Here is a 922,746-nt window from a genome sequence, read left to right on the forward strand (position 1 = left end):
GGTATCATGCTGGGGCCGATCTTAGGCCCGACGCTGGGTGGCTTTCTGACCGAGTATTATACGTGGCGCTGGTGCTTCTATGTCAACGTGCCGGTTGGCATTATGGCTACGGTGGGGCTGTGGTATTTCTTCCATGATAATCGCCGCAACGAAGGCCTGACGTTCGACTGGCTGGGTTTTGCGGTGCTGACACTGGGGATCGGCGGGCTTCAGCTCATGCTGGATCGCGGTACCGATCAGGACTGGTTCTCCTCCGGAGAAATCATCGCGGAGACCGTTCTGGGCGGCCTCGGCTTCTATCTGTTCGCGGTCCATATGATGACGGCGAAGAATCCCTTCGTGCAGCGTAAATTGTTCCGCGACCGCAATTTCGTTACCTCGCTGATCCTGAACTTTGTCGTCAGTGCTGTATTGCTGGCTGGCATTGCGCTGATGCCACCCTTTCTGCAAAGCATGGCGGGCCATCCTGTGCTGGGGGCTGGTCTGCTGATGGGGCCGCGTGGGTTCGGTGTTATCGCTTCGATGATACTGGTTGGCCGGATCGCGAACTTTGTTGATCCGCGTCATGTCATGACGATTGGTGCGGTTCTGATGTGCGGAACCTTGTATGAGATGGCGCACTGGACGCCATCGGTGCCCGACAGCACCTTTCTGATCGTGACGATTGTGCAGGGTATTGGCATGGGGCTGGTGTTTTCGCCGCTTAATCTGACGGCGTTTGCCACGCTGCCGGGCGAGATGCGCAACTCGGCCACCTCGCTGATGAATCTGGTGCGTAATGTTGCCAGCGCGATCGGTGTTTCGATCACCACAGTGGTCTTAAGCAACAGCACCCAGCAGCTGCACGATGCGCTGGCGGCACACATCACGCCGTTTAACCGCGCCTTGCAGATCAATGCGGTGTCGTTGTTCGACAATTTTGCTCTGCCGACCGGAGCCGCCGCGCTCAATGGCATGGTGCAGATGCGGGCCTCGATGCATGCCTATCAGAACGATTTTCTTTTTATGTTCTTTTTGTCGGTTCTCAGTTTGCCACTGATCTGGATGCTGAAGCGACCGGCCTTCTCGCGCGGCAGTATGCGCAGTCAAAAAACACATATTGAGGCAAACGAATGAGCAAGGTGGCGTTTCTGGGGTTGGGCGTGATGGGTTTCCCGATGGCCGGGCATCTGGTGCGCACCGGGCATGACGTCACGGTGTATAACCGTACCGCCATCAAGGCGGCGTGGTGGCGTGATGCCTATGAAGGCCATGCGGTTCTGACCCCGGCCGAGGCCGCTACCAATGCCGATTTCGTCTTTGCCTGCGTTGGTCGCGACGAGGATGTTCGCGCCGTGACGGTGGGCGAGAATGGCGCCTTCGCCGCGATGAAGCCGGGGGCGATTTTTATCGATCACACCACGGCTTCGGCCAGTGTGGCGCGCGAATTGTCGGCGGTGGCCGAAAAAAACGGTCTGGGCTTTGTTGATGCCCCGGTTTCGGGCGGCGAGCAGGGGGCCATCAAGGGCGTGCTGACCATCATGTGCGGCGGTACGCCGGAGCATTTCGCTCGTGCCGAGCCAGTGATGGCGGCCTATGCCCGCCAAAGCCGTCTGATGGGGCCGTCCGGGGCTGGTCAGCTGACCAAAATGGTCAATCAGATTTGTCTGGCCGGGCTGATTGAAGGCCTGTCGGAGGGATTGAATTTCGCCAAAGCTGCCGGCCTTGACGCCGCGGCCGTGGTGGACGTGATTGCCAAGGGGGCCGCAGGTTCCTGGCAGATGGAAAATCGCCATAAAACCATGCTCGCGGGGGAATATGAGCATGGCTTTGCCATCGAGTTGATGCGCAAGGACTTGGCGATTTGCTTTGCGGAGGCGCGCAAAAATGGAGCCGCGTTACCCGTAACGGCGTTGGTTGACGAGTACTATGCCGAGATCGAGGCAATGGGCGGAAGGCGATGGGACACTTCTGCTTTGTTGGCGCGACTGGAGCGTCTGCATAACGGACCGCAAGGCGGTCAATAGCCAAATGCAGACGTTTAACCTTAAGCGTGGCAAGCAATGAGGAATAACCAATATGGATATGAAGCGTCCCTACCATCACGGTGATCTGCGTAATGCGCTGTTAATCGCGGCGCGCACGATCCTCGAAGAAGAATCGCTGGCTTCGCTGTCGTTGCGGGCCGTGGCACGGCGTGCCGGTGTCAGTCATGCGGCCCCCTATCGCCATTTTCCCAGTCACGAGGCGCTGCTGTCCGAGCTCGCCATCGAGGGATTTGCCGAACTTAAAACCGAACTGGCCGTCGCTGCGGCGGCACCCGGTGTCACCTCGGACCGCATCGCCATGATCGGCGGGGCCTATATGCGCTTTGTTGCCCGCCGCCCGGCGCTGTCACGGCTGATGTTTGGCCCGCAGCTGCCCAACCGTGATGCGTTCCCGCGTTTGGGCGAGGCCGCCGACGCTATCGGTACCGAGATCGGGTTGGCACTGGATGATTCCGCGCTTGGGCTGGCGGTGTGGGCGGCGGTGCACGGCTTGGCCATGCTCATTCTGGAAAATGTTATTGATCTGGGCCAGCGCCGTTCGGGCCTCGACGTATTGCCGTCGCGGGCGGAAATCCTGCTGCGAAGTCTGTTTTCACTGAAGCCGGAATAAGGGTCGCAAAGACCCGTGGCCGCCAGAAATCAAGATCAGGCAACGCAGCGGACCGCATGCGATTTGCCTGATCTTTTGCATCTGGTTTGCCGGATTACGGCGTTACCAGTCGGGCGCTGCGCCGGACACTGTCGAGGGTAACTTCCGTTTTCCACACCACCCAGCCGGTGGTGGCGTGGGTGCTATCCTGGCTTTCCTGATCGCTGTCATCGGTGGGGCCGCCGACGACGTGATCGGTGGTCGGCATGATCGGGCGACCGGGCAGATCGACATCGCCACGGATCAGATCCTCGGCTTTGCCGGATTTGAGTTTCCAGCCCCCGCCATCGACATGGACCAAGCGCTCCGGCGCGAAGGCCAGGGTGATCAGAAATAGCTTCATCGTGGCAATGGCGGCCAGCTCAGCCTGGCCCATGGCGGCGGATTCGCTTTGTCCGAAGCCGTGGCCATAGGCCATCCAGCGGTCATCGCCTTCCCACAACGTCTCGAAGGCTGTCTTGTCCATTGGCACCAGAAGGCCATGGCCGAAATCAACTTTATTGGGTTTGCCCTTGATCAGCTTGGGCCGGCCCGCGGCGATGACCCGGCCAAATGTGTTGCTGGCTAAAGCGGTGCCCGCCGCCAGCCCACTGGCCATCAGCCCCCCCAAGCCCAAAAGGATAGTGCGCCGGTTGGTCATTTTTTCTCCCCTTTTCGCCAACAATGGCGGAATTCAGGGATTTTCTGCCCACCGGTGGCTTTGTGCAACTGTAGGATTGTTCATTAATTTGTGCACGCAACGGGTATCGCGACAAAATTATGCAGCTGAAATACCACTTGGGCTATGGTCCCACAATGCGGAAATGGTTATAAATAATCTTTTGCGGCACAGGTAAGGGTCGGCTTTACCTGCCAACCCGGGGGCATAATAGCGTGCGGCTTACTCTGCATACGGATTATTCTCTGCGCCTGCTGATGCTGCTGGCGATCGAACCGGAGGGGCTGCACACCATCGCAACGGTGGCGGCGCGGTATGGCATTTCGCGCAATCACATGATGAAGGTGGCGCAGACTCTGATCCAGGCGGGCTATGTCGAAAGTGTGCGCGGGCGCCGTGGCGGTTTCAAGCTGTCTAAAAGCCCAGCCGAGATTGTGATCGGTCAGGTCGTGCGCCAGACCGAGGACGACCTTTGTCTGACCGGTTGTTTCGATCGTGATCGCAAGGATTGCTGCATCATGATTTCGGCCTGCGGTGTGCGCAAACCGCTGCAAAAGGCGCTGTCGGCGTTCTTTGATGTGCTCGACCAATATACGCTGGCCGATTTGCTCGATCATCCGGGCCGCGTCAGCCGCATGCGCCATATTCTGTCGGCGGTGCAGGCCCCACTTTAAGGACGCAAAGGGCCCGCCCCGTCAGGGCAGACCTGCCGGGCTAATGCTCCTGATTCTTATCAATTTTGAGCGGGCGGCGCTTGGGCGGCGGGAAGAACGGCGTGTCGATCCGCGCCAGACGGATTAGTTCGCGCATGGCCAGCTGGGCCTTGTCGGCATCTTTGTCGGCGATGGCTTCATAGACATGGGCGTGATCGGGCACCGGGTCACGACGTAAGGGATGTTCGCGCTGCTTGTAAATATTGGTCGAGGTAATGGCTGCCGTGAACCCTTCCACCAGCGAGGTGATAAAGGGGTTGTCGGATGCCTGCAGCAAGGTGGCGTGGAAATCCACGTCGGCCTGACGCCCGGCTTCGGTCATCAAGGTATGGCGTTCCATCCGCTCAATCGCTGTTGCCATGGTGCGTAGCTGGCCATCAGTGCGGCGAATGGCGGCAAAGGCTGCCGCCGTCGGCTCGACCACATCGCGCAGCTCAAACAGGCTGTTGAGGGCGGCGATATCCGGCCCGGCCTCGAACATCCAGGCCAGCACATCGGGGTCCAGGATGTGCCATTTGCCCTTGGCGTTGACCTTGGTGCCGATCTTAGGCTTGGAGGAAACCAGCCCCTTGGCGGCCAGAATGCGAATCGCCTCGCGATAGGCGGTGCGCGAAACCGATAATTGCTCGCTGGAAGCAATTTCGCCCGACAGGATGTCGCCGGGGCGGTATTTGCCCGAAACGATTTCCACCCCGAGATCATGAGCGATGGTGCCGTGCAAACGCAGGGCTTTATTGGTGTTGTGCACGATGACGCGAAACTGGTCCATTGTCGTTTTTGCCTTCTGCGCCATAACCCCACCTTTAGGATTGTCCGCCTCTCGACGCAGCGATAACTCAGACGATTAGTTTACCATGCTTCATCGCCATGAGGGAGCGCTACTTTTATAAGGTTACGTATTAATTGGTCCTCATCCTGGATCCGGCGTGTGCCCTGGCAGGCTTTCCTGCTTTGGGTGCCTAGGGGCGGAAAATGAAACTCGGGGGTAATAAGTCAGACATATTTTCTTGCGGGGTAGGCAACACGGATTTCCCGTTCGATTTAGGATTTTCAATAAATGTCTGAGTATGTGTCGTTTGGCGCGATCTTCCAGACACGCATCGCAGCACCCGCGTGGAGCTTCATTGGCGGTGGTTTGGTTTGGCGATTCTTCCGCGGTTACTTGGCCCAGCACGTAAGGGGGCAAATGGCGTGTTCAATTAAAGCTTATGCTATTGGATTAAAATTAATTCTCCATCGAACAGAAAATTTTTCATCACACAGCGGGGTGATAGCGCTAACAAAAATGCACTTATTTAAAATTCTGTAATCAAGATAACGGTGTAAGTGTCGTGATGCCGTATTGTCACACAAAACGACACAAAGTTCCCGGCATGGTTTTGGCATGTTGTGTGCGCGTTTAAATAGACCTAGAAAAATATGTCTGAGTTTATCAGGAAGCGCACACATAACCCGCGTAAGAGAACAGGGGGTGTGCATGGGGAGGAAAACCAATGAAGTGCAAAACCCTGCTATGGGGCAGTGTATCTGTTGCTGCGATAATTTTGGCGTCCGGGCCGAGCTTCGGTCAGGACAATACAACAATGGAAACTGTCGTTGTCACCGGCATTCGTGCCAGTATTGAAAAGGGGCTCGAAGCCAAGCGTGAATCAACGCAGGTCATCGAGTCTATTGTCGCTGAAGATATCGGCAAGCTACCCGACAATAATGTTATCGAGGCCTTGCAACGCCTTACAGGCGTGCAGGTGTCGGATCGCGGCGGTGGGGATGTCAGCACAATTTATATTCGCGGTATGTCCGACGTACAGACGTCGTGGAATGGCCGCAATGTCTTTACGGCTTCAGGGCGTTATTTCGCGCTGGCAGATATTCCGGCGAACTTTATACAGAGCGTCGACGTTTATAAGACGCGTTCCGCCGACCAGCTTGAAACCGGCATTGCGGGTCAGGTTGATGTGAAGACGCATCGCCCTTTCGACTTTGACGGGCTTCAGGTTTCGGCTGCCGGTCGTGACACCTATGAACAGCGTCGTGGTTCCTTCGACCCCAATATGAACATGCTGATCAGTGACCGTTGGACCACCGGAATCGGTGATATTGGCGCGCTGGTAAATGTCAGCTATGTACAGACGCGGTTTCGGGATGAAAGCGTCACCGCCGGGGCTATGGTTCCCTTTGCGGCTTCAGCGACGACCGGGACATTAAGCACCAACGGCTGGTCCTACATGCAACGTATTATGGCCAGCTACTCGGGGACTGAAGGTAACTGTGGTAGCACTGGTGCTGGCAGTTGCAGCGGGCTTGAGAATTACGGCACCATTTGGGCTGTAGGGCAGAATGAAGGTCTGTCAGAAGCTGAAGGTGCAACGATTACTCTCAGCGATGGTACGTCACTGCCTTATTATCTGTCCAGAGATGCTATTTTCTCCACAGACTATATCGGCAATGTACAACGGCCTTCAATGAACATTGCATTACAGTGGGCACCGTCAGAAAATTCGACGTATACTTTTGAGTTTTTCTATGACGGTTATCGGACTGTTACCGATAATCAGATGCTATTCTCCTACGTCGATTGGTGGGGCGATCTGGGTAGCGATGCCTCATCAAATGTAACACTCTACCCCGGGACCAATATCGTTAAATCCCGCACGGATGTCGGTTCTGTTTATGGTTTTCAGAGCGGTGATGTTACCTCGGCAAAAACGAACAGCTTTATTTATGCACTAAATGCCAAGTGGCAATTATCTGACCGGCTCAATGTAACGGCGGACCTGTCCTACCAGAGCAGCGCATGGGACGAACAGTTTATCGCTATGCGTTTTGAGCGCACAGCTGGGTCGATCAGTGTTGATTTCAATAACGGTAATGGCGTTACAGAATATAGCTTTGATGATAATAGCCTGCTTACCGAGGCATCATCATGGAACTCATCATGGTTCTACGATAACGCCTACAAAGACAAAGGTGATGCGGTCACGTTCCAGGCTGATGGTAATTACAATCTGGAAGGATTGATTCCATTCGCTAAAAAAGTTGCCTTTGGTCTTCGTTATGACGACCGCAGCGCAGCCGAATATGAGCGTACACAGAGTGCATATACCTCTGTTGCTATCTCGAGCCTGGATAGTAAAATTATGAGGGTGAACAAGGACTTCTTTACCGGTATTGGTGTTGTGCCCCGGTCATACGCTACGGCAAGTGGTACGTATCTTAAATCAAACATCGATACGATGCGTACGCTGTATGGCCTGAAAACAAGTGATGATCTCAGTCTGTCTAAAGACTTCAATATCGATGAGAAAACTGCCAGCGCGTATATACAGGTGGATGGTGGTGTAGATATTCTGGGTAATCCACTGCAGGTGCAGGCCGGTGTGCGGTATGTCGATGTTACGGATAGTCTGACCTTTACGGAAAAGGCAAGAAGCAATTCGCATGACTTCTTACCCAGCGCAACCGCACGATATTCGATCGGTGAAGATGCTATGCTGCGCTTTAATTATGGTGAAACAGTGCGTCGGCCGAGTTTTTCAAATCTGAACCCGACATACACACTGACCGATGATCTGACGAAGGTTGGTTATGGTACAGCCTCTGCAGGTAACAAGGATTTAAAGCCGACACATTCAAAAAATATGGACGTGACGGCAGAGTGGTATTTCCAGCCCGGCAGCGCTTTGTACGTCACAGGGTTCCGTCGCCTTGTTGATGGGCTGGTCGTGTCTTCGCGTTCGGTAGAAACGTTTGATGCCTCAACGAAAGAAGCTGGGTCAACCAAAACGGCAACGAAATGGGTTGTCACAAAGCCGATGAACGCATCCGACGGTGATCTGAAGGGGGTTGAGCTTGGTGTAGTTTATTTCCCTAAGGAGCTTCCGGGCTGGTTTGACGGTATCGGGTTCCAGGGCAGTCTGACCTATATCACCTCAACGCAGAATGTACCGCAAACCAATTCTTCCGGTGAGATCGTTAGTCAAGCCCGTTCAAGCTTCATTGGTGTATCGAACTGGTCGTATAATACCACGCTTGCCTATGAACATGGGCCTGCTGGCCTCCGCTTATCCTATGTCTGGCGTAACAAGTTCTACTATGGCAATGAATCGGCGTTATTTGCTAATCCGATCGGCATCTGGCGTCGCCCGGAAGCAAGTCTTGATCTGCAGCTAAACTACAAGATCGGCGACAAGCTTATGGCGACGTTCGATGCTGTGAATATGCTCGAAGGGCTGCAGCAGTCCTATTATGCATTCGGAGGTGCAGGGGGGCCCGAGCTTGGAAACTTCGGTACAACGGTGATCAGTCGTACGTTCTCGATTGGTCTACGTTACTCTCTCAATTAGCTGTCTTATTATTCTGGTGGGCATTATGCCCACCAGAATAATAATCCGCACAAAGATATAAATTGCGGTTCGTTGATACACTTATACGTGCGTACCATGTCGTGCTACACGTCTCTGCGTTGTGTTCTTTTTGGTGCGGAATTACCACATGCTATCCTCTTGGTGTGATGTGACGCTTCTCCTGCTTGCGTTGCCATGGAAAATAGCCTAACCTTAAATGTCTGAGTAATGAAGTTGCCTTGCGAATTGAGCGTTCCAGCAGAGGACGCGCGCGCAAAGCACAAGGGGAGGTTATGTGATGACGTTCAAAAAACTCTTATGGAGTGGTGTGTCTGCTGCGTCGCTGGTTCTGGTGGCGGGTACGGCCTTTGGCCAGGATGGCGACACCATGGAAACCGTTGTGGTGTCCGGTGTGCGCGCCAGTCTGGCGACCTCGTTAGACATCAAGAAAAACGCTACACAGTTCGTTGATTCAATCGTTTCCGAGGATATCGGCAAGCTGCCGGATAATACGATCATTGATGCCATGCAGCACATCACCGGTGTGCAGGTGCAGCATGCCAGTGGCGCCGGGGAAACCGGTACGTTTTTGGTTCATGGTCTGCCGGATATTGCCACAACGATCAACGGCCGTCAGATTTTCACCACCACGGGCCGCACCATTTCTCTGGCCGATATTCCGGCCGAACTGCTGTCGCGTGTCGATATTCATAAGTCCGCCGAAGCAAGTGATCTGGAAGGCGGCATCGCTGGCCTGATCAATGCACAATTCCGTCGTCCGCTGGATTTTGATGGTGCGATGGTCGCAGGTGGCCTTAATGGCACCTATAGTTCGCAGGCCAAGCATGTCGATCCTGACGCCAGCCTGCTCCTCAGCGACCGCTGGAAGACCAAGGTTGGTGATTTCGGTGCGCTGTTTGATGTCAGCTATAACAAACGCCATTATCTGGATTTTGACGCGTTCAACTATTATTTTGGCGGGTCAGCTACATCTGGCGGGACAAAGGCTACCACGCCTGAAACTATGGGCGCTATCTCCTATCCGGGCAGCCGTGAACGCATTGGTGCTAACCTGTCGACGCAGTGGCGGCCCAATGCCAATGTCGAGGTTTATGCCGAACTCTTTTACACCCGCTATCGTAATAATAATGAAGTCAATTACCTGATTGGTTTGCCGAGTAAAGGTACAGGGGTTTCCTCGCTGACTACCGTCACTGATCCCGATGGTAACACAGTGATGAAGACGGAAACCGCGAGCGACCTGTTCCAGCTTACCAGTAACCAGTCCTATCGTGATAAGACGGATACCGCGCAGTTTGCCACCGGTGCATCCTGGACCGGGGATAATCTGACCCTGTCGACGGAAGTCGACATCACCTACAGCAAATACCATCGCCAGGGTGTCATTTTGGATACTGGCGTGTATGTGCCGCTCTCTTTCGACACTAATTATAACAATTCCGGCACGCCCAATATTACTCTGGCGGATTCGAGCTATGAATCCACATTGATGAATGGCGCCAGCTATCATCCGACGCAGTTCTACGATCAGTGGACCCGTTCGAAGGGCAGCGAGACCGATTGGAAGGTCGATGGGACCTATACCTTTGGTGATGTTGGTATCAAATCGGTCGATTTTGGCATGCGCTATGCCAACCGTTTTGGTAGGAATCGGGCTGATAATGGCGGCGTCTTAAGCTGCTACAACAGTGCAAGCTCCTATTCTCAGGCCGATACTCAGTATGCGGCAGAAGTCGCCGCAGCCCGGTCGGAAGCCTGCGGCTATGTCAGTGATTCGTCCAGCCAATGGTGGACGGTCAGCATGGAAGATATTCTGCCGGGCTCGATGTCTGCCTCGCGTGGGTCCTTCATGAAGGGCGCCGCCGATTGGGGGGTGCGCAAATGGATGACGGTGAACGGCAAATATGCCATGAGCCACATCAAAGACATCCGCGCCGCCTTTGGTCAGTCGACCGATGAGCCTGATGCGGATCCCAGCAATTCCTTCGGTGACCGCGAGCTTACCTGGAGTGGCTATGCCAAAGCCAATTATGGCTTTGACGTCTTTGATATGCCGCTGTCGGGCAATGTTGGTATGCGCGTTGTCGAAACTAAGTCGACGCTGAATGCTTTCGACTATTCCTTGGAAATGACTGACACCAACAATGATGGCGTTTATGACGTCTATACCAAGACATATACGCCGGTAACCAGCAAGAAAGACACGGTTGACTGGATGCCAAGCCTGAATGCCAAACTGGGCATCCGGGATGATCTGGCCTTGCGTCTGGCGGTTGGCCGCACCATTACCCGGCCAACTTTTGCGCAACTTAATCCGGCACAGTCACTGTCGAGTGGCGGTTTGACCTATGCCGCCACGGGCTCCAGCGGTAACCCGGATCTGGCACCGGTGAAGTCCAATAACTTCGATATGGGACTTGAGTATTATTTCGGCAAGCAGAACAGCGTGACGGCCTCGGTCTTCTATCGTCAGATTATTGGTTATGTCGAAACCGATACCACCACGGAAGTTATCGACGGCACGTCCTATACGATGAGCAAGCCGCAGAATGGCGGACAGGGTTTCCTGCAGGGGTTGGAACTGAGCTACACCCAGTTCTATGATTTCCTGCCGGGCATCCTGAACGGTCTTGGTCTGCAAGCCAATGCGACTTTCATTGAAGGTCACACTGAAAAGAGCGCGACCGATACCGAACGCGTGCCCTATACCAACGTGTCCAAATATTCCTGGAACCTGATTGGTATCTATGAACGGGGTCCGTTCTCGATGCGTGCGGCGTATAACTGGCGCAGCAGCTTCCTGGTGGCTTATACGCTGAGTGATTCTACCTCGATCAATCCGGCATCGGCCTATGCCAAGCCGTACGGTACGCTCGACTTCTCGGCCAGTTATGATCTGAAAGAAACAGGTCTGACCTTCACCATTGATGCCACCAACCTGACCGGTGAGATCTATCACGATACCTTCGGTAAGGGCAGTTATGCGGATGTTTACCCGCGCGATACACGCTCATTTGATCAGACGATCCAGATCGGTGTGCGTTATAAAATGAATTAATTTCAATATTCCAGTATAGTGTGGATGCGGCACGGAAGGTTTCCGTGCCGCATCTGTATTGGCCTGATTTTATTTCGGGGCGGGCCGGTAATATAATAATCATTACGATTAAAGGGAAACGAACCATGCAAAGTATAACCGCGTTGCGCGCCTTCGGTTTTGCCGCTGCGGCCATGCTGGTGCTGTCTGGGGCTACCGCTGCGCCGGTGGGGGGCACCAGCCTGACCATTCATGCCGATAAGCCGGGTGCTGTCATTAACAAAAATGTTTATGGCCAGTTTTCGGAGCATCTGGGCAGTGGCATTTATGGCGGCATTTATGTCGGCGAAAATTCGTCGATTCCCAATACCCATGGCTTTCGCAACGATGTCGTCGCGGCTTTAAAAGATTTGCATGTTCCGATGGTGCGCTGGCCGGGCGGTTGTTTCGCCGATGAATATCACTGGCGCGAGGGGGTTGGTCCGAAGGATAAGCGTGCGGTACGCGTCAATCATAACTGGGGCAGCGTACCCGAGGATAACAGCTTCGGCACCCATGAGTTTTTCAATTTCATCGACATGATTGGCGCTGATGCCTATGTCAACGCCAATATCGGTACCGGTTCTCCGGCCGAGGCGGTTGACTGGCTTGAATATATGACCGGCGATCAGGACACCACGCTGGTGCGTGAACGCAAAGCCAATGGTCATGACAAGCCGTGGAAGATTTCGGTCTTTGCCATTGGTAACGAGACCTGGGGCTGCGGCGGCAATATGCGGCCGGAATATTATGCCGACCTGTTCAAGCAGTATACGACCTTCATCCGTATGCCGAAGGAAACCAAGCCGCTGATTTTGGCCAGTGGCGGCAATGATGCCCGCACCGATTACACCGAAACACTGATGAAGTCGGTGAAGGGTGGCATGGATGCGATTTCCTATCACTACTACACTATTGCCGGTGAGAAGTGGGCGCATAAGGGCGCATCGACCGGATTCCCGGCCAGTGAATGGGCGTCGACTATGGCCCACGCGCTGAAAATTGGCGATTATATCGGTGCCAATGTTACGATCATGGACAAGTATGATCCCAGCAAGCATGTCGGCTTCTATGTCGATGAATGGGGCACCTGGTTTGATCCCGATCCGGGCAGCAATCCGGGCTTCCTGGTGCAGCAGAACACCATGCGTGATGCGGTGGTCGCGGCGGTACACTTCAACATCTTCCACAAATACGCCGACCGTGTGCGCATGACCTCGATTGCGCAGACCGTCAACGTGCTGCAGGCCATGATTTTGACCGATGGCGCGAAGATGCTGCTGACGCCGACCTATTATGTCTATCAGATGTACATCCCGTTCCAGGATGCCACGTCACTGCCGATCGACATCAAGACTGGCACTTACACCATGGGCAAATACACGGTGCCCGAGGTGAGTGCTTCGGCGGCTAAAACCAAGGCCGGCACCATTGTTGTGGCGCTGACCAACCTCGATCCGAATGCGTCGGCTTCGGTTTCGGCGGCGATTTCTGGTGCCAAGACGGGTTCCGTGTCGGGCAAGATCCTGACCGGTCCACAGATGGACTCGCGTAACACTTTTGATAAGCCAAACGCGATTCACCCGGTTGCTTTTGATGGTGCCAGGATTGAAAATGGCAAGCTCACCGTCAACCTGCCGCCGAAGTCAGTGGTGGTCATCGAGGTAAAATAATATGTCCGTCTCTCGTAGACAGGCGATGGTGGGGCTGGCTTTCAGCCCCACCTTTTTTTCTGTCGCCACTGCTGCATCTAGAAAAGTAGCACTCATTCAGAAACCTGCCGATTTCCACGCCTTTGCGCCGACACCGCCGATGGGCTGGAATTCGTGGGACAGCTTTGGCCCAACAATCAAGGAAGCCGATGCTCGCGTTACCGCCGAGATCATGGCTAAAAAGCTGTTGCCGCACGGCTATCGCTTTTTCACTGTTGATATCCAGTGGTACGAGCCGGGGGCCAATTCTTACGATTATCGTAAGGGCGCCGAACTGGCGATGGACCAATGGGGGCGCCTGATTCCGGCAGAAAACCGTTTCCCGTCATCGTCAGGCGGGGCGGGGTTCAAGCCGCTGGCCGATTACGTGCATTCGCTGGGTCTGCAATTTGGTATCCATCTGATGCGGGGTGTGCCGCGTCAGGCTGCCGATCGTAATACACCTATTCTGGGTACGCCCTATCATGCCGGTGACATCGCAGACCGCGCACATGTCTGCGAATGGAATACCGACATGTACGGTATCGACATGTCCAGGCCGGGGGCGCAGGCCTATTACGATTCGATCTTCCAGCTTTACGCGGACTGGGGTGTCGATTTCGTCAAGGTCGATGATTTAAGCCGTCCTTACTTACGCAACCAGCCGGAAGTCGAGGCCGTACGTAAGGCGATTGACAAAACCGGGCGGCCCATGGTGCTGTCCTTGTCGCCGGGGGAGACTACTCTGGCGGCAGCCAGTCACGTTGCAGCGCATGCCAATATGTGGCGCATCAGTGATGATTTCTGGGATAGCTGGCCTGCGCTGAAAGAACAATTCGCCCGTCTTTGTAACTGGTGGAAGCTACCGCATACCGCCGGGGCGTGGCCGGATGCCGACATGCTGCCGCTCGGGCTGCTGGATTTGGGCAAGCGTAAAACCAACTTTACCCCGGATGAACAGAAAACGCTGATGACACTGTGGTCCATCGCACGTTCTCCGCTGATTATGGGGGGGGATTTACGGGCGCTTGATCCGGCGACCGAGGCGCTGATCACGAATGACGAAGTTCTGGCGGTCAATCAGCGCAGCCACGATAATCATGAGCTGTTTCATGATGAAGGCATGATTATCTGGCGCGCGGTGGCCGATGATGGGGCCGCGGTGATTGCGATCTTCAACACCAATGATACCCCCAATCATAATGCGCTGACGGCATCGGTGCTGGGCTTCAAAGGGCAAATGCGGGTGCGCGATCTGTGGCAGCGCAGCGAAAGCGTGGCAGATGCTCTGTCGGTATCACTGCCACCGCACGGTGCCAGTCTCCACCGGCTGACCAAAGTCTGATCGCAATAAAAAAGAGCGGCAGGGGCCGCTCTTTTCATTTATGCGTCTACGGACGAAAGTGTCTTACTTCTCGGTCGAGAATTCAAAAACCGTTTCGGTATGATAGACCTGCCCCGGCTGCACAATGGTCGTGGGGAAGTTTGCCTGATTGGGCGAATTCGGGAAGTGCTGAGTTTCCAGGCACAGACCGGTGCGAAGTTTGAACACGGTTCCTGTCCCTGCGGGCTTACCGTCGAGGAAATTGCCCGAATAGAACTGCACGCCCGGCTCGGTGGTGTAAACCTTCATCACGCGGCCCGTGGTGGCTTCACTTAAGACCGCCGCCAGGGTCACCGCACCCGGCTTTGACTGGTTCAGCACCCAGTTATGATCGTAGCCGCCGGCAAATTTCAGCTGCTCATCCTCTGCGCCGATACGGGCGCCGATTTTGGTGCTGGTGCGGAAATCAAACGGTGTTCCGGTCACATCCTTCAGCTCGCCGGTGGGGATCAGCACTTTGCTCACCGGGGTGAACTTGTCGGCGTTAAGCACCAGTTCATGATCGGCAATGGTGTTTTCGGTATCGCCGGTCAGGTTGAAATAGCTATGGTTGGTCAGATTCACCGGCGTCGGCTTGGTGGTCGTCGCTTCATAGGTGATGTGCAGCTTGTTATCATTGGTCAGCTGATAGGTGACATGGGCGGTCAGCTTGCCGGGGAAGCCTTCTTCGCCATCCGCGGCGACATAGGTCAGCTTCAGACCGGGGCCCTTGGCATCTTCAAACGGCACGACCTTCCACAGCACCTTGTCGAAGCCGTTGACCCCGCCATGCAGATTGTTGGGGCCGTCATTTTGGGCCAGATGATAGGTCTTGCCGTCGAGCGTGAATGCGCCATTGGCAATACGGTTACCATAGCGGCCAATCAGCGCCCCGAAATAGGGTAAGCCCTTGGTATAGGGTTCAACGGTATCGAAGCCCAGCACGATGTTGCCCAGCTTACCGGCGCGGTCCGGAACCTTCAGCGAGGCGATACGCCCACCATAACTGGTGACGCGTGCTTCAAGCCCGTTTTTATTGGTGATGGTATAAATATCCACCGTCTGTCCTTTCGCGGTTTTACCAAACGGAGCTTTCTGTACGTGCGCAGGCAGCGCAGCGGCAGCCGGGGCGGCGATAAGCGCTGCTAAAGCCAGTCCGGCTATACCGACGCACAAAAATCGAGTTCCTGACATTTCTGCTCCCTTACATCCTTTTTCTGGCGCTTGCGGTGGCGCCGGTTCAGGGTAAATATTAAGTCAGACAAATTCGATTGAAAACCCGCCGCCGCAAGTTTTATTTGCTAGCCTGCCAGTATAGTGTGTCAGCCATACTCTGGCTGGGTGGTGAATTGCCACTGTGTGGGGCTTGGGTTGAGGTGGGATGCTGCGCTGCAACATATGCCGGGTGCAGATCTTTACGTATAAAAGGGCATTCCTTTCATCCTGTTACGACATATTTGGCACTTTAAAGCTGGCTCTGGCGCTGCATCATTTAGCTGCGGCAATGCGCCAGACAGAGCCTGTGGCGATAAAAAACAGTTGCTAATCCCGCCCCAAATAACTCATACAAATTGACAGTTCCGGGGCAGCTTTCTAAAATCCTGCTCCGGGAGTGAGCGCTGCTGGTCAGTGGTGGCGGCAGCGTCGTTACAATCAGGAATGGGAAGCGGCAATAATCATGAAAGCATTAGCGCAATACGAAGTCTGGTTCGTCACCGGCACGCAGCATCTCTATGGCCCCAAGGTCCTCGAACAGGTCGCGGCCGATTCGAAAGAAATTGCCGCGGCGCTTGATGGTGCGTCGGCCATTCCGGTGAAGGTGGTGTTCAAGCCGATTCTGGTCGATCCGAATTCGGTCACCCAGCTGGTGCTGGAAGCCAATGCGAACCCGTCCTGCATTGGTTTGATCACCTGGTGTCATACCTTCTCGCCGTCGAAGATGTGGATCAACGGTCTGAAGCAGCTGGTCAAGCCGGCGGTGCAGCTGCACACGCAATATAATCGCGATATTCCCTGGGCGAATATCGACATGGATTTCATGAACCTGAACCAGGCCGCCCATGGCGACCGCGAGCATGGGTTCATCTGGACCCGCCTGCGCAAGGATCGCAAGGTGGTGGTCGGTTATTGGCAGGACCCCAAGGTGCAGGAAAAGCTCGGCGCGTGGACGCGCGCGGCGGCGGCCTGGGCTGACTGGCAGGGTGCCAAGGTTGTTCGCTTTGGCGACAATATGCGCGAAGTCGCGGTGACCGATGGCGATAAGGTTTCGGCGCTCTACAAGCTGGGTTATGGCGTTGACTATTATGCGGTTGGCGATCTGGTCAAGCGCATCGATGCCGTGACCGAGAAGCAGATCGACGAGCTGATTGGCGTTTATGAATCCGAATATACCGTTGCCGCCGACCTTAAAAAGGGCGGGGCGCGTCACGCTTCGGTGCGCGATGCGGCCAAGATTGAAATTGGTATGCGTACCTTCCTCAAAGAGAAGAAGGCCATCGCCTATACCAACACCTTCGAAGATCTCTATGGCATGAAGCAGCTGCCCGGCATCGCCTCGCAGCGGCTGATGGCTGAAGGGTATGGCTTCGGTGCGGAAGGCGACTGGAAGACGGCGGCACTGGTCCGTGCGGTCAAGGTGATGGCGTCGGGTCTTGCCGGTGGTACCTCATTCATGGAGGATTACACCTACAACCTCGACCCCGATAATAAGTGCAGCCTGGTGGCGCACATGCTGGAAATCTGCCCCTCGATTGCCGAGGCCAAGCCCAGCCTTGAGGTTCATCCGCTTGGCATTGGTGGCAAAGAAGATCCGGCCCGTCTGGTGTTCAACACCACCGCCGGTGCGGCCACGGCCTCGTCGCTGATTTCGCTCGGCAACCGCTTCCGTCTGGTGGTCAACGAAGTCGATGTTATCAAGACCCCGCATCCAATGCCGAAACTGCCGGTGGCGCAGGCGGTGTGGCAGCCGCGTCCGGATTTTGAAACCTCCTGCGCGGCATGGATCTATGCCGGTGGGGCGCATCATTCGGCCTTCTCTCTGTCCGTCACCTCCGAGATGCTGGAAGATTTCGCCCGTATCGCCGGGATCGAAAGTCTCATCATCGATGCCGACACTAAGATCCGGGACTTTGAACAGCAGCTGCGTAACAACGAAGTTTATTACGCCATGAACAAAGGCTGGACGATCTGATTGGTAAGGGCCTGCCGTCTGGCGAATGTGCCACGGCAGGCCCGCCGATCCCTTCGCATGATATTCACGTTTTGAAAGTAGGTATATTATGAGTGCTCGCTACACGATTGGCCTCGATTATGGCAGCAACTCGGTGCGTGCTCTGCTGGTCAATGTGGCCGACGGGCATGAAATCGCCGCTGCCATCTGGGTTTATGAACATGGCGAAATGGGCATCATTCTCGACCATGATCCCAATCTGGCCCGTCAGCATCCCGGCGACTATCTCAAGGGCGCCGAAATCACCATTTGTCAGGTGCTGGACGACGCGAAGAAAAATGTTGCGGGCTTCAGCCCGGATCAGGTCATCGGTATCGGCGTTGATACCACCGGTTCGACCCCGCTGCCGGTTGATGCCAATGGCATCCCGCTGATTTTCGATGCCAAATTTGCCGACAACCGCGCCGCGCTGGCCTGGCTGTGGAAGGACCATACCGGCTATGCCGAGGCCGCCGAAATTACCGCGCTGGCCCAGAAGATCCGTCCGCAATATCTGGCCAAGATCGGTGGCACCTATTCGAGCGAGTGGTTCTACAGCAAGATCCTGCACGCCTTGCGCACCGCCCCCGAAGTGTTCGACGCCGCCTATAGCTGGATCGAGCTGGCCGATTTCGTGCCGGCAGCTTTGTCCGGTACGCTGCATCCCGACAAATTTACCGCCGGGATTTGCGCCGCCGGTCACAAGGCGATGTATTGCGAAGAATGGGGCGGCTACCCCGACAAGGAATTCCTCGGCAAGCTCGACCTCAAGCTGGCCGATTTGCGCGACCGGCTGACCCCGCGGGTTAAGGCGGTGGACAGCTCTGTCGGTGGTCTGTCCGCCGAATGGGCTAAAAAGACCGGTCTCAGCGAAGGCATTGTTGTGGCGGTCGGCGCGTTCGATTGCCATCTGGGTGCCATTGGCGCGGGCGTCAAACCCGGTGTGCTGGTCAAGATCATCGGCACCTCGACTTGCGATATCACGGTCAAGGCCAATACAGACAAGCTGGCCGATGTGCCCGGCGTATGCGGTGTGGTCGATGGCTCGGTGCTGCCGGGCTTCTTCGGTCTGGAAGCCGGTCAGTCGGCGGTGGGCGATATCTTCAACTGGTTCGTCTCCTATGTGCAGCCCGGCGGTAAGTCGGCACTGTCGCATGAAGAACTGACAGACGCCGCTGACAAACTGAAGCCCGGTGAAAGCGGTCTGATTGCGCTCGACTGGAACAACGGCAACCGCACCATTCTGGTCGATCAGCGTCTGACCGGCCTGCTGGTGGGCCAGACGCTCTATACCAACCCGGCGGAAATCTACCGTGCGCTGGTCGAAGCCACCGCCTTTGGCGCGCTGACCATCATCAACCGGTTTGAGGAATATGGCGTCAAGATTGACGAAGTCATCAATTGCGGCGGTATCGCCGAAAAGAATGGCTTCATCATGCAGCTCTATGCCGATGTCACCGGCCGTCCGATGAAGGTTTCGCGTTCGGCCCAGACCCCGGCACTGGGGTCGGCGATTGCCGCCGCTGTCGTGGCCGGGGCGCATGCCGATTTTGCCGTCGCCATTGCCGCCATGACGGGGCTGAAGGACAAGGTCTATCAGCCCAATCCGGAGGCCCATGCGGTCTATCGCGAACTGTACGATCTCTATCGTATGTTGCATGATGCTTTCGGCACCAAAAGCTGGCACGGCAATCTGTATGGCGTAATGAAGCGTCTGATGGATATCCGCGACGAAGCGCGCAAATAGAGGCTCTCATGCTGGAAGAACTCAAAGAACAGGTCTGCAAGGCCAATCTCGATCTGGTCACGGAAGGGCTGGTCATCCAGACCTGGGGCAATGTCAGCGGCATCGACCGCGAAAAAGGTCTGGTGGTGATCAAGCCGTCGGGCGTGCCCTATGGCGACATGAAGCCGGAACATATGGTGGTGGTGTCGCTGCAAACCGGTAAGACGGTGGAAGGGACTTTGCGCCCGTCGTCGGATACGCCGACACATCTGGTGCTCTATCGTGCCTTCCCCGGTTTGGGCGGTGTGGTGCACACCCACAGCCTGTTTGCCACCGCGTGGGCGCAGGCCAAACGCGATGTGCCGGCCCTGGGGACCACCCAGGCCGATTACTGGTATGGCGGCATTCCCTGCACCCGGCTGATGACCAAGGACGAAATCGCCGGTGCCTATGAAGCCAAAACCGGCGATGTCATTGTCGAAACCTTTGCCTCGCGCAAAATCGATCCGATGCAGGTGCCGTCCGTTCTGGTGGCAAGCCATGGCCCGTTCGCCTGGGGCACGTCGCCGGATGGTGCGGTCCATAACGCGGTCGTGATGGAGTTTGTCTCGCGTCTGGCCAGCGAAACATTGCGGATCGCGCCGGAAACCGGTTCGATGCAGCAGGAACTGCTGGATAAGCACTTCCTGCGCAAACATGGACCGGGCGCGTATTACGGCCAAAAGTAAAAGTTACAATCAAGGCCGTAACACCGCGCCATAAGCCCGGAATAAAAATATCACTTAGGGGGAAACGAGGGTTTTATGAGTAACACAGTCGCAAATACCGCCGCGCCGGTATCCGTGTTCAACGCGCTCGACTGGTGGATCGTTGCCGCCTTTGTCGCCGCGATGGTCTGGGTCATCTTTTTGTCGATGCGCAAAAAGGCCGAATCCGGCAAGGACTACTTCCTGTCGGGTAAGGACAGCAACTGGCTTCAGATCGGTTCCTCGATCTTCTCCTCTAATATCGGGTCCGAGCATCTGGTCGGTCTGGCCGGTGCAGGTTTTGCATCGGGCATGGCCATGGCCCACTGGGAGATGCAGGGCTGGATTATTCTGGTGTTGGGCTGGGTCTTCGTGCCGCTTTATGATCGCATGAAGGTCTTCACCATGCCGGAGTTTCTCGAACTGCGCTTCTCGCGCGGCTCGCGTAGCATCCTCAGCATTCTGACCATGGCCAGCTTGGTGCTGACCAAGATTGCGGCGACGATCTATGCCGGTGACGTGGTGGTGCGTACCCTTCTGGGCATCGACAGTGTCAATCTGCTTGGCTATCAGGTCGACGTGTTCTGGGTGATTGCGCTGGGGCTGGCCTTTACCACTGGTCTTTACACCGTGCTGGGTGGTTTGCGTGTCATCATGTACACGGCAGTGTTGCAGACCCCGGTGCTGATCCTGGGTTCGGTCTTCATTCTGTATCTTGGCCTGCACAAGCTCGGCGGCGGCAGTCTGTCTGTCGGCTGGGCGGCCATGATGCATGCGGCTGGTAACAATGTGCACCTGATCCGTTCGGCCCATGATCCGGAATGGTCGTGGCTGGCGGTGTTGCCGGGTTCGATGATTATCGGCTTCTGGTATTGGTGTACCGACCAATACATCGTGCAGCGCGTGCTGGCCGGTCAAAATCAGACTGAATCCCGCCGTGGTGCCATCCTGGGCGGTGCGCTGAAACTGACCCCGGTCTTCATCTTCCTGATTCCGGGCATGATCGCCTTTGCGCTGACCTCGATGCCGTCTGCAGGCTTCCATACCACTGGGGATGCGGCCTACACCTCGTTGGTGGCGCAGATCCTGCCGCATGGTTTCCGCGGTTTTGTTGCCTGCGGCATGATCGTGGCGCTGATGGCCTCGCTGGGGTCGAAGTTCAACGCCTCGGCCACCCTGTTCACCATGGACTTCTATCGTAGCTGGCGCCCCAATGCGTCGGGTAAGGAAGAAGTGGTGACCGGCCGTATCGCTACGGCAGTGATTGTCATCCTCGGCATCCTGTGGGTGCTGGTGATCAAAAGCCTGCATTCCAACCTGTATGTCTATCTGCAGAGTGTGCAGAGCTATCTGTCGCCCGCCATTGTGGTGTTGTTCGCTGCCGGTGTGTTCTGGAAGCGGGCCACGTCTCAGGGTGCGTTCTGGTCGTTCCTGATCGGCATGGTCGGTGGTTTCGCCCGTCTGGTTGCCGATCTGGTGATGAGCAGCCATAAGGTTCTGGTCGATGGGCTGAAACAGCAGCTCTTCACCCATGCCATCACGCCGGAACAGTATGCGGCTGGTATTGCCCCCTTAAAGGCCCAATACGGCATCATCTTCGAGATGTGGAACATCAACTGGCTCTATTACTGCCAGATCCTGCTGGTGGTGACGGCGGCATTAATGATCGGCATCAGTCTGATGACCAAGGCGCCCGATCAGGCCAAACTGAAATATTCCTGGTTTGGTGCTACGGATGAAGAAAAGGCCGCCACCCGCAAGAGCTGGAACTGGATCGACGTTGCCGCCAGCGTTGGCGTGGTCGCCATTGTTGTCGTCTTCTATGCCTTCTTCTGGTAAGGCGTAACGATACACACGTAAAAACGGCCGCCTGTAAAACAGGCGGCCGTTTTGTTTTAAGCGCGGTTATGTGGTGATCAGACCTATGGCCCGAAAATCCTGGCCCTAGTCAATCACATGATGGCGGGCCACCAGAAAAATGTCGGCCACCAGCCTGAGCGGGGTTGCGTCAACCTCGGATGCGTCCGCGGCAATCAGTTTGGCAAAGCGGCGATAGAGCGCGGCATATTCGGCATACATGCCGCAAGGTTCCGCATCGCTATCGGGCGCAGCGCCATCAATCGACAGCCGGGTGGCGGCGGCGGTCAGCTGCAGCCCGCCGCGATCGGTGGCAAAATCCATGTCCCAGCTTGGCGCCCCGTGATAATGGAAATCGAGCGAGGCGGTGATCACCGCACCGCTTTCGGTGCGCAACTGGATCTCGGCGGCGCAGGGACATTCCTGCCCGGCGCGGAAATAGAGGTTGGCTTCTTCGGCATAAATCGGCTCGGGAATAATATCCGTCAGCACGGATAGCGCGTTGATGCCGGGGTCAAACACGCCATAGCCTCCTTTTTGCCAGATCCAGCTTTGCCCGGGATGGCTTTCGGCGACATCTTCCTTCCAGACAATGCGGCCCGACTGCACCAGGCGGTCTTTCAGCCATGCCTTAGCCTCGCCGACGCGGGGGGCATAGCGCAAATGCCAGCTTGGGAAGAAGCTGCGGTTTAAGGTGCGGGCCAGATAGCTCAGCTGATCCAGCTCGGTCAGCGTGGCGCAGGGCGGTTTTTCGACCAGCACATGCTTGCCGGCCGTCAAAGCCCGGCGTGACAGCGCAAAGTGATCAACCGTCGGTGTGGCGATCACCACAGCGTCGATTTCAGGCCCATGCGCCAGCATTTCCTCCAGCGAGGTGAAGTTTTCAATCCCATCAACCGGGTCCCCCCGATTAACGCCACTCACCAGCCGAAAGTCAGGACTGGCCGTGATGACAGGGATATGCTGGTCGCGCGCAATCTTGCCAATGCCGACCAAACCAATACGCACGCTCGCCATAAGGGGCCTCCCTGACGCTATATGCCATTTTATAGTGGCTTTTTTCTAGGTAGGTGCGTAACTTTTTCATTCGTTTGGGGGAAACGGGAAACATATCTCGCCGTGATAACACTACATAAGGACAGCACGGCCCAAAAGCCGCGCAAAAATGGCCGCAAGCATAGCGGTGCAGTGACCATTCACGATGTCGCAGAGCGCGCCGGTGTTTCACCGATGACGGTCTCGCGCGTGATCAATGGCGAGCGCAATGTGCGCGAGGTGACGCGCGCCCTGGTCATGGCGGCGGTGGAAGCGCTCAACTATGCCCCGAATCCGGCCGCCCGCAGTCTGGCAGGGTCGGAAAATTACCGCATCGGGCTGCTCTATTCCAACCCAAGCTCTTCATATTTAAGCGAATTCCTGGTCGGAACGCTGGATGAATCCGCCCGCAAGGCCACCCAGATCCTGCTCGAAAAAAGCGATGTTGCCAGTGCCGCTCAGGTGGCGGCAGTGCGCAAACTGATCGCCAGCGGGGTCGATGGGGTGATTCTGCCGCCGCCGCTTGGTGAGTCCGAGCCGGTGCTGAACGAGCTGCGGGCCAAGGGCATTCCGGCGGTGGGGGTGGCCTGTGGCAGGCCGGGCCCCAAGGCCATCTGTGTGCGTATCGATGACCGTGCCGCTGCGCTTGAGATGACCAACTATCTGATATCGCTTGGTCATCGCCGCATTGGGTTTATCCGGGGCCATCCTAACCAGACCTCGTCGGCCGAGCGCGAAAAGGGGTTCGTCAAGGCCCTGACCGAAGCGGGCATCGCGCTTGATGCGGCGCTGACCGTGCAGGGCTATTTCAGTTACCGCTCCGGCCTTGATGCGGCCGAGTTGCTGCTGGCCCAGAAACAGCCGCCAACCGCCATTTTCGCCAGCAATGACGATATGGCCGCCGCCGTGGTTTCGGTGGCGCACCGGCGCGGGCTGGATGTGCCGCGGGATCTGTCGGTGGTGGGCTTCGACGATACCGAAATTGCCACCACGGTCTGGCCTGAACTGACCACGATTCATCAGCCGGTGGCCTCAATGGCCGAGGTTGCCATCGAATTGGTGGTGCGGGCGGTGCGTAAACTGCGTTCCGGAACCGAGCCCAAGGCGGTCGATCATCTGGTGGCCTATGCCATGGTCAAGCGCGGCTCGACCGTGGCACCCAGAAATAGAACCTAAGTCTGCTTATCAATTCCCGCGGGTGGTACGGGGCGTTAATTAACGTATTTTTTGTGGGGGAGCGGTCGGATGTCCGCTTGCGCGTTGGTAACGCTATCACTACGGTCCCCATCCATAACAAGGTCGGCTGTTGAATGTCCGGCTACTTTAAGAGGGACGGTTGTTCGTCCAAGGCTATTGGAAACGGTCTGCTGCCAACGGCGGTGGCCTTGTGCCTGGAAGGAGTGTCTGTATGGCAAAGTCCAATACTATGCTCGTGGTTGGATTGACACTGATCGCCGCGTTGGGTGGTCTGTTATTCGGCTACGATACCGCGGTGATTTCAGGCGCGGTCAAAGCGATCGACCATAATTTCATCACCCCGCAGCATCTGTCTGAAACCGCCGCCGGCAGTCTGTCGGGCTGGACGATTTCCTGCGCGCTGCTCGGCTGCATTATCGGTGCCTTCATCGCCGGTCCGGTTTCGACCCGTTATGGCCGTAAACCGGCCCTGATGCTGGCCGCCGTGCTGTTCTTCCTCGGCTCGCTTGGCTCGGCCGTTCCGGAAGTCGGCTTCGGCGTGATTGGTCAGATGGGGCCCAAGGCGCTCGATCCCTTCATTATCTATCGTATTATCGGTGGTATCGGCGTTGGCATCGCTTCGATGGTGTCGCCGATGTTCATCGCTGAAATCGCCCCGGCGGCGATCCGCGGTCGTCTGGTCACCTTCCAGCAGATTGCCATCGTTGGCGGCATGCTGGTGGTCTATTTCGTCAACTGGGCGATTTCGCTGCAGGGCGATGACCAGTGGATCCTCAATGTCGGCTGGCGCTGGATGCTGGCATCGGAAGTCATTCCGTCGCTGTTGTTCTTCGGCCTGATGATGCTGGTGCCGGATACACCGCGCTGGTACGTGCAACGTGGTCGCGATGCCGATGCCCTCAAAGTTCTGAAACGGCTGTCTGATGAAGCCGATGCCAACAAGACTCTGGCCGAAATCAAATCGACACTGGTTTCGCATACCCGCCCGCTTTTGAGCTTTGGCGTGGTGGTGCTGGTGGTTGGTATTCTGCTCTCGGTCTTCCAGCAATTCGTCGGCATCAATGCGGTGCTCTATTACGCCCCGCTGATGTTTGAAAATCTGGGTCTGGGTACGCAGGCTGCCTTCCTCAACACGGTCGGCGTCGGCATTGCTATGGTGGTGTTCACCGTCATCGCGCAGATGCTGGTCGACAAGTGGGGCCGCAAGCCGCTGCTGATCACCGGTTCGATCATCATGGCGGTGGCAATGCTGGCGCTGGGCTTCCTGTTCTATGCCAATGGCACGGGGACCGCGGGTGCCATGTCGATGAGCCATGCCTCCGGTCTGTGGGGCCTGTTGTGGATCGTGCTGTATATCGCCGGTTTCTCGCTGTCCTGGGGGCCGATTGTCTGGGTCATGCTGGCCGAGATTTTCCCCAACTCGATCAAGGGGCAGGCGATGGCCATCGCGGTGGCGGCACAATGGGTTGCCAACCTGTTCGTCTCGTGGTCGTTCAAGGTGATGGACGGTTCTTCGGCGCTGAATGTCTTCTTCAACCACGGCTTCCCGTACTGGGTTTATGGCGTGGTCAGCATTGTGTCGGCGGTGTTCGTCTGGCGCATGGTGCCGGAAACCAAGGGCCGCAGCCTGGAAGCCATTCAGGAACTGTGGCAGAAAAAGGCCTGATATTTATAGATTACGCAACGTCGGTTGATCCGGCGGCAAATGTAAAAGGCCGGGCGCTTGAACCCGGCCTTTTGTCTGACAGGCGGTCGGGCCAATGGCCGCTTATGTGATAACAGTGAGGGAAAAAGATCATGGTCACATTGACTGAGCATGGCTATGTGCTGGAAGTTTCGCCGGAACTCGGCGCGTCAATCCTGGGGCTGACCTATCAGGGCCGCCCGGTACTGCGTTCGGTTCCCACCGATGTTACAAATTCCGGCGATACCGGATGTTTCCCGCTGATCCCCTATGCCAACCGGATCGAGAACGGTGTCTTCCATTACGGTGACACCAACATTCATCTGCCGATGACCTTTTCCGGTCATCCCCATTCGCTGCACGGCCATGGCTGGCGCACGGTGTGGCAGGTGATCGAGAAAAGCGCCAGCCATCTGGTGCTGGCCTATGAACACAGTGCCGACAGCTGGCCGTGGGCCTATCGCGGCGAGCAAAGCTTCCGTCTGTCTGCGGATGGTCTTCACATCTCGCTGGCGGTGGAAAACCGCAGCACACAGGCGATGCCGTTCAGCCTTGGTCTGCATCCCTGGTTCCCGCGCACCGCAGCCACGGTGCTGACCGCTGCGGTCTATAAGGTCTGGCTGGCGGACGACACCACGCTGCCCACCGAAGCGGTGGCAGGCGATCATTTCCTCGATCTGGCCCATGGGGCCAAGCTGGCCGATGCGCCGTTTGTCGATCATTGCCATACCGGCTGGAAAGGCCCGGCAGTCATTCATCAGCCCGATCTCGGTCTGAAAGTGACGCTGACCGCATCGCCGGAATGTCAGTTCCTGCATATCTATGCGCCGGTCGGATCGGATTTTGTCTGTGCCGAGCCGGTTACCGCCATGCCCAACGCCGTCAACCGCAGCGAACCGGCGGCTTTGACCGGGGCGCGGATGCTGGCCCCGGCGGAACGTTTCGCCATGGAAATGGTCATTAAAGCCGAACGGACATAAGCCGAAATTTTTCGGTGGGGGATAACATGACATTACCGGTCAACGGCGCCGGGCGCCGGATGCGTTTTGTAGCGGGCCTGTTGCTCAGCACTATACTGGTCGGGCCACTGATGATGGCGGCCGAGCCGGGGGCGGTTTCACCGTCGCTGGCGGCGGACGAGGATTTTGCCACCTCGACCAAGGTGCATCCCGAGATCTGGCCCAAGACGCACAGTGGCGTGACGCGCGATCCCGCGATGGAAGCGCAGATTGCCAAACTTCTGTCCGAGATGACGCTGGAAGAAAAAGTCGGCCAGATTCTGCAGCCCGATATCAATCAGGTCACCCCGGCAGAACTGAAGCAATACCATCTGGGCTCGATCCTCAACGGCGGCAGCTCGGGCCCCTATGGCAATGATAAGGCCCCGGCCCCGGACTGGCTGAAACTGGCCGATGAATTCTATGCCGCTTCGGTTGACGTAAAGCCGGGCCGTCCGGTTATTCCGATGATCTGGGGCATGGATGCGGTGCATGGCAATACCAACATCATCGGGGCCACGATCTTCCCGCATAATATTGGTTTGGGGGCGATGAACGACCCCGCGCTGATGCGTCAGATCGGCGAGATTACGGCCAAGGAAATTCGCATCGTTGGTGGTGACTGGACCTTCGCGCCCACCATTGCCGTGGTGCAGAATGATCGCTGGGGCCGCACCTATGAAAGCTATTCCGAACGGCCCGAGATCGTCACGTCCTATGCCAGGGCAATTGTCGAAGGCATTCAGGGTAAGCCAGGCGCGTCAGATTTCCTGAAGAACGATCACGTCATTGCCACCGCCAAGCATTTTATTGGCGATGGCGGCACCGATCGCGGTCACGATCAGGGCGATAATCTGTATACAGAAAAAGCTCTGCGCGATATTTTTGGCCCCCCCTATGAAGCGGCGGTCGAAGCCGGTGTGCAGACGGTGATGTCGTCTTTCTCGAGCTGGCGCGGCCATAAAATGCATGGCGATAAGGCGTTTCTGACCGATATTCTGGTTGATCGCATGGGCTTTGACGGCTTCGTGATTGGCGACTGGAACGGCCATGCCCAGCCCGAAGGCTGCAATCGTGAAGATTGCCCCAAGGCGCTGAATGCCGGTCTTGATATGTATATGGCCCCCGATGGCTGGAAAAAGCTGTATGCCAATACCATTGCCGAGGTGAAGTCGGGCGTTATTCCGATGGCGCGGCTGGACGAAGCCGTGGGCCGGGTGCTGCGGGTTAAGCTGCGCGCCGGGGTGCTGACCGAGGGTAAGCCGTCGACTCGCCCCTTTGCCGGGCAATATGCTCTGATCGGCTCGCCCGAACATCGCGCCGTGGCCCGTGCTGCGGTGCGGGAATCGCTGGTGCTGCTTAAAAATGACCATCAGACCCTGCCGCTGAAGCCACAGGCCCATGTGCTGGTGGCCGGTGATGGTGCCAACGATATGATGAAACAGTCGGGTGGCTGGACGGTGTCGTGGCAGGGCGATGGTCTGACGCGGGCCGATTTCCCCCATGCGACGACGGTCTATGAAGGCATCAAAGCCAATGTTGAAGCCGCGGGTGGTAAGGCGGATCTCAGCGCAGATGGTACGTTCAAAGCCAAACCGGATGTGGCGATTGTGGTCTTCGGTGAAAATCCGTATGCGGAATTTCGTGGTGACCGCGCCAATGTCGATTATCAGCCTGATGGCAAGACCGATCTGAAATTGCTGCAGCGCCTGAAAGAACAGGGTATCCCGGTGGTGTCGGTGTTTATTTCCGGTCGGCCGCTCTATGTCACGCCCGAGATCAACGCCTCTGACGCTTTTGTGGCCGCGTGGCTGCCGGGTGGTGATGGCGAAGGCATTGCCGATGTGCTGTTTGCCAAGGCCGATGGTACGCCAGCCTATGACTTTATGGGCCGTTTATCCTTCTCCTGGCCGCGTTCGCCGGAGCAGACGCTGCTCAATATCGGCACCGAGCCCTATTACCCGCTGTTTGCCTATGGCTATGGCCTCAGCTATGCGGCGGCGAAGAATACCGGCACCTTGCCGGAAGCCGTGGCCGGGGATGTCGCCACCGCCAATGTCGATAATTTCGTCGAGGATGGTCACGCGGCCACCAGCTGGGCATTCTCCGCCTACGGTGCAAAAGGCGCTAAGGTGGCGGTGGATCGCCCAGTCGTAAGCGCCCCCGGCGGGGCGCTGGCACTTGCGCGCGTCGATCGCTTCAAACAGGAAGATACCCTGAAAGCGGTCTGGAACGGGCGGGGCAAGGCCAGTCTTGTGCTGTCGGGCAATGATGCCAATTTCAGCCATCAGCTCAAAGAGAATATGGCGATCAGCCTGTCGTTACGGGTGGATGCCGCCCCGACTGGCAAAGTGCTGTTCGGCATGGGGGCTGCGGCCAAGCTGGGCCATGTTGATCTGACCGCGGCTTTGGCCAAGGCTAAGGCCAAAGGCTGGGTCAACCTGCAGGTCCGCTTAAGCTGTCTGGCCAAGGCGGGGGCCAATATGGGGGCGATCTCGGTGCCGCTGGAAATGGTAACGGATGGCAAGCTCAGTGTCAGTCTCTATTCGGCACGGCTTGATGCCATGAGTGATGCAGGCTCCTGTATCGGGGTCGCTGCGCAATAGCGGTTCGGTAATTGACTGCGTAATGGATCGCGCATCTGTGATGGATGCGCGCAGGGTTTGGCGGCGTCGGGTGTATGCACCCCGGCGCCGCAGCTTTATGGTGCACCCCATAACAATATGCCGGTATGGCAGATATTTGGGGGATGCGTTATGGGGCGAGGGATTCTTGCTGCACTCATGGCCGTGGGGCTGGGGCTGTTTTCAGGCGCGGATGCGGCGGCCTATCAGAATTTTCGGGCATCGATTTATGTCGTGGTCAACTCGACCAAAATGCTGGCCGACAAGGCGGTGTTTGATGCGCAATATGGCCGCGTGGCGCAGCAGCTGAAATTCGACAAGGTCTATATCGAGGTTTATCGCGACCACATGTTCGCCAGCGATGCCGAGATCGAAAAGGTCAAAAGCTATTTCGCGGCCAAGGGCATCACTGTGGCGGGCGGCATCACGCTGGCCGCGGGCGGTAAGGGTGGTCAGTTTGGCACCTTTGATTATGAAGATGCCGCTGACCGGACCGAATGTCAGAAGGCATCGGAACTGGCCGCCAAACATTTTGGCGAAGTGATCCTCGACGATTTCTTCTTCTACACCTCAAAAAGCGATGCTGATATCGCCGCCAAGGGCACGCGCAGCTGGACCCAGTACCGGCTGGATACCATGCGCGATGTGGCGGCCCATCTGGTGGTCGGCCCGGCCCATGCGGTCAATCCGTCGGTCAAAATGGTGATCAAATATCCCAACTGGTATGAGCATTTTCAGGGGCTGGGCTATGATCTGGAAAAAGAGCCGCAGATTTTCGACGGTATCTATACTGGCACCGAAACGCGTGAAGCTGAGCTGACGGATCAATATCTGCAGCCCTATGAAAGCTACGAGATTATCCGTTACTACAATGCCATTCGCCCGGGCGGCAATGGTGGCGGCTGGGTCGATACCGGCAGTCTGAAAAATGTCGACCGTTATATCGAGCAGCTGCAGGATACGCTGCTGGCCAAAGCGCCGGAAGTCACTCTGTTCAACTGGATCGATATGGCCGGGCCGCTGGCTCAGTTCCACCACCGTGGTGGGCCTGTGGTGGAGGCGGCGAAAGATTGGGTCAATCAGGATCAGCGTAAAGCTGCGCTCAGCACCTACCATCCAGCGGGTAAGGATGATCCCGGCCCCGGCTGGGCGCAGGTTGCCGGCTTCGCCTTTGGTCAGGTTGATGCGGTGCTGGGCCAGTTGGGTGGGCCGGTCGGCATTGCCGCCTATAAGCCGTATCAGTCATACGGCGAAGATTTTTTGCAGCATTATCTGGGCATGATCGGTTTGCCGATCGAGATGACACCGCATTTCCCGGACAACAGCGCGCCGGTACTGCTGACCGAAAGCGCCGCCCATGATCCCGACATCCTTGCCAAAATCAAAGCCCATCTGCAGCGCGGCGGTCCGGTAATTATCACCACCGGCTTTTTGCAGGTGATGCAGAACAAGGGTTTTAAGGATATTGCCGAGTGGGAGGTGACCGGCCGCGTTGCTGCGGTGGGGGATTTCGTCGATGGCTTTGGCGCCGGCAGTGGCACCAGCCTCAATGATGCCGGTCCAGCTGTGCCGGTATTGCTGCCCGAGGTGCGGTTCTACACCAACGATTCCTGGGCCATCTTACGCGGCACGGCGGGCGACAAAGGCTATCCTGTGCTGACCAGCAACAACTATTCCAAGGGCACGATCACGCTTCTGACCATACCGGAAAATCCCGCCGACCTGTATCGTCTGCCCACGGGGTTGCTGAACCGCCTCAAGGCCTATCTGGTGCCCGGTGCCCTGCGGCTGGAGGCCCCGGCCCGGGTCAGTCTGCTGGCCTATGACAATGATACGGCGGTGGTGCAGTCGTTCCGGGATGGCAAAACCGCGGTGCGGCTGGTGGTGCCGGGCAAGGCGCGGGTGCTGCGCGATCTGGCCACCGGCGCGGTGATTGCCGCCGCGTCCTATAGCCCTGCGCATGAGCACTGGCAGGATACTAATAATCATACTATTTTCGCGTTCGATATCGGGCCGCGCCGCTGGCGTGCCCTGCGGATCGAAAAATAATTCGACCGGTGAGAGGAGAAAAAATGAAACGGATCTTTGCAACCGTTCTGATGGTTCTGTGCGCACTGTCGCTGGCACCCAGCGCACTGGCGCGTGATACCGGCAAGGTGATGCTGGGTACGCCCAACGGTTTGGCGATGACGCCGCCGATGGGGTGGAACACCTGGAACAAATTCGCCTGTAACGTGAATGAAAAGCTTATTCGTCAGGCGGCGGATGCCATGGTGTCGTCCGGCATGCGCGATGCTGGCTATACCTATATCGTCATCGACGATTGCTGGCAGGGCGAACGCGACAAGCAGGGCTTCATCCACGCCGATGCAAGCCGTTTTCCCGCCGGTATTAAGGCGCTGGCCGAGTATGTCCATTCCAAGGGCTTAAAGTTCGGCATCTATTCCGACGCCGGTGAAAAGACCTGTGGCGGTCGTCCGGGCAGCCGGGGCCATGAATTCCAGGACGCCTATACCTATGCGTCATGGGATGTCGACTATCTCAAATATGACTGGTGCAGCACCGGCGAGAAGCAGGATGCCGAAACTTCTTACCTCACCATGAGCCAGGCTTTGCAGGCCACCGGTCGGCCGATTGTGTTCAGTCTATGCGAATGGGGCAACAACACCCCCTGGCTGTGGGCGAAGAATATCGGCAATCTGTGGCGCACCACTGGCGATATTTTCGACGCCTGGGAAGGCAAAAGCTCTAACGGCTTCAGCCTTGGCGTCACCACAATCCTGGACATGCAGGCGGAACTGTCGGGCTTTGCCGGCCCGGGCCACTGGAACGATCCCGATATGCTCGAGGTCGGCAATGGCGGCATGACGGATACGGAATATCGTGCGCATTTCAGCCTGTGGGCCATCATGGCGGCACCGCTGATCGCCGGTAACGATTTATCAAGCATGTCAAAAGAAACCAAAGCGATCCTGCTCAACAAGGAAGTCATTGCGGTTGATCAGGACAAGCTGGGCGTCGCCGCAAGTCGCGTTATCAAGCAGGGCGATCTGGAAGTCTGGGCCCGTCCGCTGAGCGGTGGCCGCCGGGCGGTGGCGTTGCTCAACCGGTCGAAAACCACACAGAAAATCTCGGTCGATTGGGAAAGCCTGCACTATCCGGCAGCGCTTAAAGCCGAGGTCCGTGATCTGTGGCAGCATAAATCGCTGGGCGCGGTAAGCGGCACATACGCGGCCGATGTGCCGTCGCATGGCGTGGTGATGGTAATTCTGACACCTTGAGATTGTGCGTGTACAAAACACAATTTTGACAGAATGGAGCGTATACTGACCGTAGCTTGATACCACAATACCGGAGGGCGCTATGCGTGCATGGCCTCAAGGAATGGGTTTATCGAGACGGCAGATTATCGGGGCTGGAGCTGCAACGGCAGCTCTGGCCCCTTTGCTTATCCCCAGCCCGGCTTTAGCGCAGGATCTGACGGCGGGCGATACTGCGGTGGCCGCCGGACAGGACCGCGATAGCCATATGACGATTGATGTCGCCATCAATGGCCGGGGGCCGTTCCAGTTTGTGGTCGATACCGGGGCGGATCGTTCGGTGCTGGCTGACACAACGGTGACGGCGCTTAATCTGCCCGCCGGGGCCCCGGTGATGGTGGAAGGCGTGGTGCGCACCGTGGCGGCCCCCAGCGCTATGGTTGGCGCGATCGCATTTGGTGATAAGGAAGTCGAAAACCTGCATCTGCCGGTGCTGCCGCGCGCCTGGCTCCGCGCCGACGGATTTATCGGCCTTGATATGCTGAAGAGCGCGCTGGTGACCTTTGACTTTCGCCGCGAACAGCTGCGGGTCGAACATTCGCGCAGCGGCTGGCTGCTTGGCACCATGTCGCCCTTTGAAGATGCAATTGCGGCTGGTGGCAGCGGCGGGCATCTGCGTGTGCTCAATTGCCGGGTGGATGGCATTATGACGGCGGTCTTTATCGATACCGGTGCCGAGGTTTCGGTCGGCAACGAAGCCTTGTTTGTGGCGCTGAAATCGCAAAATTCGGATTATCGCCAGTCCATCGAGGGGGTGCGGCTCGCCGGGGTGACCGGTGGCGAGTTAATCGGGCAGGTTGCGGATTTTCACAAAATCAAAATTCGCGATGTCTCTTTTACCAACGGCACCATTGCTTTTGTTGATCTGCAGATCTTTACGTTGTGGAATCTGGCGGATCGTCCGGCGCTGCTGGTCGGAATGAATTTCCTGCGCCAGTTTTCACGTGTATCGATCGATTTTGGCCGTAAGGCGTTTTTATTCGAGGTGGCGTCCCTGGCGCCACTGGTGGCTGCGCGGGAGCGTTCGATCGGCTAGATGGCCCGCATAACCTAGAACGTAAACAGTATATGTGCATTATAATCTGTATACGTTCTTTATTGTTATGGTGCCGGTAAGCTTAATAAAACGTACACAATTTCCGGTAGGTGTTTGAATCGTTTGCCGCGATATGGCGGCGAAAACGCCTTGTCGTCTTCGATTTTAAAACACATTTGCAACACATACGATACGTACACTGATAAACATGGAAACCGGTAGTATGGCTTCCATCACGCCACGGCGCCGGGCCTTAAGGCTACCGCAAATCGCCGGGCATAAGACAGGCCCAGCAGAGGCCATCAGGAAACTTTCAGGACAGTGGTCAGAGTTTTGGCCCCTTTTTAAGCGTGCCGTCGTGTTTGGGCGGCTGGAAAGTTGAAGATGCGTACCTTGTTTTCCCCAGTGTCCAAATTAACCGCGCCCCAGTTTTCTGCGTCATTGTCCCGTCGGAATATGTTGCGTGGTGCCGGTGCGTCTCTGGCGGGTCTTGTTGGTGGCGCCAGCCTTCTTTCCGCCGCCGCAACCAGTCCGGTCCGCGCGGCGCGTCCCGGCAGTGTTGCGGTTTCCGCCGGTCAGGATGGTGATCGCCATATGACGATTGATGTAAAGGTCAATGGCAAGGGGCCGTTCCGCTTTGTCGTCGATACCGGTGCGGTGCGCTCTGTTCTGTCGGAAAGTGTTGCCCGCGGGCTGGATCTGCCGACTCAAAGCGTGGTCAAGGTTGCCGGTGTTGCAGGCGTCTATCTGACCCGTACGGTTGTCGTGCACGAAATTGCTTTTGGCACCGTGAAGCAGAACGATCTTGAAGTGCCGGTGCTGCCTGACGATCAACTGGACGCCGATGGCTATCTCGGGTTGGATGTGATCGACCGCTATCATGTCACCTTTGATTTCAAGCGCAGTGAATTGCGGGTTGCGCAGCCGCGCCCGCTGGCCAATATCGTTTCGCCGAACGCCGCAACGGTGGCGACCAAAGGCCTTTATGGTGGTTTGCGTGTCAGCAACTGTCTGGTCGATACTGTCGACACCACATTATTCATTGATACCGGGGCGGGTGTGACGGTCGGTAATCGGGCTTTAATGACAGCGCTGTCTGAAACCAAGAGCGATTTTCGCGCCTGGAACCGGCCCGGATACATCGATGACGTTGCCGGCGGGACCCAGTCCGGTAAGAAGGTCTATTTCGGTAAGATGCAGGTTGGTGATGTGACCTTCTCCGGTGGCACCTTACTGATCGCCGATCTGAACGCCTTCAAGCATTGGGGGTTGATTGATCGTCCGGCCTTGCTGTTGGGCATGAATTTCCTGCGCCAGTTCGATGCGGTTTCGATTGATTATGTCGGCGATCAGTTCCGCTTCGAAGTCGGCTGAGATAACGAAAGCCAAAACCAGGATACGAAAAAGGGCCACCCGGATAACCGGATGGCCCTTTTGCTTTACGAAATCACCTGCGCGGGATCAGCGCGGCTCACCATAGATGATGCCGCGGCCATCAATGCCGACATATACCCGTCCGTAGACGTTTTTGTCGGCAGCGATGGTGCGGAACATGCGGCAATATTCATGTTCGGCATCGTTCAGCCGGGTCCAGCTTTTGCCCTGATCCAGCGACTGCCAGATGGCAAACTCGTCTCCCTTGCGGCCCAGTGCATACAGCGTCCAGCCGGTTTTGCCCGGTGCCGCCTTGCCAAAATCGAAGGTGAACAGATTGAGGTCATTGTCGACGCGGCTAAACGTGGCGCCGGTATCGGTCGAATGGAACAGCCGCCCCTGCGCGATGAACCACAGATCGCCTGCCTTGTCCGGTGTGGCGATCAGCGGGGCCGGGGCTTCGCGGTTCAGCGGTTTTGCCAGACGGATATCCGATGGCAATCCTTTTGCCTCAAGCGGGGTAAAGCTGGCCGCGCCGTCATGGCTGATGAAGAACGCCCCGGCGACATAATCGGCGCCATAGAAGGTTTTGGCATCGGCCTTATCGGCTACGACCTGTGCGCCCTTAGGCAGGCCGGTGATCTTCAGCCAGCTTTTGCCATGGTCGGCGGTGACCACCGGCTCCGGCGTCATCACCACAAAGCGGCTGCCATCGGCGGAAACCACGATATGGGCGTCGATATATGCGTCGCCGTCGTTATAGCCGAGTTGCTCCGGGGTCTTTTCGGTGTAGCCCTGCGGCAGCGGGGCATATAGCGGCTGCCAGGTTTTACCGAAATCGGTGGAATAGCTCAGCGTTGCGGTCCGCACGGCGGCGTGCGGCTCATGCGTGCCCGACCGCACGATGACATTGGGGGCAAGCCCAGCGTAATCATAATTGTTGGTGTTGGTGAACAGCGGGTTCACCTGCATGTGGTACGACGTGTTGAGGTCGAAATGGGTGTAGCCCCCGATATCGCCAAAGCCGCTGAGCAGATGCGCCCCCTTGGGCGGGCTGATCAGATTGAGCACAGCGGTTTGTTCGATACCATCAACCCACGGCTTCCAGTGCAGCGTCTGCTTCTTGTCGGCTTTGGTCGGCTCGTCGGTGGTATAGATCGTCGCCCCGGTGGTGTAGGCCAGATGGTTGGCATTGAACGGATCAATCGCCACCCCGGTGATCCACCAGCCAAACTTGGCATCCTTGTGGCCCCATTTCAGCCACGGGGCGCTGCTGACATCGCGCAGCGAAATATCGCGTAAATCGGTCCAGTGCTTGCCACCATCGCGGCTGCGGTAAATGGAGTCGCCATCGATCTCGTCACGGTCGAGTGTGGCGACCACCACGGTGCCGGGATGCTGGCGATCAACATCAAGGCCCATATAGGCCCCCTTCTTCGGCGGTGTAATGTCGGCCCATGCAGCGGTTTTGGTATTGAAGCTGTAGACCGCGCCCTTGGACGCGCCATAAGGCCCCTTGGCGTCGGCATAGGTGATGTAGAGCACGCCGCCGATCAGTTTGGCCTGACCGGGCAGCAGGCTGGCGTCGGGTTCGCCCGGCACCACGGTCCAGCTTTTGCCGCCATCGTGGCTGCGATAGAGGTGGTGGGCGGCAGGATCGGCCACACCGGCATAAAGGGTTTGTGACGGCTGGCCCTTTTTGCCAGCCGGATCAATAATCACAAAGCTAACGCCGCCATGGCTGCGCCAGTCTGCCGGGGCACCAAGGCCCTTGTGCGGGAAGCTGGTCACTTGCGACCAGTGAGCGCCCTTGTCGGTGCTGATCTGCAAGCCGTCATGGCGCGAACCGAAATAGAGGATGTTCGGTGCGTTGGGATCAATGGCAAGGCGTTCGCCCAGATCGCGGCCTTCTTCATTGCCGCCCATGCGGAACGAGACCGGGAATATCTGCCAGTGATTGCCGTGATCGGTCGAGCGGAAGATGGCGGCGGGCCGGTTGGCATAGGTGCCAATGGCGGCATAGACCAGACCGGGCGTTACCGGGTCAACCGCAACGCTTTCGATACCCTGATAATTGGTCTCGGCCTGATTATCTTCCAGCGGCAGCCATGTCTTGTGGGCGGCATCCCAGCGATAGATTCCGCCCATGTCGGTGCGGGCATAGGCGACGCCCTTTTCAAGCGGGCTGTAGATGATGTTGGGGATGTAGCCGCCGCCGCCAATCTTGACGTTGCGCCAGACATAATCGGCGGCCGGTGCTGCGGCAATGGTTGCCACAGCGGCCACGGCAAAGGCCAGTTTCTTCAGGGGTGTCATTTCACCGGTTCTCCGTAAATAATGCCGCGTCCATCGGTGCCGACATAGACGCGCCCGAAGATGCGTTTGTCGGCGGCAATGGCGCGGAAGGTGCGGGCATATTCATGCTGGCTGTCATTGACACGCAGCCAGCTTTTACCTTCGTCATCCGAACGCCAGATCGCAAAGGTGTCGTCGATGGTGCCCAGCGCAAACAGGGCAGGGTGTTTTTTGCCGGCGGGGGCCTTGCCAAAGGTGAAGGCCTTTACTTTCATCGCCGCGGGCAGGGCGACAAAATGTTTGCCGCCATCGTGGGAATGAAACAGCCGGCCTTCGCTTAAAAACCACAGATCGCCACGGGCACCCGGTGCGGCGACCAGTGGCCATGGGGTTTCGCGTGGCGGGGTTTCATCGGGCAGAAGTTTCCGGGCACCGGGTTCATCCGAACGGATGTCTTTGGGCAGGCCAATGGTCGTCTGTGGACGGAAGGATTTGCCTTCATCCGTGCTGATCAGAATGCGGCCACCTGCAAAATCGACGGCATAGAAGGTTTTGGCATCAGCGCGGTCGGCCACCGGATGACCGGTTAGGGCAATGCCGGATATCTTATCCCAGCTTACGCCACGGTCACAGGTACGCACCGGCCCCCGGGTCATGACGATGAAGCATTTGCCTTCCGCCGAAACCGCAATCGATGCGTCGATATAATCGTCACCGAAATTATAGCCGATTTCCTTCGGCGGCTGATAGCCGTCGGGATAGGGGGCGTACAGCGGCTGCCAGCTGTGGCCACCATCTTCAGAATAGGCCAGTGATGTCGGTTTCTTCAGCGATGCGTCCCAGTGATAGGTGCCGGAACGCACAATAACGTTGGGGGCCTTTTCGGCATAGTCGATGACATTGACGTTGGTGAAGATCGGATGTTCCTGCAATGTCGGAGAAACCGACAGATCCCCATGGGTGAAGCCGCCGATGTCGCCCAGTCCGCTGATCAGGTGCGGGCCTGCCGCGGGGCTGGCCAGTGAAATCACCGCCGTCTGTTCCACACCATTGACCCATGGCCGCCACGTCATCGCGGGGCTACCCAGATCCGTGGTGGTGTAGATGGTGGCTCCCGTGGTGTAGGTGATGTGATCGGGGGCAAACGGATCAATCGCAAGGCCCGTCAGCCACCAGCCAAAATTGGCTTCCGGTCCGCCCCATTTCAAAAACGGTGTTTCGGTCACGTCACGCTTGGAAATATCTTTCAGCGCGGTCCAGTGCGCGCCCCCATCACGGCTGTACCAGACATCGTCGCCGCCTTTGCGATAGAGCGAGGAGACCGCCACGGTACCCTTGACCACGGAAAGCCCGGCGAAGGCCGGGTTGTTGATTTTGTCCGGGGTAATGTCCGTCCACGTATTGTTTCGGGTGTCGAGCCGCCACACCGCGCCGCGTGATACATTGTAGGGCCCCATGCCATCGGCATAGGTCAGGGTCAGTACGCCATTTTCGTCGAGAGCTGCCTGTTGCGGGTTCAGATCCGCCGCCGGGCCGCCATCCACCGCCGCCCAGCTTTTGCCGCCATCATGGCTGACATACAGATGATGCGGGCCGGGATCGGCATTGCCGACATAGATGGTCTGTGAACCGGCACCGTCCTTGCCGCTTTTGGGATCAAACAGCACAAAGCTTAAACCGCCATGGGGCCGCGCATCGGCGGGCGGTGTGCCAAGCCCTTTGAGCGGGAAGCTTTCCACCTTGTGCCAGGACGCGCCTTTGTCGGTGCTGATCTGTAAGCCGTCATAACGCGAGCCGAAATAGAGCGTCGAGGTGTTGTTGGGATCGATGGCAAGGCGCTCACCCATGCCGCGGCCTTCTTCATTGCCGCCCATGCGGAACGGCACGCGGGTGATCTGCCAGCTTTTGCCCAGATCGTGGCTGCGGATGATTGCCGCGGGCAGACGGCGATAGGTGCCGACGGCGGCATAGAGCGTGTTGGCATCCTTCGGATCGAGCGCAACGCTTTCAACGCCGCGAAGATTCCATTCCGGATCGCCATCCTGCAGGCCGATCCAGCTTTGCGCCGCCGCATCCCAGCGATAGACCCCACCCATATCCGAGCGCAGAAAGGCAAGGCCCTGCTGCACCGGGCTGTACAGGATGGCGGGGACATAGCCACCGCCGCCGATTTTGACATTGTGCCAGACATACTGTGCCTGCGCCGCGGAAGGGGTGGTAGCGGTTGCCGCAGCAAAGCCGGGGTTTGGCATCAGGGCGGCAAGCCCTAAGCTGCAGATCAGTGCGGCGCCACTCTTGAGGGCGGAAATTTTCATGGCGTAAGCCTCCGTCAGTACCAAAGTCTACGCTGGCAGAACGGGGGCGACGCATCCGCCGCCCCCGGCAAAGGCCGTAAGGGGGACTTGCGCATTTCCTCTCCGCTTTTATTGCTTTGGTGTTAGCGTTATCATTGATCATATAAGTCGCCTTACGATTAGACAAATCCCACACGCAAAAATGATGGAACGCACAAAAATGGAACGCGCAGGTCAGCAAAAGCGGCAAAACCAGCAAAAAAGCCGCTGGCTTGGTTTATCGGCGATGCTTTGCTGTGCCGCTTTGGGGGCCGCGATGGTCCCGGCCCGGGGCGCCGATGCTAGCCTATGGTATTCGGCCCCCGCCACCGATTGGGAGCAGCAGGGGCTGCCCATCGGTAATGGCGCGATGGGCGCGGTGATAACCGGCCAGGTTGCAACCGATGAAATTCAATTCAATGAAAAGACACTGTGGACCGGCGGCCCCGGTGCGGTGGGTGGCTATAATGGCAGCCTGCCAGATAAGCCCGCGACCAAGGCGCTGGCCGATGTGCGCGCGCTATTGGCCAAAGACCCCAAGCTGGCCCCTGAAGTCGCCGCCAAGATGCTGGGGCAGGATGAAAAAAGCCCGGGCGATTATCAGAATTTCGGCAGCCTGATGCTGCACTTTGGCGGGCCTGCGGCGGTGACCGGCTACCGGCGCAGTCTGGATATTGGTAAGGCGATCGCGCGGGTGGAATACACTGCGGACGGGGTACACTACCGGCGGAGCTATTTTGCCTCCTATCCCGATGGCGTCATCGTCATCAAACTGGAAGCCGATAAGCCGGGGCAGATTTCGTTCAAAGCGGATTTTGCCATTCCCGATAATCGCAGCGTGAAGGCTGTGGCCCATGGCGGGCGTCTCACCGTGGCGGGGGCGCTCAAAGATAACGGCCTGAAATATGAAGCCGCGGCGCAGGTGCTCAATCAGGGTGGCCAGCGCCACGATGATGGGGCTGCGGTGACGGTCAGCGGCGCCAATGCGGTGATCGTGATCCTTAAGGCCGGGACAAATTACGCCGTGCAGTATCCGGATTATCGTGGGGCCGATCCCCATGCCGGGCTGACGGCCGCGCTCGATCAGGCGGCGGCCCAAAGCTATGACGCATTACTGGCCCGCCATGAAAAAGACTATGGCGCGCTGTTTGACCGGATGCATCTGGACATCGGGCAGGCGATGCCCGATGTGCCGACCGACAAGGCGCTGGCCGATTACAAACAGAACAACAATGGTGCCGAAGCCCGCGCTGTTGAAGCGCTGTTTTTCCAATATGGCCGCTATCTGCTGATCGCCTCGTCGCGGGCCGGGTCGCTGCCGGCCAATCTGCAGGGCGTCTGGAACCATTCGAACACGCCGCCGTGGAGCGACGACTATCACGTCAATATCAATATTCAGATGAACTACTGGCCCGCCGATCAGGCCAATCTGGCCGAGACGGCGGCGCCGTTCTACGATTTCGTTGACAGTTTGGTGGTGCCGGGCCGGGTGGCGGCCGAACGCGTGATGGGCACCAAAGGCTGGACGTTATTTCTGAAGACCAACATCTGGGGCCAGACCGGGCTGATTTCGTGGCCGACGGCGTTCTGGCAGCCCGAAGCCGGGGCCTGGCTGGCGTCGCAATATTACGACCATTACCGCTACAGCAAGGACGAGGCCTTCCTGAAGACCCGCGCCTATCCGGTGATGAAGGAAGCCGCCGAGCTGTGGCTGGAGGCACTGATCCCGGACCCGCGCGATGGTTCGCTGGTGGTCTCACCGAGCTATTCGCCGGAACATGGTCCCTTCTCCAACGGGGCGGCGATGGCGCAGCAGGTGGTCTATGGCCTGTTCACCGATGTGGCCGAAGCGGCCGCCATTGTCGGGGATAAGGATTTCCGCGCCAAAATTCTGGCGGCGCAGGCTGCGCTCGATCCGGGCTTAAAAGTTGGCTCCTGGGGGCAGTTGCAGGAATGGAAAGAAGACTGGGATGATGCCAAGGATGACCACCGTCATACCTCGCACCTATATGCCCTGCATCCCGGCCATCAGATTTCCCCTGCGGCGACACCGGATTTCGCCGCCGCGGCCCGCGTGACCCTGAAGGCCCGCGGCGACAGCCTGACCAGCCATGGCGAAGGTGGCACCGGCTGGAGCAAGGCGTGGAAGGTCAATTTCTGGGCCCGGCTGGGTGATGGCGATCACGCCTATTCTATCTACAGCAGGCTGGTGCGGGAGAACGCCATGGCGAATCTGTGGGACGCCTATGTGACGCCGCCGTTCCAGATCGACGGCAATTTCGGCGCCACCGCCGGGGTGTGCGAAATGCTGGTACAGAGCCAGACGGACGAGATTGCCTTGCTACCCGCCTTACCGGCGGCGTGGCGGGATGGTTCGGTTCAGGGCATTCGGGCCCGTGGCGATGTCACCATCGATCTGAGCTGGAAGAATGGCAAGGCGGTATCGGCGACGTTGCTGGCGGGTAAAGGGGGCGTTCTGCGGTTACGCAGCAGCCTGTTTACCGGGGCATTCAAGCTGATTGACCGTGCCAGCGGGCGTGCGGTGACCGCTTCAGGACGTGGTCCGTTGCGCGTTATTACGGTTGAGGCCGGCCATCAGTATCAGTTAACGGCAGTCTGACACCACCATTTAGTGTGCTGTAACGCTATTCTAGTCTGTTAAAATGACGCGGCGGAGCAATCTGCCGCGTCATTTACTTTGTTATTCATGTAAATTGACGTGTTTCAAGGTGAAGTTCTATAATAAGTGGTGATTTTTTGACGGTAAATAAGCCGTGTGGCAAATATGTATCTTTATTCCGGCATTTTCACGCAAACGTCATCCAATACTGGATTCCCACTCTCACACCATGATAACGCTAACATCATAAAGCAGGCGGACCTAAGCACGACTTGTGAGGAGTTAATCTTAGGTTGAATCTCGTCTGTATTTGGGAGTTGATACGCTTATCTTCGTGAGCACTGGTTGCTATTCTTGCCAAACGGCCAAATTGCGCCATTGGCATCGTTAATATCACCAGCAGGGCAAGCGACCACCTCCCAGATTGTAAGTGGCAACACACGTTGGGCGCGCGCATCACGCAAATGCCTGTGCGCTCCCAACCGTCGATGTCCGGTGTCGTACCGACAGTGGGAGGAACTGAATGCGTAAATCTCAGATTTTATTGGGCGGAGTCTCTGTTCTGGTGCTGGTCGGGGCGGCAACGTTGCCGTCTTTCGCTCAGGAACAGATGGAAACGGTCGTCGTGACCGGCCGCCGCGCGGCGATGAAGACCGCCGTCGACATCAAGCAGAATTCCGACCAGATCGTGGATTCCGTGGTGGCTGACGATGTCGGCAAGCTGCCGGATGCCAGCGTGACCGAAGTGCTGCAGCGCATTGCGGGCGTGTCGATCACCCATTTTGGTGCCACCGGCGATCCGGATCATTATTCGGTCGAAGGTTCGGGCGTGGCCATTCGTGGTATGACCCAGGTCAGCTCGACCCTGAACGGTCGTGAATCGTTCAGCGCCAATGGCGGCCGTTCGCTGCTGTGGGAAGACGTTCCGCCGGAACTGATGTCGGCTGTGAACATCTATAAGAGCTCGACAGCAGATCAGCTCGAAGGCGGCGTTGGCGGTTCGGTCGATTTGCGCACCCATATGCCGTTCGATTTCGACGGCTTTACCGTTCGTGCCACGGCTGGCGGCAGCTATGGCGATTTCATCAAGCAGGCCCATCCCAGTGGCTCGCTGCTGATCAGCGATCGCTGGAACACGGGCATCGGTGAAATCGGTCTGTTGGTCGATATGGCCTATTCCGATATCGCCAACCGTGACGACACCATGCAGGTTGAGCCCTATTACCCGCATGTTGGCGTTTACAATTCCGGCGAATGGACGAAAAATTCGGATACGGTCTACATTCCGGGCGGTTTCGACTACCGTACCCAGGACATCCGTCGCAAGCGTGCTGGCTTCTATGAAGCCCTGCAGTGGAAGCCGATGGAAAGTCTGTCGGTCTATCAGACGGCCTTCGTCTCCTACTACAACAGCAAGAGCACGGCTGACGCCTTCATGGATACGGCCGGTGCTGGCATGACGCTGGGTTTTTCCACGTCGGACTACAGCATTGCTAACTACACGCTCGATAAGAATAACAGCCTGCTGAAGACCGATAGCTTGGTTGATTCCTATTATCAGTATTACACCCCGCACGGGCTGACCTGCACGACGGAGAGCGGCACGGTTTCGACGTCGGGCGGCGACTGCTCGCTTGGTACGGTGGATGCCGAGGCCAGCAGCACCAATAACCGCACCACCGATCTGACCGGCGGCTTCAACTGGACCCCGACCGATAGCTGGCGTGTTTCCGGCGCCTATCAGTATGTGCATTCCACCTCGGGCACTGACGGTCTGGCGGTGTATGGCTCGACCATGTTGTCGGCCGTCAGCATGGATCTGACGGAAGCCTATCCAGTAATTACGGTGCCGAATTCTTCATCGCTGACCAATTCTTCCTACTACAACTGGGCAGCGACGATGGACAATCACAACCGTAACAGCGGTACGTCGGTTGCGGCCAATTTCGATGCTGAATACAGCCCGGAAGGCTGGGGTATTCTGAAGTCGATCAAATTCGGTATGCGGGCTTCTTCGCGTAAGGAAAATGACCGCTCGACCGGATACACCTACACGTCGCTCAGCCCGTGGTATGCTGACTACACCACCTCTGGCAGCAGCATGCATTATTTCAGCGAAGATTCGAGCGATACGCAGCTGGTCTCCTTCAAGAACTATTTCCGTGGCAAGGCTTCGCTGCCGGGTGCCGCCCTGTTCCCGAATATGAGCAAGGTAAAAGAGCTCAATGTCGCTTATTGGCATGAGAAATATGGCTATACCAATAACGACACGACGGGTAACGAACAGTATGATCCGCGCGATTTAAACCAAGGGATCAGTCAGTCCGTGTCGGGCTATGTTATGGCCAAATTTGCGTCTTCGGATGGTTTCTTCGGCATGCCGTTTGACGGCAACGCCGGCGTGCGCGTTGTCTATAACCATAACTTCAGTTCGGGGTATATCAAGCAGAGCGAAAGCAGTGATCTGGCCTGGTCTGCTTCCGACTATGCCAGTGGCAACACTTTCGATATCCCGGATGCCTACACCTATCGTGAAGGTGGCCGCGATACCATGACGGCGCTGCCGTCGTTTAACTTCGACGTAATGCCGACGGATCGTGTTCATGCCCGTCTGGCCCTGTCTGAAACCATGGGGAACATGGCGTTCAGCTACATGCAGGCTGGTGGTTCGATGTCGGTCAACTCGACCGATAACGTGATCAAGGGCTTTACGGCCTCGACCGGTACGCCGGATCTGAAGCCGCAGTTGTCGCGCAACCTTGACCTGTCGCTGGAATGGTATGGCGATAACGGCGATGCGGCGCACATTTCCGGTTTCTGGAAAAGCATCAAGAACTACATCACCTATGGCGTTACAACCGAAGAAATGACGTTTGATCTGGGCACCAATGGCGAACAGACCAAAAATGCCACGGTGACCAACTACATCAACTCGGACAAGGAAACCGTGATCCGCGGTTTTGAAGCCGGCTTCACCAAGTTTGCCGACTTCCTGCCGGCGCCGTTTGATGGTTTGGGCATTGATGCCAACTTCACCTACATCGACAGTCGCTCGCCGGGCGATGCGTCCTATGACATGAACGGTAACCTGATTACCGGTCTGCCGGTGGATATGCTGTCGCGCTATAACTACAATGTCACCGGCATGTACGAGAAGGGTCCGTTCTCGGTCCGGCTCGCCTGGACGTGGCGTAGCAAGTACCTCTTGACCCCGACCGCCAATGGTACCAATGGCACCTATAGCGCGTCGGATACCGGTACGACCTGCAATGAGAATGATTCGGCTGTCGGTGGCACCGGTCTGAACTCGACCGATGGCACCTGTGCCTTCAACCTGCCTGTGTTCAGTGATTCCTTCGGTCAGCTGGATGCCGGGTTCCAGTACAAGATCGACGACAACTTCTCGCTGTCGCTCAGCGGTCAGAACCTGCTCAATGCCGTGACCAAGACCCTGATGGGGTATGGCGCACAGCAACATAACCGCAGCTGGTTCATCGCCGATCGCCGGATTAACTTCTCTGTATCCTACGTCTACTAAGTCAATCCTGCCTTACATGTGAAAACTCCCGGTCATGCGACCGGGAGTTTTTTTTATGGCTTTCGCGCTGGGGTTTTGTCCATCCGCATCGTTTTCTGTTGTAAATCAAACGGATACACGTATTTATAAATTTATCTGATATTTAAACTCATATTCGAATTGTGTCGCTCTGTTCACCGGACTGTGACAATTATGAGGCAGAACCCGCAATTTTACGCCCGTCTGGCGGGTGTATCTGGATTGGGAAGCGCTGTCCGTGTTATCGCTATCACGAGAACGCGGGGCTACGTCGCGCTATCCGAGTTGGGGTGGCTGGCGTTGAAAAATCATCCGTGTTTATGGGGAGTTGAAGCGCATTGGCTTCGTGAGCACTAGCAGGGTGGTTGCCTGCCGACAGCGCATCCGCGCTTTTTGGTAAGGGCTGTCTCTGCCTGTGAAGTCCAAACGGTTTAACGCCTCTTTGTGATGGCGTGCAGTGGCAGGCTCAGCTTATCGTTGCACGCATTGCGGGTATTGGTCAGTGAAACAGTTCTGGGAGGGACTTGATACTCATGACAAAGAAACACCTATTGCTTGGCAGTGTCTCGGCCTTGGCCGTCACACTGCTGGCCGTGCCGATGGTGGCGCAAGATCAGCTGGAAACGGTGGTTGTCACCGGCATCCGTGCCAGCTTGCAGTCGGCGCAGGCGATTAAACAAAATTCTGACCAGGTGGTCGATTCGATCACCTCGGTCGATATCGGCGCTCTGCCGGACCGCAACGTTGCAGAAGCCCTGCAGCGCGTGCCGGGTGTAACGCTGCAGCGTACGGACTCGGCCAATGATCCGACCCGTTATGGCAGCACCGGCAGCTCGGTGTTCGTACGCGGTCTGTCCTGGGTGCAGTCGCTGATGAACGGTCGTGATGAATTCTCTGCCGTTGACGGACGTACCTTAAGCTTTGCTGACGTCTCCGCCGACCTGCTGTCCGGCGTCGACGTCTATAAGAACCCGACCGCCAAGATGATTGAAGGCGGCGTCGGCGGTGTGGTTGACCTTAAGACCCGTAAGCCGTTCGATCAGAGCGGGCGCGTCATGGCGTTGTCCGGCGACTACACCTATGGCGATCTGTCCGACCGCGCTTTGCCGTCCTTTAACGCCTTGTACAGTGATCGCTGGACCACCAGCATCGGCGAAATCGGTTTCCTGGCGTCGGTTGACTGGCAGGACCAGATTACCCGTACCGAAGGTATCAATATCAACCCGTATGACTGCTGGGATGTGAACAGTTCCAGCTCGACCTACGGTCACCATTACGATGCCAATGACAGCGGTTATTCCAGCTGTATGGATCAGGATGCTGGTTCCAGCGGTCGCCTGATGGGGCCGGATGGCTGGGCCTGGCGTCAGATGGAATTCAAGCAGCAGCGTCTGGCTGCCAATGTCGTGTTGCAGTACCGCCCCAATGAACATTGGGAATTCACTTTAAGCGGCCTCAACACCTATGCGCACCAGACTGACGTCGAACATTATGTGTATTTGGTTACGACCAGCAGCACGTCGAGCCTTGGCACATTCAATGGTTCCGGTTCGACCTTTGATTCCAAGGGCAACTGGACTGGTGGCGAAGCTTCACTGTCGTCGATTGATACACGCGCTGGCACCGGTCATAACCGCAATACCGACGTCAATTTTAACGCCAAATGGAACCCGAACGACAATTGGGAAGTCACGGCAGATGTGCAGTTTGTCGAAGCAAGCTCGCCTTACCGCAATGTGACGATGTATACGGCGTTGACCTCTGGTCTGGTGATGGATCTGGATCTGTCCAAGGGCGATCCCAAGATCAGCTATACTAACGACGGTTCGACCTCCACCGCGTCCAACTATCAGTGGAACGCCGCGATGGATCACATGCGTTACAATGTGGCCCATGCCGGTACCGCCCGCTTGGACGTGACGCATACCTTCTCGGATAACGGTCTGTTCGGCTATATCAAGAGCGTTGATTTTGGTATCCGTGGCAGCAAGAAGCTCGCGGTTTCCCGTGAGACCGGCTACAACTGGGGTGCGTTGTGCCCGAAGAGTTGGGGTGGCAACTATGCAAACTGCCCGACGCTCGATGGTACGGTTTCCGGCTCTTACTCTGCGGCTGACGGCAGTACGGTATCGTCCGGCAGTTCGGCGGTTTCGACCATCAACAGCTATGCGGAACTCTACAGCTACCAGAAAATCTTCGGCAATAGCCTGCCAAGCCTGTGGGTGCCAAGTGCGTCTCTGGCTGCAATGAGTACAGTCACGTCCTCTGCGTTACTGTCGTCGATTGAACCGTCTGCGGCTGGCAGCTATCAAAACTGGGCCCGTTGGATCAGCTATGCCGCTGAAGCGGGTTGTACCGGCAACGATATGACCTGTCTGGCGCTGTACGAAAACACAGACGGCAATAACAGCACCAGCAACCGTATCAGCGCGCAGAAACAGGATGTCTACGCGACCTATATGCAGGTCAACTACGCGCATGACAATTTCTTCGGCCTTGATCTTCCGATCGATGGTAATGTGGGCTTGCGCATCGTTCGCACGGAAAACAATGTCAGTAACGGTAAGTTGGTCATGCCGACGCTGAATGCCGACAGCTGCACGGTTGGTACCGACGTCGGGACCACAACAACCCCCGCCGTTATCACCAGCTGCACGCAATTCGAGGCAGCGGTTGCCTATCTGGGTGGTACGTCGCAGGCCGGTGCCACCATCGACCGGCCGGCGGTAACGAACGGTTATACCAATTACCTGCCAAGCTTTAACTTCCGCGCCCATATCAGTGATGAACTGCAGGCCCGTCTGGCCTATTCGCAGACCATTGTCCGCCCGGATTTTGCCTACACCCGCAACAATGCCTCGCTCTCGTTTAACTGGGGTGATTCCGGCACGACGCAGGCCTATTCGTTCAAGTCCGATCCATCGGGCAGCGGCGGCAACCCGAGCCTGAAGCCGATGAAGGCGTCTAACTACGACGCCAGTGTGGAATGGTATTTTTCGGCCTCGGGCAATGTGACGATGTCACTGTTCTACAAGGACCTGAAAGACTATATCTATTCCTCGACCACCTCGACCGCCATCACCAACCCCTATTCGGGCGAAACGATGGACTTCAACTATACGACCTATGTCAACGGGTCGCATGGTAAGGTGCAGGGCTTCGAAGTTTCCTACCAGCAGTTCTACGATATGCTGCCGGGTGCCTTCAGCGGGCTTGGTTTCCAGGCCAACTACACCAAGATCTACAATTCAGGCGGTCATAACGGTGCGGTCGATGTGACCAATTCCACGGCAATAAGTAATTCTAATAACAGAGATCTGCCGCTGGAAGGCATGTCGGAAGACAGCTACAATCTGGCTCTGCTCTATGCCAAGTATGACATTGATTTCCGTCTGGCCTACAACTGGCGTTCGTCGTTCCTGCTCTCCAGCTCGGGTGCAAACGTCAATCAGCCGGTCTGGCAGGAATCCTATGGTCAGCTCGACAGCTCGATCTTCTATAACTTCCTCGAGCATTATAAGATCGGTCTGCAGGTCACCAACCTGATGGCGACGTCGGTCTACACCGATACCGGCTATGCGGATTATCATCCGCGGTCGAACTACATTGATGTTGATCGCAAGTTCTCGATCGTGCTGCGTGCCAACTGGTAAGTTCCTGGCACTGAAATCCTGAAGCAACGTATGATCCCCCCGGCTAATGGTCGGGGGGATTTTTTATGGCCGCCTCGTCGCCGTTATGTGATCGGGGCGTGTGGCTGAACCGCTTGCAAAAAAAGCATTTTCAGACCATTTTATATGCTAAATGATAGCGCTATCACAAAGTATTTCCCTCGGGTATTTGGTATGGTCCCCGGGGCAGGCGCAATGTCAGGGGAGGTTTCGTTGTCCACATCATCATTCCATCTGTCTCGCTCGGTATCCACGGTGGTGAAGGGGCGTCATTTTGCCCTCGCTGTCGGCACGGCGGCCCTGCTTCTGGCCGGTTGTGCGGATGTCGGTTCCGGTGTCAGCCCGTTTGCGGCCAATGCGGCCGCCCCGGTTCCCACGGTGGTGCAAAAGGATGGTCGCTTTGCCCTGATGGTGGATGGCGCGCCCTTCACCATGCTGGCGACCCAGGCCAACAATTCGAGCAATTATCCCGCTGCCCTGACCAAGGTGTGGCCCGCGCTGAAAAAGCTGGGTGCCAACACGCTGGAAATCCCTGTGGCGTGGGAGCAGATCGAACCGACCGAAGGCACGTTCGACTTTTCCTATGTCGATACGCTGGTGAAGCAGGCGCGCGAGAACAATATCCGTCTGGTGCTGGTGTGGTTCGGCACCTGGAAGAATACCTCGCCCAGTTATGCCCCGGCCTGGGTCAAGAATGATCCGGCCCGCTTCCCCCGCATGATCGATGAAAAGGGCAAGAATTTCTATGCCATGTCGCCGAACAGCCCGGTGACACTGGCCGCTGACAGTAAGGCCTATGCCACCCTGATGGGCCACCTTAAGGATACCGATGCTGCCCGCACTGTGATCATGATGCAGGTCGAAAATGAAACCGGCACCTATGGTCTGGTGCGCGATCATGGCCCGGCGGCGCAGAAGCTGTTCGACGGCCCGGTGCCCGAAAAGCTGCTGGCCGGTTTGCACAAGGCCCCCGGTAGCTGGACATCCGTTTTTGGTAAAGATGCCGAGGAATATTTCCACGCCTGGTCGATCGCATCCTATGTCGAAGCGGTGGCCGAGGCGGGTAAGGCGGTCTATCCGCTGCCGATGTATGTCAATGTGGCCTTGCGCGACCCCGACAATGCACAGGACCCCAAGACCTATGCGGTGGGCGGGCCGACCTGGAACGTGCTCGATATCTGGAAGATTGCCGCGCCCAATATCTTCGCGGCCGCGCCGGATCTCTATACCCAAAACTATGCCAATGTGACGAGCAATCTCAAGCGTTACACCCGGCCGGATAACCCGCTGATGATCGTCGAAATCGGTAACGATCCCTGGTATTCGCGTTTCCTCTATCCGGTTCTGGGCCAGCATGGTCTGGGTTTTGGCCCGTTTGGCTTTGATTATACCGGCTACAGTAACTATCCGCTGGGTACCAAGGTGGTTGATGACGCATCTATCGCGCCGTTTGCGGCCCATTTTGCCCAGGTCGGGTCGGTCATGCGTCAGTGGGCTAAGCTCAGCTTCGAGAACGAGACCTGGGGTGTGGCCGAGCCGGATGATCATGCCGCCCAGTCCCAGACTCTGGGCCGCTGGAAAGCCTCGGTTTCCTATGGCCAGTGGCAGTTCGGCGAGGCGAAATACTTCAAGAATGCCGATAAGCCGGATTGGGCCGCCAAGCCGACCGGCGGTGCGCTTATTGCACAGCTCGGGCCTGACGAATTCCTCGTAATGGGCTATCATGCCCGGGTTTCCTTTGCGCTGGCTGACGAAAAAAGTGGTCAGTCCTCGCAATGGGATCGTGTCGAGGAAGGGCACTATGACGGTGACAAGTGGGTGTGCGACCGCGTGTGGAATGGCGATCAGACCGACTATGGTCTGAACTTTGCCGATGCCCCGCAAGTGTTGCGCGTCAAACTGTCGACATACTGAAAGCTCCAATAACAACTTCATATAAGAGTGGAGAGGGACATGGTCGTAACAAAGTCTGCGAAACGCTGGGTAGCGTTCGCGGCGGCGGCGGCAGTGCTGGCAATGGCCGGTGCCTGTTCGTCGGCGTTCAAGTCGAAGGAGGCGGAAAAAGCCGCCCCCCAGACCTGGGAGAAGACCGCCACCGGCGTCATCATCAATCCCACCAGCGCGGCCGCACACAAGGTGCGTCTGGAGGTCATGACGGATGGCATCATCCACGTCACCGCGTCGGTGGATGGTAATCTTGACCCACAGAAAAGCCTGCTGGTGCAGGTTAAACCCGAACAAACCAAATTTGATGTCACGACCAGCGGCGATACGCTGACGCTGAAAACCGACAAGGTCTCGGCGGATGTTTCGCTCTCCTCCGGCAAGGTCGTGTTCCACGACGCGTCGGGCAAGGCGGTGCTGTCGGGCTATAATGGCGGCCAGTTCACCCCGGTGAAGGTTGATGGCAAGGATTTCTATGCCGTCCGTCAGGAATTCAACCGTGGCACCGATGAAGGCTTCTATGGCCTTGGTCAGCATCAGAACGGCCAGATGAATTACAATGGCGAGGATGTCATCCTGGCCCAGCACAATATGGACGTTGCCGTGCCGATGGTGGTTTCCACCAACAATTACGGCGTGCTGTGGGATAATTATTCGATCACGCGTTTTGGTTATCCCAAAGAATACGACACGCTGTCGAAAGAGCTGAAGCTGCGCGATGCGTCCGGCAAGGAAGGGGGCCTCACCGCCCGCTACTATGTCGGTGGCAAGCTGAAGGTGGAACAGGTCGAAGCCGACCCGAACTATCAGTTCATTCCCGACCAGAAGAACTTCCCGGATGCGGTCAAGGTTCACACCGACAAGCCGCTGGTACAGGGTGCACCGCCGGCGACCTATCCCGACCTCAAGGTGGTCTATGACGGCACGCTGGAAACCGACAAGACCGGTGTCCACAAGTTCCGTTTCTATGTCAGCGGCTATTTCAAGCTGTGGATCGACGGCAAGTTGGTGATGGATAGCTGGCGTCAGGGCTGGCAGGGCTGGTACCGCAATTACGAGATGGAAATGACCGCCGGTAAGCCGGTCAAGTTCCATGCCGAATGGCAGAACGAAGGCGGCGCGTATTTACGCTTCCTGCATCTTGATCCGCTGCCCGATGCCGAACGGCATGAACTGTCGCTGTCCTCGGATGTCGCGCACAATATCGACTATTATTTCATCGCCGGTTCCGACATGGATGATGTCGTCGCGGGCTATCGTCATCTGACCGGTCAGGCCGCCATGCTGCCCAAATGGGCCTATGGTTTCTGGCAGAGCCGTCAGCGTTACAACACCCAGCAGCAGCTCGTCGATGTCGTCAAAGAATATCGCAAGCTGAATGTGCCGCTCGATGCCATAGTGCAGGACTGGCGCTATTGGAAAGATCCGGCCTGGGGTTCGCATGATTTCGACGAAAGTCGTTTCCCCAATCCGCAGAAGATGGTCGACGATGTGCATAATCTGCATGCCCATCTGATGATTGTGATCTGGCCGAAATTCTATTCGCATCTCGATAACTATAAGGAATTCGATAAGCTCGGCCTGATGTATCGGTATGCGGTCGATCAGGGCTATCTCGACTGGGTTGGTCCGGGTTACAAAAGCTCGAACTACGACGCCTATTCGCAGGCCGCCCGTGACATCTACTGGAAGCAGATTGCACCCAAGCTCGATGTCCTGGGCCCCGATGCCTGGTGGATGGATAACGACGAACCCGACATGCATTCCAACATGCCGATCGACGACCAGATCAAGATGCGTGGGCCGACGGCCTATGGTCCGGGCGCACAGGTCTACAACACCTATCCGCTCATGCATGTTTGCGGCTTCTACGATCATTGGGCCGCGGCACATCCTGATCAGCGTACCTTCATTCTGACCCGTTCTGGCTTTGCCGGCATGCAGCGTTGCAGCGCCGGGGTGTGGAGCGGCGACGTGGTGGCGCGTTGGTCCGATATGCGCGATCAGATTTCGGCGGGCGTCAACTTCTCGATGTCCGGCGTTCCGAACTGGAGCATGGATATCGGCGGCTACACCATGGAAAGCCGTTTTGGCGGCTATTTCGATGATGGGCTGAAGGTCTATACCAAGCCGAAATCGGCGGCGGATCTGGCCGAGTTTACCGAACTTTATACCCGCTGGTATGCGTTCGGTGCCTTTGCCCCGGTCTTCCGTTCGCATGGTGAAGTCCGTCGTCGTGAAATCTACGAGATGGCCAAGCCGGGTTCGGAAACCTTCAAGATTCTCGACTGGTATACCCATCTGCGCTATCGCCTGCTGCCCTATATCTACACGCAGGCGGCATCGACCTATCACAAGTCGGGCACGCTGATGCGTGGTCTGGTGATGGATTTCGGTGCGGATAAGAAGGTCTGGAATATTGCCGACGAATATATGTTCGGCAAAAGCTTCCTGGTTGCCCCGGTGACCGAGTACAAGGCCAAATCGCGTTCGGTCTATCTGCCGGCGGGTGCGGACTGGTACGACTTCTTCTCGGGCAAAAAGTACAGCGGCGGTCAGTCGATCACCGCGGTGGCACCGCTGAAGCAGATCCCGGTCTACGTCAAGGCGGGCGCGATCATCCCGACGGGGCCTGATCAGCAGTACACGGATCAGAAGCCGAACGCCCCGATCGTCTTCGTGGTGTATACCGGCGCCGACGGTAAGGCTTCGCTCTATGAAGATGATGGCAAGTCGAATGGCTATCGTCAGGGCAAGGCCAGCGGCATTGCGCTGTACTACAACGACAAGACCGCCACGCTGACCATTGGTGCCCGTATGGGTTCCTTTGACGGCATGCTGGCCAAGCGGGTGTTCAAGGTTCGCTTCATCTCTGGCCCGACCAGGGATGCGGTTAACTTCGATGCCAAGGCTGACGCCACGGTCGCCTATGACGGCCACGAAGTGAAAGTCACCAGGCCCGCTGGCAAATAAGCCAAACGGCGATAAACGTGGAAACGGCCCGGAAAGCTCCGGGCCGTTTCCTTTTGGGGGTGGCGTCGGGGCCATCTGGCGCGGTATCTTGCCGGGGAAATTTGTGAAAGCCTGTTGATGCCCGCCGAAGAACCCTGCCGTCTTTACCTTATTACCCCGCCCAAACTGGACCCGGCCCCCTTTGCCGAGACACTGAAAGCCGCGCTGGATGGCGGCGATGTCGCCTGCCTGCAGCTTCGGCTGAAAGGGGCGGCCGATGACGAGATTAAGCGGGCAACCGACATTCTGATGCCGATTGCCCAGTCCGCCGGCGTGGCGTTTCTGCTCAATGACCGCCCCGATCTGGCCGCCCGTCTGGGCTGTGACGGTGTTCATGTCGGTCAGGAAGACGCGCCTTATGCCGATGCGCGCGCGGCGCTGGGGCCGGACCGCATCGTTGGCGTCACCTGTCATGGCTCCCGGCATCTGGCCATGGATGCGGGCGAGGCCGGGGCGGATTACGTGGCCTTTGGGGCCTTTTTCCCGTCACCGACCAAGCCGGATGCGCCGCTGGCCGAGCTTGATCTTATCCGCTGGTGGGCCGACGTGATGGTGGTGCCCTGTGTCGCCATTGGCGGTATCACGGTGGAAAATGCTGGCCCGCTGGTGGCCGCCGGGGCGGACTTTCTGGCGGTTTCGGCCGGGGTCTGGGATTTTAAGGATGGCCCCGGGGCGGCGGTTGCGGCGTTCAACGCGCTTTTTGCTGCCCAAGAGGTCTAAAATAACAGGAATTTCAGCGACTTGCGGTGCGGCCGGGTCAAAGGGCAAAAATGGCTGCACCGGGGGTTTGCCCCCTCTGCCCAAGCCTGCTATCACCCTGCCGCTCTTTGAATTGTAACATCTCGGCGCCCGAAGGACGTATATTATGTCGAAAATTGCAGGAAACGAAATTCGGCCCGGCACTCTGATTGAACATCAGGGCGGCCTGTGGCTGGCGGTCAAGTCACAGGCAGTCAAGCCCGGCAAGGGCGGCGCCTATAATCAGGTCGAGCTCAAGAATATTCTGAGCGGCACCAAGCTGAACGAGCGTTTCCGCTCGGACGCCACCGTGGAAGAGATCTATCTCGAGAAGAAGGACTACAACTTCCTCTACGCCACCGGCGAAATGCTGACCTTCATGGATACCGAAACCTACGAACAGATCGATATCGAGGCGGATTTCATCGGTGATCGCGCCCGCTTCCTGCAGGACGGCATGAAGGTGATTGTCGAATCCTATGAAGGCAAGTCGATCAGCATTCAGATGCCGCTTCAGGTTACCCTGACCGTGACCGAGGCCGACCCGGTGATGCGTGGCGGCACGGCTGCCCCGTCTTACAAGGGCGCGGTGCTGGAAAATGGCGTCAAAACGCAGGTGCCGCCGTTCATCGAAGCCGGCGCCCGGATCGTGGTGGCCGTTGAAGATGGCTCCTACGTCCGTCGTGCGGAGTAAATCATGCCGTATTTATCCCCTGCTCTGAATGTGATGATCGCCGCGGCCCGTAAAGCGGCGCGTGGACTGACGCGTGACTTTGGCGAACTGGAAAACCTGCAGGTCTCGATGAAAGGCCCGGGCGATTTCGTTTCCAACGCCGACCGGCGCACGGAAAAGATCCTGATCGAGGAATTGTCCAAGGCCCGCCCCGGTTACGGCTTTCTGTGCGAGGAATCCGGCCGTCAGGAAGGCTCCGACACGTCGCATCGCTTCATTATCGATCCCCTGGACGGCACCACCAACTTCCTGCACAGCGTGCCGATCTTCGCCATTTCGATTGCGCTCGAACGCGAAGGTCAGCTGGTGTCTGGGCTGGTCTACAACCCGATCGTCGACGAAATGTATGTCGCCGAAAAAGGCCACGGCGCCTATCTCAACGACAAGCGGCTGCATGTGGCGGCGCGCCGTTCGATGAGCGAGGCACTGTTCGCCACCGGTCTGCCCTTCTCGGGCAAGCCCGGCCATGCCCTGGCCCTGGCCGAGGTCGCCGAGGTGCTGGCGGTCAGCCCCGGCATCCGCCGCTGTGGTTCGGCGGCGCTGGATTTGTGCGGCGTGGCGATGGGCCGGTATGACGGCTACTGGGAACGCGGCATCAATGCCTGGGATATGGCGGCGGGTATCATCATTGCCCGGGAAGCCGGCGCGCTGGTGACCGACATGAATGGTGGTCAGGATATGTTGACTTCCGGTGGGGTGATCGCCACCAACGAGTCGCTTTTCCCGCAGATCCGCGACCTCTTGGCTAAGGGCCGCAAGAAGGCCATTGGTTGAGGGTGCAAGCCGGATAGCATAAGGTTACTATCCTTACGTGGAATCATGCGTTAGCCATGGGGGCGGATGTCCGTTCAATGCGATACACTCCCATTTCCCTGCTGCTGATGGCAGCCCCTCTGTTGTTGGCGACCGGCGCTTATGGCGATCCGGTCTACAACAACCCCGAAGTCGTCACCAATCCGGCGCCGGGGGCAGGGGTGCTGCTCTATCCCGGTGGGCACTATGGCCGCATTGTTCAGGGTGATCTGATCCAGCCGGGCGAGGGCGATGCCCCGATCCGGCTGCACCGGATCAGCAAAAAGCCAGCTGCCCGCAGCGTCCGCGAAAGCCTCGCCAGCCCTGTGGCCCCCGTGGTTCATAAGACCCGGGTAGCGGTGGCCCCGCCACCCGATCTGGTGCCGCCGGTTGCGGCCCGCGCGCCCGAACGTAAAGTGGCGCAAAAACAGCCCGAAAATCGCGTGGTCAGGCCGGTTGAAACGCCGGTGGCGCGCAGCTTGCCGCCGCCCGTGGCCAAAGCACCGGTGAAGGTCGCCACCCGTCAGGCCCAGCCTGTAAACCGTGCCGTTTCGGCAGGCTCGTTTGATATGGGCGATCTGGAAGTGGCCCATGGCGGCCACACCACATCCCATTCCCCGGCTGTGCAGAATAACGTCCCGCCCGCGAAACCGCCGGTGCAGGTTGCCCGGCTTGAGCCGCAGCATCCCGTCGCCGAAGCGCGTGGGGCCCGCCGCGGTTCGATCACGTTCGAGGCCAACGCCAGCGATCCCGGTGGCGCGGCGGTGCAGTCTTTGACCCGGCTGGCCGACTCTTTAAGCATGGCGCTGGCAGGGAACGGTTCGGGCCGGGTTCAGGTCTTCGCCTATGCCGGACCGAAGGGTGAGAAATCCTCCGATGGCCGGCGGCTGTCGCTCAAGCGGGCGCTGATCGTGCGCCAACTGCTGATTGACGCCGGGGTGCCGTCGGACCGTATCGATGTCCGCGCCATGGGCGGGGCCACCGATGGCGGTGCCGCTGACCGGGTCGATGTTTTCCTGAAATAGAAATTCCGTAATATCGGGCATAAAAAAACGGCCGGAACCGAAGTTCCGGCCGTTTCCATTTCTGCCGAGGCAGAAATTACTTCACGAACAGCGCAACCACGCCCGGCAGTTCCTTGCCTTCGAGCCATTCGAGGAAGGCGCCGCCAGCGGTCGAGACATAGGAGAAATCGTTTGCCGCACCAGCCACGTTGAGGGCTGCCACGGTGTCACCGCCACCGGCAACCGACAACAGCTTGCCGGCTTTGGTCGCCGCCGCAACGGCCTGCGCCGCGCCAACGGTGCCCTTGTCGAAGGGCGGGATTTCAAAGGCGCCGAACGGGCCGTTCCAAACCACGGTCTTGGTCGAAGCCAGAATGGTCTTGAACTCTTCGATCGAAGCCGGACCAACGTCGAGGATCATCTCGTCATCGGCGACATCATCCACACCGGCGATGCGGTTGGCGGCACCGGCCTTGAATTCCTTGGCCAGCGACACGTCGACCGGCAGCACGACGGTCTTGCCCGTCGCCTTGGCCTTTTCCAGCACCTTCTTGGCGGTGTCGACGAAATCGGCTTCATACAGCGACTTGCCGATCTTCTTGCCCTGAGCGGCCAGGAAGGTGTTGGCCATGGCGCCACCGATCACCAGCGTGTCCACGCGGGCCATCAGGTTTTCCAGCACGTCGATCTTCGAGGAGACCTTGGCACCGCCAACAACGGCCAGAACCGGGCGGGTCGGGTTGTCGAGGGCCTGCTGCAGGTGCTTCAGTTCGGCTTCCATCGAACGGCCAGCGGCCACGACGGGGATGATCTTGGTCACGCCTTCGGTCGAAGCATGGGCGCGGTGGGCCGACGAGAAGGCGTCGTTGACATAGACGTCTGCCAGCTTGGCCAGCTTGGCCGAAAATTCCGGATCGTTCTTTTCTTCTTCGTTATAGAAGCGGGTGTTCTCAAGCAGCAGGACTTCGCCGTCCTTCAGCTTGGCCACGGCTTCTTCCGCCACCGGACCAACGCAATCATCGGCAAATGCCACCGGCAGGCCGACCTTTTCGGCCAGCGCGCTAACCACAACCTTCAAAGACTGGCTGGCATCGCGCTTGCCCTTCGGACGACCGAAATGCGAGCAGACGATGACCTTGCCGCCCTTCTTGGCGAGGTCGATGATGGTCGGGGCCTGACGATCAATGCGCGAGGTATCAGTGACCACGCCGTCCTTCGTCGGCACGTTGAGGTCGGCGCGAACCAGAACGCGCTTACCTTTGACGTCGATGTCGTCGATGGTGAGGAACTTAGCCATGAGATTGGTCCTTAAAGTTTGGCCTTAAAAGTTTGGCTGAAGACGAAAAAAAACCGCGCTGTGGGCGCGGCAAAAAAGATGGGGCAAGCATCGGAAGGATGCTTGCCCCAATATGCATTACAGGAACTTGCCCATCGCCAGAGCGGTGTCGATCATACGGTTGGAGAAGCCCCACTCGTTGTCGTACCAGCTGTAGATGGCGGCGAGGTCGCCCTCGATCACCTTGGTCTGCGGCGCCATGAAGGACGACGAGGCCGGGAAGTGGTTGAAGTCCTTGGAGACCAGCGGTTCGTCGACATAGTGCAGGATACCCTTCAGGTACCCTTCCGAAGCCGCCTTCATCGCCGCGTTGATGTCTTCCTTGGTGGTGGTCTTGTTCAGGACAACCTTCAGGTCAACCAGCGAGACGTTCGGGGTCGGGACGCGGATCGAGATACCGTCCAGCTTGCCCTTCAGTTCCGGCAGAACCAGGCCAACGGCCTTGGCGGCACCGGTCGAGGTCGGGATCATCGACTGCGACGCAGCGCGGGCGCGATACAGATCCTTGTGGAGCTGGTCGAGGCTCGGCTGGTCGTTGGTGAAGGAGTGCACCGTGGTCATGATGCCCTTGGCGATGCCGAAATTGTCGTTCAGCACCTTGGCGAGCGGGGCCAGGCCATTGGTCGTGCACGAAGCGTTCGAAACGACGATGTGGTCCTTGGTCAGCTTGTCATGGTTGACGCCATAAACGACCGTCAGGTCAGCGCCGTCGGCCGGGGCCGAAACCAGGACGCGCTTGGCACCGGCTTCCAGATGCAGAGCGGCCTTGTCACGGGCGGTGAAGAAGCCGGTGGATTCAACGGCGATATCAACGCCCAGATCCTTGTGCGGCAGCTCGGCCGGGTTGCGGATCGCGGTCACCTTAATCTTGTGACCGGCAACCGTCATGATGTCGCCCTCGACCGAAACTTCGGCCGGCAGACGCCCATGGATCGAATCATAGCGCAGCAGGTGCGCGTTGGTCGGCACCGGGCCCAGGTCGTTGACCGACACAACTTCGATGTCGCGGCGACCCGATTCGACGATCGCACGCAGAACCAAGCGCCCGATACGGCCAAAGCCGTTAATTGCAATACGAAGGGCCATGAAATTTCTCCTGTTTTTTGTTCACGCCTAAAATTTTAAGCCGATTAAAGGTCCGGCTAATTAACCCTGCAACGCTTTTTTCGCCGCGGCTGCCACAGCTTCCGGGGTGATTCCGAACTTCTGGAACACATCCTTGGCCGGGCCGCTGGCGCCGAAGCCATGCATGCCGACAAAGACGCCCTTTTCGCCGATATAGCGATCCCAGCCAAAGCCAAGGGCCGCTTCGATACCGACTTTAACGGTGTCAGGTCCTAGCACATTTTTGCGATAGTTTTCATCCTGCTGTTCGAAAAGTTCCCAGCTCGGCATTGATACAATGCGGGCGGGAATTCCGTCAGCTGCCAACAGGTCGCGGGCCTTGAACGCCAGTTCCACTTCTGAACCGGTGGCCAGCAGGCTGACCTTGGCGTTTTCGGCACCGGCAACCTCGTAAGCGCCTTTGGCGCAGAGGTTTTCGTCCGTATGCGTGGTTCGCGCGGTCATCAGGTTCTGGCGGCTTAGCGCCAGCATGCTGGGATGGTTCTTGTCGGCCAGGGCCAGGGCCCAGCATTCCGCCGTTTCGACCACGTCGGCCGGGCGATAGACCCGAAGGCCCGGAATGGCACGGGCTGCGGCGAGATGTTCCACCGGCTGATGGGTCGGACCGTCTTCGCCGACGCCGATCGAATCATGGGTGAAGACGTAAATGACACGGATGCCCATGATGGCGGCCATACGCATCGCCGGACGGCAATAGTCCGAGAAAACGAAGAACGCACCGCCGTAAGGCACAATGCCGCCATGCAGCGTCATACCGTTCATCAGGCCGGTCATACCGAACTCGCGCACGCCATAGCGGATATAGCGGCCCGAGAAGTCGCCGGTCTTGATGTCGGTCAGGGTCGAGGTCAGCGTGTTGTTGGACGGCGTCAGGTCCGCCGAGCCGCCAATCGTGGCGGGCCACAGCGCGTTGACGATTTCCAGCACCATCTGCGAGGCTTTGCGGGTGGCAACCGAGGGTTTCTCGGCGCTGGTCTGCTTTTTGAGAACCTGCAGGCCGTCCCAGACCTCGGCCGGCATGTCGCCCGCCAGCAGATCGTCGAACCGCTTCACCAGCGCGGGATCGGCAGCGTTTTTGCGCGCTTCCCATTCGGTGCGGGCGGCCGCGCCACGGCTGCCGGCTTCGCGCCAGACCTTGGTGACCTCTTGCGGGATGACAAAAGGCTCATAGGGCCAGTCGAGGGCCTTGCGGGCACCGGCGATTTCTTCCGCACCGAGCGGTTCGCCATGGGCCTTGGAGGTACCGGCACGCTTGGGCGCGCCAAAGCCGATGATGGTCTTGCAGGCGATCAGGGTCGGCCGGTCATTCTTGTGGGCAGCTGTGATGGCGGCGGCAATCGCGTCGCTGTCATGGCCGTCGACGCGGGTCGTGGCCCAACCAGCGGCCTCGAAACGCTTAATCGTGTCGGTCGAATCCGTGATGGTGGTCGGCCCGTCGATCGAAATGCCGTTATCATCATAGAGCAGGACCAGCTTGGACAGCTTGAGATGGCCAGCGATCGAGATGGCTTCGTGGCTGATGCCTTCCATCAGGTCGCCATCGCCGCACAGGCAATAGGTGTGGTGGTCAACCAGGCCGTCGCCGAAGCGGGCGTTCAGGATGCGTTCGGCCAGCGCCATACCGACGGCGTTGGACAGACCCTGACCCAGCGGGCCGGTGGTGGTTTCGATGCCGGGGATTTCGCCATGTTCCGGGTGGCCAGCGCAGTGGCTGCCCAGCTTACGGAAGGTTTTGATGTCGTCGATGGTGATGCCCGGATACCCGCTCATATAGAGGAACGAATACAGCAGCATCGAACCATGACCGCCAGACAGGATCAGCCGGTCACGATCCGGCCAGCTGGGGGCTGTCGCATCAAATTTCATGAATTTGGTCGTCAGCGTGGTCAGGACGTCGGCCATGCCAAGCGGCATACCAGGGTGACCGGAATTGGCCGTTTGCACGGCATCCATGCTGAGGGCCCGAAGGGCATTGGCCATAAGGCGGATTTGCGAATTCATAGGCGTTTCCAACTACTCCGACATTTGCTTTTACTGCCTTAAACTCGCCCCCAGACCAATCGTCAAGTCTCTCCCCAGGAACCTTGCGGCAGCTCTGTTGACCATAGGACCGGCAAGTGCCAATGCTTTGCCCCGGCGCAACAGAGGAGGCGCCAGCATGAGTAGGGTCAGTCTTGCCGCCGAACGTTTGGAAAAAGCCTTAGACCGGCTGGAGACAGTGGCACAGCCGCTGCTCAAAGTCCGTGATTTGGCTCATGAATCTGCCGTGCAGGCAGAAAAATTGTCCGCCGAGCGCGAACAGCTTGTCGCCCGCGTGGCCGAGCTGGAAGAAAACGCCCGGACACTTTCCGGGCTGACCGCGGAAGTCGAGGGGCGTCTCGATGGCGCCATCGCCGAAATCCGTGCGGCACTGGGCCGCTGAGATATATTTTCCCCTATGGCCATGACACCGGTTTCCGGTTTGCGGGCGTAACAACGCTTGCTGGTTTGGCCGACTGGCGGCAAAGTGGCATGCACGAGGGGACTTTACGGACTTTAAGGGGCCGTACGGACAGATTAGGAGAAGTAAGATGGCTGTCGTCACCGTCGTGGTCAACGGACACAATTATTCGATCGATTGCAATGACGGCGAAGAGCCCCAGCTACAGAAGCTTGGCGCCAGGGTTGATGCCAAGGTGCAGGAAGTCGTGCGCATGGTGGGCCAGATCGGCGACACCCGGCTGCTGCTGATGGCCGCGATGCTGATCGCCGATGACGAAGCCGCGGTGAAAGCCAAGCTGGAGACCAGCGAACGGGCGCTGGCGGATATGCAAAAGGCCAATGCCCAGTTGCAGGCCCATATCAACGATGCCGAATCTCTCGCCGCCGATAAACTGGAAGCCGCTGCCGGGCGGGTTGAAACCGTGCTGCAGGCTTTAAGTGTCGAAGCCGATACGACGGGGGCGGACGAAGTTCCGCCGCCTGCTGCATCGGCCCGGCCACTGCCGACCGATGGCAAAACACCGGGCTAATCCGCCCGGACAGCACATAAGGCTTGGGCGTGACGCCAAGCTCAAGGCGGCTTCAGGTTTCCTTTGGAATGATGCTAGGAATATAAACTAGCCCGCTCGCTTTTGCAGCCGATTACGCTATAGTCGAAAGCGGACAGGTACTGCTCCGCTCGTCAGGAACGCGATACCCAGGGGCCTTAATGGTACTCATCGGGAGCTATCCCTGGCCAGAGCCGTGGCTTTGGTCATACGGCCCCCACCTGCAACTGCAGGCCCGTGAGGATCCATACCAACGACGGCTGCGGTCCTGTCCACTTTAATTCCTTACATGGGGTGGGGCTGTGATCGGCAAGGACCGTCTGCGCAAAAGCGCCCGCAGTCACCGGGCCACTCTTTCTCAGGATTTATCCGATTTTGCCGAGCTGCTCGCCGGGGTCGATTTGCCCCTGCCGCCGCATAGCTGTGTGGCGGGCTATTGGCCGCTGGCAGGCGAGGCCGATCCGCGCCTGTTGATGGCGGCGTTGCAACGGCGTGGCCACAGCCTGGCGCTGCCCTGTATTGTTGGCCCCGATCAGCCGCTGATCTTCCGGGGCTGGCGCATCGGTGATCCGCTGGTGGCGGGCACCTTCGGCACATCTGAACCGCCCGCGTCCTGCCCCAGGGTGGTGCCGCAGGTTTTGCTGGTGCCGTTGCTGGCGTTCGATGGGGCGGGGTATCGGCTGGGGTATGGCGGTGGCTATTACGACCGCAGTTTGGCCCAGTTGCGCGAAAGCGGCAGCCCGCTGGCGGTTGGTATCGCTTTTGCCGGGCAGGAAGTTGACGCCGTGCCGGTTGAAGCCACAGATCAGCGCCTTGATATGGTGATCAGCGAGGCCGGGCTGCGCCACTTCCCGGTCTAATCGCTTACGGCGCGATGCTGAAACGTTCGTACAGCTCGCGTGCGGCCTGCGGTGCCGTGGTGAACACAATACCGGCAATTCCGGCATTCTTGGCCCCTTCAATATTCACCGGATTGTCGTCGAGAAAAATCGCGTCTTTCGGTTGAACATCCATTTTGGTCAGCAGGTGCTGGAAGAAGGCTGGGTCGGGCTTGGCCATATGCTCCTCGGACGAGACCATAATGGTGTCGAACAGTCGTGCCAGATCATGACGCGCCATGATTTGCCGCACAAACGGTACGATGGCATTGGTCAGCAGGGCCACCCGATATTTGGTTTTCAGCGCTTCAATCAGGGCCACCGTGTCGGAATCGACTTTGACATGGGCCCAGAACTCGTCCTCAAGTTGTTTGGCCGAAACGCCAGCAATGCCGGACAGCCGGTCAAAGAAGGCCTTTTGGGTGATGTAGCCTAGGTCGGCTTCCTGCACGACGGTGGCGCGATAGCGCACGACATCGGCGGCCGACATATAGCGGGGCAGCACAAAAGGCGCGATTTCAGCAACAACCACACCGAAGAAGTCGAATATAATAGTTTGCACGCGATAACCCTTTCACAATGCTTATAGCAGACGAAAAGCGCCTTGCCGATGTGTCTTTGTTGCGCGATAGGGGTTCAAATCTGGGCATGGGCGGTGATAGTCTGACTTTATGAACCTTTTATTCATAGGCGATATCGTCGGTCGGGGCGGACGCGAGGTGGTGGTAGCTGAGCTGCCTCGCCTGAGGCGTGCATTGGCACTCGACTTTGTTGTGGCCAATGGCGAGAACGCCGCCGGCGGCTTCGGGCTGACCCGCGCCATTGCCGATGAGTTGTTTGCCTGTGGGGTCGATTGTCTGACCACCGGCAACCACTGGGCTGACCAGCGCGAACTGTTGACGGTGATTGTCGACGAAGATCGCATTCTGCGCCCGGCCAATTTTCCGGCCGGGGCACCGGGGCGTGGTGCCGGGTTATACGAAACCCCTGCGGGGGCCCGTGTGCTGGTGATGAATTTCATGGGCCGGGTGTTCATGGATGCGCTCGACGATCCTTTCGCCGGGGTGGTGCGCGAACTGGCTGCCTGTCCTTTGGGCGAGGGGGCCGATGCGGTCCTGATTGATTTTCATGCCGAGGCCACCAGTGAGAAAATGGCCTTCGGTCATTTCTGTGATGGCCGCGCCTCGCTGGTGGTGGGCACGCACACCCATATCCCGTCGGCCGATGCACAAATTCTTCCCGGAGGTACCGCCTATCAAACCGATGCCGGGGCCTGCGCCGATTATGATTCCGTGATCGGGATGGAAAAGTACGAACCGATCCAGCGTTTCGTGCACAAAATGCATGGTAGCCGTTTTGCCCCGGCCACGGGGCCGGCCACACTGTGTGGTGTGTTTGTCGAGGTCGGCAGTGATGGTTTGGCCAAACGGGTCGAGCCGGTGCGGGTGGGCGGACGCCTGATCCAGACCCTGCCGACGCTTTAAGTCTGGCCCAAATTTGGTCTGACACGATCGTGTTTTATGAAACCGTACTGCGCTGTTTCCGTCTAAGGCGCATTCAGGAGAGACTGCGATGGAGTACCGTCTGCTTGGCCGCTCGGGACTGAAAGTTTCGGCGCTGGCTTTGGGAACTGCGACCTTTTGTGGTCGCGATGGTGGCAGTGCCTGGGGCAGTGTCGATGTTGAAGACGCCCGCCGCATGATTGATATCTGCCTTGATGCCGGCGTCAACCTGTTCGACAGCGCCGACATTTATGGCGGCGGGGTTGCGGAAACCATTCTGGGCGCCGCGATTAAAGAGCGGCGTGACCGCTTGCTGATTTCGACCAAGTTGACGTTCCGGCATGGTTCGGGGCCCAACGATGTCGGCTCGTCGCGCTATCACATCACCCGCCGGATCGAAACCGCACTGAAAAAGCTGGGTACGGATCATATTGATCTGTTGCAGCTGCATGGTTTCGATGCCCTGACGCCGGTTGAAGAAACCCTGATGGCGCTCGACAGCCTCGTGCAGGCCGGCAAGATTGGTTATATCGGCGTATCGAATTATTCCGGCTGGCATTTGATGAAGTCGCTGGCGGCGTCGGAAAAATATGGTCTGGCCCGCTATGTCGCCCATCAGGCGTATTATTCGTTGGTCGGGCGTGATTACGAATGGGAACTGATGCCATTGGCCCTCGATCAGGGCATTGGCACCGTGGTGTGGAGCCCGCTGGGCTGGGGCCGGCTGACCGGTAAAATTCGTCGTGGCGCGGCGCTGCCGCAACTCAGCCGGCGCCAGAGCAAGGCTGATAACGATATTGGGCCGCAACTATCGGACGAATATCTCTATGGCGTGGTCGATGTTTTGCAGAGCCTTGCGGACGAAACCGGCAAAACCATTCCGCAGATTGCCATCAACTGGTTGCTGCAGCGGCCGACGGTATCCAGCGTTATTCTGGGTGCGCGTACCGAAGCACAGCTGATCGATAATCTGGGCGCGGCAGATTGGCATCTGACCGCCGAACAGATTGCCCGGCTGGATGCGGCCAGCGCCGTCACCCCGGCCTATCCCTATTGGCATCAGCGCCAGTTTAGCGAACGTAATCCGTCGCCGGTTTAAAACATATAAAATTTTACAGATTATACTATGCCCGCGAGCCTCGTGCCCGCGGGCTTTTTTGTGCCGTGTTTCATGCGTTAGTCGGACGACAGATGAAATCAGCCTACGGATAATATCTCTGTTATGTTGGAAAATCCCCGGTGAAGGGATTGCCGCGCAACCTGAAGTTATGGGTGCGCGTCCCGGTATAGGGGATTTGGCGATAATTTAAGCATGAATACATAAAATTCTCAACGAATGGAAAACAGGCTGGGAAGCGTCGACCCAACGCACGATCCGTAAACGTTGCGGGCATTTGCAAGGTGCCGCAATCGAAGTCTCTACAAGGTGGGCATGTTGTTTTTGTCAATCTTGTGGTCATCGACAACGTTTTACGTATCGGGTGCACGGGATTCGTTACCCTTGTCGTTCCGCAGGAGTTGTAGATGGATGTTGTTAAGTTGCCGTCATTCCCCCGTGTTAAAAGTACGGATGAAACGGATATGTATATCGGCGCACGCCTGCGTTTTTGGCGACGTATACTGAATATTGATTCCAAACAACTGGCGCGCAAACTACAGATAACCTATCAGCAGCTGCAAAAATATGAAAAGGGCATCAATCGGATAAGTGCAAGCCGGCTCTACAAAATTTCGCAGGAGCTGCAAATTCCGATCAGCTATTTCTATCAGGACATCGACGTCATAACCCAAAGTCCGACCCGTACGCATGAGCGTGATGTGCTCAGCATGCGGCTGACGACGATTGAATTCATGGCAACCGATGTCGCGATAGAATTATGCCGCAGTTTTATTAGTATTCACAATCCCTATACGAAAGATGCGGTGTTGCAATTATTGGTCGCGTTATCGGCACGTGACGGCAACCCCTAAATCCCTGCCGCTATTCAATGCGGCGCACAAAACCGTGAATCCGGCTTTAATACCCGCTGTGTGTGGCATTGACCGCAACTGGTGATAATGCAGACAACCCTTGATCCATCGTTTATGAAGTGTCTTTAACTATATTGATCTAAATAAAACCAAACGATCAGAGGCGTTCGCCTGTGAGGGATTATGCCGGTACAAGAAAAACGTGAAGTACAGTTGCGCGTCGCCGATCAGGCGAATGTGCGTAATATCGACGAAATACACGCCAGGCTGCTGGATGCGTATCGCAATAGCGATGGTGTCGTGCTGGACTTAAGCGACCTTGCTGACGTCGATCTGACATTTGTGCAGCTTATTGAAGCGGCGCGGCGTACCGCGGCGGCCGATGGTAAAGCCATTGCTCTGGCCGCCCCGGCGATGGGCGTGTTGCTCGACACGCTGGAGCGCGGTGGTTTTCTGAGGAGTAAGCAGGATAACGCGTTCTGGTTATGCGCGACGGAGATGCAGTAATGGCGCAGATTTTAATTGTAGACGATTCCCCCAGTATCCGGCAGACGATTATCATCAGTTTGAGTGAAACGGGGCATAGCATTACCGAAGCGGTTGATGGTGCTGATGGTTTGGGTAAAGCGCAGGCACAGCCCTTTGATCTGATTATCACCGATCTCAATATGCCCAACATGGACGGTTTGGCTATGATCCGTCAGCTGCGCCAGTTGCCAGCCTATGCCGGTATTCCGATCCTGTTTTTATCGACAGAATCCGATGCCGGAATCAAACAGCAGGCACGGGCGGCCGGGGCGACCGGTTGGCTGACCAAACCGTTTGTGGCCGAACAGCTGATCCGCATCATTGAAAAGGTTTTGGCGCGATGAGCGCACAGGACCCCAGGGAAATCTTTCAGGCCGAGTCTCAGGATTTGCTCGAGCGGATCGAGCAAGGCTTGCTGGATCTGGAAAATGATCCGCAGAACGCCGAGCTGATTGCGTCGGTTTTTCGGGCGCTGCACACGCTTAAAGGCTCGGGGGCGATGTTCGGCTTTGATGCCCTGGCATCCTTCACCCATCATTGCGAAACGGCTTTTGATCGGGTCCGTAAAGGCGAGGCCAAGGCAACGCCGGGGCTGATTGCGGCGGTGCTCTCGGCGCTCGATCATATGCGGGCATTGGCCGAAGGTGGCAAGGCTTCCGCCGAAGAGGAAGCCGCGTTACTGGCGGCCCTGCAAACGGCGTCTGCGACACCGTCCGCCCCCGTTGCATCGCCGGTGGTGGCTGCCACAAATGCCGCGCCACATCTTACCGCCTGGCGTATTCGGTTTCGCCTGCCGCCCGAGGCTTTGGTCAACGGCACACGGCCCTTGTCGCTGCTGGATGAGCTGCGGGCTTTAGGTCCGGTCGAGGTATCCGCGTTGCTGGATGCGGTGCCAAGCCTGTCCAGTATCATCCCGACCGACTGCTATCTGGCGTGGGATGTGTTGCTGACGACGGATGCCCCACGGTCGGAAATTGAAGATGTCTTTATCTTCGCCAGTGATGATCTGGTGCTGCTGCCCGCCGGGGCTCCACCGGACACAGCGCCAGCGGACACTGGGGTGACGCCTGTTCCCGAGACGGCCAGCGTGCCGGATGTCGCCGTGGCCGCCCCGGTGCCGCACCATGCCCCGGATCGGGCCACGGATACGCAAAGCGATGCTGCGGAAGTCAAAAATGTTCGCAGTGTTGGTTCGTTACGGGTTCCGGCCGAGCGGCTCGACGAATTGATGGATCGCGTGGCCGAACTGGTCATTGCGCAGTCACGCCTCAAACAGGTGGCGACGGGCAGCGGCGATATCAATTTGCGTGCCGTATCGGAAGAAATCGAGCGTCTGGCGTCCGAGTTACGCGATACCATGATGTTTGTGCGCATGGTTCCGATTGCGCAATTGTTTGGTCGCTTCCGGCGTTTGATCCATGATCTGGCCATCGATCTCGATAAGAAAATCGAATTTCATACTGAAGGCGAAACGACTGAACTCGACAAGACCGTTATCGAGCGCCTGGCGGATCCGCTGATCCATCTTATTCGCAATTCCGCCGATCATGGTCTGGAAACGCCTGACGAACGTCGTGCAGCCGGTAAGCCGGATGTTGGGCGTATCGAGCTGGCGGCCCGTCAGGCCGGGGCCGAAGTGGTGATATCGCTGGTCGATGATGGCCGCGGCATCAACCGTGAAAAGGTGCGCGCCAAAGCGGTGGCTAACGGCCTGATCGACACCGATGCAAACCTGAGCGATGCCGAGCTGTTGCAACTGGTCTTCAAGCCGGGCTTCTCGACCGCCAGTCAGATTACCAATCTGTCTGGCCGTGGTGTCGGCATGGACGTGGTCAAACGCACCATCGAGAATTTGCGCGGCAGTATCAGCATGACCAGTGATGCGGGAATGGGCACGCGTATTGATCTGCGTATTCCCCTGACCCTGGCCATCATCGATGGATTGCTGGTCCGCATCGGCACCAACCGCTATGTCATTCCCTTGTCCGCGGTTGAAGAATGTGTCGAGCTTTCGCGCAGTCAGGATCAGCGTTCATCCGGGCGGAATTTCCTTACCCTACGCGATATGCTGGTGCCCTTTATTCGCTTGCGTGAAGTGTTCGGCACCCAAACCGAGCCTGATCCGTATCAGAAAATTGTCGTGGTTTCGACCGGGCGCGAGCGGGTTGGTCTGGTCGTCGATCAGATCATTGGTCAGCATCAAACCGTGATCAAACCATTATCGCGCTTTCATGCCGATGTTGAAACCTTCTCCGGTGCGACCATTTTGGGCGATGGCGGCGTCGCGCTGATCCTCGATATCGCGCATCTGGTGGCGGCTGGTCAGCGTCAGGAAGAACGCTTGCGGGCGGCGGAGTGATAGCGATGAGCGATAAGCAAAACATCCACTGGAAAGACGGCACTCAGCTTGAGGTGCTGACCTTTGATATGCAGGGTGAAACCTTCGCGATCGAGGCATCGTTGGTGCGGGAAATTCTCGACCGTATGCCGGAAACCCCGGTACCGGGCAGCGCGCCGATGATTGCAAGTCTGGTCAACTTCCGTGGCAAGGTTATTCCGATTGCAGATTTGCATCTGGCGTTTGGTCTGGTGGCGGCGGACGATACCGTCGACAGCCGCATCATTGTGATCGAAATCGAATATGACGATGAACCCTGTCTGATCGGCCTCAAAGCCGACAAGGTGCACGAAGTGACCACACTTGAACGCACCAAAACTGAAAACGCACCGCGTGTCGGTATGCGCTGGCGTCAGGAGTTTATTCACTGTCTCGCCAAGCGGGATGGTGATTTCGTTGTTGTTCCGGACCTGCATAAAATTTTTGCGGCAGGCAGCCACATCGGTAAGGAGGCTGCAGGCAGTAGTCTATCCAGTTAACTCTCAAATCTCACCGTCAGGCGCAGGAACAAAAATAGTCCGCACTGACACATCTTCGGGGGAGTCACATGCGTTTTACAATCAAGGCGAAGCTCGGACTGGTGTTCGGGCTGGTTCTGGTGCTGCTTGTCGGTGCCAGCAGTTATGCTGTTTACAGTTTGGCCGCATTGGATGGCACCATGAACACCATGGTGCAGGGGCCGGTCGAGCGGATGAAAACCGCGCTCGAACTGCGGGTTGCTATGCTTGATCTGGTCAGGAAAGAGAAGAATATCATTCTCGAGACCGACATGCAGAAGATGCAGGGCTACGACAATGATATCAGTCGTATACGTGGCACTGTCGATGCGTTGATCAGCCACGGTATCGATATCGCCTCGGAACAGGCTAAGCCAAAATGGCTGCATGCCCGTGATTTGTGGGAACAGGATAAGGTGCTTGATGTTCAGCTCAGGCAGCTTGCACTGGCAAACCGTAACGAAGAAGCAAAGCAGATTTCCGTCGGTCCGATGCGGACTGTCGTGAATCCGCTGCTGGATGATGCCAGCGAAATTGTCACCATCACCCAGCAGTCTGTTGCCGATGCCCAGGTCGAGGCAAAGCAGGGTTACGAGGCAACGCGCACTCTGCTGGTTGGGCTGGCCCTGATTGCGATTGTGTTTGCGATTGGTTCGGCCGCCTGGATTATGATTTCAATTGGGCGTGGCCTGAAACAGATCGGTGATATGGCCGAAGGCATTGCTATCGGCGATCTCGACCGGCAGATCGACTATGCCGCCAATGACGAGATCAAGGATGTCGTCGATTCCGTCCGCACCATGACGAACAACCTCAAAAGTACGGTGCGTATCGCCCATAAAATTTCTATTGGGGATTTGTCGGAAGAACCCAAAATACTGTCAGATAAGGATGCGCTGAGTAAGGCTCTGGTCGCGGTGGTTGGTGCCGAACGGACCGTTTCCGACGCGATGCAGCAGATCGCGCTTGGGGATTTGTCCTCCGATACCAAACCACGCTCGGCGGAAGATACGCTGGGCCAGGCCATGACGGCGATGGTGGTCAGTTTACGTGAATCTGCCGAGATTGCCGATAAGATCGCCGGTGGGGATCTGATGGTGACGGTCAATCCCAAGTCGGAGAAAGATCACCTTGGCAACGCCCTTAAAACGATGGTTGAGCGTTTGCGTTCTGTTGTGAGCGATGCGCTTGCGGCGTCGGAGAATGTGGCGTCGGGCAGTCAGGAACTGTCCTCGGCCTCGGAACAGGTCAGTCAGGGCGCCACCGAACAGGCGGCGTCGGCGGAAGAAGCCTCGGCCTCAATGGAACAGATGGCGGCGAACATCAAACAGAATGCCGACAATGCGTCCCAGACCGAGAAGATCTCGAAACAGTCGGCCAAGGATGCCGAGCTGAGCGGCGAGGCGGTCAACAAGGCGGTGGCAGCGATGCAGACCATCGCCGAGAAGATCACCATCGTGCAGGAGATTGCCCGCCAGACCGATCTGCTGGCGCTGAACGCGGCGGTGGAAGCGGCCCGCGCCGGTGAACATGGCAAGGGCTTTGCGGTGGTGGCCTCGGAGGTGCGCAAGCTGGCCGAACGGTCGCAGCAGGCCGCAACCGAAATCGGCGGGCTGTCGGGCCACACGGTCAAGTCGGCACAGGAAGCAGGCGCCATGCTGGGCAAGCTGGTGCCGGATATCCGCAAGACGGCGGAACTGGTGGCCGAGATCAGCGCCGCCTGCCGCGAGCAGGATATTGGTGCCAGCCAGATCAACGAAGCGATCCAGCAGCTCGATAAGGTGACGCAGCAAAACGCGGCGGCGTCTGAGGAGATGTCGGCAACCTCGGAAGAGCTGGCGAGCCAGTCCGAAGCGCTGGAAAGCGCCATCGCCTATTTCAAGGTCGACAGCGCGGCGTCGGGTACGTCTAAGGTTGCAACGCGTGGCACCACCCGCATTGGCAGGGCGGGCACATCTGGGCTAAAGTCTGCGTCAGCGAAAACCGGGGCACGAAGCAACCCCGCCGCGGGCGTGGGTACTGGCATCGCCATCGACCTTGCCCGTGCGACGGCCCGCAGCCTCGAACGCGGTGGGCCGGATGCGGCGGATGCGGAGTTCAGGGACTATTAAAATGGCCGAAACCAGCACCCGTAAAGGCGATGAAATCCAGTATGTCACCCTGTGTCTGGGGGCGGAGGTGTTTGCCGTTCCCGTGGCACTGGTGCGCGAGATACTGGACTATCGCGAAGCCTTCCGGGTGCCGGAAGGCCCGGCCTATCTCAACGGGCTGATCGATGTGCGCGGGCGGGCGACCCCGGTGATTGATCTGCGCACCAAGCTGGGGCTGACCAGGGCCGAGATCACCGCCGCCACGCGGATTATGGTGGTGGACGTTCCAATCGATGATCCGGAAGCGGCCCCGACGGCGGTGCATGACACGCTGGCGCTGGGGCTGGTGGCCGACACCGTGCTGGAGGTCATCAGCCTGTCGACGGATCAGATCGAACCGGTGCCGACCGTCGGCAACAGCTGGCGGCTCAGCTATATCGCCGGTATCGTCCGCCGCGATGACGGCTTCGTCCTGATCTTCGATCTGCAAAAATTGATGACTGCACCGGATATAGAAGCTTTATCGCTGAGCCGCGACAGCGTAAGCCCGGTATAAAACAGGTGTGTTGAGTTCCCGTATGCTTCAAAGAACTGGTTTGGCGGTTTCGCCGCTTCGGCACCATGCCCTTGTGCGGCAACACAGCGTTGCGGCAGAAAACAGACAGCCGGAAATCGTGTCTGCGGCGGCGCCGCTCAGTCAGGCCAACTTTATCCGGCTGGCGCGTTTTGTGTATGAGTATTGCGGCATCCGCATTACCGAGAAAAAGCGCACCATGCTCGACAGCCGTTTGCGGCGGCGCATGCGGGTGCTGGGCATTGCCGATATCAATACCTATTGCGAGTATCTGTTTGGCGATGACGACGCCAATGCCGAAACCGAAATCATTCACTTCATTGATGCGATCACCACCAACAAAACCGATTTTTATCGGGAGAGTGCGCATTTCGATTATTTGCGCGCAACGATCTTGCCGCATCTGGCCGAGGCGGGGCAACACACGATCCGCGTCTGGTGTGCGGCCTCGTCAATCGGGGCCGAGCCTTATACGCTGGCGATGGAGCTGGAAGATTTCTGCCAGCCGCGCCCCGGGGTCTCTTATAACATTGTCGCCACGGATATTTGTACCGAGGTTCTGCTTAAGGCGGTGAACGGCCGCTATCCGATCCCGATGATGGAGCCGATCCCGGAAGATCGCCGCCGCAAATATATTATGCTGTCGCGCGATCCGGATGGTCAGGAATTTCGTATCGTTCCCAGACTGCGGGCCAAAGTGTCGTTTCAGCATCTCAATCTGATGGACGACCGTTACCCGCTCGATCGCAATTTCGATGTTATCTTTTTGCGCAATACGCTGATCTATTTTGACCGCGATACACAGGTTCGGGTTTTACGGCGCTTATGCGATCATTTGCGCCGCGGTGGTCATCTGGTGCTGGGCCATTCCGAAAATATCACCGGGGCCGGGCTGCCGTTGAAAAGTGTCGCCAATACCATTTTTAAACGGCTGTAACCGGATGCAACCATCGCGACGTATCAAGGTTCTGGTGATCGACGATTCGGCGGCTGTGCGTCAGGCGCTGTCTGCCGTGCTGCAAAGTGATCCCGGGATCGAAGTGGTCGGAACCGCCGCCGATCCCTATGTGGCGGTGCGCTATATGCGCGATGTTATCCCGGATGTGATTACGCTGGATGTCGAGATGCCGCGAATGGATGGCATCACCTTTTTGCGCCGGCTGATGGCGCAACACCCGATTGCGGTGGTGATGTGCTCCTCGCTGGTCGAAGACGGTTCGGCCACCCTGATGCAGGCGCTGGAAGCCGGTGCGGTCGATACCATTTTGAAGCCTGCCATCGGTGTGGCCGACCATTTGCTTGATGCCCGCATTCAGATTTGTGATACCGTCAAGGCAGCGGCTTCGGCCCGGCTTGACCGGCGACCGGGAAGCGTAAAGGCGCATGCTTCGGCACAGCCCCCCCAGAAAAAACTCACCGCCGATGCCATGCTGCCACCGCCCTCGGGCCATGCCATGGCGCGGACAACCGAATCGGTGGTCTGCATCGGGGCGTCAACCGGGGGAACGGAATCGCTGCGCACGGTGCTGCAAATGTTGCCCGCGGCGACCTGCGGCATCGTCATTGTGCAGCATATGCCAGAGAAATTTACCACCTCCTTCGCCCAGCGGCTGAATAGCCTGTGCGAGATGGAGGTTCGTGAAGCCCGTGATGGCGATGCGGTGTTGCGTGGTCAGGTGCTGATTGCGCCGGGCAATTATCACCTGCTGCTCGAGCGCAGTGGTGCGCGTTATTATGTTTCGGTGAAACAAGGGCCGCTGGTCAGCCGCCATCGTCCCTCCGTAGACGTTTTATTTCGCTCGGCGGCACGCTCGGCAGGCTCTAACGCGGTCGGGGTTATCATGACCGGCATGGGCGATGATGGCGCGCGGGGCTTAAAAGAAATGAAAGACGCCGGGGCAACCACGATTGCACAGGACGAAGCGACCTCGATCGTGTTCGGCATGCCCAAGGAAGCCATTGCGCGGGGCTGCGTTGACCGCATTGCGCCGCTGCAATCGATCGCCCGGGAAATTCTGGCTGCGACCCAGCATTAATCGGGCCGCCCCATACAGATTCGGGGTGCGGATCAGAACAACACCGCGTCCATATCGTCTTCCACCGCCTGGGGGCTTTGCGCATCCTGCGCCATCTGCCATGCGGCCAGAACGGTGCGGTGCACCTCGCGTTCCTCGGCCATGGTGTAATCGTTGGCGAGCGTTTCCAGCACCTGCCGTAACGGGGCGGCAATTTCCGGCGGGCAGGGCGGTAGCGCCCCGGCCAGACTGTTCATTGCCCCGGCCACCTGACCAAGGGTATCGCCGATATCATGCTGAATGTTTTTTTGTTTGGCGGACTGTTCCAGCCCGCGGGCCACATCATCGCCCAGCGTGACAATTTCCGAAATTTCGCGTTCGGTTTTTTCGTTCGCTTCGCTTAAGCGGGTGGCGGCGTGGTGCAGTGCCTGTGCTGCAATCTGCCCCAGAGTCTGGCCGGTGGCGGCAGTATTGGAAAGCTCGCCCGAGGCCTGCATCAGTTTTTCCAGCACGACAAGGCTTTGACCGGCTTCTTCTTCAAGCTTTTCCGCATGGGCGCGCAGTTCAATGGCCACCACGCTTAAAGGCTGGCCGATCTCGCCGATCTGGCAGCATTTCAGGGTCGTGTTGAGCGCCATATACTGCACATCGTTTTTGAGCAGCTGAATTTGCAAAATACGCTTGTTGAGCTTTTCTGCCGCAATCGCGGCTTCGCGCCCGGTGGTGGCGGTGGCGGTATCGGTTTTCTCGATATTGCCGACCAGCTCGCTGGCATCGGTCAGGCGGCCTTCCAATATGCCAAGGAAACTGCCCTGACCATTGCTGCCATCGCGGAACGTCAGATTGTGCAGCTGTAAAAGCTGGCGGGCGGTCTGGGCCAGTTCGACCAGACTGTGATTGATTTCGCCGACTTCCCGGTTGAAATGGTCGGCCGCGGCGGTGAGCTGGGCGGCCTCAAGGCCATAGAGATAGGCGATGACCGCCTGCGCCTGATCGTGATTGCGCAGCGCATCGTGGGTCAGCGTAGCCCGGATGCCGTTTTGAATATGTTCAATCCGCTGGCGGGTGCTGTCGCCAATTTGCAGGGCAAGCAGAATGCGCGAAATCGCTTTGCGGATGTCACGGGCAAGTTCTTTGACCTGACCGGCGGCGGTGGCCACGCCACGGTAATGCTCGCCCATCGTGCCGGCGCTGCGGACCAGATCGTCCGGCACGGCGGGCAACAAGGTGGTGATGCGGCGGCTTAAGGCGGTGGCCTGCTTCAGGGCGGTGCGCTGGCTGGCCTGTAATTTGGCCGTATCGACCGCAATACTGTCGAGTTCCTCGGTAACCCGAACCACGCAATCGGCGATATCTTCGGCAAACAGGCTGAATTCGCTGCCGGCATCGCCAATGCCACCGGCGACAATTTTGATATTGACGGTGAACACGCGCATATAGGCCAGATCGCTTTTCATATCGTCGATCTGTTCGGCCAGTGTGGCGCAGCAATCACCAAGAATGGCAATATTCTCGGTGCGATGGCGGTGGCTGTCGGGCAGGGCATACAGTTTGGCCGCCGCCGTTTCCAGATTGGCGGTCGTTGCCGAAACAATGTCGGTATTGAGGGTTTCAAGCAGCCGGTCGAGCGTGGCCGTCAGCGATTCAAGACCCTTAAAATATTTGGAAAGCAGGGCGCCAGCGGCAAGGAATCGCTCCTCGATGATCCGGCGGGCCGTCTCTAAGCGTTCCGACAGCTCCGCCGCACGCGTCCCCGGCGGCAAAGCGCCCGCCACATCCCCCGAAAATTCAACCATCGCACCAACCCGTACGCAACAATCACAGTATCGTCTGCAGATGCGAAGATAAGGTAAATGAAAATTTAAAGATACCCGCAAGGCGTGGGGTGCGGATATTGATATGTGTACGGATTACTATTGTCCTACGCTGTGGCGCGGGTTTAATCGTGCGTTGCTGATGTATTGCAACCTATAGAGGTTTTACCGCCTTCAGACAGCTTTTTTCAATGCGGGTGGCGGTAAGCCGGGTGAACTGGGCCAATGTACAGCTTTTGTGGCCTTTGCGCTGGCACAGCGGCTGGGCAAGGCCAATCGCACTGCCACGGGCCATCGTGCCAGGTTGCCGAAGTTGTTCCAGCGTTTGATAAAACAGCCGCAGGCGCACAAATTTCGCACCGCGCGCATCGCGCCACAGCTCGAACGCCAGCGCGGTGTTGGGGGCGGTATCGTCGGGCTGGCCGTCAAGCTGCCAGTCCAGACCATAAATACCGCTGAGGTTGGAGATATTGCTGTCATGGCCCAGAAACAGCACCAGCTTTGTGTTTGCGGGCACCGGGGCGGCGGCGGCGAAACTGGCCGGGGTGTTGTTCAGCAGATCGCTAATGTTCTGGGCCAGAAAGGCCCCGCGTCGTCCGGCAATAACCGGGTTGCGCCGCATCAGGCGGGCATAAAGATTGTGTAATTCCATAATTGCGGTGATCTGTTTGGCATCGGCCCGGCCCCAGCCCGGGGTATCGAAGCCTTGGGCATATTCCAGCAGCAGATTTTCGCTTAACGATGATCCGGTCGCCAGCGGGCCGGTCAGCTTGGTATCCCAGCCATCGCCCTTCAAACGGTTTTCCCCCGTCACAAAAACACATGCGCCATGCGGGTTCTGCTCGCACATAGCTTTGGTGAGACCGGGATAGAGCAGCGCCGCCATGGCGGTTCTGGCCGCATCATATTGCGGACCAAGCTGGTTCAGATTGACCGGCGTCTTGCTGCGGCCATCGTTCAGTGTACGGCTGATATCGCCCTTACTGGGGGCGCAGGTGCCTGCATCATCAGCCTCGAATAACAGGTCAATCGGTTTATCGCGGTGCAATGCCTTTGCTGCCGTGTGCAGACCGCGCGCCACCGCATCGCCGCTTTGTACCGTGCGGGTGTCGCCGATGTCGGCCCAGACAAAGATATCATTGGGTTGGTCGTGCAGAAGACCGGCCTTTGCATAATGGGCTTTAAGGGCTGCGCCCATCGCCTCGGCCCCATCAGCCCCCTGTTTGGTCAGTTCACCCGGGGCCACCGGCCAGACCCGCCACGGATCCCGCGAATATTGTGACAGTTCTGTGTCGGATTTCGTTGGGGCGCGAACGCCGTGGCGTTCAACGATAATAACTTTTTCAAGCTGCATCGCCGCAGCGGCGCAGGCCGCCGGTGCAGCCATTACTGCAATGATACCAACGGTTACGGCTGTCAGCAGGCGCATGAGGCAGATTCCAAATTGTTTCGCATACGAAGACTGGCTTCGTAAAGCTGTTACAAAACTTCGCTATGTCGCCCCCTTTGTATGTAGAGGGTGACGGGGGTCTTATGACATCGAATTGTAACAGATTAACAATGCGTGCGGCACTTCTGTTGTCGGCAGCGATGATGATCGCCATGCCAGCCAGTGCGACCGTATTGAAGGGTAGCGTATCCGATGGCGCCAGCCATGCCATGCTGCCCGGCGCATCGGTGCATGTTGAAGGCACCGACATTACCGTCAATACCGATCGCAGCGGCACGTTTACGGTGCCGAATTTGCAGGCCGGTCAGTACCATATTCGCATCGAATATGTCGGCTATGATGCGTCGGTGCAGTCGATTTATGTCGGCAATACCGGCATCGCCACGGTCGGGGTGCAGCTGGCGCTCGAAAGCAAGATCGAAACCGTCGTCATCACCGGCGAGCGTCAGGCCGAGCGCATTGCCCTGCAGACCAAAAAGGTCTCCGATAATTTTATTGATGCCCTGTCGGCCAATGATGTTGGCAAGCTGCCGGATCAGAATGTCGCCGAAGCCTTACGCCGTATGCCGGGCATTTCGGTCACCAACGATCAGGGCGAAGGCCGCTATGTCGTTATTCGTGGTGTGTCACCGGAACTGGCGAACGTCACCGTCAACGGGGCAACCGCGCCAGCGCCGGAACCCGATGGTCGTCAGGTCAAGCTCGACGATATTCCGTCCTCGTTGATTTCTTCATTGCAGGTGGTCAAGACGCTGACCGCCGATCTGGATGCCAACGCCATTGCCGGTGCGGTCAACATCAACACCTTAAGTGCCTTTGACCGGCCCGATCCTTTTGCCTATGGCCGGGTCTCGATGGGTCATTATCAGCTTAATGATAAAACCCCCTATGATGGCGATCTGACCCTTGGTCGTGTTTTTGGTGACGACAATCAGTATGGTCTGGTGCTGTCGGGCAACTATTCCCGCCGCGATATTGAATCGGAGAATTTTGGCTCCGGCGGTCCCGACTGGAACAGCTATAACGGTTATAGCGTGCCGAGCACGTTCCAGATCCGTGATTATAATCTGGTGCGCAAGCGCTCCGGTCTGGTGGCCAATTTCGACTGGCATCTCAGCGAGACAACCAAGCTTTTCCTGCGCAGCACCTACTCGACCTATTCCGATCAGGAAACCCGTGATCGTTTCACCGTGACCTTGCCGACGTCGGCCTCAAGCTATTCCAATCAGACGGCGGATACCGGCAGCTTTAGCGGGGCTACGGCCAATCGCTATGTGCGCTTTCGCACTGAAAACGACCACACGCTCAACACCAGCTTTGGTCTCGACAGTCTGGTCGGGCCGGGCGAACTGACGGTCGAAGGTGGTTACGCCCATGCGGTCAAAACCGACCCCAATCGTAACGAATATACCTTCAAAGCCAGCAAGATCACCGGCACCTACGATTTGTCGGATTTCCTCTACAGTGTGACACCATCGGCGACGGCCTATACGGCGTCGAGTTATGCCATCAGCAAGATCGTACACACCAACCGTGAAGCGGTCGAAGATCTCTATCAACTGCATGCTGACTATCTCATCCCGGTTTCGTTTCTGGGTGATGGCGAGGACAGCATCAAGTTCGGTTTCAAATACACCGACCGTCAGAAAACCAATGATCAGACCTCGGCAACCTTAAAGCCGTCCACATCGACCATGACGCTGGCCAATGTCGTCACCAGTTCGGGCAAGGCATCCGTTTATGATGGCCGTTACACTTTCGGGCCCCGGGTGTCTTATAGCGCGGCCGATGCCTATGTTCTGGCGGCCCATGGCACGCTGGGGTGTGATTCCTCAACGGCGGGGGGCTTCAAATGCGATACCGCCACCTCGATTTCAGATTCGGTCTCGGCGGATTATGATATTTCCGAACGTATCTGGGCCGGTTATGCCATGGCCACGCTGAAATTCGGTGGGCTGACCCTGATCCCCGGGGTGCGCGTTGAAGCCACCGATGGCACCTATAAGGGCAAATCCTATACCGCGGATTCGACCTTTGACGAAGGCTTCGATCTGGTCAGTAAAAAGTCGTATACGGATGTTTTCCCCGGCCTTAACGCCCGCTTCGATGTCAGCGATGCGCTGGCCTTACGTGCGGCGGTGACCACAGCAATCGGGCGGCCAAACTATGCAGATCTGGCCCCCTATGTCATCGTCGATACCTCGACCCCGGCGGTGACCATGGGCAATGCCGATCTGAAGCCCCTGCGCTCGACCAATCTGGATGCCGCTGTCGAATATTATCTGCCGCATCAGGGGCTGATCTCGCTGGGGGCGTTCTACAAGCATATCAGCGACCCGATCTATACCCAGTCGCTCAGCGATGTCACCGGCACCTTTGCCGGTCAAAGTCTGACCAATGCCACGGTGACCGAACCGCTGAACGCCAGCAAAGCCGAGATCCGCGGTTTTGAAGTGAACGCGCAGGTTCAGTTTGATTTCCTGCCCAGCCCGCTCGACGGCTTCGGCATCAATACCAGCTTCAGCTATATCGATTCTGCGGCATCGGGGCTGTCGGCGCGCAGCGGTCATCTGCCAATGTTCGATCAGTCGAAGAACGTGGCCAGCCTGCAACTGCTCTATGAAAAATATGGCTTCTCGTCCCGTCTGGCCTATTCGTATCGTTCAAAATTCCTCGATACCGTCGGCTCGGAAAAGATGACCGACGTGTATGAGGAAGCCCATGGCCAGCTTGATGCGCGCATATCGTATCAGCTGACCGATGTGACGAACATCTTCCTTGAAGGGGCCAACCTGACCGATGCGCCGTGGCGCCGTTATATCGGCATGTCCAGTCAGGTTTATGAGAACGAACATTATGGCTGGTCGCTGAACGGCGGGGTTCAGTTCAAGCTGTAAGTTTATTGCAATCCTCCCCTCTGGTTGCCATTCTGGTGACCAGAGGGAGATTGCTATGTCGTTTCCGATGAAGGGTTCGTGTTTTTGCAGGGCGGTGCAGTATCGGCTGGAAGCCGCGCCGATGTTCGTCAATTGCTGCCATTGTACCGATTGTCAGAAACAGACCGGCAGCACCTTTGCCGTCAATGCCATTATCGAAGCGGCCAATGTCACCCTGCTGTGCGGCAAACCCGTGCCGGTGCGCATGCATACCGACAGTGGTGCGGTTCATGACATTTATCGCTGTCCGCAATGCCAGACGGCATTGTGGAGCGATTACGGTTATGGCGTGATGTTATTTGTGCGCACGGTTACGCTGGAACATCCTGAATGGGTTCCGCCGAACGCCCACATCTTCATCCGTTCGCAACAGCCGTGGGAAACCCGGCCCACAGATGCCCCGTGTTTTGACGAATTTTATGATCGGAAAACGCTGTGGCCCGCCGAAAGTCTGATGCGGCGGGCGGCGCTGCTCGGGCCGGGCAAATAAGCCAGGCCCCCCAAAAAGCCCCCATTTGCTTATTTCAGTCCGGCGCGTTTGGCTGCCATATCGGCCAGCAGCGCCCAGTCTTTGTCGCCATCGCCATTCGCCATGGCGGCAAGGAAATTGTCATGCACCAGCGAGCCGACCGGCAGTGGGGCCTGCAGCATTTTGGCGGCTTCCAGTGCCAGACCGGCATCCTTGTAGCCTAAGCTGAGCTTGAAGCCCGCCGGATCGTATTTTTCATCGAGAATGATGCGGCCATAAAGCTTGTGGATCGAGCCCGCATAATAAAACGAACTCATCATCTCATAGAAGGCTTCGGCATCGGCCTCGCCCTTGCGTAACAGCGCGATGGCCTCGCCATAGGTTTCGATGGCGGCGGCGGTCATGAAATTGCCCGCGATCTTGAACAGATTGGCGGCTTCGGGTTTTACACCGGCCACGGTGATGCGCTGGCCCAATGGCTCCAGCACCGGACGGACCTTTTCCACCAGTGCCGGATCACCCGCCACCACCAAAATCAGTTGCGCCGCGGTGGCCGCATCGGGGCGGCCAAACACCGGGCAGGCCAGATAGCCGATGCCTTGGGCGGCATGGGCTTCGGCCAGCCTGCGCGCCAGTGGCAGCGAGATCGTCGCCATGTTGATGTGGATCAGGCCGGGGGCGGCGGCATCCAGCAGCGGGCCGCTAAAGCCCACCGCTTCCAGCGCCGCGTCATTGGCCATCATGGAAAAGACGATGTCACCGCTCAGGGTGTCTTCAATACGGCTGGCGGCGTGCGCCCCCTGTTTGACCAGCGCCTGCATGGGCCCAAGCGAACGGTTCCACACCGTGACGTCGTGTCCGGATTTAATCAGATTACCCGCGACACCGGCGCCCATGGCGCCCAGACCGATAAAACCGATTTTCATCAGGATACTCCGCTTGCGGCCAAATCTACTGCGTCAGCCATATAGCATGGCTGGGGCCGCGGCGGGTACATTTAAGGGGCGGGCAGGCTTAAAAAGGCGGCTTACTTGCCGCCGTCACGCAGTGCGTCGGTGATGGCGTCCTGCCCCTCGGGGGCGTGCATCCAGTTTTCCGCTTCCTGCTGGGTGGCAAAATGCTGGGCGATCTTGTGCGGCTTGTTGCGGCCTTCGATCGGCACCAGCACTTCATAGGTACCGGCAAAGCGCGAATCTTTGGTGGCTTCGACATAGGCTTGGGGCTTGGCGTACTTCTTCATCTTCACTCCTCCTGATGTCGCTCTGTGGGGTGGTCCATATCACCGCCCATCGCCAAGGCAAACCCGAAAAGGAAGAATTAACGCTCTTTACGTGTTTTCTTCACGGCCATGCCCAATTGTTCACGCCAGAGTTTCGACGAAATTTCCTCAACTGCCCCTTCAGCCAGCTGACCAAGATGGAAGGGGCCGAACTGCACCCGGATCAGGCGGGCGACCTGCAGACCAATGCTTTCCATGATGCGTTTGACTTCGCGGTTTTTACCCTCGCGAATAACCACCGTCGCCCAGGAGTAGATCCCCTTGGACCGTTCCAGCGTGGCGATAACCGGGCCATAATGCTGGCCCTCGACCGTGACGCCGTCCGCCAGTTTATCCAGATCGGCCTGGGTTACGGCACCGAACAGGCGCACGCGGTATTGGCGCTGCCAGCCGCCCGAAGGCAGCTCCAGCTTGCGGGCCAGCTCGCCGTCATTGGTCAGCAGCAGCAGGCCCTCGGTGTTGAAATCGAGCCGCCCGACCGAGACCACGCGCGGTAACTCTTTGGGCAGGTTACTGAATACCGTCGGGCGGCCCTTGGGGTCTTTATGGGTGGTGACCAGCCCGGCGGGCTTGTGAAAGCGCCATAACCGGGTCGGTTCGGCGTCGGCCAGTGTCTTGCCATTCACCGTAATCAGCGAATAGGCATCGACCTTGGTCGCCGGGGTGGTGACTTTTTCGCCATTCAGGGTTACGCGACCCTCGGCAATCAGCTTTTCGGCGTCGCGGCGCGAACAGACCCCGGCGCGTGCCATGCGCTTGGCAATGCGTTCTTCGCCATCGTCGAGCTCGGATGCCGGTATCGCCCGGATTTCCGGGGCAAAACCGCCTTTGGGGGGCAATTTCATGACGCTTTTCGGCGGTTTTTTCGTAGTATCTCTGGCCAAAAGGGTCCCCTTCGATGAATGACGATGAAGCCATAGCATTTGCGCTCGCCGAAGCCAAAGCCGCCGCTGCGCGTGGCGAGGTGCCGGTGGGGGCTGTGCTGGTTCAGAACGGCACAATGCTGGCTTCCAGTGGCAACAGGATTGTCGAACTGAAAGATCCCACCGCCCATGCCGAAATTCTGGTCATCCGTCAAGCCGCCGCCGCGCTGGGCAACGAGCGGCTGTGCGGCACCACGCTCTATGTCAGTCTGGAGCCCTGCGCCATGTGCGCCGGGGCGATTGCCATGGCGCGGATCGGGCGGCTGGTCTTTGCCGCGGACGATGCCAAGGGCGGGGCGGTGCTGCACGGGCCGAAATTCTTTGAACAACCGACCTGCCACCACAAAATTACGGTCGATCGGGCCGGCGATGCGGCTGCGGCAAGCGCCATGCTGAAGGCGTTCTTCCGTGCCCGACGGGCAAAACCGTCAGAACCAGCTTAAGGAAAGCGCCGGAAAGATTTGTGTAAAGATGATGTGGGCCGAAATCAGCCCGAACCCGGCCCCGACGCCGACATCGCTTAAGAAATGCGCGGTCAGCATCGCCCGGGTCAGCGACAGCCAGAGCGCAACCGCAAACCAGACCGGCGCGCCCCACGGCATCAGCGCCGACGCCGATACCGCGACCAGAAAAATCGTTAGCGAATGGCCCGATGGGAACGAGTTATAGCGCGTATCGAAGGAAAAGGGCTTGAAGCCATAGAGGCCCATTTCCATTTCATCGCGCGGGCGGCGGCGGCCAAAGCCCAGCTTGATGGTGTGGGCGATCAGCGTGCCCAACGCCAGCCCCAGAATATAGGCCGCGGCATGGTCGCGGGCCTGTTGCAGCATGTGCGATGGGCCATGCCAGCGCAGAACCGCCGCCGAGATCAGATAGATCAGCACCGACACCGTCAGCCAGTGTGCCGCCTTGGCCAGGTGGGTGGTGCGGCGCAGGAATTTGAGCAGACTGCCGCCAATATGGTCATAAAAATAATGCGCGGCGCGCCGGTCGATGCGCATGCATCCCAGCCCCGCGATGATCAGCAAAATTCCGGCCCATAACAACATGTGGGCACCCTTGCCGCGCGTGGGGCCATCTGTCAAACCATTCCTGTTTTTAAAGACGGGGATCTGCCATGCGCTGTTTCACTTTGGGGGCTGCTTCGGTGGCCGTTTTGCTCGCCGCGTCGCTGGTGGGGCCCGCCTGCGCGGCCGAAAGCCCTGCCGCTGTGGCGGCTGGTACCAGCACCGACACCGTCAGCCAGTGTGCCGCCTTGGCCAGGTGGGTGGTGCGGCGCAGGAATTTGAGCAGACTGCCGCCAATATGGTCATAAAAATAATGCGCGGCGCGCCGGTCGATGCGCATGCATCCCAGCCCCGCGATGATCAGCAAAATTCCGGCCCATAACAACATGTGGGCACCCTTGCCGCGCGTGGGGCCATCTGTCAAACCATTCCTGTTTTTAAAGACGGGGATCTGCCATGCGCTGTTTCACTTTGGGGGCTGCTTCGGTGGCCGTTTTGCTCGCCGCGTCGCTGGTGGGGCCCGCCTGCGCGGCCGAAAGCCCTGCCGCTGTGGCGGCTGGTACCAGCGCCGCACTGTCGGCGGATGCCAACGCGAACTATCTGGCCGACAATGCGAAAAAGCCCGGCGTCGTCACCCTGCCGGGGCTGCAATACGAGGTGCTGAAAAAAGGTACCGGCGCGGTGGCGCACCGCCATGACTGCGTGTTGGTCAACTACAAGGGCTGGCTGATCGATGGCAAAGTCTTCGACCAGACCAAGGGTAAGCCGGTGACCTTTCCGGCGGCGCTGCTGATCCCCGGCTGGACCACCGCGCTGCAGCTGATGCACGAAGGCGATCTGTGGCGCATCACCGTGCCGTCTGAACTGGCCTATGGCAGCGATGGCACCGGCGAAGGCACTATACCGCCGAACCAGACACTGGTTTTTGATGTGCAGCTTCTGCGCGTCACCAAACCGGTGAAGGGGCAGTGCAGGTAGGGGTAATTGGGTATTTTGAGGCACTTTCTAGGAGGCGTTGGAATGGTTGAAGTGTCTGAAGATGAGCCTTTGGAGGCGATCCCTGGGTATATTGACACTGAGATGGCTGCATCTCTTGGGCGGGCTGTAGTGGAATGGGCTTATATAGAAGCCTCAGTTGATAAACTTATATGGGAAATGGTGCGATTAGAGCGTGAAGTTGGTGCATGTTTGACGATGCAGTTGACTTCAGTTGCTCGGCGATTTGATGTGGTAATTTCTCTGGCAGAATTATTCGGAATCAGTGATGAAAATATAAAAAAACTTCGTCATCAAAAAGATAAGGCTCGTAGTCTGTCAGAAAAACGTAATCGTATTGCTCACGACACTTGGCTTCGGGGAATGGATAGTAAAAATAATTATAGGTCCGAAATTTTAAAAAAGCCAAACATTCATTTTAAATATATAGTTGTATCGAAAGATGATATCGAAAATATTATAGTAGAGTTTCGTAATTTTAAGCGGTCTTTTGAAGCGCTTTCTTCGCGAATTAATGCAGAATTGTACTCTACCACAACGCGGCCTTTGCCTCCTCATTAATTGTGTTTGCATATCATCCTGTCATTCCCGGCGAGAACGGATTGCAGCGCAATCCGTTTGAGGGAAGGGAATCTAGGTAGTGCCATCAGGCAGGGCAGGGCAGAACGCGCTCGTGCGTATTTTCAGATACTTGTTTTACGTAAGGACCTGGTTCCCCTTTCCTCAGGCTCGCTGCCGCTCACCTTCGCCGGGGATGACTAAATGGGTGAATTGGCTTGCATGCATCTTCGTCGGCTATGACACTTGGTATATGTTGGCGTGCTATCGGGGGAAATGATGGCGGGGCCTTATTACGTCTATATGCTGGCCAGTGGGCGCAACGGCACGATCTATGTCGGCGTGACCAATGATATTTCCCGCCGCAGCGATGAACATGCCCGCGGCACCGCTGATGGTTTTACCAAGCGCTATGGCGTGCACCGTCTGGTGTGGTGTGAGCTTTATCAGGATATCGCTGCGGCGATTGCACGCGAGAAGCAGCTCAAAGGTTGGAACCGGGCGTGGAAAATTCGCCTGATCGAAAAGACCAACTCCGGCTGGAATGATTTGATCGCAAGAATGCAGGGCGTCTCGGCCTTACCATCTCAGCCGTTTGAAACCTGAAGCCCCCCTCTGTCATTCCCTTACGAGAACAGATTGCGGTGCAATCTGTTTGAAGGAAGGTAGCCCAGGTGGTTCCGCCTGACAGATTTTGTCAGAAGGTCCGCGTGCGCAGTTTTTGAGATTTGATCGGTTTCACAAACTGGTTCCCCTTCCCTCAGGCTCTCTATCGTTCGCCTTCGTAAGGCGATGACAATGGGGGCTCGCTGCCGCTCGTCCTCGTAAGGCGATGACAATTGTGGGACGGGTGGGCCAGCGTGCGGTGATGGACGCCGTTTGCAGGTCTGTGTTGGTCTTTTTTTGAAATTTTGCTGCTGCTGTACGGGTTTTTATTACGCGCGGGCAGGGTGACCGGACCTTTTCGTTCAGGAAAAGGCCCCCGCTCCCCCGTGCCGCTGGGCGCTATCCGGGATGATGTTCACGCCCTATCAAGCGGTGCGATTTTTCCTTGTCCCGGACTGCCGGATGGCGAGGTCCCCCCCACCGTCTGCCGTGCTGGTCGCACGGCATCCACCTCCCCCGCTTTAGCGGAGGAGGAGAAGTAGACTGCTTCGGCGGGCTCATGCTTCGGGCGGACTCAGCATGAGGGGTATGTTTTAAGCTAGACAAAAGTTCCTCATCCTGAGCCCGCCCGAAGGATGAGGGGACGTTCTCGCCTTACTTCTCTCTGGCGATGGCGCGCCAGCCGATGTCGCGGCGGCAAAAGCCTTCCGGCCAGTCGATCAGCTCAATCGCGGCATAGGCTTTGGCCGCCGCCTCGCGCACGGTTTGGCCGGTGGCGGTGACGTTCAGCACCCGCCCGCCATTGGCGACGATCGCACCATCCTTTGCGGCGGTACCGGCGTGAAAGACGGTAACCCCTTCCAGCGCATTGGCTTTTTCTAAGCCCCGGATGACCGAGCCCTTCGGATACGACCCCGGATAGCCCTTGGCGGCCAGCACCACGGTCAGGCCGACACCGTCCTGCCAGTCCAGCTCCAGCCCCGCCAGCGTGCCGTTCCGGGCGGCCAGATACGCCGCCAGCAGGTCGGATTTCAGCCGGGGCAGAATGACCTGGGTTTCGGGGTCGCCAAAGCGGCAGTTATATTCGATCAGCCGGGGCTCGCCATTTTCGATCATCAGCCCGGCATAGAGGATGCCCATATAGGGCGTGCCGCGCGCCGCCATGGTCGCCACCGTCGGCCCGACGATGCGCTGCATCACCTTGGCCGCAACCTCCGGGGTGAGGACCGGGGCGGGGCTGTAGGCCCCCATGCCGCCGGTGTTCGGCCCCTTGTCGCCGTCAAAGGCGCGCTTATGGTCCTGCGCCCCCATCAGCGGCAGGACGGTTTTGCCGTCGGTCAGGGCGAAAAAGCTGGCTTCCTCGCCGTGCAGGAATTCCTCGATCAGGATTTCGGCGCTGGCCGCCCCAAAGGCCCCGCCCAGCATCTCGTCAATCGCGGCATGGGCATCGGCGGCGGTTTCGGCAATGACCACGCCCTTGCCCGCCGCCAGCCCGTCCGCCTTGATCACCACCGGCAGGCCAAGGCTGTCGGCAAAGGCTTTGGCCGGGGCGGCATCGCGGAAACGCTGGTATCGGGCGCCGGGAATATTGGCCTCGGCACACAAATCGCGCACGAAACCCTTGGACCCTTCCAGCATCGCCCCGGCCTTGGACGGGCCAAAGGCTTTGATCCCGGCGGCCTCGAAGGCATCGGCAAAGCCCGCCACCAGCGGCACTTCCGGGCCGGAGATGGCAAAGTCGATGCCGTTCTCTTTGGCAAAGGCGATCTGGGCCGGAATATCCTCGGCTTTAATGGCCACGCATTCGGCGAACCCGGCAATGCCGGGGTTGCCGGGGGCACAGTAAAGCTTTGTCAGCAATGGGCTTTTGGCCAGAGCCTGCGCCAGAGCGTGTTCACGCCCGCCCGATCCGACCAGCAAAACCTTCATGTACCGCACCCCTGAAAAAAACATCGCGCTAATTTCCCGAAATAAACACTGGATTCAAGCGTCCAGACAGGATGAATTGGGTATATGCCCGAAACAGCGACCAATTTACCCGAATTTTCCGTCACCGAGCTGTCTGCCGCCCTGAAACGCACGCTGGAGGATGCCTTCCCCCTGGTCCGCGTGCGGGGCGAGATCAGCGGCCTGAAATTCCATTCCTCCGGCCATGTCTATTTCGACCTCAAGGACGAAAAGGCGGTGCTGAACGCCGTGATCTGGAAGGGGGTTGCCCGCGCGCTGAAAGTCCGCCCCGAAGCCGGGCTGGAGGTGATCTGTACCGGGCGGATTTCGAGCTATGCCGGCTCCTCCCGCTATCAGCTGATTGTCGAGGCGGTCGAACTGGCCGGTGCGGGCGCGCTGATGGCCATGCTGGAGGAGCGCAAGAAACGCCTCGCGGCTGAGGGGCTGTTTGACCCGGCCCGCAAAAGGCCGCTGCCCTTCCTGCCCGACACCATCGGGGTGATTACCTCGCCCACCGGGGCGGTGATCCGCGATATTCTGCACCGGCTAACCGACCGCTTCCCCCGCCGGGTGCTGTTATGGCCGGTGGCGGTGCAGGGCGACAAATGCGCATCGGAAGTGGCCGCCGCAATTGAGGGATTTTCCAATGCCACGGGGGATTTGCGCCCCGATGTGGTGATTGTGGCCCGTGGTGGCGGCTCGCTCGAAGATCTGATGGGCTTTAACGAGGAATGCGTGGTGCGTGCCGCCGCGGCCAGCACCATTGCGCTGATTTCGGCGGTGGGCCACGAAACCGACGTCACCCTGATCGATTTTGCTGCCGATGTCCGCGCCCCGACCCCGACCGCCGCCGCCGAAATGGCCGTGCCGGTGCGGGCCGAACTGATGGCCACCACGCTGGATCTGGAGCGGCGGCTGCTGTCGGCGGTGAACCGCACCCTGACCGAGCGGCGCGAATCCTTACGCCAGACCGCGCGGCTGCTGCCGACCGCTGACCGGCTGTTCGCCCAGCCGCAACAACGGCTTGACGTGGCATCTGACCATCTGATGAGCGCCCTGCGTGCCAATCTGGACGCCCATCGCCACCGCTTCACCGCCACGGCGGCGCGGCTCGGCCCGGTGGCGCTGACCGGGCGGCTGGATATGGCCCGCGAAAGGCTGTCGGGCTTTGACCAGCGCCTCAGCCGGGCTCTGTCGCTGCGTCTGGCCGAGGAGAAAAAGCGGCTGGAGGGGCTGTCGCGGCTGTTGGAAAGCGTCAGCTTCCGCGGCGTGCTCGCCCGTGGCTTCGCGCTGGTGGCGGGCGAGGGTGGCTTGCACCGCACGGCGGCAGGCATCCGTTCCGGCGAGGCACTGACCCTGACCTTTGCCGATGGCGCGATGGCGGCGGTGGCGGGCGGGCCCAATCCAGCCAGCGTCCCAGGCGGTGGCGAGCCTAAAGCCCGGCCCCATAAGCCAAAATCCAAGCCTGCCGCCAATCAGGGGGATCTGTTTTAAGGGGAATTTGTCTTAAACCCGACGATGGCACTATGATGGGCCATGCCGGGCCCCTTTTGTGCCCCCGACCTTTCCATTTTACGGACCTTTGCACTTTAGAGCCATGAACCAGAGCCAAATCGAAACCACTGAGCAGCCCGCCGAACTCGAATATCTTGATGGCGATTACACCGTGATCCGCCCCGGCACCTATGTGACCTGCGCCGTGACCGGTATTCGCATACCGGTCGATGCCCTGCGCTATTGGAGCGCCGAACTGCAGGAACCCTATGCCAAAGCCTCCATCGCGCTAAAGCGGATGCAGGAAAAAGGCCTCACCCCTTGATCAGCCGCCGGGGGGTGCTGGGTGCCGCCTTGCTGCCCGCTGCGGCGGCGCTGTCGGGCTGCACCACTGTGCGTGTGACCCCGGTGGCCCCGGCACAGCCCCGGCTGACATTGCGCGGGTCTTTGCGGCAGGGCTCGCTTGTGGTGGGCACCGCGGCGGCGGCGTCGCACATTCTGTGGGGTGGCCAAAGTCTGCGGCCCGATCCGGCAGGCCGGTTTGCCTTCGCCCTGGCATGGGATGGCACGGCAGAACAGAGCCTACAGGTTCAATATGTGGATGGAACCGCCGAGGCGCGGGCGATTACCCCGCTCATCCAGACTTATGACATACAGCGCATTGATGGTCTGCCGGAGGACAAGGTCACACCCGATCCGGTGCTGATCGCCCGCATCAATCGCGAAAACGCGGCCATCATCGCGGTGCGCCTGATCGACAGTGATGAAGAAGGTTTTGTGCAAGCTTTTGAATGGCCTGCGCATGGCCCGGTCAGCGGTGTGTTTGGCAGTCAGCGTATCCTAAATGGCCAGCCGCGCGCCCCGCATTTCGGGGTTGATGTGGCGGTGCCGACCGGTACGCCCATTCATGCCCCGGCATCGGGCGTGGTGCGCTTTGCCGAAACCGGTCTGTTTCTGACCGGCGGCACCACGGTGATCGACCATGGCCATGGCGTCTCAACCACCTATTTCCATCAAAGCGCCATCGGGGTTGCGGTGGGCCAGTCTGTTGCCACCGGCGATGTTATCGGCGCGGTGGGGGCCACCGGGCGTGCCACCGGCCCGCATCTGCACTGGGCGATGAACTGGTTCGGCTTGCGGCTGGACCCGTCGCTCAACACCGTCACGCCGAAACCACCACTGGTGTGATTATTTCTGCTTTTTGGCTTCGGGCCAGCGGCGGTGAATCCACAGCCAATAGGCCGGTTTACGGCGAATATTGGCCTCGATCACCTTGGTGATCTCTGCCGTCAGCCGCACCATATCGGCATCGAAATCGCCGCTGGGGGTGAACTGCAGTTCCGGAAAAATATGGACGCGGAAATGTGCGCCTTTGGTCCGTTCACACCAGGCGGGCACCAGCGCCGCGCCCATACGCAGGGCGAGCGTCGCCGGAGCTGGGGTGGTCTTGGCGTCGCGGCCAAAGAACGGCACCAAAATGCCCTGACCGGTCTTCTGATCGGCGAGCAGAAAAATCGACTGACCCCGGCGCAGTGCGGTGAAAATCTGCCGGGTGCCGCGCGGGCCTTTTTCGATCTGTTCGGTGGGGCCAAGATAGCCGCGCTGGCGGGCGATCCAGCGATCCACATAGGGGTTGTTGGGGGCACGGAACACAATGCGCCCGTCATAGCCTTCCTGCTGCCCGGCAATGTGCAGCGCTTCCCAGTTGGCAAAATGCCCGGCGACAAACATCACGCCCTTGCCCTTGGCAATGGCGGCATGGCCGTTTTCGGCCCCGACCATCTCGACGCGTTCGCCCAGTTTGAATTTATCGAGATGCGGATATTCGGCGACCACGCGGCCCAGATTGTCGAACATCTCCAGCACGGTGGCGCGGTGCCAGGCTTCGTCCTTTTCGGGAAAGGCCGCGTGCAGGTTGCGGCGGGCGATTTTTGCCGGGGGCAGATGGATGAAGATATGGCGGCCGATCCAGCCGCCAAAGGCTGACGCGGCATCAATGCCAAGCACCTTGAAGATGCCCATCAGCAGAAAGAATCCGGCGGATTCTCCAAGATAACGGGCAGTTTGCAGCGGGGTAAGGGGGCGTTTTTCCATCAGGACGCTTTCTGGTGTGGCCACAGGCTGCCGATCAGACGTTCCACACTGGCCGGATCATCAAATTCTGCCTCGACCGGCAGAACCCGGATACCGTCGCGCTGATCTGGCGTCAGGCGGACATAGTCTTTGGCTGTGGTAATCAGCTGGGCACCACGCTCCCGCGCGGTCGCTTTCAGCGATGCAATTTCTGACGCGCTGTAGGTGTGGTGATCCGCAAAGCATTTGGCCCCGGCCAGTACGGCCCCCGCTGCCTCAAGCGAATGGAAGAATTTCTCCGGCAGACCGATCCCGGCAAAGCCGAACATTTTGGCTCCGTCGAGTTCCGGGCTATCGCTGGCGCGAATGTGGGCGCGCAAAACCGGGCCGCTAAAATGCGGTAGCAGGTGGGGCAGATCGACATCCGTCTCGCCGACCAGAATAACAGCATCGGCGCGTTTGAGGCCCTGCGTCACGCGTTCACGCAACGGACCTGCTGGCAGCACGCGGCCATTCCCGAACTGCTGCGCCGTGTCTATCACCACCAGCGACAAATCCTTGTGCAGGGAAAAATGCTGATGGCCGTCATCCATCACGATCGCCCCGGCCCCCAGCGCGGTGGCAAGATCCGCACCGGCGGCGCGGGTGTGGGCCACAATGGTTGGAGCCGTGGCGGCCAGCAGTAACGGCTCATCGCCGACATCCGCTGCAGTGTGCTCGGCCATCACACGTAACGGACCGGCGAGCCTGCCACCATACCCCCGGGTGACAAAAAACGGATTGTGCCCGCCGGTGCTGAGTATTCTGGCAAGGGCGATGCTGACCGGGGTTTTGCCGGTGCCCCCGGCGGTCAGATTGCCGACACAGATCACTGGTACGCTGGCGTGATGGGCTTTGGTACGTGCGGCTTTCAGTGCCACGGCGGCACTATAGAGCCAGCCCAGTGGCGTCAGGGCATCGCCGATGCGCCGTTCGCGCCAGCTGCGCCGTCGCCAGAAATCAGGTGCGTGCATGGTTGAGTATCTTCGCAACAAACTGTGCCGTGCGCTCCACCGCACCGCACAGGCTGGCAGCCCCGGCAGCGGCTTTTTCCCCCAACGCTTCCGCCGTGCTGGCGTCGGCGAGCAATGTGGCGGCAAGCGCGCTGATTTCACCTGCAGTACGCACCCGGCCAGTGCCTTGCGCCTTGAAGATGGCATCATAGGCTGGAATGAAATTATCCGTGTGCGGGCCGGACAGTACCGCCCGGCCTAGCTTCGCCGGTTCGAGCGGGTTCTGCCCGCCATGAGGGATCAGGCTGCCGCCGATAAAGGCAAACGGTGCCAAGCGATAGAACAGCCCAAGCTCGCCAATGGTATCGGCGATATAGATCGCGGTATCCGCGCTGATCGGATCATGGCGCGAACGTAAAGACGTGCGGCGGGTGGCGCACAGCGCGGCGATGTCGGCCCCGCGCTCGGGGTGGCGCGGCACAATGATGGTGAGGAGGTTGGGGAATTTTTTGGCCAGCAGATCGCGCGCCGGCAAAATGGTTTCTTCTTCGCCGCCATGGGTCTGCGCCGCCAGAAAAACCGGGCGGTTACCAAGGGCATTTTTCAGCGCTGCCAGCTTTTCGGCATTGGCTGGCAGCACAGGCGCATCGGCCTTTAAGCTGCCGGTGCACTGCACATCATGTGCGCCAAGTCCACGGAACCGTGCGGCGGCTTCGTCATCCTGGGCCAGTACGGCACTAAAGGCTCCGAACAGCGCCTTGGCCGAGGCCCTGGCCCGGCGCCAGCCTGCGAAAGATCGCGCCGACATCCGCCCGTTGATGATGGCAAGTGGTATGCCCTGCTCGCGGGTTTGCAGCACTAGGTTGGGCCAGGCATCGGAATCGACGAACAGGCCAAGATCCGGATGCCAGTGGCCGAGGAAACGGGCCACCGCCGCTGGGGTGTCGACCGGAACAAACTGGTGAAACGCTCCCTTGGGCAGGCGGCTGGCCATCACCGCGGCCGAGGTCACGGTACCGCTGGTGATCAGCACCTTGGCCCCGGTTCGGGCGATGATGGTATCGATCAGCGGCAGGGCCGCCATACATTCGCCGACGCTGGCACCGTGAATCCACACCAGCTGACCGGCCGGCCGGGGCAGAGTGCTGCGGCCAAGCCGTTCGCCTGCGCGGGTACCGCTTTCCTTGCCGCGCTTTAAGCGGCTGCGCAGCACCAGGGGCACGGCGGGAGTCAGAAGCCGGGTGGTGAAGCGATAGGCCGCCAGACCAAAGGGGAGTTTACGTCTCATTTGGCCTCCGTAGTGCTTTCGACATGATGGCGATAGAGCCGGGCATAGAGCCCACCTTCGGCCATCAGTTCGTCATGTGTGCCGGATTCGGCGACGCGGCCCTGATCGAGCACATAAAGCCGGTCGGCATCGATGACAGTGGTGAGGCGGTGCGCCACCACGATGGTGGTGCGGTTCTTCATCAAACGGGTCAGTGCATCCTGCACCAATCGTTCACTTTCATTGTCGAGCGCCGAAGTCGCTTCGTCGAGCAGCAGGATCGGTGCGTTGCGCAGCATGGCGCGTGCAATGGCAATGCGCTGGCGCTGGCCGCCCGACAATTTCAGGCCGCCTTCGCCGACGCGGGTGTCATACCCCCCCGGGCACTGCATAATGAAATCGTGGGCGGCGGCATCCTTTGCCGCCTGCATGATGTCGGCGTCGCTGGCCTCTAAGCGTCCCAGCGCGATATTGCTGCGGATGCTTTCGTCGAACAGAATGGGCTCCTGCGTCACCAGTGCGATCGACTGGCGTAAGGACGCCAGCGTGGTGTTGCGGATATCAACGCCATCAATGCGGATCGCGCCGCCATCGACATCGTAAAAACGCAAAAGCAGATTGAAAATGGTTGATTTTCCCGCACCTGACGGGCCGACCAATGCCACTTTCTGGCCGGGCTTGACCTCGATGGTGATGCCGTTAATCGCCGGATGTTCAGTTTCGCTATTGTAGCGGAACGAGACGTTATCAAAATGCACCGCGCCACCAGCCGGGGCCGGGGCAACCGTCAGTTCCTGAGCATGGGGCGTATCGACAATCTTCGGTGCGGCATCAATCATCGAGAACACACGGGTTGCCGCCGCCACGCCGGTCGAGGCAATCGGCCACAACTGGCTTAAAGTGCGTACCGGCTCCATCGCCAGCAGCAGCGCGCCCATGAAGGTGAAGAACTGTGACGCGTTCAGGGTGCCATGTGCGATGCGGTAAAAGGCGTAATAAAATGTCGCCGCCACCACGATGCCGGAAAAAATATCGGTCACTGGTACGGTCGATGCCCTGAGCCGCGCCAGCTTGATCAGCTGGGTCAGGCGGGTTGAAAGCCGCTGGCGGGCATTTTCGGTGGCATGCTCTTCCAGCCCATAGGCTTTGATGACGCGCCGCCCGTCAAGCGCTTCGGAAATCACCGTGGTGAGAAAGCCGGTTTCTTCCATGTTGCGCTTGGTGGTGCGCCGGATCGAGCCGCCTATGCGTTCCATCGCCCAGGCGACGCCCGGTACCGCAATGGCGATAAAGGCGGTCAGCTGCCAGTCGGTATAGACCATCAGGCCAAGCAGACCGATCAGGGTGATGAACTGCAGCGCAATGCCCGAAATCGACCGGGTGATCGCCTCGCGCATTAAGGTGGCGTCATAGAGAAAGTTCGAAACAAAGCTGCCCGAGTGCACGGCATTAAGCGCGGCTAGATCGCGGCGCACCAGCGAGCGGAACATATCGGCCTGGGCGGCGTTGACAACGCGTTCCCCCACCGTTTCGATACGCGATTGCTGGGTGTAATAGGCCCCCGCCCGAAGCCACAATGTGCCCAGGGCTGCCAGCGGTAATTGCCACAGGGGCTGGCCCGCCGGAAGCCCCGTTGCCGCGCCATGGCCCTGACAATACATGCCCAGCTGGTTGGCCACCGGCCCGAGCAATTTGGCCAGCAGCGTGGTGCTGCCAGCGGTGACGATCATCGCCCCGACCGCCAGTGCAACGGTGCCCTTCTGCTGTGACAGATAGGTGCGGACGATACGCCCGGCCACGGCGAAGGTGCCAGTATTCATACGGGCGGCGTTTTTGGGCATGCTGCCGGTTCTCGTTATCCAATGCCGATGGGGCGCCTTTACGGGGCGTCAGGATCCATCAGTTTGTGAATGTGCACGACGAAGTAGCGCATATGCGCATTGTCTACGCTGACATGCGCTTTGGCGCGCCAGGCTTCATAGGCGGATTTATAGTCAGGGTAAATCCCAACGATGTCGAGCTTCTTTAAATCCTTGAAATCTATCGCTTCCGGCGAGGTCAGTTCGCCGCCGAAAACCAGATGCAGGAGTTGTTTAGGCTCGACTTCGCTCATAGGTTTTCGCCTGCCAGTCCGGGTTCCACCTTCGAGGTGCGGGCAATAATCGCCCCTGTCAGGACATCATTGCCAGCAATCGCTGAAAGAATGATGACCGAGGGGTGATTGTAGCTTGGTTCTTCACCACGATGGTTGACCACACGTCCACCCGCCTCGCGCACAATCAGGTGGGCAGCGGCCAGATCCCAGTCGCATTTCGAGGTCAGGCTGATGGTGGCGTCAAAGGTTCCCGCCGCCACCAGCACCAGCCGATAGGCGGCTGAGCCGCGGTCTTCTTCGGCCATGGCGGGCCAGGGATCAAAATTCCACACCGGTCGGCCCGTCAGCTTGCTGCGGACCAGCATCTTGCAGCCCGCCAGTTCCTGACGCGTGCTGACATGGATGGGCTGACCGTTAAGGCGGGCACCCGATCCGGCTTCGGCGGCGTAATATTCATCCAGCAGCGGGTTATACACGGCCGCGACCACCGGCTGATGGTCTTCGACGATGGCCACGCAGATGGTGAAATGGGGTTTGCCGTCGATAATCGCCTGGGTGCCGTCGATCGGGTCGACGACAAACAGCTTCGTGGCCGAAAGCCGGGCCTGATCGTCGTCGTTTTCTTCCGACAGCCAGCCGTAATCAGGCCGTGCCGCGCGCAAATGTTCCTTGAGATAGGCGTTCACGGCCAGATCGGCTTCGCTCACCGGCGTGCCGTCGCCCTTCATCTTGAAGGCGTTTTCACCGGAAAAGAATTTCCGGGCGATTACCCCGGCGCCGCGGACGATTTCTTCCAGAAGGGCGGCGTCTTCTTTATGCTCCGGCAACGGTCATCTCCTCAATACGAACGGTCGGCGCATCGATCCCGTACAGGAAGGCGAGATCCGAGGCCGGCGTCAGGCTGGCATACATATCAATCAGGTTTCCGGCGATGGTCACTTCTGAAACCGGATAGCTGATCACGCCCTTTTCAATCCAGAAACCGGCTGCGCCGCGGCTGTAGTCACCGGTCACGGGGTTCACCCCCATGCCCATCAGCTCGACGACATAAAGTCCCTGATCGATATCGGCGATCAGCTTGCGGGCCGACACAGTACCAGCCTGCATATAGAAATTGGTGGCGCTGGGGCCGGGGGGGCCGCCGGTGCCACGGGCGGCGCGGCCATTGGTGGCGAGGCCCAGCTGGCGGGCGCTGGCGCAATCGAGGATCCAGCTGGTCAGGATGCCGTCTTCGATCGGTTTCAGCACCGCATTGGCAACGCCTTCGCCGTCGAATGGTTTCGAGCGCAAGCCGCGGCGAATATGGGGATCATCAATCAGGGTCACGCCAGGGGCAAAGACCCGCTGCCCCATCTTGCCCTTGAGGAAGCTGACATTGCGCGCAATCGCCGTGCCCGAGATGGCACCAAGAAAATGGCCGAGCAGGCTGTTCGACGCCCGTGGCGAAAACACCACCGGTACCGACTGGGATTTGACCTTACGGGGCTGCAGCCGGGCGATGGTGCGCTGGGCGGCGCGCAGGCCGACATTGTGGGGGGTGTCGAGATCGGCGGCAAAGCGGGCACTGGAAAAGTCGTAATCCCGCTCCATAGCATCGCCGGAACCGGCCAGCACCGAAACGCTGATACCGTGGCTCGAGCTGCCATAGCTGCCGAAAAAGCCAGTGCTGGTGGCCAGCGCGACATGGCTTTGCGAATAGCTGGCGCTGCCGCCTTCGGAATTGGTGATACCTTCTACCTCAAGGGCGGCTTCTTCGGTGGCGCGTGCCCGCTCGATCAGGGTGACAGCTGACGGCTCGTCCAAGTCGCACAGATCGAGTTCGGGCCACTCTTTGGCCAGCAATTCGACCGGGGCCAGGTGGGCAAAGGCGTCTTCCGGGGCCAGCCGGGCCATGGTCAGCGCCCGTTCGGGCAGGGCTGCCAGCGAATCGGGGCTCATATCGGTGGTCGAGACCGTGGCCACTTTCTGGCCGACAAAGACCCGAAGGCCCAGATCGGCAGCTTCGGACCGCTCCACTTCCTCGGTCTTGCCGAGGCGGTAGGAGACACCGGTCGAGACATTTTCGGCATAAAGGGCGTCAGCCCCGTCGGCACCGGCAGCTTTGGCGGCGGCGAGCAGTTGGGCCAGCAAATCTTGCGGGGTCAGCTTGGTCATGACGCTTTTTTGAACCGTCGCCGCCCGGAACGCAAGACGCCTTGCCTTATTGAGCCATAATGTTACGCGATCCGGGGGCTGCCCGGCAATTTCGACAGGAATGGTGAGCGGTGCGCCCTTGCCAAATGTCAGATCCACGGCCGTCAGCGCTCTGAGTGGCGGGCATTCCTGCTCAGCGCCCGCCTGGACGGCACCACACAGAAGTAATCCTGCCCCCAAGGGCATAGAAAATGCGGTTCCCCTGATTGCCCCCCCGCCATCGGCATGTCGTCCGGACTGTGTGTCCGCTGCCCCGTTGCGAGAACGCTGTGCAAGGAATAGTTGCCGTCAAGGGTGTTTCAATGGGTGTGCTGTTTCAGTGGGCGCTGGCCGGGGTGAGGTAAATCTTGTGGCTTTTGTAGTCGATATAAAAATGTAGCTGATTGAGGATGCTGGTGCCCAGGATTAGTTGCGGTTTCAGCGCGATGGCTTTGGCCAGCCGGTCACGGCTGCCGGGATAGATCATCACATGGGGATTTCGGATCTGTACCTCGCCCAGATCGAGAGACTGAAACGGGTAGCTGTATATCGTTTCGCCCGTACTGATTTTTGTATCTTCCGCCTTCAGCTTCTTCTTCTCGGCTGTGGACAGCATGGCATCGGCATCGTCGGACAACAGCAGTGAGGTGTAGGCACCTGTGTCGATGGTGACTTCAATATCATGCCCGTCCAGCTTCGCCGGGGCGATGATGTGCCACTCGGGGCTGGTCATGATGATGCGCCAGTCATTGTTTTGTGGCTGGCGGTTCATCTGAAAGTCCAGCTCGGCATGCGTCTGTGTCGTCCAGTGTACGATATGGGCCGGGCAATTGTTGGGCTGAAAAAGCGAAAGCTTGGCCGCTGCCGGGTCATATTCCACATCAAAAACGTGTAGGATTTCGCCGGAGATCAAGCCATCACTGTCCGGCGACACCATCGACGGGGTCATAACAAACAGGGCCATGTTGGGGATCGGTAGTCGGCCGATTTTCATTTCGTCGACATAGGCAACGATATCCGGTGACTCACCACTGACCAGATGGGTTATCTTTTTGGTCGACATATGAGCGGTTTTCAGTTTCAGCGCGGTGGCAGTTTCGGGCGTTACGGCGCTGTATATTCCTGCTGTGTCGATAACAAATTGCTTCGGCGTACCGTTGAGCAGAACCTGCACGGTTGGGCGCTGGGCATGATCCGGTGTGACATCGAGATAGGCCAGACGGTGCAGTTTGCAATCAGCCTCATCGGCGGCAGACGACGAAACGCACAGCACAAAAAATACCGCCGCGGCGGCAATACCTGCCCCGGCTCTCGATACACAAAACATAGAAACTCTCCCCAAGAGTATGTCAAAAACTATGTATGTGTGTTTTGTTAAACCGTGCCGTGCGGAGTGTCCAAGGAAAAGCTATTTCCAGATAGATTTTCTATCACCAGGCGGGCCTAAGCAGGGCCATTTTTCACTGATGGCCTCAACGACATCCTACGCCAAGCCTACTCTTTGCCTCATTTGGTCGATGCTGAGGTGAGGTAGACTTTTTTGTCTTTGTAAGAAATGTAGAGATGCAATTGACTAAGTACCGACATTCCCAAAATGAGTTCGGGTTTGGCTTTCTTCCAGTCCGGCGCGTTGCCTGTGAGAAGCATAATATCGGGATTATAGATAGTGACGTTGCCGATGCTCAGTGCTTGGAATGGGTACATGTAAGCTGGAGGTAATTTTTTAGCATCGGGATTGTGTTGCTTCCATATCTTTTTTGCCAAAGTTAGTCTGGTCTTATCTGCAATCATGAACGATGTAGTTGTCCCTGTATTAATAGTAACCCATATATCAATGCCGTCCAGCTTTGCCGGAATGGTGATGTGCCATTCCAAATTCTGCACCCCTTTGGGGAGTTTCTTAAAAGGCACCTCGCCGTAACTGCCCTGTGTCCAGTAGGCATGGCGTGCACCACAGGTGTCCGGTAGAAAGAGCGAAAATCGGGCGGCGGCAAAGTCAAATTCGTTGTCGAAGACATGCAGTATATCGCCGGAGATCTGGCCAGCTGAATTGCCGAAGCTCATGCTTTCTGGAATTACTGGCAGTGGTACCTGTGACAAGGTGATCGTGCCAATCGTCAGGTTCTCTGCAATCGCCATCTTTTGAGGGCGGTCCCCATTCACAAGTACCAGAGGAACTTTCGCTTGTTTTGTCCGGAGATTTGCACTTGAGACAGTTTCTGGTGTGACCATACTAAAAATGCCTGCAGTATCGATCAAAAACGTCTTTCTGTTTCCGTTGATATCGACTGGTATTGCCGGGCGACCAAGAGTGTCAGCATACATATCAAGATCGGCTTGACGGTGCAGCTGGCACGACGGTGTGACATCCTCAGCTCTGACCGCCACGGTTCCTGCAGCCAGAACGATTGCCGCCCAGCAGGTCAAATTTAACAGGCGCATGATGCAGGCCCCCAGCCTAGTATTTATCCACCCCAATATGAATTATAGGTAGATTAAGGGGAGAGGAAGATTTATTTCCAGATGGGTTTTCCGTCCCCGGGCAGGCCGAGGCGGGACCATTTTTCATTCACGGCCTCGATAACATTCCGGTCCATGGCGAGTTTGGTGCCCCATTCGCGGTGAACCTCCGGCACCATCTTGTTGGTGGCATCAAGCCCGATCTTCGAGCCCAGCCCGCTTTCGGGCGAGGCAAAGTCGAGATAATCAATCGGTGTGCCTTCAATCAAAGTGATATCACGGGCCGGGTCCATCCGGGTGGCAACCGCCCACATGACATCCTTCCAGTCGCGCACATGGATGTCGTCATCCACCACGATGACCCATTTGGTGTAGAGGAACTGGCGCAAATACGACCACACCCCCATCATGATGCGCTTGGCATGGCCGGGATAGGCTTTTTTGATCGACACAATGGCGATGCGATAGCTGCAGCCCTCGGGCGGCAGCCAGAAATCGACGATCTCGGGGAACTGCTGCTGGATCAGCGGAATAAACATCTCGTTGAGCGCCGCCCCCATTATCGATGGTTCGTCGGGGGCGCGGCCAGTGAAGGTGCTTAAATAGATCGGGTCCTTGCGCATGGTGACCGCGGTCACGGTGAAGACCGGGAAACGCTCGACCGCATTGTAATAACCGGTGTGGTCGCCATAGGGGCCTTCTTCGGCCAGCACCTCATCCGACACGGTGCCTTCCAGAATAATTTCGGCTTCGGCAGGCACCTGCAAGGGTTGGGTCAGGCAATCGGCCAGTTCGACCCGTGCGCCCCGGATCAGCCCGGCGAACTGATATTCCGACAGGGTTTCCGGCACCGGCGTTACCGCGGCCAGAATGGTGCCGGGATCGGCCCCCAGCGCCACCGCCACCGGCATTGGTCCGCTATGGTTTTCTTTCCAGCGGGCAAAGGCCTGCGCCCCGCCGCGATGGGCCAGCCACCGCATCACGGTCTGGTTCCGGTTCAGCACCTGCATACGATAGACGCCGAGATTGACGGGCTCGCTCTCGTCGGCGGGGGTAATCACCAGCGGCCAGCTGATCAGCGGGGCGGGTTCGCCCGGCCAGCAGCCCTGAATCGGCAGGCGGCCCAGATCAATCTCGTCCCCTTTAAGCACAATCTGCTGGCAGGGGGCGCGGCCCACAGTTTTGGGCCGCATTGCCAGCGCGGTCTTTGCCATCGGCCACATTTCAATGGCTTCGCCAAAGCCCTTGGGCGGTTTGGGCTGGCGCATTTCGGCCAGCATCTCGCCGACCTCGCGCAGGCTGGCGGCGGTTTCGCGCGCTTTGCCGCCAAAGGTGACCCCCATGGCCACACGCCTGACCGTGCCGAACAGATTGGTCAGCACCGGGATTGGGCTGATGGTGCCATCGGGCAGCACCGGTTTTTCGAATAACAGCGCCGGGCCGTCACTGGCCAGCACACGGGTCTGTATTTCGGTCATCTCAAGATGGGTGGCGACCGGCTCGGCGATGCGGACCAGCTCGCCGGCCTCTTGCAGCGTGGTGATAAAATCCCGCAAGGAACGGTAGCTCATGCCCATCTCCCGGTTTGTGTCGATCCTGTTTACACCGCCCAGACCTAAAAACTAAGGGGGCTTTTGGCCCCCCTTAAAGTATCAGACGAAGATGCTTTGACGGCTCATTCCTCGTTCTTGACTTGCCACTTGGACGGGGCGGCATGGCGGAAGCCATAGGCGAAATAGATCGCTACACCGATCACGGTCCAGATCACCAGACGGCTTAGCGTGTCCGGCGAGGAGAAGAACAGGCTGACCATCATCCCGGCGCAGACAAAGGTGCCGAGCGGGGCAATAACCCAGACGAAGGGGATGCGGAAGCTGCGGCGGGCCTTGGGCGCGGTAACGCGCAGGATCATAACGCCGACACAGACTGCGATGAAGGCCAGCAAGGTGCCGACCGAGACCAGCTCGGCCAGAATGTCGAGCGGGAAAATCGCCGCCAGCAGCGCAGCAAAGGCACTGGTGATGATGGTGCCGTAATAGGGGGTGCGATAGCGGCGATGAACTCTGGCGAATGCCGGCGGCAGAAAGCCGTCACGCGCCATGGCGTAGAAGATGCGCGACTGACCATAGAGCGAAACAAAGGTCACTGACGCCAGCCCGACGATGGCACCGACATCGATCGGCAGCACCAGCCAGTGCAGGCCCGGAATCTTGTTGATGGCATAGGAAACCGGATTGGCGACATCCAGCTGATGCCAGTCGGAAATGCCGGTCAGCACAAGCGCCATCAGCATGTACAGAATGGTGCAGATGAACAGCGAGCCCAGAATGCCGATGGGGATGTCGCGGCGCGGGTTTTTGGCTTCCTGTGCCGCGACGGATACCGCTTCAAACCCGACAAACGAGAAGAAGATGATGCCCGATGCGGCCAGCACGCCCGACAGCCCGAAATGGCCCCAGTGGCCAGTATTGGGCGGGATGAAGGGGGTCAGGTGTTCGGAGCGGACATAGCCCAGCCCGAAGCAGATCACCAGCAGCACGACACCGACCTTGATGAAGACCATGATGTCGTTGAAGCGCGAGGATTCCTTGACCCCGGTGAGCAGAAACGCCGTCAGCGCAAAAATCAGCGCCACCGCTGGCAGGTTGATGATGGCGCCAGTGAAGTGCAACGCCTCCAGCCCGGTTCCGGCTAAGGGGGCGTTGGTGAATTCGGGCGGAATGACCAGTCCGAAATGGCTTAAGAAACTGACGAAATAACCCGACCAGCCCGCCGCCACGGTCGAACCCGATGCCAGATATTCCAGCACCATGTTCCAGCCGATGAACCAGGCCATGAACCGGCCCATGGTGGCATAGGCATAGGTGTAAGAACTGCCCGATTCCGGGATCATCGAGGCAAATTCGGCATAGCACAGCCCCGCCAGCAGGCAGCCAAAGGCGGCAATGGCAAAGGAAAGCAGAACCGCCGGACCGGCATGTTGGGCGGCGGCGGTCCCTGCCACCACGAAAATACCGGCCCCAATGACCGAACCGATCCCGATCATGATCAGACTGACCGGGCCAAGTGCCCGGTGCAGACTGAGTTCGTTGGCAACGACAGGATCGGGCTGGGTTAAATCACCCGCTTCATCGGTATTAGCCATTACTCGGCTCTTTTCACGCTATGAGTGTTGAGGTTATTCGGCGGCATCTTCTTTGAGCGACCAGCGCGGGGCTTTGACGTGACGCCGGCTGTAGGCGAAATAAATGATTACGCCGATGATGGTCCACACCACCAGACGTAGCCATGTATCAATCGGCAGCCAGTACATCATCGCACTGCAAGTCACAATGCCGCCCGGTGCCACTAACCAGACCAGCGGGGTACGGAAAGGGCGGGTCAGCTCGGGTCTGGAGATGCGCAAAATCATCACACCCAGGCAGACGATAACAAAGGCGAGCAGCGTGCCGATCGAAACCAGTTCGCCCAGGATGTCGATGGGGAACAGCCCGGCCAGAAAGGCGCAGAAAATGCTGGTGACGATCGAGCTTTTCCACGGTGTGCGGTATTTGGGGTGAATTTCGCCGAACAGCTTCGGGATCATCCCGTCACGCGCCATGGCGTAGAAAATGCGCGACTGGCCCATCAACAGCACCAGCACCACCGAGGCCAGGCCGACAATGGCACCGACATTGACGAAGGGGGCCAGCCACGCCGTGGCGGGCAGGGATTCCACTGCCATGGCCACCGGGTGGGGCACGTCGAGGTCTTTGTAGTTGGCGATGCCGGTCAGCACATAGGCCATGATCATATAGAGCACGGTGCACAGCACCAGCGAGCCGAGAATGCCGAGCGGTACGTCGCGCTGCGGATTTTTGGCCTCCTGTGCGGCAACCGAAACCGCATCAAAACCGATATAGGCGAAGAAGATCACGCCGGTGGCGCGCAACACGCCCGACCAGCCGAAGCTACCCCACTGCCCGGTATTGGCCGGGATGAAAGGGGTGTGGTTGGCGGCGACGACATGGGGCAGGCCAACGGCAATGACCAAAAGTACGATGACCAGTTTCAGCGCCACCATGGCGTTGTTGAATTTGGCCGATTGTTTGACGCCGGTGATCAGCACCACGGTCATCGCCAAAACCAGCAGCACAGCCGGTAAATTGATGAAATTGCCGGTGAAACCGATATGGGCGGCAGCCTGCACGGCGCTGATGCCGGGCTGATAGGTCGAGCAGTGCGGGTCGGTGGCAACGCAGAGGGGGGCGGCTGACAGGTGCTGCGGCAGGGCAAGACCTACCGAGCGCAGGAAGTCGTTGAAATAGCCCGACCAGCCAACCGCAACGGTGGCACCCGACGCCAGATATTCCAGCACCAGGTTCCAACCGATGAACCAAGCCATGAAGCGGCCCATGGTGGCGTAGGTGTAGGTATAGGCGCTGCCCGCCACCGGGATCATCGAGGCGTATTCGGCGTAGCACAGTCCGGCAAACAGGCAGCCGATCCCGGCGATGGCAAACGAAAACACCACGGCAGGACCGGCAAAACTGGCAGCGGCATGGCCGGTGATTACAAAAATACCAGCCCCGATCACGGCGCCGATGCCCAAAGCGATGAGGTGGATTGGCCCCAATGCCCGCTTCAGGTCATGTTGTTCGGCTTCCGGATCCTCGATAATACCCGCCATACTCTTTACCCCTTTGCACCCTTTTTAAGCGCTGCCACATTTGCGATTCTGCTCATCGGAAAGGCAGGCCTGAAAAAAAGGCATAGTGGCGAAATTTTACTGCGCTGCCAACTGTAAAATCAGGACAGGATGCGGCTTTTGTGACGCGGAAATTGTGCTTATTCCCGCAAGAGGCGAAACACGCCGGTTTGCCGCACGTCACGGTCTTCCAGGTCGCGCGGTGTTGCTACGGTATAGTCGGCCAGCTTCTCGACGCCGACCTTTGGAAAATAATTACGACCGGGATCCCCGATCAGCACCGTGGTCCCCTTGGCGACTTCTCCGCGCAACCAGTGCAGCAGGCTTTCAGCCAGTGGCCTCTCGTAACACATGTCGCCGACAAGGATGACCTGCCAGCCGCTTTGGCCGATGACATTGTCAGCGGTGGTAATGGTGGTGACCGTGTTGAGGCGGCTGTTGGCGTCGGTCGCGGCATCCGCAAAGGGATCAATATCCGCGCACAGCACCTTTGCCGCACCGACTTTGGCCGTAGCGATACCGATCAGGCCCGAGCCAGCACCAAAATCGAGCACGTTTTTGCCAGCAACAATATCCGCATGGTCGAGCAGATAGCGTGCCAGCGCCTGCCCCCCCGCCCAGGCAAAGGCCCAATAGGGTGGTGGCGGGTTGGTTATGCCAGTTTCGGTTTCGATCTGACGCCACAGTGGGATGACCTCGGTCGCCAGATGCAGGCGAATTTCCGGTACCAGCGGTGGGGTGCCGATGGATGTGTTTTCTTCAATGAAACGCGCATAATTCATCATCACCGCCACTTTATCCTTGCCGCTATCCGATCCAGGTCGATAGCGCCAGGGCTATGGCGATCAGCGCTCCAGTATCACGGTTGGCCCGGAACAGCTTCAGGCAAAGCGCGGGATTGTCAATGTCGAGCTGTCGTTGTTGCCATAACAGATGGCCCCCGGCAGCCAGCATCACGACAATAAAGGGCCAGCCGATATGTTCGGTAAAGCCTGCGGCCAGGATCAGCATGAAGGCACCAGCATAGAAACCCAGTATCCACTGCGGGCTGGCGCTGCCCAGTCGGCGGGCGGTGGATCGGACACCGATCAGGGCATCATATTCCTTGTCCTGATGGGCGTAGATGGTGTCATAGCCCAGCGTCCAGAAGAACAGCCCGGCATAGAGATAAAGCGCGGCGACATCGAGCTGTTCGGTTACCGCGGCAAAGCCGAGCAGCGCACCCCAGTTGAAGGTCAGCCCAAGCCAGGCCTGTGGCCACCAGGTGATGCGCTTCATGAATGGATAGGCCGCCACCAGCACCAGCGAGCCGATGCCAAGCCAGATGGCGGTGCGGTTGAATTGCAGCAGGATGGCCAGACCAATCAGACACAGCAGACCGACAAACGCCAACGCCTTTTTGACACTAACCGCGCCCGAGGGAATGGGCCGGGCTGCGGTGCGGGCCACCGCGCCGTCAATATCGCGATCCACAACGTCGTTATAGGCACAACCGGCCCCGCGCATGACGATGGCGCCGACTGCCATCAGCAGCAGATACCAGATATCCTTAAGCTCGCCGAAGGGGCGGCTTTGGGCGGCCGCCCCCAGGGCCAGACCGAAAACGCAGGGCCAGAACAACAGCCAGGTTCCGATCGGCCGGTCCAGCCGCATCAGCCGCAGATAGGGTTGCCATGGCTTTGGCATGCGTTCGACCCAGCTCTGGCTGACAGCGTCAGCCGGGATCGTGGGGGAAATTGGGGCTTGCGAGTGGTCGGACATTGTTTCCATAGTGTGGATATGGCCAAGGAACTGACGGAACCGGGCGGGAAAACCCGCCTTTATGTCGAATCGGATCTTATGGGCGGGGCTGAGGTTACTCTGTCCGACGCCCAGACGCATTATCTTCTGCACGTGCTCCGGGCAGTGACCGGTGATCGGGTCAGTCTGTTCAATGGCCGTGATGGCGAATGGCTGGCGGAAATACGCACCATTACAAAGCGTGGTTGTGTGCTGGATCCTCTGCAGCAGACCCTGGCGCAATCCGGCGTACCCGATCTGTGGCTGGTATTTGCGCCGATCAAGAAAACTCCGGCGGATTATCTGACCCAGAAGGCGGCCGAGCTGGGCGTTGCGGTTCTGCAACCGATGATGACCCGGCGCACCATTGTCAGCCGCATCAATGTCGAGCGGATGACCGCCAACGCGATCGAGGCCGCCGAGCAATCCGGTCGGGTTTCGGTGCCCGTGGTGCGCGAAGCGGCGGATTTTGACAAGCTGCTGGCGCACTGGCCTGAAGACCGGCAGATTTTATTTTGCGACGAAGGCGGCGATGCGGCACCGATTGCGGCCGCGCTGGCCAAGGCTGCTGGTGCTCCCCGCCGCTGGGCGGTGTTTATCGGCCCTGAAGGCGGGTTTGACCCGGCCGAACGGGCGGCGCTTCGGGCCTTACCCTTCGTCACAGCGGTGACATTGGGACCCCGTATTTTGCGGGCCGACACGGCCGGGTTGGCAGCCCTTGCGGTTTGGCAGTCGGTTATGGGCGATTGGTGACTTGTTAACGGGCGGTTCTATCCCTACATAGGACAAAGTAATTTAGTCGAATTTACACATACTCTGTGTGGGTATGGCGCGCGACCAGAAGAGAAAAGTAGATTTTTTCCCTTTTGAGTGGTGCGAAAATGATATTGAGAGCGATGCCCGGCCCGGCGCGACCGGCGTTGGTTCCTGTCTGGAGGTCTTATGTCCATACCCCAATCCGCCGGTGGTCTGATCGAATCCCGTGATGATCTGGTGCGCTATCTTGCGTCGGGCAGCCGTGCGCCGGAAAATTTCCGCATCGGCACCGAGCACGAAAAATTCGTTTATGACCGCAAGACCTATCTGCCGCTGGAATATGAAGGCATGCCGGGTATCCGGGCGTTGCTGGAAGGTATGCGCGTCTATGGCTGGGAGCCGGTGCGGGAAGGCGAGAATATCATCGGCCTGACGCAGAACGGCGCGTCGATCAGTCTGGAACCGGGCGGGCAATTCGAGCTTTCCGGTGCGCCGCTGAAAAGCATTCATGAAACCTGCAAGGAAGTGCATACCCATCAACAGCAGGTCAAAGAGGTTGCCGAAAAGATCGGTATCGGGGCGATTGGTCTGGGCTATGCGCCGGACTGGCGGCTCGATCAGATGCCGTGGATGCCCAAGGGCCGCTACGCCATCATGCGCGATTACATGCCCAAGGTCGGTGGCTATGGTCACGAGATGATGCAGCGTACCTGCACCATTCAGGTCAATCTCGATTTTTCGTCTGAAGCCGACATGGTGAAAAAGTTCCGCGTCGGACTGGCGTTGCAGCCGGTGGCGACCGCCTTGTTCGCCAACTCGCCGTTCCGCGAAGGTAAGGACAGTGGCTTCTTATCCTATCGCGCCCATATCTGGACCGATGTCGATAACGAACGGGCCGGGATGCTGCCCTTTGCTTTCGAGGATGGTTTTGGTTTCGAGCGCTATGTCGATTACGTGCTCGATGTGCCGATGTATTTCGTCTATCGCGACGGCAAATATATTGACGTTTCCGGCAAAAGCTTCCGCGATTTCCTCGATCACAAAATTCCTGAGGTGAAGGACATTGTGCCGTCGATGGCCGACTGGGCTGATCACCTCACCACCATTTTTCCCGAAGTGCGTTTAAAGAAGTTTCTTGAAATGCGCGGGGCGGATGGTGGTTCGTGGCGCACGGTCTGCCGCCTGCCCGCATTGTGGACTGGTATTTACTATGATCAGGCCGCGCTGGATGCCGCGTGGGATCTGGTCAAGGACTGGACGGCGGAAGAACGTCAGGCCATGCGGGATTCTGTGGCACGTCTTGGGTTTAAGACACCGTTCCGTGGGGGCAGTTTGCGGGATATCGCCCAGCAGATGCTGGAGATTTCGGCTGGCGGTTTGCGCCGTCGGGCCGTGGTTGGCCCTCAGGGCAATACCGAGGAGACATTCTTGGATTCCCTGTTCGAGATGGTTGAACGCGGTCAGACCCGGGCCGAGATGCTGCTGGAGAAATTCCACGGTGCCTGGAAGCATTGCCCGAGCTGTATGTTCAAAGAGTATGATTTTCTTTAACCATCCCATTACCCTGGACGGCTGTGGGGATTTGACAGCCCCCGGCCGTCTGATTAAAACCCAAGCTATCGGGGAGTAGCCACCGCATTTGTGATATGCGGGGTCGCGTCAACATCCTTATGCCTTGCGGCATATGGCGCGATCAGCCGAAAGGCCCGGCCAGACCGTGGTGCATGCCCTTGCCCGGACAAGGGGGTGGTGCACCCGGTCGGTTTGTCCGCATTTTAAGTTTGGCGATGATGTCCCCCCTTACCATCACGGTTCTGGCGCTCAGTTTGTCGGTCGATGCTTTTGCGGTATCCGTGGGCCGCGGTGCGGCGCTGGGTCGTCCACGATTGCAGGAAGCCTTGCGCACCGGTGCGGTTTTCGGGCTGGTCGAAGCGGTAACGCCGCTGATCGGCTGGGCTGCCGGGGTGGCGGCCAGCACCTTTGTCAGTGCCATCGACCACTGGATTGCGTTTGCGTTGCTTGCCGCGGTCGGTCTGCACATGATTTACGAGGCCATCGCTGACGGACCGGAAAAGTCTGCCAAAGGCAGTTCTTTGGCGGTTCTGCTGGTCACTGCGGTTGGTACCAGCCTCGATTCCATGGCGGTGGGCGTTTCGCTGGCGCTGCTTCAGGTCAACATTATCGTTATTGCCTGCACCATCGGTCTGACGACTTTTCTGATGTCGTCGGGTGGGATGCTGATTGGCCGACTGATTGGGGCCAAATTCGGCCGCTTTGCTGAAATCGCCGCTGGTATCGCGCTGACAGGGCTGGGCGTGATGATCCTGTGGCAGCATCTGGGCTGAAAATGACCCTATCGCTTGTCTGGGGCTATGCGCCTGCTGCATGGCAAGGCATGCATAAATGGCTTTAAGGGAAAATAGTGAAGGCTCGCGCAGACAGTGCTATCGTCACCATCTGTTCGCAAGCTGTAAAGGTTTCCTATGCCGTCATCGCCGTATCAGCCGCACCGCCCCATTGCACGATCGCTTTTGCTGGCGTTGCTCGGTGTCTTTCTGTTCGTCTGTCTGTCTGTACTGGTGGGCTACAGCCTGTTCACTACGGTGCGGTCCGTTCTGCCCAATATGCATTTCAACGTCAGCAACACCGCCGATGTCGCCGATATCGGCTTGCCGGTCTATACCGGTGCCACGGCCCGGCAAAACGATAATGATGACGACGACGATAATGATGACGCCCATATTTCGGCGATGTTCGGCAAGGCTGGCATGAAAGTGGTGGTGGCCAATTTTGCGTCAGCAGATCCGTCGCAAAAGGTGGCGGCGTTTTATCGTCAGTCCCTTGGCCAATATGGTCCGGTATATGATTGCTCGGCGGCCAGCCAGTCCGGTGCCGGTGTGGATGATGACGACGACAATGACCGGCACACGGGTGGTGACCAGCTCGACTGCCGTGGCGACCACTCTGACGGCATTGTGCTTAAAGCCGGCACCAAGCATGACCAGCATATCGTGACGGTTAGGCCCGCCAAAGATGGCAGGGGTAGCATTTTCGCGCTGGTTTATGTGCGCATTCAGGGCCTGAACGATAATTAGGCTAACAAGACTTCGGGCAATCTGGCTGGCTTATGACGGCCAGCCGGTGCCGCGCTGGCGTTCCTCGGCCCGGATCACGGCAGAAAGCGGCAGCGCCCCGTAGAAGTGCGGGAACCGCTGGCCGTGGGCTTCTTCCAGTTTCAGCCCATCCCCCAGAAGATCGCAGTCGATGGTCAGCACGATGACGGCAGGCGTATCGGCATAAAAACGCTGCAGGGTGCCAGCCACCTGTTCGGGTGTGCTCAAATGGATGAAGCCGTCGGCCTGATCGAGCGGCGTACCGGGAAAATGCACCTGACCCTGAATATCGTTCCACTGATCCGGCGTCAGGATTTTGCAGACGTTCATCAGCTTTTGCTCCCGTTGCGCCAGTGCCAGCCGCCATCGGTTTTCGCACGGACGATCAGCACAAAGGCAACCGTTATCGCGAGGATGACGGGAATGGCGAGCATCAGCGCTTGTGATGACGGCAGTAACCAGAAACTGAGCGGAATGCTCCCTTCTATACAGGCGATAAAACCCACTAACAGCGCCCATCCCTGCCAGCAGATCGGCAGCCCTGCGCCATAACCGTAACGCTTGGGGCGGAACCAGGGTTTGCTCATGCCGCTGTTCCGCCAACCGTCAGGCCATCCAGCCGCAATGTCGGCAGGCCAACGCCGACCGGAACCGACTGGCCATTCTTGCCGCAGGTACCGACACCCTTGTCGAGCGCCAGATCATTACCGATGGCGGAAATCCGGGTGAGGGCGTCGGGGCCGTTACCGATCAGCGTGGCCCCCTTGATCGGCTGCGCCAGTTTGCCGTTTTCGATGCGATAGGCTTCGGTGCAGGAAAAAACGAATTTGCCCGAGGTGATATCGACCTGTCCACCGCCGAAATTCACCGCGTAAATGCCGTCCTTGACGCTGCTGAGAATTTCCGCCGGGTCCCTGTCACCGCCCAGCATGAAGGTGTTGGTCATGCGCGGCATCACCATCGAGGAGAAGGCTTCCCGTCGCCCGTTGCCAGTGGCTTGGTGCCCCATCAGCCGGGCGTTCTGACGGTCGTGCATATAGCCCTTCAGAATGCCGTCTTCGATCAGCACGGTGCGGGATGTCGGCGTGCCTTCATCGTCGAAATTGAGCGAGCCGCGCCGGTCGGCAATGGTACCATCATCAATCACGGTGACGCCGGGGGCGGCGACGCGCTGGCCGATCTGACCGGAGAAGGCGCTGGTGCCCTTGCGGTTGAAATCGCCTTCCAGCCCGTGGCCGACCGCTTCATGCAGTAAAATGCCGGGCCAGCCGGGGCCGAGCACCACGCTCATTTCGCCAGCCGGGGCAGGGACCGATGACAGATTGACCACCGCCTGACGTAAGGCCTCATCCACCGCCGCCTTCCAGTAGCCTTCTGCGATGAAGGTTTCATATCCGGCGCGGCCGCCACCGCCATATGAACCGCTTTCCTGTCGGCCGTTTTCTTCCACCACGACCGAGACGCCGATGCGGACCAGCGGGCGGATATCGCTGAAGCTTTCACCACCGGCGCGTAAGATGTTCACCGCCTGCCATTCACCGCTGAGTGAGCAGGAGACCTGCCGCACGCGCGGATCGCGGCCCCGGGCATAGGCATCCATCTCGGCCAGCAGTTTGACCTTGACCTCAAACGGGACTGTGTCCATCGGGTTGATGGCGGGATAAAGCTGCGTCTGATGCCGGACCGGGGCCAGTGCGGTCGTGCCGGTATAGCCGCGGGCCACGGCCTGCACGGTATCGGCGGCGCGGCGGATGGCGGCTTCGTCCAGTTCGGTCGAATGGGCATAGCCGGTGGCCTCGCCACACACGGCGCGCAGGCCAAAACCCTGCACCGTGTTGGCACCCGCCGATTTTAAGCGACCATCATCGAAGTAAAATGATTCGCTGTGGCGCTGTTCCAGGAACAATTCGCCATCGTCGGCATTCTGCAACGCCTCGCTGACCAGGGCCTCAATACGGGGGTGGTCCAGGGCGGATCGGGAAAAAAACAGATCGGCGGTCATGGTGGCTATCCTGTTGTGGGCGGAACGGCGTATGTCTAACGAATACGCCGTCCGAGCCATATGCCGCAATCCAGAAGCGCGGTTGATACGATATTGTGGCCGATGTTAAGAGTTGTGTGATTACGATATGCAATTTTCAGGTGCGTCTATGCTGATGGGCAAGCCAGATCTGGCCAATGGTGCGGCCGCCGGGTTCGCGGTGCCCAATCCGCTGCAACCGGTGCAGCCGCTGCCGCCACAGGACTGGCAAACCGGCTTGCCCGATGCCGCCAGCCCCCTGATGGTTCAGCTGGCCGATCTCAACCGTTTGTTCCTTTTTGTGGCGCTGGGCGTATTTGCGCTGGTGGTGCTGCTGATCGGCTGGGCGCTGATCCGCTATTCCCATCGCTGGCACCCGGTGGCGCGCACGGCGCGGGACAATCCGCTGCTGCAGGCCGCCTGGATCGGTATTCCGGCGGTCATGCTGGTGCTGATGGCCATTCCGGCGCTGAAACTGATTGCTGCGGCGGCGGTGGGGCCGCAGCCTGATCTGACCATTGCGGTGATCGGCAAGACCGGTGGCTGGACCTATGACTATCTTGAAGACGGCGATTTCCGCTTTGATTCCCAGCTGCTCGATGCCGCGACGGCAAAAAAATATCAGCAGCCTTATGTGTTTGCCGCCGATGCGCCGCTGGTGGTGCCGGTGGGCAAGGTGATCGCCCTGCGCATCACCAGTGCCGATATGATCCATTCCTGGGTTGCGCCGGCGCTGGGACTGCACATCGATGCTGTGCCGGGACGGATCAACACCGTCTGGTTTAAGCCGATGCGCGAAGGCATTTATTATGGGTTATGCTCGGAATTCTGCGGTTCGCGCCACGGTGGCATGCCGATCGCGGTCAAGGTCGTTTCCGATGTCGAATATCGCGGCTGGTTGTCGTGGGCGTATCAGCGTTATAACGACGCCGCAACCCCGGCGACACTGCCTGGATCTGGACATTAGAGCGACGGATATTCAAATGCGGTCACCCCGTGACTCTGGCTTTTTGTTTTGTCGCAACTTTATGTGCAAAACCGCCTGCACTTTTGTGCGCGTTGCTCTAATCGAGGCTTATGGCGATGACGAATGAAGCTGGCGCATCCGGTGTGCCCGAGGATTTTCCCCGCGGCTGGCGGCGGTTTCTCTATGCCACTAATCATCGTGACATTGGTGTGATGTTCCTGCTGTTCGCCTTGTTTGCCGGGCTGGTCGGCGGGGCGCTGGCCTATTCAATGCGGGCCGAGCTGGCGGCGCCGGGGCTTTCGCATTTTTCCGATGCGCGCGACTATGCGGTTTACGCCACCGGCCATGGCCTGATCATGTTGTTCTTCTCGGCTTTGCCCGCCGCGGTCGGCTTTGCCATCTGGCTGGTACCGCTGATGATCGGTGCGCCCGCTCTGGCCTTTCCGCGGATTGGTAATCTGGCGTTCTGGCTCTTACCCTTTGCCTTCGGATTGTTTGCCTTTTCCTTTTCGGTGCCGGGCGATGCCGATGGTCTGGGCGTTGCAACCGGCTGGCAGATGATTGCGCCGCTGTCGAGCTATGGTGCGCCCGGCCCCGGCGTTGATCTGGTGATGGCGGCGTTGTTTATGGCCTCGCTGTCGATGGTTCTGGCTGCGATCACGCTGATCGCCACCATCCTCAACATGCGTGCCCCCGGCATGAGCCTGCGGAAAATGCCGTTGATGGCGTGGGCCGGGCTGACGGCGGCGTTTCTGATGCTTATCATTTTGCCGGTGTTTAATGCCGGTCAGCTCATGCTGCTGCTCGACCGCCATTTCGGCAGCACGTTCTATAATCCGTCTGGCGGCGGTGATCCGGTGATTTACCAGCATCTGTTCTGGTTCTTCGGTCACAGCGCCGGGATGGTCGGGCTGATCATCGGTATCGGCATGGTTGGTCATGTCATTCCCGCCTTTGCGGGCCGGCCGCTGATGTCGCGCCTCTCTCTGGCCTATACCCTGATCGTCATGGCGCTGATCGGGCTGATGGGCTGGGGCCAGCATCTGGTGACGGCAGGTTTGAGCGTTGATGCGCGGGCCTTCTTTCTGGTCGTGGGGCTGGCGGTGATGGTGCCGATGGGGGTGGTGGTGTTTTCCCTCGTCAACACATTGTGGGGTGGGGCGATCCGTCTGACCTCGCCCATGCTGTGGGCGGTGGGTTTTCTGCCCATCTTCACCCTGGGGGCGCTGGCCACCATGGTGGAAAGTGGCGGGGCGGGCACCTTGCTGCACGGCACCGCTTACGAGATCGCGGCCTGGCATTACCTGTTCACCCTGCCGACGCTGTTTGCCGGGTTCGCCGGCTGCTATTTCTGGTTTGCCAAGTTCAGCGGCCGTCGCCATAGCGAGCTTTTGGCCAAGCTGCATTTCTGGCTCACGCTGGTGGGGGCCAATATGGCGTTTTTCCCGATGTTTTTTCTGGGGCTGGCGGGGATGCCGCGTGGCGTTGCCGACTATCCGGCGGCCTTTGCCGGGTGGAACCGCATTGCCTCGACGGGCGGCGAATTGCTGGCGGTGGCACAGATCCTGTTTCCACTGGCGCTGGCGCTGGCTTTTGTCCACCGTCGCCCGGCCGGGATCAATCCGTGGGATGCAGCCGAGGGACTGGAATGGACCCTGTCGTCGCCGCCGCCCTATCAGACCTTCGACGAATTGCCCAAAATACGCTAGGAAGGGCCGATGAACGTCAAACACGATTATCATCTGGTCGAACCAAGCCCGTGGCCATTTCTGGGCGGGCTCAGCACTTTCATCATCGCGCTGGGCGGGGTGCTGTGGCTCAACACCGGCATCGACTTTTTCGGCCTGCCGCCGTTCATCTGCCGTTTTATCTGTCTGGGCGGGGCGGTGCTGCTGGCCTTCACGCTGATGGGCTGGTGGCGCGATATGGTCGCCGAATCGGTGCATGCCAACGAACTCAGCCCGGTGGTGAAGCTGTCCTTACGCTTTGCCATGGCGCTGGTCATGCTGATCGAGGCGGTCTATTTCGGCGCTCTGTTATGGGTCTATCTTGATGTCGCGCTGTCGGCCGAGGCTCAGGGGGGCTGGCCGCCCGTCGGCATTCACCCTGACGATCCTTGGCATTTGCCGTTTTTGGCGCTGTTTGTGCTGCTGCTGTCGGCCACCACTGTGGTGTGGGCCCGCAGGGCCATATCGCAGGGTCATAAAAGCGGCACCGTGCAGGCACTGGGGGTAAGCGTCTTTCTGGCGGCGGCGGGGCTGGCGCTGCTGATCGGCGATTTGTCTCATCTGCCATTCGGATTTGGCTTTAACCATGCGGTCTTCATGCCGCTGACCGATCCGGCCCACATTAATCTGATCGCGGTGATCGGTAGCCCGGGGGCAATCTATGGCTCGCTCTTCATCCTCATCATGGGCAGTTTCTGCGTCCATCTGGCTTTAGGAACGGTCTTTTTAGGCGTGGCGCTGGTGCGGGCCATCGCCGGGCATTTCCGCGTAAAAGGCCATTTCGGCTTTGAAGCGGCGGCCTGGTTCTGGCATTTCGGCATTTTATTGTGGCTCCTGCTCTATGCCGGGCTGTATATCGGCGGGGCGTATGGCGGCCATGGCCATCTCTTTTAATCTGGGTTCCCATCTAATATCGTGCGGCCTCGAAATTCGTGGCGCAGCAACTCTCGGTTATTTCCCATGCATTATGTAAGCACGCGCGGGCGGGCCCCGCATCTGTCCTTTGCCGACATGCTTCTGGCAGGCCTGGCCCCCGATGGCGGATTATATCTGCCCAACATCTGGCCGCGTTTCAGCCCGGAGGAAATCGCTGCCTTCGCCGGTCAGCCTTACTGGAAGGTTTCCCGCACCGTGCTGGAGCGGCTGACCGGTGATTCCTATGCTGATTGGGAGCTGACCGCTGACATCAAGGCGGCCTATGCCGGTTTTGATGACGAGCGGATCGCACCACTGACCGAGATTGCCCCCGGTCTGCATCTGCTAGAGCTTTATCATGGCCCGACGCTGGCGTTTAAAGACATCGCCCTGCAGATCTTAGGCAAGCTGTTTGCCCGCAGTCTGAAGAAAAAGGGCGGCAAAGCCTGTGTGCTGGCGGCGACCTCGGGGGATACCGGCTCTGCGGCGATTGCGGCACTGGGCGGCCTTGAGAATATCGAAGTCTTTGTGCTGCACCCCAAGGGCCGGGTGAGCGAGGTCCAGCGTCGTCAGATGACAACTTCGGCCTTTGCCAATGTGCACAACATCGCGATCGAGGGCACCTTTGATGATGCTCAGGGCATCGTCAAAGCCCTGTTCGGTGAAACAGATTTTGCTCATAAGGTCTCGCTGACCGCGGTGAACTCGATCAACTTCGCCCGTATTGCAGCCCAGACGGTCTATTACTTCACCGCCGCGGCTGAACTGGCCGCCAAACCGGTTTTCGTGGTGCCGACGGGCAATTTCGGCGATGTTTTCGCCGGTGAAGCGGCAATGCGCATGGGCCTGCCGGTCGAAAAGCTGGTGGTGGCCACCAACGCCAACGACATCATGGCCCGTGCCCTCAATGACGGCATCTATGCTGCCGGGTCGGCGCAGCCAACCCTCAGCCCCTCGATGGATATTCAGGTGGCGAGCAATTTCGAGCGCGCCTTGTACGAAGCTTCGGGGCGTGATGCGGCCTGGACCGCTGAAGTTTTTGCCGACTTTGCGCACACCAAATCAATCACACTGCCGACTGCGGTGCGTGATGCGCTGGCCGAACGCTATGGTGCGGTGCGCTTTGACGATGCCGACACGCTGGCCGCCATGGCCCGCGTCAAGGCCGAGACGGGCAAGCTGATCGATCCCCATACCGGGGTGGCGATGGCCGCGGCCTACGGGCTGAAACCCACGACTAAATCACCAGTTGTTGTGTTATCCACAGCGCATCCGGCCAAGTTTGCCCCTGCCGTGGTCAAAGCGACTGGAGAAAATCCCGAATTGCCGCAACGACTTAAGGGTATTTTGACCGCCCCCGAACGCTGCACCGTACTGGCGGCCGATGCGGGCTTGGTTCGCGCCCATATCGAGGCTACAGTGGCCATCTCATGAATGTAAAAATTTCCCGACTTTCCAACGGGTTGATTGTAGCAAGCAACCCGATGGACCAGCTTGAAAGCGCCGCAGTCGGCGTGTGGGTGAATACCGGTACGCGCTGCGAGGTGCGGGCCCAGATGGGTATTTCTCACATGCTCGAACATATGGCCTTCAAAGGTACCAAGCGTCGTTCGGCGCGTGAATTGTCTTTCGAGATCGAAGCGGTGGGCGGTATTCTCAACGCCTATACCGGTCGCGAGCAGACCGCCTATCACGCCCGGGTGCTTAAAGATGATGTGCCGCTGGCGATGGATATCCTCGGCGATATCCTGATCCACCCGACCTATGCCACCGAAGAACTGGCGCGCGAACGTCAGGTGGTGCTGCAGGAAATCGGCGAGGTCCGCGATACCCCGGATGATCTGATTTTCGATACGCTGCAGGAACTGGCCTATCCCGATCAGGCGATGGGATGGCCGGTGCTGGGTGAAGAAGCCACCGTCAACGCCATGCAGCAAAGCGATCTGTTCGACTATTTGCACAGCCATTACCGGGCGGGCGATATGGTGCTGGCCGCTTCCGGGGCTATCGACCATGACGCCATTCTGGCCATGGCCGAAGAAAAATTTGCCACGTTGGCCGAAGGTACCGGGCCTGTGCCGGCCCCGGCCCGCTTTGTTGGCGGTCACAGCCGTGATCTGTCCGATCTGGAACAGGCCCATGTCGCCATGGCATTGCCGGGTGTGGCCTCGAACGATGCCGATTATTTCGCCGCACAGGTCTATGTCACCGCATTGGGCGGCGGCATGAGCTCGCGTCTGTTCCAGGAAGCCCGTGAAAAGCGCGGGCTGTGCTATTCGATCTACGCCTATGCCCAGTGCGCCCGCGACAGCGGCGTGATCGGTGTTTATACCGGCACCAGTCAGGCGGGTGCTGCGGAAATCGGTCCGGTGATTGCCGGGGAAATGGCCAATCTGGCCGAAACCGCCCATGAAGAAGAAGTCGCCCGCGCCAAGGCCCAGCTTAAGGCGGGGCTGCTGATGGGGTTGGAACGGCCGGGCACCCGGATCGAGATGATCGCCGGGCATATGTTCCACTATGGCAAGGTGCTGACCGTCGCCGAGCTGACCGAAAAGCTTGATGCGGTTACGGTGGCCGATGTGCGCCGCTTTGGTTCCAGTCTGATGCAGGGCCGTCCGGCTCTGGCGGTCAGTGGTCCGGCGGCGGGGTTCGAATCCTATGACAGCTTTGCCGGTCGTTTCGGCGGGGCAGCTTAAGAGGTGAGTTTGGGCGGATGAGAAAGGCTTCCGGTCCGATGGCATTCATGCGCGGCCTGACCTTTCCGGGCGGGCAGTTGCCGGTGCTGTCTGGCCAGGACGTCTATTTGCGCTATCCAAGGATGTCGGATTATCCGTCCTGGAACGCCCTGCGCAGCGAAAGTCGCGAATTTCTCACCCCGTGGGAGCCGTCCTGGCTCAATGACGAGTTGACTAAACGCGCCTTTCGCCGCCGCCTCAAGCGCTATTCCAAGGAGGCGCGGCTCGATACCGCCTACGCTTTCTTTGTTTTCCGCCGCGAAGACGATGCATTGCTGGGCGGCTGCAACCTGGCCAGCGTCCGGCGCGGGGTCGCGCAAAGTTGTGCACTGGGCTACTGGATTGGCGAGCCTTTTGCCCGTCGCGGGTTTATGTTCGACGCCGTGCAGGCCCTGATTCCGTTTGTCTTCGCGACGCTCGGTCTGCATCGGTTGGAGGCAGCTTGTCTGCCCACCAACGAGCCTTCGCGCAATCTGCTCGCCAAGGCCGGCTTCCGTCAGGAAGGTCTGGCCCGGTCCTATCTTCGGATCAACGGGCAATGGTGTGATCATGTGTTGTTTGCGCTTTTGGCGCAGGAAGTGGAGCCCACTTTGCAATCAGCGGTAAAGCCTGAATGATCAGCCGGTTGTGTAAACGTACTGTCTGGCGAAGCCTCGCTTTGGCCGCGGCTGTCCTGATGCTCGCGCCTGCGGCTTATCCGCGTTCCCATCACAGTAAGGTGGTTAAAGCTGCTGCGGCACCTGCGGCCGTGGCGGACGAAACTCTGCCGATGCCGCAAAACCGTCCGGTGGCGGCCCCCTCGCAAGCTGCTGCCAGCCCCACGGCCCAGGCTGCGCCCACTCAGGCCGCACCCCAGACGGCCCCCGTTGCCCCGGCTCAGCCGCAGCCGGTCAGCTTTGACGGTGCTGTCGGGGTGATCGAGCTGAAATACCGTCTGACCGCCTACCATCCCGATGGGGCCAAACCCGAAGAGGGGGGCAAGGACCGCTGGTATGTCTTCACCGCGGTCAACGCTTCTAATCGTCCGGTGTTCCGCGTCTTGCAGGCCGGTCAGCCGCCGGGCATGGGCTACACGTTACTGCCCCATCCATTGCGCCCCGCTATATTACAAGTTTCCAGCCCCAATCTGGCGGTGAGCATCGAGAATGTGCGCGATTATGGCCGCCGCACCTATCGCATCGGCCTGCCGGCGCAGTCTTCTGCCGTACTGGCGGTGCGTATGAGCGGGGCGGAAGATCCGCCCTCGCTGATGTCGTGGACCGAACCGGCGCTGTCCGCCCATAACCGCTGGATGGCGATTTTTATCGCCACGGTGGCGGGGCTGGTGGCAGCGGCGGCGGCGATTGCCGGCGGTTTGGCTTTCATGTCCCATCACGCACCGCCGCGTTGGGCCACTTTGATGCTGCTGTCACTGCTTCTGATGCGGCTCACCTCGATCGGTCTGTTTGATGGCAGTTTGATTACCCCGATCGGTGGGCCCTATGGTCTGAAAGCCCTGTTTGGCGGTTTGGCCATGGCCGCGGGCCTCAGGCTGGTCGATACCTTGCTGCCACTTCGCGCGGTGTGGCCACGGTTTGAGCGGCATTGGATCTGGGCGCTTTATGCGCTGGTGGCAATGTCGCTGGCTGCCTATCTCGGTCTGCCGCTGGCCACCGCGATCATTGGTACCTTTGCGGTGCCGACGGCGATGGGCGTGGCGGTCTATGTCGTCTATTGGGCGGGCAAAGGTTCGCACGCTGCCCGCGCCCTGGCCCCCAGTGCCATTATGTTCGCGCTTTATAATCTGGTGGCGGGCTATGCCGCACTGGGTGGTTTTGGTGCCAATCCGTTGGCCCCCGATATTGCTGGCGGCTTTTTGGCCACCGGTGCGGTGCTGCTGATTCTGGCTCTGGTGGCGGGAGAGGGTGTCGGGCTGATGGCCTTCATGCGTCACGGTCCGTCGGCCAATCCGGCCCCCGTCGTGCCCCATGCCGCGATCGAGGCGATTGATGCCTCGTTCCAGGGCGTGTTCGAGATCGACTTCAAGAACGATTCCGTGGTGCTGTCGCGCGAGGCGGCGGTGCTGCTGGGTCTTGGCCGACGCATTCACACCTGGCACACCGGGGTGTGGCTGGCCCGTCTGCACCCGGAAGACCGGCCGATTTATGAAAAGGCCATCGCGGATTTCTGCCGCCAGACCGATTACGCTTTCCGCATCGAGTTTCGCGCCCGTGATGAAGATGGCCGCTATCTGTGGTTTGAACTGAGGGCTGCGACCAAGGGCAATGGCGCTGCCGGTGCCGAACGCTGCGTTGGCCTGCTCGCCGATGTCACCATGCGCAAGGAAGCCGAAGCCGCCGCCATGGACCGCACCTTGCGCGATGCGCTGACCGGTCTGGGCAATCGGGTGGCGCTGATGGAAGCGCTTGATACGTTGGGCCCGCGGCTGAAATCCATCCGCTATGGTCTGGTCGATATCGACGGCTTTAAGTCTTTACGTGCCACCGAAGGTGACGGCGCCTGTGACGAGCTGTTGTCGCGGCTGGGCGAGCGTCTGGCCAAACGTTTCCACGGCAAGGCGCAGATCTTCCGCGTTGGCGGCGATTCCTTTGCCCTGCTGATGAACGATGCCCGTGGCGCCACCGCCGATCTGGGGGCTGAACTGGTGCAACTTTGTGCCGAGCCCTATCGTATCGACGGGCGTTCCTTGCGCGCGCCGGTCAGCGTTGGTCTGGTCGATGGGCGCAGCGTGCGCGATCCGTTCAATCTGATCAATGCTGGCGCGGTGGCGCTGCGTCTGGCCCATTTTCAGGGCGGCAACCGGGCGCAGGTTTACGCCCCCGGTTTGGAAGCCATGGCGCCTGCCGATGCCGCTGGGATCGAAGACGAAATGCGCCGGGCGCTGGAAGGTGACGAGATCGAGCTGTGCTATCAGCCGATTATCCGGCTGGCCGACCGCACGCTCGCCGGGTTCGAGGCCAAGGCGCGCTGGCGTCATCCCACCCTGGGTGCGGCAGCGCCGTGTGATCTGATCGCCCATTCCGCTGATACCGCACTGGTACAAGCACTGGGCCGTTTTGTGCTGGCGCGGGCCGCCGGTCATCTGGCCGAATGGCAGCGCTATTTCCCGCTGTCCGAGGCGCTGTTTGTGCAGGTTACCCCGATGCGCCGCCAGTGGCAGGAAGCCGATTTCGACGCCTTCGTGGCGGCGCAGATCCGTCAGGGCGAACTGGCACCACGCTCGTTGCTGATGGGGGCCGCCGAAGATGTGCTGGCGGCCAGTGATGCGGCGCGTTGGTCGGGGCTAAAGGCGGCAGGGGCCGGTCTGACCGCGATTTGCTACAATTGCGGCAAGGCCCCGCTGCAGGGGCTGAACGGTGTGCCGTATGACAGCGTCAAGCTGGACCGCAGTTTCGTTATTCGTGACGGCAGCGGCGATGCGTCTGTTGCAACGCAGCTTACCGGCGTGGCGGCCAAGCACCGCCTGATCGCCGATGGTATCGAAAGTGAAGAAGATGCCGCGCGCATGGCCGGGTTGGGTGTGACGCTGGGGCAGGGCTTCCTGTTTGCCGAACCGCTATCGCTGGAAGAAACCCTGAACTTTATCGCCCAGCATTTTCGTGCGGCCGACAGTGAAATCCGCGAATAACGAATTTTAAAATACACATGCGCGGCCACCGCGGCCGTGCATGTTGGTATCATCGTTTTTTTTGGGGGGGGCAGATTTCAGGCCCGTCCCGACGCACCGGTCAGGCCGGACAGATCAACGCCCATTTTGGCGATGGCTTTGGGCCAGATCGTATCGGCCTCGCTGTCGAACACCAGGCTGGCATCGGAATCGCTGTGTATCCAGCCATTATCGAGCATTTCGGTTTCGATCTGACCTTCGCCCCAACCGGCATACCCCAGCGCCAGCAGACAGCGCTTGGGCCCGCGCCCCTCGGATATGGCGCGTAAAATATCGACATCGGCGGTTAGCGACAAATCTTCGGTGACGATGCGGGTGTTTTCGCCGCCATTATAATCGGGGCTGTGCAGGAAGAAGCCACGGCTGAGCTCGACCGGGCCGCCGAACATCACCGGTACGTCAGGCAGATTGGCGTCGCTGTGCAGATCGTAACGCCGCATCAGCTCGCCAAAGGCCAACCCTTCGACCGGTTTGTTGATGATAAGGCCCATCGCCTGCTCGGGCGTGTGTGAGCAGATCAGTACGACACTGCGCTCGAAACGGGGATCCTGCATGCCGGGCATGGCAATGAGGAATTTGCCGTCGAGAAAATGGTCGTTGCTTTCCATCGCGATCCTTTGCGACTGCCAGTGTAGCACAGGCAGAGCAAGGCGTGCAGCGGAACCCGGAATTTAAATTTTAAACATGTCGTCGGGTTTGACCTTGGCCACCTTGGCCAACGCCGCCAGCACATCCGGCGGAATCGACGCCGAGCGACCGGTGAGATAGCTGTAAATCAAGGCTGCCGGAACATTGGCCTTTTTCGCCCATTCGGTGGCGCGCAGATGGCGGCTTAACATAAAGGCCCGGAATGCCTCCCGCTTCGAGCTGCTGCCGGTCGCCGGTGCTTTGGGCCCGACCACCTCACCCATCAGGGTGGCGGGGGCCGGTTTGGCCCCACGGCGGGCCGGGGGCGTGGCCGGTTTGCGCGGATAGGGGGCCGATTGGCCGGTTTCTTCAATCTGGTCGATCGGGCGGACCGATTCCAGCGTACCGCGGGCCATATCGTTAAAGCATAGCGCTGCCGCCGTAGCCGCCAGCAGGGCCGAAGCCTCGCCGCCGCCATCGGCCTCGACCGAGGCGATGATGCGGGTGCCTGTTTCACTGACCTCGATAGCGATTTCGGTCTTTAAGGGGCGGATTGAACCAGCCAGCGGAATAATCTCCCATGCCTTTTTGGCGGCAAGAATGCCGGTCAGGCGGGCAGATGCCAGTATCTCGGGGGTGACTTCCCGTTCGGGGGCCAGAATGGCTTCGGCACGGCAGATTTTCGTCATGGCTAAAGCTCGATCTCCGTCAGTATGCGGGTCGCAGCGGCAACGTCATCGTGGCGCATCAACCCTTCGCCGATCAGGAAGCAGCTTACTCCGGCTTTGCCTATCAATTCCAGATCGCAGGCGCGGGAAAATCCGCTTTCTGCCACGACCAGTTTGCCCGCCGGTACCTGCGGGGCCAGCGTCAGGGTGGTGTCAAGCCGGGTTTCAAAGGTGTGCAGATTGCGGTTGTTGATGCCGATCAGCCCGGCATCCAGCGCCAGCGCCCGTTCCAGCTCGGACTGGTTATGGGTTTCAACCAGCACGTCCATGCCAAAACGGGCCGCTTCGGCCATCAGCTCGGCGGCCAGAGCATCTTCAGTCATCGCCAGAATGACCAAAATGGCATCGGCCCCCCAAGCGCGGGCTTCGGCCACCTGATAGGGATCGACCAGAAAATCCTTACGCAAGGCAGGCAGGCTGCAGGCCGCGCGTGCGGCGGTCAGATAGGCCGGGGCACCCTGAAAGGACGGGGTGTCAGTCAGTACGGAAAGGCAGCTTGCCCCGCCGGCTTCATAGGCGCGGGCCAGCGCGGGCGGATCAAAATCGGGGCGGATCAGGCCCTTGGACGGGCTGGCCTTCTTGATTTCGGCGATCAGGCCGACGCGGCGGGCGGCATGGGCAGCGGCAAGGCGGGCGGCAAAGCCGCGCACCGGATCGGCGGCTTTGGCATCGGCCTCAACCCCGGCCTGGGGGCGGGCGGCCTTGGCCGCGGCAACCTCGGTGCGTTTGTAGGCGGCAATATCGTCGAGAATGGTCATGCGTTGGACACCGCAATCAGTTTGTCGAGCGTTTGTGTGGCGGCGCCGCTGTCGATCGCCGCGGCGGCGATGGCGGCACCATCACGAAGGGTGGTGGTCTTGCCCGCAACAATCAGTGCCGCAGCAGCATTGAGCAGCACGATATCGCGATAGGGGCACTTTTCACCAGCAAACAGACGGCGCAGGGCCGCGGCATTGGTGGCGGCATCCCCGCCCAGAATGCTGGCCAGCGGGGCACGCGTTAATCCGGCATCCTCGGGCGCAATGGTGCGATAGGTGATGGTGCCGTTTTCCAGTATGGCAATCTCGGTCGTGGTCGAGATGCTGATTTCATCCAGCCCGTCGGCACCATGGACCACCCAGGCTTTTTCGGTGCCAAGCAGGCGCAACGCTTCGGCGGCATCTTTGATCCAGCTGTCGGCAAAGACACCCAGCAGCTGGCGTTTGACCCCTGCCGGATTAGACAGTGGCCCCAGCACATTGAACACGGTGCGAAAGCCGAGCGCGCGGCGCACTGGCGTCACAAAGCGCATCGCCGGGTGATAGGTCTGGGCCGACAGAAAGCACAGGCCGACTTCAGCCAGGCAGCGTTCGGCGATGGCGGGTGTAATGTCGACCTTGACGCCCAGAGCTTCCAGCACATCGGTCGCGCCGGCTTTCGAGGTCATTTTGCGGTTGCCATGCTTGGCCACCGGCACGCCGCGACTGGCCAGCACAAAAGACACCGCTGTGGAAATGTTGAGCGTGCCAAGCCCGTCACCCCCTGTGCCGCATAAATCGAGCGCATCGGCGGGGGCTGGAATTTTCAGCATGGCAGTGCGCATGGCGCTGGCGGCACCCGCCACCTCGCTCACCGTGGGGCCGCGCATGGCCAGAGCGCTGAGCAGCGCGGCGATCTGAATATCGCTGGCGTTGCCGGTCAGGATAACACCAAAGGCCGTCGTGGCTTCGTCCGCCGACAGGGTTTCGCCCTTGATAACCCGCTTCAGAAATGGTGCCAGTGCATCGGAAGGGACTGTCGTGTCTGCCGGCGGGCTCATGCCGTGGCGACCTGATGGGCCAGCCGCAGGAAATTCTGCAGCAGGGCATGACCGTGCTCCGAAGCAATGCTTTCGGGATGAAACTGGACCCCGTGCACCGGATGGCTTTTGTGCATGACACCCATGATGACACCATCTTCGCTATAGGCGGTGGCCTCCAGACAATCGGGCATGCTTTCAGGGGCGATGCACAGCGAGTGATAGCGGGTGGCCTGAAAATCATTGGGCAGGCCGCGGAACACGCTTTTATCTGTATGATGAATATGGCTCATTTTGCCATGCATCGGTACCGGTGCGCGCACAACGTCGCCGCCATAGGCCTGACCAATGGCCTGATGGCCCAGACACACACCCAAAATTGGTACAGTGCCATCGGCTTTCCTGACGACATCCAGGCAGATGCCGGCTTCATTCGGGGTGCAGGGGCCGGGTGACAGCACAATGGCTTCCGGCTTCAGGCTTAAGGCCGCTTCGGCCGAAAGCTCGTCATTGCGTTTGACCACAACGTCAGCCCCCAGCTGCCCCAGATAATGAAACAGATTGTAGGTAAAGCTGTCGTAATTATCTATCAAAAGTAACACGACCGATAACTCTTTATGTTCTTAAGCGGTTTAGCGCGTTGCCCCGCGAAAATACAGCCCTGTCCGCACCGTTTTGACGGGGTCTGGTGGCGTTATTGGTTGCGAAACTGGCAGTCTCTTGGAGAGGCTCAAGACCTGGAGACTGTGTTGTGGCGATGATGGCCTAATTACGGCTAAAAAATGTTCTCATCTGTTGCGTATTTACATGCATGACCCGCTGGACGGGAACATGACTTTTATGTCATACCTATGTCACCGGTGTCATTTTGTCTGGCGGGGCAATGACACCGGTATCTTTAGCAAAATGAAAGTTTTGCAATAAAAACGTCGGGTTAGCCGATGGGGACCAAAGGGGGGAATGCACAATGTCGAAAAATATAGCTGCTACGCCTGTCATCAATCATGGGTTGTTAAACTTACGGCGCATGCTTGTGGGAACTGCTGCGGCAATCCTTTGTACGGCGGCGGGGGCCTACGCGCAGGATGATATGGAAGTGGTGGTGGTCACCGGCTACCGCGCCTCACTCGAAAGCGCGCTGAATTCCAAGCGTGCCTCGACCGAGATGGTCGATGCCATTAATGCGGAAGACATTGCGGCTTTCCCGGATGCAAATCTGGCCGAATCCCTGCAGCGTTTGCCCGGCGTGTCGGTTGACCGCGATAACGGCGAAGGCCGCACCATCACGGTGCGCGGCCTCAGCGCCGATTTCACCCGCGTCACCCTGAACGGGTTGGAAGCCTTATCGACGGCGGGGGCTAGTGATTCCGGTTCCAACCCGAACCGCAGTCGTCAGTTCGACTTCAATACCTTCGCTTCGGAATTGTTCAGCGGCCTGAAGGTGCAGAAATCGTCTGCTGCCGATACCGACGAAGGTTCACTGGGGGCCACGGTTTCGCTGCAGACCGGCCACCCGTTCGATTTCGGCGATAAATTCGCCCTTTCGGTACAGAACGCCTATTATGAATTGGGCAAGGCCTTCAATCCGCGTATCACCGGGTTGGCATCGCAGACCTTCCTCGGTGGACGGCTGGGGGTGCTGGGCTCTGTGGCGTATAATATGCGCCACCAATATCTCGACTCCTATCAGCGCACTCCAAGCTACAGCGATTACCTCTATCGTCAGGCGGTGTTCAGCGGTTCGATTGTCCCGTCCTCAGGATCGATCCTGGCGCGTGCCGGTTTTTCCGCACCTACTGGCACGTCCTGCTCCGGCGGTACCGCCGCCAATGGCTATGATGGGGTCATTCCGAACTACTCCATCGCCAACAGCGTTTACTGCGCAGCCCTTTCGGGCTCCAACGCGGATGCCTATGCCACGGTAACGCAAGGTAACCGTGGCTATCTGATGGGCGGCACCGTTGGCAAGACAGCTTCGACCTGGCTCGGCTCGGCCTCCGGCACGCTGATCCCAGGTTTGGCGACACTAAACCATCGCGATCTCTATCAGACCCGCATTGGCCTGACCGCCGCGGTGCAGTGGCAGGTCGATGACAAGACACAAATCTCGTTCGATGGCGTCTTCTCAAGCACCTATCAGGATTCGACCAATTATCAGGTCAGTTCTATCGGGCTTAACCGCAGCAATGCCTCGTCCCAGATGGCGGCGGTGCCAGCGTCACTGACATCCTCTTCCTCGGTCAGCAGCATCACCTCCTTCGAATCGAAGCTGTCGGCGGCGTACACCAAATATGCTACGTGTACGGCTAATTCCGGCAGCGCCACTGCGGCTAAGGTGACCTGCTCCTATGCCAAGAGCGCCAGCCTGTATGATTATTATACGCAAGGCTACGGTGCCAGCACCACCAAAGGCGCAGCGACCGCCAGCGCTCTTAACGGTGCCTATGCACAACTGATCCAGTTCCTTGGTAAGCCGACCACCAAAGTGGTGGCCGCAACCGTGGTCAATAATCAGGCGACCTATCTCGAGCTGGCCAATGTCGATTTTAGCTCGCGTGCCGATCAGGCCTATTATACCACGCAATTTGAACAGGGTTCGTTCAACGCCAACCGCGACTTTACCGAACAGTTCCGTATGGATGTTCAGGTTGGTATGTCCACCTCGCGCAACACGCAGGTTGGTTATCTGGCGTCGTTTGACCGGCTCGATTCTGGCACCTATGACGGCACCACCTGCACGGATTGTTTTATCTACGATGCGACCGCCGAAAGTGACATGCCGGAAGTGGATCTCGGCTTTGATGCCTCCGATCCCGCGAGCTGGGATTTCGTTAAAGGCTATTCGGTGCTGCGCCACTATATCTATCTGACCAACAATAAGTTCCGCAGTTTCAAAGCCAATGCGGCCTATGATTTAAGTGATCAGTTCACCCTCAAGGCGGGCTTCTCGGGCCGGATCTACGAATTTGATACGACCTACTATCTGCGTGTGGTCAAGGATGTCATCAATCCCGGCATCGACGAGATCAACGCTGGCGAGGGCACCAATGTCTCGGTGGCGGATCTGGGCAAAACGGTTCCGTTCGGGCGCGGCATCAACGTTCCTGACGGTACCACGACCAGCATGTTTGTGCCGGATCTGGCCAAGATGCGCAGCTTCTTCAAGCTTGATTGTAATTGCGTCACCGACTATGGCGACTTCACTGTCTCAAACCTCAACAGTTATGCCAGCACTACGGCATCGGGGCAGACCTATTCGGTCGGCGAGCATGATAAATCCTATTATACGCAGCTCGACTTTAAGGAGATCACCATCCTGGGGCGGGAGCTGCGCGGCAACATCGGTCTGCGCTACGCCACCACCGACATTCGGGCCTCTGGTCACAGCACCCTGGGGGATGTCGTCAGCAGCACCAACAGTTACGACAATCTGCTGCCGTCGATTAACCTCAACTACTTCCTGACCGACGATATGATGCTGCGGGCCAGCGCCTCTAAGGTGATGTCCCGTCCCCAACTGGGTCAGCTGGCCCCCTCGATCACGTCGATGAGCATTCCGTCGAGCGATACCAGTAATACGGCGACCGTGACGATGGGCAACACCAATCTGAAGCCCTATAGCGCCAATACCATCGACATCGGCTATGAATGGTATTTCGATAAGGGGGCTGTGATTTCTGTGGCGGCCTTCGCCAAGTTCGTCAAAGACGTGCCGCAGCAGACGGTGCACAGCACCACGTTCAGCAAGATCCTGTCGTCCGGTACTCTCGCGGCGCTGGAAGCCAACACCAATCTGACAGATTATCAGCATCAGTTTCTGGCCAGTGACGGCGCTGTTGATGTGACGCAATACACCAGCGGTCCAGGCGGTGTGCTTAACGGCATCGAAATCACCTATCAGCAGCAGCTGACCTTCCTGCCGGCGCCTTACGATGGGTTCGGCGTTAATGCCAACTACACGCTGCTGCATTCCCGCATGCATTATATCCTTAATACCGCTCCGCTGGTGACTGGTGACGGGCCGTGGTCCGGGGCCTCGCCCAGCTCGTTCAACTTTACGGTCTATTATGATGGGAAGGATTGGCAGGACCGGGCCTGGTCGGCGCGCGTTTCAACAGCGTTCCGTTCCGCCTATGTATCGCAGTATCCGATCTCGGCGGGGACGACTGATGTTGGTTACGGCGACTCACCGATCATGAATGACTTTATCTACAGCAAGTCGACGCTGAATGTGGACGCTTCGTTCACCTATGACGTGACGAGTTTTATGCAGGTCCGCGTCGATGCCCTCAACCTGACCAATCAAACCGATAACCGCTATGCCTACAAGAATCTCGGGGCCTCGGCGGTAACCAAATACGCGGCCACCGGGCGGCAGATTTATGCGGGTTTCCGCCTGAAATTCTAAGTCTCTTGGCCCGTTTATCACAGTGCGGTCGAACTGGCGCCGGGCAACCGGCGCCTTTTTTTTACGTGCCATTTTGCCCTATCCGGCTTTTCTTTTGCTGGCGTTCGCGCTAACGGGGCAATGACGCTGGCGGGTGGCCGCACGGCAAGTCGGTGGAGACATGGGTCATGCAGGGCGTAACGGTCGTTAATCATCCTCTCGTGCAGCATAAGTTGACGCTGATGCGACGTAAGGAAACCAGCACCAAACAGTTCCGCGAGCTGCTCAACGAAGTCGGCATGCTCATCTGTTACGAGATCACCCGCGATCTGCCCACCGAGCTGATCGAAATCGAGACCCCGCTGACCAAGACCATGGCGCCGGTCATTCAGGGCAAAAAGCTGGTTTTCGCGCCGATCCTGCGCGCTGGTATGGCCTTTCTGGATGGCATGCTGGATCTGGTTCCGTCGGCCCGTGTCGCCCATATCGGGCTTTATCGCGACCCCGAAACCCTGCAAAGCGTGGAATATTACTTCAAGGCCCCCGAGGACATCGCCGACCGTCTGGTCATCGTGATGGACCCGATGCTGGCCACCGGCAATTCTGCCGTTGCGGCGGTCGAGAAGCTCAAAGGGCGCGGCGTTACCAATCTGCGCCTGATGTGCCTTCTGGCGGCCCCCGCCGGTATCGAGCATTTCACCACGGCCTGTCCCGATGTGCCGGTATGGACCGCCGCTATCGACGACCACCTCAACGAGCATGGCTACATCATCCCGGGGCTGGGCGATGCCGGCGATCGTATGTTCGGAACGAAGTAAGGCTCTACATTGACTCTGTCGCCCGCTTTCCCGTAAAAGGGCGACGAATTTCCGGAAAGGTTGGCCTTTCCGGTCCTTGAAGTGTTCAAGGATCGCCCCCAGGCAGCGCAGGTGCGCCCCCTGGGGCATTTGGCTATGGGTGTTGAAAATGTTCGACTCTTTGCAATCCCGGTTGGGAAGCGTGTTCGACAAACTGCGTGGTCGCGGGGCGCTTTCGGCGTCTGACGTCGATGCCGCGCTGGCTGAAGTACGCACCGCCCTGATCGAGGCCGATGTCGAACTTGGTGTCGTTAAGGATTTTCTCGACAAGGTTCGCCCCCGCGCCGTGGGTGAAAATGTCATCCGCTCGGTTACCCCCGGTCAGCAGGTGGTCAAGATCGTCCACGACGTGCTGGTCGAGACGCTGGGCGCGGATAATTCTGCCCTCGATATCGGCTCGCCGCCCGCGCCCATCCTGATGGTCGGCTTACAGGGCTCGGGTAAGACGACGACCTCGGCCAAGCTCGGCCTGCTGCTGCAGACTAAGGAAAAGAAGCGGGTCCTGATGGCCTCGCTCGACGTCAATCGTCCCGCCGCCATGGAACAGCTTAAAGTGCTGGGCGAGCAGGCGGGTGTGCCGACCTTGCCGATCGTGCCGAACCAGACGCCGCTGGCCATTGCCAAGCGCGCAATGGCGGCGGCCCGTGTCGGCGGCTATGATGTGCTGATCCTCGATACCGCAGGTCGCCAGCATGTCGATGAACAGCTGATGGCGGAAGTGGCGGCGGTTCGCGATATCGTCAAGCCGCACGAAACCCTGCTGGTGGCCGACAGCCTGACCGGTCAGGACGCTGTCAATATCGCCAAATCGTTTAACGCACGCGTGCCGCTTTCCGGCATCGTGCTGACCCGCGCCGATGGCGATGCCCGTGGTGGCGCCGCCTTGTCGATGCGCGCGGTAACCGGGGCGCCGGTCAAGTTCCTGGGTGTCGGCGAAAAGCTCGATGCCATCGAGGCGTTCCATCCCGACCGTGTTGCGGCCCGCATCCTCGATATGGGCGATGTGGTCAGTCTGGTCGAAAAGGCTGCCGAGACCCTCGACACGGAAAAGGCCGAGAAGATCGCGGCCAAGATGAAAAAGGGTTCGTTCGATATGGACGACCTAGCCGAGCAACTGCGTCAGATGAAAAAACTCGGCGGCATGCAGGGTGTGCTGTCGATGCTGCCGGGCGTGGGCAAGATCAAGGATCAGCTCGCCGCCACCGGTATGGATGACCGCATCTTCGTCCGCCAGGAAGCCATCATCAATTCGATGACCAAGAAAGAGCGCCGCGACCCCGATCTGATCAACGGCTCGCGCCGCAAGCGTATTGCGGCGGGCTCCGGGGTCGAGGTCAGCGAAGTTAACAAACTTCTCAAAATGCACCGCCAGATGTCGGACGTCTTAAAACGCGTCGGCAAGGGCGGGCGGGGTAATCCCCTGGCCGGAATGCTTGGTGGTATGGGCGGGGGCTTCCCCGGCATGCCGCCTGGCATGTTCCGCCGCTAATCGTTTCACCTGTTTATTTTTGTTCAACTGCAAGGAAAAATCCCATGTCTTTGAAAATCCGGCTTTCCCGCGGCGGCACCAAGAAGCGTCCGCATTATGCCATCGTCATCGCTGACTCGCGCTATCCCCGTGATGGCCGCTTCATCGAGAAGATCGGCTATTACAGCCCGCTGCTGCCCAAGGATCATGCGGACCGCATCATCCTCGACGCCGAGAAGGCCAAGGCCTGGCTCGTCAAGGGCGCCACGCCGACCGATCGCGTTCATCGCTTCCTGGCCAATGCTGGTCTGGTCAAGGCGCTGAAGAAGAACAATCCGGAAAAGGCCCTGCCCAAGAAGAAGGCCCAGGAACGTGCCGCCGCTGCCGCCAAGGCCGCGGAAGCCGCTGCTGCTCCGGCTGCCGAGGCGTAAGCCTCGTTAAATAAGGAGTTGGGGCCATGCCCCATACTGTGCTGCTTGCCGCGATTGTCGGCGCACATGGGCTGAAAGGCGAGGTGCGGGTGAAGAGTTTTGCCCGCACCGGCGTTTCGCTGGATGCCTATGGACCACTGACCGACGAGGCCGGACGCAGCTTTACGGTACGTGCCGCCCGTCCCAGCCCGAAAGACGAGCAACTGGTGGTCTTTGAGGAAATCAGGGATCGCACAGCGGCCGAAGCTTTGCGTGGCGTCAAACTCTATGTGCCGCGGGACGCGCTGCCCGCCACTTCGGGGGACGAGTTCTATCACACCGATCTCATTGGCCTTGCGGCGGTGAACGGTGATGGGGCGCATATTGGCAAAGTGGTGGCCGTACACAATTTCGGCGCTGGCGATATTCTCGAAATCGCCCGAAGCGAAGGCGGCGAAATCCTGATCGGCTTCACCCACGCCACCGTGCCTGCCATTGATCTTCCGGCCGGACGTCTGACGGTCATTGAACCTGCCACGGTTGAAGCGGGCAGCAAAAATGATGACGAGGACGTTGCGTCGTGAGCTGGAACGCCACAGTCCTTACCCTGTTCCCCGAAGCGTTTCCCGGCACGCTGGGCGTTTCGCTGCTGGGTAAAGCATTGCAGGCGAATCTGTGGTCGCTTACCGTGTGCGACATCCGGGATTTTGGCTTGGGCAAGCACCGTACGGTGGATGATACCCCGGCCGGTGGGGGCCCCGGCATGGTGATGCGCGCCGATGTCGCTGCTGCCGCGATTGATGCGGTGGCGTCTGATGATCGGCCACGCGTTTACCTTTCACCGCGTGGCACCCCGTTCAACCAGGAGATGGCCCGTCGCTGGGCTGCCGGGCCGGGCGTGGTGTTGCTGTGCGGGCGGTTTGAAGGGCTTGACCAGCGGGCCATAGATGCCCGCGGACTGGAAGAAGTCTCATTAGGGGACTTCGTACTGGCTGGGGGTGAGGTGGCCGCCCAGGCCGTGATTGAGGCTGCTGTGCGTTTAATTCCCGGCGTGCTGGGGGCAGCAGATTCGGTCTCGGAAGAGAGTTTTTCCACCGGATTACTCGAATATCCGCAGTACACCCGCCCTCAAAGCTTTGAGGAACGGTCGATTCCCGATGTGTTAACCAGTGGGAATCATAAAGAAATAGAAAAATGGCGGTTGACGGTAGCCGAACGGTTGACTAAAGCGCGCCGTCCGGATTTATGGAGCCTCTATGAAAAGGCGCGGCACTAATGTATAGGAGCCGTCCTTTATCGAATCTTGAGCGCGCTTAAGGAGAATGAAATGAACCTGTTGCAAGAGCTCGAAGCAGAGCAAGTTAAGGCCTTACGCGCCACGCCGCACCCCGCCTTTCGTCCCGGTGATAGCGTTAAGGTCAGCGTCAAGGTGGTCGATGTGACCTTTGACGAGAAGACCAAGCAGAACAAGACCCGCGAACGCCTGCAGGCTTTCGAAGGCGTCTGCATCGCCCGTCAGGGCCAGGGGCTCAACGAGAGCTTCACTGTCCGCAAGATTTCCTATGGCGAGGGCGTCGAGCGCGTCTTCCCGGTCTGCTCCCCGCTGGTCGATGCCATCACTGTGGTACGCAAGGGCCGCGTCCGTCGCGCCAAGTTGTACTACCTGCGTGGTCGTCGCGGTAAGTCGGCCCGTATCGCCGAGCGTCAGGATTCCGTTTGAGCCTTACGCGGCTCGCGCACGAATTCTAAGGTATTAAAATATGAGCCCGGAGTGCTTTAAAGCGCTCCGGGCTTATGTTTTAGCCGGCCAAGGATGAAAGACTGGCATTAAAAACCCTTATTTATGGCTTTTTTGACGATTCTCCCTATCCATCAAAAGCAGAAAATGCCTTAAGATAAAGCTTCTTTCGATTCGCAAGAGGTAATTCCAATGGCTAAAGCCGCCGTTTCCAAGGCTAAAGAAGCCCCCAAGGCTAAAGAAGCCCCCAAGGCTAAGGTAGCCGCCAAGGCAAAAGAGACCGCCAAGGCAAAAGAGACTGCCAAGGCAAAAGTCGAAACCATCTCCACGCGTCAGCTGAGTGTTCAGCTCGCCACCAAGAACGAGTTGTCGAACAAAGCGGCGTTGGCGCTGATCGATGACACGATCGAGCTGATCACCAAGCACCTGAAAAAGGGCGCCCGCGTTCGCCTTAACGGCCTGGGCATTCTGACGGTTCGCAAGCGCGCTGCCCGTATGGGCCGCAACCCGGCAACCGGCGAAGCCATCAAGATCAAGGCAAGCAAGAAGGTCGCCTTCCGCCCCGCCAAGGAGCTGAAGGAATCCATCTAAACCTGGATCTCCGCTTAGTGTTTCATCCGAAACGGGGATACCCGGTTTTGGCTCTGCAGCACAGGCACTGTTGCTTTAAGCAAAAACGGACGGCGTCGTAATGGCTCCGTCCTTTTTTGTTTTTTGCAAACTTTTTCAGACATTTGTCCTTTGCTGGATCGTCTGCCGTCGTCCCGTGGCGGGCCGCTTTGGTCCCGCGCCATGCGCCGGCCACCCGCGTCATTTTGCACCCCACGCATAGGTTTAAACGGGGTACATTTCGTCCGATTGTCAGGCCGTTTTTGGGGCGGTACGACTTTCACAGCAAAAAAATATATAAAGGGTTGTAGGAATGCCTAGAAAAAAGATTGCGCTGATTGGCGGCGGTCAAATCGGCGGTACGCTTGCGCTTCTGGTTGGTTTGAAACAGTTGGGCGATGTCGTGATTTTTGACATTGCCGAGGGCTTGCCACAGGGCAAAGCCCTCGATTTGTCTCAGGCTGGTGCGGTGGAAGGCTATAATGCGTCGCTGACCGGCACCAATGATTATGCTGATATCGCCGGGGCGGACGTGGTCATCGTCACGGCTGGCGTGCCGCGTAAGGCCGGGATGAGCCGGGACGATCTGGTCAGCATCAACCTCAAGGTGATGTCGGCGGTGGGCGCGGGGATCAAGCAGTACGCCCCCAATGCCTTCGTCATCTGCATCACCAATCCGCTCGATGCCATGGTGTGGGCTTTACGCGAATTCTCCGGTTTGCCCCACAACAAGGTGGTGGGCATGGCCGGGGTGCTCGATTCTGCCCGCTTCCGCCACTTCCTGGCCGAAGAAATGGGCGTCAGCATGGAAGATGTCTCTGCCTTTGTGCTGGGCGGCCATGGCGACAGCATGGTGCCGCTGCCACGCTTTTCGACAGTATCGGGCATTCCGTTGCCGGAACTGGTCAAAATGGGCTGGATCAGTCAGGAAAAGCTCGACGCCATTATCACCCGCACCCGCAATGGCGGCGGCGAAATCGTCAAGCTGCTCAAGACCGGTTCAGCTTTCTATGCCCCGGCGGCTTCGGCCATTTCGATGGCGGAAAGCTACCTCAAGGACGAAAAGCGCGTTCTGCCAGTCGCGGCCTATCTTAATGGCCCGTTTGGCGTCAAAGACACCTATGTCGGGGTTCCGGCGGTGATTGGCGGCGAGGGCGTTGAACGCATTGTCGAGCTTGAGCTGACAGCGGAAGAAAAGACCGCTTTCAACAGCTCGGTTGAGGCGGTTGCCGAACTGATTGTCGCCTGCAAGAAGCTTGATCCGACACTGGCTTAGGGGCTTTGTGGTTTAAAGCCCTTCTGGCTTGAAACCGGGCCCGGTTTTTATCGCGCTTTTTTAACGAAAGGCGCGCCGAACGATACTCCCGCAATCTGGGCCAGCCATGCTATGCTGGTGTCAGATGCGGGAGTTTTGTTTATGCCACGGACATTACGGCACTTTCTCAGCGGGCGGCACCTGATCCAACGGGGGGGCCGGTTGGCGGCGTTGGCCATGACCTGCGGCAGTCTTCTGACGGCTGCCGTGGCGGACGATGCACTGAACACGCTGACCGTCAGGATCGATCAGATCAGCGGCCGTAGCGGGACGCTGCATGTTGAGCTGTTTACCGCCGACACCTATGATGCCGGCACCGCGGTGCTGTCACGCAGCGTCAAGGTCAACGGCACCAGCGCCAATGTGACCTTTGTCGGCGTTCCTGCCGGGACGTATGGCGTTCATGTCGTGCAGGACCTCAATCTGTCCGGCAAGCAGGAACGCACGCTGATCGGCGCGTCGTCGGAACCGCAGGGCTATTCCAATTATACCGGGCGGGTCAAAAAGCCGTCCTTCCGCGATATCCGCTTTGCCACCGGTTCGGGCGACAACAAAGTCATCGTCCATTTGCATAATTAGAGCGACGGACGTCCCAATGCGCTTCATCTTTGCTGCTTTATTCTGCTCTGTCGCCCTCGCCGGGGCCAGTCTGGCGGCCAGCCTGACGGTGCGGGTCGGCAATATCGATCCCAAAGGCGGCCTGCTACATGTGGCTTTGTACAACGCCGCAATCTGGGATGATGACAATGCCGATCCGCTGATGGACCGTATTGTTCCGGCTGTGGCCCCTGAAACCGTGGTGACGTTTACCAAGGTGCCGCCGGGTGTTTACGGCGTGAAAAGCTATCAGGATGTGAACCGTAACGACAAATTCGATCAGGGTTTGTTTGGTATTCCGCTCGAGCGCTATGGTTTTTCGCGCGATGCCCATCCGCGCCTGTCGCAACCGGCTTTTTCGCGCACCCAATTCACCATCCCGGCCAGCGGCGCGTCGATCGTGCTCCATCTGCAATAAAGCAGGATGTAAACATCGCAGGGCTGTTATTTGATTGGTGCCGTGGGTTTGATTATGCTGGCACCATGACCCCACATCTTGAAACCGCCCGCCTTATTCTGCGCCAGGACCGGCCCGAAGATTTCGACGCCTATGCCGGTTTTATGGCCGATGCCGATTTCACCCGCCATATTAATGGTGCTGTCATGGCCCGTTCGGATGCCTGGCGCAGTTTCGCTTATGGCCTGGGCCATTGGGTGCTGCGCGGTTACGGCTTCTGGGCGGTTGAACGCAAAAGCGATGGCGCCTATCTCGGCCGTGTCGGGCTCAGCAATCCGGAAGGCTGGCCGGGCCTTGAGGTCGGCTGGAGCATCGGCAAAGCGTATTGGGGCAATGGCTATGCCCCGGAAGCGGCCCGTGCGGCCCAGAATTATGCCTTTCTGACCCAGCCGGTTGACCGGCTGATCTCGGTCATTGCGCCTGAGAATCTCGCCTCGCAGGCTGTGGCGCGGAAAGTGGGCGAGACCAGGGGCGAGCGCACTGAGGTGGTGGTGCGGGGTGCGGCACACTGTGTCGATATCTGGAGTATCAGCCGCGAAAAGTGGCAGAGCGAAACCCATCTATGAACGTGTCTTGCCCAACGGTTTACCGCCCGCGTGATTTCACCCTTTATCTGATCGGGACGTTTCTGCTTAACGTCGCCATTCAGGTTCAGTCGGTGGCAATTGGCTGGCAGATTTACGAGATCTATCGCACCCCGCTGGCCCTTGGGCTGGTCGGGATCTGTCAATTCCTGCCGATGTTCTTTCTGATCCTGCCGGCGGGGGAAATTTGCGATCGGCATGATCAGCGCAAGATCTTATCCATCGCGGTGGCCTTGCAGGGCTGCTGCGCCTTGCTGTTCCTGCTGTTCAGCCATAGCAAGATGGCCGATGCGTTGCCGTTCTATGGCGTTCTGGCGCTGTTTGGTGCGGCACGTGCCTTCACCGCGCCGTCGGGCCAGTCGATGGTGGCCTTTCTGGTGCCGCCGGAAAAGCTGCCCCGTGCGGTGGCGATGAATTCCTCGGTATTTTCCGTGGCGGTGATTTCCGGCCCGGCGATTGGTGGTTTTCTGTATGGCTTGGGGCCGGTGGCAACCTACAGTCTGTGTGCGGTGTGCTTCCTGCTGGCGGCTGGGTTTATGCTGACTTTGGGCGGGCGTCGCCATCTGGCAGGCAAGATTGACGCCTCACGTTTCGCGCGGGTCAAGGAAGGCATTGCCTTTGTGCGCAACCGGCCTGTGGTGCTGGGCGCCATCTCGCTGGATTTGTTTGCGGTGCTGTTGGGCGGGGCCACGGCGCTGCTGCCGATCTTTGCCCGCGATGTTCTGCACACTGGTCCGGAAGGCCTTGGTCTGTTGCGTAGCGCCCCGGCGGTTGGTGCCGCGCTGACGGCCCTCTTTCTGGCGCGCAAGCCTATCGAACGTCACACCGGCATCCGCATGTTTGCCGCCGTGGCGGTGTTCGGGGTTGCCACCGTGGTGTTTGGCTTGTCGCACAATTTTCTGTTGTCGTTCGCGGCGCTGTTCGTGCTGGGCGCTTCCGACATGATCAGCGTCTTTATCCGCCGTTCGCTTATTCAGATGGCAACGCCGGACCGCATGCGCGGCCGCGTTGGTGCGGTGAACATGCTGTTCATCAGCGCCTCCAATGAAATGGGCGAGTTTGAATCCGGCTTCACCGCATTCCTGTTCGGCACCATCCCTGCGGTGGTGATCGGGGGGCTGGGCACCATCGGCATTGTCGCCCTGTGGATGAAGCTGTTCCCGCCGCTGCGTCAGGCCGACCGCTTAAGTGATGCGGCCCCGCAGGAGGATGCCTGATTTAGCGCTTGCCGCGCTTGCTTTCGGCGGCATCCCCGGTGCGGATCAGCTCGATTGCCTCGACCATCATCACCCGCATGGCGGCCTCGGCGGTGGACGGATCGCGGGCGGCGATGGCGTCGGCCACCCGTTTATGGTCGGAAATCGAGGCCAGATTGACCCCCTTATAGGCATTGGTGGTGCGGATCGAAAAGCGCAGCGCGGTGTCAATCAGATCGCAAAGCTGATAGTAAAAGCGGTTGCCCGAGGCCTGCATGATACTGATGTGAAAGCCGATATCCGAGGTCAGCGGATCATCCTCGCCCCGTTCCGCTGCCGCCATATGATCAAGCGCAGTATAGATGGTGGCGATATCCGCATCGGTGGCCACGCGTGCGGCCAGTGCCGCAGCGGTCGGCTCTACCGCCAGCCGCATCTCGGTAAACTCGTTTAACAGCGACAGTGATAATTTGCGTTCGAGCAGCCAGCGCAGCACGTCGGGGTCCAGCAGGTTCCAATGATCTTCCGGCTGCACCCAGGTGCCCTGTCGGGGCCGGGCGCCGAGCAGCCCCTTGGCGGTCAGCATCTTGACCGCCTCGCGCAGGATGCTGCGGCTGACACCGAACTGGCTGCACAGCACCGCTTCGACCGGGAATGGGTTACTTTCGGTGTAGGTGCCGGTGACGATGGCCACCCCCAACTCCTCGACAATGCGATAGGTCAGATTGGCGTTGCGGATCGGTGGATTGAGCAGCCGGTTAAGGCGCTGTGCCGCGCCATCCTTGTCGGAGCCTTTAAGCGAATTGCGCATCGGCTAATCCCGTCACATCAGTTTGATAGATAAAAAGATCGCCCGCCTGAGGTTGCCGCATAAGTTCATCCTGGGGCAAGCCATCCCGGGCCGTAGTAACACATAAAAGATTCATCTGCGGTCCGCCAAAGGCAATCGAGGTCGGCTGGCTGACCGGCATTGTAACGATATCGGCGATGCGGCCATCCGGGGTGTAGCGTACCAGACGCGAGGCACCCCATTGTGCGCTCCACAAACAGCCTTCACTGTCGGTGACGGCACCGTCGGGCTGGGCCCCCGCCGGGGTGTGGGCGAAGACGCGCTGATGGCTTAACGCCCCGCTGTCCGGGTCCTGATCGCAGACATAGATGACATGCTGCGGCGAGTCCGAAAAATAGAGCAGGCGGCCATCCGGACTGCTGCACAGCGAGTTGGTGATCTTCACTTTTTCGCGATGGCGCTGCACCATGCCGGACCGGTCAAAGCAATAGACCTGACCAAGCGGGCGCAAACTGTCGAAGGGGCCTTCCATCATGGTGCCAGCCCAGAAGCGACCCTGACGGTCGGTCCGTCCGTCATTGAAACGGATCGGCGCGTGGTTGTCGGCCAGACGGAACAGCCAGTCGCAGGCCTGTGAGGCCGGGTTATAAAGCGCGACGCCATTCTCGAAGGCCGCAATAAGTCCGCCGCCATCGGCAAACGCGAACGAGCACAAGCGCCGCGGTGTGTCAAAATGGCTGAGGACCTGACTGGCCGGATTATAGCGGTAAAGCCTGCGGCCCTGGATATCCGTCCACCACAGCTGGCCACTTGCGGTATGCCAGTTGGCGCTTTCCCCAAGAATATTCTGTACTGCGATGACGTCGATAAGCGCGATAATGGCCGTTACCACCAAAGAAGGTAAATCGCCCCAAGTATCCCCACGATAACGAGAAAGGCAACAGTGTAGGGCACATCGGTGCTGTAATCGACAGTGTCAAAGCGCATGTCGGTGGTTTTCGGGTGCGGTGTCAGGCGCGAAACCACCACCATCACCAGCAGGCTGAGGGCGAAGACATAGCCGATGCGCAGGATGAACGGGACCTGCGGCAGAAAATACCAAAAGCCGAGCGAGCAGATGAGCGAGCCTGCCACCGCGCAGAGCGCCCCGGTCTCGTTGGCGTATTTCCAGCCGAAACCCAGCAGGAAGATCACCGTGACGGCAGGGGTGAGAAAACCGGTGAACTCCTGAATATACTGATAGGCCTGATCGACATGGCCAAGCAGTGGTACCGCCGACACCATGGCGATCAACAGAGCGATAATCGCGGCAAACCGTCCGGCGATAATTTGCAACCGCTCGCCACTGGCCGGTTGCAAGGCGGTCAGCACATCGCGCGAAAAGATCGTGGCGATCGAGCTTAAGGACGAGCCCATCGCCGAAATGATCGCCGCCAGCAACGCGACAAAGACGAAGCCCAGAATGCCGCTGGGCATCTGGGCCATCAGCATGGGATAGGCGGCATCCGGGCGCAGGCCGGGGCCGACCAGCAGCACGGCGGCGATGCCGGGCAGCACCACCAGTACCGGGATCAGCATTTTGAGCCCCGCCGCCAGCATGACGCCTTTTTGCGCCTGACGTAAGCTGCGGGCGGTCAGCGCGCGCTGAATGATGTATTGGTTAAAGCCCCAATAGCTTAAATTGACCACCCACATACCGGCCCCGATCATGCCAAGGCCGGGGGCGTATTTGTAATAGGGATTATCGCGCGACAGGATCATGTGGAAATGATCGGGCAGCTTTTCGTGCAGGCGGACGAGGCCGGTGATAACCCCCTCGGCCCCGGTGAGACCCGAAATGCGCGTCAGTGCGATGTACAAAATAATCAGCCCGCCCAGCACCAGCATGGCGACCTGTACGGCATCGGTTGCCGAGGTGGTTTTCAGCCCGGCATAAAGGGCGTAATTGCCAGCGAACAGCCCAAGCAAGATCAGGCTGACGGTCAGGGTCAGCCCGGTGACGGCATGCACGGCGGTGGCCCCGAGCCACAAAATGGCAGTGAGATTGACGAAGATGTACAGCGCCAGCCACAACAGCGCCATGGTCAGTTGCAGGCGTGAGCCATAGCGACGGCGTAAAAACTCCGGCATAGTGCGGATGTTATGCTTGAGGAAGACCGGCAGAAAATATTTGCCGACAATCAACAGCATCAGCGCGGCAAGCCATTCATAGGCTGCAATCGCCAGACCAAAAGCATAGGCCGATCCCGACATACCGATAATCTGCTCGGCCGAGATATTGGCGGCGATCAGCGAGGTGCCGATGGCCCACCAGGGCAGCGTGCGTTTCCTGGGGGCGGGGTGGATGCTGTCGGCATCGCTTTCGCCATGGTCGGGAACGATGAAATACGCCACGCCCAAAATCAGGGTTGGGTAAAGTAAAATGATGAAAATATCGAGTAAAGACAGATGCATGTCTTAAAACTTCAGCTTGCTGTGGTGGGAATACATGCCAGTGGGCGTGCCTTCACAGACAGGATCGCGTTGAAATGCGGCAGCCACATGCTCGTATAGCAAGAATATAGCAAAATGCCACCCTGAACAGATGTTCGGGGTGGCATAATTTAAAAGTTTATCGATCTTACGGGCTTACCACCAGGTGATGTAAAGCGCGATAACAACAGCAACAATCGCCCCGGCTGCAATCTTAAAGGCGCGGTCGGTTGAATAATCGACATTGGCAACATCAACCGTGATGGCTTCTGGTTTCGGCTTTTGCAGCAGCGAGGCGGCAATGGCCAGACCAAGACAGATCAGGAAGATGTAGCCCATACGGTTCATGAACGGGATGGTGGGCAGGGCGACATAGTAAAACGCCGACAGCGCCACCGAACCAATGGCGGCGGCGAGCGCGCCCCATTCCGTGGCCCGCTTCCAGAACAGGCCCAGCAGGAAGATCACCGTGATACCCGGGGTAAAGAAGCCCGAGAATTCCTGGATATACTGGAAGGCCTGATCGAAGCCGCCAATCAACGGTTTGGCCACAATCAGGGCGATGACAAGGCCGGTGACCGCTGTAATACGGCCCACGCGCACCAGCGTCTTTTCGCTGGCGTTTTTGTTAAAGGTTTTAAACACGTCCATGGTGAAGATGGTGGCGATCGAGTTCACCTTGGAACCCATCGAGGCGATGATCGCCGCCACCAGCGCCGCAAAGACGATGCCCAGCAGGCCCGGCGGCAACAGCCGCATCAGATGCGGATAGGCGTCGTCAGCCGTTTCGAATTTCCAGCCATACTGACCGGCGAGAATAACGGCGGCGATACCCGGCACCACGACCAGAAGCGGGATCAGCAGTTTCAGGAACGCCGCAAGGACGATGCCTTTCTGGGCTTCCCGGATCGATTTGGCGGCCAGACCGCGCTGAATGATGTACTGGTTGAAACCCCAGTAGCTCAGATTGGCGACCCACATACCGCCCAGAATGACCGATAGACCGGGTAGATCTTTATAATATTTACTGTCTGGATGCAGGATCATGTGGAAATGATCGGGTAGATCCGTAGCCAGTGTATGCATGCCGGCAAAGAACCCGGTGATCGAGGCATCGCCCGACACCCGGGTCAGCGCAATCACCAGAATAACGGCACCGCCCAGCACCAGCATTGAAACCTGCACCACGTCGGTGAGCGCAATCGCCTTGAGGCCGCCATACAGGGCATAGGCCCCGGCAAAAACGGCAAGAATGATCAGGCTCTGTTCCTGGGTCAGCCCGGTGACGGTGTGAACCGCCTTGGCCCCCAGCCACAGGATCGACGTCAGGTTGACGAAAACGTAGAGGATGAGCCAGAAAATGGCCATCACCATCTGGATGTTGGCCCCATAGCGGCGCTTGAGGAATTCCGGCATGGTGTAAATCTCGTTCTTGAGAAACACCGGCAGGAAAAATACGCCGACAATCAGCAGGGTAATCGCCGCCATCCATTCATAGGAGGCGATGCCGAGGCCAATGGCAAAGCCCGAACCGGACATGCCAATGATCTGCTCGGCGGAAATGTTTGCCGCAATAAGAGACGTGCCGATGGCCCACCAGGGCAGCGAGCGGCTGGCCAGGAAGTAATCTTTACTGTCCTTCTTGTGGCCCTTTTTCTCGCGAGACACGAACTGCGCAAGGCCAAAAATGAAAATCGCGTAGATGACGACGACGACAATGTCGATAGTCGATAAATGCATCGGATCCCTCCCTCGGCACGGCGGCGTGCTTGTTTTTTACTGGCACAGACCCCGCGGCGGGCAAAGCATTACCCGCCCCTCGCGCTCTGTGCAAACCCTGTTTGTCTGGTTTTTTGGCAAACAGAGACATTTATATGATAATTTTTATGCACCACAAGCGCATTCGGCTTTTGCCTCCTGCGACGCTTTGGTTTTATGAAGGGGCATGAACTATCGACACGCCTTCCATGCCGGAAACTTCGCCGACGTCGTCAAGCATCTGGCGCTGATCGCCATCCTGCGTCACCTCAGGCTGAAAGAGAAACCTTTCGCCGTCATCGACAGCCACGCCGGACGCGGGGCTTATGACCTTAGCGATATGGATACCCAGCGCACCGGCGAGGCCGCTGCGGGGATCGACCGTTTGCGCGCCGGGGTGGCCGCACCGTCGGATCTGCTGCACGCCTATCTGGATTTTTGCGCGACCGGCAAGGTTTACCCCGGTTCGCCGCTGATTACGGCGCTGCATCTGCGGCCGCAGGATCGTTTGGTGGCGGTGGAAAAGCATCCCGAGGAAGCCCTCGGTCTGCGCGAGGTTCTTTATGCGTTTCGCAAAGCCCGCGTGATCGAAGGCGATGGTTATGCCAGCCTGCCGTCGCTGTTACCGCCGCCGGAACGGCGCGGACTGGTGCTGATCGACCCGCCCTTTGAAGCCCCAGATGAATTTACCACCTGCGGGCGGGCCTTTAGCGATGCCTATCGTCGCTTCGCCAATGGGATTTATCTGATCTGGTTCCCGATCAAATCCCCGGCTGATGCCGATCGGTTCTGCGGTGAAATTCTGGCCAGCGGCGCGGACAAGGTGCTGCGCCTCGACATCGTGCTCAACACCCCGCCCGAAGGCAAACTGGCCGCCGCCGGGCTGGTCATCGTCAATCCGCCCTATGGCTTTGTCGGGCAAATGCACGAAGCTCTGGCCGCGGTGTTGCCACGGCTCGATGCCCATATCCGTTGCGACTGGCTGGCGGGCAGCGAATAACCGGCGGGGCGCGTGGGGTCAGCCCTGACGGGCGGCGATGAAACGCTCTGTCATGCGTTCCAGCATCGGAATGGTGACCGGGCCGCGGTTCAGCACCATGTCGTGAAACGCCTTCAGATCGAAGCGGCCTTTCAGGGCAGCTTCCGCGTGGCGGCGCAGGCGCCAGATGGCGGTGCGGCCAATGGCCTGCCCGGCGGTCGCCCCGGGCTGCACGACGACGCGATCCACTTCGGCGGTCAGGGATTCGGGCATGTCGCCACAAACTTCGGACAGGGTGGCCAGCGCCTGTTCCCGGCTCCAGCGCTTGTAATTGATGCCGGTATCAATCAGCTGGCGGGCCAGCCGCATCAGAACCGATTGCCACAGGCCGATCTCGCCTAAGGCATCGCCGTTTAAAAGGCCAAGCTCGGCGCAAAACTCCTCGCCATAGATTGCCCAGCCTTCGGTATAGGCCATGCCGGTGGCGCGTACCCGTAACACCGGCGGGGCAACCTTGTCCTGTATGGGCTGCTGCAACAGGTGGCCGGGCAGGGTTTCATGATGCACCACGGTCCGAAGGCTCCAGCGCGGACGGGCGCGGATATTGCGCAGGTCGACATAATAGGTTCCGGCTTTGCTGCCGTCATAGGCGGGGGCCTGTCGCCAGCCGCGCTTGTCCGGAGCGGCCAGCTCAACCGAGACATCCTTTGGCAGCCAGTCGAATTGGCGAGCCAGCACCGGGCGGGCGGTTGCGAGCCAGCCATTCATGTCGGCGACGGCGGCGGCGCGGCCGGCCGCACTGTCCTCATAAAGATAGCGCGAATCGCGGGCCAGCGCGTGCAGGCGGGCGCCGACGCTGCCGGTTTTAAAGCCTTGGGCCTGCAGTAGCGGAATAAGGCGGCTGTTGATTTTGGCGATTTCGTCCAGTGCTTCGCGGTGGAGGCTGTCACTGGATATGATATTTCCGAACGGGCCGCTGGCCCCGGCAATCAGGGTGGCAGCGTAGTAGTTCTCGCCCATCGGCAAGGCCCAGGCCCCGGCATCGTGCCGTTTGGGCAGGCTGGTCAGTTTTGCGGCCTGCCGCTGCAGTGCTGCGGCGACATCCGGCCCGGCGGTTCTGGCGCTGGCACCAAGCCTTGCGACCATCGGCGCCACAATGAAATCCGGTGGGATCACACCGCGGGCGGCATCCTGGGCGATCGTTGCGCTGTCGGCATCAATGGCCCGCACCAGTGCGGGATCATTGGCCCCCGGCGTGACCTTTTGCCAGGCCCCGTTGCGCTGGGTCACCACATAGGGGCCCGATTGCGCCGGGTTATATCCGTCATGGCTTTCGGTTCTGGCAATGGTGATGGCCTGAACCAGCGCGATATAATCATCCATCGCAGCGGGGCTGTGGGCCAGTTTATCCAGCGGCGGAATCTCTTTTTGCAGCTGGCTGAACGGCGCATCGGCCAGCCGGGCCAGCGCGGCGTAAAAGGCATCATCCGTAGCCGGTATGGCGGGCTCTGCCCCATCAAGCCGCCCCCATCCCGACAGGGCGAAGGCACAGGCCCCCATCTGTAACAGTTGGCGACGATTGGGCATGGCATCCTCCGATATGCGTTTTTCTACTGGCAGCTCTGTGGCCGCTTCGGTAACCGGTAGCAATTTGCCTCATTTTATTCGCCGCAGCTAGTCCCTATTGGCTTCGCCTTGCGGCGCAGTTAGTGCTTGGTCATAAGTTTTGTGACAGTCTGTTCGTAACATGCATCCTTTAGATTTAAAGGCTATACAGTGGCTAACGTAAAAGTTGCAGGTGTTGTTTTCGATCTTGGCAATGTGGTGATCGGCTGGAACCCGGAGATCGTTTTTGCAGATCTGTTCCACGGTGATCGGGCCAGGATGGATTGGTTTCTGACCAAGATTTGTCCGCCAGAATGGAATGCCCAGCAAGACGCCGGTTACCCCCTCGCACTGGCGACCGAGGAACGGGTGGCGCTTTATCCGGCCTGGGAAAAAGAAATCCGCGCCTATTACGGCCGCTGGATCGAGATGATTACCGGCCCGGTGCCGGGGACCTATGAACTGATGCAGGATATCGCGGCGGCGGGGTTGCAGATGTATGCGCTGTCGAACTGGAGCACCGAGCTGTTCCCGCTGGTGATCGATACGCTGCCCGCTTTCAAGATGTTCAAAAAGATCTTCCTGTCGGGCGCCTATAAGATGGTCAAACCGGATGCGCGTTTTTACGAAACCGCGCTTGGCGAGATCGGCATCCCGCGCGAGGCGCTGGTTTTCATTGACGATAATGCCGACAATGTCGCTGCATCCAATAAACTGGGGCTGAAAGCGTTCCGCTTCACCACGGCTGATGCGTTCCGCGCCGACCTGCAGAGTGTTGGGGTGCCGGTTTAAATCCCGGACACCCCTGTCATCCGGTCTTACAGATTGACGCCGCCCGAAACCTCGATGCACTGGGCGTTGATCCAGCGACCACCTTCCGACAAGAGCAGCGCCACCGCCCCACCGATGTCATCAGGTAAGCCGACGCGGCCCAGTGCTGTGGCGGCTGAAATGGCGTCGTTATAGGTTTTGTTATCCCGTACCGCACCGCCGCCAAAATCGGTTTCAATGGCACCGGGGGCGATGGTGTTGACGGCAATCCGGCGCGGGCCAAGCTCTTTAGCCATATAGCGTGTCAGAACTTCAACGCCGCCTTTAAGCGCGCCATAGGCGGCGTAACCGGGCATGGTGAAGCGGGCGAGGCCGCTGGAAATATTGATAATACGTCCGCCATCCTTGATGAGCGGCAACAGCTTCTGGGTCAGGAAGAACGGTGCCTTGAGATGGATTTTGACCAGTGTGTCGAAATCCTCTTCTGACATTGTGGCAATCGGGCCGCCAAGGCCGATGCCAGCATTATTGACCAGAAAATCGAAATCTGTCCGCCCCCAGACTTTATCCAGCACCGCACGCAAGCGGGCGGCAAAGTCACTGAAGCTGGCACTGTCGGCGACATCCAGTTGCAGCGCGGCTGCCTTGCGGCCCTTGGCGGTCACGGCTTTTACAACCGCTTTGGCTTCGGTGGCGTTGCTTTTGTAGGTCAGGATAACATCACGGCCCTGGTCTGCCAGATTAAGGCACATGCTTTTACCAAGACCACGGCTGCCGCCGGTAATAAGGGCAATTTTCATGGTACACTCCTATGGGCCAAAGACGGCCGCTGGGGACTTGTTGGGCGTAATGCTGCAATGAATATAAGTGTTGCCGCCTGGCAAACAAAGAAGGCACCCAAAAGAGACATACTTACCAAAACGATAGTATGCCTTAAGGAGCAGATGTGATGACGCGTTTTGGTCCGCCGACACCTGAACAAATGGCCAAGCTGAAGGCCATTTATACCCGCCATCCCGCTGATCCGGAGGCTGTGGTTGATCCGCGGGTGGAAAAGCTGGTTATCGAACTGATCGGCTGCATTGCCGACAAATGGACAATGCTGATTTTAGAAACCTTGTCAGGACAAGGCACACAGCGCTTTGGCGCGTTGGGCCGCACCATCGGCGGTGTCAGTCAAAAAATGCTGACCCAGACGTTGCGCGAGATGGAGCGCAATGGACTGGTATCACGCAAGATGTATCCGGAGGTTCCACCGCACGTCGAATACAGCATTACAGAGCTTGGTCTGACTTTAAGTGCGGCTTTCTGCGGGGTGTGGGTGTGGGCCGCGGATAAGCTGATCGCAGTCGAAGCGGCCCGTGACCACTTCGACCGGGAAGCAGCGGTTTCAAACCCCGTCAAATAGCCTTTTGTCGGGATGCAGCGGGGTTAAGGCGTGGCGGGCTTTTACGCGTTCACGCCACCAGCCCTCGTAATCGGCGATTGCCAGCACATCGTCTTTTTCCTGATCGTGGCTGATACCAATCTCAAGATAGTCCTGCATATTGGTCAGATCGGGCACCGGCAGGCTATGGTTCTCAAAATCGGCCCACATCTGCTGGTACAGTTCTTCAAGATGGGCCACCAGTCCCGGCACATCAAACAAGGTAGAGCTGTCGCGCCCGGCGATAAGGCGGTCCCTGTACTGATGAATCAGGCTGCGGTCACGGCCCAGCGCCACGGCGCGGTCAACAAAATCATCCGCCGTGGTGCAGACCAGTTCGGGCAATCCGGCTGATCGTACCAAGCTGCCGCAGACCCGCGCCGCGAACGAACGGCCCGACAAGGTCAGCACCGGTACGCCCATCCACAAGGCATCCGATGCTGTGGTGTGCGCGCCATAGGGCAGGCAGTCGAGGAACAAATCGGCCAGCGGATATCGCGCGAGATGATCCGGGTTCGGACGTTTTTCGGCAAAGATCAGCCGCGTGGTATCAAGCCCTTTGTCCGCAGCATATTTGCGCAGGCGCTCCTGCACCACATCCGTGCTCGACAACAGCCACAGCACCGAGCCGGGCACACGCGATAAAATCGTCAGCCAGCGGTCAAAGGTGAAGCGGGTAATTTTGTGCGTGCCGTTGAAGCAGCAGAACACCGTGGCATCTTCCGGCAGACGGGCCTCGGCGCGGCTCGGTGTGTTGGGCGAGATGATGCGCTTGCGGTTGGTCGGCTGATAACAGGGCAGGCGCAGCACTTTTTCCGAATAGTATTTTTCACCGTCGGGCGGAATGATCCAGTCGTCCGCGACAATATACTGGTGATACGGGCTGGCCATGGTGCCGGGATAGCCGAGCCAGTTGACGATCACCGGTGCGGGGCGCATGGCCACCAGCTTGGTACGACCCTCGCGGGTGTAACCGTTGAGATCGACCAGAATCTGTATGCCATCATCGGCCATGCGCTGGGCCGCGGCGGCATCGCTCATCTGCGAAATATCGGCCCAGCGGTCCGCATCGGCCTTGAAGGCGCGGTGCATGACATCGTCGGTCCGGATACCGCAATAATAGGCGTAGACTTCGACCTTGCTGCGGTCATGCAGGCCGAACACCTCGGCCATCAGGTGGCCGACAGCATGTTCGCGCAAATCACTCGACAGATAGCCGATGCGCAACGGGCCGCCCTGCCGCCCGGTTGCCGCCCAATGCGAGGGAATGTTGCGGACATCGGGTAAGCCGACATCCAGCCGGTTATAGTTCCAGGCATTGGCCAGTTGCAGCATGGGATCATCGCCATAACCCGCCGCCGACAAGGGTGACATGCCGCGCATCAGCGTCTCATGGCTCACCCGTTCCCACGGCGAAACAATCGGCCATTCACAACCGCGCTGACGCAGCGCAATCAGATGTTGCACCGGCTCGCGTTGGGCCGGATCGATCTCGACACTTAAGCGCAGCATATTCTGCGCGGGCTCATCCTGCCCTGCGGCTTCCAGCACGCGGGCGGTCTGGTTCAGCGCGGTGATTTTGTGCACGATGGCGGGGCCGCTGATCTGCGCAAGACCGTCGATCACCTGGGTCCACTGTGTAACGGCCTGCTGAATACCGCCCTGACGTTCCAGAATGCGGCCCAGATTGATGTGGGCGGGCATGAAATCAGGCTTCAGCGTCAGCGACCGTTCCAATGCGGCACGCGATTTGTCGAGGGCGCCGGTTTCCGACAGCGTAACAGAATAATTGAACAGCACGGCATACAGCAGCGGGTCGTCTTCGTTATGCGCGATCCAGGTATCGTAAAGCTGTTGTACGCCATCTTCGCCGCTTAAAGGGCGGACACGTTCCACCGTCTGGATCAGATCAAGCACGGTCATGACGCGTTCGCTGGCGCGGCGCAGTGCTGTGGCCAGAAGTTCATTCAGCATGGCTACTCCCGCAGGGAAATTTTACAGCCTTATATACCAGTCATTTGGCGCAGCGGCAGATTTATTGTCGCAAAATATCGCACTTGTACCGTATGCGCCGGATAGTGCCGTCCCGTGCTTAAATAGCATCAGCCTTCGGCGGCTTCCAGTGCGGACACAGTTTCTGACGATAAGGCGGCCAATGTGGTGGTGGTAATATAGGCGATCTGGGTGGCGGTCAGGCCATCGATCTGTGTTTCGGTCAGACCTTCCAGGAAGGTGGTGCCAAGCTCGGTCATCGTGGTGGTGCTGATGGCGCTGAGCTGGGTTGCCTGGATCTCGCTCAGAACGTTGTCGGTCAGCGTATCAAGCTGGCTGGCCGACAGCCCGGCGATCTGGGTGGCGGTCAGGGCATCGAACTGGGTTTCGGTCAGCTCGCCCAGTTCGGTCACGGTCAGCGAACCGACCTGGGTTGAAGACAGGGATTCCAGCTGGGTAACCGTCAGTGCACTGATTTGGTTCGAGCTTAAGGCACGCAGCTGAATACGGACCAGACCCGCCAGCTGGGTGGCGGTCATCGCGGCAACCTCGGTGGTGGTCAGCGAGTTAATTTCCGTCGTGCTGAGTGAGCCGATCTGGGTCGAGGTCAGACCGCTCATCTGCGTGATGGTCATATCCTCGATTTCGGTTTCGGTCAGACCGGTAATGGCACTCTTTGACAACGCACCAATCTGGCTCGAGGTCAGCGCGGCAAACTGGGTGGTTTCCAGTTCCGACACCTGCGTCGAAGTCAGGCCGGAAATCTCGGTGGTGGTCAGCGCCGCAATCTGCGTCGTGGTCAGATAATCCATCTGGGTTTCGTTTAAAGCCCCGATGGCGGTCGATGACAGGCTGGCGAGCTGCGTGGTGGTCAGCGTCTTGAGGTCGGTGGTCGACAACCCGACGATCGCGGTCGACGTGATTGCCTTCATCTGCGTCGTGGTCAGCGCCTCAAGCTGGGTCGAAGTCAGCGCATCGATCTCGGTCGATGTCAGGCCTGAAATCGCCGATGTCGACAAAGCGGTAATCTGCGTTGCGTAGAGGGCCTTAAGCTGGGTTTCCGACAGTTCGGAAATCTGCGTTGCCGTCAGGCCGGAAATCTCGGTGGTGGTCAGCGCTTTGAGCTGCGCCGTGGTCAGGCTTTCAATCTGGGTTTCGTTGAGGCCGGCAATCGTGGTGGCCGACAGGCTGGACAGCTGTGTGGTGGTCAGTGCCGCAAACTGTGTTGACGTCAAACCGCCGATGGCATCCGAGGACAGTGCCGCCAGTTGCGTGGCCGACAGGGCGTTGACCTGCGTCGTGGTCCAGGTGGCGATCTGCGTGCCGGTGATGCCATCGATGGCTCCGGTTGACAGCGAGGAGATCTGCGTCTTGGTCAGGCTGTCAATCTGTGTGGTGGAAAGCGCCGCCAGCTGCGTTTCGGTCAGGCCCGCCAAAGCCGTGGTGGTCAGGGTCTGAATCTGCGTGGTGCTCAGTTCGCTGATCTGGGTTTCGGTCAGCGCCCCGACTTCGTCCGAGGTCAGCGCCTTGATCTGCGTGGTGGTGAGCGCCGTAAGCTGGGTCAGGCTGAGGCCCTGAATACCGGTTTCGGAAAGTTCCGACAGTTGCGTGGTGGTCAGTGCCGCCAGTTGCGTGGTGGTCAGCGCGGTGACCTGCGTGTCGGTCAGCGATGCCATCTGGGTAGCCGTCAGCTCGTTCAGATCGGTGGTCGACAGCCCGGCAATCTGGGTCGAGGTCAGCGCGGCGATGCCGGTCACCGACAGGCTCTGAATCTGGGTGGTCGACAGGGCCGCCAATTGCGTCGCGGTCAGTGCCGACACCTGGGTATCGGCCAGCGCACCGATCTGTGTCGCGGTCAGGGCGGCATATTGGGTGGTGGTGAGCGCGGCAATATCACTGGTGGTCAGGCCAGCGATGGCCGATGTTGAAATCGCGGCGATCTGGGTTGTTTTCAGTGCGGCCAGTTGCGTGTCTGTCAGCGCGGCAATGCCGGTTTCGTTGATCGCGGCAATCTGGGTCGTGGTCAGGGATTCCACCTGCGTGGTGGTCAGCGCCGCAATCGCCGTGGCGGTCAGCGAGGCAATCTGTGTCTTGGTCAGCGCACGGATCTGCGCGGTCGACAAAGATGCGATTTCCGTGGCGCTTAAGGCGTTGAGGCCATCGGTCGACAGGCCGGCGATCTGGGTCGTGGTCAACGCGGCCAGCTGTGCGGCGGTCAGCGATTCAATCTGCAATTCGCTTAACGCGGCATACTGCGTCGATGTCAGCGCTGAAATCTGCGTGGTCGACAGTTCAGCGATCTCGGTCGAGGTCAGGCCAGCAATCGCCGTGGTCGACAGCGCCGCAATCTGCGTTGTCTTCAGTGCGGCCAGTTGCGTGGCAGTCATTGCCGCGATCTGGGTGTCGAGCAGGCCACTGATTTCCGTGGCGGTCAGCGTGCCGATCTGCGTGGTGGTCAGGCTGGCCAGTTGCGTGGTGCTCAAGGCGCCGATCTGCGTGGCCGTCAGATTTTGCAGCTGGGTATTGGTCAGCTCGCCCATCTGCGTGGTGGTCAGCTCGGCGATTTGTGTCTTGGTCAGTGCCGCAATCTGCGTGGTATCAAGGGCCTGCAGCTGGGTGGTGTCCAGCGACGCAAGCTGGGTTTCGTTGAGGCCCTTGATCGCTGTGGTGGTGATCGCCGCCAGCTGCGTGGTGGTCAGGTTGTCGAGCTGTGTAATGGTCAGGGCTTCGACTTCACTGGAGACCAAAGCCTTGATCTGTGTTGTGCGCAGGGCGCTAAGCTCGGTCGCCGTCAGGGCTGCAACCTGGGTCGAGGTCAGCGCTGCAATCTGGGTCGATGTCAGGGCCTGAATTTGCGTTGTGGTCAGCGCGGCCACTTCGGTGGTCGAAAGCTGGTCAAGGCTGTCTGCATCCAGAGCCGCGATCTGCTTGGCATCCAGAACGGCAAGCTGATCGCTGCCCAGGGCTGCAATCTGATCTTCGCCCATGCCGCCAATCTGGGTCGTGGTCAGGCTGGCAAACTGGGTCGTGGTCAGGGCTTCGATCTGGGTATCTTCCAGCGCCGCCATTTGCGTTGCGGTCAGCCCGGCCAGCTGCGTGGTGGTCAGGGCACTGATCTGGCTGGTGGTCAGGGATTCAACCGCCGTGGTGGTCAGTCCGGTAATCTGTGTCGAGCTCAGGCTGGCAAGCTGTGTTGCCGTCAGCGCGGCCGCTTCGGTGGCGGTCAGCCCTGCGAGCTGGGTTTTAGTCAGTACACTGATCTGATCGGTGGTCAGCCCGGCCATCTGGTCGGTGGTCAGCGCGGCCAGTTCGGTGGCGGTCAGGCCCTTGACCTGCGTCGTGGTCAGCTGGCCGATTTGCGTTGCGGTCAGCACCGACAACTGGGTTTCGGTCAGCCCGGAAATTTCCGTTGCCGTCAGGGCCGACAGCTGCGTTGCCGTCATGCCGGCGATCTGGGTTTCGGTCAGCCCGGCGATTTCGGCAGCTGACAGCGCCGACATCTGCGTGGTGTCCAGGGCGCTGATCTGATCGGCGGTCAGTGCCGCCAGTTCGGTGGCATTCAGTGCCGAAATCTGCGTCGTGGTCAGCGAAGCGACCTGCGTGGTGGTCAGCGCCTGAATCTGGGTGTCCGTCAGGGCCGCAATCTGCGTGGTGGTCAGCCCGTGCACCTGGGTGGTGGTGAGTTCCGCCAGCTGAGTTTGGCTGAAACCAGAAATCCCCGTTGCGGTCAGACCGGCCAGCTGGGTCGAAGTCATCTCGGCCAGTTGCGCGTCGCTTAAGGCATTCACGTCGTTATCGTCGAGACCGGCGATTTGGGTCGAGGTCAGCACCCCGATCTGCGTCGTGGTCAGCCCGGCAATCTGCGTGGTGTCGAGCGAGGCGATCTGATCCGATGACAGTCCCTTGATCTGGGTCGTGCTGAGCTGGGCGATCTGGGTCGCAGTCAGATTATCGATCTGGGTGGTGGTCAGCGAGGAAATTTCGGTCGAGGTCAGCGCGCCCAGCTGCGTCGTGGTCATCCAGGCGATCTGGGTTTCGGTCAGACCGGTAATTTCTGTGGTGGTCAGCGATGCAATCTGGGTGGTGGTCAGCGCGGCGATCTGACTTTGATCCAGCGCCGAAAGCTGATCGGCGCTTAAGCCCCGGATTTGTGTGGTCGACAGCGAGGAGACCTGATCGTCCGACAAGGCCTCAAGCTGCGTGTTCGACAGCGCGGCCATCTGGGTGGCGGTCAGATTGTCGATCTGGGTGGTGGTGAGCTGGGCGATCTGTGTGGTGGTCAGGCCGCTGACGGCATCGGCCGACAGGGCGGCGATCTGGGTGTTTTCCAGCGCGGCCAGTTGCGTCGCCGATAAGGCGGCCAGTTGATCCGCAGTCAGGCCGCTGACCTGCGTGGTGGTCAGGGCATCGATCTGGGCCGTGGTCAGCGCGGCAATTTTGGTTTCGTCGAGTTCGGCAATCTGATCGGCAGAAAGGCCACGAACCTGTGTCGTGGTCAGTCCGGCAATTTCGGTGGCGGTCAGGCTGTCAATCTGGGTTTCGGTCAGGGCGCTGATCTGGGTGGTGGACAGCGCAGCAATCTGATCGGTGGAAAGCGCTTCAATCTGGGTATCCTGCAGCGCGGCAATCTGGGTGGCGGTCAGCCCCTTGACCTGTGTGGTGGTCAGTGTCGCCAATTGCGTGGCCGTGAACCCGTCGACCGCATCGGCGCTCAACGCCCCGATCTGGGTGGCGCTAAAGGTGGCGAGCTGCGTGGCGCTCATCGCCGTGACATCGTCTTCGGTGAAACCGGCGATCTGGGTGGTCGACAGCGATTCGAGCTGCGTGGTGGTCAGGCCCGCCACCTGTGTGGTGGTCAGGGCACTGATCTCTGTGGCGCTCAATCCCTTTAACTGCGTGACCGTCAGGGCGGCAATCTGGCTCGCCGACAGCGCCGAAATCTGATCGGTGGTCAGGGCACTGATTTCGGTCGAGGTCAGCGCCGCCAGCTGCGTCGCCGTCATGCCAGCGATCTGGGTTTCACTCAGCCCGGCAATGCTGGCTTCATCCAGCGCCGCCATCTGGGTCGCCGACAAAACAGAAATCTGGGTCGCAGTCAGGGCGCCAATCTCGGTGGTGGTCAGCCCCTTGATCTGCGTGGTGGTCAGCGCCGCAATTTGTGTGCTGGTAAAAGCCGCAATCTGAGTATCCGCCAGCGCGCCAATCTCGGTCGAGGTCAGCCCGGCGATTTGCGTGGTGGTCAGTGCGGCAATCTCGGTCAGGCTTAAACCGGTCATGGCCGTGGTGGTCAGCGCCGAAAGTTGGCTGCTGCTTAAAACGCTCAGCTGTGTGGTGGTCAGCGAACCAATCTGGTCGTCATCCAGCCCGGCCATCTGCGTCTTGGTCAGTGTGGCCAGCTGGGTGGTGGTCAGTACATCGATCTGGGTGTCTTCCAGCGCGGCAATCTGGGTTTGCGTCAGGCCACCGATCTGTGTCGTGGTGAGCTGGGCAATTTCGGTCGTCTGCAGATTGCCGACCTGGGTGGTGGTCAGCGCTGCAATTTCGGTGGCCTTGAGGGCCGAGAACTGCGTTGCCGACAGGGCTGCCAGCTGGGTGTCTTCCAGTGCGGCGATCTGATCGGTGGTGAGCGCCGCCACCTGTTCGGTGGTCAGCGCCGCGATCTGCTCGGTGGTGAGCGCGGCAATGTTATCGGTGCTGAGTTTGCGGATCTGCGCCGTGCTGAGTTCGGTCAGCTGCGTGGTGGTCAGCGCTTCGACCTGCGTATCCTCTAACGAGGCCATTTGTGTGGTGGTTAGCCCGGCCAGCTGGGTCGAGGTCAGCGCGGCGATATCGTTTTCGTCCAGACCGCCGATCGCCGTGGTGGAGAGGTTGGACAGTTGTGCCGAACTGAGCAGCGAAATCTGCGTCGCCGACAGGGCCGACATATCATCATCGGACAGTCCGGCCACCTGCGTGATGGTCAGCGTCTCAATCTGTGTGTCGGTCAGCGCGGCAACCTGCGTTGCGGTCAACTCGCTGATCTGGGTCGAGGTCAGCGCCTTGATCTGCGTGGTGGTCAGCGCAGCAATCTGGGTTTCGTTCAGGGTGCCCAACTGATCAGACGTTAGCGCACCGATTTCGGTGGCCGACAGCGAAGCAAGCTGCGTGGCGGATAGCGCGGCAAACTCTGTTACCGTCAAACCGGCGATGGCTGCGGCCGACAGGGCGGCGAGCTGGTTCGTCGTCAGGGCCGAGATTTGCTCTTCGTCCAGTGCCGAAACCGCTGTGGCCGACAGATTGGCGATCTGGTTGGTCGACAACGACGACAATTGTGTCGTGGTCATCGCTTCGATCTGGGTATCCACCAACGCACTGATCTGCGTCGTGGTCATGCCGTCAAGCTGGGTGGTGGTGAGCGACGCCACCTGCGTTTCGGTCAGCGCCGCCACCGCACTGGTGGTGAGCGAAGTCAGTTGCCGCGAGGTCAGCACGGCGAGTTGTTCGGTCGATAATTCCGATGCCTGGGTCGCGGTTATCGCCGACAGCTGGGTCGAGGTCAGCGCCGCCATCTGGGTGGTGGTCAGGGCCGACAGCTGTGTTTCGTCGAGTGCGGCAAATTCGGTTCTGGTTAAGCCTTTGATCTGGGTGGTGGTGAGCGCGGCAATCTGGGTGTCGGCCAGCGCATCAACGCCCGTGGTGGTGAGTGCGGCCACTTCCAATGCCGTCAATGTCGCCAGCTGCGTGGTGGACAGGGCGGCAACCTGGGTCTCGTTCATCGCCGCAAATTGCGTTGCGGTCAGCCCTTTGGCCTGTGTGGCGCTCAGTTCCCCGATCTGGGTTTCGGTCATTCCCGCAATGGCGGTCTTGGTGATGGCCGCGATTTGCGTCGACGTCATCACGGCCAGCTGGGTCTCGGTCAGCGCGGCGACCGCCGTCGAGGTCATCCCGGTGATTTCCGTAGTGGCCAGAACCGCGACTTGCGTGGTGGTGAGCGCTTCGATCTGGGTGTCGGCTAGCGCACCGACCTGGGTGGCGGTCAGCGCTTTGACCTGCGTGGTGGTCAGGCCGGCGATCTGGGTCGCGGTCAGTGCGGTAATCGCGGTGGTGGTCAGCGCCTTGATATCAGCCGTGCTCAGGGCGGTCAGCTGCGTTACCGTCAGGGCGGCAACCTGGGTGTCGGCCAGCGCCTTGGTCTGGGTTGCCGTCAGCCCTTTAAGCTGGGTGGTGGTCAGCTCGGCTATCTGGGTTTCGCTTAAACCCGCCAGCGCCGTAACCGTCAGTGAAGCCAACTGGGTCGAGGTCAGCGAGGCCAGCTGCGTCGCAGTTAGCGCGGCGACATCATCCGAGCCCAGCCCTTTAAGCTGAGTGGTGGTGAGCGCGCTAACCTGCGTGGTGGAAAGCGCTTCGATCTGATCGGTATCCAACGCACCGGTTGCCGCCGCGGTCAGCCCTTTGAGCTGTGTCGTGGTCAGCGCGGCAATCTGGGTGGTCGACAGATCGCTGGCCTGGGTGGTGGTCAGCGCCGCCATCTGGGTCGCGGTCAGCGCGGCAAGCTGGGTGGTGGTGAAGGCCTGAATCTGTTCGTCGGTCAGGCCCTTGATCTGCGTGGCGGTGAACGAGGCCAGTTGAGTCTTGGATAACGCCGCCAGCTGCGTGGTGGTGAGCGCGGCAATGTCGGTGGTCGATAATTTGCGCAGCTGCGTGGTCGACAACGTGCTGAGCTGTGTCGTCGACAGCGCGGTGATCTGCTCTTCCGACAGGGCGGCAAATTGCGTGGTGGTGAAGCCGGACAGCTGGGTCGTGGTCAGTTCCGAGATTTCGGTAGCCGTCAGACCTTTGACCGCGGTGGCAGTGAGGGCGGCGATGTCATTGGCCGACAGGGTCGCCAGCTGGGTGGTGTCGAGTGTGGAAATCTCGTCGCTGGTCAGCCCTTTGAGCTGTGTCGTGGTCAGCGTATCGAACTGGGTCGTGGTCAGCGCATCGATCTGGGTTTCGTCGAGCGAGCCGATAACCGTCGATGTCAGGCCCTTGATCTGTGTGGTGGTCAGCGCAGCGAGCTGTTCGGCGCTTAAGGCATTGGCCTGTGTGGTGGTTACGGCCGCCAGTTGTGTGGCGGTCAGCGATAACAACTGGGTTGCGGTCAGCGCATCAAATTGGGTATCGGCCAGCCCCTTGATCTGTGTCGTTGTCAGCGAACTGATCTGCTGCACCGACAGGCTGGAGAACTGCGTCACGGTCAATGCGCCGATGGCCGTGCTGGTCATGCCGCGCAACTGCGTGGTGGTCAGGCTATCGAGCTGGGTGACACTCAGCGCCGAAACCTGGGTATCCTGCAGCGCAGCGGTTTGGGTCGAGGTCAACCCTTTGAGCTGTGTGGTGGTCAGTTCCAGAAGCTGCGTGGTCGACAGCGCTTTGATCGCCGTGGTGGTGAGCGCCGACAATTGCGTTTCCGACAGTGACAGCAATTGTGTGTCGGTCAGATCATCGATCTCGGTCGAGGTCAGGCCTTTGGTCTGCGTTGTGGTCAGGCTGTCAAGCTGCCAGGTGGTCAGCGCCTGAAACTGATCTTCATCAAGCGATGCAAGATCGGTCGAGGTCAGCCCCTTCAGCTGAGTGGTGGTCAGCAGGCTGATTTGCGTTGGGGTCAGCGCGTCAATCTGGGTGGTGGTCAGGCCGCTGATGCCGGTCGCGGTGATGGCATTGAGCTGGGATTGCGACAGGGTGGCGATTTGATCGTCCGTCAGTCCCTTGATCTGACTGGCCGACAGGCTGGCCAGCAGCGTGGTCGACATTCCGGCAATCTGGGTCACCGTCAGGGCGGCGATTTCGGTAGAGACCAGTTTGCCAAGCTGCGTCGTGGTCAGCGAATTGAGCTGGGTGACACTGAGGGCCGACAGCTGGGTTTCATCCAGGCTGGCCAGTTGCGTCGAGGTGATCCCATCCAGCTGGGTCATCGACAACGCACTGATATCGGTGATGCTTAAGCCATTAAGCGCCGTTGCCGTCAGCCCGGACAGCTGGGTCGAGGTCAGGCTGGTGAGCTGTGTGTCGGTCAGCGCTGCGGCCCCGTCATCATCCAGCCCGCTGATCTGCGTCGTGGTCAGAAGGTGCAGCTGGGTGGTGGTCAGCGCCTCGATCTGGGTGGTGTTCATCGCACCGATCTGGGCGGCGGTCAGGCTTTTGATCTGTGTGGTGGTGAGCGCCGTGATCTGCGTCGCGGTCAGTGACGTGATCTGGGTGGTGGTCAGCGCGGCAATCCCGGAGGTGCTTAAGGCGTCAAGCTGGCTGTCGCTCAGGCCGGCGAGCTGATCGTTGGTCAGGGCTTTGACCTGGGTATTGGTCAGAGCGTTCAGTTGTGTGGTGGTCAGCGCCGCCAGTTGGGTCTGGCTGAATGACGCGATTTCCGTGGTGGTGAGTTTTTTGATTTGCGTGGTGGTCAGCGCGGCGAGCTGGGTCAGCGTCAGTGCCGCAATCTGGGTGTCGTCCAGCCCGGCCATCTGGGTGGCCGTCAGCCCTGCTAACTGGGTTAACGTCAGGCTGGCGATATCGGATGTTGATAAGCCGTCGAGCGCTGACGTGTTGATGCCGGCAATCTGGGTCGCGGTCAGATCCGCCAGCTGCGTATCGGTCAGGGCCGAAACTTCGGAGGCGGTCAGTCCACTGATCTGGGTGGCGGTCAACACCGCCAACTGGGCGGAGGTCAGCGCCGTAATCTGGCTGCTGGTCAGCGCCGCCAGTTGTGTTGATGTCAGGCCCTTGATCTGGGTCGTGGTCAGCGATGCGATTTCGGTCGCTGTCAGTGTCGACAGGTCGGTACTGGTCAGCGCGGCCATATCGGTGGCGGTAAATACCGCCAGTTGCGTGCTGGTCAGCGCGGCGGCCTGATCCTGCGTCAGGGCCTTGATCTGGGTGGGCAGCAAGGCTGCCGCCTGGGTGGTTGACAGTGACGCGATCAGCGTGGCCGACAGCGCGGCGATCTGGGTGGCGCTGAGTACGGCGATTTGCGTGGCGGTAAGGCCCGCCAGCTGCGTCGCCGTCATTTCGCTCAGCTCGGTGACGCTCAAGCCCTTGACCTGAGTGGTCGAAAGTCCTGCCAGCTGGGTGGCCGACAGCACGGAAAACTGCTCGTCGGTCAGGGCGCCGATTTCACCTGCGGTGAAGGTGCCAAGCTGGGTGGTGGTCAGTGCCGCGATTTCCTCGGTGCCGAGGGAGTCGATCTGGGCCGTGATCAGCACGGCCATCTGTGACGCACTGAACTGGTAAATCTGGTCGACGGAAACGACGCTGAGCTGGTCATCCGTCAGGGCGGCGACCTGGGTGGTGGTCAGCGAGGCCAGCTGGGTCCCGCTTAATTCCTCGATTTCGGTGATGGTGAAGGCGGAAACCTGGGTGGTGTCGAGCGAGCGCAAGTCGGTCGTGGTCAGCGACGCGATTTCGTCTGATGTCAGGCTCGCTATCTGCGCGGCCGAATATGAGGAGATCGCCGAAACCATGCCTATGCCGCTTCCTGCAGCCGCGCGGGGATCCCCTTAAGGAAGATGTCTGTCACCAGTGCAGCCATCCTTGGCATCCTTTGCCGAACCCTTCACACGACGCATTAACCCGCCAACCCTCAAGCAGGGTTCATGCCTAAGCGGGTGGGGCGGTTTTTGGCGGAAATGGCGGGGTTTTGAATCTGACTGGGATCGGTGGGGCGGCAGGAATTTCCGGGCAGGCGAAGAACTTGCCCAGTCCGTTGTGCCGGGGTGTCAAAATGGACTGGGCCGGCGGGGGCTGTTGCCCCGCCCGCATCTAAGCCCCTTTGGGATCTACAAAAAACGAATCTACGGATAATGGATGTGCAGCGGCATCGGTGTATTGCCGGGGTGGGCACTGAACGAGACTGAGCGATAGGACGGCAGGCCGAGCAGCGCTTTAGGGTTGTTGGAGAAGGCATACCCCTCCACCGGCAAGCCCAGCATGTTGCGGGTCAGGTGATGGTCGTTGTCTTCGTCATGAAAGGCCGCCACGGCATAGGTGCCGGGCTTGGGCAGGATCAGGCAGGCCTTGGTGATACCCGGTTTGGCGGGCATGCGGACCTTGACCAGCTTTTTGCCCTTGGCAAGAAAGTCGGACGGCTTATCGCCATAGACTACCACGGTGACATTGCCCTTGGTCGAATGGACCTGATCGATCGCCAGCTGCAAACGGGCTTCATTGGCTCCGGTGGGGCAGTCGCCCGGGATCAGAGCATCGTCATTAGCGGCATAGGCGGCAGATGTAACGCCTGTCGCCAGACATGCCGCTAAGCTTGCGGCCAGCACATAAGAACGCACGGGGCTTGTCCCGACAATTTGTTGCGCCCACGACTTACACCCGGTGCGGGGCGGCTGTCCATGGTGCGGTAGGGGGGCGGCGGGGGCCTGAAACCCAAGCCCTGCCGCCCAAAATCCCTCACATTACGCGTTATTAAGCTGCTGCGGTTTGTTTCAGGAACCAGATGCGCTGCTCGGTCTCGTCGATGAAGTTCTCCAGCAGGCTGGCAGTGGCAAAATCGTTATGGTCGGCGCAGAGCTCGTGCACATTGCGTAAGGCGGCCGCCACGGCAGCATTATCGGCGATCAGTTCCTTCAGCATTGCCGCAGTCGTGACCGTTTCTGCATCATTGTCGGTCAGGCTCTGGTGGCGCGAAATCGCCCCGATCGAGGTCAGCGTTCGGCCACCCAGCTTACGCACCCGTTCGGCCAGAATGTCGGTCATGGCCAGGATCTGGCCGGCCTGATCATCAAACAAAAGGTGGTATTCGCGGAAATGGGGACCCGAGACGTGCCAGTGGAAATTCTTGGTTTTGAGATAGATGGCAAAAGCGTCGGCCAGCAAACCATTTAAGCCTTCAACCAATTCAGGCACGGCATTGGCGGAAATGACGACTTGCGGCAGTTTGGTGGACTTGGACATACCATTTTCTCCATTAAATTTAGAATAGTTCTAAAATAATCCGGTAGCGCATAATTACAAGGCCATGATGATAAAAAGCCCGGAAAGATTCCGGGCTTTTGACAAGAAAATCGTTTGAGTGGTTAATTTCCAAGATAATCGCGTTTACCAACATCAATCCCAGCGGCCCTTAAGCAGCTGTAGGCCACCACAACATGAAAGTAGAAGTTCGGCACCCGGTCAAAGCGGGCATACGTCTCGCCAATGGTTTCAACCGGGCCGCGATGGCCCTGAAAGGCGATGGGGCGATCTTCTGCACCGACAAAGCGCGCCGAATCAAGGCTTTGCAAATAGGTGATGGTCTTTTCGACCCGCACTTTCAGTTCCGGGAAAGTCTTTTCGGTGTCGGCATATTTCGGCGGTTCCTCCCCGGCTAGCCGGGCGGCCAGGGATTTGGCCGAATCCGAGGCCAGTTGTATCTGACGGGGGAACGCGAACATATCGGGGGCCAGACGGGTATCGAGCAGGGTTTGCAGCGGAATATGTTTGGTTCCGGCCTCGGTCACCGCCTTGTCGAGAATGCGGCTGAGATTCTGCAACATATGGATCATCGGCTCGATACTGGCCTGATAAATCGAGTAGGTCATGAATCTGTGTGTCCTTTCGCATGCCGGTTACGCATCCGGCGCGCCGATAATACACCCTTGGATGCGACGCCAATATCGCTTATGAGGGGCGGCAAGATTACAAACTGCAATACAAGGCCCGAACATGAGCGACGAACTTCCCGACCGCCTTTGCGTCAACCCCAGCAGCCCCTTCTATAATGAAGCTTTGCTGGAGCACGGCATCGGTATCATCTTCAACGGTGTCGAGAAGACCAATGTCGAGGAATATTGCATCAGCGAGGGTTGGGTGCGTGTTGTTGCCGGTAAAAGCGTCGACCGCCGCGGCAACCCGATGACCATCAAGCTCAAGGGCAAGGTTGAACCGTACCTGAAACCCGCGCCTTAAAAGGCGCCGCAGGCTTCAGAACGGTAAAGTCTGTCAGGCGCACGGCCCCCTGCTGGCAGTCTATGGGGTGGTCTGGCTTGAGCCGGCGGGCCGCTTTTCTGTGCGGGCACTTGACGCCTGCACATGCCATCGCCACATTTACAGCGTTTCGGTCATATTTATCTATCGCGAGGGCACATTCATGCGTCAACGCTTAAGGGTTGAACATTGGCTTGAGACAATTTTGTTTCAGGCGCGCTGGGTGGTGGCACCGTTTTATCTCGGGCTGGTGCTGTCGCTGTTTCTGCTGCTGGCGACCTTCTGCTCCGAAATTGTCGAGTTCGTGCACCATTTCACCCTCGACCCCGAAGCGGTTATTCTGGTCGTGCTGTCACTGATCGATCTGTCGCTGGCCGGGAACCTTGTCATCATTGTGATTTTCTCTGGTTACGAGAATTTCGTCTCCAAGATTGATACCGGGGCGAGTGAAGATCGCCCCAGCTGGATGGGGACACTGGATTTCTCGGGCCTGAAGATGAAGCTGATCGGCTCGATCGTGGCGATCTCGGTGATTTCGCTGTTGCGGGCCTTCATGAAGCTGACCCAGCCGGGCGAGCATATTGATGACCGCACCCTGGCCTGGCTGATCGGGCTGCATGTCACCTTCCTGATTTCCGGGCTTTTGTTTGCCGTGATGGATCGCATTGCGTCCGATACCGAAAGCAAAACCCATCCCGGGTAGTTCGCGGGTGGTGGATACGAAAAAAAGCCCTGCCGCGTTGCGACAGGGCTTTTTTATGGGATTTGCACTGTGGCGCGACCTTTAAAAGGCCCCTTCGCGGCGTATCAGCACATCAATCGTATTGAACAGAATGACGATGTCATACCAGATCGACCAGTTCTTGACGTACCATTCGTCCGCATTGGCCCGTTCGGCAAAGGTGGTATGGCTGCGCCCGCTGATCTGCCACAGGCCGGTAATACCGGGCCGGAGCTGCTGATAGAGTTTGATGGTGTCGCCGTAATCGCCGATCTCCCGCGCCAGTAACGGGCGGGGGCCAACCAGGCTCATATCGCCCATCAGCACGTTGAGCAATTGCGGCAGCTCGTCCAGACTGGTGCGGCGTAAGAAGTTGCCCACCCGGGTGACACGCGGATCGTGGCGCAACTTGAAATTCGACGCCACATATTCGCGATAGATTGGCGATGCCTGCTGTTTCCAGCGCTTGAGCATATCCTCGGCATCTTCGCGCATGGTGCGGAATTTGAGACAGGGAAATTCAACGCCATCCTTACCAATACGCGACTGAACGAACAGAATACTGCCGCCTTCCAGCTTGATCATCAGACCAATCAGCGCCAGCAGCGGTGACAGCAGCACCAGCAAGGTCAGCGAGCCGAAGAAATCCATCAGCCGTTTGATGATCTGGCTGGGCAGGCGGGCGATGTTGTCGCGCACATGCATCAGGATAATGTCGCTGCCGAAGAAATAATTGACCGTCATGCCCAGCATCGGCACGCGGCGGATCTGCGGCACCACCGCAACCTCGATCCCGGCGGCCATCAGCCATTCAATCAGCAGGCGGATTTCTTCATCCTGCAGCTGATCGGCAATGACAATGGCCTGCAGGCAGCCGGCCTGACTTAAGCGGCGGACAATGTTGGCCGGATTGCGCAAGCTGATGCGGATGATGCCGGGGATATTCTTAACCGCATTTTCTTCCGGCGAGACGTGATAGCGGACCTCAAAGCCGAGCGAGAGCGATTTGCGGAACATGGCGCAGACGTCGAACGCCTTTTCGCCATTGCCGATCAGGGCCGTCGGCATCTGCCAGATGTCGGCTTTGCCTAAAAGATAGCGGGCGCCATGGCGGTAGAGCGGAATGGCAAACAGCGCAAAGGCCCAGCTTAAGGCATCCGGCATCAGCGAGTAGCTCGCCTGCGAGAAGTAGCGGATAATAAAACAAGGCAGGCTGGCAATGATGATGCCGATGGTGGTTTGGCGCGCCCCGTCCCAGAACAGCTGGCGCCGGTTGTAATCGCCAGCGACATAGCGCACCAGAATGAACAGCGCGGCCAGCATGAAATACAGGTCGACCATGACCTGGCCAAAGGGCAGCACGCCACGGTAGATAATGATTTGCGGGATCTGGTGACCACTACGGAACAGAGTTGCCGCCGTCACGAAGGCCAGGGTATCTGCCGCCAGCAAGCCGCCGCAGCAGGCCAGACGACGGACAAACCGCATCTGTTTGATCCCACCGGAAATGGCGAGCTGCTCCTGCAGATCGGCGGCTTCGATATTGTCCTTCATCCCACCTCCGGCATTTATTCTATCTCCGGCGCATCCGAACATGCTAATTTTGACATATAACTGGCACGAAAGTGTCCCGTTATCGTTCAATTTGTCTAACAAGTAAAAGGACGGCCCTATCTTTTTCAACAGAAAAAGCACGCCTTAGTTGCGGCGCTTTCGTGACAAAATACCCCAAGGGTCGGGAATATACTCCACCACCTTAGCTTTTTTCAATCTTAACAATGTCTTGTCTGGTGTGACACCATCATCATTTTTTTCACTTCGTGACAGGCTAAGACACGGTCTCAGCCTTATTAAGAGCCCCCAATGGTATGTTTGCGGTGTATTTTAAAGCACCGCCCCCCTCTTTAATCTGTCGCCCACGCCTGCTATGGGCGTGGCATGCGCGAATTTTCTTTTGAATTGTTGGCCACGTCCGGGGCTGCCCGTAGCGGAATTGTTCATACCCCACGCGGAGATATCCGCACACCGGCCTTCATGCCTGTGGGTACCGCAGCGACTGTCAAGGCCATGATGCCCGAATCGGTACGTCAGACCGGTGCCGATATCCTGTTGTGCAATACCTACCACCTGATGCTGCGCCCCACGGCCGAGCGTATTGCCCGGCTGGGTGGCTTACACACGTTTATGAACTGGTCGGGGCCGATCCTGACTGATTCGGGCGGCTTTCAGGTCATGAGCCTGTCGGGCTTACGTCAGCTCAGCGAGGAAGGCGTTCGTTTTCGCTCGCACATCGACGGGGCGGAAGAGTTCCTGTCGCCGGAGCGGGCGATGGAGATTCAGCGTCTGTTGGGTTCGACAATTCAGATGGTGCTCGACGAATGTCCGGCGCTGCCTGCCGATGAAGCGCGGCTGGAAAAGTCTCTGGAGATGACGCTGCGCTGGGCCAAGCGCTCGAAGATCGCTTTTGGTGACCAGCCAGGCCATGCCTGTTTTGGTATTGTTCAGGGCGGTACCGTGCCACGCCTGCGTGCCCGATCGGCGGCGGGATTGCAGGAAATCGGCTTTGACGGCTATGCCGTCGGCGGCCTTGCGGTGGGCGAACCCCAGTCGGCGATGTTTGAGACGCTGGAGGCTACCACCCCGCGGCTGCCGCAGGATAAGCCGCGCTATCTGATGGGGGTTGGCAAGCCAGACGATATTGTCGGCGGCATCATGCGTGGTATCGACATGTTCGACTGCGTGTTGCCGTCGCGTTCGGGGCGCAATGGCCAGGCTTTTACCTGGGACGGGCCGCTCAACATGCGAAACGCCTGCCATGCCGAGGATACCAATCCGATTTCGCCGGATTGTTCTTGCCCGGCCTGCCGTAATTACAGCCGGGCTTATCTGCACCATGTCGTCAAGGCGAACGAGATCATCGCCTCGATGTTGCTGACGGCCCATAACCTGACCTTCTTTCAGGATATTACCGCCGCAGCGCGGGCGGCGATTGCCGATGGGCGGGCCGAGTCCTGGGCGCGGGACTTCTTCGCCCGCTATCCGGCCCGCAAAGAGGTTGCCGCAACAGAATAAAATCACCAAGAACCGCAAAATTCACTTTTTTTACCGGTGGGCCAGTTGACCGGGAGAAACGCTACCCATATGGTCCGCCCGCCTTTTGACAGTGAGCCCGTAGCTCAGCGGTAGAGCATCTGACTTTTAATCAGAGGGCCATGGGTTCGAAACCCATCGGGCTCACCATTCATCTTCCTACATCGTCCATCATGCGGATGGTGCTTACCTTGGGGTAAGCACCAGATCCCTTGTCGTGTCAGGCACCGGCTGCGCCAATTTGCCCGCGCCAGCAGGTAAAATCTGTTTTCTCTTTCAACTCAGGCGATTGCACGCAAGGTTGTCGTGCATGGCTCCTTAGATTTAACATAATTTTTAATGTGTATTATTACATTCGTGTTGACAATGCTGTGTTATTGATAAAACCTATGAAAAGGCACGCAGAGTTTGTGAATATCTGTATTCTATATTTTAATTCGTAAAATGGAGGAGCTAATGAAGCAGATTGCATCCGTTTTCTTATACGCCGCACTGGCGGGCGTAACGCTGGCGGCTTCGGCTACCCCGGCTCTGGCCGGTCCCACCCAACTGCTCAACGTGTCCTATGATCCGACGCGCGAGCTTTATAAGGACATCAACGCGGCCTTCGCCAAACAGTGGAAGGCAAAAACCGGCCAGGATGTCACCATCAGCCAGTCACATGGCGGTTCGGGGGCGCAGGCCCGCGCGGTGATCGACGGGCTGGATGCCGATGTGGTGACGCTGGCGCTGGCCTATGATGTTGATGCTATCGCCGAAAAGGGCAGGCTCTTGCCCGCCGACTGGCAGAAGCGCCTGCCCGCCAACAGCACGCCGTACACGTCGACCTATGTTTTCCTGGTGCGTAAGGGTAACCCGAAGAACGTCCATGACTGGGCCGACCTGATCAAGCCGGGCGTATCGGTGGTGACCCCAAATCCGAAAACTTCCGGCGGGGCACGCTGGGCCTATCTGGCGGCCTGGGCCTATGCCCTGAAAGGTCCGGGCGGTACGCAGGCCAAGGCCAAGGCGTTTGTTGAGGCACTTTATAAGCATGTGCCGGTGCTGGATACCGGGGCCCGTGGTGCTACCACCACCTTTGTGCAGCGTGAACTGGGTGATGTGCAGCTGACCTGGGAGAACGAGGCTCATCTGGCGCTCAAAGAATATGGCGCTGACAAGTTTGAGATTATTTATCCTAAGGTCTCGATCCTGGCCGAGCCGACCGTGGCGTTGGTGGATAAGAATGTTGACCGCCATGGCACGCGTAAAGTGGCCGAAGCCTATCTGCGCTTTCTATACAGTCCCGAGGCACAGGAAATCGAAGCGCGTGATTTCTATCGCCCGCGAGATCCGAAGATCCTTGCTGCCCATGCAGCGACCTATCCGAAGATCAAGCTCTACACCATCGATCAGGTGTTCGGTGGCTGGAAGAAAGCCAATGCCGATCACTTCGCCGATGGGGCGACCTTTGACCAGATCTATAAGCCGGGCCACTAATCATGACTGTGCGGTTGGTGTTGCGTAACCCTGTCCGTAAAAGCGCCATCCCCGGTTTCGGGCTGACGCTGGGGCTGACGCTGTTTTACCTTTCTGCCATTGTGCTGGTTCCGCTGGTCGCACTTCTGGTGCGGCCAGCCGAGATCGGCTTTTCCGGATTCTGGGATCTGATCCGTGAGCCGCGTGTTGTGGCGGCATTGCGTTTATCCTTTGGGGCCGCCTTCATTGCGGCGGCGATCAATGCGGTGTTCGGGCTGATCGTCGCCTGGGTTCTGGTCCGTTATCGTTTTCCCGGCCGGCGCTTTATCGATGCGTTGGTCGATCTGCCTTTCGCACTCCCCACGGCGGTGGCGGGCATCGCGTTGTCATCGCTTTATGCACCGCAAGGCTGGCTGGGGGCACCCTTGGCCCGGCTTGGAATTACCGTCGCCTACACCCCGCTTGGTATTGTCGTGGCCCTGACCTTTATTGGGCTCCCCTTTGTCGTACGGACCTTGCAGCCGGTCATGCTTGAGTTGGGGCGTGAGGCGGAAGAAGCTGCCGCAACGTTGGGGGCCAGTCGTCTGCAAACCCTTCGCCGGGTGGTGTTGCCGGCACTGACGCCGTCGCTGATTGCCGGGGCGACCCTGGCGTTTGCCCGCGCGGTCGGTGAATACGGCTCTGTGATTTTTATCGCGGGCAATATTCCGGCGGTTTCGGAAATTGCCCCACTCCTGATCGTCATCAAGCTGGCTCAGTTTGATTATGCCGGGGCGTCGGCGATTGGCGTCATCATGCTGGCAGCGTCGTTCCTGTTTCTACTGGTGCTCAATCTGTTGCAGTTCTGGGTGGCAAGGCGTCAATGATCCGTAACGATCCGTGTAAAGATAGTTTTATGGTCCGCCTGACCTTAAGTGTATTGGCGATTGGTTTTATTGCACTGTTTCTGGGTCTGCCACTGGTTCTGGTGTTCAGTGACGGCCTGCAGCAAGGTTTGCGCTTTGCCCTGACGGCTTTACGTGACCCCGATGCCCTTGCCGCTGTCCGGCTGACCTTAATTGCGGCGGTTATTGCCGTGCCACTGAACGCGGTGTTCGGTGTCATCGCGGCTTGGACAATTGCGAAATATGATTTTCGCGGCAAGCATCTGCTCGCCACATTTATTGATCTGCCGTTTTCGATCTCGCCGGTGGTGGCTGGTCTGATCTATATCTTGGTCTTTGGTATTCAGGGCTGGTGGGGTGAAGCCTTACGCGACGCCGATATTAAAATAGCCTTCGCTTTACCAGGGATCGTGCTGGTTACGGTTTTTGTCACTTTTCCTTTTATCGCGCGTGAACTGATCCCACTGATGCAGGATCAGGGGCGCACCGAGGAGGAGGCCGCCATCACGCTGGGTGCATCCGGTTTGCAGACCTTCCTCAAAGTCACCTTACCCAACATCAAATGGGGTCTGTTGTATGGCGTTCTGCTATGCAATGCCCGTGCAATGGGCGAGTTTGGTGCAGTTTCGGTGATCAGCGGCCATATTCGGGGGCTGACCAATACCATGCCGCTGCATATTGAGGTTCTTTATAACGATTATCAATATGTTGCGGCCTTTGCCGTGGCATCGCTGCTGGCGCTGCTGGCGCTGGTGACACTGGTTTTAAAATCGCTGCTGGAATGGCGTTTTGCCGACCAGATCGCAGCAAGCCATCGCCATTAAGGGACAATACACCGTGTCTTTGATTATCGAATCCGTTGCCAAAAGTTTCTCGCGCTATCCGGCGCTGCACGGCATCGATCTGACCATACCGCTGGGCAGCTTTGTAGCGCTGGTGGGCCCATCGGGCTCGGGCAAGACCACGCTGTTGCGGATTCTGGGTGGTCTGGAATATCCCGATGGTGGGCGGGTCGAATTGGAGGGCGAGGATTGGCTCGCCATTCCGGCCCGGTCACGGCGCAGTGGTTTTGTCTTTCAGAACTATGCCCTCTTCCGTCATATGACGGTGGCCGATAATGTCGCCTTTGGTCTGACTGTGCGGCCGCGGCGTAATCGTCCAAGCCGCAAAGAGATTGCTACACGGGTCGAACAGTTGCTGGAGCTGGTACAGCTTGATGGGTTGGGGGCGCGCTATCCTTCGCAGCTTTCTGGTGGTCAGCGCCAGCGTGTGGCCCTGGCGCGGGCACTGGCGATCGAACCACGCATTTTACTGCTTGACGAGCCGTTTGGTGCACTTGATGCCAAGGTGCGCAAGGAACTGCGCATCTGGCTGCGCGCGCTGCACGATAAGCTAGGTCTGACCACCATTTTCGTCACCCATGATCAGGACGAGGCTTTTGCTATGGCCGATCAGGTTGCGGTGATGAATGCCGGCAGAATTGAACAGTTCGGCAGTGTGGACGACATAAAAAAATCACCGCAAAGCGCTTTCGTGTCCGACTTCTTTGAACTTGGCGCCGGTATCTGATGCAGATCCTTGCTGGCAGGGGAATATAGTGAACGCGATTTTAAATCACCTCGATGTGCTGGAAGCTGAGAGCATTCACATTTTTCGCGAAGTGGCGGCGGAATTTGCCAATCCCGTGATGCTCTATTCTATTGGCAAAGACTCCTCCGTCATGCTGCGGCTTGCCGAAAAAGCGTTTTATCCCGGTAAGATTCCGTTTCCACTGCTGCACGTCGATACTGGATTCAAATTTGACGAGATGATCCGCTTCCGCGATGCTCAGGCGGCAGCGGTAGGTGCAAATTTGATTGTGCATCGTAACGAAGCGGCCATTGCCGATCGCACCAATCCGTTCCGGCTCGGCACGCAAAAGTGTTGCAGTCTGCTCAAAACCCAGTCGCTGCTTGATGCCCTGACGGCGGGGGGGTATGACGCGGCCTTTGGTGGGGCACGTCGGGACGAGGAGAAATCCCGTGCCAAGGAGCGGGTTTATTCTTTCCGTGACAGACACGGGCAATGGGACCCCAAGAACCAGCGCCCTGAGTTGTGGAGCCTGTTCAACAGCCGCATCGACAAGGGGGAAAGCATCCGGGTTTTCCCTTTGTCTAATTGGACCGAGATGGATATCTGGCATTATATCCATGTCGAGAACATTCCGGTGGTACCACTCTATTTTGCGGCTCCACGTCCCGTGATTGTGCGTGGTGACAATTTGCAGCCGGTTGAGCATAACATTCCACTGGCGGATGGGGAAAAAGTCGAAACCGTGCTGTGCCGGATGCGTTCATTAGGCTGTGTGCCGTGCACGGGGGCTATCCGCTCTGACGCTGATACGATCCCAAAGATTATTGCCGAGCTGGTCAGCTTCCGCCGTTCCGAACGTGAGAACCGCGCCATCGATCATGATCAGGATGGGTCGATGGAACTCAAGAAACGGGCAGGGTATTTCTGATGAATACGGCAGTAAAAATCGTCACCGCCGATGCGATTGAAAGCTTTCTGGCCGAAGACCGCCAGAAAGGTTTATTGCGTTTTGCCACCGCGGGCAGTGTCGATGATGGAAAATCAACACTGATCGGGCGGCTGCTCTACGAGGCTCGTGGGGTGTATGAAGACCAGCTGGCGGCGATGAAACATTCCGCCGTCAATCGGGCGTCAGGGCCAATTGATTTTTCGCTGCTCACCGATGGCTTACGGGCCGAACGCGAACAGGGCATTACCATCGACGTTGCCTATCGCTATTTTGCTACGCCGCGGCGCAAATTTATCATCGCCGACACCCCTGGCCATGTGCAATATACCCGCAACATGGCGACCGGGGCATCGAACGCCGATCTGGCGATTATTCTGATCGACGCCCGTCATGGTGTGTTGCCGCAATCGCGCCGCCACGCTGCCATTGCCGCGCTGCTTGGCATTCAGCATATCGTGGTGGCGGTCAACAAAATCGATCTGATTGGCTATGATCAGGCACGCTTTCAAAGCATTAAAGCCGAATTCATCCAACATCTCGCTCACCTTGGTATCGGCCACGCTCAGTTCATTCCGATCAGTGCACTGGAGGGCGATAATGTCACGATTAAAAGCACTCGCACCCCGTGGTATGATGGGCCGGCGCTGCTCGATCATCTGGAAACTGTGCCGCTCGTGGGGGCTACGGCCACGGCGCCGTTACGCTTTGCCGTACAATATGTCATCCGTCCCGACAGTGATTTTCGCGGCTTTGCCGGCGAAGTGCTATCGGGGACATTAAGCGTGGATGATCCTGTTCAGGTTCTGCCATCTGGGCGGATGAGCCGCGTTAAAAGTCTGGTCACCTGGAATGGTAATCTGCTTACGGTGCAGGCCGGGCAGGCAGTAACGGTGACGCTAACTGACGAAATCGATGTCGGTCGCGGTGACATGCTGGTGCACAGTGATGCTCCGCCGATTGCCGCCCGACGTCAGAACGCCATGCTGGTGTGGATGAATGCTGAAGCGCTCAAAACCGGTCGTTCCTATCTGCTCAAGCAAACCACTCAGACGATACCGGCCAAGGTGACAGCAGTGGAGTATCGGCTGAATGTCGAAAGCCTAAGCGAAGACCCCGCTGATAGTCTCAACATGAATGATATCGGTGCGGTGGCGCTGGAAACCACCAAACCTTTGTTCTTTGATGCCTATAGCGATAATCACAAAACCGGCAGCTTCATCCTGATCGATCCGATCAGCAATGCGACCGTAGGGGCTGGCATGTTGCGTGCGCCCCGTCTCTCGGCAACCGGTCGTGCCGATGCAGTCCGGTCGCTTGTGTTCAGCGATGAAGGTATTACACCGATCGAGCGGGCCAGCCGCTTCGGCCATAAGCCTTCGGTGTTATGGCTGGATCAGCCTGGGCTGGTCACTGTGCTGGAAGCTGCATTATTCCGCCGTGGTTTGTCGGTCTATGCGCTGCAAGGGGCCGATCCGACGGTTGTGCCTGAGATTGCCGCGCACCTGTATAATGCAGGGTTCATTGTCATTCTTGCTGGCGGTGATAGCGACGTGGGGCTCTATAGTCGCATGTCGCTGCGGCTGGGGGATGATTTGGTATCATTGAAGGGCCAGACGTATGTTGAACTGGAAACGGTGCTTGGGGAACTGGAAGCGCGCTGCATTATTCCCGTGGTCGGGCATTTCAGCGATGCGGGTGGCATTTAATAAGGTGGTGTGATGCGTTTCGAGATTCTCCGGGAAGTTTTAGAAGGAACCGTCGGTAAGGCTTGCATTACGTGCAGCTTTCAGGCCGAGGATATGGTGGTTTTACGCGAGCTGTTAAAAGTTCGCCCCGATATCGCCGTACTGTTTCTCGATACCGGGTATCATTTTGCTGAAACGCTGGCTTATCGCGATCATATGGCCCAGCTGTGGCGGCTTAATTTGGTCAATGTACAGGCTAAAGACAGCCTCGCCACGTATGAAGCAAAAAATGGCGTGCAGTACCGCAACAATCCCGGTGCGTGTTGCCATGCGCGTAAAGTCGAGCCCCTGATGGTGGCATTGGCCGATTACGATATCTGGTTCACAGGCTTACGCCGGGCGCAATCGCCCAGCCGCGCAAATTTACAGGTTGTTGAAACCCACCATTTGCCAAGCGGTAAAGCGCTCACCAAGGTTAGCCCGCTGGCCGATTGGTCGTGGCAGGATGTGCAAAACTATCTGTGGAGTTTTGAGGTCGAAACTCTGCCGCTTTACGATAAGGGTTACCTTAGCATTGGTTGTGCACCCTGTACCAGCCTGCCGTCCGATGCCGCCAATCCGCGCTCTGGGCGCTGGGGTGGTAACAAACTGGAATGTGGCATTCACACCTTCGACACTAAGGAGACCGCTTCATGACAGGCAAAGTTTACCTGATCGGGGCAGGCCCCGGGGACCCCGAATTGCTGACCGTCAAAGCGGTGCGGATACTGGGCGAAATTGACGTACTGCTCTATGATCGCCTGGCCGGTGAACAGGTGCTGTCGCTGGTTAATCCGCAGGCGGAGCGCATTTATGTCGGCAAACATGAGGGCGAGCAGGAAGCCACCCAGCAGATGATTTTCGATCTGATGGTTGAACACGCCAGGGCCGGGCGCCGTGTGGCGCGGTTAAAGGGCGGCGATCCTTGTGTGTTTGGTCGGGCCGCGGAAGAATGGCAGGTACTGGCGGACCACGGTATTGCGGTTGAGATTGTGCCCGGGATTTCTTCGGCCATCGCGGCGGCCGAACTGGCCGGGGTGCCGCTGACTGCGCGTGGCGTGTCGCATGGCTTTGCTGTGGTCACTGGCCATGGTGCCGGTGAGGGGGCGCTATCCTGGCAAAAATATGCCAGTGTCGATACTCTGGTTGTGTTGATGGGGGTGAAGCAGCGGGTCGAGATTGCGCTGGAACTGATCCGGGCCGGACGCCGGGTGGACGAGCCGGTGATGTTCGTCGAACGGGCAACAACGATACGGGAAAAGATTATTACCAGCACCCTTGGCGCGGTTGCGGCAGGCACGGTGGCGGTAAGCTCACCTGCAGTGTTTGTGATTGGCGCGGTAGTGAATTTGCGTAAAACCCTACAGCTCAGCGCAGAAATGATGGTGCCGTCATGAGCATCGATTTTCCAGTTTCGTTACGGCTTCGGGGTGTGCGGGTGGTGGTGATCGGTGGCGGCTATGGCACGGGCAGGCGGGTTACCGATTTGCTTGATGCCGGGGCTTTGGTGACGCTGATTGCCGCCGATGCACCGGAGGGTATTGAAGCCCTTGTAGGGCGGGATGATTTTATCTGGCAGCAGCGCCCCTATCAGTCCGGCGATCTGGCCGGCGTCTCGCTGGTGGTATCCTGCCCGGCGGATAAAGCCGCTAATCGCGCGGTGTGGCAGGAAGCCCAGCTGCGTGGGCTGTTGATGAACGCCATCGATGATCCGACGCATGGCAATTTCACCTTTCCCGCCATTCATCGTCAGGGCGATATTACGGTGGCGGTTTCAACCGCTGGAAAAAGCCCTTGTCTGGCGGTGGCGCTGCGGGATCGTATCGCGGACAGAATTGGTCCGGAATATGGGGTGTTTCTTGATTTGCTTGGTGACATGCGGGCTGGTGTTGTGGCGCGGGTGGCATCCTTTGCCCGGCGGTTGCCGATCTGGCGGCGGCTGATTGCGTCCGATGCGCTGGCGGCAGTGAAAACCGGGAATGTCGAAGGCGCGCGGCAAATCTTACAAGCGGAACTTCAGGCCGCTTTGGCGGTGGATGATACGATAAATGCCTCATCCGATCAGCCTGTGTGCGGTGAAACATTGAAGCAAAGGGGCAATGCATGAAAATCACGGTCAATGGCGAGGTCAAGGATGTGGCCGCTGCGGTGCTGACATTGTCGACACTGCTGAAAGACAGTGGTGTCGAGGATATCGCTGCGGTGTCGGTGCAGCATAATGGTGGCTTTGTTGACGCTGCGCAGTATGAGACGGTGGCGCTGTCTGATGGTGACGCGGTGGAGTTTCTCTATTTCCTTGGCGGTGGTGCAGTATGACGGGGTTCCTGACCCAGGCGATCCATGGCACGCTGAGCGGGGGTAAAAAAAATACCGACCCGCATGGCACCTTGCGGACGCCGGTTTATGACAATGTGGCATTTGCGTTTGAAAATGCTGCCGATATGCAGGCCGCCTTTGAAGGCCGCAAGGCATTGCATTCCTATAGCCGGATTTCCAACCCCACCGTTGCTGATTTTGAGGCGCGGATCACCCTTCTGGCCGGGGCGCGTGGTGCGCTGGCGGTATCCTCCGGTATGGCAGCGATTGCCAACACGATCATGACGCTGGCCGAGGCGGGCAGCAATATCGTCACCACACGCTGGCTGTTCGGCAATACCATATCGCTGTTTGAACAAACGCTGGGGCCGTGGGGGCTGGAGGTCCGCTATGCGGATTTTTCCGATCCGGCATCGGTCGCCGCAGCGATTGACGATAAAACCCGCGCGGTGTTTTTCGAAACTATTACCAACCCCCAGCTCGAAGTTGCTGATGCCAAAGCGATTGCGGCGCTTGCCCACGCCCGCGGTGTGCCACTGGTGGCCGATGGCACGGCGACAACGTCCTATCTGTTACCCAGTCGCGAATTTGGTATCGATATTGAAGCAATTTCCAGTACCAAATATATTTCCGGTGGGGCCACGGCAGTGGGCGGCGTCATCATTGATAATGGCACATTCGACTGGAGCCATAACCCCAAGCTGGCCGGGCAGGCTAAACGGTTCGGGCCTAATGCCTTTCTGATGGCGCTGCGGCGCGAGGTGTATCGTAACCTTGGTGCCTGCATGGCCCCGCATACGGCGTTTCTGCATAGCCTGGGGCTGGAAACGGTGCCTTTGCGGGTTGAGCGCAGCACGGCCAATGCGCTGGCACTGGCAAATTGGCTGGAGGGGCGGGCCGAGGTCATCGCGGTCAATTACCCGGGCCTTGCCACGTCACGCTGGCACGAAATTTCCGTTCAGCAATTTACCCGTGGTTTTGGCGGCATCCTGACCTTTACGCTGGCAGACAAGGCTGCCTGTTTCCGGCTGCTTGATGCCTTGCGGTTGGTGGTGCGTGCCACCAACATTCACGATAGCAAGACGCTGGCGATCCATCCGGCCAGTACGATCTTCTGCGAATACAGCGCGGCAGAACGTGACAGTATGGGTGTGCCGGACGGGTTGATCCGTCTGTCGGTGGGGTGTGAGGATCTGTCCGATCTGATAGCCGATTTTGGGCAGGCTTTTGCCGGGATCAAGGAGTGATGATGCTGGAATTCAACGACGAACGTCTGGAACGCTACAGCCGCCATATCCTGCTTAAAGATGTCGGGATCGAGGGGCAGGAAAAGCTCTGGCAGTCGAAGGTGCTGATTATCGGTGCGGGTGGTCTGGGGGCCCCGGCAGCCTTGTATCTAGCGGCAGCAGGTGTTGGCACGCTGGGGCTGGCCGATGCCGACGTGGTCGATCTGTCCAACCTGCAACGTCAGGTCATTCACTTCACCCCCGATGTCGGCAAGTCCAAGGTGCAGTCGGCAGCAGAGAAAATTGCCGAACTGAACCCGGATGTCACGGTGCGTCAGCACAAGCTGTTTCTGACCGCTGACAATATTCTGCCGATCATCGCTGATTATGATTTCATTATCGACGGCACTGACAGTTTTGCCGCCAAATTTCTGATCAACGATGCCTGTGTGTTGGCGAAGAAGCCCTTCTCGCACGGTGGTATTTTACGCTTTCGGGGCCAGACCATGACGGTGGTGCCGGGGCAGTCGGCCTGTTATCGCTGCGTCTTTCATGCTCCGCCGCCAACCGGTTCGGTGGCGACCTGTTCGCAGGCCGGGGTGCTGGGTGCCATTGCCGGCATGCTGGGCACTATTCAGGCGGCCGAGGCGCTGAAATTTGTTACCGGTGCGGGCAAATTGCTCACCAATGCGTTGCTGACGTTTGATGCGCTGGAAATGAATTTCCGCAAAGTGCCCTTTAAGCATAATGCGGCCTGTCCGATTTGCGGCGATCATCCGACAATCACCGAACTGGTCGATGAGGAACAACAGGTTTGTGATCTCAAATCCCATGGGGCCGCCGCATGAGCCTTAACCTGACCGCGGCCGTACTGACCGATCTGATTGCCCACGCCAGACAGGATGCGCCGGTCGAGGCTTGCGGCTATATTGGCGAACGCAATGGTGTGGCCGGTCGTAATGTCCGCCTGACCAATGCTGATGCTTCGCCGGAACATTTTACGTTGGTGCCGGCGGAACAGTTCGCGGCGGTCAAGGCGCTTCGGGCCGATGGTTATAGCTTGCGGGCGGTGTATCACAGCCATCCGGAAAGCCCGGCGCGGCTATCGGATGAAGACAAGCGTTTGCTGCGTGATCCCAATCTCAGTTACGTCATCGTTTCTTTGGCCGGTGCCGAGCCGGTGGTGAAATCTTTTCGTATCGGCGCAGAGACGTGCGAGGAAAAGATCCTTGTGGCTCAAGAGGAGGTGTAGATGTTCTATCGCATTCCATCCAATCTGCCGGAGGAAATCGCCGGGCTTGATGGCTTCATCGCCGAATTCAAAGATGGCAAGCTGGATGCCGCAGCGCTAAAATCCCGCCGCGTGCCGTTTGGCTGCTATGAACAGCGTCGCGATAACACCTTTATGCTGCGCATCCGCACCACGGGCGGGGCGCTGACACCGGCGCAGCTGAAAACGGTGGCGGAAAATTCTGCCCAGTTTGGTGCCGATACGTTTCATATCACCACGCGACAAGAATTGCAGATCCATGATCTGAAGCTGGGTGATGTCACCACCGCGATGCGCTCGCTGCTGGTGGCGGGACTGGCGACCCGTGGCGGCGGTGGTAATACCATCCGCAATATCATGCTGTCGCCTGATGCCGGTGTCGGCCCGCACGAGGCGTTTGATCCTTCGCCCCATGCCTTTGCGCTGACCACACGGCTGATCAGCGAAGCCGACTCCTGGAACCTGCCGCGCAAGCTCAAAATCTCATTCTCCAATAGTGAAAACGATACTGCGCTGGCCCGCTTCAACGATATTGGCTTTCTGGCCAAAATCGAAAACGGCGTACGCGGTTTTGTGGTTTATGTCGCCGGGGGGATGGGCGGCAAGCCCGAAGTTGGTCATCTCTTGCGCGATTTCGTGCCCGAAAGCGATGTTTATATCGTGGCTGAAACGGTCAAGCGGCTGTTCGATCAGTATGGCAATCGCAAGAACCGCAATATGGCGCGCCTACGCTTTTTGTGGAACAAGCTGGGCGAGCAGGAATTCCGTACGCTTTACGCGGCTGAAGAAGAAAAGCTGCGGGCAGAAAATCCTGCCCCCTTTGTGCCCGAAGCCCCCGATGCGGTTATTGCGGATACCGCGCATGTGCCGCAAGCCGCCACTGGGGCCGAATATGATGCCTGGCATCGCCGCTTTGTTGAGCCGCAGCGTCAGCCCGGCCTGTTCTCGGTTCTGGTTCCGGTCAGTCTGGGAAACTTACGTAACGAAGATGCCATTGCGCTGGCGGATTTTCTGGTCCCCCTTGGCCCCGATGTGGTGCGGGCCACCTTTGGTCAAAACATCCGCTTACGGAATATTCCGCAAAACCTGCTCGGCAATGTCTTCCATCTAGTACATGGTTTTGACCGGCTGGCGGCAGCGCCGCGCCTGCTCGCCAATTCGATTTCCTGCACCGGGGCTGACACCTGTAAACTGGGCATCTGCCTGCCCAAGGGGGCGATGACTGCCGTGGTGCGTCATCTGTCGCAGTCTGGTCTGTCGCTGGATGATATTCCGGATTTCAAGCTCAACATCTCAGGCTGCCCCAACACCTGTGGCCAGCATATGATTGCCGATCTGGGGTTCTTCGGTAATGTCGGGCGTAAGGATAAGCGGATTTACCCGGCCTATGCCGTGGTGGCTGGTGCCCGCACCGCCCATGGCGATGCCCGTCTGGCCAAAGTGTTCGACCGGGTGCCGTCACGGGCCTTGCCGCGCTTCATCGCCGAAGTGCTTCACACATGGCTCGCCAAGAAAGACCGTTTTGCCAGCTTTGCTGATTATGTCGATGGCGAAGGTGAGGAAGATATCAAGGCCGCCATTAAACGCCATGAAGCGGTGCCGGATTTCGAGGATGACAAGAATTACTATTTCGACTGGGGTGCCGAGGATCCGTTCTCGCTGGTTGGCCGTGGTGTTGGCGAATGTTCGGCCGGTCTGTTCGATCTGATTGATGTTGATCTGAAGGAAGCTGACCGGCTGCGGGCCGAAGGTGGTGCAGCGGCTTTGTATCAGCAGGCGCTGCGTACGGCGCGGGCCCTGCTCATCACCCGGGGCATTGAATCGGGGGCCGACGCGCAGGTCTTTGCCGCCTTCCTCAAGCATTTCATCACCGGCGGGCTGGTGGCCGAACGCTTCCGCCCCGCCATCGAAGCGGCGAAAAATGGCGCAGACCTCGAAGCCCATCGGGCCGATCTGTCTGCACTGCTGGATGATATCAAATCGCTCTACGCCAATATGGACAGCAGTCTGCGCTTTCCAGCGGAAAAGCAGAAGGCTCCTGTGGCAGACGCCCCGGCGCTTCCGGTCGCCGCGAACGATATCGCGGTGGCACTGGAACGCGATTACCGCACGGTGGCCTGCCCGCTCAATTTCGTAAAGGTTAAGTTCGATCTGGCCAAGCTGACGGCGGGCGAGCGGCTGAAAGTGGTGCTGGGTGATGGCGATCCCATCCGTAACGTGCCGCTGTCGGTGGCGGGCGAGGGCCATAAGGTCTTAAGCCAGACCCGTGTCGGTGATGTCTGGGAAGTGCTGATCGAAAAGGCGGGCTAATATCCCCCACGGCGTCGTCGAGGCGCGGATTTTACCGTTGCGGTAAACGTATGGGTTGTGCTGTTGTGGTGGGGCAGGGTGGCGATCATCCTGCCCCGCCGCATCAGGGATAAAGCCCGTGACTGAAACCGCGCCCCGCCCCTTTGCTGAACTGCAAGACTGTGTGCCGGACTTTGCCGCGGCGATCCGCTGTCATGACAGTGGCGATCTTGATGGGGCGCAACAGCTTTATCGCAATCTGGTTGATCAACCGCATCTGATGGCGCCCTGCCTCCATCAGCTGGGGCTGATTGCGGCGGCACAGGGCGACCCTGCGCGGGCGGCTGATCTGTTCCTGCGGGTTACGCGTCTTGATGCCACGCTGTGGTCGGCCTACCGCCATTTAAGCGCGGCGCTCGATCTGATCGGTCATCGGGATGCGGCAACCAATGCCCTGATTGATCTTGGCTGCCAGCTTTACACATGCAAAGAATTTTCTCAGGCCGAGCCGGTGTTTCTTCAGGCGCTGGCGCGCGAGCCCGCCAATTATCTGGCCAACGCCAATCTGGGTAGCTGTCTGGCCCTTTTGGGCCGTTGGGATGAAGCAGCGGCGCTGATGATCCGGGCGTTGCGCGGCTATGGTCGCAGTGTGCCGGATATTGCCGCTTTTGTTGCGGCGCTGGAGCCGTATCTGGACCCGGCTTTTCTGGCCCGGATCGATCCTCTGCCCGAAGGGGTGGCGTCGGGGCGGGGGGAGCGGGTGGCCGATGTGCTGACCAGTCTGGGCAAGGTGATGAGCGACCTTGAGCGGCCCGCGGCGGCGTTATTGTGTTACCACCGTGCTGTGCAGACCGCGCCGGGCTTTGCGCTGGCCCATTGGAATTATGCCCTGTCGCTGCTGGGGCGGCGAGATTTTGCCAAAGGATGGGCGGAATATGAATGGCGCTGGCAGTGGCCGGAATTTCCAGAGCCGAGCCGCAGTCTGATGGCGTTGCCGTGGCGGGGCGAACCGCTGGCGGGCAAACGTATTCTGATCTGGGCAGAACAGGGCTTTGGCGATGTGCTTCAGTTCGTGCCGCTGGTGCAATGGCTGAAGGATCGCAACCCTGAGGCCGAAGTGCTGCTGGAGGTGCCGGTGCCGCTGATCCGGCTGCTGGCCAACAGCCTGCAGGGTATCCAGGTGATCCGGCGACCCGATCTGCTTGAGGATGTGGCGACCGACCAACCGCTGGATTACGCGCTGCCGTTGATGAGCCTGCCGTACCGGCTGCAACTGACGCCGCAGGCGCTGCCGATGGCAGTGAAATATCTGCATCCGGCACCGGAATCCGTCGCACCTATGCGGCGCAATTTCGCTGGCAGTACGCGGCCGCGCATCGGTCTGGTGTGGGCCAGTCGCCCATTTCCTGATTTGCGGCGCTCTGTTCCGCTGGGTCTGTTCGCCCCGCTGATCGCAAAGTCCGGTGCCTGCTGGTATGCGCTGCAGGTCGGCGAGCGGGAGGCCGATCTGGCCCGTGAAAATATTGCGGGCCTGAAAAATCTGGCCCCCCATCTGATCGACTTTGCCGACACGGCAGCGGCGCTGGACGAGTTGGATCTGGTGATTACGGTTGATACAGCTGTGGCCCATCTGGCGGGCGGCATGGGCAAAGATGTGTGGACGCTGCTGCCCGCCGCGGCCGAATGGCGCTGGGCCGATGAGCGGGATACCACACGCTGGTATCCGTCGATGCGGCTGTTCCGTCAGGATCAGGCCGGGGATTGGGCCACGGTGGTGCAGCGGCTGGCTGGCGCGCTAAAAGACCGGCTGCAACAGGCGGCTTAAGATATGTGTGGCAGCGGCAGGGCCGTGGTCTGCTTGATTTCCTCCATCGAGAAGGCAGAGCTGACATCGGTCAGTTTGGCGGCCTGTATCAGCCGTTTGTAAAACACGTCATAGGCATGAATGTCGGGAATCTGCACTTTCAGCAGATAATCGGCATCGCCGCTTAAGCGATAGAATTCGACGATTTCGGGCATTCCCGCCACGGCGGTGGAAAAATGCTTCGACCAGCTGTCGCTGTGCTCGCCGGTGCGTACGGTGACAAAAACCGTCACCCCGACGCCGAGCTTGGTGGCATCAAGCAGCGCCACCCGCTTCTTGATGACCCCCTCATCCTCCAACCGCTTGATGCGCCGCCAGCAGGCGTTTTGTGACAGCGCTACGTCCTCGGCAATGACCGCAACGCTCTGACTGGCGTCGGTCTGCAGGGCGTTGAGGATACGGATGTCGATCGAATCCAGTTTTACCGGTGCGGTCATGGACTGTTGCGCTCCGTTGGTGAAAATATAGACATATACGATTATATATCAAAAAAAATCCTAATAATCATGCTTAACGCAATAATATTTGGTGAAAAATTCCATCCGTGCCGGGATATTTTTAAAAGCCGTGATGTGTGCCCCGTGACGGGGCGCGTGGTTTTAAAATGGGGATTACTGGTGATGCGTTCGGTACGGATGGGAAAGACACCGCTGACGGAAGAGACCGCCTTGTTGCATGTCGGCCGGGCGGGTGGCGGGGATTGTCAGACCGTCAATCCCCCGGTTCAGCGCGGCTCCACCGTGCTGGTCGACAGCCTGGCCAGCCTGCTGGATCATTCCAAGCGCTGCTATGGCCGTCAGGGCCTGACCACCCAGGATTCTCTCAAAGACGCCTTGTGTTATCTGGAGCAGGGCGAGGCGGCCTTTCTTTACCCTTCCGGTCTGGCGGCGATCACTGGTACGCTGATGGCGCTGCTTGATCGTGGCGACGAAGTGCTGGTGGCCGATTGCGTCTATAATCCGACGCGGGCCTTTGTCAGCGGTGCGCTTAAGCGCTTTGGCATTACGGCCCGTTTCTTCTCGCCCACCGCGTCGGCAGAGGAACTTAAAAGCCTGATCGGTCCGGCCACCCGGCTGATCGTGCTGGAAGCGCCCGGTTCGCTGACGTTCGACATGATGGATATTCCCGCCGTGGCGGCGATGGCGCGCGCCATGGGCGTTATGACCATGATCGATAACAGCTGGTCAGCCGGGGTTTATTTTAAACCACTCGATCATGGCGTTGATGTCAGCATTCAGGCGCTGACCAAATATGCCGGGGGCCATTCCGATGTGTTCATGGGCTGTGCCGTTGCCCGTGGCGCGGCGGTGGCGCGCTTACGGCAGTCTTATGTCGAAACCGGCTGGTCGGTATCGCCCGATGATGCCTATCAGATCCTGCGGGGCTTGCGCACCTTGCCGACGCGGCTGGCCCGCCATGGCGAGAATGCCCTTGTCGTCGCCAAATGGCTGGCCGAACAGCCGGTGGTGCAGCGTGTCTTATGTCCGGCGTTGCCGTCTGATCCCGGGCACAGTCTGTGGCAGCGGGATTTTACCGGTCATTGCGGCCTGTTCGGTGTGGTGCTGCAGCCCGCCGCCGAGGCGCAGATCGAAGCTCTGCTGAAAAATCTCCATCTGTTCGGTCTGGGCTATTCCTGGGGCGGGTTTGAAAGTCTGGCGATCTACAGCACGCCGCAGCTTACATCCCGCGCCCGGCCGCAAGATTTCGGTGGGCCGCTGATCCGCCTGCATATCGGGCTGGAAGATCCCGATGATCTGATCGCAGATCTTAAAGCTGCGCTGAACCTGGCCTATGCGCCTAGTGTGGCGGTACCCGCAGAGTAAAGCCTTAACCGAAATAATCCGGGTTGACGGTTTGCAAGGCATCGCGGGCTTGTTTGAGCCAGTCCTCGACCTTGCCACCCGGGGCCATCGGCACCAGCAGCGATACTGTCGGCAGCGGGCCATAGCGCCGCTGGAAATCCGCCAGTGTGCGGGTTTGATCGCGCATCTGCTGGCCGGTGCCCTGACAGATGTCTTCCATCACCACGCGTAAGGTGCGGAAGAACACATCAATGCCATAGGTCATGTCCTGCAGCAGGGCCTGTCCGGGGCGCATGATGAACTGTTCGGCGCCGTTGATCTGTTGCTGCAGCAATTGTTCGACACGTGCGATCTTGGCCTGCTGCGCTGACAAGGTCAGCAGCTTACAGCGCGAGCGGACATAAATCGCGACATCCTGCGGCGTGATGCTTTTGGCTTCGGTGCGCCCATCCCGAAATGCGATCAGCGCGCGCCGCTCGTCCTTGCTTAAGCAGGGCACCAGATTGGCCAGCTGCTTGGGCAGACCGCTGCGTTTCAGCTCGGCCAGACGGGCCGAATGGCGTGCCCAGCGTGCAATGATTGCGGCACCCTCACTGGCAGCAAGGTTCCCGAAAGCGAACTGCCGTCGACATTTGGCGGCCAGCGGAAAAATCGCATCGGCGAACGAGGCGAAAATGCGCTCGATCTTCACCGTTTCCTTGACCTCGCTGGCGTAGGCATAACAGACCGCCGCAACTTCGCCCTCTGTTTCGCGAAAGCGCACAATCTTGCGGATGCTTTCGTAAAGCTGATTGACCGTAGTGGGGAAGGTTTCCGGGCTGATGCGATTATCGCGCAAGAAAGATTCAAAGCGCTCGTTACCGCCCTGATCCTTGAGGCCGAGCTGGGCTTGCACCAGCGTGCGTTCCAGGGCTTCGTTGACATCAAGCCCGCCGAGATATTCGCCGATGGCATATTCAGCAATGTCTTTGAAACCGGCAAGTGGGTTGGCGTATTTGATCTTGGGCAGGCGGGCCTGACGTGCGGTGGCCGAATCCTGAAAGGCGTTCACCGCCGCCATTGATGTGCCCTGATCAAGCTGGGCAATGCGTTTCGGGTCGGCGATGGCCGACAGATACAGCCCCAGCGCATAGGCGAACAAACCCTGCCACAACGGATTGCGGCTTAAGCGGTCAAGGCCGAGAAAGTCCGCATGCAGAAAGATTTTCTTTTGCGCCAGACCGCTGAACAGCGCGTCGATGATGCGGGTCGACCAGGCGTCCGGTGTGTCTTTCTCGCGCCACGACAGTTCCGGGGTGTGATTGAGTTTGAGGAAGAAGGTCAGCGCCTGCAAGGCGACACGGGGATCGCGCGGCGGGGCAATCACCGGTTTGGCATTGGTGGCCAGACACAGCATGGCATCCATCACGCCGACCGAATGCAGCTGGATCAGGCCGAATTTGTCGATCAGCGCCGGATGTTTGAGCAGCGCACGGGCATCGACCGGATTGCTGGCTGCTTCCGCCAGCAGATTGTCGCCGTTCATGCCAAAACGCGTCAGCATGTCGGCGATGCGCCGGTTCATGGCGGCCGAGGATTCGCTTAAACCTGCCGGTGCCGGGCGTGCCGTGGCGGAAACGGTCATTTCTTGGTCATCGGCGCTGAAAGGTCCCCACCCGAAGCTGTTAAGGATGAATTTTCTGCCTCGCCTTATGTGCGAGGGCAAGCCCTTGTCACGTTGAATGCGATCCGTGCGGTGTTTTTTTTCATAAGCGTGTCGCACTACAGGCGTGCTTTAAAATTTTATGCAATTTTTGATGCGTATTTGCGTGTCTTTGCAACAGTGGGGCGATGCTGACATGTTTTGCAATAGAATATGGGTTGAGGGGGACGCAAAGCAGGCTTAAAGCCTGCCCCCCGAAAATGTGGGTTCTGTAAAAGTTGGCCCTGTAAAACGCCGGTGGGTATATTCGGCGATCATGGCGTGAGGAAATGCGATGTTTGTTGTACCGCTAGGTGCGTCGCCAGAAATCTTGCCGCCCTTGGGTGAGGTCGGCCTTAATCATGCGTTTGTCGATGCTTTGCTGGGTGGCACCATGACCGGGGCGTTGTGGTGCGATCAGTGGCCAGCGCCGCATCTGATTCATGCGCTGCATCCCTATGGCATGTCATTGGTGTGGGGCCGCGCGGTTGAGGCTGGGCTCGGGGCGCTGATCCCTCATTTGCGCGCCGGAACCTATCGGACGCGGGATGAATGGCTGCAGATCGATCCGCGCTGGCTTCATCTCAGCTGGGATGATCTGCTTGGCGTGGCCGATGGTCGGGCAACGCATTTCCACCGTGTCAATCTGCGTTTTAATCGCGCATATTTTGAAAGTCATTTTCCGGCCGCGCGGCTATCCGAAGGCTGGTCGCTGCGGGCCATGACCGCGGCAGAGTTCGATCTGCCCGGTGTTTGCGTGACCCCGGTGTCGTTTTGGCCCAATGCGGCAAGCTTCCTCGGTCACGGCGGTGGGATCTGCGCAGTAAAGGATGGCGTGGTTGGGGCGATGGCTTTTGCGTCGATGCGCTTTGGCAATTGTCTGGAGATTGGCATTGAAACGCTGACACCTTTCCGTGGGCTGGGGCTGGCCCGTGCCGTGGCGGTCGGGCTTATCCACCAGTGTCTTGAGCGCGGGATCGAGCCGGTGTGGGCTTGTCGCAAGGAAAATACTGGCTCCTTCCATCTGTCGCAGAGCCTTGGTTTTCAGGTTTGCTTTGAAGGTCCGTTCTATCTTCTGCCCAAGCCTGTACAATAGGACGTATACAGACAGTCCCCCGTGTTGAGCGTTTTAAACGGCGATGGCCGCGAAGGCGGTTCTTTACCAGTCCGGCAAAGAAACCGCCCGCCCCGCTGTGCAATAGGCATAAAGCGGATATGGTTTCTCGTACCCCGGGTATCTTGTCTTGCCCCCGCCCCATCGTGCTATGAGGCATGTTGTGGTGGCTTTCGAGGAGTTTGCAGGTGACGGCAGCGATTATTGACGGCAAGGCAGAAGCGGCTGGGTTGCGCGCCGGGTTGACGGCGGAAACGGCCCGTTTGAAGGCCGCGCATGCTCTGGTGCCGGGACTGGCGACGGTGCTGGTGGGTGATGACCCGGCCAGCGCGGTTTACGTCAAGAACAAAAACAGGACAGCCGAGGCTATTGGTTTCAAATCGGTACACATCCATTTGCCCGCCACCGCGTCCGAGGACGAGGTGCTGGCCACCGTCCGCGCCCTGAACGCCGATACCAGTGTGCATGGCATTCTGGTGCAGCTGCCCTTGCCAAAGCATATCCGGGAAGAGGCGGTGCTCGAAACCCTCGATCCGGCCAAGGATGTCGATGCCCTGACCCCGACCAATGCCGGGCTGTTACTCAGCGGCCGGGCCAAACTGGTGTCCTGCACCCCGATGGGTGTGATGATGCTGCTGCAAAAGACGCTGGGCGATATCGCCGGGGCCGATGTGCTGGTGATCGGCCGTTCATTGCTGTTCGGCAAACCTGCGGCCCAGCTGCTGCTGGCGGCCAATGCCACCGTGACCATGGCCCATTCGCGCAGCCGGGATCTGCCCGGCCTGTGCCGTCGCGCCGATATTCTGGTCGCCGCCATTGGCAAGCCCGAATTTATTCAAGGTGACTGGGTCAAGGGCGGTGCTACGGTGATCGACGTCGGCATCAATCGCATCGATGCGGGCAATGGTACGTCGAAACTGGTCGGCGATGTGGATTTTGCTGCCGCTGCCGAGCGGGCTGCCCATATCACCCCGGTGCCGGGTGGCGTTGGGGCCATGACTATCATCTGTCTGATGCGCAACACCCTGATTGCAGCCTGTGCGGCGAAGGGCTTGCCTTTGCCGATCGTGTAACAGACTTTAACCTGACCGGAGGCTCCCTTGGCCACAATGCAGCGCATCAGCGTCGTCAATCCCGGGGCCGATTACCAGCTGGTGATGGCCGAAACCGACAAGCCGGTGCCACAGACCGGCGAGGTGCTGATCCGCGTCCTTGCGGCGGGCATCAACCGGGCCGACATCATGCAGGCCTGGGGCCAGTATCCGCCGCCGCCCGGCGCGTCAGACACGCTGGGGCTCGAGGTTTCCGGTGTGATCGAAGCGGTCGGCCCCGATGCCAGGGCTAGTGTGGGGCAAACCGTTTGCGCTCTGATCCCCGGTGGTGGCTATGCCGAATATGCCGTGGCGTCGGATTTCTGCGTTTTGCCTGTGCCCGCAGGGGTCGATCCGGTGGCGGCGGCGGGTTTACCCGAAACCTTCTTCACGGTGTGGACCAATCTGATCGATACCGCACGCCTGCAGCCGGGTGAAACCCTGCTGGTGCATGGCGGGGCCAGCGGTATCGGCACCACGGCCATCCAGACCGCCAACGCCTTGGGTAACCCGGTGTTTGTCACCGCCGGTGGGGATGCGGGCTGTCAGGCCTGTGTGGCGCTGGGGGCCCGGCGGGCGATCAACTACCGCAGCGAGGATTTCGTTGCCGTGGTGATGGACGAAACTGGCGGTCACGGCGCGGATGTCGTTCTCGACATGGTGGGCGGCGACTATGTCCGGCGCAACTTTGCCGCCGCCGCTAAGGGCGGGCGCATCGTCAATATCGCCTATCAGAATGGCCGCATTGCCGAAGCCGATATTGCCGTCATGCTGGCCAAACAACTGACCTGGGCTGCGACGGGGCTTCGGGGACGGGCGCCCGAGGCCAAGGGTGCCATCCGCGATGCACTGGTGGCGCGGTTGTGGCCCCATTTTGCCGATGGCACGATCCGGCCAATGACCGATACGGTTTTCCCGCTTGCCGAGGCCATGGCGGCTCATCGCGCCATGGGTGGGGCGCATCTGGGTAAGATTTTGCTAAGGATATAAAGTTTTGTTCCGGGGCTGCCACCCCGGACCGATGCTGTTTGACAAAAGGCAAATCCCCCGCCGGGCTAGCAGTCACACTGCCGCCCGAGGGCCATGGCGGCCCAACGTCACAAAACGGGGATTGTCATGGCACTTATGCATTGGAACGAGAATTTGAGCGTTGGCGTTGACAGCATTGATGCCGATCACAAGAAGCTCGTCGGGATGGTCAATGACCTGTTCGACGGTGTGAAAGAGGGCAAGGGCATCGAAACCGTTGGTCATATCCTTGACGGTCTGATCTCCTATACGGTCGAGCATTTTGATCGTGAGGAGCGTTATTTCGCCCAGACAGGTTATCCGGATACCGCCGAGCACAAGGCCCTGCATGAAGACCTGAAAAAGCATGTGCTCGACATTCAGGCGAAATTCTAAGCCGGTAACAACGCTGTGACCCTTGAGACGATGAATTTTCTCAAAGGCTGGCTGGTCAACCACATTCAAGGCTCAGATCAGAAATACAGCAGCCATTTGAAAAGCCACGGTATTCACTGATCTGTGGTCTGTATCTGATTGGCGTAGAGTCTGGCCAGCGCCGCAAACTGGGTGACGCTGAGTTTTTCCGCGCGCAATGTCGGATCGATTCCGGCGGCTTCCAGCAAGGCAATGGGGTCCGGGCTCAGGCCCTTCAGGCTCTGGCGCAGCATCTTGCGGCGGTGGCCAAAGGCCGCGGCCGTGACCTTTTCCAGCAGCGCCAGCTCGGCCGGGGCGACAGGCTCGGGCCGGGGGGTGATGCGGATCACCGACGAGGTCACCTTGGGCGCCGGAACAAAGGCGCCGGGCGGAATATCGAACAGGATTTTGGCTTCAGCCCGCCATGCGGTCAGCACCGAGATGCGGCCATAGGCACTGTCACCGGGCTCTGCGGCAATGCGCTGGGCAACTTCTTTCTGGAACATCAGCGTCAGGCTGGCCCAGAAGGGTGGCCAGGACACCGTCAGCCATTTGACCAGCAGCGCCGTGGCAATATTGTAGGGCAGGTTGGCAGCGATATGCACCGGCCCCTTGATGCCATGTTCGGCGAAGATCGTGGTTTCATCGACACTTAACGCATCGGCATAGACCACATCAAGCTTGCCGGGATAAGCCGTCGCCAGCTCTGCCAGTGCCGCCAGGCAGCGTTCGTCGCGCTCCACTGCAATGACGCGGGCCCCCTGGGCCAGAAGGGCGCGGGTCAGGCCGCCGGGACCGGGGCCAACTTCGTACACCGTTTCGCCTGCGACCGAGGCGGCCTCGGCAATGCGCCCCGTCAGATTAAGATCGAGCAGGAAGTTCTGCCCCAGCGATTTTTTGGCGATCAGGCCGTGACGTTCAACGGTCTGACGCAGGCTGGGTAGAGCATTAGTGTTTTCGGGCATGGACCATCTTTACGGCCATTTTGAGCGCCGCCAGCATGCTGCGCGCATCGGCCAAACCTTTGCCGGCAATATCAAGTCCGGTACCGTGATCGGGCGAGGTGCGCACAATCGGCAAGCCGAGTGTGACGTTAACCCCTTCCCAGAACGACAGTGTCTTGAGCGGAATGAGCGCCTGATCATGATACATGCATAAGGCGGCATCATATTCGGCGCGGGCTTCCTCGTGGAACATGGTATCCGATGGCATCGGCCCCCGCACTTTGGCGCCGGTGGCGCGCAAGGCTTCGATCGCCGGGGCGATGATGTCGGCCTCCTCATGGCCCAGCTTGCCGTCTTCGCCGGCATGGGGGTTAAGGCCCGCTACCGCCAGACGCGGTATGGCAATGCCGAAATCGCGCTTGAGGGATTCAATCAGGATGGTGCCGGTTTCCACCAGCCCCTCAACCGTGATCAGGCCCGGCACGGCAGACAGCGGCACATGGGCGGTATAGGGCACAACCCGTAAGGCTTCACTCGCCAGCATCATGACGGCGCGTTTGGCCCCGGTCAGTTCGGCCAGATAATCGGTATGGCCGGGAAATTTGAACCCGGCCTGCATCAGCACCGCTTTGTGGATCGGTGCGGTGACCAGCGCGGCGGCCTGCCCGGACAGGGTCAGCGCCACGGCGGTATGGATCGCTTCAATTACCGCCGGGGCATTTTCGGCGATCAGTTTGCCGGGGGTGCGTTTGGCCCGTGCTTTGGTCGGGATGATGGCGTCGCGGTCAATATCCCCGCAGGCCGAAAACACCTCGGGATCACCGACCAGACGGATAGGGTGGCCGCCAATATGGCCGTCACAGGTGCCATAGACTTCGACCGCCACCTCTGGGCCAACCCCGCCGGGTTCGCCCATGGTGATCAGAATCGGGGTTGCGGACTGCAATATTCCCGATGCGCTATCCTCAACGGACATCAATGTCGGCATTGCGTTTCAGATCGCGGTTATAGCGGCGTGCCATAGCGCTGATCTGCTCCTCGAAAAGCTGCTGCTCAACCTGTTCGCGTGACGGCATCTGGAAGGCTTGCAGTTTGATGGTCGCCTTATCGCAGCGCACGAACAATTCAAGGCCGGCATCGGAGAAGAAGGGTTCTGCCACCTGACCCGGCTCGGTTTTCGCCAGATGATCGCGAATCTGCGGGCTGAGGTCTGCAAGCCGGGTGGTGCCGAGGTTCATATAGACCGAGCCCTGAATTTCCTTGGCCACTTTGGGCAGCACCTGACAGTTCGGGATCCGGCTGGCCAGCATGTGGGCAATGCGCATGGCATTTTCCTGGACCGCGGGCGAGGCCTTGGGCGGCAGCGGCAGGAGCAGGCGGGCCAGCGGCAGCGTGGCCGGCAGCGCGGTATCTTCCGGCCGCGTTTCGGCGATCTTGGTGCCATAGGGTTCCAGCCGCTGCTGTAACGCCAGAATATAATAGCCGCCAATGGCGCGGATCGGCGGGGAAATTTCGCCGGTCTTCATCGCCGCCAGGGCCTTGTTCAGTTCGGGGGCAAGCTGGCCATCATAGACCACGCCGATCGAACCGCCCTGCGCCGCCGAGGGGCTTTGGCTGAACTGGCGGGCGATGGCGTTAAAGGGCGCGCCGGACTTGATTTGTTCGTAATAATTCTGGGCGTCTTTGTGGGCCTTGTCGTCCATGTCGGGGTTATCGACAGCGACGAAGATTTCCGACACCACATAGTGAACTTTTTCGGCGCTTTCGGCCAGGCGCTTCATCTCGGCATCTACGGTTTCCGGGGCAATCGAAATGCGGCCGGCATATTGCTGCTGCACCGCTTTTTGCCACAGAAGCTGACCGGCGATCTGGGCGCGGAAGCTGGCGATCGAGACATGACCGCGACCAAGGATTTCCTTGAGCTGGTCCTGTGTGATGCGGCTGTCTTCGGCAATTTCCTTGACGCGCTTATCGACTTCGACCGAAGAAACCGTGATGTCGTTCTTCTGGGCTTCCTGGCGCTGAATGAGTTCGGTTTCGAGCTGCTCAAGCGCCTGTTCGCGGACCTTTTTGCGCATCTCCGGCGAATTCGGGATGTTTGAGGTGATCATGATCAGCGAAACGCGCTGATCAAGGTCATAGGCCGAAATCGGCGTATCATTGACCACGGCCACGATATCGTTGCGTAGCTTGTCCTTGGCGGGGGCTGCGGCAACCACGGGGGCTTCGTTATCCTCGTCGCCGGCATTCGAGCCGTCATAGGTCAGCCCATCCGCGGTATCAGCCGCACCGGGGGTACCCGCCGGTGGCGGTTCTGAGAACCACGAGCAGCCACCAAGCAGACCAAGGCCCGCAGAAAGGGCCAGTGCGGCGATAGTGCCCGAGAGTCTCGAACGGGTCTTACGCAGTTGCATCAAGGCAAATCCTTACAAGATCGCACCAAGTCCGGCCCGTCAGAAGCCGGGGGGGATACCCTTCCCGATAGAACCTTCGTCGGCCAGCACCGACGGGTATGGGGCAGAATAAGCAAATCCCCCCCAGGTTCAAGAACGGGTATAGGAGAATATGTCGTGCGGGAAAAGGCTGAATGGCTTGGTTTGCTGGTCTGTGGTCTTCAGATTAAAGTGGAAAAGTATGGTTGACGACGGTTTCAGATCCAGATCGGTGGTGTATTTGCGCCGATAGGACAAGGAAATCCCGAAACATTCATCCTCGTACCCCATGCCATATTCGGTGGTTAAAGTCTGGTCGGCGATTAAATCACGCCGGATCGCGGCAAAAACCTGCCAATTCTCGTAGACATTAACCGCGGCCTGCGTGCTGAGTTCCTCACGGGCCGAGATGTCGTCCGATGCCGATAACTGGACATAGTTCAACTGCAGACTCGATTTGCCGTAATTGCCGGTCAGATACACTTCATCGCGGCGGACTTTTCCGGTGTTTTCATCATAGTCGATGCGGTGTGTTAAATCGACATAAGGCGGAAAGCGGATGCTGAATCGGCCAATGAGATCCGACGTGGTGCCGGATTCCCCCGATGATTCTTCATAAATCGGATCCGCCTTCAGGCGCAGGCTTTGCCCCAGCAAGGCCTCGATATAGCCGCCGTCAAAGCGATTCTCTAACCGGAAGCCGACATTGGCGCGTGGTCCGCTGTCGATCAGATCGTGCCCCGGCACCTGATCGAAGCTGAAAATATTATTGTCGTCGATGTGCAGGCTATAGCTGTCTTCATCGATGATGGTTTTCGGGTTGCCGCCATAAGGGGCTGCGATCAGCTGGGCAATAGGTTCAAAAATAACGGAACGACCGGATTTGCTGCTGGAAATAAAGGGCCAGCGCCAATCCAGCGCCGCCGTCGTCATGCCGCGCCAGGTGTAATGACTGTCCGTGGCGGATGTGGTTGTACCGGTGACATCGGAATCAACATTGGAATGAAAGAAGTCGCCGCGGGCGTTGAGCTGGAACGTCCACAATTCGCCATCGTCGGTGACAAAGGGACGGCGCCAGTTGGCTTCGGTCGACACCCGTTGATCGTTGGTCCCGACATCGCGCGACAGGGCGACGGTGCTGGCGTTGAAGCGGAACTGGCCGCCTGCCCATTTGCCCATCGGCACATAGCTGTATTCGATCAGCGGCAAGGCCACCGGAATGGTCTCATTATCGTCGCTGAGGCGCAGGCTCTGGAAGAAATAGCCGGTAACGGCAAAGCGGCTGCGGCCATTTTCGCCGACGATGAACAGATCATTGTTCAAACGGTCGGCTTCGGAAATGTCATAGCGCTTGAGATAGGTATTTTTCGAGGTGATCTGGGTGTCAAACCCAGCCTGCCAGCCTTGCCCCGGCTGCCAGCCATCGGTCAGCGCAAAAGAGCCTGAGCCGAAAAGGTGGGAATAATATTGTTGCTGATTTTCGTCGATGCCGCCATTGGGGTTTTCCGCCACGCTGCCTTGCAGCCATAGTCCGCTGTTTTCCCAGCGTTTGCGGTATTCACCTTCCATAACAATGCCGCCACTGGTGCTGACCAGGGGCTCCAGTGTGGCGTCTTCGGAATCCGAAATAGCAAAATAATAGGGCACCCGGATGAAATAACCGATGGTGCTCGAATTACCGGCGTCGGGGGTGAGGATGCCGCTGGCATACTTCACCGACGGGTCCGGCAGGCTGAGATAGGGGGTGTAGAGCACCGGTACGTTGAATAGTTCCAGTGTGGCATCATCAAAGGTGATGCGCTGCTTCTCTTTGTCATGCACCAGCTTGACGGCTTTGATCTGCCACAGCGGGGTGCGCTGACCCGGTTCGCGGCAAACCTTGCAATTGGTATAGACAGCCCGACGCGCCTCGGTAATGCGGCCTTCATCGGTGCGATTGGCGGTGGTGGCTGCCAGACGCCCATTCTGGCCCAGCAAGGCGCCAAAACTGTCGAGCACACCATCGCGCATCTGGTCGGTCAGACGAACATGGTCGGCGAAAGCAACATCGCCGCTTTCGTTCATCAGACTGACATTGCCTTCGGCGGTGAGCAGGTCGGCGTCGATGTCATAGACCACCTTATCGGCCAGCAGCACGCGGCCCTTGTAGTCGATCTCGACATGGCCATCGACCGACACAATGTTCTTGTCGGTATCATAGGTGCCGTTGTCGGCATGGCGCAGCAATACCTTGTCACCGTTTGGCGCCGCGGGGGTGGATGCTGCCGCCGTCACATTAGATTTTGGCGGAAGTTTTATCGACACCCCTGCCGCCGATGCCGCAAAACAAACGGGCACCAGGGCTGAAACGCCTAAAAGGGATTTCAGGAACAGAGACTGCTTGCTCATCCATCCTCCTGATGGAAGACCAGCGCCATGCCGACCAGAATGGCCGCCAGTGCTGGCGCCGTTGCCGCTAGTGCGACCGGCAGAATACTCGACCGGCCCAGCGCTGTGACCATTTCGCTGAAGAAATAGACGCCAAAACCGCACAATGCCCCCTTTAACACCACGCGCCCCAGCCCACCGCTGCGGGAAACGCGCAAAGAAAAACTTGCCGCCATGAAAACCATGGCCACAAACATCGCCGGTAACGCCAGCAGAGAATACAGATAGAGCCGGTAGCGTACTGTGGTAAAGCCCGCATTTTGCGCCGAGGCGATGAAAGCGGGTAATTCCCAGAATGACAAGGTTTCGGGCGGGGCGAAACTTTCCAGAATCCGCGCCCGTGTCAGAGTGGTTTTCATGACATAGCGGTCGTGAAACTTCACCTGACCGTCGGAACCACTGACATGGGCCTGTTTGATGATCCAGGCCCCGTCGATCAGATCGGCGCTGCCCGCGTCAATGCGGCCGCGCAAGCGGTCGTCGCTGCCGTAGAGAAAAAAGATCACGTCGTCGAGGTGAACGCCCTGGTTGGTAACCCGCAAGGCGTGGATGACCGATTGCTCGCCATCTTCACCCTGACGCAACCACAGACCATTACTCGAAATCGACAGCTGCGAATCCTCACCCTTGATGTATTTGGCTTCCAGAGTGGAAAATTGCGACAGCATGCGGGCCGCCACCGGGGTCATGACCGTGACATGCAGCACGCCGAGCAGCAGCGCCACCACCAGCGGTGGGGCCAGAAAATCCCAGGCGGAAACACCCGCCGCGCGCGTGGTGACCAGTTCCTGATTGCGCGACAGACGCACAAAGCAGGACATCCCGCCCAGCAGCAGCGAGAAGGGCAGCAGTTTCTGATTGAGCTGGGGTAATTGCAGCAGCGCCATACCGACCACGGTCGTGGTGTCGACGCCACGACCGGCGGTGCGGTTCAAAAGCTCGACCACGTCGATTGAAAATGCCAGCAGCGAGAAGCTGCAGAACACCACGACCACACTCCAGAAAAACTGGCGGGCCAGATAGCGGTAGAGTGTCCAGGACCAGCTCATGCGGCCACCTCGTTCAACGGTGTGCTTTGCGGCGGACGTTTCTTCGGCAACCACTCAAAAAATACCGCTATCGCCAGCACGGTGGCCAAAATCGGGATGATATAGAACAAGATGCAGAACACCGTGTTGCCTGCCGCCAAGCCCTGAACACCATAGCCGACGATGCGCAACACCGCCGCCAGCGCACTGGCGATCGTCAGGCGCAGCACTTGCGCGCCGCGCCGGCGCCGTCCACGGGTGACGGCCGCCATGACGATGAAGGCAAAGGCCAGACAATATAACGGCTGGGTCAGGCGGTTATGGGCCTCGGCGATATAGGCCTTCTTGGTCCGCGGGCGCAGGCTGGCATCGGGGTGAAACAAATCGCTGAGATATTGTTCGTTAGCAGCGCGCTCGTTGGCCTTGGTGGGGCTGGAAAATTGCTCAAGATCGAACACATAACGCTGGAATTGCAGCATCTCAAGCCGGGCGCCGCCGCTCAGCGTCTGTTCGATGATGCCGCGTTCCATTACCAGGCGCACGCCTTCCGGGGTCTGCACCAGCTGGCCGGTCTGGGCCAGATAGGTCACCTGATTTTTTTCGTTGCGGCTGTCGTGGACCAGAATACCGCGTAAGTGGCCATTAGTGCCGATCTTGCGGATAAAGACTGTCAGCCCCTTGGAGGGGGTGTTGAAGACGCCTTCATTGAGCAGGGCGCTGCCGATGTCGGCGCGGATATCAACGACCTTGTCTTTCAGCTCGCGCTGACCGAGTGGCATCAGATATAACCCGCAGGCGTAGCTGGCTGCCATGGTCAGCATGGCGGCAACCAGTACCGGGGTGACGAACTGGGCCCGGCTGAAGCCCGCCGAAGCCATCACCACCAACTCGCTTTCACTGCTGAGGCGGTTGAGTGCGTAAAGCGCCCCGGCAAAAAAGGCGATCGGCAGAATCAGCACCAGCAGATAGGGAATCACCAGAATGGACAGGTAGAAGAATGTCGGTGCCGACTGCCCCCGGTTGATGACCAGATCGAGCAGGTGCAACGACTGGGTTAGCCAGATCACACAGGTCATCAGAAAGGCGAACAGGATCACTGGCCCGATCAGCTGCTTGATGATGTAGAATGACAGGCGCGGCATGAAGAGGCGGGTGTCCTTGATTTTCCGGTTGTCCTGAAGACGTTACGGCTTAAACTACTCCCCTTCTTAGCATTTTCCGACGGGCAGATAGCAACCCGGCGCTGACTTAAATTAAGGTGAGGATCGCATGCAGGTAAACTTTTCAACGGCTGCAAAGCCGAAGACCGATCTGGGGGCGTATGTTGTCGCTGCAACCGAGGACGGATTGCTTGCTGCGGCCCAGTCTGCCGACAAGGCGTTGGGCGGGGCTTTGGCCCGGGCGGTTAAAACGGCCGGTTTTAAGGCTAAGTCTGGGGAAATCCTTGAGATTTTGGCACCTGCCGGGCTTGCCGCCAGCCGCCTGATCCTGGCCGGGCTGGGGGCGCCTAAGGCCGTCAGTGCCCGTACGGCCGAGGAAATCGGGGCTAAAGTCGCCACCCGCCTGATGGGCGCGGCGGACGGCCATGTCCATTTTGCCGTCGACCTGCCCAAGGGGGCTGAGGTGTCGGCGGCTGATCTGGCGGCGCATTTGGTCTTTGGTCTGCGCCTTAAATCCTATCGTTTCGACAACTATCGTACCAAAGATGTCGGCGATAAGACACTTTATATCAAGAAAGTCACGGTTTTGACGCCAGATTCGGCCCGTGCGAAGGCTGTTTGGGGCGCGTTGGAGGCGGTGGCTTCGGGTGTCGAAACGGCACGGAATTTGACCAACGAGCCGCCCAATGTTCTGTTCCCCAAAGAATTTGCTGCCCGTATCAAGACGCTGGCGCGCGGCACCGGCCTGACGGTCGAGATTCTGACGGTGGCTCAGATGAAAAAGCTCGGCATGGGGGCGCTTCTGGGCGTTGGTCAGGGCAGTGCGCACGAACCCTATATCGCCGTTCTGCAATGGAACGGTGCAAAATCCAAAAAACAGGCGCCGATTGCCTTTGTCGGCAAAGGCTTATGCTTTGATTCGGGTGGGCTGTCGCTCAAGAGCGGCGCCGGTATGATGGGCATGAAGGGCGATATGGGCGGTGCCGCCGCCGTGGTCGGCGCAATGCAGGCGCTGGCTGGCCGCAAGGCCCCGGTCAATGCTGTGGGCGTGGTCGCATTGGTCGAAAATATGCCCGATGGTGCGGCCCAGCGCCCGGACGATGTGGTGACGACGATGTCGGGCCAGACGGTGGAAGTGCTCAACACCGATGCCGAAGGCCGTTTGGTGCTGGCCGATGCGCTTTGGTACACGCAGTCCCGCTTCAAGCCGCGGGCGATGGTCGATCTGGCCACGCTGACCGGGGCGATTTTGGTTGCGCTGGGGGCCGAACATGCCGGTCTGTTCGCCAGTGACGACAAACTGGCCGAGGATCTGCGTCTGTCTGGTCTGGCGGTGGGCGAGCCGGTGTGGCGCATGCCGCTGGCCCCGGCCTATGACGCGCTGCTCAAATCCAAGATTGCCGACATGAAGAATATCGGCGGGGCGCAGGCCGGTTCGATCACGGCGGCGCAGTTCCTGAAGCGCTTCACCAATGATGTGCCGTGGGCCCATCTCGATATCGCCGGGGTGGCGTGGTTCGACAATGACGCCCGGCCGCTGCAGGCGGGCTGGGCCTCGGGCTGGGGTGTGCGCATTTTGGATAAGCTGGCGGGCTGACGGCGGATTGCCGCTGTTCTGAAGCAATTTTAATGTATGAGCTTCGCCTCTGGGTGGTATATTGCCTTGTATTCCCTGGGGCGGAGTTCATGCAGAAATTTCTGATTGTAACGGCTCTGTTGGCCGCGGGTGTCTCGTTGTCGGCGCAGGCAACAACGATCATCATTAAAACCGATGAGGTTCAGGCCAAGCAGTGCCGGGCTCAGGCACGGTTGGATGTGGGGGTGACGCCATCATTGGCTGGTGCTCATGCCGCTTTGCAAAATCAAAATTATGCCTTGGCTGAGGCCAATCTGAAGCCTTTGGCCGACAGCATGCCAGAAGCGGCGCGATTATACGGCACTATGCTGGTTTCTGGCCGCCCCTGTGTGCAGGCCGATGCTGAGAAGGGCGAAGCCTATCTGCGCAAAGCAATTGAGGCGAAGGATTACGCTGCGGCTGAGATTTTGGCTTACTATTACGATCAGGGCAAATACCTGACGCAGAATAATAAAGAAGCTTTCCGGCTTTATACAATCTCGGCCGAGGGCGGCGACGTGACCGCGGCGGTCAATCTGGGCGCGATGTATGCCAGTGGGCGCGGCGTGGCACAGGATCGGCATTTGGGCCTCAAATGGGCGGTGCACGCTGCCGAAAGCGGGCGGCCGATGGCGCTGGCTAATATTGCAAGGGCCTATATGAACGGCGAGATTTTACCAAAAGATCCGGCCAAGGCCTATTTCTGGATCAGCGCGGCCGCGGATCGTATCGGTAATGGCACGCAGGCGATGCGTGATCATGTACGCCGGGAACAGACGTCGATCTCGTTGGCATTAAGCGTTGATGGTGCGAAAAAAATCGCAGAAACCGCTAAGTCCTGGGCTCCGGGGCCGGGATCGCTGGACAGTGTGCTGAAGGATGAACTCCATCCGGCTGCTGTTGACGTTGTGCAGGACAGTCCGGATAAAAACGCCACCAGTGCGCAGTAATAGCCTGTCGGGTTCCTGCATGGACATCGCTTGTCCGGCAAGGTTATCTTCCGGGCCATGAGCGAGGTCCTGTTTTATCATCTCGAACGGCGCAGTCTGGAAGATGCCTTACCGGCATTGGTCGAGCGCACTTTGGCGCGGGGCTGGAAAGCGGCCATCCGCGTCGAATCGGCCGAGCGCGCCGGGGCCATCGACCGGCTTCTGTGGACCTATGACGAGGAAAGTTTTCTGCCCCATGGTCTGGCAACCGAGCCGGACGCCGCCCGTCAGCCGGTGCTGATCGGGCTGGAGGATGCCGCTGCGAATGGGCCCGATGTGCTGTTTGTGGTGGGCGGGGCCGCCCCCCCGGTCTGGGAGGGGGCCGGTTTTGTTCGCATTGTGCTGATGTTCGATGGCCGCGATCCGATGGCGGTGCAAACCGCCCGCACGGCCTGGAAAGAGGCCAAAGCCGCGGGCCACAGCATTACCTATTGGAAAGAAAACGAAACCGGAAAATGGGAAAAGCAGGGTTGATTTGTGTGCCTTAAGCCGCCAAATCAACAGATGGGTTCGGCGGGCCTAAGGGTATCTTCCAGCATAGACAGGTGACGGCGTGCCGTATTTTATTACCATTCTCATTGCCATCCTTTGTGCGGTGCATGTTTCGCGCAGCGGGCGCTCCTATCTGTGGTATCTGCCGATTTTCTTCCTGCCCGCCGCCGGGCCGGTGATCTATATCGCCTATGTGCTGCTGGCTGATGGCGCAAGCAGTCCCGGTGCGCGGCGTTTTGCCGACAATGTTGCCAACATGGCCGATCCCGGCCGGAGCTATCGCGACAAACTGCGCGAGGTTGAACAGGTCGGCTCGACCGCGGCCAAGCAGGCGCTGGCCGAGGAGTGTATCAAGCGCGGCCGGTTTCAGGATGCCGCCGATCTTTATCTTGGTGCGATGCGTGATCCGCTCGGCTCTTCCGACACCACCCTGCTTCGGGGGCTGGGCCGGGCGCTGTTGCTGGCAGGCGATGGTAATGGTTCGGCGGCGGCCTTTTCGCGCCTGAAAAGCCTCGACCGTTCGGCGGTTGATGCCGATGTCGAGCTCGATTTTGCCCGCGCCCTTGCCCTGGCCGGGCATCGCGACGAAGCCATGCGCCAATATGAATTCATTGTGCTGCGCTATCCCGGCGAGGAGGCGCGTTGCCGTTTTGCGCTGTTCTTGCAGGGACTGGGTCAGCGCGAGCGCGCCGATGCCCTGTTCCGCGAGATCATTGAACAGGTGCGCTTTGCCCCGAGCTATTACCGCCGCCGTCAGCGCGAATGGGTGAAAATCGCCCGCCAGCAGATGGGCGCATAGAGCAACGGGCGCAAAAGTGGGAACCGGTTTTGCGCGCAACGTTGCGACAAAATTCAGAACCTAAACCTTGCGGCGCTTATAGCTGTCTGCCAGACCGTGCTGGCCGAGCCAGTGGGCGAAATCTTCTGCGGCAAAGCCCGCGACCCATTGGCTGATCGGCATACCGTCGGCCTTTTCCCGTGCATACAGGAAGAAGTGGCGCAGCCAGTGCTGGTCGTGCTTGGGCAGATGCAGATAGGGAAAGCGGGCAAACTGGCCTTGCGCCTTGTCAAAAGCCGCCCAGCCTTGCGTGTGCAGAATATAGAGCGCCGAAACAAAACTCGACCGGTCCTGCCCGCCAGAGCATTTGATCAGAATGGGCCGCGGCGCATCATCGAAAAAGTGGATCAGGCTTTCAAGCTGCTCGGCCCGTGGCAGAACGCGTGAATTGAAGGCGATGTCGTAATGGCGGATGCCCATGGCTTCGCAGGCCGCGATTTCCTGTCGCCACCAGCTAAGGTTTTCGTGCACGCCGCGCAAATTGATGATGGCCCTGATGCCGCCGTCTTTTAAAAATCTGCGCCAGCCGCCGATATAGGGCTGGGCCGAGCGCGCCGCCCCCGGTGCTACCCAATGAAAATTGTACAGAATCTGGAACAGCGTGCGGTCGAAATACGGCGTCATGGGCGAACCTTGGCGATCTGGCGGTAACGCATGGCAAAATCGTCGAACAGATGGGGTAAGTCAAAGTGGCTTTCGGCCTTGACCCGTGCCCCCTGGCTTAAGGCGGCGCGTAAGGGGGCTTCCTCGATCAGGCGGCACAGCTCGGCGCTGAGCGCCGGGACATCGTCGGGTGGCACTAAAATGCCGTTGACGCCGTTTTCAATCACCCCGCGATTGGCACCAATGCTGGTGCTGAGGATGGGCAGGCCACTGGCCATCGCTTCCAGTATGGCGTTGCTCATGCCTTCAAAGCGCGAAGGCTGGACATAGATCTGGGCCGCGCGGTACTGCGCCGGCATCTGCGCCTTGGCTACGGTTCCGGCGAAGACAACGCTTTTGTCGCCACTGGCGGCGGCACGGATGCGGCCTTCCCATTTACCGGTGCCAACCAGCACCAGCCGGGCTTTGGCGCGGGTCGGTGCGGGCAGTGCGTTCCAGGCGGCAATCAGAATATCGCTGCCCTTTTGCCGTTCAATCCGCCCACAGCACAACACGGTGAGGGGGAAATCGCTGTGTGGTGGCCCCGGGCGATAGAGCGACACATCGACCGCATTGCCGCGCAGCCAGATCCTGCCGCCCGCAATGCCGACGGCGGTCAGGGCCGCGGCGGTCCCCGCGCTTAAGGCGTGAATGATGCCGCTATTGGCAATGCGCTGAAGCGCGGCCCGGCCCGCCTCGTTCAGCAGCATTTTCTCGGCTTCATTGGTGATTGCTTCAGCCAGATGGGGCAGGGCGCAGCGTTCCGCAGCCCAGGCCCCGATCATGCCGGTTTTATCAAGGCGGAAACTGTGAATCAGATCGATATCCCCGGCGTGGCGGGCGATCCAGCGCCGGGCGAAAAAGCGAAACAGCGGCAGCGATGCCGGCAGCCGCACGACATGAATGCCGCCGATATCTTCTTCGGCGGGCAGGGTCCATTTGAGCCTTCGGGTCAGTACGGTGAAGCGAAACCCGCGTGCCGACAAGGCTTCGGCAATGGCGCGCATGCGCAGCTCGGTTCCCCCCCAGAAGGGGGCAAAGCGCGGAATGATGAGCAGAACATGCGTCATGCCGTTGTCTGTCATGGCGATGCCCCCAGCGCCTGTAACAGCCGGGCAACCGCCGGGGCCGGATCGGCATTCTTGTCGCGCCGGTCATAGGCCACCAGATCGTGATAGCGTAAGTGATAGAGAAATTTGCCGATCAGTTCGGTGTCGGGCGCGCGGGTCAGTGCATCGTGCAGGGCGTCGGCCAGCGGTTCTGTATCGCGCAAATGGCGTACCACGCCATCAATATTGAAGAACGCCTCGCCCAGCGTGACCACAGGCTTGAAAGCCAGCAGCGCCTCGATCCCGACCGTGGAATTGACCGTGATGACGGCCTTTGCCCCGGCGATCAGCTCGGCGGTAGAAAATGTCTGGGTAAAGAGCAAATCGGGAAACTCGTGGCGTAACGCTGAATAATCGATCCGTCCGTAGTCGGAAGGGTGTTCCTTGACCACGATTTTTAAGGCCGTGCCGTGTGTCTGGTTATAGTGGCCGACCGCTTCTGCGGTGGCCCGAACCACCGCGGGCATGTCAGCAAAGCGCGGCGAATACATCAGAATCTGACTGTCGTCATGGACCTGCAACGGCAGGAAAACGTAAGTTTCCGGCAGCTTTAGTGTTTCTGTCGGGGCGGGGGCTGCCGCGCGTGGGTTCAGGGCGCGGGCCACCAGCGGGGTGTGGATCAGGCTGGCGAGTTTTTCGGGATCAGGCTCTACCGCGCGATAAAAATCAGCGGTGCGCCGGGCCAGCGAACTGGCGGCGTTGACCCCATCCGGGTCCATCGCCACGGTTTTGGGTAAGGTGCCGTTTTCACAGAACAGGCAGGCGATGTTTAAGGCGCGCGCAGCGGCGGCGGCGGCGGCCACCGGCAGCGGCAGGCCGTTCCACAGCACCACAAGGTCGGGCTTTTCCTGGCTCAGCCAGGCTTTGGCCCAGCCGTAATAGGCCCGGGCCTTGGCGGTCTGAAACCGTTTGACCCAAGTCCGCCCGGCCGCAGAAGTTTCGGGATGGCGGGCGAGATATTTTTTGAAGCTGAAGGCGGTGATGGTCTCGGTGGGCGCTTCGCTGCCGAGCAGGAACCGCCCCAGAAAGCCGCCAAGAAACGCCGGCGTGGCGCTGGCGGCATAGACATTGTGCTGGCACGTGGTGACGGAGGCAGACGCATGCGCCGCCAGCGTCGCAAAAAAGCGCTTCTGGTGGCCGTAATAGGAGAAGAAGGCGATTTTTCTCGGCTGATCCGTCAAGCTTGTAATCCCGCTGGGGCACCGTAAATCGGCAGGCACCGTGGCATGCGGCGCGCGGGCGAGCATGCTTTTTTTTCGGCCGATTGCAACCGTTACGACGTAAGGCCACGGGTTAAGAACTTTTCAGGGGAGAATCTTGCGCACGCGCAGGGCAATGCGGGTGCACAGTTCGGTCTGATCCGCCGGGCAGTGGTTCTCGGCATTGTTCAGAATTGTCGCCAGCCGGTTTGGAGGTAAATCACGGCTGAGATGGGCGATCATAAAATTACTGAAGGCGGGATGCTGGGCAATCTGGTCGACCAGATCGGGCAGGGTCTCCCAGTGGTTTGCCAGCAAATCGCTGCCCCGGTCGGCAAAGCCATCGGCAACAGTGAGCTCGTCGCAGGATTCGTATTTGCTGTAGAAAACATAAAGATTGCGCCAGTTTTCGATGGTGAAGATCGCTTTGGCGACCCGGTTGGCCAGGGCGCTGTCGCAACCGTCCGCCAAAGCGGGCTGGGGCGTGACGGCAAGCCCGATCGCCAGGGCCAGGCCAAAGGCAATCTTGATCCAGATGTTTTTACGGGGCATCGAAACCTGCGTTGGTGACAAAGTCTGACGCGACTATAGCGGGCAGTTTTCGCGAAAGTGTCGCCAATGGGTAATGGGCTGTGCCTTTGCCGCCTTATACGGCCATGGCCGCCTCATATTCCTCTTGTGCCATCAGCCAGTCGGTCTCGACCTCTTCCAGTGTTTTTGCGGCATCAGCGCGGCGCTTGGCCATCTGGGTCGCTTTGGCGGCATCGCGGGTGAAGGCGTCGGGTTTTGCCAGCTCGGCATCCAGCTTGGCCATTTCAGCATTCAGGCTGGCGATGGTCTTCTCGGCCTTGTCGATCTTGTCTTTCAGCGGCTTCAGCTGGCGGCGTTTTTCGGCGGCCAGTTTGCGGGCTTCTTCCTTGGATTGTTTTGCGACTTCGCGCCCACCGCCCGTATTGTCCGGGGTGAGCAGAAAGCGGCGGTAGTCATCCAGATCGCCATCAAAGGGGGTGACGGTCCCCCCATCGACCAGCAACAGGCGATCTACGGTGCCTTCGAGCAGATGGCGGTCATGGCTGACCAGCACGACAGCACCGGAAAACTCGGCCAGCGCCTTTAACAGCTCGCCACGGGTGTCGATGTCGAGATGGTTGGTCGGCTCGTCCAGAATCAACAGATTAGGCGAATCAAGGGTGGCCAGCGCCAGCATCAGCCGGGCGCGTTCACCGCCGGACAGTTTGGCGATATGGGTGTTGGCCTTGTCGGCGGAAAAGCCAAAGCCGCCCAGCCGGTTGCGCAATTCCTGCTCGGTCAGCAGCGGGCGTAAGCGGGCCAGCGTCTGCACCGGGGTGATGGCCCCGTTCAGTTCTTCGAGCTGGTGCTGGGCAAAGTAGCCAGCCACCGTCTTGCGGGCAAAATTCAAAGTGCCCGCCATCGGGGTCAGCTTACCGGCCAGCAGCTTGGCCAGGGTCGATTTGCCGTTACCGTTCTTGCCCAAAAGCGCCACGCGCTCGTCCGGGTCAAAGCGCAGGTCGAGATGGGTCAGCACTGGCCGGTCGCCATAGCCTACGGCAACCTGGTCCATGACGATCAGTGGCGGGGCGGGTTGGGCGGCCTCGGGCAGGCGGATCGGGGTGACGGCTTCATCCACCGGCACCTCGAAGGCCTCCATCTTCTCCAGCATCTTCATGCGGCTCTGGGCCTGCCGGGCCTTGCTCGCCTTGGCGCGGAAACGATCGACAAAGGCCTGCAAATGGGCGCGCTGGGCTTCCTGCTTCTTGGCAAAGGCGATGTCGCCAGCGCGCTTTTCCGCCCGCGTGGTGACAAAGGTATCGTAATTGCCGCCATACAAAGTGAGGCCGCCGCCTTCCAGATGCAGGATGAACTCGGCGCAGGCGTTTAACAGGTCACGGTCATGGCTGACGATCAGCACGGTGCCGCGATAACTTTTCAGGAAGTTCTCCAGCCACAGCACGCCTTCGAGATCGAGATAGTTGGTCGGCTCGTCGAGCAGTAACAAATCAGGTGCGGTGAACAGCAACGCGGCCAGGGCGACGCGCATGCGCCAGCCACCGGAAAACTCGCGGCAGGCCCGCGTCTGATCTGCGGCGGAAAAGCCCAGGCCCGACAAAATCGCCGCAGCCCGGGCCGGTGCGGCATAAGCGCTGATGGCTTCCAGCCGGGTATGAATGTCGCCGATCCTGATCGGGTCGGTTTCGGTCTCGGCTGCAGCCAGCAGTGCTACCCGCTCGGTGTCGGCGGCCAGCACGGTCTCGACCAGCGACTGCTCGCCAGTGGGGGCTTCCTGCGCCAACGCGCCGATGTGCCAGTCGCGCGGCCAGCTAACCTGCCCATCGTCAGGCACAATCTGGCCTAGGACGGTTTTGAGCAAGGTGGATTTACCTGCGCCATTACGACCCACGAGGCCAATGCGTCGGCCCGCCGGCACGGTGGCGCTGGCGTTTTTCAGAATGTCGCGTCCGGCAATGCGGACTGTGATTTTTTCAACAACGAGCATGACCGGCTGCTTGCAACGGGGCGCGCCAAAGGTCAAGACTGCTCGTCTTATACGTGCGAATTGCTTTGGTGCACGCAGAGGAACCTCTGGATATTAAAAAACAATGCCATAAGTATTAACAATACACGGTGAGGAGATCTTCATGTCTGCAGAGCGTACGCTTTCGATCATTAAACCCGATGCAACCCGCCGCAACCTGACCGGCGAAATCATCGCCCGTTTTGAAAAGGCTGGTTTACGTGTGGTGGCATGCCGACGGATCCATCTGACGCAGGCTCAGGCTGAAGCGTTCTATGCCGTGCATACCGGTAAACCGTTCTTTGAAAAACTGGTTGCCTATATGATATCGGGCCCCATCGTGGTGCAGGTTCTGGAAGGCGAAAATGCCATCGCCAAAAATCGGAGCCTGATGGGCAGTACCGATCCTGAGACCGCGGCCCCGGGCACCATCCGCAAGGATTTTGCCGAAAACAAAACGGCAAATTCCGTACATGGTTCGGATTCTCCCGAAACGGCGGCCTGTGAGATTTCGTTTTTCTTCAGCCAGCTTGATCTGGTTGAATAACGATTTAGCGCCCCCAAACGGGAATTTTCGGCGGCTCGTACGGCTTAACTGCCGTGCGGGCCGTTCGTATTTTGGTGTCTGGGGAGGGTAAAAAAATACTAATAAAGATGTCTAGAATTTGATGCGTTTTGGTACGGTTATGCTATATTTGCTCAACTGATAGGTGTTGCACTGCGGGGGCGGTGCCGTTTTGTCGGAATTCTGGGGGGCTGGTATGCGTATTGCGTTTTGTGTGGCAGCGTTGTGTTTCAGCGGATGGTGTGCGGCTTATGGGCAGGACAGTGCCCCCGCGGGCAATCCAGTTGCGCAGTGGGTTGCCAACGCGCAGTCGGAAGATGCCGAGCTGGCCACCGGGCTGGGGGGCGTGCGGTATGTTTTCATCCGTACAGCAATAAGCAACCCAACCATCGTTTTTTGTGGGGACAGCCGTTTCACCATTACCCGGCAGGGCGAGGAAATCGCCAAAGCCTTATCCCCCGCGGGTAATGTACTGCTGTTTGATTATCCGGGAAAAGGGCAAAGCAGCGGTCATGGCACGGCGCAGGAATACCATAACGCTGAAGACGCACTAATAAACATGCTTACGATTCCGCGAAGCGACACCCCGATTATCTTTTGGGGGGGCGGGGCCGGTGTGGCCGTCTGTGCGGCGATGGCGGCACAGACACCCGTTTTGTCAAGCCTGGTATTCGATACCAGTCAGGCTTCTGGCGATGACATTGGTGCCCTGGGGGGGGGCGTCGACAAAGACGTGCCTGCTCTTTTGCACAAATTTCGCGGTACCATTATTCTTACGGCGGATCCGGCTGGGAGCGCAAAACCACTCGCCGATGATCTTAAAAAGGCGGGTCTGCAATTTACGGTGCTGCACGCGACCAAAGACGATCCCGCTGGCCGTATGAACGATCAGGCTTTGCGTATTGTTACCACGCTGGCGCAACAGGCCCGTGGTGTCAGCGCGACGGCTTCCCCCTGACGTTCTTTGACCCCGTAAGTGATACTTGCTGCAATCTGTGCCCCGGCGCCGTATTATGCCCGCATCATAATCCGGTGCAGCACATAAGGAGGGGCGTCGATGCAAGGCAAAACCGTTGTCATCACCGGGGCCACCAGTGGCATTGGTGAGGTTACGGCGATTGAGCTGGCCAAGCTGGGGGCCCGCATCGTCTTTACCGCCCGCGATCGCTTGCGTGGCGAAAAGACCCTGACGCGGTTGAATGCCGCCAATCCCGGGGTTGCCCACAGTTTGCATCTGGCGGATCTGTCAGCGCTGGCCGGGATGAAAAAGGCGGCGGCGGAAATCTCTGGTGCGGCCCCCAAGATCGACGTGCTGATCAACAATGCCGGGGCGATGTTCGGCAACCGTCAGAACTCGGCCGATGGGCTGGAGATGACCTTTGCCACCAACCATCTGGCCTATTACGTCTTAAGTCTGCTGCTGCTGCCAAACTTACGGGCGGCCGGGGCTGGGCGCATCGTCTGCACGGCATCGGCGGCCCATGTGCATGCCAAGCTCAACTTCGCCAATCTGCAAAGCCACAAGGGCTATTCCGGCTATCCGGTCTATAGCCGCAGCAAGCTGTGCAACATTCTGTTCACCCGCGCACTGGCGCGGCGGCTGGCGGGCAGCGGCATTACCGTCAATTGTCTGCATCCCGGCTTTGTTGCCACCCGCTTTGCCGATGCCGCCGAAGGTATGCTGGGGGCCAGCTTTGCCATCGCTAAAAAAGTTGGCGCCATCTCGGCCGAGGAGGGGGCGCGGACTGTGATTTATCTGGCATCATCACCCAAGGTGGCGGGTAAGAGCGGGCTTTATTTCATCAAATGTATGCCCGCGACGCCATCGCCCGAAGCGCTGAAGGACGAGGATGGTGAAAAGCTCTGGGCGGCATCGGCCCAGCTGTCGGGTGTTGATCTGACGTAAGTCCTGTGTCAGAGGGGGATGGGCAGTGTCCAGCGCATCCGCCTTTTCTGCCACTGGCCGCGCCGGATCGTCAGATACAGAAACAGCCCAATTGGCAGCAGGCTGATCAGCAGGACCACGACCGAGGCTTCCGGGCCGAATGCGCCGCCGGTCCATATCTCCGGGCCGGAAAGCGGTATGTCGATCAGCCCTTTTCCGACCCGTGAACCGGATACCGCTGCAGAAAATATCCCACCCTCGGCAAAGTTCCACCCGGCGTGTAAACCGACAGGCAGCCACAGATTGCGTGTGGCCGTGTAGCAAAGCCCGAGCAACAGGCCTGCTTCCAGCGCAATCGCCAGTGCGGAAAACACTGTGGCGTTCGGATTGGCCAGATGCAGCAGACCAAACAGCAGTGCAGAAACGATCAGCGCCGCCCCGGTGCCAAAGCCATTTTCCACGACACGGAAAATGCCCGCGCGAAACACCAGTTCTTCGCCGACACCGGACAGTATCGCTATCGCCAGAGCTAAAACCGGCAGGTTGCCAGTCCATCCCTGCCAGTGTGCAAGGCCTGCGATCAGCATGATGGCGTAAAAGGCCGTGAACATCACCAGTGCGCAGGCTATGCCGGCCAGTGTGCGGTACAATCCATGTTCGGTTGCGACCTCATCTGCCCGGCGTCGTTCAAAAAAGCGTACCATCCACCTGTAGAGCTGCAGCATCAGAAAGGCTGCCAGAGCGGCGATGGTTAGACCGGCCAGCCGACGCAGCGTTACGGGCAGTGCACCGGTTAAGCTGATGGCGATGCCGCTCAGAACATAACAGACGGCAGGAAGCAGAAAGAACAGCGCCAAACGCAGTAAAGTTTTGCGTGTCAGCCTGACTGCGAGGTTGTGTGAAGCTGTTGGTGTATCGGTCATAGCGGTTCTGATGGTGTGATGGCGCGGGCCATAATGGGCACAGAACGATACACATGGGGAGTAGAAAAAGCCGTTTTGAAATATGCCATGGCTGCACAGGAGCCATGTGTCTCCGGAAACGGACTTAAAATAGTGCCCCAGCCCTGCCAGCGCAGGGCTGCCAACGAAGGGCTATGGTGTAGGGATGTATCAGCTAAAAACGGCTTTGCCATCTTCAAGACGCACCTGATCTGCCGCCAGCAAACGGAGCGCCTCGGGATAGATCTGGTGTTCGGCGACCAGAATGCGGGCCGCCAGCGTGTCGGGGGTGTCGCCGGTTTCGACCGGTACTGCCGCCTGGGCGATGATCGGGCCGGAATCGAGTTCCGCTACGGCGAAATGTACCGTACAGCCGGAAATCCGCACCCCGGCTGCAATCGCCAGTTCGTGGGCGTGAGCACCCTTGAACGACGGCAACAGCGAAGGATGGATGTTGATCATCCGGCCCTGCCATTTGCGGGTGAAGCCTTCCGACAGAATGCGCATGAAGCCCGCCAGGCAAACGATCTCGGCCCCGGCCTGTTCCAGCGCCGCGTCGATTTCGGCATCAAAGGCATCGCGGCTGGCAAAACCCTTGTGCGACACCGCTTTGGTGGCAATGCCATGCTGGGCGGCAAAGGCGAGCCCGGCTGCGTCTGTCTTGTTGGCGAAGACCAGCACGATTTCGGCCGGGAAGTCAGCCGCCTCGGCGGCCGCAATCAGCGACTGCATGTTGCTGCCGCGGCCCGAGATCAGAATGGCAACGCGCTTTTTCTGCATGATGGGTTACGCCAGCTGGCCGCGATACTGCACCTTGGCCTCGCCTTCACCGGTGACAAGCTGGCCGATACGGAAGGCGGTTTCGCCAGCGTCGTTAAATGCGGCGATGATGGCGTCGGCATGGGCTTCATCGCTGATGGCCACCATGCCGATGCCGCAATTGAAGGCGCGCAGCAGCTCGTCTTCGGCCAGATGGGCTATTTCGGTCATCCAGGCGAAAACCGGCGGCAAGGTCCACGAGGTCAGATCGATTTCGGCATCCAGCCCGTCCGGCAACGCCCGCGGGGTGTTTTCGGTGATGCCACCGCCGGTGATATGGGCCAGGCCCTTGACCCCACCGGTCTTGATCGCGGCCAGCGCACTTTTGACATAGAGCCGCGTCGGGGTAGCAAGGGCCGCACCCAGCGTGGTGCCGGGGGCAAAGGGCGCATCCGCGTCATAGGCCAGCCAGCTTTTCTCGACGATCTTGCGCACCAGCGAGAAGCCGTTGGAATGCACCCCGGACGAGGCCACGCCGATCAGCACATCGCCCGCCTTCATGGTGTCGGTTCTGGGCAGGATCGCGTCGCGTTCCACCGCGCCGACCGAGAAGCCAGCCAGATCAAAATCGCCCGCGGCATAGAGGCCGGGCATTTCCGCGGTTTCGCCGCCGATCAGCGCACAGCCGGATTCCTTGCAGGCCCGGGCAATGCCGCCGATGACCACCGCCGCCTGATCGACGTTGAGATGCGCTGTGGCGTAGTAATCGAGGAAGAATAACGGTTCGGCACCCTGCACCACGATGTCGTTGACGCACATGGCTACCAGATCCTGGCCGATGCCGTCGAAAATTCCGGCATCAATCGCGACCTTCAGCTTGGTGCCGACGCCGTCGGTGCCCGCCACCAGAACCGGATCGCTGAAGCCAGCGGCCTTGAGATCGAACAGCCCGCCAAAGCCGCCCAATGCGGCATCGGCGCCTTTGCGGCGCGTGGCCTTGGCAGCGGGGGCAATGCGCGCCACCAGCTCTTCGCCAGCATCGATATCGACGCCCGCGTCTTTATAGGTAAACCCTTTGAGGCCGGTATCGGTCTTCTGCGTCATGTGGCGCGCCCTGATGGTGTCTGCCCCCTTTACCCCCCCACGGCGGCCAAGGGCAAGCCTTGAGCGGGGTGCCGGGCCTTTAAGTTTTAGCCCGCAGGTCTCACGCAACTATTTAAAGCTGAACAAAATGTATGCTTTTCTGGCCGGGAAGCGCTCTGTATAGTTTGTCTTTAGTGATCAATAGGTTTGTGATGCGACATATTTTAACGAGGCTTCTGTTCTGTGCGGTGTTTTGGGGCGGTTTTTGTGCCGTTCCAGCGGCGGCAGACAGCCCCTATACGGTGGCCGGGATCCATGTTGATGCGTCCGGATCGTCGACGTCAGAAGCCCGCAATGCCGCGATTGCGGCGGGGCGGGCCGATGCCTGGCAGACTCTGTTCCGCCGTCTGGCCCGCCAGCAGGATTGGGGCCGCCAGCCCGCGCCGTCGCCCGAGCAGTTGCAAAGGTTGATTACAAGCTATTTCCCGGTAGACGAGCGCCGTTCGACTACCCGCTATGTCGCTGAAGTAACGTACATCTTTAATCCGGGGGCGGTCGCCCGCCTGATGCAGAGCGCAGGCGTGGCCTTTACCTCGGCTTCGTCGCATCGGGTGCTGGTGGTGCCGCTGGCCCCATCCTATGGCAAAGCGTCGGCCTGGACGGCGGCGCTGGGCAATCCGCGCCTCAGTGGCGGCGTGGTGCCCTATTCGCTGCCGGTGGGCGATGCGCAGGATATGAACCGGCTGACAGGCTTGCATTTTGAGACTGCCCGCTGGGCTGATCTGTCTGAAGTTGCGGCCCGCCGTGGTGCCAGCGAGGCGGTGCTGATTCTGCTCAGCCCCGAAGGTAAAAAGCTCAAAATCGCCTTGCGCCGGCTGGGGCCTAATGGGGCGCCGGTCAAGGCTGCCGCCGAGGTTGCTCTTGCGCCGGGGGCTCCGGCATCCTATCCGCAGGCGGCGGATGCGGCGATCAAAGCGATGGAAGATTTGTGGAAGGCCCATGGGGTCCTCGACAACAGTCAGCGTGGTCATATTACCGTCGATGTCGCGGCGGATACGCTGCAGCAATTCGGGGCGCTGGAAAAGCTGCTTGCCGGGGTGCCCAATGTCACGGGCACGTCGGTTGTGGCGCTGGATGTCGGTGCGGCCCAACTGACCCTGTCCTATATCGGAACACTCGACCAGTTGCGTGATGCCCTGACCCAGGCGGGCCTGCGCCTCGACCACGAGGCCACAGGCTGGCACCTAGCGCTAGTGGAGGTGCCGTGAAGCGTTTCCTGCGCCATGTCCCCAATATGTTAAGCGCCTTCCGGTTGCTGGCGGCGCCTGCGGTGGCGTTTTTTATTCTGAAGGGCGCCGACAGTGCGGCGTTTGTTGTGTTTGTTCTGGCCGGAATCAGCGACGCGCTGGATGGCTATCTGGCCAAGACCTTTGCTTTTACGTCGCGTTTCGGGGCGATGCTCGACCCTGCCGCCGACAAATTGCTCATGTTGGCTAGCTTTTTGACCCTGACGGTGGTGGGGGTGATCCCGTGGTGGTTAACCGTGGTGGTGATTGGTCGTGATGTCGCCATCGTCACCGGGGTGGTGATGGCCTGGGTGCTGTCGGCGCCCTTAAAGGTACGCCCCCTGATTGCGGGCAAGTCCTCGACCGTGGTGCAGGTGGTCTATGTTGCGCTGGTGCTGGCGCTGGCAGCGTTTGGTCTAAAAATGGACGTTTTGCAGGCTTTCTGGGCCTTTCTGGTGGTCTTATTTGCGATTTGGTCGCTTCTCGCTTATGCCTTGCTGTGGCTGCGGGCGGTGACAACCCGCCCAGCCAACGCCGAATAAGGGGCGGCACACATGTCGAATCAATTGCCACTGCCGCTCGAGCCCGCGCAGGATTTCAGCCGTGACAGCTTTGTCGTCGGGCCGGGAAACCGCGATGCGGTCGATTTTCTGGATCTCTGGCCCCATTGGCCAGCCCCGTCGGTGGCAATCTATGGCCCGGCCGGTTCGGGCAAAACCCATCTGGCCCGCATCTGGGCGGCACAGGTTGGGGCGGGTATTTTAAGCGCGACCACTTTGGGCGACGTCGAAATCGACGAAATCCCCTATGTGGTCGAAAATATTGATATCGAGCCGCTATCGGATGCCGGCGAGCAGATTCTGTTCGCCCTGATCGAGCGTGGGGCACCCTTGCTGATCACCGGGCGCGAACCGCCGCTGGTCTGGCCGGTGCGGCTGCCCGATCTGTCGTCGCGCACGCGGGCGCTCCTGGGCTTTCCCTTGTGGGCACCAGACGATGAATGGCTCGGCGAACTTGCCAAAAAGCTGTTTGCATTCAGACAGTTGGTTGTGCCCGACAGCGTTGCGGTCGCTATGGTCAAGTCACTCGAACGCTCGCCCGCGGCGATCTGCGCGTTTGTCGCCCGCGCCGACAGCGAGGCGCTGGCCCGCCATCGCCCGGTCAGCTTGTCTCTGGTCAAGGATTTATTGGCAAACGAGCCTTAAGCTTGTAGCCTTCACGAGGTACCTTTCCCGGCTAACGGCCGTGCCGGGGGCGTTGGTGCTGTGCGTGGGTGTAACTGTCATCAAAACGCGATTGTGGGAGAGATTTGTTCCGGGCGAAATTGTCCGTTCGCCTTTAAAGCGCTTCAGAACAATGGGGCACTATAAAGCATAGGCATTAGTCTTCATTTTTACGGGAAATCTGTTTCATCCATGACGAAGGTTGTATCTGTTTCTGCACCGCCCGCTTCTACAGCTTCCGCCCCCGTGGCTTCGTCCGCAGCTACGGTATCGGCTCAGGCATCCTGCCCGACACCCTGTTGCGCCTCGGCGATTGATCCGACCAGCCCGGAACGCTTTGTCAATCGCGAGCTGTCCTGGCTTGCCTTTAATCGCCGCGTGCTGGAGGAGGCTGAAAACCCCAATCATCCGGTGCTGGAGCGGTTGCGGTTTCTGTCGATCTCGGCCTCGAACATCGATGAATTTTTCATGGTGCGCGTCGCTGGCCTCAAAGGCATGGTCATTTCCAATGTCGCCTCGTTAAGCGCCGACGGGCTGGCCCCGCAGGAACAGCTTGCCCGTGTCGACGAGGTGGCCGAAAAACTGTTCGCCGATCAGCAGCGGATCTGGGGCAATCTGCGCGAGGAATTGCGCGGCGTCGGTCTGTCGGTGATTGATGCCGAAGAACTGACCAAGACCGATAAAGCCTGGCTGGATATTTATTTTCACGAACAGATTTTCCCGGTGCTGACGCCGCTGGCGATTGATCCGGCCCATCCGTTCCCCTTCATCCCCAATCAGGGCTTTGCGCTGGCGCTGGAGCTGATGCGCAAACGCGATGGCAAATCGATGCGTGCGGTGCTGCCGGTGCCGCCACAGCTGATGCGCTTCATCCGCCTGCCCGGACCGGATGGCGAGGTCAAGATCAAGTCGCGCAGCAAGGAAGCCCGCTTCATTCCGCTTGAGACCGTTATCGGGCTCTATCTCGACAAGCTGTTCCCCGGCCATACCGTGAGCGGCTTCGGGCTGTTCCGCATTCTGCGTGACAGTGATATCGAGCTGGAGGAAGAGGCCGAAGATCTGGTGCTGCTGTTCGAGACGCTGCTGAAACAGCGCCGCCGCGGTTCGGTCATTCATATGAAGTGCAGCGCGTCGATGCCAGCGCATTTGCGTGAATCGATTGCCGATCATTTGAAGCTCAAACCGAACGAGCTGACGATGATCGAGCATATGCTGGGCCTGTCCGATCTGCACCATCTCATCTTACGCGAGCGGCGCGACCTGCAGTTCAAATCCTACACCCCGCGCTTTCCCGAACGCATCCGCGATCTGGGCGGCGATTGCTTTGCCGCCATTCGCGAGAAGGATCTTCTGGTCCATCACCCCTTCGAAAGCTTCGATGTGGTGGTGCAGTTCCTGCGTCAGGCGGCGGCGGACCCCTCGGTTGTCGCCATCAAGCAGACGCTCTATCGCACCTCGGACAATTCGCCGATCGTTGCCGCGCTGATCGAGGCGGCCGATGCCGGTAAATCCGTTACCGCGCTGGTCGAGTTGAAAGCGCGTTTTGATGAAGCTGCCAACATCAAATGGGCGCGCGATCTCGAACGGGCCGGGGTTCAGGTGGTCTATGGTTTCATCGACCTCAAAACCCACGCCAAGGTGTCGCTGGTGGTGCGCCGCGAAGGTGGTAGCTTGCGATCCTATGTCCATTTCGGCACCGGCAATTACCATCCGGTCAACGCCAAGATTTACACCGATCTGTCGCTGTTTTCGGCAGATCCGGCGCTGGGTCGCGATGCGGCGCGGCTGTTCAACTATGTCACCGGCTATGCCGAACCGGCCGGGCTGGAGCGCATTTCGATTTCGCCGCTGTATTTGCGCGATGCGCTGGTCAAAGGCATTGAAGCCGAGATTGCCCACGCCAAGGCGGGGCGTCCGGCTGCGATCTGGATCAAGGTCAATTCGCTGGTCGATCCGGCGATGATCGATCTGTTGTACAAGGCCAGCAATGCCGGTGTGCAGATCGACATGGTGGTGCGCGGCATCTGCTGCTTACGCCCCGGCGTTACCGGTTTGTCGGAAAATATCCGGGTCAAGAGCATTGTCGGCCGCTTTCTGGAGCATGGCCGTATCGTTTGTTTTGGCAATGGTTATGGCCTGCCGTCGCCTAAGGCCAAGGTCTATATTTCCTCGGCCGACTGGATGCCGCGTAATCTGGACCGCCGTGTCGAAACGCTGGTGCCGGTGGAAAATCCGACCGTGCATCAGCAGGTGCTGGAACAGATTTTTGCGTCTCAGCTTAAAGATCAGACCCAAAGCTGGCAGATGCATGCCGATGGCTCCTATGTGCGTGATCCTGCTGCCCATCAGCCTGATGCCTTCTGCGCCCATACCTTCTTTATGACCAACGCGTCCTTGTCGGGCCGTGGCCACACCCTGAAAGAGGGCGCGGCGAAAAAAGCGCGAGGCAAACCGTGAGCAGCACCGGTCTTTCCGCGGCAGAGGTTTTGCGTTCGGGGGATGCGCCGGCCATCAATGGCCGGGTGGCGGTGATTGACATTGGGTCCAACTCGGTGCGGTTCGTGGTCTACGACCAGCTGTCGCGCACGCCGGTCACCATGCACAACGAAAAGACCATTTGCTCGATTGGCCGCAATGTTGCCAACACGGGGCTACTGTACAAGGAAGGCTGCGATCTGGCGCTGGCGTCACTTGCCCGCTACCGGCTGCTGGCCGAGCGGTTGGGCGTGGCGCTGCGCATTGCGGTGGCAACCGCTGCGGCGCGCGATGCACTGAACGGGCCGCAATTTGTCCGTGATGCCGAAAAAGCCTGGGGGGCGCCGATCCGCATCTTAAGTGGCGAGGAAGAAGCCCGGCTGGCTGGCATGGGCGTGCTGGCCGCTTTGCCGACGGCATCGGGCGTGGTGGGTGATCTGGGCGGCGGCAGCCTCGATATGATCACGCTGAAAGACGGCAAGCCGGGGCGGGCGGTTTCGCTGCCCTTCGGTCCTTTGCGTCTGGCCGATATGGCCAAGGGGGATATCGAAAAGGCGCGCAAGATTGTCAGCACGCGTCTGGCAGAAATGGCGAGCTATTGGTCGGCGAGCGAGAAAAGTTTCTATGCCGTGGGTGGTATCTGGCGTGCGCTGGCCCGCGTCGATATGGAGCTGGAGGCCTATCCGCTTCACGTTCTGCAGCATTATACCATTCCGCAGGCCCGCGCGCTGCAACTGTGCGATCTGATCTCGCGGCAGGGCCGTAAATCGCTTGAGCGCCTGACGGTGATCTCTAAGCGCCGGGTGGTGATGCTGCCCTTTGGCGCGGTGGTGTTGCAAGGCGTGCTGGCGGCGACCCGGTTCAAGGAAATTGTGGTCTGCGCCGGTGGTTTGCGCGAAGGGTTGATCTATGACCGGCTCCCGGTGGAGGAGCGGGCCAAGGATCCGCTGATCGAATATGTCGCCGGGGTTAATGCCCGGCTGTCGCGTACCCCTGAACATGCTTCCGAAGCCTTTGTCTGGACCGGGCCGCTGTTCCCCGACGAAACGCCCGCGCTGCGCCGGTTGCGTCAGGCGGCGTTCTATCTGTCCGACATCGGCTGGCGCCGCCACCCCGATTACCGCGCCCCCGGCAGCTATACCGAAGTGCTGAACATGTCCTATGGCGGGGTTGATCACCGCGGTCGGGCCTTTCTGGCCACCGCCATTTTCCACCGTTATTCCGGCTATACCGAGGTACCCACCCATTTCGAGGCCACCGGGCTGCTTGACCGGCAGGAAGAGCTGCTGGCCTTACGCATCGGGCTGGCGGCGCGGCTGGCCTTTGACTTGTCGGGGACGGCGCCGGGCGAGCTGGAAAACTACAAACTGAAATTGCTGCCGGGGCGACTGGTGCTCGAAGTACCCGCCGATCGCGCCATGGTTGTTGACGAGGCTGTGCAGCGGCGGCTCAAAAGCCTTGCGGCGGCGATGGACTGTAAAGGCGAAATTCAGGCTATTTAAGCTCGGTCCGGTCAAGGATAACGCAATGGTGCTATCATGCGCCTTGCATTTGCAGCCGCGTCCGGGCTTTAAAGAGGAAAACCTGAGGAGACTCTGATGGGTGGTTTGAGCTTTTGGCACATTCTGCTGCTGGCCGTGGTGGTGCTGGTCCTGTTCGGTGGCCGTGGCCGTTTTTCCGATGTGATGGGCGACTTCGCCAAGGGCATCAAGAATTTCAAAAAGGGTATGGCGGATGATGAAACGCCGCCCGCCGCGCCGCCCGCGCCGCAGGTTCTGCCGCGCAGCGAGCAGCCGGTGCCCCCGGTCCATGATCAGGACAAGGTGGCCCACTAAGCGGTCTGGTTGACTTTGGCCCCCCGGGGCCGGTCGGCAGGCTTATTCCCGCCAGTCCCATAATGGGTGGTGCGGGGCAATTCCTGGCGCAAGTGGCGGCATGTTTTTCGATTTAAGCTGGAGCCATATTCTTCTGTTGCTGGTGGTGGCGCTTGTCGTCGTCGGCCCGCAGGATCTGCCCAAGATCATGCGTAAGGCTGGCCAGTGGACCGCCAAGGCCCGCGCCATGGCCGATCAGTTCCGCAACAGCTTCGATGAAATGGCCCGCCAGAGCGAGCTGGACGAGCTGCGTAAGGAAATTCAATCGTTGCGCAATGCCAACCCGCTGGCCGAAACCGAACGTGCCCTGAACGACGCCATCAAGATTCCATCGGTTTCGATTGCACCGGCGGCGGCCGCTGCGGTGACCGCTTCCGAAACGGCGGGTGCGGCCCCGGTGGCTGCTGCGGAAGAAATCAGCATGACCGGGAATATCCCCGGCTCCCCCCACGCCCACCCCGAACCGATGTCGGAAACGGCAGATTTTTCGGCGGTTCCGATCCCTGCCGCCGAACCGCAGATGGCCCTGCCGTTTACGCCACCTGCCGGGGAACCGGTGGTGGTCAATGCCGAACCCGATAAACCGATTGAGGGCGGGTTGACCCCGCCTGCGCCATGATCCCTCCCTCACCAGACGAAGAAGCTGAGGTTGAATCCTCCAAAGCCCCGCTGCTGGAGCACCTGATCGAGCTGCGTAAGCGCTTGATCTATGCGGTGCTGGCTTTCGCGCTGTGCTTCATTCTGTGCTTTGCCTTCTCCAAGGAAATCTATGCGTTCCTGACCGAGCCGTTGTCGCGCGCCATGGTGGGCCACCCCAACCGGCACCTGATCTATACCGCGGTGTACGAGACCTTTTTCACCTATATGAAGGTCGGTCTGTTCGCCGGGATGTGTCTGTCGTTCCCCATTGTGGCATCGCAGATCTGGATGTTCGTTGCCCCCGGTCTGTACAAGCATGAAAAGAATGCTTTCCTGCCGTTTCTGATCGCCAGCCCGGTGCTGTTCATCATTGGCGCAGCGTTCGTTTATTACGTCATGCTGCCTTATGCGCTGCGGTTTTTCCTCGGCTTTGAAACCCAGGCGACCGCCAACACGCCGGGCATCGAATTGCAGGCCAAGGTCAGCGATTATCTCGATTTCGTTTCGGCGCTGATTTTCGCCTTCGGTCTGACGTTCCAGTTGCCGGTGCTGTTAACGCTGCTCGGCAAAGTCGGCATCGTGTCGTCGAAATTGCTGCGCAATATGCGCCGTTACGCCATCGTCGGCATTACCGGGCTGTCCTCGGTCATCACGCCGCCTGACCTGTTCAGCATGGTCTCGCTGATCATTCCGCTGGTGTTCCTCTACGAGGTGTCGATCTGGCTGGTCTGGCTGATCGAGAAAAAGCGCGATGACGAACGCAAGACGGAAGAGAACGAGGTCGAGGGATAAATCGGGCAAGCCCTGATTTTCTCTCAACGGGGATCCGTGCGATCACACTAGGCCGCTTCCCGGCACGCATAGTGCTGACAGCCATAGTGGGCAAAGCTTTTGATCAGATCGTCATAGTCATATCCCGAAATGAATTCGATATGGCGATCTGGGCATTGGTGATGCTGTTCGGTCTGCCAGATATCCCAGCTGTGCATTTCTGCTGCCTGTACGGCAGAGGGCATCGCAATACAAAACACAAAAACGGACAGGTATCGCATTTGCTGCAACTCTCATACGTGCGGGCGTAACGCTACCGCGTTTGATTGCTGCTTTTGTGATGCTGGGTGTGGCTGACCCTAGATAAAGAAAATCGTGATATTCACGCCGCAACGCTGCTTCCACAAATTACCGATTTTCTTAGCCCCCAGATCGAAGGGTTCTTTCTGCTTCGCGCCGATCAGCCCCGGCAGCGTTGCTGAGAAAACGTAGGTGGTATCTGTGGAATCATAGGGTAATGCCGCCTGAGTTCCTTCGGTGAAGCGAACCTGGGCATGTTGGCCCGTGCCGGGCGCCACATAGCGATACTGAACATAAGGGCGGATCGCACCATCGGGGCCTTTTTCCGCACCATACCCGGCTTGCTCATACCCCGGGGTACTTTTCAGTACGCCGATCATGCAGCTGACTTTCTGCCGTGCTGCTGGAAGAACATGATCATAGAGTGTGTTTGTTGCCGCCGTAGCTATGATCGCCGTCAGGGTTGCGGTTGCGCCGATGCAGAACAGCTTACTTCCCCACACGGTTCACCTATGGGTTGATTCTTGTGGGCATTATCCTCCGGTGTGGCTGTACTTGCCACACCGCCTGCATGGGGCGCGTTCGGGTCGCAGCCAGTTTAGTTCGCCAGCGGCAGTTTGCAGTCGTGGTCCTGAATGCTTTCGGCCGAACCCCATTCGCCGCCTGCCGGGTCGGCCTTGCCAGCCAGCAGCCAGAAGCCGGGCTTGCCGTCAAAACTGGCCCCGACCAGACCAATAGTCCAGGCCCGCATTTCATCCTTGGCACCCGGAAGTTCATCGGCGACCAGTTTGAACGGGTTGACGGTCAGTTCCGCCCCCAATACGCGGCGGACGTAATAGGGGTGCCCGGCGATCATCACCGGGGCGGCCGACCAGCTTTCACCCACACCGGTCAGGCCCGCCAGATCGCCCCGCGCGGGTGCCCCCAGGCAGTCGATATGCAGATGCAGCAGATCCTGACTACGGCCATATTGCGAATTGACCGTCACGGCCATGGTATCGCGGGCAATTTTCCGGCCCAGCTTGGTTTCGACCAGCCCGCGGGCATTCCAGGCGGCGGCGAAATAATTGGTCGGGGAGGTCAGTATCCGCGCATCCTCAATGCCGGTGATGTCGCTGTCGGGCATCAGCAGATATTGCGCCACCCCCGCCATGTCTTTGAGCAGCACATAGCCCTGATCGACTTCCGTGCAGGGGGCCGGGTCGTGTTTGGCCTTCATATTGGGCAGGCAGGTGCCACCGACGATCTGCCACAGCTTGCCACCATGGGGGTGAACCGGCGGGGTGGGCAGCTCGGCAGCCAGCACCGCCGCAAACAGCGCGCCCGCCATCAGACCAATGCCGCCAGCCTGACGCAGCCGTTTGGAAACCCGTTTCATCGCTTGCCCCTTACCATCACTGTAATATGCCGAAGCGGCCAGTTTAGCCCAAGGCGGCCCCGCACGCCAAGACGCGGTGTGGGGCTGCAAACCACGCCGTAAGGGAAGCTTTGGCAGCGCGACAAGATCGGTGTAGTGTTTTTTCAGTGGCAACATATTGCCGGAATTGGAATAACTCCGGTCTTGCCGAGGGGCGCCGACGCATGTCATTACCCCAGTATTAGGTTGGAGATTCGTCCGATGCACGACATCAAGCAGATTCGCGAAAATGGTGAGGCTTTTGTAGCGGGGTTGGCTAAGCGGGCTGGCTTTGATCTGGCCAAGGCGTCATCGTCGGTGGAAAAGCTGCTGCAGATCGATAATGACTGGCGCACCGCCAAGGCCGCGTTCGAACAGCACCGCGCCCGCCAGAACGAGGCTTCGCGTGCCATCGGCGCCGCCAAGGCGAAAAAAGACGAAGCGGGCGCCAAGGCGTTAATGGACGAAGTGGCCAACATCAAAGCCGCGATGCAGGCCGACGATGCCAGGGCGAAAGATCTGGAAGCCCAGCTGACGCTGGAAATGGCCGGTCTGCCCAATCTGCCCGCGGATGATGTGCCCGAAGGGGCGGACGAGAATGCCAATATCGAGGTGCTCGCCCGTCGGTTTCTGGAGCCCAAGCCGTTCGACTTTAAACCGAAAGAGCATTTCGATCTGGGTGAAGCGCTGGGGTTGATGGATTTTGAGACTGCCGCCAAGGTTTCGGGGGCGCGTTTCGTCTATCTCAAAGGTCCGCTGGCGCGTCTGGGCCGGGCGATTGCCAACTTCATGCTCGACGTTCACACCATGAAGTTCGGCTATACCGAAGTCGATCCGCCGCTGTTGGTGCGGGATGTGGCGTTCTTTGGCACCAGCCAGTTGCCCAAATTCGAAGAAGATCTGTTTTGGGTGCCCAAGGGGGCGGAAAACCGCCTTGGTCTGATCCCGACCGCGGAAGTGCCGCTGACCAATCTGGTGCGTGAAAGCATTCAGGACGAGGCCAAGCTGCCGATCCGCATAACCGCGCACACGCCCTGTTTCCGGGCCGAGGCCGGTTCGGCGGGCCGCGACACCCGTGGCATGATCCGCATGCATCAGTTCAACAAGGTCGAGCTGGTCTCGATCACCACGCCGGAACAGTCGGCGGCCGAACATGAACGCATGACCGATTGCGCGCAGGAAATTCTAAAGAAGCTGGTGTTGCCGCACCGTGTGGTGACGCTGTGCACCGGCGATATGGGCTTTGGCGCCCAGAAAACCTATGACATCGAGGTTTGGCTGCCCGGTCAGGACCGCTATCGCGAGATTTCGTCCTGCTCGATCTTTGGCGATTTCCAGGCCCGCCGTATGGATGCGCGCTTCCGTCCCGCTGGCAGCAAAGGCACCCGCTTTGTGCACACGCTGAACGGTTCGGGGCTGGCGGTCGGCCGCACGCTGATCGCGGTGATGGAAAATTATCAGCAGGCCGATGGCTCGATTAGTATTCCTGACGCATTAATCCCGTATATGGCTGGGATGCAGAAAATCGAGAAGGCCTGATGCGTATTCTGGTCACCAACGACGATGGTATCTACGGCCCCGGTCTGGTGGTGGCAGAAGCCATTGCACGGGCGCTCAGCGATGATGTCTGGGTGGTGGCACCGGCACAGGAACAGTCCGGGGCCTCGCACTCGCTGACGCTGCATTCGCCGGTGCGCCTGCGCCAGATCGATGATCGGCATTTTGCCGTTACCGGCACGCCGACCGATTGCGTGATGATGGCGTGCGCCCATCTTCTGGCCGACAAAAAGCCAGACCTGATCCTGTCGGGCGTCAATCGCGGTGTGAATGTCGCCGACGACGTGACCTATTCGGGCACGGTGGCCGGTGCAATGGAAGGCTGTTCGTTCGGCATTCCGTCGATTGCCTTGTCACAGGGCTATCCCTTTGAAGACAAGCACCACATGCACTGGTCATGTGCCGAGACCCATGGTCCTGATCTGATCCGCAAGCTGATCGGGATCGGCTGGCCGGAAAATGTGCTGATCAACATCAATTTCCCCGATTGCAAACCGGACGAGTTGGTGGGGGTGGAATTCTGTACGCAGGGTAAGCGCGATATGCAGGAAGTTCGCGTTGAAAAACGCACCGATCTGCGCGACTATTCCTATTACTGGATCGGGTTCAAGCGCGAGCCATACACCACGGATATGGGCAGTGATCTGCACGCGCTGACCGAAAAACGCATTGCGGTAACGCCGTTACAGCTGAACCTGACGGCGCGGGACACACTGGCGGCACTAAAGGCGGCTTATAAGGGGTAGGGGCCATGAGGGGGGAGGATCCACGTATCATCGCCCTCATTATGGCGCTGCGCAAAACCGGTGTGACCGACGCGCGGGTGCTTTCGGCCATCGAAGATGTGCCGCGCGATGCCTTTGTGGCCGAACCGTTCCGCCATGCCGCCTATGATAACACCGCGCTGCCGATCCAATGCGGCCAGACCATCAGCCAGCCTTATGTCGTGGCCTGCGCCACCATTGCGCTTGAGGTCGGCCCGGCGATGCGGATTTTGGAAATCGGCACCGGTTCGGGCTATCAGGCGGCGGTGCTCGCGAAATTGTGTCGGCGGGTTTACAGCATTGAACGTCACAAGCCGTTGATGAAAGAGGCCGAAGCCCGGCTGAAGGCGCTGAAGATCGACAATGTCGTCACCTGGTATGATGATGGCATGAAGGGGTGGCCGCAGCAGGCCCCCTTTGATCGTATTCTGCTGTCAGCGGCGGTGGAAAGCGTGCCGCCTGCGTTGTTTGACCAGCTCAAGGTGGGGGGGATTCTGGTTGCCCCCGTCGGGCCGGTGGGTGGTGGGCCGGGCCAGGAAATGCCGCAGCAGTTGACCAAATATGTCCGCACCGAACAGGGCGTCGTACAAGAGGCGCTGATCCCGGTGATGTTTGTACCAATGCTGGCCGGTGTGGCATAAGCGGTTGGTCGTAATTGCAATAAACGTTAGGGTGCCGGTGTAATGAGTGCACGGAAAATGCGCGTTGGCGCAGCTATTCTGCTTTTGGGAACCTTGGCGGCGTGTGAAGAACCACGACCGACGCGGGCAAGCTTTGATTGGGACGCTTTCGTCAACACCGAAGATCGCAGCGCCCCGCAAACCACCGAAGCGTATCAGCCCGCGCCTGCCCCGGTGCCGGTGGCCGAGGAACCGGCCCATCCGGTTGCCCGATCCCCCGTGGTTGTGTCTGAAACCCTCAGCCCCCCGCCCAGCCCGCGGCCCAAACCGGTTCCCGTGAAACCGGCAAAATCCGCTCCCCCTGATGCGCCGTTCAGGCCGGCCGACGCGGCGGGCAGTGATGAGCCTGCCGCCGCCCCGCTTGCGACCGATCCGGTGCCAGAGCCGCGTGAACGCCCGGCCTATACTGCGCCGAAGCCTGCCACCAGCCACGCGGTGGCTAAGCCGGATGTTGCCGAGGATGGGGCCCCGGCGGAAAAGCCCGCCAGGCCCGTTAAAACCGCCGCACTGGCCGCCGGGCATTTCGCCTGGCCGGTGCGCGGTAAGGTGATTGGCGAGTTCGGCGCGGAATCGGGTGGCGTGCGCAGTGACGGCATCAATATCGCGGCCCCTGCCGATACACCGATTACGGCGGCGGCATCGGGCACGGTGGGCTATGCCGGTGGCGATATGAAAAGCTATGGCAATCTGGTGGTGATCCGCCATGACGGTAATTTCTTTACCGCTTACGCCCACGCTTCGCGACTGGTGGTTAAACCGGGCGATCATGTTACCGCCGGGCAGGTCATCGGCTATGTCGGTCAGACCGGCGATGTCGATAGCCCACAACTGCATTTTGAAATCCGCAAAGGGCGCGAGCCGCAGGATCCGGTAAAGCTTTTAACCGCCAAAGGCTGAGCGGGAGGTGGGCATGGACGTGGCAGGCACCTATCTGTTCGATCTGGACGGCACCTTGTGCGATTCCCGCCCCGGTCTGCTGCATGCGCAGCGGGCCGCCTTTGCGGCGTTGGGGATCGAGACCGATATCGATCCGGCGCTGTTTCTGGGCGCGCCGCTGCCGATGGTGTTTCGCAAACTGATGCCCGAGGCCGACGAGATCGACATTACCTATGGTATGCAGAAATTTCGCGAGGCCTATGAACATAACGGCCTTTATCAAAGCCCGCTTTATCCCGGTGCGGCAGGCCTGCTGGCGGGGTTGAAAGCGGCGGGCAAGGGGGTGTGGCTTGCCACCTCCAAACCCAAAGTCTATGCCGTGCAGGTTTTGCAGCATTTGCAGATTGCGAACTATTTCGATGGTGTTGCCGCCGCCGGGCTGGACGAGAAAGACACCAAGACCTCACTGATCGCCAGCGTGCTACAGGCTTGCGGTCATGGCCCCGATCAATGCCTGATGCTGGGCGACCGGGCTTTCGATGTCATTGGTGCGCTGGAAAACGGCGTCACCCCGGTGGGGGCTTTGTGGGGCTATGGCAGCCGGGACGAACTCGCCGAAGCCGGTTGCGCCCATTTTGCCAAAGATATTGCGGAATTCCGCGCCCGCTTCGGTCTCGATAACGCCTGATTAGGCCGGGCCAATTGTTAGCGCGGCTTCAGGTGGTGACAAAAGGCTGATCCGTGTGCGGATGGATACGGCCCGCAGCATCGAAGTCGATGCGCACCAGCCCCGGTTTTTCGCGGAACGGGCTGAATTTGTCGTTGCCGAAAAAGGTTTGCCACCAGCGGCCCTGATGATCGCGAAAGATATTGCCGCCGCCACAACAGGGCACGGCTTCGTGCCGCATGCGGTACGGCCCGGTGATATGATCGGCCACTGCAAAGGCAAAGGAATAGCGCCCGTAATATTTATCGACCGCGCCAAGGTAATACTGACCGTTGCGCTTGAATAATGTGGCCCCTTCAAAACCGATTTTGCCAAGGCCTTCGGCATCTTTTCGGGCATGATGATCGGGGTTCGTATCCGGTTCTGCCAACTGGGTCGGCTGCCAGTCCCCGGCGAAGGCCGAAAAATCCGGCTTGATTTCGCGGATGGTCTCGGCCGAGCCATAGGTGAGATAAACCCGGCCATCGTCATCCTCGAACACGGTGGAATCGATGCTGCCCTTGATCGGTGCCGTATCATCAATGGCGTGGACATAAGGCCCCGTCGCTTTGCCGGTGGTGCTTTTTAAGATGCCGATGCCAACCCCGCTGATCGAGGTGCAGATATAATAATTGCCACCGATGTAATGGATCTCCGGTGCCCAGATGGCGCGGAAATAGACGCCTTTGCGCATGGTCCAGTGCTTTTCCCAGGTGCCGTCTTTTTCAATGCTCCACACCAGACCAAGATAGTGCCAGTCCTTCAGGTCCGTGGAACGCCACAGCTCGACACCATCATTGATGGCCCAGATGTTATCGCCGGTGCTGCCGGTCATGTAATAGGCCCCATCGCCCCCGGCGCAGATAATGGTATCGCGGATATGGGCATCCCAGATCGGGCGGATGGCGGGCAGCAGGCCAGATTTTACCGCTTCGCCGCTATCGGCGTCATTCCAAGGCCCGATGGGATAGCTGCGCGGTGTTGGCCCCTTATAGCTGACATGGGGCAGGCCCGAGGTCCAGCCGCCGTGGCGCGTGGCGGCAGTCACCGGCGCGCCGGGGCCGCTGATCCCGCTATAGGGCCAATAGCCGGGCGGGGGCGGGTCCACAATGCGGCGGGAGTTGTCGACATCGGCGCGCAGCGTATCGTTCGGCCCCGGCGGGGTGGGATAGATGAAACCGTGCGGGCCATCCGCCCATGCCGTGGCCCCAAACGCTGTGGCCCCCAATGCCGCAACACTGCCGCTGATAAAGCTGCGCCGATCGATGTGATGCATGTATCCCCCCCGGAACGATATCTGTTTTTTTGCAATCCTAAAGCGTGGCAGAGGCCCTGCAAACCATGCTGATAACACGCTGTCGTGAGCCGTTATGACAGCAACAGAAAAGGCCGTGCCTGTTGTCTGGCACGGCCTGTAACGGCTGAATATTTGCTGAAGGTGTTTTACGGCAGCTGTGGCGGCGTCACCCCGGCACCGAGATTGAGCACAAAGATCGGCCCGACATCGAGGCTTTGTTTGGCCGCACCGGTCTGCATCATCGCCATCATTTCGGTGGCTCCGGCATTGGTGGTGGCGGTGCCGCTGACGGTGATCAGATGCCAGCCACCAGCCGGAACCGTGACCGGTTTGGCAATGATCTGGCTCCACGGCGCGTGGTTCAGGGCCACGCCCATCATGGCAATATTGCCCGGTCCGTCATTGCTGCGCAGATAGGCCGCCATCAGGATGGTATCGCCTTGCTTCACCGCACCGTTCAGGGCTTGTGAAATTCCGTCATCCCACGGATTGGTGCCCGCCTTGGACAGGATGGTGCGTAAAGCGGCACCACCGGGAACTTCGGATGCGGCAATGCTCTGATTGGTCTGATCCGGGCCAAAGGAAAACGCCAGTCGGGTGGGATCGGAAATCAGCGTACCGGCTTTGGGCAATTTGGCGCGCAGGTTGGTCAGTGCGGTCTCGACGCTGGTCTGGCTGGCTGATGCGGCGGCAGGCGGTGCGGCAGGGGCTGCTGCGGGGGCTGGCGGGGTGGCCTTTTTGTTATGGGGCAGTTTGCTGACGTCGTAATGGGGGCCAAGATCAAGCACAAAGGCCGGGCCCAGATCGACGGTCTGCTGATCGGCTCCCAGCAGGACCGAGACATTGAGCTGCCCTGCGCCATAATCCTCGCTGGCGACACCCGAGGTATAATACATCGCCCATGTGCCGGTAACTTCCGCAGCTTCGTTGAACAGGTTGGTGTAGGGAGCCTTGGCTTGCTGTACCGCGATCGAGCCCAGTGTCGCCGTGGTGCCGCCGGGGGGCGGGGTTATCGCGCGGGCCCAGAAGCTGACCAGTATGACATCGCCCTTTTGAATGGGCTTTTTAATGGGGGTTACAGCTGCGGCATCCCAGAGATGGGCAGGCTTTGCCGTGACTTCAACGCGCATCGCGGCACCGCCGGTGACGGTGCTGTCTTTTTTCAGCGTGGCCTTTGCACCCCAGGCCGACCAGGCGTTGGCGGCGGGCGTGTTGAGAAGCTGATTGAGAACGGCGGAACCTGCGCCGGCATCCTCGGCCCATGCGGGGCCAGATAGTGCGGCACCGGAAAGAAGCGCGGCGCTCATCAGGCTGATCAGAAATTTCGACATGTGCAAAATCCTTCCCTTCGTTTCCCAGCGCCAATTTCCGTTGTTTCAGCCTCATGCGTTTTGGGCTGCACAGGATAGGTAAGCGCTTTACCATATTGTTACATATGCTGTGCGCGGTAAATGGGCAAGCTGCTGTTATCCCTATAGGAATACTTCATTTGAGGGCGTTATGGCGGAGGAGGTTCGGGGACAGTTCAATACAGCTATTAGTACACATTAATCGTGCAACTCAACTTTTGATATGTATACTGCTGTTGCAATCTTGAATTGCGAACATGAAGGGAGCGTGCCGTGAAACATTTTCTGACAGTGTTGGCGTTTGCTTCTGTGGCTTCAACCGGTTTGGCCTCTTTTGCGTATGCTCAAGAGCCTCCGCCCTCAATCGATATTCCCGCCGGCCCGATCTGGAACCAGCAGGATGCTGAAAAGAAATGTCCTCAGGTGTGTCCGCCGCACTGGAACGGGCAGTGGACGACGACCGTCTGGGGCAAGATGTCGGTCTGTGGCACCAAGGAAGGCGTCGATGTTCCGATCGGCCCGATCTGGAATAATGACGATGCCAAGAAGAAGTGCCCGTCGCAGCTTGCGACGATGAAGTGGAACGGTAACTGGAAGACGACAGAACCCAATAAAATGTCGGTCTGCGGCTGTACATTGCCTGTGCCGTTGCCGAACTGAGTATTTTTTTGGGGGGGAGAAATGGGGGGGAGGGGGCACCTCCCCCCTGTTTTTTAGGTGCCCGGGTTGGTGTTTTTCGCGTCCGTCGCTGCGCCTTCCCAGCGGCTGACGGCGACACAGGCAACCGAGTTGCCGATGACATTGGTGGCACTGCGCCCCATGTCGAGCAAATGATCGACCGCCAGAATCAGCAGCAATCCGGCATCGGGAATACCGAAGTAGGGCATGGCGGCGGCGATCACCACCAGCGAGGCGCGCGGCACACCGGCCATACCTTTGCTGGTCACCATCATCATCAGCAACAGCGTGATCTGCTGCGGCAGGGTCAGCGTGATGTGATAGGCCTGCGCGATGAACATGGTGGCGAAGGTGCAATAGAGCATCGAGCCATCGAGGTTGAAGGAATAGCCCAGCGGCAGCACAAAACTGACCACGCGTTTGGGCAGGCCCATATTTTCAAGCTCGGCCAGCAGTTTCGGATAGGCCGCTTCCGAACTCGCGGTAGAAAACGCCAGCAGCGCCGGTTGGCGCGCGGCGCGAAACAGCGGGCCGATCTTGCCGCGTAAGATAATCGCGGCAATGGCGAACAGCACGATCCACAGGGTGATCATGGCGAAATAGAAATCGCCGACGAACTGCACATAGGTTAGCAGCATCTTCGCGCCCTGTGTCGCCACCGTGGCCGTGATGGCAGCGAACACGGCAGCCGGGGCGGTCAGCATGACATAGCCGGTCACCTTCAGCATGACCTCGGCACCCTGCTCGGCGAGCGAGACGATTTCATTCGCCTTGCCGTGCAGCGAGGCAATGGCGGTGCCAACAAAACAGGAGAAAACGACAATCTGCAGGATTTCGTTTTCGGCCAGCGCGGCAAAGACCGACTGCGGCACGATATGGGCGATGAATTCGGCGAACTTGAATTCCTTCATCGCTGGCATGGCACCTGACAGCGCCCCCAGATCGTGGGGCGAGAAGCCTTTGCCGGGGGCCAGCAGATTGACCAGGATCAGCCCCAGCGTCAGTGACAGCAGTGAGGCGCAGATAAACCAGCCCAGTGATTTGATGCCGACCCGACCCACAGCCGAGGCATTCTCCATATGGGCGATGCCGGTTACCAGCGTGGTGAAGACCAGTGGTGCGATGACCATCTTGATCAGGCGCAGGAAGACGGTGGTGATGATTTCCAGTCCACCTGTCAGTGCCTTGATCTGATCGGCGTCAAGCCATGCGTTAGCTGCCAGCCCGGCGATGATGCCCAGAACCATGGCCAGAATGATTGCCAGCGTGAATTTATTTTTCATGACTTCCCCAGATAGTCGAAGGCGTGTGCAGCAAACGCTACACGATGGGTCCGCGGCACCCAAGCATAATCTGCCTCAAACTTCGCCATGCCTAATATTAGTTCTGTTTTGACCGCTTCAATTTAGCCGTTAGAGGTGCTGCTGTGTTTTGCTATGTTCGGTTGCTGTTCGGTTGGGGCGTGCAATCGCGGTGAAAATTTTTCAGGGAGATATGGGGTATGCGTTTTATATTGTCTGTATTGATGGCGGCGTTGCTGCTGTCGCCGGGGGCGCTGGCACAGCCTTCCGCTGGGCGTGCGCCAATCGGTCCGGCGCAGACGCCGCCGATGGGGTGGAACAGTTGGGATGCGTATGGCTTCACCATCACCGAAGATCAGTTTCGCGCCAACGTTGCCGAACTGGTGAAGCTGAAAGATCTCGGCTGGAAATACGCGGTGATCGACGAAGGCTGGTATATGACCGATCCCTTCGGCAAGGATTTGCAGGAACGCAAATATCAGCTGGATGGCAACGGTCTGCTCATTCCGGCGCTGGCGCGGTTTCCGTCTGCTGCAGGCGGGGTCGGATTAAAGCCGCTGGCCGATCTGGTGCACAGCCATGGTCTTAAATTTGGCGTGCATATTATTCGCGGTATTCCCAAACAGGCGGTTGAGGCCAATCTGCCGATTGCCGGGTCGCATTTTCGTGCTGCCGATGCCGCCAATAAAGCGGACCTCTGTTCGTGGGATGATGGCAATTACGGCATCCGCGATACGGCCGCGGGGCAGGCCTATTATGATTCCATGGTCAAATTGTTTGCGGACTGGGGAATCGATTTCATCAAGATCGACTGTGTTGCGGATCATCCCTATGTCGGCAGCGAAATCCGTCAGATCTCGCAGGCTATCAAACATAGTGGCCGCGAAATGGTCTTAAGTTTGTCGCCGGGGCCGACCAATCTTACCCATGCTGCCGAGGTTGGGAAACTGGCACAGATGTGGCGCATCGCGGATGACACCTGGGATGGTTGGAGTTTTGCACCGAAAGACTGGCCTAACGGTGTTCTGACCGGGTTCGATAAGCTGGCTCAATGGCGCGGCCACGCCAAACCCGGTAACTGGCCCGATGCCGATATGCTGCCCTTTGGTTCCCTGCGTCCCCATCCCGGCTGGGGTGAACCACGCGCGTCGCGGCTCAGCGTGGATGAGATGCGCACCATGTTCACGCTGTGGGCCATCGCGCGTTCGCCATTGATCTTGGGCGGCAACCTTACCGAGCTGGACGACGCCACGCGCGCCGTTATCACCAACAAGGACGTCATCGCGGTCAATCAAACGGTTTGGGATAGTCATCCGGTGAATGTAGCGCAAACTGCTGCCCGCGTCTGGGCGGCGCAAGGTGGCGCGCACAAGAAACCCACGCGTTATGTTGCCGTGTTTAACACCGGTGATACGCCGCTGGATTTTGTCGCACGCTGGCAGGATCTGTCGTTGCCAGTGCCGACCGCCTTACAGGATTTGTGGGGGGGCGAGACAAATCCGGCCCGTGCCGACGGTCTGCAAATCCATCTGGCACCGCATGCCAGTGCGATTTACCGTCTGCAATAGCCAAAACAAAACCGGCGGGGGTGGCCCCGCCGGTTTTGCATTTATGCGCGGTGCAATTTATTCAGCGCCGCCGAATTCCGCTTTCCACGCTTCAACCTGCTCGTCGGTGATCTTGGTCACCAGCACGGCGGGCGGGGTGACGTCACTGCCGGGTTTCAGGTGCTTTAAGTATTCTGCCATCGGCAGATCCGGCCAGGCAATTACGTCGGGCACATCCCCGAAGGCACCCGCAGCGGCTCTGGCCAGACCCGGCACCACCGGCGAAGACAGCGCGGCAAACAGCCGGACCAGATTAAGGCCCATGCGTACGCCGATGGCGGCCTTGACCTTGTCAGTCTTGAAGTGGGTCCACGGCGCCGCCACGGTGAGATATTCATTGCCCGCCACCCAAATGGCGCGCAGCTCCGCCAGCGCCTTACGGTATTCCAGATCATCCAGAAACGCGCCGAGTTTGGCGATGCGGCTATCCAGATCGGCAATCAGGGTCTTTTCCGCGTCACCATACTCACCTTCTTCCGGCACCTTGCCGTCAAAGCGGGATGCGGTGAATTTGGTGATGCGATTGACGAAGTTGCCGAAGACGTCGGCCAGATCCTTGTTGACCACACCGGCGAAATGCTCCCACGTGAACGAGGCATCGGCGCTTTCGGGCGCATTGGCCATCAGATACCAGCGCCACGCATCGGCGGGCTGCGCCTCCAGCGCTTTGTCCATGAAGATACCGCGATGCTGCGAGGTCGAGAACTTGCCACCGTAATAGGTCAGCCAGTTAAAGCCCTTGATGCGGTCGACCAGCTTCCAGTTCTCGCCCGAGCCCATGATGGTGACCGGGAAACCGACGGTGTGGAAGGGCACATTGTCCTTGGCCATGAATTCGTAATAGGCGACGTCTTTGGCATTTTCCGGTCGCCACCATTTGAGCCATTCATCGCCTTTGCCGTTGGCATCGGCCCATTCCTTGGTCGCGGCGATATATTCGATCGGGGCGTCGAACCAGACGTAGAACACCTTGCCCTTAAGCTGACCGTCGCCAATCTCGTCCGGCACCGGCACGCCCCATTCGAGGTCGCGGGTGATGCCGCGGTCCTGCAATCCCTCGTCAAGCCATTTGCGGGCGATCGATTTGACCAGCACCGGCCAGTCCTGCTCGTGGCTGTCGATCCAGCTGCGGAGCTGGTCAACGAACTGCGACTGCTTGAGGAATAAATGGGCGGAATCCCGAATCTCGATCTCGGACGAGTTCGACACCGCCGAGCGCGGGGCGATCAGGTCGGTCGGGTCGAGCACGCGGGTGCAGTTTTCGCACTGATCGCCACGGGCGCGGTCATAGCCGCAATGTGGGCAGGTGCCGATAACATAGCGGTCCGGCAAAAAGCGCTTTTCGGCGTGGGAATAGACCTGACGGGTGGTTCGCACCTCCAAAAAGCCCTTGTCCCACAATACCTTGGCAAAATGCTGGGTCAGCTCGCGGTTTTGCGCGCTCGACGAGCGGCCGAAAATGTCCCACGACATGGCAAAGCCATCGCCAAGGCGGGCCTGAATGTCATGCTGTTCGGTGCAGTAGGTGGCGACATCCTGCCCGGCGGCCAGCGCGGCCAGCTCGGCCGGGGTGCCGTGTTCGTCGGTGGCGCAGATGAACAGGGCTTCGTCGCCTTTGGCGCGGCGGTAGCGGGCATAGACATCGGCCGGTAGCATCGACCCCACCAGATTGCCTAAGTGTTTGACACCATTGATGTAAGGGAGGGCGCTGGTGATGAGATACCGTGTCATTTGTCCGACTGTCCGTATAAGAGGCTTACAATGAAGCCGGCAATGTACAGGGGCGAGCCTGCGCATCCAACCCATTTGCAGCGTTTTCTGACCAGACAATAACCTTAACACTTCATTATCACACAGGCGCTAGCTTTACGGGTAATCTGGGTGGTCGGTTCCCCATCTTTGAGAGGACGTATAGTGGCTGGCGTTGTGGACAATGACGAAATTGCGGCTGTGCTGAATTACGCAGCGGTCTTACATAAAAATGGTTGGACGGCGGAAGCGTATCGCGTGTGCCAGATTCTGGTCGCCAACGGCATTTCGGTCGATTTGCCCCAGATCCAGTCGGTGGTAGAGGGCTACTCTCGTCTTGATCCGGCAACGCAGGGGATGGGTGTACATCAACCCCTGACGGTGATGCGGGGCGATCAGATGTTCAGCACGCTGCATCTGACCAGTGATCTGACGGACCATCAAAAGCGGGTGGCGTTTAAAAGCGGCGTTGGCTTCATCAACATTGAAACCTCGTCGCAATGTAACCGCAACTGCAGCTACTGCCCCAACAGCATCTATGACCGGCGCAAGGATAACGTCTTTTTTGACTGGCCAGCCTATGAGCGCATCCTCGATGATCTGGCCTCGATCGACTATAGCCGCCGTATTTCACTGGTGGGGTTGAACGAGCCGCTGATGCATCTGGAGGACTTTGTCGCCCGGTTGAAGGCGATCCGGGCCAGGCTGCCGCGCTGCTATATTCTGATTTTCACCAATGGCGACTATCTTACCAAAGCCGCCTTCACGGCGATGGAAGAATGTGGCGTCAACGAGCTCAAGGTGGCGATTCATCTTTCAAAGGACAAGCTGTACGACGAGCGCGATATTCTTAAGCGCACGCTCGATAAGTCGAGAGAGCTTGGCCTCCACCCCGTCCTGACCAATTTTACCGCGGATAAGGAAATCGAATTTCGCCTCAGCGGTTCGTCGATGTGCGTGCGCTACAGCCAGGCCAATTACATGACCGAGGGTAATAACCGTGGCGAAGTGCTGAAAGGTGTTGGCCGCAAAATGGCGGCGCGCACGGCGGCCTGTCTGCAAGCGATGGATAATTTCATCATCAATTATAAGGGCGACGTGCTGCCCTGCTGCGCCACTATCGGCTCATCACCGGAGGTTGCACCTTATGTTGTAGGCAACGTGCAGAGTACTTCGATCTTCGATATCTATTGCAGCGAAAAGTTCTCTGCCTGGCGGCGCGACACGATGGTTAATGGGCCCAAAAAACGCCCCTGTGCGACCTGCCCCGAGCAATGGGGCGGCTTTCCGCAAAACTGGGATGCGATTGTACATAAGGCTCTGGCTGCGGTTGGGGCGGGCAACGCGAATCCACCGCCATCGGACGCGACGGAAATGACACCGGAATTTGAAGGTGCCGGGCTGTCGGATCGGCAGTTATAAGGGGTGCGCGTGCCGGGTTGCGTCCCGGACAACAACATCGTAAGTGTGCGTTCGAGGCCGGCTTAGCTCAGCAGGTAGAGCACCTGATTTGTAATCAGGTGGCCACGGGTTCGAATCCTGTAGCCGGCACCATCATATCTTATTGATTTGAAATAATTATTTCTGTCGTTCGGGATTGGAATTCCGTGACGCTGTCCTAAAATTACACATAATTTACAAACCGTTTTACATTTATGGTTCTGCTTCGTTCCTGTCGGTGGTGTGGGGCGTGTTTATAGTTGTGTCTCAGCCGGAACTCAGCGTCCATCGGTATATTTCACAACATCACCAATCAGTTAAGAATTGCGACCTTGCTGCTGTCCGGTGGATATGCTCTTGTTGTCAGCGTCATTGGTTAATACTGCCGGAGTGTTCATGCTTCGCGCGGCGGTTGCTGCCCTGCCCAGAATCATGCTTTGGCTGCCCGGTCTGATCGGGCAGTCGTTTGGTTCAGAACGGGGAATCGCCGTGCCAGGTGGGCGCACAGATATTTAGGGAGCTTCTGGGGATGTTTTCCGCCAATTTTATAACCCTGTTTCATCAAAATCGCAGGGTGGTGGCGCGTGTGTGTTTGGCTTTGGCGGTAAGCGCCGCGGCGGTTATGGTCGATATTGATCAGGCCAGCGCTCAGGATAGTTCCAGCTTGCAAAGTCTCGCGGGCAGTATGTCCGCCAGTCAGCTCATGCAGCTGCAGCAGGCGCGTCAGAAAAATGGTGCCACGCAGCTTCAGCCATCGTTGCAATCGCAGGATACCACCTTGTACCCGGCCGAGCGGCCGCGGCCACAGCCGCCGTCAGAGCTGGAACGGCTTTTGTCGCAGCGCGCCAATCTGTATCTGGAACAGTTTGGCTATGATCAGCTTGGTATTGGCCGGTCGGTGACCCTGTCTCAGGTTGGCGGCGCGCAGGATGATTATATTCTGGGTGTTGGCGACGAGATTGTGATTTCGCTGCGCGGCCAGGAAAATTCTGAAACCCGCGTGACCGTTGATCGGGATGGCCGGGTATTGTTGCCACGGCTCAACCCGGTTTCGGCTGGTGGACGCAATTTCGGTGATTTCAAGCGCGATCTGGTCGCGGCGATTCATCGTGGCTATGTCTCGACCGATGCGTTTGTGTCGCTCGGTCAGGTGCGGCAGATCTCCGTCATGGTTTCCGGTGAAGTGTCGAGCCCCGGCATGCGGACGCTGACGGGTTTTTCCACCGTGGCCGATGCCATCGCGTTGTCGGGTGGTGTGCTGAAAAGCGGCAGCTTGCGCGCCGTTAAAATCAAACGGGGCGGGCATACATTTTCGGTCGACCTGTACAGTGTGCTGACCGAGCATGCCACGCTGCGTAAGGTTGGGCTTGCCGATGGTGATCGCATTGTGGTGCCGGCTATCGGCCCGACCGTTGCGGTGGCCGGGGATGTCCGTAATCAGGGTATTTTCGAGCTGCCGGCAGGGCGTGCGGCGGTGAGTGTTCAGGAGGCGCTGGCACTGGCCAATCGTACGATTTTGCCGGGTGTTTATCGTTTTTCCTTGCTGCGTCAGATGCCCGATGGCCGCCGCCGTCTGGTTGATGTCAGCGGTCAGCATGAGACTATCCACGATGGTGAAATTCTTTTCGTGAAAATCGCGGTTGATCGTTCGCTCAATCAGGTCGAGCTTGCGGGGGCCGTTGCGTCACCCGGCGTTTTTGCCTTGGGCAAGTACAAGACGTTGCACGACCTGCTGCCGAGAGAGGATGCGTTCGACAAAACCGCCTATATGCTGTTTGGCTATATTGACCGTACCGATCCGGCGACCCATCTGCACAGCGCCATTCCGTTCTCGCCCAAACATATTATCCAGGGGCAGGGTAACGTCGCTCTGGCTGGTGACGATGTCGTACACATCATCAATAAGCGCGAAATGCGGGCCTTACTGCGCTGGGCGATGCAGGACAACAAGGATAAAAATAGCCAGTTGCTCGGACGTCAGACCAAACGTGGGGCGAATGACGCGAATACTGCCGTTAATCAGAGCTCTGGGATGAATGGCGGCAATGCAATGACGGGGGCTCAGGGGCAATCTGCTTATGGGCAAAATAGTGCCGCCAATGCTCAGACCAACGCGAATATGTCACAGAACCCGCAATCGGCGGGAACCTCTGCCTACGGAGTAAATGGCGCTTACGGTGCAAATGACGCGTATAGCAGTTATGGCTCCAATGGTTCTGACAATTCGGGGTACGGCCAATCATCGTCTAATTATCCCAATAACTACTCGTCGGATCAGTCGGCTTACGGCGCGGCCCAAATGCAGGGCGATAATTCTGCTGGCCCCTATGGCGTAACCCCCAATGATCCGCAGTCACGCAACATTCCCGGTCAGGCGGCCAGCCGTATCGGCGGCAATGCTATGATGGTTCCTAATGGCGGCACGATCACAGAAAATGCCGGTGCCCGTGGGGCCGAGGCTATCAGCCCGGAACTGGCCCGGCTCATTACGCCGGATAATGACTATCTCCGTACTGTGCTGGTCTATTATGTGATCAATATTTCCGGGGCCCTCAACGATCCTGGACTTTACCTGGCGGCTCCCGGAACCAGCCTGACTGAGGCGATTGCAGCAGCGGGCGGCCTGAAAACCGACGCGGATCTCAGCAATGTCGAGGTAACATCCACCTCACTCGATCCGGATCGCGGCCTGTCTACGACGTCGCGCAAGAGCTATTCGATCGCGTCACGCGATGCTACCGATGCGATTACGCTGCTGCCCAAAGATGGTGTTCTGGTGCGTTCGGTCTACACCAACCGCACGGCGGGATCGGTGACAATTGCCGGTCAGGTTCGGTATCCCGGCACTTATACCTTGCTGCGGGGAGATCGCTTATCTTCGATCCTGGCTCGGGCTGGCGGGTTGACGGAAGTTGCCTATCCGCAAGGTACCGTCTTTATGCGGCAGTCGGTCGCCGAAAACGAGCGCCAGGCGCATTTACGGGCGGCACAGCAGATCGAAGATCAGATGCTGACTGGGATGAGCCGTCGTACCAAGGATTCACAGATGTCGGCAGAGGCCTTCACCACGGTGCAGTCGTACATAACCGAATTGAAAAGTAGTCCGGCCTTGGGGCGCATGGTGGTGACGGCAGACCCTGTGGAGCTGGCCAAGCATCCTGAGCGGGATCCGATTCTGGAACCGAGTGATCAGATTGTTATTCCGCCGCAGCCCTTCTCTGTATCAGTGATGGGTGAGGTGTTGCAGCCCAACAGTGTGCCCTATATTCCCGGCGAAACGGCTGAGGATTATATTGAGAAGGCTGGTGGCTACACACAGCTCGCAAGCGAGGATGAAGTTTTCATCGTGCTGCCCAATGGGCAGGCCTATCGTGATGACGATAGCTGGCTGAGTTTTGGTGGTCGTGAAATTCCGGCCGGTAGCACGGTATATGTCGGTCGTGATATTACCGGCTATGATTTGCGGCAAGGGATTTTGGACGTTGCTTCAATCTTTAGTGGCTTCGCGACAACTGCCGCTTCTTTGGCCGTGCTGATGAACCAATAAGTCAGTCCTGATGTCCGTTGTGAAAGCGTGGCATTAAACTAGACGAAAAAAAGCGTGCTGACAGTAATGTCGGCACGCTTTTTCGTATGGCTGGGCCGGGGCGGGGCATCATAACGGTAAATAATATCTGAAAAGGTATAGGTAACATCTGATTAAAGTTATTGGTTACTCAAGACTCTCGTAAATATCGCAAAGGGAAGCAGAGCTTTATTGATATAAGGCAATCCAATTCTGGCACGATGAATTGACGGCCTGATCCGTGATTGCTATGGGCGATATGGAAAGTTGCTGAGGCATCGCTATGGTACGTCCAATCGCGATATGTGCAATCATTGCATCCCTGCTTGTGGTGCAGGCCGCCTTTGCCTTTGGCACGTCGCTGCACTCGGCCACGACAGCATCTTTCCGGCACCATCCATGCATTTTGTGTGCTTCTGACGCCGGGCCGCAGAGGGCCAGCCCCATCGTGGTGGTCGGTTTCGGTATTGTCTTGTCAGATGGTGCCAGTGGTGGTGAGGTTGCTGCTACGACCCCACCTCAGTCTCAGGCGCTTGTCACCAAGCGCTGATCCTGATCCATAACAGTATATTGGGGCAACGTTAGAGCTTAATGCCACGCAGCTCTAATTGCTGTATCGCGGCGCGTAAGCCCGGTGCAATGTCGGGCCGTTCCAGCGCCACTGCCAGATTGGCGGTTAAATAGCCGACCTTGTCACCACAGTCATAACGGGCGCAGCTGGTTTCGACGGCATGAAATGGCATCTGCCCGATCAGGCTGGCCATGGCATCGGTCAGCTGAATTTCACCCCCGGCACCGCGCTTACCCTTGGCAAGCTCGCCAAACACCTGTGGCTGCAGGATGTAGCGGCCAATGATGCAGAGCCTTGACGGGGCATCTTCGGGGGCGGGCTTCTCGACCAAAGCCTTAACCTCGGTCGCGCGGCCATTTCTGGCTCCGGGGTCAATTACGCCATAGCGTTTAACTTCTTCCAGGGGCTTTTCTTCCGCTGCGATGATACAGCCGCCCCCGACATCGTGATAGGATTGCACCATCTGCGCCAAACCGCTGGGCTTGCCGACGAGCAAATCGTCCGGCAGCAGCACCGCAAAGGGCTCATCGCCAATGAAATTCCGTGCGCACCACACCGCATGGCCCAGGCCCAGCGGCTGCTGTTGGCGCACAAAGGCGAATGTGCCTGCCGGTGGCAGCATGGCATGCAATCCGTCCAGCTCGACCGTTTTGGCCCGTTCGCCAAGCACGGCTTCCAGCTCGTAGGCGAGATCAAAATGATCTTCGATCTCCCCTTTGCCACGGCTGGTGACCAGGATGAATTGCTCGATCCCTGCCTCCAGCGCTTCTTCTACGGCATACTGCACCACGGGCTTGTCGACCACGGGCAGCATTTCCTTGGGGATGATTTTGGTGGCGGGCAGAAAGCGCGTACCCAATCCGGCGACCGGCAGGACGGCTTTGCGAACGTGTCTGGCGTACGTCATCGAATATCCCGAAAAAAGACTGAAGATTGGACGGATACAATCTCTATAAACGCCGCGTCTCATTGCCAAGTCAGACGCGAATATTTACAATAAAACCCAAAGCGGAGAAGAGATCAATGCATTTCGGCCGCGTTATCATGGGGCATTTGGGGGCGCTGGCGTTTTTGTTATGCGCGGGTGCTGCGTTTGCTGGAAATACTGCCAATGCTGCACTGCAGGATGGTCTTGCCCACATTTCAGATGCGGCTTACGAGCGGGCTGTCGGGGATTTCTCGACGGCATTATCCTCGGCGGACCTGTCGCCCGAAGAGAGGGTTCTGGCACTGTTCAATCGTGGTGTGGCGTGGGACTGCGTCGGTGAAGCCGATAGTGCGATTGCCGATTATTCCGCCGCGCTGAGTATTATGCCGCATTATACCCCAGCCCTGAACAATCGGGCCAACGACTATCGGCTGGCCGGCCGTCTGGAGGAAGCCGGGCGCGATTATGAGACCGTGCTGACGCTGGCGGATGGGCAGGCTGATACATCCGGTGCTTATGCCCATTATGGTTTAGGTGCCATTGCGCTGGCGAAGAAGGATATCGTGGCGGCGCGGGCCCATTTTGATCGGGCGCAGACCCTGGCGCCAGAGTTTCAGTTGGCCGTTCTGGCGCGCGCTGACATCGATAGAACGTATCCTGATATTGCGGCGAATTCTCAACCGGCTGATAAAACCGATCCCACCGAGGATTTTGGCTTGGTGCATCTGCGTCGTCCGGTGCACCGTCCTAATTCATCGGCGGGCGATGTTGCGGTCGGTGCATCACGTAAGGTTGCCGATTGCATCAGGTCTGCCGGACCGGCCTTACGCTTAAGTCTGCCGTCGGCCCCCACTTGCGCGGCATCGGCACATAAAATTGTTCGTCGGGCACCTCCTCATCCGGCTTCAATATCTGCGCCCGCGGTTGAAACCAGTGGGTACGCCATACAATTGGGTTCCTACCGCAGTCGCGATGTGGCGATGGGGGCGTGGGACCATTTTGCCGGGCAGGCCGATGGGGCATTGGCGGGGCTGTCGCCGGTGGTGATGGTGGCCGATCTGCCGGATCGCGGGCGTTTTTATCGCCTGCGCGCTGTCGTTGACAGTTCTGCGACGGCGGCGGCAGTGTGCCGGGCTTTATCGGCGCGGGGGCTCGATTGTCTGGCGGTTCATCAATGATCGTGGACCCGAAGGGGGATTCCGGACGGTTTAATGTTGCCACCCTTGACGTTGTGCCGGGGATTGTGAAAACAATAATATGCTTTTTTGACGTTTCGGTTTGTGCCAGATCGTATTTTCGTTATTCCCGCCTGCGCGAAACCGTTATAACCACCAGGGCCGTCTGATGGCGGCTTAATAGGCTTATGGGATCGCTTATGACAAGTAATAGTCGGATTTTTCCGGTCATCCTGTCGGGTGGATCGGGGACGCGTCTTTGGCCCTTGTCACGGGCTTCATTGCCCAAGCAGCTCCTGTCTCTGCATGGTCCGCGCACCATGATACAGGAAACGATTCTGCGCGCCGCCTTACCCGGCAGCGCAGCCCCCTTCCTGTTGTGTAACGACAACCACCGTTTTTTCGTCGCCGAGCAGATGCAGACCATTGGCGTCAAGCCGGGGGCGATTGTGCTGGAGCCGATCGGGCGCAACACCGCGCCAGCGGCGGCGGTGGCGGCCCTGATGACGGCCGAGGCTGACCCGCGTGGCATTGTCCTGTTGCTGCCGTCCGATCATGTCGTCAGCGACAGCGCGGCCTTCAGCGCAGCGGTTGCCGAAGCGGTCAAGTCAGCTATGGCCGGTTTTATTGTCACTTTCGGGATTACGCCGACCGCGCCGGAAACCGGTTTTGGTTATATTCAGCGTACGGATGAGACCGCTGGTACCGCCGGGGCGTATAAGGTTAAACGCTTTGTCGAGAAGCCTGATGCCGAAACCGCTGCGGGCTATCTGGCCGCCGGGAATTATTCGTGGAACAGCGGCATGTTCGTTTTCCGTGCCGACGTTATGCTGGCCGAGCTGGATCGTCATGCGCCCGAGGTTTTACCGCAGGTGCGTCTGGCGCTGGAAAAGGCGCAGCGCGATCTGGATTTCGTCCGGCTTGATGCCGCCAGTTTTGCCGCGGTGCCCAATATTTCGATCGACTATGCGGTGATGGAGCATACCGATAAAGCGGCGGTGGTTCCCTGCTCGATTGGCTGGAACGATGTTGGTTCCTGGTCGTCGCTGTGGGAAATTCAGCCGCATGACGAAGCTGGCAACGTGTTCGTCGGCGATGTGTTTGCTGCGGATACCACCAATAGCTTCGTGCGCAGCGACAAGCGGATGACGGCATTGGTCGGGGTTGATAATCTGGTCGTCGTCAATACCAAGGATGCCGTTCTGGTTGCCGATAAAAGCAAGGCCCAGGATGTCAAGGCGATCATGGATCAGCTTAAAGCCGCTGGCCGGACCGAGGCGGTGGAACACTCCGCCATCTTCCGCCCCTGGGGCAGCCACGAAACGATTGATACCGGGGATCGCTTTCTGGTCAATCATCTCACCATCAAACCGGGCGGGCGGATGTCGTTGCATATGCACCATCACCGGGCCGAGCATTGGGTGGTGGTGGAAGGTACGGCGCGGATCACCTGTGGTGACAAGGTTTCGATCCTGCACGAAAATCAGTCGACCTATATTCCCCTGGGTGAAAAACACCGGCTGGAGAACCCGGGCAAGGTTCCGCTCTGCGTGATCGAGGTGCAGTCGGGCCCCTATCTTGGTGGCGATGACATTGTCCGCTTCGATGCGGGATGCCTTAAGCCAGCGGAACCAACATCGGACATCACTTAAAACAAGGCGGCGCTGTTTGGGGTGGCGCTAGCCAGGAATTTCATCAATGGCGTCACAATCCCATCTTAAACAGTTAGAAGCCGAAAGTATTCATATCTTTCGTGAAGTGGTGGCAAGTTTTGCCAATCCCGTCATGTTGTATTCCATCGGCAAGGATTCGTCGGTGATGCTGCATCTGGCGTGCAAGGCGTTTTATCCCGCCCCGCCGCCATTTCCGATGCTGCATGTTGATACCACCTGGAAATTTCGCGAGATGATTGCCTTTCGCGATGCCACGGCAAAGCGGCTTGGGCTCGATCTTAAGGTCTACATCAATCAGGATGGCGTGCGCCGCGGGATCAATCCAATCGATTCCGGTTCCGGGTTGCACACCCAGGTGATGAAAACCGAAGCGCTGAAACAGGCGCTGGACCTTTATGGTTTCGATGCCGCCTTTGGTGGGGCGCGTCGGGACGAGGAAAAGTCGCGGGCCAAGGAACGCATCTTTTCGTTCCGTACCCCCAGCCATGCCTGGGACCCCAAACACCAGCGGCCGGAATTCTGGCACCTTTATAACACCCGCATCAATCCGGGCGAAAGCATCCGGGTGTTTCCACTGTCGAACTGGACCGAGCTCGATATCTGGCAATATATTCTGGCGGAAAATATTCCGATTGTGCCGCTCTATTTCGCGGCGCCGCGCCCGGTTATTGAACGCGATGGCACGCTGGTTATGGTGGATGATGACCGGCTTAAGCTGCGCCCCGGTGAGAAAATCGTGGAGCGTATGGTGCGCTTTCGCACGCTGGGCTGTTATCCGCTGACCGGTGCGATTGAATCCGATGCCGACACGTTGGAAAAAATCGTTGCTGAAATGTTTGCGGCGCGGACCTCGGAACGTCAGGGCCGCCTGATCGATGCCGATGAAAGCGCATCGATGGAAAAGAAAAAGAAAGAGGGGTATTTCTGATGCCCGCATCGACAAGTTCAGCCTCTCTGGCAGCGTTTCTGGCCGAGCAGGAAAAGAAAACCCTGTTACGCTTTTTGACCTGCGGCTCGGTCGATGATGGCAAATCAACTCTGATCGGGCGGCTGCTTTATGATTCCAAGCTTTTGTTTGAGGATCATCTGGCGACCTTAAAAAAAGACTCGCAGAAATTCGGCACCAATGGCACCGATATTGATTATGCCCTGCTGGTCGATGGGCTGGAGGCTGAACGCGAACAGGGCATCACCATTGATGTGGCCTATCGCTTCTTCGCCACCGAGAAGCGCAAAATCATTGTCGCCGATACCCCCGGTCACGAGCAATATACCCGCAACATGGCCACTGGGGCATCAAATGCTGAACTGGCGGTTATTCTGGTCGATGCCCGCAAAGGGATTCTGACCCAAACCCGTCGCCATGCCTGTATCGTATCGTTGCTGGGGATTCGCCATGTCGTGCTGGCAGTGAATAAATGCGACCTGATCGATTTTTCGCAAACGAAGTTCGAGGCGATAGCGGCGGAGTTTAACCGGTTTGCTGCAACGCTTGGGTTTGTGGATATTCGTGCCATTCCACTTTCGGCCCGCGAAGGCGATAACGTTTTCAGCCGCAGTGCGCGCACCGCCTGGTATGACGGGCCGACGCTGATCGACTATCTCGAAACCATTGATGTCGCGGCAGCAAGTGCAGGCCCGCTGCGGTTTCCGGTGCAGTGGGTAAACCGTCCGAACGCAGATTTTCGTGGGTTCTGCGGTACGCTGGCGGGTGGGCACCTTAATGCCGGTGATGACATTGTTGTTGCCGGTTCGGGGCAGGGCGCCAAAGTCGTCCGCATCATTACCGCCGATGGCGATCAGACTGGCGCGGATACCGGGGATGCCGTAACCCTGACGCTGGATCGCGAGGTGGATATTTCGCGTGGTGACATGCTGTGCGCCCCCGATGCGCGGCCAGAAGTGTCGGATCAGTTTGCTGCCAAACTGCTGTGGATGGCGGACGAGGCGATGTTGCCGGGGCGGTCCTATTTACTGAAACTGGCCACGACCGAAGTACCAGCACAGGTTACCGCGCTGAAGCATCAGATCGATGTCAATTCGCTGGAAAAGCTGGCCGCCAAAACGTTGAAGCTCAACGAAATTGGCGTGGTCAATATTTCACTTTCCCGCCCTGTTGGGTTCGATCCGTATCAGGATAATCGCGAAACCGGCGGTTTTATCCTGATCGACCGCTACAGCAATGCCACGGTCGGGGCCGGGTTTATCGATTTCTCGCTGCGTCGCGCCTCCAATGTGCATTGGCAGGCGATGGATGTGAACAAAACTGCCCGTGCTGCTCAGAAGGGGCAGAAACCAGTGGTCCTATGGTTCACCGGCCTGTCTGGTTCGGGTAAGTCGACCGTGGCCAATCTGGTCGAACGGAGTTTGTTTGCCGAAGGCAGGCACACCTATGTTCTGGATGGCGATAATATCCGCCACGGCCTCAACCGCGATCTTGGCTTTACCAATGCGGACCGGGTCGAGAATATTCGCCGCGTCGCCGAAACCGCCAAGCTGTTCGTTGACGCCGGTATCATCGTGCTGGTCTCGTTCATTTCCCCCTTCCGCTCGGAACGGCGTATGGCGCGTGAAATGATGGGGGCGGACGAGTTTATCGAGGTTTTTGTTGATACCCCGATTGAGACCTGCATTAAACGTGATCCCAAAGGGCTCTATAAAAAAGCTCTGGCCGGGGCGATCAAGAATTTCACCGGTATCGACAGCCCTTATGAGGCGCCGGAGAATCCCGAAATCGCCTTGACCGGGGATGCAGATGCCGCCACTCACGCGGCAGCGGTGGTGCGCATTCTGCGTGAGAGCGGCTATCTCGGCTAAAACCGGTCTTTCAGCCGCGCTATCGTCAGATCCATCAAACCAGACCAATCGCTAAAATGGGGCTGGCGTAGCAGGGTGGCGGTTGGGTACCACGGGCTGTCGGTGCGTTCGGTAAGCCAGCGCCACTCGGCCACCCACGGTAGCATCAGCCAAACCTCGGCCCCGGTGGCCCCGCAGACATGGGCAACGGATGTGTCGACTGACAGGTTGAGATCCATTTCCGCAATCAGGGCTGCGGTGTCGGCAAAGTCGGCAAGATCATCCGTGTGCGTTGTAAGGTTTGTGAACTGCTCCACCAATGCCGCATCTTCTGGCCGGATATCCTTTTGCAGGATATGAAAGTCGAACGGCAGTGCAAACAGCGGAGCAAAATCGGCCAGCGCGGCGCTGCGTTTGCGATCCGGGGCCTGACCGGGGCGGCCGGACCAGCACAGGCCAATGCGGGGGCGTTTCTTCTCGCCCAGACGGGTATGCCATTGCGCCTGCCGGTTCGGATCAACCGCAAGATAGGGATGTTCCGACGGAATGGTGTCCAGCCGGGTCTCAAACGCCAGCGGCAGGCTCATCAGGGCAATGTGCCAGTCAAAGGCGGGCAGTGGATCCCCCGCCGCGATGAAGCGAATATGTTCCGCCCCCTTAAGTGTGGCGAGCAGCGGCAACAGACTGCGGGGCGCTTCAAAAATAATCTGCGCGCCTTTTTCCAAAAGCAGCGGGACATAACGGCAGAACTGGACGCTGTCGCCATAGCCCTGCTCGGCATACACCAGCAGGGTTTTGCCACGAATATCTTCTGTGCCGTTCCAGCGCGGCGCATCAAAGGTACGAACGGAGCCTTTTAAGGAATCGCTTTGCCAGCGCCATTCAAACAGCCGCCAGCCCTCGGCATAATCTCCGGTCAACAGTGCCACCAGCGCCTTGTTCCAATAGGCCGACGGGGCGCCGGGGGCCAGAGCAATCGCGGCGTCATGGCTGGCTATGGCCTCGTCATAGCGCTTTAGATCGCGCAAGGCGTTGCCGCGGTTGGTATGGGCTTCGGTGTAGTTGGGCTTCAGTTTGATCGCCAGATCAAAGGCGGCCAGTGCATCTTCCGGGCGCTGTAATTCGCGCAGGATATTGCCGCGATTGTTGTGCAGCACGGCAGCCCGTGGTGCCAGCGCCAGTGCATTGTCGATTGATACCAGTGCTTCTTCCAACCGGGCCAGCTTGCGCAACGCATTGGCGCGGTTGCAATGCGCCTCGGCGATATTGGGGGCCAGGGCAATGGCGCGGTCGGCGGCGGCGAGGGCTTGCGGCATACGGCCAAGCATTTCCAGCACATTGGCATGATTGGCGTAGGCGCGGGCATAATCCGGCGCGATCTTGATGGCGCGGGCATAACTTGCTTCTGCCTCATCCAGACGCCCTAAGGCTTCCAACCCATAGCCCCGGTTGCACAGAACCTGATGCTGCGTGGTATTGAATTGCAGCGAGCGGTCCAGCATCGCAACGCCGTCCTCAAAATGGCCCAGCTGTAAATCCAGTACACCGATCAGATTGAGCAGTGGCGTGAAATCACAGTGCCGGTGAGGGGCGCAGAGCTCGGCCGCTTCGGCAATGTGACCGTCCTTTTGTAATGCGGCGGCTTGTTGAAAGACCAATGCAAAATCGGCGGCTGTATCAGGCATGAGAAAATTTCCGATCTATGGCGGTGCCAACCGCATCTATGACTGTGGCCCAATCGCCAGCATACGGTTGGCGGAACAATTCTGCCGTAGCGTACCAAGGGGTGTCGCTGCGTTCCAGTTGCCAGCGCCAGTCTGGCACGTCGGGCAGCAGCAACCACAGCGGTCTGCCGATCGCCCCGGCCAGATGCGCCACTGATGTGTCGACCGAAATCACTACATCCATCTGGGTGGCCAGCGCAGCGGTATCAGAAAAATCATCCAGTTCCCCCATATGACAATTGACCTGCGGCCACCGTCCCAGCGCGGTCTGATCGGCAGGGAGAATTTCTTTTTGCAGCAGATGAAATTCATACGGTCGGGAAAATAAAGGCGCAAAATTCTCTAGCGCTATGCTGCGCCGTGCATCAACCCTACGATAGGTCGTGCTGCCGGAGCATACCAGACCAATGCGTGGCGCACGGCGTGGGCTCAGCCGGTTGTGCCAGTGGGCGGATTTTTCCGCATCGGCAAAAAGATAGGGCGGCGCAGGCGTAATCGTTTGCAGCGTGATGTGGAATAATCTCGGCAGGCTCATCAGCGCAGCGTGGTAGTCAAATGCGGGCGGCGGTGCCCCGGCTGCAATCAATTCTACCTCATCCGTCAGTGTACGCACCAGCGTCATCAGGGGCTTTTGCACCTCAAACAGCACCCGTGCGCCCCGCGCGGCGAGTTCGGGCAGATAGCGGCAGAACTGGATGGTATCGCCTAAGCCCTGCTCGGCATACACCAGCACGGTTTTCCCATGCAGATCTTCGCCATTCCACGCCGGTTGGTCATACTGGCGGGCGACACGATTGAGCGGGCGCACTTTCCATCGCCACTCAAACAACTCGAGCCCGCGGGTAAAATCCCCCTGCAACAGACGAACATGCGCCATGTTCCAATAGGTGTCGGCAAAGCCAGCATCGTGGACTAGGGCGGCTTCATAGCTGGCCAAGGCTTCGTCATAACGGCCAAGGTACATCTGACACAGACCGCGATTGCTGTAGGGCCCTGCCTGCGTCTCGTCGAGGGCAATCGACTGTTCCGTGGCCGCCAAAGCTTCGTCGAAACGGTCCAGTGCAATCAGGGCGCTGGCGCGGTTGTTGTGCACGTCGGCGGTTGACAGCCCTTCGGCGATCAGATGATCAAAGACGGTTAGGGCTTCTTCGGGGCGTTGCAGCGCAAGTAGTGCATTGGCGCGGTTATGTCTGGCTTTAAGATAATCCGGCTTGTGGGCGATGGCCCGGTCAAACGCGGCCAGCGCTTCTGCCGGCCGATCGAGTTTCTCCAGCTCAGTGCCGTGATTGTACTGGGCTTCGGCGAAGTCGGGCTTCAGGGCCACCGCAGCGGCAAAGGCTGTCTCCGCTTCGCGGTGGCGGCCCAGTGCCGCAAGGGCTTTGCCGCGCTGATTATGGGTTTGCACCAGTCGGTTATTTTGACTCAAAGCCTGATCAAAGGCGGCCAGTGCCTCGGCTGGGCGGTTCAGCTTCATCAGGGCAATGCCGCGGTTCGCGGCACTATCGGGTTGGTGCGGGTTAAGCCTCAGCGATTGGGCAAGATGGTCGGCCCCGGATTCAAACTGACCGAGCTGCAACTCCGCTGTCCCCAGAAGATTCAGCAATGGCGGTTGTGGGGGAACGCGGTCTGCCAGCTGGCGGTACAGCCCGACAGCTTCCTGAAGTTTACCGGCGCGATGCAGGCCCAACGCCTGTTGGAACAGCTGGTTGGGATCACCGCTGGGAAATTGGTTCATTATGTCTAAAATCCACCCCGAGGTGCATACCGCACACCACCATGGATCGCAGTTGAGCGCAAACCGGCACGCATTTCAACCTTGTCCGTCGGTGATGGGGCAAAGTGAGCCTGCAGAACCGCAAAACGCCGTGGCCCATAAAAAAAGCCTTTGCCAGCTTAAACGGGCAAAGGCTTTCTTAGGCAGGCAATGTACGTGGTTTATTCCACCGTCACCGATTTGGCCAGATTGCGTGGCTGATCGACATCGGTGCCTTTGGCCACGGCCGCATAATAGGCAATCAGCTGCACCGGTACCGCATAGATCAGCGGGGTGATGAAGCTGTCGGCCTTGGGCACTTCGACCTTGGCCCAGACCCCGGTGCCCGCGCGGGCCAGCCCTTCGGCGTCGGAGATCAGCACCACCTTGCCACCGCGCGCCATGACCTCCTGCATGTTCGACACCGTCTTTTCAAACAGTGCGTCGCAGGGGGCGATGACGATCACCGGCACATTCTCGTCGATCAGGGCGATCGGGCCATGCTTCATTTCACCGGCGGCATAGCCCTCGGCATGGACATAGGAGATTTCCTTGAGCTTCAGCGCGCCTTCAAGGGCGAGCGGGAAGCTGGAGCCACGGCCGAGATAGAGTACGTCGCGCGCCTTGGCGATGTCGCTGCCCAGTGCCGCCAGTTTGCGTTCGTCCTTAAGGAACTCGACAATATGGCGCGGGGTTTCCAACAGCGCCGCCGCGAAGGCCTTTTCGTCGTCTTCGCTCAACCGGCCGCGGGCGCGGCCTGCCGCAATGGCAAGGGCCGCCAGTGCCGCCAGCTGGCAGGTGAAGGCCTTGGTCGATGCCACGCCGATTTCCGGCCCGGCAAAGGTCGGCAGTACAATATCGGCTTCGCGCGCGATCGAGCTTTCCGGCACATTGACCACGGCTACCGTGGTCTGACCCTGCTCTTTGGCTTCGCGCAAGGCGGCCAGCGTATCGGCGGTTTCGCCCGACTGCGAAATGAACAGCGCCATACCCTTTTCGGGGTAGACCGGCTCGCGATAGCGCAGTTCCGAGGCGTAATCGATTTCAACACCCAGACGGGCCAGCTGCTCAAACCAGTATTTGCCGACCAGACCAGCGTAATAGGCGGTGCCGCAAGCGGTGATGGTCAGCCGAGAGGCCACCGCGAAGGCCGCCTTCAGCGCATCATCCATGCGGGCAATCGGCCCGTCGGGGTCGATATAATGGGCCAGCGTGTGGGCGATGACTTCGGGCTGCTCGTGAATTTCCTTGGCCATGAAGTGGCGGAAACCACCCTTGTCGACCAGCCCGACCGAGGCCGTGGTCACCTTGACCTCGCGCGAGACCAGCTTGTCCTCGGCGTCATAGATCGTGACCTTGTTCATGCGCAGCACGGCGACATCGCCATTTTCGAGATAGGCAACATGGTTGGTGAACGGGGCCAGCGCAAAGGCGTCCGATCCCATATAGCCTTCGGTCTCGCCAAAGCCGACCGCCAGCGGGCTGCCCATGCGGGCACCGATCAGCAGGCCGTCTTCGCCGGTGAAGATCATCGCCAGAGCATAGGCCCCGGTAAAGCGGCGCACGGCGGCCAGCACGGCCTGTTCCGGGCTCAGCCCCTCGGCCAGATACTGGTCGACGACATGGGCGCACACCTCGGTATCAGTTTCGGACTCGAAATGGTGGCCCTTGGCAATCAGTTCGGCGCGCAGTTCGCGATAGTTTTCGATAATGCCGTTATGCACCACCGCCACCCGTGGCGTGGCATGGGGGTGGGCGTTGGCTTCGCTGGGCTTGCCATGGGTGGCCCAGCGGGTATGGCCAATGCCGGTAAAGCCGGGCAGTGGCTGGCCCGCCAGTTTGGTACTTAAATTTCCCAGCTTACCGACCGCCCGACAGCGCACCAGCTTGCCATGGTTCAGGGTGGCAATACCGGCGGAATCATAACCGCGGTATTCCAGACGCCTTAGCGCTTCCAGAATGTCGATGGCGCAGTCTTTGGTACCCGCGATGCCGACGATGCCGCACATACTTGACTATCCTTTGTTCTGTAGCGCCGCTTACCCGAAAAGCGCGGTGAAAGCGTTTGGGGCAGCGGCGCGGCAAAATACAGTGAACCACAAGCATCCGATCAGGAATGCTTGAGGCTTTTCTCCTTGATGGCTTTCTTGCGGGCACGGAACAGCTCGCCTGCCCCCGGCAATTCGCGATGCTCGGCACGGGTCAGCGCCAGGGCGTTGGCCGCCACATCCCGCGTGATGACCGAACCGGCACCGATCACGGCACCATCGCCCACCTTGACCGGGGCCACCAGTGCGGTGTCGGAACCAATAAAGACGCCTGCACCAATGTCGGTATGGCTTTTGTTGTAGCCGTCATAGTTGCAGGTGATGGTTCCGGCCCCGATATTGGTGCCCGCACCAACCCGCGCATCGCCGAGATAGGTCAGGTGATTGGCTTTGGCACCTTTTTCCAACCGGGCATTCTTCACTTCGACGAAGTTGCCGACATGGACGTTTTCTTCCAGCACCGCGCCGGGGCGCAGGCGGGCGAAGGGGCCGATTTGCGCACCCTTACCGACGTCAGCACCTTCAAGATGGCTGAAAGAATGGATCACCGCACCGCTGTGGATGGTGACGCCGGGGCCGATGAAGACATTCGGTTCGATAATGACATCGGGTTCGATGTTGGTATCGTGCGACAGATACACCGTGGCCGGATCGACCATGGTGACGCCTTCGTTGAGGTAGTCGTTACGCAGACGGGTCTGCATAGCGGCCTCGGCCGAGGCCAGCTCGGCCCGGCTATTGACGCCAATGGCTTCATCCGCGGCCATCAGCAGCACGGTGCAGTGCATACCTTCTTCCCGGGCCATGGCCGGCACATCGGTCAGGTAATATTCGCCCTGGGCATTGTTGTTCTTCAGCGCGGCGGTCCAGCGGAACAGATCCCTGGCGCTGAGGGCCAGAATCCCGGAATTGCACAGCTTGATGTCGCGCTGGGCCGGGCTGGCATCCTTGAATTCGATGATATGGTGCAGGAAGCCATCGGCGTCGAGCACAACACGGCCATAGGCCGCCGGATCGGCGGGCTTGAAGGCGGTCAGGCACAGACCGGTCTTTTCCTGCGCGTTATAGGCGGCGGCAAAGGTCTGATCCTTGACCAGCGGCATGTCGCCATAGGCGATCAGAACCGGCCCGTCGAAGCCTTCCAGCGCGTTGGCGGCGGCGGCGGCGGCATGGCCGGTGCCAAGCTGCTCCTGCTGCACCACGGTGGCGGCCCCCATGCTGTGGGCAAAGGCCCGCACGGCTTCGCCGCCCGCGTGTGTCACCACCACGATTTTTTCTGCGCCGCCGTCGCGCAGGGCGTTAATAACGTGGCCGAGCATCGGCAAGCCCGCCACTTTATGCATTACTTTTGAGGTGGCGGACTTCATCCGCTTACCCTGGCCTGCGGCCAAAATGATTCCCGCTTTTGTCATGCTTGTTCGATAACCCTGCTCTGGCTTATGGGTAAAGTTACGATTTGCAACGCATTATTGCCAGATGACAGGACGCTTATCCCTTCTCGTTGCCAAGTTACAGGAAACTCATCTCTCCCATGTCCCCAGCTTTCATTTTTGATCTCGACGGCACACTGGTCGATACCGCGCCCGACCTTCTGGATGCTTTGAACCAACTGATGATGCGCGTGGACCGACGCTTAATCAATGCAGAGGAATTACGCCATCTGGTTGGCCGTGGCGCCCGGATTCTGATCCAGCGGGCCTTTGAAATCACCGGTGATCCGGTCGATCCGTCCCGTCTGGATGGGCTGTTTGACGAATATTTCAGCCTGTACGAGGTTTGCGTGGCGGAAAAAAGCCGCCCCTATCCCGGCGTGATCGAGACCCTGACGGCCCTAAAAGCCAAAGGGGCCAAAATGGCGGTGCTGACCAATAAGCCCCACGCCCTGGCCGAAGCGATTCTGCCCGCCATGGGCTTGGCGGAATTTTTCCCGGTGGTCTATGGCTCGGGTAAACGGCCCTATAGCAAGCCCGACGCCCGGCTGGTGCCCGAAGTGCTGGCCGATATTGGGGCCGATAAGGCGCAGGCCGTGATGGTGGGTGACAGCATTACCGATGTCGAAACCGCCCATAATGGCGGAATTCCGGCGATTATCCTGCCCTATGGCTACACTCCGGACCCGGTCGAAACCCTTGGGGCTGACGCTCTGGTGGCTGGCTTTGCCGATGTTCCGGCTGCCGCGGCCCGTCTGTTGGGCAAAAAATCTTAAACCCGGCGGTGGATTTCACCGGGGGGGACGCTTGACGAAGCGGGGGGCTGGGCTTTATAGCCTGCCGACCCAATTCGTTGGGGGCGGCCATTCTTTCGGCCTTGGTTCGGGTGCGTAGCTCAGCGGGAGAGCACTCCCTTCACACGGGAGGGGTCACAGGTTCAATCCCTGTCGCGCCCACCATTCTTTTCAATAGGTTAGGCTGCTTTCGACGGTGATCCAACTTTCTGGTTGGGATTATCCTGGGATAATGACTGTTCGCAGGCCAGTGTTTGCACCTTGTTGATCCATTGATTTATGGCTGTGCAGGCCTCGGCCAAATAGTCCGGGTCATATTCCCCGTATCCTGCTGTGATTCTGCTATTCGCCCCGCGGTGCCCTAACTGATATGAAATTTGTTCAGATGGTACCTTAGCCAACCGCAGCACTGTCGCTACCTTGTGGCGAAAGCTATATGGGGTGAGTTTGGGGATGTTTACACTTTCACGCGTGCAGGCCCGGTGTAGGGCTTGGCGGATCGAATAGTGCCCCGAATACCCAATATAGCGGTTGCCGAGCCTGTCGATCCCTCTACGTTCCCATGTGTCGAGCGCCGTTGCCAATATCTCTGGGCACCGTACTGTTGGGCGCACCTTCTTATTTTGCATCCGGCCTTCCGGGTTCAGGCAAAGTAATCCAGCGTCTCTCACGCGGGCGGATGGGGTTAAGTCGAGTGCCGCTGTTGGGCGGCATCCTGTCGCCATAGAGACAAGTATCCAACGGCGTAAATCCTTAGGCATTTGTGTGGCCCACAAACGGGCTATTTCTACATCTGTCGGGATGTATGGTTTGCGTGGGGCCTTACCATTGAGACGCCATTCCGTCTGCATTTTCGTAACGCTGGTAACGATTTCAAGCGGTTGTTTGGCTCGACGAAGAGCAGCGGATAGTACCACCATGTTCCGTGCGATATAGGATAATGCGTGCCCCTTTTTTAGAGACCATTGCGCAAACTCCCGTTGTTTGTCTTCTGTGATGGCACCAACGCGAATATGATCCCCCCAACATTCAAGAAATAAACGGCTGGAATGTCGTGCTTGTTTTGCCGTGGTCGTCATATCCCCGTGCTGCTCACAGTAGTTCTTCAAGACGACCACCAGATAAGTGTCGTTACGTGTTGGTTCGCCAGCAATAATAATTTGAGCCAACTTGTTCTTGGCTTCTTCTATATCTGCTGAGCCAAGGCTTTTACGGCGTGTTCTTCCAGTTCCTTCGTCATGCCAGAATCGATAGAGGTACGGAGATGCGGGATCTTTAGCGATCCATTGTCCACCAAGTTCGAAGAGGCTGTTAGTTTTGGGTCGGGACATGATTGTTCCAGAAAATTAGCAATATATCGTTGGATAGCACTTGGTCGATAATAGGGTTTCCCCCGCTTCCCGCGAACCCAAGAAATGTGTCCGGATTTTCGAGCTAAACGCAGTCCATCCGCTGACAATAACGACCATCGTGCGAGTGCATCTTCTTGGGGGATGGGATCATCATCCGCCTGCAGACTATTTTTATTAGATGTGTTACCAGTCGAATCGAAAGGCTTTGGCATCACACTTTCTTCCCATAATCTTTTGTAGAGTGATAGAGCCTTTGGAATTTTCTGAGTTCCCCGATCGGGTAGAAAACACGGTTTCCAATTTTATAATATTGGGGGCCTGGGTTGCTCTCTGAGGATCGCCAATTCGCCAGGGTCTTCGGAGAAATGAGGCCACCCAGATATGCAGCCGTTTCTTTTGTGTTCAACAGGTAATTCTTGCTAAATTTTTGGACATAAGTTTCACTGCTGGAGGCAATGCCTCCAGTTGCCGTATTCTCAAACATTGTATAGTTCCTAGCTTGCGTAGCTCTTCGGTGAACGGCAAAATGGCACCGATAAATATTGCTTGCAAACATAACCTTTCAAACATTCAACACTAATTAGGTATCTCATACGGAGACCAGGTAGCCGGATTTTAAAGTCATGAATGGTTTCATGCTGAAAATGTAGTGTGCCACCAGCCTGAGGGCTGACTTCGAGCACTACGCTCGATGGCGATATATTCTGGTGCCAAGCAAAACGTCTATTTTTTCTCGCCCTTAGGAAGCTATTTTTATCATAGGGTGCGATTAAAAATTTTGCCCCAGAGTTATCGTTGTCATCCCGCAATGTCTTTTCTCATCCCTATAACCCCCTCGTTTCCTCGATACGAATGAGTTTCTTTGACGTTAGTGTCTTTGCGCAATCACGCAGGGAGGACGCTAAAGTGTGAAATATATTTGCCAGTTTCTTTAAAGCTGACCTTTGAATTTAGTCGGAAGGCGCAAAGCATTTTACGGCATGCGCTGTCACTAACTGACATTGCGCGTCAGCCGTTAAATCAAGGGAAAACAAGAGGTTCTGACAGGTGTCAGGTGACGATAATCATCTGACATAAAGGGAGGGTTTATGTCTATGGGACATAATCCAAAATACAAGAAGGTGGCTTGTTCCCACCGCACAACCGTTCGCAGTAACGCTCGGCTGGACTTTGCAGCGGTCAATGCCGCCGCGATGAGGGTTCTGCCGAGCCTTCTGCATCGCTGGCTGCCACAAGGTCACCGCGAAGGGTATGAATGGTGCGTTGGATCGCTGGCGGGTGAGCCTGGCCATTCACTTAAAATCAATCTGCGTAGTGGTCTGTGGCATGACTTTGCCACGGGCGAAGGCGGGAGTGATCCGGTGTCACTCGCCGCTGCAATTTTCCGTATTAAACAGAGCGATGCGTGCCGCAAGATCGCGATCATGCTGGGGGTAATCTATGCGTAATTTAAATCAGGCGGCTGCATTCGCACCGCTGAGCGACAGTGAAACTTTGCAGGTGGCTGGTAACGTGCCGTCATATGCTGCGGCGAACGAGAACGAATGGGAGGTGATCCTGCCCATTCGCGATACAGCCTGTCTGCCGCCAGATACGCATCCGGTGCATGGTCGTTACAGTCAGCGCTGGGTATACACCGATGCCGATGGCGCGGACCTGTTTTATGTGTGCCGCTTTGATGTGGCTGAAGGTAAGAAAGTCGTTCTTCCTCTTACCTACTGCCGCAATACGCTGGGGCACGAAGAATGGCGTTGGCATGGCGTATCAACCCCACGGCCATTATACAATCTTTCCGAATTGGCCAAGCGCCCAGACGTTCCTGTCTTGGTTTGCGAAGGTGAAAAGTCTGCGGAAGCTGCTGCCACTCTTTTTCCGGGCTATGTGACAATAACGAGCCCCAATGGCTCCAAGGCTGCCGATCACGCGAATTGGAAGCCTCTGGCTGGGCGGGCGGTTACGATCTGGCCCGATCATGATGACCCAGGGCGCAAATACGCCGAGGCTGTTTCTGCTCTGGCATGGGCTGCGGGTGCCGCGTCTGTCGCTGTTGTGCAGGTGCCAGAATATTTTCCGGATAAATGGGACTTGGCTGATACTTTGCCGGGTGGGAGTGACGGGCAAGATTTGCAAGAACTGCTTGCAAACGCGATGGCTGCCGCAAAGCCAGTAAAGAACAGTGCGGGCATTCATCCGAAGGGGTTCCGGATGTTGCCGACAGGCCTGTATTTCGATAGTGAAAAGGATGAAAACGCCATTTGGATTTCGTCCTATTTCAAGGTGCTCGCCGAGACACGCAAACGCGACAAGACTGGGTGGGGTTTGTTGCTTCAGTGGCTGGACCGTGACGATCATCCCCACACGTTGACAATCCCGCAGACGATGCTGGCCGGTGATCCAGCAAACCTGCAAAAATTACTGCTGGATAACGGGTTGAAGTTGTCTGCGCTGCCTAAGGGGCGCAGTTTGTTGAATATGTATTTGTCGAGCGTAAGCCCCGGAGCCATGGCTGTGTGCGTTGACCGTACAGGTTGGGAGGGCAAGGTTTATGTTACGTCTTCTCGGGTCTATGGCGATACCAAAGGTGAAACGGTCGTTTTCCAGTCTGAGGCGCGTGTGCCTGATTATACCGTGCGTGGCACTCTGTCTGAATGGCAGGACAACATCGCGAAATTAGCTGTCGGCAACTCTCGGCTCGGGCTTGCGATATCTTCAGCTTTTGCCGGGCCGTTGCTGCATCTCATTGGTGAAGAAAACTTTGGGTTCCACTTTGCGGGTGGTTCGTCCAGTGGGAAGACGACGGCCTTGCGCTGCGCCGGGAGTGTCTGGGGGATTGAGACCGGCTCGTGGCGTGCAACGGATAACGCTGCCGAGATGATGGCCTGTGCGGCAAATGACGGCCTGCTGCTGCTCGACGAACTGTCCCAAGCAGATGGGCATGCCGCTGACGCCATGGTGTACATGTTGGGTAACGGTCAGGGTAAGCACCGTCTGCGCAAAGACATCACCAGTAAACCCGCGTTAAGTTGGCGGGTTGTGTTCCTGTCGAGTGGCGAGATTGGTATTGCCACCAAGATCAATGAGGCCGATCAGACTTTCCGGGCAGGTCATTCTGTGCGTCTGATCGAAATCTCGGCAGATGCAGGTAAAGGGTACAAGCTGTTTGATACACTGCACGACTTTCGTAGTGGCAATGACTTGGCCAATCATTTGCGTCATGCATGCGCAAAATACCGTGGAGCGGTGTTGCCGCCCTTTCTCGAAGCTGTGACGGCGGATGTCGATGCGACCACCAGCTGGGTACGGGATCGTGTCGAAGCATGGAAGGCTGCGTATATTCCTTCCGGTGCTAATGGCCAGGTCAGCCGTGTCGGGGCGCGTTTCGCCCTTACGGCGGCAGCGGGTGCGTTTGCCACCGATCGCGGTTTGCTGCCATGGCCTGTGGATGAGGCGTTTCGGGCCTGTGCGGCCTGTTTCAACGACTGGCTTGCTACTCGGGGGACTTCCGGTTCTGCCGAGGATGAAGCCGCACTGCAGCAGGTACGGGCATTCATTGAAACCTACGGATTGTCTCGCTTTATCCCGATATACTCAGATTCAACGCCTTTAGATGAGGGTATGCCTGTGCTGCGGCGTGCCGGGTATCGGCGTAAGGATGAATATGGCCGGTGGTGTTATATGGTGCTGGCAACGGTGTGGAGTAACGAGGTCTGCAAGGGACTGAATCCCCGTGCTGTTGCAAAGGCACTGATTGCCAAGGGATTGATGAAGGGCGACGCAAATGGCCGTTCATCGTGTCCCGTGTGCATTCCGGGCGAAGATAAAATGCGTGTCTACTATCTGCTGCCGGACATTCTGGTGAGTGAAGCGGGGTCTTCGACGCCTGATGATCCTGTTTCCACGTGTTCCGGCGTTCCTGCTGGTTATCCCGTTGATATTCCATGAGTTCCGCCGGAACACGGTCTCGTCCGGTATGTGTTCAACGTGTTCCGTGGCAGGCTTGTCCGCTTGCCCCGGAACACACCGGAACACATTAAATTGGGGCGTGAATGGCGAGTGTTTCTAAATAATAATAACGAAAACAACGTGTTACGTGCTCGGAACACCAAGAACACACAGAACACGCAAATAATGCGCGATCCCTGTCGATGAATGTCTTCTGGTTGTAGGCTGCACTACTTTTAATACGTATCCTGTTACCATTTGTTGTTTGTGGTTGTACGTCAATTATTGATTGCGCAGTTGTTAGAATTAGCTTCAAACTGCCCTGAGATTCTCTGGGCGTCGGCATCCGTCCGATGCTGATGCGCAGATATGTTCTTTCAGCAGTGCAAACGGGCACAAAAAGATAGTCATATTCATATTGTTAGGGCGTGCTCGTTGTGAAAGCGATTAATACCCATTCACTATACTATATCTGCGCATGTCTGGTGGTGGCGTATGGTTTCCTTTTTTCTGCCACTTCGGCTGAACCTGTGCTTGTGCACTTCGCCGGTTTTTCGATGGCGGGGCAGGCAAGCCGATCCGCGCAGGACTTTCCCTATTCATCCAAACTGATGGATGGCGCCACGGCGCGTACTTTTAATGCGGCGTTGCTAGCCGTTACACGGGCGCAAAATCTGCCTAATCTGACCATCTCAACCGACTTGGGAAACGTCCAGGCTGGCGACTCTTTAGCGTTGGCTGTTGTGCTGACATGGGAGAATGTCGGGATCGAGCGCTTGGGTGGATTATCAAAAATCGCAGTCAATCTGCAGGCGGAATTGCTACTGTTCGATTACACCAGTAAACAGATTGTCGCGACCTATCCTTTTGGTGTCGAGCGCATAGATGCCGTGCGTGGGGAAATAAGCGCTTCGCAGATCGAACAGAATTTTACCACGCTATATGATCCAGACAGCGGTCTGTTCCTGAAAGAGTTTGCATCAGCACTGCGTCGCATTGCTGCTAAGCGTAGTTTCGGAACGCGAGTGCAGATTGTTTCCAGTGAAATTGCGCCTGCCGCCGCGGCGACACTGACTGGCAGCAATATAGATGACCGCCGGGCTTCAGAACTGCTTGTCAGTGCATTCGAGCGTTATCTGTCGAAAAACAGCAACATTCCGGTTTTGCCACATGCGAGCGATCAGGTTATTGGCGGCGCGATGGCACTTCGCTTCGCAAACGGTGACGTCTTTAATCTGAAACTTCCACCGCCGGATTATCGCATTCATTTGACGTTGACGAATGCCCGGAAGGTTCCGGTATCGGAAACGGATGCAGCTTCAGCCTGGGCTTATGCCAGTTATCTCGATGTGCGGGTTGAACAGCCATTGTCAGGGCAAAACATTCTCGCTGCATCCTTCAAATATCCGTTTGTCAAAGTCATGCCAAAGGGAAGTGAGCCTGATGATACCGCTGCATTTGAAGAATCCCTTCTCACCATATCAGATCAGATAACCCAGAATTTTAATGTTCCTTCCAAAGACTGGAACCGGCAATGGCTTGTTGATGGTGATCCGGGGCAGATTATGCGTATGCCTAGTTTTCTGACCCTCTGCCGGTAAGTGATGATGTAATCACACCATGAAAAGAAATGATATGAGCGCCAAAATTCGTATTACCACACTAAGCGCCCTCGGGCTTTTTTCTCTGTGTGCATTATCTCCTGCCGCGCTGGCCGAGATTGTCGATGTACAGGGAACCGCATCTGTTCCATACAGCGGTAGTGTGTTCTCAAGTAAAGTCGATAGTGCTGTTCGGGAAAATGTTCTGCAATTGGCAGAAATTGATGCCCTAAACCGTTATTCTGCTGGGCTGTCTGCAGCAAAGTTTCAGCTTTATCAGCGTGCCGAGGCAGAGATTAAAGCGCATTTGGCAAGTTATGTCTCACAACCCGTCGTGCTTGAGGAAGGTTTTAAAAAGGAAGAGAAAAGCTATTATGTTGTTGTTCGTGTCTCGGTGAATACCAACCAGATTGACGATATAATCAGCCATTCCGCATCAGGTAATTCTAACGCGGCTGCACCGCAAGCTAAGACGGCCATCTCCTTCCTGTTCGTTGCCAGGACCACCAGTGCGGTAAAGCAATTTGATACGCGTAAGACACAGGTCAATGTGTCATCCGAGCGGGTGTCCGGTAAACAGTCCGGCAGTTTGTCTGGAAAAAATGCTAGCCTTACCTCAACCGCTAACCGTGAATCGACTGTGACGACAGGTGGAAATAGTGTCCGTCAAGCCGATGTCGTGACCTATGCGGTTTCTTCACCGGAAGACATGAATGCAACCATGTCTCAGATTTTTTCTGCCAATTCCATTGATGTTTATGATTATCGTGACATCAGTGCCCAGTGTGGCGGTACGAAACCTGAGACTGCGTATGCCGCGTTTTCCAATACAGATATTCTGTCAGGGGAACTGCGCAAAGGCGTTTTCGGAGCCGCTAAAAAGTGTGGTGTGACTATCTTTGCGACCGGTACCTTGGACGTTGGCATGCAAGATACTGATCCGGTTAGTGGCATGGCGCGGGTGTATGTTTCCGTGCGCACGCAGGTGAACGATGTGTCTGGCGTGTTGCCGCGCACCATCGCATCGGTTGGACCGGTGCAATATTCCGGGCTCGGGCCTGATGCGCAGGTTGCGCAGCGTAATGCGCTGACATTAGCCGCAAAAGAAGTGGCGCAGGAAATCAGCAGCCAACTGCTGGCACGAAACAAGTAAACTAATTAAAAAGAAGGGGAATACGATGCGTAAAGTGAAATGGGTGGCTGCGGCTGCATTAGTTGGTGGTTGCACTCTATTGATGCAGCCTGGATATGCGCAGTTTGCGGGGCTGAGTAATCCTCTGAGCAAAGGTGCGAAGAGTGATGCGGCCCCTGCTGGTGATCCTGAAAAAAGTCTGACGGCATTGAACGTGCGTTTTGCTGTTGCTATGCGTGAGATGCTGACAGCGGAAGCTTTTACATTAGAAGCTCTGGGCGATAAGGCTAAGGCCGATCAGTTATCTGAAACGGCTAAACCTACGGTCAGTGCGGTTGCGGCCCCCTCAGGCAAGGGTAAGGCTCACGCATCCGCACCTGCTGGTCATGCGCAGAGTCAAGAAGGCGTAGATTATTAATCTGTCTGCAGTGTTGTCCTCAACACACCCATGTGAGATCGTTTGTCTGATGCCAATCGCTGATCTACGCTTCTTGGGTAGTGTTTCGGCTTGCAGTGGTACAAAATGGAAGCCTCTGGACGCTAAGGTGTTGGTCCCATTTCGCAATAAATGGGACTGGGGGCGTGCGGGTTAATTTTTAAATGTGTATTTGAAACAATGTGATACTATTAAAATGTTAGTCCTTTTGGGACAAACATGTTGTGACTGAAGACGATTGCTCTGTGTGCCATCCGATAGGCCGAAGCTGGGTTGGCGTGTTGGGATTATCTTGGGACTACGTTCTTTTTTGTTCCGCGTATGGATGCCCTTTGTTCTTATTTCTTAGCGCGTAATTGACGGAAAGTCTGGCTTTTTTGTGCCGAGCAGGTCCCTTCACACGGGAGGGGTCACAGGTTCAATCCCTGTCGCGCCCACCATTTCCACAAAATCTGCATTATCGGTAATCTCGCGCGAGCGGGATTGTTTCATGTTGCTTGCCCGCTGTGCGCGGGCGGGCCCTGTCGCGCCCACCATTCTTTTCAAATACGTAGACGTCTCTGGGTTGTTCCCTGGTTCCTAAGTTGAAAAAAACTTGGGATCGCATGTGCTCGCTGGCGGCTTTGGGATGCGCCGAAGCCATGCATTCAGCGCTGCGCGGGCTGCCTTTGAGGTAATTCGGTGACCACTGCCATAGCGGGCTGTGGTGCACGCGCCGCTGCCATACAGGCCATGTAAATCCGGGGGGCCATGCAAATCCGGGGGCCAGAGAGCCGGTATCTGCCGGATCATTCTGGCGTAAACTGACAGGACTGCCCCTGAGGATGTTATCCATGAAATCGGCCGGGAGTGTTATTCCCGGCCGTTTCAACAAAGTCATGCAGATACTGTTTTATTTTTCACCGGCGTAGCTGTTCTTTGTGCCAGGTGTTGGCATATCGCTGATGACCATTATGGTCTTTGCGTGCGGTTTGCTGAGTGGCTTTTCCAACGTGATCCCGGTGCCAGAGATTTGTGCGCCGATGTCATGGGAAAATTTCAGCGGTGTACGGAGTGTTATTTCCTCTCCGCCCGGGCCATGGCCGCGTTTGGCGATAACCGCGGTCTCATAATCAGAACCCTGACCGATGGTGATCTCATCGCCGTCGTTAAAGCTTCTGTTGTCGGAAACCGGTAGGGTGTTTTTCCCCGCCTCGGTAGCAAGACGCAGATTTGCAGCCCCGGCAGAACCGACTTCGGCAATCTTCACGATTTCCCGCGCATCGCCATCATCCACGATAACCGTCTGGCCCGCATGGAAGCCGTGTGCATCCGAAACCTTGAGGTTCTTTGCACCGGTTTGCGCATCTGTCAGCAATTGCATCGTGGCAGGCACATGAAAATCGTTGCAGTTGCTATCGCTATCTGCACCGTCCGGCAGGCGCCCGGCACTGACATTGCCCTGTATGCCCGTCAGTGGTGGGAAGCTGATCGGAGAGCCGGGGGTAACAACGAAGCAACCGCTTTTACCTTCCCCGGAAATCGCCTGATAGCCTTCTGCCGCCCACGGATCAACCGTGTTACCATTGTTGGCGTAATGGCCGTAATTTAAGCTGTCCGCGACATTGTTATGGGCATCGCGCAGCACCATGCTGCCGGAGTTTATCGACAAGGCCGGGCCGCCAAACCACTGGTTCGGTTTGCTGGTGCCCTGATACCCTGCGGATGTCACCGCAGCATCCTGCACCACCGCGTCAACCGGATGGTTTTGCAGGAGGGGCTTATCCAGCGTAATGCCGGTTCCCAGTGCCCTGACGGGCTCGTTCGCCGAATGGGCAAACTGACTTGCCGGGGTAAAACGAATTCCCGTGCCGCGCGCGCTGAAGGGCAGGTTGGCAGCATGGCTGAAACGCAGCGGTGCGGTCAGTTCTATGCCGCTGCCAAGCTCGACAATATCCTCGCCACGAATATGTGATGCGGATAAAGCAGGTTCAAACCGCAGCAGGGCAGTTTTATCCTTCGGCTCGATCTTTGTGATGGTGACGGTCTGCATATTGCCGGGTGTTCCGACAATCAGTTTACCCCCAACGCTGTAGTTCAGTTTGGGACCGCCCCACCAGTTGCGCGCGTTACCAACTTCAATTTCATTTGTGTTCGGCTTGGTATCGGTCGCCACATAGCTGCGCAAGGCAGGGGTGCCGACGCTTTTGACGGTGACGGTTTCGATCCCGTGACCCTTGCTGTCGATATCCAGACGGATCTGGTCGCCGACAGAGATGTTTTGAATGTCTGTCGTCTGAATGTTGGTGGATCCTGCTGGCGCATTGGCTTCCAGATAGCCCTGCGTGCCCGCTTTGCCGACTTGCGTGATTGTTGCTACTTCGTATTTTTCAACATCTCTGCCGGTTACCGGATATACGGCGCCATAGCCTAATGCGACCTTTTCCCCGACATGGAAACCAGAGACATCCGTAACCGGAACAGTATCCGAACCGGCCGGTATCGTCAGTTCCGGCGTTTCTGCCGGCTGCCAAAGGGGCGTTGCACCACTCGCGGCGGTTCCAAGGCTGGCGATTTTCCGTGTCTCGGCCTGTGCCCCGGTCCCGACCGTGATGGTGTCGCCAACCTTCATGCCATCGGTGCTGCGCACATAGAGGGTGGTGTCCTGTGCCGCTGCCGGAATGACCAGCCCTGAATTTGCTAGCCCCAGTAAATAGAAGCCATGGGGCGCCAGTTTCGTACCGGCAGGAACCGCTATTTGGGAGAATATGGCATCCCCGCCGGCATGCTCGGTCAGAGACCAGCCGGAAATATCGGTCACTTTGTTCGAGGCGTTATAGAGTTCGATAAAGCCATTGGTTGGGTTGCTGCTGCCGTCGCTGACCCGGAATTCGTTGATCTTGATCGGGCTGGTATTGCGAACCTTTTCTGTTGCGGTCGCATTACGCACGTCCTTGCCTTGCAGCCAGGATACATTGGCAATGATATCGCCGTTAAAGGCTGATTTGCCGGAGGTAATCGTGAAAGCCGTCTGGACACTGGCCCCCGGGGCCACCGTATCGTTGATTACAAATTCTTTCCGGTTTGTACCGTACACGGTGGCGTTCCAGCCCTTTGGTACGGAAATGCCGAATTTGATGTAAGATACGGGTTTGCCGGTGACATTTGTGAAGGTGACAGTGGTTTTCTGCGTGCTTCCCGGTGAAAATGTTTGCAGACCGGTCGGTGTTTTTTCCGCCCCGGTGGCAGACAGGCTAACCAATGGCAGATCATACCCCGCTGCCACGATATTGGCCTGAACGGCTTGTTCGGTCTTATCTGTCGGATAGGTTCCGGCTGCCGTGATGGCACCCTCGTAGAAGGTTCCCTGCGAGCCGTTGCTGTTGTCGCCGCCATTGCCAAGCAGGATGGCACCTTGTTTGCGCATCGGATCATAGGTGCCGTCGACGCGCTTGCCGTCATAGGTCACCTTCAGCGGGCCGTTCTGGGCATCGCCGATCGCCATCGCCCAGCGGCGCGGTTCCCCCTTGGCCGTGGCGGTGGCAAAGCGCGATTTGATCGCCGGAAGGTCCGGGCAAAGCTGTGATTTATCGTCATTGACGCAGCCGACCAGATTGTTCTCCTGATCGGTCATGATCCAGGGACCGGGCAAAATCCCGTGTATCCAGCCGGAAGAATTTCCGAAATACAGCGTTTCCATCGTGCCGTTGCCATCGTCACGGCTGTCGATCTCGCCGTTACCGTAATCAAAGCAGCAGCCATTGTTGAAATGCTGGCCATTGATGACCCAGTAGAGGCCCTCTGCCTGATCGTCGACGGCGGTACCTTTGGCATCGTTGAGGCGCAGCCCCATGCCCGGCGCAATGAAAATGCCATAGGCCTTGTGCCCCATCACCGTAACGGGCGCCATATCGGCCAGCGGCAGGTTATTGAAACCACCTAAGGCCGGACCATCGAACCCACCACGTGGGGACTGTTTCAGGTCATTACCCTTGCCGGACTGGTCATACAGAATGGAGATGGAGCAGTATGTATCCGCGCAGAAGCGATCCTGGGCTGCTGCATCCGCATAACCGCCGCCATCCCGTGCGGATGGTTGCACCACGCCGATATCCAGCGATGTGCCATCTGATGCGCGCAGGATCTGATAAAGCGGGCCGTTATAGGCGGCGTAAAGGGCGCGTGTCGTGCTGTGTGCGGCGGCGCAAGGTGTGCCAGCTGCGGCGTAAATATCACAGGTTGCAGATGGCCGTTTGAGGTTAGACTCGGCTGCCTGCGCAGACACCACCAGCGTGCTACCTATCAGTACAAGTGCGAGCGCAGAACCCCGCATAAATTCCTTTTTCGTTTCCATAACGTTCCCTATGTATTGTGTGTTCGTTTTGGGGCTGTTGACCCGTCACATGCGTTCTCGATAGGCGTTGCGACCCTGCTGCAACCCTTTCACGTATCCGGTTACACGCTCGACGTGCTGCGAACGATTACTCAGACATTTTCCAGGGTCAATAGGACAATACAGAATTCTTATCGCCACACATTAGGTGTGCCGATGCTCTAATGCGGCCCAGGGTTGTTGTCTGGTTAGGGAATAAGCCGGTCGTGGCGCAGTTGTGCGAACAGATCGAAGAAGGCGAGGTCGGTCGTCTGATAGCCGGTGAAGCCAAGCTGGCGGCTTTTGCTCATATCAGTAACGACTTCAATCGGGCGACCAAGGTCGGCATCGCTGTGCCAGGGTGAAGCCAGTCGGCCAAGGTCTGGTTCAGCCAGGCCATGGCGGCCCGCAAGATCACGCCACAATCCGGCATCGTTCGCCATCTGGGTTTCCAGCGGCAGGATGGTTCCGTCAAAGGGGGCTGGCTGCAGACCAAACCAGTCGGCGATGCGGCCCCACATCCATTTCCAGCGGAAGATATCGCCATTGACGACGTTAAAGGCCTGATTGCGGGCGGCGGGTGTCGTTGCGGCCCACAGCATGTGGTGGGCCAGTTGGCGGGCATCGGTCATGTCGGTCAGGCTGTCCCACTGTGCGGCGGAGCCGGGAAAGCGGAACGGCCGACCGGTTTCCTTGCACAGGCTGGCATAGACGGCGAGCGTGGTGCCCATGTTCATGGCATTGCCAACCGCCTTACCAATGATCGTATGCGGACGATGGATACTCCAGCCAAAGCCATCGCGGGCTGCGGCGGCGAAAACCTCGTCCTCCTGCGCATAATAGAAATTCGGCACGTCAAGGCGTTGCTGCTGCTCGCGGAAGGGCGTTTGGGGCAGTGCGCCTTTGCCATAGGCCTCGAACGGGCCGAGATAGTGTTTAAGGCCGGTAACCAGCGCAACATGACGAACACTGCCTGCCGGGCGCAGCGCATCCAGCAGATTGCGCACCATTGTGCTGTTGACGCGGATGTTTTCAGCTTCGGTTGTCTGACGCGACCAGGTGGCGATGAAGACGGCGTCCGGCTTTAATCCGGCCAGTGCCGTGGCAAGGCTGGCAGAGGTCTGCAGGTCGGCGGCAACCGGGGTTACCCCCGGCTGTGCGGTGGGGCGGCGGGCCAGCCCCAGAACGGTCCAGCCTTGTTGTGCCAGCAGATGGGCGGTCGCGCTGCCGACAATGCCGCTGGTTCCGACAACCAATGCTGTAGATGCCATGTCTTTCTCCTGGGGTGGCCAATATGTTCAGACCAAAGCTAGGCAGCTGCCGGGGTAAATGCTAGAAGGCACCAATCAGGGACATAGGCACCTGGAGGTTCCCACCATGAAACCCGGCAGCCCGGAAGACGCATGGCGCGAGGATTGTGCGCCCAGACGTGTCCTCGATCTGTTTACCACCAAATGGCTGAGTATGGTTCTCCATACGTTGCATGCCAAGCATGGCGGGCGGGCGCGAACCGGTGTGCTGCTGCGCTCGCTACCCAATATCTCAAAGAAAATGCTGACCCAGACGTTACGGCAGATGGAGGCCCGCAAGCTGGTCATCCGCCACGTTCAGGGCACGGTTCCACCGGCCGTCGAATATGAGCTTACTCCGCTTGGCCTGCGTTTAGTCGACGCCGTTGAACTGTTATACGATTGGGCGCGCCGTAATGCCGATGCGCTGGATAGCCTGCCAGGCGGTTCCGCATCGCGCTGGTAGGTGCTAGGTGTTTTTAAAAGGGCGACCCATCATGACCGACATCCGTTTACCGCGCTGGCGTCAAATCGTGGCGTGGATTGTTACCGCCGTCTTCGGTGTGGGGTTCCTTCAGGGGGGCATCGGTGTCTGGACCGGACTGGTGCTGACCACCTGGCTGGCCGGCGCCCTGCCACCGCTGCGTGGTTTTGTCGTGCTGTTGGTGCTGACGCTACTCTTCAGCCTTGGCTCTGCCGGGGTCCTGCTGCATCAGCCGGTGCTGTTTCTGATCACGGCGGCGTTCAGTGTACTGCCTTTCCTGCTCTATCGGTTGTCGGGCTTGCGGCGCTTTTCTGATACGCTGCTGCTGCCACTGTGGGCGGTGGCGGTTTATGGGCTGATCAAGGCGCGGCTGCCGCACGAGATTTTTACGATTTTCTTTGCGGCACCCGATCTGCGGGGACTTGGTATTGATCCGGCCGCCGTCGGTCCGTCAACCCTTGGCCCGGTCGTGGCGGTGTTTCTGCTGCATTGGGTTGCGGCGGTGCTGTTGTGGTTCTGGAATGGGCACGCCCACCCGTTACGCGTTCTGGGTGCGGGTGTGGTGGCGTTCGCCCTTGGACTTGGCATTTTCCATGGCGCGGCGCTGTTTCAGTTTCTCGATTTCGACGCCTATTTTGCCACCGGTCCGGCCTATGCGTGGCTGTGTGTGTTGGGGGGCGCGATGCTGCTGGCCTGGGATGCGGTCGAATATAAAGGCGCTACACCGTGGACTAAGCGCGATGTAACCCTGCTGCAAAGTCCGCTCCGTGCCGCCGCGCTTCATGTCGAAGAAAAACTGGGTGAGGAAGCTCTGATCTCGGCGGCAGGCGAGCGCTTTGCCATTCGCGACGGCATCGTTCGGTTTGCCCCCGTTGTGGCGGGGCTTAATAAAAAATATCATCGGCTCTATCAGACTATCGGTGGTCTTTATGATGATTTTCAGCGGGTATTTTTTGCGTTGTCCGGCATCGACCGGCGTAAATATTTTGCGCTCTATCTCGATCTTTTGGAAATTAAACCCGGGGATCGGGTGCTGGAAACATCGGTTGGGACGGGCTTGAATTTCTTCTACCTGCCGCGCGGCTGTCAGTATTTCGGTCTTGATCTGTCCGGCGACATGCTGGCGGCGGCGCAGCGCTTTCTGACCCGCATGCGGGTGCCGGCCACGCTGATCGAGGGCAATGCCGAAGCGTTACCCTTTGCCGATGGTTCGATGGATGTGGTGTTCCATTGCGGCGGCATCAATTTTTTCAGCGACAAGGCCCGGGCGATTGCCGAGATGATCCGTGTCGCCAAACCGGGCTGCCGGATTCTGATCGCCGACGAAACCGAAAAGCTGGTGCAGAACGTCTATGAAAAGATGCCGCTGTCGGGGCTGTTTTTTAAACGCCGCAGTGTGCCGGTTATACTCCCCACAGACCTTCTTCCGCCAGAGATGGAGGAGGTGAAGGTGCAGTTCTTCCGTAATGACGAATTCTACGCCATCACCTTCCGCAAACCGAAATTGGGGTAATGCGGGGTTACCGGCGGTGTTTGAAGATTCTGCAAATCAGCATGACGATCAGCACGCCGATGATGAGCGACGTAAAGGGGCGCACCGGCAGCCAGAGCGGAAAGCCGAGGACATTGAACAGCACTGAACTGACCACGGCGCAGACCGCGGCGGCGATGATCAGGGTGAAGCAGCCGGTACCGAACAGGCAGCCAATGGCCAGCCCCCCGGCGATCCAGATGGCGACAATTCCGGCAATCAGGCCCAGTAGCAGCCAAATTAATAGCGACATGATGTTCTCTCTGCAGCAGCGTTTCAGCTTTCTTATATGGTGACGGTTTGGTGCAGAAATTGAAACCGTGTTTATGAAAGTACACATTAAAAATTGTATAATTGATACGTTTGGGGGGCGGTAGATTAAAACCATTATATTTGTGAGCGGCCCGCATTTGGTGTAAAAAATCCCCTGGGGCGCCATAACGGAGTTGGAGCCATGAAATTTTTTGCTATTGCCGCTTCCTTGCTTCTGGTTGCGGGCGTCGCCTCGGCAAAAGATCCCGATGCCGCCTCGGCCAAGGACAACGCCGCCAAGCCAGCCAAAAACATTTGCCTGCAAAAAGACCGCATTGATGGCTGGGGCTCGCGGGACGAGCATACGATTGTCGTCAACGATGTGTTCGGCAAGAAATATCTGCTGTCGGTCGCTGGCTGGTGTCAGGATCTCGACTTCAGCATGGGATTAAGCTTCCATTCGGCTGGTGGTGGCGGCTTCACGTGCCTTGATCGCGGCGACTATGTCGTGCCCCATGGTGGTGGCACCATTCCGTCGCCGGGGGCCCGCTGCATGATTACCAAGATCGAAGCCTACACACCGGAAATGGAAAAAGCCTATCACGAGGCCAAGGCGGCCAAAAAGGCAAAGGACGAAGCCGGGCCGGCTGCGGCGGATAAACCAGCCGATACAAAACAAAAATAGAGGCAAATGCCAGCGTGCCGGAAGCCTCGGCGTTGGGGAGGGTAATGTGGGGAAACTGCCATGGGGCGCCATGGCCCTGATCGGGGCTATGGTGCCGGTAATGGTACCGCTTGGTGCGCCGGCGATGGCTTCGGTCATGGTGGGCGGCTCCGTCGTGGAAAAACCGTTATCGAAGTCTTTGATCCATACGCCCGAAGCCCCGGTGGCGTCTGACAGCCGTTGTATTGTGGTGAAGGATTTTAAAGTGCTGACGCCCAGCTCGGTGATCGTGCGGGATGCAAGCGGTCAGTATTATCATCTTTCGCTGTCGGGCGGCTGCGACGCGGTAAAGGATAATCTGGATGCGGCGCTGCTTCACGGGCCGCAAGGTGGCGCACAGGGGTGTCTGAAGGGTGGGGATAGCTTCACATGGGCAAATTATGGCTCGACCTATTCTGGTCTTGATACCCCTTCGGCGGGGTATGTGGCCCATTCCGATGTCACGCCGCTCAGATCCGGCGAGAATCGGGTGCCCCAGTCGGTTTCAACCTGCTCGGTGGTGAAGATCACCCCGCTTGTCCGCCCTAAATAGAGCGGCCAATCCCCCGTAACCGGTGGTCGGCACGGGGGATCCTTTAATGACCGTGTCTGAAATATTTAATGGGCGTCCGGCCCCTTATTGGGGTCGAAACCGTGGCCCTTGCCATGTTCCATTCCGGGACCCTGATGGTTGGGCATATGGTCGCGCATGCTCAGGGCCTCGTGATAGAGTTTCAGCTTTTCCGAATCCGGCAGAGCCTTCCACTTGGCGTCGAGGTCTTCGGCATATTTCTGGCGGGCTTCCGGGCTTAAGGCGGTGATTTTGTCGCATTCGGCCTTACGGGTTTCGCGGAACTTGGTTACCGTCAGGGTGTCGGCCTGTTTTTTGACGTCCTGCATATGAATAATGCGGGCTTCCGGGCTTAATTTGACGAAACCGCCCATGCAGCCACCGGGTCCAAAGGGGCGGGCAGCGTGCGGATGCGGCGGCTGATTGGGCGGTGCTGGCGAATCGGCGGCCATCGCGGCAGCGCTTAGAATAAGTCCAGAAAGGGCAAGGCTTAACGCTTTGAAATGTGTCATCGGACAACTCCTTCTCTTTGAAAGCCGATTTCCGTAGAGCTTTAACGGCGGGGGGATGCGGTTCCGTCGCGCTTGAGAATTGCCGCCGCTTCCTCTAAAGCAGGCGCGTATTTTTCCCAAATTTTCGCGAGGTATCCTCCACATGACCGCAATCGTAGAAATCGTTGGACGTGAGATCCTGGACAGCCGCGGTACACCGACCGTGGAAGTCGACGTTACGCTGGAGGATGGTTCCTTCGGCCGCGCCGCCGTTCCCTCGGGTGCTTCGACCGGTGCCCATGAAGCCGTCGAACTGCGTGATGGCGACAAGAAGCGCTATGGCGGCAAGGGTGTCGAAAAGGCCGTCGCTGCCGTCAATGGCGAGCTGTTTGACGCCCTGTGCGGCCTTGACGCCGAAGACCAGGTTCATATCGACCGCGCCATGATCGCGCTCGATGGCACCCCCAACAAGGGCAAGTTCGGCGCCAACGCCATCCTCGGCGTGTCACTGGCCGTTGCCAAGGCCGCTGCTGCGACCTCCAACCTGCCGCTGTATCGCTATGTCGGCGGTGCCAAGGCGAACACCCTGCCGGTTCCGATGATGAACATCATCAATGGTGGTGTGCATGCCGATAACCCCATCGACTTCCAGGAATTCATGATTTCCCCGTCGGGCGCACCGTCCTTCAAGGAATGCCTGCGTATGGGCTCGGAAATCTTCCAGACCCTGAAGGGCCTGCTGAAGGCCGCTGGTCACAACACCAATGTTGGTGACGAAGGCGGTTTCGCCCCCGGTCTGAAGAGCGCCGACGAAGCCCTGTCGTTCATCGTCAAGGCGATCGAAAAGGCCGGTTACAAGCCGGGCGAAGAAGTCTTCATCGCGCTGGACCCGGCCTCGACCGAGTTCTTCAATGCCGAGAAGAAGGTTTACGAGCTCAAGGGCGAAGGCAAGACCCTGACCCCGGAACAGATGGCCAAGGTTTACGAAGGTCTCTGCGCCAACTATCCGATCTATTCGATCGAAGACGGTCTGGCCGAAGACGATTTCGAAGGCTGGGCTGCCATCACCAACCTGCTTGGCAAGAAGGTTCAGCTGGTCGGCGACGATCTGTTCGTCACCAACTCCAAGCGCCTCAAGATGGGCATCGAGAAGGGCATTGCCAACTCGATCCTGGTCAAGGTGAACCAGATTGGTTCGCTGACCGAGACCCTGGAAGCCGTCGAAATGGCGCAGCGCGCGGGCTACACCGCCGTGATGAGCCATCGTTCGGGCGAAACCGAAGATGCGACCATCGCCGATCTGGCGGTTGCCACCAACTGCGGTCAGATCAAGACCGGCTCGATGTGCCGTTCGGACCGTCTGTCCAAGTACAACCAGCTGATCCGTATTGAAGAGCAGCTGGGCGATCAGGCCGTGTTCGCTGGCAAGAGCGTGCTCAAGAAGGCCTAATGGCTTAAAAGACCAAGCCGGGCTGTCCTTGCTCTGGGGCAGCCCGGCTTTCTTTTTCTGTGTGGGCGCTTTTGGTTCAGCGCTTTTTCTTCTTGACCCAGCGAGTCGGATTATGATTCGCTTGCCAACATGATGTTCAAGCAAAGCCTTTCCCGTTTTTTCGGCTATGCCTTCCTGCCGGCGCTCGGCTCCGCGCTTGCCGTTTATTTCGGCTATCACGCGGTGTGGGGCGAGGGCGGCTACTTTGCGCTGCAACATGCCAAGGTCTCTTTGTCGGGCGAACAGAATCGCCTGGCCCAAATCACCACCGAACGGACGCGGCTCGATCACCGCATTGCCCTTTTGAAGGCCAATGACCGCGATATGATCGAAGAGCTGGCGCGGACCGAGCTGATGAATGGCGCCAACGGTCAGGTTGCCGTGCCTCGTGAAAAACAACCCGTCTCACCACAATAATTTAAGAGTGTATTATTGTCTCTGCGCTGTCATGGTAGAGTAGCCCTACGTAAAGTACGGACTTTGTAATTATTCTATTTTTAAATCTTGCAATGCGAGGCAAAAGGTTTTGTATTGCCCCACTCTGGTTGACGGATTTGTTCAACGACAAGGCAGTAAAAAGGCCGGAAAATGACGGAAACGAACCCTGCGGTGACCCCTGTGGCGCCGCTTTCTCCTGAGTCTCTGAAGCAGTGCTACCATGATATGTTGACCATCCGACGCTTTGAAGAGCGCGCCGGTCAGCTGTATGGCATGGGCCAGATCGGCGGTTTCTGCCACCTTTATATCGGTCAGGAGGCCGTGGTGGTGGGCATGCAGGCTGCAACAAAGCCGGGCGATCAGCTCATCACCGCTTACCGTGACCATGGCCACATGCTGGCCGCCGGTATGGACCCCAATGGCGTGATGGCCGAACTGACCGGGCGCTCGGGGGGCTATTCCAAGGGCAAGGGCGGCTCGATGCACATGTTCTCGCGCGAGAAGAATTTCTTCGGCGGTCATGGCATTGTCGGGGCGCAGGTTTCGCTCGGCACCGGGCTGGCCTTTGCCGATAAATACAAAGGCGATGGCTCGGTCGCGCTGGTCTATTTCGGCGATGGTGCCGCCAATCAGGGCCAGGTCTACGAAAGTTTCAATATGGCTTCGTTATGGAAGCTGCCGGTGATCTACATCATCGAGAATAACCAGTACGCCATGGGCACCGCTGTGACGCGTGCCAGCGCCGAAACCCGCTTTGCCCGCCGCGGCCTTTCCTTTGCCATTCCCGGCGAGGAAGTCGACGGTATGGATGTCGAAGCAGTGTATGCGGCGGGCCTCAAGGCGGCCGACTGGTGCCGGGCGGGTAATGGTCCGATGATTCTGGAAATGAAGACCTATCGCTATCGCGGTCATTCAATGTCGGATCCGGCAAAATACCGTTCGCATGACGAAGTGCAGGATATGCGCAAGAAGCATGATCCCATCGATACGCTGGGTGAAAAGCTGCAGGCGCGCGGCCTTGTCACTGAAGAAGAGCTGAAGGCGATCGACAAGGATGTCCGCAAGGTGGTGACCGCTGCGGCTGACTTTGCCACGACATGCCCCGAACCCGAGGCCAGTGAACTCTACACGGATGTAATGATCTGATGGCTACGCAAATTCTCATGCCCGCGCTCTCGCCGACGATGGAAGAGGGCAAGCTCGCCAAATGGCATGTAAAAGAAGGCGATTCCGTCAAGTCGGGCGACATTATCGCCGAAATCGAAACCGATAAGGCGACGATGGAATTCGAAGCGGTCGATGAAGGTAAAATCGGCCGTATTCTGGTTGCCGAAGGCACCGAAGGGGTCAAGGTCAACACCCCCATCGCTGAACTTCTGGCCGATGGCGAGGAAGCGGGCGCGGCCCCGGCGGCATCTGCCCCTGTGGCCGCGGCACCGGCGGCTGCCGCCCCGGTGGTTTCCGACACACCCGCCCCGGCAGCCCCTGCTTTGGTGCTGGCCGCAGATCCGGAAATTCCGCCGGGTACGGAATATGTTTCCCAGACCGTGCGCGATGCGTTGCGCGATGCCATGGCCGAAGAAATGCGCCGCGACGACACCATCTTCCTGATGGGCGAAGAGGTGGCCGAATATAATGGTGCCTATAAGGTCAGTCAGGGCCTGCTTGATGAATTCGGGGCGAAGCGCGTCATCGATACGCCGATCACCGAGCATGGCTTTGCGGGCCTTGGCGTCGGTGCTGCCTTCAACGGCTTAAAGCCGATCATCGAATTCATGACCTGGAACTTTGCCATGCAGGCGATTGACCAGATCATCAACTCGGCAGCCAAGACGCGTTATATGTCCGGCGGTCAGATGCACTGCCCGATCGTGTTCCGCGGCCCCAATGGCCCAGCGGCGCGCGTGGGGGCCCAGCACAGTCAGGATTATTCGTCCTGGTATGCACAGGTTCCGGGGCTTAAAGTGATTGCGCCCTATTTCGCTGCCGATGCCAAGGGGCTGATGAAGGCCGCTATCCGCGATCCCAATCCCGTGGTGGTGCTTGAGAACGAAATTCTCTACGGCCGCAGCTTCGACGTGCCCAAGCTGGATGATTACGTGCTGCCGATTGGCAAGGCGCGGGTGTTCAAACCGGGTAAGGATGTCACGCTGGTGGCGTATTCCTACACGGTGGGCCAGATCATCGAAGCGGCCGAAATCCTTGCCAAAGACGGCATCGAGGCCGAGCTGATTGATCTGCGTTCCTTGCGCCCGCTCGATACCGACACGGTGATCGAAAGCCTGAGGAAAACCCATCGTCTGGTGACGGTGGAGCAGGGCTGGCCGGTATGCTCGATTGGTTCGGAGATTGTGGCGCAGGTGGTCGATAAGGCCTTTGATGAGCTTGACGCCCCGCCGACCAAGGTTACCGGCAAAGATGTGCCGATGCCTTATGCCTCGAATTTGGAAAAGCTGGCGCTGCCGACGGTGGATGACATCGTCGCCGCGGCCAAAGCTGTCTGCTATCGGAGTTGATATATGGCTACGCAGATTTTGATGCCTGCACTCTCGCCGACGATGGAAGAGGGCAAGCTTGCTAAATGGCATGTCAAAGAGGGCGATACCGTCAGCTCCGGCGACATCATTGCCGAAATCGAAACCGATAAGGCAACGATGGAATTTGAAGCCATCGACGAAGGTAAAATCGGCAAGATTCTGATTGCTGAAGGGGCCGAAGGGGTCAAGGTCAACACCCCGATTGCCATTCTGCTTGAAGAAGGCGAAGACGCTTCTGCTGTGGATGCGGTTGCTGCGCCGGCGCCTAAAGCCGCCCCGGCTGCACCTGCTGCGGCCCCCGTGGCGGCACCGGTTGCCCCGGCCGTGGCCCCTGCCATCACCGCGGCGCCGGTGGCACCGGCATCTGACCGCATTTTGGCATCGCCGCTGGCCAGGCGTATTGCCGCGCTGAAAAACGTTGATCTGTCCAGCGTCAAGGGCACCGGTCCGCGCGGGCGTATTGTGCAGGCCGATGTTGAGGCTGCTGCCAGTACTCCTGTCAGCAAAGCCGCCGCGCCTGCCGCCGCTGCGGCACCGTCGGTTGGTGCGCTGCCGGATGCCAAGCTGTTCTACAAGCCGGAAGACTATGACGAACTGCCCAATGACGGCATGCGCAAGTCGATTGCCAAGCGTCTGACCACGGCCGCTTCGCAGATCCCGCATGTGGCCATCACCATCGACTGTAAGCTTGATGCGTTGCTGGCGGTGCGCGCTGCGCTGAATGCCGCCGCACCCAAGGACGGTTACAAGCTGTCGGTCAACGACTTCGTTATCAAGGCGGTGGCACAGGCACTGATCGCGGTGCCGGAAGTCAACACCAGCTGGACCGAGGCCGCCATTCTGCGCCACAAGCATGCCGATGTCGGCGTGGCGGTGGCGCTGCCCACCGGGCTGATCACGCCGATTGTTCCGCATGCGGAAACCAAGGGGCTCAAGGCGATTTCCAATGAGGTTAAATCGCTGGTGGCCCGCGCCAAAGACCGCAAGCTGAAGCCCAGCGAATATGAGGGAGGCACCTTCTCGGTCTCCAACCTCGGCATGTTCGGGGTCAAGCAGTTTTCCTCGATCATCAATCCGCCGCAGGGGGCCATCCTGTCGGTTGGTGCCGGTGAAGAACGCCCGGTGGTCGAAGATGGCAAGATTGTTGTGGCAACGGTCATGTCGGTCACGCTGGCGCTGGATCATCGCATCGCCGATGGGGCCGCGGGCGCGCGCTTCCTGCAGGTCTTCAAGCAATATATCGAACAGCCTGCAACCATGCTGCTGTAAGGTTTAAAGATGAAGGTCAAGGTCGATGGCCGTGGGGCATGTCCTGCAGGGGGTGACCCTGAAGTCGTGCTACAGACATGCCCTAACTGTCACAGTGTGCTGCTGGGGCCATACTGCGCCCATTGCGGTCAGTCGACTAATACGCATCGGCGCCGTGTCGGCACCTTGCTGCATGAATTCCTGAACGACATCATCAGCTTTGACAGCCGGATACTGCGTACCGCGTGGGCGCTGATGTTTCAGCCCGGCGAACTGCCGCTGGCTTTCCGTGAGGGGCGCTCGCAAAGTTACGTGCCTGCGGTGCGGCTTTATTTGTTCATTTCGCTGTTCTTCTTTGTCATTCTGTCCTTCGGCCATATTGCCATCATGCAGATGGCGGTTGTCGATGGGCACAGCAGTGGCTCCACGGTTTCTGTGGGGGTGGAAGAAAAAGCAGACAAAGGCAGGTTTACCCTCAAACCGGTTTTCTTTGCGCCTTTCGGTGCGGTGCATAATTCTCTGTCTGACCCGGCGGTGCAGAGCCTGCAAAAGCTGCTGAATGATGATGACGTCAGAAAGACCGAAGCGAAGAACGATTGGGCCGGTCGTGCCCTTATGGAAACCTTGCGTAAGTTATCGACTGATCCGGCGGCACTGAATGGCACGCTGACCGAATGGATTCCCCGGGCGATGGTGCTGTTTCTGCCCGCGCTCGCGCTGCTGTTATGGGTTCTGTATCTTGGCCGGCGTAAAGATTTCTTCTTTGTCGACCATCTGATCTTTGTGCTCAACCTGCACAGTTTTTCTTTTGTTGCCACCCTGATGGGCGGCTATCTGGCTCAGGACTTCAATCGTAAGCTGGTCGCCGGGGCCTTTTTTCTCTGGTTTCTGCTCTATCTGGTACTTTCGCTTCGGCGTTTTTACGGGCAGAGCTGGCTCGCTACGGTGACCAAGGGCACCATACTGGCTCTGGGCTATTTCACAATGCTGATGCTGACCTTCGTCAGTGTCCTGATCATAGGTGTGTTCAATGGCTGATACCAATTCCTTCGATGTGATCGTGATCGGTGGTGGCCCCGGCGGCTATGTCGCGGCTATCCGTGCTTCGCAACTTGGCCTCAAAACGGCGGTGGTGGAGCGTGACAAGCTGGGCGGGGTTTGCCTCAACTGGGGCTGCATTCCGACCAAGGCGCTGCTTCGTTCGGCCGAGGTCTGGCGGCTGATGCAGCGGGCCGGTGAATTTGGCTTCGTTGCCAAAGACACCAGCTTCGATCTGGAAAAGATCGTTAAACGCTCGCGCACCGTAGCGGGCAAGCTGTCGGCGGGTGTCGGCTTCCTGATGAAAAAGAACAAGATCACCGTGATCAACGGCACGGCCAAGCTTGCTGCCGCGACCAAGGTGACGGTGACCGCGGCTGATGGCACCGTGGCGGATTACACCACCAAGAACGTCATTCTGGCCACCGGTTCGCGCCCGCGGGTTTTCCCGGGGCTGGAGCCCGATCACAAGCTGATCTGGACGGCGCGCGAAGCCATGACGCCGGATGTCTTCCCCAAGAAGCTGCTGGTTGTCGGCTCGGGTGCTATCGGTATTGAATTTGCCAGCTTCTATAATGCGCTGGGGGCCGAGGTGACGGTGGTCGAAGTGCTCGACCGCATTCTGCCGGTCGAGGATGAGGAGATTTCCGGCCTGGCCCACAAGGCGTTTGTGGCGCAGGGCATGAAAATCAAGGCGGCAACGTCGGTCGAAAAGCTCGAAAAAGGCAAAGATACCGTCACCGCCACGCTGAAGGCCAAAGACGGCAAGACCGAAACCCTGACCGTTGATCGTGTCATCGTTGCGGTCGGTATCGTTGGTAATGTCGAAAACCTTGGCCTTGAAGCCCTTGGCATTCAGGTCGATCGCAGCCATGTCGTGGTCGATGCTTATGGTGCCACCTCGGTGCCGGGCGTTTATGCCATTGGCGATCTGACCAATCCGCCCTGGCTCGCGCACAAGGCCGAGCATGAAGGCGTTATCGTCGCCGAAAAGATTGCGGGGCTGAAGCCGCATGCGCTCAACCACGGTCAGGTGCCGGGCTGCACCTACTGCGCGCCGCAGATCGCCTCGGTTGGTCTTTCCGAAGCCAAGGCCAAGGCGGCGGGCAAGAAGATCAAGGTTGGCCGCTTCCCCTTTGTCGGTAACGGCAAGGCGATTGCGCTGGGCGAACCCGAAGGTCTGATCAAGACGGTCTATGATGCAGAAACCGGCGCGCTTTTGGGGGCGCATATGATCGGCACCGAGGTGACCGAGCTGATCGAAGGCTTCTGCATCACCATGGCGGGCGAGCTGACCGATGCCGAAATTGCCCACACGGTTTTCCCGCATCCGACACTGTCGGAAATGATGCATGAAGCAACGCTGGCCGCCGATGGCAAAGCGTTGAACTTTTAACCGGTGCTGAACTTCTGAAGGTGTGATGATGCTGACAACTCTACTTGCTGCGGCGATGCTGGCGGCGGTGGCCGCTGCGCCTGCCGATGATATGATCCCGGCGGACGGTGGCGGCATTGCGGTGCATGCTTTTCGCCATGCCTCGCTGTCACTGACGTGGAACGGCAAGCATATCCTGATCGATCCGGCCCCCGGTGTCGGCAGCCCCGATGGCGAAGATCCGGTCAAGCCCTTTGCCGGGCAGAAGCCGGATGTAATCTTTGTTACCCACGGCCATTTTGATCATTTCAACGTCGCGGTATTGCGTCATTTAAGCGGTCCCCACACACCGATCGTGGCACCCAAGGCGGTGTTCGATGCCATGCCCGATGATCTGAAGGCCAAAACCAAAGTGATGGCCAATGGTGATACGGCGGATGTTGATGGCATTCCGGTCGAGGCGGTGCCTGCTTACAACATCACGGCGGAGCGGTTGCAGTTCCATCCCAAAGGTGTCGGCAACGGTTATATTCTGACGCTGGGTGGCAAACGCATCTATGTGGCGGGCGATACCGAAGAAACGCCCGAGATCGCTCATCTGCCCAACATTGCCGCGGCATTCCTGCCGATGAATCTGCCCTATACCCAGACGATTGAAGCCGCCGCCAAATGGGTGAAGGATTTTGCACCGAAGCGTGTCTATCCCTATCACTTCCACGGCACCGATGGCTCGATCGCGGACATCAAAGCGTTTACTGCCGATGTCGGTGGCGTAAGTGACGTCAAACTGCTGAAATGGTATTAAGCGGTTTATCCGGATAAGAAAAAAAGGCGGCCACCGGCCGCCTTTTTGCTATTCGTTTCAGTGTCCGCCGATGTGGCAGACCTGTTCATCCGGGTGCTTTTCGAAATAGCGCTGATGATACTCTTCCGCGGGCCAGAATTTTACCGCCGGAACGATCTCTGTGACGATCGGCTTGGTGAAGATCTTGGCCTCCGTCAGCGCGACAACCTTGCCCCGCGCGATCTCTTCCTGTTCGGCATCGTGGCAGAAGATCACCGAGCGGTACTGCGTGCCCTTATCGACGCCCTGCTCGTTCAGTGTGGTCGGGTTGTGCCCGCCAAAGAAGGCATCAAGCAGTCCGTCAAAACTGATCACCGCCGGATCAAAGCTCACCTGCACCGTTTCGGCGTGACCGGTCTTATCGGTACAGACCTCTTTATAGGTCGGGTTTTCGGTATGCCCGCCTTCATAGCCGCACACGGCATCCGTTACGCCCGGAACGGCGCGGAACAGTGCTTCAACGCCCCAGAAACAGCCGCCAGCAAAAGAGGCAATGGCCATTGTATGATCCTTGAGTTTGCTACGTTACCCCCTGGAACATGCCGCAAAGCGCGGGCGTCGTCATCCGCTTTCGTCATAGGGTTTTTACAATAAAGTTGACACAACGTCATATCTTGTTTGAGCATCTTTGGTGGTTATGGTAGCTGTTTACAATCTATGCGGTTTGCGGGTTGTGCAATTTTATAGACCGGTCGGCGATTATGGTGGTTTCCCTGCTGTTTCTCTCCTGTGGCGCGGTGCTGTTTGCGATTGGCGGCATGGCGGTTTCGCGTGGCTCGGCCTTGCTGGCGCAGGAGCTGGGCTTTACCCCGCTGGTTATTGGTCTGGTGGTGATGTCTGGCTCGGCGGCCTTGCCCGAGCTGTTTTTGCTGGTGCGGGCCCATGCGCTGGGTGGCACCGAGCTGGCTCTGGGCGGCATCTTTGGCAGCGTGGTCGCGCTTTTGTCGGTCATTGTCGGGGCTGTGGCGCTGTTTCGGCCGCTGGATTGTCCGCCCAAGGTGGTGATCCGCGATGGTGGTGTTGTGCTGCTTATCGCCCTGATTGGGTTGCTGCTTTTGCTGATCGGGGGCGGATGGGGCCGCCTCGGCGGGGTGCTGTTGCTGCTGCTCTATGGCGGATACACTGCGCTGGTACACCTGACCGACCGGCGGCGGGTGGCCAAACATTCGGTGGCCGAGGTTCACGCCCGCGCGCATGTGATGGCTTTGGGTGTTACCCGTTTCGATATCACGGTCGGTTTGTTTGTCGTTTTGCTGGGTATGATCGCCATTATGATGGCGGGCCATTTGACGGTGTCGGGTGCGCTTGCCATGGCGCGGCTGACCCACCTGCCGCAATTTGCTCTGGGCGTCAGCGTGGTGGCGCTGTGTCTGGCGGGGCCCCAGGCCGTGGTGTTATGGGCGGGCACCCGGCACAGCGGGGCGGATATTTTCTTTGGTCAGATCGTCGGTGCGGGGGTGCTCAATCTGACTTTGGCACCCGGTCTGGTGGCCTTGTTCACCCCGTTGCCGGTCACCGGAACCTTTGCCATCGATTTGATCGCGCTGGCCGTTTTGCCTGTGTTGCTTGGGCTAACCGTGGCGTCGGGCTGGCGTTTGACCGCCCCGCGCGCCATGGTTCTGATCGGGGCTTACGCCTGTTATCTGGTTGTGCTTGCCATGCGACTGAATTTACTGTCGTATTTGCCGACACAATTCTGATAGACTGGCCCCATGGACTTTACCATAGATGAGCAATTGGCGACCGACACGGCGTTTATCGCTGATTGGAAGCTGTCGCGTGTCCTTCTGATGAACGATGCGCGGTTCCCGTGGCTGATTCTGGTGCCGCGCCGCACCGACGTCAGCGAATTTTTTGACCTTACCCCCGAAGATCGTCAGACCCTGACGGAAGAATTCAGCCGGGCTGGGGAAAACCTGAAAAAACTCACTGGTTGTGACAAGATTAATATCTGCGTCATCGGTAATCAGGTCGAGCAACTGCATGTCCACGTTATTGCCCGCAAGGAAAACGATGACGTCTGGCCCTCGCCGGTGTGGAGCCGCGGCTTTGCCGTGCCCTATGAGGCGGATGCGTTGGATCAGGCTGTCCAGACTCTAGTTAACGGTCTGTAAAACCTATTCGGGTGATATACCCCGTGGTGGGAGAACCCGGATATGACGGCTGAAGCCGTAAATGCTGCAGCACGAACCTCGGTGGTGGCGGCCTTGCAAAAGGCCAGCGCTGCTACGGGATCGGACTTTGACTATTTGCTCAAGACCGCGGTGCGCGAATCCGGCCTCAAGTCCGGCGCGCAGGCTTCGACTTCGTCGGCGTCGGGCCTGTTCCAGTTTGTCGAGCAGACCTGGCTGGGTTTGGTCAAGGAAAATGGCGGTAAATACGGGCTGAGCTCTTACGCGTCCAAGATTATCAAGGGTAGTGACGGGCGCTATCACGTCGCCGATGCCGGTGATCGGCAGGCTATTCTCGATTTACGCTCTGACCCGCAGACCTCGGCACTGATGGCCGGGGAATATGCCAATCAGTGCAAAAGCAAGATGGAAACCGCGCTGGGCCGCCCGGTCAGCAATGGCGAGCTTTATGCCGCGCATTTCCTGGGGGCGGATTCTGCCTCGCGGCTGGTGGCGATGAACGAGCATTCGCCCGGTGCGGTGGCCGCTGATGCCTTTCCTCAGGCCGCCGCCGCTAACAAGAGCGTATTCTATCACAGCGATGGCTCGGCCAAATCGGTTAACGAGGTTTATGCCTGGGCGACCAGCCAGCCATCGACCGCCGGTATCACCGCCGTGGCCCAGAACACCACCCCGTCTGTGACCAGCCAACAATTGTCTGGGGCGCAATCCATTGCCCTGATGGCGCAATTTGAAACAAGCATGATGACGACCGCGCTGTTGTCAGACAGCTCTGGGCCTAAAGAGCCGGACAAAATGACCAACTCCCCGTTCCGGTTGTCTTATGACGTGCTTTCCTCGCTGCAGGGCGTTGCGCAAAAGCGCGAGGCTTCGTAAAGCATCCGCCTTCTTTGGGTCAGGATGCCTCTTTTGCGCGCGTTTGATTTCTCGATCTTTGCGGTTTTACTGTCGGTCGCCTTTGGCCAGGTCGCCAATGGGCTGCAGAATGATATTGTCGGCCTCCGGGCCAACATGTCAGCCTTTTCGACCAGTTCGATCGGGTTGATGATGGCCTGCTATTACGCGGGCTTTTCCGCCGCTGCGGTCAAAGGTCATGTTTCAATCGGCCGCTTTGGCCATATCCGCGTTATTGCCGTCTGCCTGTTGGCCTTGGCTGTCGTGATCCTGATCCACCCGTTGCTGGTGATGCCGCTGGTTTGGGCGGCCTTACGCTTTGCATCGGGCTATGCCATGGCGCTGTTCGATGTCGGCGTTGAAAGTTGGATCAACGGTAAGGCCGGGAATGCCGAGCGTGGTCGCATTTTCAGCATTTATATGACGGTGCAGATCGCCACCATCACGCTGTCGCAATATATCCTGACGTTGGGCAGCCCGATGTCGATGGGGCTATATATCGTCACGGCGGTGCTGTTTGCCCTTGGGGCGGTGCCGGTCTGTCTGGTGCGCAAGGGGGCTGCCCCCAAGGGGGTGCCGCCGCACCCCTTGAATCTCAGGCATCTGTGCCAGATTGCGCCGCTTGGCGCGCTGGCGGTGTTTCTGTCCGGGGTAGCCTGGGCCACAGTCTTCACGCTGGGGCCGGTTTTCGCCCAGCGCATTGGTTTGAGCGTGGCCGGTGTCGGCGTCTTCATGGCGGTGACGATGGGGGCTGGTGCGGTGATGCAGTTCCCCATCGGCTGGATCTCGGACCATTATGGTCGCCGCCGGGTGTTGGGTGGTCTGTTTGCCGGGGGAATTGCAGCGGCGATCGTCGGCTGGTGGGCGGTGACCGTCGGCACATCGGCCAGCCTGATTGCTGCGGCACTGATGGGGGCGGCGGCTTTTCCCATCTATGCCGTTGCCTCGGCCCGCGCCAATGATGCGGTTTTACCTGGCGAGCGTGTCGCCGCGGCGGCCGGGCTGTTGCTGCTGTTTGGTCTGGGTTCGATCATCGGGCCGCTTTTGTGTGCGGCTGTGATGCCGATGCTGGGGGCGGGCGGGTATTATGCCGTGCTGCTCACCACCATGTTTCTGGGCACCGCGCTGACACTGCACCAGCGCTAAGATCCTTTGGGTAAATCATATGCTCTGCGTGTGCAGCGCTTAATCGTCAGAAGCGTTTGGCTGCATGCTGGTCTGGGCGGCGGCGATTTTGCAGGCCAGATCAACTTTATCCTCAAGCGCTTCCAGCACAATGGCAGTCAGCGGATCGTCCGGGTTGCGCCGGTTCTCGCGATAGGCCGCGCCGATGGCATCAACATGGGCGCCGACCAGTGTCGGGGGCAGATGGGCGGGGGCCAGCGCCTCGAGCAAGCGGCACAGCGAATGGGCAATGCGCGTCACGGTGGGGAAATCGAAGCTGGTGGCCTGCCCGCGTAAATCGTGACTGGCGCGATAGAGCTTGCTGACGCTGGCCGGTTGGTCGTCACTGGTCAGATCGAGCACCTGCCAGGCATTTTGCAACCGTTCGATATCTTCGCCCAACCAGTGCGGATAGTCGGTCCGGATGCGCTCCATGGCGGCCTCACCCCGGCTGATAACCGCTTCGTCCAGCCCGCCACCATTGCCCGCTTTGATCTTTAACACATGCGGCGGTGTGATGATCTCGCAGCGCGTTGGTGTCGTGGGCGTGTTCATGGGCGGTGACTTTACAATCCACTGGCAATGGTCAGGTCGCGCCGGTCCGGGCCATCATATTCTTCCCTTGGATGACGGCGGCGGCAAGGGCCGAAATAGTTTTTGGTGCGGACAAACGGGCGGGGATTCTCAATCAGTGACACCAGTTTGGCATAAAGTGCCCGCACGGAAACCGGCTTGACCAGATATTCATTGGCACCGCAGTCGCGGGCGTGACGGACATTTTCGACCTGCGAATGGCCGGTCAGCATGATCACCGGCAAAAACGGATTGGGCGTGGCAGGATCATTGCGCAGCTTGTAGACGAGATCGGGGCCACTCATGGCCTCCATCTGCCAGTCTATAATGGCGATGTCTGTATTCTTCTGACACAGCATCTGCCAGGCGTCTTCGCCGCTGGCCACTTCAAGGATGTTAACAACGCCGAAGGCCTGTAGTATCGCGCTGACCAGTTTGCGCATGTGCGGATTGTCGTCGGCAATCAGAAAACACAAATTCTCAAAATGGTAATTGGCCATAACCGTCCGATTGTGCGCTGCCACCAAAATGGTGATTACGGAATATCGTATAATGTACTGTAGTATTAGTTGTGGTACGAGCAAACAAAATTATGCAGAGATATACGTCGTATAGCTTAATCCAGGAACTGCTCTGCCAGGATTCTTTCATCAAGGTTGTGACCTGCGTCAAATAACATATGCATACTGACGCTGCGGTCTTCTTCAACTTCAACGCAGATAACCTCGCGCACTTCCAGCCCGTCCGCCACCGCGCTGACCGGGCGCTTTTCGGTTTCCAGCACCTCGAAACGCACTTTGGAACGGCGGGGTAGCAAGGCGCCGCGCCAGCGCCGGGGGCGGAACGCACTGATCGGCGTCAGGGCCAGCAGGGCTGAATCAATTGGCAGGATGGGGCCGTGGGCCGACAGGTTATAGGCCGTGCTGCCGACCGGGGTGGAGACCAGCGCGCCATCGCAGATCAGTTTGTCGATCCGCACCACGCCGTCGATCTTGATGCGCAGCTTGGTGGCCTGACGGGTTTCACGCAAAAGTGAGACCTCGTTGAAGGCTAGCGCCTCAATCTGATGCTCGGCAGTGGTGGCGCGCATGCGCAGCGGGTGCACCTCGGCCTTTTCGGCCGCTTCCAGCCGCTCGATCAGGCCATAGGGGCGGTATTCGTTGAGCAGAAAGCCGACCGAGCCAAGGTTCATGCCATAGATCGGTATGCCGCGGCCCAGAAAGGCGTGCAGCGTTTGCAGCATATAGCCGTCGCCGCCCAGTGCGACGATGATCTCGGCCTCGTGCGGGCCAGCGTCGCCATAACGCTTGCGTAGTTCTTCCGCAGCGGTCAGGCCCTCACGCGTGCCAATGGCAACAAAATGAAGTTTGGGTGCCAACCTCATCCTCCCGGAAGATGCTTCGGGGCAGATTAGTGCATCTGGTCGCATAAGGGGAAGGCCCTTGCGTGGGTGTGCGGGCAGCCGGGCGCCAGGCCAAGGCTAATTATCGTGCAGGCGGCGCAGCGCTGTGGTTTTGCTGAACTGGCTGAACGCCTCGTCAATCCGGACAAGGTCATCTGCCGCCAGCGTGTTGGGCAAGGCGCGAATCTTGCGCGACAGGGTATAGACCAGTGGGAAGACGCAGCGATCAATGCCGACCGCCCGGCAGGCCAGCGCCACGGTCTGTGGCCCTTGCTCATAGAGAATCTGGCGGGTTTGGCTTAACGGTGCTTCGAGCAGGCGGGCAAAGCCCAATTCGAACAGATCAATATTATTCTGCTGCAGCACCCGCATCAGAAAGCCTGCTTTAAGCTGGCCGGCGGTATAGAGCTTATCGATCAGGCGGGCGGCATTATCGCCGGCATCCTGTGGCGCCTGTGGGTGGCGCACCGCATCATTGGCTTCTTTCAGCGCGGTCTGCAATTTTTCCACCTGAATGGCATAATTGCGCACGATGAAGCTTTTGAGGGTTTCGGAAACAAAGGTGCACATCTTCACACCGATTTCCGGCGGCATATCCTCACGGCGGGACAGTGGTTCCTGCAGCGCTTCAATCTGGCGGGATTTTTCGACCAGTGCCGCGATCACCTCCGGTGCAATGCGGGCGGTGGCATTGCGCACCAACGTGGTCAGCACCGAAACATGTTCGCAGTCTGCCAGCGCCGCCGTTACCTTGTGGCCGATATGCGGACGGGCCGCGAGGGCTTCCTGATGGGCTTCGCTGCATTCCAGTGCCAGATGTAGCATGTCGCGTTCGGTAAGCAGCGGGCTGCACAGAATCACCGGGCGGGCAACTTCAATGCGGTCATCAGCCAGCATGAGGATGAGGTCATACGGTGCTGCCGGATCTTCCGACAACTTCTGCGCCAGCGCGATGCGGATCGACATTTCCACATCGATGGTCAACTGCCGCAAAATGTCGTTGATCAGTTTGCGTTCGCGCGGATTAAGCCGGCCATCTTCCACGCGATAGAGTGAGGCTACGGCGATATAGATCTCTTCGCGCGTGGCATCCTGCGGGTTGGCGGCCAATTGCGCCAGCCTGGCTACATCGCCGATATCGAGCGCCGTCAACCCCACGGATATACCCCACAATATGTCCAGACATGCAATTAGCAGAACTATACTGCAAATTTGTGCACATTAACAACTGATTAATGGGGGCGTGCCGCCGCATGTCGCTGGTGTCTGTTGGTATGTGGTGGATACGCGGGAAAATTCCATGCAACCTTTAGTACGTTGCTGGTTTGGCGTGTTCTGTGTCAAAATCAACTATAGAGTGCTTTTTTGATGCAGCGGTGCTGGGGGGTACCGGTGTCAATGCTGCGCTTCCTATGTAGCTGCATTAGGAGGGGCCTGTGTGTCGACAGTGGGGGATGCGTCACATCAATCCGTCTAAAACGTGTGACGTAACATTGAGAATTGGTAAGGGGCGTGGGCGGTTGCTGGGGCGGCCGGATCCTGCCGCTTCAACCGATGGATTGTTCGAGCAGTATCAGAGGGATTGCTACCTGCCGTGGCGATGTATTGGTAATGCATTATGGGTTGCGGTGTCGGGGCGACGCAACGTCTCTGTCCGCCAGCTTTGGCGGGGTGGCAAGCAGGTACAGTTCTTTGTATTCAGCCGTGCGCAGTTCGATCATATGCTGTCTATGCGGTTTTGCCACCGGTTGACTGATGCGGCGGTATCGCAGCTGGCACAACGCAATGCCGGGCTTTCGGCTCAAGTGACCGTGACGCGCGGGCAGAGCCTTGTCGTCAGCGTTTTGTTCCTGCTGCTGGTGCTGGGCGCGGTATGGTGGCCGCAAATATTGCTGCGAAGTCTGGTGCTGTCCGTTGCTACCGGTTTCTGTATCGGCATATGTTTGCGCCTGATGCTGGCTTTGCGTGGGGCTGGAAGGAATACAGCGTCTGATGCCCCCCGGATGTGTGATGCGGATCTGCCGGTTTATACCGTACTCATTCCGCTGTTTTCTGAAGCTGCGGTGATACCATCTCTGGCGCGGGCCTTGTCGGCGCTCGATTATCCGCGCGATAAACTCGATATCAAACTGGTGGTCGAGGCTGACGACTGGCCGACGCGGCTGGCCGCCGAGCGGGCGGCGCAGCAAGGGCCCTTTGAAACTGTACTGGTGCCTTACAGTCTGCCGCGCACCAAGCCCAAGGCGTGCAATTACGCCCTGCATTTTGCCCGTGGGCAATTTCTGGTGATTTTCGATGCCGAAGATCGTCCCTGTACGGATCAGCTCCGTAAAGCGGTTGCAGCGTTCCGGGCGCTGCCTGCAGAAACGGCATGTCTGCAAGCGCGCCTGATCATCGATAATGCGCGTGATGGTTTGCTGCCGACCTTGTTTGCAATCGATTACGATATCTGGTTTTCGGTTTTACTGCCGGGGCTGGCGCGCCTGCAGGTGCCCATTCCGCTTGGCGGCACCTCTAATCACTTTCGCATCGGCGCCCTGCGTCAGGTCTATGGCTGGGACCCTTTCAATGTCACTGAGGATGCCGATCTTGGCGTGCGTCTGGCGCAGTTTGGCTATCGTGTTGCCATGCTCGATTCCACCACGGCGGAGGAGGCGCCGCTTCACGTTGCGATCTGGATGCGGCAGCGTACCCGCTGGCTGAAAGGCTATATGCAGACGCTGCTGGTGCATCTGCGTGCCCCGGTCGCTCTGGTGCGTCATACCGGCATTGGTGGTGCGGCGATGGTGTTGACGCTTCTGGGCGGCACAGTCTGTTCGGCGTTGCTCAATCCTATTCTGTGGCTGGTATTTGTATTGGTGCATCTGCAGGTTCTGCCGCAGGGGGGAAGTGATCTGGCCAAGCTGTTGGCAATATGCTCCGGCAGCGGGTTGCTCATCACCAATGGCTGTTTGATTGGCAGTGTTTTTATGTCCGAACGCTGGCGTGCCCGCCCCTGGCGGGTCCTCTATGGTTTTGGCATGATACTTTATTGGCTCTTGATTTCGGTGGCGGCCTGGCGGGCGCTGTGGCAATTGCTGGTATGCCCGCACCGGTGGGAGAAAACACCACATGGTACTGCCAAATGTCGTGTCGGCATCTGAAATGCGGCTGCGGCTGTGGGGTTCGTGTTTCCTGATCGTCGCATTCGGTATGCTTCAGCCAGCCTATTGCGCGGCCTGGACACTTGATGAAGGGCAGGGCCAGCTTCTGGCCGAAGCCACCTACAGCCACGCCAATCATAGTTTCAAGGATGATACCCCCGTTATTCTCGATAAGCTTTTTGTAAAAGACGATTATGAATATGGCTTCAGTGACGGGATTACGCTGTTCTCGATCCCGGAATATGTTTCGGCCAGTGTTGAGCGCGCTGGTGTAACCCTTCAGGCCAAAGAATATGCGTTCTCCAGTGGCGTGCGTGTCCGCCTCTGCGATGAATTTGGCCCGTTGTCAGCGCAGCTGTCCTATGCCCGGCAAACGGCTTTCACGATGACGGTTGCCAGTGATGCCGCCAGCGGTCATGAGGCCGAGCTGCGTTTGTTATACGGTACCAGTTATAATATTCAGCAGCGTGAGGGTTTTGTTGATGTTGAAGTTGGCTGGCGCTGGAATGCACCACCACGGCCGAACGAAGTTGTCGCCGATGTAACGGTCGGAATATGGCTTTGGCCAGACTGGCTGTTGATGGGGCAGTGCTTTACGGTCGTCAGTGCCGGATATGGGGAATATCCGTACACGTCTTATCGGTTACACAAAACCCAAATGTCCCTTGGCTGGCGTGTTGTGCCAAACCTTACCCTGCAGGTCGGGGCGTTTCTGTCGCCATCGGGCAGCCATGTCGCTGCTGAACGGGGCTTAAGCGCGGGTTTGTGGTATGATTTGCCGACACCGTAATGTCAGCATTTACAAAAATCCACTGACTGTTTGTCATGTTTAACATGCGGTGAGGATTTTTGCCGATTTGCCTTCGGTTCTGCGGGATGATGATGGGCAATATGGTTTACGCATGGCAATCATTTTTATCAGCTACGTTAGGCCGGCGATAAATTCTCCTGACTATACTGTCATTATCTTGGTGTTGGTGTAGGAGACCCCTTTATTATGTTGAGTCTCGGTTTGCGTACCGATGATATCGCTGCAGGCTATTTACAAGAGACATTCATACCGTTGGCCAATCCGTGCCATACTTCTGCCAAAAAACTGTTGGATTTTTGGAATAGTCGTCCTGCTGACGGTGTTCTTGTCGGCAGAGATATTCCCTCCCGGAAAATTGCACCGCTGCTCAGCCACATAACTATGTGGGAGCCGGTGGCGGATGGTCGGGATTATCAGATGCGCTATATGGGGGAGACCCTGCGGGCGCGTTATCGCGGTTATGTTGTTGGTAAGCTGATGTCGGAATTGTTGTCGCCCGACTTGTTTGCCTATCAACTCGACAGTTTCATGCAGCTCGCCCACGAAGATACCGCGGAAGTGCTGGATATCGCGCAAAGCCATAATGGCTGCAATTACCTGCACTATGAGGTGGTTGCGTTTCCGGTTTTACCGGCTAATGCGCAAGGACGCTGGGCTGTCGCCGGCACGTTCTACTTTTAGCCAATGCAATATCGCCGAGGATTTGTCGCCATGGATTGCCTGATCTGTAATGACTGCGTTGTCAATGTGCCATGGCCCCTGACGTCTGTCGTGTAAAGTAACCCCATCCGTTTTTGAAAATCGTCCCCCGTAACATCTGTTAATCTGCCGCTGGTGTGTAATTTCCATACGGCAATAACGGAAGGAAAAATGGAAGTCAGATATGCTAAGCGTTGCCCACACCCTTGACCGTTTCGACCAAGGCGGTTCGCAAGAGACTTTCGTGCAGATCCGGCTTCCGCGTCACAAAATCGCCCGCAAGTTGATGGCATTCTGGCTTACCCGGCCGGGTGACAGCGTGCTGATCGGGCGGGATATTCCATCCAATGAAATCGCACCACTGTTTGGCAATCTGACAGTTTGGGAACCTGTCGGTGATGGTCAGGATTATGTCCTGCGCCATATGGGCGATACACTGCGCATGCGCCTCAGCCTGCACTTTCCTGCCGGGCGTCTGATGTCGGAATTGTTGTCACCGGAATTCTATGCCTATCACCGCAGCAATTTTCCGACGCTGGCCAAGGCCGAAGACATCGAAGTTCTCGATGTGCTGCAGGGCTTAAGTGGCAGCAACTGTCGACATTTTGAAGTGGTGACCTTTGCGGCACAGGCACCCCATACCAAGGCGCACTGGATGGTATCCGGGGCGTTCTATTTCTAACGTGGCAGAACGCCCCGGACCCAATAACGGGCTACGCCGCGCGAGATAATGCGGTGGCCTCACCACTGCTGATATATTCCCGCGTTAGCGGTACGGCGTTCTGGTCTTTGGCCAGCTGAATCTGGAATACTTCGATGCCGCCATGGCGGAAGGCCATTTCGCTGCCAGCCAGATAAAATTCCCACATGCGTTTAAAGTGGTCATCATACTGATCTTTGATCTGGTCCCAGTTGTCCAGGAAGCGCTGCCGCCACAGCCGCAATGTTTCGGCATAGTGCAGTCGCAGCACTTCGATGTCGGTAACCACCAGTCCGGATCTTTCGATCGCCGGCATGATCTCCGACAGCGAGGGGATGTAGCCACCCGGGAAGATATATTTGCTGATCCAGGCGTTACCGATGCCGGGGCCCGAGGCCGATCCGATGGTGTGCAGAAGCGCCACACCGTCCGGGGCCAGAAGGTCTGCCATCTTGGCGAAGAAGGCACCGTAATAGGGGGCGCCGACATGTTCGAACATCCCTACCGAGACGATGCGGTCGAAGGTGCCCTTCAGTTCGCGATAGTCGGTCAGCGAGAAATGCACATTGCGCATGCTGGCTTCATCGGCGGCCGACTGGGCATCGGCGAGTTGTTCTTTTGACAGCGTAATGCCCGTGACATCGGCGCCATAGTGGCGTGCCATGGTCATGGCCAGCCGGCCCCAGCCGCATCCGATATCCAGCAGCTTCTGGTGCGGCTTGATCAGCAGCTTGGCGGCGATGTGCTGCAGCTTGGCTTCCTGCGCTTCATCCAGGCTGATGCCGGGGCGCGGGAAATAGGCGCAGGAATATTGCCACTTGGTATCGAGGAAGGTGGCATAGAGCGCGTGTGACAGGTCATAGTGATGGGCGACATTGGCCACGGACCGGCGGCGCGAATTGGCTTGGGTGATGGCCTGACCGATCTGAACCAGCCAGTGCGGCATGATGCGACGGGTCTTGTTGGCCAGGTTCAGGTTGCGCCCGCATAAATCGAGCAGCGCCCAGATATCGCCACGCACCAGCTCCAGTGTGCCGTCCATATAGGCTTCACCGAGGTAAAGCCCTGGGTGCAACGCCAGTTTCCAGTAGAGCGAAGGGCTTTTCAGGCGAATGATAACATCGGGTTCCCGGTCATCATGGTCTGCATTGGGTCCAAAACGGTACGTGGTTCCGCCAGCATCGATAACGCCAAGCGAGCCATTTACGATCAACCGACTTAAAAAATTACGCAAGAGCCACATCGCCCTCTCCTTTCATGGGAGCTGGGTGCGGCGCATTTCCAAGTGCCGCAGAACCAGCGCGACATAACATTGCCGTTTGGTCCCCCCAAACTTGGACCGCGTATCGCTGGCACGACCGACCGCAACGGCACGGGCATCTTAACACAAAAGCAACCATCAGGCATGTGGTTGATGACAGAAAAAGACATCAGCAGATCAAGCTGTCGTGAAGTCTTTAACGATCATTGGTTGGACTACCGCGTGAAGTGCAATATTTGCATCGATTGTTGTCTTATATCGATCAATGTACCCTTAGTAGGCGTTCTGTAACGCTTTGAAACGCACCGTTGTTTTTGTTTTTATTTTCGCAAAGGTGCATCTTACCTTGTATAATACTGTCGCCGCCGCCTTGCGTGCGGTAGCTATACCGAACAGGATGTGGGCAATCTCTTGTGGCGGGCATGTCTGCCAACCCTGTGGGCTGCTACCAGCCAACAAAAAAGCCCCGGCGTTTCCACCGGGGCGTTTTCGCGGTTGTATCACTTTGTTTCTGTTCAGAAACGATAACGGCCCCCCAGCCTGATCATAGCCTGTTGCTGGTTACCGCTGATGCGTCCGTCTACACCGGCCTGAATGCTGAAGGATGGGCTGAACGCGGCATTGAGGGCAAAGCGCATCACCCCGGCCAGTTTGTCGACACCCGGCGTGGTGGCGGTGAAATCACTGTCAGAGCTGCCAATCAGCCGCATAGTCGTTTTCGTGACCGGCTGATCGGCGTCATACTGCACGCCAAGGGTCAGTTGCGGCTGCAGAACATAATCACTACCCAGCGAGAAATCGTGGTTCAGTCGCACACCAAGATCAAAGCGCCCGGTTTTGCGACCGTGACTGTCTGCGGCAAGGTTGAGGGCTTCTTCGCCACTTTCGGTAATCGCATTCTGGAAGACGTAGCCATAGGTGACTTTCGCCAGCGGGGTTACCTCGCCGTGCAGCAGCGGGTAGCTGAGCTGGAATGTCATACCTGCCGTTTTGTTATCGGCATGAGCATGGATGGTGCTGCCTGCACCGCTGTCCCGGAACACGTGGTTCACGTTATTCAGATAGAACAGATTGGTATCGATGCGGAATGTCTCAACCGGAATATGGGCACCAAAAGACAGATAGACGCCATTGCGGTCTGCCCAGTCATTGCTGCCATGCACGCCAAGTCCACCGGTGTAATAGCCCAGTATGCCGTGCAGTGAGATGCCGTTTTCCAGCAGCATATCTGCACCACCGATAGCGCCCCAGTTTCTGGCGTTGAAGGAATGCGCGCCATTACCTGCCGCAACATGATCGGTGCCGTAAAGCCCCTCGGCCCAGAAGGACCACATTCCGCAAACCGGGCTCCGGCTGTTTTTGCCGCTGGTGTTGCTGTGGACGCAGCCATCCTGGGAAAGATGGTCCATAGCCACGGTGTTGATGGCGTGGGCGGTATCGATGCTGGCCGTATTCACCGCGCCATAAATCTGGCCGACACTTGTCGGCATGGCCACGATGTCGACTTCGGTCCCGGATGACGCGTAATGCACCGTATAGAGCATATTGGACGTGGTGCCACTGGTGGTGAAGCTGCTGAATGTGCCGGATATATTGTTCGCCGTCAGCACTTTATAGACGGTAGCGGTCGTTGGGCTTGAATCGAATATGGCGCTTAATGTGCCATCCAGTGTCGCTGTCCCGGTGACGTTCAGGCTGGAGGCGCTTGTACCGTCAATCTCGATGGCCAGTGTACTGTCAGCGCCCTGAACATAATCCGCAACCGTCAGTGTGCCGATGGACCCTCCGGGGCGTACTGTACCGCCGGATGTGTTGGTGACCGTGCCGGAAACCGTGCCGTGACCAGCCAGCGTGGCACCATCTGCGATGGTTACGCCGCTGGCCAGTGTTGCCGTACTGTGACTGGCATCGCCGACTTCCAGCGTGCCGGACTGGATAGTGGTTCCACCGGTATAGCTGTTCACGCTGTTAAGGATCAGTGTTTCGCTGCCATCCAGTGTTACGGTTCCCGTACCGGAAATAGTGCCGCTATAGGTCAGATCAACGGCATTATCGATAATGAAATTACCATTGTTGACCACGCTCTGGCTGGCGATGGTGCCGGTGGTGGTGCCATTACCCAGTTGCAGTGTGGCACCAGATGCGATGGTGGTGGTGCCGGTGTAGCTGTTCGTGCCGGTCAGGGTCAGTGTTTCGCTGCCATCCAGTGTTACGGTTCCCGTACCGGAAATACTGCCGCTATAGGTCAGATCAACGGCATTATCGATAATGAAATTACCATTGTTGACCACGCTCTGGCTGGCGATGGTGCCGGTGGTGGTGCCATTACCCAGTTGCAGTGTGGCACCAGATGCGATGGTGGTTGTGCCGGTGTAGCTGTTCGTGCCGGACAGGGTCAGCGTACCACCGGTCAGGTCCACGCTGCCGCTGCCGGATATCGTGCCAGCATAGGTTCCGCCACCGCTGATGGTCAGTGTGGCCGAACCCAGCGCCACTGTGCCGCCACTGGTGCCACCGCCGTTCAGGCTGGCAATCGTCTGGCTGTAGCTGTTGAGGTTTAGTTCCGATGTACTGCTATTACTCAGCAGTACGGCGGAGGAGGCCGATAATGTGTTGGTGGCACCGGCCTCAAGGGTGACCCCGCTGATCACCGTGGTGCCCTGATAGGTGTTGGCACCTGTCAGGGTGATGGTGCCGCCGCCGGTGCTGTCGGTGAAGGTCATGCCGCCGCTGCCGGATAAGACACCGCTGAAGGTCGCGGTGGTTCCCGCCGCATTGATAGTATTACCTGAGACAGCATCAAGGGTGAAATTATTGCTGACGGTGCCGGAGGAGGAGACACTTAAGGTGCCGCCATCAAATTCCATCGTGGAGCTGCTCAGGCTGCTGGTGCTGGTTGGGGTGCTGATGATGTTGGAGGTGGAGCCCGGCGTCGTCACCGTCCCGGCATAGGCACTGACATAGAGAATGGGATCGACGGATTCATCGTACCAGTTATAGGCGGCGAAGCTGATCTGGTAGGTGCCTGCCGTGGTGATGGTGATGGTGTATTCGGCCCATTGGGTCGCACCATAGCTGCCTACCACAACGGTGCTGGCTTGCGCTCCGGTGGTGCCGTTGCTGGCCAGCACCACGACATCGTTGATACCATTGCCCGAAATCGAAAACAGTACGCCGTCGTTATAAGGCTGGTAATCCTGCGCCGCGTACGACCAGTAGAAGGTATAGGTTCCGGCACTGAGCGTTGTCGTTTGTGTCAGTACAGCGAAATTGGTTGCATTATCGCCGCCAGCGTTGTTTGCCAGCACAGTATCAATGGTGCCGCTGGTCAGACCCAGAACGCTGTCAATGTTGGCCAGCGTTACTGCGGTGCCGGAAGGTTCGATCACTGCCATATAACTGCCGGTTGCAGGCGTCAGCGTGAATGCTGTGCTACCCAGTGTCAGCGTGGCTGCGGAGCTTGTCGCTGCCACGCTGCCATAGGTGGTCCAGCCCGACAGGCTGCCGGTCGAACTGAGGCTGGTCAACAGATCGGCCTGTGCAGGCATCGCCAGCATCGCACTTACCAGGGCGCTTGCCACGCAACCCAGCAGTCTTGTTCTCAGATGTCTGTTATAGGAACGTGTCCCTATGGTCAGCCGTGTGCACTGCTGACGCTCCCAATTGGTGCGCATGTCTTATATCCCCAAGGTATGGTCGTCCCAGCTTGCCTGAGGGCGATCATTATAAATTTGCGAGTTTGGGGGGCGAGATAAAATGACAAATGCTAAATTGCGGGCACAAAGCTTCGTAAAAAAGGGGGGAGGGGCTGATTTCTTCTGTATTTGTGGAAAGATGCTCTGCGGTACTTAACAAAAAGCCCCGGTGTTTCCACCGGGGCTTTTCATTTTCAGGCAGGTGCCTGGAAGGCCGGACTTAGTAGTCCATGCCACCCATGCCGCCCATGCCGCCCGGCATCGCCGGCGCAGCAGCTTCCTTCTTCGGAGCTTCGGCGATCATCGCTTCCGTGGTGATGAGCAGCGAGGCAACCGAAGCGGCGTTCTGAATGGCAACGCGCACGACCTTGGTCGGGTCGATGATGCCGACTTTCAGCATATCGACATATTCTTCGGTCTGAGCGTTGAAGCCGTAGGTGTTGGAAGACTGCTCGAGCAGCTTGCCAACAACGATCGAGGCTTCGACGCCAGCGTTCTCGACGATCTGACGGATCGGGGCCTGCACGGCCTTCTTGACGATCTCAACACCAACGTTCTGGTCGGCATTGTCGCCCTTGACGCCGTCCAGCGCCTTGGTCGAATAGAGCAGAGCCGTACCGCCGCCGGGGATGATGCCTTCTTCAACCGCCGCCTTGGTGGCGTTCAGGGCATCGTCAACGCGGTCCTTGCGCTCTTTCACTTCGACTTCGGTGGCACCACCAACGCGGATGACCGCAACGCCGCCGGCGAGCTTCGCCAGACGTTCCTGCAGCTTCTCTTTGTCATAGTCCGAAGTGGTGTCTTCGATCTGCTTCTTGATCTGAGCAACGCGGGCCTGGATGTCGGCCTTGGTGCCGACGCCGTCGATGATCGTGGTGTCGTCTTTGGTGATCGACACTTTCTTGGCCGTGCCGAGCATGTCGAGCGTGACATTCTCAAGCTTGATGCCGAGGTCTTCAGAGATGACCTGGCCACCGGTCACGATGGCGATGTCTTCCAGCATGGCCTTGCGGCGATCGCCGAAGCCCGGCGCCTTGACGGCACAAACCTTCAGACCACCACGCAGCTTGTTGACCACCAGCGTGGCCAGCGCTTCGCCTTCAACGTCCTCAGAGATGATGAGGAGCGGACGGCCGCCCTGAACAATGGCTTCGAGGATCGGCAACAGATCCTTGAGCGAGCCCAGCTTCTTCTCGTGGATGAGGATATAGGGGTCCTCAAGCTCGGCCACCATCTTGTCGGCGTTGGTGACGAAATAGGGCGAGGAGTAGCCGCGGTCGAACTGCATGCCTTCGACGACTTCCAGCTCGGTTTCCAGGCTCTTGGCTTCTTCGACGGTGATGACACCCTCGTTGCCAACCTTGGCCATGGCTTCAGCAATCATCTTACCGACGGTGGCATCACCGTTGGCCGAAATGGTGCCGACCTGAGCAATCTCTTCGTTCGACTTGACCTTGGTCGAGCGCTTCTTGAGGTCGGCGACGATGGCTTCAACCGCCTTCTCAACACCGCGCTTCAGATCCATCGGGTTCATGCCAGCGGCAACCGACTTGTTGCCTTCGCGCACGATGGCGCGGGCCAGCACGGTGGCCGTGGTGGTGCCGTCACCGGCGATGTCGTTGGTCTTCGAGGCCACTTCACGCACCATCTGGGCGCCCATGTTCTCGAACTTATCGGCCAGTTCCACTTCCTTGGCGACCGAGACGCCGTCCTTGGTGGTACGCGGCGCGCCGAAGCTCTTCTCGATCACGACGTTGCGGCCCTTGGGACCCAAGGTAACCTGCACTGCGTCGGCCAGAATGTTGACGCCGCGCAGCATGCGTTCGCGCGCGTCAGCGCCGAATTTGACTTCCTTAGCAGCCATAGCTGTGTTCTCCAAAAGTGAATTTCGGTGAAAGGCAAAAGTCTCAAACGTCTACGGGGGAAATGCCCCGCAGAACCGTCATGACTTATTTCTTGCCTTCGAGGATGCCCATGATGTCGGATTCCTTCATGATCAGGAGCTCCTCACCATCGATCTTGACTTCGGTGCCCGACCATTTGCCGAACAGAACGCGGTCGCCGGTCTTCACTTCCGGGGCGATACGCTTGCCATTGTCATCCAGGGCGCCAGGGCCAACCGAGATGACTTCGCCCTGCTGGGGCTTTTCCTGAGCGGTTTCCGGAATAATGATGCCACCAGCGGTCTTGGTGTCTTCCTTGACCCGGCGGACAACCACACGGTCACCTAACGGACGGAAATTCATGGCTTCTCGTCTCCTAAAGTATTGATATGTAGAGTTAAACCCTTTTTGGCAGCACTCGACGTCCTAGAGTGCTAAACCTATGTAAGGCGATATAGGTGCCACCGCGGGGGGCGTCAAGAGCACTCTATGATGGTTTTACGAATTTTTGGACACACGAAAGTCGGGAAATTCGCCCCAGATTTCCGTTCCGACCCCAATCGCACTCTTTATATGGAAGATGGCGTCATGGGCTTCGATCAGCGCCTTGGCAATGGGCAGGCCCAATCCGGTGCCCTGTCCGTTACCTTTGGGGGTTGATTGCTGCTTGGTGGTGGCGGCAACCTGGCCATAGGGCTCGAGGGCTTTCTGGATCCCGGCGGCGGTCATGCCAACGCCCTGATCAGCCACACCAAGATCCAGCCTGCCCTGTGGGGCCGGGCGGGCATAGAGATGCACCGTTGCCCCCTGGGGTGAGAATTTGATGGCGTTGGACAGAAGGTTAATCAGAATCTGGCGGGTGGCGCGTTCGTCCGCGATCAGCACCGCATTCTCCTCCGCCTCGATGGCGATGGTGATGGCGCACTGATCGGCCAGTGGTTGCACAAAGCAGATGGCATCGTGCAGCAGCGGGCTGACATCAATGCGGCTGTCATTCAGCTCGCGCCGCCCGGCTTCAATCTTGGACAGGTCGAGCACATCGTTGATCAGGGTCAGCAGGTGCTGGCCACTGACATGAATATTATCGACATAGTCGCTGTATTGCGGCGGGGTCAGCGGGCCATAGACCTTGCTGCGGATCAGATCGGAAAAGCCGATGATCGCGTTCATCGGGGTGCGCAATTCGTGGCTCATACTGGCGAGAAAGGCGCTTTTGGCCAGATTGGCCCGCACGGCCTCGTCACGGGCCTGAGCCAGATCTTCCGCCATGGCCTGGATGGTAAAGCGCTGTCTGGCGGTTTCGGTCGATATCTGGTGATGATGCCAGGCAAACATCCCCAGCAGGATGGCGTAGGCGAGCTGCAGCACCGGCATCGCGGCATCCATATAGGTTCCGGTATGCAGGCTGTAGAGCACGACAAACGGCAGATAGAGCACCAGTACCGGCACCAGAAGCTCGATGCAGGGGCCATACAGCCGCACGGCCACGGTAAGCGAGGCGAGCAGGAAAATCAGCAAAACGCAGTTGTTGGCTGTATTGCCCGCCACCCAGCACAGCGGCACAAACAACACCCACAGAATCTGGACCGGTATTTCGATCCCCAGCAAGGATAGTAAAATCCGGCGGCGGTGGCTCGCGTCCGGTGGGATGGCAGCAATCCGGGCGCGGATCGGACGCAGCACTAACGCCGTGACCAGCATCGCGGCATACCAGATATAGATCCAGGGCTTGGGCGCCCAGGGCAGCACAACCAGCATACACAAGGCACCGAAGATCGGTGAAAGGGTGAATTTGCGAATGCCCAGCGCTGCGACATGCAGCTGTTCGAGGCTTAATTTCTGCCCCAGCTCATCAGCCGGGCGATAAAATTGCTGAATATGGTGCGTAAAGCGGGCAATTGGTCGGCTAATCCATTCTAAAAACATACATCGTGCTCACGGTGGAATTGTTCTTGTTTACCACAATGCGTGTCAAAAAGAGATACAGTTCTGTAACAACTATAATATTGCCACACGGGATGGTGGAAAACTACCCCATACCGTGGTGCCGGTCCCGACGGCACTTTTAATGTGGAATTCGGCATCATGGGCTTCAACCAGCGCTTTGGCGATGGGCAGGCCTAGGCCGGTGCCATGTGCCACGCCCGGGGTGTTGGGGTGGGCCTGGCCATAAGGCTGCAGGGCTTTTTCAATCCCGGCAGCATCCATACCAATGCCATGGTCGGATACCCCGATGTTTATTCCCGCCTTGTCGGTGCGGGCAAACAGGGTAACGGTTTCGCCGTCGGGCGAATATTTGATCGCGTTGGACAGGAAGTTGATCAGGATCTGGCGAATGGCGCGTTCATCGGCGCGTAAGCGCAGCACGGGATCAACGTCAAAGGCGATCCTGACACCAGCATCTTCTGCCTGCAGGCGCACAAACAAGGCGGCATCCTGGGCCAGATCGGCAACGGCGATAATGCTGTCGTCAAGTTCGCGCTTGCCCGCCTCGATTTTCGATAAATCCAGCACATCATTGATCAGGTTCAGCAAATGCTGACCGCTATTGTAAATATCCTCGGCATAGCTGCGGTATTTCGCCGGCTGGACTGGCCCGAACACCCCCTGCCGGATCAGATCAGAAAAGCCGATGATGGCGTTCAGCGGGGTGCGCAACTCGTGGCTCATGCTGGCAAGAAAGGCACTTTTGGCGCGGTTGGCCTGTTCTGCGGCGTCTCGGGTATGGCTGAGCTGTTCGAGCAGAGCTTCGATGGTGGTCTGGCGGAGGAACGATTTCCGGAAGGTGCGATAATGGTGCAGGCTCAACGCGGCGAGCAGGCCGAGATAGCTAAGCTGCATCACCGGCATGATGAGGCCCATATAGCTGCCATTGGTCAGGGTATAGAGCGCAAAGATCGGCAGATAAATGGCAATGACCACAAAGGATAGCGGATAACACGGGCCGTAAAGGCGCGCCGACGAGGTGGCGCAGCCCAGCATGAACACCAGCAGAAAGGCATTATTGAAAACGTCGCCATGGACCCAGCACATCGGAACAAACAGCATCCAGACCAGATGCAGCGGCAATTCCATCAGCAGTCTTTGGCGCAGGTGCGCCGGAACATTGGCTTTGGTCTGCGGTATGGCCTGACAGCGGCGCCGTAACCGGCATTGCACTATTGGCACCAGTGCGGCGGCGAGGAACCACAGTGTGGCCAGTGGCCACGGGATCCATTGCAGCGCGATCAGGGCGCCCATCGCGCCAAATCCGGCTGAGGTATAGGGTTTGACATCCATGGACGAAACGTCAAATAGCGCAAAATGCAGACGCACATCCGCATCCTGCGTCGGGCGCAGGACGCAAGCAGTGTGACGGCGAATCTTGGCGAGAGCGCTAGCGAACATGACCGATAAAATTTTCAACAAATACGTTTGAATGCCCGCTCTATAGTAAAGTACACCGCGAAAAGCACTCGTTTTCGCGGATGGTTTGTAAAAAAAAGCGTGATTGAGGCATTATCGTCGCCAATTGTCGCAAAATTTAGCCCGGCTTTGCTACTTTTATGCGATTTTTTTCAAAGCAGCCCCAGACAGTTGTCCCGGCACCGCGCTGGCTTTCAATGTGAAAAACGGCACCATGTGCCTCGATCAGGGCCTTGACGATGGGTAATCCCAGTCCGGTCCCCTGCGTCTTGCTATCCGAGGTTTCATGGATCTGACCATAAGGCTCCAGCGCTTTGCGCAAGCCGGCCTTATCCATGCCGACGCCCTGATCGGCGACACCAAAGTTCCACGCCCCGGAGGGTTCTGGCCGGGCAAAGGCAGTGATAATCCCGCCGGGGGAGGTAAATTTGACTGCGTTCGACAGCATATTAAAGAATATCTGCCGCAGGGCGCGTTCATCGGCGGTCAGGATCAGCCATTCCGGCACCTCCATCCGAATGGTAACCGCAGCTTTGCGCGCCATGGGGCGCATCAGCACGATGACCTGTTCCAGCAGGTCCCCGATGCGGATGTCGTTATCGACCAGTTCGCGCTTGCCCGCTTCAATTTTGGACAGATCGAGCACGTCGTTGATCAGGGCCAGCAGGTGCTGGCCGCTATTATAGATATCTTCAGCATATTCGCCATATTTCCCGGGTTGCACGGGGCCGTAGACGCCCTGACGGATCATGTCGGAAAAACCGATGATGGCGTTCAGCGGGGTGCGCAATTCGTGGCTCATGCTGGCCAGAAAGGCGCTCTTGGCGGTACTGGCCCCCTCGGCTTCGTCACGCGCCAGGGCAAGCGAACGCATCTGGTTTTCAATCTCTACCAGGCGCAGCGTGGCCTGACGGAAGGTGCGGTGATAGTGGAAAGCCAGAATGGCCAGCAAGACAAAAAAGCTGACCTGCAGCAGCACCAGAAGCGTATCGGTCAGGGCATCGCCGCTGTTGACGGTGTAGAGGGCGACAAAAGGAACGTAAACCGCAATGGCCCCTAATAGGTGATGCAGGCTGGGGCCATAAATGCGCGCCGACATGACCATGCAGCCCATAATATAAAGCAGCAGAAATGCATTGTTTGAGGCATGCTCCGGAATCCAGCACAGTGGCACATAGAGCATCCAGGTCAGGTTCATCGGCACTTCGATTGCCAGCGAAAGGACATGCGAAAGCCGCGTCGGCTTGGTGCGTTTCAAGTCTAAGCGCAGACGTTCGCGCCAGATACGTTGCAGCTGCGGATAGAGGGTGGCGAACACAAACCACAGCGCAACAAAATGCCAGTCGGCCCAGCGCAGGGCGATCGGAACCAGCAACAGGGCGAACAGCGGTGCATAGAATGGTCTGATCGCCAGTGCCGAACTGTTGAGCTCTTCCAGCTGCAGGCGCGCATGATCGACGCCGTCTTGCGGCGTTCCCAGCAGAATGCGAAATCGTTGCGGGATAAGATCTCTGCGCATGGCACGAATTGTCGTGTCAAATGGTAAAGAAAATCATCTAAATAACCGTTAAAATTTCTTTATTGCGGGGTAGGCGGATGGCTGTGTCCCGCCCCCCACAGATGCCTAGCGGCTGATCTTGGCTGGCACCCGTGCCGGGGGAAATTCGCCCCATACCGCAGTGCCGACGCCGACGTCACTTTCGATGTGAAAGCTGGCGCCATGGGCTTCGATGAGGGCTTTGGCGATGGGTAGCCCCAGCCCGGTGCCCGCGACACCGCCAGTGGCAGTGGCTTCAACCTGTCCGTAAGGTTCAAGGGCTTTACGGATTCCGGCGGCATCCATGCCGATGCCATGGTCACTGACGCCCAGGCGCAAGCCGCCTTCGCTATTGAGTTTGGCAAACAACAATACGCGGTCGCCGCTGGGGGAAAATTTGACGGCATTGGACAGAAGGTTGATCAGGATCTGCCGCAGCGAGCGTTCGTCGGCAATCAGGGTCAGATCGCCGGGAACATCGATATCAATGGTGACGTGCGCGGCCTTGGCCTGTTGGTGCACAAACAGCGCCGTGCTGTTGGCCAGCGGGCTTAAGGCAATCTCGCTATCGGTCAGATCCCGTTTACCGGCCTCGATCTTGGACAGATCGAGCACGTCGTTGATCAGCTCGAGCAGATGCTGACCGCTGAAATAAATATCCTCAACATATTCGCGATATTTGGGCGGCTCCACCGTGCCGTATACCGATTGGCGCATCATATCGGCAAAGCCGATCACGGCGTTGAGGGGGGTACGCAATTCGTGGCTTAAATTGGCGACGAAACTGCTTTTGATTTTGTTCAGGCGTTCCGCCTCGTCACGGGCGGATGCCAAACGGTGCGCCATATCCTCGATCATCAGGCGACGCGACCAGCCTTCATGAATGGTGCGAAACTGTTCGCGCGCCAGCAGGGCCTGCATCAGGCAGAACAGCACCAGCATGATTGTGACGAACGGGTCAAGCCATGTTCCGGTGTGCAGCCGGTGGGTCAGCGCCACAATAACGGACAGGATAATGGCTGGCAGGGACAGAAAGATGCATGGTCCATAAAGTTGCAGCACCGATATGATGACGGTCATCAGATAGGCCAGCAGCAGCGCGTTGTTGCTGGCATTGCCTGGCACCCAGCACATCGGCACGTAGCCGATCCATAGAATCTGGAGTGGCAGCACCAGCAGCAAGACTTTGAGCCATAATTCGCCCGCCTGGGTCGGGGCGTACGGTGTCGACAAAATACGCTGCCGTAACCGCAGACTGACCAGAGGCAACACAAAGATCGCCAGCGTCCATAAGCCCGCGGCCAGCGTGTCGATCCAGATGCAGGCCAGTGTGCCGAAAAAGACCCCCATAATGGCAAAGGCCACCGGAAAGCGCAGTCCGCGCGTGTGCAGAATTAAATCGATGCGTAAGCGCGCATGCAGCAGATCTTTTGGCTGCAACTGGCGGGCCAGATAGGCAAACACGGGAAGCTTCGGCACTAAACGCATTCGGGGTACCGTGTTCCTCTTGTCCGTGCGGCCTGGTTCTGCTGTCGGTCTGCCGTGCATGCTATCGGGGCAATCGTCTCATTGTGGCTGGGGGCACCGCTGTGCATTGGCCCCGGCGTGCCCCCGCCAGTACGTACAAAGTCCCATGGCTTTGATGTGCCAAATGGAAACATAAGGCGGATGCTATGCGAATACTGTGCTGCATGGGCCGTATATGGCGCATCAATACCCCACTAAGGTAGATGGATCGTACTTAGCACGTTATGGTTTATATTGGTATCGGCAAATTGCTATGCTGACAGCTAATTGAAAAGCCTATTCATAAACGGTTCAGCCACCACAGCGCAGATTGGCCCCAACGCTAAAGTTCAGTGTTCAGGTTCCCGAGTAACGTTCGAGGTGAAAGAGGATTAGGCCATGAAACGCGCTGCCAAATGGCTCTTCGGAGCAATGCTGACGGTTAGTGCTGCGGCTCTGTCCACCGTGCCGGCAGACGCTGGTGTGCATTGGGGTGTTTCCTTCGGCTGGGGCGGCCCTGGTTACGTGCCGTTCTCGGATCCGTGTGACTATTACGATTATTATGATGCGCCACCGCCCTGGGGGCTGCCGCCGGACTACTGCGAATATCCGGTCTATTTCGGCTCCATCTACTGGGGTGGCACGTGGTACCGCGGACCGATCTATTACCGCTGGGATCATGGCATGCGGTTATACTGGCTCAATGGTGACTGGCATGCCGATGGCTGGCGCGGTGGTCCCCCGCCTTCCATCCGCTGGAGTGATCGTGGCTGGCATGGCCCGGATGTGGGCTGGGGTGGCTGGGGCCCGTGGCACGGCCCTGGCTGGCGCGGTCCCGGTTGGCATGACCATGGTGATCGTGGTTGGCGTGATCGCGGTTGGCAGGATCGGGGTGGCCCCCGAGACGGCCCGCGCGATGGCTGGAATGGCCGACATGATGATGGGCCCCGTGATGGTGGCCGGGGCGATGGTGGTCGCGGTGATGGCCATGACGGTGGTCGTGATGGTGGCCATGGCGACCGTGATGGTTCGCGTGGCGGGCGGCCCTAACGCAAATGCTAATGTTTTGGTGAATGACCGGTTTACCGCTACAGTGATAGCACCTTTTGGTCATCTGCCTGATTTTGGAAGATCCGATGACTGTTACATGCGGTGACAGTTGCACGGTGATGAATATGCGACGGGTTTCGCCTGGAGATATTCATTCAAGAAGCAAAGGAATAAGCATGAAAAGCTTGGTGAGAATGACAATGGCCGCGGCGGCTTTGGGCGCTGCCGCACTGTTTGCAACGCCGGCCAGCGCGGGAAATTTTGCCATCGGCGTCGGCCCTGGGGGTGTCAATTTCTCGCTGTCATCCGGCGGGTATTGCGATACGGTCGGTTGCCCGGATGCCTTCTGGGATATGCCGGTCTATTATTGCCCGGTCTTTTATCATGGCGACTGGTATCGCGGTCCGGTCTATTACCGTCGTGGACCGGGCGGCACGCAGTTCTGGGTTCGTGGCAAGTGGCGCCATGACGAATGGCGTGGTCCGCGTCCCGGCTGGGCCTGCGATGACCGCTTTGGTCCGGCGCTCGGCTTTGAATATTACGACAAGCATGGCTTCCATATGCGCGATGACTGGCGGGCACGCTGGGGCCGTGACCATCACATGCCTGTAGGTCCGCATTTCGGCCCGGATAATCACGGCCCTGATCGTTTTGGCCCTGATCGTCATGGTCCGGATCATGGTGGTCCAGACATGCATGGGCACGATATGCGTGGTCCCGATATGCGCGGGAACGATATGCGTGGTTCAGACAAGCATGGCCCCGATATGCATGGTGACGCACATGCTGACAAGGGCGGTGATAAGGGCCATGGCGACGCGCATGCCGACAAGGGTGGCGATAAGGGCCATGCCGATAAGGGCGGCGATAAGAAGGGCGGCGATAAAGGCGGTGACAAAAAGGGTGGTGATAAGGGTGGCGATCGCCCGGATCATAACCGGCCGTAATAGCCGCTCAATTCGTAGCGATTTGAAACCAGGCAAAAGCCCGCAAGTGATTGCGGGCTTTTTCTTTACCTTCTTATTGAATGGGGGCTGCTATGCGTGGGCTGCGAATGGCCGGGGCGGCGATCTTCTGTTAACCTCGCCTCTCAGAGTTCCGAAGATAAGGCGGTCTGTCATGCGTATCGGTTCCCCCAAAGAAATCAAAAACCATGAATATCGCGTTGGCCTGATCCCGGCGGCGGTACGCGAGCTGACATCGCGCGGTCATACCGTGATGATCGAGAGTAATGCCGGTGAAGCCATTGGCTTAAGCGATGATGCCTATCGTGCGGCCGGGGCTCTGGTGGTGCAGGGCGCAGACGAGTTGTTTGCCGTGGCTGATCTGATCGTCAAAGTCAAAGAACCGCAGGCGGCGGAAATCGCCCGGCTGCGGTCCGGGCAAATTCTGTTCACCTATCTGCATCTGGCCCCCGATGCGAAACAGGCCCGGGGCTTGCTGGCCAGTGATGCGGTATGCATCGCATACGAGACGGTTACCGATCCATTCGGCGGGTTGCCGCTGCTGGCCCCAATGAGCGAAGTGGCGGGCCGTATGTCGATCCAGGCCGGGGCACATGCACTGGAGATCGCCAGTGGCGGCTGCGGTATATTACTGGGCGGTGTGCCCGGTGTGGCCCCGGCACGGGTGACCATTCTGGGCGGTGGTGTGGTTGGTGTGAACGCGGCGCGCATGGCTGTTGGGTTGGGGGCACAGGTGACGTTGCTCGACATCAATCTGCACCGGTTGGCCGAGGTGGATGCGCAGTTTGGTGGTCGCATCGTGACGTTGCATTCAACCCTGCAAGCGGTCGAAGATGCCGTGCTTGATGCCGATCTGGTCATCGGCGGTGTGCTGGTGCCGGGCGCCAAAGCCCCTAAGCTGATCACCGAGGAGATGGTGTGGAAGATGAAAAAGGGCGCGGTGATTGTTGATGTGGCCGTCGATCAGGGCGGCTGTGCCGAGACCACGCATGCCACCACCCATGCCGATCCAACCTATATTGTGCATGATGTGGTGCATTACTGCGTTGCCAATATGCCCGGCGCGGTGGCGCGCACGTCGACCTTTGCACTGGGCAATGCCACGCTGCCCTTTGTTGTGGCGCTGGCGGAAAAGGGCGTCGTGCAGGCGCTGAACGATAACGCCCATTTGCGGGGCGGGCTCAATATCTGGCATGGCACGGTGACCCACCGCGCCGTGGCTGCGGCAATTGGTATGCCTTACACCCCGGCTGAAAGCGTGCTGAAGTCATAGCCGACCCTTGCAGTCCCAACGGAGACGCGGCATGTTTTCTCGATATGGGGGAAATCATGATCGTATTTCTTTTGGCCTTGCCGGTGGCATGATGACCGACGCATTGGTGATTTTTGATTTATGCAAAAGTTTTTCGACGCCAGCGGTATCACATCTGAACCTGCGCATTGAAGCGGGCACGTTTTACGCGCTGCTCGGGCCCAACGGGGCGGGCAAGACCACCACGCTGCGCATGGTGTCGGGGCTTCTGATGCCGGATTCTGGTTCGGTTTCGGTGCTGGGCATCGACGCGCTGGCCGATCCGGTTGCCGCCAAACGCCAGATTGCGCTGGTGCCGGACGAGCCGCAGCTTTACGACAAATTATCGGCGCTGGAATATCTGTCCTTCGTTGCCGGGCTGTGGCAGGTGGATCGCCGGACCGCGGAATCCCGTGCCGAGGAACTGCTGCATCTGCTGGGCCTGTGGGATGTGCGCCATCAGCGCTGCGAAGGATTTTCCCGCGGCATGAAACAGAAAGCCGTGCTGGCCGGGGCGCTGATCCACGCGCCAAAACTGCTTATTCTCGATGAACCACTGACCGGGCTTGATGCGGCGGCCGCCCATCAGGTCAAGGCCCTGCTGGCTGAAAAGGTTCGCGCTGGCGTCACCGTTATTCTGACCACCCATATTCTGGAGGTGGCCGAGCGGCTGGCTGAGAAAATCGGCATCATTCATCATGGTCGTCTGCTGGCAGAAGGCACGCTGGAACAATTACGTGCGGTTTCCGGGCAGCAGGGAACGCTGGAGGATGTCTTCCTGAACCTGACATCTGATGCCCCGCTTGTGGTGGCATCATGACGGGCTGGTTTCCGCCCGGTTCCATCCCGTGGCTGCTGGCACATGAAATGCGGCTGAACCTGCGCAGCTATTTTTCTGGCAAAAGACGCTGGTCGGCGCCTGTTGCGTTGCTGCTGATGATTGTTCTGCTGTCGGTATCCGGCTGGACGCTGGCCAACAGTACAAGCAAGGCGGATCTGGTGCTCAACGCGCCGATGGCGCTGACCATTCTGATGGGGTTGCTGTTTCTGACCTCCATCCAGCTGGCGCAGGCCCTGGCCATGGTGGTGCGGCTGTTTTTTGAACGTGGTGATTACGATCTGTTGCTGGCTTCACCTGTGTCGCCACAGCGCATTTTGTTTGTGCGTGGGGTCGGACTGGCGATGTCGGTCAGTGCACTTTATCTGCTCGTGGCCATTCCCTTTGTGGTACCGTTTGCGGTGCTGGTTGCGCCGCAAATGTTGTTGTCACTGCTGTTCCTTCTGGCGCTGGGTCTGGCGGGAACGGCACTCGGCCTGTGGCTGGCGATGGCCTTGTTTTCCCTGATCGGGGTGCGGCGAACCAAAACGGTTGGTATGGTATTGTCGGCGGTCATCGGGGCGGCAGTTTTTTTGTTCTCGCAGCTGACCGGACAACTACCCTCGGCCAGACACTGGCTGGCCCATTTTATCGCGCAAAGTACTGCCAGCTTTACGCCCGGTGTCTGGTGGGCCATTCCGTTACGGGCGGTGTACGGCGATGTGCTGATCAACCTGATGGCGTTGCTGCTGGCGATCGGGCTGTTCTGGTTTTCGACCCGGATTTTTGGCCGTCGGTTTTCTGTGCTGGTGGCAGCGGCTTCTGTTACAGATGGTCGCCCGGCACGGCGGGTGGGCGCGGTCCGGTTTGGCAACACATTGCGTCGCAGCCTGTTGCATAAGGAATGGATGCTGATCCGGCGCGATCCGACACTGTTGTCACAGGTGCTGATGCAGATCCTCTACCTGATCCCGATGTCTTTTGTGGTGTTGCAGGCGGTGTTAAAGACGGGTGCGGTTTCTGGCTCAGCCAGCGCAGCCCTTGGCGCGATGCTGGCCGGGGGGCTGGTACTGTTCGCCATTCAACTGGCCAGTGAACTGGCGTGGATTGCCATTTCAGCCGAGGATGCGCCGGATTTGCTGGCGGCTGCGCCGGTCAGTGGTGATACCTTGCGCAAGGCAAAGCTTGATGCCGTGCTGACGATGGTTTTTGTCATCTTTATTCTGCCACTGGCCGGATTGCTGTTCTATGCGCCGTGGTCTGGCCTTGTGGCGGTTGCTGGCTGTTATCTTGGCATTGTTTCGGTTGGCTACGTCAATCTGTGGTTTGAACGTCCGCAGCCGCGTCGCAATTTTCTGCGCCGCGGGCAAGGGGATGTCGTGGTGACGCTGGGCCAGTTCTTTTTCGGGGTTGCCTGCACGGCTGTGGTGATACTGCTGGCGCTGCGCTCGTTCTGGTGTGTACCGGCGGTGCTGGTGCCGGTGGCAATGCTGGGCGGGTTTTATTATTTCCGCCGTCAGGATGTTTAGGTCCTGCTCCTAGGCATCGTAACCGTCTCTTTTCTTTTTCGGGCGCATCGTGCTACCGCAGGAAAACGGTTTTCGGCAAACAAGGGGCCACCCCGATGCGACAGTCTACGGACAATCAGCTTAACATCTGTGTCATCAACACAGGCGGGACGATTTCCTGTGTCGGCAATCCGCTGGCCCCGATGACGGCGCAGGATTTTGCCGAGACGTCACAGCGCATTCTCAACCCGATTTTACAGACGGCTTTTCCGCACACGACGATCCACTATGCGCCGTCGCTGCGCTTTTCGCAAAGCGCGTCCGGCACACTCGACAGCACCAATCTGCAGCCGTCCGACTGGTGTGTGATGGCGGGCTACATCCTCGATCACTATGCCGAATTTGATGGTTTCGTTATTCTGCACGGCACCGACACGATGGATTTTTCCGGGGCAGGATTGCCGTTTCTGCTCAATGTCGTCGATCAAAATGGTTTCGGGGCGGCGGTGCTGTCCAAACCGGTCATCATTACCGGCTCGCAGGTGCCGATGTATTATCAGGGTACGGAAGGGGCCGGGCTGCAGCTGAAATTCAACACCGATGCCTATCAGAATTTCTGTGGCGCCATCGCCTGCGCGCGGCTCGGGTTGCCCGAGGTCGGGGTCTATTTCGACTCTCTGTTGTTTCGCGGCAGCCGGGTGCTGAAAATCAATGCCAGCCAGTTCCGCGCGTTTGATAGCCCCAATTATCCGCCGCTGGCAAAGTGCGGTATCGAGCTGGAACTGGCCCCGCAATATCTGTTGCCCGGCCCGGTCGATAAAACCGTCAGTCTGGATAATCCGGCGGCACTGGCCAAAGCCCAGGCGCAGCTGGCCGCGATTCGTGCGGGGATCGACACCCATCCGGTGATGCAGTTTGGCGCGTTTCCGGCCCGCTACAGCGCGGCGGATGGCTCGGCGCTGATCGCCGATCTGTTGACCGCCTGCATGGCCAAAGGGCTTAAAGGTCTGGTGCTGGAATCCTATGGCGAGGGGAATTTTCCGTCCGGCAATCCCGATGCGCCGCAAAAGGGCGGTATCTGCCGCGCGCTGAAAGCGGGGGCTGACGCCGGGCTGATTATTCTGAACTGTACGCAGGTCTTTGCCGGGACGGTGGATGAATCCGCCTATGCCGCCGGGGCGTGGCTGCCGAAGATTGGTGCGCTTAATGCTGCCGACATGACGCCGATGGCGGGCTTTGCCAAGACTATCCTGCTACTGGCCGCCGCCGCCCACCACGGCTGGATGCTGGCCGATGTCAAACGGCTGTTGCAAACCAACCTTTGCGGCGAGATGCAGTCGGTCAGCCGTCTCGACAGCCGTCACAACGACGTGCTGCTGCCGGGCCAGTCGATCCGCGCACTGGATGGCAGCGCCAGTCTGTTCAACGACCCCAAACGCGGGCCGCAACTGATCTGTGCCGGTGGGGATGTGCTATGGTCGCCGTTCGACAATATCAACGCGGGCAAACCCGGTCGCCTGATCATGCAGAATGACGGCAATCTGGTGCTCTATGATGATAACAACACCGCGTTGTGGGCAACCGGGACCACGGTACCGAGCGGGGCGGCTTCGGCGCTGCTGCTGTCCGGCTCGGTGACGGGCGGACTGTCGCTCGACGTGTATGACTATGCGCATGGCAGGCTGGAAAAACGGTTGTTTGGGTCGAAATAACGACAGTTATGGCGCGAGTCTGGTTATAAAATTACCGTATAGCCCGTGATAGTTATTGAAAAATGCGCTTTGCGGCTGGTAATGCGCGTAACGATCCCCTATATCCGGTGCCCTATTGTAACGGAATGTGGAGGTCGCGGTGACCCAGGCGTGGAACCCGCAAAGCTGGCGTGCAAAACCCATTCGGCAAGTGCCGCAGTATCCGGATGAGGTTGCGCTGCAAGCCGTTGAAACCCAGTTAAAGACGTATCCGCCGCTGGTTTTTGCCGGCGAGGCGCGCAATCTTAAAGCCTCGCTGGCCGATGTGGCCGGGGGCCGTGCGTTCCTGTTGCAGGGTGGCGATTGCGCCGAAAGCTTTGCTGAATTTCACCCGGACAATATCCGCGATACCTTCCGTGTGCTGTTGCAGATGGCGGTGGTGCTGACCTTTGCCGCCGGTATGCCGGTGGTGAAAGTGGGCCGTATCGCCGGTCAGTTCGCCAAGCCGCGTTCCGAAGATTTCGAGACCCGTGATGGTGTTTCTCTGCCGTCCTATCGCGGTGACATTATCAATGGCATCGCTTTTGACGAAGCCTCGCGCATTCCCGATCCGCAGCGGCTGATGCAGGCCTATTCCCAGTCGGCGGCGACGCTCAATCTGTTGCGCGCCTTTGCCACCGGCGGTTATGCCGATCTGCACAATGTGCATCGCTGGATGCTGGATTTCGTCACCGATTCCCCGGCGACCGAACGCTATCAGGGGCTGGCCCAGCGTATTTCGGAATCGCTCGACTTTATGGCGGCCTGCGGTGTGACGCCGACCTCGGTGCCGCATTTGCGCTCGACTTCCTTTTATACCAGCCACGAAGCGCTGTTCCTCGGCTTTGACGAGGCGCTGACCCGTATCGATTCCACCTCGGGTGACTGGTACGACACCGCCGCCCATATGGTGTGGATTGGTGATCGCACCCGTCAGGTTGATGGCGCGCATGTCGAGTTCTGCAGGGGTATTCAGAATCCGATCGGCCTCAAATGCGGCCCGTCGCTTTCGCTGGAGGATCTGAAACGGCTGTCCGAAGCGCTCAATCCGGCGAACGAGCCGGGGCGTCTGACGCTGATCTGCCGTTTCGGTGCTGACAAGGTGGCCGATGGCCTGCCCAAGCTGATCCGCGCGGTCGAAGCCGAAGGGCTGAACGTGGTGTGGTCCTGCGATCCGATGCATGGCAACACCATCAAATCGCCCACCGGTTACAAGACGCGGCCCTTTGATCGCATCCTGAAGGAAGTGAAGACCTTCTTCGAGGTCCATCGCGCCGAGGGCACCTATGCCGGTGGCGTGCATTTCGAGATGACCGGTCAGAACGTCACCGAATGTCTGGGCGGTGCGCAGGCGATTGGCGACGAAGATTTGCAGAAGCGTTATCACACCCATTGTGATCCGCGCCTCAACGCCAGTCAGGCACTGGAACTGGCTTTCCAGCTGTCGGAATCGCTCCGGGCCGAACGGATTAAACAGGCTCAGGCTTCGGCCGCGTAAAGCCGGGGGCGGGCAGGGTGTGCGCATGACGGGGTTGGCCCGACTTCTGGCTAAGGCCTGGATCATTTTCTGCCTTTATGCCGGTGGGCTGGCCAGCGGCTGGTATTGGTCGGCTGGTGGTGATCTGGCTGGTTTTGCGGCGGTTATCGCTGTACCGGTGGGGTTGTTTGCCGCCCTCGGGCTGGTTTTTGCGGCGGGCTATCTGTTTCTGGCCCGCCATGGCGCCCCGCACCGCCCATTTGTCTTTATTGTCGGCTTTAACGAGGCGGTGTTCGTCGCCTTTACCCTGATCAGCTTCATCAATCAGGTATTTTTCGCGCCCAGGCATCTGGATGGCACGCTGTCCACTGCGCTGGAGCGGGCGCTTTACTCCGCCATTCCGGGCCAGCGTGCGCTGGTGGCAGTGCTCAGGCCCTGCATGATCGATGGCGGGCGGATTTTTGCTTCCGGCATCACCTGGTGTCTGGCCATCATCTATCTCGGCTCGGCGCTGTCCCGTCTGAAAATCACCGCCACGATTATCCGGTTATCGGATGACGCGGGCGGCATGGGCTCTGTGGTGGTGGCAATCCTGCTTGGTCTGATCTCGCTGGCGGGGATTTACGCACTCTATATAGGGGGCGCCTATGCCCTGTTCTCGTGCAGTTTTCTTGCCGGAATCGGGGGCGGGCTACTGATCGGTCTGGCCCCCCTGATGCTGGCCTATGCCATTGCCATGGCTTGGGCGGCCGCAATGGCCGGGGCGAAGAAATAATATTTCAGTCCTGACGGGCGTCATTTCGTGAGCTTTGTGACGTAAGCGTTATAGTCCTTAACTGGGTGATTTTAATCAATTTTCCCTTGGAACTATAGGCTTTTAGCCGTTCCGGTAAGGTGTCGTTGACCCCGATTATCGTCCAGTTTCAAGCACCTGCGCCCTTTGGTGTAACAAGGCGCAATATTTTATGACTCGCATCTGGGACGCGGCGCGACCACTTATATGCTCAAGAAATTAGGTCAAATTGTGAGGTTTGCCTCGTGTCACCCATGCGCATCGCCAGCACCAACTCCACCACGCTCAAGGCTGCCGTCATCGGCGCCGGGGCGTTCGGTCGTCATCACGCTGCCAAGTATCGCGCGATTGATGGGGTGGAACTGGTCGCCGTTGCTGATCCGTCGGCCGCCGCGCGCAAAGCCATGTCTGATTTGCACAGCGTTGCCGTGACCGCCAACTGGCGGGATCTGCTGGGTAAAGTCGATCTGGTCACGGTCGCCACCCCGGCGGTAACCCATGCCGAGATCGTACGGGCCTTCCTGAATGCCGGCGCCAATGTGCTGGTTGAAAAGCCGATCGCCACCACGCTGGAAGAAGCGGACGAGCTGATCGAATTGTCGGAAAAATTCGGTAAGGTTCTGACGGTTGACCATCAGGAACGCTTTGTTTTCTCGCGTACCGGCCTGCTCGATTACGACGAAGTGCCGCTTGAAGTTTCCTGCTGGCGCATGGGCCCGTGGTCTGGCCGTGGTGCCGACGTCAGCATCGTGCTCGATCTGATGATCCACGATCTGGATCTGGTCCATCAGCTTGTTCCGGGCAAGGTCCGCAACGTCAAGGCGTCAGGCCGGATGGAAAAGTCCGCCTACCCGGACGAGGTTGAGGCCGTTGCCGTCTTCGAAAATGGTGCCGTTGCCCGCCTGACCGCCAGCCGTATCGCCGAACGTAAGCGCGGTATGCGGGTGGTTTATGCTGACGGTGTGGTTGAAATCGACTTTTTGACCCGTCAGGTCATTAATACCACGCCGCGCCCGCTCAAGGCGCTGCAGATGGATGACCCGCTGGGCGAATCGGTTTCGGGTTTCGTGCGGGCCGTGCAAACCAAGACCGAGCCGCTGGTGCGTGCCCGTCAGGCCCGCAACGCTTTGGCCACCGCGCTGATGATCGACGACGCTGCCGAACGCAGCATGCCGCTTCCGCAGCATCTGCCCGGGATTGCCGTTCCCGCCGCCGCCTGATTCTTACAGTTTCGCCTTTTTATTGACGGGCTGGCACGCTAAATAGCGGGCTATGATGGAACACTTGCGCATTGCTGTAGCTCAGCTCAACCCGTGCATGGGCGATATTGCCGGTAACCTTGCCAAGGCGCGCAACGCCCGCGCTGCCGCTGAAAGTGCCGGGGCCGACCTTCTGCTGTTTACCGAACTGTTTATCATCGGTTATCCACCGGAAGATCTGGTCCTCAAGCAAGCGTTCCAAGCCGATGCCCGCGCGGCCATCGAAGAACTGGCCAAAGATACCGTCACCGGCCCGGCTGTGCTGATCGGCACGCCCTGGGTGGTGGATGGCGTGCTCTATAACGGCCTTGCAGTGCTCGATGGTGGCAAGCTGGTCGCGGTCAGCCGCAAATATGACCTGCCCAATTACGGCGTGTTCGATGAGAAGCGGGTCTTTAGCGCTGGCCCCCTGCCGGAACCGGTGATGGTGCGCGGTGTGCGCCTTGGCCTGCCGATCTGCGAAGACATCTGGACCCCCGCTGCCGTGCAGCATCTGGCATCCGCCGGGGCCGAACTGATCCTGGTGCCCAATGGCTCGCCGTTTGAAACCGGCAAGGAAGATGTCCGCCTGCAGCTGGTGCGCCAGCGGGTGCGTGAAATCGGCCTGCCGCTGGTCTATCTCAATCAGGTCGGCGGTCAGGACGAGGTGGTGTTTGATGGCGCCTCGCTCATCGTCAATGCCGATGGTTCGGTGCCGGTGTCGCTGCCTGCGTGGCAAGAGAAACTCGCCCTGACCGATTGGGCGCGTACCGGGGCGGGCTGGGTTTGCGCCCCCGGGGAAACCGTGCCGCTGGAGGACCGTCTGGAGTCGATCTGGCGCGCTATGGTGCTGGGGTTGGCTGACTATGTGAACAAGAACCGCTTCTCCGGCGTGGTGTTGGGCATGTCGGGCGGGATCGATTCCGCCTTGTCTGCCGCCGTGGCGGTCGATGCGCTGGGGCCGGAGCGGGTGCGTTCGGTGATGATGCCGTCGCGCTATACCTCGGGTGACAGTCTGCAAGATGCCGAAGAATGCGCCGGACTGCTTGGCATTTCCTATGAAACGGTGGTGATCGAACCGGCGGTAGATGCCTTCACCGCTATACTGGCACAACCCTTTGCCGGTCGTAAAGCTGATACCACGGAAGAAAATCTTCAGTCGCGTATCCGCGGCCTGATCCTGATGGCGATCTCCAACAAGTTCGGCCCGATGGTGCTGACCACCGGCAACAAGTCGGAAATGAGCGTTGGCTATGCCACGCTCTATGGCGACATGTGCGGCGGCTATAATGTGCTGAAAGACATCTACAAGACCACGGTGTTCAAGCTGGCGCGCTGGCGCAACGCCCATGTTCCGCCCGGTGCGCTGGGGCCGTCAGGTATTGTGATTCCGGAGCGCATCATCACCAAGCCGCCGACGGCGGAACTGCGTGAAAACCAGAAGGACGAGGATTCCCTGCCGCCCTATGATATTCTCGACGGCATTCTGGAATGTCTGGTCGAAAAGGAAATGGCGTTTGAGGATGTCGTGGCCAGGGGCTACGATCCTGCCACCGTCAAGCGGATCGAGCATCTGTTGTACATTTCCGAATATAAGCGTCGTCAGGCCCCGCCGGGCGTCAAAATCGGGCCGCGCAATTTCGGCCGTGACCGCCGTTATCCCATCACCAATGCTTTCCGAGATGCCCGATGAGCCAGACCATTGTTCGCTTCGCCCCGTCGCCGACCGGTCTGTTGCATGTCGGCAATGCCCGCACGGCGGTTCTGAACTATCTGTTGGCCCGTCAGGCCGGTGGAAAGTTCCTGCTGCGCATCGACGATACCGATACCGAGCGCTCTAAAGCCGAATATGAAGCCGCCATTCTGGCCGATCTGAAATGGATGGGCCTTGAGCATGATCTGTTCGCCCGCCAGTCGGAGCGGACGGATGCCCATGCCGCTGCAGCGGAAAAGCTTAAAGCCGCCGGGCTCATCTATCCCTGTTACGAGACGGCGCTGGAACTGGATCGCCGCCGCAAGCGCCAGATCGCGCTGGGCCGCCCGCCGGTTTATGACCGCGCGGCGCTGAAACTGACCGATGAGGATAAGGCCAAATTCGAAGCCGAAGGGCGCAAACCCCATTGGCGTTTCAAGCTGTCACACAAGAAGATCGCCTTCCATGATCTGATCCGCGGGGATGTCGAGATCGACACCGCCAATCTGTCCGATCCGGTGCTGATCCGTGGCGATGGCCGGTTCCTCTACACCCTGCCGTCGGTGGTTGACGATATCGACTTTGCCATCAGCCACATCGTGCGCGGCGAAGACCATGTCACCAACACCGCAGTGCAGATCGAGATTTTCGAGGCGCTTGGGGCCAAGGCCCCGATTTTCGCCCATCATCCGCTGTTGATCGGTGCGGGCGGCGAGGCGCTGTCCAAGCGTCTGGGCTCGCTGTCGCTGGGTTCATTGCGCGAGGATGGGCTGGAGCCGCTGGCGCTGGTGAGCTATTTGGCCAAGACCGGCACATCCGATGCCGTGGCCCCGGCGGCGGCAATGGCAGATCTGGTGACGGGCTTCACGTTGGCCAAGATCGGCCGCGCCCCGGCCCATTTCGACCCGGCAGAGCTGGTCAAACTCAATGCCAAACAGTTGCACGCCACGCCCTTTTCGGCGGTGGCCGAACGGCTGGCAACGGCCGGAATCGGTGGGGAAGAGGCGTTTTGGGAGGCTGCGCGGGCCAATCTGACCTATTTTAGCGACGTTGCCGGGATCTGGCAGCTGGTCACCGGACCGGTGACGCCGGTGGTTGAAGATGCCGCTTTATGCGCTGCGGCAGCCGGAGCCTTGCCGCCCGAGCCTTGGGACGAAACGACTTGGAATGCTTGGACAAAGTTGGTTACCGAGGCCACCGGGGCGAAGGGGCGGGCGCTTTTTCACCCCTTAAGGCTGGCGTTAACCGGCGAGGACCATGGACCTGAGCTTAAAAAGCTGCTACCTCTGATCGGGCGAGCCAAAGCCTTGGGCCGCTTAAAAGGGGAACCGGCGTGACTTTTTTCGCCATCGCCATTACGGGTCGAATTTGCGGCTAAGCGCCGCGATACCCCCTTTTGCCCAAAATCTACCGTTATCCTTTCAGCTTGGCGCTATTTTCGGCGCCAGGCCTCTATGTGAGCACGTATCATGACCATTCGCCTTTACAACACGCTGACCCATGCCAAAGAAGATTTCGCGCCGATCGATCCGGCCAATGTCCGGCTCTATGTCTGCGGGCCAACGGTCTATGACTATGCCCATATTGGTAACGCCCGTCCGGTGATCGTGTTCGACGTGCTGTTCCGTCTGTTGCGCCATGTCTATGGCGAAAGCCATGTCACCTATGTGCGCAACATCACCGATGTTGATGACAAGATTAACGCCCGCGCCGCCACTGTGGCCGCTGCCGATGGCTTAAGCGTTGAAGAGGCCCGTGCCCAGATTACCAAGGCGACCGCCGAACAGTTTGTCGCTGATGTCACCGCGCTGGGCTCGCTGCCGCCGACGTTTACGCCGCGCGCCACCGAACATATTGGCGATATGATTACGCTGATCGAGCGTTTGATTGGGGCCGGTCATGCCTATGTCGCCGAGGGCCATGTGCTGTACGATGTCACCTCCAAGCCCGATTATGGCAAGCTGGCCAACCGCTCGCCCGACGAGATGCTGGCCGGTGCGCGGATCGAGGTGGCGCCCTACAAGAAAAGCCCGATGGATTTCGTGCTGTGGAAGCCGTCTGACGACAGCCAGCCGGGCTGGGAATCCCCGTGGGGGCGTGGCCGTCCGGGCTGGCATATCGAATGCTCAGCGATGAGTGGCAAGCTGCTGGGCGACACCTTCGACATTCATGGCGGCGGCGTTGATCTGACCTTCCCGCATCATGAAAACGAGATTGCCCAATCCGAAGGTGCCCATGACGGTCATCCGCTGGCGCGCTACTGGTTGCATAACGGCTTTCTGCAGGTCGAAGGCGAGAAGATGTCGAAGTCCCTCGGCAATTTCCTCACCATCAACGATCTGCTCAAAGATTGGCAGGGCGAGGCGTTGCGCTTCAACATGCTGAAAACCCATTACCGTCAGCCGCTCGACTGGACGGTGAAGGATCTGCGCATTGCGGTCAAAACCCTAAACCATTGGTACGATCTGATCGGCAACACGCCGGATAATCCCGAACTGCTTGATGCCGCCTTTGCCGAGTACAAGCTGGAAGAAACCCTTGGCGATGATCTGAACGTACCCGCAGCGCTGCCGCGCTTTCATTATATGGCGGCGACGTTAAGCGAGCAGAGAAATCCGCCCAAAGAAGAACTCGCCAAATTCAAGATGGCGGCGGGTTTCCTCGGTCTCATGCGCTCCAACGCTACCGGCTGGTTTGCCGCGCGCCGCGCAGTCCCCGAGGTGGATGCCGCCGATATTGAAGCCCGCATCGCGGCCCGCACTGAAGCCCGTAAAGCGCGCGATTTTGCCGAAGCCGATCGCATCCGTGACGAGCTGCTGGCCCGTGGTATCGTGCTCAAGGACGGTGCCGATGGCACAGCCTGGGAGGTTAAACAGTGAGCGAGCAGCTTTATCTCTTTGACACCACCTTGCGTGACGGCGCCCAGACCCAGGGCGTCGATTTCTCGGTCGAAGATAAGCGCCGCATTGCGTTGGCGCTCGACCATCTCGGTATCGATTATATCGAGGGCGGCTGGCCAGGGGCGAACCCGGGTGACACCCGCTTTTTCAGCGACCGGCCCAGGTTTAACCGCGCCCGTTTTACCGCCTTTGGCATGACCAAGCGGGCAGGCCGCAGCCTGTCCAACGATCCCGGTTTCAATCAGGTGATCAGCGCCGATGTCGATGCGGTCTGTCTGGTTGGTAAAACCTGGGATTTTCAGGTTGATGTTGCACTGGGTATTCCGCGCAACGAAAATATTGACAGCATCGCCCAGTCGATTGTCGCGGTAAAAGAAACCGGGCGTGAGGCGCTGTTCGACGCCGAACATTTCTTCGATGGCTACAAGGCCAATGCCGGCTATGCGCTGGATTGCCTTAAAGCCGCTGCCGATGCCGGGGTGAACTGGCTGGTGCTGTGCGATACCAACGGCGGCACCATGCCGGAAGATGCCTATCGCATCGTTTCAGAAATTAAAGCCAAATTGCCAGAAGCGCATTTTGGCATTCATGCCCATAACGATACCGATCAGGCCGTGGCCGTATCGCTGGCGGCGGTGCGCGGTGGAGCGCGGCAGATTCAAGGTTCGATCAATGGGCTGGGTGAACGCTGTGGTAACGCCAATCTGTGTTCGATCATTCCGACGCTGCTGCTGAAAGAGACGTATGCGGATCAGTTCACGACCGGTATTGCACCGGAAGGCTTGCGCGATATTACCAAGGCTTCGCGGCTGCTTGATGAAATTCTGAATCGCGCGCCCAATCGCCATGCGCCCTATGTCGGACCGTCGGCCTTTGCCCATAAGGGGGGCTTACATTCCTCGGCCATGCTGAAGGATACCCGCACTTACGAACATGTTGGCCCTGAAATGGTGGGCAATGTGCGCACCATTCTGGTTTCCGATCAGGCCGGGCGCTCCAATCTGCTGGCGCGGCTGAAAGATGTCGGCATTACGCTTGATGGCAAGGATGCCCGTCTGGGCAAATTGTTGGACGAGATCAAACAGCGTGAATTCCTCGGCTATACCTATGACGGGGCCGATGCGTCATTTGAACTTTTGGCGCGTCGGGTGCTTGGTGATGTGCCGGAGTATTTCGATGTGCAGAATTTCCGTGTCATTGTCGAGAAACGCCATAACTCGACCGGTGATCTGGTCACCGTGTCAGAGGCAACTGTCCGTGTTCTGGTCGATGGGGCCGAGTTGTACAATGCCGGCGCCGGTCATGGCCCGGTCGATGCGCTGAACTCGGCCTTGCGTAAAGACCTCACCAAATATGCCGCTGTGCTCGCCGATCTTGAGCTGGTCGATTATAAGGTGCGGATCCTGACCTCGGGTACCGAGGCAATCACCCGTGTCATGATCGAAAGCAAGGATGGCACCGGGGCGCGCTGGTCTACCGTGGGGGTATCAGAAAATATCGTCGATGCGTCATTCGAGGCGCTGACAGATTCGGTGCGCTATAAGCTTTTGCGCGATGGAGCGGCGGCGTAACCGATATGGGGGAAGAACCAAAGAACGAGATCGTCGGGGTGCTCTATGCCCTGGCGGCTTATACCATGTGGGGTCTGTTGCCGCTGTACTGGCGGCTCCTGGATGGTGTTGCGCCGTTTGAAGTTGCGATGCATCGCATCTTCTGGTGCGCGTTACTGGTCGGTGTCATCACGCTGATGCGTAAGCGGGTGCCGCGGATACGTGGCGTGTTACGGCGGCGGCGTCTGCTGCTGGCGCTGACACTTTCCAGCTTGCTGATTGCCGTCAACTGGACGACCTATATCTACAGCGTTGCTCTGCACCATGTGGTTGAGGCGTCGCTGGGCTATTTCATCAATCCGCTGCTGTCGATTTTGCTCGGCGTGTTTCTGCTCGGCGAAAAAATCTCCGGGCTGCGCATTGCGGCAGTGGTGCTGGCCTCGCTGGCGCTGGTGGTCAAGGCCGTGCTGCTTGGCCATGTGCCGGTCATTGCGCTGGTGCTGGCGCTGACTTTTGCCCTGTATGGTTATGTCCGTAAGCTGGTGCCGGTCGATCCGCTCGACGGGCTGTTTATTGAATCCGCGTTGCTGGTGCCGGTCGCACTGATTGTGCTGGTGGTGCAGGGCTTGCCGCAGCCGTTCGCGCTGGCGCAGATCCCGACACAGGGGGCGGTCCTGCTCATTATCAGTGGTGCGGTGACAGCCTTACCGCTGACGCTGTTTGCGGCCGGGGCGCGACGCATCCGGCTTTCAACGCTTGGTTTCGTGCAATATATCTCGCCGGTTCTGACCCTGCTGGTCGCCATTTTGTTGTTCCGTGAACCGTTCACGGCGGTGGATGGTTTTACCTTCGGCTGTATCTGGCTGGCTTTGTTGCTGGTGTTTTTTGAAAAGCCCTTGCAACGCTGGCTGCCATTGGCCCGTCATGCGGGCTAACGGTTACGGGGCTTAAAATGGGTGCGTCGGTAAAACAGAACGAAACCAGAGGCATTATTCTGGTCTTTGTTTCGTATGTCATCTGGGGTTTGTTTCCACTTTATTGGTGCCTGCTGGAAAATGTGCCCCCGGTGGAAATCGCGCTGCATCGGATGGTGTGGTGTGCGCTATTTGCCGCCGCCATCGTGCAGACCCGCCAGCGCTGGGCCGCCATTGCACAGGTGTTATCGACCTGGCGCAAAGTCGGCGCGCTGATGATTTCCGGCCTGCTGGTTGCCGCTGACTGGACCTTTTACATCTGGGGCGTGGCCTCGCATCAACTGGTGCAGGCGTCGCTGGGTCTGTTCATCATGCCGCTGGTGTCGATCCTGCTCGGCGTCGTGCTGCTGGGCGAGCGGATTTCGCCGATGCGTGCGGTGGCGATGGGCTTAGGTATCGCGGCGCTGGCGGTGCAGATTATCGCGTTTGGCCATATGCCGTGGATCGCCTTTGGTATTGCGGTTTCCTTCGGTCTTTACGGCTATGTGCGCAAGAAGGTTGTGGTCGATCCGCTTGACGGGCTGTTTGTCGAAACCGCCTTACTGGCGCCGTTCGCCGCCGTTGCACTGATCGTGATGGGGCTGATGGGGGCGGGGGCGTTCACCCTCTCACTGTCACTAAGCAATCGGGCACTGACCGATGTGCTGCTGATCTGCGGCGGCGCGGTGACCGCCATTCCGCTGGCCCTGTTTGTGTCGGGGGCGCGGCGCATCCGGCTGTCGACCGTCGGCTTCGTGCAGTATTTTTCGCCCGGCCTGACACTGTCGCTGGCGGTGTTCGGGTTTAAGGAGCGGTTCTCGCCGGTCGATGCCGCCGCGTTCGGTTGTTTGTGGAGCGCGCTGATCCTGGTCTGGATGGAAAGCTGGATCGCGAAACGGCGCGCCTCAGCCTAACAGTTGTTGCAGGCGGGCCATGGCCTCGGCGGGGCTGGCCACCGTCTCATAGACATCTTTATAACCGTCGCGCATCAGCCCTGCGGCCTGCATATGCGCCACCAGCGCATTGAGCGGGGCGAAATAGCCGTCAACATCAACCAGCAGAATGGGCTGATGGATGCGGTTGAGGCCCTTCAGCGTCATCACCTCGAAAAATTCGTCCATCGTGCCAGGGCCGCCGGGCAGAATGACGAAAGCGGCTGCCGCATCAATCATTTGGTTCTTGCGCTGGGCCATATCGCTGGTCAGTACCAGATCATGCACCCATTCCGGCGGCAACTCATAGCTGCGTAAAAAGTCCGGCATGATGCCCAGAATGTCGCCGCCGGCCGCTGCGGTGGCCCGCGCCAGCGTGCCCATCATACCGGCCCCACCGCCGCCATAAATCAGCGAAAAGCCATTGCTTCCGATCAACTGACCGAAGCGTTCCGCGCTTTGCGAAAAATGGGGGTTGTTACCGTCGCTGGAACCACAAAATACGCAAATGGCGGGCTTTTGTTTCATAATGAATGCCTTAAAGAACGTTTTTCCGCCTAAGTATCTAACTGCTCCACTGGGGCTTGCGAACGAAGGCGGAACTTTCTAAACAGATTGGCTATAGCCCGCCCATGGGGCGGGTGCCAAGCGGAAACCGTGTAATGCGCCATGTAAGAGAAGCGGGCGGTGGCGAACCGTCAATCCGTCCCCTGTTTATGCTGTTGCCCTATCTGTGGCCCAAGGGGCGGCGGGATCTGAAGATCCGCGTTCTGATCTCGGTCTTCTGCATGATCCTGGCCAAGGTGGCGACGGTCTATATTCCGGTCTTCTTCGGCCGCACGGTGGATTCCTTGTCGGTCAGCCCGGCGCTGATTATGCTGTCTGTGCCGCTGACCATGGTGATCGCCTATACCATTGCCCGTATCGCCATGCAGGGCTTTGCCCAGCTGCGTGACGGCATCTTTGCCCGCGTCGCCTATCATGCCCTGCGCGAGGTTGGGGTGCAGACCTTCGCCCATGTCCATACTCTGTCGCTGCGCTTCCATCTTGAGCGCAAAACCGGTGGCCTGTCACGCGCCATTGAACGAGGCACGCGTGGTATCGACACGCTGCTCGGCTTTGCCATCTTCTCAATTTTCCCGACCATTCTCGAACTGGCGCTGGTGACGATCATCATGCTGTACAAGTTCGATCTGTGGTTCGCGGTGGTGACTGTGGGCATGGTGGTCGCCTATATCTGGTTCACCTTTGCCATCACCCGCTGGCGCATTCAGTTTCGTCGCGACATGAATGACAGCGATACCGATGCCAACACCAAGACGGTCGACAGCCTGCTGAATTACGAGACGGTGAAGTATTTCGGCAGCGAAAAGCATGAAACCAAACGCTTCGATGCGGCGATGGATAAATTCGCTAAGGCATCCATTCAGGCGCAGGTTTCGCTGTCCCTGCTCAACACCGGTCAGGCGATCATCGTGGCGCTTGGTCTGGCTGGCGTGATGGTGCTGGCGGCCTTTGGCATCAAGGGCGGCCATATGACCGTCGGCGATATGGTGATGGTCAACGCGTATCTGGTGCAGCTTTATGTGCCGCTTAATCTGCTGGGTACGGTCTACCGCGAAATTACACAGGCGCTGGTCGATATGGATGCGTTGTTCACCCTGATGCATCAGCAGCAGGAAGTGATCGATAAGCCCGGTGTACCACCGTTGCAGGTCAAGGGGGGCGAAATCCGCTTTGATAATGTGGTCTTTGGCTATACCCCGGCCCGTACGGTGCTCAAAGGGATCAGCTTTGTAGTTCCTGCGGGCAAAACGGTGGCGGTTGTTGGCCCCTCGGGCGCGGGCAAATCGACGATTTCGCGCATTCTGTTCCGCTTCTACGATATTCAGTCCGGTTCAGTTACCATTGATGGGCAGGACTTGCGCGATATCCAGCAGGCCTCTTTACGTAAGGTGATCGGTATCGTGCCACAGGATACTGTGCTGTTTAACGATACCGTGCGCTACAACATCGCCTATGGCCGCATTGGGGCTTCTGATGCCGAGGTCGAGGCCGCAGCGGATGCCGCTCAGATCGACAAGTTCATCAAGCTGTTGCCCGAAGGCTATGAGGCCATGGTGGGTGAGCGCGGGTTAAAACTATCCGGCGGCGAAAAACAGCGCGTCGCCATTGCCCGCACTATACTGAAGAACCCGCCGATCCTGCTTCTGGACGAGGCAACCTCTGCCCTCGACACCCATACCGAGCGAGAAATCCAGAGTGCGTTGCAGGATGTTTCGAGAAATCGCACCACGCTGGTGATTGCCCACCGGCTTTCCACGGTGGTCGATGCCGATGAAATTCTGGTGCTCGACCGTGGTCAGATCGTCGAACGTGGCCGCCATGAAGAACTGTTGGCGAAGAACGGGGCCTATGCCTCGATGTGGAACAAGCAGAAAGAGGCCGCCGCCGCACGCGAAAAATTGCAGGAGGTCGAGCTCGACCCGGATGTTTCCCCCGGCATCGCCCGCACCAAGATCGAAGACGACGAAACCTGAAAAAGACGCCCGCTGCCACAACCGACAGCGGGCGTTTTATCATGGGGACAGCTACACCATTATGATGCCGCCAGATGTGGGGTTGGATGCAGCGGATTTTACGGTGCCGGATCGTCGCTATAGCTTAGGAATGATGGCACCGGGATGGCTTGGCCATTGATGGTGGCGGGCTGATAGTGTTTGCTTTGTACCACAGAGCGCAGCCTGAGCAGGAGCTGCCATGCATCGGTCTCGGGCATTTGGGGCGGGATGGCGGCAATGCCCTGTGTCGGGGTACCCGCGCTATTGACCAGTATTGTCAGCATTGTGCGTTGGTTTTGCGTCGGCGTCGCCGTCTTTGGTGCTGGCGTCATCAGCCGGGCATCGCGGATCGGGCCTGACAGCACATGGCCGTCGGCGTCGGTAAAGCGCGCCACGCCGACAAGCTGGCCCTTATCAAAGCGGGCTTGCAGCACCGCCCCGTCGGCATAGTGGAGGGTGCCTTCGCCATCGAAAACGCCATCGCGGATGGCACCGTCATAGCGGCTGCCATCGGGCCAGGTCAGGGGGCTATCGCCCCGCGGATCAAGATGCTGTGGGCTGTAATGGATGCCAAAGGGGGCCAGTGCCGCCGTCATTTTTTCGGGAAAATCGACGGCCTGATGAATGCGGGAATGGCTGATGTTCTCAAAGCTGACGAAGGTCACGGCGCGCCCCGCATCGCGCAGCTTTTGTGCCAGTTTCTGACTGACATCATAGGTGATGGTACGGTCGGCTTTCGTGGCCAGCAGAAGAATTGGGCCATTGTAATGGGCCAGCCGCTGGGCGACATGAAAATTGAGCACGTCTTCGTCAAAGCGGATGTCGATCAGCGGGCTATACCAGTACATTTGCTGTTTCAGCCCGTCGGCGGCATCTTCCACCGTATCAAAACCGCCTGCCATCACCAGCATCGAGGGATACTGCACCTTGGCTGCCAGTGCGGCGCAAAAACCGGTGCCAAGCGAATGGCCCCAGAAAACCAGCTTCCCACGGCGTTGGGCGGCCAGAGCTTCGATTCTCGTGGCCACGGTGTCGAGCGCGGCCAGATATTCGGCTTTCGTGCCATGACCACGACTTTGGCCCAGACCGGGATAATCGAACAGCACCATATCGCCAAAGGGGGATAACGCTTTCAGCGCCGCGGCCCCTGCATTATTTTCGATAAAGGCCCGGCCGCCGCAATAGACAATCAGCGGGCGGCTGGCATCACTACCCGCCAGCACCATATGCAACGGGCCGCCCGGTGTGGCGATGTCATCGTTGACGATGTGCCAGCCCGGCCCGGGCGTGACGTTTGCCGTCGGCACACCGGGGGGCAGCACGACCATGCTGTCATTGGTGTTGGTGACCATGCTCTGGTGAACATCGACGTGCAGGCAACCGCCCAGCAGGCTGCACAGCAACAAAATCCCTAATATACGCAACGACTATCTCCGACGAAGCAACTATAGGGGGAAAGTCTAGCGCGGCGGATCGGGGCCGTCTTCAGGCGCGGATGCTGCATAATGCCCCGGGCTGGGCGGGGCAGTTGCTCTGGCGGGGGCGCATCGGTTGCGCGCCCCCCTTAAAACGGGTTTAGCGAGGTGGGATGTTTCAGACCGTTTCTATCTGGTCGACTTCCACACCCTTCATGCCCTGACGGGTCGAGAAGCGGACGGACTGTTCCGGCTCCAGCGAGATGATACCGCTGCGACGCAGGGCCGAGGCGTGAACGTAAACATCGCCGCTGCCGTCGGCTGGCACCACAAAGCCAAAGCCCTTCTGATCGTTGAAGAACTTCACCTTGCCGTCGACCAGCGGGCCGCAGGGGCCGCCATCGGTGCCGCCAAAGTCCCGCTGGGGGCGGCGGGCCGGTGCTGCGGTGGCCGTGGACTGGTCAATACTGTGAACCGCTACGACCTGAAGACCGCGGGGCGATTCCTGTAAATCGCAGACGATCGTTGCCCCTTGCGGCAGGGTATTGGTGCCAAGCGGCTCCAATGCAGATGCGTGGCAGAAGGCGTCGCCACCGTTTTCAAGAGTGATGAAACCATATCCCTTGGACAGGTTGAACCACTTGACCGTGCCTTTCGCCGATGCCTGAGCAAGAGCGTGCGAGCCGTAATTTTCGTTGTTCGCCATTGAATATGCCGATGCTGAACCCGCCGGATAGATGCGTTAGCGTCTTGCCGCGTCCGGCACGAGACAATTCGCCGGTGACCATCTTGCCTAAAGTGGTCCGGTCTGCAAGACACTCATGCAAACTATGACGCGAATTTTTCACCATTTTTAACTTTGTTTGTTTACGTGCGCCCGCAGGACGAAAGGTTTTAAGAACTCTGCTGCCGCAAAGTTGTGTTCTCTGCTTTTTACAGCCATGGGCGGGCTGGCCTCGGCACAGTCCGTGGGCTTGCCCGCGTGTTGGGCAAGTATCGTCCCGCAGCTGGCGCGATTCGGCCTGGCGCTGAGGCGTAAAAAACAAAGGTCCCAAAATGCAAAGGACCGGCCAAACGGCCGGTCCCTGATGCATTCATAGATGCCTGATGGTTAGCGCGGTGCCAGTACCATCATCATCTGACGGCCTTCCAGTTTCGGCCACTGTTCCATCTTGGCGTAGGTTTCGGTGTCTTTCTGAATGCGGTTCAGAAGTTCCATACCGATATGCTGATGGGCCATTTCACGACCACGGAAACGCAGCGTCACCTTCACCTTGTCGCCATCGTCGAAGAAACGGCGCATGGCCTTCATCTTTACTTCGTAGTCATGGTCATCAATGGTCGGGCGCATCTTGATCTCTTTGATCTCGATGACCTTTTGTTTCTTGCGAGCTTCGGCGGCTTTTTTCTGCTGTTCGTACTTAAACTTGCCGTAGTCCATCAATTTGACCACGGGGGGCTTAGCCTCCGGCGATACCTCGACCAGATCGAGGCCTTTTTCTTCGGAAATGGCGCGACCCTCGGCGATACCGATTTCGCCATATTTGGTGCCGTCGTCGCCGATCAGCAGAATGGTGCGCGCGTAGATTTCCTCATTGACGCGCGGGCCGTCTTTGGCTGGTGCGGGCGCCTGAGCTGCGAAACGTCTGGGAACTATGACCTATCTCCTTATGTTGGCCTAATGTTGTGCCACTTAAAACCCGTGCAGAAACCTGTCAGCCCGGGGCAAAGCGGTTCGTTCTATCAAGGCCAGGGCAATATCCTCTGCACATAAAAGTCCACGCGCCGTCCCGGACGGGCAGCGCATGGAAACTTCTCAGTGATAGATTAAAAATAACTTGACCCTACGCAAGGGCAATTCGGCGACAGAAGCGGGAAAAACGTGTTTTTTTCCCATTAAACGAGGTCTGGCGGCGTCGCCTCACCCTTAAGCAGGCTGATCAGGGTGTCGAGAGGCAGAAATTCCTGCTTTTCCGAGCCTAAACGGCGTACCGCAACGGTACGGTTTTCTGCCTCGCGGCGACCGACGACCAACAGATACGGTACCTTGGCCAGACTGTGCTGGCGGACCTTATAGTTAATCTTTTCGTTGGCCAGATCGATGTCGGCGCGAATCCCGGCGGCCTTCAGGGCAGCCTGAACCTCGCCGGCATAGCTGTCGGCATCCGAAACAATGGTCGCCACCACGGCCTGAACCGGGGCAAGCCAGAGCGGGAACTTCCCGGCATAGTTCTCGATCAGGATGCCGATGAAGCGCTCAAGCGAGCCTAAGATCGCCCGGTGCAGCATGACCGGCGTCTTGCGGCTGCCATCTTCGGCAATATAGGTCGCGCCCAGACGGCCCGGCATGTTGAAATCGACCTGCAGGGTTCCGCACTGCCAGTCACGGCCGATGCAGTCCCGCAGCACAAATTCCAGCTTCGGGCCATAGAAGGCACCTTCGCCAGGGTTGATACTGAACTCGACACCGCCGGCCTTCATGGCATCGGCCAGCGACTGTTCGGCCATATCCCAAAGATCGTCCGAACCAATACGGTGTTCCGGCCGGGTCGACAGCTTGACCCGGACGCCTTCGGTAAAGCCCAGTTCGTTGTACATTTCGAACAGCAGGCGGCAGAATTCCGAGGCTTCGGTGGTGATCTGTTCTTCGGTGCAGAAGATATGGGCGTCGTCTTGCACAAAGGCGCGCACGCGCATGATGCCATGCAACGCGCCCGAGGGCTCATAGCGGTGGCAGCAGCCGAATTCGGCCATGCGCAGCGGCAGGTCGCGATAGGATTTCAGCCCGTCCTTGAAAACCTGAATATGCGCCGGGCAGTTCATCGGCTTGACGGCGAGGATTTTGTTTTCGTCCTCGACTTCGGCGATGAACATGTTTTCGCGATAGTTTTCCCAGTGGCCAGACGCTTCCCAGAGTTTGCGGTCGATCAGCTGCGGGGTTTTTACCTCGATATAGCTTGCATGGGAAATTTTGCGGCGGACATAGTTTTCCAGCGCGCGCCACAGCGTATAGCCATGGTCATGCCAGAAGACCTGTCCGGCGGCCTCTTCCTGCATATGGAAAAGGTCCATTTCCTTGCCGATGCGGCGGTGATCGCGCTTTTCGGCTTCTTCCAGGCGGGTGATATAGGCGTCGAGTTCTTTTTTATCGCGCCAGGCCGTGCCGTAAATGCGCTGCAACTGCGCGTTCTTGGCATCGCCGCGCCAATAGGCGCCCGCGATTTTGGTCAGCTTGAAGGCATCGCCGATCTTGGCGGTTGAAGCAAAGTGCGGACCGCGACACAGGTCATGCCAGTCGCCATGCCAATAGAGCGAAACATCTTCGCCTGCCGGAATGGATTCGATCAGCTCGGCCTTATATTTCTCACCGATGTCCTTGAAATGCTGGATGGCCTTGTCACGCGGCCAGACCTCGCGGCGGGTCGGCAGATCGGCCTTGATGATTTCGCGCATCCTGGCCTCGATCTTGGGCAGGTCTTCCAGGGTGAACGGGGTCTCGCGGGCGAAATCGTAATAGAAGCCATCCTCGATCGATGGGCCGATGGTGACCTGGGTGCCGGGAAACAGGTCCTGCACCGCCATGGCCAGCACATGCGAGCAATCGTGGCGGATCAGTTCCAGCGCCTTGTCATCCTTGCGGGTGATGATCTTGATCGCGGCGTCTTCTTCAATCGGGCGGAAAATATCCCAGTCCTTGCCGTTCACTTCCAGCGCCAGAGCGGCCTTGGCCAAGCCCGGCCCGATGGCGGCGGCGATCTCGGCCCCTGTAGTCCCGCGCGTCACCGTCAGGGTCTTGCCATCGGGCAAGGTGACGACGATGTTTTGCGCTGACGCAGGCATGGGGATTCTCCGGTTAAGAAATTGCGCGGCGACCATCTTCCTTACCTGGGGCAAAAGTCAAGCAATTGTGCCGCAAGCTGTGGGCAAGGAATGAAAATTTCCACGTATTTTCTGCGGTGTTGTAATGCTTTGTTAATTTGCTTCACCGCATTGCGCTTTGCGTTTGCGGGGTAAATTTCCTATATCAAAATCTTGGCACTTAAACGTTAAAGGTAATGGTGACGCGCGCTGCAGGGATATGGGCTTCGGCTATTTTGGCCTGTGTGGCTGGTGCGCAGGCGGAATCCAGCCTGCCCAAGCCGGACACAGCAGCTTTAAATACGCAGGGTTCTGATGTGCAATCCCAGGTAGATCTCGTGTCGTCTCCTGCCAATGGTGCAGCCCCGGCATCGGCATCGGGCGGGGATCCTGACGCGGCTTACTGGTACCAGTTGCCCGACGATTTCGACATGCTGGTTTCTTCTCCCGACATCAATCTCAGCCGTAGTACGCAGCTATGGACCGGGAATGTCCTGGGCAACGCCACCAAGGGCACCAAGCTCCGGCCAGCCTATTGGCGGGCTAAATCGTCGAGCGGGCGGATCATCAATCTGCAGACCGGTCATTTCTCTTTCGACGTTTCCGGCATCAAGGCGGGGTCGCGTGATCTGGCCGAAGCGGCAAATGTGCAGCTGGTGCTGTCGAAAATGTCGGTGAATGCCAAGCTGTCAGCCAGTGCTGGTAAAGGCAGTGACAATCCCGATCTGTGGCAGAAAAACCGGGCCGAGATCGAGATGAAGGTCAATGCGGTGCCCAAAACCGAAGTGGCTTTCAGTGGTGCTGACGAAATTACCCAGACCTATCGCGAGCCGGGTAGTCTGGGCGTGACTGGGCAACGCCATGTGCTGCAAGCCAACAAGCGTGAGGCCAAAGTGGCCGCGACGATCTCGGCGCTTGATGGTGTTTCACTCGACCTGGGCGCCCGCGGATCCAGCGAGATTACGCGCGATACGGTTGCGGCGGATCGGCATGATCGCATCGCCACCAAGATCGAGAACCAGACCGAGGAAATCTTCGCCAATCTGCATTGGGAGCCGGTACCGGGGCTTGCGGTCGATGCGGGCGAACGCGAACGGAATCTTGCCATCCTCTGGCAGGGCTCCAATACCAAAAATGGTACCTATCGTATTCTCGAACCGCGGGCTGGGGTGACGATGAATTTTCCCAATACCCAGCTTAAAGCCAGCATCGAACATAGCACCACGGGCTATAACACCGATGCGTTTGTGGCCTATGCCAGCAACGCGGCGCTAACCGAAAATGTTGCGGTTCAGCCCGATCGGGCCTGGCGCGTTAAAACCGAATTGAAACAGAATCTCGGTGCCGCGCAGCTGGCCGCCGCGTATAGCCATGCCTACAATGGTACCGTGACCGAGTTTGGCTTTGCCGATAGCGGGGCGCAGGTTCCGGTGACAACATCGCTCGACAAGCGTGATGAAATGAATATGTCGCTGTCCTTGCCGCTGGAAGATATTGGGCTGGCCAACACATCGGTCAGCGGTGATGCGGTGTGGCGCGATTCGCGGGTGCTTGATCCGGTGACCGGCAAGTTCCGCCGGGCCTCAGGCGAGGTTGGCAATCAGGTGACTTTACGACTGGAGCGTAAATTGCCTGCCGAACGTCTGCGCTTTGGCCTGACCGGGCAGATGAGTGGCGGGCAGACCGCCTATCAGACCCAGGAAATCACCATGGTCGATGCCAGCAACACGCTGGGGGCCTATATCGCCTTCAAGCCCGGTGCATACGAGGTGAATCTGGATGTCGATGGTTTGGTCGGCACCCCCAAAACCACCAACTATTTTTATGTAGATTCCCGTGCACAAAATCAGTTGCCCAAGTCGAGCATTTTGCCAGCGTCGGGGCCAACGTTCAAAATTTCGCTGAAGCGCCCCTTTTAAAGGGCTGTGGTCATTGCCGTCATTTTCCCGTGACGCACGGCGTGGGGGTGGTCGGTCAGCGCCAGCATCGGGCCATCTTTGGGCAGGTTGCCATAGCCCCAGCGCTCGCCTTCGTCGTCCCTGAGCCAGTCGCGGACGCGGCGGGCCTTTTCCAGGCCGGTGCAGGATGGCCCGGCCATTTCGCCGGTTAAGTGGTCATTCTGCATCACCATTTCGCTGGCCAGCAGCCCATCAGGTTTTAAACCGTGGTGTGCCAGTAATGCGGGCATGTAGAGCGATAACCCGCCAGTGGCGATCAGAATGCGGTGCCCCTGATCCCGGTGCCAGTGGTAGCGAGCCATCACGGTTTTATCCCAGTCGATTTGCGGGTAAATTTGTTCGGCCGCGGTTGCGATATCTTCGGCCGTCAATCCGGGTAGCAGGCGGCGTAGCAACCCGGCCCGCAATCGTTCCGGCTCTGTTCTGTTTTGTGGCGGCAGGCACTCAGCTCCCAGTGCAGCCGCAATAACGCGCCGCCGTCCGACCAGTGCTGTTAAAATTAACAGCAGACTTCCCTGGCGGATCAGGGTTTTGTCGAAATCAAAGATGGCGGTGCAGTTAACCATGGGGGCATCTTTTAGAAATGTAACTCTTTCGTGTTACACGGGTAAATTTTCTGACGCTATGGAAATTTGCGCGAGGCTTCCCATATAAAAATCTTCGCCAGTAAAGTCTAACGTAGAAAGGAGTGACCGTTCATCTTACGTACTGTATCCGTTGGTAACATTTAAGCTGTCACACTATGTTGTGGAGTATTGGCTGAAAGACTCTGAAAAACTTTGTGTGGGCCGTTTGGATTGACGCCAATTCGCTTTGTCTTATAAATGCGAACGATCTGTAACGTAGCGGTCATGCTCCCGTAAAGGTTAAGTGTGTAGAAGTGATAGAACGTGCTGTCATCCTCAGTGCCGGCCAGGGTAAACGGCTTTTGCCGCTTACGGAACGTCGGCCGAAATGTCTTTTGCCTTTCAACGGCCGCACGCTGCTGGAGTGGCAGATCGCCTGCCTTGCTCAGAATGGTATCCGGGACATTACCGTCGTAACGGGGTTCCAGGCCGATGCGGTTGATGCGGCGCTGCGCGCCCGTCCAGCCGATGGCGTGGTGGTCCGTACCCGTTTCAATCCGTTCTTCGAAGTGGCCGACAATGTCGGCAGCTGCTTCCTGGCGCGGGATCTGATGGTCGATGGGCCGTTCATGCTGATCAACGGCGATACCTTGTTCCACCCCACTGTGGTGGCCCGGGCGCTGGCGCAGGTCGCCGGTGACATCACCGTCACCATCGACGAAAAAGCGCGCTACGACGAAGACGATATGAAGGTGCACCACGAGAATGGCCAGCTGATGGAAATCGGCAAGACCTTATCGGCGGAAGTTTCCAATGGGGAATCCATCGGGATGCTGTTCTTCTCGTCGGTCGGCGGCAAACGCTTTGCAGCGGCGCTGGAAGAAACCTTGCATGATCCGGCGGGTTTAAAGCGCTGGTATTTAAGCGTCATCAATACGCTGGCTCACCGTGGTCCGGTCCATGTTGCCAAGATCCCGGATGGGGATTGGTGCGAACTGGATTACCCCAAGGATCTGGCGGCTGCCAATACGCTGACCCAGCGCCTGTGGCGCGAAGGCGGCAGTGCTGTCGGCAAAGAGGGGGTTGAGACCCATATCGGCAGGATGAGGTGACAGTGACGGCCTCGATCGGCATGACACCGGCTGGTTCCTCCGGTCCAGGGGGCAGCTCGGGCGGCATTCTTCGTCGGGCGATGCGCAACCTTGGCTATCTGGTCGGCGGCAAATCCTTAAGCGGTTTGCTGGGTCTGGCTTATTTGGCTTTTGCGGTGCGTACGCTTGGCGTGGCGTCGTTCGGGCAGCTGATGCTGATCTATGCCTTCACGCTGACGATTTCGACGGTGGTCAAGTTTCAGACCTGGCAACCTCTGCTGCATTACGGCACGCCGGTGATGCATGATCCGGATATCCGCAATTTTCAGCGCCTGACGATTTTTTCCTGCCTGCTGGATCTGTCGAGTTCGTTGGTCGGCGCCGTTGTGGCCGTTGGTGGTGTTTTTCTGGTCGGTAGCTGGATTGGTCTTGATCCGGCGGCGGTGCCCGCAGCCAGTCTGTTCGGCCTGTCGCTTTTGTTCATGGTCACCGGTACGCCCGATGGTCTGCTGCGCCTGTATGACCGCTTCGATCTGTTGCTGGTCGAAGACAATGTTCAGGCGGTGGTGCGTTTTTTCGGCTCGCTGTTCTTTTTTATTGTCGGTGGCAGCCTGAACGATTTTTTGCTGGTGTGGTTTCTGTCGGTGGCAGCCAGCGGCGTAACGGTCAGCTGGCTGGGCTGGCGTGAAACCCGTAAGCGTGTCGCCTGGTCTGGAACGGCTACGCTGCTGCGCGAGGCGCTGGCCAGCCGTGGTCTCAGCCTGACCAGGCCGTTTTCTGGTATCTGGAAATTTGTCTGGTCGACCAACGCCAATTCCTCGATGGGATTGGTGACCAGCCATATCGCTACCCTGATGGTGGGTGGTCTGTTGGGCGCGACCGAGGCCGGGCTGTTTCGCATTGCCCGCCAGATCGCCGAGGCTCTGGCCAAGCCGGTCAAGCTGATGGTGCCGGTGTTCTATCCCGAATTTGCCCGTCTGGTGGCGGCGAAGGATTTTTTGCTGCTGCGCACGCTGAACCGTAAAGCGACAGTGATTTCCTGTGCAGGGGCCACGCTAAGTCTGGTTGTGCTAAGCTTCATGGGTCCATGGATCTTAAGGCTGATCGGCGGGGGGCAGACTGAAGGGGCCTATGGCGTCATGCTGCTGCTTAGTGCGGCGGCTCTGGTCAGAATTGGTACGTTCTCGTTTGAACCAACCCTGATCACTTTAGGTAAACCAACCACCGCGCTGATGATTCAAATTATCGCTGCGGTCGCATATCTGCCACTGCTGGTGGCATTCGTGCATCTTACCGGGGTTAATGGGGCTGGCGCCGCTGCGGTGCTGGCTGCATTTTTGACTGCGGTCATGCAATATATTGCCGTTACTGTGTGGTTTCGTTCGGCTGTGCCGGCGGGCTGCAGCATCTGAAGAGGAATAGGTAAAGTGCAACTCGCCATCGAGCGTTCCGACGTTTCCGAACGGTTCGCCAAGCCGTCGGCACCTAAAGCGGCTGTCCCGACACCGACGGATAGCGGCTTGGAACGTCGTTTTCATTTTTCTTCGCTGGCCGAGGCTCTGGACTATGCTGCCACCGGTAAGAGCGGCATGAATTTCTATTCCGACCGGCTCGATCTGAAGCAGGCGGTTTCCTATCACGACATCCGCGAGGGTGCGTTGCATCTGGCGGGCGTGCTGCGTCAGGGGGGCTTGCAACGTGGCGAGCGCGTCGCGCTGGTGGCCGATACCGATCCGGATTTCGTTATTGCATTTGCCGCTTGCCAGTATGGCGGGCTGATCCCGGCACCAATGCCGCTGCCATCAGCGTTCGGTGGCCGCGACGGCTACATCGCCCAAATCCGCCATATGCTGAAATGCGCCCACGCCACGGCTGCTATCGCGCCGGATTGGGTCATGCCCTATCTGCAGGAAGCGGCGGATGGGTTGCGTCTGAAGCTAGTCGGCACGGCGGCTGATCTGGCGGCACTGCCGTCCGGGGCGTTTGAGCCGGTCAAGCCGGATGCAAGCGAGCTGAGTTATCTGCAATTTTCTTCGGGCAGCACGCGCAGCCCGGCAGGCATTGCCGTCACCCACAGCGCCCTGATGGCCAATGCCGCGGCAATTGCCCATGATTGTCTGGATGTGCGTGATGGCGACCGTGCGGTGTCGTGGCTGCCTTTCTATCACGATATGGGGCTGGTCGGCTTTCTGCTCGCCACCATTGTTTCGCAGCTGTCGGTCGATTTTCTGGCGACACGTGATTTCGCCCGGCGCCCTTTAAGCTGGTTGCGTCTGATGGCGATGAATGGTGGTACCATCAGCTACAGCTCGAGCTTTGGGTATGATCTGTGCGCCAAGCGCGCCTCCTCAGGTGCAGCGCCTGATTTCGATCTGTCGCGCTGGCGTGTTGCCGGTATTGGCGGCGATATGGTGCGCCCGGCAGTGCTGGACCATTTTGTCGAAATTTTTGCACCGGTTGGTTTCCGTCGCGAAGCGTTGGTGCCGAGCTATGGTCTGGCCGAGGCAACACTGGCGGTGTCGTTCAATCCGCTGGAGCGCGGTTTACGGGTCGATCATATCGACAATGACAAGCTGGAACGCGAACGTATCGCGGTGCCGGTCGCGGTCGATGCCGGTGATACAATCCGTACACGGGATTTTGTGGTCTGTGGTCGGGTTATCCCAGGCCATACGGTCGAGATCCGTGATGATGATGGCAAGCGTCTGACCGAACGTGACGTTGGTCATGTCTGGCTTAAGGGGCCGTCGCTGATGACCGGTTACGACAGTCATCCGGAAGAAACGGCCAAGATTATGGACGCAGCCGGTTGGCTCGATACCGGTGATCTGGGCTATTTCGCCGAGGGCGAGCTGGTGATTACCGGCCGCTACAAGGACATCATCATTATCAATGGCCGCAATCTGTGGCCGCAGGATATTGAATATACCATCGAGTCGGCCGAAGGATTGCGTTCCGGTGATGCGGCGGCGTTCAGCGTTGAAAATGCCGATGATGGCGAGGAAAAGGTGGTGGTGCTGGTGCAGTGCCGCCTGTCCGATCCGGCGGCGCGCGATGCGCTGGTTCATACCGTCACTGCATCCTTACGCAAGGGCCATGGTGTCAGTGCGGATGTGGTGCTGGTGCCCAAGAATGCCCTGCCGATGACTTCGTCGGGCAAGCTTAGGCGGCGTAGTGCTCGCGCCTCGTATCTGGCGGGTGAATACCGCTTGGGCGAGGATTCGTGATGTCCCGCGGGCTGGTCGCCCTTACGGGTGGAACCGGCTTCGTCGGTGGCTACATCGTCCGTAATCTGATCAATTCCGGCTGGCGCGTCCGTCTTTTGGCGCGTCGGCCGGTTTCGTCTGATCACGGCGTTGAATGTATTGTCGGCGATCTGGCCGATGAAGATGCACTCAACCGGCTGGTGGCGGGGGCTGACATACTGGTCCATGCTGCCGGGCTGATCAAGGCGGCCCACAAGGCGGATTTCTTCCGGGTGAACGAGGCGGGTAGCCGTGCCGTTGCCGCGGTCTGGTCCCGTCATAATCCGCGTGGCCGGGTGGTGGTGCTCTCATCGCTGGCGGCTCGCGCGCCACAGCTTTCGGACTATGCCGCCAGTAAACGGGCGGGCGAGGCGGCTTTTTCGGAGCTCAACGCCGTTATCTTGCGTCCCGGGGCGGTTTACGGCCCGGGGGACAAGGAAACGGCAGTGTTTTTTCGGGCCGCGCGGCAGGGCTTGTTGGCGGTGCCGTTGTCACAGGGCTGCGTGACGCTGGTTCATGCTGCCGATGTTGCCAGCGCGGTTAAGGTTTTCTGTGATGATGTGGCCCCAAACGGCTGCTTTGCCTTGACCGACAGGCATCCGGATGGCTATGGCTGGGGTCCCCTCGCCGCGGCGCTCTGCGCTGCGGCAGGACAAAAAGCTTATGTTGTCGCCGTGCCGCAGCGCGTTATGGCCGGGCTTGCCGTTGTTGGCGGGCTTTGGTCGCGTTTGAGCGGTAAGCCGGCGATGCTGACGCCCGGCAAAGTGCGGGAGTTATTTTATGATTGGGCCTGCTCTCCGGATGATTTGCCGGCCCCGGCGCTGTGGCGCCCAGAGGTTACGCTTGCGGAGGGTTTCGCCGAGACCGTTCGTCAGATGGATGGCTTAAAGAACTGACCGCCAGCGGCAACATGTGCCAAAGCGGTAAAGGACGAAAAGAACAATGTTAGCCGATATGGAAATTGTCGACGTTATCATCAGCCGGGTCAAAGAGCTGGTGCCGCCGGGAACCGAGGTGGGCCCGCAATCTTCGATCATGGGCGATCTGGGCCTCGACTCCCTGACTGTGATGAATTTTGTCATGTGGCTGGAAGATAAGTTTGACATCTCGGTTCCGATGGACCGTCTGGTCGATGTCGAAACCATCGCCGATCTGGCCGAAGTGTTGCATAAGCTGGGGGCAAGGAAAGTCTGATGGCCATTCTCGATAAATTCAGTGCTTTAAGTAAAACCCGCGCTTCTCTGCTGGCCCTTGGGCTTGATCCCTTTTCGGTGACCTTTGATGATGTGACCTCGCCGACCGAGGCCGTGATCGGTGGTAAGCCGACGATGATTTTTGGCAGCAACAACTATCTTGGCCTGACCTATGATCCGGTGGTGATTGCTGCCGGTGTGGCTGCGTTGCAGCGTTACGGCACCGGTACCACCGGCTCGCGCATTGCCAACGGCACCTTCGTCGGGCATCAGGCGCTGGAGCGGCGGCTGGCAGATTTCTTTGGCCGTAAGCATGGTATGGTGCTGTCGACCGGCTATCAGGCCAATCTGGCGATGATCTCGACGCTGGCGGGTAAGGGCGATCAGATTCTGATCGACGCCGACAGCCATGCCAGCATCTATGATGCCTGCCGCATGGGGTATGCCGAAGTCATCCGCTTCCGTCATAACGATCCCGATGATCTGGCCAAACGTCTGAAGCGTCTCGATGGCACGCCGGGTGAAAAGCTCATCGTGGTTGAAGGCATTTACAGCATGATGGGCGATAGCGCCCCGATGAAAGAATTCGCCGCGGTCAAGCGCGAGCTGGGTGGCTATCTGCTGGTCGATGAAGCCCATTCCTTTGGTGTGCTGGGCGAAAAAGGTTTGGGCGCTGCCGAAGCGGCGGGCGTGTCGGCCGATGTCGATTTTATTGTCGGCACCTTCTCCAAAAGCCTCGCTGCGGTGGGCGGCTTCTGCGTCTCCGATATCGATAATTTCGATATTTTGCGCGTGGTCAGCCGTCCCTACATGTTCACCGCATCGCAGCCGCCGTCGGTGATCGCTACGGTGATGGCGGCGCTGGACCGTATAGAGGCGGACACATCCTTACGCACGTCGCTGCGCGCCAATGCGGAACACTTCTATGGTGGTCTGGCCAAAGCCGGGTTTGCGCTGGGGCCTGAGGTCAACCCGATTGTTTCTGTGCGGTTGCCCGATATTGCCTCTGCGGCGAAATTCTGGACTGGGCTGCTCGATGCCGGGGTCTATGTCAATCTGGCCATCCCGCCTGCTACGCCGACATCCGAACCGCTGCTGCGCTGCTCGGTCACGGCGGCACATCGCTTTGAACAGATCGACCGCGCCGTTGAAATCTTCACGTCAATCGGCACCACACTTGGTGTGATCGGCGCGGCGAAGGCGGGTGCCTAAGATGAACGCCACTGCCAGCGACGCATTACTCGGGCTGATCGTCAAGCCCTCGGCCGTCAGGCTGTGGAGCATGACCGGTACCGAGCGGGCGCGCCGTATTCTGACCAAGGCCGGAGCCGAACTTGTTACGGCGGATCAGGCGGCTCGGGGTACAAAAGTGCTGCTGACGCGGGCTGATTGGGTGGTCGATCAGGCGCTGGTCGGTCTGGTGCGTGAGCATCTCGGCCGTGTCCTGATCACCGGCGATAATGCCAATGCCGTGGTGCTCGCCGCCTATATCGAAGGCGAAGATGTTGCCGCGGTGGTCGCATCTATCGAATCCGGCACGCCGCTGCCGGACGGGCTCGAGGTTATTCATTTCGATCCGAGCCAGCCGCTCTATCTGAAGACGCTGCGCAAGAAGCTGAAGCCGGTGGCGCTGGCACTGACGCCGCAATCTGTACGCGCCGCTGAGCGGGCGACCTTTGCCGGTTCTTACAAGGGCGTCACCGATGTGGTAACCAAATACTGGTGGCCACTACCGGCCCGTATCGTGGTGCGCTGGTGTGCGGCACTGTCTATCACGCCCAATATGGTCACGCTGCTTGGCTTCCTGCTGGTGCTGCTGGCGCCGTGGTGGTTCGTCAAAGGCTGGTTCTGGATGGGGTTGGCCGGTGCCTGGGTGATGACCTTCCTCGATACCGTCGATGGCAAATTGGCCCGTTGTACGCTTACCTATTCCAAATTTGGTGACATCTTCGATCATGGTATTGACCTGATCAGCCCACCCTTCTGGTGGTGGGCCTGGCACGCTGGCGCGCTGGCGGTTGGGGCAAATTATCCGTGGGCGGACCTTTGTCTGGCCATTACCTTCGGTGGCTATATTGTATTACGGCTGCAGGAAGGCCTGTTCATTTCGCGCTTCGGTATGCACATCCATGTCTGGCGCCGGTTTGACAGTTTCTTCCGCCTGATTGTGGCACGGCGTAATCCGATCCTGATCCTGCTGACGGTTTCCCTGATCTGCGGCGAACCGGGCTGGGGCATGGTAGCGACCGCCGCCTGGACGGCTATTTCCATTGTGGTGCACGCGATACAGACGGTGCAGGCCTGGTGGGCAAAGCGCCACGGGCCGCTGGTCTCCTGGATGGCGCAATGAAACTCGGCGTCATCAGCAACCGATATAGTGATGGCAATGGCGGATCTTCCGCCATTGCTGCTTTTGCACGTACCCACAGCGATGTGCTGGTCGAAGCGCCGGAAAGCCTTGACGGGCTGCCTGATGCCCTGGCCCGTCTGGCTGCTGCCGGGGTTAATCATCTGGCGATTGATGGCGGTGACGGCACCGTGCGCGATGTGCTGACGGCGATGCCGGCGGCTTTTGGCGATGACTGGCCGGTGCTGGCCATTCTGCCGTCGGGCAAGACAAATGTGATTGCCCGCGATGTCGGCATGTGCGGCCATGGCGTTTCCGGTGTGCGCCGCTTGCTGGCGTCCAACGGCAAGGGCCGCATTGTCGAGCGTGAGGTGCTGGAAGCGGTGCGCGAGGGGCTTCCACTGGTGCGCGGTATGTTCTTCGGTGCTGGCATCTTCACCTATGCTACCGAAATGGCCGGGCAGTGGACTTTTGACCGCGGCATCAAGCAAAGCTGGGGTGTTGCCTTGACGCTGTTACGCGTGCTGGCGCGCCATCTGTGCGGGCTGCATGAAGGCACCCCGATGGCTTTCAACAGTGGCGCGCCGGAACCGCAGTTCATCATGCTGGCGACCAGTCTGCAAAAACTGATGCTGGGATTATGGCCTTTCCCACGCGAAGGCGAAGGGCGACTGCACTGGCTGGCGGTGGCGGCCCCGCCCCGTGGGCTGGTTGGCGCTTTATGGGCGGCCTGGCATGGCCGTCTAACCAAGCGTCCGGGATATCGGGGCGGGCGGTGCAGTGAACTGGATCTGCATCTGAACAGTGCCTTTGTTGTCGATGGCGAGGTTTATCAGCCCGGTCCGGGGGGCGTGCGCTTGCGTCTGGGACCCAAACTGCGCTTTCTGGCGCTGAAAACACTGTAAGAGGCAGTCATGGCGGCCTGGGACGATGCCCGTTCGGATGTGCGCGCCATGGCCGAGAGCCTTGCCCGCGACCACCAGTCCGTGGCGGCGGTGTTGTTCTATGGCTCGGGCCTGCGTTCGGATGATCCGTCCGCCATTCTCGATCTGTATGTGTTGGTCGATAGCTATCGCGGCTTTCATCGGGCCGCGCTGGTGGCGCTGGCGGGGCGTCTGTTGCCGCCTAATGTGATGTTTTTCCCGTCGAACGGGCCGGGTAATGCCGGCTTTAAGGTGGCGGTGATCTCAAGGGCAGCCTTTGCCGCGCGGCTGACGGCCAAAAGTCTCGATACGACATTGTGGGCGCGGTTCTGTCAGCCGGTGCAACTGGCCTATGCCCGCGATGCAGCGGTGCGCCAGTGGACCAAAGATGTGCTGGCCTCGGCTGGGCAGGCGGCGGCCCACTGGGCGGTGCGGCTGGGGCCGGATCACGGCACGGCGCGCGATTACTGGACGGCGCTGTTTGCCCATACCTATGCCGCCGAACTTCGGGTGGAAAAGGCCGGGCGGGGCGGCGCGCTCTATGATTTTGCGCCGGGCCATTATGACGCTTTTCTGCCCGTTGCGGGGTTGGTTGCGGCCGATGGTGGTTATACCCGCCAGTTGCACCGCCTCGCTTTGCGCAGCAGCCGGATGGGCTGGCGTCTGCGCCGTCTGGCCGGTAAGGGGCTCAATGTCGCACGGCTGATCAAAGCACTGTTTACCTTTGCGGATGGCGTGGACTATATCCTGTGGAAATTGCAGCGCCATTCAGGCCAGCTGATCCACTTGTCGCCGTGGCAACGGCGCCATCCGCTGCTGGCCGCGCCCTGGGTTTTGACGAAGCTGCTAAGACGGGGAATCGTACGATGAGCGACGCTGTACAGATCGAAGCGGTAAGTGCCCCGCATAAAGGCGATTTTCTCGAACTGCCCTATCGGCTCAATCAGGGCGATGCCAACTGGGTGCCTCCGCTGAAAATGGAACGGCGCATGGTGTTAAAGCCCGGCGGTTCGCCCTATCTGCGGCGGGCGGAAACGGCGTTCTGGCTTGCCCGGCGCGGTGGCAAAGCGGTCGGCCGTATCAGCGCCCAGATCGACCCGTTGTCGCTTGAGACACTGCCCGGCGTCGGGCATTTCGGCTTTATCGCGGCCGAAAACGATCCGGCGATTTTTCGCGCTTTGTTCGACACTGCCGGGGCCTGGCTCAAAAGCCGGGGCAGCCAGCGCATGATCGGGCCGTTCGATTTTTCGGTGAACGAGGAATGCGGCGTGCTGGTCGAGGGGTTTGATACCCCGCCGATGATGATGATGCCGCACAATCCGCGCTATGTCGGGCCGCAGATCGAAGCGGCAGGGCTGACCAAGGCGCAGGATTTGTTCGCCTATGCTTTCGATTATTCCGGTGCTTTCAATAAGCGGATGCAGCGGCTGATCAAGCGCGCCTTTGCCTCGGGCGTGACGGTGCGCCCAATGCGCTGGAAGAATTATGCCGAGGAAGTGCGCACCCTTGTTTCGGTGTTCAACGATTCCTGGTGCGATAACTGGGGCTTTGTGCCGATCACCGATGAGGAGATTGGTCAGCTGGCCGAGCAGCTTAAACCCCTGCTGGCCGAGGAGTGGGTGCAGTTTGCCGAACTGAACGGCGAAACGGTCGGCTTTATCGTCTGCCTGCCCAACCTTAACGAAGCCATTAAGGATCTGAACGGGGCTCTGCTGCCCACCGGTTGGGCCAAGTTGTTGTGGCGGCTGAAAGTGTCCGGGGTGAGCTCGGCCCGTGTGCCCTTGATGGGGGTACGGCGTCAGCTGGCCGGTAACATGCTGGCCGGGATGATCCCCTTTGTGCTGATCGGTGCGCTCGAGCCGGAAACCCGGCGGCGCAAGATCAAGACCGTTGAAGTGTCATGGATGCTGGAAAGCAACCCGGCAATGTGTGCCATTGGCGAGGCGATTTGCGGTAAGCCCTATAAAACCTATCGGCTCTACGAGAAGGCGCTCTGATGGTGTCGCCACACATTCTTGTACTGGCCGGGCGGCGCGATGGTGATGCCGCAGTGGCAGCCCTTGGCGGGGTCAGCCACAAGGCGCTGATGCCGGTGCTGGGGGTGCCAATGCTGCAGCGGGTGCTGGCGGCGTTGCGTGACGGGGCGGCGGATGCCGCGATCAGCGTGGCGATTGATGATGTTGATGAAGCCCGTCCGCTGCTCGCGCGTTTTGGTGCCGACCGGCTTGATCCGGCGTCCTCTCCTGCCTCGACTGTGGCGGTGGCACTGCAACGGTTTGGCGCACCGCTGATGGTGGTCACCGCCGATCATGCGCTGCTGACCGGTGATATGGTGCAGTATTTCCTGGGTCATGTTGATCCGGCGCTGGATGGTGCGGTGGCGCTGGCTCGCCGTCAGACCATCGAGGCGCGCTATCAGACTAAGCGGACCTATTGGCGCTTTGCCGGAGCCGAGGTCAGTGGCTGCAATCTGTTCTATCTCGGTGCGGGCGGGGATAAAGCGGTGGCGTTCTGGCGCCTGCTTGAGGCCGATCGCAAAAAGCCCTGGCGTGTGGTGCGTCGTTTGGGGGCGGGTATGCTAATCGCCTTTGTCTGTGGCAAATTACGCTTAAGCGATGCGCTGGCACGGTTGTCGAAAACAACCGGTGCGGCGCTGGGGTTCGTCGATATGCCTTTTGCTGAAGCCGCCATTGATGTTGATAAGCCCGCAGATCTGGTTTTAGCCGAACATATTCTCGCGGACCGTCACGCCGCGTCACCGTCGGAGCGGCCATTATGAAATGCATCGACCGCTATCTGTCACTGGAACTGACCAAGCGGCTGGGGTGGGTGTTGGTGGTGGTGCTGGGGGCGCTGGTACTGGAGCGCTTGCTGCGCCTGTTCGATCTGGTCAGCATGAAGGGCGGCCCGATGTACATGGTGTGGGAGATGGCCGCGATGCTGATCCCCCACTATATGGGGTTGGCGCTGCCTGCCGGTTTCTTTGTCGCCATCTATCTGGTGACATCGGCCTGCAGTACCTACAATGAATTCGATGTGCTGCTCAGCGGCGGGGTGTCGCCGATCCGTTTTGCTGCCCCGTTTATTGCATCCGGCATTGTACTGACGATTTTTGCCCTCGGTTTGTTTGGGTATATGCAGCCCTATGGCCGCTATGCCTATCGCGCGGTGCATTATCTGGTCGATGCCGTGCCGTGGGGCGAGGATGTGCCCGAACGCACCTTCGCCACCGTCGATAAGGACGCCACGGTTTCTGCCGATCACGTCGATGCGGTCGGCAGCGGTTTGGCCGGAATTTTTGTGCATATGAAACAGGGCCCCGACGATGTGGTGATCACCGCCCGCCGCGGCAAGCTGATGTTCGGCCCGCAGAAGATTTATTACCGCCTGCGCTTGAAAGACGGCACTCAGCTGGTGACCAAGCCTGATGGCACGGTCTCGGCAGTGAAGTTTGACGAGCTGAATGTGCAGCGCAATTTCATCACCGATGTGGCGCCGTTCCGTGCCCGTGGGGATGATGTGCGAGAGATGACGCTGGGCGAACTGGCCGCGCATAAACGCATTCTATCCTCGGGCAACTGGACCGATGCGGAAGCCAAGGCCGAGCTGCATGCCCGTCTGGTGCGCTCGCTTTCCTTGTTGTTCCTGCCCTTCTTCACCATACCGCTGGCGATTTCAGCCAAGCGGCGCAAACGCAGCAGCGGGGTGATTACCGGGGCTGTGGTGCTGGTGCTGTTCCACTATGTACTGCAAACCTTGCAGGGGCTGGCAGGCGCGGGTAAGCGCCCGGTCATCAGTCTGTGGATTGCGCTTGCCGTTTTTGCTGTGATGGCGTTTGCGCTGTTCAGGCGGACGCAGAAATATCCCGGTTCGGGTGCACTTGATCCGGTGTTCGATGGCTTAAAACGGGCACTTGCCTGGCTCGTTCAGCCGCTGAAGCGGCTTAAAAGGGCCAAGTCATGATTTTAATGCGCTATTTCACCAAGCTGTTTGTAATGCGGTTTCTGGCCGTGTTGTTGGCCTTGTCGGCGCTGGTCGAATTGTTGTCGATGCTGGATGCGCTGCGCCACCTTGTTGGTCATCACCATCATCACAGCTTCAAGTTGGTGATGACGTTTACGGCGTTACAGTTTCCCATGGCTCTGGAGCAGTTGTTCCTGCTCGCCGTGTTGATCGGTGCGGTGCTGACCTTCCGCGCGCTGGCGCAGTCGAGCGAGATGATCGTGCTGCGCAGTTGTGGCATGTCACCGTATCGCTTGCTGGGCAGTCTGTTGCCGGTGGGGCTGGCATTGTCGCTGTCCTATTACGCCATTGTCGATCATTTTGCCCCGGCGGCTGAACGCTCGTTTGCCATCTGGTGGCACGACGTTATTCAGGCGGCAGATGAAGACGAAGATACGCCTAAGGGGGCGATCTGGCTGCGTGACGGATCAGAAGTCATTGCAGTGCAGAAGGTCGAAAATGACGGCAGGCATCTGGTCGGCCTGACGCGATACTTACGTGATGACAATGGTATTCTGATCGGGCGCGTCGAAGCCAAAACGGCAGACTATCAAAAGCCCGACTGGGTGATGACTGATGTGACCCGGGTTGATCTGCGCAACCATTCTGCGGTTGGCAAATCCTCCGCGCTGATGCCGCAGGCCGTGCACCGTGCGCAGATGTTGTGGCAGGGGGGGGCCTCGGCCAAGAATGTCGAAGAGCTGGCGGTGCCGACCCGGCGGATGCAGGCTTCCGAGGGGCGTCAGGTTCTGGCCGGGACCTGGTCTGGCTCGGCTGGCGCCGCGCATTATCGCACGCTGGTGCAGAAAAGTTATCTCGCTCCGCTGCTGCCGCTTTTGATGTTGCTGCTGGCGGTACCGGCGCTGGCGGGAACCGGGCGTCGGCAAACGGTCCGTGGCATGGTGGTGTCAATCGGCACCGGGCTTTTGTTTCTGGTCGCCAATGGTTTCTTCAGTTCGATGAGCGAGGCGGCGGTGCTGCCGCCGGTGGTGGCGGTGTGGACCGCGCCATTCTGCTTCTTTGCCATCGGCTTCACGCTTTTGCTGCGCAACGAAGAATAAGCATTGGGCGCGCGGCTATCGGCCCCTGAGGTAACGTGATTAATAAATTCTGAACAATCCGGTGCCATACCTGTCGCTGCTGTCGATTTTGGCAGCGGCGAGGGTATGATGTCCGTACATAAACGTCGCAAACTGCTGCTGCTGGGCGCCGGGTTCGAGCAGATCACTGCCATCGAAATCGCTCAGGAGCTGGGCTATTCGGTGACCGCCTTCGACAACCAGAAGGCGCCGGTGGGCGCTGCGGCTGCCGATGAATTTGTCAGCGTCAACGTCAAGGATGATGCAGCGCTGATCGAAGCGGCCCGTAAGATTCACCCCGATGGGGTGTTCGTGCACGCGGCCGAGCTGGCCATTCCTACCGCCAAAGTGGCCGATGCGTTGGGTCTGCCCGGTATCGGCACCGAGGTAGCGCGCCGCTGCACCGATAAACGCCTGCGCACCGCCGCGCTGGCCGAGGCCGGGATCGAAACCCCGGCATTTCGTATTCTGGAAAAATCTGCGCCGTTGGATGCCTGGATCGAGGCCTATGTTGCCCTTGGCCCCATGGTGGTGTGCAAGCCCCCCGATATGGCGGGGGCCCGCGGGGTCGAGCTGGTGCAGACGGCAGACGATGTCGCCTCCTATCGCGGCCGGGGCGGCGGGGTCGACGCCGATGCCTTCCTGATGGAGACCTACACCTCGGGCGGGCAGCTCAGCACAGAATCCGTTATCATCGACGGGGTGGTGGCCCATACCGCCATTGCGCTGCGCCATTACGATACCACGGCGGCTTTGCGCCCCTATCTGATCGAGGATGGGCATTCCATGGGCCTTGATCTGTCCGCCGCGCTCACCGCCGAGATTGATGCGGTGACGGCGCGGGCGGCTGCGGCGCTGGGCATGAAAAACGGCGTGCTGAAAGGCGATCTGATTATCCCCGGCGACGGGCGTATTGTTGTGCTGGAAATGGCTGGGCGTACCTCGGGCGGGCGTTTTGCCGATACGGTGGTGCCGCGCGCTACCGGCGTGAACATTCTGTACCCACTGATTCAGATGGCGATGGGTGATACCCCCGACCGCGCCTATCTGAAACCACGCTGGAAGGTCGGCATGTCGCAGCGTTTCTTCTTTCCCCCACCGGGCGAGACAATTGCGGCGATCCCGGATCTGAGTCTCACCGGGCAACGCCCCGGTGTGGTAGGTTTATGGCTCAACCGCCATCTGGTCACCGGTGCGGTATTACCGGAAGTTCGCTGCCATGGTGATCGTCTGGGGTATGTTTTATGCACAGGGGTAACACGCGAAGCGGCCGACGCGCTGGCGCTCGACATCACGCGTAATATGCGGTTTGATTTTGCCTCCTGATCGAAAGGGTTCAGCTATGGCCGACAATATCGTGATTTTTGGTTCGGGCGCCTATGTGCTGGGCGATGCTTTCGGGCCGTCGCCGGTATTGCGCGGTGTGTTGCAGTGGGCCCGGCGGCAGGCAACGTCGCTCGCCCCGCGTGATGTGCATGTCCAGCTCGTCTGCCACTCCTCCGACAAGTATGATTACGTCACCCAGAAAGCGGCGGCCGCCGCAGCCGAGGTTGGTGCGGCGCATCTGTTACAGGTGGTGCATTATGAAGAGGGTTTGCGCCTGTTTGGTGAACATCCGCTGGCGGCGTTTATCTGCGTGCCGGACGAGGCCCATGCCTTTTACCTGATGCGTGCCATCGAAACCGGGTGCCCGGCCTGGGTGGTCAAGCCGCTGACCGGCGAACTGGTCTCGGCCAAGGCGGCCTTTGATGCTGCCAAGGAAAAAGGCGCCGATGTCTGGGTCGATTACCACAAGCGGTTCGACCCGTCGAACAACTACATCTACAAATCGATGATCGAGCAAAGTTATGGCGATATGCTGCATTATTCGGTGCAGTACACCCAGCCGCGCTCGTTGCCGCTGGATGCGTTTACCTGGTCGAAAACCTCGGACGCCTTCACCTATATCGGCTGCCATTACGTCGATCAGCTGGATTTTCTGTTCCCCGGCATCGTGCCGGAAAAAGTAACGGCCACCGGGCTGGAAGGCGAAGTGTTCGAAACCCTGGGCGGGCATTGCTATGATCTGGTTCTGGCGGAAATCCTTTGTCGCAAGCCCAATGGCAAAAGGCTGATGGCCACCATGCAGGTTGGCTGGTGCGACCCGGCTGGCACGCCGGGCAAAAGTCATCAGCGTGTGGAAGTAACTTTTGCACGTGGGCGGATTATTGCCGACCAGAAGGTGCGCGGTCTGCAGATCTGGGACGAAAACCACACCAACGAAGTGAACCCCTTCTTCTTCGCATCGCGCATTGATCCGTTCGAACAGCGGCTGACCTATGAAGGCTATGGCATCGAAAGTATCACGCGGTTTCTCGACTGGTGCGTGACAACGCCCGAAAATAAAGCGTTCTGGCGCAAGTCTACCGCGCTGCCGTGGATTGAACGTTCGGAATTTACCGAAACCGTGCTGGATATGGTGCGTCGCTCGCTGGATGCTGATGGCGACTGGATCAAGGTGTAAGCAAGCCCATTCGGTCGTGCAATCCGTACAGGGCATATCCCTCATCCTTCGATACGCTCAGGATGAGGGGATTTTTATGCGAATGGCACTTCTCGGCTTTCGGCAACGCTTTTTTGTGCAATGGCCAGAATCTGCATCACGGTGAAAGCTTCATCGGCGGTCACTGGCACCGGGGCACGACCCAGCACGGCATCGCGCATGCCAGCGTAGAACGCTTGCCGGTCGTCTGCCAGCAAGTCGACGGGCGTCAGCGCGCCATCGGCTTCGGCCCGAATAGCTTCGGTGCCAACCTTCTTTTGTGGGCGTTTGGCTGCTTCGGCGGCATCGGCACCGGAAATCGTCAGGCTGGCTTTGGTGCCGTGAACGACGAAGCGCTGGTCGTCGGCCGCAGCCAGCGCGCTGGCCATCAGCACGACGCGGGTTTTGCCATAACGCAGGATAACGTGGAAATAGTCGGTTGCGGCGACGCCGTCGCGCTGGATTTCCATATCGGCGAAAATGCTCTGTGGACGGCCGAACAGTGCCACGGCCTGATCAATCAGATGCGGGCCCAGATCGTACCACAGCCCCGCCGCGGGCACCGCCTGCTCGCGCCAGTTGCCAGAGGGGACCGGACGGAAGCGGTCGAAATGCGATTCAAAATAGACGATCTTGCCCAGCCGCCCGCTCGCCACCTCGGCCTTCAGGGTGAGATAATCGCTATCCCAGCGCCGGTTATGAAACACCGATAGCAGCTTGCCGGTTTCCTGGGCCGTGGCCATCACGGTGCGGGCTTCTTCGCAGGTGACCGTGAAGGGTTTGTCGACCACCACCGCCTTGCCAGCATCAAGTGCAGCGATGGCAAGCGGGGCATGGGCTTCGTTCGGGGTGGCTACAACAACCAGATCAATACTGGCATCGGCCAGCAGACTGTCGGCGTCGGCGTGAACGGCGGCCTTGGGATAGGCGGCGTGGATTTCATCTTCCCGGCTGGAGGCGATAGCAACCAGTTCCATACCGGCAATCGCGGTGATCTGTGGGGCATGAAAGACCCGGCCGGCATGGCCAAAGCCGATCAACCCAACGCGTACTGTGTCTGCCATAGCCTGTCTCGCTTGCCGGTTACGGCCAGCATGATAGCCGAGCATTACAGCGCCGTCATCTGCGGCGATGTCAGATTGCTACGATTTTACGCCCGTTGTTTGGAACGGCGCAGTTGGGCCATGGCGCGAAACAGCAAGGTTACCGCCAGAAGCGGTAGCAGAAGGCGCTTACACCATAATGGCTCGAACTGGCCGTACATGTGCAGCATCCCCAAGCCGAGAATGGCGATGACATAGCCGCATTTGACGGTGCGGTGCCGCCCATCCGGCTCGGTATGGCCTTCATGCAGGACGAACACCATAATCGGCACAATCAGCACCAGCGCGATCAGCGATGGCAGCAACAACTCGCACCATTGTGGGTGAAACTGGCCCAGCAGGTAAAGTCCGCTCATCCCTAGCACGACAGTCAGATAACCGGCGCTGATGGCCGACGCGCGGCTGGCGGCGATGCGGTCGTCATCCTCGCCGCTTTCACTGTCGGTATCGAAGAAAATGCCGCTGCACAAATCGATCATGCTGATCAGCACCACGAAGATAAAACCGGCATCCAGCAGGACCTGGGTATAGTGCAACGCCAGTACCGCCCCAGGCTCGATCAGCTTGATACCGCGCAACAGCGGAATAAAGACACCCCCGCATGCCAGGAGCAGGGCAAGCCACTGCAGAATAGTGTTTTCATGGGCCTGCGAATGGGCGAGGCTTCTGCCCCCATGGGTGCTGAGGGCCTTGAGCGCGCGGTGGCGCGCTTTGACTTCGCCGCGAAACAACAGAAAAATCGCAATCATCGCGGTGAAGCAATAGAGCACCGGCACCAGATAAAACCAGCTTGGCGCCGCACCGCGGGCCACGGCATAGCCGCAAATCTGGTTGAGCGGGAAAATCACCAGAAAGGCCGGCAAAGCCCATTTAAGCCGTTGCCAGCTTTGACGCCAATCGGACGCCACGGCTTTCTTGCCGTGATGTTTTGGATTCTCCATCTCGCCCCCCCTCAGAGTGCACTCAATTCAAATGAACGCATCCCCGCCACAAACGTAAGTAATATAAAATGAGTCGAGTATGGTTACTCGTAAAGGTGGTGTTAGCGCAACTACTTTAGAAGACATTCGTACGACTTTGCTTCGTCTTTATACGTCTTATTCTGTAAGATGAATAAAGTTTGATTTTATTTGTATGTTTAACCACGGTAATGCTTACGCTTTAGGCGTTTAGGTCGGCTTTTTCGCTATGGTGTTAACGAAATGACTTTAAGCCGAGGTCGGACTGTTGTCTGGTTCAAGACAGAAGATGTCTTCCACGGTAACGCCCAGCGTCTCGGCCATGGCCAGTGCCAGCAGGGTCGAGGGGATGAAGATACCATTCTCCACCGTGTTGACGGTTTTGCGCGATACGCCCAGGCGCGCCGCCAGCTCGGTCTGGGTCAGACCCTTCTCTGTGCGGAGATCTTTCAGGCGGTTGGAAAGTTTGCGTTCAATCGCCACGCTGCTTCTGCCCCAATCGTCGCACGAAATGCATTACCGGCACGGCCACGGCCAGCGCGATCAGCGGCAGGATCAGGCGCATGCTCCATTGCGGCTGATACTGACCGATCAGATACAGCGCCCCCATTCCGAACACCGCGATGATATAACCGGTTTTAACGGCGGCGTTGCGGCTGGTGGTGATGCGGTCTTCGTCAGCTTCGGTGTAGCTGGCGCTGTCGAAAAAGATGCCGCTGCACAGATCAATGGTGCCGACCAGCACCAGAAAGGCAAACACTGCGTCGCAGAGGCTGAGTATGTAATGCAGTCGCCGCATCAGCGCGGGATCGGGCAGCTGAATATCACGCAGTAACGGCACCAGTGCGCACCAGAGCACCAGCAGCACCGCCAGCCCCATCAGCAGCAGGCGCGCAAAACCATCGTGGTGGTGCCTGCGATGTAGTGCCAGCTCGTCGCTATCGTGCCGGGCTTGCGCGCGGGCAAAGCTGGCCAGGACTGCCGCCATGACTGCGAAGCAGTACAGCACCGGCCAGACATAGAGCCAGTTTGGTCCGCCATGACCAACGGCATAACCGCATGCCTGACTGAGGGGGTATATCACCAAAATGGCCGGGATGGCCCAGATCAGCCGCCGTCTATCCTGTCGCGTTGCCGTGGCGGATTTGGTGCGATTGCCGCGTGGAGTTTGCATGGGTCAGCCCCACGGCCCCTTGCGCCACCCCAGATGAAGACTGGCCCGCAAACTGCGCAGTCGCCCGGTGATGCGCCGGGCGTGTGAGGGTTTGAAATGGAAGGTGACCAGATAGAGCAATATCGCGTGCCCGAACATCCAGACACTGAGCAGCCCATGCAAATGCGCTAAACCTGCCGCGGCCGGAATGCCCAGCCCGGCCAGCCAGCCGTTCGACAGCGCCAGCAGATAGAGGAAGAATAGGGCAGTCCAGCTGAGCGCGACGACGGCATTGGCCACGCGCCGTTCGTGCAGCTTGTGCTTTAAGCGGGCAACAATCTCGGCATCATAAACCGGCACTTCAGCCATAGCGTTCCCCTCACTTAGCTGTAATACGTAACCTTGGGGTGACAGTAACCCGTGGGTTACACTTTTGTCAAGCGTAGCGGGGTCGCACTTGCCATGGTTGCGGTGGTGCGCCGGGACCTGCGGTGGATGAGGCGGTGGTGGGGCTTTTTAAGGATAGGTCTTGATCCGGAGGCGCAAACTTGCTGTAAGGGGCGCCACAAACGGGCGGGCGGTTAGCTCAGCGGTAGAGCATCTCGTTTACACCGAGAGGGTCGGGGGTTCGAAACCCTCACCGCCCACCATCCTTGCTGCCAGAACAGTTTGGGTGCCCCCCAGTTTGCATGTGTTCCGGCAGGGCACCCAATCAAAAAACTCAGGCTAAAAGTTTCACATCAGAGCTTTGTTACTTGTCCGCTTTCTGTGCGCAACGGGTAATGCCCGCTGCGATGTAATCGCGTGCGGCTTCGACATCGCCCCAGCCAAGGATCTTGGACCATTTGTTCGGTTCCAGATCTTTGTAATGCTCGAAGAAATGTTCGACCTGGCTGCGGGTGATCTCCGGCATGTCGGTGTAGTTATGGATGTCTTTGTAGCGCGGGGTCAGATGCGGTGAGGGAACCGCGATGATCTTTTCATCCTGTCCGCCATCATCTTCCATCAGCAGCACGCCGACCGGCCGGACATTGATTAGGGCACCCGGCACCAGGGCGCGCGTATTGCAGACCAGAACGTCGACGGGGTCGCCGTCGCCGGAAAGCGTGTGCGGGATGAAGCCGTAATTCCCCGGATAGCGCATCGCGGTATAGAGGAAGCGGTCGACGACCAGAACGCCGGCGTCTTTATCGATTTCGTATTTGATCGGCTCGCCCCCATTGGGGACCTCGATCAAGACGTTGACGTCGAAGGGAGGATTGATGCCAATGGCAATCCTGTCGATCTGCATGGTTACACGTATCTTTCGTAGCTAAGGGGCAATCAGCTGCTTTCCTGGGGGACTGTTTTGCGCTCTGGCGTATTCGCCATCAGCACATCGGTTTGCCGCCGTCCGTTTCCAATTGACGGGGCGCATGTCTGAGGCTGGCGCGTTTTGGCGCGGCCGTCTCATTTCCCCTTAAGGCGATCCGACAGGATCGGCTGGGGGCATGCCGTTCTGTATTAATAAAAAATCGGCGTAAGAAAAAGATACGTATACGACATAATCGCAACTATTTTCGTAATGTGTCTGTGCCGATTTCTGTTTAACATGTTGAAAATAAATATGTTCTTGCCTGTTTGGTGGGCAGGTTCAACTATGAATGTGGTTAACCAGGCAGGTCTGAGTGGTGCGTACTTCTGGTTGTTTTTTCTTCGGGTGTACGGTTTTGAGCTGAGAGTGTTGCGGTCGTTGCGGCCCTGCCGGTCTTGGTGCCTCGCATTGACGTGGGGCGGGGGCAAGGTTAAGGAAATGACCGTTCTTTGAAGGCATGAGATCATGAAAGTTGAGCTTTACCATAACGATTTACCCAATGGGCTGGACCTTGGCCCGGTGGTGGCGATCGATAGCGAGACGATGGGGCTCAACCCTGGTCGTGACCGGCTGTGCCTTATTCAGATGTCGTCGGGTGACGGGGTCTGCCATGCGGTCAAATTCGATGGTAAGGATTACAGCGCTCCCAATCTGAAGCGCATGCTTTCTGATCCTAAGGTTTTGAAACTGTTCCATTTTGCCCGGTTTGATGTGGCGATGTTCCGCCGCTATCTTGGCGTTGAAACCAAGCCGATCTATTGCACCAAGATCGCGTCGAAGCTGGTGCGGACCTATACCGACCGCCATGGCCTCAAGGATCTGGTGCGCGAGCTGTTGCAGATCGACATCTCGAAGGAGCAACAGAGCTCGGATTGGGGAGCCCCGGTGTTGTCCGACAAGCAACTCAGCTATGCCGCGGGTGATGTCGCCTATCTGCACCGGCTCAAGGACACGCTGGATACCATGCTGGCGCGGGAAGGTCGTACTGAATTGGCACGGTCGTGCTTCGATTTTCTGCCCACACGGGTGGCGCTGGATCTGGCTGGCTGGCCCGAAGTCGATATCTTCGCCCATTAAGCTTTACGCTTCAGCGTTGTAGACCTTCAAGCCCCGCGATGTTGCCACTGTCGCGGGTTGTGGCCCTCTGACATGAAGAAAAAATAAATGTTTCCAAAGGCTAATAGTCGCCTTGCATGATCAAAGGTTTTATGGCCATTTTTGGCATGATTTTCGCTTGAAGGACGGTCTTGCCGGTTCGGCCGCGGGGCATCGGGTCCCTGACGTGGCAACCTGCTGATCAGACTTCCGGCATGTAAGGGGCGGTCGTCGTGGCCGCCTTCGGCATAGAGCAGGTTGTACATGGATTCCAAGACCAACGGCGATCTGGCCGCGGCTGCGCGGGTATTTGATTATGCCGTCGAGGCGATCGAGCGCTTACGCGCCGTGCTCAACGGTGATTTTGTGTGCGCCGTTGATGCCATGTTTGCCACCGAAGGTCGGGTGATCGTTTCCGGTATGGGCAAAAGCGGTCATATCGGTCGCAAGCTTGCCGCCTCGCTGGCCTCGACCGGGACCCCGGCGCATTTCGTTCATCCGGCAGAAGCCAGCCATGGCGATATGGGCGAGGTCACCAGCAAAGATGTGCTGCTGATGCTGTCGTGGGGTGGGGAAACCGTCGAGCTGTTCAATCTTATCACCTATGCTAAGCGGTTTCGCATTCCGCTGATCGGCATGGCGTGCAATGCCGATTCAACCCTGATCCGTTCTGCTGATATCAAGCTGACGTTGCCCAAGGTGCGTGAAGCGTGCCCGATGGGGCTGGCGCCGACGACCTCGACCACGCTGATGATGGTGGTGGGCGATGCGCTAACCGTGGCGCTGATGGAACGGCGGGGCTTTTCCGCCGATCAGTATCGCAATTTTCATCCCGGTGGCTCGCTGGGCCGTGGTCTGATCCGGGTCGCGGACCTGATGCATAAAGAGGATGTGCCGCTGGTTGCTCCGGCGACGTCGGTGCCGCAGGCGCTGCTGAAAATGGCGGCAGGGCGCATGGGCTGTGTTGGTGTGGTTGATCCGGCGGGCGATATGCTGGGGATTGTCACCGATGGCGATATCCGCCGCAATTTCGGCCGCGATCTGATTGATCGCACGGCAGGGGACATTATGACCCGCAATCCCCGCGTGGTGCATCCCGAACAGCTGGCGGCAGAAGCGCTCGCCTTTATGAACGAACAGAAGATCACCCAGGTTTTCGTGTTGCCCTCTGATGGTGGCCGCAAACCGCTTGGCGTGCTGCACATCCATGATTGCTTGCAGGCAGGGGTGAAATAATGCTGAAAAAGCGGTCCCAAGCGCAATTGCATACGCCCGATGGCTGGACGCATCATGTGCGTACCACCGCCATTCAGGCGTTGCGTTACAGCCGCTTTGTCGCCGTTATGCGCCACGCTTTGCCGCTGATGGCGATTGCGGTGCTGGGCGTGGTGCTGGCCTATGCGCTGTATCCCCGTGGTGACCGCTCCTCGCTGTCCTATGAATCGGCCAGTCAGGTCAAAGGCGATCTGACGATGAAAAAGCCCCGGCTGTCAGGCACCGACACCAGCGGCAATCCGTATCTGATTACCGCCGAAACGGCGGTGCAACAGGGCAAGAATGCGCGTAAGGTGGCACTGCAAAGTGTCGATGCGGACCTGCAATATGAGGGTAACCGTTGGGCCAGCGCCAATGCCGGTCATGGTTTCGTCGATTTCGACGCCAAAATGCTGACATTGACCGAGGGGATGTCGGTCTTCACCGATAGCGGCTATGAAATGCACACTGCCAGCGCAATTGCCGATCTCAACCAGAACACCATTGTCGGGCATGAGCCGGTCAATGGGCAGGGGCCGATGGGCACCTTCAGTGCCAATGGCTTTACGATCAATCGTCAGACCCGCCATCTCACCCTGCTGGGTAATGTTCACATGAAGCTCTATCCGAAGAAGGTGAAATCCTGATGCGTCGCACCGCTACATTCCCACTTATCGCTGGTGCTATGGTCTGCGGGCTGGCCGTTTTGGGCACGGCCGATGCGGGCACCGATACACGCGCCAAATTCGGTCTGTCCGATCCCAATGCGCCGATCGCCTTGTCGGCGGACCGCTTTGATGCCGATCAGAACAGCAAGACCCTAGTCTATACCGGCAATGCCGTGGCGCGACAGGGGGATGTTTATCTGCATACAGATCTTTTGCGGGTCGTGGCACCCGACGGCAAAACGCCGGACAAGATTTATGCCCAGGGCCATGTTGTGGTGACGTCACTTTCGGGAACCGCCACCGGCGATGCTGCGGTGTATGATGTTAATCCGCGTATCATAACCCTGACCGGCCATGTCGTGCTGACCCGCGAAGAAAATGTCATGCGCGGCGAAAAAATGGTCGTCGATCTGGTGTCGGGCGTGTCTAAATTGGGGGGTAAACCGTCGACGGGGCGGGTGCAGGGGCTGTTCACACCGCGTACCATCACGGACAAAAATTCGGATGATCCGAGTTCGGGCGCGAAAAAATAGGTTCACCTTTCTTTAAAGCGAAGCAGGCAGAGTTTTATCATGACCGATCAAGCGCTTTCGACGGAACAGTCTCCCCTGCGGCCCAAAGTCTATGAGGGCGGTAAAGGGCTGGTGGTAACCCGCCTGGCCAAAAGTTATAACAAACGACCGGTGGTGCGTTCGGTCAGTATGTCGCTGCATCGTGGCGAAGTGGTCGGTTTGCTCGGCCCCAACGGTGCCGGTAAAACAACCTGCTTTTACATGATTTCCGGCCTGATTCCGGCCGATGCCGGCACGATCGAGGTCGATGGGTATGATGTTACCCATCTGCCGATGTACCGGCGGGCCCGGCTTGGTATTGGCTATCTGCCGCAGGAAGCGTCGATCTTTCGTGGATTGACTGCCGAGGAAAATATTCGCGCCACTGCCGAACTGGTCGAACCGGATGCCGGCCGGCTGGATGCGGCGGTCGAGGAGCTGCTCACCGAATTTGGCGTCACCCATGTGCGTTCGACCCCGGCGATTGCGCTGTCGGGTGGCGAGCGGCGCCGGGTGGAAATCGCTCGCGCACTGGCCACTCATCCGTCCTACATTCTGCTCGATGAACCACTGGCCGGTATCGACCCGATTGCGGTGAACGATATTCGCGAACTGGTGCGCCATCTCAAAAAGCGTGGCGTTGGTGTGCTGATCACCGATCACAATGTGCGCGATGCGCTCGATATCATCGACCGGGCCTACATCCTGCATGACGGTGTGGTGTTGAAAGAAGGCACGCCGGCCGAAATCGTCGGCGACCGGGATGTGCGCCGGGTCTATCTTGGGGAGCATTTTTCGTTATGAGAGTTGTGCTGCGTCGATCATACCGCCTGACGCAGGGCGGAGCTTAAGGCGAGGGGGCCGGGGGGATGGCTTTTTCGCAACGCCTTGAGCTACGCCAGGGACAATCGCTGGTTATGACGCCGCAATTACAGCAGGCGATCAAGCTGCTGCAATTGTCGAACATCGAACTGACCGAATATTGCGAACAGGAGCTGGAAAAAAACCCCCTGCTTGAACGCGATGAAAGCGGAGGCCTCGCCCCCGATGGTGACGCCCCCGGCGAGATGCCTGGTGGTGCTGTTGCGGACGCTGGCGGTAGCGATGGCGACGCCGGTGAGGGGGCCATGAGCGCCGAGCCGCTTGAAAGCGCCCTGGCGCGCGAAGATTTTTCCAACACTGAAGCCATCGACGCCGCGCGCGAGGATCTTTACGAGCCGCCCGATACCGGCGAGCCCGGCGCAAGTGAACCTAGCTATGAAGGCATGCCCTCTGAAGGGATGGCTGCCACGGCCGATTGGGGGAAGGGCGGGCGACCCAGCGGCGAAGAAGATTTCATCGAAGCCACCGTGTCTGAAGCGGGCACACTGAAAGACCATCTGGTCGAACAACTGACTATTGCCGGGCTGGATGGTGCGCGTCGTCTGATTGCCGTCTCGCTGATTGATGCTGTTGACGAGGCGGGCTATCTGCGTCTGGATCCGGCCGAACTGGCGCTGCGTCTGGATGCCCCGCTGGCGCAGGTTCTCGCGGTGCTCACCATCGTGCAGGGCTTTGACCCGGCCGGTGTGGCTGCGCGGGATTTGGCCGAATGCCTTGCCCTGCAACTGAAAGAGCGCAACCGTTTTGATCCGGCTATTGAAGCGCTGCTGAGCCGGCTTGATCTGGTGGCCCGGCGTGATATTGCCCAGCTGTGTGAGATCTGCGCGGTCGATGCCGCCGATGTCACCGACATGATTGCCGAGATCCGTAACCTAAGCCCTAAACCCGGTTTGTCTTTCGGTTCTGAACCGGTGCAGCCGGTGGTGCCAGATGTCATTGTGCGCAAGGGTAATGACGGTCTGTGGCAGGTCGAACTGAACGCCGATACGCTGCCGCATCTGCTGGTCAATGCCCGCTATTTTGCACAGGTTTCCGCTGGTGCGCGGGATAAGGAATCCAAATCCTATCTCACCGAATGTCTCAACAGCGCTAACTGGCTGGTCAAAAGTTTGGATCAGCGGGCGCGCACCATCATGAAGGTCGCGTCTGAAATCGTGCGCCAGCAGGATGGCTTCCTCAATCATGGTGTGCGGTTTCTGCGCCCACTCAATTTGCGCGCCATTGCCGATGCCATCGGTATGCATGAATCCACCGTCAGCCGTGTAACCTCGAACAAATACATTGCGACGCCGCGCGGGTTGTTTGAACTCAAATATTTCTTCACGGCGGCGATCGCTTCGGTCAATGGAATGGAGTCCCATTCCGCCGAAGCTGTGCGTGACCGCATCCGTGAAATGATCGACAATGAAAAGCCGAGCGAGATCCTGTCGGATGACCGCATCGTGGCGCTTTTAACTGCCGATGGCGTCAATATCGCCCGGCGCACCGTGGCCAAGTATCGCGAGGCGATGCATATTTCCTCCTCGGTAGAGCGCCGTCGGATCAAAAACGAACAATCCGCTTCGGTTTAAGGTCGCGGTGGTGGGGGGATGGTGCCGTGCCCGCGCGCGTAACGCCGCACAATTGTTATATTTTTTAACTTTAAAGACACTGTGCGGCCTGTTGATCCGGGCGGCTTTGGCCCCTGGCGTTGACTTTAACCCAGACGCGGACTACTCCTCCCGCGCGATATACTAGGCCGGTCCGCGAAAGCGCGATGCGCATCAACGTCTGGCTATGGCAGGGCAGATGCCACCTTGCCGGGTTAGGTTAAAGCGTTCCGGTCGGGGGACCGGTCAACTACCCAAAAGGGCTGTCATGCAGATTGCGGATTTGCTGGTTTCCGAAGGTGTCTTTACGGCGATTAAGGCCCAAGGCAAGAAGCAGCTGTTTCAGGAACTGTCGGCGCGGGCTGCACCTTTGGTGCATATGCCCGAGAAGCGGGTTTTTGAAATCATCAGCGAACGTGAGAAGCTTGGCACCACCGGCGTTGGCCAGGGGATTGCCATTCCGCATGGTCGCCACACTGAAATTGAAAAGATCACCGGCCTGTTCGCCCGCCTCAATCCGCCGGTGGATTATGCTGCCGTGGATGACCAACCTGTCGATCTGGTCTTCATGCTGCTGGCACCGGAAAGTGCGGGCGCCGATCACTTAAAAGCGCTGGCGCGGGTCTCGCGTCTGTTACGCAGTCAGGCCATTTGCGGCAAGCTGCGCGCGGCTGCTACGGTGCAGGAGCTGTTCGCCATTCTGTCCGAACCGCCACCGGTGAGCAAAACCGTCGCTGCCTGATCTGTTTTACGTTCCTGTGCGCCGTTCGGGCAGGCCTGTGCGGGTTTGGCGGGCGCGGATGTTTGCCATCGCCGTATCGAGGGCCGCTTCATAGTCCTCGGGCGTGTCCGCAGGGCGTACCAGATGATAGACCTTCTTGGCCGCACGTTCGAGAAAGCGTAAGCCGCTGTCGTGCTCGCTGGTATTGCGCAGCATATCAACGGCGTAATGGGCCTGATTACACCACATCACCAGATCGGGCCGTTTGGCTTCGCTGCTTTCATGGGCCAGTGCATTGGCCAGCATATCAACCTTTTCGGTTACGCTCTGCACCGGCTCGCCGGTCGGGATACCATCATTCAGGAAGCGATAGAGCACCCCAAGCTGGAAGGCATCCACGCGCAGCTTTTCGTCAAGGACATGGCGCCGGGCCTGTGGCAGTTCGCGGTCCAGACGTTTGTCGGTGGCCTGGGTGGTCAGGCGCTCGGCGGCCTTCATATGCAGGGTATTGGGCGGTACAAAAAGCCCTGCCGTATTCCGGCCGGGATCGCGTCGCCGGTCGGGCCCGATATAGTCGTAGGTGATGACGAAGCCTTTGCGGCGCAAGGTCATGGTTTCAATGCGCTCGGCCAGAATACCCTGCGAAAAGGGGCGCAGGATGACATCGTCGGCACCGGCATTGATGACCTGCCGGATCAGCGCTTCGGATTTGTCCCAGCTGGTGGCCGCGATCACGGTAAAGGGGTTGTAGCCGGCCACGCCCCAGCGCAGTGACTGAATATGCTGGCAAATCTCGCTGTCGAGCGCATTGACCTCGCAGAACACCAGATCCGGGTGGCGATAACTGATAATGCTGGCAAAATCGGCAGGGGTGGCAACACCATCCACATTGCGAAAGCCAAGCGCATTGAGGGCTGCACGCAGCACGCTGCGGCTGTCGGTAACAGGATCAAAAATCAGAACGTCAACCGCCTCGTAGAGCAGGTCCGGCACGGCGTTCCTCCATGTCAGCACTACTCTTAGTATAATTCCTATTTGTATGTAACGTAAACGCGCGCTGGCGAAGCTGGTTAACTCATGGCGGCAGATGCAAGGTTTCGTAAACACAAAAGCCCCGGCACGAGACACGCGCCGGGGCTTTTACATATTTCGTGTAATGAAGGCGTTTAGGCCGGAACCGCCTCGATGATGGCCAGGAAGTCCTTGGCCTTGAGGCTGGCACCGCCGACAAGCGCGCCATTAACGTTCTTCACGGTAAAGATTTCCTTGGCGTTGTTCGGTTTGACCGAGCCGCCATAAAGGATTTCCATCTTGTCGCCAGCGGCACCGAACTTGGCCGACAGCGTCGCACGGATGAAGTTGTGCATGACGTCGATCTCGGCAATCGTCGGGATCTTGCCGGTGCCAATGGCCCAGATCGGCTCATAGGCGATAACCAGATTATCCGCCGTAGCGCCTTCCGGCAGGAAGGACAGCTGGTGGCCGACGATTTCGTCCTGCTTGCCCGCCACGCGCTGGGCTTCGCTTTCGCCCACGCAAACAATGACCTTGAGGCCCGCGCGCCAGCCGGCTTTGGTCTTTTCGGCGATGAATTCATCGCTTTCCTTGTGGTAGTCGCGGCGCTCGGAATGACCGACGATGACCCATTTGGCACCGGCATCAGCCAGCATTTCCGGGGCGATATCACCGGTATACGCGCCAGACACTTTGGCGTGGCAGTCCTGGCCACCAACCTCAACTTCCGGGCCGGCCACCTGGGCCACGCGCGAAACCAGGGTCGCTGGCGGACAAATGAGCACTTTTGCCGCAGACGGGTGGGCTTTCAGTGCGTCTTTAAGGGCCTTCACCTCAGTAATTGAGGCGTCAAGGCCATTCATTTTCCAATTTCCTGCAATCAGCATGCTCATCTCCTTGCCGTAGCCGAAGCCTCTCCCTATCATTCGCCGCCGATTTGCGCCACACCGCTATAGAGAAAAGTCATGCTCCAAAAGTTACGCCAATTCTCGAAATCCTGGATTTCTAGCCTCTTCCTGGGCATTTTGTCGCTTGCCTTCGTGTCGTGGGGTGTCGGCGATATCCTGCAGGGGCACACCGATACCGCGGTGATCCGTGTCGGCAAAACCGCGGTCGATCAGACCGATTTCCAGCGGGATTATAACAATTATCTGCGCAATCTTGGCGCGCAGCGCGGCGGTGCGATTTCGCCGGAAACCGCCAAACGCGAGCATATTCCCGATACGCTGGTGCAACAGACTGTGTTGACCACCGCGCTCGACAATGTGGTGCACCGGCTCGAGCTGACGGCGTCCGACTCACTGGTTATGACCCGCATCCGCTCCATGCAGCAGTTTGCCGGGATCAACGGTGCCTTCGATCGCAATGTCTTCCAGCAGCTGATCGAGCGTTACGGATATACCGAGAAAAGCTTTATCGAGCAGGTGCGGGCCGATTTTGCCCGTGCTCAGCTGGAAACCGCCGTTGAAGGCGGCTTCGCCATGCCGGTCGGTTATGCCCGCGCCATCATGGCTTTTGCCAGCGAGCAGCGCGCCGCTGACTATGTTGTGGTGGGCGATTCCGGGCTGGCCCCGATTGCGGCCCCGTCCGATGCGGTGCTGACAGCTTATGCCAGGACACATGTCGGGTCCTATTCGACGCCGGAATATCGCGATGTGACCTTTGCCAAGCTGGCCCCCGAAGATGTCGCCGCCACGCTCAACGTCACCGATGCACAGATCAAGCGCGCCTATGATGCCCGTCACGAGCAGTATGTCATTGCCGAAAAGCGCAGTGTCGAACGGCTGACCTTCCCCGATCAGAAGGCTGCTGCCGAAGCCAAGGCCAAGATCGATGCCGGTCAGAGCTTTGCCGATGCGGCAAAGTCGCGTGGTTTTGCCGAAAAAGACATTTCGCTCGGCGATGTCGTTGCTGCCGATCTGGATAAGGCCGAGGCCACGGCTGTCTTCACCGTCAAGGATGGTGGGGTGACCGCGCCGGTCAAATCGACTTTCGGCTGGAACATCTATCATGTGACCAAAATCATCCCCGGCAAGGTGACGCCGATTGAACAGGCCCGTGACGAGCTGAAAGCACTGGTGCAGAAGGAGCTGGCCCGCGCTAAGCTCGACGATGTCTCGAATGCCTATACCGATGCGGTGACCAGCGGTCTGTCGCTGACCGAAGCGGCCAAGAAGGCCGGGCTGACGACCATCCATGTCGCCTCGATCGATCGCGACGGTCTGAAGGCCGATGGCACCAAGGCTGACGCGCCCGATGATGCGGAATTCCGCGCGCTGGTCTTCAAGTCTGAAATCGGCGAGGAAGGTGACCCCGTCCTGACCAAGGCCGGCACCCTCTATGTCATTCAGGTCAACGGCACGGTGCCGCCGAAGCTGCGGCCGCTGGATCAGGTGCGTGATAAGGTGCTTGCCGCCTGGACCGCCGAAGAACGCGCCAAGCTGCTGCGCCAGCGCGTGGCTCAGCTGGTGGCACAGGCCAACCGTAGCGGTTCGCTCGATGCCGCTGCCAAGGTGGCCGGTACCGCGGTTCAGCATTCCAAGGTGCTGACCCGGCAGTCGGCGGACGGCACTTTCTCGGCCGATACCATGCGGGCGTTCTTTGCCGCTGCCCCGGGGGCTACGGTTTATGGTGCGCTGCCGACTGGTGGCGGGTATGTCGTCGCCCGCGTGACGGCGGTGGCCCATCATCTGCCGCCGGAAAACAGCCCGGATACAATGCGGGCGGTGATGGCGTTCTCGCAGAGCATGGGAAGCGATCTGACCACTTCCTTTGCCTACGCCGCGCGTGACAAACAAGGCGTCAAGATTAATCAGAAACTGCTCGATAGCACGGTCGGCAAAGGTGAAGGTTCGTAAAAGTGTCGTTTTCTCCCGATTTCGAAATATTCGCACGCGGCTATAACCAGGGTGCGCCGCAGCTTCTGACCACGCGGCTGATCGCTGATCTTGAGACGCCGGTTTCGGCCTATCTCAAGCTCTCGGTCGGTCGGGACAACACCTTCCTGTACGAAAGCGTGCAGGGGGGCGAGGTCAAAGGGCGCTATTCGATTATCGGGCGCGATCCGGACCTGATCTGGCGCTTAAAAAACGGCAAGGCCGAAATTGCCCGGCCTCAGGGGGCGGTGGTCGAAAGTGATTTCACCCCGGCCCCCGATGGGGACGATCCGCTGGCCTCGATGCGGGCTTTGGTGCGGGCCATGCGCCTGACCTTGCCCGCCGGTCTGCCGCCGATGGCTGCCGGTCTGTTCGGCTTCCTCGGCTATGACGTGGTGCGGCTGGTTGAGCATCTGCCCAATGTGCCGCCCGATACGCTGGGATTGCCCGACGCCACGCTGGTCCGTCCGTCACTGACGGCGATTTTCGACAATGTGCGCGACGAAATTTTGCTGTCTGCCCCGGTGTGGCCCGAGGCAGGCGTTGATGCCAAAGCCGCCTATATGCGGGCGGCTGCGGCACTTCAGTGCGCGATCTCCGATCTGGAAAAGCCGGTTCCGGCCCCTCTGGCCCCACCTGCCGATGTGGCGGGCGAGATGGGGGCCGAACCCCTCTCCAACATGACCAAAGACGAGTATTTTGGCATGGTGGCGCGGGCCAAAGAATACATTATGGCGGGCGATATCTTTCAGGTGGTGCCGAGCCAGCGCTTCCGTCGGCCCTTCTCGCTGCCGCCAATGGCGCTGTACCGCGCATTGCGTCGCCTCAATCCGTCGCCCTACCTCTATCATCTTGGCTTCCCCGGCTTTGCCGTGGTCGGCTCCAGCCCGGAAATTCTGGTCCGTCTCAAAGACGGTATTGTCACCATCCGTCCCATCGCGGGCACCCGCCCGCGGGGCAAGACGCCGGAAGAAGACGAACGTCTGGCGATGGAGCTGATGAACGATCCGAAGGAACGGGCCGAGCATCTGATGCTGATCGATCTGGGGCGCAACGATGTCGGCCGCATTGCTGCGGTGGGCGACGTCAAAGTGACCAAGAGCTTTTTCATCGAACGCTACAGCCATGTCATGCATCTGGTTTCGGATGTCGAAGGCCATATCCGCGACGGGCTTGATGCCGTCGATGCGCTGGCGGCGGGCTTGCCCGCGGGCACGCTGACTGGTGCGCCCAAGATCCGCGCCATGGAAATCATCGACGAGTTTGAAAAGGAAAAACGCGGCGGCGCCTATGCCGGTGCGGTGGGCTATTTCGCGGCCGATGGTTCGATGGATATGTGCATTATGCTACGTACCGCCGTGGTCAAAGATGGTACGATGTATGTACAGGCTGGCGGTGGTATTGTTGCCGACAGCGTGCCGGAGTCCGAATATCAGGAAAGCGTCAATAAATCGAAGGCGCTGATGGCCGCTGCCGACGAAGCGGTGCGTTACGCCCGGGAGAAATATCAATTGCGCTAGGCGCCGATTTGGCATTTGCTGCGTTGCGTTATGGGGCGCCGGAAACGTGAGAGGGAACTGTCGATGAGCAATCCAGTCCATTCTTCTTCTGGCTTACCGGTCCACGCCTTGGGCCGCACCGATATGCAGATTACCCGGGTCGGATTTGGTGCCTGGGCGATCGGCGGGGCCGATTGGGCCTACAGCTGGGGCGCGCAGGACGACGAAACCTCGATTGCCGCCATCCGCCATGCGGTGGCGCGCGGCCTCAACTGGATCGACACAGCTGCAATTTACGGTTTGGGCCATTCGGAAGACGTGGTGCGCAAGGCGCTGGCCGACATTCCTGCTGCCGATCGCCCCTATATCTTCACCAAAGGCGGGCTGGTCTGGGATGACAAAAACCGTCAGGCACAGCCCCGTCGTGTCGGTGAAGCAGCCAGCCTGCGCCGTGAAGTGGAAGCTTCGCTGCGCCGCCTTGGGGTGGAACGTATCGACCTGTATCAGATGCACTGGCCGGCGCAGGATACCCCGCTGGAAGATTACTGGGGCACGCTGGTCCGCCTGAAAGAGGAGGGCAAGCTGCGCGCCATCGGGTTGTCGAACCATTCGGTGGCCGAGCTGGATCGGGCCGAGGTAATCGGTCATGTCGACAGTCTGCAGCCGCCCTTCTCGGCCATTCGCCGTCTGGCCGCCGCCGGGGAAATTCCCTGGTGCGCCGCCCATCAGACCGGGGTGATCGTTTACAGCCCGATGCAGTCTGGCCTTTTGACCGGGCGCTTCACGCTGGCGCGGGCGCTGTCGCTGGGCGAAGATGATTGGCGTTCGGCCAGCCCGGATTTCACCGGTGACGATCTGGTGCGCAACCTGACGCTGGCCAGTGCGTTAAAGCCTGTGGCCGAACGGCACGATACCACGGTAGCTGCCGTGGCACTGGCCTGGACACTGGTCTGGCCGATCAGCGGCGCGATTGCCGGGGCACGCAGTCCGACCCAGGTCGATGGCTGGATCGACGCCGTCAAACTGGAACTGACGGTCGAGGATCTGGATGAAATCGCCACCGCCATTACGACGAGCGGTGCGGGCAGCGGCCCGATTAAGCCATAAACCTTTGGAAGTGGCCGGTGACCGGGGCGTCAGCGCCCCGGCGCATCCGCTTGGGGTAAAAGCTTTTCGATGGCGGCAAGATAGGCCACAAAAGCCGCGCGTCCCTGATCGGTCAGGCGCACGCGGGTCAGTGGTTTGCGCCCGGAAAAGCTCTTGTCGATGGCGACATATCCCGCCTCCTCCAGCTTGCGTAAGTTGACCGACAGGTTGCCGTCTGATGCCTGTAGCTTCGTCTTCAGGGTGACAAAATCGGCGATTCCCGCCCCTGACAGATAGGCCATGATACCCAGGCGCAGGCGGCCGTGGATCACATCGTCAAGGGCGGTGATGTCAAAGTCTGCCATGCTCAGGCCTTTTCCCGCATCAGATACAGCCCGGGCACCCCGAGTGTCAGCAGCAGGGCCACGCCCATAACCGCAAGCTGTGCGATGCTGCCACTGCAGAATGCTAGTAACAGAGCCAAAATATAGCTGGCCGCTGAAACCAGATACATCCAGCGTCGCTTTAACAGAGCGGCCGAGACGCACCAGCTCATGCCGTAGAGGACGAAGACTATCGGTGCCATGAGATAGAACAGTTTCCTGTCCTGAGTGATGTGGACCGCTGTCGCCATTGTCCCTACAGCCACCAGAACAGCCAGCGCCATCCCCGCCCAGACTTTGCCGAAGTTGCGGTCGGCGGTCCCTGCTGGCTGGCTACAGCGGCGCTGGAAGCCACCCTGCTGATAATAGAGCACCAGCCAGAGCACGGTATAGAATGCAGAGGCGATGGACCAGAGATGAGAATTGTGGGGAAAAGGCTTCGGCAGATAACCACGGATATCTGCCCATTGGATAAAGCAAGTCAGACCGAACACGATCCCGGCGCTGGCCAGAAACAGCCCGCCCAGTATTGGCCCACGCTGACCATCCTCGACCAAGCGGCGGACGTAACCAATGTCTTCTTTTAAGTCGCTCATGGTGGTTCTCCTCAAGTGTGCAACTCATGGTACATTAAGTACTTTAAAAAATAAAGTACTTTTGTTTTTGACGTGATTAATAGTCCCAAGCCTATAAAATCACTTGCCTATTTTAACGCCGTGACGATCACTTAGGCTGATTTCGACGGGGTGCGCTGGCTTAAAATTCACGGTTGAGCCACAAACGCGCAAAATGTCTATGAGGAGTGCCAAGGTGCAGGAAACCGGCGTAAAGCAAGTGACCGAGCTGACGATTCGCGGGCTTATTCTGGGCGTGGGGATCACGCTGCTGTTTACGGCAGCCAATGTCTATCTCGGCCTCAAAGTCGGGCTGACCTTTGCCACCTCGATCCCTGCGGCGGTGATTTCGATGGCCGTGCTGTCGGCGTTTAAGGATTCCTCGATCCTTGAAAACAACATCGTGCAGACCGTGGCCTCGGCGGCAGGTACGCTGTCGGCGATCATTTTCGTGCTGCCGGGTCTGGTCATCGTCGGCTGGTGGACCGGTTTTCCGTTCTGGACCTCGTTCTGGATCTGCGCGGCGGGCGGTGTGCTCGGCGTGCTGTTCACCATCCCGTTGCGCCGGGCAATGGTGACCCATTCCGATCTGCCTTACCCCGAAGGCGTTGCGGCTGCTCAGGTGCTGGAAGTCGGCGAGGCTGCCCGCAAGGCCAAAGGTGGCGACACCGCCACCAAAGAAGGGCTGATGGCGGTGGTGTGGGGCGCATTGTCTTCGGCAGGACTGGCGATTTTCGCCGCCACCCGGCTCGCTGTAGGTGAAGTGGCTACCTATTTCAAGGTCGGTACCAAGGCGGTCAGTGGCATCAATCCGTCTTTCTCGTTTGCGCTTTTGGGCGCGGGCTATCTGGTCGGCATTTCGGTCGGCGTTGCCATGCTCATCGGGCTGCTGCTGGCCTGGGCGGTGCTGGTGCCGATCCTGTCGTCGATCGCCCGGGTCAGTGACGTGTCGGTCACCACGCTGGCGCTTGATATCTGGCGCACCAAGGTGCGTTTTATTGGTGCGGGCACCATTGGCGTCGCCGCGATCTGGACGCTGATCAAGCTGACGGGGCCGGTGATTTCCGGCGTTATCAGCAGCCTCAAGGCCTCGCAAAAGGGCTTTGTCACCGATAAGCGCGATCTTGATCTGTCGCCCACCACCATTGTGGTGATTGCGGTGATCTGTCTGGTGCTGATTGGCTTGCTGCTCAAATCCTTCCTGACCGGCACACCGCTGGAGGGGCAGACCAGCACGATGATCATCACCGCGTTGCCGTTTATTTTCGTCGGCGGGTTTCTGGTTGCGGCCATCACCGGCTATATGGCCGGGCTGATCGGGGCTTCGAACAGCCCGCTGTCGGGCGTCGGCATTCTGGCGATCATTCTGGGCGCGTTGCTGCTGGCCGCGGTGGCGGTTCCGGCGGAAAATACCCGCCATGCCCTGGTAGCCTATGCGCTGTTCGCCACGGCGGTGATTTTCGCCATCGCCACTATTTCCAACAACAATCTGCAGGATCTTAAGACCGGTCAGCTGGTCGGGGCGACGCCGCGGGCCCAGCAATGGGCGCTGATCGTTGGTGTTATCGCCGGTTCGGCGGTGATTCCGCCGGTGCTCAATCTCCTGGCGCAGGCCTATGGCTTTGCCGGTGCGCCGGCCGCCGGTGCGGTGGCGCAGCCCCTACCGGCCCCGCAGGCCAGCCTGATTGCCGCCCTGGCGCAGGGCGTGATCGAGCATAAACTCGACTGGGGCATGATCGGGCTGGGCGGTGCCATCGGTGTGGTACTGGTGGTGCTGGATGATGTGCTGGGGCGTTTCAAGCTGCTGCGCCTGCCGCCGCTGGCGGTCGGTATCGGCATCTATCTGCCGATGTCGGCGACATTGCCGGTGGTGATCGGTGCGGTGCTGGGCCATTTCTATGACCGCTGGGCCGATCGTGGAACCAACCCTGACCGGGCCAAGCGGTTATGCGTGCTGGTCGCTTCGGGCATGATCGTCGGCGAAAGTCTGTTCGGGGTGATCCTGGCCGGACTAATCGTCGGCACATCGAAAGACACACCGATTGGCTTGGTTTCTGCCGGTTTCGCGGCGGCACCCTGGCTTGGGCTGGTGGCCTTTATTGGTTTGATTGCTGTCCTTTTCGGCTGGATGCGCAAACGGATGGCGATACAAGCGGAAAACTAACCAATCGGTTTTTATAATGCTTTGTTTTCACCACACCCGGTTTATATTCCCGGGTGTAAAGATTTGGGCTGGAATCGATGCCAACAATTGCTTTGGTTGATGACGACAAGAATATTCTGATTTCCGTTTCCATGCTGCTCGAGCAGGAGGGCTATACTGTCCGCACCTTTGCAGACAGTTCGGCGGCGCTGACGGCGCTGATTGCCATGCCGCCGGATATTGCGGTGCTCGATATTAAAATGCCGCGGATGGACGGGTTGGAGCTGTTGCGCCGCCTGCGCCAGAAGGCCGACGATCTGCCGGTGATCTTCCTCACTTCCAAGGATGAGGAGATCGACGAACTGATCGGCCTCAACGCCGGGGCGGACGATTATATCCGCAAACCCTTCTCACAGCGTCTCCTTTTGGAACGGATCAAGGCGGTGTTGCGCCGCTCGGAAAACCACAAGGGTGAGGACCCCAATCTGGAAGGCCGTAAGGAAGCGCTGGTGCGGGGCAAGCTGGCGCTCGACCCCTTGCGCCATGAATGCACCTGGGAGGGTAAACCGGTTCGCCTGACGGTGACCGAGTTTTTGATCCTGCAATGTCTGGCCCAGCGCCCCGGCTTCGTCAAAAGCCGCGATGCGCTGATGGATGCGGCCTATGACGATCAGGTTTATGTTGACGACCGCACCATCGACAGCCACATCAAGCGGCTGCGCAAGAAGTTCAAGCAGGTCGATGATAATTTTGAATCGATAGAGACGCTGTATGGCGTCGGATACCGGTATCGTGAAGCTTGATGATCTTCTGATACCGTTTCGTCGGGCGCAGAATGGCAGCCTCCGCCGTCAGATATTTCTGATTAATCTGGCTGTTTTCCTGCTGTTGATTGCAGGTGTGGCGGCGGTGCAGTCGAGCCGTGAAGGTCTGGTCGATGAACGGCTGACCGGGATTACCGAACAGGCCCGCATTGTCGCCAATACGCTGGCCGAATATGCCACCGAAAATGAAAGCCGCACGCTGGTGGTGCAGGATGCCGCCCCCCTGATGCGCGAGCTGTTGGCGCCGACGCGGTTGCGCGCCCGTCTCTATGACAATAGCGGCCTGCTGGCCATCGACTCGCGTAACCTGCTGGCCCGCAATGTGGTGCAGGCCGAAGATCTGCCGCCGATTGATGACTGGAGCCGGTTTGCCGCCTGGGCCCGGCGCCTGAGCGACGGTATTCTGGGTGTGCGTCCGTTCAGCAAATACGAGGCCTATTTCGAAGCCGGCGATGATGGCCGGGCCTATCACGAGGTAAAGGCCGCGCTAAATGGCGATACCGCCTCGGCCGAGCGGGTAGACGATCAGAACAAGATGGTGCTGTCGGTCGCCATTCCGGTTCAGCGCTTTAAAGCGGTTTATGGCGTGTTGCTGGTTTCGACCGAAGAAGGCGATATCGACGATATCCTGCGCGAAGAACGCACCACGTTGATGGAGTTTTTCGCCCTTGCCCTGATCGTGATGATGGTGGCCAGCCTGTATCTGTCCGGCGTCATCGCTGAACCTATTCGCAAACTGGCCGCGGCTGCGGATCGGGTGCGTAACGGTAACGGGCGCGAAGTGCTGCCCGAACTGCCCGGTCGCAAGGACGAAATCGGTGAACTGGCTGGCAGTCTAGCCGCGATGACGCGGGCGCTGTACAGCCGGATGGACGCCATCGAAAGTTTCGCCGCCGATGTGGCGCACGAACTGAAGAACCCGCTGACATCGCTGCGCAGTGGCGTCGAAATGCTGGCCCGCGCCGAAGACAAGGATCAGGCCAAGCGTCTGACCGATGTGGTACGTGCGGATGTGAAGCGTATCGACCGGCTGATTACCGATATTTCCGCCTCCTCGCGGCTGGATGCCGAGATGTCGCGCGAAGTGCATGAACCGGTTTCGATCAATGGTCTGTTGCAGACTATTGTCGAGGTTTACGGCTATACCGAACTGCCCAACCACGTCACGCTCAAGCTCGATCTCAGGGTGCCGCCCGATACCTTTGTGCTGGGCCGGGACGAGCGTCTGGGGCAGGTGGTGCGCAATCTGATCGACAATGCTGCGTCCTTCAGCCCGGAAGGCGGCAATGTCCGCCTGCATGCCTGGGCCGATCTGGGCATGGTGTGCATCGCGGTCGAGGATCGTGGCCCCGGTATTCCACCGGAAAGCCTTGAGCGGATATTCCAGCGCTTCTACACCTCGCGCCCGGCCGAGCAGGGCTTTGGCAATAATTCCGGTCTGGGCCTGTCGATTGTGCGCCAGATCATCAACAGCCATGGCGGTCGCGCCTGGGCGGAAAACCGCGAAGGCGGCGGTGCGCGCTTTCTGGTCGAGCTGCCGCGGGCATTCCAGTCATGACCGCGATTACGTTTCATGCCAGCGCGGTGATGATCGGCAATGCGGGGGCTGCGTTCGGTGCCCCTGCCGATGCCGGGGTGGTGCTGCTGGGGGGCAGCGGTGCCGGTAAGTCGGAACTGGCGCTTCAGCTGATGGAGCGGGGGGCCAAGCTGGTGGCCGACGATCAGACCGAGCTGTTTGTCCGTGACGATCTGCTCTACGCCCGTGCGCCGGGGCCACTGGCCGGGCTGATCGAGCTTCGCGAGATCGGTATCGTTTCGCAACCTTTTGTTGCGGAGTGTCGGGTTGGTCTGGTGGTGGAGCTGTGTACAGGGCCGCGTATGCCGCAGCAGGCCTATTTTCAGTTGCCGGGGCCGTTGATTCTGCCCGAAAGTGCCGCGCCACCGTTCCTGCGGATCAACCCAGGTCTGGCGGTGGTAGCCAAAATTCTGCTGGCGGCGGCAGCCTTCGCACATGGCTTGCACCGCGAGGGGATAAATACGTTATAGTAAGTGTCTTGCGGGTATAGTAGCCCGCTTTTGTTTATCCGTCCGCTGTGGCTGAAAGCCAGCCGTGGATGATCGTTGGAGCGAATGGTAATGCTCGGTGTAGTTCTGGTAACGCATGGCCGTCTGGCCCATGAATTTATTTGCGCCATGGAACATGTCGTTGGGCCGCAGACGCATTTGCGTGCGGTCTGCATCGGTCCGGAAGACGATATTGAACGGCGGCAGCGTGAAATCGCTGGTGCGGTCAAGGCGGTCGATCTGGGCGAAGGCGTGGTGATCGCCACCGATATGTTCGGTGGCACGCCGTGTAATCTGTCGCTGACCTTGCTGGAGCCCAACAAGGTGGAAGTGCTGGCGGGTATCAATCTGCCCAGCCTGATCAAGCTGATGGAAGCCCGCACCACCATGCCGCTGGATGTGGCCGTGCGCGATGCAATCGAGGCCGGGCGCAAATATATGCGCGCCGGTTCGGCTGATCTGGCAGGTGGCGGTGTATGAGCGCGGTACGGGTCCAGGCGAAGGCCAAAATTATCAACAAGCGCGGACTGCATGCCCGGGCATCGGCCAAGCTGGTTGAAGCCGCGGCGCGCTTTACCGCACACATCACGGTCAGCCGGGATGGCCAATGCGTCGATGCACGCTCGATCATGGGTTTGATGCTGCTGGCGGCGGGTGTCGGCAGCACGGTGGAAATCTCGGCGGCAGGTGAAGATGCCCCCGAAGCGCTCAAGGCCATCCTCGCCCTGATCGAGGCCAAATTCGGGGAAGAAGAATGAAGCCTTGCTCGTTCGGTGCCATGATCGCCCCGCTACGAAAAGTCTTCTCCGCTATAGGTTTTATTGCTCTGCTGCTGGCACCTCTGTCAGCGGCGCCAGCGCTGGCGGCCAATGCCGCCCAAGCGCGCACCATACATGCCAAACCGGCGCTGTGGCGGGTTCAGGGCAAGGGCGGCAGCGTTACGCTGTTCGGCTCGGTCCATGTGTTGCCTGCCGGGATCGATTGGCAAACCCCGGAGCTGATGGCGGCGTTTAAAGCTGCCGATGTGGTGGTGTTTGAAATTCCGGTCGATAGCGCGCTGGAAACTGCACTGGCCAAGGCCCGTGATACGCAAGGCGCCCTGCCAGCTGGGCAGACGCTGACCGCGCAGCTGTCGCCTGCGGCCCGGGTGAATTTTGCCAAGGTGGTAAGGCAGCTCAACTGGTCTGAAGCGGCGCTGGCTGATAAACGCCCCTGGCTGGTTTCCCTGCTGCTTGACACCGCGGTGATGCGCCAGTCCGGTATGACCGAGGCCGGACCGGATTTTGTGCTGATGCAGCGGTCCAAAGACGCTGGCAAGACCCTGGGCTATCTCGAGACCGTGGATCAGCAGATGGCGCTGCTGGTACCCACCGACCCGGTGACGGAACGGCAGATGCTGGAAGATAGTTTAGAGGATTTTCCCCATGCCGTGGCCGAGCTGAAGGGGCTGGTTACCGCCTGGGCTAAGGGCGATGCCAAGGCTGTCGATGCGGCTGTAGGGCAGGACATGACGGAGTATCCCGCGCTGCGGGCGCAGTTTCTGACCGATCGTAATCGCAACTGGGCACGGCAGATTGCCGCCATGGCGGGTGGCAAGAAGAACGTCCTTGTCGTGGTCGGTGTCGGCCATCTGGTCGGGCCGGATAGTGTTCCGGCCCTGCTGCGGGCAGAGGGGGGCAAAGTCTCCGGGCCCTAACGGTCTACGGACTGAGGCACGTTTAGTAAAAGCACAGTGACTACGCCGTATGTTTATTTTGGTTTTATTAGAATGTAGTCGGCTGCTACTTGCACAAAAATCAGGCGTTTAAGTGTTCGTTGATTTTTGCGATGTTTTGTCCTGTGTTTTCGGTCGAAAATTTCTGGACATTTTTCCCAATGCGTTTCTAATTGAGTGTACGGTATTTTTTGCCCGTATAGGTTTTTGTGTCGGCATTGTCTGCGCGCCAGGGCAGGGTGGTTCTATCAGATCTGTACCAGGCGGATGGGAGAAGAGAATGAACCGGTTTATTCATGCAATTCGTATTTCTGCCAGTATCTGTCTGTCTGCCATAGCGGCGGGAATGTTGCTGACGGGGGGCGCTAATGCGGCCTCTCAGGCTCTTGCCGCCTCGACGCAGCAGTCCTCTATGCAGGGGGCTTTTCGGGGGCAACAAACGGAGCCGGTGAAGGTTTTTTCCCCGTACGCTCCAGGTGTGCAACCGGTCACACAAAATGTCTCGCCCGCTTTGTGGCATGCTGACATCAACGGAAGCTCTGTTACGCTTCTGGGATCTGTGCACATGCTGCCGGCAAAGATCGATTGGCAAAGTGAGGCTGTGAAGGCTGCCTTCCAGTCTGCCGACATTGTCGTATTCGAGGCCCCTGTTGGGGGAGCGCTTGAAGATGCGCTGGCGAATGCGCGTGATACAGCCGGAAGTCTGCCTGCTGGGCAAAATCTGAACACGGTGCTTTCGGCTGATGCGCAAGCCCGTCTCAAAGATGTCGCGCGTAAGTACAAATGGTCCGAGGCTACCTTGGCGGATAAACGGCCCTGGTTGGTGGCGATGTTGCTCGACATGGCCCAGATGCGCCAGTCTGGTCTCAGTGTCTGCGGGCCAGATGTGACGCTGATGCGGCAGGCCGCGCAGGATGGCAAATCCGTCCGTTATCTTGAGACTGTTCAGCAGCAGATTGCTCTTCTGGCCCCGTCTGATCCGGCCATCGAGCGGCAATTACTGGAAAGCCGCCTGAAGGGTTTCGATAGCGCTAATGCAGAAAAAACGGTGTTGATTGACGCGTGGGGCAAGGGGGATGCCGCAGCCGTCGAAGCCGCAATCAGCCCGGATATGGCGCTGTATCCCGCCCTTAGGGCTCGCTTCCTGACTGAGCGCAATCAGAACTGGGCACGGCAGATTGCTTCACTGGCGGGTGGCAAGAAGAACGTCCTTGTCGTGGTTGGTGTCGGCCATCTGGTCGGGCCGGATAGTGTTCCGGCCCTGCTGCGGGTAGAGGGGTTCAAGGTCACTGGCCCCTGAACGATCTGGTCTTTTGGATTAGTTTTCGGCAAAGCGCGAAGGTCTGACCTTCGCGCTTTTGTCATGGTCGCGGCGTAGGAAATAGAGCAGCGCGTCCAGCTCCCCCGGGGTGATACCATAGGCCCGGGTTCGCAAATCAAGCCGCGCCATGCGTAGCAAGGCGGCGGTTTCGTGAAAGCCCCCGGCGGCGACGCTGTCGATCAGCGCGGCCAGCTGTGCGTCGAGCCCCTCGAAATGATCGGTGGTGAGTTTCATATGGCGTCCCCCAACGCATACGGCCGCAGATCACGGCGTTTGTTCTATCGCTTCAACGCACGGAACAAATCGAAATAACACGTAAAGGTTGTTTCGTTCTGAGCATTATTTGTCAGGGAATGTTGACGAGGCGTTAATTTTGCCCGGCCGCCGCCGCCCAGTATCGATATTTTTGTGGGGCTGCGGCGGGCTTTGGGTGAGAAATTATACGGGGGAAAGGATCAGACGGCCGGAACCCCCTCGGCCCAGAAAATTGCGCGGACTTCGGCGGTCTTTTCTGGTGTGGGCGGCTCGGTATTTTTCAGCTTGTAGTCATAGCCCAGCGCTTCCCATTTGGGTTCGCCCATCTTGTGGAAGGGCAGCACCTCAACCCGTTCAACATTGCCAAGATCGCGGGCATATTTGGCCAGCTTGGTGATGGTTGCGATATCGTCGGTCAGCCCTGGCACCAGCACATAGCGCAGCCACATCGGGCGCTTTTCCGCCGCCAGGCGCTCGGCAAAGCGCAGCGTCGGGGCCAGTTCCGCCCCGGTGACAGTCTCGTAAACCTTGGGGTCGAAATTCTTGATGTCGAGCAGCACCAGATTGGTGGCGTCAAGCAGCTCTGCGGTCGCGTTGTCGCCCAGGAAGCCTGAGGTGTCGAGCGCGGTGTGCAGCCCCATCTCCTGACAGCCCTGAAACAGCGCCGTGATGAATTCCGGCTGGGCCAGTGGTTCGCCACCCGAAGCGGTGACGCCGCCCTTGCCGACGAGAAACTCACGATAGCCCTCGATTTCCTTGAGCAGCTTGGAGGTGGTGGTCTTTTCACCATCCTCCATGATCCAGGAATCGGGGTTGTGGCAATATTGGCAACGCAGGCGACAGCCTGACGTGAAGACGACGAAGCGCATGCCGGGGCCATCGACGCCACCACCGGCCACGACGGAATGAATATAACCTTCGACGTCCATGTCTGCCTCCTAAACGCTTCCCGGTGAACCGTGCGGCCTGACCCTCAGCGCCGCTTTTAATAGGAAGCTTTTTGTACTTTCCGACTCGTAAGCGATACGAAAATTACTCAAGGAAAATACGCATTTCTGCTACCGCATTCAAGTCGATTACCGCCTGCCATAACAGTAAAAAAAACGGCACGGTTTGCACCGTGCCGTTTCATTACTTATCTAGATCAGACGATTACATTGCCTGATGGAAGGTGCGGCTGATGACGTCCTTCTGCTGTTCCTTCGTCAACTTGATGAAGTTCACAGCATAACCCGAAACGCGGATGGTCAGCTGCGGATACTTCTCCGGGTGATCCATGGCGTCGAGCAGGGTCTCACGATTGAACACGTTGACGTTCAAATGGTGAGCCATCTTGGCGAAATAACCGTCCAGCATACCGGCCAGGTTGTCGATGCGTTCACCTTCGGTCTTACCCAGCGCGCCGGGGACGATCGAGAAGGTGTTGGAGATGCCGTCCTGCGCATATTTGTAGGGCAGCTTGGCAACCGACGACAGCGAGGCGAGAGCGCCCTTCTTGTCGCGGCCATGCATCGGGTTGGCACCCGGTGCCAGCGGCACACCGACCTGACGGCCGTCCGGGGTCGTGCCGGTCTTCTTGCCATACACCACGTTGGAGGTGATGGTCAGGATCGACTGGGTATGCACCGCGCCACGATAGGTCGGCTTCGACTGCAGCTTGTGCATGAAGCGTTCGACCAGATCCACAGCAATGCTATCAACGCGCTCGTCGTTGTTACCATAGCAGGGGTAGTCACCTTCGGTCTGGAAATCGACGGCGATGCCCTTTTCGTTGCGGATCGGTTTGACCTTGGCAAACTTGATGGCCGACAGCGAGTCCGCCGCAACCGACAGGCCGGCGATGCCGCAAGCCATGGTGCGAAGGATGTCACGGTCATGCAGCGCCATCTCGATACGTTCGTAGCAATACTTGTCGTGCATGAAGTGGATGATGTTGAGGGCATCCATGTAAACGCCCGCCAGGTAGTCCATCATCACGTCGAACTTTTCCATGACCTCGTTGTAGTCGAGGTACTCGGAAGTGATCGCTTCCATCTTCGGACCGATCTGCTCGCCCGAACAATTCGTCCTTGCCGCCATTGATTGCGTACAGGAGCGTTTTGGCCAGGTTGGCGCGGGCACCGAAGAACTGCATCTGCTTGCCGATACGCATGGCGGAGACGCAGCAGGCAATGCCGTAGTCGTCACCCCAATACTGGCGCATCAGGTCGTCGTTTTCGTACTGAATCGAGCTGGTCTTGATCGAGACGTTGGCAGCGTATTTCTTCCACGCTTCCGGCAGGTTCTTCGACCACAGCACGGTCAGGTTCGGTTCCGGCGCCGGCCCGATGTTGGGTCAGCGTGTGCAGGAAACGGAAGCTGGTCTTGGTGACCAGCGGACGGCCGTCGATGCCCATGCCACCTAAGGACTCGGTCACCCAGGTCGGGTCGCCCGAGAACAGGTCATTGTATTCCGGCGTACGGGCGAAACGGACCATGCGCAGCTTCATCACCAGATGGTCGATGAATTCCTGAGCTTCCGATTCCGTGATGACGCCAGCGGCCAGATCGCGTTCGATGAAGATGTCGAGGAAGGTCGAGACACGGCCCAGCGACATGGCGGCGCCGTCTGTTCCTTCACCGCACCCAGATAACCGAAATAGGTCCACTGGATGGCTTCTTTGGCATTGGAGGCCGGCTTGGAGATGTCAAAGCCATAGCCCTTGGCCATCGCCTTGAGTTCCTTGAGGGCCTTGACCTGCTCGGCCAGCTCTTCACGGGCGCGAATGGTTTCTTCGGTGATCGGGCTGTCGAGCAGCAGGAACTGTTCCTTGCGGTCGGCAATCAGGCGATCGATACCGTACAGGGCAATACGGCGATAGTCCGCCGATGATGCGGCCACGGCCATAACCATCCGGCAGGCCGGTCAGGATGTGCGAGGAACGGGCCTTGCGGACATTCTCCGGATACACGTCGAAGACGCCATCATTGTGGGTCTTGCGATATTTGAAGAAGAAGTCATGCACCTGAGGGTCGACATGATAGCCATAGGCTTCCATCGCCTTTTCAGCGATACGGATGCCGCCATAGGGCATCATGGCGCGCTTTAAGGGCTTGTCGGTCTGCAGGCCGACAATGGTCCTCCAGCGCGGCGTCAATGTAGCCAGGCTCGTGCGAAACAATGGTGGACACAATCTTAGTGTCCATGTCGAGCGTGCCGTCCTTGGCACGTTCCTGCGCCATCAGCTCAACAACTTCCGCCCACAGCGCCTTGGTGCGTTCGGTCGGCTGAGCCAGGAAGGACTCGTCACCATAGTACGGGGTAACGTTATGCTGGATGAAATCGCGAACGTCGATTTCCTTTTTCCAGGTCGTGCCCAAAAATTCCTTCGCAGAAGAAAGCTGTTTGGCGGCTTCCCTTGGTACGGACGGAATCCTTCGCGGCAGTTGTCTGTCCGGTAAGATCCACTTCGATACCTCCTAGAGATAAAAATTTCCACCCGCTAAAGCGCGGTTGTTTGCCCGTCTCTAGCATCGGCTGTCATGTCATAGAAGTATTTAGTATGCGTCATTTTTGCAAGCGTGACGGGTGGGCTGAGCTGGGTGTCTTAAAGGATAAATAATCCTGAAAAAACAGGATAAAATTGAAATGCGGTATGGAAAATACTTGTTTTTATTGAGGATATTTGACTGGGTGCGCCTTGTTGCGACATGCAGCCGCAGATGGGTGTTTTTTTGCCCCTTCCACCCGCACCCCTCGTGATCGATTTTATCCCATATTCTGGAAAAATCACGCTTGCGCAGATGCTTAGGTCGAACATGCCGCAGGATGGCCATTTATACGGGAGTAACCCTAAAAACACCGCCGCAGGTGGCATTATGACAGGCCCGAGGCGCACGCGCGGCCTCGGGCGATTCCTTTGGGTGTTTTTCAGGGTGTTTGGCTTACGGTTTGGCCGCGGTGTAGGGGGCAATCCGCTTATATTCGATCGATTGGCCGAGCATATTGCCCTCGATCGTGACCTTCTTGCCGATCAGTGTCTGCAAGGTGTCGTCTTCACGGCCCTTGGTGGCTTTTTTCAGGATGGGCAGGTCGGTGCCATTAAATTGCTGCAGGAAATAGATCGGGCCTTCATCCTCGGTTCCGATGGCATCAAGCACCTCGTAGAGGAAGCCATTAAATTGGCCCTTCTCCTGTGCGGCCAGTGGTGTGGCGGCCAAAAGGGCGATTGTGGTGCCTAAAATCCAGAGCGGCAAAGGCTTTACCATCGGCGGTCTCCCATGGTTGGCGCATTTACAGCAGTGCCGTTACGCGGCAGGGCAAAGCAATATGGATAATACACTCTAGTATAACGCTAAATGTGCCACCGCCATAGCCTCGATTGTGGGCATAAGGGGCTTTTAAGCGGTGGGTGTTAGAGTTTCTTTACCGCGACGGATAAAGACATGCATATTTCTTTATATGTTCTTGCCGCCCCGGTGCCATCCTGCTATAGCCGAGCAACTGTTTTGCAAGGGAAACCGCGAAAATGCCCTCAACTGACTATATTGTAAAAGACATTGCCCTGGCCGATTGGGGCCGCAAGGAACTCGACATTGCCGAGACCGAAATGCCCGGTCTGATGGCCACGCGCGAGGAATTCGGTCCGAGCCAGCCGCTGAAAGGGGCACGCGTCGCCGGCTCCCTGCACATGACGATTCAGACCGCTGTGCTGATCGAAACGCTGAAGGCCCTCGGCGCGGATGTGCGTTGGGCGTCGTGCAATATCTACTCGACCCAGGATCACGCCGCTGCCGCGATTGCGGCCAGTGGTACGCCGGTCTTCGCCATCAAGGGCGAGAGCCTGCCCGAATATTGGGAATACACCCATAAGATCTTTGAATGGTCTGATGGTGGCACGCCCAACATGATCCTCGATGATGGTGGCGATGCCACGCTCCTGATCCATCTTGGCGTGCGCGCTGAAGACGGCGATACCGCGTTCCTCGATCATGCGACCTGTGAGGAAGAAGAAGTCCTGTTCGCCGCGATCAAGCAGCGTCTGGCCTCCAAGCCCGGTTTCTATCATGCCATCGCCAAGAATATCCGTGGCGTGACCGAAGAAACCACCACGGGCGTGCATCGTCTGTATCAGATGGCCAAGGACGGCAAGTTGCTGTTCCCCGCCATCAACGTCAATGACAGCGTGACCAAGTCGAAGTTCGATAATCTGTATGGCTGCCGTGAATCGCTGGTCGACGGTATCCGTCGCGCCACCGACGTGATGATGTCGGGCAAGGTCGCCATGGTCTGCGGTTATGGCGATGTCGGCAAGGGATCTGCCGCCAGTTTACGCAATGCCGGTTGCCGCGTGCTGGTCTCTGAAGTCGATCCGATCTGCGCCCTGCAGGCGGCGATGGAAGGCTATGAAGTCGTCACCATGGAGCAGGCCGCCCCGCGCGCCGACATCTTTGTCACCTGCACCGGCAATGTCGACATCATCACCATCGAGCATATGCGCGCGATGAAGGACCGGGCCATTGTCTGCAACATCGGCCATTTCGACTCGGAAATTCAGGTCGCTGCGCTGCAGAACCTCAAATGGAACAACATCAAGCCGCAGGTCGACGAGATCGAGTTTGCGGATGGTCACCGTATCATCCTTTTGGCGCAGGGCCGTCTGGTCAACCTCGGTTGCGCCACGGGGCACCCCAGCTTTGTGATGAGCGCGTCCTTCACCAACCAGTCGCTGGCCCAGATCGAACTGTTCACCAAGCCGACGGAATATCCGATTGGTGTTTACACCCTGCCCAAGAACCTCGACGAAAAGGTTGCTTCGCTGCACCTCAAAAAGGTCGGCGCTACGCTGACCGAACTGTCGAAGAAGCAGGCCGATTATATCGGCGTGACGGTGGCAGGCCCCTTCAAGGCGGAAACCTACCGCTACTAAGATCGGCTTAAGTGATCCCATATGCAAAACGGCGCCGGGGAACCGGCGCCGTTTTCATTTTCACGCTATAGCGCTATACAAAACAATGTGATCTGGTGGCGGCAGACAAGGCGTGTCTTTCTGCTACGCTTAGGTCCCCTGCCTGCTTGGGAGTTGCTATGCAACCACCTCTGCCGATCTATTGCGAGACCGCACACCCGATGAGCTTCGGCAGCTTTGTCATTGCCGAGCCGGTAAATTTTTTCACCAACATCTTCATTCTGATTGCCGCACTGGCGGCAACCCGGTTGCTGCTGCGGCGCCGTGCGGCCACGGCTGGGCAGTGGCTGCTGGTCATTCTGCTGTTCATGACCGCTTTTGGCAGTTTTGCCTGGCACGGGGTGCGCACCCCCCTCACACTGGCGCTGGATGGCTGGTCTGGGGTGGCTTTTCTGATTGTGCTGATCGGCGTCTGGATCGAGGGGCTGTGCGGTCGCTGGGTTGGTATCTTTGGCGCACTGGGGTTCGTTCTGCTGGCGGTGGGCAGTTTTATTGCGGGATTCCGTGGCGCGGCGCTGGTCGGCGGCGAGCTGGTTCACCGCTTCGTCTTTGTGCCCTTCTTCGTGCTGGTGACAATTTTTGGCCTGATGCTGATTGCGGCCACTGGGCGGCGTAATGCATCGGCGGCCCGCATTGGTGTCTATGCTCTGATCTGCGGTCTGATCGCGGCGACGGGGCGCTCGGTCGATCTGTTCACCTGTGGCTGGGTGCCGTTCGGCAGCCATTTCATCTGGCACACGTTCCTGTCACTGGCGGCCTATCTGGCGCTGGTGATGCTGACCGGGCTGACGCGGCCCGGCGGCTGGGCCCGCGGATAAAGCTGCTTTGTCAAAGTTGCGGTAGATTCTGTTTTATTAAAATACATTCCTTTTGGCGCTATGGGCCAATAGCAAAGCCCCCGTTCAACTGGTGAAGGGGGCTTTGGGGGGCGACCGATCGGCCGCAAATGCGATGAAACGTATCAGGAGAGCTTGAGCAGATCTTTGGCCGGTGTGTCGAGATTGTAGATCGCTTTGAGCTTTTCGATCTTTTGCACGGTTTCCGGGCTGAACGGGCAGGTGCCTTCAAAATTATGCAGGATCATCCCCTCGACCAGATCGGCGAAGGGCACTTCCAGATATTCTGCGATCCCTTTCAGAATTTTCAGGGTCCGCTTGTCCATCCGAATGCCAGCAACGATCCGATCGCCGGTCTGTTCTGTTTCGCTCATGCTGTATCTCCGCGATTAGGCTTATATGTGTGCACACGGGCGAGAATATATGCCTGCTGTAAGCCCTTCAAGCTCTTATCCATCCCCGTTTGCCGGGCATTAGATCATAACCGTCAGACAATAGGAACGGCTGGTATCAGGCCACGCAGCGAATTGCCGACCAGAACGTCACCAGCCAGATCGGCAGGTGTCAATATGGTTTCCACGGCTTGTCCCATTTCGATCAGTTCACGGCGTAAACAGCCATCCAGCGCTCCGGCAGACAAGGGCGGGGTCAGAAGTTTGCCATCGCGTCTGACGAAGATGTTGCTACGGCTGCCTTCGGCCAGTTCGCCGCGTTCGTTACAAAACAGCACTTCGTCGCAGCCGGAAAGATTGCTGAGGCGGGCATGTTCCCCCTCGTACAGGCCGCGCAGGTTGGTTTTGTGGCGGGCAAACAGATCGCTGCTGGCCACCGGTTTGGGCGACATCGCATAGGTCCAGACGGTGGGCGTGGGCCCAAGCAGGGCGGTGGAGGCGCTAAAGGTCCCGGCTTCATTCACCACCAGGCGCACGCGTAAGGGGCCTTGCGCGGCGGCTACGGCGTTGCTGAGCGCCTGATGGGCGGCATTTTCGTCAAACGGGATGCGGAAATAGCCTGCGGAATTGGCCATGCGTGCCAGATGCAGCGGCTGGCGGATGAAGCCTTCCGCCGGGGTGAAGCGCAGGGTTTCGATCAGTTCCAGCGGCTGGTGGTTCAGTGTCATATAGCGCGATTTGAGCAGGCACTCGGCATATTCGCTGGTCGCATCGGAATCATAGACCACCGCGCCGCCGATGCCGAGCCGCCCGGTGGTGCCGACAGTTTGAAAGTCATCACGGCAGGTGCCAGGAATGGTCAGTGTGCGGATTGCAACATTAAACTGGGCATCGCCTTTGGGGCTGAAATAGCCGATCGCGCCGGTATAGACGCCACGTGGGCCATCCTCGACATCCTGCAGCACCTCCATGGCGCGGATTTTGGGCGCCCCGGTGATCGAACCACAGGGAAACAGCGCCCGTACCATATCGTTGACCGAAATGCCGACCTTTGTCTGCGCCGTCACGGTCGAGACCATCTGGTGCACCGTGGGATAGGATTCGATGGCAAACAGATTGGAGGTTTCAACGCTGCCAGCCTGGGCGATGCGGCTCAAATCGTTGCGCATCAGATCGACGATCATCAGGTTTTCAGCCCGGTCCTTGGCGCTGTTGAACAGCACATCGTGCATCATCTGATCCTCGCGCGGGCTGTGCATGCGCGGGGCGGTGCCTTTCATCGGCCGGGTGGTGATGGTGCCCTGACGGATATCGAAAAACAGTTCCGGCGACAGGCTGAGAATGACGCGCGCGCCATCGTTGATATAAGCGCCATGGGGCGCGGCGGAACCGGCACGCAGACTGCGGTACAGTGCCATCGGATCGCCGACGAAGGAAAATTCGGCCTGAAAAGTAAGGTTTGCTTCATATAAATCGCCCGCTGCGATCAGTTGGCGCACGCGGGTAAAGCGTTCGCGATAACGGGCCTGATCCCACAGATAGTGTAAGGGGCCAGCATAGGCGCGACCGTGGCACCATATGTCAAAAGCGGCTTCAATGTTGTCGATTTTTTGCGGGGCATCGAAGACGCCGAACCACAACAAAGGGACCTCACGCTGAAGGGGCAGCACCTGACGCAACTTCGGTTCCAGCGCAAAACCCAGCTCGTACGAAAAATAGCCTGCCGCATAAAGGCCCATTTCACGCACGGTTTCGAGCGCGCCAAGGACTGCCGGCACATCCTCAGGGTTGCAGGTGGTGATGATTCCCCGCGGCTGAAAGAAGGCGCGAAACCTGCCATGTGCGGCGTCATCAAAAAGAATGGACGGTTCAAGCATGAAGGATTTCCAAACAATCCCAAGGGCATTCGAGTAATCGCACGAAATAGTCCTTATGGATATTCCCGCTTATGCCTTGATAACGGGCCCCGCTGCCCCCAAATTGATTCACATGGAAGGTGCCCGTTACGGGGCCTTCCGGTTGCCGATCTTACGGCGAGTGAGCTGCTTTATGAAGGGCTTGACGATGAACAGGACATTTTACCTCAACAGCCCGTTTCTTCTGGGGTTTGAGCATTTGGAAGGGCTTCTGGAACGCGCGGCGAAAAGCGCCACCGACAGTTACCCTCCTTATAATATCGAACAGACCGGTGAAGATGCGTTGCGTATCACCCTGGCGGTGGCCGGGTTCTCTGAAGAAGATTTGTGTGTGACCGTAGAAGACCGCCAATTGGTCATCCGCGGCAAGCAATGCGAAGGCGGCGATAAAAACTATCTTCACCGCGGCATTGCCGCCCGTCAGTTTCAGCGTGCGTTTGTATTGGCCGACGGTATCGATGTCAGCGGGGCCCATCTGGCCCACGGGTTGCTGGCGATCGAACTGAAGCGGCCCAAAGCCGAGACCGTGGTGCGCAATATTGCCATCACGTCCACCAAAGGTGAGGTATAATTATGGAATACGGTACTTTAGGTGGCGGGTTCGACAGCGCGCTTGATCTGGCCAAGGTTGCCTACATCAAACGGACGCCCAGCGCGGAAGCTCATCGTTTGGGGTTACTCCCACCCGGAATGGTGCTGCCGCCCGATGCCCAGCTCTATGTCCTGCATTTGGGTGATGGCACCGTCATCGGCATCACCGATGACTGGAACAGCGCCTATGGCACGATGGTCCAAAACGATTTGACCCCGGTTTCGCTGCACTAACTGCGGCGTAAATCCCCCAGGGGTTGTGCGCTGCCCGTCTTATGCGTAAAAATAAGACCATCGGCGCCGCCCTTGGGGTAATTTTCCCCCCACAATGGCACCGTCAATGCTTTCCTTCGGCGGATTGATCGTCTAAGAAGACCGCCTTCGCGAAAACGGAAAGGTGCCGTTCATGCAGACCCTGTTACTGGTTATCGAGCTTATTGTCGCCTGCGCCCTTGTCGGCGTGGTGCTGCTGCAGCGTTCTGAGGGCGGTGCGCTCGGTATGGGCGGTGGCGGTTCGGGCATTGGCGGTCTGTTCAGCCCGCGCGGCGCGTCCGATACGTTGACCCGCACCACGGCCATTCTGGGCATCATTTTCTTCGTCGTCTGCCTCGGGCTCAGCCTGATGGTGCGTTACGCGCACAAGGATCAGTCGCTGCTCGATTCGGTTCAGGCCCCGACCAAGATCGTGCTGCCGGCACAGAATGCCCCGGCCAAAGCGCCCCAGAATGCCCCTGGCCCGCAGGTTCCGACCCCACACTAAATTCGTTCTAAATCAATACGTTAGGTAGAAACCGGTGAGACTTCATTCCCAACCGGCGCAGTCCCTCGTTTTTGTGCTTGTGATGGACCGCGCTTTTCGTCATTTTGGCCTCCCATGGCGCGGATAATCTTTATCACTGGCGGCGTGGTCTCTTCTCTCGGAAAAGGTCTCGCTTCGGCGGCTCTTGGAGCCCTCTTGCAGGCGCGTGGCTATAAGGTCCGCCTGCGCAAACTCGATCCTTACCTGAATGTCGATCCGGGCACGATGAGCCCGCATCAGCATGGCGAGGTCTATGTCACCGACGATGGGGCGGAGACCGATCTCGACCTCGGCCATTACGAGCGCTTCACCGGCGTGTCGTCGTCCAAGGCGGACAATGTCACCTCGGGGCGGATTTACAGCCGGGTGATCGAGAAGGAACGTAAGGGCGAATATTTAGGCCGCACCGTTCAGGTCATTCCGCATGTCACGGACATGATTAAGGAATTCGTCCTGGCCGGGACCGAGGAGCTTGATTTTCTGCTCTGTGAAATTGGCGGCACGGTCGGCGATATCGAAGGTTTGCCCTTCTTTGAAGCCATTCGTCAGCTCGGCAATGATCTGGGCCGTGATCAGCATGCTTTCGTTCACCTGACTCTGGTGCCGTTCCTCGGTGCCGCGGGCGAGCTCAAGACCAAGCCGACCCAGCATTCGGTCAAGGAATTGCGGGCCATCGGCATTCAGCCCGACATCCTGCTCTGCCGGGCCGAGCATCCGATTCCCGAAGAAGATCGCAGGAAAATCGGCCTGTTCTGCAATGTTCCTGCGGCGCGGGTCATTCCGGCGCTCGATCTGCCGACGATCTATGAAGCACCGCTGGCCTATCATGCCGCCGGTTTCGACACCGAAATCCTCCGGGTTTTTGGTCTGCCCGATGTTCCGGCCCCCGATCTGTCGCAGTGGCAGGAAGTTGTAGGCCGGGTCACGAATCCTGAAGGCGAAGTGCGTATTGCCGTGGTCGGCAAGTATATGCAGGTCAAGGACTCCTATAAGTCCCTGTCCGAAGCGCTTACCCATGGCGGTATGGCCAACAATGTTCGCGTTCATATCGAAATGATCGATTCGGAGATTTTCGAGCGCGATAATGCCGCCGCCTTCCTGGAAAACGTCCACGGTATTTTAGTGCCGGGCGGTTTTGGCGAACGCGGTACCGAGGGCAAGATCCGGGCGGTGCAGTTTGCCCGCGAGCATAAAGTGCCGTTCTTCGGGATCTGCTATGGCTTGCACATGGCGGTAATCGAGGCGGCGCGCGATCTGCTCCATCTGACCGATGCCGGTACGACCGAAAATGGTCATCCCGCCGATCCGGTGATCAGCCTGATGACCGAATGGGTCAAAGGTTCGACCAAGGAAAAGCGGGCCGAGAATATGGATATGGGCGGCACCATGCGGCTTGGCGCCTATCCGGCCAAACTCACCCCCGGCAGCAAGGTTGCTGAGGCCTATGGTGCAACCGAAATTTCCGAGCGCCATCGTCACCGTTACGAAGTCAACACTGACTATGTCGAACGTCTGGCTGCAGCCGGTGTGGTGGTGTCGGGCTGGTCGCCGGATGGTCGCCTGCCGGAAATCGTCGAAATTCCGACCCATCCCTGGTTCATTGGGGTGCAGTTCCACCCCGAACTGAAATCCCGGCCCCTTGCGCCGCATCCGCTGTTCCGCTCGTTCATCGCGGCGGCGGTGCGCCAGAGCCGGTTGGTTTAAGACATATACAATGCCGGTGGCGATCCCGCCCACCGGCATTGGCCGTTTCGCACGGCGTTATGCCTGTGGCTTTATGAGCGCGACCGCTTGGGTCTGGCCCTTAGATCGGGAATTGGGCGTACAAAAGACATAAGGGTGAAATGGCTTCAACGGTGCGTAGCGACGCCAATAGCGTTTTCAAGCAAGCCATGGCGTTGCATCGGTCGGGCGACGTGCTCCATGCGGCCGAGGGCTATCGGCTGCTGCTGAAGTCTTTTCCGGACCATCCCCAAATTCTCTATCTGCTCGGTACGGCGGAATTGCAGCTCGGTCGCTTTTCCGACTGTGTGGCGCTGCTGGGCCGGGCGCTGGAGCTGACCCCGGATCATGCCGAAGCCTGGTCCAACCGCGCCATCGCCTTGCAGAATCTCGGCCGCTTACCCGAGGCCCTCCATGCTTTCGACCGTGCGGTGGCGATCAAGCCGGATTACGCCGAGGGCTGGTTCAATCGCGGCAATCTCTTACGTCTGACGGGCGAGATGGAAGGCGCGCTTGAAAGTTATGATCGCGCCCTTACGATTGCGCCAGCTTATGCCAAGGCACATAACAACCGCGCCAATGTGCTGAAGAATCTCGGCCGGTTTGCCGAAGCGTTGCAAAGCTACGATCTGGCGCTGCAGACCCATGCCCCATCCTCTGACATTTACAGCAATCGCGGCACGGTGCTGAAAAATCTCGGCCAGATGACCGAGGCGCTTGAAAGTTACGACCGGGCGATTGCGCTGGAGCCCGGCAATGCCCAGACCTGGCATAATCGCGGCAATGCGCTGCGGTTGATGGGGCAGATCGGGGCGGCGCTGGAAAATTATGAGCAGGCGCTGAAACTGAACGATGCTTTTTCCATCGCCTGGTGCAGCCGCGGCAATATCTTGCGCGATCTGAAACGCCCCGCCGATGCGCTGACCAGTTTCGACAAGGCTATTGCACTCGACGAAAATTATGCCGCCGCCTGGTGCAACCGCGCCAACGCCTTGCGGGATTTAAAGCGCCCGGTCGATGCGCTGCACTGTTGTGATCGGGCGCTGGCGCTGCACCCCGATTATGCCGAAGCCCATGTCAATCGCGGCAATGCCTTCAAGGATATGCGCCGCTATGATAAGGCGCTGGCCTGTTACGATGCCGCGCTGGCGGTCAATCCGACCTTGTTCGAGGCGCTGAATAACCGCGCCAATACGCTGCGGCGTCTGATGCGGCTGGAGGAGGCGCTGGCGGTGATTGATGCGGCGATTGCCGCGCACCCCGATTTCTCCAAGGTCTACAGTAACCGTGGCAATGTTCTGGTCGATCTTACCCGTCTGGAAGAGGCCGAGGCCAGCTTCCGTAAGGCCATCGCGCTGGATCCGAACGTGGCGGCGTTTCATTGGAACTTGTCGCTGCTGGAGCTGCTGCAGGGCCGTTTTGCCGAAGGCTGGCAAAATTACGAATGGCGCTGGAAACGCGATGGCGCCAAGAAGCGGGATTTCGGCAAACCGGTCTGGCTGGGCGAAGTGCCGCTGGCCGGCAAACGTCTGCTGATCCATGCCGAGCAGGGCTATGGCGATACCATCCAGTTTGCCCGCTATGTTCCGATGGCGATCAATGCCGGGGCCGAGGTCGTATTCGAGGTGCAGAAAAGCCTGCGCCCCCTGATGGCCAGTATCGCGGGCTGCACGGTGATCAGCCGTGGCGATCCCTTACCCGACTATGATCTGCATGTTCCGGTGATGAGCCTGCCACTGGCTTTTGGCACCACCTTGGAAACCGTTCCGTCTGCGGTGCCCTATCTGGCGGTTGACGATGCCCGCCGCAAGGCCTGGGGCCAGCGGCTGGGGCCGAAAACCGCCCCGCGCATTGGTCTGGCCTGGTCGGGCAAGTCCGAACATAATAACGACCTCAACCGCAGCATTGCGCTGGAGCGGCTGGCTCCGCTGCTGGCATTGCCCTTTGAATTCCATGTCCTGCAAAATGCGGTTCGCCCCGCCGATCAGGCTACACTGGACCGCTTCCCCCAGATTCGTAACTATGGTGCCGCGCTGACCAATTTCGCCGAGACTGCGGCGCTGGCGGGTGAAATGGATCTGGTGATTTCGGTTGATACGTCGCTGGCCCATCTGGCCGGGGCACTGGGGCTGCCGGTGTGGATCATGCTGCCGTTTTCGCCCGACTGGCGCTGGCTGGTCGATCGGTCGGACTGCCCGTGGTATCCCAGCGCCCGGCTGTACCGTCAGCCCGCGCTGCTCGATTGGGATAGCGTCATTGCCAACGTCTGCCGCGAGGTTCAGGCGCGGTTTCAGGCGTCCTGATCCGCCATACCGCAGGGTAAAAACAGTGCCGCGCAGGTGCCCTGACCAGGGGCGGAATCTATCTCCATAAAGCCGCCAGCCTGCCGGCAGAAGGCGGCGCAGACCGCCAGCCCCCAGCCGCGGTGCGGATAGGCTTTGGTGGTGCGTAAAGGTGTGCCAACCTGCCGGGCCAGATCAGGCGCAATGCCGTGGCCGGTATCACCGACAGCAACGCGGACATAGTCGCCGCCGCTTTCGGCCGCAACATGGCTCAGTTCGATATGTACAGTGCCTTTGCCCTGCATCGCTTCGGCGGCATTGGCGACCATTTCGGCCAGTGCCAGCCGGTAACGGCCCGGATCCATCGTCAGCGGGCTGATGTCGTGGCCCAGATGCAGGCGCAGATGGATATCCCCCGGCAGAGTACGGCGGATTTCGGCGGCAATCTCGACGGTCAGGCGGTTGGGATCCTGCGGGCGGATGCCGGTGCCGGGGTGCCCGGCCACTGCTTTTAAGCGGGCAATCAGCGCCGCGTTGCGGGCCAGAGCGCGCTGGGTATCGTCGAAGGTGATCCGGCCGGTTTCATCAATGTCGGCGTAGTCTTGCAGCCGGGCGAGATAGCCCGAGATGCCGGTCTGAATGTTGGCCAGCTCATGGGCAAGTCGGTCGGCGAAGTCGCTGATCTCGCTATTGGATCGCACGCGCATGGCACACCATCCTTGGGGTTCTCGGATGCCACGGATGCAGTGTAGGCCGAAATCGGCAAAGAATCGTTACTTTTGGTGGTAAATGCCAAACGGTACAACTTTGTTATCGCTGTCATGTCCGATGTCGGCACGTCCCAGATAAGGGATGGCCGCCTTTTCGCACCAGTGGCGCACCACCGCCACGGCGTCTTCGCCAAAATCGGGGATGTTTTCCGGCACATCGCTGATGCGGCCAAGTCTGATTCCCGCCACGGCGCGCAAAGGGGCGTGCGCGGTGATCTGAAACATCATGCGGTCGATGCGGTACATATATTCCGAGACATCCTCGATCATCAGGACGTGGCCGGTCAGATCGGGCTCCAGTCCGGTGCCGATCAGCCCGGCCAGAATGGTCAGATTGAAGGCCGCCAGCGGGGCGGTGCCGACATGGGGCTCCAGCGTTTCAGGCGCCCCCCGGGTCAGGAAGCGTAAAGCCCGCGTCACGGCGTTTTGGCCGCCTTCACGCAGGATGTCGGCGGGCATCGGGCCATGGACCGCGTTGAACCCGGCCTTGTACAGCCCGGCCAGCAGAAAGCCGCAGTCGCTATAGCCCATGAAGATCTTGCGGCGCGCCACATCGGTAAATTGTGCGATGGCCGTGGACGCAATGCGGTTTGAGCCGTAACCGCCGCGGGCAAACCAGACCGCGTCGATAGCGGGATCGTTGGCATAGTCGATCAGGGCGGCCAGACGGGCATCATCTGATCCGGCAAAATGGTTGTGTGCCAGATAGCATTGCGGATGGAACCGAAGATGTGGCGGATTTTCAGGATCCAGTTGTGCAGCCAGCGTTTCAACCCGGCTGGCCAGATCGGTGGCAAATGGTGTGGCCGGGGCGACAATGCCAATCGTGATCGCTTTTTTGTGCATGTGCGGGACTTGCCTTGTCACACCTTCGATGCCGCTTTATAGCTTGTCACCATGTGCGGCAACAAATCCTATTTTCTATGCGGTATCGGTGGCAGCGGCATGCTGCCGCTGGCCCTTATCCTGAAATCCCGCGGCTTTGAGGTGCATGGTTCTGACCGTTCACTCGATCAGGGTCGCACGCCAGAGAAGTTTGCCTTCCTGCGCGCCTGCGGCATCGAGCTGTTCGCGCAGGACGGCAGCGGTGTCGTCAGCCCACGGACGATTGTCGTGGTTTCGGCGGCAGTGGAACGCACCGTGCCCGATGTCGCCGCCGCGATCCGCGTCGGGGCCATGCTGCTGACCCGGGCCGAGCTGTTGTCGAAAATGTTCAACGAAGCTCCTTTGAGCATCGGTGTTGCTGGCACCTCGGGCAAATCGACCGTTACCGGTATGATCGGCTGGCTGCTCTACGCCGCCGGGCTGACCCCTACAGTGATGAACGGGGCGGTGATGAAAAACTTCGTCACCCCGCATATGCCCTTTGCCAGCGCCCTGCCGGGCGGGCCGACCTTTGTCAGCGAGATTGACGAGAGTGATGGTTCCATCGCCCGCTATATCCCGCGCGTGGCGGTGCTCAACAATGTTGCCCACGATCACAAGTCGATGGAAGAACTACGCACCCTGTTCGGTGGTTTTCTGGGCCGGGCAGAAAAGTCGGTGGTCAACCTCGACAATGAGGAAGCGGCCGAGCTGGCCAGCCATATTCCGCCCAACCGTCTCGTCGGTTTCGGCATCGAGAATGATGCGGCCCATCTGGTGGCCTCCGATCTGGTGCCCGCGCCGGGCGGCATCGCCTTTCATCTGCATGTCAAAGGTGTTGCCACACCGATTTCGGTGATGCTGCGTGTACCCGGGCGGCACAATGTGTCGAATGCGCTGGCGGCGATTGGGGCAGCGATGCAATGCGGCGTCGATCCGGCGGTGGCGGCCAAGGCGCTGGGCGATTTCGCCGGTATCCGTCGGCGGCTCGAAACCGTGGGCACGGCGGGCGGGGTAACGGTGATCGATGATTTCGCCCATAACCCGGACAAGATCGCGGCCTCGCTGAATGCGCTGCACGAATTCACCGGTCGGTTGCTGATCTTATTCCAGCCGCAGGGCTTTGGCCCGCTCAAGCTGCTCAAAGACGAATTCATCGCGGTTTTCCGTGACGGTCTGGCCCCCGACGATGTGGTGGCGTTTTGCGATCCGGTCTATTTCGGCGGCACGACCGATAAATCGGTGTCGAGCGATGTGATTATCGACGGCATTGTCGCAGGGGGACGCAACGGCCTCTATTACCCCCAGCGGGAACAAGGCGGGGCCAAGCTGCTCGAGCTGGCCCAGCCGGGTGACCGCATGGTGGTGATGGGCGCGCGTGACGATACGCTGTCGGTTTTTGCCGGCCAGTTGCTGGCCGGGCTGCGCTGACCCATCTCCGGGCCGATTACACGAAACGTGTTACAGGTTACACGCGCTGTGGTACAAAAAAAGAGCGGGGGACGGTAATGTCCCCCGCTCTTTTTTTTGCAGTATTGCCCGATTATGTCCGGGCGAAGCGTTTGCCCAGCCGGTCGAGATAAATGTAGATCACCGGCGTGATGTAGAGGGTGAGCAGCTGTGAAACCAAGAGCCCACCGACCACCGCGATACCCAGCGGCATGCGCGATTCCCCACCGGAACCAAAGCCGATCGCCACCGGCACCATGCCGAGAAGCGCCGCCATCGTCGTCATCATGATCGGGCGGAACCGGATCTGCGCCGCTTCGGTAATAGCGGTTTCGGCATCGACGCCTTCGCCGCGTTCGCGCTGCAGGGCAAAGTCGATCATCATGATGGCGTTCTTCTTGACGATACCGATCAGCATGATCATGCCGACAAAGGCATACAGGCTTAAGGGAATGCCGAAGACATAAAGCGCGATCAGCGCCCCCACCGCGGCCGATGGCAGGCCGGACAGAATGGTCAGCGGGTGGATGAAGCTTTCATACAGAATACCCAGAATGATGTAGACGGTGGTAAGCGCGATGCCGATGAGCATGCCCATATTGCCCATCGAGCTTTGGAAAGCCTGGGCCTGCCCCTGAAAATTGGCTTGCAGGGTGGCGGGCAGGTTCAGATCGGTTTCGGCCTTGTGAATGGCCCCAACCGCATCGCTTAAAGCCGCGCCTTTGGCCAGATTGAACGAAATCGTCACAGCTGGCAGTTGGCCCTGATGGTTGATGGTCAGCGGCATGGTGCCCGTTTTAACATGCGTGACGGCGTTCAGCGGTACCAGCGTGGTACCATCCGATGCGGTAAGATAGAGCCGATTGATGTCGCTTGCCGTGGTCTGATATTCCGGCAGCAATTCCATCATGACGTAATACTGATCGGTGGCGCCATAGATGGTCGAGATTTTGCTGCCGCCAAAGGAATCGCCCAGCGCGCTTTCGATTTGCGACGGGGTGATGCCATAGGCTGCGGCCTTATCACGATCAATATCGACATTGGCCACTGGCGCGGTGACGTCGATATCGTTGGTGACGTCGGTTACCACCGATGAATTCTTCAATGCCTGGGTCAATCGCACGGCGCTGTCGGTCAGCGAATCCTGATTGAGGTCTTGCAGTGTGTATTGATATTGCGATTTGGACTGGCGGCCGCCGATACGGATCTGGGGCGGTACCTGCATATAGACGTTGATGCCGGGAACTTTGGCAAATTGCGGCCGTAAGCGGGCGATGATTTCATCTGCCGAGACCGAACGGTCGGCCCGCGGCTTTAACCGTAGGGTGAGCGAGCCGACATTGCTGCCAGACCTGCCGCCACCCGATCCGACCGAAGACATCACCCCCACCACGTCGGGGTCGGCCTGAGCAATGGTGGCGATCTTCTTCTGATAGATCACCATCTGCTTGATGCTGGTACGGTCCGAGGCTTCGGTGCTGGCACTGATCTGGTCGATATCAACCGTGGGGATGAAATCCTGCGGGCTGATGGCGAACAGACCGGCGGTGGCCAGCAGGCTGAGGAAGAAAAGGCTGAGAATAAAGCGTTTATGCGCTAAGCTCCAATGCAGGGTCCGATCATAAAACGTCTGCATGTCATTCAGATAGCGTTCGCTGATCTGATAGAAGCGGCCATGCTGTTGTGCCTTGCCGGAAATGAAGCGGCTGCACAAAAGCGGCGTCAGCGTGATCGAGACCACGCCGGACAGCACAATCGCCAGCACAATGGTGATGGCAAATTCGTTGAGCAGACGCCCCAGAATGCCCCCCATGAACATCAGCGGAATAAACACCGCCGCCAACGAGACGGTCATCGACAGGATGGTGAAGCCGATTTCCTTGGCCCCTTTGAAGGCGGCAGATTTGACGTCTTCACCGGCTTCAACGTGGCGGACAATATTTTCCAGCATAACGATGGCATCGTCGACGACAAAGCCGACCGACAGCGTCAGGGCGAGCAGCGAAAGATTGTCCAGGCTGAAGCCGAGCGCTGACATGCCGGCAAATGTGCCGATGACGGTGATCGGAAGCGCCAGTGACGGGATGATGGTGGCCGACAGGCTGCGCAGAAAGACGAAGATCACCAGCACCACCAGAACGGCCGAGATAATCAGTGTGGTCTGCACATCACTGATCGAGGCGCGGATGGTCTGACTGCGGTCATAGGTGACGCCAAGACTGATCGCCTTGGGCAGGCTTTCTTCAAATTGCGGCAGCAATTGCTTGATGCTGTCGATAATGGCGATGGTGTTGGTGCCGGGCTGGCGCTGCACCGACAGGATGATGGCGCGGGTGCCATTGTACCACCCGGCCACCCGGCTGTTCTGTACACTGTCAACCGCGTGGCCCACATCCGACAGCCGCACCGGCGCACCATTCCGATAGGCGATGATCTGTTGGTTAAACGCTGCGGCGCTGGTGAGCTGACCATTGGCGCGGATCAGCGTTGACTGGGTCGGACCGTCGATCTGGCCGGTCGAGGTGTTGACGTTGGTGGCCTTGATTTTATCGGCCACGGTATCAATGCCGATGCCGCGGGCGGCCAGTTTGTTGGGATCGACCTGAATGCGGGCGGCATAGGTTTGCGCGCCGCGCACATCGACCTCGGCCACGCCGGGCAGCATCGAGATCTGGCGGGCGAGCAGGTTTTCGGCAAAGCGGTCGACGACATACAGCGGCAGTGTCGACGACGACATGGCGATAAACAGAATGGGGGCGTCGGCCGGATTGACCTTGCGCAAGGTCGGCTGGGTCGGCATGGCCGAGGGCAGGCTGGATGCCGCCGTCTGAATGGCCGATTGCACATCCATCGCCGCACCGTCGATGTTGCGGCCAAGGTCAAACTGAATGGTGATGGTGACCGAACCCGACGAGCTTTGCGAGGTGATCGAGCTGACGCCGGGGATGGTAGCGAACTGGCTTTCCAGCGGGGTCGCCACCGCCGAGGCCATGGTTTGCGGATCGGCACCGGGCAGGCTGGCGGAAACCGTAATGGTGGGAAAGTCGACGCTGGGCAGCTCGCTGACCGGCATCATACTGTAGCCAAAGGCCCCGAACAGGACCAACGCTGCCATCAGCAGCGTGGTCATCACGGGCCGTTCAATGAAGATGCGCGAGATGTTCATTGCGCGCCCGGTGCGGTTTGGGCGCTGTTGGCGGCGCCGGGGCCATGGCGGACAACATGTACCCGCCCGCCATCTTCGACCCGCAACTGACCGTCGGTGATAACGGTATCGCCGGGATGGATTTTGCCGCTGATGGCGGCAATCTGTCCGTCGTCGCTTAACACCTTGACCGCGACCTGTTTGGCCCGGTCATTTTTTACGACAAAAACATAGTTGCCAGCTTGGCCGGGGTTGACCGCATTGTGCGGCACCACAACCGCACCGCTTAAAGTTTGTAAGGCGGCATCAACCGAAACCATCTGACCGGGCACCAGACGATGGTCGTTGTTGGCAATGCTGGCCCGCAACTCAATCGTCCCGGCCGACTGGTTTACGGCATTATCCACGAAGTTCACTGGCGCGGTGATCGGATCGCCACCTTCGGGCGCAATCCGCACCGCGAGTTTACCAGCCTTGATCTGCTTTTGAATCGCGCCCAACCGGTCCTGCGGCAGGGTGAACGAGACTTTTACCGGCATGTCCTGCGTTATGGTCACCAGCGTTGTGGTGGCATTGGCAATGACCAGATTGCCGATCTGCACCGCGATGGCGCCGGTCTTGCCGTCGATGGGCGCGCGGATGTCACCATATTCCAGATTGAGCTGCGCGGTATCGAGTGCGGCCTTGTCAGCCAGCACGGTGGCGGTGGCCGCTTTGGCGCTGGCCTCGTCGGCATCATAGGTTTGCTGCGATACGGCTTTTGCGGCCAGCAATGCCTTGTCGCGGGCTAGGGTGCGTGCGCTGCTGACCGCCGTGGCGCGGTCCTTGGCCAATGTGGCCGCTGCCTCATCGCGCGCGGCCTTCAATGGGCGCGGATCAAGGCGGAATAACAGATCGCCCTTATGCACGCTCTGGCCTTCTTTGAAGGCGACGGCGACGATCTGGCCGCCAACCCGGGCAGTGACATTGACCGTGGCTTCCGCCACCACGGTGCCGACACTGTGCTCGGTTACCGTGACATCGCGCTTCTGGGTGATCGCCACGGTGACGGGGGCGGCGGATTTGGTTTTGGTCTGGGTCAGTAGCCCGGCGCCGATCTGCCAGCCCGCAAAAACGATAATGATGGCCCCACCGGCCAGCAGAAGTCGGCGTGTTCGCCGGGATGAGCTGTTCCACAGCTGACGGATGTGGTGAATATGCGGCGTAAATGGCCAGCCGGTGACGTGAAGCATGTTTGACAGAATCCCGTATCCCCAGATCGTGATAGGTTTATGTACCTTTTTATACGGTCCGCGCCCCTCAAATCCGTTGATTACGGCGTAACCGGATAAACACAGTGTCGTGAGCTACCTGGCAAAAAAAATCGCAGCACCATGTGGTGCTGCGACTGTAATCACAAAACATGACGTATCCGTTTACCGCATGGCGGTGTCGTCGTCCGCCGCGTTGGCCGAAGCGGTCTGGGGCAGTACAAAGCCCTTGATCGGATAGACCCGCGAGCCCATCGAGCCGCCGCGTGTATTCCAAACCCGCACTTCTGACCAGTCATTGTTCGGGCTGACATCGATCACCGATGCGTTCAGGTGCATATACCCGTCATTGGTCCAGTTGGCATGGTCAATGCGGATTTCACGGCTGGACACCCGCTGGCGCACCACGGCGACATGGCCGCTGCGCATCCGCTTGGTGCTGGCGAACACCATCACCGCGCCGGGGGCCGGCTCGTGGCTGCGGGCGTATTTGCCCTTGGCATGATCCCACCAGGTGCCGGCATTGCCTGACACTTTGAGGCCCGAGCGGGCCCGGGCGAACTGCACACAGTTCAGCCGTTTGGAAACTTTAACAATCTCGGCACCGCCGTCTGCGATGAAGCTCTGATCATCGTCCGACGACATGTCGACCGCGCCAACCCGCGAGGCTGGCGGTAACGCCGCCAGTACCGGCTGGTTGCCGCCCACCGCCACCGGGGTGGCGTAGCGCACAGCCACGGGGGCGGTGTCAGGGACCTGTGCACAAGCACTAAGGCCAATCAGGGCGGCCAGTAAAAAAGCATTCCGTCCGATGGTGGTCTTCAGTTCCATGCATCCTCTGCCGTTTGGGCTCTGGTGTTTTGGTAAACCGAGCTAACCAGATTTTTTCGGGTGTGCAAACTAAAAAAGCTGAAAATGCGGCTGATTGAACCACTTATCGACCATTAAATCGGCTTGACTGTATCTGTTGTTATATAAATGCCACCCATTCAGTGTTGATAATGCAACAGAATGGGGGTTACGCAGGGTCATGTTTACGATTACGGTGCTATTCCCCCCTCATCGGTTGGTCAATATTGGTGCCGACTCTCTCTAGTCTGGCCAGTGGCATTTGCGAATACTTACGTCTTCTTTTGATGTCCGCAAATATCTGATGTATTCCCACGCATGATTACAGTAGTAGGCTTAACAGCCCGAAATATTTTGTAGGGATTCGGGATAGTGACGGGCCATCGTTTGTTTGGCGCCCGCCGCCACCCGCAAAAAAGGGCCATACAACTTACGGAAATCCTAATCAGCAAACATAGTGTTAGGCGTGTTTTTACCTTGATTTGGCCGTGAACGCCTTTTTTTGCTCACAATTACTCTGCACTCGGAGACTAGAACGTCCTTGGCTGGGATTGTCTTGGTCATGCATTTGCACAGATTTGATTCAATTTTGGCGAGGCCGTAGTGAGCCGCTTGTCTGAAACCACCCCAACTCCGCCCTTTAACCAATGCGACTCTGCCCGCCATGTTGCGGTGATCGGGGCCGGTCCGGCGGGGTTGATCGCCGCAGACTATATAAGTGCCCGCGGTATCGCCGTGACGGTATACGAGCACATGTCTTCCCCGGCCCGTAAATTCCTGATGGCCGGGCGCGGCGGGCTTAATCTTACCCATGCCGAGCCGTTCGCCGATTTCCTCAGCCGCTATGGTGCCGACGCCCCCTGGCTGGAGCCGTATCTGACCGCCTTCGGGCCTGCTGATTTGCGGGACTGGGCCGACGGGCTGGGGGCGGCGACGTTTGTCGGCTCCAGCGGCCGGGTGTTTCCCAAGGATATGAAGGCCTCGCCTTTGCTGCGCGCTGTGCTCAAACGGCTGGGGGCACAGGGCGTGGTGTTGCGCACCGGCCATGACTGGTGTGGCTGGAATGCCGGGGCGCTGAATTTTGCCACCTCTACTGGCCCCGTGACGGTCAAGGCCGATGCCTGTCTTCTGGCGCTGGGCGGGGCCAGCTGGCCTAAGCTGGGCACCACCGGGGCGTGGGCCGAGATTTTGCGCCGCCATGGTGTCGGCGTGGCACCGTTCCGCCCGGCCAATTGCGGTTTTCTCACCCATTGGAGCGAGCGCTTTTCTGCCTATGCCGGTGAACCGCTGAAGAATGTCGGCCTGCGGATCGGGGATCTCACTGTGCGCGGCGAGGCGGTGATTGCTTCCTATGGTCTGGAAGGCGGCGGCATTTATGCCTTAAGCCGACAGTTGCGTGACACCATCGCGGCCGAGGGCGAAGCGGTTCTGCAGATTGATCTGCGCCCGGAACTGTCGGTGGACGAACTGGCCACGCGGCTGGCCGCCACCAAGGCGGGCCAGTCGCTCACCAACCGTTTGCGCAAGGGCTTAAAGCTGTCGCCAATGGCGATCAATCTGATGCGCGAAGGGCTGGTGCAAGCCGGTGCTGGGGCGCAATTGCCAGCCGATCCGCAGGCGCTGGCCGTTGCGGTCAAGGCCATCCCGATCCGGCTGATCGCCCCGACCACGATCGAACGGGCGATTTCTACCGCGGGCGGCATCGCCAAGGACGCGCTGGACGACGATTTGCAGTTGAAGGCATTGCCCGGGGTCTATGCTGCAGGGGAAATGCTCGACTGGGAAGCGCCGACCGGTGGGTATCTGCTCACCGCTTCGTTCGCCACTGGCATGGCAGCGGCGAAGGCGATGGTCGAACGCCTCAAAGACACCCCATAACAGGTAATAAAAAAAAGCCTCACCCCAAGTGGGATAAGGCTTTTTCTTTAAATCTGAACTTCGCGCGTTAGTCTTTGGCGCGTTCGACATAGGCGCCGTCTTCGGTCATCACCACCACGCGGGTGCCGATGTTGATATGGCCCGGCACTGTGGTGCGCACGCCGTTGGACAGCACCGCGGGCTTGAACGAGTTGGTCGAGGTCTGGCCTTTGACCACCGGTTCGGTCTCGGTCACTTCCAGCGTGACACGCTGCGGAATGACGATCGTCACGGCGGTGCCGTTATAGATCGACAGGGTCACTTCCATGCCTTCCTGCAAATAGGGGGCATAATCGCCGACCACGTCGCCCTCGACGGTGATCTGTTCGAAGTTCTCCGGTTCCATGAACACGAAGTGATCGCCATCCTGATACAGGTAGCTGTAGGTGTTTTCCTCGACAAAGGCCTTTTCGACCGAATCCGTGGTCTTGTAGCGTTCGCTGACCTTGATGCCATCGCCGATGCGGCGCATTTCGATCTGCGTGACGGGCGTACCCTTGCCCGGATGGATGCTTTCCGCTTTGAGAATGACGTAAAGACGGCCATCCTTTTCAAGAACATTGCCTTTGCGAACAGAGCTGGCGATAACCGAAACCACGTTTGGACCTCGTCTATTGAAGAAATGCGGGGCCAGGCCCCGTCGTTTGCGGCCCAAAGCCGCTTCGAATGGGGGCGCTATAGCAGGAGCAAAGGCTTTGGCCAAGTCCGTATCTGTGTCGCCCTGGTGGCAGCGCGAGAAATTCGCCGATAAGCGCCCGGCTTTGGCCCTGCGCGGCAAGGTTAAAAAGACCCTGCGGGCCGCGTTCGAGGCCGAGGGCTTTACCGAGGTCGAATGTGGCGCGCTGGCGGTTTCCCCCGGAAACGAGGCCCATCTGGCCGGCTTCGCCACCGAGGTAATCGGGCTGGATGGCACCCGGCGCACGCTTTACTTGCATACCTCGCCGGAATTTGCCGCCAAGAAGCTGCTCGCCGCCGGGGAAGCGAAAATCTTCGATTTTGCCCGGGTGTTCCGCAACCGCGAGGGTGGGCCGCTGCACAGTCTCGAATTTACCATGTTGGAATGGTACCGCGCCGGGGCCAGCTTTCAGACCGCGATGGACGATAGCGTGCGGCTGGTGCGGCTGGCGGCCGAGGTGGCCGGGCGGGACAGTTTTTGCTTTCGGGGGCAGACCTGCGCTGCCTTTGCCGGGCCGGAATATCTGTCGCTGTCGGAGGCCTTTGCCCGCTATGCCGGGATTGACCTTGACGCCAGCCTGACGGCGGCGGGCGAGGGGGTGCGTGATGTGCTGGCCACGGCCGCCGCAAAGGCGGGGATTGAACCCGCGGATAATGATACATGGGCCGATATTTTCTCCAAGGTGCTGGTGGCGAAGGTCGAGCCCCATTTGGGCGAAACCGTACCGACGCTGCTCTATCGTTATCCGCGCTGTGAAGCCGCACTGGCGCGGGCCTGCCCGGAAGATGGCCGCTTTGCCGAGCGGTTTGAGCTGTATGTCTGTGGCGTTGAGCTGGCCAACGGTTTTGGCGAACTGACCGATCCGGTGGAACAGCGCGCCCGTTTCGTGCGGGAGATGGACGAGAAAGAGCAGATCTACGGCGAGCGCTATCCGATTGACGAGGATTTCCTCGCCGCGCTGGCCGAAATGCCCGATGCGGTTGGGGTGGCGATGGGCTTTGACCGGCTGGCAATGCTGGCCGCCGGGGTACGCTGCCTGAATGATGTGATGTGGACCGAGGTGCCATGAAGGCTGTTGTGCGTAGCATTACCACGGTAGAGGGACTGATTGACGCCGCTTTGGTGCCCGAAACAGAACGTGCGGCATTGCAGGCGGTGGCGGATCGTTATGCCGTGTCGGTTAGCCCGGCGATGCTGGCGTTGATGGGGGCGGGGGCCGAGGGTGTTGCCCGGCAGTTTATTCCGTCAACGGACGAATTGATCGAAACGGTCGAAGAGCGTGCCGATCCCATTGGTGATGGTGCGCATTCTCCGGTGCCCGGCATTGTCCACCGTCACCGCGACCGGGCGCTGTTTCTGCCCACGCTGGCTTGCGCGGTGTATTGCCGGTTCTGCTTCCGGCGCGAGGCGGTCGGCGGGGCCGGCTCGCTGGATGCGGCAGCGCTGGAGACGGCGCTTTCCTATATCGCGGCCCATGACGAGATTTGGGAAGTGGTGGTCACCGGTGGGGATCCGTTCAGTTTAAGCCCACGGCGCATCGCCGACATCGTCGCGCGGCTGGCGGTTATCGATCATGTCCGCGTGGTGCGCTGGCACACCCGCGTGCCCTCGGTCGCGCCGGAACATATCAGCGATGATTTTGTTGATGCGCTGCGCATGGCCGATAAAACCGTGGTAGTGTCGCTGCATGCCGATCACCCGCGCGAATTTACCGCTGCGGCGCGCGAGGCGTTGCGCCGGTTATCGCAGGCCGGATTTTTGCTGGTGAGCCAGTCGGTCCTGCTCGCCGGTATCAACGATGATATCGACACGCTGGAAGCCCTGATGCGGGCGCTGGTCGAAGCCGGGGTGAAGCCCTATTATCTGCATCACCCGGATCTTGCGCGTGGCACGTCGCATTTTCGGGTTTCTATTGATCACGGGCTGGACCTGATGCGTCAGCTTCGGGCGCGGGCCTCGGGGCTGGCGATACCACATTATGTGCTCGATATTCCCGGTGGCTTTGCCAAGGTCCCGCTGGATTCTTCGTCGGTGGTCAAAACCGATACCGGCTGGCGCATCCGCGACCACGCCGGTACGTGGCATCCGTATCCGTAAGGATTTCAGGGGAGATGCTCATCCTTAGGGCGGGCTCAGGATGAGGAATTTTTTGCTTCGTCGCGATCTCGCATCCTGCGCTTGTCGGATACCCTCATCCTGAGCCTGTCGAAGGATGAGGTTTCGCATCACCATAGTCTTTTCGTGTACGCGCCAGTATCGGAAGGGCTGCGTAATCACCGCGAATAAGGGCTTCTTTCTTCTCTCGCCGCCAGCCTTTGATACGGCGTTCGCAGGCAATTGCATCGGTCAATTGTTGAAAATCCTGCGACCAGACCAGCGTTACCGGGCGACGGGAATGCGTGTAACCGGGGTAGTGCCCGCCCTGATGTTCGGCCAGCCGTTTATCAAGCCCTGCACGGGTAATGCCGACATAATAAGACCCGTCGGCGCAACGGAGCATGTAAACATAGATGTTCATAACCGTTTTCCTGCGGTTTTCATCCTTTGTGCGGGCTCATCCTTCGACGAGCTCAGGATGAGGAGCTTAATATGAGCGTCACTATATATCCCTCACCCTGAGCCTGTCGAAGGGGGAGGATTCTTTTTCCCTTACTCCGGCCCGATCATTTTTTCCGGGCGGACGAGGGCATCAAATTCTTCCGCTGTGACGAGGCCTGAGGCGAGGGCTTCTTCTTTTAACGTGGTGCCGTGTTTATGGGCGGTTTTGGCAATCATTGCCGCTGCATCATAGCCGATCTTCGGTGCCAGCGCCGTGACCAGCATCAGCGATCGTTCCAGCCCGGCTTTAATATTGTCCGTACGCGGCTCAATGCCGACCACACAATTGTCGGTGAAGCTGATCGCGGCATCGGCCATCAGCCGCACGCTCTGCAGAAAATTATAGGCCATCACCGGATTATAGACGTTCAGTTCAAAATGGCCCTGACTGCCGGCAAAATTGAGCGCGGCGTTGTTGCCGAAGATCTGGATGCAGACCTGTGTCATCGCCTCGCACTGGGTCGGGTTGACCTTGCCCGGCATGATCGACGAGCCCGGCTCATTCTCCGGCAGGGCCAGCTCGCCAAGGCCAGAGCGCGGCCCGGAGCCCAGAAGCCGGATGTCGTTGGCGATCTTGAACAGCGATGCGGCCAGCGTAGCAATCGCCCCATGCGAAAACACCATGGCGTCGTGGGCGGCCAGCGCCTCGAACTTGTTGGGGGCGCTGGTGAAGGCAAGGCCGGTGATTTCGGCAATTTTCGCCGCCACGGCTTCGGCAAAGCCAATCGGGGCGTTGAGGCCGGTGCCCACCGCCGTGCCGCCCTGGGCCAGTTGCATCAGGCCGGGCAACGTCACCTGCAACCGGCCAATGCCGTTTTCGACCTGTTTGGCGTAACCGGAAAATTCCTGCCCCAGTGTCAGCGGTGTAGCATCCTGGGTGTGGGTGCGGCCGATCTTGACGATGTCCTTCCAGCTTTCGGCCTTTTGGGCCAGCGCTGTGTGCAAATGCTGCAAGGCGGGCAGCAGCCGGTGCACGATTTCTTCCGCGGCGGCAACATGCATCGCCGACGGATAGGTATCGTTCGACGACTGGCTCATATTGACATGATCGTTGGGGTGGACCGGTTTTTTCGAGCCGACCACGCCGCCCAGAATCTGAATAGCGCGGTTGGCGATCACCTCGTTGGCATTCATGTTCGACTGGGTGCCCGAACCGGTCTGCCACACCACCAGCGGGAAATGGCTGGCCAGCCTGCCATCGATCACTTCATTCGCGGCGGTAACAATTGCCTCGCCCAGCATGGGATCAAGCTTGCCAAGGGCGACATTCACCTCAGCCGCAGCGCGTTTGATGATGCCCAGCGCCCGAATCACCGGGGCAGGCTGTTTTTCCCAGCCGATGCGGAAATTTTGCAGTGAACGCTGACTTTGCGCGCCCCACAGCGTATCGTCGGCCACCTCTATCGGGCCGAAACTGTCCGTTTCCGTACGGGTTGTTTCGTTACGGGGCTTTTCGTTGCGGGGCATGGGGGCGTTCTTTCCTTAAAATCTGCCCCGCTTTGACGCGCGGGGACTATTTCTTACGGAATTTGTCCAGACTGACCACTTCGCCCTGACCACCCTTGGGCATGCTGGTGCGCGGGCCGCCGGGTTGATGGTCTGTCGGGGGCGTGTCGTCGTCTTCGGGCGGGGCGTCGAGGGGCAATTCCTCCGACAGGTCGGCACTGGACAGCGCGTTCTTGCTTTCGCTCTCGGCCGTTTTGAACTGCAGGCCAAACTGCACGCCGGGGTCGAAAAAGGCCGTCAGGGCGACATAGGGAATCACCAATGTCGCAGGCATCTTTTTGAAGGTCAGCGCAACCTCGAACAGATCCTCATGCACCTTCAGGCCCCAGAACTGGTGCTGCAGGATGATGGTCATCTCGTCCGGGTATTGTTCCCGCAGGAATGCCGGGATTTCGACACCGGGGAAATGGGTCTTAAAGGTCAGGTAAAAATGGTGCGAGCCAATCAGCCCCTGGGTCTCAACCCGGCGTAAAGCATCGCGCACCACGCCGCGTAATGCCGCGTCGGTCAATGCCTGATAACCGATGTAATCTTTCGCCATGATCGTCCCAAGTCCCTCGCAAGCGGCAGACTTAAACACCAAGACGGACAAGTCAATGTCCTATGGTGATGATGGCGACAACAAAGTCTTGGCTCTTTTCCAATCAGCGTTTTTTTGTTGTTACCAAGGCGGCTGCAGCCCGGTCCTCGTGTGGCAGGCGGGGCTTGCCGCCACAAGTTTTAGTTCAATTTGAGATGTCGTGTGTGGGAGCGGACTTTAGCGCTCATGCCGGTCATGCTGACGCAGGATTGCTCCCGCTTAAGGCGGGCTATCACCCGGCCCGCAGTCGCAGGTGATCGCCAATTTTCGTGGAAATTAGTGGGGGGCTTCTGTTGCCCGGCGCTCCCCCGGCCGCGCTTGTCTAACAAAAGTTAGGCAGCGAGCACCATTTGATTATCGTTGGCACTTATTACGAATAGCCCGATGACGGCGGATACCATACCGAGCAAAAGATCAGTCTTTACACGTCTGTCGATCCTATTTCGCCCCCATAAGCCTTCACGTATGAAGGGTGATGGTGGAGGCGCCGGGTACCGCCCCCGGGTCCAGTCCGCTTATTACGCTGTCGTTTATCGCCATAGCCGGGTTGCCCCGACCCCCATAATATAGGTGGCCGTCCGGCAAAATGCCAGGGAAATTGATAACGCCTTGCAGGGCGCGTTAGAGTGCGCACTGGAATCGTCTAACCGTTTTTAAGGTAACCATGCGTCCCTATCTCGATCTGTTGAACCGCATCCTGACCGAAGGGGTTGAAAAGCACGACCGCACCGGGGTCGGCACCCGTTCGGTGTTCGGCCATCAGATGCGGTTTGACCTGACCGAGGGATTCCCGCTCGTCACCACCAAAAAACTGTTCGTTAAAGCGATTATTTACGAACTGTTGTGGTTTTTACGCGGTGATACCAACGTGCACTGGTTGCAGGACCATGGCGTGACCATCTGGAACGAATGGGCCGATGAAAAAGGCGATCTGGGCCCGGTTTACGGGGCACAATGGCGGTCGTGGCGCACGCACGACGGCGGCACCATCGATCAGATCGCCGATGTGGTCGAACAGATCAAAAAGAATCCCGATTCCCGCCGCCTGATGGTCAGCGCGTGGAACCCGGCGGATGTGCCGAATATGGCGCTGCCACCCTGTCATTGCCTGTTCCAGTTCTATGTCGCCGACGGCAAACTGTCCTGCCAGCTTTATCAGCGTTCGGCCGACGTGTTCCTCGGCGTGCCGTTCAACATCGCCTCCTATGCGCTGCTGACCCTGATGGTGGCGCAGGTAACCGGTCTCAAGCCCGGTGAATTCGTGCATACCCTGGGCGATGCCCACATTTATCTTAACCATCTGGAGCAAGTGCACACCCAGCTGGCCCGCACGCCGTTGCCGCCACCCCGGATGCGGCTTAATCCCACGGTGACAGACATCTTTGGTTTTGGTTACGAAGATTTCGCGCTTTCCGATTATCAGGCGCATCCGAGTATCAAGGCTGAGGTAGCGGTATGAGGGATTTTTCCATCCGGCGCGCGCGTGTCGGCGATGAACAGACGATTTATAATCTGTTGCGCGATTTCGCCGAATATGAATTTCGTCTCGACGAATATCATCTGACTGCGGACATTGTCCGTCGCGATATGCTGGGTGCCAATCCGAAATTGTCGGTGGCACTGGCTTTCGTTGATGACGAAGCGGTCGGTATTGCCAACTGGTACTGGACCTATTCCAGCTTCGCCGCCCGGCAGGGCCTGTTCATTGAAGACATTTATGTTCAGCCGGCATTTCGTAAACGCGGACTGGGCCGGGCCTTTTTCAGCTTTCTGTCGGCCGAAGCCCTGCGCGAGGGGGCTGCCCGCGTCGACTGGATGGTGCTCGACTGGAACGAAAAGGCCATGCAGTTCTACAAGAAAATGGGCAGCCGCATGGTCGCCGAGTGGATCACCTTCCGGCTGGAGGGGGAGGCGCTGCAGGATCTGGCCAAAACCGGCCCGGCTTTGAAAGCGCTGGCGTGAGCGCCGCACCCATCGTTTCGTTGATCTGGGCGCAAGGGGCTGGTGGCGTCATCGGTAAAGGCGGCACGCTGCCCTGGCGGCTGGTGGAAGATATGCAGCATTTCAAGGCGCTGACCTTGGGTAAGCCCTGTCTGATGGGGCGAAAAACCTGGGACAGTTTGCCGGGGAAATTCCGGCCGCTGCCTGGCCGGCCCAATCTGGTGCTGACGCGCGATGCCGGTTTTACCGCAAACGGGGCCACCGTGGTGCACAGCTTAAGCGAAGGCTGGAATAAGGGCGCAGAGCTCAGCCCCGCCGAACAGGATCCTGAAATCATGGTGATCGGTGGGGCGGCATTGTACCAGGCGGCGCTGGCCGATGCCGGGCGGATTTATCTGACCGACATTCACGCCCGCTTTGAGGGCGATGCCTATGCCCCGGCGATTGATCCGGCGCATTGGGCTGAGACCGCGCGCGAAGATCATGTCGGCGCTGGTGGGCTGTCCTTCAGCTTTGTTACGCTGGAGCGGCGGGCCTGAGACCCGTCGGCACCAGGGCAAACACGGCGCACGGCATTGCCGCGCACCGTTTTTGCCAGAGCATTGGCTATTTCTTGTTCTTTTCGTCTTCGGCCTTTTTGGCCTGTTCGGCGCTGGCCACGGCGGCCACCGCATCGTCATAGCGCTGTTTCAGCGTCGGGCTGTCAGGCACATAGGACAAGGCTTCTTTACGTTTTTGTACGACGGCGACCAGATCGGTGCCGCGGGCCAGAATATCCGCCTCTGTCGTGGCGAGGTTGGCTTTAGCCGAGATGTTGCCCGGATCGGCGGCCACAGCGGCAGCGTATTTCTCTCTGGCCTGATCGAGGTTGCCCGCCTTGTACAGCGTATGGCCCTCGGCGTTCAGCTGGGCGGCGGTGACTTTGCCAAGATTTTCCTTGGCCCGGGCAAAGTTTGGCAGCAAGCCGAGCGCTTCGTTAAAGCGAGCGGCGGCGGCGGGATAATCCTTGTTATTGTAGAGCGTTACACCGGTGGTGTTGAGCACATCAGCCAGATTCTGATTAAGCCCTTTGTCGGTTGGCTTTAACTGATGGGCTTCGCGGAACTTGGCGATGGCCCCTTCCAGATCGCCTTTGTCTTCCAGATCAAAGGCGGCCAGCTGCAAGGCTTCGGCCTGTTTGTTGACGGCTTTGTTGGCGGTTTTATTGGCGGCAGCCCCGGCGTGCGCCGCAAAGCCAAAGCCGCCTGCCACCAGGGTGGCCACGGCAATCATGCGGATGAAATATGTACTCATGGCGTCTTCTCCCCGTTTTTATATTTGCCATGAAACTATTCTATACACCTTATGCGGGATTTTTCCATGACCCGCGCAACTATGTCCCTTTAATACGCCAAGTTTTTCGTGGGGTTTTTCTTGCGCCGCCCAGTGGCCTCGCGCATCATGCCGGTATTGATCAAAAGGAGTTTTCTATGGGTATTCAGACCGTTTTCCTGTTCGATCTCGATGGCACGCTGGTCGACAGCGTTTATCAACATGTGCTTGCCTGGCATGAAGCGCTGGAAGCTGAGGGGTTATCCCTGTCGGTTTGGCAGATTCATCGCAAAATCGGCATGAGCGGCGGTCTGTTTGCCAACCAGCTGTTGCGGGAAACCGGCAGCGATATGTCGCCGGAACTGCTGGCGCGGCTGCGCACCCGCCACGCCGAGGCCTATAAGCGTCTGGCCCCGTCGGTGAAGCCCCTGCCGGGGGCCCGTGAGCTGATTAAGGCGCTGGACGATGGCGGCATTCCGTGGGCCATCGCCACCAGCGGGCGTATGGAAACCGCCGGGCCCAATATCGCCTCGCTTGGGATCGATCCGGTCGCCGCCCATGTCGTGACCCGCGATCAGGTCAAATATGCCAAGCCCGACCCTGATCTGTTCATCGCCGCGGCGGCGCGCCTGAACGCCCCGATCGAAAACGCGGTGGTGGTCGGTGATAGCATCTGGGACATGCTGGCGTCCAAGCGCTGCCGCGCCCTGGGCGTGGGCGTGCTTTCCGGCGGTTATGGCCAGGACGAGCTGGAACGGTCCGGCGCGATCCGGGTTTATGAAGATCCCGGCGATTTGTTAAGGCATCTCGATGAAGTTTGTGGTCGTCGCTGATCTCTTTTGGGTTGCATTGGCGCATGCGCAGCCCTAAGTAATCTCTCCTGGTTTGGCGCGGGGGGGACTGTGCCACGGGGGAAATGGCGGGACGCTTTAAGGCGTTCCGCCATTTTTGTATCCCGGCGGGGGGAGTCTGTTGCGTGGAAGTCTTGCCTTGGATCGATATTGCTTTGGTTTTGCAATGAGGGCTGTCGTAAAATGAACGGCATGACAGGGATTCCTCGCCGCTATGGCAGACGGTTGTGGCTATTGTGCCAAGGCTATCACCGCGACCGCAACGCCAATGTGGCGATCGTCTTTGCCATTTGTCTGATCCCCTTGCTTGCGGCGATTGGCGGGGCAGTCGATTTTTCGCGCTATTACGATACGCGTGCGGCGGTTCAGAACGCGCTGGACGCCAGCGTGCTGGCCGGGGCAGCGGAAAATTCTGCCACCATCGCCGCCACGACCTTCAACAGCTGGAATGTCAGTGTTAACGGCAGCGCCGTGACGCTGACCAGCGCCAGTTATACCGGCTGTACCAGCGGCGACACCTCCTGCACCGGGACCTATAGCGGCAGCGTTCGCACCTATTTCGCGATGATCCTTGGCATGAAGACCATTCCGCTGAACGTTACAGCAACGGCGGAAAAGTCGGCAACCTCGTCGACAACAACAAACAACATCTGCATGTGGCTGGTCAGCACATCGTCCGGGCTGTCGCTGAATTCCGGTGCCAGCATTAACGGGGGAAGCACAACTACAGCCGCGTGCGAAATTGATGTGGCAGCCACGTCGTCCGGGTCGTCGACGCTGAACAGCGGCTCCAGTGTCATTACATCAAAATTATGCATTGCGGCGACCAGCATCAATAATAATGGCGGTACAGTAAATAATGGCAGCTCGACAAGTTCGACCCTGTCGACGGGCTGTACGGTCACCAGCTTTCTGTCCAGTGTGTCGAGTACTGTGAAAAGCGCGCTGTCGACGGTTCCATCGGCGACTAGTTCTTATTCTTCTTACAATTGTAATTCCGTGCTGTCGCCTGGTGTTTATACAGGTGATTTTAATTTCAATAGCGGTTGCAATGTAACCTTTAATTCCGGTGTGTATATTCTGAAAAGTGCACAATTTACTTTTAATTCTGTGGCGACAGGCAGTGGTGTGACGTTCTATTTTGCGGACAGTAATTCCTCGTTTGTCTTGAATTCTGGGGCTCAAACGACTTTCAGCGCCCCTACATCTGGCACCTATGCAGGAATACTTATGTTCGAGCCATCGGCGGGGACCACGGGAAGTGATTTGTCTTCCACTTCTTGGAACCTTGGGGGAAGCGGAACGCAGAACTGGTCTGGCATTATTTACATGCCAAGCAAGAAAATCACGCTTAACTCTGGTTTCGCCATTGATATGACCAGTGGGGCTTTGGTGCTGGCTAGTTTGAGCCCCAATGGCCAACTTATTCTGCCAACCAGTGGCGCGTCCGTCTCTGCTGGTACCGGCACTATCGTGCGGTTAAAAACCTAAGTAAAACTGTCCTTATAAAATCTCACAATATTAATAGTGTTCCGGGATCGGGTCATGTAAACGGTCTGGTCCTTAGAATGCTTCCTATTCTGTCAAGCGACCTGTAAGTGGCGTTTTCTATCGTCATTTTGCAACTTGTATTTGTGTGTGACGAAGAGAAATGCCGGTTACATCAGGAAAATGCGTTCGGGCCATTTTAGGGCGTGCGGTGCGGCGGCTATGGCGTGATCGCTCCGGCAATGTGGCGATCATTTTCGCACTAAGCCTTGTTCCCATGCTGCTGGCGGTTGGTGGGGCGGTCGATTTCTCGCGCTATTATGATACCCGTCAGACCCTTCAGTCCGCGCTGGACGCCAGTGTGCTGGCCGGGGCGGCGCAAAGCTCCACCACGGTGGCCGCCGCCACCTTCAACGCCTGGAATGTGAAGCTGGATGGTGCCGTGGTGACACCAAGCTATACCGGCTGCACCAGCAGCGCGACGAGCTGTGTCGGCACCATCACGACGACGCTTTCAACCGCGTTCATTGGGGTGGCGGGGATCAACAGCCTGCCGCTCAACATCACCGCCACGGCGGGAAGTGGCTCGGTCAGCACGGCATCGGGTGGCGCTTGCGTCTGGCTTATGCATGCTGGTTTGTGGTCGACAGCAACGCTGAATGCGCCGACCTGCGATGTCGATGTTCTGGCTGGTGACAGCTATCTCTATAGCGGGGCGCGGATTATTACCGATAAGCTTTGTGTGGCCAGCGGTGTCAGCGTTACCAACTATGGCGGTTCGGTGGTGGATAGCGACGGGGCGTCTTCATTATCGCAGAACTGCACAACAACCGCCGACCCCTATTCCGGAAAATATAGTGATCCGTCCTATTCCGGTTGCGACTATACGTATTATGCCAGCTACAGCAGCGCCACAATGAACCCCGGTGTTTATTGCGGCGGTATGACGTTTACCAGCGGCACGATCGCCTTTAAGCCCGGCGTTTATATCATCAAGGGTGGCACGATTAAGTTTTATAATACGCTGACGGTGACCGGCACGGGGGTGGTATTTTTCTTCGCCGACAGCAGTTCTTATATGTACATGACATCCGGTGCCAATGTGACGTTCACCGCGCCGACGTCATCCAATTGCGGCACCTATAATGGTATCAACACCTGCGATTATACCGGCGTGCTGATGTTCGAGCCTAAAAGCCTGTCTTATAACTGTTCCGGGTTGCTGGGTTGGCTGACCTGTACCCTGTTGCCGTGGACCGCCGCCAGTACGAATTACATGACTATGCTGGAGCCCGGCAGCACACTGACCGAAACCGGCCTGATTTATATGCCGAGCCGCTACCTGACACAGGATGGTGGCACCATGACCAACCATGGCGGCATCGTGCTGACCGGCCTCAGGCTCTATACCGGGGCGGTGCTCAATGTCGACGCCACCACCACCGGCAAAGGCGCAGTGCGGCTGGAATATTAAGCCGAAATGTCGGGTTGCTGTGTCCGGGCCAAAACTTAAGCCCGCAGCGCCACCACCATATAGTTCACCGAGGTATCGCCCGACAGCACCCAGCCCCAGGCGATGGGGTCAAAGGCCACGCCCTGCAAATGACGCACGGTCAGGCCGTTTTCCTCCAATAACCCACGCAGCTTGGACGGGCTGACGAAGCGCGACCAGTCGTGCGAGCCTTTGGGCAGCCAACCCAGCACATATTCCGCGCCGATTTTTGCCAGCGCCAGCGATTTGAGCGTTTTGTTGAGGCTGGCCACGATCATGATGCCGCCGGGGGCGACCAGCCGGGCACTGGCAGCGAGATAGGATTTCAGATCGGCGACATGCTCGATCACTTCCAGATTGAGCACAACGTCAAAGGTCTCGCCCGCCTCGGCCAGGGTTTCCGCCGTGGTCTGACGATAATCAATGCTGAGGCCGCCCTGCTGCCCATGCAGGCTGGCCGCCGCAATATTCTTGCCCGATGCATCGGCTCCTGTTACGGCAAAGCCCGCGCGCGCCATCGGTTCGGACACCAGACCGCCGCCGCAGCCGATATCCAGCAGCTTTAACCCTGAAAACGTACCGTCCTTGCGGCCAAAATGCCGCCCCAGCGTGTCGTGGATGAAATGCAGCCGGACAGGGTTAAAGCGGTGCAGGGGGGCAAATTTGCCCGCCGGGTCCCACCATTCCGCCGCCATGGCGGAGAATTTTTCGACTTCAGCCGGATCAATGGAAGGTGCGTCTTTCAGGGTCATTTTTTTCGCTTGGGGTTCGGCGGTCTGCCGGTTATGTATGACTCACGAAGTTCTATTGCGCAAACGGACGGCTATGGCAAAGATTGTAATGAAATTCGGCGGCACCTCGGTAGCCGATCTGGATCGCATTCGTCATGTTGCGGGTCTGGTCGCCGAAGAAGTCAAGGCGGGCAATCAGGTCGCCGTGGTGGTTTCGGCAATGGCTGGCGAAACCAACAAGATGGTCGGCTGGGTCAAGGCGCTCGATCCGCTCTATGATCCGGTCGAGTATGACACGGTGGTGGCTGCGGGCGAACAGATTACCTGCGGCCTTCTGGCGATTGCGCTCACCGCGATCGGCATCAAGGCCCGTTCCTGGCTCGGCTGGCAGATCCCGATTGAGACCTCCGGCCTGCATGGCTCGGCCCGGATCGACGGTATTGCGGCCGATAACCTGAATGCGAGCATGGCGGATGGCTATGTTGCCGCCATTGCCGGGTTCCAGGGCGTGTTCGATGATCAGCGCGTCTCGACGCTGGGCCGTGGCGGTTCGGATACCTCGGCGGTCGCGATTGCGGCTGCGATCGGGGCCGACCGTTGCGATATCTACACCGATGTCGACGGCGTATACACCACCGACCCGCGTTTTGTGGTCAAGGCGCGGCGGCTGGACAAAATTTCATTTGAAGAAATGTTGGAGATGGCATCACTGGGCGCCAAGGTCCTGCAGACCCGCTCGGTCGAGATTGCCATGAAATTCCGCGTGCCGGTCCGGGTGCTGTCGTCTTTCGACCCGACCATTGGCGGCACGCTTCTGTGCGACGAGGAAGAGATCGTGGAAAACAGACCCGTCACCGGCATTGCCTATTCACGCGATGAAGCGAAGATCACCCTTCTGAAGATTCCGGATCGCCCCGGTATCGCGGCAGCCATTTTCGGCCCGCTGGCCGATAACGGCATCAATGTCGATATGATCGTTCAGAATATTTCGGACGATGGCAAAAAGACCGATCTGACCTTCACCTGCAATCGCGGCGATCTGACCAAGGCGCTGGCCGTGCTGGAAACCTCGGCCGAAGCCATTGGCTATCGCGAAATCACTTCGGCTGATGATATGGCCAAGGTGTCGATCATCGGTATTGGCATGCGCACCCATCCCGGCGTCGCCCAGGCGATGTTCCGTACGCTGGCGGAAAAGGGTATCAATGTGCAGGTGATCTCGACCTCGGAAATCAAGGTCAGCGTGCTGATCGCCGAGGAATATGTTGAACTGGCGGTGCGCGCCCTGCATGCCGCTTACGAGCTGGATAAGGCCATGCCGGCCTGATCGGCGTCCTAAAAGGTGATATGATGCGGCTTCCGACCATTCCTGTATTTTTGTGCATCCGCGCTTTGCGGGTGCGGAATGGTCGCTGATGCCGCCGATCGCTGCCGGTGGTCCGCGCATTCTGCTGCGCCGCCTGCGCGAGATTATGGCCGAGCAGGGCAGCGCCCAATCGCGTTTTGACAAACTGGTCACGGTCATCGCCGCCAATATGGTGGCCGAGGTTTGCTCGATCTATCTGTGCCGCGCTGGCCGGGTGCTGGAACTGTTTGCCACCGAGGGGCTTGACCCATCGGCGGTGCATAACACCCGTTTAAAGCATGGCGAAGGTCTGGTCGGTCTGGTGGTCGATTCCGGCGAGTCGGTCAATTTAAGTGACGCGCCAAACCATCCGCGCTTTTCCTATCGGCCGGAAACCCGCGAAGATCCCTATCACGCTTTTCTTGGTGTGCCGATTGTGCGTGGCGGGCAGGTTTTTGGCGTGCTCACAGTGCAGAACCGGGCCAATCGCCAATATGCCGAAGAAGAAGTCGAGGCGCTGCAAACTGTCGCCATGGTGCTGGCCGAAGTGGTGGCACAAGGTGGTCTGTTCGACGTTTCCGAACTGGATGAACCCGAGCTGACCGCCAGCGCGCCACGGTTTTTCCGCGGCGAGGGTTTGTCGGACGGCGTGGCGATTGGCGTTGTCGTGCTGCACGAGCCGCGCGTGATGGTCGAGCGCCTGATTGCCGATGACCCGCAGGAAGAACTCACCCGTCTGGAAGATGCCATTGCCGCCCTGCGTGAGGCGGTGGATGATATGCTGTCGTCAAGCGAGCTGGATCTGACCGGCGAGGGACGCGAGGTTATCGAAGCCTATCGCATGTTCGCCCATGATCAGGGCTGGCGTCAGCGTATGCGCGATGCCGTGCGCACCGGGCTTACCGCAGAAGCCGCGGTTGAACGCGTGCAGGACGAAACCCGGCTGCGCCTGACCCGGGCGGGCGATCCGATCTTACGCGAACGCGCCCATGATTTTGACGATCTGACCCGCCGGCTGCTGCGCCATCTGTCCGGCCACTCGATCTCGACGGTGCAGGATCTGCCGGAAAATGCCGTGCTGGTGGCCCGTGCCATGGGACCGGCTGAACTGCTCGATTATGGCCGCGACTGCATCACGGCTTTGGTGCTGGATGAAGCGGCATCGACCTCGCATGTCGCCATTGTTGCCAAGTCGATGGGGCTGCCGCTGGCGGGCACCATCTCGGGCATCACTGACAGCGCGCGTTCGGGCGACCGTATCGCGGTCGATGGCGAAACCGGCGAGGTGCATTTGCGCCCGACCGCCGAAGTTATTACCGCCTATGAAAACAAGCGGCTGCTGCATGTTGATCGGGCGGCATCGTTTGCAGCCATCCGTGATCTGCCGGCGGTCACCAAAGACGGCGTACCGATCAGCCTGATGATGAATGCCGGGCTGTTGCTCGACATGGCGCATCTGGAGGCGTCGGGGGCCGACGGCATCGGTTTGTTTCGCACCGAACTGCAATTCATGCTGGGTTCGACCATGCCGCGGGTGGCCGACCAGAAAGCCTTCTACAAAGAAGTGCTGGATGCGGCAGGTGACAAGCCGGTGACTTTCCGCACGCTGGATCTGGGCGGCGACAAGCTGTTGCCCTATGCCCGGTGGGAGCGCGAGGAAAATCCCGAACTGGGCTGGCGCGCCATTCGTATCGCGCTCGACCGTCCGGCGATCTTGCGCATTCAGGTGCGGGCCATGCTGCAGGCGGCGGTCGGCCGCACCTTGCGCATTCTGCTGCCGCTGGTCAGCGAGGTGGCCGAGTTTAATGCCGCCCGTGCCCTGATTGACCGTGAAATCGAACGGGCTCGTTTGCTGGGCCAGCCGACGCCGCGTCAGGTCAAGGTTGGTGCGATGCTGGAAGTTCCGGCGCTGGCCTTTACCCTGCCCCAGATTATGCGCAGTGCCGACTTCGTGTCGATCGGTTCAAACGATCTGATGAGCTTTTTATTCGCCATGGATCGGACCAATCCACGGGTGGCGCGCCGCTATGATGCGTTAAGCCCGGCGGGGCTGTCGCTGGTGCGCCTGATCGTGGGCAGTTCGGCTGAGGCTGGCGGGCATCTGTCTTTGTGCGGGGAAATGGCTGGCCGCCCGCTCGACGCCATGGCGCTGATCGGGCTTGGGATTCGCACGCTGTCGATGTCGCCGAACCAGATCGGCCCGGTCAAGATGATGATCCGTTCGATGAATTTGGCTGAGGTTCAGCAGTTTGTCGAAAAGCTCTGTGGACGGACGGATCACACCTTGCGCCCGCGTCTGGCGGCCTTTGCCGCCGAACGGGGTATTGTTATCAAGTAAGACCGGTCTGTAATGCCGCGATCAAAGGCTGAAGCTGCGCCCGATAGGGTTCAGCCCGGCCGATGGCAGTTTTATAAAGCGGCTGTCGCACCTGTGTGGCGCTCAAGGTATGCACCACCCGCTCGGTGTTGTGAAAATCGAGGCAGCGGGCATCCCATGCAAGCCCGCAAAAGTCTGTCAGGCGCTGACTTTGCCCGGCAATATCGGCCACCAGATCCTCATACTGCACATCGATCAGCACGCCTTTCGGCAGAACATGGTGCCAGTGCGCCATCAGGTTCTCATACGCGCGATAAAACCGGCCAAGATCCCTGAGGTCATAGGTGTAATCGAGGTTCTGCGAAAACAGATTCGTGTAGCAGGAAAAACAGCAATCGAGCGGATCACGTTTGACGTGGATGATCCGGGCGTGCGGCAGGGCAAGATGGATCAGCCCCACCATCATGAAATTGGCTGGCAGTTTGTTGATGATCCGTGTGTGCCCTTGCGCATCCGCCCCCAGTGCCCCATGAAGCCGGGCAAGATAGGCCGCCCCCAGTGCGCGCCAGTCCGCCTTGGTCAGTTCTGCGACATGGGCGGGAAAATCCGGCCCCGCCAGTCCATCGCCAATCAGGCGGAAGAGATCCATGCGCTCGCCCGCGCCCAGTATCTGTGGGTGGCTGGCCAGAATCTGCTCGACCAATGTGGTGCCGGATCGCGGCATACCAACGACAAAGACCGGGCATGGTGACGGATCGCCCGCGCCGCTATGGGCGGTGATGAGATCGGCAGAAAAGGCGGCGGCGATGGCCGACAGCATGCCAAGGTTGGTTGGTTCGTCATAAGGGGCGCGGCTGCGGATCTGTTGATTGCCCGCCTGCCAATGGGTGAAGGCTTGTTCGTGCGCCCCAAGCTCGTCATACGCCTTGCCAAGGGCAAAATGCAGATTGATCTGTTCCTTCGGGGCAAGGCGTTCAATGCGGGCGGCCTGCGCTTCCAGCGCGGGCAGGCGGGGATCGTCGGGGGTGAAACGGCCGAGCTGCGCCAGGGCATAAAGCGCCCCGGCCGTGTCGGGGGCCACTGCGGCGGCGTGCGCACTGGCGGTACGGGCTTCGGATAATTGCCCGAGCTGCTTGCAGGCTTCGCCAAGCCCAAGCCAGTGGGATGCTTCCCTGGGGGCGCGGGTGGTCAGGGTATGAAAAATCGCCTGTGCCGCCAGCGCCTGCCCCAGCATCAGGTAGCATTCGCCCATCCCGAGCAGGGCGGCGGTGGATTGGGGATCCAGCGCCCGTGCCTTTCCAAACGCGGCCAATGCCGCATCGGTCTGGTTCATCGCTTTTAAGGTGCGGCCCAGACCAATATAGGGGGCGGCCCCGTCGGCCTTTAAAGCGATGGCTTTTTCAAAGGCGGCCTGCGCCGCATCCATATGGCCCATATCGAGCAGAATATTACCGGCATTGTTGTAAGGCTCGGGCAGGGTGGGATCGCTGTCGCGTGCCAGACCCAGATGGTGCAGGGCTTCCTGTGGCCGCTGCTGCGCCATCAGGATGTGGCCCAGCGTGATATGGGTTTGCGCCGCCTTGGAATTCTGGGCGGCGAATTTTTGCAACGCTTGCACCGCATCGGTGGGGCAAAATTCCTCCAGCGCTTCACATAAGGGGCCAAGCTTAGGGGCATAATGCAGCGCCCGGCCAACCGAGCTGCTGAACAAGGGTTGGCGTACCTGAATGGTGCTGGCGGTTTCCACCGGCCGGACGGTTTTGTGAAAGTCGAGGCAGCGCGGATCCCACTCCAGCCCGCAATAGTCAATCAGGCGGCGGGCTTCGGGTTCAAAATTCGCCACCAGATTTTCATACTGGATTTCCAACATGGCCCCGGCAGGCAATACGGCCCGCCAATGGCTCATCAGCGTGCGATAGCCGTGGTAATAGCGCCCGAGATCGGTCAGATCATTGGTAAACTCGAGCCCGTTTTCAAACAGAATGGAATAGCAGGACAGGCAGCAATCCAGCGGGTTGCGCATCACATGTACGATGCGGGCCTGTGGCAGCGCCAGACGGATCAGCCCGATCAGTTGAAAATTGAGCGGCAGTTTGTCGGTGATGCGCAGGGCCTGTGGTGCCAGAGGTAAAAGCTTTTGCAGATAGAGCTCGCCAAGCTTGCACCAATCCAGCGTGGTGGCGGCGCTGGGAAAATCACGCCCCGCTCCCCCCGACGCAATCATATCCGGCAGGATGGCAAGTTCCCCGGCCCCGAAGACCGCCGGGTGACTGGCCAGAATTTGTTCAACCAGTGTGGTGCCGGAACGCGGCATGCCGACCACGAACACCGGCGCGGTGCTGGCCGCACCACTGCCGGCATGTGCGGCGAGAAAATCGGCAGTGAAGCTTGTGGCAATGGCGCGGAAGCGGTCAAGTTCGCGCTGAACATCGTATGGTGCACGACGGCGGACGGCGGCGTTGCCCCGGTGCATTTCGTCGAAGGCCCGTTCGTAATCCCCGGTATCGTCATAGGCCTTGGCCAGGGTGAAATGCAGGGCAATGCGTTCTTCCGTGGGCAGGGTGTCGGCCTTTGCCGCCAGGGTTTCCAGCGCGGCAAGGTGGTCGTTACCCGACGCGGTTTTGTCAATGTCGATCAGCGCGCTGCGGAAGGTGGCGTTGTCGGGGGCCAGTGTCACGGCGGTGTTAAACGCCGATTTGGCCTCGCTCATCCGGCCGAGATAGGTCAGCGCGGTGCCGCAATTATAATGGGCCAGCGCGTAATTCGGGGCCAGTGCGATGGCGTGGGTAAAACAGCTTACGGCATCTTCGTGGCGGTTTTGCGCACCAAGGGCTTCGCCCAGCCCGCATACCGCCACCGGTGCATCGGGGCGGATGGATAAGGCGCGGCGATAGCAGTCTTCGGCGTGCTCCGGGTGTTTGAATTTCAGCAGCATTGCCCCGTAATCACAGTAAAAGTCATCGCGGGCTGGCTCCAGCGCAATGGCTTTGGCAAAGTGTTTCTGCGCGTCATCGGGGGCATCGGATGCACTAAATGCGATGGCCAGCTGATTGTGGACGGTGCCGCTGTCAGCTTTAAGCGCAACGGCATCGGTTAAAGCCGTAATAGCTTCGTCGTGCAAGCCCAGATGGTTCAGCACCTGACCAAGGTTCAGCCGCGATGAAACGGATGTTGGATCGGCTTCGATGGCGGCGCGGTAGACCGCGGCGGCTTCGCTAAACTGATGGGTGGCACACAGCGCAACACCGAAATTGTTACGGATGGTGGTGTTGCCGCCTGATGCGGCCACAGCTTGACGCAGATAGGTCACCGCTTTATCGGTCTGACCGTTTTGCAGATACAGCACACCCAGACCATGCAGGGTTTCGCCGTGATCGGGATGCAATGCCAGAAATGCCTGATAGGCTTGCTCGGCTTCCGCCTTGCGGCCCTGCATATGAAAGGCCAGGGCGGTTTCATAGCTCGGCACCGTCTGGGATGGACTGGGCTGGTCGGTCATAACGCATCCGAATTCGACATTGGTATAAGCATAGCAATTTTTTGCTGTGGCGGCAGATATTTCTGGTGCCACAAAAAAAAGCCCCCCGGTAAACTGCGGGGGGCTTTGGTATTGTAGGTGAGAGTTACCAGTTGGCGCGGAAGACCAGAGAAAGCTTGCGCTCGCCTTCGACCCATTCAAAGGCGTGCTTGTCGCTGGCAGAATCGCCAATTTCCAGAACCGTGGTCTGCTTGAACAGGTTATTGACCTGAATGCCAGCCTTGTAATGGTCGAGGAAGGTGTAAAGGAACGAGGTGTCGACCTGACCGTAATTGCGTTGCCACACCGGTTCGTTCAGGTTGGTGGCATAGCTGCTGACCAGGAAGCTTGAGCGCCAGTTATAGGCCACGCGCGCCGACAGTCCGTATTTTTCATACATCAGTGCAAGGTTGGCGCTGTCGTTCGACATGCCTTCCATCGGCAGGCCCGAGCTGTTCGAATAGGTGATGGCCGTGGCCGTCGAATAGTTGCCGGCGCTGATCGAGTTGTGACCACCGGTGTTATAGATCTTGGTGTAGTTGGCCTGTACACCAAAGCCACTCAAAGCCCCCGGCAGCATGTCGAAGAATTGCTGATAGGAAACCTCGAAGCCTTTGACCTTGCCCTTGTCGCCGTTGACATAGGTGGCAACATTGAACTGCTCCGAAACGCCATTGCGATCGAAGGTCATATAGGCGTTGCCGCTCATGATGTAGTTAGAAATGGTCTTATAGAACAGGGCGACCGACAGGTTGCCGGTGGGCGCAAAGTACCATTCAAAACTGACGTCATAGTTTTGCGAATACATCGGTTTCAGGTTCGGGTTGGCCCCCGAACCGGTCAGCGCATTCGATGAAGCGAAGGTACCGGTCTGGTCGCTACCATCGGTGCTGGTCGCCCAGGCGTAACTCAGCGAGGTGTAGTTACGCAGTTTGTCGAGATCTGGCCGTACCATGCCCTGCGAATAGGCCAGGCGCATCAGTAATTCTTCGGCCAGATGGGCGCGCAGGTTAAACGAGGGCAGCACATTGGTATAATTGTGCTCGATGGCATCATACTGAACATTGGTGCCGCCGTAGGAGCCGTCGCTGTTCTGGCCGACAAAGGTTTGGGCCTCAGTACGGTCGGTACAGTTGGTCGAGGTGCAGCTGTAGACCGTCGGCAATTTCAGATAGCCTTCGCCGCTGTTGTATTGGGTTTTAACAATGCGGACGCCGACATTGCCATCAATCGGCAGATCATATCCCCACAATTCAAAGGCATGGGCATAATTGGCCTGCAGATAGCCAGCGTAGGTGTCTTCCTTCTGATCACTGACGCCGGAGGTCGAGCTTGATCCGGCCACACCATTGTAAATCGAACTGCATTTATAAGCCGTACCAGAACAATTGGCGCTGTTCTTGCGGATGAAGGGTGTCCACAGGCTGGAAGACCGACCGACGCTGGTCGACATGGCTTCAATATCCTGAACGCTATCCCAGACCGCATAGGGGTTGCGCAGCCAGCCCATGGTCGGCTCCCAAACCCCCGGCATTTTGGTGCCGAAGACATCGGGGAACTTGTAGAAGGCGGTATTGCTGGAGCCGACATTCGAGAATGTCGGAATCCCCGCAGTACAGGCTGCCAGTGCGGCGGCCGTGGCCGATGCTGCCGTGCTGGTGTTGCCGTTGGTGCAACCGCCATAGGACCAGGTTTCAAAGCCAATGCGGCCCCAGTTCCAGCCCGAGTTGCGCGTGATGGCCTGTTTAAGATTGGAGCGGAAACCAATATCGGCAGATTTCAGCCAGCCGAGTAATCCGTCGCCGTCAAAGGTGTAGGTTGCATCGGCGCGGGCAACATAGGCATGGGCATAGTTGTTTTCGTAATGGTCCATCGCTGCCGCCCAGAGGTAGTTGCTCTGATCGGCCAGAACGGACGTGCCCGTGCTGTTGTAGGTGATGCTGGGTGAGCTGTCGGTGATATCGACGGTGACGTCAACCGGATTGGCACTGGGGAAGAATTTCCCACCGGCGGAATAGGACGACCATGAACGGTAGCCGCTGTTTTTCACCATGTTATAGAGCGTCATGCTCGACATGGTTGCCCGCGAGTCGACATAGTTGCCGTCAATCGAAATCTGCAGATTGTCGTTCGGGTTATATTTAACGTTCAGCTCAAGGTTTTTGTTGATGTGGTGGCGGGCTTCGGCCCGGGTGTCGAAATAGTTGGCCGTGGTGGAATTCGACACGGCGTTATAAATCGTGCCGCCGGTCCAGTAGCCGTTGCTGTCATAGGTATAGCTGGCGACAGAGTTGCTGATGGCCGTCGAATCCGTCGAGGCATAGGGCATGCGCGATGTTCCCGACGAACTTTTCGACGGAACAATCCAGGCCACATTATGCTCGTTGCTCTGCGGTTCGGCCTTCGAAAAAATCGAGGTCAGCGTGACTTCAAGCGATGCGGTTGGACGCCACTGCACCGTGGCATCCAATGCGACGCGCGGCTGCTTCCAATCCATATGGCGATAGCCGATCATGCCATAGGTGTTGGTGGTTCCCTTTGGGTAATAGGTTGTCTGACCATCCACCGAACCGGTATTGTTCCATGGGTCGGTCGATACCACGTTATTGGAGGACATCAGATCCTGATAGTCCGCCGACAGCAGAATGCCGATTTCACCAATCTTGGTCTGGAAACGGTCACTGTATAGCGCATTGATCGCCGGTGTGGCGTGGTAGGACAGCGTCCCCATATTGAGGTTTCCCGACACCGCCACAACCCTGCCTTCTGCATCAAAGGGCTTGCGGGTTTTAAGGTCGATGGTGCCGCCAACGCCGCCTTCGATCATCTTGGCACCGGCATTTTTGTAAACGTCGACGCCCGCCATCAGATCCGATGAAATATCGGCAAAGCTGATTGAGCGGCCGTCCGAGGCACCAAAAATTTCTTCGCCATTGGTCAGCGATTTGACCCACGACAGACCGCGGATGAATACGCCATTGCCGAACCCGGCCCAGCGCAACGGGTCGTTGACCTGGTCGGTACGGGTGATCTGAATGCCCGGTACGCGCTGCAGGGCTTCGGCGACGCTGTTGTCGGGCAGTGCGCCAATATCGACCGCGGTGACCGAATCAACCACCTGGTCAGCGTTCTGTTTGATGTTCTGCGCCGACTGTAAGCTGGCGCGGATACCGGTGACCACCACCGTTTCCAGCTGTTCCTGCGCCAGTGCTGGTGTCATCAGCAGGCCCAGTGCCAGAAGGGATGTTCCTCCCAAAAGTATGCGTTTGTGCTGCATGTCTATTTCCTTTCCCCTGATGGAATCGTGGTTATGGCGTCCGCTCTATGGTTGGTGGTTCGCCAATGCCCCGCTTTGCTTCGTTTGTTCCCCTTCGGGGGCCCTGCCATTGGCTGGGGGCATCCCGGATGGGCCCGTTCTGTCGTCCCGATGCGATTCTGAGTGCGTGTCGTTTTTCGGCACTTCAAATCGCGACGAGTGTTTTATTTTGAAACACATCTTGTAGGTGCGTTGTCACGCTGCATTGGCTGCGTGGTTTTCGTTAGTGTGTTGTTTTTTCTTTTATATTGTCTGGGATCGGTCCCAATCTGCAGCAAGCGCACCTCTTCCCCCTCGTTGTTTCCTATTGCCCCGTACAGGCCTTATCGGCTCTTGTGAGCGCTACCATATACCTATAGGTTGTTTTGTAACAACTCTCACGCGCCTCTTACGCGGCGTTGAACGTGGCTTTTTTGAGGTCGTGCCGCATAATTGCCACAAGTGCCGCAAATGAGCCTTGTTTTCAGTGGAGCCGCTTGCGGGGCGTAAGTGCATTTTCCGGGTGATATCCCTGGAATGTCACCCGATGGCTAATGACAGGCGATGCGCGAATATGCGATAGAACATGGAACAACACAGATTTGCCGGGAAGCGAAAAACGCTTTGATATGACACAGGTTACAAGGCTTACGCTCGATAAGGACGGCACGCTTGGCCGCCAGAATATTCATCTTGGGGACCCCACGGGCGAGCTTGGTGCTCCGCTGGTGACGGTGGGCCAGGATTTGCGCGCGGCGCGTCAGGCCCGTGGCGATGATCTGGCCACGGTCTCCCGTGTGCTTAAGATTCGTAAAGAGCATTTGGATGCTCTGGAGGATGACCGGGCTGAGGCGCTGCCGGGCAAGACCTATGCGGTTGGCTTCATCCGGGCTTATGCCGCCTATCTTGGTTTGGACCCGGCGGCATTCGCCGAGCGCTTCAAGGCCGAGATCGCTGGTCGTAACGACATTAATCCGCCCAAAGTTACGGTGATCGACGAAGATGAGCATCGCAAACTGCCGCAAGGCTGGTGGGCGATTGCCGTGGTGGTGCTGTTGCTGGTTTTCTATGGCGCCTATCAGCTTCTGTCGGTGGCCGATCGTGCTATGCGCGAACAGGTCAGTGAACCGCCGCCACTGGAATCCAACGCGCCGCCGCCGGTCTATAAGCCAATTCAGTCCAAACCCGCCGAAGCGGCCCCGGCCGCTGCACCGGATGGCCAGAATCCCGGGGCCAATCCTGAGGCCAATTCAACGACCAGTCCGGCCGATCAGGCTGGCGCGGCGCAGAATCCTGCTGCGGCTGGCGCTGCGGCTGCTAAGCCGGTGCCCAACGCGACCTCGGTCGTGCCGCCTGCCGCGGGGGCTAAGCCTGCGCCGGTGGCTGGTGTGAAACCGGCTGCGGCCAATGTGCCGGCCTCGCCGGTGCTGCCTCAGGGTAAGGTTTATGGCGAGCGCAATCTGAATGCCCGCGTGGTGTTACGGGCAGTGCAGCCGATGCGTATTCTGGTGCAGGGGCCCGATGACCGGCTGTTTATTGGCCGGACCTTGCAGCCCGGTGATGTCTATCAGGTGCCGAACCTGCCGGGGCTTAAGCTGACGGTGGATGATGGCAGTGCGGTCGAGGTTCGTCTTGATGGCCAGCTGATCGGTCGCGCCGGTAAAGCGGGCAGCCCGGTGGAAGCCGCGCCGCTTGATCCCAATGTGCTGGGCCGCTATCGCCATTAGAGCAACGGACGGGAAATGTGCGGTCACATTTCCCGTGCAGAATTGCGGGCAGGCAAAAGGTTAGGGTAAAGCGCCGTTTCTGTCTGAAGGCGGTTTGCTCCAGAGTAAATAACCTTTCTGTGTGAAGGATTATCTGCTCAAAATCCGGATGCACCTAAGCGAAGTAGGGTTATCAGTCGCGTCGAATCCTGTATTCGCGCAGATTTTATTGCGGTGTGACCTGACTTGGCTTGCTTGCTACTTGCGGCTGGGCCAAGCTTGGTAGATACCGGCACGGTGAAACCGGCTTGCCCACCGGGCGGCTGCTTAAAACGGGAACCGGATCAACCATCCGGCAGATGTCATGAGCGTTCGTGCGTATCGCAGCATTACCCGGCGTAAATGCCGGCAGATCCATGTCGGCAAGGTCGCTATCGGTGGTGATGCCCCGATCAGTGTGCAGACCATGACCACCACGCTGACGTCCGATGCCAACGCCACCATTGCGCAGATCCGTCGGGCCGAGGAGGTGGGCGTCGATCTGGTGCGTGTCACCTGCCCGGACGAGGAATCGACGGCGGCCCTGAAGGTGATCTGCAAGGCGGCGCAGGTGCCGGTTATCGCCGACATCCACTTTCATTATCAGCGCGCGATCGAGGCGGCGGAAAATGGTGCGGCCTGCCTGCGCATCAATCCCGGTAATATCGGCTCGGCTGATCGGGTGCGCGAAGTGGTCAAGGCGGCCAAGGATCATGGCTGTGCCATTCGCATTGGCGTCAATGCCGGTTCGCTGGAAAAGGACCTGCTGGAAAAATATGGCGAGCCCTGCCCGGAAGCGATGGTCGAAAGCGCGCTGACCCACGCCCGTATTCTCGACGATAACGACTTCCACGAATACAAGATTTCGGTCAAAGCGTCGGACCCCTTCCTGGCGGTGGCATCCTATCGTGCGCTGGCCAAGGCGGTTGATTGCCCGCTGCATCTCGGCATCACCGAGGCGGGTGGTCTGATCACCGGCACGGTGCGCTCGGCCATTGGGCTTGGTGCGCTGTTGTGGGACGGTATCGGCGATACCATCCGCGTTTCATTGTCGGACGATCCGGTCGAGGAAGTGCGCGTCGGTTTCGACATTCTGAAAACGCTGGGGCTTCGTACCCGTGGCGTCGAAATCGTCTCCTGCCCGACCTGCGGGCGTAAGGGCTTCGACGTCATCAACACAGTGAAAACGCTGGAAGACCGCCTCAAGCACATCTCGACCCCGATGAAGCTGGCCATCATCGGCTGCGTCGTCAACGGTCCGGGCGAAGCGCGCGATTCCGACATCGGCTTCACCGGTGGTGGCGCGGGCAAGGGCCATGGCAAGATCTATCTCGACGGCAAGCCGGTCGAGACCATCCAGAATGAAGATCTGATCGAACATATCGTCGGTCTGGTCGAAAAACGCGCGGCGGAAATCGAAGCCCGATAACGGTGTAAGGGGCAAGGGTGATGGTTTCAGACGTCGTCTTGCTCCGAGCCCCTATTGGGATTCTAGTCGGTGTTTGTATCCTAGCTTTTTTGTATATGCGCCCGCCAGTTAGAACGAGGCTATCCTATTTAGCTCCAGTTGTAGGCTTGCTGGGATTACTTATCACACTCGCTTCGGCGGTAGCTTTGTCAGAATATTTTATGGGCATTTTGGTATGGCGATACCTTCCTTCCCCATGTTTTGTCGTGGTCGTACTTGTTAAATCGATGACGATTTTGATTCCTGTGTACGTGGTGGCGCTAAGTACTCAGTTCATTGAAAACGGCGTTCGGTTGTTGCGTGGCCAAAAACTAAACAAAATTGAGTGGGTTAAACGCAGCAAGAAAAAAGTCGCTAATATCCATTGTAACTCTAAAACCTAAGAATGTGTCGTCCGCCTCATGATCCCCGCCGCCAAACTCGAACGCATGCTGGACCGTTTTGCCTCTGTCGAAGCCCAAATGGCTTCCGGCGTCGCAGGGGATGATTTTGTCAAACTGTCCAAGGAATATGCCGAGCTGGAGCCAGTGGCCAAAGCGGCCATGGCCTATCGCACGGCGCAGGACCATCTGGCCGACGCGCAAGCGATGGCGTCCGATGCCGACAGCGATGCCGAAATGCGCGGGATGGCGGAACAGGAAGCCGCCGATCTGAAACGCGAGCTGGAAAAGCTCGAGCGCGTTCTGCTGATTGCGCTGATCCCCAAGGACGCGGCCGATAATTCCTCGGCGATCATTGAAATTCGTGCGGGCACCGGCGGCGATGAAGCCGCGCTGTTCGCCGCCGATCTGATGGGCATGTACACCCGCTATTGCCAGCTGCAGGGCTGGAAGGTCGAGGTGATGGAACTGTCCGAAAGCGATCTGGGCGGCGTGCGCGAAGCGGTGCTGAACGTTGATGGCGTCGGTGTGTTTGCCAAGCTGAAATTTGAAAGCGGCGTGCACCGGGTGCAGCGCGTGCCGGTGACCGAGGCGGGTGGGCGCATTCATACCTCGGCGGCGACCGTGGCGGTGCTGCCGCAGCCGGAAGAGGTCGATATCAAGATCGACGACAAGGATTTGCGTATCGATGTGTTCCGCTCCTCCGGCGCGGGTGGCCAGCACGTCAACAAGACCGAAAGCGCGGTGCGTATCACCCATCTGCCCACCGGGCTGGCCGTGGCGCAGCAGACCGAGCGCTCGCAATTCAAGAACAAAGCCAACGCTATGCGCCTGCTCAAGGCCCGCCTCTATGAGATGGAGCGCGAAAGGGTCGATAGTGCGCGCGCCGCCGAGCGTAAAGGTCAGGTCGGCTCTGGCGATCGTTCCGAACGGATTCGCACCTATAATTTCCCGCAGGGGCGGGTCACCGATCATCGCATCAATCTTACGCTCTATAAGCTTGACCGCATCATCCCGGGGGACGATCTTGGGGATGTCATCGAAGCCCTGGTGACCGAGGATCAGGCGGGTAAGCTGGCCGAACTGGAAGCGGAATCGTGAGCGACGTACCGTGAGCTATGATCTGGGCGCAACTGTTGCGCGCCTGAAAGCGGCAGGGGTGGATAATCCCCGGCTGGATGCCCGTGTGCTGTGGGCCTATGCCCAGAATGTGGCGGGGCAGACCGGGGCGGCATCTGCCGATGCCTCCGCACTGTTTGAAAGTTATCTGGTGCGCCGGATCGCCCGCGAACCGGTGGCCTATATCACCGGCAATAAGGAATTCTGGGGCCTCGACTTTGCTGTCGGCCCCGGTGTGCTGGTGCCCCGGCCTGATACAGAAACGGTGGTCGAAGCGGTGCTGGCCGCCTTTGGCGACCGTCAGGCTCCGCTTAACGTTATCGATCTGGGCACTGGTTCAGGCTGCATTCTGGCGGCGGTGTTACGTGAATACCCCAAGGCAACCGGGCTCGCGGTTGAGGCGTCCTCGGCAGCCCGCAGCTTTGCCCGGCGCAACTTCGACAGTCTGGGGCTGACCGGGCGGACGGATGTTTTTGCCGGAAACTGGCTCGATGCGCCCCGGGGCGACTATGATGTCGTGCTGTCCAATCCGCCCTATATCCGCAGCGCCGAGATTGTGACGCTTGAGCCGGAAGTGACTGAATATGAACCGGTTTCGGCGCTGGATGGTGGGGCGGATGGCCTCTGCGCCTATCGGGTTCTGGCCGAAAGGCTGGGGGGCTGGCTTTCCTTGCGTGGTCAGGCCTTTTTCGAGATCGGTCAGGGCCAGGAAGGCGATGTCGCCGATATCTGCACCGGGGCGGGTTTACACTTTCTTCAGGCAAAGGAAGATTTGTCCGGTACCCCCCGTGTGGTTATCGTGGCGCGGGCTTGAAAAAAACAGTTGGCTTTGGGCATACGACCAGCTAGCTTGCTATGGCTAAAGAGACAAGGTTTGCCGCCGGACGGGCTTTGACCCGGTTTGGACAGGCAAATTTCAAGCGCCGCAGGGTTTGCGGTACTTGCCTCTGAAAATGCGAAAGATGAACGGTTATATGGTTTAGAAGCGGCATGTGGGCTGCACGCCTAATTCGCGTGTGCCGGGCAGCTTCGAACCCTCAACATCAAAAAAGAATTGGACGGCACAAAATTATATACAGTGAAAAGGGGCAGTCGGTGAAGCGTTCGAGAAGGGGCGGCCGGCGGCCGCAGAACAATCAGAACGGTCAGAGCGGACACAGCAGCGCGGGTGGCGGGTTTAACCCCAATCGCGTATTCGATTCTAACGGGCCGGAAGTCAAAATTCGCGGGAACGCTTCGCATGTCTATGAAAAGTACCTGCAGCTTGCCCGCGATGCCAATGCGTCGGGCGACCGGGTTATGGCAGAAAATTATCTGCAGCATGCCGAGCATTATTTCCGCATCATGGCTGCGACGCAGGCCCAGATGACGCAGGCGCAGATTCAGGCGCAGGCCGCTCAGACCCAGCCGGTTCAGGGTTATCAGCAGCAGCCCAGCGCGCCGCGTCCGGTGGGCACCGAAGACCAGCCCTTTATCGAGACGCCGATGCCCGCCGCTGCCACCAGCGCGCCGTCTTTCTCGCTGTCGGAAACGGCCGCGATGGAAGCTGAAGAAGACGAAGCCGCCGAAGCAGCTGAAGCCGAATAACGCATATTTGCGTATTTTGCGGTGGTCCAGATCATCGCGACGCTATGCGTTCGGTTGCCTATAAAGTGTGCCCTGCGCCACAGCCCCCGTGGCGTTGAAACAATACAAAAACGGCGAAGGAAATGTGTTTCCTTCGCCGTTTTTCTTTTGTCGTGGTCGTGGTTTTATTTTTGCCGCAACTTTACGCGCAAAACCGGTTCCCACTTTTGCGCCCGTTGCGTTAATCGCCGCTGACGAAGTCGAGCCCGACATCCAGATTGGGGGCCGAATGGGTGATCCAGCCCGAGGAAATGTAATCGACCCCGGTTTCAGCAATGGCGCGCACGGTATCAATCGTGACATTGCCCGATGCTTCCAGCGCCGCCTTGCCCTTGGCCATGCTGACCGCCTTGGTCAGGGTTGCGATGTCCATATTGTCGAGCATGATGGTATCGGCGTCCTGATGCAGGGCTTCTTCCAGTTGCTCCAGCGTATCGACTTCCAGTTCGATCTTGATCATATGGCCCAGGCTGGCGCGGGCCCGTTGCATCGCCGGGGCAATGCCGCCAGCGGCCGCGATGTGGTTATCCTTAATCAGCACCGCATCGTCGAGGCCGAAACGGTGGTTGAAACCGCCGCCGCACCGCACGGCGTATTTTTCCATGACGCGTAAGCCCGGTGTGGTCTTGCGGGTGCAGACAATGCGCGCCCCGGTGCCTTCCACCGCGGTGACCAAATCGTGGGTCGCGGTGGCAATGCCGGACAGATGCCCCAAAAAATTCAGCGCCACCCGTTCCGCCGATAACAGCGAGCGGGCCGAGCCTTCGATCATCGCCAGACGGGTGCCGGCAGGAACTGTTTCCCCATCATGGACACCGATATGGATGTTGAGGTGGGCATCAATCTGACGATAGGCGGATTCAACCGCCACCATACCGGAAATGGTGCCGGGACGGCGGCTCATCACCACGGCGGTGGCGCGGGCCTCACGCGGGATCACCAGATTGGTGGTGATATCCCCGGCGCGGCCGAGATCTTCTTCCAGCGCCCGTCCGACGATAGGGTCGAGCAGGAACGGATGCGGGGGGCGAAATGCTGCAAAGCCCATAAAAGCGTTACCTCATATGGCGGTTTTCGCTGCCTGCGGCCAAAGCCGCGTCGGCAATCTTTTCCGCCAGGGATAGAGTGAGAACAGTCCGGGTCGCGGATTCCTCCGTTTGCGGATAATCACTGCGGAAATGGCTTCCGCGGCTTTCCTTACGCGTCAGGGCTCCGGCGGCAATCAGCTTGGCCGCGGCGGTGACGTTGAGAAGCGAGGCTTCAAAGGCGCTTGCCCGTTCGACCTGATAGATCAGGCGCAGGGCTTCGGTCATGCCAGCCCCGGTGCGTTCCAGACCCAGCAATCTGCTCATCCCGGCGCGTAAGATCTGCGGCAGCGGGGCGGGCTGATAGCGTTCGGGGGCTTCGGGATGGCTCGCCGGAACTGCCACGGTTTCCTTGTCGCGCACATCGGCGGCAACACGGGCACCGAACACCAACCCTTCCAGCAGCGAATTGGACGCCAGCCGGTTGGCCCCATGCAGGCCGGTCGAGGCACATTCGCCCACCGCCCATAAGCCTTCCAGATTGCTGCGGCCCTGTTCGTTGGTGATGATGCCGCCCATGTGATAATGCGCCGCCGGGGCCACCGGGATCGGCTCCTTCGCCGGATCAACGCCCTGGGCCTGACAGGCTTCAAACACCGTGGGGAATTCTTCGGCAAAGGCATCGCCGATCGCCTGACGCGCGTCGAGGAACACTTTGTGCCCCGCGGCGATATGGCGGTGAATGGCGCGGGCCACGACATCGCGCGGCTCCAGCTCGGCCCGGCCATATTTACCCAGCATGAAACGCTTGCCGGTTTCGTCGATCAGCGTCGCACCGTGTCCGCGCAATGCTTCGGTGGCCAGCGGTGCCGGGTCATTGGGGCCGGCAATCGCGGTGGGATGAAATTGGACAAATTCCGGATCACCGATCAAGGCCCCGGCGCGTGCTGCCATGCCAAGGCCTTCGCCGCGGACTTCCGGCGGATTGGTCGTCACCGCAAACAGCGCGCCCACGCCCCCGGTGGCGAAGATCACTTTTGGCGCGCGGAATAACACCAGCTTGGTCGCGGGGCCGCTGCCGGTGCGGGCAAACAGACCAATCACCCGGCCATCGCTGACCGCCAGTTCAATGGCGTGAAAGCCCTGCATGATGGTGACCGACGGCGTTCTGGCTGCCACGGCGGCCAGTGTCTTCATCACTTCCGGTCCGGCGCGGTCGCCGCCGATATGCACAACGCGGGCGCAGGAATGGGCGGCTTCGCGGCTGACCGAAAAGGTGCCATCGGCCATCTTGTCGAAGGGGGCGCCCATGGCGAACAGATCGTCGATGCGGGCACCGGCTTCGCGCGTCACCAGCTCGGCAATGCGTCTTTCGGTAAGACCCGCCCCGGCGGCCACCGTGTCGGCGGCGTGATCCTGCCATTTGTCGCCAGGGGCGACGGCGGCGGCAATGCCGCCCTGCGCCTTGGCGCTCGACCCGCTGTGGCCCGGCAGACCTTCGGCCAGCACCAGCGCGGGATAGGGGGCAAGTTTGAGGGCGGTAAAAAGACCCGCCACACCAGCGCCCAGTATCAGGGCACCATTAGTTTCATATACGGTATCGATTTGACGGGACATTTTACGCCGTCCTTACGCGGCCACCGCTTCCTTTTTGGTGCCAACTTTCAGCATCCGTTCCACCGCGCGGGCAGCCTTGACCGCGGTTTCAGCGTCGACCGTAACCGCGACGGTATTGGTCTCCAGCGCCGTGAGGATCTTTGGCAAAGTGATGCGCTTCATGTGCGGACACAGATTGCACGGGCGCACGAATTGAATGTCGGGATAGTCGGCGGCGATGTTGTCGCTCATCGAGCATTCCGTCACCAGAACCGCCTTTTTGGGGCGATGCTGCGCGATATATTTCTGCATGTCCGAGGTGGAACCGGCAAAATCGGCTTCGGCCAGCACGTCGGGCGGGCATTCGGGATGGGCCAGCACCGCCACATCGGGCGCGCCGTCACGGAAGGCGCGGATGTCGGCGGGGGTGAAGCGCTCGTGCACCTCGCAATGGCCCTTCCAGGTGATGATCTGAATCTTGGTCTGCCGTGCGGTGTTGAGTGCGAGAAACTCGTCCGGGATCATGATCACAGACGGCACGCCCCATTCGGCAGCGATATCTTCCACCACCTGTCGGGCATTGGCCGAGGTGCAGCAAACGTCGCTTTCCGCCTTCACCGCCGCCGAGGTGTTGACATAGGTCACCACCGGCAGGTCGGGATGCCTGGCTTTTAAGCCCCGCACATCTTCAGCCGTGATCGATTCGGCCAGCGAGCAGCCCGCCAGCGGATCGGGGATCAGCACGGTCTTTTCCGGCGACAGAATCTTGGAGGTTTCCGCCATGAAATGCACACCGGCCTGCACGATGACCTTGGCATCGGTCTCGGCGGCCAGGCGCGCCAGCTGCAGGCTGTCACCACGGTAATCGGCCACGGTGTGGAAAATCTGCGGCGTCATGTAGTTGTGCGCCAGAATGACCGCGTTCTTTTCGGCCTTCAGGCGGTTGATCGCCACCACATAGGGGGCATAGGCCGGCCATTCGATTTCCGGCACGACATTGGCCACTTTTGCGTAATACGGGGCCGCTAAACGCGCGATCTCGGGCGTGAAGGGCAGGGGTTCGTTCATCTGGGGATCCGTCATCTTCACACCAATTATACTCCGATTGAGTATATACCCGGGGCAAAAACACCGGCCACTCGGCCGGAACTTTCTTTATGCTACAGATGAGCACAAATAGGTCAAGAGGAGAAATCGTATCATTCGTTAGTTTTATATAACTTCAATTATTACGTGAATTAAGGGCTAACGTAAACCTTCAAGGCTAGAGCAATCGCCCCGATGACCTTTTCCCAGTCCCCCGGTGCGGGCTGGCGGTACAGTTTTGCCGTCGGGTACCATGGGCTGTCGTCCCGTTCGGTCAGCCAGCGCCAGTCGGGCGAGAAGGGCAGTAACACCCATAGCGGTGCGCCGATGGCCCCGGCGACATGGGCCGGGGCGCTATCGACGCTGATTGTCAGATCCATTTCGGCGATCAGCGCCGCCGTGTCGGCAAAATCCTCAAGCGGCGGCTGATGCAGATTGGGCCAGCGGGCAGCTTCTGCCCGATCGGCGGGCCGCAAGCCCTGCTGGACCAGATAAAAATCACAGGACAGCCCCAGCAGCGGGGCCAGTGCGGCCAGCGGGATCGACCGGTTGGCATCATTTTGATGGTTGGCATTGCCGCTGATCGCCAGCCCGATGCGCGGGCGCTGTTTCGTGCCCAGTGTGGCCCGGATCTTTTCCCGTAAGGCCGGGTCCGCTGTCAGATAGGGCGCGGGCGGAATGGTTTCTTGCGTGACCGCAAAAAGCGGAGGCAGGCTTAGCACCGGCACATGCAGACCATCCGCGGGCAGGGCTTGGCCATCGGCCACCACGGTCACAGTTTCAAAGCTGCGTAGCAGGCGGCACAGGGCTTGCGGCGCAGACAGAATAACCCGCGCCCCCTGCGCTATGGCGGGGGCTGCAAAGCGGCAGAACTGGATATAATCACCATAGCCCTGATCGGTACGGATAATTAGTGTGCGGCCTTTAATCGCTTCACCCCGCCACAGCGCTGTGGTTTTCAGCCAGTCCGGATGCGTCAGGTCAGGGTTTTTCCAGCGCCATTCATACAGCGGCCATCCGGCCTCAAAGTCGCCCATCAGCAGGCAGACCAGAGCTTCGTTCCAATAGGCTTGCGCCAGATTTGGATCACACACCCGGGCGCGCTTCAGGCTGGCGCGCGCGTCGGCGAGGCGCATCATTTCCTTGAGCAGATTGCCGCGATTATAATGGGCGGTGGCAAAATCCGGGGCCATTGTCAGCGCACGGTCAAAATCGTCCAGCGCCTCCTGATACCGCCCCATCCGTTGCAGGGTGGTGGCCCGGTTGGTCCGCGCTTCGAGGAAGTTCGGCGCCAGTCGCAGGGCGGTATCAAAGGCCGCCAGGGCCTCCTCAAACAGCTTTATATCCAGCGCCATGACGCCGACACGGTAATGGGCCTGCGGTGCCTGCGGGGCAAAATGCGCGGCGGTGCGATAGGCAGCCAGCGCTTCTGTTTTGCGCCCCAGTGCGACCAGAACAGCGCCACGGCGATCGTGGGCGGCGACCAGTTCGGGGCTCAGGCTCAGGCAATGGTCAAAGGCGGCGAGGGCTTCCTGCCAGCGCTGCATCGCCTGTAACAGGATGGCCCGATTGTAGCTGGCATCGGATTGGCGTGGATCAAGCTGCAGCGCCTGGGTCAGATGCATCAGTGCGTTTTCCCGCCCGCCCAGCGCCATTTCCGCTGACCCCAGCAGGCTGTAAAGTCGTGGGTTGCGCGGATAGCGGGTTAATAAATCGCGATACCGTGTGGCAGCGGCGGTAACATCGCCAGCCTGATGGCGGGCCATAGCCTGTTGAAAAAGGGTCTCGTCGTCCGTCACGGTATGGTTTTGCACTCAGGATTTTCCGCTACGAATACGGATTATTATAGATCAAAGCGTGCGGCCAGTTTTTTGGCAACAGTTTCTATCACCCCCGGCCAATCGCGTGGTGACCGCTGTCGCCACAACTGGGCGCTTGCGTACCATGGACTATCGCTGCGCCCGGTCAGCCAGCGCCAGTCGGGAGCAAAAGGCAGCAGGATCCACACCGGTGCGCCGATGGCCCCGGCGACGTGGGCCGGGGCACTGTCGACGCTGACGGTCAGATCCATTTCGGCAATCAGTGCTGCTGTGTCGGCGAAATCTGCAAGGGGCGGCAGATGCAGATTGGGCCAGCGGGCGGATTCTGTCCGATCCGCCGGGCGCAAGCCCTGCTGGGCCAGATAAAAATCACAGGGCTGCTCCAGTAGCGGGGCCAGTGCGGCCAGTGGGATCGACCGATTGGCATCGTTGAGGTGTTTGTCATCGCCCGAGACCACAAGCCCGATCCGGGGGCGTTTCTTTGCACCCAGTGAGGTGGAAAGTTTTTCGCGTCGTATAGGATCGGCGGTAAGATAGGGCGCGGGTGGAATATTTTGCAGCGTCGTTGCAAAGGCACGCGGCAGGCTCATCACCGGGCAATGGTAATCGACCGGTCCCGGATCATCGCTGCTGGTAATGACGGTCACCATATTCAGTGTGCTGACCAAATTGCGCAAAGGGGGCGGCGCGGCCAAGATCACTCTGGCCCCGCGTGCCGCAGCCCATGGGCCATAGCGACAGGCCATGACGAAATCGCCATAGCCTTGTTCCGGACGGATCAGCAGGGTTTTGCCGGTAATGTCCTCACCTTGCCACATCGGTTCTGGCCGGTTCCAGGCTATGCGGCGAAACGGATTGCGGCGCCAGCGGCTTTCATAAAGCGCAAAGCCCTGCGCCAGATCACCGGACAGCAACAGCACATGGGCCTTATCAAAAGTGGCATCGGCGTGATCGGGGGCAAGGCGCAGGGCCTGATCGAAACATTCAAGTGCCCTGGGCAGCGCCGCCTTGGCGCGCCACGCCAGCCCCTTGTTGGTCCAGGCATCGGCATGCTTTGGATCAAGGCTGAGAGCACGGTCAAAACTCAGGATCGCCGCATCGATCTGGCCCAGCGCCATCAGTGCGTTGCCCCGGTTGCTGTGGGCGGCGGCAAAATCCGGTGCCAGTACCAAGGCCTGATCAAAATCGGCCAACGCCTCTTGCCCGCGGTGCAGCCCGAGCCGGGCATTGCCGCGATTGTTCCAGCTGTCGTAATCTTGTGGTGACAGGGTGATGGCACGGCTTAAGCGCGCTTCGGCTTGGGCCAATTGGTCCAGCCCGATCAGCAACGCACCACTTTTGGCATAGGCTTGCGCATCATCCGGCCTGCGGGCGATGACGGCATCATAATCGGCCAGCGCTTCCTGAAGCCGCCCCAAGCGCAGCAGTACGGTGGCGCGGTTGATATAGGCTTCGACCGCCTGTGGCGATAGTGCGATCGCGTGGCTGAAGGCTGTTACGGCCTCGTCATCACGGCCCAGTGTGGCGAGCAGTGTGGCGCGGTTATAATGTGCCGGGCCGTGCTGCGGGGCCAGCGCCAGGGTGGTTTCGAGCGCTGTCAACGCCTCGGCATGGCGTTGCAGGGCAATCAGTACATTGGCGCGATTGAACTGGGCTTCGACAAAGTCGGGCTGCAAGGCAAGGGCGCGGTCAAAACAATCAAGCGCTTCGCTTAAGCGCCCCAGCGCCTGTAAGCCGGTGCCCAGATGCGACAGAACGGGTGGTTGCAGCCCCAGCCTGTGCAGGGCGTCGCCGATGTGTGCCACGCCATCCTCGGGATGGCCCGTTTGAATTTCCGCCGTCCCCAGCAAATCGAGCAGCGGGCCATGTCCGGGAAACTGCGCAAGCAATTGCCGATAGATCGTGGCGGCTTCGGCGCTGTGTCCGGCCCGGTGCAGCGTCACGGCCTGACCAAACAAAAGGGCGGGGTCGGTCATGGCCCGATAAAGCGCGCCGCCAATTGTCTGGTCACGGTGGCGATCACGCTATCCCAATCGGTGTTGGCGGGCTGGCGGAAAAGTTCCGCCGTCGGGTACCACGGGCTGTCGGCACGATCGAGCCGCCAGCGCCAGTCCGGCACATAGGGCAGTAACACCCAGAATGGTTTGCCGATGGCCCCGGCCAGATGCGCCACCGAGGTATCAACCGCGATAACCAGATCCATCTGGGCGGTCAGCGCCGCGGTGTCCGAGAAATCCCTGAGCGCTTCGCAATGGGTGGTGACATTGGCAAAGTGGTCGAGGATCGCCGCATCGTAATCGCGGATTTCTTTTTGTAGGACGTGAAATTCCAGCGGCAGGTCGAGCAGCGGGCTAAGCTGCTCCAGCCGCAGGCTGCGGGCGCGATCCGGGGCATATTCCGAGCGCCCCGACCACACCAGACCGATGCGCGCTTTACGCTTTTCACCAAGGCGGTGCTGCCAGTCGGCCAGCCGGGCCCGGTCCGGTGCAAGATAGGGCACTTCCGCCGGGATGGTATCGAGCGTGGTGGCAAAGGCGCGCGGCAGGCTCATCAGCGGGCATTGCAGATCAAAGGGCGGCAGCGTCGCGCCATCGATGAAAAGTTGATAATCGCCCGGCAGCGACTGAAACAATTCGTACAGCGCCGGTTGCACCACCACCAGCACCTTGGCCCCCCGGCGCGCCACCAGCGGACAATAGCGGATGAATTGCAGGGTATCGCCAAAGCCCTGCTCGGCATGCAGCAGAATGGTTTTGCCATCCAGCGCTTCGGCCCCGGTCCATAACGGCTGGGTATAGCTGGGGCGGTCTTCCTGCATTTTGGACCCCTCCCAGCGCCATTCGTAAAGTTGCCAGCCTTCGATCAGATCGCCCTGTAGCAGCGTGATCAGCGATTTGTTCCACGGGATCGACGACAGTGTCCTGTTCAGTGCATAGGCCCGATCGAGCTCGGCCAGTGCCTCGCCGAAACGCTTCAGGCTTTTGAGCGCCAGCGCACGGTTGCTGATGGCTTCGGCAAAGTCCGTCCGTAAGGCAATGGCGCGATCAAACGCGGCGATGGCATCCTGCGGCAAAAGCAAATCGAGCAAGGTAACGCCGCGGATATTGTGGGCCGAGGGATTGCTGTCATCCATGGCGATGGCTTCGTCGCAGCGTTCCAGTGCCCCCTCTGGCCGCCTCAGATCCAATAGGGCACTGGCCGCATTGTAATGCGCTTCGGCAAAGTTTTCTCTTCCGGCGATGGCCTCAAGATAGGACGCCAGCGCTTCTTCCGGCCGATGTAAGGCCATCAGTGCGTTGCCGCGATTATTGTGAATATCCGCATTGGTCAGGTTGACCGGTCCGGACGAGGTGGCTGGTGCCGATGACGTCTGCGCTGACAATCCCAGTGACAGGGCAATGTCGAAACCGGTTAAGGCTTCCGCCGGGCGTTTCAGCGCGAGTAACGCACTGGCGCGGTTATAATACGCCTCGGCATAGTCGGGGCGGATGGTGGTGGCGGCGGTAAAGGCGCCAATGGCTTCCTCGCTGCGTTTCAGTGCGACCAGCGTGTTCGCCATATTATAATGGGCTTCCGCAAAGTCGGGCCTGAGGGCGATGGCGTGTTCAAAGGCCTGTAATGCCGCGTCCATCCGGCCCAGCGCATAGAGTGCGTTGCCACGATTACTGTGGCCCTCGGCATAATCGGGTTTCAGGGCGACGGCGGTTTCAAAACACGCCAGAGCCTCTTTCGGGCGGTGTAGCGTCAGAAAAATGTTGCCGCGATTGTTATGGGCCTCGGCCAGATCGGGGCGCAGGGCGATCACCCGATCGAAATCGGCTAACGCCGGTTCGGTGGCTCCGGTGCTGATCAGCAGACTGCCGCGGTTGATATAGGCTTCGGCCATTTGCGGGCGCAGCGTCAGGGCCTGACTATAATCGGCCAGCGCCCCGGAGATGTCGTCCACATCCCGTCTGGCGTTGGCGCGGTTATAAAAGGCTTCGGCGTAATCGGGTTTCAGCGCAATGGCGCGGCTGTATTGCTCCAGCGCGTCCTGTGGCCGGCCAAGATCGCGCAGCGCATTGCCGAGATTATTGTACGCTTTGACCGAGGTTGGATCGAGCGCCACCACCCGTTCAAAACAGGCCAGCGCCTCGGGCAGGTTGCCAAGGCTTTGCAACCCGTTGCCCAGATTGGCCAGCGCCATCGGCTGATCGGGTTTGATCGACAGTGTGCGGGCGAGATATTTGATGCCTTCCTCCGTACGGCCCAGTTGCAGGCATGCGGTACCGAGCTGAAACAGCAAACCGGGATCGCTGGCAAAATGTTCGAGCAGTCGCTCATACACCTCGGCGGCAAGGGTGATGTTGCCTTCCTGATGCAGTGCTACCGCCATGCGGAAGATCGTATTCGGATCGGTTTCGGATGTATCACTCATGCTGTACGCCATCCGCCGTTCAGGTTCGGGCAAACCCTTGTTTTAGTCGCTCGCAGATCCTGTAGGCGACGCTGTTCCAACATCTGCGCGCTGGTTGGCGGAAAATCCTTCTACCGGGATACCAGAGGTCGTCATGGCGGTCCAGATGTCGGCGCGGTTATAATAGGTTTCGGCATATCCCGGTCGAATGGCGATGGCGCGGCGGAACGCGTCGAGCGCCTCAGTCCTGCGACCCATGGCGGCAAGCGCGTTGCCGCGGTTGTTATGGGCATCGGCATAATCGTGCCGGAGGGCGAGGGCTTTGTCATAGCTTGCCAGCGCCTCGGCCGGGCGGTGCAGCGCCAAAAGAATGTTGCCACGACGGTTATGACTTTCAGCATCATCCGGCTGCAAGGCGACAACGCGATCAAAATCCGCCAAAGCCCGTGTGGTCTGCCCCAGTCCGTGCAGCAGGTTGCCCCGGTTGATATAGGCTTCAATCATCTCTGGACGCAGGGCAATGGCCTGATCGTAATCGGCCAGTGCGCCAACCATGTCCTTGAGTTCGTAGCGGGCGTTGGCGCGGTTATAAAACGCCACGGCGTAACCGGGTTTGAGCGCAATGGCGCGGCTGTATTTGTCGATCGCTTCCTGCAGAAGGCCCTGATCGCGTAAGCCGTTGCCAAGATGGGCCAGCGCCATCGGCTGATCGGGCTTTTGTGCCAGCGCGCGGGTCAGATCGGCGATGCCTTCCTCGGTGCGGCCCAGCTGCAGCAAGGCGGTGCCATGATGAAAGCGCAAGTCCGGATCGGCCTGAAACTGTTCGGTCAGATGCTGGTACAGCATCGCTGCCGGTGGCCCGGGCGGGGGCTGTGCGATGTTGGTGGTTTCGTGCATGTGACGCGCCATCCCGGATGCAATGGGGCGCAAAGCGCTTGCGGTGTGGCCAAGCCAACGCCCAAGCATCCCCCCTTAATATTTGACGTATTATGCACAATCGGGCAGGGGGATGGTAGCCTGTTTCATCACATGGGATGCTTTATCAGAGCGTGGTCCGATCTGTCAGGGCTAATCCAGCCCGGGGCGGCCCCGGCCCGCCTTGATACGGCCACGGCTTTTCTTGTCGCCGAGGCGTTCTTCCTTCGAGGCGCGGGTGGGCCGGGTCTTGCGGCGGTATTTGGGTTCGACCGCCGCCGCGCGGATCATGGCAAACAATTGTGCCCGCGCATCGGCCCGGTTGCGCGGCTGATCGCGAAAGCGCTGAGCGGTAATCACAATTACCCCGTCTTTGGTCAGCTTGGTGCCCGCCGCCTGCATCAGGCGGAAGCGCACCGGCTCGGGCAGGCTGAGGGACAAGGCCGCGTTGAAACGCAACTGCACCGCGCTCGACACCTTATTAACGTTCTGCCCGCCCGGTCCTTCGGCGCGGACAAAGCTCTCGGTCAGTTCGGCTTCGTCGAGGGTGATGTTGTCGGTGACGGAAATCGTGGCCATAGCCACTTAGTGCCATTGCGAGGCAGATTTGTCGAGGAAATGACATGTGCACGCATTAATTGCTTCAAACATATTTATAAAATCTATAGTTGTAAACCTGATTTCTGGGTTGTATTATGTAAAATTACTAATTTAACTAATGTGGAGGGTGAAATGAGTGACGTAAAAATTGGTGCGTTGAAGATTAATGCGACCGACGACGGTGTGGTGCTGACCGTCCATCTTGTCGTGTCCGGCAGCGATGTGGCCGGTGTTGGTCACTATACCGACAGCATCAAGAAGCGGTCTTTTGCTGTGACGTTCGAAGGTAAGACCCATTCGACCGGGCTTGGCACCGCTAAGCAGTTGTTTGGCCTGCACGGCAAGGCGCTGCCCAATATTCCCGGTGCATCAAGCATCCCGACACTGAGCTTCTCGCTGGACGGTATCTGGGGGGCTACAGGGCATGCTGAATACGGTGTCTGGACCGATACGCCAGCTATTGAACTGCATAAGGGCCTGATCGAAGCTACCTGGTCATAATACGCGCAAATAAAACGACAGGCCCGGGATGTCCGGGCCTGTTTTTTGTCGGCGATGTCTGCCCCGTTACTTCTGGCACGTCGGGCAGAAATAGCTTGAGCGGCCCGACTGCACGATCCGTTTGATGGGGGTGCCACAGACCGGGCAGGGCTGGCCGGTGCGATCGTAGACCGTAAAATTATGTTGGAAATAGCCCAGGCTGCCATCGGCATGGCGGTAATCGCGCAACGTCGATCCGCCCGCCCGGATTGCCGCTTTCAGCACTTTCTTAATCGCGGCGGTAAGCGGGGCACAGTCGGCCACGGTTCCGGCCAGTCGTTCGGGGTGTAAATGGGCCTCGAACAAAGCCTCGCTGACATAGATATTGCCTAAGCCCGCCACCACCCGCTGGTCGAGCAGGGCGGCTTTGAGCGGCGTCTTCTTATTTTTAAGCGCTGCGGCCAGCACCTTCGGGGTGAAGCTGCGCTCCAGCGGTTCCGGCCCCAGCCCGGCAAAGAGCGGGTTCTCCTCAAGCTGTGCGGTCCAGACGAGTGTCATCAGACCGAAACGACGCGGATCGTGAAAGATCACCTGCGCCGTGTCGGTGGTGAAGACGACATGGTCATGTTTGCCGGGGCTGGCCGCGCCGTCCCGCGGGCTGATCAGCATCCGCCCGGTCATGCCCAGATGGATGATCAGGGTTTCGCCATCATCCAGATTGGCCAGAATGTATTTGGCCCGGCGGCGTAAGGCCGTCACGGTTCGTCCGGTGAGCCGTTTGGCAAAGCGCGGTGGAAAGGGCACCCGCAGGGCTGGGCTTCTCTGCTGGACATTGACCAGCATTTTACCTTCCAGCGCGGGCATCAGGCCCCGCATCACGGTTTCAACCTCGGGTAATTCGGGCACAGTGCGATCCTTGGGGCCAGTAACGGGGGGCCAGTAATGGGTAAGGCTGCTCGTCCAAGAGTATCGTACTGGCGCCGATTGCAAGAGCAATTTATGACGTGTCTGCGGGTGGGATAACCCTTCATGGCATGAGGCTTTATGCGTAAATCGATTCTTTGGGCCGGGCTGATCTTCGGCGGTGTACTTCTGACCGCGGCCAGCGCCGCGGCCGGGGCTGCCAGCGTTGCGCTGAACTTTGCCGGTCTTGCGCCGGTGCGCGTGGGGATGCGCGTGGTCGATGCTGAAACCGCGCTCGGCACCAGTCTGATCACCGGCGAGGAAGTGGGCATGGCGGGGTGCTTCGTCGCCTCCCGTGCCGACGGGCAGGCCGGTGGGGTCGATTACATGATCGAGAACGGTATCATCACCCGGATTACGGTGACGGATGGCAGCATCCGTACGGATAAGGGAATCGGGGTCGGCTCCAGTGTGATGGAAGTGCAGAAGACCTATGGTTCTCAGCTTCGGATCTCGCCGCATCCCGATGCGCCGGAGGACTGGCTTTATATGGAGGTTTACGGCCCCCAACGGAGCCGTGCCCTGCTTTTCGAAGCCGAGAAAGGTGTCGTGCGTAACTTTCGCGCCGGGCTGACAAAATCGGTCGAATATGTGGAAGATTGCCTGTGACCGGTGGCCTGTAAGAACGTGCCCGCAAGGCTGGTCACCCGGATGGGTTTTCGCTATGGTCCGCTCATGACTGCGAACAAACACACCGCCTCCTTCGGCTTTCGCGAAGTGCCGGAAGGTCAGAAAGAATCGCTAGTGGCCGAGGTCTTTTCTTCGGTCGCCAGCCGCTATGATCTGATGAACGATCTGATGAGCGTCGGCATCCACCGTTTGTGGAAGGCGGCGATGATCGACTGGCTCAATCCGCAAGCGGGCTGGAAATCGCTCGATGTGGCCGGTGGTACCGGTGATATCGCCTTCAAGATCGCGGCCCGCGCCCGCCGCCACGGCGGGGATGCGGCGGTCACGGTGTGCGACATCAATCCCGACATGCTGGCCGAGGGCAAGAAGCGCGCCGACAAGGCGGGGGAGCATGCCGTCAGCTGGGTTCAGGGCAGTGCGGAAAGCCTGCCGTTCCCCGATAACAGTTTCGATTCCTACACCATCTCGTTTGGTATCCGGAACGTGACCCATATCGACAAGGCCTTGTCCGAAGCCGCGCGGGTGCTCAAACCCGGCGGGCGGTTTCTGTGTCTGGAGTTTTCGCAGGTGGCTGTACCCGCACTGGCCAAACTCTATGACCGCTATTCTTTCGCCGTGCTGCCCAAGGTCGGCTATGTCGTCACCGGTGATGCGGATTCCTATCAATATCTGATCGAGAGCATCCGCCGCTTTCCGCCGCAGGAAACCTTCAAGGACATGATCGAATCTGCCGGGCTGTCACTGGCCAAGTACCGCAACCTGTCCTGTGGTATCGCGGCCCTGCATTCGGCATGGAAGGTCTGATGGCGGCGTTGGGTCATATCGCCCGCCTGTGGCAGATTGCTCAGGGGCTGGGTTCGTATGACGTGCTGCTGCCGCGCGAGGTTGCGGCGCGCTACCCCTGGCCGTTGCGGCTGGTGCGCGGACTGTTTTCCAGTAAGGCGGAGGGGCCGGTCGGTATCCGCCTGACCCGGGCGCTCGAAAGTCTGGGGCCGACGGCGATCAAGCTGGGTCAGGTGCTGGCCTGTCGCCCCGATGTCGTCGGGGCCGAGACCGCCGCCGCCCTGTCGGCGTTGCAGGATAAGCTGACACCCTTTTCAACGGTCGATGCGGCGCAGGTGGTGGCGCAGTCTTTGGGCAAGTCCGTCAAGAATCTGTTTGCCGAATTTGGCGAGCCGGTGGCCGCCGCCTCGATTGCGCAGGTTCACCCGGCGCTGACCCGGGATGATCCCCCGCGCAAGGTGGCGGTCAAGGTGCTCCGCCCGGCGATCGAGGCGGCCTTTGCCAAAGACATGGCCGCCTTTGCCTATGCCGCCCGGCTGGCCGAGCGTTTCTCGGCTGAGGCGCGGCGCTTACGCTTTGTCGCGGTGGTTGAGACGCTGGCCGATGCGGTGACGATCGAGCTGGATCTGCGGATGGAAGCCGCTGCGGCCTCGGAACTGGCCGACCGCACCAAGACGGATGCCGAGTTTCACGTTCCGGCAGTGGACTGGTCACGTACCGCCCAGCGCGTGCTGACCACCGAATGGATCGATGGCATCAAGATCAGCGACAAAGCGGCGCTGGAAGCTGCGGGGCTCGACCCCAAAGTGCTGGCGCTGGCGCTGGTGCGCCGCCTGCTGCGCTCGGCGCTGTGTGACGGCTATTTCCACGCCGACATGCATCCCGGCAACGTCTTTGCGACCGCCGATGGCCGTATCGCAGTGGTGGATTTTGGCATCATGGGGCGGCTGGATCTGAAGACCCGCCGCTTTATGGCCGATGTGCTGCTGGGCTTTTTGCAGCGCGACTATGCCCGCGTCGCCCGCGCCCATATCGCCTATGGCACGGTCAGTGCGGCCCATGACGAGGCCGTGCTGGCGCAGGCCCTGCGCGCCATTGCCGAGCCGGTGCTGACCCGCCCGCCGCGCGAGATTTCAATGGCCGCCCTGTTGCAGCAGCTGTTCGACACCACGCGGCGCTTTGGCATGCAGACCCAGCCCCAGCTTCTGCTGTTACAGAAGACCATGGTGGTGGTGGAAGGCGTCGCCCGCGGCCTTGATGCCGACTTTGACATGTGGGAATGCGCCCGCCCGGTGGCCGAGGAATGGATTCGTGACCAGATGGGGCCCAAGGCCCGGCTGGCCGATGTGGTCGCCACCCTGAAAGGGCTGGCGGCGCAGGTGCGCGACTGGGCCGTCGCCGGGGTGTGATGCTGCCCGTGTGAAAGCGAGCCGGGCGTTAATTATATACTGATACGCGCCATGTCGCGGTCATTTAAAATATGTGTCTATATTCATTTCGTTGGCTGATTGATGAGTTCATCTCATAAGTCCATGCCATTTTCTCTGGCTATTGGTCGGGCGATCCGGATCCTAAAGTTGGACTATAATGCCGCGCCTTAAACGGTCGACCGCGACGTGCGCCAGGCGTCGGTTTCTGGGCGGGCAAGCTCCAGGAGAATTGATTATGACTGTTTCTTTTGATTTTTCGGGAAAAGTAGCCCTGATTACGGGTGCTTCTTCCGGGATCGGCCTCGCCACGGCTAAAGCTTTCGCAGAAAGCGGCGCAGTCGTTGCTATGGCGGATTGGCACGGGGATGCTGTGCGTGTCGCTGCCGATGAACTCGCTGCACAAGGTCATAAAGTCCTCGCGATCCATTGCGATGTGTCGCAGGACGATCAGGTCGAAGCGATGGTTGCGCAGACGATTTCGGCTTTCGGCCGTCTCGACGCCGCTTATAACAATGCGGGCGTTCAGAATGTACTGGCTGAGACGGCTGATACTACCCGTGAGGATTACGACCGCGTTATGGGAATTAATCTTCGCGGCGAGTGGAGTTGTATGAAGTTCGAACTGCAGCAGATGCGCAAGCAAGGCGAGGGCGTGATCGTCAATTGTTCCTCGCTTGGTGGGTTGGTCGGGGGAGCTGAGCGCGGGATATATCACGCGGCCAAGCACGGTATTCTTGGGTTTACCAAGAGTGCAGCGCTTGAGTATGGTGCCCGCGGTATTCGCATCAATGCCATCTGCCCTGGGCTCATTTGGACACCGATGGCCGACGAGATGGTGGCTGGCGGTCAAGGCGATGCGCTCAGTGCGATGGAAAAGAGCATCCCGATGGGACGTGTCGGTCGCCCCGAGGAGATCGCGAATGTGGTCCTTTGGCTTTGCAGCGACGCCGCGAGCTATGTAACTGGCCAGTCCATCTCGGTGGATGGCGGCTTCATCATGCGGTAATCGGCTGCGCGCGCTAGCCTGCTGCCGGATATCTGGTTGTAGTTGGCGCTGCGCAGACCGCGGGTCGGGCAGAGGTAACTACTTCTTGTCGTCCTTGCCGTTGCTGTGGTTCAGGGTGCGGATCATCTTTAACCCCTCCGCAACGGAGGGGACCCCGAAGGCCCCGCGGACCTCGTCCGGGATCTGCCCCAGATCAGCCGGACTTAATTCCATTTCCGGGCTGTCTTTTTCACTGCTGAACTGGGTGCCGAAAACCTGTTTCTGTTTGGTTTCCAGCAGATAGCGGTCGAGCGTGGCGGCCGCTATCCAGGCCGCTGTCTGACCGTGGTTGTCCGATCCGTTTCCCCGTGTCATCGCCGTCATCGCCAGTATGTGGGCCAGCATATAATCGGCGGGCGTCTCGCCATGCTGAAAGATAAAGGCGGCGTGGAGATAGTCATTACCGCTGTGCAGTTGGTGCTGTTCCAACATGGTGCGGGTCTGTCCTCGCCGTACCTGATCCTGTTTGTATACCCGAAGGCTGTTTTCTTCAGTCCACTGGGTGCTGGGGGCGCGGTCAGCCTGATCGGCGGCATAGAGGGTGCTCATCTGTGGGTTGTCTACATCGACAGCGACACCATCGCGAAGCAGCAGCCCTTCAATCGAATCCTGCAGGCACAGGGCCGCCGCCGCATCGGCTTCGCCTTGCGCAATCTCGCCCGCGCGCAGCTCTGCCACCGCCAGCATAAAGCGGGGGGATGCGCTTTTCGGATGCGCCGTCGCTTCGGCCCGCAGCTCGTTCAGTGCGGCCTGACAGGAGGCCTGTGCCGCCGCCCCGGTCGTTTTGAGACACTTCTCTGCGGTGGGGGGCCGAGGTGCGTCATTGGCCTGTGCGTCATTGGTCTGTGCGGGGATGCCCAGCCCCAAAAGGCAAAGCACCGCCACTGCAGTGTGGAGTTTGTTTCTGAAGGGCATCGGCATTCTTCGGCTTTCTGGCATGTGCAGATGTGGGCTGTCGGCTACATAAAGTCGTCAACAAGCATATCTGCTGCAGAGGTGCATTTTTAGGTTGTAATCTGCGTCATCCCACCGCACAATTCTTCCATAATAAAAAGTAAAATTACCGGGGAGTAACGGCTGTGAAGGCGACAAAGTGGTTGTTTCTGCTGTGTGTTTTGGTTTTTCTGGGTATGGTATCGCTCCCACTTCTCGCGCAGGAAGCTTCTGGTTCCGGTGGCGCGAGCGGGGCGGGCGATCTGGCTAGCCGCATGGTGAACGATCCGGCCCGCGGCTGGGCGGTGTTTGGCGCCATCGCTAAGGGGGAGCTGATTGCCGACAAGACGGTGCAGGGTGGCACGGCGGAGCGGGTTACCGTTTCTGCCGAAGGGGCGAATCCCTGGGATGCCGGCGGTATGGCGGGCAACGTAAAACCGGTGGCCAGGGGGGATGTGCTGCTTTTGGCCTTCTGGGCACGGGCGGTGGTGCCGCCTGCCGGGCAGAACACGATCACCCTGCTGGCCCGGCTGCAGGAATCCGCCGCGCCCTATACCAGTCTGGGGGCGCAGGAGACGCTGGTGCTGAGCAGTCAGTGGAAGATGTATTATGTGAAGGCGGTGGCATCGAGGGACTATAGCAAGGCGACGATGGGCGGATCGCTCAATTTTGCCACCGGAATCCAGACGCTGGATCTGGGGCCGATCCTGCTGATCGATTTCGGCCCGGGCTATGACGTCAATAAACTGCCGGTGAATCGCTAGTCAGTCTGCTTTAAGGGGCAGACGATTCTTCACCCGCAGGCTGCCCATTGGGCCAGCTATTCCGCGGCGGGTGCCTTCTGCTTGGCGTTTTCTGCCTTCACCTGATCGAGCACCGATTCTATATCGTCGCTGCATTGGCCGCAGCTGCGCCGCTTATTTAAGACTCGGAACACGTCTGCGACGGTTTTGGCCCCTTTGGCGGCGGCTTCACGCACCTGGGCATCCGTCATTCGGCTACACATACAGAGGATCATGGGGGTTCCTTAACCTGGCGGGCTTCAGCTTGCCCTTTTCCGATCAATTACGTCAACTACCATGGCTATATTGGAAAAATATGAACAGATTCAAGGTAAAAAAGCGATAACCACCGATCTGTGGATAATCCTGTGGACTGTGCCGGGCTGGAACGGCGGGGCGCTGGCCGGGCTGTGGGGTGCCGGGTTAATCGAATATAGCGTTTAAGAGGCGATTTTGGCCTATGGCCCTTGACCTGTCCCCCGAGTTCCGCCTATACAGCGCCACCTTTCGTAAACAGGCCGTCTGCGGTTTCGCGGAAACGATGTTGGAAAGTCAGTGAAACGCGTGAGATCGCGCGACTTGTTTGGCCCTCGGGCCTCAAGTCCTCCGCGCTTTTTACGGAGCGGACAGCTTCCCGGTACGGGGAATTGTCCGAGTCCGGTTTAGTCGTTGCCGAACACATGGTGTGCCCGGCAATAATCGAAGTCGAAGGCGGCGGTTCAGCCGTCGGAGAAAACGGGAAGACGAATGCCGACGATCAACCAGTTGATCCGCAAGCCGCGGGGCGTAAAGCCCAAGCGCAATAAGGTTCCGGCACTGCAAGAGTGCCCCCAGAAGCGGGCAGTTTGTACGCGCGTCTATACCACGACGCCGAAAAAGCCGAACTCGGCCTTGCGTAAAGTTGCCAAGGTGCGTCTGACCAATGGCTACGAAGCGCTGACCTACATTCCTGGCGAAGGCCACAATCTGCAGGAGCACTCGGTTGTGCTGATCCGCGGCGGCCGCGTGAAGGACTTACCTGGCGTGCGCTACCACATCATTCGTGGTGTGCTCGACACGCAGGGCGTCAAGGATCGCAAACAGCGCCGTTCGCTTTATGGCGCTAAGCGTCCGAAGTAAGAGAGGGTTTAGTTATGGCTCGTCGTCGCCGCGCAGATCGTCGCGAAATCAACCCGGATGCCAAGTTTGGTGATCTGGTTGTTGCCAAGTTTATGAATAGCCTAATGTATGACGGTAAGAAGTCTTGCGCTGAGAACATTCTCTACGGCGCCTTCGACGTCATTCAGGACAAGACCAAGCAGGATCCGCTGCAGGTCTTCCACGAGGCCCTGAAGAACGTCAGCCCTGCGCTGGAAGTTCGTTCGCGCCGCGTTGGTGGTGCTACCTATCAGGTGCCGGTGGAAGTTCGCCTTGACCGTTCGCGGGCTCTGGCGATCCGCTGGATCATCGGTTCTGCCCGTAAGCGTGGCGAAACCACGATGACCGGCCGCCTGTCTGGTGAAATTCTCGATGCCGCAGCCAACCGCGGTAACGCCGTTAAGAAGCGCGAAGATACCCACAAGATGGCAGAGGCCAATCGCGCCTTCTCCCATTATCGTTGGTAAGGATCCGGGAAGTTTAATATGCCTCGCACAACCCCGCTCGCAGACTATCGCAATATCGGTATTGCCGCGCACATCGACGCCGGCAAGACGACAACGACCGAGCGCATCCTCTACTACACCGGTAAGAGTCATAAGATCGGCGAAGTCCATGACGGCGCTGCTACTATGGACTTTATGGAGCAGGAGCAGGAGCGCGGCATCACCATCACGTCGGCGGCAACGACCTGCTATTGGCGTGACCATCGCATCAACATCATCGACACCCCTGGCCACGTCGACTTCACCATCGAGGTGGAACGTTCGATGCGCGTGCTGGACGGTGCTGTGGCGGTGTTTGACGCGGTTGCTGGTGTTGAACCGCAGTCGGAAACCGTCTGGCGTCAGGCCGACAAGTACAATGTTCCGCGTATCTGCTTCGTCAATAAGATGGACCGCATGGGCGCCGATTTTGCCCGTTGCGTCCAGATGATGATCGACCGTCTGGGCACCCGCCCGATGGTTATCGCGTGGCCGATTGGCGCGGAAGCCGACTTCAAGGGCATTATCGACATCGTGTCGATGAAGGCTCTGGTCTGGCACGAAGAGCAGCTCGGTGCGAAGTACGACGAAGTCGAAATTCCGGCTGAGTATGCTGATAAGGCTGCCGAACTCCACACCCAGCTCATTGAGATGGCCGTGGAAGAGGACGAAGCGCTGCTTGAAGCCTATCTTGAAGGCACCGTGCCGAGCGTTGCAGACATCAAGCGCTGCATCCGCAAGGGCACCAATAACTTCAAGTTCGTGCCGGTTATGTGCGGTTCGGCCTTCAAGAATAAGGGTGTTCAGCCGCTGCTCGACGCCGTTGTCGACTATCTGCCGTCGCCGCTCGATGTTCCGCCGGTCAAGGGTCATATCCCGGGCAAGGATGAGCAGGAAGCCGAACGCAAGTCTGATGACAAAGAACCCTTCTCGGGTTTGGCGTTCAAGATCATGGACGACCCCTTTGTCGGTTCGATCACCTTCGTGCGCATCTATTCGGGCATGGTGACTTCCGGTACGGGCGTTCTGAATTCGGTCAAGGACAAGACGGAACGCGTTGGCCGTATGCTCCGCATGCATGCCAATGATCGTGAGGACGTTAAAGAGGCCTATGCCGGCGACATCGTCGCTTTCGCGGGCCTCAAGCTGACCACCACCGGTGAGACGCTGTGCGATCCGAACAATCCGATCATCCTGGAAAAGATGGAATTCCCCGATCCCGTGATCGAGGTTGCCATCGAACCCAAGACCAAGAGTGACCAGGAAAAGATGGCGATGGCGCTGCAGCGTCTGGCCCAGGAAGATCCCTCGTTCCGCGTCTCGTCTGACGTCGATTCGGGCCAGACCATCCTGAAGGGCATGGGCGAACTGCACCTCGACATTAAGGTCGACATTTTGCGCCGTACCTACAAGGTCGATTGCAATGTCGGCGCGCCGCAGGTTGCGTATCGCGAAACCCTCTCGCGTGCGGTTACGGTCGATTACACCCACAAGAAGCAGACCGGCGGTGCTGGTCAGTTTGCCCGGGTTAAGATCGAATTCGAGCCGTTACCGGCTGGGTCGGGCTATGTGTTCGAGAATAAGGTCGTCGGTGGTGCGGTTCCGAAGGAATTCGTTCCGTCCGTTGAAAAAGGCATCAAGGTCCAGAAAGAAACTGGTTTGATGGCCGGCTTCCCGGTGATCGATTTCGGGGCTCGTCTGATCGACGGTGCGTTCCACGAAGTTGACTCGAACGCGATGACCTTCGATATCGCTGCCCGCGCGGCGTTCCGCGAACTCGCGGAAAAGAAGGCGGTCAAGCTGCTTGAGCCGATCATGAAGGTCGAAGTTGTGGCACCTGAGGAATTCCTCGGCGGCGTCATTGGCGACCTGAATTCCCGCCGTGGTCAGGTGCAGGGCACCGACAGCCGCGGCAACGCCCAGATCGTCACCGCAATGGTGCCGCTGGCGAACATGTTCGGCTACATCAATACTCTGCGTTCGATGTCGCAAGGTCGCGCGCAGTACTCGATGCAGTTCGACCATTATGAGCAAGTTCCGCAGGCTATCGCGGAAGAGATTACGAAGAAGTACACCTAACGTCGGGATACGGAGAAGACCACCATGGCGAAGGCCAAATACGAGCGGACGAAGCCGCATTGCAACATCGGGACGATTGGTCACGTCGACCACGGCAAGACAACGCTGACGGCGGCGATCACGAAGGTGCTGGCTGAATCTGGCGGTGCGACGTTCACGGCGTACGACCAGATTGATAAGGCGCCTGAAGAAAAGGCTCGCGGCATCACGATTTCGACGGCACACGTCGAGTATGAGACGGCGAACCGTCATTATGCGCACGTTGATTGCCCCGGCCATGCTGACTATGTGAAGAACATGATCACGGGTGCGGCGCAGATGGATGGCGCGATTCTGGTTGTTTCGGCAGCTGACGGCCCGATGCCGCAGACGCGCGAACACATCCTTCTGGCCCGCCAGGTTGGCGTGCCCGCGCTGGTCGTCTTCATGAACAAGTGCGACATGGTCGATGATCCGGAGCTGCTGGATCTGGTCGAGATGGAAGTTCGTGAGCTTCTGTCGAGCTATCAGTTCCCCGGCGACGATATCCCGATCGTTCGTGGTTCGGCGCTGTGTGCTCTGGAAGACAAGAGCCCGGAACTCGGTCGTGAAGCGATCCTGAAGCTGATGGCTGAAGTTGACGCCTATATTCCGCAGCCGGATCGTCCGGTTGAGCTGCCGTTCCTGATGCCGATCGAAGACGTTTTCTCGATCTCGGGCCGTGGTACGGTTGTGACCGGTCGTGTTGAGCGTGGCGTTGTCAAGGTTGGTGAAACGGTTGAGATCGTCGGTATGAAGCCGACGTCGACGACCACGGTTACCGGCGTTGAAATGTTCCGCAAGCTGCTCGATCAGGGCCAGGCCGGTGACAACATCGGTGCGCTGTTGCGCGGTGTTGACCGTAATGGTGTCGAACGTGGTCAGGTTCTGTCGAAGCCGGGTACGGTGACCCCGCATACCCAGTTTATGGCAGAAGCCTATATCCTGACGAAAGAAGAGGGTGGCCGTCATACGCCATTCTTCACCAACTATCGTCCGCAGTTCTACTTCCGTACGACGGACGTGACGGGTATGGTGAAGTTGCCGGAAGGCACCGAGATGGTGATGCCTGGCGACAACATTACGATTGAAGTTGATCTGATCGTTCCGATTGCGATGGAAGAAAAGCTTCGCTTCGCTATCCGCGAAGGCGGCCGCACAGTTGGTGCCGGTGTCGTCGCTTCGATCATAAAGTAGGGGCCGGAAATTCGGCCGTTGGCCGTCTCGGAGAGTTAATCTATGCAAGGTCAGAATATCCGTATCCGGCTTAAGGCCTTCGATCACCGCATCCTCGATAATTCGACGCGGGAGATCGTAAATACGGCGAAACGCACTGGTGCGCAGGTCCGCGGTCCGATTCCGCTGCCGACAAACTTTGAGCGTTTCACGGTTAACCGTTCACCGCACGTCGATAAGAAGAGCCGTGAACAGTTTGAAATCCGTACCCACAAGCGTCTGCTCGATATCATCGATCCGACGCCGCAAACGGTCGACGCGCTGATGAAGCTCGACCTGGCGGCTGGTGTTGATGTCGAGATCAAGCTTTAAGGAGTAGCGCGATGCGCACAGGCGTCATCACGCAGAAGGTTGGCATGACCCGTCTTTTTCTGGAAGACGGTAAGCATGTGCCGGTCACGGTTCTGAAGCTCGATGGCTGTCAGGTCGTGGCGCGGCGTACCGCCGAGACTGATGGCTACACAGCTGTTCAGCTCGGGTCGGGTTTTGCCAAGCCGAAGCGTTTGACCAAGGCCGACCGTGGTAACTTTGCCAAGGCCGAAGTCGAGCCTAAGAAGAAGTTGGCGGAATTCCGCGTCGATCCTGAGAATCTCTTGGATGTCGGCGATTTGATCCAGGCGGATCATTTCGTTGCTGGCCAGAAGGTTGACGTGACCGGCGTTACCATTGGTCGCGGTTTTACCGGCGCTATGAAGCGTTGGAACTTCCGCGGTTTGGAAGCCACCCACGGCGTGTCGATCTCGCATCGTTCGCTTGGTGGTACCGGTGGCCGTCAGGATCCGGGCAAAACCTTCAAGAATAAGAAGATGCACGGGCATTACGGCGTTGACCGTGTTACCACGCTCAACCTCGAGATCGCCAAGGTCGATGTCGACCGCGGACTGATCATGGTGCGCGGCGCTGTGCCGGGCTCCAAAGGGGGCTGGGTTATGGTGCGCGATGCGGTCAAGCAGGCGCTGCCCAAGGATGCTCCGATCCCCGCTTCAGTTAAGAAGCGCGAAGCTAAGGTGGTTGAGGGCTAAAGCATGAAAACGAAAGTCTTTTCCCTCGATAATCAGGCCAAGGGCGACGTCGAACTCGCCGATGCGGTGTTCGGTCTCGAACCCCGCGCCGACCTGATCCAGCGTGTTATCGTGTGGCAGCTGGCCAAGCGTCGTGCCGGCACCCATGCGATGCTGACCCGCGCCGAAGTCAACCGGACGCACAAGAAGGTCTACAAGCAGAAGGGCACTGGCCAGGCTCGTCACGGCAGTCGTACCGTGTCGCAGTATGTTGGTGGTGCCAAGGCAATGGGCCCCGTGCCGCATAGCCATGCTTTTGATCTTCCCAAGAAGGTCCGTGCGCTTGGTCTCAAGCATGCTCTCTCGGCTAAGGCCCAGAAGGGTGCGCTGGTGATCCTCAGCGAGGCTGCCGTCAACGAAGTCAAGACCAACTCTTTGGCGAAGCAGCTGAAGGCCCTGGGTGTCGAGAATGCCCTGGTGGTTGATGGCACCTTCGATGACAAGTTCGCGTTGTCTGCTCGTAACCTGGCGGCGGTGTCGCTGGTTCCGGTGGCCGGTATCAATGTCTACGACATCATGCGCAAAAACACGCTGGTGCTGACGGCGGCGGCGGTCAAATCGATCGAGGAGCGTCTGGCATGAAGACCGTGCACGATGTCATTCTGTCGCCGGTGATTACCGAAAAGGCGACCAAGCTGACGGAAGTCAATCAGATTGTCTTCCGGGTAGCGATGGACTCGACCAAGCCGCAGATCGCTAAGGCGGTTGAGGAATTGTTCAAGGTCAAGGTCAAGGCGGTTAACACCGTCCGGGTCAAGGGCAAGAGCAAGACGTTCCGCGGCGTGCGCTTTACGCGCAGCGACTCCAAGAAAGCGATCGTGTCCCTCGAAGAGGGCCACCAGATCGATATCACGACGGGGTTATAAGATGGCGCTCAAACACTATCGGCCCGTAACCAATGCGCAGCGCCAGCTGGTGCTGATTGACCGTAGCGGCCTGCATAAGGGCGGTCCGGTCAAGACGTTGGCCAAAGGCAAGTCTTCTAAGGGCGGCCGCAATAACACCGGTCGTATTACCGTCCGCTATCGCGGCGGCGGGCATAAGCGCCTGTATCGTATCGTCGATTTCAAGCGCACCAAGTTGGGTGTGCCGGCGACGGTGGAGCGGTTGGAATTCGATCCCAATCGTACGGCCTTTATTGCCCTGCTCAAGTATAAGGATGGCGAGCTCGCTTACATCCTGGCGCCGCAGCGCCTGGCCGTTGGTGATGTCGTTATCTCTGGTGACAAGGTCGACATCAAACCCGGCAACGCAATGAAGCTTGGTTCGATGCCCGTCGGCACCATCGTGCACAATGTCGAGCTTAAGCCCCTCAAGGGTGGCCAGATGGCTCGGTCGGCTGGGACTTATGCGCAGTATGTTGGTCGTGACTCCGGTTATGCCATCCTGCGCCTGAACTCGGGCGAAATGCGCAAAGTGCGGCTTGACTGCATGGCAACGGTGGGCGCGGTGTCAAACCCCGACCACATGAACGAGATCGAGAGTAAAGCTGGTCGTGCAGTATGGAAGGGCAAACGCCCCCATGTTCGCGGCACGGCGATGAACCCAGTCGATCACCCCCACGGCGGCGGCGAAGGCCGTACCAAGGGCGGCCGCAACCCGGTTACACCGTGGGGCAAGCCGACCAAGGGCGCCAAAACCCGCAAGAACAAGCGCACCACCAAGTACATCGTGCGTTCGCGCCACGGCAAGACGCAAGGATAGTTTGAGATGGCACGTTCGGTTTGGAAAGGCCCGTTCGTCGACGGCGATCTGCTGAAGAAGGCGGAAACCGCGCGCAGTTCCGGGCGCAAGGATGTGATCAAGACCTGGTCACGGCGTTCGACGGTTCTGCCGCAGTTCGTGGGACTGACTTTCGGTGTCTACAACGGCAAGAAACATATTCCCGTTCTGGTTACCGAGGATATGGTCGGTCACAAGTTAGGCGAGTTCTCGCCGACGCGCACCTTCCATGGCCACGCGGCGGGCGACAAGAAAGCGAAGAGGGACTAATGGGCAAGAAAGCACGCGAACGCGTTCTCGCCGATTATCAGGCGAAGGCCATTGGCCGCGCAATTCGTATCTCTCCGCGCAAGCTAGGGCTTGTGGCGCAGGCAATCCGTGGTAAGACGGCGGAGAAAGCGCTCAATGAACTGACTTTTTCGCCCAAGCGCATTGCTGGGTCGGTTAAGAAGGTTCTGGAGTCGGCGATCGCCAACGCGGAAAACAACCACGATCTCGACGTCGATGATCTGGTTGTGACGGAAGCGTCGGTTGGTAAGAACATTATCATGAAGCGCTTCCAGGCTCGTGCCCGTGGGCGTGGCGCCGGGATCCAGAAGCCGTTCTCGCAGATCACCATTGTGGTCTCTGAGAAAGGTAAGCTGACGCCCAAGGCTAAAAAAGGTGCCGATAAGGCAGCGACCAGTGAAGCGGTGCAGACCGATGCGCCGGCGACTGAGCAGGAGAAAGCGTAATGGGTCAGAAGGTCAATCCGACCGGTTTGCGACTTGGCATCAATCGCACCTGGGACTCGCGCTGGTACGCCGGCAAAAGAGAATATGGCAAGCTGCTGCAGGAAGACATCAAGATCCGCAGTTACTTGATGGAACGTCTGAAGGCCGCGGGTGTCAGCCGCATCATTATCGAGCGTCCGCACAAAAAGTGCCGTATCTCGCTGCATTCGGCTCGTCCGGGTGTTGTGATCGGTAAAAAGGGTGCCGATATTGAGAAGCTGAAGGCTGAGGTTCAGAGATACACCACCGATGAGGTGCATCTGAACATCGTCGAAGTCCGCAAGCCGGAAATCGATGCCAAGCTGGTCGCTGAGAATATCGCCCAGCAGCTCGAACGCCGTGTGGCTTTCCGCCGTGTGATGAAGCGCGCCGTTCAGTCGGCGATGCGTCTGGGCGCCCTGGGCATCCGTATCAATTGCGGCGGTCGTTTGGGTGGGGCGGAAATCGCCCGCATGGAATGGTACCGTGAAGGTCGCGTTCCGTTGCATACCCTGCGTGCTGACATCGACTATGGTGTGGCCACCGCGAAGACGACCTATGGTGCCTGTGGCGTCAAGGTCTGGATCTTCAAGGGCGAGATCATGGAGCATGATCCGATGGCGGTCGAGAAGCGTCTGGCCGAAAACACGGATCAGAAGCAGTCGCGTCCGCAATCCCCGGCTCACGCGCCGGCGCCTGTGGTCTAAAGTTTGAAAGAGTATAGCCATGCTTCAACCGAAACGAACCAAATACCGCAAGCAGCATAAAGGTCGCATTCACGGCGCGGCTAAGGGCGGCACGCAACTGGACTTCGGTGCCTTCGGTATGAAGGCGCTGGAACCGGAACGTATTACAGCCCGCGAAATCGAAGCGGCTCGCCGCGCGATCACTCGCGAGATGAAGCGCGCTGGCCGTGTCTGGATCCGTGTTTTCCCGGACGTGCCAGTATCGAAAAAGCCCGCCGAAGTGCGAATGGGTTCGGGCAAGGGCGCCCCGGAATTTTGGGTTGCCAAGATTAAGCCCGGTCGCATTCTGTTTGAGATCGACGGCGTCGATCTGGTCACCGCCAAAGAGGCGATGCGCCTGGGGGCCGCCAAACTGTCCATTGCGACCAAGTTCGTCGCGCGCGACATAGTGTGAGATGAAGATGGCAGAGAAGAAGACATCGGCTGACACGAAAGCCGCGAAGGCTGCGTCAAAGACGGACGAGTTCCGTGCCAAGACGAATGACGAGCTGATCGAACAGCTGACCAAGCTGAAGAAAGAGCAGTTCAATCTGCGCTTCCAGCGCGCTAACGGCCAGCTTGAAAAGACGAGCCGGATCCGCGTCGTGCGTAAGGAAATCGCGCGTCTTGAAACGGTTTTGACGGAGCAGCGCCGAAAGGCCGTCTGAAGGATAAAAGGATCGAAAAATGCCCAAGCGCGTGCTGCAAGGCGTCGTAGTCAGCGACAAAAATGATAAGACGGTGGTGGTGAAAGTGGAACGCCGCTTCATCCACCCCGTGTTGGGAAAGATCGTGCGTCGGTCAAAGAAGTATCACGCCCATGATGAAAAGGGTGAGATCAAGGCCGGTGAAGTGGTTCGGATTCGCGAGTGCCCGCCGATTTCCAAGTTGAAGACTTGGGAAGTTGTCGAGCGCGTGACGGGCAAATAAGCCAGCAGGCTGCGGGAGTAGAATACCATGATACAGATGTCCTCCGAGCTTGATGTCGCCGATAATTCCGGCGCGCGTCGCGTGATGTGCATCAAGGTTTTGGGCGGTTCACACCGCCGCTATGCCGACGTCGGCGATACGATCGTTGTCTCGGTCAAGGAAGCCATTCCGCGCGGTCGCGTGAAGAAGGGCGATGTCTGCAAGGCGGTGATCGTGCGCACGGCGTACGGTGTTCGTCGGCAGGACGGTAGCCTGATCCGCTTCGACGGTAACGCCGCGGTTCTGGTTTCGGCTCAGGGCGAGCCGGTTGGTACGCGTATTTTCGGGCCGGTTACCCGTGAATTACGTGCCAAGAACCACATGAAGATTATCTCGTTGGCGCCGGAGGTGCTCTGATGGCTGCGAAAATTAAAAAAGGCGACCAGGTGGTTGTGACCACAGGTCGTGATAAGGGCAAAAAGGGCGAAGTCATTCGTGTGCTGCCGAAGGAAGAGCGCGCGGTTGTCCGAGGCGTTGCCCTGGCGAAGCATCACCAGAAGCAGACCCAGACGGCCCAAGGCGGCATCATCTCTAAGGAAGCCGCGGTGCATTTGTCCAATCTTGCGCATGTAGACCCCAAGTCCGGCGACGCCACCCGTATTGGCTGGAAGGTGTTGGGCGACGGACGTCGCGTGCGCTATGCGAAGAAGTCCGGTGAGGTCATCGATGTCTGAGGCTGGTAAAGAAAAGAAGGCTACGAAGGCTGCCGCTGGCGCGCCTAAAGCCGAAAAGAAGGCCAAGAAAGGCGCCGAGAAGGCTGCCGGTACCACTGTAAAGGTGGGTGAGGCTGCTCGCGAGGAAGGCTATGTGCCGCGTTTCAAAAAGCGGTACCTTGAAGTCATCCGTCCGGCTCTGATGGAAGAATTTGGTTACAAGAACCAGTTCCAGGTGCCTGAACTGAAGAAGATCGTTCTGAATATCGGTGCGGGCGAAGGTTCGCAGGATACCAAGAAGATCCAGTCGGCCCTTAACGATCTGACGGCGATTGCCGGCCAGAAGGGTGTCATCACCCGTGCGAAGAAGTCGATCTCGACTTTCAAGATCACTGAAGGCCGCCCTGTTGGCGTCAAAGTGACCTTGCGCAAGGAGCGGATGTACGAATTCCTCGATCGCCTGATCACTACGGCCCTGCCGCGCGTTCGCGACTTCCGTGGCGTTAACGGCAAGAGCTTTGATGGCCGTGGCAACTATGCCATGGGTCTGAAAGAGCACATCGTCTTCCTCGAAATCGATTACGACAGAACGGAAAACGTGTGGGGTATGGATATCATCATCAACACGTCTGCGAAGACCGATGCAGAAGCAAAGTCGCTTCTCAAGGGCTTCCAGTTCCCGTTCGTCAACTAAGGGTGAAGCGTTATGGCGAAACTGTCGCAGATCAACCGTAATGCCAAGCGCGAGAAGATGGTGGCGCAGTTTGCTACCAAGCGTGCGGCGTTGAAAGCCACTGCTGAAGACTTGAGCGTGCCGCCCGAAGAGCGTTTCGCCGCCCGTCTTAAGCTGGCCAAGCTGCCGCGTAATTCCGCCAAGGTGCGTATCAAGCACCGTTGCGGTTTGACGGGGCGTTCCAAAGGCTTTTATCGCAAGCTTAAGCTGTCGCGTATTGCGCTGCGCGAGTTGGCGAATTTCGGACAGATCCCTGGCATGACCAAGGCGAGCTGGTAAGGAGAAACGGGAATATGGCGGTCACCGATCCCATTGGCGATCTTCTGACGCGTATCAGAAACGGTCAGCTTCGCGGCATGACAAAGATTAAATCACCGTCGTCGCATTTGCGCACGACCCTCCTAGACGTGCTTGCAGCCGAAGGCTACATCCGCGGCTATGCCGAGGTTGAATTCAAGACGGGGATTAAGGAGCTCGAAATCGAGCTCAAATATCACGAAGGCCGTCCGGTCATTCGCGAAATCAAGCGGGTGTCGACGCCCGGCCGTCGTGTCTACGCGTCGGTCAAAGAGCTTAAACCCCACCGTCAGGGCCTGGGTGTATCGATTGTCTCCACGCCGCAGGGCGTTATGACCGATATCACCGCTCGCGAAAAGAACGTCGGCGGCGAAGTTCTTTGCCAGGTGTTTTAGGAGAGAAGCATGTCTCGTATCGGCAAGAAGCCGGTTCCTGTGCCGCAGGGCGTTACCGCCTCTGTCGACGGCAAGTCCGTCAAGGTCAAGGGACCGAAAGGCGAGCTTAAAGTCACGCTGGTCGAGGAAGTGGATGCTTCGATCGACGAACACGGCATTACCCTCACCCCGCGCGACGGCATGGAGCGGGCTGATCAGATGTGGGGTTTATCCCGCACCCTGGTCAACAACCTGGTGCATGGCGTTACACATGGCTTCGAACAGAAGCTGGAAATTCAGGGCGTCGGCTATCGCGCCGCAGTCCAGGGCAAGAACCTGAACCTGCAGCTCGGCTTCAGTCACGATGTCGTTTATCCGATCCCCGAAGGGATCGCGATTACGGCAGAGAAGCCGACGATGCTGACGGTTGCTGGCATCGACAAACAGTTGGTCGGTCAGGTTGCCGCGGAGATCCGCAGCTATCGTCCGCCGGAGCCCTATAAGGGCAAGGGTGTGCGGTATGCGGGCGAGTATGTCCGCCGCAAGGAAGGCAAGAAGAAATAGCCATGTCGAACAAACTTTTCGAACGCCGTCGTCAGCGCGAACGTCATCGCATCAAGACGCACAACAATGGCCGTCTACGTCTGTCGGTCTATCGCTCGGGTCGGCACATGTATGTGCAGGTCATCGACGATATCGCTGGCGTGACGCTGGCTTCCGCCTCGACCAACGAGAAAGAAGCCAAGCTCACCAAGTCGTGGAACATCGAAGCGGCCACCGTGGTCGGTAAGAAGATCGCGGAACGCGCCATCGCCAAGGGTGTCAAGCAGGTTGTCTTCGACCGTGGCGGTTACATTTATCATGGGCGCGTCAAGGCGCTCGCCGATGCCGCTCGCGAAGGCGGTTTGGAATTTTAAGAAGGGATACGGCTCGTGGCGCGTGAAGGCAGAGAACGCGGCGATCGCGAAGAGCGTGACAGCGAATTCGTCGATAAGCTGGTGCACATCAACCGTGTAGCCAAGGTTGTGAAGGGCGGTCGTCGTTTCGGTTTCGCCGCCCTCGTAGTGGTAGGCGATCAGCGTGGCCGGGTTGGTTTCGGCCACGGTAAGGCGCGCGAAGTTCCTGAAGCCATTCGTAAGGCGACGGAAGCGGCCAAGCGGGCGCTGATCCGCGTGCCGCTGAAGGATGGTCGTACGCTGCATCACGAAATCCGCGGCCATCACGGCGCTGGTAAGGTTGTGCTGCGTCCGGCTCCGGCTGGTACCGGCATCATCGCTGGCGGCCCGATGCGCGCGATTTTCGAAGCGTTGGGGGTTGGCGACGTGGTTTCCAAGTCGCTGGGGACTTCCAATCCGTACAACATGGTGCGGGCGACCTTCGACGCGCTGAAGAACCAGCAGTCGCCGCGTTTGGTGGCACAGCGCCGTGGCCGTTCTGTGGCTGAGATTGTCTCTCGCCGCGAAACGACCAAGACGGCCGAACCGACGGCATAAGGGATCCTACGATGGCTGAGAACAAAAAGACCGTGACCGTCCGTCAGACCCGCAGCGCCAATCGCAAGCCTAAGGAACAGGAAGCGACGTTGAAGGGGCTGGGGCTCGGCAAGATCGGTCGTACCCGCACTCTCGAAGATACTCCGGCGGTGCGCGGCATGATCCGTGCGGTGGCCCACCTGCTGGAAATCGTCGAAGACAAGAAATAACGCCTGGATGGCCGGTGTGCCCCGCAAGGGCTTTTAAAAGCATACCGGCCTGTCCTGACGAGGAGATAAGAAATGAAACTCAACGAAATCCGCAACAATCCCGGCGCGCACAAGCGCAAGACCAAGGTCGGTCGCGGGTCTTCGTCGGGCTTGGGTAAAACCTCCGGGCGCGGCGTCAAGGGCGCCAAGGCGCGTACCGGCAATGCGGTGTATGGCTTTGAAGGCGGCCAGATGCCGCTGCATATGCGTTTGCCGAAGCGCGGCTTCAATAACATTTTTGCCAAGAATTTTGCCGAGGTGAATGTTGGCGCCTTGCAGAAGGCCGTTGACGAAAAGAAGCTTGATGCTTCTGCCAAGGTGGATGTGGCTGCCCTGCAAAAGGCTGGCCTGGTGAACAAGCCGCTGGATGGCGTTCGTCTTTTGGGCGACGGCGTCCTGACGGTTAAGCTGGAAATCGAAGTGGCTGGCGCGTCCGCCCCCGCGATTGCCGCGGTCGAAAAGGTCGGTGGTTCTGTCGTGACGACCTACAAGAAGAAGGTCAACATGAACAAGAACGGTCAGCCGGGTAAGAAGGCCGTGCGTCGGGTTAACGCTGCTGAGAAGAAAGCCGCTCGCGCAGCAGCCGTATAACAGGTTCCTCTTAAGGCGATGGGCCAGGTGCCATAGGGCACTGGCCCCTTTGCCGTCTTACGGGGCCGGCCATAACGATCATGCCGGGTCAGGAGTAAAATAATGCCGTCAGCAGCAGAACAACTGGCTTCCAATTTCAATTTCAAGTCTTTGGGTAAAGCCAAGGAGCTGCGGCAGCGTTTGCTGTTTACGCTTGGGGCGCTGATTGTGGCGCGTCTGGGCACCTATATTCCGATGCCGGGCATCAATCCGGCCGCCATGGCGCAGTTCATCAATTCGCAGGCCGGCGGTCTTCTGGATGTCTTCAATACGCTGGCCGGTGGCGCCGTGCAGCGTATGGCGATTTTCGCTCTCGGCATCATGCCGTACATTTCCGCCTCGATCATCATGCAGTTGATGACCAGCGTTATTCCCAGTCTGGAAACGCTGAAGAAAGAAGGCGAAGCCGGTCGTAAGACCATTAATCAGTATACCCGTTATCTCACGGTTGTTCTGGCTGCGGTGCAGGCTTTCGGCATTGCCATTGGTCTGGAGCATACTTCGAACATCGTGATCGAACCGGGCATGTTCTTTCGCCTGACCGCGGTTGTTACGCTGACCGGTGGCACCATCCTTTTGATGTGGATTGGTGAACAGATTACCAGCCGTGGCGTTGGTAACGGTATTTCGCTGATCATCTTCGCCGGTATCGTGGCGCGGTTTCCGCAGATCTTGGGGCAGGGGCTTGAAGGGGTGCGCACGGGCGCCGTCAATCCGCTTCTGTTCATTCTGGCGCTGATTGGTGCTGTGGTTCTGGTCTGCTTCATCGTTTATTTCGAGCGGGCACAGCGCCGGCTTCTGGTGCAGTATCCAAAGCGACAGGTTGGCCAGAAGATGTTCGGTGGCGAATCTTCGCATCTGCCGCTGAAGCTCAACATGTCGGGCGTTATCCCGCCGATCTTTGCTTCGTCCATTCTGCTGATGCCGTCGACGGTTGCGTCGTTCAACGCCGCGAACATGCCCGACTGGCTGCAGACCATCATCATCTATTTAAGCCCGGGGCACCCGCTGTACCTGACGCTGTATGGTCTGATGATCCTGTTTTTTGCCTTCTTCTACACCTCGATCGTCTTCAATCCGGAAGAAACCGCCGAGAATCTGAAGAAGTATGGCGGCTTCATTCCCGGTATCCGTCCGGGTAAGAAGACCGGCGAATATATCGATTACGTTCTGACCCGTATCACCCTGGTCGGCGCGCTCTACCTCTGCGTCGTTTGCCTGATCCCGGAATATCTGCGTTCGGATGTTTCCTTTGCCTTAGGCGGCACCTCGATCCTGATCGTCGTCAGCGTGACCATGGATACGGTGGCGCAGATTCAGAGCCATCTGATCGCGCAGCAATATGAAGGTCTGATCAAGAAGGCCAAATTGCGGGGAGCACGTCGTTGAATATTATTGTTTTCGGGCCGCCCGGATCGGGCAAAGGTACGCAGGCCAAGATCCTGCAGGCGGAAAGAAATTTACCCCAGCTGTCCACCGGGGACATGCTGCGCGCCGCCATTGCGGCCGGCACTGAGCTTGGCCTGAAGTGCAAATCGATTATGGCTGCCGGGAACCTGGTTCCTGACGAGGTTGTCGTTGGTATCATCGGCGACCGTTATGACCAGAAAGATTGTGCCGATGGTGCGGTGTTTGACGGTTTTCCGCGCACCATCCCCCAGGCCGAAGCGTTGGACGCAATGCTGTCAGCCCGTGGTCGCCAGGTCGATCTGGTGATTGAGCTTAAAGTTAATGATTCGGTCCTGATTGGCCGGGTGGAACAGCGGATCAAGGAAAGCGGCGGGATTGCCCGCGCCGATGACAACCCTGAGACGTTAAAACAGCGCTTGGGTGTGTACTACAAAAACACAGCGCCGCTGCTGGAGTATTACCAAAGCCAGGGCAAACTGGTGACGGTGGACGGGATGGCCGCGATCGATGTGGTTACCAAAGCCATCGCTGCCGAGGTTGAAAAGGCTAAAGGTAAGGAGTTGGCGGCTTAGGGGCCAAAAGACGGGTGTTGACTGGGACTGCTGTAATCATATAATCCCAGCCCCCGTGCTGAAATTGGCTTTCGCCGCTTCGGCAGGCATTTGCTTATGCCGAATAAGGTGAGTTGAACAGTTCGAATTGGGCCAGCTGAAAAGCTGATAGAATTTAGCGGAGACACTCGTGGCACGTATCGCCGGCGTTAACATTCCTACTCAGAAGCGGGTCGAGATCGGCCTGCGCTATATCCATGGCATTGGCCCGTCTAAGGCCAAAGAGATCTGTGAAAAGATCGGCATCTCGATGGAACGTCGCGTGAGCGACCTCAGCGAAGCCGAATTGATCCAGGTCCGCGAGATCATCGATCGCGACTATATGGTCGAAGGCGATCTGCGCCGTGAAGTGGCCATGAACATCAAACGTTTGATGGATCTGGGCTGCTATCGTGGCCTGCGCCATCGCAAAGGGCTGCCGGTTCACGGCCAGCGCACCCATACCAACGCTCGCACACGCAAAGGCCCTGCCAAAGCGATTGCCGGCAAGAAGAAAGTGACGAAGTAATCCCATGGCACCCTCGGATAAGAAACCCGCGGCACGCACGCGCAAAAAAGAGAAGAAGAATATTGCTGTTGGCGTGGCCCATGTTGCTGCGACCTTCAACAATACCATCATCACCATAGCGGACACCGCCGGGAATGCGATTTCCTGGTCGTCGGCTGGCACGATGGGCTTCAAAGGCTCGCGCAAGTCGACCCCGTATGCGGCGCAGGTTGCCGCCGAAGATGCCGGTAAGAAGGCGATGGATCAGGGTATGCGTACTCTGGAAGTCGAAGTTTCTGGTCCGGGTTCGGGGCGCGAATCCGCGCTGCGTGCGTTGCAGACTGTCGGGCTGACGGTGACGTCGATCCGCGATGTTACGCCGATCCCGCACAATGGCTGCCGCCCGCCCAAGCGTCGCCGCGTCTAAGTCCATTCTTGTTGTTTCGGAAATAACGCGTACCCGTCGCACGAAATGGGCGTGGTCCGACACGTCCGGGAAACGATGAGGAAAAATGTTTCAAAAGAACTGGCAAGAACTGATTAAGCCGCAGAAACTCCGTATTGAGCCCAATCCGGAGAATGCGAATATCGCCACGATCATCGCCGAGCCGCTCGAACGCGGTTTCGGTCTGACGCTGGGTAATGCGTTGCGCCGTGTTTTGTTGTCTTCGCTGCAGGGCGCAGCCATCACCTCGATTCAGATCGAGGGCGTGCTGCACGAATTCTCCTCGATTGCAGGTGTTCGTGAAGACGTCACGGACATCGTGCTGAACGTCAAGCAGGTTGCGCTGCGCATGCATGCGGAAGGGCCCAAGCGCCTTTCGTTGCGCGCCACCGGCCCCGGCGAAATCACCGCCGGCCAGATCCAGGCGAATGCGGATGTCGAAATCCTCAATCCCGATCTGGTGATCTGCACGCTCGACGGCAACGCCGAATTGCGCATGGAACTGACGGTTAGCACCGGTAAGGGGTATGTTGCGTCTGATCGCAATCGCCCGGAAGATGCCCCCATCGGTCTGATGGCGGTGGATTCGGTGTTCACGCCGATCAAGAAAGTCTCTTACAAGGTTGAGAACACCCGCGAGGGCCAGATTCTCGACTATGATAAGCTGACGATGATGGTCGAGACCAATGGTGGTGTCACCGCAGAGAACGCTGTGGCCTATGCCGCGCGCATTCTGCAGGATCAGCTGCAGGTCTTCATCAACTTCGAAGAACCGCGCGAGCGGGTTGCCGAAGAGACCAAGCCGGATCTCTCCTTTAATCCGGTGCTGCTCAAGAAGGTTGACGAACTCGAACTTTCGGTGCGTTCAGCCAATTGCCTCAAGAACGACAACATCGTCTACATCGGCGATCTCATTCAGAAGACCGAAGCGGAAATGCTGCGTACGCCGAATTTCGGCCGCAAGTCGCTGAACGAGATTAAAGCCGTTCTGGCCGAGATGGGGCTGCACTTGGGTATGGATGTGGCGGGTTGGCCGCCAGAGAATATCGAAGACCTCGCCAAGAGGTATGAGGATCAGTATTAATATCTTGCCGGGTTCCGATGGGTACATCGGCGCCTGGTTGTGACGAGGAATAGATAGTATGCGCCATCGTAATGCCGGCCGTAAACTCGGCGTCAAATCGCAACATCGTGTCGCCATGTTTGCCAATATGGCCGCGGCGCTGATCAAACACGAACAGATCATAACCACTCTGCCCAAGGCCAAGGCCCTGCGTCCGGTGGTCGAGAAGCTGGTTACCCTGTCGCGTCGTGGGGCAGACAATCTGCACGCCCGCCGTCAGGCGCTGTCGACCGTGCGTGACCTGACCCAGGTCAAGAAGCTGTTCGACGTACTCGGCCCGCGTTACAACGGCCGCCCCGGTGGTTACACCCGCGTGTTGCACGCTGGTTTCCGTCATGGCGACCATGCCGCGATGGCGATCATCGAGTTCATTGATCGTGATCCGGAAGCCAAGGGCAAGGATTCAGGGTTGGTCGAAGTGGCCGATTCCGAAGAAGCTCAGGCTTAAGTCTTGCTGCATAAAAATCAGCTGCAAGGTTGATTTTCGGCTCGCGCCGCAAAGATAATGGGGGTGGTTCCTTTGGGGCCGCCCCCTTTTTCGTTTTCCGCCTGTAACCGGCCCTTATCGCTTGAGAAGGTGCATCATGGAGCTGAGGACGTTCATGTCGAAATACCGTATTCCCTTATTTCTTCTGGCCGGTGTGCTGGTCGGTGGCATTGGCTATGCCGTGGGCTCGGGTCATTCTGATGAACCGCTGCCCGAATCGACGCTGCAGCCCGAAGTCACCGGCAAGATGCCCCAGTCGATGGGGCAGGTGCAGCTGACCTTTGCCCCTGTCGTGCGGCGTGTCACCCCCGCCGTGGTTAACGTCTATTCCAAGACGGTGGTGCGCGAGCAAGCCAATCCCTTCTTTGCCGATCCGTTCTTTCAGCAGTTTTTCGGCAACCCCGGCCAACGTCAGCGCGTGCAGCAATCGCTGGGCTCCGGCGTTATCGTGCGGGCCGACGGGCTGATCCTGACCAATAACCATGTGGTGCAGGGCGGTCAGGATATTGTCGTCGCACTGTCTGACAAGCGCGAGTTCAAGGCCAAAGTTGTGCTGGCGGATCCGCGCACCGATCTGGCCGTGCTGAAGATTGATGCCAAGGAACGCCTGCCGGTGGTCGAGTTTGCCAATTCCGACCGGGTACAGGTTGGCGATCTGGTGCTGGCCATCGGCGACCCGTTCGGCGTCGGTCAGACCGTGACGATGGGAATCGTTTCGGCGCTGGCCCGGACCGAGGTTTCGGCCTCCAACTATCAGTTCTTCATCCAGACCGATGCAGCGATCAATCCGGGCAATTCCGGTGGCGCGCTGGTCGATGCCAATGGCCGTCTGGTCGGTATCAACACGGCGATCTATTCGCGTTCGGGCGGCAATATTGGTATCGGCTTTGCGATTCCGTCCAATATGGCGCGCAAGGTGGTCGAGGGTGTCGCCTCGGGCGGCGTCAAGATGCCGTGGATGGGCGTGGATGGTCAGGCGGTCACGGCCGAGCTGATGGGCAGTGTCGGCCTGTCACGCCCCTCCGGTGTGCTTTTGAAAAGCGTTTACCCCGGCAGCCCCGCCGATGATGCCGGGATTCATGCCGGTGACGTGATCCTGAGCGTTGACGGGACCGCGGTCGACGACATTCAGTCACTGAACTATCGTGTGGCGACCCGCCGCCCCGGCGACAGAATCGCCGTTCGTGTCGCCAGCGATGGCAAAGCCCGCGATGTGACGGTGCGCCTTGACCTGCCACCGGAGAAACCGGCGCGCGATCCCCAGACCATCGGCGGGCGCAATCCGGTGACCGGGGCCAGGGTCGAGAATCTGTCACCGGCGGTGGCCACCGATCTGCAAATGGACCTGCTTGCCAAAGGTGTCGTGGTGACCGATGTGCCCCAAGGCTCGATTGCCGCCCGCTATGGCTTTCAGCCCGGCGATATCGTGCGCAGTGTTAATGGCAAGGCGGTCGATTCAACCAGTGAACTCAAAGGCCTGCTCGAGAGCGAGGGCTGGCTCATTATCGTCGATCGCGGCGGTCAGCGTATGACGTTGCGCGTCGGAAGATGATCTGTGTACTGATATATTCTTTGTTGTAATAAGACAAAAAGGGCGGCCGCGTGCCGCCCTTTTTTATTCGAAAAAAATGCGTTTAGCAGCGCAGGTTATTCGCCGCCCCTACGTATAAATGTATTGGGGGGCCGCTGATGCAGCAATTCTACGTCCCCTTATGGTGGTTTCACGGATTGTTCAATTGCATTGCCGCGCCTGTCGGCAAAAGGTGTTTATGTAAAATATGGATAGGAAAATCGCGGCTTTGACGGTGTCGCAAATGACGCTGGGGGTGCGTTTTTTCCATATTTAATGGGGTAGGGGGGATTCCATGCGTTATGTACGTATTGGGCTTGGTCTGTGTGCCGCAGCCAGCCTCATGACAAGTGCTGTCACGGCGGCGGAAAAAAGCGGGGCTTCACCGGCAACGTCGCAGTCCAAGGCAACCGAGAATGTGGAAACCGTAACGGTTACCGGCACGCGGCCAAAGGCACAGATTCTGCCCGACCGCACGGTCTATACCATCAGCCCGGATAGTCTGGATGCCACCGGCTCGCTGGCCGATGTGATAAAAAACCTGCCGCTGGTCGATATCGATACGCAGGGCAATGTCACCGTGCGCGGCGAGGGGGTGACCATTCTGATTGATGGTCATCCGTCGGTGTTATTTTCGCAAGGTCAGGGCGATGCGCTGGAACAGCTACCCGCCGATGTGATCGACAAGGTCGAGGTGATGACCAATCCCCCGGCGGAATTTAAAGCCGAAGGCTCCGGCGGCATCATCAATCTTGTCACCAAACGGAACCGCAAAATACCGGCCTCGGGCCGCATCCGCCTCAATGTCGGCAGCGAGGGCAATATCAGTGCTTCGCTTCATGGCAATATCAATCTTGGTGGTGTGCGGCTTAACGCCTCCTACAACGAGCGCCGCAATATTCGCCATACCGCGCAAGCCATTGTCCGCACCGAGGATGGGACAGAACTTTCGTCGCAGAATATTTCGTCAAAAAACGATACCTCCTCGCGCTTTGCGATGCTGAAAGCCGGCTACGATATCGACCATAACGACACGATCGATCTGAGCGGCGTATATATGTCGCGGACCAGCAAAACCGTCTCGGGCGAGCGCGCCGTTTCGGATAGTGCCGCAACCGATATCACCCGGCTGGGGCTGACCCACCCAGACAACGAAAATGTGCAGACCTCGCTTGATTATCGTCATGACTTTGCCACCAAAGGCGAACGGTTCGATCTGCATCTGTCACACGCCGAATCCTGGTCGCTGCAAAATCAGAACTACAGCAATGTCGTTACCGCCACCGGCGCGCCCGAATACTGGCAGTTGCGCCTGCAGGACGGCAGCAACAAGAATTCAGAACTGACGGCGCATTATTCGCTGCCGCTGCCCCATGATGGTATGTTCAATGCTGGTTACGAGGTGGAGGACATCACCAACCAGTCGGATAATAATGGCTACCGACGCAGCAGTCTGACGGATGACTGGGGCGTGGATGCCGCCTATACCAGCTTTTTTATATATGACCGCACCACCCATTCCGGCTTTGCCACCTATCAGCAGAAATATGGCAGCCTCGGCATCAAGGGCGGTTTGCGACTGGAACAGGATTATGTCACCACCGATCTGAAAACCACCGGCGAGATCGATCACGCATCAACGCTGGGCGTTTTTCCCAGCCTGTATCTGACCTATAGCCTCACCGACACGCATCAGATCGGGCTGTCCTACAGCCGCCGTACCCATCGGCCCGACATGGGGCAGCTGAACCCGGCGCAGCAATCGAGTGATGCCTATAATATCCGGGCGGGCAATCCGCAGCTCAAACCCGAAATGATCAATGCGTATGAAGTGAGCTATCATTATCTCGGCGGCAAAGACGATGTTACGCTGACCGGTTATTATCGCAGCACGGATAATGCTATTTCGTCGGTGTACCGGAATATTTCAGACACGGTTCTGCTGACGACCTATGGCAATCTTGCCCGCCGCATGGCCAGCGGCATGAGCGCCCATATGAACATCACGGTTCTGGAGGGGCTGTCGCTCAGGGCCTCCGGCTATGTCGCTTACACGGAATTCGATCCGAATACTGGCAGCGCTTCTGAAAAGCGGTCGGGTATCAACTGGTCGATGGGCGGTGGTATAAACTGGCGCATCACGCCGGACGATCAGCTGCAGTTCAGAAATATGTATCGTGCGGCGCAGGTGTCGGCGCAAAGCCGGTCTAAGGCCAGTTTGCGCGGCGAATTCGGCTACAGACACAGTTTCACCAAACAGCTCTCGGCCAATCTGATGGTCAATAATCTGTATGCGTCGGAAAATGGCAGCAGCATCCAGCAAACGGCCGGGGTGTATCAGTCGAGCCGGTCCCGCATGCAGGGGCGCAGCATTTCCTTCGGACTGACGTATGCCTTCGGCGGTGAAAAGGAACGCGAAACGCCAGACGAAGCCGACCGCACGGATGAGGAAAGCCGGGACGAGTAAGACCACATCCTGAACCCGCCCGAGGGATGGCTGTCATCCAGCATCAACCCAACCATCCGATCCGGATGGCTGGGGCTGGCGTGAAGGTCTCTGATGCGCCAGAAGCCGACGTTTCAGTAACGTCGGCATCGGCCTTCAACACACCGTTCAGAACCGGTTATAATCAAAGGCCAGAATTTTCCGGGCCCGCCCTTTTAAGCGCAGGGGATACAATCTTCTGCCCTAACCGAATTTTCGTTCGATGTCCCGTGCAAACGCTTTGCCCTCTTCGTCGAGATGCCGACGCAGAAAGCGGCCACCAAGGCCGTTCACATAAGCCCCCGCAGCAACCAGGTCATTGGGGAAGTCGGCACCTATCGTACACAAAAGCCTGCAACAGTTGGTCCCCACTGCCTGCACTTCCAATTCCCACGGCACACCAACCACCGCTCGGAACCAGCGCAGGACATAAGCTTCGGTGTTGTGGGAATATAGTACCACCCGGTCGGGCCGATGCTCCTGCATCACATAGTGCTGAACGATCATTTCATTTCCGATCGCCTCGACATTGACCATGTGGAAGCAGTCGTCGCGGAAATAGCTTCCCATGGCTTTGTGGCCCCGGGCATAGGATGCGTAATCCGTATCTGTCATCTCCGTCACCCACCGATAGAGGTCTATCACCTCTTTTCGGAGGCCGATTTCAAATGATCCCGAAATTCTCATGCTCCACCTTTCGTGCGCTCTGGCCGCGGCTGGACAAGGGGGGCTAACCGCGGTAAATAGCAACCTATCACTGATAGCCTATCAGTGATAGGTTAGGGCTACACTGTCAAGTCGAGATTCACGAAAGGAAACCGCATGCAATCGCGAGTAAAAAAAACTGCGATGGCGCACCCAACCGGCAACCGTCGTGAGGATATTCTCGCGGCAGCGCTAAAGTTGTTCGGCGAGTATGGGGTTCATGCTGTCACGACCCGGCAGATTGCCGCTGCCGTAGGGATATCGCAGCCGAGCCTTTATGCCTTTTTCCCGAATAAACAGACTCTTGCCGCCGAAGCCTGTGCGCGAACATTCGAGGCGTTGGCGGTACAGCTTGCCAAAGGGCTTGCGGTGCTCAGGCGCGGGGGCGGGGATGTTGGCACTTTCGGAAAAATCTATATCGAATTCGGGTTGGCGCATCCTGACGCGTATCGCCTGGCGTTTATGGTTGAAAAGCGCGATCTGGCACCAGATGCCACATCTGGTGGACTGCCCGTCCTGACGGCGGGCCTGCAGACCTTCGATCTTCTGAGAGAAGCTATCACTCTGACGATCGGTGCAGGCTTACCACCCCACGCGGTGGCCCCACTGGCCCAAAGCATATGGGCTTCGCTACATGGGCTTGTTGCGCTGCTGCTGGCCCGCCCGGATTTTCCCTGGTGCGACCGACAGAGCCTCATTGATCAGCACATCGCCCGAACGTTCGCGCAAACGACGTCTGTGTTCTAGGTTCAGCGATGAGGGCGGCTTGGCAATATAAAACAGGCCCCTCATGCTGAGCTTGTCGAAGCATGAGATAAGTCGAAGCATGTCACAACCTTCTCCTCCCCTGCGTTTTCGCGTGGTGAGGCATAACGAATGATCCTGCGTTGCCGAACGTGGCATGCCGAAGGCATGACTGAGGGGGCGATCATTCCTCGCGCCCCAAGCTGCATATGTTCTGGTGCGTTTGCGCCCCCACCGTCATGCTCGGCTTGACACCGGCCCTGCTGCCTCCCCAGTGCGCGGGCACAGGGGAGGAAAAGTGGGATGCATCACGGCGCAGGTGTTTTTAGCGTTGCTGCATATGGTGTGCGACGAAGCTGGCGAAATCGCCTTCCGACAGTTCTGAGCCAGAGAGCGTGAGCATGGCGTGGGGCAAGGTTGATATATGAGTGCTAAACGCCTGAAGAATCAGTATCAAGCCATATTTTGAGGTCGGGCCACCAGATTGTGGTGACATCGTGATCGGCAATTATAGCACCTGTTTCGGAACGCAACCGCCTATCGCGAGGCGTCAGTTTGATAGGTCCCCAATACGGAGGCGCGGAGACCTCTTTGGGCACTGCGGGGTTTTCTATAAGGCTGTCAGAGTTGCCATCAATTACTTCATCCCCGGCACGAACCCATACATGCTTCCAGCGATAGATTTCTTTATGGTTTTCGTCGAAATAAATCGCGTCTCCGCCTACTGCGTGAGCATCTATACCTAAATATTTTAAAGAAAGTGCCAAAAGAGATGAAAATTGCTCGCACATTTCACTACGACCACAGAGATTTTCATCAACCAGCATTGCCACCTTGTCGAGTAGCGCAAGACGTTTGGGTGACGTAAGTATTCCGGACTTATCTACCAGATATTCCGACGGCCTTGGTCGCGAAGCATTGTTCTTCTGTTCTCGAATTTTAAGAACAATGGCACGCGTAAAATCCGGCATGTTTTGAAAAAAGTCTTCTGCTGATAAATTTGTAGCCGGTGAAATTTCTCTCATAGACATCATCTCTTGGTGACGTGGCTATTAGAGACATATCATGTTGTAGTGTGAACTTCTACTAAAGAAGGAAATGCAGACACTGCAATGCGCTCTGCTTCTGCATGCTTCCGGTGGTGTGTCTGTGGCACGTCCAGCCTCATCCTTCGACTGGCTCAGCGACTGTCTTTGAAGTCAAGCGTTTTGCCATGGCGTTTTATCTCTGAGGATAGCGTTTAGGACGGTGAGGATGAGGGCGGTTTGGCAATATAAAACAGGTTCCTCATGCTGAGCTAAGTCGAAGCATGTCACAACCTTCTCCTCCCCTGCGTTTTTGCGGGTTGAGGCGTAACAAATGATCCTGATGATCATTCGTTGCCGAACGTGGCATGCCGAAGACATGACGGAGGGGGCGATCATTCCTCGCGCCCCAAGCTATCCTGAACGTTCACTATTGTAATTATTAGATGTTTATATGACTTTGTTGAATCTCTGCTCTCTGGATGGCGTGATTGAGTTAGCCTAACCGAACTTGAATTAATGGGGATTGGTAATAGCAATGTCGTCTGAACCCGTTTCGACCGCTCCTTGGCAGCAGGCTGAGAAGAAGCATTTTCTCGAGCTTAATATTGATGCGATTGTTTGCAAGGGAACGTCTGCTGAAGCGTTTGTCTATGGAGACATGTTCAGCGCAGCTCTTGCTGATCCTGCAACTCCGGAATTGCATCGTCCAGCCCTTGAAATGCTTAGGGCGATCATGCGGATGCATGAAATCACAGTGCCAACCTGCCCACCGTTTGGGCCTGAGTCCCAAACTGCAGATGGGCGCAGGTCTGCAATCCCTGACGATTTTTCCGGACATCTGATTGATGTTATGTCCGCTTGCCTTGGGATGTCTCCACATCCTGTCTTTCAGGCGCGGTTGGCGCACCTTATCTGGTTCCTTAGACGAAAGGAGAAAGAGACAGGCCTGAAGGCGCTCAACGCGTATCTTGATATATTGAAGATGCTTGATGCAGGAAAATTGTCTGCGCATGGTGAAACGACTGCATTAAGCGTGGCAGGGCATGACAAGCTATGCGTTGCGTTCAATCTATCACGTGGTTTGGGGTATCCGGAGACAGAGAATTCGAAGCTTCGAACAATAACGAAAGACCTGTTTGACTGCGCCTGTGCGTCGGAGAAAGTGTGGGCTGTTCTTCGTTTTGGTGAATTGGCGCTTTGTTACGCACAAGTGCCCCCAACAGATATAGCTAAGAGTACCGAGAAATTTATATCAGATCATATAACCAATACCGATGATGATAAAATTGCTGACCTATGGCAATTGGCAGCGAGAGCTTATCGTTCAGCAAAAGAACAAAATGAATTCTATCGTTGTAAAACTGAGGTTGCAGAATGCTATGTGCGTTTTGCAGAGAAATTTGCTGCAGGAGATCGTGGGGCATCTGTTGCCGCGCACTGGATGTCTCGAGGCATTGATGCGTATCACGGTGTCCCGAATATTAAGGAACGCCGAACTGCACTTCGACATCGCCTTGTTGATATTCAGTCACGCATTTCCGATGAACTCATCCCGATTTCTGAAACAACGGATATCCGCGATATTATCAAGCATTCGGAAACTCAGTTTGAGAATCTTTGTTTATCAACGGCATTGCTTCGTTTTACATTGCTGTCCAGACCTCCAGATCCCGAAGTTCTGATCCATGAAGCCCGGGTAGCTGTTGCAGAACATCCTTTGTCTGCAATTTTTGGTACATCACATATAGATGCGGAGGGAAAAGTTTTAGCAACGTCTCCCGGTATAGATCTTGGCATTAATGGGCCTTCTGGCGATTTCGAGCCGCAGATTTCACAGCGTGAAGGTATCCGGCGTGGGCTTGCTGTCGCGGGGCAGATTGAGGTAGCTCGTAATATAATTTCGCTTGAGCATAGGGTATCGAAAAATACACTTCTTGAGCTTCTCTGTTATAGCCCGGCAATTCCACCACGTCTGTTGCAAACGATGGTTGACGGTTTTTCCCGCTACTTCGATGGCGATATGGTGGCCGCTCTCTATATTCTTACCCCATTGCTTGAGGGCATCCTCAGGCATGTTCTTAAAAGTGCCGGGCATGATGTAACAACTCGTGATGACGCAAGTGGCACGCAAGAGGATCGTACGATAACTGGGTTGTATGATTGTATGCGCAAAGAATTAGATGATATCTTTGGTCGTGCGCTTACAGAAGATATACGCCGTGTGTTTCTTTCTAAGTTGGGGCCTAGTCTTCGACACGGTGTAGCCCATGCACTAATTGCAGATGGCACTCCGTACCATGAAGATGCTAATTATGCTTGTTGGCTAATATGGTGTTTAGCTGTTTATCCCCTAATCCCTCATTGGGATGAAATCTGGGGAAACGATCCATCTGCTATACATTAATGGGCATAAGATATCCGGTTAAGTGCCGCTAACGTGCCTGCATATGGTGTGCGACGAAGCTGGCGAAATCGCCTTCCGACAGTTCTGAACCAGAAAGCGCGAGCATGGCGTGGGTCAGGGCGATTTTGTCGGCCACCAGCCGATACTGGTTCAGCCCGAGAAATGCGATCAGGCAGGCCAGTGCGGTGCGTTTGTTGCCATCGATAAAGGGATGGTTCTTGGTGACGCCAAAGGCATAGGCCGCCGCCAATACAGCAAGGCTGTTTTCCCCATAAGCCTGTTTATGCTGCGGGCGGGCGAGGGCGGCATCAAGTGCGCCCTCATCCCGGATTCCCGGCAGGCCGCCAAACAATGTCAGGCTGTCCTGATGGATGCCCAGCACCGCCAGCTTCGGCACCCAGATCACTTGGCCCGCGGCACTCATTTGGCCAGCGCTTCGAAGACCTCGCGGTAGTCCCGCATGCCTTCGCGGGCAAACCCGATGGCCTGTTCGATGGTGCGGGCGGTATCGGGATCGGATGGCGTCAGCAAAATGCCGTTGCTGGTTTCGACGACATGGATTTCATCCCCCGCGCGGACGTTGAGTTTGGTCAGAAGCTCTTTCGGGAAGATTGCCCCGGTTGATTTGCCGACAGCACGCAGTTTCAGGGTGGTCATGATCGTCTCCAACAGGTGATTATAATTTAGGTTATAACCTGTGGCGAGTCAATGTACGGTCTGGGTGGGTAATGGGGTGGTTTTTAAGCGTTTTTTGCGGGGATTAAGAGGGTTTTATTTCCTGCTTATGTAATTTTATTTCTGATTTCTGGCCGCTACGGTTTTTATGTAACCCCATCTGATGGGAGCCCACCGGAGTTGGTTTCTGGATGGAATGTTGCGTCGGGCGGTTCCGGCCAAATTGGACTGGTGTGGATAGGGATTGGATAGGCTTTTTGCTCCGGTTGGGCGTGTGCGCTTGCGTTCCCTTTCTGTTCGCAGTATTTCTGCGCCAGATATCTGTAAGGGGCGGTGATGTCCAATCTGTTCCAGTCTGCCGGTATGGAAGACGAGGCGCCGCGCCCGCTGGCCGACCGTTTGCGGCCTAAAACCCTGGCCGATGTGGTGGGGCAGAACCATCTGACCGGCCCGGAAGGCCCGATTGGCCGCATGGTGGCCGAAAAGCGCCCCCATTCTATTATCTTCTGGGGCCCGCCCGGCACCGGCAAAACCACTATATCGCGGCTTCTGTCCAACGCCTTTGATCTGCAGTTCGAGCAGTTGTCGGCGGTGTTCTCGGGCGTGGCCGATCTCAAAAAGGCCTTCGAGGCCGCCCGGGCCCGCCGGATGAGTGGGCGGGGCACCTTGTTATTTATCGATGAAATTCATCGCTTTAACCGCAGCCAGCAGGATTCGTTCTTGCCGGTGATGGAAGACGGCACCGTTATTGTGGTGGGGGCGACGACCGAGAATCCCTCGTTCGAGCTAAATGGGGCCTTGCTGTCGCGCGCCACGGTGCTGGTGCTGAAGCGATTGGATGATGATGCGCTGGAAACCCTGTTGCAGCGGGTCGAGGGACATTACGGCGAACCGTTGCCGCTGACGCAGGATGCCCGCGCCGCCTTGCGCGCCATGGCCGATGGAGACGGGCGCTATTTGCTTAATCTGGCCGAGGAGATTGCCAGCCTGAAGGTGGTGGCGCCGCTCGATACCGCGGGGCTGGCTACGATGGTGCAAAAACGCGCCCCGGCTTACGACAAGTCACGTGAAGAACATTACAATCTTATTTCCGCGCTGCATAAGTCGGTGCGCGGCTCAGACCCTAATGCGGCGCTCTATTGGCTGGCGCGCATGCTGACGGGTGGGGAAGATCCGCTGTTCATTGCGCGCCGTCTGGTGCGCATGTCCGTCGAGGATATCGGTCTTGCCGACCCGCAGGCCGTGGTCCAGGCGCTGGCGGCCAAGGATGTCTATGATTTCCTGGGCTCACCGGAAGGCGAGATCGCGCTGGCGCAATGCGTGGTTTATCTGGCCACGGCGCCGAAATCGAATGCGATGGAGATTGCGATCGACACGGCCCGGGCTGCGGCCAAGGCAACCGGTTCCGTCATGCCGCCTGCGCATATCCTCAACGCACCGACTAAGCTGATGTCGGAACTGGGCTATGGTGCGGGCTATCAATATGACCACGATGTCGAGGACAGCTTTTCCGGCCAGAACTATTTTCCCGATGGCATGGCGCGGCAGAATTTTTATCGCCCCCGGGAAATCGGTTTCGAGCGCGAGGTGCTGAAGCGACTCGACTATTGGGCCAAGCTGCGGGCCAAACGGAACGCCGGATCTGCCAACGAATAAAACGAAACGCGCCGCTTTGCCGGCGCGTTTCGTTTATGTGCCCAGCCAAAGACCATCTGGCGTCTCGTTTTTGGGGGGGAAATCGGCATTTAGAGCGGTTTTGCGGGGTGATATGTGATTTTGGCTGGGATTTTGGGATGCGTGGCGGGGAATCGATTCCGTTCAGCGGGTGCGGCGAGGGTTTGGGGCGGGTGAATCGGTCCTACAATCTGCCGACGGCGTTTTGGCCTAAATCGTAGAATATGGTGCTTTAGGGCCGTATCTGGTGGTTTTGACAGCTTTGGTACCGACAGCTGGTACGCGGGCGGGGTAAAAAACAAATAGTTAAAAAAGCCAGCAAAAGCGGGGTTTAGAGAAAAAGGTTTGGCTGGCGGGTCGTTTTTTTTGAATTGTCGTTTGACAGGTGCGGGGATGGTGCTTATACACCGCGCCACGCCGCACGCCGGTGACACTCACTGGCGAACGGTTCAGGCGTCTAAAAAGCGAAGTAAGTACAGAAGTTTTAGGCGTAGTTGTTTGACATTGTAGATCGAGGAAGGGGAACGTGGGCGGCGGCTCGGCTTGCCACACTGTCGGATCAAGTATCTGACAGGTTTCAAATCGAGCGCTAATGTTGAATGCTCGCGTTCCTTTGCAAACACATACTTTTATAGATGTTCGATTTTTCTGGTTCCTGACGGGGCCGGGAAGATCAAACCTCGTCAAAGCAGTGAATGCGAACACGCAAAATTATAGCATTCAGCGTTTGTGTCTCTAGGATCATAACTTGAGAGTTTGATCCTGGCTCAGAACGAACGCTGGCGGCAGGCCTCAAACATGCAAGTCGAGCGCCCAGCAATGGGAGCGGCGGACGGGTGAGTATCGCGTGGGAATGTACCTAGTGGTTTGGAACAACTCATGGAAACGTGAGCTAATACCGGATAAGCCCGTAAGGGGAAAGATTTATCGCCATTAGATCAGCCCGCGTAAGATTAGCTAGTTGGTAGGGTAATGGCCTACCAAGGCGACGATCTTTAGCTGTTCTGAGAGGAAGATCAGCCACACTGGGACTGAGACACGGCCCAGACTCCTACGGGAGGCAGCAGTTGGGAATCTTGGACAATGGGCGCAAGCCTGATCCAGCCATGCCGCGTGAGTGATGAAGGCCTTAGGGTTGTAAAGCTCTTTTACCCGGGAAGATAATGACTGTACCGGGAGAATAAGCTCCGGCTAACTTCGTGCCAGCAGCCGCGGTAATACGAAGGGGGCTAGCGTTGTTCGGAATTACTGGGCGTAAAGCGCGCGCAGGCGGCTATTCAAGTCGAGGGTGAAAGCCCAGAGCTCAACTCTGGAACTGCCTTCGAAACTGGATAGCTTGAGTACGGGAGAGGTGAGTGGAATTCCCAGTGTAGAGGTGAAATTCGTAGATATTGGGAAGAACACCAGTGGCGAAGGCGGCTCACTGGCCCGTTACTGACGCTCAGGCGCGATAGCGTGGGGATCAAACAGGATTAGATACCCTGGTAGTCCACGCCGTAAACTATGAATGCTAGCCGTTGGGCAGCTCGCTGTTCAGTGGCGCAGCTAACGCATTAAGCATTCCGCCTGGGGAGTACGGCCGCAAGGTTGAAACTCAAAGGAATTGACGGGGGCCCGCACAAGCGGTGGAGCATGTGGTTTAATTCGACGCAACGCGCAGAACCTTACCAGGGTTTGACATCCCAAGACCGCTCTTGAAAGAGAGTTTTCCCGCAAGGGACTTGGAGACAGGTGCTGCATGGCTGTCGTCAGCTCGTGTCGTGAGATGTTGGGTTAAGTCCCGCAACGAGCGCAACCCTCGCCTTTAGTTGCCATCATTAAGTTGGGCACTCTAGAGGGACCGCCGGCGACAAGCCGGAGGAAGGTGGGGATGACGTCAAGTCCTCATGGCCCTTACACCCTGGGCTACACACGTGCTACAATGGTGGTGACAATGGGCAGCTACTTCGCGAGAAGATGCTAATCTCAAAAAGCCATCCCAGTTCAGATTGCAGTCTGCAACTCGGCTGCATGAAGGTGGAATCGCTAGTAATCGCAAAACAGCAGGTTGCGGTGAATACGTTCCCGGGCCTTGTACACACCGCCCGTCACGGCATGGGAGTTGGTTTTACCCGAAGATGGTGCGCTAACCGCAAGGAGGCAGCCAGCCACGGTAGGATCAGCGACTGGGCCGAAGTCGTAACAAGGTAGCCGTAGGGGAACCTGCGGCTGGATCACCTCCTTTCTATGGATGATACCCCGATTAACGGCACTCATGTCGTTTCCCGGTATCTGTATAGACAATGGCAAGTTTGCAGCCGCCCCCTTCGTTTCCCTTCCTCCCGTTTAGTCAAGCAGCACGGCTGTATTGACGTACCACAAGCGGTAAGACACCTATCGGGCTCGTAGCTCAGGTGGTTAGAGCGCACGCCTGATAAGCGTGAGGTCGAACGTTCAACTCGTTCCGGGCCCACCACTGCTCCAGCTACAGCGCGAGCAGATAAGCATCGTTTGGAAGATATTCGATTACCGGGGCCATAGCTCAGTTGGGAGAGCGCTAGCTTTGCAAGCTTGAGGTCACCGGTTCGATCCCGGTTGGCTCCACCAATCGCGTGGATCGCAGATATCAAGGTACAATAAACGGGACAAGGTACAAGCTTCGTCGTTTGATCGTAAGATCAGAATGACGATGATATATGACATTGTGAAGGCGGGATTAGCCGATACTTACAGGTTAATCCGATACGACACTCGAAAAACTGATCGCATTTTAAAACATGCTTCAGGGATGGGTTGGATGGTGCGAACTGTCTGGTCTTATTTCTGGACATGGAACGAATGCTGAGTGATCAAGCGTTAAAGCAAGGGCGTCTGGGGGATGCCTTGGCACACACAGGCGATGAAGGACGTAGCACGTTGCGATAAGCTGCGGCGAGAGGCGAGCACTCTTTGACCCGCAGATTTCCGAATGGGGAAACCCAATCCGCAAGGATTATCGAACCCTGAATTCATAGGGGTAAGAAGCAAACCCGGGGAACTGAAACATCTCAGTAGCCGGAGGAAAGGACATCAATCGAGACTCCGTTAGTAGTGGCGAGCGAAAGCGGATCAGGCCAGTGGTCTTCAATTAAGAACCGGAATGTTCTGGAAAGGACAGCCATAGCAGGTGATAGCCCTGTACGGGTAGAAATTTTGAAGATCCTTGAGTAGGGCGGGACACGTGTAATCCTGCCTGAACATGGGGCGACCACGCTCCAAGCCTAAGTACTCGTGTGTGACCGATAGCGAACTAGTACCGTGAGGGAAAGGTGAAAAGCACCCCGACAAGGGGAGTGAAATAGACCTGAAACCGGACGCCTACAAACAGAGGGAGCCGCAAGGTGACCTCGTACCTTTTGTATAATGGGTCAGCGAGTTCGTTTATCTAGCAAGCCTAAGCCGTCAGGTGCAGGCGTAGCGAAAGCGAGTCTTAATAGGGCGATTGAGTTAGATGGATGAGACCCGAAAGCAAGTGATCTAGCCATGACCAGGTTGAAGGTGCGGTAACACGCACTGGAGGACCGAACCCACGCCTGTTGAAAAAGTCGGGGATGAGTTGTGGCTAGGGGTGAAAGGCCAATCAAACTTGCAGATAGCTGGTTCTCTGCGAAAGCTATTTAGGTAGCGCCTCATGTATCACCATCGGGGGTAGAGCACTGGATGGGCTAGGGGGCTTCACCGCCTACCAAACCCAACCAAACTCCGAATACCGATGAGTGCTGAGCATGGGAGACACACGGCGGGTGCTAACGTCCGTCGTGAAGAGGGAAACAACCCTGACCTACAGCTAAGGCCCCTAATTCGTGGCTAAGTGTGAAAGGATGTGAGATTCCCAAAACAACCAGGATGTTGGCTTAGAAGCAGCCATCATTTAAAGAAAGCGTAACAGCTCACTGGTCTAGTTAAGGAATTTTGCGCCGAAAATGTAACGGGGCTCAAGCCACGAGCCGAAGCTTAGGATTTCATCGTAAGATGGAATGGTAGCAGAGTGTTCCGTATGCCTGCGAAGGGGAAAGGTGACTGACCCTGGAGGTATCGGAAGTAAGAATGCTGACATGAGTAGCGATAAAGAGGGTGAGAGACCCTCTCGCCGAAAGTCCAAGGGTTCCTGCGTCAAGTTAATCTGCGCAGGGTTAGCCGGCCCCTAAGGCAAGGCCGAAAGGCGTAGTCGATGGGAACCAGGTAAATATTCCTGGGCCATTGGGAATGTGACGGATCGCGTAAGTTGTAACCTCTTACTGGATTGAGGTTGCAGTGAAGCGGTCCCAGGAAATAGCTCCCATATAGTCCGTACCCTAAACCGACACAGGTGGACAGGCAGAGTATGCTAAGGCGCTTGAGAGAAGGATGTTGAAGGAACTAGGCAAATTGCCCTCGTAACTTCGGAAGAAGAGGGCCCGGTCTCGACGCAAGTCTTGGCCGGGGGCACATAGCAGGGGGTGGCGACTGTTTACTAAAAACACAGGGCGCTGCGAAATCCAAAGATGACGTATAGCGTCTGACGCCTGCCCGGTGCCGGAAGGTTAAGAGGAGATGTGAAAGCGTTGAATCGAAGCCCCGGTAAACGGCGGCCGTAACTATAACGGTCCTAAGGTAGCGAAATTCCTTGTCGGGTAAGTTCCGACCTGCACGAAAGGCGTAACGACTTCCCCACTGTCTCCAACATCTACTCAGCGAAATTGAACTCCCCGTGAAGATGCGGGGTTCCCGCGGTCAGACGGAAAGACCCCATGAACCTTTACTGCAACTTTGCACTGGCATTAGGATTGTGATGCGTAGGATAGGTGGTAGGCTTTGAAGTCCGGGCTCTGGCCTGGATGGAGCCACCCTTGAAATACCACCCTTTGTGATCCTGATGTCTAACTGAGGACCCTGAACGGGTTCCAGGACCATGCATGGTGGGCAGTTTGACTGGGGCGGTCGCCTCCCAAAGAGTAACGGAGGCGCGCGATGGTAGGCTCAAACCGGTCGGAAATCGGTTGTTGAGTGCAATGGCATAAGCCTGCCTGACTGTAAGGTCGACGGACCAAGCAGAGACGAAAGTCGGTCATAGTGATCCGGTGGTCCCGTGTGGAAGGGCCATCGCTCAACGGATAAAAGGTACTCTGGGGATAACAGGCTGATCGCACCCAAGCGTCCATAGCGACGGTGCGGTTTGGCACCTCGATGTCGGCTCATCACATCCTGGGGCTGTAGCCGGTCCCAAGGGTATGGCTGTTCGCCATTTAAAGTGGTACGTGAGCTGGGTTTAGAACGTCGTGAGACAGTTCGGTCCCTATCTGCCGTGGGTGTTCGAAACTTGAGAGGATTTCTTCCTAGTACGAGAGGACCGGAAGGAACGTACCTCTGGTGGACCGGTTGTGGCGCCAGCCGCATAGCCGGGTAGCTAAGTACGGAATAGATAACCGCTGAAAGCATCTAAGCGGGAAACTAACCTCAAAACCAGGTTTCGCTCGAGAGCCGAGGAAGACTACCTCGTCGATAGGCCAGATGTGTAAGTGCAGCAATGCATTGAGCTTACTGGTACTAATCGCTCGATTGGCTTGATCATCAAGCTTCGTTTCATGTCTGGAAATAAAGCCAGACACAAACAAACACCTCATTCAGTCTCAAGTGTCGTATCAACTATCTGTCTTTTGCCGGACTGGTGGTCTTAGCGGAGGAATTCCACCCGATCCCATTTCGAACTCGGCAGTTAAAGCCTCCAGCGCCTATGGTACTACGGCTCAAGCCGTGGGAGAGTCGGTCGCTGCCAGTCCTGCTAAAGACAGATCTTACGCCTTCTCAATCTCATACAAATAACCCCACCATTAATCCGGTGGGGTTTTTTGTTGCTTGTTTCATTCTTAAAAAATCTAATCCGTCTAAGGACTTAATCCTGGCCGGTGCTCCTTGCTATCCGACATGGCGGTGATAGCCGAGCAGCTCATAATCCCGATGATAAATCTCGTAGCAGATATTTGCCGGGGCATCGTCAAAGTCACCGGGCCGAATGTCCCGCCGGATCGTCGTGTTGTCGTGGCATGGCACATAGGGGATGTTGAGCTTATCGCACACGGTGCGCATGCCCGCTTCAAAATCTTCGGTGTGGACGAAGTGATTGACGATGGGCTTTGCTGTCGCATCACACAGAAAATAGCTTTGCGGAAAAAAGTGCAGAAAGCGCATGATGTGTTTGCGATAGGCCAGATCTTTCAGCGCCATCATGAAGTCATAAAAATTATCGAATGGAGCCAGATTATGGTCTGCCCAGCGCTTGTCGCGGGCGTTCATACCGCCGCATTTGAGGAAATAGAACGCCGAATGCATGCGGATTAGCGGATGCCGCACTGCGGCGAAAATAAAGTACTCTTGGTACCATTCCTGCGAGTAGTTGAGATATTCCCACGCCCCGCGATGACTGCCGGTCCAGCGGGATCTGGCGCCATACAGAATGTTGGTCACCGAATTGCCGCCCGTCTTTGGCACATGCACATAAACGGATCGGGTGCGGTGATGCACCGGCAGGTAAGGATTACGCGCCAGGCGTTGGTAAAGCCGGGTACAGCGGTACAGTGCTGCGACCCCCTTGTACGTCAACGTATTTTCCAACGCGGCATTATCCTGCAGGCGACGACATAACTGGCGGTAAACCGTAATTCTCATCTTCTGCCCGAAAAAAATACGAGAGAAGATTACGGTGTGTTCATCCCGCCTTCATGTCGTGCAATTGCCATTGTGTTCCAGGACATGTTGCCAACGACAATTGCAGAGAAAGAACACTTATACCGTGTCATATCGATTCTGTTATATTCTTTCGCGTGCGGGCGCTCAGGTTGCGTTTTTTTTGAAAGGCGCTTGAAATTTAGTGCCTTCTTGGGATGGGGAGCCAATTTGGTGCTTGGGCGTTGCTATAATTGCGGTGATACTGCTGGCGTGGCCCGATCTGCCAGTGCTATGCGACAGCGGTATTTTTTTGCGCTTTTAAGCGTGTTTATATTTCTGATCGTCGGCGCGGCCTCTGCGGCATCGCATGGCTCTGAAGTGACGGCCTTTTATGTGCCGTGGGATCAGGCCTCGCTTGCCTCACTTTCCGATCACCGGGGGCAGATCGATGTGGTGTCACCGCAATGGATTTTGCTCACTAACCCGCAAGGGGATCTGACCATCATTCCGGATGCGGCTGCCGATGAACGCCTGCACGGTTTCAGCCCGCGACTGAGAGTGTTGCCACTGGTGGCCAATGTCCATGATGGCAGCTGGGATCAGGCTGCTGCAGCGGCTTTAATTGGTGATAAGGCGGTGCGGGATCGTACGGTGGCCCGGTTGGTGGCGCTGGCGGCGGAAAAGCATTTCGACGGCTATATCCTTGATCTTGAAAATCTCGACGATGCCTCTGTTGCGGCCTTACCGGATTTTATTCGCAGGCTGATGGTTTCCTTTCATGCCGCAAAGCTTGAGCTGTGGATTTGCGTGCCGGTCGGGCCCGAAATATGGCCCCTGACCGCCATGCAACAAGCGGGGGCTGGGCTGCTGTTCATGGCCTATGATCAATGCTGGGATAGTTCGACGCCGGGCCCGGTCGCTGGGGTGGACTGGCTTGCCGCGGTATTGCCTGTGCGGTTACGCCAGCTTGATCGCGACAAAATCATCATTGCTTTGGCGGGCTATGGTTATGACTGGCCCAAGGGGGGGCGCGGTCACTCGATTACCAGTGCCGAGGCGATGCAGCTTGCCCGCGATCACCATGCCGTTTTGCGCCGTGGCCGGGGCAGTGACAATGTGACCTTCACCTATCAGACCGATGAGGGCGAATCTCATACCGTGTGGCTGGTCGATAGCTACAGTTATGCTGTGTCCAACGCGCTGCTGCGTAAGCTTGGCGTTCACCGGATTGCCCTATGGCGTTTGGGATCCGAAGACCCGGATATGTGGAAGGCGGGCAAGTCGCCTGCCAATCATCTGGCGCCAGCACCGGCACCGCTGCAATGTGAGCCGTTGCAGGAAAATTAAACCGGGTCTTCTGGCGGCACCGGGCGGGGGCGGCCGTCATCATCGATAGCGACAAAGATGAAGGTGGCATCGGTGACCTGTTCGCGGGTTTGCGTCAGGAAACGTTTGGCCCAGGCTTCAATGTGGATACGCATCGAGGTGCGTCCGACATTTTCAATCTCGGTATAGACGCACAGAACATCGCCAACCTTAACCGGGCGGTGAAAGGTCATGCCGTCCAGTTTCAGTGTAACCGTGCGCCCCCGAGATCGCTCGGACGAGACAATGCCACCAGCCAGATCCATCTGGCTCAGGATCCAGCCACCAAAGATATCGCCATTGGCGTTGGTGTCGGCCGGCATTGCCCGGATGCGGATGGTGAGCGCCCCACGCGGTGACGGGGCGTCCGTCGCCGCTGTGGCTTTCGTTGGCGTGTCTTGTGTCATGGGGGCGATCCTTCCTGTGATCGGCAGAAGTGGGACGCACTATGCTCATACAAGAAACGCGGCCGATGGTCACGACCGCGTTTGTATTGGGGTTACTGGCCCGCTGTGGCTGGCGCTGTGGCTGGCGCTGTGGGCGCTGGTGTGGTGGGCGCGTCTGGCGCTGGCGCGGTATCGGGCGCAGGATCATCCGGCGTGTCGCCGTCTGGCGGGGCCCCGTCGGTGGGGGCGTCCGGATCGGCCCCGGTGATCTTGGCGTTGCGATATTGTCGGTACAGGCTGCGCGTGGTGGCATAGAAGTCGAGCGACGTCCGCTCGATCTGGTCGGCCCCGTCAAGCGCCTGGACCCGGATATCAAGGATGGAAAAGCCCATACGCAGGTCATTGGCCAGATTTTCATAGTCGTAATGGGCGTAGAGCAGCGGGTCCATGAAATAGTCCCCGGCCTTGCCAACGACATCGCGCGGATTGCTAGGGCCCATGAAGGGCAGCATGAGATAGGGGCCTTCGCCTGTGCCCCAGACACCCAGCGTGACGCCAAAATCATTGGAGTGGTCGGGCACATCGGCCATGCTCGCCACATCAATCAGCCCGGCCAGCCCCAGGGTCGAATCGGTGACAAAACGGGCCACAGTCTGCCCTGCCAGGGTGAAATTACACTGCAGCAGGTCATTACCCAACGTCACCGGTTTGCCGATATTCTGCAGAAAATTATGGATGCCGGTGCGCACCAGTGAAGGCGTGACCTTGACGTAGGCCTTGGCCACCGGTTTGGCCAGATTGCGGTCGAGCCGTAGATTCAGATCAAACATGGTGCGGTTGACCGATTCAAAGGGATCGTTTTGATCGGCGGCATCGGATGCCGCCCAAGCGCTGCCGCACATGGACAAGCACAGCGCCGTTACGGCCAGATATTTTCCCGCTCGTTTCATAATCATCTCCGAATCTACGCCATAGTGCCGGTCCGCTATCGCGAAAAGCCGATGCGACCTTTAAGCCCACAACGGTAAAAAAGTAGTCATTATCGTTGGCCGGGAGTAGTGGTCACATCAAACAATTATCAAAAAAATCGCCGGTACCGGTTGGCGGCATGAATAGCCGCAATCAATATGCTGTGTACAGTCAATACGGTAACTATCTTGGGTTGATTTTTGGTGCCAGCTTATCTGGTTGTACGGTTAAAGATATATTGCTATCGCGCTCAGGTGGTGGTTGTCTTGAGCGACAGAACCTAAAAACAAGAGACGCCCTATGCCCACAGCCCTGCAACTGCATTCGGACCGCTTCTTTCCCACCGATCCGGCTACCCGCGCGATTGCGCGTTCTCTTTTCGCTACGGTGGAAGCGCTACCAATCATCAGCCCGCACGGTCACACCAGCCCAGCCTGGTTTGCTGACGACATTCCGTTTGAAGATGCCACCAGCATGTTCCTGTGGCCCGACCATTATGTGCATCGCATGCTCTACAGTCAGGGTATTACGCTGGCCGAAATTGGGATCGCTCCCAACGGAGGCGTTGCCGAACCCGACCGGCGTAAGGCGTGGCGAATTCTGGCGGAGCATTACTATCTGTTCCGGGGTACGCCCTCGCGCACTTGGCTCGACCATGTCTTTGCCACGGTGTTCGATCTGAAGGTCCGGCTCGGTCGCGAGACCGCCGACCTCTACTACGACACAATTACCGAGGCGTTGAAGACCCCTGACTTTCGCCCCCGCGCGTTGTTCCGGCGCTTTAATATCGAGGTGCTGTCGACCACCGAAGGCGCGCTCGATCCGCTCGATGCGCACAAAATGATCCGCGAAACCTGGGATGGCCGGGTGGTCAGTACCTTCCGACCCGACGATGTTGCCGATCCTGATCGCGAAGATTTTACCGCCAATGTGCAGAAGCTTGGCGCGCTGACCGGTGAAAATACCGCGACATGGAAAGGCTATTTGCAAGCTCTGGCCAACCGGCGGGCTTATTTCCGGTCGCTGGGCACCACGGCGACGGATCATGGCTTTCCAACGGCGAAAACCGCCGACCTGCCCGAGGTCGAATGTCAGCGCCTGCTCGATAATGCCCTGCGTGGTCATGTCCATGGCGGCGAGGCGGAAGCCTTCCGTGCCCAGATGATTACCGAAATGGCCAGGATGGCATGCGATGATGGCATGACCATGCAGATCCACCCCGGAGCCTGGCGCAATCATAATCCAAAATTGTTTGAGAGCTATGGCCGCGACCGGGGGGCGGATATTCCCTATCGCATCGATTATGTCGGTCCGCTCAAGCCGTTGCTTGATCGTTTCGGCAATGAAAAGAACCTCAACATCATTCTGTTCACGCTGGATGAAAGCAATTACGCCCGCGAGCTGGCACCGCTGGTGGGGCATTATCCGGCGCTAAAGCTGGGCCCAGCCTGGTGGTTCCACGACTCGCCGGAAGGCATGATGCGCTATTTCCGTCAGGTCACCGAAACCGCCGGTTTCTACAATACCGTCGGCTTTAATGATGATACGCGGGCCTTCCTGTCGATCCCGGCGCGGCACAATCTGTATCGCCGGATTGCCTGTTCCTATCTGGCCGAACTGGTCACCACCCATCGGCTGGACGAGGCCGAAGCGGCCGAGATTGCGACCGACCTGGCCTATAAGCTGCCCAAGGCAGCCTATAAATTGTAAAGGGTAGAGTGGGGTGCGGTTTCCCGTTAGTCGCGCTTTCTAATGTGTAAGTGGCGTAAGGCGCGGGCGGGTGCTAGTTTACCCCGCGCCACACCACGTTTGCCGAAAGTTCCATGCTCCCTGAGACCGGCCTGTTCGCTCTTATTCTGGCTTTTTTTGTTGCCTCGTTGCAGGCGGTCGTACCAATTCTGGGCATCCGCCGTGAGCAACCCCTATGGCAAAGCTTTGCTATGCGCGCCGCACTGGCGCAGGGCATGTTGCTGGCCTTAGCCTTTGGCATTTTTGTGGTGCTGCACGTCGCCAGCGATTTTTCAGTGCTTAACGTTGCCGAAAACAGTCATACCGACAAGCCACTGCTTTACAACGTGGCCGGGGCGTGGGGCAGCCATGAAGGTTCGATGCTGCTGTGGGGGCTGGTGCTGGCGCTGTATGGTGCGGGCTTTGCCTTTTTTGAACGGCGGCTGGAGATGGAGAGCCGCGCCGCTATTCTGACGGTGCAGGGGGCTTTGGGCGCACTGTTCTATCTGTATCTGCTGCTGGCCTCCAATCCGTTCGCCCGGCTTAACCCCGCGCCGCTCAATGGGGCCGGGCTTAATCCCTTGTTGCAGGATGTCGGTCTGGCGCTGCATCCGCCGCTGCTCTATTTCGGCTATGTCGGTTTTTCGCTGAGCTTCTCGGTGGCGGTGGCGGCGCTGGTGCGTGGCGAATTGGCCGAAGATCTCGCCAGGGTGATCCGCCGCTGGGCCTTGATCGCTTGGGTCGCGTTGACACTGGGCATCGGTTTTGGCGCCTGGTGGTCCTATTATACGCTGGGCTGGGGCGGCTGGTGGGCGTGGGACCCGGTGGAAAATGCCGCGCTGATGCCTTGGCTGGCCGGGACCGCCCTGCTGCACAGCGCCACCATCGCGGCGCGCCGTGGCGCATTGAAAAGCTGGTCGGTATTCCTTGCTGTCGTCGCTTTTGGTTTCGCTCTGCTTGGCACCTTTCTGGTGCGTTCGGGTGTCATTACCTCGGTCCATGCCTTCGCCAATGATCCGGGCCGTGGAATCCTGATCCTCATCCTGATGGCGCTGATTGTGGGGGCGGCGCTGGTGTTGTTTGCAGTCCGCGCCGGGCGTCTTAAAGATGATGTTGCGCTGGAGCCGTTGTCGGACGAGGGCGGCATACTGGTCGGCGGGCTGATTTTTGCTGTGGCGGCCGGTACGGTGCTGATCGGCACGCTCTATCCGCTGATCCTCGATGGCTTACAACTTGGTCAGGTTTCGGTTGGTCCGCCCTATTTCAACATCATATTCCTGTGCCTGCTGGTACCGTTCATCGCCCTGATGGTTGTCACTCCGGGGTTAGAGGTGTGGCGCCGTCATCGTGCGAGCTTGCCGCTGGCCGTGCTGGTGGCCATCGTGGTGGCGGTGGCCGCGGGGCTTGCCTGGGGGGCGTCGTGGCCTGCCGGGCTTTTGGGCGGGGCGGCATTGCTGTGCCTCAGCCTGTTTCCGGCGCGCAAATTGGCGGCGGGATTTGCCCATGGTGGCATGGCTGCGTTGCTGGCGGGGATTGCCCTGACCTCTGCGCTGTCGAGTGAGCGGCTTATCCCGTTGCATCCCGGTCAAACCGCCTCTTTTGCCGGATACACGCTGCGCCTGACCAATGTGGAGGGCCAGCAGGGCCCCAATTATGACAGCACTCGGGCCAGCCTCAGTATCCGTCGTAATGGCAATGGCTTTGAACTGGCCCCCGAACTGCGCCAGTACCGCCATCCGGCGATGGCCAAAGCTGTGCCCGCCATTCACACCGATATTTTTGCCGATATCTATGCCGTTTTGGGGGGCGAGGCCGACGGAGCGTACAGCCTGCATCTGTTCTATCGCCCCGGTCAGGTGCTGATCTTTGCTGGGATGATTTTGATGGCGTTGGGCGGGCTGTTGGCCCTGGTGCGGCGGATGTCGGATGCCCCGCAAAGCCCCCCGGTGCGTCGGACGGAACGACCGCATACCCGGTTGGTGCCACTGGCGGTTTTCACGGTGCTGGTTGGACTTTTGTTCTGGCAGTTGCTACCCGGTAAACCGGATCTGCAACCATCGGCCTCGTTGATTGGTAATCCGGTGCCTGATTACAGTTTGGCGCCCTTGGTGGGAAGCCGCCCGGTGGTGGCGGCCGATTTGAAGGGGCGCGTCCGGGTGGTGAACTTTTTCGCCTCTTGGTGCGTGCCTTGTCGCACCGAGGCCGGGGCGTTACAGCTTCTGGCCCGTAGTGGGATTCCGGTTGTCGGCATTGCCTATCGCGATAAGTCCGATGATACGAGACGTTTCCTGACCGATGTCGGCAATCCCTATACCATGGTCGGGCGTGATGATAACGGGCGTACGGCGATTGATTTCGGCTTGACCGGGGTGCCGGAAACCTTCCTGATCGATGCGTCGGGTACGGTGCGTTTCAAATATGCCGGACCGTTGACGACAGATATCGTTCGTACGCAGATTATACCGCGGGCCAGATAGTGATGCAGCGAATGGCCCCCCAAAAAATGGTATTATGGTTTTGCCTGTTGCTGGTGTCCGGTGCCGCCTGGGCGGCGCCGGACATGGCGGCGGATGTCTCTTTGCCCAATGCTGCCGAAGAAGCCCGTGCCGTGGCGATTATGCGCGATCTACGCTGTATGGTGTGTCAGAGCCAGTCGGTGGCTGACAGTGATGCGCCCTTAGCTGCGGATATGCGCCGACTGGTGCGCAGCGAGGTGGCGGCGGGTAAAAGTGCTGACACCATTACCGGCGAGCTTGCTGCCCGTTATGGTGATGGCGTGTTAATGCGCCCGCCGTTTAGTCCGCAGACGTTATTTTTATGGTTTGCGCCGCTATTGCTGCTCGGCGGTGGTGGTTGGTTGCTCTGTGATTTTTTCCGTAAGAGGGCCGCATGATCTGGATCGTTCTGCCCGTTCTGGCGCTGGCGCTGTGTTTGTGGCTGCTGTTGCCGCTGTGGCGCAATAAGGATCGCGCGGCCTATGTCATCGCCGCGATGCTGTTGGGTGGTGCCGGGGCGCTGTATTTTGCCATCGGTGCGCCGGGCATCCGGGGCGCACCCTACGAGGCGCGTTGGCATGATCCGTCCTTTGCCGAACAGACCGGAGATGCCGCCATGGCGGATGGTGATATGGTCGGGGCTGAGGATGCCTATCGCCGGGCCTTGGTGGCGGCGGCTGAGGCGGGGGTCGGATCCGAGGCCTGGCAGGCCAGTCTGTATGCCCGTGTGGGCGAGGCCATCGTCATGCAGCATGACGGTACTGTGACGGGTCCGGCGGGCGAGGCTTTTGCTGATGCCCTGCGGCGCAATCCGCGTGAGCCGCGGGCCCGTTTTTTCGGTGGTCTGGCGCTGATGCAGCATGGTCAGCCGCAGGCGGCCATGGCGGTGTGGCGTGATCTGGCAAAGGACAGCCCGCCAGATGCGCCCTGGATGAAGCTGTTGCGCGAGAAACTGCCGCGCACATCACAACATTAGTTGAATGCAGTCTGAAATGGTCGTGGCTGCCCCCCGGGGCGAGTGCTGCGGGTCAGGGCAGCATCATGTCAAATTCGACGACCATGCGTTTGCTTTCGCCGTCGAAACGGCGTTCGCCACAGGCTAGCCAGGATGGATGCAGGATAATCATGCCGGTCTGTGGGCGGATGGTTTCGCGTAAACCCGCCATCAAGGTGCCGGGCAGACGATAACCATATTGCGGTGCGGTCATTGCCGGGCCGACGTCACGCGGATCAACCAGCTCGTATTCGCCGCCCAGGGTTTCGTCGTCGGTTTTGTGATAGCCATCGTCGACATAATAAATTCCCGACCAGAAAGCGCCGGAATGGGCTGCCGGATCGAGAAAGTCACCTTTTTCGCGGATGGCGGCGCTGGCGCTGATGCGCCAGTCGAGCGTAACACGCCCACCGCTACGGGCGGCGGTCATGCTGTCGGCCAGATCGCGCAGCATACGGAACAAGGTCTGGCCCTGTACGCCACTCCAGCTTTCAAAGCCAGCTGCTGAATGCCACCCTGCGCCGGGCCCGGTTTGGCTGCTGTTTTCCGCTTGCGCCAGAATCAATGGCCGCAGCTCCGCGTTGGCCTCTTGTGCCACGGGGTGATAGTGCACGCACACCGGCGTGGCGAACATGCTGCGAAATTGCGGTTTAGAAGCAACCATGACGAAACGAAAATTCCCTGCTGTACTGGCCCTAAAGTGGTTGGCCTGACGGAAAATCGGCACGTAATGGCCATGGGGCGGTCATGGGAATGCCATGGGGCCTTAAGCCGTACCGGGTACTATAGAGCAAAACGTCTTCCAATGAGATTACGGTTTTGCCTCACGGGCGAAATTTATACTGCGCCGTATCGGAAAGACACGAAAAAAGCACGTCGGTGCGGTGTTATGTTCTGACTGGGGGCCAGACCATAACTTTTAAGCGATTTTGGCCGCCACCAGCGCGGCGATGGCCAGGAATGCCTTGGCTTCGGCACAGTCGGGCTGGGTGGCCACCAATGGTGTGCCCTGATCCGAGGTTTCGCGAAGCTGAAGGGTTAACGGCACCGCGCCCAAAAAGTCGATACCATTTTGTTTGGCCGAGGCTTCGGCACCGCCCTGACCAAAGATCGGCGTAACCTGGCCGCAATGCGGGCAGGCAAAGCCGCTCATATTCTCGATCAGACCCAGAACTTTGGTGTTCGTGGTGTGGAACATCGCCACAGCTCGACGGGCATCAATCAGTGCCAGATCCTGCGGGGTGGACACAATCACCGCACCGGTCAGTGCAATTGTTTGCACAATGGCAAGCTGGGCATCCCCGGTGCCGGGCGGCAGGTCGATGACCAGCACATCCAGCGGTGCCCAGGCCGCCTGACGGACCATCTGGGTGATGGCGGTCTGTACCATCGGTCCACGCCAGATCATTGCCTGATCGTCCTCGATCATATAGCCGATCGACATGGTCTTCAGGCCAAATTTCTCAATTGGCAGCAATTTGCCGTCAGATTCTTCCGGTCCGTGGGTGATGCCAAGGATTTTCGGCACGCTGGGGCCATAAATATCGGCATCCAGCAGGCCGACTTTCAGCCCTGAGGCTGCCAGTGCCAGAGCCAGATTGGCCGCAACGGTTGATTTGCCTACGCCGCCCTTGCCACTGGCCACCGCGATGACGGCTTTTACCCCTTCGACCGGTGTGGGGGTTGTTTTGCGGCGCTCACGTTCGGCATGGGGTGATTTTGGTACGTCTGTCTCGCTATGGGCGGTCAGCACTGCCGTTACCCGCTCGACCCCGGCAAGACCGCGTACCGCCGCTTCGGCGGCTGCACGCAAGGGTTCTGCCTTGGGGCCGCGGGCGGCGGATACTTCGACGGCAAAGCGGACATGGCCGGATTGTATCGAAAGTCCACGGATCATGCCCGCAGTCACGACATCGCGACCCGTTTCGGAATCTACAACGCCGCGAAGCGCGGCCATAATGCTGTCGGGGGTAAGTTCAGCCATCGAAATCCTGCCTGGGCGCGCCGGAGCAAAGGCTGGCGTCACCGTGTTGCTTTATCGGCGCACAACCGGGCGGTATCGGTTCTGAAGCGTTGCCCGATTGCACTTTACCGCGAGAACCTCATATAACGGTACAGACGCGGAAAACAAGAATTTCGATATGCCTTGGAACGAGCAGAACGAAACCGGCGATGGCCCGGATGAGGGGCGGCAGTCCTCCCGTTCCCGCGGGAAGTCCCGTGGCCCCTGGGGATCTGAACCGCCGGGTGGCGACATGCGCCCCAGCGACCTGGATGAGCTGTTGGCCCGGCTGAAGAAGAAGTTTGTCCATTTTTTGCCCGAAGGGGGTATGGGGCCGCGCGGCTGGACCGTGGCCGGTCTGGCGGTGGTGGTGCTGTGGCTGCTCAGCGGATTCTATATCGTCAGTCCGTATGAGCAGGGCGTGGTCTTACGTTTTGGCAAATTCATTGGCCACACTGGTGCGGGGGTGAATTACCATCTGCCCTGGCCGATCGAGACCGCCTATACCCCGGAAGTGACGCGTCAGCAGCAAATCAATATCGGCTATAAGGTTGTTTCCAACGACAGCGCCAACGGTCCGCAGACCGAGGATGTACCCGACGAAAGCCTCATGCTGACCGGCGATGAAAATATCGTCGATATCAATTTCACGGTTTTCTGGCAGATCAAGGACGCCAACGCGTTTCTGTTCAACGTCGATCTCAATATCGGCAAGGGCGATGACACCGTCAAGGCGGTGGCCGAAAGTGCCATGCGCGAAGTGGTCGGGCAGGAGCATATGGACCTGATCATGACCTCGGACCGCGAGCAGATTCAGGTGAAAGTCCGCAATCTGATGCAGAAGACGCTGGATGCCTATAACGCAGGCATCATCGTCACCGATGTGAAGATGCAGAAGGCCGATCCGCCGATGGATGTGCGCGAAGCCTATCTCGACGTGCAAAAAGCGCTGGCCGATCAGGATCGCAAGCGTAACGAAGCCGAAGCTTACGCTAACACCATCATTCCGCAGGCCCGTGGTGAAGCCGCCCAGATCGTGCAGGATGCCGAAGCGTATCGCTCCCGCTCAATCGCCGAAGCCTCTGGCGAGGCGCAGCGGTTCCTGTTGATCCTGCACGAATACAAAAAAGCGCCGGACGTCACCAAGCGGCGTATGTATTATGAAACCATGAGCCAGGTGCTCGCTCCGATGAACAAGGTGATCGTCGACGATGCCGCCAAGGGCGTCGTGCCCTATTTCCAGCTGCCGCCTTTGTCTAAGTCGCTGCCGCGTCAGGGTTCTGCGGCTGCGGGGGCGCCCTCTGGGCAGACCAGCACGGTGAAAAACACCGAAGCGGGAGGGGCACAATGAGCCGTCATCTTGCCGCCGCCTTTTCGGTCGGCTTGTTACTGTGTCTGGGGCTGCTGTTCTCCTGCGTCTTTATCGTGACGCAGACCCAGCAGGCACTGATCGTGCAGTTCGGTGCGCCGCAATGGATCGTGTCCGATCCGGGGCTGCATTTCAAACTGCCCTATCAGAACGTCTATTTCTTTGAACGGCGGTTGCTCAATCTGGATGCCAAAAGCGAGGAGATCATTGCGCAGGATAAAAAGCGCATTCTGGTCGATGCGTTTGCCCGCTGGCGCATTGTCGATCCGCTGTTATTCTATCAGACGCTGGTCAATCAGGATACCGCTGAAACCCGGCTGACCCCGGTGCTGTCATCCAATATCCGTCGCGCCCTTGGCGCGCGGAATTTCGCCGCCATGCTGTCGGGCGAGCGGGCCGGGCTGATGCATCAGATCCGCGATAACATGAATCAGGATGTCAAGGATTACGGTATCAAAGTCGTCGATGTGCGCATCCGGCGCGCCGATCTGCCGCCGGAAAACAGCCATGCCATTTACGACCGCATGCGCAAGGAGCGCCAGCGCGAGGCGAACGAGTTCCGCGCTGAAGGCGATGAAACCGCACAGCGTGTGCGGGCGCGGGCTGAACGCGAAGTGACGGTGATCAAAGCCGAAGCCACCCGCGAAGGCGCCATTCTGCATGGTCAGGGCGATGCCGAAAAAACGCGGGTTCTGGGCGAGGCTTATGGTCAGGACCCCAAATTCTTCGCCTTTTATCGTGCCATGCGCGCGTATCAGGATGCGCTGTCGGGCGATAACACCACCGTGGTGCTTTCACCCAAAAGTGACTTCCTGAAATATTTCGGCGAAGGCCCTGGTGCGGCCAGCGGCAGCGGACGGCATAAATAAAACTCCCGATATGTTGTGAAAGGCGGATCAGTGTATGCGTATCATCCGTGACCGTCTGTTATGGTGGGGTGTCGGTCTGGCGGCGCTGGCGCTTATCACGCGTATTGGCGGGTTACCGCGTGAAATCGTCAGCTGGGATGAAAGCACTTTTATCCTGATGGCGCAGGATGTACTGCGCGGCCATCTGCCTTATGTCTATCTGTTTGATAATAAGCCGCCGGGGATGTTTTTTACCCTGGCCGGGGTGATGGCGCTGTTCGGCCAAAGTCTGTTGGTGGTACGGCTGTTCGGGGCGTTCTGTGTTTTTGGCATCGGTGTTCTGGGTTTTGCACTGGCCCGGCGGTTTGCTGCGGTAACACCCTCGGGGCTGGCGGTGCTGGCGCTGGTGGCGGCAATGTCGAACAGTTTTGGTCTTTATGCCTCGACCGAATTACCGGCCATTGCGTTGTTGCTTATCGCATTACGGCTGATGCTGGCGTGTGGAAAAAATCTTGCAGCAGCCTTTGCCGCCGGGCTGTGCGCCATGGCGGCAGTGTTGTTCCGCACCAACCTGATGTTGCCGGGGCTGGCGATGGCGGGGCTTTATGCCCTGGGTGCGCTATGCCCGCGTCTGCGCTTGCAGCGTTTTGGGGTGTTGGCTTTTGTGGTGGGCTTCGCGCTGCCGCTGGTGGGATTGATCTGGCTTTACCGAGCCCATGGTCAAGGTGATCTGTTATGGCTGGCGGCGGTCAAGGTGCCGTTATCCTATGCCGAAAACCAGCATAGCCTGGTCGACAATCTGATCGAATTCCTGACACGGATTTCGGCGGGGACGTTTACGTCGCCGGGGGCATTTGGCATTTATCTGGTGCTGAGTCTGTGGGGCATGGTGCTGCTGCTGCGCGGGCCGGGCTGGGGTAAACTGTGTGGCTTTATACGGGCACCTTTTTCCGCTGAGTGTGATGATACGTCTGCAGATGGTTCGCTGGGCTATGCCTGTCGCGATCTGGCGATGATCGGCCTGATCTTTCTGGCGACGTTTTATTCCGCCGTTGGTGCGGGTGAGTTTTTTGCCCATTATTTTTTGTTGCTGCTGCCTTTTGGTACGCCAGCACTGGCTACGGTTTTACAGACACCATCCTTTACCGGCTGGCGCAGCCCCAAGGTGCTGATCACCATTCTGGCCGTGGTTCTGGCGGTCGGGTTCGCGCTTCCCGGTGCGGCAATAGCCATATTCACCCCCCATCAGATGGTGGCCCGCTATGGTGCGCGCGCGGCGGCTACAGCCATTGCCGCCGACCGAAAAATCGGTGACCGTGTTTGGGCAGTGGATGACAATCTGGTCTATTTTTATCTGGCGGATGTACCGCCATCACCGCTGGCGGTGCACCCCAGCAACATCACGCGCACTGCGGTGGCGGGGCCTCTGGCTCATGCGGGGTATATTTCGGCTGACGAGTTTGCTCGTCTGCTCGCCCTGCAGCCGCGTTATATCGTAACAGAAAAGAAAAATCCGGTGCCGTTTTATATGCGCGGGGCCGAACGGGAGGCATTCGTCCGTATGCTGAGTCAGGACTATGTTCTGTGGCAGCAATTCCATTCGGTCGAGGTTTATCGCCGTCGTTCTGATCTGGCGACGAACCAATCATCTCATCATGGGGGTAGTATGTGATGCGTGCTTTTTACGCGGCATGCCTGGTGGCATGCGTATCTGTTCCGGTTTGGGCGGGGGATGCGGCAACCGCCGCGCATTTACGCGATCAGTCGCTGGCAGATGGCACCGCCTGGGACGTGGTGCAATCTTTGAGTTACGAGGTTGGGCCGCGCCCGGCAGGTAGCCCGGCGGCCGCTCGTGCGCGGGACTGGGCTATTGCCAAACTGAAGGCACTGGGTTTCACCAATGTCCATGCCGAAGCATTTGCCAAACCGTCCTGGGCGCGTGGGGCGGAAAGTGCCGAGTTGGTAGCGCCTTATCCGCTTAAACTGGCGATGGTCGGCTTAGGTCATTCTGTGCCGACACCTGCGGGCGGGATTGAAGCCGATGTCGTGGTGCTTGACAGTTTATCGGTGCTGCAAAAGGCTGCGCCGAATGCCTTTGCTGGCAAGATCGTTGTCATCAATCAGCCAATGACACGGACGGAAGATGGTGCGGGCTATGGCTCGGGCGTGGCTATTCGCTATGCCGCATCCGAAGCCGCCCGCCATGGGGCGGTGGCCTATCTCATTCGTTCGGTGTCTACGGGGGCCGGGCGTGCTCCGCACACCGGCGTTTCATCCTATCAGGATGGTTTGAAGATTCCGGCTGCGGCCTTGGGTGTGCCCGATGCCGATCTGTTGGCCTATCTGGCCAAACGTGGTCCGGTGCGGCTGAAGCTCAATATGCAGTCTGCGGAACAACCCGACACCATGGCCTGGAACATCTCCGGCGACATCAAGGGCCGCGATAAGCCTGACGAGGTTGTGGTAATTGGCGGGCATATCGACAGCTGGGACCCGGGGTTGGGTGCCATTGATGACGGTGCCGGTGTAGCCATTACGGTCGCTGCGGCAAAAATGGTGGCGTCCTTACCGAAACATCCCCGGCGCACCATCCGCGTGGTGCTGTGGGGTTCGGAGGAGACCGGCGGCGCGTCTGAGGCCTATCTGGCGGCCCATAAAGCCGAGCTTGATAAAATCATCGTCGCCAGCGAAAGCGATGTCGGTGCGGATCGTATCGTCAAGCTGCGGCTGCCTGCGGGGGCATCAGGTCAGTCTGCCTTGCAGGATGTACAGGCGCTGCTATCGCCGCTGCATATCATTGTTGGGCGTGATCCGGCCACCAATGCCGGCGAAGATGTCGAAGGGCTGGCAGGTGCGGGGGGGCCGGTGTTTGCCTTTGCCCAGGATGCCAGCCGCTATTTTGATTATCACCATACGGCGGATGACACCCCGGCGATTATTGACCGCGAACAGATGAAGCAGAATGTCGCCGCCTGGGCAGTGCTCTGTTATCTTATCGCCGACAGTGATGTGGATCTGCGGGCAAAGCCATAATCCGCGCGCCTGCGCAGACGAAAAGACCGGCGATATCCGCCGGTCTTTTTTTGTGCTTTATCGATCAGCTTGGGTTTTCCAGACTGAAGGTTTCACTTTCCTTGTCATAAGAAAACAGTTCGGCGAAACGCGACCAGCTGATGACGGCATGCAGGGTTTCTTCTGCCCGGTCCTCCGTCATGAAATCTTCCAGTTCCTCGATGAAGCGGCGGCGTGGTGCGGTATGCCCGGTGCGTTCATCCAGCACGCGGCGGATGTGGGCTGCCAGCGGCACATAGCCCATCAGCGCGCGATAGAAGATCGCCTTGCGGTCATTGGTGTCGGATTCGGCAAAGCGCTTGCCCACCGGCGTCAGTGTCAGATCGCCGTTACCCAGATCGCCCAGACGTAAAATTTGCAACGCCTCGGCCACCGGGAACAATTCATCGGCTTCGAATTGCAGGTCAGATGCGATGTCGGGCAAGTCGGCCCGCCCGTTATAGGGGGCGGCGGCCAACGCTTCGATCAGGCCGGAAATCACGCTCGAGGAAACATGGGTCAGAAGCGTGCCGATGGTGCCAGCGGTCCGCTCGGCCCGTGCCAGTCGTTCAATCCGTCGCGCAGTCATCTCGACATAAATGCGGTCAACGAAATCCTCAAACGCCGGGTCGGTGCGCTCGCGCGGGCGTGGCAGATCGATCTTAATCTCGGTGATGATGCGCCCCGGATTGGTCGAGAAAATCAGCACACGGTCGCACATCTGCACCGCTTCTTCGATATTGTGGGTGACCAGCAGCACGCCCTTGATTGGCAGCTTCTTCTCGCTCCACAGCTCAAGAAAATCGGTACGCAGGTTTTCCGCTGTCAGCACGTCCAGCGCCGAGAACGGCTCGTCCATCATCAGAATGTTGGGGTTGACCACCAGCGCACGGGCAAAGCCGACGCGCTGGCGCATGCCACCGGACAGCTCGCGCGGAAAGGCGTTTTCGTAACCGTCCAGACCGATCAGATCGATGGCGGCAATGGCACGTGAACGGGATTCCTTGGGCTCAACACCCTGCGCTTCCAGACCAAGCTGCACATTCTCCAGCACGGTCAGCCATGGAAACAGCGCAAAGCTCTGGAATACCATGGCAATGCCTTTGGCCGGGCCGTCAATCGGCTTGCCAAGATAGCTCAGCGTGCCGCCTTGCGGATTGGCCAGACCGGAAATCAGCCGGAGCAGTGTCGACTTGCCCGAGCCTGAGCGGCCGAGCAGCCCGACAATCTCGCCTTCGCGCAAGGTGAGGTTGACGCCATCCAGTACCAGCAGTTCGTCGCCGCTGGTGCGGGGAAACGAACGGCGGACATTTTCGACTTGGAGCAGGGTGGTTTCGGCCATATGTGCGTCCTCACGTCAGTCGATATTTGCGTTCGGCGTACCAGTAAAGTGGCCGCCAGAAAAGTTTATTCGCGACCACCACAAAGCCGCCCATCATGATGATACCCAGCACAATGCGGTGGAAATCGCCGGCTGTGGTCGCGTCGGCGATATAGGCCCCCAGGCCATAGGCATGCAGGTTCTTACCGCCCCAGCTGGCCACCTCGGCCACAATGGCAGCATTCCACGAGCCGCCCGACGCCGTGATCGCCCCGGTGACGTAATAGGGGAATACGGCGGGTAATCCGACCGAGCGCCACCATAACCAGCCCTTGAGCTGCATGTTGGTCGAGGCATCGCGTAAGTCGCGCGGCAGGGCCGAAGCCCCGGCGATGACATTGAACAGAATGTACCACTGGGTGCCCAGCACCATCAGCGGCGACAGCCAGATGTCGGTATTAAGGTTCCAGTAGACAATGCCCCAAACCGCCAGCGGAAACACGATATTGGCCGGAAAGGCAGCTAGGAACTGCGCCACCGGTTGGATAACGCGGGTCAGCTGCGGCCGCAGCCCGACATAGATACCGATCGGGGTCCAGATCAGGCTGGCAACCCCGATGAGCAGTACCACGCGGGCCATGGTGGCAATGCCGCGCAAGAAGGTGTCGAGCACATCGTGCCAGCCGATGGTGCTGGCCAGAAAATGTCCGATGCGCCACAAGGCCAGCACCGCCAGTGCTGCCATAATGACGTACCATACCCAATCCGTAACCCGGGTCGGCAACCCCTCTGCCTTGAAGGCCCCTTTGGGGGCGGGCAGGCGATAGCTCCAGCGCATCATACGGGTAAAGGGGGTGCCAACGGCTTCAAATAGACGGGCGCGGCGATACATGCGCAGGGCCCAGGATTCTGCTGCCTCGTCCCCCGGTTCGGCGTCGATACGGAACCGGTCAGACCACACCACCAGCGGGCGGAACAACAGCTGGTCAAAAATCACGATCACCACCAGCATGGCCAGTATGGCCCAGCCGATGGCGGTCAGATTGCGGGCGGCAATCGCCGCCGCGATATAGGAGCCGATGCCGGGCAGTGCAATCTCGGTATGGCCGACACTGATCGCCTCGGCCGCGACGACGAAAAACCAGCCGCCCGACATCGACATCATCATGTTCCACACCAGCGCAGGCATGGCGTAGGGGGCTTCAATGCGCCAGAACCGGGTCCAGGCTGACAGGCCGAACATCTTGCCGGCTTCTTCAAGCTCGCTGGGGACGGTGCGCAGCGATTGATAGAAGCTGAAGGCCATGTTCCAGGCCTGGCTGGTGAATATGGCGAAGATGGCGGCAAATTCCGCGCCCAGAACCTTGCCCGGTGCTAGAGATAGGAAAAAAATCACTGTCACCGAAATAAAGCCCAGAATCGGTACCGACTGCAAAATGTCCAGAATGGGGACCAGTAAGGTGCCGGCGCGGCCTGATTTGGCCGCCCAGGTGGCATAGGTGAAGGTAAAGATCAGCGAGCAGCCCATGGCCGCCAGCATGCGTAAGGCGGTGCGCAGGGCGTAACCGGGCAGCGCCCAGGGCGAAAGGCGGATTGGGTGCTGATTCAAGCCCGCCAGAGGCTGGATCATGTCATGACTGGCGTTGGAGATCAGAATGATGGCGCCAAAAACCAGCGCGGCGGCCAGAAGGTCCCAGGGGCTGGGCACCAGCCGTCTGGTTTCGACCGAGATGGGCGGCAGAATCTTCATCGCCTGATGTCTCCGGTACTTAAAACGTGGGATTTAATGCGTGCACGTGAAAATTGCGCTCACCCGTTGGTACAAGACCACGGCCCGCGTTGTGGATAAAGCGCAATTCCATGACGGTCACGCACTGTTTGCGTTAAACAATTGTCAGATGGTCGAAGACCTCAAAAAAACGCCTTTTTTTTGACCGGGGTGGTGTGACAGCATGCTTGCGTGGCTTGCCCATTCCAGCGTAAAACTCCCCGGCGAGGGTGTTGGGCGCTTGAACCTGACACACCTGAGGGCAAATCGTTTCGGTTTTAATTTTTACCACCGGCGGACGGAACGGCGATCCGGCAATGAAGACAGGCGCAATCCATACAGGCAAAGCGGGCAGCGCGGCTGCCGGTAACGCCATGGTTGCGGTTGTGTTGCTCCGTTCTTCCCTCGGTTTGCCGCTTGCGGCACTTCTCCTGCTTACCAGCCCCTAGGCATCGGCGGGTGCCGGATCGATCCGGCACCGGGTGTTTAGGGGGATAAATAAAAAGGAGACCTGCAAGAGCCGATATTTCGCGGCGAACGGAAGGAAGTGTGCCATGAGTGTGAACACAGAAGACAAACAGCGCGTTCGGATTTTCGATACCACCTTAAGGGATGGCGAACAGTCCCCCGGCGCAGCGATGACCTTTGATCAGAAGATCGAGGTTGCTGAATTTCTCGATGCCATGGGTGTCGATATCATTGAAGCGGGTTTCCCCATTGCCTCGGTCGGTGACTTCGAGGCGGTGTCCGAGATTGCCCGTCGGGTTAAGCGGGCTTCGGTCTGCGGGCTGGCGCGCGCCGGTTTCAAGGACATTGATCGCGCCGGCGAGGCCGTGAAGCACGCCCATCGTCCGCGCATTCACACCTTCATTTCCACCAGCCCGGTCCATATGAAGCACAAGCTGAATATGGGCGAAAATGCTGTGCTTGATGCCGTTGGTGCCTCGGTTTCCCGCGCCCGCACACTGGTCGAGGATGTGCAGTGGAGCGCCGAAGACGCCACCCGCACCGAGCATGATTTCCTCTGCCGCTGTGTCGAGCTGGCGATTCGCTCCGGCGCGACCACGATCAATATTCCCGACACCGTCGGTTATGCCACGCCGCAGGAATTCTTCGAGCTCATCCAGATGCTGATGAACCGCGTGCCCAATATTGACCAGGCGTTTATCGCGACCCATTGCCATAACGATCTGGGCATGGCGGTGGCCAATTCGCTGTCGGGCGTGCTGGCCGGGGCCCGTCAGATCGAATGTACCGTTAACGGTATTGGCGAACGGGCGGGTAATGCCGCCCTGGAAGAGGTGGTGATGGCGATGCGGGTGCGTAAAGACCGCCTGCCGTTCACCACGGGCATCGATACCGCGCTGTTGTCGCGCGCCTCGAAGCTGGTCTCAAACGTCACCTCGTTCCCGGTGCAGTATAACAAGGCTATCGTCGGCAAGAACGCCTTCAGCCATGAGTCCGGTATCCATCAGGACGGCATGCTGAAGAATGTTGAAACCTACGAGATCATGCGTCCCGAGGATGTCGGGGTGAAGGAAACCTCGCTGGTGTTGGGCAAGCTGTCGGGGCGCCATGCTTTCCGCAACAAGCTGGAATCGCTGGGCTACACCCTGCCTGATGCTGCGCTGGACGAGGTTTTCAAGCGTTTCAAAGCCTTGGCTGACCGCAAGAAAACCGTTTTTGATGACGACATTGTCGCTCTGGTTGATGATGGAATCGCCCGTCCGGCCGGGGAAATCGCTGTGACTGCCTTGCGTGTGGTGGCAGGGACCGGTATTCAGGCGTCGGCCGATCTGACGCTGACGGTTGCTGGTGCTGAACGGCACGGACAAACCCTGGGCAATGGACCGGTCGATGCGATTTTCAACGCGATCCGCGAGTTGTATCCGCATCCGGCGAAATTGACACTGTTCGACGTTTCCGCGGTGACCGAGGGAACGGATGCCCAGGCAGAGGTGGCGGTGAAGCTGGAAGAGGATGGTCGTACGGTCGTGGGCAAAGGGGCCGATACCGATACGCTGGTTGCAGCAGCCTATGCTTATGTTAATGCACTCAACAAACTTTTGTTCAAACGTACAAAGCAGGAGCCCGAAGCTCTGAATGTTGCGCAGTAATGCATTGGGGCTGGCGGTGGCCAAATGGTCGCTCGCTGCCCCCTCAGACATTGAGGGTAGAGGTAGGAAAGGAATGGCAGGTTAAGCATGTTCGGCAGTCTTCTCGGCGCGCTGTCGAGCGATATGGCAATCGACCTAGGCACAGCGAACACTCTGGTTTACGTCCGGGGGCGCGGTATCGTTCTCAATGAACCCTCGGTCGTCGCCACGATCAATCGCGGGGGTAAAAAACAGGTTCGTGCCGTCGGTAACGACGCTAAAATGATGTTGGGGCGTACCCCTGGCAACATCGATGCGATTCGCCCGATGCGCGATGGCGTCATCGCCGATTTCGAGGTGGCGGAGGAAATGATCAAACATTTCATCCGCAAGGTGCATAACCGCCGCTCCTTTGCCAATCCGATGATCATCGTCTGCGTACCGTCGGGGTCGACGGCTGTCGAACGGCGTGCGATTCAGGAATCGGCGTTGTCGGCAGGTGCGCGGCGCGTCTTCCTGATCGAGGAACCAATGGCCGCAGCCATCGGTGCCGGTCTGCCGGTTTCCGAACCGACCGGCTCGATGGTGGTTGATATCGGTGGTGGCACCACCGAGGTGGCGGTGCTTTCGCTCGGTGGCATTGTCTATTCGCGTTCGGTGCGTGTGGGTGGCGACAAGATGGACGAGGCGATCATCGCCTATATCCGTCGTCATCAGAATTTACTGATCGGCGAAGCCAGCTCGGAACGCATCAAAAAGGAAATCGGCTCGGCCGCGCCGCCGGAAGACGGCAACGGCACCACGCTGGAAATCAAAGGGCGTGACCTTTTGAATGGCGTGCCCAAGGAAATCACCATCACCCAGCGGCATATTGCCGAGGCGTTGGCCGAACCGGTCGGCGCCATCATCGAGGCGGTGAAGGTGGCTCTGGAAGCAACGCCGCCGGAACTGGCCGCCGATATCGTCGACAAGGGCATTGTGCTGACCGGTGGCGGTTCGCTGCTGGCCAACCTGGATCAGGTGTTGCGGGAAGAGACCGGTCTGCCGGTTTCGATTGCTGACGATCCGCTGTCCTGCGTGGCGCTGGGGACCGGACGAGTTCTGGAAAACCCGCGTAGTATGCGCCACGTGCTGTCGACCGCTTTCTAAGGTCGTTTTCGCGGTGGATACACCCGGTTACGTTTCCGGGTGATCGACGTAATGGGTCTGCGGCCGGACAGGGCGCCCTGTCTGGCCCTTACCTTATCGGCATTGCGGCCGCCAGCCTCGCGGCCGCGGCCGTGATGGTTTCGAGGTAACGTAACGTGCGGACGCGGACGAGATAGCGATGGCCAAGGGATCGTGGAGATTGACACGGCCTGGTTCCGGTAGGGCGCGCGGTCTGGCGCATCTGCCGCTTATCATCGTGGTTGTGCTGGCCGTGGCGCTGATTCTGATTGGCAAGGCGCAATCCTCGCTGTTTGATCGCGCCCGGGCCGAAGTCTCTGATTGGGCTGCCCCGATCCTCAAGGTGACGTCGGCCGAGATGGACGGGCTCAATCGCTGGCTCGGTTCCGTGGGCAGCATCTTCACCATCTATTCCGATAATATCCGGCTCAAAGAAGAAAACGCCCGGCTGATGAAATGGCACAACAGTGCCGTGGTGCTGGCCGACCGGGTCAAGCGCTATCAGCTTCTGCTCCATGCTGTGCATGATCCGGCACTGTCGAGCGAAGTGGCGCGGGTGATTGGTCGCTCCAATCATCCTTTCGTGCAAACGATGATCCTGGATGCCGGTAAAAGCGCGGGCGTCAAGCCGGGGCAAGCGGTGGTCGATGATCGCGGCATGGTCGGGCGCATTTTTCTGACCGGCGAGCGCACGGCGTGGGTTATCCCGCTGACCGATCTGAACAGCCGTATTCCGGTGACGATTGTGCCGGGCAATGCCCAGGCGATCATGGCGGGCAATAATTCGCGTATGCCTGCGATCGAAGTGTTGTCGCATGGCGTTGATATTACGGCCGGGGCACAGGTCATCAGCTCGGGCGATGGTGATATTCTGCCCGCCGGGCTGCCGATTGGTGTCATCGTGGCTTATGGCCATGATTTCCGCGTGGCGTTGTTCGCCGATCAGTCGACCGCAACTGACGTGCAGATTCTCGACTACAAGCAGCCAATGGAACAGCCCCATGTGCCGACGGCTGGCGATCTGCCGGTGACCGCGGCGGGATTGCCGCCGGCCCCACCTCCACCGCCGGTCAGCTATGCCACCCCGCAGGGGATGCAAACCGGTGGTGCGCCGCTACCCGGCAATCCGCTCAAGCCTGCCCAGGCGGTCACGGCACCGGCAGGCAGCGCTGCCAACAACGCTGCCAACAACGCTGTCAGGATGCCGCTGGTTGGTGGCAAGCCCAATGCGGTGACGCCCACTGTCGGGGCCACCGCTGGGGCAAAGCCGGTGGTATCCAAGCCCGCCGCCGTGAAAGTTACCCCCAAAGTTCCCGCCAAAACGGCACCCAATGCCGCCGACGCTGGCGACACCGAATGATGCGGGGCTGCGGGCGATGAGCGCCAAATATATTCCCCCCGCGATTCCGGTACTGCTGGCGATTCTGGGCGCGGTGGTGGCCAATATTCCGATCACCTTCATTGGCGGGTGGATGCCGCCGCCGATGTTTGCGCTGATGCCGCTGTATTTCTGGTGTCTGGTGCGGCCCGATCTGGTGCCGCCAGCTTGGGTGCTGGTGGTTGGCGTGCTGCAGGATCTGTTTTCGGGTGGCCCGCCGGGCATGTGGTCGCTGGCTTTCGTCGTGACCTATGTGTTGATTGATCGTCAGCGTGAAACCTATGCCGGTCTGTCGGGCAGCGGGGCCATTCTGGGCTTTGCCACGGCCGCGCTGTTGGCGACGTTGACGGCCTATATCACCTTTGCGGTCTATTACTGGAAACTGCTGCCGTTACAAGCCTTCGTCATTCAGTTTGCGGTGACGGTGGTGTTCTATGTGCCGGTGGCGATGCTGCTTGGTTTTATCCATCGCCGTCTGATCGGCCCGTTGCGGAGCGAGGTCTGATGGCGCTGTTCGATCTCAAGGATAAAAGCCGTTACGCCAGTTTTACCCGGCGCAACATCATCACCTGCGGTACGGTGGGGACGGTTTTTATCGTGCTGGCCGGGCGGCTCTATCAGCTGCAGATCCTGAACGGTGATCAGTATATGACCGCGGCCGAGGATAACCGGGTCAACCTGCGCCTGATCCCGCCACCGCGGGGCCGGATACTGGATCGTTTTGGCGTGCCTCTGGCTGATAACCGGCGCAACTACCGCGTCACCATCGTGGCCGAGCAGGCCACCGGCGGTGTCGAAGTTGCGGTTGATGCCATTTCCAAGGTGATCGAGCTTAATCCGCATCAGCGTGAAAAGGCGTTGCACGATATTTCGGTCAACCGCCGATTTGCCCCGGTGCCGGTGGCCGAAAACTTAAGCTGGGAAGAATTCGCCCGCATCAATCAGCATCTGCCCTATCTGCCCGGCGTGCAGCCCGATGTCGGTGAAACCCGGTCCTATCCGTTTGGCAGCGAGCTGAGCCATGTGCTGGGCTATGTCGGCGCCGTGGGCCCGGACGAGAAAAAGAAAGACGATGATCCGCTGCTTGATCTGCCGGGCTACCGCGTCGGCAAGCGCGGCATCGAGCGGCAGTTCGATACCATGATGCGCGGTACCGCCGGGGCAAGCCGGGTCGAGGTCAACGCCTATGGCCGCATCATCCGTGAACTGAGCTATAGCGAAGGCGTGCCGGGTAAGGATGTCTATCTTACCATCGACCGCGAATTGCAGCATTATGCCGAACAGCGTCTGGGCGATGAATCTGCCGCCTGTGTGGTGATGGATATTGCCACCGGCGATGTGCTGGCGCTGTGTTCGTCGCCGGGATACGACCCTAATCTGTTCAATGTCGGCATTACCGCCGAGCAGTGGCGGGCACTGATCACCAATGACCATCGTCCCCTGATCAACAAGGTGATGAGCGGTTCCTATCCGCCGGGATCGACCTTCAAACCGGCGGTGGCGCTGGCGGCCTATGACAATGGTCTGGCCGATCTTAAAGTGAACTGCACCGGCGTGATGACGCTGGGTAATCACGAATTCCATTGTTACGACAAGCATGGCCATGGCGAGGTTGATCTGCGCAAAGGCCTGCAGGTTTCCTGCGATATCTTTTTCTATGAACTGGCCCGCCGCCTTGGCGTCGACAAGGTCATGGATGCCGCCCGCAAAATGGGCTTCGGCGCGGAAACCGGTATTGATCTGCCCGGCGAGCAGTCGGGCTTCATTCCCAGTCGGGAATGGAAACGCCAGCGCTTTGGTATTCCCTGGCAGCAGGGTGAAACACTGGTCAACGGTATTGGTCAGGGCTATGTGCTGGCGACGCCGTTACAGCTGTGCACCCTGGCGGCGCGCCTTGCGTCGGGCAAGGCGGTCAGCCCCCGTATCGCCCGCGTGGTTGGCGGTCAGTGGCAGCCCCGGCCCGAGGCGCCGCCGCTGCCCTTCTCGCCGGAAGCGTTTGCCGTGGTGCGCGATGGTTTGTTCGCGGTGACCAATGAGGCGGGCGGCAGTGCCTTTGGCTGGCGCATTATGCAGCCCGGCTTTGAAATGTCGGGTAAAACCGGCACCGCACAGGTGCGCCGCATTTCCAAGGAAGAACGGCTGTCCGGCGTGCGCCACAATGATTCCCTGCCGTGGAATTTGCGCGATCATGCCTGGTTCTTCGCTTTCGCCCCCTCAACCCAGCCGCGCTATGCCTGCGTGGTGTTTATCGAGCATGGTGCGCTACCTTCGCATCCGCAGGTTCAGATGGCGCGCGACATCATGCTGTTCGCGCAAAAGCGCGATCCGTTGCGCTATCGCACCGCCTATCCGGGGGCGGCCGCGGCAGCTGATCCGTATGAGCGTCAGCGCACCGGCCAACCCGTCGATCCCAATGCGCCTGCGCCCGCAGCCGCGACAGACGGCAGTGCCGATGGTGCCGCCGGTCAGGATGCGGGCAGCGATACACCGGATGAAACCGAGGGGAACCCGACATGATTGCGCGCCCCTATGCCGCCGCACGCCGCACGCTGTCAGCACGCGACAAGCTGTTCGAAATTAACTGGGGCTTCATGCTCCTGATTATGACCATCACCGGTATTGGCATCGCTATGCTCTATTCGGTGGCGGGTGGTTCGATCACGCCGTGGGCCAGTTCCCAGATTTTGCATTTCATTTTCGGCTTTGTGCTGATGGTGATTGTGGCGGTGACCGACATCCGGGTCTGGATGAATCTGGCCTATCCGGCTTATGGCGTGTCGATGCTGTTGCTGGTGGCGGTGGATCTGGTCGGCCATGAAGGGTTGGGGGCGCAGCGCTGGCTGCAACTTGGGCCCATCGTGTTGCAGCCATCCGAATTCATGAAGATTTCGCTGGTGCTGGCGTTGTCGCGCTATCTGCACGGGCTCAATGTCGAAGATGTTTCCAAGCCCGGCAAGCTGATTGTCCCGGTGCTGATGATTGGCGCGCCCGCCGTGCTAGTGGTGATGCAGCCAAACCTTGGCACCACAATGATCCTGCTCGCCGATGGTTTTTCGCTGCTGTTTCTGGCCGGGCTGTCTTGGTGGTGGATCACGCCGACATTCTCGGCGATTGGGGCCTCCATTCCGGTGGCGTGGCAGTTTGTGCTGCATGATTATCAGAAGGCCCGGGTGATGACCTTCCTCGACCCAGAATCCGATGCACTGGGGGCGGGCTGGAACATCACACAGGCTAAGATCGCCATCGGTTCCGGCGGTGCGGTGGGCAAGGGCTTTCTGCAAGGCACACAAAGCCGTCTCAACTTCCTGCCCGAAAAGCAGACCGACTTTGTCTTCACCAACTATGCCGAGGAATTCGGTTTCGTCGGCTGCATGGCGTTGTTCCTGCTGTTTGCGGTGGTGATCGGCTATGGCGTGCAGATCGCTATGAGCGCGCGCAGCCAGTTTGCCCGGCTGCTGGCCATGGGCATCACGCTGAACTTCTTCTTCTACATCATGATCAATGCCGCCATGGTGATGGGCCTGATCCCGGTGGTGGGCATTCCGATGCCGCTGATTTCCTATGGCGGTACGGCGCTGATCTCGGTGATGTTCGGCTTCGGCTTGCTGATGAGCGTGCATGTCCACCATCAGATCGACATCCCGCGCCATAACGCCGGGTTGGTTTAAGCCGTCGCTGCCGCATCCTGTCGCAAGTCACTTTTGGCAGTAAATGATCCCTCGGATCATTTACTTAGTCTTAACCCGTGAAGTGCGGGGTAGTAGACGTGTCGCCACTGGAACACCCAATAAAAAAGGCCGCAGGGTATGCGGCCTTTTTCGTCTGTATTCTTCCTAGAGCCTTACAGCTTTCGCACATCCGTCAGATGCCCGGTCACGGCAGCCGCCGCGGCCATAGCAGGAGAGACGAGGTGGGTGCGCCCGCCGCGGCCCTGACGGCCTTCAAAATTGCGGTTCGAGGTCGATGCGCAATGCTCACCCGGTGCAAGCTTGTCCGGGTTCATCGCCAAGCACATCGAGCAGCCCGGATCGCGCCACTCAAACCCGGCTTCGATAAAGATCTTGTCGAGCCCTTCGGCTTCGGCCTGTTCTTTGACCAGCCCCGAACCCGGCACCACCATAGCATTGACGTGGGCGGCAACCTTGCGGCCCCTGGCGATGGCGGCGGCGGCGCGCAAATCTTCAATGCGCCCGTTGGTGCACGAGCCGATGAAAACGCGGTCGATCTTGATGCCGTCCAGCGCCGTGCCGGGCGTGAAATCCATATAGCCCAGTGCGCGTTCGGCCCCGGCGCGTTTGTCTTCCGGCAGATCGGCCGGATTGGGCACGCTTGCCGTGATCGGCAAACCCTGCTCCGGCGATGTGCCCCATGTCACCATCGGGGCAATGGCCGTGGCGTCGATCTCGATCTCCAGATCAAAATGCGCATCCGGGTCAGACTTCAGCGTGCGCCAGTAATTGAGGGCCTTGAACCAGTCATCGCCCTTGGGGGCCTTGTTGCGGCCTTCGATGTATTCGAATGTGGTCTCGTCCGGCGCGATCAGGCCGGAACGGGCGCCGCCTTCGATGGTCAGGTTGCACAGTGTCATGCGCCCTTCCATCGACAAAGCCTCGACCGCTTCACCGGCATATTCGATGACATAGCCAGTGCCGCCAGCGGTGCCAATCTTGGCAATGATGGCCAGCGCCAGATCCTTGGCGGTGACGCCGGTGCCAAGCGTGCCCTTAACATTGACGCGCATGTTTTTGGATTTCGGGCTGAGCAGTGTCTGGGTCGCCAGCACATGCTCGACTTCCGAGGTGCCAATGCCGAATGCCAGCGCGCCGAAAGCGCCATGGGTCGATGTGTGCGAGTCGCCGCACACCATGGTGACACCCGGCAGGGTCCAGCCCTGTTCCGGCCCGACGATGTGGCAGACGCCCTGACGCTTGTCGTCCATGGCATAATATTCAATGCCGAATTCGGCGGCGTTCTTATCCAGCGCGGCGATCTGGTCGCGCGACTGCGGATCTTCGATCGGCTTGTCACGGTCCTTGGTCGGCACATTATGGTCAACCACCGCAAGGGTAAGCTCGGGGCGGCGAATCTTGCGCCCGGCCACGCGAAGCCCTTCAAAGGCCTGCGGGCTGGTTACCTCGTGAATGAGGTGGCGGTCGATATAGATGATGCTCGATTCACCCGGCGCTTCGTGCACCAGATGCGCGTCCCAGATCTTGTCGTAAAGAGTCTTACCCATAATCTCACCTTGGTATAGCGCCGTGAAACAACACCATATGTGGCTGGGGTGCAAGGCAAACTTAATTTCAAAGCGCTGACAGTTTTCTATTTTCGGTAGTTTTTGCGAGGGTGTCGCGCTTTATCCCGCTGCGTCGGCTTAACTTAGGTTATCGACTTCAGCGTCGGTCAGATTGCCGGGCACAATGGTGACGGGGATCGGTTGCAGGGCCAGCCCGACCAGACCGACCAGCGGGCCAGGGCCTTCTTTGTCGCTTGATGCGGCCAGCACCAGGATCGAAATATCCTTGTCGGTGCGGATCAGATCGAACAGCACTTTTCTGGTCTGGCCCTCGGCCAGAATGATTTCGCTGACAATGCCCGTCAGTTCGTTGATCTGGCGCGCAGCCTGCCAGACCTGCTTTTCCGCTTCGGCCCGGGCTTCATCGCGCATCAGTTCGCCGACGCCGGCCCATTGCTGATAGTCGGCCAGATCGCTGACACACAGCAGACTGACCCGCCCCTCGGTATGCAGGGCGCGGCGTGCGGCATAGCGCACCGCCACCCGGCATTCCGGGCTGCGGTCAACCACCACCAGAAACTTGCGGGTGCGCTGGCTCATGGTGCAACCCTGACATCGGCGGGGGCGATGGGCAAGGGGGGGCTTTAAGCGAGGGGGTTACTCCTCGCCCTTTAACAATTCGCGCAGGCGGTAGAGTTCTTCCAGCGCCGCCTTGGGTGAAAGTGCATCGGGGTCGATGGCCCGCATGGCTTCGATCACGGCGCTTTTCCTGACTGCCTTTTTGGGGGCGGGTGTGCTCAAACTGGCGAACAGCGGCAGATCGTCTATTTTTGCCAGCGGGTTATGGCCCTCGCGGCCCTCTTCGAGCGAGGCGAGGATCTCGCGGGCGCGCACCACGACGTCTTCGGGCAGCCCCGCCAGCTTGGCAACGTGAATACCATAGGAGCGGTCGGCCACCCCCGGCACCACCTCGTGCAGGAAGACAATGCTATCGTTCCATTCGCGCACCCGCATGGTAACCGGGGCAATGGCGGGCAGCCGTTCAGCCAGCGCCGTCATTTCGTGATAATGGGTGGCAAACAGCGCGCGCGACTTGTTCTTGACGCACAGATGTTCCGCCGTCGACCAGGCGATGGCCAGACCGTCATAGGTGGCGGTGCCGCGGCCGATCTCGTCCAGAATGACCAGACTCTTGGGCGTGGCCTGATTGAGAATGGCGGCGGTTTCGACCATCTCGACCATGAAGGTCGAGCGGCCCGCAGCCAGATCGTCACCCGCGCCGACGCGGCTGAACAACCGGTCAACCACGCCGATATGGGCGCTTTCAGCCGGTACAAAAGCCCCCATCTGGGCCATGATCGCAATCAGGGCGTTCTGGCGCAGGAAGGTCGATTTACCGGCCATGTTGGGGCCGGTGACCAGCCATAACCGCTTGTCGGTCGCCAGGTCGCAATCATTGGGCACAAAACCGGTATGGGCGGCAGACAGCGAGGCTTCCACCACCGGGTGGCGGCCCCGCACAATGGCAAAGGCCCGGCTGGCATCGACCTGCGGGCGGACATGGTGGCCGCTGGCCGCCAGTTCGGCCAGCCCTGCCGCCACATCCATCACCGCCAGAGCGTCAGCGGTGTGCGACAACTGTCCGCTCAGCCCCAAAGCTTCGCGCACCATGTCGGCGAACAGTTCCTGTTCAATCGCCACGGCCTGATCGGCGGCCTGACTGATGCGGTTGGCCAGCGTTGACAGCTCGTCGGTCGAAAAGCGCACCGCACCCGCCATGGTCTGGCGGTGGCGATAGGCGGCGTTGGTCATCAGGGCATCGGCGTGGTTGGGCGAAACCTCGATGAAGTAGCCCAGCACACCATTATGTTTGATCTTGAGCGGGATGCCGGTTTCGTCACGATAGCGCGTTTCCATCGTGGCGATAACGCGGCGGGATTCGTCGCGTAGCGACCGCACTTCGTCGAGTGGTTCGTGCGCACCCGCTTTGATGAAGCCGCCATCATGGGCGTAGAAGGGCGGTTCCTCGACCAGAAGGCGGCCAAGCTTTTCGGCCAAATTGGCCAGCCCCGCCAGCGCATCGACCAGCACCAGTTCGGCGGCCCCAGCCTCGCCGGGGGCACGGACTTCGCTTAAACGTTCGCGTAAGGCCCGGGCCGCATTGATGCCGCCCAACAGCGCGGTCAGATCACGCGGGCCGCCACGACCGACCGACAGACGGGCCTGTGCGCGGGCGATATCCGGCGCCTCGGCCAGAAACTTGCGGGCATCGGCGCGGATCTCACTTTCGGCGAGGAAAAAGCCCACCGCATCCTGCCGCCCGGTAATCGTCGCCGGGTCGGTCAGTGGGGCGGCCAGACGTGCCGCAATCAGGCGGGCCCCCGCGGCGGTTTTGGTACGGTCGATGACCGACAGCAGGCTACCCTTTTTCTCGCCACCCAGCGTTTGGGTCAGTTCGAGGTTGCGCCGGGTCGCCGCGTCAATCGCCATATAGGCGTTGGAGGCTTCGCGCGATAATGGCGACAGCGCGGGCATCTTGCCCTTCTGCGTCAGCTCGAGATAGGCGATCAGCGCCCCGGCCGCCGACAGCTCGGCCCGGCTGAAGGCACCAAAACCCGCCAGCTCGGCTACCTTATAATAGGCTTTAAGCGCCCGTTCCCCGGCCCCGGAATCAAACTTGATCCCCGGCAGCACGGTCTGAATATCGCGCGTGGCGGCGGGCAGGTCTTTACTGTCGGCCATATCGTCGGGCACCAGCAGCTCGCTGGGGCTGATGCGCGCCAGTTCCACCGCCAGATCGGCGGTATCGAGCGTGGCGACCTGAAAGGCGCCGGTCGACATGTCGGCAGAGGCCAGGGCAATCTGGCCGCCGACCCGGCCGAGCGCCGTCAGAATGTTGGCCTTGGAGGGTTCGAGCAGTGCTTCCTCGGTCAGGGTGCCGGGGGTGACCAGACGGACCACCTCGCGTTTGACCACAGATTTGGCGCCGCGTTTCTTGGCTTCCGCCGGGTCTTCGACCTGTTCGCCGATCGCCACCCGAAATCCTTTACGGATCAGCTTTTCCAGATATTGTTCGGCGGTGTGAATCGGCACCCCGCACATTGGGATGTCTTCACCCAGATGCTTGCCGCGCTTGGTCAGCGCAATGTCGAGGGCCTCGGACGCGCGCACAGCATCGTCAAAGAACAACTCGTAGAAATCGCCCATGCGATAGAACAGCAGGTAGCCGTCATTTTGGGCTTTAATTTCAAGATACTGCGCCATCATCGGGGTTACCCCCTCAGGGATGGACGGATATGCCTGTTTTTCAATCATGACTTGAACTTAACCGTATGCGCGTCTTTGGGTCGCTGTCTGTGGCCGTACAAAGCCAGTTTAAACTGATAATCTGGGGGCAAAGAAATATAAACATATGCAGGAAACCAAAAATGAACGATTCTGTTTGTAAGTCCCCGTTGGACGAAGCTGCACTGACGTTTCACACCATTGGTCAGGCGGGCAAGATTTCGATCACGCCGACCAAACCGATGCAGACGCAACGCGATCTGTCTCTAGCCTATTCGCCGGGTGTTGCCGCGCCGGTTCGTGCCATTGCGGCCGATCCTGACACAGTGTTCGATTACACGGCGAAAGGCAATCTGGTTGCCGTGATTTCAAACGGTACCGCCATTCTTGGTTTGGGCAATCTGGGGGCGCTGGCCTCCAAGCCGGTGATGGAAGGCAAGGCGGTGCTGTTCAAGCGCTTTGCCGACGTCGACACGATTGATATCGAAGTCGACACCACCGACATCGAGGAATTTATCAATTCGGTCAAGTACCTCGGGCCCACTTTCGGCGGCATCAATCTGGAAGACATCAAAGGCCCGGATTGCTTCGTCATCGAAAAGCGCCTGCGTGAAATGATGACGATCCCGGTTTTCCATGACGATCAGCACGGCACGGCGATCATTTCGTCGGCGGGCGTGGTCAATGCACTGCATCTGACCGGCCGCAAGCTTCAGGATATTAAGGTGGTGGTCAATGGTGCCGGTGCTGCCGGTATCGCCTGCCTCGAGCTGCTCAAGAAAATGGGCCTGCCCAACGAAAGCGCCATCCTGTGCGATACCAAGGGCGTGATCTACAAGGGCCGCACCTCGGGCATGAACGAATGGAAAGAGCGGCATGCGGTCGAAACCAACGCCCGCACGCTGGAGGAGGCCCTGCAGGGTGCCGATCTGTTCTTTGGTCTGTCGGCCAAGGGTGCAGTGACCCAGGAAATGGTCAAGGGCATGGCCAAGAAGCCGATCATCTTCGCCATGGCCAACCCCGATCCGGAGATTACCCCGGAAGAGGCCCATGCCGCCTGTCCTGACGCCATCGTGGCCACTGGCCGCAGCGATTATCCCAACCAGGTCAATAATGTGCTCGGCTTCCCCTACATCTTCCGCGGGGCGCTCGATGTGCGCGCCACCGCCATCACCGAGGAGATGAAAGTCGCCGCGGTGTATGCCATCGCCAACCTGGCCCGCAAGGAAGTCCCGATCGAGGTCGAAAAGGCCTATGGCAAGAAGATGAGCTTCGGCCCGGAATATATCATTCCGGCCCCGTTCGATCCGCGTCTGATCTGTGAGGTTTCCGCAGCCGTGGCCAAGTCGGCGATGGATTGCGGCGTGGCCAAAAAGCCGATTGCCGATTTCGACGCTTATAAGGCGGCGTTGTCTAAGCGGCTTACGGCGGTGATCGATGCTCAGGATAAGACCTGGGCGCACCGCTAATCGCTTTTAAGTATCCCTATGGTTCTGGGGCGCGGATGTCGGTGGCATTTCGCGCCCCATTTTTCTTTCCAGCGGGTTCTGTTTACAGGTGGCTGAGCAGCAGCGGGATTGTCACCACCGACAGGATGGTGGTCAGGAACGCCGCGCGCGAGGCGGCGGTTTTATCGCCATGATATTTCTCGGCCAGAATGCCGACCATGCTTGCGGTTGGCATCGCCACCAATAACACGCACAGGTAGGTTATGGTTTTGTCGGCCTGGATCAGCCGCAGGCCGCCATAACACAGCAGCGGGGCGACGAGTAATTTGAGCGTCGACATGTAATAAATGTCCCAGCCACGCAGTACGTCTTTGAGGGCGACATCGGCCAGCAGGGCCCCAATGATGAACATCGAAATCGGGGTGGTCATGCCCCCTGCCATGCTCAGGGTCTGCAGCACCGGGCGGGGGAGCTGGACCGAAAAAACAAACATCAAAAAGCCGACGATGATGGCAATCGTCGGTGCGTTGATTAGATTGCGCAGCATAGATTTCAGGTTGCGTTCGCCTGTAAAGAGCAGGACGCCGTACGACCACATCAGGATGTTGAACGGGATGGTGAAGATCGAGGTGTAGAACACCCCGATACTGCCAAACACGCCCTGCGCGACAGGGTATCCAACAAAACCACAGTTTGAAAACACTGTTGAGAACTGGAACACGTGACGGGTGGCTGGCTTGAAACGGCAGTAGGCGAGCATTCCAATCAGTATCAACCCAAGATGTATCGTGAACGAGTAGAGCAGTACCGCCCCGGCACTGGCCAGCATGGCGGGTGAGAAGGGCAGGTTGAAGGAGTAGAGGATCAGGCATGGCATGGTCAGCTCGAGCAGCAGTCGGGTCAGCCCCGAAATCAGCTCATCGGTAAGAATGCGAACTTTTCGCAAAACCACGCCGATGACCATCAAAAGAGTGAGAATGAGTATTTGATTGGTGACGATAGCGCCCAAAATATACACCTTTTAAGCAAGTTTATTGCTGGTTCGGTACCGGCATGGGTATACCATGTGGCAAAAATAAGGCAGTTATACGGGTGCCCGGCCGCTTGTGTTGGTCTGATGCCGGGTCTGTTCTGAAAAGCACGGAAACAGAACAATGGCTTAGCCAGCCCGCTTCATGCGTTTTTGTAAATGCCATAATCTGTTTTGGCCATTTCCCATTTTGCCAAAATTCGTTTAACAGCGTGCCCGGCCCCGAGTCCGGGTTTTGACGTCAGGAGATGTGTATGCTGCCCCAGGAAATCATCCGCAAAAAGCGCGATGGCGCGGTTTTAAGCGAAGACGAAATTGGCTTCTTTGTCCGTGGGATTACCGACGGCACGGTAAGCGAGGCGCAGATCTCCTCCTTCGCCATGGCGGTTTTCTTTCAAGGGCTTACCATGGCGGAACGTGTGGCGCTGACCCGCGCCATGACCCATTCTGGCCGGGTGATGGTCTGGGATTTCGGCCCCATTCTCGACAAGCATTCTACCGGCGGGGTGGGCGACAAGGTCAGTCTGATGCTGGCGCCGATTGTGGCGGCCTGCGGCGGCTATGTGCCGATGATTTCGGGCCGGGGCTTGGGCCATACCGGTGGCACGCTGGACAAGCTGGCTGCCATTCCGGGCTACAATTCCGCCCCCGATCCTAAGCTGCTGACCGCGGTGGTGCGGGATGTTGGCTGTGCCATCATTGGGCAGACCGGTGACTTAGCCCCGGCCGATAAACGCTTCTACGCCGTGCGGGATGTGACCGCGACGGTGGAGTCGATTCCGCTGATTTCCGCCTCGATCCTGTCGAAAAAGCTGGCTGCCGGGCTGCAGGGTTTGGCGATGGATGTGAAGGTTGGCAGCGGTGCTTTTATGCAGAGTGTTAATGACGCTGAGCAACTTGCTGATTCAATTGTAAAAATAGCCTCTGGCGCAGGTTTGCGGACTTCGGCGCTGATTACCGACATGAACGAGGTGCTGGGCACCACCGCCGGTAACGCCCTCGAGGTGCGTGAGGCTGTCGATTACCTGCGGGCTAAGCCGGGCCGCGATCATCGTCTACATGATGTGACCATCGCCCTGGCGGGTGAGATGCTGGCCTTGGGTGGGCTGGCCGAAAGCCCGGAACAGGGCCAGAAACGGGCGCTGGCGGCTTTGGACGGTGGTAAGGCGGCCGAAACCTTCTCGAAGATGGTTGCGGCGCTGGGTGGCCCGGCAGACTTTCTGGAGCGGGCGGAAACGTACCTGCCCGTAGCCCCGGTCGAGCGTATTGTTACCGCTGGTAACACGGGCTATATCGCCTCGATGGATGCCCGTTCCGTGGGTGTGGCGGTGGTCGAGCTGGGTGGGGGGCGTCGCAAGACCGAAGATGCCATCGATCTGGCCGTTGGTCTGACGGATGTGGCGGCGGTGGGCACCAGGCTCGAAAAAGACACCGTGCTGGCCCGGATTCATGCCCGGACCGAGGCCGAGGCCGAGGGGGCGGAACGCACCTTGCGGGCCGCTATGGTGGTCAGCGAGGCCGCACCGGATGCCCGCCCGCTGATCTACAGCCGGGTCGGATAAGGAAATACCGCAGGAATCCGCCTTTTTCTATGACGGATGAGCGAATTTGAGCGAAAGAAAAGCCTGATTGAAACCGCTCAGTTTCAATCAGGCTTTTTGTCAAACCGCAGAAATCCGGCTTTTTGCCGGTAAGGATTTTTATCCTAACGGAAGGCGGGTTCCGTGAAGCTGCGCAGCTTGCGTGAGTGCAGCGAGCCAGCATGGGCCCCCTCGCGCAGCAACTCCAGCGCGCGAATGCCTATGCGTAAATGTTGCGCAACGCGCTCTTCGTAAAACGCATCGGCCATACCTGGTAATTTTATTTCACCATGCAGTGGGCGATCCGATACGCAGAGCAGCGTTCCATAGGGTACCCGGAAGCGATAACCATTCGCAGCAATGGTCGCCGACTCCATATCAATGGCGATGGCGCGGGACTGGTTGAAGCGTCGGGCCTGATGGGCGAAGCGTAACTCCCAGTTGCGGTCATCGGTGGTTACTACCGTGCCGGTGCGCAGACGCTCCTTCAGCAGATGGCCGTTGGCACCATCGATTTCATTCACCGCCTGCGCGAGTGCGACCTGTACTTCAGCTATAGAGGGTATCGGGATTTCGACTGGCAGCATCTCGTCCAGCACCTGATCGTCGCGCAAATAGGCGTGGGCCAGGACGTAGTCGCCGAGCCGCTGGCTGTCGCGCAAGCCACCGCAATGACCGACCATCAGCCAGACATGGGGGCGCAGCACCGCCAGATGATCGGTGACGGTTTTGGCGTTGGAGGGGCCGACGCCGATGTTAACCAGGGTGATTCCGTCGCTGCCATTTTGCACCAGATGATAGGCTGGCATCTGGGGTAATTTGGCCAAGGGCGGCGGTGGGATATCGCCCTTGCGGGTGATGTGTCCGCCGGGTTCGACAAAGGCTTCGGCACGGCCCGCTTCGATCTCGCCACGGGCATAGGTGATGAATTCGTCGATGTAGCGCTGGTAGTTGGTGAACAGCACGAAGTCCTGAAAATGCTCGGGTGACGTGCCGGTGTAGTGGCGCAGGCGATGCAACGACAAGTCGATCCGCTCGGCCGAGAACAGCGACAGCGGCATAGGTTCGTCCGACTTCCACAGGCCGCCATCGACCAGATCGTCATAATCGGTATCCAGCTTGGGCAGCGGGAAATGCTCGGCCAGCTTACGGCGCTGGTGCCAGCGCATCTGGGCCGCCGAACGCTCGACCGCGAAGGTCAGCGGGATCGGGGTGCGGCTGTGACCGACATAGATCCTGATGTCATAATTGCGGGCCAGCAGCGTCATCTGCTCTAAAAGGTAATGGCGGAACAGCGCCGGGGCGGTGATGGTGGTGCCATAGCGGCCCTGATGGGTGACGCGGCCAAAGGCCAGGCTGGTCGAAGCCAACTCGTCGCCATAGGCAACATCGATGCAGAGGTAGGGATAGGTCGGATGGTCCTGCGGCAGGGTGCTGTCCACCGCGAAGGACTGAAAATTCTGCGCGATGGTGGCAATGGCTTCGTCATAGAGCGTGCACAACCGGGCAAAGGCGGCTTCCGGCGTCGGCATCAGTTCCAGTCGGGTAGCGAAGGATTCGTCAAAGGTCTGGGTGTCGGTCATGGTTCTCACAGAAAAGAAGTGCCTGCCGGCATGATCGGCAGGGCAAGATGCTGGGCCAGAGTTTGGGCGATATCCGCGAAACTTTCACGACGGCCGATCGGGCCGGGTGTCAGATCCGGCCCACAGGCCAGTACAGGGACAAATTCGCGGGTATGGTCGGTGCCGGCAAAGGTTGGGTCGCAACCGTGGTCGGCGGTGAACAGCGCAATGTCGCCCGGCTGCAGCAGGGCGAACAATTCCGGCAGGCGGGCGTCGAATTCCTCCAGCGCCTGGGCATAGCCCGCCACGTCGCGGCGGTGGCCGAAGGACTGGTCGAAATCGACGAAATTGGCAAAGACAATGGCGCCATCCGGGGCGGTTTTCACCGCGTCCAGCGTGGCGTCGAACAGCTTCATGTTGCCCGCCGCCTTGTGCGACTGGGTGATGCCACACCCGGCGAAGATGTCCGAGATCTTGCCGATGCCGATCACCTCGCGCCCCGCCTTTTTGGCGACATCCAGCAGGGTGTCGCGCTCGGGCGGGGTGGCGATGTCGTGCCGGTTCGCGGTGCGGGTGAAGTGGCCAGCCGCGTCGCCGAGGAAGGGGCGGGCAATGACACGCCCTATATTATAGGGATCGACCAGCTTGCGGGCGATGTCGCAGATCGCATACAGCCGTTCGAGGCCGAAATGGCTTTCATGCGCTGCAATCTGAAACACGGAATCGGCCGAGGTGTAGCAAATCGGCTTGCCGGTACGGATATGCTCCTCGCCGAAACGGTCCAGAATCTCGGTGCCCGAGGCATGGCAGTCGCCCAATATGCCGGGCAGGTCTGCCGCACGGATAAAGGCATCGGTCAGTTCCGCCGGGAAGGTTGGTACGGTTTTGGGGAAATAGCCCCAGTCACTCATGACCGGGAAACCCATCATCTCCCAATGGCCGCTGGGGGTGTCTTTACCCTTGCTTTGTTCGGCGGCGTGGCCATAACGGCCGATCAGTTTTTCCGGCTGGATCGCCGGGACGGTGGCATCGGCATCATGGGCGGCCAGCGCCAGACCCAACGCCGTCAGGTGGGGCAGGTGAAGCGGGCCGGTGCGGCCGGCACGGGAAATCTTGCCGCTGGCGCAGGCCGCTGCGATATGGCCATAGGTGTTGGCACCGACATCACCGAAACGCCCGGCGTCCGGGGCTTGACCGATACCGAAGGAATCGAGGACGCTGACGATTGCACGCAATACTGGGGCACTCCTTACAAGTTTGAATGACTATAATGTTCCACCTGCCCCCGCTTTGTCCATCTTACCCGCAGAACACAGGAGACCGGCCATGAGCCAGACGGATATCATTACCGAAGGGGCCGCCGCGATCCGTGCACGGGTGCCGGGTGTTTTCCCCCGCCATGCCCTGATGCTGGGCAGTGGGCTGGGGGGCTTTGCCGAACATATCGCCGAAGCGGTTACCATTTCCTATGGCGACGTTCCCGGTTTTTCCCGCTCGGGCGTGGCCGGGCACGCGGGCAATCTGATTGTCGGCACGCTTGAGGGGCGGGCGGTGGTGGTGCTGCAGGGGCGCATCCATGCCTATGAGGGCCATGCCGCCCAGACCATCGCCACCCCAATCCGCATTTTACGGGCGCTGGGTGTCGAGACTCTTCTTTTAACAAACGCCGCCGGGGGGCTGCGCCCCGATCTGCCAGCGGGCAGCCTGATGGCGATCAGCGACCATATCAATTTTTCCGGCGTCAATCCGCTGATCGGGCCCAATGACGACAGCATCGGGCCGCGCTTCTTTGATATGTCGGCGGCCTATGATCCGGCACTGCTGGCCCGGTTGCAACATGCGGCGGCCCGCGCGGGGGTGCCGCTGCAGACCGGGGTCTATCTGTTCACCACCGGACCCAATTTCGAAACCCCGGCAGAAGTGCGCATGTTCGGCAGGCTGGGGGCCGATGCGGTGGGCATGTCGACCGTGCCGGAATGTCTGGCGGCGCGCCATTGCGGCATCCGGGTGGCTGGTTTGTCGCTGATCACCAATCTGGCCGCCGGGCTGGCGGCCGAGCCGCTCAGCCACCAGCAGACACTGTCAGCGGCCGCAGCGGCGTACAAATCGGTTGAAAAGATATTAATGCAACTTTACAAAGAGATGACATAACATTTATTGTGCAGTGCACGTGGTTTAGTGCGTAAATTTTGTGCAAATCGAGCCAAGTGCCGAGAAACCTGTGATTTTTCGTTTGTTTGCAGTGCAGAAAATTCCCTCTGTGGCTTTTGGGAGACGGCATTGTCATGAAACTTTGTTACAACGCCGTTAGGAGTACCGGAAATCAGGGCTTTGACGACAGCATCGGCCCGCCGAGTAGACCGTAGCGTTTGAACAGTATGTTTGAAGGCGTTGGGTTGTCGGGGGGCGATGCCGGGCGGGGGATATGACTTTGAACGTACAGTGTGCGGCGTTGCCGCTATGTCACAACCGAACGTCGAAGCTCACCTGGTTTAACCAGTCGTACCAACACACGTAAAACAGCAAAAGGTGGCGCCGCGCGATGAGCACGGCGCCTTTCGTCATTTCAACGAACCTTTGAAGGGGAAAATACAATGCGTTTGATGAAGGCCCTATTGATTGGCGCCTGTCCGCTCGTGCTCAGCGCGATGCCTGCTCTGGCTCAATCGACCGGTTCGCAGGAACTTGAAACGGTCATCGTGTCGGGCACCCGCGTCAACTTAAGTGGATTGTCTTCGTCCACACCGGTGTCCAAGCAGATGTCCACCATTACGCAGGACTTCATTGCGACGCAGACCCCTGGGCAGACCGTGTTCCAGAGCCTGAACATGCTGCCGGGCTTCACCTTCACCAACAATGACCCCTATGGCACATCGGGCGGTAACATCCGCATGCATGGCCAGTCGGGCAACCATATTTCGCTGACGCTGGACGGCCTGCCGCTCAACGACACCGGCAATTACGCCGTCTACACCAACCAGATGATCGATCCGGAAGTGACCGGCCGCGTCAGCATCAACCAGGGCACCACCGACGTTGACAGCCCGACCGCCGCCGTGACCGGTGGTTCGATCGGCATTCAGTCGGTTCGTCCGGATGAAGCTTTCGGTGTGCTGGGCGAGGCGTCCTATGGCACCTATGACTATCAGCGCTATTTCGCCAAGCTCGATACCGGTGATTTCGGCCCCTACAACACCCGCGCCTATCTGACCGGTTCCTATTCCGATTATGACAAGTTCAAGGGCCCGGGGCAGCTGCGCAAGAGCCAGCTCAACTTCGACGTCTATCAGGATATGGGCTCGGTTGGCTGGGTCAATTTTGCGATGCATTACAACCGCAACCGCAACAACTCCTACTACAGCCCCTATTATTATGGTGGCGGCGTCAATAAGGACGACTGGAAGGATTCGGGCGATTACCAGTCGAGCTGCACCGCGGCTTCGGTGACGACGGGTAAGGCCGATGCGGCTGACAGCTGCACCAACTGGTACAAGCTGCGCATCAACCCGTCGGATACCGCCAATGCCCGTTTGTCGTCCTTGTGGCATCTGACCAAAGACCTGACCCTGACGGTTGACGGCAACGTCCAGTACACGCTGGCCAATGGCGGCGGTTCCTCGACCATCAGTGAGCACAGCGCCCAGATGGTTGGCTCGACCGGGACCTATTCCAAGACGGCCTCGACCGCGACGGTGACGCCGTTTGGCTGCATCTCTGGCGCCAATGGCGGCTGCGACCTTAACGGTGACGGCGATATTCTTGATACCGTGCGGGTTTATAGCCCGAGCAACACCAACACCCGCCGCTGGGGCTTCAACACCTCGCTGATCTATGCCATCGCCGATGGCCAGACCCTGCGCATGGCCTATACGCTGGATTATGGCGTCCATCGCCAGACCGGCCAGTATTCGCGTATCGGCACCAACGGTCCGTACAGCGTTTTCGGTGGTTGGGATGATGCGGACCATCAGGTCGTGTCCGCCGATGGCACCGATATTCGCAAGCGTGACCGTACTTCGCACGCGATCCTCAATCAGGCGTCGTTCGATTACGAAGGCAACTGGCTCGACGATATGGTGCAGCTCAGCCTGGGCGCGCGTATGCCGTTCTTCGAGCGTCAGCTTGACCAGAATTGCTACACCCAGATCAAGAGCTCGACGGTATTGTGCACCACCGAAACGCCCAGCGCCAAGGCCGATGATGGCACGGTGACCTTCGCGTCGGTCGGCACCTCGACCAAGTACATCGCGCCGCAATATGGTGCGCTGAGCTATAACCGCTTCCTGCCGCATCTGGGCGCGACCTTCATGCCGCTGGGTAAAGAACATCAGTTCTTCATCGCTTACACGCAGGAAATGGCGGCGCCGCAGACCGACTCGCTCTATGCCTCGACCGGTTCGGTCGACAGCGCGACCAGCTCGGTGGCGAGCTATAGCGCGATCAACAAGAGCAAGCCGGAAACCTCGACCTCCTACACCATTGGCTATCGCTATCTGGGCGAGGATCTCAAAGGGTCGATTTCACTGTGGAACACCCAGGCCAAGAACCGCCTGATCTCGTCTTATGATCAGGATGCCGGTGTCAGCACCTATCACAGCGTGCCGGGCGTCAACTATGCCGGTGTCGACTTCGATCTGGGCTATTCGCTGACCAATGATCTGTGGGTCTATGGTTCGGGGTCTTACACCTCGGCCCGTATCCTGTCGGATATCACGGTGGGTACGGCGACAACGGGCGGCAAGACTTCGATCCTGTATGCCTACACCGGCGGTAAGCAGATTGCTGAAGTGCCGAACTGGACCTTTGCCGGCCGTCTGCAGTATTCGCCGTTTGCCGGGGCCAAGTTTGGTTTCGAAGGCCAGTATGTCGGCCGTCGTTTCGCCACCGACGACAACGTCAATTCGCACGTGCCGGGCTATTTCGTCGCCAACCTCGACACGACCTATGAACTGGACAGCATCGGCATGACCGGTTCGTCGATCCGCCTTAACGTCGACAACCTGTTCAACCGCCATTATTACGGCAGCATCAGCACCGCGTCTTGCTATAACGCGGCGAAGTCGGGCTGCACCTCGGCGCCGTACCTCAATCCCAGCGCGCTGCGGACCATCTCGGTTACGCTCATCGCGAAGTACTGAGATTTTTAAGTTCCAAAAGGGGCCGGTCGGGGGAATTCCTCCGGCCGGTCTTTTTTTATGAGGTTGCGTTTGTTCTGCCCGCGGCAATGGGGCAAACTGCACCGGCAATTTCTGCACCTGATGAGGTTTCAATGCGTATACGGATGGGATGGCACGCTGCCGTTACAGTTGTCGGGGTGGCAATGATCGTTGGCCCGGCATTTGGCTGGGGGGCGGATGGCCACCGCATGGTGGCGGCGGTTGGTATGCGCGCGCTGCCGTCTGATGTACCGGCGTTTGTGCGCGCCCCGGCGGCGCAAAGCTTCGTTGCCTATCTCGCCCCCGAAGCCGACCGGCAGAAGGGTGCCGGTGAGGCCCGCGATAAAGATCATGATCCCGGCCACTTTGTTGACGTCAGCGATGATCTGACCGTTTTTGGCGGTCCGGCGCTGGTCGCATTGCCGCCAACCCGTGATGCCTATGACACCGCACTGCGGGCCCATGGTCATACCCAATATGACGCGGGGTATCTGCCCTATGCCATGGCCGAGGGCTATCAGTTGCTGGTCAAGGATTTCGCCTATTGGCGCGCGGCGGTGGCAGGTGGAAAATTCGCTAAGGTCGCTGCGGCGAAAAAGAGTTTTGCGGTGGAACAGGAGCGCCGTGAAAAAATCCTGCTGCAGGATCTGGGCTACTGGTCGCATTTCATCGGCGATGCCAGCCAGCCGCTGCATGCTTCGGTGCACTTCAATGGCTGGGGGAATTTCCCCAATCCGGATCAGTACACTGAGGATCACGTCCACGGACCATTTGAAAGCAGCTATGTCCACGATTATGTCACCGAGGCCGCGGTGACCCAGCGCCTGCCTGCGCCGCACACGTGCAGTGATCCGATCCTGCGCTGCGCCGGTATGTTCCTGATCGGAACGGCGGGGCAGGTGGTGCCGCTCTATCAGCTTGAAAAGACCGGTGCGTTTAAAGCGCAGACCGATCCGGGTGTCGATTTTACCGCCCGTCAGATCGCCCGTGGTGCTGGCGAGCTGCGCGATCTTGTCACCATGGCCTGGCATGACAGCGCCAAAGCCAAGATCGGCTGGCCCGAAATTGCCATTGCCGATATCGAGGCAGGCAAGGCCGTGCCACCCAAAAATGACTGAGCCGAAAACGACTGAAATATCTGAACAACTTTAATGATTCACTTCGGGGCGCGGTAAATCCCTTTGGGGCCGCGCCCTGTTTGTTTCCGCTTCGGTCTTTCTTACAAAAACATTGACAGAATCTGCCATCCGGGCAGTACATGCTTATGTCCCGGTTACCGATGATTCGCGTCCTGCCGCAAAGAACGCTGTCCGCCTGCACCTTTCGCACGGCCGAGGGCGCGTTCTGGTTTGTGCTTGTCTTGTCGCTGATTTTGGGCTGGCAGGGGGCGGCGGCGGGGCTTGGGCTGCTGGGCAGTGTGCTGCCTAATGGGCTGCTGGCCGCGGAAGCCAGTGCAAAAAACAGCGACGGCCGCGTGTTGATGGCGCTGCCGAATTCCGACACTGCACTTTCATCCCCCGTCACGGCATCTGCGGTTGCCATTCATGATGTGCCGTCCTGGCTGGAAGCCAATCGTCAGGCTCTGGTGCAGGCATCCGCCACCGCGCCGGTGCCGGCCAATGTGCCGGTGGCATCTTCGGTGCCGTATGAGGAGGCGCATCCGCCGGTGATGCGATCGGTTCCTGCTGTGGCGCGCCCGCCCTTGCCCGGGATTCCGGCCATTGCCATCGTCATCGACGATCTTGGTCCTGATGTGGCGCGCACCAAACGGGCTTTGGCATTGCCGCCCGAGGTGGCGCTGTCCTTCCTGCCCTATGCCGCATCAACGCCGCAGCTGGCGCGCGATGCTGGGGCGGCGGGTCATGATGTCATGGTTCATCTGCCGATGCAGGCAATCAGCGGCATTGATCCCGGTCCGAATGCGCTGACCGTGGCGCAGTCGGCGGGCGAGAATGTCCGCCGCCTAGATTGGGCGCTGGCGCGGGTGCCGGGCTTTGTCGGCGTCAATAATCACATGGGCAGCCGGTTCACCCTGTCGCGCGAGGCTTTGGCCCCGGTGATGCAGGCGCTGCAGGAGCGCCATGTTTTCTTCTACGATTCGGTGACATCGCCGCGTTCGCAAGCCGCATCCATGGCGCGCTCTTACGGTCTGCCCAGCGCGGGCCGCGATATTTTCCTCGACGATACCCAGACTGCCGCCGAAGTGACCGCAGAACTGGCCCAGCTTGAACGGGTGGCGCGGGTGCGCGGCATTGCGCTGGCCATTGGCCACCCCCACGATGTGACGCTCAGTATTCTGGAGCGCTGGTGCGCGAATTTAAAAGGGTTCCGTCTGGTGCGGATTCGCGATGCCATCCGCATGAAGACCGAGCATGAAACCGGCGCAATCGCGCAGTCGGATCAAGCCAAAGACATGTCATCGCGTTAGCGCCCGACGTGCGCCGTCCGTAAGGCCGCCCCGCAGCCGCCCGCCAGAGCGTAGGCTTCCGGCTTGGGCGAAAAGCGATATCACTAGCCCGCCTTGGCGGCGAGGGCGTAAAGCATCGACAGGGTTTCGGGAATGACCCAGCCGCTGATTTCAACCACCTGACCATGCTCCGCTTCGGCGACCGACAGATCGGCCAGCTTCTGGCCTTTCAGGCGGTGGCGGGCGGTGGCGGCAGTGGCGGCGGCATTAAAGGTCTTTTGACCGGCCAGAACGGCCTCGCCGATCTGGGCCCCGGCATCGCGGTCGTCAAGCAGGGCCAGAAGATCGTCATAGGGGCTGGGGGCGTGGCGCTTGCGCAGCAGGCGCGGGCCTTCGACCGCCAGCGCACCGACAACAACCACCGCCGCACCCGCCATTACGGCCCGCCGGGTCAGTTTTTTATTCATTTAAACTTCCCCTTAAGATGCTCGGCCAGGCGCACGGTCAGGGCCAGAAGGTTGACCGTGGGGTTCGAGGCGCCATAGGTGGGGAACACCGAGCTGCCAGCAATATACAGATTGGGTAAGCCGTGGACCTTCAGATCGGCATCGACCACGCCTTGCTTGGGGTCGGTATGCATCCGGGTTGTGCCCATATGGTGGTTGCCCCAGCTCAGGCCATCGAGCCACTGGCGCCGTTCCTTAAGGTTCAGCCGCAACATACCAACGCGCGAGACCAGCAGCTGGCGGCCCAGCTCGGCCAGCGTCTTGCGGTAATTTTCAAAATCGACATCCGGAATGCGCATATGCAGCTTGAGCCGCGGCATCCCAACGGCATCACGCGGGGCATCCAGTGTCAGGCGCCGTTCGGGATCGGGCAGCGGTTCCAGCCCGCAGCCGAGCGAGAAGGCCACCGCATGATCGGCATTCACGCCCAGCGCCGAAGCCGTGGCGGTGACCGCAGCTTTGCCAACACCGTCGAGTTCTTCTTTGTATTCGACGGTGGTCTGCGAGCCCATCACCGGATGCTGCAGGCGATAGGATTCGCGCGGCGTAAACGAGGCGCGCATGACAATGCCGCGGATGGTCTGGGTATCGAGGTAATAATGCGGCAGGCGGCCATCGAACAGCACCAGCGTGCCGACATCGCGCGGCACCGGGTGATCGGCAAAAAAGCGGCCGACCATATCGTTCTGATTGCCGATACCCTGCTTATGCACATCGTTAGACGCCAGCAGCAGGCGCGGATTTTCAATGCCGCCCAGCGCCACCACGACATATTTGGCTTTGACGGTGAACCGCTTGCCGTTCAGGGTGGCGACATCCAGCCGCTCCAGCCGGCTGCCATCGGCGGCCAGGTGCATCTTGGTGACATTGGCGTTGAGGAAGGTTTTCAGCCGACGGATATGCTTGAGATCGCCGGCATAGCGTTCGCCAAAATGGGTCGGCAGAACATCGCCACGCATTTTGCTGAACTGGAACCAGCGTGTGTCAACGCCACCGGCGCCTAAGGTCACTTCCTGTTCGGGCAGGGATTTCTTAACCCCGTCATAAAGATAGGGGCCTGCCTCGGCCAGCGACTGGGCCTTGGCGAAATAGGGCATCAGGTCTTTGCGGGTGATCGGCCAGCCGGAATAGGGCATCCAGTCGCGCTTGAGGAAGTCCGCCTCATCCAGCGGGCGGCTCCAGCCACCCCAATGATTCGACGAACCGCCGAGATAGCGCAAACGCACCGCATCCAGCGGCTGATAATCGGCATCGACGATCTTGCCCTGGTATAGCGCCTGGGTCTTCTCGTCGAATTCCATATTGCCGCTTTCCAGCAGCACAACATTGATCGGGGCGTCAGCCAGAAGCAGCGCCAGCGAAATTCCCGCCGGGCCGCCGCCAACGATGGCCAAGTCGGATTCCACTACATGTCCCGAGGGCATAGTGCGGGCGTCGATGAAACCGCTCAACTACAAGTGCCTTTCTTGTCAATCTGTTGCACGGTGTTTGCCATGCGCGCTCTTCTTGTCGGAAACTGGCTCTGAGTACAAGCCGAAATCCTGTCCGGTGCGCCCTGTGGTCCACAACATGACGACATTGTTATTTTCTTAACCTGGCCGATGCATGTGGTCTGTCGGCTTGTTTTGAAACACTGTGCTTGCGGACATTTTGTAAAAACGCCGGCCAGATTTTGGTCTGGCCGAAGTATTTTACGGTAATCAGGGTGTTTTACGAAACGGTTTCCTTTTGACCAATAATCCGCCGGTTGAGGCGGCAGCTATTGGACGTCAGGCGATCCAGCGGACCATGTACGGAATGACCAGCGGCACCAGGATTGCGGTGGCCAGGGCGTTCAGCCCCATGGCCAGACCGGCAAAGGCCCCGGCTAGTTTGTTGATGCGCATTTTGTGTGCCGTACCAAGGCCATGGGCGGTCAGCCCGGTGGCAAGGCCGCGGGCACGAAAGTCAGTGACCTTGACCAGGTTCAGCACCCCGGTCGAGAACATCGCCCCCAGAATGCCGGTCAGCACCACGAAAATTGCCGTCAGCGCCGTTGAACCGCCGATGGTGCCCGAAATGCCGATGGCAATTGGGGTCGTGGCTGACTTCGGTGCCAAGGATAACATCAGGATGCTGTCTGCACCACAAAGCTTGGCGATAATAACCGAACTGGCCGCCGCAAACAGACTGCCGGAGATCAGCGAAATGGCAATTGAGACCAGGGCACTGCGGATATGGTTGTAGGCATGGTACAGCGGGATGGCGAGCGCCACCGTGGCCGGGCCCAGCAGGAAGTGGACGAACTGCGCCCCCGCGAAATAGGTGTGATAGTTGGTATGGGTCAGCAGCAGTACGATAACGATCAGCGCAATGGCGATCAGAACCGGGCTGGCCAGCGGATGGCGACCGGTTTTTTCCGAGAGGTATTCTGCTGCAATATAGGCAAACAGCGTCAGCGTCAGATTGGCCAGCGGGGTGGTCGCCAGAAAGACCCAGGCATGTTGCACGCCATCAACGCCCAGGTGAACCTGGCTCAAACCAAGTTGAACTTCGTTCATGGCAGCTTTCCTTCGGCTGGCTTCTTACCAAAGTACCGCAGGCAGATCTGCATCACGATGCCGGTGAAGGCGATGGTGGCGGCGCTGGATATGATGATGGAGGCTGAGATCGGCAGCCATTCCTTGGCGATCAGGCCAAATTCCTGCATAACGCCGACACCGGCGGGAACAAACAGGATCGGCATGTAGTGCAGCAATCCCTGTGACGTCCAGTCAAGCCTTCTGGGAACATGACGCCGTAACACGAGAACCGCGAATAAAAGTACCATTCCAATGACAGCACCGGGTACCACCAAAGAAAAGGTTTGTTGAATCGTTGTACCAATCAACTGAAACAATAGTAAAATAGCAAAAGATGTAACGAGTTTCATTTTATAACGTAAGAGGATTTTTATCCTCTCACCCTGGCAGTTTGTGCCTTCTCCTACATTCCATATGGTATAGCACGCGCCAATACGTCAAGACCTTAACAGGCTGGCGCGGTTCACATCGATGTGCAGGATATTACAGATGGGTGAGGGAGGGATGGTGGAGCTAAGCGGGATCGAACCGCTGACCTCCTGCATGCCATGCAGGCGCTCTCCCAGCTGAGCTATAGCCCCGTTATCCATAAAACACGGCTCTGGTGTACCGTATTTTTTTCTGCATCCGGTTAACAACCGGGAAATTTGGTGGAGCTAAGCGGGATCGAACCGCTGACCTCCTGCATGCCATGCAGGCGCTCTCCCAGCTGAGCTATAGCCCCATTGTACCACTTCGATGCTGGAAGAATCGAAGCGGGTGTCTTTTAGCGCTCGTCCTTCTCGATGTCAGCATCAATTATGCCGCTGACATCATCTTCGTCGCCTTCGTCAGGCTCCAGAAGGGCGTCGTCGCTATCGTCTTCTTCGACCGCGTCGTCGTCGATGTCTTCGATGGAAACGTCATCGGCATCAACAACCGACATGCCGGGACCGGCATGGGCGGGTTCGTCGTGGACAACTTCGTCGTCTTCTTCACCGGTGGTGAGCTCGGGCTCATCCTCAATCGATTCGACGATGCCTTCCTCGACTTCGACTTCCGTATCCTGTTCCGACTCCTCGGTATCCTGAGGCGTCTTGTCTTCAACTTCCGCCTGACGGCGGCGCTGCTTAAAGATCGCTTCCGGCTCGAAGGTGAACGAGCATTTCGGGCATTCGATCGGCCGTTTGGCGAGGTCGTAAAAACGTGCGCCACAGCTGGGGCAAACGCGTTTCGTACCTAGAGCTGCCTTGTCCAATTTCCTAGTCCCGTGCTGAAACCAAATTCTGTGAGGGGGCGTCGTTTGCCACGCCCGCCGAAACTTGTAAAGCCTAAAGACGCTTAGCGCGATAGAAAAATTGTGTGCGGGCTCTACTTGCGCTAGGTGTGAACACCTAAAAGACGCCCTACAAGGATTTCAGACGATCATGACCACTTCGCCCGAAACTACGCCGTTAACCGCTTGTGCATCGCCCGCTTTAACCGGTGTGGCCTTGGTGCCGGGTGATAAGTCGGTATCCCACCGGGCGCTGATTCTGGGCGGTCTGGCGGTTGGTGAAACCCGAATTACCGGCCTTTTGGAGGCGGGGGACGTGCTGAACACCGCCAAGGCGGTGGCGGCCTTTGGTGCTAAAGTGGATCGTGACGGTCCCGGGGCCTGGCGGGTCAGCGGCACCGGTGTGGGCGGTTGGGCCGCACCTGCCGATGTGCTCGATTTTGGCAATGCCGGCACCGGTTCGCGCCTGATGATGGGGGCCATGGCCACCACGCCGATTACAGCGGTATTTACCGGCGATGCCTCGCTGCGGTCGCGGCCGATGGGCCGGGTGCTCGATCCGTTAAAGGCCTTCGGCGCGGAATATGAGGCGCGCGAGGGTGGTTTGATGCCGCTGATTTTGCGCGGTGCCACCGATCCGGTTCCGGTCGATGTCACGGTAACCGTGGCCTCGGCCCAGGTGAAATCGGCGCTTTTGCTGGCCGCGCTCAATGCGCCGGGCCGCTCGCGCATCGTGCAGAAAGTGCTGACGCGCGATCATACCGAACGCATGCTGGCTGGTTTTGGTGCCGAAATCACCGTCAACCCACTCGTCGATGGCGGCGAGGAAATCTGGCTGACCGGCGAGGCGGAACTGAAAGCCTGTGCCGTGGAAGTGCCGCGCGATCCGTCTTCGGCGGCGTTCCCGCTGGTGGCCGCGCTGATCGTGCCGGGCTCCGACATTGTGATTCCCGGCGTGCTGCTCAACCCCCGCCGGGCCGGGCTGATTGATACGCTGATCGACATGGGCGCCGATATCACCATCGAAAACGACCGCGTCAGTGGCGGTGAGCGCATCGGTGATCTGCATGTGCGGGCCTCTAGCCTGAAAGGGGTGACGGTTCCGGCAGAGCGTGCCCCCTCGATGATCGACGAATATCCGGTTTTGTCGGTGGCGGCGGCTTTTGCGCAAGGTGTGACGCGGATGTGCGGCCTTGAAGAATTGCGCGTTAAAGAAAGTGACCGGCTGGCGGCCATTGTCGCGGGCCTGAAATCGGCCGGTGTTGCCGTGACCGTGGATGGCGATGATCTGATCGTCACCGGCACCGGCAAGGTGGTTGGCGGCGGTCTGGTCGAAACCCATATGGACCACCGCATTGCCATGTCGTTTCTGGTGATGGGGCTGGCATCCGATGTGCCGATGGCGGTGGAAGATGTCTCGATGATCGCCACCAGCTTCCCCGACTTTGTGCCGCTGATGACCCGGCTGGGTGCGGTTTTCGCTGAAGCCCGCTAAGTGCCGCCGATGTACGAATTTACCGACGCGCGGATCGAACGTTACAGTCGCCATATCCTGCTGGAGAATTTCGGGCGCGAAGGTCAGGAAAAGCTGTGGGCCGCGCGTATTCTGGTGATCGGGCTGGGCGGTCTGGGCTCGCCCGCCGCGCTGTATCTGGCCGCGGCCGGGGTGGGCACGCTGGGGCTGGCCGATGCCGACACGGTCGAGCTGTCCAATCTGCAGCGCCAGATCATTCATACCACGCCGGATCTGGGCCGGCCCAAGGTGGAATCGGCAGCCGACAAGATTGCCGCGCTCAATCCGGATGTGCGGGTGAAGCTTTATCCTGCGTTTCTCAACGCCAGCAACATTATGCCGGTACTGGCCGAGTATGACTTTGTCATCGACGGCACCGACAGTTTCGTCTCGAAATTCCTCATCAATGATGCCTGTGTGCTGGCGGGCAAAGCTTTCTCGCATGGCGGCATCCTGCGCTATCAGGGCCAGACCATGACCGTGGTGCCGGGCCGGTCGCCCTGTTACCGCTGCCTGTTTGATGGCCCGCCACCGGCAGATTCGGTCTTCACCTGCGCCAACACCGGTGTGCTGGGCGCTATCGCCGGAATGCTGGGCACAATTCAGGCCGCCGAGGCGCTGAAATATGTCACCGGCACCGGCGATCTTTTGACCGACGGGCTGCTGAGCTTTGACGCGATGAAGATGCGCTTTCGCACCGTGCCGCTGCAGAAAAATCCGCAGTGCCCGATTTGCGGCGACCACCCGACGATTACGGAACTGGCCGATCCGGTCCAGCCCGATTGCCCGTTATCGTAAGGGGATCGGTTTTAAAGAATGAGTTCCAGATAGACGCTGTCTGCCAGTTTCCCGGCAACGCAACAGGTGTTTTTTGCTTCTCCGGTGATGGTGAAGCCCAACCGTTTCAGGATTTTCAGGGAACGGATGTTTTCCGGGTCTACATCTGCGGTGATGTGCTGGTGACCGCTGGCCCGGGCCCGGGCGACCACCGCCATGAGCGCCTCGTGGGCGAGACTGGCCCCCCAGATCGAGCGGACAAACATAAAGCCAATTTCATCCTGGCGCCAAAGGCCTGCGTAACCGATCAGGCTGCCCTTATGAAGAACGGCGAGGGTGTCGCCGCGTCCGGCCGCGTTATCGGCCAGTGAGCGGTTGAGTGCGTCCATGGTTTGGGCCATGTCCGTATGCGGAGGGCGTGAGCCATAGCGCATGACCTCGGGATCACGGAATAAGGCGTGCAGGCCGGGGGCATCTGCAATTTCCAGGGGGCGAAGCGTGAGTCTTTGTGTTTGTATCTGGTCAGTCATTCTTGTGTGTGAAGCGTTTACCGCGGGGCACTGTTTCACATTGGGCTGAACCGCGCCAGAGCCCCAAAGCGCATGCCAGATTCAGACCGCGCCTGCGCTGCGGCCATGAATTGCCGCAGTGATGGCGAATACGTGTCGGGATTACTGGGGTTTTGCCGGGCCGCGGCCAATCTGTAAGCGTTCGATGGTGGTGGCGATTTCTTCTAAATCCACTTTGGTCAGCTCCAGCGTGGCGGCGGGCAGAAATCCGTCGATCTGCTCCGGCGTGCGGGCACCGACAATGGCCCCGGTGACACCGTCGAAGGCCAGCGTCCAGGCGATGGCTACCGCTGCAACCGATGTATCGTGCCGCAGGGCAATTGGTTTGAAGCTTTCCGCCAGTTGCAGCCCCTTGGTCAGTTTGTCGCCACTGAAGAAGCTGTTGTGCTTGCGCCAGTCCCCCTCGGGCAGGCTGGCCAGACGTTCGACCGAGAATCGCCCGCTGAGTAGACCGGACTGCATCGGGCTGTAGACAATCACCCCGGTCTGATGGGCAAGGCACCAGGGCAGTTCGGCCCCGGCAAAGCTGCGGCGAAGCGCTGAAAAGGGCGGCTGCACACAGTCAACCGGGCCAAGGCTTTCAGCCTTTTCCAGTTGTTCGACCGAGTGGTTGGAAAGCCCGGCGGCGCGGATTTTCCCTTCCCGCTTCAAATCCAGCAGGGTGGACCAATACTCTTCCAGCCCTACATCCTCGGCGGGCCAGTGCATCTGATAGAGGTCGATACGCTCGACGCCCAACCGCTTCAGCGAGGCTTCGACTTCCCGGCGCAGCGAGGCGGCATTGCCAATCTTTGCCGGTTCGGCGCGGCGGTTTTGCCGGTCGCCGACCATGCCGGCTTTGGTGAAAACGAAGGGGCGGTCGCTGGCCGGTATGTCCGCCAGCGCTTTGCCGACGATTTCTTCGGAATGGCCTAGACCGTAAACCGCTGCGGTGTCGATCCAGTTGATTCCTGCCTCGACCGCGCGGCGGATGGCGGCAACCGACTGCGCATCTTCCTGCCCACCCCAGCCATAGGCCCAGTCTGACCCACCAACCGCCCAGGCACCGAAGCCAATGCGGGTAATCTGGATATCGGTGCGGCCAAGTGGGCGACAGGGCAGGGTGGTCATGGGCAGGCTCCTTATGTCGGTTGTCAGTTTAAGCCCCGGCGGGGCCCCTTTTGAACCATCGGGGGCTTGCGGGCGGCGGTTGGCCGCGGACCCCGGCGCGAGGTTTGGGGGTGCTGTCGGTATTGTAGCATTTCGGTATATGCACAATTTGTCGCCGATTTCGGTTTCTTTCCCCCCCGGTCAGGCGGCGTTTCGCTCTCTTCCGCCGTTGACAGCGGCGGAGGGCCGCGCCACTTTGCAAGGGCAAAACAGGATGTGTCGATGAAAGACCCGCACGACGTATATATGAACACGCTGGTGCCGATGGTGGTTGAACAGACCAGCCGCGGCGAACGCGCCTATGACATCTATTCGCGCCTTTTGAAGGAGCGGATCATCTTCGTCACCGGTCCGGTGGAAGATTACGGCGCCAGCCTGATTACCGCGCAGTTGCTTTTTCTTGAGGCCGAAAACCCCAAGAAAGAGATCTCGATGTATATCAACTCGCCCGGTGGTGTGGTTTCTGCGGGACTCGCGATTTACGACACGATGCAATATATCCGCCCGCAGGTTCAGACCCTGTGCGTCGGTCAGGCATCTTCGGCGGCGTCGCTTTTGCTGTGCGCCGGTGCCAAGGGCCAGCGTTTCAGCCTGCCCAATTCGCGGATTATGGTGCACCAGCCTTCGGCCTCTTATTACGGTCAGGCCGTTGATATTGCCCGTCACGCGCAAGAAATTATCAAGCTGAAGCGGCGGTTGAATGAAATTTACGCCAAGCACACCGGTCAACCGGTCGAGACTATTGAAAAGGCGCTCGATCGCGATACCTATATGACTGCGGAAGAGGCAAAGACCTTTGGGCTGATCGACGAAGTGTTGTCCAAGCGCCCGGATGCCACTGCAAGCGTCTAGCTTCTGTCCGTAACATTGACGGTCGCTTAACGAATCCGCTCAACGTGAAAAACGCTTAAAATATAGGCGGTTGCCGTATTTTTGACACGTTTGTCGTGCGTTTTCTGCCGCTGTGTTGCGGCGGTTGTGTGACGGGCTTCGTTTTCGGCTTTGTGTGCGAAAACAAATGCTTACCTGCGCGTATGCGACATTGCCTGCCTGCTGCAGCACGATATGGCAGGAAATCATGGCTTGATCCGGCAGGTGTTACCGTGCTCGTATGGGCGTATCGCTGTCGATTTGTCGGGAGCGTTGCGCAATCGCAAGGATTTTTCTGTCCGGTGGAGGGCAAAATTAACTTGTCGATGGTGAAACTGGCGCAAGCGTTGCAGCGAATGTCGATGCAATGCAGATCATCAAGGGCGGACTATAAAAGGTCCGGGAGAGCTTATGAGTAAATCTGGCGGCGGCGAATCTAAGAACACGCTGTATTGTTCCTTTTGCGGCAAGAGTCAGCACGAAGTTCGTAAGCTGATTGCCGGTCCGACCGTATTCATCTGCGATGAATGCGTCGAACTGTGCATGGAAATCATCCGCGAAGAAAACAAGACATCGTTTCTTAAAACGCGTGAAGGCGTGCCTTCTCCGGCCGAGATCTGCAAAGTGCTTGATGACTATGTCATCGGCCAGCAGCATGCCAAGAAGGTGCTTTCTGTGGCGGTACACAACCACTACAAGCGCATCAATGCTTCGGGCAAGAACTCGGAAGTCGAGCTGGCCAAGTCCAATATCCTGCTGCTCGGCCCCACCGGCTGCGGCAAGACGTTGCTGGCCCAGACGCTGGCCCGTATTCTCGACGTGCCCTTCACCATGGCCGACGCCACCACGCTGACCGAAGCGGGCTATGTCGGTGAAGACGTCGAAAACATCATTCTGAAATTGCTGCAGAACGCCGACTACAATGTCGAGCGGGCGCAGCGTGGCATCGTCTATATCGACGAAATCGACAAGATTTCGCGCAAGTCTGACAATCCCTCGATCACCCGCGATGTCTCGGGCGAAGGGGTGCAGCAGGCCCTGCTCAAGATCATGGAAGGCACCGTGGCTTCGGTGCCGCCACAGGGCGGGCGCAAGCATCCGCAGCAGGAATTTTTGCAGGTTGATACCTCGAACATCCTGTTCATCTGCGGTGGTGCCTTTGCCGGCCTCGACAAGATCATTTCCCAGCGTACCCACGGCACGTCGATGGGCTTTGGCGCCAACGTCATGGCACCGGACGAACGGGCCACCGGCGAAATCCTGCGTGAGGTCGAGCCGGAAGATCTGCTGAAATTTGGTTTGATCCCGGAATTCATCGGCCGTCTGCCGGTGATCGCCACCCTGGGCGATCTGACCGAAGAAGCGCTGATCGAGATTCTGTCTAAGCCGAAGAACGCTTTGGCCAAGCAGTACACCAAGATGCTCGAAATGGAAGGCGTCAAGCTGCGCTTCCAGGACGAGGCGCTCAAGGCCATCGCCAAGAAGGCGCTGGTACGTAAGACCGGCGCCCGTGGGCTGCGCTCGATCATGGAAAGTATCCTGTTGGACACCATGTACGAGCTGCCGTCGCTGACCTCGGTGCAGGAGGTGGTGATTACCGCCGACGTGGTCGAAGGCCGCGCCCGGCCGCTGTTTACCTACTCGGATAAGGGGCAAGTACAGCAGAGCGCATCTTAGATTTTTGACGGCATTGCAAAAAAAGCTCGCTAGCCATTCAGGTTAGCGAGCTTTTTTACGTAGAGGGGTATCGTTTATCTGCCAATAACGCTTACTGCTGACACAACTTTTCATTGATTTTTGTGCAGTTAACGTTTTAGTGTCGTCTGTAAAGTGTTGTTGGGGGGGGGGAGTGGATGTTATCTTCGGTATGGCCGTGCCGCGTTTGTGCGAGTACGAAGACGTCGTTATTGCTTGCGGGTGAGTACGCAGCTTTTTTCCAGTTGCGTGCAGATATCGACAAAGATCCATTTCTTCAATGCATCCGCCGCGATTTTTTGCCTGGCCGACACTATCCTCTGGTTTGGCGGGTCTTGCGGCGCGTACAACACCATTTGCCTAACCTGTTTTCAGTTTCCCCCGCCACGCCGTTTCGTACCAACATGCTTTATTGCCACGATTGTCATAGTGCTACGCCGGCGCATGATTTTTCATTTGAAGAACTGTGCGGTCTTTATGATGGGTACCGACAGGAGAAATATAACGCAGATCGCATTTCGGTAGAGTCGAGCTATGCAGATCTTGCGGCACTAGTCGGCAGCGATCCGCGAGAATTGGCTGGGCGCAACGCAGCAGCAGATGCGTTTTTTAATAAATACGAAGATGTTTTGGGTTCCGGTAAGATGCTGGATTACGGCGGCAGTGACGGGCGCTTCCTTACGCCTAGCTGCCTTGCTCGCTATGAATTAATCGATATTTTTGAACCTTCCTCTGTGCCGTTGCATCCGTCCATTCCGCCGCACAAGGTTAGACATGTCGCAGAACCGGCGCCAGCCAGTTATCGTTTTGTTTCCTGCATGCATGTGCTGGAACATGTTGGCGATCCCCGCAGTTTTGTCGAAGCATTGGTGTCGTATCTGGAGCCTGGTGGGGTGTTATATATCGAAACGCCTCAGGAGATGACGGATGCAATGCGGCAGGATTTCGATGCAAAAGCTATCGATACGCCAGTATGTATTCACGAGCATCTTAATAAGTTCTATGCCGGTGCCGTATCGAAACTGATTTCATCTTTGCCGTCTCTGGAGCTGATTGCCGAAAGTCAGGATGACGTCAGTTGTGGTTGGTGTCGGTTTGTCGCTATCCGTGTGTTAGCTCGGAAATTGTGAGCCGTTACGTGGTCGAAGGCCGCGCCCGGCCGCTATTTACCTACTCGGATAAGGGTCAAGTACAGCAGAGCGCATCTTAAGGTCGATAAAAGTTTAAGAAAGCGTGCGCCGCGAAACGGCGCACGTTTTTTTATGCCTTATTTACCGCGATTTACTGTAGCTGTATGGTTTTTGGACTGAATAGAATTGCATGGTGTTATAAGAGACAACCTTGAAACCATGCTTTAGCCATTCCATTTATAATTCTGACAGTGTCGTCTTATTCCGCAAGACAATAAGGCGGTAATCTGGCAAAAAGCCCGTTCGGTTCGTTGCTCACGCGTTTGTTGCGTTGGGGCAGTGCGGCCAAAATCGGTAGCCGTATGCCTTGTGTAGGGTGCGGTTTATCAAGCCACCTGAGCCAGTTGCGCCAGGCGAGGAGAAGAATATGTCCGACCAAGACCCCGTGAAATCAGACGAGGCAATCGAGGACCAGTCCGGTGGTCAGATGACACCGGTGCTGCCGTTGCGCGATATCGTCGTGTTCCCCCACATGATCGTGCCCCTGTTCGTCGGGCGTGAAAAGTCGGTGCGCGCACTCGAAGAGGTGATGGGGGACAACAAGCAGATTCTGCTGCTGACGCAGAAGAATGCCGCCGATGATGATCCCAGCTCGGATGGGCTGTTTCAGGTCGGCACCGTGGCCAATGTGCTGCAGCTCCTGAAGCTGCCCGACCAGACCGTTCGGGTGTTGGTCGAAGGCAAATCGCGCGCCCGGGTGACCGGGTTTGATCCGCGCACGGACTTTTTCCAGGCGCAGATTGAAACGCTGCCGGAAAATGTCGGCGAGCAGCGCGAAACCGAAGCGTTGGTGCGCACGGTCAAAACCAATTTCGAGCAGTATATCAAGCTCAACAAAAAAGTTCCGCCCGAGACTCTGGCCTCGGTGATGCAGATCGACGATCCGGCCAAGCTGGCCGATACGGCAGCGGCGCATCTGTCGGTGAAAATTTCCGATCGTCAGGCGCTGCTGGAAACGCTTGATACTTCGGCGCGCCTTGAAGGTGTGCTGGCGCTGATCGAATCCGAGATCGGTGTGTTGCAGGTCGAGCGCAAGATCAAAAGCCGGGTCAAGCGCCAGATGGAAAAGACCCAGCGCGAATATTACCTCAACGAACAGCTCAAGGCGATTCAGAAGGAGTTGGGCGAAGGTGACGACGGCCGCGACGAGCTGAACGAGCTTGAGGAGCAGATCCGTAAGACCAAGCTGTCGAAGGAAGCGCGTGAAAAGGCGCAAGCCGAAATGCGCAAGCTGCGTCAGATGTCGCCGATGAGCGCCGAAGCCACGGTGGTGCGCAACTACCTCGATTGGATTCTGTCGCTGCCCTGGGGCAAAAAGACCAAGATTAAAAAGGATCTCAAGCTCGCCGAGGACATCCTCAACGAGGAGCATTTCGGTCTCGACAAGGTCAAGGAACGTATCCTCGAATATCTGGCGGTGCAGTCGCGTGCCGGCAAGATGCGGGGGCCGATTCTGTGCCTCGTTGGTCCGCCGGGCGTTGGTAAGACGAGCTTAGGCAAGTCGATTGCACGGGCCACAGGCCGCGAATTCGTGCGCATGAGCCTTGGTGGCGTGCGTGATGAAGCCGAGATCCGCGGTCACCGGCGCACCTATATCGGTTCGATGCCGGGCAAGGTGATCCAGTCGATGAAGAAGGCCAAGGCGGTTAATCCGTTGTTCCTGCTCGACGAAATCGACAAGCTGGGTGCCGATTATCGCGGTGATCCGTCAAGCGCGCTGTTGGAAGTGCTTGATCCCGAGCAGAACGCAACCTTCAACGATCATTATCTTGAAGTCGATTTCGACCTGTCGGATGTGATGTTCATCACCACGGCCAACACGCTGCATATGCCGCAGCCGCTGATGGACCGTATGGAGATCATTCGCCTGTCCGGTTACACCGAGGACGAGAAGGTCGAAATCGCCAAGCGTCATTTGATCCGTAAGCAGATTAATGCCAACGGGCTTAAGGATGGCGAATGGTCGATCACCGATGAAGCCCTGCGCGATCTGATCCGCTATTACACCCGCGAAGCCGGTGTGCGTAGTCTGGAACGCGAACTGGCCAATCTGGCCCGCAAGGCGGTCAAGGATCTGGTGTTGGGCAAGGTCAAGTCGATCACGGTGACGGCGGAAAACCTCAACGATTATGCCGGTGTGCGTCGCTTCCGCTATGGCGAGGTCGAAGGCGAGGATCAGACCGGTGTTGTCACGGGGCTGGCCTGGACCGAGGTCGGCGGCGAAACCCTGCAGATCGAAGCGGTGATGATGCCGGGCAAGGGCCGCATGCAGACCACCGGCAAGCTTGGCGACGTGATGAAGGAATCGATCGACGCGGCGCGCTCCTATGTGCGTTCCAAGGCGACGCATTTCGGTATCAAGCCGCCATTGTTCGAGCAGCGTGATATCCACGTCCATGTTCCCGAGGGCGCAACGCCTAAGGACGGCCCTTCGGCCGGTGTGGCAATGGCAACATCGATCATCTCGGTACTGACGGGTATTCCGGTGCGCCGCGATGTGGCGATGACCGGCGAGGTGACCCTGCGCGGCCGTGTCCTGCCGATTGGTGGCTTAAAGGAAAAGCTGCTCGCGGCGCTGCGTGCCGGGATCACCACGGTGTGCATTCCGGACGAGAATGAAAAAGATCTGGCCGAAATCCCTGATAACGTCAAAGAGGGGCTTACGATCATTCCGGTCAAGACGGTGGATGAAGTGATCAAGGTGGCACTGGCCCGCCAGCCCGAACCAATTGAGTGGACCGAGCCGGAAATCGTCATGCCGATCGCAGCTTCAGACGATGGTGATACCGTCGTAACCCATTAATTTTGCGTTATTCTTTTGTTAACCAGCGGGAAAAGTACAGAAAATGGTGCATTTCCCGCTGAAATCTACAAAAAAAAGCCGGTTTTGCCCGGTTCTGGCTTTGACGGCGGGCGAATTGTCGACCTAGATTGCGCCCCGCCGCCCAGGCGATTCTAAAAAGGAGCCTTTCCCAAGTGAATAAGAACGATCTGATCCAGAAATTGTCGGAGCACACAGGGCTCGCCAAGACTGATGCCGCCAAGGCTGTCGATGGCGTGTTCGACCTGATTGCAGGCGCCCTGAAAGAGGGCGACGAAGTGCGTCTGACCGGTTTCGGCATTTTCGCCGTTACCACCCGCGCTGGCGGCAAGGGCCGTAACCCCCAGACCGGCGAAGAAATCACCATTAAGCCGTCGAAGGCGCCGCGCTTCCGTCCCGGCAAGCAGCTCAAGGATTCGCTTAACTAAGCGATCCGTGTCTGATGACGAACAAAACGGGGTGACGCAGACTGCGTCGCCCCGTTTTTGTTTGTGTGCGTCAGAGCAACGCGCAAAAAAAGCATGGCCACATGGTCGGCAATGCCGCGGGGGTGCGAAGCTATAGCCTCTTAAACTCGACCGCACTTCGCGCTAAGGAAGAATGCGCGCAGCACGCTTCGGCGTGTTGATCTTGCGCGGATGTTTTAGCGTTGGGAGTGGCTTGCAAGTGAAGGTACTGGTTCTGGGTGCTGGCGTCGTGGGAACGACCGCCGCGTGGTATCTGGCTAAAGCTGGGCATGAGGTTAGCGTGATCGAGCGCCAGCCCGCCGCCGCCATGGAAACCAGCTTTGCCAATGGTGGTCAGGTTTCGCCCTGTCATGCCGAACCCTGGGCTAATCCGGGCACACCCTTCAAGGCGCTCAAATGGCTCGGCCATGAAGATGCGCCGCTGATTTTCCGGCTGACCCGCTATGATCCGGCGCTGTGGCTGTGGCTGGCGCAGTTCCTGCGCAATTGCACGGCAGACCGTGCCCGGATCAATACCGAACGCACTTTGCGCGTGGCGATCTATTCCCGGGCCTGCCTGCAGGAATTGCGCGCCGAGACCGGCATTCTCTACGATCAGCAGACCCGTGGCATTCTGCACATCTATCGCAACCCGCGCGAATTCGAACATGCCACCCACGCCGCGGCGATGATGGCAAGCTTCGGGCTTGACCGTCAGGTCAAAAGCGTGGCCGAAGCGGTGGCGATCGAACCGGCGCTGGCAGACGTCTCGTCCGAACTGGCCGGGGCGATCTTTACCCCCGGTGATGAATCGGGCGACGCCCATAAATTCACCCAGAACCTCGCCGCGCTGGCGGCGCAAAAGGGTGTCCGCTTTCAGTATGACACCGCGGTGCAGGATTTTGCGGTCGAAGATGGCCGCATCACGGCCGTGCACACCGATCATGGCGTGCTGACGGCCGATGCCTATGTCATGGCGCTGGGCAGCTGGAGTCCGAAATTTACCCGGCAGCTTGGCTTCTCGCTGCCGATCTATCCGGCCAAAGGCTATTCGGCCACGCTGGAGGTCAGCGCGCCGTCTGCAGCCCCTTTGGTCAGCATTACCGATGACGAACACAAAATGGTGTTCTCGCGGCTGGGCGACCGCTTGCGCTGCGCCGGCACGGCCGAGCTGGCTGGCTGGGACGACACCCTGTGCGAGGTTCGGGCCGAGGCCATCGTAAAGCATGCCAAATCGCTGTTCCCCGGCGCCGGGGACTTCGATACGGCGGAATTATGGGCCGGGCTTCGTCCGACCACGCCGGATTCGGTGCCGGTGCTGGGCCGTTCACCGCTGCCCAATCTCTATCTTGATACTGGCCATGGTACGCTGGGCTGGACCATGTCCTGCGGCTCGGGGCGGCTGATTGCTGATATCGTCAGTGGGCGGCAGACCGACATCGCGACCGATGGACTCGACTACCGCCGGTTTCATTAAAATCGAATACGCCACAAAAAATCCGTAATCCTGCTTTTGTATGATTTATGCCTTGGGGGCGATAAACCCTGGGTGTGGGGGAATACGGATGAAGGCGCATTGTCAAGCGCTGGATGGTCTGCGCGGAGTCGCGGCCATCTCAGTGGTGATTTTCCATATATTTGAACTGATGGTGCCGGATCTCGATCATAATCCGCTGCCCCACACCTTTCTGGCGGTCGATTTCTTCTTTGCATTGTCGGGCTATGTGCTGGGCTATGCCTATGACGGGCGGCTGGGGGCCGCCGCATCAGGGGCGCGGCTCAGCGTCAGTGGTTTTATCAAACGGCGACTGATCCGGCTGCATCCGGTGGTGGTGGTGGCGGCCATCGTCGGGGCTGTGGTCTATTTGTGCGATCCGAATGTCGGTGATGCCCAGCGTGTGGGCGTGGCATTGTCACCAGTAATGATGGCATTGACCGTTATTTTATCGCTGTTTTTGTTACCCTCGCCACCACTGCCCAATCTGTTCGGCGAGACCCATTCGGTTAATCCGCCGTCCTGGACGCTGTTCTGGGAATATATCGCCAATCTGTTTTTCGTCAGCTATGGCTATCGTCTGAAACGATCCGTGCACGTTGTTCTGCTGGTGTGCGGGGCTGTGGCGCTGATGCTGACCGCGGTGTTGTATAAGGGTGATCTGGGCTACGGCTGGGGCTGGAGCAATGTCTGGGTCGCGCCGGTGCGGCTGTGTTATCCGTTTCTGGCCGGTTTGCTGGTCTATCGTCTGGGGCTGAAAATCACGTTGCCGCAGCCCTTTATTGCCGCGTCGGTTCTGCTGCTGGCGGTGTTTTTTGCGCCGCGATTTGGTGTCTGGAACGGGGTTTATGAAGCCGGGGCAGTTATTCTGGCTTTTCCGCTGATCCTGATGATCGGCGCTTCGGTCACCAGGGTGCCGGGACCATCCGGCGCAATTTGCCGTTTTATCGGCGGTTTATCCTATCCGCTGTACATCATCCATTATCCCTTTGTGCTGTTGTTTGGTCACTGGAACTGGCAGACCCATCCGACCCAACCTTTGCTCTATACGGTTGCTGCCGGTCTGGTGGTGTTTGAAATCGCCCTCGCCACGGTGTTGTACTATGGCTATGACCTGCCGGTGCGCGCCGCTCTGACGCGGCGGTTCCTCGGGCACCGCACGCCCGGTTCCGCTGCCAGTGCCTTCCGTTTGAAGAACGCCAAGAAAGCCGCTATTCCTTGATGCCGTAATTCTCTGCAGGATTGCTGCGTATGAGGTCTTTTGTCTGGCTTTCCGCCGCGCTGTTGTCGTTCTCGCTGGCTGCGGCTGCGCCAAGCCGTGTGGTGCTGCCCGATAGTGCGGCACCGGTTGCTTATGATCTGGCCATCGTGCCCGATGTGCAGGCGGGCACCTTTGCCGGTTCGGTAAAAATCACGCTTGATGTGAAAAAGCCGATGGCCGACATCGAACTGAATGCTGCAAACTTGCATTTCGATTCTGTGTCCCTGTCGAAAGTCGCCGCCCGTCCAACCGTCAGCTTTGATGATAAGACCGAAGTTGCGCGCCTGCATTTTCCGTCGGTGCTGAAGCCGGGGCGGTATGTTTTAAGCATCGTCTATGGCGGGAAAATTAAATCACAGTCCGGCGGGGCTGTTTTCGCTCGACTACAGCGTCAATGGCCAGACGCATACGGCACTCTATACCCAGTTTGAAAATTCCGATGCCCGTCGTTTTTTGCCATGCTGGGATGAACCGGCGCAAAAGGCGGTGTTTCGTTTAACCGCCAACCTTGCCCGTCGCGGAAATGCCGCTGTCGAATATGCCGGTTGCCGCGACGGAGATTTTACCCGGTGGCAAGAAGCGCGTGCATTTTGCCGCGTCGCCCAAAATGTCGTCCTATCTGCTGTTTTACGGTCAGGGCGATTTCGAGCGTATCTCGCGTAATGTCGGCGGTGTCGATGTTGGTGTGATCGTCAAGAAGGGCGATACCGCCAAGGGCCAGTATGCACTGGATACGGCGGCGGCCTTGCTGCCGTTTTATAACACGTATTTCGGCGTCAAATATCCGCTGCCCAAGATGGATCTGATTGCCGGTCCGGGCAGCAGCCAGTTCTTCAGTGCGATGGAAAACTGGGGGGCCATCTTCTATTTCGAGCGCGCCCTGCAGGTCGATCCCAAAGCCACCAGCGAAGATGAAAAGCGCGAAGTCTTTGTCACCATCGCCCATGAAATGGCCCATCAGTGGTTCGGCGATCTGGTCACCATGGATTGGTGGGATGATCTGTGGCTCAACGAAGGGTTCGCATCGTGGATGGAATATAAGTCCGCCGATGCGCTGCATCCGGATTGGCATATCTGGACCACCGCCTTGTATGCCAAGGAATCGGCGATGCGGGCCGATGCGCAGGCCGGTACCCATCCGGTGATTCAGCATGTCACCGATGTGCTGGATGCCGGCGAGGCTTTTGACACCATCACCTATCAGAAGGGGCAGTCGACCATCCGCATGCTGGAAGACTATGTCGGCCCCGTGGCGTTTCGGGCCGGTGTGCGCAATTACATGAAGAAATACGCCTATCGGAATACTGTGACCGATGATCTGTGGCGTGAGATCGATAAGGTTTCCCCCCATTCGCTGAGTGTCGTGGCGCATGACTTCACCTTGCAGGATGGCGTGCCTATGGTGGCGGCTTCTGCCACCGCCACCGGGCTGCATCTGTCGCTGGGCCATTTCGAGCGTGATGGGGCCGGTGCGCCACGGCGCTGGCTGGTGCCGGTGACGGTGACCGCCAGCGATGGCAAGCCGATCTGGCAGGGGCTGGTCAGCACCGATCGCCCGGCGGATGTCGCGGTACCGCAGGGTGTCGTCGCTATCGTCAATGCGGGGCAAAGCGGCTACTTCCGTACCCGCTATGACGATGTGCTGATGGGCCGGATTACCACCCGGTTCAACACGCTTTCCGCTGATGATCAGCTTGGTATTCTCAACGATGCCTGGGCACTGGGCGAGGCGGGCCTCCGGCCGATGGCGGATGGCTTGTCTCTGGCCCGGCTGGCGCGTGCGGATATGGACCCGATCGTGCAGATGGCGGTGGCGGAAAAGCTGGCGTCGCTGGACGGGCTGGCCAAAGGCTTGCCGGTGCAGGCTTCGTTGCGCCGTTATAGCGTGAATGTGTTGCAGCCCTTGCTCGCCCCGCTCGGCACCCACAAGCGGGCGGGCGAGAGTGACAATGTCACCATGCTGCGCGGCACGCTGATCGACGCTTTAAGCACGCTGGGTGATCCGGCGGTGATTGGCGAAGCGGCCACGGCCTTCAAAGGGTATCTGGCCAACCCCGACAGTCTGCAGGGCGATGATCGTGATACGGTGTTTTCGGTGGTGGCGCTGAACGCTACGGCCGAACAATGGCAGCAATTGCAGGAACTGGCCGTCACGTCGACCGATACGCTGGCGCAGCGCAAGCTGTATCATGCTCTGGCTGCGGTGCGTGATGATGCGCTGGCGGCCAAAACGCTGGAACTGGCGCTGCAGGATCGGGTGCCGCTGACCTTGCGGCCTGACATCGTGCGGGCGGTGTCGGCTGGTCATCCCGAGATGGCGTATGATTTTGCCATCGCCCACAAGGCGGCCTTCGATGTCTTGCTCGAACCCGATAGCCGGGCGTTATACTTCCCGTCGCTGGCTTTAAGCGCGCAGGACCCGGCTATGCTGGCCAAGCTTGATCAGTTCGTTGCAACCGAGCTGGCTGGGCGTTCCAACAGCCGGATCGAAATGGTCAAAGCCACGGTTGCCCATACGGTCAGGGTGCGTGAACAGCACCTGCCGGAAATGGCAACCTGGCTGAAGCAGCATTAGGCTTTTTGTAGGAAACCGGCCCGGTTGGTGGCCGGTTTCTTACCCCCCCTTGGTGAAAACGACTTTCTACTTATCCGATTTTGCGTTTTAAGATGCCGGTATGGATGGGCTCGCAGCGGCACTGATACGGATGGGGTTATTGGCCGGGGGCGAAAGCCTCTCGGTCAGTCTGCTTTCCGGCGGTGTTTCCTGTGATGCTTATAAGGTGGTAACCCCCACCCGCACGATCTGCATGAAACGGGCATTGCCCAAGCTGCGTGTGGCCGCCGACTGGCAGGCCTCACCGGGGCGGTTTCGCGCCGAAGCCGCCTGGATGCGGCTGGCCTGTCGCATTGCCCCCGGTCATGCCCCCGAAATCTATGCCACCGATGAAACCGATGGGCTGGTGGCCATGCAGTTTTTTCCACCGGCAGAGTATCCCGTGTGGAAAGCCCTGCTGGCGCAGGGGCTGGCCCGCGCGGATTTTGCCGCCGATACCGGCACGCTGCTGGCGCGCCTGCATGGGGCCACCGCCGGGCGGGCCGAGATTGCTGGCGCCTTTGCCAATGGGGCGGATTTCCACGCCCTGCGCATCGAACCCTATCTGCTGTTTACCGCTGACCGGCACGCCGATGTCGCCCCGCAGATCCGCCAGATGGCGGCGGATGTTGCGGCATCATCGATTGCGCTGATGCATGGCGATTTCAGCCCCAAGAACATTTTATGTGGGGCAAATGGGGCGGTGGTGCTGGATGCGGAAACTGCCTGCTATGGCGATCCGGCGTTTGATCTGGCCTTCTGCCTCAACCATTTCCTGCTGAAATGCGTCTGGCATCCTGAATTTCGCCCGCTGTATGCGGCGTCGTTGCCGGGATGATGAGCCGCTATCTGGCGGGCGTCACGTGGGAGGACCCGGTGGCGCTGGAGCAGCGCGCCGCGGGGCTGCTGGCGGCGTTTTTACTGGCCCGTGTCGATGGTAAATCGCCGGTCGAATATCTGAAGGACGAAACCGACCGGGCTTTCGTGCGGGATATGGCGCTGGGATTCTTGCGGCGCCGGGTGGGGCGCCTTGACCAGATCGGGGCGGACTGGCAGGCGGGTCTGGACCGCCATCGGGCGGGGCGGGATCTGCCCTAAAACAAAACCCGGCCTGTTGGGACCGGGTTTTGTCTTAGTCGGTGATTTCCAGTGGCACCCCAGGCTCGTGTTTCGAGGCATGGATGACAAGGGCTGTTTTAACCGATGCGACATTCTCGGCGGATGTCAGCATGTCGGTGATGAAGCGCTGAAATGATGACAGATCGCGCGCAACGATTTTGAGAATGAAATCGACTTCGCCTGACAGCATGAAGCATTCACGCACCTGCGCCCAGGAGCGGATGCGTTCTTCAAATTGCTTCAGATCATGGTCGTGCTGGCTGGCCAGTCCGACAAAGGCGTAGCCGGTCACTTCAAATCCCAGCATTTTGGGATCGAGGTCGGCATGGTATCCCTGAATGTAACCGGCCTTCTCCAGCGCCCGCATGCGTCTCAGGCAGGGGGGGGCGGTGATTTTGGCCCGGCGCGACAGTTCAACATTGGTAATGCGACCGTCGGCTTGGAGCTCGGCCAAAAGGCGATGGTCGATGGAATCCAGCTTGTGATGTTCCACGGTGTTTCTTCCGATACTAGGCTTAAGCTACGATATTTACCGCAAGTCAGGGTCTGGGAGCAATAATATTCCAACTCCGTGTAACATTTTTTTTCAGGCTTTGGAACAGCCCAGCTCCATGATAGGTCTTTAGCCATGAGGATGGTTGTCTGGCGCGGCTTTTGCCCTAAGCTTGCTTTTTTGTCCACTGTGACGATAACGGGCTCTGTTGCGGCTGCCTTCACGGCGCCATCTGACGGAACTGATTTGACTTGAAGGAACCTTACGTCATGGCCGAATCCATTCACGCCAAAGTCGTCATCCTGGGCAGCGGCCCGGCCGGCTGCACCGCCGCTATCTATGCGGCGCGCGCCATGCTGGAGCCGGTGCTGATTGCCGGTCTGCAGCCCGGCGGCCAGCTCACCATCACCACCGAGATCGAGAATTTTCCCGGTTTCCCGGAAGAAATGCAGGGGCCGGAGCTGATGAACCGCATGCAGGAACAGGCCGAAAAGCTTGGTACCCGCATGGTGCAGGACATCATTGTTGATGTCGATGTTTCGGCCCGGCCCTTCAAACTGACCGGGGATTCGGGCGATGTCTATCTGGCCGATACGCTGATTATCGCCACCGGGGCACAGGCGCGCTGGCTGGGACTGGATACGGAAATCGCCTTCCAGGGCTTTGGCGTTTCGGCCTGTGCCACCTGTGACGGTTTCTTCTATCGCGGCAAGAAAGTTGCGGTGGTCGGCGGCGGTAATTCCGCAGCCGAGGAGGCGCTGTTCCTGACCAATTTTGCCGAGAAGGTTACCCTGATCCACCGCCGTGATGCCCTGCGTTGCGATAAGACCAATCAGGCCCGGCTGGCTGCCAACCCCAAGATCGAGATTCTCTATGATCATGGTGTGGAAGAGGTTCTGGGCACCGACAGCCCCAAATCCGTCACCGCCATCAAGGTCAAAAACGTTAAGACCGGGGCCGTCTCGGAACTGGCCGTAGACGGTTTGTTTATCGCCATTGGGCACACTCCGGCGACGGCGATATTTTCCGGTAAGCTGGAAATGGATGCGGCCGGTTATATTATTACCGCACCCGATTCGACCGCGACCAGCGTGGCGGGCGTGTTTGCCGCCGGGGATGTCAAAGACAAGCATTTCCGGCAGGCCGTAACGGCGGCAGGGATGGGCTGTATGGCGGCTCTGGAAGCCGAACGGTTTATCGCCGGGGCCTGACCTGTAAAGCCGTAGTCGCGTAAGTGTGGTTAACTTTTCACTGGGGGCATTATGGACTGGGATAAGCTTCGTATTTTTCACGCCGTCGCTTCGGCCGGAAGCTTTACCCATGCCGGGCAAATGCTCACCTTAAGTCAGTCGGCGGTCAGCCGTCAGATCAGTGCGCTGGAGGAGGAGCTGACTACGCCGCTCTTCCAGCGTCACGCCCGCGGTCTGACCCTGACCGACGAAGGCGAAATGCTCTATTCGGCAGTCACCGACGTTCTGGGCCGTCTGGCCCAGGCCGAGGAGGCCCTGAAAAATGCCCGCGAAGCCCCGCGCGGCACGCTGAAAGTGACCGCCAGTCACGATATCGGTAATTACTGGCTGGTGCCGCGCTTAGGCGCGTTCTTAAGCAGCTATCCGGAAATCGAACTGCATCTGATGCTCGAGGATCACGAACTGGATCTGGCCCAGCGCGAGGCTGATCTGGCCATCCGTATGCGGGTGCCGGTGCAGGCCGATCTGATCCAGCGCAAACTCTATACCGTTCACTATCATGTGTACGCGGCCACGGAATATCTTGAGGCCCGCGGCACCCCTAAGCATATCGAGGATCTGGCCGGTCACACCATCATCGCCTATGGCGAGACGGTGGCGCCCGAGCTGCGCGATATCAACTGGCTGGCCGATCAGGTTCGCCGCCAGTCCAGCCCGGCCAATCCCGCCCATATCGTCAATATTAATAACGTTACCGGCATGCAGCGGGCGGTGAAAACCGGTCTTGGCATTGCCGCCATTCCCGATTACGTCGCCGCGCTGTGCCCCGAGCTGGAACGGGTGCTGCCCGAGGTGCCGGGGCCGAGCTTTGACGTGCATCTGGTCTATGCCGATGCCTTGCGCCAGTCCAAGCGGGTGGCGGCGTTCCGCGACTTCCTGGTCCACGAGGCCAAGAGCTGGTGCTATTGAAATCGGTTTAAGCCACCCTATCTTTAAGACTGTGGCAGGCTTCTAACGTCCCCCCGTTGGTCTGCCCGCCAGCCTCAGGATACCCCCCTGTCCGTGGCTGGTTGCGGCTTCGGATGTATGCCTTCCGCTTGCCCGCAAGATAATGGCCTTGCGCTTTTCCCCCTCGCGTAAGGCTCATCAATGCGCCGGAGTGGTCCCCCCGCCACTCCGGCGTTTTCTTGCCGGGGGTGTTTTTCCGAATGGGGGCGATTTTCCTGTTGGGGATGTGCTACGATGACCGACAAGACAAAAGGGTGCAAAATGACGAACGCAGTGATGAAATTCGCCTCTCGGATGGCGGTCTTACTGGTGATTGGTGCGGGGCTGGCCGGTTGCGGCGTCAACGATGTGCCGCGTCAGGACGAGCAGGTGAAAGCCGCCTGGAGCCAGGTGCAGAACGAATATCAGCGCCGGGCCGATCTGGTGCCCAATCTGGTTGCCACGGTGAAGGGCTATGCCACCCACGAAAAGGAAACTTTGACGGCGGTGATCGAAGCCCGCGCCAAGGCAAGTCAGGTGACCCTGCCCAAGGATGTGCTGTCGAACCCCAAGGCGTTCCAGCAATATGAACAAAGTCAGGGTCAGCTGACCACCGCTCTTGGAAAGTTGATGGTGGTGAGCGAGCGTTATCCGGAACTGAAGGCCGACCAGAACTTCCTGGCCTTGCAGGCCCAGCTTGAGGGTACCGAGAACCGGATCACTGTGGCCCGTAAGGATTATATCGACGCGGTGCAAATCTATAACACCACGCTGCGCACTATCCCAAGCCGCTGGATCGCCGGGGTGTTCTATCCCGAGGCCAAGCCATACGAAACCTTCACGGCCACGGCCCCGAACGCACAGAACGCACCTAAGGTCGCATTCTGATGACATTGGTGTGGGGGCGCGCGCACCGCTGGCTGATACGCGTTATCGCCCTGACCGTTTTAACGGTCGGGGCGTTGGCGTTTGGCGGGGCTTATGCCGCGCCGGCCTTTCCGCCGCTGACCGGGCGGGTGGTCGATACCGCGGGTGTTCTGACGGCACCGGCCAAGGCGCAGCTGACCGCGCTGTTGGCCGAACATGAAAAACAGACCGGTAATCAGGTTGTGGTCGCCACGCTGCCCGATCTGGGCGGTCTGGAGATCGACCAGTATGGCTATCAGCTTGGCCGGGCCTGGGGCATCGGGCAAAAGGGTAAGAATACGGGTGCGCTGATCATTGTTTCGATGAAGCCGCACCGTGTACGGATTGAAGTCGGTTATGGTCTGGAAGGGCAGCTGACCGATGCGCAATCCAAGCTGATTATCGAAAACGCCATGATCCCCGCCTTTCGGTCGGGGGATTACAGCGCCGGTATTCTGAACGGCACTATCAATGTACTGCGCACGCTGGGCGGTAAGCCCTCGGTAAACGGCGTGCCGGTGGTGGTTGAACGGCAACAGCAGGATGACCGGCCCCATGGCATTTTGCCCATCATCGTTGTCGTCATTCTGTTCCTCGCCTTTGGTCGCTTTCTGTGGCCGCTGTTGTTCCTTGGCGGCGGTGGCGGTTTTGGGGGCGGCGGCTTCGGCGGTGGTGGATTTGGTGGCGGTGGATTTGGCGGCGGCGGGGATTCCGGTGGTTTCTCTGGCGGCGGCGGATCGTTTGGCGGTGGGGGCGCTTCAGGAAGTTGGTAATCACAGGCAACCGTATTTCGGTGGAAGAAAAACGTCGGCTGGCCGGGGCACTCGCCGGGGCCAAGGAAAAAACCTCGGCCCGGCTGTCGCTGACCATGGTGTATGTCAGCGATAAATATCCGCTCTATTCGATGGTCTATGGCGGCATCACCGGCATTGTCGTGCTGGGTGTTCTGGCGCTGTTCTGGCCTGCGCTGACATTGCGCGAGGGCTTTTGCGCGGCGGTCGGGGCGTCGGTTGTGATTACGGCAGCACTCGACTGGCTACCGTTACGGCTAAAGTTCATTCCGCGCCATGCCAAGTTTTGGGAGTGTTGGGAACTGGCCCATCGCTCGTTCGCTTCGCGCATACTGGCGCGCAACGACCGCAAGATTGGCGTGCTGTTGTTCGTCTCGCTGGGCGAGCGCTATGTTGAAGTGGTCACCGACCGTGATGTCGATCGCCATATTCCGCAAAGCGAGTGGGATACGCTGATTGCTCAGTTTACCGCCCATGCCCGCGCCGGTCAGGTGGGCGAGGGGGTGATTGGTCTGGTCCATGCCTCGGGTGATCTGTTGGCGCAGCATTATCCGCCAGCGTAAGGTGTGTGATGTAACGATTAAAGCGGGCTGGGTTGCCCGCTTTTTTTATGGGGAAAAGGTTTCTCGATGCGTAATTTTACCATCCGCGTGGATGATCTGTCGGGCGAGAAGGTGCGGGCGCTGCTGGCGCTGCATTTGCGGGGAATGCAGGAAAATTCCCCGCCCGGTACCAACTATGCTCTTGATATATCCGGCTTGCAGATTCCCCAGGTAACCGTGTGGTCGGCCTGGGATGGTGCAAACATCGTCACCATCGGTGCACTGAAGATGCTTGAAGGTGCGGGGATCTGCCGGGCCGAGGTCAAGTCGATGCGCACCCACCCGGATTATTTGCGCCAGGGTGCCGCGTCGCAGATGCTGACCCATATCATCGCTGAAGCACGTGCCCGTGGCGTGGGCGTTTTAAGTCTGGAAACCGGCACCAGCCCGGAGTTTGATGCTGCGGCGGCGCTGTATCGTCGCCATGGCTTTGTCGTGGGCGACGTCTTTGGTGATTACCGCCCCAGCCCGCATAACCAGTTCCTGCATCGGGATCTGTGATGCGCTGAATAAAAAGCGGGATGGCGGTGATGCCATCCCGCTTTTTTGTATCTGACGGATCAGTGCAGATTGGCGGTCAGAGAAATACCAATGATGCGCGGATCATTTAGAACCGCGGCCCGGTAATTTTCGATAACGCCCTTCAGGTTCTTCTCGTCGGTGATGTTGCGTACATAGGCGGCAATTTCCCACGCTCCATCCGCATGGGTATAGCCAACGCGCAGGCCACCTTCAAAATTGCCGTTGGAGCTAAATTCCTTGGTCTGGTAGAGGACGTAATTGGTATAGCCCTGCATGTTCCAGTCTGTGGAGACAAAGAATTTTCCGGCATTGTCGAGCGGGATATCGTATCGCGCCGCAAGGTTCAGGTTATATTCCGGTGCATTGGGCAGCGGATTGCCGTTGATATTGGCGTAATAGGTCTTACCGGTTCCCGATCCTTTGGTGAAATAGGAATCCTCAACGCTACAGGTCATCGCCCCGTTGAAGCTGCAGGTCTGGGCATAGACGCGGTTGTCCTTGATCCGGGTATGCAGCAGGCTGAGCCCGGCGGTCAGTGACAGATTATCTATCGGCAGCCAATCCAGTTCAGATTCCATGCCATAAGCATTGGCGTGTCTGGCATTAAACAGAACACCGTTACCGTTGGAATCGTTGCCGTTCAGCTGAATATTGTCGACGGTGTAGGTGAAGACCGAAGCATTGAAACGCAGCGTGTTACTAAGCTGGCTTTTTAAGCCCGCTTCCCACGACAGAATGGTTTCCGATTTTGCGGTGGTGAAATCGGAATTGAAGACTGCCGAACGCCCCTGAATGGTTGGGCCGCGGAAACCTTTTGCCACGCGGACATAGAGGTTCACATCGGAATTGACGGCATAAAGCGCGCTGACATCCCAGCTTGGCTTGGTGGATGACATTTTGACATCGCGCCGGCCGGTATAGGTCACCGTGCCATCAGCTTTGTCCGCGGTCTTAAGCAAGCGCGTTTCCTTGGAATCCTCTGTCACGCGGGCACCCGCTGTAACGGTGAGGGCATCTGTCACCTGATAACTGGCCTGACCGAAGGCCGACCAAGATGTGTTGACATCATGCAGCCTTACCCAGTTATTCGGGTTATGGGCCGTGCCGGTCAGGAACCATGCCCGCTGGTAAAATTCTGTCTTGTCGCGGGAATCGAAATACAGCCCGCCGACCTGCCATTTCAGCCTTGCGTCATCGGCACTGGACAGGCGCATTTCCTGTGTCCACTGGCCCAGCGCGCGCACGCGGCCCATAGATTCGCCATAGCCGGCATTGCCATAATCGGCCGCCGCACCGCCATCGGTATCACCACGGCTGAAACCGGATGTGGATTCGTAACCCGTGATGGAGGTCAGGGTAACATCCCCCAGTTTCCAGGATGCATTTACCGATCCGCCGTAGGTGTTATAGCTTTGCGGATTGTTGTCGGCTTCGTCGTAACGGGTTTTATCCCAGTCCAGACTGCTGACATCGTGTGAGCCGAGGGTAAGCCCCCCGCGACGGAACACGGTGGATGTGCCATCATACCAGCGCCCATGGATCGAGGTCAGTACGGAAAAATCGGCACTTGGGGTCAGCAAAATCTGAAGCCGCAGATCGCGTTCGTCGAAGCCACCAAGTGCATCTTTCTGTCCGGTTTTGGTGCCGTCCGCGCTCGCCCCGGTATAGGTGTTGTCGATATAATCGTCGCGGTGCTGATAGAGGCCGGAGACCCGGAACGCAACTTTGCCCGGAATAACCGGCCCGCCAATCCCCGCATCCAGATCGATACTGTTATAGGCGCCGTAACTGGCCGAAGCGCGACCTTCAAAATTCTCGGTCGGGCGGTTGGTGTCAAATTTGATGATGCCTGCGGTGGTGTTGCGGCCAAACAATGATCCTTGCGGCCCGCGTAAGACCTCAATCTGGTCCACATCATAGACCGGGTTCGATTTCAGCACGACATGCTCCAGAACAATGTCATCCTGAATGATAGAGACCGGCTGTGACGCGCCGAGATAAAAATCAACATTGCCAAGGCCGCGAATATAAAAGCGCGGGAAAATGCGGCCCGTGGTCGATTCAACATACAGTCCGGGAACCTTGCCCGACAGTGCCAGCAAGGTGTCGTCGCCCGACGATGTGATACGGCCTAAGGAATCCCCACTCAGAACGCCGACGGAGACCGGAACGTTCTGCTGGTTTTCGGCACGCCGTTCGGCGGTCACGACAACGGTTTCGAGTCCGGTTTCACCTGCTCCAGCCGATGTACTGGTCTGTGCCAGTGTGGGAACGGTCGCCAATAAAACGCCGATTGCCGCACCTGACAGCCAGTGACATCTGGTGATACCTTTTGACTGCATCTTTTGAACTCCTGAAAATAAGGATGGTTTGAATATGTTCCGTAGGGGCAGGGAAAAACGTGGCAATTGCCCCGATCATCGTGCGCGTTCTTTCGATTCCCCCAGCGAAGGGCGGGAACGTAAGGCAGACACGTGACACGTGAGTGACGGTGTATAGTTGTGAGGGGCTTTGCAGGGGTGGGTGTCGCAGCGAAAAGGCCGCTGGGGCTGCATTATGCTGTGATGGGCACTCTGGGTGCCCACCTGATAATAGGGGTATAAAAAAACGCCCCCAATGCGGGGGCGCCAAGTTCAGGGAGGATCGTGAAACTTATTCCGCGGCAGCCTTTATCGGCTCGTTACGGATGAGATAATCGAAGGCCGAAAGTGAGGCCTTGGCCTCTTCGCCCATAGCTGAAGAAAAAGTCGAATCTAATAACTGCATCTGAGGCATATTCTTACTGTAAGCGCTGCGGTGTGACGCGTCATTAGCCAGGTTCCCAATCTAATGCTTGCGCCCAGCCTTTCCTTTGGCTGCTTTGCTCAACGCCTTAGGTGCATACTGCGCCGCTGCTTGATCATATTCACGCTGGGCAATCGGCTTGCAGGCATCGAAATATTTATCCAGCGCTGGGTTGTTGATATCAATGGCGTGCTTGACCATGCGCACCGGATCGACGCCATAGGAATAGGCCATACATTTGTGCATCCACGGCCCGATAGCACTCCATTGCTTATAAGCTGGTCCATTGGCGATCGCGCTTAACAAAGAACCGAGCACCGAGGTAACAACATTGTCGGCATCCATCGGCGGTGCCGGCGGTTCATGATCGATATGCTGCACCGCCAGACGGTAATAGCCCAACGCATCAAGATCATCAGGTTTCATCCGTGTGGCAATTTTAAGATCCGCCAGCGCATCATTGAAATTACCATTCCATAAAAACGCGACACCGCGATTATAATAGGCAAACTCAAGATCATCGCCGCTCAGTTCACCAGACTGTATCGCGTGCGTAAAACGCTCTATCGCTTTATCGAATGTGCCATCGTTGAGGGCCATCAGACCGCCATTGGCATCTTCGACACCCGAGGCTTGCGCCGGGGCGCACAACAACGCGGCTGCCCCGAACAGCAGACCCGCAACCCAAAAATTCCGCATACCCGTCCCCCATGCCAACGCGGCACCCCAATGCCGCGTCCGCTGATGAAGAACCCCGCCCGCTCCACCGGGTCAGCAGGGCCTTTTCTGACATAAGAGGGAATGGCATCGGCCTGCCACCCCTATCCCCACGCTACTCGATAAATGCACCGTAAGCGATCTGCACCACTTCACCGGTAAACCGATCCACCAGGATCAGGTCTGGCCCATAACGTAGCCAGACGAAACCCGGCGGCGGCGGATCAATACCGAAATCAAGGAAGTTCAGGATAAAGAAATCCTCGCCAAGGAATGCGTGCGGCACCTGCTGCCCTGGCCCGAACCGATGATAGGAGAAACCATGCGGCCAGGCATAAGGCGGCACCCGGAAAGGCGAAAATTTCCTGCCATGATACATATAGGCCGGGCCGTCATGGGCACGCTGAAAGCCAAATGCCGGATCATGTCCGCCAACGGCCCCCGGTCCACCAAAGCCCGGACGACCAACCGGCCCATGCCCGGGGCCTGCGTCCGCATGCCCCCTCACGCCGGGGCCACCGGCACCGGGGCCTGCACGATCTGTGTGATCTGTCTCACCACGACCCGGCGCCGATCGATCATGGCCCTTGGCGTCACCGCCGAACGAACGACTATCCGGACCGCTATTCTTTCGGTCTGCTGCCTTGTCACCGCCCGCACCGAACTGGTGTGCCCCACCGGGAGCATTGCGGTCCGCTTTGCCGGCGGCCTTGTCAGCACCGAACTGGCGCCCACCCCCGGGGTTAGCCCGGCCCGCTTTATCGCCACCAGCCCCGAACGAACGAGTGGCACCGGGGCCAGAGCGGTCCGCACGTGGCGCACCATTTTCATGCCCGCTAGCGCCGCCCACGGCCTCACGATTTTTCTTTTCACCGGCAGGGGCTGGCTGAGTCCCCTTGCCATCGTGTTTTTCTTCTTTTTTCGGTTCGTCTTTATGGTCTTCATGGTGATGCCCGGCCATGACCGGTGCAAGGCAGAACGCCATCGCCCCGAACACGAAACTGGATTGCAACAGAATCTGTCGAACAGTGCTTTTCACGCTAGTCCCCGCTTTTAAATATCCCTCTGCGCCAGCCTCCGCCCCCAACGGACAGCCTTTATACAGTCTACCCTAAGACAGAATGGACGGGCGACGGAACCCATAGGTACTATATGGATATAATTATGGATGTTTTTTAATGGACCATTGGTGCAGGCAGATAGCACAAAAAAAGTGCTCCGAGATGGAGCACTTTTTTATTTTGTAGCAATATTGGGTGTTACGCAGCAGGCGAGCGGATGAGATAGTCAAAGGCCGAAAGTGAGGCCTTGGCCCCTTCGCCCATAGCGATGACGATCTGTTTGAACGGCACCGTGGTGGCATCACCCGCCGCGAACACACCGGGGGCCGATGTGGCACCCCGCGCATCAATTTCGATTTCGCCGCGCGGTGACAGATCAAGCGTGCCTTTGAGCCATTCGCTGTTGGGCACCAGACCGATCTGTACAAAGATGCCTTCCAGATCAATGCGGTGTTCTTCGCCCGATGCACGGTCCTTGTACGACAGACCATTCACCTTGGTGCCATCGCCATGCACTTCGGTGGTCTGGCTCGACACCAGCACCGTAACGTTGGGCAGGCTGGCCAGCTTGGTCTGCAACACCGCGTCGGCGCGCAATTTGCTGTCAAATTCGATCAGCGTGACATGGGCGACGATACCGGCCAGATCAATGGCCGCTTCAACGCCGGAATTGCCGCCGCCGATTACCGCCACGCGTTTGCCCTTGAACAGCGGGCCATCGCAATGCGGGCAATAGGCGACACCCTTTGCACGGTATTCATGTTCGCCGGGCACGCCCATCTGGCGCCAGCGTGCGCCGGTAGCAATCACCAGACTGCGGGCCTTGACGGTGGCACCGCTGGCCAGCTGAACCTCGTGCAGGGCGCCGGGGGCGCTGGCCGGGATCAGTTTTTCGGCGCGCTGCAGATACATGATATCGACATCATAGTCTTTGACATGTTCTTCCAGCGCCGCGCCCAGTTTGGGGCCTTCGGTATGCGGAACCGAGACGAAATTCTCGATCGCCATGGTGTCGAGCACCTGCCCGCCAAAACGGTCAGCAACAATACCGGTGCGAATGCCCTTGCGTGCGGCATAGATCGCCGCCGTGGCACCGGCCGGGCCACCACCGACCACCAGCACTTCAAACGGTTCCTTGTCGTTGATTTCGGCGGTCTTTTTGTGGGCTGCGCCGGTGTCGAGTTTGGCCAGAATCTCTTCCAGCGTCATGCGCCCCTGTGCAAAGGGGGCGCCGTTCAGAAATACCGCAGGCACTGCCATGACCTGACGTTTTTCGACTTCGGCCTGAAAAAGCGCGCCGTCGATGGCAACCGGTTTGATTTTCGGGTTGATGACGCTCAGCAGGTTCAGCGCCTGCACCACGTCCGGGCAGTTCTGGCACGACAGCGAGAAATAGGTCTCGAAATGATAGTCGCCGTCGAGTGCTTTGATCTGATCGATGACGTCCGGGGTCAGCTTCGACGGGTGGCCGCCGACATAGAGCAGCGCCAGAACCAGCGAGTTGAATTCATGCCCCGACGGAATGCCGGCAAAGCGTACACTGATCTCGCTGCCGGTCCGCGTAATGGCGAAGCTGGGGCGGCGGGCATCATCGTCTTTGCGCACAACAGAAATTTTGTCGGACTGGGCGGCGATATCGTTCAGAAAATCCGACAGTTCGTGCGACTTATCGCTGTCATCAAGGCTCACCAGCAATTCGACTGGCTGAACAATGCGTTCAAAATAGGCTTTTAATTGTTGCTGAATGCTGGGGTCTAACATGTCGGCCTCCTGTAACCGGCGTGAAAATGCCGGGGCCGTGTAAGCCCCGTGTCAGAAGACGCTCCCGAACCCGGCCGGTGCCGGGTTCGGGGCGGACTTGGGAGAGATCAGCGTCACTCAGATCTTGCCGACGAGGTCGAGCGAAGGGGCCAGTGTCTTCTCGCCTTCCTTCCACTTGGCCGGGCAGACTTCACCCGGATGGGCGGCGACATACTGGGCCGCCTTGATCTTGCGCAACAGTTCCTTGGCATCGCGGCCGATGCTGCCATCAACGATCTCGACAACCTTGATCTTACCAGCCGGGTCAATGACGAAGGTGCCACGATTGGCCAGACCTGCTTCCTCGATCAGAACGTCAAAGTTCCGGCTGATCGCGGCGGTCGGGTCGCCAACCATGGTGTAATTGATCTTCTTAATGGCGGGCGAGGTATCGTGCCACGCCTTATGGGCAAAATGGGTATCGGTCGAAACGCTGTAGATCTCGACGCCGATCTTCTGGAATTCCGCATAATTATCAGCCAGATCTTCCAGTTCTGTCGGGCAGACGAAGGTGAAGTCCGCCGGGTAGAAAAACACGACCGACCATTTGCCCTTCAGATCGGCTTCGGTCACTTCGGCGAACTTGCCCTGCTTAAAGGCCTGGGCTTTGAACGGCTTCACATCGGTATTGATCAATGACATTGCTTTCTCCTTGAGTCTATAAACTAGAATTGTTCTAAATCTAAAACTCAGAGCACGCAAGAGGGGGTGGCATAATTTTTATACGTCTTTGGATGAGATGTTTTCACGTAATGGTTGTACATCGCCAAGCGGTATGCCGCAATTCTGTGACGGTTTTACGGATGATTTTCAAAAGAGGCCTACATAACGGATGGTCGGACGGTCGATGCGGGCTCTTAATGCTATTGGTTGTAACTATATTATTTATCGCGCAATAGGAGTAAAATCTATATAATAAATGAAACGCTGTGTTTTGCGGTTTCGCCGCCACAATGGCGGTGCGCATTGTTCGATCACCATGCAACGGGGAAGAACATGAGCCTCCAGGAAAACACTAACGAAGACTGCGTCAGCAACATTTTGAAGTGGGTTCTTTTGGTCGTCGCCATCGTGACCTTTGCATTGTTGGCGTGGACCACTGTGCTGACCTATCGCGATGCACCGCCACAGCCAGAGCGCTTTGTCACCGCCACCGGGAAGGTGCTGATGACGCAAGGCGACATCTTTTATGGCAAGCAGGGATTCCAGCGTGCCGATCTGATGGATTACGGCAGCATCTATGGCATGGGGTCTTATTTCGGCGAGGATTATACCGCCAGTGGGCTGGTGCAACTTGCTGAAATAACGGAAAATAACATCGCGCTTGCGGAATACGGCAAGCTGCCTGCCGCTCTGAATTTTGAACATATGGCCGGGGTGCGTGCCGCCATGCAGCAGCAGTTACAGCGCCTTGATCTGACCCAAAAGGTCAGCCTGGTGCCCGACGCGCTGGCAAAGGCGATTATCACACAGCGGGATACGATTGTAGAGCAATTGCTGCACCACGATTTCGCCAAGGGCTGGACCAAAGCCTACAGTCTGAGTCCGGATGAGGCGCGTGCCACTGCATCATTCCTGATTTATTCCGCACTGACCACTGTTGCCCGTCGCCCCGGTGGCGAAGCGTCGTGGACACAAAACTGGCCCTATGAACCGTTGGTTGGTAATACCCCGACGACATCGACTTTTACCTGGACTTGGGTCAGCTTCTGTTTCACCTTTTTTATGTTTGGCGCGATCATTTATATATATCAGCGCTATCTGGCTGAAGCGGATGGTGGCGTACGTGATCCGCTGCTTGCCCGCTTTGCCCCCCTGACACTAAGCCAGCGCAAGACAGGCAAATATTTTCTGGTCGTCGGTGCGGTGTTCTTGTTGCAGATTCTGGTTGGGGCGCTGATGGCGCATTACTACACGGAACGTATGTCGTTCTATGGTATTCCAATCGATGAATATCTGCCGTTTAATTTCCTGCGCTCGGTTCATCTTCAGGCGCCCATCGTATGGATTGGTGTTTCGTGGATCGGCGGTGCTTTGTTCCTTGCCCCGGCAATTGCCGGCCGCGAGGCTAAATGGCAGGGGCTGCTGGTTGATGTGTTGTTCTATGTCACGTTACTGGTTGTCGCCGGTGCGTTGATCGGCAATTATTTCGGTCTGATGGGAACCATCAAACAAAACTGGTTCTGGTTTGGTAATCAGGGGCTTTCCTATATCGAAATTGGTCGTTTCTGGCAGATCGGGTTCTTCGCCGGTCTGGTGATCTGGAGCCTTTTGGTCTTCCGTGCCTTATGGCCTACACGCGATACTCTGACGGCAGCGACCAAACAGTTCTGGACCGGGCGCATTCGGCTGGAGCACCTGATCTGGGCATCGACCATCAATATTGCCGTGCTGTATGCCTTTGGCATGATCCCGCTCACTGGGATTGAGAAATCTTTTACCATCACGGACTTCTGGCGCTGGTGGGTGGTCCATCTCTGGGTCGAGCAGTCGTTTGAGTTCTTTGCCGCGGCGATCAGCGCCTATCTGCTGATGGCGGTCGGTCTGGTTTCGCGTCGGTTAGCAGAGCGGGCCGTGTATCTTGAATTAATTCTGATCTTCCTTGGTGGCGTGCTTGGTACCGGGCACCATTTCTACTGGGCCGGTGCGCCGGGAATGTGGGTTCCGCTTGGCACCATGTTCTCGTTCATCGAGGTGTTGCCGTTGGCGTTGCTGATTATGGAAGCGATCCATCAGCATGCCTTGATCAAGGCGCAGGCTGATTTTAAATATAGTCTCGCGTATCTTTACATTATTGGTGCGGCGTTCTGGAATTTCGTCGGTGCCGGGGTGTTCGGCGGCGGCACGCTAAATGCGCCACTGGTGAACTATTACGAGCACGGCACCTTCCTTACCCTCAACCATGCCCACACGGCATTGTTCGGCGCTTTCGGTCTGTTAGGGTTGGGGTTAATTTATTTCTGCCTGCGCTACATCGCGGGGGATCGTGTACCGTTTTCAGAAAAGACCGGTCGCTGGGCTTTCTGGCTCTATAATGCTGGCCTGTTGATGTGGATTGTGATGCATTTCTTCCCCATCGGCTGGCCGCAACTTGCCGACGTATATGAACATGGGCTGGCCCACGCCCGAAGTCTCGCCTTCTATGATACTACCGGTTTCTGGCAATGGATGCGGATGCCGGGGGATGTGGTCTTTGCCGTTGGCGCCTTGCTGATGGTGTGGGATTTCGCGGTGAAATTGCTGCCACTGGTTCAGCGTAAGGTTTAGGCAGCCTGACCATCTGTTGAATAAAAAACGGCCGGATTACTCCGGCCGTTTTTGCGTCATATATAATTCAGGGTGCCGGGCCCAGAATATCGGCTTCGGTGATGCTTAAGGTCCAGCCAACGGGCAGGGTATCGGCTCCGACCGAGACGGCGATACGCTTATCCTTGACCTCGACCACCGTGCCAAAGCCATCGCCCTCGGTAGAGGGGGCGGTTTGTTCGATGCGTAAGGTGCTGCCCGTGGTCGGGGGGACCGGCAGGTTGATATAGCCCAGCGTTTTGGCCGTTGCCCCCTCGAACAGGGTTTTGCCATCCAGTGTGATGCGGATGGGATAGCTGCGGATGCGCCAGCCGGTCATCTTCAGCGACAGCATCGACACGGTTTGCGCTTTGGCGAAGTGATATTCAATCCAGGCTTCGTCGGGTTTGCCGCTGCTTTTCCAGGCATCGTTTTCATTGTCGTTATGGCTTTGGCCTGCCGTGTCCTGATGCGACCCGGCCCGGATGCTGGCTATCGCAATTGTGCGCAGGCTTGGGGTGAATGATGGCCCCTGCGGCGTTGGCCCGCGGGAAAGATCCAGTGGCTGTTCATCCTCGGCAAAGCGGGTGGTGAGCCCGCCTGTGACTGCGGCAACCGCTGTGGTGGTAACATTCAGCGTGGCGGGGGGGAACCCGTCTGCCGTGGCGGTCAGCTCTACCCGCCCGGGTTTGCCCCCGGCGCGGATCAGGACGCGGTTGATGCCCAGCTCCACCGGCAAGGTGGTGGCACCAATGGCGTTGGTCGAAGTTTTTTTGGTGGGATCGTTCCAGGCTTCCGCCTGCGCAATGCCGCCCTTCCATTCCGCCGGGCCTGTAAGGGTGAACCTCACCGGATTGAAGGCTGTTGGCACCCGGTTGCCGTCTGTATCGACCACTTCGACATCGACCAGCATCAGATCGGCGCCATCGGCCATCAAGCCTTTGGGGCCGGTGTGCCGGGTCAGGCGAAGGGCGGCTGGGGCTCCTGCGGTTTTCAGTGTATTTTCCGAATGGCGGCCATCTGCATAGCTTGCCACGGCTTGCAAGGTTCCCGCCGCAAAGGCGACATCCTTGAACGTGAACAAAAAGCCGTTGCTGCGTACACCCTTGCCCAGTGATTGGCCGTTGCGGAACAGTTCGACCGCATCGCCATTCGACGCGACATAGATTGTTTTCACCGTGCCGGGGGCATAGTTCCAGTGACCGATGATATGGGTGCGCGGTTCGTCCGAATTCACCCAACCGCCCCACATCACCTGATGCACATACCAGCTATCCTTCGGCAGGCGCATGGCATCCACCACACCCGAGCGGCGGTAGTTATTGTCACCACGGAAATGCGAATTGCTGTCGGTGAAGCCGATTTTGACGCCACCGGCACTGACGCGTGTCCCTATGCCGGGGCGCACATCGTAATAATCGTTCCAGCGGATGACATCTTCGACCGCCATGGTTTCCGAGGTGCGGTTATAGTCCGGTCGGTTTTTGGCGAAGGGCGGGGTGAATTCATCCTGATAGGTGCGGGGGGCTTCGTCCCGCGAATATTCATGCGCCCAAAGCGGTTTGCCCGCGGACTTGTTGATATAGAGCATCTCGCCGCCATATTCGGCGATTTTACTGTCGAGCATCTCACGCGAGCCGATGGCGCGGCCACCATGGGGGTCATACTGGTCCCGGATGGCTTTCATCTCGGCCATGTGGGGTTCACTGACGCCCTTGTTGCCGCTTTCGATGAAGATGATCGACGGATTGTTGCGGTTATAGATGATGGCATCGCGCATTACGGCAGTACGCTGGTTCCAGCGTGGGCCGGTGACATCGCCTTCGCTGTCACCGGCAGGCAGGTTGCTGATCAGACCAATACGATCACAGGATTCGACCTGTTGTTTGGACGGCGTCACATGCATCCAGCGCACCAGATTGCCATTTGATCCGGTGATCAGACCGTCGCTGTAATCGCTGAGCCATGGCGGCACCGACAGGCCCACCGCGGGCCATTCATCTGTGGTGCGCTGGGCATAGCCCTTCAGCATCAGCACCCGGCCATTGAGCGCGAACATGCCATGCTCAAACGCGGTCTGGCGAAACCCGGTGCGGATATCGACCGCATCGAGAATCTTGCCATTACGATCGGTGATGATGGTCGTCACGGTATAGAGATAGCCGTAGCCCCAGCTCCAGAAATGCAGGCCGGTCAGGTGCTGCTGCACCGACAGCGTGTTGTTGCCAGCTTTTAACGGCACCTTGCCACCATTCAGTGTGGCCACCACCTTGCCATCAGCGTCGTGTACCACTGCGCTGTAGTGCACGGTTTGCGCCCGGTCGCTGTGCAGCTCGGTTTCTGCATGGAGGGTGGCGGCCTGATGGGGCAGGTCAAAATCCCCCGCCCAGACATAGGGGCCGGTGGTGCCAAGATTGCTATACAGCGGCAGGGTTTGATAGGTCGCGCCGGTCAGATGCAGCCGCACCGGTTTGTTGATGCCACCGTAATTGGCATAGAAGTTCTGATCCGACCATTGAAACGGCGATCCTGTAGCCCGCTCGCGGTATTTCCAGTTATTATCAATACGTACAGCCACCACATTGTCACCGGGGTGCAGGGCGCGCGTGATTTCGAAACCAAAGGCCATGACGCCGTTTTCGTTCAGACCAACCGCAGTGCCATTGACCCAAACTTCGGCGGCTTGTCGCACACCCTGAAATTCCAAAAAGGCGTGCCCGGTTTTGTCGCCGGGGCGAAACCGGGCGGGCAACCGGAAATGCTTGCGATACCAGACAATGCCGGTCGACAGGGTGTGAATATCGCGGGCAAAGGCTTCGGTTTGGTTGAACGCATGGGGCAGGGTGACGGTTTGCCAGCCATCTTCGACAAAGCCAACGCCGCTGGCATCAGGGGTATCGCCCGTGTGAAAACGCCAGTCACTATCGAAGTCAAAGGACTGCCGTGGTGAGGGCACCAGAACCGAAGCCCGCTCGGCAGTCGCCGCAACCGTCATCACCAGCGCGGCAACAGCTGCATAAAACCAGACCCGCATTGGTTTCCCCCATTTAAAGTGCAGAGCCCTGGCGCGCTTTGTGCTCGCGTGCGAAAAATAGCCCGGCGATGTTTTTTCCGGCTGAAAATAGGGGGTGGTTACGGTTGGGGGAAGTGTAAAATGGCGATGGTCGCGCTCCCATATAGTGGGGGTAAATCCCATCTAACGCCTTGCGACGATTGGTTTCTGTGCGAAAAATGGCCAATGAAATGTGTTGTGCGCGATTGTAACGTGTGCGTGAGCTTTGGCATGGATTGTTCGGTTTGTTGTCGTGGCACAGGCATGGTGGCGATAGTATATCGCCTGCTGTGATAAAAATTGGAGTATGATTCCGATGGAAGATGCAGGCGTTGTCGGGCCGGTGGGTTTGCAATGCCGCGATCAGGCGTTCAGCGGTGTGAAGCTGGCGCTGTTCTGCGGGCCGCATATTCTGACCTATCAGCGCGATGACAACCCCGGCCTGTTGTTTGCCGGGCATTGGGATTTGCCCGGTGGTGGGCGCGAGGCAAATGAAAGTCCGCTCGAATGTATTCAGCGTGAATTACACGAAGAATGCCGCCTTGACGTGACAGCATCAAGGATCGTCTGGGCACGCTGTTATACCCGCGGTGGCCATCCACCGGTGCGTCAGTATTTTCTGGTCGCCGAAATCGGGGCGGCGCTGGCCGGGACGGCCGTTTTTGGCGAAGAGGGGCGCTGCTGGACCTGGATGTCACCGGCAAATTTTATCGCCCATCCCAATGCCGTCCGCCCGCTGCAAAACCGGCTGGCCCACTATATGGCTCGGGAGACCACCCGCCCTGCACCATTATGATCCAAAGTACAGTCTGGTGTGTGTCATGATGCGTCTTGTGGTTAATATTGTCTTTTTGGCGTAATTACTGGTTGTAAATGCTTTTGTGCGTAAGCTCCCCAAATGAAGACGAGCCATTTGGGGTTCCTATGCGCATCCAAGACATATCTGTTTCCAAAAAACTGATCGGCGCCTTTGTCGGCGTTCTGATTGTTACTATCGGGCTGGGACTGTTTGCCCAATACAGTCTATCGCGCATCAATCAGGTGGCTGTCGAGGTTCGTACCAATGGGATGTCGTCTGTCCGTTGGTTGGGCCGCTATCAATATGCGGTCACCCGTTGGCGGGTTTCTCAAGGTATCATCTTTAATCACCCGTCGGAAAAAGAGAAAAAAACCCAGGCGGTGAATATCAAAAAGTGGCAAAGCCAGGCAGATGAGGCCTGGAAAAAATATATGCGTACCGTTGATACCCCCGAGGAACAGGCACAGGCCAACAATGTTTCCGCGGCAAAGGCGGCGTATGATGCATTGAGTGAAAAAGGCTTCGAGATTGTAAAAACGCAAGGTGATGATGCAGCAAACCTGCATTTTTCAGGCCCCTTGCGCGATGGTTTTAATAAGCTGATCGCTGCAATTGACGATGATACGAAGAGCAATATCAAGTCAACGGATGCAGCAATGGCCGAGGGCGAGGCCGCGTATAAAGCCGGCACACTGTGGACGTTTATCGCTCTTGGTATTTCCGTTCTGTTCTGCACCATCGCTGGTTTTGTGCTGGTGCGCACGATCTCCAAGCCGCTGGGCACCATGACCGAGGCGATGGACGAGTTGGCGCATGGTAACCTCAACGTCCATGTTCCCAACGCCGATCAGCAGGACGAAATTGGCAAGCTCGCCGGCACTATGTCCACGTTCAAGGACAAGTTGCTCAGCGCGAAAAAGGAACGGGAAAAAGCCGAAGCGGACCGTGTTGCCGCTGCCGAGGCACAAAAGCTGGCAGAAGCGGACGCCCAGCGCCACAGCGAGCAGCTGGTGGTCGATACCTTTGGTTCAGGCCTCAAGGCGTTGGCCGAGGAACGGCTGGAATATCGCCTGACCGCGGATGTGCCCAATGCCTATATCGGCCTGAAAGATGACTTTAACCACGCGATGGAAACCGCCGAGAGTAACCGGCGTCAGCGTGAAGAAGACGCCAAGCAACGCGAACGGGATCGTGTTGCGGCAGAAGCGGCACAAAAAGAAGCCGAAGAACAGGTTCGTCAGCGTGGTATCGAACTGGTGGTTTCCAGCTTTGGTGAAGGGCTGAAAGCACTGGCATCGCGTAATCTGACCTATCGTCTGAACAAGGAGTTGCCGGTTGAATATCGCGGTCTGCAGAAAGACTTTAACGATGCGATGACGCAGATCGATACGGCGATGCAGGAAATCCACAACAGCGCTGGCGAGATTGCCAGAAACTGTCAGGAGATCAGTCAGGGTGCGCACGAAATGGCGATGCGGACCGAGCGTCAGGCTGCCAGTCTGGAAGAGACCGCCGCTGCCGTGAACGAAATCACCGCCACGGTGACCAAATCGTCGGCGGGTGCGTCACAGGCCAACAGCAAGGCCGCTGCATCGCGGACCAGCGCCGAACATGGCAATGGCATTGCGACAAAGGCCGTGGGGGCCATGCGCGAGATTGCCAAATCGTCGAGCGAGATTACCCAGATCATCGGCGTTATCGATGAAATTGCCTTTCAGACCAATCTGCTGGCACTGAATGCGGGCGTTGAAGCGGCCCGTGCCGGTGAAGCGGGGCGGGGCTTTGCCGTGGTCGCCACCGAGGTGCGCTCGCTGGCAGGGCGCTCTGCCGAGGCGGCCAAGGAAATTAAGGCGCTGATCAAGAACAGCGAAACCCAGGTCGATAATGGGGTCAAGCTGGTCGAGGAAAGCGGCACAGCCTTGCAGCAGATCGTTACCGACATCACGTCGATCAGTCAGCTGGTGGGTGAAATTGCCCATTCACAAAGCGAGCAGGCCAACGCCCTGTCGGAGATCGATTCTGCCGTTGGCGATATGGACAAGTCCACTCAGCAGAATGCTGCCATGGCCGAACAAAGTAATGCCGCTGCTGATGCCTTGTCGGGCTTTGCCCGTGAAATGGAAAAAATGGTGGCGCGGTTTGAAATTACCGGTGGCGTATCGGGGGCCGGCGCCGCTAAGGTTGCCACAAAGGCAACAAACCCAGCGAGCCCAGCCCCAGCTCCGGCCAAGCCTGCAACCCCGTCTGTGGTGGTGCAAAAGCCAATTCCTGGGCTAAAGCCTGCTCCGTCCGCAGGGGTCAGTGTTACCAGCGCCGCGGTGCTGGCCAAAAAGTCGGTACCAAAGGTGTCAGAAAAGTCCGAGGATGAATGGACGGAATTCTAACCAATATTGGGTTGTAGCGGCCTATGCGGAAGCGTTCGCATAACGCCATCCGTAAGCCAGCTTCAAGGAGCGATAATGGAAAACGCCGAACAGAGTGATATCCGGCAGTTCATCACGTTCATTTCGAATGGGCAGGAATTTGCTTCGAATATCATGGCCATTCGTGAAATCCGCGGCTGGACCGATACAGAAACCCTGCCCGATGCACCGGATTATGTCCGCGGCATGATAAACTTACGCGGCACCGTGTTGCCGGTGATTGATCTGAAGGCCAAGCTTGGGTTGGGCCAAACCTCGGTTTCGCCGACCAATGTGATTATCGTGATCAAGAATGACGAACATCTGATGGGTATTCTGGTCGATGCGGTTTCGGATATCATCACGCTTCCGGCCGCGGATATTCAGCCCACCCCCCATCTGATTGGGGACCATCAGTCCGGCGTTGTCGACGGCATTGCCATTTATGACGGGCGAATGGTGACCATTCTGAACGCGCATCATATGGCGGCCGGTTGCGAAAAACTGGTCACGGAATAAGCGGTTTTCTTTGCCTTTAAGGTGCCGTGCTACAAAAACAGAAACAACCCTTGTTCATGCCCCCAAAACAAAAGCCCCGCGAGGGGGACGCCTCGCGGGGCTTTTTTCGTGGACAAAAGCTTACGCCACCCTGGCTTCTTCTTTTGCAGTGTGGGCGGCGGCAACGATCTGATCGGCGACCTTGCCAACCAGTTCGGCAAGGTGATCGAAGCTGGCCTCGTAACTGGCCAACCCTTGCGTCAGCGAGCGCAGCTCGACAATCAGCCCGCCGATTTCAGCTTCGGGCATTTCTGCCTCCACCGTGTCCCAGCCCTGCCAGCCATCGCGCGCATCAAAGCCCAGTATGGCACCACGGCGGCCATTGATGACGGCATTGGCCTTGGCGGTGGCTTCTGATGGCACGTGAATGCGCACATGCAGAATGGGCTCCAGCAGCACCGGGGCACAGGCTGGCATGCCTTCCTGCATGCCAACGCGGGCGGCGGTCTGGAAGGCGGCATCCGACGAATCCACCGTGTGATAGGAGCCGTCACTCAGCGTCACCGCCACATCGACCACTGGAAAACCCAGCGGCCCGCATTTGAGATAGTCGACGACACCCTTTTCGACTGAGGGGATCCACTGTTTCGGCACCACGCCGCCAACAATTTCGTCATGGAAGACGAAACCGGCACCACGCGGCTGCGGCGCGATTTTCAGCACGACATCGCCGAACTGTCCGTGCCCACCCGACTGGCGTTTGTGGCGACCACGGATCGTGGTGGCCTTGCGGATGGTTTCCCGGTAGGGCACGCGTGGTGGCCCGCAGAGGATTTTGAGGCCATAGCGGCTCATCAGTTTTTCCACCGCCACCTTCAGATGAATTTCGCCCTGACCGGCCAGTACCATCTGATGCAGGGCGGCGTCCTGTTCGAAGATAATCGACGGATCTTCGTCACGCAGCTTGGTAATGGCGGCGGTGATCTTGACCTCGTCCTTGCGGTCTGCCGCCGCGATGGCCAGCTTGTAGACCGGCGTCAACCGTTCCACCGGGGCCGGTGGTGGCGCGGTTTTGGCACTCGACAGCCGGTCGCCGGTCGCCACACCTTCCAGCCGGGCCAGACCGACGGTATCGCCGGCATGGGCTTCAGGCAGCTTGATCTGGGTTGCCCCCTTCATGGCGACAATGCCGCCCACCCGGACTTCGCTGCCATCGGTGGCATGCAACAGTGCGCCATCCTTGACCGTGCCGGACAGCACACGGGCCAGCGAAAGTTTACCGCCCTGACCGGAATGAAAGGTCTTGACGATCTGCACGGCGGTTTCCGGCCCGATTATCAGGCCCACCCGCTCGATCAGGGCGGTGACCTGCGGCACCTCGTGGCGCAGCGCCTTGAGCAGGCGGCGGATGCCATGGTCACTCTCGGCCGAGCCGATCAGTACCGGCACAATCCGGCCACGCGCCACTTCGCGGCGCATATCGTCGAACACCTGATCGCGTCCCGGTTCGACATCGGATAACAGTTCCTCCATCAACAGCTCGTCATAATCGGCGAGCTTCTCCAGCATGGCGAAACGGGCGCTTTTTTCACTGTCGGGGTCTGTAATATCGACCACTTCTGACGGGGCATGCTCGCGGTAGACGAAGGCCCGCTCCAGCGCCAGATCAACAAAACCGTTGACCACACCGTTTTCGGCGGTGGGAATCTGGCGCAGCAGCAATGGTTTTTCACTGACCGACTGCAGCAGGTCGAACAAATCCTGAACCGAGCCGGTGGCCTTGTCGATCTTGTTGACGAACAGCAGGTGCGGAATGGCCAGATCGGTCAGCCGCTTGAGATAGGGCCGCAGCATCTGCACTTTGGTGGGTTCTGGCTCGGCCACCACCACCACGGCATCAACGCCGGACAGCGCGAACAGCGTATCCTGTAAGAATTCAATCGAACCGGGGCAGTCGAGGATGGTGAAGCTTTCGCCCAGATAGCGCGTGGTGGCGACATTGATTTCGACACTCATCTGGCGGGCGCGGGCTTCGGGCGCGGTGTCGCCGATGGTGTTCTTCTGTGCGATGGAGCCTTTGCGCTGGGTCGCGTCGGTCGCCAGCAGGATGCTTTCCAGCAGTGTGGTCTTGCCACTGCCATACGGCCCTACCAGGGCCACGGTGCGTGGCCCTCTTCCTTCCGTGTCGGGCATTCTCGGCCTCCTTCAGATCCTTCTCGTGGGATCTTTGGGGGACGCGGCGGGCACTTCCCAACGGTCCGGGAAGCGTCACGCATCCCTTATGTGTTGGGGCAAGCGTGACGCGATTGGGGCGGCTTGGCAAGGGGGCAGAATGTGTCGCAGCTAGAATGTGATGCCGAATTCTGTGGGACTGTTCGTGATGGAAAATTTCCGCTACGTTAGCTCGGATATTTGATTGGGCACAGCCGGGGGGAAATGTGCAGTCATCTGTGACAGATGCCGTTTCTGTGCCATTACAAGTCGATGGCGTTTCCAAACTCTTTGGACAAAGGCCGGCGCTGAATGCCGTCAGCCTGCGGGTGGAGCCGGGGCAGTGCTTTGGCTTACTCGGGCCGAACGGGGCCGGTAAAACCACCCTGATCCGCAGCATTGTCGGCCGTGTCCGGCCGGAGAGCGGTTCTGTGCGGATATTCGGGGAGCTGGCCGGAACGCAAGGTGCCCGCGCCGCTATCGGCTGGGTGCCACAGGACCTGGCCCTTTATCCGCGTTTGAGCGCCCGCGAAAATCTGGAAGCCTTTGGTCAGTATCATGGGCTGCGCGGCAAGGCGCTGGCTGACCAGATCCGTTGGTGTCTGGACTGGGCCGGGCTCAGTGACCGGGACGGCAATGTTGTCTCGACACTGTCCGGGGGCATGAAACGCCGTCTGAATCTGGCTATTGGGGTGATCCATCGTCCGCGTCTTATTCTGCTGGATGAGCCGACGGTGGGTGTCGATCCGCAATCGCGGAACCGGATTTTTGACATGGTTTCAGAATTGCGTCAGCAGGGCGTGGCCGTTATTTACACCACCCATTACATGGAAGAGGCCGAACGGCTGTGCGACTGCATTGCGATTATTGACCACGCACAGCTGATCGCACAGGGAACCCGGGACGAACTGATTACCCGCTGTTTCGGACAACACTACACTGTCGAAATCCGGCTGATGGCAGATGCTGCCCCGGATGCGGCGGTTGCCGGGTGGGTGTCGGGGGGCGGCGGGACGGTAACGAATAATACTGCCCGGTTTGATGTTGCACACCCGGCGGATCTGGCCGGGCTGGTGCAATCGGCCGAAACGGCCGGGCTTGGTGTGGCGGATGTGGTTCTGCACCGGCCAAATCTGGAATCCGTATTCCTCCATCTGACAGGAAGGGAATTACGCGCGTGATCTGGTCAGTCGTTTCCAAGGGTTTTAAGGCCTTGCGCCGTGATCGCGGCGCGATGGTGTTGTCTTTTATCCTGCCTGTCGCATTTTTCACCATCTTTGCCGCGGTGTTTGGTGGCATGGGCGCAAATGGCACCCCGCGGGTAAAGGTTGCCGTGGTTGATCTGGATCACAGTACCGTGTCGCAGCGGCTGGTGCGCGCTTTACGGCGGGAGGCTTCGCTGGATGCCAGAACTGCCCCGGTGGTAAAGTCAGATAAACCCGCACCGGCACCCTATACCGCCGTGACGGCTGAAAGCGCAGTGAAGGCGGGGGATCTTCCGGCTGCGGTGCTTATTCCAAAAGGGTTCGGGGCTAATCCGGTTGCCTTTGGTGTATCGAAAAATCGCCCGGTGCTCACGATCCTGCATGATAAATCTGATCCGGTCGCCGCGCAGATGGTGTCTGGCCTGTTGCAGAAAGCCGTCATGATGTCGCTACCGGATGTTATGGCGCAGCAGGGCGGCAAATATATGGATAGTGCTGTTGGTGGTTTGACTCCGGATCAGAAGGCGCGGTTTGATGCCAATATGCAGCAATATCGGGCGCATTTGAAAGAGCAGGAAAAGTCCCCGGCGAAAGGTTCGGCCAGCGATAATGGTGGTGGGGCTGGTCTGGTGGCGGTTTCTGTGCGGGATGTCGTAGGCGAAAGGCATAATTCGATGATCTCGTTTTATGCTGCGGGGATTGGTGTGATGTTCCTGCTGTTTACCGCCAGTGGCGCGGCCGGATCGCTGATTGATGAATCCGAAAGTGGTGCACTGGACCGCATGCTGAGTGCCGGTGTCAGCATGACAAGTTTGCTGGCGGGCAAGACGCTGTACTGCACGTTGTTGGCCTTTTTGCAGCTATGCGTGATGTTCGTGTGGGGGGCGCTGGTTTTCCGGCTCGAGCTGTGGTCGCATATTCCGGGCTTTGTGGTGATGACGGCGGCAACCGCCTTTGCGGTGGCGTCATTCGGTATGTTGCTGGCCAGCCTGTCTCATACGCGCCAGCAACAGGGGGCTTTGTCAACGTTGCTGGTGCTGGCGATGTCGGCCTTGGGCGGCAGTATGTTTCCGCGCTTTCTGATGCCGGAAGTATTGCAGAAGGTTGGACTTTTTACCTTCAATGCGTGGGCGATCGACGGCTTTACCAAGGTGTTCTGGCGGGACGAACCGGTATGGCATCTGCTGCCGCAGGTTGGTGTTCTGATCGGGGCGGGGATTGTTCTGTTTTTCCTGTCGCGCGTTTTTGCCCGGCGCTGGGAATATACCTGACGGGGTCAGCATTCCGGCACATTGAGGGCCAGACCGCCCTGCGAGGTTTCCTTGTACTTGGTCGCCATGTCCCGACCGGTCTGGTACATGGTGATGATCACCTGATCGAGGCTGACCTTGTGGCTGCCATTGCCACACAAAGCCAGGCGGGCGGCGTTGATGGCTTTGACCGCGCCCATGGCGTTGCGTTCGATGCAGGGGATCTGCACCAGCCCGCCGACCGGGTCACAGGTCAGGCCCAGATTATGCTCCATACCGATTTCGGCAGCGTTCTCGATCTGGGCATTGCTGGCCCCCATCGCTGCGGCCAGCCCCGCCGCCGCCATCGAGCAGGAGACGCCGACCTCGCCCTGACAGCCCATCTCGGCCCCCGAGATCGAGGCGTTCAGTTTGTACAGCATGCCGATGGCCGCCGCGACCGCCAGAAAGCGCACCACGCCATCCAGATCGGCCCCGGTTTCAAAGCGTAAGTAATACTGGATCACCGCCGGAATGATGCCCGCCGCGCCATTGGTCGGTGCGGTGACGATGCGTCCGCCCGCCGCGTTTTCTTCCGACACCGCCATAGCCCAGGCATTGACCCAGTCAATGGCCTGCAGGCCGCTATTGTCGCCGGTGCCTTCCAGCCGCCGGAACAGCGCGCGTGCCCGCCTTGCAATGCCCAGTGAACCGGGCAGCGGTTCGGTCTGGCGGAAGCCACGGTTGATCGCCGCCTCCATCACCTGCCAGATGCGCAAAAGACCTGCGCGCACCTCAGCCTCGGGGCGGCGGTTGGTTTCGTTGGCCATCACCAGATCGAAGATGCTTAAATTATGCTGGGCGCATTGTTCCAGAAGCTCCGCCCCGGAACAAAACGGGTAGGGCGGGGCAATGGCAGGGCTTTCGGGGGTGGTTTCTTCGTCCCCTTCGACAATGAAGCCGCCGCCGATTGAATAATAGTTGCGCGCTGCCAGTTGCGTGCCATCGGCGCTGTAGGCGCTGAGGCGCATGCCGTTGGTGTGGCGCGGCAGGGTTTCCTTGTAGAGGAATAAAAGATGCTGCCTGATATCGAAGGCAATCTCGTGGCGGCCCATCAGGCGCAAACGGCCGGTATTGCGAATGCGCGCCATGGCGGGGGCGACGCTGTCCGGATCAATGCTTTGCGGGTCTGATCCTTCCAGGCCGAGCAGTACGGCACGGTCGGTGCCATGGCCCTTGCCAGTCAGCGCCAGTGAACCATAAAGCCGCACATCAAGGCTGGCCGTTGCGCCAAGCTGGCCGCTTTGTTCCAGCATGCGGGCAAAACGGCAGGCCGCGCGCATCGGGCCGACGGTATGCGAGCTGGAGGGGCCGATGCCGATTTTAAAAATATCAAAGACAGAAAGATTCACGAAGGGCCTTACCGGTACAACTGGATCTGGCGGGGGAGGTGACGCCATCTGGCCCTCTTACCGCGTTCTGCCCCATCTTGAGAAGCCGCATCCACCGAAAGGCTGCAATGCTGTTATCTCATGGGCCAGAGCTATTATGCCACGAAAAGTCGGTTTTTGCCGTAACTTCAGGCACCGGGCGGGTGCGCGCTGCCCCTTCTTTGGGCTTTGTACTGTTTTCCTTGTCAACAAATCCATAATAGACGCCGCGGGAAAGCTGCAAACCATCGCGCAGTTCAATATCGCCGATAAGTTGCGTTGTGCCGGAAATCACCGCACCGGGCTCGAATGCCCCCGGTCCTTTGAAGGTGGAAAGGATGACGGCATCATCCGTCACCAGAACGTTGCCGCTAATCACGCTTAACGCCCCGACGCGGGCGCGGCCGGAAACCGTGCCGCCCTGCACCACGGCATGATCTTCGATGCGGGCATGATCGAGCACCTTGCCACCCAGCACGCGGGCCATCGGGCCGACATAGGCCGTGTCATCGACCTGGGCGCCATCGGCTACCCAGCCGCCACCGTTGGCATGGCGATGGCCATGGGGTGTGGGTGTTACGGCATCGGATTCATATCCGGCCGGCTGGGCGTTTTTTAGTTCGATCATCCACGGATAGCGATAGATGCTGTAGAATGGCTGATCCCATGCGATTTTCTGCATCACATTGGGGGTGGCCATCACCATCAGAAATACGGCCTGATCGTCGGGCTTCAGCATGATGGTTTGTTCACCCGCCGCGCCGCGCAACTGTGCGCTGTAACGGGGCTGGTCATTTGCGCCGATGGCCACCACCGTCCAGCGCCAGTCGGAACCGGGTGGGCTGATGTTTTCCGGCTCATGCTCGGCACCATCGAAATGCGCCGCCGCCGGGGCGGTTTGCACCACACCACGGAAATTTACGGTGATGGTGGTGGCTGCCTTGTCCGGCATCAGGCGGACAAGGTTATAGCCCCAGCGTTGTGGCGCGGCGTATTCGGGCACGTGAAACTGGCGTTTGGTCAGATCAATTGGGTCCAGATCGGTCACACGCCAGATGCGGTCACCATGACGGTCGTCGTAATTGCCATAGCGGGCGCGATAGACCTGACCCGATGCATAGCCATCGGGATCGCGATAATCCCAGCCGACATTATGCGCCGCCCACGCCCCGAAGACATCGTTGAGCTGTTCCAGCGTCCAGCCCTGATTGCGCATCAGGATGGTAAAGGGATCATCGTCCTCATACCCCGCATCGCCGATCTTTTTCGACTTGGCCCAGATGTCGTTGACGGTCTTGTAGCCATAAACATCTTTCAGATAGTCGAAGAATTGCCAGTTGCAGTAGCGGTCACGCGAGCTGCCGTAATAGAGATGCGGGGCGTTGATCAGCATCTCGGAACAATGCAGTTCGTCGCGATATTCCGGCATCTGATGCGCCATCCAGTTGGCGTGGCTTTCCCACATCCAGCCGTCATATTTGTCGCTGCGCAGCCCCCGCGTCGATCCCTGCAAGGCGTGGGTGAATTCATGCGCCAGCCCCCAGTGATCTTTCAGCGCCAGCGGACCAATCCACATGCCCATATCGCGATCGCCGGTTGGCCCACCGGTCAGGCCGAATGTCGGGTCAATATTGACGTTGGCTTTATGTTTGTCGGCCGTATCGCAGAAAGGTTCGGCAAACTGCACCTTGGTCATGAAAACCGACCAGATCTGCTCCAGCTGAAGGCCTGCCGCGACGGCATCTGCCTGATCGACATCCGTCTTTTTCCAGCGAAAGGCGAAATGATCGGTTTGATAGCGCACCGGCGCTTCGTCTGGCGTGCCCGACACCACACGCCAGGATCCGCTGACACAGTGCGCGGCGGCTGCCGGTGCGGCGAGCGCCAGGAAAAGGGCAAGCGTACTGGCCGTTGATAATAGTCCGCGCATGCTTGCCCCCGGATATTATTGCGCTTTGGCGGTAAAGAGACGGAACCCAAAGATCATGCCGGTGCCCGCCCGAAGGCCGTTTGGCTGCAGGCGCAGCGTAACCTCGGTCTTGCCTTTGGTGAGGATTTCCGGAATGGCATATTCTTCATCATAAAACACGCCGGGATGCGGCGCGTTATGGCTGACGGTGGTGACTTTCTGACCATCCATCAGGATATCGTAATCGCATTTGTCATCACCCCAGTAGGTTGCCTGTAACACCAGCGGGCCGGGTTTAAGGCTGTCACGCGCGACCTTGAGCTTGAATGACATATAGCCACCCTGACGCGCCTCGCGCCCATTGCGGCCGCGATAGGTGCCGGGCCAGGAAACATCCGCCTGCAGATCATGATCGCGCTCGGCCTGCATCTCGCCCAGATACATGACATCGACCGAGCGGGCGGCCAGATCGCGCTGGCGAGCCTGTTCGGCAATAAAGGTGGCTTCTTCGGTTTTCCACTCGGCCTCGGTGAAGCGCTTGAAATAGACCGCGCTACGTCGTTCATACTGGCTGTAGAACGGCACCAGGGTAAGATCGCCGGGCCGTCCAATGCCGCGGGTGGTGAACTGGCCATGGGCGGCATCAACCGCGGCGATACCACCGACAATATCTGAACCCACCAATGCCGGTTCCGTACTGTTAAAGGGCTTGTCCACACCACCCAGATCGGCAGCCAGCACCATTGGCCCACGCAGCAGAGCAACGACGTGATCGTTGTCGTTGGTCGCTTCTACCCGCATGTCGAGCGATAATGTCAACGCGATCTTGTCGTTTGTGGCCCAGACCCGGTTCAGCACGAGGTACCCATGCCCCCGTTCAGCGTTCACCGGTTTGCCATTGACCGTGACGCTGGCCGATTTTGCCCAGCCCGGTACGCGCAGGGCAATGGTGGCGCGTTGCGGGCGGCGGATCTTTTCAATGGTGAGGGCTATATCGCCCTTGTACGGATATTCCGTTTCCAGACGCAGATCCGCACCACCTTCGTGCCAGTGTACGGTGGAGGGGATGTAGAGATTGACGAACAGGGTGCGTGGTCCCTGCCAATAAATGGAATCGCCATGTTTGGCGTGGCTTTCCATGCCGGTACCGTGGCAGCAGGTGAAGGTGTTTTCCGCATCGGAAAATTCACGCGCCGAACCGGTAAATAGCGGCGTCATATAGGTGAACATGCCGGTTTTGGGATTTTGCTGCGCCATGACATGATTGAGATGGGTGCGTTCGTAATAATCGAACAAGGCCGCGTCCGGGTGCCAGGCATAAAGAAAGCGCGTCAGCTTCATCATATTATAGCTGGCGCAATGCTCGCAGGTTGCCTCGGTAATATGCTTGGAGATCGCATCGCGTTCAAAGAAATATTCGCGGTCACCATTGCCGCCGATGACAAAGCTGTGATGCTCGGTCACTGTATGCCAGAAAAAGTCGGAAATCTTTTCGTATTTCGGCTCGGCGCTGACTTCATAAAGTCGTGCCAAACCAATGATTTTCGGAATGTTGGTGTTGGAATGAATGTTGGCAAGGCGGTCCTCGCCCTTTTCCATCGGGTCCAGCACGCGGTGATGATAGATGCGTTCGGACAGTTTCAGCCAGCGCGCATCCTTTGTGCGGGCAAACAGTTCGGCAAAGGATTCGTTGATGCCGCCATGCTCGCAATCGAGCATTTTCTGCACCTGTTCATCGCTCAGCGCGGCGAAAACCTTGTCGATATACCCCCCCAGATCGACGGCGACTTTCAGCGCGCGGGTGTTACCGCACCAGGTCTGCACATCGAACAGGCCGGTATAGAGCTTGTGCCAGTTATAAAATGGCACCCAGCAGCCGTTCAGATCAAAACCTGCCGATCGGATATCGCCCGCCATGATTTCAGGGAAGATTTCCTTGCCATCAACAATGCTGCCATCGGGGCGCTTGCGGGTAAACCCGGCGACATACCCATCGCCCTGCGCCGCCTGAATGGTGATCAGTTCTTCAACAATATAGGCCGCTTTTTGCTTTAGCGCTTCATCGCCGGTCTGCGCATGCATCAAAGCGATGGCTGACAGATAATGGCCCAGGCTATGGCCAGCGATGGTGTCTTGTTCCCAGCCACCATAGGCTTCGGCCTTGGGCGGAAGGCCCGCACCTTTGCGGAAATTGTGCAGGAAGCGATCCGGGCTCAGCGTGAGCAGGTATTTTTCGTTGACGTCCACCGCGGTTTTATAAGGCGAGGGCAACAGACGCACATCAGGCAGCGGCACTGGCTTTGCCGTGCCGGGCAGGTGCGTGGATGCGGCCCAGCTTGTCTGTGCGCTGGCGGTAAGCGCGCCAAAGGCCGCACCGGACAGCAAACGACGGCGGTTTATGGTGTAAAACGTCATGACCAACTCCACGAAATACACTTAACGGTATACGATATACTGTGTCCGTTGCAACACAATTGTCCTACAAAAATACCCATACGCTGCGTGGTGGAAAATGCCACCAATCCTATAAAATGAATAAAAACAACGAACTTAATATTGTTTGTGTAATGATAGTTCGTCATTCGGCTAAAAATACGCAACTAAACTGCTTGTATATCGTATAATATATATTTGACACCCCAAAGAATGTGTGATGACGTTCTTGCATCAAAGTTGATGATGGGGGTCGGGTAGATGCTTGCAAAGAATTGGATGATGGCGACTGGGAGCGTTCTTGTTCTTGGTGCCATGCTCGCGCCGTCTGTGATGGCGCAAACCGCTGACGATACAATCGAAACCATTGTGGTGACGGGTATTCGCGGCAGCTTAGAAAAATCCGCGGCGATCAAGCGCGATTCAAAACAGATCGTCGATGTGATCACCGCCGAAGACGTCGGCAAACTGCCAGATAACAATGTGCCGGAAGCCTTGGCACGCGTTACCGGCGTACAGATCGAACGTTCACATGGTCAAGGATCGTCAGTTACGATCCGTGGCTTGTCCGACATTCAAACGACAGTCAATGGTGCGGATGTCAGTTCCGGCACAGATCGTTCAATGTCATTGTCTGATATTCCTGCCGAATTGTTGAAATCCGTTGAAGTATATAAGACACGCAGTGCCGATCAGGTTGAGGGTGGTATTGCTGGGACTGTGAACGTCGATTTGCGTCGTCCGCTCGACCTTGATTTTGGCTGGACCGTGGCTGGCAGTGCACGCACGAGCAACAGCAGTATCGGTAATACCTGGAGCCCATATTTATCATTATTAGTCGCAGATCGCACAGATACGCCTCTGGGCGAAATGGGATTCTTGATCAATCTGTCATACACCCAGAATAATTATTTTGAGAACTACATTGAGAGTGAATCTCCGATGACGTTCTATTCTGGCAGCTATCAGGTATCGAGCCTACCGGCATCACAGCAAGGGCTATTGACGCCGTACGCTATCAATTACGGCGTCGAACAGGGTATGATTATTCAGCCCGCCGTTAATATATCAACGCAATGGAAGATAAGTGATAATCTCGATGTCGTGCTCGAAGGTTCTTATATGTCGAGCAAGGACAAGGTGCATCGCGACCGTCTGCATCTAACTATTCCGGATGGTAACTTTGTCATTTCCAATGCGACCGTGAATGATGCTGGCAGCGCCTTTAAGTCGTTTACGGAAACAAGTTATGACGGTACCAGTACTGTTAACGGTGGTCCACAATCCTGGTATGATCGCACTGGATCTGATCAGTTCACCACAAATTTCGAGACGCATTGGCACAACGGGCATTGGCAGATAAATACGGCAACCCAGTACAATTGGAGCTCATATAAGTTCAATGAAGTTGGTTTAATATCACGCTTCCCCGGTGCCACATCGGTCAATGTTGATTTTGATTCCGACAATGTGCCGGGTGGTGGCCCCTTCATGGAATTTATAGGCGTTGACACTTCGGATGTGTCTGAAACTGCTGCAATGCAGTTACACGACGAAGTTTCACATAACAAGAGCCAGCAACTTTCGACACAAACTGATGTGACCTATCAGGTTAGTGATGACTGGTATATCCGTAACATACAGTTCGGTGTGCGTTATACCCATCGTCATAATTCACGCGACTATGGCTATCGCGATGCCACGCTTTACAGTGACTCGACAAAAACTAGCTATCTGGCGATGAGTGATTTCCCTTCTTGTGGTAGTGATACAAGTCTGGTTCATATGGATGTGAGTGGCGTTAAATCGGTGCCAAGTTGGAACCGTATCTCGGCCTCTTGTATCCTGAAGAATTACGATGCTATTCGTTCTTATATTGAAGCTAACTCCGGCACCAATGGCACGGTATCAACCTCCAATGACTGGTCAACAAGTGAGCCTGGTAATAATTCGTTGAGCCAGGTTTATACGGACCATGAAAATACCTTTGGCGGATATGTTCAGACAAACTATGCTTTTAATGCGTTTTTTCCCATTGACGGTCTGATTGGGGTGCGTGTTGTCAAAACATGGGCGGATACCAGCAGTTACAAGTTTAGCTACGACACAAGTTGGAATGAAACTATTACAGAAACGGGTGGGGTAAAAAACTATACCGATGTGTTGCCAAGTGGTAACGGAATTATCCATTTTACGGACAAGTTGCAGCTGCGCCTCTCATATTACTTTAATGTACAGCGTCCGCCATTTTATGAATCCAGCGCTTGGGATATAATCCAAACCTCTGGTAAAACTGTGTACCGTGGCAATCCAACTTTGAAGCCTATGACTGAGCATAACTATGATGCTTCGTTGGAATATTTCTTCGGTAAGGCGGGGCAGCTTTCTTTGGGGTACTTTCTGAAGAAACCGCATGGCTGGATGTATTACGATGGTAGGGTTGATACGGATACATCATCATCGACGTACGGATATACCATCTACACCAACCGAAACTCCGGCCCGGGAACGTTCGAAGGGTTTGAATTTACAGCGCAGAGCTTCTTTGACTTCCTTCCCGGTTTCTGGTCAAATTTTGGTGCCAGTGCTAATGCGACACTGATGTCGTCCTATAAAATTCTCTACCCCTATGCGTCGGATGTATCGGGAATTTCTGGGGTGTATGATGCGGAGAATACTTCCCGCTATACCTACAATCTGGCGCTATATTACGATACGCCGGAAATCAGTGCGCGTCTTGCGTATAACTATCGGGCAAAATGGCGGACGTATGTTTATACCAGTTACCCGGAATACTCCCCGTACAATGATGCGGTATCCCGCCTTGATGCCGCTCTCAATTATACCCCGGTAAAGTATGTGACCTTCAGCCTGGAAGGTACCAACCTTCTGGAAGAGAATAATCGTACAATGTGGGGTAAGAGTGGACTACTTCCGCTTGGTCTGCGTATGCAGGCGCGGACGATTCAGCTCAGTGCTCGCTTCCGCTACTAATCTTTTTTTAGTGCGTAATTATAAGGTGATCGGTAAATTTGCCGATCACCTTTTTATGTTCTTCTATCTAAGAGTGTTTTTTGTGGTATGCTTCTCAAAATTGTTCTGAGGGCGAAATGAAGCTGCTTAATATATTTTCCGGTTGTTTTTTAGTCGGGACGCTTTTCGTAGCGTGCACTAATCCGGTCGACAATAAAGGCATTCAAAATGCTAACAGGGCTGTCTCCAGTGAAGATAAGCTCGCGAGTGAGGCAGCTTCCTGTTATGCGTCGTGTTATAATAACCAGTTGCAACAGTCTTGCGAAACGTACGCGGGTGGAAGTTCATCTTATGATGCTTGTTATGCTCGCAAGGAAAGTAACACTAAAATGTGTACCTTGCATTGTGATACTGTTGCTCAGCAAATGAAACACTAAATATTACTGTAGATGTGGCAGATTAATAAGTCACCTCTTTCTAATTGCGAAAAATGGTATACTGTAGACGTTTCTTGGGCTTGTAATCGCTAGGGGGCGTCGTTGTTTCGCGCAGTTTTCCTGATCGGTGCAGCGCTGTTTTGTGCTGTACCTTCTTTTGCTTCTTCGCCTGTTGCTGAAAATCCTTTTGCTGCGACGGATGCCTGGCAGCCGGGCAAGTTTGCTGCGCTGGTGACGGACTTCAATCTCTCCGCCCATTTTATCACCAACAACGCGGTGCTGTTCCGCCGTGGGGCCCATGGCGATGGCGCGATTTATCTGGCTGATCCGGCCACGGGCAAGACCGAAACGCTGCTGACCGAAAGCGCGCTGAAAACCAAGCTGATCGCCGCCGGAATCAAGGCTGATGACATCCATGATGTCCTGCCACATGGCTATGATGCCGCCACAAAGGCTTTGCATTTTGCGATGGGCGGTAAGGCGTGGGTCTACAACATCGCTACGGTGGTTTTGGCGGAAGACAAACCGCAAGGTGGTCCCCCAAAGCCACCGACCGAGGTTGCGTCACCAAACGGCAAGCAGAAGGTGATCAGCCGTGGCTATAATCTGTATCTTGTCGATGTCAAAACCGGCAAGAACGTCGCGCTGACCAAAGACGGTTCTTTCGACAAACGCTATGGCACCAATTATCCATTGTTTGGCGATATGGCGGCAGCCAATTCCGACACCCCGCCGATGCCACTGGCGGTGCAATGGTCGGAAGATGGCACGCGCCTGCTGACCTATCGGCTTTTGCGCAACAACGCCTATATCTGGCATGAAGTGCAGCAAACCCCGCCGGATGATCGTTTCCCGCGTATGTTCACAACGGTTTATCCCACGGCGGGTGCAAAGGATGTGCCGCAGTTTCAGCCCATTGTTATTGATGTGCGCGGTGCGCTGAAGGGCAAGGTCCAGATTAAAGAGCTGAATGTGCCCAGCCTGTCTGAACTGTGGCCGGGTGATCCGCCGCTGTGGTGGGAAAATGGCCGCGTTATGTATGAATGGACCCGCCGCGGCTATGGTGAGGTCGATCTGTACACGGTTGATCCTGCCAGCGGGCAAGGACACATCGTTGTCCGTGAAGCGATCAAGCCGCTGGTTACCGTTACGTCGAGTTCCATTCGCAGTGCGCCGGAACTGGGTGGCTATCTCAGCATTTCTGAACGCAGCGGTTGGGCGCAGCTTTATTTTCTGCCCGCGGGTAGTGATGCGGCGGGTGGCAAGGCACTGACCACCAGTAATTGGGAGGTGGCGGAGATTGTGCGCGTGGCCAAAGGGGCGCCGATCCTGATCCGTGGTAACGGGCGCGAGGCGGGCGTCAATCCCTATTTCAACAGCCTGTATGCTGTTTCGCTTGATGGTGGCATCGTCAATCTGACGCCCGAGCCGCTCGACCATCGCACCACGGTTTCGGAAGATGGCAAATGGATTCTCGATGAAATGTCGAGCCCGACGGTGCCGACCCGCACCGTGATCCGTGCCGCCACCGATGGCCATATCGTGCTGGAACTGGGCAAGGCGGATCCGGCCCCGCTCTATGCCGCCGGAGTGACACCACCGGAGCCCTTTGAAATGCTGGCCGATGATGGCAAGACCATGCTCTATGGCATGATCCACCGCCCACGGAATTTTGACCCGTCGCACAAATATCCGGTGATAGACTATGTTTATACCGGGCCGACCACTCATGTGGTCGATGAAAGCTTTGAACGCAATGTTGCGTCGTCGCTTAATACGCTGGCCGAAATCGGTGTGATTGTTGTTTCGGTCGATGGTCGTGGTACATCGCAGCGCGGTCAGGCGTTTCGCCTGCCAGCCTATCAGAATATGGGCGAGGTTGGGATCGACGATCATATCCATGCCCTGAAGGCTATGGCGGAAAAATACCCGTATATGGATCTGACGCGCGTCGGCGTCTATGGCCATTCGGCGGGCGGTTATGATGCCGCACGCTTTATCTTACGGCGGCCGGAATTCTTCAAGGCGGCCATTGCCAGCTCAGGCATTCAGGACCCGCGGCTGGATAAAGCCTGGTGGCCCGAGGTGACCATGGGGGCCGCCGATGATGCAACGTGGGAGAAAAATTCCAATATTCCGGTGGCTGGTAACCTCAAAGGCAAGCTGATGATCATCCATGGTGATCTGGATGATAATGTACCGATTGCCGCCTCGATGCGCTTGCACAAGGCGCTGGTCGATGCCGGAAAGTTGCACGAGTTTGTTATTATCCCAAACCGTACGCACAACACCTATACCGACTATTATCTGCATACGGTCTATGATTTCTTCACTCGTACGCTGGTGGATCAGCCCGCAGGCAAATAGCCGAAAAAAAAGCCCCGGATCATCCGGGGCTTTTTTATTGCGCTGCTATGGGGTGATTTTCAGCAGGACCACGCCATGGGCCGGTATGGTGTAGTGATAGGTGGCGTCCGCTGCGCTTTGCCCCTTTGACCAGAGATCGCGGATTGTGGTGGCTTTAATGTTGAGGTCTGCCCAGTTGCCTGCCACGTCGCGCGCCGCCGTATCGCGATTGAACAGCCCAACCGCCACCGAACCGTCGGCCAGTTTTTTGGTCCAGATTTCGATCTTGCCATCCTTTTTAAACGGCAGCCCTTGCGCCCCGGCTTTATCCTGGTCGATTGCGATCACATCCTTATTGCTTAAGATCGCCACGGTTTTCGGCGTCATGGCACGGACATCATTGCCCAGAATTAGCGGTGCGGCCATCAGCGCCCACAGGCTGAAATGGGTTTTGTACTCGTCCGCCGTCATACCGCCATTGCCGACTTCCAGCATGTCCGGGTCGTTCCAGCCATTGGGGCCGGTGTGTTTGGGCACGCCATTTTTGTCGAAACCAATCACCGCCATGACATCATATTTGTCCTCGATATCGCCGGTGGTGCGCCACAGATGGCCCCCGACATCGCGGCCCCAGCTGCCGACATCAAAGCGGCCATATTCGCACAGGCTGTAGATGATATCGCGCCCGGCATCGTTCAATGCTTCACCCATTTCCTGATAGGTGCCATAGACCGTATCGGCGGTGTAATAGAACGCCTCGCCCGAGCACAGATCATATTTCAGATAGTCGATGCCCCACACGGCAAAGGTTTTGGCGTCTTGCTGGATATGGCCATAGCTGCCCTCATAACCGGCGCAGGATTTCGGCCCCGGCGAGGTGTAGATGCCAAGCTTTAAGCCGCGTGCATGCACATAATCGGCCAGTGCTTTCATATCGGGAAAATGGCTGTTGGGCTGCAACCGCCCGCTGGCATCGCGCTTGCCCTGCCAGCCATCGTCAATGTTGACATAGCTGTAGCCCGCATCGCGTAAGCCTGACGAGACCAGCGCATCGGCAATCTGGCGGATGGTGGCATCGTCAATGTGATCGGCGAATTTGTTCCACGAACTCCAGCCCATCGGTGGCGTCGCGGCGAGGTTCTTTTGTGCCACCACACGATGCGGCGGCAGTGTGGTGGTATGAAACGCCTGCGCCGCCAGGGCTTTCGGGCTGGCCTTACTGGCAGGAATATCAAAGACGGAATCCCACACCCGCCCACTCATGCGGGCCTTGTTACCCTCGGCTTTCAGCGTGATGTCATAGAGTTTGAGGCGCGGGTTACCATTCGACAGGTGAAAGGTCAGCGTATCGCCCACAACGCGGATGTCGCGCATGTCCTGATCGCCATACCAGCGCGAGGTGACCGTGCCCTGCCATCCGCCAGCGTCTTGTTTGACGATGATGCGGGTGAAGCCGGGAAAATCCGGTCCGGCGCCAAAGACCCAACCGCCGCTGGGCGGGGCGGCGGATGCGGCGGTGACGGTGGCGGCAAATGCCCCGGCCAGAACAAGATGGAATGCGGTTCGCAAAATAACCCCCTTGGTAATTGGTTCGACTAACGTTCGGCCAGGCGCCACCCGCAAGAGCAATCGCTGGTCTGGGTGTGCATATTGTATAATTTATACTTGACGCTCAAGGTAGTGAACCATATTCTTTATCGCATTGGTGCGAGTGCCGTTGAAGGGGACGTTTTGGGTACGCTTGGGTGGTTTGAACGTCTGCAACGGATCCGTGGTGGTGTGTGGCTTATGGCTTTGCTCGAAGATGTTCTTCGAGCGCTTCAATTGTTTTGCTGCGGGGACTGCCTCCCCATGGTCATTACTCGGGCGAAACAATCCTGGCGTCTGCCTGCACGATGCTTCGGTTGCGCTGTCTGAATGCAGCTCGGCCGGAGACAAAGTCCGGCAGACGCCGTTTTTTTGAAGCCTGTTACCGTTTTTATATCTCTAAATCTGGTGGGGTGGGTGATGCTGAATCGGCTGGTGCGTTCTCGGGGCGGTATGGCCCGGCGGTTTTCCGTGATGCTGGCGCTGGGTGGGGCGGCGGCGCTGATGGCACCATCGGCCGCAGCAATCAGTCTGTGGGGCGATTCCGATACGGCGGTCAGTGCCTTTGATACGGCAGATTTCCATTTATCCCTACAGAAGACCTCGCAAACTCTGGTTTCGCTGGCCCCCAATGGGGTGAAGGATTTTGATTTTGCCCCGTCGGCCAAATTCCCCAAGCGGCTCGGTGATGGCGCCTATCGTCTGGGTGATCTGGATGTGCGGCTGCGCGACGTGGGCAGCGATGACTGGCATGATTATTCCACTGCCTTTAAGCGTGCCCCGGTCAAGGTGCTGTCCCCGGTGGCGGGTGTGCTGGCTGCGGCAGACATCAGCGCCAGCTTTGCCCCCAGCAAGGGGGCAGACTTTCCGTTGCAGGTCACGCGCAGCTGGGCCGTGGTCGATGGCAAATTGGCGTTGCGTTTTACGCTGACCAATCCCACCGCCAGGGCGATCGAGATTGGCGGGCTTGGCCTTGCCATGGTGTTCGACAATGTCGTCTCCGGCCGCGAGCTGGATGAAGCGCACGAGAAGAATTCCTTCTACGATCCCTATGTCGGTCGCGATGGCGGTTATCTGCAGGTGACGCGGCTGAATGGCTCCGGCCCGGCACTGCTGGTGCTGCCGGAAAAAAATACGCCGTTCGAGCTTTATAAGCCTATTCTGGACGGCCGCCCCGACAAGCCGCTGGCGATCTATCACGACCCAGAGCCGCGCAATATGACCTTTGAAGGCTTCTACGACTGGATGGTGGCCGCCAAAGGTTTTGCCGATACCGACTGGAAGGGCGTGCAGCAGTGGAATACGCCGACATCGCTCGTGTTAAAGCCGGGTGAAAGCCGCACCCTTGGTGTGCGCTTTGTGCTGGCCCCGGCGGTGCGCAAAATCGAAGACACCTTGATCGCCAATCACCGCCCGGTGGCGGTGGGGGTGCCGGGCTATATCGTGCCCGATGATCTGCCCGCCAGTCTGTTCGTGCATGCGGCGCAGGCGATCACATCTGTATCGGTCTATCCCGCTGGCGCGCTGGAAATCGGCGCAGCCAAGCCGGTCGATGGCGGCTGGTTGCGCTATAGCGTAACGGGCAAAATCCATGGCCGGGCACGGCTGACACTGAGCTATGCCGATGGTTCCGAGCAGACGGTGCAATATCTGGTGACCAAGCCCGAGGCGCAGAAGGTTGCCGATATGGGCCATTTCCTGACGACACGGCAGTGGTACGAAAATCCCAAGGATCTGTTTGGACGTTCCCCGTCGGTCATGGGCTATGACCGCGAAAAGAACGCGATCATCACCGAGGATGAACGGGTGTGGGTGGCGGGCCTCAGCGACGAGGGCGGGGCAGGCTCGTGGCTGGCCACGATCATGAAACAGCTCGACAACCCGGTGCCGGAAGAAGTCGCCAAGTTTGAGACCTTCGCCAATCACACCCTGTGGGGTTCGATTCAGGTGTCGTCCGGACCCGATCAGTATGGTGTGCGCAAAAGCGTATTCTATTACGACCCCGAACATATGCCCGCCGGCACCTATGATCCGTCGATCAACTGGAAGACCTGGGCGGCGTGGAGCAAGAAGGATGCCGGTGATATCGGTCGTTCCTTCAACTACCCCCATGTCGCGGCGGCATGGTGGACGCTGTACCGGTTGGCCCGTTACCATCAGGGCATGGCCACCGGGGCAAGCTGGCAGACCTATCTGACGCGCGCTGCCGAAACCACCAAAGCGATGATGTCGAAAGCGCCGTACTACACCCAGTTCGGCCAGATGGAGGGCGATGTTTTCGTCGCTATCCTGAACGATCTTAAACGCGAACATATGACCGACGAGGCCAGTGCGGTCGAAGCCCTGATGAAAAGCCGCGCCGATCACTGGAAAACCCTGAAATATCCCTTTGGTTCGGAAATGCCGTGGGATTCCACCGGTCAGGCCGAGGTCTATGCCTGGATGCGGTATTTCGGTTATGCCGATAAGGTCGCCGCCACGCGAGAGGTCATTCTGGCTTATGATCCGACTATTCCGCACTGGGGCTATAACGGTTCTGCCCGCCGCTTCTGGGATTTTCTCTATGCCGGGAAACTGTCGCGTATCGAACGCCAGCTGCACCACTATGGCTCGTCCAACAACGCGCTGGCGCTGTTTGATGCCTATCGTGCCAATCCGTCCGATATCTATCTCTTGCGGGTTGCCTATGGCGGGCTGATGGGCTCGTTAAGCAATATCGACGAGGATGGTTTTGGCGCTGCCGCCTTTCATTCTTTCCCCGACAAGATGGCGTTTGATGCCATCAACGGCGATTACGGTATGAGCTTCTTTGCCCATGCCTATAGCGCGGCATCCTATCTGGTACGCCATCCCACATTCGGCTGGGTGGGATTCGGCGGCACGGTCAGCGAAAACGGTGACGACGTAACCATACTGCCGAAGGACAGCGCACGCACCCGCGTGTTTATTGCACCGGCGGGGCTGTGGTTGACACTGGATGCGGGAAAGTTCATGGAGGTGGCCTATAGCCAGAAAACGGGCAAGGTTTTGCTCACCTTGGCACCGGCCGATGCATACACACCTGCCGCCAGTCTGAACATCGCTGTAACCACGTCGGATGGCACATCCTATGCGGTGGCGGACAAGGCGGTTAAGGTGGAAAATGGCGGTTATGTCGTCGCGTTGAAATCATCGCCGACCAAGGTGGAACTGACGCCCGCAACTGGCAGGTGAATTGCCGATTTGCGAGGGTGCCATGACTGATCCCAAGGCCGTCTATCCGAAGGCCAAAAGTGCCGCCATGCTGGACGAGTTGTCCAACTATGTCATCGCCGAACCATATCCGTTCGTTGTTGATCTGGAGCATTCGCGCGGCATGGCGCTGGCAACCGTGGATGGTGACCGGATAACCGACTGGGGCGGTCTCTATGGCTCCAAGCTGTTGGGCTATAATCATCCGCGCACGTTCGAGCCGGACTATACCCGCCGTCTGGTGATTGCTGCCAATACCAAGATTGCCAATCCGGATTTCCTCACCCCGGAATGTCTGGCCTATTACCGGCTGTTGCACCGGCTGGCCCCCAAATGCATGGCCGGGCACAAGGTCGAGGTTTATGCGGTCAATTCCGGTGCCGAGGCGGTCGAGAATATGATGAAGTATTTCATCAATCTCTATCACCACAAGCAGATGGCTAAGGGGAAGCTGTCACGCACACCGCGCTTCATCTATTTCGATCAGGCTTTTCACGGCCGCACGGTCTATGCCCTCAACGTCACCACGCTGGCCAATGACCCGATCGCCACGCGCGATTTTCAGGGCATCGTCGCGGGTAATTTGCAGGTACCGTTCCCCGAATATGATGCCCGCCTGTCCGATGCCGACAATGATGCCCGCGTCACCAAGACTCTGGGCATGCTGGAATCGCTGATGAGCGGGTATCGCGATGAAATCGCCGGTGTCGTGCTGGAACCGCTGCAGGGTGCCGGTGGTCATCGCATTGCGCCCCGGCGCTTCTATCGCGATCTGTCCCTGCTTTGTCAGAAATACGATATCGCCTTTGGCCTTGACGAGGTGCAAACCTCGGGCGGTCAGACCGGCGAGGTGTTCTGCATCGATAATTTCGAAGTGCCGTATCCGCCGCAGGCTGTTGCCACCGCCAAGAAGTTCGGCAATGGCGTGGTCTATATGCGCAATTCGATGAAAGACATCGGCGTACTGGATTCCACATGGGGCGGCACGCTGGGCGATATGGTGCGGTTCGTTCACGAATGGCAGATCGTCGAAGACGAAAAGCTGATTGCACAGGTTCCGGTCAAGACCGAAAAACTGCTGGCGGGCCTTGATGATCTGGCGGCCCGTCACGCAGGCAAAATCGCCAATGTGCGCGGCCTTGGTCTCTATCAGGGCTTTACGGTGTTAAATGGCCTCAAGGGCAAGCTGGTCGGCATGGCGTTGCAGCAGGAAAATCTTCTGCTGCTGGGCGCTGGTATGGACAGTATCCGTCTGCGCCCGCCGCTGGATGTCAGCGCCGGGGATATTGCCCAGTTGATGGGGCAGCTCGACCGGCTGCTTGCGGCACTTTAAGAACGAAAAAAAACGACGGGCTTAACCCCGTCGTTTTTTATTCCGTGTGTTGGATAATCGCTCAGAACTGTTTGCGCAAATCTTCCAGCGTCGAAAGAATGTGGGCGCGCATGCGCTTTGTCACCAGCGCGGCATCGCGTTTTTCCCACGCCTGCAACAGTTCGCCATGTTCAGATTCGGCGCGGTTATAACGCCCTTCCGGCTCCAGATGCTTGCTGGCATAGCGTTCGGACATGATGTTGAGCCGCTCGACAATTTCGGTGGTGATGTGCTGCGCCATCGGGCTGACCAGCGCCATGTGGAAGGCGCGGTTAAGCTTGCCATGGGCTGCCCGATCACTGGGGTCCGCCTCGTCAAAGGCGCGCAGGGCGTCGCGGGCGGCCTGGATATCGGCTTCGCTGGCAACCTTGCAGGCGATGCCGACGGCATCGGGCTCGATCTTCAGGCGCAGGGCATAGACTTCTTCGGCTTCAGCTGTGGAAAGCGGGCGGACGAAATAGCCACGGTTGGGAATTGAACTCAGCAGGCTGTCACGCTCAAGGCGCGCAAAGGCCTCGCGCAGGGGAATCTTGCTGACCCCCAGCTCTTTGGCCAGCGCATCCTGCCGGATCGCCGTTTCCGAGGACAGTTCGCCCGAAATGATCCGGTCACGGATCAGGCTGTAGACCTGCTCGGATAAGGTTTGGACCACGATAGTCATTCAGATTTACCCTACCATGAATATAGACAACGTAAACGGGCATTCGCATGTGTTGCCGGACCATATACTGTATACGTGGCAATGCTACTGAATAAATTAGAATTTTTCTTGATCACATTTCCTCCTTTTCTGATCGTGTCGCTGGCGCTATCTCTTTGAGATATACGACATTCTTGCTCAGAATTAACGTATACAGTATACGTACTGTGCGTTTGCTGTTGCAAGCGGATATGTATGATCGGAAAAAGGTTAATTCAATTGGGCAGCCTGGCTTGCCCGCCCCGTCCTGTGTGAGGAGTTAGGTGTCATGAGCATTGGTGGTTCAACCCCGGAAAAAGAACTGGCGGCACTGGTCGCGCCGACCCTGGTGCCCGCCATCACGGCGGCAGAACGCGAGGGGCGGATTGAAAAGGCCCGCAACCTGATCCGCGCCGCCGGTGCCGATGCGCTGCTGATCGGGCGGGGGGCGAGCCTCGATTACTTCGCTGGTATCGCGGGGGGCGCATCCGAGCGGCTGATGGCGCTGCTGGTACCTGTGTCGGGTAAGCCGGTGCTGATCGGTCCCTATTTCGAAGCCGGTTCGATGCAGGCTGCGTTAGAGATCGAGGCCGATCTGCGTCTGTGGCAGGAAGAAGAAAGTCCCTTCACGCTGGTAGGTAGCACCATGCGCGAGAAGGGGCTGCGCAAACTCGCCATTGATCCTGATATGGCCTTTGCCATGGTGCATGCGCTGGGGCGTGACGCCGGTTGCGAAATTCTGGATGGCGGCCCGGTGGTTGGCGGCTGCCGCATGATCAAGACGTCTGCGGAAATCGCCATCCTGCAACAGGCAATGAACATGACGCTGACGGTGCAAAAGGCCGTCGCCCGTATTATCGCCGAAGGTATGGCGGCTGATGACATTGTGCAGTTCATCGACGCGGCGCATCGCAAGCTGGGCTCTGCCGGCAGTTCCTTCTGTATCGTGCAGTTTGGCCGTGGCACCGCCTTTCCCCATGGTCTGCCCGGCGTACAGCGGGTGAAGCAAAACGATCTGGTGCTGGTCGATACCGGTTGCTGGCTGCATGGCTACAGCTCGGACATGACGCGGACCTATTCCTTTGGCACGCCGACGGATGAACAGCGCCGCATCTGGGATATTGAAAAGCAAGCCGAGCAGACTGCCTTTGATGCGGTGAAGATTGGTGCCACCTGCGAAAGTGTTGATGCTGCGGTGCGCGCACTTTTGGTGCGCCACGGGCTGGGACCGGATTATCAATTGCCCGGTTTGCCCCACCGCACCGGTCATGGCATCGGCATGTCGATCCATGAAGGCCCCTATATCGTGCGTGGCGATAAAACCGTGCTGGCTCCGGGGATGTGCTTCTCGGACGAGCCGATGATCGTGGTGCCGGATAGCTTTGGTGTGCGGCTGGAAGATCATATCCATGTCACCGAAAGCGGCCCGGCCTGGTTCACCGAGCCCCAGCAGAGCATTACAGAAGTGTGAGTGGTTTGCTTTATCCTGCCGCGCTCTTCGGGCGGGCTCCGGGTGAGGGGCTTTCAGAACTATAAAAAACGGGGGCGGTTGATCCGCCCCCGTTGCATTTTCCAATCTGTCGGTTGGTTATTCCCCGTCCGGGTACGGTCCTTTACCGCCATCGGCGATAAATTTGTCGATGCGCGCATCAATCACCGGCAATGGTACCGAACCCAGTTCCAGCACCGCGTCATGGAAGGCGCGGATGTTGAACTTCGGCCCCAGCGCGGCTTCCGCGCGGTGGCGGTTTTTCCAGATCGTCGCTTCACCCAGATAATAAGACAAAGCCTGACCGGGCCAGGCGATATAGCGGTCAACCTCGGTGGTGATTTCGTGGTCGGGCAGGGCGGTGTTGTCGTGGAAATATTTCTGCGCGTCGGCGCGGCTCCAGCCCATCGAATGAATGCCGGTATCGACCACCAGACGGGCGGCACGCCACATCTGATAGCTCAGCATGCCAAAACGGTCATAGGGCGAACTGTACATGCCCATCTCGTCGCCAAGGCGTTCGCAATACAGCGCCCAGCCTTCGCCATAGGCCGAGATGTAACTGTCGCGCCGGAAGGCGGGCAGGTCTTTGTTCTCGGATGCCAGTGGCATCTGGAAGGCGTGGCCCGGCGCCGATTCATGCAAGGTGAGCGCAGGCAAGGCATAAAGCGGGCGGTGCGGCAGGTCGTAGGTGTTGACCAGATAAACGCCGGGGCCACCGCGGCCGCTGGTGTAGAAGGGGGCCACATCGTCCGGCACTGGTTTGATGGCAAAACGCTGGCGCGGCAAGCGGCCAAAATAATCCCCCAGCTTACCGTCGACGGTTTTGGCGATCCAGGCGGCACGGTTGAGCAGATCCTGCGGCGAGGTGGCCTGGAACTGCGGATCGGTGCGCAGGAAGGTGAGGAAATCGGCAAAGCTGCCTTTGAAATGGACCTGCTTCATCACCGCGGCCATTTCGGTTTTGATTTTGCCGACCTCTTCCAGACCCAGTTCGTGAATGGCTTTGGGGTCCATATCGAGCGTGGTGTATTCGCGGATCTGGGCGCGATAGAACGCCTTGCCATCGGGCAGGTCATAGGCGGCGAGAGACTTTTGCGCCCCCGGCACATATTCGGTCTGCAGAAAGTTGAGCAGGGTTTTATAGGCAGGCAGAATCTTGCCGCTGATTACCGCCACAGCCTGTTTGCGCAGCTCAGCCTGCTTGGCGGGGCTGATCGTGGCCGGCATGGTCTTGAACGGCGTGTAGTAGATATTGTCCTCGGGGCTTGGCGCATCGATCACGCTTTTGACCGAGCTGTCGCGCCCCTCCAGCGTGATCTGTGGCAGGGTGAAGCCGCGCTTCAGTCCCGCCCGCATATTGTCGATATTCTCGGTGAAATAGCGTGGGATGTCGCTGATCTGGTTTAAATAATCGCGATATTCCTGCTCGTTATGCAAGGTGCCACGCGCCGTATCGGCCAGATCGCCCCAGAACGAGGTGTCGCCGGAAAGTGGCCGCTGATAGGTCTTGTAGACCTGATCGGCAATCAGGGTTTCGATCTGAAAGCGATAGACCTGATAATCGACGGCGCGCTGATGCGACAGCTTGCCGACATCAATGCTGTCGAGCTTCTTGTCGACATCGCGCCAGTACGCTAGGCGCGCCTGCTGGGCGGCTTCACCAACTTCGGGCAGATGGGCGGCAAGCGGGCCGCTCGAATCTTCATTGGCGGCGAACTGCTTGCCGCGCCACTGCCATTCGGCGGTGTAGATCGCTTCGAACTGGGCGTCGGCGCTGTTGGCCGTGGCAAACGCGGCAGAAGGTGTGGCAGAAGCCGTGTCGGGGCTGGCAGCCAGTGCAGGCATGTTAGACATAATCAGAACCATCGCTGTAGCGCACAACAGTGCTTTCATATCGGCAGACACCCTATTTCAGAAGGATACGTCCGTCAGGAAACTCTGGCGGAAGAGTGTTAAATCGTATACAGTATATTGATGCGGGGTGGGCATCGCAAGCAAGGCTTCCCTTTGGGGCGGTTGTTTTACGATGTTTCTTTTGATGGGGGCATAGTTATGAGGCACACATTCTTTTCTGGCGCGGTCATTTCAGGGGCAATCGCGCTGACATTGCCGGTTTGGGCGGCGGCGGGCGACCATGCCAATGCGGCGGGGCCCATCGCGCTTCACGTCACGCATAATCCGATTCTGTCGGACGGGCAGAATTATTCCGCGGATGCGGCCCCGCTGGTGGTGGGCGATACGCTCTACATCATCGCCGGGCGGGACGAAGCGCCGCCCGACGTCAACGACTTCATCATGAACGAATGGCAGATGCTGTCGACCAAAGATGTGGCGTCGGGTAACTGGAATTACTATCCGCATTTTCTGCAGCCGCAGAACGTCTTCAAATGGGCAACGCCGGGGCGTGCCTATGCCGGGCAGATTGTTCAGGGACCGAACAAGAAGTTCTATCTCTATGCCCCGGTGATGCAGGCGCACTGTTCCGACAAGGATTGTTTCGGCGTTGGTGTGGCGGTGTCTGACAGCCCGCTGGGGCCGTGGCAGGATGCCCATCCGGCCGGGCCGATCGCCTCGCAATCGGTGCCCGAACATAACAACATTCAGAATATCGATCCGACCCCTTTTGTCGATGGTGATGGCCGGGTCTATCTCTATTGGGGCACCTTTGGTCAGCTGCGCGCCATGGAACTGGCCACCGATATGGTGACACCCAAATCAGACGAGCAGACCATCACGGGCCTGACCGGCTTTTTCGAGGCCCCATGGCTGACCAAACGCAATGGCGTCTATTACCTGCTCTATGCCGGTAATAATGCCGGGCCGGATTCGGCCTGCACCCCGGCGGTCTATCACGCCTGCATCGCCTATGGCGCGGCACCCTCTCCGCTGGGGCCATGGACCTATCGCGGGGTTGTTCTGCCGCCGGTGTCCTCGACCACCTCGCATCCTGGTCTGATCGCATTTAAGGACAAATGGTATCTGACCTATCACACTGCCGATGCCAAGGATGGCGGCCATTTCCGTCGCTCGGTCGCTATTGATGCGGTGGAATGGGACGACAGCGTCAGTCCGGCGGCGATCCGTCCGGTCAAAACTACCCCCGCCAAACCAAGCGCGCTGCCCGCTCAGCGCAACATTGCACCGGCGGCGCGGGTGTTTGTTTCCAATGAACCGGTACCGCTGCAATATTGGAAAAAGGCGCTGAATGACGGCATTGTTCGGGCCAATCCGCTGCCGCCCGATATGTGGGGTACCTGGACCGGTAACAATCCGCCGGAATCCTGGGTCGCCTATCTGTGGAGCCAGCCAGTGCGTTTTAACGCCACCCGCATCCGCTTCTGGAACGATCAGCCTGCCGGTTCCGGCATTGGTGTTGCCCCGCCCAAAGACTGGCATCTGGAATATTGCGACGGCAAGGACTGGAAAGCGGTCGAGGCCACCAGCCCCTATGCCACCGATACCGATCATTTTGTCGAGGTGAGTTTCAAACCCGTCACCACTAAATGCCTGCGGGCGGTGTTTACGGCATCATCCGCGAGCGGCAGCACCGCCGGTGTGGCGGTCGAGGAGTGGGAAACACTGGCCGAGACGGCAATGGTCATCGAACAGCCATAGGCTCGCTCAAAGTTTCGGTATCACCACAGAAAAAAGCCCCGGTAGCGGCTGCCGGGGCTTTTGTTATTTTAAATGGATACGATCAGTCTGGGTCCGGCATCGAGCCCGGTTCCGCCGCGATCAGATTGAGCAGGCGCGGTACCGGCACATTCTGTTTTTGCGAGATTTCGGTGAGATTTTGTCCCGGACCGTTGACGATAATGCCACCTTTGCGCAGGCGTGCCACCACCTGTGAGGATGACAGCCCAAAGGCCGGGGCCAATTGCGCCAGCGGCGTATAGCTTAAGCGCATTTCGACCGCCTGCATGTCGCCGGGGCCATGGTCCGGGCCGCCACCTTCGCCGCCGCCAAAAAAGGTCGAGCCGATCAGCAGAATGGCGATGGTCCCCAGAATGCCGACGATAACCTTGCTTTGCGCTTTGGCCAGCATGGCCAGCAGCGCCCGCCAGTTGCGGCAAATATGCAGCGCGGCGATAACCAGAAAGGTGATGCCGAGCCATTCGTGCAGCTCGCCAAGCTGGTGGTTGCGCAATCCGAAGAACATCATCGCCCCGCTGACCCCGATGGCTCCAAAGGCGGCCAGACAGAGCGGTGTGGCGTATGTGCGTAAGAAATGACTCATCTTCTCCTCGCGCGTGATGGGGCTTCGTTACCTAAAACGGCGGACGCTCAATTCGAACGCCCGCCGTCTTATATACGCTACCAGTTTGGCAGATCTGTCGCGAAGCAACAGCTTTTTCTGCCAGCCGGTTATCAAATAAACGCGACCTTAAAATTATTTAAGCGTCGCGCAGAACCGCTGAATCCGGCCGCAGGCATCTTCCAGCAGTTTGGTCGATGTCGCATAGGAAATGCGGAAGAACGGCGACAGACCGAACGCCGCACCATGCACCACGGCGACCCCTTCGGCCTCCAAAAGAGCGGTGGCAAAGTCTTCGTCCGTGGCGATTACTTTGCCATCCGGCGTTTTGCGGCCGATCAGCCCCGCGATCGAAGGATAGACATAGAAGGCGCCATTGGGCTTGAGAACTTCGATACCTTCGGCCTTATTCAGCATTTCGACCACCAGATCGCGGCGTTCGCGGAATACCTTGGCGCGTTCAGCGATGAAGTCCTGATCGCCATTCAGCGCTTCCACCGCGGCCCACTGCGCGATAGACGCGGCATTGGTCACCGACTGGCTCTGCAGCTTGGTGATCGCCTTGATCAGGGGCAAAGGGCCGGCGCAATAGCCAATCCGCCAGCCGGTCATGGCATAGGCTTTCGACACACCATTGATCGTCAGGGTGCGATCCTTGAGCGCCGGTTCCGCCGCCGCAATGGTGGTGAAGCTGAAGCCATCATACATGATGTGTTCATAGATATCGTCGGTCATCACCCAGACATGGGGATGCTTGACCAGCACATCGGTCAGCGCTTTGAGCTGTTCCTTGGTGTAGCAGGCACCCGCCGGATTAGACGGCTGGTTGAAGATGACCCATTTGGTCTTGGGCGTGATGGCCTTTTCGAGCACTTCCGGCTTGAGCACAAAACCGTCTTCGATCTTGGTTTCAATCACCACCGGGGTGCCGCCGCCGAGCAGTACGATATCGGGATAGCTCACCCAATAGGGGGCAATGCAGATCACTTCGTCGCCGGGGTTCAGCGTCGCCATCAGGGCGTTGTAAATGATGCCCTTGCCACCGGCGCCGACGCAGATTTCGTCGACCGTGTAGTCGATGCCATTCTCGCGCTTGAATTTCTTGGAAATCGCCTGGCGCAGTTCGAGAATGCCGGGCACGGCGGTGTATTTGGTTTCGCCGCGCTGAATGGCCTCGATCGCGGCCTGTTTAACGTTGTCGGGGGTATCAAAATCGGGTTCGCCTGCGCTCAGGCTGATAATGTTGCGTCCCGCCGCCTTGAGTTCCCGCGCCTTTTGCGCTGCCGCCAGTGTCGGCGACGGCTTGATACGCCCCAGCGACGCGCTGAGAAAGTTGGAGGGGAGGGCCTGTGGCTTATCGGACATCATGTAATCCCATTTGTCTTTTGTCTTCTTCAAAGTGGTAAGGCTAGCCACCTGAAGCTGTGCGACGCAAGTCAAATGTGCCGGTTGATTGCCGCAACGGCAACGTTTATACCTTAGTTACGCCTTATTTACCCTTTTTTACGATAATTAACCGACGAAATCAGGAGCTTGATTTATGCGTAGGATTTCGGTCCTGTTGCTGGCCGGGTTGGCGTTTTTGGCTGCCTGCTCGCATGGAGAAAAGCCTCCGACGGGGCGTTGGATCGGTCAGATCGATTCGGCGGATGTTATGGTCGATGCCCGGCTGGAGATTTTGGCCGATGGCACGGTCAAGCTCAGCGCCCCGGATATTCTGGGTGCAGGCGAGCTATCGGATGATGAACGCGCCATGCTGCATAACCGCGTGGCCGAGCAGCTCGAGGCCAGCTGGTCGAAAGCGCCGGTGCGGCGGATGGATTTCGATGGCAAGGTGTTCCGTAAACCCGGTGGGGTCGCCCCGCAGATGGAATGGAACCCTCAGACCCACGAAATGAAGGTGGTGTTCTATTTCGGTATGCAGCGATCCATCCGCATCTCTATGACCCGGGTGTCGGATTTCTCCAGCGATCCCTGGCATAACGCGACCTGAAAGGCGTGGTGATGTGCCCAAGGGCCGCTTAAGTGCCCTTGTAGCCCTACTTTTTTGTCGTGATCAGTTCCATTTGTGAAAAGCGAAAAACGCTGCCGCACCCAACAGGGCGAAGGCGACGATCTGATTCCATTTGATGCTTTCGCCCAGATAGGTCACCGAGAATACGGCAAAAACGCTGAGCGTCAGCACCTCCTGCAGGGTTTTGAGCTGGGCGGCGGAATAGACCTGATAGCCGATGCGATTGGCCGGCACGGCCAGACAATACTCAAAAAAAGCGATGCCCCAACTGACCGGGATGACCTGCCACAGCGGGGCGTGCGGGTATTTAAGCTGGCCATACCAGGCAAAAGACATAAAAACATTTGAACCCAGCAGCAGTAGAATCGGGGTGACTGCGGGGCCGAAATTCGGCAACAACCCTGACCAGGTCATGTGTGTTTTCCTTGCTATAATCGGGATGTTACGGGTCATTTATGTCCGTTGAACGACCCAAGGCACAAGCCTGCTTCGCTAAGGAAATTGCCCGGGGTAAGTTTTCGGTCGCGATCCGTATCAGCCTCAACCTGGCAGCGACAGTCGGATACAATTTCTTACCCCTCTGGATCTTTCGTATCGGAGGCCCCTGGCCCATTGTGGGGCACGTTAACGCTCACCAAGCGGTAACCAATGTCACTGTATCTTTGCTGCCATCGCGTAAAAGTGATGGCTACAGCGGGGTGGGGTGACTAGACTGTGTCCCCATCGGCGCTCCACCATCGGACACAGTCTTGGGACGGTCGGGTTGTTTCGGGGCCCCCAAGACCGGGACTTTCCTGGCCGTCCTAACTTCTTGCCGGTTCGAAAATATGACACAATTCCTTGCAATGCGGGTTAGAAACGGCTGTTGATGTTGGCAGTCGTGCGGGCGTACCCATATAATACCCGACGATTGCGTCGTGGATCTGATATTTAAGCAGCGAGTGGTTTCATGAGAATTCTCCTAAGCTCCGTTTCCGCGGCCGTATTGGCTCTGGCGTTAACCGCCTGCACGTCAGTGCCGCAGGCAATGAAGCCCGAAGAATTGCCCAAGGCCTTTACCGCGCCATTGCCGGAGAATGCCGAGAATTCGGCCGTCTCTGCGGAGTGGTGGAAAGCCTTTTCCAGTGATGAGCTGACTGGCCTCGTGAACGAGGCCAAGATCGGTAACCTCGATCTGGCGATTTACGGTGCGCGTGTTGAGCAGGCCCGGGCCCAGACCGGCGAGGCGTGGGCCGCATTGTTCCCGACCGTCAGTGCTGAAGGCACGGTCAGCCGCAGCGGCAGCAAGACGACGACCGGCGGCGTACGCCGCGAAACCAATGCCAACAGCTTTGGTGCCAACCTTACCGCCAGCTACGAACTCGATTTCTGGGGTAAGTATCGCGAGAAGGTCAGTGCCGCGCGTGAAACTGCCCGCGCCGCCGTCTTTACCCGCGATACCGAATGGCTCACCGTCAGCGCCGACGTTGCCAATGCCTATTTCTCGGTTTTGGCCTATCGTGACCGGCTCAACATCGCCCGTAACAACGTCGATGCCGCTAAGCGCATTCTGGCCATTACTGAAGCCAAGGTGAAGAACGGCGCCTCGTCCAATCTGGAACTGGCGCAGCAGACGGCCACCTTGCGCAGCACGGAAGCCAGCATTCCCCAGTATGAGGAATATGAACGCGAAGCGCGCTATGCGCTGGCCATCCTGCTTGGCAAGACCCCGGAAGGTTTTGATGTCAAAGGCACCACACTGGATGGACTGTCCGCCCCGCCGGTGCAGCCTGGTCTGCCGTCCGATCTTCTGGCCCGCCGCCCCGATATTGCTTCGGCTGAGGCAACCCTGAAGGCCTCGCACGCCAACCTCAACGCGGCCCGTCTCGCCTTCCTGCCGTCGATCAGTCTGACCGGTTCAGGCGGCTATTCCAGCTCGGCCTTCTCCAACCTGATCAGCCCGCAAAATCTGGCGTGGACTGCTGGTGCGACCGCCCTGCAGGCGATTTTTGATGGCGGCACGCTGTCTTCGACCCGCGACTATTACAAGGCGGTCGAAGTGGAGGAGATTGCCACCTATCGCAGCACCGTGCTGAGCGCTTTGTCGGATGTCGAAACCGCGTTGGGTTCGACATCGTCGCTGGCGCAGCGTGAGGCGCTGATCACCGATCAGGTCGCCAATGCCAAGGAAGCTTTTCGGATTTCTGAATTGCAGTATCGCGAAGGGGTGTCCGACCTTTTGACGGTGCTCGATACCGAACAGACCTTGTTCACGGCCCAGGATACGCTGGCGCAGATCCGTCTGGCGCGGCTTGAATCGGTGGTTGGTCTTTACCGCGTGTTGGGTGGCGGCTGGTCTCTGGAAGAGGCCAAGAAGGAACCGACCCGTAACGACTTTAACCCGACCGCGCTGCCGTTCTAAGCTGCGGATCGGGACGGAATACAAAAAAGGGCGAGCGGGTTACCGCTCGCCCTTTTTATTTTAGCCCTGGCTGTCAGGGCTGTTCTGCAAGCCTTACATGTCGATGGCTTCGCGCACGGAATCGGCAATCGACTCCGGCGAGGTCGCCGGGGCAAAGCGCTTGATCGGCTCGCCGTCCTTGCCGACGAGAAACTTGGTGAAATTCCATTTGATCGCCTTGCCCCCCATGCCCGATAACTGATCTTTGAGCCAGGCAAACAATGGGTGGGTGTTGCTGCCATTGACCTCGATCTTGGCGAATATCGGGAAGCTGACACCATAATTGACCAGGCATTGGTTGATTTCGTCCGGACCACCGGGTTCCTGATTGCCGAACTGATTGCAGGGGAAACCCAGCACAACAAATTTGGCCGGTCCTAATGCGCGATAGAGTTTTTCAAGCCCGGCATATTGCGGGGTGAAGCCACATTTGCTGGCGGTATTGACGACCAGAACCACCTTGCCGGCAAAGTTGGACAGGCTGACATCCTGACCGCTCAATGATTTGGCACTGAAATCATAGAAACTCTGGTCCATGGCGGGCTCCTTGGGTTCGCGCTTGGCAAATATAAGTCTGCAATTCTGAGCCGTCCTGGCCCGAAGTCAAATCTGCAGCAAAGGGCGCCAATCGCCTTTGTAGTTCCTTATCGTTCCCTAAAATGCTATAAGGTGCGCAAAGTACCTACATTAACCCCGTTTAGCGAAGGTGAGGCTGTTATGGTGCAGGAATTTTTTACGGTTTCGGAAGTCGCCAATAAATTGAAATTACATGCCAAAACGGTGCTGAACTTCGTCCATGAGGGGCAGCTCAAGGCGATGCGCATCGGCAAACAGTATCGCATCGCGCCGGAAGATCTGGCGGCCTTTACCCGCACCGCCACCCCGGCGGCCATCGCCAGTACCGAGCGTTCGGTCCGCCCGATCGAAGTGTCGAGTGTGCTGCATATTGATGCCGTCGATGCGGCGATGGCGGAAAAGATTATTGCCCAGCTGACCAAAACGGCTTCGCTGCACCGCCCGGGCGAGGCGGCGCTGAAACTCGACACTATTTATAATGACGAGCTGTGCCGGCTGAAGGTGATCGTCTCCGGTCACATTGAATCGGTGACCTATCTGCTCGGTCTGATTCCGACCTTTGTGCAGCTATAATTTCAGCCTGCGCAGCGTGTTGTCAGCTTTTCGGCGATGGCTGCGATGACGGCGGACCAGTCGCCGATCGTCTGCTGACGGTACAGGGTGACGGTGGGATACCAGGGCGTATCGCACCGCCCCATCAGCCAGCGCCAATCGGGTAGCTGCGGCAGCATCATCCAGACCTCTTTGCCCATGGCGGCGGCGGCGTGGGCAATCGAGGTATCAACACTGATGATCAGATCCATGTGATCGATCAGGGCTGCTGTGTCGGAAAAATTGGTAAGTTCGTCGCAATGGCTGTGCAGTTTGTGCTGGCCCAGCGCGGGAACGTCTTCCGGGCGGATTTCTTTCTGCAGAATATGAAACTCGGCCGGTAAAGCCAGAATTGGTGCCAGCGCGGCAAGCTGCATCGAGCGGTTACGGTCGTTGGGGTGGATCGCCTTGCCCGACCAGGCCAGGCCAATGCGCGGGCTAGTTTTGGCCCCGAGTTTTTGCTGCCAGGCACGGGATTTTTCCGCATCGGCAAACAGATAGGGGATGTCGGCGGGAAAGTCAGGCAGCTGTCCGCGGCAGGCCAGCGGCAGGCTCATCACCGGACAGTGCAGATCAAAATCGGGTAGTGCAGTGCCCGCGTGAACAAATTCCGCCGGGCAGTGCAGCGTGCTTAGGAGATCGAACAGCTCAACAGCCACTTCGACCACGACCTTGATGCCCATCGCGCACAGGGCCGGAATATAGCGGCTGAACTGAATATAATCGCCCAACCCCTGTTCGCCATAGATCAGCAGTGTCTTGCCTGCAATATCTTCGCCATTCCAGCGCGGCTGAATGAAGCTGCGGGTATAGGTTTTAGCGGCGCTGCGTTTCCAGCGCCATTCATACAGTGGCCAGCCCGCATCGAAATCCCCGCGCAGTAACGCCAGCAGCGCCTTGTTCCAATAGGCTTCGGCGAAGGTTTCATCGAGTTCAATGGCGCGGTCGTAACAGCGCTCCGCTTCGTCAAAGCGCAACAGGTGCAGATAGGCGTTGCCCTGATTATTATAGGTTTCCATGCCTTCGGGCTTGGCATCAATCGCCACCTGGTAATCGGCCAGCGCGTCTTCATACCGGTCGAGTGCCATGTAGCAATTGCCACGGTTATTGCGGGCACTGACATAGTTGGGCTGCAGGCTGATGGCGCGGTCATAGGATGCCATGGCGTCTTCGAGCTTGTTCTGCGCTTTGAGCGCATTGCCACGGTTATAATGGGCGGCCGACAAGGTGGGCATGCGTTCGATGGCCCGGTCAAGGTCGATGATCGCTTCGTCGAGATTGCCGAGAAGTTCCTGCACTTTGCCACGGTTGTTATAGGCTTCGGCATAGCTGTCGCGCCGTTCTATGGCGGCGGTGAAGGCGTCACGCGCTTCTTCGTTGCGGCCCAGATCGAGCAGGGCGTTGCCGCGGTTGTTATAGGCTTCGACCAGGCCGGGGTTATGTTCCAGCGCAAGGTCGTAATCGGTCAGCGCCAGTTCGGGCTGTTTCATCATGCGCCGGACATTGCCACGATTATTATAGACCTCGGCATAATCGGGTTTCAGCGCCAGGGCGTGGTCATAGTCGGCCAACGCGTCATCCAGCAGCCCAAGATCCTTGAGGATGTTGCCGCGGTTGTTATAGCAGGCGGTAAAATCGGCTTTCAGCGCGATGGCATGGTCACAGGCGGCGCGGGCTTGCTCTAACTGGCCCAGACTGCGTAAGACGTTACCGCGGTTGTTATGGGCTTCGGCAAATCGGGGGGCCAGTTCAACGGCCTTGTCATAACTGGCCAGGGCTTCGGTCAGGCGCCCCAGGTCCTGCAGTGCGGTGCCGCGGTTGTTATGGGCGATGATATAGAGCGGTTGCAGTGCGATGGCTTTGTCATAGTCGGCCAGGGCTTCCGCCGGGCGCTTTTGCGTCTTGTACAGATTCCCCCGATTGTTATAAGCGGCGGCATAGTTCGGTCCGACCGCAAGAGCTTTGTCATAGGCAGCAACCGCCTCGTCGAAGCGGTTGAGCTCGACCAGAACGCAGGCGCGGTCATTGTAGGCCTCGGCCATGTCGGGCTTTAAGGCGATGACATGTTCATAGCTGGCCAGAGCATCTTCCATGCGGCCCATATGTTGCAGCACAACCCCGCGATTCTTCCAGGCATCGGCATAATTGGGGGTATAGGCCAGCGCGCTGTCATAACTGGCCAGCGCCTCGTCCGCCCGCCCCATGTCTTTAAGCAGGGTGCCGCGGTTGTTGTGGCAGGCGGGGAAGTTGGGCCTCTGGCGTAAGGCGCGATCATAGCACTCCAGTGCCTTATCGTGCTTGCCGACCTTGTGCAGCCCAATGCCCAGGTTCGACAGGGCCTCGGTATGGTTGGGCAGCAGTTTGAGGCATTTTTTCAGGTAGCGCATACCCTCTTCGGTCTCGCCCAGCTGTGACAGCGCGGTGCCCAGCAGAAACATCAACTCGCCATTGCTGGTAAAGCGCTGCGCCAGCGGGCGGTAGAGCGTGACGGCTTTGTCGAGCTGGCCAGCGCGGTGCAGGGCGAGGGCCTGTTGAAAGGCCAGATTGGGATCGTGAGAGAGCTGTTGGCTCATTGGGGCTTAAGCCTTAGGCAATGGGGCTGCCGGCGAGGTCCGGCATAAAAGAAAACGCGACACTAGGGCACGATAGTTTCTAAAGAAAATGAAAAAGTGTCAAAAACTGTCCTCCATCCACCGGGCATCCGCCGTTCCAGCAATGCGGGGGGCTGTACCCTGCTGCATTTGCCTCTGGTCTTTTGCCGCACTCCTGGCATATCTCGGCACCGAAGGATAAAGCCCCACTATGCCATTTTACGCCGATCTGCACGTCCACTCCAAATATTCCCGCGCCACCAGCCGCGATCTCGATCTTGAGCATCTGACCAGTTGGGCCGCGCGCAAGGGAATCACGGTGGTGGGCACCGGCGATGCGGTCCATCCCGGCTGGCGCGCGGAAATCGGCGAAAAGCTGATCGAGGCTGATGGTCTGTATCGTTTAAGCGCGGAACGCGAGGCTGCGGTGCTGGCCGCATTGCCGCCGTCGTGCCGCGCCCCGGTGCGGTTTCTGCTCTCGGTCGAAATTTCGACCATCTACAAAAAGGATGATCGCACCCGCAAAGTCCATCATCTGATTCTGATACCGGATTTTGCCGCTGCTGACCGGCTGGCGGCGGCGCTGGCGAAGATCGGCAATATCGCGGCCGACGGTCGGCCGATTCTGGGCCTTGATTCGCGCGATCTCCTGGAAATTACTCTGGAAGCCGGGTGTGATCTGATCCCCGCACATATCTGGACGCCGTGGTTCTCGGCGCTGGGGGCGTTGTCGGGGTTCGATTCCGTCGCTGATTGTTATGGTGATCTGGCCAACCATATCTTTGCGGTCGAAACCGGACTGTCGTCGGACCCGGCCATGAACTGGCGGGTATCGTCGCTCGACCGCTATCGGCTGGTGTCACATTCTGATGCCCATTCCCCGGCTAAGCTGGGGCGCGAGGCCACGCTGTACAGCTGCGATCCGTCCTATGCCGCGATCCGCCGCGCTCTGAAAGACGGCGATGGTTACGGCGGTACGGTCGAGTTCTTCCCCGAGGAAGGCAAATACCACCTCGACGGCCACCGGGCCTGTGCTGTACGGCTCGATCCCAAAGAAACGCTGGCGCATGGTGGGCTGTGTCCGGTCTGCGGCCGCCCGGTGACGGTGGGGGTGGCCCATAGGGTTGAGCTTCTGGCTGACCGTGCCGCGCCGGTACGTCCGGCCACTGCGGGGTCGGTACAGTCTCTGGTGCCGCTGCCGGAAATTCTGTCCGAATTAACCGGGGTGGGCGTGGCTTCGCACAAGGTGGAGGAGGCCTATGCCCGCACCACCGGTCTGGGCAACGAACTGGCGCTGCTGACCGAGGTACCACTGGAAGACATTACCGCCTTTGACAGCCGCCTTGGTGAGGCCATCGCCCGCCTGCGCGCCGGAACTACCTTCCGCGAAGGTGGGTATGATGGTGAATATGGCACCATTCGGCTGTTTTCGCCGGAAGAACGCGAACAGTTTGCCGCGGGGGATCTTTTGTTCGCCGCTCCGCGCATGGCAAAGCCCGCGCATCGGGCCAAAGCCCCGGCCCCGCAGCAGGTCTTGCAGGAAAAATATCGCCAGCCGGTGGCTTCGGGCATTACCGGGGCGCTGGCGGCGCTCGACGCCGATCAGGCTGCTGCCGCCGCTTCGTTGGGGCCGCTTGTCGTGACCGCCGGGCCGGGGGCGGGCAAAACGCGGCTCATTGTGCATCGGCTCGCCCACTTGATTGCCACGCGTGGTGCGGCGGCGGAACGCTGCCTGACTGTGACCTTTACCCGCCGCGCGACCGAAGAACTGAAGGCCCGCATCGCCGCCCTGCTGCCAAGTTGTGCTGCGCCGGTGCACAGTTTTCATTCACTGGGGTTAGCCATTCTGAAAGATGGCGGGGCCACGGTTGGCCTTGCCGAAGGCTGGCGCGTGGCCGGGGACGATGAGCGTTGCGCTGTGCTGACCGCCGCCCTTGGCGTTAGTACCAAGGTGGCAGCCAGCCTGCTGCAGCAGGTCAGTCGGGCCAAGCGCAGTGGCGAGGCCAGGGCGGACGAGGTTCTGGCCGCCTGTGCCGCGCTGGAAGAGGCCGGGCATGTTGCAGGCTGGATCGATTTTGACGATCTGATCCTGCTGGCGGTGGAAGCCTTGCAAAAGGATGCGGCGCTGGCGGCGCGCTGGCGCTTTGACCATGTGCTGGCTGACGAGTTTCAGGATATCGATCCGGGGCAGTATCGCCTGCTGCAGTTGGTTTGCACGGGCGATCTGTGTGTTATCGGCGATGCCGATCAGGCAATCTATGGTTTCCGCGGCGCCGATCAGGGCTGTTTTGCCCGTTTTGGCGCGGATCACCCTCTGTCGTTGCGTCTTAGCCTGATGCGCAATTACCGTTCGACCGATGCCATCATCACGGCATCCGGCGCGCTGATGGGGCGGATGCCCGATCCGGCCTCCGACATCCCGCGCGCTGGCGTGCGGGCCGAGGGTGAGGCGGTGCTGCTTCATGGCGCGGCGGATGAACGGGCCGAGGCCGATTTCGTTGCGGCCAAAATTGCCGAACTGATGGGCGGCCACGATATGCTGACGGCGGAGCGGGGCCGGGCGCTGGGGTTCAGCGATTTCGCTGTGCTCTATCGTACCGATGCGCAAGGCGCGGCCTTATGCGAGGCGCTTGATCGGGCTGCTATTCCACATCAGAAAAGTCGCCCCGATCGACTGATCGATCATGCTGGCGTGACGGCGGTGTTGGCGGCACTGAAATCGGTCGAGGGCGAGGATCTTGGCGGGCGTCTGGCGCTTGCGGTGGCTCTGGTTCAGGCTACGGGTAGTGTCGATACGGCCCATCTGGCCGAGGCGCAGCGCTGGCTTGCCGAACTGGCCGCAGAATTCCCTGAAGACGCGCTCTGGCGTGAACAGGTCGCGCTGGCGAACGAAGCGGATTTCTATGATCTGCGTGCCGAGCGGGTTTCGCTGCTGACCATGCACGCGGCCAAGGGGCTGGAATTTGCCGCGGTTTTTGTGATTGGGCTGGAGGAAGGCCTGATGCCGCTGACCTATGCCCAGTCTGAGGCGGAAATCGCCGAAGAAGGCCGCCTGCTCTATGTCGCGATGACGCGGGCGCGTGATTATCTCATGCTGTCTTATGCGCAGGAACGCTTCTGGCAGGGTGCCGTGCGGCCAAGGGGGCCATCGCGGTTCCTAAAAAGTTTGGGCGGATTGGTCCGGCGTGATGATACGCCCCCCAGTCCGCCCAAACAGCAACAATACAGTTTGTTCTGAAGATTACTTCGCGCCGCTTGGGGTGCCGCCGATGCTCTTGCGATAGATCAGCCAGTAGACGATGCCAACAAAGACCGCGCCGCCGACAATGTTGCCCAGCGTCGCCGGAACCAGATTGTGCACGATGCCCGGCAGGGTCAGCGCGGAAACGTCGACACCCTCGGGGGCTGCGTGACCGGTGTGCAGCAGCACATAGCCCATCGGCAGGAAAAACATGTTGGCGACACAGTGTTCAAAGCCTGCGGCGACAAAGGCGGCCACCGGCAGGATCATCGCCGACATTTTGTCGACCACCGAACGACCGGCATAGGTCAGCCACACGGCCAGACAGACCAGCAGGTTACACAGAATGCCCCGCACGAAGATGGTGGTGAAGTCGAGTGAGGTCTTCCCCGCTGCCACCTTAATCAGGGCTGCCGCAACGGCACCGTGATTGGCGTCAGCATATTTCGAGACATAGAGCAGGTAGACCAGTACCAGCGAACCGACAAAGTTGCCGATCCAGACGATGGACCAGTTGCGCAGAACACCCATGGTGGAGAGCTGGCGGTTGGCCCAGGCCATAACGATCAGGCAATTGCCCGTGAAAAGTTCGGCGCCGCCGATCACTACAATCGACAGGCCAAGGCAGAACACCAGCCCGCCGAGCAGCTTGCTGGCAGCAAAGCCAAGCGTCGGGTCGCCCAGCACAAGGCTGTAATACATGCCGCCCAGACCGATGCCGACACCGGCCACCATCGACAGCATGAAACAGGCGAGAAAGGGCATGCGGGCCTTTTTTACGCCCAGTATTTCAACTTTTGCCTGAACTTCTGCCGGAGAATAGGCGTCCAGACCGAAGCGGTCATTCTTTGCGGAACCGGAATCCGTGCTCATATGCTTTCATATCCCTTATGTGCCGCCCCGCGTTCAAGCAGGTGGACGCGGGCGTCTATACTGGCGAATGCGGTGTGGTTGAAGGGGGCCCCCCTGCGCGGGTTGCCGCAGGGGGGACCAAAATGCGGCGATCCGGGCGTGGGTATTTTCTGGTGTAAAGCGCAAGCGTAGACATACGCGCGCGAGCGGATTAGGTTGCGCCAACAACTCTTTAACCAAAACCATACCATGAGGGGAACCAATGCCGAGGCTGTCTGCACGCTGGTCCACTGCCAGAATATCTGTATGGGGCAAGATTACAGTATGGGGCCTGATTGGTTTGTTTGGGGCTGCCGGATCCATAGGAACCGCTGTGGCCGCCCCGGTATCGGAAGTTGCCATCACCTTTGACGATGTGCCCAGCCATAACGTCGCCCCGGCTGGGGTGACGCGCACCGAGATCGTGCAGAAGGTGGTTGATGCCCTGAAAAAAGCCAAGGCCCCGCCGGTCTATGGTTTTGTTAACGGTGTGGCGCTGAAAGAGGGTGACGATACGGTTCAGGCGCTGAAAGCCTGGCGCGCCAGCGGGAATCTGATCGGTAACCACACCTACACCCATGGCGATCCCAACGATGTCACCGCCGCCGCGTTTGTTGCCGATATTCGTGCCAATGAAGCGACGCTGAAAGAGTATGCTGGTGATACCGATTGGCATTTCCTGCGCCTGCCGTTCCTGCGTGCCGGTGATACGCCGGAAAAGCGCGCCGAACTGGCCGCGTATCTGACCAAGGAAGGTTATCGCATTGCCGATATCAGCTTTGGCTTCAACGATTATGATTATAATCCGCCGTATGCGCGCTGTCTGGCCAAACAGGATAGTGCCGGTGTTGAATGGCTGAAATCGCACTATCTGGCGGCAGCGGCTGCGGCGATGGATCAGGGACGCATGGAAGCCCGTCAGGTTTTCGGCCATGACATCAAGCATGTTTTCCTGCTGCATATCGGTGCGTTTGATGCCGAGATGTTGCCCGCTGTGCTTGGTCTTCTAACAGCCAAGCGCTTCAAGCTGGTGACGCTGGAAGAAGCCCAAAGCGATCCGGTCTATGCCAGTTATGCTCAGGTGCGTGAAGCCTGGGGCGGCGGCATCCAGCAGCGGGCAGCCTTTGCCCGGGGCGTTGCGTTGCCGCCGGGGCCGGATAATTTCACCGCGCAGCTCAATGCGTTGTGTCAGTAGTTTGTTGTGTCCATCCGAGGGTGTTCCATCCGATGAAATCTTTGGTTTTAAGTGCAATGTTAGCGGCCGCCGCGATGACCGCTGGCGCGTTTGCTGCGGATAGCGTGGTATTGCCGATGTATGTCGGCGGGCGTGCGGTGATGCATCTGGCCGATGGCCAGACCAGCTATACCTATGCCTGGCCCGGCGTCTATTTCGAGGCGCAGTTCACCGGCGATGCGGTCGATGTCAAAGTTGATGATGATCAGAACAGTCTGTATCTCTATATCGACGGGGTACATAAACTGACGCTGACACGGCCTAAAAAGGTCACAGTGGCGCTGAAGGATCTTGGCCCCGGTCGTCATATCATTCGGCTGGAAAAGATCAGCGAGACGCAGAATTCCATGGGGACGTTTGATGGTTTCTATGTTCCGTCAAGCGATGCCGTACTGCCTGCGCCGCAATATGACCGCCGTATCGAATTCATTGGTGACTCCTTCACCGTCGGTTATGGCAACATCTCGCGCGGGACTGTTTGCACCACCGATGATGTCCGCGACACCACCGATACATCGGAAGGCTTCCCGCCGCAGACTGCCAAGCATTTCGGTGCCGCTTATCGCATTATGGCCTTTTCCGGTCGCGGTATGGTGCGCAATTATTCCGATATCGATCATGGCGTGACGTTGCCGGTGCTGTATCAGTACAGCCTGTTCGACAAATCCGCCCCTGCGCCGCAGGATGGCTGGCAGCCGGATGTCTATATCATTGGTCTTGGTACGAATGATTTCTCGACCCAGCTGGCACCGACGGAATCCTGGAAAAGCCGGGATGAGCTTGATGCCGATTACGTTCGCACCTATATCGCCTTCGTCAAAGACCTTCATGCTAGGAACCCTAAGGCGCATTTCATTCTGATGGCATCGTCGATCAGCTTTGACGGCGAATTCCTCAAAAATGTCACGGCGGTGACCGAAGGGCTGAAAAAGGCCGGGATCAAAGACGTTGATTTGGCACCATATGGTGCACTCGAATACAGTGCCTGCCATGGCCATCCGTCGCTGAAGGATGACGTGACGCTGTCGAATCTGCTGATCGAGCGTATCGCTAAGCTGCCGAAGTTTGCGACCACGACGCCGTAACCGGCGGATATCTGCGCGATACTGCAAAACGGGGCTGTTTGGCAGCCCCGTTTTTTTATGTCACTTTAGGGAGGGGGTATGCCAATGCATCAATCCAGCTTTCCCAGTTGATCGAACCATCCCGTAACCGGACCCAGGTTTTAAATCTGCCGGGCTGATCAGCGGAAAGTTCAAAGACACGGCCACCACGTAATCGGGCATTGGCCGGGTCGCTTTCATGGATGTGCGGATAGGCGTTGAGCACGCCGGTTACCCCAATGAAACCAAGCGCAATGCCGCGCTGACGTCCAATATAATTGTTCTGATGGTCATGGCCGCAGAACATGCCCATCACATCGCCGCGTTCCAGCGCCGCCGCGAACAGGCCGCTGTTGACGGCAGAAGGGGCTTCGTCTTCGCCGCGGCTACCGATGAAGTTTTTGCTTGCGGCCAGATCAATAAATTCGCGCACGGGAATATGAAAGAACATCAGCGCAGGCAGCTTGCCATACTGCTTTTCCAGTTCGGTGGAACGGCGCAGGTACCAGGCGATCTGTTCATTCTTCACCCATTCATAGCGCAGTGATTTGTCGGCCACGCCACGCCCGGAATCGAGCAGCCAGAGATTGGCGATCGGTTTTCTGCCATCCGACTGCCAGAGCAACAGGTTGGTGTTACCGATGCCGGTGGTGCCACGCGCCCAGCCCCGATTGATGTTATGGGGCTGCTTTTCAAACAGGGCGAAAAAGGCTTCGTCGGAAAGGCCGGTATGCTCAAAATGTTCCCGGTCGTGATTGCCCAGCGTGACCGCCCACGGCACGCCCATCTTTTCCATCGCCTGTGCCACTTGTCCGACGGCATTTTCAACTTCGGAAACGGTTTTGGAATCGCCGCCCATCAGATTATCGCCATTGGCAATCACCAGATCGGGCTGCTCTTTAGTGATCATCTCCTCAATCAGCGCCACGGCAAAGGGATCGACTTCTGGGCCGAAATGCAGATCGCTGATTGCCAGAATTTTGAAACGACCATCGGCGCGAAAATGCAGCTTCGGCGCGGTGCCAACCGGTGCGGGCTGCGGCGCGGTGGTGCGGGTTTTCGCAATGGCCGTGGCGGCGGCCAGCGGCATGGCGGCAAGAAAGGTGCGGCGTTGCATCGGTTGATCCCTTACACTGGGGTGACCGATAAGCCCTTACGCGATGTTTCTGACACTGCTGTGACGGTGGTAAATCCCTGTTTTCTTCGCGGTTTTGGCGTTACGTCTGGGGTGAGGGAAATGTGGCGATGTGGCGGTTGCCGCGGCTGTCGGCCATGATGGCGCAATCGACCTGCCAGATGCGGCGGATGCAATCTTCGGTCAGCACATCGAACGGCGCGCCACAGGCCGCCACCCGTCCGCGCACAATCAGCACCACGCGGTCAGCATAGCTGGCGGCCAGATTAAGATCGTGCAGTACGGCCAGTACCCCGACACCTTCGGTGGCCAGCGCGCGTGCTTTATTCAAAATGGCATGCTGGTGAAACAGATCAAGGCCTGCGGTTGGCTCGTCCAGCAACAGGGCGCGGGGCTTGGCCGCCGGGGCCTCGTCCCACAGCTGGGCCAGCACGCGGGCATAATGGGTGCGGTGGCGTTCTCCACCCGACAGCACATGACAGTCCTGACCGGCCAGTAGAGCCACCGCGGCGGCCGTCATGGCGCCGTGGATGGCGCGGGCGTCGGTCGCCGCACTGCAGTGGCCGGCATGGGGGTGGCGGCCCAGTGCCACCACATCGCCAACCTGAAAATGAAAGGCCAGCTCGGGCGTTTGCGGCAGCACGGCGCGCCGGCGGGCCAGTGCATCGCTGTGCCAGTCGGAAAGTGCCTTGCCTGCAAAGCGCACGGTGCCGGATTGGGGGCGTATGTCGCCGCAGAGCACTTTGAGCAGGGTCGATTTGTCGGCGCCATTGGGGCCGATCACGGCGGTCAGCTGGCCGGGAATAACATCAATATCCACCGCATCCAGCAGGCGGCGCGGGCCAGCCTCAACAATGATGCCGCGGGCGGATAATCCTGCATTCATGCCGTGCGCTTTCGTTGTAGCAGCCAGATAAAGAACGGGGCGCCTAATGCGCTGGTGACAATGCCGATCGGCAGTTCGGCGGGCGTCACCGCCAGCCGGGCGACAATATCGGCACTGACCGTGAGCAAGGCCCCCATCAGGGCCGAGGCGGGCAGGACAAAGCGATGGTGCGGGCCGCCAACCAGCCGCACCAGATGTGGCGAGGCCAGCCCGACAAAACCAATCACGCCGGTCAAAGCCACTGCCGCACCAACCCCCAGCGCCACCAGCATGATCGTGGTGCGGCGGACGGTTTCGACCTTCATACCAAGATGTGTGGCGTCGCTTTCACCCAACGCCAACAGATCGAATGCCCGGGTGTGCAGGCAGATCCCGACGCAGGCAGCGATCAGCACCGGTAGAGCCGGGGCAATCTCGTGTGTGGTGACGCCGCCCAGTCCCCCCATCATCCAGAAGGTCAGGCTGCGCAATTGGGCATCACTGCCCAGATAGGTGAGAAAGCCCAGCACCGCACTGCCCAGTGCATTGATGGCAATTCCTGCCAGTAACAAGGTGGCCGCATCGCTTTGCGCCCGCGCTTTGGCAATCAGATAGACCAGTGCGGTGGCGATAAGGGCGCTGGCAAACGCGCATAGCGGCATGGCAAAGCGGCCTTGCAGCCACAGCGGGGCTATGCTGCCGAGTACGATCCAGCCAACCGCCCCACAGGCCGCGCCAGACGAAACGCCGAGCAAGCCGGGATCGGCCAATGGATTGCGGAACAGTGCCTGCAGCGCCGCCCCGGCCAGCCCCAGCGTGGCACCGACGGCCAGCCCAAGCAGTAAACGCGGCAGGCGAATGGTGAACAGCACTGCGCTTTCAGCCGGATCGACCGACGCATGCAGTAATCCGCTCCGGTCGAGCTGGGCGGCAACGACATGGCTTGGCGTAATGGGCATGGCCCCGGCGGTGATCGCCACCAGTGCCGCCAGGATCATCAGCACAATAAGCCCGGCCAGAAGTATACGGCGGCGCCGGGCCTGATCGGGCAGCACAATCCCATCAGGTACGGTGGCAATGGTCATGGCTTGGTGTGAACCGCTTTGGCCAGATCCGCGATGGCTGCCGGGGTGCGCGGTCCGAAGCCGAGGATGTACATGGTATCAACCGAGACAATCCGTCCGTTTTTTGCCGCCGGGGTCAGGGCAATTTCGGGGCGGGCTTTGAAGGCTGCCATACCGCCCAAACTCTTCAGTGAAATGTCATCGATAACGATAACATCGGGTGCCAGCGCAACGGCGGATTCAGCCGTCAGTGGTTTATAGCCGTGAAAGGCGCTGGCCGCATTTTCGGCATGGACCAGCGTCAGCATGGCATGGGCTGCGGTGCCCGAACCTGCCGCCATGGCGCCACCGGGGCCGTGGGCCATCAGGAAAATCGCCCGCGGTCGGTCCTTGATTTTGGCCAGATCTGTGTTGGTTGTGGCCAGTGCAGCCCGGAAGGTGGCTTGCAGCTTCTGCCCCTCAGCGGCCCGGCCCAAAGCACCGGCAACCGTGGCGATTTTTTGCAAGACTGCGTCTGGCGTTTCTTCGGCACTGACACGCACAATGCGGATATGCGATGCAGCAAGTTGGTCGAGAACGGCCTGTGGTCCGGCAATTTGCGTGGCCAGCACCAGATCAGGCTTGCACGACAATATACCTTCCGCCGACAGGGTTCGGACATAGCCAACCTGTGGCAGCCTGCGCGCCGCTTCCGGATAGAGCGAGGTCTGATCGACACAGGCAAGCTTGCCTTGCGCCCCCCAGGGCATAAACGATTTCGGTCACATCGCCACCCAGGGTGACAATATGATTTGCCGGGGCGGCGCTTGCCAGCGCGCTTAAAGCCGATGCGGTCATCGCGGCAAGAAATAGGGAAAAACGCGGCATGAAACTCTCCTGCTTTTAAGCGGATACGATCGAACGCCAGTCGTTGCGTTCCGGGGTGCCGGGTTTGCGTGCCCCGAACAGTTGTGCAAAACACAATCCGTCACGGTCGAACAGTTCGAGCGAATGGACATCGCCGTCGCGGGTTGGCTTGCGCACGATATAGGCGTGGGCAATCTCGTCCTCGCGCAGGTGCAGGCAGAAATCTTCGTCCAGAATATTCAGCCAGGATCCGGTGCGTTTGAGGATGCGGACTGGGCCGGTATGAATCTGGATGCAGCCCGGATTGCCGACAAAGACCATGATCGGGCTGTTGCCATCACGCGCCGCCTGTAAAATGGTATCCAGCGTGGTGGCGGCGACGGGGCGCGCAAAATCGGTGCCCGCCAGACGCAGGGCCTGCAGGCGACCGACCGTGTAGCGGCGCAGCAAGGCAAAGAAGTCGTGGGTGTCCTGCAGCGCGGCCCAATCGCGGCACAACCCCTCTGTGTCGATGGTGGTGTCAGGGTGGTCTGCAGCGGGGCGGGGCAGGGGGCTGACCGCAACGTCTGTCGACTGGTCCGGGCTGCGCCATGCGGCAATCAAACGCTCGAAGGCATCGATGTTACTGCCGCGGGTTTGGTAGATTTTGTGCACTGCCGTGCCATCAGCATCAAAGAACTGCAGCGAGCGGCGCAGGCCATGCTCGGTTTGTTCAAACACCGCAAAGCTGTGATGCCAGTGTGACGGGAATAGCCGCAGGTCGATCTTGCTGCCCAGCACCAGACCGGCGCGGCCCTCGGTTGAGACCTTTTCGTAATGGCCGATCTTTTCATGCACGCAAGGGGCATTTCGGGTGATGGCTTTTACCGAACCCAGATCGGGCAGGTCGCTGAGGATGCTAATGCCTTCTGTGCGAAGACGAATCGCGCGCTCGCCGACAAAGCTGGCGATCAGTTCGGCTTCGCTGACCATCAGTTTGGCGGCGGCATCGCGCGGCCGCAACTTGCGTACGTCGCACTCGAGATTTTCCCAAGCGGTGCGCAAAGATATGCCGGTAAGTCTGGCATTTTGCTGATCGATCTGTCCGGTTTCGTTCACATTTTTCTCCATGCGGCAGTATTGCAATTGATTCTCAATATCGATATTGCGTTGATAATAAGATTGAGAATCGTTCTCGTGTCAAGGCGGCATAGAGACAGTGTTTGGAGGGTTGTTCTGTGGCAGCGTTTTATGAAGCTGCGCTGATGTCGGTTGCCCTATGGGCTTTCGGCGGCGCGCTGTTTGCTGGTGCCCCGGCGTTGGTTTTCTGCTCCCGCGATGCGGTGCCTTTGGTCTGCCCCCAGCCACGTGGGGGTGTGATCCATGCAGAATGATGTCGCACAGCCCTTACCGCTGGAACAGCATTTTGCCCGGGAAGACGACACCCTGCACGCCGCCTTTGGTAAGCGTGGCAGTGCCCACTGGATGATGGGGCGTCCGGTGCCGGTACCCGATCCACAAGCCACCTATGCCCAGCTGATCGCCGCCAGCGGCAGTGGCAAACGCAGCGTCTATGTGCATATACCGTTTTGCGTCAATCATTGTCTGTTCTGCGGCTTTTACCGTAACCGCGCCGATGAATCGGATATGCATGATTATGTCCTGCATCTGTTGCGGGAAATCGAAAGTGATGCAGCGCGACTGGGGCCGGCACCTATCCATACAGTTTATTTCGGCGGTGGTACGCCCAGCGCGCTCAGTGCTGAAGATCTCGGTGCCTTGGTTACGGCAGTGCGAACCCATCTGCCGCTGGCACCGGATTGTGAAATCACCATCGAGGGGCGGGTGGTCGGTTTTGGCCTTGATAAAATCGAGGCTTGTCTGGCGGCGGGTGCGAATCGTTTTTCGATTGGTGTACAGAGCTTTGATACGCAATTGCGTCGCCGTTTCGGCCGTAAAGCCGCGTGTGACGAGATCATCGCCTTCATGCAGTGTTTACAGCAAACCGACCGCGCCGCGGTGGTGTGCGATCTGATCTATGGTCTTCCCGGTCAGACAATGGAAAGCTGGCGGCAGGATATCGAAACCTGCATCGCGCTTGGGTTAGATGGTGTCGATCTGTATGGCCTGACCCTGTTTGAAAAAGGGCCCCTGGCGCAATCGATTCAAAAAGGGGCCTTGCCTGCGGCGGCGGATATGGCGCAAATGGCGCACATGTATGTCACCGGGCTTGAGATGCTGGCGAATGCCGGCTGGCGCCACCTGACGCAGGCGCATTGGGCAAGTACGACGCGGGAACGCAATCTCTATAACCATTATGCTAAAACGGGTACCGACTGTCTGGCCTTTGGGGCTGGGGCGGGCGGCATGCTCGCCGGGCATCGCTTCATGCAGGATGGTGATGCCGCCACTTATCGGGCCAGGGTTGCCGGTGGCGAAAAGCCGATTGCCATGATGTTTAGCCCGATGGCGGTCAATGCTTTGCGCAACCGCATCACAGCAGGAATGGAACTGGGCTACCTCAATCTAGCGCAACTGGAACAACACACCGCTCCCGGTTTGACCGCAGCGCTGTCGCCGCTGCTGATACAATGGGCGCGGGCCGGGTTAATCCGTCCACGCACCGATGCTGTGCAGCTTCTGCCCCCGGGCTGGTTCTGGCAGTCAAACCTCTCGGACAGTTTGCTGCAACTGACCATGCAGTATCTGCACAAAGATGAGCAGCCTCATTCGCAAGGATTACACCATGTCCACTGACGTAACCAATAAAGCCGACGCACTGAAGGCAGCACTGGAAGACAAGCCAAATGGCGTACTGGAAGATGTGGCCCGCCAGTTTGCCGTTCCAACCCGTCAGGTAATCGATGCGCTGCCGCAGGGTATGCAGACCTGTGTCGATAGCAGCCATTTTGAAGCTGTAATGACGGATGTTACGGCATGGGGCGATGTGACGTTCCTGGTCCATACCGAGGACGTTATTGCCGAATATAAAGGTGCGGTACCGCCGGGGCGCTTTGCCCGCGGTTATTATAATCTTGAGGGGGGTGCACTGGGCGGACATCTGCGTGCCGAAAATTGCGCGGCAATCTATTTTGTTCGTCGCCCATTCATGAAACTGGAAACGCGCGCAATTTGGTTCGTCAATCAGTCCGGCGAGCCGATGTTCAAAATCTTTGTCGGGCGTAATCCCGACCGTTCGCTGAAAGAAGATCAGGTGACGCGCTTCGACGCGCTGTTGGCCAGCCTTTCGTAGCACAATCATCACTATCAATGTGGGGTGTCATGCGTTCTTTTTTACAAAATGTTCGTCGAAATCGGGGTGGTTTTCTGTTGCCGATGCTGCTGGCCGGTACAGCTTTGGTCGCGGTGAGTTTGCCGATGCAGTCTGTGCTGGCGGCTGATGCTGGGGCTTCGGTATATAGCTTTAATATCCCGGCCGGTACGCTGAGCCAGTCGTTGCAGGGGCTCGCCAATCAGTCCGGGTTGGAGCTGACCGTTGATGAAAATGCTGTGCGCGGATTGTCCGCTGGCGCGGTTTTGGGTTCGTTGTCAGCCAATCAGGCGCTGGTCCAAATGCTGGCCGGAACCGACTTACAGTACGAGGTTAATGCCAGGCGCATTGTTATTAGCAAAAAGGCGGGCTCGGGCGGACCAACGGTACTGGGTGGGTTGGATGTCAAAGGTAAAGCACGGATCGCCGCACCGGTTTCGCAGATTGGTAAGCCGACGGTACTGACCAAGACAACCAAGCGGCAGGAGTTGGAAAACAAACAGATCGACAGTCTGGCCGATTATGCCCGGCGTATCGATGCTGGTGTCAGTTATAATTCCAACACCAAAAGTATCAACATTCAGGGGCTGGATGAAAACCGGGTTCTGACTACAGTCGATGGTGTGTCGATTCCATGGCTCTATGATGGTGCCCGTGGTGTGCAGGGCGGTGTGTCGACCTATGATTTTGACGCGCTGTCAAAACTTGATGTCGTCAAAAGTGCGGATTCAAGCGCATTCGGCACAGGTGCTCTGGGCGGTGTGCTGGCGCTGCAAACACTGGACCCGTCTGATTTGCTGGCCGAGGGGGCGTCCTTCGGTGGTCTGTCCAAGCTGATGTATAACAGCGCCGATCATAGCTGGTATGCCGGTCAGGCTCTGGCGGCTCAGGTGGATGACACCAGCGTGCTGGTGCAGGCCAGTTATAAAAATGGCGCAGAACAGCAGAATATGGGCAAGGTTGGCGGCAGCGGTTCCACGCGAACTGACCGTAATCCGGCCGATGTTGAGCAGGAGAATCTGCTGGTCAAAGTGTATCAGCAGGTGGCGGGTGGGCACCGCTTTGGGCTGACGGGAGAGATCTATTCTAACGATTATAACGAAGACACTTTAACCAGTGTTGGTTCGACCTACAGCAGCTATACTACTCAGACACTGAACAAACGCCGCCGCGTGCTCGGCACTTATGATTATGACGGTCAGGAAGGTGGTGGGTTCCTCGACAGTGCCCATGTCGGAATTTACTGGCAGCGCGTTGATTTGCAGATCAACACCACCGGCTATCGTCTGACGACACCCAAGGGGCTGTATGTTCGTGACAGTGATCTGCGGGAAGAAGATTCTGGAATTTCCGCAGCGGGCAGCAAAAGCTTTGCATCGGATTTTGGCGATCACGCCATCGGGTTCGGTGTCGATTACCGCCATGCGCTGACGTCGGAATATGCGGCAGGTGAAGATAATTGTACCACGGCGATCTATGCCTGCAATTATTATCACGTTAATCAATCTGACATGCCGAATGTCGATAGCGATACGGTTGGCCTTTTCGTACAGGACCGGATCAGCTTTACAGGCTATGGCTTGCATGTGACGCCGGGGGTACGCTTTGACTGGTACCAGCGCGATCCCCAGTCAACCCCCAGTTATGTTGCCAATGATGCCTATACCGGGATGCCGGCATCGTCGAGCAGCTCGCATTTGTCACCAAAAATCCTGCTTGAATATGATGCTGCCGATCAGGTAACGCTGTTTGCGCAATGGTCTCAGGCGTTTCGCGCCCCGTCCGCTACCGAGCTGTATTTGAGCTATGGCGGCAATGGTTCGTATGTCAGCATCGGTAATCCTGACCTAAAGCCAGAAACCAGCAATGGTTTTCTGATCGGCAGCAAAGTGGGCGATGACGTGCTGGGCGGTAAGGTGACGGTGTATGACAATTACTACCGTAACTTCATCGATAACATTACCACCACGGCGGCAGCGGCGGGTATCAGCGGCAGTTTTCCGATGGGCGTTTTTGAATATGTCAATCGCAGCCATGTCCATATTTATGGTGGTGATCTCGAAGCCCATTGGCGTTTCCTGCCCAACTGGCATGCCTGGTTCTCGGTAGTCTATGCGGTTGGCAAAGACACGGTCGAGGATGTGCACTTAAATTCTGTGCCGCCACTGAAGGGTATTCTGGGGGTCGGTTACGCCGATGAAGATTTCGGTGTTGATCTGTCGACCACTGCGGCGGCGGCCCGCAACAAGGTCGAAACGCCAACATCCAGCCTCAACAAAACCGGCAGCTATGGCATTGTTGATATGAGTGCCTGGTGGCAGTTACCATGGGTGGATGGGCTTCGTTTGCAAGGTGGCATCTATAATATCCTCAACGCAACCTATTATGACGCGCTGGATATTCCGGACAGCTCGACCCTGAAACAGTCTTATTATTCACAACCCGGTCGTAACGCGAAAATCTCGCTGGTGTATCACTTCTGATCCTTAGGTTTCGCCCCGCACCTGTCACGGTATTCATGGCAGGGTGGGGCGGGAAAGTTTCCTTATGCATAATAGCGTTTTGTGCAAAATCTGTAGGCGGTGGTGGGCGTGTATGATGGGCGGAATGGCCTTGGCGCTTACACCTGCGCAGGCAGCTGTGCCTGCATTACCGCAGGGATTTTCCCCCATCTCGATGTTTGTAACCGCCGATGGCGTGGTGAAGGGGGTGATTTGCATTTTGCTGCTGGCATCAATTGCGACATGGACCGTGCTGGTCGCCAAAAGTTTTGAGATGGCGCAGGCTATCCGTTGCCAGTGTCGTGCCTTCACGGTTCTGGAGGGCGCGCAGACACTAAAACTGGCTGCGGCGAATGTTTCTGGGGATGCAGTTTTTGCCACCCGTCTGCTGGATGCCGCCGTGACGGAGATGCATCTGTCCGCGGGGATTTCTGAAGATCGCGATGGTGTGAAAGAACGCATTGCGCTTCGGCTGGAACGGATCGAAGCCGCAGCGGGGCGCCAGATGTTCAAAGGTATTGGTATTCTGGCCACTATTGGTGCTACTGCCCCCTTTATCGGCCTTTTTGGCACGGTGTGGGGGGGTATGAACAGCTTTGTTGGCATTTCTGTTGCGCAAACGTCGAACCTGTCAGTGGTGGCACCGGGTATTGCCGAAGCGCTGCTGGCCACTGCCGTCGGTCTGGTCGCAGCGATTCCTGCAGTTATTATCTATAATCTTTTTGTGCGCTGTATTGCCTCGTACAAAGCGTTGGTGGCCGATTGCGCATCGGTGGTGCTGCGTTTAGCGTCGCGTGATCTGTCAGGGCTGGACAGACGGGCTGAGCCAAGCCTGCGCGCCGTGGCGGAGTAAGGCGGATGGTTCGCTTGCGGCATCATGACGATGTGCTGAAAGAAGCTTGCGAGATTAATGTCACACCGTTTATCGATGTGATGTTGGTGATGCTGATTATTTTTATGGTGGCAGCGCCGTTGGCAACCGTAGATGTCAAGGTGGATTTACCGCAAGCTGCGGCAGTGTCATCACCACGCCCACAACAGCCGATTTATCTAACAATTCTGGCCAATCACCGCATCGCGTTGGGGGAGACGGTGATTGCCACCGATGCATTGCAAGCGCAGTTGCTACAGCTCAGTCAGGGGAACCGGGGTGAGCGAATATTCCTGCGTGCCGACAAGACGGTGGATTATGATACATTGATGCAGGTGATGAATCGACTGCGTGGCTTTGGTTTCTTAAAAATTGCCCTGGTCGGGGCAGAGGGCGGCAAAGAGCAATGAGTATTGTTCTGTCCGATGTGGTCTGGCAACCGTCCTGGCAAGGCCGCTCTTCGGTAATGAGGCGTCATTGGATGGGGGCTTTTGCCGTTGCCGCCGCGCTGCATGTCGCAGCGTTTGCTGCCGTGGCGCTGCGCACATCCCCGGTGTCGGTAAAAGCAAGTGAGCCAGCCATTCTGGTGGATATGGTGCCACAGGAAAAGCCACAGCCCACCCCCCAACCGACGCAGCGCGCTGCGGCACCCAAAACGGTCATGCACAGTCCTGCTGTAGCTTCGTCTGCTGTGGCTCCTATGGTGGCATCCGCAGCCCCCACCACAGCCCCTCTGCCAAAGGTGGCATTACCAACGCAGGCATCTGCGCCGGATGTCGGCGCGTTTCGGGCTGATTGGGCCGCCATTGTGCTCAGGCGGTTGGAACAGTTTAAACGCTACCCGGCGGAGGCCGTCGCCGGGCATGAACAGGGCGTGGTCTATTTGCGTTTTGTTATTGACCGCGAAGGACTGGTACACAGTGCACGGATCGATAAAAGTTCTGGTTATGATGCGCTGGATCACGAAGCCTTGGTGCTGGCCCGCCGGGCGCAACCCTTTCCCAGACCGCCGTCACAGCTCGCCGGGGATCGCTTTGATCTGGTCGTGCCGATCCGTTTTTCTCTCGATCTTTGAAGCCGGCGCTGGCTGAATAACGCCACCAGCGCCGTATCTGTCATCGGAGCTATTTCGTTCCGGTACCTTCCTGCGGCAGAATTTTGACATGCAGGGCGCGGTCTGCCACGAAATATTTCTGCACCAGATCCCGGATCATGGCGGGGGTAACGGCATTCAGTTCATCACGGGTTTTATAAACCACATTGGCGATGGTCGATTGATCATTCACATGTGGAATGGTGTAGACCCAGTGCTGGTTATCGCTCTGGTCATTCTGCCAATGCTCAATAAGCGGTTTGCGGGCTCGGTCCAGCTCATCCTGACTGACCGTTTTTGCTTTCAGATCGTCGATAATGCCGTTGACCGCGATTACGAACGCCGCGTCGTTGCCGGTGGCAACTGAGCCGGAAACCGCGATATAGCCGAAGTTCTTGAAGGCCCAGGACTGGTCACGCCTGGCGTTGGCATCATAGGCCTGCCCCAGTTTCTGGCGCACAGTGTTGAAGGCTCTGAGGTTAATAATTTCTGTCAGAATTTCCAGCCCGCGTGAGACTTGTGTATCCTGTGTTTCTCCCGGTACCGGCCAGGCGAGGAGGCTGAGGCTTTGATCGGCCCGGCCATTGTGATGCAGCACCTGCGTTACGTGATCCGTCGGGAATGCCGCATAATCCCCACCATCCGCTATCGGGATCGTTTTCGGCAGTGTGGGTAATGTCGCAAAGGTTGCCGCAACGCTCTTTACGGCGGTATCCGGATTGACGTCACCGACAATGGTAATTTCCACAGGGCTTTGGGCCAGCATTGTCTGGATCAGGTTTTGCACCTGCTCGATGGTCGTGGCCTCGGCTTCGGCAAGGGATGGTAAGGCAAAGCGTTTGTCAGCGGCGTGCGTCAGGCTAGGCAGGTGTGATTGCAGCAGGAACAGTGGATTGCTGGCCTGTTGAGTATAAAGCATCGGCAAAGCACTGTGAAGCTGATCGAATGGGGCCGGTCGATAGGCGGCATCGGTGGCATAGGCCATCAATAACTGAAGTTGTGTGGGCAGGTCTGCCTCGGTGGTGACACCGTTGAAGGTGGCTTCGCGTTCACTAATGCCAAACATCACATTGACATTTTTTCCAGCCAACGCCTGATCAAGCTGTTCAAGTGTGATCTTCTTTAATCCCCCGCGTACAAAACCACCGGTCATCGTATAAGAATTGGTCAGAAACGTTGGGGCGTTGCTCTGTGGCGACAGGGTTTCAAGACCACCTTTATACCCGACGCTAACCAGAACCTGATTGTCTTTGAATTTGGTCGGTTTGATATTGAGTATCAGGCCATTGGCAAAGCTGTAACGGATAAAGCCAAAATCCTTATACTCCTTTTGCGCAACTGGTATTTGCGCTTTGCCAAAATCCGTATAGGGCCAGCGGGCTGCCGCCTCGGCTTTATATGCCGTGGCCTTTTCCTGCATCGCTGTCAGATAGGCGGCTTTCATGACGGCGGCATCAAGGTCTCCGGAATTTTCACCCATATGTGCTAGCAAGGGGCCATCCCCGGCGAACAATGTCTTTATACGCAGGTTAAGATTTTCTGCCGTCAGGTTGGGTTTAAGCCGTGCAAAATCGCCGACATCCTGCGCGGGCGAGGTGAAGACTGTGTTGGCGTCAAGATTTGCGATAATCACATCCGCGATTACGGCAGAATTTCGTGTCTTGGCCCCGTCGGCCGCTGTTTTAAGGCCAGCTTCTATTCCGATAAGTATGGGGGTGACCTCTTCCGCGGTTACACCAAAGCTGACGAATTGCCGGTAAAACTGCATGATTTGTTCGAAGGATTTATTGTACTGGCCGGGTTTGGGCATGATGCCAAATTGAAGGAGTTGCGCCGTCTGGGGTATGGGCTGTTGCGCTATTCCTGCCCCAACATAGGCGGCATCATCCTGTTGTGCCCGGCGCTGCAGCCGGGTGTTCAGAATACCGATCAGAATGCTGTCTGCCATATCTTCGTTGGCTTTTGCGCGTGTTCCGGCTCTGGTGTCATAGGGCTGAAACCAGGTGGCGTTTATCATATCGGGTACGGATGGCGCGATGTAGGTGAACGCCTGCAATCCTTTGGTTTTATAAGGTTCAAAGGTGACATGACGGGCTGCCCCCACGGCCTTCCAGTCAGCAAAGGTTGCCTTGATTCTGACTTCGATCTGAGCCGGATCGATATCGCCCGCAATCACCAGTGTGGTCAGCGCCGGGCGATAGAAGGCGTGATAGAACGCGACAAGCGTTTGCGGCGGCACGGTCTTGATGACATCCGTCGAGCCGATTGCATTGCCGGCGGTGGCAAATTTCTGCCCGGCGAAGGCTGCCTTGTACCAACCAGACATAGCTTGCATGGGTGGGGTATTCCGCAGCCGTTCTTCACCCAAAATGATGTCACGTTCGTGATTAACGGCATCGGGCTGAAATAACAGATTTCCTGCGAATTCGCGCATCACAAAAAGCGCGGCATCCAGCGAAGCCGGGGCATTGTCTGGCAGGTCGAGCAGATATTCCGTTTTGTCCGGGAAGGTAATGGCCCCGGCATCCGGGCCGAGCTTCATGCCGTGGCGTTGCAACAGTGGCAGCAATTGCCCTTTTGGAATGTGGCGCGAGCCGTTGAAGGCCATATGTTCGACGAAGTGGGCGACGCCGCGCTCGCTTTCAGATTCCATCATGGACCCGGCGGCAATGCGTAAACGCACCGATACATTCTTTTGCGGGGTACTGTTCTTATAAATGACATAGCCCATGCCATTAGGCAGCCGCCCAAAGCGGGCATCGGGATCGGGGGCAATATCGCTGTGCGCCTGTGGCCAGTCGATGGTGGCTGGGGCTTTGACGGTGCCACCCAGCGCCGGTGCGGTCAGAAAAAGGCCAAGCGTTAAACACGACCCGAACAACACGAAACCAATCCGATGCGTATGCGACATACGGAATTCTCCCCCAAGTTGCGCCAAAGGGTATAGATCTCCGCTGACAGCGCCTGCCACATATGCGGGGTAGTATTGTTGTCCGGTACGTTACCAGTGGTTGTGTTCTTCTGGAGCTTCCTTTCTGCGTGCACCTTATGGTGGAGCAGTGCGCTGCGATTTCACTACGTAAAGCCGAACCAATATAGTCTGGGACTGTTGGGGGGGAACCGTTACATATCAATGCGTTGAGCGGTTAAATGGCGGACAGGGCGTCCGTCGAAGTTTCGTCCGTCGAAGTGTGGCACCTTCCCAATAACATAATGAAATAAAGGATTTTTTTGATTCCGTTGTCCATTAACGTTTTGCGTTTTCCCCGAAAATCGCCTATTTTATGTGGGATTTAATGTGGGATAATTGGGGGCGGCTATGCCAAAGAAGGCTAAGGAAATGACCGCGCTGGCGGTAGGGAAGTTGCGCTTGGAGGGCCGCTACGCGGTTGGTGGCGTCGATGGTCTCCATTTATACATTGTTGGCGGTTCCCGTGCCTGGGTGCTGCGGGCTTCGGTCGGTACGCTGATCGATGCCTCCGGGAACCGAAAGCCGCGTCGGCGTGATATTGGGCTGGGTGGCTTCCCAGAAGTATCGCTAGCCGAGGCACGGGACCGGGCTAGGGCATTGCGGCTTAAGCTGCGCGATGGAATCGATCCGGTGGAAGAGCGGCGGCAGATGCGTGCCCAAGCGCGATTGGATGCGGCGCGAACCATGACCTTTGATGCCTGCGCCAAGGCATACATCGAGGCCAATAAAGACGGGTGGAAGAACCCTAAGCATGCCCAGCAATGGACGAATACGCTTACCACCTATGCTTCGCCGATCCTCGGTAAGCTGGCCGTTGCCGATATCGACACGGAATTGGTACAGCGGGTGCTGAGCCAGCCGGTAGATGCAAAAGGTGAACGGAAGTCCTTCTGGCTGGTAAAGTCTGAAACCGCGAACCGGGTGCGCGGGCGTATGGAGATTATTCTAGATTGGGCTAAAACCAACGGATACCGCAGCGGTGATAACCCGGCGGCGTGGAAAGGCCATCTGAAACATCTGCTGCCTGCCAAGAGTAAGGTGCAGAGGGTTCAGCATCATGAAGCCCTGAAATATTCGCAAATCGCTGCCTTTATGTCTGCGTTGCGTCAGCGCAAGGGAATATCGGCGCGGGCGCTAGAGTTCCTTATTCTGACGGCAACACGCAGCGGCGAAACCATTCGAGCGCGGTGGGACGAAATCGACCTGCAGGCGCGCATATGGATCATTCCGGCAGAACGCATGAAAGCCGGTGTTGAGCATCGCGTGCCACTGTCAGATCCGGCCATTGCTTTACTGCAAAGCCTGCCGAAGGTCGAAGGTTGCCCATATGTGTTTCAGGCTCCGCGAGGCAAAACTTTGTCTGATATGGCGTTGACTATGCTGGTGCGTGGCATGTGGCCGGACAAGATCAAGGTGCATGGCTTCCGCTCGACTTTCCGCGATTGGGCGGGGGAGACAACGTCTTATCCGCGCGAGATCTGTGAACAGGCTCTGGCGCATAAGCTGGCGGCAGGTGTCGAGGCGGCCTATCAGCGTGGCGATTTCTTGGCCAAGCGGGCGCGTTTAATGGCCGATTGGGCGCGTTATTGCGAAACCACACAGGTCTTGGCAGGCGAAGTGGTTCCGATTGGTGCGCGCAGCGCATAGGATTCTTGCGGAAACCAGGGGGACCTATTCTGATGAAATCTACTGGATGCACTCCATAATAGTTTCGCTATAATCGGGTTATGCGCGGCTTACTATTGCAATTGTGCGGGGGCAAACGTGTGGTGCGTGTATGGCGGTCTGTTTGTGCTGGGTTGGGTGTTGGCCGTATGGGGCATTGGCCAGACAGTTCTGCTGTCTCGCGCGCAGACCCGTTTGCGCCGCCGCTTGGCTGAGGCCGAGGCGCGCGCTTTGCGCACCCAGATAAATCCGCACTTTCTCTATAATACCCTCAATGCTATTGCCGAACTGGGCTACAGCGATCCGAAAACCGCCGACCGGGTGGTGACCGAACTGAGCCTGCTGCTGCGCAAGGCGCTCGATACCAGCCACCGTCAGGAAATCGCCGTGCGGGACGAGGTGGCATTCCTAAAAAGTTATCTTAGCATTCAGGCCGTGCTGCTGGGCGAAAGGTTGCTGACGCAGATGGATATTTCCGAACGGGTTCTGCCTGCCCGGCTGCCTGGTATGATCCTGCAGCCGCTGGTCGAGAACGCGTTGACCTATGGCCTATCGGCTAGTGGCACCGCCGATATTGCGATTGCGGTGCAGCGGGACAGGGCGGTGCTGGTGCTGACGGTATCGGATCGTGGCCCCGGGCTTCCCGCAGGTGGTATCACCGAGGGCATCGGATTAGGTAATATCAGGGCACGTTTGAAGCATCTTTACGGTGCTGCGGCGTCGCTGCAATTGTGCCATCACCCCGAGGGCGGTTTAGTGGTGCGGCTGCTTCTGCCGTACCATGAAGGGTTTGCGTATGACGAAGCTTAAGGTTCTGATCGTTGACGATATGCCGATCTCCCGGGCTCGGCTGCGGCGGATTCTGGCCGAGGATGGGGCGGTCGAGATCGTAGGCGAGTGTGGCGATGCCGCTGCTGCCTTGGCGGTGGTGGCGGCCGAGAAGCCAGATCTGCTTTTCCTCGATGTTCAGATGCCGGGAATGAGCGGGCTGGATCTGGTGGCGCGGCTGCCTAATCCGCGTCCGGCGATCATCTTCGTCACCGCTTTTGAGGAATTCGCCGTACAGGCTTTTGCGGCTGAGGCGGTCGATTATCTGCTCAAGCCCTTTGACCGCACCCGGCTGGAACAAGCGCTGGCCAAGGTGCGCAAGGTGCGGGGCCCGGCGCTACCCGCCAACGGATCAACAAGCGTGGCATCAAAGTGGCTGGAGCGGATCGCGGTCAAATCGGTCGGACGGATTGACTATGTGGAAACAATTGCGGTGGACTGGATCGAGGCGGCAGGCAATTACCTCTCCCTGCATTGCGGGGCTGGCAGCTATCTGGTGCGCCAGACCATGAATCAGATCGAGCAGGAACTAGATCCGGCCAGTTTTGTGCGCATTCACCGTTCAGCCATGGTGCGCATTACCGCCATTGCATCGGTCGAGCCTTTATTCAATGGTGACAGGGCCTTGACCCTGAAAGACGGCACCAAGCTCACCCTAAGCCGGAGCTTCCGCGACAAGGCCCGGGCAGCGTTGGGCGAAATCTGAGTCTTCTTCCGTCCCTAATTCGCCACGGCTCGTCCCACCAGCGCCACGGAGAAACCCTTCGCCATCGCGCCTACGGACCGATGGGCCAATTTTCTCTCCTGCGTCGGCGCATTTTCCGGCGAACAGGAGTGACATGGATCCGCGTAGCGCCTTGGATATTCTGAAACGTCAGTCCCGGCAGGAAGGCTTCCCTCCTTCTGCCGGGGGGCGGCGCTTGCGGTTTTCTCTGCGCAGTATCCTGGCCGGTGTGGCCGCGATTGCCCTTATCGGAATCGCGGTCGCCGGTTGGCTGATCCTTTATCCTGGCCCACTGCCGGTAACGGCGGTGGAGGTGATGGCCGAGGGCGGTGATACGGGCAGTGTGCTGAATGCGTCCGGTACCGTGATCGCACAAATGCAGGCCACCATCGCGGCGCAGGTCACCGGCATGGTGACGGAGGTCTATGTCCATGAAGGCGAGCGTGTTACCAGGGGGCAGATTGTGGCCCGGCTGGATGACCGCACCGCCCGCGCCAGCACTGCGGCGGCGGCAGCGACATTGAAAGCTAATATGGCCGAGGCGGCAGCCTATGCCGCACTGGCGGATCGCTATCATAACGATCTAAAGCGCCAGAAGGCTCTGGCCGCGGCACAGGCCACCAGTGCCGCCAGTGTCGAGGAGGCCGATGCCAATTACCGTTATAATCACGCACTGGCCGAAACTTATAGCGGGCTTGCCGATCAAAGCCGCCAGAATTTGCGCTACGCCCGTACCCAGCAGGATTTTGCCATCATCCGTGCCCCCTTTGCCGGTGTGGTGACCGAGCGCTATGCCCATCCCGGTGAAATGATCTCGCCACAGGCGGTGGGCGGCTTCACCCAGACCGGCATCTGTACCATCGTCGATATGTCCTCGCTTGAGGTGGATGTCGATGTCGGCGAGGCCTTTATCGCTCGCCTGCACAGCGGCCAGAGCGCATCCATCGTACTCGACGCCTATCCCGATCAGCGCTATGGCGGGCATGTCATCACCATTGTACCCACAGCCAATCAGCAAAAGGCGACGGTAAAGGTCCGCGTTGCCTTCGATGCGCTCGATGCCCGCATTCTGCCGCAGATGAACGGGCAGGTCTGGTTTGAAGCGGTTCCGGGCAGTGCCTCGCCGATCCAGCGACTGTTCGTGCCAGTGGCGGCAGTTATTCGCGATCATGGCAAAACATATGTTTTCCGCATTGATGGCGATGTCGTTCACAGAATTCCTGTGCAAATCCGCTCGGACCGCAAAGGCCGGGTGCGCGTTCTGTCCGGTTTGCAACCCGGCGAACGCGTCGTAACATCTGATCAGCAGCCGTTAGCAGACGGCAGGAAGGTACTGGACCATGCTTGAACCGCTACGTCAGAGCGAAACCATAACCGATACGCCGCAGATCCGCTTACGTGCCGTCAGCAAGTTTTACCGGCGCGGTAGCGAAAAGGTCGAGGTGCTGGAAGATCTCGATCTCGAAGTGCCGCGCGGCGATTTTCTTGCTTTGATGGCCCCTTCGGGTAAGGGCAAGAGCACCTTGCTCAATCTGATCGGCGGCATCGATAAACCTAATGCGGGGGATGTCATCGTCGATGGTGTGGCGCTGAACCGCTTAAGTGATGCCAAATTGGCAGCATGGCGGGCGCACACTGTTGGCTTCGTCTTCCAGCTTTATCATCTGATGGCGGCCTTAAGCGCGGTAGAGAATGTTGAACTGCCCTTACTGCTGACCAGATTGTCGGCAGACGAGCGGCGCAAACGGGCGGAAGCCGCCCTGATGCTAACTGGTATGGCGGATCGGGCCAAATTTAAACCGGCAGAATTGTCAGGTGGGCAGCAGCAGCGGGTGGCGATTGCTCGGGCGATTGTTTCTGATCCGGATATTCTGCTGTGCGATGAGCCGACGGGGGATCTCGACCGAAAAACGGCGATGAGATCTTGGCGCTACTGCATCTGCTGAACAGCGAGCATGGAAAAACCATCATCATGGTGACCCATGATCCCCATGCCGCCGCACGCGCCAACCACACGCTTTTTCTTACCGGCCACACATTATCGCAGGAACCGGAGGCGTAAGGTGAACAGGTTCAAACTGATAACCGCGGGCATCCGCCGCCATAAATTGCGCACGTTGTTTATGGTGATGTCGGTCATGGTGGCGTTCGCCATCTTCATCGTGCTGAACGCACTCGACTACGGGTTGGGAGGGCTGGTGAATTATGGTATGGCTAAACGCGTCAATATTGTCGGTATGAATGGCATTATGCCGGTACGCTATGCTCAGGAAATCTCCGCCATGCCGGGGATAGAAACGGTTTCCTATTACGATGCTTTTTACGCCTATTATCGAGATATGCAGCATGGCGTTTTTGTCCAGGCTGGATCCTTTCCGGATTTTATGAAGGTCTATCCGGAGTTTTCGGTTACGCCTGCATCGGCCTATGCTGCAATGCGAGCGGACCGACGCTGCGCCTTCGCCGGAAGCCATCTGGCAAAAAAATATAACTGGAAAGTTGGTCAAGTCCTACCCCTGATTAATGGTGCACCGAATCGTCAGGACGGTACGAACTGGACCTATCGCATCTGTGGTATTTACACGGCTGCCTCATCTGAGGTTTTCGCTTCAAACCTGATCACCCGCTACGATTATTATAACGAAAACAAGGGTGCGGCATTTATGAAAGATCGCATTCAGGCGATGATCATAATGATCCGGGATGTGCGGGACCTGGATCGCATCACGTATGATATTGATGCCAGATATGCCCATTCTGTTCCAATGACGATGACCTTGCCGGATAACATGCTGATTGAAAGCATGTTGAAGTCATTTGGTGATATTGGTGGCATCCTGCTTTCGATTGCTGTGGTGGTCTTTTTTGCCATGCTATTGGTCAGTGGCAGTACGACTGCAGAATCTATTCGTGGACGGATGAACGAATTCGCCATGCTGCGCGCACTTGGCTTTACCCGCCAGCAACTTGTTCGCTGTGTTTTGGGCGAGGCGGCGCTAGTGATTGGCATCGGAGCCGTATTAGGAATTATTCTGGGCAAGCTGATCTGCGATACGGTCGCGCCATCCATACGAGAAACGTTGCCCTTTTTCATGGTTCGGTTTCAATCCGTTGCGTTATCGATTGTGCTGGCGGCCATTTTCGCTGTCGCTATCAGTTGGCTGCCAGCCCGGCGCGTCATGGCGCTTGAAATCGCCGACACTTTGCGGAGGGCATAAAATGTCAACACTATTCCAGATTGCTTCGGTGTGCCGGTGGAATTTCCGCAGTTTGCAGATGCGAATACGAAAGTCACTGATCATTTCAATCAGCTTTCTTGCTGTCATATTTGTTTTTGCCATTGTTCTGGCCATCCGCGATGGCATGCAAAAAAGCGGCGTGCGTCGGTCCTCTCAAGCCATTGCTACGATTTCTTCTATGAAAGGGCTTGGGCCTGATGCTGCGGATCGTATCAGTCAGATGCCGGGGATTGCCCGTGTCGGCGGCAAGGCTGTGGTGACGCCGGTTTTATACCATCAGATTATGCTTCGGGACTGGAAACCGGGCATGATCGGTCTGACGGCAGTTTCCGGAATTAAAGCCAGTCAGGTTGGCAACCTGCCGAATTTTTATATGACCGGCGGGCGGATGTTCCGTCCAGGCTTTAACGAAATGATTATTGGTGAAGGTGCAAAGAAAATTTATCCGCAATATGCCATCGGGCGCGATATCAACTGGATGCAGCGCAAATGGCATATCGTCGGCAGTTACAGCACGGGTAGTGATGTGCAGGATTCGATTTTTCTTGCCGATTTGACGCAAGTTCAACAGACTGTGAATGCAGGGAATAATTATTCGAATATCTATGTCCAGCTTCAGCGCCCATCGGATTATGATCGCTTCCGTCAGGCCCTTGAAAAACAAAGCGTTATTTCTCCCAGTATCCAGCGCCTGAGCGATCAGGAAACGGAAATGGGCAAACCATTCCGCGCGGTTCTGACCTTGGCGGATGGAGTGATCACGGTCTTGATGGCCATCGGTGCCATCTTCGCAGCCCTCAACGTGATGAATGCTGCAGTTGAAGCGCGTAAAAGTGAACTGGCTATCTTACGGGCGCTGGGTTTCGCCCGCCTGCCCATTCTGACGGCCATATTAAGCGAAGCACTTGTGCTGGCACTGGCGGGCGGCATTTTGGCCGTCTGCATGGTTGGGTTGATTTTCAGTGGGGCGGAAACCAGCACTCTGATGGATAACCGCACGGTGTCGTTCCATCTGGAACTGACGGTTTCGGCGGCTCTGACGGCGCTGGGCCTGACACTGGCGATGGGCTTTGTTGGTGGTCTGTTTCCTGCCATCCGTGCCGCACGTCTGCCCATCGCCGCCGCACTGCATGAGGGGTAATAGAATAAATCCACTCTGCGTGTTGCAGACTGAATGCTTTGCGGCGCTTGCGTTGGGAGGGGCTGTTGTTTTTGGTTCTGGGATACGTGCTGGCAATGTGGCGCCGAGCGTGTTTGCGATGTGTGCCGTGTCGGCGAGCCGTACCGCGTTCTTCACGATCGGTCTGCAGTCGGGTCGTAACCGCCAACGCGCGCACTGCTCGGGCCGCGGGGCCGGGTGGGACGGCGTGCTGTAATTTCGTGCAATAGTTGTGTGACGTAACGAATTAAAACTAAAAGTAAGTAAAAGATACAAACCCGCCTTGTAACCGTATCGTGTTTTGTAGCTGTTAATATGCTGTATTTGTTGATAAAAATCGAAAAGTTACGCAGTTACGCCAGTTACACGCCCCATACATAAGGATTCTGAAAAGAGTTCCCCACGCCCGTGGGGATGAGCCGCTCTGATTGATGGCGTCCGGCCCGGAAAGCCAGAGTTCCCCACGCCCGTGGGGATTATGTCAGCGTATGAGGTTCTGCGGCCTTGACGCCGAGGTCCAGCAATTTTTCACCACCCTCTCCAAGGTTTCGCGGACATCTGCATCCCGCATAATGGCGCGGTGTGTGCGCACTGGTGGCATAGGGGCGTTATCTGCCGTCATGCAAGTGTTGTGAAGGCGGCGCTATGCACTCGTGAGCGGGCGTTTGCGGTCTTGTCGGCGATCTTGACAACTTGGCCGCCCGCGAAGCGATGGCTGCATGCTTCGTTGCGGCGAAGTGGTCGGCCATAGCCAGACGTACGGATGGGTCCAAAGTCAGTCCTTTTCTGATTACCGGGTTGTTTGCGCACTTGCATGCGATTCATTTACCCGTAAAGATTGAGAATCTTGGGGCCAGCACGTATCCGTCTGCGCTACGATTGAGCCGTTTTTAACCTAGCGGATCAAAAATTTATGTGGGATTTAATGTGGGGTGAGGTTTTTCCGTTTTGGAAAAACGCTTATATATCAATGTGTTATGAGGTTAAATGGCGGACAGGGCGGGATTCGAACCCGCGGAACGCTATTAACGTTCACACACTTTCCAGGCGTGCGCCTTCAACCACTCGGCCACCTGTCCGCATTTTGTGGGGGAGGGATTTAAAGCATTTGGCGCGCAAAGCAAGACGTATCCCGAAAAAGGATCAAATTCCCGTTCCGCGGTAGTCTTTCTCGTCGTTTTCCGCGGCACCGATCGGTCCGCTATAGCGCCGCTTGAGCCACATTACCCCAAGCAAATCCTGCACGCTGACCAGCAGGCGGCCGAAATTGGTATATTTTGATCGACCGGTGAGGCGGGCGCGATGATTGACCGGCACAAAGCGCACGACGGCGCCTTCGCGCAGCGCCAGCGTGATGAGGAAGCGATGGATGTGATCGAAATAGGGCATGGCGAGAAAAAGCTCGCGTTTAAAGGCTTTTAAGCCACAGCCGGTATCGGCGGCACCGTCCTGCAGTAGCCATTGGCGAATGCCGTTGCCCAAGCGCGAGGCCATTTTGCGGCTCCAGTTGTCCTGCCGCTTGGCCCGCACGCCCGACACCATGCCGATTCGCTCGTCGCTGTTCAGCAGTGCCAGCAGGTTGGGGATGTCGGCCGGGTCGTTCTGACCATCACCGTCTAAGGTGACGATCACCGCGCCATGGGCTGCCAGAATCCCGGTACGGATCGCGCGGCTTTGGCCAGCGTTGCGGCTGTGGCGGATGACCCGCAGTGTCGAAATTTCGGCCTGCAACGCATGCAGCGCTTCGACCGTGCCGTCGGTCGAGCCATCATCGACGAACAGGATTTCGCTGGCCTGAGTTTCCGTAGGGGCCTGCCCGGTCAGGGCGGCGGCGATCTCACGCGCCAGAGTGGCGACATTGCCAGCTTCGTCTTTTACCGGCACGACTACTGAAATCGCTATCGTCATCGGAGGATCCGTTCGTTGTAGTGTTGGCCTTGGGGCCTATGATTTGGGACCAGTGATTTGGCGCCTTTGATAAAGTGTCTGGCGCCCGCTTGCAAAAGATTCGCCGGGATGCAGAACTCAGGTCCTGTAATCCGGGGGGGAATCTTTGGGCTGGATCATCTTACGCCTCGGATTTCGCCTCTGATACTTGGGGCAAGATCGTAGTATGGCAGCCGGTGAATCTGCCGTACAGTGTATAGTGTTTAACGGCCCGGTATGGGCGAGGGTGCTTCATGGCGGAAACAATTCCAAGCGCGGCGGATGATGCTTTGACGGATGTTGGGCCAGTCAATGACAGTCCTGAGCATGCCAGTTCGGAAAATGTCACCCCCGCGAGGGCGTATAAGCCTGCTGCCCGTCCCTTTGCCTTTCTGACCCGGTTGATGCACCACCCCCGTCTGGTGCTTACGCTGCTGTGTCTGCTGTTGTGGGCGCCGGGCGTTTTCTCGCTGCCGCCGCTTGATCGTGATGAAAGCCGGTTTGCCGAGGCCTCTAAACAGATGGTCGAAAGTGGTGATATCGTTGATATCCGCTTTGGCACCGTGCCGCGCTACAAAAAACCGGTGGGGATTTATTGGGCCCAGGCCGGGCTGACGGCGGTGGTCGATAAAGTCTCGGGTGTGGTCAATCATAACCGGATCTGGACCTATCGGCTGGCGTCGCTGATCGGCGGCATTGTCGCCGTCTGGCTAACCTATTGGACCGCCTTGGCGCTTTTGGCACCGCAAGGGGCCTTTATCGCCAGTCTGCTGATGGCGCTGTCGACGCTGTTGTTGGCAGAATCGAGCATTGCCACCACCGATGCTGTATTGCTGGCCTGTATTCTGGCCGGACAGGGCGTTTTCCTGCGGGTTTATAAAGCCGTGCGCGAAGGCCAGACGCTGCCCTCGGTCTGGTTCTGTCTTATCGGCTGGCTGGCGCTTGGGCTGGCCACTTTGGTCAAGGGGCCGATGGCGTTGCCGATTGTCGGTCTGACCTATGTCTTCCTGTCGCTGTGGGATGGCGGCTGGCGTCGGTTCAATGGTGGTTGGGGGATGAAGACCCATCCGCATCGCGGCATTATCCTGTTGCTGGCCATTGTGGCGCCGTGGGCTATCGCGATTGCCGCGCGCAGCAATGGCGCGTTCTACGATCAGGCGCTGGGCCATGATTTCGCCGCTAAACTGGCGGGTGGTCAGGAAAGCCATGGCGGTTCGCCGGGCTATTATTTCCTGCTCTTGTGGCTGACCTTCTGGCCTGCCACGCTGGGGCTGGTACAGGGCGTGGTGATGGCGGTGCGTCGGCGTCAGGAACCGGTGGTGCGCTTTCTGATCGCCTGGATATTGCCTGCATGGTTGATGTTCGAGGCGGTGCCGACCAAGCTGCCGCATTACGTGTTGCCGCTGTATCCGGCGCTGGCCATTCTGGCAGCGATGTGGCTGACCAGCCAGAGCCGGGGCGAGGGACGTGAGCGCGAAACGCTGTTTGACCGTATCGGTTTCGTCGTCGGCGGTGTGGTCTATGCGCTGGGTGCCATCGTGCTGGCAGTGGCCGCTCTGCTGCTGCCGAAGATTTATGGTCATGGTCTGATCGGTTGGCAAATCGCTGTGGTGGCGGTGTTTGCGCCGTTGTCGTTGTTGGCACTGGTGGCCTATTTCCGCCGCCTGATGCTGACCGCGCTGGCGGCGGTGCTGTTATCACTGGTGGCGATGTATCCGCTTATCACCGCAGGGATCGGGCCGGGGCTGGACAAGATCTGGATCAGCCCGCGGGCGGCAGCGGCGACCCATGCGCTGTCGGTGGCGGGTGATCCGCCCCCCAAGATGGCCGGGTATATCGAGCCCAGCCTGTTCTTCCTGCTCGGCAGTGATACGCGTTTGACCGACGGCACCGGGGCGGCCGAGGCCGGGGCGGCTGAAGGTGGGTTGGCGCTGGTCGAAAAGGCCCATCAGGCTTCGTTCCTGGCCAAGCTGGCCGATCTGCAGGCCGATGCCGTGGTGGTGGGCGAGGTCGATGGTCTCAACTATTCGCGGGGCCGTCTGGCCCACATCATTATCTATCGCATCACGCCAGTGCGCGATCTGGCTCCGATACCGCCCAGTGAGTAAGGTTGGCCAGTGAATAATATGGTTTTCACGGATGAAAAAAGCGGCCCATCGGGCCGCTTTTTTATTGTTTGTGTGCCGGGGTTATTCACCGGCCTCCGCCAGCGATGGCCGCGCAATCTTGTGTTTGCGTTCGCGCCAGACGATGACCATACCAGCGAAGATCACCACCGCCGCACCGGCCAGCACCATCTTTTCAGGGACTTCGCCAAACAGAAGCAACCCCAGCGCAATCGCCCACAGCATGGATGAGTATTCCAGCGGGGCCAGCGCCGATGGCTCGGCGTAACGGTAGCAATAAGTCAGGAAAATCTGGCCACAGCCCCCAAACAGGCCGCTGACAATCAGCCAGAAAATCTGCGCGTTACTTAAGGGGGCATGGTACCAGATCATGGCGATACCACCGGCGACCGCGGCCCACAGCATGAAATAAAACACAATGGCTTCGCTGCGTTCCGTGCTGCTCATCTGGCGGATCAGAATGGCAACGATCGCCATACCAAATGCGTAAAACAGCGCGCAGGCAATGCCGATTCCGGCATGGGTCGATGTAAGATAGTGCCAGTTCAGAATGGCCCCCAGACCGCCATGGGGCTGCACCATCAGCAGAACGCCAAGGAAGCCGACAATCACCGCGCCCCAGCGCCATGGTCCGACCTTTTCCCCCAGCATAGGAATTGCCAGAAGAACCACGAATACCGGGGACAGAAAGCCAAAGGCGGTGGCGGTGGCCAGGGGCAGAAACTGCACGGCAACGAAGTTAGCCGACATGGTTCCGGTGCCGATTAGCGAGCGGATGATGTGATAGATCGGCCGCTTGGTGTGCACCATGGCACCCAGACCACTGGTGAAATAGGTAAAGATAATCACCGGGATCAGTGCAAAGAAGCTGCGGAAGAACATCACCTGACTGACCGGTACAGTACCGGCCATCTTCACGGACGTGTACATCAGTGTAAAGAACAGCGTTTGCGCGATTTTCAGCGCAATACCGCGGGAGACATATTTTTGCATGCTTAGATTACAACCAGCCTCTACGCTTGAACCAGAGATACGGCGTGATCGCCGAGATCATCATGATCAGTAGTGAAATGGGATACGCCCACCACTGATCGAGTTCTGGCATGTGATGAAAATTCATGCCCCAGATCGAGGCAAACAGGGTCGGTGGCATGAACACCATTGCGGCCACCGACATGATCTTGATGATGTTGTTTTGGTCGATGTTGATCAGCCCCAGTGTGGCGTCCTGCAAATAACTTAGCTTGGTGGCGAGATAAGACGAATGGTCCTGCAGTGATTGCACGTCGCGCATCATAGTTTTGACATGGACCAGCACGTCTTTGTTTTCTTTGCGGTCGAGGCCCGATTGCAAAAAGGCCAGCATGCGGCCAATCGACAACAGGCTGTCACGGATCTTGCCGCTCAAATCCTGGCGGCGGCCGAGCGAGCGCAGCACACGCTGGAAGTCCGCCGAGGTGATGGGCCGTTCATCGCCATCGGGATCGAAGATGCGCTGCGAGATGATTTCGATTTCGCTGCTGACCCGTTCAAGAATATCAGCCAGCCGGTCGATGATGGTATCGAGCAGGGCGGCCAGAACATAGCCCGCCTTTTCGCCACCCAGAATGTTGCGCCGACTGCGGGCGATAAAGGTGCGAAATGGTTGCGGATCGGTATAACGCAGGGTGATGAGCTTGCCCTTGACCAGCACAAAGGTGACCACACCCGCCACCGGCTTTTCCGTGCCGGAATTGGCCAGTACCAGCGCGGTCATGAACAGGCCGCTGTCTTCTATATAAAGACGGCTTGATGCCTCGATCTCTTCCATGTCTTCGCGGGTTGGCAGTTCCATGCCGAGGGCTGTGTTGACCTGCAGCCGTTCTGCGGGCGAGGGATCGAACATGTCGATCCACAACGCCTCGCCAAACCGGGGCAGGACATCTTCCGCTGGGATGGTTTGCAGGCCACCATGACTGGGCAGATAGGTCGTGATCATCGCACACTTACCGGATTTACGGACCCCACTGTGGCGAACACGCCGGAATGCCTCGTTGGGCCGTTAAGAGATACTATTTGTTGGAGTGGAGTTCAATCGTCTACCGTCTACAGTATACGATTTATTGTCGCTATTAGCGGTACGTCCATGATGGTGGCCTTATAGTTTTAAGCACGTGCTCAAGGATTGAGCCAATTGCCTCATTAATATGGGGTAGAGACCCGGTCCAGGGGCAATGTCCGCCCCCAGCGGATCCAGAACGCCAACGCGGATGCCATGGCCTTCGGTCAATGTGTCAATCAGCTTTGGCGGGAATTGTGGTTCGCGAAACAGGCAGGTGGCATTGCCAGCGGCAATGGTCTGGCGCAGCGCCACCAGTCGTTGCGGGCCGACCGGGCGGTCTGGTGACACCGTTACCGAACCTGCGGCAGACAGGCCATAGCGCCGTTCGAAATACTGATAGGCGTCGTGAAACACCAGATAATGGCGGGCACGTATCGGGGCGACTTTGGCGCGCAATTCGCCGTCGAGCGCCGTCAGCGCGGCAATCTGGCGGGCAGCGTTCTGGCTATAGAGCTGCGCGTGCGCCGGGTCGGTTGCCGACAGTGCGGTGGCAATGGCGCGTGTCATCGCAATGGCATTTTGCGGATCAAGCCACAGATGCGGGTCAAAGGGGGCGCTGTGGTCGGCATCCTTCTGCCACAAGCCGCCTTCACGGGCGGGCAGGCGCAACACGCCGGGCACGCTGGCCAGCGCCACTACCCTGGCATGGGAAAGATTGCGCAAAGGGGCGTTGAGATAGGTTTCCAGATCGGGGCTGACCTCAAAGATCACCGAAGCCCCGGCAATCTTGCGCGCATCCGATGGCTTGAAGGAATAGGAGTGCACCGAGGCAGCCCCGCTGATGAGCAGATCCGGTGTTCCGGTCCCCTGCATGACCCCGGCCACCAGCGAATGGATCGGTTTGATCGTCGCCAGCACCGCCGGTGTTGCCATGGCGGGGTTGGCGGTGGTGCACAAGGTTGCCACGAGCAAAACGATAGTACCAAAAAACGCGTGTATTTTCTGAAGGGGCTTTCTCATCATGTTTGTAGTTTGGCAGATTGACCGGTTTCGATCAAACCTGACGTAATCGTAATCTTGCGGACATGTCGTGTCTGCATCGCTATTGCGATGGTAAAAGGCCCCATAGTTTCCAAAGCTTATCTATTTATTGAGCAGGCATGGCGCGCCTCATGACCGAGTTGCGGCAGACTGGCCGGGTGATTAGGTTGCCCGGACGAAAATAAACAGGATTTTGAAGCCAATGAAACGGGTGCTGTGCGGTTTGACCTTGTCGGGGGCAGTCTTGCTGGCGGGGTGTGGTTCTTCCGGTGATTTCGAGGCCCCTGTGCCGCAGATGACACCGCCGCCGCCGCCCGCGACGGTACCGGTGTCGAGCTTGTCGGTGTCGCTGGCGATTCCGGCTGGTGAAATTGCCCGCCTGGTCAATGACAAGACCACCGGCAAAGTGGCTGATATTCACGATCAGCCGATCAAATGTGCCATCGGTAATTGCAAGATGACGTTGGATGCCTCGCGCACCGGGCCGATTACCGTCGAAGCCAAGGATAACGCCCTGCATATCGGCGTGCCGTTCAACGTGAATGCGTCGTTCGCGTTGCCGGGTCTGTTGTCGGTGATCAAAAGCGATGCCCATGTCGGTGGCCATGCCGATCTGATCGCGGCGCCGACACTGGCACCCAACTGGCAGGTCGTGCCCAATGTCACCGGCAAGATGGTGCTGCAGAACAGTCAGGTTCATGTCGGCCCGCTCAACACCAATATGGCGGCGATCTGGAACGACAATTCTGATCTGTTGTCCAAGCCGCTGTTCCGCCTGATCGACCGCAAGATCGCCGACGGTCTGCACGAAGGTCCGCTGGTGGCCAAGCTATGGAATACCGCTTTTGATCCGATCAAGGTCAGTGATAACCCGGTGGCCTGGATGGTGTTGCAGCCGGAACATATCCATATCGGTACACCGACCACCGCCAACAATGCCTTGCAGCTGACGCTGGGGCTGGATGTACGGGCCGAGCTGTCTGCATCGGAAACGGCGCCGGCTGTGGCGCGTAAGCCTTTACCGGGCCCGACGATGTTCAAAGGTGGGGCTAACCATTTCAGTGTCGCCGTGCCGGTGGTGCTACCCTATGACAAGGCCACTCAGATTGCCTTTGACGCGGTGTCGAAAAGCCCGTTACGGGTCGGCAGCCACAGCCTCAAGATCACCAAATTGCAGATTATGCCCTCGGGGCAGGATGTCGTGGTCAAGGCCGCCTTCTGCATCGAGCATAACTGGGATGCTGCCGATATCCTGAAGGGGTGTGGTACGGGCTATTTGCGTGGGGTACCGACATTTGATCCCGCCAGCAACAAGATCCGCATCACCAATCTGCGCTATGATCTGCTGACCGAGGATTTCATGCTGCGGGTGATGCATTCGCTGGCTGGTCCCGCATTGGGACATGAACTGGAGAAGGGCTTCGCCTTTGATCTGTCCAAGGACATAGCCAAGGTGCAGCAGCAGATCCGGGCCGCCATGGCCAAGCCGCAGGGTTCGGCATTGCAGATTGCCGGTGCGGTAGACAGCTTTGGGGCCCCGTCCTTAGGCTGGACCAAAGATGGCTTTATCGCCACCATGTCGGCCAACGGCAGCCTGAAGGCAGAATTGCGCCCTTAATCGTTTGGGGGGACGGAAACTGCCGGCCCCCTCAAGCCTGCTGGCTAATTTCCTAAAATGTCGCAAACGCGGTAACCTTTTGGTAAGCTTGTTTTAAGCTACTGGTGCGGTTACCGCGTCTGTTTACGGGCGTTTTACCCCCATGCTTCTAGCGTAGGGTGGAATCCGCATACGGAGTGTTCCGGGCGTCGTATGCTGTGCGCCCAGACACCTGCGACAGGAATAGCCGATGAATATCTTCACCCGTCTGCGTTCCATATCGACCAAGGCCATCATTGCTGTTTTGGCGATGATTATTTTGTCCATTGCCATCAGTAGTATTTATATCCTGAATTACTTCAGCGGCGTTCTGGGCACCGACCGTCTCCAACAAAATATCCGTGCCGCCGAAATCATCCTTAATCCCGATCAGGCCCCCTACATCATTCGTGACGGGGCGCTCTATGCAGGCGAGCGCAAGCTGAACGGCGACTATTCTGCCGTTGATGAGATCGCGTCAGTCTTTGGTGGGGTTTCCACGCTGTTTCAGGATGGCATTCGCATATCGACTTCTGTGCGCAAAAAAGACGGCACACGGGCCATTGGCACCAAAATCGATCCCAAAGTTGCCCAGGTCACAATCACCCAAAAGAAGACTTATATTGGCGAGGCGATGGTGATTGGCCGGCCATTTATCACAGTCTATAAGCCGCTGATGGATCCGGGCGGCAAGGTCATCGGTGTCTTTGCCGTGGCCTTTGAAAAAAGGGTCTTTAACCAGACCTTCACCGATGCGGCGATCCGCGTTGCAATTGCGGGCCTGATCCTGGCGCTGTTGTGCGGCAGTGTTGGTGCCTTGCTGTTCCATCGGTTATTCATACCCTTCGGCCCGTTGGGCGAAAAAATGGCTGATGCCCAGAATGGGCGCTACTCTGAAGATGTGCCCTATACCGAGCGCAAGGATGAATTTGGTCGTCTCGCCCAGGTTATTCTGGCCTTCAATCGCAACATGATTCATCAGGAAACGGCGCGTAAGGCCGCAGAACTGGCTAAGATCGCTGCCGCGGAAGAGCAGAAGCTGGCCGAAGCAGATGCGCGCCGTCAGAGTGAACTGCTGGTGGTGCGGACCTTCGGTGAAGGCATCAGGGCGCTGGCGGATGATGATCTGGCCTTCCGGCTGGGTGAAGATGTGCCGGATGCGTATCTGGAGCTCAAGGATAATTTCAACGCCGCGATTGCCAAATTTGAACGCAATCAGCAGGAACGTGAAGAAGCCTCGCATCAGCGCGAAGCCGATCGCATTGCGGCGGAAAAGTCAAAGATGGAAGCCGAGGAAAAGGCCCGCCAGCGCTCGGTCGATCTAGTGGTGGCGTCCTTTGGCGAGGGGCTGGCTGCGCTGGCCCGCCGCCATCTGGCCTATCGGCTCAAACACGATATGCCCGAGGAATATCACATCCTGCAGGATGATTTTAACAACGCGATCTCGCAGCTTGAAGAAGCGATGATCGACATTGATACACAGGCCACCGACATCGCCAACAGTGCGGCCGATATCAGCCGCGCCGCGCAGGAGATGGCCGGGCGGACCGAGCGGCAGGCGGCAAGTCTGGAAGAGACCGCGGCCGCAGTCAACGAAATCACATCCAATGTCGGTAAGTCGGCGGAAAACGCCCATGCTGCCAGTGACAAGGCACAGGATGCCCGCAGCAATGCCGAACGCGGCAATACGGTGGCGGTGCGGGCGGTCGAGGCCATGCGCCGGATCGCCAAATCGTCTAATGAAATATCCAGCATTATTGGCGTGATTGACGAGATCGCGTTCCAGACCAATCTGCTGGCACTGAATGCCGGTGTTGAAGCTGCCCGCGCCGGTGAAGCCGGGCGTGGCTTTGCGGTGGTGGCACAGGAAGTGCGTGCCCTGGCTGGTCGTTCGGCGGAAGCTGCCCGTCAGATTAAAAGTCTGATCAAGACCAGTGATGAAGAAGTTACCGGTGGTGTCAAACTGGTCGAGGAAAGTGGCGCGGCACTGGTGACGATTGTCGCCGATATCGCTAGTATCTCGGATCTTGTGATTAAGATTGCAGACTCTCAGCAGGAACAGGCCCACGCTTTGCGTGAAATCGATACGGCGGTCAGTCAGATGGATCAGTCGACACAGCAGAACGCTGCCATGGCCGAGCAAAGCCATGCCGCCGCTGATGCTATGGCCGGCTTTGCCCACGAGCTGGCAACCTTGGTTGCGCATTTTGAGACAAGTCGGCGGTTATTACCTCATTCTGCATCTGGCCGCGAAGCCGCCTGAGGCCATCATCAATAGGGGGAGGGCACAATGGAATTTTTGCCCTGGCGTGCCGAATATGAAATCGGGATCACCGAACTGGATGCCGAACACAAGCAGCTCGTAACTGTTGTTAACACGTTGTATCACAATATGATTCCGGGTATGTCGGATTCGTGTTTCACGGGGCTGATCCAAAGTCTGATCGATATTGCTGACACCCATTTCCGTCATGAAGAGGTGATGTGGGCTAATACGGGCTACCCCGAAGCCGATGCCCATCACCGCCATCATGTTGAATTGCTGCGCATGATCGAATCGTATCGCGAGGTGGTTGCGGATCGCAGCGACCCCGAGCAATCTCTTGAAAATATGCGTTTCCTGCGCGCCTGGGTGATGGACCACATCAAGGCTGACGATGTCAGGCTGGGCATCTACCTTAAAGAAAAAGGCATGCACTGATCCTTTCGTAGCGACGTGTTTTTTCTGTGCCGGTTTGACAAAATGCCTACTCCCGGTATTCATACACATCGGGGACACGTGGCATAGGACGGCAGATGGCATTTCCGCCTTGTTGTTTTTTACCCCGGTGTCGGGGTGTGAAGTTTCAGGTCCTTTCGACGGAGCCTTTTCGAAATCGCGCCGCGTTCGGGCTGGCATCTTTGGCGCTCGTGGTTTCCGTAACGGCAAGTGCCGCAGCGCAATCCCTTAGCTTTGAGGCTGCCACCCAGATGGTGCTGGCCCGCTCCGATGCGCTGGTGGCGGCCCGTGCCGGGGTGGACAGCCAAAGCCATCGCGCCAATTCGCTCGACTATCTTGACTATCCCCGTGTCGGAATCGAAGCCAAGGCGCTCGATTCCGAAAAGACCGTCAAGCTAGATCTGTCGGGATTGCAGGATAGTGCGGCCAGCATTCTGCCTTTGCTGAGTTCGACCTATGGTGCGGCACTGGCCTCGGAAATTCCGGCCAGCAAAGTGATTGGCAAGCACAACAGTGGGATCCAGTCCAACATCACGGCGTCCTTGCCGCTCTATACCGGTGGTAAAATTGGTGCCACACAACAGGCTGCAAAAGCCGGGGTACGTCAGGCCGGAGCAGAACTGACCCTGACCGAGCAAACCCTGCGCACTCAGCTGGCGCAGATCTATTTTCTCTATCAGCTTTCGGTGCGGGTGCGGGATGTGCGCATTGAAGCGCGCAATGGCCTGAAGCTGCATCTGCAAAACGCCCAACAGTCGGAAAAGGCCGGTGTTACCGCCCATGCCCAGACCTTGCAGGCCAAGGTGGCGTATGATGAGACCGAACGAAACCTGGTCCAGGCCGAGGCGGATATGCATTCAGCCGCTGTGGCGCTTACCAATCTTTTGCACGTTAATGCCACACCGCAGGTGGCATCGCCTTTGTTTGTCGGTACGCAGCCCTTGCCCCCGGTGCGGCAGTTCATTGATACAGCTCTCGAAAAACATGCGCAGCTCGCCCGGCTGGCGGCCATTGATGATGCTGCGGGGCAGGCCGTGCGGATCGAGGGATCGGAACGTCTGCCACAGGTCTATGTCTTCGGCGAATATAATGTCGCCGGGCGTAATTGGAATCTGACTATGCCGGACTGGGCCTTTGGTCTTGGGGTGCGCTATGAGTTATTTTCCGGCATCAACCGGTCCGAGGCCGAAGAAGCCGCGGTGCAGCGCCAGACCCAGGTGCAGGCCCAGATCCGCCAGACCCGCAATGATCTCGAAACGATGGTGTCACGGGCCTATAACGATTTGTCGGCGGCTCAGGAACGCTTTCGTCTGACCGAAAGCAATATCGTTTCGGCACAGGAAAATGTGCGGGTGCAGAGCGCGTCGTTTCACTCCGGCTATGCCACGTCAATTGACGTTGTCGATGCGCGTCTGGCTTTGAGCCGGGCCGAGATCGACCGGGCTCAGACGGCCTATCAATATGACGAAGCCCTGGCGCGCTTGCTTGCGGCCTGTGGCGAGGCGGAATCCTATGGCACTTATGTTGCCAAAGCTGATCGGGTTGTCCAATGAGCGCAATTGAACCAGTCATCGAACCACCCCAGCCTTCGAAAATCGGCATGTTGATTTCAACACTAATTCTGCTGGTTATTCTGGGTATTGTCGCCCTTGGTCTGTATCTGGCGCAAAAGCCTGCGCCGTTTCTGGTGCAGGGGGTGGTGCAGACGGATGATGTCCGCGTCTCGCTCAAAACCACCGGGCGCATCATGCATCTTTATGCCCATGAAGGTGATCGGGTGACAAAGGGCCAGGTACTGGCCACCATCACCAGCCCGGAAATCGATGCGGCACTGGCGCAGTTGCGCCGGGCGCAATCTGCCGATGATCTGGCCCAAAGCACGTGGGCCCGTGTCTCGACCTTGTATAAGGCCGGGGTTGTTCCGGCGCAAAAGCGTGACGAGGCCGAGGCTAATGCCCGTGCCGCCGCTGATGCGGTCAAAGCCGCCCGCACCACCCCGACCACACTGGCCGATGGCGCGCGGATTGCCGTAAGTGGCGGGGCGCTGGAGGTTCTGGCACCCATTGATGGTGAGATTTCGACCCGCGAGGCCAATGAAGGCGAACTGGCCCCCGCGGGCTATCCGATGTTCACGCTGATGGCGCCGGGCAATGTCTGGGTCCAGCTTAATCTGCGTGAAGACCAGTTTCATGGCCTAAAAATGGGGCAGATTATCGACGGGGAAATTCCGGCATTGGGACTGACGGGGCGCTTTCGGGTTACCTATATCGCCGCGGAAGGAGATTTTGCCACCTGGCGTTCGGTGCGCCAATCCTCGGGCTATGATGTACGCAGTTTCGAGGTCCGTGCCCGCCCGGTGGCCCCCATCGCCGGTTTACGCCCCGGAATGAGTGTGCTGGTGCATCATTTGTAAGGGACCTGTGATGACCGGCTTGGGGCGCGCCTTCTTACCGGCACTGAACCGGGAACTGAACTTCCTTTGGCACAGTCCATGGGATCTCGCACTCAACAGCGTGTTGCCGGGGTTGCTTATTGTCTTGATGGCGCTGTTATTTATCAGCGGCACGCCGCGTGATCTGCCCGTGGTGGCGGTCGATAGCGATCACACCGATTTAAGCCGCAATGCCATCCGTATGCTGGATGCAGCGCCGGGCGCTGCGGTAATTGCCACCAAAACCGATCTGGCGGCGGCATGGCCGCTGATCCGTACCGGCAAAGCCTATGGCGTGTTCTATATCCCGCCCCACGCCAGCCGTGATGTGCGTAGCGGTGTTGGGGCGCATTTCGTGCTTTATACCGCATCGCCCTATTATACCGCTGCGGCGACGCTGTCGCGCGATGCGGGCAATGTCGTCACCGCGCTGGGTGTTCAGCTGATGGCAGACGAGATCGCCCGGCGTGATCTGCCCCATGTGCGCGCTGCGCCAGTGGCGGTACAACTGACCACTCTGTTTAACTCCGGTACCAGTTATGAACTAATGATCGTCAGTCTGCTGCATCCGGCCATTATCATCATCTTGCTGTCGGGTGCGGCCATGTCTGCGGTGGGGCGTGAATTTTCCACGCGTAGATTTGGTCAGTGGATTAAAAGCCGATGTGACGTGCTGCCCGCCCTGATCGGAAAATTGTTGCCCTATCTGCTGTTATATTTTCTCTATGCCATGATCTGCCTGATCTGGCTCAGTGGCTGGCGCGGCTATCCGATCCGTGGCTCGTGGGCGTTACTGGTTGTGGGCTATGGTCTGATGCTAGTGGCCTATGCGTTCCTGGGGGCGGCCATTGTGGCGGTCTCGCGTGATGTGGCGATGGCGCTTGGTGCGGCGGCGGTTTATGCCTCCTCAGCGCTGGCGTTTTCTGGGGCGCTGTTTCCCATTCGGGGTGCGCCACTATTTTCGCAAAGCTGGAATGCGGTGCAGCCTTACACCTGGTACAGCCAGATATCGGCCTCGCTGTGGCAGATGGGGGCCCCGGACGGGGCGGTGCTACGCCCGATATTGATCCTTGCGCTGATGGTTGTGGTGACCGGGGCTGGGGCATGGCTTGCGCTGGACTGGGCGGCCCGTGAAGATCGGCGGGGCACATTATGAGCTTCTTTGCGGCCTATTTCTCTACTTTGCGCGACGTTGCCACCGACCGTTCCGGAGCCCTGATGCTGATCCTGTCGATCCTGATTTATTCGTTGTTCTATCCGGTGGCCTACAGCCATCAGGTCACATTGCATGTTCCTGTGGCGGTGGTTGACCTTGATAACAGCACTTTAAGCCGCAAGCTGGTCCAGGCGGCAGCGGCGGTGCAGGGCGTGACCGTGGTTGATCATGTCGGCTCGCAGCAAGAAGGGCGGCGGTTGCTCGAACGCGGCGATGTCGATGCGCTGCTTTGGATTGGGCCCGGTTTCGAGCGGGACGTGCTGCAGGGCAAGGCTGGTGATGCCGCGCTGTTCGGCAACGGGGCCTATCTGGTACGGACCCGCGCAGCGCTGTCAGCGCTGGCCGGGGCGCTCAATAAGGCCGCGGTCGATGCCGTGCATATGATGCTGCCCGCCATCGGCGTGCCGGAACGGGTGCCGGTGCAGCTGGTGGTCCATCCACTCTATAATACTTCGGAAGGTTATGGCAGCGCGATCGTGCCCGGTGTGATGGTGCTGGTGGTGCATCAGACTCTGCTGCTGGGCATCGGTCTGATGATGGCGACGTGGCGCGCCCGCTTCGGTGCCGGAATGTCGGTGAAGTGGTTTTTCGCCCGGGCGCTGGCCTTTTTCACCATCGGCTGCGGCGGTCTGTTTTATTTCTGCGGTATGGCGTTCTGGCAGCAGGATTACCCGCGTGGCGGCAACATGACCGGGCTGATGCTGGCGGGCCCCTTGTTCGTGCTGGCCGTGGTGATGGCCGGTATGTTTCTGGGCAGTTTCTTTACCCGGCGCGAGCAGCCGGGGCAGTTGCTGCTGGCGACTTCGCTGCCGATTTTTTTCCTGACCGGTCTGTCCTGGCCGCAGGCGCATCTCGCTCCTTGGTTGATCGGTCTGGCCAAGGCGTTTCCCGCCACCAGTGGTATTCACATCGTCGTAAAACTGGTACAAATGGATGCATCATTATCCGAGGCTGCGGCCGAGCTGACCAATCTGGCCATACTGGCGGCATTGTTCGCCATGTTGGCATGGTGGCGTTTGTGCTGGCGACCTGTTCGTAAGGACGTTATCGCATGATCCCTGACCGGCGTTCGTTTCTGGCCGCGACTGCCGCCATGATCAGTCTGGGGCCCGCCGCTCTGGCCAGCAAGGAAAAGACCATGTTTCGCATCGGGGCCATTGCCGATGTTCAATATGCCGACAAGGCCGATGCGCCGCCGCACTTCTATCGCGCCGCGAAAGCAAAGTTGCAGGCTGCGCTGGGCGAGCTGAACCGCCATGACCTTGGTTTTGTCGTTCATATGGGCGATTTTATCGATGGCGGCTGGGAGAATTTCGCCCCCATCAAAGCCGTGGCGGATCAAAGTCGTCACCCATGGCATTTCGTGCTTGGCAACCATGATTTCAGTGTGGCTGACGACAAGAAGCTACTGGTTCCCATGGAACTCGGCATGCCAGCGCGCTATTACGATTTTGCCTATGGGGGCTGGCACTTCGTTGTGCTCGATGGCAATGACCAGTCGACCTATGCCTGGCCTGCGGGCAGTACTGAAGAATATGCGGCGCAGGACTTGCTGAAAAACACCTATCCGGCGGGTAAGCTGTGGAACGGCGCTGTCGGACCGCAGCAAGCGCGCTGGCTCGAAAATATCCTGACCGCGACGGACACATCCGGTACGCCGGTGGCTTTGCTGTGCCATTTTCCGATTTATCCGCCAGGCGATGAAAACATTCCGTTGTGGAATGCGGCGGCGATGGTGGCGGCAATTGAACCGCACCCGTCGGTTAAAATTTGGCTGAATGGGCACGAGCATAAGGGCGGTTATGCCGAAAAGGCCGGTATTCACTACCTCAATCTCAAAGGTATGTTGGATACCGACGAAAACGCCTTTGCCGTGTTGGATTTTACCCCTGGCAAGATCGTGGTGCACGGTTATGGTCGCGAAACCAGCCGCGAACTGGTGCTGCGCTAGGGGCGGGTCTTTTTCAGCGCGGCGATCAGGTCACAGACCAAGCCTTCCCAGTCACCGCGCCGGGCCTGACGGAAAAGTCGGGCGCTGGGGTACCATGGGCTGTCGGTCCGGTCAGTGAGCCAGCGCCAGTCGGGCGCAAACGGCAGCATCAGCCATACTGGTTTGTTGAGTGCGCCGGCCAGATGCGCCACCGACGTATCGACTGCAATCACCAGATCCAATGCGCTGGTCAGCGCGGCAGTATCGGCATAATCATATAAATCCGCACAATGAATCTGCAGCTGGGGCAGGGCACTTAACAGCGTGCGGTCGTCCGGGCGGAGGTCTTTTTGCAGAGCATGAAATTCGTATGGCTCGGCGAGCAAGGGGCTTAAACGGGCCAGCGCCATCGATCGGGTACGGTCAGGCACCAGACCGGGGCGGCCGGACCACACCAGCCCGATGCGTGGCCGGGTGCGCAGGCCAAGTCTGGCGCTCCACTGTGCCTGCCGGGCCGGATCGGCAGTCAGATAGGGCGTCTGGTTCGGAATGGTCTTAACCCGGGTGGCAAAGGCGGCGGGCAGGCTCATCAGCGGGCAGTGCAGATCAAAGTCGGGCAGCGTTTGCGTGCTGCCCTGCGCCAGTAGGGTGAAATCGCCCTTCAGTGTCTCCAGCAGTGGCAGCAACGGTTTAGGGGCCTCAAACAGCACCCGGGCACCGGCTGCGGCCACCATCGGCACATAGCGGCAAAATTGGATGGTATCGCCAAAGCCCTGCTCGGCATGCAGCAGGATGGTCTTGCCGGCAATCGGCTCGCCCTGCCACAGCGGTTGGTGAAAGCCGCGTGTGGCTGCCGGCGGCAGGGCGCATCGCCAGCGTTCCTCAAAATGCGGCCAGCCCGCCGCATAATCGCCCAGTAACAGCTCGACCATCGAACGGTCCCAGCGCGCATCGGCATAGCCGGGTTTGTGGGCCTCGGCCCGGGTGTAGGCGGCAATGGCCTCGGGCAAGCGACCAAGTTCGCGCAGGATGTTGCCGTGGCAGCAGTGGGCCTCGGCATAATCGGGGTAGCGCTTCAGGGTCAGTTCGCACTCGATCAGGGCTTCTTCTGGGCGGGCCAGCTCGGTCAGCGCAATAGCACAGTTGTAATGGCCTTCGCGCCCGGTGGGATCGAGGGCGGCGACCTGACGATAGGCTGTAAGCGCATCTTCTGGGCGTCGCAGTGCCCGGAAGGCATTGCCACGATTGTTGTGGGCACCAACATGGCGTGGGGCGAGATCAAGCACGCGGTCAAAGCCCGCCAGCGCGGCGTCGGGCTGGCCAAGCGATAACTGCAGGCAGGCCCGGTTATAGAGCGCGTCTATATAGTCCGGGCGCAGGGTGATTGCCCTGTCGTAATCGGTCAGGGCGTCTGTGTGGCGCTTCTGGGCCAGATACAAATTGCCCCGGTTAAAACAGGCATCGGCAAAATCGGGTTTCAGCGTCAGGGCGCGGGTGAAATCTTCCTCGGCCAGTGCATATTTGCCAAGGCTCATGCGGGCGGTGGCGCGGTTGGCAAGCGCCAGCGGCAGATCGGGCTTTAGTGCCAGTGCGGTGTCGAGCAGCGTTTCCGCCCCTGCTGCATCGCCACATTGCAGGGCCGCGGTACCGGCCAGAAAATGCAGATGGCTGTCGTTCACGTTGCCGGGCAGCAACTGGCGATATAGCGACAGCGCCGCCGCTGCCTGACCCGACTGGTGCAGGCCAATGGCGATCTTTTTCAGGGCATGCGGCGCAATGTTGGTTCTGTCTGGCAAGGTGTTGCTGCAATAAAGAGTTCTGTCCTTGGGGTAGCATGGGGTGCCCTGACGGTCCAGCGCCAAGGAAAACGCGCCGCCCCATCAGGGCGACGCGCTTTGCCAAGGACCATGGAGGGGCCTTATAGGGGTTACAGGCTGGTATAGGCCAAGGTGGGCTGGGTGCCGTACCACGGATTATGATCAGCCAGCGACGCACCGTTGCGGTCATTATCCCGCAGCGAGTTTTCGCCGAAATAGACCCGCAGGCCGACCATCAGCATATTATTCGGGCTGATCATCTTCTGATCATAGTCGCTGCTGCTGTCACGCAGTTTGTTGAAGTTGCTGATGTAGTTGCCCTGATAGCTGGCGAAGACGCTCAGCGGCATATCATGCAGCTTGTATTCGACCTTGGTATTCCAGTTCACAAGGTTGACATTGTTGCGATAGCTGCCGTCCGCCGTATAGTCGTTCTGCTCCAGTGCCGCCCCGATGCCGCCAGAGAAGGCAAGGTTGTCGGTGAAGAAGTAATTGGCACCGAGATAGGCATTCCAGGAAGCGGTCCGGGTATATTGCAGATCGCCCTGAAACACACTGGAATAGCTGACTTGCGCATCAAGCGAAGTATTGGGCGCGCCCAATCCATCCAGAAACCATTTGCCGTCCAGACCGGCGGTGACAAAGCGGCTGTCCTTGACGTTACCAACCGAGCCGAAAACGCCAAAAAGGCTATTGGCATTGCGGCTGTAGAGGTGGGCGCCAAAGCCATCACTTGATGTGTTGGTGCTGCCATAACCGATATTCTGGCCCGAAACATCGAACTGTACCCCAAGATCGGGTAACAGATTCATATTGATATGGCCCAAGCCACCCAACGTCGATGTATCATGCTGATTATGCGTGCCGAGGCCCGCAGTATCGTCATAATGATTGGCTTCCGTCTGATACCCCATTCCGCCGAAGATTTCGCCATAACCAGAAACGGTGTTTTCAGCAGCAAGTGTCGGTGCTGCAATCAAGGCGCAGGCACCAGCAAGCAGGGATGCACGAACAGCTAACATTTCAGTTCCTCTCATAAGACTAAAATCCACTACCCCGCTTAGGAAGACGTATCCCCCCGGCGGAAATAGCGGGTTGTAATCCCCCGCCATGCGAATTGTTTCAATTTGCATCGCAACGGATCATGTAAGTGGCTGGTTTGGGGAAACAAGACGTTAGCAAAAATCATCTGGATAACGCGCCGCTATGTTACAAATAATGACGCAATAAATGTGGTGTTTTGTATTTTATGTGTCCGCAGATTTTGCGGAAATTTTTACGAATGGGATTACCCGTGATTGCTGCCAGTGTGTGGCGTTTGGGCTTCTGGTTCGCATTTATGTGATAAACATGTAAAAAAGTACGTATACGCATTATTACCGGTCTGTTCAGGCGTCGTTCAGCTAAGGTCTCTATGCGCGTCTGATCCACACCGGCGCATACGTATGCACCCCCTTGGCGAAATGGCTTAACCGCTTCTATGATGGCCGGATAACATAAGGCCAAAAATGGCTGTCAGGGGGATGGGGATGGGCGATCAAACATTTTCGCCAAATGTACCGGCGTCAAAAGCCAGAGCGCAAGTTTCGTTCTGGTCGATCTGGAATATGTGTTTTGGCTTTCTCGGCCTGCAGTTTGGCTGGGCTTTGCAGAACGCCAATGTCAGCCGGATTTTCCAGACTTTGGGGGCCGATGTTGGCACCATTCCGATTTTATGGGTGGCCGCGCCGCTGACCGGGTTGATCGTGCAGCCGCTGGTCGGCTATCTGTCGGACCGCACCTGGTGCCGGCTGGGACGGCGGCGGCCCTATTTCCTAGTCGGGGCTATTCTGGCCTCGGCGGCACTGATCGCCATGCCGCGTTCGCCCAGTCTGTGGTTTGCCGCCGGGCTGTTATGGCTGCTGGATGGCTCGATCAATGTGTCGATGCAGCCGTTCCGCGCCTTTATCGGCGATTTGCTGCCCCCGTCGCAGCGGGCCTCTGGTTATGCCGTGCAAAGCTTCTTTATCGGTATCGGTTCGGTGGTTGCCAGCGCCTTGCCCTGGCTGCTCAGCCATTATGGGGTCGCCAATGTGGCTGCCGATGGTGAGATCCCGGCCAGTGTGCGCATTGCATTCGATCTGGGTGCGGTGGTGTTGCTGGTGGCGGTATTATGGACGGTGTTGAGCTGCCGCGAATACCCCCCAGATGCGGTGGAAGCCTTTAGCGACGATGCGCCGCCTTTGCCGGTGCGGCTCGCCGATCCGCGCCGCGGACTGATATGGGGGATGGTCTGGGGTGTGATCGGGGCGGCCCTCATCACCGCAATTTACCGTTTCAGGCTTGATCCGCAGCTGTATCTTTTATCGGTCGGGCTGTTGTTGTGGGGCACAGCGTTGCTGACCCACCGCCATGGTAAGGGGCCGCTGAGCGCCATGCTGGTCAAGCTGCAAACTATGCCGCGGATGATGGTCGAACTTGCTCCGGTGCAGTTCTTCTCCTGGGTGGGTTTTTTTGCGCTGTGGATTTATGCCACTCCGGCGGTAGCGCAGCGGTTTTATGGCACCATTGATCCCCACGCCGCCGCTTATAATGAGGGGGCCAACTGGGTCGGCATCCTGTTTGCCGCCTATAATGGTTTTGCTGCGCTGGGTGCAATTGTCATTCCCCTGCTGGTACGCCGTTTCGGTATCGGTAAAAGCCATATGCTTAATCTGTGGCTGGGGGCTGCCGGGTTCGTGGTGTTTCTGCTGATCCGCGATCCGGTCTGGTTGGTTGCCGCCATGATCGGGGTTGGCTTTGCCTGGGCCTCAGTCCTGTCATTGCCCTATGCGCTGTTGTCCGACCATGTGCCCGCGGCTCAAATGGGCCTCTATATGGGGGTGTTCAACCTGTTCGTGGTCATCCCCCAACTGGTGGCGGCCAGTGTGCTCGGCTTCCTGCTGAAAAGTTTCTTTGGTGGCGCGCCGATTTTCGCCTTTGCCCTAGGCGGGGGCAGTTTCCTGATCGCTGGTCTTTTGATGTTGCGGGTCCGCCATTCTCCCACTTGAACGGCGGGTAACCAGACGGGTCGGCAGGATTTTAGATTCTGCCACCTCGCCGCGCACTTGAGCGAGCAGTGTTTCGACCAGGGTTTCCCCTGCCTGCCGGACATCCTGTGCCACGGTGGTTAGCGGCGGGTTGGAGTGTCGGGCGATGGGAATGTCGTCGAAACCGGCCACGGCGACATCTTCAGGAATGTGCAGGCCGCGTTCCTGTAAAACCCGCATGGCACCAATGGCGATCAGGTCGCTGGCGGCGAAGACGGCATCAAATGGGATGCCACGACCGATCAGGGTTTCTGCCGCCTCGAACCCGGCGCTTTCGGTGAAATGGGCATCGACACGCAAATCCGGATCGGGGGTAAGGCCCGCTTCCTCCAGTGCGGCGGTATAACCACGGTAGCGCTCGAAAAACTCAGGGAAATGGCTAGATGCAGTGCCCAGAAAGGCAATGGTCTTGTGCCCGCTGGCGGTAAGGTGACGTACCGCGTCGCGGCTGCCGCAGAAATTGTCGCTGCCGACCGAGATACCGGGCTGGCCGGTTTCAACCGCGCCCCAGCGTACAAAATGGGTGCCTTGCTGGACCAGCTTTTCCAGTTTGGCGCGGTAGACCAGGTAGTCGCCATAGCCCAGCAGAATAATCCCATCAGCTTTACGGCTATCCTCGTAATCTTTGTGCCAGTCGTTAGAGAGCTGCTGGAACGAGGTCAGCACGTCGTAGCCGCGCCACGCGCAGGCCCGCGCGATCGAACCAATCATCGACAGGAAAAAAGGGTTGATGTTGGAATCGTCTGGCGTCGGGTCTTCGAAGAACAGCAGCGCCAGCGTATTGGTACGTTGGCGGCGCAGGGCCGAGGCATTCTTGTCGACCTGATAGTTCATTTCCTGTGCAATGGCTTCAATCCGCCGTCGGGTGGCTTCATTGATGACCTTGTCGCCCCGTAACGCCCGCGATACCGTCGATTGCGACACCCCCGCCCGATAGGCGATGTCAAACGATGTCGCCCGGCCATGCGGCAGCGGTTTGCCCGCTTCGCCCTGTTTCATACGCCTGTCCCCCCCTTACCCCCACACCCCTGTGTGTAGTCCCATTCAATGCAGGTCTTGCTCTGCCACTGTAGCATCGGTACCGCCCTGCGCAACTGCCCGGATTTAGGCTTGTATGCAGTAAGACAGCGGTTACCATATTGTGAAACAAGGTTCAAAACTGTGTTGTACAGTGCACTGATCAACTCGAAAATGCCTCGTTGTTGCCAAAAGTCAGCAAACCAGAATCGATTTGAATGAATACGTATGCGGGCGGGTTGGCAGGTGCCGCGAATAAACCCAGTATCCTGCCACAACAAGTGCCGAATTCGCCTGTGGATAAACTGCAAGCGCGGCGGCAGCTTAAAGCCAGATGTGCCGATAGAGCACATGCGGGAGGGATCAAATGAAATCACTTAACCCCATCAGCACCAGACTTTTGGCCAGCTGCGCCATTGCCGCTTTTGGCCTGGCCACCGGCGCCTATGCGCAAGACGCGGATGCCATCGAAACCGTGGTTATCACGGGGTTCCGCGCCAGCCTGGAAAACACCATTGCCCTCAAGAAAGATGCCAAGCAGATTGTTGAGGCCGTGTCGATGGAAGATGTCGGCAAACTGCCGGATCAGAGTATTGCCGAGGCCATTGCCCGGCTGCCCGGCCTGACCGCACAGCGCGTCAATGGCCGTTCACAAGATATCAGCATCCGTGGCTTGTCGCCTGATTTTTCAACCACGCTGCTCAATGGTCGCGAACAAGTCGCCACCAGTAATAACCGCAGCGCCGAATATGACCAGTATCCGGCTGAGCTGATGGCTGGTGTGGTGGTCTTTAAGACTCCGACGGCAGATCTGGTCGGGCAGGGCTTGTCGGGCACAGTCGATATGAAGACCATTCGCCCGCTGGATTATGACCACCGCATTGTATCGTTTAATGCCCGCGGTGAAGCCGGATCGCAAGGCCGCATGATGCCGACCATGCCGATGTTTGGCTTCAGGGCAAGTGGCACCTATGTTGATCAGTTTTACAACAACAAGCTCGGCATCACGATCGGGCTGGCCCATATGGCGTCGCCGCAACAGTTCCTGGAATACGGTAGCTGGGGCTATGCTGATGTCGGTTCTACCGGCTATGTCGCCTCGGGCGGTGCCAAGTTGCAGGCCAATACCGACCTGTTGACGCGTTCATCCGCCCTGCTGACGGTACAATACCGACCGGACGAACATTTCGAGAGCACGCTCGATATGTTCTATACCAAATATAAGGATAAGCTGGAGTTTATTCGGGCCGAACTGCCGCTCTATTCCTGGGGTGGTGACAGCTATGGTAACAGCATAGGTCTCAATAGCGGCTATACTGTTTCTGGTGATGGTCTGGTGACGGCGGCGACCTATTCTGCCGGTGTCAAAGCGGTGGTACGTCAGGAAGTAGATCGTCATAACAACGATCTGTTCGCTATCGGCTGGAAGAATGAATATATCAGCGGCAGCTGGACATCTGCTATTGACCTTAACTGGTCGAGCGTGCAGCGCCGTGATCAGTGGTTCGAATCCTATGCTGGCACCGGGCGTGCGGGGCATGGTGCACTCGATTATATGAGCTTTAAAAACAACAGTCAGGATGTGCCTGTTTTTAACAGCACCCTGAACTATGGCAGCTATGATACCATCGTGCTGACATCGTCACAGGATTGGGGGGAGTATCAGTCCACCGGTGAGGGTGTGCATGGTGGTCAGGCTGGTTACCTCAATTATCAAACTGTGCATGATTATCTGACATCGGTACGGGTTAGCACTGAAAAGACTTTTGAAGATTTTTTCATCAAGAAGGTATCGGCGGGTTTCTACTATGCCAACCGACATAAAGGGATGTCACCGCAGGAATACTATATCGATCTGGCGGCGAACGCGGCATCATATGCAGCAAACGGCACCTATTCCAATCTGGTGGTACCGGAGCAATACCGTAATGGGACTTCTGGCGCGCTGAAGTATTTCGGCCTGTCAAACATTGTGACGTGGGACGCCGAAGGCTTGTTACATGGCGGTTACTACGTCAAATCGTCTAACCAGAATGCCGACGTTGCCGTCAAGGGTTGGCAGGTCGATGAAATGACCTATACCGGCTATGTCCGGGCGGACGTTGATACAGAAGTTGCGGATATTCCGATTGCCGGCAATATCGGTCTGCAGGTGGTTGAAACCCATCAAAGCTCGGATGGTTATGCAGCATCCAATACGACAGGGCTTTACGGCAACAATGTCGAGGTGCGCGGCATTGCAAATTATGCTGACTTCCTACCCAGCCTGAACTTAAGCGCCCGATTTAACGACGATAATATCCTACGCCTGGGGGCTGCGCGTGAACTGGTTCGGGCACGTATGGACCAGATGTCGGCCGCGAACGAGTTCAGCTATAGCACCACATTGGCCACATCAACCGATCTGGCACATTCGCCGTGGAGCGGCACGGTCGGTAATCCGAAACTTAAGCCTTGGATGGCAGATGCGGTTGATTTGTCGTACGAGCTGTATTTTGCCAAAGACGCTTATGTGTCGGTCGCGGTGTTTTACAAATATCTGGAAAACTACATCTACAAAAAGAACCAGCTTTTTGATTTCTCCGGCTATAGCTACACCGGGGATACTCCTGTGCTAATGAACGGGTATGTCACCCAGTACGTCAATGGCAAGGGGGGAGATTTGCAAGGTGTCGAATTTAGTATGGCACTGCCTGCTAATATTATCGACGAGATGCTGGATGGTTTCGGTTTGACGTTCAACGCCTCTTACACCGACAGTAATATCAAGCAAAATGCCACATCGAAACAGTGCCGGGGTTATCAAAATCAGTTCTAAATGTTACGGCATATTATGAGAAAAACGGCTTCTCAGTCCGTATCAATGAAAGCTATCGCTCGCGCTTCCTGGGGGAGGTGACGGGGTACGGTGCAGGCTTGCAATCAAAGAGTATAGATGAGCAGGGCTGGCTGGATGGTCAGATCGGTTACACCTTCCAATCCGGTACGATGGAAGGGGCATCCGTCTTGTTCCAGGTCACCAATATCACCAACCAAAAACAGGTTCAGTATCAAGAAAACACGCTTGATAAGGCGGATCGCAGCCGTGTGTTGGATTGGCAGCGTTACGGAACTCAGTTCCTGTTTGGTGTCACGTATAAGCTGTAATGTTTCCAGTCTGCCACCTGCCGGTTTTCTGACCGGTGGGTGGCGGCGCTGCGGATACAGATCTGCAGCATGAGGGGATGGAGAGGTTCCATGCGTAAAAGCGCGCTCGCCGCTGCTGCGCTGTTAATTGGGTGTTGGCAAGGCGTTTATGCCGAAACAAACACGACGCAACTTACTTCGTTGCGGGCCCGATTACCGCAGGATGAGGCAATCTATTTTCTTTTACCTGATCGCTTTGAAAATGCCGATCCCAGTAATGACCGGGGTGGCTTAAACGGTGACCGGTTGCAAACGGGTTATGATCCCACTTCAAAGGCGTTCTTTCATGGTGGGGATCTAAAAGGTGTCATCTCACGGCTGGACTATATCCAATCACTGGGCATGACAGCGATTTGGGTCGCACCGATTTTTAAAAACAAACCCGTACAGGGGCCGCCTGGTGATGAATCCTCCGGCTATCATGGCTACTGGATTACCGATTTTACCAGGCCAGATCCGCATTTCGGAACGGAATTAGATTTTAAAGCTTTGGTTGATGCTGCGCATGCGCGGGGCATGAAAGTTTATATGGATATTGTGGCAAACCACACTGCCGATGTTATTCGTTATCACGAATGCTCCGATAATGGCTGCGTGTATCGTTCGCGAGCGGATTACCCTTATACAAGGCAGTTAGGTACACAGGGTAAACCAATAAACAATCGATTTCTTGGTGACACGGTTGGGACGGAAGAGAACTTTTCGCGCCTGACCCGACCTGATTATGCCTACACGCCCTACATTCCAAAAGGCGAAGAGCATGTAAAAGTGCCGGATTGGCTCAACGATCCGATCTATTATCATAATCGGGGCAATACGACCTTTGATGGTGAAAGCTCGACGATGGGAGATTTCTCTGGGCTTGATGATCTGATGACCGAGAACCCGCGTGTCGTCAAAGGCATGATTGATATTTATGCCGCCTGGATTGAGAAATATGGCATCGATGGTTTCAGGGTTGATACGGAACAGCACGTTAATCCTTCCTTCTGGCAGGCGTTTGTGCCAGCCATGATGGCCAAAGCAAAGGCAGTTGGAATTCCACATTTCCATATTTTTGGGGAAGTGGGCATGGATGGTGTGGAAACAGAGCGTACTGCGCGCCATAGCCGTGAAGACGGTATGCCTTATATGCTTGATTATCCATTTGCCATTGCGGTTCGGCAGGTTTTAGCCGGAACCGGTGGAACAGATATTCTGGCTAGGCTTTTTGCAGATGATGTGCTGTATGACGGCGGTGTTGAAACCGCAATGCGTCTGCCGACCTTTATCAGCAATCACGATCAGGGCCGCTTCGGATTTTTTGTACGTCAGGCGTTTCCCAATGCCTCGGACGATGCGGTACTACGGCGCGTTATTCTAGCCCATGCGATGCTGTTTACGTTGCGTGGCGTTCCAGTAGTCTATTACGGCGATGAACAGGGTTTTGCCGGTACAGGCGGTGATCAGGCCTCAAGAGAAGATATGTTCGCCAGTAAAGTCGCGCTCTATAACAGTGAGACGCTTATCGGCACTCGTGCGACCACTATCCAGTCCAGTTTTAATCCGCAGCATCCGCTTTATGGTGTAATTGAAAATCTGGCCAAGTTACGCAGGAGCTATGCCGCGCTGAGCCGTGGCAGGCAGATCGTGCGCGATTATGTCAAAACACCGGGTTTGTTTGCTGTTTCTCGGATTGATCCGGTCAGCGGTGCTGAAATCGTTATCGCTTTTAACACCGGCACAACAGCAGTCACGGCTAATGTTGAAATCGATGCCAGATCCGCTGTCTTTTCAAGTTTGCATGGTGCGTGCCCCGCAAAGCCTGTCGCCCCGGGCAGCATACGCATTACTTTGGCGCCGCTTGATTACATTATCTGCAAGGCGGAGGTGCAGTCATGAACCTTCATGCTTGTTTGTTTGATCTGGATGGCGTGATTATTGATACCGCTAAATATCACTATCTTGCATGGCGTGAACTGGCGACAGAACTGGGATTCGTTTTTACTGAACAGGATAACGAGCGGCTTAAAGGTGTCTCGCGGATGCGTTCGCTTGATATCCTCCTTGAAGTTGGTGGTTTGGTGTTTAGCAATGATAAAAAATTACAGCTGGCTTCACAAAAAAATGCGCATTACCTTGAACTTGTGATGCGAATGCCGCCGGAAGAAGTATTACCTGGCGCGGTTGATTTCGTTCAGGCGTGTAAAAAAAAGGGGCTTAATGTTGGGATTGCTTCGGCCAGTAAAAACGCTCCGGCAATATTACAACATATGCAACTGTCATCTTTGTTCGACATTGTTGTCGATGGTAATATGGTCTCTCATACCAAGCCAAACCCGGAAGTTTTTTTGATTGGGGCAAAGTTACTTTCAGTTCTACCGCGATCCTGTGTGGTGTTTGAGGATGCTGCGGCAGGGGGGGAGGCGGCACACCGTGCAGGGATGTTTTGCGTAGGGATTGGGAATCGCACGAACCTGCCTATGGCTGACATGATCGCCACAGGGCTTTCCAAGCTTACAGTTCAGGATGTGCTGCGCGAACATGCGGCACACGTCAGCGTTTCTGAGCAATAACAAACTTAAAATGGCGGCAGTATCATGGGTAATTATCAAATTCACGCCTGGTCTGTAATTGAAGATGGGTTTGATCCTAAACGCGTGAAGTCATCGGAAAGTATTTTCAGCATCGGTAATGGCCATATGGGCCAACGTGCCAATTTTGAGGAAAGCTACACCGGTAGCAGTTTAAGTGGTAGTTATGTAGCTGGCATTTATTATCCCGATAAAACCCGTGTTGGGTGGTGGAAAAACGGCTATCCAGAATATTTTGCCAAAGTAATTAATTCTCCCAACTGGATCGGTATCAATGTACGGATCAATCAAACAGCACTTGATCTGGCCATATGTCAGGTGCAGGAATTCCAGCGCGAAATTGATATGCGCCATGGCGTGTTACTGCGTCGATTTTCGGCTGTTATGCCGGATGGTGCCAAAGTGCAGGTCGAAGCTAAACGTTTTGTCAGCATGGCACGGCCACAGATTGGTGTTGTCCGCTACAATGTTACAGCGTTTGCCGATGTAGATATAACGCTTACACCTTATCTTGATGGTATTGTACGTAACGAAGATTCAAATTATGGCGAAATATTCTGGGATATTATTACGGCAGAATCGTGTACGGATTGTGCCTATCTTCAAGCAAAAACTAAGAAGTTGGATTTTTCTGTCGCACTGGATGCCCGTTTTTCTTGTGCCGTTGATAAAATCACGCAAGCTGGACGCCCCGCTAGTGTCGATCATGTTGGGTGGGTCGGAACGGATTACAGCTTGCATTTGCGGGCTGGGCAAAGCGCTACTATAGAAAAATACGTCGCTGTTTTATCGTCGCGTGATCACAGCATCGATACTATCAGACAAAATTCCGCCGCTGAGGTTGTAGCGGCCTGTGCTTTAGGTTTCGATGGGTTGTTACAAGAGCATTGTGCCAAATGGGATACGATCTGGCATAATAGTGATATCGTCGTAGACGGTGATGATGCGGCCCAGCAAGGCATTCGTTTCAACATCTTCCAGCTTAATCAGACCTACACAGGTCAAGACGAGCGGCTGAATATTGGTCCCAAAGGGTTTACCGGCGAGAAGTATGGCGGAACGACATACTGGGATACGGAAGCCTATTGTGTACCGTTTTATTTGGCAACGGCCCCCAGCGCGGTCAGCAAAAATCTTCTGCTCTACCGGTATCGACATCTTGGTAAGGCGATCGAGAATGCTGCTAAGCTTGGGTTTGGCGCTGGTGCGGCCCTGTTTCCTTGGGTAACGATGAATGGCGAAGAATGCCATAACGAATGGGAAATAACCTTTGAAGAACTGCACCGTAATGGTGCCATTGCTTTTGCCATCTATAATTATTTCCGCCATACCAGTGATTTAGGTTACCTCTGTCGTTATGGACTCGAGGTGTTGATTGGTATTGCCCGCTTCTGGTCGCAACGCATCAGCTTTTCACCAGCGAAGCAGAAATATGTTATGCTCGGTGTCACTGGTCCTAACGAGTATGAAAATAATATCAATAATAACTGGTACACCAATACATTGGCAGTTTGGTGCATGCGTTACGCTGCCGAGGTTGCTGAAAAAATTCGTAAAATGGAACCCGAAAGTTACGCAGCAGTCATTACCAAAACCGATTTCGATTTTACCACCGAGACTGCTTATTGGCAGCAGATTTGGGACAATATGTATTATCCCTATGATGAAGAACGCCAGATTTTTCTTCAACAGGAAAGCTATCTCGATAAAGAGTCGATAACCGTTGCGGATCTTGATCCGGCGCAACGACCACTTAATCAGCATTGGAGCTGGGATCGAATCTTACGCTCACCCTTCATCAAGCAGGCCGATACCCTGCAAGGGATCTACATGTTTGAGGAGGCCTATGACACAGCCTTTATCAAGCGTCATTATGCGTTTTATGAAGCCAGAACGGTGCATGAATCGTCTTTGTCGCCGTGTATTCATGCGATTTTGGCGGCGCGTATTGGTGATATGCCAAAGGCCTATGAATTATATCTTCGTACTGCGCGGCTTGATCTGGACGATTATAATCGTGAGGTTGACGAAGGCTTACATATCACCAGCATGGCTGGCAGCTGGATGGCCGTGGTCGAGGGTTTCGGTGGCAAGCGCATGCATGATGGCAAGCTATCGTTATCACCGCAAATCCCGACACCCTGGAAAAGCTATAGTTTTCGAATTTTGCTACATGATCAGCCACTACAGGTACGTGTCGATAAATCTACCGTTTCACTGACTTTTGAAGGTCCCACACCTGTCGTTATCGGTCTGTATGGCACGGATATCGTGCTGGTTCCCGGTGAAACCGTCCAGGTTCCCGTTTGTGCAAAGCTATGAGGCATAAAATGATTGCCGCTGTACTGCGTTTTGTATTCACCGCCTTTGTCTTATGTGTTGCTGCCCATGCAGATGTCGCATCCGTGCAGTCGCCATCCGGTACATTGCGGTTGGGGGTTAATATCGACAATGATGGTCGGGCCAGTTACGCCGTGTGGCGCATGGATACACCCGTCATCAGCCCATCCCGACTCGGTTTTTTGCTGACAGATGGCCCGAAGCTGGAGCGTAATTTCACGTTAGTATCCAGTCAGATCTCCAAGCACGATGACATATGGCAGGAACCTTGGGGTGAATGGAGCAGTATTCGTAATCACTACACAGAGCTGCGTGTCAGTCTTATTGAGAAAACCGCCTTAAAACGCCGTCTTGATGTGGTGTTTCGCCTTTATGATGATGGTGTTGGGTTTCGCTATGAATTCCCCGATCAGACCAATTTACATGACGTGCATATTGGCGATGAATTGACGGAGTTTGCTGTTGCCGAGCCGTCTGATGCCTGGTGGGAAGTTGGCGGCGAATGGAACCGCTATGAACAGCTGTATCAGCATACCCCACTTAATCAGGTCTCTCAGGCCCACACACCACTGACGGTGAAGACCCAGTCCGGACTGTATATCGCCTTTCACGAGGCCGCATTGGTCGATTATGCCGGTATGTGGCTCAGGCGAGTAGATAGCCAGCGGCTTAAAGCGGTTTTGTCGCCATCGTCACAAGGGGCTAAGGTCAGTCGCATAGCGCCCTTCACCACGCCATGGCGCACAATGATCATCACCGATAGTGCGCCCGGTTTGTACATGTCGCATCTCGAACTCAATCTGAACGAGCCCAATAAACTGGGTGATGTGTCGTGGGTAAAGCCATACAAATATATCGGCATCTGGTGGGGTATGCATCTGGACCAGTGGACCTGGGGTGCGGGCCCACGCCACGGTGCCACCACCGAAAACGTCAAACGCTATATTGATTTTGCTGCCGCTAACGGTTTTGCCGAAGTGCTGGTGGAAGGATGGAACCAAGGTTGGGATGGTATCTGGTTTGCGGATGGAAATGACTTCTCCTTCACAAAATCCTATGCGGATTTTGATATTGTGGCGCTGGCGGCCTATGCCAAAGCTAAGGGTGTCAAACTGATTGGCCACCACGAAACCGCCGGAAATATTGCTCATTACGAAGCGCAGCTCAAAGATGGTTTCGATCTCTATCAGAAGCTTGGCTACGACAGCGTTAAAACCGGTTATGTTGCCGATGCCGGGGGCGTGCGGGCCCGTGGCGCCGATGGAGCGATACATTACGAATGGCATGATGGTCAGGTAATGAGCCGCCACCATCTTTATGTGGTAACCGAGGCGGCCAAACGCCATATCAGCATCGACGCGCATGAGCCGATCAAGGATACCGGCTTACGGCGCACCTATCCCAACTGGGTTTCGCGCGAAGGTGCCCGTGGTCAGGAATATAACGCCTGGGGCAATCCGCCCAACCCGCCGGATCACGAACCGACTTTGATCTTTACACGGATGTTAGCAGGGCCGTTTGATTTTACCCCAGGCGTGCTCAGTCTGACCGGCAAGAATGGTCAGCAAATCGAAAATACTGAAGCCCGGCAGCTTGCTCTTTACGTAGTGCTCTACAGCCCGATCCAGATGGCGGCAGATCTGCCGGAGAATTACGCGCGCTATCCATCTTTCCAGTTCATCAAGGATGTGCCGACCGATTGGGCCGATACCCGCGTGCTGGCGGGCGAGGTCGGTGATTATGCCGTGATCGCGCGCAAGGACCGCCGCAGTGAAGACTGGTATCTGGGTGCCGTGGTGGGTAATGCCCCGCGCAACGTGGCGGTAAAGCTCGATTTCCTGGAGCCGGGCCACCACTATCAGGCGCAAATCTACCGTGACGGTCCCAAGGCGGATTGGCATAGCAACCCGCATGACATCATCATCGAGGCTCGGAATGTCAGTGCCAAAGACAGTCTTACCCTGCCCATCGTGGTGGGCGGTGGGGCCGCGATCCGCTTTAAACGGCTGGATTGAATCAGGCCTGTACCAGATGGCGGTCATAGATCAGAGCAAGGGCTGCGCCCCCAAGGATCATCAGCCCCGTAGGCTGGAACATAAACGCCAGCAGGGTTTTGACCCCATTAGTGATATCCAGCCCGCTATGATCGGCCAGCCCCGTGGCCTGCTGCATGGCTTGGCTATCCAGCGCCATGTGGGGGATGAGGAGCATAAAACCGATCAGGCAGGCGGCAATGGCCACGCCCTGTACGATCATCCGCCGACGGAACTGCTCTTGTTCCACCCGCAGCATGACGCGGATCGAAAAACCGTCATCGCGGATTTCGGCAAGCGGTGCGCTGAGAAGTTGGTCGAGTTCAGTCATGGCATGGTTCCTGTGGCGGGCAGTATACGCCGGTCTGTTAAAAGATACTGCAATTTTTCACGGCCACGGTTGACGTGGGATTTCAGTGTGCCCAGCGGTACGCCCATGGCGCTGGCGGCTTCTTCGTTGGTCATGCCCAGCGCGAAGCATAAGGTCAATGCCGCCCGCTGTGGCGGTGCCAGTTGCGCCATGGCCCGTTCAAGGTCAATGCGGGCGGTGGCGGTGCGCTCGGCTCCGGGGGCTTCGTCCGGGATGGCAGCTTCGGTCGCTTCGTCCAGACTTTCCAGCTTACGTTTACGCGCCTGCATCAGATAGCGCGAATAGGCGATGGCGCAGAGCCAGCCAAAGAACGAACCGGTGCCGTATTGGCCGATCTTCCGGAAAGCTTCCAGAAACGTTTCCTGCGCCAGATCGTCGGCCAGCGCGGCATTGCCTTTGGTCATCCGCATCAGAAAGCCGCGTAAGTGCGACTGATGCTGGCGGACCAGGGCGGCAAAGGCGGCAGAATCGCCCGCCGCCGCCTTCGCTGCCAATGGTTCGTTCGCCCCCATATGATCTCACTCGTTCGCCGGTGTTTGGGGTGGCTTGTGAGTGGCATAAAATCCGGCCACCTGCGCCACGCCGGAAGCAAAGGGAAACAGGCCGACGGCGACCAGGAACAAAGGCATATGCTCGCTCAGATAGCCTAGGTAGAAGAATACTGAGAGCGCCACGCCAACCAGTATCTGCTGGACCCCACGGGTGAGGGGGGAGCTGTTGACGTCTTTCGCGCCAAGGGCTTGCTCGATGGTTTTGAGCAGTTCCGGGGTCAGCGTCTGGCCGGAATCAACAATTTTTTCGATGGCGCGGATGCGCGCGCGCTGTTTGGCAATGCCCGCATAGAACGCGCCCAGCACAATGGCTGCAATCATGGCGAATAGTGCGATCGGAACCAGAATGTCTTCCATAATGTTCTCCCTAATGGGGTTTCCTGATTGGTAGATGCAGGGGCTTTATGGTTTGGATGCAAGAAAAACGGTGCAAATCAGGCCTATTTGTATGACTTTTGCCGGGAATAAATGTCTCATGCGACAGGATGTTCGTTCAGTCTCTGCCATTATTCCGTCATATTGCCGAAATGATAAGCGTCGTGATTCCTACTTTAAATGCCCAAGAAACCCTGCCGCGCTGTTTCGACAGTTTGATCGGGGCGACTGTGGCGGGTGTCGTGCGCGAGGTGATCGTCGCCGATGGCGGTTCTTCGGACGATACCTTGACCATTGCCGATGCCGCCGGGGCGCGCATTGTTCATGCTGGGCCGAGCCGCGTTTCGCAGCTTGTCGCCGGGTCCAAGGCGGCCCGTGACGAATGGGTTCTGTTTCTGCATCCCGAAACCGCTCTGTCGCCGGGGTGGGAGGTCGAGGCGGGCTCCTTCATGTCCCATGTCAGCCACGCCCACCCGATGGCTGCCTCATTCAGCTTTGCGCTGGAGGAGTTTGATCCGGTTTCCCGCCGCGCTGAAACGCTGGCGGGGTTACGTTCGCGTTTGTTCAAGCTGCCTTATGGCGAGCAGGGCCTGCTGATCGGGCGGCGTTTCTATGAACAACTTGGCGGCTATCGCGATGTGCCGCTGGCTGATGCCGACATGGCCCGGCGGATTGGTGCCAAGCGGCTGATTATTATGCGGGCGCGGGCGGTGTGCACCATTGGCACGCGCCACAAACCGGCCCATAAGCCGATGCTGCTCGCCCTTTATGGTCTGCGCCTGCCGCCCCAGTGGCTGGCCCATATCAGCTGAGAGCCACCATAGCCTTATGAAACCGGCGTATCTTCGTCCGCCTCGTCGTCGATCGGTTCGGCTGGCGGCTTGGGCGGGGCGGTCTGCAATGGTGGATGATAGATCGGCCATTCGCCCCGGGTCAGCTCGGCCAGCGATGGGGCATCCTCACCAATGCGGCGGTGATACATCCAGTAATAGGTCAGCACGCGTTTGACATAGCTGCGGGTCTCCGGCGCGCGGATGCTTTCGAGAAAGACCAGCGGATCATCCTCGCGCCCACGCTGCGCGGCCTGCCAGCGGGCGACCTTGCCAGGACCGGCATTATAGGCCGCTGCCAGCTTGATCAGGTTGCCATTATAGCCGTTGAGCATGCGGGCGATGTAGCGCTGGCCCAGCGACATATTATAACCGGGGTCAAGCAGGGCGTCGGTGGTGGCGGCGGTCCCGCCAATGCGCCGCGCCGTGGCGGGCATCAACTGCATCAGGCCGGCGGCCCCGACCGGGCTCACGGCATTGGTCTGATAGCGGGTTTCGACCCGCACAAAGGCCAGCACCAGCGCGGAATCAATCGTGTAACCGCCCAGGGGTTGATAGGGCGGGAAAGGAAACAGCCCGGTCAGGAGCGGCCCACCGCTGGTGGCCGCGGTTTCGCTGGCGCGCAGTTCCAGATTGGGTACACCAAGCTTGCGGGCAAGATAGGCAAAGGCGATGTCGAGATTGAGATCGGCACCCTGACCGAAGCCCCGGTTGATCTCGTCATTAATATAGTGGGTGTAGTTTTTATCGCCGATCTGCCACAGCGCCACGGCGCGCCGGTTGGGGGAACTGACCATCAGCTTTTCAAAATCGCCGGGATTAAGCGACGGTTCAGAAAAGCCGGTTTGCAGATCGCGGCCCAGTGCCTGTTCGGCCAGCAGTCCATAAAAGGTCGGCTGATAGCCCGCCGCCTGCTCCAGCAGCGCCACCACCGGATCGGGATTACCCGCACGTTGGTATGATCGCGCCGCCCAGAACGCTGCTGCCGCCAATGTGGTGTTGGGCAGATCCGCCACGGTGGCCAGGGTGGCAAAATGCTGTGCCGCTACAGGGTATTGCTGCAGACGGAATGCGGCCAGCCCGGCGCACCAGTCGATGAGTGGCGCATCTTTGCGGCCAGTGGTGGCGGCGGCTTCCCCAAGGGCCAGGGCTTTATCGTCCATCCCTTCAATCAGATAGGATGTGCAGACCAGCCGGGACAGTTTGGCGGTGTCGGCTGCTGTGCCGCGGCCGCTTGCCACCAGATTTTGCAGTGCGCTGGCGGCCTTATCGGGGGCGTCGCTGTGTACGGCGCGGGCGATCTGATCATGCGTGCTGCGGGCTGCGGCGGTGACCGGCGGCTCGTTTTGTTCAAGTTCTTCCAGCCCGCCGCCGCGATGGCGCGCCGCCGGGATGCCGGGAATGGCGGTGGTCAGCACGGTGACGCGGTGATGGCGGCGTTTGACTTTCTTGGTGGCCCGTTCCACCGCCAGCGCGCGAACGCGCCCGGCAATCGGCAGATCCTTGTAGGTTTTGAGCCATTGGACCAGCGCTGTCACTTTGGCTTTGCCCGCCTGGGGCGAGAGCAATTTTTCGGCTTCGACATAACCCATCAGCGTGGTGTCATCGAGCCGATCGATCAGTTTCTGGGCTTTTTCAAACGATCCCTGACGTTCATACGCAATAATCTGTCGATACCGTGTAACATCATTGTCCGATAGCACCGTCGGCATCAGAGATTTTGCGTTATCTGCAGCAGAAGACGCGGCCGGGTTGGGGGCGGTCAGACTGGCGCTCGCGCCCGCCTCGGCCGGTGCAAACGCACCTGCCAGAACGGTGGCAGCCAAAAGGGCAAACGCAAGATGGCGCATCGGATGGGCATCCTCAGACGTTAAGCGGATCTGCCGTCATGAACCCTTAACCATGCCTTAGGCGGCATCTGGGGGAAGCCTCTTTATGGGCCTTCCCATGGTGGGGCGTTACGATCCGTGAATGAAACAAACAAGGACGGATGAAAAAGCGTCAGCTTTTAGGAAAATTGAGCTGGCCTAGTGTTAGCGGACCGGGGCGGTCGGCTCAAGTGTATCAAAAGTTGCAATTCGCGCGTCCAGCTCGCGCAAATCGTGCCAGGCGAGTTTTTTGTGTCCAGCCTGTCGCAGCAGATAGGCCGGGTGCAGTGTCGGCAGGGTGGGGACCATGCGGTCGCCCAGGCGGTATTCGAGCCAGCGGCCGCGTAAGCGCATGATACCGTCCTGCACCCCCAGAACGTGGCGGGCTGCCACCGCGCCCAACAGCACGATGACCTTGGGATTGACCAGTTCAATGTGGCGCCGCAGGAAGGGCAGGCAGGCGGCGGCTTCTTCCGGGGTGGGGTCGCGGTTTTCGGGCGGGCGCCAGTTGATGACGTTGGTGATATAGGCCCCGGTGGCGTCACCGGCACGGTCGCGCCCGATCGCCGCCAGCATTTTATCCAGCAATTTCCCGGCCTTGCCGACAAAGGGCAGGCCGATGCGGTCTTCTTCGCGCCCGGGGGCTTCGCCGATCAGCATCAGACCGGCCGCCGGGTTGCCATCGGCAAAAACCGTATGGCTGGCCCGGGCCTTCAGCGCACAGCCCTCGAAACTTTCCAGCGCCGCGCGCAACTGGTTCAGTGTGGTGGCCGCTGCCGCAGCTCTTTGCGCGGCACCGATCACATCGGCATTGCCGACCGCGATGGCGGGGGCTGCCACCGGGGGCGTCGGGCGCGGCATGGTGCGCGCGGTGGCGCGCTGTGCGTTCTGGTTCGGGCTGGCCGCATGGGATGCCGGGGCCATGGCCGGGCGGCGTATCGGGGCAGGTGGTGCCGCTTCGGGCAAGGAGAAATAATCGACCGGTGCGTCACCGATGGTTTCGTCTGCGCCTGCTTCAACCAGCCAGCGTAACGCCGCCAGCGGGTCGGGGAAGGAATCAGTCCAGGAATTGGCCTGCGGCATCGAACGAAACCCGATTTTAAACACCAGATAGGGGATAGCGTGCCGGCACTTTATCAGGCCGCCCGCCCCGGCGCTTTAGATTTTTTTTCAATATATATCAATATATTGCCGCGAGTGTGGCATCTGTTCCGGTCTGTCACTTCCCATGGCGCGCGTTTTGCCGGTATAGATGAAGTTACGAAAAGCGCGGATTATTGGCCCGGGATTATTGGCCCGATCTTCAAGGAGTCGCCTCATTTGCGTGTTTTGCCGATTGTGACTGCTGGCCTTCTGGGCCTTGGAGCATTGGGATCTGTCGCCTGGGCTAAACCGCAAGAGCCCGTGACCACATCTTTGCCTGATGTGCCTGTTGCCAGCTGCAGTGATTATCTTGGCGCGCGCTTTGCCGCTGCCCATCATGATCTGCCCGCTGCCGCGCGTCTGTTTGACTCCTGCCTCAGGCGCACCCCGGATAATAGCCAGCTTCTGGCTTCCGCTTTCTTCTATGCCGCCGCGTCGGGCAATATTGACGATAGTGCCCGGCTGGCCAAAAAACTGGTGGCGGTGCAGCCGACCCAGCGCATGGCCCATCTGGTGCTGGCCACCGTGGCGCTGAAAGAACAGGATTACAGCCGCGCCCGCTCGGAAATTGGGGCCGCGAATAAAGACATTCTGGCCGCCTATGGTGTGCAGCTGCTGGATGCCTGGGCCATGGCGGGTGACGGGCAGGGCGCTGCCGCAGAAAAAATACTGCAGGGCCTGCACAAGCAGATTGGTGCCGATGCCGCGGCCGGTTTCAACGAAGCGCTGCTGGCTGATTATCTGGGTAATCAGGAAAAGGCGGCAACGATCTATCGCAAAACGCTGCAAACTGCCGGGCCATCGCCACGTCTGGTCGATGCCTATGGCCGGTTTCTGGAACGCAGCGGTCAAAGCAAAGAAGCCGAACAACTCTATCAGACCGTGAAGGCCGATCCGTCGGCCCAGCCGGTGGCGCTGGCCGGTCTGGCGCGGCTTGCCGCCGGGGTGAAGCCCAAGGCTTTGGTGTCGAGCCCGCAGGACGGTGCCGCCGAGGCGTTGCTCGGCATTGCCTCGCTGCTCAGCGATGACGCCAATGCCGATGTTTCAATCCTGTTCCTGCATCTGACCCTGTATTTGCGGCCCGATTTTGAACTGGCGCAATTGCTGATGGCCGACCGTCTGGAAACCGTCGAGAATTACGAGGCGGCGATTGCGGTCTATGATGCGGTGAAACCGACCTCGTCCTATTACCGTCTGGCCGGGGTGCAAAGCGCTTCCGACAAGGTGTTGCTCAAGAAGCCGGACGAGGCGCTGAAGCAGATCCGGGCTTTAAGCGCGCTGTATCCCAACGATCTCGACATCTGGGTCAGCTATGGCGATCTGCTGCGCCAGATGGAACACAATGACGAGGCGGTCAAAGTCTATGGCAAGGCCATCGCGCTGTTGGGCAAACCCGACAAGAAGCAGTGGATGCTCTATTATGCCCGGGCCACCGCCGCGCAAAGCGCCGGGAACTGGGCCGAAGCCGAAGCCGATCTGAAACAGGCCTTGCAGCTTAATCCGGAAGAACCGCAGATTCTGAATTTCCTTGGCTATAGCTGGGTCGACCGCCACGAAAATCTCACCCAGGCGATGGCGATGCTGGAAAAGGCCAATAAACTGGCCCCCGATAATGGCTACATCACCGACAGCGTCGGCTGGGCCTATTTCCGTCTTGGTCGCTTCGACGATGCCACCAGAAAACTTGAGCTGGCGGTGCAGCAAGAGCCGGGCGATGCCACCATCAACGATCATCTTGGCGATGCGTACTGGAAAATGGGGCGCAAGCTTGAGGCCGGGTTCCAGTGGACCCACGCCCTGGCGTTCGGCCCCGATGCCACCGAAAAGACCAAGATCCTGACCAAACTTAAAGACGTTCCCGCGAGCGAGTAATCTGAAGTGTCTGATGTTACCAATTCCGTGCGCGAATTCGCGCCGGCGAAAATCAATTTGTTTCTGCATGTCGGGCAAAAGCGCCCGGATGGTTTTCACGATCTGGAAAGCCTGGTGGTGTTTGCCCGCACCGGAGATGTGCTGACATTCGAGCCGGCGGATGATCTGACGCTGACCATCGACGGCCCCTTTGCGGGCGTGCTGTCGGCCGATGACGATAATCTGGTGCTGAAGGCGGCGCGCGCGCTGGCCGCGCGGGCCAAAATCACGCCCCTGGCCCATATCACCCTGACCAAAAGACTGCCGGTGGCATCGGGCATTGGTGGCGGTTCTGCCGATGCGGCGGCGGCCTTACGTGGCCTTAATAAACTGTGGGGCTTGCGGTTTATTCCCGATCAGTTGCGTTCGGTCGGGGTGGCGTTTGGCTCCGACATTCCGGTGTGTATCGAACCGCAGGCGGCCTGGATGGCGGGGCGCGGCGAACGCGTCAGTCTGCTTGACGATATTGCCCTTTTGCCGATGGTGCTGGTCAATCCCGGTGTGCCGGTGCCGACCGGGCCCGTGTTCAAGGCGCTGCAGCATCGCCATGGTACGGGGCTGCCACTGCCCGGCCCGATGACGCCCAATATGCTCCTCGACTATCTGTCGCGCACGGCCAATGATCTGCAAGCCCCGGCACTCGATCTGGCCCCGGCGGTGCGTGACGTGCTGAACGCGCTGCGCCAGCAGCCCGGTGTTGTGATGGCGCGCATGTCCGGCAGTGGGGCGACCTGTTTTGCCCTGTGCGAAAGCAACAACGCGGCCCAGTCTGCCGCCGCAACCTTGTCGGCACAGCATCCCGACTGGTGGGCGGTGGCGGGGTAATCCAACCAAAAGACAGATGTAAAAGCCGTCTGCCCGTCGCAGGCGGCTTTTTTTAATATATTCGTAACGTAAATTAATGATTGGTTATTTTTATTTACACAACCCAAGGTTACTTTGGCTGACGTCGAGGCATAACTCTCGATACATCCTGTGATGGAGAGATATTATGAAAAATATCGCCTTTAAGCGTTCGCATATATCTGTCTTGTCCGTATCGGTTGTTCTGGTCTGTCTGGCCGCAGCGCCGTCTTATGGTGGGCCGAAGGAGATCAAGCTTGCGACCCCGGAAGTGGCTAAAGCGTCGTGCACAAGCCATAAGATCGGCGAATGGGTTCTGGCCTATTTTATCGGCAAGGATGGTATCGCCCAGTGGGGCTGGGGGCATACATATGATTGCCAGCAGAAGGCGGTTGCACCCAGTGTCAGCGGTGTTGGTGATGCGATTGATGAAGCAGGTAAGCTCTATCATCTGGCTTCGCCGGAAGATGCCCTGAAATTCTGCAAAAGCCATCAGATGGGCGAGTGGGATCTGGCCTATATCAATGGCAAGGGTGGGCTTGTTCAGTGGGGCTGGGGGGCGAAATATGACTGCAAACAGGCCCCTGTTGCCGGAAGCGTCAGCGGCATCGGTAATGCCATCGTGAACGAGTAACATACACGGGCTTCGGTGATGTAACGCAAACGGCCTTACCCGCCGCAAAGCCCAGCAATGTCGGTGTCATTTACATAAAAATCCCCCGGCAGCCGACCGGGGGATTTTCTTTTAAACGGGGCACAGCCAGAGATTTCGACCGGTGGTGGAAAACGCTCAGCTAGCCGCAGTAAGTTGCTTGGCAAAACAGACGGCATCGTTGCGACCGGCATATTTGCCAAAGTTCGGTATGACCGTATAGCCGTGCCGCTCATAGAAACAGACGGCGCGGTTATTGACCTTGCGGGTCTCAAGCCACAGCGCCGTGTAGCCATTCTGTGCCGCCATGTTTTCCAGATGAGACAGGATCGCTGCGCCGACGCCTTTCGTTTTCGGGGCGGCGTACATGCGCTTTAGTTCCGCAATGCCGGACATGAGCGGGCGGTACGCCCCGCAGCCAACCGCGGTGTTTTCGTCTGTGCGTGCGACGACGAACAGCGAATGTGGCTGGTCCATATCGCGCGGATCAAACGAACTGCGCCCGCTATCGCCCGTGATGCTGGCCAGTGTGTCGGAAAGTTGGTCGAGTAGAGGAATGGCGCACGGATCGTCAGGCTGACAGGATGCAATCGTAATCATCGGCGCTAACAGATCTCTAATACGCCCGGTCGACACAGAAATCAGCAACCCCTGCCAGCACCACGCCCAGCGGGCTGGTTGAAAAATTCCCCGGCAGTTTGCCCAGCGCGGCGCGGGCGCGGGCGGCATAGTCGCGGGCGCGGGCCACGGTGTCGGCAATGGCGCCGGTCTGCTCCACCAGCGTGATGGCGGTTTCCAGATCGCGTTCGCCCTGATGGCCGCTTTCGATCACCTGTTTCCAGAAGGCGCGGCCCGCATCGTCGGCCCGCTGATAGGCCAAAAGCACCGGCAGCGTTGCCTTGCCTTCGCGGAAATCATCGCCAACGCTTTTGCCCATCAGGGCCTGACGCCCGGAATAATCCAGTGCGTCGTCGATAAGCTGAAACGCAATGCCCAGATTCATACCATAGTCGCGCAACGCCGCTTCATAGGCCGGGCTGACCTTGGCCAGATTGGCCCCGGCTTCGGCGGCGGCGGCAAACAGCTCGGCCGTTTTGGCGGTAATCACCTGCATATAGTGGCTTTCGCCACCTTCCAGACTGCCAGCAAATTGCAGCTGCATCACTTCGCCCTCGGCGATGATGGCCGATGCCGTCGACAAAATCTGCAGCACGCCGATCTGGCCGGTTTCGACCATCATGCGGAAGGCCTGACTGATCAGGAAATCGCCGACCAGCACGCTCGGCTTGTTGCCCCAGACCAGATTGGCTGCAACCTTACCCCGGCGCAGGGCGCTTTCATCGACAACATCATCGTGCAGCAAGGTGGCGGTATGAATGAATTCGACCGCGGCGGCCAGCAGCACATGCCCACCACCGGTGTAGCCGCCCATACGGGCCGCCGCCAGGGTCAACAGCGGGCGTAAGCGTTTGCCGCCCGAATCAATGAGATAGCTGGCGAGGCTGGGAATCAGTTCAACCGCGCTGCCCAGACGGGCGTGAATCTCGGCATCGGTGGCCTGCATGTCGGCACTGACCAGGGTGCACAACTGCTCCACCGGCGAAATATCCGCCGTTAGCTTGGTTTCTGCAGGGCGCGCATCCTGCGCGAGCATATCGGACATTGCTTCCGGTCGCCTTGGGACTTGGTATGACGGACTTGCCGACCAGGGCCGACAGTGGAACATTGAAAGCCTTGCGCTGCTAAGGTCAAGCGCTGCGGTGTGTTTACCGTGTCTACGGGAGGAATTTTATGGCAACCGCGCCGTTTTTTGCGTCGATTTTGGCACAGTGGGCTACGCAATGACTCCACAGGAAGCGGATGCTTTTCTGGATGGCCGTGTGCTGATTCATCAGTCTGCGGCGGGGTTTCGCGCCGGGCTCGACAGTGTGCTGCTTGCCGCCGCCGTTGCCGCCCGGTCCGGCCAGTCCGTTCTGGAGCTGGGGGCGGGTGTTGGCACGGTGTCGCTGTGTCTGGCCGCGCGGGTGGCGGGATTACGAATCGACGGGGTGGAAATCGACCCGGCGCTGGTGGCGCTGGCTGTGGCCAATGCCGCGGCCAATGGTTGTGCCGAAAATGCCCGCTTTATCGCCGCCGATGTCTTTGATCTGCCCCCGGCACTGCGCACCGGCTTCGATCAGGTGTTCTGCAACCCACCCTTTTACAGCAGCGATGGCATGGTTTCGCCCGAGCCGGGGCGGGCGCTGGCGCGCCATGATGGCGGCAGACTGGCCGACTGGCTGGCGGCGGGGGTAAAGCGCACCCGCTCGGGCGGCAGTTTCACCACGATTTTCCCGGCCGAGCGGTTGAATGAGGCCTTGGCGGGCCTGCCGGGCGGGGGCGTGACGGTGTTTCCGCTTTGGCCCAAAAGGGACTGCCCGGCCAAGCGGGTGATTGTGCAGGTCCGTATCGGGGCCAAAAGCCCGCTAAAATTGCAGCCCGGTCTGGTGCTGCATGGGGTGGACGGGCATTTTACCCCGGCGGTCGAGGCGATTTTGCGCGGGCGCGGCGGCTTAACGCTTGTTCCGGAAGGCCTGGGCCATTAGGTTCCGCCCGGGTTTTACTGACAGCTGTGTCTTGCGTAAGAATTGTCGGCGGTTTTGCACGCGAAAAACGCAGCTTATCTAGGAATGAAAGCGGTACGAGAGTGGCCCACGAGAAAAAGAAGACGTTTCAGGACCTGATCCTGACCCTGCAGAATTACTGGGCGGGGCAGGGCTGCCTGATCCTGCAGCCTTACGATATGGAAATGGGCGCGGGGACCTTTCACCCGGCGACCACGCTGCATGCGCTCGGCCCCAAGCCGTGGCGCGCGGCCTATGTTCAGCCCTCGCGTCGGCCGAAAGATGGCCGCTATGGCGAGAACCCCAATCGTCTGCAGCATTATTATCAGTATCAGGTCATTCTGAAGCCCGCGCCCAAGGATGTGCAGGAACTCTATCTCGGCTCGCTTAAAGCCATCGGGCTTGATCCGGCCAGCCACGATATCCGCTTTGTCGAGGATGACTGGGAAAGCCCGACGCTGGGGGCCTGGGGCCTCGGCTGGGAAGTGTGGTGCGACGGCATGGAAGTCAGCCAGTTCACCTATTTCCAGCAGGTCGGCGGTTTTGATTGCGACCCGGTCTGTGCCGAGCTGACCTATGGCCTCGAACGCCTCGCCATGTATGTGCAGGGTGTCGAGTTCGTCTATGACCTCGCCTACAACGAGGATTTCCGTTACGGCGAAGTGTTCCATCAGAACGAACGCGAATATTCGGCCTATGATTTCGAATATGCCGATACGGCGCTTTTACATCGCCATTTTGAGGATGCCGAGCACGAATGTCTGGCGCTGGTAAAGGCGAAGCTGGCGCTGCCGGCCTATGATCAGTGCATCAAGGCCAGCCATTGTTTCAATCTTCTGGATGCGCGCGGCGTGATTTCGGTCACCGAGCGCGCCGCCTATATCGCCCGCGTGCGCGCGTTGGCCAAGACCTGCTGTGAAGCGTGGCTGGCCAGTCCGATGGGTGATTACAAGCCGAGGTTTGCTTAAAATGTCCGAGCTGTTTATCGAACTCTTCTCTGAAGAAATCCCGGCGCGGATGCAAACCCAGGCCGCCAAGGACTTAGAACGTCTGGTGACCGGCGCGCTGAAAGACAATGGCCTTGCCTTCACATCGGCCAAAGCCCATGCGGCGTCGCGCCGTCTGGCGCTGGTGGTGGACGGTGTGCCCGCCGCCCAGCCCGATGTGCATGAGGAAAAGAAGGGCCCGCGCGTGACGGCGCCCGAAAAAGCCATCGAAGGTTTTTTGCGTTCGACCGGTCTGACGCTCGACCAATGCAGCAAGCAGAATGATGGCAAGGGCGAATTTTACGTTGCGGTGATTGAGAAAAAGGGCCGTCCCACCGTTGATGTGCTGGCGGAGATTTTACCGGCGGCGTTCGCCGCATTGCCATGGCCGAAATCGATGCGCTTTCCTCAAGCAACGGCTCCTATGGAGTGGAGAAATGCAAGTGGAAGTGCGATGTCTTGGGAAAATGCTTCTGGGCAAAAAATTGCCTGGCAGGCTACTGCCCGTTGGGTGCGGCCGCTGCATTGTGTGACCGCACTGTTTGATGGCGCGGTGGTGCCGTTTTCCTTCTGTGGCATTGCATCGTCCAACACGACGCGCGGCCATCGCTTCCTGTCACAGGGCGATATCAGTGTTACATCGTACACGGATTATGCCGCGAAATTGCGTGCTGCCCATGTGCTGATTGATGCCGAAGAACGTAAAAATATCATCTGGAAACAGGCGCAGGAAAAGGCCGCGGCGGAAGGCTTTGAAGTGATCGAGGATCGCGGCCTGCTGGAAGAGGTGGCCGGTCTTGCCGAATGGCCGGTGGTGCTGATCGGGGCGTTTGAGGAAGAATATTTAAGCGTTCCGGGCGAAATCCTGCAAACCTCGATGCGGGTGCATCAGAAATATTTTGCCTTACGCGATCCCAAAACCAAAAAACTGGCCAACCGCTTTGCCGTGGTGGCCAATATGGTGGCGGAAGATGGTGGTAAGGCCATTGTCGCCGGTAATGGCCGCGTGCTGCGCGCCCGTCTGTCGGATGCCAAATTCTTCTGGGATCAGGACCGCCGAGCATCCCTTGATACGCGAGTTTCAATGCTTCGTGGAATTACATTCCATGCGAAATTGGGAAACCAGCTAGATCGTACCAATCGTATAGTTATGATCGCCAAATATATCGCAAAAAAAATCGATGCAGATATAAATGGTGCCGAGACTGCCGCGCATTTGTGTAAATCTGATTTGGTAACTGGCGTTGTCGGTGAATTCCCTGAACTGCAAGGCGTGATGGGTGGGTATTACGCTCTCAACGATAAGAAAAGTTCAGAGATCGCAACTGCTATAGCTGAACACTATAAACCATTAGGGCCCACTGACAGGGTGCCGAATGAGTCTGTGTCGGTGGCTGTCGCGTTAGCTGATAAGATAGATCAACTGACAGGGTTCTTTGCTGTTGGTGAGAAACCAACGGGGTCGACTGATCCGTTTGCACTACGTCGTGCGGCTTTAGGCGTTATCAGAATTATCCTTGAAAATAAACTTCGCTTGTCGCTGGCTGATTTGGTTGAATATGCTCACAATCAGTTTGCTTTAACTACTATCCGTTCGAATCGTGCGGCGTTGGCTGACTATCAAGTTTATTCATCTGGCCAGATGAATGATCTAGGGATTACTGAAGAAAATGAGGGTGAAACTTTTACTCTCATGGACGAGACACCTGATAATATATCAATCCTGCATGAAGATGGCGGTTGGGTGCTGTTAGCTGGCGCTAACATTGATTTGCTTAAGGATGTTCTTATTCCTGTTCCGCCTCATGCTCGCTTCGAGATGGCTGGGAGTTGCGATACATCTAAAGCATTGTTGTCTTTCTTCGCCGATCGCTTAAAAGTCGCGCTGAAGGAAAAGGGCATTCGCTATGACCTGATCGATGCGGTGCTGTCGCTTGGGGGCGAGGACGATCTGGTCCGTCTGGTGGCGCGGGTCGAAGCGTTGCAGGAATTCCTCAAAACCGACAACGGCAAGAATTTGCTGGCGGCTTATAAGCGCGCGGCGAATATTCTGAAGGCCGAGGAGAAGAAGGATAAGCGCAGCTTCGATGGCGCGGTGGAAACCACTCGGCTCGATCTGCCGGAGGAAAAGGCGCTCTGCGTTGAACTGATGGCGGCATCCAATGCAGTGAAGATCGAGATTGGTGAAGAACGTTTCGTCGATGCCATGCGCACGCTGTCACGCCTGCGGGGGGCCGTTGATGCCTTCTTCGACAAGGTCACCGTCAACGACAAGGATGCGGCTTTGCGTGAAAACCGCCTGAAATTGCTCACCACCCTGCGGTCCACGCTGCATCTGGTGGCCGATTTCTCTAAGATCGCGGAGTAGGGTTTTCTGACCTGACGCAGGAAAAATGATTAAACAAAAGCCCTCACCCTGAGCTAAGTCGAAGGGGAGGGCTTTTGGTTTTTAAGTGCTCCACATCCTTCGACAAGCTCAGGATGAGGGGGTATGGTGCCGGACGGTCACCGGAGACATTTTGCGCATATGGACTGGGTTGATGAAGCGATTGTCTTGTCGGCCCGCGCGCATGGGGAATCCAGCGCGATTCTGGAAGTTCTGACCGCCGAGCATGGCCGCCATATGGGGCTGGTCCGTGGTGGCACATCCCAGCGTATGCGCCCGGTTCTGCTGGCGGGCAACAGCCTGAAAGTCGAATGGCGCGCCCGGTTATCCGAACATCTCGGCAGCTTCACCGTGGAAATGACCCATGCCCGCGCCGGGGCGATCATGGAAGGCCGCGCCGCGCTGACCGGTTTGAATGCCGCCACCGCGGTGCTTAATCTGGTGGTGCCCGAGCGTGCGCCCTATGCCAATATCTATGCCGCCACGATGCTGTTGTTTGATGCGCTGGCCGAAGATGGTCTGGCCCATTGGGGGCCGCTGTATGCCCGCTGGGAAATCGGCCTTTTGGAGGCGCTGGGCCACGGTCTGGATCTTTCCGCGTGTACCGCCACCGGCACAACCGAGGATTTGGTTTATGTTTCGCCGCGCTCGGGCCGGGCGGTGTGCCGGGCGGCGGGCGCGCCCTATGCGGCACGGATGTTGACGTTGCCGCAGTTTTTGCTCGGCAGCCAGAATCCCATAGAACCGGGGGATATTGCCGCCGGTTTACGGCTTTCGGCGCATTTTCTCGCTGAAAGGTTGTTGATACCGCATGGCAAGACGCTGCCTGCCGCGCGTATGCGGTTGGAGAGCCTGGCGGAATCATATAAACCGGAACCATGATCGCACCACCCGTTCACGACGATGTTCGCCACGAAGCCCTGTCGAGCGCGCTTAGCACGCGCTACCTCGCCTATGCGCTGTCCACCATCACCCAGCGCGCGCTGCCCGATGTGCGCGACGGCTTAAAGCCGGTGCATCGGCGCCTGTTGCACGCCATGCGTCTGCTGGGGCTGAACCCGGCCTCGGGCTTTAAGAAATGCGCCCGCGTGGTCGGCGATGTCATCGGTAAGTATCACCCCCATGGCGATACCGCGGTTTATGAAGCGCTGGTGCGTCTGGCGCAGGATTTCGCCGTGCGCTATCCGCTGGTCGATGGTCAGGGCAATTTCGGCAATATCGACGGCGATAGCGCCGCCGCCATGCGTTACACCGAAAGCCGCATGACCGCCGCGGCCGAGCTGTTGCTGGCCGGGCTGGACGAAGACGCGGTTGATTTTCGCGCGACCTATGATGGCGAAGAAGAAGAGCCGATTGTGCTGCCCGCCGCCTTCCCCAATCTGCTGGCCAATGGGTCCAGCGGTATTGCTGTGGGTATGGCAACCTCGATCCCGCCGCATAATCTGGCCGAGCTGTGCGCCGCCACCACCGCGCTGATCCGGCAGCCGGACATGCCCGAAGACGGCTTGCTGAAATATATCAAGGGGCCGGATTTTCCCACCGGCGGCATCATTGTCGATACCCCGTCGACGATTGCCGAAGCCTATCGTACCGGGCGCGGATCGTTCCGCGTGCGGGCGCGCTGGCACAAGGAAGATGGTCCGCGCGGCACCTATCAGATCGTCATTGACGAGGTGCCCTATCAGGTTCCCAAAGCCAAGCTGATCGAACGCCTTGCCGAACTGATCGAACAGAAAAAGGCCCCGCTGCTCGACGATGTGCGCGATGAAAGCGCCGAAGATGTCCGCGTGGTGCTGGTGCCGAAGAACCGCACCATTGAACCCGAACTGATGATGGAACAGTTGTTCCGTCTGTCGGATCTGGAAACCCGTATTCCGCTCAACATGAATGTGCTGGATAACGGTTTGGTGCCGCGGGTGATGAGCCTGAAGGAGGTGCTGGTCGCCTTCATCAACCATCGCTATGTCGTGCTGGAACGGCGCACCAATTTCCGCCTGCAGAAGATTGCCACGCGGCTGGAAGTGCTCGAAGGTTATCTGGCGGCATTCCTCAACCTGGACCGGGTGATCCACATCATCCGTACCGAGGATGAGCCCAAGCCCATGCTGATGGCCGAATTCACGCTGACCGATAATCAGGCCGAAGCCATCCTCAACATGCGTTTGCGCGCCTTGCGCAAGCTGGAAGAAATGCAGATTCGTGGCGAGCATGCCGCGCTGGCCAAGGAACAGAAGGGCCTGCAAAAGCTGCTCGCCTCGGATGCGCTGAAGGCCGAAAAGCTGATTACCGATCTGGCCGAGGTGGACGCCAAATTTGGTGCCAAGACCGCCATCGGTAAGCGCCGCAGCACCTTTGCCGATCTGCCCGATATTGCCGAAGACGCGCTGGCCATCGAGAATTTTGTCGAACGCGAACCGATTACCGTGGTGTGCTCGCAAAAGGGCTGGCTGCGCAGCTTCAAGGGCCACAGCGATCCGTCCGATGCGGTCAAGTATCGGGAAGGCGACCGTGGCCGCTTCTGGATCAAGGCCGAAACCACCGACAAGCTGATGATGCTGTCGACCGATGGCCGCTTCTATACGCTGGACTGCTCCAAACTGCCCGGCGGGCGCGGCGGCGGCGAGGCCATTCGCAGCTTCATCGATCTGGCCTCGGATGCCGATCTGGTCACCATGTTCGTGCATGTGCCGGGCCGCAAGCTGCTTTTGGCCGCCACCACCGGCCATGGCTTCGTCACCAACGAAGATGATGCCGTGGCGCTGACCAAGGCGGGCAAAAAGGTCATGAACGTCAAAACCTCGGGCGAGGCGGTGGTCTGCCGCTTTGTGACCGGCGACAGCGTGGCGGTGATCGGTGAAAATCACAAGCTGGTGGTCTTTGCGCTGGCCGATGTGCCCGAACTGGCCCGCGGGCAGGGCGTGTTCCTGCAACGCTATAAGGGCGGCAATCTGCTCGACTGCACCACCTTCACTTGGGAAGATGGCCTGAAGGACGATAACAATCGCACCTTCAGCGCCGCCGATCTGAAGGACTGGAAGGGCGAGCGGGCCGGGGCCGGGCGTCTCAAGCCGCGCGGCTTTGCCCAGTCGGGGCGTTTTGCCTCATAGGGTTCGGACCGATTGACGCAACCGTGAAGTGATTTATCAGATAATTCCTGCTATGCATTCTCACATAATGGAACGGTAAGTTCCTGTTTGGGAGTGAGACATGGATCGCAGGGATTTTGTGAAGGCCGCCGGGACATTGGCGGCCACGGTGGCGTTGGCTGGCGAGGCGGTTGCGGCCGATAAACCCGAAAGCGGGCGGCAGGTGCTGCCGATTAATCGCGGCTGGCGCTACAGCGCCAAAGCGGCCGATGGCGCGCACGCGCCGGGCTTTGATGATGCCGCCTGGGCGCGGGTGACGGTGCCCCATACCAATGTGGCGCTGCCCTGGCACAATTTTGAAGACCGCGAATATGAATTTGTTTCGCTTTACCGGCGGCATTTCACGCTGCCCGCGTCGGCCAAAGGCAAGCATGTCTTCATCGATTTCGAAGGGGTGATGACGGCGGCGACCGTCTGGATCAACGGTCACCGGCTTGGCGAATATAAGGGCGGTTACACGCCGTTTTCGTTCGATCTGACCGATCACATCAACTGGGGCGGCGATAATGTGCTGGCGGTGGATGTCGATTCCACCGAACGGCCCGACATTCCCCCCTTTGGTTTTCAGGTCGACTATCTCACCTTCGGCGGCATCTATCGCGAGGTGGCGCTGCGGGTCGTCGGCACTGCCTATATCGACAATATCTTTGCCCGCCCGCAGAATGTTTTAAGCGGCAAGCCAGGGCTGGAAGTTGATTGCCATCTGAAGTCTTTTGCTGCGACCGGCCCCTTGCGCGTGGAAGCCGTGCTGAAGGATGGCAAGAAAGTCGTCGCCAAAGCATCTGCTGTGGTAGACAAAGCCGATGGTATGCACACCATCCGTTTTGCGCCGATTTCCGGCATTAAGCTGTGGGATCTGGAGCATACCAATCTCTACACCGTGGACGTAACGCTGTCGGAAAACGGTAAAGCGATTGATACGGATAGCCGCCGGTTTGGCTTCCGGGATGCCAAATTCACCGACCATGGTTTCGAGATCAATGGCAAGGTGGTCAAGCTGCGCGGGCTTGACCGCCATCAGACCTTCCCCTTTGTCGGGCAGGCGATGGCCGGGCGCGGACAGCGCCGCGATGCGTGGATTTTGCGCAAAGAACTAAAGTGCAACATTGTGCGCACCTCGCATTATCCGCAGTCACGTCACTTCCTTGATGCCTGTGACGAGCTGGGCCTGCTGGTGCTGGAGGAAATCCCCGGCTGGCAGCATATCGGTGATCTGGCGTGGCAGGATCTTGCGGTCGATAATGTCGGGCGCATGATTACGCGGGACTGGAACCATCCGGCCATCATTCTGTGGGGCGTGCGCATCAACGAATCTGCCGACAGCCACGATTTTTATGTGCGCACCAATGCGGCCGCGCACCGCCTTGATCCCACCCGGCAGACCGGTGGTATCCGTAACAAGTATGAATCGGAATTGCTCGAAGACGTTTTCACCATGAACGATTTCGGCTTTCCCTTAAGGGTGCCCAATCATCCCTGCTATCTCAATACCGAGTTCAGCGGTCATATGTATCCGGTCAAATCGTTCGACGATAATGCCCGGCACCGCGAACATGTTGTGCGTCATGCCCGGGTGCATGATCAGATTGCCTCGGATGCGCGCTTTGCCGGTGGTATTGCCTGGTGTGCCTTCGACTATAACACCCATGCTGAATTTGGGGCCGGGGACCGCATCTGTTATCATGGCGTGACGGATATTTTCCGCGCCCCCAAACCGGTGGCGGCGTTCTATCGTTCGCAGTGCGAGCCGTCGGAAGAAATCGTGCTGGAGCCGGCGATCCACTGGTCGTCGAGCGATGACGAGGAACGCATGAAGGTCGCCACCTTCTGTTCCAACTGCGACCACATCAAACTGTTCGTGCTCAAGGCCGGAAAATGGGAACTGTTTGCCGAGGCGGATCCCGACCGCAAGCAATATACCCATCTCAAATACCCGCCCTTTAACGTCAATATGAAGGATACCTTTGGCTGGGGCTGGGGCGATCTGAAAGTGGAGGGCTACATTCAGGGCAAGCTCGCTGCCACCCGGTTCTTCTCGGGACAGGGGGCGGACAAAAAGTTTGAACTGAAGCCCGATGATGTCGAGCTGATCGCCGATGGTGCCGATGCCACCCGCGTGGTGCTGCGGGTCACTGATGAATTCGGCAATATCCGTCCACTGGCCAACGATCCGATCATCTTTGCACTGGAAGGTCCGGCTGAACTGATCGGTGATAATCCGTTCGGACTGGTGGGCGGCACCGGCGCGGTGTGGGTGCGGGCAAAAGAAACACCCGGTGTGGTGCGGCTGACCGCCAAACATCCGCGGCTGGGGATCACGACGATCAGCTTTGTCGTGCGGGACGGCCACCCGGACGGGGCGTAACATGAAGGTGCGGTGGCTGGTTGCTGCGTGGTGGTTATGCTGCACCGTGGCGGCTGCCGCACCTTTCTCTGTTGGTTCCGGTGTTTTCGATCCGGCACAGCCCGATCTGGGGCTGAAGCCTGCCCCCGGCACTGAGAACATCACGGTCTTCAGGCCCGGTGCGGACACAGATCATTTTGCCAATGGCGTGGTGCTGTTCCCGTTTAAGGGGCGGCTCTACGCCCAATGGCAAAGCTCGCAAAAAGACGAAGACAGTTCCGATACCCATGTTGTGTATGCCTCCAGCGCCGATGGCGTGCACTGGACCAAACCACGAAACCTTATTGGCCCGGCGGCAAAATTTGGCATGCACAGCAGTGGTGGCTGGTGGGGTGATGGCCAGCATTTGATCGCCTTCATCAATGTCTGGCCCGAAGGCTTCCGCCGCGCTGATGGCAGCCATCCTGGCGGGCAGGCATTTTATGCTCAAAGCCGTGATGGTGTGGACTGGTCCGCCCTGAAGCCTGTGCTGGGGGCGGATGGTAAGCCGGTCGATGGCATCATCGAACAGGACCCGCACCGGCTACCCACGGGCCGCATTGTCACCGCGTTTCACCTGCGCCCCGGTATGATCGCAACGCCGTTCTATAGCGATGATCCCTTGGGTGTTTCTGGCTGGGTGCGTGGGGAAATGGCGAACCTGCCCCACGATGGTGATACCAGCCGCGAGCTGGAGCCGAGCCTGTACCGCAAGGCCGATGGCTGTCTGGTGATGGTGTTCCGCGACGAGGGCGGCAGTTTCCGTATTTTGGCGTCGGAAAGTGCCGATGCCGGGGCCCACTGGACCACGCCGGTGATGACGGATTTTCCCGATGCCCGGGCCAAGCTGTCGGCGGGCAATCTGCCGGATGGTTCGGTTTATCTGATCAATGCCCCCAGCGGGAACAAGGTGCGGGTGCCGTTGGCGCTCAGTCTGTCACGCGATGGCGAACAGTTCGTGCAAAGCTTTCTGTTGCGTGGGGGCGCCGATGCGGTCCCCCCACGTTTTGAGGGGCTTTATAAGCGGGCCGGGTTTCACTATCCCAAATCGGTGGTGTGGAACGGCTGGCTCTATGTCGGTTACAGCATTGGCAAAGAAGATGTCGCAATCACCCGCGTGCCCCTACCGTCGCTGGAGATGAAGTAGGGGCATTTTATGATGCCCCCTTTCCTTCAGACTGGCTCATCCTTCGACGGGCTCAGGATGAGGAATTTTGAATACCGGCTTATCCTTCAGAAAGCCTCATCCTGAGCCTGTCGAAGGATGGGGGCAAAGGGAACGGTTCTGAAAACGCCACGAACTCAATGACCATCCCGCCCCTGACAGGCGGATGTCCGCCGCCACCGCCGTGCATGACAGAGGTGGCGAGGCTGGATCTTTACAGCGCGGCGCGGATTTTGGCGGCGAGCGCTTCCTGCTTTTTCGGGTCGGCCATCTCGCGGGGATGGAATTGCAGATCGACACCGCTGAAGCGCGGAATGATGTGAAAATGGATGTGGAATACGCTCTGTCCCGCCGCTTCGCCGTTCAGCTGGGCCAGCATGATGCCGGGCGCGCCGGTGACCGCCTTGACCGCCGGGGCAATCTTCTGCACCGCCTGAATCAGGTGAGCGGCACCGTCCGGTGAAAGCTCGAAAATATTCTGAGCGGCTTCCTTCGGGATCACCAGCGTATGGCCCTCGGCCTGGGGCATGACGTCGAGAAAGGCGAGGACATGATCATCCTCATACACCTTTACCGACGGAATTTCGCCGCGCAGGATTTTGGCGAAGATATTGTTGCTGTCATAAGCCATCAGATTTTCCTTCGCTTTAAGCGATCTCGAAGGTCGTTTCGACTTCAACGGCAACATTGCGCGGCAGCGAGCCAGCCCCCACCGCCGAGCGGGCATGTTTACCGGCATCGCCGAACACCGCCACCATCAGGTCGGATGCGCCATTGGCCACTTCCGGCTGCAGGGTGAAGCCCGGCACGGCGTTGACGAACACGCCCAGGCGGACCACGCGCACCACCTTGTCGAGGCCGACAAGGGCTTCGACCTGCGCCAGCGCATTGATGGCGCACAGGCGGGCGGCGGCATGACCATCTTCAACCGTCAGTTCATGGCCGACCGTGCCGACATATTTGAGTTTGCCGTCTTCGAGCGGGATCTGGCCCGACAGGGTCAGGGTTTTACCGCTGACCACCCCCGCGACATAGCTGGCCACCGGGGTGGGCGGGACGGGCAGGGTGATTCCGAGTTCCTGTAAACGCGCGTGAATACGACCGGTCATGTTTGTCTCCTTGTAGCACAGCGAAAATATCCTCCCCCGGCTTAAGAAGCGAGAGCTTTTCGACGCCCCCCGGCTCATGCCATACTGCGGGCATGACACGCGAATTTGCCATGGCCGCGGAATGGGCGGCCCATCGCCGGAGCTGGATTTGCTGGCCCGCGCGGGAAGAGGTTTGGGGCGGGCCGCAAGGCTTGAAACGCGCCAGACGATGTTTTGCCGATGTGATCCGCGCCATGGCCACGTTCGAGCCGGTGGCGCTGGCCGTACACCCGGATGCGGCCGAGGCGGCGCGTGCCGCGCTCGCCGGGCTCACCAATGTTTCGCTCTTCGAGGTGCCGATCGACGACAGCTGGGTGCGTGATACCGGGCCAACCTATCTGACCGATGGTGCGTCTGTTCGTGCCCTGCAATGGCGCTTCAATGCCTGGGGCGGCAAATACGAACCCTATGATCAGGATGCCGCGCTTGCCACCCGTATCGCGGCCCATACCGGTTTGCCCTGTGCGGCGGTGCCGCTGATCTGCGAGGGTGGGGCGATTCACACCGATGGTGAAGGCACGCTGATGGCGACCCGCCAGACCCTGTGCAACCCCAACCGTAATCCCACTTTGACCGGGGCCGAGATTGAGGCCCAGCTTCTGGCCGCCACCGGCACCCGCAAGATGCTGTGGCTGGACGATGGTTTTGCCGATGAGGAAACCGACGGCCATATCGACAATATCGCCGCCTTTGTTGCGCCCGGTGTGGTGCTGATTGGGGTGCCAGCCTATGCCGAGGCGCCCGATGCCGATGCGGTCGAGCGTGCCGTTGAAACGCTGAAAAATGCCCGTGATGCGGCCGGGCGTGCCTTAAAGGTGATCGAGGTCGAGCAGCCCGTGAAAGTTCGTCACGACTGGCGGGACCGTGCGCTCAACGCCAGCTACCTCAATTTTGTTTTCGTCAATGGCGGCATCATTCTGCCCGCGTTTGACGATCCCAATGACGACAAGGCAAAAGCGCTGTTCGCCAAGCTCTTTCCGAGCCGTAAAATCGTGCAGGTCGATGCCCGCCCCGTGCTGGAAGGCGGCGGCGGATTACATTGCATCACCCTGGCCGAGCCTGCCCCTTAGAGAAATAACATGAGAAACGTAACCTTTGCCGTGACCCAATTTGCCTGTAGCTGGGACCGGCCTGCCAATATTACCAAAGCCGTCGCCATGGTGCGCAAAGCCGCCGCTGCGGGGGCTGAGGTCATTCTGTTGCAGGAATTGTTTGAAACGCCCTATTTCTGTCAGGATCAGTGCGCGGAATATTTTTCGCTCGCCGCCCCGCTTCAGGGCAACGCGCTGCTGGCGGAAATGGCCGCACTGGCGCGCGAACTGAACGTGGTGCTGCCGGTGAGCTTTTTTGAAAAAGCCGGTCAGGCCTATTTCAATTCGCTGGCGATGATCGATGCCGATGGCACGGTGCTGGGGCTCTATCGCAAATCGCATATCCCCGATGGGCCGGGCTATCAGGAAAAATACTATTTCTCGCCGGGCGATACCGGCTTTCGGGTCTGGCCGACCCGCTATGGCACCTTTGGTGTTGGCATCTGCTGGGATCAGTGGTTCCCGGAAGCGGCCCGCGCCATGGCGCTGATGGGGGCCGAGGCGTTGTTCTATCCCACCGCCATCGGGTCCGAGCCGCCGCCTGCCGCCGACTATGACAGCAGCGGGGCATGGCGCGCGGTGATGTGCGGCCATGCCGCCGCCAACTGCATGCCGGTGATTGCGTCGAACCGCATCGGCACCGAAAAGGGCAAGGTGGGCGAGATTACCTTCTATGGCACCTCGTTCATCGCCAGTGGCGCGGGCGCGGTGGTGGAAGGCTTAGGCCGGACGGAGGAGGGTGTCATCACCGCCACCTTCGATCTGGATGCGCAAGCCCAGACCCGCGCCGCCTGGGGGCTGTTCCGCGACCGGCGACCGGCCCTTTACGGGGCACTGATGGGCTTCGACGGTGCGGTAAAATCATGACCGATGCCCCATATCCCCGCATCGGGGTGGGGGCGGCGCTGCTGCGGGGTGGCAAGCTGTTGCTGATCCAGCGTCGCTGCGCGCCCGAGGCCGGGTGCTGGAGCTTTCCGGGGGGCAGGCTGGAATGGATGGAGCCGGTCGAAACCGCGGTTGCCCGCGAGGTGGCCGAGGAAGTCGGCGTTACCCTGGGTGCCATATCGCTGTTGTGCATGACCGAATGGATCGCGCCGGAGCGGGGCGAGCACTGGACGGCCCCGGTGTATCTGGCGACCGAATTTACCGGCGAGCCGCATCTGGTCGAACCGGAATGCCATGCGGGCTTAGGCTGGTTCGCGCTTGATGCGCTGCCCCGGCCGCTGACCGAAGCCGTGCAAAAGACGGTCGCAATATTGCGGCAGAGGGGCTGATTTCGGCAGCAGTGCTTCGGACAAAGTGAAGCATCAGGCGTCAACTTCCGCGCCTGCCGGGCGCTTTTTTGGGGGGGGGGGCTGAGCCCTGTCAGGCGGGGCGTGCTTCGCACGGGATGCCGCCGCGTCATTTAATGTTGTATGCGGGGTCAGCCGTCGAGCAGATGCTGGGCGTAGAGCAGCTCTTGCGGTGACAGGGTTTCGGCCTGGCAAAACGGCTCGGCCATGGCATCATCGCTCATGACAAACCCCAGCACGCCAGCCAATACAGCGGGTTCATCAAGCCGTTTTTTAAGTTCTTCTGCGCCAAGGCCCGTCAGGGCGACAAAGCGGTCCATCCATTCGGGCTCGGCGGCAAGAAATCCAACCCCGGCCAAGGCAATAACAATGGCACGGTCTTTATTCACGGCTAACCCTTAGACAGCATGCAGAAAGAGAATAATACGCCCCACCCGGAACAGCTGTTTCCCGGTTCGGACCGCATCCATGAGTTGTTTTGTCAACTATAAGCATTTTAGAAAAATGTCAACAAGCTGTTAAGGGGGGGGGATTATGTGTAGATATACAGGTAGGAAGATTTTATCGATGATGCGCCCCCGGTGAACGTGATATCAAACCGCCGGGGTAACGCCAGATGGAGCGGCGGGACGATGGATGCCAAAGCCAAAACTGTCCTGATTGTGGAAGATAACGAGCTGAATATGAAGCTCTTTCACGATCTGTTGGATGCACACGGGTATAATATTCTGCAGACCAAGGACGGGATGGAGGCTCTCGATATTGCGCGCGAGCATCGCCCGGATTTGATTCTGATGGACATCCAGCTGCCGGAAGTCTCCGGTCTGGAGGTAACCAAGTGGCTTAAGGAAGATGATACGTTAAAATCCATCCCGGTTATTGCTGTGACCGCCTTCGCCATGAAGGGCGATGAAGAGGTCATCCGCCAGGGCGGCTGTGAAGCGTATATCTCTAAACCCATTTCGGTGACGAATTTTCTCGAAACCGTACAGCGCTTCATGGGTTAGGCCCGGAAAATGGTTGCCCGCGTCCTCGTCGTCGACGACATCCTGACGAATGTAAAACTGCTCGATGCCAAGCTGACGGCTGAGTATTTCGAAGTCGTGCCGGCCTATTCCGGGGCCGAGGCACTGGCCAAAATTGAAGACAGCGCACCGGATATTGTGCTGTTGGACGTGATGATGCCCGGCATGGACGGGTTTGAAGTTTGCCGCCGCATTAAAGCCAATCCCAAAACAGCCTATATTCCTGTGGTGATGGTCACCGCGCTCGATCAGCCCAGCGACCGGGTCGCCGGGATCGAAGCCGGGGCGGATGATTTTCTGACCAAGCCGGTTGATGATGCCGCGTTGTTTGCCCGGGTGCGTTCGCTGGTCCGGCTCAAGATGATGACCGACGAATTGCGCATGCGCGAAACCACCGGTCAGAATATGGGGCTGATCGATCCGGCTTCGGTGATCAACGACACCAACATTACCGGACGTATACTGATTATCGAGGACCGGCCTGAAACCGTGGCCTGGTTCGTCGGTGCGCTGGAAGCCAATAACAATATCTCTTCAGTCGATACATTCGAAGAAGCTCTGGTGCGGGTGCGGGGCGGCGATTATGATTTGATCATCGTCTCGCTAGGCGTGCGCGGCTTTGACGGACTTCGGCTGTGTTCGCAGTTGCGCTCGCTGCCACAGGGGCGGCACGTACCGATCCTGGTCATTGTTTCGGAAGGCGATAAGCGCAAGCTCAATCAGGCGCTGGAGATGGGCGTCAACGACTATCTCACCCGCCCGGTCGACAAGAACGAAATGGTGGCGCGGGTGCGCACCCAGCTGCGTAAAAAGCGCTATGCCGACCATTTGCGCCAGAATGTCGAACTCAGTCTGGAAATGGCGGTTACCGACCAGCTTACCGGTCTGCATAACCGCCGTTATATGAGCCGCCATCTGGAGAACTTGCTGTCGCAGTCCAAACAGACCGGCAAGCCGCTGGCCTTCGCCATTATGGACATCGACTTCTTCAAGACGGTCAATGACACCTATGGTCATGACATCGGTGACGAGGTGCTGCGGGAATTTGCCAGCCGCGTTACCGCCAATGTGCGTGGCATCGATCTGGCCTGCCGGTTTGGTGGCGAGGAATTCGTTGTCGTGATGCCTGATACCGATCTGACCTTTGCCTATGCGGTGGCAGAACGGTTGCGCAAGCAGGTTGAAAGTACGTCCATTGCCATCAGCCGTAGCCCCGGCACCCTGAATATTACGGTCAGTATCGGCATCGCAGCACTGGGCGGGGCGGATGATACGGCAGATGCCCTGTTGCATCGGGCCGACCAGGCGCTCTATCAAGCCAAACGAACCGGCCGCAATCGTGTCGTTGCGGACGCGGCTTGAAACCCCATAGGGCCAAGCATCTGTGAACAGCGTATGCGGCCTGCACAAGAGTGGCCTGGATGAAATTTTCCTTTACGTTGCGTAATATCGTGCGTGTTGCTGCCGTGGTGCTTGTGGTGGCGGGCGTGGTGTGTGTCTACGCCTATCGCGATATCATCGACCCCTTCGTTATTCACCGTACCATCAAGGACAGTCTGCTGGCGCCGGTGATCTTTATCGGTGTGCAGGTTCTGGCCAGCTTGCTGTTCGTGCCGCGCAGTGTGATTGGCGTTGCGGCAGGCTTGCTGTTTGGCATGGTCTGGGGGCTGTTGTGGGCGGCGATCGGCGCGGTCATCGGGGCGGCGGTCGGCTTTGGTTTCGTGCGCTGGCTGGGGGCCAAGGGCACGCTGGACGCCGCGCCAAAAATCGGCAAGCTGATGGAAAAGGCCGAGGATGGACGCTGGCGCACGGTGGCGATTATCCGCCTGCTGCCATTTCCGCACAGCGTGGCCAACACGGCCCTGGCGCTGACCAAAATTTCCTGGCGGGATTATCTGATTGGTTCGACCATCGGTATGTTACCGATGACGATTGCTCAGGTGGGAATCGGCGCCGCGGGTGGCGCGGTGTTCACCTCCCGCGGCGGCTGGACCCTGGCCTGTCTGATTTTGGCCGTGGCGTTTGGCTTGTCGTTTTTGCTCAAACGCCTGTTGCGCCCAAAATCATCCGATACGCAGGCAGGTCAATAAAATTTTAGATTAGTGCTGCGGCGGAACCGGCTTCAGCGGCTCTTTATGGCAGACGTCTTTTTCGCCGGGTTTGCCGGGCTTGTTATGGCAATCCTTCAGCGCTGCCTTCTTTTCCGGGCCCTTATTTTTGGCATGGGCGTCTTTGGCATGAGCAGGGCAGTCGTGGCCGACGCAATCCTGTTTGGCCTGATCGTGGCCGGGCGCGGCATTGGGCGCGGGCTCACCAAAGGCCAGGGGGGCCAGCATAACAAACGCAGCCAGAGGTAAGAAAGATTTTAACGACATAGTATCCTCATATGTTTGGCACCCCGCCGCAGCTATTCGAGCATAGTTGTATGGGGGGAACAAGTCAGCAATGCCGTCCTATCGCATCAGGGTGTACGGATCGTTGCCAGTGCGCTTTCTGCCGCCGGGCGCAAGTGGTCGAAATAATACAGGCTGGGTGCATCAAAGGTGAAAAGGTCAAGCGTGCCGCTGCGTATCACCCCCAGCGCCAGTCCCTGACGGGCCAACCCATCGCGATCGACAAAATCATAGCGGAAGCGAAAACCGCGCAAGGCACCAAACTGGCTCGGATGTATATCACGCCCCCGCACCTGATGGGCGCCCTGGCGCACCAGTTTTGCAAGCTGTAAGGCCATGACATCTTCGGCGGTCATGCCGGCGCGAAAGATCAGTGCGGTGCTGTCATTCGCGGGCGCAGTCTGTCTGGTGGTGCTGCTATAAAAATCCGTATCGGGGGCCAGCCCCGCGCGAAATTCAAAGGTATCAATATCGAGCCCTTCTGCGGTGAACCAGATCGACTTGCGGCCAGCAAAATGCACCTGCCACCAGCCGGTGGGTGGCAGAAAGCTGACGCCATCATCGGCCACGATGCGGGTGGCGGGTGCGGTCTGGACAAAGCTTTTGTCTTTGGTGCTGCTGCAGGCTGCGGTCATCACAAGCGCGCATAATACCGTCAGGGGAATCCACCTCATAACGGCATATTCCCGAACAGCGCCTGGGTGAAATCGCCAGCGTCACCGGCATCGGTCAGATCGCCGGACGTGTCGGTCAAGCAGTGGTTCCAGACAATGTCACCGCTATAGAGGCTCATCAGCGACAGGCAGGCAATGCGTTCCGCCTCGGAATAGGTTTGTTGCACGCGCCCGGTGGAAAGCACGGCCAGCAGGACGTTGGCGGCAATATTGACCATGACACGGCCGTTTGATGTGGTGCGATCCCGTAAGTAAAAAAACACCGCGTAGTCAGCACCATATTGATCCGCCAGTATTCTGACGCCGGGCCCGAGTGTATCGCGCAGCGGGCTTAAGCGTTTCAGCGCCACCCGGTTGCCGGTGCCGCCGGGGCCCGCGGTCAGGGCCGCATGCAGGCGCAACATCTGACGGATGTCGGGATCTGTCGGAGCGGCGAGGGGGCTGACGGCAATGTTCCGGTCGCTGATCTGATGACGGATCAGGCCGGTGAAAAGCGTTGTGGCGGCGGCGCTGCGCGCGGTTTCAACCTCGTTGGTGCCATCCGCCGTTCGCTGCGATAAAACAATATCCGGTGGCATCAACAGCAGGCGCTTTTGCGGTCTGACCCAATCAAGTGCCAGTTTGGGCGCATAATTTTTAGGCGTCGCGCAGCCGCATACGATTATAATAATAAGCAGGCACCGCATTGAACGCAGCGGCAGCATGACCCATCCCCCACACAAACACGAACACCAAAATCCCCTCTTAAGTAGAATTAGGACGCGGAATCCAAAAAAAAGTCCAGCCGAAGCTGGACTTTAATTCTGTAGACTATGATGAACCGGCCACTATGGTGGCCAGGGCGTTTACGGGGTGCCGGCTTCGGGAAGGTTCGGCGAGCTGGGGCGCGGACCACCTTCACGCATGATCATTGTCTTCAGTTCATCGAGTTCGATGAAATTGTCGGCCTGACGGCGCAATTCGTCCGATACCATCGGCGGCTGGGTGCGGATGGTCGAAACCACGCTGACCCGGCGGCCTTTACGCTGGGCCGCTTCGACCAAGCGGCGGAAATCCCCGTCGCCCGAGAAGATGACGATATGGTCAACCCGGTCCGACATTTCCATCACGTCGATAGCCAGTTCGATATCCATATTGCCCTTGACGCGGCGGCGACCCTGCGCGTCGGTGAATTCTTTCAGCGGCTTGGTGACCACGGAAAAGCCATTGTAATCGAGCCAGTCGACCAGGGGACGTAAGGGCGAGAATTCCTGATCCTCAGCCACCGCGGTGTAATAAAACGCCCGTACCAGAACGCCTTTGCGCGCAAACAGTTCTAATAGACGTTTATAGTCAATATCGAACTGAAGGCCCTTGGCCGCGCCGTATAAATTCGCACCGTCAATAAAAAGCGCTAACTTCTCTTGCGGATAGAACAGCATCAAAGATCTCCTTCAAAAAATAAGGCCCGTTGGGTAAAAAGCTTCCACGGGTCCGCTAAAGTCTTGTACCCTTTTATTGTAACGGCGCAAGAGTGGAATTGATAGCATGATTGTTGTGGCTTTCGGGGCAAATCTGGGGTCTGCGGCCGGGGCGCCAATGGCGACGTTACAAGCCGCGCTCGCGCATTTTGAGAAACACGCGATAGACGTGCAGGCCGTGTCCCGTTTTTACCGCACGCCAGCCTGGCCCGACCCGTCCGAGCCCCCTTTCGTCAATGGCGTTGCTTGCGTCAGAACGGAACTGCCGCCCGCAGTATTGTTGCAAACACTACATGAAATCGAAGCAGATTTTGGTCGTGTGCGCAGTCGGCCAAATGCTCCGCGCACGCTCGATCTTGACCTTATTGATTATAATGGAATTGTGGTGAATGACATGCTGGTTTTGCCCCATCCGCGCCTGACCGAGCGTGCTTTTGTTCTGGTGCCGCTGTTCGATATCGCCCCGGACTGGTGCCATCCGGTCAGCGGTACGGCCATCGGCACCTTGCTGGCACGCTTGCCCGAAGCGGACCGGCAGGCTGTGGTGCCGCTTAACTAGTTTCTGACTTTCGTGTCATGATGTGTTAAGGTGGGGCAGTTGTAGGTCGGGCTGTGGCCGTGGCGCGGATTCGCTTGCGGTGCACGAGGGGTGGAAATGAAATATCTGTTTGGTGCGGTGGTTGCCTGCGCGGCGGTCTGCGGCGTGGCGATGGCGGGCTTTACCCCGGCGGGGGTGAAGCTGGCACTTAAAGTGGTTCCGGTGGTGGAAGTTCGCCTTGCTAAGCCAGAGATTGCGGCAACCCTGGTCCTGTCCAATGCGGCCATTGCTGATACTGATCTGAATGTCGGCAATCCGTGCAAAATCCGCCAGTGGCAGGTGCTTGATGCCCGGCAGATCCGGGTTGGTGGGCAGGATGGTTGTTCCAATGTGACCCAGCCGCAATATCGGACGCTGCTTGGCGGGGAATCGGTCAGCGAGACGGTGATGCTGCCGCTGACAGGGACGGATTTGCGGGAAAATGAGACTTATGTCCTACATTACCGCTACTGGGACATTCCGGTTGAGGCCAGGTTTAAGATTAAACTTGTAAAATAAGGGCCCCGGCATTACCTCTTGCGGCATGCGGGCCTTTCTTATAGGGTCCGCCGCTTTCAGCAAGCTACTTAGGGAAAATCCATGGCCCGCGTTACCGTCGAAGATTGCGTCGACAAGATCCCCAACCGTTTTGAACTGGTTTTGGCTGCCGGTTTCCGCGCCCGCCAGCTTTCCGGTGGGGCCGAACCGCTGGTCGATCGCGATCGCGATAAAAATCCGGTTGTGGCGCTGCGCGAAATCGCTGCCAAAAGGCTGCTGCCGGAAGACTTGAAAGAAGACAATATCAAGTCGATGCAGAAGCATGCTGAGGTTGATGAGCCCGAAGATACGCGTTCGGATTCCGAAGATGTGCGCGAAGAATCACAATACCGTCAGGTAACGGAAGAAGAGCTGCTGCGGGCGCTTACCAGCGAAGCCCAGCGCCGCGCCGAACCGCAGCCGGAACCGGAATCCGACTACGAAGAGTGATGTTTTTATCACTTTGTTGCGTCGGTGATGTAGAATAGGCGTGCAAGCGCCGCCTTGGGCTGTTTATATTTAGCCGATGAGCGAAGTCGAACCCCCATCCGCCGAACCGGCAGAGAACCCCGCCGGTTCGGCTAATCTGCTGTCCGCCCCTGCACGGCGGCGCCGCCTTATGCGCCAGACCGAACTGATCGACCGGGTCAAAGCCTATGACCCCGATGTCGACGAGGCGTTGCTGAACAAAGCCTATGTTTACGCCATGAAGGCGCACGGAAAGCAGTTCCGGGCCTCGGGCGATCCCTATTTTGCGCATCCGCTGGAAGTGGCGGCGTTGCTCACCGACATGAAGCTCGATGAGTCGACCATTGCCACCGCGCTGCTGCACGACACCATCGAAGACACGGTCGCCACCTACGAAGACATCGAGAAGAATTTCGGTAAAGAGATCGCCGATCTGGTCGATGGTGTGACCAAGCTGTCCAAGCTTGAGCTGTTTTCCGAGCGCACCAAGCAGGCGGAGAATTTCCGCAAGCTGATGCTGGCCATGTCGAACGATCTGCGCGTGCTGCTGGTGAAATTGGCCGACCGCACCCACAATATGCGCACGCTGCATTTCATCAAGCAGCCGGAACGCCGCCGCCGCATTGCTCAGGAAACCTTCGACATTTATGCCCCGCTGGCGGGCCGTATCGGTATGCAGCATGTGCGTGAGGAGCTGGAAGATCTGGCCTTTGCGGAACTGCAGTCCGAGGCGCGCAGCTCGATCGTCAGCCGCCTTGAACGGCTCAATGCCAGCAACAATCAACTCATCACCCGGATTTCCGATCAGCTGAAACGCAAGCTGGCCGAGCATGGTCTGGATGCCTATGTTTATGGTCGTTCCAAGCGGCCGTTTTCGATCTGGCGCAAGCTGCGTGATAAGCAGATCAGCTTTGAGCAGCTGTCGGATATCTTTGGTTTTCGGGTTATTCTGAAAGACCCGGCCGATTGCTATCGTGCGCTGGGTATTCTGCATATGGCCTGGCCGGCGGTGCCGGTACGGTTCAAGGATTTCATTTCGGTCCCCAAACCGAACGGTTATCAATCGCTGCATACGACCCTGATCGGGCCCGAGCATCAGCGCCTGGAAGTGCAGATCCGCACGCAGGAAATGCATGATATCGCCGAAAAAGGCGTGGCGGCGCATTGGCGCTATCGCGATCATGCCCCGGCGCGCCACAGCGACGGCGAGGTCGAGATCAAGGCCTATGAATGGCTGCGCGAGATGGTCGATCTGCTGGAGAGCGGGGAAACGGCCGAAGAATTTTTCGAGCATTCCCGGCTTAATCTGTATCAGGATCAGGTTTTCTGCTTCACCCCCAAAGGGGATCTTATTCCGCTGCCACGTGGGGCAACGCCGGTCGATTTTGCCTATTACGTCCATACCGATCTCGGCCACCATATTGTCGGGACCAAGGTCAACGGCAAGCACGAACCGCTCTACACCCCTTTACGCAATGGCGATCAGGTCGAGATCATCGTCAACAAGGAACAAACCCCGTCGCCGCTGTGGGAACAGTTTGTGGTGACCGGGCGGGCGCGGGCGGAAATTCGCAAATATCTGCGTCAGGCCCAGCGGGGCGAACACATCAAATTCGGCCGCAAGATTCTCGAAAAGATCTTCCAGGACGAGGGTGTCGAGCTGTCCGAAAAAGCGCTGAGTCAGGTGGTGCAGAAGCTGCGCGTGGCCAAGGCTGAAGACATTTTCGCCGATGTCGGCAGTGGTGCTTTGCGCGGTTATGAAGTGCTGGTTGCGATTTATCCCGAACTGAAAAACGATCCGGAAAAACGCAAAGCCGTTGCGCTGGCCGAGCCCACGGGGAATAAGCCGATTTCCGTCCGTGGACTGACGGCTGGCGTGGCCTATCGTCTGGGCACCTGCTGCCATCCCTTACCGGGGGATCGCATCGTGGGCTTGCGCGTGCCGGGCGAGGGGGTGGTCATTCACACCATCGATTGCGGCGAGCTTGAAAAAGCCCAAACCAGTATGGACGACTGGCTTGATGTTGCGTGGAGCGATTACGCGGCGGAATCTGGCCCGTCAATCGCGCGGCTGTCGGTGCGGGTGAAGAACGAACCCGGCTCGATCGGGGCTGCCATGACGGTGATCGGTAATAGCGGCGGCAACATTCACAACATGAAAACGACCAACCGCAACATGCTGTTCTTCGATTTTCTGGTTGATGTGCTGGTGCGTGATGTCGGCCATTTGCAGAACATTCTGGGCGCGTTGCGCGTCAATTCCTCGGTTGAAATGGTGGACCGCGTTCGCGGTCTTGAAGAAGAGTAGAAACGGAAGCCACGATCATGATGACGACGGAACAGGTGCTGGATGAATTCAAGGCCGCCGGGGCCTTGTTGAAAGGGCATTTCATTCTTTCCAGCGGGTTGCATTCCGATACTTTTTTGCAGAAGGCGCGGGTGTTTCAGGATGCAGAGCGTACCGCCCGTCTGTGCGCCGCGCTGGCCGAAAAAATCCGGGCGGCGGTGAAAGACCCCATTGAGGTCATCGTATCGCCAGCGGTCGGTGGCATTGTGCCGGGCTATGAAATGGGCCGTCAGATGAAATTGCCGGCGATGTATGTGGAGCGTGAAAACGGTCAGTTCGCCCTGCGTCGTGGTTTCGAGCTTAAGCCCGGTCAGCCGGTGCTGATGGTGGAAGATATCGTCACCACGGGGCTTTCCTCGCGCGAATGCATTGAAGCCATTCGGTCCATGGGTGGTAATCCGGTGGCGGCGGCCTGCCTGATTGACCGTTCGGGCGGTTCGGCCGATGTAGGCGTGCCGCTGATTTCGCTTGCCGCCATCAAGGTGCCGGCCTGGCCTGCCGATCAGTTGCCGGATCATCTGAAAGGGACTGAAGCGATTAAGCCGGGCAGCCGGGGTTTGAAATGAATGCGGTAAAACGCGTTTATGTTTGGACCTGCCGTAGCCCGGTTTCCTATGTGGTGGTGATTGGGCTTGGGGCCTATGGCATTACGCTCGGGCTGGCGCTCAGTGTGTTCCTGCTGTGGCGTGGCCATGCCCATGGTCTTACGGGGATCGAATTTTCGTTTGCTTTGTCGGAAATCGCCGGTCTGGTCTTTGGTTTGGGCATGTGGTTGGTGAATGGTCGTAAGGTAAGGAAGCTGTTGGATGGAAAAACTTCGTCTGGGCGTTAATATCGATCACGTTGCCACGATCCGTAATGCACGTGGCGGGGCGTTTCCGGATCCGTTGCGGGCGGCCCATCTGGCTGAAAAAGCCGGTGCCGACGGCATTACGGCGCATTTGCGCGAAGACCGCCGCCACATCTCGGATGATGATATCGAAAAGCTCCGTCTCGAAATCAATTTGCCGCTTAACCTCGAAATGGCGGGCACGCCGGAAATGGCAGAGATTGCGCTGAAGCATCTGCCCCACGCCTGTTGCATCGTGCCGGAGCGGCGCGAAGAACGCACCACCGAGGGTGGGATCGATGCTGCCGGTCGGCGGACCCAGCTTGAACCGATCGTGCGCGAACTGGTCGATGCCGGTATTCGGGTGTCGATGTTTATTGAGCCGGATAAGCGCCATCTGGATGCCTCGCGCGCTATGGGGGCGCCGGTGGTCGAGCTGCACACCGGGGCTTACAGCAATGCCACTGGGCCGGAACGTGATGCGCTGCTGCTCAAGGTGGCCGAGGCCGCCCGCTATGGCGCCTCCATCGGGCTGGAAGTTCATGCCGGTCACGGTCTGACCTATGACAATGTCAAACCGGTGGCGGCACTCAAAGAAATCAGTGAACTGAATATCGGTCACTATCTGATTGGCGAGGCGATTTTTGTCGGCCTTGAAGCGTCGATCCGTGGCATGCGCGAACGCATGGATGCGGCGCGCTGTGGCCGCTAAGCACAAGCTAAAGGCGCTATGAGCGAACAGCCAGACAAAAACAGCTATGCAACCGAGGAGCCGGTCACCGTCTCTGCCCAGAAGCATGTGCTTTCGTTGAAAAGTCTTGCCGATGCGGCGGCTTCGGGCAGTGATCTGTGGCTTGAGCTGGCCAAGCTGTTTTGCATCGTGGTGGTGCTGGCCTTGTGCGAACGGACCTTTCTGTTTCAGCCCTATAATATTCCGTCGGGGTCGATGCAAAGCACGTTGCTGGTCGGCGATTATCTGTTTGTTGAAAAATTTGCTTACGGTTACAGCCGCTATTCGGTGCCCTGGGGGCGGTACATGCCATCGTTTGGCCGGGTGCTGATGCATGCGCCGCAGCGTGGCGATGTGGTGGTGTTCGTGCCGCCGTCTGATCCCGACACGGTCTATATCAAACGGCTGGTCGGTCTGCCCGGCGATCAGATCCGGATGCAGAACGGCGTGCTTTTTATCAATGGTGCGCCGGTGTCCAAGCTGGCTGATGGCAGCTTTGCCGATCCTGAAAGCCGCGATGGCGGGCGCATTGCACAGTTCACCGAAACGCTGCCGGGCGGGCGTCACTATGATGTGCTCGACAGCGAGCCGGACAGCCCCGGTGATAACACACAGACTTACGTCGTGCCTGCCGGCCATTATTTCATGATGGGCGACAATCGTGACGATTCCAACGACAGCCGCATGGATGTCGGGTTCGTACCTGCCGAAAATCTTGTCGGCAAAGCTCAATTCAGGTTTTTCTCAATCGATGCCGAAAAAATACAAGCATGGAAGTTCTGGACATGGCCGGGGAGCATCCGTTTCGAGCGGATTTTCACCGGTATCCGATAATTCGGTAGAATCCGAAGCGGCGCTCCAGGAGCTACAGACCAAGATCGGCCACGTCTTTGCCGATCCCGGGCTATTGATCCGTGCGCTGACACATGCCAGCGCCGATACCGAACGCTCGAACGAGCGGTTGGAATTTCTCGGCGATCGGGTGCTGGGCCTGATCGTGGCCGAACGGCTGCACGCGCTGTTCCCGGCTGATCCGGAAGGGGCGTTGGCGCTGAAATATAACGCGCTGGCCCGGCGCGAGGCGTGCGCACAGGCGGCCGAGGCGGCAGGGCTGTCCGCCCACCTTATTTTGGCCAATGCCGAGGCGCAAAGTGGTGGCCGGCGTAAACTGGCGATTGTTTCGGGGGCGTGCGAGGCGATTATTGCCGCGCTTTACCTTGATGGCGGCATGGAAGCCGCCCGTCGTTTTATTGACCTTTTCTGGGCCGAGGCCTTCGCCGCGCTGAATACCGATATGCGTGATGCCAAAACGGTCTTGCAGGAATGGGCCCAATCGCGCGACAAGAACCGTGGTATGCCGGTTTACAGTCTGGTTGGACGGACCGGGCCGGACCATGCCCCGCGCTTTACCGTTGCGGTAACGGTTGATGGCGTCGAGCCCCAGAATGGCGAGGGTGGCTCTAAACGTGAGGCTGAACAGGATGCGGCGCAGCAGCTGCTGGAAAGATTAGGATTAAGATCATGACCGCTTGTGGTTTCGTCGCCGTTGTCGGCGCACCGAATGCCGGAAAATCGACCCTCGTGAACGCGCTGGTCGGGGCCAAGGTCGCCATTGTCAGCCCCAAGGTCCAGACCACGCGCATGAATGTGCGCGGTGTGGTGGTGCGGGGCGAAACCGAAATTGTGCTGGTGGATACCCCCGGTATTTTTTCGCCCAAACGTATGCTGGATCGGGCGATGGTGGCGGCTGCATGGGGCGGGGCGGGTGATGCCGATGCGGTGGTTCTGCTGGTCGATGCCGAAGATATTACGCTGCGGCCTAATGGTCCGGCGGCACGCGATACGGCCGGTGTGATCGAAGGGCTTAAGGCCGCCGGGCGCCGCGCCGCGCTGGTGCTCAATAAGATCGACACCATGCCGCGTGATAAGCTTTTACCGCTGATCGAGAAGTTCAATGCCGAAGGGATTTTTGAAGAAATTTTCCCGATTTCTGCCCTGAAAGGTGACGGGCTGGAAATGCTGGCGAACTGGTGCGCATCGAAAATGCCGCAGGGGCCGTGGCTCTATCCGGAAGATCAGACCGCGGACATTCCTTCCCGCGTGCTGGCTGCCGAAATCACCCGCGAGAAAATCTATATCCGTCTGCATGATGAACTGCCCTATGCCACCGCGGTTGAAACCGAAAAGTGGGAAGAGCGTAAAGATGGTTCGGTCAAGATTGATCAGGTCATCTATGTGCAGCGCGATGGTCAGAAGAAGATCATGCTCGGCAAGGGCGGGGCGGCCATTCGTGCGGTTGGTGAAGCGGCCCGCCGCGAGATGGAAGTGATCTTTGACCGCAAGGTTCACCTTTTCCTGTTCGTCAAGGTCAGCGCTGGCTGGGATGAAAACCGCGCGCATTATCGCAATATCGGGTTGGAATTTCCCAAGAGCTAAGGCTGTTTTTACCGGGCTGCGGATGGGGCAGGTTTAAATACCGTCCCCATCGCCTTGTGCTTCGGTATTGGGTGGATCGGTCCGGGGTAAGCGCAGCTGAAGGGTGAAGGCGCCATCGACTTCATAGCGGAAATCGAGTGTGCCTTTCATCAGCTTGGTCAGCGCCGACGCAATCACCACACCAATGCCGACACCGCCGGAATGCGATACAAAGTGATCGTCGGAATACAGAAACAGCTTGTCGAAATTTTGCAGCGTCTGCGGTGGTTTGGCCTGGCGCTGATCGCTGATCGCAATCAGCACATTCTCTTTTTCAATGCTACAACTGGCGCGGATGGTCTGGGTTGCCGGGGTCAGTATGATGGCGTTTTCAAACAACTGCATTAAGGTCTGGCGCAGGCGGCCATCGGATGCCAGGCACCACACCGGCTGATCGGACAGCGTCAGATCAATCTTTTGCTGTTTGGCTTCCAGTGCTTTGGCGATGCCTTCGACGGCGGTGTGCAGTACATTTGTGGCGTTAACCGGGTGGTATTTGACCTCGGTTTCCTCAGACTCGATATGCGAGATTTCGATCAGCGCCGTGACGATGCGTAACAGCTCGTTGCCGCTGGCATGAATGTGTTCGATATATTCGTTGTAGCGCGGATTCTCGATCGGGCCGAATAGCTGCATTTTGAGCATGTCGGCAAAGCCAATAATGGCGTTCAGCGGGGTGCGCAATTCGTGGCTGACATTGCCCAGAAAGATTGATTTTATACGGTTTTCTTCTTCAACCCGCGTCGCCTTGGCTTTGACATCTAACAGGTGGCGTTGCGCCGCGTGCCAGCGGGTCATCGAGACGGTCAGCATCGTCGCTAGTAACAGAAACATCACCGCCAGAACCGGATAAAGCACCAGCAGGAAGTTGGCGCCGGGGCGTTGCGGTTTCCATTCGAAATAGGCCCGCGTGATGCCGCTTGCGTCCTTCAGCGGATAGGAGGCGTATTCCTTACTTTGTGCCGGTGTCAGGCTGATATGGCTATCTTCGGTTTTAAAGCCCAGCGTCAGGGCGTCGTAATAGCTGGGATGGGCAGGCTTGAAAAACACGATGACAAATGTGCCGTCATTCGGGGGCGGCATCGGGTCCGTGCGTTCGGCGCGCACCAGTGAGGCGATGCCGAAATAAGCCCGGTCACCAAGTATAAAGGCGCCGGTTTTGGCTTCGGTCGGGGATTGGTTGGGCGAGCTGGCCGCCGCCGCAATCAGTTCTTTGAGGCCCGCCGCATGCGCCATGATGTTGGGGCTATTTAAGGCCGGACTATTATCCATGCGCAGATAGCGCAAGGTGCCGTCGGTCTCCAGAATGGCGACATTGCGGATACCGATGGTTTGCAGATAGACGCCGAACTGGTATTCAACCCACTGCTGATCCCAGCTTAAAACAATGTGATCATAGGTTTCCTGCCAATAGGCGGTTGCCATCAGTTTGCCGGAGAGGTCGCGATAAACATCTTCCGTTTCATAGCTGACAACTTCGGTTTGACTGTTCAGGGAAAATTTGTTCTGTCGGCCAGCCTCAAGGCTGGCGGCCAGGGCAATGACTGCCGCCACCAGCGCACATCCGACACCCATATAAATATAAATAGATTTGATGTGTCGTATCATTCCATGACACAGCTAGAGGTATCGTAGTCATAAAAGCATAAACCCTTTAACAATCTGCCAAGAAAGTTTTAAGCCTAACCCCCATGCAAGAGACCGCCCGTTTACAGACTGTTATCGAATTTCTCACCGGCCTTAACGAAACCGGCCTGCCCGCAGACCGGTTTATGCAAGGTCAGTGGCGTTTGCGCCGCTATGCCGGGTCCAAGGACCGGGCGGCGGTGGCCGAACGCTTTTTCACCATTTTGCGTCAGCGGGCGCATCTGTCCTGGCGGATGGGGGTGGCCCCGATGGGGCCGGAAGCGCCCCGAGCCCTGACGATTGGCGCGCTCTTGGCCGAGGGCAAGAGTCTGGACGAGGTTGAAGCCCTGTTCAGTGGCAGCGGCTATGGCCCATCGGCGCTGACCGATGCCGAACGGGCCGTCATTGCCACCACACCAGCAGATCTGCCGGCGTGGATGGCGGGCGAATACCCCGAATGGCTGGAAAGCGAGCTGGAACGGACGCTTGGGGCCGATTTACCCGTGGCCATGGCGGCGATGCAGGACCGGGCCGGGATCGATCTCAGGGTGAACAGTCTGAAAGCTACCCGCGATCAGGTGCAGGCGCTTTTGGCGGAGGAGGGCTATCTGGCCGTGCCGACGCCCTATTCGCCCTATGGTTTGCGGCTGCCCGGCGGTGGTGCCACCACCCGTCTCAGCGCGCTTAAAGCCTTTCAGGATGGCTGGTTCGAGTTTCAGGACGAGGCCGCCCAGCTTGCTTCGATGCTGTGCGCGTCGCGCCCCGGCATCAGGCTGCTCGATCTGGCGGCGGGGGCGGGCGGCAAATCGCTGGCGCTGGCGGCGATCATGGCCAATGAGGGCCAGATTGTTGCCTATGATATTATCCCTGACCGGCTGAACCGGCTGGCGGCACGGGCTGAGCGGGCCGGGGCCAGTAATATTCATACGGCAGAAGAAGAGGTCACGGGCCGATTCGATGTGGTGCTGGTGGATGCGCCGTGCAGCGGCACGGGCACCTGGCGGCGCCAGCCGGAATTGCGCTGGCGCCTGACGCCCGAGCGGCTGGAGGAGCTGAAAACCGTTCAATCCACCCTGCTGGACCGGGCTGCGGGGTTGACCACCGCGGGCGGGCGGCTGGTCTATGCCACCTGTTCGCTGTTGCCGGGGGAAAATGACGATCAGGTGGCAGGTTTCCTGGCCCGTCACGAAGGCTGGTCGGTTTGCCGGGCCGATCAGGTCTGGGCCGGGCTGGCCGAGGCGGCCCCCCTTGGCCCCTTACCCACTGGCCCCTTACCCACTGGAATGATTGAGTTTTTCCATGCCGCGCCCCACACCACCGGCACGGATGGCTTCTTTACCGCGATTTTGCAGGCCCCGGCCTGACGTCACCGTCTTAACGGCGCGGCAATTTTTTTTAAGGCTCCGGGTGGCTACCTTCTGGACAAGGGGGGAGCCACCCGCGTAAATCCGCCTATGACCCAGCATGCCACGATCCAACATGATCGCCTTCTCATCGTCGACTTCGGCTCTCAGGTTACCCAGCTTATTGCCCGGCGCCTGCGTGAGCTGAACGTCTATTGCGAAATTCACCCCTATCAGAGCGTGACGGAGGCCTTTCTTAAGGGCTTCGCCCCCCGCGCCATGATCTTTTCCGGCGGCCCGGACAGCGTGACCCGTGACGGATCACCCCGCCCGCCGATGGCGGCCTATGACATGGGCGTGCCGATCCTCGGCATCTGTTATGGCCAGCAGGTTATGATGGCCCAGCTGGGTGGCGCGGTGGAAGGCGGCAAAGGCCACACGGCCGAATTTGGCCGGGCCTTTGTCACCCCGACGGATAAGGAACTCTCCATCCTTGATGGCTGGTTTGCCGACGGCAAAGAACAGGTCTGGATGAGCCACGGCGATCATGTCAGCAAGATCGCACCCGGATTCGAGGTTTATGGTACCTCGCCGCATGCACCCTTTGCCATCACGGCGGATGTGGCGCGCAATTTCTACGCCGTGCAGTTCCACCCGGAAGTGCACCACACCCCGAACGGCGCCAAGCTGTATGAGAATTTCGTCCGTTTGGCCGGGTTCAAGGGCGACTGGACCATGGGCGCCTATCGCGCCGAAGCCATTGCCAAGATCCGCGCGCAGGTCGGCGACAAACGCGTGATTTGCGGCCTGTCGGGCGGGGTGGATTCCTCGGTTGCGGCGGTGCTGATCCATGAAGCCATCGGCGATCAGCTGACCTGCGTGTTCGTCGATCACGGTCTGCTACGCAAGGACGAAGCGCCGGAAGTGGTCAGCATGTTCCGGGATAATTATAACATCCCGCTGATCCATGCGGATGAGAGCGAACTGTTTCTGGGCGCGCTGGAAGGCGTTTCCGACCCGGAGAAAAAGCGCAAGATTATCGGCAAGCTGTTCATCGATGTGTTCCAGAAATACGCCAATCAGATTGAAGGGGCGGAGTTTCTGGCGCAGGGCACGCTGTACCCGGATGTGATTGAAAGCGTCAGCTTTTCCGGCGGTCCCTCGGTCACCATCAAGTCGCATCATAATGTCGGCGGTCTGCCCGAGAAGATGGGCCTCAAGCTGGTCGAGCCGTTGCGCGAGCTGTTCAAGGATGAAGTCCGCGCGCTGGGCCGCGAGCTGGGCCTGCCGCCGAAATTTATTGGCCGTCATCCGTTCCCCGGTCCGGGGCTGGCCATCCGCTGCCCCGGTGAGATCACGCGGGAAAAGCTGGCGATCTTACGCGAGGCCGATGCGGTCTATATCGATCAGATCCGCAAGCATGGTCTTTATGACGAGATTTGGCAGGCCTTTGTTGCAATCCTGCCGGTGCGCACCGTCGGCGTGATGGGCGATGGGCGGACCTATGATTTTGCCTGCGCCTTACGTGCCGTGACGTCGGTCGATGGGATGACGGCGGATTATTATCCGTTCACGCACGAATTCCTCGGCGAGACCGCAACCCGCATCATCAACGAGGTCAAAGGCATCAATCGCGTCACCTATGACATCACCTCCAAACCACCGGGCACGATTGAGTGGGAATAATTCAGGCCACTCCGGCGGTATCCCGTAGTGTCCTAGGGTGTGATGTAACATACTGAATTGTAAAAGAAAAATCAATACCGTCTATCGCCATCTATCACCGGGCAAGCGTCACAGATGACGGTATGAACGACGGTATGGCCAAAATTGCAGATAGTCTAAAATCGAGATACCGTCAGATGGTGAAAAGCCTCTGACGGTATTTTTTTGGGCCTTATCTGATTGTAAATAAACAGAAAAATTCTCTTAGTATCAGAGAAAATGGCCTGACGGTATTTTCGGAGCTTTTCCACCTTTTTTCGACGTGTTCGGGAGGTTGGAATGCTTACCGATGCAGCTCTTAAGTTCTTGAAACCAAAAGATAAGCCCTACAAAGTTTCGGACCGTGACGGTATGTACGTTGCCGTTCAGACGTCTGGGGCCGTCATCTTTCGTTTTGACTACCGGATCAATGGCCGGCGAGAAACACTCACACTCGGCCGCTATGGCCCCTCAGGGCTGTCTTTGGCGAGAGCCAGAGAAAAGCTGATTGATGCAAAACGCGCCCTTTTGGAGGGGCATTCTCCTGCACGTGAGAAACAGCGGGAGAAGCGGCGTATCAAGGAAGCGAAAAACTTCGGTGAGTTCGCGGAACGATGGTTTCAGGAGGCTCGGATGGCCGACAGTACCCGCGCCATGCGTCGCTCCGTCTACGAACGCGACATACTCCCTACGTTTCGAAATCGCCTCCTGTCTGAAATCACCCCCGATGATCTCAGGGCTGTGTGCACGAAGGTAAAAGAACGTGGAGCCCCAGCGACCGCCATCCATGTTCGGGAGGTTGTGAAGCTGGTTTATGGCTTTGCTATTCTGCACGGCGAGAAAGTCAGTAATCCAGCGGAAGAAGTGGGACCGGCATCAATCGCAACCTTTGTTCCTAAAGATCGCGCTTTGTCGCCTGCGGAAATTCGCATCATGCTTGGACAGTTGGAGCATGTGCCGACATTGCCCACCATCCGGCTAGGGATGAAGCTCATTCTGCTTACTATGGTCAGAAAGAGTGAACTTCTCGGTGCCGTATGGGACGAGGTCGATTTTGAAAATGCCGTTTGGTCAATCCCCAAGGAGCGTATGAAGCGAGCCATGCCGCATAACGTCTACTTATCGCAGCAAGCCCTCGATATCTTTATAGCTCTCAAGACGTGTTCCGGAAATTCGCGCTATGTTTTGCCGTCGCGCTACGACGCCGATGCACAAATGTCCCGTGCAACATTTAACCGGATTACGACGGCTGTGGCCATTCGTGCGAAAAAGGAAGGGTTGCCGCTGGAGCCTTTTACTGTCCACGATCTTAGACGCACCGGCTCGACCTTGCTGAACGAACTAGGCTTCAACAGCGACTGGATCGAGAAATGTTTGGCGCATGAAGATGGGCGGTCATCGCGTGGAATCTACAACAAGGCTGAATACGAACATCAGCGCCGCCATATGATGCAGGAATGGGCCAACACGGTCGATGCGTGGGCTACCGGACAGAAATACGCGCCCACGCTTTACCCTCCATCCATGGAGCTGTTTACGCCAGAACCTAATGTTTGACCGGGCGGGTTTTACGAAGTTGAACATCTGGGGATGGGGCTCGTTTGATAGTCTTCGTTTTTGATGCTTGGCGTCGACCTTCAACCCATGCCTCGACTTCTGCCTGATCCCAGACAACGCAGCGGGAGGTTAGGTAAAAGCGTTGGGGAAATTCTCCGCGCTGTTCCATGTCGTAGATAGTCGTATCCGCAAGGGGAACCATTTCGCGGAGTTGATGCCGGCGTATGGTTCTATGTGCAACTAAGGAAGTGTCCTGTTTCATCGTTTTCCGATCTCGCTGCATGTTGGCACAGAAATAGAAAACGATAGATCCCGGCTAAAGAAAGCGTTGTTTGGGGGGTATCGCACACAGGCATGCGTTTGAGTAATAAAAGGACATGTTTCTGGAATGCGCCCCAAAATGGAACTGCAAAATAAAGTCAGCATCTTGGTAACGCGGTTCAATCAGTTCGGAATCTGCGGTCGATCCACCACGGTTCTTTCGATTGCACATGTATTCACCGTTTCAAATAGATGACATTAGACAACTTGAATTCCTTAATTGCGCACCACTCTAAATTGTGTCATTCTTGCCATGTTAATCATAGGCTAAGAGACCAAATGCGAGTGTATTTTTGTTAGAAATGGAACTCGAAGACCTCGCAAAACAGTGTCAGAGATGCGCGCAGAACAACCCTGTGATCGTGTTAGGTAGCGGCGCCTCTATTCCTCATGGCATTCGGGGTATGAGTAACTTGGCAATTTGGCTCCGCGAAAATGTGCGGGCAGATGAAGGCCCAGAACTTGATGCTTGGGCGTTGGTTCGGACGGCATTAGCGGCAGGAGATCACCTAGAAGCCGCATTAGAGAATAAATCCCTCCCAGATTCTTTGGTCACGAAGATTGTTCGAAGCACTTGGGACTGCATCGCTCGGGATGATTACGATTTGCTAAAGTCTGTGATCAGTACAAAGAAAATATTTCCGTTGGGAGCCCTCTTCAGGGGACTGTTCCGCAGTACCAATCGCAATATTCATGTCGTTACCACTAACTATGACCGCGTCGTTGAATACGCTGCCGATTTAGGTGGTTACATCCACAATACTGGGTTCCTTCCAGGATATCTGCGTCACGCAGATGGTGCTGAAAACCTAATCTTTAGACAGGGGAAAAATCTGGCACGAACTGTCACTGTCTGGAAGGTCCATGGATCGCTAGATTGGTTCTCAGACTCATACGGAAGAGCTATGTCGCTACCGATGACAAGTGAGTTGCCTGACGGGTTAATTCCGCTCATCGTCACGCCAGGTGTTAGCAAATATCAACGAACCCACGATGAGCCTTTTCGAAGCGCCATTCAGGGCGCTGATCGCGCGTTAAGTGGTGCAACCGCATTTATCTGCGTGGGGTATGGCTTTCGCGACGCCCATATCCACCCGAAGTTGACTTTTCGGTGCCGTGAGCATGACATACCGATCCTTGTGGCAGTGCAAACGCTGACGCTAGAAGCGAAGAGCTTCCTAAGGAATAACGGAGGACGTCACTATCTCGCTCTTGAAAAACATGAGAACGGAACCATGGCGTATAACAATGAGAACCCTGACGGTATCGTTATCCCTGGCGGTAATTATTGGGAATTGTCCACATTAAATGAATTGATTGGCTATTAGGAGCGAACGAATGGGCATTCTTGATTTTAATGATGGTGAAAGCCTTGGCAAGATTATAGCCGTTGATACCGCGACAGTGACCGTGCGTGTCGATGAACTCGAACGCCTAAAGAGAATTCAGGTCAATAGACTTACCGCAATCAGGAGTTCGAAGGCGGGGCAGCATCTTATTGGAATTGTCTCGCGGATAACGCGTAAAGCTGGGGATGTGGCTGACGTTGAAGGTGTTGGGGAAGATCCGGAAGCCGAATTGCCTGAGAATAACCTTGTTCGTATCACTCTAATTGGAACGCTTGTAGATAAGGAAGGTCTTAGGGGAAACGTATTCAAGAGAACTCTCGAAACTGTTCCTGAGATTGATGCCGATTGTTTTCCATTAGAAAGTCAACGTTTAACAGACTTTATGCAGGTTATATCGCAGGTTTCCGGCGACGGTCCTCAGCTTGATCTTGGACGATATGCTCTGGATGAAGATGCGCGCGCGTTTTTGAATGGTAACAAACTTTTCCAGCGCCACGCTGTTGTCGTCGGTAGTACCGGAAGTGGGAAGTCTTATACGATAGCTCGCCTTCTTGATCAGATAGCCAAACTCCCGCAGGCAAATGTCATTTTATTTGACATACATGGCGAATATCAGACGCTGGATAGTGATGAGTTTCGACATCTGCGCATTGCTGGACCAAGTGATATTGGACATGATTGCGGGCTTGCAGAGGGAGTTTTGCACCTTCCCTTCTGGCTTCTTGGTTATGAGGCATTGGTATCTTTGTTTGTGGATCGCTCTGACCAAAATGCGCCGAACCAGACGATGTTGATGACACGCTGCATTACAGACGAAAAGCGCGCAATGCTCGATCCAACGAAACACGCAGATATACTGGCAAACTTCACAATCGATAGCCCGGTTCCGTTTAATATCGACAATGTTCGCGTTAAGCTTACTGCCCTGAATCAGGAGATGGTTCAGGGCGCTCGCGGCGATAAACAAGGACCGTATTTTGATAAGCTAAGCCGTCTGATCGCGCGTTTTGAGGCCAAACGAAACGACCGTCGCCTTGGATTCATCTTTCAGCCGCCAGTAGCTTGTATGGAGATGGGGTGGCTGTCGAATGTCACACACTTCCTTATTGGTGGTAGTGCTTCTCAAAAAGATGGGAAGGGGGGCATCAAGATCATAAATTTCTCAGAAGTTCCTTCCGATATTTTGCCGCTGATGGTCAGTTTGATTGCCCGCCTGATTTTTACCGTAAGCCAATGGACCCCGCTGGCCGATAGGCATCCAATTGCGCTGTTCTGCGACGAGGCACATTTATACATGCCGGAGCGCACATCGTCCGAGTTAGCAGATGAGATTTCAGTTGGAATATTTGAGCGTATTGCCAAGGAAGGTCGAAAATACGGTGTTGGCTTGGTGGTGATCAGTCAAAGGCCATCAGAGGTCAATCGTACGGTACTCAGTCAATGCAACAACGTAATTGCCATGCGGCTGACAAACGGTGATGATCAATCAGTTATCAAGCGACTTTTGCCGGATAGCCTTGGTGGCTTCGGTGATCTATTGCCGGTTTTGGATGTTGGAGAAGCCCTGGTCGTCGGTGATGCTAGTTTGCTTCCGACACGGGTAATCGTCTCAGAACCACGATTCAAACCAAATAGTGCAACGGTTAATTTTTGGGATCGCTGGCGAGATGCAGAACCCGTCAACGGAGTCGAGAATGCTGTTCATTCGTGGCGTAGGCAGAGCAGTCAATAGTCCAAGCACAGCAATCTACAAACTAGTTGAATTGCCTGAGACGTAGCCCCCCCTCATCTTTAGAGTGAGAGTTTGGAATTGATTTTGTGACGGGTTAAGGACCGAGAGAGAGGCTTTCGGTGCCCGTCGTGGAGATCAGTCCCATGGACATGCAGGTACTGGATAGCCGACCGAACGCAAACAGCGGCTACAAAGTGGATATCAGCCGCGGTGAGTGCGTCGGTCGCGTTTCGTCGGAGTGGTTCTCTCGTCCGGATGACAAGCGTTTTCTGTCGCTGACCTTGCCCCTGTTATGTCCTCGTTAGTGAGGAGTGCCTGTTCACGTTGTGCCCCGGTACGGGGCGGGTTGCAAATTCGATAGGCGTGAGCCCGTCCAGTCTCGTGTGGGGTCGGTTGGTGTTGTAGTCGCTCCTCCATGCTTCGGTGATTTTCCGGGCCTCCGGCAGATTGGCGAACAGGTGCTCGTTCAGGCATTCGTCGCGCAGGTGGCCGTTGAAGCTTTCGATAAAACCGTTCTGCATCGATTTGCCCGACGCGATGCTGGATGCAATCCATAATACCTCGCCAGCGCTGAGCTGTGATTACCGTACGACTCTCGATAGTAGTACATGGTAGTGCTGGAAGCTGGCGGCAGTGGTCACATATTAACCCCTATTAATGCAGCCATCACTCTAAGCTGTGAGCACAGATAGGGACACTTCCAATGAATGCACTTCCAGAGCCGGATGCTCACGAGCTTTGTAAATTCGCGACGCGTGAGCTGCTGAAACTGTATACCAACGTTCTTGGCGAGCTTCGTCGGCGTGATGTTGTTCGTAGCAGCAACAATTCCGTGGCCGATTATAGCGATTTACTTATTTGCTCTGCGTTTGGCTGGACCCGCGAAGGTAACTCAAAATCCGAGTACGATGCCTTCGATGGAGAGATCCGCTACCAAATTGGGGGGTATCGGCCGGTATTGGTTGAGTAAAGCGCAAAGGTCAGGCATGCTGGATCACCACTATATGTTGCGACGACCATATGAACCGACTTACTACCATCGATATGTTGCTTGTGAAGGACCTGTTTCAGGGCGATCCGGGCTACGTGCTGAATTTTTCGAATGCCACTATCGCAGAGTTCTTCGCGCGCGAACTTGGCGTGGACATCTACGACCAGAAATACTCGAAGAACGGGACATCGAAGTTCAACCGGCTTCGCTGTTACCTACAAGAGGTCGATGCCAAGGCCGCAGCACGTACGCTCACCGCTTTGTGGGATTACCGCGAGGCTATTCGCCAAAGCGAACGCCGTGATGAGACGGTGCCGAATGCTCGGGCTCGCCTGATGGATTTGGTGCGGCGCCTTGATAACGGCAAGTTGCCTGAGAGCCAGCAACCCACGAAGCTCAAGGTGGACAAGACGCTGTTGGAAATGCTCAGCGGTGAGCTGCTTAAGGTCTCTCAGGTCCAACTACCCCAGAAGCGCGGTTACGCATTCGAGACGTTCCTCAAGGATCTCTTCGATGCCTATGGAATGATGCCGCGCGCTTCGTTTCGGCTGGTAGGCGAACAGATCGACGGAAGCTTCATCCTGTCCGACGAGCCATACCTGCTGGAAGCGAAGTGGCAGAACGACTACACGGACACCGCAGACCTGCATGCGTTCCACGGCAAGTGCGAACAGAAGGCATACTGGACACGCGGCTTGTTTCTCAGCCAGTCCGGCTTCAGCGAGCAGGGGCTCATTGCGTTCGGCAAGGGAAAGCGCCTCATCTGCATGGATGGCCTTGACCTCTTCGACATGCTCCGCCGCGGCCTTCACTTGCAGGATGTTTTGCTGGCAAAGGTGCGCCGTGCCGGCGAACAAGGGACGCCCTTCGTGCGCGTTCGCGACCTGTTTCCGGAGTAGGTATGCTCAACTTTGAAAAATCATGGCGCTTCGAGTCGCCCGGCCCGTTGGCACCCGAGGCGGTTAATATCATCGACGACTATGTCGGCAAGATCGCCAACCAGGGTAATGAGCACAAATGGATGCTCGAACATTTCAAAGGGTATTTTGCGCGCGCGGCCGGCTATACGGCCAGCATCAGCTCAGACGAAAGCTGGGCGCAGACCGATCTCGATAGCGCCTTGCGATATGCCGCGAAGAATGCTCCGCTGTTCCTGGAGGCGTTCTACGACGCTTGTGTTCAGATGAGCACGGCGAACCCCCACATTGCTCTGCCAGAGCTCAATCGCGTGAACGCCGCCCTGCAAAAGGTCGGTGCCGGCTTCCAGTTCCAGCCACCCAATCTCATCGCGACCAACGAGTTCGCTCCGATTGTCGCTCCGGCACCTGTGGCGTCGATCAGTGAGGAGGCACAGGACAAGATCTAGAAGTCCCTCGCTGAAGCAGATGACTTATTGGCGGCCGGTAAGGACAGACAGGCAGTCCAGGAGGTGCTTTGGCTGCTGGAGTCAATTGCAACAGTCTTCAGCGGCATGGAGCTTGAGACCGGGACAATTCAGGGCAAATACTTTAACACCATCGCCGACGACCTTCGCCGGCATCATAAAGGTAGCGCACTCGAGCAGGTGCTGAACTGGACTAAACAATTGCACGGTTATCTGTCTTCGCCGACTGGTGGCGGCGTCCGACATGGTGCAGATTTGCGCGCTGATATTGCGCTTCTACCGCATGAAGCGCGGCTCTATTGCAACTTGATCCGCAGCTATATCTATTTCCTCATTTCGGAGCATGAGAAGCTAAGTGTTTGCAAGCGAGCTGACACTAGTCGCTGCACATGATGTCTACGTCGATACCGACTGTTTCCTTCAAGTAGCTTAGCGCCGACGAGAGCACGATACTCTGTTCCGTTGTCCGGTTCTCCTTGGAGAGGCCAGGCTGAACAATGACGATTTCAGGCCGGATGGATTTAAACCGGCTCAATTTCACCAACCGGATAAGGTCGGCTGTCGAGCCCTTCAGGAAACGCGTGGGGCGTCCACCAACCTTGAGAGATTCGTTGCGGTTACGCATGTGCTGACAGAGCTGTGGGAACTTGCCGAGCCAACGTGCCGACTTCACAGCCTGCGATGCCACCTCAATGACATCCTTGACGCGCTCGCCGGGCTTGGTCTTGCCCGAGAATTTGCAGTGGATCAAGGCAACGCGGATGTAGTCATCCTCTTCTTTGATGCACACAAGGTCAGCTGCTTCACCAGCGGCGTCATCGTCGAACACGACCTCGAAGCCGCCATCGGTGTAGAGCTTTGCGGCATAGGCTTGGATGGAGTCGTTATGGATAGCGCCCTCCCGCCACATCGATTCCTTTTTTAGATCGATACCCGTCCAGTCGCGGACCTCAAAACGCTCGTCAGGGATGTCGAGCTCGTAGGGGTTTTGCAGCACCACGTGAAGATTGGCATCGAGTTCGCTGAGATCCACAAAACGGAACATGGGTGGATAGTCTGAGAAATAGCTGGCCAGCGAGTTAACGATCTTGCCGATTTTGATGTCGATGGGTTCGTCGGACGTTTGCACGACACTGAAGGTACGCTCGCCCCCTAGTGTATAGCGGAACGAGCCCCACAAGCCAGTTTTCGCCTCGACCAGCTCGAAGTTGATGGTGTTCGCCGCGCGATCCATGCTGGTGAATTCGAGGTCGAATGTTGTCTGGGGCTGTTCGTCAGACGCGCGAATGAACGACACACGTTCCTCGGCTTGCCGGAGAAGTTCTACTGGCCAGTCAATACCAAGCAGTTCCGCCTCTGGCAGGGTCGTTACGACCGTCGGCAAGAGGACGTGGTCAATCAGCTTCGAAGTTTCAATGGTGTCGTCACACAGCTTGTCGCCGATATGTTCGCACCATTCGACAAGGCGTGGGATGTTCGCCTGTTCACGCGACCAGATGCGTCCTCTCGAGGAGCAACCGAGTGTGATTTGCTTGCCATCCTCCCATCCCATGCCATTCAGGAGGGCTTTTGAGGAACCGGATTTTTCGGCCATGCTGAGCGCACTTTTTACCTCCGCGCCCGTATAATTCGCATAGGATAGGTTGCGCCGGCCATGCTTCTTCACACCCACGTTCTGGAAGATGAGGCGGCTTATGCGTCCCATCGCCCGAAAGATCGTGTCACCGTTGATTATGGCATCTGCGCCGACGGCCTTTGCGAGGGGCTCGTACAGCGATTTGGTGTTTGACGCTGTTAGGTGAAGATGTTTGCGCGATTTATCGTAGTGCAACACGAATAGTGACCACTGCCTATCCTTGACGGACTTGGAGCGTGCCCATGGCACCCGCAATTCGGTACGTGTGACCACGAATAGGGTGTTTGATGGCGTATGCAGCCACACCCGATAGGGCTTGAGCTCTGCCGGCAGTCCTTGGTGGAAGTTCTTCGGCGTGAATTTGTCGGCATGGTAGACGACCGTATTGACGCCGGGCCGCAAGAGCTTGTGGGATATAGGCGTGTCGTCATCGTCGACATCCGTGCCGATACGCTGCGACTCGTTCAGGAATTTGATGAGGCGAGCATGGTCTTGTGCCGCTTCAGAGCTCAACTCGCTTAGCAGCTCGTTCCAGTCTGCATCTTCTGAATAAAGGCGCTCGAGCGCCACTGAAACATTCGGTTCTGCGACGTTAGCGATGATGGTCGCGTTGCCAAGATTGGCGCCAGCCGAGCGGGTGAACCGGCCTGTGAACTGGAGCAGGATGGCTAGGCTCTTGTGCAAGTCATGGACGGCCGCGACCTTGAGTTCGGGCAAGTCGAACCCTTCGCCAAGCATGTTTACACATACAGCGATCTTGCTCCGGCCGGATTTGAGTTTCTCGGTGCGCGTTGCGGCGTCAGGAAGCTTAGAATGAATAAGGATGGGGTTTAAGTCCGGTGCAGCCGCTTCGTAAAGCTTCAGCACGGCTTGTGCGCGCGGGATACTATCGCACCGCGCCATCATTAAATGGTTGAAGCCATTGGCAAGGTCGTTGCGGAGGGTTGCGACTGCAGTTGCGGCGATGATGTCATCTGCCCTGATTTTAGAAGCTTCATAGACCGGCTCGAAGGTGATGGGTTTGAAGTAGCCGTCCGCCTGCGCCATGCGTAGAGGATAGCTGTAGATGACCTGGCCATCGACGAGCTGGCCATCGCGACGGAATGGCGTTGCCGTGAACTGTAGGACGCGCTTGTTCGCAAACGCATTGCGGAAATCGTTCCAGCCCTTCGCGCCGATATGGTGCGCTTCATCGATTATTAGGATGCCGACCAGTGCGGCGAGTTCTTCCCACAGCGGTTGCGCGGCCTTGTCGGACACCGCATCCATCGTCGCTATGACGATATTGCATCGTTTGAAAATCTCAAGGTCTTCGGTCGTTTTGGGAACTTTTGTCAGGACGCCAACGACGGGGTTCGGCGCGTCCGGGTGCAGCACATTGAGCTGCCGAAGCAAGCCGAAGGTAAGGAATTTGCGCGCGGTCTGCGACCGCAGCGCGTCGGAGGGGACGACCACTAGAACGGTCGTGCGAATGAACGCGGCCAGCGCGCAGAGCATGGTCTCGGTCTTGCCGGTGCCGGTCGGCATGATGATCGTTGCCGGCGAATTGAAAAGGCTCCAGTGCGAGCCGATGGCGAAGAGCGCGCCCATTTGCGGCGGCCGAAGACCCTCATTGACGGAGCCGTCGGGATTCTGCACTTCCGTCTTGTATGTCACGACGCCATCCCATTGCGCGGCGCGTTTTGCAAGAACACCGGCCCAGCCGGTTTTTTCGATTTCCTTGTTCAGCGCGTCCGTCAGTTTGTGGCTGAGCCATGAGAGGCGACCGTCCGTTCCGCGCAGGAGGAGACCATCCATGCCGGTTGGGCGGGTGTGCTTTTTCTGAGACGTAATCGTGACCTTGTCGCCATTCGCCAAGGTGTAGACAGGCAGCTTTTTTCGCGCGCTGATCTGGATCGTGTCTTCGCTCGTGACCTGGGCGGTCTCTTTGGGGCGCAGGACGCAATGCACCTGTCCGACCCGAAGTTTGATCGGGCCGAGGTCGATTGCTGGCAACGCGATTTCCGTCACGGCTGGAGACGGAAACAGAAACAGGCTGGTTGCTGTCACGCTTCACTCTCAACTTATGCAGTTACGATACGAGTGCGAGGGGCTAATTCCTACAGTTGTTGTACGGTTAGGTGTTTCGACCGCTCCACGTTGGAGACTAAGACCGTCCGAAGGTGTTGCGCAACCGAAGATTTATATTTTTTACCTTCGTACCCAGGAGGTAGGAGCTACCTGACGGGTAACGTGCGATCTTCCCGTCATATTGTTAGTCTATGCCCAGACAAAATCTGGTCTCGATAACTATTGATTACGCCGGACTGTTCGGCGAATGTTGGCCTGCGAGACACTGCATCTCTGACTTCCTTGGCAATGGTTTTGTAGCGACCGTTCTTCAGTCCGGCGGTCGTGGCAAGGGACTTGAAGTCCGCCATAGTGAAGTCGTCGCGTTTGCCGTTCAGGGACATCTAATGGCGGTTCGTTCAGCCGTCAGCGGCGTTGTATGCGTAGGTCATTATGTTCTATTTGACGCCATAAATGGCGAATTATAAATTATATAGGCGTTAATTCGTCTATTTTGGCGAATTATATCAGTATGTTATTTGTGGCAATGACGCTTCGGTCTTACTTCCCCTTGCCATCCGGCTTGAGCAGTTCAAGGTGGCTGACACCGAGCGCTTGTGCCAATTCAAACAGGGTCACTACGGTGGGATTCCGTCTCCCGCGTTCAAGGCCGCTCAAGTATTGCTGACTGAAGCCAGAGCGCTCCTCCACTTCTTCCTGCGTCAGCCCCATTTCCTGACGTAGACGAGCAAAGTTCCTGCCGACCAGTTTGCGCATATCCATGCACAAATCGATGCCAGTTTACATACTATGAGTTTATCAACTATAATATGTAATTGTGTTGTTGGGCATTATCTCATTGCTATGATCAGACGCTGGCCATGTGAGGGAAGAACCTTGTCGACCGAGTATATGTTGCAGTTATGACTCCGCATCGTATCCGGGATACGTTTCATGATACGCGCGTGTGATTGATGGCTCGCCGGTTTGTGCCTACAATCAAGCTTCTAAAATTCGAGGCAAATCTATGCGGCCGTCGCAGATCGAACCTCAAATCGCCGATGTTGCTCCGTCGGAGAGCGTTCTGACGGAATATGATAAGCAGCATCTCATAACGTACCTGCGCCTGCTTGATGCGGATGCCGAGGGGGCGGATTGGCAGGAGATTGTAAAAATCGTCCTGCATATCGATCCTACCTGCGCGCCTGAACGCGCGAGGCGCGTTTGGGAAAGCCATCTGGCCCGCGCAAAGTGGATGACCGAGAACGGCTATCGCCATCTGTTGGACTGCGCCGCATCTGATTAAAACTCTAATTTTTGCGTGCACGGCAATAGGCCTTGCCGGTGATCTGCATAGCATTGCTCTATTTGCTCGTGCATGGTTTCTCTCCGCCAATCTATAGGCGTGTTGCTGAATTGGAGAGACCGCAATGGGGTCGGCCGATTGGCGATCACCGGACGGATATAAGGATCTGCTGCAGCTTGATGCTCCCGGATTGGCCTGGGAGTTTCTTCGCCGGAATCCGGTATTTCTTCAAGATCATGCCAAGATGCAGCATGCCGTAGAGAAAAATGGGGGGACCCCGCAAGAGCTCGAAGCGTTCGCTCTTCGCTGGGGGATACGATTTCGCAAAAGATATCGAACGCAGCCCACCGCAATGGACGCCGTCGGTATTGCCGAGCGTTATCGACATAACCGATGGCCTAAGCGATGCGTCCAATCCGTTACTTCGCTATCCGGACAGCATCAATTGCTTGATCGTGGCCATCGGCGAGCGTGGAATGATTGCCCTTCCGTCCGGTGTTGTATTGCGTGCACGGCTGCAGGCGACCGGTGATAAATCTTATGCGGTTTTGCTGCCGCTTGATCGCGTGTTCGATATCCGTGTCGCTGCCGCACTGCGTCTCTGGCATCATCTGAATAGCCGCAAAGTCACCCCATATCAAACCTTGCCGTTCAACCACATGAAGCGGCTTGTGCTGGCCTTACGAGCGCTGGACGGGAGGCATTCCAAGGCAAGTTATCGGCATATCGCTGACGGTTTGTTCGACCTTGGCGATGCGGTCGGTGGCGCCTGGAAAGGGCATGATTTGCGCGACCGCACCATTCGTCTTGTACGCCTTGGGACGGAAATGATGCACGGCGGGTACCGCCGTTTACTCCTCTATCCGTACCGCCGAAAGCTGCCATCTGCGCCACCGACGTCCAAGGTGAAATAGCCTTATCTCCAGTTTGGTGCTGCCCGAGTGCAGGTCGCTTCAGATTATCAGGGCTAAGGGGCCAGCCCCTCGCGTTGGCAAGGGTGCGCGTTGATGCGCTCTCGGCCAGCGTATCCCCGTTCTTCCGCGGCCATGCCTTGTGCAGAACGGGTGATCCCCCTCGCTGGGCCTCGCCCTTGCCATTGCTACCCCCGGTCTCGCCGACGGGCAGGGTTGCAGCGCAGCGCTGCGCTTTAACCCAAGCCCAATAGGAGACCGACATGAAACTTTTCACCAAAGCACAGGAACGGCAGTTGCTGGAAAATGGCCGCAAGAATGCCGAACGGATCGCCAAGGATGGCAACACCATCGATTTTAAGCCTGTCGTCAAACTGTTTTGCCCGTGGGGTGCTGCTACCTGGTTGTTGACGGAACTTGCCCCGGAAGAGCCGACAATTGCCTTCGGTTTGTGCGATCTTGGCATGGGATGCCCGGAGATGGGGCGGGTGTCCCTGACCGAAATCACGTCCGTTCGTGGTCCTGGTGGCTTGCATATCGAACGGGATTTGTACTTCGAGGCGGATAAGACGCTGCAAGCCTATGCCGAGGAGGCGCACCAAGCCGGCCGAATAATGGCCTGATATGTTGTTTCCGCCATCGACAGGAAAGCCCCGCTCAAAGCGGGGCTTTCCTTTGCGTTTTATATCATAGAGGGGTGGCGATCTCGCCATCCTGTGACATCGCCATCCCCCTGACAGACAAACTTGCGCCACCGTGATCCCCGTTAGCCGCCACCTTTCGGCGGTTGCCCAGAACAGGGGAAATCTCGATGTCTGCTAATTTTGCCGAGTTACCGCCACGCTATTTGCGCACCCCGGAAGCCGCCCGCATGGTTGGGCTGTCCATCCGCACGCTTGAGAAGCACCGCATCTACGGCACCGGCCCGCGCTACTCGAAACTCGGCGGGCGGGTCGTGTATCGCGTCGAAGATCTGCAGGAATGGGTTGCTTCCGGCGTCAAAAAATCGACCTCGGACCCCGGTGTGGGCACCGTGTTTCCGGCAAAACGCCACATCGGTTTGCCGCCGCTTCCGTACAAAAAGCCTTCACGTTGAGGTCAGCGATGAGCACCGCATTACCTCAATATGGCCAAGGCGATCTGGAGCTGTTTTGCGCATTGCCCGGTCTGTTTGCACCGCGCGATGCGCAGGATCTGATGACCTATCCGTTCTTCAGTCTGGCCAAATCGCCACGCATTGCACCGATCGACTACCGTTTGAACGGTATCACCATCCGTGTCGAAGCCGTGCCGGAACACGGTATGGCGACCATCTGGGATGCCGACATCCTGATCTGGGTTGCCAGCCAGATCGTCCAGGCCAATGATGCCGGATTTCCAACCTCACGCCTGTTGGCCGCCACGGCCTATGAGATTCTGACGTTCATCGGTCGCGGGACCGGTGCGCGCGATTATCTTCGCTTGAAGGCGGCCATGGACCGATTGCAGTCCACGTCCGTGGCAACCACTTTACGTCAGGTTGGCGAGCGGCGGATGCATCGCTTCTCCTGGCTGAATGAATGGATGGAGCGCACGGACAGGCGAGGCATGCCCGATGGTATCGCCCTCATCATCCCGGATTGGTTCTACCGGACGGTTCTGGACGAGACATTGGTGCTCACCATCGACCGGGCGTATTTTAGGCTGACGGGTGGTCTGGAGCGCTGGCTGTATCGTCTGGTACGCAAGCACGCTGGCAGGCAGCAATCCGGCTGGCGGTTCGAGTTTGGCCATCTCTACGCCAAATCGGCGGTACTGTCGCCCTTCAAGCGGTTCTCGTTCGAACTGCGCAACATTGCCCGCCGGCAGGCACTGCCCAACTGCCGCCTGTCGGTCGAACGAGACGCGCAAGGTCACGAACTCCTGACCTTTCGCTATGAGCGTCCAGAGATTGATTGTGCACAGGCTGTGAATCCCGTCGTGCTATCGGGAACCGCAGGGCACGTGCCATCAGGAACCGGTCTATCGTGCTATCGGGAACCAGAAACCGACAAATCTCATTGTGGTTCAGATGGTTCTGCCGCGCCTAACTTAAAGTCTAACATAAAAGAATCTAACGGTGTTGTCGGACAGTGCATAAGTCCGCCGGCAATATCTGCAAAAGGCTCAGGAGGGCGCTCCCATGCCTGAATCCAATCCCAACCTTTACACTCAGGTCGAACTGATTTGGCTTGAGAAGCAGATCGAGCACTGGCTGCGCTTCGGCCATGCCGCGTCCGATCAGGTTATCGACCGCAGCCGCCGTATCCTGGAATTCAAGCCCAACTCTGTCCTTGCTTATGTGCGTTGGGCCTCGAACGCGTATGGCACCATCGTCTCGCAGATCGACATTTTGCGGGCCGTAAGACCGGGAGATCCTTACACGACGCTGCCGTTCGTGCGTCCTGGCGGCGAGATCTATCTGCATATCTCCGGCTGGCCCAAAGTCGAGAAGGTACTGCAGGTTATCGATGCTATCGAGGTGATTGGCATCGATCCGGCCCATGTCTGTCCGGATTACTGGTGGCACGTTCATAACCGGTTTGCGGTCGGCGAGAACCCACGCCCCTACAGCCGCGAACAGCATCGGGCTTGGCTCCAGCGCAAGGATCTGGACCGATGACCCGCTTCGGCTACGTCATGACGACGTACTTTACCGTGCTCAGCATCGATATTGCCGCGCTGTTTTCGCGGACGCCCAGATTGATCTGGAATGCCAGCGCCAGTGCTCCGATTGGTCTCTATGGTCTGCATAAAGCGGATACCCTGCAGGTCGGCGATCTGGTTGCCGTCATGCCGCCAAAGAATTTGGCCGCATTTCTGGAGCAGCGCCGGTATCTGCCCAAGGGCGTGCCCATGCTCAAGCACGTCGAGGCATTGCCGGGGCAGAAGGTCTGCCGCCAAGACCGCAAAGTCATCATCGACGGCAAGGTCGCCGCGTGGGCGCTGTGGCGCGACCGGTTCTTTCGACCTCTGCCGGTCTGGGAAGGTTGTCGCGTCCTCGCGGCCGGTGAAGTGTTCCTACTGAACCCGCGCTGGGATTCGCTCGACAGCCGCTACTTCGGCCCAGTCTCGGTCCGTATCGTTATCGGCCGTGCGGCTCCGCTTTACACCGACAGGGACGGTAATGGCCGTTTCCGGTGGCGCGCATCGGCACCCTGACCGCCACACCAGACGTCTCATCAGCACAAACTCTATGGAGGTTTCCATGTCGCAGATTGGTCAGTTCACGCGCGAAACGACGGGCTTTGTCGGGCGCATCCATACCTTCACACTTTACCGCGAAGTCACCCTGGTTCCGGTTGATGCGTCGGATGCCGAGAATGTCCCCGACTATCGGCTGCATAACGGCAACGAGGAAGGCCCGGAGATCGGTGCTGGCTGGAAACGTACCGGTGAAAAGGCCGGTGAGTACATTGCGCTCATCATCGACGATCCGGCCCTGTCGCAACCCATCCATGCCAATCTGTTCCGTGACAGCGACACGGTCTGGTCGCTGCATTGGAACCGTGTGTCAAAGCGCGATGACGGAAATTGACCGATGCGCCGCGGAATCCTTCTTCTTTCCGGTCTAGCATTTGTCTGTGTCCCAGCGTCATCTGTGCTGGCACAGAGCATGACGGCACCTGCGCCGGTACTGGGCGACCGTTACGCCAATTATGTGGGCGAGGCCGCTTCGCGGTTTGGCCTTCCGGTGCACTGGATTGACGCCGTGATGCAGGTCGAGAGCCGCGGTAATGCCAATGCCACCTCTATCAAAGGGGCTATGGGGTTGATGCAGATCATGCCGCAAACCTGGGCAGGTCTGCGCGCCCGCTACGGTTTGGGCGGCAATCCGTACGATCCGCGAGACAATGTTTTGGCAGGGACTGCATACTTGCGGGAACTCTACGACCGTTATGGGTTCGACGGGTTTCTGGCCGCTTACAATGCAGGTCCTGATCGCTACGATAGTTATCTGGTGACGGGACGGGCGCTTCCGGCCGAGACGGTGGCTTATGTTGCGCGTGTTACGCAACCGATCGGGCAGAACCCCTCTGACGGATCAATCGGTGTCGCGTCCTTTTCTTCCCGGTCCGCTTCTCCGCTCTTTGTCACGCGTAAAGAAGACGACACGGCGGTCGGTGCATCCGCAGCTGTATTGCAGAACGAGCGCAAGGTTTCTGCACGTGATCTGCAGCGCCGCTTCGTCCTCGCGCCACAATCGTCGGGAATGTTTGTTCCGACCACGCGTAAGGCGATCTCACCATGATCACGTTCAGGATTTGGGATGTTGTCGAGGACGTTGGCGGCAGCGGGGATGCCTTGGTGTGGATGCGGGGAGGAGAACTTGGGATATGGCCGCTGTAATTGGCGAGGGCTTGATGGATACGAAAATGCACGTCTCGACCACCCCGGCGCTGCCGCAGGCCTGCCGTCCCACGGCATCTGAGCGCACACTGCCGCGTGCGAAGCAGAAACGCGGGAGACGAAAGATGGAATACTTTGCAGGCCTGGATGTGTCGATTGACGAGACGGCGGTGTGCGTGGTGGACGACAAAGGAACGGTAGTTCTGAACGGTTCGGTGGCGACCGATCCGGCGTCAATTGCGGACGTTTTGAGGCCCTATGCCGGGCGATTGCGACGCGTCGGCCACGAAGCGGGCGCATTGTCGCCGTGGTTGCATCCCGAACTTCTGGCGCAGGGCGTTCCGGCCGTTTGTCTAGAAACCCGCCATGTGCGGGCGGCAATGAGTGCCCAGCGCAACAAAACCGATGCCACCGATGCGCTCGGAATCGCTCACATCGTGCGCACAGGATGGTTCCGTCAGGCGCACATCAAGACAGAAGCTTGTTACCGGATTCGCCTGTTGCTCAGCCAACGGCGCAACCTTAAACGCAAGTTCCTCGATCTCGAAAACAGCATCCGTCACTCGCTCAAGGTGTTCGGGATTCGGCTCGGAACGGTGGGGCGCGGGGGCTTCGAGAAGGCGGTTAATGACGCCGTTGTCGCTACGGACGATGCGATGACCTGCGGCGTGATGACGTGCATGTTGCGCGCCAGAGCCGCGGTTTGGTGCGAATATCTCGCCCTCAACAAGCTGGTGGTGCAGCTGGCTATGCGCGACGAGCTATGTCGTCGGTTCATGGAGATCCCTGGTGTCGGACCGATTGCGGCGCTCAGCTTCAGTTCGGCGATCGACGACCCGACGCGCTTTCGACGGTCGCGCGATGTCGCGGCCTGCTTCGGGTTGACTGGCAAGCGATGGCAGTCCGGTAGCTCGATCGACATCAAAGGACGGATCAGTAAAGCCGGAGACGCCGATGTACGCCGGGCGCTTTACGAAGCCGGGTCCGCGATGCTGACCCGCTTCAAGGGGCGCGATTTGGTGAAGAGTTGGGGGCTGAAGCTGGCAAAGTCCGAGTGCCACGCCAAGGCCAGGGTGGCGGTGGCGCGCAAGCTCGCGGTGGTGATGCACGCGATGTGGCGCGACGGCACGTTTTATGTCGGCGATCCGCGCACGACCGAACAAGAGCGTAACCCAGTCAGGACAGCCAAGGAGCAGAGGTTGAGCTATGCGCGCAGTTGAAACGAACATCTCATGTGCCGTTCGATGACGGCTTCGTGAGTTGAGGAGGTCCGCGTGAGCGGATGCGGAATGGTACAGACCAAGATGATGGGAAGCACGATATCTCGCCTGTGGCTGCCAGATGCAGACCACGCCCGATTGCCTGTGATGCTGCCCCACAAATCCGATAGCAAAGTGCGCCGCAACGGTTCGGACGCTGCTTCAATGCAGCCAAAACATCCCGTAGCTGAGCGCGGAAGATTGCGCGGCGTACCAGACCTCGACACACAAGGGCTTCAGCATGCTCCCGCATGGAAACGGACACGATTATCTGCTATGGAAAGGAAACGACGATGGCGAATACTCCACACAAAAAACGGCCAATTAAGACGGCGAGATAAAAGGGGCGCCGTCGGTTCGGCGCATGTGGTTGGTCGGATTAGAGAAGTGTGCCGTCGTACTTGCCTCGTGTGCTGGCTCAACATGGCAATTGTGGTGATGTTTCAATGGTCTTTGCGCTATCTGTGCCGCTGCTTCTGCTTGGTGCCGTAATGCCGCCGCATGATGACGACTTTCGCGTTCACCCCGGCCGCATCAAAAGCGGTAACAGGGGTGTTCGTAAGCCGAAGACCTTTGTCGGCGAGGTCATGCGGGCTGCCCGTAAAGCTGGGCTTATCGGAAAACGGCTGGGGCATGCCGCTGGCATCAAAGGTCATTCGACCTTTGGCCGGGGCCGTCAGGCGGTCTTGTCATTTGCTGCGCAATCGACTGCACGGCGGGTGGTGGTGAAGGCGCGTATCGTTCGCCATACCGGCAGGAAGTTTGCAGCGGCGCCCTTGTCTCGTCATATCGTTTACCTGAAGCGTGACGGCGTCACCCGTGATGGTCAGGATGCCCTGATGTTCGATGCGTCCTCCGACGATGCCGACGGTAAGGATTTTGCCGAGCGCTGCGAGGATGATCGTCACCACTTCCGCTTCATCGTCTCGCCGGAAGATGCCGCCCAGATGGACGGTCTGCACGGCTTTACCCGCGATCTGATGAAGGATGCTGAGTTGGACCTCGGCACGTCCCTCGACTGGGTGGCCGTCGATCACTGGAACACCGACAATCCGCATATCCATGTGCTGGTTCGCGGCCGGACGGATACGGACGAGGATCTGGTCATCAGCCGCGACTACATCAGTCGCGGTCTGCGCCAGCGCGCCATATCCCGCGTTACCCTGGAGCTTGGTCCCCGCTCCGAAATGGAAATCCGCCAGGGGTTAGAGCGGGAGGTCGATGCCGAGGGTTGGACCAGTCTGGACCGGGCTTTACGCCAGATTGCCGACGACAATGCCGGCATCATTGATCTGCGTCCTGGCGATCCCGGTATCGATCCTGAGTTTCGGCGGCTGCTTCTCGGGCGTGCCGCCAAGCTGGAGCGTCTGGGGCTGGCGGAGCCTATGGCTCCCGCCCAGTGGTCCCTGAAGCCTAACCTGGAACCGACGTTACGGGACCTCGGTATCCGTGGCGACATCATCAAGACTATGCACCGAGCCATGGCCAAGTCCGGCCATGAACCGAATGTTTCTAACTTTGCGCTGCACGAGGGCGAACCTGCAGAGCCGATACTGGGCCGTCTGGTCGAACGCGGGCTTCAGGATGAACTGAAAGGGACGGCCTATGCCATTATCGACGGTGTCGATGGTCGCACCCATCATCTGCCATTTGCCAATCTCGACGTGATCGGTGATGTCGAGCCCGGTGCGATCGTCGAGGTCCGGGCCTATGAGGACCAGAAGGGGAACCGGCGAACCTCGCTGGCGGTCCGCTCAGATCTTTCGATTGACGCCCAGGTCAAGGCAGCTGGGGCAACGTGGCTCGACCGGCAGAACCTGAAACGGGATTCGGCGATCAGTCATGGCGGCTTCGGCGCCGAGGTCCACGAAGCAATGGACAAACGTGTCGACCGTCTGGTCGAAATGGGCCTCGCCCAGCGGCAAGGCTCAAACGTAACATTCTCACCCGACCTGCTGAACACCTTGCGCAAGCGCGAGCTGGACGAAACCGCGGCCAAGCTCGCCAAGGAAACAGGGCTTTCCCATCATCCCTCGGGTGTGGGCGAGCATGTCACTGGCATCTACCGCCAGCGCGTCATTCTGGCCTCCGGGCGCTTTGCCATGATCGATGATGGTCTCGGCTTTCAGCTCGTACCCTGGCGACCGATTCTGGAGCAGAAACTCGGCCAGCACGTCACCGGCACAATGTCCCCTGGAGGCTCCGTCGACTGGAGCTTTGGCCGCAAACGGGGGCTGGAGATCTGAATCCCGTTATTCTCAGTGGCGACTTTCCCAGGGCAATCTGGATAGTGTGATATAGGATACCGGGAGAGCCAAGGATCATTGATCGTTCATCATGGTCGCAGAGGTCGGCAATCCACAATGCGTGACGATCTTCGAAATATTATCAACGGGAGGAATGCTTTGATGGGTGAGTTGAAGAAATGCGTCTTAAATATCGCCGATGTGAAGTTGGGATGGACATCGCATTACGGCGATAAATTCGATGCTCGGCTTGGCGGGATCGGATCGGTTCTCGGCTTCAAGAAGCTCGGATGCATGCTGCATGTGGTTCCGCCGGGAAAGATCGCCTTTCCGGCTCACCGACATCACGGCGTGGACGAGATGTTTTTTATTTTGTCCGGCAGTGGCGAGTATCGCGTGGGCGAAGAAATGCTGTCGATCCATACTGGCGATATTCTGGCCGCTCCGGCAGGTGGACCCGTGCATCAGATCGTTAATACTGGTGACGACGAGCTCCGGTATGTAGGAATCTCGAACATTGCCGACTGCGACGTGATCGAATATCCAGATTCAGGGAAGGTTTGCGCAATGGCTGGCATGAAGGAAGGCGATCCCTCGTCGGCTACCTATTCGGCTAGGGGGCACATTGCGCTGGCCGAATATTGGGACGGAGAGTGAATTAAGAGTTGTACAATTTGACGGACGGCGGGGGGCGTTGACTGGCGTTTCGGGCAGAAAATCGAGCTGGATATATAGTTAATGGTTGTGTATTGCAATTTGCACTACAAGGCCATATAGTACACACAAATTGAGGTGCCCCATGGCTGCGAATGCCGAACGCAAAGACTATCCGGTTTCTATGCGCCTGCTTGAGGCCGACATTGCGCTGATCGACCGCGCCGCCGGTATGCGCGGGCGATCCCGTACGGACTTCGTGCGGGATGCAGCGGTGTGCGCGGCCGAGGAGGTTCTCTTGGAAAATCCGCTGATCCGCATGAACCCAAAAGGCTTTGCTGATTTTGTCGGAGTTCTTTCCGGTCCGGCAACTCCGGTGCCGGAAATGGTGGAACTGGCTGAGCGCCCTGCGCCTTGGGAGCCGGGCTATGTCGCAAAGCGCTGAACGGTGAGCCTTTCATCGCCCGAACCGTTGACGGCGGCGCACGACGTCTCGGAATTTACCTGCGGGAAGCCGATGCTTGATCGCTGGCTCAAGACCCGTGCGCTCTCAAATCATGAGAAGGGCTTTACCGCCGTCATGGTGGTCCATGAGGCGATGCGAGTGGTTGGGTTTTACGGCCTGGCGCCGACCGCTGTCGTTCCAAACGTATTGCCGCGTGCCATCCGTACCGGTCAGCCGCCCGATCCGGTGCCTTGTCTGCTGCTTGGTCCGCTTGCCACCGACACCGGCTGGGCCGGACGCAGTATCGGAACGGGCCTCATCAAGCACGCGCTGGAGCGTTGCGTGACGGCGGCGGCGCTGGTTGGTGGGCGCGCCTTGCTGGTCAACGCCGTAGACGCAGAAGCCGCTGCGTTTTGGCAACGGCGAGGCTTTATCCCCTCAAAGGATGATCAGTTCATGCTGTTTCGTTCAATCGCCGACATCGCCGCGTCCCTGGCGCAAGCGCGGAAGTGATGCGCGGCTAAGCCCGTGTTTCATGTCAGGTTATTAGAGGACTACTCTGGGCGAAAGATTGCCATCTATCCGTTTTGCATGCGATCGCCCCCGATCCTACGTCATCCTGCATTTGTCGCTTGCTCCACTACGCAGACGGTATGATTTGCTGTTTGCATGTCCGCGACGAAAATCCTTTGTGGGGCCGTGATTGCCATTAGCCTCGTTGCGCTTGCCTTTGTCTGGGCGGCGACGCAGTGGACGGCATGGCAACTCGGTTTCCAACCGCAACTGGGCCAGCCCTGGTTCATGCTGTTCGGCTATCCGGTCTATGCGCCGCCAGCCTTCTTCTGGTGGTGGTTCATCTATGACGCCTATGCCCCGCATATTTTTAATCGCGGGGCCTATATTGCTGCGGCTGGCGGCATTGTCGCCTTTGCGGTTGCCGTGGCCATGGCGCTGTGGCGAGCGCGCGAGATTAAGCGGGTAACGACCTATGGCTCGGCACGTTGGTCAACTTTAAGCGAAATCCGCAAAGCGGGTCTCTGCAGTGCCGATGGCGTGGTACTGGGACAACTGGAGGGCCAGTACCTGCGCCACGACGGACCGGAACATGTGCTGTGCTTCGCGCCGACGCGTAGCGGCAAAGGCGTTGGCCTGGTGGTGCCGACGCTGCTGACCTGGCCGGGATCGGCTATTGTGCACGACATTAAGGGCGAGAACTGGTCGCTGACTGCCGGCTGGCGGGCGCGGTTCGGGCGGGTGCTATTGTTTGACCCGACCAATACCAAGAGTGCGGCCTACAATCCGCTTCTGGAAGTGCGCCGCGGCGAATGGGAAGTGCGCGATGTACAAAATATCGCCGACGTACTGGTCGATCCCGAAGGGGCGTTGGAGAAGCGGAACCACTGGGAGAAGACCAGTCACTCGCTCCTCGTCGGCACCATCCTGCATGTGCTCTATGCCGAGAAGGATAAGACACTCGCCGGCGTGGCCAACTTCCTTTCCGATCCAAGGCGGCCGATCGAGACCACGCTCCGCGCCATGATGACCACACCCCATTTGGGTAAGGCGGGCGTCCATCCCATGGTGGCCAGCGCCGCCCGCGAGCTTCTGAACAAGAGTGAGAACGAACGCTCCGGCGTTCTGTCGACTGCCATGTCGTTTCTCGGGCTCTATCGCGATCCAGTTGTGGCCAGGGTGACCCGGTGCTGCGACTGGCGCATCTGCGATCTGGTCGAGGGAAAATATCCGACGACGCTCTACCTTGTCGTCCCGCCCTCCGACATCAGTCGGACCAAGCCGCTGGTTCGTTTAATCCTCAACCAGATCGGCCGTCGGCTGACCGAGAAGCTGGATCCTGACCGAAAACAACATCGGTTACTAATGATGCTAGGCACGTCCCCGCCGGTCTGCGCATCCGGACGAGCCGCCCGCCGCCACGCAAAAAACTGAGACGTCGCCAAGCCGTGCCGCCGAGCTACCCCACTGACCGTATCGCTCTCGGCAATAATCGCGGCCTTGTCTTCCGAGCTCCAGATCCGTCGACGCCCCCGCACCGGTGAACACTTCAACCCGTCGTGCCGGAGCCACATCCGGCTTAGACATATGAAAATCACTTGTATCCGACATATGTCCAAGCTCTCGCGTTCGCCGCTTCAGTGCTCAGACATTCTCCCATCCCGCCATACCTTAATAGGTGGGGCCAAAACATCGCTTACCGATCAGCCGTAAGTGGCTTGCAATTATCTATAAGTCGCCACAGCAATTTCAGCTCCGAGCATGATATCCGCCAACCTGGACCATCCTCGCCACATAATTCTGTTTCCGTGAGGCAGATCGTTAGCGTGGGCAAGATAGCCTCCTGAGCCAGTGATTTTTATCGATTAGTAGGGCGATCTTTTTGGTGCGTACCTTTTCCTATGATGTGATCCTGGATGGAAAGCCCGTGCAGCAAATCTATTCCGTCGAAGCGGAGCTTTTGGCCTTTCTTCACCGCCTCATCTGCATCCTCAATATATCCTAGCCTTTGTGATCTGTGGGTGTACATGCGCCGATTATACCTCCAGTTTCCCGGTGGCGGCTACGTGGCCGTACCAGTGTCCGGAATCCTTGATCGTGCGCTTCTGGGTTTTAAAATCGACATGCACGAGGCCGAAGCGCCGCGTGAAACCGCTGCCCCATTCCAGATTGTCGAGCAGCGACCAGGCATGATAGGCGCGTACGCGGGCGCCGTCCTTGATCGCGCGCGACAGCGCCGCGAGATGCTGCCGGTACCAGTCGATCCTGGCGGCGTCATGCATCTGCTCGTCCAGCGGCATGGTGTTGGGATAGGGCGTTCCGGTCTCGGTGATCTCGATGATGGGGTGGCCGTAGTCCCGCGACAGCGTCGTCAGCATGTCGTAGAAGGCGTTCGGCCAAGTTTCCCAGCCGATCGGCGCTTTGGGACCTTGGTTCGCCAGTTCGACGCCGACGCCGGCGAGCGGGTTGATGTCGTCGGGGGCAACCGTTCCTTGGGCCGAAATCACTAGCCGCAGATAATAATGGACGCCAACCCAGTCAAGCGGTGTACGCATGATCTTCTCGTCGCCGGGTTTAAAACCCATCAGTTCGAGCTGTTTCGGCCCAACATAATCGGCGTTATAGGCGCCGCGCATTGCCGCGTCCGGGAAGAAGCGGTTGTGGAAGGCGTGGAAGCGCGCTGCCGCCATGCGATCGGCCTCACTGTCCGATTTTGTGACGACTGGTTCGCATTCCCAGGCACTGCCGACCTCGGCGTGGGGCGATGCCGCCTTGATGGCGCGGTACGCCAGGCCGTTCGCCAAGGCGACCGTGTGCGCCGCCTTCCAGAACGCAGCGAAATCCTTGCGCGAGGGCGCGGTTCTGCCGGTGCCGTAGCCGTCATAGGTAAATTCCCATGGCATGTTGAACGGCGCCCAGACGGCAATGCGGTCACCGAGGTTCTTCGCCAGGATTTCGGCAAAGTCGGCGTAATATTCGGCGAGATCGCGATTGGCCCAGCCCCCCTTGTCTTCCAGCGCCTGCGGCAAATCCCAATGATACAGGGTGCAGAACGGACGTACGCCGGCCTCCAGCAACGCATCGGCGAGGCGGCGGTAATAATCGAGTCCCTTCTGGTTGACCGGTCCGGCGCCATCCGGCTGGATGCGCGACCACGAGGTCGAGAAGCGAAAGCTTTTCAAATGCAATCGCTTCATAACGGCGACATCTTCCCTGTAACGATGATACTGATCGCAGGTCACGTCACCGGTGCTACCGTCCTTGATATGTCCAGGCGTGTGGGCGAAGCGGTCCCAAATGGATTCTCCCTTGCCGTCCTCGTTCCAGGCGCCTTCGACCTGATAGGACGCGGTGGCAGAACCCCAAAGAAAATCCTTCGGAAACTGGATACTCTTGTGTTGTGCCGGTACCGCCAATGCGGCCGGGATGCTCGATCCGGCTAGGAGCGTGCTGCCGCCGGCGGCAAGCGAATTCTTGATGAATTTTCTGCGGTCCATGGATGTTTTCCTTTTTTCCCGTTGTGGTTCGTATCCGGAATTTTGCCTCGACTTGGCACGGATTCAGTCCGCCGAGCCGCATTCTTTCGTCCTCGCCAATACCTTGTCGACGATGGCATCCTGAAAGACCTGCGGCTCGTCGAGGTTCGGCAGATGGCCGGAATTCTCGAACCAGACGATTTCCTTGTAAGGCGCGTTCAGGTGTTCGACGTATTCCGCCACGAGCTTGGTTGATGTCGCCGGAATGTGATCGTAGCGGCCTTCGAAGAAGAACGCCGGCACCCGCATGGTGCGGATGGTGTCGATGGCGTAGCCCTGGGTATCGCCGTCGGATTTGTTCATCAGTTTCCAGGTGGTGGCGTCGTTCTTCTTCTTCAGCTCGATATACCCGTCGAAATAATAGGTCGAGGATTTGAGGATCGCCATGTAATCCACTTTGGTGTGGAGAACGCCGCCGCGTGCCTTCACCATTTTGAAGACCTCGAAGAAATCTGCATGCGACAGGCGCTTAAGCCCATCCGCGTCGTGCGCCTTGGTCATTTCCGTCCTCAGCCAATCGCGGGTCAACCGGATTGACTTCGGTCCATTCACCACCTGTCCCATGCCGATATAGGCGCAGAATCGGTCGGGATGGGCGGCGACCAGACGGGTTCCGACTACCGTGCCGAAGGAGTGACCGAGCACATACAGCTTTCGTTGGCCGAAGCGCTTGAGCAACTTATCGACAAGCTCCAGCGCGTCGCGCTCAATGCGCGCCTCGGACAGTGCTTTCAGAGGATGCTTAGGATCGGTGGATAGGCCGGCACCGGGCTGATCCCAATGCACGACGGTCATATGTTTTCTCAGTGTGGCCGAAAAATAATGGGAAAGGAACATCGCTGGCTCCCCCGGTCCGCCGTGCAGCCACAGCAGAATCGGGTTGGCGCGATTGTCGCCCTGTATGAGGACTTTCTGGCGCATGCCGCCGAGCGTGATGTCCTCTAACGAGTCAATGCCGGTTTTGGGTAGTGGCCCGAGCGCTGGCGCAGCCGTGAGCAGCAATACGGACATTATGATGGCGGCCACACCATGGAAATTGCTGCTGTCAGGCATCGTTTCTATCCTTTATTCATAGCGCAGTGCCGTGACCGGTCTGGCGCGGGCGACGAGATAGGCGTGGACCAGAACCGTCAATACGGCGATGCAGAGCGCTAACATGGACGCAGCGATGAACAGCCATAGTGGCTGTTCGATGCGATAGGCGAAGCCTTGCAGCCAGCGGTGCATCGCGTAACCTGCAACCGGCCAGGCTATCAGGTTGGCCCATAGTACCGGTTTGGCGAACTGCCAGAGCAGCAACCGCATGATGTCGGAAGTTGTGGCTCCCATCGACTTGCGGATGCCGATTTCCTTGGTGCGCTGTTCCGTGGTGGAGGCGGAAAGGCCGAATAGGCCGAGACAGGCGATCAACATCGCCAATCCGGCAAAGCTGGCGAAGACCTGACACTGGCGGATGATGTCGCGATAGAGACGCTCGACTTGTTCGCTCATGAATGTCCGGCGAATGGGAAGCGGTGGACCCGATTTCTGCCAGACGCGGTCGATCGCCTCCAGGGTCTCGGGAATCTGCTGTCCGTTCAGGCGTACATTAAGATAGCGATCCTGAGATTGGTCGACGTAATAGACGGTCGGCGCTACCGGATCGCGGATCGACTTCAGCGAAAAATTGACGACGATCCCGACAATTTCAGCCGAACCGCGCTGGCCGTTTTTCCCATATAGCGTAATGGTCTTGCCGATTGCCCGGTTGGGATCGGTGTATCCGAGCAAATGCAGCGAGCTTTCGTTGATGACAACTGGCGGGTGCCAATCGACATCGGTATCGCTGGTGGCGTCGGCGCCGAATTTTTCCGAAAAGAAGCGTCCGGCCAGCGGCCGGAGGCCGTAAAACTCGAAAAAGCCGAAATCGACCGACGTGTAGTTGAGCGAAATATTCCGCCCATCCGGTAAGGTGGCGAATTTTTGCATCGCTCCGTAGTTCAAAGCCCGTTTGCTGGCGCAGGCAACCCCGCGAACGCCCGGAAGGTTCCGGATATTCGTTTCCAATGCGGTGTGACATGGACCGGCAATGAGAATAACCTGGTTCTTATCGAGCCGTAGGCCTTCGTTGAGGGCAAATTGCGTCTGGCGGTAAACCACGCCGCCGGCGATCATCAAGCCGATGAGAATGGCGAACTGCAGGATCACCAGGGCCTTGCGCATGCCGTTCGCTTGGCCGCCCTGCGACGGCCCTGCCTTGAGTACTACTGCAGGACGAAATGCCGAGAGGACAAAGGCCGGATAAGTTCCTGCCGCCATTCCGACGGTCAGGATCAGTCCGACGGCCACTGTGAGTGCTTGCGGATCGCGCCAATAATCGAAAGCGATTTTGCGATCGAGAAAAGCGTTCAGAATCGGCAGCAACCATTCGACCAGCGCCAGCGCCAGGATGACGCTGAAGATCACATACAGCATGGCTTCGCCGACGAATTGCAGAATCAAATTGCCGCGCGACGCCCCTGCCGCTTTGCGAACCCCGACTTCCCGCGCGCGGTACGAGGCGCGGGCAGTCATCAGATTGACGAAATTGATAATGGCAATGACGACAATCAAGATGCCTGTCGCGCCGACGGCATAAACCGAAGCGATATCGCTCGGCGGTGCCATCGTTTGAATTTCGGTCGGCTGCAAGTGGTGTGCCGTTAGCGCCACGAGCTTGATCCGCTCGCTGCCGGGCGGCGACAATCTGCGATGACGCTCCAAGAAGGCGGGCAATTGCCTTTCGATCTCCGCAGCCTTTGCGCCGGGTCTGAGGCGGAACAAAACATTGACCTTCGAGTTTATGCCGCCGCTGGTGGGGCCTTCGCCTTGCGCGTCCAACAAAGCCAACTCGGAGAACGTAGCCCTGCTGGAAGCGAAAACCTCCGCGATCAGGTTGGTGTTGGATGGAAAGTCCTTCAAAACGGCGGTGACCTGCATGGGATGAAGGCGATCGATCTCGACGGTTTTCCCGACCGCATTGTCGGTGCCGAAATACTTGCGAGCCATCCGCTCCGTCATGACGATTCCGTCGGGGCGCTGCAGAGCCGTGCCGAGATCGCCGCTCAGAACCGGCAGCTTGAGAATCGAAAAGACGTTCGCGTCGGCCCAATAGATATCCTCATTGGCTTCAACATCATTGTTCCGTAACCCGTGCGATACGGGCTGCAGCCGTGTCACGTCCGTGATTGCAGGGAAGTCGAGTTTTAGGGATGATGCAAAATCCGCGGCGGTGGCATCGACCACCAGCGGTCGGCGCCCAGATTCGTCGAAAATCGTATAAACGCTTTGAATCCCATCAGCCCCGGGAATCCAGGCATCATAGCTGAATTCGTCCCTCACATAGAGGCATACCAATATCGCCGCGGCGAAACCGACCGCCAAGCCGAAAATGTTGATCGCCGCATAGAGCTTGTTACGAGCGAGATTGCGCAGCGCGGTGGTGAGATAATGGCGAAACATGTTCTCTCCGTTATTCGTAGCGTAGCGCCGCGACCGGCTTGGCACGGGCGACGAGATAGGCATGAACGGCCACGGTCAGTATGGCGATGACGAGGGCGAGCAGCGTGGCGGCGACAAACAGCCAGGGCGAAAGATCGATGCGATAGGCGAAGCCTTGCAGCCATTTCCACATCAGAAACCCGGCAGCAGGCCAGGCGATCAGATTGGCCCACAGCACAGGTTTTGCGAACTGCCAAAGCAGTAGGCGCATGATATCGGAGGTCTCGGCGCCCATCGCTTTGCGGATACCGATTTCCTTGGTGCGCTGCTCGGCGGTGAAGGCGGACAGTCCGAACAGGCCTAGACAGGCAATCAGTACCGCAAGGCAGGCGAACCCGGCGAAAACCTGCCCCTGCCGGATCATGTCGAGATATAGGCTCTGCATGTGCTCATCGAGAAAAAAGCGCGTAATGGGCTTCTGTTGACCGGTCTGTCGCCACTTCCGGTCTATTGCCGCCAGGGTTTCCGGAATCTGTTTTCCGCTCAGACGAACGTTCAAATATTTGCCTTTTGTCGGATCGACATAGTAAGAGGCTGGCCCGATCAGTTCTCGTACCGATTTTAATGAGAAATCGGGTACTACGCCGACTATTTCCGATGGTTTGGCATTGTCCGTCTCTCCAATCTGCCTAATCGTCTTGCCGATGGCGGCCTGCGGAGTGGCGAAGCCAAGCATATGCACGGCGCTTTCGTTGACGATCAACGGCGGATGCCAAGGAGCATTCGGATCGCTAGAAACCGCATCGGAACCGTGTTTTTCCGAGAAAAGCCGTCCGGCAAGCGGCTTGATGCCGTAGAATTCGAAAAAGCCGAAATCGACCGGGCCGCGATAAAGAAATACCTGCCTGCCGTCGGGCAGGAATGCCGGCGATTGGGTATTCTCGAGGCCAAGCGCCGTAGCTCCGGTGCAAGAAACGCCGCGAACCCCCGACAATGTGCGGATATTCTGTTCCAGAGCCGTGCGGCACGGCCCTTCGATCAGCAGCACCTGATCCTTGTTAAGTCTGATCGCGCCTTCGAGAGCAAAGCGCGTCTGGCTATACACCACCCCGGCGGCGATAATCATCCCGATCAGGATGGCGAATTGCAAAATGACGAGGATTCCGCGTACGCCTTGTTTCCGCCCGGCCTGCGCCTTGCCCGCTTTGAGCACCGCTGCGGGACGAAACGCAGACAGCACAAAGGCCGGATAGGCTCCTGCCGCAAGACCGACTGTCGCCATCAAAATCGCAATACCTGCCAACATCCATGGTTCGCGCCAATAATCGAAAACGATACCGCGACCGAGGAATGCGTTCAGGGTAGGCAGCAGCAATTCGCTCAAGGCGAATGCTATAACCATGCTGAGTGCAACATAGAGCATGGCTTCGCCGACAAACTGTATAATCAACGCGTGGCGCGATGCGCCTGCCGCTTTGCGGACGCCGACCTCGATGGCACGGCGCGAGGCGCGGGCAGTCATCAGATTGACGAAATTGATCACCGCGATCAGTAGGATCAAAATCCCAATGGCGGCAACCGCATATACCGTGGCGCTGTCGTTCGGCGGCGTCATTATATTCATTGAGGCTGGATGCAGGTGCACCGCAGAAAGCGGAACGATCTCAAGCTTGATCAAATCGGGAGGGTCGAATTTGCGGTGACGTCTGAAAATGCTCGCCAATTCCGGCTTGGGGTCGTCCGGTTGAACGCCGGGCATTAGACGGAGGAGTACGTGAACGCTGGACGAGTAACTGCCATCGGTTGACGGTGGCCGGTGTGTATCCTTGTATGCCAATTTGGAGAAATCGGCCTTACCGGAAGCGAATATTTCCGCCGCCAAGCTGGTGTTCGAGGGGAGGTCCTCCAGGACGGCCGTCACCTGCATCGGGTGGGCGCGGTCGATCTCGATGGTCTTGCCGATGGGGGTGTCGCTGCCGAAATACTTGCGCGCCATCTTGCGGGTGATAACGATCCCGTCGGGACGCTGCAGGGCAGTATGCAGGTCGCCGACAACGACCGGCATGTTTAAAAATGAAAAAACATTGGCATCTGCCCAGTAAATTATCTGGTTCGCTTCGACCTCGCCGCGTCGCAAGCTGTGCGAAACCGGCATGATCCGCGTCGTTTCCTGGATTTGTGGAATTTCAAGCTTGAGCAGACCGGCAAAATCGGCATCTGTCGCATCGGTGATCAGCGGCGGCCGGCCCGGTATCGTGCCGATAGAATAAACGTTGTAGATTTCGTCGGCGCCAGGAATCCAACGGTTGTAGCTGAACTCGTCACGCACGTAGAGGCCGATCAGGATTGCAGCGGCAAAGCCAACCGCCAGCCCGACGATATTAATCGCCGCATACAGCTTGTTGCGGACCATATTGTTCAGTGTAGCGGAGAGATAATTGCGGAACATAAGAAATATCCGGAGGTTCAGAGTTGCGTTTCGCTGACGATATGTCCGTCTAGCAGCTTGATAGTACGCTGCGCCGCTGCGGCGTGAACCAGAGAGTGGGTCACCATGACGATGGTGGTGCCAGCCTTGGCGGCATCGCTCAAGTATCCCATCACGGCATCGCCGTTAGCGGTGTCGAGGTTGCCGGTGGGTTCGTCGGCTAATATTAGCTTGGGGTTGGATACCAGCGCGCGGGCTATGGCGACACGCTGTTGTTGACCGCCGGAAAGCTGTTGCGGCCGATGCTTGGCACGATGGGCGATACCGACTCGCTCCAACGCTTCAGCGATACGCTGTTTGCGGCGGCTCTTATCCTTGCGGTAGATCAGCGCTACCTCGACGTTCTCGGCAACCGTCAAATCGTCGATCAGATTGAAACTTTGGAAGACGAAACCGATCAATGCACGACGTAGCGACGTCAGATTCTTCTCGCTCGCTCGGGCTACTTCTTGATCGGCCAAGCGGTAAGAACCTGCCGAAGGCTGATCGAGCAGACCAAGGATGTTGAGCAGGGTGGATTTGCCGCAACCCGAAGGGCCCATGATGGCGACGAATTCGCCCGCCGATATTTCGAACGATATATCAGCGAGCGCGCGAGTTTCCACCTCTGAAGTGCGGTAATCTTTGCAGACCTTATTCAGTACGAGCATGGCATTTACCTTTCGATATTGATGCGATCGATTTTGTCGTATGTACTGTAATCGGAGGTGATGACTTTATCGCCCGGTTCCAGGCCGGACAAAACCTCCACCTGTTCGATGTTGCGGCGGCCGATCTTTATGCGACGTTTGTGGGCGCTTCTGCCGTTTCTATCGAGAACAAAAACATAATCGCCACCGGAGCCTTCAAGAAACGGTCCGGCCGGGAGAATTAATGCAGGCTGGTCGTTTCCGAGCGATAGCTTGCCTTGAAGCGCTGCGCCGGGCGTCAAAGCCGTCGGCGCCTTGCCGACGAAATCCATGTCTACGGTGAATGTGCCGTTCTTGACCTGAGGATAGGCGCGGGCAACGCGCAAGCGGTAGTTTCGACCGTCAAGATCGACATCGGCATATTGGTTCTGGCGTACTCTACTCAAGTAATATTCGTCGATGTCGGCGGAAATCTTGTAGCCGGTGTCGAGACGGATTTCCGCCAGCCGTTCGCCGCGATTGCGGTTCTCACCAATTTTTAGGTTCAATACCGTGATTTGACCGGTTACCGGTGCGGTGACGATCAGGTCTTTGAGCTTATTTTGTGTGACGACCAAGCTTTTCTGCAGGCTTGTCAGTTCTTTTTCGAGCTCCGGCAATTGACGTTTACGCGATTGGTCCTGCAGGCGGTTGGTTCTAATCTGCAGCGGCTTGAGCGTTAGGTAGTAATCCAATTCGTCGTGAAGCTGCTGGTTTGACTGTTTGGTGACCGCGTCGAGTTTCAGCAAGGCGTCGGATCGTGTCGCGTCATGTCCTAACTTGTCGATGTAGTATTGAATTTCCGCAAGTGTTTTGGCGTTATCGGCGCGGTTGATTTCCAATTGCGTTTGATAGGTTTGGATCTGAGTGATGGATTCAGCGAGACGGCCTTCTTCGGATAGCACTTGCAATTCCAACGCGGTATTGCGAAAGACGATCAACTCTTGACCGGCGGTTACTTTATCTCCCGCTTGCATCAATAGTTTCGCTACTTGGCCGCCCTCAAGGGCGTCGAGATATACAACGTCCTTTGGCACGACGCTGCCGTGCAGCGGTACAAAATCGTGAAATGAATCCTTGGCGACTGTCGAAATCGTTATCGCATTTGCCTGAACGCGAAGGCTGCGCTCGCGGGTACCCCATAGCAGCAGTGCTACAACAACGAGCATAACGGCAGTGCCAGCAATGATGGCCGGAAGGATATAGCGTTTGCGGTGCCACCATGGCGGTTCAATTGATCGATCCATTCCGTCAGACATTGCAGTTCCTTTGAGCTGCGGATATTATAAGACGATAGCTTAATTACTGGAAGTTTATATAAATCAGATACTTGCTTTGGAATGTGTCGACGCAGTGCATATCACTTGTCCGGAAGCGGACAGATCGGATGCGCTGGTTCGGGGCGTCATGGATTGTGAAAAGCCCGGTTGATCTTCGGGCTTTTCGTCACATTAATTGTGTGCGGCTTGCAATGCGCGTGTGACTTCCGGAGCATCCAACGCTGTCACTGCTTCAGCAACAGCCGTGCTGCGGCATTTCTCAACCTTTTTAGCGCGCGTTCGTGGCAACTCTATATCATGCTTCACTGTGCAGATACGAATGGCCACATTGTTGATGCGGTCCAACAAGGTGGTCGCATCTTTAGGATTGTCAACATCTAAGTCGTCGAAATGGACGATGGAACTTATAAGATTATATGTATTGGGAGCTATGCCAGCGACCGCAATGCTCTTGTCTGTGCGCGGATCTGCGTTAGCCGATGATCCAAGTAGCCCTATTGTCAAAACTGCACCAAGAAAAAATCTTGTACTACGCATGATACTTATCCTCATTCTTTTCCGCGTTACGATATTCTAGTATAATACAACAGATATCCTGCAAGAAGCTGCGCAATGTCAGTGGTTTACGGATGATCGGCGAACTGCAGGATATCGGTGACGTCCGGAAACGGACACCGGTAGGCGTTGTCTAAAAAATCTTGGCAGGGTAAACTGAGACATGGAAAAAGTTCGCCGAGTTTTGATTGTCGAAGACGATGTCGATGTGCAACGAGCGGCGCGTTTTGCGTTGGCCGCACATGTGGAGGATGTAGATTTTGCAACGTCGCCGGATGCTCTTGCGCATGAAATATCCGAGCATCGTTTTGATGTCGTATTACTGGACATGAATTTTGTGCTCGGCGACCATTCTGGGCGCGACGGGCTGAACGGTTTACAGTATATCCGCAACGCCGATCCGGCTTTATCGGTCATATTGATGACCGCCTATGGTGCCGTGTCGCTGGCGGTGGAAGCTCTCAAACAAGGCGCTTTTGATTTCATTCTAAAGCCATGGAAGAACGAAAAATTGATTGCTTCCGTTCATGCAGCCGCCGAGCGGACATGTAGCACGCGAGAGGGAAACGATCTCGGTCTGGACAAAATTGAGCGTGCCACCATTGTGCGCGCACTCGAACGTCACGCTGGTAATATCGCTCAGGCCGCCGCTGCCCTTGGCTTAAGCCGTCCCGCACTTTACCGTCGCATGGAAAAATATGATCTTTAGGCTTCCCGCTCCTCTCAACCTTTCGCTCGGCATTGCCCTGCATGCCGTCGTCATTGCCATGCTGGCAGTTGCGGTCGTTCACCTCTTGGCGACGACGCATTACTACGCAACGTCGCTGGTGCTTGTCGGGTTCGCGGCGATGACCATCGCCAGCCTTTGCATGTCGATCGCACGGCTGGAAGCGCCTATTGTACAGTTTATGAACAACGCGCTGGCGGGCGCACCGGATATTCCCGCGTGGGGTGGTCGGGGTATTGAGACAGCCGTTATTTCTCTCCAAGAGGAGCGCCGCCACCAAGCGAGACAAATTGAATATCTACAAGCGCTAACGGATAGCATAACGGCGGCACTAATCGTCGTATCTCCGGATGGAGAAATGACGCTTGCCAATCGAGCGGCGCGGGCATTGGCAGGCGAAGAAGCAGGCGATCTGTCCGCCATTGCTTCCATAGGCTCTGCGGCGGCGCAAGAGCTCCTCGCCTTGAACCCAGGTATGCATAAAATTGTCAAACTGGTGAATGGAAAACAAATATTGGCCTCGGCAGCTCACTTCGCGCTGCCTAGTTCTATGCCCTACCGCATGATCGCGCTGCAAAGCGTCGTCGGCGAACTTGATGCGGTGGAACTGAAAGCCTGGCAGGATATGGCCCGGGTCCTTGCCCATGAGATGATGAATTCGCTGACGCCAATAGCATCGCTTTCTGAAAGCTTGATCGCCCATCTTAAAAATCCACCCGGTACGGATGGTGTTTCCGGTCCTGACGTTGCGGATGCCATTGAAACCATAGGTCGGCGCAGCCAAGGATTGATGAATTTTGTCGAACGCTATCGACAATTCTCCGAACTGCCGCCGCCAAGGCTTCAACCGATCCTTATGACGGATTTCGTGGCGAGTATCGATGGGTTGATGCGTGCCGTTATGACAGAGAGAAATGTCACCTATAGTAGCAAGGTCGAACCTCCGGACATGATTGTACATGCAGATATCGATCTCTTGTCTCAGGCGGCGATCAACCTGATTAAAAATGCGCTTGATGCGGTGGCGGCGTGGGTTAATCCAGAGATCTTTATTTCTTGTACGGTTAAAAATCATCAGGTCGTTATTGCGATTGCAGATAACGGTTGCGGATTATCACCGGCACAGATCGACAACGTTTTTGTTCCTTTCTTTACCACTAAGTCGAACGGCGCCGGCATTGGCCTCAGCCTTGCCCGTCAGATTGCAATGGCGCATGGCGGACAAATCGAGGTCAGCACAAACACCCCACGCGGTACAGTTTTCCGGATTGTGTTACCTTTGGCGCTTGGTTGCATGGAGGATACGGAAAAGTGAATTCTACGCGTATGATCTTTCTTGTGTTGATAACCGATGCCCTACTGCTTTCCGGCTGCGGTGGAGAAAATGTCATGACGTCGGAGCGGAACGCCCAGGAACCCGCGCACCGTGATGGCTATCTGAAATTTGACGCCGATTTGCCCGGCCTGAAGCCAAAAGTTTTTGCCGCCAATCTTCTTTATGGGGACAATGCCTATCCAGGCTATCAAAGCTTCAACGAGGCGGGAGACGAATTCATCTATGCCGTCACGGACAGGGAATGGCAAAGCAGTGGGATGCGCATGGTTTCCGCGCGGAATCCTTCGCAAGTCCGCATACTAAAGCTCGTCAACGAGAAGTGGGAAGGCGAGCCGTTCGTCACCGATGACGGCCGCAGAATTTTTTTTACGGCGATTATGCCGCCAAAAGATATTCCCTGGCATTCGGATATTTATTATGCGGATAAGATAGCTGACGGATGGGGGCGGCCGCACTTGCTGCCGTCTCCCATTAATACGCTGGCGAGCGAATGGCACGTCTCGCTCACCCGCAAAGGGGTTATGTATTTCTGTTCGGAGCGCGATGGCGGCAGGTTGCGTGCCGATCTTTTCCGCGCCGTACCTGAAAACGGAGAGTACAAAACAGTCAAAAAATTACCGGACACCATCAATACGGCATACAACGACTGCGATCCGCTTATTGCGCCCGACGAGAGTTATCTGATCTTCCATTCCAACCGCCCGGGTGGTTATGGCGAGCACGATCTTTACATCAGCTTCCGCAACCCGCACGGCGAGTGGTCGGTAGCGCGCAACATGGGGCCGGACATCAATACCTCGGGATGGGAAATGGCACCCTCACTGACGCCAGACGGCAAATATCTGCTCTTCACGCGCAGAAAAGCGTTCAAGACAGACGAACCGTCACAAATTTTCTGGGTCTCCGCCCGCATCGTGGATACGCTGCGATAAGCACCATTTAGCGAACCGGCAGACGCACGACGGTCAGTGAATTCGGCTTGACGGTGTAATTAAGCATCATATCTGCGGCGGAAATTTTCTCCGATGTGGGGAAGACTTTCTTGGGTGCTGCGAATGAGTTTTCGTCGGCCGGATTGGCGCTGGTTAATACAGTCACGCGCCCAGGCGCAACTATTCGCGCACCTGCCAAGGCGATCCGCACGATACCCTTTTCGGGCGACGGGTTGACGATTTTTACGATGATTTCACTGCGTTTTGTGTCGCGTATGGCGCTGGTATAAAGTTTGTGCAAACCGCTTGTCGATTGGATCGGCAACACTACGTCGCCCCGGTTCTGCCCGAACAGCATCTGCGCGTAATAGCTCGGCGTGCCAAAGACACGTAAACTATCGAACCAGATCAGCGATGGCTTCCACTGCCAGGCATCGGCATTGGCGAGCAGCGGTGCATAACAAGACATTACCACCAGATTGGCATTGCGCTCCAATCCGGTCATAAACGCAGCTTCTGCTAGGGCCATCGCCAGATTGTTATGGTTGTTCGCATTTATCAGGCCGGGTTCACTGTGCGCTGCCCATTCGCCCATCATGATTTTCGGTCCGTCCCGGTCTACGGCGTCGAAGCGCGTGGCAGCGGTGTAGAACCAGTCCGGTTGATTGTGACTGTGGATATCGACAATGGCCGTTTTCATGCCGCGCAAAGCCTGCATGGTGGAATCGAAATCCGCGCCTTTCGGCGTGGGCCCGGCGCCGCCAATCAGTATAATTTCCGAATGCGCTGCCAGCGCCGCGGCAAATTTCCGATAGCGCTCGATGTAACCTGAACCGCTCTGTTCGTTGCCAATACGCAGCATTTTGAGGCCGAACGACTTCAAATGTCCCATCGCGGTGCGTTTGGCACCCCATTCGCTGTCTGGAGAACCATTGGCGAATTCAATCAGGTCGCGCGCCTCTTGAATGTAGAGGCCGAGCTGGTCGAGCGGCACAGTTTGACCGGTGAAGTTAGCCGCCATGCCTGGGTTCAGCACCGGCAGCGGTGCTGCGCCTAAATCCTCGCTGAGTTGAAAATACTCGTAGAAACCCAATCCAAAGGATTGATGGTAATCGGGTAGGGGGCGGGGTGAGAATTTACTCCAGGGATTGCTCGCGGGCTTACGTTCAGCGATATCGCCTATCGTTTGTTTCCACGGGTATCGACTATCGAGCCCGCGTCCTTCGGTGGCGAAGCCGCCAGGGAACTTGACAAAGCCGGGCTTGAGATCAGCGATCATCTGCATCAAGTCTGCGCGCAATCCATTCGGCCGGTTGCGCCACGTTCTCCGGGGAAACAGCGACACTTGGTCGAGATCGGCGGCTCCGGTTCCTTCGACGATAAGGTTTAGCCTGGCTTTGGCATCGGTTGCGCTCGGTTGCAGCACGGCGGTATATTTATCCCATCCGGGGAAAATTCTTTTTACTTTTGCTGCCGCCAACTGATGACCGTCGCTGCCCACTAATTCCAACCGGAGTATTGGATGCCCGGAAGCGGCGCGTATCCTAGCTGTGAAGACATAGCCCTCATGCGCGCGCGCACCAATGCCGCGAAACCCTTCATTCGATACGCTCGCACCGGCCGTCATTCGCAGATAATGCGGTTGTGCCGCGCCGAACGGATTGGAGGTCAGAATTTCGATATCGCCGGGCGCGGTTTGTCGCCAGCCCGTCATCGGGTCGGGAAATTCGAACGAGCGGTTTTTCACCAGTTCGGCATAAAGTCCGCCATCCACAGAGAAGTTCAAATCCTCGATCATCACTCCCCACATCGTCGGAGCGATCGATGCGCCGGGTTTGTCGGCCCGCACCGTCAGGTCGATAGTGGTGTTTTGCTGGGCGGGACTTGCCGCTGACATAATAATTAGCATCATAATGTACGTCGCAAAACGCCGCATTTTTCCTCTCAGCAAAACGGACGGTGCAGCATGATCTGCGCACGGGATGGTAGCGCGTCAAGGCCAATGCGGCATTGATCGGTATCGATGACGTTTTCCAGGATCAGCATAGTGACGCCGTGAAGCGCGGCCCAGACTGTGAACCCGGCGGAGCCATCGTTCAGCACGATACCGATTTCCGTACCGATAGCTTCCGCCGCCTTGCTTAATTGCGGATACGCCTCGCGATTGGCTATCTGGGAGCCGAACATCAACCGTGTCAGGGCTGGTTGGCGAACGACAAATTGCGTATATGCTTCTCCAATACCGCTAATCCTGTCCATCGTATTTTCTGGAAGTGTGGCGACAGCGGATATTTCGGCGCGAAGCTCAATAAATCCCTCTTCGGCAAGCGCAACCAGCAATGATGTGAAACTGGGAAAATGCCGGTAGGGCGCGGCATGACTGACCCCGGCACGACGTGCCATCTCACGCAAGCTGAGTTCGGATGGCGGACCTTGTTTCAGAATATCGCTGCCCGCAGACAGCAATGCGTTTCTGAGATCGCCATGATGATACCGAGGTTTAAGCATTTTTTATCTATAATTTTGTGCCAGACTATTCATGTTACATCACAACGGCTTGGCCATATGATCATTTTGTTGATGACGCCGCGTAACGGGCGATTTTCCACTCGCCATTCCGCTTTTCAAGCAGGAACAATTCCTGACCGGACGATGGGACTACGTTATTATTCGCAAGGATATTCACCTTTCCTTGTGATGATGTGCGGACGAATATCCATTCTGGCGCGACCTGCACAATCTCGGCGATGGAAAAAACGAGATCAAAATGCAACGTCCTGAACAGTTCATCGTAGTTTTTATGCAGTGACACGCCCCCAATATGGGGCGGTGTCCCCTGCAGCATGGCAACTCCGTCCTCTGCGAACAACTGTGTAAGGCTAGTGACTTTCCCGTCATTCAAAGCTGCTTGGTAGGATGCGATAACTCTGCGGATGTCGGAATTGGTTCTGCCTGGGGTTTGCGCCGCACTCGGAACTATCAGTATAACTATAATAATACCGAGAAATGTATATTTCACGATTATTACTCCCTTTCGATTATCTCGATGAGTAACCAAGGTGCAGGCGTAATTATCTTATGAGGCAATACCAATCGATTTATGATGCCGCGTGAGGCGTCGGAACTTACTTTTGCCTGAGTTTTTCCAGCAGTGTGTCGAAGCGGACCCAGTAGAGTGCGCAATCCTTCTCGCTTGTGCCATGGGTATAGAAAAGATATTTTTGGTCCGGTGTCACATATTGTCCCCAGCGGTGGGCGACGCCGTTGTTGATCGACGATCCGAGGCTTACGGGTGCCGTCCATGTTAGATCGGGCTTTCGAAAGGAGATATATAGTTCACTTTCGTAATCCTTGGTCTCGTTGGCGCTGACAATCATATAGGATTCATCCGGCGCTATAAAAAGGTCGCCATTGAAGCCTGGTCCATTGAGCGGGCGACCGAGGCTTTTGACGCGGGCGTCTCCGTTGGAAAACGTCAGCAGGCTGTAAACATAAGTGCTGCCGTTTCTAACGTCCTCCGGGCTGGGGTCGCTGCCGACATAAAAATTCCCGCTAGCCGTTGGCATGAAATCGTAGACCCCGTAAGTTTTCTCAAGGAATGGTGCGGGTGCGCTCCAACCATCGCTTGTTCTGTGCGATTGCCAAACGTTGTTCATGTTGTTTCCTGCCACGTCGGCTTTCCTGAAATACAATACGCTGTCATCCATCGACAAAGTCGGTTGGAGGAATTTCTCATTGATAATGACCGGCTTGCTCCAGTGATGGTCCGTATATTTCAACATTTTTAATGGTCTGAAGTGCTGTGCGCCCTCCCACGAGTCGCTTTGGACGTAATAGATTTCCTTGCCATCATGGGAAAATGCGATCCTCCCCATGACAAAAGTGCCGCTATCCGTCATGAGGTTCGGTGCGAATATCTTCGGCGTATCGGTCGGACGGGGTTGGCCCAGGTACGCATCTGGACTGTTCCAAAAACTTTCTTGAGCATAGAGCGGAGGGGCTAAAAAAGCCGCCATGGTGAGGAAGTATGCAAAGTGTTTCTTATTCACGGCCGAGGTATCCTTCCTTACGATTGTGGCGGCTCCGATTACGTCGTCGTGTCCGATGCCGGTAACCACCGCGGCGTACCGATAACGCTTATGGGGGAGGGATGCGCTTGCGATACCTCCGCGATGGTTCGATTTTGCCGGCCAGACCGTCGGGGCATGAGACTGCCTGGACGCAATCAGTATAACGGTGGTCGCGGCATAATAAAAACTTGCTGTATCAAAGAGTTACAGCATTCCCCAACGATGTGCCCGGCAGAGGCGTCCGGATTCGGACACATTATTCGCGCCGTTTCCACATAATCGAGGACATAAATTGGGCAAGGGCTATCTCTGTAATCTCTCCATCCTGAAATGTTACGAGGCCTGCTTGACCGCAACTTCAACGTACATAACTGAGCTGTCGGACGTCGGTTTTCGGGGAGGCTTTTACAGTTGTGTCAGGAATGGCAGACACGTATATAAGTGATGGCGTTCGACGATATCTACCGCTGCACGCCTAATGGAGATTGGATGTTAGGGCTTGTGTGACAAGGCTCTCTAAACGTCAGAGAGCCACGTGATTTTGAAATCGCTGGGTGGCTATGCCTCCCGGTAGTCTTTTCACGTCTGTCATACGAGACACTCATGAATATCTCACGTAACGAACAACGTGCGTTGCACGTTCTTGCCCTTGGCGGCTGCATCCTGCACGAGCGCGGCGAAGGCAACAAAATCACTGCCATCATCTGCGTCACTCGAGAAGGGATGATACTCGCGGACTGCGATCTGGCTGTATTCAACCGATTGCGGCGCAAGCGGTTGATCGAATCCCGCTCGGGCAGCCCGTATCGCATATCCGCACTTGGCCGCGCGACGGTTCGCCCGCAATTGGACAACCAAGGGTACGCGACATGCTGATACGCGATGCCCCCCCCAGGCGACATCCCGACAATCGGCAAATCCCTTACCGAAACCCTTCCCACTGCGCCCCATTCTAGCGGAACCGAGGCGCAATCCCATGCCTACAAAGGAGTACCTGCAGTGGACATTCCACGGATTTTCACCATTACCGAAAGTGCGCATCGCATCCATGATCCCTTCACGCCGGAAAAGCTCGCCACTCTAGGCGCGGCGTTGCGTTTGAAACCGGGGACCCGTGTGCTCGACCTCGGTAGCGGTTCGGGCGAGATGCTGTGTACCTGGGCCCGCGATTACGCAATTCGCGGCACTGGTATCGACATGAGCCCGTTGTTCACCGAACAAGCGAAACGCCGCGCGGACGAACTCGGCGTTGCCGATCAGGTCGTGTTCATCCACGCCGACGCTGCCGGTTTTGTCGCCGACGAAAAGGCCGATGTGGCAGCCTGTGTCGGTGCCACGTGGATCGGTGGGGGTGTCGGTGGTATCATCGAGCTTCTGGCCAGGAGCCTCCGTCCGGGAGGGATCATCCTCATCGGCGAACCATATTGGCTGCGTTTGCCGCCGACGGAGGAGGTCGCCAAGGGATGCCGCGCCGGTGCCATCTCGGACTTTCTCTTGCTTCCGGAACTTCTCGCCTCTTTCGGCAACTTCGACTACGACGTCGTGGAAATGGTTCTGGCAGACCAAGACAGCTGGGATCGGTACGAAGCCGCTAAGTGGCTCACGATGCGCCGATGGCTCGAAACAAATCCCGGCGATGACTTCGCGAAAGAGGTTCGGGCCGAACTGACTTCGGCGGCCGAGCGCTATGCCAGGTACAGCCGTGAATACCTGGGCTGGGGTGTGTTCGCGCTCATGTCGCGGTGATGTGTGACGAACGTGCATAGGTCATGACCTATGCACGTTCGTATTAGCGCAATTCACGAAAGCAGGTTTTCACATTTAACCGTGGCGCTATACTGCCAACCCTATGTCGATCGAAGTGCATTGCCACACACGGCGATTGCAAGCCCATAAGTTTTATTTTCGCCAAGGGTTTGAGGAGCCTCCGAAGTACCTGATGAAAATGCTATGTTCTACTCCTGAGATAGGGGGGGGGCTTTCAGCCATTCCGCGAAAAGGCGAAGAGAGGTTTTATACTGTTTCTGGAGGTTGTCATGAAACGTTGTTTTGCCAGCTTCGCGATGGCGGCCATATTACTGGCGCCCGCATTTTCTGTAACCGCGCCAGTTCTTAAATTCACGCCGCTCAAGGGCGGTGTGTATCTCGTCGAGGACGATACCTACCTTCACGAAAACTCAGTCGTCTATATTGGCAAAGGTTATGTCACTGTCGTTGGCGCGACCATGACCCCGCAAACCGCCGAAGCGCTCGTCCGGGAAATCCAGAAAGTAACGCCGCTGCCAATCACCGAAGTCGTCGACACCAATCACGATCCCGACCGCTTCGGTGGCAACGCGTACTTCAAGAAAATCGGGGCGAAGATCATCTCTACCGTCCTGACACGCGATCTTCTGGAAAAGGAAGGCGCGGCCCAGATCAAGAAAACCCAAGTGTTTGTACGTGACTATCCGAATGTTCCGATTATTCTGCCCGACACGACCTATCCCGGCAATTTCGAACTGCAAGGTGGTGCGATCCAGGCGTTATATCTTGGCCCTTCGCACAAGCCTGATGACATTTTCGTCTGGTTCCCCAAGGAGGGAATACTCTACGGCGGCTGTGCCCTGAAACCCCATCTTGGCAACATGGACGGCGCCGATCTCGTTGAATACCCTAGGACGTTGCAGAATCTGAAAGAGTTACATCTGCCCATCGATATCATCATTGCCGGGCATTACGACGCCATACAGAAGGCCGATCTGATTGATAGCTTTTTGGATATGCTGACGTGGTACAAAAAGTGAAAAGCGGTTTTGGTTCAAACGGTCATGGAGATACCCCGTATGACATTTTCCCGGCGCGACCTGCTTGTTGGCGTAACCCTTTTTCCATTTGCGAGTGCCTTGGCGGCGGACGATCTCTTTAGCGATGTTGAACGACGCAGTGATGGTCGGCTTGGCATCGCGGCGCTGGACACACAGACCGGGCGGCGGCTGAGCCACCGTGCCAAGGAGCGGTTTGCGTTATGCAGCACGTTAAAATTCCTGCTGTCGGCAGCCGTATTCGCCCGCATTGATGCCGAATTGGAGAATCCGAACCGCATCATCCCTTTTGGTCAGCGCGATATCGTTATAACCTCTCCCATCACTTCGCAGCATATTGGCGGCATGAGCGTTCTCGCGTTATTGCAAGCGGCACTGCAAGCCAGCGACAATACCGCCGCCAATCTGCTGCTGGCGTCTTTGGGCGGGCCCGAGGCGTGGACGGCCTTTGCGCGGACGATCGGTGACCGCATGAGCCGGTTGGATCGCTATGAGCCGGACCTCAACTTCGTAGGCTCTGGCGATCTTCGCGACACCACCACGCCAGCCGCAATGCTAAACGACCTGCAGTCCATTCTGTTGGGGCATGTGCTAACGGACGCTTCGCGCCAAAAGCTCGAGGACTGGATGGTATCGGAGACAACGGGCCTGAAGCGTTTGCGGGCCGGTATTCCCAAGGATTGGAGGGTCGCGGACAGGACCGGCACGAGTTATACGGTGCGCAATGACATCGCCCTGCTGCGTCCGCCGGGGCAGGGTCCGATACTCGTGTCGGTCTACACCGACGGCGTGACCCTGCCGGACGAGAAGTCAGACGCGCTGATCGCGCAAGTGGGGCAGATTATCGTTCAGGCATTCCTGTAGCTCAGGCGTGCGAATGCCTGAACGAGCACCTGTTCGCCGCCGTCCCATCGCCAGGTTTGTTACCTGATCCAAGCTGCATGGAATAAACCAGTGCAGCTTTAAACTCCTGATGAGCAGTTTGCGTGTGTGGCAATAGATAACCCTTTGATGGGTTGGTTTGCGTGGAAAACGAACCGTTCGGCCTGTTGTTTGCCGATAGCTGATTGAGTAACGCATTTCGTTGCATGGCAAACAGAGGTGCGGGGTTGTACGATTGATTTGCAAACGGCTCATTTGCTGGTTTGATGCTACTTTGCCTTTTACAGTACGCTTGGCGATAGATGGCGATATGTGAGCCGTCGGGCGAAGTCAGAAAAGTACAATGATTTCAAAATAGGATTATTTCCTCGGTAGGTGTGACGGTATTCTGTTGCTTGAAAATATTTATTTTGTTTTAATATCATATAGTTAGTTGTGCTGTTAATTATCGAGTGGGAGTGAGTAACGACGCAAAGCGGACATAAGTCCTCTTTGCGGAAAATTGGTCCGGCGGACCAATTTTAGTTGCGAACGCGCTTAAGCCCGCGAGGTGCAATGGGGCCAATATCGAGATATTTTAAAGGTGCTTAATCCCTGCTTCCGCGCCATAATTTTGATGGGATGGTATTGCTTTTACCGGCTTTCCCGGTAGTAAAGCGCCATGATCAGTCTTGATAACATCTGTAAGCAGAACGGCCATCAAATCCTGTTCATCGATGCGTCGATGGGTATTCAGAAGGGGGAGAAGGTTGGGCTTGTCGGGCCGAATGGCGCGGGCAAGACGACACTTTTTCGCATGATCGCCGGGGAAAGCCCGCCCGACGATGGGCAGGTGTCGGTCGATCCCGACAAGACGATCGGCTATTTCAGCCAGGATGTCGGCGAAATGTCGGGCCAGAGTGCGGTTGCGGCGGTGATGGATGGCGTCGGCCCCGTGAGTGCACTGGCTGCCGAGATGGCCAGCCTTGAGGCCGCGATGGTCGATCCCGATCAGGCCGACAATATGGATAGTATTGTTGAGCGCTATGGCGAGGTGCAGGGCCGTTTCGAGGAACTGGATGGTTATGCGCTGGAGGCGCGGGCGCGTGAGGTTCTCGCCGGTCTCAGCTTCAGCCAGGAGCGCATGGATGGCGATGTCGGCGCGCTCTCCGGCGGCTGGAAAATGCGTGTGGCATTGGCGCGAATTTTGTTGCTGCGCCCCGATGCCATGCTGCTGGACGAGCCGAGTAACCATCTTGATCTGGAAAGTCTGATCTGGCTGGAAGCGTTCCTCAAAGACTATGACGGCGCGCTGCTGATGACATCGCATGACCGCGCGTTCATGAACCGCATTGTGGGCAAAATTGTCGAGATCGATGGCGGTTCGCTCACGACCTATTCCGGCAATTATGATTTCTACGAGCAACAGCGGCTTTTAAGCGAAGGTCAGCGTCAGGCGCAATTTGAACGCCAGCAAGCAATGCTCGCCAAGGAAATCAAATTTATCGAGCGCTTCAAGGCGCGGGCCTCGCATGCGGCGCAGGTTCAGAGCCGGGTGAAGAAGCTGGATAAGATCGAACGGGTTGATCCGCCCCGGCGTCGTCAGTCGGTTCAGTTCGACTTGCGCAGTCCGCCACGGTCGGGCGATGACGTGGCGAACTTCAAAGGGGTACACAAGGCCTATGGCAGCCAGCCGATCTATACCGGGCTGGATTTTATGGTGCGCCGTAAAGAACGCTGGTGCATTCTGGGGGCCAATGGTGCGGGAAAATCCACGCTGCTGAAGCTGGCCGCTGGTGCGACCACCCCCGATCAGGGCACCGTGACCATCGGCAGCAATGTCCGGATGGGCTATTTCGCCCAGCACGCCATGGATTTGTTAGACGGCGACGATACGGTTTTCGAGTCCTTAAGCGAATCCTTTCCGCAGGCCGGGCAGGGCACGCTGCGCACGCTGGCTGGTTGCTTCGGCTTCTCCGGTGACGATATCGAGAAGCCTTGTCGCGTGCTGTCCGGCGGTGAAAAGGCGCGGCTTGTCATGGCTAAAATGCTGTTTGATCCGCCAAACCTTCTGGTGCTGGACGAACCAACCAACCATCTCGACATGGCAACCAAAGAAATGCTGGTCGCCGCGCTGGCGGAATTCGAAGGCACCATGCTGTTCGTTTCGCATGACCGCCACTTCCTCGCCGCGCTGTCCAACCGGGTGCTGGAACTGACGCCGGATGGTATTCACCAGTATGGCGGCGGTTACACCGAATATGTTGCCCAGACCGGTCAGGAAGCTCCGGGCCTGCACCCCAACGGTTAGCGGATTGGTGGCGGCAAAATACCGTCGCGTGGAACTGACATACTGCGGCGCGTAAGCCTTGCTTGCGCGCCGTCGTCTTGTCCGCTACGCCCCTTCCATCTTCGCATCATATCGCGCTTTGGCTTCTTCGGTCTGGGCATAGTGATCCAGCGCCCATTCGGCGAGGGCTTTGGCAGGCACCAGCAGTGTGCGGCCTTGTTCGGTCAGCGCGTAATAGACGCTGGGTGGCACGGTTGGTTCGACCGTGCGGGTGACCAGCCCATAGCGTTCCAGCTCCCGCAGTGTTCGGCTCAGCATGCGTTGCGAAATGCCTTCGACGGCATTTTGCAATTCGCTGAAGCGTTTGGTGCCATCCTCCAGCATGGCGATGATCAGAATGCTCCACTTGTCGCCGACAAGGCTGAGCATGTCCCGGATGGCATGGCACCGTGCCGAATTATGCTGCGGGGCCGGTTTGCTGCTAACACGCATGTAACTACCTGATATTGTTGTGCCTTCTTGCACATGGTCCGTGGGTTACTAATATATACCACATAACCTTTGGTAACTCAAAAACTGGCGTACCGGCATCTTCCTGCCTACGCGCCCCCAATGTCAGGAAATTCAACGTGACTACACTTCTTCACATATCTTCCAGCAGCAACCTGCAAGGCTCGGTAACCCGTCAGATCGGGGCAGACACCCTTGCGCGTCTGTTGGCGAAACATCCCGATGCCAAGGTCATTGAACGCGATCTGGTTAAGGAACCGCTGCCGCATATCAGCCCTGATTTCGTCGGGGCGATGTTTGCCGGAAATCCTGATGCGCCGGAACTGGCACTGTCCAACCGTCTGATCGACGAGCTGTTCGCCAGCGATATCTTTGTCATCGAGGTGCCGATGTACAATCTTGGTATCCCGTCGGTCCTGAAGGCGTGGATCGATCATGTTTCCCGCGCGCATAAGACGTTTCGCTATACGCCGAGCGGCCCTGAAGGCTTGCTTAAGGGTAAGAAGGTTATCCTCGTTGCTGGCAGTGGCGGCATTTACAGCGATGGCCCGATGAAGGCGATGGATCACGCCGTTAGCTATATGCACGCCATTCTGGGCCTGTTTGGCATTTCCGACATCGAAACCATCCGGATTGAAGGCGGTGCGTTTGGTAAGGATGAAATGGCGGCAGCCCTGTCGCGCGCCAGCGCAAAGGTGAGGGCGTTATGAAAATCAACCCTGACATCATCTGGAACCGTGTCGGCACAGATGCAATCAATCTGGCAGGTGTGAAGGCTGCGGTTATCGGTGGCACCGGCGGTCTTGGTCGTGCGATCTCCCGTCAACTGACGGCGCGCGGGGCTTCGGTTACCGTCGTCGGGCAGACTTTTCGTGATGCAAATGTTTCCGGTCTGACATTCGTGCCGGCAGATCTCAGCCTGATGCAGGAAGCAAGGCGCGTTGCCGCGGCATTACCAGCAGAAGATCTTGATCTGGTGGTGTTTACGACCGGTATTTTCGCGGCGCCCCAGCGGCAGGAAACCCGCGAAGGGATCGAGCGCGATCTGGCAGTGAGTTATCTCAGCCGTCTGGTCATTCTGCGAGAAATCGCCCCGCGCCTGAAACCGCGTAAAAACAGTTCCCTGCGTCCGCGTGTCTTTATCATGGGCTATCCCGGTACTGGTCAGATCGGGGCTTATGATGATCTGAATGCGGAAAAATCCTACAGCGCCATGGCTGCGCATATGAATACGGTCGCCGGGAACGAAATGCTGGTGCTGGATGCGGCTGGTCGCTACCCGCAAATCCGAATCTTTGGTCTCAATCCCGGCTTGATTAAGACGAACATCCGCAGCAATTTTATGGGGCATCGGAAGCTGTTTTCCGGTCTGCTGGAATCTATCATCGGGCTACTCAGTCCCAGCCCGGAACGCTTTGCGGACAATATCGTGCCGCTGCTGGTCTCGCCGGATCTGGAAAAATACAATGGTGTTTCCTTTAACCGCAAAGGGCAGGGGATTTTTCCGTCGTCAGGTATGACAGAAGACCATATCCGTGCCTTTCTGGCGGCCTCGAATGGGATTGTCGCTGCGGCGGGCGTTGCTTGCACAGATTGAAGGGAGCTTGGGGAATTTTATGCGTTGTCCTCGCTCGCGCCATACTCCAGCAGGATACCGCCACCCGACATGGCTTGGGCAAACTGTGCAATCGCTGGGCCGCCGATCGGAGCGGTGGGGCCAATATGGCACAGTTTCCCTTTCCTCTCCACTACACGTTGTGCCGCTATGGTCCGCCACAGCGGGGTTTTGTCCCGCCTCCAGCCGTTTACAAAGCAGATGATCTCTGTAAATTGCGGGGGCGAAATTAGTTCGAACAAATGGGACAAACGCGTATGTCGAAGATTGAGTATTGTCTGGTTGGGGATATCGGCGGCACCAATGCCCGTCTGGCTGTAGCCGATTTGACGGGAAAACGCCCGGAGTTACAGGCGCCGCTTAGTATTCCGCGTGCAGGTCATGACTCCTTCGAAAGCGTGGTTCAGTTCTATATGGACCAGTATGTGGGCCCGAAGCCCGAAGGCATTGTCATCGCGATTGCCGGTCCGATCCGCGATGGTCAGGTCAAGCTGACCAACGGCCAGTGGGTGGTTTCGGAATCCGGGCTGATTGGTATCGGTTTTGCCCATGCCCGCCTGATTAACGATTTCGCGGCACTGGGCTATGCGGTGGATTATCTGACGGATGATGATCTGCAGACCATTGGCGAAAATGTGGATGGCGTGCCGAATTCGACCATCGGTATCGTTGGTGCCGGCACCGGGCTTGGTGTTGCGGCGCTGGTGCGCGATGTGCATTCCTCGGCGGTTCTGGTGGCCGAAGGTGGTCACAGCACCTTTGCCCCGGTCGACGACGAAGAGATCGAGATGCTCAAGGTCATCCGCAAGACCTATGCCCGCGTCTCGACCGAGCGCGTGCTCTCCGGCCCCGGCCTTGCCCGCATCTATAAGGCTTTGGCCGAGATCGCCGGTCAGGTTCCGGAAGATCTGTTGCAGGAAGAAATTTCGCAGCGCGCGATGGATGGCACTGACCCCTTGTGCGTGGCCGCACTGGATCGCTTCTGCGCCATCTATGGCCGCTTTGCGGGTGACATGGCGCTGACCTTCGGGGCGCTGGGTGGCATCTATCTCGGCGGCGGTCTGGCACCGCGCTTCAGCAAGCAGCTGCAGTCGGGTTCGTTCCGCCGCGCGTTCGAGGATGCTGGCCGTTTCAAAGCCTACACCAGCCGGATTCCGACCAAGATCATCGTCAATCCGTATACCGCGCTGATCGGCTCTGCCGCTGCGGCTATCCAGTCGTTTAACTGGAAGTAACCGATCCCTTATCGGGTCGCTATAAACGCGAAATATTATGCAAGCCTGCGATCCATATGGATCGCAGGCTTTATGTTATGCCGTGGTGATGTACTGTATGGGTGCGTCAAACCTTTGGGGGATCTATGTCCAGCATTCTCATTGCCGGTGCTACGGGGTTGGTTGGTTCGCAGGTTCTGGCGCAGGCGCTGGATGATGCGCGGGTGACGAAGATTGTGGCGCCAACGCGCCGTCCGCTGCCCGCGCACGCAAAGTTGCTCAATCCGATCTTTGATCCCGCTCATCTGCCGACCGATGTGGACTGGTGGGCGGTGGATGGCGTGATCTGTGCGCTGGGCACCACCCATGCCAAAGCGGGCTCAGAGGAAGCGTTCCGCGCCGTTGATTTTGACTTGCCGCAGGCCATTGCAAAGCTGACACGGGCGCATGGGGCTGGGCGCTTTGCTCTCACGTCTTCGATGGGGGCTAATGCGCGTTCGTCGATCAGCTATACCCGCACCAAAGGCGAGCTGGAGGAGGCAATTGCCCGGATGGCCTTCCCATCCTTCACCATTGTCCGTCCCGGCCTGCTGGGCGGCAAACGGGCCGAGTTCCGGCTGGCCGAACATGTGGGGCAGATCGTTCTGGGTGCGGTTGGTTTTCTGCTGCCGCCTGCTTTGCGCATTAGCCCGGCGGGCACGGTGGCAAAGCTGCTGCTGGAGGCGGCGCTGAACGGTGAAAATGGCCGCCACATGCGTGATGCCGCCGATATTGCCGCGGCCGCCCACGCCTGAAATCTGCCCGTGTCCTGGCGTATGGCGGGGCCGTCAGATTTGCAGATCGTCTTCCCGGAAGGTTTGGGTAAACTCGGCCACAATGGCCTTGACCAGCCGCCCGGTGATCCGGTTCTTCTGCCACAGTGCTGTCATCTCGATCGGCGATGGCATCCAGTCTGGCAGAATGCGCACCAGTGTGCCTGCCGCCAGTGCATCCCTGACCATGAACAGGGGCAGATTGGCGATGCCGATATCCGCAATAGCCGCATTGACCAGAATGGTCTGGCGATTGGCGACAAACTCGATCCTGGGAATTGCGATCACCTTGACGCCTTCACGGTTGCATAACTCCCATTCCGTCAGATCCGGGCGGATGGCTAGCGCGGACAGGTTCTTGAGATCCTGCGGTGCATCGAGTGCTGGGTGCGCGGCGATAAAGCCCGGGCTGGCGACCAGCGCTCGCTGCAATGTCGCGATTTTACGGGACATCAGGCCCGTATCCATCAGCGATCCCATCCGTACCACCAGATCGAAGCCTTCTTCGACAAGCGATACCCGGCGATCCGCCAGTGTCATTTCGATGATGACTTTCGGGTATCTCTTTTTGATACGTATCAGGGCGGGAGCCAGTGCCGTATTGGCCATGTCGGGGGGCAGGGACAAACGAACCCGGCCTGACAGCGCTACATTCTCGTCCTGAACCTCGGCGACGGCTTCCTCGGCCAGCGCAAAGGCGGTCCGGCTGCGGTCGAAGAGTTGCTGCCCCTGTTCGGTAAGGATGACCCCCTTCTTGGTACGGTGGGCCAGTCGGACGTTAAGGGCTTGCTCCAGCGCCGAAAGCCGCCGCGACAGCGTTGCCTTGGCAATGCCCGTCGCGCGCTCGGCGGATGCAAAGCCGCCCGCCTGAACGATCCGGACAAAAAGCGAGAGGCCGTCATAGTCGTCGAATGTTTTCATGTTCCAATTATGGAACGATACATTGCGAATTTCAACTCTGGCGAACATTTTGTTCCATACGTAAATATGATGGCGAGCAATGAGGCTCAGCCCCCGTTTAAGGAAACCTCCCATGTCTACGTATTTTACCCCTGAAAATTCTGCGCTTCTGCTGATCGATCATCAGGTCGGTACGATGCAGCTGATCAAGAATATCGATGTCAACCAGGCCAAGCGTATGTCGCTGGCATTGGCCAAAATGGCCAAAATTCTTGGCATCCCGACCGTGCTGACCTCCAGTCAGGAAGATCGGCTGCAGGGGCCGTTGCTGCCGGAACTGAAGGATATTCAGCCAGAGGCTTTTAAAAATCGCGTCAAGCGCGAAGGTGTGGTCAACGCCTGGACCGATGCCAACTTCAAGGCCGCCGTCGAGGCGACGGGCCGTAAGAACCTGATCATGGCTGGCGTGACGACGGATGTCTGTCTGGTCTTTCCGGCCATTGATGCCGTGACGGACGGCTACAATGTACAGGCTGTCATGGATGCTTCGGGATCACCTTATGAGCTTTCCGAAGATATGTCGCGCCGCCGCATGCAGGATGCGGGCGTCGTTCTGACCGCCACCAATACCATCATTGCGGAACTCGCCCAGAATTGGGCTACGCCGGAAGGTCAGCAACTCATTCAGTTGCTCTTCACCGAAGTGTTGCCGCCGATTCAGTCGTAATGGGTGGGGCCCGCGTCACATCAAGGTACAATGCATATGACTACGGATGTAAACACCAATCCGGCGCTTGGGATCATCGCGCCGGAGACCCATCTGGTACGGACGCACGGTCCGTTCCAGATCCGGCGTATTCGGCCAGGTCTTAACCAAGGCAGCAGGGATGATGTGGGCTTTGGCGGGCTCGGCCTCATCGATCATGCCCAGCTGCACCCCGGTCTTGTGGTGGAGATGCACGAGCATCGTAACGACGAGATTATCAGCTATTTGCGATCGGGCCACATGCAGCACACCGATACGGCTGGCACGCGCGAGGTTGTCGACCGTAACCGGTTGATGGTGATGCACGCCGGTAGTGGTTTCTCTCACGAGGAGGCCGTTGTCGGAAATGATCCGATCGAAATGCTGCAAATCTTCATGCGTCCGGATGCGGCAGATCTCAAACCGGACATCCAGTTTGTCCGTCTGGACGAAGCGGCGAGGGCCGATCAATGGCGGCTTCTGGCCGGGCCGGCTGGGGCTGCAGCACCGAGTTACATCCGGCAGGCGATCTATCTCTATGATGCCGGATTGTCCGCGGGAAAGAGCCTCGATCTGCCATCGGTTCCCGGATTTGATCGCTGGTTGTATGTCTTCCACGGCAGTGTGCGGGTGGGGGAGATGCAGGCCGACACCCATACCGCGCTGACCATTGATGCCGATGAAACCGCGCTTAGGGTGCAGTCGGTCGTCGACAGTGATCTTGTATTGTTCCTGATTGACCGGCGTGCCCCGGTTACGCGCACCGGCACCTTGAGCCGGTGAATTCTTCAGGCAAACAAACCCCACCCGGTTGATACCGGGTGGGGTTTTTATGTGGTGGACTGCTGCCGCCCTATTTTTTCAGTTTGGCGCTGCCATCGGTGATCAGGCGCGAGCCACGCTGATCGCGGAAGTGAATCCACAGCCAGCTTAGCGCCACCGCCAGACGATTGCGCACCCCGATCAGGAAGTAGATATGCGCCAGCCCCCACATCCACCAGGCAATCGCGCCGGTTAATTTTAGCCAGCCGAAATCGATCACCGCCAGGCTTTTGCCGATGGTCGCCAGATTGCCCAGGTGTTGATAGTGGAAGGGCTTATTTGCCGACGTGCCATGCGCCAGCCGCTTGTTGATCAGTTTGGCAATATATACGCCCTGCTGCTTGGCGGCGGGGGCAATGCCGGGCACCGGCTTGCCACGGGCATCGTTGATGGCGGCGGTATCGCCAATGGCGAAGATTTCGGGATGGCCGGGAATAGTAAGATCCGGGTTGGTTTTGATACGCCCGGCCCGGTCGGCTTCGACATCCAGCCACTGTGCGGCGGGCGAGGCCTGAACCCCGGCCGCCCAGACAATGGTTTTGGCGGTCAGCTGTTGCCCGCCAAAGACCACGCCGGTCGGCGAACATTCGGTAACCGGTTTGCCCAGATAGACCTCGATCCCGAGTTTTTCCAGACTGCGTTTGGCATAGTCGGCCAGCTTTTCCTCAAAGGCGGGCAGAATACGCGGGCCAGCCTCGATCAGGATCACGCGGGTTTTGTGGCTATTGATATTGCGGAACTCCCGCACCGACGAGCGGGCCAGTTCAGCAATCGCCCCGGCCAGCTCCACCCCGGTGGGGCCGCCACCGATGATGACAAAGGTCAGCCGGGCTGCCAGCCGGACCGGATCGGTTTCACGTTCGGCCTTCTCAAACGCCATCAGAATGTGGCGGCGCAGGGTGGTGGCGTCCTCCAGCGTTTTAAGGCCGGGGGCATAGGCTTCCCAGTCGTCATGGCCGAAATAGGCATGGCGCGCGCCGGTGGCCAGCACCAGCGTGTCATAGGACAGCGTGGTGCCATCATCGAGGGTGACGGTGCGCGCGTTCTTGTCAACGCCGGTGACCGCCGCCATCAGCGTGGTCACCTCGGGCCGCTTGCGGAAATGGTGGCGGATGGGCCAGGCAATTTCCGATGTCGACAGTGAACTGGTCGCGACCTGATAGAGCAGCGGCTGGAAAAGATGATGGTTGCGCCGGTCAATCAGCGTGATGCGGACATTTTTTTGCGTCAGCCCACACACCGTTTCGAGCCCCCCGAAGCCCGCGCCAACGACGACGATGTGATGTTTTGCCTGTGAAACGGTCATGTCTGCATCCCCTGTGAAATCTGGTGTGTAGGCTGGCTGGCCGAAAAGTCTGTTGCCGTTATGGCAGCTTCGTCTCTGTGAAAAAATAGCTGAAATCAACGGCAAAAAAAGTGGGTGTATTAGGCGCAGGGCAGCTTGCGCGATTTGCTGCCACAAGACCCGGGGACTTTTCGTTTGTGGCCCCAAGTCATGTTTTGCCAGCAGGCCTTAGAAACGGTGGAATAAGACAAACTGTGACAACTTAAGGTGCAGAACCGGCTTGCGCAGGATGTTCCGGCGTACAGAATGTGCGTCAAATATAGTATTGGCTGATGTTTCTGTTTTTCTCCGGGGTGTCCAATATGAAGAGTTCCCGCCTTTTCCTTCACACCGCGATTTTGTGTTTTGCCCTTGGCGGCATGTCTTCTTCCGCCCTGGCGGAGGAGCAGGAACCACCCATGGGCCCGCCGCCCGCAGATGATGGTAACGCTATGCCACCGCCGCCGCCAGATGGTGGGCCGGGGCCGGGCGGAATGCCGCCCCCCGGTGCCAGGCCCCCGCCCGGTGGGATGCACAAACCGGTTGTGCTGAAAGGCAGCTATGTTGTGGCAGGCGGCAAGGTCAGCCTGTCGGGGAAAAGTTTTACGTCCAGCGAGACCGACACCTCGGCCATCTGGGTCAAAGACAAGGGGGATCTGTCGCTTGCTGGTGTACAGGTCTCGACCACAGGCAACACATCTTCTAACGAGGGGAGCAGCTTTCAGGGCCTGAATGCCGCTGTGCTGGCCAGTAACGGCGGGAAAGTCCTGGTTCAGAAGGGGCAGGTTGTTTCCAGCGGCAGCGGGGCCAATGGCCTTTTCGCGACCGGCAAAGATTCTGTGGTGCAGGCCGCTGATGTCACCATTCGTGCCACGGGCGATGGCGGTCATGGCATCATGACCAGCTTTGGCGGCACCATCAGCTTCAGCCGTGGTGATATTTATACGACGAACATCCACGGTGCGGCCATTGCCACCGATCGTGGCGGCGGCACCATCACCGCGGATAACAGCAAGCTGGTGACGACCGGGCGGGATTCTCCGATGCTCTATTCGACCGGCAAGCTGATCGGTCGCCACCTCACCGGGGAAGCGCTGGTTTCTGAAGCTATCGTGATCGAGGGGCAGAATTCCGTCGCACTTGAAGACAGTGTTGTGGCCGGTTCCAAGAACGGGGCTATGCTCTATCAAAGCTTCTCGGGCGATGCCCACGGTTTTGGTGCGGACCTGAAGATGAAGGGGGGCAGCTTTGTCGCCAAAAAAGGCGCACTGATTTTTGTGACCAATAATCAGGCTTCCGTTACGCTTTCCGGCGTGCGTGTGGAGGCTGCATCGGGGATCATCGCCAAAGCGTCGGCTGACCGCTGGGGCCGCACGGGCTCCAATGGTGGCCATCTGACCCTGATGGCAACCGGTGAAACGCTGAACGGCAATCTGGTTGCCGATGCGATCAGCAGTATTGACGCCACCCTGACCGGTGGCACGGTTCTGAGCGGTGCAGTCGAAAACGCCAGCCTGACCATCGATGGGCCGAGCAAATGGGTCGTCAAAGCGAATTCGTCGTTGAAAAGTCTGTCATTGCCGAATGTCGCTGCTATCGGCACCATTGTCGGAAACGGCTTTACTGTGACCTATGACGCGACCAATGCCAAAAATGCCTGGCTGGGCGGGAAAACATACCCCTTACAATGCGGCGGTACGTTGCAGCCGAAATAGGGCCTTTCTTGCTGGCATGTGTAGCGGGTTTGTGATCTGAAAAGCCCGCCCACAGGCTTGCATGCATCCATCCGGCGTGTAATCGACCATGGGCGCTATCAAAAGGCTTTTACATGCATCGAATGGATCAGGCTCTGCGTTATATGCGGCGGATCGCCAGTGTTGCGTTTCTGGTTACACTGGCACACCCGTTGGTTGTTGCTGCGGGCGCTGCCGATCCGGCGGGTTTTTCCTGGACCTCGTCCCCCGCATTGATTCTGCCAAAGTCGGATTCGGACCATGAGATCTATGCCGTGAAAGATCCGACGGTGGTCAGCGCTGGCGGTGCGTTTCATGTCTTCATGACGGTTGCGGGCGCAAGTGGCTGGCATATGGCCTATACCCGCTTCACTGACTGGGCCAAAGCCAAGGATGCACCGGTGTTTTATCTGGACCGTTCCGGCATCGGGCCGGGCTATCGCGCGGCGCCACAGGTGTTTTACTTCGCGCCGCAAAAGCTGTGGTACATGGTTTTTCAGGGTGGCGATCCGATGTATTCCACCACAGCGAATATCGACGAGCCTAAATCGTGGAGCGCACCGCAGCCGTTTTTTGCATCCGTGCCCGATGTGATCCGTAACGGTGGGGGCGGCTGGCTCGATTTCTGGAACATCTGCGATCAGAAGACCTGCTATCTGTTCAACACCGATGATAACGGCCATCTTTATCGATCTCAGACCGCGCTGAAGGATTTTCCGCACGGCTTTGGCAAGACCGTGATGGTGCTGTCCGATAGCAAGGAAAAATTGTTTGAAGCCAGCATGACCTATAAAATCGCGGGCGCGAACCGTTATGTCACGATGGTCGAGGCGATGGGGCCTTCCGGGCGCTATTTCCGCATCTGGCAAAGCGACCGGCTGGATGGCGCGTGGCAACCACTGGCCGATACGGTGGAACATCCGTTCGCCGGTACGGCGAATGTCCGCTTTGATGGTGCGCCCTGGGCCATTGGCGTGTCGCATGGCGAGCTGCTGCGTGACGGCAATGACCAGAGCATGACGATTGATGCCTGCAAGCCGCTGCAATTTCTCTATCAGGGTTTGCCACCGGGCCATGATGGGCTCGACTATATCCGGCTGCCCTATCGCCTCGGCCTGCTGACCGCCACGACGCAGCCGACGCTTGCCACGTGCAAGGCCACCGCGCCATAGGGCGGCAGCGGGATTTTGAGGCGGGGCTGCCTGCCCATTGGGCAGTGTGCTGATTTTGGTGCGCATTTCCCATTAAGCATACGTGAAATTCCGGGTGTTTTTTCACATCCTGGTGAGGCCGCGGATGGCTGTCATCGCCGGTGGGGTGACAAAGACCGTATTTTGCGGTCATGATGCCGTGGGCTCGTAAACTGGCCTGATTTCACTATGTTCTAACGGGGTATTCATGCGTCGTCTTATTGTCAGTGCTTTTGCTTTGCCGCTTGTGGTCAGTGCAGCGGCCCTTGCCGCGCCACCCACATCGTCGGCATCGGGTGTTACGCCGGATATGGTGCAGACCGGCACCGATATTGCCGCCAAATGGCAGGCGACGCGCCCCGGCTATAATTATGTCCGGCGTGAAGTGAATATCCCGATGCGCGATGGTGTCACCCTGCACACTGTCATCATCGTTCCCAACGGGGCAAAGAACCTGCCCGTCTTGTTGGAGCGCACGCCCTATAACGCCGACAGCATGGCCGATGACAGTAAGCCGATGATGCGGGATGCGGTGCGCATGGCCTGCCGCGAATGGGCTGATGACGGCTATATCATCGTGTTTCAGGACATCCGCGGCAAACATGGTTCCAAGGGCGATTATGTTATGACCCGCCCGCCGCGTGGGCCCTTAAACCCCACAGCCACGGATGACACCACCGACGCCTATGACACCATCGACTGGCTGGTGAAGAACCTGCCGGAGACCAATGGCAAGGTTGGTATGATCGGTTCGTCCTATGACGGCTGGACCGTGACGATGGCGCTGTTGGGGCCGCACCCGGCGCTGAAGGTGGCCGCGCCCGAAAGCCCGATGATTGATGGCTGGATGGGTGATGACTGGTACCACAACGGTGCGTTCCGTCAGAACAGTCTGGACTATTACTCCGGTCAGACTGCACGCACTGGCCGCGGCGATGGTTTCGCCTTTCAGGGCGAGGATGATTATCAGAATTTCCTCGATGCGGGCAGCGCCGGTGCATTGGCGGAAAAATATGGTTTCAGGCAATTGCCGTGGTGGAACCGCTTTGCTGCCCATCCGGCCTATGACGCGTTCTGGCAGTTGCAGGCGCTGGACAAGATCGTGACGCAGCATCCCTCCAATGTGCCCACCCTGTGGCTGCAGGGGCTGTGGGATCAGGAGGATATGTATGGTGCAATCCATAGCTGGGAAGAGCTGAAAAAGGCGGGGCACGCTGCCAACAACCATCTGGTGATGGGGCCGTGGTTCCACAGTCAGGTCAATTTTACCGGCGATGCGCTGGGGCCGCTCAAATGGCCGGGCGACACGGCAGCGGATTTCCGCCGTGATGTGCTGATTCCGTTCTTCAATACCTATCTGAAGGGTGCCAAATCGAAGCCGTTGCCACAGGCGCTGATCTATAACGCGGTTGAAAAGCATTGGGACCGTTTCAACAACTGGCCGGTGGCGGATCAGCAAAAACTCAAACCGCTGTATTTGCAGGCGGGTTTTGGTCTTGGTTTTGAAAAGCCTAAGGCGGGGGCGGATTCCTATGTTTCCGATCCGGTCAAGCCGGTGCCGTTCCTGCCTAATCCGGTTTCGTTTGGCGAGCGGGCGCGGTGGAAAAGCTGGCTGGTGCAGGATCAGCGCTTTGCTGCGGTGCGCACCGATGTGCTGAGCTATCAGACCGATGTGCTGACCGCACCGGTGACGGTGCAGGGGGCACCGGTGGCCGACCTGTTCGTCAAAACCACCGGTTCCGACGCCGATTTTGTGGTCAAGGTGATCGACGTCTATCCGGCAAGCGTCTCCGAGCAGCCGGAACTGGGCGGCTATCAGCTCCCCATCAGTCTCGATATTTTCCGTGGTCGCTATCGCAAGAGTTTCGCGCAGCCCGAGGCGATTGCGGCCGGTGTGGTGCAGGAATATAAATTCCGTCTGCCTACGGTGAATTATGTCTTCAAGCCGGGGCATCGGATTATGGTGCAGGTGCAGTCGAGCCTGTTCCCGCTTTATGACCGCAATCCACAGACCTTCGTGCCCAATATTCTGTTTGCCCAGCCGGGAGATTTTAAAGCGGCAACGATGACGGTGGAGCATGGCGCCGATGGCCACAGCGCCGTTTTGCTGCCGGTGGTCAAAAAGAGCGCGGCAGAGGAATAAGCTCGCCAGAATATCTAAAAGCCCTCACCCGACAATGCCGGGTGAGGGTTTTGTTTTATCCCTGCATCGTGGTTGCATGGAACGCGATGTGGTCGCCGATAAAGCTGGCGATGAAATAGTAACTGTGGTCATAGCCGTCGCGCAGGTTCAGCGTCAGCGGATGGTGGGCGGCATCACAGGCGGCGCGCAAAAGCTCTGGCTTTAGCTGGGTTTGCAGAAACTCGTCACCCAGCCCCTGATCGACCAATATCGGCAAACGTTCGGTTGCCCCCGCGATCAGTTCGACCGCATCATGGGCTTTCCATGCGTGCTGATCTTCACCGAAATAGGCCGTAAAAGCCTTCTGGCCCCACGGCACCTGTGACGGGGCGACAATGGGGGCAAAGGCCGAAACGCTGCGATACCGGCCGGGATTTTTCAGCGCCAGTGTCAACGCGCCATGGCCGCCCATTGAATGGCCGGAAATCGCGCGCACATTGGTGGCCGGGAGATTGGCCTCGATGGTCTGGGGCAGTTCAAAGGCGACATAATCTGCCATGCGGAAATGTGCCGCCCATGGCTTTGCCGTGGCGTTGAGATAGAAACCTGCGCCCTGACCCAGATCATAGGCGGCATCGTCGGGAATGTCGTTGCCGCGCGGGCTGGTATCGGGCACCACCAGAATGATGCCGTGTTCGGCAGCGTAACGTTGCGCCCCCGCTTTGGTGATGAAGTTCTGCTCGGTACAGGTCAGACCCGAGAGCCAGTAAAGTACTGGCAGCCGGGTTTTCTCGGCTTGTGGCGGCAGATAGACGGCAAAACACATCGCGCAGCCGAGTGTTCCTGACTGGTGACGATAAACGTCCTGCCAGCCGCCAAAGGCGGCATGGTGTTCGATGCGTTCCATTGTGATCTTCCTCGTCACCCGATGGGTGTGCCCCATTAGTAGTGGATAACGGTGCGGATCGATTTGCCTTCGTGCATCAGGGTGAAGGCTTCATTAATACGGTCGAGCGGTAAGGTGTGGGTGACAAAGGGGGCCAGTTCAATATCGCCCCGGATGGCATCTTCCACCATGCCCGGCAGTTGTGTGCGGCCCTTGACGCCGCCAAAGGCCGTGCCACGCCAGCTGCGGCCCGTGACAAGCTGGAACGGGCGGGTCGAGATTTCCTGACCAGCCCCGGCGACGCCGATAATGATCGACTGCCCCCAGCCGCGATGGGCACATTCCAGCGCCGCGCGCATGACATTGACGTTGCCAATACATTCAAACGAATGATCAACGCCCCAGCCGGTCATTTCGATAATCACCTGTTGGATCGGCTTGTCGTAATCTTTCGGGTTGACGCAGTCGGTAGCACCAAAACTTTTGGCCAGATCAAATTTTGTCGGGTTGGTGTCAATCGCGAAAATGCGACCCGCTTTGGCCTGTCGTGCGCCCTGAATAACCGCCAGACCAATGCCGCCAAGCCCAAACACCGCCACACTGTCACCTGGTTGCACCTTGGCGGTGTTGTGCACCGCGCCAATGCCGGTGGTGACGCCACAGCCGAGCAGGCAGACCTGTTCGTGATTGGCGTGCGGATTGATCTTGGCCAGCGAAACTTCCGCCACTACGGTATATTCGCTAAAAGTAGAGCAGCCCATGTAATGATAAATCGGCTGGCCATTATAGGAAAAGCGTGTAGTGCCGTCCGGCATTAAACCTTTGCCTTGCGTGGCGCGCACGGCAATGCACAAATTGGTTTTGCCGGATTTACAGAACTCGCATTTACCGCATTCGGCGGTGTAGAGCGGGATGACATGATCACCGGGGGCCACGCTGGTGACGCCTTCCCCAACCTCGACCACCACACCGGCGCCTTCATGGCCCAGCACGGCAGGGAATACGCCTTCGGGGTCGTCGCCTGACAGGGTGAAGGCATCGGTATGGCAGACACCGGTATGGCTGATCTTGATCAGCACCTCACCGGCACGTGGCGGGGCGACATCGATCTCGACAATTTCCAGCGGCTTTCCGGCGGCGAAGGCAACGGCAGCACGGGATTTCATGTGGGGCCTCATTTGGTTTGTTTCGTATAAAATTTTGATCAGCGAAGATAAGAACGGATCAGGCGGAGAATATCGTCCACCGCCGCCTGTTCGTTCTTTGATGTTTCTGCACGCGGGGCAAAGGTTTCCCGCATATGGCTTTCCAGTACCCCACCCATCAGCCCGTTTACCGCACCGCGAATGGCGGCAATCTGCTGCAATACGGGGGCGCAGGGCGCGCCGTCCTCCAGTGCACGTTCCAGCGCATCAAGCTGGCCGCGGATGCGGCGCACCCGTGTCAGGGCGTGCTTCTTTTCTTGTGGGGTATGGGGCACCGGCGCGGCGTTCCTTATACTAGGGGGGAGTATATTGCATGCCCGCAAATGCCTGCGCAAGGCGATTTTTAGCCTTAACCATTTGCAGGGTATGGGTAATTGTGTTGCAGGCCTCAGCCAAAACCGGGTTCAAAATGTCGTTACTACTATGTGGTATCAAGGCCCAATATATGTATAAAAATTGACCCGCCGGTATGGCGCATGATCTACTCTGCCTAAAATAGAATATTCGGGCAGGACTGAAACGATTGTACGGTATCAAATGGATTGCGGCATTGGCCTTGGTGGCCGCGCTTGGCACCAAAGCATCCGCTGAAACGGTGACGTTGTTTGATGGGCACCAGCTTGCCGCGATCCTGACCGGGGATGAGCGCCCGCTTCAGCTTGCCGGGGATGTTCTGGCCCATGATCTGCAGGCTGTGACAGGAATGGCCCCGCAGCGTGCATCAAACAAGGCAGACTGCCGCACGGTTTGTATTGTGATCGGGCGGTATGATTCCCCGCTGATCCGCGCCATTGCCGAAGACGCCGGGGTTGCAATTGATACCGCAGCCTTAAAAGGGCAGTGGGAACGCTATGAACGGTTATTGGTTGCTTCAAAGCGTGATCCACGGCAGCGGTATCTGATACTGGCCGGGTCTGATACGCGGGGCGCGATCTGGGGGGCTATGGATTTGACCCGCGCGCTTGGTGTTTCCCCCTGGCAATGGTGGGCCGATGTGCCCCCGCGCAAACGCGATTATATTTCGGTCGATGGCACCCTGCATCTGTCGGATGTTCCTTCGGTGCGCTATCGCGGAATTTTTTTAAATGACGAGGATTGGGGGCTGCAGCCCTGGGCGGCCAAAACCTATGAACCGGAAACCGGCGATATCGGCCCCAAAACCTATGCCCGGATTTTTGAATTGCTGTGGCGGCTTAAAGCCAATCTGATCTGGCCTGCCATGCACGATTCAACCAGACCTTTTTATCAGGTCAAGGGCAATGCGGAAACCGCGCGCGATTATGCCATTGTGGTTGGTACCTCGCATGCTGAACCAATGATGCGCAATAATGTGCGTGAGTGGGATGAGCAGCAGCGCGGGGCGTTTAATTTTTTCACCAACCGTGAGGCGCTCACCACCTATTGGCGCCAGCGTGTTACCGAGGTCAAAGATTTCGATACGATCTATAGTATTGGTCTGCGCGGCAAACATGATTCCGCGATGGAGGGGGCCGCAACGCCCGAAGCCGCCCGTGACGCCCTGAGCGAGGTGTTTAAAATCCAGCGTGGGCTGCTGGCCGATACGCTGCACAAGCCGCCCGATACTGTGCCGCAGGTGCTGACACTGTATAAAGAAGTGCTCGATACCTATCGAGCGGGGCTTAAAGTGCCGCAGGATGTGACGCTGATCTGGCCGGACGACAATTATGGCTATATCAGCGAACTTTCTACGCCGCAGGAGAATAAACGGCCCGGTGGATCTGGGGTGTATTATCACATCTCCTATTGGGGGCGGCCACATGATTATCTCTGGCTGGCGACGACGCATCCGGCATTGATCCGTGAACAGATGGAGCGTGCCTGGCAGATGGGGGCGCGCAATGTCTGGGTTGTCAATGTTGGCGATATTAAACCCGGCGAGTATCTGACCGACTATTTCCTCAGTCTGGCGTTTGATCAGCATATTGCGGCACAAAGCCCTCAGGCGCACTTAAACCAGTGGGCCGCGTTGCAGTTCGGCCCGGAGGTCGCTGCGGAAATTGCGGCCATCATGACCGAATATTATGATCTGGCCTTTGAACGGCGGCCGGAATTTATGGGCTTCAGTCAGACCGAGCCAACCCGCCCCAACGTCATCAGCGCATATATCCGTAGCGGTGGGGCCGAGGCGCAAAACAGGCTGGAGCGTTATGCGGCTTTAACCCGGCGCGCAGAAGCGCTGGACGCACAGCTTAAGCCCGGGCAGAAAGATGCCTATTTTCAGCTGGTGCTGTATCCGGTGCGCGCTGCCGCCAGCCTTAACGAGCGGGTGCTGAAGCTGGATCTGGCGGCGCTGTATGCCAAACAGGGGCGTGCCAATGTCAATTTTTATGTTGATCAGGCCCGTGCCGCCCATGCCCGCATAGTGGCTGACACGGCCAGATATAACAGCCTGAATGGTGGTAAGTGGCGTTATATGATGGATATGGCGCCGCGTCGTCTGCCGGTATTTGATGAACCGCTATATCCGCATTGGAACCTGCCTGACCGGCCCGGGTGCGCGGTTGATAGTGGCGAACTGATCTTTGTCGCCGGTCTGCCCGCCACACATAGCCTGACGGTTTACAGTTTTGGCCAACCTGCACCGTGGCATTTTTCAGGCGTCAGTGGGCTTCAGCCTGCGGCGGATCGTGGTATGCTGAATGCGGCCAACGGTTTCGAGCAACGCGTTGCCCTGCATTATGATGGTGGCGCGGACCTGCAAGGCGGCAGCGTGATGTGCGCCGGTAAAAGCTATCCGGTCACAGTTCAGCGGATTAAAGCCGCCGATGGTGCAGTGGCCGAACGTAATCACATAATTTCGCTGGCGGCTGTCGGGTCCACCAGTGCCGCGTGGCAGGTGATGCCGGGGCTGGGATCCCGCGGGACCGCCCTGCGCAGCAGGCTCGATTTGCCCACATCCGATAATGTGGCGGGTATTGCGCCGCTGGTATATTCTTTCAATACGCGGGATAAAACCGATGCGATGCTCGATTTTGTCGGGCTGCCGGTGCATCCGCTGACCTCGGCCAATGGTCTGCGGATCGGCATTCGGATTGATGGTGGTGCGCTGCAGATCCTCGATTTCGAAACCTTCGGGCGCAGCGAAGAATGGAAACGTAATGTTCTGTCTAACACGGCGGTGCGAACCGTGGTGCGCAATTCGCTACCTGCCGGGCGGCACCGGCTGGAGGTTTATGCGCTTGACCCCGGCTTTGTGCTCGACCGGATCGATGTTTGGTTTGATGGCGCGCCGGAGTATTATGGCGCCCCACCACTTTACCTGCAATAAAAGCCGCCGGGTAACCGGCGGCTTTTGGCGGTGGCATCCTCTGTATCGTTTATTCGTGTGCTATTTTGCCTTGCGGTATTGAGCCAGCCCGGGCTGATTCTGGATCAGAAGGTCTGCGACCATGGCACCGAAGAAACTTGCGCCGGTCGTCTGATTCAGGTGTGTGTAGTCAAATGGTTGCAGGCTGCTGCCCTGAACCTGCGATGCATCGGTTTCGGTCTGCGGCGGAACCGATGTGCCGGTGGCTTCTGTATCCAAAACGTTTTTGGGAATTGGCCCGCCTGCCAGGGTATGATTGGCCTGAACTAACCCCATCGCCTGAACCGCTTTCTGGCTTTCGGCGAAAAGATCAACAAGGGGCAGGTCGTCGCTGATGGCCACATTATGCATCGACGCGGCGTAGGGGGCGATACGATCAGGCAGCAGATGCCCATGTACGAAGTTGCGCTGTGACAGGGGCGTGACCAGAATGAAAACCGCACCAGTTGCTTTCACGTCCTTTGCATACGCTGACAGATTGGCCGGATACTCCCACAGCACATCGGTATGGCGTTCAGGCTTGGGTGAGCCGTCATTATGGCCGAATTGCATCAGGACATAGGTTTTGTCATAGGCGCGTCCGTCCGCGGTGTTCGGATTTTTTAATTCAGATAAGACGTCCTTATCCCATATGCCTTCGACGCGATAACTTTTGGTGCTGCGGCCGCCACGCCCACGGTTTATGCAGGTTACTTCTGCTGTGAACTGTGCGCAGAATGCCTCGCCATATCCGCTTTTGCGGGCCATGGTCGAATCCCCCACCAGTATGATCCGGACCGGCGGTAATGTTTCAGCTATAACCGAATGGGCCAGACCAAACGCCATAATGATTGCGGACAGGTTACTGAGTGTATGTTTTTTCAAATACGTTTTCCCCTTTTTTTATTGGTTTTTAAAATAGTGGTTTTGAAAGAAATCGCCAGTTACGAGATCGTGTGATTATGTCGCGTTGTGCAAATTATAAGGGGGCAGTCTGTGTGGTGGGGCATTGTCAGCCCGCTTTTTTTCAAACTGATTGTTATGCCGTATAGGTAAAACAGAAAAAGCCACCGCATCCGGGTGGCTTTTCCTGCAAGAACTGATCGCGTATTTGTGAAAGCTGCGCTTTGCAGTTATTTCGATGCGACGGATTTGACGGCGTTCGGGTTGACCTCGGCAGCACGGGCATAGGCTCGTTTGATCGCCGGGCGGGTCTCGAGGCTTTCAAACCAGCGTTTCAAATGCGGGAAGTCTTCCAGATTCTGGCTCTGCATCGCGTGCAGCACAATCCAGGGATAGATCGCCATATCGGCAATGGAGTACTGCCCCGCCACAAAGGCACGATCCGCCAGTCGTTTATCCAGTACCCCATAAAGCCGCGCGGTTTCTTTGATATAGCGGTCGATGGCGTAGGGGATTTTCTCCGGGGCGTATTGGGTGAAATGATGGTTCTGGCCAGCCATGGGGCCAAGCCCTGCCATCTGCCAGAACAGCCATTGCATGACCTCGGTCCGCTGGCGCGTGTCTTGCGGCAGGAACTTGCCGGTCTTGTCGGCGAGATATTCGAGGATGGCACCCGATTCAAAAAGATTGATCGGTGCCCCGACATCAGCCGGTTCGTGATCGACAATTGCCGGAATGCGGTTGTTTGGCGCAATGGCCAGAAATTCGGGCTTAAACTGTTCGCCCTTACTGATGTTCACCGGGTGCAGGGTATAGTCCAGCCCGGCTTCTTCCAGAAAAATCGTGATCTTGTGGCCGTTGGGCGTGGTCCAGTAATACAGGTCGATCATCTGCGTTCCTTCTGTTGCTGGTTTACCGGACGCAAATTGTGCCAGCCCGGTGCTGTTTGAGGACGTATGCGGCATCCCGAGGCGATACCTGAGTGTTTTTATTTAGTATCTTCAGGGGGGCTTTCAATATAATCGCCTCGTTATTTCTGCTGCATTGTCGCATGATTTTCTGTTATACCAACGCCTCCAAATTTACTCAGACAATTTAAAAGTGTCAGCGATGAAAACCGAAGAAGAGAAAATGCTCGCGGGCGAGCCCTATGATGCCCATGGCCCGGAATTGCTTGGCGTCCGCCTCAAGACCAAGAAGATCCTGCATCGGCTTAATGTTACCGAAGCCTATAGCGATCATCAGCAGAGCATTATCAACGAGCTGTGTCCTAACTCGGCCAAAGACCTCTATATCGAACCGCCATTTCATTGCGATTATGGCCGCTATATCTATGCCGAGGAACGCGTCTTCATTAATTTTGGCGCGGTCATTCTGGATGGCGGCACGGTGAAGATCGGTGCCGGTACACTGATTGCGCCGGGCGTACATATCTATACCGCCCAGCACCCGCTCGAAGTGGTCGACCGGCGCGTCTGGGAAGATTGCCGCCCGGTGGTGATCGGTAAGGAGTGCTGGATTGGTGGCCATGTCACCATCTGCCCCGGCGTAACGATTGGTGACCGTACGGTGATCGGTGCGGGCGCGGTGGTCACGCATGATATTCCCGCCGACAGTCTGGCTGTGGGCAATCCGGCGCGGGTGGTCCGGCAGCTTAATCAGCCTAAAGAATAGTTAGAAAATAGCCGCCGTCCGGTTCCTCTACGTTTTTTGTGGTTTTATCCCTGTTGCACCGCGGGACTTGCCGCGTGCATCATGGGCCGTAAAACAAGGGGGCGGACTTCCCCGTTAGCAAAAGGTGCCGCAATGAGCGTGATGGTTTATGGCCTTTCGACCTGTAGTACGGTGCAAAAGGCGCTCGGCTGGCTTGATGCCCATGGCATCGCCTATGGCTTCCACGATTTTAAAACCCAGGGTGCGGACGAAGCCAAATTAAAACAATGGTGCAAACTGGCGGGTTGGGAAAAGGTGATGAACCGCGCCAGTCTGACCTATCGCGGCCTGTCGGCGGGCGATAAGGAGAACCTCGATCAGGCCAAGGCAATTGTGCTGATGATGGCCAAGCCGACGCTGATCCGCCGCCCGGTGCTGGAAACCGGCGAAACTGTACTGCGCGGCTTTTCCGAAAAGCAGTATCGCGAGACGTTCAGCGTTTTATCTTAATGCTGCGCTTTAGCCAGCGCGCCGAGCAGTTTCTGCATGGTGCCGCGTAAGGCGATCAGTTCGTCCAGCGACAGGCCCATGGCACCACAGATCTGGGCCGGTATGGCATAGGCATCCTGCTTCAGCTTGCGGCCCTTCGGGGTCAGTGCAATCTGCACACGGCGCTCATCTTCGGCGTCGCGTGTGCGGGTGATCAGCCTGGCGCTTTCCATGCGTTTGAGCAGCGGGGTCAGCGTGCCGCTGTCGAGATAGAGGCACGCCCCCAGATCACTGACGCTTTGCGGGGCTTTTTCCCACAGCACCAGCATGACCAGATATTGCGGATAGGTTAGCCCCAGGCGATCCAGCGCCGGCCGGTAGAGCCGCGTAATCAAATTGGCCGCCGCATAGAGCGGAAAGCACAGCTGATTACCCAGTTTCAGAATCTCGTCAGTGCTGGCAGGGGGCCGCAGGCCCTCCACCGCAATGGCAGGGATTTCTAACTCTGTATCGCCTGGGTGCTGTTTGGGCATTACTTCACTGTCACCGTGATTTTAACGTCGATATTGCCCTTCACTGCGTTGGAATAGGGGCATACGGAATGGGCTGCCTGCACGATAGTCTCGGCCGCCTGCTGGTCAAGCCCGGTGATGGTGGTGTCAAGCGCCACCGACAGTTCAAACCCGCCGCTGGCATTGGCGCCAATGCCGACCGTGGCCAGCACCACAACATCCTGATCCTTCAGCGCCACTTTCTGGTTCCGGGCAACATGCAGCACGGCATTTTCAAAACAGGCGGCGTAACCGGCGGCAAACAGCTGTTCCGGGTTGGTGGCGCCGCCCTTGCCGCCCAGACCGGCGGGTAGGGCCAGATCAAGGCTCAGAATACCGTCTTCGCTTTTAACCGAACCGCTGCGCCCGCCAATGGCGGTGACCTTGGTCGTGTACAATGTGCTCATGGGTGTATCCCTCGTATGTTACGTTTCGGGAATATGTATAGTGCACAATTGTATTGTGCGCAATTTAATTTAATAAGTAAAAATATCGTTTAATTACAGTGTGTTAAATTCCTATTGGGCCATTCCCTGCCACCGCACCATGTCGGGCGCATCCAGCCCGAAGCTGTCGAGCGCCCGGCTGACGCTGTGATCGACAATATCCTCGATCGTCTTGGGCTTGGTGTAGAAGGCTGGCATGGGCGGATGGATGATACCACCCATTTCGGTTACTGCCAGCATGTTGCGGATATGCCCGGCATGCAGCGGGGCTTCGCGCACCATCAGCACCAGTTTGCGCCGTTCTTTCAGCGTCACGTCGGCAGCACGGGTCAGCAATGTGGTGCTCATGCCCGTCGCCACCTCGGCCAGGGTGCGTACCGAACACGGCGCGATCAGCATCCCCATGGTCTTGAACGAACCGCTGGAGATCGCCGCCCCAACATCGCCAATGGGGTAAACATGATCCGCCAGCCCCGCCAGATCGTCGTGGCTTAAACCCGTTTCATAGGCGCGGGTCATTTCGCCTGCGCGTGAAATCACCAGATGGGTTTCGATCTGCAGCGCCTTCAGCATCTGCAGGGCGCGGATGCCATAGAGGATGCCGGTGGCACCGGTGATACCGACGATAAGGCGGGGCTTGGCGGTTTGCATGGGTGCAGGACTTCTTGAAAAGGTCTGGCGCGATGGCGTCGGGGCTGTGATGCTGTCGATCAGGATAGCACCCTTTAGGCCCGCGATACACTATTGGCCCGACGGCCATCTTGATTTGGTAGTATGCTTAATATGTGCAGCAGGTGTTTCAACCCTGCAGTCAGGCGCTTGTCCCGCCGGATGACGACCGCCAATTGACGGTAGAGTTGGGGTGCTAGCGGGCGGATGATGATGTCGTCTCGTTTCTGTTCCCGGCGCAGCGCCAGTGCGGGAATGATGCCACATCCCAGACCGGCGGCAACCAGTTCCTTGATCGCTTCGACATTTCCCAACGCCATGATCGGCACCGGTTTTATATCTTTGTGCGCAAACCATTTATCGATAATCCGGCGTGTGTTAGCCCCCTGCTCAAACAGCAGCACGGGGGTATCTGACAACGCACCCGGTGTGATGCGTGCAGGCAGTTTCATATCTGGCGGGGCGACCAATAGAAATTCGTCCTTCACCGTGGGGATGATTTCCAGGCTGCGACCGCTGACCGGCAATGTAACCAGGCCGATATCCAGACGGTTTTCCATAATAGCTGTGACAATATCGTCGGTGTTTGCGGTCGTCACCGTAATTTCAAGCCGCGGGTATGTCCGGCGCAGATCTTTCAATAGTGGCGGCAACAGATAAATGCAGGCGGTTGCACCGGTACCAAGCCGGATACGGCCCGTGGTTGTGCCGGTATACTGACCAACAGCCTCCACGGCAGTCGTAACGGCGGTATCAATGGCACCAACATGAGCCATAAGTTCGGCCCCGGCAGCGGTTGGTTGAGGGCGTCTGCCAACACGTTCGATCAGTGTTACGCCGAGATTTTTCTCAAGCTGAAGAATACGCAGGCTCACCGCGGGTTGGGTAAGATGAAGCTGATCTGCAGCGGCCGAAAAACTGCCGCGTTCGACCACGGCAACAAAGGCCTGCAAATGATCAAGGTTCAGATTGCGCATGCCAAGAATATATTATGCAATGTATAAGAAAACAAATATTTCCTTATATATTTGATCGGTGCAGTTTCTGTGCTGGTTCGGTTGAAGGAACGTATATGTTTGTTCGTGAAAGCTCTGTGGCTGCTGGTGCCATTACAGTTCGCCCGGCACAGATCGAGGATATGGCATCAGTTCTGGCAATCTATGCCCATTATGTACTGACTGGATTGGCAACGTTTGAAGAAATACCCCCAAGTGTAGAGGAAATGCTGTCTCGCCGCGCTAAAATCGTGGCGGCGGGATTTCCTTATCTGGTTGCCATGCGTCAGGGGGCGGTGGTGGGCTATTGTTATGCCAGCAGTTACCGGCCGCGCCCGGCCTATCGTTTCAGTGTCGAGGATTCGGTGTATGTCGATAACAACTGTGTTGGTGAAAGAATTGGTACGGCTTTGCTGGAGGCGTTGATTGCCTGCTGTATGGATGGGCCGTGGCATCAAATGCTGGCCGTTATTGGCAACAGCGGCAATACGGGGTCCATCGCTTTACACCGCCGTTTGGGCTTTCAACCGGTGGGAACCATAACGGCGGTTGGATTTAAATTAGGTCAGTGGGTCGATACGGTGATGATGCAGCGTGCCCTGAAGCCCGGGCGCGCGGCTTGAAATGGTGCGGCCTTACAGATAGGCCGCCGCCAGCAGGATCAGCCCCCCGATGCCCAGGGCAACGCCAGACTGCCACAGCCAGTTTTTACGGGTGATAATCGAGACCGTGGCCAGTGATATGGCGATTTCAAACAGGGTTGCCGCGCCGGTCAGCCCGTGATGACGGTTTTCATGCTCACGGCTTTCGGCCTCAAGCTGGGTGCGGGTTGCTTCGGCGGCTTTGGCCTTGGCGCGAATTGCCGCTTGTTTGTCGGCATTTTCTTTGGCGGTTTCGGCGTATTTTTGCTTTTGCGCGGGGTTCAGATCCTGCGCAAGGGTATAGAGATGGCGCTTCAGGCTGTCGGCTTCATATTCGCCCCAGGCATCGGTGGCTTCGTCCTGGCGCAACGTTGCCTCGCTGGAGGTCGCCAGCGCTTGAGACGCCTCAAGCGATTCAAGATTCCCTGATACCGCAGCCAATACTGCCAGCGCAGAAACCAGAATGGCCGCGCGCGCAACAAAACGATCTGGTGCGTGGACGGCATGTTCGGTCTGTTCGTGGGCTTCCAGCGGGGCGTCGTGCATGGTTTGGGTTCCTGTCAATGGTGTGTCGCACACTCTGGGCGGCAAAGCGTGCAGGACATAACAGCATGACCCCGGCAAAGAAAAGCCCGCCGGGATTGATTTATTCATCCGGCGGGCTTTCATTTTTGTAATGCGGGGTCAGCCCTTGCGCTTGTCGAATTCGGCCCAGACGCCATCGGCACCTTCCCAGTTGCCCAGACTGGAAGCCTTGGAATATTCGGTGGCGCGCTGTTCAAAGAAATTGGCGTGCTCGACGCCGTTCAGAATTTCGACCAGCCAGGGTAGCGGGTGCGGTTTGATCTGTTCATAACCGGTGTCGGTGGCGCGGAAATGGCCGAACAGCACCGGCAGTTTGAGCTGGGTCAGCCGCCAGTCGGCAATGTAGCGGACATAGGCCTGAATATCTTTCGGTCCCATGCCTTCAACCGGGCCAAGTTCAAACGCCAGATCAACGAATTTTTCTTCCAGCCCGACCATGGTTTTGGCAACGTCCAGAATGTCATCACGCACGGTTTTGGTCAGTGCGCCGGTTTCGGCATTCCAGGCGTGAAACAGTTGCGTGATGCCTTCGCAATGCAGGCTTTCATCGCGCACCGACCAGGTGACGATCTGGCCCATGCCCTTCATCTTGTTGAAGCGCGGGAAGTTGAGCAGCATGGCAAAGCTGGCGAACAGCGCCATGCCTTCGGTGAAGCCGCCAAACATCGCCAGCGTACGGGATACATCGGCCACGGTATCAACGCCGAAGGTATGCATATAATCGGCTTTATCGCGCATGGCGCTGTAGTCGCGGAAGGCTTCAAATTCGACCTGCGGCATGCCCAGCGTTTTGAGCAGCAGGGCATAGGCGTCGATATGCACCGTCTCCATATTGGTGAAGGCGGCCAGCATCATCTGAATTTCCAGCGGCTGGAAAATCGGCAGATAGCGCTTCATATAATTGTCGCCGACCTCAACATCCGACTGGGTGAAGAAGCGGAAAATCTGGGTCAGCAGATTGCGTTCGGTATCCGATACCCGGTCTGATGCCCAGTCTTTGACATCTTCGCCCAACGGCACTTCCTCGCCCATCCAGTGGATCTGCTGCTGTTTTTTCCAGTAGGCATAGGCCCACGGGTAGCGGTCAACATTATAGGTGCCAGAGGTTTGCAACAGACCAACCCGGCCGGTGCCGATCAGATCCATCGGGTTGATGTTCAGAATATCACTCATGTTCAAATCCGTATGCGTATCGTTTGTTACTGAAAGGCCGTTTACTGGCAGGCCAGGCATTCGTCATAGTTGGTGGGGCCTGTTTCGACATCAACCTTGACAGCAGCCTGCGTTTCCCCGGCAAACGCCGCGCGCTGCAGGGATTTTGAGCGGCAGTAATACAGGCTTTTGAGGCCCTTTTCCCACGCCGTCCAGTGCAGCATATGCAGATCCCATTTAGGGACATCGCTCGGGATGAACAGATTGATCGACTGGCTTTGGCAGATGAACGGCGCGCGGTCGGCGGCCAGTTCAATGATCCAGCGCTGATCAATTTCAAACGCGGTGCGAAAGGTGATCTTTTCATCCGCCGACAGACACTCCAGATGCTGAACCGAGCCTTCGGCGGCGATGATCGATTGCCACACCACCGGCGTATCAGCGCCGCGTTCGGCCAGTATGCGCTTTAGGTGCGGGTTATAGACCGAGAACGACCCCGACAGTGTTTTATGCGTATAAATATTGGCCGGAATGGGTTCAACACAGGCGCTGGTGCCACCGCAGATGATGCTGATCGATGCGGTGGGGGCAATGGCGATCTTGTGCGAGAAGCGCTCCATCACGCCCTGTTCTGCGGCATCGGGGCAGGGGCCGCGTTCTTCGGCCAGCGTGTGGGACGCCGCATCGGCTTCCGCGCGTAACTTACGGAAGATTTTTAAGTTCCAGGATTTGGCCAGGGCGCTTTCAAAGGCAATGCCACGGCTTTGCAGAAACGAATGAAAGCCCATCACGCCAAGGCCGACCGATCGTTCGCGCAGCGCGGCATAGGCGGCATTGGCCATGGCGGGTGGGGCGTTGGCGATAAAGTCACTTAAAACATTGTCGAGGAAGCGCAGCACATCTTCAACAAAGCCCGGAACGGTGGACCATTCATCCCAGGTTTCAATGTTGAGCGACGACAGGCAGCACACCGCCGTGCGCATATTGCCCAGATGGTCTTCACCCGATGGCAGCACGATTTCGGCGCACAGATTAGACGAACGCACCTTCAGGCCCAGCGCCTTGTGATGCTCGGGCAGGGCGCGGTTCACCGTGTCGATATAGAGAAGATAGGGTTCGCCGGTGCGCAGGCGGGTTTCCAGAATGCGCTGCCATAACTGGCGGGCGTTGACCTGCCGCAAGGGGGCGCCGGTCTTGGGGCTGCGTAAGGAGAAGGGCGCATCATTGCGCACCGCTTCCATGAATTCATCAGTGATGGCAACACCGTGATGCAGGTTGAGGCTTTTGCGGTTGAAATCCCCCGATGATGTACGGATTTCGAGAAATTCCTCGATCTCGGGGTGATAGACGTCAAGATACACCGCCGCCGAACCGCGCCGGAGCGAGCCTTGTGAAATCGCCAGTGTCAGGCTGTCCATCACGCGGATGAACGGAATGATGCCGGATGTTTCGCCGCAGCCCTTGACGCTTTCGCCGATCGACCGCACCCCGCCCCAATAGGTGCCAATGCCGCCACCGTTGGAGGCGAGCTTCACATTCTCGTTCCAGGTATCGACAATGCCGTCCAGCGTATCGGGCACCGCGTTGAGGAAGCAGGAAATCGGTAATCCGCGGCTGGTGCCGCCATTACTTAAGACCGGGGTGGCGGGCATGAACCACAACTGCGAAATCGCATCGTACAGCCGCTGGGCGTGCGCGGTATCATCGGCATAGGCACAGGCAACGCGGGCGAACATGTGCTGAATACTCTCGCCGGGTAACTGATAGCGGTCGATCAGGGTTGCCTTGCCGAAATCGGTCAGCCGGGCATCTCGACTGTGGTCAAGGCACAAATCCTCCGGCACGGGCTTGCCCCCACCGGCAACGGCTGCGGCCTCAATCGGGCTGACATGAACGGTCATAACGGCTTCTCCCCTCCAACGGCTCAATAATAGCGGGCAGACAGATGCGCGACGGCAAACGGCTTTGCGCCATCTGCAGCTTTCGCGCCCCATCGGGACACCCCGCCCAAGGACGAATACTGGTGCTTTCGGCAGGTCTCCTGGCTCATCCGCGGGCGCTTTAAGGCGTCCGATCTGGCCTTCCCGGCACCTCAGGCGCCAGTGACTGCTGTGATCGGACCACGCCGCTGACAGTTGCGGGGGCAGCGCCGGGCTTTCACCGGCTTCCCTCTTCGCCTCAAATTTTAACTAGATGTTGAAATCCGAGGAACCGTAGCCACAAGATAATGTTAACCGTAGCCGTTATGGTCAAGGAGTATATTTGTTCTAACTAAAAAGAATATTCTTGACGCCACTTTTCCGCTGTGCGGTGCGCCGGGCACGCCAGATGCCCGCTTCGCTTTCCATAAGCGGCAGTGCAAGATCATATAATGACAGCGTGATGTTGCTAATCATACTTCTCACGCGTCAGGTTTAACGTCTGGAATTTATGAGGCCCATTCATAGGAGTTTGCCGGATACATAGGCTAATCGCATGATCAGTCGTGCTCTATATTTATGGAAGTTTATGCGGCGGTACATTGAACTGAATAAGCATAAGGAATTGTGGCATGGCAGAACATAACGACACAGAAAAAAGCGCCAATCTTACGGATGCTAACGCTCCGTCATCCGTGGAAACGTCTCGGCGTAAGATTTTAAAAGAGACAGCAGCAGGCTTGCTGGTTGGTGGGCTTGCATCCATGTTGCCGCAAGTATCGCACGCACAAACCACCCCAAAGCCCGCAAAGACGCTGATTGTTTATTTTTCCCGTACCGGGAACACCCGTGTGGTGGCGCAGCATATTCATGGGCTGGTAGGTGGAGACATCGTCGAGATTCGCACCGTAAACAGTTATCCTGCAGACTACCGCGAAACCACCGAGGTGGCGAAAGAGGAACAACGGACGAATGCTCGCCCCAAACTGGCGAGTGACGTTGCAAACACTGGTCCGTACAGCACCGTGTTCATCGGTTATCCCAATTGGTGGGGAACTTTGCCGATGGCGTTGTTTACCTTCATGGATCACCACGATTTGTCCGGTAAGACCATTTTGCCGTTTTGTACCCACGAAGGCAGTCGTCTCGGTCGCGGACCAGATGACATCCGCGCACGGTATCCCAAAGCGAAGATCCTCGATGGCCTAGCGCTGCGCGGCGGATCTGGTGGTTATGCACGCAGTGCGGATGCCGGTCTTGAAATTGATGCATGGGTGCGCGGGTTTAAACTCGCTACAACGCGATAGTATGCGTGCAAGACTGTCTCTCGATCTTTGTCTTGTTGCACTATTGTTGTTTGCGTTTGCATATCAACTTACTGGCAATCTAGTTCATGAAGCCATTGGTACGGCTTTTGTTGCGTTTGCATTAGTTCACAACCTTATTTCGCGACGCTGGTATGCATCTATCAGAAAGGGGGCAATGCCCCCGCGTCGCGTTTTTACGACAACGCTTAATCTGCTGCTGCTGGCTACTTCGCTTCTGCTCATCGCCAGCGGGCTGGCGAATTCGCACGACCTTTTTCCATATTTGCATGTTAAAGTGGCAATATTAGATCGTCACGTCCATGCCATGGCTGCGTATTGGGTGCTAATCCTGGCATCATTGCATCTGGGACTTAATTGGCGAATGGTGACAGCAACGATCTGCAAGACCTTTAGGATTCCTCCGCTTGGTCGCCTCAGTCGTTTAGTTCTGTGTTCTGTGGCGTTTTTGTTTATCGTCTTTGGTGTTTATGCCTTTTTTGAGCGAGACATTCCCTACAAACTTTTGGGATTGTTTAGTTTTGATTATTGGGATTTTGATCGTGACACCTTTGGGTATTTCATACGCTATGTCGCGATTATCAGTGTTGGTGTCTTTGCTGCCTATCAGGTTTCAAAAAGGTTGCGTAGATAGGGGGGCAAAAAAGTTGCTATGGCGTACCCCCCCTTTTTTCCGGATGAAATATTTTATGTTTCGGGTGCTTCAGATTGATGTTGTAATCACATATGAGAAACACATCATCGTGCAGGAGTTTATTCCGCTAGTTTGTGTCTCACGACGTTGTTGTTGCCACGCTATCTGTTTGAATAAATTGGCGCATACGCCTGAATGATGCTTTTTTAAAATTGTACCGCCCTCTATCGCTCTTCAGCATGGGCCTGACGCATGATCTGGATGCCGCCCCACAGCCCCAGACCGCCCATGATGGCCGCGACGATGGCATCGGGCCAGCCGGTGCCGGTGCCGAATACGCCCAGCGCGGCCAGCATCACGGCCAGATTGCCGATGGCGTCGTTGCGCGAGCAGATCCAGACCGAGCGCCGGTTGGCATCGCCACGGCGGAAGCGATAGAGCATCACGGCTACACCGCCATTGGCGACAAGGGCCGCCAGACCAACGCCGCCCATAACCCCCGCCTGCGGTATGGTTGCGTGGAACAGATGCCACAGTGTGCTGGCCAGTACCCACAGCGCAAAGATCAGCATGGTGGCACCCTTGACCATTGCGGCGCGTGATCGCCATTTCAGTGCCATCCCCGCCACGCCCAGGCTGAGGGCGTAATTGACCGCATCGCCGAAAAAGTCGAGTGCATCGGCCTGCAGCGCACTCGATCCAGCCGCTATGCCAGCGATGATTTCGGCCAGAAAGAAACCGCCATTAACGATAAGCGCAATCCACAGCACCCGCTGCCACTGCGCGTTGTGTGCGGGCTGTGGTGTGGTGCATTCGTGACAACAGGCCATGTTTTTCCTCGACAAAACGCAACAGGACAGCCTATTTAAACCCTGTAGTCACTACAGGGTCAACCGGCATGGGTGAAACATTTCGTATCGGCGATCTGGCGCGTGTCACCGGCACCAAAGTCGAGACCATCCGTTATTATGAAAAGATGGATCTGCTGCCCGCACCGTTGCGCAGTGCCGGCAATTATCGGGTCTATGATCAAAGCCATCTGGATCGTTTAAGTTTTATCCGTCGTGGCCGTGACCTTGGTTTCTCGCTTGATGAGGTGCGGGCCTTGCTGGCGCTTGCCGATGACCGCAAGCGATCCTGTTCCGATGTCGATCAGATTGCCCGTGCCCATCTGGCCGAAGTGGAACGCAAACTGGCCGACTTAAACACGCTGCGCCACGAACTGAAGCAAATTATCAGTCAGTGCGGACATGGCACCATTGCCGAATGCCGGATTATTGAAGCGCTGGCCCCGGTGCGAAAATAATACTGTTATCGCTGTGTGCATCCATACACTCTGCAAAGGCTGATCAGCCCTTATAACGCAGTGCGTTGAGCAGCAGGCTGAACGCAGGCGTGGGCTGGCGGCGGCTTGGATAGTACAGATAATAACCATCGAACGGCTCGCACCACGCATTCAATATGCGTACCAGCGAACCATCGGCCAGTTGTTTTTTGACATGATCCTCAAGCAGAAACGCGATGCCATGCCCGGCAACCGCGGCATCCACAATCAGGTCGCCATCGTTGAGCACAAGTTGGCCTTCGGTTTTGACCTTAACTTCGCGGCCCGCTTTTTCAAACTCCCACGCATAAATGCCACCTGCACTGGGAAGGCGGTAATTGATGCAGGCGTGCTGCGCCAGCTCGTCCGGTGTTTTGGGTGTTCCGCGTTTAGAAAAGTAGGAAGGTGCCCCCACGGCGGCCATGCGCAGCTTCGGCCCGATGGGGGCGGCGATCATGTCCTTTTGCAAACTCTCCCCAAGGCGTACCCCCGCATCAAAACGTTCGTTGACGATATCGGTCAGGCCATGGTCAATATTCAGTTCGATCGATATGTCCGGGTATTCTGCTGCCAGCCGGTCAATGACGGGCCAAAGTATGGTGGTGGCCGCATGCTTCGAGGTCGAGATGCGAACCGTACCTGCCGGGCGTTCGCGCAGCTCGGTAAGCGCGGCAAGTCTCTGATCAATCTCGTCAAGGGCGGGTCTGAGCGTTTTGATCAGCTGTTCCCCGGCTTCGGTCAATGCCACGCTGCGCGTTGTGCGGGTCAGCAGACGCAGCCCCAGTTTTGCCTCCAGCCGTCGTATCGAATGGCTGAGCGCAGATTGTGACAGGCCGAGCTGCGCGGCCGCCCGCGTGAAATTGCGTTCGTCCGCGACGGCAAGGAACAACGACAGACTGCCTAATTCTTCACGCCACATCACGCACCCCAATCTGATCATTCATGACAATATGTCATAAACCCAAGAGGATTTTCTAGTCTAATCAGAACAATGATTAAGGGCTACTTTAAACGCTGAAAATGCCTGCACTTGGTCTTGGCGTGGGTAAGCCAGGCCCAGCCCACAGGATACAGATCGCAGCTTTGGTGACAGGAGAGTGGAAATGACAGGTGAAAATAGCCGTGGTGTTGGCCGCCGCGGGTTCCTTGGTGCCGCCGGTGGCCTTGCCGCAGCTTCGCTGATGGGCGGTGCGGCCGAGGCAAAAGACGCAGGCCAGCCCGGTGCAATTACAGTCAGCTATCCGGTGGCCAATCTGCGCGGGCGGCGGAAGCTGGGGACACTCGAGGTTTCCAGCATCGGTATCGGCGTGCAGAATATGAGCCGCACATATCAGTCGACGATTCCCACCCGGTCAGAGATGTTGCACATCATCCGAACGGCTTATGAGCATGGCGTGACATTCTTTGATGCTGCCGAAGCCTATGGTCCGCTGGAGGTGGAACGCATTCTGGGCGAGGGCGTGGCGCCGTTCCGTGACAAGGTGGTGATTGCATCGAAATTCGGCTGGAATATTGATCCCGAAACGGGTGTTCGTGGGCCGGGGCTTGCCAGCCGGCCGGAACACATCAAGCGCGCCGTTGAATTTATGCTGAAGCGCCTGCGAACAGATCGGATTGATCTTTTATATCAGCACCGCGTCGATCCGCAGGTTCCGATCGAAGATGTTGCAGGTGCCATCAAAGATCTGAAGGCTGAAGGCAAGGTTCTGCACTGGGGCCTATCAGAAATGGGGCTCAACACGCTGCGCCGTGCCCATGCCGAGCTGTCGGTCAGTGCTGTACAGAGCGAATATTCGATGTTGTGGCGTGGGCCGGAAGATAAGGTTCTTGCGCTTTGCGAGGAGCTTGGCATTGGTTTCGTGCCCTGGAGCCCGCTGGGCGTTGGCTTCCTGACCGGGGCTGTTGATGAACAGACGCATTTTGGCGATTTGCTCGGGATGGAAACCCGGTTCGCGCCGGAAAATGTGCCACATAATCTGGCCTATGTCGCATTGCTCCGGAAGTGGGCGCAACGCAAACACGCGACGCTGGCACAGATTGCCCTGGCGTGGCTGATGGCGCAAAAGCCGTGGATCGTGCCGATACCCGGTTCAACCCAAATGGCCCATATGCTGGAAAATATCGGCGCTGATGCGGTGCAGTTTACACCGGCTGAGATCACGGAACTCAACCAGTCCGTTGCCGCTATCCAGACCAAGGGGGCGCGTTTGCCTGACATGATACTGGCATTTTCGGGCGTCGAGGCCCCACCGCGAAACTGATGATTGTGTGCGTACTGATATAAAATTGTGTGCGTACCGATATAAAAAGGCGGGGACTGGCCCCGCCTTTTGCATTTGTTTGTGTGCGGATCTTAGAACGCCTGACGCAGCACCAGACGGATGTCGCGGCCCGGCATCATGATGGTATCCTTGTTGAAGGAGGCGGCGTTGCGCTGCACATCATCGGTCATGTTGTGGCCGGAAAGGGCGATTTCAAAACCCGGATTATTGTCGAGCGGGTGGACCGAGATGTGGAAGCTGAGGTCAACATAGCCCGGCGTCGCCGTATCATAGTCGCCAAAGTCATGCTGAGCCCCAGCGTACAGGGCAACAATACCAGCCTCGAAATTATCCTGATGCCAGGTCAGGCCGCCGCCGACATGATAGGGCGGAATGCGCGGGACATTATCACCGCCCGACAGTGTGGCGCGGACATAATCGGCCTGCATTTCCGCCATCAGCTTGCCCGCACCGGTTTGCAGCAGCGGGTAAGAGGTTTTGATTTCGCCACCCCAGAAATGTGCGCCGGTCTGGGTATAGTTCAGTTCGCGCAAATCCCCCCCGCTGCCGCCGCAAACGCCCGCATCATCGCAGGTACGCCCGGTCAGCGCGCCATAGATGTAGTTATCGAACCAGCTGCTCCACAGGCTGGCATCGATAGTCAGATCGTCGCTGCGCACACGGGCGGTACCTTCCAGCGAATTGGCGCGCTCGATCTTCAAGCTGGGATCACCGGTTTCATAGGTCTGCGGGCCGTCATGGCCACCACGGGCGAACAGCTCGGTTTGCGCCGGGGCCCGGCCCGAGGTCGAGGCGGTCAGCCCCAGTGTAAGCCAGTCATTGGCGTCGTACATCAGGCTGAGCGCACCGCTGACTGGGGTGAAATCGCGTGTGGTATAGGCGCCGGATGCCGGGGTGCCGGTGATGTGGACGTTCTCTAAACGGCCACCCAGCTGTAGTTTCAGCGCATCGGTAATCGGCGCTTCGGTGAACAGGAAGCCCGCTGCCGATGTGGTGTTGGTGGGGTAAAGGTAGCTGCTGTCCTCGCCAACGGCGGAATATTCGCGGTGCTGGACCTGAAAGCCAACTGCTGACGACGACAGGGGGCCGATTTCGCCAATCATCTGCTCGCCGCGCATTTCGAACTCGCGGTTCTTGAAGGTGGTGTTGACCGAGCCGTCGGGGTTCTTTTCCTCGTGCGAGTAATTGCCGTACCCGCCGTCCAGGGTCAGCGCCCCCAGCGTATCGGTGCCCCAGTCAATCTGGGTACGTTCCAGCACTTTGGTCTGGCGCATCAGGATATAGGTATCGTCGCTGGGGATGCCGTATTTGGCATCATACTGAACAATCGCCACGCCGGTATGGCTGTTATCGCCATAGAAATAACTGGTGCCGAGCGAAAGTCCGCTGCCGACGAAAAATGAATTGGCCTCGGTGCCTTTGGGCGTGTCATAATTTCCGGCATTGCGGTAATAGCCGTCGGCATGGATGGCCCAGTCGCCGACGCGCGCATCGGTCATCGCCGACACCTGCCCCATGTTGGAATTGGAGCCATAGGTGCCGGAAACCTCGCCGCTGATATCCTCGTCGGGCAGAACGGTCGGCACGCGGTTGTTGATGGCATTGACCACGCCGCCAATGGCCTGACTGCCATAGCGCAAGGTGGCTGCGCCACGCACCACCTCGATGCTCTGGGCCGACAAGGGATCAATTGGCACGCCATGGTCGGGGCCGACATCGGAAACGTCGAAGCTGCCGATACCGTCCTCGGTCATGCGCACACGGGTGGAATCCATCCCGCGAATGATCGGGCGGCTGGCTCCGGCGGCAAAGCCCGAACCGGTCACGCCCGGGACTTCGGCCAGTGCATCGGCAAGCCCGATACCACCGCTTTCGAGAATTTGATCGCGATTGACTTTGCCAGCGATAATGGCCGAGGCATCGGCATCCGACGAAAGTGGTGAGGCCGTCACCACCACGGTTTCAACCGGGGTGCTATCGGTATTCTGATCAGCCATGGCGTAGGATGTGACGGTGAAGACCAGCGTCGAAACCGACGCGGCACGTAATAATAGAGCGCGAGACATAGGATAAACTCCGCATACACAGGAACGTTTGCCACGCTGAAAACAGCGGGCGCGATAGAATGAAAACGTTCAGGCGTGCGGTGGGGCGCGGCCCTGCCAGGTATGGGTTATCGCCCGTGCAAAAATGCGCGGCACTTCGGCCAGTGGTACCAGCGTAAAGCTGACCGTAGTGGCCAGTGTTGCCGCAAAGGCTGGCAGGATGTAGGCCCCGCTGTGGGCCGCTTCCTGACAGAGCGGGCACTGATCGGCATCGAGTGGCGCTTTGCTGCTGGCCGGGCTGGTGACGATTTGCGTCGCTGCTGTTGCGGCCCGGGCAAAGCCCAGATTATGGATATGGGTTTGGATCAGGTATGTCTGTGTGCTGAAGAAAACCAGCGTCAACAGTGCGATCAGGGCACGCAGGCGCGGCAAGCCCTGCGCCATCAGCGCATGCATACCTAAATGCCTGTTAAACTGCCTGTTCACGCATCACCCCATAAACATGCCCAACTCTATGGCACTACACTATGCTGCTGGCAATGGCGAGATTGTGGCGAGCCACGTTTCATATGGTAAATTATTCTTCAGGGTAAAATATTTGTGTTCGGCACCGATGTCATAATTTTTTTATGGAAATGTCGTACTTGAACCGCGGGCGGATGTTGTCCGCCCACGGTTCCAGATTTTATGGCCTGCGACATTCAAAGTTATTGGGGGCGTTGGTGTCACCGGTCCCGCGATAATGTGCTTCCTCAGGGAAGGGGCAGAGTGGCCGTTTGCGACCGGGAAAGGATGCGCCTTCGGCGATAATCCGGGCCGGTGCAGTTCCCTTTTCAACCCACATTTCTAACGCGCTTAAGGGATCAAAATTGTCCAGTGCCGGGCCGCCCCCGCAATGGGTCATACCCGGAACAATGAACAGTCGTGCCCATTGGCGCAACGCGGCATCGCCACCATTATCGCTGGTCAGCTTCAGCCAGTACGCCCGTAAATCATTGGCAGAAAAGACCGGATCGCTGTTGCCATGGATGACCAGCAGCTTGCCGCCATGGGCCTGAAAACTCGACAGCATGGTGCTGGTGGCATCGTTGATAACCGCGGTTTGTGCGGTCTGATCGACGATGGTGTCAAAGTTGATGGCCGCAGTATCCAGCTTAGGATCGGGAGGCGTGACAAAATAATTCCGCATCGAATTAACGCCAAGCGTTGCATTCAGGGCGTTGGGCTGGCCGTTTTTTGATGTGCCAAGCTTCCACATTCGCCACGGATCGGATGCAACGCCGCTGTCATAAGGCCATGTCGAATATATCGCGTTCCCCTTGGAATCATGCGCACCATCAAAGACAGCTTTTAATGCCACAATCTGCGCATCGCTCAGACAGCTTGTTGTTTTTTCTTTCGGGCATTTCAGGACCACCGGATCAAAATGGCATTGGCTCATGGCATCGATGGAGCCATCCTTCAGGCCGTCTTTATCATCGCAGGCGTCAAGGATCGCCTTTTGCAGCAGCGTCATATCGGCCGGGGTGAGGGCTTCGGCCAGAATGGGGTTGCCGTCAGCATCTTTGGGGGCTGCCCGGTTGAAAGCAGCAACATCCCAGGCCTGTGCAATTGATGCACGGCTAAGGTGAAAGCCAGGATTGCAGGCTAGCACGCCATCAAAATCATTGGGAAAACGTTGCGCCGCCATCAGGGCTTCGCGGCCACCATTGGAACAACCCATAAAATAGCGTTTTTCGGCGGTGCGATGGTAATAGGCCTTTATCAGTGCGGCACCGGCATCACTGACCGTGCCAATCGCGGTGAAGGCGTAATCGAGTCTGGCCTGCTGGTCAGCACCGAAGTCGGCATCGTTGTTATTTTTCCCCTGATGGCCGGAATCGGTTGCGATCACGGCATAACCGCGCGCCAGCGCTGGGGCTGCGGTGGAGCCATGGATCGGCATGGCCCCAATGGCCGGACTTACAATGCCGTCCATGCCGCCGCCACCCTGATACAACGCGCGTCTGTTCCACCCATCAGGCAGACGCATCTGAATGCGGATGGCGTAAGGTTTCCCCCCGGCCCCGACACGTGGATGCAATGCAGCTTCAACCAGGCAGTGGGCTGGAAATGTTGCAGTGGTCTGAGCGGCCCCGGTCAGTGCCGCCCCTTTTTGCGCACCATCGAGGGTATCACCCGCTTTGACCCATTGTGCCTTGGTGATTTGCCCATCAAGGATCTTGCCTTTAAGCTCCTGGCAACTCGCAGGCGAGGCTGCCGCCGGTATTGCCAGCAGGGTAATGCCGGTCAGCAGAGAAATCAGCCGGATTGTGATGCTCATAACATTTTGCTCCATACCGAAACCGTGTGCCGCTGCCAGTTGTGCCCGGATGCGCATTTTTTGCATTGACCCGGATCAATCCGAAAGCTGGCTTTAAAGCAAAACTGTACTGTTAAGACGCAAAATGAATAAACGCAGTTTTATCGGCATACGCATCAGATTTTTTGATTAGTTTTGATGAAGCGGGGGCAAAAAAATCCCCGCCTCTGGATCCAAAGGCGGGGATGACTTTCGGGCGTTTCCTGATCGGGATTACTGCGCCGGGACGGGGTCTTTGACCTCTTCTTCCGCCGGGGCAATGGCCAGCTGCCTGAGCTGGCGGAACTTACGGTCGATATTGTGTTTGGCCAGTGTCACCAGTTCCTGATAGCGCACCGGATCATGGTTGGCGGTAATCTTGAAGCGGGTTTCCGCGGCCATGAATTCTTCCAGCGGCAGGGTAGGCTCGTCGGAGTCGAGCTCCAGCGGGGCCTGACCGGCTTCCAGCTTGCGTGGGTCATAGCGATAAAGCGGCCAGTACCCCGACAACACCGCCGCCTTCTGACGGTTGAGGCCGCCCGCCATGTCCACGCCATGGGCGATGCAGTGGGCATAGGCGATGACCAGCGATACGCCGTTGTAGGAAGCGGCTTCCTGCAGTGCCAGTCCGGTCTGGGCGTCCTTGGCCCCGATCGAGCAGGTGGCGACATAGACATCGCCATAGGCCATGGCGATGGCCGCCAGATCCTTCTTGGCGCGCGCCTTACCTGCGGTGGCAAACTTGGCGGTGGCCCCCAGCGGCGTCGATTTCGACTGCTGCCCGCCGGTGTTGGAATACACCTCGGTATCAAGCACCAGAATGTTGACGTTGCGGCCAGAGGCCAGCACATGGTCAAGCCCGCCATAACCGATATCATAGGCCCAGCCGTCGCCGCCGATGATCCAGACCTGCTTTTCGACCAGATAATCGACCAGCTCGAACAGCCGTTTGGCGGTCGCATCGTTGCGCGGGGCCAAAATCTGTTTGAGATCGTCGATCCGCTTGCGTTGGTCGCGGATACCGGAATCGCTGGTCTGATCGGCGGTGATGATGTCCTGCACCAGCGCATCCGGCACATCGGGCTGGCTGGCCAGCAGCATCAGGGCATCTTCCTTGTGATGGTCGAGGCCCATACGCATACCCAGGCCGAATTCGGCGTTGTCTTCAAACAGCGAATTGGCCCAGGCCGGACCACGGCCATCTTTGCCCGTGGTGTAGGGGGTGGTCGGCAGATTGCCGCCGAAGATCGACGAGCAGCCGGTGGCATTGGCAATCATCAGACGATCACCGAACAACTGGGTCAGCGTTTTGATATAGGGCGTCTCACCGCAGCCGGTGCAGGCACCGGAAAATTCGATCAGCGGCTTGATGAACTGTGTCGCCCGCATGTTGAGGCGCATATCGGCGCGCTCGATATCCGGCAATGCCAGGAAGGCGTCGAAATTGACCTTCTCGGTTTCGAGCACCGGGTCTTTTTCAACCATTATCAGGGCGTCTTCGCGCGGGCAGGCCTTCACGCACAGGGTGCAGCCGGTGCAATCTTCCGGCGCGACCTGTAGCAGATAGCTGAACTTGCCCTTGAAGCCCGGGCCCTTGTAGGGCATGTGCTTAAGGCTTTCGGGTGCCCCTGCCAGCGCGTCGTCCGGCACCACCTTGGGCCGCAGGGCTGAATGCGGGCAGACCACGGCGCATTTGTTACATTCGATACACTGCTCCGGATTCCATTGCGGAATATCGTCGGCAATGTTGCGCTTTTCGAATTTGGTGGTGCCCAGCGGCCAGGTGCCATCGACCGGCAACATGCTGACCGGCAGGGCGTCGCCCTGACTGGCCATCATCGGGGCAATCACCTTGCGCACGAATTCGGGGGCGCTATCGGGCACCACCGGCGGCAAGGGCGTGCCATCGATATAGTTGGGGACCTTGACTTCGGCCAGATGGGCCAGTGTCGCATCCACCGCAGCGAAGTTCTTTTCGACGATCTTCTGGCTCTTGCGGCCATAGGTCTTTTGAATGGCCTTTTTGATCGAGGCGATGGCTTCGTCCTTGGGCAGCACATCGGCCAGGGCAAAGAAGCAGGTCTGCATAATGGTGTTGATGCGTGTGCCCATACCATTGTCGCGGGCCACGGTACCGGCATCAATAACGTAAACTTTCAGGGCCTTTGCAACAATGGCTTCCTGCACTTGTTTGGGCAGATGACTCCACACTTCATCGGCCGGATAGGACGCGTTGAGCAGCAGCGTGGCGCCATGGGCGGCGTATTTCAGCACATCAATGCGGCTGAGGAAGACGAAGTGATGGCAGGCGACAAACTGGGCTTCTTCAATCAGGAAGCTCGACTGGATCGGCCGCGGGCTGAACCGCAAATGCGACACCGTTACCGCGCCGGACTTTTTCGAGTCATAGACGAAATAGCCCTGAGCATAGAGATTGGTGTGGTTGGCAATAATCTTGATCGAGTTCTTATTGGCACCCACCGTGCCATCGGCCCCAAGACCAAAGAATACCGCGCGATGCACATCGGATTCATCGGTGCGGAAGCTGGCATCGACATCCAGCGACAGACCGGTGACATCATCGTTGATGCCAACGGTGAAGCGGCGCTTGGGTGCCAGCTTGGCCAGTTCGTCGAACACGGCCTTGACCATCGCCGGGGTGAATTCCTTGGAGGCGAGGCCATAACGCCCGCCGATCACCTTGGGGGCAAAGCTGGCATCGAACTGACCGGCATCGCGGGCTTCGGCCAGCGCGGTCACAACATCCTGGAACAAGGGTTCGCCGACCGAGCCGGGTTCCTTGCAACGGTCGAGCACCGCAATGGCCTTGACCGTCTTGGGCAGGGCGGCAGCGAACGCCTTTATCGCGAAGGGGCGGAACAGGCGCACTTTGAGCACACCGGTCTTGGCACCCTTGGCATTAAGATGGGCGGCGGTCATATCGGCGGTTTCACCGCCGGAACCAATGATGACAATAACGCGGTCCGCATCGGGGGCGCCGACATAATCAAACAGCTTGTACTGACGCCCGCTGATCTTGGCGAAGCGATCCATTTCAGCCTGCACGATTTCAGGCAGATTGTCATAGAATCCGTTACGGGCTTCAACCGACTGGAAGAAGGTATCAGGATTTTGTGCGGTGCCGCGTACCTTGGGCCGGTCCGGTGTCAGGGCGCGCTGACGAACATCAACAATGTCGCCTTCGTCGATCATGGCGCGCAGGTCGTCATCCGACAGCGGCACAATCTTGGAAACTTCATGCGAGGTGCGGAAACCATCGAAGAAATGCATGAAGGGAACACGGGATTTCAGGCTGGCGGTCTGGGCCACGGCAGCCAGATCCTGAGCCTGTTGCCCCGAACCAGACGCCAGCATGGCAAAACCGGTCTGGCGCGTGGCCATGACATCGGAATGGTCACCGAAAATCGACAGGGCGTGGCTGGCCAGCGTGCGCGCCGTCACATGCATGACGAACGGTGTCAGTTCCCCGGCGATTTTATACATGTTGGGGATCATCAGCAGCAGCCCCTGCGACGCCGTGAAGGTCGTCGCCAGTGCCCCGGCCTGCAGTGCGCCGTGCACCGCACCGGCGGCGCCACCTTCAGACTGCATCTCGGCCACGTTGAGCACGCTGCCCCAGAGATTTTTGCGGCCTTCAGAAGCCCACTGATCGGCCAGTTCACCCATGGTCGAAGACGGCGTAATGGGGTAGATCACCGCCAGTTCGTTCATGCGATAGGCAACCGAGGCGCAGGCCTCGTTACCATCGACCGTTATCATTTCCTGTCCCGTCATGACGCCGTTCCTTCAATTTTCCGTAACTGCTAATGTCGTAACCACTATTTTTAAGTGCACGTTTCTTATTTGCGTGCTTCCGGTCTGAGTGCGGACAGGGCGACAAAACCCTGTTTACCGCGCTGAAAAACCGGAAAAACCTTTTCCGCGAGTGCCGACGAACCAACAAAATCGGTATAGGCGCGGCTTAGCATCGCGCGATATTGCTCCTTGCGTTGTGTCGCAGATAACCGATCAAGCCCCTCGATTCCAGCAAGATATACGTTGAATCGTTTGAGGATGTGGAGGCGGTTAACAGCCACTATATTCGGATCAAAGCGGATGTCGAGAAATTTCAGGAAATCCTCGGCACTGCTTAATCCAGCAAGGTCCTGGGTTATTTCATTCATTGGCGTGTTGCTCCGTAGGCGGCGAGCCTTGCGTCCCCATGGGGGCCCCCATGGGGTACACAGTCGGTATAGAAGCGGATCAAATCCTCGTCCTCAGGTGGGGTTTTGTGGTCGTCAACAAAATCGCGCACCATGGTCAGGATCCTGCGGATCCCGGTTTCGTCCACCACTAACCCAAGCCGGTGATAGGCATGCACCAGGGCCGTGGCACCGGAATGTTTACCGATAATCAGGCGGTGTTCCCGGCCCAGTTCGGCCGGATCAATGTTCTGGTAGTTGCGCTTGTCACGTAACAGGCCATGGACATGGATGCCTGATTCATGGGTGAAAATGCCGTCGCCGACAATGCTTTTACCAACCGGGATCGGTCGGTGCGAAGCCTGAGCCACCAGCTGTGACACTTTGGCAAGCTGGCGCGGGTCGACATTGGTCTGGCGTCCATAAAGATGCTTCAGCGCCATGACCACTTCTTCCAGTGGGGCATTGCCCGCCCGTTCGCCAAGCCCGTTCACGGTGGTGCTGACATGGCTGGCACCGCCCAGAACCGCAGCCAGCGAGTTGGCAGTGGCCAGACCAAGATCGTCATGGGCGTGGATTTCAATTTCACAACTCAAGTTTGCGCTAAGGCTTTTAATCAGATCATTGGTGGCAAAGGGGTCGAGTACGCCCAGCGTGTCGGCAAAGCGGAATCGACGTGCCCCGGCTTTTTCCGCCACTTTGGCCGCAGAAAGTAAAAAGGCCGGATCGGCGCGTGAGGCATCCTCGCCCCCGACCGAAACGGTCAGACCGGCGGCACGGGCTTGTCGCACCATATGATCGATCTGGTTCAGGGCCCAGGCGCGATCCCGTTCCAGCTTATGGGCCAGTTGCTGATCGGACACCGGAATCGACAGATTGACCCAGGTTGCGCCGCAGGTGAGCGCCGCCGCCAGATCATCCGGATGCATCCGGCACCAGGTGATCACCTTTGCCTTTAGCCCCAAGGCCAGCACAGCGCGGATATCGTTTTGCTCGGCCGGCCCCATAGCGGGAATACCAACTTCGATTTCGTCTACCCCCGCCGCATCAAGCGCCCGGGCGATCGCCAGTTTTTCCTCGCGTCGGAACGCCACGCCAGCGGTTTGTTCGCCATCGCGCAAGGTGGTGTCGGTTATGGCGATCCGTGGCTGCATCAGACGGCTGCCCTCATGCGACGGATGGAGACAATGGCGGATTTCGGTACCACCCGTAAGGATGGGCGGCCCACAGCATCAATTAACTTCTTGCGGACCCCGGCCAGCGTGACCGACGACAGCGCACAGCCGACGCAGGAACCCTTCATGTCGACCACAACGATATCGCCATCGATTTCAACCAGTTCGATATCGCCACCATCGCGTTGCAGATGGGGACGTAATTCCTCCAGTGCTTTGGTAACCTGCTCGGCCAGAGAAGGGGCTGTCAGAGAGGGGGCATTTGCCGGCGTTTCCAGCAGGGTTGCCGTGATACCTGCCGCATTGGCCGGTACGGCATCATAGGTCTCGATAACGCTTTGATCGGTCATTGCCATCCTCCACTGGCGGCATCATCGCCGCAACTGCCGCCTGAGCAGCTACACAGCCCCTGGGCGTTGGGATTGTCGAAAACAAATCCGGCCTCGGGTAAATCGTTCCGAAAATCGATGGTGGTGCCTTCCAGAAGGCGCATGCTGTCGCTATCGACCAGCAGCGTGACGCCATTCAGCATCAGAATATCGTCGCCTTCCTGCGTCGCGCTATCAAGAAACATATCATAGCGGATCCCGGCGCAGCCCCCGCTTGCCACGGCAATACGTAAACCAACAATATCGGGACCTGCTTCGGCGATAACGCCGCGAATGGCCTCGGTTGCCGTTTGCGTCACTTCCAGCACGTTTGTACCTCGCTGTTAGCAATCACACAGTCAGCTCTACGCAAGGGACATGCCAACAGCGGCGAAGCCTACGTGGCAGGACAACGCGTGGGTTTTGCGCCGGAACGCCATGCCGGAAACGACAAACCCGACATGCAGGATGTCGGGTTTGTCGCAATGCAAACGATGGCGGGTTTGTTCGGTAATACTCTTATGCGGCCGCGCCATGGGTCTGGCAGTTTTTCGAACAGACCCGGGCACAGGCACCGCAGCCGATGCAGTCATCCGCATGAGCAATGGTCATGACAAAGCGTTCGGCTTCGCCTTCTTCTTCGGTGACTTCGCCATCCTCGTCGAGCGCCTGCATGGCCAGAACGTCACGGCCACAAACCTTAAAGCAGCGGCCGCAGCCCAGGCAGGTTTCGCCGTTAATGGCCAGAAGGTAAACCGGTTCCCAGGGGGCGCCGCCGCGGGTAAAGCTGGGATGATCAGACATGACACTTCCTTCCTTGTCAGTGATTGTTCGCTGTCGGTAATTCTTCGTTGTCTGTAATTTCCGGAACCGGTAATTACATTTTTGGGTTATACGTCGGCCAGGGCAGGGTAGCGCCCAATCCAGTCCAAAGCCTCGGCAACAAGCGCATCGCCGGCCTGAGCCAGTGTCTCCTGGCTGGCAAAGCCGAAGCGGTGAATGTCACGCAGGACTTTGTTGATCACCACCAGCCGCCCACAAGTCAGCACCATGCGACCGAAGCCTTCCGGCGTTATCTGCATGATCGGTGCGGCGACTTTACCGCAGCGCTGTTCGACACTGAGCCCGATGGCACTGTAAAATTGTTCGACCCGGTCCAGCGTATCGGGATCGGGGTCGCCGATAATGGGGATCAACTTAGCCTTTTCCTTATCGATCAGAAAAGGTTCGAGCAATTCGGCATCATTCTTGCCATCCCACACGCCATAGCTATCGCGGGCCCGGATCTGGGCAATCAACATTTTCACGAATGGCTGGCTACGTGTCTCTGCTTCAGTGAGCGCCATGGCACTTTAATCCTCGACAAAATCCAACTGATTTTCCGGCTTTGGTGCCAGCAGCTTGCGCAGCCAGGGTGGCGGCGAACCGCGCAACATGCCCTGAACCCGCGCAATAACTGAGGCAATGGATTCCGGCGCGGGTAGCTTGATCGGATAGATCCGGTTATTGACCACCCGCGCCGCCGCCCCGCCGCCAATGGCGCAGACAAACAGCATGACGGTACCGGTCAGGGCCTGAACCTTGGCTTCGATACGGTCCTCGTTCTCGTCGGCATGGCCGCCATCTTCGTCGCAAAGCTCGTCAAAGGCGATGGCCTCGAGCAGGCGGTGTTTTTCAAGTCCGATTTCATAGATCATCAAAACCGGGGCACTGCCGAAATGGGCATCGACCCGGTGCATATCGGTGGTGGCAAAGGCAATCTTAAGCCCGCCTGCGATGGCACCTTCGCTGGTACCGTCATTGGCGCTGTTGTCTGCCGCCGGGTCAATGAGCTGCAATCGCCGCATGGGAACCTCCTGGCGCGGTGTGGGGTTGGTGTTCGGATTCCGCATTGGAATCTTGTGCGATAAATTGGTTGGCAATGTCGAAGATCTGATTGCGGGTGCCGCGATAGCCCACCGACAGCCGGTGGGCAGCACCCAGCCGGTCAAACAGCGGCATGCCCACGGCGATCAGGGGGATGCCCATGCGGGCAGCAGTGCGGCGGGCTTGTGAATTGGAAATCAACAGATCACTGCCGACCCCGTTACATTCAACATCATCAAGATCGCCGATGATGACATGATCGGCAGGAATGTTATCGAGAATGGGCGATGTGGTGGTGGTCACCGCACAGGAAATTTTTGCCCCCATTTCATTGAGAAACTGGCTGTAGGCAAAAAGCAGATCCGGCTCGGCCGCGATCGCCACCTTCTTGCCGCCAAAATAAAAATGCCCGTCAAGCATGGCGTCCAGCAACTGACTGCGGCGGCGGCGTATCCGCGATGGCACCGGTCTGCCTGCCAGCCGTGACAGTGTGGCGACGAATTCATCGCAAGGTAACAGACCGGTCAGGCGCGGGAACAGATAAGACGGGATGTGACACCGGGTTTCCAGCAGATTAGCCGCTTCGCGCACCTGTTCACCAATCGCCAGCGTGGCGATCGAGGCCCCCATGCGACGAATTTCCTCGACCCGGGTGCCGCCATTGGTGGTGCCGGTGAAGTCGTCGGTGAGATGGCCGTCGAGCGAGCCGGAAATGTCGGGCAGCACCAGCGGCTCCAGCCCAAAGGCGGCAACACATTCGCGGATGTCTTCGATATCAGCGGCGGTCAGGTGGCTGCCAGCCAGAATATTGATCTGGCGGGAATGGTGTTTGGTGCTGGGGGTAACCAGCTTCTTAACGATGGCGGTCAGCGCATCGGACCAGCCATCCTGAAACGCGCCTTTATAATCCGGCGTGGCGGCATGGATCAGCGCGGTATCGGCTAGTTCGGGGTGACGGCTTTGAATGCGTTTGAGATCGCCGTCGATATCCTCGCCACGGGTTTCGATCAGGCCGTTGGAACAGATGCCGATAACTTTTGGATGGCTGCGTTCGGCGATATTGAGAATGGCCTGTTCAAGATTATCGCCACCGCCTAAAATGGTGCTGACTTCGCTCATCGCCGTGGTTTGAAACGGGATGGATTCACGAAAATGTTTGACCAGCAGCACCAGGCCAAAGGCGGTACAGCCCTGCGCCCCGTGGATCACCGGAACCGAACCGTCCAGCCCCAGAAAGGCCATGATACCGCCCAGCGGTCGGCTCAGTTTGAGTGGGTTGACGGTGCACGCTTTGCGTGGCGGTGCGGCATTGTCCATCTTACGTCTCCCACGGTGCCTTGGTGCGAATTTGCGCCCAGATCGGATTGCCAATGGCGCGGTCGATATTTTCGATCAGCGTGACCGCGCCATCATAGCCGGCATAGGGGTGATGACGTTCCTGGTTGATATCCAGCCAGGGCAGCTTGGCTTTTAAGGCGATGAACTGTGTCCGCCCACCCGAAAGCAGAATGTCGGCCTGACCTTCTTTCAGCATGCGAAACATTTCGCGCTGCGGAATGGTGCCATAGAGGGGGCTTGCCTCGCCAAGAATGGCGCGGGCGCGAACTTTATCGTCTTCTGTCGCTTTACGCATGGAGGACCCGATGACAACCATCCCAGCTTCCTGCAAGGCTGATGCCACCGACCAGGTTTTGACCCCGCCGGTGTAGAGCAGCACCCGTTTACCTGCGACCCGCTCACGAAAAGGGGCGAGGCGGGCATAGGCTTTGGCTTCTTCTTCGGCGATAACGGCCTCGGCCCGGTCAATCAGCGCAGGGTCTGCGCCGCGTTCGACCAGCATGTGAGCGATGCGGCGCAGCGCCATACTGGTTTCGCCAATGCCATAGAACGATCCCTCGAAATAGGGGATATCCCAGCGTTCCTGCATCTTGCGGGCAAGATTCATCAGGGCCTGACTGCACACCATCATGTTGACACGGGCGCGGTGGGCCTTGGTAATATCGTGATAGCGGGCGTCGCCGGTGATCGAAGCGCGCACACGGATGCCGATGCGATCAAACAGCGGCTTAATCTGATTATATTCCCCGGCGACATTATATTCGCCGATCAGATTGATGTCGGTGGGGCCGATATCGTCCGGCTCTTCCGTACCGATAACATATTCGAGCAGGGTTTCCCCGGCCAGCTTAGTGCCGAGGTTTTTCTTGCCGACAAAGCCGGGGGCGACCACCGGTATAACCGGTTTGTTCAGGCGCTCACGCGCGACCTTACAGACTTTGACAATATCATCGCCGATAATGGCGGTAACACAGGTCTGATAGACAAAAATCGCCGGCGGGTCGAACCGCTCAGCGATTTCTTTAATGGCATGATAGAGTTTTTTCTCACCACCATAGACAATGTCGAGTTCGCCAACATCGGTGGTAAATCCGGTGCGGTAGGTTTGCGGGCCGGAGGAATGAACATTGCGGCTGTCCCAGCTGTTGCCTTCGCAGGGGATGGGGCCGTGAACAAGGTGGGCGGCATCGGTGATTGGTTGCAGAACAATCTTGGCACCGTCAAAAGCACAGCCACCGGCGGTGGCACCGGGCTTTAACTGCCCGGCACAACCCGCTTTGCGGAGTTTATCGCTTTTCGACTGGTTTTTATCGCAGTCCGGTTCATTAAAAAGCGCTTGTAGCTGTTCTTTACGCATGCCGCCCCATTTCGTAGTTTAACGCACCAGATCGAAGGAAATACCTGCCTCCATCGTGTCGGCGTCGAGCTTGTCGAGGATCTTGTCAAGAATGGTGACCAGAACCCTTAAGCCCCCCTGGTACCCCCAGGTCGGAAAGCGATGGTGGTGATGGCGGTCAAAAATTGGGAAGGTCAGGCGGATCAGCGGAATGCCTAAGTCCTTCTCGAAATATTTGCCATAAGAACTACCGATGACAAAATCGGATGGCTCAGTGGCAAGTAACGAACGCATCGCCCACAGATCCTTGCCGGCCCAGACCTGCCCCTTGGCACCATACGGGCTGGTCTTCAGAAGCTCGGTCATTTCCGCCGCCCATTCCTTAGACCCGTTGGTCGCCAGAAGATGGATCGGCTCCCCCCCCAGTTCCATGATGAAGCGCGCCATGCCGTAGACAAAATCGGGATCGCCGAAGATCGAATAGGTCTTGCCATGCAGCCAGTTCGAGGAGTCTGCCATAGCATCGATCAGACGACCACGTTCTTTTTCCAGGCTTTCCGGAATTGGCTTGCCGGAAATCTCCGACAGTTTCATCAGGAAATCATCCGTGGCCCCGACACCCATCGGATAATGGAACGATGCGGTTTTCTGACCCTTTTCCTTGGCAAATTCCAACGTGTTACCCGAGCAGTATTTCTGCATCGCAATGGTGGCTTTGGCGTTGATCGAGGCTTTGACGGCCGAAATCGGCGTACCACCGTTGAACATATTGTAATGGCCATCGGTCGGCGAGTCGAAGAAGTCTGACGCATCCGAAATGATGGTTGTTTCCAGACCAAATTCATTCAGCATCCGCTTGAGTTCGCGGTTATTGCCGACACAGAAACCGTCAAAGCCCGGAATGATATTGATGCTCTCGTTCTCGGTACGCTCGGCCCCTTCCCAGAACAGCTTGAGCATACCCTTGACCATGGCGTCATAGCCGGTGACATGGCTGCCGACGAAGGACGGGGTATGGGCCTGTGCAACCGGGAAATCGGCCGGAATGCTACCCTTTTCACGGGCGTTCTGAATGAAGGCGGTCAGGTCATCACCGATGACTTCGGCAATGCAGGTGGTCGAGATGGCGATAACGTCTGGCTTATAGACCGTGTAGGCGTTGGATAGCCCCTCGATCAAATTGTTCATGCCGCCGAAAACTGCCGCATCTTCCGTCATCGAGGTCGAGACGGCCGGGCAGGGTTCCTTGAAGTGGCGGGCCAGATGCGACCGGAAATAGGCGGTGCAGCCCTGTGAACCATGGTTGAAAGCCAGGGTCTTTTCAAAGCCGACGGAGGCGAACATCGCCCCCAGCGGCTGGCAGGCCTTGGCCGGATTGACGGTCAGAACTTGACGGGCGAGATTCTTTTCACGGTATTCCCATGAATTGATGTATTCGGCCTGTTTTTCAATTTCTTCAGGGCTATGCGGACACTCAAACTCTTTCTTCTTCTCGAACAGTTCAAGATATTCGGGATTTTTGAAAAGCCGCGAGTGGTCTTTAATGTCATCAGCAGTTTGCATGGTCGGGCTCCTTTACGCAGATTTTTTCCACGGTGCTTTGGTCATCTTCCACACCGGGTTATTGACGGCCAGATCCATGTCATGGGCAAATACGGCGAAGCCATCATAGCCGTGATAGGGGCCGGAATAGTCCCAGGAATGTAGCTGGCGGAAGGGATAACCCAGCTTCTGTGTACCGTATTTTTCTTTGATGCCCGAGCAGATCAGATCGGGATTTAAGCCTTGTGCAAAGCGCTCAAGCTCGTATTCCGAGGCATCGTCATACACCAGCGTGCCATCTTTGATGTAATGGGTGGTACGCTGATAGTCATCGGCATGGGCAAATTCATACCCGGTGGCCGTGACTTCCATGCCAAGGTCGCCGTAAGCATCGGAAACGTGACGCGGGCGCAGGCCGCCGACATAGAGCATGACCTTTTTGCCTTCAAGCCGTGGCTTGTACTTGGCAACCACCGCATCGACCATCGGCTGATACTTAGCGATAACGCGTTCTGCCCCTTCTTTGATCTTGTCATCAAACTTCTCGGCAATGGCGCGCAAGCTTTCGGCAATCCGCGTCGGGCCAAAGAAGTTGAATTCGAGCCATGGCACCTGATATTTTTCTTCAAGGTGGCGGCAGATATAGTTCATCGAACGGTAGCAGTGGATCAGTGCCAGTTTGGCTTTGGTACCGTTCTCGATTTCCGCGACCGAGGCATCACCCGACCATTGGCCGATGACGCGCAGGCCCATTTCTTCAATCAGCATGCGGCTGGCCCAGCCATCGCCACCAATATTGTAATCGCCAACCAGCAGCACATCATAGGGGCTGGGCTCGAAAGTCGCTTCCTTTTTGGCCGAAGGATCGACCATATAGTCACGCATCACGTCGTTGGCGACATGGTGACCGAGTGATTGCGATACACCACGGAAACCTTCGCAACGCACCGGCGCGATTACTTTACCGATTTCTTTACTTTTGCGCTTTGATACCATCTCAATGTCGTCACCGATGAGACCGACCGGACATTCGCTCATCACCGAGATGCCGCGATTAAGCGGGAATATGGTCTCGATCTCGTCGATCACCTTATCCAGCTTTTTGTCACCACCGAAGACGATGTCTTTTTCCTGAAAGTCAGAAGTGACCTGCATCACCACCCAACTGTTCACCCCCATGATGCCGTTGGCATAATTACGCCGCTGGCCCCAGGAATACTGGCCACAGCCCACCGGGCCATGGCTGACATGCACCATGTCTTTAATCGGTCCCCATACCACGCCCTTCGCACCGGCATAAGCGCAGCCGCGAACCGTCATCACGCCAGGAACCGACTTGATGTTGGATTTGACACCGCAATCGGAGTTGCCTTCGTCATAGACGTTGATGTGTTTACCGCGTTTCTTTGCGGTTTTTTCGGGATATTCGGCGAGGACATCGGCGACCAGCTTGCGGCGTTCCGCTTTTGCTTCTGCGTCCATAATCTAAACTCCTGCTTTTACGTTCAGGTCATTTTCGGTAAGGGCCGGATATGGGAACCGACCAGACTATATTTACGCAGCCGGTGCGGCCGCTTTGGCCTTACCAACAATGGTTTCGTCTTCGGGCTTGAGAATGCCGAATTCCATCAGCATATCTTCCAGCTCTTCCATGGTGATTGGCGTCGGGATGGTACCCTTGCCGCCATTTTCATGGATCTTGCGGGCAAGCTGGCGATATTCTTCTGCCTGCTGACATTCCGGATCATATTCCAGCACCGTCATGCGACGCAGTTCGGCATGCTGCACGATATTGTCGCGCGGCACGAAATGGATCAGCTTGCTGTTGAGCTTCTTGGCAAGCGCTTCGGCCAGATCGAGCTCTTTGTCGGTCATACGCGAGTTGCAGATCAGCCCGCCCAGACGCACGCCGCCGGTCGAGGCATATTTCAGAATGCCGCGCGAAATGTTGTTGGCGGCATAGAGCGCCATCATCTCGCCCGACATAACGATGTAAATTTCCTGCGCCTTGTTTTCACGGATCGGCATGGCGAACCCGCCGCACACCACGTCGCCCAGCACGTCATAGGAGACATAGTCAACGCCTTCATAGGCGCCGTTTTCTTCGAGGAAGTTGATCGAGGTGATAACGCCCCGGCCTGCGCAACCGACGCCCGGTTCCGGCCCGCCAGATTCCACGCATTTGATATCCCGGTACCCAACCTTGAGCACATCCTCAAGCTCAAGGTCTTCGACGCTGCCGGCTTCGGCCGCCAGCGACAACACGCTGTTCTGTGCCTTGGCATGCAGGATAAGACGGGTGGAGTCGGCCTTGGGGTCGCAACCGACAATAAGAATTTTTTGGCCCATTTCGGCCAATGCGGCCAAGGTGTTCTGGCTGGTGGTCGACTTGCCAATGCCACCCTTGCCATAAAAAGCGATCTGTCGCAGCGCTGCCATCGTAAAGCTCCTTATTGATTACGCGAAGGTCGTGGATGAGCCTTTCGGCCCGCCTGCCCCCAATGCTGCAACGAGCGTGCCAGAGTGCCCCGGATGCAAAAATGTACCGATTACGGCCATTGCTGACATTCTTCACCGTGTTGCGGCTATTTTCTCTGTTGTGAAACAGACAAGGGCTGACATCTCTGTGCGGTTGGGCACATGTCGGAAACTTGCCCTCGGTCTGCGCTATGTCCGGGCTTTGTCGTTATTGCGACAGCCTTCGGTGGTCAAAGCCGCGCCAAAATGCCGTGTATAGCGCTTTGCCGCAGTTGGCATGGTGCGTGCAGCAGTGTTGCCGCAGCGCGTTTTGAAGCGCGGGCATGGTGCGTACAGCATTTAAGTTGAGGTGCAACATGGTTCAGCAGATTGTCGCCTTGTCCCATATCGGTCGGAATGCCGGGGCGCGCAAAACCGATCAAAGTAGTTGCAATGCCGCCGGTGGCGCCTCAGTTTGCGGCATGCACGCCAGTGAAGGCGATGTGCCGGCAGCGATCTGGGACAAGATTAAGGACCATCCCTGTTATAGCGAGGATGCGCACCATTATTTTGCCCGTATGCATGTGGCGGTGGCCCCGGCCTGTAATATTCAGTGTCATTACTGCAATCGTAAATATGACTGCTCGAACGAAAGTCGCCCCGGTGTGGTCAGCGAAAAGCTGACGCCTGAGGAGGCGCTGCGTAAAGTTATGGCGGTGGCGGCTTCGGTGCCGCAGCTTTCAGTGCTGGGTATTGCCGGGCCGGGGGATGCGCTGGCCAATGCCGAAAATACCTTCCGCACGTTTGAGCTGGTATCTAAGGCTTTGCCGCATTTAAAGCTTTGCCTGTCGACCAACGGTTTGATGCTGCCCGATTATGTCGACAAGATCGCCGATTATAATGTCGATCATGTCACCATCACGATTAATATGGTCGATCCCGAAATTGGTGCAAAAATCTATCCGTGGATTTTCTACAACCATAAGCGCTGGACCGGTCTGGATGCCGCGAAGATTCTGCACGAGCGCCAGATGATGGGGCTGGAGGCACTGACCGCCAAAGGCATTCTGGTCAAAGTGAATTCGGTTCTGATCCCCGGAATTAATGATACGCATTTGCAGGACGTGAATGCGGCGGTGCGGGCCCGTGGTGCCTTTCTACATAATATCATGCCACTGATTTCCGATCCGGCCCATGGCACCCATTTTGGCCTGACTGGTCAGCGTGGCCCCAGTGCGGGCGAGCTTAAAGCGTTGCAGGATACTCTGGGCAGCAGCGGTAAGCTGATGCGCCATTGCCGCCAGTGCCGCGCCGATGCGGTCGGTTTGCTTGGCGAAGATCGTGGTGACGAGTTTACCATGGACAAGCTGGGCGAGGTTCCGGCGTTTGATCCGGCGCAGCGCGATGCTTATCTGGCGGTGGTGGAGAACGAGCGGGCCGATCGTTCCGCCGCCAAGGAAAAAGCCGAAGGGGCCTTAAGTCTGGCGCTGAATGCAGATACCGCGCTTGTTGCGGTGGCGACCAAGGGCGGTGGGCGGATCAACCAGCATTTTGGCCACGCGCTGGAATTTCAGATTTACGAAGTTGATGGTAATGGTGCACGCTTTTCCGGTACGCGCCGGGTTGATGCCTATTGCCGCGACGGGATGGGCGAAAGCGATGCGCTGGCCGCGACGATTGCCGCATTAAAAGACGTTGGTGCGGTACTTTGCGCCAAGATCGGCAGCCGTCCGCGTGAAACACTGGCCGAGGCTGGAATCGTGGTAAGCGATAGCTATGCCTTTGACTATATCGAATCCGCCGTTGTTGCCTGGTACCTGTCTCAGCGACAGGCCGGTGCAGCGGCGATTGCCTGAAGGCACATTTTAAATGGGAGAGAAAAAATGGCCTATATGATTGTTGCTGAACGTTGTACCGGTTGTGGCTCGTGCGAGTTTGAATGCCCCAATAAGGCGATCAAGCAAAAGGGCGATGCCTTCGCCATTAACCCGGACAAATGCACCGAGTGCAAAGGTTTCTTTGACGAACCGCAATGCGTCGAGGCTTGCCCGGTGCCGCGCACCTGTATTCCGGCCCCCGCCGCCGCTTAAAAACGAGGACATACGGATGATCGCTGGCGAAAAAGACGACATTGTTGAATTGCATGGTCCGCCGGTTTTTGTCGGCGGCGACAAGGTGCGCGCCTGCAAATTCATCCGTAACGACGGGACCTTTCCCGGCAAACGCATTGGTGATGCGTTGATCGAGAAAGGTGACGTTGGCTATGTGCGTGAAGTCGGCACATTCCTGCAACGCTATTACATCTATTCGATTGATTTTATTGATCGGGGGATGATTGTCGGGATGCGGGCGCATGAACTGGAAATGGTCTCGCCCGCACCTGATCGTGACGACGCGTAATGTAAACCTTGTGGCCGCTTACGGCGGCTCAACCCGGGGATTTTTTATGAAGGTAACGTTCCGCCACAGCAACGGACAACTTTCAGCCTATGTGCCCAAGAAGGATCTCGAAGCCCACGTCATCGAACAGCAATCGGATGCACTGTGGGGCGGTTGGGTTTTGCTTAACAATGGCTGGAAGCTGGAATTGCCCGCAATGCCGGTGGATACACACCTGCCCATTACGGTCGAAGCCCGCAAGGTGGAAGGGTGACGGACACGCTGCACCACGTTAAGGCTGGGTTGGTGGCAGGGAATCTGATCCCCTTCCTCGGCCCTGAGGTGTTGCGGCTGGGCGGCGCCCCGTCCGTGCCAGCCAGCCCGGCTGAACTGGCGGCGGCTTTGGCGGCCCGTGTCGGTGTGCCGGGGCGCATCCGCAACAATGTGTGGTCTTCTGCACAATATATCGAATCCAAAAAACACCGCCTGACGCTGATGCGCGTGATGGGGGCTATCTTCGCCCCGCCGGTGGTGCCCAATCGGTTGCAGCAATGGTTGGTGCAGATTGCGCCGCCGCTGATCGTCGATGCCTGGTACGATGCCGCCATAGTCACGGCGTTGCGTGATGCCGGGGCAGATTTTGCTCAGGTTCAGGCGGTCACCCGCAACGGCAAGCATGAAGATATCTGGTTCCGCTATCTGAACCCGGATGACAGTGACGCCAGCGCCGATGCTGCGCAGGGCTGCAAGACGCTGCTCTATAAGCCGCACGGGGCGATGGCGCCGCGGGGGGAGTTTTTGCTGTCGGATTCGGATTATGTCGAGGTACTGACCGAGATCGACATACAATCGCCCATTCCGCCGCCGGTGATTGAACGGCGCACCAAACGGGGCTTTGTCTTTATGGGCTGCCGGTTTGGCGAACAGATGGAACGCACCTTCGCCCGTCAGATCATGAAGCGCTCCGCCGGTCCGCATTATGCGGTGATCGAGGGTGAGTTGACCCGCAACGAAGCCCATTTTCTGGAAGAACAGCATATCGAACGGATCGACCTGCCGCTGGCCTGCGCAGTGACAATGCTGACGGCGTGAGGAAAGGTTAGGAGCGGGGACGCATCCGTATCTTGTATTGCAGATACGCAAACAGGCGGTTTTCACCGCCTGTCTGAACTTATTTGCGTAATACCGCTTCTTTTGGTAACGCCGCCTCGGTTGTTGTTGCAAGCGGGGTGAGTTGCATATCGTATGTTTGGGGGTATCTGGCGCTGGCCCCGTTGGAGGCATCGATAATAATGCCGACAATGCCGCCAATAAGTACGTTGCCCAGTACCCAGCCATTAAATTTTGAAGGTATGGTGCCGGGCTGTGAAGACCAGCCGTCTTTGGTGCAGGTGATCTTCATGTCGTAATTGGAACGAAGAACCCGCACCGCGCCGGGGCTGACAACATGCCATTGGCCGCGTGGATTGGTCAGGGTGCAGTCTGCCCCTGTCTCCGGTGTGGTCGAAACTTTGATGGGTTGCGAATGCCCGGAAACGATTACGGCACAGCCATTCAATGCGATCGCAGCGCTTAATGCCGCGACGCAGCCAAACAGTCTTTTAAACAAGATGTATTCCCCAAGATGTATAAATTTATGGGGGTGTTTATAGGGTATATCGTAATGGGTGCAATCCCCTTTACGTTGATATGTGTTTTGTTTGTGCGGTGGCGGCGGTGCTGACGGCGTGAGGTATCAGCGGTTTTCTTGAGAAAGCCCCATCAACACCGGCACCTGTTGCTCGATTTCGGCGGCAATAACCGGGTCCAGCTTCCTGCGCCATTCTTCCGGGATTGCATCCACGCCATAAGTTGCCCCGCCCAGCATACCGGCAATCGCCCCGGTGGTGTCGGCATCGCCGCCCTGATTGACCACCTCGGTCATCAGGTCGCGAAAATTGTCTGTGGCAAAATAAAAATGCAGCACCGTCTGCATGGTGTCGAGGATATAGGCCGACGACTGGCTGTGAAACGGGGTGAAGCTAAAGCCCTTATGTTCGGCGACCAGCGCGTTGGCATGGGCCCGCACTGCCTTGACCCCGCCGCCGGTGAACAGGCTGTGCAGCATGCGCCCCAGCGTCAGGCAAGCTGCATCCGATAGCGGGTGGTTGTGGGTGATGTGGGCCTGCGCCAGAATACGCGCTTCCAGTGCGGCTTCATCGCCCACCGTTGACAGCGCCACCGGCAACAACCGCATTGCTGCACCATTACCGGCATCGCCATCGTTATAGGGTTTGTCCATGGTGCCATAGCGCATATAGCGGGAAATGCCCCGGCGGCAGGTGTTACCGATATCGACCGGGTGGGTTTTCATCCAGGCGACGAAATTGTCGCAAACCGCCTGCAGATTCCAGCCACCGCTCGTGATGATGGCGCGGGCCAGATACAGCGTCATGGCAGTGTCGTCGGTGGTCTGACCCGGTTTTAAGCGCAGCCAGCCGCCGCCGATAATTTTGTCATGCACACCATATTGCTGGGCAATTTCGCGCTTGGTCATGAATTCGACGGTCGCGCCCAGTGCGTCGCCGATGGCAAGTCCCCAATAGGCGCCACGGGCCCGCTCGATCAGACTGGGATCTTTGGGGGCGAAAATCCGGGGCGGCTTAATAATAGCTCGAACTGGCTTCATAATCCCCACCAATGACCAGATATTCGCCCTCGCCGCGCAATGGATGGCGCGGTAGCAGCGCGTTGAAGAATAGAATTTTTACCACCGGAACCTCGATCTTCAGGATGATGTCGCCAAAGCTTTCCGCCACCTCGCGATCCGATGTGAACGAGACCAGATTGTTGAGCCGCACAATGATGTGGTGCTTGCTTCGCCGCTCGACCAGCAGGTTTTCCTGATAATCGTTGGTGCCGCGATAGAGCGTGATATGTTTGCAGCCGACCGAATGAAACCGTGTCAGGCTCCATTGGCTGAATTCGTACAACAGATCGAGCTGAGCCGAGATGGCGTTGGAATGAAACCGGCTCGACATTTTTTCTTCGATATAGCTGATCCAGGCTTCGCAGGGCAGGTGGGTGATCTGGCCTTTGTGATAGGTTGGAAACAGGCCGAAGCGGCTTTCCACCCAACCTTTGAGTACTGCGCCTTCCGGTGAATTGGATTCGTAGCCCCAGCCGCGCAACAGACGTAGGTAACTTGAGGCGCGAAAGCGTGCCGGGCCCCGGCCATTGCGGTCCTGATCGTCGAGGTCGAACACCGCTGCCATATAAGACTGGAACAGGTCGGCGGCATCCTCGGCGGTGGCGCTGTCTTTGAGCATGGTGAACAGGGTGCGGTTGGTCTCGCGCACACAGGAAATATGCAGCGGCACCGGAAAGGCGTTGAACGACGCACTGGCAAGCAGCCCGGTCGGCACACTGACAAGATTGGTGCTTTGGCCGCGATCGATCTGCATGTACCGGTTTGTCCATTCTATCCGGCGGTCGTCAGCCGTGGTGCCTCGGTGGCTCTGGTGTCGGGTGTGGCAAAGGGCGAAACCGCCCGCGCGCGGGTGACAATGGCGGGTAGCAGCGCCAATAACCGTTCAACCTCTTCGGCGCTGTTGCTTTGGCCAAAGGAAAAACGCACTACGCCCTGGGCCCAGTCAAAGGGCAGCCCCATGGCGCGCAGTACATGCGATGGCTCCATCATCCCGCTGGAACAGGCCGATCCGGCCGATGCGGCAATCCCCGCCGCATCCAGATCGTGCAGAATGACTTCACTTTCCGCCCCGACAAACGCGATGGACGCGGTGTTGTAAAGTCGGTTGGCGCCATCGCCCAGCACATGGCAACCGGCAATGCGGTTTGTCAGTTCGGCCTCGAAATGGTCACGTAAGGCGGTGATCGCGGTGGTGTCTGCCGCCATCCGGGTTTCGGCCAGCGCTGCCGCGGCGCCCAGGCCGACAATGGCCGACAGGTTCTCGGTTCCGGCGCGCCGACCGCGTTCCTGTTTGCCGCCGCTGATCAGCGGGACAAGCCGCAGGGGATGGCGGACATAGAGCACACCGATACCCTTGGGGCCGTGAAATTTATGCCCCGACAGCGAGATCATATCGATGCCGCTGTCTTGCAGCATCAGTGGGATTTTTCCTGCCGCCTGTACCGCATCGCTGTGGAACAAGGCGCCGGCAGCATGGGCTTCTTCGGCCAGTTCGGCCACCGGAAACAGGGTGCCGGTTTCGTTGTTGGCCCACATGATCGACACCAGGGCGGTGCGCGGGCTAAGCGCGCGGGTGAAGGCGGCGCGGTCCAGCCGCCCCTGCCGGTCCACACCGATGCGGTGAACCTTGAGGCCGAACATCTGTTCCAGCCGCCGGGCACCGTTCAGAATGGCGGCATGTTCCACCGCCGAGATGATGATTTCGTTCTGCCCCTCACGCCCGATGGCCTGCCACAGGGCGGTGGCATCAGCCTCGCTGCCGCCCGAGGTGAAGATAATTTCCTCCTCGCGCGCCGCGCCGATAAAGTGCTGGATCTGACGGCGGGCCTGGCGCAGCGCCGCCGCCGCCACGCTGCCTTGCTGGTGACCAGAGGAGGGGTTGGCAAAAATCTCACTGAAAAACGGCAGCATCGCCGCCACTACGGTCGGATCGGTGGCAGTGGTGGCGTTATGGTCGAGATAGATGGGGTTTGTTGCTGGGTTGCTCATGCGGCCTGATCTGCCCGGCGGCGGACATGGGCCAGCAGGCTTTCGCCGCCTTCTTCGTTGAAGCATTTATCGAAATCACAACATTCGCCACAGCTTGGTGCCATGCACAGGCTGTATTCGGCGTCGCGGCATAAGGTGCGATAGAAGAATTTTTTCCACTTCATGTCGGCATTATTGCGCCGGGCCAGTGGAGCAAAATGGGTTTGCATCAGTTTGGTCAGTTCGCCGCGATTGGCCAGCCCGAGATCTTGCCAAAGATGGTTGGGCCGCTGGGCGCGGCGGGCGATCAGCGTGGCCAGCAGCCGTTGTTGCGGTGTGTGCGCGGTGGCGGCGCGCTGCAACAGATCGATCAGGCACAACTCGTCCTCGCTGCGTACCAGAACGGCGATCGATTGCTGCTGCAGCCAGTCTGCCTCGTCCGGGAAGATCGCTGCCAGCAGAGTGCAATCGTCAAAGCCCGCCGTTTCTGCCAGTGTGCAGTGCTTCCCCTGGGCATCGCCCGCCGACAGCGCCAGAATACAGGCCAGAACATGGGCATTAAAACCATCACCGGCGGCGGTGCAGTCGGGGGCACGCATCAGGCGTTGATAAATCGCACCGGCGTATTCGTTTTGCCCCATCCTGATCGCACCACCTTTAAAGAGCCCGAACAGCTATAAAACAACGCAAAGTCTGTGCCAATGCCAGTGAGGCAGGCTTGTTTGTGCAATGGTTGTCCGGCTGTCGGGTTTGTGTCGGGCTTCTGCCGTGCGCCATGTCGCAAAACAGACATCCGGTGTGCGGCGAGTTGATTTAGAAAAGCCTGAGAATGCCTCGCATCTCACTTTATAGACGACAACGACACTTATACAGGACATTTGTTCTGTTATAATTTTGAATGGGTTAAGTGAAATGTCGGGGTGTGTCCCGAACTGGGCGCAGAAACTGGCACGGGCCATGCTAGGTGAGGGGCGTGTGTTGAATGAAAGTCGTGCGATGAAATCCTATAGCGACAGATCGGGCGTGTATTACGGCAGTGCGCGGACACCTCGCGGTTTGGCGCTGGTGCTGGGAACCGGCGAAATTGCCTCAGCAATAGCCGCTGTGATGCACAGTCGGGGCTGGAGCGTGATTTTATCGCATGATGCCGATACCGCCGTTCTCAGGCGCAGCCATGCCTATTACGATGCGCTGTTCGGTGATGCGGTAACGCTGGACGGCATTGCTGCCCGTCAGGGTTCCAGCCGGGTCGAGATCGAACGCATTCTGGCGGCCGGAGATTCGGTGGTAGTGACACCACTGGATCTGATGGATCTGATCGTACTGGGGCCATTTGATCTGCTGATCGATGCCCGCATGCAGGATGGCGCACCCAAACCCGAATTGCGTTGGCTGGCCGGATTATCCTTTGGTGTGGGGGCTGGTTGGTTTGGCGGCGTCAATTGCGATATGTCGCTGCGCCTGCCGCTGGCAGAAGCCGAACCTCAAGCCATCACTACGGCGCCGCAAAGTGGTTACTGGTACACCGCCATCGAGCCGGGGATGCGGGTCTATCGCCATCTTGACATTGGCAAGGCTGGCGGGGCCACCGTGCGCGCGCCCTGTGACGGGGTAGTGCAGGGAATTTTACGTGATGGCTTGCGGGTACGGGCGGGGATGCCGCTCATCGAAATTCACCCCCGCTTGCGTAAAGCGCTGGCCGGCACGATTAATCCGTGCGGGCGCGATATCGGTCGCCAGATTGCAGCGGCCGCCAGCTCGATGATCCGTGGCATGGATGGTGTGCTCAGCACGGTGGCTGGCTGAGATCAGAATTTCTTCAGTTCAATGTCATGCTTGCGTAAGGCATAGCCGATCTGGCGCGGTGTCATGCCCAGAATACGTGCGGCCTTGGCCTGAACCCAGCCTGCCGTTTCCATGGCCGAGACCAGCCGCTCGCGCTCCTCCTGCAGGGATTGTTGCGGCGAGTGTGTGGCATGCTGCGGAACATAGGCTGATGGTTCGGGCGCGTGCCCAGAGACCGGGCCGGTGGGTGTGGCCACCGGTGTGGGGGGCGGCATGTGATGGCTGTCGTTTTCATGACCATGCACCGGGGCAGGATGATGGGCCATTTCTGTGTGATGGGCTTCACAATGGCCCTTCCACAGCATTGCCGATAAACAGACCCCGCTCTGGCAGGCAAAGTCGATTTCGGTGATGTTTTTGCTGTGGGCCAGTGATGCGGTATGGCGCACGCAATTGTCCAGCTCGCGCACATTACCCGGGAAAAAACAGTCCTTCATGATGCCGAGCGCCGAAGCGCTGAAGCTCATCTCGCTGCCATGTTCACTGTTGAATCGGCGCAGGAATTCTGCGGCCAGCAGCGGAATATCCTCTTTGCGCTCACGCAGCGACGGTAGGAAAATCGGCACCACAGCAATGCGATAATACAGGTCGGCGCGGAAGGTCCCGTCGCGCACATCGGCTTCAAGATCGCGATTGGTGGCGCAAACCAGCCGCACATCGACCTTTAAACTGCGGGTGCCACCGACGCGTTCAAACTCGCCTTCCTGTAGCACGCGCAACAGCTTGGCCTGAAAGAAAGGTGAGATCTCGCCGATTTCATCGAGGAACAGGGTGCCGCCATGGGCCAGTTCGAACCGGCCCTTGCGCTGATTGATGGCACCGGTAAACGCCCCCTTTTCGTGGCCGAACAATTCGGACTCGAGCACGCTTTCCGGTAGCGCGGCACAGTTAAGCTTAACGAAGGGGCCATTCTTGCGCGCCGACAAATTGTGGATCGCGTTGGCGAACATCTCTTTGCCGGTACCGGTTTCGCCACGCAGCATGATCGGCGAGTTGCTCTGGGCAACAATACGAACCTTCTCGATCACCGCCTGCAAGGCCGGGCTGCGCCCGATAATCCCTTCGATGGTGGAGGAGGGTTTGACCGTTTGTGGCTGATGTTCTTTGACCAGTCTGGCCTGTTCGGCCATCAAACGCTGGCGGTCCTGCGCCACCACCTTATGCAGGCGCAGGGTCTGGCCCAGAAGATTGGCCACCATGGTCAGAAAGCGCACATCGGCATCAAAAGGCGTCGCACGGTCACGATCACTGACCCGGTCAATCGTCAGCGTGCCCATAACGGTGTCGTTCTGTTTGATCGGCACCCCGATGAACGACACGGTGCGGTCGCTGGCTTCGGTCAGATCCGAGGTATCAACCTGGGTGAACAGCGGATCGCGGCTGATATCGGGAATGACCAGCGGCATCTTGGTCACGACGATGCGGCCGATGGCCTGTTCGGGTAAGCGTTCAAAATAGCGGGCGGCGTTATCCTCGCTCCAGCCCGAGCCGACGACGATGTCGGCTTTGCCTTCGCCATCGAGCAGGGCAATCAGCCCGTGGCGCATATCGAGGAAGCTGGACAGCAGCGCCAGCACGCCGGATAAGGTCGGCTCCAGCCGGTTTGGCGAAGCCAGCAGCTTGGAAATTTCGTAAATGCCGCCCAGGGCGACCTCAGCCTGATTGCGCCCTTTGGCAGTCCATTCATTGGGTATGGCGGCGACGATGGCGTTCATCGAGCTTACGGTTCCCCTTTGATGGATATAAGCTTAGAAGTACGGCCCGTCTTGGCAAGCCGCCACTCGTAGCCCCTTAGCCCATCAGTAATTCTCTAAAACAACACGTTATTTATAACGCATCTTTCTGTTGTAGTAGATGATACTGGTAAAGTGATGGCTGCGGCAGATTGGTCTTTTTTACAGTTCCTGCGGCGGGTTAACGCGTCTGTGCCAGTGCCATGCTCTTAACTTGTGCAAAAACGTGCGAGCCCGATTTGAAATTGAGCGTTTGCCAGGATTTGCGTGTGACACTCGATAGTAACTGAACCGGTGGATCGGTGCCTTCAATGTCGAGCAGAATCATCATCTGGCTGCGCCCCACAGGCGTCGCTTCAATTATGCGGGCCGGAAAAACGTTCAGCAGTGTGCTGGTCGTCGGGTGGTCCCCTATGGCGAGGCTGACATCGCTGGCGCGGATCTGTAGCCGCTGATGGCTGCCGATGGCCCCCAGCCGCCCCGGCACCTGAACCAGCACGCCGCCAGCCCGGCAAAGGGTAATGTCGAATTCCTCGTCATAGCCTTCAAGGGTGATGTGGAGTACGGCGGCTGCTTCCTGCTGACGTGCAATCGGCAGTGTGAGATCGGTCAGAAGTTGGCTTAGCGGGCCGCTGGCGGTGACTTTGCCACCTTCCATCAGGATGAGATGATCGGCCAGCCGTTCGATTTCTGAAAAATCATGGGTGACGTAAATAATCGGCAGCCCAAGCGTTTCATGTAAGGCCTCAAGATAGGGCAGAATCTCGTTGCGGCTGGCTTTATCGAGTGCCGACAGCGGTTCGTCCATCAATAACAGGCGCGGCTGCGTCAGCAGGGCGCGGGCAATGGCAATGCGCTGTTTCTCGCCACCCGACAAGCCATAGATCGAACGTTTCAGATCGGTGTTGATCCCCATCAGCTCGACCACCCGCGCCAGGCTGAAGGACTTGGCGGCATTGCCGGCACGGCTGAGGCCGAAGGTAAGATTGTCCCGCACCGACAAATGGGGAAACAGTCGCGGCTCCTGAAAAACATAGCCGATGGGGCGGCGGTGCGGTGGCAGAAAGCCATTGGCATCCTGCCAGACATCGCCATCAACGCAAAGCGTGCTATTTTCAAAGCGGGCCAGCCCTGCCAGTGCACGCAGCACCGTTGTTTTGCCGCAGCCCGAGGGGCCGAAAATGCCGGTAATGCCGCTGGCCGGAATGGTGAAGCTGGTATCAAGGGCAAAGCTGCCCACCGTTGCCTGAAACGACGCTGTAATTACACGCATTACATTCACATCCGTAACCGGCGCGTCTGACGCTTCTCAACCAGCATCATGACCAGAATGACGATAAACGAGAAAACCACCATGCCAGCGGAAAGGGCATGCGCCTTATCCCATTCCAGTGTTTCGACATAATCATAGATGGCAACCGACAGCACCTTGGTCTTGCCCGGAATGTTACCACCGATCATCAGCACAACGCCAAACTCCCCCACCGTGTGGGCAAAGCTGAGCACCGCGCCGGTCAGCACGCCGCCGCGTGCAATCGGCAAGGCAACCGAAAAAAATGCGTCGATCGGGCTGGCGCGCAAGGTGGCGGCCGCCTCCAGCGGGGCGCTGCCGATGGCTTTGAAGGCGCTGCGCACCGGCTGCACCATGAATGGCATCGAGTAGAAGGTGGATCCCAGCACCAGCCCCGGAAAGGTGAAGGCGAGCGACTGCATACCAAAATGCTGTAGCAGTGGTGCCAGCGGACCATCGGGGCCCATGGCGAGCAGCAGATAAAAGCCCAGCACCGTGGGCGGCAGCACCAAAGGCAGCGCCACAATGGCGGCAATTGGTTCTGCCCACCAGCGTGTGGTACGGGCGAGCCACCAGGCTAGGGGTACGCCGATGATCAGTAGCATCAGCGTGGTCAGCCCGGCCAGCTCCAGCGTTAAGAAAATGGCCTCAGCCATCGGAGGTTACTTTCCACCTTTCAGCGCATAGCCGTAACGCTGAATGATTTCCGCCACAGCCTTGCTTTTCAGGAAAGTATAGAAGCCCTTAGCCACGGTATTACCCTGGCCATGTTTCAGCAGAACGGCATTCTGGACGATGGGGGAATAATATTTTTCCGGCACCAGCCATAGCGAGCCTTCTTTCTGCCCGATTACCTGGGAATAGGCGACAAAGCCAAGCTCGGCATTCTTGCTCAAGATAAACTGATACGTCTGGCCAATATTTTCGCCGGTGACGATCTTGGCTTCAATGCCCTTGTACAGACCCAGCGCGTTCAGCGTTTCAATTGCCGCTGTGCCATAAGGCGCCGCTTTGGGGGTGGCCACTGACAGATGCTGGAAGGCCCCCTTTTTAAGTACGGCACCATCTTTATCGACATAGCCGGGGATGGCGCTCCACAGTGCCAGCTTACCGATGGCATAGGTAAATTCGCTGCCCTGAACGGCAAAGCCTTCCTGCACCGCCTTTTTTGTGCGTTCGTCATCAGCCGACAGGAAAATGTCGAAGGGCGCACCTTGCGAGATCTGGGTGTAGAACTGGCCGCTGGCACCAAAGCTGAGATCGATGGTGTAACCGGTGCGCGCCTTATACAGCGCTGCAATCTCCTTGGCCGGTGCGGTGAAGTTGGCCGCCACTGCTACCGAGGCATCCCCGGCCATTGCAGGCAGTGCACCGAACGTCAACAGACTGAGCAGTGCTGCGCCTATAAGTGAAATACCCCATCCCCGCCGTTGCATGCTGTGTCTCCTTAAATGGTTGCCGCCGTCTGGCACATTGGTTTCGCCCAGGCCCCGATGCGGTGGATGTCAGGTTAGGGTGGTTCCAATTCCATGTCTAGGACGCTGCGCTTGTGCGTGGCACAAGACGTAATTATGACGGAAGCTGAACGTATTTTGTGCAATCCGTCCGTGGGGCTGCGCAATTGCAGGTCATCAGCCGTTGGTGTGTGGTGTGATGGCGTCGGGCACCGAATAACGTCCCGAGGGTATTTTCCCATATGATAGAAATACTTTGCATATAAATTTTGTTGTCGTTTATGAACGGCGTCTGTCCTGTGTCAGGGGTAGGTCGGTGTGCGGATATTTTAAGCAAAATACGGAAGAAATCTGAGAATTATGCTTATTTAACGTGATTTTATAAATGAGCAGCGACACAAAAGCGCAAGCCTGAAGCGTTATTTTGTCACGACATACGTAAGATATGCGTAACAAGTATTGCCTGCGCAGATCCTTCCGTCGCCTACTGAAAACCTCATGCCCTTGGGGGGCAGTGTATTTTGCGGGAGAAGATGGAAGATGAAGCGTACTCGAACGTTGTGGGCTGTTTTAATGGCCGCACCAATTATGGCGATTTCGCCATCCGCCATGGCAGCAACCGATGGCACGGATGCAAAAATTCAGAATTTACAGCAGCAACTGGAAACACTGCAAAAGCAGATTGCTGATTTGAAAGCGACCGATAGCGCTGCGCTGGAGGCTGCCAAGAAACAGCGCGAAGAAATTGAAGGTCGTGTGGCCGAAACCGAAAAGAAGCAGAAATCAGCAGTAACAACGACACTAACCGCCGGACGGCCGACCTGGTCAAGCGCCGATGGTGCCTTTACGGCATCGATACGGGCCGTGCTGCAAGCCGATTATGGCTACTATATGCAAAGCAAAAGCGCTCAGAAGCTCAGCACCGGGCCGGATCTTTCCAGTGGGGCTAATATCCGTCGTGCCCAGCTTGGTCTGCAGGGTAAGTTGTTTGGTGACTGGTCCTATAACTTCAATTACGATTTCGGCAATTCAGCCTATGAAACGCCGGGCAAGATTTTGAACGCCTATCTGCAGTATGACGGGTTGGGGCCGCTTGCCATCCGCTTTGGTGCGTTTGCACCGTCTTACAGTGTAGAAGACCAGACCTCGGCAACCGATCTGATGTTTCTGGAGCGCAATTCGCCGACCAACATGCTGCGTAACGTTGCTGGTGCTGAAGGGCGGGTCGGCGTTTCGATGATCTATGCCGGGCCGGAAGTTTTTGGCGCGTTGTCCTATACCACCAGCAAGATCGCCGATACTGGTTCGTTCGATGAACAGTCGGCACTGGTCGGGCGGCTGGCTTATCTGGCTATCAACGAGAAGGATGCCCACCTGCTGGTTGGTGGCAACTTCATTCATGTCTTCTCGCTACCGGATACCTATGCCGCAGGCGTAACCACTGCACCGATGCACAGCATCACCTTGTCGGATTATCCGGAAGTCACCGTCGATGATAATGCGGTTAAGCTGATCAGCACTGGGGCGCTGGCGGCCAAACAGTTCACCAGCTGGGGCGTTGAAGTGGCGGGTAATTACCAGAACTTCTATGCCCAGGCTTCCTATAACGGCATGCAAGTCAACCGGGCCAGTACCTACACGGTCTTTACCGCGTCGGGTACGTCGTCGAATAAGACGCTGGCGGTGAAAGATAATTCTCTGTCCGCGTGGTATGCGCAGGTAAGCTGGGTGCTGACCGGCGAAAGCAAGCCCTATGTTCCGGCCACCGCCGCCTTTGGCTCGCCTAAGCCAGCGCAGCCCTTCTCGCTGGAGGATGGCACCTGGGGGGCATGGGAATTGGTCGGCCGGATGAGTGATACCAACCTCAATGACCGACTGGACGATCCCACCAGCTATATTTCGGCCTGGTCGGGTACCAGTAAGACCTATAGTTTCTATAATTCGTCACGTGGCGGCGATCAGAAGGTTTATACGCTGGGGATCAACTGGTATCCCAACAGCGTGGTGCGTTTTGCGCTGGATTACATGTGGGTTGATGTCACCCGCTACAGCGCAACAGCATCTTCAACGACGCTGCCGACGGCCAATATCGGGCAGAAGCTGAAGGTGATTGCATTGCGCACGCAATTGGCACTGTGATGCTATTTTAGTCAGCAATCCCCCGCTTTTTGAGCGGGGGATTTTTTTTGCCAAAGCAATTTTTTTTGGGATAGTCTGGCGCCATTCCGTCAGTTTTTTTTCGGCGTGTGAAAGGAATTTAAAAAATGAAGATCTCGGCGCGCAATGTCCTGCCCGGTAAAGTCACCAGCATTACCAAGGGGGTAACCACCGCCCATGTCACGCTCGATGTGAACGGTTTGACCATCACGGCATCGATCACCAATGAATCGGTGGAAGAACTTGGGCTGGTCGTCGGCTCCAGCGCACAGGCCGTCATCAAGGCATCCAGTGTTCTGATCGCGGTTGATTGATGGTGTGGGGGCAGCGGTATTCCGTCCAGCAAGGCGCATAAATGGGACGTAACAGCTTAAGCAAATATCGCCAGACCCGCGGCCTTAGCGCGGCGGAGCTGGCGGCCCGTATCGGTGTCACCCGACAAACGATTTATTCCATGGAAGCGGGCAGTTATGTGCCCAACACCACGGTGGCGCTCAAATTGGGCCGTGTGCTCGGCGTCAGCGTCGAAGAGCTGTTTCCGCTCGAAGACGAACCGGCCTTTGCCTATCCGCCGGAAAATGTCGTGATGCTGCCCAATGCGCAGCCCGCCTATGATGGCCAGCCGGTACAGCTTTGTCAGGTCGGCACGCAACTGGTTGCGGCCTGCCCGGAGCCTTTGGCGTGGAGCCTGCCACCCGCCGATGGCGTGCTGATCGGGGCCAAGCAAAAGGCCCGCATGCAGGTGCAGCCCTTTGGTGATCGCAAAAGTCTGGGCAAGCGGTTGCTGGTGGCGGGGTGCGACCCCGGCATATCGGTCTTGTCGCGCCATCTGCAGCGCGCCGGGATCGAACTCATTTTAGTCAACCGCAACAGCACGCAATCGCTCGAGCTGCTCAAAGCCGGGCTGGTGCATGTCGCCGGAACCCATCTGCGGGACGAGGCGACCGGGGAATCCAATCTGCCTGCGGTGCATCGCTATTTTGACAAGCGGGCGGTGGCGGTGATCGGCTTTGCCATCTGGGAGGAGGGCATTGTGGTCGCCCGCGGTAACCCCAAACATATTGCCACGATGAGCGATTTTGGCCGCAAGGGGGTGAAGATCGTCAACCGTGAGCCGGGGGCAGGCTGCCGCATCATGCTGGATGCCGCGCTGGACAAGGCGGGCATTGTCGCCACATCGGTCGGCGGTTACGACAATATTGCGCTGGGCCATCTGCCCGCGGCCTGGCAGGTGCAGATCGGCAAAGCCGATGCCTGCATCGCCACACGCGCGGCGGCGGCGGTGTTCGGGCTCGACTTCCTTCCTTTGGTGCGGGAGCGCTATGATCTGGTCATGCGCCGTCAGAGCCTTAATTTGCCCGAGATGCAGGAACTGCTCGACACACTGGGGCGGTCGAGTTTCCGGCGCGAGCTGGAAGGCCTGGGCGGTTACGACACCTCAACCGCGGGCAGCCGTTTCGCCTGATTATTCTGCTGTGCTTTATTCTGCCGCCCTAGCCTCGATCGTCGCCGGGGCGGTTTTAAAGCGAGCCGTCAGCTTCGACAGATGTTCGGCATTTTCGGCCATGGAACGGGCGGCGGCATTGCTTTCTTCGGCCATGGCGGCGTTCTGCTGGGTGGATTGATCCATCTGGCCAACTGCGCCGCTGATTTCGGTCAGCGAAACAGCCTGTTCACGCTGCTTGGTAGCAATTTCCGCCATCAGGGCATTGATGCGGCCGGTATCGGCCGCAATGCGTTGCAACAAGGTGCTGCTGTCGCTGACCAGTTTGACGCCCTGCTCAACCTGTTGCCCGCTGGTGTGGATCAGCGCCTTGATCTGCTTGGCTGCTTCGGCCGAGCGCCCCGCCAGAGCCCGCACTTCCGAAGCAACCACGGCAAAGCCGCGACCGGCTTCGCCCGCGCGGGCGGCTTCCACCCCGGCATTCAGTGCCAGCAGATTGGTCTGAAAGGCGATCTCGTCGATAACGCCGATGATTTGTGTGATCTCGCCCGACGAGGCATCAATGCGCTGCATGGCGGCAATCATCTGCCCGACCATGGTTTCGCCCTGCTGGGCATCCTGATAGGCGTCGGTGGCCTGACTGCTGGCGGCTTTGGCGTTGTCGGCAGACTGGCTCACCGTGGTGGTGACTTCTTCCACGGCGGCGCTGGTTTGTTCCAGTGTGGCGGCCTGACGCTCGGTACGGCTGGCCATATCCTCAGCCGCTCCACTGATCTGGCGTGTTGTGGCGGCAATATCGGCGGCCCGGCTGTCGATTTCGCGTAAGGCGTCGCCAAGATGGTCAATCGCGGCGTTGAAGTCATCCTGCAGCCCGCGATACCCCTCGGGCAGTTCATTGAACAGCCGATAAGTCAGGTCTCGTTGTGCCAGCGCTTTCAACCCGGCACCGAACGAGGTGACGACCAGCTCCATTGAGCGTTTTTGTGCGGCTTCTTCGGCCGCGCGCCGGGCTGCTGCGGCGGCAATGCGTTCGGCTTCGCGCTGGCGGGCAGCGTCTTCACGGTCACGTTTATTTTGTTCAAAGCTGGCGATGGCGTGATTGAAATTGTCCTGCAGCACGCGATAGGCGGCAGGTAAGTCCGTATGGAGCCGGAAGGCGAGGTCATCTTCCGCCAAGGCCTTTAGTCCTTCACCAAAGGTGCCGACCACCAAGGCTTCGGCGCGGGTCTGAGCATCGGCTTCCGCGGCGCGACGGGCGACTTCTGCTGCCTGCCGGTCGGCCAGCCTTTGCTGTTCGGCCTTTTCGCGGTCGATCAGGCCCTGTTTCATGTTGTCGAGCGTGGCGGCGATGCGACCGGTTTCGTTGCGATCTTCCAGATACGGAATGTCGATGGTGCGGTCGCCGCGGTTGAGGCGGCTCATGGCATCGTCCAGACTGCTGAAGCGCCGGTTGAGGCCGATAACAATCGCCGTGGTCAGCGCCAATGACAGGGCAATCAGTGCCAGCACTATAGCGATATTGACGATCAGCCCATCGGTTAGCGTGGCCACACGGCGGTCGAGCAGGCGGGACAGTTCGCCATTGGTGGCCATCCACGCCGCATTGACCGTGGCAGGGAAGCTGGCGGACGCCGTGGCATAACTGTTTGTGGTGCCGTTCAGTTCGGCGTGTGCGGCCTGTGACAGTTCGGCGGCGTGGCGGTTCAGCGCCGCCCGGTGTGTCTGTAAGGCCTGGCGGGTCAGCCCTTCGGCGTTGTTGCGCATACTGGTGTCGAGCGAGGCTAACGTGGCCGCCGCCGCTGTTTCAAAGCGGTCCAGCGCCATGGCAATCTTGATGCGGCGGTCGGGATCTGTGGCGGGCACGGCCATCGCCTGATTCAGGGCGATGCTTTTGTTCAACAGGTCGGGCAGCTTCACCGTGGAAGCGTCCATAGCATAATAGCTGTCGAGATCGGGGTCGAGCGTCAGGTTGGAGCCATCGGCCACCGCCACGATCAGGTTGGCCGCCGCTGCCGCACGTTCGGTGCCGTGGGCATTGGCAAAGGCGGCATAGGCCGGGGCACTGGCGAACTCTGCATCATCGCTGTCATGGCCCGCGACGTTACTCTGGCTGCTTTGCAACGCCTGCCAGATGCGCTGGTTATAGGCGGTACCCAGCCGCTCCTTGGCCGAGAAGTCGATATTGGTTTTACCGTACTGGGCCAGCAGATACGCACTGACGGCTGAGGACAGGATAAAAATCCCTGCGACCAAACCAAGACGGAAGCCGATGGAGAAACGCCGGTTGAGCAAGTGAAACATCTTTACACGCAGTTTTGTACACGCGTTACTGTCTTGTTGTGGTGGTTAATAAGTCATTAATCAGTTTCAAAAAGTGACGATATTCCAAATGCTTAGATTTTGTGCGGTGTGGTGTGGTGTGGTGGGTTTAGGCTAATATGCTGATCAAATTAACAAAATGAAAATGCACATTTTGGACATGCATAAAAAACAGCCAATATAATCCCTGAAAGCCTTTCACAAGGCTCTGCCAGCTTATGCGGCCTCGGTGGTTATCTTGCTGTCTGGTGCGGTTTTAAAGCGGGCGGTCAGATGGGACAGATGGTCGGCCCCTTCAACCATCGAGCGGGCCGAGGCGCTGCTTTCTTCCGCCATGGCGGCATTCTGCTGGGTGTTGTGGTCCATTTCAGTAACGGCGACGCTGATTTCACGTAAGGAAATCGCCTGCTCATTTTGTTTACCGGCGATTTCGGCCATCAGGGCATTGATTCTGCCGATGCCCGCCGCGATGCGATCAAGCAGCTGACCGCTTTCATCAACCAGCTGCACGCCGTCTTTGACTTGTTTTTCGCTGCTGATAATCAGCGCCTTGATTTCTTTGGCTGCATCGGCCGAGCGCCCGGCCAGTGCCCGCACTTCCTGTGCGACTACGGCAAAGCCCTTACCGGCTTCACCGGCCCGTGCGGCTTCGACGCCCGCATTGAGCGCCAGCAAATTGGTTTGGAACGCAATCTCGTCCATGAGGGAAAGTATCTGGCTGATTTTGCTCGAGGAGGCAGCAATGCGCTGCATGGCTTCTGTCATGCTTTTGGACATAGCGGCGCCATGCTGGGCTTCCTGATACGCTACCTGAGCCTGTTCGCTTGCCGATTTTGCACCGTCAGCGGACTGGCTCACGGTCGCCGCGACCTCTTCAACCGCCGCGCTGGTCTGCTCCAGTGTCGAGGCCTGTCGCTCGGTTCGGCTGGCCATTTCTGCGGCGGCCGTACTGATCTGGCGCGAGGCCGAGGCGATCCCTGTTGCCCGCTTGTCGATTTCGGTCATGGCTTCAGCAAGGTGGTTCAGTGCTTCGTTGAAGTCCTGCCGAATGGTTTGATAGCTGCCGGGCAGATCGGCATGGATGCGGAATGTCAGATCCCGCGCCGCCAGTGCGCTCAAGCCCTGACCGAAAAGCGCGGCAACCTGCTCCATGGTTTTGGTATAGGCTTCTTCGGTACGGCGTTTTTCGATGTCTGCGGCGCGGATGGCGTCCTGTTCAGCCTGCCGCAGACGGGCGGTTTCCCGGCGCTCGAGCTTGTTGCGTTCAGAGGTGGCGATGGCGTGGTTGAAGTTATCCTGCAAGACGCGATAGGCCTCGGGTAATTCGGTGTTGAGGCGGAAGGACAGGTTTTCCTCGGCCAGCGCCTTCAGACCTTCGCCAAAGGTGCGAACAACCAGGGTTTCGGCGCGGTTTTTGGCTTCGGCTTCGGCAACCTCGCGGGCGGCTTCTGATGCGGCGCGGTCGGCACGGCGCTGGCGCACGCCTTCCTCGCGCTCGATCATGCCCTGTTTCATCCGGGCTAGGGTGGCGGCGATGCGGCCGGTTTCGTTGCTGTCCCCGGTAAAGGGGATATCGATGTCATGGTCCCCCTGGTTCAGTCGGTTCATGGCTTCGTCGAGGCCGGTGAAGCGGCGTTTGAGACCCAGAACAACCCTTAATGTTAAGTACATGGCGGCCAGAATCAGCCCCAGCACGATGGCCATATTGACGATGAGTCCGTTGGTCAGTCTGGTGATGCGGTCATCGATCAGGCGGATCAGCTCGTCATTGCTTGCGCTCCAGGCGGCATTGATGAGCGCGTCCGCCGGGGCCGCAGCGGTGGTATAGTCATTGGCCCTGCCGTTCAGCTCGGCCTCGGCGGCTTCGGTCATCGGCGGCACAAGTTTGGCAATCGCGGCACTGTATTTCTGCAGCGCACTGCGGGTCTTGCCTTCGGTATTGTTTCTGATACCGGCCTCAAGCGAGGCGATGGTCCCCTCGGCTGTGGTTTCAAAGCGGTCCAGCGCCTTGCCGATTTTCATGCGGCGGTCCGGGTCGTCGCGTGGGGTTTTAACCGCTTCGCTTAATATGTGCGCTTTATTGAGCAGGGCTGGCAACTTTACCGTGACGGCATCCATGACATAGAAACTGTCGAGGTCAGGATCGAGTGTCAGGTTGGAACCATCGGCCACGGCGACGATCAGGCTGGCGGCCGCCGCGCTGCGCCCGGTGCTGCCGGTGGTCTGGGTGAAAGTGGCGTAGGCCGACGCACTGTCAAAGGTGCGGTCATAGATCTCGTGGCCCGCGATATCTGTTTTGCCTTGCCACAGGGCCTGCCAGATCAGCCGGTTATAATCGGTGCCAAGGCGTTCCTTGCGGGAAAAGGCAATATTGGTCTGGCCGTAATTGGCCAGCAGCACCGTACTGACCGCGGTGGCAAGGATAAACAGACCTGCAACGAGAAACAGACGCAAACTGATCGACAGGTGTCGGTTCAATAAGCCAAACATAAGATCCGTTTTTCGTTATGGGGCTCCAATTTGTAATAATGCCAAAAATAAACCGTTGAGGGAGATTTATCTCCATCAACGGTTAAGGGAGTGTGTAAATTTTTAGACGGTTACTTACTTCGCCACCGCCATCTTTTCCGGCCCGGCTTCTTCTTCCGTCAGCGCTTCCTGGGCCAGTACCGTGACCTTTTCTGCCGTCACTTCGGCAAAGCCGCCAGAGACGTAAAAACGGCCTTCGTCATCGCTGCCGCTCACCGTAATAACGCCGGGGCGCAGGGTGGAGATCAGCGACATATGGCCGGCCATCACGCCCATATCGCCGTCAGCACCAGGAATGGTGACCATGTCGGCGGTGGTGGAGAGCAGGAGCTTTTCCGGCGAGACCAGATCGAAGGTAATTTTGTCAGTCATGTTTTCTGTCCGCTACCCCTCTTCCGCGGTGGCGGAAGAGGGCAGGGTGAATGTATTAGGCCTGGGTCTTGAGTTTTTCGGCCTTGGCGACGGCTTCTTCGATGGTACCAACCATATAGAAGGCCGCTTCCGGCAGATCGTCATACTCGCCCTCGACCACGGCCTTGAAGCTGCGCACCGTGTCTTTGAGGTCGACGAAGGCGCCGGGGATACCGGTGAACACTTCGGCAACGTGGAACGGCTGTGACAGGAAGCGCTGGATCTTACGGGCGCGAGCCACGACGATTTTGTCTTCTTCCGACAGCTCGTCCATGCCCAGAATGGCGATGATGTCCTGCAGCGACTTATACTTCTGCAGGGTTTCCTGGACCCGACGGGCCACTTCGTAATGTTCCTGACCAACAACGCGCGGATCAAGAATGCGCGAGGTCGAGTCGAGCGGGTCCACGGCCGGATAAATACCGATTTCTGTCAGGGCACGCGACAGGGTGGTGGTGGCGTCCAAGTGAGCGAACGAGGTGGCCGGCGCCGGGTCGGTCAAGTCGTCAGCCGGGACGTAAATCGCCTGCACCGAGGTGATCGAACCCTTGGTGGTGGTGGTGATACGTTCCTGCAGGGTGCCCATGTCGGTCGCCAGCGTCGGCTGATAGCCCACAGCCGAAGGAATACGGCCCAAAAGGGCAGACACTTCGGAACCGGCCTGGGTAAAGCGGAAGATGTTGTCGATGAAGAACAGCACGTCCTGACCCTGATCGCGGAAATATTCCGAGACGGTCAGACCGGTCAGCGCGATACGGGCGCGGGCACCCGGCGGTTCATTCATCTGGCCGAACACCAGCGCGCATTTCGAACCTTCCGTGGAACCCTTCTTCGGGTCTTTGTTCACGCCGGATTCGATCATTTCGTGATACAGGTCATTACCTTCGCGGGTACGCTCGCCCACGCCGGCAAACACCGAATAGCCGCCATGCTTCTTGGCGATGTTGTTGATCAGTTCCTGAATCAGAACGGTCTTGCCAACGCCGGCGCCACCGAACAGGCCGATCTTACCGCCACGGGCATACGGGGCGAGCAAGTCAATGACCTTAATGCCGGTGACCAGCACCTGCGATTCTGTCGACTGTTCGGTAAAGGACGGCGCTTTGGCGTGGATCGGGCGCTTTTCGGCATACTGGACCGGGCCACATTCGTCGACCGGTTCGCCGATAACGTTGATGATACGTCCGAGCGTGCCATCGCCCACCGGCACGGCAATCGGAAGGCCGGTGTCGGTCACCGTCTGGCCACGAACCAGGCCGTCGGTGGTGTCCATGGCGATGGTGCGCACGGTGGATTCGCCCAAGTGCTGCGCAACTTCAAGCACCAGCCGGTGGCCATTATTGTCCGTTTCCAACGCGTTAAGAATCTCCGGCAGGTGATCGCCAAACTGAACGTCCACCACGGCGCCGGTCACCTGGGTAATTTTGCCGGTCAATTTGCTGCTTGTCGTCGCATTCATGTCTTTTGCGTCCTTGGAATTTTTTACAGTGCGGTCAACGTGACAGGGATGTTGCCGCGCGTAGCCTTAGAATAGGGGCACATCTGATGGGCATCTTCGAGCAGGGCCTGCGCCTTGCTCTTGTCGACGCCGGGGACCTTGAGAGTGATTTCGGCGGCCAGCGAAAAGCCGTCGTCGCCGGAAGCCAGCGTTACCGCCACGCCAACCTTGGCGGCGTTTGCGGTCTCAAGGTCAATGCCATGCTTCTTGGACAGGGCAATGACCGCCTGATTGAAACAGGCGGCATAGCCAATTGCGAACAATTGCTCCGGATTGTGAGCCTCACCGTCGCCGCCCAATTCCTTGGGGAACGACATCGCAAGCGCGAGAGTGCCGCCTTCAAGGCCGGCACGTCCTGCGCGTCCACCACGACTGACTGCTTTGGTCGTATAAGCCATCTCGTCACTCCTTTTTTAAAGCGCTTCCGCGCCGGAAATAATCTCGATGAGCTCGTTGGTGATCTTGCCCTGACGGGTCCGGTTGTACAGGATCGTCAGCTTATTGATGACTTCGCCGGCATTACGGGTTGCCCCGTCCATGGCGGTCATCTTGGCGCCGAATTCGCCGGCGACGTTTTCCAGCAGAACCCGGAAAACCTGTACGCTGACGTTACGGGGCAAGAGATCGGCGAGAATTTCGTTTTCGTCGGGTTCATAGTCGTAAGCCGAACCCGCTTTATCCGCATCCGTCGCTTCGACAGCGGCGGGGATCAGTTGCAATTCCGTCGGCACCTGACTGATGACCGACTTGAAACGGGAATAGAGGATCGAGGCAACGTCGAACGCACCTTCGTCATACATTTTCAGCAGCTTCTGGCCGATGATATCGGCATTGGCAAAGCCAATCTGTTTGACGTCGGTAAATTCCACGGTCTCGAGGATCATCTCACCATACTGGCGTTTGAGCTGATCACGCCCTTTGCGGCCAACGCAGAGGATCTTGACTGTCTTGCCTGCGGCTTTCAGCTCTTCGATCTTCTGCTTGGCAAAGCGAACGATGTTGGTGTTGAAGCCGCCGCACAGGCCGCGATCAGCGGTGGCGACGACCAACAGATGCACATCGGTCCGACCGGTCCCGGCCAGCAGCTTGGGGGCGCCGGGATTACCCTTCGCCCCGGCCGCCAGACCGGAAATAACCGTACTCATTTTTTCGCAATAGGGGAGTGCAGCCGCCACGGCCTCTTTTGCACGGCGCAGTTTAGAAACTGCCACCATCTGCTGGGCCTTGGTGATCTTGCGCGTCGCCTTTACTGAGGCGATGCGCGTGCGCAATGCCTTCAGACTAGCCATTAAGCAAAATCTTTCGCGAATTCGTCGATGGCAGCCTTAAGCTTGGTCTCCAGTTCGGGCGAAAGCTTGCCTTCCTTGCGGATTTCTTCGAACAGAGCTTCGTTCTTGGCATGAACGGCGGCGATCAGACCCTTCTCGAAGGCACCGACCTTATTGACCGGCAGCTTATCGAGATAGCCCTTCACACCGGCATAGATCGACAGAACCTGTTCTTCGACCGGCATCGGGCGATACTGGGGCTGCTTCAACAGCTCGGTCAGACGGGCACCACGGTTCAGCAAACGCTGGGTCGAGGCGTCAAGGTCGGAACCGAACTGAGCGAAGGCCGCCATTTCGCGATACTGCGCCAGTTCCAGCTTGATCGAGCCGGCAACCTGCTTCATCGCCTTGACCTGCGCGGACGAGCCGACGCGGGACACCGAAATACCGACGTTCACGGCGGGGCGAATGCCCTGATAGAACAGATCGGTTTCGAGGAAGATCTGGCCGTCGGTGATCGAAATCACGTTGGTCGGAATGTAGGCCGAGACGTCATTGGCCTGCGTTTCGATGACGGGCAGGGCGGTCAGCGAACCGGCGCCATAGTCGGCGTTCAGCTTCGCAGCGCGTTCCAGCAAACGAGAATGCAGATAGAAAACGTCGCCCGGATAGGCTTCACGCCCCGGCGGACGGCGCAGAAGCAGCGACATCTGACGATAGGCCACGGCCTGCTTGGACAGATCATCATAGATGATCAGGGCATGCATGCCGTTATCACGGAACCATTCACCAATGGCGCAACCGGCAAACGGCGCCAGATACTGCAGCGGGGCCGGTTCGGCAGCGGTGGCGGAAACCACCGTGGTGTATTCCATGGCGCCGGCATCTTCGAGCGTCTTGACGATCTGCGCGACCGTCGACAGCTTCTGGCCGATGGCGACATAGATGCAATAGAGCTTCTTGCTCTCGTCGCTGCCCTGGTTGATTTTCTTCTGGTTGATAATGGTATCGATCGCGATGGCGGTCTTGCCGGTCTGACGGTCACCAATGATCAGCTCGCGTTGACCGCGGCCAATCGGAATCAGCGCGTCGATGGCCTTGAGGCCGGTCTGCATCGGCTCGTTGACCGACTTACGCGGAATGATGCCAGGGGCCTTGACGTCAACGGTGCGCCGTTCAGCGGCACCCGTGATCGGGCCCTTGCCGTCCATCGGGTTACCCAGCGGGTCAACCACGCGGCCCAGCAGCGCCTTGCCGACAGGGATGTCGACGATGGTGCCGGTGCGCTTGACGGTATCGCCTTCCTTGATGGTGGTGTCGGAACCGAAGATCACCACACCGACATTGTCGGTTTCCAGGTTGAGGGCCATGCCCTTGATGCCGCCGGGGAATTCGACCATTTCGCCAGCCTGGACATTATCAAGTCCATAGACGCGGGCGATGCCGTCGCCGACCGATAAGACTTGGCCGACTTCGCTCACTTCCGCTTCGGCGCCGAAATTCTGTATTTCTCGCTTTAAAATGGCGGAAATTTCGGCCGGTTGGATATTCATCTTTCGTCGTTCCTTCACTCGGTTCCGGGTCTCTCCGCTTAAGATGAGGACCCGTCTGTCGTAAATTCCAGGACTTTTACGCGCCCCGCATGGCCAAGCGCATGGCGTTCAATTTGGTGCGCAATGAGCTGTCGATCATGCGTGAACCAACTTTGACCACCAGCCCGCCCAGGATCGCCGGGTCGACAGCCATGTCGAGCCGGGGCTCGCGGCCCAGGGTGGCTTTCAAAGTCTCTTTCAGAGCGGCAACTTCCGAATTCGCCAGCGGACGGGCCGCCGTGACTTCGGCGTCGATGACACCCTGTTCTTTCGCGATCTGGCTTTCAAAGGCGCGGATTGCGTCCATCAGCACGAACAGCCGGCGCTTGGCTGCCAACAGCAGAACAAACTGTGTCGTCAGTTTAGAGGCGCCAGCCTCTTTGAGAAGGGCAGCCATTCCCTTCTTTTGATCTTCGCGGCTGAATACCGGAGCCTGGACAAAACGGGCAAGGTCCGGGCTGGTCAGAACCATGCCCTTCAGTGCCGCCAAGTCAGCCGCAACGGTGTCTACAGATTTTGTTTCTTCAGCTAATTCCAGCAGGGCCCGTGCATAACGACCCGCTATCCCGGAAAAATGTGTTTCTTCTGCCACTTGCTTCCCGTTCCCTATACCGGGCTCGTGCTGCCACGGCGTGCCATAACCGGTTGATTTGCCTCCGATAATGTTTATCGGGAGGAATACCGATTTCTTAGGTTAAAGCCCTTAGCACGCGGCACAAGCCCGCGCAAGAATACGCCCCCCGTGCGATGTGTCGCGGGGGGCGTGGTAACAAGGTAAAGGTGACGGTGACTACTGAATTGTTTACCGTATCAGACTGAGCACCCGCGAGAAGCGGAACTGGCTGATCCAGCCAAAAATACTGTCGGCGTTTAAGAAATCGACCGATCCGATAATGATAACGGCGCGGCCAGCCAGATTGCCCAGCGGCACGGTACCGAACACCCGGCTGTCGGCTGAATCGTCGCGGTTATCGCCCATCATGAAAAGGTTCCCCGGCGGAACGACGATTTCGGGGGTGTTGTCGAGGTCGCCATCCCACTGCCACTTGAAGATCGGGTGCTTGTAGCCGTTCGGCAGGGTCTCAATAAATTGGGGCACCTGATGCAACTGTCCCGGAATGGTATTGCTGGCACCGTCCTCAACTTCACCCGTATTGGCGGGTTCCAGCGGTAATTCCTTACCATTAATCCATAAACGGCCATTTTTCATCTGCAGCCGGTCGCCGGGCAGGCCGATTACGCGTTTGACGTAGCTGATCTTGGTGTTGAACGGCACACGGAACACCACAACATCGCCGGCTTTCGGCATGCTGCCCCACAACCGTTCAGTCTTCTGGGCCCCGTTGGCATAGGGAACCGAAAAAATACTGTAGCCATAGGGAAATTTGGTCGCCAGCACAGCGTCGCCAATCGCCAGCGTCGGCTGCATCGAACCCGACGGAACGTAGAATGGTTGCACCACCAGGGTGGCCAGCACGAACACCACCACCACAGCTTCCAGCGGTTCTTTCAGCCAATCCCAGGCGGCACAAACTTTGGGGTGCGCAAAAAAGGCGCTTAAGCCCGTTTTCGGCGCAGTTTGCGGTTCATCGCCCTGCGGATGGCTGGTCATGCTGGAATCCTTAAATTTCTTAGACTGTTATGGCCCCATGGGGTCCACGGGAAGCATTTTTGGCGCTCACAACGGTACCCATAAACAGTCTTGGGTTTTTTGTCTTAAATTTCAAGTTATTATCCAAACGAAGCTCCAGTGTGGGATGAAGAAGATGCAATCTTTTCTCCGGTCCGTAGCCTTTGCTTTCGTTCTGACGGCTCCTGCTTACGCGGCACTGCCGGTTGGTGCAAGCGCTCCTGATTTCACGTCTAAGGCAACGCTCGCCGGGCAGCCTTTTGACTTTATTTTGGCCGATGCCCTGAAAAAGGGGCCCGTGGTACTTTATTTTTACCCTAAGGCTTTTACACGCGGCTGCACCTACGAGGCACAGGAATTCGCCAAAGCGACGGATGATTTCGCCAAACTGGGGGCGACGGTTGTCGGCGTCAGCAACGACAAGATCGAAGTTCTCGATAAGTTTTCGGTCGAGGAATGCGCCAGCAAGTTCACCGTTGTCTCGGATACCGATGGCAAAGTCATCCGCGCCTATGACGCCAAGCTCGCCGACTCTGATAACGCCGACCGGATTTCTTATGTCATTGCGCCGGATGGGGCCGGGGCAAAGATCCTCATGGTCTATGCCAATATGGACCCGGACAAGCATGTCGATAAAGCCATGCAGGCGGTCAAGGCGTGGCACGCAGCCCATTCCTGACCGGGATTCTTGTTATAAATCAAAGGATGTAACCGGTTTGGATGCGGGGCAGATATTCAATCTTGACCGTAGCGGCCACGGTTGTAGAAAGCCGACATGAAAACCAAGAAACCGACCCAAAAGCTGACCCAATTGGGCCATGCCAGCCCGATGCCTACCTCGCCGGAAGAGGCGGTGCTGGAGGCTGTGCCCAATCCGCACCCGGACAGCGCCTATATCGTGCGGTTTACCGCGCCGGAATTCACCTGTCTGTGCCCGGTCACTGGTCAGCCCGATTTCGCCCATTTCGTCATCGACTATGTGCCGGGGACGAAAATCGTCGAATCAAAGTCGCTGAAGTTGTATCTGTGCAGCTATCGCAACCACCGCGCTTTTCACGAAGCGACGACGGTCACCATCGGCAAGGATCTGGTGACGGCGATCAAGCCGAAGTTTTTGCGGATTTGCGGCTTCTGGTATCCGCGTGGTGGCATTCCCATCGACGTGTTCTGGCAGATCGGCAAACTGCCCGCCGGGACCTATCTGCCCGAGCCGGGGGTGCAGCCCTATCGCGGTCGCGGCTGAAACCGGCCGGGCGCGCAAAGCCATAGTATAAAGCGCACGGCATGGCTCATGCCGTGCGTTGTCTTTTATGGGCGCACCCTTGTGGCGGTTGCTGGCGGTTCCGCCATCAAAAAAGCTTGATTAATGATGGCGCAAGTTGTTTTTCACACGGCAAATGTCGGCCATTCCGATTGCATAGCGTAATAAAGGGCAGTTCATGACGACGAAGATTTTCATCGATGGCGCGGTTGGGACCACGGGGCTTGAGATTCGTCAGCGCCTCGCCGGGCGTGACGGCTTTAGCATCGTGACGTTGGAGGAGGCCGAGCGTAAGGACGCCGCCGCCCGTGCCCGTGTGCTGAATGCCGCCGATATTGTCATTCTGTGTCTGCCCGATGACGCCGCACGCGACGCGGTGCGTCTGATCGAGAATCCAGCCGTGCGGGTGATTGACGCATCGACCGCCCATCGCACGGCCGATGGCTGGGTCTATGGTTTTCCGGAGCTGGAGCCGGACCGCGCTGCTGTGATTGCGAAGGCCAAGCGGGTCAGTAACCCGGGCTGCTATGCCACCGGCTTTTTGGCCCTGATGCGGCCTTTGACCCGCGCCGGGCTGATTCCCGCCGATTATCCGATTAGCGTCAACGCGGTGTCGGGCTATTCGGGCGGTGGCAAGAAGATGATCGAGGAATTTGAGCGCGCCGAAAACCCGACGCAGACCGTGTTCCGCGGCTACGGCTATACGCTGGCCCACAAGCATGTGCCGGAAATGCAGATCCATTCCCATCTGAAACATCCGCCGGTGATGGCCCCGTCGGTTGGCCGCTTTCATCGCGGCATGATGGTCGAGGTGCCGCTGTCCTTGTGGGCTCTGAACGGCGTCCCCAGCCCGGATGACATTCAGTCGGTGATGGAAGCGGCCTATCAGGGCCAGCCTATGGTATCGGTCGCCAGCCCGGATGAGGTCATAGCGCTCAAAACCCTTGATGCCGAGAGTATGAAGAATACCGACCGGCTTAAAATTTATGTGTGCGGCAACAAGGATACCGGTCTGGTCCGTCTGGTGGCGGTGTTGGATAATCTCGGTAAGGGTGCCTGTGGCGCGGCGTTGCAGAACCTTAATATTATGGCCGGTCTGGCGCCCGACGAAGGGCTGGCTTGAGCAAAACGGCATTTGGGACAGGTTGAGACAGCTTTGACCGATGCGAAATACTTGTAGAATTTAGCCGGTCTGTATATGGGTTAAGGTGGGCAGTTCACCCATATGCGTGACTCAGGGAGTCTAAGAGATATGCAGGGCCTGTATCAGAAACGTTTTATCCGGAAGCTCTTAGGTGTGACCGCGGTTATGGTGGTGACAGCCGGATTGGGTGCTTGCTCTGTTCTGCCCGAATGGATGGGGGGCGATCCTGCCACACCGGTACCGGCGTCGCCCGATCTGGCGAATCTGCCCGATAAGCCGACGACCGGTAATGCCGCGACCCAGCCTCTGGCGGATTCGCTGACCGCCGATATGAAGAATTCTCAGTATAGCGCTGATGCGCTGCGTGGTGGTGATGATACCGCTGCGCCACCGCCGCCGCCCGCGGCGCCAGCGACGAAAACGGCGGCCGTTGTTCCGGCTGCGGCTCCGGCCGCAGATGCGGCGCCAGCCCCTGCCGCCGAACCGGTGGCCAAGGATAAGTCGGTTTTCGCTGCACCGGTGGGCCAGTCGGCTGTGCCGGGGACATTGCCCGATCCAACGGCGCAGACTTCGTCTGCTGCCAAAAAGAATACCACCCATGTTGCTGCTTTGCCGGCCGGGGCGATGCCCGCCCAGTCGGCCAAGCCGACCACGGTTGCGGTGGTAAAGCCGGTTGCGGCCAAGCCTGCCGTCAAGGCGGCTTCGGTTGAGGCCGCGCCGGTTGACGCTGCGCCGCTTAGTGCGGTTGCACCGGTTAAGGCCCAGGCTGCGGTTAAGGTGGCGAAAAATGTTACTAAGAAATCGGTCGTGAGGGCTGCTGCGGTCAATCCGAGTGATGCGGCGCTGGGCTTTGAGCCTTCGAGCGCGCCGCCGCTGGACCCTTCGGTTGCGGAATTCGTTCCGGCACAGATCGTGCGTGAGTATCAGGCCGCCGCCAACCAGCCATTACCAGGCAGTGGGGCGGGATCGCCCGTCTCTAAACGGGCGGGGTCCAAAGATGTCACCTATGTTGATAAACCAGCCAATCATCCCGTATCGGGTTCCAATGTGACGGCAGTGGCCAGTTCGGCTGCTGCCGTTCTTTATTTCCCGGGTGACATTGTGACAGTGAACGCCAGGGCGCAGGCCCTGGTGCGCGATGTTGCGGCCCAGTTTAAGGCCCTGGGCGGGCAGGGTGTGATTCGCGTTGTCGGTCATTCGTCGAGCCGTACGCCCGACATGCCGGTCGAAAAGCATCTCGCGCTGGTCTTCAAGAAGTCGCAGGACCGTGCCAATGCCGCTGCGCAGGCGCTGATCCGGGCCGGTGTGCCGGCGGATAAAATCCTTGTCGAAGCCGTTGGTGACAGCCAGCCGGTCTATTTTGAATCGATGCCCAAGGGTGAGGACGGTAACCGGCGCGTTGAAATTTTCTTGCAGAGCTGAGCCCGGATAGTCTCATTTATTGCAACTTTGGTTGCGGCTTCCCAGCGCAAGCGCTATGTGGAAGGGGGCAATGGCTATCGATGCGCGGTAGGTATTGGACCAGCTTATCGATGTTATGACCGGCTAACGGTCTGCCCCCGTGCGGCACCGCCAGCAGGGGCAATATGCGAACTGTATAGGTTCTGAAATGGAAACCGAATTTTACCGCATCAAGCGGTTGCCGCCTTATGTATTTGCTGAAGTAAACCGGCTGAAAGCGCAGGCCCGCGCCCGTGGCGAGGACATTATCGATTTCGGCATGGGCAATCCCGATATGGCGACGCCCCCGCATATCGTCGAGAAACTGTGTGAGACGGCGCGCGCGCCCCGCACCAACCGCTATTCGGTTTCGCGCGGCATCAAGGGCCTGCGCGGTGCGATGGCCGCCTATTACAAGAAGCGCTTTGACGTCGATCTCGATCCCGATTCGGAAGTGATTGCAGCGCTCGGCTCCAAGGAAGGCTTTGCCAACCTCGCAGCGGCGATTACCGCGCCGGGCGATGTGGTGCTGGTGCCTAATCCGTCCTATCCGATTCACGCCTTCGGCTTTATTCTGGCCGGGGCTGCCATCCGCCATATTCAGGCGACCTCGCCGGAAACCTATTTGAGCGAGATTGGCCGGGCGACGCGCCATTCGATCCCGTCGCCGCTGGCGCTGGTGGTGAACTATCCGTCGAACCCGACCGCGCAGGTGGTTGACCTCGATTTCTACAAAGAAGTCGTCAAATTCGCCAAGAAGCACGAGATGTGGGTGCTGTCCGACCTGGCCTATGCTGACATCTATTTTGATATCGATCCGCCGCCCTCGATCCTGCAGGTCGAAGGGGCCAAGGACGTCGCCATCGAATTCATGTCGCTGTCCAAAACCTATGCCATGCCGGGCTGGCGCATGGGCTATGCCGCGGGCAACAAAAAGCTGATTGCGGCACTGACGCGGATCAAGTCCTACCTCGATTACGGTGCCTTTACGCCGATTCAGGTGGCGGCTTCGGCAGCACTCAATGGGCCGCAAGATTGCGTCGATGAGATTCGTGGCATTTATCAGTCCCGCCGCGATGTGCTGGTCGATACCATGGCGCGGGCGGGCTGGAATATTCCGGCCCCGCCGGCAACGATGTTCGCCTGGGCCCCGGTGCCGGATCAGTACAAGGCGCTCGGCTCGATGGAGTTTTCCAAGCAGCTGCTGATCAATGCCGAGGTGGCGGTGTCGCCCGGCGTGGCGTTCGGCGAATATGGCGAAGGCTATGTCCGCATCGGTCTGGTGGAAAATGAGCATCGCATCCGTCAGGCTGCGCGTAACGTGAAGAAATTCCTGGCGATGGATCCTGCATCCTTGCCGAAATCGTTGGATGAGGGCAAATGAACCAACCGCTGAAAATTGCCGTTGCCGGTCTCGGCACTGTCGGGGCTGGTGCCGTCAAGGCGCTGCTGGCTCATCAGGATGCATTGGCCGCTCGGGCCGGGCGCTCGCTTGAGGTTAGCCTGCTGTGTGATCGTAACAAGGCGTGCTTTGCTCCCTTCACCGGGATTAAGACGACGGATGATCTGAAGGCGCTGGTGGCGTCGGATGCTGATGTCGTGGTCGAGCTGATCGGCGGCGAAAATGGTATCGCCCCGGCGCTGGTGGAAAATGCACTGCGTTCCGGCAAGCATGTCGTCACCGCCAATAAGGCGATGATGGCTCGCCATGGTGCGCGGTTGGCGGCGCTGGCCGAAGAAAATGGCGTTGGTCTTCGCTTTGAGGCCGCGGTGGCGGGCGGCATTCCAATTCTGAAATCCTTACGCGAAAGTTTGTTCGTGTACGGGGTTTCTGCGGTGCGCGGCATTCTGAATGGTACCTGCAATTACATCCTGACCCAGATGGACGAGACCGGCCGGTCTTTCGCCGATGTGCTCAAAGATGCCCAGCGTCTGGGCTATGCCGAAGCCAACCCGACGCTCGACGTTGGCGGTGGTGATACTGCGCATAAGCTCGCCTTGCTGGCGGCGCTGGTGTTCGGCGTTGCCCCGGATCTCGATGCTGTGGCGGTGGAGGGGATCGAACAGATCTCGCCCGATGATATCGCCTTTGCGCGCGAATTTGGTTACCGCATCAAACTTCTGGGCATTGCTAAAGAGACCGACGAAGGCATCGATATGCGCGTGCAGCCCGCCATGGTGGCTGCCGGTACGCCGATTGCTGATGTTGATGGCGTGCTGAACGCCGTGGTCGCTGATGCTAACGAAGCGGGGCACTTCTTCTTTGAAGGTCGTGGCGCGGGCGAATGCCCCACCGCCAATGCCGTGGTTGCCGATATCGTCGATATCGCCCGGGGCAATATCGGTTACGCTTTTGGTATTCCTGCCGCGCAGTTGAAAAAGCTCAAGCGCGCGCCGGGGGGCAGCACCAAATCGGCCTTCTATGTCCGGGTCGAGGTGCAGGATATGCCGGGTGTGCTGGCCGATATTGCCGGCTGCATGGCCAAATCCGGCGTGTCGATCGAAAGCATGTTGCAGCGTGGCCATACGCCGGATCGTGCTGTGTCGATCGTGATGATCACCCACCCGACAACGCAAAGCGCGGTCAGCGCTGCGTTGGAGGGCATTGCCAAACTGGCCTGTGTGTCGGCACCGCCTTGCCTGATGGCGATGGAGGCGAAATAGCCTTTGGATGCGGGTGTAACAACGGTTCTGGGTGTGGCGCAGTCCTTCTCCGGGCGGCGCTGGCAGATGCGTGATGTGGACGAGGCGGTGGTGGCGGCGATGGCGCGCGATCACCGCCTTTCGCCGTTTGTGGCCCGTCTGCTGGTGGGCCGTGGCGTCAGCAATGAGGCCGCGGCCGATTTCCTGCAGCCGACGCTGAAACGATTACTGCCCGAACCGCTGAGCCTTGCCGATATGGACAAGGCGGTGGCGCGGGTGGCCGCAGCCCTCGACCGGAATGAGCAGATCGCCATTTATGGCGATTATGATGTCGATGGTTCGTGCAGCGCGGCGCTGCTGTCGGATTTTCTGGCGGCAGTAGGAACACGCCCGCGGCTGTATGTGCCGGACCGGATGACGGAAGGCTATGGCCCCAATGCGCCCGCGCTGCTGACGCTGAAGGCCGAGGGTGTATCGCTGGTTATCACGGTTGATTGTGGGGCCGGCGCGGCGGGGCCGTTACAGGCCGCGGCGGATGCCGGGCTGGATGTTGTGGTGCTCGATCATCACGCGTGCGAGGTGCCGCCCACGGCCTACGCCCACGTCAATCCCAACAAGCCGGGTGACACATCAGGCTTGGGCCACCTATGCGCCACCGCCATCGTGTTTATGTTCTCGGTCGCATTGAACCGTCATCTGCGCGAAGCCGGGCGCTATCAGGGCGCGGCAGAGCCGGATTTGCGCGATGCCTTGGATCTGGTGGCGCTGGCCACCGTGTGCGATGTGGTGCCTCTGACCGGGGTTAACCGCGCGCTGGTGCAAAGTGGGCTGGCGCGCCTTGGGGCCATGAAGCGCCCCGGTGTGGCGGCGCTGGCGGCGGTGGCCGGGGTGGTCCCCCCGTTTACCACCTATCATCTCGGCTTTGTGCTGGGGCCGCGCATTAACGCTGGCGGCCGGGTGGGGCGCTGCGGGCTGGGGGCGGACCTTCTGACCGCACGTGATCCGGCGCAGGCTGCTGACTATGCCCAGGCGCTCGACAACCATAATCGCGAGCGTCAGGCCATCGAGAAGCTGATCCTGGACGAGGCCATGGTGGCCGCCGAACTTCAGGCTGACAGCCCCTTTGTATTGGTCTCCGGCGATGGCTGGCACCCCGGTGTGGTCGGCATTGTTGCCGGGCGGCTGAAAGAGCGGTTTCACAAACCGGCCCTGGTGGCGGGATTCGAAGGTGGGGTAGGGCGCGGTTCCGCCCGCTCGGTCCACGGGGTTAACATCGGGGCTCTGATCCGTGCGGCGCAGCAGGCGGGCGTGATCACTGCCGGTGGCGGCCATGCCATGGCGGCGGGCTTCTCGCTTGAGCCCGATCAGGTCGAACCGCTACGGGCTTTTCTGCTGGCGGGCTTTGCCGAAGGGGGGCTGGAAACCGAGATGGACGCCGTGACGATCGAGGCGCTGGTATCAGCCCCGGCGGCAACGCCCGCTTTAATCGGTGAGATTGCCAAAATCGGCCCCTTTGGTGCTGAGGCCCCGGAACCTATGGTGGCCTTGCCCGAAATGCGGGTGAGTTTCGCCGATGTGGTGGGTAAGGACCATGTCCGCCTCAGGCTGGCCGGGGGCGACGGCAGTCGAATCGACGCCATTGCCTTCCGTATCGCCGATACCGAATTGGGACGAAAGCTGATGGAAGCACGCGGCGCTACCATCCACGCGGTGGGCCGGTTATCGTTAAACGAATGGAACGGGCGCGTCACAGTTCAGCTTTTACTGGAAGATGCAGCACCTGCGCAGGCTTTCGCTTAGCCTTCACGTAAGCCACGGCAGATATTTCACAAAAAATGCTTTTACCCTCTTGCCATTCTCGTCAGGGACCCTTATAGCCCGGCTTCCCAAGTGGCAACGAACTTGCCCGGGACCGGTAAGCGCCCTTCGTCTATCGGTTAGGACTCAAGATTTTCAATCTTGCAAGAGGGGTTCGACTCCCCTAGGGCGCACCAACAAAATCAAAGGCTTAGCGGCGAATAAAAAAGGTTAGACACTTTCTGGCTGGAAGGTTAGACAGTTTCACCTTTTGTTCTTGCCTCGCGCGGCGGTCCATTTGGTCATCGCCACCTGCGCCATCAATGCCTGATCCGCATCCTTTGCATATTTGCGTTCCATCTGCTCGGAAAGGTGCCCGGTGATGGATGAAACCTTGCCGCCGGTTTCAGCGATGATTCTGGCAGCCGTCTTGCGTAGCCCATGCAACACGCAATCATCCGGCAGCCCGGCTGTAGCTATGGCGCTGGCCATGATGTGGCCGAAATAGATCGGGTTAAGTGGCCTTCCTCCTGCCCCCGTCAATATCGTCTCTGCCCGCCGAGGGGCCGCAGAGATCGCCTCAGCGAGTGCGGGGTGGATCGGCAGGCTGATGACGGTGCCGGTCTTTTGTTGCTTCACCAGAATCTTGTTTCCGGCGATGTCGGCCCATTTCATCTTCGCCACATCGGCGCGTCGTTGAGCGGTGTAAAGCGCCAGTGCAAACCCTGTGCGTTCCAGTGTGCTAAGTGGCCATCGCGCCTCGAATTGCTTCAGCTCGGCGTCTGTCCAGTCCCGGTACCACCCAGTTTTCAGCATTTTAATACCTAGTGCAGGATTCTCATCAATCGTTCCTCGGTCTACGGCAAAAGACAGTAGCACGCGAATTGCACGCACCATTTTATTTGCTGCGCCGGGCTTATCTTTCATTTTATCGCGCCACGTCAGTATGTGTTTGCGTTCCAGTAACGCCACAGGGTTGGTGCCGCGTTCGCTGCCATCTTTGTTTGGTTCCCGGCAAATAGCTTCCAGCGCGTAACGCATTTCGCGTTGCGTTGTCTGGGCGAGGTTTGAGAATTCTGCAGAGGCATAATAAGCCTCGCACGAGGCTTTCAGAGACCCGCGCGGCGGTGCTACCCCTATAGACGGCTGCATCTGTGCGAGCGCCATAGCCTCTGCAAGTGCAGCGGTAAATTCTAGAGACCCCGGATCGCCGGGGAGTGATATATTTATACCTCTGCAGCGATAGTAATGCCGCCACTTGCCGTAACGGTCACGATAACTATGCACGTATGGTATGTCGTGCTTCACAGCAGTTCTTATTCGTCCCAAGGGTTGCTTGTGGTCAGTCCGCTGCGCTCTTTCAGGGCCTGCCATGCTGATTGCAGTTCTAAAAAAAACACAGCGGTATACGTGGACTGATGTACGTTGGTTGAGGCATTGTTCCCTCGGTAACCAGCGCGTGGAACGTGCCGGGGCTTATGCCGAATGCGGCTGCGGCTTCGGTTTCACGCAGGGCAAAGCGCGGCACTGGCGGGCGTAATGTTATGGCCGGGGCGGGGGATACCTGTCTGGCGCTTGCCGTTCTCATACGGTTTCTCCATCCAATAACGCGGCTAAGTGTTGCATGTTACGGTTGTTCTGTATTTTGTTCGTGTCTTCTGAAATGAATTCTCTTTGTTGCGAACGAAATGAGAGGTTCATGTTATGGCGTGTAGCGAAGGCTGTTGGCTGGTGCGCTGTGTGCGAAGTGTTCGGTGCTGGTTTGAAAAAGATTATGATCGCACTCTTTTTGTTTATCTGATTGTATTCACCATTGTGCTTTTTCAAATAAGCGGTGATTGGATACGTAAGTATGAGAAATATGCGGGGTGGGCTCAGGTTTACGCTTCTTTCATAGCGGTTATTCTCACTGGGTACATTACGCGTATTCAGATACGAAAAAGAGATAATGCGAAAAGTAGACGGAATCTCGAAACCGTTGCGGTCGTCATATCTTTGGGTGCACAGGCCGTTAAAGAGGTTGAAGACACAATTTTCATTCCTCCGCCCGGAGGGGGGGTAGTGATCCTGTTATCTTCATAGAGAATGTTTCTAGCGCTTTGACACCATTGCGGATCCACGAATTGCCTGATCTTGGTATGATCGCATTGGCGGTTCAGATAAAATCTGAAATGGAGGATTTTGCTGTGTGGCTGGGGAATTGCACAGTTTCTGAGAATGGATTGGGAAGGCGGTATCGTGGGAAGGGCGGTAAGGACAACTGTCCGGGTACTGTAAAAATTGAGCGCGTACAAAAGGACTGTTCGTCTTTTGTAGAGCAAGCAAAAATATATCTTAAAAAACACGCATAACATCGTCGTGACCTTCGATCCCGTTATGCAGTTACGTATGTGATCTACATAACGGGATTCATTTGTATATGTATTCATGCCGCTATTTTTTCGTCTGCTTTTCCCGCCAGCGTGCGGACAAGGCGCAGGACAGTCTGGCGGTGGCTTGGTGTGGGAATGGCGATGAACCCGGTGAGCAGGTCGACTGCGCCGGGCTGCGCAAGGGCCGTGCATATCGGCTGCTGTGCTGGGTCAGCGTCCAGCGGGCCGATCAGTTCTGCGGCACTGCATTTCAGCGCCTTGGCAATTTCAATCAGGCGTGAAAACCCCACGCGGTTTGCGCCGTGTTCGTACTTCTGCACCTGCTGAAATGTCACCCCGATTTTGTGAGCCAGATCATCTTGGGTCTGGTTGATTTCCAGGCGGCGCATGCGGATGCGTCCACCCAGTGCGGTGTCGAGCGAATTCGGTGTGTTGGTGCCGCTGGTCATTTTTATGTCCTCGTGCGGTGGTGGTTATGCCGCCGGGCCGAATAAATCGGCGACGGCGGCGGTTTCGTGTTTGCTGCTGGTCAGGCCGAGCGCGTCGGCTTTCCATTTCTGGATGCGCAGTGTGCGGGCTCGCCGGTGAATACGTCGTCCAGCGCTTTGTCATCATCCGGGTGCAGCAATGCGTGTGGCAGCCATTCGATTTTTGGTGTGCGGGCGTGATCGCGGGACGTGTTGTCAGCAATGATGAGATCGCCGAAATCAGTAACAACCTAGCCCGTAATCCACTTGGCGTGGATCGGGATAATGACTTTCGGATCTCGCTGGCTGGGGCACAGGAGAAGACCGCGCTGCTTCGCCATAATGGAAAATGGCTGCTACCAGCAGGAACAACACCGACCACGCATATTTTCAAACCCCAGATTGGCAGACTACCAGGCGGCATTGATCTGACCCGGTCGGTCGAAAATGAATATCTCTGTTTGAAGTTTACCCAAGCTATGGGGTGCTCCAGTGCTGCGGTTGAAATGGTGACATTTGAGGGAAAGCGCGTACTGGTGGTCGAGCGGTTCGACCGCATTTTGACCAAGGGTAAACGGCTTTTACGAGTGCCTCAGGAGAATTGCTGCCAGGCACTTTCCGTTCCATGGACGCAGAAATATGAAAGTGATGGTGGCCCAGGTGTTGTTTCTATCTTGAAGTTATTGTCGGGCAGTGACGATGTTTCCGCTGATCGACAACTGTTCCTTAAAGCCCAAATCGTATTTTGGCTGCTAGGGGCAACAGATGGGCATGCCAAGAATTTCAGCCTGATCCTGTTGCCAGGTGGTGGTTTCCGTCTGTCGCCACTGTACGACGTAGTATCGGCCCAGCCGAGTGTTGGTGCCGGGCAAATTCGCCTGAACAAGATGAAGATGGCGATGTCGTTTGGTGCCAAACGGCATTATGTTTTTAATACCATCATGGGACGGCATTTCGTGCAAAGTGCCGAGATGGCCGGTGTCGGTGGGGCGCTGGTGATCATCGACGAAGTGCTGGCTATGGGGGAAGCTGCTCTCCATAAAACACTATCTGAATTGCCAGTGGATTTTCCGGCGCCAATTGCAGACTCCATTATTGGCGGTGTCCGTGCTCGACTTAGTCTTTTGGCCAGTGAGCGAGCTGGGTTATACATCTGATATAATGTTTTCCATTGCTTCTTAAAGGTATACGATAAGCTAAAAATGGTAGGTAAATTTGTGATAAACTCATGCTCCCACAACAGGACTTGCCGTATCACGGCTATATACAATTTGTTATAACGCCAAAATCAGAAATGATCTTCCGGAGTCGTTTTTATTCTGATGGGATCTGCATTGTATAAAGTTCGTTGTAACGTAACGATAGCTTCAAGGCCGCCCTGTGAACGGTTGTGGATGTGCAATGTGCCGTCATGTCCGCGTATGACTGCCTGGGCTGCTGTGAGACCGAGACCAACGCCGCCACTCATTCGGTTGCGCGATTTTTCCAACCGATAAAACGGCTGGAATACCTTTTCCAGTTCTGCAACTGGAATTCCAGGACCACAGTCCCGGACCTCTATAGAAACCGTTTTATCCGTAACGACAAGTTCGACATCTGGCGGCGTTGCGTATTTGACAGCATTTTCGATCAGATTGGTAAAGGCACGTTTCAGGGCAATGGGACGCCCGCTGTAAACGCAATGAGGTATCCCGGTGTAGGTTACCTCGATACCCTGATCCGCAAAATCATCGACGATAGTTTGTAAAATCTCTGCCAAGTCGAAAGTTCTTGGGACTTCTTCATCGATGTCGTTGCGGAAGAATGTCAAAGCGCCGTCGATCATTGTCTGCATTTCTTGAACGTCTTGGAACAGCCGATCCCGCTGTCCCCGGTCTTCGATATATTCCCCGCGCAAGCGCATGCGGGTTAGGGGCGTGCGCAGGTCGTGTGAAATTGCTGCCAGCATATCGGTACGATATGCGATAAATTCTTGGATTTTTAATTGCATTTCATTGAAGGCCGCAACTACCTCTCGGAGTTCCTGTGGACCAACTTCCTTAATCTGTAATGCCTGCAAATCAATGCCACGCAGCCTTACGGCGTTGGCGAACTGTTTAATCGGTCTGGAGATGAGTCTTGTGGTGAAGACGGAGACACCAATGACAGCAAGAAGAAGAAAGACCATCCATACGCCCAGTCTCTGAGATTGGCTAAGTCCCCAATAACGGCCATAGCCCATGAAGACGAGCCAACTGCCATCTTTCAATTTTACGGCAAAATAATAGGCACTCGGGTATTGGCTTGTTCGCAGAGGGAAATCAGGAGAATGATAAAGGGGGTCATTCGGCGTTACGGCTACTGCAGTCCGCTTCAGATAATCGGAAAAGTCCGTAAGTTCTTTCGATTTTGAGTATTTGCTCTTATGACTATGTTTGTTCAGCCAATGCGATACATTGCTCCCACTTGCATACCATTGTGTCCGGTAAGTTCGTGTGTTTACTGTTTCCGCAAGCCTGCTGCGCAGGTCCAGCGGAGTGGATTCGATGATTTGTATGGTCGCTGTCGCGCCATCAAGCTGCGCCGCTGGGTCGTTTGGCGGTCTCGCCCAGATACCACCCAAAACGTAAAAAAGACCAATCAGGATACAGGTTACAACTAGCGCGGTTGCTATTGTGAGGCCAAAACGCCAGGCGATGGTGTCCTGTGGCTTCCATGTCATCGGGAGGTGACCTTCAAGGTGAACATATAGCCCCCGTTGCGGATCGTGCGGATAATCGATGGCGCCTTAGGATCATCTTCTAGCTTTCGCCGAAGACGGCTCACCTGAACGTCAATGGTGCGATCAAAGGGGGCATCATAGGGGGCATAGGTTAAGCCCCGTGCATCAAGAAGTTGGTCCCGTGTAAGGACGTGCTGTGGGTTTTCGACAAAGGATAAAAGTAAATCAAATTCCCCACCTGTTAGGAATACCAGTGTTTCGTCGCCAGCTAAAAGTTCACGGCGGGCTACGTCGAGGCACCATTTACCGAAATAAAGCTTGGGACGTGCCTTTTCCAAAGTGGCTGTGGAAACGGTTTCACCCGTCCGCCGAAGCACGGCTTTAATCCGGGCGAGTAGTTCGCGTTGGTCGAAAGGTTTTGTCACATAGTCATCTGCGCCGACTTCAAGGCCAACTACGCGATCGGTATAGTCGCTCATTGCCGTTAGCATAATGACTGGAACACGCGACTTTGTGCGCAACTTTTTGCACAAGTCAAAACCGTCTTCCCCTTGTAACATCAGGTCTAAAATAATGATATCGATCGACTGTGTCTCCACGGCAGCGAACATTTCATTCTCATTCTTTGCCGTTGTAACCGCATGAGAATGCCGTTGAAAAAAATTGGTCAACAGGGAGCGAATGTCTTCATCATCGTCGACAATTAGAATGTTGGGCATATCGGTCATTCTCTACATATAGCAGGGCAGCCATGTCCGCATGTGTGCGGTTTTTGTCGCGTTATTTCGGAATGTCATAATGTTTCAGACCGGAAACAATCGGGACATACGCCATTCAGGTTCCTTCTTTAACTTTGACTAAAGGTGAACCATTTTTCCATAGGAAGCCAGATGTCACGACAAAACGATGTTAAACGCGTTTCGCAAATGTACCGCAAGGGTACCTATCAGGTTTCTCGTATGGCGGGAAGTGGCGCGTGGGGCCGCCTTTTGGGGGCGATGTTCTGTACTGTGTGTGTGGTGGGCGGGGCCAATGCTGACGATAATAATGTAACCGCAAAAACTTGGGACGTGTCACTCGGCGCGGGGACCATGGCACGACCAACGTTCAGTGGAAGCGACCGTTACACCATCGCACCGCTACCATTGATTAACATCAAATGGAACGACATGGTTTCACTCGGATATGAAGGGCTCAGTCTTTATTGGCATCACGATAATTTTCGGATTGGTACCGGACTAGTCATTGATCCCGGCAGAGACACCAGCCATGTTAATACCATTTCTTTTACAACGGGTGATGAGCGCCTGAAAGGATTGGGCAAGATCGATCTCTCCCCTGGATTAAAAGTATTCGCATCCTATCAGCTGTCGAGTATTAATTTTATGGTTTCTGGGGTCAAATACGAGGGCTCACAGAATAAGGGTATTGTCGTAAATTTCGGGGCCTCAGCACCACTTCAGCTTGGAAGCGGCTTGACCTTGACGCCGCATGCCGGAGCCAACTGGGCCGATAGCAAATATATGCAGACCTATTACGGCGTGACGGCCCAGCAGTCTTCCAAATCCGCATTTGCAGAGTTTGATACTAAAGCCGGAATGCGGGACGTTAACGGTGGAATTACACTAACCTACGCATTCAATCGTCATTGGTTTACGAGTACTGACTTTACTGCTACCCAGCTTCTTGGTGATGCGAAAAAAAGTCCGATCAGTTTTTCCGATACCGGTATGATGGTTATGACGGCTGTAGGCTACCATTTCTGATCTTATGCTTGTTGCTAATCATAATAGCAGTTTGAAGCGTGTGTACTTGAAACGCTGTTAACGCTGTTACTGCCGCCTCAGCATGATTTTCCCTTGGGTAGGCAACGAATGTCATTAGGATTGTCCCGCCTGGATGGAGCACCCCCCTGACGCGCTTATCCCGCGCTTCCCATCTGCGCATCCTAATTGGCATACACGGGCGGTTGCTAGCGCAGCCGCCCGTGTTCCATTTCAGTCTTATGCGTCATCCTTTTGTCGTGACAGCCAGGCATAGGTCGAAGGCAGTACAACCAGCGTGAGCAGGGTCGAGGTGATAAGTCCGCCAATAACGACCGTTGCAAGAGGCCGTTGCACCTCAGCACCGACACCGCTTGATAATAGCAGTGGTACCAGTCCCAGTGCGGCGATACAGGCAGTCATCAGTACGGGCCGCAGACGTGACTGCGCCCCGGCTTCGATGGCCTTCTGCATCGCCATTCCGTCCGCAACGTTGCGGTTGATTGCGCTGACCATGACGACGCCGTTCAAAACGGCCACACCGAACAGCGCGATGAACCCGATGGAGCCCGGTACGGAAAGGTAGGTTCCGGTGATGAACAGCGCCACGATCCCACCGATCATGGCCAGCGGAACGTTGATCATAATCAGCATGGCTTGACCGACCGAGTGAAAGGCAAAATAGAGCAGCAGGAAGATCAGCCCTAAAGACAGTGGCACCACAATCATCAGGCGTGTCATGGCGCGTTGCTGGTTCTCAAACTGCCCGCCAAACACCACGCTGTAGCCCGGTGGCAGCTTGACCTCGGTGTCGATTTTCGACTTCAGTTCGGTGACTAGGCCGCCCATGTCGCGGCCTTCGACATTGGCCTGTATCACCACGCGGCGCTGAACATCGTCGCGGCGGATCTGCGGTGGGCCATTGACTATCTCGACTTTCGCCACATCGCCCAAGCGCACCAGAGCTCCGTTGGGCGCTTTTAGTATCAGATCGCGGATTGCTTCCGGGCTGCTGCGGTAGGATTCTGCCAACCGGACATAAACATCATAGCGTTCGTTGCCATTGATGATCTGACCTGCCGCTGTGCCGCCAATGGCATTTTCCACCACATCCATCACATCCCCGACCGCGATACCATAACGATCCAGAACATCCCGGTTAGGTGTAATGGTCAGCTGTGCTTCGCCAGCGATTTGTTCCATCGCCACATCGGCGGTGCCTTTGGTCCCACGGGCCAGCGCTTCGATTTCGCGTCCCTTCTTTTCCAGAACGCCTAAATCGGGGCCAAACAGCTTAATGGCAAGGTCCGCCTTGACGCCCGAGATAAGCTCGTCCACGCGTGTGGCAATGGGTTGCGAGAAGGACAATTGCACACCGGGGTAGAACGATAGCGCCTCTTCCATTTTTGCCCGCAGATCCTCCAGATTTTTAGCGCTTGTCCAGTCACTTTCCGGCTTCAGACCAACCAGAATTTCGGTGTTGTTGACCTGCTCGGGGTCGCCGCCCACTTCAGCCCGGCCCGTGCGGCTTAAGGCATAGGTTACTTCAGGAAATTCCATCAGCTTGGCGGCGATCTTGGGTGCCAGATCAAGTGAGGTTTTGAGACTGGCCGATGGTGCCAGCGTTACACGGACGGCCATGGTCCCTTCCTTCAGATCGGGGACAAATTCCGTACCGAGGAATGGAACCAGCGCTAGGGTGGCAACAAGAGCCCCAACCGCCGATCCGATCACCAGCTTGCGCCGGGGCCTGATCCAGACCAGGACGTGGCGATAGAAACGCTCGATAGGCCGCAGCACAGGGCTTTCTCGGTGATGAACCTCGCCTTTAAAGAAGAAACTGGCGAGCGCAGGGATGACCACCAGTGCAACAACCAGCGACGCCAGAAGACCAAAGACGATGCTCTGAGCCATCGGCTGAAACATCTTGCCTTCGACGCCCTCAAGGCTGAACAGCGGCGCAAAGACAATGATGATAATCAGCACGGCGAAGAAGACCGGTCTGGCAACCTCGCGCGCGGCTATTTCGATGCGCTCGCGCCAATCCAGCGCGCCCGGACCGGATAGGCGGGTGAAAATATTTTCCATCATGACAACGGAACCGTCCACTATCATACCAATGGCGATGGCCAGTCCGCCGAGCGACATCAAATTGGCAGAAATGCCGAATAGCGCCATGGCGATTAGTGCGGCGACAATGGAAATTGGCACCGACAGCAACACCAGAAACGCTGCCCGCAGGTTCATCAGAAACGCAATCAGCACAATAACAATCAGTACGAAGGCTTCCATCAGGGCCTTGGTGACGGTGCCAACCGCCTTATGCACCAAGGATGACTGATCGTGAACCACCTTAAGCCTGACGCCCGGTGGCAAGGCTTTTTCGACCATGGGCAGGCGATCACGCACGCTGTTGATGGTGGCATTGGTATTGGCACCAATGCGCTTGAGAACAATACCGGTTACAACCTCGCCCATCTGTCTGGGGTGACCGGCTTTGTCGCGCAAGGTCAGCATGGTAGCGCCCTGGCGGATTTCGCCGCCGAAAGCCGTCTGTCCCAGATCCCGCACGCGGATTACATTGCCGTCTGCTTCCCTGACCGGCGTGTTAGCAACGTCATCCAGTCCCTGCGCCCCCGGCCGCATCCAGCCTACGCCGCGAATAACAAGTTGTTCGGCGCCGCGATCCTGATACCAGCCGCCAGCATTGCGGTTATTTTTCTCCAGCGCCTCCTGCACCTCTTTGATGGAGAGTTTGTAGGCCAGGAGTTTCGAGGGATCGAGATTGACCTGATATTGTCGCACAGATCCACCGAAGGATAGCACGTCGGTCACACCATCGGCGGGTTTCAGCAGTTGTTTGACAACCCAGTCGTTGATGCTGCGCAGTGCCATGCCGTCATACTGGCCAGGAACTTGGGAATAGAGCGTATAGTACAGAACTTCGCCGAGGCCCGATGAGTTGGGGCCGATTTCCGGCGTACCGGCCTGTTTCGGAATGTTTTCCTTGGCATTCTGAAGTTGCTGGAAAACCTGTTGCCGGGCGAAATAGATATCCGTGCCTTCCTTGAAAACCACGGTGACGACGGAAAGCCCGGTCATCGAGGTCGAGCGGACCTGTTCGACACCAGGCAGGCCGTACATCGAGGCTTCCACCGGATAGGTGATGAGTTGTTCTACCTCGGCCGCCGCCAATCCCTTGGCTTCGGTGTTAACCACCACCTGAACCGAGGTGACATCGGGGAATGCATCCAGGTTGAGACGTGGAATGAAGATCAGGGCTGCAATCGCCAACCCCAATATGCCGAGAACTACGAGCAGTCGATTGACGATGCTCGCACGTACAATACGGTCCAGCATGGCTCAGTCCTCGCCCGCAAAGGAAGATTTTTGCGCTTCGGAATGCACGAAAAATGCACCGGATGTGACGACGCGAACCCCTTCGGCCAAACCATCAATGGTGGTGCGTTCGCCCACAGTATAGCGCAGCGTCACACGCTTTGGTTCAAACCCGCCATCATTGTCTTCAACATAGACAACCCAGTTGCCCGCGCCGTCGCGTAACACCGCATCTGTTGGCACACTTATGACTGGTTCTGCTTTGCCAATCAGCTCGACATCGACGAACTGACCGGGCTTGAGCAGCAGGTCTGCATTATCAATGGCCAGTCGAACCAGAACCGTCCGGGTGCTTTCGTCGACAATGCTCCCGGTTTGCAGAATTCGTGCGCGGCGAACCTGTCCACCCACAATCACCCGTGCGTCGTTTGCGCCGACGCTTTGCGCCAGCGACGGGGCCAGCCGTGCCTCGACCCAGATGTTTTTCGGATCAGTAATTTCGAACAGTGGTCGGCTTTCCTGTTCGACCACGATCACATCGCCTTCACGAAAATCATCTTTTGTGATGGTTCCGCCGATGGGAGCGACCAGATCGAACTGACCGGTGGCGCTGTTGGCCAGACCTTTGCGGGATAGCGCGGTGATCTGCGCTGGTGTCAGGCCGTAACTGAGAAGTTTTCCATAATATTGCTGCCGGTTTGATTGCGCCTGATCGAAGTCTTTTTGGGAAATTGCCGCGGTTTCATGGAGGCGACGGTAGCGGGTCAGATCACGCTCGGCCAAAACATAGCCGCTTTGCGCCTCGGCCATACCCTGACTATAGAGCGTCACCAGAATTTGTCCCTGGGCCACTACGTCCCCCAGTCTGGCATGCCGCTTCATCACCGTGGCGGTGATGCGTGGCCCGACCGTCTTGGTGATGTAGTCGTTGGTGCGCACTTCTGCCGGGGCGCGGATGACCGGCGGCAGTGTGCTGCGGGCAAGCGGCGAGACGATGATGCCGGCTGCACGGCGTTGCTCTGCCGTTAAGACCACCCGACTGGAATTTTCGGCATTTGTTGGTGGGGGTGGCTGACTGGGCGTTGTGTGGTTGAACAGTACGAATGCGCCTGCGATCAGAAGTAGCGCAAGCACAGATACTGCGGCCGAGTGGTACGGTTTTTTACAGGCGCGGGCATGAAGTGCGCGCAGCTTCTGTGCCCCCCAAAGAGAGCGTGTTTTGATTGTCATAAAAGAATCCTGACGAGCATTGCAAATGACCGCGCGCCGAGGGCTGCTGGCGGCGGTACGAATAAAGGCAATGGTCAGGAGAGCTTAAATCAGCAGAAGAACACTGGATCGCTGGACAAGATAAGCATTAACACCAAATGGCGAGCCGCGCGGTGATGGGCCACGCGTAATCGGCAAGGCTGGTACAACCGGGGTGCTGGAAAGAATGGCAACAGCCATATCGGGTGCGTTGTGCAGCAGCTTTGCGGCACACACTTCATCCGGCATGGTTGCCAGGCACTCATGCGCCGCGTTGGTATCGTGGGAATGGCCAAGCGATACCCCGGCGGGTGCGGGCTGATAGGATGCGGCAATCCGTGCTGGTGCAAAGTCATATTGGCAGACGGGCAGGGCCGTCAGCGCTTCGGGCACAAGATTAGCCACCAGCAGCGCAATGGCTGCCAGACGCAGGAAAATATGAAGGCGGCTGCGGTGCATGCTTAAACTATTGGGTGCGTGGGGGCGGAAGTCAAGGTTTTCCATCCGCCCTATATTAGGTGGATTTGTATAGTTTACACTTTGAGTTGATCCTTGGGCAGGGGTACTTGAGCGTCAATCTATAGCTGAAATAACCGATACCCGACACCTTGCTCTGTGGCGAGCAGGCGAGGGGACTGGGTGTCAGGCTCCAGCTTTTTACGTAACTGGCGCATCAGCACCCGTAAGTACTGCACATCCTCAACATGGGCCGGGCCCCAGGCTTCGTGTAGTAGCTGCTGATGGGTGACAACTTTACCCGCATGCTGCACCAGGAACCGCAGCACTTCATATTCCTTGGGCGACAGATGGACTTCTTTGTCGGCCCAAAAGACCTGCCGTTTGACCAGATCAACGGCGAGCGGGCCACTGCGGAATACCGGTGCTTCCCCCGTTACCTGCAGGCCGTGGCGCAGAGCGGTTTTCAGCCGTGCCAGTAATTCTTCCATATCGAAAGGTTTGGTGACGTAATCATCCGCGCCAGCTTCCAGAGCGCGGACTTTACCGGCGATATCGTTCCGTGCCGACAGGATCAGAACCGGCGTTAATGCCAGAGAGCGGATCTGTGCCAAAACGTCGAAGCCGTCATTGTCCGGCAACCCAAGGTCAAGGATCACCACATCCGGCTTTTCTTTGGTGAATATGGACAGTGCATCCGCACCGTTGGCGGCTTCCAGACAAACAAAACCATGCGGGGGCAGGCCAACGCGCAGGAAGCGGCGGATCTGCGGTTCATCATCGACGATCAGTATCTGGGGGATTTTTGCATTCATGGTGCCGCAGTCTCCGACTGGACACGCGGTAGTGCAATGCGAAATACCGCGCCCTTTTTGTCATTCCGGGTTGCCGCCGTAATAGTACCGTTCATGCTTTCCATAAAGCCGCGTGCAACGGCAAGCCCCAGCCCGGTTCCGGCAATATGACTGTCGGCGGCTTTGGCGCGATAAAATTTATCGAAGATGTGGTCTGTATCGCCTGCGCCAAGCCCTGGCCCCTCGTCAACGATGGACAGAATGATCTTTGATCCCTGTTCTTTTGTATAGAGACATATCTGGGATTTTGCCGGAGCATATTTTACGGCATTGTCGAGGATATTCACAATAACCTGCTCTAACAGTACCGGGTCTGCCATCACCAGCGCCTCACCGATATCCAGCACAATGCGGTTTTGGTTCAGCCTGCGCTTTAAGCGGTCGAGCGCGCTTTCCACCACATCGGTAATATCCGTCGGCTGGAGTTTTATACCTAATACACCGGCCTCCAGCCGGGACATATCGAGCAGATTACCGACAAAGCGGTCCAGCCGTTCAGCCTCCTCGCGAATGGTGGCAAGCATCTCGTCGATTTGCGCCGGATCATAGATGCCGCGTCCGGCAATCAGGGCCGATGATGCCCCAAGAATGGAGGCCAGTGGGGTGCGCAAATCGTGGGACAGCGATGTCAGCAAAGCCACGCGCAGCTTATCTGCCTCGGCCCGCACCTGTGCCTCATCCACCTTCTGCACCAGTTGGCAGCGTTCGATGGCCAGTGCGGTCTGATCAATCAACGCATCCAGCAGGCGGCGTTCTTCCGGCGTCATCAGGCTCTTTTCATCATGACGCTGCAGGCCAATTACCCCGACGGGGCCTTCGCCCGTGCGCATGGGCAAGAACAGACGTTTGGCACCCGGCAGCGTTTCCGCATTTCGTCCGGCGGGCTGGCCATGGTCCCAACACCAGGATGCCGCTGCCATGTCCTGCGCATCTATTTCATCATCGGGCGGATACCCTGCGGCGATTTCGGGCCGTCCCTGCGCATCTGGCAACAGGATCAGAACGTTTGCTTTCAGCATGGAAGCAATCTGATAGGCGGTTGCCCACAGAATATCATCCAAGCGGGAAATGCCGGTCAGTCTGCCGGTAAAATGAAATAATTCGCTGGTGAGCACCGCGCGGCGGGCGGACAGGTTTGCTTCGGCTCGAACCCTCGCGGCAAGATTACCGGCAATAACAGCAACAAACAGTAGAACGGCGAATGACAGCCAGTTGTTCGGATCTGAAATCGTGAAGGTGTAGAGTGGAGGCAGAAAGAAAAAATTGTACGCCATGACGCTGACAAAGGCGGTGAACAGCGCAGGCCATAAGCCGGAATAGACCGCACTGATCAAAACCGGTATCAGAAACAGCATGCCGATGCTGTTACCCAGATTGTGGATGCTGTTAAACCCAAGTGCCGCCAAAACTGTGGCCGCAACACTAAGGGCGCTTAAGCCATATGGTTCATAGGCCGGGGGCGGGTTGTGCTGGGTTTTGACGGCTTTGCTGGCAAGGACTTCGCCTTCAGCCTGCACAGCGGTCACACTGATGGCACCACTGTTGCGCAAAAGACGGCGCAGGACTGAGCCGTGCAGAAATTCCTGCCAGTGCGGATGGGTTGGCTTACCGATAACAATCTGGGTGATGTTGTTGCGGCGGGCATAGTCCAGAATGGCGGCGGCAATATCATGTCCGGGTAGGGTGATGGTATCGCCACCGAGCTTCTGGGCCAGCCGCAGCGTATCGGCAACGCGGTCTTTTTCCGCATCACTTAAAGAAAGATGATGCGGGCTTTCGATATAAAGCGCTGTCCATTCGGCCTTCAGACTGTCGGCCAGTCTGCGTGTCCGGCGCACCAGTTCTGCTGCTGTTTCGTGTTCGTCAATACAGGCCAGGATATGTTCGCCTACCGCCCAGGGCCCGGCAATGGCATGGCTCTGCATATAATCGACCATATCGCGATCGACATGCTGCGCGGCCCGGCGCAGGGCCATTTCGCGTAAGGCCGTCAGATTACCCGGTTTGAAGAAGTGGCGGACGGCACGTTCGGCTTGGGGTTTAGCATAGACCTTGCCATCCCGCAGACGCTGCAACAGATCATCCGCCGTGGTATCGACCAGTTCGATTTCTTCGGCTTCATCCAATACGCGGTCGGGCAAGGTTTCACGTACGCGAATGTGGGTGATCTGGGCGACGACATCGTTCAGGCTTTCAAGGTGCTGAACATTGACCGTGGTATAGACATTGATCCCGGCCTCGAGCAGTTCTTCGACATCTTGCCAGCGCTTCGGGTGGCGGCTGCCTGCCACATTGGTGTGGGCCAGTTCGTCAATCAGCGCCAGTTTCGGCCGTCGTTGCAGCAGGGCATCGAGATCCATTTCGGCCAGAACCTGCCCGCGATACAACGAACGTTTCTTCGGGATGACTTCGAACCCTTGCGCCATGCGTTCGGTTTCGGCGCGCGCATGACTTTCCACCACGCCAATGACGACATCCATACCCTCCAGTTGCCTGGTGCGGGCCTGTGTCAGCATTTCACAGGTTTTTCCGACACCCGGGGCGGCCCCGAGGAAGATCTTGAGCTGTCCGCGCCCCTCCGCATTCGCACTGTCCAGCAGTGCGTCAGGCGAAGGGCGGGTGTCGTCATTGGATCGTGTCATGGCGAAAGTCTAGCCGTTTTGCCGCATGGCGTCCAAGGCCAGATTGAGTTTCAGCACATTGATATGCGGTTCGCCGATCAGGCCGAACAGCCGTTTTTCAGTATGGGCCTTTACCAACGCGGTCACCGCGCTTTGCGGTAAATGGCGGGCTTGGGCCACCCGTGGCACCTGAAACAGGGCTGCAGCGGGGGATATGTCCGGATCGAGGCCACTGGCCGAGGTGGTGACCAGATCAACCGGTACGGGCTTGTCCGGGTTTTCGGCCTGCAATCGGGCGGCGTCTGCGGCCACGCGTTTTACAAGCGCTTGAGATGTCGGCCCCAGATTGGAGCCGGAGGAGGCCCCGGCATCATACCCCGCCCCGGCCGCCGAGGGGCGGCCGTGGAAATAGCGCGCGGCGGTAAAGTTCTGGCCAATAAGTGTAGAGCCGATGGTTTTACCGCTGTGCTGAACCAGACTGCCACCGGCCTGATGCGGAAAAAGAAGTTGTGCCGCCGCCGTCATCCCCAGCGGATAGATCAGCCCGGTCAGTAACGTGAACAGACCGATCAGGACAAAAGCAGGACGAAGATGTTTGATCATGATTGCCTCACACCAGACCGATGGTCGTAACCATCAGGTCGATGATCTTGATACCGATGAAGGGAACGACAAGGCCGCCCAGTCCATAGACGGCAAGGTTGCGTCGTAACAGGGTGGCGGCTTCTGCCGGTTTGTAGGTGATGCCTTTGAGTGCCAGCGGGATCAGCGCCACGATAATCAGCGCATTAAAGATAATCGCCGACAGGATGGCGCTTTGCGGGCTATGCAGCCCCATGACATTGAGGGCCTGCAGTTGCGGGTAAAAGGCAATGAACATGGCCGGAATAATGGCGAAATATTTGGCGACATCATTGGCGATGGAGAAGGTGGTCAGTGCTCCGCGCGTCATCAAAAGCTGTTTGCCGATGGCGACGATTTCGATCAGCTTGGTCGGATCACTGTCTAGGTCGACCATGTTGCCAGCTTCACGCGCCGCGACTGTGCCGGTGTTCATGGCCACACCGACATCTGCCTGAGCCAGCGCCGGGGCATCGTTGGTGCCGTCGCCACACATCGCCACCAGCTTGCCCTTGGCCTGTTCATCCCGGATCAGCTTTAATTTGGTTTCCGGCGTGGCCTGCGCCAGAAAATCATCGACCCCGGATTCGGCGGCAATGGCGGCGGCGGTCAGTGGATTATCACCGGTAATCATGACGGTGCGGATACCCATGCGGCGCAGTTCGGCAAAGCGTTCGCGGATACCAGCCTTGATAATATCTTTGAGGTGAATAACCCCCAGCAGTTTGCCATTGCGTGACACCGCCAGTGGTGTGCCGCCGGTTTTGGCAATATCGTCAGAGATGACTTTTAAAGCCTGAACACTGCCCCGTGTGGCATCCGGGCAGGCGGCCAGTACGGCATCGACGGCCCCTTTGCGAATGGTCAGAGCTTCGCCATCAACGCCGCTGATCCGGGTCTGGGCCGAGAACGGGACAAAGTGCAAATCGGGCAGCGCTGTGGCGGTGATCTTCAGGCCATATTTTTCCTGAGATAAGGTGACGACAGAACGACCTTCCGGTGTTTCATCCGACAGCGAGGCGAGTTGTGCTGCCTCGGCCAGCGCGCCGAGTGACACGCCGGGTACGGGAACAAATTCAGATGCCTGACGGTTGCCCAGCGTGATGGTGCCGGTTTTATCGAGCAGTAGTGTATCAATATCACCAGCGGCTTCTACCGCGCGGCCTGACATTGCCAGCACGTTGAAGCGCACCAACCGGTCCATACCGGCAATACCGATGGCCGATAGCAGCGCGCCGATGGTGGTGGGGATCAGGGTGACGAACAGTGCCACCAGTGCCAGCACCGACATTTGTCCACCGGCATAGGCCGCAAAAGCCGGGATCGAGGCCACCGCAAAAATGAAGATGATGGTCAGACCGGCCAGCAGAATATTGAGCGCAATTTCGTTCGGTGTCTTTTGCCGCGCTGCACCTTCAACCAGTGCAATCATGCGGTCGAGGAAGGTGTTGCCCCGCGCAGCGGTGATGCGCACCACAATGCTGTCGGATAAAACACGGGTGCCGCCGGTTACTGCCGATCGGTCGCCACCGGATTCGCGGATCACCGGGGCACTTTCACCGGTGATGGCGGATTCATCGACCGAGGCGACCCCCTCGATCACTTCGCCATCCGACGGAATGAGGTCACCGGTTTCAACCAGTACCAGATTGCCGGGTTCAAGCTCTGAGGCGGGCACTTTTTCATAGAGCCTCAGTTCCGGTACTTCCAGCCGCTTGGCTTTCATCTCCACCTGGGTGCCGCGTAACGATGCGGCCTGTGCCTTGCCGCGCCCTTCTGCCACGGCTTCGGCAAAGTTGGCGAACAGGATGGTGAACCACAGCCAGATATTGATCTGGATGGAAAAGCCAAGATGGGACGCGCCCGCTTCGATATCCCGGATCAGCAGGATGGTGGTCAGCGTGGCGACAATTTCGACGGCGAACATGACCGGATTGCGGATCATGCAGCGTGGATCGAGTTTCTTGATGGCATCGAAGACGGCCTGGCGGAGGATTTTTCCGTCGAACAAGCCTACCACGGCCATGCGTTTACGAATGTGGGTCATGATTGTCTCACGAGATTAGAAGAGGGTGCCCGAAGCCATCGCCAGATGTTCGACGATGGGGCCCAGTGCCAGCGCGGGGAAAAAAGTCAGTCCACCAACAATCAGGATGACACCGATCAGAAGTCCGACGAACAGGCCGCCATCGGTCGGAAAGGTGCCCGCCGATGGTGGGATGATCTTTTTTTCGACCAGTGATCCGGCAATCGCCAGCGTTGGCACCACCATCAGGAAGCGGCCAACAAACATGGCAAGCCCAAGTGCCGTGTTGTAGAATGACGTGTTGGCGGAAAGCCCGGCAAAGGCGCTGCCATTATTGGCGGTGGCCGAAGTGAAGGCGTAGAGGATTTCGGAAAATCCATGCGGGCCATTATTGGCGATACCTGCGAGCCCAGCCGGAACAACACTAGCCAGTGCTGTCAGGCCCAGGATGGATAGAGGCAGGATGAGAATAGCCAGCATCGCCATCTTGACTTCCTTGGCCTCGATCTTCTTGCCGAGATATTCCGGGGTGCGCCCGACCATCAGCCCGGCGATGAACACGGCGAGAATGGCGAACAGCAGCATGCCGTAAAGCCCGGAACCAACGCCACCGAAGATGATTTCTCCCAGCATCATGTTGACCATCGGCACCATGCCGCCCAACGGTGTCAGGCTGTCATGCATGGCATTGACCGCGCCGCACGAGGCATCGGTGGTGACGGTGGCGAACAGGGCGGAATTGGCAATACCAAAGCGGATTTCTTTGCCTTCCATGTTGCCGCCGCTTTGCGTGGCATGGGTGCCCTGATCGATGCTGGTGGCTAGATGCGGGTTGCCACTGCTTTCGGCGGCATAGGTGGCGAAGGTGCCGCCCAGGAACAGCAAGCCCATCACGGCGAAGATGGCCCAGCCCTGACGTTGATTGCCGACCCAGCGACCGAACAAATTGGTCAGCGCCGCCCCGAGCGAGAATATCAGCACCATCTGCACCAGATTGGCCAGTGCCGTCGGGTTTTCATAAGGGTGTGCCGAGTTGGCGTTGAAGAAGCCGCCACCATTGGTGCCCAGCATCTTGATGGCTTCCTGCGACGCTACCGGCCCCTGCGCGATGATCTGCTGCGCCCCCTCCAGTGTGGTGATGTGCAGATAGGGGGTAAGGTTCTGCGGTACGCCCTGCCAGACAAAGAACAGCGCTGCGAAGATCGAGATCGGCAGCAACACGTACAGTGTGCAGCGGGTAAGATCGACCCAGAAGTTGCCTAAGCCTTGCGCCGAGCGGCGGGCAAAGCCGCGGATAACCGCCAGCGCCAGCGCGATGCCGGTGGCAGCGGAAACGAAATTGTGCACCGTTAGCCCGGCCATCTGGGTCAGATAGCTCATGGTGGTTTCCGGCACATAAGATTGCCAGTTGGTGTTGGTAACGAAGCTGATGGCGGTGTTGAACGCCAGATGCGTCGAAAGCCCCGGTAAGCCTTGCGGGTTGAGCGGCAGGGCGCCTTGCAGGCGTTGCAGCGCATACAGCACGATGAATCCGGCGAAGCTGAAGATCAGCATCGCGGTTGCATAGCTCAGCCAGTGCTGTTCCTGCGCCGGATCAACTCCGGCCGCGCGGTAGAAGCTGCGCTCCAGCGGGCCTAGCACGGGCGTCAGCAGGGTTCGCCTGCCAGTAAAGACGGCGTCCAGATACCAGCCGAGCGGTTTGGTAATCATCAGGATGATCGCGGCAAACAGCCCGATCTGCAAAAAGCCATTGAGGGTCATGTCAGAACCGCTCCGGCCGGATCAGTGCGTAAACGAGATAGGCGAACAGGCCGAGCGTGGCGGCGGCCCCTAACACATAGTCGAGTGTCATGGTGCCCTCACAAGGCTTCACAGGCATGTGCGTAGCTGAGCGCAATGCCGGTGAGGACCACACTCAAGGCGATATAAAGGATGTCGTACATGGATGCCCCATACTGGTTATTCCAGTGGGGATTCATCCGTCAGATGGGCATAAAGGTTCGAGACGGATTGCAGGCGTGATTTATAAGAAAACCATAAACGACAATCGGGGGGGCAATTAGTGTTTGCAGGTCATTTGGGATGGTGCGGCAGCAGTTTCAAAAAACGTAATAGAAACAATGGGGGCTATTCTGCCGCACATTGATACTAACGCCTTGAAGATAAACGTATTTGCTATTTCCCTAGGGCGCACCAACACTTTCAAAGACTTAGCGGATGCTTGAAAAGGTTAGGCACTTTCTGACCTGAAGGTTAGACAGTTTCACCTTTTGTTCTTGCCTCATCAGCCGTTTCTTTTACGGCTTGGATCTTTGGCTCCAATTCAGCACGGCGGATTCTGCGTTCATCTTCTGATCTACGCGGCGGCTTTGAGCAGCGCTGGAAGGCTTTCTGGAAGCTGTCCGTGAGGCGGCGCGGGTCGATGCAGGGCTGCCGCTGCCGTACTTTGCTCTGCCGTTACGTTTGAGCGCCACGGTTGCGGTACCCCCTACATCGTTATTGTACCCAAATGAAACGCGCAGGCTTTGAATTTTCCTTCCGAGGATATTTCGCCGTCCCGCAGGACGGTCTGCTGCTGAGATATTTTGAGTATTGGTCAATAGTGTAAATTTATTATATAAAATTGTTTTGATCCGCGGAGGTGTTTGCCGTGAGCTCGGGAGGGCAAGTGTCCATACGGTGGAGAACCTCTATTCTTGTTGTGACGTCCCTGCTGGCGGTTTCGGGCCTTGTTCTCGGGCTGTATCAATCTCTCTTTTTTCGGTTCGCAAGTTTCTATGGCTTCCGGTCGTCCTTGGTCGGATTGATCTTTTCATTTTTTTATATTGCGTATTTTAGTATTGCCATTCCGTCGTCGCTGTTTATCCGACGGTTTGGCTATATGCTGGGCATCTTACTCGGCCTTAGTTTGTTCTCGATCGCTGCGTTTATATTCTATCAGGCGGTCGTTCTGCGCCGTATTGATTTCTTCCTGATTGCCGTTGCGATGATGGGCTCCTGTGGTGCGTTGCTTGACACTGCGTTAAACCCGTTTGCGATCGAGGTTGGAAATCCTTTAACTGCTATCGTGAGGCTAAACATTGTTCATGTGTTTAATGCTCTTGGGCTAAGCGCCGGTTATTTTTTCTCTGTTGTATTATTTAACGAGCATTTTGAAGTCACGCTCGGCGGTGCGACGCCGTATTCGGCGAGGCCGTACCTTTTGACTGGGTTGGGCGCCATGTTGCTGGCATACTATGTCGAGCAGATCACGCTTCCTTCTTTTGCACGTGAAGGCAACGCCAACACGCTATGGCAAGAGATCGGCTCTCTACTTCGCGATAAGTTTTTTCAGATCTCGCTTGTCGCGGCTTTTACCTGCTGTGCGGCGATGATGATCCTATGGACATCGCACTACAGGTATCACGTCAACGAGTTGCCCGGACATGTTATTGCGCTATTCGAACGGGGGTGGGTCTGGTTTGTCTGCGGCCGGATTGTTGGGTGTGTCCTTATGCGCTGGATCAACCCAATGTGTCTGCTGCAATGGTGCATCGGCTTGTCCATCGTCGCTGTTGCGATTGCTGCGGCTGCTGGTGGTGTAGCTGGCTGGGGGAGCTTGCTTTCGGCCAGTGCGTTTTTCTCGATCCTATACCCGACTATATTGGGGTATGCGCTGGACCGGTGTCGGGGGCGGATCAAACTCGCAGCGGGTTTTTTGGTGGCTGCGGCCGGTATTGGCAGTGCCATATTCGCAGTTTCAACCAATTTTTTGTTAGACGTGCAGTGTGTGAATCCTCGTCTGGTCATCTGCCTCGCGTTGCCGCTATTTGCCGTCATCTTCGCGGTTGCTCGGACATTGCCGTATGCTCGTAGACTTCCTAGCGGTATAAGCCGGATGTAGCGCATCTTTACAGATACTGGGCCAATCCGTTGTCGGGCAGTGGTGATGTTTCTACTGGTCGACAACTGTTCCTGAAATACTAGATCACGTTTCGGCTGTTGGGGGCATGCCAAGAACTTTAGCCTGATCCTGTTGCCAGGTGGTGGTTTCCGTCTGTCGCCACTGTACGACGTAGTATCGGCCCAGCCGAGTGTTGATGCCGTACAGATTCGCCTGAACAAGATGAAGATGGCGATGTCGTTTGGTGCCAAACGGCATTATGGCGTCAACACCATCATGGGACGGCATTTTGTGCAAAGTGCCGAGATGGCCGGTGTCGGTGGGGCGCTGGAGATCATCGACGAAGTGCTGGCTGTGGGGGAAGCTGCTCTCCATAAAACACTATCTGAATTGCCAGCGGATTTTCCGGCGCCGATTGCAGAATCCATTGCTGACGGTGTTCTCGCTCGTCTTAGTCTTTTAGCCAGTGAGCGGGCAGGGTAGTGCGTAGGACATGGTGGGCTGCTATTACCTCTAGGCGGATGCAACTTCGCCACCAGAGTTCCCACAGCAGACCGCTATCATCGAATAGGCGTACCTGAATAGTTTGACTGAAAAATCATGATTGCAGTCAAAGATTCCATTTTTATAAATTCGCGATAACTCAATAAAACAACTATATGTGGTTTCACTTACGCTATTGGTTGGCGTGTTGGGAAACGTCATTGATCTGACAATGCACTGTCATGTTTCGGCATGATAACGCGGCCTTCTGACAAAGAGGGTGAAATGCGTAGATCAAAATCTTTTAATATGATTATTTTTGGAACCGTGTCACTCGTTGCGCTCACCGCGGGTGCTATCGCAGAGGTGACTGATACCGCGGATAATGCAGGAATTGAAAAAGTTATTGTTACGGGGACTCGTGAAACTACCCAGACGCAATATACCTCGACTTCCCCAATCGACGTTCTGGATGCGGGGTCGTTACAGTCGACAATATCAAGCCGTTTGAATGATACGCTGGCAACGTTAATCCCGTCGTTTGATGTTAAGAGCCTTCCTGCGTCTGATGGTTCACAGTTTATCCGGCCAGCTTCGATCAATAATTTATCGCCTGATATGACGTTGGTGCTGGTCAATGGCAAACGGTTCCACCGTTCTGCCTTTCTCGGTACAAATGGTTCGCAGGCAACGGATCTGGACCAGATTCCCTCTTACGCCTCCGGGCATATTGAAGTACTGCGTGATGGGGCTTCGGCGCAGTATGGTTCCGATGCGATCGCTGGTGTCATCAATATCATCCTTGACGATAAGCCGGGCTTTTCCACATACGCCCAGGTATCACAATATTATTATGGCGACGGTCTACAGCTGCAGTGGGGCGGACGGGCTGGTTTCGAGCTGCCCAAAGACGGCCGCCTGGTCGTCACCCTCGAATATGACAAATCGAATGAGACCTCGCGCACTAATCAGCGCGCCGATGCTATTGCATATGAAAAGTCTTCGGGCATTACAGTTGCAGATCCTGTCCAGCGCTGGGGTAACCCAGATATGCAGACAATCAAAGGTGCGCTCAATCAAAGGTGCGCTAAATTTGTCGCAGCCGCTGGTTGATGGTGTCGAGGCTTATGCCTTCAGCACCGTCGGGGCCGGGCGAGGCGTAGCCGACATTAATTGGCGCAATCCTTCGTCTAATAGCAGCATCTACAAGACAACGGCAGCCTATCCAGAATTCAATCTTTTATCGATCTATCCTGCTGGCTTCACACCGCATGAAGGAACCGACTATCTTGATATCCAGTCCGTTGTGGGTGTCCGCCAGAACTCATCCGATACTTTTACTTGGGATGTTTCCGGTTCATTCGGTATGAATAATACGGGATTTTTTCTGCTCAATTCGATCAATGCCTCGATGGGATCTGATAGTCCTTTTAATTTCAAACTTGGTCATCTGATTGAAGCTGAATCGGACCTTAATTTTGATGCGGTATATCGCTGGAATGTCGGTTTTCTGCCGGATCCTATTAATATCGCTTTTGGCGCCGAACGCCGTCGAGAGACCTATCAAATCACCAAAGGTGATAAGGCCTCATATGAAGTCGGTCCAGGAGCTGCATATGGTTTGACTTCTGGCGCAAATGGATTTCCTGGTTTTAACGATCAGGAATCCGGGATATGGAGCCAGTCGAGCTATGCCGGATATATCGATGTCCAAACGCAGTTGACCAAATCCTGGCAAGTGGATGTGGCACTGCGTGACGAGAGCTATAACGAGTTCGGCAACACCTTTAATTATAAAGCTTCGACGCGGTACGAGCTTCTGGATGGCCTCGCGGTGCGCGGCTCCTATTCGACCGGCTTCAAGGCGCCGACACCAGGACAGGAATATTCGACCAGCATCAGCCAGGGGCTTGATACGACGACCTTGCAGATTTATTCGACCGGGCGGCTTTCCCCCAGTAATCCGGTGGCGCAATATTTTGGTGCCAAACCGCTCAAACCGGAAGAAGCCAAGAGTGCAACAGCGGGGTTTGTATGGTCAACTGGGTTTGGGTTAAACGGATCCTTCGATCTCTATAAAACCGATGTTACCAAGCGGTTCAGTTTATCATCCACATACACGGTAACCGATGCGATCCGCACTGAGCTGGAAAGTCTTGGTGTCAGTGGGGCTTCAGGTTTTACCTCCGTCGATTTTTATACCAACGACTATAATACATCGACACGTGGGATGAATCTTACTCTGGACTATGCTGTACCCGTCGGTCCGGGTAATCTCGACCTAACCGCTGCTTACAGCTATAATAGCACCAAAGTGACGTCTGGTACGCTGGCCGCGACGGCCGACTATGCTTCGCGCATCAAATTCGAGCAGGGCATGCCGAGCCACAACGTGACTTCTACCCTGACCTATAGCATCTCTCCGGTCACCATCTCGGGGCGGGTACGCTATTATGGTCCGTGGACGGATTCGAGCGGTAACAGTACCGGCGACATTTTCCAGCGTTTTGGCGGCATGGCCTTTGTCGATTTATCTGTCGCGTATGATTTCATGCCCGGAATGGCAGTCAAAGCCGGGGCGAGTAACCTGTTCAATACCTATCCCGACAAGGCCACGTATCAGGCCAGCCGCGGTATCGTTTACTCGCGTAATTCCCCATATGACACCAACGGTGGCAATTACTATATGCGCTTCGAAGCAAAATTCTAATTCGTTGATCAACAGCCGGGATGCAGAGCATTCCGGCTGTGTTTCTTAGGAGTACTGTGATGACCTTGGCGCGACGAGATTTCCTGATGGCCGGTTTGGCATTTGATCTGCTGGGGCAGAGCGCGTATGCCCATGGCTCTTCTGTGACCAAGCAGATCGTGCCGTCATTTTCTGATGAAGCATACTGGGCTAAGATCTCGGCGCTATATGATGTTACCCGCGATGTAGTGCAATTGGAAAATGGTAACTACGGCACAATGGCCCGTTCCGTTGCGAAAGCTTATGCGGGCTATTTAGATCAGGTTAATTGCCAGGGCTCTTATTATACGCGGCGGCAATTCCTACCAGAATATTTGCGCGTCCGGCAGCGCGTCGCGGCTAATCTTGGCGTCAGTCCGGATGAAATCGCCTTGACACGCGGTGCAACGGAATCCCTGATGACGTTGATTGGCGGCTACAACAAGCTGAAACCTGGTGACGCAGTCCTGGTTGCGGATCACGATTACGATTCAACGATTGCCGCCTTCGAACATTTGCAGAATCGCCACAGTATTGCTGTGGTGAAAATTACGTTGCCGGAACCAGCAAGTTACCAAGGCTTGATTGATGCCTATGATGCCGCTCTAAAGGCCAATCCCCACATAAGGTTGATGCTTCTGACCCATGTTAGCCATCGCGATGGTCTTGTATTACCGGTAAAGGAAATTGCCCGGTTGGCTAAAGTACGTGGTGTTGATGTCCTTCTCGATTCCGCTCATGCTTGGGGGCAGCTCGATTTCACATTACCGGAACTGGGTGTCGATTTTATCGGGCTGACTTGCCAGAAATGGATTGGTGCTCCGCTTGGTGTTGGTGTGCTTTATATCCGCAAGGATCGGATCGCAGATATCGATCCGGCGCTAGGCAATGACGGGCCTGGCAATGGGATTGAATCGCGTGTTCATACCGGAACCTGGAATTTCGCTGCCTATATGGCCGTTGAAGATGCCCTCAATGTGCACGAGGCCATTGGAGCCGCAGCAAAAGAAGCTCGGTTGCGATATCTGCGTGATCGTTGGGCGGAGGCGTTACGTGATCGGGTAGAGGTGCTGACACCGTCAGATCCGCGTTTGACCTGCGGGATAACGTCTTTCCGTCTTATGGGGCGTGTCAGTCCGGTTGAAAATAAGACGCTTGCGGATGAACTGCTGAAGCGATTCAGGATTTTTACCGTTGACCGCAGCGGTTTGGCAAGCGGTGCTTGTGTGCGGGTTACGCCAGCTGTTTTTACCACACAAAGCGAGGTCGATTGCCTGATTGAAGCTATAAAGGCGTTGGTTTGACGTGGGAGGGGCTTGTCCTGCATTCATAATGCTATGATAGAAATGCAATCCGAATGGATCGGTATTCTCTCATTGTTTGACTAAGACGCGGTTGCTGAAATTTGGTAGGGCGTGTTCCGGTGCGGGCAGGATGAGCAACAACCGCATCCCAGCAATATTCTGCCAATTTTAGGATATATAATAACACGTTTAACGCGTATTGTGTTTGTTTTGCTGTCGCGTCAAGGGGTAAGCAGAAGCCCGGCGGGGGAATATTCGTGGAAATTTTACCGTGATTGCATCGAATATAGATTGATACAAAAGAAGGGGTGTTCCGGTCGGTCGGTCATGTTACGCTAGCTTCATGAACACGATCTCCGCTGTAAGCCAGAATGCCGCCCAGTATAATGCCAGCGTTCTCAATGTGGTAAAGACTGCTGACACTACTGATTTCAGTAATCCGATGTCGCTTGCGCAGACGTCGACTGAACGCACTATGGCTGATGTCAAGTTGCAGACCAGCGTCGCAGCTTTCAACGCAGAAAAGAAGACCGAAGCACAGGTTGTTGACCTGTTCGCTTAGATTGCGCTTTTCTGATCGGTGCCCGGGGCAGTTTGGGCCTTCGGGCCCTATATTTTGCGTAGAAATAGACTATTTTATTAAAACTATATGCGCAAATTCTGTCGGTAGCGGTAATTACATTACTGAATGTGGGTGGATTATTTCATCCGCTTGACGATATAGCCCCAAAACACCCGATAAAACCGCCTCCAGTAGCAGCCCATCTGCATAACTGTCATTTTGCTGCGCTATGCAACGTGTCGGAGCCAATTCTGCCCCTTGGGATGCCCGAGCATGCTGTCACGTTCATTTCTCTGTTGCGCCATTGCTGCGGCGCTGATGGCTGGCCCTGCCTTGGCCGGCCACATTGTGCCCGGCTTGTGGGAGACCACGTCCGAGCCAACCACCCCTGAGCCATATCTGCAGAAGCTGCCGCCTGCGTTGCAGGCCAAAATGAAGGCCGCGTCCATCGTTACGGTGCGGCTCTGCGTTACGCCGCAACAGGCTGCGCGTGATGGCTTTGTCTTTAGCCGTACCTCGGACTGTACGGTGGAAAATGTTCAGCCTTTTGCGAACCACCTAAAGGCGGATGTCGTGTGCACCCGCAATCAGACAATGCTGACGACGCATTATCAGATCACCTATGAAACGCCGAAGCGTTATACTGGCACGGTGACGATGGATGTTGTTTCTAAAACCGCACAGAAAAGCCGCAGCGCCAAACTCGACGCGCATTTCGTTTCAGACGATTGTGGTACGATCAAACCGTTGGGGTAAGGGGGGCCGCAATGGTGGCCGCGCGGTGGGCGTAAATCGCATCCCAGTCGGCGTCGGTTTGCAGCCCTTCTTTGGCCGCACATTCCTCGCGGACGTCTTCCTCGGCGGAGAAGGCCTTGAGTTCGTGTAAAATCTGCGTGGTGGATGGCACCGGTAAGCGTCGACCGCATCGCACAAAAGGATTCATCGTGTCGCCTCGTCACAGTGGTAAAACATGGACGTTGATTTAACGGCTTAACGCTTCAAGAAATCCTTCGCGCCAGCGCGCTTTTTCGGGGTCTGACGGATAGGGGTTGAGCGCCTCGGCGCTTTTATCGATGTCCTGGACATCGCTTTGGGCAGACAATACGCGTGCTGCCGCCCATCCTTTGGCGAAGACCCGGCTAAGCTGGAAAGCTGGATCAGCCATACGGGCATTCCTTGTCGTGGGGTAGGCGTAAAGTAGTGGGGGGAGGCGTAAAACAAAAAACGGCGGAGTTTCCTCCGCCGCCTTTCCGTCAGCTTTAGGCCGACTTCAGATTAACGGCCTGGGGGCCCTTGACGTCCGCCTGGACATCAAACGAAACCCGCTGACCTTCAGACAGTGTGCCCATGCCGGCCATCTGAACAGCCGACGCGTGGACGAACACGTCCTTGCCGCCGCTCTCCGGCGCGATAAAACCAAAGCCCTTGCTCGTATTGAAGAATTTCACTGTTCCGACAACCATGATTGTTCCTTTAGTATCGGTTAGTACCCAAGCGATATGCCCGGGCGATGCGAATGAAGACAATCAGGCTGTAGAGTGGCTGCTTTTCCCGATATGCTTGCGCGTATCGGGGAGGGAACAGATGCGCTTCATCTGACGGAATCTCACCGCTGGGGGTATATATGGGCAGAATTTGATCCATTTACAAGCTTCGGTCGCGATTAAGCTGTGTTTTTGTTTGTCGACGAGGCTTTGCCGCTGCCGCAATGGCGACGTTTTCGGGAAGAAACCGCCCATATACGGGGTTTTTCATCTAGCTGTGCGAGAGCTTTAGTATAAAGATGTCCAAAATGACACGAAATTCTTTTGGTCATTTGGGGCCTGCGACGGGTTAAAGCGATGAAAAATCCTTTAACATCAAAATCCTGTGCTATTGGCGGAAGTGCTTGTCACCCCTGTGGTGGCCGATTATGTTCGAAGCGCATTTTGTTGGGCCGCCGCCCGGTCAGATGGGCGGGCCGTGCCTTTTTAAGCCTTGATACCAACATGTTTTAACACCTCATAGGATGCTCTTGATGCTGACCCGTTTCTCTTCCGCCTTGTTGATGTCGCTGGCCCTTGCCGGCAGCGCCTGGGCAGCCGACGCGACCAATCCCCCGGCGAGTGATCCGGTGGTGGCTAAGGTTGCGGGCAGCGAGATTCACCAGTCCGAAGTGGCGCAGCTTTACACCCAGATGCCGGCGCAGATGCGCCAGTTGCCGCTGCAGACGGTTTTCCCGATGCTGGTCGAGCGTCTGGTCGAGCAGCGCCTGCTGACCGATGCCGGTTATGCCCAGAAGCTGCAGAAGACCGACGCGGTCAAGACCGAGGTGCATCAGGCCGAAGAACATGCTGTGGCCCGCGCTTATCTGGAACAGAAGCTGGATGCGGCGGTGACCGCACAAGCGTTGCAGGCGGCCTATGGCAAGATGGTGGCCGACTTTAAGCCGGAAACCGAGGTTAAAGCCTCGCACATTCTGGTCGATAACGAAAAAGAGGCCAAGGCGATTATCGCCAAGCTGGCCAAGGGTGGCGACTTTGCCAAGCTGGCGCAGGAAAAGTCCAAGGATCGTGGTTCGGCCGAAAAGGGTGGCGATCTGGGCTATTTCACCGCCGCCGAGATGGTCGAGCCCTTTGCCAAGGCTGCTTTCGCCATGAAGGCGGGCGAGGTCAGCAAGGTGCCGGTGAAGACCGATTTTGGCTGGCACATCATCAAGGTGGAAGATATCCGCCAGACCGAGAAGCCGAAATTTGAAGACGCCAAGGCGCAGCTGGAACAGAACCTGCGCGAGACGGCGGTCGACGGCATCCTCAAGGATCTGCGCAAAGACGCTAAGGTCGAATTGTTCGCGCCCGATGGTTCGAAGCTGCCGCAGGCCAAGGCTGACGATAAGCCCGCCGAAGCCCCCGCTGCGGACAAGAAATAACGTCTACCGGCGCGGGCTGTTGCAGCCCGCGCCCATCTTGGCTAAAAACATTCTGTGAGCATCCATCTGGTTAAATTGTGCGTCGGTGTTGAGTCCGTAGCGGAGTTACGGGCCTGGCAGCAGGATTATCTTAAAGACCTGAAACGGTGTAAGGTTAAGCCCGAGGTGATGCATGTCACCCGTCAGATGCCGAAACGTACCGACGAGCTTTTGGATGGTGGTTCGCTCTATTGGGTGATCAAGGGCCAGATTGCTGTGCGCCAGCGTATTCTGGAATTGCGCCCGGTGATCAAAAACGATGTACCGCATTGCGGCCTTGTGCTGGATGCGGATCTGGTGCCGACATTGCATCGCTTCCGCAGCCCGTTTCAGGGCTGGCGTTATCTCAAACCCGAAGATGCGCCGCCCGATGTGAGCAAGGTGCCGGGTGGCGACATGCCGGATGCACTCAAGATCGAACTGGCCCAACTCGGCCTGTTATAAGTATATCTGTATAGACATATCCGAAAATGGGCCGCCCGGATGTGGCCGCTCGGCTGTCCAAGGGGGCTAACATGTCGGTTTCTCTTCACCTCGGCTGGCTTGCTGCGTTTTTCACCAACCTGCCGCACATCCTTCTGGCGTTGGTGCAGGACATCAGCTTTCTGATGCAATGCGTCACCATCGTGGTGACGGGCTGTATGTCTTTTGGGCTGGTTCATCTGTTGCGCCCCACGGTGCGGCGCATTGTTGCCGGCTATCTGCCCCGGCGCTGGGGGCCGCCCTTCCTGCGTGGCTGCGAAATGGTGGCGCTGCCGGTGGTCTGGCTGGCGCTGTTGTGGCCTGCGATGATCGGGGCCGGGCTGTCGGGGGCCTGGGTGGCGTTGCTGGATGCCGCCACCGAATTGCTGGCCGCCTGGATCTGCATCCGGCTTCTGTCGCTGTCGGTTAAAAGCCATGTCACCGCGCACATTCTGTCGGTTCTGGTGTGGTGCATTGTGGCGCTGTCGATCTTTGGGCTGATGGACCCGCTGGTGCATCAGCTCGAAATTTCGGCGCTGCATGTCGGCAAGTTCCGTCTGTCGGCGCTGACCGTGGTGCATGCCATTTTCGCGCTGGTACTGCTGTTATGGCTGACCACGCAGCTGTTCCGCTTTTTATCACGCCAGATCGAGCAATCGCAAAAGCTGCCGCCGTCGATCCGCCTGCTGCTGATCCAGCTGTTGAAGATCATCCTGCCGGTACTGGCGGTGATTATCGCCCTGTCAGCGGCGGGGGTGAATTTGACCGGTCTGACCGTGGTGTCCGGCGCGGTTGGTCTGGGTATCGGCCTTGGTCTGCAAAAGGCCGTCGGCAATATGGTGGCCGGCTTCTCGCTTTTGATGAGCAAAAGCATCAGCCCCGGCGATATCATCAATTACAAAGGCGATATCGGTCAGGTCAACCATATGGACTCGCGCTATGTCACGCTGCGCATGCTCAATGGGGCCGAACACCTTATTCCCAGTGCCTATTTTCTGGAAAATGGCGTCGAGAACCTGACCTACAGCGACCGGCGTCTCAGCGTGACCATTCCGGTTGGCATTTCGTATAACGCCGATCCGCGCGAGGCAATGCGGCTGGCCATTGAAGCCGCACGGGCGGCCCCGCGGGTGCTTGACGAGCCGATGCCATCCTGCGCACTGAAAAATTTCGGTGACAATGCGATCGAGCTGGAGATTTACGTTTCGATCGTCGATCCCGAAAATGGTACTGGCGGGGTGCGCAGTGATGTGTTGCTCGGCGTCTGGGATCGTTTCCGCGCCGCCGGCATCGACTTTCCCTATCCACAACGCGATGTGCATGTGGTCTCGATGCCGGTGGGCTATCCCCCCGTCGTCTCTCAGCCTGATGGGCAGAAATAAACCATAACCATGGGCTTTATTCGGCCGCGTGGCGGGTGTCGGTGACATGCGGCGTGTCATAAGCCTGCCAATGCTCGCGGGCTTTGCTGAAGCTCGTGTCGCCGATTTCGCATTCCAGCGTATCGCCATTCATCCGCACCGGCTGGTTGGGGATTTTGTCATCAAGCCATAACTGGGTCAGCGTATCGATCCGTGCGACCTGCGCGTCTTTGATCGCATCCATGTCGAGCTTGCTGATAGCCGTGAAAATCTCCTTATTCATGCAGGGCGGGTGAGTCCATTGCTGGCTGATCGGGTCGATGACCGGGCGCAGCATCGGGCTCATGCGTACGATATGGCTGCCGCCGATGGCGTTGTCGTTGTTCAGACCGGTCATAACGTGGGCCGTAAAGCTGGCGCTGTCGACTGGTTCAGCCATAACGGCTTTGGCAAGTTTCAGAATGCCGCTGATCAGCCCCGGACCACTTTGCAGTAGCACGTAAGGGGATTTCGTTTTGATCTCGGGATATGGCCCCGGCAGCACGACCGAACCGGTTCCTACCGAAAGTGCCGCAATCTCTTTGGAAATCGATGGGTTCATCGCGATGGCTTCGGTCACCGCCGCCAGCACCGGATTGTTGCAGCCACTGATCGCGCCATCCCAATAGCGGTGACCATTGCTGGCATGGGCCGGGGCGTTAAAATACTGCACCGGCGCATTGGTCGAGGCGTGAATGGCTTCGGCCAGAGTAACGTCTTTCGTCACCGCGCCCATTCCCAATGTGCTGCCGGTATCGGCAGAGCGGAAGAATTTGGCCCGGTTGCGGTCGTAATCGAAGCCAACCATCATCAGATGGATGGCTTTTTGGTTTGCTTCGCCGAGTATGGCAGCGGCTTCACTTAAGCTGATGCCTGCATAGCCCAGGTCCGGTTTTCCCGGAAGTTTCTTCTGATTGAGCACATTCTGAATGCCGGTCAGTTTGCGCTTGCTGCTGTAGCGTGGCCCGATGCCGAACAGATGCGCAAACAACCAGGCCAGCGGGGCCCGGCCATGAATGGGCGGGAATATCGATCTGCGCTGCGCTTTGGTGTGAAACAACTGGTCAAGCTCGTTGGGCGTCATATTCGCAATCAGGCCGCCCAGCACCAGACTGCCGCCGGAATTGGAGGCCGCCATGTCTAAATGGCCTAGAATCTTGTGTCCCGGTGTATCGCCCCCGAATAACGCCTTTAAGGCCCGAACCTCGATCAGCGCCCAGGAACCACCGCCGTCGAGCGTCAGAATGCGATAGGTCATGTTTTCATCCCCTTTAGCCGCAGATTGCGGATGGGGGGAAAATAGAAGCCTAGTGCCCGGTTTGCAATTCTGGGTTGATTAATGTTTGGTGTCGCAATCGGGCAAACGCAAACCGGCCAGCCGTGTCATGCCCATTGTGCGCGCTCCGTCCGCTGCCATAGACAGAGCGAGGACCCTGCCAACCAGGCAAACGCAACGTTCAATGTGGAGGTTCCCGCCCCAAGCAAGTTCAAATAAAGCGGTGCGAAGGCTATGACCGCACCCAGTAAAAGGGCCCTGAGCGCGCTTCCCAATACTGGTTGCTCGCGAATAAATTGACGGGTGGCCGGATCGAATGTGATCGGATCCAGGCGGGTAAGCATAAAGCCAAACAGGAAGCAGGTCAGGGGTATCCCAACCAGAAACGCCGAGTGGACGAGTGTCGGCTGCCAGAAGCGCCTGACTTCCAGGATGGTGCCCAAGCCACAGATCACGCAAAACGCCATACAATGTACTGAACGCACCGGTTGGGACCGTGCGGCACGAAGGATGCCGAAGATAACCACGCAGACGATTGCCCCACTGATATACGAATGCTCCCGCACCGCATGTTCAAGCCAGTCCATTTTCCCCTCCCAAAGGTGTGCACGCATAGATGGTATCAAGGGTTATTTCTACGGTATAGGGGTGTTTTCAGAACTAAGCGCGAATTTCTCGCGGGAAAACAGAAGTCTGCCGCCCGGGCTGCAGTCAGGGGGGGGCGCAATCGGGCAAACGCAAACCGGCCGGTGATAGCACCGGCCGGTTTGTCTCAATTCAGAACAGATGTTGTGTTCAGGCTAATTCGTTGTCGTTGTTGGGCAGCAGCATCCGGATACGCTCTGGATAGGCGGCCCAAACTTCGCCGGCTTTTTCGCGCGGACGATAGAACAAGGCTTCTTCCGGCAGCACGGCGCTACCCTTGACATCGGCGCAATGGCGGCGGAACTGGCGTTCGACTTCATCCTCCAGCTTCTGGGGGATTTCACGCCCGGCTTTTTCGCGCCCGCTGCGGATCGCCCGCATCACCGACCAACGGCGCAGCCCACCTGGATGGGCCGCCAGAACCTTGGCCAGTTCGATCAGTTCTTCAGGGAGATGTTGATCGTCCGGCTGCTCCGCATTGGGCAGCGCGGCCTCGCGTGCATAGGTCATGTGTCTCGCTATTCGTTGATGGCAGCCGAAGATTTCGGCACTTCCCGTTTAACCGTTACGCTCTATACCGGGTTTGTGGCAAAAAAATGGGGATCGGCGTGTGCGACTGCCGCCGACTAACCTAAGCTTGAAGTGGTGCAAAGCGTCGCCTGGAAAGCAGATTAAAGCGCACCGCCATGGCAATTGCGGCCGTGCACAGTGATGTCGCCAGTCCTATCCATACACCGATCCCACCGAGATGGAAACACTTCGACAGAATGATGCAGACGGGAAATCCCAGCACCCAATAGCAGATCGCCGCGATCCACATCGGTAGACGGGCATCTTTTAAACCGCGTAAGTTGAGCGAGGCGGTTACCTGAATGCCATCGAAAATCTGGAACGCCGCTGCGATTTTCAGGAAGGATGCGGTGAGCAGGATAGCGTCGGCATTGTCGGCCGGATCGCCCGCGATGTAGAGCGCGGCAATCGTCGGCGCGAACAGCGCAAAGCACAGCCCACACAGGCTCATGAAGCTGGTCGAGAGCAACAGGGCGCAATAACCGGCGCGGCGCACGGCAAGGCTGTTACCCCCACCTGCCGCCAGACCAACGCGCACCGTGGCGGCCTGGGCAATACCCAGCGGCACCATGAAGGTGATCGAGGCTACATTGATCGCCACCTGATGGGCGGCGACGGCGGCGGTGCCAAAAGTCCCCATCAGCAGTGTCGAGGCCATGAATAATCCGCCTTCGAACAATGTCGTCATGCCGGTGGGAACACCGAGGCGTAAAATCTCGACAAATTTGGCCCAGTCGGGGCGATGAAAGCGCCGCCAGATGCGATAGCGCTTCAGTGTCGGGCTGATCTGCACCACCCCGATCATCGCCACAAAACTGAAGGTATAGGACAGCGTGCTGGCGAGCCCCGAACCGGCCAGCCCCATACGCGGCAAACCAAAATGGCCAAAGATTAGCGCGTAATCGCCCACCGCATTGAACAGGATCGTCAGTATCATGACGATCAGCGGCGCCCGTGGCACGCGCAGTGCGGTCGCATAGTTGCGCAACACCTGATAGCCCAGCACGCATGGTAATCCCAGCGCCAGCGGGCGGATAAACTGCCCCGCGGCTGCGGCAAGCGTGGGGCTTTGCCCGCAGGCGACTAAGATGGGTTCGGCAAACTGGAACATCACGGCCAGTGGCAGCGCCATCAACAGCACCACCCAGAATCCCATGCGCACCACGGCGCGCACCCCGACAATATCTTTCGGATTGGCCCCCAGAATATGGGCGATCATCGGCGAGACCGCGACGGCCGGCCCCATGGCGAACATGAAGGCGAAATTGAACAGGGTCAGACCCAGCGCCGAGCCCGCCAGTGCATCTTTGCCCAGTCGCCCCAGCATGATGACGTCGGTGGTCAGCACCGCCATTTGCGCCAGCTGTGTCGCCACCAGTGGCGCGGACAGGGCGACCAGCGCGCGCATTTCAACAAGCCAAAGGGCACGCCCCTGCGCTTGGGTGGGATGGTTAAGGCTCGACGCAAACATGATGACCGGTTCCGGGATAAAAAAGCATTATAACAAAAAACCCTCCGAAGCGGGCGCTTGGAGGGTGCATGGTAGCTATCGCAAGACCTAGTGCACGCTAACCTCGCCCGACCGGCAATTTACCCATACGGGCGGCCGTTGCGGCTGAAAAGATGGTTACCTGCGACATGGATGGTAAGCTCCGTAACGGGCGGAATTTTGCACGCCCTTTAACAGGATGAGTAGCGCGCTCTACACAATTTTGTCAATCGCACCCGGCTTGAAAGCTGCCCGGATACCGCCATATCTGCGTGCGATAAAGCTTTAAGGGGCGGCGGCCGAACGGTATCGGCCATGGCAGTGTGTGCCGGATTGGTGTTGGTATAAGGTGTCTAATCGTTTGTTGTCGGGCATTGTGCTCGGCTTTGCGTCATTCGCGGCGTTCACGTTCAGTGATGCGAGTGTCAAATTGGTTGCGGGCGGCGTGCCGCCCTATGAATCTGCTTTTTTCGGTGCCGTGTTCGGATTGGTAGCCTTGCCGTTTTTGCGCGGCACCGATCGCTGGGGCGATATATTCGTTACGGTAAACCGGCCGCTGTGGTGGCTGCGTTTTGCCTCGATGGGGATCAGCACCATCGGCAGCGTGACGGCCTTTACCCATTTGCCGATGGCCGAAGCCTTTGCGCTGATCTTTTTACAACCCGCCTATGTCACCGTGATGTCGGTGTTGTTCCTGCACGAACGGGTTCGCCTGATCCGCTGGGGGGCGGTGGTGCTCGGCTTTATCGGTGTGCTGGTGGTGCTGCGGCCGGGCTTTCGTGAATTGTCGATTGGCCATCTGGGTGCGGTGCTGGCGGGCCTGGGCGGATCGCTGTCGATTGTGATCTTTCGTGCCGTCGGACCACGCGAAAAGCGCCTGTCGCTTTATGGTGCAGGTGTGGTGGGCGGCATAACCCTCTGTGGGCTGATTATGGCGGCGCATTTTATCTGGCCGTCGCCACGGATCTGGCTCTGTCTGGCGGGCTATGGTCTGCTGGCGGCCCTGGCCAATGTGCTGATGATGCGCGCGGCGCGCCATGCCCCGGCGGCGGTTCTGGCCCCGACCCAATATAGTCAGATGCTATGGGCTTTGCTGATTGGCGCGGTGGTGTTTCACGACCGTATCGATACCCCGACGCTGATCGGGATTGTGCTGATTATTGGCTCCGGTCTGGTCACGGTGCTGCGCGAGAAAAAGCGCGGCACCGCGCTGCCGCCGCCCATGGAAGGTGCGGCGGCTACCACGCGGCCGGATGCGTGACGCTTGCGGATTAACCGGCGTTTTCAAACAGCGGTGTCGACAGATACCGCTCGGCAAAGTCGGGTACGATCACCACGATATGCTTACCGACAAATTCCGGCCGCGCGCCGATTTCCAGCGCCGCCGCAATGGCCGCCCCGGAAGAAATGCCGCACGGAATGCCTTCGTGTCTGGCGGTCTGGCGCGAGGTTTCAAACGCCGTCTCGTTCGATATGGTGATGACTTCGTCGATCAGATCGCGTTGCAGCAGGGGCGGCACGAAATTGGCACCGATACCCTGAATCTTGTGCGGGCCAGCGCGGCCCCCTGACAGTACCGGCGAATCTTCCGGCTCGACCGCGATGATTTTTACGCCGGGTTTGCGCTCTTTCAGCACCTGCGCGATGCCGGTGATGGTGCCACCGGTGCCGACGCCAGCGACCAGAACATCGACCTTGCCATCGGTATCGTTCCAGATTTCTTCGGCAGTGGTGCGCCGGTGCATCTCCGGGTTGGCCGGATTGCGAAACTGTGCCGGACAAACCGCGCCGGGCGTGGTTTTGACAATTTCTTCAGCCTTGGCCAGCGCGCCCTTCATTCCCAGCGCGCCTTCGGTCAGCACCAGTTTGGCGCCCAGGAATGTCAGCATCTTGCGTCGTTCGACCGACATGGTTTCCGGCATGACGATGATCAGGCTATAGCCCTTGGCCGCGGCGACAAAGGCCAGACCAATCCCGGTATTGCCGCTGGTCGGTTCGACCAGCACCGATTTGCCGGGGGTGATTTTACCGTCTTTTTCCAATGCCTCGATCAGGGCCAGACCAACACGGTCCTTGACGCTGGAAATCGGATTAAAGAATTCAAGCTTGAGCAGGATGTCGGCTTTTACACCGGCTTCGGCGGGCAGGCGGGCCAGACGCACCAGTGGTGTATCGCCCACCGTGTCGGCAATGGATTGATAGATCTTACCGCGGCCGGGTTTCTTTACGCTCACTATATCCTCCTAAATGATGAAATCGGCGCTGGCATTGTCGTCGGTCTGGCCGATGCCGGCGCTGCGCGCCTGCTGGCAGAAGGCTTCGATTGTGACGGCATCCAGTTTGGCCATCACTTCATCCTGCAGCTGCTGCACAAAGGGCGTAACAATCTTGATACCGATTTCGGACTGCGGTGCCACATCCTCGTTGGCTTCATCCTCGACGCTTTCGGCAACACGCACAATATCGCCGACCGAGATGCGGCGGCGTTCCCGCGCCAGCCGATAGCCGCCACGCGGCCCGCGCACGCCCTTTAAGATGCCGGCGCGTACCAGTTGCTGCATCACCTGTTCAAGGTAACGCTGCGGTACACCCTGACGGGCGGTGATTTCCTTGGCCTGGACCGGTTCGGCACGCGGGGTGAACGCAATGTCGATGACAGCTTCCAGCGCGAGCAGGGTTTTACGCGAAAGTTTCAGCATGGTGTCAGGTCTTTTCCACATGCAGTCCGGTGGAGCCGAAGCCACCGGTACCGCGTTCGCTAGAGGGAAGGGCGGTTTCGTCCCATTCGACGCGTTCGTAACGGGCGACGACGAGCTGGGCGATCTTCATACCCCGGCTGATGGTGAAAGCCGTATCACTGTGATTAATCAGGGCGACTTTGACCTCGCCGCGATAATCGCAATCAATGGTGCCGGGTGCATTGAGCACAGTGATACCGGATTTGATGGCCAGCCCCGAACGGGGGCGAACCTGCGCCTCCAATCCGGCGGGCAGGGCAATGGCGATGCCGGTGGCGACCAGCGCGCGCTTGCCCGGCGCGATCACGCATTCTTCTGTAGACAGAAGATCAAGCCCGGCCGAGCCACTGGTGGCATAGGCGGGCAGGGGCAGATCGGCGCCGTGGGGTAAACGTTGAATGGCAACCTTCACGAATGACTCTCCTTGAAAAATGCGGCAATGCGTTCGGTCAGGCGTGTCCCTACGGCGGTTTTATCGAGTTCGGGCCACGTTTCCTGTCCGGTGCTATCACTGAGCAGAATGCGGTTTTTGTCGGCCCCGAACACCGGCGCGGAAACATCGTTGGCCACGATCCAGTCGCAGCCCTTGGCGGCGCGCTTCTTCGCGGCATTTTCGGCCAGCGCCTCGGTTTCGGCGGCAAAGCCGATCACCAGTGCCGGGCGTGGCGTGCCGGTGGCAATGCTGTGTAAGATGTCGGGGTTTTCGGTCAGGCTGTAGCTGGGCGGGGCCCCGCCATCCTTTTTCAGCTTGTGATCGGCAACCTCTGTCGGGCGCCAGTCGGCCACCGCGGCGGCAAACACCGCCACATCGGCAGGCAGCGCCGCGGTACAGGCCGCCAGCATCTCGCGCGCGGTTTCAACCCGGACCAGTTCTACCCCGGCCGGGGCGGTCAGCGCCGTGGGGCCGGAGACCAGCACGGTTTCAGCCCCCGCTGCGGCCAGCGCGGCGGCAATGGCATAGCCTTGCTTGCCCGAGGAGCGGTTACCCAGAAAACGCACCGGGTCAATCGGTTCATAGGTCGGCCCGGCGGTCACCAGCGCCTTTTTGCCTGCCAGCGGCTTAGCGGCCAACAGGTTTTGCACGGCGTCGAAAATCTCGCCGGGTTCGGCCATGCGACCGGCCCCGGTCTCGCCACAGGCCAGTTCGCCGCCATTGGGGCCGATGAAATGGACCCCGTCCGCCTTTAACTGGGCGACATTGCGCCGGGTGGCAGGGTTGGCCCACATCACACTGTTCATTGCCGGGGCCAGCAGAATGGGTTTGTTCGCGGCCAGCAGCACCGCACTGGCCAGATCCCCGGCCAGACCGGTGGCCATTTTGGCCATGACATTGGCGGTGGCGGGGGCCACCACAATCACATCTGCCTGGCGCGACAGGCTGATATGGTCGAAACGGCCCTGTTCATCGGGGGCAAACATGTCCTGCAACACCTTTTCACCCGACAGTGCTGCCACCGTGACCGGGGTGACAAACTGACTGCCGGACTCGGTCAAAACGACACGAACGGTGTCACCATGGGTTTTAAAACGGCGGATCAGATCGAGCGATTTATAGGCAGCAATGCCGCCGCCAATGATGAGCAGAATGGTGCGCGATGTCATGGGTGTTCTGTACCATATACAATACCTGACCGTTATAATTAAAAAATAACGCCATGGGAAGCGTAATTGCTGTGACGATATTGTCCGACTTTAATCTTGTTCCATATCCTATTTAATGGAATCGTAAGTCCTTTCCGAGGAGGCGATATGGCGATTTCTACCGGCGACCTATGCGAATTGGCAGCCGAGCTGGCCGAAGAGCACGGCCGTTCGGCCTATGATTATGCCTGGCGCACCTATCTGTCCTTTGAGGCGGATGGCGAGCGCGAGCGGGCGACGTTCTGGTACGCCTTGTCCGTGCTGCTTGACGATATTGCGGCCTATAACATCGATCCGCAGCTGCCGCGCACGGTCCACTGATCCGCCTCACCTGAAAACTACCTATAATTGCACTTGCGCGATGGGCTGTCATAGCGTCTCATGGTGCGGTTCTCTGTGAGATAGGGGCGGGCGATGACGGATGATCCGCTGGTCAAGCAGTTTTTCGAAAAAGTGTCGTTTCTCCAGATGCAACGCTTTTGGGAGCTGCCATTGCAGGCCGCCCGGATGGCTTTTGCCTCGCTGGCGCTGATGGCCGGTGCCAAGAATGTACCAATCGGGCGGGTCGAAAATATTATAATTCGGGGGGCTGAGGGCAAAATCCCGGCGCGGATCTATACCCCGGTGGCCGCAGGCAGCGGGCCACAGCCCTGCCTGCTGTTTTTTCATGGCGGCGGATTCGTTTGCGGCAGTCTCGACGTTTATGATGGCTTTTGCCGGATGGTGGCTGAAATCTCCGGTGTCAAAGTCATTGCGGTGGCCTATCGGCTGGCACCAGAAAGCCCTTTTCCGGCGGCGGTTAATGATGCAACGGCAGCCATGCGCTGGCTGGTGGCCAATGCAGCCACACATATGGTCGATGTCGGGCGCATTGCGGTTGGCGGCGATTCGGCTGGCGGTAATCTGGCGGCAGTGACCGCGCAGTGGGCGCGCATGGCGTTGCTGCCGGTGGCGTGCCAGTGGCTGATCTGCCCGATGACCCATGTCAGCGAGCAATATATCTCGATCCGCGATCACATCGATGATCCGATCTTAAGCCGCGAGATGGCACTGTGGTTCATCGAAAAATACCTGCCTGAGGGCACCGATCCCACCGATACGCGCCATTCCCCCTTGCTCGAGTATGATTTTGTTGGTCTGCCGCCAGCCTATATCGTGTTGGCTGGCAAAGACCCGCTGCATGACGAGGGGCTGGCCTATGCCGAAAAGCTTCAGGCGGCCAATATCGAAACCACGGTGGCGGATTACCCCGGCATGATGCACGATTTCGTCTTTATGCAGTCGGTCTTCCCCGAAGCCCGCACGGCGCTGACCACCGCCGCCGAAGCCCTGCGCGAGATGCTGCGCTAATCCGCCCCTTCGGTCCGCCACAGGGCGGCGGGGCCGGCCTGTCGCCAGCCGGCCCAAAAGGCGCGGGCGCTGTCGAGCGGGCCGTAATGTTTGGTCAGCCAGCGGATGATGGTTTCGGGTGGGGTGTCGCTGGTGACGCAGTGGCGGCGCACCAGCCAGTCGTTACGCAAAGTCGGTCCGGGCAGGCTGGTATAAACTTGGCGGATTCCCAGCCGGTGCAGAATGTGCAGCACCCGAAAATCGCAATCGCCATAGGGCACGGCAACGACATCGACCGCCTCGCCCAGAATGGTTTGCAGCCGGGCGAAGGAGCGGATGACTTCTTCGTTGATCTCGTCACCCGACAGCGAAAGCCAGCTGGTATGGTGGCAGCCATGCGAGCCAATTTCCATCCCCGCCGCGGCCAGCGCGCGGATATCATCCTCGTTGGCATAGCCGGGGGTGCCGATAAAATCGGTCGAGAAGAAGAAACTCGCCTTCAGCCCGGCGTCCATCAGGGCGGGCAGGGCGATGCGGGCATCGCTTTTATTGCCGTCGTCAAAGGTGAGGTGAATGCGTTCGGGGGCCTGGCCCGCCAGCGCCAGAATTCTGGCAAACCGCTCCTCGCCGGTCCAGAAGCTTCGCTCGTCAGAGACGGCATCTTTTGGCGGCGCGCCTAAACCGTGCAGTTTCAGGCAAATTTTCATAACGCCTGATTCATGCGCGATGGGGGCGGCTTTGTCAAATCAGGCGCAGTGTGCGGGGCGGCCCAAAACGAAAAACGCCCGCAAACCATCAGGCCACGGGCGTTTTTCAAAAACCATAAAGTCCGGCAGATTATTTAATCTTGCCTTCTTTAAAGCTGACATGCTTGCGCAATACCGGGTCGTACTTACGCATCGTGAGCTTTTCGGTCATGGTGCGGGTATTCTTCTTGGTGACATAGTAGAAACCCGTGCCGCCTTCGCTATTCAGTTTAATCTTGGCCGTCGTCGGCTTCGCCATGGGAAAACTCCTGCAATCTGGTGAGATGCGGGGTAAATAACCCAGAGCCGCTTGTCAAGGCGAAGTTTGCAGTTTGGGGTGCTTTAAGTCAAAGTTTACCTTGCCGGACTAGCGTGCAGGCGGGATTTTGCGCCGCCTCGGTTATGCGTGATGCCCGTAACAGGAGCTTGTTTATGTGCGGTTTTGCGGTGGCAATCGACTGGCCCGAGGCAGAGACGGTGGTCGCCCGCCTGATTGAGGGCATTCGCCACCGCGGCGACGTGACCGACCCCATTGCCACGCCACAAACCAACACAGCGATGTGCACGCGCAGATTGTGCATCCTCGACTGGGACCGGGCAATCCAGCCGCAGGCCTCGTTCGATGGCAAGCTGATGGTGTCGTTTAACGGCGAAATCTATAACCATGTTGCCCTGCGCGAGGAAATGAAGGCGGGTGGCGTGCCGTTCCGCAGCGAATCTGACACCGAGGTGCTGGCCAATGCCCTGCGCATCTGGGGCGTGCGGGCGCTGGAGCGGATTTCCGGCATGTATGGTTTTGTTGCGGTCGAACCTGACACCGGCGAATTTCTCGCCGCGCGCGACCCGTTCGGTATGAAGCCGGTCTATGTGGTGCAGGAAGGACAGCGTTTTTTGTTCTGTTCCGAGATTCGTCCCCTGCTGGCGGCCACCGAAACGGCCGATGTGATGCTACTGCCGCCGGGTTATGTGCTGACACGCAAGGCCTGCGTCCGCGGTAATTCGATGATCAAACCGTCCAGCCCGCCGTGGAAAACCGGCGATGCCAAACTGCTTGATAAGCGGCTGGCCGAGGCGGTGGCCTCGCATCTGCCCAGCGATCTGCCTTTTGCCACCTTCTTCAGCGGCGGCATCGACAGCACCCTGATCGCCCATTACGCCCACCTGCTTTACCCCAAGGCCCCGGGCTATTTCGCTGGCAATGAGACCGCGCCGGATTACCCCTTTGCCGCCGAATATGCCGAGATGAACGGCTATGATTTACGTGTTGTGCCGCTCGACCCGGCGGCGATGTTTGCCCGCATTCCCGAGGCGCTGGCCGCCGCAGAATCGTTCGAGCCTAATCTGATCCGCAGCGCAGTCAGCACGCTGGCGGTGGCGGAGCAGATGCATGCCGATGGTCTGCGCATCGCTTTGTGCGGCGAAGGGGCGGACGAGCTGTTTTGCGGATACGCCCCGCTGGAGCTGAGTTTCCTTGATGGTAACGAGTCCGGTCGCCCGGTGCGCGCTGAAACCATCGAGATGATGAACCGCGTTTGTCTGCAACGGGTCGATCGCTGTTCGATGCACTATCAGCTTGAAACCCGCGTACCGTTCCTCGACCCGGCGGTGGCATCGTATGCGCTGTCGCTGGATGCGTCTGCACTGGTGCGGGTCGCCGATGGGGTGCGCTATGGCAAGGTGCCGCTGCGCGCCCTGTATGATCTGTATCCGGATAAACTGCCCAAAAGTATCCGGGATCGTTCCAAAATGCCCTTTGATGATGGTTGTGGGCTGGATGCCAAACCGAAGGATTCGGTGTGGAAGACCGGGTTCAACGACGCGGTGTCAGATGCCGATTTCGAGGATGCCAAAAAGGAATTTGCCGACTTCCTGCCCCAGAGTAAGGAGGAGGTCTATTATCTGCGCCACCTGTCACAGGTGATGGATATCCGCCGGGTGCCGCATATGAAGGGCCGCGCCTGGATCACCACGTCACTGGACCGCTATAGCGAACAGCTCAAGGCCCACGCATTGTAAACAATGTTGATTGATGGCGGCCTCTCTGGCTGCGCGCGCAATTAATCGCGATGAAGACACCTAATTCCCCGATTTGTTCTTGGCGCGCTAAGTAGTATACGAAACACGATTGTATCACGGTCTTGGGGGTATAAGTGCTAATTTCGGAGGGTAATGCTGGCTTTCGTGCTGGCAAAAGTGTTTATCGTGCAGACATTGATGGGTTACGTGCTCTTGCCATTGGTATGGTGGTTGCGTTCCATGCGTTTAGTAGCAAATTCTCTGGTGGCTTTGTCGGTGTAGACATTTTTTTTGTTATATCTGGCTATCTAATTTCCGGAATTATTTTTTTCCAGGTTGAGGGTGGGCGTTATTCCATCTTTAGCTTCTATGCGAAGCGCATAAGACGTATTTTTCCCGCTTTGATCGTTGTACTTGTTGCCAGTTATGTGGCTGGCACCGCAATAATGCTGACATCTGAGTTCCGTGACTTAAGCAAATATATTGCTGCCGGTACGGCATTTCTTGCCAACATCGTGCTTCTCCAAAACAGTGGCTATTTCGGTGGGGATGCAGAACTCAATCCGATGCTGCATTTGTGGTCGCTCGGCGTTGAGGAACAATTTTATATTATTTGGCCAGTATTGGTATATTGGGCTCATCGGTGCAGGGCCGATATGCGCTATGTTCTTGGTATCGGTTTTTTGGCCTCTTTTGCTGCCAACATGTACTTCGTGGTCATAGATGCGTCGGCGGCATTCTATCTCCCATATACGCGTTTTTTTGAGTTACTGATTGGCAGTACGCTAGCCTATTATCACTACACGCTTGCACGGCAGTTAGATAAAACCGATAAAGTTTCTGCGGATATTTTCTCGTCGCGTTGGCATAATATCGTATCGTTCTTAGGTGTTTTGTTGATTGTGGGCGCTGAAATGCTCATCAATCAGGATCGCCTTTTTCCTGGTGCTTGGGCACTGTTGCCAACGCTAGGTGCCGCATGTCTGATTTGGGCTGGGCCGTTTGCATGGGTAAACCGCAGGATTCTTGCGCATCCTCTGTTCGTTCAAATTGGTCTGATAAGCTATCCACTCTATCTCTGGCACTGGCCGATTCTGGCGTTTATGCGTCTGACATATGCCGGTTTTCCGCCTACGCTCTGGCGCTGCCTTGCTGTCGCAGTCTCGATTCTGCTCGCTTGGCTGACGTATCAGTTTGTTGAAAAACAAATACGTTTCCGCAAATCTGGCTGGGTCGTTCCCTTATTGTGCATTCCCGTAGCAGTTTTAGGTGTGGCTGGCCTGTATCTGTACCTGGACCATTCCTGGCATTTACGAGGCTCGGCAGACGATATGCGTCAGCTGGAGTGGGTTGAATCGGAAGATGCCTGCTACGCTGCGTTGGGCGTAACGTATCTAGCTCACCGGGATACCATTTTTTGCCATCTAGCCGATCCCAAGGCGGCAAAAGTCGTGGCCATTATCGGCGACAGTATGGCGAATTCTTTGTATCCTGGTATGCGTGAAGTTCTGGCCGCACGTGGGAGCGGTGTGGAAAATTTTGGTGTCGGCACCTGTGCACCTTTCCGCGGGCTATATGGCAATTTTGCGTGGAACAGGCACTGTGCGCAAATCAATGAGCGTATATATAATACCGTTGCATCTGATCCTCGGGTGACGACGGTCGTGATGGGGATTGCAAATTGGGATCTCGTTAATATGCAATTTGATAAGGTATCGACTAAGCTAACCACAGATCAGAGAATGGTGCGCATGCAAAAATATATTGCCCGTGATGTTGCGTTCTGGAAATCCCACGGGAAAAAACTTGTCGTAACATTCGATGGACCTAATATTGGTATTTCTCCGCGTTATTGCATCAATTCTAGTCAGAAATGCACTGCAGTCGCAGGTGGAAATAAAGATTTCTTGGCGTTTTGGGATAGGCAATTTGGTACGCGTAGTGACCTCTGTGTTTTTCGGCAGTCCCTGTATCTTCGTTCGGGGGAGTCATATTCGCTGCGCCGTAACGGGCGCTTGCTCTACCGTGATGATCATCATTTGAGCTTTTACGGTTCACGTTATATTGCCGAAAAAATGATCAAAAGTTCCTGCGCTACATGGTTATGAAGCCGTAATCGCGCAGACAGAATAGGAAGAGGCCGGGGCGGCACACCGCCCCGGCCTCTTTATTATTTCGCCAGCAGTTCCTTGACCAGTTCGGGCTGGCCGTAGACCTTTTCCAGCGCCTCGGTGATGGCGGCGGTGGAGGCCACAACCGCGCGGTTATCGCGTTCGTCGAAGAAGAACGCACCGCCCAGGCTGTGGATGTTGCCGTCGAAGACCGCACCGATCACTTCACCTTCGGCCGAAATCGCCGGCGAGCCCGAATTGCCGCCGATGATGTCGTTGGTGGTGGCGAAGTCAAACACCGTGGCATCGTTCAGCTTACCCTTGGCCTTCTGCCAACGCGGCGCCAGATCAAAGGGCGACGCATCGGTGGCGCGCTGCCACAGACCGCTGAAATAGGTGAAGGGGGCGACGTCCGTGCCGTTTTCCTTCCAGCCGGCAACCTTGCCGTAAGACAGGCGCAGGCTGAAGGTGGCATCGGGATAGAGGCTGTTGCCATAAACCGCAAAACGCGCCTTGGCGATGCGTTCGTTGGCACGGTCGAGCGGGCCGTCGATCTTTTCTTCGAATTCCTTACGCACGGCACGGCTGGTGGCATCGGTGGCCAGCACAAAGCGGATCATCGGGTCATCCGACGCCTTGATCGCCTTCAGTCCGCCATCCCACAGCGCCTTGCGATAGGTCGGGTCCGCCAGCTTGGAGGCCGCCAGTTTCGCCGCCAGCCCTTCGGGCGATTCCTTGCCCAGAAAGACCTTGGTGCCTTCCGCATCGGCGGTCAGGTTTTCGCGCAGTTTGGACAGCCAGAATTCCAGTGCCAGCTTTTCCAGCTCGGGATAGACCGGCTTGGCATCCAGAATGGTCTTCTGCACCAGCGGCAGACGGCTGTCGCCATATTCCGGCAGGCGGTCGGCGTTGGGCTTGCCACGCTCCTCGGCAGCACGCACCAGCGTGCGGGCATAGGAGAACAGGCTGGAGGCCATGCCAGCGCGGGCTTCGAGGAAGCCATAGGGCAGGCGGATGGCTTTGCGCTCGGGTGCCAGCGCGACAATGTCTGCCCACGGATCACCGATCTCGTGCGCCAGCTTCGGATCGGCCATCACCCTGGAGCGCAGTTCCGCATCGGCCTTGGCTTTGGCTTCGACCATGCCGGGGGTGACCAGCGCGGCTTCATGGCCCGACAAGGCCTTGAAGCTGTTTTCAATGCCGAACAGCAGGCTGTCAGCAATACGCGCATTCTCGGCGCTTTCTTCACCAAAGCGGATCAGACGGCCGCGCAGCTCGGAATACTGAATAAGTGTGCCGGGCAGCGAATAGTCGCGCAAATATTCGAGATCGGCAGCGGTCAGTAACCGTTCGGTCGAACCGGGGTTGCCGGCAATGAACACCGGCTCGCCCGCCTTGGGGGCGGCCACGCGCCAGGTCAGATGATCGGGGGTGGCAACCGGCTTGCCGTTTTCATAAAGCCGCACGAACGAGAAATCGAGGTCATAGCGCGGGAAGTTGAAATTGTCGGGATCGCCGCCGAAGAACGCGGTCTGCATTTCGGGGGCCGCCACCAGACGCACGTCGGAATATTTGCGATAGGTGTAAAGCTTGTATTCGCCGCCCTGATACAGGGTGATGACCTGACAACGGAACTTGTCTTCACGACCGGCGCAGCCGCTTTGTTCGGCCGCAGCAATCGCCGCATCACGCGCCTTGACGTAGTCCTGGCCCTTTTTACCGGCCGAGGCTTTGTTCACGCGGGCGGTAACATCGTCGATCTTGTTCAGAATCTCCGCCTGCATGCCGGGGCACATTTTTTCATTCTTGCGGTCACCGGCAAAGAACCCGTCCTTGATGTAATCGGTTTTACCGGTCGACAGGTTTTGGGCGCAGGCGCGCACACAGTGATGGTTGGTTAGCACCAGACCATCTTTGCTGACCACCGAAGCCGAGCAGCCGGTCGATAGCCGGGCCGAGGCCCCGCGAATGTGGTCGAGCCATTTCTGGTCGATGGTAACACCGTATTTGGCTTTAACGGCCTGCGCCGGGAAATTGTCAAAGGTCCACATGCCTTCGTCGGCAAATGCCGGTCCGCTCAGCATGAGTAGTGCGGCAGCCCCCAGGGCGAATGACCCCACTGCCAGTGTGTGTCTGATCACGTCGTAAAATCCTTCTGTCGTAGACGGACGGGAATGGCCTGAAAATGCCACGGGCTTCAGGGCGGCGCCACCCACATTTACGGGATGGTTGCCAGATCCTTATCTTTTTACCTGAAAAACCTGAACAATATGTGCACGTATGGCGCGTATGGGCTTGCCGTGAAAACGCTTTAGCATAACCACGAATGCCTCTTGCCAGAACGCCATAAGACTCCCATATTTTAAACATGCATGTTGCTCTTGCCCGGCCTTGCAGTGAAACAAGCCCCCTGATCAGGGCGGCTTTCAGGGCCGCGCGATATACCCACATCTCTGGCGGCATGCAGGCCATGCGTTTCGCGCGCATCGGCTATACCTTCCACACACTGTGTTTTGTCTTTGGTCTTCGGCGGCGGTGGCCCGGCTTCGGGCCGCTCCTCGTCATTGAGCAGGAGAATCATCATGGCAGCCAAAACCCTCCCCACCTGGATCGTCGTTCTGGACGGTGCGCAGGCGCGCTTCTTCGCGTTACGTCAGAGCGAGGATGGGCAGGTGTTCGAGGAAATCGCCGAACCGCTGGCGGCAACGCCGCGCGTGGTGGCTAAACCGGGTCGCAGCTTTGCCACCGGCATGGCGCGTGGCGTGGTTGAGCCGCGTCTTAACGCGCGCAAGCTGGAAAAGCACGATTTCGTCCATGAAATTGCCGGTCGTCTGGATGCCGCGGCGGCTCAGAAGGATTACTCCCGTCTGATACTGGCGGCACCGCCGCGTTCGCTGGGTGAGCTGCGCGAGGTGCTTTCGGCCCGTGTACTGAACAAGCTGGTCCATGAAATCCCCAAGACGCTGACCAATCTGCCGACGGACCAATTGTGGAACAAGCTTTCGGTGATGCTGCTGAGTGCAGCCAAGCCACTACCGAAAAAATCCAAGGAGGCGATTCTGCCCGCCATGCCGGTTTCGGTGGTGTTCCGCAGTACCGAAAATTCGCCAACCGTGCAGGCCGATGCCTTGCATTACGCGGCCAAGCTGGGGCGCAAATATGCCCGCATTGAAAGCTGCAAGGTGACCATCTCGGCACCACGTCGGATTTCGCTCAAAGGTAAGTCGTTCACAATTGGTCTGGAGGTGATGGCCGAAGGGCGCAAGATCGCCACCAAGGGCGAATGCAGTGGTCTGCATTCGCACGAAAATGCCCATAGCGCGCTGCGGGATGTTTTCGCCGCTGCCGAGCGTAAGCTGGGTGTCATGGCGGGGCGTCTGGCGGCGGTGGGGGCGCGGGCCGAAGCGGGGCGTCGCGTGGCCTCGGTCAAAACGCGGGCAAAACTGATGCAAGCGGAGGCTTGGGCAGACTGACATAATGCTGTAGTATAACCCATAAGAGCCGGTTGGTTGTGATACGTGGTATCGGCCAGCCGGCTTCTTTTTTTATCCGACTGGGTTGCGTTGGGATTCTGTTTGTATTTAGAATAACTACAAATACGAAGCGGTGTGTAAAATCGCGAAAAATACATAAACGGAGATGAGAATGGCTATCGAATTGCCCGAACTGCCCTATAAGAAGGACGCCCTGGCGCCGCATATCAGCGCGCAGACCCTGGAATTTCATCACGACAAGCATCACGCCAATTACGTCAACACCACCAACAAGCTGATTGCCGGTGGCCCGTTGGAAAATAAGACGCTGGAAGAAATCATTGCAGCGGCCTATGGCGAAAAGCAGACGGCGCTGTTCAACAATGCCGCGCAGGTCTGGAACCATACGTTTTTCTGGAATTCGTTGAAGCCAAATGGCGGCGGTGCGCCGTCGGGTGCGCTGGCCAAACTGATTGACCGGGATTTCGGCAGCTATGATGCCTTTGCGCAGGCTTTTACGGCCGCTGCGATTGGTCAGTTCGGCAGTGGCTGGGCCTGGCTGGTGGAAGAGGCCGGTAAGCTCAAGATTCTGGCGACCGGCAATGCCGACACCCCGATTGCCCGCGGGCTGAAGCCGCTGGTTACCATCGACGTATGGGAACATGCCTATTACCTCGATTATCAGAATCGCCGGGCCGATTTTGTCAAAACCTATCTCGACCATCTGGTGAACTGGGATTTTGCTGCCGCTAATCTGTAAATCCGGGTTCGGTACCAGAAACCTTCCGTAGCGTAAAAGCGGCTTCTGCCATCGGCAGGGGCCGTTTTTGTGTTGAGGCTATGGAAAAACGCTTCGCCCTGACGGCAGGCTGCTTTATGAAGCCTGCCATGTGCGCAGCAACCCCCTCCGAACCCGCCCTGAACTGCAGGCTTTGTCCGCGGCTGGCGGATTTTCGCAAAATGAACCGCAACCGCTTGCCAGACCATTTCAATGCGCCGGTGCCGCGCTTTGGCGGGCTGGATGCCAAGCTGCTGGTGGTGGGGCTGGCCCCCGGCCTGAATGGGGCCAACCGCACCGGGCGGCCTTTTACCGGCGACTATGCTGGCGATCTGCTGTTTGCCACTTTGCTGAAATTCAAGCTGGCCCGCGGTACTTATGACCGCCGCCCTGATGACGGTTTAAGCCTCAAGGGGGTCTGCATCGCCAATGCGGTGCGCTGTGTGCCGCCCGAGAATAAGCCGCTGCCGATCGAAATCCGCACCTGCCGCCCGTTTCTGGTGGAGGAGATTGCGGCGATGAAGAAGCTCAAAGTCATTCTGGCGTTGGGCAAGATTGCCCATGACAGCGTGTGCGATGTGCTTAAAGTGCGCAAAGCCGAGCACCCTTTCAAACATGCGGTGGCCTATGAGATTGGCGCGCAGACGCTGATTTCGAGCTATCATTGCTCGCGCTACAACACCAACACCGGTGTGCTGACGACCGAAATGTTTGAAGCCGTGGTGGGCGAGGCGGCCAGACTGGCCGGGCTACGCTAGGTTTTCGACCGATCAAAATATTGCAGAGTGACAGGCTGATCAGGTGTTATTGATTTGTTGGCGGCCAGAGCCGGGCGGAATGTACCAACGCCTGCCCGCACACGACACTCCTCTAAGTACCGGAAATGTTATATGAAGTCTATGGCGCGATAATTGGAAAGTGAATATTTTATATTGTCTTGAATTGGTGTTGTATGGGGTGTGATACAGTGGATAAAAGAATTATAGCGCATTTTTCATGGATGAAAATTTTTCTGCCTATAATTTTGTTTTCTTTTCTTGTTTTAGTAGTGACTAAAGAAACGTTTTTTGGTGAGATGTTTTCTAGAGTCACTAATTTTAATATTTGGACTCCGTTTTATATTTTAATGTATTTTTCGTATGTGTATTGTACATTTTATTTGTTTAGTATGATTTACTGTATTTTATTTGAGAAGATGGCAGTATTTTGGTTTAAAAGTGGAAGTTTTATTTTTTTAAATCAGTTCATTTTTCGCTTGCATGCTAATGATATTTCAAGTGTTGGTGTGTCACGCATTCAATTTTCAATGTTTTCAAAACGTAATGTTGTTGTTTTTCATTTGAAGTCTGGTGGTGAAAAGTATCTCAATTGTTCTGGATTTGTTGAAGAACCGGACGTGTTAATAAAAGAGATTTATAACGCTATTAATTACAATAATGGTGCAATTTCAGGTGGTGATTGAAATGGTTTTGGTGTAGTATTATGATTTATTACTAATGAAAACCTATTTTCTAAGATTCTGTTTGGAAATTCATGGATGAGCGATCCTTCGGATAAGGAGGTTGCCCATAGCCATGAACATCATGGCCTCGGAAACGTCGAGACGCCGCTCGTAGTCGCGGACTAAACGGCGGTAGCGTGTCAGCCAGCCGAAGGTCCGTTCGACCACCCAACGTCGCGGCAGCACCTTGAAGCCGGAAACGTCGTCGGATCGGCGGACGACTTCGATCACGAAATCCAGGAATGCCGTCTTATCCATCAGCTTTCGTCGGTCATAGGCGCCGTCGGCGAAGAAATGTTTGACCCACGGCCAGCGCTTGCGGATGCCATCGAGGATCAGTTGGGCGCCGGCACTATCGGAGATATCGGCCGTAGTCAGACGGACCATTAGGCGATCCGGCTACCAACTAATAAGGTTTCAACTGGCTTAAGTTTTTGCCTTGGGGCAGAACCAGCAATAGGTATGGTTGAAACTGAATGTATGGCCGTTCAAAAAAACAGATGTTCCATCTACCGTGTGAAAACGTTGTAGCTATAAAACGCCTTAGGTTTACGGAAACAGATTACCGCAGATATGGTGTTCAGAAAGATGTAGCTGGGTTACGCTTCACCTGCTGCCAGTTTGAACTGGCCGGTCAGCCGGGCCAGATCCTGCGCCCCGTCGGCCATCAGCTTGCTGGCTGATGTGCTTTGGGCCGCCATGGCGGCGTTCTGCTGGGTGGCCTGATCCATTTGGGTCACCGTGCTGTTGACCTCGGCAAGGGCGGTGGCCTGTTCGTTCTGGGTGGCGGCAATCTCGCGCATCAGGCTGTGGATTTCGTCGATGTCAGCGGCGATGTGCATCAGTACCTTGCCGCTTTCCTCGACCAGTTTGACCCCGCTGCCAACCTCGGTCTCGCTGGTTTTGATCAGCGCCTTGATCTGTTTGGCCGCTTCCGCCGAACGCCCGGCCAGCGCCCGCACCTCGGAGGCGACAACGGCAAAGCCCCGTCCGGCTTCGCCCGCCCGCGCTGCCTCGACCCCGGCGTTCAGCGCCAGCAGGTTGGTCTGAAAGGCGATCTCGTCGATTACGCCGATGATCTGGGTAATCTCGCTCGACGCGGTGGCAATGCGCTGCATGGCCTGGTTCATGCTGACAGTGACGGCTTTGCTGCGCTCGGCATCCTGTTTGGCACTTTCGGCCTTCAGGTTGGCCTGATGGGCGCTCGCCGCCGAGCGGCCCACCGTGGCGGTGATCTGTTCGACCGCGGCGGCGGTTTCTTCCAGCGCGGCGGCCTGTTTTTCGGTGCGCACGGCCATTTCGTCCGCTGCCTTGTGAATCTGGCTGGAGGAGGACGAGATATCGCTGGTGGCACCGTCGATCTCGCCCATCGCTTCCGACAGATGCTCCAGTGCGGTGTTGAAGTCGTTCTGCAACTGCATATAGGCGTCGGGCAGGTCGCGGTTCAGCCGCACGCTGAGGTCCCGTGCCGCCAGCGCTTTCATGCCCTGACTGAAATAGGCCATCACCACCTCCATCGAGCGGCGCTGAACATGGGCCCAGCGTTTGGCCTCGGTGGCGGCAAGCCGTTCCTTGCTGCGCTGGCGGATGACCGCTTCGCGATCGCGCTTGTTCTGTTCAAACTTCGCGATGGCGCGGTTAAAATCCTCCTGCAGGCCCAGATAGGCCTCCGGCAACCCATCGGCAGACAGCCGGTAGGTGAAATCGTCGTCGGCCAGCGCCCGAATCCCGGCACCGAAGGTTTCCACCACCAGCGCACGGTTGCGGGTGAGCAGTTCGGCTTCGGCCTGACGGCGTTCCTCTTCCGCGGCATGGCGGTCGGCCTGTCGCTGGCGGGCGATCTGCTCGCGCTCGTACAGGTTCTGCTTCATGTTTTCGAGCGTTTCGGCAATCTGGCCGGTTTCGTTGACATCGTCGCGGTAGGGGACTTCGACGGTCTTGTCGCCGTGATGGATGCGCTGCATGGCGAGGCCAAGCAGGCGGAAGCGCCGCGCCAGACCAAAGGTGATGATGGCGGTCAGGCTCAAGCCCAGCAGGGTGATCAGCCCGGTGAGAAACAGAAAGGTGGCAAGCCGCCCGGTCAGTTTGTCGATGCGGGCATCCAGCAGGCGGGCCAGTTCGCGATTGGTCACGCCCCAGCTTGCATCAATCGCACCGGTAAGTCCGGTCAGGGTGGTTTCGTCACCTGCACCACCGGTAATGCCTGCTTCGGCTGTCTGGCTTTGGGCCGCGATGGCCGCCGCCAGCCGGTCCCGCGCGGCTTTGAGCGTTGCCGCCGTGACGGGATTATTATGCATGCTGCTGTCGAGCGATTGCAGCGCGCCCCGGGCCGATTGCTCGTAGCGGCCCAGCACCCGGGCGATGCGGGCCGGGCGGGTCGGATCACTGACCGGCAGTTTCAATGCCGCATCCAGCGCCAGCGCATCCTGCAACAGGGTGGGCAGCTTCACCGTGACCACATCCATGGCGTAGTAGCTGTCCAGATCGGGGTCGAGGGTGAGGTTGGAAGCATCCGCCACCGCGGCGATCAGCTGACCGGCGGCGGCGCTGCGTGCTTCGGCCCCCTTGGCTGCGGCGAAGGTGGTATAGGCTGCGCCGGTGGCAAAACGGGTATCGTAAGCCGCATGATCCGGGATAACGCTGCCTTGTTGTAATGCCTGCCAGATCAGATGGTTATAAGCCGTTCCTGATCTTTCTTTGCGGGCGAAGTCGATATTTTCCAGACCGTATTTGGCCAGCAGGCCTGTGCTGACGGCGGCGGAAAGAAAGAATAGACCCGAGATCAGTATCAGGCGGAAACGAATGGAAAGCTGACGATTAATAAAATTAAGCATACGCGCACCTTTTGATGCCCGTATTCTACGAAATCAGGCGCGGAATGAAACAATTTCGGATTGTTTTGTCCGTGCGTACATGTACAGGTGTATGAAGGCCCGAGGGCTATATTTGAAGCGGGCACAGTAAACCCGTCGGCGGCACAGTGTCATTTGCGTTGAAACTGTAACGTCTTTTCGGCGTCAGAAGCGTTCGGGTGTTGAATAATTGTGCTTCTGCTTGCGATTTGTGCGCAATTATTATGCAAGGCCTGGTCGCAAAAGAAAAGTGGGGCATGCGTAAAATTTAAGCATGTGGCCCGGGGGCGGATGCGACATATCTGCGCAATAGTGCTTTTCGGACAATGTATTAGCGTGGGGTGCTGCCAGGGCGGCGTTTTGGGGCTGCCAAAATTAAAGGCGGCGAATCGCTTCGCCGCCTTCTGTACCTGATACGCCGGATTGGGCTTAGTGCTGCGGCCCGCCGCCACCGCCAGGATTCTGTTCCTGACTCATGGTGCCCGGCATACCCGGTGTGGCGTTGAACAGCTGCTGCAGGAAGGTGATCTCGCGGCCACGCGTCGGCGTCTGGCGCGATTCAAAGGCAAAGACGTGACCATCCTGTAGCCCGTAATGCTTCATATCGACCACTTTGCCATCCGCATCGAAATAGACCGCCAGAATCTTGCGCGACAGCACGATGGTGTCGAAGAAGGCGACCTTCTTCTCGACGGTCGAGACGTAATACCAGGCATCATTACCAAAGGTTGCCTGCATCGACGGATCGCCGAGCTTGGATTCAATGGTTGCCTTAGTATCCGCACCGGCGGCGATATACGCCTCGGTATTGGGGTCTTCGAGGTACCCGCGATGACTGATGACGGGGGTACAGTTCGCCAAGACCAGCAAGGCGGCGCAAAGCACGATTTTTTTCATACGGTGACCCTTGACCGGTTCGTCCATTCAGTGTGCTAACCTTGCCTGCGCCCGGTTGCAAGATGTTCCGGTATAAGGCACGCAGTTTCTGTAAACGTGGAAGGCTCAAAAGCATATCAGAATGTTATGGCGGGACAAAACGATACACCGGGCAGCGCTCAAACGCGATGCCGGGAAACTTTATGAAGGTCTGATGCATCAGGCCCGTCTGCCGGTTTTCTATACGGAGCTGAAAGTGGCCGACACGGCCGATGGCCGTTTCGATATGTTGGCGCTGCATGCTTTCCTGATACTGGAGCGGCTCGGCGAGGCCGGGCAGGCGGCGCTGGCCAAAGCGCTGATCGATCGCATCTTCGCGGATTTCGAAGCGGTGATGCGGGAATCCGGCGCCGGTGATGGCGGTATCTTCAAGAATATCAAAGCGTTGGCAGGCGCTTTTTATGGGCGCTTGCAAGGCTATGGCGCGCTGCGTGATGGCGCTGACTGGCGGGATGCGCTGCGGCGGAACCTGTATCGCGGGGCGGATGGTGTGCCGGTCGAACGGTTGGCGCGCTACTGTCTGGCGCTGCGCAAGCAGTTGGCGCTGTGGTTGCCGCCTGCCGGTGCGCTGGATTTCGGCCCGCTCTGCCCGTAATGTGTTTTAAGGCCGCAGGGAAAATGCGCACGGCACATGCGGCAAATGAATAACGTTCAATAAGCTGTTGTAATATTGGGTTGAAGTATGGATCAGCAAAAAGACGACCTCGCGCCGGTGAGCCGGTTTATCAAACTGTCCGACCTGACCATGGCGGGCAGCGACATCGATTTCGTCGCTGAGCCCGAGGAATTGATTCGGCTGGCTCAGTGGGCTGACCTGGTTTGCGTGCACAGTTTCACGGCCAAGGTGAATTTGCGCAAGTTATCAAACCAGCGCTTTGCCCTGCAGGCCGATCTTAAGGCAAAGATCGAGCAACGCTGCGTTGTTACGCTGGAGCCCATGGTAACCGAGATTGCGGTGTCGGTGCGGCGCGAGTTGCTTTATGCGGATCGTCCGGTTGAGACCGGTGGGGAATTAACTTTATCGGCCGGGGATGACGATGTTCCCGATACAATAGACAGCCTGCATTATGATTATTGTGCGCCGTTGCTTGAGGAATTTTCGCTCAATATTGACCCGTACCCCCGCAAAGTTGATGATGGATACATCCTGCCGGCGGATGTGTCGGGTGAGGGGGGGGCAAAGCCCGATAACCCCTTTGCCGTTTTGGCTCAATTAAAAAAAGCTGACCCGTCTTAAAACTTCCTGCTTGAATCCCGCAGCGGTTTCCTGTTCACTCCGGCCTCGTTTTACCGCGAACCGCTTGGCCGGGGTTATCCCGGCCGGGAGAAGATGGTTTTGCGGTTTTTGGTATGAAGGAGACGTTCCGCCATGGCGGTTCCAAAAAGAAAAGTGTCGCCGTCACGGCGTAATATGCGCCGTTCGCACCACAGTCTGACCGCGGCGACGTATGGCGAGTGCCCGAATTGCGGCGAGCCGAAGCTGCCCCATCATGTTTGCCCCTCGTGCGGTTTTTACGATGGCCGTGCAGTGGTCGAGACTGCCAAGTCCACCAAGGCTTGATCGTCTTCGTACGTGCTTTAGGTCTTCACGTGTATAGAATAGGGCAAGGCATAGCGTGGCCCGCAAATTGATTGTTTCGATCGATGCGATGGGCGGCGATGCCGGCCCATCGGTTGTGGTTTCTGCTCTGGTTCGGGCAGTGCAGCACCATCCTAATGTGGATTTTATTCTGCATGGCGATGAGGCACAGCTGACCGAACTGGTGGCTAAGCGCAAGTCGAAGCTCAGTGGGCGCGTCACCATTCGCCACGCACCTGCTCGTGTGAAGATGGAAGACAAGCCGTCGCTGGCGTTGCGCCGTGGCCGTGACACCAGCATGTGGCACAGCATCGAATCGGTAAAGAACGGGGAAGCCGCGGTTGCGGTTTCTGCGGGCAATACCGGCGCGCTGATGGCCATGTCGATGTACCACCTCGGTGTGCTGGAAGGGATCTCCCGTCCGGCCATTGCCTGTCTGATGCCGACCAAGCAGGGGCAGTGCGTGTTTCTCGACGTTGGTGCCAATGTCGATTGCTCTGCCGACCAGCTGGTCGATTTTGCCGTGATGGGCGAGGCGTATGCCAGGGCGATTTTCGGCCTGGTGCGCCCCACTGTCGGGTTACTCAATATCGGCGAGGAAGAGGTTAAGGGAAACAGCGAAGTCAAAACCGCTGCCCATATCCTGCGTGAAGCCTCGCTGCCGATCGAGTTCAACGGCTTTGTCGAAGGCAACGACATCTTCGAACATAAGGTCGATGTCGTGGTGACCGACGGCTTCTCGGGCAATATCGCCATCAAAACCGCCGAAGGCACGGCCAAGATGATTTCGAGCTTTTTGCGGGCGGCACTGCGCCGTTCGCTGATGGCACGGATCGGGGCATTGCTGGCTTCGGGGGCGCTGAACGCGATGAAGCGCAAGCTTAATCCGCGCGCGGCCAATGGCGGGGTCTTCCTTGGCCTCAACGGTCTGGTGGTCAAAAGCCACGGCGGAACCGATGCGTTTGGCTTTGCCAGCGCCATCGACGTCGCTGTTGATCTGGTCAAAGGCGACATTCTCAATCATATCGTTGCCGATCGGGCAGGGATGAACCTGCCTGCGCGGGGAGCGCAGACTTCGTGATTCGATCGCTTGCTCTCGGATGTGGCGGGTATCTGCCGGAAAAAATCGTCACTAATGCCGATCTGGCCGCACGTATGGATACGAGCGACGAGTGGATTCGTACCCGCACCGGCATTACCGAACGCCATATCGCCGCCGATGACGAGCGCACCTCGGATCTGGCGGTCAAGGCGGCGGCGCAGGCCATTGCCGCTTCGGGGCTTTCGGCGGCCGACATAGACCTTATTATCTGTGCCACCACCACGCCCGACGAAACCTTTCCCGCCACTGCCACCATTGTGCAGGCCAAACTGGGCATCACCCAGGGGGCGGCCTTTGACGTGCAGGCGGTTTGCGCCGGCTTTGTCTTTGCGCTGACCGTGGCCGACAACATGCTGCGCGGCGGCAGCGCCAAAAATGCGCTGGTGATCGGGGCCGACTGCATGTCGCGTCTGGTCGACTGGAACGACCGCGGCACCTGTGTGCTGTTCGGCGACGGGGCGGGGGCTTTGGTGCTCACCACCGGCGAAGGTGTCGGGACCAACGCTGACCGTGGCGTGCTCGCCAGTAAAATCTATTCTGATGGCCGCCTGCACGACATGCTCTATGTCGATGGCGGGCCGTCTTCCACACGTTCGACCGGCTATCTGCGCATGCAGGGCAAGGAAGTCTTCCGCCATGCCGTGGGCAATATTTCTGCCTCGATGGTGGCGGCGACCGATGCGGTCGGATTGTCTGTTCAGGACGTTGACTGGTTCCTGCCGCATCAGGCGAATCAGCGCATTTTGGACGGAATTGCTAAAAAACTCGCAATTACCCCCGCCAAAGTGGTGGTCACGGTCTCGCATCAGGGCAATACGTCCGCGGCATCTGTGCCGCTGGCCTTGGCCACGGCAGTGAACGACGGGCGCGTAAAACCCGGTGATTTGCTGCTTCTTGAAGCGATGGGCGGTGGTTTCTCGTGGGGATCGGCATTGTTACGCTGGTAACACGGCGCGTTTTGAAGCAGCCCTATCCCTTTGATGTTGACGGCAAATCCTAGATCAGCATAGGTTTGTCCGAGCAATAGGGGAATCGTGGGGCTTAAGTATGCCAAGTTCGACTTTGACACGCGCCGATTTGACCGAAGCCGTTTTTCAGGCGGTCGGTCTTTCGCGTAATGAATCCGCTCAGATTGTCGAAGACATTCTGGAAGAGATGTGTGTTGCCCTGGTGCAAGGGGAAACGGTGAAGCTGTCTTCGTTCGGCACCTTCGCGGTGCGCCAGAAATCGCAGCGCATGGGTCGTAACCCCAAGACCGGGGACGAGGTGCCAATCGCGCCGCGCCGGGTTCTGGTATTCCGTCCCAGCCATGTGCTCAAAGCCGTTATCAATGGTCAGACGCCGACGCCCGAGCTCGACTAGTCGTCGGCTATGGTGTCGGTAACGGTACCGGATGCTATAACTATGTCGATGAAATCGCCCGAGGCTTTCCGCACCATCAGCGAGGTGGCGACGGATCTGGATTTGCCGCAGCATGTGTTGCGGTTTTGGGAAAGCCGTTTTTCACAAATCAAACCAATCAAACGCGCTGGCGGGCGCCGCTACTATCGGCCGGACGAGGTCGATCTGTTGCGCGGCATCCGCAAGCTGCTCTATGGCGAAGGCTACACCATCAAAGGCGTGCAGAAGCTGCTGCGGGAACGTGGCCAGCGCTTCGTGATGGAGATCGGCCGGGGCGAGGTCTCGGTCCAGGCCGCGCCCGCGCTGGAGCCGGGGGATGCCCCTGAGCCGCAGGCCGCCTTCCGCCCCGATGATCCGGCCGATGCCATGGTGGCGCGTCTGGTCAGTCTGCATCAGGATCTGGCCGAAGAATCCCGCGAGAAGCTCGAAATGCTGCTGGCCGAATTGCTGACGCTGAAGCAGCATCTGCGCGTGGTGCCGCGCATGGGTTTGCGGGCGCCTTAAGGCCAACGGTTTTGGGTTGGTGCCTGATTTTTTTGAGAAATTTAGCGATTTTATCTCACGCGGTGCGAAAAGCTGTTGTGCCCGGCGTCATTTTGATTTATCGCATCGGCCTCGCGGTCGTGCCCATCCCCTATTAGCACGGCGTGCAATATAAAGTGTCGGAGCGTGGCGCAGTCTGGTTAGCGCACTAGTCTGGGGGACTAGGGGTCGGAGGTTCGAATCCTCTCGCTCCGACCAATCTTTTCAAACAGCGGAATGCGTTCCTCGTGGGTTGGCGGTATTGCCGCTGTCTATGACAGCAGTCTTATGGTTTGCGCGTTTATGTAAACGAATAGTGCACTGTATTGTCTTAATTTTGAGGGACAATCATCCCATCTTGTTCATTATGCTGGTGAGGATACGCAGTAAAATATTTTGAATCCGAAATATCCGCGCTGCGCGTTTGGATCAATTCTATAAAAGAAACAATGAGAAGTGCCCGCATGTCCTTTTGTCGGACAGGGTAAGAATTATATCCTGCACTGCGCGGGCGGGGGCACCAGACTGGTTGCAACCAGCACGCCAAAAGATGCGCGTTTGATATATACTTGATCCTCCATCCATACCCCAAAACGGTATGGACCCAATCCTCATCAAGAGAGGATGCATGTTGGACCGCGGCAGAAGCCTATCGTTGGAAGTGTCGTATACCGAGGCAATGGAGCATCTGGTTGATGTCGTCCAGTTGCTGTCGCAGGCGCGAACCCTTGATGCCGTGGTGCAAATCGTGCGGCGCGCGGCACGCGATCTGACCGGCGCTGATGGTGCCACCCTGGTGTTACGCGATAACGGGCAGTGTTATTACGTCGAGGAAAACGCCATCAGCCCGTTATGGAAGGGCAAACGGTTTCCGCTTAACGTCTGCATCAGCGGCTGGGTCATGCAGAATGCGCAAGCCGTTGTGATCGACGACATCTATGCCGATCCCCGGATCCCAGCGGACGTCTATAGGCCGACCTTTGTCAAGAGTCTGGCAATGGTGCCGGTTCGCCGCAAGGAACCGGTTGCCGCCATCGGCAACTACTGGGCCACGCACCATCATCCCACAGAACATGAAGTTGCCATTCTGCAGGCGCTGGCCGATACCACGTCGGTGGCGTTGGAAAATACTCAGCTTTATGCCGATCTGCAGAGCCAGATCGAGATTGTGCGCCAGCGCGAGGCCCGCATCAGCGAACAACGCGATACACTCGAAATTTTTACCCGCTCGCTCGCGCATGACCTCAAGGAGCCGGTGCGCACCATATGCTCTTTCACCGAGATGATTGACGACAGCGCCTTTACCGATGCGGCGGCCAGCGAGCCCATGCAGTATGTGCGTGCTGCGGCACAGCGGATGGATCTGATGATCCGTAAGGTGTTCAACTACACCCAGCTGTGCGGCACCTATACGTTTGAAATCGAAAATATGAAGCTGGACGATGCCGTCACCGAGGCAATCCGGCGGCTTTCCCCCCTTATCAAAGGGCTTAATGCCGTTATTTCCAGCGACGCTTTGCCGGTGGTTTCCGTCAACCGCGAGCATGCCATTACGCTGATGGAAAATCTGATTGCCAATGCCATCGAGCACACCCCGCATCCTGTGAAAATCCACATTGCGGCCACGCGCGAATCTGATGGCAACTGGGGGATTCGCGTCAGCGATAACGGCCCCGGGATCGCGCCGGAGTATCAGGAAAAGATCTTCAAGCCGTTCTTCCGCCTCGACCGCAAGGAAACCCATGCTGGTCTGGGCCTGACCGTATGCCGCAAGATCGTCGAACTGCAGGGCGGCACCATTTCGTGCAGCACGACGCCCGGACACGGCACCAAAATCCGCTTTACCTTGCCCGGTCCGCCGTCTGCGCTGATCGAAAAACCGGTCCTTTCTATCGCGAGCAAGGAAAGCAGCGGGGTGGTGGCTAACATTCTGCTGATCGATGATCGTGATGCCGATATTTATCTGACCAGAAAGTTCCTGAGCGAGCCC

793 protein-coding genes, 11 tRNA genes, 3 rRNA genes, 2 other RNA genes, 10 pseudogenes and 2 riboswitches (2 of these 821 running past the window's edge) are annotated in these 922,746 nt (G+C 58.0%); of the genes and pseudogenes, 499 read left to right on the forward strand and 320 right to left on the reverse strand.

Annotated elements, in window-relative coordinates; all coding sequences use genetic code 11:
* The 3 genes in view from ACZ5RI_RS04425 to ACZ5RI_RS04435 are tightly spaced (at most 52 nt apart) and all read left to right on the forward strand, a layout consistent with a single transcriptional unit that may run on beyond the window.
* Positions 1-1,116, forward strand: the 3' portion of a protein-coding gene (locus ACZ5RI_RS04425; protein ID WP_464514898.1) for a DHA2 family efflux MFS transporter permease subunit. It extends 453 nt beyond the left edge of the window; only the last 1,116 of its 1,569 coding nucleotides appear in the window; the start codon falls outside the window, past its left edge; its stop codon occupies positions 1,114-1,116.
* Positions 1,113-2,006 carry an NAD(P)-dependent oxidoreductase gene (locus ACZ5RI_RS04430; RefSeq protein WP_464514899.1) on the forward strand — a complete coding sequence of 298 codons (894 nt, stop codon included), beginning with the start codon at positions 1,113-1,115 and terminating at the stop codon, positions 2,004-2,006. Before ACZ5RI_RS04425 ends, ACZ5RI_RS04430 begins: the two co-directional genes overlap by 4 nt.
* Before the next feature lie 52 nt (positions 2,007-2,058).
* Positions 2,059-2,637, forward strand: a complete 579-nt coding sequence (locus tag ACZ5RI_RS04435) for a TetR/AcrR family transcriptional regulator (protein WP_464514900.1) — start codon at positions 2,059-2,061, stop codon at positions 2,635-2,637.
* A gap of 94 nt (positions 2,638-2,731) precedes the next feature.
* Here the strand turns inward: ACZ5RI_RS04435 and ACZ5RI_RS04440 are convergent, their stop codons facing one another.
* Positions 2,732-3,316 carry a hypothetical protein gene (locus ACZ5RI_RS04440; RefSeq protein ID WP_464514901.1) on the reverse strand — a complete coding sequence of 195 codons (585 nt, stop codon included), beginning with the start codon at positions 3,314-3,316 and terminating at the stop codon, positions 2,732-2,734.
* A gap of 233 nt (positions 3,317-3,549) precedes the next feature.
* Here ACZ5RI_RS04440 and ACZ5RI_RS04445 point away from each other — a divergent pair, with 233 nt between their 5' ends.
* The gene (locus ACZ5RI_RS04445; protein ID WP_464514902.1) at positions 3,550-4,008 is read left to right on the forward strand and encodes an RrF2 family transcriptional regulator; all 459 of its coding nucleotides are present in this window, start codon (positions 3,550-3,552) and stop codon (positions 4,006-4,008) included.
* 40 nt (positions 4,009-4,048) lie between these two features.
* Here ACZ5RI_RS04445 and ACZ5RI_RS04450 read toward each other — a convergent pair whose 3' ends face one another.
* Entirely contained in the window at positions 4,049-4,840 is a 792-nt protein-coding gene (locus ACZ5RI_RS04450; protein ID WP_464514903.1) for a FadR/GntR family transcriptional regulator, read from the reverse strand.
* A 264-nt stretch (positions 4,841-5,104) separates the two neighbouring features.
* Here ACZ5RI_RS04450 and ACZ5RI_RS04455 point away from each other — a divergent pair, with 264 nt between their 5' ends.
* From ACZ5RI_RS04455 to ACZ5RI_RS04475, 5 genes are all read left to right on the forward strand, one after another.
* Positions 5,105-5,356, forward strand: coding sequence for a hypothetical protein (locus ACZ5RI_RS04455; RefSeq protein WP_464514904.1), 252 nt, complete (start codon positions 5,105-5,107; stop codon positions 5,354-5,356).
* Positions 5,357-5,540: 184 nt separating this feature from the next.
* Positions 5,541-8,390, forward strand: a complete 2,850-nt coding sequence (locus ACZ5RI_RS04460; protein ID WP_464514905.1) for a TonB-dependent receptor — start codon at positions 5,541-5,543, stop codon at positions 8,388-8,390.
* A 298-nt stretch (positions 8,391-8,688) separates the two neighbouring features.
* The gene (locus tag ACZ5RI_RS04465; RefSeq protein ID WP_464514906.1) at positions 8,689-11,469 is read left to right on the forward strand and encodes a TonB-dependent receptor; all 2,781 of its coding nucleotides are present in this window, start codon (positions 8,689-8,691) and stop codon (positions 11,467-11,469) included.
* A gap of 125 nt (positions 11,470-11,594) precedes the next feature.
* A complete protein-coding gene (locus ACZ5RI_RS04470) occupies positions 11,595-13,160 on the forward strand; it encodes an alpha-N-arabinofuranosidase (protein WP_464514907.1) in 1,566 nt (521 codons plus the stop codon).
* Position 13,161: 1 nt separating this feature from the next.
* The gene (locus ACZ5RI_RS04475; protein ID WP_464514908.1) at positions 13,162-14,523 is read left to right on the forward strand and encodes a glycoside hydrolase family 27 protein; all 1,362 of its coding nucleotides are present in this window, start codon (positions 13,162-13,164) and stop codon (positions 14,521-14,523) included.
* 63 nt (positions 14,524-14,586) lie between these two features.
* Here the strand turns inward: ACZ5RI_RS04475 and ACZ5RI_RS04480 are convergent, their stop codons facing one another.
* Entirely contained in the window at positions 14,587-15,735 is a 1,149-nt protein-coding gene (locus tag ACZ5RI_RS04480) for an aldose epimerase family protein (protein ID WP_464514909.1), read from the reverse strand.
* Positions 15,736-16,219: 484 nt separating this feature from the next.
* On the opposite strand from ACZ5RI_RS04480, the gene araA reads away from it, so the two are divergent.
* From araA to ACZ5RI_RS04500, 4 genes are all read left to right on the forward strand, one after another.
* Positions 16,220-17,731 carry an L-arabinose isomerase gene (gene araA, locus ACZ5RI_RS04485; protein ID WP_464514910.1) on the forward strand — a complete coding sequence of 504 codons (1,512 nt, stop codon included), beginning with the start codon at positions 16,220-16,222 and terminating at the stop codon, positions 17,729-17,731.
* Positions 17,732-17,819: 88 nt separating this feature from the next.
* Positions 17,820-19,496 (forward strand): ribulokinase, encoded by a 1,677-nt coding sequence (locus tag ACZ5RI_RS04490; protein WP_464514911.1) that lies wholly within the window; start codon positions 17,820-17,822, stop codon positions 19,494-19,496.
* An 8-nt stretch (positions 19,497-19,504) separates the two neighbouring features.
* Positions 19,505-20,203 (forward strand): L-ribulose-5-phosphate 4-epimerase, encoded by a 699-nt coding sequence (locus ACZ5RI_RS04495; protein ID WP_464514912.1) that lies wholly within the window; start codon positions 19,505-19,507, stop codon positions 20,201-20,203.
* A gap of 75 nt (positions 20,204-20,278) precedes the next feature.
* Entirely contained in the window at positions 20,279-22,060 is a 1,782-nt protein-coding gene (locus tag ACZ5RI_RS04500; RefSeq protein WP_464514913.1) for a sodium:solute symporter, read from the forward strand.
* 105 nt (positions 22,061-22,165) lie between these two features.
* Here the strand turns inward: ACZ5RI_RS04500 and ACZ5RI_RS04505 are convergent, their stop codons facing one another.
* Positions 22,166-23,095, reverse strand: a complete 930-nt coding sequence (locus tag ACZ5RI_RS04505; RefSeq protein WP_464514914.1) for a Gfo/Idh/MocA family protein — start codon at positions 23,093-23,095, stop codon at positions 22,166-22,168.
* Between the two features lie 102 nt (positions 23,096-23,197).
* Between ACZ5RI_RS04505 and ACZ5RI_RS04510 the strand changes: the two genes are divergently transcribed.
* From ACZ5RI_RS04510 to ACZ5RI_RS04545, 8 genes are all read left to right on the forward strand, one after another.
* Positions 23,198-24,289, forward strand: a complete 1,092-nt coding sequence (locus ACZ5RI_RS04510) for a LacI family DNA-binding transcriptional regulator (protein WP_464514915.1) — start codon at positions 23,198-23,200, stop codon at positions 24,287-24,289.
* 232 nt (positions 24,290-24,521) lie between these two features.
* Entirely contained in the window at positions 24,522-25,976 is a 1,455-nt protein-coding gene (xylE, locus tag ACZ5RI_RS04515; protein ID WP_464514916.1) for a D-xylose transporter XylE, read from the forward strand.
* Positions 25,977-26,107: 131 nt separating this feature from the next.
* The gene (locus ACZ5RI_RS04520; protein ID WP_464514917.1) at positions 26,108-26,974 is read left to right on the forward strand and encodes an aldose 1-epimerase; all 867 of its coding nucleotides are present in this window, start codon (positions 26,108-26,110) and stop codon (positions 26,972-26,974) included.
* A 26-nt stretch (positions 26,975-27,000) separates the two neighbouring features.
* Positions 27,001-29,598, forward strand: coding sequence for a glycoside hydrolase family 3 protein (locus ACZ5RI_RS04525; RefSeq protein ID WP_464514918.1), 2,598 nt, complete (start codon positions 27,001-27,003; stop codon positions 29,596-29,598).
* Positions 29,599-29,748: 150 nt separating this feature from the next.
* Positions 29,749-31,665 carry a hypothetical protein gene (locus ACZ5RI_RS04530; RefSeq protein WP_464514919.1) on the forward strand — a complete coding sequence of 639 codons (1,917 nt, stop codon included), beginning with the start codon at positions 29,749-29,751 and terminating at the stop codon, positions 31,663-31,665.
* A gap of 23 nt (positions 31,666-31,688) precedes the next feature.
* On the forward strand, positions 31,689-32,897 hold the full coding sequence (locus ACZ5RI_RS04535) for a glycoside hydrolase family 27 protein (protein ID WP_464514920.1): 1,209 nt from the start codon (positions 31,689-31,691) through the stop codon (positions 32,895-32,897).
* Between the two features lie 82 nt (positions 32,898-32,979).
* Positions 32,980-33,972 carry a retroviral-like aspartic protease family protein gene (locus tag ACZ5RI_RS04540; protein WP_464514921.1) on the forward strand — a complete coding sequence of 331 codons (993 nt, stop codon included), beginning with the start codon at positions 32,980-32,982 and terminating at the stop codon, positions 33,970-33,972.
* 384 nt (positions 33,973-34,356) lie between these two features.
* Positions 34,357-35,346: an aspartyl protease family protein gene (locus tag ACZ5RI_RS04545; protein WP_464514922.1), complete on the forward strand. Its 990-nt coding sequence runs from the start codon at positions 34,357-34,359 to the stop codon at positions 35,344-35,346.
* A gap of 87 nt (positions 35,347-35,433) precedes the next feature.
* On the opposite strand, the gene ACZ5RI_RS04550 is transcribed toward ACZ5RI_RS04545, so the two are convergent.
* Both ACZ5RI_RS04550 and ACZ5RI_RS04555 read right to left on the reverse strand, forming a co-directional pair.
* A complete protein-coding gene (locus tag ACZ5RI_RS04550; protein ID WP_464514923.1) occupies positions 35,434-37,662 on the reverse strand; it encodes a WD40/YVTN/BNR-like repeat-containing protein in 2,229 nt (742 codons plus the stop codon).
* Complete coding sequence (locus ACZ5RI_RS04555; protein ID WP_464514924.1) at positions 37,659-39,956, reverse strand: WD40/YVTN/BNR-like repeat-containing protein; 2,298 nt, start codon at positions 39,954-39,956, stop codon at positions 37,659-37,661. Before ACZ5RI_RS04555 ends, ACZ5RI_RS04550 begins: the two co-directional genes overlap by 4 nt.
* A 295-nt stretch (positions 39,957-40,251) precedes the next feature.
* Between ACZ5RI_RS04555 and ACZ5RI_RS04560 the strand changes: the two genes are divergently transcribed.
* From ACZ5RI_RS04560 to ACZ5RI_RS04600, 9 genes are all read left to right on the forward strand, one after another.
* Positions 40,252-42,594: a glycoside hydrolase family 95 protein gene (locus tag ACZ5RI_RS04560; protein ID WP_464514925.1), complete on the forward strand. Its 2,343-nt coding sequence runs from the start codon at positions 40,252-40,254 to the stop codon at positions 42,592-42,594.
* Between the two features lie 523 nt (positions 42,595-43,117).
* Positions 43,118-46,132: a TonB-dependent receptor gene (locus ACZ5RI_RS04565; protein ID WP_464514926.1), complete on the forward strand. Its 3,015-nt coding sequence runs from the start codon at positions 43,118-43,120 to the stop codon at positions 46,130-46,132.
* Positions 46,133-46,683: 551 nt separating this feature from the next.
* Complete coding sequence (locus ACZ5RI_RS04570) at positions 46,684-49,803, forward strand: TonB-dependent receptor (RefSeq protein ID WP_464514927.1); 3,120 nt, start codon at positions 46,684-46,686, stop codon at positions 49,801-49,803.
* A 231-nt stretch (positions 49,804-50,034) separates the two neighbouring features.
* The gene (locus tag ACZ5RI_RS04575; RefSeq protein ID WP_464514928.1) at positions 50,035-51,735 is read left to right on the forward strand and encodes a DUF5597 domain-containing protein; all 1,701 of its coding nucleotides are present in this window, start codon (positions 50,035-50,037) and stop codon (positions 51,733-51,735) included.
* Positions 51,736-51,774: 39 nt separating this feature from the next.
* Positions 51,775-54,738: a glycoside hydrolase family 31 protein gene (locus ACZ5RI_RS04580; RefSeq protein ID WP_464514929.1), complete on the forward strand. Its 2,964-nt coding sequence runs from the start codon at positions 51,775-51,777 to the stop codon at positions 54,736-54,738.
* A 117-nt stretch (positions 54,739-54,855) separates the two neighbouring features.
* Positions 54,856-55,497: a thiamine phosphate synthase gene (gene thiE, locus ACZ5RI_RS04585; protein ID WP_464514930.1), complete on the forward strand. Its 642-nt coding sequence runs from the start codon at positions 54,856-54,858 to the stop codon at positions 55,495-55,497.
* Between the two features lie 145 nt (positions 55,498-55,642).
* On the forward strand, positions 55,643-56,209 hold the full coding sequence (gene efp / locus ACZ5RI_RS04590) for an elongation factor P (RefSeq protein WP_464514931.1): 567 nt from the start codon (positions 55,643-55,645) through the stop codon (positions 56,207-56,209).
* Between the two features lie 3 nt (positions 56,210-56,212).
* Complete coding sequence (locus ACZ5RI_RS04595) at positions 56,213-57,022, forward strand: inositol monophosphatase family protein (RefSeq protein ID WP_464514932.1); 810 nt, start codon at positions 56,213-56,215, stop codon at positions 57,020-57,022.
* A 77-nt stretch (positions 57,023-57,099) separates the two neighbouring features.
* Positions 57,100-58,065: an OmpA family protein gene (locus tag ACZ5RI_RS04600; RefSeq protein WP_464514933.1), complete on the forward strand. Its 966-nt coding sequence runs from the start codon at positions 57,100-57,102 to the stop codon at positions 58,063-58,065.
* 76 nt (positions 58,066-58,141) lie between these two features.
* On the opposite strand, the gene ACZ5RI_RS04605 is transcribed toward ACZ5RI_RS04600, so the two are convergent.
* From ACZ5RI_RS04605 to tkt, 3 genes are all read right to left on the reverse strand, one after another.
* Entirely contained in the window at positions 58,142-59,341 is a 1,200-nt protein-coding gene (locus ACZ5RI_RS04605; RefSeq protein WP_464514934.1) for a phosphoglycerate kinase, read from the reverse strand.
* 117 nt (positions 59,342-59,458) lie between these two features.
* Positions 59,459-60,466, reverse strand: a complete 1,008-nt coding sequence (gap, locus tag ACZ5RI_RS04610) for a type I glyceraldehyde-3-phosphate dehydrogenase (RefSeq protein ID WP_464514935.1) — start codon at positions 60,464-60,466, stop codon at positions 59,459-59,461.
* Positions 60,467-60,526: 60 nt separating this feature from the next.
* Positions 60,527-62,506, reverse strand: coding sequence for a transketolase (gene tkt, locus ACZ5RI_RS04615; protein WP_464514936.1), 1,980 nt, complete (start codon positions 62,504-62,506; stop codon positions 60,527-60,529).
* A gap of 157 nt (positions 62,507-62,663) precedes the next feature.
* Here tkt and ACZ5RI_RS04620 point away from each other — a divergent pair, with 157 nt between their 5' ends.
* From ACZ5RI_RS04620 to ACZ5RI_RS04635, 4 genes are all read left to right on the forward strand, one after another.
* On the forward strand, positions 62,664-62,927 hold the full coding sequence (locus ACZ5RI_RS04620; RefSeq protein ID WP_464514937.1) for a DUF4164 family protein: 264 nt from the start codon (positions 62,664-62,666) through the stop codon (positions 62,925-62,927).
* 148 nt (positions 62,928-63,075) lie between these two features.
* Entirely contained in the window at positions 63,076-63,516 is a 441-nt protein-coding gene (locus tag ACZ5RI_RS04625) for a cell division protein ZapA (RefSeq protein ID WP_464514938.1), read from the forward strand.
* A gap of 134 nt (positions 63,517-63,650) precedes the next feature.
* Positions 63,651-63,807: non-coding RNA, 6S RNA (ssrS, locus tag ACZ5RI_RS04630), on the forward strand.
* A gap of 29 nt (positions 63,808-63,836) precedes the next feature.
* Complete coding sequence (locus ACZ5RI_RS04635; protein WP_464514939.1) at positions 63,837-64,394, forward strand: 5-formyltetrahydrofolate cyclo-ligase; 558 nt, start codon at positions 63,837-63,839, stop codon at positions 64,392-64,394.
* Between the two features lie 4 nt (positions 64,395-64,398).
* On the opposite strand, the gene ACZ5RI_RS04640 is transcribed toward ACZ5RI_RS04635, so the two are convergent.
* Positions 64,399-64,974, reverse strand: coding sequence for an HAD family hydrolase (locus tag ACZ5RI_RS04640; RefSeq protein ID WP_464514940.1), 576 nt, complete (start codon positions 64,972-64,974; stop codon positions 64,399-64,401).
* Positions 64,975-65,083: 109 nt separating this feature from the next.
* On the opposite strand from ACZ5RI_RS04640, the gene ACZ5RI_RS04645 reads away from it, so the two are divergent.
* From ACZ5RI_RS04645 to ACZ5RI_RS04695, 11 genes are all read left to right on the forward strand, one after another.
* A complete protein-coding gene (locus ACZ5RI_RS04645) occupies positions 65,084-65,896 on the forward strand; it encodes a TIGR00282 family metallophosphoesterase (RefSeq protein WP_464514941.1) in 813 nt (270 codons plus the stop codon).
* Positions 65,897-65,984: 88 nt separating this feature from the next.
* On the forward strand, positions 65,985-67,013 hold the full coding sequence (locus tag ACZ5RI_RS04650; protein WP_464514942.1) for an aldo/keto reductase: 1,029 nt from the start codon (positions 65,985-65,987) through the stop codon (positions 67,011-67,013).
* Positions 67,014-67,438: 425 nt separating this feature from the next.
* On the forward strand, positions 67,439-67,885 hold the full coding sequence (locus ACZ5RI_RS04655) for a helix-turn-helix domain-containing protein (protein ID WP_464514943.1): 447 nt from the start codon (positions 67,439-67,441) through the stop codon (positions 67,883-67,885).
* Between the two features lie 183 nt (positions 67,886-68,068).
* Positions 68,069-68,392 (forward strand): STAS domain-containing protein, encoded by a 324-nt coding sequence (locus ACZ5RI_RS04660; protein ID WP_464514944.1) that lies wholly within the window; start codon positions 68,069-68,071, stop codon positions 68,390-68,392.
* A complete protein-coding gene (locus tag ACZ5RI_RS04665; protein ID WP_464514945.1) occupies positions 68,392-68,757 on the forward strand; it encodes a response regulator in 366 nt (121 codons plus the stop codon). Before ACZ5RI_RS04660 ends, ACZ5RI_RS04665 begins: the two co-directional genes overlap by 1 nt.
* Entirely contained in the window at positions 68,754-70,772 is a 2,019-nt protein-coding gene (locus tag ACZ5RI_RS04670; RefSeq protein ID WP_464514946.1) for a chemotaxis protein CheA, read from the forward strand. Before ACZ5RI_RS04665 ends, ACZ5RI_RS04670 begins: the two co-directional genes overlap by 4 nt.
* 5 nt (positions 70,773-70,777) lie before the next feature.
* Entirely contained in the window at positions 70,778-71,290 is a 513-nt protein-coding gene (locus tag ACZ5RI_RS04675; protein WP_464514947.1) for a chemotaxis protein CheW, read from the forward strand.
* A gap of 68 nt (positions 71,291-71,358) precedes the next feature.
* Entirely contained in the window at positions 71,359-73,419 is a 2,061-nt protein-coding gene (locus ACZ5RI_RS04680) for a methyl-accepting chemotaxis protein (RefSeq protein WP_464514948.1), read from the forward strand.
* A 1-nt stretch (position 73,420) separates the two neighbouring features.
* Positions 73,421-73,954, forward strand: coding sequence for a chemotaxis protein CheW (locus ACZ5RI_RS04685; protein ID WP_464514949.1), 534 nt, complete (start codon positions 73,421-73,423; stop codon positions 73,952-73,954).
* Between the two features lie 22 nt (positions 73,955-73,976).
* Positions 73,977-74,909, forward strand: coding sequence for a CheR family methyltransferase (locus ACZ5RI_RS04690; RefSeq protein ID WP_464514950.1), 933 nt, complete (start codon positions 73,977-73,979; stop codon positions 74,907-74,909).
* A 4-nt stretch (positions 74,910-74,913) separates the two neighbouring features.
* Positions 74,914-76,008 carry a protein-glutamate methylesterase/protein-glutamine glutaminase gene (locus ACZ5RI_RS04695; RefSeq protein WP_464514951.1) on the forward strand — a complete coding sequence of 365 codons (1,095 nt, stop codon included), beginning with the start codon at positions 74,914-74,916 and terminating at the stop codon, positions 76,006-76,008.
* Between the two features lie 32 nt (positions 76,009-76,040).
* Here ACZ5RI_RS04695 and ACZ5RI_RS04700 read toward each other — a convergent pair whose 3' ends face one another.
* Both ACZ5RI_RS04700 and ACZ5RI_RS04705 read right to left on the reverse strand, forming a co-directional pair.
* Entirely contained in the window at positions 76,041-77,783 is a 1,743-nt protein-coding gene (locus ACZ5RI_RS04700; RefSeq protein WP_464514952.1) for a hypothetical protein, read from the reverse strand.
* A gap of 172 nt (positions 77,784-77,955) precedes the next feature.
* Positions 77,956-79,230, reverse strand: a complete 1,275-nt coding sequence (locus ACZ5RI_RS04705) for a histidine-type phosphatase (RefSeq protein ID WP_464514953.1) — start codon at positions 79,228-79,230, stop codon at positions 77,956-77,958.
* 131 nt (positions 79,231-79,361) lie between these two features.
* On the opposite strand from ACZ5RI_RS04705, the gene ACZ5RI_RS04710 reads away from it, so the two are divergent.
* Together ACZ5RI_RS04710 and ACZ5RI_RS04715 are read left to right on the forward strand one after the other, a co-directional pair.
* The gene (locus tag ACZ5RI_RS04710) at positions 79,362-82,148 is read left to right on the forward strand and encodes a TonB-dependent receptor (RefSeq protein ID WP_464514955.1); all 2,787 of its coding nucleotides are present in this window, start codon (positions 79,362-79,364) and stop codon (positions 82,146-82,148) included.
* A gap of 55 nt (positions 82,149-82,203) precedes the next feature.
* Positions 82,204-82,677 carry a GFA family protein gene (locus tag ACZ5RI_RS04715; protein ID WP_464514956.1) on the forward strand — a complete coding sequence of 158 codons (474 nt, stop codon included), beginning with the start codon at positions 82,204-82,206 and terminating at the stop codon, positions 82,675-82,677.
* 29 nt (positions 82,678-82,706) lie between these two features.
* Here ACZ5RI_RS04715 and ACZ5RI_RS04720 read toward each other — a convergent pair whose 3' ends face one another.
* From ACZ5RI_RS04720 to ACZ5RI_RS04730, 3 genes are all read right to left on the reverse strand, one after another.
* Positions 82,707-83,582 carry an NAD(P)-dependent oxidoreductase gene (locus ACZ5RI_RS04720; RefSeq protein ID WP_464514957.1) on the reverse strand — a complete coding sequence of 292 codons (876 nt, stop codon included), beginning with the start codon at positions 83,580-83,582 and terminating at the stop codon, positions 82,707-82,709.
* 101 nt (positions 83,583-83,683) lie between these two features.
* Positions 83,684-83,896, reverse strand: a complete 213-nt coding sequence (locus ACZ5RI_RS04725; protein ID WP_464514958.1) for a hypothetical protein — start codon at positions 83,894-83,896, stop codon at positions 83,684-83,686.
* A 77-nt stretch (positions 83,897-83,973) separates the two neighbouring features.
* On the reverse strand, positions 83,974-84,780 hold the full coding sequence (locus ACZ5RI_RS04730) for a pseudouridine synthase (RefSeq protein WP_464514959.1): 807 nt from the start codon (positions 84,778-84,780) through the stop codon (positions 83,974-83,976).
* Between the two features lie 53 nt (positions 84,781-84,833).
* Between ACZ5RI_RS04730 and ACZ5RI_RS04735 the strand changes: the two genes are divergently transcribed.
* Positions 84,834-85,301 carry a nucleoside deaminase gene (locus ACZ5RI_RS04735; RefSeq protein WP_464514960.1) on the forward strand — a complete coding sequence of 156 codons (468 nt, stop codon included), beginning with the start codon at positions 84,834-84,836 and terminating at the stop codon, positions 85,299-85,301.
* On the opposite strand, the gene ACZ5RI_RS04740 is transcribed toward ACZ5RI_RS04735, so the two are convergent.
* Positions 85,287-85,943 (reverse strand): phosphatase PAP2 family protein, encoded by a 657-nt coding sequence (locus tag ACZ5RI_RS04740; protein ID WP_464514961.1) that lies wholly within the window; start codon positions 85,941-85,943, stop codon positions 85,287-85,289. The two genes, ACZ5RI_RS04735 and ACZ5RI_RS04740, sit on opposite strands and share 15 nt — an antisense overlap.
* 13 nt (positions 85,944-85,956) lie before the next feature.
* Positions 85,957-86,289: a hypothetical protein gene (locus ACZ5RI_RS04745; protein ID WP_464514962.1), complete on the reverse strand. Its 333-nt coding sequence runs from the start codon at positions 86,287-86,289 to the stop codon at positions 85,957-85,959.
* Positions 86,290-86,321: 32 nt separating this feature from the next.
* On the opposite strand from ACZ5RI_RS04745, the gene ACZ5RI_RS04750 reads away from it, so the two are divergent.
* The 3 genes from ACZ5RI_RS04750 (at position 86,322) to ACZ5RI_RS04760 (ending at position 88,025) form a co-directional block, all read left to right on the forward strand.
* Positions 86,322-86,843, forward strand: coding sequence for an FKBP-type peptidyl-prolyl cis-trans isomerase (locus ACZ5RI_RS04750; protein WP_464514963.1), 522 nt, complete (start codon positions 86,322-86,324; stop codon positions 86,841-86,843).
* A 42-nt stretch (positions 86,844-86,885) separates the two neighbouring features.
* On the forward strand, positions 86,886-87,422 hold the full coding sequence (locus ACZ5RI_RS04755; RefSeq protein ID WP_464514964.1) for a hypothetical protein: 537 nt from the start codon (positions 86,886-86,888) through the stop codon (positions 87,420-87,422).
* A 273-nt stretch (positions 87,423-87,695) separates the two neighbouring features.
* Positions 87,696-88,025, forward strand: a complete 330-nt coding sequence (locus ACZ5RI_RS04760; RefSeq protein ID WP_464514965.1) for a GIY-YIG nuclease family protein — start codon at positions 87,696-87,698, stop codon at positions 88,023-88,025.
* A 654-nt stretch (positions 88,026-88,679) separates the two neighbouring features.
* Here the strand turns inward: ACZ5RI_RS04760 and purD are convergent.
* On the reverse strand, positions 88,680-89,954 hold the full coding sequence (gene purD / locus ACZ5RI_RS04765) for a phosphoribosylamine--glycine ligase (RefSeq protein WP_464514966.1): 1,275 nt from the start codon (positions 89,952-89,954) through the stop codon (positions 88,680-88,682).
* Between the two features lie 84 nt (positions 89,955-90,038).
* Here purD and xseA point away from each other — a divergent pair, with 84 nt between their 5' ends.
* From xseA to ACZ5RI_RS04780, 3 genes are all read left to right on the forward strand, one after another.
* A complete protein-coding gene (gene xseA, locus ACZ5RI_RS04770) occupies positions 90,039-91,466 on the forward strand; it encodes an exodeoxyribonuclease VII large subunit (RefSeq protein ID WP_464514967.1) in 1,428 nt (475 codons plus the stop codon).
* 103 nt (positions 91,467-91,569) lie between these two features.
* Positions 91,570-91,791 carry a DUF2093 domain-containing protein gene (locus ACZ5RI_RS04775; protein ID WP_464514968.1) on the forward strand — a complete coding sequence of 74 codons (222 nt, stop codon included), beginning with the start codon at positions 91,570-91,572 and terminating at the stop codon, positions 91,789-91,791.
* Complete coding sequence (locus ACZ5RI_RS04780) at positions 91,788-92,654, forward strand: M23 family metallopeptidase (RefSeq protein WP_464514969.1); 867 nt, start codon at positions 91,788-91,790, stop codon at positions 92,652-92,654. The genes ACZ5RI_RS04775 and ACZ5RI_RS04780 overlap by 4 nt, the downstream gene beginning before the upstream one ends.
* Here the strand turns inward: ACZ5RI_RS04780 and ACZ5RI_RS04785 are convergent, their stop codons facing one another.
* The 14 genes from ACZ5RI_RS04785 to ubiA form a co-directional block, all read right to left on the reverse strand.
* Positions 92,655-93,560 carry a lysophospholipid acyltransferase family protein gene (locus ACZ5RI_RS04785; RefSeq protein ID WP_464514970.1) on the reverse strand — a complete coding sequence of 302 codons (906 nt, stop codon included), beginning with the start codon at positions 93,558-93,560 and terminating at the stop codon, positions 92,655-92,657.
* The gene (gene lpxK / locus ACZ5RI_RS04790; protein ID WP_464514971.1) at positions 93,560-94,552 is read right to left on the reverse strand and encodes a tetraacyldisaccharide 4'-kinase; all 993 of its coding nucleotides are present in this window, start codon (positions 94,550-94,552) and stop codon (positions 93,560-93,562) included. Before lpxK ends, ACZ5RI_RS04785 begins: the two co-directional genes overlap by 1 nt.
* Complete coding sequence (locus ACZ5RI_RS04795) at positions 94,539-95,819, reverse strand: 3-deoxy-D-manno-octulosonic acid transferase (RefSeq protein ID WP_464514972.1); 1,281 nt, start codon at positions 95,817-95,819, stop codon at positions 94,539-94,541. Before ACZ5RI_RS04795 ends, lpxK begins: the two co-directional genes overlap by 14 nt.
* A complete protein-coding gene (locus tag ACZ5RI_RS04800) occupies positions 95,816-97,639 on the reverse strand; it encodes an ABC transporter ATP-binding protein (protein WP_464514973.1) in 1,824 nt (607 codons plus the stop codon). Before ACZ5RI_RS04800 ends, ACZ5RI_RS04795 begins: the two co-directional genes overlap by 4 nt.
* A 38-nt stretch (positions 97,640-97,677) precedes the next feature.
* Complete coding sequence (locus ACZ5RI_RS04805; RefSeq protein ID WP_464514974.1) at positions 97,678-97,911, reverse strand: DUF4170 domain-containing protein; 234 nt, start codon at positions 97,909-97,911, stop codon at positions 97,678-97,680.
* Positions 97,908-98,720, reverse strand: a complete 813-nt coding sequence (locus ACZ5RI_RS04810; protein WP_464514975.1) for a 3'(2'),5'-bisphosphate nucleotidase CysQ — start codon at positions 98,718-98,720, stop codon at positions 97,908-97,910. Before ACZ5RI_RS04810 ends, ACZ5RI_RS04805 begins: the two co-directional genes overlap by 4 nt.
* Entirely contained in the window at positions 98,707-100,047 is a 1,341-nt protein-coding gene (locus tag ACZ5RI_RS04815) for a TldD/PmbA family protein (protein WP_464515548.1), read from the reverse strand. The genes ACZ5RI_RS04810 and ACZ5RI_RS04815 overlap by 14 nt, the downstream gene beginning before the upstream one ends.
* A 355-nt stretch (positions 100,048-100,402) precedes the next feature.
* On the reverse strand, positions 100,403-101,392 hold the full coding sequence (locus tag ACZ5RI_RS04820; RefSeq protein ID WP_464514977.1) for an aspartyl protease family protein: 990 nt from the start codon (positions 101,390-101,392) through the stop codon (positions 100,403-100,405).
* A 179-nt stretch (positions 101,393-101,571) separates the two neighbouring features.
* On the reverse strand, positions 101,572-102,507 hold the full coding sequence (locus ACZ5RI_RS04825) for an aspartyl protease family protein (protein WP_464514978.1): 936 nt from the start codon (positions 102,505-102,507) through the stop codon (positions 101,572-101,574).
* Between the two features lie 71 nt (positions 102,508-102,578).
* On the reverse strand, positions 102,579-104,096 hold the full coding sequence (locus tag ACZ5RI_RS04830) for a UbiD family decarboxylase (protein ID WP_464514979.1): 1,518 nt from the start codon (positions 104,094-104,096) through the stop codon (positions 102,579-102,581).
* A gap of 104 nt (positions 104,097-104,200) precedes the next feature.
* Positions 104,201-105,670, reverse strand: coding sequence for an amino acid permease (locus ACZ5RI_RS04835; protein WP_464514980.1), 1,470 nt, complete (start codon positions 105,668-105,670; stop codon positions 104,201-104,203).
* A gap of 33 nt (positions 105,671-105,703) precedes the next feature.
* Positions 105,704-107,194: an amino acid permease gene (locus tag ACZ5RI_RS04840; RefSeq protein ID WP_464514981.1), complete on the reverse strand. Its 1,491-nt coding sequence runs from the start codon at positions 107,192-107,194 to the stop codon at positions 105,704-105,706.
* A 158-nt stretch (positions 107,195-107,352) separates the two neighbouring features.
* Positions 107,353-107,997: a class I SAM-dependent methyltransferase gene (locus tag ACZ5RI_RS04845; RefSeq protein WP_464514982.1), complete on the reverse strand. Its 645-nt coding sequence runs from the start codon at positions 107,995-107,997 to the stop codon at positions 107,353-107,355.
* Positions 107,998-108,019: 22 nt separating this feature from the next.
* The gene (ubiA, locus tag ACZ5RI_RS04850) at positions 108,020-108,973 is read right to left on the reverse strand and encodes a 4-hydroxybenzoate octaprenyltransferase (protein ID WP_464514983.1); all 954 of its coding nucleotides are present in this window, start codon (positions 108,971-108,973) and stop codon (positions 108,020-108,022) included.
* Between ubiA and ACZ5RI_RS04855 the strand changes: the two genes are divergently transcribed.
* The 4 genes from ACZ5RI_RS04855 (at position 108,962) to ACZ5RI_RS04870 (ending at position 112,842) form a co-directional block, all read left to right on the forward strand.
* Positions 108,962-109,744, forward strand: coding sequence for a 16S rRNA (uracil(1498)-N(3))-methyltransferase (locus ACZ5RI_RS04855; RefSeq protein ID WP_464514984.1), 783 nt, complete (start codon positions 108,962-108,964; stop codon positions 109,742-109,744). The two genes, ubiA and ACZ5RI_RS04855, sit on opposite strands and share 12 nt — an antisense overlap.
* 189 nt (positions 109,745-109,933) lie before the next feature.
* Positions 109,934-111,298: a glutamate--cysteine ligase gene (locus tag ACZ5RI_RS04860; RefSeq protein WP_464514985.1), complete on the forward strand. Its 1,365-nt coding sequence runs from the start codon at positions 109,934-109,936 to the stop codon at positions 111,296-111,298.
* Positions 111,299-111,356: 58 nt separating this feature from the next.
* Positions 111,357-111,522: riboswitch (yybP-ykoY riboswitch) on the forward strand.
* 15 nt (positions 111,523-111,537) lie between these two features.
* Positions 111,538-112,092 carry a manganese efflux pump MntP gene (locus ACZ5RI_RS04865; RefSeq protein ID WP_464515549.1) on the forward strand — a complete coding sequence of 185 codons (555 nt, stop codon included), beginning with the start codon at positions 111,538-111,540 and terminating at the stop codon, positions 112,090-112,092.
* Positions 112,093-112,230: 138 nt separating this feature from the next.
* Entirely contained in the window at positions 112,231-112,842 is a 612-nt protein-coding gene (locus ACZ5RI_RS04870; protein ID WP_464514986.1) for a hypothetical protein, read from the forward strand.
* A 30-nt stretch (positions 112,843-112,872) separates the two neighbouring features.
* On the opposite strand, the gene ACZ5RI_RS04875 is transcribed toward ACZ5RI_RS04870, so the two are convergent.
* Genes ACZ5RI_RS04875 through tldD form a run of 3 tightly spaced genes read right to left on the reverse strand, consistent with a single transcriptional unit; the run spans position 112,873 to position 114,862 of the window.
* Positions 112,873-113,190, reverse strand: a complete 318-nt coding sequence (locus tag ACZ5RI_RS04875; RefSeq protein WP_464514987.1) for a DUF952 domain-containing protein — start codon at positions 113,188-113,190, stop codon at positions 112,873-112,875.
* Positions 113,190-113,447 carry a hypothetical protein gene (locus tag ACZ5RI_RS04880; protein ID WP_464514988.1) on the reverse strand — a complete coding sequence of 86 codons (258 nt, stop codon included), beginning with the start codon at positions 113,445-113,447 and terminating at the stop codon, positions 113,190-113,192. The genes ACZ5RI_RS04875 and ACZ5RI_RS04880 overlap by 1 nt, the downstream gene beginning before the upstream one ends.
* Entirely contained in the window at positions 113,444-114,862 is a 1,419-nt protein-coding gene (tldD, locus tag ACZ5RI_RS04885; RefSeq protein ID WP_464514989.1) for a metalloprotease TldD, read from the reverse strand. The genes ACZ5RI_RS04880 and tldD overlap by 4 nt, the downstream gene beginning before the upstream one ends.
* Positions 114,863-114,989: 127 nt before the next feature.
* Here tldD and ACZ5RI_RS04890 point away from each other — a divergent pair, with 127 nt between their 5' ends.
* The 7 genes from ACZ5RI_RS04890 to ACZ5RI_RS04920 all read left to right on the forward strand — a co-directional run bounded on the left by ACZ5RI_RS04890 (position 114,990) and on the right by ACZ5RI_RS04920 (position 124,852).
* Positions 114,990-115,847 (forward strand): cytochrome c oxidase subunit II, encoded by an 858-nt coding sequence (locus ACZ5RI_RS04890; RefSeq protein WP_464514990.1) that lies wholly within the window; start codon positions 114,990-114,992, stop codon positions 115,845-115,847.
* A gap of 116 nt (positions 115,848-115,963) precedes the next feature.
* Positions 115,964-117,556 carry a cbb3-type cytochrome c oxidase subunit I gene (locus ACZ5RI_RS04895; RefSeq protein ID WP_464514991.1) on the forward strand — a complete coding sequence of 531 codons (1,593 nt, stop codon included), beginning with the start codon at positions 115,964-115,966 and terminating at the stop codon, positions 117,554-117,556.
* Positions 117,557-117,565: 9 nt separating this feature from the next.
* The gene (locus ACZ5RI_RS04900; RefSeq protein ID WP_464514992.1) at positions 117,566-118,468 is read left to right on the forward strand and encodes a cytochrome c oxidase subunit 3; all 903 of its coding nucleotides are present in this window, start codon (positions 117,566-117,568) and stop codon (positions 118,466-118,468) included.
* 66 nt (positions 118,469-118,534) lie between these two features.
* Entirely contained in the window at positions 118,535-119,923 is a 1,389-nt protein-coding gene (thrC, locus tag ACZ5RI_RS04905; RefSeq protein ID WP_464514993.1) for a threonine synthase, read from the forward strand.
* The gene (locus ACZ5RI_RS04910) at positions 119,920-121,185 is read left to right on the forward strand and encodes a M16 family metallopeptidase (protein ID WP_464514994.1); all 1,266 of its coding nucleotides are present in this window, start codon (positions 119,920-119,922) and stop codon (positions 121,183-121,185) included. The genes thrC and ACZ5RI_RS04910 overlap by 4 nt, the downstream gene beginning before the upstream one ends.
* 47 nt (positions 121,186-121,232) lie before the next feature.
* Positions 121,233-121,841, forward strand: a complete 609-nt coding sequence (locus tag ACZ5RI_RS04915; RefSeq protein ID WP_464515550.1) for a GNAT family N-acetyltransferase — start codon at positions 121,233-121,235, stop codon at positions 121,839-121,841.
* A gap of 59 nt (positions 121,842-121,900) precedes the next feature.
* Positions 121,901-124,852 carry an EAL domain-containing protein gene (locus tag ACZ5RI_RS04920; protein WP_464514995.1) on the forward strand — a complete coding sequence of 984 codons (2,952 nt, stop codon included), beginning with the start codon at positions 121,901-121,903 and terminating at the stop codon, positions 124,850-124,852.
* A gap of 77 nt (positions 124,853-124,929) precedes the next feature.
* Here ACZ5RI_RS04920 and ACZ5RI_RS04925 read toward each other — a convergent pair whose 3' ends face one another.
* The 5 genes from ACZ5RI_RS04925 to ACZ5RI_RS04945 all read right to left on the reverse strand — a co-directional run bounded on the left by ACZ5RI_RS04925 (position 124,930) and on the right by ACZ5RI_RS04945 (position 128,625).
* On the reverse strand, positions 124,930-125,499 hold the full coding sequence (locus ACZ5RI_RS04925) for a YqgE/AlgH family protein (protein WP_464514996.1): 570 nt from the start codon (positions 125,497-125,499) through the stop codon (positions 124,930-124,932).
* Between the two features lie 63 nt (positions 125,500-125,562).
* The gene (locus ACZ5RI_RS04930) at positions 125,563-126,207 is read right to left on the reverse strand and encodes a helix-turn-helix domain-containing protein (RefSeq protein WP_464514997.1); all 645 of its coding nucleotides are present in this window, start codon (positions 126,205-126,207) and stop codon (positions 125,563-125,565) included.
* 2 nt (positions 126,208-126,209) lie between these two features.
* Positions 126,210-127,004: an indole-3-glycerol phosphate synthase TrpC gene (gene trpC / locus ACZ5RI_RS04935; protein WP_464514998.1), complete on the reverse strand. Its 795-nt coding sequence runs from the start codon at positions 127,002-127,004 to the stop codon at positions 126,210-126,212.
* Positions 127,001-128,044 carry an anthranilate phosphoribosyltransferase gene (gene trpD / locus ACZ5RI_RS04940; protein WP_464514999.1) on the reverse strand — a complete coding sequence of 348 codons (1,044 nt, stop codon included), beginning with the start codon at positions 128,042-128,044 and terminating at the stop codon, positions 127,001-127,003. The genes trpC and trpD overlap by 4 nt, the downstream gene beginning before the upstream one ends.
* The gene (locus tag ACZ5RI_RS04945) at positions 128,041-128,625 is read right to left on the reverse strand and encodes an anthranilate synthase component II (RefSeq protein WP_464515000.1); all 585 of its coding nucleotides are present in this window, start codon (positions 128,623-128,625) and stop codon (positions 128,041-128,043) included. Before ACZ5RI_RS04945 ends, trpD begins: the two co-directional genes overlap by 4 nt.
* A 425-nt stretch (positions 128,626-129,050) precedes the next feature.
* Here ACZ5RI_RS04945 and ACZ5RI_RS04950 point away from each other — a divergent pair, with 425 nt between their 5' ends.
* From ACZ5RI_RS04950 to ACZ5RI_RS05010, 13 genes are all read left to right on the forward strand, one after another.
* Positions 129,051-132,431, forward strand: a complete 3,381-nt coding sequence (locus ACZ5RI_RS04950; RefSeq protein WP_464515001.1) for a TonB-dependent receptor domain-containing protein — start codon at positions 129,051-129,053, stop codon at positions 132,429-132,431.
* Between the two features lie 167 nt (positions 132,432-132,598).
* A complete protein-coding gene (upp, locus tag ACZ5RI_RS04955; protein ID WP_464515002.1) occupies positions 132,599-133,228 on the forward strand; it encodes a uracil phosphoribosyltransferase in 630 nt (209 codons plus the stop codon).
* Between the two features lie 148 nt (positions 133,229-133,376).
* Entirely contained in the window at positions 133,377-134,756 is a 1,380-nt protein-coding gene (gene ffh, locus ACZ5RI_RS04960) for a signal recognition particle protein (RefSeq protein ID WP_464515003.1), read from the forward strand.
* 44 nt (positions 134,757-134,800) lie between these two features.
* Entirely contained in the window at positions 134,801-135,166 is a 366-nt protein-coding gene (gene rpsP, locus ACZ5RI_RS04965) for a 30S ribosomal protein S16 (RefSeq protein ID WP_464515004.1), read from the forward strand.
* A 26-nt stretch (positions 135,167-135,192) separates the two neighbouring features.
* Entirely contained in the window at positions 135,193-135,729 is a 537-nt protein-coding gene (rimM, locus tag ACZ5RI_RS04970) for a ribosome maturation factor RimM (RefSeq protein ID WP_464515005.1), read from the forward strand.
* Positions 135,726-136,421, forward strand: coding sequence for a tRNA (guanosine(37)-N1)-methyltransferase TrmD (gene trmD / locus ACZ5RI_RS04975; RefSeq protein ID WP_464515006.1), 696 nt, complete (start codon positions 135,726-135,728; stop codon positions 136,419-136,421). The genes rimM and trmD overlap by 4 nt, the downstream gene beginning before the upstream one ends.
* Before the next feature lie 51 nt (positions 136,422-136,472).
* On the forward strand, positions 136,473-136,865 hold the full coding sequence (rplS, locus tag ACZ5RI_RS04980; protein WP_464515007.1) for a 50S ribosomal protein L19: 393 nt from the start codon (positions 136,473-136,475) through the stop codon (positions 136,863-136,865).
* Between the two features lie 210 nt (positions 136,866-137,075).
* Positions 137,076-137,474, forward strand: coding sequence for an HU family DNA-binding protein (locus ACZ5RI_RS04985; RefSeq protein ID WP_464515008.1), 399 nt, complete (start codon positions 137,076-137,078; stop codon positions 137,472-137,474).
* A 331-nt stretch (positions 137,475-137,805) separates the two neighbouring features.
* Entirely contained in the window at positions 137,806-138,768 is a 963-nt protein-coding gene (gene mdh, locus ACZ5RI_RS04990; RefSeq protein WP_464515009.1) for a malate dehydrogenase, read from the forward strand.
* A 141-nt stretch (positions 138,769-138,909) separates the two neighbouring features.
* Positions 138,910-139,386, forward strand: a complete 477-nt coding sequence (locus ACZ5RI_RS04995; protein ID WP_464515010.1) for a DUF2141 domain-containing protein — start codon at positions 138,910-138,912, stop codon at positions 139,384-139,386.
* A gap of 16 nt (positions 139,387-139,402) precedes the next feature.
* Positions 139,403-139,822, forward strand: coding sequence for a DUF2141 domain-containing protein (locus ACZ5RI_RS05000; RefSeq protein WP_464515011.1), 420 nt, complete (start codon positions 139,403-139,405; stop codon positions 139,820-139,822).
* A gap of 65 nt (positions 139,823-139,887) precedes the next feature.
* A complete protein-coding gene (locus ACZ5RI_RS05005) occupies positions 139,888-140,427 on the forward strand; it encodes a GNAT family N-acetyltransferase (protein WP_464515012.1) in 540 nt (179 codons plus the stop codon).
* Complete coding sequence (locus ACZ5RI_RS05010) at positions 140,424-141,662, forward strand: MFS transporter (protein WP_464515013.1); 1,239 nt, start codon at positions 140,424-140,426, stop codon at positions 141,660-141,662. Before ACZ5RI_RS05005 ends, ACZ5RI_RS05010 begins: the two co-directional genes overlap by 4 nt.
* 1 nt (position 141,663) lies before the next feature.
* Here the strand turns inward: ACZ5RI_RS05010 and ACZ5RI_RS05015 are convergent, their stop codons facing one another.
* The 4 genes from ACZ5RI_RS05015 to ACZ5RI_RS05030 all read right to left on the reverse strand — a co-directional run bounded on the left by ACZ5RI_RS05015 (position 141,664) and on the right by ACZ5RI_RS05030 (position 146,643).
* Positions 141,664-142,452 (reverse strand): FadR/GntR family transcriptional regulator, encoded by a 789-nt coding sequence (locus ACZ5RI_RS05015; protein ID WP_464515014.1) that lies wholly within the window; start codon positions 142,450-142,452, stop codon positions 141,664-141,666.
* Positions 142,436-143,323: an SMP-30/gluconolactonase/LRE family protein gene (locus ACZ5RI_RS05020; protein WP_464515551.1), complete on the reverse strand. Its 888-nt coding sequence runs from the start codon at positions 143,321-143,323 to the stop codon at positions 142,436-142,438. Before ACZ5RI_RS05020 ends, ACZ5RI_RS05015 begins: the two co-directional genes overlap by 17 nt.
* Entirely contained in the window at positions 143,317-144,885 is a 1,569-nt protein-coding gene (locus tag ACZ5RI_RS05025) for a sodium:solute symporter family transporter (protein WP_464515015.1), read from the reverse strand. Before ACZ5RI_RS05025 ends, ACZ5RI_RS05020 begins: the two co-directional genes overlap by 7 nt.
* A gap of 174 nt (positions 144,886-145,059) precedes the next feature.
* On the reverse strand, positions 145,060-146,643 hold the full coding sequence (locus ACZ5RI_RS05030) for a sodium/sugar symporter (RefSeq protein WP_464515016.1): 1,584 nt from the start codon (positions 146,641-146,643) through the stop codon (positions 145,060-145,062).
* Between the two features lie 205 nt (positions 146,644-146,848).
* On the opposite strand from ACZ5RI_RS05030, the gene ACZ5RI_RS05035 reads away from it, so the two are divergent.
* On the forward strand, positions 146,849-147,661 hold the full coding sequence (locus tag ACZ5RI_RS05035) for a 23S rRNA (adenine(2030)-N(6))-methyltransferase RlmJ (protein ID WP_464515017.1): 813 nt from the start codon (positions 146,849-146,851) through the stop codon (positions 147,659-147,661).
* Positions 147,662-147,679: 18 nt separating this feature from the next.
* Here ACZ5RI_RS05035 and ACZ5RI_RS05040 read toward each other — a convergent pair whose 3' ends face one another.
* Complete coding sequence (locus ACZ5RI_RS05040; protein ID WP_464515018.1) at positions 147,680-149,227, reverse strand: DUF885 domain-containing protein; 1,548 nt, start codon at positions 149,225-149,227, stop codon at positions 147,680-147,682.
* Positions 149,228-149,416: 189 nt separating this feature from the next.
* Here ACZ5RI_RS05040 and ACZ5RI_RS05045 point away from each other — a divergent pair, with 189 nt between their 5' ends.
* On the forward strand, positions 149,417-150,037 hold the full coding sequence (locus ACZ5RI_RS05045) for an HAD family hydrolase (RefSeq protein WP_464515019.1): 621 nt from the start codon (positions 149,417-149,419) through the stop codon (positions 150,035-150,037).
* Between the two features lie 26 nt (positions 150,038-150,063).
* On the opposite strand, the gene ACZ5RI_RS05050 is transcribed toward ACZ5RI_RS05045, so the two are convergent.
* Complete coding sequence (locus ACZ5RI_RS05050) at positions 150,064-150,816, reverse strand: SDR family NAD(P)-dependent oxidoreductase (RefSeq protein WP_464515020.1); 753 nt, start codon at positions 150,814-150,816, stop codon at positions 150,064-150,066.
* A 182-nt stretch (positions 150,817-150,998) separates the two neighbouring features.
* Between ACZ5RI_RS05050 and ACZ5RI_RS05055 the strand changes: the two genes are divergently transcribed.
* On the forward strand, positions 150,999-151,424 hold the full coding sequence (locus ACZ5RI_RS05055) for a winged helix-turn-helix transcriptional regulator (protein ID WP_464515552.1): 426 nt from the start codon (positions 150,999-151,001) through the stop codon (positions 151,422-151,424).
* Here the strand turns inward: ACZ5RI_RS05055 and ACZ5RI_RS05060 are convergent.
* From ACZ5RI_RS05060 to ACZ5RI_RS05080, 5 genes are all read right to left on the reverse strand, one after another.
* The gene (locus tag ACZ5RI_RS05060) at positions 151,407-153,416 is read right to left on the reverse strand and encodes an O-linked N-acetylglucosamine transferase, SPINDLY family protein (protein ID WP_464515021.1); all 2,010 of its coding nucleotides are present in this window, start codon (positions 153,414-153,416) and stop codon (positions 151,407-151,409) included. The two genes, ACZ5RI_RS05055 and ACZ5RI_RS05060, sit on opposite strands and share 18 nt — an antisense overlap.
* Before the next feature lie 128 nt (positions 153,417-153,544).
* Positions 153,545-163,906 (reverse strand): beta strand repeat-containing protein, encoded by a 10,362-nt coding sequence (locus tag ACZ5RI_RS05065; protein ID WP_464515022.1) that lies wholly within the window; start codon positions 163,904-163,906, stop codon positions 153,545-153,547.
* Between the two features lie 330 nt (positions 163,907-164,236).
* Positions 164,237-164,728 (reverse strand): DUF2141 domain-containing protein, encoded by a 492-nt coding sequence (locus ACZ5RI_RS05070; protein ID WP_464515023.1) that lies wholly within the window; start codon positions 164,726-164,728, stop codon positions 164,237-164,239.
* Between the two features lie 133 nt (positions 164,729-164,861).
* The gene (locus ACZ5RI_RS05075) at positions 164,862-165,350 is read right to left on the reverse strand and encodes a Dps family protein (RefSeq protein WP_464515024.1); all 489 of its coding nucleotides are present in this window, start codon (positions 165,348-165,350) and stop codon (positions 164,862-164,864) included.
* 122 nt (positions 165,351-165,472) lie between these two features.
* Positions 165,473-165,976 (reverse strand): DUF1993 domain-containing protein, encoded by a 504-nt coding sequence (locus tag ACZ5RI_RS05080; protein ID WP_464515025.1) that lies wholly within the window; start codon positions 165,974-165,976, stop codon positions 165,473-165,475.
* Between the two features lie 124 nt (positions 165,977-166,100).
* On the opposite strand from ACZ5RI_RS05080, the gene ACZ5RI_RS05085 reads away from it, so the two are divergent.
* Together ACZ5RI_RS05085 and ACZ5RI_RS05090 are read left to right on the forward strand one after the other, a co-directional pair.
* A complete protein-coding gene (locus tag ACZ5RI_RS05085) occupies positions 166,101-166,343 on the forward strand; it encodes a DUF3297 family protein (protein WP_464515027.1) in 243 nt (80 codons plus the stop codon).
* 181 nt (positions 166,344-166,524) lie between these two features.
* A complete protein-coding gene (locus ACZ5RI_RS05090; RefSeq protein ID WP_464515028.1) occupies positions 166,525-167,064 on the forward strand; it encodes a TIGR00645 family protein in 540 nt (179 codons plus the stop codon).
* An 81-nt stretch (positions 167,065-167,145) separates the two neighbouring features.
* On the opposite strand, the gene wbaP is transcribed toward ACZ5RI_RS05090, so the two are convergent.
* Entirely contained in the window at positions 167,146-168,636 is a 1,491-nt protein-coding gene (gene wbaP / locus ACZ5RI_RS05095; RefSeq protein WP_464515029.1) for an undecaprenyl-phosphate galactose phosphotransferase WbaP, read from the reverse strand.
* A gap of 384 nt (positions 168,637-169,020) precedes the next feature.
* Between wbaP and tgt the strand changes: the two genes are divergently transcribed.
* From tgt to ACZ5RI_RS05180, 17 genes are all read left to right on the forward strand, one after another.
* Positions 169,021-170,154 carry a tRNA guanosine(34) transglycosylase Tgt gene (gene tgt / locus ACZ5RI_RS05100; protein ID WP_464515030.1) on the forward strand — a complete coding sequence of 378 codons (1,134 nt, stop codon included), beginning with the start codon at positions 169,021-169,023 and terminating at the stop codon, positions 170,152-170,154.
* Between the two features lie 93 nt (positions 170,155-170,247).
* Positions 170,248-170,322: transfer RNA gene (locus ACZ5RI_RS05105), tRNA-Lys, on the forward strand.
* A 306-nt stretch (positions 170,323-170,628) separates the two neighbouring features.
* Positions 170,629-171,651 (forward strand): sulfate ABC transporter substrate-binding protein, encoded by a 1,023-nt coding sequence (locus tag ACZ5RI_RS05110; protein WP_464515031.1) that lies wholly within the window; start codon positions 170,629-170,631, stop codon positions 171,649-171,651.
* Positions 171,652-171,653: 2 nt separating this feature from the next.
* A complete protein-coding gene (cysT, locus tag ACZ5RI_RS05115; RefSeq protein ID WP_464515032.1) occupies positions 171,654-172,496 on the forward strand; it encodes a sulfate ABC transporter permease subunit CysT in 843 nt (280 codons plus the stop codon).
* Complete coding sequence (cysW, locus tag ACZ5RI_RS05120; RefSeq protein WP_464515033.1) at positions 172,493-173,338, forward strand: sulfate ABC transporter permease subunit CysW; 846 nt, start codon at positions 172,493-172,495, stop codon at positions 173,336-173,338. Before cysT ends, cysW begins: the two co-directional genes overlap by 4 nt.
* Positions 173,339-173,351: 13 nt before the next feature.
* Positions 173,352-174,083 carry a sulfate/molybdate ABC transporter ATP-binding protein gene (locus tag ACZ5RI_RS05125; protein WP_464515034.1) on the forward strand — a complete coding sequence of 244 codons (732 nt, stop codon included), beginning with the start codon at positions 173,352-173,354 and terminating at the stop codon, positions 174,081-174,083.
* 28 nt (positions 174,084-174,111) lie between these two features.
* Positions 174,112-175,014: a sulfate adenylyltransferase subunit CysD gene (gene cysD / locus ACZ5RI_RS05130; RefSeq protein WP_464515035.1), complete on the forward strand. Its 903-nt coding sequence runs from the start codon at positions 174,112-174,114 to the stop codon at positions 175,012-175,014.
* On the forward strand, positions 175,014-176,741 hold the full coding sequence (gene cysN / locus ACZ5RI_RS05135) for a sulfate adenylyltransferase subunit CysN (protein WP_464515036.1): 1,728 nt from the start codon (positions 175,014-175,016) through the stop codon (positions 176,739-176,741). The genes cysD (ACZ5RI_RS05130) and cysN (ACZ5RI_RS05135) overlap by 1 nt, the downstream gene beginning before the upstream one ends.
* 12 nt (positions 176,742-176,753) lie before the next feature.
* The gene (locus ACZ5RI_RS05140; protein ID WP_464515038.1) at positions 176,754-177,416 is read left to right on the forward strand and encodes a phosphoadenylyl-sulfate reductase; all 663 of its coding nucleotides are present in this window, start codon (positions 176,754-176,756) and stop codon (positions 177,414-177,416) included.
* On the forward strand, positions 177,413-178,156 hold the full coding sequence (cobA, locus tag ACZ5RI_RS05145) for a uroporphyrinogen-III C-methyltransferase (RefSeq protein WP_464515039.1): 744 nt from the start codon (positions 177,413-177,415) through the stop codon (positions 178,154-178,156). Before ACZ5RI_RS05140 ends, cobA begins: the two co-directional genes overlap by 4 nt.
* Complete coding sequence (locus ACZ5RI_RS05150) at positions 178,153-178,866, forward strand: precorrin-2 dehydrogenase/sirohydrochlorin ferrochelatase family protein (RefSeq protein WP_464515040.1); 714 nt, start codon at positions 178,153-178,155, stop codon at positions 178,864-178,866. The genes cobA and ACZ5RI_RS05150 overlap by 4 nt, the downstream gene beginning before the upstream one ends.
* Positions 178,863-179,075, forward strand: coding sequence for a sulfur carrier protein ThiS (thiS, locus tag ACZ5RI_RS05155; protein WP_464515041.1), 213 nt, complete (start codon positions 178,863-178,865; stop codon positions 179,073-179,075). Before ACZ5RI_RS05150 ends, thiS begins: the two co-directional genes overlap by 4 nt.
* Positions 179,072-180,322, forward strand: coding sequence for an aminotransferase class V-fold PLP-dependent enzyme (locus ACZ5RI_RS05160; RefSeq protein WP_464515042.1), 1,251 nt, complete (start codon positions 179,072-179,074; stop codon positions 180,320-180,322). The genes thiS and ACZ5RI_RS05160 overlap by 4 nt, the downstream gene beginning before the upstream one ends.
* On the forward strand, positions 180,322-181,149 hold the full coding sequence (locus tag ACZ5RI_RS05165; RefSeq protein ID WP_464515043.1) for a HesA/MoeB/ThiF family protein: 828 nt from the start codon (positions 180,322-180,324) through the stop codon (positions 181,147-181,149). Before ACZ5RI_RS05160 ends, ACZ5RI_RS05165 begins: the two co-directional genes overlap by 1 nt.
* Complete coding sequence (locus tag ACZ5RI_RS05170; RefSeq protein WP_464515044.1) at positions 181,146-181,553, forward strand: M67 family metallopeptidase; 408 nt, start codon at positions 181,146-181,148, stop codon at positions 181,551-181,553. The genes ACZ5RI_RS05165 and ACZ5RI_RS05170 overlap by 4 nt, the downstream gene beginning before the upstream one ends.
* On the forward strand, positions 181,554-183,881 hold the full coding sequence (locus ACZ5RI_RS05175) for a sulfurtransferase TusA family protein (RefSeq protein WP_464515045.1): 2,328 nt from the start codon (positions 181,554-181,556) through the stop codon (positions 183,879-183,881).
* A 118-nt stretch (positions 183,882-183,999) separates the two neighbouring features.
* Entirely contained in the window at positions 184,000-185,685 is a 1,686-nt protein-coding gene (locus tag ACZ5RI_RS05180) for a glycosyltransferase family 9 protein (RefSeq protein ID WP_464515046.1), read from the forward strand.
* Here the strand turns inward: ACZ5RI_RS05180 and ACZ5RI_RS05185 are convergent.
* Positions 185,682-186,161 carry an Lrp/AsnC family transcriptional regulator gene (locus ACZ5RI_RS05185; protein ID WP_464515047.1) on the reverse strand — a complete coding sequence of 160 codons (480 nt, stop codon included), beginning with the start codon at positions 186,159-186,161 and terminating at the stop codon, positions 185,682-185,684. The genes ACZ5RI_RS05180 and ACZ5RI_RS05185 overlap by 4 nt on opposite strands.
* Before the next feature lie 183 nt (positions 186,162-186,344).
* Here ACZ5RI_RS05185 and metC point away from each other — a divergent pair, with 183 nt between their 5' ends.
* Positions 186,345-187,547, forward strand: coding sequence for a cystathionine beta-lyase (gene metC, locus ACZ5RI_RS05190; protein ID WP_464515553.1), 1,203 nt, complete (start codon positions 186,345-186,347; stop codon positions 187,545-187,547).
* Between the two features lie 4 nt (positions 187,548-187,551).
* Here the strand turns inward: metC and ACZ5RI_RS05195 are convergent, their stop codons facing one another.
* On the reverse strand, positions 187,552-189,150 hold the full coding sequence (locus tag ACZ5RI_RS05195) for a hypothetical protein (RefSeq protein ID WP_464515048.1): 1,599 nt from the start codon (positions 189,148-189,150) through the stop codon (positions 187,552-187,554).
* A gap of 352 nt (positions 189,151-189,502) precedes the next feature.
* On the opposite strand from ACZ5RI_RS05195, the gene ACZ5RI_RS05200 reads away from it, so the two are divergent.
* From ACZ5RI_RS05200 to ACZ5RI_RS05215, 4 genes are all read left to right on the forward strand, one after another.
* On the forward strand, positions 189,503-190,303 hold the full coding sequence (locus ACZ5RI_RS05200; RefSeq protein ID WP_464515049.1) for a GNAT family N-acetyltransferase: 801 nt from the start codon (positions 189,503-189,505) through the stop codon (positions 190,301-190,303).
* 176 nt (positions 190,304-190,479) lie between these two features.
* Complete coding sequence (gene folD / locus ACZ5RI_RS05205) at positions 190,480-191,394, forward strand: bifunctional methylenetetrahydrofolate dehydrogenase/methenyltetrahydrofolate cyclohydrolase FolD (RefSeq protein WP_464515050.1); 915 nt, start codon at positions 190,480-190,482, stop codon at positions 191,392-191,394.
* Between the two features lie 36 nt (positions 191,395-191,430).
* Positions 191,431-192,402: an NAD(P)H-quinone oxidoreductase gene (locus tag ACZ5RI_RS05210; protein WP_464515554.1), complete on the forward strand. Its 972-nt coding sequence runs from the start codon at positions 191,431-191,433 to the stop codon at positions 192,400-192,402.
* 126 nt (positions 192,403-192,528) lie between these two features.
* Positions 192,529-192,816, forward strand: a complete 288-nt coding sequence (locus tag ACZ5RI_RS05215; RefSeq protein WP_464515051.1) for a bacteriohemerythrin — start codon at positions 192,529-192,531, stop codon at positions 192,814-192,816.
* Positions 192,817-192,929: 113 nt separating this feature from the next.
* Here ACZ5RI_RS05215 and rsmA read toward each other — a convergent pair whose 3' ends face one another.
* The 6 genes from rsmA to lptF form a co-directional block, all read right to left on the reverse strand.
* Positions 192,930-193,799 carry a 16S rRNA (adenine(1518)-N(6)/adenine(1519)-N(6))-dimethyltransferase RsmA gene (gene rsmA, locus ACZ5RI_RS05220; protein ID WP_464515052.1) on the reverse strand — a complete coding sequence of 290 codons (870 nt, stop codon included), beginning with the start codon at positions 193,797-193,799 and terminating at the stop codon, positions 192,930-192,932.
* Positions 193,783-194,754: a 4-hydroxythreonine-4-phosphate dehydrogenase PdxA gene (gene pdxA, locus ACZ5RI_RS05225; RefSeq protein WP_464515053.1), complete on the reverse strand. Its 972-nt coding sequence runs from the start codon at positions 194,752-194,754 to the stop codon at positions 193,783-193,785. Before pdxA ends, rsmA begins: the two co-directional genes overlap by 17 nt.
* The gene (locus ACZ5RI_RS05230) at positions 194,744-196,192 is read right to left on the reverse strand and encodes a peptidylprolyl isomerase (RefSeq protein WP_464515054.1); all 1,449 of its coding nucleotides are present in this window, start codon (positions 196,190-196,192) and stop codon (positions 194,744-194,746) included. Before ACZ5RI_RS05230 ends, pdxA begins: the two co-directional genes overlap by 11 nt.
* Before the next feature lie 129 nt (positions 196,193-196,321).
* Positions 196,322-198,598 carry an LPS-assembly protein LptD gene (locus ACZ5RI_RS05235; RefSeq protein ID WP_464515055.1) on the reverse strand — a complete coding sequence of 759 codons (2,277 nt, stop codon included), beginning with the start codon at positions 198,596-198,598 and terminating at the stop codon, positions 196,322-196,324.
* Complete coding sequence (gene lptG, locus ACZ5RI_RS05240) at positions 198,595-199,686, reverse strand: LPS export ABC transporter permease LptG (RefSeq protein ID WP_464515056.1); 1,092 nt, start codon at positions 199,684-199,686, stop codon at positions 198,595-198,597. Before lptG ends, ACZ5RI_RS05235 begins: the two co-directional genes overlap by 4 nt.
* Positions 199,683-200,807 carry an LPS export ABC transporter permease LptF gene (lptF, locus tag ACZ5RI_RS05245; RefSeq protein ID WP_464515057.1) on the reverse strand — a complete coding sequence of 375 codons (1,125 nt, stop codon included), beginning with the start codon at positions 200,805-200,807 and terminating at the stop codon, positions 199,683-199,685. Before lptF ends, lptG begins: the two co-directional genes overlap by 4 nt.
* 127 nt (positions 200,808-200,934) lie before the next feature.
* Here lptF and ACZ5RI_RS05250 point away from each other — a divergent pair, with 127 nt between their 5' ends.
* The 4 genes from ACZ5RI_RS05250 to ACZ5RI_RS05265 all read left to right on the forward strand — a co-directional run bounded on the left by ACZ5RI_RS05250 (position 200,935) and on the right by ACZ5RI_RS05265 (position 204,720).
* A complete protein-coding gene (locus tag ACZ5RI_RS05250) occupies positions 200,935-202,422 on the forward strand; it encodes a leucyl aminopeptidase (RefSeq protein ID WP_464515058.1) in 1,488 nt (495 codons plus the stop codon).
* Between the two features lie 89 nt (positions 202,423-202,511).
* Positions 202,512-203,390: a tetratricopeptide repeat protein gene (locus ACZ5RI_RS05255; RefSeq protein WP_464515059.1), complete on the forward strand. Its 879-nt coding sequence runs from the start codon at positions 202,512-202,514 to the stop codon at positions 203,388-203,390.
* Positions 203,391-203,447: 57 nt separating this feature from the next.
* Positions 203,448-203,903, forward strand: coding sequence for a DNA polymerase III subunit chi (locus ACZ5RI_RS05260; protein WP_464515060.1), 456 nt, complete (start codon positions 203,448-203,450; stop codon positions 203,901-203,903).
* A 79-nt stretch (positions 203,904-203,982) separates the two neighbouring features.
* The gene (locus tag ACZ5RI_RS05265) at positions 203,983-204,720 is read left to right on the forward strand and encodes a hypothetical protein (protein ID WP_464515061.1); all 738 of its coding nucleotides are present in this window, start codon (positions 203,983-203,985) and stop codon (positions 204,718-204,720) included.
* Between the two features lie 60 nt (positions 204,721-204,780).
* Here the strand turns inward: ACZ5RI_RS05265 and ACZ5RI_RS05270 are convergent, their stop codons facing one another.
* The 5 genes from ACZ5RI_RS05270 to ACZ5RI_RS05290 form a co-directional block, all read right to left on the reverse strand.
* Positions 204,781-205,383 carry a protein-tyrosine phosphatase family protein gene (locus ACZ5RI_RS05270; RefSeq protein ID WP_464515062.1) on the reverse strand — a complete coding sequence of 201 codons (603 nt, stop codon included), beginning with the start codon at positions 205,381-205,383 and terminating at the stop codon, positions 204,781-204,783.
* Positions 205,380-206,486, reverse strand: coding sequence for a glycosyltransferase family 4 protein (locus ACZ5RI_RS05275; protein WP_464515063.1), 1,107 nt, complete (start codon positions 206,484-206,486; stop codon positions 205,380-205,382). Before ACZ5RI_RS05275 ends, ACZ5RI_RS05270 begins: the two co-directional genes overlap by 4 nt.
* Entirely contained in the window at positions 206,483-207,691 is a 1,209-nt protein-coding gene (locus ACZ5RI_RS05280; RefSeq protein WP_464515064.1) for a capsular polysaccharide export protein, LipB/KpsS family, read from the reverse strand. The genes ACZ5RI_RS05275 and ACZ5RI_RS05280 overlap by 4 nt, the downstream gene beginning before the upstream one ends.
* A gap of 123 nt (positions 207,692-207,814) precedes the next feature.
* Positions 207,815-208,261, reverse strand: a complete 447-nt coding sequence (locus ACZ5RI_RS05285) for a hypothetical protein (RefSeq protein WP_464515065.1) — start codon at positions 208,259-208,261, stop codon at positions 207,815-207,817.
* Between the two features lie 94 nt (positions 208,262-208,355).
* Entirely contained in the window at positions 208,356-210,224 is a 1,869-nt protein-coding gene (locus ACZ5RI_RS05290; RefSeq protein WP_464515066.1) for an ABC-F family ATP-binding cassette domain-containing protein, read from the reverse strand.
* A gap of 142 nt (positions 210,225-210,366) precedes the next feature.
* Here ACZ5RI_RS05290 and ndk point away from each other — a divergent pair, with 142 nt between their 5' ends.
* The 3 genes from ndk (at position 210,367) to ACZ5RI_RS05305 (ending at position 212,713) form a co-directional block, all read left to right on the forward strand.
* Positions 210,367-210,789 (forward strand): nucleoside-diphosphate kinase, encoded by a 423-nt coding sequence (gene ndk / locus ACZ5RI_RS05295; RefSeq protein WP_464515067.1) that lies wholly within the window; start codon positions 210,367-210,369, stop codon positions 210,787-210,789.
* 214 nt (positions 210,790-211,003) lie between these two features.
* Positions 211,004-211,765, forward strand: a complete 762-nt coding sequence (locus ACZ5RI_RS05300; RefSeq protein WP_464515068.1) for an alpha/beta hydrolase family protein — start codon at positions 211,004-211,006, stop codon at positions 211,763-211,765.
* Between the two features lie 99 nt (positions 211,766-211,864).
* Entirely contained in the window at positions 211,865-212,713 is an 849-nt protein-coding gene (locus tag ACZ5RI_RS05305) for an SDR family NAD(P)-dependent oxidoreductase (RefSeq protein ID WP_464515069.1), read from the forward strand.
* An 8-nt stretch (positions 212,714-212,721) separates the two neighbouring features.
* Here the strand turns inward: ACZ5RI_RS05305 and ACZ5RI_RS05310 are convergent, their stop codons facing one another.
* The 3 genes from ACZ5RI_RS05310 to purM all read right to left on the reverse strand — a co-directional run bounded on the left by ACZ5RI_RS05310 (position 212,722) and on the right by purM (position 215,496).
* Positions 212,722-213,615, reverse strand: a complete 894-nt coding sequence (locus tag ACZ5RI_RS05310; RefSeq protein ID WP_464515070.1) for a lysostaphin resistance A-like protein — start codon at positions 213,613-213,615, stop codon at positions 212,722-212,724.
* A 189-nt stretch (positions 213,616-213,804) separates the two neighbouring features.
* Entirely contained in the window at positions 213,805-214,413 is a 609-nt protein-coding gene (gene purN, locus ACZ5RI_RS05315; RefSeq protein WP_464515071.1) for a phosphoribosylglycinamide formyltransferase, read from the reverse strand.
* A 6-nt stretch (positions 214,414-214,419) separates the two neighbouring features.
* Complete coding sequence (purM, locus tag ACZ5RI_RS05320) at positions 214,420-215,496, reverse strand: phosphoribosylformylglycinamidine cyclo-ligase (protein ID WP_464515072.1); 1,077 nt, start codon at positions 215,494-215,496, stop codon at positions 214,420-214,422.
* Between the two features lie 191 nt (positions 215,497-215,687).
* Between purM and ACZ5RI_RS05325 the strand changes: the two genes are divergently transcribed.
* From ACZ5RI_RS05325 to tatC, 8 genes are all read left to right on the forward strand, one after another.
* Positions 215,688-216,743 carry a DUF2066 domain-containing protein gene (locus ACZ5RI_RS05325; protein WP_464515073.1) on the forward strand — a complete coding sequence of 352 codons (1,056 nt, stop codon included), beginning with the start codon at positions 215,688-215,690 and terminating at the stop codon, positions 216,741-216,743.
* Positions 216,740-217,303: a CDP-alcohol phosphatidyltransferase family protein gene (locus ACZ5RI_RS05330; RefSeq protein WP_464515074.1), complete on the forward strand. Its 564-nt coding sequence runs from the start codon at positions 216,740-216,742 to the stop codon at positions 217,301-217,303. The genes ACZ5RI_RS05325 and ACZ5RI_RS05330 overlap by 4 nt, the downstream gene beginning before the upstream one ends.
* Before the next feature lie 12 nt (positions 217,304-217,315).
* Positions 217,316-217,966 (forward strand): P-loop NTPase family protein, encoded by a 651-nt coding sequence (locus tag ACZ5RI_RS05335; protein ID WP_464515075.1) that lies wholly within the window; start codon positions 217,316-217,318, stop codon positions 217,964-217,966.
* A gap of 210 nt (positions 217,967-218,176) precedes the next feature.
* Positions 218,177-220,441, forward strand: coding sequence for an RNA degradosome polyphosphate kinase (locus ACZ5RI_RS05340; protein ID WP_464515076.1), 2,265 nt, complete (start codon positions 218,177-218,179; stop codon positions 220,439-220,441).
* A complete protein-coding gene (locus ACZ5RI_RS05345) occupies positions 220,438-221,961 on the forward strand; it encodes a Ppx/GppA phosphatase family protein (protein ID WP_464515077.1) in 1,524 nt (507 codons plus the stop codon). Before ACZ5RI_RS05340 ends, ACZ5RI_RS05345 begins: the two co-directional genes overlap by 4 nt.
* A gap of 96 nt (positions 221,962-222,057) precedes the next feature.
* A complete protein-coding gene (locus ACZ5RI_RS05350) occupies positions 222,058-222,294 on the forward strand; it encodes a twin-arginine translocase TatA/TatE family subunit (protein WP_464515078.1) in 237 nt (78 codons plus the stop codon).
* A gap of 100 nt (positions 222,295-222,394) precedes the next feature.
* Positions 222,395-222,952 (forward strand): Sec-independent protein translocase protein TatB, encoded by a 558-nt coding sequence (gene tatB, locus ACZ5RI_RS05355; protein ID WP_464515079.1) that lies wholly within the window; start codon positions 222,395-222,397, stop codon positions 222,950-222,952.
* Positions 222,949-223,764, forward strand: coding sequence for a twin-arginine translocase subunit TatC (tatC, locus tag ACZ5RI_RS05360; protein ID WP_464515080.1), 816 nt, complete (start codon positions 222,949-222,951; stop codon positions 223,762-223,764). Before tatB ends, tatC begins: the two co-directional genes overlap by 4 nt.
* A 47-nt stretch (positions 223,765-223,811) precedes the next feature.
* Here tatC and ACZ5RI_RS05365 read toward each other — a convergent pair whose 3' ends face one another.
* From ACZ5RI_RS05365 to ACZ5RI_RS05375, 3 genes are all read right to left on the reverse strand, one after another.
* The gene (locus ACZ5RI_RS05365; RefSeq protein WP_464515081.1) at positions 223,812-223,961 is read right to left on the reverse strand and encodes a hypothetical protein; all 150 of its coding nucleotides are present in this window, start codon (positions 223,959-223,961) and stop codon (positions 223,812-223,814) included.
* A gap of 141 nt (positions 223,962-224,102) precedes the next feature.
* Entirely contained in the window at positions 224,103-224,546 is a 444-nt protein-coding gene (locus ACZ5RI_RS05370) for a hypothetical protein (protein WP_464515082.1), read from the reverse strand.
* Positions 224,547-224,641: 95 nt separating this feature from the next.
* The gene (locus tag ACZ5RI_RS05375) at positions 224,642-225,421 is read right to left on the reverse strand and encodes a CDP-diacylglycerol diphosphatase (RefSeq protein ID WP_464515083.1); all 780 of its coding nucleotides are present in this window, start codon (positions 225,419-225,421) and stop codon (positions 224,642-224,644) included.
* Positions 225,422-225,661: 240 nt separating this feature from the next.
* On the opposite strand from ACZ5RI_RS05375, the gene serS reads away from it, so the two are divergent.
* From serS to ACZ5RI_RS05400, 5 genes are read left to right on the forward strand one after another with little or no spacing between them, the layout of a single operon-like run.
* On the forward strand, positions 225,662-226,978 hold the full coding sequence (gene serS, locus ACZ5RI_RS05380; protein WP_464515084.1) for a serine--tRNA ligase: 1,317 nt from the start codon (positions 225,662-225,664) through the stop codon (positions 226,976-226,978).
* The gene (gene surE / locus ACZ5RI_RS05385; RefSeq protein ID WP_464515085.1) at positions 226,978-227,742 is read left to right on the forward strand and encodes a 5'/3'-nucleotidase SurE; all 765 of its coding nucleotides are present in this window, start codon (positions 226,978-226,980) and stop codon (positions 227,740-227,742) included. Before serS ends, surE begins: the two co-directional genes overlap by 1 nt.
* 5 nt (positions 227,743-227,747) lie before the next feature.
* Positions 227,748-228,401 (forward strand): protein-L-isoaspartate(D-aspartate) O-methyltransferase, encoded by a 654-nt coding sequence (locus ACZ5RI_RS05390; RefSeq protein WP_464515086.1) that lies wholly within the window; start codon positions 227,748-227,750, stop codon positions 228,399-228,401.
* Positions 228,402-228,443: 42 nt separating this feature from the next.
* A complete protein-coding gene (locus ACZ5RI_RS05395) occupies positions 228,444-229,337 on the forward strand; it encodes a murein hydrolase activator EnvC family protein (protein ID WP_464515087.1) in 894 nt (297 codons plus the stop codon).
* 13 nt (positions 229,338-229,350) lie between these two features.
* Entirely contained in the window at positions 229,351-230,004 is a 654-nt protein-coding gene (locus ACZ5RI_RS05400; protein WP_464515088.1) for an HAD hydrolase-like protein, read from the forward strand.
* 28 nt (positions 230,005-230,032) lie between these two features.
* Here the strand turns inward: ACZ5RI_RS05400 and ACZ5RI_RS05405 are convergent, their stop codons facing one another.
* A complete protein-coding gene (locus ACZ5RI_RS05405) occupies positions 230,033-231,298 on the reverse strand; it encodes a family 43 glycosylhydrolase (RefSeq protein ID WP_464515089.1) in 1,266 nt (421 codons plus the stop codon).
* A 167-nt stretch (positions 231,299-231,465) separates the two neighbouring features.
* Positions 231,466-232,650, reverse strand: a complete 1,185-nt coding sequence (locus ACZ5RI_RS05410; protein ID WP_464515090.1) for a carbohydrate binding domain-containing protein — start codon at positions 232,648-232,650, stop codon at positions 231,466-231,468.
* Positions 232,651-232,941: 291 nt separating this feature from the next.
* Here ACZ5RI_RS05410 and ACZ5RI_RS05415 point away from each other — a divergent pair, with 291 nt between their 5' ends.
* A complete protein-coding gene (locus ACZ5RI_RS05415) occupies positions 232,942-233,328 on the forward strand; it encodes a mannan-binding protein (protein WP_464515091.1) in 387 nt (128 codons plus the stop codon).
* Between the two features lie 53 nt (positions 233,329-233,381).
* Here the strand turns inward: ACZ5RI_RS05415 and ACZ5RI_RS05420 are convergent, their stop codons facing one another.
* A complete protein-coding gene (locus ACZ5RI_RS05420; RefSeq protein ID WP_464515092.1) occupies positions 233,382-234,629 on the reverse strand; it encodes a dicarboxylate/amino acid:cation symporter in 1,248 nt (415 codons plus the stop codon).
* A 218-nt stretch (positions 234,630-234,847) separates the two neighbouring features.
* Between ACZ5RI_RS05420 and ACZ5RI_RS05425 the strand changes: the two genes are divergently transcribed.
* Entirely contained in the window at positions 234,848-236,215 is a 1,368-nt protein-coding gene (locus ACZ5RI_RS05425; protein WP_464515093.1) for a glycoside hydrolase family 27 protein, read from the forward strand.
* Between the two features lie 57 nt (positions 236,216-236,272).
* On the opposite strand, the gene metG is transcribed toward ACZ5RI_RS05425, so the two are convergent.
* A complete protein-coding gene (gene metG / locus ACZ5RI_RS05430) occupies positions 236,273-237,985 on the reverse strand; it encodes a methionine--tRNA ligase (protein WP_464515094.1) in 1,713 nt (570 codons plus the stop codon).
* 183 nt (positions 237,986-238,168) lie between these two features.
* Here metG and ACZ5RI_RS05435 point away from each other — a divergent pair, with 183 nt between their 5' ends.
* The 3 genes from ACZ5RI_RS05435 (at position 238,169) to ACZ5RI_RS05445 (ending at position 242,990) form a co-directional block, all read left to right on the forward strand.
* Positions 238,169-239,425 carry a radical SAM/SPASM domain-containing protein gene (locus ACZ5RI_RS05435; protein WP_464515095.1) on the forward strand — a complete coding sequence of 419 codons (1,257 nt, stop codon included), beginning with the start codon at positions 238,169-238,171 and terminating at the stop codon, positions 239,423-239,425.
* Between the two features lie 56 nt (positions 239,426-239,481).
* Positions 239,482-239,557 (forward strand) — tRNA-Thr (locus tag ACZ5RI_RS05440).
* 478 nt (positions 239,558-240,035) lie between these two features.
* On the forward strand, positions 240,036-242,990 hold the full coding sequence (locus ACZ5RI_RS05445; RefSeq protein WP_464515096.1) for a polysaccharide biosynthesis/export family protein: 2,955 nt from the start codon (positions 240,036-240,038) through the stop codon (positions 242,988-242,990).
* Between the two features lie 599 nt (positions 242,991-243,589).
* Here the strand turns inward: ACZ5RI_RS05445 and galU are convergent.
* Complete coding sequence (galU, locus tag ACZ5RI_RS05450) at positions 243,590-244,486, reverse strand: UTP--glucose-1-phosphate uridylyltransferase GalU (protein WP_464515097.1); 897 nt, start codon at positions 244,484-244,486, stop codon at positions 243,590-243,592.
* Between the two features lie 116 nt (positions 244,487-244,602).
* On the opposite strand from galU, the gene ACZ5RI_RS05455 reads away from it, so the two are divergent.
* The 4 genes from ACZ5RI_RS05455 (at position 244,603) to cysN (ACZ5RI_RS05470) (ending at position 250,172) form a co-directional block, all read left to right on the forward strand.
* On the forward strand, positions 244,603-245,685 hold the full coding sequence (locus ACZ5RI_RS05455; RefSeq protein ID WP_464515098.1) for a tetratricopeptide repeat protein: 1,083 nt from the start codon (positions 244,603-244,605) through the stop codon (positions 245,683-245,685).
* Between the two features lie 197 nt (positions 245,686-245,882).
* Positions 245,883-247,334 carry a mannose-1-phosphate guanylyltransferase/mannose-6-phosphate isomerase gene (locus ACZ5RI_RS05460; protein ID WP_464515099.1) on the forward strand — a complete coding sequence of 484 codons (1,452 nt, stop codon included), beginning with the start codon at positions 245,883-245,885 and terminating at the stop codon, positions 247,332-247,334.
* A 46-nt stretch (positions 247,335-247,380) separates the two neighbouring features.
* Complete coding sequence (gene cysD, locus ACZ5RI_RS05465; protein WP_464515101.1) at positions 247,381-248,283, forward strand: sulfate adenylyltransferase subunit CysD; 903 nt, start codon at positions 247,381-247,383, stop codon at positions 248,281-248,283.
* Entirely contained in the window at positions 248,283-250,172 is a 1,890-nt protein-coding gene (cysN, locus tag ACZ5RI_RS05470; RefSeq protein ID WP_464515102.1) for a sulfate adenylyltransferase subunit CysN, read from the forward strand. Before cysD (ACZ5RI_RS05465) ends, cysN (ACZ5RI_RS05470) begins: the two co-directional genes overlap by 1 nt.
* Here cysN (ACZ5RI_RS05470) and ACZ5RI_RS05475 read toward each other — a convergent pair.
* From ACZ5RI_RS05475 to glmU, 4 genes are all read right to left on the reverse strand, one after another.
* Entirely contained in the window at positions 250,169-251,836 is a 1,668-nt protein-coding gene (locus ACZ5RI_RS05475) for a tetratricopeptide repeat protein (protein ID WP_464515103.1), read from the reverse strand. The two genes, cysN (ACZ5RI_RS05470) and ACZ5RI_RS05475, sit on opposite strands and share 4 nt — an antisense overlap.
* Positions 251,829-253,610, reverse strand: a complete 1,782-nt coding sequence (locus tag ACZ5RI_RS05480; protein WP_464515104.1) for a tetratricopeptide repeat protein — start codon at positions 253,608-253,610, stop codon at positions 251,829-251,831. Before ACZ5RI_RS05480 ends, ACZ5RI_RS05475 begins: the two co-directional genes overlap by 8 nt.
* 200 nt (positions 253,611-253,810) lie before the next feature.
* Positions 253,811-255,637 carry a glutamine--fructose-6-phosphate transaminase (isomerizing) gene (glmS, locus tag ACZ5RI_RS05485; RefSeq protein ID WP_464515105.1) on the reverse strand — a complete coding sequence of 609 codons (1,827 nt, stop codon included), beginning with the start codon at positions 255,635-255,637 and terminating at the stop codon, positions 253,811-253,813.
* Positions 255,638-255,738: 101 nt separating this feature from the next.
* Positions 255,739-257,043 carry a bifunctional UDP-N-acetylglucosamine diphosphorylase/glucosamine-1-phosphate N-acetyltransferase GlmU gene (gene glmU / locus ACZ5RI_RS05490; protein ID WP_464515106.1) on the reverse strand — a complete coding sequence of 435 codons (1,305 nt, stop codon included), beginning with the start codon at positions 257,041-257,043 and terminating at the stop codon, positions 255,739-255,741.
* Positions 257,044-257,207: 164 nt separating this feature from the next.
* Here glmU and ACZ5RI_RS05495 point away from each other — a divergent pair, with 164 nt between their 5' ends.
* A complete protein-coding gene (locus ACZ5RI_RS05495) occupies positions 257,208-257,882 on the forward strand; it encodes an HAD-IA family hydrolase (RefSeq protein ID WP_464515107.1) in 675 nt (224 codons plus the stop codon).
* A gap of 108 nt (positions 257,883-257,990) precedes the next feature.
* A tRNA-Val gene (locus ACZ5RI_RS05500) sits at positions 257,991-258,065 on the forward strand.
* A 14-nt stretch (positions 258,066-258,079) separates the two neighbouring features.
* Here the strand turns inward: ACZ5RI_RS05500 and ACZ5RI_RS05505 are convergent.
* Both ACZ5RI_RS05505 and ACZ5RI_RS05510 read right to left on the reverse strand, forming a co-directional pair.
* Complete coding sequence (locus tag ACZ5RI_RS05505; protein ID WP_464515109.1) at positions 258,080-259,231, reverse strand: tyrosine-type recombinase/integrase; 1,152 nt, start codon at positions 259,229-259,231, stop codon at positions 258,080-258,082.
* Positions 259,232-259,463: 232 nt separating this feature from the next.
* Entirely contained in the window at positions 259,464-259,736 is a 273-nt protein-coding gene (locus ACZ5RI_RS05510) for a helix-turn-helix domain-containing protein (RefSeq protein ID WP_464515110.1), read from the reverse strand.
* Positions 259,737-260,340: 604 nt separating this feature from the next.
* Between ACZ5RI_RS05510 and ACZ5RI_RS05515 the strand changes: the two genes are divergently transcribed.
* From ACZ5RI_RS05515 to ACZ5RI_RS05535, 5 genes are all read left to right on the forward strand, one after another.
* Positions 260,341-260,700, forward strand: coding sequence for a hypothetical protein (locus ACZ5RI_RS05515; RefSeq protein ID WP_464515111.1), 360 nt, complete (start codon positions 260,341-260,343; stop codon positions 260,698-260,700).
* A complete protein-coding gene (locus ACZ5RI_RS05520) occupies positions 260,693-263,194 on the forward strand; it encodes a DUF927 domain-containing protein (protein ID WP_464515112.1) in 2,502 nt (833 codons plus the stop codon). Before ACZ5RI_RS05515 ends, ACZ5RI_RS05520 begins: the two co-directional genes overlap by 8 nt.
* A 437-nt stretch (positions 263,195-263,631) precedes the next feature.
* Positions 263,632-264,795 carry a hypothetical protein gene (locus ACZ5RI_RS05525; RefSeq protein WP_464515113.1) on the forward strand — a complete coding sequence of 388 codons (1,164 nt, stop codon included), beginning with the start codon at positions 263,632-263,634 and terminating at the stop codon, positions 264,793-264,795.
* 34 nt (positions 264,796-264,829) lie between these two features.
* Positions 264,830-265,948: a hypothetical protein gene (locus ACZ5RI_RS05530; protein WP_464515114.1), complete on the forward strand. Its 1,119-nt coding sequence runs from the start codon at positions 264,830-264,832 to the stop codon at positions 265,946-265,948.
* 25 nt (positions 265,949-265,973) lie between these two features.
* A complete protein-coding gene (locus ACZ5RI_RS05535) occupies positions 265,974-266,345 on the forward strand; it encodes a hypothetical protein (protein ID WP_464515115.1) in 372 nt (123 codons plus the stop codon).
* 910 nt (positions 266,346-267,255) lie between these two features.
* On the opposite strand, the gene ACZ5RI_RS05540 is transcribed toward ACZ5RI_RS05535, so the two are convergent.
* Both ACZ5RI_RS05540 and ACZ5RI_RS05545 read right to left on the reverse strand, forming a co-directional pair.
* A complete protein-coding gene (locus ACZ5RI_RS05540) occupies positions 267,256-270,696 on the reverse strand; it encodes an arabinofuranosidase catalytic domain-containing protein (RefSeq protein ID WP_464515116.1) in 3,441 nt (1,146 codons plus the stop codon).
* A gap of 227 nt (positions 270,697-270,923) precedes the next feature.
* Complete coding sequence (locus tag ACZ5RI_RS05545) at positions 270,924-271,985, reverse strand: SDR family oxidoreductase (RefSeq protein ID WP_464515117.1); 1,062 nt, start codon at positions 271,983-271,985, stop codon at positions 270,924-270,926.
* A gap of 106 nt (positions 271,986-272,091) precedes the next feature.
* Here ACZ5RI_RS05545 and ACZ5RI_RS05550 point away from each other — a divergent pair, with 106 nt between their 5' ends.
* Together ACZ5RI_RS05550 and ACZ5RI_RS05555 are read left to right on the forward strand one after the other, a co-directional pair.
* Positions 272,092-272,469: a winged helix-turn-helix transcriptional regulator gene (locus ACZ5RI_RS05550; protein ID WP_464515118.1), complete on the forward strand. Its 378-nt coding sequence runs from the start codon at positions 272,092-272,094 to the stop codon at positions 272,467-272,469.
* A 31-nt stretch (positions 272,470-272,500) separates the two neighbouring features.
* Positions 272,501-274,000: a class I SAM-dependent methyltransferase gene (locus tag ACZ5RI_RS05555; RefSeq protein WP_464515119.1), complete on the forward strand. Its 1,500-nt coding sequence runs from the start codon at positions 272,501-272,503 to the stop codon at positions 273,998-274,000.
* Between the two features lie 7 nt (positions 274,001-274,007).
* Here the strand turns inward: ACZ5RI_RS05555 and ACZ5RI_RS05560 are convergent, their stop codons facing one another.
* On the reverse strand, positions 274,008-274,271 hold the full coding sequence (locus ACZ5RI_RS05560; RefSeq protein ID WP_464515120.1) for a hypothetical protein: 264 nt from the start codon (positions 274,269-274,271) through the stop codon (positions 274,008-274,010).
* A gap of 201 nt (positions 274,272-274,472) precedes the next feature.
* On the opposite strand from ACZ5RI_RS05560, the gene ACZ5RI_RS05565 reads away from it, so the two are divergent.
* Positions 274,473-274,955: a DUF6491 family protein gene (locus ACZ5RI_RS05565; RefSeq protein ID WP_464515121.1), complete on the forward strand. Its 483-nt coding sequence runs from the start codon at positions 274,473-274,475 to the stop codon at positions 274,953-274,955.
* A gap of 46 nt (positions 274,956-275,001) precedes the next feature.
* Positions 275,002-275,526, forward strand: a complete 525-nt coding sequence (locus ACZ5RI_RS05570; RefSeq protein WP_464515122.1) for a hypothetical protein — start codon at positions 275,002-275,004, stop codon at positions 275,524-275,526.
* A 65-nt stretch (positions 275,527-275,591) separates the two neighbouring features.
* Here the strand turns inward: ACZ5RI_RS05570 and ACZ5RI_RS05575 are convergent, their stop codons facing one another.
* Positions 275,592-276,056, reverse strand: a complete 465-nt coding sequence (locus tag ACZ5RI_RS05575; RefSeq protein ID WP_464515123.1) for a hypothetical protein — start codon at positions 276,054-276,056, stop codon at positions 275,592-275,594.
* A gap of 142 nt (positions 276,057-276,198) precedes the next feature.
* Here ACZ5RI_RS05575 and eno point away from each other — a divergent pair, with 142 nt between their 5' ends.
* The 8 genes from eno to ACZ5RI_RS05615 all read left to right on the forward strand — a co-directional run bounded on the left by eno (position 276,199) and on the right by ACZ5RI_RS05615 (position 284,965).
* Positions 276,199-277,485, forward strand: coding sequence for a phosphopyruvate hydratase (eno, locus tag ACZ5RI_RS05580; protein ID WP_464515124.1), 1,287 nt, complete (start codon positions 276,199-276,201; stop codon positions 277,483-277,485).
* A gap of 129 nt (positions 277,486-277,614) precedes the next feature.
* Positions 277,615-277,941, forward strand: a complete 327-nt coding sequence (locus ACZ5RI_RS05585) for an FtsB family cell division protein (RefSeq protein WP_464515125.1) — start codon at positions 277,615-277,617, stop codon at positions 277,939-277,941.
* 246 nt (positions 277,942-278,187) lie between these two features.
* Entirely contained in the window at positions 278,188-279,108 is a 921-nt protein-coding gene (gene pdhA, locus ACZ5RI_RS05590) for a pyruvate dehydrogenase (acetyl-transferring) E1 component subunit alpha (protein ID WP_464515555.1), read from the forward strand.
* A complete protein-coding gene (locus ACZ5RI_RS05595; RefSeq protein WP_464515126.1) occupies positions 279,108-280,478 on the forward strand; it encodes a pyruvate dehydrogenase complex E1 component subunit beta in 1,371 nt (456 codons plus the stop codon). The genes pdhA and ACZ5RI_RS05595 overlap by 1 nt, the downstream gene beginning before the upstream one ends.
* 3 nt (positions 280,479-280,481) lie before the next feature.
* The gene (locus tag ACZ5RI_RS05600; protein WP_464515127.1) at positions 280,482-281,768 is read left to right on the forward strand and encodes a pyruvate dehydrogenase complex dihydrolipoamide acetyltransferase; all 1,287 of its coding nucleotides are present in this window, start codon (positions 280,482-280,484) and stop codon (positions 281,766-281,768) included.
* Positions 281,769-281,777: 9 nt separating this feature from the next.
* Complete coding sequence (locus ACZ5RI_RS05605; protein ID WP_464515128.1) at positions 281,778-282,785, forward strand: DUF3667 domain-containing protein; 1,008 nt, start codon at positions 281,778-281,780, stop codon at positions 282,783-282,785.
* Positions 282,778-284,181, forward strand: coding sequence for a dihydrolipoyl dehydrogenase (lpdA, locus tag ACZ5RI_RS05610; RefSeq protein ID WP_464515129.1), 1,404 nt, complete (start codon positions 282,778-282,780; stop codon positions 284,179-284,181). Before ACZ5RI_RS05605 ends, lpdA begins: the two co-directional genes overlap by 8 nt.
* A gap of 25 nt (positions 284,182-284,206) precedes the next feature.
* Positions 284,207-284,965: an MBL fold metallo-hydrolase gene (locus tag ACZ5RI_RS05615; protein WP_464515130.1), complete on the forward strand. Its 759-nt coding sequence runs from the start codon at positions 284,207-284,209 to the stop codon at positions 284,963-284,965.
* Between the two features lie 57 nt (positions 284,966-285,022).
* On the opposite strand, the gene msrA is transcribed toward ACZ5RI_RS05615, so the two are convergent.
* Positions 285,023-285,505 (reverse strand): peptide-methionine (S)-S-oxide reductase MsrA, encoded by a 483-nt coding sequence (msrA, locus tag ACZ5RI_RS05620; RefSeq protein WP_464515131.1) that lies wholly within the window; start codon positions 285,503-285,505, stop codon positions 285,023-285,025.
* Between the two features lie 200 nt (positions 285,506-285,705).
* Here msrA and ACZ5RI_RS05625 point away from each other — a divergent pair, with 200 nt between their 5' ends.
* From ACZ5RI_RS05625 to ACZ5RI_RS05640, 4 genes are read left to right on the forward strand one after another with little or no spacing between them, the layout of a single operon-like run.
* Positions 285,706-286,704 carry a sodium:calcium antiporter gene (locus ACZ5RI_RS05625; protein WP_464515132.1) on the forward strand — a complete coding sequence of 333 codons (999 nt, stop codon included), beginning with the start codon at positions 285,706-285,708 and terminating at the stop codon, positions 286,702-286,704.
* A 12-nt stretch (positions 286,705-286,716) separates the two neighbouring features.
* Positions 286,717-287,118 (forward strand): HIT domain-containing protein, encoded by a 402-nt coding sequence (locus ACZ5RI_RS05630; protein WP_464515133.1) that lies wholly within the window; start codon positions 286,717-286,719, stop codon positions 287,116-287,118.
* Positions 287,119-287,160: 42 nt separating this feature from the next.
* Positions 287,161-288,012 (forward strand): lysozyme family protein, encoded by an 852-nt coding sequence (locus tag ACZ5RI_RS05635; protein ID WP_464515134.1) that lies wholly within the window; start codon positions 287,161-287,163, stop codon positions 288,010-288,012.
* A gap of 33 nt (positions 288,013-288,045) precedes the next feature.
* Positions 288,046-289,176 carry an MFS transporter gene (locus ACZ5RI_RS05640; RefSeq protein ID WP_464515135.1) on the forward strand — a complete coding sequence of 377 codons (1,131 nt, stop codon included), beginning with the start codon at positions 288,046-288,048 and terminating at the stop codon, positions 289,174-289,176.
* Positions 289,177-289,215: 39 nt separating this feature from the next.
* Here the strand turns inward: ACZ5RI_RS05640 and ACZ5RI_RS05645 are convergent, their stop codons facing one another.
* The 4 genes from ACZ5RI_RS05645 to ACZ5RI_RS05660 form a co-directional block, all read right to left on the reverse strand.
* Positions 289,216-289,749, reverse strand: a complete 534-nt coding sequence (locus tag ACZ5RI_RS05645; protein WP_464515136.1) for an Hpt domain-containing protein — start codon at positions 289,747-289,749, stop codon at positions 289,216-289,218.
* 11 nt (positions 289,750-289,760) lie between these two features.
* A complete protein-coding gene (locus tag ACZ5RI_RS05650) occupies positions 289,761-290,267 on the reverse strand; it encodes a response regulator (RefSeq protein WP_464515137.1) in 507 nt (168 codons plus the stop codon).
* Positions 290,268-290,383: 116 nt separating this feature from the next.
* Entirely contained in the window at positions 290,384-291,151 is a 768-nt protein-coding gene (locus ACZ5RI_RS05655) for an NAD kinase (protein ID WP_464515138.1), read from the reverse strand.
* A 96-nt stretch (positions 291,152-291,247) separates the two neighbouring features.
* Positions 291,248-292,327 (reverse strand): DUF2336 domain-containing protein, encoded by a 1,080-nt coding sequence (locus tag ACZ5RI_RS05660; RefSeq protein WP_464515139.1) that lies wholly within the window; start codon positions 292,325-292,327, stop codon positions 291,248-291,250.
* A gap of 362 nt (positions 292,328-292,689) precedes the next feature.
* Here ACZ5RI_RS05660 and ACZ5RI_RS05665 point away from each other — a divergent pair, with 362 nt between their 5' ends.
* The 4 genes from ACZ5RI_RS05665 (at position 292,690) to ACZ5RI_RS05680 (ending at position 296,504) form a co-directional block, all read left to right on the forward strand.
* Positions 292,690-294,312, forward strand: coding sequence for a glycosyltransferase (locus ACZ5RI_RS05665; protein WP_464515140.1), 1,623 nt, complete (start codon positions 292,690-292,692; stop codon positions 294,310-294,312).
* A complete protein-coding gene (locus ACZ5RI_RS05670) occupies positions 294,281-295,102 on the forward strand; it encodes a hypothetical protein (protein WP_464515141.1) in 822 nt (273 codons plus the stop codon). Before ACZ5RI_RS05665 ends, ACZ5RI_RS05670 begins: the two co-directional genes overlap by 32 nt.
* A 207-nt stretch (positions 295,103-295,309) precedes the next feature.
* Positions 295,310-295,804, forward strand: a complete 495-nt coding sequence (locus ACZ5RI_RS05675; RefSeq protein ID WP_464515142.1) for a hypothetical protein — start codon at positions 295,310-295,312, stop codon at positions 295,802-295,804.
* A gap of 202 nt (positions 295,805-296,006) precedes the next feature.
* Positions 296,007-296,504 carry a hypothetical protein gene (locus tag ACZ5RI_RS05680; protein WP_464515143.1) on the forward strand — a complete coding sequence of 166 codons (498 nt, stop codon included), beginning with the start codon at positions 296,007-296,009 and terminating at the stop codon, positions 296,502-296,504.
* 31 nt (positions 296,505-296,535) lie between these two features.
* On the opposite strand, the gene ACZ5RI_RS05685 is transcribed toward ACZ5RI_RS05680, so the two are convergent.
* From ACZ5RI_RS05685 to ACZ5RI_RS05720, 8 genes are all read right to left on the reverse strand, one after another.
* On the reverse strand, positions 296,536-297,765 hold the full coding sequence (locus ACZ5RI_RS05685) for a class I SAM-dependent methyltransferase (RefSeq protein WP_464515144.1): 1,230 nt from the start codon (positions 297,763-297,765) through the stop codon (positions 296,536-296,538).
* Between the two features lie 533 nt (positions 297,766-298,298).
* A complete protein-coding gene (locus ACZ5RI_RS05690; protein WP_464515147.1) occupies positions 298,299-301,340 on the reverse strand; it encodes an autotransporter outer membrane beta-barrel domain-containing protein in 3,042 nt (1,013 codons plus the stop codon).
* 358 nt (positions 301,341-301,698) lie between these two features.
* Positions 301,699-303,342: a chaperonin GroEL gene (groL, locus tag ACZ5RI_RS05695; protein WP_464515149.1), complete on the reverse strand. Its 1,644-nt coding sequence runs from the start codon at positions 303,340-303,342 to the stop codon at positions 301,699-301,701.
* 85 nt (positions 303,343-303,427) lie between these two features.
* Complete coding sequence (groES, locus tag ACZ5RI_RS05700) at positions 303,428-303,724, reverse strand: co-chaperone GroES (RefSeq protein WP_464515151.1); 297 nt, start codon at positions 303,722-303,724, stop codon at positions 303,428-303,430.
* Positions 303,725-303,859: 135 nt separating this feature from the next.
* Positions 303,860-305,287 carry a sensor histidine kinase gene (locus ACZ5RI_RS05705; RefSeq protein ID WP_464515152.1) on the reverse strand — a complete coding sequence of 476 codons (1,428 nt, stop codon included), beginning with the start codon at positions 305,285-305,287 and terminating at the stop codon, positions 303,860-303,862.
* Positions 305,288-305,359: 72 nt separating this feature from the next.
* Positions 305,360-306,676: a sensor histidine kinase gene (locus ACZ5RI_RS05710; RefSeq protein ID WP_464515153.1), complete on the reverse strand. Its 1,317-nt coding sequence runs from the start codon at positions 306,674-306,676 to the stop codon at positions 305,360-305,362.
* Positions 306,677-306,884: 208 nt separating this feature from the next.
* Complete coding sequence (locus ACZ5RI_RS05715) at positions 306,885-308,285, reverse strand: sensor histidine kinase (protein WP_464515154.1); 1,401 nt, start codon at positions 308,283-308,285, stop codon at positions 306,885-306,887.
* 105 nt (positions 308,286-308,390) lie between these two features.
* Positions 308,391-309,782, reverse strand: coding sequence for a sensor histidine kinase (locus tag ACZ5RI_RS05720; protein ID WP_464515155.1), 1,392 nt, complete (start codon positions 309,780-309,782; stop codon positions 308,391-308,393).
* 426 nt (positions 309,783-310,208) lie between these two features.
* On the opposite strand from ACZ5RI_RS05720, the gene ACZ5RI_RS05725 reads away from it, so the two are divergent.
* The 15 genes from ACZ5RI_RS05725 (at position 310,209) to rarD (ACZ5RI_RS05795) (ending at position 328,688) form a co-directional block, all read left to right on the forward strand.
* A complete protein-coding gene (locus ACZ5RI_RS05725; protein ID WP_464515156.1) occupies positions 310,209-310,859 on the forward strand; it encodes a hypothetical protein in 651 nt (216 codons plus the stop codon).
* Between the two features lie 176 nt (positions 310,860-311,035).
* Positions 311,036-311,806 carry a hypothetical protein gene (locus ACZ5RI_RS05730; protein ID WP_464515157.1) on the forward strand — a complete coding sequence of 257 codons (771 nt, stop codon included), beginning with the start codon at positions 311,036-311,038 and terminating at the stop codon, positions 311,804-311,806.
* A 172-nt stretch (positions 311,807-311,978) separates the two neighbouring features.
* Positions 311,979-313,097 carry an alanine dehydrogenase gene (gene ald / locus ACZ5RI_RS05735; protein ID WP_464515158.1) on the forward strand — a complete coding sequence of 373 codons (1,119 nt, stop codon included), beginning with the start codon at positions 311,979-311,981 and terminating at the stop codon, positions 313,095-313,097.
* Between the two features lie 91 nt (positions 313,098-313,188).
* A complete protein-coding gene (locus ACZ5RI_RS05740) occupies positions 313,189-313,935 on the forward strand; it encodes an ABC transporter ATP-binding protein (RefSeq protein ID WP_464515556.1) in 747 nt (248 codons plus the stop codon).
* Positions 313,932-315,461 (forward strand): hypothetical protein, encoded by a 1,530-nt coding sequence (locus tag ACZ5RI_RS05745; RefSeq protein WP_464515159.1) that lies wholly within the window; start codon positions 313,932-313,934, stop codon positions 315,459-315,461. Before ACZ5RI_RS05740 ends, ACZ5RI_RS05745 begins: the two co-directional genes overlap by 4 nt.
* A 95-nt stretch (positions 315,462-315,556) precedes the next feature.
* On the forward strand, positions 315,557-317,152 hold the full coding sequence (locus tag ACZ5RI_RS05750) for an asparaginase domain-containing protein (RefSeq protein WP_464515160.1): 1,596 nt from the start codon (positions 315,557-315,559) through the stop codon (positions 317,150-317,152).
* 139 nt (positions 317,153-317,291) lie between these two features.
* On the forward strand, positions 317,292-318,668 hold the full coding sequence (locus ACZ5RI_RS05755; protein ID WP_464515161.1) for a class II 3-deoxy-7-phosphoheptulonate synthase: 1,377 nt from the start codon (positions 317,292-317,294) through the stop codon (positions 318,666-318,668).
* 25 nt (positions 318,669-318,693) lie between these two features.
* Complete coding sequence (locus tag ACZ5RI_RS05760) at positions 318,694-319,422, forward strand: hypothetical protein (RefSeq protein ID WP_464515162.1); 729 nt, start codon at positions 318,694-318,696, stop codon at positions 319,420-319,422.
* 272 nt (positions 319,423-319,694) lie between these two features.
* Positions 319,695-320,660: a Gfo/Idh/MocA family protein gene (locus ACZ5RI_RS05765; protein WP_464515557.1), complete on the forward strand. Its 966-nt coding sequence runs from the start codon at positions 319,695-319,697 to the stop codon at positions 320,658-320,660.
* A 52-nt stretch (positions 320,661-320,712) separates the two neighbouring features.
* The gene (locus ACZ5RI_RS05770; protein ID WP_464515163.1) at positions 320,713-322,371 is read left to right on the forward strand and encodes an NAD+ synthase; all 1,659 of its coding nucleotides are present in this window, start codon (positions 320,713-320,715) and stop codon (positions 322,369-322,371) included.
* Positions 322,368-323,708, forward strand: a complete 1,341-nt coding sequence (gene gltX / locus ACZ5RI_RS05775; RefSeq protein WP_464515164.1) for a glutamate--tRNA ligase — start codon at positions 322,368-322,370, stop codon at positions 323,706-323,708. The genes ACZ5RI_RS05770 and gltX overlap by 4 nt, the downstream gene beginning before the upstream one ends.
* A gap of 132 nt (positions 323,709-323,840) precedes the next feature.
* The gene (gene cysS / locus ACZ5RI_RS05780; RefSeq protein WP_464515165.1) at positions 323,841-325,250 is read left to right on the forward strand and encodes a cysteine--tRNA ligase; all 1,410 of its coding nucleotides are present in this window, start codon (positions 323,841-323,843) and stop codon (positions 325,248-325,250) included.
* Positions 325,247-326,842 carry a citramalate synthase gene (cimA, locus tag ACZ5RI_RS05785; RefSeq protein ID WP_464515166.1) on the forward strand — a complete coding sequence of 532 codons (1,596 nt, stop codon included), beginning with the start codon at positions 325,247-325,249 and terminating at the stop codon, positions 326,840-326,842. The genes cysS and cimA overlap by 4 nt, the downstream gene beginning before the upstream one ends.
* Positions 326,843-326,847: 5 nt before the next feature.
* The gene (gene rarD, locus ACZ5RI_RS05790) at positions 326,848-327,756 is read left to right on the forward strand and encodes an EamA family transporter RarD (protein ID WP_464515167.1); all 909 of its coding nucleotides are present in this window, start codon (positions 326,848-326,850) and stop codon (positions 327,754-327,756) included.
* Between the two features lie 17 nt (positions 327,757-327,773).
* A complete protein-coding gene (gene rarD / locus ACZ5RI_RS05795; protein ID WP_464515168.1) occupies positions 327,774-328,688 on the forward strand; it encodes an EamA family transporter RarD in 915 nt (304 codons plus the stop codon).
* Here the strand turns inward: rarD (ACZ5RI_RS05795) and ACZ5RI_RS05800 are convergent.
* Complete coding sequence (locus ACZ5RI_RS05800; RefSeq protein ID WP_464515169.1) at positions 328,680-329,234, reverse strand: LOG family protein; 555 nt, start codon at positions 329,232-329,234, stop codon at positions 328,680-328,682. The genes rarD (ACZ5RI_RS05795) and ACZ5RI_RS05800 overlap by 9 nt on opposite strands.
* 134 nt (positions 329,235-329,368) lie before the next feature.
* Between ACZ5RI_RS05800 and ACZ5RI_RS05805 the strand changes: the two genes are divergently transcribed.
* A complete protein-coding gene (locus ACZ5RI_RS05805) occupies positions 329,369-331,246 on the forward strand; it encodes an ABCB family ABC transporter ATP-binding protein/permease (RefSeq protein WP_464515170.1) in 1,878 nt (625 codons plus the stop codon).
* A gap of 98 nt (positions 331,247-331,344) precedes the next feature.
* On the opposite strand, the gene ACZ5RI_RS05810 is transcribed toward ACZ5RI_RS05805, so the two are convergent.
* The 4 genes from ACZ5RI_RS05810 to thrS all read right to left on the reverse strand — a co-directional run bounded on the left by ACZ5RI_RS05810 (position 331,345) and on the right by thrS (position 336,522).
* Positions 331,345-332,691 carry an alpha/beta hydrolase gene (locus ACZ5RI_RS05810; protein ID WP_464515171.1) on the reverse strand — a complete coding sequence of 449 codons (1,347 nt, stop codon included), beginning with the start codon at positions 332,689-332,691 and terminating at the stop codon, positions 331,345-331,347.
* A 169-nt stretch (positions 332,692-332,860) separates the two neighbouring features.
* Entirely contained in the window at positions 332,861-333,388 is a 528-nt protein-coding gene (locus ACZ5RI_RS05815) for a cold-shock protein (RefSeq protein ID WP_464515172.1), read from the reverse strand.
* 405 nt (positions 333,389-333,793) lie between these two features.
* Complete coding sequence (gene infC, locus ACZ5RI_RS05820) at positions 333,794-334,255, reverse strand: translation initiation factor IF-3 (protein WP_464515558.1); 462 nt, start codon at positions 334,253-334,255, stop codon at positions 333,794-333,796.
* Positions 334,256-334,578: 323 nt separating this feature from the next.
* Complete coding sequence (thrS, locus tag ACZ5RI_RS05825) at positions 334,579-336,522, reverse strand: threonine--tRNA ligase (RefSeq protein WP_464515173.1); 1,944 nt, start codon at positions 336,520-336,522, stop codon at positions 334,579-334,581.
* Between the two features lie 356 nt (positions 336,523-336,878).
* Here thrS and ACZ5RI_RS05830 point away from each other — a divergent pair, with 356 nt between their 5' ends.
* Positions 336,879-338,459: a TonB-dependent receptor gene (locus ACZ5RI_RS05830; RefSeq protein WP_464515174.1), complete on the forward strand. Its 1,581-nt coding sequence runs from the start codon at positions 336,879-336,881 to the stop codon at positions 338,457-338,459.
* On the opposite strand, the gene ACZ5RI_RS05835 is transcribed toward ACZ5RI_RS05830, so the two are convergent.
* Positions 338,456-339,064 carry an HAD-IB family phosphatase gene (locus ACZ5RI_RS05835; protein ID WP_464515175.1) on the reverse strand — a complete coding sequence of 203 codons (609 nt, stop codon included), beginning with the start codon at positions 339,062-339,064 and terminating at the stop codon, positions 338,456-338,458. The genes ACZ5RI_RS05830 and ACZ5RI_RS05835 overlap by 4 nt on opposite strands.
* Before the next feature lie 314 nt (positions 339,065-339,378).
* Here ACZ5RI_RS05835 and ACZ5RI_RS05840 point away from each other — a divergent pair, with 314 nt between their 5' ends.
* The 15 genes from ACZ5RI_RS05840 to ACZ5RI_RS05910 all read left to right on the forward strand — a co-directional run bounded on the left by ACZ5RI_RS05840 (position 339,379) and on the right by ACZ5RI_RS05910 (position 355,447).
* Positions 339,379-340,176: a phosphocholine cytidylyltransferase family protein gene (locus tag ACZ5RI_RS05840; protein ID WP_464515176.1), complete on the forward strand. Its 798-nt coding sequence runs from the start codon at positions 339,379-339,381 to the stop codon at positions 340,174-340,176.
* Between the two features lie 2 nt (positions 340,177-340,178).
* Positions 340,179-341,567 carry a lipopolysaccharide biosynthesis protein gene (locus ACZ5RI_RS05845; RefSeq protein ID WP_464515177.1) on the forward strand — a complete coding sequence of 463 codons (1,389 nt, stop codon included), beginning with the start codon at positions 340,179-340,181 and terminating at the stop codon, positions 341,565-341,567.
* Between the two features lie 15 nt (positions 341,568-341,582).
* The gene (locus ACZ5RI_RS05850) at positions 341,583-343,382 is read left to right on the forward strand and encodes a fatty acyl-AMP ligase (RefSeq protein WP_464515178.1); all 1,800 of its coding nucleotides are present in this window, start codon (positions 341,583-341,585) and stop codon (positions 343,380-343,382) included.
* Entirely contained in the window at positions 343,382-344,296 is a 915-nt protein-coding gene (locus ACZ5RI_RS05855) for an NAD-dependent epimerase/dehydratase family protein (RefSeq protein WP_464515179.1), read from the forward strand. The genes ACZ5RI_RS05850 and ACZ5RI_RS05855 overlap by 1 nt, the downstream gene beginning before the upstream one ends.
* A gap of 46 nt (positions 344,297-344,342) precedes the next feature.
* Positions 344,343-344,594, forward strand: a complete 252-nt coding sequence (locus ACZ5RI_RS05860) for an acyl carrier protein (RefSeq protein ID WP_464515180.1) — start codon at positions 344,343-344,345, stop codon at positions 344,592-344,594.
* A complete protein-coding gene (spt, locus tag ACZ5RI_RS05865) occupies positions 344,594-345,805 on the forward strand; it encodes a serine palmitoyltransferase (protein WP_464515181.1) in 1,212 nt (403 codons plus the stop codon). The genes ACZ5RI_RS05860 and spt overlap by 1 nt, the downstream gene beginning before the upstream one ends.
* 1 nt (position 345,806) lies before the next feature.
* Entirely contained in the window at positions 345,807-346,943 is a 1,137-nt protein-coding gene (locus ACZ5RI_RS05870; protein WP_464515182.1) for a CDP-alcohol phosphatidyltransferase family protein, read from the forward strand.
* Positions 346,940-347,845 (forward strand): diacylglycerol/lipid kinase family protein, encoded by a 906-nt coding sequence (locus ACZ5RI_RS05875; protein WP_464515183.1) that lies wholly within the window; start codon positions 346,940-346,942, stop codon positions 347,843-347,845. Before ACZ5RI_RS05870 ends, ACZ5RI_RS05875 begins: the two co-directional genes overlap by 4 nt.
* Before the next feature lie 9 nt (positions 347,846-347,854).
* Entirely contained in the window at positions 347,855-348,733 is an 879-nt protein-coding gene (locus ACZ5RI_RS05880; protein WP_464515184.1) for a hypothetical protein, read from the forward strand.
* A complete protein-coding gene (locus ACZ5RI_RS05885) occupies positions 348,730-349,860 on the forward strand; it encodes a dATP pyrophosphohydrolase (RefSeq protein WP_464515185.1) in 1,131 nt (376 codons plus the stop codon). The genes ACZ5RI_RS05880 and ACZ5RI_RS05885 overlap by 4 nt, the downstream gene beginning before the upstream one ends.
* The gene (locus ACZ5RI_RS05890) at positions 349,860-350,642 is read left to right on the forward strand and encodes a nucleotidyltransferase family protein (RefSeq protein WP_464515186.1); all 783 of its coding nucleotides are present in this window, start codon (positions 349,860-349,862) and stop codon (positions 350,640-350,642) included. The genes ACZ5RI_RS05885 and ACZ5RI_RS05890 overlap by 1 nt, the downstream gene beginning before the upstream one ends.
* Entirely contained in the window at positions 350,639-351,826 is a 1,188-nt protein-coding gene (locus tag ACZ5RI_RS05895; RefSeq protein WP_464515187.1) for an LptF/LptG family permease, read from the forward strand. Before ACZ5RI_RS05890 ends, ACZ5RI_RS05895 begins: the two co-directional genes overlap by 4 nt.
* The gene (locus ACZ5RI_RS05900; protein ID WP_464515188.1) at positions 351,823-352,926 is read left to right on the forward strand and encodes an LptF/LptG family permease; all 1,104 of its coding nucleotides are present in this window, start codon (positions 351,823-351,825) and stop codon (positions 352,924-352,926) included. Before ACZ5RI_RS05895 ends, ACZ5RI_RS05900 begins: the two co-directional genes overlap by 4 nt.
* Positions 352,927-353,031: 105 nt before the next feature.
* Positions 353,032-354,270: an ATP-grasp domain-containing protein gene (locus tag ACZ5RI_RS05905; RefSeq protein ID WP_464515189.1), complete on the forward strand. Its 1,239-nt coding sequence runs from the start codon at positions 353,032-353,034 to the stop codon at positions 354,268-354,270.
* A gap of 16 nt (positions 354,271-354,286) precedes the next feature.
* Positions 354,287-355,447, forward strand: coding sequence for a Gfo/Idh/MocA family protein (locus ACZ5RI_RS05910; protein WP_464515190.1), 1,161 nt, complete (start codon positions 354,287-354,289; stop codon positions 355,445-355,447).
* A gap of 74 nt (positions 355,448-355,521) precedes the next feature.
* Here ACZ5RI_RS05910 and ACZ5RI_RS05915 read toward each other — a convergent pair whose 3' ends face one another.
* The 5 genes from ACZ5RI_RS05915 to ACZ5RI_RS05935 form a co-directional block, all read right to left on the reverse strand.
* Positions 355,522-356,529: an oxidoreductase gene (locus ACZ5RI_RS05915; protein WP_464515191.1), complete on the reverse strand. Its 1,008-nt coding sequence runs from the start codon at positions 356,527-356,529 to the stop codon at positions 355,522-355,524.
* A gap of 86 nt (positions 356,530-356,615) precedes the next feature.
* Positions 356,616-357,509 carry a hypothetical protein gene (locus tag ACZ5RI_RS05920; protein WP_464515192.1) on the reverse strand — a complete coding sequence of 298 codons (894 nt, stop codon included), beginning with the start codon at positions 357,507-357,509 and terminating at the stop codon, positions 356,616-356,618.
* A gap of 267 nt (positions 357,510-357,776) precedes the next feature.
* Positions 357,777-358,004 (reverse strand): helix-turn-helix transcriptional regulator, encoded by a 228-nt coding sequence (locus ACZ5RI_RS05925; RefSeq protein ID WP_464515559.1) that lies wholly within the window; start codon positions 358,002-358,004, stop codon positions 357,777-357,779.
* Positions 358,000-358,701: a hypothetical protein gene (locus ACZ5RI_RS05930; RefSeq protein ID WP_464515193.1), complete on the reverse strand. Its 702-nt coding sequence runs from the start codon at positions 358,699-358,701 to the stop codon at positions 358,000-358,002. Before ACZ5RI_RS05930 ends, ACZ5RI_RS05925 begins: the two co-directional genes overlap by 5 nt.
* 3 nt (positions 358,702-358,704) lie before the next feature.
* The gene (locus ACZ5RI_RS05935; protein WP_464515194.1) at positions 358,705-359,049 is read right to left on the reverse strand and encodes a hypothetical protein; all 345 of its coding nucleotides are present in this window, start codon (positions 359,047-359,049) and stop codon (positions 358,705-358,707) included.
* A 206-nt stretch (positions 359,050-359,255) separates the two neighbouring features.
* Here ACZ5RI_RS05935 and ACZ5RI_RS05940 point away from each other — a divergent pair.
* Positions 359,256-359,330 (forward strand) — tRNA-Val (locus tag ACZ5RI_RS05940).
* Between the two features lie 101 nt (positions 359,331-359,431).
* Here the strand turns inward: ACZ5RI_RS05940 and ppa are convergent.
* A complete protein-coding gene (ppa, locus tag ACZ5RI_RS05945; protein WP_464515195.1) occupies positions 359,432-359,971 on the reverse strand; it encodes an inorganic diphosphatase in 540 nt (179 codons plus the stop codon).
* Between the two features lie 528 nt (positions 359,972-360,499).
* Here ppa and ACZ5RI_RS05950 point away from each other — a divergent pair.
* From ACZ5RI_RS05950 to ptsN, 7 genes are all read left to right on the forward strand, one after another.
* Complete coding sequence (locus ACZ5RI_RS05950) at positions 360,500-361,111, forward strand: ribonuclease D (RefSeq protein ID WP_464515196.1); 612 nt, start codon at positions 360,500-360,502, stop codon at positions 361,109-361,111.
* A gap of 282 nt (positions 361,112-361,393) precedes the next feature.
* A complete protein-coding gene (locus ACZ5RI_RS05955) occupies positions 361,394-362,365 on the forward strand; it encodes a KpsF/GutQ family sugar-phosphate isomerase (RefSeq protein ID WP_464515197.1) in 972 nt (323 codons plus the stop codon).
* A complete protein-coding gene (gene lptC / locus ACZ5RI_RS05960; RefSeq protein ID WP_464515198.1) occupies positions 362,365-363,030 on the forward strand; it encodes an LPS export ABC transporter periplasmic protein LptC in 666 nt (221 codons plus the stop codon). The genes ACZ5RI_RS05955 and lptC overlap by 1 nt, the downstream gene beginning before the upstream one ends.
* Positions 363,030-363,584, forward strand: coding sequence for an LptA/OstA family protein (locus ACZ5RI_RS05965; protein WP_464515199.1), 555 nt, complete (start codon positions 363,030-363,032; stop codon positions 363,582-363,584). Before lptC ends, ACZ5RI_RS05965 begins: the two co-directional genes overlap by 1 nt.
* Before the next feature lie 39 nt (positions 363,585-363,623).
* Positions 363,624-364,406: an LPS export ABC transporter ATP-binding protein gene (lptB, locus tag ACZ5RI_RS05970; protein ID WP_464515200.1), complete on the forward strand. Its 783-nt coding sequence runs from the start codon at positions 363,624-363,626 to the stop codon at positions 364,404-364,406.
* A 65-nt stretch (positions 364,407-364,471) separates the two neighbouring features.
* The gene (gene rpoN / locus ACZ5RI_RS05975; protein WP_464515201.1) at positions 364,472-366,055 is read left to right on the forward strand and encodes an RNA polymerase factor sigma-54; all 1,584 of its coding nucleotides are present in this window, start codon (positions 364,472-364,474) and stop codon (positions 366,053-366,055) included.
* Positions 366,056-366,341: 286 nt separating this feature from the next.
* Positions 366,342-366,815, forward strand: coding sequence for a PTS IIA-like nitrogen regulatory protein PtsN (gene ptsN, locus ACZ5RI_RS05980; protein ID WP_464515202.1), 474 nt, complete (start codon positions 366,342-366,344; stop codon positions 366,813-366,815).
* A 6-nt stretch (positions 366,816-366,821) separates the two neighbouring features.
* Here ptsN and ACZ5RI_RS05985 read toward each other — a convergent pair whose 3' ends face one another.
* A complete protein-coding gene (locus ACZ5RI_RS05985; protein ID WP_464515203.1) occupies positions 366,822-367,787 on the reverse strand; it encodes a response regulator transcription factor in 966 nt (321 codons plus the stop codon).
* Between the two features lie 173 nt (positions 367,788-367,960).
* On the reverse strand, positions 367,961-368,695 hold the full coding sequence (gene tpiA / locus ACZ5RI_RS05990; RefSeq protein ID WP_464515204.1) for a triose-phosphate isomerase: 735 nt from the start codon (positions 368,693-368,695) through the stop codon (positions 367,961-367,963).
* Between the two features lie 78 nt (positions 368,696-368,773).
* Between tpiA and ACZ5RI_RS05995 the strand changes: the two genes are divergently transcribed.
* From ACZ5RI_RS05995 to ACZ5RI_RS06005, 3 genes are all read left to right on the forward strand, one after another.
* A complete protein-coding gene (locus ACZ5RI_RS05995) occupies positions 368,774-370,666 on the forward strand; it encodes a peptidylprolyl isomerase (protein ID WP_464515205.1) in 1,893 nt (630 codons plus the stop codon).
* Positions 370,667-370,668: 2 nt separating this feature from the next.
* Complete coding sequence (trpE, locus tag ACZ5RI_RS06000) at positions 370,669-372,204, forward strand: anthranilate synthase component I (RefSeq protein ID WP_464515206.1); 1,536 nt, start codon at positions 370,669-370,671, stop codon at positions 372,202-372,204.
* 63 nt (positions 372,205-372,267) lie between these two features.
* Positions 372,268-373,290: an aldo/keto reductase gene (locus ACZ5RI_RS06005; protein WP_464515207.1), complete on the forward strand. Its 1,023-nt coding sequence runs from the start codon at positions 372,268-372,270 to the stop codon at positions 373,288-373,290.
* 29 nt (positions 373,291-373,319) lie between these two features.
* Here the strand turns inward: ACZ5RI_RS06005 and ACZ5RI_RS06010 are convergent, their stop codons facing one another.
* On the reverse strand, positions 373,320-373,634 hold the full coding sequence (locus ACZ5RI_RS06010) for a winged helix-turn-helix domain-containing protein (protein WP_464515208.1): 315 nt from the start codon (positions 373,632-373,634) through the stop codon (positions 373,320-373,322).
* 2 nt (positions 373,635-373,636) lie between these two features.
* Complete coding sequence (locus tag ACZ5RI_RS06015) at positions 373,637-374,248, reverse strand: hypothetical protein (RefSeq protein WP_464515209.1); 612 nt, start codon at positions 374,246-374,248, stop codon at positions 373,637-373,639.
* A 199-nt stretch (positions 374,249-374,447) separates the two neighbouring features.
* Here ACZ5RI_RS06015 and ACZ5RI_RS06020 point away from each other — a divergent pair, with 199 nt between their 5' ends.
* From ACZ5RI_RS06020 to ACZ5RI_RS06055, 8 genes are all read left to right on the forward strand, one after another.
* Positions 374,448-376,430 (forward strand): OPT family oligopeptide transporter, encoded by a 1,983-nt coding sequence (locus ACZ5RI_RS06020; protein ID WP_464515560.1) that lies wholly within the window; start codon positions 374,448-374,450, stop codon positions 376,428-376,430.
* Between the two features lie 77 nt (positions 376,431-376,507).
* Complete coding sequence (locus tag ACZ5RI_RS06025; RefSeq protein ID WP_464515210.1) at positions 376,508-377,212, forward strand: response regulator transcription factor; 705 nt, start codon at positions 376,508-376,510, stop codon at positions 377,210-377,212.
* The gene (locus ACZ5RI_RS06030; protein ID WP_464515211.1) at positions 377,181-378,791 is read left to right on the forward strand and encodes a stimulus-sensing domain-containing protein; all 1,611 of its coding nucleotides are present in this window, start codon (positions 377,181-377,183) and stop codon (positions 378,789-378,791) included. Before ACZ5RI_RS06025 ends, ACZ5RI_RS06030 begins: the two co-directional genes overlap by 32 nt.
* Positions 378,788-379,279 (forward strand): HPr kinase/phosphorylase, encoded by a 492-nt coding sequence (locus tag ACZ5RI_RS06035; RefSeq protein WP_464515212.1) that lies wholly within the window; start codon positions 378,788-378,790, stop codon positions 379,277-379,279. The genes ACZ5RI_RS06030 and ACZ5RI_RS06035 overlap by 4 nt, the downstream gene beginning before the upstream one ends.
* A 90-nt stretch (positions 379,280-379,369) precedes the next feature.
* Positions 379,370-379,777 carry a PTS sugar transporter subunit IIA gene (locus tag ACZ5RI_RS06040; RefSeq protein WP_464515213.1) on the forward strand — a complete coding sequence of 136 codons (408 nt, stop codon included), beginning with the start codon at positions 379,370-379,372 and terminating at the stop codon, positions 379,775-379,777.
* The gene (locus ACZ5RI_RS06045; protein WP_464515214.1) at positions 379,774-380,055 is read left to right on the forward strand and encodes an HPr family phosphocarrier protein; all 282 of its coding nucleotides are present in this window, start codon (positions 379,774-379,776) and stop codon (positions 380,053-380,055) included. The genes ACZ5RI_RS06040 and ACZ5RI_RS06045 overlap by 4 nt, the downstream gene beginning before the upstream one ends.
* Positions 380,052-380,993, forward strand: a complete 942-nt coding sequence (locus tag ACZ5RI_RS06050; protein WP_464515215.1) for a TraB/GumN family protein — start codon at positions 380,052-380,054, stop codon at positions 380,991-380,993. Before ACZ5RI_RS06045 ends, ACZ5RI_RS06050 begins: the two co-directional genes overlap by 4 nt.
* A 583-nt stretch (positions 380,994-381,576) precedes the next feature.
* Entirely contained in the window at positions 381,577-382,311 is a 735-nt protein-coding gene (locus ACZ5RI_RS06055) for a TraB/GumN family protein (protein ID WP_464515216.1), read from the forward strand.
* Between the two features lie 18 nt (positions 382,312-382,329).
* On the opposite strand, the gene ACZ5RI_RS06060 is transcribed toward ACZ5RI_RS06055, so the two are convergent.
* The 4 genes and pseudogenes from ACZ5RI_RS06060 to ACZ5RI_RS06075 form a co-directional block, all read right to left on the reverse strand.
* Entirely contained in the window at positions 382,330-382,566 is a 237-nt protein-coding gene (locus ACZ5RI_RS06060; protein ID WP_464515217.1) for a hypothetical protein, read from the reverse strand.
* Positions 382,567-382,787: 221 nt separating this feature from the next.
* Positions 382,788-383,516, reverse strand: coding sequence for a pyruvate formate-lyase-activating protein (gene pflA, locus ACZ5RI_RS06065; RefSeq protein WP_464515218.1), 729 nt, complete (start codon positions 383,514-383,516; stop codon positions 382,788-382,790).
* A 223-nt stretch (positions 383,517-383,739) separates the two neighbouring features.
* Positions 383,740-385,947, reverse strand: a pseudogene (pflB, locus tag ACZ5RI_RS06070) (formate C-acetyltransferase).
* A 564-nt stretch (positions 385,948-386,511) separates the two neighbouring features.
* On the reverse strand, positions 386,512-386,835 hold the full coding sequence (locus tag ACZ5RI_RS06075; protein WP_464515219.1) for a hypothetical protein: 324 nt from the start codon (positions 386,833-386,835) through the stop codon (positions 386,512-386,514).
* 260 nt (positions 386,836-387,095) lie between these two features.
* On the opposite strand from ACZ5RI_RS06075, the gene ahcY reads away from it, so the two are divergent.
* Positions 387,096-388,496: an adenosylhomocysteinase gene (gene ahcY, locus ACZ5RI_RS06080; protein ID WP_464515220.1), complete on the forward strand. Its 1,401-nt coding sequence runs from the start codon at positions 387,096-387,098 to the stop codon at positions 388,494-388,496.
* Positions 388,497-388,654: 158 nt separating this feature from the next.
* Positions 388,655-389,353 carry a ceramidase domain-containing protein gene (locus tag ACZ5RI_RS06085; RefSeq protein WP_464515221.1) on the forward strand — a complete coding sequence of 233 codons (699 nt, stop codon included), beginning with the start codon at positions 388,655-388,657 and terminating at the stop codon, positions 389,351-389,353.
* Positions 389,354-389,496: 143 nt separating this feature from the next.
* Here the strand turns inward: ACZ5RI_RS06085 and ACZ5RI_RS06090 are convergent, their stop codons facing one another.
* Positions 389,497-389,745, reverse strand: coding sequence for a hypothetical protein (locus ACZ5RI_RS06090; protein ID WP_464515222.1), 249 nt, complete (start codon positions 389,743-389,745; stop codon positions 389,497-389,499).
* A 113-nt stretch (positions 389,746-389,858) separates the two neighbouring features.
* Positions 389,859-391,640 (reverse strand): aminodeoxychorismate synthase component I, encoded by a 1,782-nt coding sequence (gene pabB / locus ACZ5RI_RS06095; protein WP_464515223.1) that lies wholly within the window; start codon positions 391,638-391,640, stop codon positions 389,859-389,861.
* A gap of 187 nt (positions 391,641-391,827) precedes the next feature.
* Between pabB and ACZ5RI_RS06100 the strand changes: the two genes are divergently transcribed.
* The 5 genes from ACZ5RI_RS06100 (at position 391,828) to ACZ5RI_RS06120 (ending at position 397,094) form a co-directional block, all read left to right on the forward strand.
* A complete protein-coding gene (locus ACZ5RI_RS06100; RefSeq protein ID WP_464515224.1) occupies positions 391,828-392,250 on the forward strand; it encodes an Hsp20 family protein in 423 nt (140 codons plus the stop codon).
* A gap of 2 nt (positions 392,251-392,252) precedes the next feature.
* On the forward strand, positions 392,253-392,504 hold the full coding sequence (locus ACZ5RI_RS06105; RefSeq protein ID WP_464515225.1) for a DUF1150 family protein: 252 nt from the start codon (positions 392,253-392,255) through the stop codon (positions 392,502-392,504).
* A gap of 172 nt (positions 392,505-392,676) precedes the next feature.
* Positions 392,677-393,030 (forward strand): preprotein translocase subunit SecG, encoded by a 354-nt coding sequence (secG, locus tag ACZ5RI_RS06110; protein WP_464515226.1) that lies wholly within the window; start codon positions 392,677-392,679, stop codon positions 393,028-393,030.
* A gap of 114 nt (positions 393,031-393,144) precedes the next feature.
* A complete protein-coding gene (locus ACZ5RI_RS06115; protein WP_464515227.1) occupies positions 393,145-394,773 on the forward strand; it encodes a CTP synthase in 1,629 nt (542 codons plus the stop codon).
* A gap of 140 nt (positions 394,774-394,913) precedes the next feature.
* Positions 394,914-397,094, forward strand: a complete 2,181-nt coding sequence (locus ACZ5RI_RS06120; RefSeq protein ID WP_464515228.1) for a tetratricopeptide repeat protein — start codon at positions 394,914-394,916, stop codon at positions 397,092-397,094.
* Here the strand turns inward: ACZ5RI_RS06120 and ACZ5RI_RS06125 are convergent.
* The gene (locus tag ACZ5RI_RS06125; RefSeq protein WP_464515229.1) at positions 397,082-397,780 is read right to left on the reverse strand and encodes an ATP-binding protein; all 699 of its coding nucleotides are present in this window, start codon (positions 397,778-397,780) and stop codon (positions 397,082-397,084) included. The two genes, ACZ5RI_RS06120 and ACZ5RI_RS06125, sit on opposite strands and share 13 nt — an antisense overlap.
* Positions 397,781-397,846: 66 nt before the next feature.
* On the reverse strand, positions 397,847-398,689 hold the full coding sequence (locus tag ACZ5RI_RS06130; RefSeq protein ID WP_464515230.1) for an LD-carboxypeptidase: 843 nt from the start codon (positions 398,687-398,689) through the stop codon (positions 397,847-397,849).
* Between the two features lie 51 nt (positions 398,690-398,740).
* On the opposite strand from ACZ5RI_RS06130, the gene ACZ5RI_RS06135 reads away from it, so the two are divergent.
* Entirely contained in the window at positions 398,741-400,138 is a 1,398-nt protein-coding gene (locus ACZ5RI_RS06135) for a UDP-N-acetylmuramate--L-alanine ligase (RefSeq protein WP_464515231.1), read from the forward strand.
* Between the two features lie 112 nt (positions 400,139-400,250).
* On the opposite strand, the gene ACZ5RI_RS06140 is transcribed toward ACZ5RI_RS06135, so the two are convergent.
* The 3 genes from ACZ5RI_RS06140 to ACZ5RI_RS06150 form a co-directional block, all read right to left on the reverse strand.
* Entirely contained in the window at positions 400,251-403,322 is a 3,072-nt protein-coding gene (locus ACZ5RI_RS06140; RefSeq protein WP_464515232.1) for an efflux RND transporter permease subunit, read from the reverse strand.
* Complete coding sequence (locus ACZ5RI_RS06145; RefSeq protein WP_464515233.1) at positions 403,319-404,533, reverse strand: efflux RND transporter periplasmic adaptor subunit; 1,215 nt, start codon at positions 404,531-404,533, stop codon at positions 403,319-403,321. The genes ACZ5RI_RS06140 and ACZ5RI_RS06145 overlap by 4 nt, the downstream gene beginning before the upstream one ends.
* Positions 404,534-404,716: 183 nt before the next feature.
* Positions 404,717-405,382, reverse strand: coding sequence for a CHAP domain-containing protein (locus ACZ5RI_RS06150; RefSeq protein ID WP_464515234.1), 666 nt, complete (start codon positions 405,380-405,382; stop codon positions 404,717-404,719).
* A 621-nt stretch (positions 405,383-406,003) separates the two neighbouring features.
* On the opposite strand from ACZ5RI_RS06150, the gene ACZ5RI_RS06155 reads away from it, so the two are divergent.
* Positions 406,004-407,278 carry a TIGR03862 family flavoprotein gene (locus ACZ5RI_RS06155; protein ID WP_464515235.1) on the forward strand — a complete coding sequence of 425 codons (1,275 nt, stop codon included), beginning with the start codon at positions 406,004-406,006 and terminating at the stop codon, positions 407,276-407,278.
* A gap of 67 nt (positions 407,279-407,345) precedes the next feature.
* Here ACZ5RI_RS06155 and efp (ACZ5RI_RS06160) read toward each other — a convergent pair whose 3' ends face one another.
* On the reverse strand, positions 407,346-407,915 hold the full coding sequence (gene efp, locus ACZ5RI_RS06160; RefSeq protein WP_464515236.1) for an elongation factor P: 570 nt from the start codon (positions 407,913-407,915) through the stop codon (positions 407,346-407,348).
* Between the two features lie 97 nt (positions 407,916-408,012).
* Between efp (ACZ5RI_RS06160) and epmA the strand changes: the two genes are divergently transcribed.
* Both epmA and ACZ5RI_RS06170 read left to right on the forward strand, forming a co-directional pair.
* Positions 408,013-409,062, forward strand: coding sequence for an EF-P lysine aminoacylase EpmA (epmA, locus tag ACZ5RI_RS06165; RefSeq protein ID WP_464515237.1), 1,050 nt, complete (start codon positions 408,013-408,015; stop codon positions 409,060-409,062).
* 8 nt (positions 409,063-409,070) lie between these two features.
* Positions 409,071-410,090 (forward strand): lysine-2,3-aminomutase-like protein, encoded by a 1,020-nt coding sequence (locus tag ACZ5RI_RS06170; protein ID WP_464515238.1) that lies wholly within the window; start codon positions 409,071-409,073, stop codon positions 410,088-410,090.
* Positions 410,091-410,184: 94 nt separating this feature from the next.
* On the opposite strand, the gene ACZ5RI_RS06175 is transcribed toward ACZ5RI_RS06170, so the two are convergent.
* The 4 genes from ACZ5RI_RS06175 to ssrA all read right to left on the reverse strand — a co-directional run bounded on the left by ACZ5RI_RS06175 (position 410,185) and on the right by ssrA (position 413,273).
* Positions 410,185-410,511, reverse strand: a complete 327-nt coding sequence (locus tag ACZ5RI_RS06175) for a GIY-YIG nuclease family protein (protein WP_464515239.1) — start codon at positions 410,509-410,511, stop codon at positions 410,185-410,187.
* A 131-nt stretch (positions 410,512-410,642) separates the two neighbouring features.
* Positions 410,643-412,058, reverse strand: coding sequence for a class II fumarate hydratase (gene fumC / locus ACZ5RI_RS06180; protein ID WP_464515240.1), 1,416 nt, complete (start codon positions 412,056-412,058; stop codon positions 410,643-410,645).
* Positions 412,059-412,104: 46 nt separating this feature from the next.
* Positions 412,105-412,638, reverse strand: a complete 534-nt coding sequence (locus tag ACZ5RI_RS06185) for an SspB family protein (RefSeq protein WP_464515241.1) — start codon at positions 412,636-412,638, stop codon at positions 412,105-412,107.
* A 317-nt stretch (positions 412,639-412,955) separates the two neighbouring features.
* Positions 412,956-413,273, reverse strand: a transfer-messenger RNA (tmRNA) gene (ssrA, locus tag ACZ5RI_RS06190).
* Between the two features lie 68 nt (positions 413,274-413,341).
* Here ssrA and ACZ5RI_RS06195 point away from each other — a divergent pair.
* Genes ACZ5RI_RS06195 through ACZ5RI_RS06205 form a run of 3 tightly spaced genes read left to right on the forward strand, consistent with a single transcriptional unit; the run spans position 413,342 to position 415,157 of the window.
* A complete protein-coding gene (locus ACZ5RI_RS06195) occupies positions 413,342-414,136 on the forward strand; it encodes a thymidylate synthase (RefSeq protein ID WP_464515242.1) in 795 nt (264 codons plus the stop codon).
* Positions 414,133-414,639 (forward strand): N-acetyltransferase family protein, encoded by a 507-nt coding sequence (locus ACZ5RI_RS06200; RefSeq protein WP_464515243.1) that lies wholly within the window; start codon positions 414,133-414,135, stop codon positions 414,637-414,639. The genes ACZ5RI_RS06195 and ACZ5RI_RS06200 overlap by 4 nt, the downstream gene beginning before the upstream one ends.
* Positions 414,636-415,157 (forward strand): dihydrofolate reductase, encoded by a 522-nt coding sequence (locus ACZ5RI_RS06205; protein WP_464515244.1) that lies wholly within the window; start codon positions 414,636-414,638, stop codon positions 415,155-415,157. The genes ACZ5RI_RS06200 and ACZ5RI_RS06205 overlap by 4 nt, the downstream gene beginning before the upstream one ends.
* A gap of 67 nt (positions 415,158-415,224) precedes the next feature.
* Here the strand turns inward: ACZ5RI_RS06205 and ACZ5RI_RS06210 are convergent, their stop codons facing one another.
* The gene (locus tag ACZ5RI_RS06210; RefSeq protein WP_464515245.1) at positions 415,225-415,911 is read right to left on the reverse strand and encodes a hypothetical protein; all 687 of its coding nucleotides are present in this window, start codon (positions 415,909-415,911) and stop codon (positions 415,225-415,227) included.
* A gap of 176 nt (positions 415,912-416,087) precedes the next feature.
* Between ACZ5RI_RS06210 and ACZ5RI_RS06215 the strand changes: the two genes are divergently transcribed.
* The 3 genes from ACZ5RI_RS06215 to ACZ5RI_RS06225 all read left to right on the forward strand — a co-directional run bounded on the left by ACZ5RI_RS06215 (position 416,088) and on the right by ACZ5RI_RS06225 (position 419,742).
* Complete coding sequence (locus ACZ5RI_RS06215; RefSeq protein ID WP_464515246.1) at positions 416,088-416,762, forward strand: HAD family hydrolase; 675 nt, start codon at positions 416,088-416,090, stop codon at positions 416,760-416,762.
* 210 nt (positions 416,763-416,972) lie between these two features.
* Positions 416,973-418,271: a TadE/TadG family type IV pilus assembly protein gene (locus ACZ5RI_RS06220; protein ID WP_464515247.1), complete on the forward strand. Its 1,299-nt coding sequence runs from the start codon at positions 416,973-416,975 to the stop codon at positions 418,269-418,271.
* 160 nt (positions 418,272-418,431) lie between these two features.
* Positions 418,432-419,742 (forward strand): TadE/TadG family type IV pilus assembly protein, encoded by a 1,311-nt coding sequence (locus ACZ5RI_RS06225; RefSeq protein WP_464515248.1) that lies wholly within the window; start codon positions 418,432-418,434, stop codon positions 419,740-419,742.
* Between the two features lie 35 nt (positions 419,743-419,777).
* On the opposite strand, the gene ubiG is transcribed toward ACZ5RI_RS06225, so the two are convergent.
* A complete protein-coding gene (gene ubiG / locus ACZ5RI_RS06230; RefSeq protein WP_464515561.1) occupies positions 419,778-420,506 on the reverse strand; it encodes a bifunctional 2-polyprenyl-6-hydroxyphenol methylase/3-demethylubiquinol 3-O-methyltransferase UbiG in 729 nt (242 codons plus the stop codon).
* Positions 420,507-420,585: 79 nt separating this feature from the next.
* Between ubiG and ACZ5RI_RS06235 the strand changes: the two genes are divergently transcribed.
* Both ACZ5RI_RS06235 and ptsP read left to right on the forward strand, forming a co-directional pair.
* A complete protein-coding gene (locus tag ACZ5RI_RS06235; protein WP_464515249.1) occupies positions 420,586-421,818 on the forward strand; it encodes an aspartate kinase in 1,233 nt (410 codons plus the stop codon).
* A gap of 88 nt (positions 421,819-421,906) precedes the next feature.
* Complete coding sequence (ptsP, locus tag ACZ5RI_RS06240; protein WP_464515250.1) at positions 421,907-424,174, forward strand: phosphoenolpyruvate--protein phosphotransferase; 2,268 nt, start codon at positions 421,907-421,909, stop codon at positions 424,172-424,174.
* Here ptsP and ACZ5RI_RS06245 read toward each other — a convergent pair.
* Positions 424,167-427,652 (reverse strand): sulfotransferase, encoded by a 3,486-nt coding sequence (locus ACZ5RI_RS06245; RefSeq protein WP_464515251.1) that lies wholly within the window; start codon positions 427,650-427,652, stop codon positions 424,167-424,169. The two genes, ptsP and ACZ5RI_RS06245, sit on opposite strands and share 8 nt — an antisense overlap.
* Positions 427,653-427,776: 124 nt before the next feature.
* Positions 427,777-430,947, reverse strand: coding sequence for a TonB-dependent receptor (locus ACZ5RI_RS06250; RefSeq protein ID WP_464515252.1), 3,171 nt, complete (start codon positions 430,945-430,947; stop codon positions 427,777-427,779).
* A 647-nt stretch (positions 430,948-431,594) separates the two neighbouring features.
* Between ACZ5RI_RS06250 and ACZ5RI_RS06255 the strand changes: the two genes are divergently transcribed.
* From ACZ5RI_RS06255 to ACZ5RI_RS06280, 6 genes are all read left to right on the forward strand, one after another.
* Complete coding sequence (locus ACZ5RI_RS06255; protein ID WP_464515253.1) at positions 431,595-432,692, forward strand: helix-turn-helix domain-containing protein; 1,098 nt, start codon at positions 431,595-431,597, stop codon at positions 432,690-432,692.
* A 343-nt stretch (positions 432,693-433,035) separates the two neighbouring features.
* The gene (gene ispG / locus ACZ5RI_RS06260) at positions 433,036-434,139 is read left to right on the forward strand and encodes a flavodoxin-dependent (E)-4-hydroxy-3-methylbut-2-enyl-diphosphate synthase (protein ID WP_464515254.1); all 1,104 of its coding nucleotides are present in this window, start codon (positions 433,036-433,038) and stop codon (positions 434,137-434,139) included.
* A gap of 20 nt (positions 434,140-434,159) precedes the next feature.
* Positions 434,160-434,561, forward strand: a complete 402-nt coding sequence (locus ACZ5RI_RS06265) for a hypothetical protein (protein ID WP_464515255.1) — start codon at positions 434,160-434,162, stop codon at positions 434,559-434,561.
* Positions 434,562-434,579: 18 nt separating this feature from the next.
* A complete protein-coding gene (gene prfA / locus ACZ5RI_RS06270) occupies positions 434,580-435,659 on the forward strand; it encodes a peptide chain release factor 1 (protein WP_464515256.1) in 1,080 nt (359 codons plus the stop codon).
* A gap of 10 nt (positions 435,660-435,669) precedes the next feature.
* Positions 435,670-436,491: a peptide chain release factor N(5)-glutamine methyltransferase gene (gene prmC / locus ACZ5RI_RS06275; RefSeq protein WP_464515257.1), complete on the forward strand. Its 822-nt coding sequence runs from the start codon at positions 435,670-435,672 to the stop codon at positions 436,489-436,491.
* A gap of 281 nt (positions 436,492-436,772) precedes the next feature.
* Positions 436,773-437,264: a DUF4167 domain-containing protein gene (locus ACZ5RI_RS06280; RefSeq protein WP_464515258.1), complete on the forward strand. Its 492-nt coding sequence runs from the start codon at positions 436,773-436,775 to the stop codon at positions 437,262-437,264.
* Between the two features lie 220 nt (positions 437,265-437,484).
* Here ACZ5RI_RS06280 and nadC read toward each other — a convergent pair whose 3' ends face one another.
* The 8 genes from nadC to arfB all read right to left on the reverse strand — a co-directional run bounded on the left by nadC (position 437,485) and on the right by arfB (position 448,720).
* A complete protein-coding gene (gene nadC, locus ACZ5RI_RS06285) occupies positions 437,485-438,351 on the reverse strand; it encodes a carboxylating nicotinate-nucleotide diphosphorylase (protein ID WP_464515259.1) in 867 nt (288 codons plus the stop codon).
* Positions 438,352-438,358: 7 nt separating this feature from the next.
* Positions 438,359-439,945 carry an L-aspartate oxidase gene (locus ACZ5RI_RS06290; protein WP_464515260.1) on the reverse strand — a complete coding sequence of 529 codons (1,587 nt, stop codon included), beginning with the start codon at positions 439,943-439,945 and terminating at the stop codon, positions 438,359-438,361.
* Positions 439,946-439,957: 12 nt separating this feature from the next.
* Positions 439,958-440,992 (reverse strand): quinolinate synthase NadA, encoded by a 1,035-nt coding sequence (gene nadA / locus ACZ5RI_RS06295; protein WP_464515261.1) that lies wholly within the window; start codon positions 440,990-440,992, stop codon positions 439,958-439,960.
* 170 nt (positions 440,993-441,162) lie between these two features.
* Entirely contained in the window at positions 441,163-442,824 is a 1,662-nt protein-coding gene (locus ACZ5RI_RS06300; protein ID WP_464515262.1) for a tetratricopeptide repeat protein, read from the reverse strand.
* A 29-nt stretch (positions 442,825-442,853) separates the two neighbouring features.
* Positions 442,854-444,806: a tetratricopeptide repeat protein gene (locus ACZ5RI_RS06305; RefSeq protein WP_464515263.1), complete on the reverse strand. Its 1,953-nt coding sequence runs from the start codon at positions 444,804-444,806 to the stop codon at positions 442,854-442,856.
* Entirely contained in the window at positions 444,803-447,247 is a 2,445-nt protein-coding gene (locus ACZ5RI_RS06310) for a tetratricopeptide repeat protein (RefSeq protein WP_464515264.1), read from the reverse strand. Before ACZ5RI_RS06310 ends, ACZ5RI_RS06305 begins: the two co-directional genes overlap by 4 nt.
* A 42-nt stretch (positions 447,248-447,289) precedes the next feature.
* On the reverse strand, positions 447,290-448,123 hold the full coding sequence (locus ACZ5RI_RS06315) for a tetratricopeptide repeat protein (RefSeq protein WP_464515265.1): 834 nt from the start codon (positions 448,121-448,123) through the stop codon (positions 447,290-447,292).
* 171 nt (positions 448,124-448,294) lie between these two features.
* Positions 448,295-448,720, reverse strand: coding sequence for an alternative ribosome rescue aminoacyl-tRNA hydrolase ArfB (arfB, locus tag ACZ5RI_RS06320; protein ID WP_464515266.1), 426 nt, complete (start codon positions 448,718-448,720; stop codon positions 448,295-448,297).
* 153 nt (positions 448,721-448,873) lie between these two features.
* Between arfB and ACZ5RI_RS06325 the strand changes: the two genes are divergently transcribed.
* A complete protein-coding gene (locus ACZ5RI_RS06325; protein ID WP_464515267.1) occupies positions 448,874-449,242 on the forward strand; it encodes a hypothetical protein in 369 nt (122 codons plus the stop codon).
* 66 nt (positions 449,243-449,308) lie between these two features.
* Here ACZ5RI_RS06325 and mutM read toward each other — a convergent pair whose 3' ends face one another.
* Positions 449,309-450,127, reverse strand: coding sequence for a bifunctional DNA-formamidopyrimidine glycosylase/DNA-(apurinic or apyrimidinic site) lyase (gene mutM / locus ACZ5RI_RS06330; RefSeq protein WP_464515268.1), 819 nt, complete (start codon positions 450,125-450,127; stop codon positions 449,309-449,311).
* Between the two features lie 138 nt (positions 450,128-450,265).
* On the opposite strand from mutM, the gene ACZ5RI_RS06335 reads away from it, so the two are divergent.
* The 4 genes from ACZ5RI_RS06335 to ACZ5RI_RS06350 all read left to right on the forward strand — a co-directional run bounded on the left by ACZ5RI_RS06335 (position 450,266) and on the right by ACZ5RI_RS06350 (position 454,033).
* Positions 450,266-450,793, forward strand: coding sequence for a hypothetical protein (locus tag ACZ5RI_RS06335; RefSeq protein WP_464515269.1), 528 nt, complete (start codon positions 450,266-450,268; stop codon positions 450,791-450,793).
* Between the two features lie 66 nt (positions 450,794-450,859).
* On the forward strand, positions 450,860-451,618 hold the full coding sequence (ubiE, locus tag ACZ5RI_RS06340) for a bifunctional demethylmenaquinone methyltransferase/2-methoxy-6-polyprenyl-1,4-benzoquinol methylase UbiE (protein ID WP_464515270.1): 759 nt from the start codon (positions 450,860-450,862) through the stop codon (positions 451,616-451,618).
* Complete coding sequence (ubiB, locus tag ACZ5RI_RS06345; protein WP_464515271.1) at positions 451,618-453,006, forward strand: 2-polyprenylphenol 6-hydroxylase; 1,389 nt, start codon at positions 451,618-451,620, stop codon at positions 453,004-453,006. The genes ubiE and ubiB overlap by 1 nt, the downstream gene beginning before the upstream one ends.
* Positions 453,007-453,262: 256 nt before the next feature.
* Positions 453,263-454,033 carry an SDR family NAD(P)-dependent oxidoreductase gene (locus ACZ5RI_RS06350; RefSeq protein ID WP_464515272.1) on the forward strand — a complete coding sequence of 257 codons (771 nt, stop codon included), beginning with the start codon at positions 453,263-453,265 and terminating at the stop codon, positions 454,031-454,033.
* A gap of 78 nt (positions 454,034-454,111) precedes the next feature.
* Here the strand turns inward: ACZ5RI_RS06350 and ACZ5RI_RS06355 are convergent, their stop codons facing one another.
* Entirely contained in the window at positions 454,112-454,987 is an 876-nt protein-coding gene (locus tag ACZ5RI_RS06355) for a hypothetical protein (RefSeq protein ID WP_464515273.1), read from the reverse strand.
* Between the two features lie 164 nt (positions 454,988-455,151).
* On the opposite strand from ACZ5RI_RS06355, the gene ACZ5RI_RS06360 reads away from it, so the two are divergent.
* On the forward strand, positions 455,152-455,769 hold the full coding sequence (locus ACZ5RI_RS06360; RefSeq protein ID WP_464515274.1) for a hypothetical protein: 618 nt from the start codon (positions 455,152-455,154) through the stop codon (positions 455,767-455,769).
* A gap of 56 nt (positions 455,770-455,825) precedes the next feature.
* Here ACZ5RI_RS06360 and ACZ5RI_RS06365 read toward each other — a convergent pair whose 3' ends face one another.
* Positions 455,826-455,999, reverse strand: a complete 174-nt coding sequence (locus tag ACZ5RI_RS06365) for a (2Fe-2S)-binding protein (protein ID WP_464515275.1) — start codon at positions 455,997-455,999, stop codon at positions 455,826-455,828.
* An 85-nt stretch (positions 456,000-456,084) separates the two neighbouring features.
* Here ACZ5RI_RS06365 and ACZ5RI_RS06370 point away from each other — a divergent pair, with 85 nt between their 5' ends.
* From ACZ5RI_RS06370 to ACZ5RI_RS06535, 34 genes are all read left to right on the forward strand, one after another.
* On the forward strand, positions 456,085-456,231 hold the full coding sequence (locus tag ACZ5RI_RS06370; protein ID WP_464515276.1) for a hypothetical protein: 147 nt from the start codon (positions 456,085-456,087) through the stop codon (positions 456,229-456,231).
* Positions 456,232-456,534: 303 nt separating this feature from the next.
* Complete coding sequence (rpsL, locus tag ACZ5RI_RS06375; RefSeq protein WP_464515277.1) at positions 456,535-456,906, forward strand: 30S ribosomal protein S12; 372 nt, start codon at positions 456,535-456,537, stop codon at positions 456,904-456,906.
* Positions 456,907-456,920: 14 nt separating this feature from the next.
* A complete protein-coding gene (gene rpsG / locus ACZ5RI_RS06380) occupies positions 456,921-457,391 on the forward strand; it encodes a 30S ribosomal protein S7 (RefSeq protein ID WP_464515278.1) in 471 nt (156 codons plus the stop codon).
* Between the two features lie 18 nt (positions 457,392-457,409).
* Entirely contained in the window at positions 457,410-459,488 is a 2,079-nt protein-coding gene (gene fusA, locus ACZ5RI_RS06385; protein ID WP_464515279.1) for an elongation factor G, read from the forward strand.
* 24 nt (positions 459,489-459,512) lie between these two features.
* Entirely contained in the window at positions 459,513-460,703 is a 1,191-nt protein-coding gene (gene tuf, locus ACZ5RI_RS06390; RefSeq protein WP_464511164.1) for an elongation factor Tu, read from the forward strand.
* Positions 460,704-460,745: 42 nt separating this feature from the next.
* Positions 460,746-461,054, forward strand: coding sequence for a 30S ribosomal protein S10 (rpsJ, locus tag ACZ5RI_RS06395; protein WP_464515280.1), 309 nt, complete (start codon positions 460,746-460,748; stop codon positions 461,052-461,054).
* A gap of 11 nt (positions 461,055-461,065) precedes the next feature.
* Entirely contained in the window at positions 461,066-461,764 is a 699-nt protein-coding gene (gene rplC / locus ACZ5RI_RS06400) for a 50S ribosomal protein L3 (RefSeq protein WP_464515281.1), read from the forward strand.
* Between the two features lie 3 nt (positions 461,765-461,767).
* Entirely contained in the window at positions 461,768-462,385 is a 618-nt protein-coding gene (gene rplD / locus ACZ5RI_RS06405; RefSeq protein WP_464515282.1) for a 50S ribosomal protein L4, read from the forward strand.
* Positions 462,382-462,669 (forward strand): 50S ribosomal protein L23, encoded by a 288-nt coding sequence (locus tag ACZ5RI_RS06410; protein WP_464515283.1) that lies wholly within the window; start codon positions 462,382-462,384, stop codon positions 462,667-462,669. Before rplD ends, ACZ5RI_RS06410 begins: the two co-directional genes overlap by 4 nt.
* Before the next feature lies 1 nt (position 462,670).
* Positions 462,671-463,507 (forward strand): 50S ribosomal protein L2, encoded by an 837-nt coding sequence (gene rplB, locus ACZ5RI_RS06415; protein ID WP_464515284.1) that lies wholly within the window; start codon positions 462,671-462,673, stop codon positions 463,505-463,507.
* Between the two features lie 6 nt (positions 463,508-463,513).
* The gene (gene rpsS / locus ACZ5RI_RS06420; RefSeq protein WP_464515285.1) at positions 463,514-463,795 is read left to right on the forward strand and encodes a 30S ribosomal protein S19; all 282 of its coding nucleotides are present in this window, start codon (positions 463,514-463,516) and stop codon (positions 463,793-463,795) included.
* Positions 463,795-464,259: a 50S ribosomal protein L22 gene (rplV, locus tag ACZ5RI_RS06425; protein WP_464515286.1), complete on the forward strand. Its 465-nt coding sequence runs from the start codon at positions 463,795-463,797 to the stop codon at positions 464,257-464,259. The genes rpsS and rplV overlap by 1 nt, the downstream gene beginning before the upstream one ends.
* Positions 464,259-464,984, forward strand: coding sequence for a 30S ribosomal protein S3 (gene rpsC, locus ACZ5RI_RS06430; RefSeq protein WP_464515287.1), 726 nt, complete (start codon positions 464,259-464,261; stop codon positions 464,982-464,984). The genes rplV and rpsC overlap by 1 nt, the downstream gene beginning before the upstream one ends.
* 19 nt (positions 464,985-465,003) lie before the next feature.
* Complete coding sequence (rplP, locus tag ACZ5RI_RS06435; RefSeq protein WP_464515288.1) at positions 465,004-465,417, forward strand: 50S ribosomal protein L16; 414 nt, start codon at positions 465,004-465,006, stop codon at positions 465,415-465,417.
* A 7-nt stretch (positions 465,418-465,424) separates the two neighbouring features.
* Positions 465,425-465,670, forward strand: a complete 246-nt coding sequence (gene rpmC / locus ACZ5RI_RS06440) for a 50S ribosomal protein L29 (RefSeq protein ID WP_464515289.1) — start codon at positions 465,425-465,427, stop codon at positions 465,668-465,670.
* A 19-nt stretch (positions 465,671-465,689) separates the two neighbouring features.
* Positions 465,690-465,932: a 30S ribosomal protein S17 gene (rpsQ, locus tag ACZ5RI_RS06445; RefSeq protein ID WP_464515290.1), complete on the forward strand. Its 243-nt coding sequence runs from the start codon at positions 465,690-465,692 to the stop codon at positions 465,930-465,932.
* A gap of 27 nt (positions 465,933-465,959) precedes the next feature.
* Positions 465,960-466,328 (forward strand): 50S ribosomal protein L14, encoded by a 369-nt coding sequence (gene rplN, locus ACZ5RI_RS06450; RefSeq protein ID WP_464515291.1) that lies wholly within the window; start codon positions 465,960-465,962, stop codon positions 466,326-466,328.
* Positions 466,328-466,645, forward strand: coding sequence for a 50S ribosomal protein L24 (rplX, locus tag ACZ5RI_RS06455; RefSeq protein ID WP_464515292.1), 318 nt, complete (start codon positions 466,328-466,330; stop codon positions 466,643-466,645). The genes rplN and rplX overlap by 1 nt, the downstream gene beginning before the upstream one ends.
* Positions 466,638-467,318 (forward strand): 50S ribosomal protein L5, encoded by a 681-nt coding sequence (rplE, locus tag ACZ5RI_RS06460; RefSeq protein ID WP_464515293.1) that lies wholly within the window; start codon positions 466,638-466,640, stop codon positions 467,316-467,318. The genes rplX and rplE overlap by 8 nt, the downstream gene beginning before the upstream one ends.
* A 12-nt stretch (positions 467,319-467,330) precedes the next feature.
* Positions 467,331-467,636: a 30S ribosomal protein S14 gene (rpsN, locus tag ACZ5RI_RS06465; protein ID WP_464515294.1), complete on the forward strand. Its 306-nt coding sequence runs from the start codon at positions 467,331-467,333 to the stop codon at positions 467,634-467,636.
* A 14-nt stretch (positions 467,637-467,650) separates the two neighbouring features.
* Positions 467,651-468,049, forward strand: coding sequence for a 30S ribosomal protein S8 (gene rpsH, locus ACZ5RI_RS06470; RefSeq protein WP_464515295.1), 399 nt, complete (start codon positions 467,651-467,653; stop codon positions 468,047-468,049).
* A gap of 9 nt (positions 468,050-468,058) precedes the next feature.
* Positions 468,059-468,592 (forward strand): 50S ribosomal protein L6, encoded by a 534-nt coding sequence (gene rplF / locus ACZ5RI_RS06475; protein WP_464515296.1) that lies wholly within the window; start codon positions 468,059-468,061, stop codon positions 468,590-468,592.
* Complete coding sequence (gene rplR, locus ACZ5RI_RS06480) at positions 468,589-468,945, forward strand: 50S ribosomal protein L18 (protein ID WP_464515562.1); 357 nt, start codon at positions 468,589-468,591, stop codon at positions 468,943-468,945. The genes rplF and rplR overlap by 4 nt, the downstream gene beginning before the upstream one ends.
* A 15-nt stretch (positions 468,946-468,960) precedes the next feature.
* A complete protein-coding gene (gene rpsE, locus ACZ5RI_RS06485; RefSeq protein WP_464515297.1) occupies positions 468,961-469,521 on the forward strand; it encodes a 30S ribosomal protein S5 in 561 nt (186 codons plus the stop codon).
* Positions 469,522-469,532: 11 nt separating this feature from the next.
* Positions 469,533-469,730, forward strand: a complete 198-nt coding sequence (gene rpmD, locus ACZ5RI_RS06490) for a 50S ribosomal protein L30 (RefSeq protein ID WP_464515298.1) — start codon at positions 469,533-469,535, stop codon at positions 469,728-469,730.
* Positions 469,731-469,802: 72 nt separating this feature from the next.
* Positions 469,803-470,360: a 50S ribosomal protein L15 gene (gene rplO / locus ACZ5RI_RS06495; RefSeq protein WP_464515299.1), complete on the forward strand. Its 558-nt coding sequence runs from the start codon at positions 469,803-469,805 to the stop codon at positions 470,358-470,360.
* A 102-nt stretch (positions 470,361-470,462) separates the two neighbouring features.
* The gene (gene secY / locus ACZ5RI_RS06500; protein WP_464515300.1) at positions 470,463-471,788 is read left to right on the forward strand and encodes a preprotein translocase subunit SecY; all 1,326 of its coding nucleotides are present in this window, start codon (positions 470,463-470,465) and stop codon (positions 471,786-471,788) included.
* Entirely contained in the window at positions 471,785-472,381 is a 597-nt protein-coding gene (locus tag ACZ5RI_RS06505; RefSeq protein WP_464515301.1) for an adenylate kinase, read from the forward strand. Before secY ends, ACZ5RI_RS06505 begins: the two co-directional genes overlap by 4 nt.
* Positions 472,382-472,550: 169 nt before the next feature.
* Positions 472,551-472,928, forward strand: a complete 378-nt coding sequence (gene rpsM / locus ACZ5RI_RS06510) for a 30S ribosomal protein S13 (protein ID WP_464515302.1) — start codon at positions 472,551-472,553, stop codon at positions 472,926-472,928.
* A 4-nt stretch (positions 472,929-472,932) separates the two neighbouring features.
* Positions 472,933-473,334, forward strand: coding sequence for a 30S ribosomal protein S11 (gene rpsK / locus ACZ5RI_RS06515; RefSeq protein ID WP_464515303.1), 402 nt, complete (start codon positions 472,933-472,935; stop codon positions 473,332-473,334).
* Between the two features lie 85 nt (positions 473,335-473,419).
* Positions 473,420-474,436, forward strand: coding sequence for a DNA-directed RNA polymerase subunit alpha (locus tag ACZ5RI_RS06520; protein ID WP_464515304.1), 1,017 nt, complete (start codon positions 473,420-473,422; stop codon positions 474,434-474,436).
* Between the two features lie 58 nt (positions 474,437-474,494).
* A complete protein-coding gene (rplQ, locus tag ACZ5RI_RS06525; protein WP_464515305.1) occupies positions 474,495-474,923 on the forward strand; it encodes a 50S ribosomal protein L17 in 429 nt (142 codons plus the stop codon).
* A gap of 136 nt (positions 474,924-475,059) precedes the next feature.
* Complete coding sequence (locus ACZ5RI_RS06530) at positions 475,060-476,514, forward strand: DegQ family serine endoprotease (protein WP_464515306.1); 1,455 nt, start codon at positions 475,060-475,062, stop codon at positions 476,512-476,514.
* A 313-nt stretch (positions 476,515-476,827) separates the two neighbouring features.
* Positions 476,828-478,999 carry a TonB-dependent receptor domain-containing protein gene (locus ACZ5RI_RS06535; protein ID WP_464515307.1) on the forward strand — a complete coding sequence of 724 codons (2,172 nt, stop codon included), beginning with the start codon at positions 476,828-476,830 and terminating at the stop codon, positions 478,997-478,999.
* Between the two features lie 222 nt (positions 479,000-479,221).
* On the opposite strand, the gene ACZ5RI_RS06540 is transcribed toward ACZ5RI_RS06535, so the two are convergent.
* The gene (locus tag ACZ5RI_RS06540) at positions 479,222-479,632 is read right to left on the reverse strand and encodes a hypothetical protein (RefSeq protein WP_464515308.1); all 411 of its coding nucleotides are present in this window, start codon (positions 479,630-479,632) and stop codon (positions 479,222-479,224) included.
* A 234-nt stretch (positions 479,633-479,866) separates the two neighbouring features.
* On the opposite strand from ACZ5RI_RS06540, the gene ACZ5RI_RS06545 reads away from it, so the two are divergent.
* Positions 479,867-480,469, forward strand: coding sequence for a TetR/AcrR family transcriptional regulator (locus ACZ5RI_RS06545; RefSeq protein ID WP_464515309.1), 603 nt, complete (start codon positions 479,867-479,869; stop codon positions 480,467-480,469).
* A gap of 428 nt (positions 480,470-480,897) precedes the next feature.
* Here ACZ5RI_RS06545 and ACZ5RI_RS06550 read toward each other — a convergent pair whose 3' ends face one another.
* Positions 480,898-481,491, reverse strand: a complete 594-nt coding sequence (locus ACZ5RI_RS06550) for a hypothetical protein (protein WP_464515310.1) — start codon at positions 481,489-481,491, stop codon at positions 480,898-480,900.
* Between the two features lie 538 nt (positions 481,492-482,029).
* Between ACZ5RI_RS06550 and ACZ5RI_RS06555 the strand changes: the two genes are divergently transcribed.
* Positions 482,030-483,898: a DUF7380 domain-containing protein gene (locus ACZ5RI_RS06555; RefSeq protein WP_464515311.1), complete on the forward strand. Its 1,869-nt coding sequence runs from the start codon at positions 482,030-482,032 to the stop codon at positions 483,896-483,898.
* Between the two features lie 28 nt (positions 483,899-483,926).
* Here the strand turns inward: ACZ5RI_RS06555 and ACZ5RI_RS06560 are convergent, their stop codons facing one another.
* Positions 483,927-484,322: a type II toxin-antitoxin system death-on-curing family toxin gene (locus ACZ5RI_RS06560; protein WP_464515312.1), complete on the reverse strand. Its 396-nt coding sequence runs from the start codon at positions 484,320-484,322 to the stop codon at positions 483,927-483,929.
* Complete coding sequence (locus ACZ5RI_RS06565) at positions 484,319-484,555, reverse strand: AbrB/MazE/SpoVT family DNA-binding domain-containing protein (RefSeq protein WP_464515313.1); 237 nt, start codon at positions 484,553-484,555, stop codon at positions 484,319-484,321. The genes ACZ5RI_RS06560 and ACZ5RI_RS06565 overlap by 4 nt, the downstream gene beginning before the upstream one ends.
* Positions 484,556-484,909: 354 nt before the next feature.
* On the opposite strand from ACZ5RI_RS06565, the gene ACZ5RI_RS06570 reads away from it, so the two are divergent.
* The 6 genes from ACZ5RI_RS06570 (at position 484,910) to rrf (ending at position 492,023) form a co-directional block, all read left to right on the forward strand.
* Positions 484,910-486,229: a replication-associated recombination protein A gene (locus ACZ5RI_RS06570; protein ID WP_464515314.1), complete on the forward strand. Its 1,320-nt coding sequence runs from the start codon at positions 484,910-484,912 to the stop codon at positions 486,227-486,229.
* 762 nt (positions 486,230-486,991) lie between these two features.
* Positions 486,992-488,471, forward strand: a 16S ribosomal RNA gene (locus ACZ5RI_RS06575).
* Between the two features lie 154 nt (positions 488,472-488,625).
* Positions 488,626-488,702 (forward strand) — tRNA-Ile (locus tag ACZ5RI_RS06580).
* Between the two features lie 55 nt (positions 488,703-488,757).
* A tRNA-Ala gene (locus ACZ5RI_RS06585) sits at positions 488,758-488,833 on the forward strand.
* A gap of 240 nt (positions 488,834-489,073) precedes the next feature.
* Positions 489,074-491,816: ribosomal RNA gene (locus ACZ5RI_RS06590) — 23S ribosomal RNA — on the forward strand.
* Between the two features lie 92 nt (positions 491,817-491,908).
* Positions 491,909-492,023, forward strand: a 5S ribosomal RNA gene (gene rrf / locus ACZ5RI_RS06595).
* The 16S, 23S and 5S rRNA genes sit together here with 2 tRNA genes alongside, the layout of an rRNA operon.
* 137 nt (positions 492,024-492,160) lie before the next feature.
* On the opposite strand, the gene ACZ5RI_RS06600 is transcribed toward rrf, so the two are convergent.
* Positions 492,161-492,910 (reverse strand): sulfotransferase family 2 domain-containing protein, encoded by a 750-nt coding sequence (locus ACZ5RI_RS06600; RefSeq protein WP_464515315.1) that lies wholly within the window; start codon positions 492,908-492,910, stop codon positions 492,161-492,163.
* A gap of 324 nt (positions 492,911-493,234) precedes the next feature.
* Between ACZ5RI_RS06600 and ACZ5RI_RS06605 the strand changes: the two genes are divergently transcribed.
* Positions 493,235-494,257 (forward strand): glycoside hydrolase family 18 protein, encoded by a 1,023-nt coding sequence (locus tag ACZ5RI_RS06605; protein ID WP_464515316.1) that lies wholly within the window; start codon positions 493,235-493,237, stop codon positions 494,255-494,257.
* Here the strand turns inward: ACZ5RI_RS06605 and ACZ5RI_RS06610 are convergent.
* Positions 494,254-494,682 (reverse strand): acyl-CoA thioesterase, encoded by a 429-nt coding sequence (locus ACZ5RI_RS06610; protein ID WP_464515317.1) that lies wholly within the window; start codon positions 494,680-494,682, stop codon positions 494,254-494,256. The two genes, ACZ5RI_RS06605 and ACZ5RI_RS06610, sit on opposite strands and share 4 nt — an antisense overlap.
* A gap of 92 nt (positions 494,683-494,774) precedes the next feature.
* Entirely contained in the window at positions 494,775-495,611 is an 837-nt protein-coding gene (locus ACZ5RI_RS06615; protein WP_464515318.1) for an MlaA family lipoprotein, read from the reverse strand.
* Positions 495,612-495,930: 319 nt separating this feature from the next.
* Here ACZ5RI_RS06615 and uxaC point away from each other — a divergent pair, with 319 nt between their 5' ends.
* From uxaC to ACZ5RI_RS06635, 4 genes are all read left to right on the forward strand, one after another.
* Positions 495,931-497,340 (forward strand): glucuronate isomerase, encoded by a 1,410-nt coding sequence (gene uxaC, locus ACZ5RI_RS06620; protein WP_464515319.1) that lies wholly within the window; start codon positions 495,931-495,933, stop codon positions 497,338-497,340.
* 113 nt (positions 497,341-497,453) lie between these two features.
* The gene (gene nrfE / locus ACZ5RI_RS06625) at positions 497,454-499,835 is read left to right on the forward strand and encodes a heme lyase NrfEFG subunit NrfE (protein ID WP_464515320.1); all 2,382 of its coding nucleotides are present in this window, start codon (positions 497,454-497,456) and stop codon (positions 499,833-499,835) included.
* An 11-nt stretch (positions 499,836-499,846) separates the two neighbouring features.
* Positions 499,847-500,251: a cytochrome c-type biogenesis protein gene (locus tag ACZ5RI_RS06630; protein WP_464515321.1), complete on the forward strand. Its 405-nt coding sequence runs from the start codon at positions 499,847-499,849 to the stop codon at positions 500,249-500,251.
* Complete coding sequence (locus ACZ5RI_RS06635) at positions 500,248-500,829, forward strand: tetratricopeptide repeat protein (protein WP_464515322.1); 582 nt, start codon at positions 500,248-500,250, stop codon at positions 500,827-500,829. Before ACZ5RI_RS06630 ends, ACZ5RI_RS06635 begins: the two co-directional genes overlap by 4 nt.
* A 52-nt stretch (positions 500,830-500,881) precedes the next feature.
* Here the strand turns inward: ACZ5RI_RS06635 and ACZ5RI_RS06640 are convergent, their stop codons facing one another.
* The gene (locus ACZ5RI_RS06640) at positions 500,882-501,511 is read right to left on the reverse strand and encodes a putative 2OG-Fe(II) oxygenase (RefSeq protein WP_464515323.1); all 630 of its coding nucleotides are present in this window, start codon (positions 501,509-501,511) and stop codon (positions 500,882-500,884) included.
* Between the two features lie 255 nt (positions 501,512-501,766).
* Complete coding sequence (locus ACZ5RI_RS06645; RefSeq protein ID WP_464515324.1) at positions 501,767-502,831, reverse strand: Mrp/NBP35 family ATP-binding protein; 1,065 nt, start codon at positions 502,829-502,831, stop codon at positions 501,767-501,769.
* 157 nt (positions 502,832-502,988) lie between these two features.
* On the opposite strand from ACZ5RI_RS06645, the gene hflK reads away from it, so the two are divergent.
* Genes hflK through ACZ5RI_RS06665 form a run of 4 tightly spaced genes read left to right on the forward strand, consistent with a single transcriptional unit; the run spans position 502,989 to position 508,099 of the window.
* Positions 502,989-504,200 carry an FtsH protease activity modulator HflK gene (gene hflK / locus ACZ5RI_RS06650; RefSeq protein WP_464515325.1) on the forward strand — a complete coding sequence of 404 codons (1,212 nt, stop codon included), beginning with the start codon at positions 502,989-502,991 and terminating at the stop codon, positions 504,198-504,200.
* Positions 504,197-505,087: a protease modulator HflC gene (gene hflC / locus ACZ5RI_RS06655; RefSeq protein WP_464515326.1), complete on the forward strand. Its 891-nt coding sequence runs from the start codon at positions 504,197-504,199 to the stop codon at positions 505,085-505,087. The genes hflK and hflC overlap by 4 nt, the downstream gene beginning before the upstream one ends.
* 34 nt (positions 505,088-505,121) lie before the next feature.
* Positions 505,122-506,738, forward strand: a complete 1,617-nt coding sequence (locus tag ACZ5RI_RS06660; RefSeq protein WP_464515327.1) for an ArnT family glycosyltransferase — start codon at positions 505,122-505,124, stop codon at positions 506,736-506,738.
* 26 nt (positions 506,739-506,764) lie between these two features.
* Positions 506,765-508,099 (forward strand): M20/M25/M40 family metallo-hydrolase, encoded by a 1,335-nt coding sequence (locus ACZ5RI_RS06665; protein WP_464515328.1) that lies wholly within the window; start codon positions 506,765-506,767, stop codon positions 508,097-508,099.
* A 64-nt stretch (positions 508,100-508,163) separates the two neighbouring features.
* Here ACZ5RI_RS06665 and ACZ5RI_RS06670 read toward each other — a convergent pair whose 3' ends face one another.
* From ACZ5RI_RS06670 to ACZ5RI_RS06680, 3 genes are all read right to left on the reverse strand, one after another.
* A complete protein-coding gene (locus tag ACZ5RI_RS06670) occupies positions 508,164-509,459 on the reverse strand; it encodes an ABC transporter ATP-binding protein (RefSeq protein WP_464515329.1) in 1,296 nt (431 codons plus the stop codon).
* A gap of 10 nt (positions 509,460-509,469) precedes the next feature.
* Complete coding sequence (locus ACZ5RI_RS06675) at positions 509,470-511,188, reverse strand: ABC transporter permease (RefSeq protein ID WP_464515330.1); 1,719 nt, start codon at positions 511,186-511,188, stop codon at positions 509,470-509,472.
* 133 nt (positions 511,189-511,321) lie between these two features.
* On the reverse strand, positions 511,322-511,582 hold the full coding sequence (locus ACZ5RI_RS06680) for a hypothetical protein (protein WP_464515331.1): 261 nt from the start codon (positions 511,580-511,582) through the stop codon (positions 511,322-511,324).
* Between the two features lie 178 nt (positions 511,583-511,760).
* Between ACZ5RI_RS06680 and ACZ5RI_RS06685 the strand changes: the two genes are divergently transcribed.
* From ACZ5RI_RS06685 to rodA, 6 genes are all read left to right on the forward strand, one after another.
* Positions 511,761-513,323 carry a 2-isopropylmalate synthase gene (locus tag ACZ5RI_RS06685; protein WP_464515332.1) on the forward strand — a complete coding sequence of 521 codons (1,563 nt, stop codon included), beginning with the start codon at positions 511,761-511,763 and terminating at the stop codon, positions 513,321-513,323.
* Positions 513,324-513,410: 87 nt separating this feature from the next.
* Positions 513,411-514,451 (forward strand): rod shape-determining protein, encoded by a 1,041-nt coding sequence (locus ACZ5RI_RS06690; protein ID WP_464515333.1) that lies wholly within the window; start codon positions 513,411-513,413, stop codon positions 514,449-514,451.
* A 199-nt stretch (positions 514,452-514,650) separates the two neighbouring features.
* On the forward strand, positions 514,651-515,829 hold the full coding sequence (mreC, locus tag ACZ5RI_RS06695) for a rod shape-determining protein MreC (RefSeq protein ID WP_464515334.1): 1,179 nt from the start codon (positions 514,651-514,653) through the stop codon (positions 515,827-515,829).
* Positions 515,801-516,352, forward strand: a complete 552-nt coding sequence (locus tag ACZ5RI_RS06700; RefSeq protein ID WP_464515335.1) for a rod shape-determining protein MreD — start codon at positions 515,801-515,803, stop codon at positions 516,350-516,352. The genes mreC and ACZ5RI_RS06700 overlap by 29 nt, the downstream gene beginning before the upstream one ends.
* Positions 516,352-518,364: a penicillin-binding protein 2 gene (mrdA, locus tag ACZ5RI_RS06705; protein WP_464515336.1), complete on the forward strand. Its 2,013-nt coding sequence runs from the start codon at positions 516,352-516,354 to the stop codon at positions 518,362-518,364. The genes ACZ5RI_RS06700 and mrdA overlap by 1 nt, the downstream gene beginning before the upstream one ends.
* Positions 518,361-519,515: a rod shape-determining protein RodA gene (gene rodA / locus ACZ5RI_RS06710; protein ID WP_464515337.1), complete on the forward strand. Its 1,155-nt coding sequence runs from the start codon at positions 518,361-518,363 to the stop codon at positions 519,513-519,515. Before mrdA ends, rodA begins: the two co-directional genes overlap by 4 nt.
* Before the next feature lie 173 nt (positions 519,516-519,688).
* Here rodA and leuC read toward each other — a convergent pair whose 3' ends face one another.
* The 3 genes from leuC to mutS form a co-directional block, all read right to left on the reverse strand.
* Positions 519,689-521,083 (reverse strand): 3-isopropylmalate dehydratase large subunit, encoded by a 1,395-nt coding sequence (leuC, locus tag ACZ5RI_RS06715; RefSeq protein ID WP_464515338.1) that lies wholly within the window; start codon positions 521,081-521,083, stop codon positions 519,689-519,691.
* Between the two features lie 138 nt (positions 521,084-521,221).
* A complete protein-coding gene (locus ACZ5RI_RS06720; protein WP_464515339.1) occupies positions 521,222-521,683 on the reverse strand; it encodes a universal stress protein in 462 nt (153 codons plus the stop codon).
* Between the two features lie 57 nt (positions 521,684-521,740).
* Positions 521,741-524,350 carry a DNA mismatch repair protein MutS gene (gene mutS, locus ACZ5RI_RS06725; RefSeq protein WP_464515340.1) on the reverse strand — a complete coding sequence of 870 codons (2,610 nt, stop codon included), beginning with the start codon at positions 524,348-524,350 and terminating at the stop codon, positions 521,741-521,743.
* 161 nt (positions 524,351-524,511) lie between these two features.
* On the opposite strand from mutS, the pseudogene ACZ5RI_RS06730 reads away from it, so the two are divergent.
* Positions 524,512-525,789 (forward strand): annotated as a pseudogene (locus ACZ5RI_RS06730) (malic enzyme-like NAD(P)-binding protein); the annotation flags it as partial.
* Between the two features lie 130 nt (positions 525,790-525,919).
* Here ACZ5RI_RS06730 and ACZ5RI_RS06735 read toward each other — a convergent pair.
* On the reverse strand, positions 525,920-526,825 hold the full coding sequence (locus tag ACZ5RI_RS06735; protein ID WP_464515341.1) for an AEC family transporter: 906 nt from the start codon (positions 526,823-526,825) through the stop codon (positions 525,920-525,922).
* A 275-nt stretch (positions 526,826-527,100) separates the two neighbouring features.
* Between ACZ5RI_RS06735 and deoA the strand changes: the two genes are divergently transcribed.
* A complete protein-coding gene (gene deoA, locus ACZ5RI_RS06740; RefSeq protein WP_464515342.1) occupies positions 527,101-528,408 on the forward strand; it encodes a thymidine phosphorylase in 1,308 nt (435 codons plus the stop codon).
* Positions 528,409-528,551: 143 nt separating this feature from the next.
* Here deoA and ACZ5RI_RS06745 read toward each other — a convergent pair whose 3' ends face one another.
* Together ACZ5RI_RS06745 and ACZ5RI_RS06750 are read right to left on the reverse strand one after the other, a co-directional pair.
* A complete protein-coding gene (locus tag ACZ5RI_RS06745; RefSeq protein WP_464515343.1) occupies positions 528,552-530,009 on the reverse strand; it encodes an AMP nucleosidase in 1,458 nt (485 codons plus the stop codon).
* 5 nt (positions 530,010-530,014) lie between these two features.
* Complete coding sequence (locus ACZ5RI_RS06750) at positions 530,015-531,223, reverse strand: phosphopentomutase (RefSeq protein ID WP_464515344.1); 1,209 nt, start codon at positions 531,221-531,223, stop codon at positions 530,015-530,017.
* Between the two features lie 91 nt (positions 531,224-531,314).
* Between ACZ5RI_RS06750 and ACZ5RI_RS06755 the strand changes: the two genes are divergently transcribed.
* From ACZ5RI_RS06755 to ACZ5RI_RS06770, 4 genes are all read left to right on the forward strand, one after another.
* A complete protein-coding gene (locus ACZ5RI_RS06755; RefSeq protein ID WP_464515345.1) occupies positions 531,315-532,139 on the forward strand; it encodes a purine-nucleoside phosphorylase in 825 nt (274 codons plus the stop codon).
* A 443-nt stretch (positions 532,140-532,582) separates the two neighbouring features.
* Positions 532,583-535,126: a TonB-dependent receptor gene (locus ACZ5RI_RS06760; protein WP_464515346.1), complete on the forward strand. Its 2,544-nt coding sequence runs from the start codon at positions 532,583-532,585 to the stop codon at positions 535,124-535,126.
* Positions 535,127-535,257: 131 nt separating this feature from the next.
* The gene (locus tag ACZ5RI_RS06765) at positions 535,258-536,262 is read left to right on the forward strand and encodes a phospholipase C/P1 nuclease family protein (protein WP_464515347.1); all 1,005 of its coding nucleotides are present in this window, start codon (positions 535,258-535,260) and stop codon (positions 536,260-536,262) included.
* A gap of 146 nt (positions 536,263-536,408) precedes the next feature.
* A complete protein-coding gene (locus tag ACZ5RI_RS06770; protein WP_464515348.1) occupies positions 536,409-537,572 on the forward strand; it encodes a divergent polysaccharide deacetylase family protein in 1,164 nt (387 codons plus the stop codon).
* Between the two features lie 83 nt (positions 537,573-537,655).
* Here ACZ5RI_RS06770 and ACZ5RI_RS06775 read toward each other — a convergent pair whose 3' ends face one another.
* From ACZ5RI_RS06775 to ACZ5RI_RS06805, 7 genes are all read right to left on the reverse strand, one after another.
* Positions 537,656-538,018, reverse strand: a complete 363-nt coding sequence (locus tag ACZ5RI_RS06775) for a hypothetical protein (RefSeq protein WP_464515349.1) — start codon at positions 538,016-538,018, stop codon at positions 537,656-537,658.
* The gene (locus ACZ5RI_RS06780; protein ID WP_464515350.1) at positions 538,015-539,451 is read right to left on the reverse strand and encodes a GMC oxidoreductase; all 1,437 of its coding nucleotides are present in this window, start codon (positions 539,449-539,451) and stop codon (positions 538,015-538,017) included. The genes ACZ5RI_RS06775 and ACZ5RI_RS06780 overlap by 4 nt, the downstream gene beginning before the upstream one ends.
* Positions 539,452-539,826: 375 nt before the next feature.
* Positions 539,827-540,597, reverse strand: a complete 771-nt coding sequence (locus ACZ5RI_RS06785) for an LrgB family protein (RefSeq protein WP_464515351.1) — start codon at positions 540,595-540,597, stop codon at positions 539,827-539,829.
* Positions 540,594-540,968 (reverse strand): CidA/LrgA family protein, encoded by a 375-nt coding sequence (locus ACZ5RI_RS06790; protein ID WP_464515352.1) that lies wholly within the window; start codon positions 540,966-540,968, stop codon positions 540,594-540,596. The genes ACZ5RI_RS06785 and ACZ5RI_RS06790 overlap by 4 nt, the downstream gene beginning before the upstream one ends.
* Positions 540,969-541,123: 155 nt before the next feature.
* Positions 541,124-541,199: transfer RNA gene (locus tag ACZ5RI_RS06795), tRNA-Ala, on the reverse strand.
* Positions 541,200-541,266: 67 nt separating this feature from the next.
* Positions 541,267-541,342: transfer RNA gene (locus ACZ5RI_RS06800), tRNA-Ala, on the reverse strand.
* Positions 541,343-541,384: 42 nt separating this feature from the next.
* A complete protein-coding gene (locus ACZ5RI_RS06805) occupies positions 541,385-541,855 on the reverse strand; it encodes a TIGR02300 family protein (RefSeq protein ID WP_464515353.1) in 471 nt (156 codons plus the stop codon).
* Between the two features lie 169 nt (positions 541,856-542,024).
* Here ACZ5RI_RS06805 and aroA point away from each other — a divergent pair, with 169 nt between their 5' ends.
* On the forward strand, positions 542,025-543,368 hold the full coding sequence (gene aroA / locus ACZ5RI_RS06810) for a 3-phosphoshikimate 1-carboxyvinyltransferase (RefSeq protein WP_464515354.1): 1,344 nt from the start codon (positions 542,025-542,027) through the stop codon (positions 543,366-543,368).
* A gap of 9 nt (positions 543,369-543,377) precedes the next feature.
* Positions 543,378-544,184, forward strand: coding sequence for a HesA/MoeB/ThiF family protein (locus tag ACZ5RI_RS06815; RefSeq protein ID WP_464515355.1), 807 nt, complete (start codon positions 543,378-543,380; stop codon positions 544,182-544,184).
* A gap of 11 nt (positions 544,185-544,195) precedes the next feature.
* On the opposite strand, the gene ACZ5RI_RS06820 is transcribed toward ACZ5RI_RS06815, so the two are convergent.
* Positions 544,196-544,693 (reverse strand): GNAT family N-acetyltransferase, encoded by a 498-nt coding sequence (locus tag ACZ5RI_RS06820; RefSeq protein WP_464515356.1) that lies wholly within the window; start codon positions 544,691-544,693, stop codon positions 544,196-544,198.
* A 141-nt stretch (positions 544,694-544,834) separates the two neighbouring features.
* On the reverse strand, positions 544,835-545,842 hold the full coding sequence (locus tag ACZ5RI_RS06825) for an aldo/keto reductase (protein WP_464515357.1): 1,008 nt from the start codon (positions 545,840-545,842) through the stop codon (positions 544,835-544,837).
* A 261-nt stretch (positions 545,843-546,103) separates the two neighbouring features.
* Here ACZ5RI_RS06825 and ACZ5RI_RS06830 point away from each other — a divergent pair, with 261 nt between their 5' ends.
* From ACZ5RI_RS06830 to ACZ5RI_RS06885, 12 genes are all read left to right on the forward strand, one after another.
* On the forward strand, positions 546,104-546,733 hold the full coding sequence (locus ACZ5RI_RS06830) for an ATP-dependent Clp protease proteolytic subunit (protein ID WP_464515358.1): 630 nt from the start codon (positions 546,104-546,106) through the stop codon (positions 546,731-546,733).
* Positions 546,734-547,162: 429 nt separating this feature from the next.
* Positions 547,163-548,428: an ATP-dependent Clp protease ATP-binding subunit ClpX gene (clpX, locus tag ACZ5RI_RS06835; protein ID WP_464515359.1), complete on the forward strand. Its 1,266-nt coding sequence runs from the start codon at positions 547,163-547,165 to the stop codon at positions 548,426-548,428.
* A gap of 230 nt (positions 548,429-548,658) precedes the next feature.
* Positions 548,659-549,576 carry a class I SAM-dependent methyltransferase gene (locus ACZ5RI_RS06840; RefSeq protein ID WP_464515360.1) on the forward strand — a complete coding sequence of 306 codons (918 nt, stop codon included), beginning with the start codon at positions 548,659-548,661 and terminating at the stop codon, positions 549,574-549,576.
* 427 nt (positions 549,577-550,003) lie between these two features.
* Complete coding sequence (gene lon, locus ACZ5RI_RS06845; protein ID WP_464515361.1) at positions 550,004-552,439, forward strand: endopeptidase La; 2,436 nt, start codon at positions 550,004-550,006, stop codon at positions 552,437-552,439.
* A 173-nt stretch (positions 552,440-552,612) separates the two neighbouring features.
* On the forward strand, positions 552,613-552,885 hold the full coding sequence (locus tag ACZ5RI_RS06850) for an HU family DNA-binding protein (RefSeq protein WP_464515362.1): 273 nt from the start codon (positions 552,613-552,615) through the stop codon (positions 552,883-552,885).
* Between the two features lie 238 nt (positions 552,886-553,123).
* The gene (locus ACZ5RI_RS06855; RefSeq protein ID WP_464515363.1) at positions 553,124-554,380 is read left to right on the forward strand and encodes a D-amino acid dehydrogenase; all 1,257 of its coding nucleotides are present in this window, start codon (positions 553,124-553,126) and stop codon (positions 554,378-554,380) included.
* Between the two features lie 88 nt (positions 554,381-554,468).
* A complete protein-coding gene (locus tag ACZ5RI_RS06860) occupies positions 554,469-555,620 on the forward strand; it encodes an acyltransferase family protein (protein ID WP_464515364.1) in 1,152 nt (383 codons plus the stop codon).
* Positions 555,621-555,649: 29 nt separating this feature from the next.
* Positions 555,650-556,090, forward strand: a complete 441-nt coding sequence (locus tag ACZ5RI_RS06865; RefSeq protein WP_464515365.1) for a hypothetical protein — start codon at positions 555,650-555,652, stop codon at positions 556,088-556,090.
* Complete coding sequence (locus ACZ5RI_RS06870; RefSeq protein ID WP_464515366.1) at positions 555,996-556,322, forward strand: hypothetical protein; 327 nt, start codon at positions 555,996-555,998, stop codon at positions 556,320-556,322. Before ACZ5RI_RS06865 ends, ACZ5RI_RS06870 begins: the two co-directional genes overlap by 95 nt.
* A complete protein-coding gene (locus tag ACZ5RI_RS06875) occupies positions 556,267-558,234 on the forward strand; it encodes a M1 family metallopeptidase (protein WP_464515367.1) in 1,968 nt (655 codons plus the stop codon). Before ACZ5RI_RS06870 ends, ACZ5RI_RS06875 begins: the two co-directional genes overlap by 56 nt.
* 100 nt (positions 558,235-558,334) lie before the next feature.
* Positions 558,335-559,090 (forward strand): phosphotransferase family protein, encoded by a 756-nt coding sequence (locus ACZ5RI_RS06880; RefSeq protein WP_464515368.1) that lies wholly within the window; start codon positions 558,335-558,337, stop codon positions 559,088-559,090.
* Positions 559,087-559,350 carry a hypothetical protein gene (locus tag ACZ5RI_RS06885; protein ID WP_464515369.1) on the forward strand — a complete coding sequence of 88 codons (264 nt, stop codon included), beginning with the start codon at positions 559,087-559,089 and terminating at the stop codon, positions 559,348-559,350. The genes ACZ5RI_RS06880 and ACZ5RI_RS06885 overlap by 4 nt, the downstream gene beginning before the upstream one ends.
* 34 nt (positions 559,351-559,384) lie before the next feature.
* Here ACZ5RI_RS06885 and ACZ5RI_RS06890 read toward each other — a convergent pair whose 3' ends face one another.
* Positions 559,385-559,864, reverse strand: a complete 480-nt coding sequence (locus ACZ5RI_RS06890) for an Lrp/AsnC family transcriptional regulator (RefSeq protein ID WP_464515370.1) — start codon at positions 559,862-559,864, stop codon at positions 559,385-559,387.
* A 269-nt stretch (positions 559,865-560,133) separates the two neighbouring features.
* Here ACZ5RI_RS06890 and trxB point away from each other — a divergent pair, with 269 nt between their 5' ends.
* The 6 genes from trxB (at position 560,134) to ACZ5RI_RS06920 (ending at position 564,841) form a co-directional block, all read left to right on the forward strand.
* Positions 560,134-561,075, forward strand: coding sequence for a thioredoxin-disulfide reductase (gene trxB, locus ACZ5RI_RS06895; RefSeq protein ID WP_464515371.1), 942 nt, complete (start codon positions 560,134-560,136; stop codon positions 561,073-561,075).
* Positions 561,076-561,126: 51 nt separating this feature from the next.
* A complete protein-coding gene (locus tag ACZ5RI_RS06900) occupies positions 561,127-562,023 on the forward strand; it encodes a LysR family transcriptional regulator (RefSeq protein ID WP_464515372.1) in 897 nt (298 codons plus the stop codon).
* A 300-nt stretch (positions 562,024-562,323) separates the two neighbouring features.
* Positions 562,324-562,929 carry a LemA family protein gene (locus ACZ5RI_RS06905; RefSeq protein WP_464515373.1) on the forward strand — a complete coding sequence of 202 codons (606 nt, stop codon included), beginning with the start codon at positions 562,324-562,326 and terminating at the stop codon, positions 562,927-562,929.
* Positions 562,929-563,720 (forward strand): TPM domain-containing protein, encoded by a 792-nt coding sequence (locus tag ACZ5RI_RS06910; RefSeq protein ID WP_464515374.1) that lies wholly within the window; start codon positions 562,929-562,931, stop codon positions 563,718-563,720. The genes ACZ5RI_RS06905 and ACZ5RI_RS06910 overlap by 1 nt, the downstream gene beginning before the upstream one ends.
* 20 nt (positions 563,721-563,740) lie before the next feature.
* Positions 563,741-564,301, forward strand: a complete 561-nt coding sequence (locus ACZ5RI_RS06915; RefSeq protein ID WP_464515375.1) for a TPM domain-containing protein — start codon at positions 563,741-563,743, stop codon at positions 564,299-564,301.
* A 66-nt stretch (positions 564,302-564,367) separates the two neighbouring features.
* Positions 564,368-564,841, forward strand: coding sequence for a GNAT family N-acetyltransferase (locus ACZ5RI_RS06920; RefSeq protein ID WP_464515376.1), 474 nt, complete (start codon positions 564,368-564,370; stop codon positions 564,839-564,841).
* A 59-nt stretch (positions 564,842-564,900) separates the two neighbouring features.
* Here the strand turns inward: ACZ5RI_RS06920 and ACZ5RI_RS06925 are convergent, their stop codons facing one another.
* The 5 genes from ACZ5RI_RS06925 to ahpC all read right to left on the reverse strand — a co-directional run bounded on the left by ACZ5RI_RS06925 (position 564,901) and on the right by ahpC (position 571,866).
* Positions 564,901-567,204 (reverse strand): TonB-dependent receptor, encoded by a 2,304-nt coding sequence (locus tag ACZ5RI_RS06925; protein WP_464515377.1) that lies wholly within the window; start codon positions 567,202-567,204, stop codon positions 564,901-564,903.
* A 484-nt stretch (positions 567,205-567,688) separates the two neighbouring features.
* Entirely contained in the window at positions 567,689-568,345 is a 657-nt protein-coding gene (locus ACZ5RI_RS06930) for a hypothetical protein (RefSeq protein ID WP_464515378.1), read from the reverse strand.
* Between the two features lie 133 nt (positions 568,346-568,478).
* The gene (locus ACZ5RI_RS06935; protein WP_464515379.1) at positions 568,479-569,402 is read right to left on the reverse strand and encodes a hypothetical protein; all 924 of its coding nucleotides are present in this window, start codon (positions 569,400-569,402) and stop codon (positions 568,479-568,481) included.
* Positions 569,403-569,622: 220 nt separating this feature from the next.
* Positions 569,623-571,185: an alkyl hydroperoxide reductase subunit F gene (gene ahpF, locus ACZ5RI_RS06940; RefSeq protein WP_464515380.1), complete on the reverse strand. Its 1,563-nt coding sequence runs from the start codon at positions 571,183-571,185 to the stop codon at positions 569,623-569,625.
* A gap of 117 nt (positions 571,186-571,302) precedes the next feature.
* On the reverse strand, positions 571,303-571,866 hold the full coding sequence (gene ahpC / locus ACZ5RI_RS06945; protein ID WP_464515381.1) for an alkyl hydroperoxide reductase subunit C: 564 nt from the start codon (positions 571,864-571,866) through the stop codon (positions 571,303-571,305).
* A gap of 354 nt (positions 571,867-572,220) precedes the next feature.
* On the opposite strand from ahpC, the gene ACZ5RI_RS06950 reads away from it, so the two are divergent.
* Positions 572,221-574,491: a nitric-oxide reductase large subunit gene (locus ACZ5RI_RS06950; protein WP_464515382.1), complete on the forward strand. Its 2,271-nt coding sequence runs from the start codon at positions 572,221-572,223 to the stop codon at positions 574,489-574,491.
* A gap of 67 nt (positions 574,492-574,558) precedes the next feature.
* On the opposite strand, the gene ACZ5RI_RS06955 is transcribed toward ACZ5RI_RS06950, so the two are convergent.
* Entirely contained in the window at positions 574,559-577,543 is a 2,985-nt protein-coding gene (locus tag ACZ5RI_RS06955) for a glycoside hydrolase family 2 protein (protein ID WP_464515383.1), read from the reverse strand.
* Positions 577,544-577,868: 325 nt separating this feature from the next.
* Here ACZ5RI_RS06955 and ACZ5RI_RS06960 point away from each other — a divergent pair, with 325 nt between their 5' ends.
* From ACZ5RI_RS06960 to ACZ5RI_RS06970, 3 genes are all read left to right on the forward strand, one after another.
* The gene (locus ACZ5RI_RS06960; protein ID WP_464515384.1) at positions 577,869-578,357 is read left to right on the forward strand and encodes an NUDIX hydrolase; all 489 of its coding nucleotides are present in this window, start codon (positions 577,869-577,871) and stop codon (positions 578,355-578,357) included.
* A gap of 128 nt (positions 578,358-578,485) precedes the next feature.
* Positions 578,486-580,744 (forward strand): HAMP domain-containing methyl-accepting chemotaxis protein, encoded by a 2,259-nt coding sequence (locus ACZ5RI_RS06965; RefSeq protein ID WP_464515385.1) that lies wholly within the window; start codon positions 578,486-578,488, stop codon positions 580,742-580,744.
* Positions 580,745-580,819: 75 nt separating this feature from the next.
* Positions 580,820-581,281, forward strand: a complete 462-nt coding sequence (locus ACZ5RI_RS06970) for a chemotaxis protein CheW (protein WP_464515386.1) — start codon at positions 580,820-580,822, stop codon at positions 581,279-581,281.
* 120 nt (positions 581,282-581,401) lie between these two features.
* On the opposite strand, the gene ACZ5RI_RS06975 is transcribed toward ACZ5RI_RS06970, so the two are convergent.
* Positions 581,402-583,453, reverse strand: a complete 2,052-nt coding sequence (locus ACZ5RI_RS06975) for an elongation factor G (protein ID WP_464515387.1) — start codon at positions 583,451-583,453, stop codon at positions 581,402-581,404.
* Between the two features lie 245 nt (positions 583,454-583,698).
* Here ACZ5RI_RS06975 and ACZ5RI_RS06980 point away from each other — a divergent pair, with 245 nt between their 5' ends.
* The gene (locus ACZ5RI_RS06980) at positions 583,699-584,652 is read left to right on the forward strand and encodes an ABC transporter ATP-binding protein (protein ID WP_464515388.1); all 954 of its coding nucleotides are present in this window, start codon (positions 583,699-583,701) and stop codon (positions 584,650-584,652) included.
* Positions 584,649-585,947 (forward strand): ABC transporter permease, encoded by a 1,299-nt coding sequence (locus ACZ5RI_RS06985; RefSeq protein WP_464515389.1) that lies wholly within the window; start codon positions 584,649-584,651, stop codon positions 585,945-585,947. The genes ACZ5RI_RS06980 and ACZ5RI_RS06985 overlap by 4 nt, the downstream gene beginning before the upstream one ends.
* 5 nt (positions 585,948-585,952) lie before the next feature.
* Here ACZ5RI_RS06985 and ACZ5RI_RS06990 read toward each other — a convergent pair whose 3' ends face one another.
* The 3 genes from ACZ5RI_RS06990 to ACZ5RI_RS07000 form a co-directional block, all read right to left on the reverse strand.
* Positions 585,953-587,317, reverse strand: coding sequence for an L-serine ammonia-lyase (locus tag ACZ5RI_RS06990; protein ID WP_464515390.1), 1,365 nt, complete (start codon positions 587,315-587,317; stop codon positions 585,953-585,955).
* Between the two features lie 118 nt (positions 587,318-587,435).
* Positions 587,436-589,265, reverse strand: coding sequence for an Svx/AvrXca family virulence/avirulence protein (locus ACZ5RI_RS06995; protein WP_464515391.1), 1,830 nt, complete (start codon positions 589,263-589,265; stop codon positions 587,436-587,438).
* 15 nt (positions 589,266-589,280) lie between these two features.
* On the reverse strand, positions 589,281-591,659 hold the full coding sequence (locus ACZ5RI_RS07000) for a beta-L-arabinofuranosidase domain-containing protein (RefSeq protein WP_464515392.1): 2,379 nt from the start codon (positions 591,657-591,659) through the stop codon (positions 589,281-589,283).
* A 279-nt stretch (positions 591,660-591,938) separates the two neighbouring features.
* Between ACZ5RI_RS07000 and ACZ5RI_RS07005 the strand changes: the two genes are divergently transcribed.
* On the forward strand, positions 591,939-594,671 hold the full coding sequence (locus ACZ5RI_RS07005) for a TonB-dependent receptor (protein ID WP_464515393.1): 2,733 nt from the start codon (positions 591,939-591,941) through the stop codon (positions 594,669-594,671).
* Between the two features lie 518 nt (positions 594,672-595,189).
* Positions 595,190-597,454: a S9 family peptidase gene (locus ACZ5RI_RS07010; RefSeq protein ID WP_464515394.1), complete on the forward strand. Its 2,265-nt coding sequence runs from the start codon at positions 595,190-595,192 to the stop codon at positions 597,452-597,454.
* A 45-nt stretch (positions 597,455-597,499) separates the two neighbouring features.
* Here the strand turns inward: ACZ5RI_RS07010 and ACZ5RI_RS07015 are convergent, their stop codons facing one another.
* The gene (locus ACZ5RI_RS07015; RefSeq protein ID WP_464515395.1) at positions 597,500-599,002 is read right to left on the reverse strand and encodes a glycoside hydrolase family 27 protein; all 1,503 of its coding nucleotides are present in this window, start codon (positions 599,000-599,002) and stop codon (positions 597,500-597,502) included.
* A gap of 438 nt (positions 599,003-599,440) precedes the next feature.
* Here ACZ5RI_RS07015 and ACZ5RI_RS07020 point away from each other — a divergent pair, with 438 nt between their 5' ends.
* Both ACZ5RI_RS07020 and ACZ5RI_RS07025 read left to right on the forward strand, forming a co-directional pair.
* Positions 599,441-602,233: a DUF5695 domain-containing protein gene (locus ACZ5RI_RS07020; protein ID WP_464515396.1), complete on the forward strand. Its 2,793-nt coding sequence runs from the start codon at positions 599,441-599,443 to the stop codon at positions 602,231-602,233.
* 22 nt (positions 602,234-602,255) lie between these two features.
* Positions 602,256-603,584: an aminotransferase class III-fold pyridoxal phosphate-dependent enzyme gene (locus tag ACZ5RI_RS07025; RefSeq protein ID WP_464515397.1), complete on the forward strand. Its 1,329-nt coding sequence runs from the start codon at positions 602,256-602,258 to the stop codon at positions 603,582-603,584.
* 61 nt (positions 603,585-603,645) lie between these two features.
* On the opposite strand, the gene ACZ5RI_RS07030 is transcribed toward ACZ5RI_RS07025, so the two are convergent.
* Complete coding sequence (locus ACZ5RI_RS07030) at positions 603,646-604,284, reverse strand: GntR family transcriptional regulator (protein WP_464515398.1); 639 nt, start codon at positions 604,282-604,284, stop codon at positions 603,646-603,648.
* A gap of 307 nt (positions 604,285-604,591) precedes the next feature.
* On the opposite strand from ACZ5RI_RS07030, the gene ACZ5RI_RS07035 reads away from it, so the two are divergent.
* On the forward strand, positions 604,592-605,773 hold the full coding sequence (locus tag ACZ5RI_RS07035; RefSeq protein WP_464515399.1) for a M24 family metallopeptidase: 1,182 nt from the start codon (positions 604,592-604,594) through the stop codon (positions 605,771-605,773).
* Positions 605,774-605,890: 117 nt separating this feature from the next.
* Here ACZ5RI_RS07035 and ACZ5RI_RS07040 read toward each other — a convergent pair whose 3' ends face one another.
* Complete coding sequence (locus ACZ5RI_RS07040) at positions 605,891-607,687, reverse strand: DUF885 domain-containing protein (protein WP_464515400.1); 1,797 nt, start codon at positions 607,685-607,687, stop codon at positions 605,891-605,893.
* 159 nt (positions 607,688-607,846) lie between these two features.
* On the opposite strand from ACZ5RI_RS07040, the gene ACZ5RI_RS07045 reads away from it, so the two are divergent.
* Positions 607,847-609,409 (forward strand): family 43 glycosylhydrolase, encoded by a 1,563-nt coding sequence (locus tag ACZ5RI_RS07045; RefSeq protein WP_464515401.1) that lies wholly within the window; start codon positions 607,847-607,849, stop codon positions 609,407-609,409.
* An 82-nt stretch (positions 609,410-609,491) separates the two neighbouring features.
* Here ACZ5RI_RS07045 and ACZ5RI_RS07050 read toward each other — a convergent pair whose 3' ends face one another.
* Positions 609,492-610,031: a DUF4405 domain-containing protein gene (locus ACZ5RI_RS07050; protein ID WP_464515402.1), complete on the reverse strand. Its 540-nt coding sequence runs from the start codon at positions 610,029-610,031 to the stop codon at positions 609,492-609,494.
* A 153-nt stretch (positions 610,032-610,184) separates the two neighbouring features.
* Positions 610,185-611,414, reverse strand: coding sequence for a pyridoxal phosphate-dependent aminotransferase (locus ACZ5RI_RS07055; protein WP_464515563.1), 1,230 nt, complete (start codon positions 611,412-611,414; stop codon positions 610,185-610,187).
* A gap of 175 nt (positions 611,415-611,589) precedes the next feature.
* Between ACZ5RI_RS07055 and ACZ5RI_RS07060 the strand changes: the two genes are divergently transcribed.
* Positions 611,590-612,042, forward strand: coding sequence for a hypothetical protein (locus ACZ5RI_RS07060; RefSeq protein WP_464515403.1), 453 nt, complete (start codon positions 611,590-611,592; stop codon positions 612,040-612,042).
* Between the two features lie 63 nt (positions 612,043-612,105).
* On the opposite strand, the gene ACZ5RI_RS07065 is transcribed toward ACZ5RI_RS07060, so the two are convergent.
* A complete protein-coding gene (locus tag ACZ5RI_RS07065) occupies positions 612,106-612,477 on the reverse strand; it encodes a DMT family protein (protein ID WP_464515404.1) in 372 nt (123 codons plus the stop codon).
* Positions 612,478-613,012: 535 nt separating this feature from the next.
* Here ACZ5RI_RS07065 and ACZ5RI_RS07070 point away from each other — a divergent pair.
* Positions 613,013-614,464 carry an efflux transporter outer membrane subunit gene (locus tag ACZ5RI_RS07070; protein WP_464515405.1) on the forward strand — a complete coding sequence of 484 codons (1,452 nt, stop codon included), beginning with the start codon at positions 613,013-613,015 and terminating at the stop codon, positions 614,462-614,464.
* Between the two features lie 93 nt (positions 614,465-614,557).
* Here the strand turns inward: ACZ5RI_RS07070 and ACZ5RI_RS07075 are convergent, their stop codons facing one another.
* Positions 614,558-615,040 (reverse strand): glutathione peroxidase, encoded by a 483-nt coding sequence (locus ACZ5RI_RS07075; RefSeq protein ID WP_464515406.1) that lies wholly within the window; start codon positions 615,038-615,040, stop codon positions 614,558-614,560.
* A 180-nt stretch (positions 615,041-615,220) separates the two neighbouring features.
* On the opposite strand from ACZ5RI_RS07075, the gene ACZ5RI_RS07080 reads away from it, so the two are divergent.
* A complete protein-coding gene (locus ACZ5RI_RS07080; RefSeq protein WP_464515407.1) occupies positions 615,221-615,652 on the forward strand; it encodes a helix-turn-helix domain-containing protein in 432 nt (143 codons plus the stop codon).
* A 2-nt stretch (positions 615,653-615,654) separates the two neighbouring features.
* Here ACZ5RI_RS07080 and ACZ5RI_RS07085 read toward each other — a convergent pair whose 3' ends face one another.
* Positions 615,655-618,243: a tetratricopeptide repeat protein gene (locus ACZ5RI_RS07085; protein ID WP_464515408.1), complete on the reverse strand. Its 2,589-nt coding sequence runs from the start codon at positions 618,241-618,243 to the stop codon at positions 615,655-615,657.
* A 229-nt stretch (positions 618,244-618,472) separates the two neighbouring features.
* Between ACZ5RI_RS07085 and ACZ5RI_RS07090 the strand changes: the two genes are divergently transcribed.
* Positions 618,473-621,499 (forward strand): UvrD-helicase domain-containing protein, encoded by a 3,027-nt coding sequence (locus ACZ5RI_RS07090; RefSeq protein WP_464515409.1) that lies wholly within the window; start codon positions 618,473-618,475, stop codon positions 621,497-621,499.
* A gap of 3 nt (positions 621,500-621,502) precedes the next feature.
* Here ACZ5RI_RS07090 and ACZ5RI_RS07095 read toward each other — a convergent pair whose 3' ends face one another.
* Entirely contained in the window at positions 621,503-622,375 is an 873-nt protein-coding gene (locus ACZ5RI_RS07095) for a formate/nitrite transporter family protein (RefSeq protein ID WP_464515410.1), read from the reverse strand.
* Positions 622,376-622,616: 241 nt separating this feature from the next.
* On the opposite strand from ACZ5RI_RS07095, the gene ACZ5RI_RS07100 reads away from it, so the two are divergent.
* Positions 622,617-623,588, forward strand: a complete 972-nt coding sequence (locus tag ACZ5RI_RS07100; RefSeq protein WP_464515411.1) for a polysaccharide deacetylase family protein — start codon at positions 622,617-622,619, stop codon at positions 623,586-623,588.
* Positions 623,589-623,620: 32 nt separating this feature from the next.
* Positions 623,621-624,712, forward strand: a complete 1,092-nt coding sequence (locus ACZ5RI_RS07105; protein WP_464515412.1) for an SGNH/GDSL hydrolase family protein — start codon at positions 623,621-623,623, stop codon at positions 624,710-624,712.
* 55 nt (positions 624,713-624,767) lie between these two features.
* Here ACZ5RI_RS07105 and ACZ5RI_RS07110 read toward each other — a convergent pair whose 3' ends face one another.
* The 5 genes from ACZ5RI_RS07110 to ACZ5RI_RS07130 all read right to left on the reverse strand — a co-directional run bounded on the left by ACZ5RI_RS07110 (position 624,768) and on the right by ACZ5RI_RS07130 (position 629,738).
* Positions 624,768-625,847, reverse strand: a complete 1,080-nt coding sequence (locus ACZ5RI_RS07110) for a metallophosphoesterase family protein (protein ID WP_464515413.1) — start codon at positions 625,845-625,847, stop codon at positions 624,768-624,770.
* A gap of 100 nt (positions 625,848-625,947) precedes the next feature.
* Positions 625,948-626,751: a heme ABC transporter ATP-binding protein gene (locus tag ACZ5RI_RS07115; protein ID WP_464515414.1), complete on the reverse strand. Its 804-nt coding sequence runs from the start codon at positions 626,749-626,751 to the stop codon at positions 625,948-625,950.
* On the reverse strand, positions 626,748-627,815 hold the full coding sequence (locus ACZ5RI_RS07120; protein WP_464515415.1) for a FecCD family ABC transporter permease: 1,068 nt from the start codon (positions 627,813-627,815) through the stop codon (positions 626,748-626,750). The genes ACZ5RI_RS07115 and ACZ5RI_RS07120 overlap by 4 nt, the downstream gene beginning before the upstream one ends.
* Positions 627,812-628,543, reverse strand: coding sequence for a heme/hemin ABC transporter substrate-binding protein (locus tag ACZ5RI_RS07125; RefSeq protein ID WP_464515416.1), 732 nt, complete (start codon positions 628,541-628,543; stop codon positions 627,812-627,814). Before ACZ5RI_RS07125 ends, ACZ5RI_RS07120 begins: the two co-directional genes overlap by 4 nt.
* Positions 628,544-628,676: 133 nt before the next feature.
* Positions 628,677-629,738 carry a hemin-degrading factor gene (locus tag ACZ5RI_RS07130; protein WP_464515417.1) on the reverse strand — a complete coding sequence of 354 codons (1,062 nt, stop codon included), beginning with the start codon at positions 629,736-629,738 and terminating at the stop codon, positions 628,677-628,679.
* 264 nt (positions 629,739-630,002) lie between these two features.
* On the opposite strand from ACZ5RI_RS07130, the gene hutW reads away from it, so the two are divergent.
* From hutW to ACZ5RI_RS07160, 6 genes are all read left to right on the forward strand, one after another.
* Positions 630,003-631,376, forward strand: a complete 1,374-nt coding sequence (gene hutW / locus ACZ5RI_RS07135) for a heme anaerobic degradation radical SAM methyltransferase ChuW/HutW (RefSeq protein WP_464515418.1) — start codon at positions 630,003-630,005, stop codon at positions 631,374-631,376.
* Positions 631,366-631,872 (forward strand): heme utilization cystosolic carrier protein HutX, encoded by a 507-nt coding sequence (hutX, locus tag ACZ5RI_RS07140; RefSeq protein WP_464515419.1) that lies wholly within the window; start codon positions 631,366-631,368, stop codon positions 631,870-631,872. Before hutW ends, hutX begins: the two co-directional genes overlap by 11 nt.
* Positions 631,873-631,901: 29 nt before the next feature.
* Positions 631,902-634,373, forward strand: a complete 2,472-nt coding sequence (locus ACZ5RI_RS07145; RefSeq protein WP_464515420.1) for a TonB-dependent receptor — start codon at positions 631,902-631,904, stop codon at positions 634,371-634,373.
* Positions 634,374-634,497: 124 nt separating this feature from the next.
* The gene (gene exbB / locus ACZ5RI_RS07150) at positions 634,498-635,244 is read left to right on the forward strand and encodes a tonB-system energizer ExbB (protein ID WP_464515421.1); all 747 of its coding nucleotides are present in this window, start codon (positions 634,498-634,500) and stop codon (positions 635,242-635,244) included.
* A 5-nt stretch (positions 635,245-635,249) separates the two neighbouring features.
* A complete protein-coding gene (gene exbD, locus ACZ5RI_RS07155) occupies positions 635,250-635,672 on the forward strand; it encodes a TonB system transport protein ExbD (protein ID WP_464515422.1) in 423 nt (140 codons plus the stop codon).
* Positions 635,669-636,337, forward strand: a complete 669-nt coding sequence (locus tag ACZ5RI_RS07160; RefSeq protein WP_464515423.1) for an energy transducer TonB — start codon at positions 635,669-635,671, stop codon at positions 636,335-636,337. Before exbD ends, ACZ5RI_RS07160 begins: the two co-directional genes overlap by 4 nt.
* Before the next feature lie 49 nt (positions 636,338-636,386).
* On the opposite strand, the gene ACZ5RI_RS07165 is transcribed toward ACZ5RI_RS07160, so the two are convergent.
* On the reverse strand, positions 636,387-639,266 hold the full coding sequence (locus ACZ5RI_RS07165; RefSeq protein ID WP_464515424.1) for a M16 family metallopeptidase: 2,880 nt from the start codon (positions 639,264-639,266) through the stop codon (positions 636,387-636,389).
* Between the two features lie 408 nt (positions 639,267-639,674).
* Between ACZ5RI_RS07165 and ACZ5RI_RS07170 the strand changes: the two genes are divergently transcribed.
* The 7 genes and pseudogenes from ACZ5RI_RS07170 to ACZ5RI_RS07200 all read left to right on the forward strand — a co-directional run bounded on the left by ACZ5RI_RS07170 (position 639,675) and on the right by ACZ5RI_RS07200 (position 646,923).
* Positions 639,675-640,973, forward strand: coding sequence for a tyrosine-type recombinase/integrase (locus ACZ5RI_RS07170; RefSeq protein ID WP_464515425.1), 1,299 nt, complete (start codon positions 639,675-639,677; stop codon positions 640,971-640,973).
* 117 nt (positions 640,974-641,090) lie between these two features.
* Positions 641,091-641,801: a sensor histidine kinase gene (locus ACZ5RI_RS07175; RefSeq protein ID WP_464515426.1), complete on the forward strand. Its 711-nt coding sequence runs from the start codon at positions 641,091-641,093 to the stop codon at positions 641,799-641,801.
* Positions 641,788-642,525 carry a LytR/AlgR family response regulator transcription factor gene (locus ACZ5RI_RS07180; RefSeq protein WP_464515427.1) on the forward strand — a complete coding sequence of 246 codons (738 nt, stop codon included), beginning with the start codon at positions 641,788-641,790 and terminating at the stop codon, positions 642,523-642,525. Before ACZ5RI_RS07175 ends, ACZ5RI_RS07180 begins: the two co-directional genes overlap by 14 nt.
* A gap of 133 nt (positions 642,526-642,658) precedes the next feature.
* On the forward strand, positions 642,659-643,891 hold the full coding sequence (locus tag ACZ5RI_RS07185; RefSeq protein WP_464515428.1) for an efflux RND transporter periplasmic adaptor subunit: 1,233 nt from the start codon (positions 642,659-642,661) through the stop codon (positions 643,889-643,891).
* A pseudogene (locus ACZ5RI_RS07190) lies at positions 643,884-644,605 on the forward strand (ABC transporter ATP-binding protein). Before ACZ5RI_RS07185 ends, ACZ5RI_RS07190 begins: the two are co-directional and overlap by 8 nt.
* Position 644,606: 1 nt before the next feature.
* On the forward strand, positions 644,607-645,761 hold the full coding sequence (locus tag ACZ5RI_RS07195) for an ABC transporter permease (RefSeq protein ID WP_464515429.1): 1,155 nt from the start codon (positions 644,607-644,609) through the stop codon (positions 645,759-645,761).
* Position 645,762: 1 nt separating this feature from the next.
* Positions 645,763-646,923, forward strand: a complete 1,161-nt coding sequence (locus tag ACZ5RI_RS07200; RefSeq protein ID WP_464515430.1) for an ABC transporter permease — start codon at positions 645,763-645,765, stop codon at positions 646,921-646,923.
* Between the two features lie 1,006 nt (positions 646,924-647,929).
* Here ACZ5RI_RS07200 and ACZ5RI_RS07205 read toward each other — a convergent pair.
* Together ACZ5RI_RS07205 and ACZ5RI_RS07210 are read right to left on the reverse strand one after the other, a co-directional pair.
* Positions 647,930-648,020, reverse strand: a tRNA-Ser gene (locus ACZ5RI_RS07205).
* A gap of 64 nt (positions 648,021-648,084) precedes the next feature.
* Positions 648,085-648,849 (reverse strand): glycosyltransferase family 2 protein, encoded by a 765-nt coding sequence (locus ACZ5RI_RS07210; RefSeq protein WP_464515431.1) that lies wholly within the window; start codon positions 648,847-648,849, stop codon positions 648,085-648,087.
* A 272-nt stretch (positions 648,850-649,121) separates the two neighbouring features.
* On the opposite strand from ACZ5RI_RS07210, the gene ACZ5RI_RS07215 reads away from it, so the two are divergent.
* Positions 649,122-650,975, forward strand: a complete 1,854-nt coding sequence (locus ACZ5RI_RS07215; RefSeq protein WP_464515432.1) for an ArnT family glycosyltransferase — start codon at positions 649,122-649,124, stop codon at positions 650,973-650,975.
* 81 nt (positions 650,976-651,056) lie between these two features.
* Here ACZ5RI_RS07215 and ACZ5RI_RS07220 read toward each other — a convergent pair whose 3' ends face one another.
* The 3 genes from ACZ5RI_RS07220 to ACZ5RI_RS07230 form a co-directional block, all read right to left on the reverse strand.
* Positions 651,057-651,986, reverse strand: a complete 930-nt coding sequence (locus ACZ5RI_RS07220; RefSeq protein ID WP_464515433.1) for a DMT family transporter — start codon at positions 651,984-651,986, stop codon at positions 651,057-651,059.
* 7 nt (positions 651,987-651,993) lie between these two features.
* A complete protein-coding gene (locus ACZ5RI_RS07225) occupies positions 651,994-652,971 on the reverse strand; it encodes a magnesium transporter CorA family protein (protein WP_464515434.1) in 978 nt (325 codons plus the stop codon).
* Positions 652,972-653,130: 159 nt separating this feature from the next.
* Complete coding sequence (locus ACZ5RI_RS07230; RefSeq protein ID WP_464515435.1) at positions 653,131-654,000, reverse strand: zinc ABC transporter substrate-binding protein; 870 nt, start codon at positions 653,998-654,000, stop codon at positions 653,131-653,133.
* Positions 654,001-654,277: 277 nt separating this feature from the next.
* Between ACZ5RI_RS07230 and ACZ5RI_RS07235 the strand changes: the two genes are divergently transcribed.
* From ACZ5RI_RS07235 to ACZ5RI_RS07270, 8 genes are all read left to right on the forward strand, one after another.
* Positions 654,278-655,693 carry a DUF4403 family protein gene (locus ACZ5RI_RS07235; protein ID WP_464515436.1) on the forward strand — a complete coding sequence of 472 codons (1,416 nt, stop codon included), beginning with the start codon at positions 654,278-654,280 and terminating at the stop codon, positions 655,691-655,693.
* Positions 655,694-655,922: 229 nt separating this feature from the next.
* Positions 655,923-657,974, forward strand: a complete 2,052-nt coding sequence (locus ACZ5RI_RS07240; RefSeq protein ID WP_464515437.1) for a methyl-accepting chemotaxis protein — start codon at positions 655,923-655,925, stop codon at positions 657,972-657,974.
* Positions 657,975-658,001: 27 nt separating this feature from the next.
* On the forward strand, positions 658,002-658,412 hold the full coding sequence (locus ACZ5RI_RS07245; protein ID WP_464515438.1) for a bacteriohemerythrin: 411 nt from the start codon (positions 658,002-658,004) through the stop codon (positions 658,410-658,412).
* A 209-nt stretch (positions 658,413-658,621) separates the two neighbouring features.
* A complete protein-coding gene (locus tag ACZ5RI_RS07250; RefSeq protein WP_464515564.1) occupies positions 658,622-659,983 on the forward strand; it encodes a TolC family protein in 1,362 nt (453 codons plus the stop codon).
* Positions 659,980-660,843, forward strand: a complete 864-nt coding sequence (locus ACZ5RI_RS07255) for an HlyD family secretion protein (RefSeq protein WP_464515439.1) — start codon at positions 659,980-659,982, stop codon at positions 660,841-660,843. The genes ACZ5RI_RS07250 and ACZ5RI_RS07255 overlap by 4 nt, the downstream gene beginning before the upstream one ends.
* A gap of 10 nt (positions 660,844-660,853) precedes the next feature.
* Positions 660,854-662,017: an ABC transporter permease gene (locus ACZ5RI_RS07260; RefSeq protein WP_464515440.1), complete on the forward strand. Its 1,164-nt coding sequence runs from the start codon at positions 660,854-660,856 to the stop codon at positions 662,015-662,017.
* Positions 662,014-663,132 carry an ABC transporter permease gene (locus ACZ5RI_RS07265; protein ID WP_464515441.1) on the forward strand — a complete coding sequence of 373 codons (1,119 nt, stop codon included), beginning with the start codon at positions 662,014-662,016 and terminating at the stop codon, positions 663,130-663,132. Before ACZ5RI_RS07260 ends, ACZ5RI_RS07265 begins: the two co-directional genes overlap by 4 nt.
* The gene (locus tag ACZ5RI_RS07270; protein ID WP_464515442.1) at positions 663,129-664,028 is read left to right on the forward strand and encodes a metallophosphoesterase; all 900 of its coding nucleotides are present in this window, start codon (positions 663,129-663,131) and stop codon (positions 664,026-664,028) included. Before ACZ5RI_RS07265 ends, ACZ5RI_RS07270 begins: the two co-directional genes overlap by 4 nt.
* Here the strand turns inward: ACZ5RI_RS07270 and ACZ5RI_RS07275 are convergent.
* Entirely contained in the window at positions 664,025-665,803 is a 1,779-nt protein-coding gene (locus ACZ5RI_RS07275) for a tetratricopeptide repeat protein (protein ID WP_464515443.1), read from the reverse strand. The genes ACZ5RI_RS07270 and ACZ5RI_RS07275 overlap by 4 nt on opposite strands.
* A gap of 131 nt (positions 665,804-665,934) precedes the next feature.
* The gene (locus ACZ5RI_RS07280; RefSeq protein ID WP_464515444.1) at positions 665,935-666,846 is read right to left on the reverse strand and encodes a hypothetical protein; all 912 of its coding nucleotides are present in this window, start codon (positions 666,844-666,846) and stop codon (positions 665,935-665,937) included.
* Between the two features lie 507 nt (positions 666,847-667,353).
* On the opposite strand from ACZ5RI_RS07280, the gene ACZ5RI_RS07285 reads away from it, so the two are divergent.
* Positions 667,354-668,853, forward strand: coding sequence for an MFS transporter (locus ACZ5RI_RS07285; protein WP_464515445.1), 1,500 nt, complete (start codon positions 667,354-667,356; stop codon positions 668,851-668,853).
* Here ACZ5RI_RS07285 and ACZ5RI_RS07290 read toward each other — a convergent pair.
* The gene (locus ACZ5RI_RS07290; RefSeq protein WP_464515446.1) at positions 668,788-669,891 is read right to left on the reverse strand and encodes a LacI family DNA-binding transcriptional regulator; all 1,104 of its coding nucleotides are present in this window, start codon (positions 669,889-669,891) and stop codon (positions 668,788-668,790) included. The genes ACZ5RI_RS07285 and ACZ5RI_RS07290 overlap by 66 nt on opposite strands.
* Before the next feature lie 385 nt (positions 669,892-670,276).
* Between ACZ5RI_RS07290 and ACZ5RI_RS07295 the strand changes: the two genes are divergently transcribed.
* The 6 genes from ACZ5RI_RS07295 (at position 670,277) to ACZ5RI_RS07320 (ending at position 680,023) form a co-directional block, all read left to right on the forward strand.
* Entirely contained in the window at positions 670,277-672,727 is a 2,451-nt protein-coding gene (locus ACZ5RI_RS07295) for a TonB-dependent receptor (RefSeq protein WP_464515447.1), read from the forward strand.
* Positions 672,700-673,056: a hypothetical protein gene (locus ACZ5RI_RS07300; RefSeq protein ID WP_464515448.1), complete on the forward strand. Its 357-nt coding sequence runs from the start codon at positions 672,700-672,702 to the stop codon at positions 673,054-673,056. Before ACZ5RI_RS07295 ends, ACZ5RI_RS07300 begins: the two co-directional genes overlap by 28 nt.
* Before the next feature lie 90 nt (positions 673,057-673,146).
* Positions 673,147-674,976, forward strand: coding sequence for an alpha-amylase family glycosyl hydrolase (locus ACZ5RI_RS07305; RefSeq protein ID WP_464515449.1), 1,830 nt, complete (start codon positions 673,147-673,149; stop codon positions 674,974-674,976).
* Entirely contained in the window at positions 674,973-675,650 is a 678-nt protein-coding gene (pgmB, locus tag ACZ5RI_RS07310) for a beta-phosphoglucomutase (protein WP_464515450.1), read from the forward strand. Before ACZ5RI_RS07305 ends, pgmB begins: the two co-directional genes overlap by 4 nt.
* Positions 675,651-675,674: 24 nt before the next feature.
* The gene (locus ACZ5RI_RS07315; protein ID WP_464515451.1) at positions 675,675-677,990 is read left to right on the forward strand and encodes a family 65 glycosyl hydrolase domain-containing protein; all 2,316 of its coding nucleotides are present in this window, start codon (positions 675,675-675,677) and stop codon (positions 677,988-677,990) included.
* An 8-nt stretch (positions 677,991-677,998) separates the two neighbouring features.
* The gene (locus ACZ5RI_RS07320; protein WP_464515452.1) at positions 677,999-680,023 is read left to right on the forward strand and encodes a glycoside hydrolase family 97 protein; all 2,025 of its coding nucleotides are present in this window, start codon (positions 677,999-678,001) and stop codon (positions 680,021-680,023) included.
* Between the two features lies 1 nt (position 680,024).
* On the opposite strand, the gene ACZ5RI_RS07325 is transcribed toward ACZ5RI_RS07320, so the two are convergent.
* From ACZ5RI_RS07325 to ACZ5RI_RS07335, 3 genes are read right to left on the reverse strand one after another with little or no spacing between them, the layout of a single operon-like run.
* A complete protein-coding gene (locus tag ACZ5RI_RS07325) occupies positions 680,025-680,372 on the reverse strand; it encodes a hypothetical protein (RefSeq protein WP_464515453.1) in 348 nt (115 codons plus the stop codon).
* Complete coding sequence (locus ACZ5RI_RS07330; RefSeq protein ID WP_464515454.1) at positions 680,369-680,923, reverse strand: RNA polymerase sigma factor; 555 nt, start codon at positions 680,921-680,923, stop codon at positions 680,369-680,371. The genes ACZ5RI_RS07325 and ACZ5RI_RS07330 overlap by 4 nt, the downstream gene beginning before the upstream one ends.
* 6 nt (positions 680,924-680,929) lie before the next feature.
* Entirely contained in the window at positions 680,930-681,319 is a 390-nt protein-coding gene (locus tag ACZ5RI_RS07335; protein WP_464515455.1) for a DUF6249 domain-containing protein, read from the reverse strand.
* A 182-nt stretch (positions 681,320-681,501) separates the two neighbouring features.
* Here ACZ5RI_RS07335 and ACZ5RI_RS07340 point away from each other — a divergent pair, with 182 nt between their 5' ends.
* On the forward strand, positions 681,502-682,149 hold the full coding sequence (locus ACZ5RI_RS07340; protein WP_464515456.1) for a glycosyltransferase: 648 nt from the start codon (positions 681,502-681,504) through the stop codon (positions 682,147-682,149).
* A gap of 14 nt (positions 682,150-682,163) precedes the next feature.
* Here ACZ5RI_RS07340 and ACZ5RI_RS07345 read toward each other — a convergent pair whose 3' ends face one another.
* Together ACZ5RI_RS07345 and ACZ5RI_RS07350 are read right to left on the reverse strand one after the other, a co-directional pair.
* Positions 682,164-684,017, reverse strand: a complete 1,854-nt coding sequence (locus ACZ5RI_RS07345) for a lytic transglycosylase domain-containing protein (protein WP_464515457.1) — start codon at positions 684,015-684,017, stop codon at positions 682,164-682,166.
* Between the two features lie 183 nt (positions 684,018-684,200).
* Positions 684,201-685,118 (reverse strand): uracil-DNA glycosylase, encoded by a 918-nt coding sequence (locus ACZ5RI_RS07350; RefSeq protein WP_464515458.1) that lies wholly within the window; start codon positions 685,116-685,118, stop codon positions 684,201-684,203.
* 237 nt (positions 685,119-685,355) lie between these two features.
* On the opposite strand from ACZ5RI_RS07350, the gene ACZ5RI_RS07355 reads away from it, so the two are divergent.
* The 3 genes from ACZ5RI_RS07355 to ACZ5RI_RS07365 all read left to right on the forward strand — a co-directional run bounded on the left by ACZ5RI_RS07355 (position 685,356) and on the right by ACZ5RI_RS07365 (position 688,566).
* Positions 685,356-687,050 carry a tetratricopeptide repeat protein gene (locus tag ACZ5RI_RS07355; RefSeq protein ID WP_464515459.1) on the forward strand — a complete coding sequence of 565 codons (1,695 nt, stop codon included), beginning with the start codon at positions 685,356-685,358 and terminating at the stop codon, positions 687,048-687,050.
* Positions 687,051-687,056: 6 nt separating this feature from the next.
* Positions 687,057-687,914 (forward strand): 4-(cytidine 5'-diphospho)-2-C-methyl-D-erythritol kinase, encoded by an 858-nt coding sequence (locus ACZ5RI_RS07360; RefSeq protein ID WP_464515460.1) that lies wholly within the window; start codon positions 687,057-687,059, stop codon positions 687,912-687,914.
* A 166-nt stretch (positions 687,915-688,080) separates the two neighbouring features.
* The gene (locus tag ACZ5RI_RS07365; protein WP_464515461.1) at positions 688,081-688,566 is read left to right on the forward strand and encodes a hypothetical protein; all 486 of its coding nucleotides are present in this window, start codon (positions 688,081-688,083) and stop codon (positions 688,564-688,566) included.
* A gap of 156 nt (positions 688,567-688,722) precedes the next feature.
* On the opposite strand, the gene ACZ5RI_RS07370 is transcribed toward ACZ5RI_RS07365, so the two are convergent.
* Together ACZ5RI_RS07370 and ACZ5RI_RS07375 are read right to left on the reverse strand one after the other, a co-directional pair.
* On the reverse strand, positions 688,723-689,184 hold the full coding sequence (locus ACZ5RI_RS07370) for a GNAT family N-acetyltransferase (protein ID WP_464515462.1): 462 nt from the start codon (positions 689,182-689,184) through the stop codon (positions 688,723-688,725).
* A 16-nt stretch (positions 689,185-689,200) separates the two neighbouring features.
* Positions 689,201-690,238 carry a polyprenyl synthetase family protein gene (locus ACZ5RI_RS07375; protein WP_464515565.1) on the reverse strand — a complete coding sequence of 346 codons (1,038 nt, stop codon included), beginning with the start codon at positions 690,236-690,238 and terminating at the stop codon, positions 689,201-689,203.
* A gap of 187 nt (positions 690,239-690,425) precedes the next feature.
* On the opposite strand from ACZ5RI_RS07375, the gene ACZ5RI_RS07380 reads away from it, so the two are divergent.
* The 7 genes from ACZ5RI_RS07380 (at position 690,426) to ACZ5RI_RS07410 (ending at position 701,235) form a co-directional block, all read left to right on the forward strand.
* Entirely contained in the window at positions 690,426-691,169 is a 744-nt protein-coding gene (locus ACZ5RI_RS07380; RefSeq protein WP_464515463.1) for a tRNA1(Val) (adenine(37)-N6)-methyltransferase, read from the forward strand.
* A 101-nt stretch (positions 691,170-691,270) separates the two neighbouring features.
* Positions 691,271-692,155, forward strand: coding sequence for a glycine--tRNA ligase subunit alpha (locus ACZ5RI_RS07385; protein WP_464515464.1), 885 nt, complete (start codon positions 691,271-691,273; stop codon positions 692,153-692,155).
* Positions 692,103-694,541 (forward strand): glycine--tRNA ligase subunit beta, encoded by a 2,439-nt coding sequence (glyS, locus tag ACZ5RI_RS07390; RefSeq protein WP_464515465.1) that lies wholly within the window; start codon positions 692,103-692,105, stop codon positions 694,539-694,541. Before ACZ5RI_RS07385 ends, glyS begins: the two co-directional genes overlap by 53 nt.
* Before the next feature lie 159 nt (positions 694,542-694,700).
* A complete protein-coding gene (gene recO / locus ACZ5RI_RS07395; protein WP_464515466.1) occupies positions 694,701-695,441 on the forward strand; it encodes a DNA repair protein RecO in 741 nt (246 codons plus the stop codon).
* Positions 695,438-697,666: a DNA topoisomerase IV subunit A gene (gene parC / locus ACZ5RI_RS07400; protein ID WP_464515467.1), complete on the forward strand. Its 2,229-nt coding sequence runs from the start codon at positions 695,438-695,440 to the stop codon at positions 697,664-697,666. The genes recO and parC overlap by 4 nt, the downstream gene beginning before the upstream one ends.
* Positions 697,667-697,766: 100 nt before the next feature.
* Positions 697,767-700,070: a glycoside hydrolase family 2 TIM barrel-domain containing protein gene (locus ACZ5RI_RS07405; protein WP_464515468.1), complete on the forward strand. Its 2,304-nt coding sequence runs from the start codon at positions 697,767-697,769 to the stop codon at positions 700,068-700,070.
* Position 700,071: 1 nt separating this feature from the next.
* Positions 700,072-701,235, forward strand: coding sequence for a sialidase family protein (locus tag ACZ5RI_RS07410; RefSeq protein WP_464515469.1), 1,164 nt, complete (start codon positions 700,072-700,074; stop codon positions 701,233-701,235).
* Between the two features lie 232 nt (positions 701,236-701,467).
* Here the strand turns inward: ACZ5RI_RS07410 and ACZ5RI_RS07415 are convergent, their stop codons facing one another.
* Positions 701,468-701,884, reverse strand: a complete 417-nt coding sequence (locus tag ACZ5RI_RS07415) for an HIT family protein (RefSeq protein ID WP_464515470.1) — start codon at positions 701,882-701,884, stop codon at positions 701,468-701,470.
* A 16-nt stretch (positions 701,885-701,900) separates the two neighbouring features.
* The gene (locus ACZ5RI_RS07420; protein WP_464515471.1) at positions 701,901-702,362 is read right to left on the reverse strand and encodes a RidA family protein; all 462 of its coding nucleotides are present in this window, start codon (positions 702,360-702,362) and stop codon (positions 701,901-701,903) included.
* A 92-nt stretch (positions 702,363-702,454) separates the two neighbouring features.
* Here ACZ5RI_RS07420 and ACZ5RI_RS07425 point away from each other — a divergent pair, with 92 nt between their 5' ends.
* The 3 genes from ACZ5RI_RS07425 to ACZ5RI_RS07435 are packed head-to-tail and all read left to right on the forward strand — an operon-like array spanning position 702,455 to position 704,766.
* Entirely contained in the window at positions 702,455-703,471 is a 1,017-nt protein-coding gene (locus tag ACZ5RI_RS07425; protein WP_464515472.1) for an agmatine deiminase family protein, read from the forward strand.
* A 9-nt stretch (positions 703,472-703,480) separates the two neighbouring features.
* A complete protein-coding gene (gene aguB, locus ACZ5RI_RS07430; RefSeq protein WP_464515473.1) occupies positions 703,481-704,359 on the forward strand; it encodes an N-carbamoylputrescine amidase in 879 nt (292 codons plus the stop codon).
* A complete protein-coding gene (locus ACZ5RI_RS07435) occupies positions 704,356-704,766 on the forward strand; it encodes an NUDIX domain-containing protein (protein WP_464515474.1) in 411 nt (136 codons plus the stop codon). Before aguB ends, ACZ5RI_RS07435 begins: the two co-directional genes overlap by 4 nt.
* 149 nt (positions 704,767-704,915) lie before the next feature.
* Here ACZ5RI_RS07435 and ACZ5RI_RS07440 read toward each other — a convergent pair whose 3' ends face one another.
* Entirely contained in the window at positions 704,916-705,173 is a 258-nt protein-coding gene (locus ACZ5RI_RS07440; protein ID WP_464515475.1) for a DUF3572 domain-containing protein, read from the reverse strand.
* 243 nt (positions 705,174-705,416) lie between these two features.
* Here ACZ5RI_RS07440 and ACZ5RI_RS07445 point away from each other — a divergent pair, with 243 nt between their 5' ends.
* From ACZ5RI_RS07445 to ACZ5RI_RS07455, 3 genes are read left to right on the forward strand one after another with little or no spacing between them, the layout of a single operon-like run.
* Positions 705,417-705,791 carry a response regulator gene (locus ACZ5RI_RS07445; RefSeq protein ID WP_464515476.1) on the forward strand — a complete coding sequence of 125 codons (375 nt, stop codon included), beginning with the start codon at positions 705,417-705,419 and terminating at the stop codon, positions 705,789-705,791.
* A gap of 9 nt (positions 705,792-705,800) precedes the next feature.
* Positions 705,801-707,171, forward strand: a complete 1,371-nt coding sequence (locus ACZ5RI_RS07450; RefSeq protein WP_464515477.1) for a PleD family two-component system response regulator — start codon at positions 705,801-705,803, stop codon at positions 707,169-707,171.
* Between the two features lie 59 nt (positions 707,172-707,230).
* Positions 707,231-707,899, forward strand: coding sequence for a TVP38/TMEM64 family protein (locus ACZ5RI_RS07455; protein ID WP_464515478.1), 669 nt, complete (start codon positions 707,231-707,233; stop codon positions 707,897-707,899).
* Positions 707,900-707,908: 9 nt separating this feature from the next.
* Here ACZ5RI_RS07455 and ACZ5RI_RS07460 read toward each other — a convergent pair whose 3' ends face one another.
* From ACZ5RI_RS07460 to ACZ5RI_RS07475, 4 genes are all read right to left on the reverse strand, one after another.
* Positions 707,909-708,184, reverse strand: coding sequence for a hypothetical protein (locus ACZ5RI_RS07460; RefSeq protein ID WP_464515479.1), 276 nt, complete (start codon positions 708,182-708,184; stop codon positions 707,909-707,911).
* 86 nt (positions 708,185-708,270) lie between these two features.
* Positions 708,271-708,876, reverse strand: a complete 606-nt coding sequence (locus ACZ5RI_RS07465; protein WP_464515480.1) for a hypothetical protein — start codon at positions 708,874-708,876, stop codon at positions 708,271-708,273.
* Entirely contained in the window at positions 708,873-709,457 is a 585-nt protein-coding gene (locus ACZ5RI_RS07470) for a hypothetical protein (protein ID WP_464515481.1), read from the reverse strand. The genes ACZ5RI_RS07465 and ACZ5RI_RS07470 overlap by 4 nt, the downstream gene beginning before the upstream one ends.
* A gap of 264 nt (positions 709,458-709,721) precedes the next feature.
* Complete coding sequence (locus ACZ5RI_RS07475) at positions 709,722-710,297, reverse strand: LabA-like NYN domain-containing protein (RefSeq protein ID WP_464515482.1); 576 nt, start codon at positions 710,295-710,297, stop codon at positions 709,722-709,724.
* A 106-nt stretch (positions 710,298-710,403) separates the two neighbouring features.
* Here ACZ5RI_RS07475 and folK point away from each other — a divergent pair, with 106 nt between their 5' ends.
* The 10 genes from folK (at position 710,404) to era (ending at position 718,260) form a co-directional block, all read left to right on the forward strand.
* On the forward strand, positions 710,404-710,895 hold the full coding sequence (folK, locus tag ACZ5RI_RS07480; protein WP_464515483.1) for a 2-amino-4-hydroxy-6-hydroxymethyldihydropteridine diphosphokinase: 492 nt from the start codon (positions 710,404-710,406) through the stop codon (positions 710,893-710,895).
* Positions 710,896-710,991: 96 nt separating this feature from the next.
* Positions 710,992-711,432 carry a hypothetical protein gene (locus tag ACZ5RI_RS07485; protein WP_464515484.1) on the forward strand — a complete coding sequence of 147 codons (441 nt, stop codon included), beginning with the start codon at positions 710,992-710,994 and terminating at the stop codon, positions 711,430-711,432.
* Positions 711,433-711,513: 81 nt separating this feature from the next.
* Positions 711,514-711,900, forward strand: a complete 387-nt coding sequence (rpoZ, locus tag ACZ5RI_RS07490) for a DNA-directed RNA polymerase subunit omega (RefSeq protein WP_464515485.1) — start codon at positions 711,514-711,516, stop codon at positions 711,898-711,900.
* Positions 711,901-712,069: 169 nt separating this feature from the next.
* On the forward strand, positions 712,070-714,226 hold the full coding sequence (locus ACZ5RI_RS07495) for a RelA/SpoT family protein (protein ID WP_464515566.1): 2,157 nt from the start codon (positions 712,070-712,072) through the stop codon (positions 714,224-714,226).
* Positions 714,227-714,246: 20 nt separating this feature from the next.
* The gene (gene pyrE / locus ACZ5RI_RS07500; protein ID WP_464515567.1) at positions 714,247-714,831 is read left to right on the forward strand and encodes an orotate phosphoribosyltransferase; all 585 of its coding nucleotides are present in this window, start codon (positions 714,247-714,249) and stop codon (positions 714,829-714,831) included.
* Positions 714,828-715,097, forward strand: a complete 270-nt coding sequence (locus ACZ5RI_RS07505) for a hypothetical protein (protein WP_464515486.1) — start codon at positions 714,828-714,830, stop codon at positions 715,095-715,097. The genes pyrE and ACZ5RI_RS07505 overlap by 4 nt, the downstream gene beginning before the upstream one ends.
* Positions 715,072-715,806 carry a pyridoxine 5'-phosphate synthase gene (locus ACZ5RI_RS07510; RefSeq protein WP_464515487.1) on the forward strand — a complete coding sequence of 245 codons (735 nt, stop codon included), beginning with the start codon at positions 715,072-715,074 and terminating at the stop codon, positions 715,804-715,806. Before ACZ5RI_RS07505 ends, ACZ5RI_RS07510 begins: the two co-directional genes overlap by 26 nt.
* 18 nt (positions 715,807-715,824) lie before the next feature.
* Positions 715,825-716,658, forward strand: a complete 834-nt coding sequence (lepB, locus tag ACZ5RI_RS07515) for a signal peptidase I (protein WP_464515488.1) — start codon at positions 715,825-715,827, stop codon at positions 716,656-716,658.
* A gap of 73 nt (positions 716,659-716,731) precedes the next feature.
* Complete coding sequence (rnc, locus tag ACZ5RI_RS07520; protein ID WP_464515489.1) at positions 716,732-717,349, forward strand: ribonuclease III; 618 nt, start codon at positions 716,732-716,734, stop codon at positions 717,347-717,349.
* Positions 717,346-718,260: a GTPase Era gene (gene era, locus ACZ5RI_RS07525; protein ID WP_464515490.1), complete on the forward strand. Its 915-nt coding sequence runs from the start codon at positions 717,346-717,348 to the stop codon at positions 718,258-718,260. The genes rnc and era overlap by 4 nt, the downstream gene beginning before the upstream one ends.
* 33 nt (positions 718,261-718,293) lie before the next feature.
* Here era and ACZ5RI_RS07530 read toward each other — a convergent pair whose 3' ends face one another.
* Positions 718,294-719,853: a sensor histidine kinase gene (locus ACZ5RI_RS07530; protein ID WP_464515491.1), complete on the reverse strand. Its 1,560-nt coding sequence runs from the start codon at positions 719,851-719,853 to the stop codon at positions 718,294-718,296.
* A gap of 137 nt (positions 719,854-719,990) precedes the next feature.
* Between ACZ5RI_RS07530 and ACZ5RI_RS07535 the strand changes: the two genes are divergently transcribed.
* The 3 genes from ACZ5RI_RS07535 (at position 719,991) to ACZ5RI_RS07545 (ending at position 724,529) form a co-directional block, all read left to right on the forward strand.
* Positions 719,991-721,289 carry an RsmB/NOP family class I SAM-dependent RNA methyltransferase gene (locus ACZ5RI_RS07535; protein WP_464515492.1) on the forward strand — a complete coding sequence of 433 codons (1,299 nt, stop codon included), beginning with the start codon at positions 719,991-719,993 and terminating at the stop codon, positions 721,287-721,289.
* A gap of 90 nt (positions 721,290-721,379) precedes the next feature.
* On the forward strand, positions 721,380-722,954 hold the full coding sequence (gene guaA, locus ACZ5RI_RS07540; protein ID WP_464515493.1) for a glutamine-hydrolyzing GMP synthase: 1,575 nt from the start codon (positions 721,380-721,382) through the stop codon (positions 722,952-722,954).
* 318 nt (positions 722,955-723,272) lie between these two features.
* Complete coding sequence (locus ACZ5RI_RS07545; RefSeq protein ID WP_464515494.1) at positions 723,273-724,529, forward strand: tyrosine-type recombinase/integrase; 1,257 nt, start codon at positions 723,273-723,275, stop codon at positions 724,527-724,529.
* Here the strand turns inward: ACZ5RI_RS07545 and ACZ5RI_RS07550 are convergent.
* Positions 724,519-724,791, reverse strand: coding sequence for a helix-turn-helix transcriptional regulator (locus ACZ5RI_RS07550; protein WP_464515495.1), 273 nt, complete (start codon positions 724,789-724,791; stop codon positions 724,519-724,521). The two genes, ACZ5RI_RS07545 and ACZ5RI_RS07550, sit on opposite strands and share 11 nt — an antisense overlap.
* A gap of 463 nt (positions 724,792-725,254) precedes the next feature.
* Between ACZ5RI_RS07550 and ACZ5RI_RS07555 the strand changes: the two genes are divergently transcribed.
* The 3 genes and pseudogenes from ACZ5RI_RS07555 to ACZ5RI_RS07565 form a co-directional block, all read left to right on the forward strand.
* Positions 725,255-726,178, forward strand: coding sequence for an SIR2 family protein (locus ACZ5RI_RS07555; RefSeq protein WP_464515496.1), 924 nt, complete (start codon positions 725,255-725,257; stop codon positions 726,176-726,178).
* Between the two features lie 10 nt (positions 726,179-726,188).
* A complete protein-coding gene (locus tag ACZ5RI_RS07560) occupies positions 726,189-727,931 on the forward strand; it encodes an ATP-binding protein (RefSeq protein ID WP_464515497.1) in 1,743 nt (580 codons plus the stop codon).
* Positions 727,932-728,074: 143 nt separating this feature from the next.
* Positions 728,075-728,212: pseudogene (locus ACZ5RI_RS07565) on the forward strand (DUF932 domain-containing protein); the annotation flags it as partial.
* Between the two features lie 9 nt (positions 728,213-728,221).
* On the opposite strand, the pseudogene ACZ5RI_RS07570 reads toward ACZ5RI_RS07565, so the two are convergent.
* Positions 728,222-728,470 (reverse strand): annotated as a pseudogene (locus tag ACZ5RI_RS07570) (integrase core domain-containing protein); the annotation flags it as partial.
* A gap of 164 nt (positions 728,471-728,634) precedes the next feature.
* On the opposite strand from ACZ5RI_RS07570, the gene ACZ5RI_RS07575 reads away from it, so the two are divergent.
* The 4 genes from ACZ5RI_RS07575 to ACZ5RI_RS07590 are packed head-to-tail and all read left to right on the forward strand — an operon-like array spanning position 728,635 to position 730,699.
* A complete protein-coding gene (locus ACZ5RI_RS07575; RefSeq protein WP_464515498.1) occupies positions 728,635-728,901 on the forward strand; it encodes a hypothetical protein in 267 nt (88 codons plus the stop codon).
* Positions 728,902-728,951: 50 nt separating this feature from the next.
* Positions 728,952-729,821 carry a restriction endonuclease gene (locus ACZ5RI_RS07580; protein WP_464515499.1) on the forward strand — a complete coding sequence of 290 codons (870 nt, stop codon included), beginning with the start codon at positions 728,952-728,954 and terminating at the stop codon, positions 729,819-729,821.
* Between the two features lie 2 nt (positions 729,822-729,823).
* Complete coding sequence (locus ACZ5RI_RS07585; protein ID WP_464515500.1) at positions 729,824-730,288, forward strand: hypothetical protein; 465 nt, start codon at positions 729,824-729,826, stop codon at positions 730,286-730,288.
* 27 nt (positions 730,289-730,315) lie between these two features.
* Positions 730,316-730,699 carry a hypothetical protein gene (locus ACZ5RI_RS07590; RefSeq protein ID WP_464515501.1) on the forward strand — a complete coding sequence of 128 codons (384 nt, stop codon included), beginning with the start codon at positions 730,316-730,318 and terminating at the stop codon, positions 730,697-730,699.
* Here ACZ5RI_RS07590 and ACZ5RI_RS07595 read toward each other — a convergent pair.
* Together ACZ5RI_RS07595 and ACZ5RI_RS07600 are read right to left on the reverse strand one after the other, a co-directional pair.
* Positions 730,683-733,991 carry a DEAD/DEAH box helicase gene (locus ACZ5RI_RS07595; RefSeq protein ID WP_464515502.1) on the reverse strand — a complete coding sequence of 1,103 codons (3,309 nt, stop codon included), beginning with the start codon at positions 733,989-733,991 and terminating at the stop codon, positions 730,683-730,685. The genes ACZ5RI_RS07590 and ACZ5RI_RS07595 overlap by 17 nt on opposite strands.
* A gap of 561 nt (positions 733,992-734,552) precedes the next feature.
* Positions 734,553-734,774, reverse strand: coding sequence for a helix-turn-helix domain-containing protein (locus tag ACZ5RI_RS07600; RefSeq protein ID WP_464515503.1), 222 nt, complete (start codon positions 734,772-734,774; stop codon positions 734,553-734,555).
* A gap of 244 nt (positions 734,775-735,018) precedes the next feature.
* On the opposite strand from ACZ5RI_RS07600, the gene ACZ5RI_RS07605 reads away from it, so the two are divergent.
* From ACZ5RI_RS07605 to traG, 16 genes and pseudogenes are all read left to right on the forward strand, one after another.
* The gene (locus ACZ5RI_RS07605) at positions 735,019-735,297 is read left to right on the forward strand and encodes a DNA -binding domain-containing protein (protein ID WP_464515568.1); all 279 of its coding nucleotides are present in this window, start codon (positions 735,019-735,021) and stop codon (positions 735,295-735,297) included.
* A 124-nt stretch (positions 735,298-735,421) separates the two neighbouring features.
* Positions 735,422-735,562: pseudogene (locus ACZ5RI_RS07610) on the forward strand (transcriptional regulator domain-containing protein); the annotation flags it as partial.
* 1 nt (position 735,563) lies between these two features.
* Complete coding sequence (locus tag ACZ5RI_RS07615; RefSeq protein WP_464515504.1) at positions 735,564-736,211, forward strand: DUF2285 domain-containing protein; 648 nt, start codon at positions 735,564-735,566, stop codon at positions 736,209-736,211.
* 260 nt (positions 736,212-736,471) lie between these two features.
* Positions 736,472-736,831, forward strand: coding sequence for a DUF2958 domain-containing protein (locus tag ACZ5RI_RS07620; protein ID WP_464515505.1), 360 nt, complete (start codon positions 736,472-736,474; stop codon positions 736,829-736,831).
* 188 nt (positions 736,832-737,019) lie between these two features.
* The gene (locus ACZ5RI_RS07625; protein ID WP_464515506.1) at positions 737,020-737,304 is read left to right on the forward strand and encodes a helix-turn-helix transcriptional regulator; all 285 of its coding nucleotides are present in this window, start codon (positions 737,020-737,022) and stop codon (positions 737,302-737,304) included.
* A gap of 8 nt (positions 737,305-737,312) precedes the next feature.
* A complete protein-coding gene (locus ACZ5RI_RS07630) occupies positions 737,313-738,377 on the forward strand; it encodes a replication initiator protein A (protein WP_464515507.1) in 1,065 nt (354 codons plus the stop codon).
* The gene (locus ACZ5RI_RS07635; protein ID WP_464515508.1) at positions 738,370-738,849 is read left to right on the forward strand and encodes a DUF2840 domain-containing protein; all 480 of its coding nucleotides are present in this window, start codon (positions 738,370-738,372) and stop codon (positions 738,847-738,849) included. Before ACZ5RI_RS07630 ends, ACZ5RI_RS07635 begins: the two co-directional genes overlap by 8 nt.
* Positions 738,846-739,388 (forward strand): S26 family signal peptidase, encoded by a 543-nt coding sequence (locus tag ACZ5RI_RS07640; RefSeq protein WP_464515509.1) that lies wholly within the window; start codon positions 738,846-738,848, stop codon positions 739,386-739,388. Before ACZ5RI_RS07635 ends, ACZ5RI_RS07640 begins: the two co-directional genes overlap by 4 nt.
* Positions 739,389-739,434: 46 nt before the next feature.
* Positions 739,435-739,764 carry a DUF736 domain-containing protein gene (locus ACZ5RI_RS07645; RefSeq protein WP_464515510.1) on the forward strand — a complete coding sequence of 110 codons (330 nt, stop codon included), beginning with the start codon at positions 739,435-739,437 and terminating at the stop codon, positions 739,762-739,764.
* Between the two features lie 78 nt (positions 739,765-739,842).
* Positions 739,843-740,478: a lytic transglycosylase domain-containing protein gene (locus ACZ5RI_RS07650; RefSeq protein WP_464515511.1), complete on the forward strand. Its 636-nt coding sequence runs from the start codon at positions 739,843-739,845 to the stop codon at positions 740,476-740,478.
* Between the two features lie 223 nt (positions 740,479-740,701).
* Positions 740,702-741,796 (forward strand): IS110 family RNA-guided transposase, encoded by a 1,095-nt coding sequence (locus ACZ5RI_RS07655; protein ID WP_464515569.1) that lies wholly within the window; start codon positions 740,702-740,704, stop codon positions 741,794-741,796.
* Positions 741,797-742,326: 530 nt separating this feature from the next.
* Positions 742,327-744,081: a relaxase/mobilization nuclease domain-containing protein gene (locus ACZ5RI_RS07660; protein WP_464515570.1), complete on the forward strand. Its 1,755-nt coding sequence runs from the start codon at positions 742,327-742,329 to the stop codon at positions 744,079-744,081.
* A 117-nt stretch (positions 744,082-744,198) separates the two neighbouring features.
* Positions 744,199-744,738, forward strand: coding sequence for a cupin domain-containing protein (locus ACZ5RI_RS07665; protein WP_464515512.1), 540 nt, complete (start codon positions 744,199-744,201; stop codon positions 744,736-744,738).
* Between the two features lie 142 nt (positions 744,739-744,880).
* The gene (locus tag ACZ5RI_RS07670) at positions 744,881-745,180 is read left to right on the forward strand and encodes a type II toxin-antitoxin system TacA family antitoxin (protein WP_464515513.1); all 300 of its coding nucleotides are present in this window, start codon (positions 744,881-744,883) and stop codon (positions 745,178-745,180) included.
* 3 nt (positions 745,181-745,183) lie between these two features.
* The gene (locus ACZ5RI_RS07675; RefSeq protein ID WP_464515514.1) at positions 745,184-745,693 is read left to right on the forward strand and encodes a GNAT family N-acetyltransferase; all 510 of its coding nucleotides are present in this window, start codon (positions 745,184-745,186) and stop codon (positions 745,691-745,693) included.
* A gap of 156 nt (positions 745,694-745,849) precedes the next feature.
* A pseudogene (gene traG / locus ACZ5RI_RS07680) lies at positions 745,850-747,079 on the forward strand (IncP-type conjugal transfer protein TraG); the annotation flags it as partial.
* A 65-nt stretch (positions 747,080-747,144) separates the two neighbouring features.
* On the opposite strand, the pseudogene ACZ5RI_RS07685 reads toward traG, so the two are convergent.
* The 8 genes and pseudogenes from ACZ5RI_RS07685 to ACZ5RI_RS07720 form a co-directional block, all read right to left on the reverse strand.
* Positions 747,145-747,267: pseudogene (locus tag ACZ5RI_RS07685) on the reverse strand (hypothetical protein); the annotation flags it as partial.
* A 462-nt stretch (positions 747,268-747,729) separates the two neighbouring features.
* Entirely contained in the window at positions 747,730-749,190 is a 1,461-nt protein-coding gene (locus ACZ5RI_RS07690; protein WP_464510502.1) for a GH1 family beta-glucosidase, read from the reverse strand.
* Positions 749,191-749,253: 63 nt separating this feature from the next.
* Positions 749,254-750,282 carry an alpha/beta fold hydrolase gene (locus ACZ5RI_RS07695; protein ID WP_464510506.1) on the reverse strand — a complete coding sequence of 343 codons (1,029 nt, stop codon included), beginning with the start codon at positions 750,280-750,282 and terminating at the stop codon, positions 749,254-749,256.
* A gap of 12 nt (positions 750,283-750,294) precedes the next feature.
* Positions 750,295-752,709 (reverse strand): ABC transporter permease, encoded by a 2,415-nt coding sequence (locus tag ACZ5RI_RS07700; RefSeq protein WP_464510511.1) that lies wholly within the window; start codon positions 752,707-752,709, stop codon positions 750,295-750,297.
* Positions 752,710-752,719: 10 nt separating this feature from the next.
* Complete coding sequence (locus tag ACZ5RI_RS07705; RefSeq protein ID WP_464510515.1) at positions 752,720-755,137, reverse strand: ABC transporter permease; 2,418 nt, start codon at positions 755,135-755,137, stop codon at positions 752,720-752,722.
* A 17-nt stretch (positions 755,138-755,154) separates the two neighbouring features.
* Entirely contained in the window at positions 755,155-755,826 is a 672-nt protein-coding gene (locus tag ACZ5RI_RS07710) for an ABC transporter ATP-binding protein (RefSeq protein WP_464510520.1), read from the reverse strand.
* A gap of 5 nt (positions 755,827-755,831) precedes the next feature.
* The gene (locus ACZ5RI_RS07715) at positions 755,832-757,103 is read right to left on the reverse strand and encodes an efflux RND transporter periplasmic adaptor subunit (protein ID WP_464510524.1); all 1,272 of its coding nucleotides are present in this window, start codon (positions 757,101-757,103) and stop codon (positions 755,832-755,834) included.
* 192 nt (positions 757,104-757,295) lie between these two features.
* Entirely contained in the window at positions 757,296-757,661 is a 366-nt protein-coding gene (locus ACZ5RI_RS07720; protein WP_464510528.1) for a UrcA family protein, read from the reverse strand.
* 181 nt (positions 757,662-757,842) lie between these two features.
* Between ACZ5RI_RS07720 and ACZ5RI_RS07725 the strand changes: the two genes are divergently transcribed.
* Genes ACZ5RI_RS07725 through ACZ5RI_RS07735 form a run of 3 tightly spaced genes read left to right on the forward strand, consistent with a single transcriptional unit; the run spans position 757,843 to position 760,674 of the window.
* Positions 757,843-758,388: a response regulator gene (locus tag ACZ5RI_RS07725; RefSeq protein ID WP_464510532.1), complete on the forward strand. Its 546-nt coding sequence runs from the start codon at positions 757,843-757,845 to the stop codon at positions 758,386-758,388.
* Positions 758,378-759,721, forward strand: coding sequence for a sensor histidine kinase (locus ACZ5RI_RS07730; RefSeq protein WP_464510536.1), 1,344 nt, complete (start codon positions 758,378-758,380; stop codon positions 759,719-759,721). The genes ACZ5RI_RS07725 and ACZ5RI_RS07730 overlap by 11 nt, the downstream gene beginning before the upstream one ends.
* 11 nt (positions 759,722-759,732) lie before the next feature.
* Positions 759,733-760,674, forward strand: coding sequence for a TolB family protein (locus ACZ5RI_RS07735; protein WP_464510541.1), 942 nt, complete (start codon positions 759,733-759,735; stop codon positions 760,672-760,674).
* Positions 760,675-760,681: 7 nt separating this feature from the next.
* Here the strand turns inward: ACZ5RI_RS07735 and ACZ5RI_RS07740 are convergent, their stop codons facing one another.
* The 4 genes from ACZ5RI_RS07740 to ACZ5RI_RS07755 all read right to left on the reverse strand — a co-directional run bounded on the left by ACZ5RI_RS07740 (position 760,682) and on the right by ACZ5RI_RS07755 (position 764,723).
* Positions 760,682-762,610, reverse strand: a complete 1,929-nt coding sequence (locus tag ACZ5RI_RS07740; RefSeq protein ID WP_464510545.1) for an alpha-L-arabinofuranosidase C-terminal domain-containing protein — start codon at positions 762,608-762,610, stop codon at positions 760,682-760,684.
* An 8-nt stretch (positions 762,611-762,618) separates the two neighbouring features.
* Positions 762,619-763,182: a TetR/AcrR family transcriptional regulator gene (locus tag ACZ5RI_RS07745; protein ID WP_464510550.1), complete on the reverse strand. Its 564-nt coding sequence runs from the start codon at positions 763,180-763,182 to the stop codon at positions 762,619-762,621.
* A gap of 61 nt (positions 763,183-763,243) precedes the next feature.
* The gene (locus tag ACZ5RI_RS07750; protein WP_464510555.1) at positions 763,244-763,693 is read right to left on the reverse strand and encodes a YybH family protein; all 450 of its coding nucleotides are present in this window, start codon (positions 763,691-763,693) and stop codon (positions 763,244-763,246) included.
* 106 nt (positions 763,694-763,799) lie between these two features.
* Positions 763,800-764,723, reverse strand: a complete 924-nt coding sequence (locus ACZ5RI_RS07755; protein ID WP_464510559.1) for a hypothetical protein — start codon at positions 764,721-764,723, stop codon at positions 763,800-763,802.
* A 624-nt stretch (positions 764,724-765,347) separates the two neighbouring features.
* On the opposite strand from ACZ5RI_RS07755, the gene ACZ5RI_RS07760 reads away from it, so the two are divergent.
* The 6 genes and pseudogenes from ACZ5RI_RS07760 (at position 765,348) to ACZ5RI_RS07785 (ending at position 770,720) form a co-directional block, all read left to right on the forward strand.
* On the forward strand, positions 765,348-765,620 hold the full coding sequence (locus tag ACZ5RI_RS07760) for a YjhX family toxin (protein WP_464510563.1): 273 nt from the start codon (positions 765,348-765,350) through the stop codon (positions 765,618-765,620).
* 123 nt (positions 765,621-765,743) lie between these two features.
* On the forward strand, positions 765,744-766,490 hold the full coding sequence (locus ACZ5RI_RS07765) for an SAM-dependent methyltransferase (RefSeq protein ID WP_464510566.1): 747 nt from the start codon (positions 765,744-765,746) through the stop codon (positions 766,488-766,490).
* A 109-nt stretch (positions 766,491-766,599) separates the two neighbouring features.
* Positions 766,600-766,695 (forward strand): annotated as a pseudogene (locus ACZ5RI_RS07770) (GNAT family N-acetyltransferase); the annotation flags it as partial.
* Positions 766,696-766,780: 85 nt separating this feature from the next.
* On the forward strand, positions 766,781-767,530 hold the full coding sequence (gene bla, locus ACZ5RI_RS07775; RefSeq protein ID WP_464510570.1) for a subclass B2 metallo-beta-lactamase: 750 nt from the start codon (positions 766,781-766,783) through the stop codon (positions 767,528-767,530).
* Between the two features lie 39 nt (positions 767,531-767,569).
* Positions 767,570-768,412 carry a class A beta-lactamase gene (gene bla, locus ACZ5RI_RS07780; RefSeq protein ID WP_464510574.1) on the forward strand — a complete coding sequence of 281 codons (843 nt, stop codon included), beginning with the start codon at positions 767,570-767,572 and terminating at the stop codon, positions 768,410-768,412.
* A 679-nt stretch (positions 768,413-769,091) separates the two neighbouring features.
* Positions 769,092-770,720 (forward strand): ABC-F family ATP-binding cassette domain-containing protein, encoded by a 1,629-nt coding sequence (locus tag ACZ5RI_RS07785; RefSeq protein ID WP_464510578.1) that lies wholly within the window; start codon positions 769,092-769,094, stop codon positions 770,718-770,720.
* 84 nt (positions 770,721-770,804) lie between these two features.
* Here ACZ5RI_RS07785 and ACZ5RI_RS07790 read toward each other — a convergent pair whose 3' ends face one another.
* Positions 770,805-771,191 (reverse strand): winged helix-turn-helix transcriptional regulator, encoded by a 387-nt coding sequence (locus ACZ5RI_RS07790; RefSeq protein WP_464510582.1) that lies wholly within the window; start codon positions 771,189-771,191, stop codon positions 770,805-770,807.
* Between the two features lie 137 nt (positions 771,192-771,328).
* Here ACZ5RI_RS07790 and ACZ5RI_RS07795 point away from each other — a divergent pair, with 137 nt between their 5' ends.
* The 4 genes from ACZ5RI_RS07795 (at position 771,329) to ACZ5RI_RS07810 (ending at position 774,832) form a co-directional block, all read left to right on the forward strand.
* Positions 771,329-771,919: an FMN-dependent NADH-azoreductase gene (locus tag ACZ5RI_RS07795; protein WP_464510587.1), complete on the forward strand. Its 591-nt coding sequence runs from the start codon at positions 771,329-771,331 to the stop codon at positions 771,917-771,919.
* Positions 771,916-772,806, forward strand: coding sequence for an SDR family NAD(P)-dependent oxidoreductase (locus tag ACZ5RI_RS07800; RefSeq protein ID WP_464510590.1), 891 nt, complete (start codon positions 771,916-771,918; stop codon positions 772,804-772,806). Before ACZ5RI_RS07795 ends, ACZ5RI_RS07800 begins: the two co-directional genes overlap by 4 nt.
* A gap of 275 nt (positions 772,807-773,081) precedes the next feature.
* Complete coding sequence (glk, locus tag ACZ5RI_RS07805; protein ID WP_464510593.1) at positions 773,082-774,059, forward strand: glucokinase; 978 nt, start codon at positions 773,082-773,084, stop codon at positions 774,057-774,059.
* Between the two features lie 125 nt (positions 774,060-774,184).
* A complete protein-coding gene (locus ACZ5RI_RS07810; protein WP_464510598.1) occupies positions 774,185-774,832 on the forward strand; it encodes an NAD(P)H-binding protein in 648 nt (215 codons plus the stop codon).
* Positions 774,833-774,865: 33 nt separating this feature from the next.
* Here the strand turns inward: ACZ5RI_RS07810 and ACZ5RI_RS07815 are convergent, their stop codons facing one another.
* Positions 774,866-775,771, reverse strand: coding sequence for a LysR substrate-binding domain-containing protein (locus ACZ5RI_RS07815; protein ID WP_464510601.1), 906 nt, complete (start codon positions 775,769-775,771; stop codon positions 774,866-774,868).
* 112 nt (positions 775,772-775,883) lie between these two features.
* Here ACZ5RI_RS07815 and ACZ5RI_RS07820 point away from each other — a divergent pair, with 112 nt between their 5' ends.
* Both ACZ5RI_RS07820 and ACZ5RI_RS07825 read left to right on the forward strand, forming a co-directional pair.
* Positions 775,884-776,477, forward strand: coding sequence for an isochorismatase family protein (locus tag ACZ5RI_RS07820; protein ID WP_464510605.1), 594 nt, complete (start codon positions 775,884-775,886; stop codon positions 776,475-776,477).
* Between the two features lie 36 nt (positions 776,478-776,513).
* Complete coding sequence (locus ACZ5RI_RS07825; protein ID WP_464510610.1) at positions 776,514-777,278, forward strand: pirin family protein; 765 nt, start codon at positions 776,514-776,516, stop codon at positions 777,276-777,278.
* Positions 777,279-777,348: 70 nt separating this feature from the next.
* Here the strand turns inward: ACZ5RI_RS07825 and ACZ5RI_RS07830 are convergent, their stop codons facing one another.
* Positions 777,349-778,623, reverse strand: a complete 1,275-nt coding sequence (locus ACZ5RI_RS07830) for an NAD(P)/FAD-dependent oxidoreductase (protein ID WP_464510614.1) — start codon at positions 778,621-778,623, stop codon at positions 777,349-777,351.
* Positions 778,624-778,964: 341 nt separating this feature from the next.
* Here ACZ5RI_RS07830 and ACZ5RI_RS07835 point away from each other — a divergent pair, with 341 nt between their 5' ends.
* The 3 genes from ACZ5RI_RS07835 to ACZ5RI_RS07845 all read left to right on the forward strand — a co-directional run bounded on the left by ACZ5RI_RS07835 (position 778,965) and on the right by ACZ5RI_RS07845 (position 783,707).
* Complete coding sequence (locus tag ACZ5RI_RS07835) at positions 778,965-780,356, forward strand: hypothetical protein (protein ID WP_464510618.1); 1,392 nt, start codon at positions 778,965-778,967, stop codon at positions 780,354-780,356.
* Between the two features lie 113 nt (positions 780,357-780,469).
* Positions 780,470-781,546, forward strand: coding sequence for a glycoside hydrolase family 62 protein (locus tag ACZ5RI_RS07840; RefSeq protein WP_464510623.1), 1,077 nt, complete (start codon positions 780,470-780,472; stop codon positions 781,544-781,546).
* Positions 781,547-781,772: 226 nt separating this feature from the next.
* Positions 781,773-783,707, forward strand: a complete 1,935-nt coding sequence (locus ACZ5RI_RS07845) for a CocE/NonD family hydrolase (protein ID WP_464510626.1) — start codon at positions 781,773-781,775, stop codon at positions 783,705-783,707.
* Between the two features lie 55 nt (positions 783,708-783,762).
* Here ACZ5RI_RS07845 and fghA read toward each other — a convergent pair whose 3' ends face one another.
* Genes fghA through frmR form a run of 3 tightly spaced genes read right to left on the reverse strand, consistent with a single transcriptional unit; the run spans position 783,763 to position 786,052 of the window.
* Positions 783,763-784,593, reverse strand: coding sequence for an S-formylglutathione hydrolase (gene fghA / locus ACZ5RI_RS07850; RefSeq protein WP_464510631.1), 831 nt, complete (start codon positions 784,591-784,593; stop codon positions 783,763-783,765).
* Between the two features lie 35 nt (positions 784,594-784,628).
* The gene (locus ACZ5RI_RS07855) at positions 784,629-785,738 is read right to left on the reverse strand and encodes an S-(hydroxymethyl)glutathione dehydrogenase/class III alcohol dehydrogenase (RefSeq protein WP_464510635.1); all 1,110 of its coding nucleotides are present in this window, start codon (positions 785,736-785,738) and stop codon (positions 784,629-784,631) included.
* 38 nt (positions 785,739-785,776) lie between these two features.
* Entirely contained in the window at positions 785,777-786,052 is a 276-nt protein-coding gene (gene frmR / locus ACZ5RI_RS07860; protein WP_464510640.1) for a formaldehyde-responsive transcriptional repressor FrmR, read from the reverse strand.
* A 248-nt stretch (positions 786,053-786,300) separates the two neighbouring features.
* Here frmR and ACZ5RI_RS07865 point away from each other — a divergent pair, with 248 nt between their 5' ends.
* The gene (locus tag ACZ5RI_RS07865) at positions 786,301-789,066 is read left to right on the forward strand and encodes a glycosyl hydrolase 115 family protein (protein WP_464510645.1); all 2,766 of its coding nucleotides are present in this window, start codon (positions 786,301-786,303) and stop codon (positions 789,064-789,066) included.
* 60 nt (positions 789,067-789,126) lie between these two features.
* On the opposite strand, the gene ACZ5RI_RS07870 is transcribed toward ACZ5RI_RS07865, so the two are convergent.
* Together ACZ5RI_RS07870 and ACZ5RI_RS07875 are read right to left on the reverse strand one after the other, a co-directional pair.
* Positions 789,127-789,969 (reverse strand): SGNH/GDSL hydrolase family protein, encoded by an 843-nt coding sequence (locus tag ACZ5RI_RS07870; RefSeq protein ID WP_464510649.1) that lies wholly within the window; start codon positions 789,967-789,969, stop codon positions 789,127-789,129.
* 248 nt (positions 789,970-790,217) lie between these two features.
* Positions 790,218-790,877 carry a glutathione binding-like protein gene (locus ACZ5RI_RS07875; RefSeq protein WP_464510653.1) on the reverse strand — a complete coding sequence of 220 codons (660 nt, stop codon included), beginning with the start codon at positions 790,875-790,877 and terminating at the stop codon, positions 790,218-790,220.
* 220 nt (positions 790,878-791,097) lie between these two features.
* Between ACZ5RI_RS07875 and ACZ5RI_RS07880 the strand changes: the two genes are divergently transcribed.
* Both ACZ5RI_RS07880 and ACZ5RI_RS07885 read left to right on the forward strand, forming a co-directional pair.
* Entirely contained in the window at positions 791,098-791,661 is a 564-nt protein-coding gene (locus tag ACZ5RI_RS07880; RefSeq protein ID WP_464510658.1) for a sugar O-acetyltransferase, read from the forward strand.
* A 132-nt stretch (positions 791,662-791,793) separates the two neighbouring features.
* Positions 791,794-792,150 (forward strand): arsenate reductase, encoded by a 357-nt coding sequence (locus ACZ5RI_RS07885; RefSeq protein ID WP_464510660.1) that lies wholly within the window; start codon positions 791,794-791,796, stop codon positions 792,148-792,150.
* Here ACZ5RI_RS07885 and ACZ5RI_RS07890 read toward each other — a convergent pair.
* The 4 genes from ACZ5RI_RS07890 to ACZ5RI_RS07905 all read right to left on the reverse strand — a co-directional run bounded on the left by ACZ5RI_RS07890 (position 792,147) and on the right by ACZ5RI_RS07905 (position 794,772).
* Complete coding sequence (locus ACZ5RI_RS07890) at positions 792,147-792,662, reverse strand: MarR family winged helix-turn-helix transcriptional regulator (protein ID WP_464510663.1); 516 nt, start codon at positions 792,660-792,662, stop codon at positions 792,147-792,149. The genes ACZ5RI_RS07885 and ACZ5RI_RS07890 overlap by 4 nt on opposite strands.
* The gene (locus ACZ5RI_RS07895) at positions 792,662-793,087 is read right to left on the reverse strand and encodes an organic hydroperoxide resistance protein (RefSeq protein WP_464510666.1); all 426 of its coding nucleotides are present in this window, start codon (positions 793,085-793,087) and stop codon (positions 792,662-792,664) included. The genes ACZ5RI_RS07890 and ACZ5RI_RS07895 overlap by 1 nt, the downstream gene beginning before the upstream one ends.
* Positions 793,088-793,198: 111 nt before the next feature.
* A complete protein-coding gene (locus ACZ5RI_RS07900) occupies positions 793,199-793,777 on the reverse strand; it encodes a UbiX family flavin prenyltransferase (protein WP_464510669.1) in 579 nt (192 codons plus the stop codon).
* Between the two features lie 74 nt (positions 793,778-793,851).
* Entirely contained in the window at positions 793,852-794,772 is a 921-nt protein-coding gene (locus ACZ5RI_RS07905; protein ID WP_464510673.1) for a LysR family transcriptional regulator, read from the reverse strand.
* A gap of 95 nt (positions 794,773-794,867) precedes the next feature.
* Here ACZ5RI_RS07905 and ACZ5RI_RS07910 point away from each other — a divergent pair, with 95 nt between their 5' ends.
* Positions 794,868-795,413 carry an N-acetyltransferase family protein gene (locus tag ACZ5RI_RS07910; RefSeq protein WP_464515571.1) on the forward strand — a complete coding sequence of 182 codons (546 nt, stop codon included), beginning with the start codon at positions 794,868-794,870 and terminating at the stop codon, positions 795,411-795,413.
* 12 nt (positions 795,414-795,425) lie between these two features.
* Here the strand turns inward: ACZ5RI_RS07910 and ACZ5RI_RS07915 are convergent, their stop codons facing one another.
* The 3 genes from ACZ5RI_RS07915 to ACZ5RI_RS07925 all read right to left on the reverse strand — a co-directional run bounded on the left by ACZ5RI_RS07915 (position 795,426) and on the right by ACZ5RI_RS07925 (position 799,069).
* Positions 795,426-795,977, reverse strand: coding sequence for a DUF4337 family protein (locus ACZ5RI_RS07915; protein WP_464510677.1), 552 nt, complete (start codon positions 795,975-795,977; stop codon positions 795,426-795,428).
* A 138-nt stretch (positions 795,978-796,115) separates the two neighbouring features.
* Positions 796,116-797,189: a ribonucleotide-diphosphate reductase subunit beta gene (locus ACZ5RI_RS07920; RefSeq protein WP_464510680.1), complete on the reverse strand. Its 1,074-nt coding sequence runs from the start codon at positions 797,187-797,189 to the stop codon at positions 796,116-796,118.
* Positions 797,190-797,230: 41 nt separating this feature from the next.
* The gene (locus tag ACZ5RI_RS07925; RefSeq protein WP_464510683.1) at positions 797,231-799,069 is read right to left on the reverse strand and encodes a ribonucleoside-diphosphate reductase subunit alpha; all 1,839 of its coding nucleotides are present in this window, start codon (positions 799,067-799,069) and stop codon (positions 797,231-797,233) included.
* Between the two features lie 113 nt (positions 799,070-799,182).
* A riboswitch (cobalamin riboswitch) is annotated at positions 799,183-799,399 on the reverse strand.
* Positions 799,400-799,719: 320 nt separating this feature from the next.
* Between ACZ5RI_RS07925 and ACZ5RI_RS07930 the strand changes: the two genes are divergently transcribed.
* Together ACZ5RI_RS07930 and ACZ5RI_RS07935 are read left to right on the forward strand one after the other, a co-directional pair.
* Positions 799,720-800,394, forward strand: coding sequence for a flavodoxin (locus ACZ5RI_RS07930; RefSeq protein ID WP_464510686.1), 675 nt, complete (start codon positions 799,720-799,722; stop codon positions 800,392-800,394).
* Position 800,395: 1 nt separating this feature from the next.
* Positions 800,396-801,046 (forward strand): hypothetical protein, encoded by a 651-nt coding sequence (locus tag ACZ5RI_RS07935; RefSeq protein ID WP_464510688.1) that lies wholly within the window; start codon positions 800,396-800,398, stop codon positions 801,044-801,046.
* A gap of 224 nt (positions 801,047-801,270) precedes the next feature.
* On the opposite strand, the gene ACZ5RI_RS07940 is transcribed toward ACZ5RI_RS07935, so the two are convergent.
* Positions 801,271-801,876: a cation efflux transmembrane domain-containing protein gene (locus tag ACZ5RI_RS07940; protein ID WP_464510690.1), complete on the reverse strand. Its 606-nt coding sequence runs from the start codon at positions 801,874-801,876 to the stop codon at positions 801,271-801,273.
* A gap of 68 nt (positions 801,877-801,944) precedes the next feature.
* On the opposite strand from ACZ5RI_RS07940, the gene ACZ5RI_RS07945 reads away from it, so the two are divergent.
* Complete coding sequence (locus tag ACZ5RI_RS07945) at positions 801,945-802,352, forward strand: MerR family transcriptional regulator (protein ID WP_464510694.1); 408 nt, start codon at positions 801,945-801,947, stop codon at positions 802,350-802,352.
* A 43-nt stretch (positions 802,353-802,395) separates the two neighbouring features.
* Here ACZ5RI_RS07945 and ACZ5RI_RS07950 read toward each other — a convergent pair whose 3' ends face one another.
* Positions 802,396-803,289, reverse strand: coding sequence for a LysR family transcriptional regulator (locus ACZ5RI_RS07950; RefSeq protein WP_464510698.1), 894 nt, complete (start codon positions 803,287-803,289; stop codon positions 802,396-802,398).
* Between the two features lie 184 nt (positions 803,290-803,473).
* Here ACZ5RI_RS07950 and ACZ5RI_RS07955 point away from each other — a divergent pair, with 184 nt between their 5' ends.
* On the forward strand, positions 803,474-804,631 hold the full coding sequence (locus tag ACZ5RI_RS07955; RefSeq protein WP_464510701.1) for an aldo/keto reductase: 1,158 nt from the start codon (positions 803,474-803,476) through the stop codon (positions 804,629-804,631).
* Positions 804,632-804,723: 92 nt separating this feature from the next.
* Here the strand turns inward: ACZ5RI_RS07955 and ACZ5RI_RS07960 are convergent, their stop codons facing one another.
* From ACZ5RI_RS07960 to nifH, 16 genes are all read right to left on the reverse strand, one after another.
* Positions 804,724-806,718: a TonB-dependent receptor gene (locus ACZ5RI_RS07960; RefSeq protein WP_464510705.1), complete on the reverse strand. Its 1,995-nt coding sequence runs from the start codon at positions 806,716-806,718 to the stop codon at positions 804,724-804,726.
* Between the two features lie 69 nt (positions 806,719-806,787).
* Positions 806,788-807,153 (reverse strand): hypothetical protein, encoded by a 366-nt coding sequence (locus ACZ5RI_RS07965; protein WP_464510709.1) that lies wholly within the window; start codon positions 807,151-807,153, stop codon positions 806,788-806,790.
* Positions 807,154-807,382: 229 nt separating this feature from the next.
* Entirely contained in the window at positions 807,383-809,020 is a 1,638-nt protein-coding gene (locus ACZ5RI_RS07970; protein ID WP_464510712.1) for a tannase/feruloyl esterase family alpha/beta hydrolase, read from the reverse strand.
* Positions 809,021-809,272: 252 nt separating this feature from the next.
* The gene (nifJ, locus tag ACZ5RI_RS07975) at positions 809,273-812,833 is read right to left on the reverse strand and encodes a pyruvate:ferredoxin (flavodoxin) oxidoreductase (RefSeq protein ID WP_464510715.1); all 3,561 of its coding nucleotides are present in this window, start codon (positions 812,831-812,833) and stop codon (positions 809,273-809,275) included.
* A 65-nt stretch (positions 812,834-812,898) separates the two neighbouring features.
* Positions 812,899-813,222, reverse strand: coding sequence for a nitrogenase-stabilizing/protective protein NifW (gene nifW / locus ACZ5RI_RS07980; RefSeq protein WP_464510718.1), 324 nt, complete (start codon positions 813,220-813,222; stop codon positions 812,899-812,901).
* Entirely contained in the window at positions 813,219-814,394 is a 1,176-nt protein-coding gene (gene nifV / locus ACZ5RI_RS07985; protein WP_464510721.1) for a homocitrate synthase, read from the reverse strand. Before nifV ends, nifW begins: the two co-directional genes overlap by 4 nt.
* The gene (locus ACZ5RI_RS07990; protein ID WP_464510725.1) at positions 814,394-814,765 is read right to left on the reverse strand and encodes a NifU family protein; all 372 of its coding nucleotides are present in this window, start codon (positions 814,763-814,765) and stop codon (positions 814,394-814,396) included. Before ACZ5RI_RS07990 ends, nifV begins: the two co-directional genes overlap by 1 nt.
* The gene (locus ACZ5RI_RS07995) at positions 814,762-815,103 is read right to left on the reverse strand and encodes a HesB/IscA family protein (protein WP_464510729.1); all 342 of its coding nucleotides are present in this window, start codon (positions 815,101-815,103) and stop codon (positions 814,762-814,764) included. The genes ACZ5RI_RS07990 and ACZ5RI_RS07995 overlap by 4 nt, the downstream gene beginning before the upstream one ends.
* 199 nt (positions 815,104-815,302) lie before the next feature.
* Complete coding sequence (fdxB, locus tag ACZ5RI_RS08000) at positions 815,303-815,587, reverse strand: ferredoxin III, nif-specific (protein WP_464510733.1); 285 nt, start codon at positions 815,585-815,587, stop codon at positions 815,303-815,305.
* Positions 815,588-815,673: 86 nt separating this feature from the next.
* Positions 815,674-816,129, reverse strand: a complete 456-nt coding sequence (locus ACZ5RI_RS08005) for a NifX-associated nitrogen fixation protein (RefSeq protein WP_464510737.1) — start codon at positions 816,127-816,129, stop codon at positions 815,674-815,676.
* A 6-nt stretch (positions 816,130-816,135) separates the two neighbouring features.
* Positions 816,136-816,630 (reverse strand): nitrogen fixation protein NifX, encoded by a 495-nt coding sequence (gene nifX / locus ACZ5RI_RS08010; RefSeq protein ID WP_464510741.1) that lies wholly within the window; start codon positions 816,628-816,630, stop codon positions 816,136-816,138.
* Positions 816,608-817,966, reverse strand: coding sequence for a nitrogenase iron-molybdenum cofactor biosynthesis protein NifN (gene nifN / locus ACZ5RI_RS08015; RefSeq protein ID WP_464510745.1), 1,359 nt, complete (start codon positions 817,964-817,966; stop codon positions 816,608-816,610). Before nifN ends, nifX begins: the two co-directional genes overlap by 23 nt.
* A gap of 1 nt (position 817,967) precedes the next feature.
* Positions 817,968-819,344: a nitrogenase iron-molybdenum cofactor biosynthesis protein NifE gene (nifE, locus tag ACZ5RI_RS08020; RefSeq protein WP_464510747.1), complete on the reverse strand. Its 1,377-nt coding sequence runs from the start codon at positions 819,342-819,344 to the stop codon at positions 817,968-817,970.
* 18 nt (positions 819,345-819,362) lie between these two features.
* A complete protein-coding gene (nifK, locus tag ACZ5RI_RS08025; RefSeq protein WP_464510750.1) occupies positions 819,363-820,886 on the reverse strand; it encodes a nitrogenase molybdenum-iron protein subunit beta in 1,524 nt (507 codons plus the stop codon).
* 12 nt (positions 820,887-820,898) lie between these two features.
* Positions 820,899-822,347 carry a nitrogenase molybdenum-iron protein alpha chain gene (gene nifD / locus ACZ5RI_RS08030; protein WP_464510753.1) on the reverse strand — a complete coding sequence of 483 codons (1,449 nt, stop codon included), beginning with the start codon at positions 822,345-822,347 and terminating at the stop codon, positions 820,899-820,901.
* Positions 822,348-822,419: 72 nt separating this feature from the next.
* Positions 822,420-823,304: a nitrogenase iron protein gene (nifH, locus tag ACZ5RI_RS08035; RefSeq protein WP_464510757.1), complete on the reverse strand. Its 885-nt coding sequence runs from the start codon at positions 823,302-823,304 to the stop codon at positions 822,420-822,422.
* Positions 823,305-823,699: 395 nt separating this feature from the next.
* Between nifH and nifB the strand changes: the two genes are divergently transcribed.
* Genes nifB through ACZ5RI_RS08060 form a run of 5 tightly spaced genes read left to right on the forward strand, consistent with a single transcriptional unit; the run spans position 823,700 to position 826,793 of the window.
* Positions 823,700-825,178 carry a nitrogenase cofactor biosynthesis protein NifB gene (gene nifB, locus ACZ5RI_RS08040; RefSeq protein ID WP_464510759.1) on the forward strand — a complete coding sequence of 493 codons (1,479 nt, stop codon included), beginning with the start codon at positions 823,700-823,702 and terminating at the stop codon, positions 825,176-825,178.
* A gap of 27 nt (positions 825,179-825,205) precedes the next feature.
* Positions 825,206-825,412 (forward strand): 4Fe-4S binding protein, encoded by a 207-nt coding sequence (locus tag ACZ5RI_RS08045; RefSeq protein ID WP_464510762.1) that lies wholly within the window; start codon positions 825,206-825,208, stop codon positions 825,410-825,412.
* Between the two features lie 16 nt (positions 825,413-825,428).
* The gene (locus ACZ5RI_RS08050) at positions 825,429-825,722 is read left to right on the forward strand and encodes a nitrogen fixation protein NifZ (RefSeq protein ID WP_464510766.1); all 294 of its coding nucleotides are present in this window, start codon (positions 825,429-825,431) and stop codon (positions 825,720-825,722) included.
* Between the two features lie 46 nt (positions 825,723-825,768).
* Entirely contained in the window at positions 825,769-825,975 is a 207-nt protein-coding gene (gene nifT / locus ACZ5RI_RS08055) for a putative nitrogen fixation protein NifT (RefSeq protein ID WP_464510770.1), read from the forward strand.
* Positions 825,972-826,793, forward strand: coding sequence for an SIR2 family NAD-dependent protein deacylase (locus ACZ5RI_RS08060; protein ID WP_464510772.1), 822 nt, complete (start codon positions 825,972-825,974; stop codon positions 826,791-826,793). The genes nifT and ACZ5RI_RS08060 overlap by 4 nt, the downstream gene beginning before the upstream one ends.
* Positions 826,794-826,872: 79 nt before the next feature.
* On the opposite strand, the gene ACZ5RI_RS08065 is transcribed toward ACZ5RI_RS08060, so the two are convergent.
* The 5 genes from ACZ5RI_RS08065 to ACZ5RI_RS08085 form a co-directional block, all read right to left on the reverse strand.
* Positions 826,873-827,310, reverse strand: a complete 438-nt coding sequence (locus ACZ5RI_RS08065; protein WP_464510775.1) for a hypothetical protein — start codon at positions 827,308-827,310, stop codon at positions 826,873-826,875.
* A 126-nt stretch (positions 827,311-827,436) separates the two neighbouring features.
* Complete coding sequence (gene draG / locus ACZ5RI_RS08070; RefSeq protein ID WP_464510779.1) at positions 827,437-828,369, reverse strand: ADP-ribosyl-[dinitrogen reductase] hydrolase; 933 nt, start codon at positions 828,367-828,369, stop codon at positions 827,437-827,439.
* Entirely contained in the window at positions 828,344-829,144 is an 801-nt protein-coding gene (locus tag ACZ5RI_RS08075) for an NAD(+)--dinitrogen-reductase ADP-D-ribosyltransferase (RefSeq protein WP_464510782.1), read from the reverse strand. Before ACZ5RI_RS08075 ends, draG begins: the two co-directional genes overlap by 26 nt.
* Before the next feature lie 17 nt (positions 829,145-829,161).
* Complete coding sequence (locus ACZ5RI_RS08080; protein WP_464510786.1) at positions 829,162-830,379, reverse strand: aminotransferase class V-fold PLP-dependent enzyme; 1,218 nt, start codon at positions 830,377-830,379, stop codon at positions 829,162-829,164.
* Positions 830,376-830,999: a nitrogen fixation protein NifQ gene (locus ACZ5RI_RS08085; RefSeq protein ID WP_464510789.1), complete on the reverse strand. Its 624-nt coding sequence runs from the start codon at positions 830,997-830,999 to the stop codon at positions 830,376-830,378. The genes ACZ5RI_RS08080 and ACZ5RI_RS08085 overlap by 4 nt, the downstream gene beginning before the upstream one ends.
* Positions 831,000-831,270: 271 nt before the next feature.
* On the opposite strand from ACZ5RI_RS08085, the gene ACZ5RI_RS08090 reads away from it, so the two are divergent.
* On the forward strand, positions 831,271-832,164 hold the full coding sequence (locus ACZ5RI_RS08090; protein ID WP_464510792.1) for a biotin/lipoyl attachment domain-containing protein: 894 nt from the start codon (positions 831,271-831,273) through the stop codon (positions 832,162-832,164).
* A 2-nt stretch (positions 832,165-832,166) separates the two neighbouring features.
* On the opposite strand, the gene nifA is transcribed toward ACZ5RI_RS08090, so the two are convergent.
* From nifA to modA, 4 genes are all read right to left on the reverse strand, one after another.
* Positions 832,167-833,918 (reverse strand): nif-specific transcriptional activator NifA, encoded by a 1,752-nt coding sequence (nifA, locus tag ACZ5RI_RS08095; protein WP_464510795.1) that lies wholly within the window; start codon positions 833,916-833,918, stop codon positions 832,167-832,169.
* A 199-nt stretch (positions 833,919-834,117) separates the two neighbouring features.
* Positions 834,118-835,209, reverse strand: coding sequence for a molybdenum ABC transporter ATP-binding protein (gene modC / locus ACZ5RI_RS08100; protein WP_464510798.1), 1,092 nt, complete (start codon positions 835,207-835,209; stop codon positions 834,118-834,120).
* Between the two features lie 5 nt (positions 835,210-835,214).
* A complete protein-coding gene (gene modB / locus ACZ5RI_RS08105) occupies positions 835,215-835,883 on the reverse strand; it encodes a molybdate ABC transporter permease subunit (RefSeq protein WP_464510801.1) in 669 nt (222 codons plus the stop codon).
* A gap of 6 nt (positions 835,884-835,889) precedes the next feature.
* Positions 835,890-836,663, reverse strand: a complete 774-nt coding sequence (modA, locus tag ACZ5RI_RS08110; protein ID WP_464510804.1) for a molybdate ABC transporter substrate-binding protein — start codon at positions 836,661-836,663, stop codon at positions 835,890-835,892.
* A 591-nt stretch (positions 836,664-837,254) separates the two neighbouring features.
* On the opposite strand from modA, the gene ACZ5RI_RS08115 reads away from it, so the two are divergent.
* The 3 genes from ACZ5RI_RS08115 (at position 837,255) to ACZ5RI_RS08125 (ending at position 840,303) form a co-directional block, all read left to right on the forward strand.
* Entirely contained in the window at positions 837,255-838,820 is a 1,566-nt protein-coding gene (locus ACZ5RI_RS08115; RefSeq protein ID WP_464510808.1) for a porin, read from the forward strand.
* 125 nt (positions 838,821-838,945) lie between these two features.
* A complete protein-coding gene (locus ACZ5RI_RS08120) occupies positions 838,946-839,152 on the forward strand; it encodes a TOBE domain-containing protein (protein WP_464510811.1) in 207 nt (68 codons plus the stop codon).
* A gap of 41 nt (positions 839,153-839,193) precedes the next feature.
* Positions 839,194-840,303, forward strand: coding sequence for a substrate-binding domain-containing protein (locus ACZ5RI_RS08125; RefSeq protein ID WP_464510815.1), 1,110 nt, complete (start codon positions 839,194-839,196; stop codon positions 840,301-840,303).
* 15 nt (positions 840,304-840,318) lie between these two features.
* Here ACZ5RI_RS08125 and ACZ5RI_RS08130 read toward each other — a convergent pair whose 3' ends face one another.
* From ACZ5RI_RS08130 to lepB (ACZ5RI_RS08170), 9 genes are all read right to left on the reverse strand, one after another.
* A complete protein-coding gene (locus tag ACZ5RI_RS08130; RefSeq protein WP_464510818.1) occupies positions 840,319-842,583 on the reverse strand; it encodes a methyl-accepting chemotaxis protein in 2,265 nt (754 codons plus the stop codon).
* A gap of 234 nt (positions 842,584-842,817) precedes the next feature.
* Entirely contained in the window at positions 842,818-845,079 is a 2,262-nt protein-coding gene (locus ACZ5RI_RS08135) for a methyl-accepting chemotaxis protein (RefSeq protein WP_464510822.1), read from the reverse strand.
* 126 nt (positions 845,080-845,205) lie between these two features.
* Positions 845,206-845,502: an ATP synthase F1 subunit epsilon gene (gene atpC, locus ACZ5RI_RS08140; RefSeq protein WP_464510826.1), complete on the reverse strand. Its 297-nt coding sequence runs from the start codon at positions 845,500-845,502 to the stop codon at positions 845,206-845,208.
* Between the two features lie 55 nt (positions 845,503-845,557).
* On the reverse strand, positions 845,558-847,000 hold the full coding sequence (gene atpD / locus ACZ5RI_RS08145) for a F0F1 ATP synthase subunit beta (RefSeq protein ID WP_464510830.1): 1,443 nt from the start codon (positions 846,998-847,000) through the stop codon (positions 845,558-845,560).
* Positions 847,001-847,023: 23 nt separating this feature from the next.
* Entirely contained in the window at positions 847,024-847,437 is a 414-nt protein-coding gene (locus ACZ5RI_RS08150; RefSeq protein ID WP_464510834.1) for an organic hydroperoxide resistance protein, read from the reverse strand.
* 15 nt (positions 847,438-847,452) lie between these two features.
* The gene (locus ACZ5RI_RS08155) at positions 847,453-848,328 is read right to left on the reverse strand and encodes a F0F1 ATP synthase subunit gamma (protein ID WP_464510838.1); all 876 of its coding nucleotides are present in this window, start codon (positions 848,326-848,328) and stop codon (positions 847,453-847,455) included.
* Positions 848,328-849,860, reverse strand: a complete 1,533-nt coding sequence (gene atpA, locus ACZ5RI_RS08160) for a F0F1 ATP synthase subunit alpha (protein ID WP_464510842.1) — start codon at positions 849,858-849,860, stop codon at positions 848,328-848,330. The genes ACZ5RI_RS08155 and atpA overlap by 1 nt, the downstream gene beginning before the upstream one ends.
* Before the next feature lie 76 nt (positions 849,861-849,936).
* A complete protein-coding gene (locus ACZ5RI_RS08165) occupies positions 849,937-850,491 on the reverse strand; it encodes a F0F1 ATP synthase subunit delta (RefSeq protein WP_464510845.1) in 555 nt (184 codons plus the stop codon).
* 210 nt (positions 850,492-850,701) lie between these two features.
* Entirely contained in the window at positions 850,702-851,511 is an 810-nt protein-coding gene (gene lepB, locus ACZ5RI_RS08170) for a signal peptidase I (RefSeq protein ID WP_464510850.1), read from the reverse strand.
* Positions 851,512-851,656: 145 nt separating this feature from the next.
* Here lepB (ACZ5RI_RS08170) and ACZ5RI_RS08175 point away from each other — a divergent pair, with 145 nt between their 5' ends.
* From ACZ5RI_RS08175 to ACZ5RI_RS08210, 8 genes are all read left to right on the forward strand, one after another.
* Positions 851,657-852,208, forward strand: coding sequence for a peroxiredoxin (locus ACZ5RI_RS08175; protein ID WP_464510854.1), 552 nt, complete (start codon positions 851,657-851,659; stop codon positions 852,206-852,208).
* Between the two features lie 96 nt (positions 852,209-852,304).
* Positions 852,305-852,772 (forward strand): preQ(1) synthase, encoded by a 468-nt coding sequence (queF, locus tag ACZ5RI_RS08180; RefSeq protein WP_464510858.1) that lies wholly within the window; start codon positions 852,305-852,307, stop codon positions 852,770-852,772.
* A 196-nt stretch (positions 852,773-852,968) separates the two neighbouring features.
* A complete protein-coding gene (gene argC, locus ACZ5RI_RS08185) occupies positions 852,969-853,913 on the forward strand; it encodes an N-acetyl-gamma-glutamyl-phosphate reductase (RefSeq protein ID WP_464510862.1) in 945 nt (314 codons plus the stop codon).
* A 174-nt stretch (positions 853,914-854,087) separates the two neighbouring features.
* Positions 854,088-855,356: an OmpA family protein gene (locus tag ACZ5RI_RS08190; protein ID WP_464510866.1), complete on the forward strand. Its 1,269-nt coding sequence runs from the start codon at positions 854,088-854,090 to the stop codon at positions 855,354-855,356.
* 187 nt (positions 855,357-855,543) lie between these two features.
* Entirely contained in the window at positions 855,544-856,758 is a 1,215-nt protein-coding gene (locus tag ACZ5RI_RS08195; RefSeq protein ID WP_464510870.1) for an LL-diaminopimelate aminotransferase, read from the forward strand.
* The gene (locus tag ACZ5RI_RS08200) at positions 856,755-858,038 is read left to right on the forward strand and encodes a homoserine dehydrogenase (RefSeq protein ID WP_464510874.1); all 1,284 of its coding nucleotides are present in this window, start codon (positions 856,755-856,757) and stop codon (positions 858,036-858,038) included. The genes ACZ5RI_RS08195 and ACZ5RI_RS08200 overlap by 4 nt, the downstream gene beginning before the upstream one ends.
* A 3-nt stretch (positions 858,039-858,041) precedes the next feature.
* Positions 858,042-859,817, forward strand: coding sequence for a single-stranded-DNA-specific exonuclease RecJ (recJ, locus tag ACZ5RI_RS08205; RefSeq protein ID WP_464510878.1), 1,776 nt, complete (start codon positions 858,042-858,044; stop codon positions 859,815-859,817).
* A 119-nt stretch (positions 859,818-859,936) separates the two neighbouring features.
* Positions 859,937-860,011, forward strand: a tRNA-Glu gene (locus tag ACZ5RI_RS08210).
* Between the two features lie 67 nt (positions 860,012-860,078).
* Here ACZ5RI_RS08210 and ACZ5RI_RS08215 read toward each other — a convergent pair.
* Both ACZ5RI_RS08215 and ACZ5RI_RS08220 read right to left on the reverse strand, forming a co-directional pair.
* Positions 860,079-860,981 (reverse strand): tyrosine-type recombinase/integrase, encoded by a 903-nt coding sequence (locus ACZ5RI_RS08215; RefSeq protein ID WP_464510882.1) that lies wholly within the window; start codon positions 860,979-860,981, stop codon positions 860,079-860,081.
* 1,258 nt (positions 860,982-862,239) lie between these two features.
* Positions 862,240-862,635, reverse strand: coding sequence for a helix-turn-helix domain-containing protein (locus ACZ5RI_RS08220; protein ID WP_464510887.1), 396 nt, complete (start codon positions 862,633-862,635; stop codon positions 862,240-862,242).
* 119 nt (positions 862,636-862,754) lie between these two features.
* Here ACZ5RI_RS08220 and ACZ5RI_RS08225 point away from each other — a divergent pair, with 119 nt between their 5' ends.
* On the forward strand, positions 862,755-863,810 hold the full coding sequence (locus tag ACZ5RI_RS08225; protein ID WP_464510891.1) for a HipA domain-containing protein: 1,056 nt from the start codon (positions 862,755-862,757) through the stop codon (positions 863,808-863,810).
* Between the two features lie 131 nt (positions 863,811-863,941).
* Here the strand turns inward: ACZ5RI_RS08225 and ACZ5RI_RS08230 are convergent, their stop codons facing one another.
* Complete coding sequence (locus tag ACZ5RI_RS08230; protein ID WP_464510895.1) at positions 863,942-865,354, reverse strand: sensor histidine kinase; 1,413 nt, start codon at positions 865,352-865,354, stop codon at positions 863,942-863,944.
* The gene (locus ACZ5RI_RS08235) at positions 865,351-866,073 is read right to left on the reverse strand and encodes a response regulator (protein ID WP_464510899.1); all 723 of its coding nucleotides are present in this window, start codon (positions 866,071-866,073) and stop codon (positions 865,351-865,353) included. Before ACZ5RI_RS08235 ends, ACZ5RI_RS08230 begins: the two co-directional genes overlap by 4 nt.
* A gap of 171 nt (positions 866,074-866,244) precedes the next feature.
* Here ACZ5RI_RS08235 and ACZ5RI_RS08240 point away from each other — a divergent pair, with 171 nt between their 5' ends.
* Entirely contained in the window at positions 866,245-867,120 is an 876-nt protein-coding gene (locus tag ACZ5RI_RS08240; RefSeq protein ID WP_464510903.1) for a MipA/OmpV family protein, read from the forward strand.
* A gap of 237 nt (positions 867,121-867,357) precedes the next feature.
* On the opposite strand, the gene ACZ5RI_RS08245 is transcribed toward ACZ5RI_RS08240, so the two are convergent.
* The 9 genes from ACZ5RI_RS08245 to kdpF all read right to left on the reverse strand — a co-directional run bounded on the left by ACZ5RI_RS08245 (position 867,358) and on the right by kdpF (position 880,161).
* On the reverse strand, positions 867,358-870,477 hold the full coding sequence (locus ACZ5RI_RS08245; protein WP_464510908.1) for an efflux RND transporter permease subunit: 3,120 nt from the start codon (positions 870,475-870,477) through the stop codon (positions 867,358-867,360).
* 3 nt (positions 870,478-870,480) lie between these two features.
* Positions 870,481-871,491 carry an efflux RND transporter periplasmic adaptor subunit gene (locus tag ACZ5RI_RS08250; protein ID WP_464510912.1) on the reverse strand — a complete coding sequence of 337 codons (1,011 nt, stop codon included), beginning with the start codon at positions 871,489-871,491 and terminating at the stop codon, positions 870,481-870,483.
* 279 nt (positions 871,492-871,770) lie between these two features.
* Complete coding sequence (locus tag ACZ5RI_RS08255) at positions 871,771-872,163, reverse strand: hypothetical protein (RefSeq protein WP_464510915.1); 393 nt, start codon at positions 872,161-872,163, stop codon at positions 871,771-871,773.
* 119 nt (positions 872,164-872,282) lie between these two features.
* Positions 872,283-872,975 carry a response regulator transcription factor gene (locus ACZ5RI_RS08260; RefSeq protein ID WP_464510918.1) on the reverse strand — a complete coding sequence of 231 codons (693 nt, stop codon included), beginning with the start codon at positions 872,973-872,975 and terminating at the stop codon, positions 872,283-872,285.
* On the reverse strand, positions 872,972-875,656 hold the full coding sequence (locus ACZ5RI_RS08265; protein ID WP_464510922.1) for a DUF4118 domain-containing protein: 2,685 nt from the start codon (positions 875,654-875,656) through the stop codon (positions 872,972-872,974). Before ACZ5RI_RS08265 ends, ACZ5RI_RS08260 begins: the two co-directional genes overlap by 4 nt.
* A gap of 9 nt (positions 875,657-875,665) precedes the next feature.
* Complete coding sequence (kdpC, locus tag ACZ5RI_RS08270) at positions 875,666-876,238, reverse strand: potassium-transporting ATPase subunit KdpC (RefSeq protein ID WP_464510926.1); 573 nt, start codon at positions 876,236-876,238, stop codon at positions 875,666-875,668.
* A 7-nt stretch (positions 876,239-876,245) separates the two neighbouring features.
* On the reverse strand, positions 876,246-878,303 hold the full coding sequence (gene kdpB, locus ACZ5RI_RS08275) for a potassium-transporting ATPase subunit KdpB (RefSeq protein ID WP_464510930.1): 2,058 nt from the start codon (positions 878,301-878,303) through the stop codon (positions 876,246-876,248).
* Positions 878,304-878,318: 15 nt separating this feature from the next.
* Positions 878,319-880,043 carry a potassium-transporting ATPase subunit KdpA gene (kdpA, locus tag ACZ5RI_RS08280; RefSeq protein ID WP_464510934.1) on the reverse strand — a complete coding sequence of 575 codons (1,725 nt, stop codon included), beginning with the start codon at positions 880,041-880,043 and terminating at the stop codon, positions 878,319-878,321.
* A gap of 1 nt (position 880,044) precedes the next feature.
* Positions 880,045-880,161 carry a K(+)-transporting ATPase subunit F gene (gene kdpF, locus ACZ5RI_RS08285; protein WP_464510938.1) on the reverse strand — a complete coding sequence of 39 codons (117 nt, stop codon included), beginning with the start codon at positions 880,159-880,161 and terminating at the stop codon, positions 880,045-880,047.
* A gap of 789 nt (positions 880,162-880,950) precedes the next feature.
* On the opposite strand from kdpF, the gene ACZ5RI_RS08290 reads away from it, so the two are divergent.
* The 7 genes from ACZ5RI_RS08290 to ACZ5RI_RS08320 all read left to right on the forward strand — a co-directional run bounded on the left by ACZ5RI_RS08290 (position 880,951) and on the right by ACZ5RI_RS08320 (position 887,998).
* On the forward strand, positions 880,951-882,165 hold the full coding sequence (locus tag ACZ5RI_RS08290; RefSeq protein ID WP_464510942.1) for an MFS transporter: 1,215 nt from the start codon (positions 880,951-880,953) through the stop codon (positions 882,163-882,165).
* Between the two features lie 132 nt (positions 882,166-882,297).
* Entirely contained in the window at positions 882,298-882,648 is a 351-nt protein-coding gene (locus ACZ5RI_RS08295) for a hypothetical protein (RefSeq protein WP_464510946.1), read from the forward strand.
* A gap of 285 nt (positions 882,649-882,933) precedes the next feature.
* Positions 882,934-883,761: a TonB-dependent receptor plug domain-containing protein gene (locus tag ACZ5RI_RS08300; RefSeq protein WP_464510950.1), complete on the forward strand. Its 828-nt coding sequence runs from the start codon at positions 882,934-882,936 to the stop codon at positions 883,759-883,761.
* Positions 883,742-885,358 carry a TonB-dependent receptor domain-containing protein gene (locus ACZ5RI_RS08305; RefSeq protein ID WP_464510954.1) on the forward strand — a complete coding sequence of 539 codons (1,617 nt, stop codon included), beginning with the start codon at positions 883,742-883,744 and terminating at the stop codon, positions 885,356-885,358. The genes ACZ5RI_RS08300 and ACZ5RI_RS08305 overlap by 20 nt, the downstream gene beginning before the upstream one ends.
* A gap of 59 nt (positions 885,359-885,417) precedes the next feature.
* Entirely contained in the window at positions 885,418-886,680 is a 1,263-nt protein-coding gene (locus ACZ5RI_RS08310) for an aminotransferase class V-fold PLP-dependent enzyme (protein ID WP_464510958.1), read from the forward strand.
* 343 nt (positions 886,681-887,023) lie between these two features.
* On the forward strand, positions 887,024-887,242 hold the full coding sequence (locus ACZ5RI_RS08315; protein WP_464510962.1) for a hypothetical protein: 219 nt from the start codon (positions 887,024-887,026) through the stop codon (positions 887,240-887,242).
* A gap of 273 nt (positions 887,243-887,515) precedes the next feature.
* A complete protein-coding gene (locus tag ACZ5RI_RS08320; protein WP_464510966.1) occupies positions 887,516-887,998 on the forward strand; it encodes a DUF3617 domain-containing protein in 483 nt (160 codons plus the stop codon).
* On the opposite strand, the gene ACZ5RI_RS08325 is transcribed toward ACZ5RI_RS08320, so the two are convergent.
* The 3 genes from ACZ5RI_RS08325 to ACZ5RI_RS08335 all read right to left on the reverse strand — a co-directional run bounded on the left by ACZ5RI_RS08325 (position 887,982) and on the right by ACZ5RI_RS08335 (position 888,708).
* A complete protein-coding gene (locus ACZ5RI_RS08325; RefSeq protein ID WP_464510970.1) occupies positions 887,982-888,173 on the reverse strand; it encodes a hypothetical protein in 192 nt (63 codons plus the stop codon). The genes ACZ5RI_RS08320 and ACZ5RI_RS08325 overlap by 17 nt on opposite strands.
* A gap of 51 nt (positions 888,174-888,224) precedes the next feature.
* Complete coding sequence (locus ACZ5RI_RS08330; protein ID WP_464510975.1) at positions 888,225-888,407, reverse strand: hypothetical protein; 183 nt, start codon at positions 888,405-888,407, stop codon at positions 888,225-888,227.
* A gap of 94 nt (positions 888,408-888,501) precedes the next feature.
* Positions 888,502-888,708 carry a cold-shock protein gene (locus ACZ5RI_RS08335; protein ID WP_464515572.1) on the reverse strand — a complete coding sequence of 69 codons (207 nt, stop codon included), beginning with the start codon at positions 888,706-888,708 and terminating at the stop codon, positions 888,502-888,504.
* A 551-nt stretch (positions 888,709-889,259) separates the two neighbouring features.
* Between ACZ5RI_RS08335 and ACZ5RI_RS08340 the strand changes: the two genes are divergently transcribed.
* From ACZ5RI_RS08340 to ACZ5RI_RS08350, 3 genes are all read left to right on the forward strand, one after another.
* Entirely contained in the window at positions 889,260-890,150 is an 891-nt protein-coding gene (locus ACZ5RI_RS08340) for a peptidylprolyl isomerase (RefSeq protein WP_464510979.1), read from the forward strand.
* Positions 890,151-890,204: 54 nt separating this feature from the next.
* Positions 890,205-890,633 carry a DUF1489 family protein gene (locus ACZ5RI_RS08345; RefSeq protein WP_464510984.1) on the forward strand — a complete coding sequence of 143 codons (429 nt, stop codon included), beginning with the start codon at positions 890,205-890,207 and terminating at the stop codon, positions 890,631-890,633.
* A 71-nt stretch (positions 890,634-890,704) separates the two neighbouring features.
* Complete coding sequence (locus ACZ5RI_RS08350; protein ID WP_464510988.1) at positions 890,705-892,033, forward strand: mechanosensitive ion channel family protein; 1,329 nt, start codon at positions 890,705-890,707, stop codon at positions 892,031-892,033.
* A 16-nt stretch (positions 892,034-892,049) separates the two neighbouring features.
* On the opposite strand, the gene ACZ5RI_RS08355 is transcribed toward ACZ5RI_RS08350, so the two are convergent.
* The 4 genes from ACZ5RI_RS08355 to ACZ5RI_RS08370 all read right to left on the reverse strand — a co-directional run bounded on the left by ACZ5RI_RS08355 (position 892,050) and on the right by ACZ5RI_RS08370 (position 895,950).
* Positions 892,050-893,309: a patatin-like phospholipase family protein gene (locus tag ACZ5RI_RS08355; protein ID WP_464510992.1), complete on the reverse strand. Its 1,260-nt coding sequence runs from the start codon at positions 893,307-893,309 to the stop codon at positions 892,050-892,052.
* 125 nt (positions 893,310-893,434) lie between these two features.
* On the reverse strand, positions 893,435-893,914 hold the full coding sequence (locus tag ACZ5RI_RS08360; protein ID WP_464510996.1) for a hypothetical protein: 480 nt from the start codon (positions 893,912-893,914) through the stop codon (positions 893,435-893,437).
* 208 nt (positions 893,915-894,122) lie between these two features.
* On the reverse strand, positions 894,123-894,482 hold the full coding sequence (locus ACZ5RI_RS08365) for a hypothetical protein (protein ID WP_464511000.1): 360 nt from the start codon (positions 894,480-894,482) through the stop codon (positions 894,123-894,125).
* A gap of 121 nt (positions 894,483-894,603) precedes the next feature.
* Positions 894,604-895,950 carry an MATE family efflux transporter gene (locus ACZ5RI_RS08370; protein ID WP_464511005.1) on the reverse strand — a complete coding sequence of 449 codons (1,347 nt, stop codon included), beginning with the start codon at positions 895,948-895,950 and terminating at the stop codon, positions 894,604-894,606.
* Between the two features lie 430 nt (positions 895,951-896,380).
* Between ACZ5RI_RS08370 and ACZ5RI_RS08375 the strand changes: the two genes are divergently transcribed.
* Positions 896,381-897,292, forward strand: coding sequence for a DMT family transporter (locus ACZ5RI_RS08375; protein WP_464511010.1), 912 nt, complete (start codon positions 896,381-896,383; stop codon positions 897,290-897,292).
* Positions 897,293-897,302: 10 nt separating this feature from the next.
* On the opposite strand, the gene cysK is transcribed toward ACZ5RI_RS08375, so the two are convergent.
* The 4 genes from cysK to coaBC are packed head-to-tail and all read right to left on the reverse strand — an operon-like array spanning position 897,303 to position 900,371.
* Positions 897,303-898,268, reverse strand: a complete 966-nt coding sequence (gene cysK / locus ACZ5RI_RS08380; RefSeq protein WP_464515573.1) for a cysteine synthase A — start codon at positions 898,266-898,268, stop codon at positions 897,303-897,305.
* 6 nt (positions 898,269-898,274) lie between these two features.
* The gene (locus ACZ5RI_RS08385; protein ID WP_464511014.1) at positions 898,275-898,730 is read right to left on the reverse strand and encodes an RrF2 family transcriptional regulator; all 456 of its coding nucleotides are present in this window, start codon (positions 898,728-898,730) and stop codon (positions 898,275-898,277) included.
* A 4-nt stretch (positions 898,731-898,734) separates the two neighbouring features.
* Positions 898,735-899,181 (reverse strand): dUTP diphosphatase, encoded by a 447-nt coding sequence (gene dut, locus ACZ5RI_RS08390; RefSeq protein ID WP_464511018.1) that lies wholly within the window; start codon positions 899,179-899,181, stop codon positions 898,735-898,737.
* On the reverse strand, positions 899,178-900,371 hold the full coding sequence (gene coaBC / locus ACZ5RI_RS08395; protein ID WP_464511023.1) for a bifunctional phosphopantothenoylcysteine decarboxylase/phosphopantothenate--cysteine ligase CoaBC: 1,194 nt from the start codon (positions 900,369-900,371) through the stop codon (positions 899,178-899,180). The genes dut and coaBC overlap by 4 nt, the downstream gene beginning before the upstream one ends.
* A 147-nt stretch (positions 900,372-900,518) precedes the next feature.
* Between coaBC and ACZ5RI_RS08400 the strand changes: the two genes are divergently transcribed.
* A complete protein-coding gene (locus ACZ5RI_RS08400; RefSeq protein WP_464511027.1) occupies positions 900,519-900,731 on the forward strand; it encodes a hypothetical protein in 213 nt (70 codons plus the stop codon).
* A 93-nt stretch (positions 900,732-900,824) separates the two neighbouring features.
* Complete coding sequence (locus ACZ5RI_RS08405; RefSeq protein ID WP_464511032.1) at positions 900,825-901,760, forward strand: alpha/beta hydrolase; 936 nt, start codon at positions 900,825-900,827, stop codon at positions 901,758-901,760.
* On the opposite strand, the gene ACZ5RI_RS08410 is transcribed toward ACZ5RI_RS08405, so the two are convergent.
* Positions 901,757-902,446, reverse strand: coding sequence for a polysaccharide deacetylase family protein (locus tag ACZ5RI_RS08410; RefSeq protein ID WP_464511036.1), 690 nt, complete (start codon positions 902,444-902,446; stop codon positions 901,757-901,759). The two genes, ACZ5RI_RS08405 and ACZ5RI_RS08410, sit on opposite strands and share 4 nt — an antisense overlap.
* Positions 902,447-902,576: 130 nt before the next feature.
* Entirely contained in the window at positions 902,577-902,744 is a 168-nt protein-coding gene (gene rpmG, locus ACZ5RI_RS08415; RefSeq protein WP_464511039.1) for a 50S ribosomal protein L33, read from the reverse strand.
* A 173-nt stretch (positions 902,745-902,917) separates the two neighbouring features.
* Here rpmG and ACZ5RI_RS08420 point away from each other — a divergent pair, with 173 nt between their 5' ends.
* Positions 902,918-904,501: an asparagine synthetase B family protein gene (locus ACZ5RI_RS08420; RefSeq protein WP_464511044.1), complete on the forward strand. Its 1,584-nt coding sequence runs from the start codon at positions 902,918-902,920 to the stop codon at positions 904,499-904,501.
* A gap of 134 nt (positions 904,502-904,635) precedes the next feature.
* Positions 904,636-906,609 carry an acyltransferase family protein gene (locus ACZ5RI_RS08425; protein ID WP_464511048.1) on the forward strand — a complete coding sequence of 658 codons (1,974 nt, stop codon included), beginning with the start codon at positions 904,636-904,638 and terminating at the stop codon, positions 906,607-906,609.
* Positions 906,610-906,671: 62 nt separating this feature from the next.
* Here the strand turns inward: ACZ5RI_RS08425 and ACZ5RI_RS08430 are convergent, their stop codons facing one another.
* A complete protein-coding gene (locus ACZ5RI_RS08430) occupies positions 906,672-908,753 on the reverse strand; it encodes a S46 family peptidase (protein ID WP_464511053.1) in 2,082 nt (693 codons plus the stop codon).
* Positions 908,754-908,974: 221 nt separating this feature from the next.
* A complete protein-coding gene (locus ACZ5RI_RS08435; protein WP_464511057.1) occupies positions 908,975-909,196 on the reverse strand; it encodes a hypothetical protein in 222 nt (73 codons plus the stop codon).
* Between ACZ5RI_RS08435 and ACZ5RI_RS08440 the strand changes: the two genes are divergently transcribed.
* From ACZ5RI_RS08440 to ACZ5RI_RS08455, 4 genes are all read left to right on the forward strand, one after another.
* On the forward strand, positions 909,195-910,085 hold the full coding sequence (locus ACZ5RI_RS08440) for a host attachment protein (RefSeq protein ID WP_464511060.1): 891 nt from the start codon (positions 909,195-909,197) through the stop codon (positions 910,083-910,085). The two genes, ACZ5RI_RS08435 and ACZ5RI_RS08440, sit on opposite strands and share 2 nt — an antisense overlap.
* Positions 910,086-910,257: 172 nt before the next feature.
* Entirely contained in the window at positions 910,258-910,845 is a 588-nt protein-coding gene (locus ACZ5RI_RS08445; RefSeq protein ID WP_464511065.1) for a superoxide dismutase, read from the forward strand.
* 128 nt (positions 910,846-910,973) lie between these two features.
* Complete coding sequence (locus ACZ5RI_RS08450; RefSeq protein WP_464511069.1) at positions 910,974-911,621, forward strand: uracil-DNA glycosylase; 648 nt, start codon at positions 910,974-910,976, stop codon at positions 911,619-911,621.
* 209 nt (positions 911,622-911,830) lie between these two features.
* Complete coding sequence (locus ACZ5RI_RS08455; protein WP_464511080.1) at positions 911,831-912,325, forward strand: hypothetical protein; 495 nt, start codon at positions 911,831-911,833, stop codon at positions 912,323-912,325.
* A 69-nt stretch (positions 912,326-912,394) separates the two neighbouring features.
* Here ACZ5RI_RS08455 and ACZ5RI_RS08460 read toward each other — a convergent pair.
* The 3 genes and pseudogenes from ACZ5RI_RS08460 to ACZ5RI_RS08470 all read right to left on the reverse strand — a co-directional run.
* Positions 912,395-912,754 (reverse strand): annotated as a pseudogene (locus ACZ5RI_RS08460) (transposase); the annotation flags it as partial.
* 209 nt (positions 912,755-912,963) lie between these two features.
* Positions 912,964-915,198, reverse strand: coding sequence for a methyl-accepting chemotaxis protein (locus ACZ5RI_RS08465; RefSeq protein WP_464511084.1), 2,235 nt, complete (start codon positions 915,196-915,198; stop codon positions 912,964-912,966).
* A gap of 447 nt (positions 915,199-915,645) precedes the next feature.
* Positions 915,646-916,113, reverse strand: a complete 468-nt coding sequence (locus ACZ5RI_RS08470; protein ID WP_464511090.1) for an outer membrane protein assembly factor BamE — start codon at positions 916,111-916,113, stop codon at positions 915,646-915,648.
* A 121-nt stretch (positions 916,114-916,234) separates the two neighbouring features.
* Here ACZ5RI_RS08470 and ACZ5RI_RS08475 point away from each other — a divergent pair, with 121 nt between their 5' ends.
* The 9 genes from ACZ5RI_RS08475 to ACZ5RI_RS08515 form a co-directional block, all read left to right on the forward strand.
* Positions 916,235-916,747: a ubiquinol-cytochrome C chaperone family protein gene (locus ACZ5RI_RS08475; RefSeq protein WP_464511094.1), complete on the forward strand. Its 513-nt coding sequence runs from the start codon at positions 916,235-916,237 to the stop codon at positions 916,745-916,747.
* Positions 916,748-916,834: 87 nt separating this feature from the next.
* Entirely contained in the window at positions 916,835-917,389 is a 555-nt protein-coding gene (locus ACZ5RI_RS08480) for a YceD family protein (protein WP_464511098.1), read from the forward strand.
* 132 nt (positions 917,390-917,521) lie between these two features.
* On the forward strand, positions 917,522-917,713 hold the full coding sequence (gene rpmF, locus ACZ5RI_RS08485; protein ID WP_464511102.1) for a 50S ribosomal protein L32: 192 nt from the start codon (positions 917,522-917,524) through the stop codon (positions 917,711-917,713).
* 88 nt (positions 917,714-917,801) lie between these two features.
* A complete protein-coding gene (gene plsX / locus ACZ5RI_RS08490) occupies positions 917,802-918,812 on the forward strand; it encodes a phosphate acyltransferase PlsX (protein WP_464515574.1) in 1,011 nt (336 codons plus the stop codon).
* Positions 918,809-919,780 (forward strand): beta-ketoacyl-ACP synthase III, encoded by a 972-nt coding sequence (locus tag ACZ5RI_RS08495; RefSeq protein ID WP_464511106.1) that lies wholly within the window; start codon positions 918,809-918,811, stop codon positions 919,778-919,780. The genes plsX and ACZ5RI_RS08495 overlap by 4 nt, the downstream gene beginning before the upstream one ends.
* A gap of 100 nt (positions 919,781-919,880) precedes the next feature.
* A complete protein-coding gene (locus tag ACZ5RI_RS08500; RefSeq protein WP_464511109.1) occupies positions 919,881-920,195 on the forward strand; it encodes an integration host factor subunit alpha in 315 nt (104 codons plus the stop codon).
* Positions 920,196-920,237: 42 nt separating this feature from the next.
* Positions 920,238-920,738: a MerR family transcriptional regulator gene (locus ACZ5RI_RS08505; RefSeq protein ID WP_464511113.1), complete on the forward strand. Its 501-nt coding sequence runs from the start codon at positions 920,238-920,240 to the stop codon at positions 920,736-920,738.
* 159 nt (positions 920,739-920,897) lie between these two features.
* Positions 920,898-920,975, forward strand: a tRNA-Pro gene (locus ACZ5RI_RS08510).
* A gap of 442 nt (positions 920,976-921,417) precedes the next feature.
* Positions 921,418-922,746, forward strand: the 5' portion of a protein-coding gene (locus tag ACZ5RI_RS08515) for an ATP-binding protein (RefSeq protein ID WP_464515575.1). Its footprint extends 441 nt past the window's final position; the window shows 1,329 of its 1,770 coding nt (coding positions 1-1,329); it begins with the start codon at positions 921,418-921,420; its stop codon lies off the right edge, out of view.

The organism is Micropepsis pineolensis, assembly GCF_055392125.1.

Bases quoted from the DNA above. Each gene is read 5' to 3' on its own strand.
- ACZ5RI_RS04430 (WP_464514899.1), top strand. From the start codon at position 1,113: ATGAGCAAGGTGGCGTTTCTGGGGTTGGGCGTGATGGGTTTCCCGATG.
- ACZ5RI_RS04435 (WP_464514900.1), top strand. From the start codon at position 2,059: ATGGATATGAAGCGTCCCTACCATCACGGTGATCTGCGTAATGCGCTG.
- ACZ5RI_RS04440 (WP_464514901.1), bottom strand. From the start codon at position 3,316: ATGACCAACCGGCGCACTATCCTTTTGGGCTTGGGGGGGCTGATGGCC.
- ACZ5RI_RS04450 (WP_464514903.1), bottom strand. From the start codon at position 4,840: ATGGCGCAGAAGGCAAAAACGACAATGGACCAGTTTCGCGTCATCGTG.
- ACZ5RI_RS04455 (WP_464514904.1), top strand. From the start codon at position 5,105: ATGTCTGAGTATGTGTCGTTTGGCGCGATCTTCCAGACACGCATCGCA.
- ACZ5RI_RS04460 (WP_464514905.1), top strand. From the start codon at position 5,541: ATGAAGTGCAAAACCCTGCTATGGGGCAGTGTATCTGTTGCTGCGATA.
- ACZ5RI_RS04465 (WP_464514906.1), top strand. From the start codon at position 8,689: ATGACGTTCAAAAAACTCTTATGGAGTGGTGTGTCTGCTGCGTCGCTG.
- ACZ5RI_RS04470 (WP_464514907.1), top strand. From the start codon at position 11,595: ATGCAAAGTATAACCGCGTTGCGCGCCTTCGGTTTTGCCGCTGCGGCC.
- ACZ5RI_RS04475 (WP_464514908.1), top strand. From the start codon at position 13,162: ATGTCCGTCTCTCGTAGACAGGCGATGGTGGGGCTGGCTTTCAGCCCC.
- ACZ5RI_RS04480 (WP_464514909.1), bottom strand. From the start codon at position 15,735: ATGTCAGGAACTCGATTTTTGTGCGTCGGTATAGCCGGACTGGCTTTA.
- araA (WP_464514910.1), top strand. From the start codon at position 16,220: ATGAAAGCATTAGCGCAATACGAAGTCTGGTTCGTCACCGGCACGCAG.
- ACZ5RI_RS04490 (WP_464514911.1), top strand. From the start codon at position 17,820: ATGAGTGCTCGCTACACGATTGGCCTCGATTATGGCAGCAACTCGGTG.
- ACZ5RI_RS04495 (WP_464514912.1), top strand. From the start codon at position 19,505: ATGCTGGAAGAACTCAAAGAACAGGTCTGCAAGGCCAATCTCGATCTG.
- ACZ5RI_RS04500 (WP_464514913.1), top strand. From the start codon at position 20,279: ATGAGTAACACAGTCGCAAATACCGCCGCGCCGGTATCCGTGTTCAAC.
- ACZ5RI_RS04505 (WP_464514914.1), bottom strand. From the start codon at position 23,095: ATGGCGAGCGTGCGTATTGGTTTGGTCGGCATTGGCAAGATTGCGCGC.
- xylE (WP_464514916.1), top strand. From the start codon at position 24,522: ATGGCAAAGTCCAATACTATGCTCGTGGTTGGATTGACACTGATCGCC.
- ACZ5RI_RS04520 (WP_464514917.1), top strand. From the start codon at position 26,108: ATGGTCACATTGACTGAGCATGGCTATGTGCTGGAAGTTTCGCCGGAA.
- ACZ5RI_RS04525 (WP_464514918.1), top strand. From the start codon at position 27,001: ATGACATTACCGGTCAACGGCGCCGGGCGCCGGATGCGTTTTGTAGCG.
- ACZ5RI_RS04530 (WP_464514919.1), top strand. From the start codon at position 29,749: ATGGGGCGAGGGATTCTTGCTGCACTCATGGCCGTGGGGCTGGGGCTG.
- ACZ5RI_RS04535 (WP_464514920.1), top strand. From the start codon at position 31,689: ATGAAACGGATCTTTGCAACCGTTCTGATGGTTCTGTGCGCACTGTCG.
- ACZ5RI_RS04540 (WP_464514921.1), top strand. From the start codon at position 32,980: ATGCGTGCATGGCCTCAAGGAATGGGTTTATCGAGACGGCAGATTATC.
- ACZ5RI_RS04545 (WP_464514922.1), top strand. From the start codon at position 34,357: ATGCGTACCTTGTTTTCCCCAGTGTCCAAATTAACCGCGCCCCAGTTT.
- ACZ5RI_RS04550 (WP_464514923.1), bottom strand. From the start codon at position 37,662: ATGACACCCCTGAAGAAACTGGCCTTTGCCGTGGCCGCTGTGGCAACC.
- ACZ5RI_RS04555 (WP_464514924.1), bottom strand. From the start codon at position 39,956: ATGAAAATTTCCGCCCTCAAGAGTGGCGCCGCACTGATCTGCAGCTTA.
- ACZ5RI_RS04560 (WP_464514925.1), top strand. From the start codon at position 40,252: ATGGTCCCGGCCCGGGGCGCCGATGCTAGCCTATGGTATTCGGCCCCC.
- ACZ5RI_RS04565 (WP_464514926.1), top strand. From the start codon at position 43,118: ATGCGTAAATCTCAGATTTTATTGGGCGGAGTCTCTGTTCTGGTGCTG.
- ACZ5RI_RS04570 (WP_464514927.1), top strand. From the start codon at position 46,684: ATGACAAAGAAACACCTATTGCTTGGCAGTGTCTCGGCCTTGGCCGTC.
- ACZ5RI_RS04580 (WP_464514929.1), top strand. From the start codon at position 51,775: ATGGTCGTAACAAAGTCTGCGAAACGCTGGGTAGCGTTCGCGGCGGCG.
- thiE (WP_464514930.1), top strand. From the start codon at position 54,856: ATGCCCGCCGAAGAACCCTGCCGTCTTTACCTTATTACCCCGCCCAAA.
- efp (WP_464514931.1), top strand. From the start codon at position 55,643: ATGTCGAAAATTGCAGGAAACGAAATTCGGCCCGGCACTCTGATTGAA.
- ACZ5RI_RS04595 (WP_464514932.1), top strand. From the start codon at position 56,213: ATGCCGTATTTATCCCCTGCTCTGAATGTGATGATCGCCGCGGCCCGT.
- ACZ5RI_RS04600 (WP_464514933.1), top strand. From the start codon at position 57,100: ATGCGATACACTCCCATTTCCCTGCTGCTGATGGCAGCCCCTCTGTTG.
- ACZ5RI_RS04605 (WP_464514934.1), bottom strand. From the start codon at position 59,341: ATGGCTAAGTTCCTCACCATCGACGACATCGACGTCAAAGGTAAGCGC.
- gap (WP_464514935.1), bottom strand. From the start codon at position 60,466: ATGGCCCTTCGTATTGCAATTAACGGCTTTGGCCGTATCGGGCGCTTG.
- tkt (WP_464514936.1), bottom strand. From the start codon at position 62,506: ATGAATTCGCAAATCCGCCTTATGGCCAATGCCCTTCGGGCCCTCAGC.
- ACZ5RI_RS04620 (WP_464514937.1), top strand. From the start codon at position 62,664: ATGAGTAGGGTCAGTCTTGCCGCCGAACGTTTGGAAAAAGCCTTAGAC.
- ACZ5RI_RS04625 (WP_464514938.1), top strand. From the start codon at position 63,076: ATGGCTGTCGTCACCGTCGTGGTCAACGGACACAATTATTCGATCGAT.
- ACZ5RI_RS04645 (WP_464514941.1), top strand. From the start codon at position 65,084: ATGAACCTTTTATTCATAGGCGATATCGTCGGTCGGGGCGGACGCGAG.
- ACZ5RI_RS04650 (WP_464514942.1), top strand. From the start codon at position 65,985: ATGGAGTACCGTCTGCTTGGCCGCTCGGGACTGAAAGTTTCGGCGCTG.
- ACZ5RI_RS04655 (WP_464514943.1), top strand. From the start codon at position 67,439: ATGGATGTTGTTAAGTTGCCGTCATTCCCCCGTGTTAAAAGTACGGAT.
- ACZ5RI_RS04660 (WP_464514944.1), top strand. From the start codon at position 68,069: ATGCCGGTACAAGAAAAACGTGAAGTACAGTTGCGCGTCGCCGATCAG.
- ACZ5RI_RS04665 (WP_464514945.1), top strand. From the start codon at position 68,392: ATGGCGCAGATTTTAATTGTAGACGATTCCCCCAGTATCCGGCAGACG.
- ACZ5RI_RS04670 (WP_464514946.1), top strand. From the start codon at position 68,754: ATGAGCGCACAGGACCCCAGGGAAATCTTTCAGGCCGAGTCTCAGGAT.
- ACZ5RI_RS04675 (WP_464514947.1), top strand. From the start codon at position 70,778: ATGAGCGATAAGCAAAACATCCACTGGAAAGACGGCACTCAGCTTGAG.
- ACZ5RI_RS04680 (WP_464514948.1), top strand. From the start codon at position 71,359: ATGCGTTTTACAATCAAGGCGAAGCTCGGACTGGTGTTCGGGCTGGTT.
- ACZ5RI_RS04685 (WP_464514949.1), top strand. From the start codon at position 73,421: ATGGCCGAAACCAGCACCCGTAAAGGCGATGAAATCCAGTATGTCACC.
- ACZ5RI_RS04690 (WP_464514950.1), top strand. From the start codon at position 73,977: ATGCTTCAAAGAACTGGTTTGGCGGTTTCGCCGCTTCGGCACCATGCC.
- ACZ5RI_RS04695 (WP_464514951.1), top strand. From the start codon at position 74,914: ATGCAACCATCGCGACGTATCAAGGTTCTGGTGATCGACGATTCGGCG.
- ACZ5RI_RS04700 (WP_464514952.1), bottom strand. From the start codon at position 77,783: ATGGTTGAATTTTCGGGGGATGTGGCGGGCGCTTTGCCGCCGGGGACG.
- ACZ5RI_RS04705 (WP_464514953.1), bottom strand. From the start codon at position 79,230: ATGCGCCTGCTGACAGCCGTAACCGTTGGTATCATTGCAGTAATGGCT.
- ACZ5RI_RS04710 (WP_464514955.1), top strand. From the start codon at position 79,362: ATGCGTGCGGCACTTCTGTTGTCGGCAGCGATGATGATCGCCATGCCA.
- ACZ5RI_RS04715 (WP_464514956.1), top strand. From the start codon at position 82,204: ATGTCGTTTCCGATGAAGGGTTCGTGTTTTTGCAGGGCGGTGCAGTAT.
- ACZ5RI_RS04720 (WP_464514957.1), bottom strand. From the start codon at position 83,582: ATGAAAATCGGTTTTATCGGTCTGGGCGCCATGGGCGCCGGTGTCGCG.
- ACZ5RI_RS04725 (WP_464514958.1), bottom strand. From the start codon at position 83,896: ATGAAGAAGTACGCCAAGCCCCAAGCCTATGTCGAAGCCACCAAAGAT.
- ACZ5RI_RS04730 (WP_464514959.1), bottom strand. From the start codon at position 84,780: ATGAAATTGCCCCCCAAAGGCGGTTTTGCCCCGGAAATCCGGGCGATA.
- ACZ5RI_RS04735 (WP_464514960.1), top strand. From the start codon at position 84,834: ATGAATGACGATGAAGCCATAGCATTTGCGCTCGCCGAAGCCAAAGCC.
- ACZ5RI_RS04750 (WP_464514963.1), top strand. From the start codon at position 86,322: ATGCGCTGTTTCACTTTGGGGGCTGCTTCGGTGGCCGTTTTGCTCGCC.
- ACZ5RI_RS04755 (WP_464514964.1), top strand. From the start codon at position 86,886: ATGGTTGAAGTGTCTGAAGATGAGCCTTTGGAGGCGATCCCTGGGTAT.
- ACZ5RI_RS04760 (WP_464514965.1), top strand. From the start codon at position 87,696: ATGATGGCGGGGCCTTATTACGTCTATATGCTGGCCAGTGGGCGCAAC.
- purD (WP_464514966.1), bottom strand. From the start codon at position 89,954: ATGAAGGTTTTGCTGGTCGGATCGGGCGGGCGTGAACACGCTCTGGCG.
- xseA (WP_464514967.1), top strand. From the start codon at position 90,039: ATGCCCGAAACAGCGACCAATTTACCCGAATTTTCCGTCACCGAGCTG.
- ACZ5RI_RS04775 (WP_464514968.1), top strand. From the start codon at position 91,570: ATGAACCAGAGCCAAATCGAAACCACTGAGCAGCCCGCCGAACTCGAA.
- ACZ5RI_RS04785 (WP_464514970.1), bottom strand. From the start codon at position 93,560: ATGGAAAAACGCCCCCTTACCCCGCTGCAAACTGCCCGTTATCTTGGA.
- lpxK (WP_464514971.1), bottom strand. From the start codon at position 94,552: ATGCACGCACCTGATTTCTGGCGACGGCGCAGCTGGCGCGAACGGCGC.
- ACZ5RI_RS04795 (WP_464514972.1), bottom strand. From the start codon at position 95,819: ATGAGACGTAAACTCCCCTTTGGTCTGGCGGCCTATCGCTTCACCACC.
- ACZ5RI_RS04800 (WP_464514973.1), bottom strand. From the start codon at position 97,639: ATGCCCAAAAACGCCGCCCGTATGAATACTGGCACCTTCGCCGTGGCC.
- ACZ5RI_RS04805 (WP_464514974.1), bottom strand. From the start codon at position 97,911: ATGAGCGAAGTCGAGCCTAAACAACTCCTGCATCTGGTTTTCGGCGGC.
- ACZ5RI_RS04815 (WP_464515548.1), bottom strand. From the start codon at position 100,047: ATGACCAAGCTGACCCCGCAAGATTTGCTGGCCCAACTGCTCGCCGCC.
- ACZ5RI_RS04820 (WP_464514977.1), bottom strand. From the start codon at position 101,392: ATGTTTTGTGTATCGAGAGCCGGGGCAGGTATTGCCGCCGCGGCGGTA.
- ACZ5RI_RS04825 (WP_464514978.1), bottom strand. From the start codon at position 102,507: ATGCGCCTGTTAAATTTGACCTGCTGGGCGGCAATCGTTCTGGCTGCA.
- ACZ5RI_RS04830 (WP_464514979.1), bottom strand. From the start codon at position 104,096: ATGAGCTACCGTTCCTTGCGGGATTTTATCACCACGCTGCAAGAGGCC.
- ACZ5RI_RS04835 (WP_464514980.1), bottom strand. From the start codon at position 105,670: ATGGCTAATACCGATGAAGCGGGTGATTTAACCCAGCCCGATCCTGTC.
- ACZ5RI_RS04840 (WP_464514981.1), bottom strand. From the start codon at position 107,194: ATGGCGGGTATTATCGAGGATCCGGAAGCCGAACAACATGACCTGAAG.
- ACZ5RI_RS04845 (WP_464514982.1), bottom strand. From the start codon at position 107,997: ATGATGAATTATGCGCGTTTCATTGAAGAAAACACATCCATCGGCACC.
- ubiA (WP_464514983.1), bottom strand. From the start codon at position 108,973: ATGTCCGACCACTCGCAAGCCCCAATTTCCCCCACGATCCCGGCTGAC.
- ACZ5RI_RS04860 (WP_464514985.1), top strand. From the start codon at position 109,934: ATGTCCATACCCCAATCCGCCGGTGGTCTGATCGAATCCCGTGATGAT.
- ACZ5RI_RS04865 (WP_464515549.1), top strand. From the start codon at position 111,538: ATGTCCCCCCTTACCATCACGGTTCTGGCGCTCAGTTTGTCGGTCGAT.
- ACZ5RI_RS04870 (WP_464514986.1), top strand. From the start codon at position 112,231: ATGCCGTCATCGCCGTATCAGCCGCACCGCCCCATTGCACGATCGCTT.
- ACZ5RI_RS04875 (WP_464514987.1), bottom strand. From the start codon at position 113,190: ATGAACGTCTGCAAAATCCTGACGCCGGATCAGTGGAACGATATTCAG.
- ACZ5RI_RS04880 (WP_464514988.1), bottom strand. From the start codon at position 113,447: ATGAGCAAACCCTGGTTCCGCCCCAAGCGTTACGGTTATGGCGCAGGG.
- tldD (WP_464514989.1), bottom strand. From the start codon at position 114,862: ATGACCGCCGATCTGTTTTTTTCCCGATCCGCCCTGGACCACCCCCGT.
- ACZ5RI_RS04890 (WP_464514990.1), top strand. From the start codon at position 114,990: ATGCAATTTTCAGGTGCGTCTATGCTGATGGGCAAGCCAGATCTGGCC.
- ACZ5RI_RS04895 (WP_464514991.1), top strand. From the start codon at position 115,964: ATGACGAATGAAGCTGGCGCATCCGGTGTGCCCGAGGATTTTCCCCGC.
- ACZ5RI_RS04900 (WP_464514992.1), top strand. From the start codon at position 117,566: ATGAACGTCAAACACGATTATCATCTGGTCGAACCAAGCCCGTGGCCA.
- thrC (WP_464514993.1), top strand. From the start codon at position 118,535: ATGCATTATGTAAGCACGCGCGGGCGGGCCCCGCATCTGTCCTTTGCC.
- ACZ5RI_RS04910 (WP_464514994.1), top strand. From the start codon at position 119,920: ATGAATGTAAAAATTTCCCGACTTTCCAACGGGTTGATTGTAGCAAGC.
- ACZ5RI_RS04915 (WP_464515550.1), top strand. From the start codon at position 121,233: ATGCGCGGCCTGACCTTTCCGGGCGGGCAGTTGCCGGTGCTGTCTGGC.
- ACZ5RI_RS04920 (WP_464514995.1), top strand. From the start codon at position 121,901: ATGCTCGCGCCTGCGGCTTATCCGCGTTCCCATCACAGTAAGGTGGTT.
- ACZ5RI_RS04925 (WP_464514996.1), bottom strand. From the start codon at position 125,499: ATGGAAAGCAACGACCATTTTCTCGACGGCAAATTCCTCATTGCCATG.
- ACZ5RI_RS04930 (WP_464514997.1), bottom strand. From the start codon at position 126,207: ATGACGAAAATCTGCCGTGCCGAAGCCATTCTGGCCCCCGAACGGGAA.
- trpC (WP_464514998.1), bottom strand. From the start codon at position 127,004: ATGACCATTCTCGACGATATTGCCGCCTACAAACGCACCGAGGTTGCC.
- trpD (WP_464514999.1), bottom strand. From the start codon at position 128,044: ATGAGCCCGCCGGCAGACACGACAGTCCCTTCCGATGCACTGGCACCA.
- ACZ5RI_RS04950 (WP_464515001.1), top strand. From the start codon at position 129,051: ATGCTTGTGGGAACTGCTGCGGCAATCCTTTGTACGGCGGCGGGGGCC.
- upp (WP_464515002.1), top strand. From the start codon at position 132,599: ATGCAGGGCGTAACGGTCGTTAATCATCCTCTCGTGCAGCATAAGTTG.
- ffh (WP_464515003.1), top strand. From the start codon at position 133,377: ATGTTCGACTCTTTGCAATCCCGGTTGGGAAGCGTGTTCGACAAACTG.
- rpsP (WP_464515004.1), top strand. From the start codon at position 134,801: ATGTCTTTGAAAATCCGGCTTTCCCGCGGCGGCACCAAGAAGCGTCCG.
- rimM (WP_464515005.1), top strand. From the start codon at position 135,193: ATGCCCCATACTGTGCTGCTTGCCGCGATTGTCGGCGCACATGGGCTG.
- rplS (WP_464515007.1), top strand. From the start codon at position 136,473: ATGAACCTGTTGCAAGAGCTCGAAGCAGAGCAAGTTAAGGCCTTACGC.
- ACZ5RI_RS04985 (WP_464515008.1), top strand. From the start codon at position 137,076: ATGGCTAAAGCCGCCGTTTCCAAGGCTAAAGAAGCCCCCAAGGCTAAA.
- mdh (WP_464515009.1), top strand. From the start codon at position 137,806: ATGCCTAGAAAAAAGATTGCGCTGATTGGCGGCGGTCAAATCGGCGGT.
- ACZ5RI_RS04995 (WP_464515010.1), top strand. From the start codon at position 138,910: ATGCCACGGACATTACGGCACTTTCTCAGCGGGCGGCACCTGATCCAA.
- ACZ5RI_RS05000 (WP_464515011.1), top strand. From the start codon at position 139,403: ATGCGCTTCATCTTTGCTGCTTTATTCTGCTCTGTCGCCCTCGCCGGG.
- ACZ5RI_RS05005 (WP_464515012.1), top strand. From the start codon at position 139,888: ATGACCCCACATCTTGAAACCGCCCGCCTTATTCTGCGCCAGGACCGG.
- ACZ5RI_RS05010 (WP_464515013.1), top strand. From the start codon at position 140,424: ATGAACGTGTCTTGCCCAACGGTTTACCGCCCGCGTGATTTCACCCTT.
- ACZ5RI_RS05015 (WP_464515014.1), bottom strand. From the start codon at position 142,452: ATGCGCAATTCGCTTAAAGGCTCCGACAAGGATGGCGCGGCACAGCGC.
- ACZ5RI_RS05025 (WP_464515015.1), bottom strand. From the start codon at position 144,885: ATGCATCTGTCTTTACTCGATATTTTCATCATTTTACTTTACCCAACC.
- ACZ5RI_RS05030 (WP_464515016.1), bottom strand. From the start codon at position 146,643: ATGCATTTATCGACTATCGACATTGTCGTCGTCGTCATCTACGCGATT.
- ACZ5RI_RS05035 (WP_464515017.1), top strand. From the start codon at position 146,849: ATGAACTATCGACACGCCTTCCATGCCGGAAACTTCGCCGACGTCGTC.
- ACZ5RI_RS05040 (WP_464515018.1), bottom strand. From the start codon at position 149,227: ATGCCCAATCGTCGCCAACTGTTACAGATGGGGGCCTGTGCCTTCGCC.
- ACZ5RI_RS05050 (WP_464515020.1), bottom strand. From the start codon at position 150,816: ATGAAAATTGCCCTTATTACCGGCGGCAGCCGTGGTCTTGGTAAAAGC.
- ACZ5RI_RS05055 (WP_464515552.1), top strand. From the start codon at position 150,999: ATGGCCAAGCTGAAGGCCATTTATACCCGCCATCCCGCTGATCCGGAG.
- ACZ5RI_RS05060 (WP_464515021.1), bottom strand. From the start codon at position 153,416: ATGCTGAATGAACTTCTGGCCACAGCACTGCGCCGCGCCAGCGAACGC.
- ACZ5RI_RS05065 (WP_464515022.1), bottom strand. From the start codon at position 163,906: ATGGTTTCGGCGATCTCCTCATATTCGGCCGCGCAGATAGCGAGCCTG.
- ACZ5RI_RS05075 (WP_464515024.1), bottom strand. From the start codon at position 165,350: ATGTCCAAGTCCACCAAACTGCCGCAAGTCGTCATTTCCGCCAATGCC.
- ACZ5RI_RS05080 (WP_464515025.1), bottom strand. From the start codon at position 165,976: ATGACCTACTCGATTTATCAGGCCAGTATCGAGCCGATGATCCATATG.
- ACZ5RI_RS05085 (WP_464515027.1), top strand. From the start codon at position 166,101: ATGAGCGACGAACTTCCCGACCGCCTTTGCGTCAACCCCAGCAGCCCC.
- ACZ5RI_RS05090 (WP_464515028.1), top strand. From the start codon at position 166,525: ATGCGTCAACGCTTAAGGGTTGAACATTGGCTTGAGACAATTTTGTTT.
- wbaP (WP_464515029.1), bottom strand. From the start codon at position 168,636: ATGAAGGACAATATCGAAGCCGCCGATCTGCAGGAGCAGCTCGCCATT.
- tgt (WP_464515030.1), top strand. From the start codon at position 169,021: ATGCGCGAATTTTCTTTTGAATTGTTGGCCACGTCCGGGGCTGCCCGT.
- ACZ5RI_RS05110 (WP_464515031.1), top strand. From the start codon at position 170,629: ATGAAGCAGATTGCATCCGTTTTCTTATACGCCGCACTGGCGGGCGTA.
- cysT (WP_464515032.1), top strand. From the start codon at position 171,654: ATGACTGTGCGGTTGGTGTTGCGTAACCCTGTCCGTAAAAGCGCCATC.
- cysW (WP_464515033.1), top strand. From the start codon at position 172,493: ATGATCCGTAACGATCCGTGTAAAGATAGTTTTATGGTCCGCCTGACC.
- cysN (WP_464515036.1), top strand. From the start codon at position 175,014: ATGAATACGGCAGTAAAAATCGTCACCGCCGATGCGATTGAAAGCTTT.
- ACZ5RI_RS05140 (WP_464515038.1), top strand. From the start codon at position 176,754: ATGCGTTTCGAGATTCTCCGGGAAGTTTTAGAAGGAACCGTCGGTAAG.
- cobA (WP_464515039.1), top strand. From the start codon at position 177,413: ATGACAGGCAAAGTTTACCTGATCGGGGCAGGCCCCGGGGACCCCGAA.
- ACZ5RI_RS05150 (WP_464515040.1), top strand. From the start codon at position 178,153: ATGAGCATCGATTTTCCAGTTTCGTTACGGCTTCGGGGTGTGCGGGTG.
- thiS (WP_464515041.1), top strand. From the start codon at position 178,863: ATGAAAATCACGGTCAATGGCGAGGTCAAGGATGTGGCCGCTGCGGTG.
- ACZ5RI_RS05160 (WP_464515042.1), top strand. From the start codon at position 179,072: ATGACGGGGTTCCTGACCCAGGCGATCCATGGCACGCTGAGCGGGGGT.
- ACZ5RI_RS05165 (WP_464515043.1), top strand. From the start codon at position 180,322: ATGATGCTGGAATTCAACGACGAACGTCTGGAACGCTACAGCCGCCAT.
- ACZ5RI_RS05170 (WP_464515044.1), top strand. From the start codon at position 181,146: ATGAGCCTTAACCTGACCGCGGCCGTACTGACCGATCTGATTGCCCAC.
- ACZ5RI_RS05175 (WP_464515045.1), top strand. From the start codon at position 181,554: ATGTTCTATCGCATTCCATCCAATCTGCCGGAGGAAATCGCCGGGCTT.
- ACZ5RI_RS05185 (WP_464515047.1), bottom strand. From the start codon at position 186,161: ATGACCGCACCGGTAAAACTGGATTCGATCGACATCCGTATCCTCAAC.
- metC (WP_464515553.1), top strand. From the start codon at position 186,345: ATGCGTTCGGTACGGATGGGAAAGACACCGCTGACGGAAGAGACCGCC.
- ACZ5RI_RS05195 (WP_464515048.1), bottom strand. From the start codon at position 189,150: ATGACCGTTTCCGCCACGGCACGCCCGGCACCGGCAGGTTTAAGCGAA.
- ACZ5RI_RS05200 (WP_464515049.1), top strand. From the start codon at position 189,503: ATGTTTGTTGTACCGCTAGGTGCGTCGCCAGAAATCTTGCCGCCCTTG.
- folD (WP_464515050.1), top strand. From the start codon at position 190,480: ATGTTGTGGTGGCTTTCGAGGAGTTTGCAGGTGACGGCAGCGATTATT.
- ACZ5RI_RS05210 (WP_464515554.1), top strand. From the start codon at position 191,431: ATGCAGCGCATCAGCGTCGTCAATCCCGGGGCCGATTACCAGCTGGTG.
- ACZ5RI_RS05215 (WP_464515051.1), top strand. From the start codon at position 192,529: ATGGCACTTATGCATTGGAACGAGAATTTGAGCGTTGGCGTTGACAGC.
- rsmA (WP_464515052.1), bottom strand. From the start codon at position 193,799: ATGCCCGAAAACACTAATGCTCTACCCAGCCTGCGTCAGACCGTTGAA.
- pdxA (WP_464515053.1), bottom strand. From the start codon at position 194,754: ATGTCCGTTGAGGATAGCGCATCGGGAATATTGCAGTCCGCAACCCCG.
- ACZ5RI_RS05230 (WP_464515054.1), bottom strand. From the start codon at position 196,192: ATGCAACTGCGTAAGACCCGTTCGAGACTCTCGGGCACTATCGCCGCA.
- ACZ5RI_RS05235 (WP_464515055.1), bottom strand. From the start codon at position 198,598: ATGAGCAAGCAGTCTCTGTTCCTGAAATCCCTTTTAGGCGTTTCAGCC.
- lptG (WP_464515056.1), bottom strand. From the start codon at position 199,686: ATGAGCTGGTCCTGGACACTCTACCGCTATCTGGCCCGCCAGTTTTTC.
- lptF (WP_464515057.1), bottom strand. From the start codon at position 200,807: ATGCCGCGCCTGTCATTCTACATCATCAAGCAGCTGATCGGGCCAGTG.
- ACZ5RI_RS05250 (WP_464515058.1), top strand. From the start codon at position 200,935: ATGCAGGTAAACTTTTCAACGGCTGCAAAGCCGAAGACCGATCTGGGG.
- ACZ5RI_RS05255 (WP_464515059.1), top strand. From the start codon at position 202,512: ATGCAGAAATTTCTGATTGTAACGGCTCTGTTGGCCGCGGGTGTCTCG.
- ACZ5RI_RS05260 (WP_464515060.1), top strand. From the start codon at position 203,448: ATGAGCGAGGTCCTGTTTTATCATCTCGAACGGCGCAGTCTGGAAGAT.
- ACZ5RI_RS05270 (WP_464515062.1), bottom strand. From the start codon at position 205,383: ATGACGCCGTATTTCGACCGCACGCTGTTCCAGATTCTGTACAATTTT.
- ACZ5RI_RS05275 (WP_464515063.1), bottom strand. From the start codon at position 206,486: ATGACAGACAACGGCATGACGCATGTTCTGCTCATCATTCCGCGCTTT.
- ACZ5RI_RS05285 (WP_464515065.1), bottom strand. From the start codon at position 208,261: ATGCCCCGTAAAAACATCTGGATCAAGATTGCCTTTGGCCTGGCCCTG.
- ACZ5RI_RS05290 (WP_464515066.1), bottom strand. From the start codon at position 210,224: ATGCTCGTTGTTGAAAAAATCACAGTCCGCATTGCCGGACGCGACATT.
- ndk (WP_464515067.1), top strand. From the start codon at position 210,367: ATGTCTGCAGAGCGTACGCTTTCGATCATTAAACCCGATGCAACCCGC.
- ACZ5RI_RS05300 (WP_464515068.1), top strand. From the start codon at position 211,004: ATGCGTATTGCGTTTTGTGTGGCAGCGTTGTGTTTCAGCGGATGGTGT.
- ACZ5RI_RS05305 (WP_464515069.1), top strand. From the start codon at position 211,865: ATGCAAGGCAAAACCGTTGTCATCACCGGGGCCACCAGTGGCATTGGT.
- ACZ5RI_RS05310 (WP_464515070.1), bottom strand. From the start codon at position 213,615: ATGACCGATACACCAACAGCTTCACACAACCTCGCAGTCAGGCTGACA.
- purN (WP_464515071.1), bottom strand. From the start codon at position 214,413: ATGCAGAAAAAGCGCGTTGCCATTCTGATCTCGGGCCGCGGCAGCAAC.
- purM (WP_464515072.1), bottom strand. From the start codon at position 215,496: ATGACGCAGAAGACCGATACCGGCCTCAAAGGGTTTACCTATAAAGAC.
- ACZ5RI_RS05325 (WP_464515073.1), top strand. From the start codon at position 215,688: ATGCGACATATTTTAACGAGGCTTCTGTTCTGTGCGGTGTTTTGGGGC.
- ACZ5RI_RS05335 (WP_464515075.1), top strand. From the start codon at position 217,316: ATGTCGAATCAATTGCCACTGCCGCTCGAGCCCGCGCAGGATTTCAGC.
- ACZ5RI_RS05340 (WP_464515076.1), top strand. From the start codon at position 218,177: ATGACGAAGGTTGTATCTGTTTCTGCACCGCCCGCTTCTACAGCTTCC.
- ACZ5RI_RS05350 (WP_464515078.1), top strand. From the start codon at position 222,058: ATGGGTGGTTTGAGCTTTTGGCACATTCTGCTGCTGGCCGTGGTGGTG.
- tatB (WP_464515079.1), top strand. From the start codon at position 222,395: ATGTTTTTCGATTTAAGCTGGAGCCATATTCTTCTGTTGCTGGTGGTG.
- tatC (WP_464515080.1), top strand. From the start codon at position 222,949: ATGATCCCTCCCTCACCAGACGAAGAAGCTGAGGTTGAATCCTCCAAA.
- ACZ5RI_RS05365 (WP_464515081.1), bottom strand. From the start codon at position 223,961: ATGCACAGCTGGGATATCTGGCAGACCGAACAGCATCACCAATGCCCA.
- ACZ5RI_RS05375 (WP_464515083.1), bottom strand. From the start codon at position 225,421: ATGAAACGGGTTTCCAAACGGCTGCGTCAGGCTGGCGGCATTGGTCTG.
- serS (WP_464515084.1), top strand. From the start codon at position 225,662: ATGCACGACATCAAGCAGATTCGCGAAAATGGTGAGGCTTTTGTAGCG.
- surE (WP_464515085.1), top strand. From the start codon at position 226,978: ATGCGTATTCTGGTCACCAACGACGATGGTATCTACGGCCCCGGTCTG.
- ACZ5RI_RS05390 (WP_464515086.1), top strand. From the start codon at position 227,748: ATGAGGGGGGAGGATCCACGTATCATCGCCCTCATTATGGCGCTGCGC.
- ACZ5RI_RS05395 (WP_464515087.1), top strand. From the start codon at position 228,444: ATGAGTGCACGGAAAATGCGCGTTGGCGCAGCTATTCTGCTTTTGGGA.
- ACZ5RI_RS05400 (WP_464515088.1), top strand. From the start codon at position 229,351: ATGGACGTGGCAGGCACCTATCTGTTCGATCTGGACGGCACCTTGTGC.
- ACZ5RI_RS05405 (WP_464515089.1), bottom strand. From the start codon at position 231,298: ATGCATCACATCGATCGGCGCAGCTTTATCAGCGGCAGTGTTGCGGCA.
- ACZ5RI_RS05410 (WP_464515090.1), bottom strand. From the start codon at position 232,650: ATGTCGAAATTTCTGATCAGCCTGATGAGCGCCGCGCTTCTTTCCGGT.
- ACZ5RI_RS05420 (WP_464515092.1), bottom strand. From the start codon at position 234,629: ATGAAAAATAAATTCACGCTGGCAATCATTCTGGCCATGGTTCTGGGC.
- ACZ5RI_RS05425 (WP_464515093.1), top strand. From the start codon at position 234,848: ATGCGTTTTATATTGTCTGTATTGATGGCGGCGTTGCTGCTGTCGCCG.
- metG (WP_464515094.1), bottom strand. From the start codon at position 237,985: ATGACACGGTATCTCATCACCAGCGCCCTCCCTTACATCAATGGTGTC.
- galU (WP_464515097.1), bottom strand. From the start codon at position 244,486: ATGACGTACGCCAGACACGTTCGCAAAGCCGTCCTGCCGGTCGCCGGA.
- ACZ5RI_RS05455 (WP_464515098.1), top strand. From the start codon at position 244,603: ATGCATTTCGGCCGCGTTATCATGGGGCATTTGGGGGCGCTGGCGTTT.
- ACZ5RI_RS05460 (WP_464515099.1), top strand. From the start codon at position 245,883: ATGACAAGTAATAGTCGGATTTTTCCGGTCATCCTGTCGGGTGGATCG.
- cysD (WP_464515101.1), top strand. From the start codon at position 247,381: ATGGCGTCACAATCCCATCTTAAACAGTTAGAAGCCGAAAGTATTCAT.
- cysN (WP_464515102.1), top strand. From the start codon at position 248,283: ATGCCCGCATCGACAAGTTCAGCCTCTCTGGCAGCGTTTCTGGCCGAG.
- ACZ5RI_RS05475 (WP_464515103.1), bottom strand. From the start codon at position 251,836: ATGCCTGATACAGCCGCCGATTTTGCATTGGTCTTTCAACAAGCCGCC.
- ACZ5RI_RS05480 (WP_464515104.1), bottom strand. From the start codon at position 253,610: ATGAACCAATTTCCCAGCGGTGATCCCAACCAGCTGTTCCAACAGGCG.
- glmS (WP_464515105.1), bottom strand. From the start codon at position 255,637: ATGTGCGGCATCGTCGGCATCGCGGGTACCAAAGACTGCGCCATCGAC.
- glmU (WP_464515106.1), bottom strand. From the start codon at position 257,043: ATGAAGTCCGCCACCTCAAAAGTAATGCATAAAGTGGCGGGCTTGCCG.
- ACZ5RI_RS05495 (WP_464515107.1), top strand. From the start codon at position 257,208: ATGTCCCCAGCTTTCATTTTTGATCTCGACGGCACACTGGTCGATACC.
- ACZ5RI_RS05505 (WP_464515109.1), bottom strand. From the start codon at position 259,231: ATGTCCCGACCCAAAACTAACAGCCTCTTCGAACTTGGTGGACAATGG.
- ACZ5RI_RS05510 (WP_464515110.1), bottom strand. From the start codon at position 259,736: ATGTTTGAGAATACGGCAACTGGAGGCATTGCCTCCAGCAGTGAAACT.
- ACZ5RI_RS05515 (WP_464515111.1), top strand. From the start codon at position 260,341: ATGTCTATGGGACATAATCCAAAATACAAGAAGGTGGCTTGTTCCCAC.
- ACZ5RI_RS05520 (WP_464515112.1), top strand. From the start codon at position 260,693: ATGCGTAATTTAAATCAGGCGGCTGCATTCGCACCGCTGAGCGACAGT.
- ACZ5RI_RS05530 (WP_464515114.1), top strand. From the start codon at position 264,830: ATGAGCGCCAAAATTCGTATTACCACACTAAGCGCCCTCGGGCTTTTT.
- ACZ5RI_RS05535 (WP_464515115.1), top strand. From the start codon at position 265,974: ATGCGTAAAGTGAAATGGGTGGCTGCGGCTGCATTAGTTGGTGGTTGC.
- ACZ5RI_RS05540 (WP_464515116.1), bottom strand. From the start codon at position 270,696: ATGGAAACGAAAAAGGAATTTATGCGGGGTTCTGCGCTCGCACTTGTA.
- ACZ5RI_RS05545 (WP_464515117.1), bottom strand. From the start codon at position 271,985: ATGGCATCTACAGCATTGGTTGTCGGAACCAGCGGCATTGTCGGCAGC.
- ACZ5RI_RS05550 (WP_464515118.1), top strand. From the start codon at position 272,092: ATGAAACCCGGCAGCCCGGAAGACGCATGGCGCGAGGATTGTGCGCCC.
- ACZ5RI_RS05555 (WP_464515119.1), top strand. From the start codon at position 272,501: ATGACCGACATCCGTTTACCGCGCTGGCGTCAAATCGTGGCGTGGATT.
- ACZ5RI_RS05560 (WP_464515120.1), bottom strand. From the start codon at position 274,271: ATGTCGCTATTAATTTGGCTGCTACTGGGCCTGATTGCCGGAATTGTC.
- ACZ5RI_RS05565 (WP_464515121.1), top strand. From the start codon at position 274,473: ATGAAATTTTTTGCTATTGCCGCTTCCTTGCTTCTGGTTGCGGGCGTC.
- ACZ5RI_RS05575 (WP_464515123.1), bottom strand. From the start codon at position 276,056: ATGACACATTTCAAAGCGTTAAGCCTTGCCCTTTCTGGACTTATTCTA.
- eno (WP_464515124.1), top strand. From the start codon at position 276,199: ATGACCGCAATCGTAGAAATCGTTGGACGTGAGATCCTGGACAGCCGC.
- ACZ5RI_RS05585 (WP_464515125.1), top strand. From the start codon at position 277,615: ATGATGTTCAAGCAAAGCCTTTCCCGTTTTTTCGGCTATGCCTTCCTG.
- pdhA (WP_464515555.1), top strand. From the start codon at position 278,188: ATGTTGACCATCCGACGCTTTGAAGAGCGCGCCGGTCAGCTGTATGGC.
- ACZ5RI_RS05595 (WP_464515126.1), top strand. From the start codon at position 279,108: ATGGCTACGCAAATTCTCATGCCCGCGCTCTCGCCGACGATGGAAGAG.
- ACZ5RI_RS05600 (WP_464515127.1), top strand. From the start codon at position 280,482: ATGGCTACGCAGATTTTGATGCCTGCACTCTCGCCGACGATGGAAGAG.
- ACZ5RI_RS05605 (WP_464515128.1), top strand. From the start codon at position 281,778: ATGAAGGTCAAGGTCGATGGCCGTGGGGCATGTCCTGCAGGGGGTGAC.
- lpdA (WP_464515129.1), top strand. From the start codon at position 282,778: ATGGCTGATACCAATTCCTTCGATGTGATCGTGATCGGTGGTGGCCCC.
- ACZ5RI_RS05615 (WP_464515130.1), top strand. From the start codon at position 284,207: ATGATGCTGACAACTCTACTTGCTGCGGCGATGCTGGCGGCGGTGGCC.
- msrA (WP_464515131.1), bottom strand. From the start codon at position 285,505: ATGGCCATTGCCTCTTTTGCTGGCGGCTGTTTCTGGGGCGTTGAAGCA.
- ACZ5RI_RS05625 (WP_464515132.1), top strand. From the start codon at position 285,706: ATGGTGGTTTCCCTGCTGTTTCTCTCCTGTGGCGCGGTGCTGTTTGCG.
- ACZ5RI_RS05630 (WP_464515133.1), top strand. From the start codon at position 286,717: ATGGACTTTACCATAGATGAGCAATTGGCGACCGACACGGCGTTTATC.
- ACZ5RI_RS05635 (WP_464515134.1), top strand. From the start codon at position 287,161: ATGACGGCTGAAGCCGTAAATGCTGCAGCACGAACCTCGGTGGTGGCG.
- ACZ5RI_RS05645 (WP_464515136.1), bottom strand. From the start codon at position 289,749: ATGAACACGCCCACGACACCAACGCGCTGCGAGATCATCACACCGCCG.
- ACZ5RI_RS05650 (WP_464515137.1), bottom strand. From the start codon at position 290,267: ATGGCCAATTACCATTTTGAGAATTTGTGTTTTCTGATTGCCGACGAC.
- ACZ5RI_RS05655 (WP_464515138.1), bottom strand. From the start codon at position 291,151: ATGAGGTTGGCACCCAAACTTCATTTTGTTGCCATTGGCACGCGTGAG.
- ACZ5RI_RS05670 (WP_464515141.1), top strand. From the start codon at position 294,281: ATGGTACTGCCAAATGTCGTGTCGGCATCTGAAATGCGGCTGCGGCTG.
- ACZ5RI_RS05675 (WP_464515142.1), top strand. From the start codon at position 295,310: ATGTTGAGTCTCGGTTTGCGTACCGATGATATCGCTGCAGGCTATTTA.
- ACZ5RI_RS05680 (WP_464515143.1), top strand. From the start codon at position 296,007: ATGCTAAGCGTTGCCCACACCCTTGACCGTTTCGACCAAGGCGGTTCG.
- ACZ5RI_RS05685 (WP_464515144.1), bottom strand. From the start codon at position 297,765: ATGTGGCTCTTGCGTAATTTTTTAAGTCGGTTGATCGTAAATGGCTCG.
- ACZ5RI_RS05690 (WP_464515147.1), bottom strand. From the start codon at position 301,340: ATGCTGGCGATGCCTGCACAGGCCGATCTGTTGACCAGCCTCAGTTCG.
- groL (WP_464515149.1), bottom strand. From the start codon at position 303,342: ATGGCTGCTAAGGAAGTCAAATTCGGCGCTGACGCGCGCGAACGCATG.
- groES (WP_464515151.1), bottom strand. From the start codon at position 303,724: ATGAATTTCCGTCCGTTAGGTGACCGTGTGGTTGTCCGCCGGGTCAAG.
- ACZ5RI_RS05705 (WP_464515152.1), bottom strand. From the start codon at position 305,287: ATGTTTTTAGAATGGATTAGCCGACCAATTGCCCGCTTTACGCACCAT.
- ACZ5RI_RS05715 (WP_464515154.1), bottom strand. From the start codon at position 308,285: ATGCGCAGAGATCTTATCCCGCAACGATTTCGCATTCTGCTGGGAACG.
- ACZ5RI_RS05725 (WP_464515156.1), top strand. From the start codon at position 310,209: ATGAAACGCGCTGCCAAATGGCTCTTCGGAGCAATGCTGACGGTTAGT.
- ACZ5RI_RS05730 (WP_464515157.1), top strand. From the start codon at position 311,036: ATGAAAAGCTTGGTGAGAATGACAATGGCCGCGGCGGCTTTGGGCGCT.
- ald (WP_464515158.1), top strand. From the start codon at position 311,979: ATGCGTATCGGTTCCCCCAAAGAAATCAAAAACCATGAATATCGCGTT.
- ACZ5RI_RS05740 (WP_464515556.1), top strand. From the start codon at position 313,189: ATGACCGACGCATTGGTGATTTTTGATTTATGCAAAAGTTTTTCGACG.
- ACZ5RI_RS05745 (WP_464515159.1), top strand. From the start codon at position 313,932: ATGACGGGCTGGTTTCCGCCCGGTTCCATCCCGTGGCTGCTGGCACAT.
- ACZ5RI_RS05750 (WP_464515160.1), top strand. From the start codon at position 315,557: ATGCGACAGTCTACGGACAATCAGCTTAACATCTGTGTCATCAACACA.
- ACZ5RI_RS05760 (WP_464515162.1), top strand. From the start codon at position 318,694: ATGACGGGGTTGGCCCGACTTCTGGCTAAGGCCTGGATCATTTTCTGC.
- ACZ5RI_RS05765 (WP_464515557.1), top strand. From the start codon at position 319,695: ATGCGCATCGCCAGCACCAACTCCACCACGCTCAAGGCTGCCGTCATC.
- ACZ5RI_RS05770 (WP_464515163.1), top strand. From the start codon at position 320,713: ATGATGGAACACTTGCGCATTGCTGTAGCTCAGCTCAACCCGTGCATG.
- gltX (WP_464515164.1), top strand. From the start codon at position 322,368: ATGAGCCAGACCATTGTTCGCTTCGCCCCGTCGCCGACCGGTCTGTTG.
- cysS (WP_464515165.1), top strand. From the start codon at position 323,841: ATGACCATTCGCCTTTACAACACGCTGACCCATGCCAAAGAAGATTTC.
- rarD (WP_464515167.1), top strand. From the start codon at position 326,848: ATGGGGGAAGAACCAAAGAACGAGATCGTCGGGGTGCTCTATGCCCTG.
- rarD (WP_464515168.1), top strand. From the start codon at position 327,774: ATGGGTGCGTCGGTAAAACAGAACGAAACCAGAGGCATTATTCTGGTC.
- ACZ5RI_RS05800 (WP_464515169.1), bottom strand. From the start codon at position 329,234: ATGAAACAAAAGCCCGCCATTTGCGTATTTTGTGGTTCCAGCGACGGT.
- ACZ5RI_RS05805 (WP_464515170.1), top strand. From the start codon at position 329,369: ATGCGCCATGTAAGAGAAGCGGGCGGTGGCGAACCGTCAATCCGTCCC.
- ACZ5RI_RS05815 (WP_464515172.1), bottom strand. From the start codon at position 333,388: ATGGCGAACAACGAAAATTACGGCTCGCACGCTCTTGCTCAGGCATCG.
- thrS (WP_464515173.1), bottom strand. From the start codon at position 336,522: ATGCCTGCGTCAGCGCAAAACATCGTCGTCACCTTGCCCGATGGCAAG.
- ACZ5RI_RS05835 (WP_464515175.1), bottom strand. From the start codon at position 339,064: ATGGTTAACTGCACCGCCATCTTTGATTTCGACAAAACCCTGATCCGC.
- ACZ5RI_RS05855 (WP_464515179.1), top strand. From the start codon at position 343,382: ATGTCCCGCGGGCTGGTCGCCCTTACGGGTGGAACCGGCTTCGTCGGT.
- ACZ5RI_RS05860 (WP_464515180.1), top strand. From the start codon at position 344,343: ATGTTAGCCGATATGGAAATTGTCGACGTTATCATCAGCCGGGTCAAA.
- spt (WP_464515181.1), top strand. From the start codon at position 344,594: ATGGCCATTCTCGATAAATTCAGTGCTTTAAGTAAAACCCGCGCTTCT.
- ACZ5RI_RS05870 (WP_464515182.1), top strand. From the start codon at position 345,807: ATGAACGCCACTGCCAGCGACGCATTACTCGGGCTGATCGTCAAGCCC.
- ACZ5RI_RS05875 (WP_464515183.1), top strand. From the start codon at position 346,940: ATGAAACTCGGCGTCATCAGCAACCGATATAGTGATGGCAATGGCGGA.
- ACZ5RI_RS05880 (WP_464515184.1), top strand. From the start codon at position 347,855: ATGGCGGCCTGGGACGATGCCCGTTCGGATGTGCGCGCCATGGCCGAG.
- ACZ5RI_RS05885 (WP_464515185.1), top strand. From the start codon at position 348,730: ATGAGCGACGCTGTACAGATCGAAGCGGTAAGTGCCCCGCATAAAGGC.
- ACZ5RI_RS05890 (WP_464515186.1), top strand. From the start codon at position 349,860: ATGGTGTCGCCACACATTCTTGTACTGGCCGGGCGGCGCGATGGTGAT.
- ACZ5RI_RS05895 (WP_464515187.1), top strand. From the start codon at position 350,639: ATGAAATGCATCGACCGCTATCTGTCACTGGAACTGACCAAGCGGCTG.
- ACZ5RI_RS05900 (WP_464515188.1), top strand. From the start codon at position 351,823: ATGATTTTAATGCGCTATTTCACCAAGCTGTTTGTAATGCGGTTTCTG.
- ACZ5RI_RS05905 (WP_464515189.1), top strand. From the start codon at position 353,032: ATGATGTCCGTACATAAACGTCGCAAACTGCTGCTGCTGGGCGCCGGG.
- ACZ5RI_RS05910 (WP_464515190.1), top strand. From the start codon at position 354,287: ATGGCCGACAATATCGTGATTTTTGGTTCGGGCGCCTATGTGCTGGGC.
- ACZ5RI_RS05915 (WP_464515191.1), bottom strand. From the start codon at position 356,529: ATGGCAGACACAGTACGCGTTGGGTTGATCGGCTTTGGCCATGCCGGC.
- ACZ5RI_RS05920 (WP_464515192.1), bottom strand. From the start codon at position 357,509: ATGGAGAATCCAAAACATCACGGCAAGAAAGCCGTGGCGTCCGATTGG.
- ACZ5RI_RS05930 (WP_464515193.1), bottom strand. From the start codon at position 358,701: ATGCAAACTCCACGCGGCAATCGCACCAAATCCGCCACGGCAACGCGA.
- ACZ5RI_RS05935 (WP_464515194.1), bottom strand. From the start codon at position 359,049: ATGGCTGAAGTGCCGGTTTATGATGCCGAGATTGTTGCCCGCTTAAAG.
- ppa (WP_464515195.1), bottom strand. From the start codon at position 359,971: ATGCAGATCGACAGGATTGCCATTGGCATCAATCCTCCCTTCGACGTC.
- ACZ5RI_RS05950 (WP_464515196.1), top strand. From the start codon at position 360,500: ATGAAAGTTGAGCTTTACCATAACGATTTACCCAATGGGCTGGACCTT.
- ACZ5RI_RS05955 (WP_464515197.1), top strand. From the start codon at position 361,394: ATGGATTCCAAGACCAACGGCGATCTGGCCGCGGCTGCGCGGGTATTT.
- lptC (WP_464515198.1), top strand. From the start codon at position 362,365: ATGCTGAAAAAGCGGTCCCAAGCGCAATTGCATACGCCCGATGGCTGG.
- ACZ5RI_RS05965 (WP_464515199.1), top strand. From the start codon at position 363,030: ATGCGTCGCACCGCTACATTCCCACTTATCGCTGGTGCTATGGTCTGC.
- lptB (WP_464515200.1), top strand. From the start codon at position 363,624: ATGACCGATCAAGCGCTTTCGACGGAACAGTCTCCCCTGCGGCCCAAA.
- rpoN (WP_464515201.1), top strand. From the start codon at position 364,472: ATGGCTTTTTCGCAACGCCTTGAGCTACGCCAGGGACAATCGCTGGTT.
- ptsN (WP_464515202.1), top strand. From the start codon at position 366,342: ATGCAGATTGCGGATTTGCTGGTTTCCGAAGGTGTCTTTACGGCGATT.
- tpiA (WP_464515204.1), bottom strand. From the start codon at position 368,695: ATGCTGATTGCAGGAAATTGGAAAATGAATGGCCTTGACGCCTCAATT.
- ACZ5RI_RS05995 (WP_464515205.1), top strand. From the start codon at position 368,774: ATGCTCCAAAAGTTACGCCAATTCTCGAAATCCTGGATTTCTAGCCTC.
- ACZ5RI_RS06005 (WP_464515207.1), top strand. From the start codon at position 372,268: ATGAGCAATCCAGTCCATTCTTCTTCTGGCTTACCGGTCCACGCCTTG.
- ACZ5RI_RS06010 (WP_464515208.1), bottom strand. From the start codon at position 373,634: ATGGCAGACTTTGACATCACCGCCCTTGACGATGTGATCCACGGCCGC.
- ACZ5RI_RS06015 (WP_464515209.1), bottom strand. From the start codon at position 374,248: ATGAGCGACTTAAAAGAAGACATTGGTTACGTCCGCCGCTTGGTCGAG.
- ACZ5RI_RS06020 (WP_464515560.1), top strand. From the start codon at position 374,448: ATGAGGAGTGCCAAGGTGCAGGAAACCGGCGTAAAGCAAGTGACCGAG.
- ACZ5RI_RS06025 (WP_464515210.1), top strand. From the start codon at position 376,508: ATGCCAACAATTGCTTTGGTTGATGACGACAAGAATATTCTGATTTCC.
- ACZ5RI_RS06030 (WP_464515211.1), top strand. From the start codon at position 377,181: ATGGCGTCGGATACCGGTATCGTGAAGCTTGATGATCTTCTGATACCG.
- ACZ5RI_RS06035 (WP_464515212.1), top strand. From the start codon at position 378,788: ATGACCGCGATTACGTTTCATGCCAGCGCGGTGATGATCGGCAATGCG.
- ACZ5RI_RS06040 (WP_464515213.1), top strand. From the start codon at position 379,370: ATGCTCGGTGTAGTTCTGGTAACGCATGGCCGTCTGGCCCATGAATTT.
- ACZ5RI_RS06045 (WP_464515214.1), top strand. From the start codon at position 379,774: ATGAGCGCGGTACGGGTCCAGGCGAAGGCCAAAATTATCAACAAGCGC.
- ACZ5RI_RS06050 (WP_464515215.1), top strand. From the start codon at position 380,052: ATGAAGCCTTGCTCGTTCGGTGCCATGATCGCCCCGCTACGAAAAGTC.
- ACZ5RI_RS06055 (WP_464515216.1), top strand. From the start codon at position 381,577: ATGCTGCCGGCAAAGATCGATTGGCAAAGTGAGGCTGTGAAGGCTGCC.
- ACZ5RI_RS06060 (WP_464515217.1), bottom strand. From the start codon at position 382,566: ATGAAACTCACCACCGATCATTTCGAGGGGCTCGACGCACAGCTGGCC.
- pflA (WP_464515218.1), bottom strand. From the start codon at position 383,516: ATGGACGTCGAAGGTTATATTCATTCCGTCGTGGCCGGTGGTGGCGTC.
- ACZ5RI_RS06075 (WP_464515219.1), bottom strand. From the start codon at position 386,835: ATGGTAAAGCCTTTGCCGCTCTGGATTTTAGGCACCACAATCGCCCTT.
- ahcY (WP_464515220.1), top strand. From the start codon at position 387,096: ATGCCCTCAACTGACTATATTGTAAAAGACATTGCCCTGGCCGATTGG.
- ACZ5RI_RS06085 (WP_464515221.1), top strand. From the start codon at position 388,655: ATGCAACCACCTCTGCCGATCTATTGCGAGACCGCACACCCGATGAGC.
- ACZ5RI_RS06090 (WP_464515222.1), bottom strand. From the start codon at position 389,745: ATGAGCGAAACAGAACAGACCGGCGATCGGATCGTTGCTGGCATTCGG.
- pabB (WP_464515223.1), bottom strand. From the start codon at position 391,640: ATGCTTGAACCGTCCATTCTTTTTGATGACGCCGCACATGGCAGGTTT.
- ACZ5RI_RS06100 (WP_464515224.1), top strand. From the start codon at position 391,828: ATGAACAGGACATTTTACCTCAACAGCCCGTTTCTTCTGGGGTTTGAG.
- ACZ5RI_RS06105 (WP_464515225.1), top strand. From the start codon at position 392,253: ATGGAATACGGTACTTTAGGTGGCGGGTTCGACAGCGCGCTTGATCTG.
- secG (WP_464515226.1), top strand. From the start codon at position 392,677: ATGCAGACCCTGTTACTGGTTATCGAGCTTATTGTCGCCTGCGCCCTT.
- ACZ5RI_RS06115 (WP_464515227.1), top strand. From the start codon at position 393,145: ATGGCGCGGATAATCTTTATCACTGGCGGCGTGGTCTCTTCTCTCGGA.
- ACZ5RI_RS06120 (WP_464515228.1), top strand. From the start codon at position 394,914: ATGGCTTCAACGGTGCGTAGCGACGCCAATAGCGTTTTCAAGCAAGCC.
- ACZ5RI_RS06125 (WP_464515229.1), bottom strand. From the start codon at position 397,780: ATGCGCGTGCGATCCAATAGCGAGATCAGCGACTTCGCCGACCGACTT.
- ACZ5RI_RS06130 (WP_464515230.1), bottom strand. From the start codon at position 398,689: ATGCACAAAAAAGCGATCACGATTGGCATTGTCGCCCCGGCCACACCA.
- ACZ5RI_RS06135 (WP_464515231.1), top strand. From the start codon at position 398,741: ATGTGCGGCAACAAATCCTATTTTCTATGCGGTATCGGTGGCAGCGGC.
- ACZ5RI_RS06140 (WP_464515232.1), bottom strand. From the start codon at position 403,322: ATGAACATCTCGCGCATCTTCATTGAACGGCCCGTGATGACCACGCTG.
- ACZ5RI_RS06145 (WP_464515233.1), bottom strand. From the start codon at position 404,533: ATGCTTCACGTCACCGGCTGGCCATTTACGCCGCATATTCACCACATC.
- ACZ5RI_RS06150 (WP_464515234.1), bottom strand. From the start codon at position 405,382: ATGGAACTGAAGACCACCATCGGACGGAATGCTTTTTTACTGGCCGCC.
- ACZ5RI_RS06175 (WP_464515239.1), bottom strand. From the start codon at position 410,511: ATGAACATCTATGTTTACATGCTCCGTTGCGCCGACGGGTCTTATTAT.
- fumC (WP_464515240.1), bottom strand. From the start codon at position 412,058: ATGCCCCGCAACGAAAAGCCCCGTAACGAAACAACCCGTACGGAAACG.
- ACZ5RI_RS06185 (WP_464515241.1), bottom strand. From the start codon at position 412,638: ATGGCGAAAGATTACATCGGTTATCAGGCATTGACCGACGCGGCATTA.
- ACZ5RI_RS06195 (WP_464515242.1), top strand. From the start codon at position 413,342: ATGCGTCCCTATCTCGATCTGTTGAACCGCATCCTGACCGAAGGGGTT.
- ACZ5RI_RS06200 (WP_464515243.1), top strand. From the start codon at position 414,133: ATGAGGGATTTTTCCATCCGGCGCGCGCGTGTCGGCGATGAACAGACG.
- ACZ5RI_RS06210 (WP_464515245.1), bottom strand. From the start codon at position 415,911: ATGAGTACATATTTCATCCGCATGATTGCCGTGGCCACCCTGGTGGCA.
- ACZ5RI_RS06215 (WP_464515246.1), top strand. From the start codon at position 416,088: ATGGGTATTCAGACCGTTTTCCTGTTCGATCTCGATGGCACGCTGGTC.
- ACZ5RI_RS06220 (WP_464515247.1), top strand. From the start codon at position 416,973: ATGACAGGGATTCCTCGCCGCTATGGCAGACGGTTGTGGCTATTGTGC.
- ACZ5RI_RS06225 (WP_464515248.1), top strand. From the start codon at position 418,432: ATGCCGGTTACATCAGGAAAATGCGTTCGGGCCATTTTAGGGCGTGCG.
- ACZ5RI_RS06235 (WP_464515249.1), top strand. From the start codon at position 420,586: ATGGCAAAGATTGTAATGAAATTCGGCGGCACCTCGGTAGCCGATCTG.
- ptsP (WP_464515250.1), top strand. From the start codon at position 421,907: ATGCCGCCGATCGCTGCCGGTGGTCCGCGCATTCTGCTGCGCCGCCTG.
- ACZ5RI_RS06245 (WP_464515251.1), bottom strand. From the start codon at position 427,652: ATGACCGACCAGCCCAGTCCATCCCAGACGGTGCCGAGCTATGAAACC.
- ACZ5RI_RS06250 (WP_464515252.1), bottom strand. From the start codon at position 430,947: ATGCAGCACAAACGCATACTTTTGGGAGGAACATCCCTTCTGGCACTG.
- ACZ5RI_RS06255 (WP_464515253.1), top strand. From the start codon at position 431,595: ATGACACAGGTTACAAGGCTTACGCTCGATAAGGACGGCACGCTTGGC.
- ispG (WP_464515254.1), top strand. From the start codon at position 433,036: ATGAGCGTTCGTGCGTATCGCAGCATTACCCGGCGTAAATGCCGGCAG.
- ACZ5RI_RS06265 (WP_464515255.1), top strand. From the start codon at position 434,160: ATGGTTTCAGACGTCGTCTTGCTCCGAGCCCCTATTGGGATTCTAGTC.
- prfA (WP_464515256.1), top strand. From the start codon at position 434,580: ATGATCCCCGCCGCCAAACTCGAACGCATGCTGGACCGTTTTGCCTCT.
- nadC (WP_464515259.1), bottom strand. From the start codon at position 438,351: ATGGGCTTTGCAGCATTTCGCCCCCCGCATCCGTTCCTGCTCGACCCT.
- ACZ5RI_RS06290 (WP_464515260.1), bottom strand. From the start codon at position 439,945: ATGTCCCGTCAAATCGATACCGTATATGAAACTAATGGTGCCCTGATA.
- nadA (WP_464515261.1), bottom strand. From the start codon at position 440,992: ATGAACGAACCCCTGCCCTTCACGCCCGAGATCGCGCGTTTAGCGGCC.
- ACZ5RI_RS06305 (WP_464515263.1), bottom strand. From the start codon at position 444,806: ATGACCGACCCCGCCCTTTTGTTTGGTCAGGCCGTGACGCTGCACCGG.
- ACZ5RI_RS06310 (WP_464515264.1), bottom strand. From the start codon at position 447,247: ATGAGTGATACATCCGAAACCGATCCGAATACGATCTTCCGCATGGCG.
- ACZ5RI_RS06315 (WP_464515265.1), bottom strand. From the start codon at position 448,123: ATGCACGAAACCACCAACATCGCACAGCCCCCGCCCGGGCCACCGGCA.
- arfB (WP_464515266.1), bottom strand. From the start codon at position 448,720: ATGGCCACGATTTCCGTCACCGACAACATCACCCTCGACGAAGCCGAA.
- ACZ5RI_RS06325 (WP_464515267.1), top strand. From the start codon at position 448,874: ATGAGTGACGTAAAAATTGGTGCGTTGAAGATTAATGCGACCGACGAC.
- ACZ5RI_RS06335 (WP_464515269.1), top strand. From the start codon at position 450,266: ATGCGTAAATCGATTCTTTGGGCCGGGCTGATCTTCGGCGGTGTACTT.
- ubiE (WP_464515270.1), top strand. From the start codon at position 450,860: ATGACTGCGAACAAACACACCGCCTCCTTCGGCTTTCGCGAAGTGCCG.
- ubiB (WP_464515271.1), top strand. From the start codon at position 451,618: ATGGCGGCGTTGGGTCATATCGCCCGCCTGTGGCAGATTGCTCAGGGG.
- ACZ5RI_RS06350 (WP_464515272.1), top strand. From the start codon at position 453,263: ATGACTGTTTCTTTTGATTTTTCGGGAAAAGTAGCCCTGATTACGGGT.
- ACZ5RI_RS06355 (WP_464515273.1), bottom strand. From the start codon at position 454,987: ATGCCCTTCAGAAACAAACTCCACACTGCAGTGGCGGTGCTTTGCCTT.
- ACZ5RI_RS06365 (WP_464515275.1), bottom strand. From the start codon at position 455,999: ATGACGGATGCCCAGGTGCGTGAAGCCGCCGCCAAAGGGGCCAAAACC.
- ACZ5RI_RS06370 (WP_464515276.1), top strand. From the start codon at position 456,085: ATGGCTATATTGGAAAAATATGAACAGATTCAAGGTAAAAAAGCGATA.
- rpsL (WP_464515277.1), top strand. From the start codon at position 456,535: ATGCCGACGATCAACCAGTTGATCCGCAAGCCGCGGGGCGTAAAGCCC.
- rpsG (WP_464515278.1), top strand. From the start codon at position 456,921: ATGGCTCGTCGTCGCCGCGCAGATCGTCGCGAAATCAACCCGGATGCC.
- fusA (WP_464515279.1), top strand. From the start codon at position 457,410: ATGCCTCGCACAACCCCGCTCGCAGACTATCGCAATATCGGTATTGCC.
- tuf (WP_464511164.1), top strand. From the start codon at position 459,513: ATGGCGAAGGCCAAATACGAGCGGACGAAGCCGCATTGCAACATCGGG.
- rpsJ (WP_464515280.1), top strand. From the start codon at position 460,746: ATGCAAGGTCAGAATATCCGTATCCGGCTTAAGGCCTTCGATCACCGC.
- rplC (WP_464515281.1), top strand. From the start codon at position 461,066: ATGCGCACAGGCGTCATCACGCAGAAGGTTGGCATGACCCGTCTTTTT.
- rplD (WP_464515282.1), top strand. From the start codon at position 461,768: ATGAAAACGAAAGTCTTTTCCCTCGATAATCAGGCCAAGGGCGACGTC.
- ACZ5RI_RS06410 (WP_464515283.1), top strand. From the start codon at position 462,382: ATGAAGACCGTGCACGATGTCATTCTGTCGCCGGTGATTACCGAAAAG.
- rplB (WP_464515284.1), top strand. From the start codon at position 462,671: ATGGCGCTCAAACACTATCGGCCCGTAACCAATGCGCAGCGCCAGCTG.
- rpsS (WP_464515285.1), top strand. From the start codon at position 463,514: ATGGCACGTTCGGTTTGGAAAGGCCCGTTCGTCGACGGCGATCTGCTG.
- rplV (WP_464515286.1), top strand. From the start codon at position 463,795: ATGGGCAAGAAAGCACGCGAACGCGTTCTCGCCGATTATCAGGCGAAG.
- rpsC (WP_464515287.1), top strand. From the start codon at position 464,259: ATGGGTCAGAAGGTCAATCCGACCGGTTTGCGACTTGGCATCAATCGC.
- rplP (WP_464515288.1), top strand. From the start codon at position 465,004: ATGCTTCAACCGAAACGAACCAAATACCGCAAGCAGCATAAAGGTCGC.
- rpmC (WP_464515289.1), top strand. From the start codon at position 465,425: ATGGCAGAGAAGAAGACATCGGCTGACACGAAAGCCGCGAAGGCTGCG.
- rpsQ (WP_464515290.1), top strand. From the start codon at position 465,690: ATGCCCAAGCGCGTGCTGCAAGGCGTCGTAGTCAGCGACAAAAATGAT.
- rplN (WP_464515291.1), top strand. From the start codon at position 465,960: ATGATACAGATGTCCTCCGAGCTTGATGTCGCCGATAATTCCGGCGCG.
- rplX (WP_464515292.1), top strand. From the start codon at position 466,328: ATGGCTGCGAAAATTAAAAAAGGCGACCAGGTGGTTGTGACCACAGGT.
- rplE (WP_464515293.1), top strand. From the start codon at position 466,638: ATGTCTGAGGCTGGTAAAGAAAAGAAGGCTACGAAGGCTGCCGCTGGC.
- rpsN (WP_464515294.1), top strand. From the start codon at position 467,331: ATGGCGAAACTGTCGCAGATCAACCGTAATGCCAAGCGCGAGAAGATG.
- rpsH (WP_464515295.1), top strand. From the start codon at position 467,651: ATGGCGGTCACCGATCCCATTGGCGATCTTCTGACGCGTATCAGAAAC.
- rplF (WP_464515296.1), top strand. From the start codon at position 468,059: ATGTCTCGTATCGGCAAGAAGCCGGTTCCTGTGCCGCAGGGCGTTACC.
- rpmD (WP_464515298.1), top strand. From the start codon at position 469,533: ATGGCTGAGAACAAAAAGACCGTGACCGTCCGTCAGACCCGCAGCGCC.
- rplO (WP_464515299.1), top strand. From the start codon at position 469,803: ATGAAACTCAACGAAATCCGCAACAATCCCGGCGCGCACAAGCGCAAG.
- secY (WP_464515300.1), top strand. From the start codon at position 470,463: ATGCCGTCAGCAGCAGAACAACTGGCTTCCAATTTCAATTTCAAGTCT.
- rpsK (WP_464515303.1), top strand. From the start codon at position 472,933: ATGGCACCCTCGGATAAGAAACCCGCGGCACGCACGCGCAAAAAAGAG.
- ACZ5RI_RS06520 (WP_464515304.1), top strand. From the start codon at position 473,420: ATGTTTCAAAAGAACTGGCAAGAACTGATTAAGCCGCAGAAACTCCGT.
- rplQ (WP_464515305.1), top strand. From the start codon at position 474,495: ATGCGCCATCGTAATGCCGGCCGTAAACTCGGCGTCAAATCGCAACAT.
- ACZ5RI_RS06530 (WP_464515306.1), top strand. From the start codon at position 475,060: ATGGAGCTGAGGACGTTCATGTCGAAATACCGTATTCCCTTATTTCTT.
- ACZ5RI_RS06535 (WP_464515307.1), top strand. From the start codon at position 476,828: ATGCGTTATGTACGTATTGGGCTTGGTCTGTGTGCCGCAGCCAGCCTC.
- ACZ5RI_RS06540 (WP_464515308.1), bottom strand. From the start codon at position 479,632: ATGACAGATACGGATTACGCATCCTATGCCCGGGGCCACAAAGCCATG.
- ACZ5RI_RS06545 (WP_464515309.1), top strand. From the start codon at position 479,867: ATGGCGCACCCAACCGGCAACCGTCGTGAGGATATTCTCGCGGCAGCG.
- ACZ5RI_RS06550 (WP_464515310.1), bottom strand. From the start codon at position 481,491: ATGAGAGAAATTTCACCGGCTACAAATTTATCAGCAGAAGACTTTTTT.
- ACZ5RI_RS06555 (WP_464515311.1), top strand. From the start codon at position 482,030: ATGTCGTCTGAACCCGTTTCGACCGCTCCTTGGCAGCAGGCTGAGAAG.
- ACZ5RI_RS06560 (WP_464515312.1), bottom strand. From the start codon at position 484,322: ATGAGTGCCGCGGGCCAAGTGATCTGGGTGCCGAAGCTGGCGGTGCTG.
- ACZ5RI_RS06565 (WP_464515313.1), bottom strand. From the start codon at position 484,555: ATGACCACCCTGAAACTGCGTGCTGTCGGCAAATCAACCGGGGCAATC.
- ACZ5RI_RS06570 (WP_464515314.1), top strand. From the start codon at position 484,910: ATGTCCAATCTGTTCCAGTCTGCCGGTATGGAAGACGAGGCGCCGCGC.
- ACZ5RI_RS06600 (WP_464515315.1), bottom strand. From the start codon at position 492,910: ATGAGAATTACGGTTTACCGCCAGTTATGTCGTCGCCTGCAGGATAAT.
- ACZ5RI_RS06610 (WP_464515317.1), bottom strand. From the start codon at position 494,682: ATGACACAAGACACGCCAACGAAAGCCACAGCGGCGACGGACGCCCCG.
- ACZ5RI_RS06615 (WP_464515318.1), bottom strand. From the start codon at position 495,611: ATGAAACGAGCGGGAAAATATCTGGCCGTAACGGCGCTGTGCTTGTCC.
- uxaC (WP_464515319.1), top strand. From the start codon at position 495,931: ATGCCCACAGCCCTGCAACTGCATTCGGACCGCTTCTTTCCCACCGAT.
- nrfE (WP_464515320.1), top strand. From the start codon at position 497,454: ATGCTCCCTGAGACCGGCCTGTTCGCTCTTATTCTGGCTTTTTTTGTT.
- ACZ5RI_RS06630 (WP_464515321.1), top strand. From the start codon at position 499,847: ATGGCCCCCCAAAAAATGGTATTATGGTTTTGCCTGTTGCTGGTGTCC.
- ACZ5RI_RS06635 (WP_464515322.1), top strand. From the start codon at position 500,248: ATGATCTGGATCGTTCTGCCCGTTCTGGCGCTGGCGCTGTGTTTGTGG.
- ACZ5RI_RS06640 (WP_464515323.1), bottom strand. From the start codon at position 501,511: ATGGTTGCTTCTAAACCGCAATTTCGCAGCATGTTCGCCACGCCGGTG.
- ACZ5RI_RS06645 (WP_464515324.1), bottom strand. From the start codon at position 502,831: ATGGCTGAACTTACCCCCGACAGCATTATGGCCGCGCTTCGCGGCGTT.
- hflK (WP_464515325.1), top strand. From the start codon at position 502,989: ATGCCTTGGAACGAGCAGAACGAAACCGGCGATGGCCCGGATGAGGGG.
- hflC (WP_464515326.1), top strand. From the start codon at position 504,197: ATGAGCCGTCATCTTGCCGCCGCCTTTTCGGTCGGCTTGTTACTGTGT.
- ACZ5RI_RS06660 (WP_464515327.1), top strand. From the start codon at position 505,122: ATGCGTATCATCCGTGACCGTCTGTTATGGTGGGGTGTCGGTCTGGCG.
- ACZ5RI_RS06670 (WP_464515329.1), bottom strand. From the start codon at position 509,459: ATGGCCGAAACCACCCTGCTCCAAGTCGAAAATGTCCGCCGTTCGTTT.
- ACZ5RI_RS06675 (WP_464515330.1), bottom strand. From the start codon at position 511,188: ATGAAGATTCTGCCGCCCATCTCGGTCGAAACCAGACGGCTGGTGCCC.
- ACZ5RI_RS06680 (WP_464515331.1), bottom strand. From the start codon at position 511,582: ATGGCGTTACCGGCAGCCGCGCTGCCCGCTTTGCCTGTATGGATTGCG.
- ACZ5RI_RS06685 (WP_464515332.1), top strand. From the start codon at position 511,761: ATGAGTGTGAACACAGAAGACAAACAGCGCGTTCGGATTTTCGATACC.
- ACZ5RI_RS06690 (WP_464515333.1), top strand. From the start codon at position 513,411: ATGTTCGGCAGTCTTCTCGGCGCGCTGTCGAGCGATATGGCAATCGAC.
- ACZ5RI_RS06700 (WP_464515335.1), top strand. From the start codon at position 515,801: ATGCCGCCGACGCTGGCGACACCGAATGATGCGGGGCTGCGGGCGATG.
- mrdA (WP_464515336.1), top strand. From the start codon at position 516,352: ATGGCGCTGTTCGATCTCAAGGATAAAAGCCGTTACGCCAGTTTTACC.
- rodA (WP_464515337.1), top strand. From the start codon at position 518,361: ATGATTGCGCGCCCCTATGCCGCCGCACGCCGCACGCTGTCAGCACGC.
- leuC (WP_464515338.1), bottom strand. From the start codon at position 521,083: ATGGGTAAGACTCTTTACGACAAGATCTGGGACGCGCATCTGGTGCAC.
- ACZ5RI_RS06720 (WP_464515339.1), bottom strand. From the start codon at position 521,683: ATGAGCCAGCGCACCCGCAAGTTTCTGGTGGTGGTTGACCGCAGCCCG.
- mutS (WP_464515340.1), bottom strand. From the start codon at position 524,350: ATGATGGCGCAGTATCTTGAAATTAAAGCCCAAAATGACGGCTACCTG.
- deoA (WP_464515342.1), top strand. From the start codon at position 527,101: ATGCTGCCCCAGGAAATCATCCGCAAAAAGCGCGATGGCGCGGTTTTA.
- ACZ5RI_RS06745 (WP_464515343.1), bottom strand. From the start codon at position 530,009: ATGACCGACACCCAGACCTTTGACGAATCCTTCGCTACCCGACTGGAA.
- ACZ5RI_RS06755 (WP_464515345.1), top strand. From the start codon at position 531,315: ATGAGCCAGACGGATATCATTACCGAAGGGGCCGCCGCGATCCGTGCA.
- ACZ5RI_RS06760 (WP_464515346.1), top strand. From the start codon at position 532,583: ATGCGTTTGATGAAGGCCCTATTGATTGGCGCCTGTCCGCTCGTGCTC.
- ACZ5RI_RS06765 (WP_464515347.1), top strand. From the start codon at position 535,258: ATGCGTATACGGATGGGATGGCACGCTGCCGTTACAGTTGTCGGGGTG.
- ACZ5RI_RS06770 (WP_464515348.1), top strand. From the start codon at position 536,409: ATGTCCCGGTTACCGATGATTCGCGTCCTGCCGCAAAGAACGCTGTCC.
- ACZ5RI_RS06775 (WP_464515349.1), bottom strand. From the start codon at position 538,018: ATGAATAAAAAACTGACCCGGCGGGCCGTAATGGCGGGTGCGGCGGTG.
- ACZ5RI_RS06785 (WP_464515351.1), bottom strand. From the start codon at position 540,597: ATGAACGAAGTTCAACTTGGTTTGAGCCAGGTTCACCTGGGCGTTGAT.
- ACZ5RI_RS06790 (WP_464515352.1), bottom strand. From the start codon at position 540,968: ATGAAACTCGTTACATCTTTTGCTATTTTACTATTGTTTCAGTTGATT.
- aroA (WP_464515354.1), top strand. From the start codon at position 542,025: ATGACCACTTCGCCCGAAACTACGCCGTTAACCGCTTGTGCATCGCCC.
- ACZ5RI_RS06815 (WP_464515355.1), top strand. From the start codon at position 543,378: ATGTACGAATTTACCGACGCGCGGATCGAACGTTACAGTCGCCATATC.
- ACZ5RI_RS06820 (WP_464515356.1), bottom strand. From the start codon at position 544,693: ATGACTGACCAGATACAAACACAAAGACTCACGCTTCGCCCCCTGGAA.
- ACZ5RI_RS06825 (WP_464515357.1), bottom strand. From the start codon at position 545,842: ATGACCACCCTGCCCTGTCGCCCACTTGGCCGCACCGATATCCAGATT.
- ACZ5RI_RS06830 (WP_464515358.1), top strand. From the start codon at position 546,104: ATGAAAGACCCGCACGACGTATATATGAACACGCTGGTGCCGATGGTG.
- clpX (WP_464515359.1), top strand. From the start codon at position 547,163: ATGAGTAAATCTGGCGGCGGCGAATCTAAGAACACGCTGTATTGTTCC.
- lon (WP_464515361.1), top strand. From the start codon at position 550,004: ATGTCCGACCAAGACCCCGTGAAATCAGACGAGGCAATCGAGGACCAG.
- ACZ5RI_RS06860 (WP_464515364.1), top strand. From the start codon at position 554,469: ATGAAGGCGCATTGTCAAGCGCTGGATGGTCTGCGCGGAGTCGCGGCC.
- ACZ5RI_RS06865 (WP_464515365.1), top strand. From the start codon at position 555,650: ATGAGGTCTTTTGTCTGGCTTTCCGCCGCGCTGTTGTCGTTCTCGCTG.
- ACZ5RI_RS06870 (WP_464515366.1), top strand. From the start codon at position 555,996: ATGGCGGGAAAATTAAATCACAGTCCGGCGGGGCTGTTTTCGCTCGAC.
- ACZ5RI_RS06875 (WP_464515367.1), top strand. From the start codon at position 556,267: ATGTCGTCCTATCTGCTGTTTTACGGTCAGGGCGATTTCGAGCGTATC.
- ACZ5RI_RS06880 (WP_464515368.1), top strand. From the start codon at position 558,335: ATGGATGGGCTCGCAGCGGCACTGATACGGATGGGGTTATTGGCCGGG.
- ACZ5RI_RS06885 (WP_464515369.1), top strand. From the start codon at position 559,087: ATGATGAGCCGCTATCTGGCGGGCGTCACGTGGGAGGACCCGGTGGCG.
- trxB (WP_464515371.1), top strand. From the start codon at position 560,134: ATGGCCGAATCCATTCACGCCAAAGTCGTCATCCTGGGCAGCGGCCCG.
- ACZ5RI_RS06900 (WP_464515372.1), top strand. From the start codon at position 561,127: ATGGACTGGGATAAGCTTCGTATTTTTCACGCCGTCGCTTCGGCCGGA.
- ACZ5RI_RS06905 (WP_464515373.1), top strand. From the start codon at position 562,324: ATGACGAACGCAGTGATGAAATTCGCCTCTCGGATGGCGGTCTTACTG.
- ACZ5RI_RS06910 (WP_464515374.1), top strand. From the start codon at position 562,929: ATGACATTGGTGTGGGGGCGCGCGCACCGCTGGCTGATACGCGTTATC.
- ACZ5RI_RS06920 (WP_464515376.1), top strand. From the start codon at position 564,368: ATGCGTAATTTTACCATCCGCGTGGATGATCTGTCGGGCGAGAAGGTG.
- ACZ5RI_RS06925 (WP_464515377.1), bottom strand. From the start codon at position 567,204: ATGCAGTCAAAAGGTATCACCAGATGTCACTGGCTGTCAGGTGCGGCA.
- ACZ5RI_RS06930 (WP_464515378.1), bottom strand. From the start codon at position 568,345: ATGCGGAATTTTTGGGTTGCGGGTCTGCTGTTCGGGGCAGCCGCGTTG.
- ahpF (WP_464515380.1), bottom strand. From the start codon at position 571,185: ATGTTAGACCCCAGCATTCAGCAACAATTAAAAGCCTATTTTGAACGC.
- ahpC (WP_464515381.1), bottom strand. From the start codon at position 571,866: ATGTCATTGATCAATACCGATGTGAAGCCGTTCAAAGCCCAGGCCTTT.
- ACZ5RI_RS06950 (WP_464515382.1), top strand. From the start codon at position 572,221: ATGAGCCTCCAGGAAAACACTAACGAAGACTGCGTCAGCAACATTTTG.
- ACZ5RI_RS06955 (WP_464515383.1), bottom strand. From the start codon at position 577,543: ATGCGGGTCTGGTTTTATGCAGCTGTTGCCGCGCTGGTGATGACGGTT.
- ACZ5RI_RS06960 (WP_464515384.1), top strand. From the start codon at position 577,869: ATGATTCCGATGGAAGATGCAGGCGTTGTCGGGCCGGTGGGTTTGCAA.
- ACZ5RI_RS06965 (WP_464515385.1), top strand. From the start codon at position 578,486: ATGCGCATCCAAGACATATCTGTTTCCAAAAAACTGATCGGCGCCTTT.
- ACZ5RI_RS06970 (WP_464515386.1), top strand. From the start codon at position 580,820: ATGGAAAACGCCGAACAGAGTGATATCCGGCAGTTCATCACGTTCATT.
- ACZ5RI_RS06975 (WP_464515387.1), bottom strand. From the start codon at position 583,453: ATGCCCGACACGGAAGGAAGAGGGCCACGCACCGTGGCCCTGGTAGGG.
- ACZ5RI_RS06995 (WP_464515391.1), bottom strand. From the start codon at position 589,265: ATGCGCGGACTATTATCAACGGCCAGTACGCTTGCCCTTTTCCTGGCG.
- ACZ5RI_RS07000 (WP_464515392.1), bottom strand. From the start codon at position 591,659: ATGACGTTTTACACCATAAACCGCCGTCGTTTGCTGTCCGGTGCGGCC.
- ACZ5RI_RS07005 (WP_464515393.1), top strand. From the start codon at position 591,939: ATGCTTGCAAAGAATTGGATGATGGCGACTGGGAGCGTTCTTGTTCTT.
- ACZ5RI_RS07020 (WP_464515396.1), top strand. From the start codon at position 599,441: ATGCTGAATCGGCTGGTGCGTTCTCGGGGCGGTATGGCCCGGCGGTTT.
- ACZ5RI_RS07025 (WP_464515397.1), top strand. From the start codon at position 602,256: ATGACTGATCCCAAGGCCGTCTATCCGAAGGCCAAAAGTGCCGCCATG.
- ACZ5RI_RS07030 (WP_464515398.1), bottom strand. From the start codon at position 604,284: ATGACTATCGTGGTCCAAACCTTATCCGAGCAGGTCTACAGCCTGATC.
- ACZ5RI_RS07035 (WP_464515399.1), top strand. From the start codon at position 604,592: ATGAGCATTGGTGGTTCAACCCCGGAAAAAGAACTGGCGGCACTGGTC.
- ACZ5RI_RS07040 (WP_464515400.1), bottom strand. From the start codon at position 607,687: ATGAAAGCACTGTTGTGCGCTACAGCGATGGTTCTGATTATGTCTAAC.
- ACZ5RI_RS07045 (WP_464515401.1), top strand. From the start codon at position 607,847: ATGAGGCACACATTCTTTTCTGGCGCGGTCATTTCAGGGGCAATCGCG.
- ACZ5RI_RS07050 (WP_464515402.1), bottom strand. From the start codon at position 610,031: ATGAGTCATTTCTTACGCACATACGCCACACCGCTCTGTCTGGCCGCC.
- ACZ5RI_RS07055 (WP_464515563.1), bottom strand. From the start codon at position 611,414: ATGTCCGATAAGCCACAGGCCCTCCCCTCCAACTTTCTCAGCGCGTCG.
- ACZ5RI_RS07060 (WP_464515403.1), top strand. From the start codon at position 611,590: ATGCGTAGGATTTCGGTCCTGTTGCTGGCCGGGTTGGCGTTTTTGGCT.
- ACZ5RI_RS07065 (WP_464515404.1), bottom strand. From the start codon at position 612,477: ATGACCTGGTCAGGGTTGTTGCCGAATTTCGGCCCCGCAGTCACCCCG.
- ACZ5RI_RS07070 (WP_464515405.1), top strand. From the start codon at position 613,013: ATGAGAATTCTCCTAAGCTCCGTTTCCGCGGCCGTATTGGCTCTGGCG.
- ACZ5RI_RS07075 (WP_464515406.1), bottom strand. From the start codon at position 615,040: ATGGACCAGAGTTTCTATGATTTCAGTGCCAAATCATTGAGCGGTCAG.
- ACZ5RI_RS07080 (WP_464515407.1), top strand. From the start codon at position 615,221: ATGGTGCAGGAATTTTTTACGGTTTCGGAAGTCGCCAATAAATTGAAA.
- ACZ5RI_RS07085 (WP_464515408.1), bottom strand. From the start codon at position 618,243: ATGAGCCAACAGCTCTCTCACGATCCCAATCTGGCCTTTCAACAGGCC.
- ACZ5RI_RS07090 (WP_464515409.1), top strand. From the start codon at position 618,473: ATGCCATTTTACGCCGATCTGCACGTCCACTCCAAATATTCCCGCGCC.
- ACZ5RI_RS07095 (WP_464515410.1), bottom strand. From the start codon at position 622,375: ATGAGCACGGATTCCGGTTCCGCAAAGAATGACCGCTTCGGTCTGGAC.
- ACZ5RI_RS07100 (WP_464515411.1), top strand. From the start codon at position 622,617: ATGCCGAGGCTGTCTGCACGCTGGTCCACTGCCAGAATATCTGTATGG.
- ACZ5RI_RS07105 (WP_464515412.1), top strand. From the start codon at position 623,621: ATGAAATCTTTGGTTTTAAGTGCAATGTTAGCGGCCGCCGCGATGACC.
- ACZ5RI_RS07110 (WP_464515413.1), bottom strand. From the start codon at position 625,847: ATGCAACGCCGCACCTTTCTTGCCGCCATGCCGCTGGCCGCCGCCACG.
- ACZ5RI_RS07115 (WP_464515414.1), bottom strand. From the start codon at position 626,751: ATGAATGCAGGATTATCCGCCCGCGGCATCATTGTTGAGGCTGGCCCG.
- ACZ5RI_RS07120 (WP_464515415.1), bottom strand. From the start codon at position 627,815: ATGACCATTGCCACCGTACCTGATGGGATTGTGCTGCCCGATCAGGCC.
- ACZ5RI_RS07125 (WP_464515416.1), bottom strand. From the start codon at position 628,543: ATGCCCTGGGGGGCGCAAGGCAAGCTTGCCTGTGTCGATCAGACCTCG.
- hutW (WP_464515418.1), top strand. From the start codon at position 630,003: ATGCAGAATGATGTCGCACAGCCCTTACCGCTGGAACAGCATTTTGCC.
- hutX (WP_464515419.1), top strand. From the start codon at position 631,366: ATGTCCACTGACGTAACCAATAAAGCCGACGCACTGAAGGCAGCACTG.
- ACZ5RI_RS07145 (WP_464515420.1), top strand. From the start codon at position 631,902: ATGCGTTCTTTTTTACAAAATGTTCGTCGAAATCGGGGTGGTTTTCTG.
- exbB (WP_464515421.1), top strand. From the start codon at position 634,498: ATGGCCTTGGCGCTTACACCTGCGCAGGCAGCTGTGCCTGCATTACCG.
- exbD (WP_464515422.1), top strand. From the start codon at position 635,250: ATGGTTCGCTTGCGGCATCATGACGATGTGCTGAAAGAAGCTTGCGAG.
- ACZ5RI_RS07160 (WP_464515423.1), top strand. From the start codon at position 635,669: ATGAGTATTGTTCTGTCCGATGTGGTCTGGCAACCGTCCTGGCAAGGC.
- ACZ5RI_RS07165 (WP_464515424.1), bottom strand. From the start codon at position 639,266: ATGTCGCATACGCATCGGATTGGTTTCGTGTTGTTCGGGTCGTGTTTA.
- ACZ5RI_RS07170 (WP_464515425.1), top strand. From the start codon at position 639,675: ATGCCAAAGAAGGCTAAGGAAATGACCGCGCTGGCGGTAGGGAAGTTG.
- ACZ5RI_RS07180 (WP_464515427.1), top strand. From the start codon at position 641,788: ATGACGAAGCTTAAGGTTCTGATCGTTGACGATATGCCGATCTCCCGG.
- ACZ5RI_RS07185 (WP_464515428.1), top strand. From the start codon at position 642,659: ATGGATCCGCGTAGCGCCTTGGATATTCTGAAACGTCAGTCCCGGCAG.
- ACZ5RI_RS07200 (WP_464515430.1), top strand. From the start codon at position 645,763: ATGTCAACACTATTCCAGATTGCTTCGGTGTGCCGGTGGAATTTCCGC.
- ACZ5RI_RS07210 (WP_464515431.1), bottom strand. From the start codon at position 648,849: ATGACGATAGCGATTTCAGTAGTCGTGCCGGTAAAAGACGAAGCTGGC.
- ACZ5RI_RS07215 (WP_464515432.1), top strand. From the start codon at position 649,122: ATGGCGGAAACAATTCCAAGCGCGGCGGATGATGCTTTGACGGATGTT.
- ACZ5RI_RS07220 (WP_464515433.1), bottom strand. From the start codon at position 651,986: ATGCAAAAATATGTCTCCCGCGGTATTGCGCTGAAAATCGCGCAAACG.
- ACZ5RI_RS07225 (WP_464515434.1), bottom strand. From the start codon at position 652,971: ATGATCACGACCTATCTGCCCAGTCATGGTGGCCTGCAAACCATCCCA.
- ACZ5RI_RS07235 (WP_464515436.1), top strand. From the start codon at position 654,278: ATGAAACGGGTGCTGTGCGGTTTGACCTTGTCGGGGGCAGTCTTGCTG.
- ACZ5RI_RS07240 (WP_464515437.1), top strand. From the start codon at position 655,923: ATGAATATCTTCACCCGTCTGCGTTCCATATCGACCAAGGCCATCATT.
- ACZ5RI_RS07245 (WP_464515438.1), top strand. From the start codon at position 658,002: ATGGAATTTTTGCCCTGGCGTGCCGAATATGAAATCGGGATCACCGAA.
- ACZ5RI_RS07255 (WP_464515439.1), top strand. From the start codon at position 659,980: ATGAGCGCAATTGAACCAGTCATCGAACCACCCCAGCCTTCGAAAATC.
- ACZ5RI_RS07260 (WP_464515440.1), top strand. From the start codon at position 660,854: ATGACCGGCTTGGGGCGCGCCTTCTTACCGGCACTGAACCGGGAACTG.
- ACZ5RI_RS07265 (WP_464515441.1), top strand. From the start codon at position 662,014: ATGAGCTTCTTTGCGGCCTATTTCTCTACTTTGCGCGACGTTGCCACC.
- ACZ5RI_RS07270 (WP_464515442.1), top strand. From the start codon at position 663,129: ATGATCCCTGACCGGCGTTCGTTTCTGGCCGCGACTGCCGCCATGATC.
- ACZ5RI_RS07280 (WP_464515444.1), bottom strand. From the start codon at position 666,846: ATGTTAGCTGTTCGTGCATCCCTGCTTGCTGGTGCCTGCGCCTTGATT.
- ACZ5RI_RS07285 (WP_464515445.1), top strand. From the start codon at position 667,354: ATGGGCGATCAAACATTTTCGCCAAATGTACCGGCGTCAAAAGCCAGA.
- ACZ5RI_RS07290 (WP_464515446.1), bottom strand. From the start codon at position 669,891: ATGAAACAGGGCGAAGCGGGCAAACCGCTGCCGCATGGCCGGGCGACA.
- ACZ5RI_RS07295 (WP_464515447.1), top strand. From the start codon at position 670,277: ATGAAATCACTTAACCCCATCAGCACCAGACTTTTGGCCAGCTGCGCC.
- ACZ5RI_RS07305 (WP_464515449.1), top strand. From the start codon at position 673,147: ATGCGTAAAAGCGCGCTCGCCGCTGCTGCGCTGTTAATTGGGTGTTGG.
- pgmB (WP_464515450.1), top strand. From the start codon at position 674,973: ATGAACCTTCATGCTTGTTTGTTTGATCTGGATGGCGTGATTATTGAT.
- ACZ5RI_RS07315 (WP_464515451.1), top strand. From the start codon at position 675,675: ATGGGTAATTATCAAATTCACGCCTGGTCTGTAATTGAAGATGGGTTT.
- ACZ5RI_RS07320 (WP_464515452.1), top strand. From the start codon at position 677,999: ATGATTGCCGCTGTACTGCGTTTTGTATTCACCGCCTTTGTCTTATGT.
- ACZ5RI_RS07325 (WP_464515453.1), bottom strand. From the start codon at position 680,372: ATGACTGAACTCGACCAACTTCTCAGCGCACCGCTTGCCGAAATCCGC.
- ACZ5RI_RS07330 (WP_464515454.1), bottom strand. From the start codon at position 680,923: ATGGGGGCGAACGAACCATTGGCAGCGAAGGCGGCGGCGGGCGATTCT.
- ACZ5RI_RS07335 (WP_464515455.1), bottom strand. From the start codon at position 681,319: ATGGAAGACATTCTGGTTCCGATCGCACTATTCGCCATGATTGCAGCC.
- ACZ5RI_RS07345 (WP_464515457.1), bottom strand. From the start codon at position 684,017: ATGCGCCATCTTGCGTTTGCCCTTTTGGCTGCCACCGTTCTGGCAGGT.
- ACZ5RI_RS07350 (WP_464515458.1), bottom strand. From the start codon at position 685,118: ATGCCGCAGGCCAATTCCTGGACTGATTCCTTCCCCGACCCGCTGGCG.
- ACZ5RI_RS07365 (WP_464515461.1), top strand. From the start codon at position 688,081: ATGAAAAATATCGCCTTTAAGCGTTCGCATATATCTGTCTTGTCCGTA.
- ACZ5RI_RS07370 (WP_464515462.1), bottom strand. From the start codon at position 689,184: ATGATTACGATTGCATCCTGTCAGCCTGACGATCCGTGCGCCATTCCT.
- ACZ5RI_RS07375 (WP_464515565.1), bottom strand. From the start codon at position 690,238: ATGCTCGCGCAGGATGCGCGCCCTGCAGAAACCAAGCTAACGGCGGAT.
- ACZ5RI_RS07380 (WP_464515463.1), top strand. From the start codon at position 690,426: ATGACTCCACAGGAAGCGGATGCTTTTCTGGATGGCCGTGTGCTGATT.
- recO (WP_464515466.1), top strand. From the start codon at position 694,701: ATGGACTGGGTTGATGAAGCGATTGTCTTGTCGGCCCGCGCGCATGGG.
- parC (WP_464515467.1), top strand. From the start codon at position 695,438: ATGATCGCACCACCCGTTCACGACGATGTTCGCCACGAAGCCCTGTCG.
- ACZ5RI_RS07405 (WP_464515468.1), top strand. From the start codon at position 697,767: ATGGATCGCAGGGATTTTGTGAAGGCCGCCGGGACATTGGCGGCCACG.
- ACZ5RI_RS07410 (WP_464515469.1), top strand. From the start codon at position 700,072: ATGAAGGTGCGGTGGCTGGTTGCTGCGTGGTGGTTATGCTGCACCGTG.
- ACZ5RI_RS07415 (WP_464515470.1), bottom strand. From the start codon at position 701,884: ATGGCTTATGACAGCAACAATATCTTCGCCAAAATCCTGCGCGGCGAA.
- ACZ5RI_RS07420 (WP_464515471.1), bottom strand. From the start codon at position 702,362: ATGACCGGTCGTATTCACGCGCGTTTACAGGAACTCGGAATCACCCTG.
- ACZ5RI_RS07425 (WP_464515472.1), top strand. From the start codon at position 702,455: ATGACACGCGAATTTGCCATGGCCGCGGAATGGGCGGCCCATCGCCGG.
- aguB (WP_464515473.1), top strand. From the start codon at position 703,481: ATGAGAAACGTAACCTTTGCCGTGACCCAATTTGCCTGTAGCTGGGAC.
- ACZ5RI_RS07435 (WP_464515474.1), top strand. From the start codon at position 704,356: ATGACCGATGCCCCATATCCCCGCATCGGGGTGGGGGCGGCGCTGCTG.
- ACZ5RI_RS07445 (WP_464515476.1), top strand. From the start codon at position 705,417: ATGGATGCCAAAGCCAAAACTGTCCTGATTGTGGAAGATAACGAGCTG.
- ACZ5RI_RS07450 (WP_464515477.1), top strand. From the start codon at position 705,801: ATGGTTGCCCGCGTCCTCGTCGTCGACGACATCCTGACGAATGTAAAA.
- ACZ5RI_RS07455 (WP_464515478.1), top strand. From the start codon at position 707,231: ATGAAATTTTCCTTTACGTTGCGTAATATCGTGCGTGTTGCTGCCGTG.
- ACZ5RI_RS07460 (WP_464515479.1), bottom strand. From the start codon at position 708,184: ATGTCGTTAAAATCTTTCTTACCTCTGGCTGCGTTTGTTATGCTGGCC.
- ACZ5RI_RS07465 (WP_464515480.1), bottom strand. From the start codon at position 708,876: ATGAGGTGGATTCCCCTGACGGTATTATGCGCGCTTGTGATGACCGCA.
- ACZ5RI_RS07475 (WP_464515482.1), bottom strand. From the start codon at position 710,297: ATGCTGTTCTATCCGCAAGAGAAGTTAGCGCTTTTTATTGACGGTGCG.
- folK (WP_464515483.1), top strand. From the start codon at position 710,404: ATGATTGTTGTGGCTTTCGGGGCAAATCTGGGGTCTGCGGCCGGGGCG.
- ACZ5RI_RS07485 (WP_464515484.1), top strand. From the start codon at position 710,992: ATGAAATATCTGTTTGGTGCGGTGGTTGCCTGCGCGGCGGTCTGCGGC.
- rpoZ (WP_464515485.1), top strand. From the start codon at position 711,514: ATGGCCCGCGTTACCGTCGAAGATTGCGTCGACAAGATCCCCAACCGT.
- ACZ5RI_RS07495 (WP_464515566.1), top strand. From the start codon at position 712,070: ATGCGCCAGACCGAACTGATCGACCGGGTCAAAGCCTATGACCCCGAT.
- pyrE (WP_464515567.1), top strand. From the start codon at position 714,247: ATGACGACGGAACAGGTGCTGGATGAATTCAAGGCCGCCGGGGCCTTG.
- ACZ5RI_RS07505 (WP_464515486.1), top strand. From the start codon at position 714,828: ATGAATGCGGTAAAACGCGTTTATGTTTGGACCTGCCGTAGCCCGGTT.
- ACZ5RI_RS07510 (WP_464515487.1), top strand. From the start codon at position 715,072: ATGGAAAAACTTCGTCTGGGCGTTAATATCGATCACGTTGCCACGATC.
- lepB (WP_464515488.1), top strand. From the start codon at position 715,825: ATGAGCGAACAGCCAGACAAAAACAGCTATGCAACCGAGGAGCCGGTC.
- era (WP_464515490.1), top strand. From the start codon at position 717,346: ATGACCGCTTGTGGTTTCGTCGCCGTTGTCGGCGCACCGAATGCCGGA.
- ACZ5RI_RS07535 (WP_464515492.1), top strand. From the start codon at position 719,991: ATGCAAGAGACCGCCCGTTTACAGACTGTTATCGAATTTCTCACCGGC.
- guaA (WP_464515493.1), top strand. From the start codon at position 721,380: ATGACCCAGCATGCCACGATCCAACATGATCGCCTTCTCATCGTCGAC.
- ACZ5RI_RS07545 (WP_464515494.1), top strand. From the start codon at position 723,273: ATGCTTACCGATGCAGCTCTTAAGTTCTTGAAACCAAAAGATAAGCCC.
- ACZ5RI_RS07550 (WP_464515495.1), bottom strand. From the start codon at position 724,791: ATGAAACAGGACACTTCCTTAGTTGCACATAGAACCATACGCCGGCAT.
- ACZ5RI_RS07555 (WP_464515496.1), top strand. From the start codon at position 725,255: ATGAGTAACTTGGCAATTTGGCTCCGCGAAAATGTGCGGGCAGATGAA.
- ACZ5RI_RS07560 (WP_464515497.1), top strand. From the start codon at position 726,189: ATGGGCATTCTTGATTTTAATGATGGTGAAAGCCTTGGCAAGATTATA.
- ACZ5RI_RS07575 (WP_464515498.1), top strand. From the start codon at position 728,635: ATGAATGCACTTCCAGAGCCGGATGCTCACGAGCTTTGTAAATTCGCG.
- ACZ5RI_RS07580 (WP_464515499.1), top strand. From the start codon at position 728,952: ATGAACCGACTTACTACCATCGATATGTTGCTTGTGAAGGACCTGTTT.
- ACZ5RI_RS07585 (WP_464515500.1), top strand. From the start codon at position 729,824: ATGCTCAACTTTGAAAAATCATGGCGCTTCGAGTCGCCCGGCCCGTTG.
- ACZ5RI_RS07600 (WP_464515503.1), bottom strand. From the start codon at position 734,774: ATGGATATGCGCAAACTGGTCGGCAGGAACTTTGCTCGTCTACGTCAG.
- ACZ5RI_RS07605 (WP_464515568.1), top strand. From the start codon at position 735,019: ATGCGGCCGTCGCAGATCGAACCTCAAATCGCCGATGTTGCTCCGTCG.
- ACZ5RI_RS07615 (WP_464515504.1), top strand. From the start codon at position 735,564: ATGGGGGGACCCCGCAAGAGCTCGAAGCGTTCGCTCTTCGCTGGGGGA.
- ACZ5RI_RS07620 (WP_464515505.1), top strand. From the start codon at position 736,472: ATGAAACTTTTCACCAAAGCACAGGAACGGCAGTTGCTGGAAAATGGC.
- ACZ5RI_RS07625 (WP_464515506.1), top strand. From the start codon at position 737,020: ATGTCTGCTAATTTTGCCGAGTTACCGCCACGCTATTTGCGCACCCCG.
- ACZ5RI_RS07630 (WP_464515507.1), top strand. From the start codon at position 737,313: ATGAGCACCGCATTACCTCAATATGGCCAAGGCGATCTGGAGCTGTTT.
- ACZ5RI_RS07635 (WP_464515508.1), top strand. From the start codon at position 738,370: ATGCCTGAATCCAATCCCAACCTTTACACTCAGGTCGAACTGATTTGG.
- ACZ5RI_RS07640 (WP_464515509.1), top strand. From the start codon at position 738,846: ATGACCCGCTTCGGCTACGTCATGACGACGTACTTTACCGTGCTCAGC.
- ACZ5RI_RS07645 (WP_464515510.1), top strand. From the start codon at position 739,435: ATGTCGCAGATTGGTCAGTTCACGCGCGAAACGACGGGCTTTGTCGGG.
- ACZ5RI_RS07650 (WP_464515511.1), top strand. From the start codon at position 739,843: ATGACGGCACCTGCGCCGGTACTGGGCGACCGTTACGCCAATTATGTG.
- ACZ5RI_RS07655 (WP_464515569.1), top strand. From the start codon at position 740,702: ATGGAATACTTTGCAGGCCTGGATGTGTCGATTGACGAGACGGCGGTG.
- ACZ5RI_RS07660 (WP_464515570.1), top strand. From the start codon at position 742,327: ATGCCGCCGCATGATGACGACTTTCGCGTTCACCCCGGCCGCATCAAA.
- ACZ5RI_RS07665 (WP_464515512.1), top strand. From the start codon at position 744,199: ATGCGTGACGATCTTCGAAATATTATCAACGGGAGGAATGCTTTGATG.
- ACZ5RI_RS07670 (WP_464515513.1), top strand. From the start codon at position 744,881: ATGGCTGCGAATGCCGAACGCAAAGACTATCCGGTTTCTATGCGCCTG.
- ACZ5RI_RS07690 (WP_464510502.1), bottom strand. From the start codon at position 749,190: ATGGACCGCAGAAAATTCATCAAGAATTCGCTTGCCGCCGGCGGCAGC.
- ACZ5RI_RS07695 (WP_464510506.1), bottom strand. From the start codon at position 750,282: ATGCCTGACAGCAGCAATTTCCATGGTGTGGCCGCCATCATAATGTCC.
- ACZ5RI_RS07700 (WP_464510511.1), bottom strand. From the start codon at position 752,709: ATGTTTCGCCATTATCTCACCACCGCGCTGCGCAATCTCGCTCGTAAC.
- ACZ5RI_RS07705 (WP_464510515.1), bottom strand. From the start codon at position 755,137: ATGTTCCGCAATTATCTCTCCGCTACACTGAACAATATGGTCCGCAAC.
- ACZ5RI_RS07710 (WP_464510520.1), bottom strand. From the start codon at position 755,826: ATGCTCGTACTGAATAAGGTCTGCAAAGATTACCGCACTTCAGAGGTG.
- ACZ5RI_RS07715 (WP_464510524.1), bottom strand. From the start codon at position 757,103: ATGTCTGACGGAATGGATCGATCAATTGAACCGCCATGGTGGCACCGC.
- ACZ5RI_RS07720 (WP_464510528.1), bottom strand. From the start codon at position 757,661: ATGCGTAGTACAAGATTTTTTCTTGGTGCAGTTTTGACAATAGGGCTA.
- ACZ5RI_RS07725 (WP_464510532.1), top strand. From the start codon at position 757,843: ATGGAAAAAGTTCGCCGAGTTTTGATTGTCGAAGACGATGTCGATGTG.
- ACZ5RI_RS07730 (WP_464510536.1), top strand. From the start codon at position 758,378: ATGATCTTTAGGCTTCCCGCTCCTCTCAACCTTTCGCTCGGCATTGCC.
- ACZ5RI_RS07735 (WP_464510541.1), top strand. From the start codon at position 759,733: ATGATCTTTCTTGTGTTGATAACCGATGCCCTACTGCTTTCCGGCTGC.
- ACZ5RI_RS07740 (WP_464510545.1), bottom strand. From the start codon at position 762,610: ATGCGGCGTTTTGCGACGTACATTATGATGCTAATTATTATGTCAGCG.
- ACZ5RI_RS07745 (WP_464510550.1), bottom strand. From the start codon at position 763,182: ATGCTTAAACCTCGGTATCATCATGGCGATCTCAGAAACGCATTGCTG.
- ACZ5RI_RS07760 (WP_464510563.1), top strand. From the start codon at position 765,348: ATGAATATCTCACGTAACGAACAACGTGCGTTGCACGTTCTTGCCCTT.
- bla (WP_464510570.1), top strand. From the start codon at position 766,781: ATGAAACGTTGTTTTGCCAGCTTCGCGATGGCGGCCATATTACTGGCG.
- bla (WP_464510574.1), top strand. From the start codon at position 767,570: ATGACATTTTCCCGGCGCGACCTGCTTGTTGGCGTAACCCTTTTTCCA.
- ACZ5RI_RS07785 (WP_464510578.1), top strand. From the start codon at position 769,092: ATGATCAGTCTTGATAACATCTGTAAGCAGAACGGCCATCAAATCCTG.
- ACZ5RI_RS07790 (WP_464510582.1), bottom strand. From the start codon at position 771,191: ATGCGTGTTAGCAGCAAACCGGCCCCGCAGCATAATTCGGCACGGTGC.
- ACZ5RI_RS07800 (WP_464510590.1), top strand. From the start codon at position 771,916: ATGAAAATCAACCCTGACATCATCTGGAACCGTGTCGGCACAGATGCA.
- glk (WP_464510593.1), top strand. From the start codon at position 773,082: ATGTCGAAGATTGAGTATTGTCTGGTTGGGGATATCGGCGGCACCAAT.
- ACZ5RI_RS07810 (WP_464510598.1), top strand. From the start codon at position 774,185: ATGTCCAGCATTCTCATTGCCGGTGCTACGGGGTTGGTTGGTTCGCAG.
- ACZ5RI_RS07815 (WP_464510601.1), bottom strand. From the start codon at position 775,771: ATGAAAACATTCGACGACTATGACGGCCTCTCGCTTTTTGTCCGGATC.
- ACZ5RI_RS07820 (WP_464510605.1), top strand. From the start codon at position 775,884: ATGTCTACGTATTTTACCCCTGAAAATTCTGCGCTTCTGCTGATCGAT.
- ACZ5RI_RS07825 (WP_464510610.1), top strand. From the start codon at position 776,514: ATGACTACGGATGTAAACACCAATCCGGCGCTTGGGATCATCGCGCCG.
- ACZ5RI_RS07830 (WP_464510614.1), bottom strand. From the start codon at position 778,623: ATGACCGTTTCACAGGCAAAACATCACATCGTCGTCGTTGGCGCGGGC.
- ACZ5RI_RS07835 (WP_464510618.1), top strand. From the start codon at position 778,965: ATGAAGAGTTCCCGCCTTTTCCTTCACACCGCGATTTTGTGTTTTGCC.
- ACZ5RI_RS07840 (WP_464510623.1), top strand. From the start codon at position 780,470: ATGCATCGAATGGATCAGGCTCTGCGTTATATGCGGCGGATCGCCAGT.
- ACZ5RI_RS07845 (WP_464510626.1), top strand. From the start codon at position 781,773: ATGCGTCGTCTTATTGTCAGTGCTTTTGCTTTGCCGCTTGTGGTCAGT.
- fghA (WP_464510631.1), bottom strand. From the start codon at position 784,593: ATGGAACGCATCGAACACCATGCCGCCTTTGGCGGCTGGCAGGACGTT.
- ACZ5RI_RS07855 (WP_464510635.1), bottom strand. From the start codon at position 785,738: ATGAAATCCCGTGCTGCCGTTGCCTTCGCCGCCGGAAAGCCGCTGGAA.
- ACZ5RI_RS07875 (WP_464510653.1), bottom strand. From the start codon at position 790,877: ATGATCGACCTGTATTACTGGACCACGCCCAACGGCCACAAGATCACG.
- ACZ5RI_RS07880 (WP_464510658.1), top strand. From the start codon at position 791,098: ATGAAAACCGAAGAAGAGAAAATGCTCGCGGGCGAGCCCTATGATGCC.
- ACZ5RI_RS07885 (WP_464510660.1), top strand. From the start codon at position 791,794: ATGAGCGTGATGGTTTATGGCCTTTCGACCTGTAGTACGGTGCAAAAG.
- ACZ5RI_RS07890 (WP_464510663.1), bottom strand. From the start codon at position 792,662: ATGCCCAAACAGCACCCAGGCGATACAGAGTTAGAAATCCCTGCCATT.
- ACZ5RI_RS07895 (WP_464510666.1), bottom strand. From the start codon at position 793,087: ATGAGCACATTGTACACGACCAAGGTCACCGCCATTGGCGGGCGCAGC.
- ACZ5RI_RS07900 (WP_464510669.1), bottom strand. From the start codon at position 793,777: ATGCAAACCGCCAAGCCCCGCCTTATCGTCGGTATCACCGGTGCCACC.
- ACZ5RI_RS07905 (WP_464510673.1), bottom strand. From the start codon at position 794,772: ATGCGCAATCTGAACCTTGATCATTTGCAGGCCTTTGTTGCCGTGGTC.
- ACZ5RI_RS07910 (WP_464515571.1), top strand. From the start codon at position 794,868: ATGTTTGTTCGTGAAAGCTCTGTGGCTGCTGGTGCCATTACAGTTCGC.
- ACZ5RI_RS07915 (WP_464510677.1), bottom strand. From the start codon at position 795,977: ATGCACGACGCCCCGCTGGAAGCCCACGAACAGACCGAACATGCCGTC.
- ACZ5RI_RS07920 (WP_464510680.1), bottom strand. From the start codon at position 797,189: ATGAGTGATATTCTGAACATCAACCCGATGGATCTGATCGGCACCGGC.
- ACZ5RI_RS07925 (WP_464510683.1), bottom strand. From the start codon at position 799,069: ATGACCGTTCATGTCAGCCCGATTGAGGCCGCAGCCGTTGCCGGTGGG.
- ACZ5RI_RS07930 (WP_464510686.1), top strand. From the start codon at position 799,720: ATGGCAGAACATAACGACACAGAAAAAAGCGCCAATCTTACGGATGCT.
- ACZ5RI_RS07935 (WP_464510688.1), top strand. From the start codon at position 800,396: ATGCGTGCAAGACTGTCTCTCGATCTTTGTCTTGTTGCACTATTGTTG.
- ACZ5RI_RS07940 (WP_464510690.1), bottom strand. From the start codon at position 801,876: ATGGCCTGTTGTCACGAATGCACCACACCACAGCCCGCACACAACGCG.
- ACZ5RI_RS07945 (WP_464510694.1), top strand. From the start codon at position 801,945: ATGGGTGAAACATTTCGTATCGGCGATCTGGCGCGTGTCACCGGCACC.
- ACZ5RI_RS07950 (WP_464510698.1), bottom strand. From the start codon at position 803,289: ATGTGGCGTGAAGAATTAGGCAGTCTGTCGTTGTTCCTTGCCGTCGCG.
- ACZ5RI_RS07955 (WP_464510701.1), top strand. From the start codon at position 803,474: ATGACAGGTGAAAATAGCCGTGGTGTTGGCCGCCGCGGGTTCCTTGGT.
- ACZ5RI_RS07960 (WP_464510705.1), bottom strand. From the start codon at position 806,718: ATGTCTCGCGCTCTATTATTACGTGCCGCGTCGGTTTCGACGCTGGTC.
- ACZ5RI_RS07965 (WP_464510709.1), bottom strand. From the start codon at position 807,153: ATGCATGCGCTGATGGCGCAGGGCTTGCCGCGCCTGCGTGCCCTGATC.
- ACZ5RI_RS07970 (WP_464510712.1), bottom strand. From the start codon at position 809,020: ATGAGCATCACAATCCGGCTGATTTCTCTGCTGACCGGCATTACCCTG.
- nifJ (WP_464510715.1), bottom strand. From the start codon at position 812,833: ATGACGGGACAGGAAATGATAACGGTCGATGGTAACGAGGCCTGCGCC.
- nifW (WP_464510718.1), bottom strand. From the start codon at position 813,222: ATGAATGAAATAACCCAGGACCTTGCTGGATTAAGCAGTGCCGAGGAT.
- nifV (WP_464510721.1), bottom strand. From the start codon at position 814,394: ATGCAGCCACGGATCGCCATAACCGACACCACCTTGCGCGATGGCGAA.
- ACZ5RI_RS07990 (WP_464510725.1), bottom strand. From the start codon at position 814,765: ATGACCGATCAAAGCGTTATCGAGACCTATGATGCCGTACCGGCCAAT.
- fdxB (WP_464510733.1), bottom strand. From the start codon at position 815,587: ATGTCTGATCATCCCAGCTTTACCCGCGGCGGCGCCCCCTGGGAACCG.
- ACZ5RI_RS08005 (WP_464510737.1), bottom strand. From the start codon at position 816,129: ATGGCGCTCACTGAAGCAGAGACACGTAGCCAGCCATTCGTGAAAATG.
- nifX (WP_464510741.1), bottom strand. From the start codon at position 816,630: ATGCGGCGATTGCAGCTCATTGACCCGGCGGCAGACAACAGCGCCAAT.
- nifN (WP_464510745.1), bottom strand. From the start codon at position 817,966: ATGGACAATGCCGCACCGCCACGCAAAGCGTGCACCGTCAACCCACTC.
- nifE (WP_464510747.1), bottom strand. From the start codon at position 819,344: ATGCGTAAAGAACAGCTACAAGCGCTTTTTAATGAACCGGACTGCGAT.
- nifK (WP_464510750.1), bottom strand. From the start codon at position 820,886: ATGCAAACTGCTGATGACATTAAAGACCACTCGCGGCTTTTCAAAAAT.
- nifD (WP_464510753.1), bottom strand. From the start codon at position 822,347: ATGGACGCAGAAGCAAAAGCGGAACGCCGCAAGCTGGTCGCCGATGTC.
- nifH (WP_464510757.1), bottom strand. From the start codon at position 823,304: ATGGCAGCGCTGCGACAGATCGCTTTTTATGGCAAGGGTGGCATTGGC.
- nifB (WP_464510759.1), top strand. From the start codon at position 823,700: ATGGTTCAGCAGATTGTCGCCTTGTCCCATATCGGTCGGAATGCCGGG.
- ACZ5RI_RS08045 (WP_464510762.1), top strand. From the start codon at position 825,206: ATGGCCTATATGATTGTTGCTGAACGTTGTACCGGTTGTGGCTCGTGC.
- ACZ5RI_RS08050 (WP_464510766.1), top strand. From the start codon at position 825,429: ATGATCGCTGGCGAAAAAGACGACATTGTTGAATTGCATGGTCCGCCG.
- nifT (WP_464510770.1), top strand. From the start codon at position 825,769: ATGAAGGTAACGTTCCGCCACAGCAACGGACAACTTTCAGCCTATGTG.
- draG (WP_464510779.1), bottom strand. From the start codon at position 828,369: ATGAAGCCAGTTCGAGCTATTATTAAGCCGCCCCGGATTTTCGCCCCC.
- ACZ5RI_RS08075 (WP_464510782.1), bottom strand. From the start codon at position 829,144: ATGCAGATCGATCGCGGCCAAAGCACCAATCTTGTCAGTGTGCCGACC.
- ACZ5RI_RS08080 (WP_464510786.1), bottom strand. From the start codon at position 830,379: ATGAGCAACCCAGCAACAAACCCCATCTATCTCGACCATAACGCCACC.
- ACZ5RI_RS08085 (WP_464510789.1), bottom strand. From the start codon at position 830,999: ATGGGGCAAAACGAATACGCCGGTGCGATTTATCAACGCCTGATGCGT.
- ACZ5RI_RS08090 (WP_464510792.1), top strand. From the start codon at position 831,271: ATGTCGGGGTGTGTCCCGAACTGGGCGCAGAAACTGGCACGGGCCATG.
- nifA (WP_464510795.1), bottom strand. From the start codon at position 833,918: ATGAACGCCATCGTCGCCGCCATACCCAATGAATGGACTGCCAAAGGG.
- modC (WP_464510798.1), bottom strand. From the start codon at position 835,209: ATGCGTGTAATTACAGCGTCGTTTCAGGCAACGGTGGGCAGCTTTGCC.
- modB (WP_464510801.1), bottom strand. From the start codon at position 835,883: ATGGCTGAGGCCATTTTCTTAACGCTGGAGCTGGCCGGGCTGACCACG.
- modA (WP_464510804.1), bottom strand. From the start codon at position 836,663: ATGCAACGGCGGGGATGGGGTATTTCACTTATAGGCGCAGCACTGCTC.
- ACZ5RI_RS08115 (WP_464510808.1), top strand. From the start codon at position 837,255: ATGGCCGCACCAATTATGGCGATTTCGCCATCCGCCATGGCAGCAACC.
- ACZ5RI_RS08120 (WP_464510811.1), top strand. From the start codon at position 838,946: ATGAAGATCTCGGCGCGCAATGTCCTGCCCGGTAAAGTCACCAGCATT.
- ACZ5RI_RS08125 (WP_464510815.1), top strand. From the start codon at position 839,194: ATGGGACGTAACAGCTTAAGCAAATATCGCCAGACCCGCGGCCTTAGC.
- ACZ5RI_RS08130 (WP_464510818.1), bottom strand. From the start codon at position 842,583: ATGTTTCACTTGCTCAACCGGCGTTTCTCCATCGGCTTCCGTCTTGGT.
- atpC (WP_464510826.1), bottom strand. From the start codon at position 845,502: ATGACTGACAAAATTACCTTCGATCTGGTCTCGCCGGAAAAGCTCCTG.
- atpD (WP_464510830.1), bottom strand. From the start codon at position 847,000: ATGAATGCGACGACAAGCAGCAAATTGACCGGCAAAATTACCCAGGTG.
- ACZ5RI_RS08150 (WP_464510834.1), bottom strand. From the start codon at position 847,437: ATGGCTTATACGACCAAAGCAGTCAGTCGTGGTGGACGCGCAGGACGT.
- ACZ5RI_RS08155 (WP_464510838.1), bottom strand. From the start codon at position 848,328: ATGGCTAGTCTGAAGGCATTGCGCACGCGCATCGCCTCAGTAAAGGCG.
- atpA (WP_464510842.1), bottom strand. From the start codon at position 849,860: ATGAATATCCAACCGGCCGAAATTTCCGCCATTTTAAAGCGAGAAATA.
- lepB (WP_464510850.1), bottom strand. From the start codon at position 851,511: ATGACCAGCCATCCGCAGGGCGATGAACCGCAAACTGCGCCGAAAACG.
- ACZ5RI_RS08175 (WP_464510854.1), top strand. From the start codon at position 851,657: ATGAAGAAGATGCAATCTTTTCTCCGGTCCGTAGCCTTTGCTTTCGTT.
- queF (WP_464510858.1), top strand. From the start codon at position 852,305: ATGAAAACCAAGAAACCGACCCAAAAGCTGACCCAATTGGGCCATGCC.
- argC (WP_464510862.1), top strand. From the start codon at position 852,969: ATGACGACGAAGATTTTCATCGATGGCGCGGTTGGGACCACGGGGCTT.
- ACZ5RI_RS08195 (WP_464510870.1), top strand. From the start codon at position 855,544: ATGGAAACCGAATTTTACCGCATCAAGCGGTTGCCGCCTTATGTATTT.
- ACZ5RI_RS08200 (WP_464510874.1), top strand. From the start codon at position 856,755: ATGAACCAACCGCTGAAAATTGCCGTTGCCGGTCTCGGCACTGTCGGG.
- ACZ5RI_RS08215 (WP_464510882.1), bottom strand. From the start codon at position 860,981: ATGGCGCTCGCACAGATGCAGCCGTCTATAGGGGTAGCACCGCCGCGC.
- ACZ5RI_RS08220 (WP_464510887.1), bottom strand. From the start codon at position 862,635: ATGACCAGCGGCACCAACACACCGAATTCGCTCGACACCGCACTGGGT.
- ACZ5RI_RS08230 (WP_464510895.1), bottom strand. From the start codon at position 865,354: ATGACATGGAAGCCACAGGACACCATCGCCTGGCGTTTTGGCCTCACA.
- ACZ5RI_RS08235 (WP_464510899.1), bottom strand. From the start codon at position 866,073: ATGCCCAACATTCTAATTGTCGACGATGATGAAGACATTCGCTCCCTG.
- ACZ5RI_RS08240 (WP_464510903.1), top strand. From the start codon at position 866,245: ATGTCACGACAAAACGATGTTAAACGCGTTTCGCAAATGTACCGCAAG.
- ACZ5RI_RS08245 (WP_464510908.1), bottom strand. From the start codon at position 870,477: ATGCTGGACCGTATTGTACGTGCGAGCATCGTCAATCGACTGCTCGTA.
- ACZ5RI_RS08255 (WP_464510915.1), bottom strand. From the start codon at position 872,163: ATGCACCGCAGCCGCCTTCATATTTTCCTGCGTCTGGCAGCCATTGCG.
- ACZ5RI_RS08260 (WP_464510918.1), bottom strand. From the start codon at position 872,975: ATGAATGCAAAAATCCCCCAGATACTGATCGTCGATGATGAACCGCAG.
- ACZ5RI_RS08265 (WP_464510922.1), bottom strand. From the start codon at position 875,656: ATGACACGATCCAATGACGACACCCGCCCTTCGCCTGACGCACTGCTG.
- kdpC (WP_464510926.1), bottom strand. From the start codon at position 876,238: ATGATCAAACATCTTCGTCCTGCTTTTGTCCTGATCGGTCTGTTCACG.
- kdpB (WP_464510930.1), bottom strand. From the start codon at position 878,303: ATGACCCACATTCGTAAACGCATGGCCGTGGTAGGCTTGTTCGACGGA.
- kdpA (WP_464510934.1), bottom strand. From the start codon at position 880,043: ATGACCCTCAATGGCTTTTTGCAGATCGGGCTGTTTGCCGCGATCATC.
- kdpF (WP_464510938.1), bottom strand. From the start codon at position 880,161: ATGCCTGTGAAGCCTTGTGAGGGCACCATGACACTCGACTATGTGTTA.
- ACZ5RI_RS08300 (WP_464510950.1), top strand. From the start codon at position 882,934: ATGCGTAGATCAAAATCTTTTAATATGATTATTTTTGGAACCGTGTCA.
- ACZ5RI_RS08310 (WP_464510958.1), top strand. From the start codon at position 885,418: ATGACCTTGGCGCGACGAGATTTCCTGATGGCCGGTTTGGCATTTGAT.
- ACZ5RI_RS08315 (WP_464510962.1), top strand. From the start codon at position 887,024: ATGAACACGATCTCCGCTGTAAGCCAGAATGCCGCCCAGTATAATGCC.
- ACZ5RI_RS08320 (WP_464510966.1), top strand. From the start codon at position 887,516: ATGCTGTCACGTTCATTTCTCTGTTGCGCCATTGCTGCGGCGCTGATG.
- ACZ5RI_RS08330 (WP_464510975.1), bottom strand. From the start codon at position 888,407: ATGGCTGATCCAGCTTTCCAGCTTAGCCGGGTCTTCGCCAAAGGATGG.
- ACZ5RI_RS08340 (WP_464510979.1), top strand. From the start codon at position 889,260: ATGCTGACCCGTTTCTCTTCCGCCTTGTTGATGTCGCTGGCCCTTGCC.
- ACZ5RI_RS08350 (WP_464510988.1), top strand. From the start codon at position 890,705: ATGTCGGTTTCTCTTCACCTCGGCTGGCTTGCTGCGTTTTTCACCAAC.
- ACZ5RI_RS08355 (WP_464510992.1), bottom strand. From the start codon at position 893,309: ATGACCTATCGCATTCTGACGCTCGACGGCGGTGGTTCCTGGGCGCTG.
- ACZ5RI_RS08360 (WP_464510996.1), bottom strand. From the start codon at position 893,914: ATGGACTGGCTTGAACATGCGGTGCGGGAGCATTCGTATATCAGTGGG.
- ACZ5RI_RS08365 (WP_464511000.1), bottom strand. From the start codon at position 894,482: ATGACCTATGCACGCGAGGCCGCGCTGCCCAATGCGGAGCAGCCGGAC.
- ACZ5RI_RS08370 (WP_464511005.1), bottom strand. From the start codon at position 895,950: ATGCGCGCGCTGGTCGCCCTGTCCGCGCCACTGGTGGCGACACAGCTG.
- ACZ5RI_RS08385 (WP_464511014.1), bottom strand. From the start codon at position 898,730: ATGCTGAAACTTTCGCGTAAAACCCTGCTCGCGCTGGAAGCTGTCATC.
- coaBC (WP_464511023.1), bottom strand. From the start codon at position 900,371: ATGACATCGCGCACCATTCTGCTCATCATTGGCGGCGGCATTGCTGCC.
- ACZ5RI_RS08400 (WP_464511027.1), top strand. From the start codon at position 900,519: ATGGCGATTTCTACCGGCGACCTATGCGAATTGGCAGCCGAGCTGGCC.
- ACZ5RI_RS08405 (WP_464511032.1), top strand. From the start codon at position 900,825: ATGACGGATGATCCGCTGGTCAAGCAGTTTTTCGAAAAAGTGTCGTTT.
- ACZ5RI_RS08410 (WP_464511036.1), bottom strand. From the start codon at position 902,446: ATGAAAATTTGCCTGAAACTGCACGGTTTAGGCGCGCCGCCAAAAGAT.
- rpmG (WP_464511039.1), bottom strand. From the start codon at position 902,744: ATGGCGAAGCCGACGACGGCCAAGATTAAACTGAATAGCGAAGGCGGC.
- ACZ5RI_RS08420 (WP_464511044.1), top strand. From the start codon at position 902,918: ATGTGCGGTTTTGCGGTGGCAATCGACTGGCCCGAGGCAGAGACGGTG.
- ACZ5RI_RS08440 (WP_464511060.1), top strand. From the start codon at position 909,195: ATGGCAGCCAAAACCCTCCCCACCTGGATCGTCGTTCTGGACGGTGCG.
- ACZ5RI_RS08435 (WP_464511057.1), bottom strand. From the start codon at position 909,196: ATGATGATTCTCCTGCTCAATGACGAGGAGCGGCCCGAAGCCGGGCCA.
- ACZ5RI_RS08445 (WP_464511065.1), top strand. From the start codon at position 910,258: ATGGCTATCGAATTGCCCGAACTGCCCTATAAGAAGGACGCCCTGGCG.
- ACZ5RI_RS08450 (WP_464511069.1), top strand. From the start codon at position 910,974: ATGTGCGCAGCAACCCCCTCCGAACCCGCCCTGAACTGCAGGCTTTGT.
- ACZ5RI_RS08465 (WP_464511084.1), bottom strand. From the start codon at position 915,198: ATGCTTAATTTTATTAATCGTCAGCTTTCCATTCGTTTCCGCCTGATA.
- ACZ5RI_RS08470 (WP_464511090.1), bottom strand. From the start codon at position 916,113: ATGAAAAAAATCGTGCTTTGCGCCGCCTTGCTGGTCTTGGCGAACTGT.
- ACZ5RI_RS08475 (WP_464511094.1), top strand. From the start codon at position 916,235: ATGTTATGGCGGGACAAAACGATACACCGGGCAGCGCTCAAACGCGAT.
- ACZ5RI_RS08480 (WP_464511098.1), top strand. From the start codon at position 916,835: ATGGATCAGCAAAAAGACGACCTCGCGCCGGTGAGCCGGTTTATCAAA.
- rpmF (WP_464511102.1), top strand. From the start codon at position 917,522: ATGGCGGTTCCAAAAAGAAAAGTGTCGCCGTCACGGCGTAATATGCGC.
- plsX (WP_464515574.1), top strand. From the start codon at position 917,802: ATGGGCGGCGATGCCGGCCCATCGGTTGTGGTTTCTGCTCTGGTTCGG.
- ACZ5RI_RS08500 (WP_464511109.1), top strand. From the start codon at position 919,881: ATGCCAAGTTCGACTTTGACACGCGCCGATTTGACCGAAGCCGTTTTT.
- ACZ5RI_RS08505 (WP_464511113.1), top strand. From the start codon at position 920,238: ATGTCGATGAAATCGCCCGAGGCTTTCCGCACCATCAGCGAGGTGGCG.